The organism is Sorangium sp. So ce295, assembly GCF_051527405.1.
Taxonomy (GTDB): Bacteria; Myxococcota_A; Polyangia; order Polyangiales; family Polyangiaceae; genus Sorangium; species Sorangium cellulosum_B.
Genome location: NZ_CP150324.1, coordinates 11808051 through 12730796, shown reverse-complemented (window position 1 = coordinate 12730796; position 922746 = coordinate 11808051). Strand labels below are relative to the sequence as shown.

The following is a 922746-nucleotide window of genomic DNA, read 5'->3' as shown; positions in this document are numbered from 1 at the left end:
GATATACCGGTCGCCCAACCAAGGCGGCCGATGGCGACGAGCAGAACGCCTCACGTCCAGCCCTGGGCCGGTCGCGCGTCCACTGGCAGCCGCATCGTGAACGTCGTACCGCGACCGGGAGCGCTGTCCACATGGACGCTCCCGCCGTGCGCTTCGGCGCAGGCGCGTACCAGCATCAGACCGAGGCCCCATCCCTGTGCGCGGTGCTCGCCCGCGGCGCGCATGAACGGATCGAACAGCGTCTCTTGTGCTTCCGGCGGGATCGGCGCGCCCTCGTTGTGCACGCTCATCTCGACGCCGTCCCGCAGCTTCGTGATGGCGACGGCGATCGGCGCGTCCTTCGCGCCGTACTTGAGCGCGTTCGAGATCAGGTTCCAGAGCGCGCGTCGCAGCTCCGAGGCACCCCAGATCCCTCGGACGCCCGAGTCTGCATGCAGCACGATGCGGTCAGGGTGATCGGCCGCGATTTCGTCGACGAGCTCGCGGCCGAGCTCGCCCAGGTTGCACTCCTCGAGCGTGACCGAGAGGCGCCGGCCGGCGTGAATCCGATCGGCGTCGAGTAGATCGGTCACCATGTGGTCCGCCCGATCCAGGTTGCGGACGATGACCTCGACCCGCTTTGCGACGCTCGGCCCGCTCGCGTCCGGCTGCGCGGCCAGCAGCGTCGCGGCCATCCTCGCGGCCGACAGCGGACCACGGAGATCGTGCGCCAGGACCGAGACGAACTGGTTTCGTACCTCGCGCGCGACGCGCAGGGCACCGAGCTGTTCGAGCAGCTCCGTATAGAGTCTGGCGTTATCGAGGTGGAGCGCGAGCCGCTCGCCAACCGCCGCGATACGCCGCGTCTCACGAACGGTGAACGTCCGCTTTTCACGGAGGCCGATGTACAGGACACCCATGAGAGAACGCTGCGGCGGGAGACGGATGCCGAGCAGCGAGTGGATGCCGCTGTGCCGCAGTCTATCCGGCACGTCGAGCAACGTGGTCTCCACGTCGCGCATCGACATCGCATAGTCCTGCAAGGCGACGGCGCCTGCGAAGGACGAGGCGTCGACAATTCGCACGTACTCGACGAACGGCTCGTCGGCCACGCCCACCGAAGCGACCATCTCCAGCTTCCCGGTCCTGATGTCGTGCAACAGCAACGCAGCCGTATCGGCGTCCATCGACTCCATGACGACCTCGAGGACCTTCCTCAAACGCTTCGACGACAGGGGCGCCTCTCCGCCGAAAGGCTGCAAGAACGGGTCATGGAGCAGCCGCAGGTAGCGCTTCTCGGCTTGCTCGTCCTCCAGGAGGTGTTGCCGGAACGCTCGCGTCACGAACATGGAACGGGCGTGGATCTCGGCGAAGAGGCGATCGATCTCCTCCAGGCTCGGCGGCGCTTCGGCGGCTGCGACGGACCAGGTGCGCACGATCGCACGGCCGAGGATGGCGAACTCTTCCAGCGCCTCCTCGAGGCTGAAGCCGGCACGCAAGCGGGAGGACAGATGGCTCTCGATGAGCTCGTTTCGCTCGCGGTGCACTTCCTCCCCGTCCCACCCACGCGCGAGCGACCGCACGTACTTGGGCATCATGTCTGTCAGCTCCGGGCGCGCCAGCCCCCGCGCCACCGCTGCTTTGTTCGCTTCGTCAGCCCAGAATTCGATGATCTCTGATGCGCGCGCCGCGATGATCTGTTTGATCGTCCGCATCGACCCCCTCACATCCTTGTCGAGATGATCCTTAAGACGCGCGACGGGGCTCGTGCCAGTGCGCGTCACCGAGGCTCCGGATCACACCACCCGAGCGCTTGGACGCATTCCCGGATCTCCTGATCAGCGAAACCCGCACGCACTCGGGCTCGCGCCAGTGATCGCGGTCGTAGCCCTGCCCCGGTCACCGACGCGCCGACCTACCCTGCTCTCACCGCCTTGCCTCGCCGCCCGCGCCCGTGCAGGCTTCGCCCATGGGCCAGCCCGCCGGGAAGCAGCGCCGCGCCACGTACGCCGACCGGACGCGCCGGGGGAGGTCGCGAGGCTACGGCAGACATGCGCTCAGCAGCACGCTCGCGCCGCCGTCGCTGTTTGCTGCGGCGAGATCGGGCGCGCCGTCGCCGTTCAGATCCACCGCAGCGACGGCGCGAGGGTGCGTGTATGCGGCGTAGCTGACCGGAGCTCCGAGCGTGCCGTCGCCTCGGTTGGGCAGCACGCTCAGGCTGTTGATGAAAGAATTCGCGACGACGACGTCGATCGCGCCATCGCCGTCGATGTCCGCGGTCGTGATCGATTGAGGGGTCCGGCCCGCAGGGTAGCTCACCGCGGCATCCAACGTCCCATCGCCTCGGTTGAACAGCACGCTCACCTCGCTGTCGAACGCGTTCGTGACGACGACGTCGAGCCAGCCGTCTCCGTTCAGGTCTGCCGCCGCGACCGACGCGAGCCCGGAACCCGCAGGGTAGCTCACCGCCGCATCCAACGTCCCGTCACCTCGGTTGAGCAGCACGCTCACGTCGCCGCCTCGGTAGTTCGGGACCGCGAGATCGGGTTTGCCATCCCCGTTCAGGTCCGCCGCGACGAGCGAGAGGGGCACCGAGCCCACGGGATACGCCACAGACTCACGGAACGTGCCTGTCCCCTGGTTGAGCAGCACGCTCACGTTGTTGTCCTCGTTGTTGGCGACAGCGAGGTCGACGCTGCCATCGCCGTTCAGGTCCGCCGCCTCGACCGCGGTGGCATGCGCCCCCGTCCCGACGCTGACCGGCGAGCCGAAGGCGCCGCCGCCCTGATTGAGCAGCACGCTCACGCCGCGGCTGAAGAAGCCCGCGACGACCAGGTCGCTCCGACGGTCGCCGTTCACGTCCGCCGCCGCGATCGAGTCGCTGCCGCTCGAGCCCGTCGGGAAGAAGGCGGACACGAGGAAAGCGCCATCGCCCTGATTGAGCAGCACGCCCACCCGGTCACTGTTCGACACGGCGGCAATATCGGGCCTGCCGTCATCGTCCAGATCCGCCACCGCGATGTCCGTCGGTGAGTCCACCACGGAGTTGTTGAACGGCGCGGCGAACGTGCCCGTGCACGCGGGCGCGGCGCACACGCCCGCCGAGCAGAGCATCCCGGCGGGGCAGCGGTTCCCGCATCGCCCGCAGTTCGCGAAGTCCGTCATCGTGTCGGTGCACTCGTCCCCACACGAGGTCAATCCTGGTGCGCCGCAGCTCGGCGCCCCACCACCTGCCGTCTCTCCCGTCGTCGCACCGCCGCCTCCGCCGCCTCCGCCGCCGCCTCCGTCGCCGGTCGTGGCCGTCATCCCCCCGCCGCCGGCGGCGCCAGCTTCCACCGGAGGCGCGTCCCCCCCGCACGCTGCCAGCAGCAACCAACCGCCAGCCGCGCACAGCGCTGCGGCTGCCTGCCACACGGCACGGTGCCTCGTCCCGATCCGGGTCATGTCCATCGAGCTGATCTCCACGGGATACCTGGCGCCTTACGATCCAACGCTGCGTCGTCGCGCGGCATGATCTCCCCCTTGGGCTCAAGGAACTGTCCGGCTAAGGCAGGCAGGCGTTCATGAAGACGGTCACGTGGGCGGCCGGGTTCAAGACGGCGAGATCGCGCATGCCGTCGCCATCGAGATCGGCCGCCACCATCGACGTCGACGCGCGATTCATGCCGTAGTCCAGCGCGCGCGCGAAGGTGCCGTCCCCCTGGTTGACCAGCACGCTCACGATGGAGTTGCCACCGCCGTCGTATCCGACAGCGAGGTCGGGCCGGCCGTCGCCGTTCAGGTCCGCAGCCGTGATCACGAGCGGCGATGGGCCCGCCGGGTAATTGACCGGCGCTGCGAGGGCGCCGTTGCCTCGGTTGAGCAGCACGCTCACGTCGGAGGTCCCCCTGTTCGCCACGGCGAGGTCGGGCCGGCCGTCTCCGTTCAGGTCCGCGACGGCGATCGAGACGGGCACCGCGTCTGTCCCATAGTTGAGCGGGGCAGCGAACGTCCCGTCGCCATGGTTGACGAGGAGGCTCACGTCGTTGGCATCGCTGTTGGCGACCGCGAGATCGGTCCGGCCGTCGCCGTCGAGGTCCGCCGCGGCGATCGCAGCAGGGACGCCATGCACGGCGTAGCTCAGCGAGCCGGCGAAGGTGCCGTCGCCCTCGTTCAGCAGCACGCTCACAAGGTTGGTGTCCGAGCTGCCGACGGCGAGGTCGGGCGTGCCATCGCCGTCCAGGTCCGCCGCCACGATCGAGGCGGGAGGGCGATGCACTTCATGACTCCGGGGGCTGGCGAAGGTGCCGTCGCCCTCGCTCAGCAGCACGCTCACGGCCCTGGTCTCATAGTTCGCGACGGCGAGGTCGGGCATGCTGTCGCCGTTCAGATCCGCCGCGGCGACGGCCAGCGGGGTCCTCCCCGCGGGGTAGCTGTCCTGTACGGCGAAGGTGCCGTCTCCCTGGTTGACGAGCAGGCTGACAGCATCGCGGTCGACGCTCGCGACCGCGAGGTCCGGCCTGCCATCGCCGTTCAGATCCGCTGCGGCCATCGAGCGCGCATTCCAGCTGAGGTCCGAGCCGACGTCGTAGCCGGCAGCAGAGGCCACGGCGGGCCCAAAGGTGCCATCTCCCCGGTTGACCAGGACGCGCACCTCACCCGAGCCCTGGAGGGACGCGCCGTCGGTGGCGACGGCGAGGTCAGCCTTGCCGTCGCTGTTCAGGTCCGCCGCGGCGATCAAGTAGGGGTACGCGCCCACCCGGTAGTCGACCGCCGCGGCGAAGGTGCCGTCGCCACGATTCAACATCACCCGGACCTCGGCTTGGCTGGTCGCGACGAGGTCGAGCCTACCGTCTCCATTCAGGTCCGCCGCCGCCACGTACCTGGGGTCGAGGCCCGCGGCGTAGTCTGTCGACGCCGCGAAGGTGCCGTCTCCCTGGTTGAGCAGCACGACCACGCAGTCGGTGAGGTCGTCTGCGACCACGACGTCGAGCCGGTCGTCGCCGTTCAAGTCCTCCGTGACGATGGCGTGGAAGCCTCGATCCGCTTCGTAGCGGACCTGTGGACTGAACGTGCCATCGCCCTGATTGAGCAGCACGCTCACGCCGCGGCCGCTGACCGCGAGATCGGGCGACCCATCGCCGTTCACGTCCGCGGCCGAGATCTCGCCGGGGTACCCGTCCAGAAGATAGTCGACCGGTGCGGCGAAGGTGCCGTCGCCCCGGTTGAGCAGCACGTTCACCTCGTCGGTCAAGCGGCTCAGGACGGCGAGATCGGGACTGCCGTCGTGGTTCAGGTCCGCCGCCACCACCGAGCTGAGGCCGCTGCCCGCAGGGTAAGTGACCCGGGAAGCGAAGGTGCCGTCGCCGTGGTTCATGAGCACGCTCACCTCGTCGCTGCCATAATCCGTGATGGCGAGGTCGGCGCTGCCGTCGCCGTTCAGGTCCGCAGCAGCGATCGATGAGGCCATTTCGCCTGCGTCGTAGTCGACCTCCAGCGCGAAGGTGCCATCGCCGCGGCTGAGCAGCACGCTCACGGTGACGCCGGCAGCGACGGCGAGATCGGCCCTGCCGTCGCCGTTCAGATCCGCCGCGGTCATGGCCCGCCAGCCGAAGCGCAGCGGCGTCGTCAACCCCGGGAATCCAGGCTCGGAGCACGCAGGCGCGATGCACGCGCCCGCGACGCAGAGGATTTCCGCACCGCAGTCGCGCTCGCACCCGCCGCAGTTCGCAGGATCCACCGCGGTGTCGACGCACCCGCCGCCGCAGAGGGTGGTGTCGGGGGCGCAGTGGATCGTGCCTCCGCCGCCCCCCTCCCCCGCCGAGACTTCACCGCCCGTCGCCCCCGTGCCCCCGCCGCCCCCCTCCCCCGCCGAGACTTCACCGCCCGCCGCCCCCGTGCCCCCGCCGCCATCCCCGCTCGCGGCGGGGGGTAACTCCGCTCCACAACCTGCGATAACCGCGGCGCAGCAGGCCGCGGTAAGCCACCCAAGCGATGCCGTGCGCTTCAGCCGAAGCGGTATCGTGGTCTCAGCCATCTTGGCTTTCATCGAGCGCTCCATCAGCCCATCGAGAGTCGCGAGGAGTCATCGAGGATCGCACGGACCTCACTCGGACACAAATCGTGGCACCTCTCACGACGGGAGGGCAGCGGGCAGCCCTACACGTTCCGTGTGCCGTGCCACTTCTCGGACAAGAGCGGGCAAGCCGTCATCGATCCGCTTGGTACCGTCGACCGGGAGCGTCTCGCCCGTCGTCTTGGTCGCCACGCGCCGGCGCCCCTCACGCGCACCGTGGCCGTCCTTCAGGAAATGTTCTCTCCGTGAGCGGAGAGACACGCATCGTCGACCCCCCTGACGGTATCATCCACGCGGTAATTTCGACGAGCCCGGCACCGCGCACGCCCATGAGCACCCCCTCGACCCCTGCCTCCGACGAGGCCGTCCTCCGCGTCCGCAACCTCCACAAGTCCCACGCGCTCGGCGCGACGCCCATCGAGGTGCTCCGCGGCGTCGACCTCGACATCCACGCCGGCGAGATGTGCGCGATCATGGGCCCCTCCGGCGTCGGCAAGAGCACGCTGCTCTCGTGCGTCGCCGGCCTCGAGTCGCCCGATCGCGGCGAGATCCGCGTGCTCGGCGAGGACATGGCCGCCCTCGACGAGCACGGGCGGACGCTCCTGCGCCGCCGCCGCGTCGGCATCGTCTACCAGTTCTTCAACCTCGTCCCGACCCTCACCGGCTACGAGAACATCGTCCTCCCCTACCTCATCGACGGCGCCGCGCCCGACCACGACGCCGCGTCGCGCATGCTCGATCGCGTCGGCATGCGCGCCCGCGCCGAGCACCTGCCGTCGCAGATGTCCGGCGGCGAGATGCAGCTCATCTCCATCGCCCGCGCCCTCGTCCGCCGCCCCGCGCTCGTGCTCGCCGACGAGCCGACAGGCAACGTCAACGTCGCGACCGGCCGCCGCATCATGGCGCTGCTCGCCGACGCCCTCCGCGACGCCGGCAGCGCCATGCTCCTCGTCACGCACAACGCCGAGGACGCCGCCCGCGCCCACCGCGTCGTCTTCATGCGCGACGGCCTGCTCCTGCACGACGCCGCCCTCGCGGGCCCCGCCGTCACCTCGGCCGCCGTCCACGATCGGCTGAAAGAGCTCGGCATCTGAATGCTCCTCCTCCTCCGCGCCCTCCTCCAGCCGCTCGTCCGGATCCTCGCCCTGCGCAACCTGCGCGCCGACCGCTTCGGCGCCATGGCCGCCGTGCTCGGCGTCGCCCTCGGCACGGCCACCGTCAACGTCGTCCTCATCCTCGACGTCGGGACGCGCGCCGTCGAGGCGAGGAGCGCCGTCACCAACCCCGACCTCCCCGTCTTCACCGATCAGACAATCACCCTGCGCGGCCTCCGCCCCGACGGGCAGCCCATCGACGCGGAGGACGCCCAGGAGGAGACCCACGAGGACTACGAGATCATGCGGTCCGCGATCCGCCTCGGCTCGCTCTCCGCGTTCCTCGTCGGCGCCCTCATCGTCTTCTTCACCTTCAACGTCGCCGTCGAGCGCCGCCGCCGCGAGATCGCCCTGCTGCGCAGCGCCGGCGCGCTGCCGCCGCAGGTCGCGGCGGTCTTCGTCCTCGAGGCCCTGCTGCTCGGCGTCGGCGGCGCCGCGCTCGGCCTGCTCGGGTCGATCCCGCTCGCGTACCTCGCCGCGAAGGCGGGCATCACGACGACGGGCCGCGCGCGCATCCCGCTCAACGCCATCGTCCTGCCCTGGAGCGCGATGCTGCTCGTCTGCGGCACCGGCGCCCTGACCGCGCTGCTCGGCGTCCTGCGCCCGGTGCGCGACGCGCTCCGCCTCGACATCGCGCGCGCCCTGCGCCCGCGCTTCGTCGAGGGCGGGGCCGAGCAGCGGCGGCGCATGCGCGGCGTCACGCTGCTCGCGCTGCCGTTCATGGTGCTCGTCTACGGCCTGCTGCGCCCGTTCTTCCAGGAGTCCGTCCCGCTGTTCGCCTTCTTCGTGCTCGAGGCGGGCCTCGCGTGCGCGGCGTTCCTCGCCGCCATCGTCTTCGTCCCGGACCTCGTCGCCCGCCTCGGCGCGCTCGCCGTCCGCCTCGCGCCGCGCCGCTGGGCCGCCGAGCGGCTCCTCTTGCAGCGCCGGGTCGAGCACAGCGGCCACGAGCTCGCCTGGAGCGTCGGCGGCGTGATGATGGTGTTCGCCCTCCTGCTCGCGCTGCACATCGCCACGACGGCGCTCAAGCAGGAGGTCTCGGCCTGGGCCGGCCGCGCCCTCGCGCCCTACGCGTTCCTCTACCCCGACGAGCCGCTCGGCCACGCCGAGCGCCTGCTGCCGCGGTTGCCCGAGCGCCTCGTGGCGGCGCGGTTCTCGAGCCGCACCCCGTGGCCCAACGTCGCCTACGCCGTCCCCGCCGACGAGCTCCTCGCGCTCGCCGAGGCCACGGGCCGCGCCGAGCCGATCGCGCTCGCCCGCCGCTTCGGCCCGGGCAAGGCGCTCGTCTCCACGATGATGGCCCGCCGCTTCGGCGTCGGCCCCGGCGACCAACTCGAGGTGGGCGGCCGCGCCGGCACGCGCCGCCTCGAGGTCGTCGGCATCACCGACGAGCTCGGCTACGTCCACGCGGCCGGCGCGTACCGCAACCTGCGCACGTACGCGGTCATCGACGCGTCCGATTTCCCGGTCATCTCCCCGTACGCGACCGCGATCGGACACACGATCGCCCTCGCCGATCCCCAGACCGGCGCCGCGGCCGCGCGGGGCGGCTCGGCGACGCCGCCCTGGGCCGAGCTCCTCGCCGACGTGCCGCGCGCCCGCGACGTCCGGATGCAGACGGGGGTCGAGATCGAGGCCATCCGCCGGAAGGCGACGGGGCGCGACTTCGTGATCTTCGACATGATCCTCGGCTTCACGACCGTGCTCGCGGCGATCGGCGTGGCGAACCAGATGGTCCTGGCGCTGCACGCGCGGCGCCGGGAGCTCGCGCTGCACCGCGTGCTCGGCATGACGGCGGGGCAGGTCCGCCGGATGGTCCTGATGGAAGGCGCGCTGGTGGGCGCGCTGGGCGGGACGCTGGCCGTGCTGCTCGGGATCCCGCTGGGCTCCGCGGCGCTCGGCGCGCTGCGCACGGTGTCGACCTTCGAGGTCGAGTTCCATATCCCGCCGGAGTACGGCCTGTTCACGGCGCTCGGCGCGACCGCGGTGGCGCTCTTCGCGTCGCTCTATCCCGCGCGGAGCGCGGGGCGGAGCAACGCGGCGGAGTCGGTCCACTACGAGTGACCACGAGCAGGGACGCGCGCCCGTCCTTCACGAAACTCGCCCGGCCGTCGCGGGCTCTTCTCCCCCGATCGCCCTCGGCGGGACGCCGCGAAGCGCTCGGACACGGCGCTTGCGCAGAGGCGTTCAGCATGACAAGCAACGTGGCATATCGTGGGCGCGACCACATCCCCGCGGGCATGTGCGACGGCGCTTCCGGCGCGTTCACCGCAACAGGCAGATCGCTCTCGAAAATAACTGTCACGGACAGCCTCGCTAGCCGTTGACGGCGAGCCAGCGCGCTCAGCGTCCCTGGCGTTGACGCGCCTCCCCGCGCTCGCCGGGACGGGCGGGCGCGCCGCGCGGCGCGCCCGCTCATGAAATCGCTCAGGCCGGACACGGAGCGCGGGACGTCGGTGTGCTCGCGTCGCGGCGACCCCGGAGGGGTGACTCTCTCCCTGGCACAGCGGTGCTCCGCTCGACTTCTGCGTTCGCTCCTTGCCCCTGACCGCGACTAACAGCGACGGATCGACCCTCGTCCGAGAGGAGGTAGGTGTGTTATTGGCCCAGCGGTTTGTGCAGATCTGGTTCGGAGTCCTGCTCGCGATCGCCGCCGCTCCAGCCGGAGCGACGCTGCCCCCGGACAGCGCCGCCCGCTCCGAGGCGAGCTGGGGATATCACCCCCCTCCGGAGGAGCGCGCTGTGTCCTCCCAGGGTTTCTGCAGCCTCGATCTGCCCTACACCGAGCCGCCCTTCCTGGCAGACCAGACGAGCGGCATCGCCTGCCCCGGTTACGCCACCCAATCGCCGATCTGCACGGGGCCGTTCTGCCCAGCCAGCGGCGTTTGCCCGGGGACGAGGGCGCTGCACGAGGACCTGAATGCTTGCCAGGGGGCGGCCTGCTGCCTGCCAGGCTCCGTCGACCCGGACGGCGCGGTCAACGTCCTGCCCTACCTGGCGAGGCCGGCGGAATGGCCCTTCTCCGCCGAAGCATCCGTCGACCGCAGCACGAACGTCGACGACAGCCCGGGCATCGCGACGGCCATCGAGTGCGCGGCGTCGCTGAGCGCCAGCAGGCGCACCGTGGCTTTCCCTGCCGGGCGTTACGTGCTGCGCACCCCGCTGCGGCCTCACCATGACGCGCTCACCCTGGAGGGGCCGGAGCTGTCTCCCGAGGCCAGCCCGGGCGATCCCCGGACCGCGACCCTCGTGGCGATCCCCTGCAATCCGGAGCAGTACCCCGGGGCCATCCAGGTCACCCGGGTCGTCAAGCCGGACGGGACCGTCATCAGCGCGGTCCGGGGGCTCTGGATCCGCAATCTGCAGATCGTGGCCACGGAGGGGCCACGCAGGACGGCGAACAGCGGCATCCAGCTGAACACCTGCTCGGACTGCAAGGTGGAGAACGTCATCATGCGCTACTCGCCCCTCGTTCCCCAGCTACCTTCCTGCAAGCCGAGCAACCTGGAGGGCATCGGCTTCACCTGGGGCTCCGGGGGCGTCATCCGGAACGTGCTCGTGGATGGCTTCTCGAAGAGCGGCATCTACCTGTCCTCCGTCGCCGGGTACCACGACACGCCGCCCATCCTCGTGGAGAACTGCGAGATCAGGAACATCACCGGCCCGATCGGCGCCAGCGGGATCAAGATCATCACCGCCAACGTGACCGTGCGAAACTGCCATGTCCACCACAACATGATCCATCCCGGCGACGGCTCCACCACGGTCGCCGGCGGGCATGGCCTCTGGATCTCCACCCAGATCTCCCCTGGGCCCGGGATCCCGAGCCCGGCGCCGTACAACGTCGTGGTCAAGGACAGCTACTTTCATCACAACGGCGGCTCCGGCGTCGTGCTCGCGAGCCCCATCGAGGAAGAACGGCCGAAGGGGGTCCTGATCAAGAGGGTCAAGTTCGCTTACAACGGGGGCCATGGCGTCCACGTGCAGGCTGGCGCCGGCGTGGAGTTCTCGGACGTCTGGTCCTGGGGAAACGCGCTCTACGGCGTGCTCCTGAGCTCGCGGACGACGCTGCCCGCGACCTCGGTCCGGGTAGAGGATGTGACCCTGGAGAACCTGCTCGTCTTCGACAATGCCCTGCGCTTCGCGTCGGGCTCCTTTCCCGGCATCAGGATAGAGGCCAGCGACGTCACGATCCGCGGCGGCACGGTGGCTCGCTGCGAGCCCTGGCGCGGGGCGCAGTCGCGATCCATCCAGCAGCAATGCTGGCTGTCGGGGCCGGCCGGCGCGCAGGTGCTCTTTTCTCCGGAAGAGAACGTCATCTCGGACGTGAGCACCTACGGCACGAGCGCGCCGGAAGTGCTGGCGTGCCCTTATTGACGAGCGGCGGGGCCCGCGCTGCGCCGGCTCACTTCCCCCGCTTGCGGCGCCGGGGTGCCGGCCGGCGGCGCGTCGTCGCCTCGGCGGCGAACGGCCTGTCGCCGAGGCGCAGCGCGCTCCGCTGCTCCGGGTCGAGCCGCTTCACCGCCGCCCGGAAGTCCTCCCGGGCCAGCCGTAGCCGGTTCTGCCCCGTGTTCTCGTTGATCTGGAGCTCCCGGGCGATGTCCACCACCGGGATGTCCAGCATGTCGTGCATCACCAGCATCACCCGCCGCTGCGGGTCGAGGCTGGCGAGCAGCGCGTCGATCACCTCGGCCCGCTCCATCGCCTCCAGCCGCTGCTCCAGACGGGGCCGGCTGTCGGCGCCGGCGGAGATCGCGATGAGCCGCAGGCCGTCCGGGATCTCGCGGCGCCGATAGGCCCGGTCGCGGTAGTGGCTGACCTGCCGCCACGCGATCCCGTAGAGCCACCGGTAGAGCGAGTCCCACACCCGCCGCGGCTGCCCCTCCCCGATCCACGGGAGCACCTCGCTGAGCGGCACCGGCTCGTGGTCCTCGTCCTCGAAGTCGTCCTCGAAGAAGTCGTCCTCGTCGCGCCGCCCCTGCAACGCGCGCAGCAGGCGGCTCGCGTCGAAGGTCTCCAGATTGCGGTACGAGGCGAGGAGGACGTCGTGCAGCACGTCCTCGCGATCGTTCGCCCCCACGCCAAACCCCTGGAGCAGCCCGCGAAGGAAAGGAACGCCCACCTCGTGCACCACAGCGAAGCTGAGATGTTTGACGCGGAGGGCATCATCTGATCGTGATTCCACATATTATTTTTACGAACCCTCTTTCCGGGTCGTTTTGGAACCCTCCCCCGCGCGCAAAAACCGCGTTTTTTGAAGCGTTTTTTGATGAGCTCACCAGCGACTGACGCCGTGTGTAACGCCGCGGCTCGTCGTGGTGGTGCGTGGCGCGAGCCAGCCCTCATGTCGCGTCCGGAGATCCGATGCTCCGGTGACCAGAAGCCGTGACCTGCTGGCCGGGTATCGTGTAACGTTGGCGTTTCTCCCGGGAAAACGCGGGCTGCGCCCTCCCGCCGGCCCCCCGCGCGCCGGCCTCGGCCGCGGCCCCGCGGGGCTTGCCCGGCGCCGTCACGCGGTCACGCGGGCACCTCGCCCGCCGCCGGGGCCGCCCCCTTGCCGCCCGCTCTCCCGGCCCGTAGGGTGACGGCGCCGTGCCCCTCACCCAGCTCCGCCGAAGCGCCGGCGCCGCCCCCCGCGACCTGACCGCCTTCCTGCCGACGACCCGGGAGGAGATGCGCGCGCGGGGCTGGGACGCGCTCGACATCCTGCTCGTCAACGGCGACGCCTACGTCGACCACCCCGCGTTCGGCGCCGCGATCATCGGCCGCTTCCTCGAGGGGCGCGGCTTCCGGGTCGGCATCGTCTCCCAGCCCCGCTACCAGGACACGAGCGACCTCCTGCGGATGGGCGTACCCCGGCTCATGGTCGGGGTCACCGCCGGCAACCTCGACTCGATGCTGAACAAGCTCACCGCGCAGAAGAAGGTCCGCAGCGAGGACCAGTACTCGCCGGGCGGGCAGGTGGGCCTCCGCCCCAACCGGGCCTCGATCGTCTACGCGAACCTCTGCCGCCAGGCGTTCCCGGGCGTCCCCATCGTCCTCGGCGGCATCGAGGCGTCGCTCCGGCGCATCGCGCACTACGACTACTGGTCCGACCAGGTCCGCCGCTCGGTCCTGCTCGACGCCAAGGCCGACATGCTCATCTTCGGCATGGGCGAGAAGGCCGTCTGGGAGGTCGCCGATCGCCTCCGGCGCGGCGAGCCCGTCCGGTCGATCCGCGACGTCAGGGGCACCGCCGTCCCCCTGCGCAAGGGCGAGTGGGAGCACATCGAGGGCTCGCGCTACGTCGCCGACGGCAAGGCGGTGATCCTCCCGAGCTACGAGCAGGTGGCCGCGGACAAGGGCGCCTTCGCGGAGATGTCGCGCGCCTTCCAGTTCGAGACGAACCCCGGCAACGCCCGGCCGCTGCTCCAGGCGCACGGCGCCGAGGCGGTGTACTTCAACCCGCCCGCGTTCCCGCTGGAGACGGGCCAGATGGACGCGCTCTACGACCTGCCGTTCACCCGGGTGCCGCACTGGTCGTACGACGCGCCGATCCCCGCGTACGAGACGGTGAAGCACTCGGTCGTCACGATGCGCGGCTGCTTCGGCGGCTGCACGTTCTGCTCGATCACCGAGCACGAGGGCCGGGTCATCCAGTCGCGCTCGGCGGACAGCATCCTGCGCGAGGTGCGGGCGCTGCGGCGCATGGACGGCTTCCGCGGCGTGCTCAGCGACCTCGGCGGGCCGACCGCGAACATGTACCAGATGCGGTGCAAGGACGAGGCGATCGAGAACGCCTGCCGGCGGCTCTCGTGCGTCTTCCCGGAGGTCTGCGAGAACCTGAACACCGACCACGGCCCGCTGCTCAAGCTGATGAAGGCGGTGCGCGAGGAGCAGGGGATCAAGAAGGTCTTCATCGCCTCCGGCGTGCGCTACGACCTCGCGGAGCGGTCGCCCGAGTTCATCGAGGAGCTGGCCGCGCACCACACGGGGGGCCAGCTCTCGGTCGCCCCGGAGCACAACAAGAAGGACGTGCTCGACAAGATGAAGAAGCCGGGCATCGAGAGCTACGAGCGCTTCGCCGAGCAGTTCCGGTGCGCGAGCGAGGAGGCCGGCAAGAACCAGTTCCTCGTGCCCTACTTCATCTCGGGGCACCCCGGCTCGACGCTGCGGGACATGGTCGACCTCGCCATCTACCTGAAGAAGAGCGGGATGAGGCCGCGCCAGGTGCAGGATTTCATCCCGACGCCGATGTCGATGGCGGCCTGCATGTACCACACGGGGATCGACCCGCTCACGCGGGAGCCTGTGTACACGGCCAAGGACCTGCGCGAGAAGAAGCTCCAGAAGGCGCTGCTCCTCTACTGGGACCCGGCGCACCACGACGAGGCGCGGGAGGCCTTGATCAAGGCGGGCCGCGGGGATCTCATCGGCACGAAGCCGCACTGCCTCGTGCCGCCGGCGGCCGGCAAGGGGGCGCCGCCGCGCTACCTCGCCAAGGTCCGCGGGGAGCGCCGGGGGAAGCCAGCCGATGCGACACACCGCCGAAATCGATAGGGATCGGGCGTTCACCGCGAAGCTCGGCGATCGCGGCCTGTTCCCGCACCTCACGCCGCTCGTCTACGTGAACCACGCGGGGATCTCGCCGCCGTCGCGGCCGGTGCGCCTCGCGATGATGGCGCTGCTCGACGACTACGCCGCGCAGGGGGCGGCCGCGTTCCCGGCCTGGTACGCGCAGCGGCTCCGCCTGCGGGAGAAGCTCGGCCGGCTCATCGGCGCGGAAGCCGAGGACATCGCGCTGGTCCAGAGCACGACGCGCGGGCTCACGGACATCGCGCTGTGCCTCCCCTGGCGGCCGCGGGACCGGGTGATCCTCTTCGAGGGGGAGTTCCCGGCCAACGTGACCCCGTGGCAGCGCGCGGCCGCGATCTTCGACCTGGAGGTCGTCTTCCTGCCGCTCGGCGGCTTCGCGGACGGCAGCGGCTCGGGCCTCGCCCAGCTGGAGGACGAGCTCGAGCGCGGGGCGCGGCTCGTCGCGGTGAGCGCTGTGCAGTTCCAGACCGGGCTCAGGATGCCGCTCGCGGCGATCGGCGCGCTCTGCCGCGCGCACGGCGCCGAGCTCTGCGTGGACGCCGTGCAGGCGGTCGGCGCGACGCCGGTGGACGTCGAGGCGGCCGGGGTCGATTACCTCGCGTGCGGCGGCCACAAGTGGCTGATGGGGCTGGAGGGCACGGGCTTCCTCTACGTCCGCCGCGAGCGCCTGCCGTCGCTGCGGCCCGCGGTGGCGGGCTGGCTGAGCCACGAGGACGCCGTGAGCTTCCTGCTCCAGGGCCCGGGCAAGCTCCGGTACGACCGGCCGATCCGGCAGCGCGCCGACTTCGTCGAGGGCGGCAACCTCAACGCCGCGGGCTTCGCCGGCCTCGAGGCGGCGGTGGACCTCATCCTGCAGATCGGCGTCGAGCGCATCCACGAGCATGCGAACCGGTTCCTCGACCCGCTCGAGGAGGCGCTCCGGGAGCGCGGATGGGAGAGCCTGCGCCCGGGAGATCCGGCGCTGCGGGGTTGCTCGCTCGGGGTGAGGCCGCCGGGCGGCGCCCCGGTGGTCGAGCTGTACCGCGAGCTCACCCGCCTCGGGATCGCCTGCGCCATCCCGGACGGCGTGCTGCGCTTCTCGCCCCACTGGCCCAACGCGCTCGACGAGTGGGAGCAGGTGCTGCTGTCGGCAGACGAGGCGCTGAGTCGGGTCCGGAACGGGTGAGCGGCAGGTAGCGCACGCCGCGGCCCCGCGAGGCTACGCCATGCGCCGCCGGTAGGGCTCCGTGTTCAGGAGATCCACGGCCCACCTGCAGTGACCATCCTGCCGCAAGCCATCCGCGCCGGAGTACAGATCACACGACCTGAGCGCATAGGAATACATTCCCCGGGAAGAAGTCCCCGTGCACGACGGCCAGCGGGCCGTCGTACCTCTGCCCGAGGTAGAGCTCGCGGAGCCGGGCCTGCTTCGCGGCGAGGTCGACACGTCCGCCTCCAGCGACGCCCGCTGCCGCTCGATCTTGACCTCAGCGAGGCGGCAGACGAACTCGTACCATCCCTGAGCCCGCGCGCTGCTGGGCCAGCGCCCCACGGTGGGGCGGTGAGGAGAGCGCTTGAGTCCGATTCTTCAGAGCGTCCGGACGTCCAAGCCCCCGGACATAGATGTTGTACACTTTTGTGCTCGGGAATGCCTGCGATCGCAGGTCCGCTTGACTACAGACGTGGACAACATCCGTGTCCTGCGGCTTGGACGTCTATGACGTGGGGGCAGGCGGTCAGCCCATCACCACGGGGGCGGATAGATGTGAGTACGGTCGCAAGCCTCCAGGCAGTTGCTGTAGTTATCGTGACACCAGCTGATGCAATCCGCGCGGCCCGGCCCTGGATCCATATCTTCGCGGCAGCCGCGGTTGCATTCGTAGAGATGCCCACCGCAGGCGGAGAGGCAGCAGGTGTGGGAGCCCCCGCAGCCCGTCGAAGGCGGGGGGGACAGAGGCAGCGCGGCGACTTCGAGCTCCGACGCGTCCTGCCCCTCGAGGTCGGACGGGGCATCCTGCCCCTCGAGGTCGGACGGGGCGTCGGCCACACAGGCCGCGAGCGAGAAGGCGACGGCGCACGCGCCGAGCGCGGAGACGATGGGGCGAAGAATGGAATGATGCCGATGGCTCATGATATGGCCTCCTGGGAGATGACGATCATCCGGCGTGCGCCTGCGCTGTGACCTGCTTCGCGCCGGTCGCCGTCGCCTCAAGCAAGGCGCGCGCCGGCTGCCATGGCGTAGATTCGAAGCCCTTCGTGCGAGGACGACTGGTCGACGCGGCGCAGGTTGGGCTGTCACGACGCAAATTGCGCCGGTTCTGCGCAACGTCTACGAAGGCGCCCCGCGGCGCGACGTGCCCGACCGCGGGGCGCCGCGCGCCGTCACCATCGAATGCCGGTGCCGCACGCGGTGAGCGCGTTCACCGTCGTTCCAAGCGGCACGCTGTCGTTCGGCTGACGGAACGATGCCCCATCGATCAGGGTCGGCGGCCCTCGACGCGGATGTAATCATAATTACTGGCGATGATCCGAGCAGCGTGTCGTTGGCCTCCATCCCGTAGATCAGGTCCTGCCCGGCGGACCCGTCGAGATAATCGGCGAGGCCAGTACCGACGGGCGGGGTGCCACCTAAGGGATCCCCTTAGGGGCTCTACTGGTATGACTGCATTCCCACCCTGCGCGAGGACTGGCTTCGGCCCCTCATGATTGCCTTCGACCGCATCGCCCGGGGGCACGCCGTCTTCTCTCGGCTTGTCAGCCGAACGGGACCGAAGAGTCCACTTCCTTCAGGTCCGGCTCCACACCGCCCGGCGATCCGCTGGTTCAAGCGAAACTCTGACCCACTCCGGCGTATCAAGGGCGTGTCCGGAGTGGTCAACCGATCCTGCAGATCGGGGTCGGACGGATCCACGAGCACGCGAACCGCTTCCTCGACCCGCTCGAGGAGGCGCTCCAGGAGCGCGGCTGGGAGAGCCTCTGCTCTCCGGTACTGACGGGTTGTGGCGGCAGGGTGCCGCTTTCAGGTGCTGTGACCGAGCCAGCGATGGTGAGGGGGATCCTCGCGCGGCTTGGCCTCCCGCTGGAAGCTCCGGAATGCCGAGCGGGCAATCCTATGGAAGGGCTTGAAGCCAGCGCGCTGGCGGGCCGAGGATGTTCACGCTAGCCTGAAGCATGAACATGACGCGGCACAAGCACCTCAAGCTGGATCAGTCCAAGATTGATCGAGCCAAAAAGCTCCTCGGTGCGAAGACGGAGCAGGAGACGATCGAGCGGGCGCTCGATCTCGTCCTCGGCGAGGAGCCGATCCTGAAGGTCCACCGGCGCGTCAAGGCGGTCGGCGGCTTCGACGATACGCTTCGATGATCCTCCGGAAGGTCCTCCTCGATACGAACCTGTACATCGGCTGGCTGAACCGGGGGATCCACGAGGACCTGATGATAGGGCCGGGACTCGTCCGGTATCTCTCCGCCGTCGTGCAGATGGAGCTCCGCGCCGGCGCCACGACCCTCCCGGCGCGGCGGGCCGTCGATCATCTCTGCCGCGCGTACAGGGGCGTCGGGCGGATCGTCGCCCCGGACGCCGAGGTCTTCGACCATGCCGGACGAACGTTGCGGCGGCTCCGCGAGGCGGGGCGTGAGGTGCACCGAGCCTCGCTGGTCAATGACGTGTTGATCGCGCTCTCGGCACGTTCTCTCGGCGCCACCGTCCTGACAGCCGACGAGGACTACGATGCGATTCGAGCCGTCCTCGACTTCAAGCTGGAGCGGGTCGTAGCCTGAGCGCGCCTCGGCGGCGCTGCCCGCCGAGATCCTCACCCGCACCGTCCCGCTCGGGATGTCGTTATCCGTTCTGTCGACATGTCGCATTCCGTACTGCGGCTGTCTGACATCCACGCATCGCAGGACCCACCTTCACACCACATCCTATCGAGGCAGCGACCTCCCTCAACGCCATCGATGTTCGCCCTCCTTGACACGCGCGAAACCGAAGCGGACGATGAGAACGGCAAATAAGGACGGGACTGTCCTTCACGTGACCTAACCATCCGCGTGCGCTCGTGCGCTGGGGGGCTCCGCAAGGCGCTCGGCAGCAGCGAGCCGCTGTGGACCGCCTTCCAATCCAAGCTCGGGTCATTGGCTCCGGCGCCGCACACGTCGCCGGTCCGTCAGGGTTTACCACCGACAGGGAGAGCCACATGCCGCGTCATAGAACATCCATTCATGCACTCTGGTTTTGCATCACCGCCGTCACGTCGTGCAGCGCGGAGGTTGATCCAGCGAGCACGGACGGCGCCGAGGAAACTCGGCCTCACGGGCAGCAGGGGCCCGACGCCGCGTCCCTGGAGCGCCGCGCGGCGTTCATCGCGACAGTTCAGAGACAGGCGTCCTCTGCGTACAATGTAAGCCACAACACAGCGGGCGCGCGCGCCGGGGTGAGCGCTCTGAATCCGGCGCACGGCCTCGTCTCCGAGTTCACGTCGGCCGGCGTCGCCGTGACCCGCGAGGGCTCGGTGAGCGCGGGTCGAATCACGATGAAGCTCGCGCGTTATGGCTGCGAGGGGGCGCTCGTCCCCCTGGACGTCGCGGCCGAGCCGCGCGGATCAGACAACCGCGTCGAGCTCAGGCACCTAGCCCCGTCCGCGGGCCTGAGCGTCACGGAGTGGTACCTGAACGGCCCCCTCGGGCTGGAGCAGGGCTTCTCCCTGGATTCGCCGCCTCCATGCCGTCGCGACGGCGAAGGCAAGGTGGAGCTCGAGATCGCGCTCGGGGGGGATCTCTCGCCGGAGCTATCGGAGGACGGCCAGTCGGTGGCGCTCTTGGACGAGGCCGGCGCGGCCGTGCTGCGGTATGCCGATCTCGTCGTTCAGGACGCGCGCGGGAGCGTGCTTCCGGCGGAGATCAAGCTGAGCGACGCGAGCCTCTCGATCGTGGTGGACGACACCGGCGCGGCCTATCCGCTCGAGGTCGACCCGCTCATCGCCACCGAGCAACACGTGCTCTACGCCAGCAACGCTGCGAGCGACGACGCTTTCGGGTGGTCCGTGGCCATCTCGGGGAACACCGCGGTGGTCGGCAGCCTGGACGCCGAAGCAGCTTACGTGTTCGTGCGCAGCGGCGCGTCGTGGACCCAGGCGGCCGTGCTCGCGCCCAGCGATGGTCTGCCGGGCGATCGCTTCGGCGCGTCCGTCGCCATCGACGGGGATACGATCGTCGTCGGGACCTTCTCTTACCCGGCGAATCACGGCGCTGCGTACGTGTTCGCGCGCAGCGGCGACGTGTGGCACGAGCAGCAAAAGCTCGTCGCGCAGGACAACCCGCGCCGCGACAACTGGTTCGGATATGCCGTCGCCGTATCAGGCAGCACGATCATGGTCGGGGCGCCCTACGATAGCGGCCCGACGGTTGATGGCCCCGGCGCTGCATACATCTTCGCCCGGAGCGGGGCCGCGTGGGCGCAGCAGGCCAAGCTCGTACCCAGCACCGACACCTTCGACCAAGGCTCGACCGTCGCCCTGGACGGCGACACCGCGGCCATGGGGGGAGAATGCGATGACGGGGTTGACTTCAATTCGGGCTGGGATCGTCCGTGCCAGGTTCACGTATTTGCCCGTGCCGGCAACACCTGGTCCGAACAAGCCATTCTTTACCCGCCGATCGGAGCGACACCGCACTACAGGTTCGGCGCCTCGCTCTCGTTGAGCGCGGAGACGCTGGCGGTCGGCACCACCGTCTACGATGAGCGCGGCCCGGACAGGACGGCCGCCGTGGTCTTCGCGCGCAGCGAGGGCGCGTGGACCCAGCAGGCCATGCTCTACCGCAACGACGTCGACACGCCGGACTATGGCGGCTGGGGTCGCAGCGCCAGCGTCGCCGTGTCCGGGGACAGGTTGATCCTCGGCGGAAGCCACGACGGCGGGCTGGGGCCGAGGATCTTCGCCAGGACCGGCGGCGTATGGACGCCGCAGAGCAAGGTCGAGAGCTCCACGTGGAACACGTGGGATGTTCGTGTAGCGCTCTCGGGAGACACGCTGATCGCCGGTACATGGGCCGATGGCGTTCGCGGCGAGGGCGCAGGCGCCGCTCACGTCTTCCAGGTGAAAGAGGTTCTGCCGGCTCACCTCGTGGGAGCCCGCGCTTTCGTCGAGCGTGCCGCCGACAAGCCGTTCGTGCTCGACAGCGCCGACACCAACAGGTTCGGGACGCCGAGCAGCATCGATTGGGTGAGCTTCACCGGGACCACGCAGGGCGCAACGCTGTTCACCCTGTCCCTCTTGCATGAGGATCCCACGCTGACGACCTCGATCCTCCGCGGCTGGTGGGGCTCCACGAGCCCGACCTCCACGAGCCTGTACGGTCAGGTCGTGGCCGGGAACCACTTCAAGCGGATCTCGAAGATCGGCGACATTCTGCCTGGCGATCTGCTGGTCATCAACTACACGGACGGCGGCTCGGGACACACGGCGATCGTCGACGCGTCCCCGACCGCCATCGCGCCGGCCGAGCCCGTCGTCTCCGGCACGACCCAGTATTCGCTCCGGGTCATCGACTCGACGAGCACCGCCCACGGGTGCGCCACGGACCCGAGCACGGGCGACACGCGATGGGTGCCGGCCGATCCCACCAAGCCGTGCCGCGGCGGGAGCACGGACGGGGGGGCGGGCAGGGGCACCATGCGTATTTACGCCGTCTCCCAGGGCCGGGCGAACGCCGGGGACCTCACCGGGTACAGCTGGAGCCTCACCTCGGGCTCCGCGTACTTCCCGCAGACCGGCGCGCGGCCCCACGTGATCGGCCGCCTCGTCCGCTGACCTCGCTCACCGCCCCCGCTCGTAGTCGAGCGCGGCCTTCTCCACGACGTCCCAGTCCCGCGCGGCCCGCTCGGCCTCGGCCACGAGGTCCGCGGTGAACAGCGTGAGCCCCCAGATGCCGTTTTCGCGCCGCCGGAACGGGTACCGCGTGCCGCGCGCCGTCTCGACCGTGGCCCGCTCGCCCGTCACCTCCACCTTCCCGATGCCGGACAGGTCGCGCCGGAGGCGCGCGATGAAGCCCTGCTTCGTGGCCATGTCGACCCACACGTCCGCCCCGTCCTCGGCCATCGCGTGCGCGCGGTACTGCTCCAGCAGGCGCGCGCGCTCCGGCTCCGGGTAGCTCGCCTCGATCCGCTCGCTCGCCTTCCGCCGGTAGTCGCGGATGGTGTACGCCGCGTGCTGCGCCCGGTCCTCGAGGTACGAGAAGCACGCGCGCGGATCGCTGACGCCGATGCTGTACGCGATGCGGAGATAGGCGCCCTCGGGCGTCGTGTCCGGCGGGAACTGGTTGAGCTTGAGCCAGACGAGCACGAGGGCCAGCACGCCGACGGCGGCGGCGCCCCAGGCGATGGCACGGCGACGGGTCATGTCCGGCTCATCTCTCGCTCTCTCGAACCGCCCGGCACGCTAGTCGAGGTGCCCGCCGAACTGCAGATAGAGCGACGTCACCCGCCCCCGGTCGAACGCGGGCCCGAGCGGCCTGTCCAGCGCGAGGAGCAGGCCGGCCCGCATGAAGAAGGTCTTCTGGCTGTCGTACACGAAATACGGCAGCAGCGAGACCTGCCCCTGATCGTCGTAGACCGACGACGGCACCCACACCGTCTGGAGCGCCACGCCGCCGCCGAAGCCGGAGCGGCTCTGGAGCTCGGGCTCGACCTTCGCCTGGAACACCGCCTCGAGATCGTCGGAGTCGTCGATGAACCCGCGCCGGACGCCGTCCCCCACCGGGATGAAGAACGTGAGGTCGCCGCCCGCCCGGAGCACGAAGGACCTCCCGAAGCGGTACTCGATGCCGCCCAGGCCGCCCACCGGGAGCGCGTTCGCCGCCCAGAGGTGCAGATCGTAATAGGCCATCGCCGACGCGCTGAAGCCCCTGGCCACGTGCCAGTCGTAGCCGTCGACCGCGCCGAGCGGCAGCCCGGCACGGCCGCCCGCGTACCACGTGAGCTTGCGGGCAATGTCCGAGTAGTAGAGCGTGAACGTCGGGTTGCCGAGCGCGGCGCGCGACTGGCGGTCCAGATCCTCGAAGTCCCCCGGACCGTCGAACGAGAGCGCCAGCGGGAACTTCAGGTTGATGAACAGATCCGGCGACGGCTCGAACTGCACGAACGGGACGGCGGCGAGCGATGTGCCGTAATCACGGGCGCTCCACAGGTAGAGGTCCACGCCTGCGTCCGAGCGGTGCACCGGCGGATGCCAGGCGCGCGCCTCGGAAGGGGCGGCGAGGAGCGGAGCAGCGGCGGAGACCGCCAGGGCGAATGCTTGAAGCCATCGGGGCGTGCTCATCTCGAGAACTGCCCTACCGAGATCCGCGCCGCGCCGTCAACCGCGTCGAGCCCCCCTTCCTGAGAAGCCGGAGCGCCCCTACGATGCGCCCCATGTCCCGCACGAGACCAGAGGCCCCATTCCTCGACGCGCTCCGGCGTTCGATCCTCGTGTTCGACGGCGCGATGGGCTCGCTGCTCTACGAGCGCGGGGTGTTCGTCACCCAGAACTTCGAGCAGCTGAACGTCGCGCGCCCCGATCTCGTGAAGAAGATCCACGCCGAGTACGTCGCGGCGGGCGCGAACGTCATCGAGACGAACACCTTCGGCGCGAACAGGTTCCGGCTCGAGCGGTACGGGCTCGTCAACGAGGTCCGCAACTTCAACCTCGCGGGCGCGCGCCTCGCGCGCGAGATCGCGGGCGGCGACGCGTACGTCGCCGGCTCGATCGGCCCGACGGGGCTCGTGCCCGGCGTCGCCACGCGCGACGACCTCGCCGCCGCGTCCGCCACGTTCGCCGAGCAGGCCGGCGCGCTCGCCGAGGGCGGCGCCGACCTCCTGATCCTTGAAACATTTCGCCATCTCGACGAGATCAAGCTCGCCATCGACGCGGCGCGGGCGGCCGCGCCGGGGCTCCCGGTCCTCGCGTCGATGACGTTCGACACGAGCGGCGTCGCGGCGGACGGCAGCGAGCCGGAGCGCGTCGCGCGGACGCTGCGGGACTGGGGGGTCGAGCTCCTCGGCGTCAACTGCGGCGACGGCCCGCAGCTGTCGCTCGCCATGGCGGAGCGGATGGCGACCGCGGGGCTCCCGCTCTGCGTGCAGCCGAACGCCGGCCTGCCCCGCACGGTCGACGGCCGCCAGCTCTACATGGCCACGCCCGAGTACTTCGACGTCTTCGCCCGCCGCATGATCCAGGCCGGCGCGGCGATGATCGGCGGGTGCTGCGGGACCACGCCGGAGCACGTCCGGTGGATGGCCAAGTCGGCCCGCATGCTCCGGGGCGGCGCCGCGCCCGAGGCCGCCGCGCGCCCGCACATCACGATGGACGCGCCCACGGGGCTCGAGCCCACGCCGCTCGGCGAGCGGAGCCCCCTCGCGGCGAAGATCGCCGCCGGCAAGTTCGTGGTCTCCGTCGAGGTGAACCCGGCGCCAGGCCTGAACCCCGAGAGCGCGCTGAGCGCCGCGAAGATGCTCATCGACAGCGGCGTCGACGTCGTGAACGTCGCCGACGGCCCGCGCGCCACGGCGCGGATGACGAACCTCGCCTTCTGCTCGCTCCTGGTCCAGCGCTACGGCATCGAGCCGATCCTGCACGTCTGCGGCCGCGACCGGAACCTCATCGGCCAGATGGCGCACCTGCTCGGCGCCCACGCGATCGGCATCAAGAACCTCGTCATCATCACGGGCGATCCGCCGAAGATCGGCGACTACCCGGAGGCGACCGCCGTCTACGACCTCGACTCCATCGGGCTGCTCAACATGGCGAGCACGATGAACCGCGGCCTCGACCCGGCCGGCAAGCCGATCCCGGGCGGCAAGACGTCGTTCCTGCTCGCCACGGGGCTCGAGCCCGGCGCCCAGGACCTCGACAAGGAGATCGCGCGTCTGGAACGGAAGCGCGCGGCGGGCGCCGACATCATCATGACCCAGCCGATCTTCCACCAGGATCTGCTCGAGAAGGTGCTGCGGCGCATCGAGCACCTGGGCATGCCGGTGCTCGTCGGCGTGCTGCCGCTGGTCAGCCACAAGAACGCCGAGTTCCTCCACAACGAGGTGCCCGGCATGCAGATCCCGGAGGAGATCCGCGAGCGCATGCGCAAGGTCCCGGCCGGCCCCGAGGCGCGCAAGGAGGGGGTGAAGATCGCCCGCGAGATGCTCTTCTCGGTGCGCGACCGGGTGCAGGGGGCCTACCTGATGCCGCCCCTCGGCAAGTACGAGCTGGCGCTCGAGGTGCTCGACGGCCTCAAGACGGGCTGATCCGCCCGGCGGCCCGCCCCCGCGCACGAGTTCTTGCTTGCAGCGCCGGGCGCCGCGCGGGGAAACTTCGCGGAGATGTCCATCGAGTACCGGCTCCACTCGCGCTGCGCCTGCGGCTCCGTGCTGTCGTCGTCCGAGTTCGCCGCCGCGTCGCGGCCCTTCACGCTGGCCGGGACGAGGCGCGTCTACGAGCGCTCGCGCCCCTTCACGATCCGGCACATCGCCCTCGATCTCGCCCTCGACGTCGAGGCGCGCTCGATCCGCGGCACGGCGCGGCTCGACGCGGTCCGCGTCGACCCCGGCGCGCGCGAGATCGCGCTCGACGCCATCGGCTTCGACCTCGAGGCGGTCGAGATCAGCGCCGGGGCCGGGCGCGCCGCGAAGCCCAAGCGCGGCGCGGGCAAGGCGGCGAGCGGCGCGTTCCAGCCGGCCGAGCACACGTACGACGGCGAGACGCTCCGCGTCGCCGTGCCGCTCGACGAGGCCGAGGCGTCGATCCTGGTCCGGTACCGGGCGACGCCGCGGCGGGGGATCTACTTCCTCCAGCCGGACGAGCACGTCCCCGACCGCCCGCGCCAGGTCTGGACGCAGTGTCAGGACGAGGACGCGCGCCACATCTTCCCGTGCATCGACAAGCCCCATATCAAGCAGACGACCGAGCTCCGCGCGCAGGTGCCGCCGGGCTGGTACTGCCTGTCGAACGGCGAGCTCGAGGGCGACGCGAGATCGCAGAAGGAGGGCGTCTATCACTACCGGCTGGACGAGCCTCACCCGAGCTACCTGTTCACGCTCGTGGCGGGCGAGTTCGCCCGCATCGACGGCGCGGCGCTCGACGTCCCGCTCGCGTACTTCGTGCCGAAGGGGCGCGAGGAGGACGGCCGCCGCACGTTCGCGCGCACGCCGGACATGATCCGCCACTTCAGCGAGAAGCTCGGCGTCAAATATCCCTTCCGCCGCTACGCGCAGGTGGTGGTGAGCGACTTCATCTTCGGAGGGATGGAGAACACGACCGCCACCACGATGTACGAGCACATCCTGCTCGACGAGCGGGCGGCGCTCGACATCTCGTCGGACGATCTCATCGCCCACGAGCTCGCGCACCAGTGGTTCGGCGATCTGGTGACCTGCCGCGACTGGTCGCACGGCTGGCTCAACGAGGGATTCGCGACGTTCATGGAGCACGTCTATCGGGAGCACCACCTCGGCGCCGACGAGTACGATCACGGCCTGAAGGCCGATCTCGACTCGTACCTTGGCGAGGCGCGCGGGCGTTACCGGCGGCCCATCGTCTGTCAGGACTACGAAGCGCCGCTCGACATCTTCGATCGACACCTCTACGAGAAGGGCGGGCTCGTGCTCCACCTGCTCCGCCGGGAGCTCGGAGACGAGCTCTTCTGGCGCGGGGTGAGCACCTACCTGACGCGCCACGCGCGCGGGGTCGTGGAGACACGGGACCTCGCCCGCGCGCTCGAGGACGTGAGCGGCAAATCGCTGGAGCGCTTCTTCGAGCAGTGGGTCTTCCGCGCCGGGCACCCCGAGCTCGACGTGAAGATCGAGATCGAGGGCGACCAGTGCACCGTGACGGTGAAGCAGGCGCAGGCGGCCGGGCAGCCCAGCCGTGAGCACGCGCTCCAGCCGGACGCCTCGACGCCGCCCGTCTTCGCGTTCGACCTGGTGCTCGATTTCGGCTTCACGGAGGGCAAGGGCTCGATGACGCGGCGCGAGGTGCGGCGCGTGGATCAGGCGGCGCACACCTTCGTCATCCCGCTCCCGCGTCGGCCTCGCCTCGTGGTGGTGGATCCGGACCTCAGGATCCTGGGCGAGGTCCGGGTGGACGCGCCCGGCGATCTCCTGCGGGCGCAGCTCGCCCACGCGCCCACGGCGCGCGGCCGCATGCTCGCCGCGAAGCCGCTCTCTCGGCGCGACGACCCGCCGACGGCGCGGGCGCTCGGGCAGTCGCTCTCGGACGCGAGCGAGTTCTGGGGGGTGCGCGCCGCCGCCGCGGCCGCGCTCGGCGCGCTCCAGTCGAGCGCGGCGTTCGCGCTGCTCGAGGGCAGCGCGGGCGTGGAGCACCCGAAGGTGCGCCGGGCGGTCGCGAGCGCGCTCGGCAGCTTCCGCTCGGCCAAGGCGGCGGAGGTCCTCGGCAAGCTCGCCCTGCGCGACGCGAGCTACCTGGTGCAGGCCGAGGCGGCGCGCGCGCTCGGGGCCACGCGGCAGAGCTCGGGGTTCGAGACGCTGGTCGATCTGCTGGATCGCCCCTCGTGGGGCGAGGTCATCCGCTGCGGCGTGATCGACGGGCTGGCCAACCTGCGGGACGAGCGCGCCGTGCCGCACCTGACGGCCCGCACACGCTACGGCGTCCCTACGCGGGGGCGGCGGGCGGCGATCATGGCGCTACCGAAGCTCTCCAGCGATCGGCGGACGCGCGAGCTCCTCGAGGAGCTCCTCGATCAGCCGGATCCGTACCTCCGGGTCGACGTCGCGCGCGCGCTGGGCGATCTCGGCGACGGCCGGGCGCGGGGCGCGCTCCAGCGGCAGCTCGACCGCGATCTCGACGGGCGGGTGCGGCGTCGGATCCGCGAGGTCCTGCGCGATCTCGGCGGGGCGGGCAAGCGCGAGCTGGATCGGCTGCGGGACGAGCTCGAGGCGCTGCGGCGCGACAACGCGGAGATCAGGGCGCGGCTGGGCAAGCTCGAGGTGGCGAGCACAAAGGCCAAGAAGGCGGCCGACGCCAAGTGAGCGAGCCTCTTTGCCGCTCCGCCGCGGTCGGCTAGGCAGGATCCATGTCGGAAGCCACTCCCGTGAAGCTCGACCGGCGTGGCGCGGTCGCGGTGCTCACCATCGATCGGGCGGATCGCCGCAACGCGCTCTCCCGGGACGCGCTGCTCGCGTTCGGCCGCCTCGGGCGCGAGCTCGTGGACGACCCGGAGGTGCGCGCGATCGTGATCACGGGCGCCGGTGACAAGGCGTTCTGCGCCGGCGCCGACCTCAAGGAGCGGCAGGGCATGAGCCCCGACGACGTCCGTCGCCAGGTGGGCCTGTACCGGACCGACCTCGGGGTGCTCGCGCGGAGCCCGAAGCCGGTGATCGCGGCGATCAACGGCGTCGCGTTCGGCGGGGGGCTGGAGCTGGCGCTGATCTGCGATCTCCGGGTGGCGGCGCCGCACGCCGAGCTCGCGCTGCCGGAGACGTCGCTCGGCATCATCCCGGGCGCGGGCGGCACGCAGCGGCTGCCGCGGGTCGTCGGCGAGGCGCGGGCGAAGGAGATGATCCTGCTCGGCAGGAGGCTCACCGCGCCCGAGGCGCTCGCCTGGGGTCTCGTGAACCGGGTGTCGCCCGAGGGCACGCCGGTGGTCGACGACGCGATCGCGTGGATCGAGCCGATCGCGAGCGGCGCGCCCATCGCGCAGGCCGCGGCGCTCGGGGCGATCGACGACGGCTATGACGTGCCGCTCTCGCTCGGGCTCGAGATCGAGCGGGTCCACTACGACGAGACGCTGCGCAGCGAGGATCGGCTGGAGGCGCTGCGCGCGTTCGCCGAGAAGCGGAAGCCGGTCTACAAGGGGCGGTGAGGGCGGCGAGCGGCGGTGACGGCGGGCGCTCTGCTCGCGTTGGGAGCGGCCGCGCGGCGCGCGCTGGCCCGCTGGTGAAGCTCGTGCGACCGCCTTCGTGCTAGCCTTGTCCGCATGGATCCCAAGCCGACCGGCGCCGCGCTCCTGCTCGCCCCGGCCGCCCGGGGCGGCGCGGCGGTGAGGTTCCCGCCCGCGGAGCCTCAGCGGGCGCATTTCCCCGCCGTCGATGAGCACCTCGTGGCGCCCGAGGTGACGCGCGACGAGCTGATCCGTGGGCGCAAGGTCGTCGCGGCGCCGGCGCTGGAGCCGCACGCCGAGCAGCAGGTGCGGCTGGATTTCCTGATCGCGCCGCACCTTCGGCCCGGCTACATCGGCGCGGCCGATCTCATCACCCGCGTCGCCGAGGGCTCGGATTTCGCCACCGACCTCTCCATCCGCAGGGCGGGGACCGATCCGGCGACGGGGCGCCGGTATCTGGAGGAGCTCTCGTTCGAGATCGTCAACGAGCAGTCGATGCGAGACGCGCGCGAGAAGGCCGAGGATCTCGTCGCCCGGGGCGTGCGCCGCGTCTTCGCCATCTTCGTCAAGCGCGACGAGGTCGCCGAGTGGTCGGCGGCCGAGGAGCGGTTCGTGCCGCTCGCGCCTGACGCGACGATCGAGGATCTGTGCTTGGTCCGTCCGGTCCCCGTCCGCGCGTTGCTTGACGGCGCGGCGGCTGAGCGTGAGGTCGTCCGCGCGCTGGAGCGCAAGGGCAATTCCGAGATCGAGGCCATCAAGGCCCGCGAGCGAAAGGCAGCGCTCGATGAGGGGCGGCGCGCCGGGCTCGATGAGGGGCGGCGCGCCGGGCTTGACGAGGGGCGGCGCGCCGGGCTCGACGAGGGCCAGCGAGCCGTGCTGCTGCGCCAGCTCCGGGCGCGGTTCGGAGAGGTTCCCGAGGCGAGGCGGGAGCAGGTCTTTGCTGCGTCCGGGGAGCGGCTCGCGGAATGGGCCGAGCGGATCCTGACGGCCAGGACACTGGACGAGCTCTTCGAAGGCTGAAACGCCGCACATCGCGAGCGACTCAGCAGATGCATCGACATCTCCCTCGCTGAGAATGGCAATTGCAACATTGAATTCGCCTTGATGTTTGATGGCCGAAGCTCCTCGGAGAGCGCGCGGACGCCGCAAGCTCCCGAGAGCACGATTGGCTCACACGCAAAGCGCAACACCCGAAACCTGGCCTCAGCGCCGAGACCACTACAGCCCGTCGGTCGGCTGCCGCAGCACCTCGACCTTGCCCTCCAGCCGCTTCGACACCCATACCTTGTTGTTCCGGTCGACGATCACCGCCCCGCAGTCCTCGATCGACTCGACGAGCGCGAGCCCCTTCTCGGCGCCCAGGATGAACACCGCGTCATCGATGGCGTCCGCGGTCAGCGCGTCCTTTGCCCAGATGGTCACGCTCCGGCTCTCGGACGCAGGGAAGCCCGTCCGCGGATCGATGATGTGGTGATAGCGCCTGCCGTCCTTGATGAAGCTCCGCTCGTAGTCGCCCGCCGTGGAGAAGGCGTGGTCCTCCACCTCGATCATGGCGAAGTAGTCGTTCGCGTCCTTGCCGCGCGGGTCCCGCACCCCTGCCCTCCACGGCGACCCGTCCGGCTTCTTTCCGGCGATGTACAGGTCACCGCCGGCCTGCACGAAGAACGACGTCAGCCCCTCCCCGCGCAGCACCCGCGCCGCGGCGTCGACGGCGTAGCCCTTCGCGATCCCGCCGAGGCTCATCCGCATCCCGGGCTTCCCGAGCATCACCGTGCGCCGCGCGCGATCGATCTTGATCTGCCTGTGATCGATGAGCGCGCGCGCCCGCTCGACGTCTTCCTTGCGCGGCACGTTGTCGTCGATGTCCTCGTCGAACTTCCATAGCCCGTGCATCGCCTCGAAGGTGACGTCGAAGACCCCCTCGGAGCGCTCGCTGATCCAGAGGCTCTTCTCGATCACGGCGAGCGACTCCGGGCTCACCTCCACCGCGCCCTTCCCGGCCGCCGCGTTGACCCGCGACAGCTCGCTGTCCGGCCGCCAGGTCGTCATGAGCCCCTCGAGCCTGCGGATCTCGGCGATCGCCTTGTCCAGCCGGGCCCTGATCGCCGCCTCATCCATCGCCTCGCTCGTGTAGGCGGCGAGGAGCAGGCTCGTGCCCATCGCCCTCGCCTCGACCGCGACGCGGGCGGGCCCGGCCTGCGTCGGGGCGGCCTGGGCCGGCAGAGGCGCCGCGCTCGCGCTCGAGGCGGCCGGCCCGGCCTCCTGGCGCGCGCGTGGGCGCGCGTCGCAGGCAGCGAGCGCGAGCGCCGCCGCGAGGCAGGGGCAGAACCAGAAGAAGAGGAGCGGAGAACAGCGCGGTCCGTGCATTCGAGGGTCCTGGCTCCGTGAGAAGTCCCGAAAGCGTGGCGGCGCGGCGTGCGAAGGCGCGAGCGTGCGAGCGTCACCACCGGGCGGCGTCGGCGGAGCTCCTCCGCCAGCGCCACCATGGCCCGGGCGAGGCGCGCGGATCCAGAGTAGTATCGCTCGCCCCTATGAACCTCGACCCGAGCCGCATCCAGCGTGACATCGACGACCTCTCCCCGGACCTCCGCGAGATCGCCGCGCGCATCCACGCGAACCCCGAGCTCCGGTTCGAGGAGCACAGGGCCGCGGCCTGGCTCGCCGAGGCCGTCGAGAAGCGCGGCATCCAGGTCGAGCGGGGGCTCGCCGGCATGCCCACCTCGCTCCGCGCGCGCATCGGGCGAGGCGGGGGTCCCCACCTCGCCATCCTCGCCGAGTACGACGCGCTCCCGGAGATCGGCCACGCTTGCGGGCACAACCTGATCGCGGCGGGTGCGCTCGGCGCGTTCCTCGCGCTGGCGCGGCAGAAGGACGCCGTGGCCGGCACCATCGATCTGGTCGGGACGCCCGCCGAGGAGGGGGGAGGCGGCAAGATCAGGCTGCTCGAGGCGGGCGCCTTCGAGGGCGTCGACGCCGCGATGATGTTCCACCCGTTCGACCGCGACCTGCTCGCGCACGACACGCTGGCCAGCGCCTGGATCGAGCTCCAGTTCCGCGGCAAGCCGTCGCACGCCGCGCTCGCGCCGTGGGACGGCAATAGCGCGCTCACGGCCTGCCTCGACACCTTCCGGCTGATCGACGGCCAGCGCGTCCACTTCCGCGACGGCGTCCGGGTGCACGGGTTCATCAAGAACGGCGGTCAGGCGGTCAACATCATCCCGGAGCTCGCCGTCGCCGAGTTCTCGGTCCGCGCCCTCGACACCGAGGAGCTCGCCCGCGTGCGGGCGATCGTGGAGCGCTGCGCCCGCGGCGCGGCCATGGCGAGCGGGGCCGAGCTCACGCTCGTCGATCAGGGCGGCTACAAGAACATGGTCAACAACCGGAAGATGGCGCGCCGCTTTGGCGAGCACCTGCGCGCCCTCGGCCGCTCGCCGCTCGAGATGGACCCCGCCGTCGGCACCGGCTCGACCGACATGGGCGACGTGTCCCACGCGCTCCCCGCCATCCATCCGTGGATCGCGATCTGCGGCAAGGGAGAGACGACCTGCCACCAGCACGCGTTCGCCGCGCGCGCCGCGAGCCCCGCCGGCCAGGACTCGATGCTGATCGCCGCCAAGGCCATGGCGATGACGTGCGCCGATCTCCTGCTCGATCCCGAGCTGCGGCAGGGCGTGCGCGAGGAGTTCGCGCAGCGGAAGGCCGGGGCGAGCGCGCGCTAGTTCCCTCGGGGCTCCGCCCCGAACCCCGGCGCGTTCAGCCGTCGTCCTGAAGGGGGTTCCCGAGATCGTCCATCAGCCCGGTCCCCCCCTCGATCGGGATCGCCCGCGCGAGGGCGACCCGCTCCAGCATCACCGACAGCGCGATCCTGTCTCCGACGTCCGGCAGCCAGGTGCGGGACCCATCCCAGAGATCGAGCCGGATGTTGCTCGACGGCACGGTCCCGCTGACCGCGGCCGCGGCGCCGGCGCCCGCCTGCGCGGAGGGCACCGCCATCCGGTCGATCTGCGACCAGGCGAAGCGCCGCACGCGCGGCACGCCGAAGGTGAGCAGCTCGCGCAGCTCGATCCCTTCCGGGTGCACGACGACCCCCCGCATCTGCTCGCGCAGCACCATCGCCAACGCGCTCACGCACAGGACGATGGCGCACACGCTGGAGGAGACGAGCCGGTGGCGATCGCCCTCGACGACGTACTGGAAGATCCGGGAGCTCGAGGGAGCGTTCTGGCCGTAGAAGATCACCGCGGAGACGCCGAGGGCGAAGGTCAGGTAAAGCAGCGCCGGGAGGCGCTCCTTCAGCGGCGGCCCGAACGCGATGCGCTTCTCGGGCCTGTACGTCATGTCAAAGCCGGGAGGTCTGGAGGGACGCGCCATAGACTCGTAGTCTACACGGCGGGGGAGCCGACGCTTGGGTCCGCCCCCTCGACCGGGCCGCCTCGGGCCGGGCCGCGCCGCGCTCCCGGCGACCCACGTTCGGGCGATGGGCTGAAACCCATTGCCGGGCGATGGCTGAACGGACATGAAGGGGCGTCCCGACGGCGTCCCGTCGACCCCTCCTGGAGCCTCCCATGCACGATCGCTTCCTGCGCGCCTGCCGGCGAGAGCCGACCGATGTCACGCCCGTGTGGTTCATGCGCCAGGCCGGCCGGTACATGGCCGAGTACCGGGAGCTCAGGAAGAAGTACACGCTCCTCGAGATCTGCAAGACGCCCGAGCTCGCGCTCGAGGTGACGCTCCAGCCGCTGCGGCTCGGGATGGACGCGGCGATCCTCTTCGCGGACATCCTGCTGCCGCTCGAGCCGATGGGCGCCCCCTTCGAGTTCGCGAAGGGCGAGGGCCCGGTGATCCACGAGCCCGTGCGCGATCGGGCCGGCATCGAGCGGCTGCGGGTGTTCGAGCCCGAGGAGGGCCTCGGCTACGTGCTCGACGCCGTGCGCCTCATCCGCAAGGAGCTGGACGGCAAGACGCCGCTCATCGGCTTCGCCGGCGCGCCGTTCACCATGGCGAGCTACCTGGTCGAGGGGGGCAAGTCGAGCGACTACCGGCTCACGAAGCAGCTGATGTGGAGCGACCCCGAGGCGTGGTCGGCGCTGATGGGCAAGATCTCCGAGGTCGTCCGCCGCCTGCTGCGCGCCCAGGTCGCCGCGGGCGCCCAGGCGGTGCAGCTGTTCGACTCGTGGGTCGGCTCGCTCTCGATCGACGACTACCGCGAGCACGTGCAGCCGCACGTGCGGCACATCCTCCGCGACCTCGAGGCGACCGGGGTCCCGGTCATCCACTTCGGCACGAACACGGGGGCGCTCCTGGAGGCGCAGCGCGACGCCGGCGGCACGGTCATCGGCGTCGACTGGCGCACGCCGCTCGACAAGGCGTGGCAGCGCATCGGGTACGATCGTGCGGTGCAGGGCAACCTCGATCCGCTGCTGCTCTGCGCGCCGCGCGCCGTCGCCGAGCGCCGCGCGCGCGCGGTGCTCGCGGAGGCCGGCGGGCGCGCCGGGCACATCTTCAACCTCGGCCACGGCATCATCCCGGAGACGCCGGTCGATACGGTCAAGGCGGTCATCGATCTCGTCCACTCCATCCCGCGCGCGTCGCTCCAGGGCGAGCCGGATCGCTGACGCCGCGCATCGCGCCGCGGCGTCGGATCGTGCGGCGGGCGCCAGGCTGCGCCGGCGCATCGCGCCGCGTCGCTGACCAGGATCGTGCGGCGAGGAGCGAGGCCGCGCCGCCGCCTGGCCCTGATGAAGAAGCCGCATCGGCGCCTCACCGTCGAGATCTCAGACACCCTCCCGAGGTGATATGGTCCAGCCGCGAGCATGTGCGAGCTCCTCGGGATGGAGTGCAACGTCCCCACAGACATCGTCTTTTCGTTCAACGGCCTCCGGCACCGGGGCGGCCGCACCGGTCCCCACGCTGACGGTTGGGGCCTCGCGTTCTTCGAGGGGCGCGCCGCGCGCGTGTTCCTCGATCCGAGCCCCGCCGCGGAGAGCCCGCTGGCGCGATTCCTCAGCGAGACGCCCATCAAGACGCTGCTCGCGATCGGCCACATCCGGCGCCGTACCCGCGGCGACGTGCTTCTCGCCAACACGCACCCGTTCGTGCGCGAGCTCTGGGGACGCCACTGGGTCTTCGCGCACAACGGCACGCTCCCTCGCGTCCGGCGCCGCGCGCTGGGCCGCTTCAACCCCATCGGAACGACCGACAGCGAGCACGCCTTCTGTTACCTGCTGGAGGGCCTCCGCAGCTCGTTTCCCGGCTATCCGCGCCGGCCCAGCGAGCTCTGGGAGGCGGTCGCGGCGCTCGGCGGCGAGCTCGGCCAGGACGGCACGTTCAACTTCCTGCTCGGCGACGGGCGCCACCTCTTCGCCCGCTGCGCAACCCGGCTCTGTCACATCATCCGCAAGGCCCCCTTCGGCATCGCGACGCTCCTGGACGACGATGTCCGCGTCGACTTCTCGGCCGTCACGACCCCGAAGGATCGGATCGCGGTGGTCGCGACGAGCCCGCTCACCGCGAACGAGACCTGGACCACGGGACGACCGGGCGAGCTCTGGGTATTCGACGGCGGCGAGCTGCGCGCGACGCTGTCGTCGCTCGCCTGACCGACGCGCCACCGCGGGGTCCACCTCTCGCGCGCCGTCGTGCCGCGGCCTGGAGATGGGCACGGCAGCCTGAAAAGAAAAACGCCGCGACGGACCTGGGGGGGGGAAGGTCTCCGCCGCGACGCAGGTCTATCCTACGCACCCTGTGTGCCAAGTCAACTAACCGGCACGCTGGCGGCGCCGCTGCGCGGTCGCGGCGCACTCGGTTCCGCTCCGTTCCGCTCCGTTCCGTTCGGTTCGGCTCCGCGCCGCTTCACGCCGTTCTGCTCGGCTTCGCTCGGTTCCGCTCCGGTGCAGCTCCGTTCCGTGCCGCTTCGCTCCGTTCCGCTTCGTACGGTTCCGGTCCGCTGCGTTCCGCTTCGCTCAGTTCAGCGTTGTGATGCGCCCTGGTTTTGAGGCAGAACTCACAGAGCCTCGTCCCCGCAGAACGCGGACATGCCAGGCGAACAGACACATCGTGTTCCAGCAAACCATTCTCTCCCTTGCCGGCTCAATCGCTCGCCGGACGGGTGGCGGCGCGCTCGGGAAACGCATAGAGAGACCCGCGTCCTCGGCAGCTCGGGCTGCACAAGAGGAAAGAGATGGGGCGTCAACTGCGATAGCAGCGCACAGCGCCCCACAAGGCGCATCGGCGAGCACCGGCGGTGCGGCGCGGCGTGAGCGGCAGCAAACGGCGGCGAGGGGCGCGGACGGCGTGCGGGGAACAAGCCGAGAACGTGGAAGGGCGCAACGAGCGCGACGGAGCGCAGAGGGCGACGTAGGCCGTTGTCGGGTCGGGAAGGCGGAGGAAGCACTGAAGACGGCTCCGCCCGGATGGCCGTCTTGACGGGAGTCGGGGCATGTCAGTACGCTTTGACGTTGGGCGAGCTAGGGCATATCGAACCGTTGCATCGCGACCGAAGAGCCACGCCCGGGTAGGTTCCGTCTCGGGAAGAGCTCGAACGATGTCGAGGCTAGGTCGCACGACGGGTTGGGCTGAGCGCGCGTGAGTGACTTCGACGAAAAGACTCGTGTAACGCAGGTGGTCCAGCCCCCACCGGGCGGCGGCAGCAAGAACACGACCGACTGCCTGGTCGTGATCTACACGAAGGAGCCCACGCTGCTCGGCAAGCGGTTCGTGCTGGAGAACAACCCGACGCGGGTCGGTCGCGGCGCGGACAACCACATCGTGCTCGACGGCGACTCCGTGTCACGAAGGCACGCCCATTTCGAGCAGCGGCCGAGCGCCTGGATGGTCGTCGACGATGGGAGCACCAACGGGACGTACTGCAACGATGAGCAGATCTCCCGCGAGGTGGTGCTGAAGAACGGAGACCGGGTGAAGATCGGCCCCACGATCTTCAAGTTCCTCTCCGGCGCCGACGTGGAGGCGCAATACCACGAAGAGATCTACCGGATGACCATCATCGATGGTCTCACGCAGATCCACAACAAGCGCTACCTCTACGAGGCGCTCGAGCGCGAGATCATCCGCGGCCGCCGCCACGAGCGGGACCTCGCGATCCTCCTGTTCGACATCGACCACTTCAAGCGCATCAACGACGTCCACGGCCACCTGGCCGGCGACTTCGTGCTGAAGGAGGTCGCGCGCATCGTGCAGAGCCGCATTCGCCGCGACGAGGTCTTCGCGCGCTACGGCGGCGAGGAGTTCGCCATCATCCTGCCGGAGACGTCCATCGAGGGCGCGGCGGCCCTCGGCGAGACCCTGCGTCAAAAGGTCGCGGAGCACCTGTTCGTGTTCCAGGCCGACAGCATCCGCGTGACGATCAGCGTCGGCGTGGCGCTCCTCCAGGAGGGCGATCGCACCGCGAACGACCTCATCAAGCGCGCGGACGAGCGCCTCTACCACGCGAAGAACAGCGGGAGAAACCGGGTGTGCGCCTGAGCAGCCGCCCGCGGGCGCGCTAGGTTCCGGCGGAGGAAGGACGATGCCGAACAGCGATCTGCCGCTGCCGGCGGCGCCGGACGCGGGCAGCGGCGCGGAGCTGCCCGCGATCCTGTCGCCGCCGCCTGGTCCCCTGTCGCGGAGCGCCCTCGAGCGCCTCGAGCGCGTCGAGTGCCCGGCGTTCGGCCGGCGGCGCGAGGCGCGGGCGCAGAAGAGCGGCGCCGACATGCTGCCGATCGTGCTGTCGCACGGGCGCGGCGCGAACGTCTGCGACGTCGACGGGAACCGCTACGTCGACCTGTGCGCCGGCTTCGGCGCGCTGCTGCTCGGGCACGCGGCGGCGCCGGTGCGGCGCGCGGCGGAGGAGCAGCTGTCGCGGCTGACCCTCGCGCTCGGCGACGTGTACTCGGCCGACGTGAAGATCGCCCTGCTGGAGCGCCTCGCGGCGCTGCACCCCGGGCCCTCGCCCATGGCGCTGCTCGGCCAGAGCGGCAGCGACGCGATCACCGCGGCCATCAAGACGGCGGCGCTCTCGACGGGACGGCCGGGGCTCGTCGCGTTCGAGGGCGCGTACCACGGGCTCGGGTACGCGCCGCTCGCGGCGTGCGGTCTGCGCGAGAGCTACCGGTCGCCCTTCGCGGAGCAGCTCAACCGGCGCGTGACGTTCGCGCCCTACCCGCGCGACGAGGCGGGCGCCGCGCGCTCGGTCGACGCCGTCGAGCTCGCGCTGCGCGGGGGCGACGTCGGCGCGGTCCTCCTCGAGCCGATCCTCGGGCGGGGCGGCTGCGTCGTCCCGCCCGACGCGTTCCTCTACGCGGTCTGCGAAGCGGCGCACCGGCACGGGGCGCTCGTGATCGCGGACGAGATCTGGACCGGCCTCGGTCGTTCGGGGGCGATGACGCGCACAGGAGAGCTCGGGGCGCCGGTCGATATCCTCTGCTTCGGCAAGGGGCTCGGCGGCGGGCTCCCCATCTCCGCGTGCGTGGCGCCCGAGCCGATCATGCGGGCGTGGGCGCGCGAGGGCGAGGTGGTCCACACCTCGACGCACTCCGGATCGCCCCTCGCGTCGAGCGCCGCGCTCGCGACGCTCGACGCCCTCGACGAAGGCCGGCTGGCCGCGCGCTCGCGCGACGTGGGCGCTCGCTTCCAGGCGATGCTGCGAGAGGCGCTCCCGCGCAGGGCAGGCGTCGTCGACGTGCGGGGCGCGGGGCTCATGGTCGGCGTCGAGCTCGAGAGCGCCGAGCTGGGGCTCCGGGCCATGCGCGGGATGCTGGCCGAAGGGTACCTGGTCCTCACGGGCGGGGTGCGCGGCGAGACGCTGACGCTGACGCCGGCGCTCACCATCCCCGAGGCGCTGCTCTCGGCCGCGGCCGGCGCGCTCGCGCGCGTGCTGACGACCTAGCGCGCGAGCGGAGCAGGACGCGCGTGCTATCCCGGTGCCCGTGGGACCGATAGACCAGAGCGAGGCGCTGCACCGCCGCGCGCGGGCGTTCATCGAGACGTCGCTCGGCGTGGACGGGGCGGGCTCGACAGGGGCCGGCCGAGCGGCGGCCGCCGCTGCTCCGCAGGACCACGGCGAGCGCGGGGCGCTCCCGGAGACCTTCGATGCGCTCGCGATCGCCCTCGCCCGGCACCAGGCCGCGCATTGCGCGCCGGTCGCCCGCCTGTTCGAGGCGCGCGGCGCGGACGTCGCCGCGATGGATCACGCGGCGCAGATCCCCGCTGTGCCGTGCGACGTGTTCCGGTTCGCGCGCGTCGCGGCCCACCCGCCGGAGGCGGACGAGCGCGTCTTCCGCACGAGCGGAACCTCCCTCGGCGCGGCGTCCCGCGGCGAGCACCCGTTCCGCACGACCGCCACGTACGAGCTGGCCGCGCTCGCGTGGGGGGAGCGCCTGCTGTGGCCCGACGGCGCGCGGCTCCGGGCGATCGTCCTCGCGCCGCCGCTCCACGAGGCGCCGGACTCGTCGCTCGGCTTCATGATCGACCGCTTCGCCGCGCGCCTCTCGGGGCCGTCGAGCTGGCACGTTCGCGGCGGCGAGCTGGACGCCGCAGGGTTCGCCCGCGCGTGCGCCGAGGCGCGCGCCTCGGGAGCGCCGGCGCTCGTGCTCGGCACGTCGTTCGCTTTCGTGCATCTGATCGAGCACCTGGCCGAGGCGCGGCTGCCCGAGGGCGCAGCGCGGCTGCCCGAAGGGAGCCGGGTCATGCAGACCGGCGGCTACAAGGGCCGCTCGCGGGAGGTGCCCGCGGAGGAGCTGCGGGCGGCGATCGCGCGGGCGCTGGGCGTGCCCCTCTCGCACGTGGTGAGCGAGTACGGCATGACCGAGCTCTCCAGCCAGCTCTACGAGGGCACGCTCGCGGCGGCGCTCGCCGGCGCACCGGGCGCTGCGCCGGGGCTGTACCTCGCGCCTCCCTGGACGCGCGTCACCGCGGTGGACCCCGAGACGCTCGCGCCGCTCCCTGCGGGGGTGATCGGGCTCGCGCGGATCGTCGATCTCGCGAACGTCGACTCGGCGGTCGCCATCCAGACCGCCGACCGCGTGCGCGTCACCGCGGAGGGCGTCGAGCTCCTGGGCCGCGCGTCCGGGGCGCCGCCGCGCGGCTGCTCGATCGCGATGGACCAGATGCTCGGCGGCGGGGCGTGATGATGGACGACGGCGCGGCGCCGCGCCTCCGGGTCGAGCGCGCGGTCGCCGCGGCGGCGCGGATCGCGGACGCGCGCGATCCGCTGGGCGAGGAGGCGCGCCTGCGGTTGCCTTCCACGAGCGGCCTCTCGCCCGAGGGCGTGGAGCTCGCGCTCGGCCGCCACCTCGAGGTCGCGCCGAGCCACGGCGAGCTCGACGCGCTCGTGGCGGCCTCGGGGCGCGCGCGCCGCTGCCACGTGGTCCTGGCGGCCAACGTCTGCACGGCGCCGCTGCGGGCCATCGCCGTCGCGACGGCCACAGCGCCGGAGGTCTTCGTGCGCCCGTCCCGCCGCGATCCGGTGATCGCGGAGCTCCTCGTGCGCGCGCTGCAGGCCGACGAAGGCTTCCGCCGCGCCGGCGGGGCCATCGCGCTGGTCGCGGACGTCGCGCTCGGGGACGCCGGGGCGGCGGCCGGCGAGCGGGTTCCCGGGGATCTGCCGCACGCCGAGCTGCACGTCTACGGGTCGGACCAGACCGTGGCGACGCTGCGGGCCCAGGCCGGCCCGGGCGTGCTCGTGCGCGGGCACGGCGCCGGCCTGGGGCTCGCCGTCGTCGGCCTGGACGCGAACCTCGTCGAGGCGGCGCGGGACATCGCCGCGGACGTCGTGCCGTTCGATCAGCGCGGCTGCCTGTCGCCGCGCTTCGCGCTGGTGGAAGGCCCGGCCGAGCGCGCGGAGGCGCTCGCGCGCGCCCTGCACGAGGCGCTCGAGGAGGCGGGCGCGCGCGTCCCGCGCGGGCCGCTCGACGGCGCCGCCCGCGCGGAGGTGACCATGTACCGGGCCACGCTCGAGGCCGTGGGCTCGTTCTGGGAAGGTCGAGGACACGGGGTCGGTCTGGATCCGGCGCCGCGATCGCTGCTGCTGCCGCCGGCGGCGCGCGTCGTCCACGTGGCGGCGAGCAGCGCCGAGGCCGCTCCGGCGCTGCTCGCGCCGATCCGCGGCGCGATCACCGCGGTCGGCGCGGGCGGAGGCGGGATGCTCGCGCGCGCGGCGGCCGCGGCAGCCCCGCGCGCCCGGCTCTCCGCGCTCGGGCGGATGCAGCGCCCGCCCCTCGACGGCCCTGTCGATCTGCGGACGCCCTGACGTCCGGCGGCCCGCGCGGGCGGCTCGCGGCGAGCGCGCACGTCGCATGGCCGCGCCGTCCAGACCGCGACACGATCGGGGCGTGGTGGGAGCAAGGTGCGCTCGAGCGACGGTGTGTGATAGCGATCATGGCATGTCGTCGCGCACCGATCCGAAGGCGACCCGCCCGCCCACGGAGCTCGAAGCGATCGCGAGCCCGTCGGCGACGCCGTCCGGCGTGGAGGGCTCACGGGACAGCCTCGTGGACCGCCCGCTGGACGGGCTCCGCCCCGACGAGGAGGGCACGTCCGTCTCGAGCGACCCGGCCGGCAGCTCGGCCCGCGTCGCGGACGCCGACGACGAGGGCGCGCCGCCGTCGGTCGCCTCCGCGAGGATCCAGGTGCGCCGTGACGAGCGCCTGGATCTCGTGATCGAGTACCTGGCCTTCGTGGCGAAGCCGATGCCGCTGTCGCTCCTGCTCGACGAGGCGCCGCAGCGGATCGCCGCGATCCTCGGCGCCGACGTGGCCTCGCTGTACCTCCTCGAGGGCGACGGCGACGAGCTGGTGCTGCGCGGCAACGTCGGCTTCCCGCGCGAGGCGCGCGGAACGGTGCGGCTCTCGGTCGGGCAGGGCATCACGGGCATGGCGGTCGAGTGCCTGCGGCCGATCTCGGTCGTCCAGGCGACCGAGCACGAGCGCTATCGCGCGTTCCCTGAGCTCCGTGAAGAGCGCTTCCCGGTCTTCCTCGCGGCGCCGATCCTCGGCAGCGGCCGCCCGCTCGGCGCCCTGGTCGTGCAGCGGGCGGGCGATCGCGCCTTCACGGCGCGGGACGTCGAGCTCGTCATGGCGCTGACCGCGCCGATCGCGGCCGGCGCTCGCCACGCGCAGGTGCTCGACGAGCTGCGCGAGCGGCGGCGGCGCACGGGCGGCGGCACGCGCAAGGTCACGCTGCCGGGGTTGCCCGTCGTCGCCGGGCGCGCGCTCGGCGCCATCGCGGCGCTGCGGCGGCCGGCGACCTCATCGCTCGGCGCGCGGCAGGGCAGCGGCGATCCGAAGCTCCTGCGGCTCGCGTTCGACATCGCGGAGAAGGCGCTGCTCGACCTCAACGCGCGCGCGGCGAAGCGAGGGCTCGCGCAGGAGGCGGCGTTCCTCTCGACCTACCTCCTGATGATCGGCGACGGTCGCCTGCGCGCGCGCGCCTTCGAGCTCGCGGCCAGCGGGCGCAACGTCGCGCAGGCGCTCGGGACGGTCGCTCGCGAGGTGGCGCGGGCCGCCAACGGGATCGTCGGTGACCCGTTCTTGCAGGATCGCGCCCGTGACATCGAGGATCTCTGCGATGCGATCCTGATGCTGGCGACCCCGGATGCCCGGGCCGAGCTCCCGTCGAAGGCGGTCCTCGTGGGAGACCAGCTGACGGTCTTCGACCTCTTGATCTCCGCCCGGGCCCACCCGGTGGGCGTCGCGCTCAGCGACCGGTCCGGGCCGCGCTCGCTCGTGCTCCTCCAGCTGCTCGGCGTGCCGTCGATCGTGGATGTGGCGGGGGCGTTCCGCTGGGCGTCGCCAGGAGACGTAGCGCTCCTCGACGCGGACCACGGCTTCCTGGTGATCAACCCGTCCCGGGCCGAGGTCGCGACCGTTCGCGCGGCGCGACGCAGGGGACCGGCGTCGCCGGAACCCGACGAAGACGACGACGAAGAGGACGAGCCGGCGAGCTGAGCACCGGCCGGGGCCGGTGCTCGAGGCTCAGCTGCCGGACCGCGCGGCGGCGGCCGGCTCGGCCGGCGTCCCCTGGGCGCTCTGCAGCTCCTTCTTGGCGCGCCAGTTCGCCAGGCGCTTCGTATCGCGACGCTTCTTCTTGGCTCTCACTGCGGGCTTCTGCGGCATGGCCGGCGGTATAGTCGCTCGAGCCCCTCGAGGGAACCCCGTACTCACGCCGCCCCCTGTTCAGGCCACGGGGCGTTGACGCCCCACGGCGACCGCCCCATGACCGCTGCTCCGATGAACGTCCGTCTCGTACACGAGTTCCGCTTCGAGGCCGCCCACCGCCTTCCCAAGGTTCCGCAGGGGCACAAGTGCGCGCGCCTCCATGGTCACAGCTTCAAGGTCGAGGTCGCGATCCGCGGCCCGGTGAACGAGGAGACGGGGTGGTTCATCGATTACAGCCACCTCTACGAGGCCTGGGCTCCCCTCCACGACCTGCTCGATCACCACTACCTGAACGAGGTCCCCGGGCTGGAGAACCCGACGAGCGAGGTGCTCGCACGGTGGATCTGGACCCGCCTCGCGCCGTCGCTGCCGTCCTTGAACCGGGTCACCATCTTCGAGACCTGCGACGCCCGCTGCGAGTACGAGGGCGATTAGGTCGATGAAGACGCTCGTCTGCCGCTGCGAGGACGTCACGCTGCACGAGCTCGAGGCCGCGATGGATCGCGGCCACAAGGACATCGAGTCCGTCAAGCGCTACACGGGCTTCGGCACCGGCTGGTGCCAGGGCAAGTGGTGCCTCGCGCTCTGCGCGCGGCTCATCGAGGAGCGCGGGGGCGACGCCCGGAAGCCGATCACCCCTCGGCCGCCGTACCACCCGGTCTCGCTCGCGGCGCTCGCCGGGCTCGACGAGCTCGGCCTCCGCGGCGGCGGGCGCGGGCGCTAGCGCTGGCCGCGCTCCGCGCGACCAGCGCCCTGGCCCGATCGTCGACCGTGATCAGACGAGGGGGCGCCGAGCGCTCGCGCACCCGACGTTCACGGTCAGCTCGAAGACCCCTTCGGACCAGTACTTCGAGACCGCGTGGTGCAGGTACTTGAGCATCGAGTCGATGATCTGCGGCTCGACGTCGAGCATCGCCGTCGACTCGGGGATCACCATCAGCCTCGAGATGGGATCCTCGAGGAACTCACGCCCGCTCTCGAACGACACGGCGATGAGCTGGACGTCGACCTCGACCTCGTCGAGCCCCGCGCCCTCGATCTCCTCGGCGATGGTCTCGATCGTGGGGCGGCTGACGGCGGCGGCGTCCACCGCGGCGCCGAGCTCCGAGAGGTCTTGCTTGAGCGCGCACTCCCGCGCGATGTCCGCGATCTCCGGGAACGAACCGCGCAACGGCAGCGCGATGAGCGCCTGGCCGCCGGGGACCAGGACCCGGCGCAGCTCGGCGAGGAGCTGCGCCCGCTCGCTCGGACGGCAGACCGGGTGCAGCGTGAACGCGTGGGAGAAGCTCGCGTCCGGCAGCGGCGTCGGCAGGGCGTCGGCGAGCACGTAGCTCGCGTTCATCCCGGAGAACAGCGCGGCCTTGTCGCGCGCGAGCTCGAGCGCGGCGGCGGAGCCGTCGACGCCCACGAGGGTCGCGCCGGGCAGCTTGTCGGCCACGATCGCGTCGGGGAAGCCGCTCCTGCAGCCGAGGTGGACGATGCGCGCCGCCTCGGAGGGCAGCAGCATCTCCACCGCCAGCGAGGCGAAGAACGAGAGGTAGCGCGGGACGACCGCGTGCTCGAACAACACGGCGTCCGCCGCGCTCAGCGGCGGGCCGATCATCAGGCGACCCCGTCCTCCTCGTCGTCGTAGGGCGCGAGGAGGCTGAGCGCCTCTTCGGCGAGCTCGCCGATCGTGACCTCCGACGTCGCGTCGTCGCCGCCGTCGTCCGCGAGCTCGACGGTGCGCTTGTCGTCGAGCAGCGGCTGGATGAGCGGCGCATGCGCCGGATCACCGATCTCGACAAGCGTCTCGATCGCCGCCGCGACCGCGTCCGGATCCTTGTGGCTCAGGAACTGGCTGAGCAGCTTCGGCACGCCCGGCTCCGGCACCTCGGCGATGAGGTACGGCAGCTCCGGGAGCGCCGACGAGCCCACCGGCAGCCGCTTCAGCGCGCGCTCGATCGCCTGCGCGACCTCCTTGAACCGATCGTAGGCCAGCGTTTCGATCTCCTCGCCCGCGGCCTGCCGCGCCTCGGGGTGCTCCGACGCGAGCACATCGATGAGCGCGTCGAGCGCGCGCGGCCCCTCGTGCTCGCCGAGCAGCGACGCGATACGCACCAGCCGGAGCGCCGCCTCGTCCTCGTCGTTCTCGCGCGTCGCGGCCGCGATCGCGTCCGTGAGGACATCCAGCAGCCCATCGCCGGGCATGGCCGTCAGGTCATCGTGGAGCCGGCGAGCCGTGCGCTCCGCGTCGAACAGCTTGTTCAGGGTCGTCTCGATCGCTTGACGATTTTGCACGAAGAGGAGCTATCAACAGCGCGTCGCCTCCGCAAGCCGGCAGGCAACAAGGGCTTGTTCCTCGCGAATTCCCGTCCACGGCGGGCGCGGCCGCGCGTGCCCGGCGCCGCCCACGCCGGGGCCGCCGCGCGCAAGCCGGGCGGGACGAGCGCGCCGCCGCTGCATCGAGCTCGCCCGCCGCGCGCGATGCGGTAGACCGTTCGTGGCATGCGTGTGTCCGGCTCATTGCAAGCCCGCCCGGCGAGGGCGGCGGTCTCCCCTTCCCCGCTGGTGCGCGGCGCCGCGGCGTCGGCGCTGGTCCTCGCGCTGGGCGGCATCGACGATCCCGAGCCGCCCCCGCCCGCGGTCGTCCCTCCGGCGGCCGCGGCGCGCGGCGCCGCGGGCGCGGCGGCGCTCTGCGGCCCGCGCACCGTGCCGGAGGGCGCCGCCTGCGTCCCGCTGCCTGCTCCGGGCGCGCCGCTCCCCGAAGGCGGCGCTGCGGCGCTCTCTGATCCTGCCGGCGCGCGTCCCGCCGGAGCGGGCACGCGCAGCCAGGCCCAGGAGCACATCCCCCGCCGCCCGGAACGTCCGGCGAGCGCCGCCGCGTACACGTTCCCGCTCGGCGCGCCGGACGCGCCGCCGGGGTTCCTCCTTGTCGAGGACGCTCCAGCCGGGGCGGGCGCGCTGCCTGCAGCGGGCTCCGTCGCCGCGATCGGCGCGGCGCGGCCCGAGCCGCCGTCGTGGATCGGCGGGATCGACATCGCCGCGGCGCGCGGCGAGCGGGTGGCGGCGCTCAGGATCGAGGGCCAGGAGGGGAAGGCCGAGGTCGTCTTCGTCGGCGCGCTGTCCGGGATCACGGTGGCCACGGCGCACGACGTGCGCGAGGCGCGCGACGTGGATCGCGTGCGCAGGTACCTCCTGCTCCATGGCCACCTCGATCGCCCTGGCCCCGGCGTCGTGGCGGGCGCGCGCCTCGACGCGGGTGACGTGGTCGGGTACGCCGGCGAGACGGGCAGCCCGGGCCTCGTCCGGCTGCGCCTCGAGGCGCGGCAGATCCGCGAGGGCGCGCGCCTCCCCGAGCTCGATGCGAAGCGCATCACCGACGCCGCGGTGACGGTGCCTTGCGACCTCCGCAACGTCCTGCCGCTCCGTCAGGGAGCGAGCTTGTAACCGAAGCCGTAGACCGTGAGGATGTGCTCGGGCTTGTCGGGCGAGCGCTCGATCTTCTTGCGCAGCTTGACGATGAAGTTGTCGACCGTGCGGTTCGACGGCCCGGCCTCGATCCCCCAGATCTTCTGGAGGATCTCCTCGCGCGAGACCGGCTGGCCCACGCGCTCGTGCAGCAGGCGAAGGAGCTCGACCTCGTAGAACGACAGCTGATCCGAACGCGAGCCCCGCGAGACCGTGTGCGCGGTCATGTTGATCTGCACGTTGCCGATGGAGAACACCTCGACGGGCGCCTCGGCCGGCCGGGCGGCGCGGCGGAAGAGGGCGCGCAGGCGGGCGATGAGCTCGCCCACGCTGAACGGCTTGGTCACGTAGTCGTCGGCGCCCGCGTCGAGGCCGCGGATCTTGTCGATCTCCTGGCCGCGGGCCGTCAGCATGATGATCGGCACGAACGCGTCCCAGCGCCGCAGATCCTCGCAGACCTTGAAGCCGTTGGTGTCGGGGAGCATGAGGTCGAGCAGGATGGCGTCCGGCTTCTCCTGCCGCGCGAGCAGCACGCCGTCCTTCCCCTTCGAGGCCGACGCCACCGAGAAGCCCTCGAACTCGAGGGCGTCCGTCAGCCCCAGCACGATGTGGGGCTCGTCCTCGATGATGAGAATCTTCTTGCGTGCCACCACGACGGAGTCCGGTCTTAGCACAAAACCGGGCAGGTCCCCCCGAGCGCTCCGCCGGCCAGCTCGCTGGCGCGGCTCTGTGGCCCCAGAAGCGCCACAAAAGCGCCGCGGGGCGCGATCTCACGATCGCACCCCGCGCGCCGGGCTCAATCAGACGTCTGACAGACGCTGGCTGACGCCGTCTACTCGCCGGAGCAGGTGATGAACAGCGTGGCCCCTTGCTGGGCTTCGCCCTGACCCGTGAACCGGATCTTGCGCTGCTCGGTCGACGGGCAGTCGGCCACGATGGAAGTATCGCCGAGCCGGATCGACGGATCGACGTAGCACCACCCGTGCACCGGCTGGCCACCGGACTCAACGTTGTCGCCGACGTTGGTCCTGCACTCGTAGGCAGGCTCGCCCTCGTTCATGCCCTCGAGCTGCTGGATCTCGCACACGCAGTCCCAGCCGGAGGCCTTCGCGATGTCGAGGGAGAGCACCTCGTCCTTCGCGGGCTTATGCTTGCCCGTCACCTCGATGCGCCCCGGCATCCGCGGATCCGCGCAGTTGCACTGGCCCTGCGAGTTGCGCGCCTCGAGGATCAGGCAGGAGACCTGCTGCTTCGCGTCCGGCGTCAAGGTGCGCGGCAGGCACTGGCCGCCGAGCACCGTCTTCAGGCGGTCGATGATGGCGCCGATCGCCGGCCGGTAGCCGTAGTCGGCCGCGCCGGCGTTGTCGAGCTGGCGCGGGCACACCGAGCCGACGATGCCCTGGGGGCCGAGCTCCCGGATGAGCTGCAGCTCGCGGAGGCCCGGGTAGGCCTTCGCCTTGATCTGCGTCGTCGACCTGGGCTCCGGATCCTCCTGACTGTTCCCCGCGTCGGGCTCGCACAGCGGGTTGTCGGTCGGCTGCCCCCCCACCGCTCTGCAGTCGCAGCTCTGAGCCTGCCCGTCGCAAGTCTTCACCGCGTTCTCGGGGAGATCGAAGATGCAAGCGTACTGGAGGTCCCCCGTGCTCCCCTCCGGGATCGTGTACTCGCGGCCGTTGATGAGGTTCCAGCCCGCCTCCGTCGGCCCGACGATCCTGTCGTTGGTGATCGGGTTCATGCCCGAGCGAGGCTTCATCGACTCGACCATGAAGGGATCCTTCGGCGGCTGGTACGTCGCGGGATCGCCGAGGATGAGCTCCCAGGTGCTGGCGGCGCCGGCCACCGGAGCGCTGAGCTCGTCAGAGTTCTTGAACCCACCGACCGGCTCGCCGTCCTGGTTGAGGCCGTTCAGCAGGTCGGGCTGGCCTTGCGCGTTCTGACGCGCGATGTCCTGCCACGGCACGCCGACGATACCGGCGAAGAAGACGAGCCCGGGATCGCGGATGTTGGAGTCGAGGTCGTCCGGGTTCGGATCGCTGAAGATCGGGTTCGGGACCAGCTCGCCCCTGCGGTTCGGGATCTGCGCCTCGGTGAAGGCGCGCCGGTAGCGGTCGATCGGGTAGAGGAAGTCGAAGCCGAACCGGCGCTTCTGATCCCAGCAGCGCGAGTTGACCGGGTCCTCCTCCTTGGTCAGCCTGGCGGTGTTGCCGTCCGTGCCCTTGCACGTGTCGTCCTTGGGGCAGCCGTCCTGATTCTGGCTGCACGACCTGCAGCACTTGTTGCCCGGATCGGTGGCGCACTCGCTGCGCGGCCGCCACAGGCGGAAGCTTGGCGTGGTGTCTGCCACGAGGTAGTTCTTGCCCTCCTCGCGGATCGAGCAGTCGTTCTCGTCGGTGAGCATGATGATCGCGAGGAGCGAGCTCGGCCGCATGAAGTCGGCGCGCTGCTTCTTGACGACGGCATCCTCGCCGGTGACGACGACGTTCTGGTCCGCGTCAATGCCGATCGTCGCGTAGGGCTCCGGGTCGACGAGGAAGCGGTACACGCTCTCGAGCTGCGCCTCGAAGCCGCAGCCGGTCTGCCCCGTGCCTTCGACCATCGCGGTGAGCGCCCCGACCAGCGTCGTGTTGTTGAGGTCGGCGTTCGAATCATTCGGGCCGATGTCCGCCTCGCCGTCGTTCGGATCCGGCGTCTCCGGCTCACCGTCGAGCTTCTGATCCGGATCCCAGGCCAGGAAGCCCAGGTTGAGGTAGGTCGGGAGGTCGTTGACGTTGGAGTTCTCGTCGCTGCGCGCGAGGAGGTGCGCCATGTCCACGTTCGAGGCGCTCGTCGCCGCCTGGCAGGCGACCGACCCGTGGCCGCCGAGGCTCGAGCTGATGATGCCGATGTGGATGTCCTTGACCGGCTCGAACTCACGCTTGTAGTCCGGCGGACAGGGCGTGTTGGGCGAGTCGACCGTGGTCGTCATCACGCCGTCCCTGTGGATGCAGCGCGGGTTGACGAGACCCTGGACGAGGTCGGGGATCGCATCGGCGAGGACGTCCTGCTTGTCGGCCATCGAGCCCGAGTTGTCGATCGCCAGGAGGAGGTCGATCTTGTCGACCGAGCTCTGCGTCAGCCGCTCGACGATCGTCGACGTCGAGCGGGGCTTGTTCTCGGCGATGGGGCGGCTCAGACATCCGAAGGCGCTGCCTGTGCCCGCGATCAGCAGGCCCGCCATGGCGAACCTCACCGCGCCCCTCCACGGGCGCCTGCTCTCACGCTCTATCCGCGTCATATTCGACTTTCCTTTCGACCACCGATCCAGTTGCGCGGCGGTCAAGCCACCGAAAAGGCCCGCCGTCCACGGGCCCATGACCGACTTCCGCAGGCGATCCACGGCTCGACGGGAGCCCGATGCTAGGGACCCGACCGGAAGGCTGTCAATTCGACCCGGCCGGCCCCGGTCGACCCCGCGAAGGGGTGCCATAGCAAACGAGGTGCCGCCGCCGCACCCGTGCCCTCCATGCCCCGCGCGCCGCCGCGACGTCAACCTGATTGCGCGACAGCCAACGCAGTAGGCGACCTGCCCCTCAACCTGGGTCGACCTGGCTCCTCCGGCCTGGTCCTCAACCTGGGTCGGCCAGTAGCGGCCAACAGAGAAAGTTCACTTATCACTGTATTGCAAACCACCCCTTCACGGGCCGCGGGAGCCCAGCCTCCATCGCGCGCGACCGGCGGTCGTGGGAGGCCCAACCTCGGTCGGCCGCGGCGCCGCGGCCCAACCTCGGTCGACGCGGGGAGCAGGGTGGGTCGCGGGCCCGGCGCCGGTGGGGTTTGCCGCTTCCCAGCAGGGCCGAGTTGTGGTCAGTGCCCGGGCATGTTGCGCGTCGCCCTCGCCATGGTCCCGGAGGTACGGCAGCTGCTCACCGAGGATCCGGCGCAGCTCTCCGACCTGCTGGACGAGATCCACGACGAGGACCTCGCCGACCTCATCGGCCTGCTGGACGACGCCGAAGCGGCGAAGGTCCTGATGGCGCTCAGGGCCGAGGAGGCCGCGCCCATCTTCGAGCGCCTCGACGGCGAGACCCAGGAGGCGCTCGTCGAGCAGATGGGCATCGAGAGCATCGCGCCGATCGTCTCCGAGATGGCGGCCGACGACCGCACGGACCTCATCGAGGCCCTCCCGGACCAGGTCAGCGGCACGCTGCTCTCGACGCTGGAGAAGGTCGACCCCGAGGCGGCGGCCGAGGTCGAGGAGCTCGCCAAGTGGCCCGAGGACAGCGCCGGCGGCCTCATGACCACCGACTACGTGTCGGTGGGCATCCACCTCACGGTCGCCGACGTGATCGAGCGCATCCGCGCCGTCGGCGAGGACGCCGAGACCATCTACTACGTGTACATCGTCTCCGATCGCGGGCACCTCATCGGCGTCGTGTCGCTGCGCGATCTGCTGCTCGCCTCGCCGTCCGAGAAGCTCGCGGACGTGATGACCGAGAACGTCTTCGCCGTCAGCCCCGAGACCGACCAGGAAGAGGTCGCGCGGACCATGGCCAAGTACGATTTCAACGCGCTGCCGGTGCTCTCCGCGGACCGCAAGCTGCTCGGCGTCATCACCGTCGATGACGTGATGGACGTCCTCACGGAGGAGCAGTCCGAGGACATGCAGCGGCTCGGCGCGGTCGGCCCCATGGAGGACAGCTACTTCAAGACGAGCTTCTGGACGTTCATCCAGAAGCGAGCCCCGTGGCTCGCCGTGCTGTTCGTCGGCGAGTTCATGACCGGCGAGGTGCTCCGGCGCTTCGAGCACGAGCTCGAGGCCGTCGCGACGCTCGCCTACTACGTGCCCCTGCTCATCTCCACGGGCGGCAACTCCGGCTCGCAATCGTCGTCGCTCATCATCCGCGGCCTCGCCGTCGGCGATGTGCGCGTCGGCGACTGGGCGAGCGTCCTCGTCCGCGAGCTCGGGCAGGCGGTCGTGCTCGGCCTTATCCTCTCCGCCATCGGCATGCTCCGCGTCTGGCTCTGGGGCGACGGCACCGGCTTCGTCCTGACGATCGGCGCGACGCTGATGGCGATCGTCCTCATGGGCTGCACCGTCGGCGCCATGCTCCCCCTCCTGCTCCGGCGCATCGGCCTCGATCCGGCGACGAGCTCCACGCCGTTCATCGCGAGCCTCGTGGACGTCCTGGGGATCCTCCTCTACTTCACGATCGCCCGGCTCTTCCTGGCCGACCTCCTCGCGCAGGCCGGAGCGGGCGGGTGAGCGGAATCACGCGGCATTGCGCGGAACCTGGCGGAATTGGACGGAGATCGGGCGGAGATCGGACGGCGATTCGGACGGCGATTCGGACGGCGGTCGAGCGACGCCGCGCCGCCCGTGCCGAGGCCCACGCCGGTCCCCCCGCGCGGGCGCGCCGCGTGCTTTTCGGCGCGCCACGACCCTTGACGCGTCGGCCCCCATGGGGGAGTGAAGCAGGCGACGTTCGTTCAGCGCAGCGTGCGCTGAGCCCCTCCTAGGGAAGGAGTGACGATGGCCGAAGGCTTGAATCGCGTAATGCTGCTCGGCAACCTGGGCGCCGACCCAGAGCTCCGGTTCACCCAGGGGGGCCAGGCCGTCTTGAACCTGCGGCTCGCGACGACCGAGTCGTACCTGGACCGCGACAAGGTCCGGAAAGAACGGACGGACTGGCACAATGTCGTGATCTGGGGCAAGCGCGCCGAGGCCTTGGGCAAGATCCTCAGCAAGGGTTCCTCGATCTTCATCGAGGGCTCGCTCCGCACGTCGAGCTACGACGACCGGGATGGCAACAAGCGCTACAAGACCGAGGTGATCGCGAACAACGTCCTGCTGACGGGCGGGGGCCGCGGTCGCGGCGCTGCCGGCGATGATGCAGGCGCGTTCGGCGCGGATCCCGGCGGTGGCTACGGCGGCGGCGGCGGTGGCGGTGGCTACAGCGGCGGCGGCGGTGGTGGCGGTTACGGCGGCGGCGGTAGCGGCGGCGGCGGCGGTCGCCCGGCGGGTGGCGGCTACAACCGCGGCGGCGGCGGTCGCCCCGCGCCGGCTGCGCAGGATCCTGGTCCTCCGCCCGACGATTTCGGCGGCGGCGGTTACGGCGGCGGCGGCAACGACGACGACATCCCGTTCTGATCGCTCGCCCTGCCCGGTCGAGTCATCCGCCTGGCGGACACCTCTCTCTTCAACCTCTCGCATCCACGCGATAGGCCCTCTCCGAGGGCCGGGCAGCTCTCCACGAGCCCCTCTTCCCTGTCCTAGGGCCGCGGCCGCGGCCGCCGCGCCAGCAGGACGGTCACCCCCACCGCCGCGAGCACTCCGAGCGCCGCGGTGGTGGCGAGGGGCCGCTCCGCGGCGAGGAAGATCGTCCGCACGAGCAGCCCCGGCTCAGGCGGCGCCACGAACACGCCCTCGAACGCGGTCGCGCCGAGCAGCGCGCTGCACCGGGCGCCCGTCCCCAGCGCAGGCTCCAGGCAGGCCAGGCTGCAGAGCGCCGCGTCGTGCTCGCTCCCGGCGAAGCCGAGCACGTGCTGCCCGCGGATGACCACCGCGCGCGCGCCTGCCCTCCCGGCTCCCTCGAACGCCTGCTCGAACCGCTGCGACTGCGCGTGGATCGGCCCTGCTTCCCACCGCTCGATCGCCACCCCGAGGCCCCCCCGCACGAGCCCCGACGCCCGATCGAGCACGAGCTCCTCCAGGCCGGTCACCCATTGCCGCGACGGGGCCGTCACGCACACCGCGCGCAGCGAGAGCCCGTCCGCCTCGACGCCCCGCAGGAGCGTCACCTTCGCACCCGCGATCGCGGAGACGTCGATCGCGGGAAGCGCCTCCTCCGGCGTGTCGCTCGCCCCGTCCGGCAACGCAAGGCGCAACCCGAGGCCCGGCGCCACGCCGTGGAGCTCAGACGCGCTCGAGCTCATCCATCAGCGCGATCACCTCGGTCCGGATCTCGACGAGGGCCGTGCGCATCCGCTGCACCTCCTCGTGGCTCGCGCCCGTGTCCGGCGCCGGCGGCTCGATGCCGCCCTCGCGCAGCTTGCGCCGCGCGCCCGCGATCGTGAAGCGGTGCGAGTAGAGCAGCTCCTTGACCTTGAGGAGCGTCTCGACGTCGCGCCGGCTGTAGACCCGCTGCCCCTTCGCCGACTTCTGCGGGCGGACGGAGCGGAACTCGGTCTCCCAGTACCGGAGCACGTGCGGCTCGACCCCCACGATGCCGGCCACCTCGCCGATCCGGTAGTACAGCTTCGCCGGAAGCTGCGCGCGCACCGCCAAGCGGACTACTCCTCGGCCGCCGAGGCCGTCTCACGCGGGTTGAGGACCTGCTTCAAGATCTGGCTCGCCTTGAAGTTCAGGACCCGGCGCTCCGTGATCAGGATGGGGTCGCCGGTCTGGGGGTTGCGGCCCTGCCGCTGGCGCTTGTCGCGCAGCACGAAGTTGCCGAATCCAGAGATCTTGATCTTCTCCCCGCGACCCAGGGTTTCCTTCATGGTTTCGAACACGAGGTCCACCAGATCGGCAGATTCCTTCTTCGAGAACCCCCCAAGGCGGGAGTAGACCGCCTGAACGATTTCGGCTTTCGTCATGACACCCCCATCGCCCTTGCAGAAGGGGGGACGCGCCGCAACCCCTGAAGACCGTTCAGGAAGCCGCGTGCGGTCCCCCGACCGGCCTGGAGGGCAGAATGCCAGCGTGCGTCGGTAAGGTCTAGGGGGTTACGCAGGCTTCGCCCGACGTGCACCAGGCACGCTTCGTGGAGCCCCCCCGAGCAACGCATCGCTCGGAGCGAACCTGCGACCCCACGAGCAGCGCCCCACACCTCGCACCCTCGAGCCGGCGGCCAGGAATCCGACAGGCTCACCGGCGCGAGCACGGGCGCAGGATGGGCTCGGCGGCGACGATCCGCTCAGACGGCAAGATCGCCGAGGTGGCGTTCCTTCGTCGACTGCCGGGACCAGGCGCCGACGACGGCCGCCTCGCTCGGCCGCGCGTCGCTCCAGCCGACGACCGGCGCGCTCGAGGTCACATCGCGGCGGCGGACGATCTGCTCCTGGACGACCAGGAACGCCACGTAGAGGTAACCGACGGCGAAGAGCACCGCGAACGGCGTGGCGAAGTAGTGCCCCGTCTCCACGGACGCGACGACCGCGCCGCACGACAGCACCGCGAGCATCGCCTCGGTGATCGGCAGGTCCGTACGGACCTTGTACCGGCCCTTGTTGTCGCCCTGCTTCGGCGTCCGGACGAACTCGCCGGACATGCTGCGGAGCCCCTCGATCACGGCCTTCGACAGGTACGGCGCGAGCCCCGTCCCGAGCGCGATGAGCATCGGCAGGCGCCTGACAGCGCCCCAGCGCGAGCGGCCCTGCGCCGTCTCGGCCAGCATGTAGAACGCCGCGAGCGACCCGGTCGTCGCCGTGCAGAGCGGCAGATCGATCGCGATCATCGTCAGCGTGTCGGCCGCGGGGAACAGGACGAGCGCCGGCAGCAGGAGGACGCTCAGCAGCACGAGCAGCGGGTAGGCGAAGTGCGGCGTGAGGTGGAAGAACGCCTCGATCCGCTGCCCGAGCGAGAGCTTGGCGCTCAGCACGGTCGCCATCAGCTTGCGCGCCGTCTGCACCGTGCCCTTGGCCCAGCGGTACTGCTGCGCGCGCAGCGCCGAGATGTCCTCGGGGAGCTCCGCCGGCGAGACGACATCCTCGCGGTAGATGAAGCGATAGCCCGCGAGCTGCGCCCTGTACGACAGGTCGAGGTCCTCGGTCAGCGTGTCGTGCTGCCAGCCGCCCGCCTCGCGGATGGCGTCCTTGCGCCACATCCCCCCGGTGCCGGAGAAGTTGAACAGGAGGCCCGCGCCGAAGCGCGCGCGGTTCTCGACGAGGTGGTGGCCGTCGAGCATGAGCGCCTGCACCTGCGTGAGGATCGAGACGTCGCGGTTCAGGTGGCCCCACCGCGTCTGCACCATGCCGACCGTCGGGTCCTCGAAGTGGCCGACGATGGACCGCACGAAGTCCGGCTGCGGGATGAAGTCGGCGTCGAAGATCGCGACCAGCTCGCCCTTCGCGATCTTGAGCCCCGCGTCGAGCGCCCCCGCCTTGTAGCCGACGCGGTCCACCCGGTGCAGGTACACCGCGTCGAGGCCCTGCGCGCGCAGCCGCTCGACGTGCGCGCGGACGAGGCCCTGCGTCTCGTCCGTCGAGTCGTCGAGCACCTGGATCTCCAGCTTGTCGCGCGGGTAGTCCATCTTCGCGACGGCATCGAGCAGCCGCGCCGCGACCGTCGACTCGTTGAAGAGCGGGAGCTGGATCGTCACCGGCGGGAGGTCGCGATCGGTCAGGGCGGCGACCTCCTGCGCGCGGGTGATCTTCGCGCGGTTCATGCGACAGAGGACCACGAGGTGCAGCCGGTGCAGGCCGTAGCCGCTGAGGCCGAGCAGCACGCCGAAGTAGAGGACACAGAGCAGCAGGGAGAGCATCGCGAGCACCTACCGCCGGCGGGTTGCCGTGCAGCCGCGGGAACGGCGAGAGCGCCGTTCTCCACCCCTGCAAGGCGCCGGCAGACAACGAACGCGTACCATCCGCCGGATCCGAAGTTGTCAGGCACTTGTAATTCGTTGCAACTCTCTGTCGCGAGGTCCGCAAAGTTGACTTCGGCTCCAGTCGCCGCCGTCGGGAAATGACAATCACCGACAATCCCGCTTCGCCCGGACGCGCGGCGCTGCCCGCAGGTCCGCCGCACGAACGCACGTGCGCGAGCGGCGCGCCGACTCAGGGAGTCCCGGATACTGGAGCTCCAAGTAAGGTGTTTTTGGTAAACCTCCTCCGAAACCACGTTCAATGAGTAGGGCGCTCACCCGCTGGGCAGATTCACAGTACTGCGCGATTTCGGGGGCCGAGCGGAGGCCAGGGCCGCGCGCCGGGGGCCGGGCGCCGCGTGCCGCGTCGGCAGAGGCCCGGGGTCATCTGCGCCTGGCACCAGCGGGGGCTCGGGGCTATCGGTTCCCCGATGGATCGCGCGCTACTTAATGAACTGAAGGCTCGTCAGATCGCGTTCCTCGAGGCGCGGCTCGTCTCGGAGGCGGCTGCGCGCGACTTCCGGGAGCGGCTGCCTGCCGGCTTCGCGGCGCTGCTCGCGACGCCGCTCGGCGAGCTCGTCGACGCGGGGGCGATCGGGCGCGCGCTCGAGGCGCTGGCGGCCGAAGAGCCGCTCCGGCGGGCGGTCCGGCCCGCGGCCGCCGCGGCGCTCGCGGCGCTCGTCGAGGCGGCGCGCGCCGAGCGGCGGAGCGCGAAGGAGCTCCTGCCGGAGGGCGCCCGCGACAAGCTCGACCGCATCCTCGAGCAGCCGAAGATCGTGCCGGAGCGGCTCGTGCGCGAGGTGCTCGAGAGCGCGGCGCTCGACGCGGTGATGCGCGACGTCCTCTACGACACGCTGATGGAGTTCACCGAGAAGGTGAACCCGTTCTTCGCCGAGTGGGGCCTGCCCGCGCTCCTCAAGCGGGTCGCCCCCTTCGGCCTCGGCGGGGTCGGCAAGACGATGGGCGCGATGCGGGGCGAGTTCGAGCGGCGGCTCGAGCCCGAGATCCGCCGGTTCTTGCAGGGCTTCTCGCGCACGGCGATGCGCCAGGTGCACGACATCCTCGTCGCCAAGGGCGACACGCCCGAGTTCGTCGGCCTGCGCAAGCAGGTCGCCACGTGGGTGCTGGAGCAGGAGATCTGCGCGCTCGTCGGTCAGCTCGACGCGAAGAGCTCGGCGATCGCCGAGGAGCTCGGCGCCGACATCGCCGCGCAGCTGCTCCGGGACCGGCCCGTCCGGGCGCGGACCAGCGAGGCGATCGCGGCGTTCGTCGCGGCGCACGCGCGGGAGCCGCTCGGCGAGGCGCTGGGGCGGCTCGGGATCGCGCCCGAGCTCGACGTCGGCGCGCTCGCGGACGCGCTCTGGCCCGTCGTGAGGAGCATGTGCGCGACCGGACCGGTGCGCGCCTGGCTCGCGTCCGTGGTGGAGGAGTTCTTCGACGGGTTGCCGGACGGGCTCGAGCCGTCCGCCTGAGGCGAGCCGATGCGAGAGGCGCCTGCCCCGGGGGGGACCCGGCCCGCGGTGAGCGCGGGCCTGGTCCCACCTGGGGCAGGCCCGCGGCGAGCGCGGGCCTCGGCCGAGGCCGGCCGCGCTCAGCCCATGGCCGAGGCGTCGGCCACCGCAGACTCGATGTACGCGAGGCCGCGCGACGGGCACGCGGGCACCGTGGGCGCGAACGCCTCCATGTCCAGGATGAGCTCGGGGCCGACCGCGGGCGTGAGCACCACGACGGGCACGCGCGGCGACATGCGGCGGAGCTCCTCCATCTCGCTGTGGAGCTCCGCCTCCTCCCGGGGCACGAGCACCATCACATGAGGACGCCAGCGGGCAAGCACGTCACGCGCATGGCCGAGCCCGCAGCACGTCTCCACCGTGTAGTCCCGGGATGAGAGGAAGTGGACGAGCGGCTGGGAGTTGCTGGCGTCGTCGTCGATCACCAGGACGCGGGTCGTGCTCTCAATCTCCATGGGTATCCCCCGTCAGCAGCCGGCTCTGGCCGCCGCTGTGAAAACCAGGTCTTCATGGCCTGGCTCACAGTGACCATACTCCATATTCGGCAAAGAGCGATATCAATCGCACCTCAGCGCATCACGCGATGCGTTGATACGCGCTTGAAACACCAGCGCTCTCTGCCTGTTTCTTTTCTGATCCGCTGTGTTCCGCCGTGTTCCGCGAGGGCCCGTCTGCGACCCGCTCGGGGAATCGCGCAGCGCCGGCGCGCAGCGGCGCGGGAGCGGGATCAGCCGCCGAGGTAGGCCGCGCGGATCTCTTCGTTCGCCGCGAGGTCCTTCGACTCGCCGCTCATGGCGATCTGCCCAGTACGGAGCACGTAGGCGCGCGTCGAGTACTTGAGCGCCAGTCGGGTATTCTGCTCGACGAGGAGTACGGTTGTTCCCGACGCCGCGATCTTGGCGATCGACTCGAAGATGTCCGCGACGAGCCGCGGCGCGATGCCGAGCGAGGGCTCGTCGAGGAGCAGCATGGCGGGGCGCGCCATCATGGCGCGGCCGATCGCGAGCATCTGCTGCTCGCCGCCGGAGAGCGTGCCGCCGTGCTGGTGCATGCGCTCGCCCAGCCGGGGGAAGAGCTTCACCACGTCGTCGACGGTCTCCGCCATGGTGGGGCCGTGCTTGTGGCACCACGCGCCGAGCTCGAGGTTCTCGCGGACGCTGAGGTTCGAGAAGATCGCGCGCCCCTCCGGGACGAGCGAGATGCCGGCCGCGACGAGCTCCTCCGTCGAGACGGACGCGAGGTCCTTGCCGTCGTAGCGGATGCGGCCGGAGGCGATCGGGAGGAGGCGGACGATCGTCTTCAGCGTGGTCGTCTTGCCGGCGCCGTTCGCGCCGATCATCGCCACGATCTCGCCGCGCCGCACCTCGAGGCTGACGCCCTTGAGCGCCTTGATGCCGCCGTAGCTGACGGCGAGATCGTCGACGACGAGCAGGGGGTCGCCGGGGGCCACCGAGGGGGGCTGCCGCGTCGGATGCGATGTCTTCATGCGGGCTCCTCCGCCGCCGCGCCGGCCGCCTCGTCGTCGATCTCCTCGCCCAGGTACGCGGCGAGGACCTTCGGGTCCCTGCGCACGACCTCCGGGGTGCCGTGCGAGATGGTCTCGCCGTGATCGAGGACGTGGATCTCCTCGCACACCCCCATCACGACCTGCATGTTGTGCTCGACCAGCACGACCGTGATGTCGAAGGTGTCGCGCAGCCAGCGGATCTGCTGCTTGAGCCCCTCGGCCTCGCCGTAGTTCATGCCCGCCGCCGGCTCGTCGAGCAGGAGCAGCCTCGGCTTGAGCATCATCGCCCGGGCGATCTCGAGGCGGCGCTGGTTGCCGTACGAGAGCGACGTCGAGATCTCGTCGGCCATGTCCTCCAGCTTGAACACCGAGAGCAGCGAGAGGGCGCGCTCGGTCATCTCCTGCTCGTCCTTGTAGAAGAACGGCGAGCGCAAGAGGGCGGCGGCGAGCGTGGATCTCCGCAGGTTCTCGCAGGCGACGAGCACGTTCTCGAGCACCGTGAGCTGGCCGAAGAGGCGGATGTTCTGGAACGTGCGGGCGATGCCGAGGCGCGCGATCTGGCTCGGCCGGAGCGGCGCGAGGTCGGTCCCGCCGAAGCGGATCGCGCCCTCGTCGTGCTTGTAGACGCCGGTGATCAGGTTGAACACCGTCGTCTTGCCCGCGCCGTTCGGGCCGATGAGCCCGAAGATCGAGCGCTCGGGCACGGAGAAGGAGACGTCGCCGACCGCCCGCAGGCCGCCGAACCGCTTGGTCACGTGCTTCAGATCGAGGTTCACTCGAGGTCCCTCCCGGCCGCCTTGCCCTCGCGACCCACGGTGATGCCGGGCGGCGGCTCATCGGGCGGCGCGCCTGGGCCGGGCAGCGCGCCCTCGTGCCCGGCGCCCGCCTCCACGCCGGTCGTGGCGGGGACGGGCTCGGCCGGGCCCACCGGGAAGCGCCTCCTGCGCGACCAGCGCCGGCCGAAGAGCTCGCGCTCGCCGAACAGCCCCTCGGGGCGGAGGACCATCAGCCCGATGAGGATGGCCGCGTAGATCACCATCCTGAGGGCGTTCAGATCGAGCGCGGGGTAGGCCGCCTTCAGCGCGAGGACGCTGTCGAGGCCCTGCAGCTGCTCGATGAGCTTCACCGTGAAGGTCACGAACACGCCGCCGAGGATCGCCCCGGAGACGCTGCCCGAGCCGCCGAGGATCACCATCGTGATGGCGTCGAACGAGTAGTTGAACGTGAACTGGTCCGGCTGGACGGTGGGGTTGCCGTCGCGCATCGACGAGAGCAGGGCGCCGGCGATGCCGCCGCCGGCGGCGGAGATGACGAACGACGTGACCTTGTAGCGCGTCGGATCGACGCCCACCGCGGCGGAGGCGATCTCGTCCTCGCGGAGCGCGCGCAGCGCGCGGCCCCAGCCGGAGAACTTCAGCCGCCAGGCGAGGATCGTCGCGAGCACGACGGCGCCGAAGATCCAGAACGGGCCGGCGTACTGCGGCACGCCGGTGTCGTCGGGGCCGGCGTAGCCGATCGGGCCGCCGAGCGCCCCGAGGAGCTTGCCGATCGCCCCCTGGTCGGGGCCGCCGGTCGTCGCCGTCGCGATCGTCAGGCGGAAGATCTCGGCGAACCCGAGGGTCACGATGGCGAGGTAGTCGCCGCGCAGCCGGAGGCTCGGCAGGCCGACCACGAGGCCGAAGAGCGCCGCGACGAGCCCGGACGCGAGCAGCGCCGCGGGCATCACGACGAACGAGTTGCCGAAGAGCGGGTCGCCGCCGCCGAGGTGCTGGTGCAGGTTGCCGGCCACGACCGCCCCGGTGTACGCGCCGATCCCGACGAAGCCTGCGTGGCCGATCGAGAACTGGCCGGCCATGCCGTTGATGACGTTGAGCGAGAGCGCCGCGATGACGTTGACCATCGCGAACAGGGCGAGCTGACGCCAGGCAGCGTCCGGCAAGAGGGTCTCGAAGCCGAACTCGAGGGCGACGACGACGCCGAGGAGCAGGAGCGCAGTCAGGACGCGCTGCAACGGTCGAGGCATGGCCGGCCAGAGTTGGAATGGCCGCGCGGCACCGTCAAGCAGTAGCGTCAGTGGCGTTACTTGATGACCCGCAAATAGGGGGGCAGTTCCCGCTTCGGCTTGCCCGCCCCTTGGCGAGGCTTGGGCTCGGGCTCACCGGAGCCACCCGATTCGTCGTCTTCGCGCTCCTCGGTGGATCGCACCGGCGCGAGGGCCGGCGCCGGCACCGGCGCGAGCGCCCTCACGGGCGCGCCGGCGTCCCGCGCCGGGGCCTCGCCCGCGCCGAGGCGCTCGCCGGCCTCCACGGGCTCGAGCTGCGGGCGCGCCCTGTCGCGCGCCCGCGCCTCGTCCGCCGCCTCGTCGCTCCGCTCGTCGTCGCCGCTGGGGGGCGCGACGGCGGCGAGCCGGGGGCGCGGCCGCTTGGCGGGCTTCTGCGGCGGGGCGACGGCGGGGCGCTGCTGCTTCTGCGCGGCGAGATCGGCCGGGATGTCCTCGGGCCACACCATGCCGCGCTGGTCCTCGCTCACGAGCGCCCAGATCGCGTGCCAAGGCAAGCGGCACCAGAACGGCGCGCGGTTGAACGACAGGGTGCAGCTGATCCCGTCGTCGTCCACCTTGAGGTCGGGGATGGCGATCGCCATGTTCATGCCGACCTGGAGGATCAGCTGCGGCTGCCCCGTGAACCACTTGGGGACGGAGACACCGGGCCGGCGCGGATCGAGGTGGATGAACACGCTCGGCTCTCGCTCGAGGAGGGCCAGCGCGACGTCCTTTTTCGGCGGGAGCGGTCTCTGCACGTCGGACATCGTACTGCTCTGCCCAATACCCCGGACCGCGCGGCTCCGCCAGCGCTTCGGGGAGGCCACGCGCCGAGCAGCGTGCCGGGTGAGCAGGCCGCCGCACCCCAGCCACCAGGCGACTCCAGCAGATCTGTAGAAAGCGCGCTGTGACCGTGAGCGCGGCGCGCGGTGCGGCCGGCGCCGGCGCCGCTCGAGCCTCCCGGCGGCCGCGCGCCGCCGGGAGGCGCCGCCGGGGTCGGGCGCGACAGGCCCACGCGCCGCCGGGGGGCGTGGCCGGGGTCGGGCGCGACAGGCCCGCGCGCGACCCCGGCGACGCTCACGCTGCGCGCCCCCGGCCCAGCTGGACGGGGACCTCGGAGAGGGTGACCCGGTGCTTGCCGCCGCTCGTGAGGGGGATGTCGTCGACGATCTGGACGCAGACCTCCGCGCGCTCGCCCAGGTGCTGCCGGACGAGGCGCTCGATGAGCCGCGCGGTCTCGGGCTGGAAGCCCTTGCCCGGCACGAGCTTGACCGTGAGCGCGCGCCGCCGGTCCTGGTGGACCTGGTAGCGGGCGATCGTCGGCTGGTCCTTGATGAGGTGCGGGAAGAACTCCCCGGCGAGCAGCTCGCCATCGGGGCCGACGAGCAGGTCGAGGACGCGGCCCTCGACGGAGGCGAGCATCGGCAGCCCGCGGCCGCACGCGCACGGCGCGCCGGCGGCGATCGCGACGTCCTGGTTCTTGTAGCGGATGAGCGGCATCGAGCGGCAGACGAGGTCGGTCACGACGACCTCGCCGGGCTCGCCGGGGAGGGCGTGGCGCCCGTCGTGGAGCAGCTCGACGAACACGTTCTCCATGTTGATGTGCTTGCCGGCGTGCCGTCCGCACTCGGCGGCGATCAGCATGAGCTCCCGGCAGCCGTACCGATCGAACACCGGCGCGCCGAACGCGCGCTCGATGGCCTCGCGCTGGTGCGCGAACAGCCGCTCGGCGCTGGTGACGATGCCGCGCGGCGCGGGGAGCGCGCGGCCGTCCGAGAGCGCGTAGCGCGCCGCGTGGTACAGGGCGCTCGCGTACCCGACGATGAGCTGCGGCCGGTACCGCGCGATCTCGTCGAGCAACGCGGCGAGGCGCCGGTCGGACAGGTCGAAGGCGGAGATCATCTTCTTGCGGAGGATGGCCTCGTGAAGGGAGCGCTTGGCCTTCTTCGCGAGCGTCTCGCTGACCAGCACGGTGCTCCACAGGTGGAGCTCCCGGTCGCCGAGCCGGGCGCCCGCCCACCCGTCGGACCGCATGGCGGCCGCGATGCGGCGCTCGTAGGTGCGGTGATCGAAGCGGAACTGCACCGGCTCCCCCGTCGACCCGCCCGTGCCGCTCGCATAGAGCCGGCCGACGAAGCCCTCGGCGAGGAGGTCCTGCCCGTGGGCGCGGAGGTCGGCCCTCGTGAGGACGGGGAACCGCAGGAGGTCCTCCGGCGCCTTCACCGAGGCGGCGCGCACGCCGTGCTCGGCGAAGCGCGCCCGGTAGAACGGGACGTGCTGCTCGGCGAACTGGAGCGCGGCGAGCATCCGCCGGAAGCTGAGATCGCGAATCTCATTCTCCGATCGCCACTGGGAGCGCTCTATCCGCTCCAGGTCTTTCAGGGTCTCCCTGCCCATCAAACGGGTCTCGTAGAACGGGAACAGGATGTTTCGAAACAGCCCACCGTACATGGGCGAAGCGTTCTTTCGAATCATCGACCGTCAAGCGCGCGCGGGCGGCTCTCCCGCCAGATCCCTGTGTTCGTGGCGCGGAGTCCGACCGGAGCGGCGCGCGCGGGCAAACTCCTGAGGCATCCCCTTGGATTCGTCGGAGATTCACAGGGAGGCGAGGAGACGGGGAGGAGATCTTCAAATACGCCCTGTCTCCTCGCCTCCCTGTTCAAACTCTGTCCCAGCAGAGCTGGTGAGCGCTCGGCGCGATCGCTGCACGGACATACGCTGTCACGGCTGCACGCCGCGCCGGAGGGGGCCCGTCAGCCTGCGCTCGTGGCCGCGGACGAGCTCGACCCGAGGATCGCGACGGTGGCGCCGAGGAGGATGATCGCGGCGCCCGCGATCTCGAGCGCGGTCGGGGTGGCGTGGAGCCACAGGGCGCCGATGACGATCCCGCCGAGCGTCTCGCCGGGGGACACGAGCGCGACGATGGACGGGGACATGCTGCGCGCCGCGATCTGGACCGCGGTGTGGCCGACGACGGTGGGGACGAGCGCGAGCGCGACGATGGCGACGGCGGCGTGGGCCGGCGGCGGGGCGACGCCCTCGAGCGCGCCGGGCGCGAACGGGAGCGCCACGGCGAGGAAGACGGCGGCGCTGCCGTAGACGAGGGCGGCGTAGCTGCGCGCCGGCAGCGCGTCCCGGAGCCCGCGCGCGAAGGACACGTAGAGGCCGTAGAGGAGGGTGGCGCCGACGACCAGGAGGTCGCCCGAGAGCCGGTGATCGCCGGCGCCGGCCGAGCGCCCGACGACGAGCGCGCCGACGGTGGCGAGGAGCACCCCCGCCTGCTCGGAGCGCGTGGGGCGGACGCCGAAGAACGCCCACGCGCAGAGCACGACGGCGAGCGGCTCGAGCGAGACGAGCGAGAGCGCCGCGGCGAGGGACGTGCGGTCGAGCCCCCAGAGGAAGAGCGCGAAGTGGACGGCGAGCAGGAGGCCGGCGCAGAGGACGGCGGCGCCCTGGCGCGGCGAGAGGCGGGCAGCCGAGCGGGCGATCGCGCGCAGGTCGAGCAGGGAGAGCGCGAGCGCCGCGAGGGCGACCCGGCCAAAGGCGATGGCGAGCGGGTGGACCGGGCGCGCGTAGCGGGCGAGCGGGCCGCTCGCGGCGAACGCGAGGCTGGCCAGGACGACGAAGAGCGCGGCGCGGCGGGCGCGACGTGCCGAGGAGCGCGGCTCGTCCGTCATGCGAGGGTGCTAGTTCAGGAGACCGGGAAAGACAACCAGCGCGGCGCGCGCGGGGTCAGCGGGGCGGGGGCGGCGGGGGCGCGATGACGACGAGATTGAGCCCGCCTGGGTACTGGTAGCTCGTGTAGGCGCCGTAGCCGAGCACCTGGATGCCGACGGGCGCCGAGGCGGTCAGCACGTGCGCGCCGCCGTTGCCGGGGCCGAGCCGGACACGCGCGACACCGAAGCCGGAGCCGCTGCCGATCGGGGTCGGGGCGACGCCGACGGCGGCGGCGTCGAGCGTGATCGTGGCGTCGAGCGGCTGGATGATGTCGACGTAGCTCTCATCGTAGTCGCTCGGCGCGAGGAAGACGTACTTGGAGCGGTACTGCTCGACCGCGGTGGGGTGGCTCTGCGACGGATCGCCCTTCTGGCGAGGCTCGGTGTCCGCGTCGACGATCTCGGCGCCCAGCATGAACGTGCTGACCGCGAACTCGTGATCTCCCACGACCTCGAAATCCCGCCTCACCACGTCGAGGTCGACGACCTGGCCAGCGTCGATGGTGGTCGGCGCGCCGTCTGGCTTGCCGGACGGGTACGTCAGCGCCGTGCCATCGACGTTGCCGTAGAGGCGCACGATGTGGCCGATGACGCGGCCGCCCGGCGACGTCGGGACCGTCACGAAGTACCGCTTGCCCAGCGTCTCGGCGGGGAACACGGACTCTTCGATGTGGTCGCAGGCCTGGTGGCCGACCGGCGCCTGCACGCACGGGATGCCCGTCAGCACCTGGACAGGGCGGGTCGCGGTGACGAGGCTGCCGCTGAGGTCGCTCCTCGGGTGCCCGAGGACCTCGACGACATCCCCCTCGTCGAGCTGGACGGTGAAGCTGCCGCCGCCGCTCGTCCGGGGGATGCCGTCGCCCGCGACCACCGAGCCTCCCTGGGCGACGTTCACGGTGACGCTGGTGCCGTCCTGGATCGCGCTGATGACGATGTAGCCGCCGAAGTCCGCCTGCGCCCAGCCGCGCTGGCCCGTGACGCGGTAGTTGCCCGTCATCGCGGTGCTCGGCAGGAGCAGCGACGCGTCGTTGGTGAAGGAGAAGCAGCCGAAGGGCTCCCCGTCGTTGGCCGCGCACGCCTCGTTGCCAGGGCAGGACGACCAGTCCTTCCCGGACGGGCCGCCCTCTCCCTTGTACTCGAGCGCGTTGAATTGATAGACCGTGACCGGCCTTGTCGAGACGAGGTGGTAAGCGCCGCCGTCGACGCGGACGGAGCTCGTGATCGAGTCTCCTCCGGTGCAATGGGTGGCGTCGGGCCCCTTCAGCTCACGCACCCAGGGGAGGTAGATCTTGCTCAGGCTGTTGGGCTTGACCTCGGCGCGCGCCACCGGGGCGCCGGCGCGCGTCACCTCGACCTCGGCGATCTCGTCGCCGGCGTTCGCGACGACGACCGCGTAGTCGAAGATCGACCAGACGATGTTCGCGGTGACCGTGGGCCAGAAGTCACAGCCGATATAGGACTTGCTCGCGGCGGCCTCCGCGCACGTCTTCGGGTCACCGACCAGCTCGGGGCCGACGTCGCCGCCCCCGGTGCCGGCGCCGATGTCGTCGCCGAAACCGCCGGAGCTCATCGACCCGACGGCGTCACCGCCCGAGCCGCCGCCGCTGGAGGTGGTCCCAGGCCGAGGGTCGCCCGCCGACGAGCCGCTGGCGGAGCACGCCGCCGCGGAGGCGGCGCCCACCCAGAGTCCTACGCCGAGAAATAGAGCATGCTTCGAGATCTGCATGGGCCCTCCCGTCAACGGATCTCGAGCGCAGGGGCCTGTACGACAGCCCCGCTGGCGCGAGATATCATGGTGCTTTTTTGCTGAAGGTGCTGGTCGGGTGCTCGCGCACTCCTGGACACGTTGGTGTCCATCGATCCCGGCTACGCGCTTTTGCAGCGCGGTGCAAGCCGATCGAATACATACGTCATGGGCGACACCAATGAATATCGCGCTTCTCTGAAATGGATGGTCAGCGCGCGACGCAAATCACAAACGTGTCTGTCTCAGGCGCGTCGGGAGGAGCCGTCGCAGACGTTCTCTGCCCCACTCTGCCCCAGATGATCCATCCCCGCGCGGCCAGCGGCCGCACAGGAGAAGAGGGCATCGGCGTCAACCGAGCTCGTTCCGGTGCACCCAGCGCACGAGCTCGCCCCATCGGTCACCAACGTGAACGTTTACGTAGTCGTGGTCGTGAACGTGAACGTGAACGTGAACGTGAGCGTGGTCGTTCACGGCCTAACGTTGACGACCACGACCACGTAAACGTTCACGACCACGTTCGGATGTGGGCGAACGCGGCGCCAGGCTTGGTTAACGCCTAGGGGGGAGAAGGGGCTTAAGGAACTGCCCTGTGTACGACCCCTTCACCTTCGCGACGTGCTCCGGCGTCCCCTCGGCGATGACCCGTCCGCCGCCTGCGCCGCCCTCGGGCCCGAGATCGATCACCCAGTCCGCGCACTTGATGACATCGAGGCTGTGCTCGATCACCACCACCGTGTTCCCCGCGTCGACAAGCCGGTGGAGCACTCCGAGCAGCTTGCGGATGTCCTCGAAATGCAGGCCCGTCGTGGGCTCGTCGAGGACGTAGAGCGTTCTCCCCGTCTGGCTCTTTCCGAGCTCCCGGCTCAGCTTCACGCGCTGCGCCTCGCCGCCGCTCATCGTCGGCGCGCTCTGGCCGATCTTCATGTACCCGAGTCCGACCTCGACCAGCGTCTCGAGGACGCGGCGCAGCGCGACGTGGTGCTCGAAGAGACGCAGGCAATCCTCGATGCTGGTGTCGAGGATGTCCGCGATGCTCTTGCCCTTGAACCGCACCGCGAGCGTCTGCGCGCTGTACCGCTTGCCGGCGCACACCTCGCACGGGACATAGACGTCGGCGAGGAAGTGCATCTCCACCTTCACCATGCCGTCGCCGCTGCACGCCTCGCAGCGCCCGCCCTTCACGTTGAAGCTGAACCGCCCCGGGCCGTAGCCGCGCGCGCGCGACTCCGGCAGCTCGGCGAAGATCTCGCGGATCTGGTCGAACGCCTTCGTGTACGTCCCCGGGTTCGAGCGCGGCGTGCGGCCGATCGGCTTCTGGTCGATCGCGATGACCTTGTCGAGCGCCTCGAGCCCCTGGATCGCGCGGTGCGCGCCGACCGGCTCGGTGCTGCGGTGGAGCGCCCGGCCCAGCGCCGGCAAGAGGATGCCGTTCACCAGCGAGCTCTTGCCGGCGCCGCTCACCCCGGTCACCGCGAGCAGCACGCCGAGCGGGAAGCGGACGTCGATGCTCCTCAGGTTGTGCTCGGCCGCGCCCAGGATCTCCAGCCACCCGCGCGGCGCGCGCCGCGCCTCGGGCACCTCGATGCGCGCGCGCCCCGCCAGGTACGCGCCGGTCACGCTCTCGGGGTCACGCGCGATCTCCTCGGGCGTCCCCGCGGCCATCACCCGGCCGCCGAGGTGCCCGGCCCCGGGGCCGAAATCCACGACGTAGTCGGCGGCCCGGATCGTCTCCTCGTCGTGCTCCACCACGAGCACCGTGTTGCCCAGATCCCTGAGGCGCCGCAGCGTCTCGATGAGGCGCTGGTTGTCCCGCTGGTGCAGGCCGATGCTCGGCTCGTCAAGCACGTACATCACCCCGGAGAGCTCGCTGCCGAGCTGGCTCGCCAGCCGGATGCGCTGCGCCTCGCCGCCGCTCAGCGTCGGCCCCGACCGGTCGAGCGTCAGGTAGTCGAGCCCCACGTTCAGGAGAAAGCTGAGCCGGCTCGTGATCTCGCGCCGCACCCCCTCCGTGATCTTCTGCCGGTTGCCCGGCAGCTCGAGCCGGGCGAAATGCTCGTAGGCGTCCCTCACCGTCATCGCGGTGACGTCGGCGATCCCCTTGGCCGCGACGCGCACGGCGAGCGACTCGGGGCGCATCCGCCGGGAGCCGCAGGCGTCGCACGGACGCTCGCTCATGAACTTGCGGTAAGCGTCCCGCGCCGACTCGGACGACGACTGCTGGAACCGGCGCATCAGGCTGGGGATCACGCCCTCGAACTTCATGCCCCAGGTGCCGTGCGTCTCGGTCCCTTCCTTCCCCCACGTCACCGCGATGCGCTTGCCGGAGAGGCCATGGAGCACCATCTCCTGCTTCTTCGCCCCGAGCTTGCGCCAGGGCACGTCGAGGTCGACGGAGCACGCCTTGGCCACGGCGTCGATGATGCGGAACGTCCAGCCCTCCCCGCGCGCCATGGCCGACGCCCAGGGGGCGATGGCGCCCTCCCGGATCGACAGCGCAGGATCCGGGATCACGAGGGCCGGATCGATCTCGAGGCGGGTGCCGAGGCCGTTGCAGGCGCCGCACATGCCGAGCGGGCTGTTGAACGAGAAGCTCTGCGGCGAGAGCTCGGGGAAGCTCTGGCCGCAGCAGGAGCGCGCGGCGCTGAACAGCAGCGGGGCGTCGGGACGACGCCGCTTCCCGGACGCCCCCTCGTCGGCCTGGAGCTCGACCCGGAGCTCGCCTCGACCCTCCTGGAGCGCGAGCTCGACCCCCTCCGTGATGCGCTGGCGCTCGTCCGCCCGCACGACAAGCCGGTCCACCACGAGCGCGATGGTGTGCTTGAGCTTCTTGTCGAGCTTCGGCAGCTCGTCGAGCCGGTGCTGCGCCCCGTCGATCTCGACCCGCACGAAGCCGCGGCCCCGGAGCTCCTCGAACAGGTCCTTGAACTCCCCCTTCCGGTGCGTCACGAGCGGCGCGAACAGCACGAACCTCGTCCCCTCCGGCATCCCGAGCAGCTCGTCGACGATCTGCTCCGAGCTCTGCGCCTTCACCGGCTTGCTGCAGAGGTGGCAATGCTGCTCGCCGGCGCGCGCATAGAGCACGCGCAGGTAATCGTAGACCTCCGTGATCGTACCGACCGTGGAGCGCGGGTTGCTCGACGCGCTCTTCTGCTCGATGGCAATGGTCGGCGACAGGCCGCGCAGGTGCTCGACCTGCGGGCGCTCGAGCTGACCCAGGAACTGGCGCGCGTAAGAGCTCAGCGTCTCGACGTAACGCCGCTGCCCCTCCGCGTAGAGCGTGTCGAACGCCAGGCTCGACTTGCCCGAGCCGCTCACCCCCGTGAACACCACGAGCTTCCGCTTCGGCACCTCCAGCCGATCGATGCGGAGGTTGTGCTCCCGCGATCCGAGCACCTCGATGAAATCCGGCTCGCGCGCCGCGTCGAGGAGCTTGAGCGCCGGCCGGTGGTGCTCCGCAGGATCGAGCTCCGTCGCCGCCGGGCCGGCGCGCCGCGCGCCCGGTGAGCCGCCCTTCCCCGGCTTGCTCGGCGCCGCGCTCCGGGACGGGGATTCGATGGAGTGCGGGTGTGTGGATCCGTTCGTTCGCGCGCCCATTGGATTCGCCACCGCCATTAACACGGTGGCGCGCTCTCTGGCACCTCCCGGCGCGCGTTGTTCCGTGGAAAAACTGGCGGGCTGAGCGCAATGCTCTCGCCCTCACGCCGCAGGAGCGGCAGCGCGGGCGCGCGGATCAGCGCCTGGTCGGGCCGCCGGGCGAAGCGCGCCAGCGCACGACAACGCAGGTGACGTTATCGGGGCCACCGTTCTCGTTGGCACGCTTGACGAGCCGGGACGCGATCTCGGCCGGATCGGCCTGGGTCGCCAGGATACTTGCGATATCTTGCGCGGAGACCACGCCGGACAGGCCGTCTGAGCAGAGCAGGAGGACATCCCCTCCCTCGATGGCGTCGATCCGCGTCTCGACGTCGACCGCCTCGTCGGTGCCGAGGGCGCGGGTGATCACGTGCTGGAGCGGGAACGAGCTGGCCTGCTCGGGGAGGAGGTGGCCGAGCCGGATGCACTCGTTGACGAGCGAGTGATCGCGCGTGAGCTGCTCGAGGCGATGATCGCGGAGGCGGTATACGCGGCTATCGCCCACGTGCGCGACGGCGATGAAGCCGTCGCGCGCCAGCACGGCCGCGATCGTGGTGCCCATGCCGCGCTTCTCCCGGTCGCGGCGCGCGGCGGAGAAGATGCGGCCGTTCGCGAGCTGGATGCCCGCGACGAGCAGGGGGAGCCCCTGATCGACGTAGCGCGCCTCCGAGCCCCGCGTCGTGGGCGGCCCCACGCCGACGGCGACAGGCCAGGTGGAGTCCGGATCGTCGAAGAAATCACGCACCGTATCGATCGCCATGCGCGAGGCGACCTCCCCGGCGGCGCGCCCGCCCATGCCGTCGGCCAGGAGGAACAGCCCCCGGGGCTCGAGGATCGCGAAGCTGTCCTCGTTCGTGTCTCGGACCATGCCAGGATGGCTGATCCCGGCGGCTTCAAAAACGAGGTGACGCTGCACGGCGCTGCCCTCCAGCGTGCTCGCAGGCACGCTCTGCCGGACTGCCGGACGACGGGCGCGCGTCTTCCGTCATCGCGTCATCCACACCCTTCCGGCGCCTTCCTCGGACCGATCGCGCGACACGGGGTGCTTCGTCTGCTCATCTTGCCGCCCGCTCCGACTGCTCCCAGCGAGCCTACGCGCCAAGGATCGGTCGCGTCCACCAGATCAGGCCTCGGGGCGCGCCCGCCGACGGCCGTCCGCGCAGAGCTCGGCACGGTGCGCGATTGCGCCTCACGTTGCGCGCCCGTCGCCGTTCCGTTTCCAACGTCTCGATTTGCCGCGGCTTCGGGGCGGCCTCCCGTCGGGACAGCGAGCCGACCGGGCCGCCGGGCCGAGCGGGGGACGCCGGCGCGCGGCGGCCTCGTCACGGGACCGCGAACCGGTCGGCGCCGCCGCCGGAGCACGCGCTCAGCGCGAAGCCGAACCGCCCGTCGTCGGTGCCCTCCTGCATGATGCGCTCGAGGTTGCGGCACTCGTGGCGGAAGACGCCGCGGAGCGCGTAGCGATCCTTGCTGTTCACGACGACCACGACGCCCGTGAGCGTGACCTCGAGGCGGTAGGTGACGGGATCGCCTTCGATGGTGTACCGCGTGGTCGTGAACTCGGACGGGTCGTGGTTCCTGTACGCCTGCCAGATGCACTCGCGCGCCGCGCCGTTGTAGCCGTCGCCGCGCTTGACCACCTCGGTGCCGCACTGCTTGAGCGGCGGCGTGAGCGGCCCGCTCTGCACCTTGTCGGGCGAGGACGAGCAGGAGCTGGCGAGCAGGAAGAGCGCGAGGGAAGCGAGCGATCGGCCTGGCGAGCAAAGCATGGGGACTACTTACCTAACGCGATCCGCGAAAAAGGGATTCTTTTTTTCGGACGGACCGGGCCGGCCGTCGGCGAGGGGCGGCGTCGCTCGTGTTCCGAGGGGCGGCTTTTTTCCGCGCTGGCTTCTCGGGCTGCGGCTCGAGCGCGGCGGCCAGGGCGCCGAGGTCCTGGAGGCCGGCCACGAGCGCGCGCAGGTAGTGCTCCGAGAGCCGCTCGGCGGCGCAGAGCGCCCGGGAGGCCAGCACCTGGGCGTTGTAGGGGCCGGCGTCCTCCGGCACGTTGTCGGCCGCGCGCGCGACGGCGAGCGTGGCGCGCGCGCTCACCAGCGACTCGTGGAACAGCGCGGTGGACAGCGCGCTGCTGAGGGCCTGGGCCTGCCGCTTCACCCGGCGCTCGACGACGTCGCCGTCGCACGGGAGCTCGGCGAGATCGCGCGCGAGCGGCCCGGGGAGGCGCACGTCGCGCGCGGCCACCTCGCCGCGAAGGCGCGCGAGCGAGGGGACGGCGGTCGTCTTGCGCTCGGCGGCGAGCGCGCGCAGGCGGCGGCGCGCTGTCCTCACGACGGCGGGGAAATCGCCGAGCGCGAGCGCCGCGGCCAGGGCGCCGTCGTGAGGGAGGCCGGCGTCGGCGAGGGCGCGGAGGTGGGCCTCGGCGTCGGCGCGGGCGCGCTGGAAGGCGGCGTCGAGCGCCGCGAGCCGCGCGGAGGCGCGGGCGGCGAGGCGCGCGCGGGCGCCGCCGTCGAGGGCGCGAGCGCGCTCGAGGAGCGCCTCGACGAGGCGGTAGCCCGCGGGGTCGAAGCGGTGGGCGCCGGCCGCCCGCAGGGCGGCGAGGCGCGCGTCAGCCGGGGGCGACCCAGGTTGGGGGGACGGGGACGACCCAGGTTGGGGGGACGCGGCCAACCCGGGTTGGGAGGGCGCGGCCAACCCCGGTTGGGAAGGCATTGTCGGAGAAAAATCCGACGTGGATGTCATCAGGGCGCGCCTCGACGCGGGATCGGCGAGATCTCCACCCGGCGGTTCTTCGCCCGGTTCTCGCTCGTGTCGTTGGGCGCCACCGGGTGCCGCTCTCCGAAGCCCGCCGCGAACAGCGACGTGTCGGGGACCCCCGCCGCGGCGAGCGCCCGCGTCACCGTGAGCGCTCGCTGCGCCGAGAGCTCCCAGTTGTCGGCATAACCGCGGGACGAGCTCGTGAGCGGGCGGTCGTCCGTGAAACCGCTCACCATGATGAGCTCGTCATGATGCTCGAGGTACGCCTTGAGCGGGTCGGCCAGCGCGCGGAGCAGCCCGATGCCCGCAGGCTGAAGCTCGGCCGAGTTGAGCTCGAACAGGATGCTGCCGCGGATCCCGATGCGCCCCTCCGTCAGGGTGATCCTTCCCTCGGCCAGCGGCCCGGCCAGGGCGCGCTCGAGCGCCTCCAGACGCGCGCGCTCCGTCGCGCGGGTCGCGCGCTCGGCGGCGAGATCGCGGGCCAGATCGACCTGAAACGAGATCGCCCAGACGAAAAAGAGCACGAAGAGGCCGAAGAGACAGGCCATGAGGTCGCCGAAGACCGGCCAGACCGCCGCCTGCTCGGGGACATCGTCCTCGGCCGGCGTCAGGGACATCGCCTCGCTCTCGCGGCTGACGTCAGCAAACGCGGTGAGATCTCGCCACGATCCGCCGAGCGCACGGCCTCGAGGGGCGAGAGACCAGGGCTCGACACACGCGAGGCGCGGCGCATCAGCTCGTCTTGCTCCTCAGCGCCCGCAGCTCGGAGAAGAGCTCGCGCTGGAACTGCAGCGAGTGATCGAAGACCTCACGGGTCTGGTCGAGGTAAGCGCCGAGGAGGTCCGTCGCCTCGCCGTGCTCCCGGCGCTCGATCGCGTCCTCGATCGCCCCCAGGCTGTTCAGCCAGCGATCGCTCGCGTCGCGGTAACGGTCAACCGCAACGGTGAACATTTCCGCCACAGACGTCATCTCGGCGCCGCCGGCCCGCACGAGCTCCGAGGCCTCCCGCACCACCGCTGCGGTTGCCTCGAGGCTCTCGCCGAGGCCGCGGGCGTGGGCGCTGAGCCGCTCGGCGAGCCCGTCGGCTGCCTCCCGTCGCGCTCCGTCGAGCCGCTCCTCGAACGCCAGCAGCCGCGCCGCCTGCTCCGCCAGCTGCACCCGCGCCGCTTCGCCCAGCGCCGCAACGCGCGCCTCGGCGCGTGCCTCACGCTCCGCGCCGCTGCGCTCCGCCGCCTCCGCAAGCGCGGCCACGCGCTCCGCCTGCTCCCGCGCGCTCCCGGCCATCCCCGCCGTCGCCTCCGACAGCTTCTCCAGCAGCGCGTCCAGCCGCGCGTCCCGCGCTGCGTCCGCCTCCGCGCGCGCCGACAGCCGCTCCGACGCCTCCCCGATCAGCCGCGACGCCGCCTCCGGCGCCGCCTGCGCGGCTCGCGCCGCCTCCGACAGCGCGCCCGACAGCGCCTCGCCCAGCGCCGTCAGGTGCGCCGCTCGCTCCGCGTCCAGCTCCGCCTGCCGCTTCGCCGCTTCCGCAGCGCGCGCCGCGTGCGCTCGCTCCAGCCGCTCGATCGCCTCCCCCACCACCGACGACAGCCGCTCCGCCTGGCCCTCCAGCCTCGACGCCGACGCCGTCTCGAGCTCGCGCCGGCGCGCGGTAGCCTCCTGGTCGAGCCGAGCGAGCCGCTTCGCAGCGCCCTCTTCCATCCGCTCCAGCCGCGACGCCACGCCCCCTTCCAGCTGCTCCAGCCGCGACGCCACGCCCCCTTCCAGCTGCGCAAGGCTCTCGCCGAGGCCGCGGGCGTGGGCGCTGAGCCGCTCGGCGAGCCCGTCGGCCGCCTCCCGTCGCGCTCCGTCGAGCCGCTCCTCGAACGCCAGCAGCCGCGCCGCCTGCTCCGCCAGCTGCGCCCGCGCCGCCTCGCCCAGCGCCGCCATGCGCGCCTCCTCGCGCGCCTCGCGCTCCGCGCCGCTGCGCTCCGCCGCCTCCGCAAGCGCGGCCACGCGCTCTGCCTGCTCCCGCGCGCTCCCGGCCATCCCCGCCGTCGCCTCCGACAGCTTCTCCAGCAGCGCGTCCAGCCTCACGTCCCGCGCTGCGTCCGCCTCCGCACGCGCCGACAGCCGCTCCGACGCCTCCCCGATCAGCCGCGACGCCGCCTCCGGCGCCGCCTGCGCCGCTCGCGCCGCCTCCGACAGCGCGCCCGACAGCGCCTCGCCCAGCGCCGTCAGGTGCGCCGCACGCTCCGCGTCCAGCTCCGCCTGCCGCTCCGCCGCTTCCGCAGCGCGCGCCGCGTGCGCTCGCTCCAGCCGCTCGATCGCCTCCCCCACCACCGACGACAGCCGCTCCGCCTGGCCCTCCAGCCTCGACGCCGACGCCGTCTCGAGCTCGTGCCGGCGCGCGGTAGCCTCCTGGTCGAGCCGCTCGAGCCGCTTCGCAGCGCCCTCTTCCATCCGCTCGAGCCGCGACGCCACGCCCCCTTCCATCTGTGCAAGCCGCGACGCCACGCCCTCTTCCATCCGCTCCAGCCGCGACGCCACGCCCCCTTCCAGCTGCGCCAGGCTCTCGCCGAGGCCGCGGGCGTGGGCGCTGAGCCGCTCGGCGAGCCCGTCGGCCGCCTCCCGTCGCGCTCCGTCGAGCCGCTCCTCGAACGCCAGCAACCGCGCCGCCTGCTCCGCCAGCTGCGCCCGCGCCGCCTCGCCCAGCGCGGCCACGCGCGCCTCGGCGCGTGCCTCGCGCTCCGCGCCGCTGCGCTCCGCCGCCTCCGCCAGCGCGGCCACCCGCTCCGCCTGCTCCCGCGCGCTCCCGGCCATCCCCGCCGTCGCCTCCGACAGCTTCTCCAGCAGCGCGTCCAGCCTCACGTCCCGCGCTGCGTCCGCCTCCGCGCGCGCCAACAGCCGCTCCGACGCCTCCCCGATCAGCCGCGCCGCCGCCTCCGGCGCCGCCTGCGCCGCCCGCGCCGCCTCCGACAGCGCGCCCGACAGCGTCTCGCCCAGCGCCGTCAGGTGCGCCGCACGCTCCGCGTCCAGCTCCGCCTGCCGCTTCGCCGCTTCCGCAGCGCGCGCCGCGTGCGCTCGCTCCAGCCGCTCGATCGCCTCCCCCACCACCGACGACAGCCGCTCCGCCTGGCCCTCCAGCCTCGACGCCGACGCGACGTCCGCCTCGCGCCGCGCGCGCGCCTCCTCGTCGAGGCGCCGCTCGACCGCCTGCAGCGCGCCGCCCGCGACCGCGCCAGCGCGCTCCACCGCCTCCGCCAGGATCGGCCTGACCACGCTCGCCGCGACGTCGGCGGTCTGCCGGAGGCCCGCGGCGATGTCCCCGCGGACCTCGGCCGCGGCCGCGGCGAACGAGGCGGCGGCCTGGCGCGCGCCCTCCACCTGGACCGCGAGCAGCCGCTCCTCGAGGCGCTCGAGCCGGCCCGTGGCCTCGCGGAGCGACGCCGCCGCGGCGGGGAGCGCCTCGCCCTGCCGCGCGAGCGCCTCCAGCGCCGCGAGCTGCCGCCCCGCCACCGTGAGCGCCGCGAGCGGGCCCGACGCGTAGGCCTGGAGCGCCGCCGCGGTCCGCGCCTCGGCCCGGCGCAGGAGCACGCCGGCGAGCCCGAGCATCCCCGACGCCGCGACGCCCGCCGCCGACGTGCCGAACGCGCGCGAGAGGCCCTGCATGGGCGCGGCCAGGCTCTCCCGCAGCGCGTCGACGTCGGCGCTCAGCGTCAGCGCCTCGCGGGCCCCCCGCAGCGTCTCGAACAGGCCGAGGAACGTGCCGAGCAGCCCGATCATCACGAGCAGGCCGACGAGGTACGACGCGAACGTCGTGCTCGCCGGGGGCAGCGCCGCGCCCGCGATCCGCGCCTCGAGCATCGATCGGAGCGGGGCGCCGCTCTGCTCGATCGCCGCCCGCGTCGCCGGCCGCGGCAGCGCGCCGAGCTCGCGCTCGATCCGGGCGGCCCGCCCCGCGCGCACGAACAGCTCGAGCGTGCCGAGCGCGAGCCCCAGCGCGATGAGCTGCACGAGGCGGTACGCGAGCGGATCCGCCCCGCGGTAGACGAGCGCCGCCCGCCCCACCAGGGCGAGGCCGACCCCGCCGGTGAGGAGCACCAGGATCCGCGTCGTCCACTGCCGCGCCGTCGCGAGCCGCATCGTGAAGCCCCCCGCGAGCTACGCGGGCGCGCCCGCCGCCGCCGCCCCGTCCACCAGCGAGAGCAGCCGGCCCGCCTCGTGCGCGAGCACCGCCTGGACCACGAGCTCCATGCGCTGGAGCTCCCGCAGGAGCCACTGCTCCTGCCCGAACCAGCCCGCGACGTCCTCGAGCCCGGCCCCCTCCGGCAGCGCGCCCACGGCCGCGCGGAAGGCCCGCGCGAAGGCGCGCGAGAGCCCGGGGACGAGCTCGGCGAGCGCACGCTCGCGCCGCTTCTGGGTCGCGGCGGAGATCGCGGCGTCGAGCCGCTCGAGCCGCGCCGCCTCCGGGCCGAGCGCCCGCAGCGAAGGCGCGAGCTCCTCGCGCAGCGCGCGCGTATCGAGGCGGATGCGGCCGAGGAGGCGGCCCATGAGCTCTCCGAACGGCTCCCAGATCTGCCCCACCGCGGACGCGAGCGGGCGCCCCCCGCGGTCGCGGGCGGCGCGCGCAGGCAGCAGCCCGGTCTGCTCCAGGGTCGCGTGCACCGCCGCCGCGTCGGGGAGCCTGTTCCGCCGGTGGAACGGGGCGGCGAACACCTGGTCGAGCGCCTCCGCGAGCTCGCCGAGGCGATCGGCGGCGAGCGCCCGGACCTCGGCGCGGGCGCCCCCGGACGCCGGCGGCGGCGCGGCGTGGCGGTCGAGGAGCGAGAGCTCGCGCGCGAGCGAGACGCTCCCGTGCAGGTCCATGAGCCCGGCCAGGACCGCCGCAGGATCGGCGAGGTCCGCGAGCGGCGCGCGCGGGCCCTCCGCGAGCGCCGCGACGGCGGCCGCGAGGGGGCGCGAGATCAAAGGCCCGCGGCGGGGAGCCCCGGCTACGGGGTGAAGCGTTCGCACAGCGGCGCGTTGTTAGCCGTCGCGGCGCGGAGCCGCAAGCCTGTCCGTCGCCCCGCCCGCGGCGCGCGTCCCGCGCCTCACTGCTTGATGGACGGCGCCTGCGCGCTCGTGGCCCACAGCGCGAACGAGATCTGGTCGGCGCCCTTCGCGACCGCCGACTTGATGAGATCCGCGCCGCCGTGCCCGGCGTTCCGCTCGATGCGGAGCAGGACGGGACCGCCCGCGCTCGCGGACTGCAGCGCGGCGGCGAACTTGCGCGCGTGCATGGGGTCGACCCGATCGTCGCTGTCGGCCGAGAGCAGGAGGACCGGCGGATACCGCTTCCCCGACTGGACGCGGTGATAGGGGGAGTAGGCGTAGAGCGCCTTGAACTGCTCCGGATCGTCGGCGGAGCCATACTCGCTGATCCACGTCTTGCCGGAGCCGAACAGGTGGTATCGCACCATGTCGAGCAGGGGGACGCCGCAGAGGACGGCCCCGAACAGGTCGGGCCGCTGCGTGAGCGCGGCGCCGACGAGCAGGCCGCCGTTCGAGCCGCCCAGGATGGCGAGCCGCTCGGGCCGCGTGTACCCCTCGCCGACCAGGTGCTCCGCGGCGGCGATGAAGTCGTCGAAGACGTTCTGCTTCTTGAGCAGCATCCCGTCCCGGTGCCACGCCTCCCCGTACTCGCCGCCGCCGCGCAGGTTCGCCACCGCGTACACGCCGCCCCGCTCGAGCCAGGGGTACATCGAGGAGGTGAACGCGGGGGTCTGCGACATCTGGAACCCGCCGTAGCCGTAGAGCAGCGCGCGGGAGCTCCCGTCCTTCTTCATGTCCTTGCGGCGGACGATGAACATCGAGATCTTCGTGCCGTCCTTGGAGGGGAAGAAGGCCTGCTCGACGCTGAAGGGCGACGGATCGATGGGCACCTCGATGCGCGCGTAGAGCTCGGTCCGACCCGTCTTGATCGAGGTCGCGTGGATCTCGTGAGGCGAGGTGTAGGACTCGAACGAGAAATACGCCTCGTCCTCGTCGGGCAGCCCGGAAGGGCCGCCGACGGTGCCGATGCCCGGCAGCGGGACCTCGCGGACCAGCTTGCCGTCGAGCGCGCGCACCTCGACCCGGCTCGAAGCGTCCTTGAGATAGCTCAGCGCGAGGTGACCACCCACGATGGAGACGCTGTCCAGCGTGGCGTCCGGGCGCTCCGGGACGATCTCCTTCCATGCGGCGCGATCCGGCCTGTCCGGATCGACCTCGAAGACGCGGTAATGCGGCGCGCCCTCGTCGGTGTGGACGTAGAACCGGTCCTTGTAGACCTCGACGGTGTAGTGGGCGTCGCGCCCGACCGCGAGCGGCTTGTCCGCGGCGGGGCCGCCCGGCCTGCGGAGATCGCGAAAGTAGACGTCGGCCGAGGTCCACCCGTGAGAGACGGTGAGCACCAGGAAGCGGCCATCCTTGGAGAGGGACGCGTTAAGGAACGTCCTTGGATCGCCCGTCCTGCCGCGCACCACGCGATCCTGCTTCGGATCCTGGCCGAGCCGGTGGAAGCGCACCTCGGCGTAACCCGGCCGCTCGGCGACCGGGATGGACGGGTCCGTGGGGAGCCAGACGTAGTAGAAGCCGTCGCCGGAGGGCGTCCACGACGCAACCGCGTACTTGGCCCCTTCGATGACGTCCACCTCGGAGCGCTTGCCGGACGCGACATCCATCACATAGAGGGTCGCTTCATCCGAGTTGTTCTGCTGGATCTTGTAGGCGACGTTCTTGCCGTCCCACGACACCTCCCATCCGCCCAGCGAGACGCTGCCGTCCTCGGACCAGGTATTCGGGTCGAACAGCACGCGCTCCTCGCCGCTCTTTCCCTCCTTCCAGTAGACGACCGACTTCTCCTTCGTCGCGTGCCGCCGGCTCAGGAAGTACCGGCCCCGGCGGTGGCGCGGGGCGGAGACCGCATCGATGTAGAAGAGCTGCTTCAGCCTTGACGCGATCGCGTCCCGCTCGGGGAGCCGGGCGAGCTCGGCGCGCGTGAACGCGTCCTGAGCCTTCATCCACTCCTTCACCTCGGGCGCGCTGCCGTCCTCGAGCCAGCGGTACGGGTCGGTGATCTCGACCCCATGCACGGCGTTCGTCACCGGGGCGACGCGGGTGGGCGGGTACGCGGGGCGGCTCGGGTTTTCAGGGGCGGGCGCGGCGATGGCCGCGGTGGGGAGCAGAGAGGAGCTTGCGGTCATGGTCGGCCCCGATGGGTGTGCCTCGCCACCTCCGCAGGCGCCAGCGAGAAACGCCGAGAGGAGCAGGCAGGGAGAGTACTTCATGGTGCGACAAGCATACCGTGCCCCAGCCGACAGGGGCACGCGGGTTCGCGCGGCTCGCGCCGGGGCGCGAGCGCCGTGCGCGGCGGGTGCGAGGCGGGTCGCTGAGGAGGGCGGTGTTCCCGCGCCGGCCAGAGGGCGGGAGGTCACATGATGGGCTGGAATATCCGATAGATGCGCTTCGAGCGCGCTTCTCGTCGTGTCCCGGCCTGGTGTTCGTGGCGGGGCTGGAGGGCCGGCTGCGGCATGACATCTCTTGATTCCCGAGAAGGCGTTTGCTCCTCTTGGCTCCTCACCTCGGACGATGCCCCCGCGCGGTATAAAAGGCGCAGCACCGAGCCACAGCGCTGCTGCCTCGGGCGCCGGCCGGGCTCTCGAGATTCCTTCCGTCCGTGAGAGGCCCCTGCCGCGTCGCCCCGGCTACACCGCGGCGAGCCCGGTGGCGCCCTGGGGCAAGCGGCCTACCGGCGGGCCCAGCGAGGTCAGCGCGCCGCTCGGCTCGATCCGGTAGCCGTGCACGACGGCCGGGCCCGCGCCCGTGAAGGGCGGCACGCTGAACCCGTCAGGGCTCAGCACGTAGAGGAAGTCGCCGCCCATGCTCACGGCGCAATCGAGGGCCAGCCCGCTCGTGAACGCCGCCTGCTCCGTCGCGCTCAGCGGCCCCACCGGCGTCAGGCTGCCGCTCCGGTCGACGCGAAGCGCGGTGACAGAGCGCGAGCCCGCCGACGTGATGAACGCGAACGTCGAGGGGCCGGCGGTCGCGGTCGCCACCCAGCACGCCGCGGTCGTGAAGATGCGCTGCTCCGCGATGAGCCGCATTTCGCCGGTGGGAGCGACGCTGTAGCGCGAGACCGAGCTGTCGCCGGTCAGCGACAGGTTCGAGAGGATGACGTGGCCGCGCCGATCGAACGTGAAGCCGAACGGCGCCTGGCCGGCCTTCACCACGTCCTGCCGGCGGACCGGCCCGGGCATCCCGTGATCGTCGACGGTGACCGTCTCGAGGCTCCCCATCGGCTCGCCGTCCCCGCGGCTCGCGATCACCAGGACATCACCCGTCCGGTTGAACGCAATGGTGGCGACCCCGGAGCCGCTCAGCGAGCGCGAGGCGCCGGCGAGCATCGTCAGCTCACCCGTGTGGCCGACCCGGTATCCCTGGATGCTCTTGCTGTCCGCGTTCGCGACGTAGAGCACGCCCTCGTGAAGCGCGAGGGAGACCGGGCGCGCGCCGCTCGAGGAGACAAGGCCGACCCGCTGGAGCTCCCCGCCTCGGCGGACGACGAACGAGGAGATCGTGTCGCTCCCTGCGTTGACGGCAAAGAGCATGCGCCCGTCCCGGCTGAGGACCAGAGCGCTCTGGGACTCGAGGATCGGGAAGCCGAGCGGAGGGTTCGGGGCGTGGCCGTTCCCGCCCGTCGGGTAGGACGCGCCCGGGGAGAGCGTGCCGTCGCCCGCCCGATGGAACACCTGGATGGCATTCGGGGTCGCGTTGGTCATCACGTAGACGGCGCGTCGATCGTTGTTCGCAGCGTTGTTCATGACTCGATTCCTTGGGATGAGCGTTGATGGATGCGGTGGAATGGGCTCGTGAGCCTCAGAGGACGCCGATGCCGGCCGGGCTCCCGCCGGGGCCGAAGCGCTCCTCCGGCGCCCTGTCGCCGTCGACGGTCCTGGGGAGCCCGCCGTATTCGCCGATCTTGGTGAGCCTGCCGTCGCCCTCGATCCGCCAGGCGCCCACGCTCCCCGAGCCCGGCAGGACGTCATAGAGGAACCGGCCGTCGGGGCTGATGCCGAGATCGAGCGGCGTCGAGCCCTGCTGGCTCGCGCCGGGGGTGCCCGCGCGCTCGTCGGTGAGGCCGGCCTGCTCGTCGAGCACCGTCAGGCTGCCGTCGTCGCCGATACGGAAGCTCGAGATCGTGCCCGAGGTGTAGTTCGCGGTGAACGCGAACTCCCCGTTGTTCTCGAGCCAGCACGGATCGAGCTGGCTCACCTTCGCGGTCCGCGTGATCGGCGTGAGCGTCCCGTCCGCGTTGATCTGGAACGATCCGGCCGCGCCGGCGAGATCATCACCGCCAACGAACATGGCCGTGAGCAGGTGCCCGGCCGCGTCGAACGAGAACCCGAAGGGGCCGTCGTTGTCGAGGTCGGTCCGCGTGAACGTCTCCGCGAGCTGGCCGTCATCGAGCACGTCGAACACGAGCACCCGGCTCGGACCGGTCGGGGTCACGCCGTCGATCAGGCCCGCGGCGGGCCCGTCCTTGATCGTGACGACGAGCTGCCTCCCGTTCGGCGTGAAGGACGCCTGCGCCGGGTTGAACAGCGTGTCCGGCGGGCTGGCCTGGTTCGCGGAGAGCAGCCGGGTCGAGCCGGGGATCGGCGTGAGCTTCCCCTGGTCGCTCAGGCGGAAGCCGGTGACGCTCCCCTCGCCGGCGCCGTTCAGCGCATAGACGAGATCGCCGTGCTGGGTCACGCTGTTCGGAAAGCCCGGGCCGGCGCCGTCGCTCGTGGGCTGGACGTCGGTGACCTCGAGGGTGTCCTTTCCGACGCGGAGCACGGAGAGCGAGTCGCTGCCGGCGTTCGTGACGAGGAGGAATGCCCGGTCCTGGCTGAGCACCATCGAATGGGACGAGCCGAGGCCGTCGCCGGCGAAGCGCGCCGAGGGCCCGGACCCCTGGCCGCCGGTGTCGACGTGATCGGCGAGCTCGAGCGATCCATCGGCGAACCTGCGGTACACGGTGACCTGGTTGGCAGGTTCACCGGCGTCGTGCGTGTTGTTATGGTTCGTCCCCACGAACACGAATCCGACGGCGCTCTGGCCGTCCGCGGGATTCTCGGGTTCACCCCCGCAGGCGCTCAGACAGGCCGACGCGAGGGATACGAGCAACAGGGCGCCAATCGAGCTTCTCATAGCTGCCTCTCCATTCTCTGATGGTTTGCGCTGACCGCAGCGCGCCATGCGAGCATTGCGGCCGTCGTGCGGCGTCCACGGGCGAGCCCGTGTCCGGATACGGCTGCATGCTTCGGCGATCGGCGCGCCGCCCCGCTCGTGTCGAGCGGCGCCCAGTCCTACGGCGAAGGCGCCGAGCGGTTTCTGGGTGAGCTCGATCTTTCAGATCGAGGCGGCCACGGGGGCGGAACGTGGGAGCGGAAACGAAGGACGTCGCTGGAAGCGGCCGGACTACATGTCCTGGACGACCGCGGCCTTCTGCTGCAGGGCGCGGGCATCGCGCAGCGGCGAGTCGCCGAACATGCGCGAATACTCGCGGCTGAACTGCGAGGCGCTCGTGTAGCCGACCTGGAACGCCGAGACCTCGGCGCCCACGCCCTCTTCGACCATCAGGCGGCGCGCCTCCAGCAGGCGCAGGCGCTTCTGGTACTGGAGCGGGCTCATCGCGGTGGCCTCCTTGAACCGCTTGAAGAACGCCGCCCGGCTCATCCCTGCGGCGCGCGCGAGCGCGGCGATGTCGACGTCCTCGTCGAGCGACGCCTGCAAGTGATAGACCGCCTCGGCGATGCGGTGCGCCTGGCTGCCCGCGCGCACGATCTGGCGGATCGCCGGGCCGTCGGGGCCTTTCAGCAGGTGAAAGGTCAGCTCCTTCCTTACGAGCGGCGCGAGCACGGTCGCGTCTTCGGGCGTCTCGAGCAGCGCGCCCAGCCGGACCGCGGCGTCGAGCATGCGGTCGCTCGCCTTGCCGATGAAGATCGCGCGCCCCGGGTTCTCGAGGCCCTCCGGCCGCGCGCGGTCGAGGTGCGCCGCGACCTCGCGCAGCAGGGCCGCATCGAAGTCCATCTTCAGGCCGAGGAGCGGCTGCGCCGGCGACACGCCCACCACCCGGCTCGTCACCGGCAGGTCGATGGGGCTGACGATGTAGTGCGGCTCCCGCTCACGAAAGACCTGCCGCTCGAGCAGGATCTCCTTCGTGCCCTGGACGACGATACAGAACGACGCGCGCCAGTGCCGCTTTGCGCGTTGCTGAGAGCGCGAGACTTTGATGCAAGAAACTCCGGGCACCGGCGAGGCGTGCACGCCGTCGCTGGGGCACCAGCGCGCGATGAGGGTCTTCAGCTCGTCGCGCCCGAAGCTCACGTTGGCAGCCTAGCCGCGCGTAGACGATCGGGCAAGAACTGGAGACGGCCGTGTATTTCGCGTGCGCCGCGGCGGTGCCATGGTGGATCGCGAACCAAGGAGAGGTGTCCCATGCGTATCTTCCTCACGGGAGCCAGCGGCTTCATCGGATCTGCCATCGTCCCCGAGCTCGCGCGCGCCGGCCACCGCGTGCTCGGCCTCGCGCGCTCGGACGCGTCCGCCGAACGGCTCGCCGCCGCCGGCGTCGAGGTCCACCGCGGCTCGCTCACCGATCTCGATGGCTTGCGCCGCGGCGCCGCCGCCTGCGACGGGGTGATCCACTGCGCGTTCTCCCACGACGACTTCACCGACTACGCCGGCAACTGCGAGAAGGACCGCGGCGCGATCGAGGCGCTCGGCGGCGCGCTCGCCGGCTCCGGGCGCCCGCTCGTCATCGCCTCCGGCATCGCGCGCTTCGCGCCGGGGCGGGTCGCCACCGAGGACGAGGCGCCCGACGCGTCGGCCGGCGGCCTGCGGGCCGCCTCCGAGCAGCTCGCCCTCTCGTTCGCGAGCCGCGGCGTGCGCGCGTCCTCGCTGCGGCTGCCGCCGTCGGTCCACGACGATGGCGATCACGGGTTCGTCCCGATGCTGATCGAGATCGCGCGCAAGACCGGGCGCTCCGGGTACGTCGGTGGCGGCGAGAACCGGTGGCCCGCTGTGCATCGGCTCGACGCCGCGCGGCTGTTCGTCCTCGCGCTAGAGAAGGCGCCGGCCGGCGCGCGACTCCACGCGATCGGCGACGAGGGGATCCCGACCCGCGACATCGCCGGCGTGATCGGCCGCAAGCTCGGTTTGCCGGTCGAGTCGGTCCCCAAGGAGCACTTCGGCTGGCTCGGCGGGTTCTTCGCGCTCGACACCCCCGCGTCGAGCGCGCTCACCCAGGCGCGGTTCGGCTGGAAGCCCGAGAAGGCGGGGCTGCTCGCCGACCTCGAGCACGGCACCTACTTCGCACGCGCATTGGCCTGATGCGTCGTTACATGATCCTCCGCCGCCGACCTCAGCCGGATGGAACGCACGAGGTGACCTCGAACTCCCCGCACGCGGCGATGTCCGTGCTGCCAGAGCCGACCGAGAGATCCCACGAGAAGCCCGAAGGGCTGCCGACGAATGGCTCGACCGTGATCTTGCCCTCGACCTTGTCGATCCCGAACACCGCGCGCGCGGTGCCCTGAGGCGTCTCGACGCCGACGATGAAGGTGCCCGGCTGGCCGTCCCATCCCGTGATCCCCACGACGAGGACGTCCTGCGCGTCGGGTGTCGGCACGCAGACCGGGCCGGCGTCCGGCCAGATCTCGACGAAGAGCAGCAGCCCGCCCTCTTCGCAGCTCGTGTACGAGAAGGCCTGGCCGGGTGGAACCGTCCAGCTGGGCCCGGCGTCGCCGGGCCCAGCGCCCTGGGCAGCGCCCGCGCCACTCGAATTGCTGCCCGAGCCACCGCTGCCCCCGGAGCCATCGGAGCCCTCGGAGCTGCCATCCTCCGGAGCAATGGTCACGGATCCGCCGCACCCAGCGAGCGCGGCAACGAGCAGACAAGCGCAAAGACGCATCGTCACAGCGTACCGACCAGGACGCGCGATCACAAGCGCGCGACGCGGCTCCGCGGCCACGCCGAGGCGTTCCTTCGGGTCTGATGCCGCGCAACGCAGCCTCCTCGGTCGTCATCTCGAACAACGGGTGGGCCCTCCTCGGCTTGCTCCTGGCATTTCCATGGCGCGCTCCTCCGAACGGCGAAACCTCCTCATCTCGCGCGGCTGGGTCCAGGCGACGGCCCTCGTTTTCCTGTTCGGGTTCTTCGTGCTCGGCCTGCTCGCCTACCGCACCTACGCGGCACAGCCACCCATCCCCGCCCGGGTGGTCGACCCTGCGGGGCGCGTTCTGTTCACGGGCGACGACGTGCTCACGGGTCAGGAGCTGTTCCTGCGGAACGGGCTCATGGAATACGGATCCGTCTTCGGCCACGGCGCCTACCTCGGCCCGGATTTCACCGCCGATTACCTCCGCCGGGCCGCCTCCCACGCCGCCTCTCGCCACGGCGGCGTGGGCTCGGCGGAGGCGCTCGCGCGCACCGTCAGCGATTTTCGCCAAAACCGCTATGATCCCGCGACAGGGACGCTGGTCTTCACCGATGCCCAGGCAGAGGCCTTCGAGCTGCTGAAGGATCACTATCGGCGCTTCTTCGCCCAGCCGAGCGCCAAGCACGGCCTGCGCACCGGCCTCTTCTCGGACGCGCGCGAGCTCTCGCAGCTCACCTCGTTCTTCGCCTGGACGGCCTGGACCGCCGCGGCGGAGCGCCCCGGAGAGGCCTACTCGTACACAAACAACTGGCCTCCAGAGCCGCTCGTCCGGAACCAGCCCACGGGCGAGCTGGTGGTATGGAGCGTGCTCTCGCTCATCGCGCTCCTCGGCGGGACAGGCCTGCTCTTCGCGGCCTTCGGGCGATGGCGCTTCCTCGGCTGGCACGGGCGGGAAGGGCACCGGCTCAGCTTCCGCCAGCCGGGCGAGGTCGCCCTGACCCCGGCCCAGCGCGCGACGGCGTGGTTCTTCCTGGTCATGGCGTTGCTGTTCGCCCTCCAGTCCGTCCTCGGGGGCGCCACGCAGCATTATCGAGCCGAGCTGTCCAGCTTCTTCGGGTTCAACCTGGCCGGGGCCTTCCCCTTCAACCTGGTGCGCACGTGGCACCTGCAGCTCGCCATCTTCTGGGTCGCGGTCTCCTATCTCGGCGCGGGCATCTTCATCGCGCCCATGATCAGCGGGCGCGAGCCGAGAGGCCAGAGCTGGCTCGCCTATGGCCTGCTCGGGGCGCTCGTCATCGTCGTCGTGGGCAGCCTCCTCGGCGAGCTCCTCGCCATCCACGGCGCGTCGGACAGCATCTGGTTCGCGCTCCAGGGGTTCGAGTACCTCGATCTGGGCCGCTTCTGGCAGGTGCTCCTGACGCTCGGCCTGTTCGCCTGGGTGGCGCTGCTCTTCCGCGGGCTCCGGGGTCGGCTCGCCGTCGAGCACCGGGGCAACATGCCCTGGCTCTTCTTCTTCGCCGCGCTGGCCATCCCGGCCTTCTACGCCGTGGGCCTCCTCGCCCACCCGCGCGCGAACTTCACGAGCACCGACTTCTGGCGCTTCTGGGTGGTGCACCTCTGGGTGGAGGACTTCCTCGAGCTGTTCACCACGCTCATGGTGGCCTATCTCTTCGTCCTGCTCGGGGTGGTGGCCGAGGCGATCGCGCTGCGGCTCATCTACCTGGAGGTCATCCTCTATTCGGCGGGCGGGGTGATCGGCACCATGCACCACCTGTACTTCTCCGGCACGCCCGTGGAGCACATGGCGCTCGGCGCCTTCTTCTCGGCCGCGGAGGTGATCCCGTTGACCTTCCTCACGGTCGAGGCGTGGACCTTCCTCCGCCTGGGCATCGTGCAAGGAGGACAGTCGACGAAGCCCTTCCCGCATCGCTGGGCGATCATGTTCCTGGTGGCCGTGGGGTTCTGGAACTTCCTGGGGGCCGGGATCTTCGGGTTCCTGATCAACTTGCCGATCGTGTCCTATTACGAGATCGGCACCGCGCTGACCGCCAACCACGGGCACGCCTCGATGATGGGCGTCTATGGCATGCTGGCCGCCGGGCTCGCGCTCTTCGCGCTGCGCTACCTGACGCCCGCCGCGCTGTGGTCCGACAGGGCGGCCAAGATCAGCTTCTGGTCGCTGAACGTCGGGCTCGCGTGGATGGTCTTTGCCACGCTGTTCCCGCTCGGGCTCATGCAGCTCCACCACGCGGTGAGCTACGGGTATTTCGAGGCTCGAGAGCTCCAGTACCTGACGAACCCCACGAACCGCCTCATGGAGTGGATGCGCCTGCCGGGCGACGTGCTCTTCATCGTCGGCGGCACCCTGCCGCTCCTCCTCCTCGCCTACCGCGGCGTCCGCCATCGCGTTCCGCAGCTCGCGGGACCCGAAGCCCAGGACAACCTCTTCACCGAGATCGAGGCGCCCCCGGACAGCGCCGGGAGGGCAGCGCCCTCGGGCGCGGGGCAGGGCGAGCTCTCGTGAGCGTCGCGCCGGAGGCGCTGCTCGGCGCCGGATATGCGGTGCTGCTCCTGGGGATCGCCGCCGGGATCCGGGCGTGCGGAGGAGCCAGGGCCGAGCCCGAACCCGGGTGGCCACACGACGACGCGCGCCGCTTTCACCTCGGCCTCTCGCTCGTGGTCCTGCTCGTGGGCGATTGCATCGTGGGGGCGGTCGCGCTGCGGAACCACGGCCTCGCGGATCTCGGGATCCTCGGCCTCGCCGCGGCGCTCGTAACGACCGCGCTCGCCAGGGGCCTGGCCGCGTTCGCCCGAGGAGCCCGTCGCGCCTAGATCGGCTGTTCCAGGCGCGGTAGAGGAGGTTGTCCGAGGAGGGCCCTGCTTCATCGAGAGGAGGCCACACGATGACCGAGAGTCTGAAGAAGCCAGGGGCAGGCAACGGGCAGCCCGAGACGGACGAGGCCGAGCGCTTCCATTCGCTGCTCGTCCCCGTCGATCTGACGGCCATTTCGGACCGCGTCCTCGGCCGAGTTGCGCTTCTGCCTCTGGCCGATGGAGCTCGCGTCACGCTGCTTCACGTCGTTCCCGGCAACCTCCCCGCCAGGGCCCAGGACCGCGCCGAGCAGGATGCCAGGAAATCACTCGTGAACGAGGCGCGGCATCTCGCAAAGACCCTGCCCGAGGGCGTCGACGTCGAACCGGTGGTGAAGGTCGGCGGCGCGGCCGCGGAGATCGCAGGCTGCGCGACCTCGACGAGCGCCGAGCTCATCGTCATGGGTCGCGGCGGCAGCCGCGCGCTCCGGGACACCTTTCTCGGCTCGACCGCGGAGCGCGTCATCCGCCGCGGGCAGCTCCCGGTCCTGGCGGTCCGGCTGGCTCCTCGCGCGGCGTACAGCCGGCCCGCGGTCGCCCTCGATCTCGAGCAAGGATCCACGGAGGTGCTCGCGCTGATGCTCCGGCTGATTCCGACCCCGCGGCCGCGTGTCACGGTGATCCATGCGTTCGACACTCCCTATCGCGGAGCCGTCTATCGCAGCCTCTCGGAGGAGGACGCAGAGGCATGGAGCAGCGAGCTCGAGCGAGCAGCTACACAGCAGCTCGTGAAGCAGCTCGCTGCCTCGCTCGCGCAGGCGAAGGTGCGGCCAGCGGACGCGCCGCCCTGGAAGATGCATGTTCGATGCGGCTCCGCGCGGCGCGTGATCGAGAAGGCGGTCAAGAAGGCAGACAGCGACCTCCTGGTGCTCGGCACCCACGGCTACTCCGGGGTCGCTCACGCCTTCCTCGGGACGGTCGCTGGAGACGTGCTGCGTGAGGTCGCCAGCGACGTGCTGATCGTGCCGGCTCTGCCGCGCGCCGACTGACTCCCCGGCCCCGAACCCCCCCTCAGGGGTCGCGGTGTGGCGTGAGCGGAGGCGGGGTGTCGGCGGCTCCCGCGGCGCGGCGGCGGAACAGCGCCACACGCGCCAGGAGCACCGTGGTCACAGGGACCGTGATGGAGAGCATGATGACGATGAGCCACGGGTGCAGCACGGGCCGGGACTCGATCATCGAGGAGTAGAGGATGCCTGCCAGCGCCACGCACCAGCTGCCGAAGGTGTACGCCAGCGCAGGGGGATGCAGGCGCAGGAAGAAGTCCGGCAGGCGCAGGAACCCGAACGCGGAGATGACCACGAACAGGCCGCTCAGCACGAGCAACGCAGCGACCGCCGCCTCGACCCAGAGGGGGAGCTGGTTCATTCAATCACCTCCCCGCGCAGGATGAATTTCGTCATCGCGGATGAGCTCACGAAGCTGAAGAGCGCGATCAGCAACGCGACCTCGAAGTACGTGTCGCTCCGGTGACGGATACCAAGCACCAGCATGACCAGCATCGCGTGGAAGTAGAGCAGGTCGAGCGCGAACACGCGATCCTGCGCCCGCGGCCCCCGGATCAACCGGATGACCACCAGGACCGACGCGACGGCGTAGCAGCCGAGCGCGAAGGCGATCGCGCCAGACAGGAGTGCGCTCATTCGAAGATCTCCCTGAGAGGCTCCTCGTAGCGAGCCTTGAAGCGGGCGACGAAGGCGCCTTCATCACCGACATCCCACACGTGCAGCAAGAGCGCGCGGCGATCGAGCGCGAGCTCCGACCACACGGTGCCCGGAACCACGGTCGTCACCATGGATAACGCGGCCAGCCCGACGGGGTCACGCAGCTCGAGGGGCACGATCACGAACCTCGACCGCGGTCGCCGCCATTGCCATGTGACAACGCCCCAGGCGACCTCGAAATTCGAGAGCAGAACGTCGTAGCCGACCCTCAGGATGAAGCGCACGACGACCAGCGGTCGCCGCGCCCGGACATTCGTCAATCGCAGGGCCGAGGTAAGGAGCGGCACCGCCAGCGCGAGCCCCAGCCCCAGGACGATCTGGCCCGCGCTCGTGGACCGCGCGAGCGCCAGCCACAAAGCGAACAGAGCCGCGGACAGCAGCGGCGCGGGCACGATGTTCTTGAGGAAGGTCACGGCGCCCCCTCCGCTTCGATCACCGGACGCGTCGGTCCCGGACGAGGCCTCATCGACAGGACGGCCTCGATGTACGCCTTCGGCGCGTGCAGTCCCGCGGCTGTCGCGCGCGTGGTGCGCATGACCGGCTCAGCGTACAGCGTGAGCAAGATGCAGCAGAGGAGGAGGCCGAGGACGGAGGCGGCCTCGACGCCCTTCAAGCGGGGCGGGAGCCGTCCAGCCGTCGACCAGAAGTGTCGAATGCCCGCCCTCGCGAGGGAGATGGTGGCCGCGAGCCCCGAGAGGAGCAGCAGCCCAAAGAGGGTCCACGCGGCGGGCGAGACGGGGGCGCTGGCGCTCGCGTGGCCGTCCCCTCGGGGCGACAGGAGGGCTGTCAGCAACGAGGTCTTCGCGACGAAACCCGAGAGCGGCGGCAGCCCCGCGACGAGCAGCGCGCACACCATGAACGCCAGGCCGAGCAACGCGATGGACACCGGAAACGCCTGGCCGACGAGCGGCGCCTCCTCTTCATCGAGGTTGGTGTCCTCGCCCGGCTCCACGTCGAGGTCCGGCGCCCGCCGCTGTCCATCGGAGCCGACGCGCTCCACCAGCTCGACGAGGAGAAAGAGAGCGCTCACCGCCAGCGTGGCGCTCAGCATGTAGAACAGCGCCGCCGACGTCACCGCGGCGGTCCCCGTCCCGAGCGCCGCGAGGAGCGTCCCCGACGACACGATCACCGAGAAGCCCGCGATGCGCCCGAGGGACATGGACGCCATGAGGCCTATCGCGCCGAAGGCGATCGTCGCGAGCCCTGCGTAGAGCAGGGCTTTCCCCCCGAACTGCGCTGAAGCGCCCGCGGAGAAGAACAGCGTCCACGAGCGCACGAGCGCGTAGATGCCCACCTTGGTCATCAGCGCGAAGAGCGCCGCGACAGGCGCGCTCGTCGCCGTGTAGGCCGGCACCAGCCAGGCGTTGAGGGGCCATATCGCCGCCTTGATGAGGAACGCCACGGCGAGGACGGCCGCGCCTGCATGCAGGAGCCCGCGATCGCGCGCCGGGACGAGCGCGAGCTTCTCGGCGATGTCGGCCATGGAGAGCGTGCCCACGACGCCGTAGAGCACCGCGAGGCCGACGAGGAAGAGCGACGACGCGAGCAGGTTCACCGCGATGTAGTGGAGCCCCGAGCGCACGCGCGGCCACCCCGACCCATGAAGATGCAGGCCATACGACGCCGCGAGCATCACCTCGAAGAACACGAAGAGGTTGAAGAGGTCTCCCGTGAGGAAGGCGCCGTTGAGCCCCATCAATTGAACCTGGAAGAGCGCATGGAAGTACGCGCCCGCGCGACCCCACGCGGCCTCGGCGTACAGGGCGGCGCAGAGGCTCACCACACCGACCAGCACCAGCATGAGCGCCGAGAGCCGGTCCGCGACGAGCACGATCCCGAAAGGCGCCTCCCAGTTCGACATGAGATACACGAGAGCGGCGCCGGACGAACCGCCGGCGTCGGCGCCGCGCAGGATCTCCAGCGCCACGAGGAGGCCCGCCAGGGCCGCGCCGACGTTGACGATCGACTTGGCGCGCTTGCGCTTCTCACCGAGCAGAAGCAGCAGGGCCGCCGTCATCAGCGGCAGCACGACGGGCGCGACGATGAGGTGCGGGAAGCGCTCGGTCATGGCTCCTCCCTCGTTCCATCCACGTGGTCGGTCCCGCTGAGGCCGCGCGAGGCGAGGAGCACGACGAGGAAGAGCGCCGTGGTCGCGAAGCCGATCACGATGGCCGTGAGCACGAGGGACTGCGGCATCGGATCCGTGTAGTGCTGGAGATCGGCAGGCACTCCAGGTCGCACGATCGGCGGCTTGTCGATGAAGATGCTCCCCATGCTGAAGATGAAGAGGTTCACCGCGTACGACAGCAACGTGAGCCCCATGATCACCTGGAAGGTTCGCGGGCGCAGCACGAGCCACACCCCGGCTCCGCCGAGCACGCCGATGACGAGCGCGAGCAGGGCTTCCATCTAGCGCGCGCCCCTGCTCGTCGACGACGCTGGACCCTGCGTCGATCGCCGGTGCGCGCGCAGCGACTGGTGAGCGAGCGCCGTGAGGGTGAGGAGCGTCGCCCCCACGACGGCCGCGAACACGCCGAGGTCGAAGAAGGTGGCGCTCGGCAGGTGGACTTCGCCGACCAGCGGCAGCCTGACATGCGCCGTGTGCGTCGTGAGGAAGGGATAGCCGACGGCGAGCGCGCCGAGGCCCGTGGTCGCCCCGAGCAGCAGCCCAGCGGCGATCCAGCGCGCCGGACGGAGGCGCGCGCGCGCCTCCAGCCAGAGCGCCCCCGAGACCATGTACTGCATGAGCATGGCGATCGCGACGACGAGGCCGGCCACGAAGCCGCCGCCTGGCTCGTTGTGCCCACGAAGAAGGAAGTGCGCCGCGACGAGGAGGGAGACCGGCAGGAGCACGCGCGCGATGACCGCCGGCACCATCATGTATCCGCGCTCGGCGTCCTCGGCCGTGCGCGGCTTCATGAGGTCGGTGACGATATCGGCCGGCAAAGCTCTCTGTTGCTGGGGCTGCTCGATGCTCTCCGGCGGCGGTCGAAAGCGGCGCAGGAGGGCGTAGACCGTGAGCGCGACCGCGCCGAGGACCGTGATCTCGCCGAGCGTGTCGAAGGCACGAAAGTCGACGAGCATGACGTTGACGACGTTGGCGCCTCCTCCCTCCGGCAGCGCGCGGCTCAGGAAGAACGGTGAGATGCTGTGCGGCGCCGGCCGGGTCAGCATGGCATAGGAGAGCGCGGCGAGACCGCCGCCGGCGCCGATCGCGAGCAGCAGATCGCGCGCGCGCCGCACCCTGTCGCGGGCCGTGACAGGCCTCGAGATGCCTTCGATGCGCATCGGCAACCAGCGCAGCCCGAGCAGGAACAGGATGGTTGTGACGACCTCCACGACGACCTGCGTGAGGGCGAGGTCGGGCGCCGAGAACCACATGAACGTCAGGCAGGTGACGAGGCCTGCGCCGCCCATCAAGGTGATCGCGATCAGCCTGTGGAACTTCGCCATCACGGCGGCGCCGACCGCGCAGACCGCGCCGATGCCCCACAAGATCACGAACGCAGGCGACGCGGGGAGCCTGTCCCGTTCGCCCCACTCCAGCGGGACGCCCTGCGCCGCGAGGAGCGCGAGGAGGAGCGCGACCGCGATGATCGCGAACATCTGCGTCTGAAGTCGTCGAGTCCCGGCGAGCCGGAGCGCCCTCCGCGAGAGGCGCGTGAGCCCGAGCAGCGCGCCCTCGAACAGCCGCCTTCCGTTGAGCCGCTCGACGAAGGGCGTATCTTGCAGCCGCCCCTGCTCCTGATGCCTTCGCAGCCAGAGGTACCCGACGACGCCGCCCGAGATGGCGACGAGGCTCATGACGAAAGGCGGGTTGAAGCCGTGCCAGATGGCGAGGCTGTAGTCCGGGAGCGTCCCGCCGACCACGGGGCGGGCGGCCGCCGCGAGCGATGGCCCGATGGAGATCGCCGGCGCGACGCCGACGATGAGGCAGCTGAGCACAAGGAGCTCGATCGGTGTCCGCATCCACCGCGGGGCCTCCTCCGGCTGGCGAGGGAGATCGGTCGACGGCGGGCCGAAGAAGATGTCGTAGCCAAAGCGCAGCGAGTACACGACAGCGAAGATCGCCGCGAGCGTCGCCAGCACCGGGAGCCCCACTTCGACCGAGGGGTGCGCGGACAGGAACATCGTCTCGGCGAAGAACATCTCCTTCGACAGAAAGCCGTTGAGCAGCGGCACGCCGGCCATCGCGCCGCTCGCCACGAGCGCCAGCGTGCCGGTGCGGGGCATCGCACGAATCAGCCCATTCAAGCGACGGATGTCGCGCGTCCCGGTCTCGTGGTCGACGACGCCCGCGGCCATGAACAGCGAGGCCTTGAACGTCGCGTGGTTCATGATGTGGAACACGCCGGCGACGGCGGCGAGCGAGCTGTTGAGCCCGAAGAGGAGCGTGATGAGGCCGAGGTGGCTGACGGTCGAGTAGGCGAGCACGCGCTTCAGATCGTTCTGGAACATCGCGATGTACGCGCCGAGCAGGAGCGTCGTCATGCCCGCGCCGCTGACGATCCAGAACCACAGCTCGGTCCCCGAGAGCGCCGGCCAGAGCCGCGCGAGCAGGAACACGCCCGCCTTCACCATGGTCGCCGAGTGCAGGTAGGCGGACACCGGCGTCGGCGCGGCCATCGCCCGTGGCAGCCAGAAGTGAAACGGGAATTGAGCGCTCTTGGTGAGCGCACCAAGCAAGACGAGGACGAGCGCGACCGGGTAAAGCGGGTGTGCCCGCACGATGTCGCCCGAGGCGAGGGCCACATCGAGATCGTAACTGCCGACGATGTGGCCGAGGACGATCACGCCTCCGAGGAGCGCGAGCCCGCCCGCGCCGGTCACGGTGAGCGCCATGCGCGCGCCCCGCTGCGCGTCCACCCGGTGATGCCAGTAGCCGATGAGCAGGAACGAAACGAGGCTCGTGAGCTCCCAGAAGAGGACGAGCTGAACGAGGTTGCCCGAGACCACGACCCCCAGCATCGCGCCCATGAACGCGAGGAAGAGCGCGTACAGGCGCGCCACCGGATCCTCGGGGGACATGTAGTAGCGCGCGTACAGACAGACGAGTGCGCCGATGACGGTGATGAGCACGGCGAACATCCACGCGAACCCGTCGATCCGAAGGACCAGATCGAGACCGAGCGAAGGCACCCACGAGATCGTCTCGCGGATCACGCCCCCGTCACGAACCCGCGGGAAAAGGCTGATGACCCAGGCCGCCGCGCCGGCCGACACGAGCCCTGCGCAAGCCGCAAGCTCGGACCGTGCCCGCGTCGGCAGGAGCGCGGTGAGCACGCTCCCGAGAAATGGCAAGAGGAGCAGGGCGACCACGGGCATGGCGCGCGAGTGTACTTGCCGACCGCGCCGGCTACAGCCAAAAGGTGGGAGCGTCGCGGCGTTCGCGGCCTGCGCGGCGATGTCGGTCAGGTAGAGCTCGCCCTGGGCGACGTCGCTGCCCGCGCGTTCGCCGCGCTCGAAGGCAGAGGCCGCGAAGCTGCATGAGCGGCCCTGCGATTCCAGATCGACGTCCCCGCGCAGAGGAAGCCGATCAGGATGGGATAGACGGCGCAGCGCTCGACGAGGCCGATGAGGACGTTGGCCCCCGAGCTGGCGACCGCGAGGAAGGCCACCATCGAGGCGAGCCCGAACACGCCGAGGACGACCATGGCCCTCCCGGCCTTCGGAGTGACTCCGATCTTCTGGCGCTGGCGTCCAAGAAAGATCGCGAGCACGTTGCCTCCGACGATGGACGCGAAGGCGCCCAGGCCGTGATAGTCGACCGCGCCGTCGGGCGGCTCTCCGGAGCCGGGGTTGAGCGCCAGCAAGACGCCGCCAAGCGCCACGAGAGCTCCCAGGAGGAGCGCTGCCCAGCGGCGCCAGCCTCGCAGACCCTCGAGCGCGGCGACACCAAGGAAGAACATGATCCCGAAGAGGAAGAACCCGGTGTTCATGACCCACGCGAGCGGCGAGTTCATGAACTGGCCAAGAGCCTCGAGGGGGCCACGGACTCCCAGGTTGCTGATGTAGTGATGCGTGTAGCTGTAGGGAGGGTCCGTCCATGCCGCGGCGGCGATGAGCTCGGCGAGGAAGAATATCGCCGCCCCGGCGACGAGCGCCGCGCCGGCGGGGCGACGTTGCATCATCGGGTTCGCCTCGGGGTGAGCCGCCGGGCCTCTCTCGTGTCGCCTCATGTCGAACAGCCTGCACCGTCGCGTTCGAGACCACCAAGACATTGATCGCAACGGTTTCAGACCTGATAGATCTGAAACATGGAGCTGCGTCACCTGCGGTACTTCATCGCCGTCGCGGAAGCGGAGCACTTCGGGAGGGCGGCCGAGCAGCTTCACGTCTCGCAGTCGCCCTTGAGCCGGCAAATCGCTCAGCTCGAAGCGGAGATCGGCGTCGAACTCTTCGTGCCCTCGGGACGCGGGGTGAAGCTGTCCGCCGCCGGCCGGAGCTTCCTCGAAGGTGCGCGCGCGACCCTGGCTCGCGCCGCGCTCGCGGTCGAGGACGCCCGCGCGACGGCGCAAGGCCGTATCGGGACGGTCGTGGTCGGATTCGACGGCGCCCTGGCGGACACCCTCCTGCTGCCGCGGATCGTGCAGGCGTTCCGCGCGCGTCATCCGCGCGTCGAGGTGCGCCTTCGGCCGCTGCCGAGCGAGGAGCAGGTCGCCGCGCTGCGCGATGGCAAGATCTCGGTCGGGTACGGCTATCATTCACCGGAAGACGACCCGCTCTTCCGCTTCCGCGTGCTGTATCGCGAGCGCGTCGGCGTCGTGATGTCGAAGAGCCATCGCCTCGCTGCACGGCGCACGCTGAGGGTCGCGGACCTGAAGCAGGAGCGCTTCCTCTGGCCTCCACGCAAGGAGGGCCCGCGCCTCCAGGACGACATCATCGCCGCCTTCCGAGCGCACGGTCAACCGCTCGAGCTCGCCCACGAGGAGGCCAGCAGCGATGTGATCCTCATGCTCGTGGCGAGCGGCGAAGGTCTCAGCTTGTTTCCCGAGAGCGCCGCGGCGACGCTCCTTGCCGGGGTGGTGTTCAAGCGGGTTCGGGACCTCGACGTTGTCATCCTTGGCCGCTCGGTGTGGCGCGCGATGGACGACAAGGACCCGCTCGTGCGGTCGCTCCTCGAGATCACGAATTCGGTGCATGGATCCTGCGGATAGGGAGCCGTGAAACGTTCGCCCGGGTCAAGCTCCGCGGGGACGGCGCCTGGCGAGCCGTTTTCGGCCCAGGCTCGCGGCGATCACGGGAGCGGGCCGTAGGAGAGCAGGCCCACCTTCGGGGTCTTCATCGACAGCATCGTGATGAGCCCGAAGTTGGTGAGGAGGGCGTGCTTCTCCGAACCCAACGTCGCGAGCGCGACGCTCGCGGGCCCATCGAGCAAGCCGCCGCTGGCGAGCACGGCCGCTTTGCCGTCTGTCCCGACCCGGACGAGCGCGTTGCCCCCGTTGCCGGCGACAAGGATGCTCCCGTCGGCGTCCACGGTGATGCCGTCGGCGCCCTGGAGCGGCAGGCATGTCGCCGGATCCGAGGTGGAGAACTCGACCGCGACGTCCGGTGTCCCGTCGGCCTTGATCGGGATCTTGATGAGTGCCGCCTTGTCCGTATTGGCCACGTAGAAGGCGCTGCGCGAGAGCGCGAGGCCGTTGGCGCCAAACGGGATGCCGAGGACCGTCTTGCAGGGGTTCGTCGCAGCGATGTCCCCCTTGAGCAAAGGATCGGTGAGCCAGTTGGTCACCGTCTTGCCGTCGGGGCTTATCTTGAAGATCGCGCCCAGGGCCGAGTCCGTGACGAAGAGGTTGCCATCCTCGTCGAAGACGAGCCCATTGGGCAGGTTCATGGCCGCGTCGGTGGCGAAGGCCGTGGTCACCGGACCGCCCGCCGCCGGGATCTTGTAGATGCCGGGCGCGTACGACGCCGGGTCGAGCGACGCGGCGGCCACGTAGAGATCGCCGGCAGCAGACTGGGTGATGCCGGTGACGAAGCCCGTGTTCGCGGGCGGCGCCGGCACGGTGGCGAAGGCAGACACCTTGTTGTCAGCGAGCGAGACGGCGACGATCTCGCCGGTCAGGGCATAACCCATATACGCCGTCTTGCTGTCGGCGGTGACCCAGAGCCCCTCGGGGAGCTGAAACTTCGCTGCATCGAGCTCGGCGTGGACATTGAGCTCCGGCGTCGAGACGCTGTTGCCACCGTCGCCGCCGCCGCCGCTGCCGCTGCTCGTGGTGTTGTCTCCGCCGCACGCGACGAGAGATGCGCTGAGCCCCAGCGCCGTCAGGAGGATCGAGCGGGAGAGTGCCATGGTCGATTTCATGAGAGCTCCTTCGGTAAGATGCATTTAAAATCAGGGCGGCTGCCGCCCCTCGGTGAGGCGTGAAGGACCGTGAAAGGTCGTGCCCGCGCGAACGATCGAACGAGCGAACGAGCGAATGAGCGAATGAGCGAATGAGCGAATGAGCGTCCGCCCTCGCGCCGCGAGGTCTCGCCAGTGCCCGCGACAGGCGTCAGCGCAGCGCGGCGTTGCGCGGACGGCCTGAAGATGAAGCGGCTTTCGTCGTTGCGGTAGAGTCCTCCGCCGGTTAAACTGTTCTGCTCACAGGACAATGCTGACCACCTCCCTGGACGATCTCCTCTCGATGGCGATCTTCGCGCGCGTGGTGGAGCGCAAGTCCTTCACGGGCGCGGCGAGCGTGCTCGGGCTCTCGAAGTCGGTCGTCAGCGCGCGACTCGCGGCGCTCGAGGAGCGGCTCGGCGTACGGCTGCTCCACCGCTCGACGCGGCGCCTCGCGCTCACCGAGGAGGGCCTGCGGCTCTACGAGAGCTGCGAGCGTATCCTCACAGCCGCCGACGAGGCCGCGTCCGCGATGCATGGCGTGAGCCGGGTCCCCGAGGGGCTCTTGCGCGTGTCGGCGCCCATCTCGTTCGGCATACTGAAGATCGCTCCCTTGCTAGGCGACTTCGCGGCGCGCTTCCCGCAGGTCCGCCTCGAGCTCTCCCTCTCCGACAGCCTCGTGGATGTCGTCGGCGGGGGCTTCGACGTCGTGGTGCGTTTCGCGCGGCAGCTCGATGAGGCGCGTGTCGCGCGCAAGATCGGGTCTTACCGTCGTAGGGTCTATGCCTCGCCCGGCTACCTCGCGCGCCACGGCGCGCCGCAGGTGCCCGGCGATCTCGTCCGGCACAACTGCATCCGTCTCTCGGGGCAGTCGAGCGAGTGGGTCTTCGAGTCCGGCGCGGAGACGCTCGCCGTGCCGGTCAGGGGCAATCTGGTCGTGGACAATGTCGTCGTGCTCAGGCAAGCGCTCGTCGACGGGCTCGGCCTCGCAATGCTGCCGTACTTCGCCGTAGCAGCGGATCTGGCAGCCGGTCGGCTCGAGCCTGTGCTCTTGAGCCATGTCGGGCAAGAGATATCGATCTTCGTCGTCTTCCCTCACCACCTCCACCAGCCCGCCAAGGTCCGGGCGTTCGTGGAGCTCCTCGTCGAGCGCCTGGGGAACGAGGCAGGAGCAAGCGCCGCGCCGGGGAGAAGGAAATCCAGAGCAGCTCGGACATGACAAGCCCCGATTGCCCGATCTGCCCGTAAGCTGTGGAGTGACCGCGGCAACATGATCATCTGCTGAAGCGCGCCTGCCCGTTGCGGCGGCGACCTCAGGCGCGATCCACCAGGCCGAACGGAGAGCGCCCCGCTCCGGCGGCCAGCCGTCGCCACTGGTACGAGGCTTGCTTTCTTGCTTTGAAGATCAACATGAAAAAGCAGCAGAAGAATAAGGCGACACCTGCGACGAGCCAGCAGCAGCAGGCGGACCCGGCGGCGAAGAGAGAAACGAGGGAGTCCTCCCCGGAGGAAGAGCTCGCCGGAGGCGCTGCCAAGGGGGCGCTCGTCGGAGGCCTCCTCGGAGGCGCCGGCGGCGCGGCCGTGGGCGGCGCGGCCGGCCTGATCGGCGGCGTGCTGGGCGAGGACGAGAAATCCGGCTGGTGACCGGCATCAGCCGCCCGGGTCGGTCGCCTGCGGCGACGCGCCCGCCTTTTCGCCCCACCCCTTTTCGCCCCACCCCGGGCCGTCATCGATCGATGGAATGGCCGTCAATCGGAGATGGGGCACTGCTCGTAGCAGCGCCAGACCTCCGTGCTCCGGTCCGTGCCGCCGGCGAACGACGCCTTGATCTCGTCGCAGGGCGCGTCGAGCACGCACGACGCGCGACACGCCTCGTGGTCGGAGCAGCCGACGAGATCGTCCTCGAGCTCGAGGCCGTCGACCCCGCAGGCCTCGGCGTGCTCGACGGCATCCGCGCATGTCCCCGTCTTGCAGCCGGCCGCGAGGAGCGCGGTCGCAAGGAAAATTGACGCGATGAGATAAGTAGTGCGCATGGTCCAGCCCTGCAGCTCGCAACGTGTGGATGGAGGGGAGCCGGCCGGCCCATGCAGCGCGGCGCCCCGGAAGCGGCCCGCCGTTGTCGCCGGCCCCTTCACCCTGGGAAGAACGTGACGGAGCCAGTCTGGGCACGGGCCGATGTCGATTTTTGAGTTCGTGTCTTGCTGGAATCCGGCGGAGGTTGAACCGGGCGCCGCACGCCGGCTCAGTACGTCTCTGCGCACACGCCGTAGCCGCACGGATGGACCATGACGGCGCCGGCGACGGCGCTTCGCGAACCCGGGAAGGTCGCGAGCGCCGCCCCTGTCTCGATGTCATAGAGGACGCCGTCGTAGCGCGAGTAGAGCGCCGTCGCCGAGACCCGCTGGATCCCGTAGTTGTCGCGCACATCCCCGGAGTCGGTGCGGATAGGGATCCTCGGCAGCGGCGGCGCGTCGACCGGGTTGCCGAGCTCGTCGTAGATCGTGGAGGCCTGATACGTCCAGGGGCTGCTATGGAGGAGGCGGGTGTACGACTGGACGAGAACGCGGGTGTCGTCGATCCAGCCGATCGCGCAGCCGGGCACCACGTTGACGAGCGCGCCGTCCTCGTAGAGCTGCGTGAACCCGCAGCCTTCCGGGGGGGCGGAGTCCGTGACGACGAAGTGGTGGCCGTCGGGGGAGACGAGCGGCGCCGGCCGGTGCCCTGTGTCCTGGAAGAGCGGCGCGCCGCCCGCCCAGTCGCTCACGACGCGCTCCGTCCTGTACGAGTCGACGCGGTAGGTGCGGCCGACCGTGCTGCCGTCGAAGGACATCGAGAAGTCTTGAATCACCTCCTCGCGCGAGAGCGAGGCGAGCTGCGCGCCGTCCGGCAGCGAGAAGAGACGGAGTGATGTGTCGGTGACCATCGGATCGAGGGCGGCGCGCGCCGCGAGAAGGCCGCCGTCCGCCGAGAGCAGCACCTTGTTGCTGTGGAACGGAACCACCGCCGAGGGCCCGGCGTCGAGCGCCGCCGTATCATAGACGAGCGTCTTGCCCGAACCCGTCGCGAGGGCCGCGTGCCCCGAGGGAGCGCCTGCGACCGAGTGGAGCGCGCCGCAGCCGAGCAGCCCCGAGCCTTCCGGATCGGTGAGGGTGCCCTTGTACGAGATCGCGCCGTACACGTTCGAGACCGCCAGGCGCAGATCCTGGTCGATGTGGACGCGGGCGTTCGCGACCAGCGGCGGCACGTGTTCGCTCAGGGTCACCTCGGGGCCGTCGAGATCGATGATGTCGATCCTCGACGCTTGCTTGTGGAGCAGCGCGAGCGCGCGCTCGGTCGGCGCGAACGTGTAGCGATAGTCGGCTCGGTCAGGGTACTCGGCGACGGGGACGGCTCCGCCTCCGACGCGATAGACCATGAGCGGAGAGCCCGCTCTGTTGTCCGCGAGCATCCAGAAATAGTCACGCGTCCCCGCGAGTTGCGTGGTCGACGGCAGGTTGACGATGCCCTCCTGGGTCGCCGCCTTCGAGTACACGCGCACCGTCGTACCGACGGTGGTGAGAAACCGCTCGCCATCCTGGAACCAGGAGTGGAATGAGCCCGAGAGCTCGGGGGTGACCGTGGGAGGCGAGCCGTCAGCGGGGAGCACGGCGATGCTATTTTGCAGCGGAACAGAAGGCTCCGGTGCGATCCGGAGCGCGTCCGGCGCCGCGTGGACGTCGCCGTGGTGGTTCACCGCCGCGGACCAGCGCTCGACCCCCGCGGTGCTCCAGAGCGTGATCGTGCTGGTGGACTGGCGGCGCGTCCAGGCGTAGCTGCCGTCGCTCGCGAGCCCCGCCTGGTCGTACTCGGTGGTCACGGAGGCCAGGACGGATCCGTCGATGGCGCTGCGCAGCTCGAAGGCGTGCTCCGGGTCCGTCTGGATCAGCACGATGTTGCCACGGAGAACCACGCCGCCCGGCAGCTCGAACGGAGGGATCCCGAGGTTCGGGCTGCCGGGGTCGAAGCCGCCCGGCGCGTGTCCGTCGGCGATCGCAGCGCTGGAGTCGGTATCCCAGAGCATCCAGCGATCGTAGTCCCAGCTCAGCACGCGGCTTCCGGAGACGAAGAGCCGACTGAGGCCTTTCTGGTGACCGAGATCGAGAAAGGCCCCCGGAGGGCCGAACGAGGTGCCTGCAGTCCCGCACGGCCCGAGGGCGGCGCTGCCCCCTTCGCCGCCGCCCCCTTCGCCGCCGCCTCCTTCGCCCCCGGCGCCGCCGGTGCCCGACGTGGAGCTCTCACCGCCCGAGCCCCCGGCGCCACCCGAGCCCGACGTGGAGCTCTCACCGCCCGAGCCCCCGGCGCCGCCGGTGCCTGACGTGGAGATCTCGCCGCCCGAGCCCCCGGCGCCGCCGTGGCCTCCGGAGCCGGAGGTGGAATTCTCGCCGCCGGAGCCTCCGTCTCCTCCGCCTCCGCCCCCGGAGCCGCCCTCCGCGCCGGTCGTCGTTCCAGGACCAGCTCCGCCTCCGCCGAGGTTTCCGCCCCCTGCGTCGGAGCAGCCGAGGAGAGCGACGAACGACACCGCGACAATCTGGGTGGTCCTCGTGTGCATGGCGCCTTCGATGCCGCCGATCCCCTGGCCATTCATCGCCAAGCCAGCGCCAGGGGGCGTCGCAGGGCACGAGTCTGCACAGTCGAAGTTGTTGTGCGTCCCCTCCCCTTCTACCACCCGAGTGAGCGGGACAATGCGACCTTGAGCGTGTTCTAGATACGGTCGAGCGCTCTCATCGCGTCGTTGGACAGCTCGAGATCTGCCGCCGCGAGGTTCTCGCGCAGGTGCTCGACGCTCGACGTCCCGGGAATGAGAAGGATGTTCGGCGAGCGCCGCAGCAGCCACGCGAGCGCGACCTGCATCGGCGTCGCGCCGAGCTGGCGCGCGACGTCGGACAGCGTCGAGGACTGGAGCGGCGAGAAGCCGCCGAGCGGGAAGAACGGCACATACGCGATGCCTGCCGCGGCGAGGCTGTCGATCAGCGCGTCGTCCTGCCGGTGCGCGAGGTTGTACAGGTTCTGCACGCACACGATCTCGGTCATCGCGCGCCCCTCTTCCACCTGCTTCGCGGTCACATTGCTGAGGCCGATGTGGCGGACCTTGCCCTCCCGCTGCAGCTTCATGAGCGCGGAGAGCGGCGCCTCGATGGAGCCTTCCGCGGGCCCCTGCGCGTCGAACAGGACGCGCAGGTTCACCACGTCGAGCGCGTCGACGCCGAGGTTCCGGAGGTTGTCGTGGACCGCGCTCGTGATGTCCTCGGCGGCGAACGCCGGCTCCCAGGATCCCTGCGGGCCGCGTTTTGCGCCGACCTTCGTGGCGATCACGAGATCCCTCGGATACGGGTGCAGCGCCTCCCGGATGATCTGATTCGTGACGTGCGGCCCGTACACGTCGCTCGTGTCGATGTGATCGACGCCGCGCTTCACCGCCTCGCGCAGCACGGCGAGCGCGGCAGCGCGGTCTCTCGGCGGTCCGAACACGCCCGGCCCGGCGAGCTGCATGGCGCCGTATCCGAAGCGCTTCACCGTGCGACTGCCCATCTTGAACGTCCCGACCTTGGCTAGATTCGTCATGGCTGTCGACGGTAGGCCACGACGGGGTGTATGATAAGAGCCTCAAATCAGTACGGCCTGTACGGAAAGGCGAACAATGGCAGTGGATCTCGACGACGTCCGGGTCTTCGCCGCGGTGGCGCGCGCCGGCGGCTTCCGCGAGGCGAGCCGCACGAGCCGCACGAGCGCGTCGAGCGCGAGCGAGGCGGTGCGCCGGCTGGAGGGCGAGCTCGGCGTCCGGCTTCTTCATCGGACGACCCGCAGCGTCGCGCCGACCGAGGCCGGCGCGCGTCTCCTCGAGCGGCTCGGTCCTGCGCTCGCCGAGATCGCAGCGGCGCTCGACGTCGTGAAGAGCTCGCGCGACAAGCCAGCCGGCACGCTCCGGTTGAACGTCCCCGTCGTCGCCGCGCGGCTCGTGCTCCCACGGATCTTGCCGCCATTCCTCGCCGCGTATCCCGATATCCGCGTCGAGGTGACGGCGGACGACACGCTCGTCGACATCCTCGCCGCGGGCTGCGACGCGGGCATTCGTTACGAAGAGACGCTCGAGAAAGACATGATCGCGGTCCCGATCGGCCAGCGCGAGCAGCGCTTGGCGCTCGCGGCGTCGGGCGCCTACCTCGAGCGGCACGGGCGCCCGACCCACCCGCGCAAGCTCCTCGATCACGCATGTCTGCGCGGCCGCTTCCCGAGCGGCGCGCTGTGTCCGTGGGAGTTCGAGCGCGACGGCGAGGTCGTGAAGGTCGACCCGACCGGCCCGCTCGTCGGCAGCCTCGGGAATGCGACGGACCTCCTCGTGGACGCCGCGATCGCGGGCACCGGTCTCATCTACTGGTTCGAGGACTGGCTGCGCCCGCACATCGAGAGCGGCGCGTTGAAGCCGGTCCTGGAGCGCTGGTGGTCGCGTCTCTCAGGCCCCTTTCTTTATTATCCGAGCCGCCGCCACATGCCCGCGGCGCTTCGCGCGTTCGTGGACTTCCTCCGCGCGGACAGCAAATAGTCATGGTGGGAGCATGGGAGATCGATTCACCAGCTAGCGAGCGAGCGAGCGATGCGTCGCGGCGCTGCCTCGCGGCACCGCTCCCGACCCTCGCGGCCGAGCTCCACGTGCTCCGCGCGCCGCCGTCCGCCGCTCAGCGCGGCGTGCCGCTCGCCGCCGGTACCGCCGTCCGCTGCCCTGAGCCCGAGCGCGCGCCGCCCTTGATGCGCGCCTCGGTCACGACCTCGTCCCACTGCGCGTCGTACCCATCGAAGTGGACCCGGTAGGAGCCGGGGGCGACGACGCCGGTGATGCTCGCGGGCTTGTACGACCCCTTCCACTCGACCTCGATGCGGTCGCCGACCTTCCGCGCGCCGCCCTCGCCCGAGGCGCGCTGCTCCTCGTCGCGCAGGCGCCGGGCGCTCCCCTCGTGCAGGCATTGCTCGCGGTGGCAGGCGAGGCCTGACGCGCAGTCGTCGTCGGCGCGGCACGGAGACCCGAGCGGCGCCTTCTTTCCGCAGGCGGCGAGCGCCCCGGGCACGGCGGCCACGATCAACAGCGCTCTCAGGAAGGTAACGGCTCGAACGCGCACGACACGGCATCCCAGCAGAGCGGCCGCGGCCCGACAACAGGGATCACAGCGCCGGCGATCGGCGCCCCCGCCGCCCCCCGGCACGCCGCGCCCCCGCCCCTGCCACCCAGTCCGCCCTACCCGGGCCGCCCTCTGCTATGGTCGCCCCCGCTGTGCGTCTGCTCGCCGCCCTCGCGCCCGTGGCCCTGCTCGTCGCGGCGCCGCCGCTCCTGGGCTGCGGCGGCGGCCCCGCCAAGAACGCGGGCGTGTGCGCAGGCGCGGGCGTCTGCGGCGCCGGGTACTGCGTCGCCGGGCGCTGCCGGCCGGCGAGCGCCCTCCCCGCGCCCCTCGACGCGCGCCGCGTGCTGCTCCGGCCCGAGGACATGGCCGTCCTCGTCGAGGACGACGCCGCGGCAGCGCCAGGCGTCCCCGACGCCGTCGCGCTCGGGCGCGCCGGGGGCGGTGAGGTCGTCCTGCTGCTCCGGTTCTCGCCGACCTTCGGCGTCGGCGCCGACATCACGAGCGCCTTCGTCGTGCTGGAGCCGGCCCCGATGGCGCCTCCCGCCGAGCGCGCGCTCACGCTGGAGGTCGCGCGCATCCTCGAGCCGTGGCGCTCCGAGACGGCGACGTGGGGCCGGCAGCCGCGGCTGTCGATCCCGGAGGCCGCCGCCATCGCGCGGCCTCGACCAGCGACGCCGCTGCGGATCGACGTCACCTCGCTCGTGCGCGACTGGGCCAGGCGCCGCAAGGACGACCACGGCATCGCCATCCTCGCGCCGGGGAGCGACGCCGTCGGGGCCGCCTACTCGATGGGCATCTCCCAGGGCGTCGGCCCCCGCCTCGAGGTGTACGTACGGTGAGCAACGGCCAGGACGACGAGGACGACGACCTCGGCGCGCGGATGTCGCTCCCGCTTCCCCTGATCCGCCACGACCTCGGCGAGAGAAGGCCTGCCGCGCCCAGCGCGCCTTCCCTGCCCGGCGCCCCGGCCACGCCCGACGCCTCGACCGCGGGCGCTCTCCCCGCGCCCAGCGCCTCCGCCGTCCCCCACGGCGCCCTCGCGCGCGGCCTGCTCGACGACGACGAGCCCGCCGTCACGCAGCGCTCGACGGCGAGCGGCCGCCCCCTCCCGCTGCCCCGCACCGCGCCGCCCCTCTCGCCCGAGGAGGCCCCGCCGCCCACGCTGCTCCGGGTGAGCGACCTCCGCGTCTCGTTCGCCGCCGACGGCCGCGTCACGCGCGCCCTCGACCGCGTCTCGTTCACCGTGCCGCGCGGGCGCACGGTGGCGCTCGTCGGCGAGTCGGGCTGCGGCAAGACGGTGACCGCGCTGAGCATCTTGCGGCTCCTGCCCGCGCCCTACGCGTCCATCGACGGCGGCGCGATCGAGCTCGACGGCCAGGACCTCCTCGCGCTGAGCGAGCGCGAGATGCGCGCCGTGCGCGGCGGGAAGATCGGCATGATCTTCCAGGAGCCGATGACCTCGCTGAACCCCGTGTACACGGTCAGCGCCCAGATCGCCGAGGCCATCCGGCTGCACCGGCCCATGTCCCGCGGCGACGCCCGGCTCTACGCCGTGAACCTCCTGCGCAAGGTCGGCTTCCCCGAGCCCGAGGTCCGCGCGAACAGCTACCCGCACGAGCTGTCCGGCGGGATGCGCCAGCGCGTCATGATCGCCATGGCCCTCGCGCCGGAGCCCTCGCTGCTCATCGCCGACGAGCCCACCACCGCGCTCGACACGACGACGCAGGCGCAGATCCTCGACCTCCTCGAGCGGCTCAAGGCAGAGACGTCGATGAGCCTCCTGCTCATCGCGCACGACCTCGCCGTCGTCGGCGAGCTCGCGGACGAGATCGTCGTCCTCTACGCCGGCGTCGTCGTCGAGCAAGGGCCGGCGCGCGACGTGCTCGCGGCGCCCTCGCACCCGTACACGCGCGCGCTCCTCAGGAGCATCCCGGCGCGCGGGCTCCGCCCGCACCGCGTGCGCGGCGAGCGCTCGCTCCGCCTGCCGACCATCCCGGGCGCGCTGCCCGATCTGCGCGATCCGCCGCGCGGCTGCCGCTTCCAGGACCGCTGCGACGCCGTGTTCGACCGCTGCCGCGCCGAGGCGCCGGACCTGTACGCCGTCCCGCCCGGCGCGGGGCACCACGCGGCGCGCTGCTTCCTCCTCGCGGGCCCGGGGCGCGCGGGCAACGAGGGCGCCCCGTGACGCGCGACAGCGGATCCCCGCCGCCCACGCAGCGCGACGAGCCCGCCGCGCCGCACCTGCACGCTGCAGCCGCGGCGCACCCGGAGGGCGCGGAGAGCGCGCCGGGCGAGCGGCCGCTCGTCCAGGCGGAGGGGCTCTCGAAGTTCTACCCGGTGCAGCGCGGCGCCTTCGCGAAGCCGTCGTTCGTGCAGGCCGTCGTCGAGGCGACCTTCCGCGTTTACCGGGGCGAGACGCTCGGCCTTGTCGGCGAGTCGGGCTCCGGCAAGAGCACCCTCGGGCGCCTCGTGCTCCGGCTCATCGAGCCCACGGTCGGCCGGGTCCTCTTCGACGGCCACGACCTGAGCGCCCTGTCGAGCCGCGCGCTCCGGGCCATGCGCCAGCGGATGCAGATCGTCTTCCAGGACCCCTACGGCTCGCTCAACCCGCGCATGACGCTGCGCGAGATCGTCGGCGAGGGCATCGTCATCCACCACCTCGCGAGGAGCCGCGACGAGGAGACCGCGATGGTCGAGGGCGCGCTCCAGAAGGTCGGCCTGCGGCCGGACATGATGGAGCGCTTCCCCCACGAGCTCTCCGGCGGGCAGCGGCAGCGGGTCGCGATCGCCCGCGCCCTCGCCGTGCGCCCGGACTTCATCGTCTGCGACGAGCCCGTGAGCGCGCTCGACCTCTCGGTGCAGGCCCAGATCGTCAACCTGCTGGAGGAGCTCCAGGACGAGCTGTCGCTCGGCCTGCTGTTCATCTCGCACGACCTCCGGGTCGTCGAGCACGTGAGCCACCGCGTCGCGGTGATGTACCTCGGCCGCATCGTGGAGATCGGCCCCACGCAGGCCGTGGCCGGGCGGCGGCACCACCCGTACACGCGCGCGCTCTTCGAGGCGACGCCGTCGATCGAGCGGGGGAGCAAGGCGCGCCGCCTGCTGCCGGGCGCGCCCGGGAGCGCGATCAACCCGCCCGACGGCTGCGTGTTCCACCCTCGCTGCCGGAAGGCCGAAGAGGGCAAATGCGACGTCGAGATCCCGCCGCTCGAGGAGCTCGTCCCCGGCAGCGGCCACCGCGTGGCGTGCTGGTACCCCGAGATCGAGTGACGACGGCGCGCCGGCGCGTCGCGGGATGAGCCGGGCCGGCCGCTGGTTCGCGCGTTGAGATGTCGCTCGGATGCCCCGGAGAAGCTGGCTCGCCGGGAATGGCGCCCTGCGAGCGCAGCAGCTCACAGCCCACCACGGCCCAAACTGGCACAATCGAAGATCCGGGGTGCCGCGAACCAGGGGCGCTCCTGCGGGAAGCTGCGCTTGCCGCGCGAGGCATCCCTTTTGCTGCACGCCCCGTGCCGCCGCGCGCGAGGTTCGGTGGCGAAGCCACGAGGTGATGCGATGACGAGCGACGTGCTTCGCGTGCTGGCGGCAGCCCTGCTGTCCGGTGCGTGCCTGATGGGATGCAAGAACAGCGTGAATGACGGCGCTGGCGCCAGCGGCGGCAACGGCGGCAGCGGCGGCGACAACAGCGCCAGCAGCAGCAGCAGCGGCGGCAACGGCGGCAGCGGCGGCCACAACGGCGGCAGCGGCGGCGACAGCAGCGGCGGCGGGGGCATCGACGACAGCGGCGAGGATGGCAGCGGCGGCTGCGGCGAGGGGAGCGGCGGCGGCTGCGTCGATGTGTCGAACGCGCCGCCGTGCGAGGTGCGGGACGTCGAGGGCACGATCCCCGGGGTGAAGATAACGATCGAGTCGAGCCGCTGCACCTACCGCCGGGGAGAGCCGGCGGAGTTCGTTTACACGATCACGACCGACTCGAGCGTCCCTCCGATCGACGTCGCGGCCTCCACCGGCTGCGGGCGCTGCGTCGAACCGACGAGCGATCCGCTCTCGTTCGTCTCCTACAAGATCAGCGGCCTCACATGGAGCGCCGATCCGCAACCGCAGCTCTATTGCCTGTGCGACGTGGGCTGCTGCGCTCCCGACGAGGCGGTGACCGTGCAGGTCGACGCGACGACGGCGACCCAGACGATCCGCTGGTCCGGGCGGCAGTGGACCGGGCCGTCCGACACGAGCAACCCGGAGGGCGCCTTCTTCCAGGCGGGGACCTACGATGTCGAGGTGACGTTCGACGGCAAGGAGCAGGGCTCCGTGACGGCGAAGCTGCCGATCGACATCTACCCCTGAAGCACGGCTGAGGCGAAGCCGGCGGGCAGCGGCCCAGGCTGGCACAATCGACGGCCCGGGGTGGCGCGCGCCACGGCCTGTCCCTCCGGAGCCCGCGCGCGCCTCGCGGAGCATCTCCCTTGCTGCCGATCGCGCGCCGCCGCAGACAGGCGGCGTGGCGCGAAGGAGGGAGAGGTGAGGGAATGGCAAACGACATGCTTCGAGCTCTGGCGATAGCCTTGCTGTCCGCTGCGTGCGCGACGGGATGCGGCGGCGGCAAGGAAGGCGGCGGGAGCGGCGGTGACGGCGCGAGCAGCAGCAGCAGCGGCGGCGACCGAGGGCTGCCGCCGGGGGCCGAGCCGTGCGCGGTGCGCGACGTCCAGGGCACGATCCCGGGCGTGACGATATCGATCGAGTCGAGCCGCTGCGTTTACTGGAGGGGCGAGCCAGCGGAGTTCGTCTACACGGTCACGACCGACTCGAGCGTCCCTCCGATCGAGATCGCGGCCTCGGACGGGTGCGGGCACTGCGTCGTACCGAGCCCGGATCCGCGCTCGTTCGTCACGTACCAGATCACCGGGCTGTCGACGGCGGGGGATCCACAGCAGTATTGCCTCTGCGACACCGGGTGTTGCGCTCCCGACGCCGCGGCGACCGTGCAGGTCGACGCGACGGCGGCGACGCACACGATCTCCTGGTCGGGGCGGCAGTGGAGCGGGCCCTCGGACACGGACAACCCGGAAGACGAGTTCTTCGCGCCGGGGACCTACGATGTCGAGGTCACGTTCGACGGGCAGGAGCAGGGCTCCGTGACGGCGAAGCTGCCGATCGAGATCGTCCGCTGATCTCGCGCGCGCCGGCGATCCCGCGGGGGATCCCCGGCGCGCGAGGCGGCTTCCGCCGGGCCGCCCGGGCTTTCTGCTAAGGTCCGCGGGCATGCACGCCTGGCGCGGACACGCCTTTGGTCCCCCCGAGATCCTCGTGTGGGAAGAGGTCGACGACCCCCCGCTCGCCGAGGGGGAGGTCCGGATCGAGGTGGCCGCCGCCGCGATCAACTTCCCCGACGTGCTCTTCACGGCGGGCGCGCACCAGGTCAAGCCGACTCCGCCGTTCATCCCGGGCTTCGAGGTCGCCGGCCTCGTCGTCGAGAGCCGCGAGCCGTCGCTCCCGCCGGGCGCCCGCGTGGCCGCGACGCTCCCCGGCTCGGGGGGGTACGCGACGCGCGTGATCGCGGGGCCGCGCACCACCTATGCGCTCCCGGACGCGATGCCGTTCGAGGACGCCGCGGCGATGACGATCACCTACCAGACAGGCTATTTTGCGCTCCACCGGCGCGCCGGCGTCCAGCCGGGCGACACGGTCCTCGTGCACGCCGGCGCGGGCGGCGTCGGCAGCGCGGCGATCCAGCTCGCCAAGGCGGCCGGCGCGATCGTCATCGCGACCGCCGGCGGCGAGGAGAAGACGGCGGTCTGCCGCGCCCTCGGGGCGGACGTCGCCATCGACTATCGACGCGAGGACTTCGTCGCCATCGTGAAGGAGCGGACCTCGGGCCGGGGCGCCGATATCGTCTTCGACCCCGTCGGCGGCGACGTCTTCGATCTGTCGACCAAATGCGTCGCCTTCGAGGGACGCATCGTGGTGATCGGCTTCGCCTCCGGCCGCATCCCCGCGGCGCGCGCGAACCACCTGCTCGTGAAGAACTATTCGGTCCTCGGCCTCTACTGGGGCACCTACAGCCGCGCCCGGCCCGATCTCACGCGGAGGGCGCAAGACGAGCTCTACGCGCTCTACGGCCAGGGCGCGATCAAGCCGCTCGTCTCCGCCGCGCCGCCGATGGCGGAGGCGAAGGCGGCCATGACGGCGGTCGCGTCCCGCGCGACCACGGGCAAGGTGGTGCTCACGACCGCGCGAGGCGGCGGCGCGTGACGCGCTGATGCGCTGATCACGGAGACCCGGCCCGCCGCGCGGCGGGCTGGGTCTTCGGCCTATTTCACGAATGCCGCCGCCGCTGCGGAGAGCGAGGAGAGCGCAGCGGCGCGGAGGATGGATTCAGTTGCAGCCGCTCGCGGTGGACGCCTCCGGGAGCGCCGCAGGCGTGTCCTTGTTCTCCGTCGTCAGGCCGAAGCCGTACGGGAACAGCGCGCCGTCTTCTCCGCGGTTGACCCGCTGGCAATCGGTCGCAGGCCAGGAGAACGAGAGCTTGCCCTGGAACTGCTGCTTGCCGAACAGCACGTCGGCCACGCCGCCGCCCTCGGAGCCTGGGAGCCACGCGGCCACGAAGGCGTCCGAGCGGTTCAGCTCCTTGTTGACGTAGAGCGGACGGCCCGACAGGAAGACCGTCACGATCGGCAGATCCGGCTTGGCCGTGCGGATCGCCTGGAGGACCTGCAGATCCTCGGGGTGGAAGACCGCGTGCTCCAGCGTCTTCGCGTGCGGCGTGTCGTCCGTCGCGAGCTGGATATCCCCGTACATCTCGGCATAAGGCGTCTCGCCGATCACCACGATCGCCGCGTCGAAGCTCCCCGAGCTGGCGGCGGAGCCGTTGGCGCTCAGCGTCGCCTGGCCGCCGCCGGCCGACACGAGGTCCTGGATCCCCTTGAGGATCGACGTCGCGCCGGGGAAATCGGCGTTCGTCAGGTCGGTGCCCTGCCACGTCCGCGACCAGCCGCCGGACTGGTTCGAGATGCTGTCCGCGGACTTGCCCGCGACGAGCACCTTGGCCGAGGCGGCGAGGGGCAGGACGCCGCCGGCGTTCTTGAGGAGGACGAGCGACTTCCGGACCGCCTCGCGCGCGAGGGCCCGGTGCTCCGCTTGCCCGAGCACCGACTGATCTCCCGCGAACATCCGCTTCGACGGCGCCTGCTTGGTCTTCTTCGGGCCGAGGAGCCCCGCCCGCATCTTGACCCGCAAGATCCTCGTCACGGCGTCGTCGACCCGCGCCATCGAGATCTGGCCCCCCTTCACCTGGTTGAGGGTGTTCTCGTAGAACGCCTTCCAGTCGTCCGGGACCATGATCATGTCCACACCGGCGTTGATCGAGGCGGCGCACGAGGAGTTGGTGCAGCCCGACACCTGCCCGTGACCGTTCCAGTCGCCGATGACGAAGCCGTCGAAGTGGAGCTTGTCCTTCAGCACCCCGGTGAGCAGATCGCCCTTCCCGTGCATCTTGGTGCCGCGGATGCTGTTGTACGACGCCATGACGGTCTGCGCGCCCGCCGGGATGGCGGACAGGTAGCCCTGCGCGTGGATCTCGCACAGCTCGGTGTCGGAGGCGAGGTTGTTCCCCTGGTCATCGCCCTTGTCCGTGCCGCCGTCACCGATGAAGTGTTTGGCCGTCGCGATGACGCGCGTCGCGCCGAGGAGATCTGGGCTGTTCGCGGCGCCCTGGATGCCCTGCACGATCCGGCCCCCGTAGGCGTTCACGATCTCGGGATCTTCGGAGTAGCCTTCATACGTGCGGCCCCAGCGGTCGTCGCGCACGGTCGCGAGCGTGGGCGCGAAGGTCCAGTCGAGCCCGGTCGCGAGGACCTCCTTGGCCGTGGCGGCGCCGATGCGCTCGAGCAGCTCGGGGTCGTGGGCCGCGCCGAGGCCGATGTTGTGGGGGAAGAGCGTGGCGCCGCGGACATTGTTGTTCCCGTGCACCGCGTCGATGCCCCAGATGATCGGGATGGCCACGCGGCCACCGCTGGTGTCCACCGAGGCGTTGTAGAACTCGTCGGCGAGCTTCACCCAGTCCGCCGCCGTCGCGTTCTTGTTCTTCCCCGGCCAGGAGCCGCCGCCGTTCAGCACGGAGCCGATGTTGTACTGCTTCACCTCGGCCGGCGTGATCTTCTGGATCTCGGCCTGCACCATCTGGCCGACCTTCTCCTCCACCTTCATCCTGCCGAGCAGCTCGGTGATGGCCGCCTCGATCGCCGGATCCTGCGCGATCGCGCTCCGCACCTCGGGCCAGCCGTTGTCGCAGGGCAGGAGGCCGACGGCGTCCCCGGCGCCGCTGCCGCCGCCGCCGGTGCTGTCGCTGCCGCCGGTGCCGCTGCCTCCGGTCCCGGAGCCGCTGCCGGAGGAGCCAGCGCCGGCGCCGGAGCCGCTTCCGGAGCCGCTTCCGGAGCCAGCGCCGGCGCCGGAGCCGCTTCCGGAGCCGGCACCAGCGCCGGAGCTGGCCCCGGAGCCGGTCGCGTTGTCGGACGTGTCGTCACCGCAGGCGGCCGGCGCGAGAACGACAGCCGCCGCCATGATCCATGTTGCATACCGTGTGAGGCGCATGAGTGCTCCCCTCTCTTGTCGATGAGATGAAGGATGGGCTCTAAGGTGAACCGTGACAGTCGAGCAAAGCGTCGATCGGGACGTGTAAGAAATATAAGACAGAGAGGGAACGTTCTAATCCATGACTCCCCCCGCACGCAAGCCCCCCCTCACGCCGCGAACGAGGGTTCGATCGCGTGAGCGCGCGTTCGCGTGAGCGCGCGTTCGCGTGAGCGCGCGTTCGCGTGAGCGCGCGTTCGCGTGAGCGTCACCGCCGCGCCGTCGCCATGAGCCCGAGCCAGGCCTCCCCCGTGCCTCGTGGCGCGCCGGATGACACGGTGCGTCCTGGGACACCACCGGTTAACCATAGTCCGAGTCGGGCCGCAATATACAAACCCGATGGCGCGGCGCGATAATCCACCCGTGGCATAACGCAACAACCCGTGCGCGAGCGAGCACGCGACGGGCTCATCGATGGATGCGGGCTCACCGGGGTCGAGCACGTCATCTCCGATCCGAGGATCGAGAGGCCGCGCGAGGAAGACAAGGAGGAGCGCTGGCGTCCGCGCGATGACGAGAGACGCTCAGAGCAGTTGACATTACCTGCGTTCCGTCGGTGTCGAGGGGTTCGGCGCTCAAGGCTTCATCATGAAGCGGACGGTGAACAGCTATCATGAGCCGTGGCACCTCGGGGATACGAGGCCAACGCGGCACCACGCCGCGCGCGAGCGCCAGCGCGTCGAGGCCGCCCACGCGCGGTCGACCCCCCGCAATGCTGATTCCAGCCGGGCGCGGCCCGATCGGCGCGGTCAAACTGGGCCACCGGACAGAGCCATGGGCTCACGCAGCACGGGCCGACGGGCGAGCCGGAGCGTCTGCCGTCGCGATTCAGCGGAAGCATATTCCGTCAAGGGAACAATGATAGAATCGTGACTTCTGTGCGGCAGCATTTACCCGCGAGACTGCACGTGCCTATTCTCCGCGCATGGTCTCTATCTCGCGTACTTCCATTCGTCTCTTCATGACCACCGGTACGCTGCTCCTCGCGCTCGCCGCGTGCGGTGACGACGAGGTCGACTTCGGCGCAGGCGGCGCAGGCGGTGAGGCCGGCGGCGGCACCTCCACCAGCACCACCGCAGGAACTGGCGGCAGCACCACCAGCGGCACGGGCGGCGAGGGCGGCGCAGGCGGCGCTCCCGGCACGGGCGGCGAAGGCGGCGCAGGCGGCGCTCCCGGCACGGGCGGCGAAGGCGGCGCAGGCGGCGCTCCCGGTACGGGCGGCGAAGGCGGCGCCGGCGGCGCTCCCGGCACGGGCGGCGAAGGCGGCGCAGGTGGCACGGGCGGCGAGGGCGGCGCAGGCGGCGCTCCCGGCACGGGCGGCGAGGGCGGCGAGGGCGGCGCAGGCGGCGCTCCCGGCACGGGCGGCGAGGGCGGCGCAGGCGGCGCTCCCGGCACGGGCGGCGCAGGCGGCGAGGGCGGCGCAGGCGACGAGCCCGTACGGTGGGCCGACGTGGAGCCGATCCTGCTGGCAAAGTGCTCGCCCTGCCACACCCGCACGGATCCCGCGCCGGCCAGCGGCTTCGCCATCACCTACGAGTCCTCGCAGCTCGCCTCGAACTCGACCCAGTGCGCCGTGGACCCGGGTCAACCCGCGAGGACGCAGGGGGAGTGCGCCACCATCCGCATCCACGACCTCGACAACGCCACCCGCATGCCGCGCAACCGCGGATGCACCGGCGACCCGGCGCTCGACGTCGCGAATTCTGCCTGCCTGACGGCCGCACAGCAGCAGACGCTCGTCGACTGGATCGCGGACGGCCAGCTCGACTGATCCGAGGAGGCGCGGCCACCGCCGCGCCTCACGTCACCTCGGCTGCTCGAGGAGCGCTCCGTCCCGGTACGCCTCGATGAGCCGCTCCAGGATCTCGATCTCCCGCTCGAGCTCCTCCCCCTTCTCGGTGTCTCCCACCCGGCGCTCGGCCTCGTAGACCTCCACGTCGGAGATCACGGGGATGATGTCCTCCCCCGCCTCCACGGCCTGCTCGACCGACGTGAAATGGTGGTGCTGCGCGAGCCGCGCCCCGCTCGCCTCGAGCACGAGCGTGTACCCCTTGTCGCCGTACGCCTCCGAGAACGCCCCGTCGATCGTCACCGCGCGGCGCGACGCCTTGATCGGCGACTCCCCCCGCTCGACCCGGACCGGCACGTGCCCGTTCACGATGAGCCCGCGCTCCTCGTCCACACCGAACTCGCGGCACACCCGGCCGCAGAACGCGGCGTCGTGGATCAGGTGGAAATAAGGGTTCTTCGTCTCCCTGTGCGTCCTCTCGTCGGCGACGAAATACGACTCGAACGTCGTCATCCGGTCCTTGCCGAACATGGGCGAGAGCGGCCCGGTCCAGAGGTACCAGAGCATGTCGACGTCCTCCTGCGCGCCCGCCCGGAAGGCCCGGCGCACCGTTCGCTCCAGCGCGTCGAACAGCGCCCTGCCGCGGCGAACCTCGCCGTCCACCACGAAAGGAAGGAGCTCGCCCTCGCCGTCCACCGGGACACAGCCGTGGAAGATGAGCGCCCGGTCGCGCCTGAGCCACGTCGTCCCCTGCTGCACCATCCAGCGCATCTGGCGGGACAGCGCCGGGCTCCTCAGGAAAGACTCCTTCAGAAGGGCGACGCACGCCGCCTCGTCCGGCGTCAGCGCGTACGGATCGCCGGGGTCGAGCGTCGGGAAGCGCGCGTCGAGCAGCGGGAACACCTCGCCGTCGATCGCGACCGTGCCCGCGCGCGCGTCGATGCGATGGAGCAGGCAGCGGTGCTCGAGCGCGTACTCCGGGCGGCGCCGGCAGAGCTGCCCCTCCAGCTTGAACTGGAGGACGGCCGCGGCCTTCTGCATCCGCGCCATCAGCAGGGCGTCGCGCAGCCCCTCGCCCCGGACCGCGAAGCGCTCCGCCGGATCGTCGGCGTAGGCCGTGCGCGCGAGCCGATCGAGCGGCGCCACGGAGATGCCAAAGCCCTCTTCCAGCTGCGACAGGCGCCCGTACCGCAGCGAGAGCCGGACGACCGTGGCGATGAGCGCCTCCTGGCCGAGGCTCGCGCCCATCCAGCTCACGTCGTGGTTGCCCCACACGACCCGCACGCGCGGCTGGCGCGTCAGGTACTCGATCACCTTGTCGAGCCGGGGACCGCGATCGCCGAGATCGCCGGCGACCACGAGCTCGAAGACCGTCAGGTTCCGGATGGCGCGCGCCATGGCGCGCAAGATCTCGATCTCGCGGCCGTGCTGCACGAACGGATCGATGAGCGCGTCGAGGTAGCCGCCCTCGCCGAGGGTGGCGCGCGCCGAGACGAGCTCGCGGAGCAGGCCCCGCATGTCCTCCGGGAACGCCGCCTCCACCTGGCGGAGCGTGTAGCGCTGCGACAGCGCGCGGATGACCTCGACCTCGCGCGCGAGCGTCCAGATCAGGAAGGCCCACCGCGCCCCCTCGCTGCGGGACGCGACGCGGGCATACGTCTCGCGAGGGTAGTAGACGGCCGAGAGCAGCGCGCGCTCCTCGGCCGCCGTGAGCCGGTCGCCGAAGACCCGCTCGACGAGCGGCCGCAGGCTCCCCGAGGCGTTGTTGATGATGTGCTTCAGCTTCCTGTGCTCGCCGTGGACGTCGCTGACCACGTGCACCGTGCCCTTCGGGAGCGACAGGATCGCCCGCAGATGGCCGATCTCCGAGAGCGCGGCCTCGGTCGTCGGGTACCGGCCCGCGAGGGCCCGGAGGAGCGGCAACTCCCGCGTGTCAAGCATGGCGCCGCAGCATAGAGCAAGGCCGCGGGTCGACGCACGCGCGCGACGTGCCGGGCGCGCCGCGCCGAAGCGGCCGGACAGGCGCGCAAGGCGAGCGCATGTGCCTGGCTCTGCCGCGTTTCTCCTTGCGGCCGCGCGGCGTCCTACTAGCAAATGCCATGGGAGCCCATGCAATGTTGTGGCAGCGAGGCAGCATCTCCACGCCGAGCGGCCTCGACGTCGGCCCACATTCACCAGCGAACCCCCTTCACTACATGAGCAAGTCTGTCCTGATCATCGATGACGACGTGGATCTGGCGACGACCCTGGCCGAGACGCTGCGCGACCTCGGTTATGACGCGACGCCTTTCTTCAGCGGGCGAGAGGCGCTCGAGCGGCTCCTCGACGGCGAGCGGCCCGGCGTGATCCTGCTCGACCTGATGATGCCGAAGATGAACGGCTGGAAGGTGTGCGACGAGCTCTGCGCGGTCCCCGCGCTGGAGGAGATCCCCGTCGTCATCATGACCGCGGCGTCGAACATCAAGCAGCCGATGCCGGCGCACGCGCGCGAGGTGCTCAGCAAGCCGTTCGAGCTCGACGCCCTGCTCAGGACGATCGACGCCGCCTGAGCGGGCTACCGCTTCTTCTTCGCCTTCGGTGGCGCGCTCGGCTTGATATCGATGCTCGTGGCCCCCTGGCACGGCACCTGCGCTGTCACACCCGCGCTGAGCCACTCGGGGAACTTCGTCTTCCCGGCCCGGCCGACGCGCACGAAGAAGCGGCCGCAGCGCACGGCCAGCGCCTGGTTCACGTCCCCCGCGTACTTGCCGGTCATGTAGACGCCCCCCGGCTGCGGAAACCCCACCGTGAGCAGGCCCTGATCCTTGGGCAGCGACGCAGGATTGCTCCCCTGCCGCGCCTGGCTCGCGGCCTCCTTCGCCGCCGCGGCCTCCTTCGCCGCGGCCTCCTTCGCCGCCGCGGCCTCCTTCGCCGCGGCCTCCTTCGCCGCCGCGGCTTCCTTCGCCGCGGCCTCCTTCGCCGCCGCGGCTTCCTTCGCCGCGGCCTCCTTCGCCGCCGCGGCCTCCTTCGCCGCGGCCTCCTTCGCCGCCGCGGCCTCCTTCGCCGCGGCTTCCTTCGCCGCCGCGGCCTCCTTCGCTGAAAGCGTCTTCGCCGCCTGCGCCTTCCCGGCCGGAGCCTTCTTCACGGGGGGCGGCTCGCTCGCCGCGGACGCCGCCGCGGCGACGGGCTCGACGATCGCGGGCGCCATCTCCACCGCGACGGCCGGCTCGGGCCGATCCCGCCGCGCCACGTAGATCCAGAGCCCCGCCACCACCGTCGCCGTGATCGCCGACACCGCGATCGTCCCGACAGGCGACAGCGAACGCGGCGCTTGCCATGGCAGCCGCGGGCGCCGCGACGACGCGCCCGCCGGGGGCGACGACTCCCCCGGAGAGCCGCCGCGGCCCGCCGCGCTCGGCCTCGGGTACGGCACGCCCCCGGGCGGCGTCAGGCCCGATGAGCCGTCCACCGGCACCGTCACCCCGGGCGGCGTCAGGCCCGTTGCGCCCATCGGCACGGTCACGCCGGAGGGGGTCACCGGCGAGGCGGAAGGCGGCTTGGGCGGCGCACCCAGGAACGCGGGCGCGAGATCCGCCGGGAGGGCCGGCGGCGGACCGAAGCGGATCGCCTCCGGGATCACCGACGTGGTCGGCACGAAGCGGGGCGTCTCCGCGCCCGTGCCAGGCATCGTCGTGCCGTCCTCCTCGAATATCGGATCGACCTCGGTCAACGTCGGCGGCCCGCCCTCCGGCGGCCCCTCGTCGGCCGCCGCCGCGTCGCGCTCCGCCGCGCGCTTCGACGCCTCGAACAGGCGGCCGAACGTCTCGCGATCCGGCAGCGCGGGCCTTCGTCCCTCGACGCCCTTCGCGCCGTCGCCCCTCGCCTCGGACGCCGGCACCGGGATCGTGATCGGCTCGGGCGCGCCGATCGACGCCTTGTCGTCCTGCCGAGCCGACCCGATCAGCGCCTCGGACGCCCCCGCCGAGGGAGGCGCGGTCTTCGCCTGCGCGCCGGGGGTCCGCAGCCTCGCGGCGCCGCCGTCCCTGGCCGCCTGATCCCTGGCAAAGAGATCCTTCGCGAGCCGCTTCGCCGCGTCCGCCGCGGGCCTCGCGGTCTGACCTCCCTTGCCCTTGACCGGGATCGTCGGCCGCCGGTCCTCCTCGCGATCCGCGTCCTCGATCTCGATCGTCGCGTGCGCCGATTGCACGCGCGTCACGAGCTCGGCCTTCCCCTTCTCCGGGCGAGCGACCTTCGCGAGCGCCTGCTCGATCTCGTGGACGGTGATCTTCCGATCGTCCGGCGCCGGCGCGAGGGCCGTGTCGAGCAGCGCCACGATCGGGCGCGGGATCTCCGGCCGGATCGTGGCGATCGCCTGCGGTCGCGTGCCGTCCGCGGGCGGCCGCCGCCCCGTGAGCAACGACCAGAGCAGGAGCCCCACGCCATAGATATCGGCCTTCACCGTGACGCGCTCGGCGCGCGCCTGCTCGGGCGCCATGTACCCCGGCGCGCCCTTCACCACGCCCGCGATCGTGTCCGGCGTGCGCCCGAGGATCTTGCCGATGCCGAACCCCGTCAGGCGCACCTGCCCGTCCCACCCGATCACGATGTTCTCCGGGTGGAGGTTGCGATGGACGATCGGCGTGGGGCTGCCGTGCTCGTCGACGGACCCGTGCGCGTGCGCGAGCGCCCCGGCGATGCAGTGGACCAGGTAGTAGACCGCCGCGTCGGCGAGCTTCTGCTGCCGCGCCGCGAGGTGCTGGTGCAGCCGATTGAGGTTCACGCCCTCGACGTGCTCGAGCACGAGGACGAGCCGGCCGGCGTGCTCGAAGAAGTCGAACATCCGCACGATCGCCGGGTGGTTCATCGTCGCGCAGATCGACGCCTCGCGGGCGAGCTCGTCGGCGAAGCGCGGATCCCCCTCGGCGGTATTCGGGACGAGCTTCAGCACGCAGACGCGGCGAAACCCGAGCGGGCCATCCAGTCGCCCGAGATAGACGCTGGTAGGCCCAGAACCGGACAGGTGCCGGAGGATCTTGTAGGCCCCAATCGTCTCGGGAGCGGGCTCCGTCGGAAACATCCGGGGCCGATCATACCCAAGCGGGGCGAAGCCCCCAAGCCAACGACCAAGACCGATCACTTCGCGGCGCCGGGAGGCGTCCCCGGGCGCCTCGGTACGAGCCCATGCTCCACGCGCCCTGTACGGCGCGTCGCTCTCCCGTTCGCCAGAGAGCGGTACAGCTGATCAGCAGAAGCCCGAACAGCTGTGACGGATCACCGTGGAGAACCCTCCGGCCGCGCTCGCGCGGCCGCGCCTCTGGCCTTCGAGCGGCGCGGGGCCTGGGCTATAAGCCGCCGCGATGAAGCTCCGTGCCTGGCATCGATTGCTCGCCGTCGTCCTCCTCGCGGGCTGCGAGGCCGCCGTCCCGCCCCCTCCGCCCGCGCCGCCCCCGCCCCCGTCGCCGAACGCCGCCCCCGCCTCGGCGCCTGCGCCCGCGCCGGCCGCGCCGGCCACGCCGGCGTCGCGGTTCCCGGCCGGGTGGCCTTACCCCGAGGGCGCGCCGCCGGTGCGGGGCCCCTCGATGGTCACGAGCGACGCCGCCCTCGCCACGAAGGTGGGCGCGGAGGTCCTCGCCTCGGGCGGCAACGCCGTCGACGCGGCGGTCGCGACAGCGTTCGCGCTGGCCGTCGTGCACCCGACGGCCGGCAACCTCGGCGGCGGCGGGTTCATGGTCGCGCGCGTCGGCGACAAGGAGCACGCGCTCGACTTCCGCGAGACGGCGCCGGGCAAGGCGACCCACGACATGTACCGGGGCAAGGACGGCAAGGCCACGGAGAGCTCGCGGGTCGGCCACCTCGCGGTCGGCGTGCCCGGCAGCGTGGCGGGGCTCTGGGAAGCGTACGACAAGCTCGGCTCCAAGAAGAAGACCTGGGCCGAGCTCGTCGCGCCCGCGATCCGGCTCGCGAAGGAGGGCTTCTCGGTCGACGAGAACTTCGCGACGACGGTCAAGGCCGCGTCGGGCAAGCTCAAGCGCTTCCCGGCGTCGGTCGCGCTGTTCCTGCCGGGCGGCGCGCCCATCGAGATCGGCGCCACGTGGAAATCGCCCGAGCTCGCGGCGACGCTCGAGCGCATCGCGGAGAAGGGGCCCGCGGGCTTTTACGAGGGCAAGACCGCCGAGCTCTTCGTGGCCGAGATGCGGCGGGGCAAGGGCATCATCTCGGCCGCGGACCTCAAGGGCTACAAGGCGAAGTGGCGCGACCCCGTCGTCTTCGAGTACCGCGGGCGCCGCGTCGCATCGATGCCGCTCCCGTCGTCGGGCGGCCTCGCGCTCGCGATGATCGCGCACCAGCTGGAGGGGCTCGACGTCGCCAAGCTCGGCTGGCACTCGCCGTCGCACGTGCACGTGGTCGCCGAGGCGATGCGGCGGGTGTTCCTCGCGCGCAACGAGGTCCTCGGGGATCCCGATTTCGTGAAGAACCCGGTGGAGGAGCTGCTCTCGGTCGCGTGGGCCGAGCAGCAGCGCGCCACGATTGCGGCGGACCGCGCGACGCCCACGGACGAGCTCGCCCGGGGCGCGGCGGCCAAGGACTCGGGCGGGCGCGGCCCGCACACGACCCATTTCTCGGTGGTCGACGCGCAGGGCAACGCCGTCGCGCTGACCACGACGCTGAACGGCTGGTACGGCTCGGGGGTGACGGTGACCGGCGCCGGATTCGTGCTGAACAACGAGATGGATGACTTCGCCGCCGTGCCCGGCACCCCGAACCAGTTCGGTCTGGTGCAGGGGGAGGCCAACTCCATCGCGCCCGGCAAGCGCATGCTCTCGTCGATGTCGCCGACGATCGTGACGGGGAAGGACGGGCGCGTGGAGCTCGTGCTCGGCGCCGCGGGCGGCCCGACGATCCTCACTGCGGTGTTCCAGATCCTCTCGAACGTCGTCGACTTCGGCTTCGACGTGACCACGGGGGTCAACGCGCCGCGCTTCCACCACCAGGACTACCCCGACAAGCTGTTCGTCGAGCAGGGCGGCTTCCCCGACGAGCTGAGGAGCGCGCTCGGCGCAATGGGCCACACCCTCGACGACCGCGAGCACATCGCCGACGCGCCGTCGATCGGCCGCGAGGGCGCCGCGTTCGCCGGCGCGCGGGAGCCGCGGCGGCCCGGCTCTGAAGCGGCCGCCGGAAAGTAGCGCCGGAGGGGCGGCGCTCCCCACATCGGCTCACGCGACACCCGCCTATTTCAATGTCTCATCGATGAGGGAAGGCGTTGCGCGCCTCAGGCACTTCCCTAAGGAGATCCCTCTCCGTCTGGCGCACCTTGGCCGTTCCCGGCACGGGCGTGTGCCCCATGCATCGTGGCTCCTCCCCTCGTGAAGGCGTCATCGCGTGATGCACATCCGACGGCCCTCTGCGCCACGGAGCGCCGTGTGTCCGGGCGGCGAGGCGACGCTGTTGTCGCATTCGCTCCCGAGCGTCGGCCCGAGCGTCGGCCGAGTGTCCGATGAAGTCGCGCGTCGCTCGCCTGACGCGCGGCGTCTCGGCGGCGGAGCCCGCCGGGAGCGCTCGATCCGCGCGCGGCGCCGCGGCGGTTCGACCTTGACACAACCCGTCCGTTTCGATTGCGTAGGGCGATGCGCCCCGCCGAGCACGTTCGCTCCCTCGGCGGCTCGCGCGGTCGCCTGTCGCCGTCCTTGAGCTCAGCGCCCCGAGGAGCTGCCGTGAAGCGGGGGACTGCAGCTTGACACGGACCGAGATACCGACTGAACGCCGCGCTGGGTAAATAGCCCTGTCACTCCAGGGGGGGTCGCCGTCATGGTGGAGCTGTTGAATCACGAGTTGCTCGAGACGCTGCACGATGGTGCTCGCAGCAGCGTCTATCTCGGCCGGAAGAAGAGCACGGGCAAGATGTGCGTCATCAAGGTCGCGCGAAAGGGCGTCAATGGCACCCGCAACGTGGCGATCCTGAAGCGCCAGTACGAGATCACGAAGCACCTCGACCTCGATGGGGTCGTGCGGGTCCACGAGCTCGAGGTCCGGCTCGATTACGCCGCGCTCGTCATGGAGTACTTCGCCGGTCGCTCGCTGCGGGCGATCATCGACGGCAACGGGCAGGGCATCGGGCTCGCGCAGGCGGTGAGGATAGCGCTCCAGCTCGCGGACACGCTCGGGGCGATCCATGAGCGGAACATCGTCCACAAGGACATCAAGCCGAGCAACATCATCGTCGACAGCGACGTGCGCACGTCGAAGCTCACGGACTTCTCCATCGCCTCGCTCCTGCCTGGCGAGCGCGCGGCGGTGGTCGACCCCTGGTCGGTCGGCGAGGGCACGCTGCAGTACATCTCGCCCGAGCAGACGGGCCGGATGAACCGGTCGATCGACTTCCGCTCGGACTATTACTCCCTCGGGGTCACGCTCTACGAGCTCACGACGCGGCGCCTCCCGTTCGAGACGACGGATCCGCTGGAGCTCGTGCACCATCACATCGCGAAGACGCCTGTCGCGCCGCACCTGATCCGGCCGGCGATCCCGGAGGCGCTCTCCCGGGTCATCATGAAGCTGCTCTCGAAGACCGCGGAGGATCGGTATCAGAGCACCTTCGGCCTCAAGGCCGATCTGAAGGCCTGCCTCGACATGCTGGAGCACGGGACGCCGGCCGTCGACTTCGTACCGGGGAGGAAGGACAAGCCCACGCGGCTTCAGGTATCGCAGAAGCTGTACGGCCGGCAGGAGGAGGTCGGCGCGTTGATGGCGGCCTTCAAGGACATCAGCGGGTCTGGTCCGGAGGCGGCCGAGGGTGGCCGCTCGGAGCTCGTCCTCGTGGCCGGCTACTCCGGCGTGGGCAAGTCGGCGGTGGTCAACGAGATCCACAAGCCGATCGCGAAGGAGGCGGGCTACTTCGCCGCTGGCAAGTTCGACCAGTTCACGCGCAACGTTCCGTACGCGGCCGTGCTCGCGGCGCTGCGGGAGATCGTCCGGCAAATCCTCACGGAGAGCAGGAACGAGCTCGCCGACTGGAAGGCCAAGATCCTCGCGGCGGTGTCGCCGAACGGCCAGGTGATCGCCGAGGTGATCCCGGAGATCGAGCTCATCATCGGGAAGCAGGAACCTGTCCGCGCCCTAGGCCCCGTCGAAACACGCAATCGATTCAACCTGACGTTCCGGAACTTCATCGGCGCGATCGCGGTGAAGACCAGAGCGCTCGTTCTGTTCCTGGATGATCTACAGTGGGCCGACACAGGATCCCTCAATCTTCTCCGCGTGCTCGTGGAGGACCCCGACATCCATCACCTGCTGCTGATTGGCGCCTATCGCGACAACGAGCTCGATGATGCGCATCCGCTGACAATGATGCTGAGCGCGCTCGTCAGCACCAATAAGCGCACGCTTACGCTGAAGCCGCTAGCACCCGAGCACGTAAATCAGCTCGTATCTGACACACTGGGCTCATCCCACGACGAATGTCGCCCGCTCTCGGAGCTGATCTACAAGAAGACGCACGGCAATCCATTTTTCACAATACAGTACCTGACGAACCTCAACCGCGAAGGGCACCTGCGTTTCAGTTCGGATCAGGGCGCATGGCGATGGAATTCTTCTGAAATCAAGAAATTCGCGTCCGCAGAGAACGTGGTCGATTTCATGATACGTATGATAGGCGGGCTGGACGATGCCACACAGCGGGTCCTGCGGTATGCAGCATGCATAGGCAATCGATTCGACCTGAAGCTGCTCGCATTCATCGATGGCGCGGATCTGGGCGCCACCGAGGAGAACCTATGGGCAGCGCTGGAGGCGGGGCTCGTCATCCCAGTCGACGGCGCCTACAAGGTCGCGCGGTTCCTCGACGGCGAGCAGGAGACCTCGGCCACGTACAAATTCTCCCACGACCGTGTGCAGCAGGCGGCATACGGGATGCTTCCGGAGAGCGAACGCGAAATCATTCATCTGAAGCTCGGATGGCTGATGCTCCAGCAGACGCCGCCCGAGTCGCTCGAGGAACGCATCTACGAGATCGTCGCACACATCAACATGGCCGCGCCGCTCATCGTCGACACGGGGAAACGCTATGAAGCCGCATCGCTCAACCTGAGAGCTGGGCAGAAGGCGAGGCTGTCGACCGCGTACGGCCCCAGCGTGCAATGTCTCCGCGCCGCCGCCGCCTTTCTCCCAAAGGACTCCTGGGAGACGAACCATGAGCTGTCGCTCCGCGTTTACACAGACCTCGCCGAGCTCGAGTACCTGACCATCAACTTCGAGCGCGCGGAGGAATGCGCGGAGATCGTCGAAGCCCGCGCCAAGGACGTCTTCGAAAAAATCGGGATATACGAGACTCGCATCGAGTTCTACATCTCACAAAACCGCATGCACGACGCCATCGAGATGGGGATGAGCGTGCTCGCGATGCTCAATGTCCCGCTCTCTGCGGCACCGCCTGCGAACCTCGACCTGGCTCGGCTGGCCCAGCTCCCGCCGATCACGGACAGGCGGATGCATGCAGCGATAAAGATGCTCTCCTCCATATTTCCGGCCGTCTATCTCGCGAGCCCCCACCTGCTGCCGCCCGTCGCGTTCACGATGGTGGACATCTGCACGCAGTACGGAAACTCTCCTATCGCCGCATTCGCTTACGCCATTTACGGCATCATCCAGTGCGGCTTCATGGGGAACTTCGACGTGGGGCTCGAGCTTGGCCGCGCAGCGCTCGACCTCGTCCAGCGCTTCGGCGCGGTCGAGCTCGAGTGCAAGATTTACGCGTCCATGTATGTATTCATTCATCCCTGGAAGCGCCACTTGAAGGAGACGATCGATCCGCTGCTGCACGCTGTTCAGGTCGGCCTGGAGACAGGCGACATCGACTATGTTGGTTACAGCACGGCTCGCCATTCAACACACTCGCTATTTGCGGGGGTGGATCTGGCGACCACGGAGCTGCGGATGAAGCACTCCGTGGAGCTCTCGATCAAGCTCAACCAACAGTACTCTATATATTACAACAGAATCTGGAAGCAGCTAGTTCATGGGTTGCGAGAGGTATCAGCGGAGAAGTCGAGCCTCGTTGGGGAGAGCTTCGATGAGACGACGATGATCCCATACCTCGGGCAAGCCCGGACATCCATGTTCTCGCTGCATCTCGCGAAGGGCATGCTGCTGTACTACTTTGGCAATCCAAGGCATGCTTACGAGTCGCTCCGTGCCGGCGAGGAGTACCAAGACGCGGTCGCCGGCATCTACATCGTGGTCCAGCACAATTTCTATTACTCCCTCTCAATCCTCGCCGCCTTCGGGGGGCTCGCGGAGACGGAACGCGACGCAGCGCTCGCCAAGGTGGAGGCGAATCAACACAGACTCGAGGTGTGGGCGCGCTCTGCTCCCGAGAACAACCAGCACAAGCACGACCTGGTGAGCGCCGAGCAGGCGCGCGTGAAGCGGGCCACGATCGAGGCGATGGAGCTCTATGACCGCGCGATCCAGGGGGCTCGGAGCCATGGGTTCATCCACGAGGAGGCCCTCGCGTGCGAGCTCGCGTCGTCTTTTTACCGCGATATGGGTCGGAGAGAAATCTCCCATCACTACATGACGATGGCCTACCGAGGTTACTCGCTGTGGGGCGCCAAAGCGAAGTGCCAGAGCCTGGTTGCCGCGTTCCCTCAGCTCATGCTCGAGGAAACGCCCGAGCAATCGTCGTCGGTAGCGGGAACGACCACTCACGATGGGGCGGTCCTGGATCTCTTGAGCGTCATCAAGGCGTCGCAGGCCGTGGCGAGCGAGATCGTGCTCGAGAGACTGCTGGAAAACCTGATGAATATCGTGCTCGAGAACGTTGGCGCACAATCAGGCGTGCTCGCTCTAGCCCGCGGCGAGGAGCTGTTCGTGGAGGCCGAGGGGACTCTGGAGCCGAAGCAGGTTCACGTGCTGAAAGGTCTGTCGATTGCCTCCTGCAACAGAGTCCCGCTATCCGTAGTGAGCTATGTGCAGCGGACGCTACAGAGTGTTCTGTTGGACAACGCGGCCGCGGAACCCCGATTCTCCGGCGATCCATACATCCAGGCGAGGCAGACGAAATCGCTTATGTGCATGCCTATCATTCGGCAGGGTCGGCTCGTCGGCGTGCTCTACCTCGAGAACAATCTGTCGCTCGGACTCTTCACGAAAGATCGCTTCGAGCTCCTGAGCCTCCTGTCAGCTCAGGCGGCGATCTCGATCGAGAACGCGAAGCTGTACGATAGGCTGGAGCAAGCGGTCGCCGAACGCACCGAGGAGCTTCGCATCTCCAACGACCAGCTTCGTGAGGTGAACGACAGACTGCAGGTGGAGCTGGCGGAGCGCGAGCGCCTCCAGGAGGAGCGCGTTCAGATGCACGAAGAAATCATCCAGGCCCAGCGCGCCCGGCTGCATGAGCTGTCGACGCCGATGATTCCGATCACGGATGACATCATGGTGATGCCGATCATCGGCACCATCGATGACAAGCGAGCCGCGCAGATGCTCGAGACCGCGATGGAGGGCGTAGCGGCAAGCTCGGCGCGGGTCGTCATCGTCGACATCACAGGGGTCAGGACTATGGATACGAGCGTGGCGAGCAGGCTGATGAGCCTGGCCAGAGCCGTAGCGCTGCTCGGGAGCAAGGCGATCCTCACCGGGCTCCGGCCTGCGGTTGCGCAAAGTCTGGTCGCGCTCGGCGTGGAGCTCGGTACGATCGAGACGAGGTCGAACCTCAAGGCAGGCATCGCCTACGCGATGAGGCGAACCGCGATGACGAGGCACGCCTGAACGGCGTTGCCGTACGCCCGAGAGCTCAATGCGCTTCCGCGCTACGCGCGCTCGAACTGCACGTGTGAAGTTGACCAGGGGTGCGCTAGCGGAAAGTAGAGAGGGCGGGGCTCTGCCCCCCGGTGCGCCGGTCGCAGCCCCCTCGTCTTGCACCCGCGCACTAGTGCGACCAGCAGGCAGACCGCCTCGAAGAGCGCAAGCCCGTAGCCCAGGCAGAAATGCGAGCCACCGCCGAACGGCGAGAGCTCCAACGGCGTGGGGGCTTTGGCTCGACCCATCCAGCGCCCGAGATCGAAACGATCGGGATCGGAGAAGACGTTCGGATCACGCCCGAGGGCGGCCGGGCTGATCGCGAGCGGAGTACCGGCCTTGATGTGACGACCTGAGCTCACGACGTCGTTCACGGCTGTACGAAGTATGAACCACACCGGCGCATGCATCCGAAGCGTCTCACGGAATATGGCTTCAGCGACGGGAAAGCTGCGCAAATCCTTCGGCGACGCTGGCAGGGAACTGTCCGGCTGAGCTTCATACTCGTCCACGAGCGCGTCCCATAGCGCGGGTCGGCGCGCCAACAGGAAGAGCATCCACGCCAGGACCGAGGCGGACGTTTCATGCCCCGCCAGGAGCATGGCGCGCAGGTTGTCGACCAGCTCGTCGGTCGAGAGCGGTTCACCGCTTTCGTCGCGAGCGTTCACCAGCCCGCTCAGTACACCGCCCTCCGCGTGACCGTGGCGTGCCCGGGCGATGAGCCGCTCAAGCTCGGCGTCGAGCCACATCCGAGCTCGAGCCGAGCGATAGCGCGGCAGCCCCGGCAGATGGCCCGGCACGGGAAAGAGACCGAGCGCGAAGTCACGGTAAGCCACCTTCCAGTCTTGCAAGCGATCGACGGGCGCGCCAGAGATCCGGAGAATAATCTCAAGCGTCAGATCCTTCATTTGCGGCAGCACGTCGACAGATCCACGTGACAGCCACTTATCGATACGCGCCTCGATCAGCGACGCCAGCGGCACGGTGAGCTCGGAGATTGAGAGCCCGTGAAGTGACAAAGACGGGCTCAAGGCGGCACGCATGTGGCGGTGCGGCGCGCCATCGGTCGTGAGCAGAGACCGGCCCGCCATCTCGTCTAGATCGCTGTATGCGCCGTCATTGCTGACCGAGGGAGAGCGCAGGAGTTCGAGGCTCTCCAGCCCCATGCAAAAGAGCCGCTCGCGGCCGAAGCCGAGGTCAACCCAGAAGACCGGTCCGACCGTCGCCTGGCTGCGACGGAAGAGCCCTGTCGCATCCAGGTAGAGCAGCGGGAGGTGACCTAGAACGGGAACTCCGCCTGGAGCAACCGGATGATCCTCGCGTTGCGCGCAAGGGCGGCTGATCCGCCGCAAGGCCGCAGGCCACCGTGCACGCGAGGTATGGTCACCGGAGTGCTCCTGGCGCGTCGATGTGTGGTCACGGAGTGGAGGCGTTACAGGAATCGCGCTAGTTGGCTCGAACACGTTCGTATAATTCATGTTAATGCCTTTGCTGATTCGATGTGCCTGATGCGCTCATCGCCTTGGTGACACCCACGAATCCGGGTCGACTGGCGCCTCGGAGCTCGGCGTTGCATGTAGAGAGCGACCTCGAGAGCGTCCCGAGGCGTCCCTGTCCGATGGTCCCGCCGGCGCGCCGGCAGGACCGATCCCTGGCTACAACGCCATGACCTGTTCGACCTTGGGATCCCCGACGATGCGCAGGTCGAGGGTCCGTCCGTAGGTGTACCGCGCTGCAAGAAGTTGCCACTCCAGCAGCCCACGCATCACGATCTCGAGGTGGCGCAACCATGCGCGCACGGTGACGCCATCGGCGCCTGTCCACCCGAGCATTTTTTGCTTGATGGATATGTAACGTCGCACTTCGTCGTTGTGCATGAACACCGCGGTATGCAGCGCCTCCTCTTCGCTCATTCCGCTGTGGTGCATCAGCAGCGCCGGGACGTTCAGCGCGTACGGGCGCCCTCGCTCCTTGTGAAATGACAGGATATCGTTCGCCCACGATATGACGACGGCTGCGGCTTTGCGCAGCTCCCGCATCGCGGGGTGCGCCGCGATCGCGGCTGGCAGCTCATGGCCGGAGGCGACCTCGATCAGATCGAAGATCGGGTAAGAGCCAGATGAGTCGACTCGGAGCTCCACGTAGTCCCTCAATCTCGGATAGGTCCCGGCGGTGCGATGCTCGATCTCGGCGAGCACGCCGCCATAGAAGTAGGTACGCATCGACTCGCAGAACCGAGACCTCCAGGCCACGCTGCTGAGCGCGCGCAAGCGTACGGCTAGGTCCAGCGCGCCCTGGAGAAGCCTGTCCTGCGTGGGCTCTCTCGAAATGTCCGGCTCGGCCAGCGCGCTCAGGTACTCGTCGAAGAGCGCCGGAAGCACGGACGGCTTCGCAGTCGGGTGAACCAGCGACTCCATCGTATCATCCAGCAGCAGGTACCAGCTGATGAAATCGCTGATAAACTGCGCTACGTTTCCCGTCGCCGCCGGATACGCCAGCACCGTAGCGAGATCCGAGCGCATGCGCTTCAGGCTTCGGTGGGCCGGAGAGTCCGGCTGCACTACGCCGTGCTGGATTGCCCAGGCCGCCGTCCTATCGAGCAACGCATCATGCCCGTAGCGCAGCTGCACCCGCCAGCTCGTGGGATAGTACAGACCGATCCTGATATCACGAGGTTGCATACGACCCCTCGTGGTACACGCACGCTCCCAGGTCACCCTTGCCGATGAGCGTGTGGGGCCTCCCATCTACGCAGGATTCCTGATTCAGCAGGGCCTGGGGAGCGTCGATCGAGCTCGCGCTCCAGTCGGCAGCGCCTGGCCCGACGCACTCCCCGGTGTGGCAGCCGGGATGTCGTGGCAGTCTGATGGCCAGATTCATCACATCCGTCCGATATGGGGACATTTGTCCGTGTGCTCGTTCTCCCCCCTCTTAAGGCGCTGCGCTCGTCAGGCTGCGAGCACAACAGTTCACGACCGTCGAATTTTTCGTGAGTGAATCCCGCAATGCAGGGAGCCTCCCGAACAAATCGTGGGATACGTCACGGTCTCTTCGTCGCCTCTACGGGGCCATCGCAGATAGAATGACCATCAGGTCAATCAGTCCAGCGCACCTTACGTGAGGACGTAAACCAGTTCATCAAGGTGACGTGAATCACACATGACAACTGACACGTCGCGCCGTGCAGCCGTACCCGGTTACCGGCGGAAGACCGCTCGATTCCATTGCGGCGTCAGCAGCGAACGACAAATCGAACACGCAATCGGTCGCTCCAAAGGCATACCAACGCCGCGATCCGACGCATGGCATACGCCTAGCCGTTCGCTGCACGCGCGGTATCCCGTACCTCCATCACAGCGAGTGCGGAGGCTCGTCAGAGGACCTTCAACGTCCCCACCTTAGCGTTCCGCCCACATTATGCAAGACAATACGACACGGTGCGATTGCATGACGTGATGCCGGCGCGCTTCCATGACTTCACCGTGCATTCAATTACAGCTATGCGGAAGCACATAGGATCTCATTGCAATGATGTGTACCCGGGGACTCGACGCTGCGGCACGGCGAGCTTGAGGTCGCGCCGCGCAAGGCCATGAGTGCATCGCGCAGGGAGAGATCGTGGCCTCCGTAGACGCCATCCAGAATCCCTCTGCTCGCTCATGGCGTTGATCGTCGCCGGCTCGACGGAAAGGCGATAGTAGATCCGCGCGCAGCGATCCGTAAGACCCGAGTGCAACGCGGCCTCAATCGCAGGAGCGCCTGCTCGATCGACCGGACAGCGCGGCTGCCCCGCGGGTAGGGGGGAACCTGCAGATGCACCGTCATGCCGGGTGCAGGAAGACGTCGGCGAGCGGTTGCACCGGTCGATGAGCTCTTCACGCGGCCAGCGGGCGCACCGTCCGACTGCGCGAGATGCGCTTCAACCGCGCGACGTCAGCGGCGGTGCGTTGAACCACGTCAGTAGATCAATTGGGGTTTGAACCAGGAGAGTTGAGGCCGAACGACGCGAGCATTCGGGTTTTTCCTGATGCCGGGCTCTCCCTTCACCTGCGCGCTCATGCGCTCGGCGTCAAGGCGTCGATGAGCGCTCACTTGAGTGCCCGAGCGAAGCAAGCGAGCTATCGGCCCCTCTCCCTAGCCATACAGGTGGGTGTTTCACCGTTACGCGCGTCCAATGATGCGCCAACAATCCTCCATTTCGCGGGACGATATCATCGTCCACAACCGAATGCGCAATGATTTTTGTCATTCGCGAAGGCACGTCGCGACGCTCACGCGGCTGGAGGCGCCGGTCGACACCTGTCGACACCTGCCCCCCCGCAGGCTCGCCCCTCGCGACCTCAGACGCGACCAGCGAACGCCGCCAAGCGTTCGCCGTGAATTCATCCGATATGACTGTTGTCGTTTTGGTAGTACTGCAACAGCGTTCGGCCGCGAAGCGTCGCGATCGCCGCCGGAGCCCCACGCGCCATCCAACCGATTTCGTCCATCCTGTGCAGCAATGAAATTTGCGGCAGGTTCGGGTTTCATTCGTGAAGTCCGGCTGGTCGATCTCGCTGCGCGGCTCCGCGGAGGGAACGAGCCCCAGAAACGGACCGCAGCGGCAAAAAATGAAGCCGGACGCGAGCGTCGGGTCCACCAGGAGCGCCATCTCCCAGAAATGCTGAAGCAGCCGTAATCCATCGGCGGTGATATTTGCTTTGCAGCGAAGCAGGATTGCATGAGGCCACAGGACCTACATGCAAAATGGACGCCTGGCTCTATCGGAGCGCTTTCACGGCACCGCGATGTCGATCCCATACGGCGGGCATCGCGGGATCACGACCCTCGGCAATCGTCCCTTGCGGCAGTCGACCCAACCGGAGACAGCAGGACGAGGGTCCGATGCGCATGGCGCCGGATGGAATCAATCCTGCTGTAATGGCAGAGCCATCGTCCCGGCACGCATTCTTCCATCAAGGCCCTGGGGTGCTGATGTTGGCAGCCCTCTCCGGCGGAGAAGTCTTTTTCTGGGGGCCACCCCTCCCCCGCGACGTGCCGACCCCCGCCCCAATCCCTCGGGCACGGGCGTCGTGCTGGGGGCGGGGACCCCACGATGGCAAGAGGCCAGCGGCGCGGAGCGAGCGGCGCTCCGCCTCGGTGCGCTGACAGCCACCGCAGGTGAGGAATCGAACATCTCCGGAAGACGGACCGCCCGGCACCATGGGCCCACCGCTTGACGATGCGACCGATCGGTCATATGACTGACCGGTCGCATGCCGAAGAGCACGTTCTTTGGGTTGCCCGAGGAGCGGCGGGAGCGCCTCGTGCGCGAGGCGATCGCCGAGTTCGCGGATCGCCCGTACGCCGAGGCCTCGCTCTCGCAGATCGCGCGCCGCGCGCGCATCCCCAAGGGGAGCTTCTATCAGTACTTCGAGGACAAGCTCGATCTCTACCGGTGGCTCCTGACCGAGGAGGTGCCGCGGCAGAAGCGCGCGTTCCTCGGCGCCGCGTGCCTGGAGGGCGACTTCTGGGCCCGCCTGGAGGTCCACATCGAGCGCGGCATGGCGTTCCTCGTGGAGCACCCGCGCCTCGCCCGCCTGTCGGCCGCGGCCGCTGACCCGAGCGCCACGGTCGAGGTCCGCGGCCTCCACAAGGCCATCTGCGAGGCCGGCGCCGCGGAGCTCCGGGCCCTGCTCGCGGAGGGCATCGCGAGCGGCGCCGTCCGTTCCACCGACACGAGCCTCGAGGTGGCGACCCGGCTGGTCGCCGCCGTCATCGGCCCCGGGCTGACCGAGGCGGTGCTCCAGGAGCTCGGGGCCGAGCTCCACGACGTGCTGGCCTCCGACGCGCTGCGAAAGCAGCTCGGCCCGAAGCGCCGCCGCCGCCTCGCCCAGCAGGCGGTCCAGTTCATCCAGCGCGGCCTTGGCGCGAGCACTGCGTGATTCCACCAGGAAAGGGAGCTTCATGATCACCTACGACTTCGCCGGACGGGTCGCCCTCGTCACCGGGGGCACCTCGGGCATCGGCCTCGCGACCGCGCGCGCGTTCGCGCGAGGAGGGGCGCGCGTCGCCATCGCCGCGCGCGACGGCGACGCCGGACAGCGGGCCTGCGCCGCGCTCCAGCGAGAGGGCGCACCGGCGCTGTTCGTCCAGACCGACGTGCGGGACGACGCCTCGATGAGGCGCGCCGTGGAAGAGACGACGAGGCGCTTCGACCGGCTCGATTTCGCGGCGAACTGCGCGGGCGTCGGGGGCGACATGGCCCGCCTCGAGCACGCCGATCAGGCGGTGTGGGACGACGTCATGGCGACCAACGCCCGCGGGATCTGGCTGGCCATGCGGCACGAGATCCCGGCCATGCTGGCGTCGGGCGGGGGCGCCATCGTCAACATGAGCTCCATCTACGGCGTCGCCGGGAAGCCGGCGCACCACGCCTACGTCGCGTCCAAGCACGCGGTCCTCGGGATGACGCGCTCGGTGGCGCTCGAGGTGGCGCCGCTCGGGATCCGCGTGAACGCCCTCTGCGCCGGCGTCACCCGCACGCCCGCCATGCAACAGGCCGAGGCGTTCGCGCCCGAGCTGGTCCAGGCGCTGGTGGCGCAGCATCCGATGGCGCGGATGGCCACCGAGGACGAGATCGCCGGCGCCGCGCTGTGGCTGTGCTCCGAGGGCGCGGGCTACGTGACCGGCGGGGCGATCCCGGTCGACGGCGGCTTCCTGGCCGCGTGAGCGCGCCAAGCCGAGAGGCACGCTGGAAGCACGCTGGAAGAAGGAGAAGGCGAGCGGAAGGCGCGACCGCGACCGCGGAGCGGCGGTTGCGTGGGACTCGGCCGTCTGTTAGAGAACGCGGCTGACGCAAGAGGAGAGTGCTCCGGTGAAGATCAGCTCCTGAATCGGTCTCCGTCGCAGGTCGCGAGCGCGACAGGTGGCATCCCTGCTCCCTGGCCGCGCGACGCAGCCTGCCCGTCCCGTGACCGGGCCATGTGGCCCTCATGATTCAGGAGCTCCTATGTCGTTGTTGCGCGCGCAGCGCCTCTCCTTCTCTTATTCCGACGCGTCCACCATCCTCGCGGACGTCGATCTCTGCCTGACCCCGGGGTGGTACGGGATCGTCGGGCCGAACGGCGCCGGCAAGACGACGCTCCTCCGGCTCTTCACCGGCGAGCTCACGCCCGAGGCGGGGAGCTTGCGGCTCGATCCGCGGGGCGCGACCGTCGCTGTGTGCCCGCAGGCCGTGGAGCACGCCGACGCGGCCATCCACGCGCTGGCCGACGCCGAGGACGGCGCCGCGCGCAGGCTGCGCGGCGAGCTCTTGCTGGATCCTGCGGAGCTCGGGCGCTGGGCCACGCTGTCGCCCGGTGAGCGCAAGCGGTGGCAGATCGGCGCGGCGCTCGCCGCGGCGCCGGACCTGCTCCTGCTCGACGAGCCGACGAACCACATCGACGCGGACGCGCGGGCGCTGCTCGCCGGCGCGCTCGCGGGGTTCCAGGGGATCGGGGCGTGCGTCTCGCACGATCGCGAGCTCCTCGACGCGCTGACCACCGGCACGATCCGGGTCGAGCGGGCGGCGGCGAGGCTCTATCCCGGCGGGTACAGCGCGGCAAAAGCGCTCTGGGAGGCCGAGGCGCGCGGGCGTGAGGAGGCGCACCAGCGGCTGCGCGCCGAGGAGCGGCAGCTCCGGCGCCGCCTCGGCGACGAGCGGCGGGCGCAGGCCTCGGCCGACGCGGACCGGAGCACGAAGCGGCGGATGAAGGGCCCGCGCGACAGCGACGCCCGGGGCCTGCTCGCGGACTTCCGCGTGTCCTCGGCCGAAGCGCGGCTGTCGCGCAACGTCGGCGTGACCCGGCGCAAGCTCGAGAAGGTGTCGGCCGAGGCGGGAGAGCTCGAGCTCGAGAAGGCGGTGGGCCGCAGCGTGTTCGTCGATTACGAGCGATCGCCCGCGCCGTGGCTCTTCGTGCTCGACGCGCCCCGGATCCACGCCGGCGGCGAGAGCGAGGGGCGGATGCTGCTGCGGGACGTGCGGCTCTCGGTCGGCCGCGAGGACCGCATCCGGATCGCGGGCCCGAACGGCGCTGGCAAGACGACCCTGGTGAACGCGCTGCTCGCCGGCGCGCGCGTGCCGGCGGACAAGGTGCTTCATGTGCCGCAGGAGCTCGGCGAGGCAGAGCAGCAGGCCCTCCTCGCGAGGGCGCGGCGCCTCCCTCCGGAGGAGCGCGGGCGGGTGATGTCGCTGGTGGCCGCGCTCGGGGTGGAGCCTGGGCCGCTGCTCGGGTCGGCGCGGCCGTCGCCCGGCGAGGCGCGCAAGCTGATGATCGCGCTGGGCCTCGGGCAACACGCGTGGGCGCTCGTGCTGGACGAGCCGACCAACCACCTCGACCTGCCCTCGATCGAGCGGCTGGAGCGCGCCCTCGCCGACTACCCGGGCGCGCTGCTCCTCGTCACGCACGACAGGGCGTTCGGGCGGAGCTGCACGTCGATCCTCTGGACGGTGGCCGAGGGAGAGGTGCGGGTGTCGTCCGACGACGCCGGCGCGTGACCCGCGCCGGCGCCCTCGTGATCGTGCTTTCAGGGTTGCGTCGCGCTCAGTCGATGGCCGGCTTGCCGCCCATCTCCTTCAGCACGGCGTCCGCGCCCGACACCGCGTCCATCACCCACTCCATGTAGCGGTGATCGACGTGGATGGTCCGCGTGATCGACGGCATGAACAGCCAGTCGGACGCCATCGCCTCGTAGTTGCCGTCGAAGGCGAGGCCCACGAGCTCGCCGCGCGCGTTCAGCGTGGCAGAGCCGGAGTTGCCGTTCGTGATGTCGAGATCGCTCAGGAAGCAGACCGGCACCTCGCCGAGGTCCTTGTCCACGTACGGGCCGAACCGCTTCTCGCGCGCGGCCTCGAGCAGGGTCGACGGGGTGTTGAACGGCGCCTCGCCGGTGCTCTTCTTCACGACCTCGCTGAGGGTGGTGAACGGGCGAACCACCGCCTTGTCGGCCTCCGGGCGGTACCCCCGCACGGTGCCGTACGTGACGCGGAGCGTGCCGTTCGCGTCGGGCGCCAAGAGGCCGCCCCGGTGCGCGCGGAGCGCCTCGACGAAGCGCGGCTTCACGAGGGCCATCGCCCCGGCGTAGGCCTTGTCGCGCGCCTCGATGGCCTTGTCGACCGGCGCGAGCTCGAGCGCCAGGCGGATCATCGGATCCCGGCTCGCCTGGAGCTCCTCGAGCGTCGCCGTCTTGAGCAGCTGGATCCGGGTCGCCGCGTCCTCGAGCGCCGTCTTCTCGTAGAGCGCGTCGATCGCAGCGGCGATGCCCGCCTCCGTCTGTGCCTGCCCGCCCGCGAGGGCCTCGAGCAGCGCGGGCCTGTCCTTCGGGTCGAGCTGCAGCGCGCGCCGCGTGGCCAGCTTGAAGGTGCTCCGATCGATCGCGCGGTCGTACGACTTCTGCAGCGACGCCTGCGCCTGCTCGAGGCGCTCCCAGTTGCGCTGCTGGTACTCGGCCTCGCGCTCGGCGTCGGCCTTCGGCCGCTCCTCCGCCATGCGCACGAGGGTGACCGCGGCGTCGAGGAGCCTCGCCGACGAGACGATCTCCGACACGGCCGCGTCATGGTCGCGCGTCTCCCGCTGCCCGGCGTGCAGCGCGGCGATCTGCTCGATCGCGCCGCCGTAGGCCGCCTTGCGCTCGGGGTCGGCGTCGATCCAGGCCTTGAGGTCGCCCTCCTGCTTGGCCTTCTCCTTGGCCAGGCCGCCCTGGACCAGCCCGTCGAGCAGGCCGCGCGTCTTGAGCAGGTAGTTGGCGTAGCCCTGGATGGTCGGCTCCGCCTTGATCCGCAGGGCCGGGTCGTTCTTGCCGAGCTCCTCCAGGAGGGCGATCGACTCCTCGTAGAACGACACCCGCTTCGGGTACAGCCATGAGACAGCGGACTCGACCTCTGCCGCGGTCCGGAGCCGGTTCGTCGTGCCGGGGTAGCCGGCGACCATCACCAGATCGCCCTGGCGGAGCGGCGACGACGCGAGCTTCAGGTGGTGCGCCGGCCGGTAAGGCACGTTGTCCTCGGCGTGGGCGGCCGGCCGGTTGTCCTTGCCGACATAGGCCCTGAAGAAGGCGAAATCGCCGGTGTGGCGCGGCCAGCGCCAGTTGTCGATGTCCCCGCCGAAGTTGCCGATCGCCTCCTGCGGGACATAGACGATGCGAACGTCCTTGATCTCCAGCTGCTCGATCAACGAGACCTGGCCACCGCCGAAATACTCGGCGATGGAGCAGCGGATCTCGGGGCGCCCCTCCTCGCACGCGGTCACGAGCTGCTTCTTGCGCTTCTCGATCTCCTCGTAGCGCTCGAGATCGCCCTGGATCGCCTCGATGCCGCGCCGCACCTCGGCGGTGACGTCGCGGAACGCGCGGGTCACGAGCACGCGCGCGGTGGGGCCGGCCCATCGCTCCTCGGCGCGGGATTTCGCCAGGTAGCCGTTCGTCAGGAGGTCTTGCTCCGGGGTGGAGTTGTACTGGAGCGCCCTGGTCGAACAGTGATGGTTCGTGGCGATGAGCCCATCGGGCGAGACGAACGAGGCCGAGCAGCCGCCCAGGCTCACCACAGCGCCGAGCGGGGACGCCGTGGGATCGGCGAGCGACTCGGGATCGATCTCGAGCCCGAGCGCCTTGAGCTGGTCCTTGTGCTGCCGCATCTGCTCCGGCATCCACATCCCGCCGGGGTTCTCGAAGGGCGCCGCCTGACCGGGCTCGGAGCCCGGCGGCCTGGTATCGCCCGCTTGCGGCCGCTCCGAGCCGCAACCCGGCGCGAACGCGGAGACCGCGAACAACGCCAGGAGCGTATGACTACGTAGAGAGGAGTGAGACATGCGGTGTTGTTACCATCGTCGGTAGACAGTGCAACCACACGCCAACTTTCTAGTGATACGAGACACAGTAGAACGCGCCTCATGCGGGCCGGGGACGCGCGAAGGCGGCGCGCGAGGCGTTCCATGCGTGGTGATGGACACCTGAGCATCCCCCGAATTATTCGGAAAAATTCACAGGGAGGCGGGGAGACGGGGAGTGAAATCTCACGAATCTCCCCGTCTCCCCGTCTCCCTGTTCAATTCCCACGAAAGATGCCAACAACCGAGGGAGTTGTCAGGGACACCGGATCTCATCGATGTTCGTGGAGGCGAGCTTCGCCTGCTTCAGCGGGCTTGTCGGGCCTTCATTGTTCTCTGCGCCTGGCGGGCGGACTGGCATCCACGGCATTCCGGACAAGGCGCGCGCGGGGGGACGCCGCGCCAGGGCGGCGCGGGGGTCGGTCGAGCAGCGGGGGCGATGCGGCTCAGTCGACCTGGTGAGCCCGGAACGCGGTGACGGCCCCGTGGGTCTCCAGGCAGCGGTGGATCCAGGCGGCGTCGCGCGCGCGCACGGCGATGAGCCGGACGTTGCCGGAGCCGTCGAGCCCCTGGAGGCCCTGGAAGCCGACAAGCGCGGCCTCCTGGAGCGTCATCACCTGCGCGCCTGTCTCGCTCAGGACCTCGTCGCTGAGCAGGCCGGCGCCGTCGGATCCCTCGGCGAGGTGCACCTCGAACACGGTCATCATGAGGCCATGGTCGCCGGGCGGCGCCGCGCCGACAAGGTCGTCGTGCGAGGCAGGTCGCCCCTGCGCCCCTGCGCTCCTGGACACCGATTGCCGCCCGCCTCGCGCTCCGTCGCGCCCGGTCACGCCTTGCCGGCGGCCTCGCGCTTCGTCTCGAGCTCCTCCCAGCGGCTGACCAGGCGCGCCGCGTCCTGCTTGGCGCGCTCGAGCTCCGAGAGCAGCCCCGCCACGTCCGCGCCGCGGCTCGCGTAGAGCGTCGGGTCGGCGAGCTTGGCCTCGAGCTCGGCGACCTTCTGCTCGGCCGCGTCGATCCGCCCCACGATGCCGTCGAGCTCCGTCCGCTCCGCGAACGTGAGCTTCGGCGCGCCGCCTGCCTTCGCGGCGGCCCTCGCCGGCGCCGCCGGTCGGGCCTCCGCCGCCTGGGCCTTCGCGGCCCGCGCCTCGGCCTCCGTCTCGAGCGCGGCGTTCGCGCGCTGCTCGCGGTAGGCGTCGTAGTTGCCCGCGTAGCGCACGACCCGGCCGTCGCCCTCGAACGCGAGGATCGAGGTGGCCACACGGTTCAGGAACCAGCGGTCGTGGGTCACGACGAGCGCCGAGCCCTCGAGCTCGATGAGCATCTCCTCGAGCGCGGCGAGGGTCATCACGTCGAGATCGTTCGTGGGCTCGTCGAGGATGATCACGTTGACGCTCTGGGTCAGCATCTTCGCCAGGGCGACCCGCGCCCGCTCGCCGCCGGAGAGCGAGCCCACCGGCTGCCGCGCCTTGTTCGGATCGAACAGGAATCGCTCCAGGTAGCTGCGCACGTCCATGGACCGGCCGCCGACCTCGACGCGCGTGTGCGAGCCCGCGATGTTCTCGAAGATCGATTTGTCGAGGTCGAGCCCGCTCCTGTGCTGATCGAAGTAGGCGACGCTCGAGTTCTTTCCGAGCACGACCTCGCCTTCCATGCGGGGCCCCTCGGCGGCCGCGCCGTCGCCTTCGGCGCCGAGCTGGCCGAGGATCGCGCGGAGCATCGTCGTCTTGCCCGTGCCGTTGCGGCCGACGATGCCGACGCGCTCGCCCTTGGTCAGCGTGAAGTCGAGGCCGCGCACGAGCCATTTGCCGTCGAGCGAGAGGCCGAGCTTCTTCAGCTCGAGGATGGTCTTGCCGGTGCGCACCGACTCCACCGAGAGCTGCGCGGTCCGCTCCGCCTTGGGCGGCGGCGCGCTCTTGGTCGTCTCGGCGCGCTGGATGCGGGCCTTCTGCTTTCCGGTGCGCGCCTTCGGCTGCCGCCGGAGCCACTCGAGCTCGGTGCGCAGGAAGTTCTGCCGGTTCGACTCGGTCCGCGCCTCGAGCGCGAGGCGCTCGGACTTCTGCTCGAGGTACTCCTCGTAGCCGCCGTCGTAGCTGTAGACCTTGCCCTTGTCGATCTCGAGCGTGCGCTCCGCGACGCGGTCGAGCAGGTAGCGGTCGTGGGTGATGAGGAGGAGCGCGCCGGGGTGCTCCTCGACGAGGTAGCGCTCGAGCCACTCGACGGTCTCGACGTCGAGGTGGTTGCTGGGCTCGTCGAGCACGGCCAGGGCGGGCCGCGACACGAGGAGGCGGGCGAGCGCGACGCGCCTGCGGTCGCCGCCGCTGAGCACGCTCATGGGCGCGTCGGGCCGGGTGACGCCGACGTGGCCGATGATGGAGTCGACCTGATGCATCATGTCCCACCCGCCGAGCCGCTCGACGTCGGCCCCTGCCTCGGCCTGCGCGGCGAGGAGCGCCTCGGCGTCCCCCGAGCCGGCCGCGAGCGCCCGGCTCACCTCGTCGTGGCGGGCCTTGGCGGCGTGCCAGGCGGAGAGCCCGGCGAGCACGACGTCGCGCGCGGTGTCGGTCGGCTCGAAGACCGGATCCTGCGAGAGGACGCCGATCTCCGCGCCGCGGCGCCGCGCGATGGTGCCGCTGTCGGCTTGCTCGACCCCGGCGAGGATGCGGGCGAGCGTGCTCTTGCCGGAGCCGTTGACGCCGACGAGGCCCACGCGCTCGCCCGTGCGGATGTTGACCGAGACGCCGTCGAGGATGGTCTGCGGACCGAAGGATTTGTGGAGATCGTGAGCGGTGAGGACGGGCACAGGGCGCGGAGCTTAGCGCATGGCGCCGTGATCGGGGGGGCCGGCTCGGTCCTGTTCTCGATCGCCGGCCCCGGGAGGCATCCTCTCGGGGTTCTTGCGCCAGAACTCTCTCTGGCACCACGCCGGGAGGAGCTGCTCCACGATCACCCCTTCTGCGGAGAGCGCCTCTTCGTGCTCGTGCCAGTCGGTGTCGCACGCGTTCACGATGGTGCTTTGACCGCCTTCCGCCCGGTGCGCGAGGTGCGCCGCCACGAGCTTCTTGTCGGAGTTGTCGAAGCGAGCGAGCCGCTCGGGCACGACGGCATACTCACCGTCGTACTGCACGGAGACGAACGCCGCCGTCCGGAGCTTCTCCATCGCCACGACGATGCCGTAGTCCTGGGCCGTCAGCTTCTTCCTGTACTCGCGCAGGATGCCGCGGGCCCTGTCGATGATCAGGCGGCGCCCGTCATCGGCGCGAAAATCCTTGAGCCACGCGAAGACGATCTTCCGCTCGCTCGTCGGGACGTGGGTGTCCTTGAACGGCGAGGCAGGATCGGCGGCGCTCGCGACGATGAGCACGTTGGTGTCGACGACATGATCAGCCACGTTGCTCGTCCTTCTCCATGCGGTCGAGCATCCGCTCCATCTGCCGCTCGACCTCGCCCACCGTGTCCCCGAAGAACTTGTCGGGCCAGTTCGCGACCCGCCCGTACCCGTTCACCTCGAGCGGATCGAGCACCGAATCCCCTCCATTGCACCGGGCAAAGTACATGGCGCACTCGTCCGGCGTGATGCGCTCCTCGGCCATCAGCGTCTGGATCCGCCGGAAGAGGTGCTCCGAGTGCGTCTCCACGAGGAGCTGCACCCCGCGCTCTCGCACGGCCTCGACGAGCAGATCGCCGAGCGCCGATTGCGCCAGCGGGTGCAGGTGGAGCTCGGGCTCCGACATGATCACCGTCGAGCCCTCGGGCGCGAAGTACGCCGCGGTGACAACGGGCAGGACCTGGGAGACCCCGAAGCCGACGTCGAGCAGGTTCGTCCGGTGGCCCTGGAAGGTGATCATGACCTGGAAGAACGTCGTCGCCTGGCGCTCGATCTCCATCCTGTCCGCGACCCCGAGCCGCGCGAGCCCCGCGGAGACCTGCTCGACGAGGCGGCCCCGCTCGGACCCGTCGGCGTGGCGGCCGACGAGGCTCGCGATCAGCGCCGGGATCGCGTGCTCGCCGCTCGATCCGAGCTGTCCTATCGAGCGCCCCGTCCAGGCGTAGTGGCGCGTGGGCACGCTCCGGTGGGGCCCGATGTAGGCGAGCCGCTGGAGCTCCCGCGTCAGCGCGAGCGCGAGATCCTGCGCGTCCGCCCCCGCGGCGCCGAGGGCGGCGACCGCATCGGCCGAGAAGCCGACGGAGCGCTCGGGCTCGTAGGTCCGCCGAGCTCGCCGGTCATCGGGCAAAGGGCCGCCCGGCGCGGAGAGCGCGTAGGCGCCGTCTCGCTGGCGCGCGACGGCGTAGGCGCCCTCGGCGGTGGCGTACGAGAGCCGCTCCACGTAGGGACTCTCGTCCTCGGCGGCGCCGTACTCCACCTCGTAGTCCACGGAGCCGAGCGTGCGCGGCGCGGCCCCCTTCCCGACGCTCACGGGGCCGAACGTCAGGCGGAAGCCGAGCCCGGCGCGCACGTCGCCCCCGGAGACGACGTCGGAGAGCCTGCCGAGGTCCAGCATCTCACCGGGCTGCCCGCCCAGGTTGAGCGCCAGGAGCCGGTCGGGCGACTCGATGGTCTGTTTCAGGAGCAAGAGCGGCTGGAGCAGGCTCGTCTTGCCGGCCGAGTTGACGCCGAGCACCAGCGTGAGCGGCCTGAGGTCGAACGCATGTGCGCCACGCCAGGACTTGAAGTTCCGGAGTCCGAGCTTCGTGAACATCCTCTGTTTCCCTTTCCAAGGAGGGCTCGCGCCGCAACGGGGTTCGCTGTTCTGTCGCTCGAAGCGCCGGACGCGCGGCTCAGCGGTCCAGCGGATCAGCCCGGTAGCCCGGCTTCGGACCGGCCGACGCGGAGGGCGCCCGGCCCGCGTCGCCTTCGGCCGGGACGAACCGGACCCGACCGAACCGCCGCGCCCTGTGGAAGTTCCCCTCGCCCAGGATCGGCGACCACGCCGCCCCGCCGTTGTCCTGCATGGCATAGAAGTTCATCCGCCACGCGTCCCCCGGCGACGGCGGCGCCGCCTTCGCCTTCGCGAACGAGCTCCACGGGATCTTCGCCTCGACCACGTACCCCACGTCCTCGTCCGAGCCGTCGTCGAGCGTCCCTCTCAGCGCGACCGCGCTCGCGAGCCCCGCGCTCCACTCCTTCATGTCCCACCCGCCGAGCCGCTCGACGTCGGCCCCGGCCTCGGCCTGCTCGGCGAGCAGCGCCTCGGCGTCCCCCGAGCCGGCCGCGAGCGCCCGGCTCACCTCGTCGTGGCGGGCCTTGGCGGCGTGCCACGCGGAGAGCCCGGCGAGGATGCGGGCGAGCGTGCTCTTGCCGGAGCCGTTGACGCCGACGAGGCCCACGCGCTCGCCGGTGCGGGTGTTGACCGAGATGCCGTCGAGGATCGTCTGGGGACCGAAGGATTTGTGGAGATCGTGAGCGGTGAGGACGGGCACAGGGCGCGGAGCTTAGCGCAGCCAGGGGGGCATGGGCCGGCTTTGCTGAGCCCGTGACGGAGGGTTCCGGCCCCAGGGGCGTGGCGCCGCCCCGGCCCTGATGGGGAGGGTGGGTGTGCCGTGTTCTGCGACGAGAGGCGGAAAGGCGCTCAAGGCAAGCTCTTCTGTGCTGACCCGATGAATCGTCATTTTCGGGATCGCCCGGGCGCGAGACGAAGGGTTCTCCCCGGTGGCAGAGGGCGCCGACGCGACCCATCTTCACGATCCAAGCGACCAGGCTGGCGCGATCTGCCGCGCGGCGGAGGCGTGTTGAAGGCGCAGTGCTCGCCAGGAAGAAAGGAGGCACAGGATGCGAGATCGATTCGACAGGGACACAGGCTACGGACGAAATGAGCACGGTTGGGATCGGCGCTACGGAGACGACCGGGGCCATTTCACCGAGCGCGGCTATCCTCGCGACGAGCGCCGCAGCGCGGGCCCGATCGACGATCACGGGGCCACGCTGCGCGACGGCCGCGATTGGGGCCGCGAGCAGGCTCGCACGGTTGGGCCCACGACGCACCGCGGCCCCGTGGGTCGCGCTCTCGGCGACGGTCGCTTCGCCAACAGCGACAATCGTCCCGGTGACGAGGAGCGCGGCTGGCCCCACGACGACCGCGGCGGCGATTACGCCGGCGGCCCCGGTGACAGCCGCAGCTTCGGCGGCAATCCCCTTCCCGCCGTGGGCAGCGCGTACAACTTCAATCTCGGCGGCGCCTATTACCTCGGCATGACCCGCGTCGTGAACCCCGACTACGGTCCCGATGCGGCCTGGGGCGGCGGCGCGTACGGCGGCGAGCGCCCCGATCACGACGAATCCGGCCACTCGGCGCTGGAGAGCGTCGGCCACGCGCTCGGCGAGATCGGAGACCGCGTGCGCAGAGCGCTCGGCCGCGGACCGAAGGGCTACAAACGCTCCGACGCGCGCATCCACGAGGACATCTGCGAGGTGCTCTCGGAGCGCCACGACATCGACGTGAGCGACGTCACGGTCCAGGTGGAGAACAACGAGGTCATCCTCGAGGGCACGGTGCCCCAGCGCCACCACAAGCGCATCATCGAGCTCGTCGCCGAGGGTACGCGGGGCGTCGAGGACGTGCACAACAGGATCCGGGTCCAGCGAGCGATGGAGCCGACGACCCGCTCGAACGCCACGGCGGGCACGATGGGCGATGCCGCCCTGGCGGGCGCGCAGCAGGGGGCGTCACGCCCGACGGCGAGCCACTCGGCCCGGATCTGAACCAGCAGACCCGATATACACCATTGATGTAAATTTGTGATACAGGCGCTGACCTGGCCGCTCGGCGGCGGGCGTTGCCGGTGAAAACCGGCGCGGGCTACGAGGGCGCCGGGCCTGTGAGCGGAGGCGACATGCAAGCTGGATCAGAGCGCGTCCGGAGCGGCGGCTGCACCTGCGGTGCGGTGCGCTTTCACCTTCGTGGCGAGCCTCTCCGCGTGGGCATCTGCCACTGCACCTCGTGCAGGAAGGAGACGGGCAGCGTGTTCATGCCGTTCGCGGTGTGGCCGTGGGCGAGCTTCGAGTCCACGGGCGAGACGAGGTGCTGGGAGGGACGCAGCTTCTGCCCGACGTGCGGATCACGGCTGTTCTCGCCGCGGGAGGAGGAGGGGGAGGTCGAGATCAAGCTGGGATGTCTCGACGACGCTCCCACGGATCTCGCTCCGACCTACGAGCTCTGGATCAGGCGCCGCGAGGGCTGGCTGCCCGCCCTGGCGGACACCGAGCAGCACGTGGGGGATCGGCCATGAGCAGGCCTGCAGGCGCGCGAGCGTCGGGCGCTCAGCGGTCGGGCGGCTCCGCCCGGTAGCCCGGCTTCGAACCGTCCGACGCGGAGGGCGCCGCAGCGCCCGGCTTCGCCCTCGCCCCCGTCCGGCACCGCCGGCTCCGGGATGGTCGTGGTGCGGTTGCCCGAGTGGAACGCGGCCGCGTACCCGCGCGATCCGTCGGGCGTCACCGCGAGCGCGCGCGGCGTGTCGCCGAAGAGGGTGACGATGGTCAGCGGATCGCCGCCGAGCGACGCCCCCAGGTTCCTCGAATCGAAGACCCAGACGTCGGCCCGGCCGACCCCCGGCGTGGTGAGCTGCGGGTCGAAGGGCACGTTCTGACCGCGGTGCGCGGCAGTGCACGGCACGGCTCATGCCGGGAGCCGATGAAATCAACCAAGGCCATCCAGTGACCGTTGAACGGCGTGGGCCTCACCCAGCGACCGGGGATAAACGATGAGTGAGCGCGAACAATATTTCCTCGGCTACCGGCGCGCGGAGCAGGAGCGGTTACAGCAGCAGTCCGAGCAGCTGGCCCACGAGGCGGACTGGCTGCTCGATCAGATCGGGCTAGCCGCCGGTGCCCGCGTCCTCGAGCTCGGGTGCGGCCCCCGCGGCTGCCTGGACCTGCTCGCGGCGCGCGTCGGCCTCGCGGGGAGCGTCGTCGGCGTCGAACGAAGCGGCGAAGCGGTCACCCTCGCCCGGAAGTTCATCGCACAGCGCGGCCTTCGCAACGTCGAAGTCCTGGAGGGGGACGCCCGAGCCACATCCCTCCCGAAGGAGTCCTTCGATCTGGTCACCGCCCGTCTCTTGCTGGTCAATGTCCCTGACCCGGAGCAGATCGTCGCAGAAGCCGTGTCGCTGGCGCGCCCGGGGGGAGTCGTGGCGTTCCACGAGGTCGACTGGGCCGCGATGATCTGTGATCCACCCGAGCACGCATGGACCACGCTCATCGAGCTGTTCGTGCGCTACACGAAGCGCAACGGAATCGATCTCTTCATCGGGCGGAAGCTGCCGCGGTTGCTCCGCGATGCCGGCCTCGCGTCGGTGCGCATCCAGCCGATCGTCCACGTTCATCCGCCCGGCGACGCTCGTCGCCCCATCCTGCTCGAGTTCGCCGACAACCTGCGCGAACGCATCCTCTCCCAGCGCCTGATCGCGGAGCAGACCTTCAGCGATCTGAGGGAAGCGTTGATGCGTCACATCGAGAATCCAGAGACGCTCGTCGTGCACGGTCCGTTCTTTCAGGTATGGGGCCGCAAACCGCGGTAGCGACGCGCCTCCCTGCGAGCGATGGAGCGGACCGCGACGGTGCGACATGGGCACGTCAGTGAAACGAGCCCGATCACGGCCCCACGAAGCGAACCCGCCCGAACCGCCGCGCCCGGTGGAAGTTCCCCTCGCCAAGGATCGGCGACCACGCCGCCCCGCCGTTGTCCTGCATGGCGTAGAAGTTCATCCGCCACGCGTCCCCGGGCGACGGCGGCGCCGCCTTCGCCTTCGCGAACGAGCGCCACGGGATCTTCGCCTCGACAACGTACCCCACGTCCTCGTCCGACCCGTCGTCGAGCGTCCCTCTCAGCGCGACCGCGCTCGCGAGGCCCGCGCTCCACGCCTCATGGCCGAAAGGCCCGCTCGGGCCGCCCCTTGGAGCGTTGTAGTCGTCGAACTGCGAGTCGAAGACGAGGTTCTGCGGGTTGATCTGGATCTCGTAATAGTCCTTGTTGTCCCCGTCGCCGTCGGGGTCGATCATCACCTCGACGGTGTCCCGCTCCCAGAGGTGCGGATCGCGCGCGCCCTCGGGGAACCCGCCTGTGATCGTCGTGTCGCGGACGTCGAATCCGACGTAGAGAAACCCGTCGTCCCAGAGCAGCCGCGCCTCGCCCTGCGTCGGCAGCGACCGATCCTCGCGGCCCGTGCCCACGTTGACGAACGGGCCTGTCGCCGCCGCCGCCTGCCACGCCGGCTCGTCGAGGCGGCCGTCGATGGCGATCGCCGCCCCGGGCGCGAGCTTGCGCACCGAGAGCTCTTTCACGACGGCGGGCGGTCGTCTCTGGCTCTGTCCGGCCCCCGCGCCGCTGCTCGCCGGCGCGCGACCCGTCGCCCCGGGCGGCGCCGCCTCCTGCTCGCCCCCGCCGCCCCGGGAGCACGCGGCGGCGAAGGCCACGGCGACAAGCGCGAGCGCCCGCGCGCGGGCGTGCGCGCCGTGCGCGCTGTCAGTAAAGCGCCGCCGGCAGCAGGGCCCGCGCACGCGGCCGCCGCTACTTGCGCCCCTTCTTGCGGGCGTCGCGCTCGCGCTTGCGCTGCGCCTTCTTCGCGTTGCGCTCGGAGGCGCTGAGCGTCTTCATCTTCGTCATGTTCGGGCCCCCGGCGCCGGCGCCCGGGAAGCCGCCCATGCCCGGCATCCCCATCCCCGGGAAGCCCATGCCCGGGAAACCCATGCCCGGCATCCCCATCCCGGGCATGCCGCCGCCGGCCATCATCTGCTTCTGCATCTCCCGCATGTTCTTGGCCATGGCCATCTGCTTCATGCCGGGGATCTTGCCCATGAGGCCCATGTTCTGGCCGAGGCCGCTCATCATCTGGCGCATGAACAGGAACTTCTGGACGAGCTCGCTCACCGCCTCGGGCTTCGAGCCCGAGCCCTTCGCGATGCGCTCCACCCGCTTCGGCTCGCGGACCAGCGCGTACGGGTCGCTCTTCTCGAGGCGGGTCATCGACTGGATGATCGCCTCGATGCGGACGAGCTCCCGGTCGTCGAGGTTCACGTCCTGGGGCAGGCCGCCCGGGAACATGCCGCCGAGGGGCAGCTTGTCGACGAGATCCTTCAGCGATCCCATCTTCTGGATCATCCGCACCTGATCGAGGAAGTCCTCGAGCGTGAAGTCGCCCTGGAGCATCCGCGCGGCGTCCTTCTCGGCCTTCTTCTGGTCGACGACCTCCTCGAAGTCCTGCATGAGGCCGACGACGTCGCCCATGCCGAGGATGCGGCTCGCCATGCCGTCGGCGCGGAACGGCTCGAACTTGTCCGTCGTCTCGCCGAGGCCGGTGAAGAGGACGGGCGCGCCCGTCACCTCCTTGATGCTGAGCGCGGCGCCGCCGCGGGCGTCGCCGTCGAGCTTCGTCAGCACGACGCCGCCGATCGACAGCCGCTCGTTGAAGCCGCGCGCCGTCTTCACGGCGTCCTGGCCGATCATCGCGTCGACAACGAGGAAGATGTTCTCCGGCTTCGTCGCGTCCTTGATCTGCGCGAGCTCCTGCATGAGCGGCTCGTCGATCGCGAGGCGGCCGGCGGTGTCGTAGATGATGACGTCGCGGCCGAGCCGCTTCGCCTCGCCGCGGGCCGCGGCGCAGATGGCGACCGGCGACTCTCCCGGCACGTTGAACACGGGGATCTTGAGCGACTCGCCGAGGACCTTGAGCTGCTCGACGGCCGCGGGGCGCTGCATGTCGGCCGCGACGAGCAGCGGCTTCTTCCCCTGCTTCTCGAGGTAGCGCGAGAGCTTCGCGCAGCTCGTCGTCTTCCCGGAGCCCTGGAGGCCGACCATCATGATGCCCGTGGGCCCGCTGTCGGCCCAGGCGATCTCGTCGCCCTCGTGGGTCATCATCGCCTCGAGCTCGTCGTGGCAGATCTTGATGAAGTGGTCGCTCGCCGAGACCTGGTGGACCTCGCCGGCGTGCTTCACGCGCGTCTCCAGGGTGCGGCCGACCGCGGCCTCCTTGACCCGGGCAAGGAACGCCTTGACCACCCCGATCTCGACGTCGGCCTCGAGCAGGCTGAGCCTTACCTCGCGGAGCGCGACGTCGATGTTGCCCGCGGTGAGCTCCGTGAGCCCGGCGAGGCGGTTTCTGGCCTGACGAAAGCCCCGTGTCAGCGTGTCGAACATGGCAGGGCGGGTCTTAGCACAGGGGACCGCGAGCGCGGATCCCCTTGCCCTCTTCAACGCCGCGCGACGCGCTGCGCGGGCGCGGCCGGCGCCCCTCCCCGGGGCGCGCGGCGCGGGCGCCTCGGCCGGCGCGGACGCCGCCGGCGCGGGCGCGGGCGACGCGGGCCGTCACATCCCGCGCCGGCCCGAGCGGCGGAGGATCGCGAGCGCCTCGGCGCACCTCGGCATGACCTCGGCGCTCTCCTTGACCTTGGCGTCCGCCGCGACGAGATCCGCCAGCGCGCCGGGCCCTGCGGCCCCGTCGGGCGCCTCGAGCAGGGCGCGGACGCGCGCCTCGGCGGCCGTGGCGTCGAGCAGCAGGCGGTAGGCCCGCGCGCACGTGTCCTTGGCGCTCGCGGCGGGCGGCGTCGATGCGGGCTGGCGCTCGAGCTCCGCGAGCAGCGCCTCGCGCGCTTCGCGCGGCTCGCTCGGGGCGTCGCGGAGGACGTCGATCGCATGCAGGAGCGCATCCGCCTCCTGCTGCTCGGCCGATCGGCCGCACCCGGGCGCCAGCTGGACCATGGCGACGGCGGCGAGCGCCGCGGCGATCCGCTTCGCTGCGGCGATCCGCCGGTCGGCCGTCCCTGCTGCGCCCGCCGTCCCTGCTGCGCCCGCCGCCCCTGCTGCGCCCGCCGCCCCTGCGCTGCCCGTCGCGCCGAGCCTCGTCGTCACGCTGGGCGCCCTCAGTCGGCGGTCTTCGCGGGCGGGCCCATCTGGATGCGCTCGCCGAGGTAGGAGCCGATCAGCGTGAAGAGCACGCCGATGAGCGCCATGATCACGTACATGAACAGCGGCATCGTCCGGACGGTCTGGCTGTGCAGGAGGTAGAAGACGGTCGGGATCGCGACGAGGAACGACGCGACGACCGGCTCGAGGAACGTCTTTCCGGGCGAGATCATGCCGAGGAGGACGCCGCCGATGAACCAGACGGGGATGGCGACGATCATCCCGTTCGACCCCTCGAAGTCGAGCTGCTGCACGATCATGGGGAGGCCGCCGACGAGGGCCGCGGTGAGCACGCTCTGCAGGACGAGGGCGATCAGGCACCAGAGGATCGAGAAGCCCTCCTGCTGGTAGCGGCGGTTGCGGTCGAGCTCGGAGTCGCGGAAAGGCGCGAGCGAGCCCATCCTGGCGCCGCACGCGATGCAGCGCCCGCTCGCCGTCACGGAGGCGTTGTTCGCGCCGCACGACGGGCACAGGATGGAGCTGTCGTTCTTCGAGGGCATCGCGGCTAGGCTAGGCAAGGCGCCGCGCGCGGGCAAGCGCGTGACGCGGCCCCCCGGACCGCGGCCGGGCGAGCGCGCGGCGAGCTCAGGGGCGGCCCGTGAGGACGGTGGGCGGCTTGACGGTGCCTGCGGGGCCTCCATGCCGGCCCATGCGGGGTACCGCCCGCGCCGCCCCCCGGGGCGTGTTCTGGCGCCGGCCCGGCGATCGCGTCCCGCGGTTCCTGATGGGCGAACGCGCGGGCTAGACTCGGCGCCCCGCCGACGGACGCTCGCGCGGCGGGGATCCCGCCGGCTGCCGCGAGCCACGCAAGAGGCGCACGAATGGGCCTGGACGCGAACGTGATGTGCAGATGTTGGCTCGACGGGACGACGCGGACGCCGCCCCCGCACGCGGAGCACGTGGGGTTCGATGACGACGGGCGGCTTTGCCTGACGCTCCCGGAGGAGGAGCATCAGGACGCGCACGACGCGTTCTACGCATGGATGGAGGACTGCTGCCCGCACCAGGGTATGTGGCTCGCCTCCGAGTGGATCTCGAACTGGGCAGGTCTCAGGGCGTTCCAGGCGGCGCTCGGTCGGATCGGCTGGCAGCGCTTCCCGACGCTGCAGGCCGAGCTGCCGGCGGCGAACGGCGGCAGGATGCCGGCCGAAGCCAGCGCGCGCGCGCTGGGAGAGCTCGCGCGGTTCGCCGAGCTCGTCGCCTCCGTCCGCTCGGCCTTCCTTGTCGATTCCGGGACCGGTGATGAGCTCTATGACTTCATTCCGCAGTACGAAGGCATCTTCGTCTTGAGCGGCTCGGAGCAGATCAACCTCGGCTTCGACGCGAATGGCTTCTTCGTGCGGAGCCGCGGAGCGCCGCCCTGCGAGCTGTTCCGCGCCCTGCGCGTCGAGCAGATCCTGCTGGAGCCCGAGCGCACCGAGGCCCACGAGGGCGGCCGCGTGCTGCTCCGGGACCTCGACACGGGACGCGAGCTCGAGTCCATGGTCGCCGTTCCCGGCAGGTGCATTCCCTGGCCCGACGGTCGAATGCAGGACGACAGGGGGCGCGTCCGCTCCGCGTATCCGCGCTCCTTCCACGTGGCGCAGCGCGCGCTGCGCATCGCCGATTTCGAGCAGATCCTCGGCTCTCTGCGCCGGGTCTTCGAGGCCTCGGTGGCCACGGGCAACCCGGTGTGCTGGTCCTGAGCCCGCGCACGCGCGCCGGGAGCGTGTCGTTCGCCCGCGTCTCGCGCGCCGCGCCCAACGTCCTGCGCGCCCGGGTCCGCCGCGCCCGAGCCCGCTCCTCCCCTCGTCCGAGGACCGGCGAGACGGCGGTGCACCGCGGCCGGCGCTCCGGCTATATACTCGACGAAGCGTGCCCACCGACCCGACCTCGACCCTGGAATCCATGACGTCCGGCCCGCGCGGCCCGGGTGGCGATGGCCTCGACGTGGCGGGGCCCGATCCGGAGCTGCTCGCGCTGCCCTCGCCGCCGAAGCAGGAGCGCACGGTCACGGTGGCGCTGATGGCGGCGACCGCGATCGCCGCGCTGTGGATGGCCGTCGCGCTCCTCGGGGAGGCGCGTTACGCGCTGTCGGCGGGCCAGCCGGCGGACGTGGGAGAGCTCGCGTCGCTGCGGCCGCAGGCGGACCTCGCGAACCGTTACGTGCGGGCCGGAGGCCTGCTCGGGACGCGCGGCGCGATCCGGTACGGGCGCGCCGCCGAGGGCGACTCGTTCCGGCTGGCGCCGGTGGCGGGAAACCCGGCGCTGTGGGTGGAGATCCGGGTGCCGGAGGGGTTCGAGGGCCCGCGCTTCGTTCCGCCGAGCACGTTCGCGGGGCGGCTCGTGCCGTTCAAGAGCGCGGGCATCCGGCATGCGCGGCTGGCCGCCGAGGTGGAGGAGCAGGCGGGGATGGCCGTGACGGACGACGCCTGGCTGCTCATCGACGGCAGCTCGCCGCGCGCGTCGCGCTGGGCGGTCGCGCTCGTGGCGCTGTTCCTGGGCTTCGCGGGCTGGAACCTGTTCGGCATCGCGCGGGTGCTGCACCGCGTGCGGGACGCGAGGGACGCGCGCCGCGCTTCTTGACGCGCTCGCGGCAGGGGAGCAGGACGCTCCCTGCCCACCGATGCCCAAGGTCACCTTCGTCAACGAGCACAGGACGGTCGAGGCCGCGCCGGGTCGTCTCCTCAGCGACATCGCGGCCGAGCTCGGGATAGCGGTCTGCCGCGAGGCGTTCCGGGGCACCGGCATCGGCGACTACACGTGCTGGGTGAAGGGGGAGCCTGGCGCGACGTCGCCCCCGACGTTCCTGGAGAAGCTGCTCGGCGCGCGGGGCCAGCGGCGGATGGCGAACAGGACGCGCGTGCTCGGCGACGTGCAGGTGTGGACCCAGGCCGGCCCTGGCAACCGGCTGCGCGCGCCGCGGCCGATCGCGCCGCCGCCGAGCCCGGCGACGGATCCGGAGGCCCCGCGCAAGCCGATCGACGCGAGCGGAAGCGCGGCGTTCCCGTACGGCGATCCGCGCGCGGTCGGCCACGGCAAGCGAGAGCCGATCGCGGCGGGGGCGCTCGAGGCGAAGGCCGCGAAGGAGAAGAAGGCGAAGGCGGCCCCGGCGAAGGCGGCGGAGGGCGCGGCGCCGGAGGCGACGGCGAAGGCGGCGGAGGGCGCGACGACGGAGGCTACGGCGAAGGCGCCGGAGGGCGCGGCACCCAAGGCCGCAAAGGCGCCGAAGACTGCTGCAAAGGCGCCGGAGGCGAAAGCGCCGGAGACGAGTGCGACGGAGCAAGCGACAGAGGCCGCTGTCAAGGCGAAGGCGACGGACATCGCGGCGCCGGAGGCTGCTGCGAAGCCGGCGGAGAGCACGACACCCGACACTGCCACCGCACCAGGAATCACGGGATCCGGGGCCGCGGCGCAGGCGCCCGGACCTGCAACGGCAGCCAAGGAGACCGGCGGAGGTGCGTCGGAGTAGCGGTCGTCGCGCGCTCACGCCACGCCGACGCGAGCGAAGTCGAAGGCGTCGAGCGGCCTTCTTTTCGACGATCCCCGCGCAGGCTGACGGGGCTATACAGGGCTTGAGGGGGTATGTTCTTGAGAGCTGCTTTAAGCCTGTGCTCGTAGCTCCAAGGTGCGAAGGCCCTCGACCGTCCACCCGACAACTCATCCTGTTTCTTCCGCGCTGGCCGAATTTGCCCTAGCCTCCGAGGCTGGAGGCTGCCCGCGATGAAAGCACGCCGGCGCAGACGAGCATGACTGAGATATCGAGGAAGGCGATTGCGTCCTGGCAAGCGCATCTCCAACACGCGCAGCGCGACGGCGCATGGCTCCAGGCCATGACGGCTCTCGAGGAGCAGCGCAAAGAAGTCGTGCCGCAGATCCGGGAGCTGCTCGACGGCTTCCTCGCGGGCAGCACCGAGCTCGAGCGCTTCCGGTCGGAATTCGATCGGCGGAGCCGCACCGAATGGAGCACCTTCGGGCTCGGTGGGTTCGGCGGTGGCATGGTGCTGAACAAGCTGGTCAAACACGTGCCCGATCACGCCACACTTGCGGCGAAGCTCAAGGCCGCGCTCCGCGTCCCTGCCGACGAGAGTGCGGCCACGCGGCAGCTCCAGGAGTTCCTCGATTACCTCGCGGCGCTGGAGACCACCAATGTCACCACGGCGATCAAGGCCGATACGTCGCGGGTGCCCTTCTTCGTGCCCTTCTGGTGGCATGTCCAGGCCCCTCGGGAGTGGCCCATCTATTACAAGTCCGCGCGCTCCGCGTTCATGGCGGCGGGCCTCCTCGACGAGGAAGCGGGCATTGCAGACCAGTACACGCGTTTCCGTCGGGTTTTTCTGGAGCTCGCGAAGGCACTCGACATCGACGCCTGGCGCCTCGAGCAGCTCTGCAAGCGCGTCGGGGGCGGTGAGGGTGAGGGCGCCCATGAGGAGAGCGTGATCGCCGCGCCCGACACGACAGAAGGCGGCGCAGAGCGCCGCGTCTGGCTGCTGGCACCCGGAAAGGGCGCGCGCCTCTGGGAGGACTTCAAGAAGGAATCCATCGCAGCGATCGGTGTGGATTCTTTGGGGGACCTGAAACGGTACGCCGACGTCGACGCAATCCGGAGGAAGCTCGCCGAGGGTCGAAACGACGGCAGTATCCCGACGAACGACGCGCTGGCCTGCTACGAGTTCGCGCACAAGATGCAGATCGGTGACGCCGTCGTCGCGAAACGAGGCATCCATCACATCGTCGGCTACGGCATCATCAATTCGGACTATCGCTTCGAGCCCAAGCGCTCCGAGTACAAGCACGTCCGCACAGTGAAGTGGCTCAAGTCCGGCGACTGGCGTGTACGCGACAAACCGCTGGTAACGAAGATGCTGACCGACATCGGCAAATACCCGCAGCTCGTGGCGCAAATCGAGGACGCGCTAGGTGTCCGCGGCAGCAACGGACCCGAGCGTCCGGAGCCGACGAAATCGTACAGGCTCGACGAGGCATGCCGTGACCTCTTTCTCGGACGTATCCAGATCGAGCGGATGCTCGGGCTCCTGCAGAACAAGAAGAACCTCATCCTGCAAGGCCCCCCCGGGGTGGGGAAGACGTTTGTGGCGAAGCGGCTCGCGTACCTGCTCCTCGGCGAGAAGGCTCCCGAGCGTATCGACATGGTGCAGTTCCATCAATCGTACGCCTACGAGGACTTCGTCCGCGGCTACAGCCCGACCGAGGAAGGCTTCGTGCGGCGCGATGGCCCATTCCTCCGCATCTGCAACCGCGCTTTGCAGGATCTCGACAACTCCTACGTACTCATCATCGACGAAATCAACCGCGGCAACTTGAGCAAGATCCTGGGCGACCTGATGATGCTCATCGAGTCCGACAAACGTGACCAGGAGTGGGCGACGACGCTCTCGTACTCGACCGAGGACGAGGAGCCATTCTACGTCCCCCCGAACTTGCACATCATCGGCACCATGAACACAGCGGACCGCTCGCTCGCCCTGGTGGATTACGCCCTTCGGCGCCGCTTCGCGTTCGTCTCGGTCGCGCCGAGCTTCGAGGCCGAAGCGTTCGCCGCGGAGCTCTCGCGGATGCAGGTGCCAGAGACGCTCATCGGGCGGATCCGGGCGCGCATCAAGCTGCTCAACGAGATGATCCGGGGCGATCCGCAGCTCGGCCAAGGCTTCTGCATAGGCCACAGCTACTTCTGCCAGGTTCCGGCGGGGCGCGCCCCTGCCGTGGACTGGTATGGGCAGATCGTCGAAACTGAGATCCGGCCGCTGCTCGAAGAGTACTGGTTCGACGCGCCCGATCGCGCGGCAGACGCGCTCGCGCTCATGTACGACGATGAGCACTGACACCGTGGAGATTCCGATCCGGAACGTGTACACGCTGCTCGCCTACGCGTCCGGGTTCCTCGATCTCTCGGCCGTCTCCGAGGTCGGCGCGATCGAGGCGGACACGCCAGCAGATCTCCTCGCGCGGCTGCTCGCGGACGGGCTCAGCGCGCTGCTCCGGCGTGGGCCGTACCGCGCGTACCTCGAGCGCGCGGAGGATGTACGGCGGCCGCGTGGCGCCATCGACGTGACGCGCACGGTCAGCGGCGCGCTGCGGTCGCGAGGGCGCGTGGGCTGCCGCTTCGATGAGCTTTCGTACGACGTCATCGAGAACCGCGTCGTCAAGGCAGCAGCCCGTTTGCTCAGCACGTGCCGCAACATCAAGCGCGAGCTCGCCGTCGCGCTGCGCGCCGCGTGCTTCCGCATGGAGGACGTCGCGGATGTCGAGCTCCACGCGGAGTTGCTGCGGCGAGCCCGCGTCCCTCGCGGGCATCGCCTCTACGGGATGCTGCTCGACATATGTCAGCTCGTGCTGGCCAATTTTCTCCCGGACGAGCAAGGGGACGGAGCTCGACTCCGGGACTTCACCCGTGACGACGAGCAGATGGCGGACCTGTTCGAGGCGTTCGTACGCGGCTTCCTCCAGCACCATCTGGACGGGGCTCGCGTCACCCGCGAGTGCCCAAGCTGGGCCAGCGCTTCGGGAGAGCGCACGGCGCTCCAGCTCCTGCCGCGGATGATCACCGACGTGTCGGTCCGCTGGCCCGGGCAGTGCACCATCATCGAGACCAAGTTCGTGAGGCGGCCGTTCAGGGAGCTTGCAGACAGCGCGCGGCTCAAGCTGAGATCGGATCATCTGTACCAGCTCTTCGCCTACGTGAAGAACACCCGCGAGCGGGAGCCAGCGTCGATCAATGTAGACAGCGTCCTGCTGTACGCGAGCGTCGGACGCGGCCTATCGGAGACATTTTCGCTGGGCGACATCCGCATCTCCGTCCGGACGCTCGACCTGTCGGCGAGCTGGGCTGACATCCGTGCGGCCCTGCTCTCTTTGCCGTTACGACGCGTCGCGACGCGCATGGTGGCTGTATGAGAACTCGCTGTCCGCGTGCAGGGCGAGGCGCTTCGTCGAACCGGACGATGGCGTGCGGCTTCGCAGCACCATCGTGTGAATCACACATCGCGACATGCGGGCCGGTCGTGCCAAGACGATCACTCCTCGCAACCGCAGACACCTCCGTGATAGGAGCAGCAGCCACGATACGAGGAGCGGGCGCAGAGGCAGCTCGGCGAGAGCGTGCCGTCGCAGCACTGCACCCGGAGGCTCGCCTGTCGCCTCTCCTCGGCCGCCTCTTTCATCAGCCGCCGCCTCTCTTCCGCGGCCTCTTGGAGCTCCCGCCGCCGCCTCTCCTCCGCCTCCCGCCGCTGCCGGATCTCCTCCACACCCGCGTCGACATCCGGCCGCAATCGCGCGACCCGCGCGAGGAGCGCTGTACACGGTTCTGCCTGCTGCACGTCGGTGCCCCGGAACTCGTCCAGCGCGAGCTCCACGCGGCTCAACGCAGCTTGAGCATCCTCCCACCGTCGTAGCGTTGCCTTGGTGGAGGCGACCTGCAGATCCCGCGCGATCGCCGGGGCGACGTCCTTGAAGCGGGCAGCGGCTCTCAGCTCCCTCGCGCCCCGCTCCCGCTCCTCCTCGGCGCGCTGTTGCGCCTTTCGGGCGGCTTCCTCCTCGTCACGCCGCTGGATGGCCTCGCGCTCTCTCCCGTCGACCTCGGCCTCCGTGCGCGCAACATCCAGCAACGCCACCCCGACACAGGTGCTCCGCGCCTCGTGGAGATACGACCTGGCCCGGTCGAAGCCCGCCGCCTCGAGCGCCTCGTTCGCGCTGCGGCGCGCCTGCTCGCAGGCGGCAAGCGCCTCCCGACGGACGCGCTCGTCGGCGCTGCGCTTCGTGATGAAGCCCGCGAGGCCCACGCTCAGCAGGCCGGCCACCGCAGGGTAGACCACCCACGGCGCCCGGCGCGACGCCAGCGCAGCAGCCGCGAACGGCCGCGGTGCAGCCGCGGTCAAGGCACCGATCGCGACCGTCAGGCCAGCGATGATCCCTGTTCCGAGCACGACGAGCGCCACAGGCTCGGAGGTGGCGCCAATCGCGTAAAGCAACAGCAGCGTGTAGACCTGGGTCCCGGCCCACCCTAGGGCAACGCCGAGCCTGGCTCTCGCCTCACCCGTGTATCGCCCCTCCGCGCTGACGATCTCCCGAAGCACGAGCCGTCCGAGCATGATCGCAGGCACGCCAAGGAGGGGCCCAAGCACCATCGCCGCAACGCCTAGCTTGAAGAGCGTCTCGCTCGACGGATGAGGCCGCGGGAAGAGCCCTTTCAGGGTTGGCACCGGACCCGGGCGGGGCGGCGAGCTGGGCGAATTCCGATCGACCACCGTCACGTCTCCAGCGCAGCGAGCGCCTCCTCGATCCACCGAATCTGCTGCGCTTGCAGCTCGTCTGGGACCTCGTCGGAGCGGACGGCATCGAGCGCGGCGAGCAGATGGCGGCGCTTCGCGGCTGCCGTCTTGAGCCCATCCACCTTCTCCAGGACGGCGTCGACCTCGATCTGGGAAGCCTCCAGCAGGAGCTGTTCGCGCAGATCCTGAAGCGTGAGCCGTTCGAGGCCGAACCGCACGGCACTCCTGCGCCCCGCGGGCCCCTTCGCGGCCTCGAGCTTTGCGAGCGCCTCATCCAGTGTTTCCTTTTCCTGCGCCCGTAGCGCCCGCTGGCGGCGTTCCTCCTCCTCGGCAAGGATCGCCTCCCGGCGCGCCTGCTCTCTGGCACGGATCGCCTCCCTGCGCGCCGGTGCGTCCTCGTATTCGCCGAGCGCCTCGTACTCCTGGTCGGCCTGCATCGGCTTACAGGCGTCCTCCAGGGCGATCGCCAGCTTGTAGCCGACTGCACGCGCGGTCTCCTCATCCATGGGAAGCTTGAGCGCGTGGCGGAATCCCCCCGCCGCGAGGTCGTGCTGGCCCGCCGCGCCGAGCTTCTCCGCGTGGGCGATCGCGACCTTCAACGCTTCTCGCTGCTGCGCTTGTTCCTGACGCTTCCGCGCCTCCTCCTCACGGCGTCGCTCCTCCTCGACATGGCGTCGCTCCTCCTCGACATGGGCATGCAGCGCCGGAAGACGCTCGGCCACGTCCTCGAGGCCGCCCTGAGCGATCAACGCCTGGTACTCGGCGATGGCGGCAGAGCGATGCTCGTTGTCTTCCAGCAACCGCGCCAGCTTGTAACGCAGACTGCGCGACAGCTCGGGAGCACAGCCCGGCGCATCTGCAGCCTGCCTCAGCGCCATCGCTGCATGTTCGATCTCGCCCAGTGCGACCTGTGCGTCCGCCAGCGCCGAAGCGCCCAGCGGAAAGGCAGGATCCGACGCGGCGAGCTTGAAGTCGGCTACGGCCTGACGCGGGCGCCCGTCGAGCACATGAATCTGGGTTCGCGCGACCTCGATACTGCCAGCTCCCTCGCCCCCTGGGCGAAACGGCAACGGCGCAGGCAGCCCAGGAAAGGCCAGCTCCATGCCCGACGAAAGCCGGCCGATGCTCGGGACCCGCGCTGCGGCTCTTTCCAAGGCCGCGAGGGCGTCCTGGTAACGCGCGCGGCATGCGGCGTGGGCTGCGAGGAGCAGCCACGCGTCGGCATCGTCCCCTCCGCGGGCCTCCAGCTTGCTGAGCAGCTCGGTGCCCCTGGGATCCGATGCGTGGAGGGCGGCGATGGTATCGAGGAACAGCACCTCCAGGCGCTCGCGCCATATACGTCGAGCTATCCGGTAGATGGCGTAGGCAGCGCCCGCGACGCCGAGAAAGATCCAGACGGCCGGGATCGTCAGGACCATGACGAGCGCATACAGGAGCATCGCTATGACGCCGGTCAGCGCGATGAACACCAGGAGCACCACGAGAGGGTGTCTGCTCCGCGACGCGCCCTGCCCGGAGGGCGGGAGACGCTCGCGGTATACGACATAGCCTACGCCGACGAACCCGAGCGCGATCCACGGGTACGGCGTCGCGAGAACCGCGGCCAGGGCGGAAACGATCGCGAGCAGCGCGTAAAGCCCCAACCCGATCGCGAGCAAGATCGCTAGCGCAGTCGCACCGGCCGATCCACCACGCCGTCCGCGTGTCCGTGGAAGGCGGACGCGAGGGAAGGATCGAGGGCTACGGCGTCCCATTCGCCACGTTCATTCTCGACGGGGACGCCGCTGCTTGTCAATGTGCCCTTGCACGGCGGTGGGACAACCTCGCCCCTGGCCCCACGTTGGCGGTTGATGCTGGTTGTCGCGCGATACCCGCTCGGTCGAGGGCTGGCACGGTGGCGTGCAGGAGGGCGCGGCTCGGCTTCGTGATGACGTGCTATCAGACCAGGTGGTCCTCGCAGAGATCCCAGTTGCAACAGCCGACGTCACACCGCACTGCGACCAGCCGAAGCCTTGAAGTCCATGATCATTCACTGCGAATCATCTCGCAGTGTTCTCCATGTCGCTCTCTCACAATCGCCCGCTATGACCGTCTTTGATTTCTCTCTGCATGACGCCTGCCGAAACCCCTGGGCCGGAGCCATCTCCATCACCCCCGTTAGGCCCCTGCATGAGCGGCTCGTACAACGTACCCTCCGTCTCGAGCGCAGGCGGCGCAAAGATCTTACTCACGGCCTCCAGAGCGATATCCCCTCGAGCAACCCAGAAGACCGCCGCCGCCTGCCGCATCTCGTCCGCGACCTGCTCCGGGGTCTTGGGTGTACGGAACGCGTCCTCTTGGATTTCCAGGGTTAGCCGCATACAAACCTCCGCGACCTCAGGAAGCTAGCCCCTTCTTGCGGGCAAGCACACCGCCAACCCATTGCTTTGCGGCCAAACTGGTCGGGCATCCGCCAGCGCTTCCCCCTCTGCCCCTGCCCCTGCCGGGTCTCGGCAGCGCTTCCCCCCCACCCCTGCCGGGTCTTCGCAACGCTTCCCCCCACCCCTGCCGGGCGTCCGCAGCCCTTCCCCTCACCCCTGCCGGCAGGCGGCAGCGCCTCTCCACGCCCTTCCGTGCCGGCGAGCGCCGGAACGCGTGGGCGAGGGCCCGGGGCGATGGATCCATGCTCGTCCTCGCCGACCTGACGCTGACGCGGAGCAGAAGCCCGCCCATCACTGGCCGACGGAGCTGGCCAGCGCTCGGCGCTCTTCAGAGATCTCCGACGTCTCCCCAGCAGCGGCCGGACCGCCCGGTTGCACGCCATAGTGGATTTCACTATCCTGTCTCCGCGGGGAGCACCGATGAGAGGGACGGGAACGGCGAAGCGTGGCCGGGATAAGGAACGCGGTCCGGCGGGACGAGGCCTGGACGAGGACAGCGGACCCGTCAGCGTGGTGCTCCCGGCCGAGCTCCGGGAGCGGGTCCAGGCCGAGGCGAAGAAGCGCGGCCTCAAGCTCTCACCCGCGATCCGCGCGCTCCTCATCGAGCGCGTCCAGGAGATCGACGACGCGGAGCAGCTCAGCCGGGCCGAGGAGTGGCAGCGAGCCCAGGTCTGGGCGGTCTGGGAGCGGATGAAAGCTGGAGACCACGACGAGGCCGCGCGCCAGGAGATCGACTCCATCTTCGACGAGGCGCTCCGTGACGCCCCTCGTCGCCGCCCCCGCTAGGCCAGGGCGCCGCGTGGGCCGCCGCGTCCGCTTCCGCCGGGAGTTCGCCCGCGATCTCCGCGATCAGGTGCGCTGGCTCAATGAGGACCGCGGGATCGATCAGGTGAAGCGCCTGCGGACCGGACTCGACGAGGCCATCGAGCTCCTCGCCCGCTTCCCTGGGATCGGTCCCGCCGAGGCAAAGGACGACGAGGACCGCGCCGTCGTCCGCAGGATCCTCCTGCGCAAGCTCCCCTACGTCGTCTGGTATCTCGTGGACGCCTCCGACCCCGACGGTGACCTCTGGCTGCTGCGCCTCTTCCACGCGCGGCAGCAGCGGCCGCTGGCCGGGGCCGGCCTCCCCTCACGGAAGCCGCGGACGAGGTGAACGGGCAATGCGTCGCGTCGCTCCTCCCGGCGCGCGCCAGCCCCCGCAGCGCTCCCGCGCACAGCCCCCCTCGGCGCCCGGCGTGCTATGCACGCGCCGATGAGCGACGTGGTGGTGATCGGCGGCGGCGTGGCCGGGTGCGCCTCGGCGCTGGCCCTGGCGCGGCGCGGGCTGTCTGTCCGCGTCCTCGAGCGCAACCAGGGCGAGGGCGCTTCGTGGGCGGCGGCGGGGATCATCGGCCCCCAGCTCGAGGCTTCGGGCGACGGCCCCCTCGCGCGGCTCTGCCTCGCGAGCCGCGCCCTCTACGCGGAGCTCGCCGCGTCGCTCGTCGAGGCGACGGGGATCGACGTCGGGTACCGGCAGAGCGGCGCCCTGCGCGTGGCGTTCACCGCGGAAGGACGCGAGGAGATCGCGCGCGAGCTCGCGTGGCAGCGGGAAGCCGGCCTCGCCGTGGAGATCTGCGACGGCGACGGGGCCCGCGCGCGCGCGCCGGCGCTCTGCGACGAGGTCGCCGGCGGCGCGTGGCTCGCCGACGAGGCGCGCATCGATCCGCCGTCGCTCATGCGCGCGCTGCGCATCGCGGCGGAGCGCGCGGGCGTGCGGTTCAGCACCGGCGCGACCGTCCGGCGCATCGTGGTCGAGCGGGAGCACGCGCGCGGCGCGCAGCTCGAGGACGGCACGAAGGTCGAGGCCGGCTGGACGGTGCTCGCCGCCGGGAGCTGGTCGTCCCTGCTCGACGCGTCGGGCCTCGCCCCCTCGGCGGTGCGCCCGGTGCGCGGGCAGATCGTCGAGCTCACGCCGGCGTCGCCGGTGCTCTCGCAGGTGGTCTACGGGCCCGGGTGCTACCTGTCGCCGCGCGACGACGGGCGCGTGCTCGTCGGCGCGACCGTGGAGTTCGCCGGCTACGTCACCGCGGTGACGTCGCGCGCCGTGCGCGACCTCCTGACCGCGGCGCTCCGGCTCGCGCCCGCGCTCGGCGACGCGCCGATCGGCAGGACGTGGGCCGGCCTCCGGCCCCACCCGAAGGACGCGCTGCCGATCCTCGGCGAGGGGGAGATCGCGAATCTGCTCTTCGCGACAGGGCACTTCCGCAACGGCGTGCTGCTCGCCCCGGTGACGGCGAAGATCGTGGCGGCGCTGATCGCCGGAGAGGAGCCGCCGGTGGATCTATCGCCCTTCTCCGCCAGACGGCCCGGCATCACCGGCTGAGCGCGGCGGCGAGATGTGCGCACCGCGCGCGGCGAGCTGACGGTCGTCCGCTCGAGCATCGATGCGCGGAGACCCTCGCGATGGTTCGGCGCGGCAGCGCCCAAGCCCGCTGGACCCCCTGCCCGATGGGAACGACGCCAGCGTGAGGGTGGCAACCCGCTGAGCTCCCTCGCGAGGCAAACGCTCATCGGGGAGCCTCGATCGCCAGCCGTGAATTGACCACAGCCCATTCGGTCAGCAGACGAGACGCTGACAGACATCCTTTTTTCAGGACGGCGGCCAGACATGCATGGCAATGACCTGTCGACCAGGAGCAGGCTCCCCAGCACGAGCTTGACATCGCCGGCAAATACCGTATCTCATCTCCTTGAGAACTTCGATCTTACTTGGTGGCATCATCACGCACACTGCCTTGAGGTCGGTAAAATGATCCACCGAAAGGAGAATACCTTGAACTTACGCACTGCCGTCCCCACAATGTGTGTCGCCCTGACGGCTGTTCTCGCGGGCTGCGTCGTAGGCGCCGACACAGGCGCTGGCGAGGGCTCTGTGACAGGCAGCGATGAAGTCGGCGGACAGCAATCATCGTCGCTCTCTGCGCCGGGTTGCACGGTTCGCCTCACGCCGTCGAGCCTCGTCGCCAGCGTCGCGCAGGCCGAGAACCCGGCGGCGAACGTCGGCGATGGCAGCCTGGCCACCCGCTGGTCGGGCCGCGGCAAGGGCGCCTACGTGACGGCGGACCTGGGCGCGAAGCAGCGCATCTGCGGCATCTCTCTCGGCTGGTACAACGGCGGGGTCGACGGGCGCATCTACGACTACGCGCTCTCGACGTCCACGGACGGCCAAAATTTCTCTCCGCTCTTCGCGGGGAAGAGCCTGCCCAACACCTCGCTCCAGCCGGTCGAGCTCCAGGCCGTCGACGCGCGGTACGTCCGCCTCACGGTCAACGGGAACACCCTGAACGACTACGCCAGCGTGACGGAGCTCCAGATCTCCGCCAGCGCGGCCCCCCCCGACGCCTTCGTCCATCCGGGCATCCTGGTCAGCAAGGCACAGCTGGATTTCGTCAAGACGAAGATCGGCGGCGGTGCGCAGCCCTGGACCAAGGAGTACCAGCTCGCCAGGGGCTCGAGGCACGCGAAGCGGGACTACGTCGCCAGCCCGGTGCCCGTCGTCAAGTGCTCCACGCCCGGCTCGAAGCAGAAAGCCATCGAGTTGGGCTTCGAGCAAGCGGGGTGCAGCGAGATCGTCAACGACGCGAACGCCGCCTATACGCAGGCGCTGCTCTGGTACTACAGCGGCGACGCACAGTACGCCGAGAACGCGCGGCGCATCCTCGACGCCTGGGCGCGCACGATGACCGCCATCCTGTTCGATCAGCCCCGCTTCCCGGACAACAACGGTCAGGTCTACGCCAACGGCCACTTCGCCGCTGGCTGGGCAGGCACCAACTTCCTGCGGGCCGCGGAGATCTTGCGCTACACGTACGGCGGCTGGACGGCCGAAGACACGGCCCTGCAAGAGAACCACTTCAAGACCGTCTACTGGGACCTGGTGAAAGACGGCTGGACGGGCGGCGCGAACCGGACCTCCGTGATGAACGAGACGGCGCTCGGCATCGCGATCTTCACGAACGATCGCGAGAAGTACGAGTACGTCGTGAGCCAGGTGGAGCACTCCAGCAAGGCCATGATCTACATGCCGAGCGACGGCCGCCAGCCGCTCTATCCCATCTATCAGGGCCGGCCGCGCTACACCGACGACGCGAAGGGCGCTCTCGCGGGGATCTGGAGCAACCCGACGCGCACCATCGCCGGCCTGGAGCAGGAGACCTGCCGCGACCTCGGGCACATGCAGATGGGCGTGAGCTCGCTGGCGAACATGGCAGAGACCCTTCGCATTCAAGGCGATGCGCGCAGCGCCTACGGCGACGACCCGGTTCATGACGAGAACCGCCTGCGGGAGGCGCTCGAGCTGAACGCCGATTACGTGCTGCAATACCTCGACAACACGGGCAATCGGGTCGGCGTGAAGGTGACGCCCGCGGGCTGGATGCCGGCGCGAAACTGGCCGTGCAGCAGCTTCGCCGAGACCGCCGGCGGCGGCTCGGCGGTCATGGGCTGGGAGATCGGGTACAACGAGCTCCGCAACCGGCGCGGGATCAGCATGCCGAAGACAGAGGAGCTCATCACGCGCGTCAGGGCGATGAGCAGCGCTTCCACCCGGGTCGGCAACCACATCGGCTGGGAGACGCTGACGCACGCGGGCGCGCCCTAGCCGCGTGTGGCCCCGCTCGTCCTGAACACCGGCTCCCGCGCGCCGCGGGAGCCCCTCCCCTGCGTCGCCCGCCGGCGTTGATGCGTTCTGGACCACATCGCAGTCGAGATCCCGCGCGTCAGGAACTTTTCTCGGGGCTCGCCGTGTCCTGAAATGGTCCGGGGAACGAGGCAGCGTCGGCTCACCTCCTCCCGGCCCGGCCCATGCGCACGTTTCCCCACACCTCGTTCCTCGATCGGCTCCTCGCCGAGCTCCCGTGCCTCCTGCGCGCGGCGCGCCGCCTGACGCGCTCGGAGCAGGACGCCGAGGATCTGGCGCAGGCGACGATCGTGCGCGCGATCGAGCGGCACGCCGACCTGCGGGACGAGGATCGCATGCGCGCGTGGCTGCTCCGCATCGAGCGATCGGTGCTGCTCAACGCGACGCGCGGCGCGCGGCAGCGGCTCGAGGTGATCGAGGGCGGCCGGGGCGCCGAGTCGGTGCCGGAGCCGCAGGGCAATCTGGAGGCGGAGCTGCTCGAGCGCGGCTTCGCCGACGAGGTCGAGCGCGCGCTCGCGCGCTTGCCTCCGGAGTGGCGCGAGGCGCTGCTCCTGCGGGAGGTCGAGGAGCTCTCCTACGAGGAGATCGCCGATCTCCAGGCGTGCCCGGTGGGCACGGTGCGATCACGGCTCTCGAGGGCGCGGCTCGCGCTCGTCGAGGGCCTCTCCGAACGATGCGAGGAGACGTCATGGCAGGGTGCAACCGCGAGTGGTTCGAGAACATTTCGGCGTGGCACGACGGCGAGGTGACGCCCGAGGACGCGGCGCGGATCGAGGCGCACCTCGCCGGCTGCGCGCCCTGCCGGCGCGCCGCGGAGGTCCTCGGCGGCGTGCGGCGCGCGCTCGTCGCGAAGGCGGACGGCGAGGTCCCGGAGCGCCTGCGCGATCGGGCGGAGGCCGCGGCGCGGAACGCGCGCGCGCGGCGCCGCCGCCCCTGGGCGATCACGGCCGCCCTCGGCGCGGCCGCGGCGGCCGCCGCGCTGCTCGTCGGCAGCCCGGGCCGGGGCGTGAGCGCGGCGATGGCCGACGAGCTCGTGAGCCACCACGTGCGCGGCTTCGCGCGAGAGCGCCCGTGCGACCTCGAGTCCTCCGATCCGGACGCCGTCGCCGGGTGGCTCGAGAGGGAGCTCGGCTACGCGGTGACCGTCCCGGCGGTGTCCGGCGCCCGGCTGCTCGGGGCGCGCCTCTGCCAGATCGGCGGCACGCGCACGGCGGCGCTCATGTACGAGAGCGGGGACAAGCCGCTCACGGTGTTCGTGCCGCCGCCCGGGTCGGGCGCCGCGACGGCGGCGCGCGCGCTCGCGGGGCGCGGCGTGGGGTGCACCCGGGGGCCGCTCGGCAACGCGATCTGCGCGAGGAGCGTGGAGCAGCCGGTGCTCGCGGTGGCTGAAGTGGACACAGCGGCGCTCGCGCCGGCGCTCTTCGGGCGCTGATCCCGTCGATCGCGAGGACCCATGACGATCGGCTCATTGCTGGCGCTCTTCGGCGCGGGGCTCCTGACGTTCGCGTCGCCCTGCGTGCTCCCCATGCTCCCCGTCTACCTGTCGGCCCTCGGCGGCGCCGGGGCGCTCGGCGGTCCGGATCCGGCGGCGGCGAGGCGCGGCGTGCGCCTCGCCGGTGTCGGCTTCGCGATCGGCCTCGCGATCGTGCTCGTCGCGCTGGGCGCCGGCGCCTCGGCGATCGCCGCGGCCGTCGCGCCCCACCGGCGCGCGTTCACCGTCGCGTCCGGCGTGCTCCTGGCGCTCTTCGGCGCGAAGCTCCTGGGCGTGCTGCGCCTCCCGTGGCTCGAGCGCGAGGCGCGCCCGCTCCTCTCCCGCCTCCCGGGCGCGGGCGGCTTCTGGGGGGGCATGCTCTTCGGGATCGCCTTCGCGGCGGGGTGGACGCCGTGCGTCGGCCCGGTGCTCGGCGCCGCGTTGACCTACGCGGCCAGCGCGGGCGCGAGCCCGCTCACCGGCGCGATCCAGCTCGGCGCTTACGCCGCGGGCCTCGCCGCGCCGCTCGTCGCCGCGGCCTTCGTCGGGCCGGCGGCCGTCGCGCTCGCGCGCCGCCTGATGCCGGCCACGCCGGCCCTCCAGCGCCTGACGGGGGCGCTGCTCGTGGCCGCCGGGATCGCGGTCGCCGACGGCCGCCTGGACGCCCTCTCGCCGGCGCCCGCGGCGGCCGTCGATGCGGGCGCGGGCGCGCCCTGCGAGGTCGGCCCCGCCGGCGCGTGCGCGGCCCCGGAGGGCGCCGTGGCGCAGGGCGACGTCGCGCTGCCCGAGGGGATGCCTCGGCTGATCGAGTTCGAGAGCGCGCACTGCGCGGTGTGCGAGCGCATGGCGCCGCTCGTGAAGGAGCTCGAGGCGCGCTGCGCCAGGGAGGACGGCACCGTCCTGCGCATCCAGGTCGACGATCCGCGCGGGCGGGCCCTCGCCGCCCGCTACGGCGTGCGCTTCGTTCCGACGTTCCTCAGCGTCGACGCCGCCGGGCAGGAGGTGGAGCGCGCCGTCGGCGAGCTGCCTGCCCAGCGGCTCGCGAGCCTCATCGGCGACGTCCGCGGCGAGGCGTGCCCCCCTGCCTTGTGAGCCCCGACGGCGGGGCTCGCTGCCCCTTCATCCCGGAGACCACCCGAGCCTCGCGGAGCGCCGTCTACCAGCGCTCAGGCGGGAGACACCGTTCCACGACTGGCTACGTCGCCGCGAGCCGCGCGCGCACCTTGGCGAGGACCGCGACGTCGGCGGGCGGGAAGAGCTCGTCCCGGAGATCGGCCGCCTCGGCCCAGCGCACGTCGGCGACGTCGAGCGCGGCGGGCGCGGGCGAGCCCTCGGCGAGGGCGGCGGCGTAGAAGAGGAGGAGCACCGGCCTCTTCGGATAGCGGTGGTAGGTCACCTCGACGATGTCGCCGACCCGGGCCTCGACGCCGATCTCCTCGCGCAGCTCGCGGATCAGGGCGTCCCGCGGATCCTCGTCGGCCTCGACCTTGCCGCCGGGAAACTCCCACGCGCCCTCGAGGTGCGCGCCCGCCTTGCGCTGCGTGAGCAGGACGCGGCCGCGCTCGATGATGACGGCGGCGGCGACGAGGACCAGGGGCGGAGCGGGCTCGGGCGTGGCGGACATGGGCGCCTAGAATGTCGGTCGCGACGCGCAAGACAAGGGCGAACGGCGCGCTCGACGCCGCACATCCCTCCGGCGTCTTCATTGCCTTGCGCGGCTCGGATTTCTCACCCTCGGACGCGTGTGCCGGTGGCGGCGGGAGCGGGGGCGCGATCGGCGACAGCGGCAGGACCGGGAGCACCTCCGGCAGGCCGGCGCGGCCCGTCGCGTCCCTCGCTCACTCACGGCGTGTAGCTGGGCAGCTCGATCACGTAGGCGTCGACGGTATCCCCGTTGCCCCAGTCGCTCCCGAACACGGCGCGCGTGCCGCTGGGGCTGGGCACCGTGTGCGGCTCGGCCCAGTACGGCTCGGCGAGGTGGGTATTCTCCTTGCCCCAGCTCCGGTGGCGGCCAATCCGGCAGACCTTGCCCGTGCTCGTGTCGGCGATCAGGTTTTCCATGTCGAGCACCCCTCTGCCCGACGCATCGCCGATCGACGACACGAACACCCATCCCGGCTGCTTGTACGCCATCCCCGAGATGTGCCCTGTCGGGGGGTAGGGCCACCCCGTCTCCGGGCCGATGACCACCTTCGAGGTGCCTTCCGCGAGATCCCATGTGACGAGGAGCCCGATGTCGTCATTGCCGCCGGGACCGGGATCGTAGACAGCCCCGTTCCAGGTGTCGTGACCGTTCACCCTGCTCAGCGACGCGTGGCCGTACGGCTCCAGCAGGTCCAGCGTACGCACCACGTTCAGCTGCGGATCGGTCACGCCGCCGCTGTCGCTCAGGAACGCGAGCGTCCCGCTCGGCGCGACCTGGGCCGGGTTCTCGCCGAGCGCCTTCCTGGCGAGCACCGTATTCTGGCCTACGTCGTAGATGAACACCTGATCATCGCACGTGAGGCCGATGCGGTTCGAATCCCACGACATGAACAGCGGGTCGCTGCCCGCGCTCGCGCCGCCCGAGCAGAAGTCGAACGTCGTCACGACCTCCTTCGTCCCGGCGCCGACGTGGTAACGGATGAAGTCCTTGCCGTCGACGTAGAACAGGACGTCGGGATCGGAGGTGTGCCAGTAGACCTGCTCGATGTCCGCCGGCGAGATGTCGAGCGCCTCGATGAACTGGTACGTCTTGCCGTCGTAGAGCTGGTGCTCGCCGGCCGCGACCGAGAAGAGGAGGAGCCTCGACTCGTCCGCGTTCCACGCCGAGATGGTCGAGTACATCGGCTTGATGACCGGGTCGTTCCCGCCGCCCTGCGCGACCGCCGTGATCCGGCGGATCGAGGTGCCGAACTCGGCGTCGGTGACGGCCTCGCCGAGCGCCGGCCTGGCGAGCTCGGTCATCGGGCGCGCTTCCTTGTCCTGCACGAGGCCCGCGCAGAGATCGATCGGCTCGCCCGGGCCCGCGCCGCCTACGCCGCCTACGCCCGCCGCGCCGCCCGTCCCCGTCGCGCCGGCGGCGCCCGTCCCCGCAGCGCCACCGGATCCGGGCGTTCCTCCGGTCCCGCCGTCTCCGGCCGAGGAGCCGCCGTCGGAGCAGGCGGCGAGGAAGGAAGAGGAGACGAGGATGGTGGCAGCGACGCCGACTCTCATGGGGTTTCCTTGGCGCGAGCCACGACGCGTGGCCGCGGCAGCATACCCCGAAGCAAGGTCGGGCATACGCGACAGATTGCGGACCCGCCGGCTGTCCCACCGCATGGCAGCCCCGGTCACGATACAGCCCGATCGGGTGTGGTGCTGTTGAACTAGCGTGGTTCTCCATGAGGCGCCCCGCGGGCTGTGGAGTGAAGGCGATCCTTTCGAGGCATGGCGAGCTGTTCTTCCCCCGAATCGCCGGTTCGGTCGGCCGGAGCGCGAGCGCACGCGGCGGGCCGCCGGGAGGACGTCACGCCGCGCGGTTTCATGCTGCCGTGAATGTCCACCCGGCCACGGGCAACGGAAGGCAGCGGAGGAAACGAGGAGCATGCGATCGTGGAGAAGGGCGTGCGCGCGCAACTCGCAACGGCGCTGCGGGCTAGCTCGAACCACGGCCGGTTGGGTCCGCGTTGGACCACAGTGGAAGAGGACCCAGCCGGCCGCCCTCAGGACCCCCCAGCCGGCCCGCCCTTGCATGCTTCAGCGTCCACCACGACGGGGGCGGCAGCGTCGCCCCGGGCCAGCGCCTGACGGGCGGCGCGCAGCGCTCGACACACGCCGAACGCCGCCGCCTGGATCCCCCACCCCTTCACGCCTCAGTGCCGGAATCGTGCTGGGCCATCCCGCGGCGCGCCGCGGGCGTGGATCGAACTTGCTCACCCCGTGCGGGAATGGGATCCTCGACACCTGCTTATCGCCAGCCCCGCTGGGCTGAGCCCACATCGAAGAACCGTCGAGCCCACGGCGCGTTGTCAGCGTCAACGAGGATATCATGAACGGAATCGACACCTCGGCCACAGCGATTCGGAAACTCGAGCCGTCCTCCTCGCGACGTGGGGACACCCGGGCGGGAGGCGGCTGGCGCGGCCGGGCGGTGCTGCGCGCAGCCGTCGCCGGGACGGCCCTCCTCGCGATCGCCGCGCTCATCGCCGGATGTCCGTTGTGCAACGGCAATGACATGGGGTGCGGGGACAGCGTCCAGATCTCGGGGCCTATCGGTCTCGCCGCGAATACGCCGGCGCACATCGAGGTCCGGGTCTGCTGGAACGGGCGCTGCGGGGAAGCAACGCTCGGCTCGGATCCGGGTGATTTGCCGAGCTCGCCGGGCCCTGCCAACGGCGCGAACGCCGACGTCGACGGCGGGCGGTTCGGCTTCTCGCTCTTCGACGTCGACCCGACCAGCACGCAGTGGGAGCTCTCGATCGGTTTCTCGCCGGACGTGGACACGGAGCTCGAGGACGGAGACGTCTACTCGGTCAGCGTCATCGACGCCGACACGCAACGCGAGCTCGTGAGCTTCGAGCGCAGCATCTCCTACCTTGAACTCCAGCCCAACGGCGAGGGCCCCTTCTGCACGTCATGCAACGTTGCGGAGATCAAGCTCCCTCCGCCCGCTGCGCAGTGATCACGAGGTTGATTTCGTGAGCCGCTACTTCGCTCCGTCGAAAGGCGCCCCGGAAGATCCGGTGACCGGGGACGCTCACTTCATTCTCACCCCCTGCTGGGCCAAACGACTGCACAGGAGCGAGCGTCGCGCCTTTCAGGCATTGCAGCGAGGTGGAGAAATGACGTGCCGGCTGCTCGGCGATCGCGTCGAGATGGAGGGTGCCTGCGTCTTCTACATGGAAGGCGAGGGTGAATTCTGAAGCTCATGCGCTCGCATCGCTTGTTGCCGATCTGGTCACCCAAGAAGCCCATCCACGCGACGTCAAGAGGCTTACGGATGCCATACAACCTTCGCCGGAGGAACGAGCGGCAGGCCGGCCGGTCGCCGGCCCGACCCGAGGCGCTATGAGCTGGGAAGTCGATCATGTGTTCCTTGCGACGCCCGACGTGGGCATCGTCGAGCGGATGCTCGCCGAGTTCGGCCTGAGCTTCAGCCGTCACGCGGTGCATGAGGGTCAGGGGACCGCGAATGCGTGCGCGGCCTTCGAGAACGCGTTCTTCGAGATCCTCGGCGTCCACGATCTGGAGGAGCTGCAGGCCGAGATCGTTCGGCCGCTGGGGCTGCACGAACGCATTCATTGGGCCGAGACCGGCGCATGCCCGTTTGGCGTCTGTTTCAGGACCATCGATGCCGGAGGCGCCGGGGACTGGCCCTTCGAAACCTGGGACTACAAGCCGAGATACTTGCCGACGGGCACGGGCATGCCCATCGTGACGCCGCGAGGATCCCTGGCGGAGCCCATGGTGTTCGTGGCGCCCCAGACAATCAGGCGGACCACCGCGATCGAGTCGCGATCGCATCGTGACGCGCGCCGGACGCTGACGCGTGTACGTCTGCAACTGCCAGCGGAGAATCCGCCACTCTCGTCGGGCGTGCGCTGGTTCGTGGACCAGGGCATGCTCGCGATCGATCGTGGGGCGACCTACTCGCTTGAGCTGGAGTGGGATCACGGTCACGAAGGGCAATCGCACCAGTTCCCTGCGGGAGTGCCGCTCGTCGTGCGCTGGTAGAGCGCGACGGGCAAGATCGACGTCGACGTGGGCGAGGCCGTGGTCCGCGGCATCGCCGAGGGCTGCACGCAGGCCGGCTGCGCGCTGCTCGGCGGCGAGACGGCCGAGCTGCCGGGCATGATCCGGGCGCGAGGCCGTCGAACCGCTAGATATCACGAATCCAAGACATCGGAATCATTGAAATCGGACCACCATTGTCGGTTTGACGAGATCGTCCGGATGCCTTCGCGGCCGAGCGCCTGCGACAGCTGCGTCCGGCTCTCGCTCCAAGCGCTGATAGCCACTGACTCCAGCCGCATCACCTCTCGTGCATCCTTGATCAGCAGGAGTGCCCGCTCGCTGGTGTCGCATCGAACCACACAGAACGAGATTCCAAATGGAGCTATCAGCTCGCGGACCCAGAGGTCCTCCCCCTCATAGCTGGAGACGAGGCGGTCCGTGCACTCAGGGACAGGTCGGAGTCCGAGCCGCTCCGCGATGAGCCCCCGCCGTAGGTGCGAATCCAGCGGGAAAGCCAGCTCGACGCGGAGTCGCTCGGCCTCCGCTAGACCGTCCTCCACCGCGAGGATCTCGAGCCATGTCCGGAGCTCGCCCGCCACAAAGTCCATCTGCTCAGGCATACTTGCGTACACCCAAAGTCCGCCTTCGCCGGACCACAGGATGAGCTTCCAGTCGTGCCATGCTCCCACGGCAACGAGCTGCAAGTCCTTCCACGACCAGAGCGGCCAGTGGACAAGGCGAAGGCCGGTCGGAAACGACTCTGCTCCGCCTTCGAAATCGAGGAGCGACTGAGCTCGCTCTGGGAGCATCTCGCGCGGAAGCAGCCCCAGCCACAGTGCGCCGTCCGGCATCTCGTGCTCGCGGGGAATGACCACACAGCCTCCGCCCACGAGTCCGCGTATGGACTCGACCAGCGCCGACGGCGCAGGGACCGGCGGCGCAGCGACGCAGACGGCCCCTTGGTCCTGCAGGTAGCGATCGAGCCGAGGCGAGCCGAGTGCCGGCGCGCGGCAGCGGTGCTGAGTCGCTTCCTCGCGGACGATGTCGAGCCGTGCGACTGCTTGTTCCAGCACGAAATCGCCCTGAATCACGTGTTCATCAGTCACCCACACACGGCGCGAAGTGAAGGCGGACGCGTCCGTGTAGAGAGGAGCAGCCGTGGGCACCGATAGCTCTGGAAGCTCGCGCACAGCGACGCCAGCCCCCACGTCGAACACCGCCCGGGCACCTTCATGGGCGCAGAACCGAAGCACGTCCCCGAGCACTGCCAGCGTGCGCGTGAGGATGCGCGGCTGCGCGACGACGACATCGTCCGCTCGAAGGAGCGAACCACCTTCTCCAGGCGGTGAAAGCGAGAACTGCTCACTCAGTCGCGTCCAGAACGCCTGCGCGGCCCGACGACGGCGCACGACGAGCGAAGGCCAGAAAGCGTCAAAACAGTCCACGCACGCCATCAGCGCCACATAGTCGCGCCACAGGCCGACACCGAGGCCGCCAAAGGAGTCGAGGTAGAGCGCGCCCTTCCAACGATCCCACGCGAAGAGGCGGCGCTCACCGCGGCCCATCGAGGGCACCGTGCTGGGCGCGAGCGCGCGGGCAGCGGGGTAGCCGAACGCTGCCCCCCCGAGGAGCGGGAACCCACGGCGACCCGTCAGCTCGAGGAGCTCCTCGTCTTCCACGAGCGTCGGCGAATCGGTTCGAAGGCGGACGCCGTGCAAGACGGGAGCCTGGCCGATCTGCTCGCGCGTGGCGGGAGACCATCGTCGCGTCAAAGCTTCGTCCATCGATTCCCATCCCAGTTCCAGGCACCAGGATCCACGGCCTTGCCTTCTTTGTCCAGATACGGACCTTCCCTCGTCGATGATTGTGCCCTGTTCGCGTTAGGGATCCATGACGGGTCGTAGTCCGGCCCTGTCAAAGTATCCAGCTCCCATTGCTTCAAATAGTCGCTCAGCGCCTTGGGTTCGGAGCAAACATTCTGCGCTCCGCGGTTGCCACTGGGACGCGCACTTGTCAGTGCCAGCGCAGCCTCCACTGCGGGATGCAGGTCAGTGGAACCCGCCATGCCGGAATGCCCGTGCTTTGTCACATTGGATCGCTTCCCGTTCTTTTTTAGGTAAGCCCCGGTCACTTCCGTATGCATTTTCGCGAGGCCGTCATGATCCGAGAGCTCGAGAGGCCACCCGTCGACATACGCGTATACTCGAAGGCTCCCCTCCAGCCGGATGGGCTCCGGGCTCAGGTACTGCCCTGTCTCCGAGTCGTAGTACCGATACCGGTTGAAGTAGAGCCTCGTCTCCTCGTCGGCGTACTGCCCCGGAAACCGCACCGGCGTCAGCTCGGCCTGGTCGCCCTCGACCTTGCTCCGCTCCCATCGCCCCACCCGCTCGGCCCACTCCTCACTCGTCGCCATTGCTTCCTCCTTCGTCGCGGTGGGAGCAGCTAACCAGCGCTGCGCGGACGGTTACGATGTCCTCGGCCAGACGCTCACCTCAAACAAGCTCCACGTCAAAGCCAGCGTCTTTCAGCGCGTAGTAGGGTTGCACACCACCGGCAGAGCGAACGACGATTCGTACCCCCGGCGCGAGAACCTGCGCGCTTCGAACGATCTCTACCAGCTGGCCCGAAAGCCGTGTCGTCAGCGATGTCACCGTAGCAGTTGACGCTCCCGCTCGCAGCCTCTGAACGCGTCTCAGCCAAATATCGTCGCTCAGCCAGTGCTCGGACGCGCTATCAGATGCCTCATCAACTCGCTGCAAGCCCAGCTCGTCAGCGAGAGCCGCCGCCACATCGGCGGACAATTCGACCGGAGATCCGCTTGGCATGAGGCCGCTGGCCTGCCACTCGACCGCCCACTTCTCCAGACACTTTACCGCATCGTCCGAGACCAAGACCAAATCATCAATCTCGTGACGATAGAGGAAGATCTCCCCGGTGTCTCCAGCATATAAGTGCATCGAGCCGAGAAACTTACCCCCCAGCGTGAGACGGCGGCCGTGACAATAGACAACCGGCCAGCCGGCTGCCTCAAGAAAGCGCGAATCCTCTGCGTCATCGTCATCGAAACCGAGCCGTTCCTCCAGGACACGGTATACGCCCAGCCTGGTCTCGTTGCATGGTACACGTGCAGGGTCCACCTCATCGTAGGCAACCAAACCTCCGAGCAGTTCCTCGAACCGGAGCAATGGCGCCGCTGGGGGGATCCCATGTCGATCGAGCTCCGCCATCAACGATTTCGGGCCGCGCGTCGCATCTGGATCGCGGAAGAAGCTCTTTGCATCGAGCCATTGCAGGACCCGAGAAGACACGTGGCAACGCAGGTGGCTCGCAGCACGCTCATACCTCCGGACGATGAGCCGCTCATTCTCAAATGTCTTCTCCTCGAGAATACGTGGTCCCTTCGACCACACTTGGCGCGCTCGCGACTCTTCAGGCTCCACCATTAGCAGGCGGACGGGCTCGCCATCGAACCGGTACTGAAATCCCAACTCTGGCGCCAAGCTCGGTGCACTACCCTCCTCGAGGCAGATACGCTCCACCTGAGCGCCGACCAATTGAAGCGGCACCATTAATGCGTGACAAGCCTCCAGCGCGCGCTCCATTTGACTCAGATCGTCAACACGAATCCATGTCATTTCAAGCGACTCATCCGCGACAATCGCGTGCTCGCCGGCCCACACCGACGCCGCGTCGTCGATGGTTGAGACGGGAGGCAGCGACAACGCGTCAGCCACCGCCCTGCCGCAGCGCTGTGTCCTCACTTCAAGCCGCACTGGAAGCCACCGGGGATCCGAGAACAGCGCGAGTTGTGCCACCCAATCGGCCATGTTGGGATGCATCTCCAGCCCAGACTCGATCAGCACTCCCCCATCCGAGCGCAAGTACAAGGGTAAAGCACGTCTCCTCGACCAGGCTACGAGGAAAGCGCGCCCGCGCGATCCGCCGTCAGGCGTGTGCACGTCGATCCACAGCGGCGCGCCGCCCTCCCGTGCCGCGGCGAACGCGCCGAAGACATGATCGTCCAGCACCGGGAGCCCACGGCGGGAAGCTGCGTCGTACAGAGCCGACTCGAGCTCCGCATGGATAGGTGGGAAGTCCTCATGAAGTTGGACAAAACGATCCAGCTCGTGCCGCGCCCACGGCGTGGTCGCGATTCTGGAGCTCCGAAGGACGGCGAGCGTTCTATTAGAAAACAGCATCACCTATCGAGCTCGCTTCCATGCGCCGTTTTCATTTACCCACACACCCAGATCCGCCAATGCCGGCACAGGCTCGCCGTCCTTGCGAATGACTGGCGCCGCCTTTGTGTTGCTAGAGTCTGCGAAGAACGCTCCGCTTGGCTGCGTCCAATGTTCCTTTTTGCCGACGCCTTTCGAGCCCTCTTGCTCTCGATACCCAGGTTTGATCACGCCTGTCGGCAGACTTCTGTTGGCGAGCGCCCACAGGCGGGGAACTGTCTGGGAACAGTTAGGACAAGGTGCGCGATCCACCCCCTGCTTACTCGATGAGATCGCCCCATCGCCGCTCTTTTCCATGTCCTCCAGAGCACGACCCAAATGGGTTTGCCAGTCGGGGTCGCCGGGCTTGCAGGATTTGCCAGTCTTCTGCTCCCATGCATTCAAGTGGCCTGTGAGAGCCCACGGCTCCGAGCACGTCGAAGGGTCTTGGCCATCGGCCCTCGCCGCTGAGGGCGGCAACGCGGCTTGGACCGCGGGGTGCAGATCACCTCTGCTACGCGGTTGTCCGGACAAGTCGAAGCTGCCGCTCTTATTTTGAGCCGTCACCCCGCTCGCTCCCTTCGTCTTCGACCACATCTTTGCAAGCCCATCGGCATCGATGAGGTCGACCGGCGAGCCATCGCTATACGCATACGCATACAGGCTCCCCTCCAGCCGGATGGGCTCAGGGCTCAGGTACTGCCCCGTCTCCGGGTCATAGTACCGGTACCGGTTGTAGTAGAGCCCCGTCTCCTCATCCGCGTACTGCCCCGGAAACCGCACGGGCGTCAGCCCGGCCTGCTCCCCCTCGATCTTGCCAAACAGCGACGCTTCGATTTCGCCTACGAGCCGTCCGTCCCCGCCCACCAGCGCCGCCGGCATCCCGTTCGGCGCCTCGATGTAATACCGCACCTCGTCCTGATCGCCCCGGCGCACCCGGTCCGCGAGCGGCGTCACCCCCTCCGGAAGCACCGCGTACGCTCGCTCTTCCACCACCGGCTCCCCGCCCGCTTCCCCGAACAGCTCGCGGATCTCGTGCACCAGCGCATCCCCGCTCCAGGTGTATCGCGTCACGCTCTCCACCACCCGATCGCGCCCCCGCTCCACCCGCTTCTCCAGCCGCCGCGCGAACGGGTCGTAGGTAAAGCGCACCACCCGGCCGTCCGGCAACCGCACCGCCTGGAGCAGATCGTCGTCGGCCCACTCGAAGCGAGCGACCCGCCCGCCTGGCAGCCGCTTGCTCGTCATCCGCCCCCGCTCGTCGTATGCGAGCTCCGCGCCTCCCCGCCGCTTGAGCTGCCCGCCCGGCGCATACTGCCGCAGCGTCGCGCTCTCGTAGAGTTGCCCGCTCGGCCCGTGGCGATACCCCTCGATCAGCTCCCGCCGCGCCCCGTCCACCCGCGCCCGCCCCACCACCCGGCCCTGCGCGTCGCGCAGGTACTCGACATAGGCCGCGCCCGGCGCGCCGCTGCCCACCGCGCCGAGCAGCCCGGCCGCCGACCATCCATAGCTCTGCGCGAAGGTCACCGCGCGCGGCAGCGGCCCCACCCACGCCGGCTCGTCCGGCCGCACCGCGGGCGTCGCTTCGAGGCCCGTCACCTGCGCCCCCGACGGGAGCCCATCGGGCGTCCACCCCTCCGCGATGCGCCCTCCCGCGGGCAGCGCCCGATCGACAAGCTGACCCGCTGGATCATAGGTCAGCTGCACCTTCATCGCCTGCGCGCCGACGTCCCCGACAGCCACCGCCGCCGGCCGCCCCACCACGTCGCGCGCGATCTCCATCCGCCCGAACGGCCCGCTCGTGCGCACCGCCTTGCCCAGCGCGTCGTGCGCCGTCTCCACCACCGTCCGCCGCCCGGCCCGCGTCATCGTCTCCCGCACCGCCCTCCCGCGCGCGTCATGGGTGTACTCGCACATCACGTCGCCGCTCGTCACAACCTCGATCCGGCCGAGCACGTCATAACCGATGCTCTCCGTCCGCCCATCCGTGAACCTGCGCTCCACGAGCCGGCCGCACGGGTCATAGACGAAGTCGACCGTGCCGAGCCCATCCCGCATCTGCGTGATCCGTCCCATCACATCGTGCCGGTAATAAACCCGCCGCCCGTCGAACGTCCGCTCCTCGCCGATCCGCCCCTCGCCGCGCCGCACGTACCGGTGCTCCTCGCCGGAATCGTTGACGACGCGCACCAGGTCCTGCTCCCGATCGTAGAAGTACCTCACGGCGCTCCCGTCCGGCCTCACCACCTCGGTCACGACCCCGATCCCACCCCACCGCAGCGTCGTCACCCGCCCGTCCGCGTCGGCGATCTCTGACAAATTCCCGTCGACATCGTAAACATACCAGTCCGTCGCCCCGCTCGGCCTCCGCGCCCGGATGAGCTTTCCGCAGGAGTTATACCCATACGACGTCTCCAGTCCGCGCTCATCGACGAAGCTCGTCACCCGTCCCAGGAAATCATAACGAATCTTCCGCTTCGCCCCGTCCGGCTCGATCACCTCCACACGATTGCCGAGCGCGTCGTAAGCCATCCGCGTCACACCGCCGTTGGGCAGCGTCGCCTCGACGAGCAAGCCGCGCTCGTCGTAACGGAACCAGACCACCGGCCCGAGCTCGTCCTCGACGGCCACCACATCGCCTCGCGCGTTTCGCTCGTAGCGCGCGAACCCGCCCATGGCGTCGCGCACCTCCTCGATGAAGCCCCGCTCGTCGTATTCGTACACGGTCCTCGCGCCCGTCGGATCCGTCACGACGCACAGTCGGCCCAGGTCGTCTCGCTCGTAGCGCCACGTGTGTCCCAGCGCGTCCCGATACGCCAGCATGTTGCCCGCGGCATCGAACGTGTAGGCGTGCAGGCCGCCCTCCCACGCAACGCTGTTCACCTTGTCCAGGTGGTTGCCGTCAATCCGCCGTTTTGCGCGCGAGGTGATCACCTCGACGAAGTGGTCATAATCGTCGATCTTGACGTGACAGAAGCCCTTGGCCCTGGTCTCCCGATCGTCCAGCGTGCCCGGCACGTCGCCATCGAGGGCGTCGTTGCCCTCGCGACGACACCATGCCTCCACGCAGCGGCCGTTGTCGCCATAGCGGAACTCCGCCACCAGCCCTCCCGGCTCGCGGCGCCGGACCAAGCGGTGCTGTTCGTCGTACTCGTACCGCTCCTCGTTGCCCGCGGCGTCGCGCGCCGAGATCAGATCTCCTCGATCGTCATGACTGTAGGTGCGAAATGCGCGCCCCCCTCCGCCCGGCGATTCGTCGTTCACCTCGAACGCGGCGATCCTCCCGTCCGCTCGCCGACGCACCCGCACCATCCGCCCCACCGCATCGATCGCATGGGACAGGCGCCCTCGCTCGTACGAGAGCCGTATCTCGTTGTCGTACCGGTCCACGATGCGCGACAAGAGCCACCTGCTCTCCTGCCTCTCGCCGAACACGAGCAGCCCCCCCTCGGCCTCCAGCGTGTAGCCGCCCTCATGACGTCTCAGCACGCCGCACGGCATCGGCACGGGACGGCCCGGCTCGGGGATCTCCGCCTCGGTCGGCGCCGCGTGAGGCTCCAGGACACGCAGCGTCCGCCGCCGCTCCTCGATCGCCCACGCCAGCGAGTGGCTCCATCCGAATCCGAGCCCCAGATCCACGTCGGTCGTCTCCGACGAGTAGCTCCGCTCGATCCGGAGCGGCAGGATCATCCCGCCGAGCGCCAGATCCACGGCCTTCGCGGTGTAGACGCGCCCCGTCACCGGATCGACCGGGTCACCGGCCGACGTGCCGCCCCCGCGCCCGTGGGACGGATTCGGGCACCCGCCGCCGCTCCCCGGTCCGCAGGTGCCCGCGTTCTTGCCGCCGCCTCGCGACCCCTTGCCGCCGCTCTTGCCGCCCGCCCCCTGGTCGCCGCCGCGGCCCCGTCCTCCGCGGCCGCGGCCGCCGCCTCCGCCGCCCCCGCCACCCAGGATGAAGGTGCCGGGGTTCATGCCGGGAATCGCAGGGATGTTCGGGACCGGCGCCGTTCGTGCCATGGCGGCCATAGTCGATAGGCACACCCCGCGCGTCAAGCCAGGCAGCCTCTGTGCGGCGCAGATCTGGAACCGGCGATAACGGCGTCGAGGAAATGATCAGCGCCCGGTGTGCGGAACCGCGGCTCGGCGCGCCATCGAACCGAACCGTCACGAGATCGGGGGTGTTCCGGCTCGCTCGGCGGTTGCACCGAAGTCGCGGGCGCCGAGTGCGCGACCAGCACCCACCGCGGCGGGTTCGTCCCCACCCGTCTCCGGGTCCGCGTCCGCGATCGTGCGTCGCGAGCGCTGGTCTCGCCCGGTCGCCTCGTCCTGCTGGAGGATCGGCGCGCGCAGCGCGAGCAGAACCGCGGTTTTCTCTCGCGTGCGCTCGTGGTGCCTACCCAAGATGATGGCGACAGCCTCGAGCAGGAGCCCCCGACGCGCGCGACGCGCATCCCTGACCCTGCAGAAAGCGCGGTATCGTGGGTCCACGGGGCTGCAAACCTGGCAAGTCCCTAACGGCAGCCTCCACGCTACAGCCCGATGCAAGCCAGAGCCACCGGATGCATTCGCCGGAGGCTGCCTCGGCGCCAGGCTGAAGATCGACCTTACGGAATCCCCCGATCCATGTAGCATGGTTCACATGCGAGCAGATCAGCAGGCATGGCTGCGACAGACGGGCGGCGCACCAGACAGACCGACAATGGCGGTACGAGCGGGCCGTCCGCTGCAGCTAGAACTCGATCCGTTGGGCGGGAATCAGAAAACCGCCGACGAATCGCCGGTCTGACTCTGCAACGAAACAGACGCAAAGTGACGGGACAGTATGAGTTCTACGGCGAAGGGAGATAGATTCGAGGCTCAGGTCTTCACGGCCCTGAAGCGGATGATCTCGGACGGTCAGTTCTTCAGTTCCCCCGAGTGCTGCAAGCTATTCCACAGGAAGGGCTACTACTCCAAGGATCGTTGCACCGACATTGTCTTCGACATTTCCATCGAAATATTCATCCCCGGTCGCACAGCTTACTCACTTTTGGTTCTCATCGAATGCAAAGACTACGGTCTTCCCGTTCCCGTGAATGACGCAGAGGAATTCTTCGCCAAGATCGAACAGATATCGGGGGCCGGTGTCAAAGGGCTACTTGTCTCGACGAATGCCTTTGCCCAAGGAGCGTTCTCGTACTGCAAGTCGAAGGGGATCGGACTGCTCCGATACTAAGACAAGAGAACCCTCAAATGGGTCCTTGACAGATCGCCCTCTGCCGTCAGCTCCTCAACCCCCGATTGGGTCGATATCCACTCGGGGCTCCTGGAGGAAGCTCACCAGAGTCGCTATTTCGACTTTTATTGTTTCCTTGACGGGATTTATTCACATTCGCTGTACACCCTCCTTCGCTCTTTGACCCGTGGAGTCAGTCAAGACGAGTGCATCCTTGTGCCAGTCGAAGAGCTGGCGAGGCGTCAGCCGCCGTCTGTGGAGTTCCTTTCCGTCGAGCAAATTGAGCAATCGACTGCGGTCACCTTAGAAACCATCGCCTACCGTGGCGGGTCTGTGCCCCTTGAGGACATATGCAGGCGGGAATCAACAGAACGATGTCTTGACGTCAGGACTGGCGTCGTTCCAACCGCTCAGGAAGCCAAGGCGGGGGTCCTGGGCCGCATCGCGTTCACACCTCTTCAGATCAACATCTATCGTCATCCAGGCGACCACGTCGGAAGGCAGAGATTCACATTAGCGCATGAACTTGGGCACTACTTCTTGCGGCACGGGCGGTACATGGCGGGAGAATACTGCCAGGAGAATGACTTTGACCGCGGCGGGCCCTCGGAAGTCGGGATCGAGGACATAGCCCGGCTCGAATGGCAAGCAAACATTTTTGCCTCGTCCCTGCTTCTTCCGAGAAACAGCCTCGTCACCGATTTCTTCAATATCATCCGCAGGCATGACCGTGTAGACAAAGGACATGGCCCACTATTTGTTGACGAACAGACCTGCAACCAGCGCAATTTCTACGCCGTGACCGACGCCTTGATGCTCAGGTATGATGTATCCAGAAAAGTGATCGAAATACGCCTCAAGATGCTCGGCCTTCTCACCGACGCGAGACGACCTGCAAGAAGGATATTCGAGCGATGAGCGCTCTCGGCCCTGCATCGGACGCACATATCGCTTTTCCTATGGAGGATTCGACCCAACCAAGCGTCGAATCTGACGTTCAGTAGTGTACATCCCGAACGCGGTTCAGCGGCTGTCACACGCAACGCCACATACAGTGCGGTGCCAACGTCCGTTGCGTTGCTCATGAGGTTACGTCGCATCGTCTGGCACATGGCCGAGCAGCCTGCGCCCACAGTCGCACCCGTACAGCCTCACTGCAAGCCAACCACGAAGCTCCTGGTCGTCCGCCCCTGGATCGCGAGCACGGATGCCAGCAAGCGCCAACTCACGAACCGCCTGACTCAGGCGAATCGCCGCTTCAAGGCGCTTCTCCGGAGGCATGCGCCGGAGCAGTTCGTTGTAACGGGCGTCCGCTTTCGGCTTGGTGTCCACGGTCGACATGCGGGGCAAGCCTAGCGGAGACTGCAGCCGAGCATCCTCCGCGCGCGCTGCCCAGCCAGCCGGCCGTTCTGGCGGGGCTGCTCAGCAGAGACGAGCCGGGCGACCCCGAAAGCCGCCTCGAGAGCGAGCCCGCTTCCCTTTGCCGCCGAGGTGTGGGATGCGCCTGCCATGAGCGTCACGTACCGGGAAGCCGGGGTCGATATCGATGCAGGGGACGCGCTCGTCGAGCGCATCAAGCGGCTCGCGAAGCCGACGCGCATCCCCGAGGTGCTCGCCGACGTGGGCGGCTTCGCCGGGCTGTGCGCGCTGCCGGGCGGGCTGTCCGAGCCGGTGCTGGTCAGCGGCACGGACGGGGTCGGCACCAAGCTGAAGGTGGCGTTCGCGACGGGCGTCCACGACACGGTGGGCATCGATCTCGTCGCGATGTGCGTGAACGACGTGCTGACCGTCGGCGCGCGGCCCCTCTTCTTCCTCGACTACTTCGCGACGGGCAGGCTCGACGTCGACGTGGGCGAGGCCGTCGTCCGCGGCATCGCCGAGGGCTGCAAGCAGGCCGGCTGCGCGCTGATCGGCGGCGAGACGGCCGAGCTGCCGGGCATGTACGCGGACGGCGAGTACGACCTCGCCGGGTTCGCCGTGGGCGTCGTCGAGCGGTCGCGCATCCTCGACGGCAAGCGGATCGCGGCCGGCGATGCGGTCATCGGCGTGGCGTCGAGCGGGCTGCACTCGAACGGCTTCTCGCTCGCGCGGCGCGTGCTCGAGAAGGAGATGGGGCTCACGATGAGCGACCGCGTGGCCGACCTCGGCGGCACCGTGGGGGAGGCGCTGCTGACGCCGACCCGGATCTACGCCCGCGCGATCACGGCGCTCCTCGGGGCCTGCGGCGATGCGGTCCGGGGGCTGTCGCACATCACGGGCGGCGGCCTGCCGGGGAACCTGCCGCGCGTGCTGCCGGACGGGCTGGGCGCGCGGCTCGACCTCCGCTCCTACCAGCGGCCGGCGGTGTTCCAGGTGCTCCAGCGCGGCGGCCCCGTGGAGGAGGCCGAGATGCGGCGCACGTTCAACCTCGGCGTCGGGCTGATCGCGGTCGTGGAGAAGGGCGCCGCGGACCGGGCCATCGAGGCGTTCGCCAAGAGCGGCGAGCAGGCCTGGGTGCTCGGCGAGGTGGTGTCGGTCGGCGACGTGCCGTTCGAGGAGCGCGTGCTGTTCGGATGAGCGGGCCGGCGACGGCGAGGGCGATGCGCGGCGCGCGGGCCGGGATGCGCCGAGCGGCGGCGCGGGCCGCGCGGCGCGAGCTCAGCCGCCTTCGAGCCGCGATCGCAGGTTCTTGATCGCGTCGTCGATCGCCCGGCTCTTCTTGTAACAGGGCCTCACCGTGGTCTCGAGCACGACGAGGGTGCGCTCGTCGCCCTCGGAGACGGCGCGCTCGAGGAACGGGAGCTTCTCGCCGCACGTGGCGTCGCGCAGCTCGAAGGAGATCCGGACCGCGGGGGTCCCGCGGGCCGCGATCTCCGGATCGCGGAGCAGCTTCGCGGCCCGGGTGGCCGGCGTGGAGCGGCCGCGGGTCTCGACGATCTCGTAGAGCACGTCGATGCCCGCCGTCCCGAAGCGGCTCGAGAGCGCCGCGAAGACCTTGTCGGCGTGCTCCTCGCCCGTCTTCGCGATGGCGATGGCGACGTTGCGCGCCGCGATCGCGAGCGCGCGCTCGCGGAGCGCCGCCGGATCGCGCTCCGCGAGCTGCTGGATCGCGTCGGCGGCCTTCACCCACCGGCGCGCCCTGACAGCGTCGGTGAGCGCCTTCCGGGCCGCTTCATCGGGCGGGGGTTCGGCCGGCGCGTCGGACGCCGCCGGCGCAGGGGCCTCGGGCGCCGGCGCCGTGGGCGCGGGTGCCTCGGGGACGGCGGCGGAGTCGGCCGGGGCCGGCTCGCTCGTGGCGAGCGCGCTCGCGGGGGGCCTCGCGGAGCCGAGCTGGGGCTCCGGCTCGGGCGGGGCGCGCCCACCGCCGGCGAGCGCCGCGATCACCGCCGCCGCGAGGAGGCCGCCGCCCAGGTACGGGGCCAGCCGGCCCACGCGGCCGCCGAGGCCTTCGGGGCCCAGCCGCGACGCGCGAGCCTCCCGCGCTTCGCGCTTTCGCCTGGCCTTCTCCTCGCGCTCGCGCGCGGCGCGCTCTTCCTCCTCCGCGAGCTTCCGCTTGGCCTCTTCCTCGCGCTCGCGGGCGACGCGCTCTGCCTCGGCGGCCTCCAGCTCCCGCAGCAGCGTCGGGGCGAAGGCTGGCCGCGAGCCGCTCATCCGCTCGGACGTCGGCTCCGAGACGGGCGCCTCATCCTCTGCGGGCGGCTCGTCCGGCGGCGGGGACGCGGACGCCACGGGAGCCGGCTCGGTCTGCGGCGGCTGCGCCTTCACGGAGGGCGCGGGCGACGGCGATGACGCTGGCTCCGCGCCGGCCCCGGACGGCGGCTTCGACGACGGCGGCTTCGACGACGGCGGCTTGGCGACGGATGCCGGCTCCACAGCGGACGCGGACAGCGGCTCCGATGGGGCACTCTCCGCCGCAGACGAGGACGGCGGCTTCGATGGCGAGCTCTCCGCCGCAGACGAGGACGGCGGCTTCGACGACGCCGGCTTCGCGACGGACGCCGGCTCCGCAGCGGACGCGGGCGGCGCCTTCGATGACGCACGCTCCGCCGCGGGCGACGACGGCGGCTTCGATGGCGCCTGCTCCGCTTCAGGCGACGACGGCGACCTCGACGACGCCCTCTCCGCCGCAGGCGACGACGGCGGCTTCGACGACGCACGCTCCGCCGACGGCGGCTTCGATGGCGAACTCTCCGCCGCAGCCGACGACGGCGGCTTCGATGACGCACGCTCCGCCGCAGGAGACGACGGCGGCTTCGATGGCGAACTGTCTGTCGCAGCCGACGACGGCGGCTTCGATGGCGAACTGTCCGCCGCAGCCGACGACGGCGGCTTCGACGACGCACGCTCCGCTGACGGCGGCTTCGATGACGCACGCTCCGCCGCAGCCGACGACGGCGGCTTCGATGACGCACGCTCCGCTGACGGCGGCTTCGATGGCGAACTGTCCGCCGCAGCCGACGACGGCGGCTTCGATGGCGAACTCTCCGCCGCAGGCGACGACGGTGGCTTCGATGGCGCCTGCTCCGCTTCAGGCGACGATCGCTCCTCCACGCCCGACGGCGGCGGCTTCTTCGCCGAGGGCTCTACCGGACGACGCTCCGCCTGACCCGGCGACGACAAGAGATCATCCAGCGACAGCCGTAGGGAGCTGAGTCCCGTTGCCGCCGTCGCCACAGGCGCTTCGACGGACCGCGCGGCCTCCCCAGGCGATGGAGCCGTCGAGGCCGGCAGCGCCGGCTCCTCCGGTGTCACCGGCTCCTGCGACGGCGCCGCCGCATCGAGCAGCTGCCACGAGTCGCGCGGCGGCTGCGGGTCATCGGCCTCGGAAGAAGCGCCACCGCCGGCTGCTTCGCGAGCGAAAGCCGCCTGGGCGATGAGCGCCGCGCCGCCTACCGTCGTCGGGCGCGCGTCCTCCGGCACGCTCGAGTCGTCGGCCGCGGCGGCAGCGTCGGCCCTGGCGGCCTCCTGCGCGAAGGCGACCTGCGCCATGAACGCCGCGCCGCCTACCGTCGTCGGGCGCGAGTCGCGCGTCAGCTCGGCGACGAGGGTCGGCGTGTTGCGCACCGGCGTCGGCCGGGAGTGGCTGAGGGCGTCCTCGTCGTCTTCGTCGCCCTCCGCCGGCTCCACGGCGGCCGTCCCCGCCAGCTCCATGCTGTCCGCGCGGCCCTCCCCCGGCTCGCTCGACGCGCGCGCGCGCTCTGCCTCCGGCGCGCCCGCGCCGCTCCCGGCCGGCGCCAGCGCGTCCGCGACGTCCTCCAGCGAGACCAGACACGAATCGCCGAGGAGGATCGCCGACGAGCCGCCGGCGCTCGCGTCGCGCGCGCCCGACGGCGCGCTGGGCACGGGCGGCCGGTTGCTCGGCACGCGCGCCGCGTCCGCGATCGCGGGCACCGACGTCATCTCCGCCCTCGATGACATCTCCCCCCTCGACGCCATCTCCGCCCGCGGCTCGTGCACCGCGATCCCCGACGCGGCGCACGCGTCGTCGAGCGCCGCGATCAGCTCCTCCGCGGTGCCGAAGCGGGCGCGCGGATTCTTCTCGAGGAGGAGCCGCACGACCGCCTCGAGGGCAGGCGGGACCACGACGCCGGGCGAGTGCGCGGCGATCGCCGGCACGGGCGCGCTCCGCTGCTGGTTGAAGAGCTCGACCGGATCCTTGGCGAGGAACGGGTGCTTGCCGGCCAGCATCTCGTAGAGGATCAGGCCCAGGGCGTAGAGATCCGCGCGCTCGTCGACGAAGTCCATCCCGAGCGCCGACTCCGGGGCGAGGTAGGCGATGGTCCCGAAGATCACGCCGGCCGTTGTGAGCCGGACCGGGAGCGAGTCCGCCCCCGCCCGCGCGGACTCCGGCGACGCGACGGAGCGGCGCAGCTGATCGACGCTCACCTTCGCGAGGCCGAAATCGATGAGCTTCACGAGGTCGCCCTGCGGCTCGACGACCATCGCGTTGCGCGGCTTCACGTCGCGGTGGACGATGCCCATCGCGTGGGTCGCGTCGAGCGCGGCCGCGAGCTGCCTGGCGATCAGGGCGGCGCGCGCGGCGGGCACCGGCCCCCGCCGGATGATCTCGTGGAGCGTCGTGCCGCGCACGTACTCGAGGACCAGGAAGAACGAGCCGTCCTCCGCCTCGCCGAAATCGGTCGCGGTCGCGACGTTCCGGTGCTGGATGTGGGCGCCGGCGATGGCCTCGCGCTCGAAGCGCTGCACGAGCTCGGGGAGCCGCTCGGTGTCGGGGTGCAGGATCTTGATCGCGACGCGCTTGTGCATGTGCACGTGCTCGCCGCGGTAGACCGCGCCCATGCCGCCCATCGCGATGACCTCGTCGATGCGGTAGCGCTTCGAGATCACCCGCCCGAGGTAGGACCTCGCCCGGTGCTTCGCGGCCTCGTCGGCGGTAAGGGTCGGCTCAGGCGGGCGTTCCGACATCGTGGCGCCGCCACCCTACCCCGAGCGGCGCGGCATTGGTAGGTGGCCGGCCAGAGGGGCCCGGCCACGGCGAGGCGCGAGCGTGCGCAGCCGCAAATGACAGCGCGAGCGGCCCGGAGGTCGCTTCGCAGCCCTCGATGCGCCCCCCGGGGAGCCGGGCGGCCGCTTTCGCCCCGGATCTCTCCCGCGCCCGCCCCCGCCGTAGTATCTGCCCCCCATGCCCCCCCTCGATCTCGGCGTCCTCATCTCCGGCCGCGGCACGAACCTCCAGGCGATCCTCGACGCCATCGCCGCCGGCCGCCTCGACGCCCGCGTGCGGCTCGTCGTGTCCAACCGGCCCGACGTGGAGGGCCTCGCGCGCGCCGAGCGCGCCGGGGTCCCCACGCGCGTCCTCGCGCACCGGGATTTCGCCGATCGCGACAGCTTCGACACCGCCGCCGTCGCCGCCCTCCGCGAGGCGGGCGTGACCTGGGTCGTCCTCGCGGGCTTCATGCGCCTGCTCACGACGACCTTCCTCGACGCCTTCCCGCACCGGGTCGTGAACATCCACCCGTCGCTCCTGCCCTCCTTCCCCGGCGTCGACGCCCAGCAGCAGGCGCTCGATCACGGCGTGCGCGTCACCGGCTGCACCGTCCACCTCGTGGACGCCGGCACCGACACCGGGCCCATCCTCGCGCAGGCCGCCGTCCCCGTGCTCGACGGGGACGACCGCGACGCGCTCGCCGCGCGCATCCTCGTCCAGGAGCACGCCCTGCTCGTCGGCGCGCTCTCGTGGATCGCCGAGGGGCGCCTCCAGATCGCGCCGCCTGACGTGCCGGGCGGGCGCGCGCGCGCGACGCTCGCCGGCGTCGAGACCGCGCTCGGGCTCGCCCAGGGCGGCCCTGCGCGTGGAAACGTGGGGGAAGTCAGGGAAGTCGGAGGAGTCGGGGAAGGGGCGTGATCCACAAGCACTACGACGTCATCGTCCTCGGCCGGTCCATCGGCGCGCTCACGGCCGCGGCGCTCCTCGCGCGCCGCGACTTCACCGTGATGGTCGTCGGGCACGGCGAGCGCCCGCCCACCTACCGCCTCGACCAGCACGTCCTCCGCCGGCGCGCCTTCACGATGCTCGCCGAGCCCTCGCCCGCGTGGCGCCGCTTCCTCGTCGAGCTCGCCCAGTCGCAGACCTGGAAGCGCCGCATCGTCCCGGCCATGCCCATGCTGCAGGCCGTCGCGCCGCGCCGGCGCCTCGACGTGCCGCCCGACATGGTCCTCTTCGGCCGCGAGATCGACCGCGAGTTCCCCGAGCTCCGGCGGGTCGTCGACGAGCTCTACGCCGAGCTCGCCCACGTCAACGGCGCCGCCGACGACGCCTTCTCGCACGACGCCCTCTGGCCGCCGGGCACCTTCTGGGAGCGGCGCGAGACCGCGCGCTACGCCGGCATGCTCCCGTACGCGCGCGCCGAGCCCGACGCCGACCTGCTCGTCGAGTTCCCGCGCGGCCACCTGTTCCGCTCGATCGTCACGCAGTCCGTCCTCTTCGCCACGGACCTCTCGGCGCTCCCGCCCCCCTTCGCGGTCGCGCGCCTGCACGGGGCGTGGACGCGCGGGCTGATGATGCTCCCGCGCGGCGAGGAGGAGCTCGAGGAGTTCCTCGTGGAGCGCATCCTCGCCCACGGCGGCCGCTGCCTGCTCGACGAGCGCGCGGCGTCGGTCCACGTCCGCCGCGGCACCGCCGCGGGGGTCGTGCTCGACGGCGACGATCACCCGAACGGCAGCAGCTTCGTCATCACCGACATGGACGGCGAGACGCTCGCGAGCCTCTCGGGCGGCGAGGGCATCCACAAGCGCGCGCTGCGCGAGTGGCCGCGGATCACCTCGTCGATCGGCCGCTTCGTCGTGTCGCTCATCGTGCGCCGCGAGGGTTTGCCCGAGCCGCTCGGCCCCGAGGCGCTGCTGTTCCCCTTCCCGTCCGCGTCGGCTGGCCGCTCGCCCGCGCCGCCGCGCGTGTCGAGCGACGGCGCCTCCGGGGGCCGTCCGAGCTCGCCGCGGCAGACGCGGCCGACCGGACCTGGGCGCCCCGTGGTCCACCTCCAGCGCTGCGATCTGCCGGCTCCGTCGACCGACACGCTGCTCGTGGCGGAGATCCTGCTCCCCGACCGGGGCCCGCTGTCGCTGCTCGAGGCGCGCCAGGCGGTGCTCGACGCGCTCACGGCCGAGCTCCCCTTCCTCGAGCGCCACCTCGTGCTCGTCGACTCGGTGCACGACGGGCTGCCCGTGTGGCTCTACGACGGCCAGCGCCGCCGCCTCATCGAGCGCGCCGCGCTGAAGGGCGCGGCCCCGGGCGCCGAGCCGATGGTGCGGCAGCTCGAGGTCGACCCGCCCGGCTACCTCGGGCTCGCGGGCGAGCCGATCCGCGGGCCGATCGAGCGCACCCTGCTCGTCGGCCGGAGCGTGCTGCCCGGCCTCGGCCAGGAGGGCCAGCTGCTCGCCGCCTGGGGAGCCGCCCGGCTCGTGACCCGGACCGACCGGCGGAAGGAGCGGATGCGGCGGGACATGTGGAGCAAGGTGGAGATCGGCTAGCGCGGGGTGGCGGGCCTCGCAGGGCTGCCCGGCCCCCAGAGAGGGTGTTCTCGGCGCGGGGTGGGGCCCCGCCGAACTCGCCTGAAACACGAGCCACCCGGCGTTGCCGGATGGCTCGTGTTTCAGGCTCAAACATCGGCCCATCCCCCACCCCGCGCCGAGAACACCCTCTCTGGGGGCCTACCGTTTTCTGATCTCTCCACTGCGCAGAGGACGAACCGTGCGTCTTGCGAAGCGGGTGAGACGTGACGGCGAGACTCCGTGTCTCAGAGGGATCGGGGGAAGACCTGAAAGAAGCCGTCGCGCTCGACCACGGTGAGGGGCACGTCGAACAGGCGCGACAGGTTGTCGTCGGTCAGCACCGCGCGCTTCGGGCCATCGGCGAAGACGCGGCCATTCCGCAGCAGGACGACCCGCCCGATCTCCGGCGGGATCTCCTGCACATGGTGCGTCACCAGGATCAGCGTCTTGCCTCGCTGCGCAAGGCGCCTGAGCAGGTCGATGAGCTCGAACGCGGCCTTCAGATCGAGGCTCGTCGTCGGCTCGTCGAACACCAGCGCCTCCGGATCGTGCACAAGGGCGCGCCCGAGCAGGCAGCGCCGCTGCTCGCCGGCCGACATCTCCGCGATGGGCTTGTCGCCGAGGTGCGCGACGCCGAGATCGCGGAGCACCTCCTCGGCGCGCCGGCGCTGCGCGGCCGTCGCCGGCTCGTGCTCGTGCAGCCCGGCGCTCGCGAAGAAGCCGGAGAGCACCACCTCGGAGCCCCGCACACCCCGGGGATAGGCCATCTGCAGCTCGTACGACACGAGCCCAAGCCTGCGCCGCAGTGCGGACACCTCCCACCTTTCGCGACCGAGTATCCGCACATGCGAGCTCTCGCGGTGGACCGGATAGATTTCCCGTGAGAGCAGCCTCAGCAAGGTCGACTTCCCGGCGCCGTTGGGCCCGAGGATCGCGGTGTTCTCGCCCTGCTCGATGCGCAGCGACAGCCCCTCGAAGACGCGCGTGTCGCCGCGGAAGACCTCGGCGTCCTCGATCTCGATGAGCGCGGGCGCGCTCATCGCTCCACTCCACGGTCCTGGTTCATCGGGCGCAGACTACCCGCTTGCCAGCGTCCCGCACCGAGAAATCAGGGCGTTCGCGGTGGATCATCCGTGCCCCGGTTCGGTGATCCACTCCATCGGCCCACTCTCCATCTCTCGCGGACAGGCACCGTCGGAATGTGCCCGTGAACCGGCGTTCTCCTCTCTGGAGAGACGATGGCCCGGCCGTTGCAACGCTCTCCGAACCTTCCTTTCAACAAGCGCCCCGTGCCAAGCCGATGCTGGCACTCGGGAGTGGAAAAATCCGATGCGGCGCGGAGCCGCTCGGTCACTTGGAGATTGACAATGACGAAGATCAAGGGTTCGCTTTTCGGTGCTGGGGCAGCTCTGTGCCTGCTCGCCGCTGTCGGCGGGTGCATCGTTGTCGCGGACGATGGTTCCAGCGCCTCCGAAGAGGACGAGATTTTCGCCGATGAGGCAGCGGCGGCCGCGGCGGCATCGCAGATGCGCTTCGGCGTCGCTCCGCAGTGGAGCCAGAGCTGGTCGCCGCCCCAGTCCGGACCCGCCAACGTCGATGTTGTGGCCGTCGGGGACTGGTTGCAATCGGGCGGCTTCACCAGCACACATAAGAACAAGCTTACGCAGATCGTCAACGCGGGGAAGACCCCCTACTTCTTCGGCTACATCGCCACGGACATGACGAAGAAGGGGCTCGGGTCCGAGAACGACTGCGACGGCAACAGCGGCGCACCGCTGTGCCAGAGGGGCGCGGCGTACGTGCGCGCCAACATCGGCTCGATGGCGAGCGCCTACCAGAAGGCGGCGTCAGGGATCAACGGGGCACTCGGAGGGCGCGAGGCGCTGATCCACATCGAGCCGGACTGGTACCAGTTCTCGCAGACGGCGCAGCAGAACGCGCTCACGGAGACGGAGTCCGACAGCTTCATCAACCAGATCCTCGGCGCCATCAAGGCGGGCTGCCCCTCGTGCAAGGTGGTCATCGACTTCAGCCCGTGGTTCAGCCCGTCGGCCACCAAGTGGGCGTCGTCGGTCGGCGACTTCTACGACGGCTGGGATCGCAGCGTGGTCAAGTACGTCGGCCTCACGGGCAAGCAATTCCCGTTCACCACGGGCAAGATCGACAACTTCACCTACAAGGAGATCACCACCGCGCTCAGCCTGCCGCTCGTCATCGTGGACGCGTACACGTTCGGCGGCGGCCCGATCAACGTCGACTCCACCTGGCTCAACGAGAGCAACGTCGCCAAGGCCGTCGACATGGGCGTCGCGATCGTCATGCTCTCTCAGACGGGCGACGTCGCCGGCTATGACAGCTTCATCGCGCGGGTGAAGGGCAGCAGCAGCTCCAGCTCCAGCTCCAGCAGCTCCACCACCAGCAGCTCCAGCTCCAGCACCTCCGGCAGCGGTGGCGGCGGCGGCGGCACCACCACGTCCTCGTCGAGCAGCAGCAGCAGCAGCACCGGCGGCGGCAGCGGCGGGGGCAACCCCGGGACCGGCGTGCGCGTGGAGGGCGGCAACATCACCATCGGCATCACCCCCAACTCGACGTGGACGGGCGGCTACTGCAACAACGTCAAGCTGACCAAGAACGACAGCGGCGAGACCACATGGAAGCTCTACGTGCCCTCGAACGGCGCGACGCTCCGTGACTTCTGGAACACCAACGCCGTCAAGCAAGGCACCGACTTCGTGTTCACCGGCGTGAGCTGGAACGCCAAGATCAAGCCTGGAACGGCCGTCGAGTTCGGGTACTGCGCGAACGGCAACCGCTGAGCTCCAGTCGATTGGCGCCGCGCCAGCCGAGGAGGCGACACAGCCCCAGGCGGCGCGGCGCGCCGGCCCGCAGGATCGGCCGAACGACACGGGAAGCGCCCCTCTCGGGGCTCCCCGCGCGGGCGAGCGCGCCCGGTCGCGCTCGCCCGCGGGCCGCGCCCTCTGGTACCGTGGGCGCCCCGTGCCCTCCGCCCCGCAGCGCTCCCCCTTCGCCGGCAATGGCCCGGTCGACCCCCTCCACGCCGCCGCGCTCCCTCCTCGCCGGGCGCGCCCTCCGGTCCGGGGCGCCGCATGGCGCTGAGGCTCCGGGTCACCTGGCGCAATGCGGGCAGCCCGCTTCTGCCCGACGCGCTCGCCGACGTGCAGGCGACGGCCGACGACGCGCCGCTGCCGCTCGCCGGATCGAGCCCTGGGCGGCGCGAGTTCGTGATCCCCGCCGGGGCGTCGCGCGTCGCGCTCAGCGCACGCTTCTCGGCGGCGTTCGACGCCTTCGAGGACGTCCCCGCCCTGGAGGAAGAGGTCCTGTCGGTCGACCAGGCGTTCGACGTGGCGAGCGGCGGGACGGCGCTCAGCCCCGCCCCTGACCCGGAGCTCGGGCAGGCCCACCCGCTCGTCGACGTGCAATCGGCGCCCGGCCTCGCGCTCGCCCAGATCAGGACGGATTTCGTCGATATCACCCCGTTCTGGATGGCCTACGCCGGGTATGCGGACGAGTACCGGCGCGAGCACCGGCCCGGGACCGAGCTCGTGGCCCTCGGCGCCACCGCGGGGGATCCGAAGATCTGGTTCGCGAGCATCCCGGAGGCCTGCAAGGCGCCGCCGGACGACGGGATCTCGGCCCTCGTGTTCTACCGGCCGGAAGGGTACCCGTATACCCGGGTCGACCAGCGCCACGAGATGTTCGGGCTGAATCGATACCTGCTCGCGCCCGACCCGTCTCCCGGCGCGTCGTTCTGGGCGCGCGACGTGTTCGAGCGCGATCCGCGCGACCAGTCGCGCTGGGTCTATGTCCGCTGCGGCTTCGAGGAGGCGCTCGCCGCGAGCGGCAGGGCGGTGGTCATGCTGCACCCGTGGCCGAGCGGGGCGAGCTTCGGCGCCGCCACGACCGCGAGCCTGCCGGGCCTCGCCGAGGCGGCGCTCCGCTTCCTCTGCGGCGCGCGGAAGATCGGTACGGGGCAGGGCGGGCCGCGGCTCGGCAAGCTCGGGCTCGCGGGCTTCAGCGCCGGCGGACTGGCCCTGTGGCAGGCGCTCGCGGCCAACAAGGACCGCGTGAGCGAGGTGTTCGCGTTCGACGCCCGCGGCATCGCCAAGAATGAGGCCTTGCTCGTGCGCTGGCTCGGCGGCGACACCTCGCGCCGCCTGCGGATGACCGGCGGCCACCAGCTCGACGCGAACGCGGCGCTCCAGCAGAGGCTCCCCGGCCCCTCTAGGGAAGCGCGCCTGACCAGCCTGCCGCCCGACAGGAGCGGCTATCTCCCCGGGGCGAACCCGCGCTGGGATCACGTGTGCTCCTCGCTCGAGGCGAGCGAGAAGGATACCTATCTGAACGCCGGCTGGGTATGGCACCAGTTCGCGATGTTCGGGGGCTTCCCGGAGGCTGGAGAGCAAGCCGCCGTCACGTTCCTCCAGCGCTTTCTGGAGCAGTCGGAGCTCTGAGCCGCACCGAGGCCGAGATCCGGCCGGCCGACGACCGGGCATGTCAGATTCAAACGCCAGGGCGCCACAAGACGCCAAAAGACGCCAAAAAAGAGACGGGATTGTTCGTGACAAGATAGCCAGGGTCGTCGACATGGCGTTCCGAGAGCCACGCGTCCCCCTTTCTCTCATCTGTTGGCGTCTTTTGGCGTCCCTTGGCGTCTTTTGGCGTCCAACTCTCTCTCACCACGCGATGAGCCGCGCCAGCACCCGCATGTCCTCGTCGTCGCCCATCCTCGCGAGCGCGGCGCGCGCCCTCGCGAGCGCGGGCTCGACGTAGCGCAGGTACGTAGGATCCACGCCGATGCGGTCGAGAAAGACGAAGCGGCCGGCGTCCTTCAGCTTGCGCTGGACCGTGAGCACCTCGAACTCCCGGCCAAGCGCGTCGCGCGCCGGCCTGTCGAGCGAGGCGGCGGCGGCATAGTCGTCCAGCCGGGCCTCGACGAAGGAGCGATCCAGATCCTGTGCGCTGTCATTCAGGAGCGTCGCGAGATCGTAGGCGCGCGGGCCGAGGAGGGCGTCCTGGAAGTCGAGCCAGGCGATCTCGAGGCCCCCGCCCGCCGCGTCCACGACCATGAGGTTCTGGCTCTGGTAATCGCGGTGAACGAAGCCCCGCGGCCACGCGGCGATGCGCCGGGCGAGGCGCTCCGAGACGGCGTCGAGCTCGGCCCGCGCCGCGTCGCCCAGCCTGAGCCCGCGCGCGTCGAGCGCCCACGCGCGGAAATGGTCGAGCTCCCAGCGCAGGAGCGTCTCGTCGAGCGCGCACGAGTCGACGCTCGATCCGCTCGGGAGCGCCGCGAGCGCCCGCTGCGCCCGGGCGATATCGCGCGCGGCCAGCGCGTAGACCTCGGCGCGGCGGGCGGGCGCGCGCTCGACGAAGGCCGAGAGCGTCGCGTCCCCGAGATCCTCCAGGAGGAGCAGGCCGTGCTCGCAGTCCTCGGCGAGCAGCGCCGGCACCCGGACGCCGCGCTCCCGGAGGAGCGCGTGCACCTCGAGAAACGGCCACCGCGGGGGAGCGGCGCCGATCGCGACGCCGTCGGCCCCCGCGCTCGGCGCGAACATCGCGACCGCCGTCCCGGCCGGCGTCACGACGCGCAGATAGCGCCGGCACGACACGCCCCCGCGCAGCGGGACCATCGACGACGGGACATGGCCCGTGGCCCGCTGCACGAGCCGGAGCAGGGCGTCGGTGTCGAGCTCGCGCACACCCTTTCCTACGCCGGCGGAGCGAGCCAGATGCTCAGCAGGCGCCGGCGCAGCCGTCGGCGCTGTTGAACCAGAGACCGCCCGAGTCCTCGCACGCGCTGCGGTCGTACCTGCCGGAGCAGCAGCGCTCCTGGCTCTCGCACACCTTCGCGGCGCCCTCGCCGCTCCGGAAGCAGCACTTCCGGCTCTCGGGCGCCTCGGGCGCGGCAGGATCCTCGGGCGCGGCGGGCTCCCCGGGCGCGGTCGCCTTCTCGATGACCACCGGCACCGCGGGCGCGACGAGCGTCGCCACCGTGTCGCAGCCGAACGAGGCAATCATGACGAGGAGGGCGAGCGCCGATCCCAGCGCACGAGCGTTTCCAGCCGGCTTCATGATCGCCGTGGGTGGCATGGGGGCAGTGCGGCGGCAAGTTCGTGACGAGAGCCGTGCTATAACGCCGCGGAATGGCGAACGGTGCGGAGAAGGGCGCGGCGAAGGGCGCGATGACCCGTGGAACGAACGGCGCGACCGGGCCCGTGAGGGTCACGCCGCTGAACGGAGCCGCCGCCGCCGCCGTCGCGTGGCGCAGCCGGGGCGAGCTCCACATCACCGTGATCGTCAAGGCCACCTTCGCCTTCGCGGCGGACGCGGAGATGCCCAGGGTCGAGCCGCAGCAGGTCGTCCAGGGGGAGGTCCATCACGGCAACAACCCTGGGCGGAGCGTCCGGCTCACGAGCGATCTGGCGCCGCACCTGGAGCGCGCCGACGTGCTCTTTACCGGCCACGCCCACGCGCCGCCGCCCGGCGCGCCCGTGCACGCCTTGCCCGTGCGACTCGCGATCTCCGATGAGGACGGGCCCCTGCTCGACAAGGAGCTCCTGGTGAAGGACAGGGCCGGGTTCCAGCGGATGCCGCTCGTGTACGAGCGGGCGCTCCGCGGCGAGAACGACCAGGAGAACTTCCTCGGCGTGCAGGCGACGGGCGACGCGTCCGAGCCCGAGGCGAACATCGTCGATCCCCTCCAGCCGGCGCGCGCGGCCGGCTTCGGGCCCATCGCGCGCGCCTGGCCCGCGCGCAGGCGGCTGCTCGGGGCCACGCCCCGCAAGGCGCTCGACGCCGCCATCGCCGAGATCCCCGATCCCTTCGAGTGGGCCTATTACCAGGCGGCGCCGCCCGATCAGCGGACGCGTTACCTGCGCGGCGGCGAGTGGATCGAGCTCCACGGGCTCCACCCCACGCTGCCGCGGCTCCGGACGCGGCTGCCCGAGGCGCGCGGCCGAGCGCGCGTCCATGGCCTCTCCGCCTTCGGCGTGAGCGAGGGCCACCCGCTCGAGCTGAACGCAGACATTCTGCGCATCGACGGCGACGAGCAGCGCTGCACCCTCGTCTTCCGGGGCAGCCTGGTCGTCCCCGACGAGGCCGCGCTCGCGGCGGCCACCCTCGTGGCGGGGGTCGAGCTCCCCGGCGAGCCGCTCGAGTGGCCCGAGCCGCCGGCGGAGCAGGGCGCCGCGGCCCAGGATCCCGCGAAGGCAGCCGACGCGGCCGGCCGCGCGCGCGGCGTGGGAGGCGACGGCGACGGCGGCGACCCCCTGGGCGCGACCCAGGCCGCGCCGGCCGCCGGGGCGCGCACGGTGAGCCTCTCGGACGCTGGCGCGGTGGCCGCTGCCCTCGCCTCGGCGGCGGCGACGCCGTTCCGCCCCGGGTCGGCTCCCGGCGACATCGCCGGGCCGGCCGAGGGCGCGCACGGGCCGCGGGTCGACACGGGGACCCTCTCGATCTCCTCGGTGGAAGAAGGGCCGAAGGGGTCTCCCGCCGCGACGCTGGCGCTGCTGCCCGAGGAGGATGCCGGCGCGACGGACCAGCCCGCGCTCCCGTTCCAGCCGGCGCCCCCGGGCGGCGCGCTGCCTCCATCGATGATCAGCCGGGAGCCGGTCACGGCGGAGGAGCGCGCGGGCTCGGGCACGCTCGCGCTCGCGATGGAAGACGACTGGGAGCCGGTCGCCGGCGCGCCCGGCCCCTCCGGCGCCGGCGCGCTCGCGGCCCCCCCTGCGCTCGTGCCAGCCGCCGTGGAAGCGCCAGAAACGGCGGCAGCGCCGCTCCCGGCTCCTGAGCCGGCGGCGCCACCTCCGGAGCCGCTGCTGCCGGAGCCGCCTCCCCCGCCGAGGCCAACGCTGAGCGCCTCGCCTGCGCGCTCCCCCGAGGCGGACGAGCCGCCGCCGGCCCCGCCGCCCCGCAGGCCGCCGCCTCCACCGCCCGAGCGCCCCGCGCTGCCGACCCCTTCCCCCGCCTTGAGGAGGAGCCTTTACGAGCGCTTCGATCGCAAACGGTAGCTCGCCGAGCCCGCATCGACGAGCGTGAGGGGCGCCCGCGGGCGAGGCGCCCCTCAGCAGGAGCCCCTCCCCCACGTCACGAAGGATGGATCGACGATGACGACGCGCAGCCCCTCCGATTCAGATGCCCCTCAGCAGGAGACCCTCTCCCACGTCACGGACGATGATTCGACGAGGACCGCGAGCAGGCTCGCCGATTCAGACGCACCTCAGCAGGAGACCCTCTCCCACGTCACGAACGTTGAACCGACGGAGACGGTGAGCAGGCTCGCCGATTCTGGCGCCCCTCAGCAGGAGACCCTCTCCCACGTCACGAAACTTGAACCGACGAAGACGGTGAGTAGGCTCGCCGATTCTGGCGCCCCTCAGCAGGAGACCCTCTCCCACGTCACGAAACTTGAACCGACGAGGAGTGTGCGCAGGCTCGCCGATTCAGACGCACCTCAGCAGGAGACCCCCTCCCACGTCACGAATGATGAACTGACGAGGACCGCGAGCAGGCTCGCCGATTCAGACGCACCTCGGCAGGAGACCCCCTCCCACGTCACGAAACTTGAACCGACGAGGTCGGTGAGTAGGCTCGCCGATTCAGACGCACCTCGGCAGGAGACCCCCTCCCACGTCACGAAACTTGAACCGACGAGGTCGGTGAGTAGGCTCGCCGATTCAGACGCACCTCGGCAGGAGACCCCCTCCCACGTCACGAAACTTGAACCGACGAGGTCGGTGCGCAGGCTCGCCGATTCAGACGCCCCTCAGCAGGAGACCCCCTCCCCCGTCACGAACGATGGTTCGACGACGACGATGAGCAGGCTCGCCGTTTCAGGCGCCCCTCGGCAGGAGCCCCTCTCCCAGGTCACGAATGAGGGATCGACGAGGACGGTGAGCAGGCTCGCCGTTTCAAGCGCCCCTCGGCAGGAGACCCTCTCCCAGGTCACGAATGAGGGATCGACGGGGACGGCGAGCGGGCTCGCCGATTTGCTGAACATTCGACTCGAGCTCTCCGGCTTCTCATCCGACCTCCTCCAGGTGAGCAGACTCTCGGGGCGCGAAGCGATCTCCCAGCTCTTCACGTTCGACGTCGAGGTGGTCTGTCCGCGCGACGCCGAGGTCGACGGACAGGCCTTCACGGGCGAGAGCGTCGCGATCGTCTTCGAGCAGAACAGGGTCGAGGTGCGGCGCGTCCACGGGATGGTCGCGGAGGTCCACGACATGCTCGCGAACCTGCGCGACCACCGGGCGTACCGCCTGCACATCGTCCCGCGCGCCTACCGGCTGGCGCTGGTCGAGACCACGGAGATCTCGATGAACAAGGCGGTGCCGGACCTCATCAAGCAAAAGCTCGAGCTCGTGGGCCTGAGCGGGAGCGACGTGGTGCTCAGGCTGACGGGCACGTACGCGCCGCGGGAGTTCGTGGTGCAGTACCAGGAGACCGATCTCGCCTTCATCAGCCGCCTGGCCGAGCACGCCGGGATCAGCTTCTTCTTCGATCACCAGGACGGGCAGGACACGATGGTCTTCACCGACGGCGCCGGCTTCGAGCCCGCGGCCGGCGCCGAGTCCGTCCAATTCCGCGAGAACAGCGACACGCGCGACGTCTTCGAGCTCGAGGCGAGATCGCGGCTGGTGCCGAGCGTGTATGTCGCCCGCGACTACAACTACCGGCAACCGATGCTCGATCTGACGTCGGAGCACGTCCTCCCCACGGGGTACGCGGGGGGCGTGATCGAGTACGGCGGCCATTACAAGACGCCGGCGGAGGGGAAGGCGCTGGCGCAGGTCCGGGCCGAGGAGCGGCAGGCGACGCAGCTCGTGTACGCGGGCAGGAGCGCGGTGTGCGGGCTCGGCGCGGGCGCTCGATCGACGGTGGAAGGGCACCCGATTCTGGAGTCGCTCGATCTGCTCTTCGTCGAGGTGGAGCACCGCGCGACGCTGCTGACCGGCAGCGACGAGCCGCGGCGCTACGTGAACACCTTCCGCGCGATCCCGGGCAAGAACACGTACCGGCCGCCGCGCGTCACGAAGGCGCCCCGGATCAGCGGCGTCGTCACGGGGATCGTCGACGCCGGGCCGGGGGGCGGGGGCAACGACGCGCAGATCGACGATCAGGGCAGGTACATGGTCCGGTTCCTGTTCGATACGGGGGCGGCCGGCGGCGTGTCGTCCAGGCCGGTGCGCATGCTCCAGAACCACGCTGGAGCGAACTACGGCACGCATTTCCCGCTCAAGCCGGGGACCGAGGTGCTCATCGCCTTCGTGAACGGCGACCCGGATCGGCCGGTCATCGTGGGCGCCGCGCCCAACCCGCTGACGCCCTCTCCGGTCAACAGCGCGAACCGGTCGACTCACCGGATCAAGACGCAGGGAGGCATCGTCTTCGATCTCGTGGACGAGTGAGCCGCCTCGACGACGCCGCTCAGGGAGCTGGCTTCTTGCCGGGCGCGGGGCTCGCGGCGGAGGAGGCGCCCTGGGCGCCTGTCATGGCCCGGATGGCGTAGTTGAGGGCGGCGCGCAGGTTGCGCTGCGTGTTGAGCTGGGTGAGGTCGAGGCCGAGCGCGACCATGGTCTGGGCGACGGTCGGCTTGATGCCGGCGACGATGCCGTCCGCGCCGAGGAGGCGGATGGCGGTGATGAGCTGGATGAGGTGGCTGGCGACCCTGGTGTCGACGACCTCGACGCCGGTGAGGTCGAGGATGGCGAAGCGCGCCCGCTTCTCGACGATCTGCGCGAGCAGGCTGTCCATGACCTCGGCCGTGCGGACGCTGTCGACCGTGCCGACCATCGGGAGCGTGAGCACGCCGTCCCAGACCTCGATGATCGGCGTCGAGAGATCGCGGATCACCTTCTGCTGCGCCGCGATCTGGTCGATCTGGACGCGCAGCTCGTTCTCGACGATCCGGGAGTCCGACACGTCGAGCGAGACCCCGAGCACGCCGTCGATGGGGCCGCCGGGCTCGCTGGGGAGCGGGACGAGCCAGGTGTCCCAGTCGGCGCCGTGCGCCTCGCTGCGACCCCGGCGTATCTGGCCGTCGTACCATTTCCGCATCTCGGCGGCGGCCTCCGGGGTGGCCCCATAGAGGTCGTACACGCTGCGCCCGACGTGCTGCCCCCGTGTGAACCCGGCCTTCGCGACCGCCTTGCCATCGTGATAGAGGTAGATCCCGTCGCCGTCGAGCGCCCATATCGTCAAGGGATCGACGTGCTCGGCGAGGCCGTCGAGGATGCGCGCCTTGAGCCGGAGCGTGCTCAGCTCCTCCTCGGTCATCGGGGTCGCGGCGGCCAGCGGCGCGGCCGCGGGCGCGGGCGCGGGGCGGAGCGAGCCGAGGACGGCGCTCCGGTCGGACGATCGGCTGGCGCTGCACGACAGCGCCCGGTAGGCGCCGCCGCCGTCGCGCAGGCGCACGCTGAACGAGACGGGCTCGTCCCTCTGAAGGAGCGACGACCAGGCCGCCGAGAGCGCGGCGCGATCGTCCGGGTGCGCGAGATCCGCGAGGCGCGCGCCCCCCTCGACCCCGGGGCCCAGCGCCTCGCGCAGTCCGCCGCTCCCGTGGAGCAGCGCTCCGTCGGCCGAGGCGATGAAGAGCAGATCGGCAGAGCGGGCGAAGAGCTCGCCGAGCAACACGCTGGGGGCAGATTCCATCAGACTCACGACTCCTCAGAGAGCAGAGAAGGATAAGTGTAGCGTGAACAGAGCGGGCTGCGGAAGAGCTCCCTGGCGTCCGTCATGCGATCGAGCCGGGAGAAACGCGCCACGACGTGGGGGCGCTAGCGCTAGCGTGGCGAGCGCTGCGGGGCAAGACGGTGGACCGGCTCGCCGCTGAATGAGCTACGGCGAGGTGGGCGCCGGACGGCGGGGCGCCGCTTGCGTGGACCGGGGCGGGAGAGGTGGTGGGAGGTGCGGTGCAGGGGATTCTGGGAGCGCGTCACGACAGGTTCGTGACCACGAGGCCATGGACTGGGCCGGTCTGGACGAGCGACCGGCATGTCACCAGGACCCTCGGGTTGAGCCAGGCGAGCTCGCGCTTGATGGCTTCGCCGAGCGCTGAGGCGAGCGCAGGCTCGGGCGGGCGATCTTCCTCCAGCCAGAGCACGACGGGAACCTTCTTGGTACAGGCGAGGATCCGTCGCACGAAGCCACGTAGCTCACCGCGATCGAGCGGCAAGCGATCGCAGGCCCAAAGCATGCCTGCCATGGTATCCCGCACCTTGTACGCGACCTCTCGGGCGAGCTCTCCGCTCGAGAGCCGGACCTTGTTCTCAATCCGGTGACCGCGGAAGTCCTTGACCTCGATGAAGTAAGGCTCGTCGAGATACAGACCGAAGAAATCGACCGCCTTGGTCTCTTGGAACCTCTGCAGCCCACCGACATACGCGCCGTGGTCGTCCCATTTCAGGATCTTCCAGTCGCTGTCGAAGGCGAAACGGAGCTTGCCCTCGTCGTGCACGAAGCTCATGCCGCGGAGCCCTCCTCGGGCGCCTCGTCGAAGAGCTTGCGCTCGAAATCGTAGTGGCGCGAGAACTCATCGAGGATCGGGTTGGTCGGCAATTCGGCCAGCGTATCGCCGGCATCGACGAGCGTAGGGCCGTGCGCCTCCTGACGGTGGAACGCGAAGAACCGGATCGGCACGTCGGGATACTTCCTGTACTCGGAGAGGAGCGACAGCTTGTGGGAGAGGAGGTAATCGTGCGTCGTGACGAAGGTCTGCACGCCGCGCCTCCCCAGCTCCAGGAGGATGTCGACGACCAGCGAGACGAGCTGCGGGTTCAGGTTCGCCTCGGGTTCGTCCCAGAAGAGGATGCCGTTCGTCGTCAACGAGCCGTTCGAGACCATGTGGGCGAGGCAAGCGATCTTGCGGAGCCCTTCGGCGACGAGGTGCGCCTCCATGCTGCCGTCCTTGCGCAGGAGATAGAACCGCCCCCCCTGGAGGGAGACCTTGCCGCCGAGCGCCGTCTCGATCGGCTCGATCAGCACCCTCGCCTCCTCGGATCGGGGGCCGCGCAGCGCCGCCTGGCTGAGGGCGACGCAGGCGTCATAGTATGTCTCATCGAACGAGAGCTTGCGCTCCTGGTACGCGGGGATGAACCCCTCGAACATGGCGAGGACCTCCCGCGTCGGCAGGAAGATGGATGGCGCCTCGGTCTTCCAGGTCGCGGTCTTGACCTCGACCTGCTGTTTGCCCTTCGTGTTCAGCACGACCGCGACGTCGCCCGTCGCTCCTCGGATGGTGATGAACCCTTTGCCCTGCCCCTTGCGGCGGTGGACGAGCCTGCCCATGTACGCGTCGTCCGGCCGGAAGACGTTGGCCAGCTTCTCGTGCAGCCGCAGATCCAGGGGGATGACGGAGCCCTCCTGCTCCAGCGTCTTGAGCGGGGCGTAGAGCGCCTTCATGGTGTGGCTCTTCCCCGTCGCGTTGGTGCCGAGGAAGACGTTGATCCCCGGTGAGAAGGCGAGATCGACGTCCTCGAACGCGCTGAACTGCTTCATGTGCAGGTGCTGGACCTTCATGGCTCTCCGCGGCTCCTCGTTGACGGTGCAGGACGGCGACGGCGGCAGGGTAGCTCAGCGGTCGCGAGCGGTCACACAGAGGGGACGCCCCGGGACGGATCGGGCGGGGTCACGAAGGGAGGTCCTCACGGCGAGGTGCTCCCGGCCGACGCTCGCGCCCTCAGATCGGCCTCCACCGCCTCGAACTGCTCGAGGGCGGCCCGCAGGTCCTCCACGATCTCTCCGGCGATCACGTCCGGGGCCGGCAGGTTCTCGGAGGCCTCCAGGCTCTCGTCCTTCAGCCAGAAGACGTCGAGGCTGCACTTGTCCCGGGCGATGAGCTCCGCAACCTCGTAGGCTCGCCACTGCCCTGTCGGGTTCTTCTCCGAGCACGTCGCCCGCCGCTTGTGCAGCTCACCGGGCTTGTAGCAAGCGACGAAGTCGTCGAGATCGGCGCGCGCGAGCGGGTTGGTCTTGAGCGTGAAGTGCTGGTTCGTGCGGAGGTCGTAGACCCAGAGCTTCTTCGTCCACGGCTTCTCGCTGGCGGGCTTCTTGTCGAAGAAGAGCACGTTCGCCTTCACGCCCTGCGCATAGAAGATGCCCGTGGGGAGCCGGAGCAGCGTGTGGACGTCACAGTCGTGGAGCAGCTTGCGGCGGATCGTCTCCCCTGCCCCGCCCTCGAAGAGCACGTTGTCGGGCACGACGACGGCCGCGCGCCCATGGATCGCGAGGATGGTCTTCACGTGCTGGACGAAGTTGAGCTGCTTGTTGCTCGTCGTCGCCCAGAAGTCCTCGCGCATGACCGTGAGCGCCTCGCGGGCCTCGTCGCCCTCCTCCGTGAGGACCATCACGCTCGACTTCTTCCCGAACGGCGGGTTGGTCAGGACCATGGAGTAGCGGGAGCCCGGATCCGCGGCGAGGCTGTCCCGGGTCTCGATGGGCGGCTGCCCTTCGTCGGCGCTCGGCCCGATGCCGTGGAGGAGCAGGTTCATCGCGCAGAGCCTGGTCACGCCGGGGACGAGCTCGACGCCGCGGAGCGCGCCGACCTTCAGGCGCTTCTTCTGCTCGCGGGTCATGCTCGGGTGCGTCCGGACGATGTGGTCGTGCGCCGCGAGCAGGAAGCCGCCGGTGCCGCAGGCCGGGTCGCAGATCGTGTCGTCGGGCCCCGGGCGCATGACCTCGACGATGGCCTGGATCAGCGGGCGCGGCGTGAAGTACTGGCCCGCGCCGCCCTTCGTGTCCTGCGCGTTCTTCTCGAGCAGCCCCTCGTAGGCGTCGCCCTTCACGTCGGCGTCGAGCGTCGTCCACTGCTCGCGGTCGATGAGGTCCGCGACGAGGCGGCGCAGCTTCGCCGGGTCCTGGATCTTGTTCTGCGCCTTGCGGAAGATGACCCCGAGCATGCCCGGCTGCCGGCCGAGGTGGTCCAGCGTCTTGCGATACTGGACCTCGAGCGCGTCGCCGTCCTTGGCGAGCAGCGCGGGCCAGTCGTGACCGGCCGGGATGAACGGCTTGTGGTTCCACGGCGGCTGCGTGCGCTCGTGCGCCATCTTCAGGAACAGGAGGAACGTGAGCTGCTCGACGTAGTCGCCGTAGGAGAGGCCGTCGTCGCGCAGGACGTTGCAGTAGGACCAGAGCTTCTGGACGATCTGGGCGGAGGGGTTCGACACGTTCAGGGGCCTGTTTCTTTCACTCGAAGTAGACGCGCTGGATGAACTCGCCGTGAAGCGGGTCGAAGTCCTTGTCCGTCGTGATCAGGGTAGCGGACGCCGCCCGAGCACACGCGGTATCGAGCAGGACGATCCCGGTCATGAGAGCTCTTTGATTGCCTGGTCGAACTCCTCGTCCGTCTCGTCGCCCGGCCACCTCCCGAAGATTGCGCCGACACCGGTGGTGGCGGTCTGCGGCCGGTAGAGGGCTCTCGGATCGATGCGACGACCGAAGATGGGTTTGGGGATCCTCGACCAGAAGCCGGAGACGCCCTCTCCATCCTCGATCCTCTCGGCGTCGAGCCGAAGGATGCGCCCCGAGGGGCGGTACACCGCCCGGCCATGGACAAGGACCCTACGGTTCAGGAGCACCCCGGCCGCGTCGACGCTCCCCGCGGTGAGCACGCCCCGGATCTCCTCTCCGTCATCGAGCTTGATCGCGAAGGACTGGGTGCTCACCCGAACCATGTCGAGGAGTCCAGCGATGCGCACGGCCTGGGCCCTCGGCGTGGAGGCGCTGAGCTTTCTCGCGGTCTCGACGGTAGCCCGGTCGAGCACGGCTTCGCCCGGAACGCCCGTCCGGTGCTCCTCGACCCGAAGCGCGTCAAAGCCGGCGTCGAGCAGCCGACCGAAGTGAGCGAGGTGCTGGAGCAGGGGTCGATCGAAGCGTTCGCTGTCCGGGTTGCCATCGCCGACGTCCTGAAGGACCCCGGCGAGGACGTCGAACCCCGTCCATCCCGGGGGAGGCCGCGTCGGCCACAGCTCCGCCTGGAGGTAGAGCTCCGCGGCGGCCTCGCCCAGCTCCGGCGCCTCGAAGTGCAGGGTCGTGTCGGCGTTTCCCTCGACGTCGACGAGCCGGATATCGCAGGCGGCGTTGAACCAGGCCCGGGGCCGTCCGGCCGTGACGCTCCGCCCCTCGAAGGCCATCAGGACGGAGCGTCGCACCGCGGCGTCGACCTGCTTGAGGGCGACGCCCAGCGGAGCGGGGGGCACGCGACGGCCGAAGCCCTTCGGACTGGAGAGGCGGACGGCGTGGTGGACGATGGGCACGGCGGGCTCCTTCGGGGTCGTGGCTCGGCCGGAACCGGCTGCGAGAGGATAGCGCGAACTGGCGATGCCGTGCAGGGCGGGGCGTCAGGTGTCGGGCTCCTGAGTGAAGTACTCTGCCACCTTCTCGAGAAAGTTCGGCTGGAGGGACGACGCGAGCTGGAGCTTACGGATCCCCTCGACGGTTTCGCACAGTTTGTTGAACGGCAGGAAGCCACACACGTTGGGGAGCGCCTTCTCGCGCAGCGAGAACGTCGGGCGCTGAATCTCCTGCTCGACCTTGTCGCGGCGCTCCTCGGACGCGACAAGGTAGAGTTTGATGTCGAGGTTCGGCTGGAGGGCCAGGAGATCCGACATCCGGAGCAGGCCGGAGTAGATCGACGTGGTGCACTCGACCTCGAACGCTGCGACGATCGAGTTGCCTTTGAGCCAGAGCACGTCGATGAGCTCGATCGTCCGCGTCGTGGGCTCGTTGAACTGCGTGGGGAGCTTCTGGACCACGCGAGAAAGCTCGCCGAGCTTCTTGCCCTTCCATGTTCGGGAGCGATCGTTGCGCGCGACCCAGACGTCGAGACCCATCTCGGCGCCGAGCGTGAGGAGCGTCCACTGGATCTCCGTGTGCCGCGTGGTCGCCGCGGGCCCCTCGTCCTCCGTCGCGGCCTGCACCGGGGCCGGCGGCTCCTCGGGCTCCGGCACGGTGACGTGGGCCTCGATCTTGCGGCCGCCCTCGCCTTGCTCGACGTAATACCGAAGCTTCCGGGCAAGCTTCCAGGCCGGAACCGGGCGAAATACGGGCTTCTTCTGCGCGCCTTGGATCAGCTTCACGATGAGCGCGCCGTCCTCGTCGCGCTGGAAGCGGTTCGGCGACTTGCGCAGAAAGCCCTTGAACGTGCCCTTCAGCGAGGCGTCAGCATAGAAGTCCACGCGGCCCTCCAGATCGTCGAGCGGCACGCCGTGCTCCGGCTTGAGCAGGATCCGAGGCTGCACATCGAGCCGGAGGGGAAAGTCGTCGTCCTTCCAGATCTTCGCCGTCGTCTTGCTGGGTCCGATGACATCGAGCACCGCGACCCAGCGCGCGACTCCGGTGATGTAGCCGATGATCGTATCGCCGGCTTTGATCCTCTTGAATGCGGCCTCATTCTGCGCGCCGGCGCGAAAGCCCAGGACCTTGGCTTCGGCCTTCTGGAACTCTGCGTACGTGGTACCGTTGAAACTGCCCAGCCAGTACGTCAAGGCTCTACCTCCGTGTCCGGGGCACGCCGGCGTGTGGACTGACGCCGCGGCTTCTTGAGCTCGGTAGTATCGTGGGAGCTGCGGATGCGCTCGAGCAGCACACTCGCTGGCTCGTCGTTCGGGTCTTGCGGGACGAGCTTGCCTTCGAAAGCGCGCTTCAGGACGGATTGGCGAAGGCGCTGGGCGCGGGCGAGCTGGGCGCGAGTGGTTTGTTCGACCTCGTCAGCGATTGAAAGAAGGCGGTCGATTTCGGAAACGATGCGATTCTGCTCTACCAGCGGCGGAACTGGTATGGGCAGCGTGCGAAACAACGGCAATGTCATGCGAAGTCTCGTCGTGCCAAACGCGACACCGAACGCGACCCGCCGCGCCGTGTCAGAATTCAAATAATGCATCAAGAATCGGCGACGAACGACTCCTTCATCCACAGACATCTTGATGACGTCGGGCGTCACCATCGCAGGTCCAATCCCTTCCGGATAGATGGCGCACTCACCCGGTGGATCACCAAGCTTTGTCACAAGCAATTCACCCCCGAACACGGAGTAAGGACGGAACAGCTCTTCCCATCTCTCTCGATCCATGAAACCCGGCCTCTCAGTGAGGTAGCGTCCAGCCTTCACGTGCCGGAGGAAGATGATTGGGACGCCCACAGACCGAAAGTCGTGAGCTTTGAAGATCGTACCGAAAGGACCTGCGCAAATTGAGCCAGGTTCGGGCGATGCGAGCACATCTGGAGTACTAAGGCCCCATCCTTCTGGCAGCGGTGGCAGTTCACTCGCGCTCGGAACATGGGGTTCTTCCCGCTGCTTCGCGTGATCGTCGCGATCCATCCGCCGCTTAGATTCTGCCTTTACGATCTTGCCCGCCTCCCACCGCGCGCGACGCTCGCCAGTGATGCGCCGGAGCAGCACGTCGCCAGGCTCGTATTCGCGCCCCTCTTGTTGCCGCGAGAGTTGGGCCTCGGTGGGCACGAGCCGCCCCTCGCAGGCAGCCTTGAGAACGGCCGCGCGGTAGCGCTTCAGGTTTGCGAGTACGCGTTCAAGGGAGGCCACCCCGGCATCGATGTCCGAGAGGTACTGCTCGATCACAGCAACGATACGGCTTTGCTCGACAAGCGGCGCGACAAGAACCTCTATTTTAGAAAGGCGCTCAGAACCGAGGTGATGTATACCCACGCCCTTCGCATCATTCAAAAAGCGTCCCGACAGAGCGAAGTACAAAAGCTGGAAATAAAGGTACTTCGTAGTACCTTGAGGTGGCCGGACGCGAATTAGGGTATTCTGAAAACAGCACCCAGGAATCTCGTCTGCCCAGATCGCCGGTTTACCGACCTCCCCCGGGCTCCCGCTTGCTTCCGACATGAGAATATCGCCAGGCCGCAAGCGATAGACTTCTTGCTCCGCGGGCTTGAAGTCCATCTGTTTAACATCGGACAGATCTAGACCACTCCAAGTTACGTTCGCCGCGCGCAGGTACGGGATCATGTATGGCCCGTTCGCTTTGTCCGGAGAGCGCTGGCGTCCGAGCCGGATCTCGGCAGCGAGGCCGAGTGGAACGCTTACCCAACCAGGAGGCACATGACTCGATATCTCACTCACGCCGCCAGCACCTCGTTCAGCTCCGCCATCACCTTCTCCAGCTCCGCCCCGAACACCCTCGCCGCCTTCCCCACGCCGCCCATCCCGGCGAACGGCGCATACTCGAAATCGTCGACCGAGATTTCCAGGTTCGCCGCCATGTGATCCCGTATCGCCTCCAGCCACGCCCGCTGCTCCGCCGAGAACCTCCGCCCCTGGTTCGCCTGCTGCGTCATCCACCGCTCGAACCGCTCCTGCACCCGCTCGCGGAAGGGCACAAGCTCTTCCTCCTGGTGCAGCGCGAACCGCACGAGCGACACCACGTCCGTCAGCAATCTCCCCGCCCCCGCCCCGCGGACCTTGTCCCGCTCCAGCGTCTCGTACGCGCGCCACAGCACGTCCGGCGTCCACTGCCGCGGCGGCGCCTTGATGGCGTCGGCGAGCGCCTTCACGTCCTCCGGCTTCAGCCGCTGCCGGTGCGGGCGGCTATACAGGATCTGGAGCGCCGTGATCTGGTCCCGGTGCTTCTGGCAGAACGCCTCGAACGTGGTCGTCAGCGCCTTCGCTCGCTCCTTCGCCTCGTCCGAGAAGCCCGCCGCGGTCACCTCGTCCTTCGTGACCGCGTCGATCGTCTGCTCCAGGCTCTTCTTGACGTCGGTGAGCGCCTTGCGCAGCTCCGGGCTCGCGCGGAGCGGCTGCGCCGCGTCGCGCAGCATCTCCTTGCGCACCTTCTCCAGCACGCTCGCGGGCGGCGCCTCCCCCGCGGGCAGCCCCGCGACCACGCAAGCGCGCTCGGCCTGCGCGTCGGGGTCGAGCGCCTCGACGATCTTCGCGCTGATCTCCGCCAGCGTCCGACCCCCCGCGAGCTTCGCCAGCATGGCCCGCTCCTCCGCGCCGATCCGCCGGTCGAGGCGCGCCAGCCTCCCCGCGAGCGACGAGAGCACGTCGGCCTTCGTGCTCCCCTGCGCCACGGCCTCGAGCAGCTTCTCGAAGCCCACCGTGCGGTTCCTCTCGAGCGGGAGCGCGTCGATGAGATCCGTCTCGCAGACGCCGACGCAGTCGACAAGCACGAAGCGGTCCTTTGCGCGCGCGTCCGATGTGACCAGCTGGAGGTCGGTCGGGTTGATCACGCGCGCGCCGCGGCCCTTCATCTGCTCGAAGAAATTCCGGCTCTTCACCGCCCGCATGAACATCACGATCTCGAGCGGCTTCACGTCCGTACCCGTCGCGATCATGTCAACCGTGACGACGACGCGCGGGTCGTAGCTGTTGCGGAAGGAGGAGAGCAAGTGCTCCGCATTCAGCCCGTTCGACTTGTACGTGACGACCTCAGTCTCCTTGCCGTCAGGCCCCAGCTGCTTCTCGACGATGCGTGCGGTGCCCGTCTTGTAGGTGATCTTCTCGCAGAAGTCGTTCCCCTTGCCGAACTCCTCCCGGACGATCTGCACGATGTCGTCGGCGTGGCTGTCGTCCTTGGCGAAGATGAGCGTCTTCGGGACCTCTCGCCGGCCCGGGAAGATCTCGGTGAAGAGCCGATCGCGGAAGGTGCGGACCACCGTGCGGATCTGGTCGAGGGCGACCACCTGGCGGTCGAGCGCGGCGGCGTCGTACGTGAGATCGTCGTCGAGCAGCTCCCAGCGGACCCTGCGCGTCTCCCGGTCGCGCCGGCCGACGATCTCCTCCGGACCGGCCTCGACCGTGGCGCCCTTCTCCGTGATGCGCGTGCGGATCTTGTACACGTCGTAATCGACGTTCACCCCGTCGGCCACGGCCTGCTTATGGTCGTAATCCATGACCAGGTTCTGGCGGAAGAACGCGAACGTCTGCTTCGCAGGCGTCGCCGTGAGGCCGACGAGGAAGGCGTCGAAGTACTCGAGCACCTGCCGCCAGAGCGAGTAGATGCTGCGATGGCACTCGTCGACGAAGATCACGTCGAACGCCTCGATCGGCAGCGCCGGGTTGTAAGCGACCGGCACAGGCTCCCGGAGCATCTCGCTCAGGCTGGCCAGGCCGAGCTCCTCCGCTTCGGGCGGGAGATCCGCCTCGCCCTTCAGCATCGCGTACAGGCGCTGGATGGTGGTGATCACGACACGCGCGACCGGATCGAGCTTGTTCGAGGTGAGCCGCTGCACGTTGTACAGCTCCGTGAACTTCCGGCCGTCGTCCGGCGCCACGTACTGCTGAAACTCCTTGAGCGCCTGGCGACCAAGGTTGTCGCGGTCGACGAGGAAGAGCACCCGGCTCGCATCGCCGAACTTGATCAGCCGGTAAATCGACGTGATCGCCGCCACGGTCTTCCCCGCGCCGGTGGCCATCTGGATGAGCGCCCGCGGCCGGTTGTCGCGCAGGGACACCTCGAGGTTGCGCACCGCGCGCACCTGCGCGGCCCGCAGGCCCGCCTCGGGCACGTCCGGGAACGTGAGCAGCCGCGTGCGGAAGGACGCTGGACGCTGGCTGAGCGGATCGGGACGCCCCTCGACGCGGGGCAGGTAGACCGGCTCCGAGGTGATCCAGCGGCTCAGGGTCTCGGGCTTGTGGAAGTGGAACACGGAGCGGCTGCGCGGGTCGGGGTCGAGCCGGTTGGTGAAGGCCGTCTCGACGCCGGTGGACTGGTAAAGAAACGGCAGCGGCCGCACCGGCGCGGGCAGGAGGTCCGGGAGCCCGGCGGAGTACTTCTCGGTCTGCCCCTCCACACCGGTGAGCGTGGTGCCGACCTCCTTCGCCTCGATCACGCCGACCGCCTCCCCGCCGACGTAGAGCAGGTAGTCGGCGAAGCCGTGACCGCGCTTCAGCGGGAACTCCCGGACGGCGACGCCATGCGCCGCATCGAGGTTCATCACCTGCCTGTCCTGCACGGCCCAGCCGGCAGTCGTCAGCGCGTCGTCGATGTTCTTCCGGGCAGCATCTTCGGGACGAGTCATGGGCTGGATCAGCAAGCGTAACGAAAGCAGCAGGTTCGCGTCGATACCGAGGCGTGGTGGGGGCTATTCCACCCGGAAGCGCCGGGTAGGACAACGACGCCGGAGCTGGTGGGGAGCGGGCGAAGGAAGGTGAACCCAGCGCTGGTGCGCTCCCCAGATCGCGCTGCCACGGCCGGGAAACGCGATGATCCCGCGGCAAAGTGCGCTCTGAACCGTTCCCTTCGGACGTCGCCGCAGGCGCAGCCCTTCCGAAGCGATCGGCGGCTCCGGGGCCGCCGGAATTCGCCTTTCTGACGGCTCCCGCGTCGTCTCGCCCCGGGCTCGTCGCTTGTGGACCGGCTGCTGCGTCGAGCCCCACACGTCTCTGCTTCCCCTGCGCTTCGATGGACGGCCCTGGCATCACCACAGACGCCCGTCGGATGCACCGGAGAACACCTCCCCGGTCCGGCGACGGTCCGTGCGCTGACGACGGACGACATGGCGCACGAGGGCGTGCTCCTCGGCCGAGCAATGTCCCACCGCTTTCGTGAGGGCGCTTGCACCTGGAGAACGGGCGGGCGAGCGTGCCCGGGCGAGAAAAATCGCGGAGTGGAGGCAATGAGATGAGAACGGTGCGATTGGCGACGATCGTTGCGGCGGCTCTTGCCGCCCTGGTGCTTGGTGCGACCGTGCCCGGGTGCCTGTGGGATCGCGAGGACGAGCCCTTGAGCGGGAGGATCTGCGCGATACCGAATACCGGCGTCGTCGAGCACTGCGTTGACGCGAGCGAAGGCCCGGCCAGCGCGTGGAGCAAGGCCGAGGCGGACGGCGAGCTGCCGATATTCATGTGGGCGCGGTGGTCGGGTCGCGTGAGGCCCGAGGAGCTCATCGCGAACGAGGCGGAGCTCGGGGCCTGGTTTGACACCATCGATCGGGTCGTGTCCTATGTTCGCGACGAGAAGAAGCACGCCGAGTCGCTCCGGGCGACGCTCCACGGCGAGCTCCGCGGGCTGCTGTGGCTGATCAGGGATAGCCAGGAGGAGGCCCTCCAGGCAGAGCCGATCCGCGCAGCCGACGACTTCAAGGAGGCGATGACCGGCAAGGCGAGCGCCGAGCGGGAGCCGCTCGTGGCCGCGATCGCGGCGGACAAGCTGGCGATGGCCGCCGTGCAGGCGATCTTCGATCGCGCCAGGGACGAGGGCGCGCCGCTGCGATCCAGGTACGCGGGCGCGGCGGCGCGCTTCGCCGCCTACCGCGCGACCGAGGCGGCGGAGACGGCGGCGTACGCGGCGCTCTCGGCGCAGGCGTCGCAGGCGTCGCGATCGGCGATAGAAGGGCTCGACGGCGTGGAGCAGGCGGTGCTCGCGGCGGCGCGCGAGGCGAGCCGCGCGCCGAGCGAGCTCGCCGCGGAGGTGATGACGCTGTCGGCGGAGCTCCAGGCGTTCGCGGTCTCGTTCGACGAGGCGATCGCGCCGCATAAGGAAGTCCTTGCGACACACGGCGCGGTGGTGCCGGACATGACGTCGGGGGCGCTGCGCTCGCTGAATGCGATGCTCGGGTATGTGCAGCGGCGGGTCGCTCGGAGCGACGCGACGGCGACGGCGCTGCTCGGCGGCATCGCGCTGCGCCGGCAGGCGCTCGTCGCGCTGGAGGCAGACGAGGGAGCGCGCGAGGCGATCGCGCGGGCGCGGAGCCGCAAGGCGTCGGAGGTGTTCGGCGAGGGAGCGCGCGCGCGGGCGGCGGCGCTGTCGGCGGCGCCGCCGATGAGCGAGAAGCTCGGGCTGCCGCTCTTGGCCGAGCGGTGCGGGGAGCTCTTGGCGCTGGTGCAGATGCGGCCACTCTGCGAGGCGTCGCCGTCCTCGTGGCGAGAGGCCGGATGCGCGGCGCTCCGAGGGCGGTTCGACGCCGCGGAGGCCGAGCTCAGGACGGGCTTGCCGCAGAAGATCGCGGCGGGCCTCGCTGCGCTGCGGGAGAAGGGGATGGGCGCGGCGGAGCTCGACGCCGCGCAGGCGAGGCTCGACGCGGGCGACGTGAAGGGCGCCGCGATCGCGTATGACGCCGCCGTGCGCGGCGCGGAGGGGACATGAGAAGCTCGAAGGACGTTGGGCTACGCGGACGGAGCTCCGTGGTGGTCCAGAAGCTCGTCGCGCTTGTCACGGCGCTGGCGGTGCTGGCGCCGTCTTCGGTGTGGGCCGGCACGCCGTACACCATCCTCTGGAGCAGCCGCCAGGACGTCGACTCGTGCGCGAGCGGCGAGCTGGAGACCGAGGGCGACGCCATGTTCGAGGTGAACCAGACGCCCCTGCCCACCTACGGGATCCCGGGCGCGCTGCAGGTCGACGGCGACGGCTCGCTGAGCAACACGCTCGAGGCGGGGTTCGACTCGGTGCTGCTCCGCACGGGTACCAACGCGTTCTACTTCGGAGTCCACACCGCGAACGGCAGCGACTGGTGTACCCACGCGCACGACGTGGTGCACCTCGTCTCCGAGCCGCTCGGGCTCAACAAGCCGCTCTTCGACATCCGCCGCGATGGGACCGGCTTCGAGGGCAGCACCGTGGCCGACCTCGGCCTCGCGGAGATCAACCCGGCGCTCGCGCGCGACATCGCGGAGCTGGAGGTCGCGCTCGGCAAGCTGATGGAGGCAATCCTCCGGAACGCCGCCAAGATAGCGGACCTCCGGGCGCGGATGGATCTGCTGCGGCAGCTCGACACCGAGCTGCACGATCTGGTGAGCCGGCCGCTCGACGAGATCTCGCGGACCGACCTCGACGCGATCCTCGACCGCTACAAGGACGTGGTCGATGAGGAGACGCGGGCGGCCATGGAGCAGCTCGTCGGCGACCTGAAGAAGAGCGTCAGCGACCTGGAGGACGAGCTCGGGCGGCTGATGGACGAGTTCGGCGCGCAGGCCGACGAGGTGGCGGACCTCGCGACGCAGGACGCGCGCGCCGAGGGGTGGAACCCAGATGATCCGTGGGCGTATGCGCTCGGGGAGAGCGAGGTGCCGTGGGTCGAGGTGCCGGACATCGCCGAGGTAGAGGGAGCGTTCGAGGAGGGGAGAGACCCGTACGCGGCGTATGCGGACGGCGTGATCGCGGCCCTGGAGAAGGACGTGAGCGGCGACGTGGTGATCGCGCGGGCGGACTTCGTGGCGAACGTGCGGGCGTGGCGAGCCAACAGCGCGGCGCTGGAGATCGCGCTGCGCGACCGGATGGGCGTGTCGCTGGCGGAGACCAACGCGTTCCTGAAGGCGCAGAACCGGATCACCGGGTTCGTGCGGCAGTTCATGGATGCGTCGGACTGGTTCGAGGACTCGCCGGTGCCGGCGGACCTGCGGACCCAGGTGGACATGGTGCTCAAGCCGCGGTTCGACGCGCTCGCGGACCAGATGAAGGACAGCCTGAACCAGTGGACGGGGGACGGGCTCGACCTGGAGCAGACGCAGCTCTACCAGACGATCAGCGCGTTCGCGGGGGCGATGTCGACGGTCGGCGAGGGCTTCGAGGCGTACGCGGAGGTGATGCAGACGCTGGTGCACGCGACGACGCGCATCGGGGTCGGGTTCGTGCCGGTGGTGGGGCCGGCGCTCGATTTGTGCGAGGCGGTCACCGGGAAGGCGTGGTGCTTGCCGTCGGGGCAGGAGCTCAGCACCGAGGAGCGGATCTTCTCGGGGATGGGGTTCGGGCTCGGGGCGGTCGGGCCGGTGTGGCGCGCGGTCAGTCGCGCCGGCGGGCTGACGCCGGATGCGATTCGGGTTGCCGAGGAGATCGCGCAGATGGGCGAGGAACTCGCCACAGCGCTGCGCCTGCCACGGCGCACGTCGTACAAGACGCTGCGCGGGGCGGTCACGACCGGAGTGATGAATGACTTCGAGAAAAAGGCAGCGCTCTACCTGCTGAAGGGGGAAGGGCGGGCACTGATCGGGGTCGGCGACGATGGGGTGCGCACGGTCCTGGGGATCCTCAAGGATGCCCCGGGTGACTTGGCGAAGGCTCCCGACTTCGTCTCGGTGACCAAGGGCAACAGGCTGGCCGTGAGCGAGGCGAAGGGCATTGAATCGGATACCGGGAAAGTCGACGTGGGCAAGGCGATAAAACAGCTCACGAACGCAATGACGAAGCTGAAGAGTCTCAAGCTCGCAGGAGACGTCGACAGAGTGGAGATCATGATGCCGAGGGGTGCGCCGTTCAATAATCCCAACTTGGGCACCAAGGACGGCTACTTGTTCAACAAGGTCGAAGGCAAGACCGTCGAGATCGATGGCTTCCCGCTCCTCTTCATCAAGGTCATCCAGCTATGAACGAATCGGGCCCTGACTTTTACGCGTGGTGCGACGAAGCGGACAGGCTCGACGCTTTCGCGGAGGCCCTGTCCGCGCTGGTCTACCCGGGGGGAGTGTGCAGCCTCAGCCTCTCCACGCTTGGAACATCTGAACGCTTGTGGCGCGACGGGGTTCTCGTTGAGGAGGTCATCGAGATGACACGTGCAGCCTTCAAGTCGGGCTCACAGGTGGACGTGGATTTCGGCGCCCGGTGGCGGTGGTTGTCCAGGACGGGCTTGAACCTGGAGTGCTATGGGGAAGTACGGGCCCATTGGTATCCGTACAGCCCTTTGCGCGTAGGGACGGGCGAGCGGAAGGATGTGTTCCCCGACTGCCTCGAAGTCGCCGTCGGCCCGCGCTCGGTGGAGGTCGAGGCGGCGATCGCTTCCATGGAGCTCCAGCAGGAGATGAAGGAGATCTTGCTCGGCCTGTGCGCGCCGAGCGGGCACGCCCGCGTGACGACCGGCATGTGCACAGCGGCCTGGGCCCAACCTGCCCCGATCGAGGCGTGCGCGACCTACCATGCAGACGCCAGGGTCGCCCGCGATCTCGCCCTGTCGTGGGTGCACCTCCATGACGGCGACATCGTGGGGCGCGCCTCGGGCCTATCATTGGACGCGCTCGCTGCCCGCGTCGAGGCCGCTCCACGAGGGGCTTGTGTTGGCGTCGCCAGCGACGTCGAGCGCGTCGACCAACACCTTAGCCTGGACCGCGCCGCGTCCCGTTCGAGGGACGAACGGCCTACGCATGTCGGCGCTGTACGACGCGGTTCGCGCGCCCGCCTCCCAGACGACGCCACGCTCACACGGGAACAAGTTCTCGCGGCGCTCGCCACACCGCCGGCTACGCTTATCGAAGCGCTCGAAGCCTCCGCCGTACCAGACGACGGGTGGCGCGCTGTCGAGCCTCGCGTGCTCGAGCTCATCGATGCGGTGAAACAGGGCGCGCCCACTTCCGCAGTCAACGTGCGCACGGGCAGGCACGTCCGGTTCATCGAGCGCCATTCACCGTACCACGTGCAGGTCCTTCCGAACGGGGGCGTAATGCTGGCCATCCATCCCTACCGCACGCTCTGGCCGCTTTGGGCCGATGCCCTCCGCCTGCTCGATATCACGTCATGACGTGAAGGATCTATTCGCTCTGCGTCGCGGCCCACGATATTCCATCGAGGCTGCCGTCAACCATCAGAATCAGGACATATCGTTTATGAGCAATGACCATGGCGAAAGGATGGGCGAGCTCTCGCGTCTCGTTGGGCTGGTACTCGACGTCGCAAGGAGTGCTCTGGAGGGACAGGGAACATTTCTCCCCGGTTCGATCGCGGTCGACGCCGCCGGGAAGTATGCCATCGGTGTGGCGCCGCACGGCGGTGTTGACGGCTGGACGCTTCTCACGACCGCGTTCCGGCAGCGCGCGGCGGCCGAGGAGCTCCGGGCGGTCGCGCTCTATCGAGACGTACGGGTCCGTGAACGAGGTGCATCGGAGGACGTGGACGCCATCCATGCCGTCGTGGAGCTCGCCTCGGGCGAAGCGGTCCAGGTGTTCCAGATCTATCGCAAGAATGACGCGGGGGAGATCGTCTACGACAGACCGGAGATCGAGCAGGCACCCTCCGTCGTCTTCGGACGGCGCACCCCTCCCTGAGCGCGCGGAGCGCGCGATTTGGGAGGGGCGGACCGCGCGCAGGCGCGGAGCGCCGAGCACGGGCCGGGGGTGGGCATCCGCTCTCTCGGAGCTGTGCGCCGCCGTTGCAGAGCCGTCCTCATCGACGACCAACACCGAGGGGTGGAATCCGGACGATCCGTGGGCGTACGCGCTCGGCGAGAGCGAGGTGCCGTGGGTCGAGGTGCCGGACATCGCGGAGGTGGACGGGGCGTTCGAGGAGGGGAGAGACCCGTACGCGGCGTATGCGGACGGCGTGATCGCGGCGCTGGAGAAGGACGTGAGCGGGGGCGCGGTGGTCGCGCGGGCGGACTTCGTGGCGAACGTGAGGGCGTGGCGGGCGAACAGCGCGGCGCTGGAGATCGCGCTGCGCGACCGGATGGGCGTGTCGCTCGCGGAGACGAACGCGTTCCTGAAGGCGCAGAACCGGATCACCGGGGTCGTGCGGAAGTTCATGGATGCGTCGGACTGGTTCATCGAGACGCCGATCCCGCCGGACCTGCGGGCGCAGGTCGACACGGTGCTCAAGCCGCGGTTCGACGCGCTCGCGGACCAGATGAAGGATAGCCTGAACCAGTGGACGGGGGACGGGCTCGACCTGGAGCAGACGCAGCTCTACCAGACGATCAGCGCGTTCGCGGGGGCGGTGTCGACCGTCGCCGAGGGGTTCGGGGCGTACGCGGAGGTGATGCAGACGCTCGTCTACGCGACGACGCGCATCGGGGTCGGGTTCGTGCCCGTGGTCGGGCCGGCGCTCGACCTGTGCGAGGCGGTTACCGGGAAGGCGTGGTGCTTGCCGTCGGGGCAGGAGCTCAGCACCGAGGAGCGGATCTTCTCGGGGATGGGGTTCGGGCTCGGGGCGGTCGGGCCCATGTGGCGCGCGGTCAGTCGCGCTGGCGGGCTGACGCCGGATGCGATTCGGGTCGCCGAGGAGATCGCGCAGTTCGGCGAGGAGCTGGCCACTGCGCTGCGTGCACCGCGGCGCACCTGGTACAAGACGCTGCGCGGGGCAGTCACGAGCAAGCCGCTCGACGCGATGGAGAAGAAGGCGGCAAAGTTCATGCTGGACGACGGGCGGGCGCTGATTGGCGTCGGCGACGACGGAGTGCGCCGGGTGCTGGACATACCGAAGGAGTCCCCGCCAAATACGGCCTTGGGAAGGGCTCCCGACTTCCTCACCGTGACGAAGGGAAACAAGCTGGCCCTGACGGAGGTGAAGGATATTGAGCGTGCCACCGGGAAGGTCGACATCGACCACGCACTCACGCAGCTGGAGAACGCGATGAAGAAACTGAGCAAAGAAGGACTCGCCAGCGACGTCGAGCGGATCGAGTTCATCATCCCCAAGGGTGCGCCGCTCAAGAACGAGAATAAGATCGTCAAGGACGGCTATCTGGTCGACGCGCTCACGGGTAAGCGCATCAAGCTTGAAGGCTTTAGGAACCTGGTCATGGTCATCCAGTTATGAGTGTATCAGGTCCCTGGCTCTATGCATGGTGTGACGAGGCGGACAGGGTCGACGCGCTCGCTGCGGCTCTGTCTGCTCTCGTCATCCCGGGGGGAACGTGCGGCTTCCACATCGAGTCCATCGACCATCCCGATAGCACCTGGCGATGGCGCGATGCGGTCCCCCTCAGCGAGACGGTCGCGGCGGTGCGTGCAGGATTCACCGCAGGGACGCATGTCTTCGCATCCTTCGGCGTGAAGCTGAACTCCGGCAGCGCAATCGAACTCGCCATCGAATGCAATGGCGAAGCGTGGGAGCGCCGGTATCCCTCCGGTCCTCTATGCGCACGCCCCGGCGATCGCAGCGGTCTACTTCCCTGGAGCCTTGGCATCGCCCTCGGCGGCACGCGCTCTGTCGAGGTCGAGGCGGCGATCCTGGCGGTGCAGGTCCAGCAGGATCTCGAAGATCTCATGGTCCGCCTCTGCGCGCCGGATGCGCGTGCACGCGTGACGACCGGCGCCTGGACGGAGTTCGCGGCTTGGGGGCCGCCCACCAAGGCGTGCGCGACCTATCACACCAGCGCGGCGTTGGTTGCACACGATCTCGCCCTTACGTGGGTAAACCTGCGGGACGGTGACAAGGTCGCACATTCCGCGGGAATGCCAACGGACGTGTTGCACGCGCGCGTCGACGCCGCGCCGCGCGGAGCGCGTGTCGCTGTTGAGGACGGCGCTGAGCTTTCGCGCGAAGCGGTCCTCAAGGCGCTCACGGAGTCACCGGCTGCGCTGCTCGACGCACTCGAAGCGTCCGCGGTGGCAGATGAGGAATGGCGCACCGTCGAATCGGCCGCCCTCGAGACCATCGCAGCGACGAAGGAGGGCGCGCCGACGTGCGAGGTGGACGTGACGTCGCGCAAGCACGTCCAGTTCATCGAGCGCCACGCCCCCTACCACGTGCGTCGCCTCCCAAGTGGCGGCGTGGTGCTGGCGACGCACCCGTACCGCACGCTTTGGCCGCTCTGGGCCGACGCCCTCTTCTTGCTGGGCATCACGTCCTGACGCGAGTTGCCCGCCTGCTCTCCCTCTCAGGTCTCCACCTGGAGTTGCGGGACGGCGCACCCCTCCCTGAGCGCGCGGAGCGCGCGATTTGGGAGGGGCGGGCCGCGCGCAGGCGCGGAGCGCCGAGCACGGGCCGGGGGTGGGCATCCGCTCTCTCGGAGCCGTCCTCCACCGTTTCAGAATCCTCATCATCGACGACCAACACCGAGGGGTGGAACCCGGATGATCCGTGGGCGTATGCGCTCGGGGAGAGCGAGGTGCCGTGGGTCGAGGTGCCGGACATCGCCGAGGTGGACGGTGCGTTCGAGGAGGGGAGGAACCCGTACGCGGCGTATGCGGACGGCGTGATCGCGGCGCTGGAGAAGGACGTGAGCGGGGGCGCGGTGGTCGCGCGGGCGGACTTCGTGGCGAACGTGAGGGCGTGGCGGGCGAACAGCGCGGCGCTGGAGATCGCGCTGCGCGACCGGATGGGCGTGTCGCTCGCGGAGACGAACGCGTTCCTGAAGGCGCAGAACCGGATCACGGCGGTCGTGCGGCTGTACATGGATGCGTCGGACTGGTTCGTGGACACGCCGGTGCCGGCGGACCTGCGGGCACAGGTCGACACGGTGCTGAAGCCGCGGTTCGACGCGCTCGCGGACCAGATGAAGGATAGCCTGAACCAGTGGACGGGGGACGGGCTCGACCTAGAGCAGACGCAGCTCTACCAGACGATCAGCGCGTTCGCGGGGGCGATGTCGACAATCGCCGAGGGGTTCGGGGCGTACGCGGAGGTGATGCAGACGCTGGTGCACGCGACGACGCGCATCGGGGTCGGGTTCGTGCCGGTGGTCGGGCCGGCGCTCGACCTGTGCGAGGCGGTGACGGGCAAGGCGTGGTGCCTGCCGTCGGGGGAGGAGCTCAGCAACGAGGAGCGGATCTTCTCGGGGATGGGCTTCGGGTTCGGGGCGGTCGGGCCGATGTGGCGCGCGGTCAGTCGCGCCGGCGGGCTGACACCGGATGCGATTCGGGTTGCCGAGGAGATCGCGCAGCTTGGCGAGGAGCTCGCCACGGCCCTGCGCGCACCGCGGCGCACCTGGTACAAGACGCTGCGTGGGGCAGTCACGAGCAAGTCGCTCGACGCGATGGAGAAGAAGGCGGCCAAGTTCATGCCGGACGACGGGCGGGCGCTCGTCGGGGTGGGGGATGACGGCGTGCGCACAGTGCTGGATATCCCGAAGCAGTCACCCCCTCTCACCGACCTTGCCAAGGCTCCCGATTTCCTGTCGGTCACCAAGGGGAACGCGCTCGCTCTCTCCGAGGTGAAGTCGATTGAGGAGGGGAGCATCGACGTCGATAAGGCACTCAAGCAGTTGACGAACGCAATGGAGGCACTCAAGAAGAAGGGACTCGCCGGAGATGTTCAGAGGGTCGAGCTGATCATGCCCAAGGGCGCGCCGCTCAACAATGAGGATCTGAAGATAGTGGACGGCTACTTGGTCAGGGTGAGCACGGGCGAGCGCATCACTATCAAAGGGCTCAAGAATCTGGTGATGGTCATCCAGCTATGAGCGATTCAGGCCCTTGGTTCTATGCCTGGTGTGACGAGGCGGCCCGAGTTGAGGCGTTCGAGGCGGCCCTGGTCGCCCTCGTCCACCCACAGGGGCGCTGCGATGTCGACATTACCTCGCTCGACACTCCTGCCAGGATATGGCGTCGCTCGATCCTCATCGACGAGGTTGTCACAGTGACACGTGCCGCCTTTGCTGCGAATACGCACGTCTCCGTGGACTTCGGAGTGCAGCTGAGATCTGGGCGTTGGTCCTGCTTCGGCATCGAGTGCTTCGGCGAGGAGTACGAGCGCCGGTACCCATCCGGCCCGCTGCGCGGGTCGCCGTTCGACCGGAGGGATGTGCTCCCGTCGCGCATCGAGATCGCCTTGGGCGTGGGCCTGGGCGGCGTGGAGATCGAAGCGGCGATCGCGTCGATGCAAGTCCAGCAGGACATCGAGGATCTCCTGATCCGCCTCTGCGCGCCGGAGGTGCATGCGCGCGTGAAGACCGGCGCATGCGTGGGTGTCGGGGACTGGGGCGCCCCTGTCGAGACATGCGCGACCTACCACGCTGACGTCGCGTCGATCGCGCGCGACCTCGCCCTCTCATGGGTCCATCTGAACGAGGGTTACAAAACGCCAACTACGGCGGGCATGTCGCTCGACTCGCTGCGCGCGCGCATCGACGCTGCTCCGCGTGGAGCGCGTGTCGGTATCGCAGGCGACGTCGAGCTCGTGCGCCAGCACATGCGGATGGACTGGGCCGCAGCGGCATCGAGAGACATGCGGCCTACGCGCGCCGAGGCCGTTCGTCGCGGAGCGCGCGCCGCAACCGAGGGAGACGCCGAGCTCACGCGCGAAACCGTCATCAAGGCGCTTGATATACCTCCGAGCCTGCTCCTCGATGCGCTCGAAGCCTCTGCAGTGCCGGACGATGCATGGCGCTCGGTTGAATCGGCCGCGCTTGAGACCATCGCAGCCACGAAGGAGGGCGCGCCCACCTACGAGGCGGACGTCACCTCGCGCAAGCACGTCCAGTTCATCGAGCGCCACGCCCCCTACCACGTGCGGCGTCTGCCGAGCGGCGGTGTCATGCTGGCGACGCACCCCTACCGCACGCTCTGGCCGCTCTGGGCGGATGCTCTCTTCCTGCTCGACCTGATGTCCTGATGCCGGTCGTGCGACGTCGTCGCTTATCCGGACTCCGCACCCGGGCCGCAGGTACCAGACGGCGCCCCCTCCCTGAGCGCGCGGAGCGCGCGATTGGGGAGGGGCGGACCGCGCGCAGGCGCGGAGCGCCGAGCACGGGCCGGGGGTGGGCATCCGCTCTCTCTCGGCCGTCGGGCCTCTCACCGTGACATGCTCCAGGCGCTGAGCTCGTGCTATTCTTCGCGGCAAGAGACGCGCGGCGTGGTCTCGCGGTGCGGCGCGCGAAGAGCGGTGGTCGGAGCTCTGGAAGTCAGATAGGTGCTCTCGATGCGTCGGGATATGAATCAAGCGCGGAGTGAACGGGGACCCGATTTCTATGCGTGGTGCGACGAGGCGGACCGGTTCGACGCCTTCGCGGCGGCCCTCTCCGCGCTCGTCTACCCGGGGGGACTCTGCGATGTCAGCCTCTCCACGCCTGGATCCTCCGAACACCTGTGGCGCAGCAAGGTCTCCCTCGACGAGGTCATCGCGGTGACACGTCCCGCCTTCAAGGCACGCTCGGAAATAAGTGTGAATTTCGGCACGAAGTGGAGGTGGCTGGCCAGGTATGGCCTGAGCCTGGACTGCTATGGTGAAGAACACGAATGCCGGTGGGCCAGCGGCCCTCTGCGCATAGACACCTACGAGTGGAAGGGGCTCTACCCGTATTGCCTCGAGATCGCCATCGGCAACGATGCGCGCTCCGTGGAGGCCGAGGCGGCGATGATCTCGATGCAGTTCGAGCAGGACATGGAAGATATCCTGATCGGCCTGTGCGCGCCGGACGCGCGTCCCCGCGTGACGACCGGCTCGTGCGCGGCCGTCTCCAGCTGGCCCGCGCCCGTCGAGGCGTGTGCGACCTACCACGCCGATGCCGCGAGCATCGCGCGGGATCTCGCCCTGTCGTGGGTGCACATCCACGACGGCGACATCGTGAAGCGCGCCGCGGGCTTGTCCATGGACGCGCTGCATGCGCGCGTCGAGGCGGCTCCCAGAGGGGCGCGCGTCGGGGTCGCAAGCACCGTCGAGCGCGTCGACGAGCACGACGACCTCGACCGCGATGCGTCCCGATCGCGGGCCGAGCGGCCGACCCGCCCGGACGCCATTCGGCGCGTCCCACGCGCCCGCCTCGTAGGCGACGAGGATCTCACGCGCGAACAAGTGCTCGCGGCGCTCTCCATGCCGCCGGCCACGCTGGTCGGCGCGCTCGAAGCCTCGGCGGTGCCGGACGAAGCATGGCGCGCCGTCGAGCCTCGCGCGCGCGAGCTCGTCCAGGAGATCATCGAGGAGCCGAGAGAGGGCGAGACCTCCTACGAGGTGAAGGTCGCCACGGGGAGACACGTCCGGTTCATCGAGCGCCACTCGCCCTACTACGTCCGGCGCCTTCCGAACGGCGGCCTGCTGCTGGCCACCCACCCCTTCCGCACGCTCTGGCCGCTCTGGTCCGACGCCCTCTTCGTACTCGGCCTCATGTCCTGACGCAGAGTCTCCCCCACTCTCTCCACGTCAAGCTTTGCACCTGTCGCACCTGCGCCTGCGATATGGCCGGTCTCCGCTCGCACAGACTCCACCCCTCCAGCCCCGCAGGCACCCCTCCAACCGCGGCTCCCGCCGTGTGATAACCTCGCAGGACGCATGGCACCCTACCGCTCCTCTCGCGAGGACCGCGCTGCGCCCCCGCCGCCGCCCCCGGGCCCGGTCGCCGACATGGTGCAGCAGTTCGCCGACCCGTACGCCTTCCTGCGGGAGCTCGTGCAGAACGGCATGGACGCCGGCGCGCGGAAGATCGACGTGCGCGTCGAGACGCTGCCCGGCGCGTGCGCCACCTCGGTCACCGACGACGGGTGCGGCATGAGCCGCGAGGACATCGAGGGCCCGCTGCTCACCCTCTTCAACTCGTCGAAGGAAGGCGACGCGACGAAGATCGGGAAATACGGCGTCGGCTTCGTCTCCGTGTTCGCCCTCCAGCCAGAGCAGGTCGACGTCGAGACGTGGCGCGACGGACAGGCATGGCTCCTCCGGCTGCACAGCGACACGAGCTACGAGCTCGAGGACGCCGGACCGCGCCAGGGCAGCGGCACGCGCGTGACCCTGCTCCAGCGGCTCGACCGGGAGGCGTTCGTCGAGCACGCGCGCCGCGCGCACGCGGCGCTCCGCCGGTGGTGCCGCCACGCCGACCGCGAGATCACCCTCAGCATCGCAGACCACGAGGGGGGCTCCCGGACGGGCGCCGTGCGCATCGACGCCCCGCTCGCCATCGCAGCGCCCGTCTCCGTGACCGCCGTCGAGGAAGAGACCACCGTCGTTGTCGGCCCCTCCGCCGGCGCTCAGCACCTCGCGCAGCCCACGAGCGGGGACCCCGCCGTCGAGCACGGCCAGAGCTTCGCCGGCTTCTACAACCGCGGGCTCACCCTGTTCGAGACCGCGGACGAGCTCTTCAGCGGGCTCTCGGGCGTGCGGTTCAAGGTGATGAGCCCCCACCTCCAGCACACCCTGAGCCGCGACAACGTGCGCCGCGACGACGCCTTCTGGGAGGCGATCGCGCGCGTGCGGGAGCTCGTCAAAGGTCCGCTCCGGCGCGAGCTCGCCGCCCGCCTCCCGCAGGCCGCGGCCGCGGCAGCCGCCGGGGAGGCCGAGGGCGCCGCCGCCTACGCGGCGATGCTGGAGGCGGCGCTGTCGCCGCCGACCGCGCTCGATCCGGACGAGATCCCGTTCCCGCTCGCGAGCCCCGTCGCCGGCGACCGGAGCCGCGCGGGGCTCCGGGCGCTCGCACCGGGGCGGGAGCCGCTGCTCGTGGCCAGGCGATCCGACGCGCTGACCGCGGCCATGGCCCGCGGCGGGCTGCCCGTCGTGCTGTGCAACCACCCCGCGACCAGGACGCTGCTGAAGCGGTGCTTCCCGGCGGCGCGCGTCGAGAAGGCGCACGCCGCCTACCTGCTCGTGCGCGAGGAGCGCGAGGAGCCGAAACGCGCCCGCGCCGCCGACGCCGCGCTCCTCCAGGTGGTCGCCGACGCGCTGGCGCGCGCCCGGCACGGGGTCGCCCGGGTGAGCCTCTGCCAGGTCGAGGGCGCCCTCCACCAGCGCAGCGGGTTCCTGCTGCCCGGGAGCGGGGAGCGCGCCGGGCCCGAGCAGAGCTGCCACGCGGCGCGCGAGGTCGTGCGCCGCGCGGCGCGCTTCCCGCCAGGACACGCCCTCTACCTCAACATCGAGAGCGACACCGTGGCCCTCGCGCGCAGGCGCGCCGCCGTCGACGCGGTGACCGCCGGCAACCTGCTCGCCCGCGCGCTGCTCGTCGAGGCCAAGGGGCCGCTCGATCCCGAGGACAGCGACCGGCTCCTCGACCTCTCGGCGAGCCCGCCGCCGCGCGCGGGGGCGGCGCGCGGCGAGAGGGCGCCCGCAGGCGGCGCGCGCCCCGCGCCAAGGGGGTCGCAGCGGTGAGCCGGGTCGTCGCCCGCGGCGCGATCCGCGTCGATGCCCGCCGCGCCGTCCAGAAGCTCAGGGAGCACCTGCTCGTCGACCTGGACCTCTACCTGCTCGAGCTCGTCCGCGCCGCGGCGGCCGGGGGCGCGACGCAGATCGATCTCCGCTACGACGCCGACGACGTCGTCGTGACCTTCGACGGAGATCCGCCCGACGGGCCCGCCCTGGAGCGCCTCCTCGACCACGTGCTCAACGCCGCGCCCGACGCCGCGTCCCGGAGGCTCCGCCTGCTCGCGCTCGGCGTGAACGCGGCGCTCGGGCTGCGCCCGGCGCGCGTCGACCTGCTCACGACCGGGCCGTCCCGCAAGGCCAGCGGCGCGAGCTGCACGCGCGTGCGCTTCACGCCCGCCCTGATCGAGGCGCCCGCCGAGGCGCCCGCGCCGGCCGCCGGCCCCGCCTGCGACGAGGTCCCGAGGCCGCCCGGAATGCCCGCGGCCGGCCTGCGCATCGAGGTGCGGCGGAGGCTCGGCTGGTCGGTGCTCCGCCGGGCCATCACGGGCGATAGCCCGCCCGAGCTCGCACACCTCGCCGCGGCCACCGGCGATTTCCCGATCCCGATCGCGCTCGCCGGCGAGCCGCTGCGCCGCGCTCTGCCGAGCAGCGATCTCCAGGTGCTCGTGCGCGTGCCGTTCCACGTGCGCGGCGCGCGCCGCGCCGCGCTGGAGATCGTCGCGCCCCCCGAGCCCGCAGGAGGTCCGGCCAGCTCGTCGCCCCGCTCGCGCCCCGTCGCCGCGCCCCTCTCCGCTCCCCTGCCCTCGGACCTCCCCGCCGTCGACTACCTCGAGCACGGCGTGCGGCTCGTCCGCGAGCGCTGGAGCTTCGCCCCGCGGTTCCCCTCGGAGCCCTACCAGGGCGTCGAGCTCCCGGTCCGCGTCGTCGTCGACGCGGACGCGCTGCCCACCAACGCGTCGCGCTCGGCGGTGCGCGAGGACGCGCCCCTCCGCGCGCGGCTCCGCGAGGCGGCGGCCGGCGCGCTGCTCGACGCCATCCAGGCCCTCGCCGCGCTCGTCTGCGGCGAGGGTGCGGTCCCCGACGGCGCGCTCGTCGTCGACGAGGACCGCGGCCGGCTCGCGGACGCGCTCGCGGCCTTCGCCTGCGTCGCGACCGGGGCGATGCGGGCGGGCGCCGAGCTGCCCGCCGAGGCGCAGGCCGTGCGCGAGCTCCCGCTGCTCCGCGACGGGCGGGGGCGGCCGACGTCGCTCGCGGCGCTCGACGCGCACGATGCGCCGCGGCTCTTCCTCTTCCGCGGCGACGCGAGGCTCCCGAAGGAGCTCGCCCCCTGGGCCGGCGACGTGGTCTGGAGCCCGGGGGGCCTCGTCGAGCGCGCCCTCGCCGGGCTCCCGCTCGCCGACGCCGAGGCCATGATCGAACAAGTGAAGCTCGGCGCCGAGCGCCGCAGGGCGTTCCTCCTGCACGCGACCGGCGATCCCGTCGTGCCGCCCTCCCCGGAGCACGCGTTCCGCGACGCCTTCCAGGTGGACGAAGGGCCGCTCGCCGGGCTCCGCGGCGAGCTCGCGGTCTTCGCCGACGCCCGCGAGCCCCCGCGCGGCGCGGAGGTCCGGGTGTTCGTGGACGGGCGGCACCTCGAGACCGTGGAGCTCGATCCCGCCGCCGTCCCCTTGCCCGTCGAGATCGCGCTCGCGTGGAAGGGGAGCGTGCGGCCGCGGTTCGCGTACGACGGGGTCGAGCGCGACGCGCGCTTCTGGCGCGCCGTCCGCCACGCGCTCAAGCTCGCGATCGCCGCGGCCGACCGCGAGGCGAAGCGGCTCTTCGACCCGGGGGACGCTCGGCCAGGCGCAGGCTCGACGACGCCCGCGCCTGCGCCCGAGAGCGAGCTCGCGCGCGTGAGGCCCGCGCTGCGCGCCGCGATCGGCGCGGCGTTCTGCGCGCCGCAGCGCCTCGGCGCCGGGGACGGCGGCCCCCGGCGCGGAGGCGGCGCGGCGCCGCCCCCGGACGACGGCCTCGCCCTCGAGCGCTTCGAAGGCCTCCTGGACGCGCGGATCTGGCCCACGCTCACGGCGGGGTTGTTCGTGAGCGTGAACGGCCTCTCTGCGCTCTCCCGGACGACGCGCGGCCTCTGCACGGCGCCGCCCGAGGCGCGGGGGCGCGCGGCCGACCGGAGGATGGTGCTCGCCGTCTCGCAGCGCGAGCTCGACTGGCTCGCCGCCGCGCTGCCGGAGCGCGAGATCGTCCCCTACGGCCCGGGGCTCTTCACCGAGGACGAGCTCGCGGTGCGAGGGCCGGCGCGGCGGCGCGCGCTCGCGGCGTCCCTGGAGAGGCTCGGGGCGATCCCCGCCGGCGCGCCGGTCCTCGAGGTCAGCGGCCCCGGCTTCCTCGCGCTCGCCACGCCGAGCGACGCGATGGTGGAGGTGTGGCACCACGCGTCGCGGCCCCTCGCCACCCAGGAGGCCGCGCCGCTGTTCAGCCCCGCCGCCATCGCGATCGACGACGACGCGGCGGCGCCGAACAGCGCCTGGGACGGCGTCCTGTCGCCGCGCAACAACGCCGCCGTCCACGCGGTCGAGTGCGCGCTCCTCGAGGCGCTCGTGGCCGCGCTGGAGGGCGACGCCGCGGCGCGCGCGCGGCTCGGCCTGCGGGGCGATCCGCGGGGCAGGCCCGACGCCCGCGTGAGCGCCTACCTCCTCGACAGCCTGCAGGCGCTCCAGGCGCGCACGCGGGCGCTCGGAGGCGCGCCGCTCGAGGCGGCCCCGAGCGAGCTCGCCGCCCGCATCCGGCGCCTGCCGCTGCTCGGGATGCTCGACGCGCGCGGCCAGGAGGTCGCGTGCTCGCTCGAGACCCTCGACGCGACGCACCCGGCGCCCGCGCCGATCCCGGTGCTCGACGCGGCGCCCGGCTTCGAGACGCTCTCCTGGCACCCCCTCGTCGCCCGCAACCCGCGAGAGCGCGCGGCCCTGATGCGGTGGGCCGGCGGGCGCGCGCTCCTTGCGCAGAGCGGGGTGCCGGCGCGGCGGCAGCGCGCCGCCGCCGAGCAGGAGCGCCGCGCGTCCGCCAGCAAGGCGCAGCAGGAGCATGGCCCGCGCGGAGCCGCCGGCCCGCCGCGCGCGCCGCTCGCGCTGCCGGGCGCGCCCTCGCACCCGCTGCTGCGGGTGAGCGCCGCCGCGCTCGGCGTGCAGGGGCTCGAGGGCGAGATCGAGATCGTCGAGGGGCCGGTGTCGGACGCCCGCTTCGTCGGCCCCGACGGCGCGGAGCGGCGCGTGGAGGTGGAGCTGCCGATCCCGCTCCGCCTCCTCGTGCGCGCCGGCGCGGCGGAGCCGTCGAGGGACGCCTCGCGCGCGATCCTGACGCGCCTCGCGAAGGCCGCTGGCCGCCACCTGATCTCGCTGGCGCCGCGCTTCGACGAGCTGCCGCCGTTCGCGCGGGGCCACGCGCGCCGCGCCGTCCTGAAGACGCTCGCCCAGGGCAAGCGCGTCGTCGCGGACGCGGCGCGCGCGCCGCTCTTCCACGACATCGAGGGGAACCTCTTCTCGCTCGACGACCTCCGGCGCGACCCGCGCGCCGAGTGGCTGTGCACCTCGACGCCGCCGCCCTACCCGAAGCAGCGCTACGAGCGGCCGGTCCTCGCGCTGAGCAGGCCCGAGCGGCTGCAGCTCGCGACCGCCGTGATCGTCAAGGACATCACCGACGCGGTCGCGCGCGATCGCGCGGCCGAGGAGCGCCTCACGGCGCCGCCGCTCGCCGCCGTCGGCCTCGACGCGGCCGCGCGCGCGGCGTGCTTCGTGATCCTGCCCTTCGAGACGCCGGCCGGCGCGCAGGAGGGCGCGCGGGCCGCGCACGGCGAGATCGGCCTGCTCGCCCCGGAGCACGCCTGGGCGGCGGGCATCGCGGTGCACGTGGGGCGCCGCCCGCTCTGCGCGCTCGACGCCGGCGACGGGTGGCCCCTGTGCGCGGCCGTCAACGACGACGCGCTCGAGCCGAACCGCGCCTTCGACGGGCTCAAGGCCCGCGGGGACGCGTCGAGGCTCCGGCAGGCGGTGCGCGACGCCGCCGCGCGGTGGCTGCGCGCCCGGCTCGCGCCGCCCGGCGACGCGCTCGCGACGCGGTGGATCGACGTCGCCACCACCTGGCCCCTGCCGCTGTTCGTGACCGGCGCGCTGTGGCTGCCCGCGCGGTGGCCGCGCGCGCCCGAGGTGCTCGTCGCCGCGCCCTCGGCGGCGATCCTCCGCGACGACGGCGGCGACGACGACGGCTTTACCCCGCTCGCGCTGCGCTGCGGGGCGGGCGTGGGCCCCGGGACGACCGGCGTGGCCCCGCTCGCGCCGGTCGATGGGAGGCTCCTCGTGTGGCCGCCGCGCGAGGCGCGCTGGGACGCCATCGCGGAGGTCGCCATGGAGGCCGCGGCCTCCATGGCGGCCGAGCTCTCGGATCAGGCGGCCGCGGCGCCGTACCTGTGGAACTTGCACCTGCTCGGCCGCCTCTCCGGCGGCAAGCTCGCGGCACAGACCGCCTCCGGGGAGAGCGTCGGCCCGGCGGCGATCCGCGCCGAGCTCGCGGCGAGCGGCTGCCTGTGGATCACCGATCGCCGGGGGAGCGCGGACGGCGATTTCCCGGACGGCGAGCCGCCGTTCGTGCTGCTCGACGACGGCTCGCCGCTCGTCGAGGTGCTGCGCCACCGCGCCGCCCCCGGCGCGCTGCGCGAGCTCGGCGCCCTCGCGGCGACGCCCGCCCCGGCCGTGGCGATCGCGGAGGAGATCGGGCCTGCCTCCGGGACGGGCCTTCCCGCCGCGGGCGCCCGCGGCGCGGAGGCGCCCCTCGCGGAGGCGCCCGCGGCCACCGGCGGCGCGGAGGCGCCCCTCGCGAAGGCGCCGCCCGACTCGAGCGGCGCGGAGGCGCCCGCCGCGGAGGCGCCCGCGGCCACCGGCGGCGCGGAGGCGCCCGCCGCGGAGGCGCCGCCCGACTCGAGCGGCGCGCGGGCCTGGGCGATCGCGCTGTGGCGCAGCGTGCTCGGCCTGCTCGGCGGCGAGGCGGCGCCGGTGCCCGGCGCCACGCCCGAGGGGCAGGAGGCGGCCGCCGGGAGCCCGCTCGCGGCCGCGCTCCACGAGGCCATCGTCCGGATGAACCTCGAGGGGTCCCCGGTGCGCGCCGTCGTCGAGGGCCGCTCAGGGCGGCCGATCCGTTACGACGCGAGCCGGAGCCACATCGTCGTCAACACCGAGCACGAAGCGCTCGCGTGGCTGCGCGCGCGCGGGGCGCCCGACCCGGCGGCCGTCGCGCTGCTGGCGGCGGCCGCCGTCGGCGAGGTGAACCGGGCGCTGAGGTCGGTCACCGACGCGGAGGAGCGCCGGGCGCTCGATCATCTGCTGCGCTCCATCGGGTAGCGCGCGCGGGCGCCCGCTCCCGGCGTTGCCCGCGCGCCGCCGGGGCGCAAAGCTCTTCCCCGTGGACACCGTCTTCACCGTCGGCCACGGCACCCGCAGCCTGGAGGAGCTCGTCGAGCTGCTCGGCGAAGGGCCGGCCGACACGCTGGTCGACGTCCGGAGGTTCCCGGGATCGAGCCGCTCCCCTCACCTCGGCCGCGCCGCGCTCGCCGAGGCGCTGCCCCGGCTCGGGGTGACCTACGTCTTCCGCGGCGACGCCCTCGGCGGACGGCGGACCGGGCGGGCCGACTCGCCGCACGTCGCCTGGGAGAACGCGAGCTTCCGGGCCTACGCCGATCACATGGAGACCGCCGCGTTCCAGCGCGCGCTCTCCGAGCTCGAGGCGGAAGCGCGCGCTGGACGGCGAATGGCCCTCCTGTGCGCCGAGACGCTCTGGTGGCGGTGTCACCGCCGCCTCATCGCCGACGCCCTCGTCGCGCGCGGGCTCACGGTCGTCCACCTGCTCGGCCCCGGCGCGCAGGCCCAGCACGCGCTGAACCCCGCCGCCCGGCCCGACGGCGCCGGCCACCTGATCTACGACGTCGGCGCGCAGCGCGCGCTGCCGCTCGGCGACGCCGGCGCGGAGCCCGGGCCCGCGCGGCGCGAGCCTGTGCGCCCGCGCCGCGCGCGGTGATCCCGGCCGGCCTGGTGGCCGCGGGCCAGAAGCGCGTCGCATTCCTGCGGACGGCGATTGGCGCGGGAGCCCGCGATCGACCCAAGGTATCGCTGGCCGCTCACCGGCGCCGACCCGAGGGCCGTACGGTACGTCAAAAATCACAAAATCCGCGTAGCGGTCCAGTCGGGTATCACCTGAAAAATAGACCATCAGTCGTCGCACTGACGTCCTGATCCCGGCCCACCTGGAGCGCCATCCGCTCCCACGGGGGCTTTCCGCGGAGCGTGACATCGAGCGCGCCCCCGCCCGTCCGGTATGGCGGAGCCGAACCGATTCCGTTACCGTCCCGAGATCACATGAAGGCGCGCCCGATGTGGGCAGGGCCTCCTGGCTCGGGAGACAGTAATGAAAGTGCAACGCATTTCGGCGATCCTGCTCACCTCGGTCGCCTTCTCTGCAGGCTTCATCGGTTGCGGCGACGACGATTCGGACGAGGGCGCAGGCGGCGGCTCTTCCTCTTCGACCACGAGCTCGTCATCGGGAGTCGCAGCGACCACAGGCGCGGGCGGGAGCAGGGCCGAGTTCCTCGGCACCCGCTGCACGGCCGACGCCGACTGCGGGCCGGACGGCGTGTGCGCCCTGGAGTCGGACGGGGACGTCGGTCCTGCGGGCGGGTACTGCACGATGGAGTGCATCGACGACGGCGATTGTGAAGGCGAGGGCAGCGCCTGCCTCGGGGGCATGTGTTACCTGGGCTGCGTCTTCGGAGAGCCCGAGCTGGAGTTCATCAACGATGAACTCGACCCGTTCAAGTGCCACGGCCGCGAAGATCTGCGCTGTGAGGATGCGGAGGGCGTGACGGTCTGCATGCCGAACTGCGGCTCCGACTCCCAGTGCTCCGACTCCGGCCGCAGCTGCGATCCCAGGCAGAACGCGTGCGTCGACACGCCGCACGAGGGCCTGCCGATGGGGACCCCGTGCGACCGCGACGCGGAGGAGGACCCGTGCGCCGGGTGGTGCGCGGGCTTCCCCGGCGGCGTCACCGCGTGCACCGAGTTCTGCGGCTTCGGCGGCGATCCGTTCGAGTCCGACTGCGGCGGGTCCGAGAACGGTATCTGCCTCTACCAGTTCGACGAGGTCGTCGGCGCCGGCGACTTCGGCGCCTGCACCAAGGCGTGCACGGCGCACGACGATTGCCTGTTGCCGAACGCCCGCTGCCAAAATATCGGTTTCCCGGACAACGGCTTCTGCATCTTCACGAAGGTGCCGTGCAAGGACAACAGCGAGTGCAAGGCACCGGACGAGTGCGCCGAGACGCCTGATGGCTTCTTCTGCCTCGACCCGGCGTTCCCGCTGAGCAACGAGGGCACTGGCGGCGCGGGTGGCGCCGGCGGCGCGGGTGGTGCCGGCGGCGCGGGTGGCGCCGGCGGCGCGGGCGGCGCGGGCGGCGCCGGCGGCGCGGGCGGCAGCGACGGCACGGGCGGCACCGGCGGCGCGGCCAGCACCAGCAGCGCGGCCAGCACCAGCAGCGCGGCCAGCACCAGCGGCGCTGGCGGCGCGGGCGGCACCGGCGGCAGCGGCGGCGCGGGCGGCACCGGCGGCGCGGGCGGCAGCGGCGGCACCGGCGGCGCCTGATCGCTGCGTCTCAAGACAGGCACTCATCTCATCTCCTCTCCTCTCGACTCCAGGAGGTGAGATGAGCGCCTCGCGCTCAACTTCTATCGGCCCGCGGAGGACGCGCTCGCCCGCGGAGACAGGCCGCGGACGAGGGTCGCGAGCGTGCGCAGCACCGGGGTGTCGATCCCGGCCCGGCGCGCGCGCTCGACCACCGCGCCCTGGAGGATATCGACCTCCGTCGCGCGGCCGGCCCGCACGTCCTGCAGCATCGAGGGCTCGGTGAGCGGGAACTCGGAGCGCGTGAGGGCGAGCATCGCGTCCGCGGTCGCCTCGGAGATCTCCGCCCCTTCCGCCCGCGCGACCGCGATCACCTCGAGCATCGCCGACCGGGTGAGGTCCTCCATCCGCTCCGCGACCACGCCGGCGCGCTGGCCGGTCAGCGCGCAGATCGCATTGAAGGGGGCGTTCCAGACCATCTTCTCCCAGAGCATGGCGCGGTGGTCCGCCCCGCGGCGGACCGGGATGCCCGCGCGCTCGAGCAGCGCGGCGGTCGCCTCGACCCGCGCCTCCTGCCCGGGCCGGTAGGGCGCGAGCCCGGCGCGCGTCGGCGCGAGCGTCTCGATCTCACCAGGCCCGGCGACGCCCGAGGACATGTACGCGATCGCGGCGATCACGCGCTGCGCGCCGACGTCGCGCGCGACGACGTCCTCGGAGTCGAGCCCGTTCAGGAGGGGCGCGGCGAGGCCGTCCGGGGCGAGCAGCCCGGCGAGCTTCGCGCTCACCGCGGCGAGCGACGGCGATTTCACGGCGATGAGCGCGAGATCGAACGGCCCGCGCGCCCCGTCGAGCGGGGCGACACGGAGCGGGGGAGTGCGCAGCTCGCCGGACGGCGTGCGGACGATGAGCCCGCGGGACCGCATCACCTCGGCGTGCGCGCCGCGCGCGACGAAGGTGACGTCTTCCCCGGCGAGCGTGAGCCGCGCCCCGAAATAGCCGCCCACCGCGCCCGCGCCGACAACGAGGATCCGCATCGGCGGCGACCATAGCACGCTCGAGCCGGACCGCAGCGAACCGGCGAGTGGCGATCAGCGAGGATTGCGGATATGCCTACGCGCACATGCGTAGGCCGGAAGCCCCCGCCACGGCGCACGAGAGCGGCCTCAAGAGCGCAGGCGAGCCGAGCGTGACGATGGAAGCCGAGCAGCTCCAGCGCTTGCTGGACGCCCTGCCGGCGCTCATCTCGTATATCGACAGCGACGAGCGCTACGGCGTCGTCAACCGGGCCTACGAGCGCTGGTTCGGCGAAGACAGCGGCTCCATCGTCGGCCGGCAGGTGCGCGAGCTGATCGGCGACGCCGCCTACGCCGCCGTGAAGCCGCACATCACCGCGGTGCTCGCCGGACGGCCGCAAGACTTCGAGTCGCGGCTCACCTACCGGAAGGGCGGCCGGCGCCACGTGCGCATCCAGTACATCCCCCACCTCGGCGCGAGCGGCGACGTGCGCGGCTTCTTCGCGCTCGTCTCGGACGTCAGCGAGCAGAAGCGCGCCGAGGACGCGCGGCGCTTCCTGGCCGACGCATCGGCCGCGCTCGATCCGGCGCAGGGCCGCGACGCGGGCTTCCGGCGCGTCGCGGCCCTCGCCGTCACCTCGGTGGCCGATCTGTGCACCATCCACACGCTCGAACCGGACGGCTCCGTCCACGCGCGGGTCGTCGCGCACGCCGAGCCGGCCAAGGCGGAGCTCGCAGCACGACTGGCTCGGCTCGGCCGCCCCCTGCCGGAGCCCGGGACGCGGACGTCGCTGTTGCACGAGGTGCTCCACGGCGGCCACGGCCGGCTCCTCCCCGACCTCGCCGACCCCGCGCTGGCCGGCGCGGACCACCTCGCCGCCCTGCGCGAGCTCGGCTGCCGCTCCGCGGTGATCGTGCCCATCCGCGGCGACGGGTGCGTCCTCGCGGCGCTCACGCTCGCGTCCGCAGAGGTGGATCGCACCTGCGACGCCGCCGATCTCGCCTTCGCCGAGCAGCTCTCGCAGCGCATGGAGGTGGCCTTGCAGCGCGTGCGCCTCTACGACATGGCCCGCGACGCCGAGTCCGAGGCGCGGCGGCGCTTCCTGGCCGAGCAGGAGGCGCGCCGGGCCGCCGAGCGCGCGGCGCAGCGCATGGCCGGCCTCCAGCGGATCACCGCGGCGCTCGCCGACGCGCTCACCAGCGAGGCCGTGGCGCAGGTCGTCGTCGACATCGGCGTCGCCGCCGCGGGCGCGTACGCCGGGACCATCGTCGTGACGGCCGGCGACGGGCTCGAGTGCCTCAAGGAGGTCGGCTACGGGCGCGAGACCGTCGAGCGCTTCCGGCAGATGCCCCTCGACGCCGCCCTCCCGCTCACCGACGCGCTGCGGACCGGCGCGCCCGTCTGGCTGCGCTCGCGCGAGGAGTGCTCAGCCCGCTACCCGCGCATCGCGAGCGCCGTGCTGTCCGGCGCGACCGTGTCGCTCTGCTGTCTCCCGCTCGTGGTCCAGGAGCGGCCCATCGGCGTGCTCGGGCTGAGCTTCGCGGAGCCGCGCCCGTTCGACCAGGAAGAGCAGGAGTTCCTGGTCGCCGTTTCGCGCCAGTGCGCGCAGGCCATGGAGCGCGCCCGCCTGCACGAGGAGCGCGCCGCCCTCGTCGAGCGCGAGCGGCGCGCCGCCCTCGAGAACGCCCGGCTCTACCGAGAGGCCCACGAGGCGGACCGGCGCAAGGACGAGTTCATCGCGATGCTGTCGCACGAGCTCCGCAACCCGCTGGCGCCCATCACCACCGGCCTCGAGCTCTTGCAAATGAGCGCCCAGATGAGCGCCGGTGAGCGCGTGGATCGCGACGACGGGCAGATCCTGGCGACCCTCGAGCGGCAGGTGAAGACGATCGTCCGGCTCGTCGACGATCTCCTCGACGTCTCCAGGATCACGCGGGGCAAGATCGAGCTGAAGCGGGAGCGGCTCGACGTCGCCTCGGTCGTCGAGGCCGCCGTCGAGTCGGTCCGCCCGCTGCTCGTCCAGCGCGGGCACGATCTCGTCCTGTCGGTGGATCCGGGCGTCTTCGTGCACGGCGACCGCGTCCGGCTCGAGCAGGTCGTCGTGAACCTCCTCAACAATGCGATCAAGTACACGAACCCCGGCGGCCGCGTCTCGCTCGCCTGCGCCGCGATCGACGGCGACGCGCGGATCCGGGTGACCGACACCGGCGTCGGCATCTCCGCCGAGCTGCTCCCGCGCGTCTTCGAGCCGTTCATGCAGGCCCGGCGCACGCTGGACCGCTCCCAGGGCGGCCTCGGGATCGGGCTCACGCTGGTCAAGCGGCTCGCCGAGCTGCACGGCGGCCGCGTCGAGGCGCTGAGCGGGGGCCCCGGCGAGGGGACGGCCATCAGCGTCTGGCTCCCGCTCGCCGGCGCGCCGAGCGCGCCCGCCGAAGCCCCCGCTCCGAAAGCGCCCGGCGCCGCCCCTCCGCGCGCCCTCCACGTCCTCCTCGTCGACGACAACGTCGACGCCGCCGACGGCCTCCGGCGCGTCCTCCAGCTCCACGGCCACGCCGTCTCGATGGCCCACGACGGCCCGGCGGCGCTCGAGGCCGCGCGGGCGTCGAAGCCCGATCTCGTCCTGCTCGACATCGGCCTGCCCGGGATGGACGGCTACGAGGTCGTCCGGCGCCTGCGCGCCGAGCCCGAGCTCACGCGCTCCTACATCGCCGCCCTGTCCGGCTACGGGCAAGACCAGGACCGCCGCCGCTCGCGAGAAGCCGGCTTCGACGCGCACCTCACCAAGCCGGTCGCGACGGAGCAGCTCCTGTCCCTGCTCGCCGAAGCCGCCCCGCGCGGCTGATTGGCCCGCGCTCCATTTCAGAAGTGCAATGCAGCCGCGCCTCCCGCCAGGCGCGCGATACATCGCTGAAACAGGCTCTTCCAGTTCTGAACGCTGCGCCCATTTCCTTTCATCGACGCTGACGCGGGCTGACGCGCTCCGGGCCTTGTTGTGCCCGTCAAAAGCCGCGAAACATGCATGAAACAGAGGTGGCATGAGGTGGCAGAGGCCTTTGTGTAAGAGGCCCAGCGCGCCGTCGGGCCGACAATTTATTCCTGCGAAACAGTTGCGAAACAGAGCCCACAGTACACAGTTTTTGGTCCGGGACTGTGGCTGACGCCTGGTTCGGACGGCAGCGCGGCAGTGACGGTGAGAAGGACTCACCGGGTCCAAAGGTGGGTTTCATGAGCAAGAAGAAGGACCTCCTCGTCATCGGCAACGGCATGGTCGGGCACAAGTTCATCGAGAACATGGTTCTCGGTGGCTTCCTGCGCGAGTGGAACATCACGACCTTCTGCGAGGAGCCGCGGCTCGCCTACGACCGGGTGAACCTGTCCGCCTTCTTCAACGGCAAGTCGGCCGAGGATCTGTCGATGGTCAAGCCCGGCCTCTACGAGGAGGCGGGCATTCAGGTCCACCTCAACGACAAGGCCGTCTCGATCGATCGGCGGAAGAAGGCGGTGACGTCGGCGAAGGGGAAGACGGTCTATTACGACAAGCTCATCCTCGCCACGGGCTCGTATCCGTTCGTCCCGCCGATCAAGGGCAAAGACGCGAAGGGCTGCTTCGTCTACCGCACCATCGACGACCTCGAGGCCATGGACGCCTACGCCAAGGTCGCGAAGGTCGGCACGGTCATCGGCGGCGGCCTGCTCGGGCTGGAGGCGGCCAACGCGCTCAAGAACATGGGCCTCCAGGTCCACGTCGTGGAGTTCGCGCCGCGCCTGATGGCCCTCCAGGTCGACGACGCCGGCGGCGCGATCCTCCGGGCGAAGATCGAGTCGCTCGGCGTGAACGTGCACACGAGCAAGTCGACGACGGAGATCGTCGCGGAGCACGGCCGCGTGGCGAGGATGGTCTTCGCCGACCAGAGCGAGCTCTCGACCGACATGATCGTCTTCTCGGCCGGTATCCGCCCGCGGGACGAGCTCGCGAGGGCGTGTGATCTCGCGCTCGGGAACCGCGGCGGCGTCGCCATCAACGAGCGCTGTCAGACGTCGGATCCGGACATCTACGCCATCGGCGAGTGCGCCAGCTTTAGCAGCCAGCTCTACGGCCTGGTGGCGCCCGGCTACCACATGGCCAAGGTCGCGGTCGACGCCATCACCGGCGGGAAGGAGACCTTCAGCGGCTTCGACATGAGCACGAAGCTCAAGCTGATGGGCGTGGACGTCGCGAGCTTCGGCGACGCGTTCGCGACCCAGCCGGGCGCGCGCGTGCTCAGCTTCATGAACGCGACGTCGAACGTCTACAAGAAGCTCGTCGTCAGCGGGGACGGCAAGCTCCTCCTCGGCGGCATCCTGGTCGGCGACGCCGCGAACTACGGTCAGCTGCTCCAGCTCGTGCAGAACAAGATCGTCCTCCCGCCGCACCCGGAGGACCTCATCGTCACGGCGCGGGACGGCGCGAAGCCGGCGGGCCTCGGCGTCGACGCGCTGCCCGACACCGCCATGATCTGCTCGTGCCTGAACGTCACGAAGAAGGCCATCTGCTCGGCCATCTGCGACGACAAGCACGTCACGGTCGCCGGCATCAAGAGCCACACCAAGGCCGGCACGGGCTGCGGATCGTGCACCACGCTGATCTCCGACATCCTGAAGAAGGAGCTCAAGAAGGCCGGCGTCGCGGTCAACAACTACCTCTGCGAGCACTTCAACCACTCGCGTCAGGAGCTCTATCACCTCGTCCGGATCCACCAGATCAAGACGTTCGACGACCTGCTCGCCCGCCACGGCCAGGGCAAGGGCTGCGAGATCTGCAAGCCCGCGGTGGCGTCGATCCTCGCGTCGACGTGGAACGAGCACATCCTGAGCAAGAAGCACCTCCCGCTGCAGGACACGAACGATCGCTACCTGGCCAACGTCCAGCGGGACGGCACCTACTCGGTGGTCCCGCGCGTGGCGGGCGGCGAGATCACGCCGGATCAGCTCATCGCCCTCGGGGTGGTCGCGAAGAAGTACAACCTGTACTCGAAGATCACCGGCGGCCAGCGCGTGGACCTGTTCGGCGCGCGGCTGGAGCAGCTGCCCGACATCTGGCGCGAGCTCATCGCCGCCGGCTTCGAGTCGGGGCACGCGTACGGCAAGGCGCTGCGCACCGTGAAGTCGTGCGTCGGCAGCACCTGGTGCCGCTACGGCGTGCAGGACTCGGTGGGCTTCGCGGTCGCGGTCGAGAACCGCTACAAGGGGCTGCGCAGCCCCCACAAGCTGAAGTCCGCGGTGTCCGGCTGCGCGCGCGAGTGCGCCGAGGCGCAGGGCAAGGACTTCGGCATCATCGCGACGGAGAAGGGCTACAACCTCTACCTCTGCGGCAACGGCGGGATGAAGCCGCAGCACGCCCAGCTCTTCGCCTCGGATCTCGACGAGGCGACGCTCATCAAGTACCTCGACCGGTTCCTGATGTTCTACATCCGCACGGCGGACCGGCTCCAGCGCACGTCGGTGTGGTTCAACAACCTCGAGGGCGGCATGGATTACCTCCGCCAGGTCATCATCGAGGACTCGCTCGGCATCTGCGACGAGCTGGAGAAGGAGATGGCCCACCTCATCGCCACCTACGAGTGCGAGTGGAAGGCCGCGGTCAACGACCCCGAGAAGCTCAAGCAGTTCCGCCAGTTCGTGAACGTCGGCGAGCCCGACCGGAGCATCGTGTTCGTCAGCGAGCGCGCGCAGCACCGCCCCGCGGCGTGGCAGGAGAAGTCGAACGTCGTCGAGGAGATGATCTGACAGCAGGGCCGAGGGGCCTTGTCTGAGGGAAACCGTCATGAGCGAGCTGCACACTTCGAAGGCGCCTCGGAGCGAGACAACGGCCCAGGGTTGGGTCGACGTCTGCGGGGTAGAGGACATCATCCCGAACACGGGGGTCTGCGCGCTCGTCGGGAAGCGCCAGATCGCGGTGGTCCGGGTCGGCGAGGGCGAGGAGATCTACGCCATCAGCAACTTCGACCCGTTCAGCAAGGCGTTCGTCCTCTCCCGCGGCATCGTCGGGGACAAGGGGGGCGTCCCCAAGATCGCCTCTCCGATCTACAAGCAGAACTTCGATCTGCGGTCGGGTCAGTGCCTGGACGACCCGAACGTGCTCATCCCCGTGTATCCCACCCGCGTCCGGGGCGGGCGTGTCGAGATCCAGGCCGCGGCGGAGCCGCCCGCGGCGGCGAGCTGACGGGATGACCTGGCGAGCCAGCGCCAGGCGCCTCCTCGCGGCGGGCGCGCCGCCGTTCGCGGTGTCTCTCTTGGAGTTCTCGGGGCTGGGCTTCCGCGCCGGGTAGACAGGGAATTTCGATGAGCGTTGCTAAGGTCTCGGACACTCACTTTCGCTTACCCATCGTCAACTCGACGCCGAAGATCCACGACAACAACAAGGGCCTGCTGGACTCGCTCCTGGCCGACCAGCAGAAGCTCACGGCGGTCGAGAAGTTCTCCAAGATGCACGAGGAGCACGCGCTCCCGGCGCAGTCCAAGTACTACCGCGACCTGATCCCGCTCGAGAAGCCGAAGCCCGGGCAGCAGTACGGCTTCGAGGTCGACCTCGACGCGTGCACGGCCTGCAAGGCGTGCGTCACCGCCTGCCACAGCCTGAACGGCCTCGACGACAACGAGGTGTGGCGCTCCGTCGGGCTCCTCCACGGCGGCACGCCCCAGACGCCGGCGCAGCAGAGCGTGACGACGGCGTGCCACCACTGCCTGGACCCGGCGTGCATGACGGGGTGCCCGGTCAAGGCCTACGAGAAGGACCCGATCACCGGCATCGTCAAGCACCTCGATGACCAGTGCATCGGCTGCCAGTACTGCATTTTGATGTGTCCCTACGACGCTCCGAAGTTCAACCCGGAGCGGGGGATCGTGCGCAAGTGCGACATGTGCAGCGATCGGCTGGCCAACGACGAGGCCCCGGCGTGCGTGCAGTCGTGCCCGAACGGCGCCATCCGGATCACGATGGTCGACCAGCAGCAGGCCGTGCAAGAGAGCCAGACGAGCCTGTTCTTGCCGGGGGCGGCGGCGCCGGAGATCACGATCCCGACGACGACCTACAAGACGCAGAAGTCGCTGCCGCGCAACATGCTCCCCGCGGACTTCTACCAGGTGAGCCGGGAGCACTCGCACCCTCCGCTCGTCGCGATGCTCGTGCTGACGCAGCTCTCGGTGGGCGCGTTCTGCGTGAGCCTGGCCCTCAACGAGCTGCTCGGCGCGCAGGCGACGCGGGATTTCGGCGGCCACAGCGCCACGTTCGCGCTCGTCTTCGGGATCGCCGCGCTGAAGGCGAGCCTCTTTCACCTTGGCCGGCCGCAGTTCGCGTTCCGGGCCTTCCTGGGGCTCAAGACATCGTGGCTCAGCCGGGAGATCCTGGGGTTCTCGCTCTTCGCCGGGGCCGCGACGCTGTACGCGGCGTCGTTCTGGCTGCCTGCGCTCCCGTCGATCTCCGCGCTCCCTGTGCTCTCGGCGCTGCCCCCCATCGAGCACCTGCAGGCGCCGCTCTCGTATGCGGTCGCGCTGAGCGGGATCCTCGGGGTCTTCTGCTCGGTGATGGTGTACGCCGCGACGCAGCGGGAGCACTGGCGCGGGGCGCTGACGGGCTTCAAGTTCGCGACGACGGCGGCCATCCTCGGGAGCTCGACGGTCCTGATGATCGGGCTGCTCCTGAGCGCCGAGCACGCGGCGCTGCTCCTGACCCGGGGCTTCCGCGCGCTGAGCGCGTTCCTGTGCGTGGTGACGGCGCTCAAGCTGCTCGTGGAGCTCTCGATGTTCCGGCACCTCCGGAAGCGGAGCCACTCGACGCTCAAGCGGAGCGCGATCCTGATGACGGGGGAGCTGAAGGGCGCGACGGGCTGGCGCTTCGCCTGCGGGGCGCTCGGCGGCATCGTCCTGCCGGCGCTCAGCCTCTTCTCGGCGCCGAACAGCGGCGTGAGCTCTGAAGTTCTGATGGCGATGGCGGTCGTGGCGTTCCTGTTCTGCCTCGCGGGCGAGTTCCTCGAGCGGTATCTCTTCTTCGCAGCGGCGCCCGCCTCCAAGATGCCCGGAGGGCTCTCCTGATGACGACCACCGATCCAAAGAAGACGTCTCCGGCGCCCAAGCAGGCGGACAACCTCCTCTTGCAGCGCAACGGGCCGCTGACGCGCGAGCTGCTGCTCACGCCCGGCGAGTTCGGCCTCGGGAGGGTGCCTGCGCGGCTCAAGCCCGACCAGACGACGACGGTCGTGTGCGGGTTCTGCTCGACCGGGTGCGGGCTGAACGTGCACCTCAAGGACGGGGAGGCGATCAACCTCTCGCCCAACACGGACTATCCCGTGAACCTCGGGATGGCGTGCCCGAAGGGCTGGGAGGCGCTCACGCCGCTCCGCGCGACCGATCGCGCGACGACGCCGCTCCTCAGGAACGCGCGCGGGAAGCTGGAGCGCGTGGAGTGGGACGTCGCGCTCCGCACGTTCGTCGATCGGTTCAAGGCGATCCAGGAGGCGCACGGCAAGGAGTCGGTCGCCTTCATCAGCACCGGGCAGATCGTCACCGAGGAGATGGCCTTCCTCGGGGCGCTCGCGAAGTTCGGGATGGGCATGCTGCACGGGGACGGCAACACCCGGCAGTGCATGGCGACGTCGGTCGTCGCGTACAAGGAGGCGTTCGGGTTCGACGCGCCGCCCTACACGTACCGCGATTTCGAGGAGTCCGACGTCGTGGTGCTCGTCGGCTCGAACCTCTGCATCGCCCACCCGATCATGTGGGAGCGGCTCTGCAAGAACAAGAACCGCCCCGAGATCCTCGTCGTGGATCCGCGCAAGACCGAGACGGCGATGGCGGCGACGGCGCATTATGCGCTCAATCCGAAGTCGGATCTGACGCTGTTCTACGGAATCGCCCACATCCTCATCCAGCGCGGGTGGATCGACCCGGCGTACATCGAGGCGCACACCGTCGATTTCGAGGCGTTCAAGGCCCACGTCGAGGATTTCACGCCGTCGCGGGTCTCCGAGGCGACGGGGCTCAGCGAGGCGCAGCTCGCGTCGTTCGCGGAGAAGATCCACAACGGGAAGCGGGTGTCGTTCTGGTGGACCATGGGCGTCAACCAGAGCCACGAGGGCGTGCGGGTCGCGCAGTCGCTCATCAACCTGGCGCTGATGACGGGCAACATCGGCCGTCCCGGCACCGGGGCGAACTCCATCACGGGCCAGTGCAACGCGATGGGCTCGCGGATGTTCAGCAACACGACGGGCCTGTTCGCCGGCCACGATTTCACGAAGGAGGAGCACCGGAAGAAGATCGCCGGGATCCTCGGCATTCCGGAGGAGGTCATCCCGACCCGGAACAGCCTGGCCTACGACCAGATCATCGAAGGCATCTTGAAGGGGAAGATCAAGGGCCTCTGGATCATCGCGACGAACCCGGCCCACTCCTGGATCAACCAGGAGGATCTGCACGAGCTCCTCGGCCGCCTGGAGTTCCTCGTGGTGCAGGACATGTACACGACGACGGAGACGGCGGAGCGCGCCCACCTCGTCCTCCCGGCGGCCTCGTGGGCCGAGAAGGAGGGCACGTTCATCAACTCGGAGCGGCGCATCGGCCTCGTCAAGAAGGTCTCGCGGGCCCCGGGCCAGGCGCTGGCGGACTTTCACATCTTCCAGCTGGTCGCCCAGTACTGGGGCTGCGGCGAGCTGTTCAAGGAGTGGAAGAGCCCGGAGGCGGTCTTCCAGATCATGAAGCGGCTCTCGAAGGGGCAGCCGTGCGACATCACGGGCATCGAGGGTTACACGATGCTCGACGAGCGCGGCGGCATCCAGTGGCCCTACCCCGAGGGGGCAACCTTCGAGACGAACGAGCGGCGGCTGTTCGAGGACGGCCAGTACTACCGCCCGGATCAGAAGGCGAAGTTCGCCTTCCAGGCGCCCCGCCAGCTGCCGGAGCCGACCGACGAGCAGTATCCGTTCACGCTGCTCACGGGGCGAGGGAGCTCGAGCCAGTGGCACACGCAGACGCGGACCAAGAAGTCGGCGGTGCTGCAGCGGCTCTATCCGAAGGAGATCTACGTCGAGCTGAGCCCTGTCGACGCGAAGAAGATCGGTATCGAGATGAACGAGTGGGTGGTCATCGCCTCCCGCCGCGCGGAGATCAAGGCGCGGGCGTTCGTCACGAACTCGGTGAAGCCCGGGGAGATCTTCGTGCCGATGCACTACGAGATCACGAACAAGCTGACGTTCCCGGCCTTCGACCAGTACTCCCGGCAGCCGTCGTACAAGGCCTGCGCGGTGAAGGTGCGTCGGGAAGAGGATCGCGGGTAGTCCGCGCGGGCTCCGCGAGGGGCGCGTGGCGCGCGTGGAGGCGCGGTCAGCCATGCGCGCCCCGCCGCGGCAGGCGCGCGACGTCTTGCCATCGCAGCGGGCTGCGGGCCCTCGGCGCGGCCTGGCGCACGCCGCTCTCGGCCGGCGCCGGGGCGAGCAGGTGCCCGCTGCGCAGGTAATACGCCAGGAGCGTGTCCAGCAGCCGGGCGTTCATGGGGGGACACGCGATCGCCGTGCCGGCCAGCCCCTCGATCGTGTTCTGGCAGTCGAAGGCGGGCATCCGCGCGTACAGCTCCCAGCGGGTCAGGTCGCCGTGGACCTTCTCGGTCAGCATCGGCAGGAGGGGAAGGAACGGGCTGTCGACCGAGCGCCGTACCCGCTCCAGCAGCTGCTCGCACCATTGCGCGTACGGCAGCCGTGCCAGCGGATAGCCGCGGGAGACGAGCAGATCGAAGAAGCCGTTCAGATCGAGCCGCCGAGGCGGCGGGGGCACCAGGTGAAACGCCTTCCCCAGCGAGCCCGGTAGGCACGAGAGGTGCACGATCGCCCGGCTGGCGTAGTCGATCGTCACGAGCTCCTTGCTCTGCGCGGGCAGGTCGGGGGCGCAGCGCATCTCGACGCAGCCTTTGATCATCCTGCTCACGAAGTCGGTCACGTTGGCGGCGCCCGTCTGGCTGTGGCCCAGGATGGACCCGGGGCGGAAGACGGTGACGGGCACCCCGCGCGAGCGCGCGATCCACACGAGCTTCTCGGCGACCCACTTGCTCTGGGAATACCCCATGTCCGTGTGGAGGTGGTCCACCCAGCGATCGAGATCGTCGCTCTCCCGCACGGTCCGGGCGCCGGTGAAATAGCCGATCTGGCCGATGACCCCGATCGTCGAGACGTGATGCACGGGCTTCGTCCGGCCCAGGCAAGCGAGCCGCAGGACCTCCTGTGTCCCAAGCACGTTCGCCGCCTTGTGGGACGCGTACGGCTTGATGTAATTGACCTCGGCGCCAGCGTGGTAGATCGCGTCGACGCGCTGCGCGAGCGCCTCGAAGCAAGCCGGGGTGAGCCCGAGCAGCGGCTCCCTCAGGTCGCCCGGCACGGCGACGATCCTCGCGCTCGCCGCGGGATCCCAGAGCGAATAGGCCTCCAAGGTCCGCCGGAGCCTGGCCAGGCCTGCGGCGGCGTCGGGAGCGCGGACCAGGCAATGGATCGTGGCGCGCGTCTGCGTGAGGAGCTCGCGCACGAGAAAGGCGCCCAGGAACCCCGTGGCGCCGGTGAGGAAGACATGGCGAGGCGGAGCGCCCGTGTCGACGAACGAGCCGCAAGGGCGGATGTCGGGAGCGAGGGCGGCCTCCGCGCGGAGGTCGATCGCGCCCATCGACGCCACGGCGCCGCGCGCCTTCCAGCGCCGCGCCTCCTCGACGGCGCGGGCGAGCCCCGCCAGGGTGGGTGACTCGAACAGCCGGCGCGCGGGCACGTCGACGTGGAAGACCGTCCGCACCTGGAGGAGCACCTGCGCTGCCAGCAGGGAGTTTCCACCGAGCTCGAAGAAGTCATCGTCCACCTCCGGGCGGTCGGTATGGAGGACGGACGCCCAGATCTCGGCCACCCGGCGCTCGATCGGAGTGCGGGTGCTCTCCGGCGCTCCGGTGTGCAGCCGGCCGGCGTCGGGCGGCGGCAGCGCCCGGCGGTCGACCTTCCCTGTCGCGGTGAGCGGCAGCGAGGGCACCACGACGAACGCGGCCGGGATCATGTAGTCGGGCAGCTTCTCCTGCAGAGACCGGCGCAGGCTCCTCGACAGGTCGCGGGACGCGGGGCCGCTGCTCGCGGGACCGCTGCTGTCCACGCCGGCCTCCGCTCCCTGCCACCGATCCCCGCTTGCGGAGCGCGACGGAGGGCCGCTCAGGCCGAAGTCCGAGACGACGTACGCCACGAGGCGCATGTCGCCGGGCGCGTGCTCGTGGAGCACGACCACGGCCTCGCGCACGGAGGGGCACGCGCACAGCGCCGCCTCGATTTCCCCGAGTTCGACGCGGAAGCCACGGATCTTCACCTGGCAGTCGATCCGGCCCAGGAAGTCGAGCGACCCATCGGCCAGATAACGGACCTGATCGCCCGTCTTGTACAGGCGCTCTCCCGGCTCCTCGGGCAAGGGGTTCTGGACGAACGCCGCGGCGGTCAGATCGGGTCGGTTCAGGTAGCCTCGGGCCAGCCCGTCGCCGGCGACGTAGAGCTCGCCGGGCACGCCCACCGGCACCGGCTGGAGCCGGCGGTCCAGGACATAGGCGCGCGTGTTCGAGATAGGCCGTCCGATCGGCACGCGGGAGGCGCCCTCGGAGACCGCGCGCACGAGGTGAGCCGTGGAGAACGTCGTGTTCTCGGTCGGACCGTAGCCGTTCACGAGGTGCTTCGGGGCGCCTTTCAGGAGCACCTCCCTGGACAGCTTCGGATTGAGCACGTCGCCGCCGACGACGAGGTAGGAGAGCCCCTGAAACGCGTCCGGGCTCACTCGCGCGAGGTGGTGGAAGAGCGCCGTGGTCAGGAACAGGACGGAGATGCCTTCTCGCCGGAGGAGCGCGGGCATCGCTTCCGGCGACAGCAGCGTCTCGTGAGACACGATGACGAGGCAAGCGCCGTTGAGCAGCGCGCCCCAGATCTCGAACGTCGACGCGTCGAAGGAGAGGCTGGAGGCGTGTGCCACGCGATCCGACGGCCCGAACGCGACATACCCGGTGTCCCGTACGAGGCGGACGACCCCTCGGTGCGGGACGGCCACGCCCTTGGGCCTACCGGTCGAGCCCGAGGTGAACATCACGTAGGCGAGATCGGTCGCGGAAGCAGGGATGGCGGGGTTTCTGTCATCGCCGGGCGCGCCGTCGTCCTCGTCGAGGCACATGACGTCCCCGCGGAAGTCGAGCCGTGTCACCAGCGCTCGCTGCCCGACGACGAGGCCCACCGCTGCGTCCTCCAGCATGAAGCGCAGCCGCTCGTCTGGCGTGCTCGGATCGAGGGGCACGTAGGCGCCGCCGGCCTTGAGGACGCCGAGCAGGGCGACGAGCGCGCGCGACGACCGCTCGACGAGGACGGCCACGCGCAGGTCGGGGCCGGCGCCGCGCGTGGAGATCCGATGAGCGAGCCGGTTGGCGCGGCGGTTGAGCTCGCGGTAGGTGAGCGCCTTGTCGCCCTCGATGACGGCGATGGCGTCGGGCGTCCGCGCGACGTTCTCCTCGAAGAGCGCATGAACACACGCGTCGCGCGGATAGGCGGTCTGCGTCGCGTTCCAGACGACGGTCATCCGGCGCCGCTCCTCCGGCGTGAGCAGCGGAATCTCGGCGATCGGCCGCTCGGCGTCCTCCGCGACGCCCGCGAGCAGGAGGCCGAAATGGTCCAGCATCCGCTCGATCGTCCCGGGATCGAACACGTCGGTGCTGTACGTCATCGTCGCGACGAGCCCTCGCTCCAGCGCCGTGACGGACAGGGACAGATCGACCGGCGCGGCCGGGCGGGCGCACGAGCGCCGCGCCGCTGTCGCCGCCCTGATCGCGGCGCGGCGCAGGACCTCGGCGGGTCGCACGAGCTCGAACGTGGTCTGGAACGTCGGGTGATCGCTCGCGTCCTCCACCGCCCCGAGCCCCGCGAGCGGCTGGTCCAGAGGCACGTGGCTGCGGGCCTCGGCCGAGGCGATCTGCGCGGCGATCTGCGCGAGGAGGTCTCGAAAGCTGAGCTCCTCGTCGATGCGGGCGCCAAGGACGAGCGGATGGCGAAGCCCTGGCGCCGCGCGCCGGCCCCACCGACCGCCTCGGCGAGGCCAGGGTGTCCCGATCAGGATCTCGCTCTGAACGGTATGGCGGTAGAGCAGCGCCGCATAAGCGGAGAGCAGGGTGACGAAGAGCGTCGCGCCCGCGCCCCGTCGCACGCGGTCGAGCTCCAGGGCGAGCCGAGGCGGCAGCTCTCGCGACGCCGACGCGCGAGATGGCGAAGGCGCGGGCGGGCGTGGGCGATCGGTCGCGAGATCGAGCGCGGGGAGCTCGCGCGGGAGCTCCCCCTTTGCGTGGGACAGACGTGCCTGTGACGCGTGAGCGCGCATGATCGAACCCCCCCGTTGAACTGCAGAGGACGATGCGTGAGAGCTCAGACGGTCATCGAGCGTGCCTTGCGCTTCAGCGCGTAGGCAATACCACTTTGCAGGGTGCCGCAGGTGACGAGCCCTCTGAGCTCGGTGCCAAGATCGACGAGCGCCTGTGCGACGACGGGGCGGACGCCTGACAACACGACGTCGGCGCCGAGCAGCCTCGCCGCCTGCGCGACGCGGACCAGCGCGGCCGCCACCTCTCCGTCCACGGCCTTCACGCCGGTGATATCGAGTATCGCCACGGCGGCTTGCTTCTCGCCGAGGGCGTTCAGGAGCGTCTCCAGGATCTGCTGCGCGCGCTCCCGGTCGATCGTCCCGATGAGGGGCATCGCGATCACGCCGTCGGCGATCGGGATGAGCGGCGTGCCGAGCTCCCGGAGCGCCGCCTGCTGCGCCTGGATCACCCGCATCTGGGCGAGCGTCTCTTCCTCGTACCGGAGCTGCTCCGTGATGTCCCTGAAGAACGCCGCCATGCCCGTCGGCTCGCCCGCCGGGCCCATGACCACGAAGGCGCTGGTCTGCCCCATCCACTCGCTCCCGTCGGGGCGCCGGATCTTGAGGACGCCGCGCCACGCGCCGTCCTTCATCAGGATCGGCAAGACCTCGCTGGAGAGCCGGCGGAAGCTCTCGGGAGCATAGAAGTCGGTCAGCCCGCAGCCGACCGCGCCGTCGCCGAAGCCGCTCATCGCCTTGAAGGCGGTGTTGGCGTAGACGACCCGCCCGCTCATCGACGTCAATGTGATGCCATCTAGCGCATTGTCAATCAATGTCTTCGACACGCCGAGCTCTTCGGCCTGGCGGCGCTGCTCCACCTCCATGTCCCTTCGACCTGTGATGTCCTGGACTACACTCATGACCTGTCGCGGCTTGCCGGCACCATCCCGCGCGAGGACGATCTCGCGCCTGGTGACCCAGCACCACGACCCGTCGGCCTTGCGCAGCCGATACGCGAGCTCCTCCGAGTCGCTCGCCTGGCCTTCTCCGGCGTGATCGAGCTGCTCGCGAGCCCGGGTCTGGTCGTCGGGGTGCGCGAGCGTCACGAACGCATCGAGGCCCGCGAGGCCCGCTTCGTCCGCCGCATATCCGAGCTCGCCGGCCAGCGAGCGGTTCTCGTAGAGCTTGCGCTGCTCGACCGGATCGTGGACGCAGAGCAGGTACGGAATTGCCTGTAGCACGGCGTTCGTACGGCTGAGCTCGGCACGCAGGTCCCGCTCGATCTGCTCTAGCCTGGACACACGAGCGCGCAGGGCGGCAAGCTCGCCATGGTGCGGCTGGAGAACCGTCTCGTGAGGTTCCATCGATTTCCCCCGATACTGGCTGCTGGCAAAGGTCAGGCGGCGAGCGGCGGTGGTGGACAGCTCGCCTCCACCAGCGACGTTACACCTGATGAGACGCCTTAGACAGCATCAATCTCAGCAGGAAGAGCGTCACAGTGGGGACAGCAGGGCCCGCTGATCGGTATTGTCACAGCGAGGACGTTTGCTGCGGTCGTCACTCCATTGCTGGGTCCAGCGCTCGGTCCATTGCTTGGTTGCGCGCGTCTCCGACGGAGTGGGCGGGCGCGTGGCGCGGCTCGGTGTGCCGCATGCTCAGCGTCGCAATCGTACGCTCGTCGCATGTAGATGGTCAGAAGATTCCTGATTGCGGCGGGCACCCGTATGGCGATCTCGTTCCCTGTGCGTCATTCTGGGCACCACGTCACCGTCCCGCGACGTCCCCACGCTCCGCGGGGCGAGCTCGCGCCGGTTCGCAACGACGCCTCGCCGCGCTGCCGCGAGGCCAGGCTGGACGGCATTGGCGACGAGGCGTTCGCCCCGGCGATCGGCGGTGGGACGGAGCTCGGTGTCGGGCCGGCGAGCCGGCGCCTCAGGAGCGTTGCGCCTCTAATCGAGGAAGCCCATCGAGACGGCCGCGGAGCCGGGCCTTCCCGAGTTCGCGTTCAGATCGCCGGCACCTCCGCCGTCACCAGGGATGCCGAACTTGATCGGAGAGTCGGGTTCGACGTCAGGGCCCTGATCGACGGTATGTGCCACGGCGAGGGAGTGTCCTCCGTGGCCTCCACCCCCCCGACCGCCGTTACCGCCCTTCCCGCCGTCGCCGCCACGGCAGCCTGGCTGCGATCCAGCTCTGTTACTCCCGCCAGTGCCCCCGTACCCACCCACGCCGCCGTACTGGCCGTCCCCGCCTCGTCCACCGTTTCCACCACGACCCGTGATGATGCTGGTTTTACTTACGCGGACGCTGGCGTGGTAAGACAGAATCCCGATGCTGGATCCGCCTGGGCCGCCGCCCCTCCCAGGCTTGCCGCCGCAGCCGCCAGCACCGCCGGAGCCACCAGAAGCGCCGCCCTGTGCCGCTCCTGCGCCGCAGTACGCTGGGCCGCCACGCGAGCCGCCTCCACCGCCGCCCCCGTAACCGTGCTGCCCTGCCTGGCCATCTTCGCCTGCGCCACCTTCCAGCCCCGTGTCTGTGACCCGACCGGGCCCTGATGCGCCGTTCCCGTTCGCGCCGTCATCCCCCGCCAGCCCGCCCCTCCCCTCTGTGCAGGACAGGATGGCTTGCCCAGTTCCACCCAGACCGTGGCTCATCGGATTCGTGATTGGCAGAGGGGAGCCACTTTCCCCGTCGCCACCCTCATCGTTTGTGCCGATACCACCCATCCCCCCCGACGAGATGCCATCGTCACACGAGGTTGTGACTCGCGCCCCTCCCGCCACCGTATCGGCAGAACACGCCATCGCTCCCCGGTTCCCTGGTGCCCCCTCTTGTGCTGCATCGACGCCTCCATCCGCGCCAGGAGCTCCATCTGCACCGTCCCCGGCTACGACCTCGCTCAAGCGCAGCTGTACCGTCACTCCCGGCAGGGCGCGCATGGCGATGGAGGAGCCGCCCGGCACGGTGGCATCTTGTGCGATCATACGGATTCTCGTCAGCGTCGTGAGCACGTCGGCCTCGGGCGGGGGCTCCGCCGCCTGGTCCACGACGGTGAGCGGGATCAGGTTCGGACCTGGCGCGATCGTGGTGAGCTCGCCGAGTGGATGTATAGGCCAATGACTTGGCAGACCGCGGCAGTCGAGACCTCCCCACACGTCCATTCCTGCCGGCGCACGGACTTCGACAGAGAATGTGTCGGCGCATGCGTACACCCGCATGCCATGCTCCCGGGCAAGCTCGAACGCCCGCGCAAACGTTTTTACCGGCGAATTCGGCGTGCCAGGCCCAACATCATCGCCATTGTCTGCCACATACACGCCATCGCAGTCGACCGGACGATCGGCGTTGCCGGGATCCGCGTTGCAGGACTCCACCGGCGCGCATGTGAGGGTCTCCTCGCAACGTTCCCACACCCCCGATTCGCTACCGCATCCGAGCGCCGCGCTCCCGTTGAGCAAAGCGAATGCGAACAGCAAAGGCCGAGCACCCAGCGCGCGGAAGCCCGATTCCCATCTCGTCATCTGTTCCCACATGACGCCCCCTACTGCAGCTCGTGAGAGTCTGGGTCGTTCGGATCAATGGCCGCAAACGGCAGGAACTCGGCCGCCACGCCATCGTCGCCCTTGCTCTCGGTAACATTCGGATCGCCGCCGTCCCCTCCCTCCCCAGCAGTTCCAAGGAGAAACGTCGCCTGGACGTTCTCGCGCGTGACCTCCGTGGTCTCCAGGTACGCGATGGCTACCGAATGACCGCCGAGCCCGCCGCCTGCGCCACCGCCGGGCCCCCCGTTGCCGCCGTCACCTCCGCGGCATCCCGCGAGCGCCCCGGGCACGCCTCCGCCTCCCTCACCGCCCGGAGCTCCGCTTCCTCCTGGCAGTCCCGCCCCTCCCGCGCCACCCCGACCACCGCGGCCGGTCTGAAGGGTCGATCCGCGGATGGTGACCTTCGAACCTCTTGTGACGATGCCAGCGCTCACTCCTCCGGCGAAACCGCCTGTTCCCTGCGTGCCGCCACAACCGCCGGAACCACCCGAGCCGCCGAACGCCCCCCCGACCGGCCCGGCACCACAGGCGGTCGCGCCGCCGCGCGAACCGCCACCACCGCCGCCGCCCTGACCCGGGCGTCCGAGCGTCCCGTCCTGCCCCTTGCCCAGCGAGCGGACCCATCCGACAACGCCAGGAAGCCTTGCCCCCTGACCGTGCACACCCGCGGCACCGTCGAGGCCGCGCTGGCCGTCGGTGCACGCCATGCTTCCCTGCTGGCCGACACCCCCGGTGCCGGCGCCCGTCGGGTTCGGGTCGGGCAGCGGCTCCCCAAAACCTGCGTTGAAGCCCTCATCGGGCAGACCGGGGCCGCCTTGGCCGCTGACCGAGGTTTCGTCGTCACACTCCGTCGTGACCTCTCGGGTTGCAGCCACGTCATCGACCGTGCACGCGTCGGCTCCCGCGTGTCCAGGCCGCCCATCGGCCGCCGCTGCGTCCTCCGCCGGCGCTCCGGGCTCACCGTCGGCTGCGTCACCTGCGACGATGCGGCTGTCGATCACCTCGATCTCGCTGCCAGCGGTGAGATAGATCCCGATCGAGTTGCCGCCCGGCATCGCGCCCCGTCCTGTGACGACTTCGCTCGCCACGAGCTTGAGCTTGGCCTCATCGCGCACAGCGACGATTCCGATCGAGCACGCTTCTGTTCGGTCCATCTCGTTACCATCGGGCGCCACGATCCGCAGGTTCGAGAGCGTGACTTCCCGCCCTCCGAACGTCACGACTTCCCGCTCGGGCTGATTCGGGGCGATGACGGTCTTCGCATCGGCACCGAGGTGCTGCCAGCCGTTCCTGCAGTCGAACCCGCCCCAGATACTCGTGTCGTAGAACCAGAGACGTTCGTCGAAGGTCTCAGCGCAAGCGTAGACATGGTGGGGGTGACCGCCCTCCTCCACGAGCTCGAGGGCCTTGCGCAGTGTCTTCAGCGGCTTCGCGCGCGTTCCTGGATTCGCGTCGTCGCCGAGACTTGCGCTGACGAACAGGCCGCACCCATCTTGCGGAGGCTCCACCGTGGGGTCGTCGACGCAGATGGGATCCTCGTGACCGGAGGAACACCCGTACACGACAGAAGCGACTCCGAACCCGAGTGCGATAGGCACCAAGGTGGCCACAGCCACCCGGCGTCGACCTTTCGATGAGGTATCCATGCTCCGAAGCTCCATGTTCGTCACCACACACCCGCCATCATAACCCCCATGCGCTGCCCGCTCACCGTGGGCACAACACGCACCCCATCGCTGGACGGTGAGGTTCGGTCCACGAGCAGAGACACGAGCGTCAGCGCACCGATCGCGCCGCCCGAGGCCAGGGTCACCCATCCAGCTTTCGTCAGGAGATCGCGCTTCTCCTGCAGGTCGCGCAGCTCCGAGCACGCGCGCGGTGCACTGGGGCCGGCACATCGGCTCGCATCGTTGTCCGCGCCGCGCAGCGCGGTAGCTCGGTCGTGGAGCTCATCCTCGGTGTATGCACTCCAGATCAGCAATCCACCGCCGGCTGCCATGGTTGCCCCTGCCACGACCGCGCCAGCGATGCGCAGCTTCGACGCCGTGGAGGACGGCGCCACGGAAGACGACGCCTGCGCCCCTGGCGCCGAGCTCCTCCGCATCGAGGTTTCCGTCGCAGGAGCGCCCGGCACTGCGGCGCGCGGCACCTGCAGCGAGAGGGTCGTCGGCTTCCCGGCCTGCGCGTCGAACGACGCGAACGCCTCCTCATGGCCCGCCAACCTGGCCCGCACCATGTGCTGTCCGGGATCCAGGAACAGCCTGTAGGTCCGCGCTGGTGCGCTGATGGGCTTGCCGTCGATGAGCACCTCGGCATCGGGCGGGTCGACGGACAGGTAGAGGGTCGCGACGTGCGGCGCTGCCTTGCGCTGCCCGGCCTCGAACCGAACCTGTAGTTGAAGGGGGAGGATGTTGCGCTGATCCAGGCTCCAGGCCAGATGCTCCGCAGCCTCACGGTACTTGCGCAGCTCGAGCTCACACAGGCCAAGCTCTCCGGCGATCTCCACGCGCTCCTTCTCCGTCGCCGTGTTCGACGCCGGGTCTGTCGCATCGAGCGCCGCCTTGTAGGCCGCGTGTGCCTCGGTCCACCGACCTGCGTCACGGGCTCTCTGCGCACGGCGAACATGGTCCTTCACCGTCGAGCTGCCGCTTCGCTCCAGCGTCGAATAGATGTCCTCGGCGCTGGCGGGGCTCGTGTAGACACCAGCGGCGCCAAGCGTCAGGCAGAACAACAACGACGGCGCAACGTCACGCATGCGCGGAACGTACTTACGCCAGGCGCGCGGCGTCAACGGCGACAAATTCGCAGCGAATGAACGTTTTACCAGGCAAAGATCGGCCCGACGACGCAAGGGAGCTCGTCGACCCTCCGAGCAGTGGAGCCGCCCAGGTACGCATTCCACAAAGCGCACATTATCCGACCAAAGTTGAACGACCCTTCTCTTTCTTGAACCCTTCCGGCCAGCTCAGGGGTGCCACCAGCTGTGGGCAAGCCAGCACGAACTCCCCCCCACTTCGAGCGCTTCCGCCGCCTCGTCAGGCGGGTCGGTGTCCCCGCGCGACACGCCGAGGACCTCGCGCAGGAAGCGCTCCTACGGGACTGGGAGGCGAGAGGACGGCTCGAGACGGGCGTGGATTCAGCGCCGTACTCCGTCACCATCGCCCTGAACCTCGCCCGCAGTCACCTGCGGGACGCGAGCCGTCGGGGTGAGGTCCTGACCCCGTTCGACGAGCACGACGTCCGCGGGGACCAACCGAGCCCGGAAGCCTTGCTCCGGAGGCAGGAGCGGGAAGCCGTCATGCGCGACCTGATCGAGCAGGTCGACCCCAAGTACCGCGACCTGTTGGTCGAGCACGAGCTCGAGGAGAAGTCGCTCGCCGAGATCGCCGCCGAGCTGGGGCTCAAGCTGGACACCGTGAGGAGCCAGCACCGCAGGGCACGCGAGCAGCTGGACGAGGCGAAGCGGCGCTGGATGGCGCAGCAAGAATTCCGGGGCTGGGACAAGGTGCCCTGCGTCCCGGTGGCGTTCGGCCTGTTCCGTCGCTCGTGGTGGACGACCGCGCTGCACCTGCAGAAGGTCGGGGCGAAGGTCTTCGCGCAGGCGGCGCTCGTCGTGCTGACGGGCGCCGTCGTCGCGACAGCGCCACGCTCGTCAGGCTCGGCCAGTGCGACCCCGTGGTTACGGCCAGCAGCGGTCCACGCCGGTGCGGCCACGCCCCTGCAGCAGCACACTGCGCCGCCCCTCGACCAGCCAGACGCACGCCGTGCGGTCGCCACGGCCTCGCCCCCGGTGCAGGGCATCCCAGCACCCGGCGAGCATGCACCGGCCACGATGAACGCCAAGCCTGCTTCACCGGCCGCAACAACTGCGCGTTCTTCGCCGCCCGTCCGCGCCGTACGCACGGTCGCGAGCGAGCGCGAGAGGGACCTGATCCTCCAGGCGCGCAAGGCCATCGAAGTCTACAACGCCAGGGCTGACGTCGAGGCGCGACGCCTGCTCGACATGCACGCCATCGAGTTCCCTCGGGGTCAGCTGGCGCGGGAGCGCGAGGCGCTGCTGCTGCAACTTCGCTGAATCGGCGGCGGCCTTAGCGACAGATAGCCAGCGGCGGAGACGGCGGCGTTCTTGAGCGACGTCAGGCCGAGATCCGCCCTGCCTTGGGCCAGGAGAATGAGCACGTCCATGACACGCAAGGAAGCCGTGGCGGCGCATAGGCGCACGTCACGTCGAGTCGAGATGGGTGCGCCCCCGGCAGTGCACGTTCCCTTCGAGGCCATCCCGCTGAGGAGATCGCAGCAGAGCTTGGTGCCCATCCAGGCACGACGAACAGGCGGCTGCACCGCGGGCGAAAGCAGTTGCGGGAGCTCCTCCGCTGAACGAGGCGCGGACGTAGCTCGCCGTCGCCGCGCGCGTTCAAGCTGGTCGAGCAAGGCCTGCTCGCTGGATCGACACGCTGTTCTTCGGCGTTCGGCGCATCTTCGCCGCGGGGTCGAGCTGCCGGGGCGCCCCGCCCTGAACTTCGTCGGGGCCGTGTGCACCGACAACCCGGCCGAGAACCGGACCGATGTGTTCATCCCCGGGGCATGGCTGGTCAGCCCCATCGTGGCGACCATGTCCACGGCCCGGCCGGGCGAGCTCGTGCGACTGAACGCGCACGACCCGGTGACGATCCGGCTCCCGCCGGCCACGGGGAACGTCGGCGCCGAGATCCTCGTCAAGGAAGTCGCCGGGCAGGAGGAGGCGATCGAGGTCCTCGCGAGCACGGGCCAGCAGGTCGCGCGAGCCGGGTCTCCCTACGTCGCCTTCCGGCTGGTGAGCGACGGCGTGACGTGGATCGTGATCTGACGGGCGGGGAGCCCAGGGCCCAGGACGAGGAGGGGCCCGAGCCTGACGGGGACGAGGAGCAGCCAGCGGAGCCTCCCTCGGCGCCGCCGGGCGAGCCCTCGGTTCCCTCGCTGCCGGCAAGGCGACGCTGGCCGGAGCCACGGCCTGGGGATGTGGTCATCATCGGCCGGTGAGGCGCCGGCGAACCCCGGGGCCGCTCGCTGCGATGGGCGGCCATGATCATCGGGACGACCACGAGGGCATGACTGACCACACCTCGTGTCCCCCGTGTTCTGTCTGGAGGCCCTACGGGGCGAGGTACGGTACATGGACGGCGGCAGCTAAAAAACAGGAGGCCTACGATATGGACAGGTTTGCGCCCTACTGTTAGCTTGGCTAGGCACGCCACGCTGAGCGTCTCGTCCAGCTCAGCCCTTCACGAACCTGATCTAGGCGATGGAGCGAAGCAATGGCAGAGCCGGACAAATTGTTCGACTTCAAGACGCATGAAGAGGCTGCGGTCACTGCATACTTAAAACGACATGGGTTCTATACGGACCTTGCCTCCGTTGTGAAGCGCATCCTCGAAGAATCACTCAAACGCCGAAACATCAATGTCCACTCGGTCAATGCACGAGCAAAAGATCCATCGAGCTTCGGCAAAAAGGCATCGCAGCCCTCGGACGAAGACCCGACAAAACCCAAGTACACAAATCCTCTCGCCCAGATTACCGACTTGGCAGGAATTCGCATAATAACATATTTTCCGAGCACGCTGGCAGAAATCGACAACATGCTGCCTGAAGAGTTCAGCGTGATCGAACGAACAAACAAGGGCGCAAAGCTGATAGAAGAAGACCGGTTCGGGTATCAAAGCATTCACTATCTGGTCAAGATTACAACACACCGGACACGACTTCCAGAGTACGGACCTTTTGCGGACACAACAGCCGAGATCCAGGTACGCACGATTCTTCAGCATGCATGGGCAGAGATCGAACACGACATCCAGTACAAATCGACCTCTGTCATACCGACCGAAATTCGCCGTCGATTTATGTCGCTTGCGGGAATGCTCGAGATCGCCGATCGCGAGTTCCAGGCGATACAGGACGCCGACAGAAAACTTACCGATGAAGCCAGATCCCGTGTGGAGGAGGGGCAGCTAGACCAGGTGGAAGTAACGCCAGATTCAGTAAAGGCGTTTCTCGACAAAAGACTAGGGCGAGATGGTCGCATATCCGACTTCTCGTATATTTGGGTTGCGAAGCTCCTAAAGAAGCTCGGATTTAAGACCCTGGACCAGGTCGAAAGTTGTATCCATGGATACAGCGACGACCACTTAAGCAGGATAGCGGGTGGAGGACGCCATGGCCAAACGACCCGCTTCGAGTACATGCTACTCGCGGGCATGGGCGAAAATTATCTTCAGCGTCACTTATGGGCCAACGAGCCTTGGTTTCAAAGCAGAGAGCGCGATCGGCTTGAACGCATGAAAAATCAGGGGGTCGAGACGCGCGCCTACGACCCCATGCTGGAGACGTCCGGCGCCGAGAATGAACAAGGAGATATATCTCCGAAAAGCGATGCTGTGACGCAGGAGTAGGAGATCCAGCAATCCAGCTCGGCGAGGTCGGTGCTCGCGAGGACGGGCTCCCACGCCGCCGCGGGCCGGAGATCTCCGGTCCGCGCGCTTCGAGGAGGCCGGACGGCGCCGTGTGACCTGCGTGTGCCCCGATGTCATGGCACGGGGCTCCCTCTGAGAGGCCGAGGTGGGTGAGGAGCTCTCGATCGCCGCTGATGCCGGCGGCCTGGCGGCTCCAGCGGTCCAGCTCGGCGAGGTCCGTGCTCGTGAGGACGCGCTCCCGCGCTGCCGCGGGCCCGCGGAGATCCCCAACCCCAGGCAACGCGGGTACGCGTTCTGCGGACCCCATCCTGTCTTCGAGCCCCTGCGCCGCTTAGAAACCCGCGCCGGAGGTATCGATGGACGAGAGCACACGCACCTGGCGCGACCGCGTGGCGCGCTGGCATAAGAGCGGGCACTCAGCCCGCGTGTTTGCGGAGCAGGAGGGGGTCAACGCCGGCACGCTGTACTCGTGGAGCCGCCGACTGGGCATGAAGCGGAGCGAGCACCGGCAGCGCTCGGAAAAGGCGACGCTGCCCACGTTGCTCCCGGTGGTGGTCGCCCCGTCGGGCGCTACGGCATGCTCTCCGGGCGCGGCGCTGGAGATCGTCTTCCCAGACGGCGCCGTCGTGCGCGTCCCACCGACGTTCGACGAGGAGACATTGGCGCGCGTTGTTCGAGCGCTCGGGGGCGCGCGATGATCCCGGGCCGTGTCTCGATCTACGTTGCCACCGAGCCGCTCGACCTGCGCCGGTCGTTCGATGGCCTCGCTGCCGTCGTGCGGGAAGTGCTGCGGGAGGACCCGCTCTCCGGAGCGCTGTTTCTCTTTTTCAACCGAGCAGCCGACCGCTGCAAGGCCCTTTGGTGGGACCGCAGCGGGTACTGTCTGCTTTACAAAAGGCTAGAGCGCGGAGCATTTCGAGTACCGCGCGCGGTCACTCCGGGAGCCACAAGCGTCGTCATCGACGCGGCCGAGCTCGCGAAGATCCTCGAGGGCATCGCCCTTGCGCCGTCGAGGTTGCGGCGAGTGGTCCCGTTCGCCGAGACCGCATCGCCTCCGGCCCCCAGATCTCACCTGACAGCTTCGCACGCTCCCGGGTAGCCCTCACGGTTGCATTGCCTCGAGCGGCAGAAATTTTCCTCAACAAGCCCCCTTCAAAAAGCAGGAGTTCACGAGTACTTACGGCGCCGTGAGCAAGCCGGTCGAAGAGCAGATTCGCGAGCTCAAGGACAAGCTCGCGCGCGCTGCCCACGAGCGGGACGAGTACCGCAAGCTCTACGAGCTCGCCAGCATCGAGCTCGAGCGGCTTCGCCGCCACATCTTCGGCCAGAAGGCCGAGCACGTCGATCCGGCGCAGATGCAGCTCGCCTTCGACGCGATCGTGCAGATGCTCGCGGGCGCTGGCGCGCAAACGGATGCGGGCGCGACCAGCTCGCCGGACGGCCGTGATGGCGCAGCGCCGAACGGCTCCTCCGGAGGCGGGGACAAGGAGCGCCAGGCCCGCCCGCACGGACGGCAACGCCTGCCCGAGCATCTGCCTGTCGAGCGGATCGAGCTGTTGCCGCCGGAGGCGCAGGATGAGCGCGCGACCGCGCTTGTCCGCATCGGTGAGGAGGTATCCGAGACGCTGGAGTGGCGGCCCGCGAGCTTCGTGCGACTGCAGATCGTGAGGCCGAAGTTCGCGGTCAAAGGTGAGCCCGAGCAAGGCATCACGATCGCCGATGTCCCCGACAGCCCTGTCCCGCGCAGCCTCGCCGGTCCGGGGTTGCTCGCGCACGTGCTGGTGAGCAAGTACGCCGACCACTTGCCGCTTCACCGGCAGGAGAGGATGTTCGAGCGCTGGGGCCTTCACCTCTCGCGCTCGACGCTGTGCGGCTGGGTCGAATCGTGCGCCGGCAAGCTCGCGATCGTCGTCGAGGCGATGGCCAAGGACGCCCTGAACGCGCACTGCATCGCCATCGATGCCACCGGCGTGCTCGTGCAAGCAAAGGACAAGTGTCGGCGGGGCCACTTCTGGGTCCTGGTGGCGGACCGAGATCACGTCCTGTTTCGTTTCACGCCGCATCACAACCAGGATGGCCCGAAGGAGTTCCTTCGCGGCTACAAGGGCTATGTCCAGGCCGACGCCTCGAACGTCTACGAGCAGCTCTTCCGCACCGAGGGGGTGACCGAGGTCGGTTGCTGGGCCCATTGCCGGCGAAAGTTCTTCGAGGCGATGACCTCCGACCGGGACCGCGCGACGGTAGCCATCGGCTTCATTCGCAAGCTCTACGCGATCGACAAGGGGATCAAGGAGCTGGCTCCGAACCGTCGAACCGAGCAGCGCCGGATGGATGCCGAGCCCGTGCTCGTGGCCTTCCGCGCCTGGCTTGAGACAGAGGACCTGCTCGTCCTGCCGAGGAGCCCCATCGCCGGAGCCATCGGCTACGCGCTCAACCAATGGACCGCGCTCACTCGCTTCCTCGAGGATGGTCGGCTCCGCCTGGACAACAACCGGAGCGAACTCGAGCTCCGCCGTGAAGCCGTGGGCCGTAAGAACTGGCTCTTCGTGGGCAGCAAGGACGGCGCCGAGTGGAACGCCACCATCGTGTCGCTCATCGCCTCCTGCGCGCTGCACGGCATCGAGCCCTGGGCCTACTTGCGCGACGTGCTGATCCTGCTGCCCACCTGGCCTCCCGAGCGGGTCATCGAGCTCGCTCCCAAGTCCTGGAAGCAGACCCTCGAGAACGCCGACGCTCGGCAGCGGCTCGCGGCCAGTCCGTGGCCCCGGGCGCCGGACGCGACGCCCAGCTGATCGTTCCTCAGCGTCGCGGCCCGCCGGGCGCACCGGTCGCCGGCTTTGGCGCGCTGGTGCCGGCTCTTCGGCGCTTGCGCGGTCGACGCGTGGCTTCCGGCGCCTTGTCGACGATTCGGGCCCGGCAGAGGCATCGGCGGCACGCGGCTTCGCCGCCGCGCGCCTGCGGGCAACGTGCACGCGGGCGGTGACCTCGGCGTCGACCGCCGTTTCCTCCGCTCGCTGCTGGGCCCAGCCACCCTTCGCCGCAGACCGCTCTTCCTCTCGCATCGCGTCGCGAATCTACGGCGACGGCACGCACCACGCGAGGATGGGGTCTACAGGACGGATACCAACGCGGCGCAGGCCGGCCTCCCTGCCACAGGCTGGTCCTCAGAGCCGAGCGAGCCGTCCGTCTTCGAGCAGCACCCACGGGGCTGAAGCCGAGTACGCCTTGGTCCCAGCGATGGGTAGGCTTGGCGCATCCGTGAGTCGATTATTGGACCTCCTTAATCCGCGGCTCGATGGGCGGATCGAGCGTATCGCCATGGAGCTCGCGCAACAGGATCGCGGCGTGACGAGCTCCGCCCTCGATCGCATCCAGAGGATCCTCCCCGGGTACGTTGTAGCTGCGCCCGTCAACTTCCACAGGAATAACCCACGGCCACTTTTTGTCCGGTGTGTTTCGGGTCGGCTCGTGGATGCGAACCAGGATGTCACGCGACTCGCCGCCCTCTCCGGTCACCTTGAAAACTAGATCCATCATCACTTACACCTCTTGTCACAATCTTTGAGGCATCGCCCAAGTTCCTCGGTGCATTGGCTCCGACAGTTCCTGTCCCCTTTTGGGCAATTGTCCCAGCATCGTTCCCATATCTTGTCGCACTTTTCCTTGCATGCCTCTAGGCAGTCGGGAGTGCACCCTGCCATCGCCTCATAGGATCCGCTTCCGACCGGTGCGTTTTGCGGCCTTGCCGGCACATACCCGAAGGCCCCATCCCCTCCCGTCGGAGTGATGATGCTACCGCCGGCACCTTCATTTCCCTCCCCGCGGACCCAGCACTCTCCCACATCGTAATTGCACGCCGTGAGCCCAAAGAACAGAACAACAAATATCTTATTCATTTTGACCTTACCCTAAATCTCCAGACCGGTCCAGTGGTCACCATCACAACCAGACTTCCAGGAAGAACGCGACTACTGCCGCCCGCCCAGTCCACATGGACACTGGTGGAAACGCCCAAAGGCCCGGCGAGGTACCAGTCGGACTGGGCGCGGCCACCTGGAGCAACCCCCACCACGCGGTCACAGATCACGGCACCACACACCGGCATTGAGTAAATTGCAAGGGACGGCCCGAGGCTGACGGTCGTTGTCTTCGTGGCATACCCAAGAGTAACGGCCGTTCGGTCGTAGAGCCCGACACCAGCGCCCGGAACGATGCTGAGCATGTTGTGGGCTTCGAGCCTGAAGTCTCCCTCGTTGCGCCAGAGCCACCCGGCGAAGGGGCTCACGGCCAGCCTGGGCTCGATCCCGATCTGGATCCCGCCCACGCTGACGCCGCCGCTGAACTCGAATGCCTGTGCCGGCACCGGAACACTACTGGCGAGCACGCAGGCACAGCCGCACAGCACGAGCACGCGCGCTTTTGCCTTCAGCCCGTGCCCCATGCCCTCCCCCGATCCCGGATGCTTCTCCTAACGGAAGGCGGCGTCAACAGGTGATCTAGGCCACTTTACGTCCAAGCGGTCCTTGCACACGAGGGCCAGAGCGCGACCGGCAACGTGGATGGTCAAGGTGTGCGTCAGCGAGTTCGGCACCGTCCCGTTCACTACGTCCGAGGCGAATCGATCGACGGCTCTCCGTCCGGTTACTGGCGTCGGCTGGGCTTGTTTGCCGCCGTGTGACCTCCGTGTGCCCCGACTCCAGGGCACGGGGCTCCACGAGAGGGATTCCGGGTATACGAGAGGAATCGAGTACTCAAGGGTCTCTGACACCGCTCCGACGCGTCCGACTCGGCGTCTGCCGTGTCTCTCGCGCATGCTGTCCATCAGTTCATCTCCGGGTTCGATTCCCGGCGCCTCCACCACCAAGACACGGCAAGAGCTGTGTCTTTTTTACTTTTGTGACCTGCGTGTGACCTGATAAATTTTGGCGTCGCTCAAGAGCTCGACGAAAGAAACACCTGCTACCGCCTATCCGATGGGACCAGCATGCCAGGCGACTGTGGTGAGGCGATAGACTCGCGGTACTCGTTACCTCCAACTCCTCACCGCGCTTATCCCACGCGGCCGGCCGCAGCTCTCCCCTCGCCTCAAACCCCGCGCGGGAACTCGCCCTGCGGCGGGAAGCGCGGGTCCTCCGTCGGATCGGGCGACGGCGGCTCCGGCTGCTCCGGCCCCGGATCCCCCGGGTTCGGCGGCAGCGGGGCATCCTCGTCATCGCCGGGAATGTCCGTCTTCGCGAGCTCATCCTTGTCGTCGTTCATGACGGCCTTCCGCTGCAATTTTCAAACCGCATCGCACGCACGACCGCTCGGCTCGCCGCTTGACGCCCCCGCCCGGCCCCCCTGATCTGCAAGCGTGCTCTCGATCCGCCACGACCCCTTCCCGCTGGAGGCCGCCCGCGACCTGCTCGGCATCGTGCGCGCGCTCTACGCCGAGGCGCGCTCCCGCGGGGCGAGCGTGGCAGATCTCCACGCCATCGCCGCGGTCGGCGACGACCTCCGGCAAGCGATCGCCCTCGCCGAGGCCCATCCGCCCGGCACGCTCGGCTTCTCGTCGGCGTGGGCCCGCGCCGAGCGCGCGGCAGGCCGCGTCGGCGAGCTCGCGGACGCGGTCGCGCCCGCTGCGCCCATCGTCCGCGCCGCCCTGGCGCGCGTCGGCGGGGGCAGCGTCACCCCCGGCGGCTGAGCGCCCCCGCGATCGGATGGTCCGGCGCGACGGGCCAGGCGAGCGCGCGCGACGCGGCCGCGCAGTACGCGGCCAGGCGCTCGCGCGGCACCGGGGGGCGCGCGCCCAGGCGACCGAGGTTGTCGACGAGCAGCTCGAGGCAGGTGTTGCCCGTCCGCTCCCCGACGCCCAGCGCCGTGGCGTGGACCCGCTCGACGCCGCTCGCCACCGCCCAGAGCGCGGCCGCGAGGCCGAGCCCGCGATCGTTGTGGCCGTGCCAGTCGAGCTCGATCCCGGTCGCCCCCAGCGCGCCCAGCTCGCGCCGGGCGAACGCGACGAGCGCCTCGACCCCCGGCGGGGTGACGTGGCCGGTCGTGTCGCACAGGCAGAGGCGCGCCGCGCCGGCGTCGACGGCGGCGCGGAAGAGCGTGCGGAGCATGTCGGGCGGCGAGCGGGTCGCGTCCTCCGCGACGAGGCAGAAGGGCAGGCCAGCCGCCGCGGCCGCCCGTCCGGCCTCGTCGACGCTGCGGGCCAGGAAATCAGGCCCCCACCCCTCGACGAAGTGCCGGATCGGCGAGCTGCCGATGAACGCGTAGACCATGATCGGCGCCCCGGTGCGCTCGGCCACGCGGGCGACCTCCTCGACGTCTGCGGCGAGGGTGCGCGCGGCCGCGGTCAGGCCGAGCGGCAGGCGGGACGCGACGATCTCCCGGGCGAGCAGGCACGCGTCGTCGAACTGCCGCGGCCCGGTCGCCGGCATGCCGAGGTTCACGACGTCGACGCCGACGCTCGCCATCGCGTGGAGGAGCTCGATCTTGAGCGCGCGCGACGGGTTCACGGTCGAGACGCCCTGGATGCCGTCGCGCAGCGTCTCGTCGAGCACCTCGACGGGCCGGGCTCCCCGGTCGAAGGGCAGCCACGCCTCGCCCTCGGCGGGCGCGGCGCTCCACGCGTCGGCCACCAGGCCGCCAGGGGGCCGCTGCTGCCCGCCGGAGGGCGGCTGCCCGCCGGGGGGCGGCTGCTGCCCGCCTGAGAGCAACAGCAGCCCGCCGGAGGGCGGCTCCCCGCCGGCGGGTGGCTGCTGCCCGCCAGGGCGCGGCAGCCGCTCCCCCGGCGCAGGCTCGGCGCGGTTCCAGTCGAAGGGGGCCGCGGCGCCGGGATCCCGGCCGTCGGCGCTCATGCGCTGCATCTCATCTCGAAGGGGGCTCTCGGCGTGGCGCGGGCGCGGCGCACCGCGTCGATCCGCGCTGGATGGAGAGGTTACTTCATGTCGGCCGCCGGAGCAGGTCCCAGCAGCGCACGGCGAGCGCCACGCCCCGCGCCGCGAGCGCTTCGAGCCGGCGCCCGGCGCCCACGCCCGCAGGACCGGACCACCGCGCCCGCCCACGGGAGCGGCTTTCCGCGCGGAGAGCGGCAGCGTAAAAAGCTGACCAAGGAGCAACTTGCTGCTCCGGGACACCTGCCGCTCCGGGAGCTTCGATCATGCACAGGCTTCGCCTGCCGATGACCGCGCTGGGATTCCTCACAATCGCCACACTCGCGCTCTGCACCGGCTGCTCGCCCTCCGAGCGGAACTTCGCGTCGGCCGGAGGCGGTCAGGGCGGCGGTGCTGGCCACGGCAGCGCCGGCGGCGAGGGCGGGGCCAGCGGCCAGGGCAGCGGTGGCGGCCAGGGCGGCGCCGGCGGCCAGGGCGTCGCGTGCACCTCGCCGAAGGGCTGCCCCGCCGGGGAGAACGCGGAGCCGACATGCGATGACGGCGTCTGCGGCCTCGCGTGCGACGCGGGCTTCCTCGACTGCGACGCCGCGGCCCCGGGCTGCGAGGCGAGCGCGCGCGATCCCCAGCACTGCGGCGCCTGCGGCCGCCGCTGCGCGATGGAGTGCGTGGACGGGGCCGAGGGCGCCTTCTGCAACGACCCGGTCGAGATCTCGGCCGGGTTCGCCCACACCTGCGTGCTGCGCGGGGACGGCAGCGTCTGGTGCTGGGGGAGGAACACGTTCGGGGAGGCCGGAGCGCCGGTGGATGAGCCGACCTTGCCCTGGCCCACGCGGGTGTCGCTTCCCGGCAAGGCGATCCACGTGGCCGCGGGCGGCGGATTCTCGCGCACGGACAACATCACCCCGGGGCACTCCTGCGCGGTGATGGAGGACACGACGGTCGTCTGCTGGGGAAACGGCCGGCGCGGGCAGATCGGCAACGGCTCGTACCTCGATTCCGCCGGACCGACGCGGGTGGCCAGCCTCATCAACGTCGTGCAGATCTCGCTGGGCGCGGCGCACTCGTGCGCCGTGAAGACGGGCGATGAGCTGTACTGCTGGGGCTCCGACGAGGAAGGCCAGATCGGCAATGGCGCGGCGGAGCAGTCGGGCTATGCGACGCCGCTCCTCGTCCGGAGCGATATACGGCAGGTCGCGGCAGGCCAGGATCACACCTGCGCCATCAAGGCCTCCGACGGGGGCGTGCTCTGCTGGGGCAGGAACTTCGATGGACAGCTCGGCAACGGCGGACAGACGAGCTCGCCCTCGCCGGTGAACGTCCTCGCGCCGCTCGCGGCAGGCGTCGACGAGGTGGCCGCGGGCGACCGGCACACGTGCGCGCGCAAGGGCGCCGAGGTCTACTGTTTCGGCAACGACTACAACGGCGCGGTGGGCGCCAATCGCTCCGGGCCCGTGCCGGAGCCGACGCTCGTCGCCGTGCCGCGCGCGACGCGCATCGACGTGGGCCGCGAGCGGAGCGGCGCGGTGTCCGGCGACGCGCGGGCGCTCAAGATGTGGGGAGTCGCCTTCCTGGGCAACGGCGACGAGGGGCTGTCCACGCAGCCGGTCGACGTGCCCATCAACGGCGTGGCGCAGCTCGCCGGGGGCTACCAGCACACGTGCGCGCTGAAGACGACAGGCGAGATCCTCTGCTGGGGCGAGAACGCCGAGGGGCAGCTCGGCGTGGGCCAAGGGGTCGGCACCCAGCCTTCGCCGGTCGCCGTCAAGTTCGAGCCCTGAGCGGGAGCGGCGCTCGTGAAACGCGCCGTCGCGTCGCACACCCTCGTCGTGCTCGCGGCGATCATCGCAGCGAGTCAGCCGGGTTGTCATCGAGAGCGGAAGTCCCAGGAGGACGCGTCGCCGGGCGAAGTGAGCTCGTCGGCCACCACAGCGGGCGCGCCCGCGACGTCGGCCTCCCCCGCCGGAAGCGCCTCCGCTGGCAGGGCTGGCCCGGTCGATCCCGATCTCGATGCCGCACGCCCGGGCATCACCGGGTCGTCGAGCGCGGGAGCGCCGCCATCGTCGACCGCTGGGGCGGGGGCAGCGTCGCCGGCTCTCGGGGTGAACCCCACCCCGAGCGCGCCGGGTGACAAGCCGTTCGACCAGGATGCCTGGCTGGCCGCCCGCGGCGCCGTGTGGCGCCCCGATGCCTCGTGCTGGTCGACCCTCGACTCCACGATACCGCCTCAGCGCCTCAACATGTGCTCGTGCCACGAAGCGCTCAGCCTGCCCGAGGTCGAGTTGATGGAGTGCTCGCGCGGACGCGAGCAGGATTCCACGGCGGTGCCTTTCATGACGCACACGGTGCTCTACGCAGCGCGCGGCGGCGCGCTCCGGGCTGTGCTCGACGTGCCCACCAGCGTGACGCTCGACGACTGCGGGCCGAGGTCCCCGATCCCCTGCTCCGTCGCGCTCGACGTCCGCGTCGAGGGGGACGCGGTCCGATTCGAGGAGCCAGCCAACAGGACGACCTCCGCGTGCGACCACCCCTCGATCGCCGCGAACAAGCCCCTCCCGGGCGCCTCCGGCTGGAACAGCGCCTCCTGGCAGCGCGCGCGTGCCACCTACCAGCGTATCTGCGACACCCGCGGCCGGTACGTCTGGCAGCGCGGCGCGCTCCGCCGCGCGCCGTGATCGGCCACGGCAACCCCTTGCGCGGCAGCCTGACGGCGCTGGACCCGGGCGGTGGAAAATCAGGCAGCCTTGCCTCCACAGGGGGGCGTAGGAGCGCCGCAGAAGACAGGTCTGTATATCGCGCTACATAGGGTGCCTCCTCTCGCAGGCAATTCCGTGTGATGAACTACTGTCAAGTCGATTCCAGCAGGCAGCCCTGTATACTGCATTACTCTCGGATCGGTTCTCGCAGACAGATCTGCATGATGCCTTACATCCGAAGGCGCTCTCGCGGTCGGGCGCGACCAGCGCTGCATGATTTCTCATTTCCCGACGTGAGCAGACAGGCCCCAGGTCATGGCGGCCTGCGTCCCGGCGCCCTTGCGGAGTTCCTCTTGGGATGAAGAGCGCCGCTCCCAACCTCCCGTCGCCAGACAGCCGGGCGGGCGCATCGCGTCCTTGCTCCTCATCGCCCTACTTCCGTCTCAGGATTGATCACAAATGCATGCCGCCCCGCGCGTCGGGCATCGCACCCGACATGGACCTGGGTGACATGGGGCGCCGGCTCAAGGGCGAGGGATTGGTCGCCCAGCACCTGGCCCCGTCGAGATGTCTTCGCGCAGCGCTCCTGTCCGGCAGCGCCTGCGGCGCTCATCGATACGGTGAGTCGCCTGGGCTCCGCATGCCGCCAAGACGGAGCTTGTACTCGAGCGCGTCGATCTCGACCTCCAGCTCGAAGCGCGCGCGCTCGAGCGCGCGCCTGCGACGGGCGGCAGCGATGAAGGGGCCGACGAGCAGCAAAGCGAGCATCACGAGGCCGGCGTCCAGCAGCACGCTCGCCCAGCGGGTGAGGCGGTAGGGCGCAAGATCCTTGTCTTCACGATCGGTAATGTCGTTCCACGTGAGGCGGTCGATGTCGACAGCGCGGTTGTGACAGATCTCTGCCGAAACATCCGCCTCATACCAGCTGCCCGACTCGCGCCATGCGACGACTCGCCCCGGGCCGCGGCACCCACGGCACACGCTCGGACAGAAGACGTGCGCCGCCACGATCGAGCGGCCGATCGTGGTCTCCAGGCCGAAGGGCAACATACACCCACCGATCACCACGGCGACAAGGGCGAACTGGACGAGCATGCCGGAACTCGCGTACCACAGCCTGGGAACGGTGCTGAGGCTCGCGTCGCGCCTGCCGCGGAGGTACGCGAGCTGTGCTTCATCGGCGCGCCGCGCCGCGGCCTCCGCCGCATCGGCTTGGACGCGGAACGCCTCGCGCGCGGCTTCCTCCTCGCGCTGCTTCTCCGTCGCGAGGAGGGCGCGCGCCTTGTCCTCGATCATCTTCGCGAGGACGTCGGGCACGCCGTCGCCGTCGGCGTCGACCGGCGCACCGCAGGCGGCGCACTGCGTCTTGGAGAGGTCGAGGGCAGCTTGGCAGCGAAGGCATTTCATGTGCGGATGACGATACGGTGTTGGTGAGCATCTCGCTCGTTCGACGCCACCGCTCCGGGTTCGATGGCCCCCGGAGCGAGACGCTGTCCTGGTTCCCCGTCAACGTGACAGCGCTGGGATCACGTTAACGTGGAAGGCGTGGTGGGCCAACGTCCATGGATGCCGGGACTCGTCGCGCGGACGAGGGTGCCCCACGAGATCAGACTCGGGTTCCCCGTCCATCGGCGTCGGCTCCTCGCTCGGCCAGGGTACCACCACGCGACGGTGTCGTGCGGTGACATCCACGACCTTGCACGTCGGGCGCGCTTCTGTGTATGGTTCGCGGTCGCGACATCGTCCGCGCGCGGCCGCTGCGTTCAAGGGGGCCTCGGGTGGACCACAACCTGGTGGGGAGCTCATGAGCGTGGACGTTCTTGCCATGCACTGCGCAGCGCTGCCGGCCGCCCGTGCCGTCGGCTTCAAGGGCACCGAGGCGCTGTGCCGACCGTTCGAGTTCGACGTCCTGTTCACCGTGCCAGCGGGCACGGACGTCCGCGCCGCGATCAACGCTCCGGCGACGCTGACGCTCCAGCGCGGCGCCGACGCGCCGCCGATGTGCTGGCACGGCGTGTTCGTGCGCCTCCGGCTGCTGCGCGAGTCGGCCGACCGCGCGCTCTACCATGGGTCGCTCGTGCCCAGGCTCTGGCTCCAGCGCCACTCGGTGCGCAGCTTCGTCCATACGAAGAGCAAGATCGACGCCTTCCTGACGAAGACGCTCACGCACGGTGGCCTCACGACGAGCGACTTCCGGTTCAACGTCGACACGGACCGCTATCCGGAAGAGGAGTTCGTCTGTCAATACCGGGAGAGCCATCTCGACTTCACCCATCGATGGCTCGAGCGCGAGGGGCTCTACTACCACTTCGAGCACCCGGTCGACGACGGCGGCGCCGAGGTCATGGTCATCGTCGACAGCAAGGATCAGCACGAGCCGCTGAGCGGCAACGGCCGGGTTCGTTACCACCCGACCTCGAGCCACGACGTGTCGGCGGGCGAGTGCTTCCGGGAGGTGCACGTCGATCTCAGCGCGCTGCCGGCCGCGGTGCGGATCAACGATTACAACTACGCGAACCCGGCCGCCTCGGTGTCGGGAGAGCACGCCGTGTCGAAGAGCGGCCACGGTGAGGTGCGCGAGTACGGCTACCGCGTCTTCACGCAGGACGAGGCGACACGGCTGGCCCAGGTCAAGGCGGAGTCGATGGCATGCCGCGAGCTCACCTTGCATGCGACCGGCAACGCGACAGGGCTGCGGGCCGGCTACGTCTTCGAGCTGGAGGACGGGCCTTCGGACATGCCGACCCGCTACCTGGCCGTCGAGGTGCGGCACGCGGCCGCGATCACGGGCGGCTCGTTCGACATCACGCGCTTCACGGGGATGGCCGTGGACGAGACATACCGCGTCGAGGTGGTGGCGATCCCGGCCGACGTGCAGTTCAGGGCGGCCCAGGCGACGCCGTGGCCGCGGATCTTCGGCTTCGAGAACGGCGTCGTCGACGGGCCAAGTGACAGCCAGTATGCCCAGATCGACGACATGGGTCGTTACCTGCTCCGCCTCAAGTTCGACGCGAGCGACCTGCTCGACGGCGCCACGTCGACGTACCTGCGCATGATGCAGCCGCACGGCGGCACCGTCGAGGGCTGGCACTTCCCGCTGCGCAAGGGGACCGAGGTCATGGTGTCGTTCCAGGGCGGCGACCCGGACCGGCCGTTCATCGCCGGCGTGGTGCCGAACGCCCACCGGCCGAGCACGGTCACGAGCCGCAACCTGACCCAGAACGTGCTGCGCACGGGCGGCAGCAACCACATGGTCGTCGAGGACCTCGAGGGCAAGCAGCACATCGACCTGTTCACTCCCGTCGGCGCGACCAACGTCCACATGGGCGGCCCCACCCACCAGGCGTTCGTCGTGCCCCCGAAGACGCCGGACGCGAACCCCGACATGCAGCCCGTCGACTGCATGTTCTACGTTTCCACGGAGGGCAACGCCGGATTCAACGTGTGCGGCGAGTGGTGGCAGAACGTCGGCGGCAAGTACTACGTCGACGTCAGCGACGACGCGACCATCCACTACGTCGGCATCCACACGATCAACGTCGACGGCGACTCGAACGAGTTCTACAACAGCCACCAGAACATCAAGGTGCGCTCGGGCCGCACTGACAAGGTCGAGAGCGGCGGCATGACGCAGGACATCCACGGCGGGTTCACCCAGACCATCGAGGCCGGCGGCAAGCAGGATGTGCTGGGGAGCTGGTTGCAGAAGATCAGCGGCCAGAACCACGACGACTACGGATCGTGGAAGACCGACGTCAAGCAGGGGTGGACGGCAGACATCAAGGGGGCGTGGTCGCACACCGTGAAGGGCGACATCAGGATCGAGAGCAAGAGCGGGACCATCCACGTGGAGAGCCCGACGAAGATCACGATCAAAGCGCCGGTGGTAGAAATCAAGGCGGATGAGAAGGTCCACAAGAACACCTACCTGTTCCTGGAGACATTCATATCCAAGAACTCGGCCGGCGTTCAAAAGGCGGACTTCACCAAGATCAACATCGCCTACAATCGTCTAAAGATTGACATGAGCGATTACGCAGCGAGCCGCGGCATTCGAAAGGGAGAGAACTATGTTTTAGTCAACACAACATTCGCAGGAGTATTCGAGACCATGGGCACCAACACAAGAAAGGCAGCCACGGAGGCGTGGAACTCGGCAGTTCGAGTCATGAAGTCTGGACTCACGAAGATTTAGGACATAGCACAACATCATCTGTCACCTAACCTGACGCCGAGGCGGACCCCATCATGAAAACGTCCGGAACCTGTCCCAAGTGCTCCTGCACGACCCTCTGGTATGTGGAGCGCGTTGCAAACAACCAATGCAGCCCTCCCGGCGGGGATATATCGCCCGAGCTTCAACTCGCTGTCACAGGGAAATTTGGCCTCGAGGGCACGAGCGGCAAGCTCGAAGCCTACGCCTGCCAGCAGTGCGGCTACGTCGAGTTCTACCTGAAGGAGCGCCTCCCCGTCGACGGTAAGTACATCCGCGAGCTGCGGCGCCCTCAGGGCCCGCCCTACCGCAGCTGATCAATGCAGGCGCAGACGCGCTCGACAGGTCATCGTGGCTCTTACGCGTAAAAATCAGCAGTTCGAGTCATGAAGCCTCGGCTCGCTAAAATTTAGGATATAGCACACATTCATTAGCGGACCGTCATTGTACCGCAGGGAAGCACACGATGAAGAGCACCGGAACATGCCCCAAATGTCTCTGCACGGCCCTCTGGTACGTGGAGTACGTCGCGAACAACGATCCGAACCCCGGTACCCAGAATAAAGCAACCCAGTTTCAGCTCGCGGTCACCGGTAAGCTAGGCCTAGACGGCACCAGCGGAAAGCTCGAAGCGTACGCCTGCCAGCAGTGCGGCTACGTCGAGCTCTACCTGAAGGAGCGCCTCCCCGTCGACGGCAAGCACATCCGCGAGCTGCGGCGCCCTCAGGGCCCGCCCTACCGCGGTTGATCGATCCTGGCGCAGACGCGCTCGACAGACCATCGTCTCTCTCAGACCCACGCTCGACAAGAGGACCAGTGAAGATCGTCAAGCCCATGAAGGTCCCCATGCTCACCCGGGTGCTGGAGTTCCGGCGCCGGAGCTACTTCCACGTGACCGCCATGCTGGGCTTCCCGCTCGCGAGCCCTCGCGCGCTCGTCGACGAGCTGTCGTTCTGGCACACCGTCACCGGCACCCTCGGCGAGCAGGGGGCGATCGACGAAGGCTTCGCCAAGGCGCGCGGCGAGCTGCTCGTCGCGGGCAGCTTCCACGCCCCCGGCGGCGCGCCCGCCCGCGCCTCGTACGTGAGGGCCCGGATCGGAAGCGTCGACAAACGCCTCGCCGTGGTCGGCGACCGGACGTGGCGAGACGGCGTGCCGACCGAGCCCGCGCCGATGACCACCCAGCGCATCGACTGGGCGCACGCCTTCGGCGGGGCCGGCTACGACAGGAACCCTCACGGCAAGGGCCACAGGCCGCTCGATCTCGACGGTCGCTCCGTCCACCCGCTGCCCAACGTCGAGCTCTACGGCGCGATGATCCGCACGCCGTCGGAGCGGCCGGAGCCCGCCGGCTTTTTGCCGATGGATATCACGTTCGCACAGCGCAGGAGGCGCGCCGGCACGTACGACAAGCGCTGGCTCGACCAGCACTTCCCCGGCATACCCGCCGACGCGGATCCGACCTTCTTCAACGTGGCACCCGAGGACCAGTGGATCGACGGCCTCTTTCGAGGTGACGAAGAGATCCTCATCGAGAACATGCACCCGGAGAAGCCACGCATCGAGGGGAAGCTGCCCGACCTCGTGACGCGATCGTTCGTCACGCACCGCACCCCGGAGGGCGAGCGCTTCCTCGAGATCCCGATGCGGCCCGACACGGTATGGGTGTTCCCCACCGACGAGCTCGGCGTCGTCGTCTTCCACGGCGTGCTCGCGATCGCCGAGGACGACGCAGCCGACATCGTGCACCTGCTCTGCGCGTGCGAGGAGCCCGGCTCGCCGCGCCCGATCGAGCACTACCAGGCAGCGCTCGCGCGCCGCCTCGACAAGGACAAGGGCGCAGTCGCAGAGATCTCCGACGGCGACCTCATGCCGCCGCGCGTGTCGGGCGTCGCGCCGAACATCGACCTTGGCGACATGGGACGCTGGGTCAAGAGCGAGAACCTAGCCGCCCAGAACCTGCGCCGGGGCCAGGAGCGGAGCTTCGCCGAGGCGCGCGCCCGAGTCGAGGCCGAAGGGCTCGACCCGAAGGACCACGGCCTTGACGAGCTGCCCGCCCTGCCCGAGCCGCCGCCCGACGACCTCGATGCCCTCGCCGCCTATGTCGAGGCCGCGTCCCTGAGGACCGACGAGCTGATGGAGCAAGCCAGAGCTTCGGAGGCGCAGGCCCGCGACGAGGCGAGACGAGCCTGGGCCGAGATGGGCGAGGACTTCGATGCGGCCATGGAGAGAGCAGCCAAGGAGGGCGCAGGGCCGCCCAAGTTCTCGGCAAAGGCGCACATCGAAGCGCTGCGCTCGATGGCGCTGGAAGCGCGCGACGCGGGCGTCGTGCTGGACGACGTGGAGCAAATGCTCGCTGAACCGCGGTATCACGCCCAAGTCGAGGAGCAGGAGCGGGGCCTGTTCGAGATGTACAGGCGCATGGGGCACCTGCAGCCCACGGCCGCGGCGATGGATGCCGAGGCCTCGGGGCGCGCACGCGTCGTCGTCGAGCTCGCCCTGGAGGTCGGCGAGCCGCTGGCGAACCGCGATTTCACGGGTGCGAACCTCGCGGGGATGTCCCTGTCCGGCGTGGACCTCTCCGGCGCGTTCCTCGAGTCGGCCGATCTCTCCGGGTGCGACCTCTCCCGGGCCAATCTCGACGGCGCGGTGCTCGCCAGGGCGAACCTGGACGGCGCGAACCTCACCGAGGCGCTGCTCCGCGGCGCGAACCTGGGAGGAGCAACGCTGCGCCGCGCCTCGCTCGAGCGCGCCGACCTGAAGGAGGCGGTGCTGAGCCACGCCGATCTCGCGGAAGCGCGCTTCTCCGGCGCAGATCTCACGGGCGCCGACTGGATCGAAGCGAAGCCCGGAGGCGCGGACTTCACGGGCGCCACGCTCGGGCAGTGCACCCTGCTGAAGGCCGACCTGTCCGGCGCCCGCTTCACAGGCGCCGATCTCTCGGACGCGAACCTCGTGGAGTGCACGCTCGATGGCGCCGACTTCTCGAGCGCCACGCTCCGGAAGACGACCTTCATCGCCTGCCACGGAAAGCGTGTGTCGTTTCGATCAGCGTGTTTTCAGCAGGGCGTCGTCGTCCACGGTTCGTCCTTTCCCGAGGCCGACTTCAGCGACGCCGACATGGAGAGGGCCAACCTGCGCGGCACCGTCCTCGCAGGCGCACGGCTCGACCGGGCGAACCTGCGCGGCGCCGATCTCTCCGGGTGTGACGCCTCAGAGGCCAGCCTGGAGCGCGCCGTCCTCAAGGGCGGCCTGCTCATCCGCACCAACCTCGGAGATGCGTCGCTGCAGGGGGCCAATCTGATGGACGCGCTCGCCTCCAAGGCCCGGCTGACAGGGGCAGACTTCACCGGAGCCAACCTGTTCCGCGCCGATCTATCACGGGTCGCCGGCGACGAGCGGACCACGTTCGCCGAGGCCGAGGTCGGCCATGTGCGCTTCCTCCCGAGAGCGGACGCCCAGCGAGGTGGCTCATGAACCGCGATGAGCTCCTCGACAAGCTCCGGCACGGCGAGCCGATACGCCACGTCGACCTGTCGCGCCTCGCGCTCGACGGCGCCGACCTGTCGGGCGCGACCTTCGAAGAGGTGCGCTTCCCCACGGCGATGCGCGCCGCGCTCCTGAAGGAGTCGAGCTTCATCGCGTGCGATCTCACCCGGTGCGATCTGCGCGACGCGGACCTGCGCCACGCGAGCTTCTACCGATCGCGGCTGGAAGGGGCGCGCCTCGACGGCGGCAAGCACATCGCGGCTGCCTTCGTCGAGTGCGCCGCCGACGGCGCGTCGTTCGCGCTCGTCGAGGCGCCCATCGCGAGCTGGGTGAAGACCTCGCTCCGTGGGTCGTCGTTCGCGGGCTCGAACCTCGACCGAGCGAACCTCGTCGACATCGACGCAGACCGGGCGAGCTTCGCCGGGGCGAACCTCGAGAAGGCGACCCTCTACCGCGCCGATCTGCGCACGGCCGACCTCGCCGCCGCGAACCTCGCGCTGACGACGCTCGTCGAGGCCAAGCTCGGGCCGAAGGGCTTCGCCGATACAAGGCTGTTCCGCACGCAGTTCATGAAGAGCGATCTCGCCGGCGCGAGCTTCGCCGGAGCGGACTGCGCGCAGTGCAACTTCATGGGCGCCGACCTGCGCGAAGCCCGGCTGGAGGGCGCGAGGGGGCCTCAGTGCTTCTTCGGCGAGGCGAAGCTGCACGGGGCGCGCATCTCGAACGGCCAGTTCCCCCAGGCGGTGTTCGACAAGGCCGAGCTGCTGAAAGCGGACCTCTCCGGCGCGTTCCTCGAGGAAGCTTACTTTGGTCGCGCGCTTGCAGCCGGAGCGCGGTTCGTCGATGCCAGGCTCCGGGAGGCGGACTTCTCGCACGCCGACGTGTCGGCCGCCGATTTCTCTGGAGCCGGCCTGTATCGGACCCGGTTCCACCTCGCGAAGCGCGACGGCGCGGTGTTGCCGCGGCTCTCGGGGTGGCTTGGCGACGACGAGGAGCTGGCCAGGGTGGAACGATGGCAGCCGACGCACGGCGCGGCGCTCCCAGTGAAGACGTGAAGCAGGTTGCAATCGAGGCGAGGAGCAGGTCGTTCAGGAGACGTCCCGCAAGGGACAGCACAGACGACGTGGAGAAAGGGTTGATACCGTGACAGCCGTAAAGAAGCTTGCGAGGCCGGAGGCCTATCTCGAGACAGGGAGCGTTGAGCGGGTCGGCGCGACGCTCCTGGTGCGCCTCGCCTCGTCGAGCTGCGAGGCACGGCGCGCCAAGAGCTGCCTCGTCGCGCCCGAGGCCGGGGACAAGGTGCTCTGCGCCATCGAGCCGGAGGGGGTCTATGTGCTGGCCGTGCTCGACGGTCGCGACGGCGCGCCTACCAAGCTCGCGACCGACGGCGACCTGGAGGTACAGGCGCGGGGCGGGCGGATCGCGGTCTGCGCGTCGGAACGCGTCGACATCGTGGGCGCCCGGGAGGTGGCCGTGACGGGCGCCGAGGTGCACGTGCGCGCCAAGAAGGGAGCCATCGCGATCGATGAGCTCGGCTTCTTCGGCAGGCTCGTGCAGGCCGAGGTGACGAAGATCGCGCTCGTGGCGCAGGAGGCCGACACAATCCTCACCCGCTTGACCCAGCGCGCCAAGCGCGTGTTCCGCTTCGTGGAGGAGATCGATCAGACACGCGCCGGGACCGTCGATCTCCGCGCCGAGGACCTGATCGGCATTCGCGGAGAGAACGCGATCATCTCGGCCCGTGTCCTCGCCAAGGTCGATGGCGAGCAGATCCACCTCGGCTGACCGCTACGCGAAGAGAGGAGATCCCGATATGTTGGCAAAGACGAGCGCTGGCGGCATGTGCCTGGCGTTTCCCGACGTGTGCCTCACGCCGGCCCCGCCTGCGCCGGCTCCGGTCCCGGTGCCTTATCCGAACATCGCGATGGAGCCCACCGACGTGGGGTTCGTGCCGAACGTCCTCATGACGTGCACGCCGGCGCACAACCTGGCCACGATGCCCATGCTCACGAACGGTGATAACGCCGGCCTGGCGACCGGCGTCGCGTCTGGCACCGTGATGGGCCCTGCACGCACGGTGACCGGGGCGTTCACCGTGGTGGTCGGGGGGATGCCGCTCGCGCGGCTCACCAGCATGACGATCCAGAACAACACCAATGCGCCAGGCGCCAAGATCGTGCCCAGCGTCACCAACGTGCTCGTTCTGGCGCCCTGAGGGCGCTGGCCAAGGGAGGTGCCGGCGCGCCTCGAACCGTCACCCGGCCCGGCCCCGCCGCAGTCACCGGTACGGCGTGCCGGTCACCTCCCCATCGACGTAGCGAACCTTGGGCCGCCACGGATGTGACGCGAGCCGGGGGCTCACGAGCCTTCGGGATCTTCCGGGCTCGCCGGCGCCGTCTCGTCGATCTCCTTCATGATGGCGCCCGCGATCTTCGCCCGCCTCCGCGAGGCCCCATGCAGATTGGCACGCTCCAGGTTGGCGCCGCGGAGATCGGTCAGATCGAGCTTCGCGTGCGCCAGCACCGCGGCGACGAGGCGGGTCTTGCAGAACGAGGCCGCGCCGAGGTCGGCGCGGTCGAACCGCGCCGACATGAAATCGCCGCGATCGGCCTTCGCGTCACGCAGGTTGGCGCCGGCGAACGACGCGCCCACGAAGCGCGCGTCCTCCAGGTCGGCGCCTGTTAGGTTCGCCGCGGAGAGGATCGCGCCGTCGCCGCGGGCACGAGCGAGCCGCGCTCGCTCGAGGTTCGCCCCGCACAGCGAGGCGCCGTGAAGGTCCGCCTCCTCGAGCGAAGCCTCGACGAGCTCCGCGCGGTCGGCGCGCGCGTTCGTGAGATCGGCGCGCGACAGATCCGCGCCGCGGAGGTCGGCCTCGTCGAGCGTCGCCTCGACGAGGCTGGCCCCTGCGAGGCGGGCACCACGGAGCCTCGCGCCGCGGAGCGCGCACCGCGCGAGGGAGCGCCCGCTGAAGTCGAGCCCCGAAAGGTCACCGCCCGACAGGTCGTCTCCATCGAAATCGCCGCCTTCGGCGAGCCTCGCCTCGGCGCGCTTTCGCGCCTCCAGCCCGGCGAGCGGCTCGCTCGTCACAGGCGGCGATACGGCTGCCGGCGCCACGACCTCGGGCGGCCGACTCACCCTCTCCGGCAGCGCCACCTCGGCCAGCGCCGGCGGCGCCACCTCGAACGGCGGACTCACCTTCTCCGGCGGCGGCGCCGATTCCACGACACCGCTCTCAGGATCTCCCGAGTCGACCAGCGTGCGCCCGGCCCGCGAGCCCCCGGCGCCAGCGGGGCTGACGAGCCGAGGCCCGGGCACGGGGCTCCACGGCGCGCCCGGGATGGGGTCCTCCCCGCGCGACGCGCTCGTCCCCGGCGCTGCCAACGGGAACTGCGCCCGCTCCGCCCCGACCTCCGCGAGCCTGTCCTCGGGGATCGGCATCCTCTGGCCCAGCGGTCCCGTGATGCCTCCGCTCACGGCGACAGGAGCAGGAGCCTGCGGCGCGGCAGGTGAATCACGAAAGGGGAGCACCGGCATCTCCATCTTTTTCTTCGAGAGCGGGCCTGTCTCCACCATCCCGGCGGGCGCCGCTATCGGCCTGGGGAGCGAAACGGCCGGCGCCGAGCTCCGTTGTGTCGCCGCAGGGTCCCCGGGGAGCGGCGCGCCGTGCTCCGGCCACGGAATGGTCCCTTTGAGCGTCTCGACACCCGCGAACAGGCGGATGTCCTGGAGCGCCTCCTCGCTCTCCGTCGCGAAGCTGCCCCGCCACACGAGCGAGGCGATCTGGCGATCACCGTCGATGACGAGCGTGTCGGCCACCAGCGGGATCTCCTGCGATCCGCCCGCCAGCGCGGCGTCGATGCGGTAGCGGCGCACACGAGCGCGCGCCGAGGGGAGGCGCGTCGAGACGAAACGCCTCTCCGCGCTCAGGTTCTCCAGAAGGATCTGCTCATCGCCTTGCAGAAAGGGGATCTGCTGATCGAACGGCGCCGGGTTGAAGGCGCGAAAGTCGAAGTCCTCCGGAATGTGGAGCACCTCCGCGCGCCGCGCGGCGGCGGGGTCCGCGCCGGGCGAGCCGAGCTGCGCCGAACGCCGCGCGGCGGCTGGCTCGAAGCCGTTGAAGAGCCGCTCCCGCAACGCCCAGTGAGGCGCGATGGGTCCGAAGCACGCGGGCCGGTGGGGGCTCGCAGGATTGACCAGGTTCGGGCGCGCTCGCCTTGCGCCCATCGCTGGATCCAGCGCGTCGGCGCGCGCGCCCTCGCCGGCCTCGGAGACGCCGACCGGGTTCCACGGATGGCTGGGCCCGCCCGCCGCGCGCTCGTACACGAGCGGCATCCTCTGGAACGGCGTGGGCGCGATGCTGCCGGGCGTGGGGTCCCCGAAGACGTGGATCGTCTTGTCGAGCAGCGGCCCACCGCGGAAGAGCGCGAGCCTCGCCGAGAGGCCGATCACCGGCCCGGTGGCGTCCGACGCATGCGCGTGCCCGGTGAGCACGACGCCGGCGCCGGGCAGGTACGGCGCGGTGTCGCTCGCGGAGCGCAGGCTCCGCGAGGGGTCGTCGTCGTGAAAGCGGTCCTCGCGCTCGACGGGCTCGGGCGCCACGAGATCCGCGTCGCCGTCCGCGCCGAGGGCGAACGTCGCCTTCACGAGGATCGTGACGCGCAGCACGCCGCCGATGCGCCACAGGACCGCGCCGCACGACACGGGATTCAAGGCGACGATGTCCACCGGCCAGAGCGCGCGCACGCGCCGATCCTACCCGCTCGTGGTCCGGCGCGTGCAGGGAGACTGGGGGAACTTCGCGGCTGTGACGCGCGTGTCCATCGCCCCCAGCGGTCGCGCTGCCGCGCCGTCGCGCCACCTCGCCGCCTCGTCCGACCACGCGCGAGGGGGCTGGAGGCGCCGGCGGACATGGTCTATCGTCACGAGTCCGCCGATCGGACGCCGCGAGGCGCCGAGAGCCGCTCCAACGTCTCGATGGCCGCTGAAGGGGGTCTTGCCATGCGGATCGCGCTGATATCCGACATCCACGGCAATGAAGTGGCGCTCAGGGCCGTGCTGGCCAGCATCCGCGCGACGGGCGTCGATCAGGTGATCTGCCTCGGCGACGTCGCGACGCTGGGGCCGCGGCCCTCGGCCATCCTGGACATGCTGCAGGAGCTCGGGTGCCCGTGCATCCTCGGGAACCACGACGAGTTCATGCTGGATCCGGAGCTGATCCGCACCTACACCGAGGCCCCCATCGTCGTCGACGCGGTCGACTGGTGCCGTGATCGGCTGTCGAGAGACGAGCTCGCCTTCCTGCGCACGTTCCAGGCGCGCCTCGAGATCCCGCTCGACGCTCACTCGACGCTCCTCGTGTTCCACGGCTCGCCCCGGTCTCACATGGAAGATCTCCTCGCGAACACCCCGCCGGAGGAGCTCGATCGCCGCCTCGAGGGCCACGCTGCGACGGTGATGGCCGGGGGGCACACGCACCTCCAGATGCTCCGCCAGCACCGCGGCACGCTCCTCGTGAACCCGGGGAGCGTCGGGATGCCGTTCAAGGAGTACGCGAACGGCGGGCCACCGACGCTGCTGCACCACGCCGAGTTCGCGATCGTGGAGGCGCAGGGCGGCGCGGTCAACGTCAGCCTGCACAGGGTGCCGGTCGACAGGGACGCGATCCGCGCGGCCGTGGGGGCGTGCGACAACCCGATGCGCAGCGCGTTGCTGCAACAATATGCCTGAGCACGCGCGGCCCGGGGAGAGAGAGCGCCTCTGCGCTCCGAGGGGACGGCAGGCGCGTCGCCGGGCGCACGATACAGAGATGCTGCGGGTCTTCGAGGGAGGTTTTTCGTGAGCACGCGAGCGCGTATCTTCATCGGCTCGTCGGTGGAAGGGCTCCGCATCGCCGAGCACATCCAGCTCGGGCTGGACTATGACGCTGACTGCACGGTCTGGTCGCAGGGCGTGTTCGGCCTCTCCGGGGGCACGCTGGAGAGCCTATGTGCCGCCATCCGAGAGTTCGACTTCGCGGTGCTGGTCCTCACGCCCGACGATCTGGTGCAGAAGCGCAGCCAGGCGATGAACAGCCCGCGCGACAACGTGCTGTTCGAGCTCGGGCTGTTCATGGGCGCGCTGGGCCGGGAGCGCACCTTCATCGTGTACTGTCGGGACGAGCCGATAGGCCTCCCGAGCGACCTCGCCGGGGTCACCGCCGCGACGTTCGCGCGGCGCGCCGACGGAAACCTCCTGGCCGCTCTCGGCGCCGTGTGCACGCAGATCAGGAGCGCCGTCAGCCGGCAGCACGGGCGCGCCGCGGCGCAAGCGACGGCCCCCTCGGCGCTCGGGTCGGAGATCGCGGCGCTCAGGGTCGCGCTCGAGGCGCAGACCGAGAGCTTCCGGCAGGTGCTCGCGGCCGCCACGAAGACCGCGTCTGCGCCGGCGCCGGTCGACGCGAAGGGCGCTCCGGACGCCCTGGATCTGCGAACGCTGGAGGGTGTCTGGTACGATAAAGAGTCCAGGAGCATCTACTACACGAGATTTCACGAAGGCGAGCTCCGGGTCGTCTACTGCTATCAAGGCGATCTCAGCGGGCTCGCGGAGTATCACAACATCAAGCTGGTTGGAGATGTGATTCTCGGGCGGTTCCGCTGGCTGAATCGCCCACAGACGGCGGGGTATGTTTACCTAAAGATCGCTTCGAGAGACTGCCTCTCCGGCGGCTGGTGCCTTCAAGCCTACGCGCCGCCCGAAGGACTCGAGGCGCTCCCGCATCACCCCGAGTTTCTGGAGCGCATGACCTGGATCCGCCAGTCCCCCGCGCAAGCATTGCCGGAGTGGGCGGAGCGCTACTTCGATGCGTTCCGCAAGGGGTGAGCCGCCGGACCAGTCCGTCATGATCTCGAGCGGCGGCCGATCGAGGTGGAGACCGCTCTACTCGCGCGCCCGCGCAGGAGCAACCCGGCGGCCTCGAGCACCTGGCGGTGGGCAACGCGCCGGGTGAAGCATGAGCGCAACGCCCGGCGATATCCCGGTGGTCGTGCAGCCGCCGCCGGTGCGGACGGTCGGCGGGTTGCTCCAGCGCGCCCCGCGTGCGCGGCGCCCCGAAGGCAGCCAGGCGCGCCGCGCGCGGGGCCCTCGGATCGCGCGGCGTCGGCGAGGCCGAGGGGCCCGATCCGCGTGCGGCGAGGCGCGGCGATCTGGTAGCCTCGAGGGCGCGCGCCGGAGAGCGATGGAGCCCCGATGACGAAATACGAGCAGATCAAGCTGTCCTATGAGGCCTCCAAGGCGGCGATCGGCCAGGTCGCCGAGGAGCTCTTGCAGTGGATATACGAGCTCCGTGACCACATGGCCTGGCCGAGGGACAAGTGGGCGCTCAACCGGATCGCCGGAGACGCCCACGCCAACGGGCTCCTGCAGCGGTTTGTCGTCGAGAATCAGCCCGGCGTCGGCGAGGTCTTGAAGTGCCAGCTGTCCCTCACCGTCGAGGAAGAGCTGCCGTTCACCGTCGACTTCTTCGCGGTGGGCAGGACCGACAGGGGCCTCCTCGTCGTCCTCATCGGCGGAGAGCAGATCACCGTCAGCAAGGCCTCCCCCGAGGCCTTCTTCGAGAAGGCCGTGGAGCACATCCGACAGCAGGCGAGGCGCGTGGCGAAGACGCGCCGCGTAGGAGCCATCGCCGGCACCCCCCACCGCCCCGCCTAGGCGAAGCGCTCGCCTGGCTGCTCCGGCGCAGCGCTCGCCTGGCCTGGCGCTCGGCCGAGCGGCACCGTGCAACGCTCGGGAACGCGAAGACGGCGCGCCTGCGCTTCAGCAACGAAATCCGCCACACCAGAAACGAAAGCCTCACCCGTACAACGCCTACGTAAATTCACGGACCCTCGTCAGGAGATCCCTGGCCCAGCTCCTGCATAGCCCTGACCCCGGAGCGCCTGAGGGACGGTTTCCCCCCCCACACCGTCGGACGGGCGCTCTTTTTTCTTTTTGTCCGCGCCTCCGCCTCGGCACCCGCGCGGGTGCCGAGGCGAGTCACCGCGAGACGGCTCGCGTGAGGCCAGGGCTATCGCGCGCGGCGTGCGTCGCCGGAGAGGAGGCGCTTCGCCGCGCCAGCGATGGAGGCAGCGTCGAGCCCCGCGGCACGCAGGAGCTCGGCCGGGGTGCCCGAGCCGGGCATCTCCCTCACGGCGAGGTGGACGACGCGCGCGACGACGGGCTCTTCGCCGGCCAAGACCTCGAGCACGGCGTCGCCCAGGCCGCCCTCCGCCCAGTGATCCTCCACGACGACGACGTTTCCATCCGTGGCCTGCACGGCCGCCCGGATGCCGGCGGCGTCGATCGGCTTGATGCCATACGCGTCCAGGACTCGAGCGGAGAGCCCGCTCGCCTCGAGCTCTGCGTGGGCCTTCAACGCCTCGTGGACGGTGATGCCGGCGGCGATGATCGTCACGCGATCATGGGGTGTCTCGCGCAGCACCTTGCTCCCGCCGATGGGGAACGCTTCGGTCGCATCGTACAGGATGGGCGTCTTCTCGCGCGTCGTTCGGAGATAGACGATGCCCTTCTGGTCGGCCATGGCAGCCACCAGCCGAGCGGCCTGATTGGCGCAGCACGGATAGAGCACGGTGCTCCCGTGGATGGCGCGCATCATGGCCAGATCCTCGAGCCCCATCTGCGACGGGCCGTCCTCGCCGATGGATACGCCCGCGTGCGAGCCGCACACGCGGATATCGGCCCTCGACACCGCGGCCATCCGGAGGAAATCGTGGGCGCGCGTGAGGAAGGCCGCGAACGTCGACGCGAAGGGCGACCAGCGCCGGACGCTCAGCCCGACGGCGGCGGCCACCATCTGCTGTTCGCTGATGAACATCTCGAAATAGCGGTCTGGATGGGCCTTCGCGAACTCCTCGGCAAAGGTCGAGTTGTTGACCTCGGCGTCCACGGCGACGATCTCCGCGCGCGCAGCGCCGAGCGCCTTGAGCGCGTCGCCGTAGGCTTTCCGCGTCGCGACGGCCGTGGAGCGCTCGTAGATGGGGAGCTTCAGCGGCCCGGCGGTGGGCCGCGGAGCAGGCTCACCCGGCGCAGGCGCCTCTGGCGTGATGACGATATCGCGCATGCCCCCCAGCTCTTCGATCGCCTTCGCGCACTGCGCCTCGTCGAGCGCCTTTCCGTGCCAGCCGTCCTTGTCCTCGACGAGGGACACGCCCTTTCCCTTCACCGTGCGCGCGACGATCAGCGCGGGCGCGTCCGAGGCGCGGAGGGCTTCGGCGTAGGCGCCGGAGATGGCGGCTGGATCGTGGCCGTCGATCTCCAGGGCACGCCAGCCGAACGCGCGGGCGCGCGCCGCATAGGCCGCGGCGTCCCAGCCGAGGGGCGTCTGTCCGCGTTGCCCGAGGCGGTTCATGTCGAGGATGGCAATGAGGTTGCCGAGCTTCGTGTGGCGCGCGTGGTCGAACGCCTCCCAGATGGATCCCTCGGACATCTCGCTGTCGCCGAGCAACACCCAGACACGGTAGGGAGCCTTCTCGAGGTACTTGCCGGAGAGCGCGATCCCGACGCCCATGGGGAGCCCCTGACCCAGGGAGCCGGTCGCCACGTCGACCCAGGGGAGCGTCGGCACCGGGTGCCCTTGCAGCGGGCTCCCGAAGCGCCGGTACGACAGGAGCTCCGCGTCGGAGATGACGCCCGCCGCCTTGAGCATCGCGTAGAGCAGCGGGGAGGCGTGGCCCTTCGAGAAGATCACGTGATCGTTGTTCGGGTTCTCCGGATGGCTCAGGTCCCAGCGGAGGTGGTCGCGGAGGAGCACCGCCATGAGATCGGCCGCCGACAGGCTGGAGGTCGGGTGTCCGGAGCCGGCCATCGTCGAGCAGCGGACGCTATCGACGCGAAGCTGCTGGGCGAGCTCACGCTGACCGTGAGCCTGCTCGGCGCTGCCTCGGTGTTGCCCCTCGGTCCGGTCGCGCCCGCCGCGCGGTTCGTGCCCACGCGGAGGCACCCCGTGGGGCGCCTGGGTCGATCGCTCGCCGGACGGCGCGGGCGAGCGATCCTTCTCGGCCTTCGCGGCTTGCTCTCGATCATCCTGCGCAGGCAGTCCCCGGGGGCGGCTCGGCGCAACGTCTTTCAGGGGGCTGCGTACATGCTTTGGCCGTCTCTTCTCGGCCGGCTTGGGGGCTTCTTGCGCCATGGCTGCACCTGACGCCGACGTCTTGATGCAAGCAGGGCGCCACCGCGCACAACGCCTGTGTCTGGCCACGACGAGGACAGCCAAGCCTGCCTGCATGGCGCAATCATCGAGCGGCCTGAGGCGTGCGCCGGACCGCCGAGCTCACGCACGCGTGGATTGGCAACAACCGCTCAGTGACGCGTCCTGAGCAACTCGCGTTCGGTGGGCGCGCTTCGCGCGCCGGTCGCGCGGTCACCGCGGGAGATGCGAGCGCTCGGCGGCGCCGAACGCGGGTCGACCGGGCGCGGGGCCTGCGCGGCGAGGGGGCGCGGCGCGGCCGCAGGGACGGAGGCCTCCTCGGCCGCAGGGACGGAGGCCTCCTCGGCCGCGGGGACGGAGGCGTCGTCGGCCGCGGGGACGGCAGCCTCCACCGCTGCGGCGCCGCCCGCTCTCGCTGCTCGGCGTGGGCTCGCCTGGGCCGCGATGCGCGCCTGCGCGGCGCGGACCACGGACGCGGCGCGCGCATCGACGCTCGAGGCCCGCAGCGCGGCGGGGAGCTGGGCTTGCGCCCACAGCGCGCCGGTCGACAGCACGACGCCGAGCGCCACGACGAGGCCGGCCGCGAGGCCCAGCTTGCCCCGGCGCGCGGGCTCTGCCCGCTCGGCGCGCACCGGCGCCCCCGACAGGCCGACAGCGGCCTTGTAAGCGGCGATCATGGCCTCGATCGAGGGGAACCGCTCCGTCGGGTTCAGGGCGAACGCGCGCGCGAACCACGCCGAGAGCGCCGGTGGCGCGTCCGGGTACAGCGCCGGCCGCGGCGGTTGCGCGCTGGCCAGGATCGAGGCGAGCACGTCACTCATGGTGTGGCCCGGGAAGGGCAGCCGGCCCGTGAGCGCCTCGTAGGAGACGACCGCGAGCGCCCACATGTCCGAGTGCGGGTTGGTGTCCCCATCGCACGCGTGCTCCGGGCTCAGGTACGCCGGCGTGCCCAGCACCACGCCGCCGATGGTCCGGCGGGGGAAGTCGGCTGGCAGCTCCTTTCGGATCCACTTGGCGATGCCGAAATCCGCGACCTTGGCGCGCACCTCGCCGCTGCGCTCCTCCTCGAGCAGCACGTTCGTCGGCTTGATGTCGCGGTGCACGATGCCGAGGCCGTGCGCGACGGAGAGGGCCTCTCCGATCTGGCCGAGGAGCGGGGCGAGCTCCGCCGGGGACATCGGCCCCCGCTCCTGCATGAGCTGCCTCAGGGACCGACCTCGAACGTAATCCATGACGAGGTACGGGCCCGCGGCAGGGTCGTTGCCGACGTCGTGCACGGCGACGACGTGGTCCGTCTTCTGCGCCAGCTGCGCCGCGACCTGGGCCTCGAACCGGAAGCGCTCCAGCGCGGTGCCGGCCTGGCTCTCGCGCTGGACCGTGAGGAGCTTGAGCGCGACGTCGATCCGCAACGCCCTGTCGTGCGCGAGCCACACCTCGCCCATGGCGCCGCGTCCGACCAGCCGCGAGAGCTTGTACCGCCCGGCGACCAGCTGGTTGCGCCGCGGGTCCTGGGCTACGTCGCCCCGCCCGGCTGCAGAAGAAGCGGGAGCGGCGTCGCCGGAGCGGTCAGAGCGCGCCGCAATGGCACGCGCGCTGTCCGCCATCGGGACATTGGCGTCAGATCGTCCACCGGAAGCCGATGCTTGCCACACGAGCGGTACCCTCCGTGCCGTCGCCGTGCCCAGGCTCGTTGACGCGCTGATGCGACAACGCTCCTGGACGCCGAGACCGGGGCATGTCAGCCACGGTACCACCGGGCGGGGGAGGCAGGAATCAGGAACGACGGAAGCGCCTCGCTCAGGAGTCTCCGGATCCACCATGAGGTGCGCAAGGGTGGTGAATCAGCGCCGTGCGGCGCCATCGCCCCGGTCAGAACGTCATCGTGAGCGCGTTCGCCAAGCGGTTCGCCCGGCCGTGCGGGAAATCATGCGGCGGCGCCGGATGACGCGATGAAGGGCCGCCGCCCAGACGGCCACCCATGCCGCCGGAGCGCCCGTCGGAGCGGTTCGACCGGCCATTCCGCAGGTGCACCCGCCGCCTTCATCGCCTTCTCCACCTGCGCTGTTCGATGTGCTGGAGCCGCCGCTGGACGCGGAGGATCCCGTGCCGCTACCGGCGCCAGCGGCCACGCACCCAGCGATCCGCATAAGAGAGGATGAGCGCGAGAGCACCGAGGGCGCTCCGCCTCTGGGTCGAACACGCCGTTTGATAGATTGCGCCTCCACGATCCCGCTTCGGATTCCAGCGTGCATCCAGACCACCAAGGCGACTGCCGGCCTGTGAATGCGGATCGTCGATCGATTGAGCCACAGCTCGCTCCTGCGGACTCGACGCGACGCTCCAGCCCAACCGTAACGACGCCCACCAGGGCGAAGGGAGACGTCCATGCCGAAACGACCTGCACCGACGACGCCGAGCGCTAGCGCGGCCGAGCTGAAGCCGGCCAGCCGCGGAAAGAGAGCGCTAAAGCCCTTGACCCCGGGGCTGCATCATCGTCGGTGCTCTGGCCTTTACGGAGCGCCGCAAAACCAGCCTGGCGTGGCGGGGTCGTGGGACCTCTGGCAAACCCCGCCCCCGGAGCAATCCGCATTGCTCAAGCACGATCGGCAACGACCCTCTCGACAAACGTACGCGCCGCAGACGCGCAGCTTCGACGCCCGGATGGGATTGTCGGCTGGAAGCGAAGACTCATCACACTCCCAACCGTAGTGCCGCGGATCGAATTTCGCCGCGCACCGAGCCCGATCACAGAATCCCGACGCACAGTCGCCGTCGGTCGCGCAGCTCACCTCAGCCTCGGCGCCGTCCGCTTGACGCGCTTCGGCAAGCTGGACCGCCGGCCCATCCGCGTCTGCGCTCACGCGTGAGCACGCCAGTACCGCCAACAATGCCAGCAGCACCGCGGAGGACGCCAGCGCTGTCCTGTTAGTTACAGCCACTTCCATCTCCGCCCGGGCCTCCAAGACGGAAGAACGTGATGTTGCTGACGTCTAGCAGCATGTTGGAAAGGCTATAGCAGTCAGGATCGTACCCTGAAAAGGCCCCACCCGGAGCGTTGCCGCCGTTGAATGCGAAGGTATTGCTCGGAGTCGTTATGCCGATGCGCGGATTATAGATCCAGGCAGCCTGACCCGAGCTGTTGCCATGCTGACCACTGCCGACATCACCATTGGCCCAGGGGGTCGGCGGACTTCCGGTGTTGACGCCGGGATGCCAGTACTCGCCGTACCAGTCGGCACGGCACGCTCCGCTGGCGATCAGGTCGAAGGTGATGCGCTCACCGGCGGCGTCCGCGACCGAGTTCTGTGTCGGGTAGTAACCCATCCATTGGCCGCAAGCGTGGACCCACCAGCGGTTTTGAAACAACTGGATCTCGACGGGGCAGGAGTAGTGCGTTCCATTGACAACGCTCATCGTGCTCGAGGACATCACCGCGCCCGGGAAGATTGTCGCCGAAGGTTCGCGCTTGAAGCCCGCCTGGAGCTCGTCGTAGCCACCGATGCGAGCACCCTGCGCCCCACCGGCCGTGCGAAAGTAGAGAAATAGATGGATGAAAGAATTGCTATAGAGCGGGCTCTGCTCCATGAAGCCGACCTCAACCGCTTCCATGGTGGTCGACGGGCTCGCTCCTGAGCACAAGGAGGCGCCCTGCATCAGGCTCATCTCCGTGCTTCCGACGTTGGCATAGTCCCAGGTGCTCACGTCTGCAGCGTTGGACACGTGAGTGCGCAAGTCTTGCTTGTTCGCGTAGAGCTTCTTGTTTCCGTCGTAGCTCGGCAGCGGCGTCGCAATGTGGTTCTTGATATAGCTGTCCAAATTCTCTGCCGAATGGTTGCCCTCGACGTAGCCGTCGAACGTTGGCCGCGGCATGGGCACGGTCCCTTCGGGGGCCTGGATCCCAAGCTCCTCGTACTCGGTGCGCGCCCGACGAGCGTCGTGCATCGGTGCCGTCTCCTCGGCGCTCACTTTATCTTCGGCCCCTCGACGCCGATCCTGGCTCGGGGTCGGCGTCTGCTGAGGTTGCGGCGGTGGAATAACGTTAACCGCGTCCGGATAGAGACTCGCGTACTCGACGAACTCGATAATCTGGCCGCTGGGCATCTGAACGGTACCAACGATGTTCCATCCTCGGGCCCGCTGGGCGTTCCAGCCGTCCACCTCGGAGCGACGCATCGCTCGGAGATCCGACGTGACGCGCTGTACAGCGGTCTGCTCCGGTATGTCTGCCTCTGACTCCTGGCTCGGATCGGCTCCGAAACAAGCCTGCAGCAGGACGGCGCCTATCATAAGACCACTGGTCGCAATTCGGCTCATTCTCGCACTAGTTCCCCTCTCGCCATTACATCGCTCCTGTAGATCGATGCGTATTCGTCGCCCGAGTGAGCCAGGTCACTTCGGCGGACAGTATGCAATTGAGTTTCTCAGTCAAGCATCGACGCGAAGTTTTTGGATTTTATGTCGTTCCTTTGTATTTTTGGAGTCCTGGAGGCGCGCCCTGCGGCAGAAATCCCGAATGCCTGAGAAAATGTCGCCGCTGGCGGAACTGGTCTTGTGTGGCAGGAAAACCGGCTGCGCGGCCGCGCCTGACGCAGATGCGCGAAGAAAAAGAATGAGCGCTCGACCGTCTCAAGGAGTTGGACGAGGAGCGCCAGCCGCCGATTGACGACTTCGGGTCCTTCGAGCGCGAACTGCGCGGGAGGATGGCGGAGATCGAGCGCGACCTGCTCGCGGAGAAGCCCCAGTGATGCTGATCGACGGCGTACCCCACCCCTATACGTCAGAGACGATGTCGTCTCGAATCCTGGGGCGGAGGGCGGGGCACGGACGCGGCCGCGCGTCCTGGGGCGGTCACGGCGAGACGCAGGGCACGCTCGGCGCGGCGTCCGGCGAGAGGAGCGACGGCAGCCAGCGCCGCAGCACCAGGGGCACCATGGCGTCGTGGGGCATCGGCTCCGTCGGGACGAGCGGCTCGAGCTCGCGGAGGACGCCGGGCGCCGCAGGGTGCGCCTCGACGCCGCGCTGGAAGGCGCGGCGGAAGTCGGCGATGGGGCGCTTGGCCCAGGTCATCGTCTGCCACGACACGACGACGTGCGTTGTCGGGCGCGAGCGCGCGAGGGGGAGCGCGATGTCGACGTCCATGCACGTGTCGATCACGAGCGCGGCGTGCACGGGGGTGGACGCGCCGAGCGCGGCCGCGATGCCGCCCGCCTTGTTGCAGCCGCCGCCGGAGTGGCCCGCGACGACGACGCGCGCGCGGTCGAGGGTCGCGACGCCGCGCAGCCGCGCGGCCGTGGCGTCCAGGAACGCGTCCAGATCGAAGGCAGGCCAGCTCGTCCGCGCGACGGCGACCGCCGCCGGGAGCACGGCGCTCGGCGCGGCGACCAGCATCGGCGGGATCCGGCCCGCCTCCATGAGCTGCGCCGCGATCCGGCGCACGTCGCCCTCCTGGCCGCCCCTCATCCAGCGGTGCTCGATCCGCGCCTCGTTGGTGCCGTGCAGGAACACGAGGATCGGCAGCGGCCGCGCGGGATCGGCGGCCGCCAGGCGGTGCACGAAGGCGCGACCCCGCCAGCGCCGCTCCGGCGGCACCGGGGGCGCGGCCGCTCCGGCCTGCGCTGCGCCCTGCTCGGCGGCGCCGCTCGCCGGCGCAGACGGGTGCTCGTAGTCGTACGTTGCGCCGTCGAGCTGCCCGGGTGCCGCCGTCGACGCCGCCGGCGCTGCGGCCACCGGCGCTGGCTTCGGCTGCGCCCCCACGGCGCCCGGAGAGGACGCGGCCGCGAGCGCCGCCGCGAGCGCGAAGGCGCGCGTCGCGGGCGCTAGCCCACGCACAGCCGCCCGCGGAGCGCGCGCGCCCCCGCGGCGCCCGGCGGCCGTCACTGCGGCTCCTCTGCCGGCGCCGCGCGGCCAGCGCCTGGCGCCGGGGCGGGCGAGGCGCTCGCGTCCCGCGGGATCGTGCGCTTCCGCTCGAAGGCGCGGGTCGGGTCGACCACCTTGACGTCCCCGAGGCGGCTCAGCATCGGGCCGATCGCCTGGGCGTCGCCCACCACGACGATCGCGGCGTGCGCCGGTCGCACGTTGTCGTGCGCGACCTTGCCGGCGAAGGCCGGCGTGATCTCCCGGAGCTCCTTGCGGTAGCTCTCGTGGTGGTCGTCCGGCAGATCGAGCGCCTGCATGACGGCGAGCTCGTCCGCGAGCCCCGTGGCCGTCCCGAGGCCCAGGCCGAGGCCGGCCGTGAGCCGCCGCGCCGCGGCGTCGACCTCCTCCTGCGAGGGCGCCGCGGCCGCGAGCTGCTCCGCGTGCTCGAGCATCGCCTGCGCGGCGAGGCCCGTGCGCGCCGCGGGGACGCGGGCGTGGGCCAGGAGCGGGACGGGCCCGTGCGCGACGTCGAGCGGCGCCGCGGACACCTCGCGCGCCGGCCCGCGCGGCTCGAGCAGCTCCTGCGAGAGGCGCCCGGAGGGGCCGCCGAGGACCTCGCCCGCGAGAGCGAGCGCGGGCCACTCCGAGGCGCTGCGCTCGGGGCCGAGCACGCCGAGGAAGAGCTCGCTCTCCGCGCTCTTCGGGCGATCGACGATCGTGATCTTGAGCGACGCCGGAGGCACCGGATCGGTGAACGAGAGCGCCGGCGGCTCCGCGCCGCGGCGGTCGGTGAAGGCCTTCTCCACGGCCGCGCGCGCGGCCTCGGGCGTCGTGTCGCCCGCCACCACCACCACGGTGTTCTTCGGGACGTACCACGCCGCGTGGAACGCGCGGCAGTCGGCGGCGGTGATCCGCGGGAGCTCCGCCGCCGTCGCGCCGAACGAGCCGTAGGGGTGCAGCTCGGTCGGGAGCGCGTAGAGGTCGCGGAAGAGGACCATCAGCGCTCCCCAGCGGCCGTCCGAGCGCGCGCGCTCCCTCGCCGCCTCGGCGGCCTGGGCCTTCAGCTTGGCGAGCTCCGCAGCGTCGAGGCGCGGCCGCTGCACGACGTGCCCGAGCAGCAGGGCCGCCTCCGCGAGGCGATCGCTGGGTGTGCGCAGCCCGATCACGGTCGCGTCGAGGCCTGCGTCCACCCGCAGGGAGGCGCCGAGCGACTCGACGCGCGCGAGCAGCTCGCGGCCGGGGAGGCCGCCCGCGCCCCCGCGCAGGAGGAGCTCGCCCGTGAGCGCGGCGAGCCCCGTGCGCTCGCCGTCGGCCGCGGAGCCGCCGCGGATGACCACCCGGACCTCCACGAGCGGCAGCGCGCGGCTCACCGCCGTGGCGACGCGCAGGCCGCTCGGGAGCTCGGCCCAGGCGATCGCGGGCATGCGCGCGGGCTTCGCGGGGCCGGACGGCGGCGGCTGCTCCCCGCGAGCGACCTCGGCCGGCGGCGCCGCTGGCGCAGACGTCGCCGGGGCGGGCCTCGCCGGCGCGCCCGCCTGCGCGGGCGGCTGCGGCGCCCGCCCAGCAGCGCAGCCGCACGCCACGGCGGCCGCGAGCGCCGCGGTCCAGGAGAGCCAGGGGCGCGCTGTCCGTCGCCCGCGCAGGTCGCGTCGCTCGCTTCGCTCGTTCATCGCGTCACGCGTTCTCCGTCGCTCGCCTGTTCGCGTCACTTCTTCGTGGGCTTCGCCGGCTTCGTCGGCGCCGGATCCGGCGCGGGCCGGCTCGCCGCGCCGTGCGCCTTCGCCGGGCGCTCGCCCGGCGCGGCCTTGTCCGCGCCCTTGCCCGACGCGGCCTTGCCCGGCGCGGCCTTGTCCGCGCCCCTGCCCGACGCGGCCTTGTCCGCGCCCTTGCCCGACGCGGCCTTGCCCGACGCGCCCTTGCCCGTTCCCTTGCTCGGCGCGGCCTTGCCCGCGCCCTTGCCAGGCGCCGCCTTCTCTGCGCCCTTGCCCGGCGCCGCCACGTCAGCGTCCTGCGCCGGCGCCGCGGCGCGCGCCCCGCCTCCGGCCCGCAGCGCGCCGGCCGACGCGCGTAGCGGCGAGGCGGCTCCCGGCACCCCAGGGGGATAGGTCTCGACGATCGTCCGGCGCGTCGGGCCGAGGTGCTCGCGCGCGACGCGCTGCACGTCCTCCCGGGTCACCGCGAAGTAGCGCGCGAGCTCCCCGTTCAGGTGGGCGGCGTCCCCGAAGACGAGCTCGTGCTCGCCGAGCGCCCGCGCCCGCGCGCTCGCGTCCGCGAGGCCCGCCACGAACGCCGACTGGAGCAGCCGGCGCGCCCTCGTCAGCTCGGCCTGCGAGGGTCCCGCCGTCGCGAGCGCCCGGATCTCGCCCTCGATCAGCTTCTCGACGTCGCCGACCCGGGCGTCCTCGGCGAGCCGCACGTCGATGGAGAAGAGATCGGGCCCGCGGTGGCCGTCGATCGCGACCCGCACCGACCGCGCGACCGCCTTGTTCCCGACGAGGAGCGCCGGGAGCCGCGAGCTCTCGCCGCGCCCGAGCAGGGAGGCCGCGAGCGCGAGCGCGTGGTGATCCGGGTGCTCGGGCGGCGGCACGGCCCACCCGTAGAGGATCGACGGCGCGCGGGCGGCGCTGTCCCTCACGACGCCGGTGCGCTGGCTCGTCTGCTCGGGGAACGGCGCGTCCTTGAAGGGCGCGGCGGAGACGGCGGGGATGCCGTCGAAGTACTCGTGCACGAGCGCCATCGCCGCGCCCGCGTCGAAGCCGCCGGCGATCGCGAGCACCGCCCTGTTCGGGCCGTGGTGGGCCGCGTGGAAGTCGCGGACCCACGAGAGCTCGGCGCCCGCGAGATCGTCCGCCTCGCCGAGCGCCGGGTGCTCGTGGGGCCAGTACCCCTGGAAGACGAGCTCGCGGAGCCGGATCGCGCCCTGGCCGTGGGCGGCGCCGAGGACCGCGCCGCGGCGCTCGAGCGCGCCCCTGCGCTGCGCCTCGAAGCCCTCCGCGCTCGGCGCGGGCGCCCTCATGCGATCGGCCTCGAGCCACAGCGCCAGCGCGAGCTCGTTCGCGGGCAGCACCGCCGTGTACGCGGTGCGATCGACGTCCGCCTCGGCGTGGAGCTCGCCACCGCGCTCGGCGACGAGGCGCTGGGGCTCGCCCGCCGGCAGGCTGCGGCTGCTCCGGGCCATCGTGTCCATCACGAGGCGCGCCACGCCGCTCCTGCCGCTCGGCTCGTCGCGCGAGCCCGCGTCGTACGTCACGGCCACCGCGACCGTTGGCGAGCTCTCATCGGGGCTCAGCACCACGCGCAGCCCGTTCTTCAGCGTGACCCGCTCGACGGGCAACGCGAGATCGAGCGGCGCTTCCGCCGGACCCGCCGCGGCGCTCCTCGGCGCCCCCGCCGTGTGCGCCGCCTTCCGGATCGGCGCGCCCCCGCCGCGCGCCGCCTTGCCGGCGGGCGCGCCCGCCCCCTTGCCGGACGGCGCGCCCGCCGACTTGCCGGCCGCTACGCCCGCCGACTTGCCGGACGGAGGCGCTGCCGCGGCGAGGTGGGGCGCGCCTGCGCAGAGCAGGCCGAGCGCCGCGAGCGCGGCCGTGAGGGCGCGGCGGGGCAGGGTTCGGCTCACGGTCGTGGACACCGCAGGGCGATAGCACGTCGTCGTCCGGGCGCGCGCGTCGTCGAGGAGCGACGCGGCGCAGCGACCGCGCTTCACCCTGCCGGCCGACTCGCGTAGGCTCGCGCCCCGAGCTCACGACGTCACGGGCGCGCGCCGCGCGCCGCCCCACGCCCAGAGAGAACCGCCGATGCCCGACGTTGAAAATTTGATCAAAGCCGTGATCGGAACGCTCGTCTTCGTTGCCGTCGGGCTGATCGTCTTCCTGCTGGCGTTCATGCTGATCACGAAGCTCACCCCCTTCTCCATCCGCAAGGAGATCGAGGAGGACCAGAACACGGCGCTCGCGATCGTGATCGGCTCGGTGATCCTGGGCCTCGCCTGGATCATCTCCGCGGCCATCCACGGCTGACGCGCGGGTCTCGGCGTTGGCCTCGGCCGGGCCCGACCTCCTCGGCGCGCTGCCGGCCGGGCCCCGCGGCGCGGCCCGCGGCGGCTTCATGTGGAGCCGCGGCGTCGACCTCGCGGTGTTCGGCGGCTCCGCGGCGGTCGCCCTCGCCCTCGCCGCGCTCTCGGCGGGGGGCGCGCTCCCGGCCTGGGGCTTCCTGCTCTTCGTGGTCGGCGTCGACGTCGCGCACGTGCACACGACGCTCTTCCGCACGTACCTCGACCCGGAGGAGCTCCGCCGCCACCCCGCGCTCTACGCCGGCGTGCCGCTCGCCTGTTACGCCGCCGGCGTCGCGCTCCACCTCGCCTCCGAGCTCACCTTCTGGCGCGCGCTCGCTTACGTGGCCGTGATCCACTTCGTCCGCCAGCAGGTCGGGTGGGTCGCGATCTACCGCGCGCTCGCGGGCGAGCGCTCGCGCGTCGATCGCCTCCTCGACGACGCGCTCGTCTACGCGGCGACGGGGTGGCCGCTCCTTTACTGGCACGCACACGCTCACCAACCGCGCGCGTTCCAGTGGTTCGTGGACGGCGATTTCGTGAGCGCGCCGTGGCTCGCGGCCGCGGTGGGCCCGCTCGGCGCGGTGTACGCCGCGCTCGCCGCCGCGTACGTCGCCCGCGCGATCCAGCGGGCCTGCGTCGACCGCGCGCCGCTCAACCTCGGCAAGCACGTCGTCGTCGGGACGACCGCGGCGACGTGGTACGTCGGCATCGTCGCGACCGACAGCGACTTCCAGTTCACGGTCACCAACGTGATCGTCCACGGGGTCCCGTACATGGCGCTCGTCTTCGCGTACGCCCGGGAGCGGGCCCGCGAGGCGCCGCGCTCGCTGCTCGCGCGGGTCCTCGCCGCCGGGCTCCTCGCCTTCCTCGGCGTCGCGCTGGCGCTCGCGTTCGTCGAGGAGATGCTCTGGGACCGGCTGGTCTGGCACGACCGGCCGGAGCTCTTCGGCGGCGCGCGGACAGGGGACGAGCCGCTCCTCGGGCCGCGCGCGCGGGCGCTGCTCGTGCCGCTGCTCGCGCTGCCGCAGGCGACCCATTACCTGCTCGACGCCGTGGTCTGGCGCCGCCGCCACACCCGCCCTGCCCAGGCGCGCGCGCTCGGGTTCCGGCCCGGAACGCTGGAAAGCGAGGGGGGCGAAGGCGGCCCAGGCCGCGCGGACGGCGCGCACCGCGAGAGCGCGACGGCCGCCAAGACGCGGCCAGCGAGCGGAGAGGCTTGACCCACGGCGCAACTCCCGTAACCCTCGGCGCTTCGCATGGCTTCGCTCGCGGTGCCCGTGCTCCCGCCACGCCCCTCGCCCGCTGCTCGGCGCGGATCGGCGCCGCCCCCGCGTAGCCCGGAACCATGTCCGGAGAAGATCCGACGATGCTGAGGGCATGCAATGCGTGCGCGGTGTTCGCCTGCTATCGCTCCTGCATGCTTGCGCAGTCTCGAAGAGGTAACAGCGATGAGTGAACCCTTGCCAACCGACGGGCTCAACGGGCCGCGCGTGACGCCGATTCCCCCGAACCCGCGCGCCCCCGTCCTCCTGGTCGACGACGACGCCGAGCTCCGGGAGATGCTCCGCGAGATGCTCGAGTCGTCCGGCTACGACGTCTACTGCGCCAGCAACGGCAGGGAGGCGCTCGATCTCCTGCACCAGGCGGACCCGCCGCCCGGGCTCATCCTGCTCGATCTCATGATGCCGATCATGACCGGCGAGGAGATGCTCGCCGCGCTGAAGCAGGTGCATGCGCTCGCGGCGATCCCTGTGACCATCGTCTCCGGCCACGACGGCCCGCCCGAGGGCACGGCCTACCTGAAGAAGCCCGTCGACTTCAGCGCGCTGCTCGGCGTGGTCCAGAAGACCTGCGGCTAGCCCCTCCGGTCGAGCGCGGCCAGAACGTCGGCCAGAGCGTCGACCAGGGCGCCGACCTCGACCGCCGACGGCGACCGCGGGCTCATCGCCGCGAACGCGAGGAGCGCCACGACGGTCAGCAGGAGCGCGAGCGCGAACGCCGCGGCGAGGAACAGGATGCCGAGCGACGCGCGCTCGCTCCCGGCCTCGCCCGCGCCCTGGTCCGGGTCCTCGTCGCGCCGCTCCGGCTCATCCACGCTTCGCCCTCCGCTCGCCGGCTGTGCTTACCGCCTCGCGCCGGACGGCGCAACGGACGCAGCGAGGACCTCCGTGTCCGCCGCGCTCACCGCGCGCCGCGGCGTCCTCGGCGGACGCGCCCGTCCGGACATTGTCTGTCCGGAAGGGCCATCGCCGTCCGCCGCCAACGGCTGTAGGTTCGCCTCCTCGGAGGGCGTGAGAATGGCAGAAGGCCGCACCAGCGACGCTGCGGAGGAGAGCGGACAGGCGAGCTCCGATCGCCTGTGGATCCTTGTGAACACAAGTCTTCGTGAGTCTGCGCCAGATCGCGTGAGTGGCCGCCCTCCCCGGGAAACCATGGTGATACGTGACGGCGATACCCTCCTCGTCAGCGTCGATGTCGGCCGGGGCCGCGGCAAGGCGCTCACGGTGCCATTCAACATGGTAGAGCTCGGTCGCCTGGAGGCGACGCTGGTGGTGCGGCTCGCGGCCACCTCCGCCCCGTGCGCCGCCTGCATCGACGAGAGCCTCGCCAGGGCGGCTCAGGAGCCCGGGGGGCTCGACACGGAGCGCGTCCTCCGGGCGGTGCGCGCCGCGATCGCCGGCTGCGCGCAGCGCGCGCACGGCGAGGTCGCCCGCGGCGCGGCCGACGCCGGCGTGCCTCCGCCGGAGAGCTCGGGCCCGCGGCCGTGGGGCGCGCTCCGGCTGGCGCCGCTCAACGCGCCTCACGTGCCCGCGGGGGGCGCGCCGGGAAAGGAGAGCGAGCTCGAGCTCCTGCTGATCATCTGAGTCGGGACTTCGCTCTTCCCGGGAGGCGCGTTTGCCGGCGCTCGATCCGGCGTCGCGGCGCGCAGTTCCGGTTCAGCGCCCCGGCTCACCGAGCCTCCCGTACCGCCGCATCGCCTCGCGCAGCCGGTCGAGGGGGATGGCGTGGGCGACGTGGTCGTCCTGTCCGAAGGTCGTCGTCGCCATGGTCATCGCGTTGAGGATGGCCTCTTCCACCGCCTCTTCGGCGCCCTGGAACATCGGGTTCAGGCGCGCGTCGTCCACCTCGCGGAGACTCCGTGTCAGCCCGCCGGGCTCGACCGGCACCCGGTTGCCCGTCGCGAAGGCCAGGAACAGGTCGCCGCTCCCGTCGCGCGAGATCGTCCCTGTGCGCCCCACCGCAAGCGCGATGCGCCGCGCCACCCGCTCGAGCTGCCGCGCGGACAGGGGCGCGTCGGTCGCGACCACGGCGAGCAGCGAGCCTTCGCCGAGGAGCTCCAGCACGGGCAGGAGATCGCGGATCTCCAGCCCTACCGGCACCCCGTCGACCCGGAGCTCTCCGCGCGCCCCGAAGTTCGCCTGCACGATGGCGCCCACGGTGAACCCGCCCGCGGCCTCCGGCAGGACGCGCGACGCCGTCCCGATACCGCACTTGAATTCGTAGCAGATCATCCCCGTCCCGCCGCCGACCGCCCCTTCTTCGACAGGGCCCTCCGTCGCGCGCTCCGCTGCCTCGAGGACGTCCTCGGCCGACACGTGCAGCCCGCGCATGTCGTTGAGCGCGCTGTCGTCGCACTCTCCGACGACCGGTGTCACCGTGGGCTCGTCCACGCCGATGCCCGGATAGCGCCGGAGCATGTACTGGATTGCCCCGTCGAGGGCGCGCCCCACGGCGAGTGTGTTGGTGAAGACGATCGGCGTCTCCAGCACCCCGAACTCCCTCACATAATGGAGGCCGGTCATCTCCCCGTTCCCGTTCAGGACGAAGCTCGCGGCGGGGACCTTGTTGTGCCAGAAATCATCGGACGTCGGCAGGATGACGGTCACGCCTGTGCGCACCGGTCCTTTGCCCGGGTCGAGCCGGCCGGCGCCGCGGCGATGGGTCACGTGCCCGACCCGCACGCCGGGGACATCGGTGATCGCGTTCAGCCTCCCGGTGGGCATGCGGCCTATCACGATGCCGAGATCCCGCGCGCGCCGGCGCGCCTCGCCGGCGGGCGCCGGGGGCGGCGGACGAGCGCTCGGTGCGGGAGGGGCGGGTCGAGCCGCAGGGCCGGCGCAGGCGAGGAGCGAGGGCAGCAGGAGCGCCGCGGCGAGCGCAGCGCCAGCGGGGAGGCGGGGGCAACGCATCGGCCAAAGGATAGCTGACGGCGGTGTGCTCGAGCTCCGCTCAAGAAGCCTCAGAAGATTCCTTACGCGATCTGCCCCGTCTGAAGAGCGACGCAATCTCGACCCATCCTGCACGCATCGCAGGATGCCGCCTTCACGCAACAGCCAGCGTGCGGGAGGACCTGGCGGGGAATTGCCGCGCATCCCGCTCGCCGATGCGCTCCATCTCCCGGAGCCAGGCCGCTCGTTGCTCCGGGGTCCGCGTCTTCTGATCGAAGAAGGTGGTCTCGCGGACGGGCCCGAAGCCGACGAAGCGTAATGTCGCGTTGATGAACGAGGTGTGCACGGAGCGCCAGTGCCAGAATCGGTACCACCAGCCCGGGCTATCCATCGTGGTCACGACGCGCGCGCTGCGGCCGGCGAGCAGCCCCTCGGGCAGCGCGCTCCGCTTTCGATAGGCGAACGACCATCCTGGCAAGAAGGTGCGATCGATGAAGCCCTTGACCAGCGCGGGTGGCCCTGCCCACCAGGTGGGAAAGAACCAGGCCACGTGGCTCGCGCGCTCGATGGTGGCCTGCGCCTGGCGGAGATCGGGCTCGAGCTCCTGCTTACCGCTGAAGCCAGCGCGCAGGTGCGGATCGAAGGCGAGCGAGCGCAGGGCCAGGAGCTCGACGCGGGCTCCGCCTCTCTCGAGGCCGCTGGCGTAGGCCCGCGCGAGCGCGTCGCTCAGGCTGTCGGGGGCGGGGTGACCTTGGATGACGAGGTGCATGCGTCAACTCTTGGCCATGCAACAGCGTCTGGGTAGACGGTTCTGCGCAGGCGTGCCATGCGTGGATGCATGGCACGCCCTCCCGCGCCCCCGCCCGCAGGCAGGCCGCTCGCCGACCTGGATTGGGCCGATCTGCGCCTCTTCCTGGAGGTGGCGCGCGCCGGCAGCTTCTCGGCCGCCGGGCGCAAGCTCGGCATCGAGCAATCGACGGTGAGCCGGCGCATGGCGAGCTTCGAACGGACGCTCCGGGTGGCGGTCTTCGATCGGCTGCCGGGAGGCTCCATGCTCACCCCGCTCGGCGAGCAGCTCCGCCGCCACGTCGAGTCGATGGAGGCCGGCGCCGACCAGTTCGCGCGCGAGGCCAGCGGCCACGAGAGAGAGGCCGAGGGCCTGGTCCGACTGGCGCTCACGGAGTCGATCGCCGTACACGGCGTCATCCCGCGCGTGCTCCCGGCGCTCGCCGAGAGGCACCCGCGCGTCTCGCTCCACCTGCTGACCAGCTACGAGGTGGCCGATCTGGGCCACCGTGAGGCCGAGATCGCCGTGCGCTTCTTCCGGCCGAAGAGCGGTGATCTGGTGGCCGCGCGGATCGTCACCCTGCCCACGGTGCCTATCGCCCACCGCAGGCTCTCGAAGAAGGGCCGCGACGAGCTCGACTGGGTCGCCGTCGATCTGGGCGGCACCCCCACCGTCGAGGACGACTACCAGAAGCGGCATGTACGAAAGGCACCGAAGCTCATCGTGAGCAGCTACATCGCCCAGATCGAGGCCGTGCGCGCGGGGCTCGGCGCCGCGGTGTTGCCGTGCAGCGCGCTCGATCTGGACGACGACCTGGTGGAGCTCGATCTGGGCCTGCCCGCGGGCCCGGTGCTCGAGCTCTGGCTCGTGACGCCGCGCGGCCTGCGCCAGGTGCCGCGCATCGCCGCCGTGTGGGGCGCCCTCGAAGAGCATCTCCAGTTCCTGAGCTCGCCGCGACGCGCGCGGGCGCGCGGGCGCTCGGGGTGAGCCATCTCGTGGCTGGTGCGCGAGCCAGCTCCGGGCTCTGACAGGGCCTCTTGTGCCAGAACGGGCCAGCTCTTCCCCGGATGTCAGGGTTCCGGGGCGCCCCGCGCGCGGCGGCTCGGCCGCTCCGCGCGTTTCGTCTCGGAAACACACGGACCCGCGCTTGGAGCCGGCGCGGCACGGCCGATGCTGGACGGGGCGGCATGCAGCGAACCATCCGAACCTGCGCTCCGCTCTTCGTCCTGTCTCTGGCCGCGATCCTCGGTTGCGAGACGTCCACCGATCCCGACACGGACCCGAACCCCGACCTCGGGGGCGAGGAGTGCAGCGACGCTGACAAGCCCGTATGTGTGGTCGCCTCGGACAAGCAGCGCATCTCGAGCCCGGACGTCCCTCCGGAGGACAAGACCGCGCTCGTCTCGGGCAACTCCGCGTTTGCGCTCGACCTCTACCAAGAGCTCCGCCAGGAGCCCGGCAACGTCTTCTTCTCGCCCTACAGCATCTCGACGGCGCTCGCGATGACGTGGGCCGGCGCGAAGGGCGAGACCGAGACGGCCATGGCCGACACGCTGCGCTTCAACCTCGGACAGGACAAGCTCCACCCGGCGTTCAACTGGATCGACCTGGAGCTCGAGAGCCGCGGTCAGGGCGCCCAGGGCGCCGACGGAGAGGGCTTCCGCCTCAACGTCGTGAACGCGCTCTGGGGGCAGAACGGCTACTCGTTCGAGACGCCCTTCGTGGACACGCTCGGGCTGCACTACGGCGCTGGAATACACGTCGTGGACTTCTGGGGTCACCCGCAGGAATCGGTCGATCTCATCAACGGTTGGGTCAGCGACCAGACCGAGGGCAAGATCGAAAAGCTGGTTCCCGTCGAGGCGATCACCCCCGAGACAGTGCTGGTCCTCACGAACGCGATCTACTTCAACGCGGCGTGGCGCACCCCGTTCGAGCCCACCGCGACGGAAGACGGCGCGTTCGAGACGACCGAGGGGACCGAGGTGACGGTGCCCCTGATGCGCGGCAGCCTGGAGATGCCCTATGCCGAGGGCGACGGCTACCAGGCGGTCGCGATGCCCTACGACGGGGACGAGCTGTCGATGCTGATCATCCTGCCGGCGAAGGGCACGCTCGACGCGTTCGAGGCGTCGCTCGACGCGGCGAAGGTCGATGGCATCGCCGGCGCGATGAGCGAGCACCTGGTCGACACCACGATGCCCAGGTTCAAGTTCGACTACGACCTGAGCCTCAAGAAGACGCTGGAGGCGATGGGGATGGAGATCGCGTTCAAGCCCGGGGTCGCGGACTTCACCGGCATCAACTCCAGCGGACGGCCCTTCATCCAGGACGTCATCCACAAGGCGTTCGTCGGCGTGAACGAGGCCGGCACCGAGGCGGCGGCGGCGACCGCGGTCATCGTCGGCGACGAGTCGGCGCCCCAGCCGGCGTCGCTCGCGCTCGTGAACCCCTTCCTGTTCCTCATCCGCGACAACGCGACGGGCAGCATCCTGTTCGTCGGCCGCGTCGCCGACCCCAGCGCGAGCTGACTCAGGCCTCGCCGCGCCGAGCACAGCGCGCCGCAGCCGACGGCGCTCGCGCCTGTCGAGGGTCCGCCTTCACGCCAAACGCGGCGATGGTGAACACCGACATGATGGCGCCGAAGACATCGAGCCGCATGAAGACCGCGATCCCGACATGCAATCCGACCGTGGCCGCCACCCAGAGCCGCCGGGTCCGGCGTGGCCAGATGAAGAACGGGTACCCGATCTCCACGAGCAGCACGGTCCACCCCGCGGCCACGGCGATCCAGGCGTGGTGAGCGAGCCACGAGAAATCGAACCGCCGGTACTCGGGCAGCATGAGCGAGCGCCACATCGCGTCGCCGTCCCACCACGCCGCGCCCAATGCCTTCTCCACGCCGCTCGAGAGGTAGACGAGGCACAGGTGCAGCTGCACCACCCGCAGCGCGAGGCGCGCTGTCGCGCTCGGCTCGGGCGGCGCTCGCCCAAAGGCACGATCGAGCGACAGCGCGGCTCCAGAAGGCATGAAGATGAGGTAGAACAGGAAGATGTTCGCGAACTGATCCGCCCCGTAGTTCGTCCTCTCCGCGGTCATCATCAGCGTCAAATGCAGGAGCCAGGCGCACGCCGCGGAGAACCTCGTCCTCCAGCCGAGCAGGAGGCCAGCCAGCGACAGCACATAGAGGACACCCACGCCAGCGATCACGGCGCTCTCGCCGACCCCGAAGCGCGTGAATGCATTCACGAGGTGGCCGATCCGGGGGAAGCCGCTCGCGCCAGACCCGTCGAGGAGCTGTCCCTGGACGATGCCCGAGCGCCCGTACAGCTCGTCAGCGATGGGCGCGATCAGCGCCGCCTGCACCAGGAGCACCGACGCGAGCCCTATCCGGAGCGCCGCCAGGGGCCGCGCCGACGCGGGCGCGAACGCGAATCGCCGCACCGAGCCCCACAGGCGCGCGGCTGCCTCTCTGGCGTTGGGCAGGAGCAGGGTATAGATCGGCTGCCTCACGGCGTCGCCTCTCTGTTGATCTCGCCGGTGGCGAGCCGCGCCTTCAGGTTGAACTTGGCCTTGTATTCGACATTCCACCGCGGCTCCTTTCCCGCGCGGTACTCCGCCATCGAGGGCAGATCGTAAATCTCGAGTCGGACGACAACGCTGTCCGCCTCTGGGTGCTTGGCGAACACCTTCGCTGCCCACGACGCGACCAGGGAGCGCCTTACGGCCTGGTCCTGCTCATCCCAGAACATACCGACGATATTCTTGACGCGGAGGTCCGCTTCTCGGCTCACTCCCGTCTCCAGCGCCTCGGTCGTCAGCGTCCCCGCGCGATCCCTGACCTCGAAGGTGGCCCAGAGCAGGGGCCCGACGGTCGGAGCGAAGAAGGAATATGCGCTGGTGGCCCCGGAGAGCGCGCCATAATAGCCCACCGCACGCTCCACCCAGCCCTCGTACGGCAAGCGCACATGCAGCACACCCAGCACGAGCACCAGCCCGAGGTGGAGCACAGCGGCGGGAAGCACGAAGAGCACGCGCTTTTCTATGTTTCCTATCTCGTCCATGGAGCTCACCCCCATGGATCCGTAGTGCGCGCGGCGTGCCACCCGCTTTCGCCACCCACGTTTCCAATGCGTCGCCATCGAGCCGCAGCGCAGGCCGCGGTCGGACGGCGACGCTCGACGTGTGATGCCTCAGCGCAATCGCCCGTGATGGACGACTCCGCGCCCGGCAAAGCGGACGCGGTATTCCGTGATGATCGCGCCCAGCGCCGTGCCCGTCACGGTAAAGCCCACTCCTGTCCTAGCGCCAATAGGGCCGATAAGGCCGATAATAGCCAGCTGCCGGCCGGTAGTAGCCCGCCGCCGGCCGGTAGTAGCCCGCCGCCGGCCGGTAGTAGCCCGCCGCCGGCCGGTAGTAGCCCGCCGCCGGCCGATAGTAGCCGACAGCCGGCCGGAAGACGTGACGCTCGCTCTCGAGCGACGGTGGCGTTGATGTCTCCTCGACGAGGTTCAGGTTGTCGATCGGCACCGTGTTCGCCGCAGAAGCAAGCGCAGAGATCCCGCATACTCCTGCGGTGACCGCGATGAGGCCAAGAATCTTCACATGCTTCATTTGTCGGCTCCTTCCCTCTTCGGCTGCGCCCGCGGGCGCGTCGTTTCGTGACGTTGCGCCCACGGGCACGAGGGTGCGCCCCTGACGATGCAGGGGACGGGCCGGGTTCGACCGGCGCGGCAGGTGGCAGGCTGCTGATCACAGCGCACAGATCATCCCTAAAATGTGGGCTGACCAGGTGAAGGTGCGCAATGCGTGAGCAGCGCGCTGCGGCGCTGAAGCACCCGCGGCATGACAGCCATTCATGGCCGACAAGCACCTGCCCCAGCAGGGAGCATCCAGCACCTCGAGAGACCCTGTTCAGGAGCCTGCGGAGGTCCTGGCGAGACGCCGTGAATCTGGCGTTTGAACGGGCGCCGAGCCACCTCGCTCACCAGGGCAGCGGTCCCTCCTCGTTCGCGAAGCTGCCCGTCGGCCCGCTCGCGTCGAGCAGCGCCAGCCGCACCGGCTCGCGCGCCCCTTGCTCCACGCTGCGCGTCCCCCTGAAACCGTTCAGATCCGTCGCGGTGAACCCCGGGCACGCCGCGTTCACCTTGATCCGCGTCCCCTCCAGCTCGTTCGCGAACGCCACCGTGATCGCGTTCAGCGCGGTCTTCGACGGCACGTAGGCCGCGTTCGGTAGCCGATGCGGGTTCGACGGATCGCGCTGCTTCGCGAGCGACCCCACCTCGCTCGACACGTTGACGATCCGCCCCGCTGGCGCCTCGCGGAGCAGCCGCAGCATCGCCTGCGTCACCGCGATCACCCCGAACACGTTCGTCTCGAACACCACCCGCACCTCGGCGACGGGCGCCACGCTCGAACGACGTCGCCCGCGCCCGCGAGGTGGGCAAGGTGGTCGCCATTCCCCACCTCGAAGCCGGGGACGAACGTGCCGCCCCCTTCCACCGCCTCCACGACGCCATCTGCGCCGGAGCCGATCGCCTCTCCGTCGAGCTCGCCCTCGCCGAGGCCATCGCCACCTTCGGCCGGCTGAGCGGCGCCCGCTCCGATCACACACGCCCCGTCCGCCGCGCCGTGGAGTACCTCCGCGAGCGCCTGGCCGAGCCCATCACCCTCGACGACCTCGCCGCCCACGCCTCCCTCGACAAGTTCCACCTGTGCCGCGCCTTCCGAGCCCAGATCGGGATGCCTCCCCACATGTACCTCACCCACCTCCGCGTCCAGCGCGCCCAGCAGTTCCTCACCCAGGGCGTGAGGGCGTCCGAGCTCGCCCCGCGCGTCGGGTTCTATGATCAGAGCCAGCTCACGCGGCACTTCAGGAGGATCGTCGGGGTGACGCCGACGAGGTACGGGAACACGCGGGTGAGCGTCGCGGGGTAGGCGACGTGCTCGTAGGGGACGACGTCTTCGGTCATGAGGTGAAGGCGGCGCGGTGGTCGCCGGATCGTCTACGGAGGCGTGGGGTCAGGGCAGGGCGTGCCCGATGGTGGCACTCGGAGTTGCTAGAACAACGATCACGTTGAAACCCGGGGAATTTTCACAGGGAGGCGGGGAGGAGGGGAGGAAGAAAAGAAAATGAATTTCTCCCTCTTGCCGTCTCTTACTCCCCGCCTCCCCGCCTCCCTGTGAAATCCCTGCTTTTTTCGTGGTTTCAACCCGTTTGTCGCTCTAATGGGGCATGGCGACGCCAGCCGGCGACTCCTCTTCCTCGGGTGCGTCACCAGATTCGGCGCGACGAATCTCGTCCTCGAAGGCGAGCATCAGCAGAGGCCTCAGCCGCTCGAGGTCCTTCAGGCCGCTGACGTATACGCGGCTCTTCCCGACGTTTTCGCTCGGCACGTCGACCTCAAATCCGGGCGCGAGCAGCGTTGCTCTGTCGGCGGGGACTTTGGTAACCATGGACTTGCGCTTGCCGTCGAAGAACAGGCGAACGAACCACTTTTTCGTGTTCCCGATGTTGATGCCGAAATAGTTAACCGCGTCTCGGTAGTGAACCTGGGCCTTGCTGGCCGCTGGAGAGTCGGCACATATGCGACGAATGACCTCGTAGGCGTCCAACTCCTCTTGAGTCGTGACGACGCCTTTCCCCTGCTCCGGAGCTGAGTCTCTTGAAGGCGGCGCAGCCTGCGGGGGTGGCTGTGGTATGGGCGGGGGCGGGGGCGGCGCGGCCACTGCTACGTCCTGCGTCTCTTGCCTGATCGATCTGGTGGCCATGTCGAGCAGGGTTGTCTGGATAGCTTTGCGTACGATCGGTATGAATTTTTCGACGCGCTTCGCCGTGAGCTTGCCCGTCGTGATGTTCAACTCGCCGAGAATGAAGCGCGTGAACTCTTCTGTCGGGTTGCGGAGCACGTCGTTGATGTAGGCCGTCATTCGCCCGGTGAAGATAATGTCCTCCGCGCGCGTTCGCACGGTACCGGCATCGAAGTTGTCCTTGGAGAAGGCATCGAGCGTTTCGACGTCCCTCTCCGTGAATTCGAGCACATTGAACTCGAAGAACGGTCGCTCGCCCATGATGTTAGGTTCTTCAAGATCGGTGAAGAACATGTATCGAACACCATTCGTGACAACCGCCACCTTGACGGACGGAGTCGAGTTAAAGTACCGTGACAGCTGGCCGCTGTGCGTGTTCGGCTCCGCATCGGCTGGCTTGCACTCGATGAACATCACCGGCACGCCATTGATGTAGATCGCGTAGTCGACCTTCTCGAACTGACCGTTGCTCTTCTTCTTGGCGAAGTCGGCCACATACTCAGGACGAACCTCCGTCGGGTCGAACACGTCGTAGCCAAGTGCTCCAAGAAATGGCATCACGAGAGCGTTCTTGGTCGCCTCTTCGCCGATCGTGTTTGGGAGCCTTTTCCGAACTTGCTCCGCGAGACGCCGCATGTTGTCAATAAGCGCCATCGTTGCCTCCTGCTCCAGCCGAGCCGTACTTGGCTAGGAAGCCTGCAAGGCTACGCGCTCGACGAGATGCCAGTCAACGGGGCGGTCTCGGGACAACAGTCGCCGTCGTAGTAGTGAAAGGTATCACCTGGGTTCCGTTCTCCGCTTGCGCACGGACCGAACCAGCGGTTCCGCGCGGGCGTCCTCCCGCTCGACCTCGCCCTCACCGTATGGATGGGTTCGGCCGCGCGGAGTATGTAAGCTTGCACGCCGACATCGGGCGCTTCGGCGCGCGCACTGCGCGCGGTGACGCTGCGGCGCGACGGACGTCCACCAAACCATGCACCCGACGAGCGGCGGGCTACGCCGCCGCCGTCGGCCACCGTAGATGGGGCCCGCGATGACGACGGCTCCCAGCGCCTCGCACTCCGGAGCCATCGTGCTGCACTTCCCATCGTTGGGAGGGTCCTAGCACTACTGCGGGAAGTCGGACGGGGAAGCGAACCGCCATGACGCCAAGGGCGCCAGGAAACCCGGAAAATGGGAGGGAAAATGCCGGACCCGCACCTCCTCTCTCCCCTCGGCGACCTTGGCGACCCTGGCGGTTCTTCTGCCGATCCGGGGCGACTTCCCGCAGTAGTGCTAGCCCTGACGAAGGGCGGCGTTCCGAGCCTCCCTCCCCGGGGACTGCGTGGATGTGGACGGGCCGATCGCTGGGTCTCCAGGCGGGTGGTCACCCCCGGCTCACGACGGGCCTCCCTCCACGCCCTCGCGTCCAGCCCGCACGTATCGTGCCGTAGGCCTCACGCGCCTTCGGCGTCATCGCCGTCGAGCGCCGCTGGACCATCACCCCGGCCAGTTCCCGCGCGCGCCGCGTCTCCGGCCCGGTAGAGCTTCCGGTCGTCCTTCACCACGCCAGCGCGGGTGAGCGTCGCGGGGTAGGCGACGAGCTCGACGACGAAGCGCGGGGCGGCATCGCTTCAGACGTCGCCCTCGCCGCCTGGATGTAGCCCTTCGCCATCACGCTCTCGAGCCTCGTCATGCTCGCCTTGCCAGCGCACGCGAGGTCGAGCGAGCGGAAGAGCGTACCTGCCAGTGAATGTTCTGGGTCGTGCATGCACCCAAGCCGACCCATGTCGGTGAGGTCTGCGCGGCTCGGCCAGCGGTGACCTGTTCAACTTCCTGTGGAGCATGCACACCGGCGCTGACGGTCTGGCGACGACCGCGGTGAACTCCACCTGTCTTTGGACTCGAGGGAGGACTGGCGTGGAATCGCAGCACGACCGCGCTCCTTTCGCCCGCCGAGGCGGTTCGCAGGAAAGGACATGCGACTGTGCCGACATGGGCCATTGCTGCGGCGAGAATCGCGCGTTCACCGTGGCACATGATGCGCTCACATCACCGAAATCACGCGCAAGTCTCGCGAATGCGCCTGGCCCGCCGCTTGCTGATTACGCCAGCGCGCGACGAAATCGCTGTGCTTTGCACGCGCGCTGCGTCCTGCGCCTTGCTGTCTTCTAACGAGAGGTAACCATGTCCATCCCGTTCAGGGCCTGCGCCAGCTGGATCGTCCTCGCTGCGACCGCGGCATCGATAGGACTCGCCGGTTGCGAGCTTGGTGCTGGCACATCCAACCAGACCGGCTTCATCTCCGGCAATCCGACGGGTCCCCGCGCCGGCGATCCGGCGGGTGATGGCTCGGGCGACGCCAGCTCGGGCACGGGAGGAGGCGACGACCCGGAAGCGGCGCCGGTGCCGCCGCGCGGCGGAGCCATCGCGGAGCGCGCTCTCCGCGACGCCGACATCGTCCAGGAGAAGGACGGCAGGCTCTACGCGATGTCGGGGTACTCGGGGCTCAGCGTCATCGACGTCTCAGGCGACGGACTGCGCGTCCTCGGGACCCGCCGGATGTACGGCTCGCCCGTCGCGATGTACCTGCGCGACGGGGTCCTCTACGCCCTGTTCTCCGGGTGGCGACACGTCGTGCCCGACGCGCAGGGGGGCGCGTCCCACCGCGATTTCATGAGCCGCGTCGAGGTGCTGGATGTCTCCGATCCTGCGGAGATTCAGCCCATCGGCTCGTTCGATCTGCCGGGCAAGCTCACCGAGGCGCGCCTCGGCGACGACGTGCTCCACGCCGTGGCCTACGAGCCCGGCTCCTGCCTCGGGTGCGCCGCCGCGCCGAACATCACCGTCACCTCCCTCGCCGTCGGCGACCCGGCGGACATCGCGGTCATCGATCAGCGGAGGCTCGTCGAGAGCGCCCCTTCGGGCTACTGGGGATGGCCCAGCGTGAGCGTCAGCGAGGATCGCGTGGTTATCGCCAGCGCCACATGGAACGGCGGCGAGGAGGAAGGGCGCGCCACCATCCAGATCGTCGACATCTCCGACCCCAGCGGCGCCCTCGTCGAGGGCGCGCGCGTCGACGTGACCGGCGAGATCGCGAGCCCCTGGCAGGTGGATGAGCACGACGGCGTGCTCCGCTTCGTCAGCCTGCCCGGCCCCTGGCAGCCCGACGCGAGGCCTGGCATCCAGACCTTCTCCATCGTGTCCTCCCAGGAAATCGTGCCCCTCGGCGCGACCGAGCTCGACGTGCACCCGGCCACAGAGGTGCGCTCGGTCCGCTTCGACGGCAACCGCGCTTACGTGGTCTCGGAGCACGTGAGCCCCGTGCTCACCGTCGACCTGAGCGACCCGGCGAACCCCGCCCAGGTCGGCGGGATCGAGGAGCCCGGCTCGATCTTTCACGTCGAGCCGCGCGGAGATCGCCTGTTCGCCCTCGGGTTCGCCAACGACAGCGGCGAAGGATCTCTGGCCGTCTCGCTCTTCGACGTCTCCGATCTCGCGAACCCCACGATGCTGGAGCGCGTTGCCTTCGGCGGCAAATGGGCACGCGTCGCCGAGGAACACGACCTCATCCACGAGGCGTTCTCTCTCTTCGACGGCCTCGGCACCCTCGCCGTGCCCTACAGCGAACGGATTTTCGACAAGTCGTTTCCCGACTGCGATCCCGTCACGATCGGCGTCCAGCTCATCGATTTCACGCGCGACACCCTCTCGAAGCGCGGCTTCGTCGCCACGGGCGGACGGGCGCGGCGCGCCCTCGCCAGCGGGGAGCGGCTCCTCGCCGTCTCCGACCTGGGCGTCGAGGCCTTCGGCATCGACGATCGCGGCGCCCCGGCCAAGATCGCCGGTGTCGCGCTCGCGACGCTCGCCGACAGCGCGGTCGCTGTCGACGACATCGTGGTCCGCATCGGCGCAGACGCGAATACGGGGGGCGGCGCCTGGCTCGAGATCGCGTCGGCCACGAGCCCGGGCCTCGCCGAGCCGATCGCCAGGCTCGACGGCGCGGCGCTGTACACGGAGGCCCCCGCCTGCCGGCACTACCTCGGCAATGCCCGCCTCTTCGCGCACGGACAGCACGTCTACGTGCTCGCGCAGACATCGAACGCCGCGTTCACGCGCCTCGCGATCATCGATGTCGGGGACCCGGCCGCGCCGCGCGTGGTCGCCCAGCGCGATCTGCCCTTCCGCCCCGGCGCGCTGTACACGAATCCTTCCGGCGCTCTCGTGTCCGCGGGCGACTCCGTGGTTCAGGTCGGCAGCACCCTCGTGCTCCGTGGCGTCAGCGATGACGGCTACTACGCGTTCGAGGAGGACCGGCCCCCTCACGAGGCGTGGCTCGATCTGCTCGACCTCTCCGACCCGCTGAACCCGCGGCACAGCTCGGTGGCGCTCCCGGACGGCGCCGGCCACACGGGCCTTCAGCTCGACGGCACCACGGTGCTCGTCTCGCGCTGGACGCCGCTGCCCGACGATCCCTCCAGGGCGCGCTTCTATCTCGATCGCATCGACGTCGCAGACCCATCCTCGCCGGTGGTGCGGGCGCCGGTCAACGTGCCCGGCTCGCTGCTCGCGTTCGATGGCGCGTCGAGCAGGCTGCTCACGACGGATTACGAGACCGTCGAGACCCCGGTGGTGGGGAGGGAGGCGTGTGCTCACAGCTTCGCGTCGAACGCGGCGTTCACGCCGGCGGCCGCCGGCGATGACGCCGGTCCGGGCGTGTGCAGGGGCACGCGGAGGACGCTCAAGCTCCTCGATCTCGGCGACACGAGCGCACGACTCCTGGACGAGAGTCCTGTGGACGACACCATGACGGTCATGAAGGCGCTCGCCGGCGAGAACCGCGCCTTCCTGTCGGTGGAGGACGCCGCCCACGACGGGAGGTCCTCGATCCTCGTGGCCGGCGGGCTGCAGGAGGGCAGCCTGAACACCGCGACGCTGGAGAGCGCGGGCTTCGACCATAGCTATGGCCCGCTGCTCCTCGCGGACGGAGCGCGCCTCCTCGTCGTCGACAACTACTGGCCCATGCTCTCCGTCCTCGACGCGACCGACCTCACCGCGCTCTCGTTCGAGAAGAAGAGCGACCTCCCGGGGCATGTGGTCCACGCGACGCTCTCCGGCGACCGCGCGCTCTGCTCCTGGGGCTACGGCCTCGAGGCCGTGGACGTCGGCCCTTGATCCACGTCGCGCGTCGCACGGCCTAGCCGCGCGCGCGCCACACGAGGATCCGCGTCCTCCGACCAAGCCGCGTCGACCAGCGCTAATTTTCTTGAATGATCGTCCCAGTGGCATGTCTGGTAGCAAGCCGAAGTGCATCGCGAGGAGGGGAACGATCATGCGCAGAGAATTGGAGTGTTTCACGCCCATGAATGGACTTGCACAGATGCGAACGTTGGCGATGGGTTGCATCGCCGCGAGCGTCCTCGGCCTCGCCGCGTGCGGCGACGAGGGGCAAACGAGCAGCAACGCCGGAGGCGCCGGCGGGCAAGGCGGTGTCGGGGGCGCCGGCGGGCAAGGCGGTGTCGGAGGCGCGGGCGGGCAAGGCGGTGCCGGAGGCGCCGGCGGGCAAGGCGGTGCCGGAGGCGCGGGCGGAGGGGGATCGAGCGCGTGCGAGCCCGGCGTTTCGGGGACGGCCACGCCCGTGACGATCCGCTTCCGAAACACAGGGGCGACCGAGCTCCTGGTCGGCGACACCCAGTGCATCTCGACGTGGATCGTGACCTCGTCGAGCGGCGCCGAGGCCCCGAGGAACCTGGCGAGGCCGCTGTGCGACGACGGGAACCCGATCTGCCCCGCGGATTGCCTCGACGCTGGCTATAAGCCGCTCCCGCCTCGAGGCGAGCTGACGTTCACCTGGAACGGCGTCATCTTCGAGAGCGTCGACGCAATGGAGGCGGGGTGCCCCGCGGCTCAGGCGGGCGAGCTGTGCCCCGCGATGTGCGCGCGGCCCGTGGACGCCGCGCCGGGCAGCTACACGCTCAAGGCCTACGCGTACGACGGATCGACGCCGATTGAAGCGACGGTCACGTTCACGTACCCCGATATGGCCGAGGTCGAGGCGGTGTTCCCATAGATCGAACGGCTCGCCGGCGCTCGGCGCGGACCTCGGCGCGGCGCGCTCGCCCTCGTCCCCGCCTTTGCGCTCCTGGCTTGCGGCGCGCGCACCAGCCTGCTGGAGATCGAACCTCCGAGCGAGGGTGGCGCGTCGTCAGCGTCGTCCTCTGCCGCATGCCCCTCCCGCGCGGGGGCAGAGCTCTATCCTCGTACAAACCTGGGCTCGAACCCGAAGCCCCTCACGAGGACCCGATGAAGCGCTCCACCCTCCTCCTCTCCCTGCTCGCCGCGGCGAGCTTCGCCTCCGCGTGCGGCGGCGGCGACGACACCGGCACCGGCGGTGGCGGCAACGGCCACGGCGGCGGCGACGCCGGCAACGGCGCGCTCTTGTTCGGCCCCTACAAGGACACCGGCGTCCACATGAACTGGGACACCAGCGTGATCTCCACGAAGGTGTCGGGGACCCAGGCCGTGTTCGCCGACGACCTCAGCGCCGCGGGCGGCGACGTCGTCAGCCTGGCCTTCGCCACCGGCGAGTGCGGCAACGAGCGCTGGGGCGGCGTGCCCGGCGCGGCGATGGCCGCCGCCAACGTCCCGGTGCTCGAGGCCGCCGGCGTCGGCTACATCCTGTCGACAGGCGGCGCGGCGGGCTCGTTCACCTGCGGCTCCGACGCCGGCTTCGCGGCCTTCCTCGATCGCTGGGCCGGACCGCACCTCATCGGCGTCGACCTCGACATCGAGGCCGGCCAGTCGCCCCAGGTGATCGCGGCGCTGGTGCAGCGCCTCGAGACCGCGCACGCCGCGTACCCGAAGCTGCGCTTCAGCCTGACCCTGGCGACGCTCGCCAGCAACGAGGGCGCGTCGACGGCGCGCTCCCTCGGCAGCAACATCCGCTCGAGCCTCAATGTCCTCGGCGACACCGCCATGGCCGCGATCGCCGACGTCTTCGGCTTCGACGGCAGCGCGGCGACCTGGCCCAGCTACGTCACCGTCAACCTGATGACCATGAACTACGGCTCGCCCGGCCCCGGCGTGTGCGTCGTGTCCGGCGGCCAGTGCGATTTGGGCCAGTCGGCGATCCAGGCCGCGTACAACCTGCACGATCACTTCGGCGTGCCCTACGCCAACATCGAGCTCACCCCGATGATCGGCGGCAACGACGTCCAGGGCGAGCTCTACACGCTGACCGACGTCGACGAGACCGCCGCCTTCGCCAGGTCCCAGGGCCTCGCCGGCGTCCACTACTGGTCCTACGACCGCGACGTCGACTGCCCGATCGGCGCCGCCTCGCCGGTGTGCAACTCCCTCGGCAACGCCGGTACCCGCGGCTTCCTCGCCCGGTTCCTCGCCGCGGGGCTCTGACCACAGCGCGACCGCGCACGGCGGAGCGGCCGGCGTACGGGGTGAAGCGGCCCTGCGCCCCGGACGCCGCCTGGCCGGGGGCCAGAGCGCCCCCGCCGATCCCGAAAAATGGGTGATGGCGGCGGCGAGGTGCGGCCACACAGCCTCGACCATCACCTCGGAGGTACCGGATGCGATGTGGGACATGGCTGGCGCTCTTCGCTCTCCCCGCGCTCGCGGCGTGCGCGGCGGTTCCAGACGAGCCGCCCCGCGCGCTCTCGGTGGAGGAACCGCCCGTGGCCTCCGACGCCGGCGAGGCAGCCGCCTGCAGCACCCTCGCGGCCGCGGGGCCCTCGCTGAGCCTCGCGCAGCCGGGCACGGACCTGCTCGATCCTCAGTGGGTCCTCGGGGCCACGGACGCTCCGGTCTATCTCTACACCTCGGCGGCGACACCGACGGGCCGGGTCGTCCAGCGGGTCGCCCTGGATCCCTGGTCAGCGCAGCCGCCCGCCTTCAGCGAGCCGGCGCTGGCGCTGGACGCAAAACACCAGACCATCCCGGGCGATGCCTTCGCGGTGGCACGGCTCTATCCGCTCGACGACGATGACAACTTCGAGTCCGTGGTCATTTACCGAGAGCGCTATACGACCCCCTTCCCGGCTCCCCTGCCGCCAGGCGGCTTTTTCAGGACCGCGCGCGCCTGGAGCGAGGGCAGCGAGCCCTTCTCTTCATGGTCGCAGCACATCGGCACGTACTACGGCGAACGCATGGTGTCGTTTCGTTCCTCAGGGGTGGAACAGCTCGCGATCACCGAGGTCCAGGAGCCCGGCCCGCGATACTCGATGGTGGCCGGCACCGTGACGGAAGGGGTGGGCCACTCGATGTTCGGGCTGTACTTCGGGTGCGCAACAACGCCCGTCGCCGTTGATGCGGCACGGTGGACGCAAGTGGATGAAGAGGACACGGGATGGATGCTGCACTACTGGCTCATCGGCGCCGCGCTGGGCGCGCCCACCGAGTGGAGGCTCGGGTGGAATCCGTGCGACGTGAAGTACCCGGGCCCCGGACCGGCGACGACCATTTACCTGGGGCGGTACTCCGCAGACGGCATCAGCATCGGCCTCAACGGCGGCGCGATCGCCTCGAAGGAGGCGATCCACGAGGCCGCTCCGGTCGCGCGCCTCCGCATGGCCCCCCGCCTGGACGGCGCGTGGCTCGCCTGGACCCTCGCGCCGCTCGAGGACGCGCCGAGCGCGCTGCGCGTCGCGCGCATGACCCCTTCGGGGGAGGTCGCGCTGCCCCCCATCACCGTCCCCTCGTGCTCCACGCCCGTCACGGGATCGCTGGCCGCCGAGCAGGTGGACGGAGACCTGGTGGTCGCGGTCGTCGAGACGAACACGGGCGGCAAAGACCGGATCGTGCTCCGCCGCCTCGACGCGGCGGGCACGTTGACCTGGATGACCACCGTTTTTCCGGGAGGGAAGGTGGAAGGCAGCCTGTCGATCCTCGCGCAGCGCGGTCGCGGGCTCTTGATCGCGTGGGCGGAGCGGCCGTCGAGCTCGTCCGCCTCGCAGCTACGCGCGGTGCGCCTCGGTTGCGCCGAGGGGTTCGCCCCTGCCACGCCCGTCTGCGAGACCGAGGACGTGATCCCTCAGTGACGCGGCGCGCGGCCGTCGGCCTCCGAAACTTGGCCCGCCTTCGCCCGGCGTGCGAACCCCGAGCCCGGAGACCTCTGCAAGGATGACCAGCCCTCGCTCCCACGCCGAGCTCGTCACGCTGCGCAAGCTCGCGCAGGACCTCGCCGCCCAGCGCAAGGAGCGCCTGTCGAGCGTGCACCTCCTCGCGGCCATCGCCCTGAGCGGAGGCCCCGCCGCGGATCTGCTCCGCGATCGGCGGCTCGACGACGAGGCCCTGCTCAAGGCGACCCGCTCGGTCGACGACGAGGGCCCCGACCCGATCGGCCGGGCGATGGGGGGCGCGCGCGACGTCGCGAAGCGAGCGACCGCGAAGGAGCCCGCGGCGCTCCACCTGCTGCTCGCGCTCCTGTCCGACCGCAGCTCGGCCGCGCACCGCGCGCTCACCCAGTCGGGGGTCGACCTGGCGCGGCTGCGGACCGCGGCGCTCCAGATCGCGCTCGGCGTGGTGCAGGCGCGGCGGACGCCCGCGCGGCTGCTCCACGACGGCGGCGCGCCGGAGACGCCGCCCGCGCCGGCCGCGACGACCACGGCGCGCCGCGCCCGCGGCGAGGCCGCCGATCCGGCGCGCACGCCGCGCTCGCCGCGCACGTCCCAGGAGCTGCGGCCCACCAGGGGCGCAGGCGTCGCCGTCCCGGAGCCGCGGCCCGCCAAGGGCACCGGCGTCGCCGTCCCGGAGCTGCGGCCCGCCAGGGGCGCCGGCGCGCCGGAGTCACGGCCCGCCAAGGGCGCCGGCCCGGGCGTCACCGTGCCGCTGTTCCCGCCGACGCCGCTGTTCCCGCCGGGGCGCCCTCGCCCCGCCGCGGCCCCGGCCGACGCGCTGACCTCCGCCGAGTCGATCGCCGCCCTCACGCCCACCCCCTCTCCGGCGTCCTCGGCCTCCCCTGCCCCCGCTTCCGCCGCCTCCCCCGCCGCGCCCGCGCCGGGGCGGCCGTTCCCGCCGCTCGCGCCGCCGACCGCCACGAGCGCCGCCGCGAGCGCCGCCCTCGCGGCGCGCTTCACCCTCGACCGCGCGCGCTTCCCGGCCCTCGCCTCGCTCGGGCACAACCTCTCGCTCGCGGCGGTGCAGGGGGAGCTCGAGCCGATCGTCGGCCGCGAGCACGAGATCGAGCAGGCGCTCGACGTCCTGGCCAAGCGCCACGCGAACAACCCCTGCCTCCTCGGCCCGGCGGGCGTCGGCAAGACCTCGGTCGCGCGCGGCGTGGCGCACCGGCTCGCGTTCGACGAGCGGGAGCCGCGCGTCGTCGTCGAGCTCGTGCCCTCGGAGCTGCTCGCCGGCACCGGCGCGCGCGGCGCGCTGAGCGAGCGCCTGTCCGCGCTCCGGTCCGAGGTCCGCGAGGCGGGCGGGCGGGTCATCCTGTTCATCGACGGCCTGTCGGAGCTCTTCGGCAGCGGCGCGCTCGACGAGGCGATGGCCGAGATCAAGCTCGCGCTCGCCCGCGGCGAGCTCACGCTGATCGGCACCGCCACGCCCGAGGAGTACAGGAAGAGCATCGAGGTCGACCCGGCGCTCGCGCGGCGCTTCACGATCGTCGAGATCGACGAGCCCGAGGAGGACGAGGCGTTCCTGCTGCTCCAGAGCGTCGCGGTCGGGCTCGGCGCGCACCACGGGCTCGCGTTCACGGACGAGGCGCTGGCCTCGGCCGTCGCCTGGTCCGTGCGCTACCTGCCCGGGCGCGCGCTGCCCGACAAGGCGCTCTCGATCCTCGACCTCGCGGGGGCGCGCACGCGGCGGCGCGCGTCGTCGACGTCAGGCGCGTCACGCGCGCCGCGCGCGGCGCTCCGTGAACCTGCGCAGCCCGCGCGGCAGGTGGGCCCCGCCGAGGTCGCCGAGGTGGTCTCCGAGCTCGCCGACCTGCCGGTCGAGCGGCTGCTCGAGACCGATCGCGAGCGGATGCTCTCGCTGGAGACGCTGCTCGCCGAGAACGTCGTCGGCCACGGCGAGGCGCTTTCGCGCATCGCGCGGGTGCTCCGCCGGAACGCGGCCGGCCTGCGCGCGCGCCGCCCGATCGGGTCGTTCCTGCTGCTGGGGCCGACCGGCGTGGGCAAGACGGAGACGGCGAAGGCGATCGCCGAGGCGCTGTTCCACTCGCCCGACGCGATGACGCGGCTCGACTTCTCCGAGTACGCGGAGTCGCACGCCGTCGCGCGCCTCGTCGGCGCGCCGCCCGGCTACGTCGGCCACGAGGCCGGCGGCCAGCTCACCGAGGCGGTGCGGCGGAGGCCCTACCAGGTGGTGCTGCTCGACGAGATCGAGAAGGCGCACCGCGACGTGCTCGAGGCGTTCCTGCAGGTCTTCGACGAGGGCCGCCTGACCGACGGCCGAGGCCGGCGGGTGGACTTCACGAACACGGTCCTCGTGATGACCTCGAACCTCGGCGCGGCGGAGGCCGGCGCGCTCCGGTCCGAGCGCTCCGTGGGCTTCGCCCGCGCCTCCTCGGCCGTGTCACCCGAGCGCCTCGGGGAGACGATGCTCGCCGCGGCCCGCGCGGCGCTGCCGCCCGAGCTCTACAACCGCATCGACGAGGTCCTCTGCTTCGCGCCGCTCACGCGGGCGGACGTCGCCGAGATCACGCGGCGGCTGCTCGGCGGCCTGGAGCGCGAGCTCGAGGCGCGCGGCGTGGAGCTCGAGGTCGAGCCCGAGGCCATCGACGCGCTGCTCGACGCCGGGGGGTTCGACCCGGAGCTCGGCGCCCGGCCGATGAAGCGCACGATCGCGCGCCTCGTCGAGGCGCCGCTCGCGGAGCTCATCCTGCGCGGCCAGCTCGAGGAAGGGTCGGCGGCGCTCGTCGGCGTCGAGCAGGGCGAGGTCGTCGTGGACGCGATCGCGCGGGCCGGCGAGCGGCGCTACGCCGCGTGCTCCAGCTGAAGCCCGAGGGCCCTCGGATCGAAGTACGCCTTGAACCTCCTGATGGCGCCGGCCGGGTGCTCGATGACGCTCACGCCGTCGTACGAGAACTCCCCTCCATTGACTAGCTTTCCACGGCTCGTCCACTCGAGGATGGCGGCCTCGCCCGACTCGACGATGCACCGGAACTCCGACCGCACCTCGACGAAGGTCTGCCGGTAGCTGCGCCAGAAGTTGCGGGCGCCGTCGGGGCCGTGGAGCGGCCTCGAGATCGTCGAGTTGCTGAGCTCGGCGTCGGGCGCGAACAGCCGCGCCATGGGCTCGACGTCGCCGCTCTCCTCGATCCGACGCAGGGCTTCGATGAACTCGCTCGCCTTGGACATGGTGCCTCCTGCGGTGCTGGCGCGTGCAAGGGGCGGACCTCTCTCAGTGCGCGGCGGAGCGCTCGTGCCGCCGCGTGACGACCGCGATGGCGACGGCGAGCAGCGCGGCGAGCAGGAACCCCCCGCCGAACGCGAGGCCGATGATCCAGGGCTGCATCGCCCTCCCCAGGCCGTCCGCGAAGCCCGTGGCGGCGGCGCGGCTCGCGCGCTCGATCGCGGCGCTCGAGCAGCCCGGGTCGCCGGCGGGGCACCCGGCGAGCTGCTCCATGAGCTCTGCCGTCCCCTCGCGCGCCGCGGCCCTCGCCGCGGCGCCCGTGCCCTGCTCGACGAGCGTGACGAGCGCCCGGTCGTGCTGGAGGGCGCCCTCGACCACGGCGCTGCTGACCGCCTCGCTCGTCTGCGCGATGACCGGCTCCAGGCCCTCGGCCTGCCGCCCGATCTCCGCCGCGCCGGCCCGGACCGCGTCGTGGACGATGGCCCCCACGAGCGGCCTCTCGCGCGCGCCCTCGGCCGGCCTCTCGGCCGATCTTCCGGCGGACTCGGTCCGGTCCTGCGCGCTGCGATCGAGCGCCTCGAGCGTGCCGTGGGTCGCCTCCTTCGCCGCCTCGCGGACGCACCCCGGGGCGAGCGCGAGGGCGGCGATCAGCGCCGCCGCGGCCGATCGACCGGAGCGCGTCGGCCCGCCCGCGCGCGGCGCCGCCGGCGCCGCCGGTCCGGGAGAGAGCGAGCATTGCACAGCCGCGCCGGCCTTCATCAACCGTGCCCGCCGCGCGCCGTACGGAGCGCGCGCCGCCCCGGTCCCCGCTACGGCGGCCCCGCCTCGATCGCCCGCCGGTACCGCTCGCGCCTGTGCGGCTCGCGCAGGATCTCGTAGGCCTCGTCGAGCACCTCGATGACGAGCCGCACGTCGTCGAGCAGGTCCACGGTCGCGGCGGTGAGCAGGGTGGACGGCTCGAAGGCCTTCCTCAGCGCGAGGTACGCGCGGCGGATCTCGTAGTTCGTCGCGTCGCGCGGGATGCCGAGGATCGAGAAATAGTCCCCGTCCTCCACCAGCGCGAGCCGCGCCCGGACGCGCTGCCGGATCGCCTCCTCGTCGAGCGGATCCTCCACCGGCGGGGGCGGCGCCTCGGTGATCGACGGCGGGATGAGGACGTCGAGCACCTCCAGGCACACGAGCGCGTAGAGCACGCTCGCGTTCTCGGGCTCCGCCACGCTCACGAGCTCGCCGACGCTGCGCCCGCGCGCGGTGCGCACGAGCTCCTCCTCCTCGCGCCGCAGCGCGCACTCGCCGAGCAGGTTGCGCCGGACGCCGTCGTCGAGGCGCGCCCCCGGGCCGCCGAGGCGGCGCAGGGCGACCTCCGGGGCGATCACGCGGCGGATCGTCTCGACGAAGACCTCGGCGCCGGTGGCGCCGCCGAAGACGTTCGGCTCCGCCTTGAGGCGGCCCGGCGGCTCGGGCTCGAGGTCGCACGTGCCGGCCTCGACGAGCACGACGTGGCCGATGACCCACTCGGCGTGCGCGCGCAGCACCGGCCAGAGGTCGTCCTGGCCGAGGTGGCCGTGCGCGATGAGCGCCGCGCCGGCGTGCCGGCCCGAGGCGGGGAGCTTGCCCGCGAGCCGCGCCGCGACCTCGCGCTCGAGGTCGCCGCGCCCGACCAGGAAGGCGAGCAGCGTCTCCTCGGGGATGCTCGAGCCGGCGGTGACGAGATCGCCCTCGTGCAGGACGATGCGCCGCGCGCCCTCCTCGGTCGTGATCGCGAGGGCGCCGGAGGAGCGGCTGCCCACCGCGCGGGCCAGCGCGCGCGGCGCGTCGCCCGGGCCGAGCACCGTGGCCGAGGACGCCCCGCCGGAGCTCGGCGCCTCGTCGATCGGCTCAGGCGCCATGGCGCGGCCGAGCCCGGCCGCGGTGACCGTGGCGGGCGCGGGCGGCACCAGCGGCAGCGCGGGCGGCACCAGCGGCAGCGCAGGCGGCGCAGGCCCACGCAGGGACGCGCCGGAGATGGCCATGGACGGCGGAGCTGGCAGGTGCCCGCGGCCGAACGCGGCCGTGCTCGGCCCAGCAGACGGGCTCGGCGCCAGGAGGCCGCGCCCGAGCGAGCCGGCGCCCGCGCTCGCGGGGACGGGCCCGCCAGGAGGCGCCAGGGCGCGCCCCGCCGGGGCGGAGCGGGCCGGGGACGGCTCGGGCTCCGCCCTTCCGACCGGCGACAGCAGCGCGGTCTTCACCTCGACCGAGGGAGGCGACACGAACGCGACGCCCGGAGACGGCGGCGACGGAAAGCCAGGAGCGCGGGCGTCGCGGGCATCGCGCGACCGGGGCGGCGGCTCGGTGATGCGCTGGCGCAAGCTCGGCTCGATGCGGCCCGACGGAGCGCGCGCCCAGTCGACGTCCTCGCCGCCGCGCGAAGGGCCGGCGCGGTCCCACGCGGGCTCCTCTCGCGGCGCGGGCGATGGCGAGGGCGACCGATCCCACGCGGGCTCGGGGCGCGGCGGCGGCGACGCGAAGGCGTAGGGCCGGCCCGCGTCGCGCGGGGTCGGCGGCGCGGCGTCGCGGCCGCCGCTCCGGCGCGCGGGACCGCCGTGATCGCGCTCCTCCCTGCCGTACGGGTGCGCCTCCCTGTCGAGCGAGAGCGCCGCGAGCTCGGGGCCCGCGCGCTTCGTCGCGTGCGCCCCGTCGAACGCGGGCTCGGCGTCGCGGTCGTCCTCGTGCTCGTCGCCCGGCTCCGCGAGCTCGACGAGGGAGTCGCCGGGCCCCGTGTGCTCGGCGCGGGTGGCCGCCGGCTGCAGCGCGGGCGCGACGCCGTACGGGCCGTCGCTCGTCCTCGACTGCGAGGGCGATCCGGCGGGCGCCTGCGCGACGGCCGCGCTCGCGCCGGTCCGCGGCTCGTCGTCCTCCGGATCGAGGGGCTCGTCGAGGGCGGAGAGCAGCTCCGACGACAGCATCAGGTCGACCTCCTCCTCGGCCGCCGGGATGCTCGAGGGGTGCGCCTTCGCCGTGACCCGCTGCTCGGCGGCGACGAGGATCTCCTCGAGCTCCGGGCTGATCCGCGCCGGCAGGAGGCGCGGACCGACCTCGTCGCCGTCCTCCTCCGGGGGCGGCAGCACCGAGCCGACGTCGAGCGGATCGAGATCGCTCGAGAAGTCGGGGTTCGACGGGACGTCGTGGTCGAGCGGCCCCGGCAGGCCCGCCGCGAGGCGCGCCTCGACGGCGTGCTCCCCGCGGTACCGCCCGGGCTCGGCGACCGCGCTCACGTGCGCGGCGAGCTCGGCGGTGTCGACCGGGCGCTCGAACACCTGCCCGAACAGCTGGGGATCGAGCTCCGCCGAGCGGACCGGATCCCCCACGAGGAGCACGGACGCGGCGACGCCGCCCGGCCGCAGGTAGAGGCGCTCGAGCGCCTCGATCGCGCCGGGCTCGTCGATGTCGACGATCACGACGCGCGGCGCGTCGCTCGCGAGGCGCGCGTCGAGCTCGGCGATCGGCGCCGCGATCACCTCGAAGCCCCGGCCCCGCAGCGCCGCGCCGATCGCCTCCCCGTCCGCCGACGCGTCGGCCAGCAGGATGGCGCCTTCGCGCGGGCGCGCCTGCACTGCTTCGTAGTCGTCGCGGGGCTCGGACACGGCGGTCATCTTGTGGCGGCGGCCCGGCGGAGCAGCGCCCAGGGGCCCGCATCGACTGGACTCTCGACGGTCGTCGGCGGGCTGTCAAACGCGATCGCGGCTTGCTTGCGTTCCCGTTGCGTTCCCGCCGCGCAGCGCAGCTCCCTCCACGACCGCCCCGCCTGCGCGGCGAGGTCTCCACCGCTGCCGCGCTGGGAGCGCCCGGCCGACATCACCTCCGCGAGCGCGAGGCCGGCGCCGCCGCGTCGCCGCGCTCACGTACGGCGACGCGGCGGCGCCCCCCGCTGTGGGCGCCGCGTGGTAGACGTCGACGCATGGTGCTCGGCGCTTCCCACAACGAGATCGCCCTGACGGCCTTCCTGCTCCTCGTCGTGCTGCTCGCCGCGAAGATCGGCCGCATCGGCGAGGCCATCGGCGGGCTGTTCGAGCGGGAAGCGCCCGCGACGGACGGCGGCGCGCCCGCGGACGGCGCGGAACAGGCGGAGCAGGCGGAACAGCAGGCAGAACGCCAGGAAAGCTGAGCGCGCCCCCTCGCCGGCGGCCTCGCCCGCGCTTGCGTTCTGTTTTTTTAGAATTCATAGTTTTCGATGGTCGTGAACGAGCCGGCGCGGCTGCGGGCGCGGCGGCGCGAGGAGATCGCGGCGCGGATCCCGCGCGGGTACCGCCCGGCGCTCCACCTCGCGGCGCCCACGCTGCTCGGCGCGCTCGTGCTGGCGGCGGCGGTGCGCCTCCTCGACGCCGTCGATGCCGTCGAGCTCCTCGCGGTGCCGGCGACGCTGCTGCTCGGCTTCGCCTTCGAGTGGTGGGCGCACAGGTCGGTGCTGCACCGGCGGGCGCCGCTGCTCGGCGCGCTGTGCGAGCGGCACGAGCGCGAGCACCACCTCGCCTTCACCGCCGACGACATGGCGCTGCGGAGCGCGCGCGAGCTCTGGCTGGTGCTGACGCCGCCCGCCTCGGCGCTCCTGGTCCTCGCCTTGCTGCTGCCCCTCGCCGCGGCGGCGGGCGCCCTGCTCTCGCCGGACGCGGCGCTGCTCGGGCTCGCGACGGCGATGGTGTTCTTCGTCAGCTACGAGTGGCTGCACCTCGCGTATCACCTGCCGGCGGACAGCCCGGTGTACCGGATCCCGGGGCTCGCGCGGCTCCGCGAGCACCACCGCAGGCACCATGATCCCCGGCTCATGAAGCGCTGGAATTTCAACGTGACCGTGCCCGTGTTCGATCTCGTCCGCGGGACGCGCTGGTCGCCGCCGCCGCGCAAGGGCGCGTAGCCGCGGCGCGGGGGCGCGCAGCCGCCACGCACGGGCGCGCCCTGGCGCAGCGCCGTCCTCCGCCCCGCCGAGGCGCGGGCGCCGGGGCGTCCGCCGCGGCCGTGTGCTAACGGGTCGCGCGTGCAGCCGCGGACCAGAGACGGCCTCGTCCTCCTGCTCGTCGGGGTCCTGCTCGGCGGCGGCGTCGCCTGGCTCCTCGGCCGCGGGCGGGAGAGCCCCCCCGCCGCCGCGCCGCGCGCGCTCGACGCCGTACCCGCGGGCGCGATGCTCGTCGCGACGCTCGATCTCCCGGCGCTGCGCGCCTCTCCCGCGTTCGCCTCGTTCCTGCGCGAGGAGCGCGAGATCCCGGGGCTCGGCAAGGTGCGCGACGTGTGCGGCTTCGACCCGGTGGCCGCGTTGACCGAGGTCGCGATCGCCATCCCGGCGGCGGGCGAGGGCGGCGACTTCGGGCTGGTCGCGGCCGGCGCCGTGCAGGACGAGGCGCTGCTCGCGTGCGCCTCCAAGGTCATCGAGGCCCGCGGCGGGCGGCCGGTCGTCTCCGGGATCGGCAGCTTCCGCGCGGTGCGGGACTCGAGCGCCGAGGGCCACGGCGAGATCGCCGTGCGCCCCGGGGGGCCGATCCTGCTCGGCGGGGGCGCGTACCTGCGCGCCATGATCGACACCGCCGAAGGCCGCGCCGGGAACGTCGGCGCGAGCGCCGCGCACGACGACATCGCCCGCGCCGTGGGCGAGGGGGCGGCGCGCGTCACGGTGGTGCTCACGCCCGAGCAGCGCGCCGAGATCGGGCGCGAGCTCGCGCTGAGCGGCTCCGGCCGATCGCCCGCGGCGTCCCTGCTCTCCGGCGGCGCCAGCGTCGCGCTCGGCCCGGAGATCGCCGTCCACGCCGCCGTCCTCTGCGACGCGGAGGCCCCCTGCGCCGCGCTCGGCGCGGAGCTGCGCGCGGCGCGAGACACGCGCGCGGCGGACTTCGCGACGCGGCTCATCGGCTTCGGCGCCGTGCTCGAGCGCATCGCGATCGCGGCCGAGGGCAAGGCGCTCCACGCGCGCGTCAAGCTGTCGGCCGAGGAGGCCGGCGTCCTCGTCGATCGGCTCGCCTCGCTGCGCGGCCTCCGCCAGCCCGCGCTCCCGCCCAGGCGGCCGCCCGCCCAGGCAGACAGCGATGCGCCGCCGCACGCAGGTGCCAGCGCGCCGCCGGCGCGCGGAGACGCCGCCGCGCCGCCGCGCGGAGACGCCGCCCCGCCGCCGCGCGGAGACGCAGGCGTGCCGCCGCGCGGAGCCGCCGCCCCGCCGCCGACGGATGAGGTTGTCACCCCCCCGCAGCGAGCGAAGCCGGACGGCGGCGCGCCATGACGCGTGAACCCGCGCTGGGGAGCAGCGCGTGGACGCGCTGGGGAGAACCGACCGCCGCGTCGCGCTGCCGCGGCGCGGCTCCGTCGATTCCGTGGTCTGCCTGACGAGCGCGCCGCTCCATCGCCAAAAGCCGCGCGGCGCGCCCGATCGGGCCCCCACGGGCTGCCCCGAACTCCTGTAACCTGATCGGTGCCTTCCGACGGGATCGGCGCTCCGGTCTTTCCCGCCGCGCAGGAGGCGGGTGGGGCACATCGAATGCAGGTCGTCGGGATCTCCGCCTCCGTGGTCGTCGGGACCCTCCTTCTGGTCGCCCTCTGGGCGCTCCGCCGGCGGCTCCACGCGCGCGAGCTCGAGCTCGAGCGGAAGGCGGAGGAGCTCGCGGCCAGCCGCGCCTCTTCGCTGCGGCTCGGCGAGGAGCTCGCCGAGGCGCGGCGGGCCGAGGAGGAGGCGCGCAGGGCGAGGGACGAGGCCATGACCGCGAGCCGGTCGAAGAGCGCGTTCCTCGCCAACATGAGCCACGAGCTCAGGACCCCGCTCAACTCGATCCTCGGCTTCGCGCAGCTCGTGGAGCGCGACCCCTCGCTCGCCGACCGGCACCGCGAGAACCTCGCGGTCATCTGCAAGAGCGGCGAGCACCTGCTCGGCCTGGTCAACGACATCCTCGAGATGGCGAAGATCGAGGCCGGCCGCATGACGCTCGTCGACGCCGAGTTCGACCTCCACGACACGCTCTCGGGGCTCTCGGAGATGTTCGCTGTCGAGGCCCAGAAGCGGGGCCTCACGCTCACGGTCGAGCGGGAGCAGGACGTTCCGCGGCACGTCAGCGGCGATGAAGGGAAGCTGCGGCAGGTGCTGATCAACCTGCTCGGCAACGCGCTGAAGTTCACGCCGCGCGGGTCGGTCACGCTGCGCGCCTCGGCGCGGCGCGCGACAGGCGTGCGTGAGGGCGGCGCGCACGACGGCGCGGCGGCGGGGCGGGTGCGGGTGTCGTTCGAGGTGACGGACACCGGCCGGGGCATGGCCAAGGCGGAGCTCGCGCAGCTCTTCGAGGCGTTCGCGCAGACCGCGACCGGGCGCCAGTCGCGCGAGGGCACGGGCCTCGGCCTGCACATCAGCCGGCGCATCGTGCGGCTGATGGGGGGCGACATCCGGGTGGAGAGCCAGGTCGGCCGCGGGACGACGCTCCGCTTCGACGTGCGCCTGTCGCTGGCCGACGCGCCCGACGCGCGCGCCGGCGGCGCGACGCGCCATCCGGCGGCGCTCCGGGCCGTGGGGCTCTCGCCGGGCCAGCCGAGGTACCGCGTGCTCGTCGTCGACGACCGGTGGGACGTGCGCCACTGCCTGCTCAAGCTGCTCGACTCGGTGGGCGTCGAGGCGCGCAGCGCGACGAACGGGCTCGGCGCCGTGGCGCAGTGGGAGACGTGGGCGCCGCACCTCGTCCTGCTCGACCTCCGCATGCCGCTGCTCGACGGCTACGAGGCGGCGAGCCGCATCAAGGCGAGCGCGCGGGGGCACGAGACGGTCGTCGTGGCGATGACCGCGAGCGCGTTCGAGCAGAACCGGGCGCTCGCGGCGGAGGCGGGGTGCGACGACTTCGTGAGCAAGCCGTTCCGCGACGCGGACATCCTCGGCCTCCTGACCAAGCACCTCGGGGCCCGCTTCGAGTACGAGGAGCGCGCCGCCGAGCCCGGCGCTGCCCAGGGGGCGCCTGTCGTCGACCTCGCCCGGGCGGCGGCCGGGCTGCCCGCCGCGCTCCGCAAGGACCTCCGGCGGGCGGCGACGCGGCTCGACGCGAAGGCCGTCCAGGCGACGCTCGATCGGTTCCGGCCGGAGGACGCGGATCTCGCGGGGGCTGTGGCCGAGCTCGCGCGGGGGTATCGCTTCGACAGCATCTTGGCGCTATCGAGCGCCGACGAGGAGGAGCCGTCATGACGGACACCGACGCAAAGCCAGCCCCGCGCGGGGCGGCCCCGGGCGCGCGGCCGGAGCGCCCCAGGGAAGAGCCCCCGAGCATCCTGATCGTGGACGACATGCCGGCGAACCTGTCGCTCCTGACCTCGATGTTGACGGCGCAGGGCTACGAGGTGCGGGCGGCGATCAGCGGCGCCATGGCGCTGATGTCGGCGGCGGCGGCGCCTCCGGACCTCATCCTGCTCGACGTGAGCATGCCCCACATGGACGGCTACGAGGTGTGCCGCCGGCTCAAGGGGGATCCCGGGACGGCGGACATCCCCGTCATCTTCCTGAGCGCGATGACGGGCATCGGCGACAAGGTGATGGCGTTCGACGCGGGCGGCGTCGATTACGTCACGAAGCCGTTCGAGCTGCGCGAGGTGCTCGCCAGGGTGGGGACGCAGCTGCTCTTGCACCGGCAGCGCCGGGAGCTCGAGCGGCAGCGGAGGGAGCTCGAGGAGCGCTACGCGCAGGTGCGCCAGATGCAGGCGGCGCTGCGCGGTTACCTGTCCGACCGGGCGTGGGAGAGCATCGAGGAGAGCGTGTCGTCGAACCGGCCGAGCCCGCCGGCGCGCGAGGTGCTGACGGTGCTGGTCAGCGACATCGAGGAGTTCGTGCGGCTCTCGGAGAGCGAGGATCCCGGGCCGCTGATCGCGGATCTCAGCCTCTACATGGCCACGGTGGCGCAGATCGTCTACGACCACGCGGGCGAGGTCGACAAGTACGTTGGCGACGGCATGCTCGCGTTCTTCCGGGGCGCGAGTGACGCGCTCGCGGCGGCGCAGCGGATGCAGCAGAGCATCGCGGCCTTCAACGAACACCAGCGCTCCCAGGGCCGGCCCGCCTTCCCGACGCGGCTCGGGCTCTCGACAGGGCCCGTCCTTTTGGCGAGCATCGGGTCGAGCGGCAGGCGGGAGTTCACCATCATCGGCGATCGCGTGAACACAGCGTTTCGGATTCAGGCGCAGGCGAAGGCCGGCGGCCTGCTGATGGATGAGGCGACGTTCACCGCGGCCGGGAGCCCTGGAGAAGCGATGCCCGCGCTGGTGCGGATCCGGGGAAAGCAGGGAGAGGAGAGGCTCTATGCGATCTCGCCGGAGGCGATGCTCTCGGGCGCGGAGGGGAGCGGGGCGGACGGCGGTTGATCGCTCACGCTCGCTCCCGGCCCGATAGGCTGGCTGTTCAAGGCTGCTCCCTGGCATTTTCGTGTTGCCCCGCACCGCCGGGGCCATTCGAGTTCCAGCGCCTGGATCGTGCGATCTGCCGAAAACGTTCGTTCTTGAATCACGCGATGTCCTCGTGCAATAGTCGCCGCGGAGGATGGAAACGAACATGAATCTTCGAATTAGCGTTACTTTGCTTGGCCTGCTCGCGACCTTTGCGGCGGGCGCGGTTGCGTGCTCGGATGACGACGGTGGCACGACGTCGGCATCGTCCTCGACCAGCGGCTCGGGCGGCGGCGCCGCCAGCAGCGGCGCGACCGGCGGCGGCGGCGCCGGCGAGGGCGGCGGCGCCACCAGCAGCGGCGCGACCGGCGGCGGCGGCGCCGGCGAGGGCGGCGGGACGGGCGGCGGCCCGGCCTGTGAGGCGCTGCTCTGCGACGACTTCGAGTCGTACGAGGGCGAGGGCGCGAACGGCGAGAAGATGGGCGCGTGGACGGTCTACACGGCCATGGCGGGCTCCACCGTGTCGGTCGACACGACGAAGCATTACAGCGGCGCCAAGTCCATCAAGGTGACCACGCCCGCGAGCACCGGAGACAACAACTACAAGTCGGCCATGATCAAGTTCGCGGACACCGACGCCCTGCCCACCGACGCGAACGTCATCCATGGTCGCATGATGTTCTTCCTCGAGGCTGCGCCGACGGGGGATGTGCACTGGACGATCATCGACGGTTCAGGGACCATCCCTGGCAGCGATTTCGAGGGAATGCCCTACGCGGCACAGTATCGCTACGGCGGGCAGCACCCGGTCACGGCGGGCAGCCAGCTCATGGCGAACTACGATACGCCCGGGTACTGGAGCGACCCGAAGACCGGCCCGCAGACGGACTGCTGGCACCACGCGGAGGAGACGACGGTGGTCCCGACCGGCGCGTGGACCTGCGTCGAGTTCAGCTTCGACGGGCCGAAGAACGAGATGCGCTTCTGGCTCAATGGCGCGGAGCTGGCCGATCTCAAGGTGTCCGGGACGGGCCAGGGCTGCGCCAACAACGAGACGAACTACACGTGGAAGGCGCCGGCGTTCGACAGCATCGGCCTCGGCTGGGAGTCCTATCAGGCGGATTCCGCCCGCTCGATGTGGATCGATGACGTCGTGATCGGCACCGCGCCCATCGGCTGCCCGCCCGCGCAGTGAGCGCGCGCCGCTGAGCTCGGCGAGGCGCGGAGGCGGACTCCGCGCCTCGTTGATCTCTGTCCAGGGGTCGGGCGCTCGCTGCCCGCGGCGCCGGGGCCGGCGGGAGCCGGGTTGGCCGCGGCACCGTGGGCAGCGCGCGCCTCGAGCCGGCGCACCTGAAGAATGTCGGGTTCGCCGATTGATCGCTCGCCAGGACCGCTCTACGAGACGGCGGAGGTCCAACGCCTCACGAACCTGGAGGTCTCCGCTGTGATGAAACCGGCCTATCGTCTCTCGCTGCTTGCCTCGTTCGTCCTGGGCGCCACCGCTTGTGGCGGCGCGCCCGAGCCGGCCCCTGCGGTCCCCGACGTCCCCGCCCAGCCGCAGCCTGCGCCGGAGCCGCCCGCGGCCGCGCCGCCCGAGGCCAGCCCGCCGGCGGGCGCCGCGGCGCCGGAGGCCGCTGCGCCGCCGGCCGCGCCGCCTGCGCCGCCGGTGAGCGTCTCGGTGCCCATCGAGGCGCGGACCAAGTCGAAGCTCAAGGGCACCGCGACCTTCACCGAGGTCGAGGGCGGCGTGAAGGTCGCCGTCCAGGTCTCGGGCGCTCCCAAGGGCAAGATCGCCGTCCACGTGCACGAGACCGGCGATTGCAGCGCGCCGGACGCGAAGAGCGCGGGCGCGCACTACAACCCCGACAACCACCCGCACGGCCTCCCCGACGCCGCGGCCCGCCACCTCGGCGATCTCGGCAATATCGAGGTCAAGGCCGATGGGACCGGCACCCATGAGATCATCGCCACGGGCGCGAATCTCAAGCAGGGCGCTCCGAACACCTTCCTCGGCCGCGCCATCATCGTCCACGAGAAGGCGGATGACGGCGGCCAGCCCGCCGGCAACGCCGGTGGCCGCATCGGCTGCGGCGTCATCTCGCAGGGCAAGTGACGCGCGCGCGGCGCGGCCCGCCGCTCCGCGCTCACGACATGTCGACTCCACCTCACCGCCTGTCCCGAGAGGGCCTCTTTTCGAACGCCCGCAACGCCCGCAGCGCCCGCAGGGCGGGAGTCTCCCTCTCCGGTGTCACCGGGGCGGAGCGCTGACCGGAACGCCCTTCCCCCCCGGGGGCCCGGAAGCGCTGGAGCCCGGCGGCCGCTCCTCGGGCCGCGTTCCGCTGGCCAGCAGCGCGACGACGATCGCCGCCGCCACCGCCGCCAGGACGAAGCCCGCCCTGAAGGGCGAGCGCAGCCGCCGGAGCGTGTCCGCGAGCGTCGTCTCGTCGGCGTCCTCCTCGACGCGCGCCCTCTCCGGAGCTGGGCCGGCCGCGCCGAGCCCGACACGGCCGGCTTCCACCCGGGGCTGCGGCCGGTCCGAGCCGGCCGCAGCCTCGCTCCCCTCCGCAGGGCGGGCCTCCGCCCGGACACCCGCGTGGCCCGGGACCGCGACGGCCTCGCTCCGCTCCGCCGGATCCGCCTCCGCAGGGGCGCGCGGGCGGCCCGAGACCGTCGCCGCCTCGCTCCGCTCCGCAGGGCTGGCCTCCGCCCGGGCGCGGGGGCGCTCCGAGACCGTGACGGCCTCGCTCCGCTCCGCCGGATCCGCCTCCGCGGGGGCGCGCGGGCGGTCCGAGACCGTCGCCGCCTCGCTCCGCTCCACCAGGTCGGTCTCCGCCCGGACGCGCGAGCGGTCCGAGACCGTGATGGTCTCGCTCCGCTCCGCCGGATCCGCCTCCTCGGGAGAAGCGTGGAACACGGGAGGTGGCAGCTCCGGGCGAAGCTCGATCGCCATTCCGCCGGCGGATGGGGCGGAGCCCGTGGTGGTGGGGATCGAGCCGCGCTCCCCCGCGTCGACGCCGTCCACGCCGGGGCGCACCCCGGACAGCGAGTCGCGCACGCCCCCGCGCAGCATGCGCTGGATGCGGTCGACGAGCGGCTGCGCCGCGGGCGGCGCGAACGGGCGGAGCGCCAGCGTGAGCTCCGCCAGGTCGGGCCAGCGCTTGTCGCGATCCCGCTCGAGGCACCGCATGATGATCGGATCGATGTCCGGCGAGAGCCCGCGGACGACCTTCGACGGCAGCTGCGGCACGAACTTGCCCCCGAGCACGAGCGAGACTGTCTGGACGGAGCGCGCGTGCATGGGATACCGGCCGGTGAGCAGCACGTAGAGGAGCGACCCGACCGCCCAGATGTCCGCGCGCGCGTCGACGTCGCGCTGCCCGCGCATCTGCTCGGGGGGCATGTAGTGGGGCGTCCCCAGCATCTGGCCCGTGCTCGTCCGCATCTCGGCGACGCCGAGGAGCGCCGCCTGCGACACCTTGGAGACCCCGAAGTCGAGCACCTTGATGCACGGCGTCCCCTCGCGCGTATGCGTCAGGAAGAGGTTGGCCGGCTTCACGTCGCGGTGCACGAGCCCGAGCGCGTGCGCCTCCGCGAGCGCGTCGCACGCCTGGAGGACGTAGAGCGTCGCCTCCTCCACCGGCAGCGGGCCCCGCTGCTTGCGGATGACCCGGAGATCGCGGCCGTCGAGGAACTCCATCACCATGTACGGCAGCCCGCTCTCGAGCCGCCCGACGTCGTGCACCTTGACCGCGTGCTCGCTCCTGAGCCGCGACGCGATCCGCGCCTCCTGCAGGAAGCGCCCGCACATCTCCGGATCGGCCGCGGTGGCCGGCAGCAGCACCTTGATCGCCCGGAGCTCGTCGAGATCGACGTGGGTCGCGGCGACGACGGCGCCCATCGCGCCCTTGTCGAGCAGCCGGTCCACGCGGTACTTGCCGGCGATCAGGGTCCCGACCTCCAGCCCTTCGATCTCTTCCAGGCCGCGCATGTTCGAAACCTCCGACCGAGAGCGCCGCGCCGCGGCAGCCAGCATAGCGCAGCCGATCGCCGGCCGGACAGCCGATGCCGAGGAAGCGACGCGCATCTGACCCTCTGCGCCCTCTGCGCCCTCTGCGCCCTCGGCCGGCCGGCGCGACGTTCGCGCGCCGGCGCCGCGTGATGTCGCGGACGCCCTCACGCGCGCCGCGGCGCTCGCGGGGAGCGCGCCACGACGGCGCGGCCCGCCCTGGCTCAGCCTCCTTCCCGCGCCCCGCTCGGCCTCTTGATCGCGATCGTCCGCCGCGCGCCGCCCGCCTCGAGCGTGAGCTCGAGGGTGGCGCCCTCCTGGGCGCTCGGCAGCGCATGACGCATCGCTTCAAAGCTGACGAGCGGCCGGCCGTTGATCGCGACCACCGCGTCGCCGACGCGGACGCCCGCGGCCGCGGCGGGGCCGCGGTCTTCCACGGCGACCACGACGGCGTCTCCGCTCGTCTTCAGCGCGCCTTCGAGCAGCGGGAAGAGGGGGGCCACGGTCAGCCCGAGCGCGCTGACCGTCCTCCGGTAGCTCTGCACGGCGGCGTCGAAGCTCTCCTTGCGCATGCGGTAGCGCGCGACGGCCGCCACCGCGCCGTCGCGCTCCTGGAAGCGCGCGTCGACGCGCTCGGGCGTGGCGAACGCGCCGACCTGCTTCAGGTAGCGGCTCGCCTCGGCCTCCGCCATGCCGGCGCGGCGCGCGCCGCCGCCGTGCGCCTGGATGAAGCCGTACGCCTGCGACCCCGCGAGCGCCGGCACGACGTTGCTCGCGAGCCGGGAGATCGCGTCGGCGCGCGCGACCGCGAGCGCCGCCTCTCGGCTGGGGCCCGAGCCCTCGCCGACCACGAAGATCGCGTCGCCCTCGGCGGTGAACGGCCGGTCCATCCAGGGAGGGCTCTCCTCGGCCGGCGGCGCCGCCCGCCACCCCGAGCTCGGCGCGGGCGGCGGGTCCGCCCCGGCGGCGGTGCGCGGGCGTCCCCGGCTCTGGTAGGCGAAGGCCACGGCGAGGACGAGCAGCGCTCCCGCCGCGAACGCCGCGAGCACCCCGCGCGAGCTGGAGCCGCCGGCCGCCGAGACGGCCGTGGCCGGCGGAGACGCCCCCGCCGGCGCCGCTGCGCCCGCGGGCGCCGCTGCCCCTGCGCCCGCCCCCGCCAGCGCCGCTGCGCCTGCGGGCGCCGCCGCCAGCGCCGCTGCGCCTGCGGGCGCCGCTGCCCCTGCGCCCGCCCCCGCCGTCGTCACGTGCCCCCCCGCGGCAGAGCGCTTCGTCGCCGGCTCGGGCGCTCCGGCGAGCGTGGGCGCCGGCTCCGGCGCGGCGCCGAGGCGCTTCAGCGCCGGCCGGAGCCACGGGAACGCGAGCGGCGCGTTGCACCGCTTGCACGGCACGTACGGCTCCCGGTCCTCGCGGGCGGCGTGCGCGGCCTCCTTCACGTCGAGCAGCGTCTGCCGGGGCGCGTTGCACCGCTCGCAGGTGCCCTCGACGATCGCCGAGACCACCTCCGCTCGCAGCGGGGGGCTCTCGGCGGCGAGGTGCTCGAGCAGCACCACGGGACAGCCCTCGATCTGGATCGACGTCACCTCGCCGCCCAGCGCGCGGAGCGACAGCGCGAGCGCCCTCGCGCCCTCGGACGTCACCCCCGCCGCGCCCGCGAGATCGAGCACCAGCGCCCCCTCGATCCCGTCGAGCGCGCGCTTCCACCGGACGTGCGCGTCGAGCTTGCAGCGCACGCGGATGCGCGTCCCGCGCTCGTCGACCGTCTTCTCGATCGCCTCGTGGGTCCCCGCGTCGAGCCGCGCGAGCTCGTCGAGCGCGGCCCGCACGTCCTCCGGCAGATCGATCCCCGCGTGGATCGCCGCGAACGCGAAGTAGCTCTCGGCGTCGTCGTCGAACACCGCCGCCGCGCCGCAGCGCGGGCAGGGGCTCGCGGGCGGCTCGTGCGTCCTGACGAGGTGCGCGTCCCTGTCGCAGTCGAACAGCCGATCGAAGGCGGCGCCGCAGCGCTCGCACCGGTACGGGCCGTAGAACGACACGACGCGCCCGTCCCCGAAGAAGCGGCGGATCATGCTGATCTGGTTCACGATCGGCTCGGTGCAGCGGCCGATGTAGATCTCGGACGCGCTCCGCGACACCTCGGCCAGCATCGCCATCCACTCGCGCACGCCGAACGACGTGACCCGCTGCACCCCGCCCAGATCGAAGAGCACGCGGCCGGAGATGCCGCGCGCGACCGCGAGGCCCTGGAGCTCCTCGGTCATCCGCCCCGACAGCGAGACGATCAGCAGGCTGCCCAGCCTCCGCTTGGTCACCGTGAGGGCCCGCGGCCCGGGCCCGTGCGCCCCCTCCGCGCCTTCCACGCCGGGGCCGGCGTCCGCGAGCGACAGCGCGGGGAGCCTCCTGGAGCGCGGCGGCGTGTCCAGATCCCCCGCGGCGTCGGGCCGCGACGCCGCGAAGAGCGGCGCGGACAGCTTCGTGGCGACCGCGCCGGGGCGGCCGGTCTCGGCGGCCTGCGGCGCCGCGCCCACGGCGTCGAGCGCGCCCGCGAAGGAGTCCTCGTTCTGGTTCGCCTCCTGCTTCTGGACGATGTGCGATTCGAGGTCCGCCCCCGAGGCGAGCGAGCCCCGCCACACCTCCACGCGCTGGCCGAACAGCTCCGACATGAACGACGACAGGGCGAGCGCCGAGGTGGCGAGCCGCTCCTCCCGGGCGAACGCCTCGAGGTCGATCTGGAGATCCCTCGCTGTCGCGTACCGCTTCTCCCGATCCCGCTCCAGGCACTTGAGCAGGATGCGCTCCAGCCCCGGCGGGTAGTCGGCGCAGACCTCGCTCGGCGGCAGCACGGGGTCCTCCACGATCGCCCGCATCAGCTCGAACTCGGTGGCGCCGCGCCGGAACATCCGGCTCCCCGTCGACATCTCGTAGAGCAGCAGGCCGACCGAGTAGATGTCGCTCCGGCGATCGAGGTGCTCGCTCGTGCACTGCTCGGGCGACATGTACGGGACCTTGCCCTTGAGCGCGCCGTCGCGCGTCTCGTTGACGCGGTTCGCCGCCTTCGCGATCCCGAAGTCGAGGATCTTCACGGCCCCGTCGTAGGTGACGATCACGTTGTGCGGCGACACGTCGCGGTGGACGATGTCGAGCGGCTTGCCGTCGAAGCCGACCTTCTCGTGCGCGTAGTGGAGCCCGGCCGCGACGCCCGCCGCGATGGTGATCGCGTGCTCGATCGGCATCCGCCGGTTCGCCGACCGGAGCGCCTTCCGGACGGTCCTGAGATCCTCGCCGTGGAGGTACTCCATCGCGATGACCGGCACGCCGTCGACGTCCTCGATGTCGTACATCTGGACGAGGTTCGGGTGGTCGAGGGTGGCGGCGATGCGCGCCTCGTCGAGGAACATCCGCACGAACTCGGGGCTGTCGACGAGGTGCGGGAGGATGCGCTTGACCACGCAGATCTTCCTCACGCCCGAAATGCCCGCGACGGAGGCCACCCAGATCTCGGCCATGCCGCCCATGCCGATCTTCTTGATCAGGCTGTACCTGCCGAGCGTGGTGGGGTGGCGCGAGCCGACGCTCATGGGGCCGGCGGCGTGGCGCTCGGTCATTCGACCGCCTCCATCGCGCGGGCCGGCGGCGTCACTTCTCCAGGAGCGCGGCGGGCGGTCATGGTGCTCATCGAGGGCCTTCGGCCTGGGATTTCGCGAAGCTCACGCTGCGGCGCTCACCGCGCGACTCGATCTGGAGGGTCATCGTACCACCGGCCGGCGCGCGCGCCCACGCGTCTGCCGCGGCCTTCCCGAAGATCTCGACCGAATGGACGGGGCGATCGTTGACCGAGAGCACGACGTCCCCCGCGACGACCCCTGGATCCGCGCCGCGCCGCGGGCGCTCCGCCGCGACGACGACGAGCTCGCCGGAGGTGCGTACCCGCGCCTCGAGCTGCGGGAAGAAGCGCGCCACGGTGAGCCCCTGGAACGTGGCGGTCTGGCGGTAGAGCTCCGCGGCCGCGTCGAAGCTCTGCCGGGACAGCCTGTACCGCGCGAAGGCGAGCACGCCGTCGCCTTCCCGCCGCACGACGGCGTCCACGCGCTCGGGCGTCGCGAACGCGCCGGCCTGCGCGAGGAAGCGCCCGGCGATGCGCTCGACGACCTCCGCGCGCTGCGCCGCCCCGGCATCGGCCGGCGGCTGCGCGACGAGGAGCTCGGCCGCGGGAGAGCCCGCGAGCTCGGCGGCGAGGCCGGACGTGAGGCGCTCGATCGCGCCGTTGCGCGCCGCCGCGAGCGCGCCCGACTCGCTGGCCGCGGGGCCGCCGCGCCCGACGACGAGCACGCTCTCGCCCTCGATCACGAACGGCCGCTCCACCCACGCGGGCGGGAGGTCGTCCATGACCGACCAGCCCGCCGTACCGGGGCCGCTCGCGGGCGGCCCCGGCGCGCGCGCCTCGCCCGCGGGTGCTGCCGAGGCCGCAGGGGCCGAGGCCGCTGGCGCCGCCGAGGCCGCGGGCGCTGCCGAAGCAGCGGGCGCCGAGGCCGCTGGCGCCGCGGCGGGGCCGACGCCGCCGCGCCACACCGCGAAGCCGGCGGCCGCGAGCGCCACCCCGCCGAGCAGCGCGAGGAACGCCGCGTTGCCGCCCGCGCCGCGCTGCTGCGGCGCTGCGGCGCCCGCGCCGTGCTGCTGCGCCTCGGGCGCCGCGGCCGGCTGCTGCTGCGAGATCGCCGCAGGCAGGGCGGGCGGCGGCGGGACCGAGGGGACGCGCGCCGCGTGGGCGCCGAGGACGTAGAGCAGCGAGCGAGAGCCGTCGAAGGCGAGCGGCGTGTTGCAGCGCTTGCAGGTGACGCTCGGGTCCTGGCCGCCGCGGAGCAGGGGGGCGTGCCGATCGACCTCGACGAGCACCGCCCGGGTCGCGCTGCAGGACGCGCAGCGGCCCTCGATGACCGCGGACTCGATCCGCGCGAGCTCGGGCCACGAGGGGCCCGCCGTGCGCTCGGCGAGCAGCCGGGGACAGCCCTCGATGCGGATCGCCTCGACGGCGCCGTCGAGCTTTCGGAGCGCCGACTCGAAGCGCGCCGCGCCGTCGGCGGTGACGGAGGGGACGTTGCTCAGGTCGAAGACGACCTGGCCCTCGAGGCCGTCGATGATGCGGCTCCAGCGGATCGTCGCGGTCAGCTTGCTGCCCACCTTGAAGCGGGTGACGCGCCCCTCGACGGACTTCTCCACCACGTCGCCGACGGCGGGCTCGTCGGCCCGCTCGAGCTCGAGGAGGATCTCGCGCACCTCCTTCGGGATCGCGCCGACGCCGTGCTGGGCGACGAACCCGAAATACGTCTCCGCGTCGTCGTCGAAGGCGCCGGCGCCTTCGCAGCGGGGGCACACCGCGTCGGGCGGCTTGCCCTCGGCGAGCGAGGCCGCGTCGTGGGCGCAGTCGACGAGGCGCTCGAACTGGGCGCCGCACGACTCGCAGCAGTACGGGGCATAGAACGAGACGACCCGCCCGTTGCCGGCGAACCGCCGGATCATGCTGAGCTGGTTGATGACCGGCTCGGAGCAGCGCGCGAGGTAGAGGGCGCGGAGGCGCGGCTGGGCCGCGTGGATCATCTGGAGCCACTCGCGGACGCCGAACGACGTGATCCGCTCGACGCCGGCGAGGTCGAGCAGGACCTTGCCCTCGAGCTCCCGCGCGAGCGCCGCCCCCTTGAACGCCTCGGTCATGCGCCCGGCGAGCCGGACGACGAGCACGTCGCCGATCGTGCGCCGATCGAACGCGAGGCTGTCGAGGCGGCCGGCGGCGCCGGCGGGCGGCACGCTCCGCGTCGGCGCGGCGCGGTGCGCCCAGGCGGCGGGCGGCGGCCGGTCCACGGTGGTGGGGCTGTGCCCCGACGAGACCGGCCCCGAGGCGGGCTCGGCGCTGTGCGGGCGCGACGCCCTGCGGCCGTTCGGCGGCGGCACGCGGATGGTCGGCCGCGGCTCCTCGCCCTCCGGCCCCGGGGACAGCGGCGACGGCCCGGGCGTCGCGCCCGACGCCGACGCCGGCGCGTCGAAGGCGGTCTCGGACGTGAAGGTCGAGTCCGACGCGATCTCGAGCTCCTCGAACTCCGCCATCCCGCCGGCCGGCTGCGCGACGACGCGCGCCGCCACGGCCGGCGCCCGCTTCGCGGCGCGCGGCCTTCGCTCCCGCGGGCCTTCGCTCCTGGCGAGCGGCGTGGGCGCCTCGGAGAGGACGGTGAGGGTCATGGTCTGGTTGTGCAGGTCGCAGTGGCCGGTCGCGTACGGCGAGATCTCCCCGTACGAGTAGAACCCTGTCACCTGCGTGCCCTTCGGCAGCACGTCCGCCACCGCCTCGACCTCTTCCTCGGTCCGGTCGCCCAGCACGATCCGGCGCCCCACGCAGCTGATCGCGATCGCCAGCGCGCTGTCCCCGCCCGCCCTTCCCGCCTCGCTCGCCGCCCTCGCCGCCTGCTCCGCGCCCCCGATCAGCCGCTCGAAGTCCGCCTTCATCAGCTGCACCAGGTGCCCTCTCGGCACGTCCCCCGCGAACGTCAGCGACTGCGCGTCGTGGTCCACCGCCAGCACCGTCCGCACGAGCGCCTTCTCGTCCTGCGCCGTCGCGCGCAACGCCAGCGGGAACAGGAGCGCCGACGCCGGCAGCTCCGCCGCCTTGTCCCCGAGGTACTCCTTGTACAGCGAGAGCGCCGGGCGGCCGTCGACCTCGTAGAGCACGTTGCCCTCCGAGCGGGTCACCACGCGCTCCGGCCCGAACTTGTCCCAGCCCCCCTTCGACCCGTGCTGGATCACCACGTGGTCGCCGTACAGCCCCACGGCGGCCACGAGCCCGCTGCGCACCACGTCCCCCGCGCACACCCACGTCCGCTTGAACTGCGTCCCGTCCCCGGACAGGCCCCCGGTCACCACCACCGACTCCGGCAGCACCGCGTTCAGCCCGCGCACGAGCTGGCTGCCGTTCACCCCGAGCCCCTCCGACAGCACGAGCACCCCGCGCAGCCCCGGCCGCTCCAGCTTGCGCGCCAGCGCCTGCCCCGCGGCGAACGACGCGGACGCGCTCGCCACCTCCACCTGCGCCGTCGCCAGCGTCGTCCGCTCGAACCGCGCCACCGCCACCGTCAGCGTCCCGTCGCGCACCGACGTGCCCGCGATCTCCCCCGCGCTCGAGCACCCCACCACGTGCGACCGCGGGTACGCCCGCCGCAGCTCGCGGATCGCCCCGGGGTCGTCGAGCAGCTCCGGCGCCCCGAACGCCAGCACCAGCGTCCGCTCGCTGTCGAGCACCGGCAGCACCCGCACGGACCACTTCTTGGTGTCCCGATCGTAGTGGAAGGTCTCGAGGATCATGGAGCTCCGCGCTCTCAGGCTACAGCACGCGGGCGACGGCGGGCGCCGGGACGTGACGGGGCAGGCGCCATGATGCGGCGGTCGAGCTCGCTCGTACTCCCCTGGCCCTCTACAAAATCCTCACGACACGCGGGCCACGACGAGCGTCACGTCGTCGTCGAGGGCGCGCTCGCCGCGGAACCTCGACACCGCCTCGACGATCGCGTCCCTCGCCTCCTCGGGCGGGCTGGCGGCCACGCTCTGGAAGAGGGATCGCAGCCGCTTCTCGCTGAACTGCTCGCTCGACTCGTTCTCGCACTCGGTCACGCCGTCGGTGAACCAGAGGAGCGCGTCGCCGCCCTCCAGCGCGATGGTGCTCGACGTGTACTCGGCCGAGCTCGCCGCCCCGAGCGGCTCGCCCTGCGCGGCGAGCTGCCGGATCGCGTTGTTCCTGACCAGGTAGGGGAACGGGTGCCCGGCGTTTGCGAGGGTCATCGAGCCGGCGCCGGGGTCGAAGATGCACGCCGCGCACGTCATCAGGAACTTCTGCTGCCCCGCCTCGAAGATCGAGCAGTTCATGACCCGCAGCAGCTGCGCCGGGCTGATCGCCTCGCGCGCGAACGTGCGCACGACGTCGCAGGCGGCCTTCGCCGCCCCCGTGATGATGGCGGACGAGATGCCGTGCCCTGTCACGTCGCCGACGACGGTGAGCAGCCTGCCGTCCGGCAGATCGTGGAACGTCCACCAGTCGCCGCCGCACTCCGCCGCGGGCTGGAAGTGGCTGGCGAGCCGCAGGGAGGGCCGCTCGATGACGTTTTCGCTCGGGACGAGCATCTGCTGGACGGCGCGCGCGACCTCGAGCTGCTTCTTCAGCGACGCCTTCTCCGCCGTGTCGTGGAGCAGCTGCACCAGCCGGTCCCCGAGCGCGACCAGCTGCACGCGGACCTCGTTGATGGCCTCGTCCGAGCCGCTCGCGCCTGCGGCGTCCTGGGTCGCGCCGCCGGGCGCGGCCTGGGTCGCGCCGCCGGGCGCCGCGCCGCTCAGGGAGAAGAGCTCGCCGAGCTTCGACGCGAAGCGCCGCTTGGCCGTGGAGATCGTCGAGCCGACCTCGATCGGCCGCGACGGCTCGACCTGCGAGCTCGCGGCGTCGTGGAAGATGGTCAGCGCGTCCCCGATGGCCACGACGACGCTGCGCAGGCGGTCCCGCTCGGCCAGGAGCTGCCGGTGCAGCGCGCCCATCTCGTTCGTGGAGAGGTCGAGCGAGCGGGTGAGCAGGCTCCGATCGTCGGCGACGTGGCGGTAGTGCTCGCTGATGCGCGCGACCACCTTGTGCCAGGTCTCCTTGTCGGGCGGCGCGTCGAGGTCCTCGAGCCCGAGGCGCCTGAGCTGCCGCGCGAGGAGCGGATCGATCTCAGCCATGGCGCCCGCCTCGGCCGGCTCGCCGTCCTCTCGCGCCGCGCGCGGCGAGCGCGGGCGTCACCACCCGGTCCGCTCCAGCGTCTCGATCGCCGGCGTGGAGCGCTCGAAGAAGTGGAGGGACGCCGGGAGCGAGCGGAACTCGCGCGGGTTGACGTCGAGGTCCCAGAAGGAGGTGACCATGGTCGAGGCCATGGGCGAGACGTCGACGACCAGCACGGCGCCGGCCGCGTAGATCTTGAGCATGCCGAGCCCGGCGCCGCCGCCCGAGGTGTCGAGCACGGGGGCGCTCGTCGAGTCGGCGCCGCGGGCGCTCAGGCCGCGGGTGATGCCCTCGAAGACGTGGTGCCGCCGGAGGCCGCCGAACGGATCGTGGGCCTGGAGGGCGAGGTACGCGCCGTCGGTGCCGAGGCGCAGGGTGGGGATCTCGTTCTCCTCGAGCACGAGGTCGCGCCGCCTGTCGTGCGCGTAGCGGGGCCGGCCGCGGCGGTCGACGGGCGCGTCGTACATCGCGTTCATGAGCAGCTCGTGCGCGAGCGAGGCGATCCGCTCGGCGACCCGCGCGGGGGCGCCGGAGCGCTCGGCCCAGTGCGCGACCTCGGCGACGGTGCGGTCGCGGTCGTCGCTCGTGCGGGGGCGCCATTTCACGATGGTGGCGCCCCAGGAGAGCAGGTCGGAGAGCCGAGGCGGCAGGGCGAGCGGCTTGAGGATGCGGCGGACGGCGAGGGCGATCTCCCAGGGCCGCGGCATGGAGGCGAAGCTCGGCCAGCCGACGATGCTGGAGAGGCGGGGCTCCTTCAGGGCGGCGTGGAGGATCGCGTCGGTGCTGCCCGAGGTCCACACGAGCAGGTGCATGCTCGGGTATCGCTCGGCCACCCACTCGAGCGCGAGGTCGAGATCGGCGGCGTCGCAGCCGAGCAGGAGGGGTCGCTCGGACAGCCGGGCGCGCAGCTCGGCGGGATCGCTGGCGACGGGGACGTCCTGCAGGCCGGAGGCTGCGGACATCGCGCGGGCGATGCGCTGGCCGACGACGCGGTTCCGCTCGAGGACGGCGATCGTCGCTTTGGGAGGAGAAGCGCTCAAGGGCTCACCGCGGGTTATCCCCCTGGGCAGCCGCTGCCCGGGGGTGGACACGGCCCATTACATCACAGCGCGCGTCCGAGAGGTGCCGTGAAGACGCCGAGCCGCCGCGTGGGCGTGGAGGCGCGGGGCACGCTCGCCCCCGCCGGCGACCGCACACGCGGAGGCGGCGGCGCCGCCGAGCCCCGGAACGGGCCCTGGCCCTGTACGGCATCGACCCGTCAAGCCGCCGTGCCGGTCACCGGACGCACTGAGACCAGGCCGTCTTGTTGTTGACGGTGTGCTGCTCCCAGTCGAGCGTCGTTGGATTGTACTCGAGCCAGGCGCCATCGGTCCAGTTGTTCGACGTGAAGGGCCCGCCCAGCCCTGTCATCCCGCACGCCACCCCGCCCACCGAATTGCTCGCCAGAGGATCGATGCGATGGTTGTTGCCGGCGAGCCACTGCCATGCACCGTAGTTTTGCGGCACGTCGACGCAGATGGCCTTCACCGTGGCCGTCACCGGGGTATCCACGCCCGTGGTGCTGACGCCCTCGAGGAACCACTCGCCCGAGGCATCCTTGCGCACCCTCGCGTAGTCCGTGATCCAGTTGTTGAACCTGAACGCGCCGTTGCTGATCACCTGCGTGAGGAAGCACCGCCGTGACGACGTGCCGAATCCCATGCTCGTCGGCAGGCCCTCCCCCGGTCCCCAGGTCCAGGTGTATTGACCCGTCCTGTTCTCTGCCGTGTTGACGCACACGGCGTTGGCGCCCAGGTTCTGGCCGCTGGCGGCATCGACCTCGAGGATCCAGTCGCCGCCGGACCGCTGTACGCGCACCGCGGCCTGAGAGCTGGCCCCGAGCTTGCCCCAGACGCCTGCGAGGAAGCACGTCCGGTCGACGTCCGTCCCCAGGTTGAGGTCGCAGCTCCCGCCGCATCCCCAGCTGTGCCCCGACCAGCCGATCGCCGCCTGGGCCTCCCCGACGGGCTCGTCCAGGGTCCCGTCGCCCTCATCGCCCATCTCGCTCACGCAGCCCAGCGCCAGGGGAGCGACGATCAGCGCCAGCGCCGAGCCGAGATGAGCGCTCCAGGGCTTGTTCAGCAGCGGATTCGATCTCATGGGAGGAGCTCCTTGGCAGAGGGGAAGTGAATCGATTTCAAGTTCAGGACAACACTACGACCTCTATCTCTTCTGCCGGCGGTTTGTCAACACGGTTAACTTTGAGTCAGCGCCTCCTCACCGACATGAAGCATGAAGGAGGAGATCAGGAGTCGTTGGTTACGACGGAGCGCGCGACGACGGAGCGCGCGGCGACGGAGCGCGCGACGACGGAGCGCGCGGCGACGGAGCGCGCGCCGACGGAGCGCGCGCCGACTGCCAGATCTGCACATTGGCACCCACATGACGTGACCGGCAAAGCCTGCCGGGCTACGGGGCTGCGTGCTGTCACGGAGATGGATCGTCGCGGGCGTCCGCGGGGGATACCCCGCCGGCCGCGTCGACGGTGATCCCCTTCATGGGTGGCGGACTCACCACGCCCCGAGCGCCACAACGCCGATCTGCTGGGCCGTCGTCACCGGCAAGACATGGAGGGCGGCCGGCGCCGCCTTCGCTCGCGGGGACGAGGAGCCCGCGAAGAAGGACACAACGGTCGCGGCGCCAACGACAACCCCCGTCGCGACAAGCGCGGCCCCGAGGGCGCGGGACGTGTCGCGCTGGACGCGCAAGCGGTGGAGCTCGGGGCATGCGGAGGGCTGCGGCACCTGGCTGCACGCGTCCGAGGTCCATGCTGGATCGCGGTTGAGGCCGTCGCCGCGCTCATCGATGTCTCCATCGAGGACGTTCGCCCGGAGCATGAAGACAGTCCCCGAGGAGATGGCGGCGGTCGTGACGGCAAGCCCCGCGATCCGCAGTGTTCCCGGCCACGACGCCCAGGGCCCCGGCGGGGCCGCGGCCGGCGCGACCGGTCCGCGCTTCGCCGCGCTCGGCTCGGGGGCGGGCGGGGGCGGCGGGGCCACGCGCGAGAGCGTCAGCGTCGCGCCGACCGTCGCCCCGCCGGCGATCTCGACCCGATGAGAGAGCTCCTCGTATCCCGGCAGGCGGGCCCGGAGCGTGTGTTTCCCCGGATCGACGAACAGCTCGAGGACCGTGGCTCCCGTGCCGATCGGCTCGTCGTCCAGGAGGACCTCGGCGTCGGGCGGGGCGGCAGCCACGTAGATCCTTCCGACGTGCTCCAGCGCCTTGTTGAACCCGGTCGTGAACCGGCGGACGAGCGGCTCCTTCAGGGCGGCGCCGTGTTCGAGGCTCTCCCCCAGGTGCTCGGCGGCCTCCCGGTGCTTGCCCTGCTCCAGCTCGGAGAGCCCGAGATACCCGAGGACCTCGGCCAGCTGCACCTCGGTCATCCCGGCGGCGTCGGGCGCCGCCAGGGCGGCCTCGAAGCGCGCCTCGGCGTCCGCCCACCGCCGCCCGAAGAAGGCGATCCGCGCCTGCTGGCGCAGCGCCGCGGCCGCCGGCGGCGAGCCCCCGGGCGGCGGCGCCGCGCGCGAGGGCCCCGTGGCGCTGATCAACGCGCCGAGAAGGCAGCACCGCAACAGGACCGACCGCAAGCGCAAGCGCGTCATGGATAGCCAACCTTATCAACGGCATCGCCAGCCCGGCAACGGCACGCGCCGGGGCCGCGGCGCGCGTTGGCACGACGATTTTAACGTCGTCTCTGGAATGCAAGCGACCGAGGCCCCGGCGTGCCGTCGTCCCCTCGCACGCACGGCAAAGGCGCTCCGGACGAGCGGCCGCGCCTCGGAAGCCTGAGCGCCCGGCGGCGGGGGTCGGTTCTGCGGCGCTTCGTCGACAGGCTCGACGACAGACGCCGCGCGGTCTTCATCGAGCCTCGCTGTCCCAGGCCCAACGCCGGTCCAGCACAGTGAGGCAGAGGGGTAGATTCGACCCCTACTCGCCTTCTTCGATCAGCACCGAGCACGAGTCTATCGGTCTGGCGAGCCATCTCATCGCCAGTCCGATCGGCCGCATCCGTCAACGGTCACGAGAGCACTTCGATGGCCGTCGTCGCCCCAAGGACGTTATCGATCCAGCGGTCGAGGGTCGCCATGTCCGTGCATGCCTGGACGCGCGCTCTCTCGCTCTCGCTGAGCACGATCCCGGCCCGCGCGAGCAACCGAAGCAGGGTGTCCCTCTTGCCTTCGAGCCTCCCTTCGAGCTTGCCTCCACGCATGCCCTTGAGCTCGCCCTCACGGAGGCCCTCGAGTTTGCCGCGATCGATGAGCTTCTGCACGAACGGCGGCAACGTCGCCTCGCCTTCGATCTGCCGTTCCATGACCCCTCCAGGCGGTGGCCCATGCGCCAGCCCACCTCTCCGCGCTCGCCTCCCTGGGCCCCGCAGGCAATGGCTTGATTCCGCTCGTGTATCCGAGGGCCCTCACGTGCAGCCGGCCGGTGCCCTGACCGTCGGGAGCCCCCTCGGGTCACATGGCGTGACGACCTCAAGGCTCTCCCCGGAATTCATGAGTGGGACGACGCTGCTCGGCTCCTGCAAGCTCAACCGCATGAGCCTGGCGCGCCACGCAAATCCAGCATGATTGCAACCACTCGTGAGACCACTCCATGCCCTCTGTGACCCATGAAGCCCTGGTGGAGCTGTTCAAGAACCGGCCGACACTGGCCGCCGAGATGCTGCATGACGCGCTCGGCCATCCGGTCCCGACCTTCACGGAGGCGCGCGTCGAGTCCTCCGATTTCACCGAGATCGTGCCCTCCGATCGCCGGGCGGATGTCGTCGTCGTGCTGCTGGTCCGCGAGCAGCAGCAGCCCGCGATGGCCATCGTGGTCGAGGTCCAGCTCGGCGTTGACCCGGACAAGCCCTACGTCTGGCCCGTGTATGTCACCCAGACGCGCGCCCGGCACCGCTGCCCAACCGGGCTGCTGGTCGTGACGATCGACGCGGCGATGGCGCGCTGGAGCGCGCGGCCGATCGACACCGGCCACCCTGGCTGGACGCTGACGCCGCTGGTGCTCGGGCCCCAGGGCGTCCCGGTCGTCACCGACGCCGAGCAGGCAAAGGCGGCGCCCGAGGTCGCCGTGCTCTCGGCCATGGCGCACGGACAGAGCGAGGCGGCGGAGGCGATCGGCGAGGCTTTCTTCGCGGCGGCGGCCGGGCTCGATGAGGAGCGCCGGGCCGTCTACGGGGATCTGGTGCTATCCTCGCTGAACGCAGCGGCGAGGCGGAGGTTGGAGGCGATGATGAAGAGCGGTTACCAGTTTCAGAGCGAATTCGCGCGCAGCTACGTGGCGAAGGGCCGGCAGGAAGGGATCCTTGAAGCCAAGGCGCACGACGTGCTCGCCGTCCTCGAGGCCCGCGGGCTCGAGGTCCCCGTCGAGGTGAGGGCCCACGTCCTCGCGAGCACCGACCTCGACGAGCTGGACCGCTGGATCCGTCGTGCCGTGATCATCAGCGACGCCCGGGACCTCCTCGCCACGACCGGCTCCTGAGGGCGCCCGGCCTCCAGGAGCGGGCGAAGCTGAATCGGACGTCCAGCTGCGCAAACGCCGCAGCGGACGCCATCTCCGAAGCATCGGTGCGGTGTTGGCGACCATCGAGGGCTTGATTCCGATCGTGCGCCCGAGCGCCCTCGCGTTCAGCCCCGTGCCGTGACCGTCGGCGCACACGTGGGTCACACGGTGTGATGACCTCTCGGAGCTGCCCGGAATTCATGAGTGGGAGGGCGCTGCTCGGCCCCTGCGGGATGGACCGCATGAGCCTTGTGCGCCGCGCAAATCCAGCATGATTGCAGCCACTCGTGAGACCAACCAATGCCCTCAGTGACCCGTGAAGCTCTGGTGGAGCTGTTGACGAGCTCGATGAGGAGCGCCGGGCCGTCTACGGGGATCTGGTGCTATCCTCGCTGAACGCAGCGGCGAGGCGGAAGTTGGAGGCGATGATGAAGAGCGGTTACCAATTTCAGAGCGAGTTCGCGCGCAGCTACGTGGCAAAAGGCGTGGAGAAGGGCCGGGAGCAGGGGCGGCTGGAGGGGATCGTCGAAGCCAAGGCGCAGGCGGTGCTCGCCTTCCTCGAGGCCCGCGGGCTGGAGGTCCCCGCCGAGGTGCGAGAGCGTGTCCTCGCGAGCACCGACCTCGACGAGCTGGACCGCTGGATCCGTCGCGCCGCCGTGATCAGCGACGCCAAGGAGCTCCTCGCCACGACCGGCTCCTGAGAGCGCCCCAGGAGCGGACAAGCGTGCTGCTTCTGTCCTGGCAGGCGATGGCAGCCCGGCCGGACAACATCCTACTTCTCCGCCCTCGCCTCCTTCAGCGCCGGCGGCAGGGGCGGTAGCCACGGACGCGAGCGATACCCGGGCTTCCGGCACGACACGATCGGGATCGTGTCGCTTTTCAGAACGAAAACACACCGCTCTTGCCATGTCGTCCGAGTGAGGGCGCCGGAGTGCAGGCCGGAGCTGAATCGGAGGGCCAGCTACGCAAGAGCCGCACCGGACGCCATGTCCGAGGCATCGGTACGGCGTTGGCGACCGTCGAGGGCTTGATTCCGCTCGTGCGCCCGAGCGCCCTGCCCTCTCGTTCAGCCCCGTGCCCTGACCGTTGGGGGCGACGCCGGTCACATGGCGTAATGACCCCGAGGAGCTCTCCGGAATTCATGAGTGGGAGGGCGCTGCTCGGCCCCTGCGGGCTTCACCGCATGAGCCTGGCGCGCCGCCCCAATCCAGCATGATTGCAACCACTCATGAGAAGACCCGATGCCCTCAGTGACCCATGAAGCCCTGGTGGAGCTGTTCAAGAACCGGCCAACGCTCGCCGCCGAGATGCTGCACGACGCGCTCGGCCATCCGGTCCCGGCCTTCACGGAGGCGCGCGTCGAGTCCTCCGATTTCACCGAGATCGTGCCCTCCGACCGCCGCGCGGACGTCGTCGTCGTGCTGCTGGTCGGCGAGCAGCAGCGGCCCGCGATGGCCATCGTGGTCGAGGTCCAGCTCGGCGTGGACCCGGACAAGCCCTACGTCTGGCCCGTGTACGTCACCCAGACGCGCGCACGGCACCGCTGCCCGACCGGGCTGCTGGTCGTGACCATCGACGCGGCGATGGCGCGGTGGAGCGCGCGGCCAATCGACACGGGCCACCCTGGCTGGACGCTGACGCCGCTGGTGCTCGGGCCCCAGGGTGTCCCGGTCGTCACCGACGCCGAGCAGGCGAAGGCAGCGCCCGAGGTCGCCGTGCTCTCGGCCATGGCGCACGGACAGAGCGAGGCGGCGGAGGCGATCGGCGAGGCTTTCTTCGCGGCGGCGGCCGGGCTCGATGAGGAGCGCCGGGCCGTCTACGGGGATCTGGTGCTATCCTCGCTGAACGCAGCGGCGAGGCGGAAGTTGGAGGCGATGATGAAGAGCGGTTACGAATTTCAGAGCGAGTTCGCGCGCAGCTACGTGGCAAAGGGCGTGGAGAAGGGCCGGGAGCAGGGGCGGCTGGAGGGAATCCTCGAAGCCAAGGCGCGCGACGTGCTCGCCATCCTCGAGGCCCGCGGGCTCGAGGTCCCCGCCGAGGTGAGGGAACGCGTCCTGGCGAGCACCGACATCGACGAGCTGGATCGCTGGATCCGCCGCGCCGCCGTGATCAGCGACGCCAGGGAGCTCCTCGTCACGACCGGCTCCTGAACCAACGCCCCGGGCCCCAGGCGCAGCCGAGCGCGCTGCCCCTATCGCTGGGCGGCGATGCAGGGTGCCCCCTGCCCTCCCTCCCTACTTCTCCGCGCTCGCTTCCCTGAGCACCGGCGGCAACGCCATCAGCCCCGGGCGCGGCCGATACCGCGGCTTCCGGCACGTCACGACCGGGCTCGTCTCGCTTTTCAGAACGAAAACACACCGTTCTCGCCATGTCGTCCGAGTGAAGGCGCCGGGTGTCCAAGCCGGAGCTGAATCGGAGGGCCAGCTACGCAAGAGCCACACCGGACGCCATGTCCGAGGCATCGGTACGGCGTTGGCGACCATTGAGGGCTTGATTCCGCTCGTGCGCCCGAGCGCCCTCCCCTCTCGTTGAGCCCCGTGCCATGACCGTCGGCGCACACGCGGGTCACACGGCGTGATGACCTCACGGAGCTGCCCGGAATTCATGAATGGGAGGACGCCGCTCGGCTCCTGCAAGCCCAACCGCACGAGCCTGGCGCGCCGCCCAGATCCAGCATGATTGCAACCACTCGCGGCGCCCGAGGTGGCCGTACTCTCGGCCATGGCGCACGGACAGAGCGAGGCGGCCGAAGCCATCGGTGTGGCCTTTTTTTCGGGGGCGGCGGAGAGGCTCGATGAGGAGCACCGGGCCGTCTACGGGGATCTGGTGCTATCCTCGCTGAACGCAGCGGCGAGGCGGAAGTTGGAGGCGATGATGAAGAGCGGTTACCAGTTTCAGAGCGAATTCGCGCGCGGCTACGTAGCGAAAGGTCGGCAGGAGGGAAGCCTCGAAGCCAAGGCGCAGGCCGTGCTCGCCTTCCTCGATGCCCGCGGGCTGGAGGTCCCCGCCGAGGTGCGGGAACGCGTCCTCGCAAGCGCTGACCTCGACGAGCTGGACCGCTGGATCCGCCGTGCCGCGACCATCGGCGACGCCCGGGAGCTCCTCGCCACGACCGACTCCTGAGAGCGCCCCAGGAGCGGACAAGCGCGCTGCTTCTGTCCTGGCAGGGGATGGCAGGCCGGCCGGGACCATCCTACTTCTCCGCCCTCACCGCCTTCAGCGCCGGCGACAGTGGCGGTAGCTTTCCAGAACGAAAACACACCGCTCTCTCCATGTCATCCGAGTGAAGGCGCCGGGTGTCCAAGCCGGAGCTGAATCGGAGGGCCAGCTACGCAAGAGCCGCACCGGACGCCATGCCCGAGGCCTCGGTACGGCGTTGGCGACCGTCGAGGGCTTGATTCCGCTCGTGCGCCGAGCGCCATCCCCTCTCGTTCAGCCCCGTGCCATGACCGTTGGGGGCGACGCGGATCACATGGCGTGATGACCCCGAGGAGCTCTCCGGAATTCATGAGTGGGAGGGCGCTGCTCGGCCCCTGCGGGCTTCACCGCATGAGCCTGGCGCGCCGCCCCAATCCAGCATGATTGCAACCACTCATGAGAAGACCCGATGCCCTCAGTGACCCACGAAGCCCTGGTGGAGCTCTTCAAGAACCGGCCGACGCTCGCCGCCGAGATGCTGCACGACGCGCTCGGCCATCCGGTCCCGGCCTTCACGGAGGCGCGCGTCGAGTCCTCCGATTTCACCGAGATCGTGCCCTCCGACCGCCGCGCGGATGTTGTCGTCGTGCTGCTGGTCGGCGAGCAGCAGCGGCCCGCGATGGCCATCGTGGTCGAGGTCCAGCTCGGCGTGGACACGGACAAGCCCTACGTCTGGCCCGTGTACGTCACCCAGACGCGCGCACGGCACCGCTGCCCGACCGGGCTGCTGGTCGTGACCATCGACGCGGCGATGGCGCGGTGGAGCGCGCGGCCGATCGACACGGGCCACCCTGGCTGGACGCTGACGCCGCTGGTGCTCGGGCCCCAGCGCGTCCCGGTCGTCACCGACGCCGAGCAGGCGAAGGCGGCGCCCGAGGTCGCCGTGCTCTCGGCCATGGCGCACGGACAGAGCGAGGCGGCGGAGGCGATCGGCGAGGCGTTCTTCGCGGCGGCGCCTGGGCTCGATGAGGAGCGCCGGGCCGTCTACGGGGATCTGGTGCTATCCTCGCTGAACGCAGCGGCGAGGCGGAAGTTGGAGGCGATGATGAAGAGCGGTTACCAATTTCAGAGCGAGTTCGCGCGCAGCTACGTGGCGAAGGGGCGAGAAGAAGGGATGCGCGAGGGCACCCTGAAGACCAAGGCGCGCGACGTGCTCGCCTTCCTCGAGGCCCGGGGGCTCGAGGTCCCCGCCGAGGTGCGGGAACGCGTCCTCGCGAGCACCGACATCGACGAGCTGGACCGCTGGATCCGCCGCGCCGCCGTGATCAGCGACGCCCGGGAGCTCCTCGCCACGACCGGCTCCTGAACCAACGCCCCGGACCCCAGGAGCAGCCGAGCGCGCTGCTCCTGTCGCCAGACGGCGATGCAGGGGGTCCCCTGCACGCCACCCTATTTCTCCGCGCTCGCTTCCTTGAGCGGCGGCGGCAGCGCCGGCAGCCCCGGCCGCGGACGATACCCCGGCTTGCGATACGACAGGATCGGGATCGCCTCGTTCTTGTACGGCGCGCGCTCCCCCGGCTTCGGGCACTGATCTCGCACCCAGTACACGTCGTACGCCACGATCTCGTCCTCCGGCCGCCCGGTCCGCTCATGGTACCTGAGCAGGTAGTCCTGGAGGCCCGGCTTGCGAAATGCCTTGTTCCGATCGAGCCGGATCCGGTTGAAATAGTCCTGCTGGATCTGCCCGAGCCCCAGCCCCCGCGCGTCGGAGAGGTTCAGATCCGGCGGGAGCCCGGTGAACGGATCCACATGCCGGCCGTCGACCGTGATCGCGTCCACGCTGATCGACCCGTCCTCCGTGATCGGGTTCGGCGCGAACATCCCCCACCCCTGGAGGATGCGCGGATACACGATCGTCGCCTGCACGAACTTCGGCTGAGTGTGCTTGAGGAACGCCGGTACGCTCTTGTTCTCGTTGATGGCCTGGCTCACCGCGCAGAGCCCGAGGTACGCGATAAGCGCCTCCCGCGCGATCGTCTTTCCACGGGCGAAGCGCTCCGCGAGCGGCGACGGGCTCTCCGCCACGTACGCTGCCTTCCCGCGCGGCGCCCGATCCAGCCCGAAATACCGCGCGATCCCGTCGCGCCGCCTCGAGGCGACCCCGAGCAGCGCGCCCGGCGCGCCGAGGGCCAGCGCCCAGACGAACGGCCAGGCAAAGCGACCTCCGGGGAGCGCCTGCACGATCTCGCGCAGCGCCGCCGCACCGCGGAACACCCGCCCCTCCGCCGGGTCGCTCGCGTCGCGCACCTCGAAGAGCTCCGGCCGGGGCTCCCCTCCCCCGGCCGCCTCCGCGCCGCCCGCCGGGACAGCGCGCGCCTCCTCGAACCGGAGCAGCTCCAGCGCATCGAGCCGGACAAGGAACCGCATGAGCGCGAACGCGAGCGGTGAATCGCCGTCATAAACGACGACCCGGGGCTCCGCGCGGCGACGATACCAGCGCGCGAGCGCGTCCCAGTGCTGCGCCGTCGGCAGCAGGAACGACCAGGCGATCATGAACCACGAGAACGGGCCGAGGCGCATCATCACCCCGAACGTCCCGTGCAGGGCCCACATCCCCCCCATCGCGAGCGCCCGCGTGAAGCGGCGGCCATAGGGCGAGAGGATCCACGTGATGAGCAGCGCCTCGAGCACCAGCACGCCCCAGGTGAGCCCCTTCATCGCCCAGAAAGGGATGAGCTCCCGCGCGAGGACGGCGAGCCCGGTCACCATGCGATCGAGGTGCAAGACGTAATGCACCGTCTCGCCGCGACGCCAGATCTGGCCCGACTTGTTGACGACGTTGAAATAATAGATGGTCGCCAGGTTCAGGATCGCGAGGAGCACGATCCCCGAGACGTACGGCCGCTCGGCCCACTCGGGGCGCCTCCGATCCGCGAGATCGGCGGCCGTCCGCTCCCGCCGCTCGCGGTACGAGCGGATCAGCGCGTCGACGGAGAAGCGCCTGCCGGTCGGCATGAACATGGCCCAGCAGGTGATGATGTTCACGACGACATAGCCGCCGTTCTCGATCATGACGATCCGGTTGTCCCTGCTCACCACGAGCACGAACGCCAGGATCGAGAACAGCCGCGTGTTCCATCCGACGAAGAAGCAGAGGAAGCAGAAGAGCGAGAGCGCGAACGCGACGTGGACCTCTGCTGTCGACGAGAACGCGTGATACAGGCTGAAGTTGTATCCGCTGCTCGGATGGAAGAGGTGATAGTGGTTGGTGAGCACCCCGTCGTTGCTGTAGATCCAGCTCGCCTCGGCCCAGTGCCGCACGCAGTCGGCCGAGAGGAGGAAGCCGAGCACCAGCCTGAACAGGCCGAGCGTGCGGACGTCGATGGTGCAGTAACGCTCCTTGATCCAGCGCCCCACGCGCCGGAGGCGCCCCTCGGCCGGACGCTTTGGAGCCCGGCCCTCGGGCGCAGGCGGCGCGCCCTCACCGCTTCCGAGCGCCGCGTCGGGTTCCGCGGCGCTCGGGTCCTCGTCAGGCCGACCCATCCGAGCGCCTCAGTTCGGCTTGCCGTGGTGCCGGAGGACGCTCGGCGCGATGGGTAGGCTCCGCTCGCCCAGCTTTCCCGTGCCACCTCGCGAGTGCGAGAACAGCTTGTCCCGCTCGAAGCTGCTCGGCGCGGGCTCGCCCGGCGCGGGGATCGGCGCCGAGACCCAGTACGCATCGAAGCCCGACAGCGACGCCTCGCGCCCTTTGCCGGACGCCTGGGGCCCGCCCTTCGCGAGGTAGTCGCGGAAGGCGCGCTGGTAATCGGACCACTCCGGCCGCCGGATGCGATCGAGGTAATCGGACCAGAGCTGGCCGAGCCGCGCCCCGGAATGCCCCGCAGGCTGGAGCCGCGGCTCCTCCCCGGTCAGCGGATCGATCGGCTCCGACGCGCGGGTCTGGCCGTCGATCACCATCAGCGCGTTGGCCCGCGGCGGCTCGGGCGCCATCACGTTCCACCTCGCCAGCATGCGCGGCCACGACGCCACGCCCGCGAGCACCGCCCCCTGCGGGACGGCCGCCGCGCCGGGCAGCGGGTTCTCCTTCGCCGTCTGCGCCACCACCGCGGCGAGCACCACGAGCACCGCCGCCTCCCGCAGCGACCCCAGCGCGAGCCGCGCCGTCCGCACCGCCGGCGCAGGGACTTCCGGAGCGAGGCCCTCGTCGCCGCCGTCCGCTCCGCCCTCGTCGGGCAGCGGGACCCCGCACGCCTGCCGCCCGAGGAGCTCGCTGATGCGGTGCCTGCGGGCCGCGACAACGTCGTAGAGCGCGTTCAGGAGGTGCGAGGCGCCCGGCAGCTTGAGCGGCCAGGCGAGCCAGCCGAGCGGCAACGCGAGGAGCCCCTCGGTCACCGCGGCGCCCCGCGTGTACACGCGCCCCTTCCTGTCGATCGCGAGCGCCGTCCGCTCCACGAGCTCCGGCGTGACCTCCTTCGGCATCGGCACGCGCTCCTCGGCCCCCGTCTGGTTGCGGACGTAGAGCTCGTCGAGCGTCACATTGCCCTGGAACGTCAGGTGCTCACGCAGATCGAGCCGCTTGACCAGGCGCGCCAGGAGGAGGCAAACGCCGCAGTCGGCGTCGTACACGAGCGTGCGCGCGCGCCCCTCGCTCCAGGAGCGCTCGTACGCGTCCCAGAGCTCGCCGGGCAGCACGATCGGCGCCGCGGCGGCGAGCGCCCAGCCGAACAGCCCGAGATCGAAGAAGACCCCGAGGATCAGCCCGTGCAGGACCATCAGCGCGGCCGCGACCCCGCGCGTCCAGCGGAAGAGCGCCGGGACGAAGAGCAGCGCCGGGATCGCGAGCTGCATGGCCCACGTGCCGAACGTGAGCCCGCGCAGCGTGCCGAGCGGCAGGAGGTCGCGGAGCCAGATGCCCGCGTCGCTCGCCAGGCGCTCGGCGTGGAGCGCATAGTAGAACGCCGTCCCGTCGCGCCACGCATCGCCCCGCTGCTGGAGCGCCGTACAGAGATAGATGAGGGCGAGCTGCAGAAGCACGGCCAGCGCGGCGAGCGACGTCGGCGACCACCCGGGCAGGCGCTCGGCCGCGATCTCGGCCTCCGAGGCCCTCGACCTGTCGTTCAGCTCCGTGTCGCGCTTCTCGTCCCGCAGCGCGAGCGAGGCGCGGAGGCTGTCGAGCGAGAAGCGGCTCCCGCACGGCAGGAACGCCGTGAGCGCGAGGATCGCGATCGCCGCGTAGTTGCCGGCGTTCTCGAGCAGGACGTTCCTCGACGTCAGGCTCACCAGCACGAGCAGCGAGAGCACGTGGAAGACGCGCGTCCTGTGGCCGATGAGGAACAGGGCGTAGACGATGAGCGCCAGCGAGAAGGCGAAGTGGGCCTCTCCCTCCGTCGAGATGGCGTGGAACAGGCTGAAGACCTGCTGCTTGCCCCGGAGGTTGAAGAGGTGGTTGTGGTTCGGGAGGACGCCCTCGTTCGAGTAGAAGTCCCGCACCCATCGCCACCGACCGAAGAGGTCGGCGATAAGGACCAGCCCGAAGGTGATGCGAAACAACCCGAGCGAACGGGCATCAAGACGCAAGAAGTGATCGCGAAGTGATTTCACGGAGAATCCTCGACACGGAATCCGTAATCCGATGCGTGCTCGAGCTCAGGGACGCTCGGCTTACGCAAGAGCAGGGAGCGCACCGTCCAGAGATCGCCGAAGACGCGGTAGCGCAGCGCGGTCTGGTCGAGGTAATCGACGCCCGCGGAGCCGCCCGTGCCGGTGCGCCGGCCGATCACCCGCTCGACCATCCGCGCGTGGCGCTGCCGCCAGATGAGCATGGCCTGCTCCATCTCCAGGATGCGGTCGAGCACCTCGCGCGGCCACGCGAGCCGGGGCAGCTCGCGGTAGCTCTCGATGAAGACGATCGCCGCGCGGACCGCCCGGCGCTTCTCGCGCGTGGCCGCGTCGGCCGCCGGATCGTCCTCGGCGAGCAGGAACGCCTCGGCGGCCGCGCTCTCCGCCTCGTAGCGCGCGCGGAGCCGCTCGACGTCCGGCGGGGTGAGCGCCCTGTCGATCGCCATCTGGACGCGGCGCTCGTTCTCCTGGCGCATCGAGCGCGTGTAGCCGCGCAGGAAGCTCATGACGCCCTCCGGCTCGCTCGATCCGTCGATCGGCGTCCGCGAGAGCCACTCGTCCAGGAAGTGCTTGAGGCTCGGCCCGCTCGCGAGCCTCGCCTCCACGCGGCGCGTGGCCGCCGAGGGCGCGCCGTCCGCGGTCTTGAGCGCCTCCTTGTAGCTGCCCTCCCGGCCGAGCGGGATCCGGAGCGCGTCGTCGAGGCCCAGCAGGAGCTCGATCTCGCGCAGCTGCGCCGACTGGAAGCCGCTCGCGGGGATGAGGCGATCGCGAAAATCGAGGTAATCGCGGGTCGTGAGCGTCTCCATGACCCGGAAGTGCTCGATCGCCTGCTCGAAGATGGTGACGACCCGCCGGAACGAGCGCGCCGCGGAGGCGAGCTTCTGATCGGGCACCGGGTTCTGGCGGAAGAGCTCGCGCGCCGAGGTGAGCTCCCGGAGGATGAGCTTGAACCAGAGCTCGTAGATCTGGTGGACGACGATGAACAGGGCCTCGTCGTTGCCGACCTTGTGCTCGTCGTCGTCGAATCCACCCTGGAGGGCGAGCAGCTCCTCGACGTGGATGTAATCCCAGTAATTCATGTCCTTGGTGATTCGAGAGGCGCCGCCAGCGGCGTTCGTGCGGCGTGTTCGCAGCAAGCGGTGCGCCCGCGCCACGAGCGGCGCCGGGAGTCTACTTCCCGCCCCCCAGGAAACGGAAGGGCCTGGCACGGGTCGCACGGATTGCGCGTCTGCGCAAAAAGCAACGGGATGCGCCGCCGGGCGAGCGCGCGCGGCGTGGCGCGGCGCACGCGGGCGCCCTCCACCGCGGAGCGCGCGCGGCGCGCTCAGGGCGCGCTCGCGCCGCCGGGAGGCGGATCGGCCGGGGCGCGCCGCACACCGTCGGGGCCCATGTCGATGGGCGGCGCGTAGCTCTTGAGCTCGGCCCGCTCGTAGCTCGCCCCGCCCGCGGCCTCGATCACCACCACGCCGACGTCCGGGCAGAACGTCGACACGTAGCGCGCGGGCCTGTCGCCGAGGCGCTCCTCCACGGTCTGCACGCACCCCGTGAACCGCCCCGCGGGCACCTCGATCGCCACGTCGACCGCGGCGATCCGCGCGCGGCCGCCGTGCTCGCCGGTCCACGTGGTGCCGGGCGCGATCGGCTCCTTGAGCACGAAGACGCCCGTGTCGCCGCGGATGACACCCTCGCCGGTGAACTCGAAGCGCTTCACGCCCGAGGGGAACCGGAGCTCGCCGCGGCGCGCGTCCGCGCGGTGCACGCGCGCGACGAGGAGGCCCTGCTCGCCGCCCTCGCTCAGGGTCGCGTAGTGGTAGATGTGCCCGTCGACGAGCGGGAAGTAGCGCTCGGCCCGCGTGCCCGAGGCGGCGCCTTGCTCCCCGTCGGGCGCCGCGTCCCACACCGCGGGCCGACCCGGGCCGGGGGCGACCCCGCAGGCGATCAGCGCGAGCGCGAGCGCGGCGAGCCAGCGCGCGGGGGGGCGGCCTGAGGGACGTCCGGGCTCGGCGTTCACCGCGCTGCCTCCTAGGTCGTCACGGGCGTCACGGGGCCGCGTGGCCGTGGGACCAGTACCAGAGCGCGAGGAACGCGAGCAGCGCCATGGCCGCGACGAGCAGGACGACGGCGAGCGGGTCGGGGTCGATCCGGCGCAGCAGCGCCCGCGCCGCGCGGCGGAGCTCGTCGCGCTCGGCCTCCTTCGCGAGCCGCCCCGCCTCGGCGCGGACGAGCGCGTAGTCACCGCGCTCGAACGCCTGCTCGAGGCGCTCGATCTCGGGATCGCGAGGGCGCTCCGGCGCGGCGTCGCCGGGGGGCGGCGCCGCCTTCTCGTCGCGCCGCTTCCCGCGCTTCTTCGTCGGGCGCCGCGGCTCGGCGTCGGACTGCGCGTCCGGCGGCGAGCTCGCATCCGGCTCGGGCCGGGCGTCGGTGTCGGCCTGCTCCGTGTCCGTCACGTACAGCTCTCGGTGGTGATGTAGGCCATGGCCGAACCCGCGGCAGATCCCCGGGACGGCGCAGGCTACCTCAGGCCCGGCCGCGCGTGCCCGAAAAAGGCCCGAAAAGCCGCTGTCCGCCGGCGCTTGCCGCCGGCGGGCCGCCCGGGCGCCGGGCGGCCCGCCGGTGGCAAGCGCCGGGGCCCCGGTCTACTCGTACGGCAGCCGGTTCCGCTGCCGATCGACCTCGGCCGGATCCGGGCGATCTCGCCACGGGACCATCGCCTCGCCCTCGCCGCTCACCACGCAGCGGAGCGCCTCGCAGGCGGCCCGGTAGTACGCCTTGCGACCGCAGCCGACGGCCTTGAAATGACCGCCGAGCTGCTCCTCGATGCGGACGTCCTTGTCGGCGCAGTCGAGGTCGGAGGTGGCGCGCGCCCGGACCATCGGCATCGCGTTCGACGGCACGTTGGACACGCTGCACGCCAGCGAGAGCGCGCCGGCGAGGAGGACGGCGAGGGGGGCAAGGGCGGCGAGAGGGGACGGGCGCACGGCGGGAGCCTAGATCACAACCGGAGGTCGCGCCGACTCATCTCTGCGCCGGCGGCGGCCATCCTCGTCCAGGCCGGGGCGGTCTCCGTGCCGGCGGGACGCGTCGTCATCGCGGCCGAGCCCGTCACACTCCGCGGCCCTGGTCGAGCTGACACGTGCGTAAACTGCCGTTCGAGCAGGCAGCTACGCTCGCCGGCTCATGAGCAAGGTCACCGCGCTCGGGATGGACACGATCACCGAGAAGTCGGGGCATCAGATGACCGGCATGGCGGCGGGGCGCCTCGTCGGGTTCGAGGACGCGGAGGGCCGCTCGTTCTCGCTCCGGCGCCGCGACGGCGACGGGGCGATCACCGAGGTGCGTGATCCGGCCGGCGAGCGGTACGCGCTCGTCCCCGGGCCGCACGGCGAGGTGATCGAGCGGATCGATCCGCTCGGCGCGAGGACGTCGTACGCGTACGACGCGCGCGGTCAGGTCACCGCGATCACCGGTCCGGACGGCTCGGCGGAGCGCTTCGCCTACGACGCGCGCGGCAACCTGGCCGAGCGCACGTGGCCGAGCGGCGCGACCTTCCGTTACACACACGATCTGCTCGGGCAGCTCGTGCGCGTGGAGACGCCGCGCGGCGCGGTTTACGAGCTCGAGTACGACAGCCACGGCCTGCCGGTGCGGGTGAATGGGCCGGGGGGCGTCGTGGTCGAGCACGGGTACGACGACGCTGGCCGCCGCGTCGCCACGCGCCACCCGGGCGGCGGCGTCACGCGGCTCCGCTACGCCGGGGGGCTGCTCGTGGAGGAGATCAAGGCCGACGGCAGCCGCTTTCGTTATGGATACGACGCGCTCGCCCGGCTCGCGTGGATCGAGAACCCCGCCGGCGAGCGCCTCTCGATGGAGCGCGACGCCTGCGGCAACGTCGCCCGGAGCAAGACGTTCTCCGGCGTGCTCACGGAGTACGACCACGATGTGCGCGGCCGCGTCGTGCGCGCGGAGGTGCCCGGCGCCGTGGTCCGGCGCTTCGTGTACGACCGCACGGGCGCGCCGGTCCACCGGGAGGACGGCGACGTCGTCACGACGTTCGCCTACGACCCGCGGGGCCTGGTCCGCCGAGCCACGCGCGGGGCGACCGATGTGCTGCTGGAGCGCAACGCGCTCGGGCGTGTCGTGCGCGAGGAGCAGCGGCTCGGCGGGTTCCGCTTCGTGGTGGAGCGGGCGTTCAACGCCAAGGGCCACACGGTGGGCCGACGATACTCGACGGGCTGGGAGATCAAGCTCGATCGGGAGCATGGCAGCGGCGTCGCGTCGATGACGATCGAGTCGGCGGCGGGGGTCGAGCGCATCCGCATCGAGGAGGACGGCCTGGGCCGCGAGACGGCGCGCGTGCGCGAGGGCGGCTATGCGATCCGCACCTCGCGGGACGATAGCGGGCGGCCTGTGGTCATCACGGTCGAGGACGCCGCGGGCCGGCCGCTGCGCGAGCGTCGGTATGCCTGGAGCGCGGCCGGGCCGGTGACGGAGGTCGAGGACAGCGCACATGGCAGGCGCCGTTACGCGCTCGACGTGTACGGCCGCCCGCTGGCGGTCGCGGGGCTCGGGGTCGAGGAGCAGTTCATCTACGACGTGAACGGCACGCCGGTCACGGGGTCGGGCGTCGTCGTTGGGCCGGCGGGCCGCGTGCAGCGCACCGAGAGCGCGGCGTTCACGTGGGATGTGCTGGGCCGCCTGTCGGGGCGCGAAGACCGGCCAGCGCATCGTGCACTGGAGCGAGCTCGGACGAACGCCGAACGTGCTCGCGGGCGAGCCGAACGTCGATCTCTACGGGCATGGCAACCCGGGGCAGCTCGCCTATGCCTACGGTAACTCGTGGCAATACAACAACGAAGAGAAAGAGTGGCAGTGGGCGCCGAACTTCACTGGACACGGGTGGTCGGGTCGGGATCTCGGCCAGCTTATTCACAGCGCCGGGTTCAGGGGCAGCGAAATCAATATGACGGTGTGCCATGGTGGGACTGATCCTCCGGGGCGGCCGGGAGGATCGATCGCACAGCAGGTCGCGAACGCAACGGGTGCGACGACCATTGGCTGCGTTGGCGACAAGATGTATGATCATCCAACCTTGCCCGGTGTGACGATCGCGGGGAAGCTCGGCAGGATGACGCCCTTCGAGCCGTCATCGTAGCCTCATCGAACCGGCTGATTCGCTCAGGAGAGGCCCAATGCCCATCACGATGTGTGCCACCCTTGCCGAGCCCCACGCCCCCGGGACGGATCTCGTCTTCTGCGTCCCGCTCGCGCTCGCCTGGCGCAAGCTGCAGGATCGCTTCGGCCCGCTGCGCTTCGACCCGCAGACGCCTCTTGCCGACGCAATGAACCGTGTTCCTCTCGACGAGGTCGTCAACCCCGCGTGGTGCGTCACCGGGGCTGGCTTTGGCGCCGAGGGAGTCCTCGAGCAACTGCGCAGCGAGCTCCATGCCAAGTTCCCTGACGCCGATCGGCGCCTGCTGCCAAGCCGCGTGGCGCCTGACGAGCTGCTCGCTTACGGCTATCTCTCGCGCGACCTCCAGTTCCCGACGGTCTTCGCCATGCGGGATCGCTGGTTTTAGGGGCGGTATGTCCGCGCCTTCGGGATCGACGACGGACCACATCCCGACAACCCCGCCCGTCGCGCGCAGGTCATCGCACACGACTATGTGTCGTCGGACGAGTTCGTCATCGAGCTCTGCGCGGGCGAGACCGAGGATCGCATCGTCATCGCCCAGATCCCGCCCTGCAGTCGGCTCGGCGTCACGGTGGGGGCTGCGCTCGACCGGCTCGAGCGGCTGCGCCCTGAGGACCGCGCGCTCCAACCCGATGAAACGCTGTGGGTTCCACGGCTCGAGTTGGAGGTCTGCCGACGGTTCGACGAGCTCACCCATCGGCCGCTCTGCAATCGAGATCTTCAGGGCAGGAGCTTCGATGAAGTGCAGCAGCTGGTGAAGTTCAAGCTCGACGAGGCAGGCGCCAGCGTGACCGCGGAGGCGGTCATGCACGGGTATGGGGCGCCGGCGCGGAAGCGCTATTTCGTCGTCGCAGGACCTTTCCTGCTGATGCTGATCCGCCGCTCCGCGCCCATCCCGTACCTCGCGCTCTGGGTCGAGACCACGGCGTGGATGCAGGAGCAGCCGGCGCCCGCGCCCCCGGCATTCCCCCCGTTCGATCCGTCGTTATAGCCGGGGCCCCACCTGCGCTGATCGTGGCCCGCTCCCTCCGCCCCGTCGCGCACGCTCTGCACACGCGCCGCAGAGCTGCGGTCACCCGCACAGGAGACGGGTCCAGATCGGCGTTTTCGGCGCGGAAGCGCACTCCGGTGCGCTGAGCACCGAAAACGCCGAGATGGGCCCGTATCCGAAGCGGGTGACCGCAGCTCTCAGAACTGGAAGTAGACGAACGGCACCGCGGCCGCGCTCGCCGCCTCGTGGAGCCCGATCGCGACGAGGAACAGCAGCGCGCCCTGCACCGGCGCAGGCGCCGCGATGAAGGCGCCGCGGGCGCGCTCGTAGAGGCGCTCCGGCACGTAATGGGACAGGAGCGCGACCCCGAGGAGCGCGACAAGCACGGGCGGGAGGTTCGGGTGGAAGGTCGTCAGCGTGCCGATCTGCCGCAGGATGAGCACGGCCTGCGAGAACGTCGGCACGCGGAAGAAGATCCACGCGAAGCAGACGTAGTGGAACGTCAGCAGCACGCACAGCGCCCGGATGGGAAAGCGGACGAAAGGCGAGCCCGCGGCCTCGCCCCCGCGCTCGCCCTCGCCGACCGGTCGCCGGCGCTGGACCGCGCGCTGGAAGGCGCGCGTCACGGCGAGGCCGAGGCCGTGGAGGAAGCCCCAGAAGACGAAGTTCCACGACGCCCCGTGCCAGAGGCCGCCGAGCAGCATCGTGATCATCAGGTTGCGGTACGTCGCCAGCTCGGAGCCGCGGTTGCCGCCGAGCGGGATGTACAGGTAGTCGCGGAGCCAGGTGGAGAGCGAGATGTGCCAGCGGCGCCAGAAATCGGCGAGGTTGTGCGCCTTGTACGGCGCGTCGAAGTTCTTCGGGAACCGCACGCCGAGCAGGAGCGCCGAGCCGATCGCGATGTCGGTGTAGCCCGAGAAATCGCAGTAGATCTGCGCGGCGTAGCCGTAGACGCCCGCGAGGACCTCCAGGGCCGAGTAGTTCTCCGGGCGCTCGAACACGCGGTCGACGAGGTTGAGCGCGAGCTGGTCGGAGAGGACGACCTTCTTCACGAGGCCGATCGCGACGAGGAACAGGCCCTCCCCGCCCTCCTCGAGGGTGAGGCTCGGGGCGCGCTCGAACTGCGGGAGCAGGTCCCGCGGGCGGACGATCGGCCCGGCGACGAGGTGCGGGAAGAAGGCGACGAAGAGCAGGTAGCGGAGGTAGCTCTTGTGGGGCGGGAGCTCGCCCCGGTACACGTCGACGACGTAGCTCATCGACTCGAACGTGAAGAACGAGATGCCGACCGGCGGCAGGAGCACCCGGAACGCGTGGCCCACGCTCGCCGGCTCGCCCGTGAGCAGGGCGCGGAGGGCCGCGGCGTTCTCGATCGCGAAGTTCCAGTACTTGAAGAACCCCAGGAACCCGAGGTTCAGCGCCACGGTGGCGATGAGCATCGCGCGCCGCGCCCGGGGCCGCTCCTCGCGGGCGATCGCGCGGGCGAGCAGGAAGTCGACCGTGGACGAGGCGAAGATGAGCGGCAGGTAGCGCCAGTCCCAGGCCGCGTAGAACCCGTAGCTCACGAGCAGCAGGAACACGAGGCGCGGCCAGGCGCCCGCGTACCGCACGAGCGCCCACGATCCGACGAAGACGGCGGCGAAGAACTCGGCGTAACGGAGGGTATTGAAGAGCACGGCCGGTCGGAGCCCGGGTCAGGCTGCGGCGAGGGGCGCGGCGCGCGGCGGGGCCGAGCGCGTTGTCGAGGAGGAGCGGGCTACCCGGGCGGTGGGGGCCGTCTACCACAGGGAGCGCGGCGCGGTCGCTCTCCTGGCGCGGCCCGATGGCGCCGCGCGGTCGCGCTCACAACGCGGCGCCCTGCGGAACGGCGGCCGAACAGCGCGGAACCGCCAGGAACCCCGCGGAACAGCGCTGAACGGCGCGGAACCCCGCGGAACAGCGCCGAACAGCGCCGAACGGCGCCGGGAACGCGACCGCGCGGGGCCGCGTTTCAACGGCGCCATGGCGCCGCGCGATGTTGAACGGCGCCCCGCGTCGTGCCAAGGATGGATCTGATGCTGGGTCGCCTGATCCTCGGGGTTGTGAAGGGGCTCATCGTGGGGGGCCTGCTGGGCTTCGCGCTGGCAAAGCTCGGCTTCGCCGCGCCCATGGCGATCGTCGCCTACCTGGCCGCGGCGCTCGCCGGGGTCCTCGTGGGCCTGATCGCGGGCAAGCCCATCTGGGCGAAGGACGCGAAGATCGAGGCGGGGATGAAGGCCTTCGTCGGGGCGCTGCTCGGCGCTGGCCTGATGTACGCCGCGCGCAGGTGGCTCACGGTGCCGGTGCCGCTGCCGCTCGGCGAGCTCGGGGGCGCGAACCTGTCGCTCGGCGAGGCCGCGGGGGGCACCGGGACGTTCGGCGGCCTGGCGGTCACGTCGCTCGCCGCGATCGCCGCGCTGCTCGGCGGCTTCTACGAGGCCGACAACGACCCCTCCGACGAGGAAAAGCCGGGCGCGAAGCCGGCGGTGAAGGCGGCGGCCGGGGGCAACAACAAGCGCATCGCCGCCTCCGCCGCGGCGGACGAGCTCGACGACGACTTCGAGGTCGAGCCCGAGAAGAAGCGCGCGAAGAAGTAGCCGGTGCCGTTCGCGCGGGCCCTCCTCTACGCGGCGTCGCTCGGCGCGCTCGCGCTGGTCGCGCGCTCGCTGCTCGTCGCGCCGGTGCCCATGGCGGTCGCGGGCGCGGCCATCGCCGGCTACCTCGCGCTCGTCCTGTGCGGGGTCTTCTTCCTCGGGCTCGGGATGTTCGTCGACGTCGTGAAGCGCGGCCCGCCCGGCGCGCGGGGCGTGGCGCTGACGTTCGACGACGGGCCGAGCCCGGAGCACACACCGGCGGTCCTCGCGCTCCTCGACGAGGCGGGCGTGAAGGCGACGTTCTTCGTCATCGGCCGCAAGGCCGAGGCCCACCCGGAGCTCGTCCGCGAGATCGCGGCGCGGGGCCACGCCGTCGCCCTGCACAGCCACGCGCACGACCGGCTCTTCTCCCTGCGCTCGGCCCGCCGGGTCGAGCGCGACCTCCGGCAGAACCTCGACGTCATCGAGCGGATCACCGGCGCCCGCCCCACCCTCTTCAGGCCGCCGGTCGGCCACACGAGCCCGCGCATCGCCCGCGTGGTGGACGCGCTCGACCTCGACGTAATCGGCTGGTCGGCGCGGGGGTTCGACGGGCTCGCCGGGGCGGACCCCGGGCGGGTGGCGGCGCGGATCATCCCGGGGCTCCGCGACGGGGCGATCGTGCTGCTCCACGACGCGGCCGAGCGCGACGATCACGCGCCCGCGGGGCCCCTGGCGCTCCCGCGCATCCTGGCGGCGATGGAGAAGCGCAACCTGGTCGGGGTCCGCGTCGACGCGTGGCTCGACGACGGCGCGCGGGACGCCTAGACCATCTCCGTCGGGTGGCGCTACGCTCGGTCCGATGGCCGCGCCGGTGAGTCTGACGCTCTTTGCGCATATCGCCGGGAGACCGGAGGACGAGCTCGACCTCGCCGAGGCGGCGCTCCTCATCGACGACGCCGCGTACCCGGGCCTCGACATCCCGCACTACCTCGGCGTGCTCGACCGACTCGGCGGCGAGGCGCGGCGCGCGGTCGATCGCCCCCTGCGCGCCGCGGAGGCGACGCCGGGCAGCGGCCCCATCGAGCAGCTGCTCCGCTGGTTCTACGGCGACCTCGGGTTCCACGGCAACTCCGGGGACTACTACGACCCGAAGAACAGCTACCTGCACGAGGTCCTGGATCGCCGGACGGGCATCCCCATCACGCTGGCCGTCGTCCTCCTCGAGGTGTGCTGGCGCGCGGGCCTCGAGGCCCAGGGCGTCTCGTTCCCGGGCCATTTCCTGGTGAGGACGCCGGTCCGCGGCGGCGTGCTGCTCATCGACCCGTTCGAGGGCCGCCTGCTCGGCCGGGACGACCTGCGCGCGCTGCACACCCGCGCCACGGGCGCCACGCGCGATCCGGAGCCGCGGCTGCTGGTGCCCGCGCAGAAGCGGCAGATCCTGGTGCGCATGCTGAACAACCTGCGGTCGATCTACTCGAGCCGCTCGGACGCGTCGCGGCTGCGCAGCGTGCTCGAGCGGATGCAGGTGCTCGCGCCGACCGACGAGCTCCGGAAGGAGCTCGATCAGCTCGGCGGCGAGCGCCCCTGGCCGTCGTCGGGGCGGGGCGTGAACTGACGTGAACTGACGCAGGCCGACGCAGGCCGGCGTGAGCGAGCGTGGTCTCACGGCGGCTCGCTCGCCTCGCGCTACGCGGCCCCCGGCAGCAGCACCACGAACCGCGCCCCGCCGTCCGCGCCTCGCTCGACCCCGATCGTCCCGCCGGCCGCCTCCACGAGCCCCCGGCAGACAGCGAGCCCGAGCCCCGTCCCCTCGCCGACCTCCTTGGTCGTGATGAACGGCTCGAACAGCGTCTCGCGGACCGCCTCCGCGATCCCCGGCCCGTTGTCCTCGACCTCGATCCGCGCGCCCCCGCCCGCGCCCCGCGACGCGCGCACCGCCACGCGCCCCCCGACGCGCGGCACCGCGTCGGCCGCGTTCAGGAGCAGGTTCAGGAGCACCTGCACGAGCTGCCCGTGCGCGAGCGCCACGGCCGGCACGTCGGGCGCGACGTCCCGCTCGAGCTCGATCGCGCGGAACGCCTTCTGCGGCGTGACGAGCGAGACGACGTCGCCGATCGCCTCCGCGACCGACCCCGAGGGGAGGTGCCCTGCCTCTCCATCGCCGCCGGCCTCGGCCGCGCCCCGCGCCGCGGGCCGGGCGAAGTCGAGCAGATCGCGCAGGATCTTGTGGATCCGCTCCGTCTCCCGCTTCATCCGCTCGACGAAGTCGCGCTCCTCGGCCGGCGTGAGGCCCCCGGCGAGCAGCAGATCCTGCAGGCCGAGGATCGCCGCGAGCGGGTTGCCGATCTCGTGCGCGAGCCCCGCCGCCAGGCGCCCCACGGACGCGAGCCGCTCCGAGCGGACCAGCCGCTCCTGCGCGCTCTTCAGGTCCGCCGCGTAGCGCTCGATCTCGGCGATCTTCGCCCGCAGCGACTCCTCGTCGGCGCGGAGGCGGCCCGTCATGAGCGCGAGGCTCGCGCCGAGCTCCGCCAGCTCCCGCGCGCCGGCCCGCGGCACCTCCAGGTCGCGCGCCCCGCCGGCCACGCGGCGCGCCGCCTCCGACACCGCGTCGATCGGCCGCACCACGAGGTGGGTCATGGAGATGTACGCGAACACGAGCAGCGCCAGCGCCACGATGCCCGTGTAGAGCGCCACGATCCGCACGAGCGGCGCGGCGGCCACCGTCGACGGGTCGGTCGGCACCAGCACGGCCACGGAGCCCATCGACGTCGCGGGCGCCGGCTCCGCGCCGGACGCCGCCTCGCGCGCGGGCTCCGGGACGACCACCAGGAGCGCATCGCCGCGCGCCGTGCGCACCGTCTTCAGCACCTCCGTGCCGGCCTCCACCGAGGCCGGCAGCGCCGCCACGATCTCTGGCTCCCCGGCGCGGCCCGAGAGCGCCCCGGCCTCGTCGTAGACGCCGATCGCCGACGCCCCGTCCGGGCCGAGCTGCGCCTCGAGCAGGAGCGAGAGCTCCGGGGCGGAGCGGGTCGTCCGCGCCGCGGCCACGTGCCCGGCGATGGCGCGGCCGATCGCGCGGGCGCTCGACGCGCGCGCGCCGCTCATCGTGGCCCGCGTGAGGCTGGCCACGGCGAAGAAGAGCGGCAGGAACGCCAGGAGGAGCAGCGCGCCGAGCGCGAACAAGAGCTGAAGCCGGATCCCGAGCCGCACGGTGTGGTCTGCCCCCTGTCGTACCGTCCTCGCCCAGCTCGGCGCCCGCTCATCCGTGGCATCGCGCCGGGCTCGGAGGAACGACCTCTCTGATAGCGGCATGCGCGCCCATGGCAAAGCTCGCGAGGTTCGCGAGGTTCGGACCGACGGCTGGGCCTGGCGTCCGCCGCGCTGGCCTGGTACCCGCCACGCCGAGCTGGTGCCCACCGCCGGAACGAGACGTGAACGACGTGAACCAACGTGAACCACGCTGGCTGTTACAACGGCGAACCTCTATGCGCTTGATCGCTCGCCGAGAGTCGTGACATCATGGCTGGTTCAATGGGGATAGTCTTATGAGCTTGCTCGAATCCTCCTCCGACGTGATCGACCCACACCATGTTCCTTTCCTCGCCGGCTCCGCCGCCCGCGACGCGCGCCCGTCGACCGGCCGGCGCGACCGCTCGACCGAGCGCGCTGGGCTGGCTGCGGCGGGCGACGCCGATCACGACCTGCTCCGCCTCGAGATCGAGCTCCTCCGCCGCGGCGGTCGGGACGCCCTGGAGCTGCGCCGGGAGCTCGCGGCGTTCTTCTTCGTCGTCATCGCCCTCTTCGGCGTCGCGCAGCTCGTCCGGGATCTCATCCGCGCCGATCTGCCGCCGCTGCTCCAGATGGGCTATTCGTGGGGTTTCTTGCTGCTGCTCCTCGTGCCGATCGGGTGGTTCGTCCGGCGGCAGCCGCTGCCGCTCGCGCGGCTCGGCGTGACGCTCTCGGGCGCGCGGCATAGCCTCCGCGAGGCGCTCGTCATCGCCGCCATGGCCTTCGCGGCGTGCCTCGCGCTCCGCGCGGGGCCGGCCCTGCGCGGCGAGCCGTGGCTCGACTGGGGCTCGGTCGCGGGGTATTCGGGCCTCGAGTTCGCGATCTTCCTCGCGAGTTATGGGCCGCACTGCCTGCTCCAGGAGTTCATCGCGCGCGGCGTGATCCAGACCTCGCTCGAGCGGCTCCTGCCCGACGCCGGGCGCCTCGCGCCCATCGTCGTCACCTCGGTGCTCTTCGGCGTGTTCCACCTGTATGTCTCGCTGGCCTTCGCGGTCATCACCTTCGCCGCGAGCGTCCTCTTCGGCCTCTTCTACGCGCGCCACCGCACCCTCGTCGGCGTCACCGCCGTCCATCTCACGGTCGGCCTCGCCAGCGTCGCCGCCGGCCTCAACTGACCCTCTCCGCGACAGGCAAGCACGTGGGCAGGATCCCCCCAGGTGTACGTCCCCGGTAGAGCCATCGCGTTCACGATCGCTTGCCCGTGACACAGGGCCTCGACGTCACGGTGTCCCGAAAGGCCTTTTCTTCCGAGGGCGGCGACCAGCGGCCAGAAGCGATCTCACCGGACGTGGCGCGCGCCCGGCACCCAGGGGGGGTGCCCTGCTCGATGAGCAGAGAAGGCCTGTGACGCGCTCGATGCAAGAAGCGGGGAGTGGCCTGGTGAGGTACCATGTGGTGACCGCGCCGAGATCGGGCGCACAACATGGTCTCTATGGCCTTGCGCTTGCTCTCCGCCCGCGCACGTGCTCGGCGTGCTCAGGGTCGCGGACCGGATGGGATCTCCCGTGCCGGCGTCTGCGCCCGCGCCCGAGCCGCAAGCGAGGCGAGTGTGAGGAGGTCTGCGGCTACAGGGGCTGCGCTGTGCGCGATCGCTGCGGTTCACCCCATGCCGGCCTGCACGCCGGGCGTCGAGCCGGACCACGACCGCTGGTCCGCCGAGCCGGCGGCGTCGTCCCTGAGACGCGCGACGCAGCGGGCGAGCAGGGCTGGGTGGAAGGCCACTCGTATGAATGACTTCAATCGCGACGAGATGGTGGATGTGCTCTGGGAGCACCCCGAGAAGAGCCTGGCGGCGATCTGGCTGATGGAGGGGACCCAGCTGGTCGCGCCGGGGCCGGTCATCCCGGGGCCGATCGGCCAGGGCTGGGAGGCGGTCAATGCCGGTGACTTCAATTCCGACGGCATGGCGGATGTGCTCTGGCGCAGCGCGGAGCAGAACCTGGTGGCCATATGGCTGATGGAAGGGAGCCAGCTGCTCTCGCCGGGGCCGATCCTCCCGGGGCCGATCGGCCGGGGCTGGAAGGTCGTCGCGGTGGGCGATCTGAACCGCGACGGCATGGCGGATGTGCTCTGGAACGACAAAGAACAGAACGTGATGACGACATGGGCGATGGATGGGTCTCAGCTGCTCGCGCCGGGGCCGATCATCCCGGGGCCGCTCGGCCAGGGCTGGGTGGCGCGCGCCGCGAGGGACTTCAACCGCGACGGCATGGCAGACGTGCTCTGGGAGAACACGGAGCAGAGCCTGATAGCCGTCTGGCTGATGGACGGCGTTCAGCTGCTCGCGCCGGGGCCGGTCATCCCCGGGCTCGGCGGCGGCTTTCACGTCGTCACCGCGCGGGACTACAACGCCGACGGCATGGCGGATGTGCTCTGGAACGACAAGGAGCAGAACCTCATGGCCGTCTGGCTGATGGAGGGCAGCACCCTGGTGATCTCGGCAGGACCGGTGATCCCGGGGCCGCTCGGCCGCGGCTGGGAAGCATGCCCCGCCGCCGACAGCAATTTCGACGGCATGGCGGACGTGCTCTGGTACGCCACAGGAACGAACCAGGCGGCGGTCTGGTTGATGAACGGCACTCAGCTGCTCGCGCCGGGGTCGGTGTTTCTAGGGCCCGACGACGGCGGGTGACACGGCGCCGCCCCACGTCCGCGGATCCAGCGTAGCTGTCCAGGAGAGCGCGGGGCGCGCAGGAGATTCTTGTCGCCTCGCGTCAGCGCCGTGATTTGTCATTGACAGCCGCGAATCGCTTTGCTCTTCATTGTAATGCCGCCCTTCTGAACCGACCGGGACGTACATGACCGCCGCATGCTCCGCGACCGCCCTCTCGTACGAGCCCATCCGCGTTTCGGTCCAGCGTGGCGTTCGTCGGGACGGAGGCGGCCTTGGCGCGCGGGATTGAGCTGGATCGTTCGCGCTATCCGCTGGTCGTGATGCGGGCCGGCGAGCACTACACCCAGGACGACTGGGACGTGCTGATGAGGGGCATGATCCAGCTCATCGTGTCGGGGCCGTTCGGCCTGATCAACGACACGCGCGGCAGCAGCATGCCGAACGCCGTGCAGCGGCGAGCCGTCGCGCAGATGTACGCCGACTACGAGCGGCAGGCGCGCGCGCACCTGCTCGCGTCCGGCATCGTGGGCGAATCCAGCCTGGTGAACGGCATCCTGACCGCGCTCAACTGGCTGAAGCCGCCGCCGCATCCCGTCAGGGTCTTCTCGTCGATGACCGACGCGGAGCGCTGGGTGCTCCAGCATTTCAACGTCGAGCTCCGCCAGCAGGCCCTGGCGCCGAGCGTCGAGCACAGGGTCGGCTGACCGGCGCGCCGCGCCAGGAGATGACGACGGGGCGCGCCGGTGGAGGGTCGGCGAGCTCGAACGCTCAGCGTGAATGCTGGGCAACGACACATCGGGGCAGTTGGGAAGTCAGGGGAGGTGGTGAGATGCGCGGCGCGCGGGCGGGAGAGATGGCCGGGCAACGCCTGGCGCAGCGCGCCGCACCGAGGAAGCGGATGTGGTCAGCGAGGCGGCCCGACGTCGCTCATGTCCGGGGCGACCCCTCCCCGGTCGCCGGATCGACGCGCACGCCGATCACCTCGCCTGTGTACACGTCATCTCTGGACATCTTCCGTCCCTCCGTCCGCAGGCACCGCTCCTCCAGCTGCCAGCAGCAGTTGTCGTCGGCGAAGGCCTGGATGCCATACTCCCATCCACCGTCGCCGCAGGCTCGCCCCACGACGACCCCGCACGTGCCCCACAACCGCACCGGGACTGCGTCGCAGGTGAGAATGGATACAACCTCGTAAAAATCGAACTTCGGCTCCATACCTGTGCGTGATCTCCCCTCTCAAACACATCAACCCGCTGGCCGCGTGACCGTCAAACCCTTTTCCTTTATCTTCTTCAAATACGCAAAAGACCTCATCTCGGGACAACCGAGAACGGCCTCCTGGAAGACCGCGGGCGGACAGTAGTCGTGAGCATCAATGTAGTGCGCGATCAAGCTCGGAGCGACGTACACCACAGCCTCGTCACGCGCAGGAACAAACAGGTTATTCGCCCCGACAGAGATCTCCACATCTTCAAACCGAAGCTGGGCTGACGCTCCAGTGAAGCGGCAGTAGGGGCATGGCTGACGTCCCGCAAGAGCAACAGGCTGCCATGGATTGGAGAGGAGACGCATCAGCGCCCCAAAAAACTCCTTTGGCACAGGCCCTGTTGTGAACGAATTCCCTGACTCATGCCACCCGACCGCCCGCAGGACGTCTTGCCAGCGGCCAAAGTAGTTACATGGACTCAAATCTGGATAGTAAACCACAACCCCTCCACCTCTTGCGGCCCGGACTCGAGCAGCTCCCATTTGCCGTAAGCACGATAGACTCCATACGTAGCGCTCCAGATCGGCGACGTATAGCACGTGGTGCTGTCGCAGGCGCTCGCGAAGAGGAGCGCACCCAGGAGGACCACCCACACCATACGGGCGATGCCAACACGCGCGAAAGATCTCAGCGAGGGTCGCCCCGCAGTCTGTGGCTGTGGAGTGAAGACGGAACCATGAATTCGTGGACAAGTAGTTGATATAGCGTCGCTGTTCCCGGAGGTGGTGGATCGCATAAGCCGTTTACGGTCCGTGGAGTAGCTCCGTTGCGCCCGCAAGGGTCGTTCACGGTGCCCGCTGGCGATCGTCGAGCCGCGCACGTCGCGACAAGCATCGTTGCCCCGCCGCAGCGTATCCGAGCCAGGCCCCTCGACTCTCCTCCCTCCATGACTCCAGGTCACACCCCCTCCTCCACTCTCGCCCCTTTCCTTCCCACCGGCCAGCCTCCTCATCTCCGCCGGCAGAGAACTGGGCCCGGGGGATCGACCTCTGGTACCGGCATCCGAGCCGATGGCCAACCTCGTGCTCGCCGTGCTCACCGCCCGCCGTATCGCGCGCAACGCGGCGCCGCTCGCCTGCGCGCTGGCCCTCGGGGCGCTCGTGGTCCTCGACGCGGCCGCGCCGCTCCCGCCGCTCGCGGCCGCGACCGCGCTGATCGTGCTGCTCGTGGCGCTCGTCCAGCGGGCGCGGCGGCGCGCCGCCGCCATCGAGGCGAGCGCCCTGCTCGACCTCGAGGTCGGCGCCCTGCTCCTCGTCGCCACGTTCGCCGCCGTCCTCCGCCTCGACGGCTCGCTCGACGGCGACGCCCACGCCGCCCTCTACGTGGTCATCGCCCTCGTGAGCGCGTTCGCCCGCCCAGGGGCGTCGCTCCTCGTCGCGATCGCCGCCGCCGCCCTCGAGATCGCCGTCCGCTCGGCCGCGGCCCAGCGCGGCGCGCCGAGCCTCCTCGACGTCGCGCGCGCGGCCGCGCCGCACATCGGCTTCATGGCCGTCTTCTCGCTGCTGAACGCCACCATCCTCCGCGCAGAGCTCGGCCGCGTCAGGAAGGCCTCCCACACCCGCCTCCAGGCCGAGATCGAGCGGCTCCGCGACGACGCGCGCAGCTACCGCCTGCTCTCGGCCCCGGCCCAGGCGCGCGGCGCGGGCGCGGGCGCGGGTCAGAAAGGCGACGACGAGCGGCTCGCCCGCTCCGGCGTCGAGGAGATCCACCAGTCGGTGCTCTTCGCCCTGCGCCTGCTGCGCGAGTCGCTCGACCTCTACACCGCCGTGCTCCTCTGGCAGAACGACGCCGGCACCCACCTGCGCATCAGCGAGCTCGCGAGCGACGCCCCGAACCTCTCCGAGGGCCCGTTCCTCTCCGGCGACGGCGTCTTCGGCGCGGCGATCACGCAGCGCGCGCCGGTCGTCCTCGGGGGCCTCAAGCCCGGCTACAAGCTCCCCTACTACGTCGGCCCCTCCCCGGTGCGCGCCGTGTGCGCGCTGCCGGTGTTCGAGCACGGCCAGCTCCGCGGCGTGCTCGTCGTCGATCGCGTAGAGGACCGGCCGTTCTCGCCGCGCGAGCTCGAGCTCATCGACGAGGCGTGCCGCTACGCCGTGCGGGCCATCCAGAACGAGCGCGTCTTCGTCCAGCTAGAGCGCGCGAAGATCGAGCAGGGCAAGCTCTACCGCGCCGCCGAGGGGCTCGGCGCCGCCACGACCGAGCCCGGCGTCATCGAGGCCGGCGTCACGAGCGCCCGCGAGATCACGTCCGTCGATTTCGCGGCCGTCACGCTGTACGACGAGGCGCAGAAGGTCCACGAGATCCGCGCCGTCAGCGGCGACGGCGTCGCGGAGCTCACCGGGCAGCGCTTCCGCCACAACGCGGGGCTCGTCTCGATGGTGCTCCAGAACCGGCACCCGCTGCCGTACCGCGGCGAGTACGACGAGAAGCGCCAGGTCGTCTTCACCCGCCGCGTCACGCCGCCGTCGATGCCGTCGCTCATCGTGCTCCCGCTCGTCGTGCACGACCGGCCGCTCGGCACGCTGGTGCTCGGCTCGCGGCGGCGCGCGGCCTTCACCGACTCGGTGCGCAGCACGCTCGAGGTCCTCGCCAGCCACATGGCCGTGTCGCTCTCGAACGCGCGCATGGTGCGGCGCCTCGAGGAGCTCGCGACGATGGACGGGCTCACCGGGCTGCTCAACAAGCGCGCGATGCTCGAGGTGGCGGACCAGAAGATCACCGCGGCGCGGCGGTTCTCGCGGCGGCTCTCGGTGCTCGTCACGGACATCGACCACTTCAAGAAGGTGAACGACACGTACGGCCACGACGTGGGCGACGTGATCATCAAGGGGCTCGGCGAGGTCCTCCGGCGCGCGAAGCGGACGACCGACGCGGTCGCGCGCTTCGGCGGGGAGGAGTTCGTCGTGATCTGCGAGGAGACGGACGCGCGCGGCGCGATGCTGCTCGCGGAGCGCGTGCGCGAGGAGCTCGGCCGGACGACGTTCCACGCGGCCGGGAGCAACGGGCCTGTGCAGTGCCAGGTGACCTGCTCAATCGGGATCGCCACCTATCCCGAGGCGGGCAGCACGTGGGAAGAGCTCTTCAAGGCCGCGGACGAGTCGCTCTACGTGTCGAAGCGGTCGGGCCGGAACCGCTCCACGGCGTGGTCGCCGGCGGTGCGCTCGAACAGCGCGCATCCGCCCGCGGCGGAGGCGGCCGGCGCGGCGAAGCAGGCGGCGGAGGCGGCCGCCACGGCGAAGCAGGCGGCGGAGGCGGCCGCCACGGCGAGGCACGCGGCAGAGGCGGCCGCCGCGGCGAGGCACGCGGGGCCCGCGACGGCGCGGTCCCCGGCGACGGCCGCGGCGGCCAGGGCTGCGGCGGCGAGGCCCGCGGCAGGGGCGCCCCCGCCGCAGCGCAGGCCGGCCGTGACGGGCGGCGCAGGCGGCGCCACGGCGGCCCAGGGACAGGACGGCGCGCCCTCCGCCGGGAAGCGCGCCACGGCCGCCGCGCAGGCGCCGGGGAAGGCGCCCGGCGAGGCCGAGCCTCGGAGCAAGCCGAGGCGCCCGCCGGACGTCGATCCCACGAGCAAGCCGAAGACGGCCGCCTGAGGTCTGCGCGCCGCTTGCGGCCCAGGCGCGGCGGGAACATAAGCCTCCTCGGCGAAACCGGAGCCAAGGAGGCGCGATGAGCTCGGACCCCGATCGAGACGACCCCAGGGAGGATCTCAAGCAGGGGCTGAGCCTGCTCTGGCGCGCGGCGCGCAAGACGGCCGTGGACCTGCGCAAGGACCTCGACAGCACGAACGTCGGCAAGGCGATCGACGACGCCGGGCGCGAGCTCGTCCGGGCCGCGACGAACGTGGTCGGCCGGATCGGCGCCGAGCTGAGCAAGGGCCCGGCGCAGGCGCCCCCGCGGGACGAGCGCTCCGAGGGCCGAGGCGAGGCCGAGGGGCCCGAGACGCGGCCCGCCGGGCCCACGCCGGAAGACCCGGGGTTCCGCATCGCGGTCGACCCGGAGGACAAGGACACGAAGCCTCGCTAGCTGCGTCGGTCAGGAATCCCGCCAGAAACATCGGTCGATGACGAGCGATCGCCGAAAACGATAACAACCGATCGCGTCAACACGCCGACGCTCACTCCACGGCGATATCGACCGCCCCTGCTGCGGGGAACGAGAACGTCTGCTGCTTGATCGCATGATCGATCCCCACACACATGCCGTTGGTGCAATCCTGGTCACCCCAGAAAGTTACATGCGCGGTCAAGGTGCCAGCATCGAGCGCGACGAGCTTGTCGCAGGCTGGAGGGAATTCGCGGCTGTCTTGACACTCGGCGGGCAGATCATGGTGCTCGAGGACCCGGCCATCCCAGGTGAGCTCGACGCTCTCGTTCGGCCCGAGGGTTTTCAGCTCGCTCGAGAGGCAATCGAGCGGGCCCTGGTCGTCGTTGTCCATGTACCACCCGCAGGTGGGCCACCCGGTCAGGCCGGGCGATTGCGGCATCGCATCGCCCTCGCTGACCCTGAACGCCCTCGAACATTCGCCGTTGTCGTCGTAATGAATCGGCGTGGCGCGCTTGTTCGTGAGTTTGAAGACCACGTTCCCCGGCGACGCCTCGTCACGCAATGCGTCGCACTGGGATGAGGCCCCGCCATCGCCGCCTTGGCCCCCCTCCCCGCCGCTGCAGCCAAGAAGCGCAATTCCCAAGAAGCTGAGCCAAACAACAGGATGACTTTTCACGGGGACGTACATAAACATGTTTCGTGCCATGTGTCACAATGAGCATCTAAGTGGCTGATTTTGCAAGGGTTAGCCCCTGGCGGCGACAAACACCCGCGTGCCAACGTGGGCCAAAACCGGCCGCGCTGCCCCTCCTCAGACTTCTTGCTCGACGCGCGCACAGGTCTCGACGTACTCGTCGATGAGATCCAGCCGCTCCAGCTCGGTCGCGAGCTTGCCGCTGCCGAGGAGCACGCCGGCCGGCGGGCTGGCCGCGCGACCGGCTGGACGAGTTGCTGCCCGACGCCTGGGCGAGATCGTCGCGTGCGGCTCCGAGCGCCAGCAACGCCGACGTGACCTGAACAACGCGAGCTTCGGCCGGCGAACGCAGGCGGATGCCGCCTAGCTGGGCCTTCTTTCAGGACCGCCTGTGCCCGCGCCGAGTCGTGGGCCGACGCCGCCCCGCGCCCAGCATCGTCGACCCTGGCGAGAGCCGCAAGGGGCCGTGCCCATGGCGATGGCCGGGCGCTTACGAGGCGCCGACGTGCTGGTCGGCAGGAAGCTGGTATCGAGCAGTCCCTCAGCCGCCGCCGCACGGGCCATCCAGGACGGCGAGCCAGGCTCCGCCCTCGCAGACGAGGGCGACAGCTCTTCCGTGACTATCCTTGACACAGACGTCCTCGTCCGTGTCGGCGCAGGCACAGCCGACCGAGCCTGGCTCGTACGCCGTGTCGAGGTTCTGCGTGGGGCTGAAGCACACGGGAGGGACAGGCGCGCACGGGCCATCCTCGACGGCGTCCCAGCGCCCGTCGTTGCAGATGAGGGCGACCCCGCGCCCGGTGCTGTCATCGACGCACACGTCCTCGTCCGCGTCGGTGCAGGCGCAGCCGACCGAGCCTGGCTCGTACGCCGTGTCGAGGTTCTGCGTGGGGCTGAAGCACACGGGAGGGAGAGGCGCGCACGGGCCATCCTCGACGGCCTTCCAGCGCCCGGCGTCGCAGACGAGGGCGACGTCGCGCCCGGTGCTGTCTTCAACGCACACGTCCTGGTCCGTGTCGGCGCAGGCGCAGCCGACGGCGCCCGGCGTATACGCTTTATCGACGTTCTGGGTGGGGCTGAAGCACACGGGCGGGGGAGGCGCGCACGGGCCATCCACGACCGCCTTCCAGCGTCCGGCGTCGCAGACGAGGGCGACGCCGCGCCCGCTGCTGTCATCGACGCACACGTCCTCGTCGGCGTCGGTGCAGGCGCAGCCGACCGCGCCTGGCTCATACGCCGTGTCGAGGTTCTGCGTGGGGCTGACGCATTCGCCACCGTCCCCATCCACGGTACAGGAGAACATCTGCGCTGACAGGACCACACCGGCCAAGAGCCTTGCTGAGAGTTTCATAATTCACCTTCCTCTGCGCAACGGCATTGCAAGATGAGGGCCGCCGAAAAAAAGCCCGGGCACTCCAGCTCTTGCGTGTGGCATGGCTGTCACGCTCTGGCACAACTCGCTGAGTTCGTGCGGTGATCGCTGTCGGGTCTTCCGGCCGTGATCCGCGGGCCCACGGGGCGGACAGGAGGAGCCGAACGCGTGAGCCGCGGCGCTGCCCGGCCCACGCGTCTGCCGCGCTGGCGCTCGCATCGGCGGCCGCCCGAGGCCGGCGAGCCCGCGTCCCCGCCGGTCGTGCCGCCGTCGTTGCATGCAGAGAGCGTCAGGACCCCTGCCAGCGCCGCTCGCGCGGCGACGACCCCCAAACCCGTGCGTCGATGGACGCTGCTTTGAGCTGTTCGCATGTTGTCCTCGTTCGAATCCAGATGACCCGACGGGAGGATGGCCACGGCGTGCCGTGGGCCCATGTGTCCGTCCGGGCGTTGGTCTGGCCCGGGAGGCGCGTCGCGAGACGCTATGCGGCGTCACCGGGCGCCTTGCGGCGCACAACGGTGCTCTTCCAGTACGGCGGCCGCCGCGTCGGCGCTGGGAGAGCGAGCTGGGACGTCGGTCGGCTCGCCGAGCGCGGAGAGGAAGCGGGCGATGTCCTTGGCTCGGTCACCATGGCGACGAGCTTCATCCGCCCCTTGCAAGCTGGGCACTCGAGGACATCGATCGCAAATGTGCGGCGCAAGATCTCGGCGCGGTTTGTCGACCGCTCGATAGCCGCCACGCTTGCGTTTCGGAGCGGCGTCATCGTCCGCCTTCGTAGGCTCTTGTGGCTTCGCAGGGCGCGGTCCGATGCGCTTGCGCGCTCAGGACGCGATGGGCCGACCATCACGCCTGTGACCGAGGCCCGCTCACTGTCGCGATGGCCATCAGCCAGGCCGAGCGAGAGAGCATCAACCAGTTTGACTCTCAACAGTCAGTGAAGCCTAGCCAGATCGGCCCCGTCGCTCAGGGGACCTTCATCAGGGCGTTCTGCTCTGCTTGCACGCGGCCATCGGTGCAGAACTTGCAGTTGTCGCCGTAGAAGAAGTTTCTCTTCGCTGTGTCATCCATCAGATGAACGCGGAACCAGGCCGCGGCCGACGACAGGGACACGCCATTTGCGCCCTGATAGACCCAGCTACCGTGATCCGCGTTGAGCTCGTTGAGGAAAAACGCGGGCTGATCGGTGACCGTCTTGAAGACATCGTGGACCCCGCTGCATTTCACCGTGGAGTCCTTCCCCCCGCAGAAGAACAACATGGGGGTGTGCACTCCCTTGAGGGCGGTGGTGCCGCAAATCGTGCCGAGGGCCGAGAAACGGGGATCGGAGGCCGTCTTGCAAGTCGACATGCCCCCATAGGAATGGCCAAGCTGGCCGATCTTCGTGGTGTCGAGGGCGTGATAGTACGGGCTGCTCGCATCCTCGGCTTGTTCCAAGATCCAATCGAGGCCCGCGGTCGTGGGAAGAGGATCGCCTTCGGCGGTCGCGGTGCTGAGAGAAGCCACCACGACGAAACCGTGGGACGCGAGATGGTTGACGATCGGTCCGTATTGTCCGCACCACTGATTGCTGCCGGAGTTGACGACGCATTTCGGCGGCTTCTGCTCCGGATTGTCCCGGTAGCCATTGGCCCAGATCAGGATCGGATGGCAGTGGCCGCTGGTTGCGATATTGCTCGGGCGGTACACGTTGAAGCGCTGTTGCTCGTCCCCATAGATCGGATCGGGAACGACGCCGGCGAGGGGGCCGACGTTCTTGTCTGCGGTGACCGAGAAGGGGCCCGTCTTGGTAGGATCGGCCGTGGGGAACGGGTCGCCGACGCAGCCACTGACCGAGCCGCCGCTACCGGTCGTGCCGCCGCTTCCGGCATTTCCTTGGCCGCCGCTGCCCGTTTGCCCGCCCGAAGCCGCGCCACCCGTGGCCCCACTCGAGCCGCCCGACCCCGAGCCGCCAGCCCCACCACTGGATGCGCCGCCGCTGGATGCGCCGCCGCTTTCGGCCGTTCCCCCAGAGCCCGTCGCACCACCGGAGGCCGTGCCCCCGCCGCCCGTCCCACCGCTGTCCGTGCCACCCGCGCCCCCGCTCGCGGCAGCGTCCCCATTCGATCCGTTACCACACGCCGCGGTGGAAACGCACACGCCCAAAGCCAGTAGCCAACGCCTCATGGTGACTCTGTCCTCGCCCAGCCGCTCAGCGTCGTCAAGCGCTTTGGCGGATAGGACAAGCAAACGCGTTCCGCAAAGTCAAGATTCTCGGAGCCGTTCCTGGCTCGTGCAGTCCGACTGTACGAGTTTATCGACAGAACGGGCCTTATGCGATCAGACAGGCCTTCCACTCGTGAAACGCCTGCGATTACCGCGACGTCGCACCAAGCGGAAGGCATCCTACCGTATAGCTGTACACTACTGGCACCAAGCGGAAGGCATCCTACCGTATAGCTGTACACTACCGCACCGACGCCGGGGAAGTCGTCACTCTCGCGGCGGTCGCCCTGTCCGGTCACGGAGCGCACGCGCGACAGCGTGAGCACCTCGGGGGCCTGCGCGACCCACCGCCCCATGTCGTCGAACCGGAACGTTAACGCCCGCCGCCGTATGAGCGCCGCCAGGACGCCGGCGAGCAGCGTGAACATCTCGTCGGACGCATCGACCATCAGGCACACCGTGCGGCACGATGGTGGCCCAAACGGCTCTGCAAACATGCGGAATCGTTGGCCCGAAACGGACCATTTGGGCCACCACCCGCGCTGGGGCTGCTCGCTGCTGACGGGCGCATCGCTCTTCCAGATGGTGATGTAGTCGTTGACGGTGCTGCCGCTGAGCTTGTGGGCGTAGCCCCATCTCTGGATGTTCTCGACTGCCGACGAGAGCGATGTCTGGCGCACGCGGGGGCTCGCGCTGTAGCCGAAGCCCTCGAGGAAGGTCCGGCGCTTCATCTGTGTACGGCCGCGATCCGAGCGGGCGATGGACGTCGCGAGCTCCTCGCGAGCGCGTAGGTAAAAGAAGCCGGATCGCAGCGCGAAGCAGTGGTGCGCAGCAAACCGAAAGGGTGGGACCGCGGGCGTCGTGATGGCTCGGTCCTGGGTCGAAAGAGCGTGGTCCGGGCGGCGCCGAGCGCGCTACGGGGCGCATCGGCGTGCCGTGGGCCCACGTGTCCGTCCGGGCTTTGGTCTGGCCCGGGAGGCGCGTCGCGAGACGCTATGCGGCGTCCCCGGGCGCCTTGCGGCGCACAACGGTGCTCTTCCAGTACGGCGGCCGCCGCGTCGGCGCTGGGAGAGCGTGCTGGGACGTCGGTCGGTTCGCCGAGCGCGGAGAGGAAGCGGGCGATGTTCCTTGGCTCGGTCACCATGGCGACGAGCTTCATTTGCCCCTTGCAAGCTGGGCACTCGAGGACGTCGATCGCAAATGTGCGGCGCAGGAGCTCGGCGCGGTTTGTCGACCGCTCGATAGCCGCCACGCTTGCGTTCACACGAGCTCGGTGCCGTCTTCGTGATAAGCCCCGTCGAGGAAGACCCGTGCAGGCTCACCGAGGTGGAACCGCCGCTCGCCGCGCCGGAGGAAGCGTCCTGCTCGGGGTCGGCGCAGGCGGCGTCGAGCAGCGCAAAGGCGAGCAGCGCGCCCGCGATCGTCCAATGTTGCGACATGGCGTTCTTCCTTGCTGCCTTGGTGGCTGGAGGAGGATCGAGGATACCGAAAGCCTGGTCCGCCGAGAAGCGATGAATCGTGGTCTGCGTGTAGGTGTGGCGTGAGCGATGGCCGACAGAGGTCCTGATAGAAGCAGACTGCGGGACTATAAATTTGACGCCCCACTGCGCCGGGACCATGCTCCGGCGCTGGTATGAAGCATTGTAACCAATACGGTAGATGGCTGCTGGTCGCAGCCCTGACCATCCCTGTTCCCGCCTGCGGGGACGACTCCACGGATCCCCCGGCTGACGCGACAGGGTCGGGCGGCTCCGGCGCAGGCTCCACCACCGGCACCGCCGGCGGCGGCGGCGAGGGCGGCTCCGGCGCAGGCTCCACCACCGGCACCGCCGGCGGCGGCGGCGAGGGCGGCTCCGGCGCAGGCTCCACCACCGGCACCGCCGGCGGCGGCGGCGAGGGCGGCTCCGGCGCCGGCTCCACCACCGGCACCGCCGGCGGCGGCGGCGAGGGCGGCTCCGGCGCAGGCTCCACCACCGGCACCGCCGGCGGCGGCGGCGAGGGCGGCTCCGGCGCAGGCTCCACCACCGGCACCGCCGGCGGCGGCGGCGAGGGCGGCTCCGGCGCGGGCTCCACCACCGGCACCGGCGGTAGCGGCGGCGCGGGCGGCTCCGGCGCCGGCTCCACGGGCACCGCCGGCGGCGGCGGCGAAGGCGGCTCCGGCGCCGGCTCCACCACCGGCACCGCCGGTGGCGGCGGCGCGGGCGGCGAGAGCGCGTCGGTCGAATGGCCGACGGTGACGAGCGAGATCGCGCTCGACCCGGAGATCGAGGACGCCATCGCCGAGCTGCTCGCGCAGATGAGCGTGGCGCAGAAGGTCGGCCAGATGGTCCAGCCCGAGATCCTGGCGATCACGCCGGACCAGGTCCGGGAGTACCACATCGGCTCGGTGCTGAACGGCGGCGGCTCCTGGCCGGGCCGCTCCAAGCACGCGACCGTGGCCGACTGGGTCGACCTCGCGGACGCCTATTACGCGGCCTCCATCGACACGAGCGGCGCGCCCGGCGAGCACCTCGGCATCCCCGTCATCTGGGGCGTGGACGCGGTGCACGGCCACAACAACGTGATCGGCGCGACGCTGTTCCCGCAGAACATCGGGCTCGGCGCCATGAACGATCCCGATCTCATCGAGGAGATCGGCGCCATCACCGCCGCCGAGGTCGCCGTCACCGGGCTCGACTGGGCCTTCGCCCCCACGCTCGCCGTGGTGCGGGACGATCGGTGGGGCCGCTCCTACGAGGGCTACTCCGAGGATCCGGAGATCGTGAGGAGCTACGCGGGCCGGATGATCCGGGGCCTGCAGGGCCGGCCGGCGGACAGCGCGGACCTGTTCAACGGCGCGCACGTGGTCGCGACCGCCAAGCACTTCATGGGCGACGGCGGGACCGAGCAGGGCAAGGACCAGGGCAACACCGTCTGCTCCGAGGAGGCTCTGCGCGACATCCACGCCCAGGGCTACCTCTCCGCGCTCGCGGCGGGCGCGCAGACCGTGATGGCGTCGTTCAGCAGCTGGAACGGCGACAAGATGCACGGCAATCAGTACCTGCTCACCGACATCCTCAAGGGCCAGCTCGGCTTCACCGGCTTCGTCGTCGGCGACTGGAACGGGCACGGCCAGCTCCCGGGTTGTAACAACACGCGGTGCGCCGCGGCGATCAACGCCGGGGTGGACATGATCATGGTGCCCAACGACTGGATGGCGTTCATCGAGAACACCATCGCCCAGGCGGAGAGCGGCGAGATCCCGATGGCCCGCATCGACGACGCGGTGACCCGGATCCTGCGCGTGAAGATGCGGGCCGGCCTCCTCGGCCCCAGGGCGAGCAAGGGCGCCCCGTCGACCCGGTCGGTCGCCGGCGACGCCGCGCTCCTCGCCGCGCCGGAGCACCGGGCCGTGGCGCGCGAGGCCGTGCGCAAGTCGCTCGTCCTGCTCAAGAACAAGGGCGATGTCCTGCCGCTCAGCAAGTCGATGAACGTCCTCGTGGCCGGCAAGACCGCAAACAACATCCAGAACCAGTCCGGCGGCTGGACGCTGACCTGGCAGGGCACCGGCAACACCAACGCCGATTTCCCGAACGCGCAGTCCATCTACGCCGGCATCGAGGAGACGATCACGGCCGCCGGGCTGAGCGGCGCTGCGACCCTGAGCCCCGACGGCACCGCCGCGGCCGACACCTTCGACGCCGCGATCGTGGTCATCGGCGAGACGCCCTACGCCGAGGGCCAGGGCGATATAGGCAAGTTCGAGACGCTCGAGCACGCGAACCTCTACCCCGAGGACCTCGCCGTCATCGAGACCATCCGCGCCCAGGCGCCGAGTGTGCCCATCGTCACGGTGTTCGTGTCGGGCCGCCCGCTCCACACCAACAAGGAGCTCAACCGGTCAGACGCGTTCGTGGCGGCCTGGCTGCCGGGCAGCGAGGGCGGCGGCGTCGCCGACGTGCTCTTCGGCGATCACGAGTTCCAGGGCAAGCTGTCGTTCTCGTGGCCCTCGGCCGACTGCCAGACGTCCATCAACAGGGGAGACGGCGAGGAGCCGCTCTTCGCGTATGGCTATGGCCTCGTGACCACCGACGCCGACGCGCTCGGCGACGATCTGCCCGAGGTCTCCACGGGCCACGGCTGCGATGCCCCGGACCCGGGGGCGGCCGGCACCACGAGCGAGCCGCTCGAGATCTTCGTGGATGGCGAGGACAAGGGCGATTACGTGCTGCGCATCGGCGGCCCCTCGAACTGGGGCGGCATCGACGTGGGCATGGGGGCCACCCTGCCCGGCGGCGAGGTCAGCGTGAGCACGATCGACGGCGAGATCCAGGGCAGCGCCAAGCAGGTGACCTGGAGCGCGACGGGCCAGATCTACGCGCAGGTCTCGGCGGGCGCGCCCGGGGTCGATCTGTCGCCTTACTACAACTCGGAGACCTCGATCGTCTTCCGGGCGCGCGTCGATGCTCCGCCCGAGGGCCCGCTGGTCACGCTGTCAGCCCACTGCGTGTATCCCTGCCTCGGCGACATCAACATCGCCAATACGCTGACCTCCATCGCGGACGGGGAGTGGCACGAGGTCTCCGTCCCGCTGAAGTGCCTGACGGACAGAGGGCTCGACATCACCAACGTCAACACGCCCTTCCTCATCTACTCGGAGTCGCCGATGGACGTGGCGATCGAGGACGTCCGCTGGGAGCCCTTCACCGCCGGCCCCACCCCCACCTGCACGTTCTGAGCCTCTAGAGCGGCGGGCCCCCGCTTCGGATACGGGCCCACCTCGACGTTTTCGGTGCTCAGCTCCCTTTCGTGCGCTTCCGCGCCGAAAACACCGATCTGGGCCCGTCTCCTGTGCGGGTGACCGCCGCTCTGTTTCTCATGTACCGGACGCGGCTGAGCACCGCTCTAGGGTACGCAGTACTACTGCGACCCAAGGCGTGCGCGTCAAGCGTCGCTCGCTCGGCTCGGTTCTTGACGCATTCTTCACGCATGACCCCGCCGTAGGTCAGAGGGTTCTCCCGGAGACTCGCGCGCAGGTGGTCCAGGTGGAGACGCCGTGATCTCGGCATGGGCCAGCTTGCTCGCGTGGGCAAGAGATGCCATCCCTTCGCCCACTTGGCTCAGCACCCTCGGAGCCACCCAGGAGGATCCATGAGGACTGTTCACCGCGCTGCGCTGGCAGCCACGAAGAAGGGCAGGCATCGCGCTGGGTACCACGCGCTCCTCGGCGCCCTCGCGATGTCGCTCCTCGCCTGCGGGGGTGACGAAGGTGACGGGCAACCTCCGCCCGGCACCGAGCAACCGGCGAAGACTCCCCAGGAGGCTTGCGACGCGCTCTCCGGCGTCACCCTCGGCGACGCCACGCTCAGCAGCGCCACGCTGGTCGCGGCAGCCAACGGGGTCGGCGAGCACTGCAAGGTACCTGGCCTCATCGGCACGAGCCTCCGGTTCGAGGTGGAGTTGCCAACCGAATGGAACAAGAAGCTCCTCTATGTCGGCGGAGGCGGCTGGGACGGAGCCATCTCGCCCATCTTCTTTCGCCCGCCCCGGGACGCCTCGGGGGAGTACGTGATGGTGGCCTCCAACGGCGGGCACGACGATCCGACGGGCGGGGTGTTCCTCAATAACCCGGAGGTGCAGCAGGATTTCGGTTACCTGCAGATCCACAAGGTCCTCGGCGCCGTCCTCGCGACGGTACAGGAGCGCTATGGCGAGCAGCCCGCGCGAAAGTACTTCGAGGGCTGCTCGAACGGCGGGCGCGAGGCGCTGATCCAGGCGACCCGGTGGCCCGAGGATTTCGACGGCGTCGTGGCGCGGGCGCCTGCCCACAGCTTCACCGAGCTCACCCTGGCCTTCAACAACATCATGAAGGACCAGCTGGGCACGCCGGGGGGGCAAATCACCACGGCCAAGGCGGCCACGATGTCCAGCGCCGTGCTCGCGGAGTGCGACGCGCTCGACGGGGTCGACGACGGGGTGGTCAGTCACGTCGAGGCGTGCGCCTTCGATCCGGCGAGCTTGCTCTGCACGGCCGGCGATGCGGACACCTGCTTGACGCAGGGGCAGCTCGAGACCGCGCAGGCGATCTATGGAGAGTTCACGCTGCAGGACGGCACCTCGATCTATCCCGGCTGGGGCCCCGGCGGCGAGGACGAAGGCTTCCCGGCCTGGCTCATCGGCAACACGGCGGACTTCCCAGTGCCACTGCACATGTTCTTCGCCGAGTCGTTCATCCGGAACTGGATCATGAAGGACCCGGCCTACGACACGCTGCAGTTCGAGCCGGAAGCTCACCTCCCCGAGATCCAGGAGGCGGCCGAGGTCGTCGACGCGCCCTTCGACCTGACGGAGTTCTTCGCCCGCGAGGGGAAGGTCATCCTCGTGCACGGGACGTACGACTGGGCGATCAGCTACAAGGGGTCGATCGAGTACTGGAATGGCGTCGCCGACGCCGTGGGCGGCGAGGCCGCGCGGGACGAGAACATGGAGTTCTTCCTCCAGCCGGGCGTGCAGCACTGCTTCGGCGGCGTCGGCGCGGATACGGTCGATCTGCTGAGCGCCCTCGAGACCTGGGTCGAGGAAGGGAGGCCGCCGTCGACCCAGAACCTCGTCAGCTCGAAGGTCGACACGACGGGCGCGGTGCAATTCGAGCGGCCGCTCTGCAAATACCCGGAGTATCCGCGGTACAACGGCAGCGGCGACGCGAGCGACGCTGCGAGCTATACCTGCACGATGCCCTGAGAGCGCGGCTCCTGGGCGAGCATGGCCTCCGCGACGCCGTGCACGCAGCCAGGCACGCCCGCGTTGCGCTCGATGAAACCGAACCAGCCCCGGAGAGATCGGGCGCGCCCTGCGAGCCGGCGCGATTACCATGCGTGAGCCCGAGGTTCGCGGTACAATGCCGTTTGCTGCGTGGTTGGCGGCAGGGGAGCAGTCGCACGTAGACGCGCACCGACGGCGGCAGCGTCAGCACGACGTCTCCTCGGCGGCGAGCGCCAGCACGCGCTCGAGCGTGGCCGGGTCGAAGCCCGGCCGAACGCGGACCACCCGGCCTTTAGGCAGCGCGATCTCGATCGGCTCCGTCACGACCGGCGATGCGTCGGCCACCACGTGCACCGGCAGGAACCGCGGCGGCTCGGTCAACGACGACGGCGAGGGCTGCGAGGGCCCGTCAGCCCGCAGTTTCCAGCGCCACCAGTACAGCTGCTCCGGTTTGTACCCCTCGCGCCGCGCGAACTTCTCGGCGCTCAGCCCCCTCCGCTCCCATCGCTCCACCCGCTCGGCCCACTCCACCCTCGTCGCCATCGCTTCCTCCTTCGCGATGGGGACAGGTAACCGGCCCCGCTGGGGTGGTCACGATGGCGTTGGTCGGGCGGTTACGCTGAAGCGCCCTCGCGCGGTTCAGCACGGCCTTTGGCTCCGCGTGCTCCAGCGCGTCGTGCGGCTGCCGGAGGCGAAGGCGAGCCTCGGGCCGAAGTAGCGCGCCACGCGGGCGGCGTCGGTGAGGAGCGCGCCCCGGCGGGCGCGGGCGGCGTGGGTGCGGCGGCCGAGCTCGAAGGCGGCGGCGAGCCGGGTCGCGTCGAACAGGGCGATCTGGGTGCGCTCGGCGAGGGCCGCAGGCGAGAGGCGACCGAGCGAGGGGAGAGCGGCCGTGCCGAGGAGGCGCGGGCCGACGCCGGGCAGGCCGAGCACCATCTGGAGGAGGGCGGCCTCGGTCGCGGTCGGCAGCTCGGCCGCCGTCTCGGCGGGGGCGTCGACGGGGCGGGGCTCATCGGGCTCATCGGGGCCACCTCCGAGAGCGGGTGAGGGCGCGGGCGAAGAGGCGGCTTGCGAGGGATCTCGCGCAACTCGGGGCGGAGACGGTGGAAGGCGCGGAGGAGGCCGCGGGCGACGAGGCGGGCCTCGGGAGAGGGGGCGGCGAAGGCGGAGAGGCGGTCAGGGTCGACCGCGGGGAGCTCGTGGCGGCGGTGGGCCTTGTCGCGGTAGTGCGAGGCCTGCCGCGAGGCGATGCCGGCGAGCCAGCGGCGGAGGGCGTCGGCGGGAGGAAGAGCGGGGGAGGGGCGGAAGCGGCCGGCGCGCAGGCTGCGCCAGGCGCCGAGGAGGGTGTCCTGGGTGAGGTCGTCGAGATCGGCGGGGAGAACGCCGCGGGCGCGGAGGGTGCTGCGGATGAGCGGGCGCTGTTCGAGGAGCGCGGTGGGGTCGAGGTAGACGGCGGGGTGAGCGGGTTGGTGACGGAGGGGTTTGGGCGGGCCGGCTGCGAGCAGCGGGGCGGGTGCGGCGGCGGGAGGGCGGATCGATCTCTTGGCCCCCGTCGGGGCGTAGACGTACGGTTTCCATGTCGGACCTCGTTAGCGCGGGGTTCGGCCACGCCGCCCGGGGTGTTATCAGCACCCGCGGGCGGCACTTTTGTGGTCTCGCCACGTTATGAACTGACAGCCGGCAGGTCAAGGAAATCCGATCTGCTGGATCATTATTCTGAACCCGGCGCGGGGGTACGCGAAGGGCGTGCGAATGCTCACGCTTGATACCCTTCTGCTCTACATTGCGGCGAACCTGCGGCGTCTACGTCAGCAGCGCGGCATCACGCAGGAGCAGCTTGCGGAAGCGGCCGGGATCGAGCTGCGGACGATGCAGGCGATCGAGGTTGGGCGGCAGAGCATGAGCCTCGGCACGCTCGTCAGGCTCGCGAACGCGCTCGATGTGTCGCCCGGGGTTCTTCTTCGCAGCGCCGCGATGCCGGAGATCAAGCGCGGCCGGCCGCGCAAGCGTCCCGCCGGCACCTGACAGCCGAACCCCGGTGTCCGCACCTCGACAGCCCGCGGCCATCCGCGCGCGTCTCGACTTGGCTCACCGTCGGCGCGTGCTCTGCTGCGGCTCCGGACGCCGTCCCGCGTGGTGGAGAACTCGGCAAGCTGCGGCAACCTAAACAGCATCGCCGCTGATCGGCTGGGCCGTTGCAGGGGCACATCTTCGTTTCGGAGGGGCAGGGCATCGAGGGCCCGCTCGCGCCTTCGTCCGGTGTAGAGCTCGCACGGTCCTGCGCTGGTCTCCTTGACAAGGCGGGGCAGCCCTCGGATACGCTATCTTTTCACGATGCGTGGGGGCGGCACGAGGGGATGGGATCGGAGTTCAAGGCGCCCACGCGGAAGCGGCGGTCAGCGATCGAGAGGACGGATCACGCCGAGAGGGCCGCGGTCGACGATGTGGGTAAAGACCATCTTGGCCCGCACATCCTTGTGGCCAAGCAGTCGTTAACCAGACCGAGGGAGTCGCATGCCATGACACTCTACGATGATCACTACTGTCGTTGGTCGTACGAGCAGCTGCTTCTTCAGCAGCCGCAGATTCAGTTCGCCGGTCTCTGGCGGCAGGGATACCAGCACTACATTGTTTGCCCGACTCTAAGCACTGCGAAGGCTGCAGGAGGCGAGGATCTTCGCCTGTGGTTTGACAAGCAGTGCAGGGTGGTAACTGCACCGGTAAAGATTGTCGAACAGTGCCCGGCGGGCGCCGAGCGCGTGCCTGAACGGACCTGTGAGGAGCGGGCGCGGCTAGCTGGTGCACCCAGGACCCGCCGTGATGTCCTCGTAGACCTCGGGTTGGCCCTCCCACCTGATTTTCCTCCGTTCACCATCGACGATCCCGGGACTGACGTCGTCTTCGTCACAACCCGGAAACTCTCAGACACCGAAAAGAGTCAAGTCTCGTCCGCTTACGCGGAGATGGGCTACGGCGTCCAGATCCTTTTCGCAGTCGATCCTTCTCGAGACCCGCAGAACGAAACGTTTCGATTTGAGTTCGGGCAAGGCGACATCGATCTACTGCCAAGTCGACGCCTGCCGACGAAGTATTCCAGAGATCTTCGTTTCCTGATGGAGGACGACGAGGAGGCATGGGCTGCCAGTCGAGAGCGACTGTTCGCCTCGAGCGATTCGTGTGCCACCGAGCTTCTCCCCGTCGCCTGGCAACACTCCCGCGGCCTCTCCTGCCTGGTCGACGCGACCGTGTTCGCCCCCGACGACATTCGATCTCAACTCTGTCTTTATGACACGGTGCTTCTCGCGCTACCGCTCGAGAACTCATTCGAAGAGAATTGCGCTGCTCTAGGCGTATCCAGCGAAGAACTGTCAAGACTGGTCGAGCTGGGTCGGGTTCGGATCCTTCTCCCCCAGGCGATCGACCGCTACCCGCTCAACTGGCTCGCTGCCCTCGCGGAGCGCGCGCCCAAGAGCATTCTTCTTTCTCGACGATTGGCCGCTGCCACCGTCGCTGATGCGCGCAACCGCGTGCCGCTGCTCTACCCGCCCTTGAGCCCGGTCGAGCGCCACGCAATGCTTCACATGCTCACGGACCAAGCGTCAAACCTCGTCGGCCCTGCGCGTGCCGCTGATTTTGTTCAATTCGTATACGAGCTCGGCGCGACATGGGCGGGTGCTGAGTGGTCCGTGAGTAGCCGCGGCGCGATGGGGACATCACACTTGGGCATTGGGGCTATCAGTAGCGCGGTCTACCAGCAAGTGACGGGAAGAGACCTGCGGCTTGAACTCTGGTCCGCTGCTCAGAAGGTGGAATGGGCCGCTGCGCTCGGTGCCCACGTGTTCCCGTCCTCCGCTGGCGAGTACGACGAAAGCGCCGCTTGCGACTTGGTAGCGGGCATCTATGGCGGGGGCTTCGTCGGATCAACTCGATCCCGTTTCACACTTTCGGCCGTATCAGATCTACTCGCGCTCAGCAGTAAGGTAGATGTGGTAGATTTGGCGAAAGAGTTCTCCTCGGCAGACATCAAGCGCCTACGGGATCTTATCGACCGAATTTCGCGTGAGAATATCGATCCCGATTATTTAAAGGACGCGATCGGTAGGTTTAATGCCGAGGTTCGCCATTATGAGAAACGGCCTGATTTGCTCAAGAGTGTTAACGTCGTAGGACTCATGTCGGCAGGGCTTGCTGCCGCGGGAATCGTAGACCCGTCGATTGCCCATGTGGTGCCCCTGGCGGGGATTATGCTCGGCTTTGTGCTCAACCGGGTCATTGACGAGCTGCCTCGTCACTCAGCGCCGGGAGGCCGAGTGATCGACTTCTGCAACTCCTTGCTTACAGCCAGGGCCAACCCGGATGCAGTCCTTGTGGCCCGCGCGCGCAAGGATGTGGGTCGAATCAAGCGACCGTGAATCGCGCACGGACATCTCGGCCGCACATTAGTCGCCCGAGGCAATCAATCGCAGATGATCGGGCACCACGGTCTGCAACCTACATGCGAAAACGCGAAGATATGTCGCGCAGTACAGCTGATTGCTACGTTGGATTGACAGAGTCCGGGCACAGGAAGTAGTTCTCTTGATGAAGCCGCCCGAAAGATGATGAAATCGAATGCGCTGATGGCTGAATGCCAGATGCTCGAGGTGTGATTTATGGCTATCGATCAATCTACCGTGCAGGAACTCCTTGAGCGGATCCGCGATGCAACATACAAGGAATTTCCTCATGTTTGCGGCGATCTATACGAATACCTCGATACCAATGTGTCCGAGAATAGTGCATACCGCGCCTTCGAGGCCGATCGGAAAGCCAAGTGGTCCACCTGGGGTCCCACGAGGTTCCGAGCATGGGAGATGCCGAAATCCAAGGACGAACGCATCTCCCTTGCGTACGACATGTTCCGGAGCGTCGCGGAGCAGGGCGATCAAGGGGACGGCCTCCTCTACAGAATGTATGTTCAGAATTTTCCGGGGAATGTCGACAAGTTTCGTGAGGATTTCCTCAAGTACCTGGTAGATGCGTTGAATAGGATCGGTTCCGCCGAGCCTGCTACCACGAGAGCCGACGATGGGCGCAAAAAGGACCAAAAGTTTGGCATCCTCGACGCCCCCAACCTACTCGGCGCGGATCTGGCGTCTGCGTCGGGTCTCATGGGCCGAAGTTTGATATATTTTGATATTGACGGCTTCAAGGCAGTGAACTCAAAGTATACGGAAGTGATGGTTGACAGGGACTTGCTTCCTGCGCTTCAGCGGCTAGTAGTTGCCGCTGTCACAGGCATCGGATATGCGTATGCCGAGGGTGGCGATGAGATGGTAGTGCTTCTTCAGAACGCGAATCTAACGATGGGGGCCGCGTTCGCCGACGCACTTCGCCAGCTCATTTCAGATAAGCAATTTCTGGTGAACGAGGAACCAGTGACGCTCGCAGCATCGTTCGGGGTCGCGGCAGAGCCGTATGCGGAAAGTGCGGCATCGGGCGCACTCAAGGAAGCAGCGAACCGCGCTAAGAAATTCGCTAAGGAGAGCGGAAAGAACTGCGTCGCGATCTGGGTCGGTGATGCCGCGGAACTGTGGACAGACGAAATTGCCAAAAGGCGTCACCACTCTTCCGAATAGTAGAAGCCGTCCAACTTTGCGCTGCTGCCGACGGGCGGGGTGTAACCACGCCCGCAGCAGACCGCAGCGTTGCGCGAGCGCGGGCGAGCTCCAGCGCGTAGGTAAAAGAAGCCGGATCGCAGCGCGAAGCAGTGTAGCGCAGCAAACCGAAAGGGTGGGACCGCGAGCGTCGTGATGGCTCGGTCCTGGGCCGAAAGAGCGTGGTCCGGGCGGCGCCGAGCGCGCTACGGGGCGCATCGACGTGCCGTGGGCCCACGTGTCCGTCCGGGCTTTGGTCTGGCCCGGGAGGCGCGTCGCGAAGCGCGGCGGCGTCCCCGGGCGCCTTGCGGCGCAGAACGGTGCTCTTCCAGTACGGCGGCCGCCGCGTCGGCGCTGGGAGAGCGTGCTGGGACGTCGGTCGGTTCGCCGAGCGCGGAGAGGAAGCGGGCGATGTTCCTTGGCTCGGTCACCATGGCGACGAGCTTCATCCGCCCCTTGCAAGCTGGGCACTAGCTAGCGATTCTGACGACCTACAGTCGAAATGACGGGCCCGATCGATGCGGCTCCGGCCGGGGGCTGGGCCGCCTCCCCGAGATCATCGCGCGATGGCGCGACGCCCACCGGCCTCAGCGCTTCGGCGAGTGCCTGCCAGGGAAGCAGCGCGCAGCCATGCCGGCTGGGCCGCTCGCGCAGGGCCAGCAGCGGCTCGAGGGGCGCGAGCTCGGCAGGCAGGGCAGCGCCAGTGAGCGCCGCCTCGAATCGCGCTTGCCAACCCGCAATCTGCTGGTGATCCGCTCCGGGCACGAGCTCGGCCAAGAGGTGGGCCGAGGCCTCGGCTACGGCGCAGCCGCGGACGGTGCACCGCAGCTCGCCGATGCGATCGTCCTGCCCGAGGGTGAGCTCGGCCAGCAGCTCGTCGCCACACAGGGCATTGACCGCCCGCCCGCGCCGATCGGCGTGGGGCATCGGCCCGCGGTGGTCGGGGGCGCGAGCCAGCCAGAGCAAGGCCTCGCGGTAGAGGCTCCGGGGATGCTGGCTCACGCGAGCACCCGCGTGACGTGCCGCAGGCCCGCGAGCAGGGCCGTGACGTCGCCCTCGTCGTTGTACGGCCCCAGGCTTACCCGTACGGTCGATGGCGCTCCGAGGTGTCGCATGAGTGGCACGGCACAGTGATGGCCCGCGCGCACGGCCACACCCAGCTCGCCCAGTAGCCCCGCCACGTCGTGGGGGTGGTGGCTCGCAAATGTGAAGGACACGATCCCCGCGCGCGCCGCACCGGGCCCGGGCCCCAGCACCCGGATGCCCTCGAGCTCGCGCAAGCCGTCGAGCAGCGCGCGGACCAAGCTCTCCTCGGCCGCGGCGATCCGCGGTAGGCCAAGGGCTGCGAGGTACTCGGCAGCGGCGGCCATGCCGATGGCCCCGGCGATGTGCGGGGTTCCGGCCTCGAGGCCCCACGGCGGCTCGCGCCATCGCGACGGCCCGTCGCTCCCCAGGGCGGCGACCTCCCGGACCATCCCGCCGCCCACCCGCACCGGCTCGAGCTCGAGCAGCCGCTCGCGACGCGCCGCCAGCACGCCGATGCCCGTGGGCCCTAGCATCTTGTGGGCCGACAGCGCCATGAAGTCGCAGCCGATCGCCGCGAAGTCGACTGGCTCGTGCCCCACGGCCTGGGCCGCGTCGACGACCATGCACACGCCGTGCTCGCGGGCCAGCGCCGCGAGGGCCGGCAGCGGCATGCGAACGCCGAGCACGTTGGAGATGGCGGTCACGGCCAGCACCGTCGCCCCCGGGAGCTTGGCCGCGGCGTCATCGAGATCGAGCCGCCCCTCTTCGTCGATGTCGATCGTTTCGAGCCGGGCTCCGTGCTGGCGGGTGAGGCGCTGCCAGGGCAGTAGGTTGGCGTGGTGCTCGAGGACGGTCGTGAGGACCCTGCTCCCCGCGGTCACGCGTCGCCGCGCCCAGCCCTCGACCACCAGGTTGATCGCGTCGGTTGCGCCGGACGTGAACACCAGCTCGCTCGGATGGCGCAAGCCCAAGAAGCGCGCCACCTGTGCCCGCGCCGCCTCGTAGGCCGCCGTCGTGCGTTCGGCGAGCCCGTACACGCCGCGGCCTACGTTGGCGTGGCCGTTTCGGTAAAAGGCCGCGATGGCCTCGATCACCGCGAGCGGCGCCTGGGTGGTCGACGCGTTGTCGAGGTAGACGAAGCCCGGGGCCGCAAGCGCGGGGAAGTCGCTGCGCGCTGCCACGGCCGTGCTCATCGCTCGCCTACGCCCGCATCGAGGCAGGGGCCCCCGCGCCGGGCCGGGAGCTCCTCGAGCGCAGTCAGCGCGCGGCCGCTGCGGCCGTGCAGCAAGGCAAGGATCTCGACCACGATGCTCAACGCGATCTCGGCAGGCGTGCGCGCCCCGATGGCCAGCCCGGCCGGGGCTCGCAGCACGCCGGGCGTATCCGCGAGCGAACCCGGGAGCCGCTCGCGGATCAACCGCGACCGGCTGGCGCTGGCAACCAGACCTACGTAAGGCGCTCCGGCCCCGAGCGCCGCCGCGATGGCCCGCTCGTCCCCCTTGTGGTGCGAGGCCACCACCACGGCCGTGCTCGGGGACGCCGGCAGCCGTTGAAAGCCGGGATCCTCGCTCACCCAGCGGACCGTCGCGGGGTAGCCTGCGCGCTGATGGGGTGCGGGCGCGACGGCATGCAGGGTGATCGGCCATTCTAGCATCGCGGCGAGGTCAGCGAGCGCCTCGGCAATTCGGCTGTGTCCGACCACCACGAGCTCGGGGCTCGACCAGCCCGGGGAGGGACACGCGGCGGGCCCCGCTCCGGCCGCTCGCTCGAGGGCATCCACGTCGACCCCGCGCTCCTCGGCCAGGATCTCGGCGAGCACGCTCATGGCGATCTCGACGGGGCGGCGCCCTCCGAGATCAAGGCCCGCGGGAGCGCGGATGGCCGCGACGCGCTCCGGCGCGGCCACCTCGGCGAGCCGCGCGCGGGTCGCCGCCGCGCGGGTGCGATTGGCGACCAGGCCGAGGTAGCTCGCGTCGGCTCGCAGCCCGGCCGCGAGCGCCGCCTCGTCGCCACGATGGCGGGAGGCCACCACCATCCGCGCCCCTCGAGGGGGATCACAGACCTCGTAGGCGGCGTCACGCACGGACACCATCGGGTCCTGCCAGTCATCGACGAGCCCCGGCGCATGGGCCACGACCCGAAAGCCGAGCCGCGCGCCCAGCGTGACGACGGCCTTCGCGCTCGGCCCATCACCGGCAACGAACAGCGGTGGCCGCGGGCGCACCGGCTCGATGTAGATGTCCATCACGCCACCGCACGGCATGCCCAGGCCGAGCACCTCGTCGTCGAGATCGGCCACGACGAGCCGCGGTCGACCCTCGGCGATCGCCGCGACCGCCTGCTCGCCGGTGAAGCGCTCGACGCAGCCGCCCCCCACCCAGCCGTGGAGGTTATGGCCGTGCTCGTCGAAGATCGCCTTGGCCCCGGGCTTGCCTGACGCGGAGCCGCGCACGTTCACGACCGTCGCGACGGCGAAGCTGCGTTCGGATCCGAGCATCTCGAGGAGCGTGACGTAGAACCTGGGATCAGAGGGGGTCATCGTCGTGCTCCACGAGTGGATTGACCACGCGAACAGCGCGGCATGGAGGCAAGGGTCATCGTGGCGATGCTCGCGGCTCGAGGAGCGGGCCGCTACCGCGGCCCGCTCTGCTCAGAGGGTCAGATCCTCCTGGGTCACCAAGCACGCCTGCTGCACGCGCTGGACGGTGGCTGGCGCCTGGAGCTGGAACCACTCGTTATGCCCCCGATCCTGCCGCGCAGCCAGGATCGCGTGCTTGAGCGCGAAGAAGGCCGTGATCGCAAGCACCAGCGGGGGCTCGCCGACCTCCTTCGACGAGTAGAGGTCGTAGGGGCTCTCGGGGACTTCGGGCGCGGTGGAGCGCGGGAAGAGGTCGACGTTGAACTCGATGGGGATCGAGGTCGTCGCCGGCACCTTGTAGCGCCAGGTGTTGTCGGCGTTGAGCGCGCCTGCGTCGGGGCCGTCGGGCTGGAACAGCACATCCTCGCTCAGCACGTAGCCGAGCCCCTGCACGTAGGCGCCCTCCACCTGTCCAATGTCGATGGCCGGGTTGAGGCTATCGCCCATGTCGTAGAGCACGTCGGCGCGGAGCACCGTGGTCTCCCCGGTGAGCACGTCGATCTCCACCTCGGTGCAGGCGGCGCTGTAGGTGAACCCGGTGAAGTGATAAACGGCTTCGCTGCCTGCGTTCGGCTTGAAGATCAGACCGGTGTCGATCTCGGCCCCGCCCTTCTGCTTGAAGCGCGCCTGGGCCGAGAGGTTGAACTGGTCATTATGGGCTATGGCGACGACGCACTGCCAGATCGTCTTCTCGATCGTCTTGCCGTTCGTCGTGATTTGCACCACCTTGCGCCACCCATCTTGGTGGTTCCAGAAGTCGATGTGGTTCGTTTGGCACCACGCGAGGCCGTTCTCCTCGAGCTTCTTCATGCAGTACGCCTGGAGCCGGTCGCGCAGGTCGCGGCAGGCCTTCTTGGCGGCGGCCGCATTGAAGCCCGAGCCCGTCGAAGCCCCTGTGCCCACCGGGTTCGGCACCACCTGCGTGTCGGTGTCGCCGATTTCGATGAGCCCCATGGGAATGTTGAGCTCCTTGGCGACCACCTGGGCCACCTTCACCCGCAGCCCTTGGCCCATCTCCACCCCGCCCTGGCGCACGAGCACCGTGCCATCCTGGGCGTAGACCTCGACGAGCGCGCCCGCCTGCTCGAGCATCGGCGCGTTGTAGCCGCTCCCGTACTTCACGGGCATCATCGAGATGCCGCGCTTCTTCCAGCGGTTCTCGGCGTTGAACTTCTGCACGGCCGCGAGACGCTCGGCGAACTTCGAGTTCTGCTTGATGCGCTCCCACACGTGGCCCAGGTAGCAGTAATCGAGCACCTGCCCGACGGGGGTCATCCCTCCGAGCTGGTATAGGTTCTTCTCCCGCACGTCCTCCGGCAGCATCCCGATCGCGTGGGCGGCCTGCTCGATGGCGTCCTCTTGCACGAGCAGCGCCTGCACCGAGCCCATCGAGCGCATTGCGGTGTTGCTGGCCTTGTTCGTCTGGCAGACGTCCCCGCTGGTCTGGTAGTGGGGAATGTTATAGGCGCTGTCGGCCCGGAGCTGGAGACAATCCATCACGACGAACGAGCAATCGAGCGTGCTGCCGCCGTCGGTCCAGAAGTCCGTCTTCAGGCCCATCAGCCGGCCGCGCTGATCCGGGTCTCCCTCCCCGGTGGCGATCGCGACGGCGTATTCGCCCAGCAAGGGGTGCCGGTGGCCGATCATCGCGCTGTCATTCTCGCGGCGCATCGCCAGCTTCACGGGGCGTCGGTGCTTCCACGCCGCCACCGCCGTGATGCCGGCGACGTAGGGCGAGCGCGTCGTCTTGCCGCCGTAGCCACCGCCCACCCGCGCGATCTCGACTCCGACATGGTTCATGGCGAGCCCGAGCGCGCTGCGGACCCCGCTCTGCACCGAGTCGGGGCTCTGGGTGGACGAATGCACCACGATGCGGTTGCGCTCGCCGGGAATGGCCACGCACGCGTTCGTCTCCATGTAGAAATGGAGCTGCGCCCCGCTGCGCTCGCTGCCGTGGAACACCTTGCACTGGACGCCGTCGAGCACGGCGTCGTCGTGCACGACGCGGCTGCCGGAATCGTCGCCCGCGACCCAGTCGAGCTTGGTCCCGGGGCGCTGGATCTTCCAGACGTGCACGGGGTAGTGCTGGCTGTCCTGGTAGATCTTGCCCTGGCGCCGGGCCTCGTCGATGGTCAGCGTGGGCAGGACGGGCTTGCGGTCGTCGTCGACGACCGGCGCGTACCGGACCCAGCGGGTGGCGATCTCTTGCGCGATGTCGATGGCCTGCTCGGCGGTCTGCGCCAAAACCAGGCCGATGCATTGCCCGTACGAGGTCACAATGCCGTCGGCGAACAAGAGGTCGTTGCCGAAGCCCTGGGCGTTGGAGCCACCGGGGGGGATGTCGTCCTTGGTGACGTAATCCACGAAGCCCGGATAGCGGGTCGCCAGGTAGGCCGAAAGCTCGGCAGCGGTGGCGGTCACCAGCGAATCGCCGCTGGGGATCTGGTAGGAGATCTGGGCCAGCGCCTTCATGCTGGTCACCACCGCCGCCTCCAGGCCGCGGGCCGGCAGCGGGATGTCGTGCGTATAGCGCGCCTCGCCGGTGGCCTGCAGGAACGCGCCCAGCTTGATGTAGGGCTTGTTGACCGGGTACTCGTCCTTGTAGCGCTCGTACTTCTGCTTGCCCGTGCTCTCCGGCCTCTCCCTGCGCTTGCCCGCCGAGCGAACGTCCTTGGACACCTCGTGGTGGGCCACCTGCTCGGCCACGTAGACGAAGAACTGGTAGAAGTACCCCTCGGCGAGCGCCAGCTTGTACGCGTCGGTGAAGCCCTCGTCGGGCAGCGCCGCCATGCGGTCGTGGTGCAGGGTGAGCTGCTCCGAGACGTCTTGCCGCACGCAATCGATGGCCCCGGCCAAGGTCTCCGCATTCCACGGGCGGCCCTCCAGGAAGCCCTCGGCCCGCTTGGCGTGGAAAGCGAGCGGCCCGACCCCGCCAAACACGATCCGCGCGCCGGTGACGTTGCCCTGCTCGTCGAAGCCCGCGAGCATGCCTGCGTTGACGATCGAGTGCGCATTCTCGGGCCGCAGCGCCGTCTTGTAAGTCCGCACGAACACGCGCGGTGGTGTGGTGGGGATGCGGTAGCTCACGAGCACCCCCGTCGCGCGCAGCGCGGGCGAGCTCGCGTAGTGGTGGGCGAAGTCGAGGATGTCGTACTCGGTCGGGGCGCCCGCGCCCGTGCTGACCAGCACCTTGACGCCCAGGGAGCAGTAGGCCGTGAAGGCATCCGAGGGGAACGGCACGCCCTCGGTGACGTGCCGCGCCACCATCATGGTGTTCCCGCCCAGGCTGGCCGCATTGCGCACGATGCGGCCCGCGGTGCGCTGGACCATGGTATGCAGCGCCTCGTACCCCTCGCCCGCGGTGCCCGGCTCGACCTTTCCGCGTTGCGCGAGCAGAGCGTCGAGCATATCGAGCAAGTCGCTGTAGCAGACGGCCGACCCCACCACGATCTGCGCGGGCTCCACGTCCTTGCGCCGCAGCTCGGGCACGTGGGAGACGTCGACGAGGACGTGGGGATCCTCGGTGTACTTGTCGTAAACCCCGATCGAGGTGTTCCCCACCACCAGCTTGATGCTGCTCGGGTCGTAATGCTGCTGGATCTCGTGCACCTGGGCCAGGGTGACGGGGCGGTACCAGTCATAGACACCCTTGCGATAGTGGAGCGCGCGCGGGGGGGCCTCGAGCGAGCTGGGGAAGTCCGCGGGCACGGTATGGCAATGCGGCACCTCATCGGCGGGGTCGACGTCCGTGTGCAGGCAGCCCTGCTTGTCGGCGTCGCTCCAGTCGGAGGCAAAGTGCTTCATGCCGTAGAGGATCGGGCGGTAGCCGGTGCAGCGGCACAGGTTGCCGTCGAAGGCCTGCTCGACACGCAGCTTGGTCGGCCGCCCCTTGCCCAGGCTCGTCGCGGTCGCGAGCACGGAGTGCATGTTCATCACGAAGCCCGGCGTGCAGAAGCCGCATTGCGAGCCGTTTTCCTTGGCAATGCGGTACTGCACCGGGCTCAACGAGGTGGTCGTGGAGCCCGTGCCCTCGATCGTGGTCACCGCCTTGCCGTCGAGCGTGCAGATGGGGCGCATGCAAGCGTTGATCGAGCGGAACATCTTTTGCCCGGTCTGTGGGTCCAGCTCCGTGATCATCACCGTGCACGCGCCGCAGCCGCCCTGGCCGCACGCCTTCTTGGTCCCATGGAGGCCGACCTCGGGCGAGCGCAGCCAATCGACGAGCAGCGTGGTCGGGTCCACGTCCTTCAGCACCACCGGCTGGCCATTGAGGACGAATTGCAGGTCGGTGGCGAACCCTGCGTCGCTATCAGATCGCGATTGTGTCATGGTGGTCCTCGCGCTCAGCGCGCCGGTGGGCAGGTGGACTTGGGTACGACTTTCGGGTCGCTGTTCTTGAAGTAGGCGTACTGGGCGAAGGCCACCTGGAGCTGCAGCGAGGTGTCCAGCGGGATCGCTGCCGCGACATCGCCGCTGCTGCCAGGGAACGGGCTCGGATAGGCATAGTTAGCGAAATAACTCGCGTTCGTCGCGTTGTAGGTGTCGCATATCCCGTCGAATTTGAAGATCGGCGGTACGTTCTCGCCCGGCTTGATCTCCACCCCCGGCGCGGCCGCGTAGGCGCCCATGTGGCACGACGTGCAGCTCGAGTTGCTCTGGTCCACGTCGCCGGCGAGGCGCTTGAAGCAACCGTAGTGCTCGTGGATGTTGACGGGGGCCGCGACCGACTGGCTCAGCGGCTTGCTGTTGGCCAGGGGCACCGCGGGGAAGGTCTGGGGGTCGTTGCCCCACTGCACGCCGAGCGGCCGCATGCGATCCCAGATCGTGGCGCCGGGCAGGGTGCCGTCGTAGACGAGCGTGCTGTAGACCCAGCGCGTGGGCGAGCGCGTGTCGACGACCGCGAGGTCCATTTGCACGAGGTGGACCTCGCGCACCTCGCGCTCACACGTCGCGTAGGTGCGCGGCCCCGTCTGCTTGTGGCCGTTGGCTTGCCAGTTGGTGGAGCCCTTCATGTAGGGCACGTCCTTTTCGGTCGCCGTGGTATTGAGCAGCTTGACGACGACGGTGCCCTCCGGGAACGGCATGCCGCGAGCCAGGAGCCGCCCGTTCTCCTCGTAGGTGGCCGGCGCGCCGCTCTCGGGCCACTGCTGCCCGATCGACCACGCGCCGCAGGGATTGTAGTAGCCGATCGACCAGGTCTCGAAGAGCGGGTCGTCGCCGCCGCTCTTCCTGGCGCCCGGCAGGATGTGCTTGCCGCTGCCTCGCCCGATGAAGGCCGTTTCCGCGGTCGACAGCTCGTTGGTCAAGCCATGCACGAACTCGCGGCCCCGCTCGCCGTCGTAGGCCATCCAGGGGACGTTGAACCAGCGGGTTTGGCCGGACACCTGAATACGCCAGCCGGGGTCATCGGGGAGATTCGGCTCCTGGCCCTCTTTGACGTAATTGACGATGTCCTGCACGTAGCCCTGCCAATCCGCGTTCCACGTGGAGCTCTTGCCGCTGAAATCCACGTTGCGGCGCAGCCAGGGCGAGTCGCACGTGGGCTTTTCCTTCGGATAGTCGTGGCTCAGCTTGAACACGGGCCCCGACCAGCCCGCGGGGGGAGCCTTGACCGCGTCCCGGAAGGCGAGCGACCTTGCCGTGGCGAGCTCCTCGGGCTCGCCCTTTCCGTCGATGACTTTGGGGCCGGCTTGATTCCCATTCCCACAGGCGCCGAGGGATACCCCCGCCGCGATGGTGAGGAGCACGGACGCGAAAGCGTAATTTTTCATCGGAAGAGCTCCTCGGTGATCAGCGTCGCCTTTGCCAGCGGGCGGCGAAGTCGTCGAATCCGTTTTGATTACCCGGTCCGCGAGGGTACTCGGGCTTGGCGCTGAAGCCCTTGGCGATCCCGTCGAGCGCGAAGCTGAACCCGCCACCTTCCTTCTGGGCCTGGCCGTGGCAACCCATGCAGCCGCCCATGAGGTAGTTCGTGCCGTTGACGGAGAGGTTCGGCCCCACCTGAGGCGTGTCGCCGCCGTACGCATAGTCGGTGATGGTGCCGTCGGCCGGGTCATTCGAGCTGTTCGGATCCGGGTTGCCCGCGAAGCCGCCGGAGAAATGCTGCAAGACCTGGCTGGTCTCGAGGACCATGTTGGCCATGTAGTAGGTCGCGGGCTCGACACCACCGCCACCTGTGTACTCCGCCATGGCCTCCTTCGTGGCGGGGACATGCTGGACGTTCACGAGCTTGTAGTACCTGAGGACGCTCTTGGGGGAGCCATTCTGTTCGGCGTAGCTGTCCAAGGCTTGGTGCGCCGCGTCGTTCGCTCGGATGATGGTCTGGGGGATCGGGGACAGCCGCGCGCGGACGCACACCTTGGCCTGGGGGATGTTCTTATTTTTGGGGTTGTTCTCGTAGTAGAGGCTCGAGCCGGGCGTGCAGACGTCGGAGGCCGCCGTGATTTTCTGGCGCGACGCCTTGTTCCAGCCGGTGGCGGGAACGGAGGTGATCGCGGGGTAACGGGCAGGCTGGCCCTGGCTCGTGATGCGGCCGCTGTCGTCCTCGACCCGTTGCCCGTCCTGGGTGAGGATGTTGTCGGCGGCCTCGAAGGAGGCATAGATGAACTGCGGCGCCGAATTGGTCTTCTGGATGATGTGGAGCGCGACCAGCGTGTAATAGTTGACCGCGTAGCAGTAGTTCGACCCGTTCAGCTTGTACCGGCGCAAGGGCCTGACCAGGTGGGTCTGCTCGTCCCCCGGGACCGCGCGGCGCCAAGCCGACTTGGTGAGAATGGTATTGAGGGGGAGGCTGACCAGGTCCGTGCTCCCCGCCTCGGGGTCTTTCTTGTTGTCCTGCACGTACTGCTTGGTCTTCGTCTCGATATCACTTGGAATGCCCGTGAACCAGCCGGTTTGCTGCACGTACTTGACGTAAATGGGATTGGCCTTCACCATGAACACGATCTGGGACGCCGCGGGGTCGTTCGGGTCGACCTTCGCCGCCTCGACGACGCCCGCGAACATGGAGTTCTGCCCGATCTGGGTGGCCTCGTCCGCGTTGAGGAAGAGCGCGCCCTCGGTGTCCTTGAGGTTCTGGGGGTCCCCGCCGTCGCACAAGGGAATCGTGCCATCCCCCCCCACCTTCGTCGAATCGTAGATGTATTGCGGCTTATCGTCGTAGTTGTACGGCTTCACGCCGTCCTTGTTGCCCCCACCCGGGAAGACCTCGATTTTGTGGCGGTAGGTCATCCACGTGGGCGTGGTGCCATTCTTGTCGTTGATGGCGTCGAGCCGGGCATTGGCATCGAGCTGTCCGCGCGTACCTGACGTGAAGGTTTGCTTCACCGCGGGCCAGTTGAGCGAGATGAACTCCTGCCAGGCGAAGGTGGCAGCCTGGTTGAGGTCCGCGCCTGCAGCGACATCCGTGGGCGGCGCGCAGGCCGCGACGTTGATGTACGAGGGCTGGGTCTCGCAGGAGTCTTTCCTCTCCGGGCGCGGCGCCTGGACCGCCGCGGAGGTCGATGCCGCCGGGCGCTGCGTCTCGGCTCCTTTACACGACATCGCGAAGAACGCCCCCGCACCCACCAATACGTGTCCTGAAATATGCCAACCATGCATGAGTCTGTTTCGGTTCATTGTAATCTCGTCGTGCGCGTGTCGGATGATCCGCGTCTTGGTGAGCTCTTCGCAGGAGGCATGCCAAGCCCCTGCGCTAAACCGGCGGAGGCCTCGTGTAGCGCATCCCACGAAACCGAGCCCCATCTCGGTAGGGATGGTCGCGTCCCAGCGCCAATCGTGGTCCTGTTTACTGTATCACCGCTGTGCCAGAGGTGTATCATGTACAGTCGAGATCCGAGCCCCCCGCGGCGGGGGCCCGGCGATGCATCTGCGCGCTTCAGCCGCCCCAGAACACGAAGACAGAGACGGCGTAAGCGCTCGCGACTCCTGGCAGGACCCCGGCGTCTCCACCCCACTGGATGCCATTGGGGAGCCGGGGATTAGTATTATCGATAAAGCCACCGTATCCGTTCTTGCTGATTGTCCAGGCGAAAATGTAGGCGTTTTGCCCCAGAGCCTGGTCGAGCAGATTGATGATCCCGAAGTAGAACGCATTCGTGTCCGATGCCTCTGTCGCTGCTCGATACAAGATCCAGTAGAGATCATCTCCCGCAAACGCACCGGATCTCCCCGCTGCGACGACTTGCTCGAGCGTCCTGGTCTTGACCGCTTCCGTGATGGAGGCTTGGGCTTTCATCGGAGTATTCATGATGACTCTCCTTGCGACGCGCGTCGCGTTCTGTCGTCTAGCAAAGCAACAACGATGCCTGCCGCCCTTCTACGGTTCGGCGCGGCTTTTTCTGAGAAGACCCTTCCAAGCGGATTCAGCCGTCGGACGAGGGGAGCGGCGTGGTGCCGTAACGGTGCATCTCACCTCGGACACGGTGAACGACAGGCTCGGCCGGAGGGCGGGGTCCCTTTCGCCGGGAGCGCATCCGCCTCAGGAGATGGCTCTGGCGCCGTCGCGGGAGGCGCTTCGGCTGTATCGTCGCCGCGCAGGCGAGAAGGGCGCCTTCATCCGGGAGCGCTGCCCCACGCCACGAAGCAATAGACGCCGTAATTGCTCACGGACCCTGGCAGACTCCCGGTATCTCCCGACCAGGAGGCGCTGCTATCGAGCCTGGGGTTTCTCTTGTAGAGCACTCCGTTTTGCCCCCCCTGGCTGACGGCGAGGGTGAGAATGTAGGCGCCTGACCCCAGTTTCTGGTCGAGGAGACTCGTGACGTTGTTGTTGAACCCGTCCAAACTACTCGACTCTTGCGCGGCTCGATACAGCAAGTAGTAGAGATCGTCGTTCGAAAGCAAAACAGTTCCCGGGGTATTCTTGTCGGATCCCATGATGACGCTCCTTGCGACCTGTATCGCGTTCTGTGGTCCCACAGGAGCAACAGTCATGCCAGCATCCATGCCTACGGCTCGATGCGGCTTCGTGGAGGGTAGCTCAATCCTTCCGAGCGGATTCGGCCGCCTCGCCTGACGCCAGCTGCGGACGGGCGAGCAAGGTCGCGCCGACAGTAGCAGGCCGCATGGCTGAGGCTTCCGGGTTGGCAGGCGTCTCCGGGAGCCTGCGTCTTTGGGAGAGGCGGCGCTTCCTCAAGGGACGCAGCCTCTGAGCGGGTGCCGACGCTCGATCACGTAAAGGCGACGTTCGCGGCGTTCTACCCGAACTGCCGCGGCGTCTTCGGGCTCCACGACGAGGATCAGGGCCTCCTCGACGCCATCGCCGGCGTCACGTACGACGTCCTCGGCTGGTATGCCGACCCCACGCAGGACTGCATCGCGACGTTCCTCGGCAGCTACGCCACGCCGCCGGAGCAGGTCCTCGCCGATTTCGCGGAGCGCGTAGGTAAAAGAAGCCGGATCGCAGCGCGAGGCAGTGGTGCGCAGCAAGCCGAAAGGGTGGGACCGCGAGCGTCGTGATGGCTCGGTCCTGGGCCGAAAGAGCGTGGTCCGGGCGGCGCCGAGCGCGCTACGGGGCGCATCGACGTGCCGTGGGCCCATGTGTCCGTCCGGGCGTTGGTCTGGCCCGGGAGGCGCGTCGCGAGACGCTATGCGGCGTCACCGGGCGCCTTGCGGCGCAGAACGGTGCTCTTCCAGTACGGCGGCCGCCGCGTCGGCGCTGGGAGAGCGAGCTGGGACGTCGGTCGGCTCGCCGAGCGCGGAGAGGAAGCGGGCGATGTTCCTTGGCTCGGTCACCATGGCGACGAGCTTCATCCGCCCCTTGCAAGCTGGGCACTCGAGGACATCGATCGCAAATGTGCGGCGCAAGATCTCGGCGCGGTTTGTCGACCGCTCGATAGCCGCCACGCTTGCGTTTCGGAGCGGCGTCATCGTCCGCCTTCGTAGGCTCTTGTGGCTTCGCAGGGCGCGGTCCGATGCGCTTGCGCGCCAACGTGGGCGACTTGCCTAGGCGAGCACGCCAGCGTACTTGACGGTGTGAAAGCGCGGCGGCGGGACGCTGGCCGCGAGGCGGCACAGGAGCGAGACCGCGCCGCACGCGCCTCGGCGCGCGGCGCCACCGGCAGCCCGAGCAGCCGTCCGATCGCCTCGTGAACGACCCGGGCCGCCACGTCATCCCCGAGGGCGACGGCGCGGCATAGGGTGCTGGCGAGCGAGGCGACCACCGCAGCCCGACGCGACGGATCGCTCACGGCGAGCTCCCCAAGCCCGGGGCTTGGCCGCTGGGCCCGGGTTGGGTCCACGCCCTCCGAACGGGTGCGATCCGTCGTCACGCCCTCCGGAAATCCCCGGGGATGCGACGGATCGCGACGGTTCGTGCCCACGGAATCGTCCCGCCAGAAAAAACGGCCGATGACGAGCGGTCGCTGGAAACAGTAGCTATTCCCATAGCCTCCGCCTGTGTCGCCGCCGAGGGCGGCTCGGGTGTGGCCAACGCGTCGCCCTCCGTCGCCGCGTCGTCAAAGGGCGAAGTAGGCCTGATACGCGTCGGTCGCTTCGGAAACGACGGTGTGAACGCCTGGGCGATGTTGGGCATGGCCTGCGCGGTGGCCTGCGGCGTCATGACCTGGTTCGACAATCCCATGTTGTTCAGGGGCGGACCGCAGAAGTCGCACGGTGCCTTGTAGCTCCCCGAGGTCGGGCCGCCCTTTTCATGGGTACGACGGCGACGACCTCCTGTTGGATCCGGTTCAACATGGTCGCGTCGCCGGGGTTCGGCTGCTTCGCGAGCCAATTGCGATGATCGGTGAGCGCCGCCGGGGCCGAGAGCGGCCGCTCCGGGCGCTCAGGCCGCGAGGGCCGCGGGGTGGCGACGTCGCCAGAAGGCGAGGCGAACGCGCAGCACGGCCGCGAAGAGGCGCATGGACAGGCTGTCGGACGGGGGCAGGGGCCGCACCCGCGTGTTCTGAAACGCCGCCACCCGCCAGCGCCCGTCGTCGCCGTCGCCCCGCACCACCACCGTCATCTGCCGCGACCGCCGGCTTGCGGGCGCCGTCTTCTGCCAGGGCCACAGCAGCGCGCCGGTGCTGACGACCACGGCCGCGTTGGGACTGAGGAAGCGCACGCTCTCGATCTCGGAGACCAGGCGGGTGCCGGCGAGCACGCCGGCGAAGAGCTCCTCGTGCACCCGGCGGTTCGCCTCGCGGCCGCGCAGCCACGAGCCGTCGAACGTCACGTAGTCGGAGTCTGGCGTGTAAAACGCGTCGACGGCGCTCGCGCCCTCGCGCGCCCACGCCTCGCTCAGGGCCTTGAACATGCGCCGGATGGCCGCCTCGTCGGTCAAACGATCCATGGAAGCTCTCCTTGTTGGTAACTATGTTAGTAAGTAAGATAATAAGGCAGGCTTGTCAAGCCGGCGGCGGCTCGGGTAGAGTGCGGGCGGTCGAGGCGAGAGGCGATGGCCGCGAAACGGACAAGCGCGAAGGCGGTGAGCGAGCTGGTCGACACCCTGGGCGACCGGCTGGGCCGCGAGCTGAGCACGCAGTCGGTGCTCTTTCACCAGGCGATCGCCGAGCGGCTGGGGCTGAAGGGCACCGACCACAAGTACCTCGACGTCATCCAGCGCGCGGCGGAGGCGGGCCCGGTCACGCCGGGCGACCTGGTGCAGCTCACGGGGCTGACCTCGGGAGGGGTGACGGGGGTGCTCGACCGGCTCGAGGCGGCTGGGTTCGTGCGCCGCGTGAAGCACCCGAGCGACCGGCGGCAGCTGGTGATCGAGCCGGTGCCCGAGCGCTACGCCGAGCTCGGCGCGCTCTTCGCAGGGTTCCGCGAGCGCTGGACGGCGCTCTGCGCGCGCTACTCGCTCGCCGAGCTGCGGCTCATCTGCGACTTCTTCGAGCAGGCGATCGCGCTGATGGCCGAGGAGATCGCCCGGATGCAGCGCCCGGGCGGGCCCGAAGCTGCCCTGGCGAGCGCCGCGCCTGCCGTCGGTGCACCGACCGCCAAGGGCACCAGGGCGCGCCCGCGCCGCACCTCCTGAAGAGCGTCCCAAAGCGGAGCGCCCCTCCGCCGCCGCCCACGCTGCCGTGCAGGCACCGCGCGCAGCGCGGATCCAGGCCGCCGCAGGCGCCCGCGCAGCGGGGCGAAGCACCGGGAGGCGCGCGAGCACGGTGCCACGCTCGCCAGGCGACGGCGGAGCTTCTCCGACCTGTCCGGTTGCGCGGCCACGATCGGCAGGTGCGGGAACCAGCAGGGTCGACCTTGCGGACGCCACATTCCTATGATGCCTAGCCCCAACTTCACGTCGAGCACCGCGCAGCGCAGGCCGACATGGCCAGAATGATCGGGTCTCGCTGTCAGGCGCAAGAACCGCCACGGGTCGCGGTCGCTGCGAGGTACGTAGGTCGCGGCGCTCTCCTACTCGCTGCTCGAGGGTGCCAAACTCGTAGACCTCGATTCCGCCGCGTATCTCAAGCGCGCTGTCGAGGCGGCCTTCGCTGTCAAAGAGATCCGTTGCCGCACGAGTTCGCAGCAGCAAGCCGAGGACGGGGGCCGCGCGCTGACGCGGGACCGATGGGGCAAGGATGCCGCACCGGGGCCGCGCGTCCACGCCGCCGGCCGGTTCGGTCTCGGCGCCGCGCCCCCAACAACTGCGCGACGGCGGCGTCATGACGGGGCACGGCGGGGAGTTAGAGACCACCAAACGTTTGTCGCCCTTCGTCAGCCTGAGATAGTGCGGGCCGGATCCCGGGCCGAGCTCTTCGACGTCGAGCACGGCCGGATGTTCCGGATCTTCGAGCCGGCTGCTCCCGCTCGTCGAGCTCGACCTGTCGCGCTGACGCGCCGCCGCTCGCGCTGGCCGAGCCTCCACGATATCGGCCACGTGAATCGATCTCCGGATCCTGTGAGTCCTCGTACTGAATGTTCGGTCGGCCCGGGGCTTGGTCTCCGTGAACACGGAGAGCAGGCGTCGGAGACGCAGCGACCCAAGGGCTCAGCTCGTTCACTCGATCGGGCGCGAACAGCTGTCCTGTGCCACCTCGGCCGCGATCTCCGACAGTGCCGGCCAAGGCCAAGACAGTTCGGTTTCCGCGGATCTCCGCACCTGTCCTATCCGGGCGCCTCCTCAATGCGGCTTGCTACCGTCGGCGCGACCTATCTCTCCCCTCCGGTGCTGGCACCAGGCCGAGCATGATCAACATTCGCTGCTTCAGGTACGATCCCAGCATCAAATCGAGCCTGCAGTTCCTGCGACGGACCCCGTGGGCCCGGCCGCAGGTGGAGGCTCTCTACCTGCGGGACAAAGCCAAGCCCACCCCGTGACCGGCCCGCTCGATCGCACGCCGAGGACCGGGAGCCGGCGCGGGATCGATCTCGTGGGCGCGAGCTGCTTCATCACCGGCATCCAGCCCGCGGTCGCGCGGTTGCTCGCCGGCAGCGATCTCGGCCGGGTACGGCATTTCAACACGCTCGCCGACGGCCTCGCGCGCGCCCTGCGGGACCTCGGCGAGAGCGCCTGACGCCCCCACGGCGCAGCGCCCCGGCCCGGCGCCAGGCTCGGCTCCCTTCCGCTCCCGAGCGGCTTCGTGCCCCCGATCCGGCGAGCTTTGCCATGGCTGCCGAGGCCGCTTTTTGCCGAACCTGAGCAAGCGCACGCCGAGCCGCTCCTCCAGCCGCGCGAGGCGGCGGCTGATGGTGGCGCGAGGAACGCCGAGCTCGGCAGCGGCGCGGGACAGGGATCCGGCCTCCACGGTCTTCGAGAAGGCGAGGAGCTCGGAGGTCTCGAGGGGTTCGTCCATTTGGGCCCGAGCAGCACGCGCCTGGCCATCCGGGTCACTGAATACGAAGGCTCGCCTGACTCTCGAGCTCTCCGTTTGCCACCGTCACCTGGTAGTCGCCGGGCGGATACTCCTGGGTGATCAGGATCCTGCGGATGTTGCAGGCGTCGATGGGCGCGAGCTCGTCGATGCCGTTTCCGGTGATGCGCACGGTCGTCCAGCCTTCGACGAAGTTATCCCCGATGATGTAGAGGGGATACCAGACGAAGCTGTCGAACTGGTCCGACGCAAAGCGCCGGATGGTCGGCGGGAGGCCCGGATCGGGCGTGGGCTCCGGCTCGGCGCAGGGGCCCCACGGCGGACATTCGCCGAGGACCCGGTACGGATCGCGCCCGAGGATCTCCTGAACTCGCCATTCGGTCAGGAGCCGGTTGTACATGCTGCCATAGGGGTTCAGGTTGGGCGGCGGCGGCTCCAGGGGCACAGCGTCGAAGCACCCCTCCCCCAGGGCGTGGTCGCGGCACAACGCGACGTCGATGTCGTCGACGACGCTGAATTGAGAGAGCCACTCCGCGATCGGGAGGGGCCGCGACGGATCGATGGCGACATCCAGGATCATGAGCTGCCCACCGACCCGTACCACGGGCGCGACGTGGCCGGACCACGTCACGCTTCCGGACGGCTCATTGACTGTCTGGAAGACCAGCTGCTTGCGCGGCTTTGCCTTGACCCTGGCGAAGTAGGGCGTCGGATAGCCCCATTGCTGGAAGAAGTAGATCGCCGCCTCGGCCCGCTCCTCGCAGCCGTTGTCGGCCGCGAGCCAGGGGAGCCGCCGCAGAAACTCGGGTTGCTCCGGCATGGCGAGCAGCCGGCTGTCGCGGATCGCAGCGAACCCGGAGCTCAGCTGCTCCTCGGTCCACGTGGGAACGCAATCGGCTGCCAGGCTCCCGGGCGGGCCCTTGAGCTCATCGAACGATCGCGGACCGTCGGGCAGCTGGCAGGCCGCGCCCGCGCTGCCTCCGGGGGATCCTTCGTCACCCGGCGAGCCCGTGCCGGACGACGTGGAGTCGACGGCGTCCTCCAGCAGCGCTCCCGTGTCGGACCGCTCGATGTCAGGAGCCTGATCGGAATGGGCGCCCTCGTCGCCTCCACAGGCCGAGGCGGCCAGGGCCGCCGACGCGACACACAACACTCTTGCAAGAGAAAAATAGGACTGGCGCATGAATCTAATAATCTCCGCAGATGCTACGGTTCGCCCCCACAAAACCTTCCCGCCAGAAAACCGATCGATGTGGTGGGCGGCTAGGAGCGGTCGCCTCGCCGCGCGCGAGCTCGCCTCTCGCTGCGCGGCACGTCCGATGTTCGCGCGGTGAGGCGAGGGGGGAGCAGGACCTCTCGCGCGACCTTGGCGCCCGCCAGCATGTCAAGGAGCAGCCGCACCGCTTCGCGTCCTATCCCGCCGACGTCCTGATCGACGGTCGCGACGGGATAGCGCAGGAGATCGGCCATCAGGATGTCGTCGAATCCGACGACGTCGATCTCGTCGGGCACGGAGAGGCCGGCGGCGCGGATGGCCCGCAGGGTCCCCACAGTGCTCCAGAAATTTGCCGCGTAGACGGCCAGAGGTCCACGCAGCCGCTGGAGAAGCTCGACCATGCGCGTCTCGGCCGCTTCCGGGGTGGCCTCCTTCAACTCCTCGATGGCCGCCGCCTTGGCGCCGCTCCGCGTGAGCTCCGCCTGGAACCCGTCGAGACGATGTCGGTAGGTGGCGATGTCGAGCGGACCGCCGATGTAGACGAGCGACCGATCCTTGCGCCTGAGAAGGTGGCGGAGCGCCAGCACCGAGCCGGCGGCGTGATCGGTGCGCACGCACGCCACATCGAGGTCCGGGACCGCCCGGTCGATCTGCACGAAGGGAAGTCCCTGCTTCTGCGCCGCGATGAGATCGCCATCGCCTCCGGAAACCGGGGACACGATGAGCCCATCCACCCGCGACTCGTGCACGAGCTGCAACGCGCGACGCTGGCGCCCCGCGTTGCCGGCCAGGTGGCTCACCACGAGCGCGTAACCGTGGAGCTCGGCCTCGCGCTCGGCGCCGACGGCTATCCCGGCCCAGAACGGGTTCGCCAGGTCCTCGACGGCGAGCGAGATCGCGTACGATTTTTGCTCCCGGAACGCCTGGGCCATGGCGTTGGTCCGGTAACCCAGCTTCTGGGCCAGCGCCCAGACCCGCTCCACCGTGGCGGCGCTGATGCGAAACTTCGCATGCTTGCCCGTCAGGACGTGAGACACCGTGGTCTGGGACAGCCCCAGCTGTTCGGCGATGTCCTTCATGCGGACCGGACGCAGGCCGGGCACGTGCGGCGGGTCGGGGTCGGGGGGATCGTTCAAGCGCGCGCTCCGTTCAGCTAATTCGGATTAGCAGTTGACGGTAGCACGCACAGGCATAGTATTGAAGCGCAATACGCGGTCGGTGGCTGCGGTCCCTCGCGCACGAGGGGGCCATGGCAGCGATCTTCTACAGATCCGCCAGATGGCGCCGACGCGACGACGACCTTGACGTTCCGGCGGGCTGGAGCGGCAGGGCCCTGCTTGCTCAAGCCCGTCTGCTCCAGGAGAAGGCAATGGCACAGAGTGAACCGGTGATCTTGGGCTTCATGGGCAACCGCGGCTTCTTTCCGACGGCGTTCGCGGAGGAGGGAGCGAAAGCCACCCAGTCGGCCGTGGGCCATGTGCTCGGCCAGCGCGTGCGCTATGTCGATCTCGGCAACGTCGAGACCTACGCCGACGCGCGCGCGGCCGCGGGCGTCGCCCAGCAGTACCGGCGCTCTCCCGACGGCGGCGGGGCCATCGGCGTCATCTGCTCGATGTACAATTTCTCCGATGAGAACGGCATTCGAGACTTTCTGCGGCTGGCCGATCTCGATGTGCCGGTGCTGCTGCACACCGAGCCTGACGTGCGCGGCCTGGGACGCATGGGACAGAAGGGCCGGCGGGACGGGGCGTGCGGGCGCTTTTCGGCCGCCAACGCGCTCCGCCACATCGGCTACCCGTACACCCTCACGTCCAGGCATTGCGAAGCGGTGAGCTCGGCGGCCTTCGCGGACGATCTCCACGCCTTCTACGCGAGCTGCGTCCTGGCATCGAAGTTCCGTCGCCGGGGCCGCGGCGTGCGCCTCGGGCTGGTGGGCTCGGGGCCCGACGCGTTCCAGACGGTCACCAACGTTTCTACCGAGCTCCTGGGGCACATGGGCCTGAGCACGGTCGGTCTGGAGCTCATCGCGCTCGATCGACAGATGCGCAAGGTCTCGCCGCGCGAGCTATCCGCTCAGCTGGAAGCCGTCTCCGGCTACATGGCGGCGGGTGACGTTCCGCGCGCCTCGCTGGAGGCGATCGCCCGGATGGGCGTCGTCTTCGATCGCTTCGTGAAAGAGAATGACCTCGACGGCATCGCGGTGCGCTGCTGGACGGAGATGCAGAAGTACCAGATCGGCGGAGAGGTGGGCGTGATGCCCTGCACCTGCATGAGCATGCTCTCGGACAAGCTCATCCCCGCCGCGTGCGAGACCGACATCGCGGGCTGGATGGGGATGTACATGCTGCAGTGTGCTTCCGGGCTCGTTCCGCTGCTGGGCGACTGGAACAACATGTACGATGACGAGCGCGAGGAGGTGGATCTCTTCCACTGCGGCGTCTGGGCCAAGAGCGTGATGCGCCCCGGCGCCCGCATCACCCGCCAGGAGATCCTGGCCACCCAGGCCGACATCGGCGCGGAGAACACCTGGGGCGCGGTCGACGGCGAGCTCAAGGCGGGCACCTGCGCCTTTTTGAGACCTTGCACCAACGCGCGCGAAGGCAGCGTGTTCCTCTACGGCGGGGTGGGCCGGGTCAGCGAAGAAGGCATCGACACCTTCGGCACGCGCGGCCGCATCCAGATCCCGCGCATCCAGGAGCTCTTTCGCTATTTGACGCAGCCCGAGCGGGCGGTGGAGCACCACACCGCCCTCGTGGTCGGGACGCAGAAGAACATCGAGCTGACGATGAAGGCGATCCGAGACGCGGTGCCCTACATCAACGCCCAGGCAGGCCTCGGCCGCGGGGGACAAGCGCTGGTCGATTTCTACGAGCACAGCCAGGTGGGCGAGCTCCAGGCGCGCGCCTCGGGGTAGAAAAACAAACGCCGGGGGGGGGTGTCAGCAGAATTCAGATCCGCCAGGTGGAGCCGGGCCACGGCGCCGTTCTCCGCGCTGGGCTACAAGTTGTGCCGCTCAGCGCTTTCCCACGCCGGCCGACGCGGGCACGACCGTCTTGACGTCGTTCGTGTCGCTCGTCAGCGCAGAGGAGTACGAGTACGGGATGTCCGCCGTGCAACTGGCGGGATAGGCGCGCGACGTGCGGCTCACCTCGACGTTCGAGATGCGCTCCGCCTTCCCGGGTGAATCGGACGGCGTGTAGATCGAGTAGTGGAGGGCTTCGTAGTAGTTCCGCTCGACGCGCACGCAGGTATTGGCGCGGATCTCCGTCGCGTCCTTCGCGCCGACGATGTAATTGTTGAAGAAGTGCCCCACGGCGCCGCGGTACATCGGAACGCGGAGCAACACGTTCTTGTAGTGGTTGTGGTGCATCGTCACCTTGCGATCGTCGTGGAGATCGTCGTCCGCGGCGCCCACCAGGCCGCCCTTGTGATGATCGTGCAGGTACGTCCACGAGATGGTGATGAAGCCCGTCTGGCCCTTGATGTCGATCAGGCCATCGTACCTGTCCTTGTCGGTCTGAACGCTCGGGTCCTCGGAGTAGACCTCGCAGTGGTCGATCCAGATGTTCTTGCTGGTGCCCGAGATCGAGATGACGTCGCCCCCGTTCACGCTCGCGGGCGTGGTCGTCCCCACCAGGGTCGCGCGCAGGTTCTGCAGGATGACGTTGCTCTGGCTCGAGACGTCGATGCCCACGCCGTCGAGGAAGGCATCCTTGCCGATGCCGACGATCGACTTGTTCGACTTGACGCGGATCTGACCTCCGCCCGATCCGTTCGTGATGCGGCCTTGAACGAGGATGACGTAGGGTTGGCTGGCCTCGGCGTAGCTCTTCAGTGCGGCGTAGCTGTCGACCGTGACCGTCTCGCCGGCCTGGCCGCCGGTGGTACCGCCGTTCAGCGTGGCGAAGCCGATCGGCTCCCCCACGACACCGCCGGCGCTGCCCGGAGAGCCACCCGTACCCGAGCCGCCGGTCGCTCCGCCGCTGCCGGTGGCTCCGCCGCTGCCGGCAGCACCACCGGTCGCTTCGCCGCCGCCGCTCGACGTGCCACCCGTGGAGGGCCCGCCACCGCTCGGCGCTCCCCCGGTCGCTTCACCGCCGCTCCCGGCGCCTCCGGCAGCGGAGCCGCCCGTCGTGGCGCCCCCGGAGTTGCTCGCGCCGCCGGAGCTGGTCGTACCGCCAGCAGCCCACCCGCCGCCCGTCGCGGCGCTGCCGCCTGAACCCGCGTCGTGGCCGTTGTCGCCGCCCTCGCCGTCGGAGCAGGCGACCAGAATGCCCAGACCGAGGAAGATCGGGACGGTTCGAGGGATCCGAGGTGCGCGGTGAGCAGGGCGGGAAGGAAGCGTCATGGTGAACGTTCGGTTGCCCGAGCGACCGGAGACCCGTCATCTAAATTCATGCCCCTTCGGTGACGCCCGGGCGCGCTCGCTCCCGCCCAGTGCGCGGGAAATGCTCGAGGAGAAGCTGGTCCGCTGAGTCGCGGCGAGCTGCGGGAGCAGCCGGTCGCGATGAGCGGGGCTTCCCTCCGGACAGCACGCGCACACTTCGAGCATTCGCACGACAGCTGCCGCGTGCTCCGAGGGGACGGCCGACTCGTTGCAAGACGGCTTGACGTGGGCTCGAGCGCGGTCAGCCTACGCGATGCCGTTCCCGGGCAGCGTTCCGGCGGGCGGGAGCGCGATGAGGGGCTCGTCGTCGAGAAGGCGGAGGGGGTTCGGCAGGTAGGGATCGAGCTCGCCGAGCTCGAAGCGGCAGAGGCCGATCACGTGCCAGAAGGAACCTGCAATGTCCCCTCCGAACCTGTAGCGGCCGTCGGGGGTGAAGGCAGCCCAGCCCTCAGGGCAGGACAGGAGGACGGCGAGGCAGCAGCCGGAGGCCACGTGCCAGAGGCGGAGGGTGCCATCGGCGGAGGAAGAGGCGAGGAGTGTACCGTCAGGGCTGAAGACGACGCGCGTCACGAAGGCCTTGTGACCCATGAGAACGTGGAGAGCTCGACCGCTTCGGACTTCCCATAACATCACCGTGTTATCATCCGACCCCGAAGCCAGCGTCTGGCCATCGGGGCTGAACGCCACGCTAATCACGGCATCGCCACAGTCTGCGAAGCTCCGGAGAACGCGCCCGTTTTCGACCTCCCACAACCGCACGGTCTTGTCACATGACCCTGAGGCGAGCATCCGGCCGTCGGGGCTGAATGCCACAGCCGTCACTGCATTTTTATGGCCCTCGAAGATGTGGCATACTTGCTGGCTTTCCACGTCCCACAACCTCACCGTGTTATCACCCGACCCCGAAGCCAGCGTTCGGCCGTCGGGGCTGAACGCTATGCTCAACACGGGGTTGCCATGCCCCTTAAATACTCGGATGGCTAGCCGGCGTTCCACGTCCCACAACCTCACGGTCTTGTCACCTGACCCCGAAGCCAACGTTCGGCCGTCGGGGCTGAACGCCACGCTCGTCACCCAATTGCCATGTCCCTCCAAGGCGAAGAGCGATCCACCACTTTCGACCTCCCACAACCTCACCTTCTCGTCATCCGACCCCGAAGCCAGCATTCGACCATCTGGGCTGAACGCCACGCTCCTCACCCAATCTCGATGTCCCACGAACGTGCGGAGGGTTCGCCCGCTTTCGACCTCCCACAATCTCACCGTCGCCTCACCCGCCCCTGAGGCCAGCATTCGACCATCCGGGCTGAACGCCACGGTCCCTACCCAGTCGCGATGACCCACGAGCGTACGGCGAACTCGCCCGCGTTCAACATCCCACAACATCCCCGTCCTATCCTCCGAACCCGAGGCCAACGTGCGGCCGTCGGGGCTGAACGCAACACTCCTCACCCTGGCGCCATGCCCCTCCAAGATGCGGAGTTGTCGTCCGCTTTCGACGTCCCAGAGCCTCACCGTCGCGTCACCCAACCCCGAGGCGAGCACTCTGCCATCCGGACTAAACGCTATGCTCAGCACAAACATTCCATAGCGCTCAAAGACGTGGAGGGGTCGCGCGCTTTCGACGTCCCAGAGCCTCACTGTCGCATCACCGGCCCCCGAGGCCAGCATCCGACCATTGGCGCCGAACGCTACGCTCCTCACCGCTTCGCCGTGGCCCTTGAAGACGCGAAGGACTTGCCCGTTTTTGGCCTCCCACAATCTCACGGTCTTATCCCCCGACCCCGAGGCCAGCGTTCTGCCGTCAGGGCTGAATACTATGCTGTTTACCCGGTCGCGATGGCCCTCGAAGGTGCGGAGGATTCGCCCCTTATCGATCTCCCACAACCTTACGGTTTTATCATCCGAGCCCGAGGCCAGCGTTTGACCATCAGGACTGAACGCCACACTCATCACCGCGCTGCGATGGCCCTCGAGTCCGCGGAGGGACTGCCCGTCTTCGCTCCTCCACAACCTTACGGTTTTATCATCCGAGCCCGAGGCCAGCGTTCGACCATCAGGACTGAACGCTACGCTGTTTACTGCGCCAAGGTGTCGCCCAGACATCACCCGGATAGCTTGCCCCGACACCGCGTCCCAGAGCCCGACCGAGCCGTCTTCATGGCCAGTCGCGAGGAGATCTGCCATCGGATTCCAAGCAACCGTATTGCATGTTTTCGCCGGCATCCACATCAGCTCGATCCTGGAAGGCCGAGGTGATGCCGCCCCCTCCGCCGCAAGCGGCGCGACGGCCACCACCCCCCGGGCACCGACCAGCTTGGCGCCGCGTAGCATCGCGCCCGCGAGATCCGCGCCGGTTAAGTCCGCACCGACGAGGCGAGCGAACGATAGGTCCGCGCCACGAAGATCGGCGTCTATGAGCGAGGCGCCGCGCAGATCCGCCCGTCCGAGCCGCGCGGAGGCCAGCGTGGCGCCGGCGAGCCTGGCTTCGACCAACGTGGCGTTGGTGAGATTGGCTCTCGCGAGGTTGGCCCTTCGAAGATCGGTGCGGTTGAGGTTCTGCCCGCTCAGGTCCTGGCCTGCTAGGTACACGCCCTCTACCACCTCAATCTCGTCCTCCCCGACGACCGCCGCCTCCTCCTCGCCCCGCTCCAGCCAGCGCACGATCCGCAGCCCGTTGTCCTTCGCGTGGCCCTCGGCCGTCCCGTAAAGCGCCCACGCGGCCCACGCCGCCGCCTCGTCGCGCCCGGCGAGCGATACGAAGAAGTCCACCATCAGCTCGCTCATCTCGTCGGCCGCGAGCGCCGCGCTGTCCCCTGCCCACGTCACCTCCCGCGCCGCCGCCTCGGCCACGAGCCACTCGAGCACCGAGCGGTGAACGAATGAGAACGCCCCCTCCGCGTCCCGCACGAGCAGCGATCCCGAGCCGATCAGGAACTCGACCATCGCCCGCTCCAGCGGCGGCCCGTCCTTCGGCTGCACGCCCTTCACGAGGCTCTCCGGCAGCTCGGCGATTCCGACCGCACGCGCCCGCCGGTGCCACAGGAGCCGCGCGAGCTCGGTCATCGCCCCCCGGAGCGCCTCGCGCGAGATCCCACGCGGCGCCCCCGGCGGGTTTGCGCGCCGGTGCTCGTGGTCGAGCCACTGATCCACGAGCAGCTCGTACAGCTTGGCCGCGGTGATCTCCCCCGTCCCCTCCTTGGCCTCGAGGAGCTTCTTCTCCTCGATCTTCGCGATGAGCCCGAGCATGCGCGGGTTCTCGGAGAGCCCGAGCAGGTCCTTGACCTCGTGGAGCAGCCGGTAGCGCGCCTCGGCCTCCGCGGGCTCGGGGATCAGGTTGCTCAGAAACCGCCGGATCTGCGGCTCCCCGAACCCCTGCAGCTGCACGAGCCGGTAGCCCTGCACCTGCTCCGCCCGCCGGGCGAGCTCCTGCTTGATCTGCCGGTCATCGAGGAAGTGCTGCGTCCGGCTGGTCACCACCACCTTTGCGATCCCCTCGGCCGCCTGCACCACCGTCTCGAAGTGATCGAGCACCCGGTCGTATGTCAGCCGCAGGGCGAGCTCGTCGAAGCCGTCGAAGAGCAGCGCGATCCGCCCCTCGGCCAGCATGTAGCTGAAGGCGCGCGGGTCGATCGGCTCGTCCGCGAGCGCGAAGTGCTGCGCCACGAGCACGCTCAGCGAGCGCTGCTTCTCGAGCTGGCTCATCTCGATGAGCACCGGCACGAGCGGGTGCTTCTCTCTCGCCATCCGCCGCGCGAGCTCATGCAAGAGGAACGTCTTGCCCGCGCCGAAGTCGCCTAGCACAAGCACGAAGCGTCGGCGGGGCGCGTCGAGCAGCTCCCACAGCGACGCAAGCGCACTCTCTGTGGCGCTCTTCTCGCGGTCGCCGAGGCTCACCACCGCCGGCTGCTCCACGTAGAGCCACGGCGGGTAGATCGGGTCCGCTTCGAGCCGGTCCGTCTGTCGTTCGAGGTACCGGCCGAAATCGATGAGCCCCTGGTATTCGGAGAAGCTCTTCAGCACGACGCCGCGGCGCCACGCGCGCTGGACGAGCTCCGGCGGCGCCTGCGGGCCCGTGTGGATCAGCGTCGATCTGAGCAGCGGATCCTGCTCCCGGAACGGGCGCTCCACCTCGGTCACGTAGCGCGCGACCAGCTCGTCCGTGATCGACTGGTCGAGCGCGCCGATCACCCGCAGGTCGACGAGCGCTCCGTCCCGCGCCGCCACCTCGAGCACGCCCGCGAACGGCGGCGGCGTCCGGTGCCTCGTGACGGTCGCGCCGGGCGCGCGCAGCAGCGCCACGCGCTCGATCCGCTGGAGGAAGCCGTCGTGCCGCTCCTCGAACGCGCGCTCGCCGCGCTCACCGTCCCCCGAGGTGCAATCCACCTCTCCGTCCGGCGCGCTCCGCCCCGGCAGCTCGCGCTCCGGCCGCGGCGCCGGCTCGACGTGCTTCTGCAGGAACGCGAGCAGCACCGCCGCCGAGGCGCGACACGCGAACGCGCGGAAGCTGTCGTCCTTGGCGAGGTCGGCGTGATCGCTCACCGCCTTCACGAAGATCGATCGCTTCTGGCAGCGGCCCGCGAGGTCGCCGATCGCCGCGCCCTCCATCTCCAGGCCCAGCGTGCCCCGCACCATGCGCTGGAGGTCGCCCCAGACGCCCGGGTCCTGCACCACCGCCGTGAGCGTGGCGACGGCCCCGACATGCACGCTGAGCGGCGGATCGGCCGGCGGACCGTCCGGGTGGAGCAACCGCTCCTCCAGCGCCTTCTCCCGCCCTGCCTCGGTGAGGCGCAGCGCGCCGCCCTTCGTCGCGGCGAACCCGTCTTTCACGGCCTCCTTGAGCCGCGCCGTCCACCCCGGGCAGGCGCGCCTCCGGTCGGGGTGCGACACCGGCGGCGGCCCGCCCTCCGCCTCGTGCGCGCGGAGGGCGTCGAGGAGCCACCGCTGCTGGGCCTCCCGGGAGGGCGGGCGCTCGCGGGAGAGCGCCGCGAGGTCGAGCTCGCGCGCGAGGAAGGCGGCGTCCATCTTCCACGTGGCCGCGAGATCGAAGGTGCGCAGGTCGTGGAGGAGCTCCGCCTCCTTGCCCGGCGGCGCGACGCGTTTGCCCTCGTCGAAGCTGTAGAGCCGGTCGGCCACGATCACGTCGCCGAGCGCCACCTTGCGGGGGTCGCCCGCGCAGATGCCGCACATCGCGAGGCACGCAGGATCGAGCTCGGAGACGAGCTGCTGCCCCCGGATCGCCGCCGTGCGCTGGCCCGCCTCGCCGATCCACGCCGCGGCCACCGCGAGCGATCCGCCACGGGCGCTCGAAAAGGCGCGCCGGTAGTAGCGGAAGCCGCCGAGGTCCCGCAGCTCGCGCCACCCCGCAGCGCCGCCATCGCCCTGCGCGAGCACCCCCTCGAGCTCGTCCTGGAGCGCCACGACCACGAGCACGTCGATCGGCCCGACGTCGACCTCCGCGCCTGCGTCCGCGCCTCCCCGGCCCTCGTCCCGCGCCTCCGCCACGTCGTGCTGGGCATTCGCCACGCAAGGCATGGTGCAGCCAGAGCGAGAGGCACCGCAATAGACACGGCGCGCGGAGGAGATACAGCGCAGGAGCTCCCCGGCGCAAGCCCCGGCTCGGCTCGAAGCCGGAGCTCGTCGGGCTCGACGATATCGCGCGACCGCGACGATCTATCTACGCGTTACCACCCTCTGAGTCCGGAGCTCTTCGAAGCCTCGACTCCGTGAGCGCACCGATGTTTTCCGGGCTTGGCACCAAGGGGACCCATTGCTCATGGGAGAACATCACGATCTCGGCGACCCGCTTGGCGAGCAGGCGATCGCGGTCGGCCGCCCTTTCGAAGCCTGCGAATCCGAACGAATGCGCCGCCTGCAGATCCTCGATACGCCGCTGACACGTGCGGTACAGCGCCCAGAGCTGCTGAGGCTTTCTCAGCTGGAGCCATGTCGTCATCCCTGCTGCCAGCAGCGAGAGCAGCGACGGCGTCAGTTTGCTCAGCCAGAATCCCTCGCCGAGCATGACGAAGATCGGCGCCACCAACGTGCATGCAACAACGGCGGTGAAGCAGATCAACGCCTCGGCCTTGTTGTGATTCGCCTTTCTTTCGAAGTGTAGACGCCATTTCCCTGCATAGCGTACCGCGTCAATCTCGTCAGACATGGTGATTCGAATCTTTGCTGTCTAGTAGAGAGCGCTTCCAGCTCGCCGCCAAGTAGTGCACCCGAGGGGTGCGGTCGAGGCTACGTGCACCTCCGACGGTGGATCAAGTCGGCCCCCAGCATCGTCGACCGTGGCGAGAGCCGCAAGGGGTCGCGCCCGGGCGATGGCCGGGCGCTCACGGATGGCCGTCTCTTGCTGGACGGCCACGACATCCGTTGCGGGACGAGGTTAAAAGCTGGATCTTCACGGTCGTCGCCCGCACGTGTCCAGTGAAGCACTGTAAGGGGGCAGGAAGGTCGACCGTTCGCCCGGGATGCATACGAGCTTGGGTCGAGGAGTTGGTCGTCTCGTCATCGCGATCGCCGCGCTGCTGGCCGCGTGCGTGGCCGGCACGTGCCTGGCCGCGCCGCAGCCAGGCCCCTGATGGGAACAGGTAACCGGCGCCGCGCGGACGGTCACGACGCCCTTGGCTGGGCGGTTACATCCGGAGCGCTTCAGCACGCAATGACTGCGCGCGGGGGATTTCAGGGCGGTGCGGCGCGCGGCGACGGCCGGCACAACCTTCACTGCCTCGCGCCGGTCATCGCGGCGTCCACCGGCCTCGTGCCGGCCGCCGCGGCCTCCGCTGGCTTCGCGCCGATCGACGGGGCGGCGAGCCCGTCGGCCTGCACCATACACGCCTGGATCGGCCGGCCGAGCGACGCGCGCCCCGCCACGGCCCCGCGCTGCGCTTCGAGGAACGAGATCCCGCCGCGCGCGTCGCACAGCGCGAAGCCGCCCGCGTAGGCGGCGCCGCCGAGGAAGTCGGCCTCGCCGGCGTGCGCCCAGGCGAGCGCGCCGGAGCGCGCGTCGAGGCCGACCGCGGCCCGGTAGTACGTCGCCACGTAGCGCTCCGCCTCGATGCCCGGCGGGCCGGCCGGCCGGGGGCGGGCGTAGAGCCGCGCCCTGTCCTCGGCCGAGGCGACCGGCGCGAGCACCTCGGTCCCGGCGGTCATCCAGACCGGCGCCCCGGGCAGCTCGCGCGCCGGCAGCCGCGCGGTCGACGCGCGCCCGGCCGCGCCGAGCCCGATCGAGGCGTCGAACCGCGTCGCCGCCTCGCCGCCGAAGAAGACCGCCCCGCCGAGCAGGAAGGCGCGGCTCACCTCGGTGCGGAGCAGCGCCCGCGCCACCTCGCCGCCGGTCTGCAGGTCGAACACCGTGACGTAGCGCCCCTGCCAGGGCAGGAACGCGTAGCGCCCCACGACCGCGGGCACGCCGATGGCGGCGGAGTCCTCGATCTGGCGCAGCACGAACCCCTCGCGGCTCACCGCGAGCACGACGCTCGTGGTGCCGGTGGTCGACACGAGCGAGACCACGGTGGTCTCGCCGTCGTCGCCCGCGCCGCGGAGCCTGCCGCCGGCGCGCCGCGTCCAGAGCAGCTCCCCGGTGCGGGCGTCGAGGGCGAACAGCTCGCCCCGGCCGAGCCCGACGACGACGCTCCCCGCGACGGCCGGGCGCGCGTCGAGCGGGTGCGCGAAGGTCCACGCCGGGCCGCCGTCGAGCGGCACCCCGACGAGCTCGGACGCCCCCGCGCCGGCGACGACGCCGACCGCCACGTCGGCGCCGAGGGGGACGCGCCTGCCCGCGAACCGCTGCTGGAAGGCCGCGATGCCCGCGCCGCCGTCGTCCTTCCAGCGCGGGTCGAACGCCTCGCCCTGCGTCTGGCCGCCGCCGCAGGCCACGGACAGGGACGCGAGCGCAGCGCACACCGGGACGAGCAGCGCGCGGGCGCGGGCGGCGGCGCAGCGCGGGCGCGGGGCTCGCCCGCGGGCCGAGGCCGGAACAGCCCTGTTCGAATCGATGATCTCAGGCACCTGCGTCCACGTTCCGGCGACCCCCCGCATGCGATGTGTTCCTGCGCCGGTCGTAGCGTGGCTTCGGCTCACCGAGCAAGCGAGGCGGGCTTCTGCGAGCAGCGCCGGCAGCTCACGCCGAGAAGGCGCCGTCGATCGTCAGGCTCACGCCGTTGATGTAGGTCGACTCGGGCCGGGCCAGGTACGTCACGAACCGCGCGATCTCGTCGGGGTCGGCGATGCGCTTCTCGGGGCTCAGGTTGCGCACCCAGTCGACGTGCGGGCCGTCGGCCGGCATCATGTCGGTCGTCGTCGGGCCAGGCTGGACGTTGATGACCGAGATGCCGCGCGGGGCGAAATCCAGCGCCAGCCCGCGCACCAGACGGGCGACCGCGGCCTTCGTCATCCCGTACACGGCCGAGCCGGCGAGCATCGCGCGCTCGGCGATGTTGCTGCCGATGACGACGATCTTCCCGCCGCGCGAGAGGTGGTTCGCCGCGGCCTTGGCGGCGACGAACACGCCGCGCACGTTGACGGCGAGCATCCTGTCGAAGTCCTCGAGGCGGTATTCGTCCGCATTGCCGAAGATCAGGATGCCGGCGTTGTTCACGAGGACGTCGAGCCCGCCGAGCGCCCTCGCCCCCTCGGCGATCGCGCGCTCGAGCGCGCTCGCGTCGGCGCTGTCGGCCTGAAGGGCGATGGCGCGCCCGCCCTCGGATTCGACGGCCGCGACGAGCTCTCGCGCTCGGTCCGGCCGGCTCACGTAGGTGAAGGCGACCGCCGCGCCCTCCCGCGCGAGGCGCTTCACGATGGCCGCGCCGATGCCGCGCGATCCGCCGATGACGATCGCCTTCTTCCCTGCGAGCGGCTTGATGTCGTTGTTCATGTCGATCTCCTTTGCGTCGTTGGCTGCTGTGCTTCGGTTTACTTGAACGATCAGTCAAAAATAGCGCGCAGCAAGGGCGAGGCCCTGAGCGGCCGCCGCGCGATCAGCGCGGGCGCAGGCTCTGGACCGCGAAGGCCGCGACGTCGCGGAGGGCGTCTGTCGATGCGCCGGCCTTGGCCTGCACCTTCATCCCGCCGAGCGTTGTCGCGAGGAAGCGAGCGGCCGCGCGGCTGTCGACCGCGCAGCCGATGTCCCCCTTCGCCTTGCCGTCGTCGATGACGTCCTTGAGCACGGTCTCCAGCAGCGCGACGCTTGTCGCGGTGAGCGCGCGCACCTCGTCGTCCTCGCGGGCGAGCTCGCAGACGGCGTTCACGACCATGCAGCCGCGGGAGCGCGCCGCGCCGTGCTCCTCGGCGAGGTCGATGAGGACACGCTCGAGCGCCGCGAGCGCGGTCGGTCCGGCCCGGAGCGCCTTGACCACCGAGGCGATGCTGTCGGCGTTGTAGGCGCGGAGCGCCTCGAGGAACAGCCGCCGCTTGTCGCCGAACGTGTCGTAGAGGCTCTGTCGGCCGATCCCCATGGCACGCACGAGATCCTCGGTCGAGGTGCCGGCGAAGCCCTTCTCCCAGAAGACCGGGATGGCGCGCCGGAGCACCTCGTCACGATCGAACTCCTTGGGCCGGCCCACGGAGAGAGCATGACCGTTCTGGACTGACAGGTCCAGAAAAAAGAGCAGGGACCAGCCGAGGACGCCCCATGGGCGTCCAGCTGCGGATGGGGGCCGCCATAGAGCCCGCGTCCCTGGATGAAGCGCTGCGTCCCTGGGTGACGAGCACGCTGCCGCATGTGCCCCCTGCACGGAGGCGGAACAATCCCGTCCCTGGAGCGGCGCTCACCTGCGCGCGGTACGGGCTCAGCCGAGGAGCTCGGCCTGCGGCTAGGTGGTGCAGATCTGAAGCTTGAAAGGTCAGGCATGCTCGTTGCTCATGACGCCCGCACCCCCGCGACCCCCGCGAGAATCGGAGCGCGATGAGGGGCTATCCGGAAGCTCTGAGCTTTCGGCGGCGAGGAACGCGCGCTCGTCCAGGACCGGCAGCGTCAGGGCCGGGCGCGCGACCTCACACACGCTGGATAGTACAGAGGCCACCAGCAAAGAGAATGAATCATCGGTTTCTCCCAGCCTCAGGGCCATTGGTGGTGGGGTCATTTGAACATGAAGGCGGGAAGAAAATCATCAATGATCTTCCCGCCTTCCCGCCTTCATGTGACATCTCTCTGGGCAAATGCGCCCACCACCGGGCCATTCGAGTTCGCATCATTCACTGCGAGGTTCAAGCATGAAACGATTTCATTGTGAGACGCTCTCCGTGTGCATCCTGGCAGCGGGCGTCGCCGCTTGCAGCGGCTCGACCGGCGATCCGCTGCCGGTGGGCTCGACGAGAGGCTCCCAGCCCGACCAGGCTGCGCCGATCTCCTCCGGGGACGACGGCTCCGGAGCGGAGGGGGATGATCTCGCCCCCGCCGGGGAGCTGAACGACGATACCAGCGCGACCGAGGAGGAGCTGAGGCCCAAGGAGGACGACTCCCCCCTGTCCACCCTCCCGTTCGACTCCACGCGGAGAGATAGCCCGAAGGGCCTCCCGCTCCCCTTGCAAAACGTGACCTGCCCCAGCTTCGAGGGATTCACGTGGCATGACGAGACTCCCACGACCGGCGCCGACCTCGGGAACGCGGTCGCCGCGTCCTGCGACGCCGTCTACCAGGTCGGGTCCACCACCGGGGCCATCTCGGGCGAGGTGAACAGCGGCGCGAGTGACGCCTTCATCCGCAAGGTCGGGCAGGACGGGAACCTGGTGTGGGGCGCGCAGATCGGCACGTCGACGAACGACCAGGCGACGGGCGTCGCCGTCTCCTCGGCCCAGTGCCCCACGAGCGGCAACGAGTCGCTCTACGTGGTCGGCCACACGAGCGGCGCGATCGAAGCCGGCCAGCACGAGGGAGCTTCGGACGCCTTCCTCGTCAAGCTGAACGCAAACGGGACCGAGGCGTGGCGGCGCCAGTTCGGTACGGCTGTGGTGGATCAAGCGTGGTCCGTGGCCCACGCGCCTGACGGCAGCGTCTACGTGGTGGGCTCCACAGGCGGGAATCTCGCCGGGGTGAACCCGCCGCCGACGAGCGGCACGACGTCGCTGTTCGTGGCGAAGTATTCGGCGAGCGGCGATCCTGTCTGGACCAGGCAGCTCGGAGTGAACAACAAAACGACCATCGCGCGCGGCGTGTCCGTCGGAGCCGATGGGCAGGTCTACGTCGCCGGTTACACCAGCGGCGCGCTGGCAGGCCAACCGTACGCGGGCGGCAGCGCTGACGTCTTCGTCGCCCGCTACAGCGACAGCGGTGCTCTGGGCGGGGTGGCTCTCCTCGGCACGAACGTCCAGGACCAGGCGTTCAGCCTGACCACTGCGGTGGAGTCGGGTCAAACCGTCGTCTACGTCTCCGGCACGACGAACGGGAACTTCCCCCCTTATGCCTCTTCGACGGCGTATGACGCCTTCCTCGCCAAGCTGGACGCGAGCCTCACGACGCAATGGATCCGGCAGACAACGGCGAGCGAGAACGTCTCCGCTACGTCGGTGGCCGTCATCGGTGAATCTGTCGTGTTGACCGGCCAGACCTCCCGCGACATCGACTCCGACGCGTCCCTCGGGAGCGCGGACATGTACCTGCGCGAGTACAGCACGGCGGGGGCACACCTGCGCACCGACTACATCGGCACGAACGCGACGGAGGCGGGACAAGGCGTCGCCGTCGATCCGAGGGGCAACGTCTTCCTGACGGGCAGGACGGACGCGCCGTTCTGCGGTCATTCCTTCGGCGGCGGTGGCAGCGACGCCCTCCTCGTCAAGGTCATGAAGGGGTGCCACGTGGACACCGCTGATTCGTCCTGCAAGTCCGCCGTGTGCTCGGGAGACCCCCATTACGTCAGCTTCGATAATGTCGCCTTCGACTTCCAGGGGGAGGGCGACTTCGTGATGGCGACCAGCACGGCCACTCCCGATCTGGAGATCCAGATCCGGCAGTGCCCCGTGTCGCCGGGCGTCTCGACCGGCCGGGCCGTGGGCGCGCGCATCGCGGGTGATCTCGTGGAGTTCCACGCGAACGGCGCGCTCTACTTGAACGGGCAACCGGCGACGGTGCCGTCGAGCGGCGCGCTCGCGCTCGCCGGCGGCGGGAGCGTCTACCAGTCCGCGAGCGGCAGGACCGTGCTGGCCTGGCCGACGGGAGAGCGGCTGGCGGTGCGTCCGAGGAGCTATGTCCTCGGCTTGTACCTGGACATGCTCTTCCTCGTCCCGCCGGCCAGCGTGGGCAACATGGTCGGCCTCTTCGGGAACGCCGATAACGACCCGACCAACGAGTTCATGATGGCCCGGAACGGCAGCGTGCTGAGCAGCGCACTGACGTTCCACGAGATGTACCAGGACACGAACAGCTACGCAGACGTCTGGCGGGTGGGCGCCGCCCCGGGCGACGTCGCGCTCATCCAGCAGGGCACGCCGTGCGGCGGTACGGCCGGTCCCGGGCAGCCAGTGTGGCTCAACGACCTGACCCCCGCGCAGAGGGCCGCGGGCGAGCTGGCCTGCGCCGGCATCGCCGACGAGGTCATCAAGCAGACGTGCATCCTCGACGTGGGCCTCACCGGCGACTCGACCTTCGCGGACTCGGCCCAGGAGGCCGCCACGGATCTCGCGAACCACGGGCAGGGCGGGCCGGTCATCAACAGCCCCCGTAGCGTCTACTTCAATCAATTCACCGGATCCATCGGCCAGGAGTGGGCGTCCATCGTCACCAGCGTCACCCCGCTCGGAGACCGCACCTTCCTGGGGCAGTTCGGCAACGAGACGGCGCACCTGACGCTCGACGATCTCGCCCCCCACACCGAGCTGACCGTCAGCTTCGACCTCTACCTCGTCAACGCTTGGGATGGCGATGGCCCCTTTGGCCCCAGCGTCTGGGCCGCCTCCGCGGACGGCGTCGAGCTGCTCAGCGAGTCCTTCTCCAACACCATGAGCTCCCAGAGCTATCCGCTGGACGGGAGCCTGGCCGGGGCGGGAGCGCTCGAGGTGAACACCCTCGCCTATCCGTACGGCGATTCCGTGTACCGCATGAAGCTGGTCTTCCCGCACTCCGCGCCCGACCTCGCGCTCGACCTGTCCGCGACGGGGCTGACCGGCCTCTTCGATGAGGGCTGGGGCGTGACCAACTTCGAGGTCCAGGGGCGCTGACGTTCGCCGAAATAGCCGTGAAATAGTGAGGGGGGGTTGAGAGGAACGAGGATGCGACGCACCGCCTCTGGGTCCGTGATCGTGGAGAGCGCGCGCATCCTCCGTTCGCACCTCGGGCATCGCAAAGCGTTGAATCCGAGGGTGCGTTTCATGAGCACGGCCCCCGCACGCATCCTCTCCTCTCGGTCAGCCGCTGCTCTCCAGCCCCTCCCCCGCCGGGCCCGCGCCGCTCAGCCAGCCTCCGCCAGGAAGGCTGCGAGCTTCTCCGGGTTGCGGTGGGCATAGACCCCTCGAATCACGCCCTCGTCGACGCTCACGCTCACGGCGGCGATCAGCCGATCTCCGTCGTGGACCAGGAGCCCGGGGGAGCCGTTGAACCACCGCACCACGAAGCGGTAGCGGCCATCGGGGTGCGCGGCGGCGCTCCAGACGCGGGCGAAGAAGGTGCTCACCGCGTCCGCGCCGCGGAGCACATGGGTCACCGTCTCGGCCTTGCCGCCCCCGTCCGCGTGGAGCTCCACGCCCTCGGCGAGCAGGCCGCGGAGCTCGTCGACCTGGCCAGCGCGGGCGGCGTTCAGGAACGCGGTCAGGAGGCGCTGGTGCTCGGTGGACGACGCCGCGAACTTCGGCCGCGCGTCGCGGACCCGCGCGCGGGCGCGGGAGGCGAGCTTCCGGCACGCCGCGCTCTCCTTGCCGAGCAGGGTGGAGATCTCGTCGAAGCTGTAGCCGAACACGTCATGCAGCAGGAACGCGGCGCGCTCCTTCGGCGTCAGCCGCTCGAGGGCGTGCATCAACGCCACCGAGACGGTCTCGTCGATCTGCGGCTCCTCGTCGGGGCTCCGCGTCCCCTCCATCAACGGCTCCGGCAGCCATGTGCCCACGTACGTCTCTCTCCGGGAACGCGCCGATTGCAGCGTGTTCAGCGCGATTCGGCTGCACACCGTGACGAGCCACGCGCGCGGGTCGCGGATCGGGTCGATGTCTGTCTGGCTCCACTTCAAGAACGTCTCCTGCACGATGTCGAGGGCGTCGGCGCGCGTGCCGAGCATCCGGTAAGCGAGCCCCTCGAGGAGGGGGCGATGGCTCTCGAAAAGACGCGTTCGGTGATCCATGACGGTTACTCGATGGCGTTGGACATCAGCACGGCGAAGCGCCAGCCCTGCGCCGTCCGCCGGAAGACATGCGTGTACTTCTGCCGCGCGGCGAAGACGCCCGCGGCCCCGCCGCGCCGCATGGCCACCTCTTGCCGGCCCACCTCGACGGCCAGGTCGCCGCTCCGCTCGATCCGCTCCGGCGTCTTCCTGAACGACGCGAAGCTCGCGCTCCGGAAGAGCTCCGCCTCGCACGCGAGGAACCGCTCGCGGCCGGAGACGACCTCGTGCCCCGGGATCAGGAGCTGAATGTCGTCGGTGCAAAGCGCTGCGTAGGCCTCCGCGTCGCCCCGCTGGATGGCAGCGGCCTGCGCGGCCCGCAGCCCGCCGATCTGCCGGCGATCTTCCTCGGTGAACGGCCCGAGACACACCGGCTCTCCAGGAGAGGCGAAGAGACGGTCGATCTCGGCCCGCGCGCACGCGACGCGACGCGACCGAGTGGCCTCGTCTCCGCTCATCCCCTCCAGCGAGATCACGTCGACCTTCGTGACGCCGATGAAGGCCAGAATCGCCCGCAGCGTGCGGGTCTGAAGCTCGTCCTCGGCGGCGGGCGAGGCGACGCCGCCGCGCGCCGTCACGACGGACGCCGACTTGCTGGTGAGGAGGCCCACGTAGCGCCCTTCTACCTGTGCAAACGTACGGTCATTGCGGATGACGTGATCGAAGTAGGCCTTGAGGGTCGATGGCAGCGTGAGGTTGTACAGCGGGCTGCTGATCAGCAGGTGATCGGCCGAGCTCAGCTCATCGATCAAGGCGTCGGACAGCACGAGGCCCTCGGGCGGCGGCCCCCCGGAAGGCGGCGGGGTCGCGAGAAATGCAGCGATGGTCGCGGCGTCGAGGTGCGGCACCGGATACCGGGCGAGGTCGCGAACGATGACGCGGCCTCCCGGATTCGATTCTGTCCAGCGTACCTGGAAATAGTCCGCCACGCTCCGCGAGATCGACCCTTGCGTACGGGCGCTTGCATCGATTCTGAGCAGTCTCTTCATGTCCTCTCCGGGTGGGGTCCGCTCCCAGGACAAGGCAGCCCCCCGGAATGTGACCGCCGGCGCAGCACGGGCCTGAGTCTGGCGCGGCCAGGGAGCCGGGTGGATGCGCACTCCGGCCGTCCGATCGCGACGGCGAGGCCGCGCGCCGGCGGCGCGGATGGCTCGTCGGGGGGCGCTCGGGGCGTGGGTGAGGCGGGCGGCCGGCCGACAGCGCGCGGCGCGCAGGCGACGGCCGGAAGCGCCCGGGGGGATGAGAGCGAGCGACCAGGCGCCGTAGCGTTCAACAGGTGGAAACAGCCGCCCGTCTTCCTCGACGAGGAGTTCCGCCTTCCGGGCCATGCTGAGGATCTCTGTTTCAGCGATGGGGTTGTTCGTCTTGGCCGACACAACGTCGTGCCAGTTGATGGAACTGATGGTGTTAGCTACCGGCGCATGAATCTCCACATCACACTTCGACGGCGATTGTTGCCTCGACCTTCGATTTGATGGCCGCGTAGACGTCAGGGCCGAACACGGACACGACGAGTGAAAACTTGATGTCCTGCCACTTTAGCGCCTTGCGCTGGTCCCACCAGCCGAGCACCGGCACGATCGCGATCAGCTTGTCGCCAACCAGCGCCGACATCTTCCCACGCCACCGATCGCTCTGCACAGTTCCGCGGCTACGACGCTCGATGCCCACGTCCCAGTCGAACGACTTGGTCTTTTCGATCTTGAGTCGCTTGCCGTCTGCACCCGTCGGACGCTTCAGCGCGTTGATCCGCTGAATGAACGCGTCGGCGCTCTCTTGCGGGCCCTGCATGTCCCACTTCAGGTCGAGTCCGTTGTACGTGCGCCGTCCGAACTTGTTGGGCTCGGTGAAGTACGAGAGAGTGATGCGCAGCTCGACGTCGGGGTCTGCATCGCTGAGCAGGCTCTCGGGGAGCGGCAATCGGTACAGCTTCACCTTCCGGCGAACCCTCCGCTCCGTCGTCTTCGTCGTGGCCCGCTTCGGCGGCGTCTTCTTCGGCTCTTCCTCGATGACGGCATTCGGCATCGAGTCTTCGACCACGATCGTCGCCACGCCCTGGGCGCACTCCGAGGCAAGCCGCTCGCTCGGCACACCGTAGCCGCACGCTTGGAGCCGATCGTTCAGGCCGGGGAAGTCTCCGACCATCGCCTTCGTCCAGCTCGCGGAGTGAACGATGAGCCCACGCACGGTCTCGGGACGAAGCTTCGGCTCGAGCGACCAGATGTGCGCGGCGAGGTGCGCCGCACGCGCGCTCGCCTCGCTCGTCATCGACATCAACCCTATCGGCCTGCCATGCGTGTGCCGATGGCTGGTGGTGAGCGCCGAGAGCGTGGGCACGGTCGAGTCGGGGAGCGTCCCGGAGATCGCCAGGTTGCCGCCCTCGATCACGACGTCTGGTTTGATGGGCCACTCGTTGCCGACGAGCCCCGTGCTCGTGTACGGCGAGATGCCCCCCGGCTTCGTCGCAACGACGCGAGCCTCGGCGTAGTCCTTGTCGTTCGGCAGCTCGACACGCGCCGTGAACGCACCTACCGTCAGCGCGTTGGATGCCTGCGCGGGCTGGTGAATCTTCTCCGAGAGCTGGAGCTGCGGGTGCTGCTCGGCGAGCGCGAGCCACTGCGCGTCGCGCGCGTTGCCCGCCGACACGATCATCAATCGTCCGTACCCCCCGCGGAACGCGAGCTGGTCCACCGCCTGGCTCCACAGCGTTGGCGCGAGTCCGTCGAGCGGCGGATCCTGCATTGACCGCGTCACCGCGAGCACGAAAGCACGGTTACGAGGACGAGGGTCGGCGTTCTCCGCAGATCGCACCGCGCGCTCCGTCAGGACGGGCCACTTTTCATAGTTCTCGTCGGCGGCCGTACCGTATCCCGGCGCGATCAAGAGCCGGCTGCTCTGCAGCCAGTGCGTGGCGTCAGCGCTTCCGCGCTCGACGGCTGCGCCGACGTCTCGGTACAGCGCCAGCCCCGCCATCTTCGTGCCGTGCCCGTAGGTGTCCTCGGGCGACGGGATCTCGGGACCGGCCGTCGTCGCTGTCAGGATCGCCGACTTCAGGAGTGGGTGCCCCGTGGCGATGCCTGTGTCGAGGACGACGACGGACGGGGCGTTTTCATGAGGCTGCCGGAGCGCGAAGTCGGCGACGTCCTTGGTGGAGAGGTCGTCAAGCAGCTTCAGATCGCGGAGGGGCTGCGGGGCGAGCTCGACTTCGTAGATGCAGTCGGTCGCCTTGCGCAGCTCATCCAGCTGCGCGCGCGTCAGCCGAACGAAGAAGTAGAGCTGCTCGGGGCCGAGGAAGTCGTCGAGCTTCTGGGGCGCGCCAAGCCGATGGAGCTGCCGAGCGATCTGCGCGCGGCTGTTGTCGGTGTCCTCGGCGCGATTCCGGTACCCGCCACGACAGCCGATCTCAAACCAGCACGGGCGATCGGCGGGCGGCGCTTCAGCCCGGAGCTGCGCGCCGCTGATGTCCTCGAGTTCCGCGAGCCCGATGCTTCCCACGGGCGCGATCGCTCGCTCGTTGCTACGCTGGGTGGTGACCGTGCCGTCCTTCGCGGTCCTGGTCTTCACCTTTGCGTCGTCGGCGAACGCATCAAGCTTCTTCCGCAGGTGCTCAAGGTCCGCGTTGGCGACGTCGAGAAGGACGGTGCCTGAGTCCGGCATGACACCCACGAGCCGGGCGTCGGCGCGAGAGTCATCAAGCTGGTCTGGTGCGAGCTGCGCGTTGGGTGCTGGCCGCACGGCGACGATCTCGCGCTTCGCCAGCTCGTCTCGCGCTATCTCGGCGCGCGCCTTCACCTGCTGCGTGATGGCGTCGAGCTGCTGCAGCAGCGTCGTCCGGTGCGCCTTCGGGTCGAGCGACGGCATCGCGGGCGGCACGCCGCCGCCGCCCTGCGGCGCTTCGTAGGTGTCCACCGAGGTGATTCGCCCTCGGAGGAGAGGGAGCCGTGTGTCGGCCATTGGTTATCTCCTGACCGGTACGTCGCGTCTCTTCAGCTCCTCCAGCGCCAGGACAACATCACGCTCGGAGATCTCTCCGCGATCATCGAGGGCCATCGTGCGGACCGCATCATCACAGGCGCGTGCAACGTCCGCAAAGCTCCATCCCTCTGCGTTGGCCGCGAGGTGGTTGGCGGCTTCGTCGGAGAGGCCCACCGTCGAGAGCCGCAGCTTCATCAGCTCGGTGATCTGCTCGCGCGGCGGCTTGTCGAAGGGGACGATCACGTCGAAGCGCCGGAACACGGCACGGTCTAAGAGCTCGACGTGGTTCGTCGCGGCGACGAGGATGCTTCCGCTCATGTCGGCGTCAACGAGCTGCAGGAATGCGGTGACGACGCGGTTCATCTCGCCGACGTCCTGGGAGTCGCCACGCGCCTTCGCGACAGAGTCGAACTCGTCGAAGAGGTACACGCCCGGGCGGTGCGGCATTTCCGCGAAGATCGCGCGGAGCTGCACGGCCGTGGCCCCGAGGAAGCGCGAGAACAGCGCATCGAAGCGCACGGTCATCAGCGGCAGCCCCATCTCGCCAGCGAGCACGGCGGCGGCGAGGGTCTTTCCGCAGCCGGGCGCGCCGTGGAACAGCAGGCGGCGACGCGGCGAGACGCCGAACCGCTCGAGCCTCGCGCGTGACCGGTTCTCGGAGATGACCCGCTTGAGCGTCTCTTCGGCCTCTGGACGCAACACGATGTCACGGAGGCGCTCCTCACGGTGGCCGCCCTCGAGGATGTCCGCGAGATCGCCACGTGGTGCGGCGATGTCCACGACGCGCCCGTGCTTGCGGGTGCTTGTCGCGGGCATCTTGGCGATGATCGACCGGATCTCCTCCGCGACGCGCACGTGGCCCGCGGTGCTCTCGGCCGCAGCAAGCTGCAGCGCCGCCTTGCGGAACGACGACTCGTCGCCGTCCGCGTGGGACTGCAGCAGCAGCTTGAGGATGTCGGCCTTCACGACGCTTTCTCGGATCCCGAGTGGATCTGCCTCCGTAGCTCCAAAACCTGGCGGCGAAGGTACAGCCGGTAGCCGTTCATCGGGTGACGTTTCGCCCGCAGTTTCCCAGCTTTGTCCCAGCGCCGAAGGGTCTGCTCGCTCACGTCGAGCAGCTCGGCGGCGGCCTTGATCGTCAGCACCTCGTCCTCGTGGTGTTCGGGTCTCCCCATCGCGCTAAGCTTATACAACCTTGATCGTGGGGACAAGCACCAGGTTGCCTGTGTCGTTTGGTTCGTCACGGTCGATCTCGTGTCCCGTTTCGGCGGAGAACGCCGCATTTCCCCCGAAAGGACACCGTCACGCCCAAGCCCCGCAGCAAGAAACCCCCGAGCCAGCTCGACGCCGTTGGCCTCCCGCCACTTCCGCCCACGCTCGCAGAGGCGGAGCGCGCTTCATCGAGCCCGTGCTCGGTCGCCTCCTCGACGCGCCGAAGCCGTCCAGGACCGCCGGGAAGGAGGTGCGGATGGTGAAGCGAACGGAACTTGCTCGCTGGATGAGCTACCTCCGCGTGAGCGGATAGGAAGCCTCCGCCGCTCGCCCGGATCCGCCTTGCACCGCGCGTGCCCCTGCCGCACGAGCCGGTCGATCAGGCGCGTGCGGTCGTGCTCGGCCGGGCTCCGCCGGCATCTGACACACGAGGCTATGCGCGCTGTCCGGCGTAGTCCACACGAAGGGGGACCCCATGTCCGTGTGCATCACCGATGTCATCGCCCGCGACATCCGCTTTCCGACCTCGCGCTCTCTCGCCGGCTCGGACGCCATGAACCCGAGGCCGGACTACTCGGCGGCCTACGTCGTGCTCGAGACCGATGGCCCGGAGCGAACCGAGGGGCATGGCCTGACCTTCACGATCGGCCGTGGAAACGAGCTCTGCGTGGCGGCGATCGACGCGCTCCGCCCCCTGCTCGTGGGCAGGCGCGTCGACGCCATGACGGCCGACATGGGCGCTTTCTGGGACGAGATCACCGGCGACAGCCAGCTCCGCTGGGTCGGCCCGGAGAAGGGGATCATCCACCTGGCGACGGCCGCCGTCGTCAACGCCGCCTGGGATCTGTGGGCGAAGACCGCGGGCAAACCGCTCTGGAAGCTGCTCGTGGACATGACCCCGGAGGAGCTCGTCCGCTGCGTCAGCTTCCGCTACATCACGGATGTGCTGAGCCCCGAGGAGGCGCTCGAGATCCTCCGCCGGAACGCGCCTACCCGCGCGGCGCGGGAAGACGAGATGCGGCAGCACGGCTTTCCCGCCTACACGACGTCGGCAGGGTGGATCGGCTATTCCGACGACAAGCTGCGCCAGCTCTGCCGCGAGGCGCTCGCGCGCGGCTTCTCGCATTTCAAGATCAAGGTCGGCGCGAGCATCGATGACGACGTCCGCCGGGCGCAGATCATCCGGGAGGAGATCGGGGCGCAGCGCCGGCTCATGATGGATGCCAACCAGGTGTGGGACGTGGGCCAGGCCATCGCCAGCATGCGGCGCCTCGCCGCGTTCGATCCCTGGTGGATCGAGGAGCCCACGAGCCCCGACGACATCCTCGGCCACGCCGCGATCGCCAGGGCGATCGCGCCGATCGGCGTGGCGACGGGGGAGCACACCCACAATCGCGTCATGTTCAAGCAGATGTTCCAGGCGAACGCGATCCGGTTCTGCCAGGCGGACGGCGCCCGGCTGGGCGGCGTCAATGAGGTGCTCGCCGTGCTGCTCATGGCGGCCAAGTTCGGCGTCCCGGTCTGCCCTCACACCGGCGGGGTCGGCCTCTCTGAGATCATGCAGCACATCTCGCTCTTTGACTACATCTCCGTGAGCGCGTCGCTCGAGGATCGCATCCTGGAGCACGTGGATCACCTCCACGAGCACTTCGTCGATCCGGTCGTCGTCCAGGCTGGCCGGTACATGCCGCCCACCGCGCCGGGGTACAGCACCGCCATGCGGCCCGAGTCGCTCGATCAGTTCGAGTTTCCGACCGGCGCGGCGTGGGCGAGGTGAGCGTCCAGATCCCGGACAGCCTCTCGCTCAGGGCACCGTCGTGTTGAGCAGGAGCTGATTCGCCTGGCTGTAATTCCCCAGCATGAGATCCAGGTCCCCGTCGCCATCCATGTCGCCGACGTCCCCGTCGGCCGTCAAGAGGACGGTCTGGGTGAGCCAGGGGGCGTCGATCTGGTCGAAGTAGCCGCCAGCGTTCCTGTACAGCGAGTGCTTGCGCGATACCATCGAGGGGATGTTGCCCCGCAGCATGACGATGTCCACGTCGCCGTCCATGTCGAAGTCGCCGAGCTCGACCTCGCGAGCGTGGGCGTCGTAGGCGTGCGCGCTGATCCGGCTCGCCGTCACGTTGGCGAAGTACCCGGTCCCGTTGTTCGAGAGCAGGACAATTTGACTCCCGCCTGCGGGGGCGAACACCAGATCCAGGTCCCCATCGGTGTCGAGGTCCCCCGCCTCGACGTCGACCGACCCGAACGTCGTCAGCGGCAAACTGGCGCCCAGACGACCGCTGGCGTTGACGAACGGGCCTCCCTGGGTGTTGCGGAAGAACAGGGTCGAGGTGCCGGCCAGGATGAGCTCGGGGTAGATGGCGTGACGGATCGCGAGACAATCCGCCTGCTGGGCCGGCGTCACCGCGCCGCTCGCCACGAGCCCGGCGACCGATCGCTTGGGATCGGAGCAGATCCCACACAGGGCAGCAGGGCGGCCAGCGCACGCGGAAGCGTTGACGTCCGCGATCTCCACGCACAGCGCCTTCTCCACCGTGATGTCCTGCGTCGTGGTGCCGAGCCAGAAGCTGCTCTGGTCGGTGAACACGCCGTTGCCCCCGTTGATGAGCAGCGTCGAGTTGCCCGGCGCGATCTTCCCGAAGAACGCGTCGAGATCACCGTCGGCGTCCACGTCGCAGAGCTCGACCGCGCGATCCGACATCGTGGTCGATGGCAGGCGCCCGGACGTGGCCACCGTGAAGGTGCCGCCGGAGTTGAGGTACAGGGCGGCCCGCTTCATCGCTATCGTGCCCGTGGCGGAGTGAGCTGCCGCGATGATGTCCATGTCGCCGTCACCGTCCACATCGCCGGAGTCCACATCGGTGTGCTTGACCAGCAAGCTGGGAAATTGCAGCGCCGTGACGTCCACGAGGTGGCCGCCGTCGTTCCTGAGCAGGCGCGGCTGCATGAGAGCGGCCGCGTAGGGCGCGATGAACACGTCGAGATCGCCGTCGTTGTCCATGTCGATCAGGTCGATGTCGCTGGTCGCGGTCGTCGTGCCCAGCGGGACGCGCCCCACCGTGCCGTCGGTGAACCGCGGCTGCGGAGGCAGCGGCGCGGTGAGCGCGGCGTGCGCGTCGACGATGCCGCCGGTGCGGGTGAGGCCCGCGAACGCGGGCAACGGCGCGGCGGTCTGCTCGATCATCTTCACCACGCGCACGGGGTCGAAACGCAGCTCGCTGTGCTGGGACAGGAGCAGCCCGGCAACGCCGCTGACCATCGGGGCGGCGAGGGACGTGCCGTCGGCGCCGAGGAAGGTGTTCGTACCAGGCGCCGCGACCGAGACCGTCTTCGGGCCATAGTCGGACGATTGGCCGCCCGGCCAGACGGAGCGGTTGCCGGACTGGTCGCTCGCCGCGACCACGATCTTGTTGGGCAGCCCGAGATGAGCGGGGAAGTTGGCGAGGAGCGGATTCCCAAACGAATCGACCGAATCGAGGTTGGCCCCCCCGTTGCCCGCGCCGGTGACGAACAAGAGGTGGGAGACGCCGAGGTCCCAGACGGCCTCCGTCATCTCACGAAGGGCGTCCTCGGGAGTGTACGAGATGCCTGTCCAGCTGTTGAAGCTGCCGGCGAACGAGCTGTTGACGATGTGCGCGCCGTTGCGCGCGGCGTACTGGTACGCCTCGAGGATGGCGTCGTACGTCGGGGCGGCGACGGTCGTCGGTGTGCCGTTCACGATGCGCGTCGCCAGGCGCCCGCTGCCCAGGGGCATGATCTTGACCCGCTGCATCACGCCGGTGTAACCGGTGCAGTCGTCTCCGATCTCGCCGAGAGCCCCCGCCACGATGTCTCCGTGCGTGTTTCCGGTGTCCACGGGCGACGGGTCGTTCGGCCTGAGCGGGCTGCCGCCGAGGTCTTGTCCCGGGCGCGCGAACTGGAAGCCGCGGCAGTCGTCCGGATAGCCGTTCTCGTCATCGTCTCGCGCGGCCCCGTCGCAGTCCTGTCCTTCGGGCGCGCCCAGCAGCGCGCCCGGGGGCAGGGCGTTGCAGGCGACGCCGCCGGGGCCGATCTCGTCGGCGATCGAGCCGTCGCCGTCATCGTCCAGGTCGTTCGTGTAGATGCGCGCGACGTCGGGATCGAGCAGATCCGTCGCGCCGTCGCCGTCGTCGTCCACTCCGCAACCGCCGGGGCAGCCGTCGCCGTTCAGGTCCGACCGCGGGCAAGTCCCGCCCGTCGTGAGCGGCATGCAGTCGCTGCTGCACGGGGGCGCGGCGCAGCACTCGTCCGCGTTGAGGTAGATGTTGTCGACCAGCGGATGAGGGCCCGGGCCGCTGCAATTGTCCGCGCCGTAGTACGCCGCCTGATAGTAAATCACGCCGCTGTCGACCACCGCGACGACGACATCGTGGGATCCTCGCTGGATATCCCAGGCGGCGTCCACGTTCATCGCCTCGATGTACCAGTCCTGCGTAGAATAGTATGGATCGTTCGGCGCGTAGGTCGGCACGGCGATCAGGTTGGGCAGGGCGAGCCGCACCGGCTCGCCGCCCGCGAGGAGCGCCGAGAGCGCCTCCCTCTCCGTCCCCTTCGGCACGGTGACAACGCCCATGTCCGGCGTGATCTGCCGCGCCAGCGCGCCCTGTACACCGGAGAGGACCCTCCCGCGCTCCTCCGCCGACGCGCCGGAGCTGAACTTCACGATGAGCTCGCCCGGCACCATGGGCGCGAGGGACACGACCACGATGTCAGAAGCGCTCTCGTTGCCGTCGATGTCGGCCGCGACGATGTGGACCCGGTTGGGCGTCAGGAACTCACCCGGGTCGTTCCGGAGCGGCAGGTCGATGGAGAACTCTCCTGCCGGCGTGAGCGCCGACGCCCGCGCCGGCGCATCGCCGATGCTGACGCTGACCGATCGCGCCAGCGTGTTGTCCTCGACGCGGCCTCGCAGGGTGAATGTCCCCTGAGCCACGATGTCCCCCTTCACCGAGGACCTCGCGTAGTCGTCGGCGACGCGGAGCCTCGGGGCCTCGTCCGTCGCGCCGAGGCGGATGGCGTCGAGCCGGCAAGGGCCCGCGGCGCCCCGCGGGAGATCCAGCGCGATCTTGAGCCGCAGGTCGTCGTACTCTGCCTTGAGCGCCGCCACCACATCGGCAGGCAGCTCGAAATCGACGCGTGTGAACCGACCTGCCGCTCCCTGGGGGAGCGCGACCTCCTGGATGAACCGGCGCTCGATCCCCTGGGAGGGCAGCTCCACGAACAGGTGGACGTGCCCCAGCGGCTCCGCGCCGGGCGGCGCCTCCGGGAGCGACAGGCTGAGGGAGAGGGTGGAGTGGACCGCCGCGAGGGTGCTGAGCGGCGCGCTCACCAGCTCGTGGTACCCGCCGCCGGGCACCTCGAGGCTCTTCTCGCCGTGCGCGCGCTGGTCGCTCGCCTGCGCGGCGCCGCCATCGAGCGTCCACGCGCCCGCGTCCTCGAACCCGAGGATGCTCTCGTTCGACGGCCGCGCCGCGCCGGCGCTCGGGGCGCCGCCCGGAGCGACGCTCGTGCCATCGCAGCTGCATATCAATGCTGCGGCGGCGACCCATCGTCCACGTTTCATATCATTCTCTCGCTATGCCCGAAGATTGAACCAAGATGGAAGTCCGCAGGTCCATGATGGAGGGCATCAGGGGGCGTGCGGCGTGACGTGCCTGTCGCCGTCCTGTTTGACGCCGGCCCGCGTGTCGGGCGTGCACCGGGCGCCAGGCAGGCATGGCAACGCTCATGCCCGCCGGTTCTGCACGCGCGGCCATGTCTTTCGGCCGGCTTCTCTCGTGAGGGCGGGCGTGAGGTGGCGCGATGTCACGGTGCGACGGCCCGCTGTCACGGGACAGTGTCACGTGACAGTCACGGGACAGGAGCCGGCCCGCCGCTCCGGCCCCCGGCTGGCCTCGACGAACCGAGCGCTCCGGCGGTTAGAACCTGGCCTCTCGTCTCGGCGGGATCACGGCTCGTCGAGCCGCGAGCGGACGACCTCGCCGTCGAGCGTGCTGCCGTCGGCCTCGATATAGAGGTGATCGCCCACGATCGTGACCGCCCATTGGCGCCGCAGACCCGTGTTCTCCGCGAGCGCGGCGACGAGGCGGTGGTCGACGGTGGAGAGCGAGATCGCGCCGGTGACCTTGCTCGCGCGCGAGGCGGCCTCGCGCGCGCCGGACACGAGCTCGTCGCGACGGCGCGCGTCCGAGAAGAGCGCGTGGACGGCCACGCCCGGGTTGTGCTGCACGACTCTCTTGAGCTTCTCGAACGGCGCCGCGCCGCACTCGATCCAGGTGAGGATGCGGCCCGTGGGATCGCGCGTCCAGAGGTCTGCCCCCTCGGCGTCGCCGAGCCCTGGGCCGAAGGCGAGGCCCTCCTCGTGAAAGAGGCAATACGCGAGCACCCGCAGCATGACGTGCTCGGCGCTCTCCGACGGGTGGCGGGCGACGATCACCCGCTCGCTCGCCTCGCGGCCGCGATCGACGTGCGAGAGGTCGATGCGGAAGTCCATTCGCGTCGAGGGGAGTGCCATCGTTGCTCCCGCTAGCCTCGATGCGCCGCGCCGTCGTCGCCGAACGCGGCTTCGGGCAGCGCCGCTGCCTCTTCTTGTTGCTCTCGCCGCAGGCGGGCATCAGGCACGACAACCCCTGTGTTCAACATCGATGACCTCCGGAGCGCGCCGCTGTTCGCGTCGCGCAGGACCGTGCTCCAGGCCGGGTACCACGCGAGCGAAGGAGAGCCTATCTGGAACGTGCCTCACGGTCACGCGCTTCGCGCGGGCCGCCCTCGCAGGGCTTCGCGATCGTCGGCCGGCGATGGTATAGGGCCTTGTCCATGATCTCCCGCCGCGCCGTGATCGCCGCAGCCGGGCTGTTTTCCGCCGGCGCGCTCGCCCCGGGCCTGGCCCGCGCGGCGGGGCGCGTGCCCGCGCCGCTCCCGGCGTTTCCCCTCTCGATCGCGGTGACGGAGGAGGAGGCGGGGAAGCCGGTGCGCGACGACGCCTGGATCGACGCGCAGATCGCCGAGGCGGTCCGGCTGTTCGAGCCCGCCGGTGTGGCCCTGCGCAAGGTCGGCGCGCGCACGCTCGCCCCGCGGTTTTCGCGGATCGAGACGCGCGAGGACCGGGACGCGCTCGCCTCGGCGATCGAGGCGCGCCGGATCAACGTGATGGTGGTCGCGTCGCTGCGCGACGTCGACGATCCGCGGCGCTTCCGGATGGGCGTGCACTGGCGGCACCGGGCGACGCCGGAGCGGCGCTTCGTCATCCTCGCGGCGAACGCGCGGCCCACCGTGCTCGCGCACGAGCTCGGGCACTTCTTCGGCCTCGGGCACAGCGGCATCGACGACAACGTGATGAGCTACGCGCGCACCGGAGCGCCCGTCTCCTTCGACGCGGCGCAGATCGCGAAGATCCGATCCGCAGCGCGCGGGTACGCGTCGAGCAAGGCGTTCGAGCCCGCCTAGGGCACCGTTCAGCGTGGAAACCAGAGAAATGAGCAGAGGACGCCAAGAGACGCCAAGAGGCGCCAAGAAAACAATAAAAATTTGGCGTCTTTTGGCGCCTCTTGGCGTCTTCTGGCGTCTTCTGGCGTCTCAATTTCTCGCCGTTTCCGTGCGGCTTCAACGCGTTTGTCGCTTAGATGCCCCCACTCGTTGAAGCTGAACTCCAGCTCCATTTCTGGCCACACGGGCAGAGAATAGAACATCTGGGTGGTCCAGAACGCGGAGTCCTCCACCGGCGTCGGCTCGATGCGCCGGGGCGCCCCGAGGAATCGAGGAATCACGTCGACTTCGCGCAGGTGCCCGTCGTTCCCTTGGCGGAAGCTCAGGCCCACGTCCGCGACCATCGCGTTCGCCGCGTCGACCTCCGATGGATCGACGCCCAGCAGCTTCAGGCCCTTCGCCATGCCTGATTTGTTTCGCATCTGCGACATGAGATGAACCTGATACGCAACGACAGGCTTCATGATCACCACCCCCGGATCTCATCACGTCGGAATCCGTACGTCTCGACCACGGTGAACTCCTTGGTGATACAGGCCCTGGCCATCGACGATAGGGCGTAAAGCGCGCCCGTGACGCGCGGTCTCAGCGGGTCGCGTCCAGCGGTGGGGGCGACGAGGGCGCGCGCCTCGTCGAGCGCGTCGATCGCCGCGGCGGCGGCGTCGTCGAACGTTTCGTGTCGGACGCGGGACGCCGAGGCGTGGCGCGGGGTCGGGCGTCGGTTGGCGCCGATGTTGCAAACATGCCTACTCATCGCGAACCATCCGACACGCTCAGGAAAGCCTGGATTTCGGCTCGATTCGAAGAGGATGCGACATTCATCACGCGCTCGTTCGAATTCACGAGCGACCCGAGTAAGCTGTGCCGGAATGTTCTACGTATCGAAGCTCGCAGCGCTGCGGATCGCGGGGGTGTTCGTGCTGGCCTCGCTCGGGGGCTGCTCGAGCGAGGCAAGCAAGGCGGGCGAGGCGAGCGGGACGAGCGGGACGAGCGGGACGAGCGGTGAGGCGCAACCACCCGCCCCGAAGTCGCTGGCCGTCGTGTTCACGCCGAAGGGAGGCACCTTCCAGGCGTCCGAGCCCGTGGAGCTCACGGTCGAGGACGAGCGCGCCGCGGTGCACTTCACGACCGACGGCTCGCTCCCCACCGCGAGCTCGCCGGTCTACGTCGAGCCGCTCGTGCTCACCGCGTCCACGCGGGTGCGCGCCCTCGCCGTCGTCCCTCACGCCGCGCTTTCCGGGGCGGGGGGCAGCGGGGGGGCGGGGGGCAGCGGGGGGGCGGGGGGCAGCGGGGGGGCGGGCAGCGACGGGGCCGACCTCCTCGGGCCGATCGCGAGCGAGGCGTATTTCAAGGTCGCCGCCGATAGCGCGGAGTTCAGCTCGGAGCTGCCGATCGTCGTGATCCACACCTTCGAGTCGAGGCGGCTCGACCCGCTCGAGACCGAGTTCGTGCCGGCCACGTTCATGCTGCTCGAGCCCAGAGATGGGCAAACCAAGCTCCTGGGCCGCGCGAGCTTCGATGGCCGCATCGGCATCCACGTCCGCGGCGCGACGTCCCGCGATTTTCCGAAGAAGCAATACGCCGTCGAATTTCGTGACGACGCTCTGGACACGGATCTCGACCGGGAGTTCCTGGGGATGCCGGCGGACTCCGACTGGGTGCTCAGCGATCCGGTGAGCTTCGATCGCTCGCTCATCCGCAACGCGCTCGCCTTCGAGATGAGCAACCGCATCGGCCGGTACGCGCCGCGCACGCGCTTCGTCGAGGTGTTCCTCGTCGACTCGGGGGCCGACGTGGCGGAGAAGAGCTTCCTCGGGTTCTACACGGCGATCGAGAAGATCAAGCGCGGTCAGGATCGTGTCCCGGTGGCCAAGCTCTCGGCCGACGATCTCACGGAGCCGGACGTGACCGGCGGCTTCCTCTTGCGCATCGACAAGGGCGAAAATGACTTCAAGGCCGCCGGCGAGGAGCTCCAGTTCGTGTACCCCGATCCGGAGGACATGCTGAAGCCCGCGCGAGAGCCGCAGCTCGACTTCATTCGCGGTTACATCGACGACTTCGGTCAGGCCGTCGACGCGGAGGACTTCAAGCAGCCCGGCAGCGGCAAGCACTATTCGAGCTTCATCGATCAAGACGCCTTCATCGACCACAACATCATCAGCGCCCTGACGAAGAACGTCGATGCCCTGCGGATCAGCACGTACTTCTTCAAAGATCGACAGGGCCTCCTCTCGGCCGGTCCCGTGTGGGACTTCGACCGGAGCCTCGGAACACCCTACGATGAACGCGCGTTCGAGCCAGAGGAGTGGAAGCTCGAGGGCTCTGACGGGACCGACTACTTCACGGAGGGCTGGTGGGGGTCGCTGTTCCGCGATCCGGCGTTCAAGGCGCGCTACAAGGCACGTTTTCTGGCGCTGCTCCGGGGCGAGCTCGCGCCCGACGAGCTCGACGCCATGGTGGACGGCCTGGTGCGCAAGGCGGGAGCTCCGGCCGTGGAGAGGAACTTCGCGCGCTGGCCGGATTCCCCGCCTCTCAATGGGTCGCACGACGAAGAGATCAGCCTGCTCAAGGACTTTCTCCGCAGGCGGGCCAGCTGGATTCACGACGAGCTCATGACATGGTGAACGTGCGTCTCATGAGCGCGGCCCAGGCGACGTTGCGCGACGTGGCGAACAACGCCCTGTCGAGCAGCCGCCCCGAGTGCAACACCGAGATCAGGATGAGCAACGATTTTGAGAAATGGATGCGCCTGGCGATCGAGGAGGCCGAACGGGCGCGCGGAGGAACGGGCGACAACCCCTGGGTCGGCTGCGCGATCGTGAGCGCCTCCGGGGAGCTCCTGGGCAGCGGGCATACCCTGGGGCCGGGTGAAGATCACGCGGAGATCGCCGCGGCGCGCGCGGCGCACGCGCGCGGGCTCAGCGTTGTCGGAGCGACGCTCTATTCGACCCTCGAGCCCTGCTCGTTCCACGGCCGCACGCCGGCGTGCTCGCGATCGATCGTCGAGCGCGGCGTGGCCCGCGTCGTGATCGGGATGAACGACCCGAACCCGCGCGTCGACGGCGAAGGCGTTCGCATCCTGCGCGAAGGGGGCGTCGAGGTCGTGGAGGGCGTATGCGAAGCGGAGGTCCGCCGGCAGCTCGGGGGCTGGGTGCTCGATCACCATCCTCACGAGCCGCTGCGGCGCGCGCTGACCTTGCCGGCATCGGATCGCGTCCCGCGGCTCGCGGAGATCTACGGCGTCGATCCGTCCCGAATCGAGGCGCTGCTCGCGAAGCATTAGGGATCGCACAGAGATCGAGCAGAGCAGGGTCGTGACGCTCCGCGCTTCCTCGAAGGCGCTTCTGTCGATGGCGGGGCTCGCGCTCCTCGGCGCCGCTGCGCTCGCGTCGCGGCGCCCCGCGCCGAGCGCGCCCGGCGGCCGCGCCGCCCTGCGTATGCCGCTCGGGCCTACTTGCTCCGGTCCAGGTTCACGACGCGTGTGCCCGCGATGTGATCATGCACGCAGCGCCGATCCTTGCGAAAGATGAACAACACGTTGACGAGGCTGAGGACGGCGCCCACGTACGGGATCAGAGTCACTACCGACGTCGGCAGGAGCCGCCGCAAGACGATCGTGCCGAAGGCCGCGGGCTTGCCGTCGCTGGCGTTGACGATCTGTATGTTCAGCGCCTTCTTACCGATGGTCTGCGCGCTGCGGGCGAGGAACGTGCCGTGCAGCACCAGGGTGAGCACGAACCCCGCCAGCGCCCACAACAACGACTGCGGAAACGGCGGCTCGGAGACCTTCGGAAAGTCGCGATAGACACCGCCCAGATACTGCAGCGGGACGAAGATGATGAGGGCCAGAACCGCGTCGATCATCGCCGCCCAGAAGCGCGACATGCGCGACGCGCTGCCATCGTAGGCTCGCTCCGAGTCAGTCTTCGGCTCGAGCGCGGTCGGCGGTTGATACGGGTTGGGAGCGGATTGAGCCATGGCTCATGCAACGCCGACCGCAGCCGCGCGTCAATTGGCAACCGGGGTTGCGTCCGTCACTGGTAACGAAGCGCAACCCCCGTCCCGAGGAACACGCCGACGCCGGACGCGCGAATCGAAGCTAGATGTCCGCCAGCAGCAAGCGCTCGGCGGCGTCAGCGTGCATCGCGCGGATGGCGTCGAGCCGACCGCGCCATGCGGGGCTGTCGCGGAGTTGCTTCTCGACCTGCAGCGACAGCTCGGCGGCCGACAGCGCGGCCGCAAGTCCGCCATGCTGGATGAGCCAATCGATCAGGGAGGCGGCGAGCCCGGGGTCCTTCAGCTTGCCGGTGGAGGGGCTCCGGCGCGCGGGCTGTTCGTCTACCAGGGCCAGATACTCCGACCAGAGCTCCTTGTCGAACCTGACCTCGACGAGATCGACGTCGAGGATCTCCTTCAGCGAGGCGGCGGCGATGAGGCGCAGGCCTGCGGCCTTCTGAGCCAGGCCGAGCGCGATCCGGAACGCCCGTGGCCTGGGCGCGAGCCGCGCCAGCCGGGCCGCGGCCCAGGTCCGACCGCCGCTCGCCGCTGCGACGAGCCGGGCCAGCGCGGCCTGCCAGTGGGGTAATCCGGCGTCGTCGGGAAGGCGGCTCAAGGACTCGACAGCCTGGACCAGGACGCGGCCGGGGGTGCGCGCCTCGGCGAGGAGCCTGGTCGCCAGACCAAGCCCCTCCGAGCACAGGTCATGCTGGGCAATGCAGACGCCCGCTGCCGTGGAAGCGATGCGCTCGTCGCCGCATTCGACCAGCGCCTCGGCCAGGGCCACGAAGCCGCGAGCCACCGCGGGTCGCGCCTGCGACTCGTTCGGGAACAGGAGCCTCGACCCGGGGTTGAGCAGCGACCACGTATCCGGCACCGTCGTGATGCCGTCGATCAGCACCTGTCGGACGTCGGCCTGGTCGACGAAGCGCAGCAACCCCGCCAGGATGTCCGGCCGGATGCTGGGGTGCAGGTCCTCGGACCGCCACGCCTCCATCAGGAGGTCGCGAGCCTCCACGGTCGCAGCGGCCGAGGCCCTGCCGGCGGCGTTCTTGCGGTTCACGACCGCGCAGTCCTTCGACAGCAGCAGCTCACGGTACGGCGCCAGATCGAACGGGCCGGGCATGCGCTCGGACAGCACGTTGAGGGCGCTCATCGCCGCGCGACCCACCACGCCGGATCTTCGCGCGCGCTCCAGGAACAGCCGCCGGAGCTCGGCGGTCGGCGGAGCGATCCGGGCGCACCGCGCCAGGATCGCGGCGGCGACCGGCCCGGCCGCTCCCGGCAGCAGCTCGAGCAGCAGCGGCGCGTCCTCGACGCGGCCGATGGCCTTCACGCGCCTGGAGAGATCGAGGCTGGCGTCCCGCGCCACCCGCAGGAGATGCTGCGTGAAGCGCCTGCGCTGGGAGGGCGTCCACCGCCCGGGGGCCGATCGAGAGATCGCCGCCACCAGATCGGTCTTGTGGGGATCGGTGGTGTCGTCCCGATCGAGCAGCGCGTCGACCAGGGCAGTCTCCTTCAAGCTGATCTCCGGGACGTACCCCATCACCTCGTCCAGCGGCCCGTTGCATGTGACGGGCTTGCGCGGAGGCCGCGGCGTCTTCGGTGCTCTTCCGAGGAGCAGGTCCACGATGAGCCGCTCCGCCTCGGGCTCGTAGCGACCGACCGCCACCGGTCCCAGCATGGGTGTGGTGCCGTCGAGGCGCACGCCCTCGTAGGCCGCATGGAGCTGGGCGGCGAGACTCTCGGCGATACGCAGCGGACTGGGCAGATACTCCGTGGACGGCGGCTTGTAACCAGGCGCCGGCGCCTTGTCGGCGCGCCAGCGCACCCGGGGATCCAGGCGAATTTGAACCAGGAGCCCGAGCAGCTGCGCCGCGCGCGTGATGCTGTCCCGGAGGATCGCTTCGCCGATGGCCTTGTGCACGGCCCGCTCGGCCTGGGCCAACGTGGTTGCGTGCGAATCGCGCGACTGCACGGTGGTGAGCAGGGCGTCCCTGTAGGTCTGCACGGGGATCTCCGAGACCTGACGATCGGACAGCTGGGCCAGCTCGGCCATGACCAGATGGCGGCTGGAGCCGTGCCATGCCGGCTCCACCTCGGCGAGGACGGACGCGCAGGTCGCCGGGTCGGCGCCGCGGCGGAGCGAACGCACCAGGGCAACCATCCGCGCCGCGCGCTCGCTCCGGTCCTTGGCCACGCCCAGCGCCTCGTGCTCGGATCGCAGCTGGGCAAGGTCGAGGTGCTTCTCGAGGGCCTGGAGCCGCTTGCGCCGCGTGTCCGGATCGACGGGAGGGCTCAGGGCCGCCGCCATGAGCCGCGTGACGCTCGCCGGTGGCATCGTGGCCAGCCGCGCATCCATGCCACGACGGGGCGACCATGCCGCCGTCGCGGCCTGCTCCAGCTCGGCGCCAAGGAGACGTTCGCGCTCGGTCAGGGGCAGGAAGCGGAAGAGCGGATCGGCGGAGGCGTCGAGGGGCTTGCACCGGCTCCGGAGCTCCAGCACATCCTCGGCCGGCAGCGTCGAGATCGGCGGCGATCCGGAGGGAGGCGGACCGCTCGAGAGAGAGACGGTCCAGTCGTTCCGGCGCAGGACCTCGAGCAGCTCGGCCGGGCAAGCCATCACCAGGGCGTGGATCGCGCTCGCATGCAAGGCATCCCGCCGCACGAGCAGCGCCAGGGCCTCCCTGGGATATCGGGTGCAGAACAGCGTGCCCTCGTCCGCCATGATCTTGCGCCTCGTCGCCAGCGCCACCCGAAGGGCCCGCTCCGGCGCGCGCGCCAAGAGCTCGCGCCACGCGGCCTCGTGCTCGGCGGCGTGATGTTCCAGCGTGTCGAGATCGCATGTCGCGAAGAGGCGTGTCGCGAGCCCCACACCATGCCTGGCGATGACCAGAGGAATGACCGCCGTCGCCTGGGCGACGAGGCGGCGCCGCTGCATGATCATGACCACCCCGCGGGCCTCGCGGCGATTCCCCTCGCGCAGCACCTGGAGCAGCGCTTCGTCCGACACCGGCACCCGGCGCGCCGAGGAGAGCGCGGCTTGGCGCATCATGGGGTCGCGCAGCGCCTGCTCGATGCGCGCCACGTCCCGGCGATAGGTCGCCAGGTCCAGCGCCAGCCGCCGCTCGTCGCCGTCGCCCCCATCCAGCGCGGCCATGACCCGATCGGCCGTGGCCTGATCCCAGCCGCGGGCGAGCAGGGCAAGCGCCCGCCCCCGCTTCGCGAAGCTCAGGCTTCCGAGTCGACGGACCTCCGAGAGCGGTTCGAGCATCCTCCGAGTCTAGACGAACGCGACGCCGCCGACGACGACCACGTCGTGGGGCGTCGCGGCTCCCGTTCATGCCGGTAGGGGCGGGCGGTGTAGCCCAGGTAGTGTCACACCGCTGACCAGTCACTCCATCCTATAGCTCGAAGCTGCTCCGAAGCGGCTGAATTTCGAGCATGTCGATGGCTCATCAAAATCCTGTCGCCACGCTGTGACTCGTCGCCACCTTATCGACGACCGTCATGGTAAGACCGCTGTCCCTAGCCAACAGTTCTAACGCTTTGAGGAACTCAGCATCGGGCTGTAGCGAAAGCAAGCGTCGAAGCTCTTGGGCTGCGCGCGAGAGACGACACGCACCGACCCCACGAGAACCCGCGACGCGTCTCCGGAAGAGAATTTGCTTGTCACAGTACCCGACCGTCTCCTCATCCTCAAAGCACCAGGCAAGCCCCGACTGAAGAAGGCCACAGTCTACCAGCACCATTGTCTCTTCTACACTTAGCCCAGAAACCGATTCATCAGAAAGAATCACACCCTCATCAAAAGCTCGAGAACAGGCTTTTTCAAAGAGCCTTGCCTCCACCGGCGAGAGGTTACGGAGAACATCAAGCGTTCTTACAGAGTAGCACCCCGGCGCCGCAACCTCCCCAGCAAGCAGCTTTCCCCAGAGCTTCCGCATCTCCTCATTGGAGATATCTTTAGCCCCCTCAAAGAAACGCGCAACCCAGTCATCATCAACCGGCTGAGAAGACACTTCAGACGGAATCTCGTTGTAGGCAACAGCAACGATCCGCTCGACATTGAACTGCCGTTTTGCCTCTTGGTATCTAAACCTCGCCTCCGCTCTCGCGGTCAGCGGCGGCAAACTGGACACGTCGGACTCAATCAGCTCACCCTCATACACTGGAACTTCTTGAACGTTCGAATCTTCACCCAAAGACGGGAGCGACTTAGATACCATCGCAGCACGCAATTCTGCCAGCTGCCGCTCACCTTCGACCTCCATCACCTTCAACCGAATCTGACCGCTAGCTCTAATCGTTTGCGCCTCCACTTCGGCAGCAGCCATCTGCTTCAACCGCCACGGCGCCGTAATGGCTCCGATCCCAGAAGCTACGACGTCGATAAGCTTGTCCACTGCTTTCACTCCCACATAGACCCCCGCGGCCCCGAGTGCGAGCCCTTCGACTTCGACCATTGAAACTCACCTCCAGAGCAGAGTTAAGTAGTGGGAGCCGCGGCGAGGAACCAAACGCACCGCTGCGAACTTGTCGGCAAGAAGCGGAACTGCTCCGCACGCGATGAGGGCTGATAGGGGCGGCCTGAGGGGAGTTCACAGCCGGGAAGCAAATCCCTGAGTACGTATTTGAAGTCTTTGTCCGCCATGGCCACTCGATCCTAAACCGCCTGCTTCGTCGGGTCCAACATCCACGACAAACAATCGAAATTACCCATCATTTCGCAGACACGTCCATGGGTCCGAGCACGGTCTCGGCAGTGGATCGGTGCACTGGTTTCTGGGCTCAATGAGCTCGGCCTTGGGCGCTAAGCGCCGTGACGCCGGCCTCAGGCAACGGGCTTCACGAACTCGACCTGGGTCACCGCGGATGGGAAACCCTGGAACTTTCGCCCGTGTCAAGCCCCGCGGGGACGGTGCCTGGCGAGCTGTTTTGTCTTGGCCCGTCAGACACCCGCTTGCCCCGTCGCAGGGCCGGGGCGGCATGCTCCGGGCGCGGCCGTGCCTCGACGACGACGGCATGCGCTCCCCATGACGGGGGCGGGTCGTGTGCTCAGCAACGCGGCGTCGAACCCGAGCGCCATCGGTCCCCACGTTGGGTCGCACGAGCCTCTCGCGGCCCTGTTCGTCGTCCGCTGCGATGGGCTCTTCGTAATGCGATCGAACGGGGGTGGTCTTCCCCCGGGTTTGTCTGGCGGCGCCCTGGAGTCCCCTGGTAACGTGGCCGCAATTGCGGCGGCGTGACGTCAACAGCGCCGCAGATCATGAGGAGCGGCGATGGCGGCGCGGGCGCGACGTTGGCAGCGTGGGATGATGGCGGTTTGCTGCGCGAGCACGCTCGGGCTCGGGGTCGGGGTCACGTCCAGCGGATGCGGATGGTCGACCGCATACATATGCCCGTGGGATGAGGACCAAGGACCCAAGGGAACGCCTTGTGAGGTGCTCGAGCCCCCGGACGCCGGCGGAGCTGGCGGGTGCGGCGGCGGCGATGGCGGCGATGACTGCGCGGCCGAGGACGACACGGACGTCGCCATCGCGTCCGATTTCGGCGACCTGATCCCGTCGGCAGAGGTCTGCGCAGGGCAGTGCGTACCGAAGGAGCCGCTCGGGTGGTCCGAGCCGGCGCTGCTCTGGATCGGCTCCCCCGACCGCGTGCCGAGCTGCCCTGCGGCCGCGCCGATCGTCGGCTACGAGGGCTACGCGGATTTCGCGGCTCCAGCCCCGCTCCAGTGCCCCGCCTGCGCGTGCGACCCGCCGGAGGCGATGTGCGAGGTGCCGGTGGAATGGCGCGCCTACGCCAGCTTCCCGTGTGCCGGCCCCGAGGCTCCCTCGACCTCCTTCGCTGCCCCGGAGGGGTGGGACGGCACCTGCACCTCGGCGAATGCCGTCGAGGCCGGCCGGACCTGCAATGGCGCCCCGTGCGTCCAGTCGCTCGCGATCCAGGCGCCTCGCGTCATCTCCGCAGGTTGCGCACCGAGGGTCGCGGAGGCGCCGGGGAACCCCGACGTGCCCATGACGGCGGGGAGCTTCGCGATCGTCGCCCGGGCGTGTACCGGAAACGCGTCTCCCCCGTGCGCAGATCCGGGCATGACCTGCACGCCAGCACCGCCGATCGGCGACGCAGCACCGCCGGAGGGGTTTCTCACGTGCATCCACCACGAAGGAGAGCAGGACTGCCCCGCCACGTACCCGGACCGGCATGTCTTTTACGCCAGCGTGGAGGACACACGCGGCTGCGCGCCGTGCCGCTGCACCGAGCCCACCGGAGCGACGTGCAGCGTCCTGGCCTCCGCGTTCAGCGATGAAGGGTGCTCGCAGTTCGTAGCGGGCCAGGTGATCACCTCCGAGGCCTCTGGCTGCGGGACCGTCGCTTCCGGGACAGCGCTCGGAAGCAAATCGGTGAGCGTCGTCGCCCTCGATCCCGGACGATGCGAACCGTTCGGCGGCGAGCCGGTCGGCAGCATCGCGCCGACCGCGGCGGCAACGTTCTGCTGTCACCGCACCAGCGCCGTACCGGCCTGAGTCGGCGGCTCGTTCCGGGCGCAACAGCGGCCTCTCCAGGGGGCAGCAGGCCGTGAGGGGCGCGCCCGAAACCCCCGCGCACCTCACGCACTCGCGACCGCCTCGTGAGAATCGCTCCCGCGGGCGCGTCCGACGCTTCGCGAAACCGCACGGAGGTTCAGAAGAAAGCGACCAGGCGGAGCGCCAGCGCCTCCGAGACGGGCGCCGCTGACCACCCTTCGCCATGGAGCGGTCGAGTTCGCGTTCGACGTATGTTGATCGAGAGGTCGCCGCTGAGCTGCCCGGCGAGGCGGGCCGAAAGCGGCACCTCCAGCCCCGCACGAAGCCCGAGCGCTGCGTAGGGCAGCGCGTACTCCCTGCCGGTGCTGTCCCTGATGTTCCACAGCCCGCCTGCCGTGGCGAGGGCGCAGCCGAAGAACCAGTCCGCGTGACCGCAGGGAACGAGCGAGCCGCTCAGCCCCGACACGCCGATGGTCCAGTCGCGGTAGGGCTCGGCGTCGATCGGAAGATCCCCGCGGGCCTCCAGCGAGAGCGAGAACCTCTCCCAGCGGGCGCCGGCGAGCGCCGAGAACCCGACCGCCACCGACGGCGCCACGCCGGCGCCGAGCAGCACCCCGGCGCCCAGCTGGAGGCGCGGGTGATCCGGCGGCGGCCTCGGGCGCGGAACGGGTCGAGCTGGCGCCGCGACCGGGTCGAGCGGCGTCGAAGCCGGCGCCTTGGACGGCGCGCCCGGCGAGACGGGCGGAGCGGCGCCCCTCGGCACCGGCGGGGGCGGCGGCGACGCGGGACGGCTCTCCGGTGCAGGCCCTGGTGGCAGCAGCGGGCGCATGACGGCGCTGAGGGCAAGGCCGATGTCCTCCACGAGCACGCCGCAGATCGCGCTCGAGTGCTCCTGGCGGCCGAGATCCCGGCCATCGCGGTCACGGAGCGCGATCCTTCCCTGGAACGCCGTCCCCTTGCGCCGGATGACCACCTCGATGTGCCACGCGCCGTCGCTCACGAACGGGTCGACCCCGCCGAGCTGGCTCGCGACGATCTGCCGGAGGCTCGGCTCCTCGGGGCACCCCTCGGTGCCAGGCCCCCGCGTGTAGGCCAGGCGCGCGCCGCGCGGCGCGACCTGTGCGAGCGCCACGGGCGCCGCCAGGAAGAGCGATGCAGCGAGCGGCAGCGCGGCGCGGTTCATCCTCCGGATCCGGCTGCGGGCGAGGAGCGGGCCGGACATGAGCGGAGCGCCGTCATCTGTCAGCCGTCGTCATCCCTACTATTTCCGGGAAGGTCCCCCGGGTTGTTGCGAAATCGTGCGCCGGAGCCGAAAAAGGGTGCGCGAGGTGTACCGGCGACATCTCCCCCCAACCTGAGAGAGATGTCACCTGGGATCGGGACTGGAGCGACGTTGCGAGGTGACCGGCGAACGGCGTCGTCGCGCGATGGCTGGGATGGCCCGCCGCCTGCCGGCGGGCGTCCCCCCACGCCCCGCCGCACCCCGGCGGGCGTCCGGCCGGCGCACGGCGCAAGCGATGAGCGCTGCGCGACGGGCGAGACTCCGGCGGCGGCAGAGGGCGCCCACGACGTACACTCCAGCTCGTTGAGGCCCACGCGCCTCTGGATCCCAGGGTCAGAGCAGGTCAGTGCGCGTCGCCACAGAAGCAGGCATGCTTGGGAGTGACTGTTGCCGTTGAGCACCGCCAGTCGGAAGGTCCTGCGTGTGGAGTGGCTTGTAGGAGACATAATCAAGGGGAGTTCATGATGAAACCGATGATGACCCACGTCGCGCTCCACGTAGGCAACCTCGACGCGACGATCGCCTTTTATCGCGAGTTCTGCGGGCTCAAGGTGGTTCACGAGCGCAGCGAGGCCGGCACGCGGGTCGCCTGGCTCGCCGAGGACGGGAAGGAGCGGACGTTCGTCCTGGTGATGATCGAGGGCGGCCAGCGCGCGCCGCAGGCGCCGGAGGACATGAGCCATCTCGGGTTTGCGCTCGAGAGCCGCGCCGCCGTCGACGAGATCGCGCGCCGCGGCGGAGCGCACCTCGTCTGGCCGCCCAAGGATCTGCCCTATCCGGTGGCGTATTTCTGCGCGCTCAAGGACCCGGACGGCAACTACATCGAGTTCTCCTACGGCCAGCCGCTCGGGCCCGGCGCCGAGGCGCACGACGCGGCGTTGCTGGAGGCTTCGGACTGAACCAGCCAGGGTCGACCCCTCCGGGGCCCCTCGCGTGCTCCGGGCGCAGCCGTGCCTCGACGACTCTCAGTAGAGCGGGTGGAGCGGGATCAGCTCCGCGATCTCGTCGAGCTCCGGATCGCCGCCCGGGTTCGCCGCGATCACCTGCTCGCGCGCGGCGTGCAGCGCCTCGCTCGTGCCCTCCTTGAGCGCCTCGGCGTAGGCCACGATGGCCTTGCCCTTGACGAGCTGCTCTTTGCTCCCGGCGGCGAGCTCCGCGAGGGTCGCCTCGCGGCTCGCCTCTTTCGCCTCATGGGTGAGCGGCGTCTGCCAGCGCGCGCGCACGGTGAGCTTATCCTCGTCGTTGATCACGCCCGGATCGCACCCCCGCACGAGCTGGCTGAAGATCATCGCGTCGCCCGGCGCGAGGTGCTGCGGCTCGACCTCCTCGGGGTTCGTCGAGTACTCCTCGCCGTAGAACTTCTCCATCTTGAAGTACCACGGCATGGTGAGCTCCACCTGGACGCCGCGGGCGGCCACCTCCATCACCTCTGCGAAGCGATCCCGGAACATGTGGAACGCCTCGTCCTCGTCATCGAGATAGACATAGGCGCCGCGCCCCTTGTCGGTCACGACGTCCATGAGCACATCGTTGTAGCCGAACGCCGGGCCCGTCCCGACGCCAACAAGGTAGATCGCCTCCTGGTCGGCGTCCTCGGCGTGCAGCGCGATGAGCTCCTCGGAGGTGACTCCCACGTTGGCGCCGCCGTCGCTGACGAGGATCACCCGGTTGATCCGGCCTTCCTTGAAGTGCTCCTGGGCGAGCCGATACCCGACCCGTAGGCCGCTCTCGAGATCGGTGCCGCCGCTGGCGGAGAGATCGTCGGCCGCCGCGAGCAGCACCGGGTCGTCCGGACCGTCCACCACGTGGCCGCTCAAGATCACCGAATTCTGGGTGTTCCAGGTGACCATGTTCACGACGTCGCCCTCGGAGAGGCTCGCCGCGACGGCGCGCACCGTGGCCTTCTCGCGCGCCATCGGCTCACCGTCCATCGATCCGGAGGTGTCGAGGACGAACGTGACCGCGATGGGGCGGCGCGGGCTCGGCGGATCGTGGGAGCGAACGCCGATCTGAAGGGCGTAGCTCCCCGCCTCCTCACCGGGCTCGATCTGGGGCTCGACGCGGAGCTCGCCCTCGTCCGGCGGCGCGTAGTCGATGCGGTAGTAATTGAGGAACTCGTACGTGCGCACCTGCCTCGGCTCCGGCGCGATGCCCGAGCGGAGCAGCTCGCGCACGTGCACCGGCGAGCTCATCGAATTGGAGTCGTCGGCCGACAGGTACAGGACCACGGGCTGGCTCGAGTCGAGCCCCTCGCAGGTGAAGGCCGGGGCCGCGCCGGCGTCCTCGTCCGACGGCGCCGGGGGCGGCTCGGGCTGGGCGCCATCGGCGACACCCGCACCGCCGCCGGCGCCGCTGGAAGCGCCGGTGCTGCCGGCGCCGGTGCTGGCGCTGGCGCTGCCGGCGCCGATGCTGCCGGTACCCGTGCTGCCGGTGCCGTTGCCGGTGCCGGTGCTTCCGGTGCCGATGCCCTCGCCGTTGTCGAAGGGCGGCTCCGGGTAGGGACCGTAGCTGCAGGCGACGAGCCCGGCGCCGCCAAGGAGGACCGCCGATACAGCGTGAAGACAGAGAGATAGGGACGCGGAAACGGTTCGCACTGGCACCCTCCTCCGCGATGCGACCGCACCGCGCTCGGGACGGCCCGCCGAGCAACATGGGTGCCGTGCGCGCAATGCCATCCAGACGCCGCACCGCACCCGAGCGCCGCTGGTCCGATCGCGCCGGATCGCGCGGGCCACACAGCTCAAACCGCGGCCATCTGCGCTCCGGCGGCAAATACCATGACAGCGTTGTCAGGCTCTCGTCTCAGGTTGGCGCATGCTGGCATTGCTCGACCCACACGGACGCGACACATGCGCCGCCTGGAGGCCACACGGCCGCCCAAGCAGAAGAGATGACCTCGTGCAATCTGGACAGATGGGTCACTTCGTGCCGACTCTTGATTCGAAGCTGAACGCGCGCGCCACGAGCGCGCCCGAGCTTCGCGCATGACCCGGAACGCCTCGGCCCTCGTGGTATTCTCGAGCGCGTGGGGCAGACTACCCGCGTCGCGCCCGCTCTGATCCTGGTCGGGGTCTCCGCGTTTCTCATCCTCACCGCGCTCGCCGCGGCCGCGTATCCGGGCGGCACCTTCTGTGACGCGAGCGCGCCCGGCTACGATTTCTGGGGCAACTTCTTCTGCGACCTCACGCAGCCCGTGACCCAGCGCGGGGTGGACAACACGCGCGCGCGCTCGCTCGCGCAGGCCTCGTTCGTCTGCTTTTCCCTCGCGCTCGTCCCGTTCTGGTGGGTTCACGGCGCCCTGCTCGGCGGCCGGCTCGGCGGCACGGTTCGCGTGTTCGGACTGCTCTCCGCCGCCGGCACGAACCTGATCGCATGGCTGCCGTCCGTGGTCTCGCCGCTGCTCCACGCAGTGTCGGTCTTCGTCGCGACGATCCCCGGGCTGCTGGCGACGCTCCTGGGCGTGACCGGCGCGTTTGCACGGGGCAATGCGGGCGAGAGCCGCTCGTCACCGTTGCGCTTCTCGGCGTGGCTCGGTGCGCTTTCGCTCGCGCTCGGCAGCGCGGACGCCGCATATTACGCATATGCGATTGCGGTGCCGGGCTGCCACGTCCTTTTGCCAGCGCTTCAGAAGCTCGCGGCGCTTTCGGTGATCGGGTGGATGGGCACGATTGCGCGCGTGGGCGCCGCGCATGGGGCGCGCTAGCGCGTCGAATGGCGCCTGCGACCCATGCTCTCGAGCCTTCTGTCACCCCTGGGCGTGAACCCGACCCCGTTCCTGGGTCTGCCCAAAGCGCCCCTCGCACGCAAAGTTGGGCTATGCTCGTCGGGTGGCAAGAACGCACAAAAACGTGGGGCACGCACCGGAAGGTGAGTATGTCCAATTCATCGGCACCCATGCCGAGTACGACAGGATTGACGCGACGAGCGTATGAGGGCACCGCGATGATCGAGCCTGTTGTGGATAAGGAGAGTCACGGTCGGGCGCTTCGCAGAATCGAAGAGCTCTGGGACGCCGAGCCAGGCTCGCCCGAGGCACAAGAACTCGATGCGCTCGCGACGCTAGTCGACGCGTACGAGCGCAAGCAGTTTCCTATTGCGCCGCCAGACCCGATCGCAGCGATCGAGGCGCGCTGCGAGCAACTCGGGTGGACTCGTAAGGAGCTTGAGCCGCTGATCGGTTCCAGGGTACGCGTCTCGGAGGTCCTGGGCCGCAAACGGGCGCTCACGCTCCCGATGATCCGAAAGCTCCACGCATCGATGCAGATCCCGGCCGAAGTGCTGATCGCCCATCCGCCTCATTCGCGTGGGAAGCCGCCGCCGCGGCGAACATCGGGACGGAGCACTCATGGCAAAGGCGCGAAGCGCGCCGCGTGAACGGCGGCTTCCATCTGACTCGACTGCGCGTTGTAACGACAGCGACGCATGCGCGCTTGCAAGCTTCCCGACGAGGCGGGGATCCAGCGGCGTGCGCGCGTGCGCGCAGCCGTGGTAACCTCGACGCCGTGCCGCCCCCCTATCCAGAGCCGTTTGCAGCGCTGGCCAGCGCGGACGGCGTGGCGCTCGGCCCGACCGGCGTGGCGGCCTACCGCTCGCCCGCGTTCGAGGCGTACGAGGCGGCGGTTCCGATCGCGGCGCAACACGAGGCGCTCCTCCTGGACATGGTGCAACACGCGACCCCTGCGGGTCGCCTGTACGCGGCGCTGCTTCTTCAGCGCATGCAGTCGGTCCGCGCGCGCGAGACCTGGGAGCGCCTCGCGCGACAGGACGAACCCGTCTCCTATGCGCCTGGCGGCTGCTCCATCTTCGGGACCACCCTCGCCAGCTTCGCACGCGGCATCTTGCGCGATGGGACCCCGGGGCTGTTCCCGGCGACGCCGGCCGCGGGCGAGGAGCCCGCCGCGCGATCGACGGCGCCCTCGAGCTCGCGCGCAGCGGCGCTCCGAGCCTGGTTCGAGCAGCACGGCTGGAAGTGGATCGGTCTGTTCTGGGTGATCCTGGCGCTGGTGCTGTGGCTGGGGTCGTCGCGTTGAGGCGCGTCTCCACCCGGCCCACGCACGACGAGGTCAGCGCCGCAGGAGCGCTCACCATGGACGGTGGTCGAGGACGATGAGCGCGGGTGTTGCGCTGCTTCCCGTCGAACAGAGACGGGCGATCCGTGCCGAGACCCTCGCTTCGTTTCGGCGCTTTGCCGAGACGGTGCTCCGCTTGCGGCCGCGACTGCGCTCGATCGCTTTCCAGGTCAGGCGCGGTTACCGCGGGATCCAGCATGGGCTGCGCTATGCGTGTGACGCGACGCCTCCGGCCGAGCATCGCTGCGGCGACGTCTCGAGCTGGTGCAACTTCTGCGAGGTCTGGGATACCTATCTCCCGTGGACATCATGGCTCGATGGCTGGGATGAGCGGCCCGGCAACGCCGAAGCCTTTCTCGCCTACTGCAAAGACGACGTCACTTTCACGACATACGCCCTGGTCCGGCGTGCGCGCGGCAATTTCCTGTCGAGGTGCCTCAAGCTCACCGACCCGGTATCCGTCGAGATCGTCGCGCCGCTGCTTCAGCCGTGGTTCGAGCCCGACGGCGCGATCGACCAGATCGTGCAACCTTCCGCGGAGCTTCGTCCGTGGCTCGATGCCGTCTATGCCACCCCCGCCGAGCGAGCTCCCAAGCGTGCGCTGGCCGAAAGGCTGGTCGCCGCGGGCGATCCGCGCGGCGCGTACATCGTGGAACAGTTAGCTACCGATGGACTGGATCGGGGAAAAACGTCGGCGCTCGGTGCTCATTGGGCCGAGTGGCTCGGTTCGCTGCGGGTCGTGGTAGGTCCGTCCGGGATGGCTTTCAGCAAGGGCTTTCCAGAGGTCGTCTCGGCGTGTTTTGCGAGCGATGCCGCTGTGGCGGCGTGCGCGGAGGATCCGGCCTGGAGCACGGTGGAGCAGCTCGAGCTGCTCGACCCGCGAGATTTTCCGCTGCGGGAGGGGGTTTTCATCGACGACATCCAGCCGATCACGCGCGCGATGAGGTCGCTGCAGGTGCTGGACGGCGTGCGCTCTTCGGGATTGCGCAGCCTCGAGGCGCTCGGCACCGAGCTGCCGTTGTGGCGGCTCGGCGCCAAGCTCGCGTCGACGGATGATCTGGAGCGCTTGCTTCGAGTGCAGTGCCTTCCCGAGCTCACGTCCCTGGACCTCGAGATCGAGTTTTCGATGGTGCCCGAGAGCACGGTGTGGAAGCAGTTGTGGGACCTCGCTCCGTGGGGCCGAACGCTCACCGACTTGACGGTGCGGGTCGTGGCGCATCTCGAGCTGTGGAGCTCCGCGCCGGCTCGCCCGGGCGTGAGACTTATCCACAGCGACTCCGCTGGCTGGCTCGAGCTCGAGGCCAACGAGGGCGGGAAGTTCGCAAACGCACGCTTCCGGGCCAGAACGCGCGATCTCGACGGTCTGATCGAGCTCCTTTCGCGGCTGCCTTCACTCGAGCAGGTCGAGCTCGACCTCGGACAAAGAGCGCTCATGAGCGCGGACGAGCAAGCTGCTTTCGAGCATGCCCTCGCTCGGATTCATCCCGTGGCGCGGCTCGTGACGAAGGAGCAGCTGGCTTCTGAAAGAACGACGTTCTCCTGATCGCGGAGCAGCTGGCCACTCCAGAGCGACCTCGGCGGCGCTCATCGGGGTGTTCTGGTCGCTGGCGTTGCTCGCGCATGCTGCCGCCGCGATCGCGGCTTGGGAGCTGCTTCCCGGCGGTTTTCCCCTTCTTCACGCGCGTTTCTTCGCGAACCGCGCTCTGCCGGCGGTCGCGCTCGGGAGCGTGATCGCCGTCGGTGCCCTGGCCGCGCGACGGTCGACGGGCGCGCGTGGGTTGCTGTTGCTCTTTCCGGCGGCGTGGCTCGGGGTGGCTCTCGCTGCGGGGACCATGTTCCCGGAGAGCGGCAGGACGGTCGCGCTCGGCGCGGGTTGTCTGGCGGTTGTCTTGTCGCTGGGCCTCGCGACGGCGTGGTGGCGGTTCGGGGTCCCGCCGCGGCTGACCTGGCTCGCTGCGCTGCCCGGTGTCGTTTTCGGTGCGGGCTTCATCGCCGCGCAGCGAGCGCCGGCGCCCTCGACAGCTCCGTTGGCTGCGCCCGAAGTCGAGCTCGACGGCGATCGCTGGACGCGATCACTCGCTGCGCCCGCTTCGTTCGACGTGGCCCCGTGGCTTCGCCTGGTACCGGACTCGGGTGAGGTTTCGGTGCAGGCGGGTGCGGTGGGCATCGTCGTCGAGCCGCGGCTCGAGTTCATCTCGCGCTCGCCGGATCGTTTCTGGACGGTGTTCGCGCCCCTGCAATGGCGCGGCGACTCGCCCGTTCGTCGCTTCGAGCGCGCCGATCGCGAGCTCGCGGTGGACTACGCGGACGAGGGGAGCCTGCGCGTGAGGGCCGATTCGGATCAATCTGCCGCCATCGACGCGCGAACCGCGCTTCAGGCGCCCGTGTTCTCGCACCTGAACTCCTTCACGCGCGTCTCGATCACCGGCCATCGCCGGCTCGGCTTGCGGTTCTCGCCTTGCCCCGAGGTCGTTGTCGAGGTGATCCACTTCGACTATCCGTTCGGCGCGCCCGCGCGCTTCGCGTACCTCGACGCCGGCGGCACGTTTCGCGTCGTCCAGGCGAGCGATGCCGAGAAGGGGCCGTTCACGACGCTCGGCGAAGGCCGGCTCGCCCGCGGCGAACCCCTGAGCGTCGTGCTCGTCGAGAAGGGAGAATCGCCACCCCGCGAGCTCGCGACGATCGTCTTCGCCGACTGGTCACGGCAGCTCTCGACGGAGCTCTCGCCCACCGCCGGCTGGGGCCTGCCGCAGAATGCGTTCGAGTTCGGTCTCGCCTCGAACGACCCTTCGTCCGCGGCCTACCTCACGCTCACGTTGGCCGGGACGAGCGTGGGGCGCGGCTGGGACAGCGTGGGTCACGCCGCCGGCAGCTACACGAATCGGATCGAGATCCGGCGGCCGCCGTCCAGGTGAAAGAAGGGGGACGCTCGCTCGTCCCAGGGTTTGCGCCGCCGGCGCTTCGGATCGAACATGGCGACCATGAAGGTCATCGTTACCGGAACGACCGGCATGGTCGGCGAAGGCGTGATGCTCGCCTGTCTCGCGGATCCCACGGTCGAGCGGGTCCTGTCGGTGGCACGCCGGCCGTCGGGGCACGCGCATCCGAAGCTCGACGAGCGCTTGATCCCCGACTTTCGCGAGCTCGGCCCCTTCGAAGCGCGGCTCTCGGGCTACGACGCGTGCTTCTACTGCGCCGGCGTGAGCTCGGTTGGCATGAGCGAGGCGGAGTACACGGCGATCACGTACGACACGGTGCTCGCCTTCGCGACGACGCTCGCGCGCCTCAATCCCGGCATGGTGCTCACGCACGTCTCGGGTGCGCACACCGACTCGAGCGAGCAGGGCCGGGTGATGTGGGCGCGCGTGAAGGGCAAGGCCGAGAACGCGCTGATGCGCCTGCCCTTCCGCGGCGTTTACAACTTCCGGCCGGGCTTGATGACGCCGGTGCCGGGACAGAAGAACCTGAAGCGAGTCTACCGCTTCCTGCTTCCGCTCGTCCCGCTCATGAAGCTCGTGCTCCCGGCCCTGAAGCTCGAAGACGTGGAGCGCGCGATGGTGCGTTCCGTGACGAGCGGGGCGCCGAGGCAGGTGCTCGAGGTCGCCGACATCAAGGCGCTCGCATCGGCGTAGCGAGGCCGCTCACGCGGCGACGAGCATCCGTTCCCCGTCGCGCCGCGCCGCCGCCCACGTCTCGTCCCACGCGGCGTCAGCCTCGGCGCGCGGGAGCTGAGAGGGCGGCGACCCCGAGGGCGGCGAGCGCGGGCGGGAGCGGGCGGGAACGAGAGGACATGGAACCTCCGAAAGCCAGAAGGCAGGCAAAGGATCGAGCGAGCGGTCGAGCTGGCGCTTTGGGCCACGCGCTCCGGCGCCCGGTGATAGAACGACCGCCGTGAATCCGCACACGGACGCTGGCTCAGCGAGCAGCGACTACCTCGATCGCCTGATGCGTCGAGGGTCTTTCGAAGCCCTGTGGCCGCTCTTCGCCAAAGCCACGCGCCCCGCCAAGGAAATGACCGAGAGCTATTCGGCGCTCGAGCACCTGCGGCCCTTCATGTCCGGCGCGCCGTGCCGGGTCATCCACGTCGGCGACGGCGCCCACGCCCGCACCGGGGCGTTGTTCGCGCTGAAGACGGAGGCCGAGAACGTCAGCGTCGATCCGGTGCTCAACGAGCCGCTGGTCGAGGCCTGGCGCACCCGATTCGGCATCCGCCGCTTCGCCTGGCAACGCGCCGACGTCTTCGCAGCGGTCGAACGGCTCAACGCGTTGCCCGACATGCCCGTGCTCGTCACGTTCGTGCACGCCCACGTCCCCATCGACGATGTCCTCGCCCGGCTGCGCTGGAACGTCGCGTACACGCTCGCCTGTTGCCAGCCGGGTCATCAGCTGAGCCAGCAGCACGACGTGCTCGCAGCCGGCGAGGACCCGTACGTGTTATCCAGCGGACGGCGCTTTCAGGTGCTCGCCCCGCGCGCGTGAGCGCGGCCGTCACACGTCGCACGCGCCGTCTTGACGGACGAGCGCACCCGCGCATCCTGGCAGCCATGTCGCTACGCCGCGCGCCCGTCGCTCCGCTCGCCCTGCTCACCTCCCTCCTCCTCGCCGCCCCCGCCGCGGCGGCCGTCGTGCCGGTCGGCACCACCGACGAGCTCGTCGCCGCGATCGGCGCGGCCAAGGCCGGCGACGAGATCGTCCTCGCCTCGGGCACCTACGCCTTCGACGGCGTCTCCTGCGCGGCCGCAGGCACCGAGGCCTCGCCGATCGTCGTGCGCGCCGCCGAGCCGCTCGGCGCGATCGTCGAGCTGTCGGGCCTCGAAGGCTTCAAGGTCAGCGGCCCGAACTGGCACTTCGAAGACCTCGATATCCGCGGCGTCTGCGCCGACGACTCGGACTGCGAGCATGCGTTCCACGTGTTCGGCGCTGCCAGCCGCTTCGCCCTCCGCCGCTCGAGGGTGCGGGACTTCAACGCCCAGCTCAAGATCAACGCCGCGCAGGTGGACGGCGTCTGGACGGCCCCCGACGACGGGCTGATCGAGCTATCGGAGCTGTTCGACAGCCACCCGCGCAGGACCGGCAGGCCCGTCACGAAGATCAACATCGACGGCGGCAAGCGCTGGACCGTGCGCGACACCTACCTGCACGACTTCCAGAAAGACGGCGGCGACGGTGTCAGCTACGCCGCGTTCATGAAGAGCGGCGGCTCGGACGGGCTCTTCGAGCGCAACCTCGTCGTCTGCACCACCGCCGGCTCGCCGGACGGGGCGCGCATCGGGCTGTCGTTCGGCGGCGGCGGCACGGGGGCGGAGTACTGCGCCCCGGCCTACGACCCCGACGTGCCCTGCGAGGTCGAGCACACCGGCGGGACGATGCGGAACAACATCATCGCGAGCTGCTCGGACGTCGGGATCTACTTGAACCGCGCGACGGACACGCGGCTTCTTTTCAATACGCTGATCGCGACGAGCGGGATCGACTTCCGCTTCGCGACGACCAGCGGCGTCGCGCGCGGCAACGTGCTCACGGGCAAGATCCGCGACCGCGACGGGGCCACACACCAGGAGAGTGACAACCTGGCCGAGGTGGGACTCGCGACGTTCCAGACCTGGTACGAGAATCCGAGTCTCGGAGACCTGCACCTCAAGGGGGATGTGGCGTCGCTCGTCGGCGAAGCGCCCGCCGAGACCGCGGTGACCGACGACTACTGCGCGCGCGGGCGGCCGGGCAGCGGGAGCTTCACGCTCGGCGCGCTCGAGCATTCGCTCGGCGACTGCGCGACGGTGCCGCCGCCGGGGCCCTCCGGCGACGGGGGCGCGGGCGGCGGCGCCGCCGGCTCGGGCGGGATGGGCGGCGGCACCGGCGGCTCGGGCGGGGGTGAGGCGGGCGGCGCGGGCGGCACGGGCGGGGGCGCAGGCAGCGGCACCGGCGCGGCCGGCGGGGGCGGCGACGCCTCCAGTGACGGAGAGGGCTGCGGCTGCCGCGCCGCGGGCGTCGGCGGGAATCACACCCTTGGCCTCCTGACGGTGGTCGTCGCCGCGCTCGCCCTCCGGCGACGACAGGCCTCCTCACCGCGGAGCGACGCCAGGTAGGTGGAGAGGGGCGACTGCGATCCACCCGGGCTCGCGGTGGACCGCAGCCGCCCGCGCCCGGCGTGGGAATTCGCCTTGGGGCGCGGGTCGGCCATACTGCGCAGCATGACGAAGGGAAGCTGCCCATGAGGACGACGCGCTCCATCCGCGGCAGCGACCATGCGCTGGTGCAGCGGATCACGCGCGTCGCCTATGGCGACGACGCGGAGGACCAGTCCCTGCCCGACGGCTGCTGGGACCTCGTGTTCATGAAGCGCCGCGGCCGGCTGCAGGTGCTGCATACCGGTCTGATCACGCACCCGGTGATGCTGGGCTACGAGACCGGCGACGAGTACCTGAGCATCGCCTTCCGGCCAGGCGTGTTCATGCCGGGGGTGCCGGCGATGGGCATGCTGGACCAGGGCGTGCTGCGCCCGCTGGCGAATTCGCGCTCGTTCCTGCTGGGGCCGCAAGCGTTCGAGGTGCCCGACCTCGAGAACGCCGACGATCTGGTGGCACGCCTCATCAGGGCCGGCCTGCTGGTGGCGGACCCGGTGGTGTTCCGCGTGCTGCAAGGCGATGCCGCCGGCACCAGCCTGCGCTCGGTGCAGCGCCGGTTCCTGAGCGCCACCGGTCTCACGGCGAAGCAGCTGTCACAGATCCACCGCGCGCAGGCGGCGCTTGAGCAGCTGATGCATGGCAATGCGCCGGCCGACGTGGCTGCCGCCTGCGGCTACGCCGACCAGGCGCACCTGGGCAATTCGCTGAAGCGGATCATGGGCAGGACGCCCGGCGAAGTGGTGCGGGCTGCGGCCCGGCCCGGGCCCAAGCGCTGAGGGCCCAGGCGGTCCGGCGAGGCCTGAGCCTGTCGTTTTCTTCCAAGACCGGGCCCACCCCGGTGGATACGGTCCCGTCGCTGGCTCGCACCGGCAAACTCGACAAACCCGAGGGCCCCCATGCACTGCGACTCCGATATCCACCCCTTCCGCATCGACATTCCGCAAGCCGACATCGACGACCTGCGCGAACGCCTGGCGCGCACGCGCTGGCCGGCGCAGCTGCCGGGCGGCGACTGGGTGAGGGGCGTGCCGGTGGCCTACCTGCAGCGGCTGGCCGGGCACTGGCAGTGCCACTACGACTGGCGACGCTGCGAGGCCCACCTGAACAGCCGCCCGCAGTTCACCACCCGGATCGATGGGCAGACGATCCACTTCGTACACCTGCGCTCGCCCGAGCCGGGCGCGCAGCCCCTGCTCTTGCTGCATGGCTGGCCCGGCAGCTTTGCCGAGTTCGACCGCGTGGCGGACGCGCTGTCCGACCCGCGCCGCCACGGTTGCGACCCCTCGCAGGCGTTCCACCTGGTGATCCCGTCGATCCCGGGTCACGGGTTCTCGATGCCGCTGGCCGACGCCGGCTGGAACCACGGCCGCTGTGCCCGTGCGCTGGCGGCGCTGATGCAGCGCCTGGGCTACACACGCTACGGCGTGCAAGGCGGCGACGTGGGCGCGTTCATCGCGACGGAGCTGGGCCGCATCGACAGCGAGCATGTCAGAGGCGTGCACTGCAATGCGCTGGTGACGTTTCCCTCCGGCGACCCCGCCGAGCTGGAAGGCCTGACGGCCTCGGAGCAGCAGCGCCTGGAACGGCTGCAGAACTTCCGGGACCGGATGATGGGCTTCGCGCACATCCAGGGCACGCGGCCGCAGACGCTCAGCTACGGGCTGCATGATTCGCCGGTGGGCCAGCTGGCCTGGATCGTCGAGAAGTTCAAGGAATGGACCGATCCAGCGGCCGCGCTGCCGGAGGACGCGGTGGGCCTGGACGCGCTGCTGGACAACGTGAGCCTGTACTGGTTCACCGGCACCAGCGGCCCCTCGGCCAACCTGTACTATGAAGCCTTCAACGACCCGTCCGGCTGGGCGCCCAAGCCGCGCGGCACGGTGCCCACGGCCGTGGCCGTGTCGCTGACGCAGGACGTGGCGGTGCGCCGGCTGGCCGAACGCGACCACAACATCGTGCGCTGGACCGAGCTTTCGCGCGGCGGGCACTTCCTGGCGACGGAGACGCCCACGGCGCTGGCCGCCGATGTGCGGGAGTTCTTCGGTTCGCTGTACTAGTACTACAGCCGCACGCCGCGGAATCTACGCGGATTTCGATGAGCGGGCGGACGATCGCGACGCGTGGCTCGTCCGCACACTGGTGACGCCCAGCTCGTTCGGCGCTCATCGACGTGCGGCTGTCGTACTAACACGACTGCGGGAAGTCGGGCTGCGAAGCGAACCGCCATGACGCCAAAGGCGCCAAGAAACCAGGGAATTAGGAGGGGAGATGCCGGGACGCCCCTTCCCCTCTCCTCTTGGCGGCCTTGGCGCCTTGACGGTCTTTCTGCCGATCTGGAGCGACTTCCCGCAGCACGCTAAAGATCGATAACAGCGGAATCGAGCGGGACCTCGGACTCCGTTGTCCGTGCGGCGTAGGGGCGGTTACACGACGAACATCGGCGTCCTCATCGTCGCCGCCGGCGTCTCGACATGCGCCCCGCTCGAACTGCCTCGCTGAGCGCGGGTTGCGAGCAGAGCGCCCGCTCGGTCAATCGGCGGCGTAAACGGCGCCGCTTCCGTCCTGAAGAACCTTCACGATGAAGGCGTTCGCGACAGGGATCTTCATGTCGCTGCCGGCCCACGGCTGGTTCACAAGCGGGTCCAGCTGCGCTCGGAGCTTCTTTCTGATCTTTTTGGCGCGGACGGGCCCACTATCGACGTCGCTGCTCCACCGGCGGAGGATCCCATGCACGGCGCCTGACCAGACCTCGACGTCGATCCACAGATCGAGCCCGACCCTCGCGTCCCTGAAGGGAACTCGGGCCTTCATGTCATAGTGCACCTTGTAGGATCTACCCTCGACGATTCCGCTCACGGGATTGTATCTGTATCCCTCGATGGACACGGCGCCGTCCGTCACGTTGTACAGCTTTCTCTCCTGCGCCAACCTGGCCTTGACGGCGCCATCGATGGCCGAGACCACCAAGCTGGACGGGGCGGAGAACGCAGGCGAGAGCACCCGGGCGGCACCACCCGACGGCAGGTAGACGACGCCGTTCTCGAAATCGCAGTACTCGCCGGTCGATATCTGGGTCACGTCGGAGACCGGGTATCCGAGGCCAGACTCGTGCGCGCCGAGGCTGGCCCAGAGCTGATGGACAGGGCCGTGGATCTCGTGAGCGCCCTCCGTGGCGTGGCAATACACGGCGCCGCTCCGGTACACCTGGTATCTCGCCAGGCCGTCGGTCGTCGTGAGCTCGGCGGAGATCGGCGCTCCAAGCGGACCGCCAACCCCGCCGAGGTCGGCGTGCTTCTGCGCGATGCAGGCGGAGAGGCTCTGCTGCGCCTCGCCCACGTCCGCCGTGTCGACGGACGTCTCCAACGGTTCGGCAACGCAGCCGACAAGCCACAACATCATCACGCCAAATCCAGTGATCATTTTTTTCATAGTACTCTTACTTTCCAAGAAGAGGTGTTCGACCCCTTGTCATGCGACTGCACGCTGACGCGAGCCTCCTGAAGCGAGGAGAGCTCCGCCACGTCGTCCACGGCCCGGACCGAGCCATGACGGCACCAGGGCTCCGCCGCCTGTTTCGCCCTGCGCCTCGGGAAGCTAGCAACCAGGTGATCGGTGGCCGCTTACTTCCGCTTACTTCGGCTCACCGGGCGCTCTCCCCGAGCTCAGCATCGTCGCGGCCGCGGAGAGGCTCGCCGGCAGAGGAAGTGCTGTCCAGCTGGGTAACGCGCGCGAGGCACCACCGGCAGGCGAGGTGCTGGCTAGTCCAGCACGCGCACCGGTTCGTCCATGCCCAGGCGGTAGGAATCGGCGCCGGTGACGATGCGCGTCGGCCTAGCGGGCGTGTCCTCAATGAGCTGGCGCAGCTTGTTGACGGTCGTGAACAGGCGATTGTTGTGGTGAACGGGGTGATACGCGCGCTCGTCCCACACTTCCCTGACCAGCGTCTCCTTCGTGGCCTCACGGCGCACCACGAGGGTCTCGAGCATGCGCCAGAGCAGCGGCCTCGTGGTGAAGTAGATGACTCGGCCCTTCGGTAGCCAGGCGCGCCGGCGCGGGCGATCGATGCCCCAGCCAGCGCGCCACGCCCCTGCGACGGCATGGACGGTGCGGACCTGGCCCGTCGCGCGTGCCACAAGGGCCTGATGGACGCGGCGCTCGACCGCGTCGAGGCAGGTGGGCGCGCCGAGCAGGGCTTGCGCGCGCCGGGCGACGTCGGGCGCCACCTTGCCAAGCTCGGCGAAGCGCTCGAGCGCAACAGGATCGGGCGGCTCGTCGCGCGCCAGCGTCGCCGCGAGCTGCGCGCTCGCAGAGAGCCTCTCGGAGCCGAACGGCTCGATGAACGCGACCGCCGTCTGCGCGATTTCACGCGCCTCATCGAACCGGCTCGCCGACAGGAGGCAATCCGAGAGAAGGAGCAGGGAGTTTGCCTCGTGCAAAGGATGGCCTTGCCGCCGCGCCGCGGCGACAGCTCGTCGACTACGCGACACGGCCTCCTCGAGCTCGCCACGCACGAGGTGGCCGACGGAAAAGACCTGTTCCGCGATGAGCGCCCTCTCCGACTCCATGGGCGACTCGAGGGTGGGCATTGATGGCACCGAGCCGACGGCGGTAAGCCGCAGGTCGAGGCGCAGCTTCAGCAACGTGCAATTCAACCCCATCGGCGTCTCGACACCAACATACGCGCGTGCCAGGTCGTCATCCGGGGCAGGCTGGGCGAGCAGCGTGAACAGCGCGAGCTCGAGACATCGCGCGATGGCAACCACGACCGCGTCATCTCGGTCCCGCGCTCGCCCGGCCACGCCTCGCAGCAGATCAGCAACGCCATCGAGCTCACCGGTGGTGACGCGGCGCGAGCACTCGAGCACGTCGATGGCGGGCTGCAAGAGCGCCTCGCGATCGAGAAATGGCCCGAGCTTGGCGAGGATCTGCCGCGCTTCATGGAGCCGGCCGGCGTTGAGCGCCGCAGCGGCGCGTGCTGTCAGGAAGAGCTGCGAGTGGTGCGTCGAGAGGGTGCGATCCGCATCGCTGTATGGGACCAGATCAAAGATGCTGGTCGCAAGCCTGACGTTTCCTGACGCGATCGTCGGGATCGCCACCTGATGGCATATCTCGACGCGCGTCGAGATATCGAGGTCATTCAGGCGCGTGCGCAAATCGTTACACAGCGCCACCGATTCGTCACACCTGCCGAGGTCCGCCAGGCAGCGCACGCGCACGGCGTCGATGCGCGTTCGGTCTTGAGGCACGACCGGCGCGAGCGCCTCGAGGCACTCGAGGCCCTCGGCAGAACGCCCGCTCTGAACGAGCGCCGTGGCGACGACGAGCCCGGCCTCAAGCGCGGTGGCGTTGTCGCCTGCCGCGTCGGCGCTGTCATGGACGGCCTTGGCGACCGCGAGCGCGTCGGAGAGCTGGCCGAGCATGAGGTGCCTTTGCGCCCAGAGAAGCTGTTCTGCCGGTCCGGCGCGCTCCGGAACGCTCACGACGGCGAGCGCCTCGACATCACCGATGCCAACGGCGCAGCGCAGTCGAACCCCCGTGAAGGCGGCTTCGCTCCGCGCCGCGAGGACGCTCCAGAGCTCGCGACCGTACCCGGCCGCAAGCAAGCGGGCTTCGCTCCCCGCTCGCAGCAGCTCGGTGGCGCGGTGAATGTCGCCAGCAGCGCAGTAGTGGCGCAGCGCGGCGAGCTGCGCCCTGGGTTCGCTCCCGTTGGACAGCCCCTCGGCGATGCGCAGGTGCAACGTTCGTCCCACCGTCCTCGTCGCTTCGAGCCGCAAACGCGCGTCGTCGTGGAGTCGGTAGCCGTCGCCGCTGCGCTCGACGATGCCCAGGCGCTCGAGCTCGGCGAGCTCGTCGGGGGCCGGCACGCGCTCAAGACGCGCCATGAGCCTGAGCGGCAGCGGCTCGGATAGTGCCTGTAGCAGGGTCACGAAGGCATCGGTTTGCGGGGGAAGACCTGTCAGGGGATTACTTCGGAGAGCGCCGCCACCGAGGAGCTGCTTCATGCGCCAAGGTGAGCCGCCGGCGCCAGCGACGGCGCACCGCAGCACTTCCTCTGATCGGCCAGGCCAGAGGAGCCGTCCCAGCGCCAAGAGGTCGGCGTCGGGCATACCATCGAGCCGCAGGCACTGCAGCTCCAGCGCGTCGATGTTCGGGTCGACACGGCTGACGGCGATCCAGCGGCTCTTGCGCGCATAGGCCGCCATGGTGCCGAGGAGCCTCTGGCTCAGCTCGCTCGGAGCATGATGCAAGTTGTCGATGACCACCCACACGCAGCTCTGCTCTGCGAGGTCCAGGACCGTCTGGAGGGCAGTTTCGACGTTCCCGAGCAGCGACTTCAAATCGACGTGCTCGATACCGCCCAGCGTAGACAGAGCTCGCAGCAGCTCCACGAGCACCAGCTTACCGTCGTGGCCGGCCGTCAATGTCAGCATGACCACGCGCTCGCTGCGCTCGGGGAAGTCGGTATGTAACGTCCTGACGACGAGCGACGTCTTGCCCATGCCCCCAAGGCCGTAGACAAGCACGGTGGGAGCGCGGCCAATCGCTTCACGAAGCCAGGCCTGCTCACCGGTCCGGCCTGTGAAGCTGGGCGGCGGGTTCACGAGGCGATAGCGCATGGGCAAGACGGCCTTCGCGGCTCGCGGGCCTGTCGCGGACGGTCGCTGCTTGCGTACCCTCGTCGGGCGTCCCGGAGTGGCTGCCATGGCCATGCAGAAAGCACGCGCCGTACCTGCGGCGATCTCCCCGGCGTGGCTCAGCGTGTTGGCAAGCTCGGCAACAGCCCACGTTGGGTCGCGTGGCGCAGCTCCGCGGCTCACGCCCTGCCCGCTCGGCCGTGAATGGCGCGCTTCGCGCTCGGCTCACCCGGCCGCGACGCGCAGCACGTCGGACCGGAGGTGGAGAAACGACGCGTGCACATAGCGGATGAACGGCGCCTTCAGGCCGAAGAAGTCCGCCAGATCGATCTCGGCCACCGCGCGGAACATCCCTTGATCCAGCACGGGAGCCTCCGTGCGGAGCGCCCCGCTCGCGAGGCTCCGGCAGGCGGGGGACGCCGACGCGGGGTGGATGGCGACCACGAGCGTGGCGGCCCACGGAGCGGCGGCGAGCCGGTCGCCGATGGAGCTCGGATAGCGATAGCGGAGCGCGAGCACGCCGCCCCGCAGCGCGGCCTCGATGACGGGCGCCGCGCCCGCCACGGCCGGTGCCGGTGGCGCGGCCTTCCCCGCTGCAGGCGCGCCCTTCACCCCCGCGATCGCCCCCGCCGCCCCGGGCGCGCCGCCGCACCCGCCGAGCGCCACGAGGCCGGCACCCGCGGTGACCTGCGCGATGAACGCGCGCCGCCCCTCAGTCGCCATGCGACGGCCCCTGGAGCCTGCGCCTGCGCGCCTGCCCCACCAGCATCCGCGCCGGCGTGATGCGGCCCAGCACCGCGGCGCTCTCCTCCGCCGTCGGCCGCACGGGGTGCCCCGGCGGGAGCTCGGCGACCATGCTCTGCCACAGCGCGAGCGCCCGGTGCTGGTAGATCTGCGCCAGGCTCGATCGCGGCGAGAGGAAACGCTGGCCGAGCACCATGGCCCTCTCCAGGAACGCGATCGCCTCGTCGTCGCGGCCGTCGTTCAGGAGGTGGAGCCCCTCGTTGTACCAGGGCATCGGATCCGCCGGATCCTCCTCCCGCATGCGCTGGTTCGCCTCGAGGTAGCGCGACAGCTTCTCTTCCATGACGCCGTCGTCCTTCAGGAACCCGTAGTGCTGGATCTCCACGCCGGCCGCGCGGACGACGAGCTCCGGGTGCCGGTCGAGGCTCGGCTGCACCGTCTCGTGCACGGCGCGCCCGTACCGGATCCGCGCGTCGTTGCGGAACAGCCGCACGGCGAGCGTCATGACGGGCGGGCCGTCCTTCTGATGATTGGCGATCTCGAAGGAATAGGCGTGGACGTCGAGGTCGTCCATGAGCCGCACGACGCGCGGCAGATCCCAGTGAGCGAGCTCCTCGTCCGGGTCGAGGCTCAGGATCCACGGCCGCGTGGCCATCTCCAGGCCCACGTTGCGCACCTCGGCCAGGTCCAGCCGGTCCGTCCGGTGGACGCGCACGCGGTCGGTGAACCTCCTCGCGATCTCGACCGTCCCGTCGTCACTGCCATTGTCGACGATGCAGATCTCGTCGACGAACGGCTCCAGAAACGCGAGGAACCGCTCCAGCCGCTCCGCCTCGTTCCTCGCGATGATGCAGAGCGATACGCCGGACGCGGGCGCATACCTGCGCAGCGTCACCGTGTTGCTCGCGAGATCGGCCAGCTCCGGCGGCACACCCGCGCGCGGCGGCGTGTACGGGTCCGGCCGCCCGTGGAGCGCGAGCCGCGCCTGCCGCGACGCCTCGGTGTCGCAGCCGAGCCGCCGCACGCGGACGTCGGTGAAGCGCGCGCACCCGTCCGGCATCTCGGGGATGCCGCCGCCGGGCACGCCGCCCTCGGCTCCACCGGCGACGCGCAGGCCCGGCTCGTTCCGGTACATGCGGTACCCCGACATGGCCCCGAGCGCGCCGTCCGCCCGGAAGTACGTGCGCGTCGGCTCCCAGAACGTGTACCAGTGGAAGCCGAGCGCCTTGATGTGCGGATCGGCGAGCTGCATGAGGCGCTCGGCGCGCGCGCGGTCCATCTCGAACACCTCGTCTGCGTCGACCGCGAGGATCCAGTCCGGGGAGAGCTCCGCCGCCATCTGCAGGGCGCGGTCGCGATCGCGCCGTCCATCCACGCCCGGCGGCAGCTCCGTCCGCTCGTACCGGGCCACGGCGGGGTGCGACCGGGCGATCGCCCCCGTCCCGTCCGTCGATCCGTCGTCGAGCACGACGATCGCGTCGGCGAAGCGCGCCGTCGCGTCGAGGCTCTCGCGCAGCGTCGCCTCCGCGTCCCTGACGCGGTACGCGGCCACGAGCCGCGTCTTCCCGGCCCGGCGGGCGCGCCACTTCTCGAAGAAGAGGTCGGCGCCCCCGAGGCCGCCCTGCGCGCCGGGGAACGCCTTGCTCAGCGTGGCGCTCCCCTCGTGGTGCACGTACACGTCGCTCGCGATCATGCACTCGAAGCCGCGCTCCTGCGCCCGCAAGGCGAGGTCGGCGCCCTCGTGGCCCACCGGAAAGAAGCGCTCGTCGAGCCCGCCGATCTCGGCGTAGACCTCGCGGCGCATCATCAGGCAGAAGGTCGAGAGGGCGAACGACGGCGCCCACCGCCGGCGGAACGCCTCGCGGTGCTCGGCCGCGAGCTCGTTCAGCGCCTCCGGCTGGAACGGCGGCGGGTTCTGCACCTTCTGCGGGCCGCGCGCGCTGTTCGTCACGGGCCCGACGAGCCCGACGCGCCGCGCGCCGGGCACGGCCCGCGGCGCCTCCTCCATGCACTCCCGCAGCCCCTCCAGCCACCTCGGGGTCACCACGACATCGTTGTCGAGCAGCACCAGGTACTCCCCGGCCGCGACCTCGAGTCCCCGGTTCGCGCCGCCGGCCAGGCCGAGGTTCTCGTCGAGGAAGACCGTCTTGGCGGCGTCCCCGAGCCGGCGCGCGACGTCGGTGAGGTAAGCGGGGGTGCCGTCCTCCGAGCCGTTGTCGACGAAGACCACCTCCGCGTCCGAGGGGAGCGTGCGGAGGAGGGCGTCCACACATCGCGCCGTGTACTGGAGGTTGTTCCACGTGACGACGATAACGGAATAAACAGGCGTCATCGGGCACCGGGCGGGGCCATGAGGCGAACCACGTTGGAGACGTACTGGCGATACGCCGCGTGCAGATAGAACGCCCCGACCCGGGGTGCCAGGACGATCTCGCACCGGAAGCTGCCCACGAGGTCCGCGCCCACGTCGTCGATGTCGTCGGGGAAGACAAGCCTCGGCCCGAGCAGAGGCACCGTGACGCCGCCCTGCGCGGGGGCGTAGATCAGCGTGAGAAAGACGCCGCGGAGCACCTCGGCGCGCTCGACCTCGATATCGACGGCGGGCACACGCGAGCTGCCGTGGACGACGTGGACGAGGGCGCCGCCCTCGACGGTGGGCGGGCCCGGCTGGGCGAGGACGACGCCGGCGCCCGAGGTCGCGGGCGTCTCCGCGGTCAGGCCGAAAGAGACGGATCGGACGAGCATGGGTTCACCGCCGGTCAGAATTCGATGGCCTTCTTGTCGACGAGATCGATGCCTATCACGTTCGACACGTAGTTCTCGAGGACGAGGTACACATAGACGCTCGGCCGGTAACGGGGCACCGCCACGGCGCAGGGGAACGCGACGGTGACGTTGAGCCAGGCGCCCTGGTACCCCTCGGACGCCAGGCTGCCGCGGCCCGGCATCGGCAGCGCGGGCTCGGCGAGCTGGTTGGGGCCGTCGCGCTCGCCGGCCGGGAACTCGATGAACGTGTTGCGCGCGAGCAGGGCGCCGCCGTCCGCCTGCTCGATGTCGTGGACGACGAGGACCATCGACTCCTCGACGTCGCGGTAGCGGCTCGCGACGGCATCCGGGAACAGGAACGAGGCCGAGACGTCGAGCTCCACCGTGCCGGCCGCGAAGGACACCCGCGAGATCGCGAGTCGGATGGCCTCCTTGCCGGCCGCGATCTCGGGCGAGCCCCCGTGCGGGGCGAAGCCAAAGGGTGTCCGGGGTTCGATCTCCATGGGGTCCTCTCGACGTGGGCGCGGCGCGGGGTCGAGAGCAGCGCGCCCCCGCCCCGCCCGCGAGGTTCAGCCAAAGTGGTTCCAGCTGCGGGAGGTCTGCGCCGGCGTATCGAGGCGCACGCGGCGGATGCGCGGGGCGCACACGGGGCAGAAGACGCCGTCGTCGCGGTTGCCATGGCCGGCGTGGTAGATGGTGCAGAGCCGCCCGCCGAGCGCGGGCCACCAGTCGTACCGCTGGCCCGACGTGGTGGACGGGTCCGGCGTGAGGCCAGCGTTCGTGTTGCAGTGCGGGCCCTGCCCGCCGAACTGGTCGGTGTACCAGCGGGGGTTGGCGAGCTGCGTGGCGAGCGCCACGCCCGTCGCGCTGTACTGCCGCTCCTCCTTGACGGTCTGCCCGATGCCGTGCCCCATCTCGTGCACGAAGGTGCCGAGGACCGCCGTCTCGCTCCGGCCGGGGCCCGTGCACCCGACGACGCAGAAATTGCCCCAGCTGTAGCCGTTGATCGAGCTCTTCCAGATGAACGAGAACGTGAGGTTGTACGTGTTGCCCGGCGTGGCGAGGTGGGCCGTGAGGCCCGGCAGCGTGGTGAGGTTCCAGTTCACGCGGTTCGGCGACCCGGGCGTGAAGGTGAAGTACGCCCGCACGTCGGTGGCGCCGGCCGCCGGCCACGACGCCTGCGCCGTCCACATGAAGTTGTTGCCGTTCGTGGGGTCGCGCCACACGGTGCGGAACGTGGTGATGTTCCCGACCGCGTTGTTCGCCGTCGGGAACGCGCGCCGCTCCAGCTGCGTGTAATAGCAGTTCGGCACCAGCAGGAAGGCCATGTGAAGCGGCTTGTCGGTCAGCGTGCCTCCCCCGGGGGGCGCGCCGCCGACGCGCAGGTTGAGCAGCGCGTTCGGGCCGCCGTTCATGAACGGCCAGTCGAAGGTCGGCGAGCTGACCGCCTGCTGCGACAGGCTCTGGAAGTCGACGCGGGCCGAGTCCACGGTCGCGAGCGCCGGAAGGACCGCCCTGCGCTCCAGCTCGATGAAGTGCCGCGCGAACTCGCCCACGAACCGAGGATCGATGTTGTTGTACGTGGCGAGCGTCTGCGCGCCGGAATACCAGACCGTATAATAGAGCTTTCGCCACGTCTGGAACTCGTCGGTCGCGAGGAACTGCGCCCGCTGCCCGTCGCGCGACGCCTTGATCGTGTACTTGTCGCCGCCGATGTGCGTGAACGTCAGCGTGTTGTCGAAGTGGTGCCCAAGCCCGACCGTCACCCCGGGGGCCGCGCCGTGCGCGAGCCGCGTGCGCTCGGTCAGCGACTGGAAGGCGAGGCTCTCGTTGCCCGGGTCGGGCTCGATCCACCAGTCCACGCGATCGCCGGGCGCGACGTTGGGCACCTGGTTGGGCGTGACGCGCAGCTGCCGCACAGGGCCGTTCACGCCGGTCACGGCGGCAGGGAGGTTCACGTATTGCTTGATCGTCGGCATGCGAGAGCTCCAGGACGAATCAGCGGGGAGTCCGGTCCATCAGTCCATCAGCGCGGCGCGGGTCGAGGCTCGCTCCGCGGCCGTCCCCTCAGAACACCTCGATCTTGTCGACGCCCCAGTCCTTGGGGTTCTCGGGCGCGGGCGGGGGCTCCTCCATGACGATGACGATGAGCGGCGGCTGGACGAGCGGCGTGGGCGGGGTGTTCTTGCTGTTGTGGAGCATGAGATCGAGCGCGCGGGCGCAGCCCTTCCCCTCGACCTTGACGTCGAACGAGTAGCTGATGAACTCGGCCTTGTTCATGTTCACGCCGGAGACAACGCCCCCGTTCGTGCCCGCCTCGTCGCCGCTGCTGCGCGAGAAGTTGCTGTCCTGATGGCAGACGGGGTTGCCGTCGGCCTTGACGTTCTTCGCGGTGCTCGCGGCGTCGGACGACATGGCGATGTTGGGATAGGGGATGGGGACCGGCGGGGCGGGCGGCGCGGGGGTGAGGCACACGTCCGGAAAAGCGATGGTCATTCCATTGCTCGCGGCGTGGACGACCGTGCGTGAGTTGACTCCTACGGTGACAGGCATATCGCTCCTCCTTCACGCCCTCTTCGCTGCAGCCGAGACGAGGCACACGGCGGCGCGCGTCCCGTCGCCGGAGCCCGCGAAGAGCGCGGCGCGCGCCTCGGGGGACGCGCCGCGCTCGAACGATCGCACGCACGCGGCCGCGAGGCACCCGCCGGTCGCGGCGCCGACGTCGCCGTAGCCGTCGGCGGGGTGCCACAGCGCCCGGACGCCCCCGAGGAGCGCGGGCGCGCGGACGCGCGCGAGCCCCCACTCCTTGGCCCGGTAGCTCTCGCCGTTGAGATCGCAGAGGACCCACGCGGGCGGGCCGCCCGCGGCGCACGCGGCCGCGAGCGCCGCGGCGAGGGCCTCGCCCGAGGGGGGATCGCCGCTCTCGATGAGGCTCTGCTCCTCGCCGGCGCCCGAGCCCTCGATCTCGGCCAGGATGGTGGCGCCGCGCGCCTCGGCGCGGCGGCGGTGCTCGACGAGCAGCGCGGCCGCCGCCTCGCCCGGGATGAACCCGTCGAGGTTGCGTCGGCTCTTGAGGCGGCGCGCGCGGTCGAGCGCCTCGAGCAGCCCCACGTCGACCAGGGCGTCGGCGCCGGCCACGATCCAGGGCGTGCCGGGGTCGGCCTCGACGGCGCGCGCCGCGTGGGCCAGGCCGAGGAGCATCGCCGCGTGCCCGTCGGGGGCGAGGAGGCCGCGGGTCACGGCGTCGACCCCGGCGGCGTCGGCGACCCGCTCCCGGAAGGCGTCGCGCAGCTCGTGGTGGTGCGCGGCGGGGCCGGGCGAGGGGCGCGCGAGGAAGAACGAGGCGTCCTCCAGGTCGGCGCGCGCGAGGTCGCCGGAGGTGGCGAGGTCCTGGAGCGCCAGCGCGAGCAAGCGGACCGGGAGGTCGAGCGCGCGGGGGAGATCGGTGTACGCCGCGACAACGGAGAAGGGCTCCTCCGGGCGGGGCGGGTCGGCGGGCAGGCACGGGTAGCTCGGCCACTCGCGGAAGCGCGTGAGGCGGGCGCGGACCGCGGCGGTGGTGGACGCGGCGGTGTCGCCGAGGGCGGTGACCATGCCGGCGGCGGTGATGACGGCTCCGGTGCTCATGCGGGCGCGGGCTCCACCTCGATGCGGCGCACGCGGAAGAGATCGCGACCGACGGGCATGGCGCCCCGGTACACGAGCACGGCGCGGAGGTCGTCGGGCTCGAGGACCACGGTGTCGAGGACCAGCGGGAGCGGGCGGCGCTCGGAGTCGATCAGGACCACGGCGCGAGGCGCCGCGGGGGGCAGCGAGAAGCGCTGCGGGCCGAGGGGGCTCAGGTGCACGAGCTCGACCGGCTCGCCGCCGCGCAGGTGCGGCGTGGCCACGAGGCGCGGGTGCGCGCCCTGGTGGTAGCGAGGGTCGAAGGCGGCAGGCAGGAACGGCGACGGGGCGGGAGGCGGCGACCCGGCAGGAGGCGGCGACGCGGGGTCGGGCGCCGTGGCGGCGTAGCGCAGGCGCGGCTGCCAGCTGCGCCCGATGAAGCCGAGGCCGACGGGCTCGGGGCGATCGTCCGGCGAGCGGAGCGGCTTCCTGGGATCTTCGAGGTTCGGCATGGCGAGCTGCGCGAGGTCGACGAGCGAGCGGCGGGCCCGGAACCCGCGTCCCACGGGGTTGCGCGGCTCGACCTCGTGGTCGGCGGGGGACTCGGCGGACTCGTCGCGCCCGCCGAACGCGCGCTCGTACACGAGCGGCATCCGCTCGAAGGGCGCGGGGGACGCGGGGCGCGCCCAGGTGCGGTCGCCGAAGACGGCGAGGGTCGTGCGGATCGGGCCGACGCGCACGGCGACCTGGACCTCGGCGTCGCGGCGGCCGGGAGGGTACGCGTGGCCGAGGACCACGACGTCCGTGCCGACCTTGTGCGGCGCGAGGTCGCTCTCGTAGCGCACGCTCGAGAGGCCCGGCTCGCCGTGGAAGGCGTCGGCGTGCTGGAGCGGCACCTGCTCGGCCGCGGGCGCGAGGCGGCCGCCGGCGTGGATGGCGAGCGTCGCCTTGACGAGGACGACGAGCACCTCGGCGCCGGCGGCGTCGACGTGGACGATGCGCTCGGCGACGAAGGGGGTTCGGTTGCGGAGGTCCATGTTCAGGTGGGCGTGGGCGCGGCGTCGGGCACCGCGCGGAGGAACGAGGCGCCGAGGCCGTCGGCCGCGACCTTCGCCGGGCGGCGCTTGCGCGGCGGGATGAGCGGCTCCGACGAGGGGCGCGCGTCCGGGGTGAGGCGCTGCCGGCGCGGGCGCGCGGGGCGCCGCGCGGGGGCGGCTGCGGAGGCCGCCACGGCGGGCCAGGGTGGGGCGGCGGGCGGCGATCCCAGGGCGTACGACGGCGCGATGCGCGGCTGGGCGAGCGCGTACGACGGCGCGACGGGCGGCGGCGAGGCGACGTGCGCCGGGGCCGCGGCCGCGCCCGACACCCACGGCGAGCGCGGCTCGGAGGCGGCGTGGGGCGCCGCGCCCGACACCCACGGCGAGGAGCGCTCCGGCGCGGACGGCGCGGGAGGGGGCACGGACGGCGCCTGGGGAGCAGCGGGGACGGGCGCGGACGGCGCTGGCGCCGGCGCGAACGGCAGCGCGCCAGACGCTGCCGCCGGCGAGACGAACGGCAGCACCCCGGATGCCGCAGGCGCTCGGACCGGCGCCGCAGGCGACGCCGCGGCGGGGGCGGCGAACGGCAGCACGCCGGACGCCGCAGGCGCTCGGACCGGTGCCGCAGGCGACGCCGCGGCGGGGGCGGCGAACGGCAGCGCCCACGCCGCCGCGCCATCGCGGGCGCCCGGGGAAGACGGGGTGGCGGGCGCGAACGGCAGCACCCCGGAAGCTGCGCCCGCCGCCGCCGGCGCCATGAAGGGCAGGCCGCCGCGCCGCGGCTCCGCGGGCGGTGTCCCCGCCGCGGCGGGCATCTCCGCCGTGCCAGACCTCTCGAGGCGCGGTCCTCCCGCGGAGGCCGCGGGCGACCGGAACGGCAAGGCGGGGTTCGGCTGCCCTTCGTCCGGATCGATCGCCACGGTCCCGGCCAGCGGATTCTCCGCCGCCCCGCGCCCCGCCCGCTGCGGGCTCGCCGCCGCCGGCGCCTCCTCCGGATCGAGCGCCACCGTCCCCGCCAGCGGATGCTCCGCCGCGCGCCCCGCCCGCTGCGGGCTCACCGCAACCGGCGCCCGCTGCGGCGCCGCCAGCGCCCGCTCCGCGCGGACCGGCGGCGCCGCCGCGACGTCCCACGGCACCTCCTCGCCCGGGAGCGCGACCCTGGCCGTGACCCGGACGCTGGCGAGGGCCTCCTCGCCCGGCAAGAGCGCGCTGGCGCGCCACACGAGCGAGCAAAGCCAGCGATCGGCGTCGATCACGAGCATGTCGGCGACCAGCGGCAACGCCTGCGGCTGCGCCGCCCCCCCGAACGCGACCCGCGCCTCGGCGACGGGCCCCGGCAACCAGGCCTCGATGCGGTCGAGATCCGGGTGCATCCCCTCGATCAGGATCCACTCCTTCCCCCGGAGGTACGGCGTCTGCTGATCGGCCGGCGCCGCCTGGAAGTACGCCCAGTCGAAGCCATCCGGGATCACGGGCCACGGGGCCTGCACGCCGCGCGGATCGGCGTTGCCCAGCCGGCGCTGCCGCGCGGGCCAGTGCGCCGCGATCGGCCCGAGGCCGGCGGCGCGCGTCGGTTGCCGGGGATCGATGATGTTGGGCGCGCGGCCGGCGCGCGGATCGACGCCGGCCGGGTTGTCGGGGTCGGCCGCCCCGCCCAGGGCGCGCTCGTAGCCGAGCGGCATGGCGAGGAACGGCTGCGGGGCGCCGCGGCCGTTGCCGCCGCGGTCGCCGTAGACGTGCAGGGCCTTGTCGAGGAGGACGGCCGCTTCGAGGCCGACCCGCAGGCGGACGGGGACGAGCGGCGCCGGGCTCCGCCCGCGGGCCCAGGCGTGGCCGCCGAGGAGGATGTCCGCGCGCGGGAGGAACGGGGCCATCTCCGCGGCCGCCGAGATGGCGGCGCGCGGGTCGGCCGCGGCGCGCGCCGCGCGCACGTCCGCCGCGACGATCGGCGCGGGCGGGAGTGGCGACATGGCGCGCTTGTGCTCGAGCTGGAAGGTCGCCTTGACGACCACCGCGAGCATCACCCGCCCCCGGGAGCGGAAGGGGCGCACCGCGGCCGCGGCGTGCCCGAGGGCGCGCGGCGCGGGCGGCGCCCTCACGGCGAGGCCCCGAGCGCGGCCCTCTGCCGCTCGACCCGCGCGGCCACGTCGAACAGCGGGCGGCCGGGCGCGCGCGCCGCCCGCTCGAACGCAGCGCCCGCGCGGCGCCGCTGGCCGCCGAGCCGGAGCACGCGATCGAGCCCCCCCTCGTCCAGCGGGCGGCCGTCCACGTGGCGCACCCCCGGCGCGAAGCGCCCGCGATGCGCCGCCCAGAGCGCCCGCGCGTTCGCCCCGTGCGGCCACGGCAGCTGCGTGTCCGGATCCATCTTCACGCTCGTGTCGCGCGGATCGTCGGTCGGCCCCGCGTCGAAGCCGGGCGCCGGGGCCCCGCGCAGCGCCCCCTCGATCGGCGCGCCGGTGATGCGCGAGAGCGCCTCGCCGGCGAGCCGCGCGAGCGGCGCGACGTCCAGCCGGTCGAGCACCCACGGCAGCAGCGCCGGATCACCCAGCGCCCCCGCCGCGACGAGGCAGACCCGCCCGAGCCCGGGCGATCGCATCAGCGCCTCGATCCGGCGGCGGGCCTCGCCCGGCGGGCTCACGCGGGCGGCGCAGTCGGCCGCCTCCTCGGCGAACGCGCCGCTCCGCCCGGCGACGCTCCACAGCGCCTCGTCCGCGCCGCGCGCCCCGAGCAGCGCGCCGGCCCACGCCGACCAGAACCGCTCGGCCTCGTCGTCCGAGCCCCACGCCCCGCGGAGCTCGCCCGCCAGATCGGCGCGGCCCAGCGCGCCGGCCGCGCGGAAGGCCAGCGCGCGGACCGCCGCGTCGCCGTCGCAGAGCGCGTAGCCAAGGAATTGCCCGGGATCGCGGCGGTGCGCCACGCACGCGGCCAGCGCCAGGCGGCGCAGCGCCGGCGGCTGCGCCCCCGACAGCATCGGCGCCACGATCGCGAACGCGTCGGCCGGCGACGCCCACGCGAGCGCGCCCGCGACGCCGGCGGCGGGCTCGTCCGCCTCCTCCGTCGCGTCGAGCACGGCCGCGAAGCCGGGGTAGTCGCGCGCCTCGACCGCGGCGATGGCCGCCGCGAAGAACGCGCCTGGATCCTTCGTCGAGAGGGCGGCCAGCGTCAGCTCCCAGCCGGGCTCCCCCGCGATCCGGAGCCCATCGAGGTGGGCCTCGACGCGCTCCTCGAGCTCCGCGAGATCGGCCAGCGTGTAGTGGTGCGACCTCACGGCCATCTCGCGGAGCTCCCAGAGGAACGACGCCATCTCCGCGTGATCAGCCACCACCTCGTGAACCATCCGCCTCGGCTCCGATCCTGCGCGACGCCGCTCAGTTGATGTCGACCCCGCTCCCCGAGAGCTTGATGTTCGAGCCCGCCTTGACGCTCACGTCGCCGTCGCTCTTCACCTCGACCTTGGCGCCCTCGACCTTGACGGTGCCCGAGCCCTTCACGGTGATGTCCGACCCCTCGACCGTGATCTTGCCGGAGCTGTCGACGATGATCTTGCCGCTCCCGCACTCCAGCGTGAACTTCTCGCCGACCTTGACGGTCTTCTTCGCGCCGACGGACTCGGTCGCGTCCACGTCGATGTTCCGGGTCTCGGTGCCGCCGACCGACAGCGAGTCGTCGCTGCCCACGGTGGTGTTGCGCTTCGAGCCGATCTCCAGCGTCGCGCGATCACCCACCTTGACGGTCTCCTCGCCGCCCACCGAGAGCTCGCGCTTGCCGCCCACCGACTCGATGTCGTCCTTCCCGACATCGGTCTTCCGGCCCTGCCCGATCTTCAGGCTCGCGTCCTTGCCGATGTCCACGCTCTCGCTCTGGACGACGCCGAGCGTGCGGTTCGCGCCGATCTTCTCGTTGTGATCCTCGCCGACCTCGGTGGTCTTGAACGCGCCGATCGACTCCCACTGGCTGTTGTCGATGCGCTTCTTCCGGTCGTGGCCGACGGTCAGGCGCTCGTCGTGGCCGACGGACTGGGTCTTGTCGTTCTCGACCTCGATGTTCCAGTCCTTCTGCGCGTGCAGGTAGATCTCCTCCGCGCCTCTCCTGTCCTCGAACCTGAGCTCGTTCGAGCCGCCGCCGCCCGGCGAGGTGTCCGACTTGATGGTGCTCTTCGTCTTCTCGGCCGGCAGCGCGTAGGGCGGCACGTTCGCGCCGTGGTAGACGCGCCCGACGATCAGCGGGCGATCCGGGTCGCCCTCGAGGAAGTCGATGACGACCTCGTGGCCGATGCGCGGAATGTACATCGAGCCCCACGCGGCGCCCGCCCAGATCTGGCTCACCCGCATCCAGCACGAGCTGTGCTCGTTGCGGCGCCCCTGCCGGTCCCAGTGGAACTGCACCTTCACCCGGCCATAGATGTCCGTGTGGATCTCCTCGCCCGCCGGGCCCACGACGATCGCCGTCTGGATGCCGCGGGGCGTCGGCTTGGGCGTCTGCACGGGCGTGCGGTAGGGCACGTCGTCCGGGATGCACTGGAATCGATTGGAGTACCCGACGACGGTCTCCTGCGACTCCCCCCCGACGGCCCGCGAGCCGAAATGGTCGACGCGCGTGATCAGGTATCCGCGGTTGAAGCTCTCGCGGCCGTGGTCCTCGAGCGTGAAGGTGGCCCCGGGCATGAACCGGATCACGCTCCCCTGCCCCTCCGCGGTGCGGCGCACGAGCTGGAGCTGCTCGAGCCGGAGCTTCGCGAGCTGCGTGCCTTCCTCGGGCAGATCGTGCTCGGTGGCATACACGTACACCTCGAGATCGGTGTCGCGGTCGGCCTCCGCCTCCCCCTCGAGGCTCAGGCTGGGCTTCTGGAAGTTGTAGTCGCGGACGGTGACCTTGCCGGGCCGGACCTCCTCGGCCATCGAGAAGCGGGAGATGGCCTCGCGCGCGGCGAGCGCCCCGCCGACGGCCCGGTACGGCACGACGCTCGATCCGTCGATGGGCTCGTGGACGAACGGCGCGTCGCCGAAGACGAGCACGTGGTTGTCGGCCTTGTGCTCGAAGAAGCAGAACATGCCTGTCTCTTCCATCAGGCGGCTGATGAACGCCCAGTCGGTCTCGGCGTACTGCACGCTGTACTCCCGCCGATCGTGGGTCATCGCCGTCGAGACGCGGAAATCTTCCGAGGTCAGGCCCGCCGCGCGGAGCACCTTGTCGATGATCTCCGGCGCCGTCGCCTCCTGGAAGATGCGGTAGTCGTGCCGGTGCTGCAGGCGCCACGCCCGCGGGACGACCGTCGCCAGGTACGTGGTGACCGCGCGCCCCTCCTCGTGCTGCTCGAAGCGCGCGACGATGCCGTGGATGTACCGAGTCGACACGTCGGTCCGGATCGTGAGCAGGCACGTTTGCCCGACCAGCCCGTCGAACGCCAGCGCGGCGTCCGTCGACGCGAGGGTCACGCGGAAGTGGAACAGCCGCGATATGCCCTCATGGCCCTCGATCCGCGCGACGCGCCACGGATCGGTCGCGCCTTCCACAGCGAAATCAAACTCGATCGCACCGTCCGCCATCGGTCGCCTCGCCCTCGCACGTCCCGGAGCCCGAGCCGTCGAGCCTACCATCGCTCGCCGGCCGGGTGGGCACATTCACGCGCGCCGACGTCGTCGATATGCCGGCGCGCGGCTTGACGAACGGTTGACGCACGGCGAGGGCGGGCCTAGTCAGATCGGGCGCCGGGGGAACAGCGGACAGCGGATCGCGCGGATTCATGGGCAACGTCTGGCAGGTCGTCGATGCGTACGGAGACGTCGGCTTCGTCCGCGCAGCCGGCGCGGTCCTGCCCGAGGGCGCGGAGCCGATCGAGCCGCACCTGGCCGCCCTCGAGGTGCCCGCGTGGTTCCCTTCGGAGGAGCCGGACCGCGAGCGCGTCGATCTGCTGAGCGAGCTGTGCGCCGCGGGCGCCGGCATCGTGTCGCTCGACGCGGCGCGCGAGCTCGACCTGCTCCGCGAGCGCGTCGCCGAGCTGCTCCGGACGGGGTGCATCCTCGCCTTCCGCGGCCCGCCGCCGCGCGCCCCCGAGGCGCGCAGGCCGCTCGAGGTGCCGCCGCCGGTGCAGCCGTCGCCGAAGACGCCCGCCATCGTCCACGCGCTTGTCGGCGTGATCCAGGTCGATTTCACGGCGAACCACGCCGTGGAGCGGGACTCCCTCGGGAACTTCGCCTCCCCCGAGTGGCTGAGCACCCGGCAGGCGGCGGATCAATCGCCGGTCTGCTACGTCCGCGGCGCGCGTGTCCCGCTGGCCGTGGTGCTGCGCGTGCTCCGGCCGCCCAGCGGGACCGAGTCCGTGCAGCTGCGCGGCCGCGCCATGGCCGGCGGCGTGACGCTCGAATGGACGTGCACGGTCAGCGTGTCGCCCGGGTCGGTCGACGTCTCCACGCCCTCGATGACGAGCAGCGCGCCGCTGCCGAACGTCGTCGCCTGCTACGATCCGCTGACGATCGCGTGGGAGGCGAACGCCGCCGGCACCGGCTGGGTCGGCGCGGGCACGACGGCGCACCTCGTCTACGCGGTGCTCGGCGCGCCGGCCGGCACGGTCCACTGGACGCTCGTGGACATCTCGTGCCGCGCGGCCCAGGGCGAGACGACCGAGGGGCGCGTCGTGTCGCAGAGCTTCGCGCCCTTCGCGACGCGGGCGCTCACGCGCAAGCGCGACGGGGTGGGCCTCACGTACTGGAACCCGAACACGACCACCTGCACGAACACCCGCCTGCTCCTCGCGAGCGCCGACGGCAGCGGGCAGTGCGGCTCGTGGGCCGAGTTCTTCATCGACATGCTCAAGGTCCACGGCATCACCAGCGCCGACAAGGTGGTGGTCGTCGTCACGGTGCCGGCGTGGACCTCGGGATCACAAGGGTTCCTCGTGAAGAACTGGCAGTGGAACGCGGCCACGCAGCCCGCCCCGTGGACCCACCGCATGTGGACCGACGTCGTCAACCTGCCGGGGATCCCCGGCCAGCGGAACCCCGAGCCCCCGCCCGCGTTCTTCAACCATTTCATCGTCGTGCACGGCGGCCAGCTCTACGACCCCTCGTATGGCGGCGGGCCGTTCGCCGACGCGGCCACGTGGGAGACCGGCGCGATCGACGGGCTGTTCGCGGCCGCGCTCGCCGGCTATCCGAAATCGTCGAACCCGCAGGCCCTCGTGCAGCTGTGGAACATGCGCACGAACGCCCGCATCTAGCGCGGCGCGGAGGTCGACCGGCATGCCCTCGCCCCGCTCGACCGCCGCGCCCCGCTCGACCAGCGCCCCCAGGAGGCCGCGCCGCGGGCCTCCCGCGCCCGCGCTCCTCGTCTGTCTCGCCGCCGCCGCGTGTCGCCCCGCCCCCGGATCTGCGCCCATGAACGAAACGCCCCCTCCGTCTCTCGCGCTCTCTCCCGCCGCGCTGCCCGACGCCCCGCTCGCGGACGCCTTGCGCCTCGTCGCGCTCGACGGGGCGCCCGTGCTGCTCGCGTCGTCGACGCACAGCGCGGCCCCGCCGCACCGCACGGACATCTGGGCCTTGCCGCTCGCGGGCCGCGGTCCGTCGGGCGCCGTCGCCACGATCCCGCAGCTCTTGCCCGCGCTGCCCCGCTGGGACGCTGCGGCGGCGGACGGCGCGGCGGACGGCGGCGCGCTGTCGTTCGTGGTGGAGGTCGCGGGCGGCGCGGTGAACGCGCTGGTTCGGCTCGACGGCGCCTCCGGTGTCCGCACCTCGCTCACGGCGCACCGGCCGTTTGCGAGCTTCAGCGGGCCTCGGTTCGTGCGCGGCGCGGGCGCCGGCTCGCTCCCCGCGCCCTCCCCCGGCGCGCCGGGCGCCGTGTCCGCCGTTGTCGACAACGCGACGGCGGTCGTGCTGGAGGCCGCGGCGGCCGGCGGCGGCTCGGTGGACCACCCGATCGGCGAGTGCATCGATGTCGTGGTCCTCGCGGGGTCGCCGGGCCCCACCGCGGTGTGCAAGCGCGTCGCCCCCGGCGCCTCGCGCGGCGGCGCGCTGCCCGGCACCGTGCGCGTCTCGGCCCGCGATGCGGCGTACGGCGCTGCCGGCGCCGAGGATGCGCCGTTCGGCGACCGCCGCGTCTTCGAGATCGACGCCGACCGCGCGGGCGGCGGGCTCGTGATCGTCGCGACCTCCGCCGCCCATCTCCTCGTCGCGCACCGGCCGGCCCCGGGCGCCGCGTTCCGCGTGCTCCCCGTGGACGCGGGCGGCGCCGATCCAGCGACGTTCTCGGCGCCGTGCGTGCTGGTCACGGATCGCACCGTGACGCTCGCGGTGCTCTCGAAGGCGCGCACGCCCGACGCGCGCGCGCTCGTGGCCACGTGGCCGCTGCCCTGACGGGCGCCGCCGTCGTGACCGCCTCGCCCATGCGCCGTCGCATCCTGTACATCGGCAATTTCGGCCCGTCGTTCTCGACCGAGAACCACGTCGGCGAGAGCCTGCGAGCGCTCGGCGTCGAGGTCGTCCAGGCCCAGGAGAACGCGTTCACCCTGGGCGAGCTCGACGGCATGGCGCGCGACGTCGATCTGCTGCTCTACACCCGCACCTGGGGCCTGCGCGGCGACGCGCTGCGCTGGATCACCCAGCTGCCCATCCCGACGGCCTCGTACCACCTCGACCTGTACGCCGGCCTCTCGCGCGGCCGCGATCTCCGGCTCGACCCGTTCTGGCGCACGCAGCACGTGTTCACGCCCGACGGCGGGAGCGAGGCGTTCTTCCGGGCGCAGGGGATACGCCACCATTACCTCAAGCCCGGCGTGTACGGCGCCGAGTGTTATCTCGCGGAGGTCGACCCCGGCGTCGCGGCCGACGTCTGCTTCGTGGGCTCGTACGATTATCATCCCGAGTGGCCTTATCGGAGGCGTCTCGTCGATTTCCTGTCGGAGACGTACGGCCGCCGCTTCGTGAAGCACGGCTCACCGGAGAGCTGCGTGCGCGGCGACGCCCTCAACCGCCTGTACGCCTCCTCGAAGATCGTCGTGGGCGACAGCCTGTGTGTCGGCTTCGATCACCCGCATTACTGGTCCGATCGTATCTACGAGACGCTCGGCCGGGGAGGCTTCATGATCCACCCCTACATCTTCGGCCTGGAGGAGGAGTTCCGGGATCGCGAGCACGTGGTCTTCTATCCGTTCGGCGACTTCGCCGCCCTGCGGCGCCTCATCGATTATTATGTGAAGCACGACGACGAGCGCGAGGCGATCCGGCGGGCCGGGCACGCGCGCGTCAAGGCGAGCTTCACGTATGTGCACCGCGTGCGCCAGATGCTCGGCATCCTCGGCGAGCACCACGCGGGGCTGAGGGGCTGGGTGTGACCCTGGCTGGTGGAGGGCCCTCGCGGCGCCGGCCTGGCAGGGCGTATCGGGCTGAGATGCGGATCCTGACCGATCCCCTCACTTTGTTCGCATTATTAGCGAGAAATTAAACAGGGAGGCGGGGAGACGGGGAGATTTATGAATCATACTCCCCGCCTCCCCGCCTCCCTGTGAATTCTCCCGAGATTCGAGGGGATGCCCCAGATGCGGATCCACATCGTCACCAACATCGACAACGGCAAGGGGCTCGAGCGCGACTACCGTCTTCTCGGCAGCCTCCTGGAGAGCTGGGGTCACCGGGTCACCGGGGTTCATTTCCAGCGCTCCGAGGGAGTGGGGGGCGCCGATCTCGTCATCTTCCTCGAGGTCTACGAGCCGCGCCTCGCCGAGGGCGCGCCGCGCCGCTGGCTGATCCCGAACGCCGAGTGGTGGCGGCCCGAGGCCCGGTCCGCGCTCGACGATTTCGAGCTCGTCCTGTGCAAGACCCGGGACGCGCTGTCGCGCTTCGCCCCGCTCACGCCGCGGGCTCGCCACGTCGGCTTCTTCTCGGAGGACCGCTGGGACCCGGCCGTGCCTCGGGCGCGGCGCTTCCTGCACGTCCCCGGCGGCTCCGACGCGAAGGGCACGGACTCCGTGCTCCTGGCCTGGGAGCGCCACCGCATCCCGTATCCGCTGACGGTCGTGTCCTCGCTCGGCTGGCCGCTCAGGCCGCGGAACGTCGAGTTCGCGGGGCGCGTCGACGAGCGGCGGCTTCGCTTTTATCAGAACGCGTCTCGATTCCACCTCTGTCCGTCTCGGTACGAGGGCTGGGGCCACGCGCTCCATGAGGGCCTGTCGGTCGGCGCCGCCGTCCTCGTGCCCGACACCGAGGCGATGAGCGAGATCGACGGCTGTGCGCTGCGCATGCCGGCCGCGGCGCACGGCGCGCAGGGCCTCGTGCGCACCCACGCGGTGGCGCCGGAGGACGTGCGCGATGCGGTCGAGCGCTGCATGGCGTTCACGGAGGCGGATCTCCGACGCATCCAGGAAGCGGCGCGGGACGCGTACCTGAGCGAGCGCGAGCGGTGCCTCGCCGGCTTGTGGGAGGTGCTCGGCGAGCGGCCGGCGCTGAGGGGCGGCTCCGCGGCGGGTGCTGGCAGAAGCGGCGCGTCCGCGGGCGACGCGGCCGGCGGAGGCGGCGCCGCGGGCGATGCGGCCGGCGCGCCCGGCCCGGCTGCGGAGGCTCGCGCGACGAGCGCCGCTCCGCCGCGCATCGCCCTCGTGATCCCGTGCCAGGCGTCGACCGCGCCCCTCCTGCGGCGCGCCGTGCTCGCGCTGCGCGCGCAGACCGCCGCCCCGTCGTCCTTCGAGGTCGTGGTGGTGTGCGACGGCGGCGACCCGGGCGGCGCCATCCGCGCCGCGGCGGAGCCGGGCTCTCACCCCTTCCAGGTCGAGATCGTCGACACCCCGCGCCCGCGCGGGCAGTTCCCGCACTGCAGCCATGCCAGGAACGCGGGCTTCCGTGCCGCCCGGGCGCCGTTGATCTGGTTTCTGGACGCCGATGTCCTGCTCCCGCCCGAGGCGGTCGAGCACGCGCTCTCGGAGCACGACGCGGCGCTCGCGCGCGGCGTGCCGGCCGTGTTCACGCCGGCGCTGGCCCGCGTCGCATTGCCGCCGGCCGCGTGGATCGAGCGCTCGGCCGCCTGGGCGGCCTCGGGTGCGGTCGAGGGGCTCGCCTCGCTCCTCTCGGCCACGCCGCTCGACGGCGGCGTGCCCGGCGCCGACGGCGATCGGCCCCGCCCCGGCGCCCCGGGCTCCGAGCCGCTGTGCGATGTGCGCGACGGGCTGCCCATCGTCTGGCGAGGCCTCGTCGATGCGCTCGGCGGCTTCGACGAGTGGTTCATCGGCGGCGGCGCCGAGAAGGGAGCCTTCGTCGATCTGCTGGAGGGCGTGCGCCGCGCGGACCTCATCGAGATGCGCCTGCTCACGAGCGTTCGCGCCCTGCGCCAGCCGCAGAAGGCCGCCACGGAGGCGTTTCATGTCCACGTCCATCGAGGGCGGGAAGAGCGCGAGCGCCGCGCCCGGGAGATCGGGCATGGCGCTCGGTGGTGGCGGGCGCGGCTCGCCGCGATCCGGGCGGCGCTCTCGCCGGCCGTCATGGCGGCTGCCCCGGACGCGGCAGCGGCGGAGCGCCTGCCGGACTGCTCGCCCGACGCGATCGAGGCGCGCGCGCGGCTCGTGCGCGGCGTGAGGGCGGTCGCCGCCCCCGCCTTGCGCGGCCTGTACGGCGGCGTCGTCGTGGCCGGCGAGGCGGCCGAGCTGCTCGCGCGCGACGTGGCGCAGGTGTGCGGCCTGGCGGCCCGCGTTGCGACCGTCGCCGGGCTCGCCGCGCTGCCGGCGAACCGCGCCTGCGGTGTCATCCTCAGCGGTGTCCTCGCCGGCGCGACGGACGAAGAGAGGGCGCGCGTGCTGGACCAGGCCCGCCGCATCGTGAAGGCGACGGGGCCGCTGCTCATCGCGGAGATCGCGGGCGGCTCGGTGGAGCGCGGCGCAGGGACGGCGGGCGGCGACGCGGCGCTGGCGGCCGCCGAGGTGCAGGTGCGCGTCGAGCGCGTCGGCGTGTGAGCCTCCCCGCGCTGCCTTGGCACAATCCGCGCATCTTGCGTAGATTGTCCCATCCATGGACCCTCGCCTGCCCAGCGTCGCTCTCGACGAGATCGTCCTCTTCACGAGGGTAGTTCAGGGAGGCAGCTTCACGGCGGCGGCGACCGCCGTCGGGATGCCGAAGTCGACCGTGAGCCGGAAGATCTCCGATCTCGAGTCGCGCGTCGGCGCGCGGCTGCTCCAGCGGACCACGCGGACCTTGAGCCTCACGGACGTCGGTCGCGTCTACTACGAGCACTGCGTTCGCATCGTCGCCGCGCTCGAGGAGGCGGAGCTCGCGGTCTCGCAGCTCCAGTCGACGCCCCGGGGGCTCATGCGGGTGACGGCCCCGCTCGCGTTCTCCGTCCTCGGGCCGATCTTCGCCGAATACCTGCGTCTCTTCCCCGATGTCCAGGTCGACCTGGTTTGCACCGACCGCAAGGTCGACGTCGTCGAGGAGCGCTTCGACCTCGCGCTGCGGGCCGGCACCACGCCGGACACGAGCCTCGTCGCCCGGCGTCTCGGGGCCGTGCGGCGCCGTCTGGTCGCTGCGCCCGAGGTCAAAAAGGCGCTCGGCGAGCCGAACGACATTGCCGAGCTCGCGGACCACCCGTGCATCGTGTTCGCACCGGAGGGAAGCTCCTGGGAGCTCAGGTCGGGGCCCAAGATCGCCGAGATCACGGTTCACCCGCGGCTCGTCGTCAACGACTACGAGATGCTTCGCTCGGTCGCTCGCGCCGGTTTCGGCGTCGCCCTCTTGCCAGAGTACCTGTGCGCGGAAGACCTCGCCGCGGGGCGGCTCATGCCGGTGCTCCCGTCCTGGTCGGCGCCCGAGGTGCCCGTGTTCGCGCTCTATCCGAGCACACGGCACCTCTCGCCGAAGGTGGTAGCGTTCCTCGACCTGCTCCGCGAGCGCCTCGTGTTGTCCACCACGCCGAGCGTGGTCGCCCGCATGTGACAGAATTGTTCCATATTTCGGAACAGTTCTTCCAACTATTGCGCATTGTTCTACGGACTCGGCATGTCTATTCCTCCTGGTGTCAGGAGAACGCAGCCATGACGACCACGAATACGATGCAGACGCGGACGAACGCCACCCGAGCAGCGCGGTCCGAGCTCCGAACGATCGAGGGAATCTACCGGGCCCCTGGCCTGCACTGGGTGGGCGACGGCTTCCGGGTCGCGGGGTTCTTCTCGGCGATTCCGGAGGCCGCGCAAAAGCTGAACCCGTTTCTGCTGCTGGATTATCACCCGACGTACGAGTACGCGCCGACGGCGAGGCCGCGGGGCGTCGGCGTGCACCCCCACCGAGGCTTCGAGACGGTCACGCTCGCCTGGCAAGGCAGCGTCGCGCACCACGACAGCGCGGGCGGCGGCGGCGTGATCGGTCCGGGCGACGTGCAATGGATGACGGCGGCGTCCGGGGTCCTTCACAAGGAGTACCACGAAGAGAGCTACGCGCGCCGCGGCGGTCCGTTCCAGATGGCGCAGCTCTGGGTGAATCTGCCGAAGGCGCACAAGATGTCGCCGCCTCGGTATCAGAGCATCGCCAGCGATCGGATGGGCATCGTGACGCTCCCCGAGAACGCGGGCTCCGTGCGGGTCGTCGCAGGCGAATACCAGGGCGTGAAGGGCCCCGCGCAGACCTTCACGAAGATCGAACTCTTCGACGTCCGCTTGAACGCGCGAGGCAGGGTCGAGCTCGCCTTCCCGGCGCGCCATAACCTGGGCCTGCTCGTCATGAAAGGCGACATTGCGGTCAATGGAGCGCATGCCGCGGCGCACGACCTCGCGGTGTTCGAGAACGCCGGCGAGCGCTTGCTCATCGAGGCCGGATCGGAGGCCCACCTGCTCGTCCTGAGCGGCGAGCCCATCGACGAGCCCATCGTCCAGTACGGCCCGTTCGTCATGAACAGCGCGCAAGAGATCCAGCAGGCGTTCGCCGACTTCGCGAGCGGCAAGTTCGGCCACCTGGACGACTGAACGACGTCCCTGCTCGGGCGTCGAGCCACACAGACGCATCACCCACGACGAGAGAAAGAGAAGAGGAGACAGCCCATGACCAAGCCGTACGTTCGACTCGACAAGAACAACGCCGCCGTGTTGCTGGTCGATCATCAGGCGGGACTTTTGTCGCTCGTGCGCGACATCCAGCCGGACACGTTCAAGAACAATGTGCTCGCGCTCTCCGATCTCGCGAGGTACTTCAAGCTGCCGACGATCCTCACGACCAGCTTCGAGTCCGGCCCCAATGGCCCGCTCATGCCGGAGCTGAAGGAGCAGTTCCCGGACGCGCCGTACATCGCGCGCCCCGGCAACATCAACGCGTGGGACAACGAGGACTTCGTCAAAGCCGTCAAGGCCACAGGCAAGCAGCAGCTCATCATCGCGGGCGTCGTGACCGAGGTCTGCGTGGCCTTCCCCGCGCTGTCGGCGATCGAGGAGGGTTTTCAGGTCTTCGTCGTCACGGACGCGTCCGGGACCTTCAACGAGATCACCCGGCACTCCGCCTGGGATCGCATGTCGCAAGCCGGCGCGCAGCTCATGACGTGGTTCGGCGTCGCCTGCGAGCTGCACCGCGACTGGCGCAACGACGTCGAGGGACTGGCGACGCTGTTCTCGAACCACATCCCCGACTACCGCAACCTCATCACCAGCTACAACGCGCTGACGAAGAAGTGACGGCGGATCACAGGGCAGCCGCGCGTGTCTCCTCGACGTGACGCAGGCAAGCTTCCCGACCTGCGCGCGCCATGGCTTCGGGCATTCGAAGGAGCTCGGTCCTCGCCTCGATGGGCATGCAATAGGTGGTCGCCGTCCACAGCTTGGGATCATCGACGCCACGGAGCGGCTCGAGATCGGTCCACACGCGTACGGCCGCATCGTCGGACGCGCTGACGATGCGCTTGCCATCAGCGCTGAACGCCACGGAGTTGATCGCAGAATTGGCGCCGCGAAGGATGAGGGGCTCGCCTGCTCCGTCGGCGTTCCACACCCGAATGGTCTGGTCCTGCGCCCCGGTGACGATGCGCTTGCCATCGGGGCTGAACGCCGCCGCCATGATCCAGTGTTTGTGACCACGGAGGACCAAGGGCTCGCCTGTTCCGTCGGCGTTCCACACCCGCGCTGTCTTGTCCCATGAGCCGGTGACGATTCGCTTGCCATCGGAGCTGAACGCCACCGAGTACACCCGATCCTCGTGACCACGAAGGACCAAGGGCTCACCTGTTCCATCGGCGTTCCATACCCGCGCCGTCTTGTCCTGCGACCCGGTGACGACGCGCTTGCCATCGGGGCTGAACGCCACCGAGTAGATCCGATCCTCGTGACCACGAAGGACCAGGGGCTCGCCCGTTCCATCGGCGTTCCACACCCGCGCCGTCTTGTCCTGCGACCCGGTGACGACGCGCTCGCCATCGGGGCTGAACGCCGCAGAATAAACCCAACCCTCGTGACCGCGAAGAACCAGGGGCTCGCCCGTTCCATCGGCGTTCCACACCCGCGCGGTCGCGTCGTCCGACGCGGCGACAATGCGCGTGCCGTCAGGGCTGAACGCCGCAGAATAGACCCCACCTTGATGAGCACGAAGAACCAGGGGCTCGCCCGAGCCGTCGGCGTTCCACACGCGCATGGTCTTGTCCTCGGACGCGGAGACGATGCGCTTGCCGTCAGGGCTGAACGCCACCCCCCAGACCAGCGCCCTGTGGCCACGAAGGACCAGGGGATCGTCCGAGCCGTCGGTGTTCCACACCCGCGCCGTCTTGTCCTGCGACCCGGTGACAACGCGCTTGCCGTCACCATCGAACACCGCCGAAACGACGCAATCCTCGTGGCCGCCAAGGATGATCGGATCGCCGGAGCCGTCGGAGTTCCAGACCCGAGCGGTCTTGTCCCATGACCCGGTGACGATGCGCTTGCCGTCGGGGCTGAACGCCACCGACTGGACCCAATTCTCGTGACCGCGAAGGACCAGCGGCTCGCCAGAGCCGTCAGCGTTCCACACACGCGCCGTCTTGTCCCATGACCCGGTGACGACGCGCTCGCCATCGGGGCTGAACGCAGCCGAATAGACCCGATCCTCGTGACCGCGAAGGACCAGCGGCTCGCCAGAGCCGTCAGCGTTCCACACACGCACGGTCCTGTCCTGCGAGCCGGTGACGATGCGCTTGCCATCGGGGCTGAACGCGGCCGAATAGACCCAACCCTCGTGACCGCGAAGGACCAGCGGCTCGCCAGAGCCGTCAGCGTTCCACACACGCGCCGTCTTGTCCCATGACCCGGTGACGATGCGCTTGCCATCGGGGCTGAACGCGGCCGAATAGACCCGATCCTCGTGACCGCGAAGGACCAGCGGCTCGCCCGAGCCGTCGGCGTTCCACACACGGGCAGTCCTGTCCTGCGAGCCGGTGACGATACGCGTGCCATCAGGGCTGAACGCGGCCGACAGGACCGGATCTTCGTGACCGCGAAGGACCAGCGGCTCGCCCGAACCGTCGGCGTTCCACACACGCACGTTCCTGTCATAAGACCCCGTGACGATGCGCCGGCCGTCGGGGCTGAAGCCCGCGAACAGGACCGCATCTGCATGGATGAGCACCACGCGAGCGATCCGGCTGTGTAACGCCCAGTGTGCGAGCACGGCCCACTCTCGCGGCATGTCGGGCGGCTCGAGCTCGCGCACGATCGCGAGCACGCTCGTGGGATCGGCCTGCAGCTCACGTGCTGTGGCCATCCGGGTGGCGTTGCGCGCCTGGAGCGCCTCGGCCCGCGCACGCTCCGCTTCCTGATCGGCGCGCGTGGCCTGCCGCTCGGCGCGAACGGCCAGGTACGAGATCATGACCGCGATCGCGGCGAGCGCGGTGAGCGCGCCCGTCGCGAGCCGCCAGCGCAGGCGGCGCGCGCCCTCGCAGAGCGCCACGACGGCCAGGAGATATCGCTCTTCCCGCTTGCCGATCCCGATGCGCCAGTCGGCGCCCTGCGCAGCGCGGCGCCGCTCGTACCACGCTCGGGCGTCCTCCGCCGCACGACCACGCCAGAGAAGCCCCTCCGCTTGCCCGCTCGTCTCCCACTGATCGGCCGCGGCCCGCAACCGGGCCAGCATCCGTGCGTCTTGCTGGCTATCGGCGAGCCACTGCCCGAGCTTCCCCCATCGGTCGATCAAGGATTCGTGGACCAGCTCCACGGTCGTGCCCTCGCGCTCCCCGCCGGTCTCGATGAGCAGGAGCCGCGCGTCGGCCAGGTGCTGGACCACCGCCGCGATCGCCTTGGAGGCATTGCCTTCGCTGTCCTGCACGAGCTCGCAGAGCTCGTCGAGGCTCACCAGCGCGCGCGTGCGCTCGGGCGTGACCAGGCGCAAGAACACCGCCCGAGCCAGCCGCTGCTCGCGCACCGGCAGCGCCGAGAACACCGCATCCGCATGGGCGGACAGGGCACCAGGCACGCCACCGAGCTGATGGTAGCTCTCCTGCGTCAGAAGCCGGCGCCCGTGATCCCGCGCCTCCCACAGCTTCGTGGCTGCAAACTGCAAGAGCGGCAAGGGGCTCGGCGTGCTCTCCAGCGAGCGGAGCATGTCCTCGACCATCTCCACCTTCTCGAAGCGATACCCGGCGGCCTCGAGCGGCCGCGTCAAGGCGTCGCGCAGCCCCTCGCGCCCCATCGGTGGAAGGAACCAGAGCCCGCGGGTCAAGTCCTTGATGAACTGGCGGTCCTCGGCCATGCGATCGAGGAAGTCCGAGCGGATCGCGAGCAGGACGCGCACGGGCGACGAGGCATCGTCGGCGGCGCCTTCCAGACAGGCGACGAACGCGGCCCGGTCCTCGGGCGCGGCGCCGAGCGTGTAGAGCTCCTCGAACTGATCGACGAAGAGCAGGACGCGATGCTCCCGCCCCTCGCGGCGACAGCGCGCGCGCAGCGCCGCGCCCAGATAGCCTGGCTGGCTGCACATCGTGACGGAAAGCCGATCGTGATCGAGCTCGGGCTCGTCCGTAGCGCTCGCCGTGTCGGCGGCCTGTACGAGCACGTCGGTGAGCGCGGACAGCGGGCGGCGGCCTGGCCGCAAGATGAACGCTTCCCAGCTGTCCCCGGAGCGCTTCAAGGCAGGAATCACGCCCGCGCGCACGAATGACGATTTGCCAGCGCCGGAGGGCCCGGCGACAGCCAAGAGCTGCTGATGGCCCAGGCGCGCCATCATCGCCGTGATATCGCGATCGCGGCCGAAGAAGCGCGCGGCGTCCGCCTCCTGGAAGGCGAACAGGCCGGCGAACGGGCTCTCGTTCTCACCGAGCGCGAGCGCCCTTCGGCTCGGGAGGAGCGCCTCCAGCTCGGCGAGCAGCTCCTTTGCCGAGCCGATCCGCTCGCTCCTGCGCTTCTTCAAGCAATGGTCGATCAGCGCGCCCATCTCCGGGTGGCTCTCTCTCACGGTGGGCATGGGAACATCGAAGTCCACGATGCCCGCGAGCTGCGCGAGCGAAAATGGGTCCAGCGGGTGCTTTCCCGTGAGGAGCTCGTGCAGGATGATGCCCACGGCCCAGAGGTCGGTGCGATGATCGACGTCCTTACCCAGGAGCTGCTCGGGTGACATGTACTGAGGCGTACCGAGGATCGAGGTCTTCCGCGGCTGACGTACGCGTCGGGTCAGCGCCGCCTGCTCCTCTGTGATCATCGCCACGGCCCTGGGCTCGATCTGCTTGGCGATGCCGAAATCCAGCACCTTGATGCATCCGGTGTCGTCCAGGAGGATGTTCTCGGGCTTGAGATCGCGGTGCACGATCCCGAGCTCGTGCGCACAGACCAGCGCGCGAACAACAGGAATCGTGAGCTCGGCCACGCCAGCAGGCGGCATTGGAGCGAGAGACGTGTGGACGCCGGACAGATCGGGCGCGCCGGGGTGCCGGCGTTGCTTCATCCACTCGCGCAGGGTGGGTCCATTGACGTACTCCAGCACGAGGTAGGGATATCCCAGGATCTCATCCACCTCGTGGATGACCACGATGCCCTCGTGCCGGCAGCGCGCCGTGGCCCGCGCCTCGGCGAGAAATCGCTTGATCCCGCCCCCGCTGAGCTTGAGAAGTAGCTTGATCGCGACCAGGCGGCCAAGCCTGGTGTCGCGAGCGAGGAACACGACGCCCATGCCACCCTGCCCCAGCTTGCGGATGATTTCATAATGCTTGATCCTGCTGCCGACGGCCACGGGCGCCGCATCCACGATGGACTCCACCGTCGCCTCCGTGGCCTTCAGGGGACCGGTCGCGGCGCCAAGCGCTGGATCGTCGGGCATCGGGTCGACGAGCGCGGTGCGGGTAACCAGGAAGGTGTGCGCTGGATCTTCGATGGAAAATGCAGCCGAGATCGAGCGCCCCTCTTGCTGCGGCTCCGGAGGCCCGACGCCTGGATTGCCCTGCTGCTGGACCCCTCGGCCCTCCTCTCCCCTCGCCCCCGCGCCGCTCGGCGCGCCTGAGTCGATCAGGTCTTCCCTGCGCAGCCCGTCCACTTCGCAGGTGTCGAGCTCGCGCAAGAGCCCGTCGGCCGTGACCTCTCGCCTTGCCACGTCCTCGACCGTCGCGCGCCTCAGGATCCCGCCGAGCGGGTGGTCGAGCAATGCATCGGGAAACCGCGCCAGCTCGCGGCCGTCCCGCAGAACAATCCCTGTACCTGACGAGCCGCCGGGGGTGCTGCGCCGGCCGGTAAGACACTCGAGGAACACGATGCCCCAGGCGTACAGGTCCGAGCGCCCCGTCGGCGGGGAACCTCGGAGTTGCTCTGGAGCCGCGTAATCCTGCCAGCCCCGGAGCTCCTCGCTGCTCCGGGCGAGCCCGCTGTCATTGGCCGCGCGCGCGCTCGCTGCGACCGCCCCGAAGCCGAAGTCGAGCACGAGCGCGTCACCCGGCGCCCCCGCGGACACCATCATCACGTGGGGCGGCCGAAGATCCCCGTGAACGATGCCCTGCCTGTGCGCGCAGTCGAGCGCGCCGAGGACCCGGAGCATCAGCCGCCGCGCCTCCGGGGGATCGAGCGCGCCTCGCTCCGATAACAGCTCGGCCAGGCTCCGCCCGGGCACAAACTCGAAGACGGCGTACAGGTGCCCTTCGTCCGCCCGCCCGAAGTCGATGGGCCGAGCGATGCTGGGATGCTGGAGGCGCGCGCAGACGTGCATCTCCCGCAAGAAGCGCGTGCCGTAGCGACGCGCCATGTCGGCGGAGCCTCCGTACGGGACCAGGCGAACGAGCTTGAGGACGATCGGCCGCCCGCCGTCGATCTGCCGCCCTTTGTACGTCACGACGAGGCTGGTCTCCCGGAGCAAAGCAACGAGCTCGTAGCGGTCCTGCAACACGGTCCTAGGAGCGAGAAGTTCCCGGTTCATTCGAGCCTCTCCGGTCGCTGTCGTCGCGCGCCAGCGTCGGGCCGACGTCCGCATCACCCGAGCCACGCGGCGATCCGAACGGCCGAGCCCGCTGAATGAGCTCGATGAGGTGGCCGGCCCGATGCCCGGGCGCTGAGCTCTTCTTCCGCGCCGTCCATGGGGTAATCCCGGGCCACCGTCCAACGTCGAGGCGCCGCCCGTGAACCGGGCTGCCACGAGCGCCGCGCACGGACAGCGCGCGGCGTCCCGCCTCGGCCGACGAGCTTGGGCGCTGGCGAGCAGAGCGGGTGCATGTGCGGTGCGGGCTCAGGCTCTCGCCTTCACCTTCGTGAGACCGCTCGCATCCCGATTCCACGGAAGCTAGCGGGTGCCCGGCAGCCCAGCGTGACAGGCGGCGCGGCGCGCTCCGGCATCGAACGTCGCGGCGGACCGCTGGGCGAGGACAGTCGGCACGGACTTTGATCGGGTCCTCCACGCGGCCTGCCACGCCGCGAGCACACCTCCACGGCGTTCGCGCGATTCGCGTGAACGCGAAGTAAAGCCAATGACGAGAATCATGAAACACGACACGCACCGCTACCTTCCGCGCTTGACCGCGGCGTCAGTCGCCGTGTCGAGCGTCATGGCCGTGCCTCCGGCGAGCGTCAGCGCTGACGAACCCGTCCATGTCTCCTCCGCTGCAGCAGGCCGGATCGCAGACATGGCGGATGCGCCGACATCCGAGCTGCCCTCGTGGCTGACGCCTGGAGAGTGCGCATTCGGGGAATGCGCAAAGCCAGCGGGCAAGCTCACGAGCGATCGGCAGGAGAGCGCCTTCGACGGCTCCTTCGCCGCCCTGCTCGCACGACTGGAGAAGAGCTGAATCTGGAGCCCGCCGACACAAGGGAATTCGGTTTGTGCCGGGGCGTGAAGGCGGTTCACCTCGAGCCCTCGGAGCACGTCGCGCCATCATGGAACGCCCGCCCGATCGCTTCGTCCAGTTCGTCGTGAAGACCTCCAAGCTCTGCAACCTGCGGTGCAGGTACTGCTACGAGATGGAGGAGCTCGGGAACAAGGAGTCGATGCGCCTCGAGCAACTGCGACAGGTTTACCGCCACATCCGCGATTACTACACGACGATCGATGGGCGAGATGGGACACGCACGGACGTCCGGTTCATCTGGCATGGCGGAGAGCCGCTGCTGATCGATCCGGCCTTCTACTGGAGCACGCTCTCTGATCAGGAGGCCGTGCTCGGCGATGTGCTGGGCAGGACGAACATCGTCCAGACCAACCTCACGGTGCTCGACGACGCGCGGCTTCGCCTCCTGCGAGACGGCTTCGACAGCGTAGGCGTCTCCATCGACGTGTTCGGGGGGCTTCGCGTGAACATCGCTGGCCGCGATCAGCAGGACCGCGTCCTGGAGCACATGGACGTACTCCGCCGTGAGAGGATCGCGTTCAGCTGCATCACGGTGCTCTCGAGGCGCAACGTGAAGCATGTAGACAAGATCTGCCGCTTCTTCGAGCAATCCCGTATTCCCTTTCGGCTACTCCCGCTGTTCGACGGCGCCACTGCAGAGCAGAATGCCAGCTTCGACCTCGACGCCGGTGACATCCTGGCAGCCCTCTGCGCTGTCGCAGACCGCTGGCTGCAGAGCGACGGACACCTCCAGGTGGAGCCTGTGGACGAGGCCATCCGGGTGGTTGTCGACCACCTCGCTGGCGCACCGCCGAGGTACTTCGACAAGCGCGCCTGGACTCCCACGATCCTGGTGAATACGGATGGGGAGTGTTACAGCCTCGGCGACCCCTATGGGGATCCCGCCTTCAGCCTCGGCAACCTCTTCACGACCCCGCTCACGGCCATCATGGCCGGGGAGCGCATGGAGCGATCCTGCCGCGCCGCCGAGGAGCGGATGGATCTCAATTGCTCCCGGTGCAAGTACTTCGGAAGCTGCAGCGGGTATCCGATCGCCGAGGATCGCTCCAGCGGTCGCGAGATCCGTCAGGATGGCATCCAGGTCTGTGTCGTGGTGCGCGGGCTCCACGAGCACATCGAGCGGCGACTCCGGGAGGCCGCGATGGTCGGCGCGCACGGTCGGCTGCATCTCCCCGTTCAGACGGCGGCGACTGGTCTCGCCGCCGTCTGAACGGGGAGATGCAGCCGCTTTCGCGAAGGAGGAGCTCGCCCCACACCAGCCCCACCCGAGGTCCCCGTGACGGACGTCGTGATCGTCCGCGTCGCCTCGACGCGGAGCGCGTTCCTGCTCGACGCGGCCCGGACGGGCGTCTATCCCTACCGCCATGGAACGCTCGCCGCGCGTGCTCCGGTGTGGACTCGCCCTGATCAGCTCGCTCGCCCTCGCCTGTGTGTCGGGTTGTGGGAGGGATGCCGAGCGCACCTCGCCGGAGCACACGCCCGGCGCTGCTCAGGAAGGAAAGGCCATGTCGCTCTACGACTTCACCATGAAGACCATCGACGGACAGGACCGCTCCCTCGGTGACTACCGAGGCAAGGTGCTGCTCGTGGTGAACACCGCATCGGAGTGCGGCTATACGCCGCAGTACGCGGGGCTCGAGGAGCTCCATGACCGGCTCAAGGATCGCGGCTTCGCCGTCCTCGGCTTCCCGTCGAACGATTTCGGCGCGCAGGAGCCGGGGACCGACGCCGAGATCGCCGCCTTCTGCTCCACGAAGTTCGGCGTCAGCTTTCCGATGTTCTCGAAGATCCCGGTCAAGGGGGGCGGCAAGCACCCCCTCTATGCCTTCCTCACGCAAGCCGCGCCTGCCGGTGAGGTGAAGTGGAACTTCACCAAGTTCCTGATCGGCAAGGACGGGTCGGTGATCGCGCGGTTCGAGTCGTCCGTGGCGCCGGACGACCCGAAGCTCACGCAGGCGATCGACAAGGCGCTCGGCGGCTGAGCAAGGCGGCGCCCGAGCCACCGGTCAGGCGAGGCGGCCGTCAATTGCAGTCGAGGCACCTCCACTCGACCTGTCCAGACGCCGAGACCCCGAACCGCTGAGCGGTGTATTTCTCGATATCGATCAGGTACCCCGACGGCTGCGCGTTCCGCGTGCAGCACCCGCTGCAATCGGAGTCGGAGCACATGTCGTACACCTTGACGTCGATCTCCTTGCCATTCTTTCGAAGGCGCAGGGTCTTGAGCTTGTACCTCTCGAAATCCTTCGAGTGCACCGCGGCGATGTTGTTCTCTTTGACCCAGCTCTCCGGCTGCTTTCCGTCGAGCGCCGCGAACTGACCGGCCCACGTGCACCCGTTGTACTCGATGCACTCCTCGCTGCCGGGGTCGGGGTAAGACTCGAACTCCGTCAGGCTGGCCGTCTGCCACACAACGCCCGAGCCCCCGCTGCCGCCGCCACCCGTGGTGCCGCCGCCGCCCGTCGCGCTGCCGCCGCCCGTGCCCGTCGTGCTGCCGCCGCCCGTCGTGCTGCCGCCGCTGGAGCAGCTGGTGTCGCGGAGCTCGACTCGGGACGGGGTGAACGAGGACACCGAGTCGGTGGAAAAATTGAGCGTGAATGACCCGCCGCGGGCGATGGACACGTTCGATGTCCTCGAATAGGTGCATCGGGAGCCGGCTTGTGTGTGGGTCCAGCCCGGCTCGTGATGATCGCACGTGACACCGCCCGGCACGTCGAAGGCGACAGTCGGCCTCTTCAGCGCGCTCGCGCCCGTGTTCTTGATCTTGATCGTCCCCCAGTACTCCGGGGCTCCTTCGTACGCGTTCGTCGTGACCGCATACGAACAGGCTGCAAGATTCTGGTCCTGCTCGCCCATGTCTTCGGCCGTGGGGCCCGTGTCGGCCGAGCACGCTGCGAAGCAGAAGGCTGCTCCCGCAGACGCGGACGCGAACGCAAGCTGAGCTGCCCGCAGACCTCGGATTCGATTGATGCGCATACGGCGATCCTTTCCTGCGTGCATCGGCGACAGGCCATGATGTAATGACATGTCCTCCCCTTCAGCGCCGGACACGTGAGATGGGTAGCACTGCCGCGCTGGGCTGTCGAGACGAGGAGGCCGGGATTTGCAGCCAGGCGCCGCGTGAGCCTTGGATACCCCGCGGATGTGACATTCGCTCGTCATCCTCGTCGCGTCGTCACGTGAAGGGGATCAACCCACGTGCTCTGCCATGCAGCCTGCGACGGTTGCATCGGATCGCTCAACAGATCTGCCGGTGTTTATTTTATGTGGCCTCGCTGCACTCGCATCGTCCACCCATCGCCGGTTCGCCCCCACCTCCCGGGACACGCTGTGCATTCAGGGCTGAAGGCGCAGCCTTGCGGTGACGGGAAGTGATCCGACGGATAGAGGCCGTCGCACAGTCGCCACGGAGTTTTCCTGCTCTTGCCGCCGACATTCACCGTCAGTAACGTCTCGACTTCGCCAGCACACTCTCGCGCTCGGCCATGCCGAGCGACGAACGAAACCAGGGGGCCCGGCAATGATCGAATCACCACGCCTGCAGATGATCGATGGTCGCCACATTCCGCAGCTCGGGCTCGGGGTGTATCAATCGGCGCCCGGCGGAGAGACCGAGGGCGCCGTCCTCGAAGCGCTGCGCCTCGGCTATCGCCACGTCGACACCGCCCAGTACTATGGCAACGAGGCGGACGTCGGCAGCGCGTTGCGCAAGAGCGGCCTCGGGCGCGACGCGGCGTTCATCACGACGAAGATCGCGAATTTCAACCAGGGGCGTGACACGACGCTGCGCTCGCTCGAGCGGTCACTCGAGGAAGCCGCGCTCGACGCCTACGATCTCGTGTTGATTCACTTTCCCGTGACCGGCAAGCGCAGCGACACCTGGCGCGCGCTCGTCGACGCGCAGAAGCAAGGCCTCGCGAAATCGATCGGCGTCAGCAACTACACCGTGCGGCACCTCGAGGAGCTCCTCGGCGAGAGCGCGGTGGTGCCGGCGATCAACCAGGTCGAGCTCAGCCCGTTCCTCGGGCAGGCCGAGCTGCGCGCGTTCTGCGCGAAGCACCGGATCCTCGTGCAGGCGTACAGCCCGCTCACGCAGGGCGTGAAGCTCGGGCACAAAGACATCGTCTCCGCGGCGACAAAGGCCGGGCGCACACCAGCGCAAGTGATGCTGCGCTGGGCCGTGCAGCACGGCTTGATCGTTCTGCCGAAGTCGGTCACGCCAGCGCGTATCGCCGAGAACGGCGCGATCTTCGACTTCGCGCTCGACACCGACACGATGCGCACGCTCGACGGGCTCGATGTCGGCTTCCGCGTGAGCTGGGACCCGACGGACGTCCCCTGATCCACACCGTCAGCGCCTGCTCACGAGTACGCGAAGGTGTAGCCAGGCTTGGACCGATTGTGGCGGAGGATCAGGGCCTCCAGGCACTCGCCGTCTCCCGTGTTCGCATCCGGCGCATGAAGATCGCCTGGGAGTGAGTCGACGTGGTAGCATTGACGGCATGATGAGTGTGCGTCGGTGCTGGGTCGCGACTTTCGCATTCTTGTTGGGCTGCGCGGGAAAGGGCGCGACCAACGCCCAGCAGGCTCCGCCACCCTCACCCGTCGCGGCGGCATCGGCAACGTCAGCCGCGCCGCCCGGAGCGAGTACAACTTCAGGTCCCCACACCCCCGGACCCAAGCTGATTCCGATCCCCGGCGGGAGCCTCGAGATGGGTTCGAATGATCCGAAGAGCGACTCCAACCAGCGCCCGGCGCACCGCGTCGAGGTGAGCCCTTTCGAGATGGACGTGACCGAAGTCACGGTCGCTGACTTTCGCGCGTGCGCCGAGGCAGGCGCGTGCAAAGCCACCTCGACCATCGAAACGTTGGGAGGCCTCTCCGTCGATGCGCGCAGGGCATACGAGCCCTCGTGCAACGCTGGTCAGGCTGGGCGGGACATCCACCCGATGAACTGCGTCGACTGGACTCAAGCGAGCGCCTACTGCAGGTGGGCGGGCAAGCGTTTGCCCACGGAAGAGGAGTGGGAATTTGCCGCGCGTGGTACCGAGGGACGCCTGTATCCCTGGGGCGACGCCGCGCCGGACGAGGCGCTGGTCAATGCCTGCGACCCCTCGTGTGTGAACCTCATGGTGTCGCGCGGCCAGGCCTGGCGCAGCGAATTCACGAGGGACGATGGTTTCCCGGAAACTGCGCCCGTCGGCTCTTTCCCTGCCGGCCGGAGCCCCTTCGGCCTCTTTGACATGGCGGGCAACGTGAGCGAGTGGACTTCGAGCGAGTACTGCTCCTACATGGACGGAAGGTGCAGCGCTGAACGCAGGGCGATCCGCGGGCATAGCTGGTTGGACGACTACCCACGGTGGTTTAGCGGCACGGCTCGGACAGCGGCGGTGCCCTCGTTTCGTCACAGCAATCTGGGCTTCCGCTGCGCGCGTTGAACCAGCGAATCAAGCCGCCGAGGGCGCCTCGCCACCCTGCAGGCCGTGACGCTGGGTGGCCGCGCCGCATGGCGATGAACCTGATCGGTCCACCGGCCGTGGGGGTGGGGTATTCCCGGCCAGGAGTCCAGGCAGATTTGGAGGGAGCCGGCGGGCGGATCGTGGATGGCCTCGACCCCGTGGACCAATCCGGCGCGCTGCCGTGGGTCGAAGCCGATGATGACGTTCGCATTCTTCACGCGCGCCGCTCTATTTGTCGTCGCGTCCTCAATTCTGACAGCGTGCGCCGCCGCGTCGCCACCGGAGCCGGAGCCACCGGGCTATCCGTACTGCACGGCTCAGGAGCACGAGGCCGCCGTTTGTGACCAGCTTCGTCGCGCCGTCCTGATCGAACCGGACGGGACGCGCATCCCGCTCGACGTCCCGGAATGCTCCGGGGGAGAGCCGATCGTCCGCGTGATCTTGGAGCGGCGTGATACCGGCGCGTTTCTGTATCGTGGGGCGATGGCGTTTTCGCTCGCCGAGCCGCGCGCGCCGATGACCCCGCGGGGGATCGAGCCGGAGATCCGCGAGTGGCCCTGCGCGGACGATTCCTGTCGGAGCATGCGGGAGATCGCCCCGGGGACGCGCCTTGCAATGCCGATCATGCAGCAATGCCCCGACGCTCCCCGGACGGAGACCGCCGAGGTGGTGTTGCCCCTTCCGCCGGCGACGGCGGCGAGCTGCACCGATGGGCGATGGCCGCGGTGGTGTGTGGATCCGGGCGATGGCACGGATCGAACTTGGATCATCGAGTATGGGTGGAGGATGGGCATCCCCCGAGAGGCCGTCGTCGAGGTGCGCGAGGGAATCGTCTCAGTTCGGAGCATGGGCAAAGCGCGACGTGTTCTGCCGAAAGAAGAGGTCGACGAGCTGATGTCGAGCCTGGAGAAGCTCTGGCAAGGGTCCCTCGAGAGCCACCAGGGTTGTCGTGACGGGACCGTCACGCTCGTCCATGCGCGGAGGTCGGGGGCGTGGAAGAGCATCGTTCGCAGCGGTTGTAGCGGCGTTCCTGGGCTCGCGGGACCGTTGTGGCGCCGGCGAAGGCCCGAGCGTTGAGCCCAGGAGGAGGGGAGCAAGCCCCTGGTGGAGAGCTTCTATGCGGCGTCGCAAGGGGGCGGCGCTCGGCGGGCCCGCCTGCGGCGCGCGCCGAGGAGCAGCGCGAGCCCGGCGGCGGCAAGCTGCCAGTCGGAGCCCGAGCCCGCCGCGCTGCAGCCGCTGCTGGAAGGCGGGGTCGGGCCGGGACTCACGTCGCTCGCGCCGGCGCTCCCCGCGCTGGTGACAGCTCCGCCGTTGCCGGTTCCGGCGCCCGCCTCGCCAGCATCAGCGCCTCCTGCACCAGCGTTAGCGCCACCATTGCCAGCGGCAGCGCCTCCTGCGCCGGGGCCGCCATTGCCGGTGTCTCCAGCGCCAGCGCCTCCTGCTCCAGCACCAGCGCCGCCGTCGCCAGCGCCTCCCTCGCCAGCGCCGGCGCCGCCATTGCCAGCACCAGCGCCGCCGTCGCTAGCGCCTCCTGCTCCAGCGCCACCACCTCCTGCGCCGGAAACTCCTGCACCAGCGCCAGCGCCGCTGTTGCCGGCGCCAGCGCCTCCTCCAGCGACGGCGCTCCCCTCTCCGTCGCCAGCGCCTCCCGCGCCAGCACCGCCGTTGCCGGCGCCAGCGCCTCCTGTTCCGCCGCCGGCACCCCCCTCTCCAGCGCCACACTCCGCGCTGCTCGACGGAGATCCGGCGCACACCCCGGCGTCGCAGGAATCGTCCAGCGTGCACGCGTCGCCGTCGTCACACGGGACGCCGTGGGCAGGCGTGCACACCCCGTCCACCGTGCCGCCCGCCGCGATGGAGCAGGCGCTGCACTCACCATCGCTGCACGCCGACGCGCAGCACACGCCGTCCACGCAGATCCCGCTCGCGCATTGCGTGGCGGTCGAGCAGGGCACGCCGTTCATCAAGGGGTCACTGGCATACACGACGGCGCTGTCTGTGTTGAGGCCCTCGCGCGTCGACCAGAACCACGTGTACCCACCCGCAACGAGGACTCCGCCGTCATCGAGCGACGTGGCGGAGTGATAGCCTCGCGCAGCCGCGATGTTGCCGCCGGGCGACCACGCGTTGGTGACCGGGTCGTAGAGCTGGACTCGATCGTAGGTGTCGTGGGCGTGCTCCAGATAGATCGAACTGCATATGGTCCCTCCCCAGGGGTACGCATAGTAGATCGCCTCGATGCCTCCGCTGATCATGACCTGGCCGTCGGGGAGCCGCGCGGCCGCCTCGCCGAGCACGCCGAGCCCGGCCACGTAGGTCCAGTCATCCCACGAGCCCGTCGCGGGCGTGTCGCCCCACTTGCCCGGCGCCGCGGTCCACGCATCCGCAGCAGGATCGTAGACCTCGGCGGCGCCGGCGAGGCCCGTGACGAGCACGCGTCCGTCGAGGAGCAGCGTCGCCGTCAACCAGCGCATGGGGTCGAGCGGCGCCGCAGCCAACCAGGTCGCCGTCACCGGGTCGAAGATCTCGACGGCGCCCGCGGCCGGCCCGGACGTGCCGCCCGTGACGAGCACGCGTCCATCGAGCAGCCGGGTGGCCTGGTGACCGGCGCGGACACCCAGCATGGGGGGTCCTGAGGTCCACGTGTCGGTCGCCGGATCGTAGATCTCGGTGCTCTCCGTCGCCGTGGACCCGGCCCGTCCGCCGGCGAGGAGGACCCGCCCGTCGTCGAGCAGCGTGGCCGTGTGGCTCACCCTCGACATCGACGGCGGCGAGGCCGGAAGCCATGCATCGAGCGCGGGAGCGTAGATCTCGACGCCCGGGCCCCCCGCCTCTCCGCCGATGACAAGCACCCTCCCGTCCGCGAGGCGTGTCGCGGTGTGACCGCCGCGCACAGCAGCCATCGACGCGGCCGCCAGGAACGCGCCCGTCGCGGGATCGTAGATCTCCGCGCTGCCAAGCGGCATCGTCGAGTACTTCGGATCGCAAATGATCCCCTCGTCCAGGCCCAGGAACCCCCCCGCGATGAGGACCCTGCCGTCGTCCAGCAAGGTCGCGGTGTGCTCGGCGCGCGGCGTGGTCATCCTGCCGGTCGCCACCCACAGCGGGTCCACGAGCACGGCCTCGGCGGCGAGCACCGGCCCGGCCTGCTCCGGGAAGAGGGCGCGCAGCTCGACCTCGGCGGGGTCGAGCTCGTCCTGCATGTCGCTCGCGCAGCCGGCGGAAAACACGGCGGCGAACGCCATGAGGCAGAGCCGGAGCGCGGTCGAGAGCCCCGCGCCGCGGCGGCGAGCCGGCGTGACGCACGGCCGCCGCAGCGCGCGCGCCTCGGGCTCGCGGGAGCGGGGCGGGCGCGGCGCACCGCCAGGTGACGGGCCGCCAGTGGCAGATGCAGACGGTCGCACGGCGGGCGTGGCGTCATCGCAGCGATGCATACGGCGGCTTCGATGCGCCCGCTCGCCCGGCATTCACGCCGGACACGGGCTCGACGCCACGGCACGCTCCACGCGCGCGCCGGCCACGCGCTCGATCGTGGCGCGGCCCCACGCGCGCTCGGCCGCTACACGCCGTGCTTGAGGCCGGCCCGCAGGTCGGCGTTGGTCACGATGGCGCTGAGGTCGAGTCCTGGCGCCAAGCGGCGACTGAGCCGCCATCGCGCCGGGCGCCCCACACCCTTGTGCCCTCATCCGCCCGCTTCCGACCTGCCCGCGACCGGCCTCCGCCGCGTGATAGAAGGGCCGCGTGCACTTCACCATCTCGCACGAGCTCGACGCGCCGCTCGACGCCGTGGAGCTCGCCGTGCTCTCGCCGGACCTCGGGCCTCGGCTCGCCACGCGGGTCGCCTCCCTCGAGAGCGTCGTGACCGTCGAGCACGCGCTGCGCGACGGGGAGCTGCTCCGCGTCCTGCGCTTCCAGGCGAGCGCGCCGCTGCCGATCTTCCGGAGCTACCCCGTGGCGAAGGACGCCATGTCCTGGGAGGAGCGCTCGACGTACCGCCTCTCGGACCACGCCTCCACGTGGCAGGTCAGCCCGAAGGAGCAGTGGCGCAGCTACTTCCGCTCCGCGGGGACGTACCGGCTCGAGCGCCTGCCTCAGGGCCGCACCCGCCGCCGGGTCGATGGCGACATCCAGATCCGGCTGAACCTGCTCGGCCCGCTCGTCGAGCGCCTCGCCCTCGCCGAGGTCCAGCGGACGTACGACGCGGAAGCAGATACGCTCAGGGAGCTCATCCGCGCATGAACAACCTACCCCGCCCCCAACGCCCCGCCCGCTCCCCGCGCCCCGCCCGGCTGGGGCGGCTCGCCAGCATCACGCACCCCGCCAGCGCCGCTCGCCCGGCCAGCGCCGCTCGCCCCGCCAGCGTCGCCGCCGCGCTGCTCGGCCTGTGCGCGGGCCTCTGCGCGCTCGCCGGCGCGACCGCCGCGCACGCCGCGCCGGGCGACGGCCCCTCGCAGCCGCTCCCCGATCCCGGCAAGCCCGTCGCCAGCAGCGACGACACCTCGGCCATCGCGGTGAACCCCGCGAACCTCTCCTTCCTCCCGGGCACCGAGCTCCGGTGGACCTGGGTCCACACCGGCTCCGCCTCGCCGCTGCCCGCGCGTGGCCACTCGATCGCGCTCGGCGTGCCGCTCTGGTACGTGTCGACCGGCCTGCGGTTCGACTTCATCGACCCGCCCGACGCCGCGCCGGCGCCCTTCGACAGCCCGTCGCGCTGGGTCCGCTGGGGGCTCGCCCTCGACACAGGCCCCACCTTCGCCTTCGGCACAACGCTCGGCTGGGGCAGCTCCGACGCGCCGGCGCTCGACGGGTACTTCTCGCTCACGAGCGGCGTCACCCTCCGGCCCTCCACCTGGCTCTCGCTCTCGGCCGTCGCGCGCGACTGGAACCGCCCCGAGAACCGCCTCCGCGAGGCCATCGAGCGCAGCTACGACTTCGGCGTCGCCGTGCGGCCCGCGGGCGGCAGGCGCGCGCTCGAGATCGGGCTCGAGACCTCCTACGTCGAGAACAGCGACCCCGACGAGAGCGGCACCTGGACGCCCCGGGCGACCCTCGGCCTGCGCGTGCCCTACGTGGGCACGCTCCGGGGCGACGTGGCGCTGCGCGACCTCACGGCCGACGGCGGCCCGAAGATCGCCGCCATGGCGGGCCTCGACGTCAACGTCGACGAGCTGCAGGTCTCCGCCGGCGGCGTCTTCGGCAACGCCATCACGAAGAGCGGCTCCGGCTTCTACGCCGGCGTCGCGCTCCGCAGCTTCTCCGAGCCGGGCGTCCAGCTGCCGGCCCGCGTCGTCCGCGTGCGCCTCGACTCGACCCCGGGCGTGCGCAGGCACACGCGGCTCCTCCAGCAGCTCTGGCGCCTCGCCGAGGACCCGGAGGTCTCCGGCGTCGCGCTCGTGCTCCGCGCGGAGCCCGCCAGCTCGCTCGCCCACGCCGAGGAGGTCTCCGACGCGATCCGCAACCTGAGGAGCCACGGCAAGAAGGTCCTCTGCCACCTCGAGGACGCCGGCGGGCGCTCGCTCCACGTGTGCTCGAGCGCCGACGCCATCGCCATGAACCCCGCGGGCGGGCTGCGCTTCGCCGGCATGTCGTCGAGCTACTTCTACTTCGGCGGCCTCCTGAAGAAGCTCGGCGTGCAGGCCGACATCGTCCGCATCGGCGCGCACAAGCTCGCCGCCGAGCAGTTCGCGCGCGAGACCAGCACCCAGGTCGGCAAGGACGACCACCAGGCGCTGCTCGATCAGCTGAGCGGCGCCTTCCTCGCCGAGGTGAGCGCCGGGCGCCGCATCCCCGTCGAGGAGCTCAAGCGGCGGATCGCGCGCGGGCCGTTCCTCGCCCAGGAGGCGCGGCAGAGCGGCCTCGTCGACCAGCTCGCCTACGACGACGAGCTCGGCCGCGTCGTCGACGAGGTGATGGGGCGCGCCTCCCGCGTCGTCGACGACGACCCGGGCGACGAGGCGCCCGAGCGCTGGGGCCGCTCGCCCAAGGTCGCGCTCGTCTACCTCGACGGCGACATGATCGACGGCGAGAGCCGCTCGATCCCGTTCGTCGGCGTCAAGCTCGCCGGCTCGTACACCGTCGCGGGCGCGCTGCGGCGCGCGCGGGAAGACCGCAGCGTCCGCGCCGTCGTGCTCCGGGTCGAGACAGGCGGCGGCTCGACGCTCGCGGCGGACGTCATCCTGCGCGAGGCGATCCTCACCGCGCGCGTGAAGCCGCTCATCGTCTCGATGGGCTCGTCGGCCGCGAGCGGCGGCTATTATGCGTCCGTCGCCGGCGCCCCGATCTTCGCGAGCCGCTCCTCGATCACCGGATCCATCGGCGTCTTCTACGGGAAGGCCGACGTCACGGGGCTCCTGCAGAAGCTCGGCGTGAGCATCGAGACGTTCCGCTCGTCGCCCCGCGCCGACGCCGAGTCGCTCTACAGGCCGTACACCGACGACGAGCGCGAGCAGCTCGGCGTCAAGGTGAAGCAGTTCTACGATCGGTTCGTCGCCCGCATCGTCGAGAACCGCCACATGAAGGCCGAGGAGGTCGACGCGCTCGGGCGCGGGCAGGTGTGGACCGGCGCCCAGGCCCTCGACCGCCGGCTCATCGATCGCCTCGGCGGGCTCCGGCAGGCGATCGATGAGGCGCGCCGGCTGGGCCAGCTGCCCGACGACGCGCCCATCCAGTCGCTCCCCGAGGAGGACACGTCGCTCCTCGGCTACGCCCTCAGCCTGGTCGGCTTCTCGGCGCAGGCCCAGGGCGAGCTGGCGAGGGCGACCATCCCGCCCGTGATGCTCGACGCCGCGCGCGCCCTCTCGCCGTTCCTCGTGTTCGGCGCGGACAGGCCGCTCGCGCGCAGCGAGTTCGCCGGCGAGATCTCGTTCGGCGTCCCGACGACGGCCCGCGAGCACGAGCCCGGAGGATCCGCGCCGCCCGCGTCGCCTGCGTCGAAGGAGCGCTGAGCCCATGGAGCAGCTCGAGCCCGCGTCGCCCACGACCGCCGAGCCCGCGGAGCAGGCCGAGCCCGCCGCGCCGCCGCTGCTCCACGCCCGCGCGGCGCGCATCGCCGTGGACGACGTCGTCGCCATCGACGCGCTCACCGCGGCGACGCGCGGCGAGCGCGTGCTCTGCGCCGGCGACGCGGGCGCGCTCTTCGCGGCGCTCACGGGCGTCCCGTTCTCGTCCCTCCGGAGGCCGGCGCAGGCCGGCGCGGCGGACGACGCGCGCGGCGGGGCGCCCGGGGAGGCGCGCGTCGTCGCCGGGCGCCTCGAGGTCGCCGGCCGCGACGTGGCGCGCTCCGCGCACCGCGCGGCGAGCGGGGCGGCGCCGCTCGATCCGCCGCTGCCGCTCGCGTGGACCGCGGACGCCTACGTCGGCTGGGGCGCGCGCCTCGCGGGGGCCTCGCCGCGCGCGGCGGCCGAGATGGTGGCCCCCGCCCTGGCCCGGGTCGGCCTCGCGGCCTCGCGGAAGCGCGCGCTGAGCGTGCTCGCGCTGCCCGAGCGCCGCGCGCTCGTCCTCGCCCAGGCCATCGTGACCGCGCCCGACGTGCTGATCGCCGAGGATCCGCTCGTCGGCCTCGACGGCGCCGGGGCCGCCTTCGTCCTGGCCGCGCTCGCGGGCGCCACCGAGGGCCGCGGCGCGCTGCTCACGGCCGCGCGGCTCGACGTCGAGGGCCCGCGGGGCGCCCTGGTCCGCGGCGCCACCGACGTCCTCGTGCTCGCGGGCGGCGAGCTCGCCTTCTCGGGCACGTTCGCGGAGATCTCCGCCGGGAGCCGCCTCTACGCCCTCACCGTCCGCACCAACGCGGAGCTCCTCCGCGAGGAGCTCGCCGCCCGGGGGATCGCGCTGCGGGGCGGGCCGGTGCGCTTCGCCGCCGCGCTGCCCGAGGGCGCGACCACCCGCGACGTCGTCCTCGCCGCGACGCGCTGCCGCGCCGCGATCGTCGAGCTCACCCCCCTCTTCTGACCTGCCGCCCGCCGTAGTACCGTGGGCGCGATGTCATCCGAACCCGCCGCGAACAAGCCGACCGCCGCTCAGGTCACCCCGGGCGGCCCGCCTCCCGGAGGTCGACTCGCCGTGCTCACCGCCTTCGCGGTGGGCGCCTCGTGGATCCCGGTCCCGGTGCTCCCCGCGCGGATGCTGCTGCGCATCCGCGGGGCCATCGTGCAGGACACGGTCGCCCGCCACGGCCTCAGCCTCACCACCGACGCGCGCGCGCTCCTCGTCGAGCCCGGCTCGGAGCAGACCACGCTCCGCAAGGCCGCGCAGCTCGTCACGAAGGAGGTCCTCCGGCGGCTCAACCCGGCCCTGGCCCTCGCGGCGGCCGCGCGCGGCCTGGAGGTCTACGCCCTCGGCCACCTCCTCGACCGCTACATCACGCGCTTCCGCCGGAGCACCGCCGTGCGCGTCCACGCCGAGGAGGCGCGCTGGGTCCGCGACGCCGTCGATCGCGCCGTGCGCCGCGCGCTGTCCCCCTCCCTCCAGGCGAGCTTCACCGTCCTGCCGAGCGGCACCGAGGACCTGCGCGACGAGTTCACGCGCTGGATCGACGCCTTCCTGCTCGCGGGCGCCTCCGTCCCGGAGTACATCGAGCGCCGCCTCGACGCGGCGTTCGACGAGATCGCCGCCGCCGGCATCCCCCATGACTGACACCGAGGACCGCACCGCCACGAAGGGCGGCGCCGCGGGCCGCGCCGCGGCCGACGCCGCGCCGGAGCTCGATCCGCAGGCCGCGCGCGCCGCGCTCCGGCGCTGCCGCCGCATCATCGTCAAGATCGGCTCGAAGAGCCTCTCCGGCGACGCCTGGGACCGGCTCGCCGCCGAGGTGGCCGCGCTCCGCGGCCGCTCCGGCCGGAGCCTCGTCATCGTGTCGAGCGGCGCCATCGCGCTCGGCGTGGCGAAGCTCGGGCTGAAGTCGCGCCCGAAGGACATGGCCTGGCTCCAGGCCGCCGCCGCCGCCGGCCAGAGCGTGCTGATGCAGCGCTACGAGGAGGCCTTCGGCAAGGTCGGCCTGCTCGTCGCGCAGGTGCTCCTCACGCACGCCGACCTCGCGGACCGCACCCGCACCAACAACGCAAGGAACGCGCTGGCCGCGCTGCTCGAGGCGGGCGCCATCCCGATCATCAACGAGAACGACGCCGTCGCGGTCGAGGAGATCAAGTTCGGCGACAACGACCAGCTCGCGGCGATGGTGACCCCGCTCTGCGAGGCCGATCTCCTCATCCTGCTCTCGGACGTCGAGGGCCTGCTCGACGCCGACGGGCGCCGGGTGCCGTTCGTGCGCAGCGTCGCCCGCGAGGCGCGGCACCTCGCGGGCGCGTCGACCTCCGGCGTCGGCACCGGCGGCATGGCCAGCAAGGTGGAGGCCGCGCGGCGCGCGACGCTCGCGGGCTCGCACGTGGTCATCGGCGCCGCCCGCGAGGCGGGCATCATCACGCGCATCGTCTCGGGCGAGGACGTCGGCACCCTCTTCGCGGCCGTCCCGCAGCGGCTCAGCGCGCGCAAGCACTGGATCGCGTACACGCTGCGCCCGCGCGGCGCCATCCTCGTCGACCGGGGCGCCGCCGAGGCGATCGGCTCGAAGAACCGGAGCATCCTCGCCGTCGGCGTCCTCGGCGTACGCGGCACCTTCCTCCCCGGCGACGCCGTGGCCGTCGTCGACCCGGACGGCGCCGAGATCGCGCGCGGACTCGCGCGGATGTCCGCGAGCGACGCCGCGCGCACCGCGCGGAAGAAGCGCGAGGAGGCCGGCGATGACGACGTCGTCGTCCACCGCGACGACCTGGTGGTGCTCCCGAGCGAGTAGCCCGCGGCCCCGGCCGCCTTGTAGGTGCGCCAGCCACCCGGCCAACCCCTGATTGCGCGCCGCTCGCGCTTCGCGGGAACCTTCGCGCCGCCCCGCTGTCGCTTGGGTTTACCGCATGTTGACCGCACGCGACTGTCCGTCACCGCCGGCCGCCGCCGACGGCCGGGGGTCCCTGCCGGTTCCTGGAGGTCGGGTGATGCGCTTCGGGTTGTTCGTCGCGAACGGCTTGGTTCTCGCGGGGGTCGTCTGGACGATCGGGCTCGGGCCGAGCGTGCGGGCGTCGCAGCTGCTGCCGCCGCGCGCCGCGGCGGGGGCCGACGAGCTCGCGGCGCTCGAGGCCCGCTACGCCGAGGGCAGGACGCCGGCCAGCGTCACCGCGCTCGCCGCGGCCTACCTGGAGCGCGATCAGCCCGGGCTCGCCTCCTCGGCCCTCGACGCGGCGCCCGGCGAGGTGCGCGCGCTCCCGGAGGCGGCGCTCCTCTCGGCGCGGGCGCTTCTCCGCCGAGGCCGCGTCCAGGACGCCCTCGCCGCGTCCGAGCAGGCGTCGGCGGCCTGCGCGGCCGGCGCCTGCCCCGCGTGGCTCGCGGCGAAGTCCGAGCACCAGCGCGCCTTCCTCGAGCAGCTCGTCGCCGCGGGCGTCGAGGATCCGCAGGTCGACGCGGCCGCCGCCCGCGCCGCGCTCGACGCCTACTCGCGCAACGCGAGCCAGGTGCGCCTCGTCGCGCTGCGCTAGCGCAGCGCGGGGAACATCGACGCACGCGCGAGCGTAAGCGCAGGCGTAAATGTACAGAGCAGCTACAAATGCGACGGCTAAACGGCTAGACGCGCAACGTGCTCTGCGATCGTCGAGGCCGTATCCAAGCTTGGAAACCCTGTCGTTGTCGAATGACGGTCACCGCCTTATGCCGTAGTCTTTGGCTTTGCTCGGCGCGTTCGTACCGGGGGCGCTGTCCGAGAGAACAACCGGTTGCGCTTGGGAGGGTCTCCCTCAGGTGGAACAGCCGCAAGCTCGCACGCTGGGCGCCCTGGCGACCGCATGGACAGGGTTGTACCGACGCGGCGCCGCCGTTGCGGCCGCGCTCGCCCTCACCGTCGCCGCGGGCTGTGCGCGGCCGATCACCAACGCGGGGCTGCCGATCCCCGCGGCGAAGCCGGGCATGGAGCAGCGCCCGTTCGAGCTGCGGCCGCCGTTCGAGCTGGCGACGAACGAGGACGCGATCGTCCGGATCGTCACCGACGTGACGTGCACGGGGACGCTCATCACCGAGGACCTGGTGCTCACCGCGCACCACTGCGTCGCGGCGCGGGACGACAACGGCAGGACGCTGCGCCGCGATCAGGATCCCGAGGCGATCTCGATCGAGCTCGGGGGCGACCACCTGCCGTGGGGCGACGTGAAGGTCCGCGCGGTGGTGTCGCCGGACTGCGGGTACACGTCGGGCGAGGGCGACATCGCCATCCTCGTGCTGTCGCGGCGCCTCATCGGGATCCCGACCCTCCCGCCGCGGATCGAGGCCGAGCCGGCCTCGAAGGAGCAGGTGACGCCCTACGGCTTCGGCCGCTGCGCGCTCTCGCGCGATCCGATCCACCTCGCGCCGCGGCTGGGCGGCACGATCGACGCCGTGAGCCCGGGGCACTTCGTCGCGACCGCCTCGATCTGCCCCGGCGACTCGGGGGGGCCGGCGCGCAGCGATCGGGGGGGCGACGTCGTCGGCGTGATCTCGTCGAGCGTGATGGACGGCGACGAGCGCACGACCGGGACCTCGTATTTCAGCCGCCTCGACGTGTGGCCCGAGCTCTTCTCCGCCGCCCGCGAGATCGCGGCGGGCGCGAGCCCGAGCGAGCTGCCGCCGTACCGGGGGTGCCTGCGTTGACGGCGCGGCGGCGCCTTCGAGCTTCGCTTGCCCGCCGCCTGCGACCGGAGCTGCGCTAGGCTGCGCTGCGGCATGCGGAAGCTGTTCAACGGGCTGCTCTGGATCGTGGGGACCCTGCTGTTGCTCGGCGTCGTGCTCCGCGCGCTCGTCCTCGACGTCTGGGTGGTGCCGAACGACCCGATGCTCGGCGCCGCGCTCGCGCCGAGCCTCGCCCCGGGCGACGCGGTCGTCGTGCTGACGCGGGGCACGCCCGGCTTCGGCGAGCTGGTGCGGTGTCCGGATCCCGAGGCCCCCGGCAGCCACATCGTCGGCCGGATCGCGGGCTTGCCGGGCGACAAGGTCGACGTCGACCACGCCGTCCTCCTCGTGAACGGGCAGAGCTACGACGCCGAGACGGCGTGCGCCGAGCCGAAGGTGAGCATCACCGACCCGGCCACGGGCAACCCGGTGCAGCTCTCGTGCGACATGGTGATGATGGGCCCCGGCCTCCACCCCCGGGCGACGGGGCGCAGGCCCCCGCTCGAGCGCCGCCGCCACGTCGAGGTGCGGCCCGACACGGTCTTCCTGCTGAGCGACAACCGGAGCTACCACGACGACTCGCGCGACTTCGGGCTGCAGCCGCGCGCCGCGTGCAACCAGCGGATCGTCTTCCGGCTCTGGGGCGGCGCCGGCTGGAGCGACGACCGGCGCCGCTTCACCTTCGTGCGCTGAGCAGGGCCGGCCGTCGCCCCGCCAGCGTCACCTCGAGCTTGACCCCTCCGCTCATCGACGTCTAGAACCGTGTTTCTCTCCACCCGGGTCAGGGACCCCGCGCGAGCAGCGGCCCGGGTTCCCCGTCCTGGCTCGCTTCATCGGTCGGAGGTCCGCCACGGCGGCCTTCCACTGGCGCGGGTCGGAGAACCGCGATCCGCGGTCCTCCAATGCACCGAGGAGACGTTTGCACACCGAGCAGAACGAGATTGGCATCGTCTGTGGCCAGTGCGACCTGTGGAGCCCGATGGGCACCGCGCGTTGCCCTGAGTGCGCGAACGACTTGGCCCTGTTCACGACGCGCCGGGCGAGCTCGACGAGCACGCCGGCCCGGCGCTCCCCGACGCCCGCGGCCGGCAGCGCGAGCGCCCGGCTCGACCCGACGAGCGCGCGCGGTCAGGGCCGGGGCCCCAAGACCACCTCGTCCAAGAGCGATTTCGCCGAACTCTCCCAGGAGGAGCTGATGGAGCAAGCCCGTAACTACGTCTGCCGTTCCTGCTCGAGCGGTGTCCCCTCGGGCCACAAGTTCTGTGGGAGGTGCGGAACGGCGGTCCCGCCCGAGATCCTCAACGCGCAGACGCTGTTCTTCGGGGACATGCAGAACCCGGCGAAGGCGAAGCTGATCCTCATCCGCGGCGAGGGCATGGACGGCCTCTCGTTCCACCTCAAGGCGGAGCAGCACATCGTCGGCCGCAACGGGCAGCTCGTCTTCCCGGACGACCCGTTCGTCTCGCCGAAGCACGCGAACTTCTTCTACCGCGACGGCAAGCTGGTGGTGCGCGACGAGGGCTCGCTGAACGGCGTGTACATCCGCGTGCGCGGCACGATCGACATCACGCCGGGCGACACGTTCCTCGCGGGCGAGCAGCTCTTCCGGCTCGATCCGACGCCGCGCGCCTCCGACGGCCAGGATACGGACGGGACCTTCTTCTACTCCTCGCCGAAGCACCCGAGCCCGTTCCGCCTGACGCAGGTGCTCCAGGGCGGCGCGGTCGGCATGACCGTCTGCGCGCGCGGCACCTCGCTGCAGATCGGGCGCGAGGGCGGCGACCTGAACTTCCCCGTCGACCTGTACATGTCGGGCTCGCACTGCCGCCTCGAGGAGCACAACGGCAAGTTCACGCTGACCGATCTCAACAGCCGCAACGGCACGTACGTGCGCATCAAGAGCGAGCGCGAGCTCGCCCACGGCGACTACCTCTTCATCGGCCGCAAGCTCCTGCGCGTCGAGCTCAACACGAACTAGCCCCCGGCCGCACGGGCGCAAAGGGCCCTCGCCCATGACCACCGCTCGCTGGCCCCTCGACGTCCTCCGCGCCGGACCGGTCGCCGCGGGCGCGACGCTGTGGCGCAGCCGCGGCCAGCTCCACGTGACCCTCATCGCCAAGGCGACCTTCGCGATGGTGCCCGGCGGCGAGGCGCGGCGGAGCGAGCCGCTGGAGATCGTCCGGAGCGAGGTCTACGCCCGGGGGAACCCGATGAAGCCGCTGCTCGCGGCGAGCGATCTCGCGCCCTGGCTGGCGCGCGCCGAGGTGGTGCTCACCGGGCACGCGTGGGCGCCGGGCGGCGCGCCGGTCCAGCGGGCGGCGGTGCGGCTCGCCATCCTGCGCGAGGACGCGGCGCTGGTGGACAAGCGCATCGAGGTCGTGGGCGATAGGGCGGGCGGCGCGGCGGCGGGCGCGCAGCCCGAGCCGTTCGTGAAGATGCCGATCGAGTACCAGCGCGCGTATGGCGGCCCCGGGGAGCCGGAGAACCCGCTCGGCGTCGGCGCCGGTGCCGACGAGCGCGGCGGCGCGCTGCCCAACCTGCTGCCGCCGGGCGGGGGGCGAGCGCCGGTCGGCCTCGGGCCGATCCCGCCGATCGTGCCGAGCCGAGCGCGGCTGCTGCGCGGGCTCGCGCGCGCAGAGCTGGAGGGGATCGCGTCGATCCCGGACGATTTCGACTGGTTGTACTTCCAGTCCGCGCCGGCGGATCAGCGGTTCGATCGGGTGCTCGGCGGCGAGCAGATCGTGCTGGAGGGCCTGAGCCAGCACCACGCGGCGCTGGCGACGCGCCTGCCGGCGCTGCGGGCGCTCGCGACGATCCTCCTGCCGAACGGCGCGGCGCGGTGGCTGCCGCTCGTGGGCGACACGCTGATCGTGCAGCCCGACGCCGAGCGCTGCGCGGTGGTCTTCCGCGGGAGCTTCCAGGTGGCCTCGGAGGAGGTGCTCCCGGCGCTGCGCGCCGCGGTGGGCGTGGAGGTCGGGGACGAGCCGGTGCCGTGGCCGGACCTCAGCGAGGCGCCCGCGGGCGCGTCGAGCGCGGCGGGCGCGGCGGCGGGGGAGAGCGCGAAGCGGACGGACTGGAGCTCCACGGTGCGGCTCGGGGAGGGCGACGTGGTGGACGCGCCGGTGAGCGTCGCGGGCGTCGCGGCGGGGCGAGAGCCGGCGCGCGAGGGGGCGCACCCGCTCGAGGGGACGTTCCCGCTCGATGACACGCTGCCGCCGGCGGGGAGCGAGCGGAGGCCGCGCGAGGCGCGCACCGTGCCCCTGCCGCCCGTGCTGCCGCCGGCGGGGAGCGAGCGGAGGCCGCGCGAGGCGCGCACCGTGCCCCTGCCGCCCGTCAGGGTCCGAGGCCCGGGCCAGGACGACGCGATGAGCGCGCCGTTTCCGATCGCGCCTGCCGGGACGCGCGGCGAGCGGGAGGGCGGCGAGCGCCCGAGCGCGCCGTGGGCGGCGGGCGGCACGGCAGCGGTCCCGGCGATCGCGTCACCGCTGGAGGGCACGGTCGATCTCAGCGAGCCGGAGGCGGCGCCTGCGCCGCCTGCACCTGCGCCCGCGCAAGACAACGCGCCTGCGCCTATGCCCGTAGAGATCGCCGCGCATGCACCTGCGCCAGCGCAGGCCGCCGCGCATGCACCTGCGCCAGCGCAGGTCGCCGCGCCAGCGCAGGCCGCCGCGCCAGCGCAGGCCGCCGCACCAGCGCCCGCGCGCGCCTCAGAGCCGCTGCACGCGCCGGTGCGCGATCCCGAGGTCGAGCGTTCGCCCGAGCCGCGCGCGCCGCCCCCGGCGCCGTCCGCGCCGAAGCGAGAGCGGCCCACTCTCCTTGGCAGCCTGTACAAGCGCTTCCGCAAGGACTGAGCCGGAGCGAGGATGGAGGGACCAACCATGTCGGAGGGAGCCGTGGTTCGGGAGCGCGCCACGTCCGCGCGCGCCGAGGAGTACCTGGGGCCGGCGCACGTGCTGGAAGCCCGCGGCCAGGCGGTTGTGGTCGAGCTGCCGGACGGGGAGAGCGCGGAGGCGACGATGGCGCTGGCGCTCCCCTATGCGCCGGCGGTGGGCGACGTGCTCCTGGTGATCGGCCGGGGCGCGCGCCTCTATGTCATCGGCGTCCTGCACGGGACCGGCAAGGTGACGCTGGAGCTCCAGGGTGACGTCGACGTCCGGGCCGCGGGCGGGGCGCTCAGGCTGTCCGGGGACCGGGGCGTGGAGCTCCGGGGGCCGGAGGTGGATCTGCACGGCGACAAGGTCCGGGTGTTCGCGGGAACGCTCGTGCAGAAGGCGGCGTCGCTCGTCCAGCGCGTGACCGGCCTGTTCAGCCTGCACGCGCGCGAGAGCCACACGGTGGTGGACGGCTCGGCGACGACGAAGGCGAAGAGCGCGACGGTGCTGACCGAGGAGACGATGACGATCAACGGGAAGGAGATCCACCTCGGGTAGCAGGGAGGCCGCGCATGAAAAAGGTCAGGCGCCTGAGCCAGGACGGGAACAAGCTGGGGACGGGCGCCGCGATCCAGAAGGAGGGCGGCGCCGCGACCCTCCGCAACTCGCCATCGACCCCGACGAAGGCCGAGGTCCGGACCGACGCCCTCGCTGCGAAGGCGGCCGGCGAGACGAAGGACGAAGACAGCGAGCCCGAGCCGCCGGACCGCGACGAGCCGAGCTCCGTGCTGGATCTGGCGAGGAACAAGACGGTCGAGGCGTACCATGCCTCGTCGAACAGCAGCCAAGCCGGGCGCGGGATCGAGATGCTCGACGTCGGCCGCAGGCAGCGCGACGCGCTGCTCGATCTGGCGGAGCGCATCGCCGAAGAGGCGCGCGAGACGATCGCCGAGCTGACCGCTCCGCCCCGCCAGGGGCTGGCGTGGTGGCCGTACAAGTCCATCAACAAGCGAAACGACACGAGGGACGAGGCACGTCAGAAAGAGCTCTCTTATGCGGCCTGGGTCGGCGCACGGCAGATGGCGTACACGACTGCCAACAAGGGCACGTCGCTGCACATGAGCATGGACCAGGTGCTCGCCTTTGGAGCTCGGGTCGCGCAGGCGAAGGTCGGCAATTGCCTGGAGCTCTCCGCGCTGGCGGTATGGCTCCTCTCCCGCCCGAAGGAAGCCCACGGCGCAAAGGTGGACATGGTGCGCCTCGGCAAGCGGCTGCCCACCGCGGACAGCGGCGACTTCGCGAGCGGAGATCACGTCTTCGTCGTCCTGAACCCGCCGGAGGCCGACGAGAACGGCGGATATCCGGGCGACTTCGACGACTGGGGCGAGGCGATCATCATCGACCCCTGGGCGAACATCGCCTGCAAGGCGCGTGACTTCCCGGCGCGATGGCAAGAGAAGATGAGGAAATGGGCGCGCAAGGGGAAGGAGATCGACACCGTGACGAAGGGCCGCGCGGGCACGAGGCCGCCCGACCAAGAACCCTGGATCGACGGCATCGTCGTGTTCGAGAAGATCTCGGTCACGAAGTCGCCGCCGCCCGCCCCGGCCCCCGGCGGCGGGGCGAAGGACGAGCACGACGCGGAGGCAGACGACCATCACGGCCGGAAGTGCGCCATTTGCAGCGTGATGTGAGAGCGCGGCGAAGGTGAGCGAGGAGGCGATGGCGCTCGACAGGGAGGAGATCCGCCCAGGATAGAAGGCGTGGCGCCCAGATCACCAGGGGCTCGGCTCCCCGGCCTGATTGAAGTACGTCGTGACGCCCTCCTCCACGAACCAGCGCGTGATCTTCGCGTTGGGGAAGAGCTTCTGGAGCGCGGCGACGTCCGCCTCGGCTTCCTCGAGGTCGGCGTGAGCGGGGTGTTTGGCGCCGCGCTGGGTCGGCCGCGTGACGCGGATCTCCGTCACCTGATCGAAGCTTGCGCAGGCCCGCTTGCGAACAACCTCCTGGAGCGCCGTCCACTCACCCCCGCCGTCCGAGCAGTGAGCGTAGACCGGCCTCCCGTTGACGAGGGCCCAGGCGGAGGCGCAGCCCACGATGTTGATCGGCCCGCGGCGCTCGTTCTCGCCGATGAGCTCGTAGCCATTGTCGCCGTGCCAGTGCTGCTTCGTCTGCGTCAGCTTCAGTGCCTTGGACCGCGCCCTCAGCGTCTTTGTACTCAACATCTCGCGGTCCCCGGGCAGCGGCGGCACCGGCTCGTCCAGGTGGTCGGAATCGGTGAGGTCGGACTTGGTGCTGGCCGGGACCTTCCCGCCGCGCGCCGTCATCTTGTTGCGGGGATTGAAGCAACCGAAGATCGTCCTCCACCTGGGCATTTCCTCATCCCTCCATCGCAAGGAGGCACGAGCCCGGCCCGGGCGCGACACCGATCCCCTGCACCTCCGCCCCGCCGGGCAGCGTCACCCGCACCGCCGCCGCCATCCGCCCGCCCTCGTGGCCCGCGCACAGGGCGAGACCGACCGCCTTGCCGTACGTCCTCTCCCCCGCGATCCGCGCCCGCCCGTGCGCCTTCAGGCACCCCGCGAACAGCTCCGCGGCTGACGCCGTCCCGCGGTTCACCAGGATCGTCACGGGCGCCGTATACGGCTCCTCCTGCCGCGAGCGATAGACCACCTCATCCCCGTCACCGTCGGTCGCCGTCGCCACGACGCTCCCCGCCGGCAGGAAATCCCCCGCGAGCTCCACGAACGCCCGCAGCTCTCCCCCGGGGTTGTCCCGTAAATCGATGACCAGCTCGCGCATCCCCTCCGCCTCGAGCGCCCGAATCGCCCGGTACACAAGCGCCGGCACGTCCAGCGAGAACACCCGGATCCGGATCACCCCGACACCATCGCCCAGCAGCGCGTGCGCCACGTTCCCCGCGCCGGGGAGCACCTCCTCCGGCGCCGCCGCGCACGTGTAGAACACGTTCACCGCGCTCGGGACCAGCACCGCGCCCACCGCGTTGTTCCCGGCGTTTCCGGTCGTCGGACAGGTGAGGTTGATCGCCGGCAGCCCCTCGATGATCACCTTGGGATTGCCCGCCACGTAAGCGCCGAAGTCCATGTAGAGCGGGTGCGCCACCCCGGGCTCCATCCCGAAGGTCATCGGGATGGTCGTGCCGAGGTTCAGCGCGTTCATCATCGATACCTTCACCTTCACCGAGAAGTTCACCGCCATCGCGTTGAGCGCGAAGTTCGGATACGGGATCGGCACCACCACCGGCCCCACCGGCGTCAGGCACACGTCCGGAAACCCGATGCTCATCCCGGCGCCGTTGTTGCTCGCAGGCAGCATTCCGTTCGCTCCTTCCGCCGTTATCGCGGCGGCCGCGGGGGCGTGTACGCCTCCGCTTCCAGCCGATCGACGTCCGTCCGGCGCGCGCCGATCAGCCTCGCGCCGGAGAAGCGCGCGCCCTTGTCGTGGAGGGCGTGCAGGTTGGCGCCGCCGAGATCGGCCTCGCTGAAGTCGGCCTCCTCGACCCGCGCGTGCGACAGGTCGGCGCGCTCGAGGCGCGCCGAGAGGAAGAGCGCGCCGCGGGCCTCGGCATGATCGAGCATGGCGTCCCGAAGATCCGCGGCGGCGAGGTTCGCGCCGTCGAGGTCCGCCCGGGTGAAGGTGGCGTACCGGAGCATCGCCCGCGAGAGCTTCGCCCCGCGCAGCGAGGCGCCGCCGAAATAGGCGGCCTTCGCAGCGACGTTCGGCAGGCTCGCGCCGTCCAGCGCGGCCTCGCGGAGCCTGGCCTGCGTCAGGATGGATCCCTCGAGATCGGCGCCGCGCAGGTTCGCCTTCGAGAAATCGCTGCCCATGAAATCGCAGTCGCGGAGGCTCATCCGCTCGAGGTTCGCCTCCATGAAGGCGCAGCGGTGCACCGTGAGGCCGGCGAAGGAGACGGCGCGCAGATCCACGCCGGTGAAATCGACGCGATCGAAGATCGTCTTGCCGAGCACGGCGCCCTCCAGCACGGCCCCGCGGAGGAGCGCCTGCTGGAGCACCGCGCGCGTCAGGTTCGCGCGGGAGAGCCTCGCCCTGTCGAGGATGCAGCGGACGAGGCGCGCCGCCGTGAGATCGGCGCCCTCGAGATCGGCCTCGATGAGGATCACCGACTCCAGATCGCGGCCCGAGAGATCCACGCCGCGGAGGATCGAGCGCGAGAGGTCGCAGCCGAGGAGGCTCGCGCCCCGGAGGTCCGCGCCGGTGAGATCGCAGTCCGAGAGGATCGAGCGCTCGAGGCGGGCGCCGCGGAGGCTCGCGCCGCGCAGGTCGGCGCCGCGCAGCGAGCAGAGGGAGAGATCCGCGCCCGCGAGGTCGAGGCCGGAGAGATCCGCGCCCGTGAGGTCGGCCCCGGCGAGGTCCTTGCCCGCGAGCTCGGGCCGGCCGAGCTTTGCCTCGTCGAGGACCACGCCGTGCATGCGCTTCGGGAAGCGGGCGCCGCGAAGGTCCGCCTTGACGAAGACCGCGCGGTCGAGCTCCGCGCCGTCGAGGTCCGCGCCGCCGAGATCGGCCCCCACGAAGGCGCCGGCCTCGACGCGGGCGCGGGCGAGGCGCGCGCGGCGGAGGTTCGCGCGGGTGAACGAGGCGCGCGCGACGCGGGCCTCCGTGAGATCCGCGCCCTCGAGGTTCGCGAGGTCGAGGCGCGAGCCCTCGATCGTCGCGCCCGCGAGCCGGGCGCCGGACCAGTCCGAGCCCACCGCCTCGACCTCGACGATCGTCGCGCCGGAGAGATCGGCGCGGGCGAGGCGCTGGTACGACAGCTTCGCGCGGGTGAGCGTCGCGCCGGCGAGGCGCGCGCCCTCGAGGTTCGAGCCGAGCACGAGCGCGCCGTCCAGCGCGCAGCCCGCGAGGTCCGCGTCGCGCAGGTCGCACTCGACGAAGTGCGCGCCCGAGAGCGCGCTGCCCGCGAGCCGCGCGCCGCGCAGGCTGGTGCGGAGGAACTTGACGCGGGCGAGATCGAGGTTCGTGAGATCCCGGCCCGAGAGGTCGAGGCCGTCGAGGCGGGCGCCGTGGAGCGGCGCGCCGGCGCGGATGCGGTCGAGCAGCTCCTCGACGCTCTTCACGCGCCCTCCAGGCTGGAGCGCCGCAGGTTCGCCCCCTTGAAATCGCAGCCGGCGGCGCTCGCGCCCTCGAGGCGGGCGCCGTACAGGCTCGCCCCGGCGAAGGAGGCGCCGTCGAGGCGCGCCTTGCAGAGGTCGGCGCCGAAGAGGTCGGCCTGCGCGAGGTCGGCGCGCTCGAGCGAGGCGCGGTAGAAGCGGCTCCCGCGCAGGACCGCGCACGCGAAGCGCGCGCCCCGGGCCGAGGCCCAGGAGAGGTGCGCCCGCGGCAGGGACGCATACCGGAGATCGGCGCCGTCGAGCTTCGCCCGGAGCAGCGCCGCGCCCTCGCCGCGCGCTTCCACGAGCGTCGCGCGCTCGAGATCGGCGTCGGTGAAGCTCGTGCGCGACAGGGACGCGCCCGTGAGATCCGCGTCCGTCGCGGAGGATCCGGCGCACATGCACCCGACGAGCGCCGCGCCCCGCAAGCAGGCGCGATCGAGCTTCGCCCCCTGGAGGACGGCGCCGTCGAGGTGGAGCTCCTCCCCGTCGATCTCTCGGAGGTCGGCCTCGTCGAGCAGCGCGCCGCGCCCCCGCGCCCTCGCCAGGCGGGCGCGGGTGAGCTCGGCGCGGGTGAAGATGGCCTGGTCGAGCGTCGCGCCGCGCAGATCGGCGCCCGCGGCGCGCGCGCCCGTGAGGTTCGCCTGGGAGAGGTCGGCGCCCGGGAGCGCGGCGCCCTCGAGGTTCGCCTCGAACAGCACGGCCCGCGAGAGATCCGCGTTCGCGAGGTTCGCCCCCGAGAGGTTCGCGCCCGAGAGGAGCGCGCCGGAGAGCTTCGCCCCGGAGAGGTCCCGGCCCGAGAGGTCCTGCCCGGAGAGATCACGCCCGGAGAGGTCGACGCCGGGGCCGGGCTCGGGCGGCGGCGCCGCGGCCTCGCCGGGGAGCCGGTAGCCGGGGACGATCTCGCGGAGGCGGGCATCGCGGAGCAGCGCGTCGAGGCGCTCGACGCCCTCGAGCGCCGTCCCGCGCGCGGCCGCGTCCCGCCGGAGCTCCTCGACGCGCGCGACGAGCGCGTCGAGCGCGCCGCCCATGGGGACGCGCGGCGTGCCCGAGGGCGCGGCCGGGAGGTACGCGGCCTGCCGCTGCGCCGGGAGCCGCGCGAGCGCCTGCGCGACGGTGCGCTCGAGGTCGACGCCCTCGGGGGTGCGCAGGGCCCGGAGCTTCGCGACGAGCTGCCGCACGCGGTCCTGCTCCGGCGCGTGCAGGCCGCCGAGCCGCTCGGCGAGGAGCTTCGACACCGGATCCGCCTCGTCCGCGACGGCGCGCGGCGGCCGCGGCGCGCCGTCGCGGACGAGGTCGTAGGCGTCGCGCACCTCCGGCGGGAGGTCCTCAAGGCCGCGCGGATCGCGGGCGAGCTGGGCGAGCTGCTCCCGGTAATGGTCGAGCGGCAGCGGCGCATCCGAGAGCGGCTCGGCGGCGATGACGACGGCGCGCACGTCGGCGAGATCGTCCTCGGCCACCTCGGCGTGGCCGCGCCAGGTCAGCGTCACGAGGCCCGCGTCCGGCTCGACGAAGAGGGTGTCGAGGCTCATGCGGGCGTCCTGCACGCGGCCCTGGGCGTCCTCGACGACCGCGCGGATCCGGAGGCCCGGCAGGCGGAACGAGGCGGTCTGCGCGGCGAGGTGGAGGTTCAGGAGCGTGACCTCCTCGTCGCCGCGCAGGTGGCCGGCGAGGCGCTGATCCGGCGGGGCGGCCTGGAAATAGGCCCAGTCGAAGTCCTCGGCGTACCAGGGGGCGCGGGCCTTCCGGTACGTGGGGCCATATTCCTTGCCGAGCATCCGGCGGTGCTCGGGCGAGTCCGGGTGGATCGGCCCGAAGGGCGCGGGCACCTGGCGGCCCTCGCGCGGCGCCGGAACGAGCAGCGATTTCGACCAGCTCCCGACCGCGAACCCCACGGCGTGCTCGCGCGGCGGCTCGCCGGGAGGCGGGTGGCAGGCGCCGCGGAGCAGGAGATCCGCGGCCGGCTTCCAGTCGGCGAAATCGCCGGGGTACGTGCATTCGCCGTCGCGCTCGCCGTCGCCCCCCTCGAAGGTCTCGGCGGTCAGCGCCCCCTGCGCGAGCTGCCCTTCCAGCGGCGCGAGCGGCTCGCCCAGGCGGAGCGAGAACCGGCCGCGGACGACGAGGACGACCTCGGGCTGCGGCGGCCTGCGCGAGCAGACCTTGGCGCCGAAGGGGAAGGGCGTGAGGTTCCGGGTCTGCATCAGAACAGGTTGATGACGCCGGACATCACGTTGTACGCCCCGGTGCTCACCGACTCGGCCGACGAGACGCTCGCGCAGATGTTCTTCACGTTGGTGCGGAACTGGGAGAGCTCCTGCCGGTTGGTCAGGTTGAGCTCGGCCTTGGGGCCCATGTTGATCGAGACCCCCGCCGTGAGCGAGACCTCGAGCATGGCCGCGATCGTCAGCTCGACGAGGCCGCCGATCGTGACCTCCTCGGTGGCGCCGACGGTGATCGACGCCGCATTGCCGATGGTGACGTCGCTCGTGTTGCCGATGGTCACCGACTGGACCTCGCCGATGGTGGTATCCGACACGAGCGAGGCGGTCGTCGTGCTGGACACGGTGCTCGCTGTGGTCTCGTCGCTGATCGACGTGGCGCTCGTGGTGCTGGAGATGGTCTGCGCGGTGGTCTCGTCGCTGATCGCGGTCGCCGTCGTCTTGCTGGCGATCTGGTCGGCCCAGGTCTCGTCGGAGATCAGCGGCACAGGGCAGGCCGCCGAGCCGGTGTACGACTCGATCCGCTGCGCCCAGGTGGAGCTCAGGCAGGTGGGGTTCGGTCGCTCGGCCGTGGGGGCCTCGGAGCCGGTGATGCTGGTTTGCTTGTTGCCGTAAAAGCGATCGAACGTGTCGCCGTGATAGGTTGTGTCGACGTCGCCCTTCTCGGTCTTCTCGGTGACCTTCCAGGTGCCGTTGTAGTTCTGGACCCATTCGATGGTGGTGGCGGCGGTCCAGAGATCGGTGGCGTCCTGGATATGGCCGCCGGAGACGTCCCAGCCGGCGGTGTCCTCCTGCCGGCCGAGGACGAGCATGCGGTAATTGCCCTTGATGACCTCGACCTTGTCGCCGCGCGTGGTGGTGATGCGGTTGCCGTCGGAGTGGTCGCGCCAGCCGCCCTTGGTATGGAGCTTTGCGGTCTCGGCCTGCCGCTCGGCCTCGGGGAGGAAATCGGGGCAGCCGTCGCGCTTGCGGGTGTCGTCGATGAACGAGGTGACCCGGGCGGCGAGGTCCTCGCCGGTCGCCCTCGGCGCGCCCGGGCTTCCGGCGAGGCTCGGGTCCTTGACCGCGCCGAGGCGCAGATACGAGCCCATCGCCTCGGCGTCGGACGCCGCGTCGTTGAAATTCGGGACCTCGATGAGGAGGTATTTCCCGTTGATACCCTCACCCTCGCGCGTACCCATGCGTGCCTCCGCGTCGGGTACAGTACCAGGCGAGCCGCGGAGGAGGCGCGACGATGAACCGAGAGCCGACGGAACCCCTCAGGTGCAGCGAGCCGTCCCCACCTGCCGCCCCGCCGTGCGGTGAGCCCACGGCCGCGACGGCGCACCGCGCGCCCAGCGCCGTGACGATCGCCACGGCGCCCGCCGCCGCGCGCATCCGCGAGGCCCCCGGCGCAGAGCCCCCGTGCAGCGAGCCGATCGCGCGCGCGCCGTGCGCCGAGAGCCCGGAGGAGGCGGCCGGGCCGGTGGAGGATGCCCCGCCAGCGCCGTCTCCGGACGACCGAGAGCTCCTCGAGGCGCCGGCGAGAGCGAGCGCCGGAGGGCCTCGCGAGGTGCCGCCATCCCCACCGCGAGCGATCCTCGGGGGACCGCGGGAAGCGCCGCCATCGCCGCTGCGGGCGAGCGCCGGAGGGCCGCGGGAGCTCCCACCGTTGCGCCCGGGAGCGAGCGCCGGAGGGCCGCGGGAGCTCCCGCCGTCCCAGGGCGGCCCAGGGGCGCCCGATCACCTGCCGTTCCGCGCGCCGGGCGCGGCGGAATCGGCGCCGCGCCCTACGCGCGCGGCGCCGATGGAAGCGCTTCAAGAGGCGAAGGCCGCGCTCCGGGACCGGGCACGGCGGGCGCCGATCCTGCGGCTCGACTCCAGCGATTTCTCCTGCGACCTCCTCCGGGTGCGCGGGGTGCACGGCAAAGAGGCCATCGGCCAGCTCTTCTCGTACGACATCGACGTCGTGTGCAGCGACGGCGCCGAGCTCTCGATCGAACAGGTGCTGGGGGCGGCGGCGTCGCTCGTGTTCGAGGTCCAGGGCGCGGACGAGCGGACCCTTCACGGCATGATCGCCGAGGTGGAGGACCGGCACGAGACGGAGACCGCCTTCCGCTCCTACCGGCTCCGGCTCGCGCCGCGGGCGTTCCGCGCGACGCTTGTGGAGCTCCAGCAGGTCTTCCTCGACATCAGCGTGCCAGAGCTCATCCAGCACAAGCTCGCGATGGTGGGGCTCGGGCCCGAGGACGTGGTGATGCGCCTCTACCGCGATCACCCCCAGCGGGAGATGATCGTCCAGTACAAGGAGACGGATCTGGCCTTCATCTCGCGGCTCGCCGAGCACCTCGGGATCTCGTTCTTCTTCGAGCACGAGTCGGGCCGCGACGTGATGGTGTTCACCGACGAGCCGACGGGCTTCCAGCCGCTGCCGGGGGGCGACGCGGTGGTGTTCCGGCCGCGGGGCGAGCGGCGCGACATGTTCGAGCTCAGGGAGCAGGCCAGGGCCTTCCCCGCGACGTACGTCATGCAGGAGTACAATTACCGGACGCCAAGGCTCGACATGACGGCGGCGCACGAGTCGCCGGCGGGCCTCGGGGGCGGCGTCGTCGAGTACGGCGCCCACCACAAGACGCCGGAGGAGGGCCAGCGGCTGGCCCAGATCCGCGCGGAGGAGCGGGCCTCGTCGAGCCGCTACTTCGAGTGCCAGAGCGACGAGCTCCGGCTGATCCCGGGGGCCGTCTTCGCGCTCGAGGGCCACCCGCGGCTCGACGGCGAGCGGTTCCTGGCCGTCGAGGTCGAGCACCGCGCGGTGCAGCCGGTGGCCATCGAGGGCGGCGCCGGCGGCGAGCAGGAGTACGTCAACCGCGCGCGCCTGGTGCGCGCCGCGCAGGCCTACCGCCCGCCGCGGACGGCGCCGCGGCCGAAGATCCACGGGGTGGTGACGGCGCTTTTGGAGCCGCTCCCGGACGGCGAGATCGGGGAGGTCTCGCCGATCGACGAGCAGGGGCGCTACCGGGTGCGCTTCCACTTCGACGCGGGGGATCCCGCGTCGCGCGCGTTCCCCTCGCGGCTCGTGCGGATGATCCAGCCGCACGCCGGGCCGAACTACGGGATCCACTTCCCGCTCAAGCCCGGCATCGAGGTGCTGATGGTCTTCGTCGACGGCGACCCCGACCGGCCGATGATCGTGGGCGCCGCGCCCAACCCGATCACGCCGTCCCCGGTGGCGCGGGAGGTGAACCTGATGCACCGGATCGAGACGTCGACCGGCATCCTCATCGAGATGCGGGACTGCCCGCCGCGCGGGTGACGCGGGCCGCCGCTACTTCTTGCGCCCCGCTCGGCCGCTCAGGCGGCTGATCGCGTCGCCCGCCGCCCAGGCGACGCGGGCCGCCGCGTTCAGCGAGCGGACCATCGCCTCGGGCACCTGCGCGATCAGCCGCTCCAGATCGACCGGGCCGTCGATCGACGGCAGGAGCTGCTCCATCAGGTCGGCGAACAGGTCGTACTTGCGCGACAGGTCGTCGAGCCGCGAGCGCATCGCGTCGGCCTCCGCGCCCTGCGCGTCGCCGAGCAGCGAGAGCGCGCGCCGCGCGAGGGCGCGCTTGTCCTGCACCACGCGGCGCAGGCGGCCGAGGTACGCGCCGACGATCACGTCGGGGTACTTGCCGCGCAGCGCGAACGAGTCGTGCCGCGCGCCCGACTCCCGCCGGCGCTCGATGATCCCGGCCGCCTCGAGGCCGCGCAGGTTGGCGAAGATGTTGCTCTTCGAGCGACCGAGCTCCTGGCTGAGCTCGTCCATCGAGCGCGGCTCGTCCGCCAGGTAGAGCGCCGCCACGACCTGCCCACCCAGCCGGGTGATGCCGGGGAACGACGCGGCGATCTCGGCGCCGACCCCCTCGAGCAGCGCCTGCCGCGCCGCCGCGACCCGCTCGTCCGAGGCGCTCCCGTCGCCCCCCTCGCCGGTTGCGGGCGGCTGCGGCGGGTGCGCTGTCGGCGACGTCGGCCTCCGGGCGGTCATGATGGGTGACTCACATAACGATCTTTCGCGGGTGCGCCAAGCGGCCAGCGCGCCCCACTCCCCGTATGCCTGGCCTGATCGCCCCGGCGCGGAAAGTCCGCTCAGGAATCGTCGGTGCAGACGTCGACGGACCCCGCGCGCGGCTTGCTCTTGTAGATATCGGCCGGGCAGCTGCCCCAGCGCGAGACCATCTCGCCCACCTCGATGGCCAGGCTGCTCGACCAGTCCCGCGCGCCGTCGAAGCGGGCCCGGATGATCCCGTTCGGGTCGATGATCCACGTCTCCGGGTAGAGCTGCGTGCCGTACTGGTCCATCACGACCTTGGACTCCGGGTCGAAGAGGACCGGGAACGGCGGGTCTCCGTTCAGGGCCACCTTGAGCGCGTCGCGCACGTCGTCCGGCCCCTCGTCGGTCGAGACCGTGAGGACGACGATGTCCTTGCGCGACTGGGCGATCCGGCCGAGCTCCGCGAGCGCCGGCATCTCCTGCAGGCACGGGGCGCAGGTCTTGGTCCAGAAGTTCAGGAAGACCGTCTTGCCCCGGAAGGACGACAGCCGGACGGGCTTGCCGTTCATGTCCGGCAGCTCGAAGTCCGGCGCGAGCCGGTTCCGGCCGGCGTACGCGGGGCGCAGGGCGCAGATGGCCTCGCAGCCGGTGGTGCGCTGGTCATTCTGCGCGGCGTGCACGAAGCCGTAGACGGCGACGGCAGCGACGAGGATGAAGGCGAGCTGCGCGATGGTCGTCCACTTCACGGGGGTTCGCATAGCGTAGCGCGGCGCAGGGCGAAAGCGGGCCGAAACGCCCCGCCCCCGCTCGTCGACGCGGCGCTTCACTCCGGGCCGGAGAGCAGCCGCTCGAGCCGCCGCTCGTCGACGCGGTACTTCATGATCTTCCGCCCATCGAGCTCGACAACGGGGACCTCCCAGTCGTACAGCGCTCGCTTCTCCGGGCCGGCCTCCCGGTCGAGGTCGACGACGGCGAGCTCGAACGGCAGCCGGACGCGCACGCGCTCGAGCGCGGCGTGGGCCTCCTCGCAGAGGTGGCAGCGCTCGCGCGTGAAGAGGGTCAGCGTCTTCATCGTCACGTGGCATCCTCCGGGCCTGGCAGCCGCCCCGCTCACCCCGCCGCGAGCAGCGGCAGGCTTTGCCGGCGCGGCGGCTCCGGCCGCTTGATCTTGTCGAACGCGCGCTCGTAGTCCCGGAACGAGCCGCCCGCGTGCACGGCCTGCAGCACGGCGTGCCCCTCGGCCTCGCCGCCGGCGGCGAGCACCGCCTCGACCCACGCCCAGCGCGCGCTCGTCGCCCGCACGTCCGCGCGGCCCCGCAGCCCGCGCCGGAGCCGGTCGAGCCGCTTGTTCACGACGTCGATCCCGGCGAAGCGCGCGCCGTGGAGCGGCGTGTTGCGCTTCGGGCAGAACGGCGCGATCCCGAGCGCGACCGGCACGATCCGGGACAGCTCCGTGACGAAGGAGACGCACTCGTCGACGTCGGCGTCGGTCTCGCCGGGGACGCCCACCATCAGGTACAGCTTGAGCCGATTCATCCCGTGCTGCCGCGCGAGCTCCGCGGCCCGCTGGAGGTGCCTGGGCCGGGCGCGCCGCTCGAGCGTCTCGCGGACCCGCTCGCTCGTGCCGTCCATCGCCGTCGTGAGCGTCTTGTAGCCCGCGAGCCGCAGCGCGCCGACGAACTCGTCGGTCAGCCGGTCCGGCCGGAGGCTGCTCAGCCCGACCTCGCAGCCCCGCTCGGCGAGCGTCCGGACCACCTCGACGATCTTCGGGTGATCGCTGACCGCGGCGCCGACGAGGCCGACGCGCCTCGCGTCCTCGGGGATGAGCTCGAGGAGGCGCTCCTTCGGGACGATGCGCATGCCGCCGTTGGTCGAGCGGCGCATCACGCAGTAGGTGCACCCGCGCGAGCAGCCCCGCTCCGCCTCGATGAGGAACATGTTCGAGAGCTCGGTCTCCTCGGCGCGGATCGGCGACCAGGCGGGAAGGAGCGCGTTGTCGCACTGCGCGACCGGGGGCATCTCCGCGCCGTGGCGCGCGGGGACGAAGACGTGGGGGAGGGCCGCCAGCGCGTCGAGCGCCGCCTCCCGCGACGAGGCGTCCCGCAGCACGCGGAGCACCTCCACGGCCAGGGTGTCGGCCTCGCCCATGATGATCGCGTCGGCGAACACCGCGAGCGGCAGCGGGTTCGAGAACGTGAGCGGACCGCCCGCGAGGACGAACGGATCGCGAAAGGAGCGCTCCTCCCGGAGCGCCGGTATCCCTGCCAGCTCGAGCAGGCGGACGACCCCGGCGAGCTCGAGCTCGTAGGCCACCGAGAGCGCGATGACGGGGAAATCGGAGATGGGGCGGAGCCCCTCGTACGTGATCGGGGGGCCGTCCGTGCCCTGGCCCTCGTCGTCCGGCAGGAAGGCCCGCTCGCACGCCATCCCGGGCTCGGCCTGGATGGTCTTGTAGATCTGGAGGAAGCCAAGCGAGCTCATTCCAGCCCGGTACGGCGAGGGGTAAGACAGCGCGACGCGGAAGGGCGCCTGCTTGTCGATACGACCGATCTCGCCCGCCAGGCGGCGGCGGATCGTGGTCGTCATCGCGCTTCGAGACATCGACCCAGCGTCGCTCAGGGGACGTCCAGGCGCAAGGATGGGAGGCCAGCTGACAGCCGTCCGGAGCGGGGATTTTTTCTAGCTCACGGCGCACCGTTCTCCGGGACGTGTCCGGCGGCGGTCCTCCCGTCGCGGGGAGCGGGGGCCGGGCGCGGCGGCTCGCCCGGGCGGGACCAGAGGACACGCTCGCCGTCGGTCTCCCAGATCAGGGCGCCGCCGCGGTCCGTGCGCGCGATCGCGACGCCGCCGGCCGAGAGGCGGGAGAGCACCTCCGGGCTCGGGTGCCCGAAGCGGTTGCGGACACCGCAGGACACGGCGGCGATCGAGGGGTCGACGGCCGCGAGGAGCGCCGCGCCGGTCGACGTCCGGCTGCCGTGGTGCCCCACCTTGAGCAGATCGGCGTGGAGCGCGGCGCCGTAGCGCGCCACGAGCGCGTCCTCGGCCTCGTGCTCCGCATCACCCACGAGCAGCGCGGATCGCGCCCCGTAGCGGATGCGCAGGACGAAGGAGTTGTCGTTGGCGCCCCGGTCGGGGTGGAGCTCCGGGCACGGCGCGAGCACCTCGATCGTCGCCCCCGAGAGGACCCGCGGCCTGCCGCAGAGCGCGTCGGGCCGCACGATGGGCACGCCGCGCCGGCGCAGGTCGGCCAGGAGCTTCCGGTAGACCGGGCCCGCGCCCTCGGCCTCGCCCTGGCCGGTGTCCCAGAGCTCGCCGACCTCGACGCCCTCCACGGTGGCCGGCAGGCCGCCGAAGTGATCGGGGTGCGGGTGCGAGAGGATGACCGCGTCGAGGCGCGCGCGGCGGCGCGACCGCAGGAGCGGCCGGAGCACGCGCGCGCCCGTGTCGACGGGGCTGCCAACGAAGCCGCCCGCGTCGACGAGCATCGCGCCGCCCTCGGGGAGGTCGATCAGGATGGCGTCGCCCTGCCCCACGTCGAGGACGTTGACGCGCAGCACGCCGCGCGGCGCGCCCGCGCGCGTGGCGACGCCCTCGAGCAGCAGCCACGCGGCGGCGCCGGCCGCGAGCGCGGCGAGCCGCCGGCTGCAGCGCTCCGCGGCCCACGCGAGCGCGATCGCGGCGGCCAGCGCGGCCAGCTGGGCGGGCGACGGCTCGGGCAGGCGCAGCACCACGCCGGTGTCCGCCGAGGCGCGGGCCACGGCGCGGACCGCGAGCAGCGCGCCGGACCCGACGAGCGCGCACCCGCGCTCGACCGGCGGCGCCCACGAGAGCACGGCGTGCGCGAGGCAGAACGGGAGCGCCGCCAGCTCGCCGATCGGCGCGGCGACCACGTTCGCCGCCACGCCGAGCAGCGGGAACGTCTCCCCGTTCATGAGCAGCAGCGGCGCGCAGCCGAACATGGCGGCGAGCGTCGTCGCCAGCGGCGCGAGGACCTTGCGCGCGAGCTCCCGTAGCGGCGACGCGCCCGGCCCGCCCTCGGCGCCGCCGTCGCCGCGCGCCCCCTCGCCGGGCACGATCAGCGCGGCGAGCGGCCGCTGCAGCCAGAGCAGCCCGGCGGTGGCGGCCGCGGACAGGCCGAACGAGAGATCCCACGCGACGAGCGGATCCACGGCGGCGGCGCCCGCGAGCGACAGGGCGAAGCAGCGGACGCCCACCGGACGGAGGCCGAAGAGGCGGGCGCCCATCGCGCAGCTGAGCATCGCCGCGGCGCGCATCGCCGAGCCGCCGCCGCCGGCGAAGTCGGCGTACAGCCACGCGGCCGGCACGCACAGCGCCGCGGTGATCCGGCCCGCGTCCCACCGGGCGGCGATCGGCCCGACGCGGACGAGGATCGCGCGGAGCGCCGCGGCGAAGCCCGCCACCGCGAGGACGAGGTGCGTCCCCGAGACCGCGAGCAGGTGCGCGAGGCCGCTCTCGCGGAACGCCTCCTGGTCCTCGGGCGCGAGGTCGGTCTCGCCGAGCACGAGCGCGCGCCCGAGCGCCACCGCGTCGGGGTGGAACGTCGCCTCGATGCGCCCGCGCACGAAGGCCCGCGCGCGGTCGACGGCCGCGCGCACGTCGATCGCGCGCCCCTCCGACGTCCGCCGCGCCTCGACGATCGTCCCGCTCGCGACGATCCCGCTCCGCGCGATCGCGGCGGTCGCGTTCCGGAGCCCCTCGTTCCGGAACAGGTGGATCGGCGCGAGGTCCACGGTGACCTCGAGCCGGTCGCCCCGGGCGAGGTCCACCGGCGCGCCGTAGAGGCGCGCCCGGAGCGGCCCCGGCAGCGCTCGCCCGCCGCACGTCCCGCCGGAGAGCTCCACGTCGATGCGCGAGGCCGGCGGCTCGTCGTCCTCGCCGCGCGCCCCGGCGGAGCGCCGCTGCGCCGCCCCGACCACGACCGGCGAGCCGGCGACGACGCACGTCACCTCGCAGCGCGCCGGCGGCTGCAGCAGCGCGAGGGCGCCGTCGTAGGCGGCGCCCGCGCCGTCGAGCAGCGCGCGGGCGCGGAGGCCGCTCACGACGAGCGCCACCCCGGCGGCGGCGAGCGCGGCGGGGCCGGCCCGGCGGCGGAGCGCCGCCGCGGCGAGCGCGGCGCCGAGCGCCGTGGCCAGCGGAGAGAGGGCGAGCGGCGCGCCCGCGGCGAGCGCGAGGCCGAAGAGCAGGACGGGATCGATCACGGCCCCGCCGCCCCGCAACACCTGGGCCGCGCGCGTTCCCGCGGAATTTCAGGGGGGAACGGTCGCCGCGCCCCTGGCGCCGCCATGGCGGCGCCGGGCGCGGCGGCGCACCGGACGATCCTGCAAGAGCTCTCCCCTGTGTGGGGGGAGCAACGCGCCGAGTCGGTCATCGCGCGGTCATCGCACATGCCGCGCGTGCACGACCGCGGCTTCGCCTCTAGAATCTTTTGCTCCTTGCGGCACCCCGCGGCGCGCGCAGACATTGCAGTATCTGGAGGCTTTCGATGCCGTTTTGCTTGCCCAGAGTCACCTGGATTCTCCCCCTGGGACTCGCTGCGACAGCGTGCAGCTCGGCCCTGGAGGCGCCTCCTGACGAGATCGGTGAGGCGCGGGATGCCATTCAGGACGGATATCTCGACGACGGCGACAGGGCTGTCGTGGGCATCTACAACGACGAGATCGGCGCGATCTGCACCGGCAGCCTGATCGCCCCGAACGTGGTGCTCACGGCCCGTCATTGCGTGTCGGACATGGCCAATGAGCGCGACGGCCAGATCACCTGTCGATCCACGAAGTTCACGGACACGCACCTCGCGGGCCGGATCTTCGTGACGACCGACGCGGAGATCGGCAGGTACGCGCGTTTTTACGCCGGCAGCGAGGTCGTGCTGCTCCCCGGCGAGGGGACGGACGCGTTCTGCGGCAACGATCAGGCGATCCTGATCCTGGACGAGCCGATCCCGGAGAGCGAGGCGGTGCCGCTCGTGCCGCGCGTCGACGTGCCGCTCGTGGAGGGCGAGGAGTACTACGCGGTCGGCTTCGGGGCGACGAACGACGCGAGCACGGGCGCGGGCCTGCGGCGGCGCCGCGACAGGCTGTTCATCGACTGCGTGGCTGACGGCTGCCCGTCCTCCCTGGTGAAGACGACGGAGTGGGTCGGGGACACCGGCATCTGCGAGGGAGACTCGGGCGGACCCAGCCTCGATCTGATGCACCGCGTGATCGGCGTGACCTCGCGCGGGGCCGAGGGCTGCGAGTATCCGATCTACGGCTACGTGTACCGCTGGGCGGAATGGATTAAAGAGACGACCGTGCGCGCCGCCCGTGCCGGAGGATACAAGGAGCCCCCCTGGGCGACCGGCTACCCCACCGATCCTGCGTACTCGGCGGAGGTCGGCGCGACGTGCGAACAGCCGGAGCAGTGCCCTGCGAACGCGTGCCTCGACGGCACCTGCACGCGGCCCTGCAACGCGGCCGCGGCGTGCCCTGACGGCTACAGCTGCAACGGCGAGCCCGGCTTCTGCGCGGAGGTCCCCGAGCCGCCCGCGGACGACGCGTCGAGCGGGTCCTGCAGCGCGAGCCCGCGGCCCGATCCGACGCAGCCGGTCCCCTGGGTGCTCGGGGCGGCGAGCCTGGGCGCCCTCGCGAGCCTGCGGCGGCGGCGCAGCCGGGAGCGGCTTGGCTGACGAGCGGCGCTCCTCCACGCGGAGCGCCGCCGGCGCTGCGCTCCAGCCGGGCGCCGCGGGGCCTGCGCTCCAGCCGGGCGCCGCGCGGGCCTCGTTCCTGGCGGGCGCGCCGGGCCGCGCGCTCTCGCGGCGGGCCGCGCTCGCCGGGCTCGCGGCGCTCGGGCTCGCGGCGTGCGGGCGCACCGCCCCGGCGCGCGCGGCGGGAGCGCGCGTCGTCTCCCTGTCGCCAAGCACCACCGAGGCGGTCTGCGCGATCGGCGCCGGCGCAACGCTCGTCGGCCGGTCCCGCTACTGCGACCACCCGCCCGAGGTGCTCGGCCTGCCGAGCGTCGGCGGCTACGCCGACCCGAGCATCGAGGCGATCATCGCGCTCTCGCCGACCCTCGTGGTCGGCGCCCGCGGCCCCGCGGGGCCCGCGCTCGACGAGTCGCTGCGCGCGCACGGGATCGCGACGTGTTTCCCCGACACCGAGTCGCTCGCGCAGATAGAGGACATGCTCACGGAGCTCGGGCGGCGGCTCGACGCGGCGCCCGGCGCGGAGCAGGCGATCGGCCGGATCCGCGCCCGGCGCCGCGCGGTCGAGCAGGCCGTCGCCGCGAAAGGCGCCCCGCGCGTCCGGGCCGCCCTGCTGTTCGACACCTCGCCCCTCTTCGTCGCGGGCCCCGGCAGCTTCCCCGATGAGCTCATCCGGCTGGCCGGCGGCGAGAACGTGATCACCCGCGGCGGCGCCTACCCGTCGATCAGCGTCGAGCAGCTGCTCGCGCTGGATCCCGATGTCCTGCTCGACGGCACGTCCAGCGACGCCGATGCGCAGGGCGCCTCGAGGCTGGCGGCGCTCAGGGACGCGCCCGGCTGGAGATCCCTGCGCGCCGTGCGCGAGGGGCGCCTGCGCCCGCTGAACACCGATGTCGCGCTTCGCCCGGGCCCGCGCATCGGCGACGGCCTCGCTTCCGTCGCGCGGGCGCTCCACGGCGAGGCGCTGGCGCTCTCCGGCGACGCGGCCGTCCCTCCCTCCCCCGGCGGCGCAGGCCTCGCGGCGCCCCTGCCGAAAACGGAGGCGCCATGACCCGCGTGCGCGCCGACGCCCTGCTCGTCGCCCGGAAGCTCGCCGGCTCGCGGACCGAGGCGCAGGCGCTGATCATGGCCGGCAAGGTCACCTCGGGGCCGCGCCGCATCGACAAGCCGGGCACGCTGCTCCCGGAGGACGCCGAGGTCCACGTCGCCTCCGGCCCCCGGTTCGTCTCGCGCGGCGGCGAGAAGCTCGAGCACGCGCTCGAGGCCTTCGCCGCGCACGGCCTCGACGTCGCCGGGAAGACGTGCGTCGACGTGGGCGCCTCGACCGGCGGCTTCACCGACTGCCTGCTCCAGCGCGGCGCGGCACGGGTCTTCGCCGTCGACGTCGGCTACGGCCAGCTCGCCGCCAAGCTCCGCGCCGATGCGCGCGTCGAGGTGCGCGATCGGGTCAACGCCCGCGAGCTCCAGCGAGAGGACTTCGACGTCCCCATCGATCTCGTCGTCGTCGACGCGTCGTTCATCAGCATCTCCCGCCTCATCGACGCGATCGCCCGCCTGCTCCGCCCCTCGGGGGATCTCGTGGCGCTGATCAAGCCGCAGTTCGAGGCGGGCCGCGAGGCCGCCGCCCGCGGCCGCGGCGTCATCCGCGACGAGGCGACCCGCCTCGCGGCGATCGCCGACGGGCGCCAGGCCATCGAGGCCGCAGGCTTCTCGGTCGTCGGCCAGGTCGACAGCGCGGTGCGCGGGCCGAAGGGGAACGTCGAGCACTTCGTCCACGCGCGCCGCACCGGCTAGCCGCCGCGTTGCGCGCGACGCCGCGCGCAACGACGCCGGGCTCGGTCGCCGGAATCCGTGGAAAGTCGAACACTTAAGATGCTCCACGCCGACCGCGCAGCGGCCCGACGGTGCTGACGTGCCGCGTAGACAATGGTAGACGCGATGAGTACACGCGCTCTGAGCCGCTCCGTGGGCGGCCATGGCCACCGCGGGCGACCCCACGCGAGGCAGCCCGGCGACAGGGAGGACGACGACATGCTCGGACGACGGGGTTTGGTGAAGATGATCGCCGGGGCGCTCGCGCTCAGCGCGATGACGCTCGGTTGCGACAAGAAGAGCGAGACGCCGGCCGGCAACGCGGCTGAGCACGCCAAGGACGACGCCGAGTGGAAGGTCGGCGCTTACTTCAGCCTCTCGGGCGAGGAGACGGCGTTCGGCGTCGACTCGAAGGAGGGTATCGATCTCGCGATCGACGAGATCAACAAGGCCGGTGGGGTCAAGGGCAAGCCGATCCACGTCCTCTACGAGGACAACAAGTCGAAGCCCGAGGAGGCGACCAACAAGGTCCTGCAGCTCATCGATCGGGATCACGTGCTGGCCCTCCTCGGCGAGGTCGCCTCGTCGCGGTCGCGCGCCGGCGGCATCGTCGCCAACAAGAAGAAGGTGCCGATGATCTCGCCGTCCTCCACGAACCCGGACGTGACGAAGGTCGGCCCGTTCGTGTTCCGCGCCTGCTTCACCGACGACGTGCAGGGCCAGATGGGCGCGCAGTTCATCGTGAACACGCTCGGCAAGAAGAAGGTGGGGCTCTTCTTCGCCTCCGACGACCTCTACTCGTCGGGCCTCGCCAAGGAGTTCCGCGACGAGGTGAAGCGCCTGGGCGGCGAGATCGTCATGGAGAAGAGCTTCCTCAAGAAGGAGACCAACTTCACGACGTACATCAACGAGCTCAAGTCGGCGAACCCCGAGATGATCTACGCGCCGATCTATTACACGAGCATGGCCCCGGTCGCGCGGCAGGCCAAGGCCGCTGGCGTACCAGGGAGCATGTTCGTCGGCAGCGACGGGTGGGACGCGAACGAGCTCCTGCGCGACGCCGCCGAGGAGCTCGACGGCGCGTACTTCACGAACCACTACGCGCCGGACGTCCCGTGGCCCAACTCCCAGGCCTTCGTGCAGAAGTACAAGGACCGGTACAAGCGCACGCCGTCGAGCATCGCGGCGCAGGGCTATGACGCGGCCAGGCTGCTGGCCGACGCGATGGGACGCGCCAAGGCGATGACGCCGGACGACATCCGGGCGGCCATCCAGGACACCAAGGGGTTCCAGGGCGCGACGGGCGTCATCACCATCGATGCCGAGCGCAACGCGGACAAGCCGGTCGTGATCGTCCGGATCAAGGACAAGCAGTTTACCTACTACGCGACGGTCAACGAGAAGGCTGCGAAGTAATAGCCGTCGTTCGCGCGCGCTGGCTCGGACGTGAGCAGCGCGCGGGACGTGCGGAACGTGCGGAACGTGCGGAACGTGCGTTGAAGAGGTCTCCATGGAGAAGATCGTGAATGCCCTGATCACAGGGCTCGCCCAGGGGTCGATGATCGCGCTGGTCGCCCTCGGCTACACGATGGTTTACGGCATCCTCAAGCTCATCAACTTCGCTCATAGCGAGATCTTCATGATGGGCGCCTTCGCCGGGCTCTTCGGGATCGCGGCGTTCGGTGGCAGCAGCGCGCCGCTGTTCGCGGGCGTGGCCGGCACCCTCTGCGCGATGGCCTTCGCGGGCGTCCTCGGGGTCGTCGTCGAGAAGGTGGCTTACGCGCCGCTCCGCTCACGGGGGCGGGGCCTCGCGAACACCCGGATCACGCCGCTGGTCACGGCGCTCGGGATGAGCGTGCTCCTCCAGAACCTGGCGCAGCTCCTCTTCACCGCACGCTACCGCGGCTATCCGCAGCTCCTGCCGATCGAGCACACGCGGCAGGTGATCTTCGTCACCTCGATCCTCGTGATGATCGGCCTGGAGCTGCTCGTGCGGCGCACCTGGACGGGCAAAGCGATGCGCGCGCTCAGCGTGAACGTCGAGGCCGCCCGGCTGATGGGCGTCCGCACGAGCCGCATCATCGCGCTCACCTTCCTCACGGGCTCGATGCTCGCGGCGGTGGGCGCGGTGCTGTACTGCCTCGATCAGTCGCAGGTGTACCCCACAATGGGCGTCGTGATCGGCAACCGCGCGTTCGTGGCGGCGGTCATCGGCGGCATCGGCAACATCACGGGCGCCATGCTCGGGGGCATGTTGATCGGGATCATCGGAGAGATGACGAAGCTCACGCCCTACTCCGGCTTGCAGGACGTCCTTGTGTTCGCGGTGCTGATCGGGGTGCTCCTTGTGAAGCCGACGGGGCTGCTCGGCACGACCGGGACCGAGAAGGTGTAAGGCCGCCCTGGCCCGCCGGCCCACGCGCCGCGCTTCCATCCATCCTCCACGGCAAGCAGGGCTGCCGGCCCGCCGGCCCACGCGCCGCGCGTCCTTGCGGTATGCTCGGCGCATGCGACGCCTCGCTCTCGTCGTACCGCTCTCGCTGCTCGCGGCGTGCGCCGCGACGCCCCCCGCCAACTGGGTGCGCGGCGGCGCGCTGCTCGACATCCCCCGCGCGCGCTGGGCGCTCGCCGACCTCACGATCGACGTCATGCCGGACGGCAAGATCCTCGTGAACGGCGAGCACCAGCTCAGCGTCGATCGCGGCGGGCGCGTGTTCGGCCTGGAGGCCGAGCCGGTGGCGCTGCTCGAGCCGGACGGCCGGGTCATGGGCCCGAACGACGATCCGCTGGGCCAGGTCGGCGTGCTGCACGCCTCGCTGCCGCGCCAGGCGAACGCCTGGATCACGGTCGCCGAGGGCGGCGCCGTGATCCGCTACGCCGAGGACGGCGAGCGGGAGTCGCTCGGCGCCTGGATGGGGTGCGAGGCGACGGCGCGGGCGCACCAGGCTTGCACGCTGATCACGCACCTGCTCGGGATGCGCCTGGACAAGCTGGCGCGGCCGCGCGCGCCGGACGCGCTGCAGATGGGGCTCGGGAACGGGCTCGGGCTCGGGACGGGGTCGCTGTTTCCGTAGGTCGGCGCGCCTACTTCAGCAGCCAGCCGAACAGCATGCGCTTCGTCGTGTCGCGGGAGACGGCCGCGAGCGAGTCGACGAGCGGGATCTCCTTCGGGCACACCTCGACGCAGTTCTGCGACTTGCCGCAATCGGTGATCCCACCCTCGCTCATCACCGACTCGAGGCGCTCGCCCTCGTGCATCGCCCCCGAAGGGTGCATGTTGTAGAGCCGCACAAGGTTGATGGCGAAGGCGCCGACGAACTTCGTGCCGTCGCTGTACTGCGGGCACGCCTCGACGCAGCAGCCGCACGTCATGCAGCGGGAGAGCGGATATCGCTCCTGCTGCCGCTCCGGCGACTCGCGCGGACCCGGGCCGAGCTCGTGCGTGCCGTCGATGTCAATCCACGCCCGCACGCGCTTCATGTCCTCGAACATCCGGCTCCGGTCGACGAGCAGGTCGCGCACGAGCGGGAACTTGGACATCGGCTCCAGCGTGATCACCTCGCCCTTCGGCGCGATCTGGTCGATGAGCGCCGAGCAGGCCTGTCGGACTCGACCGTTGATCACCATCGTGCACGAGCCGCACACCTCCTCCAGACACACCGCCTCCCAGACGACAGGAGCCACCTCCTTGCCGTCCACGGTCCGCGGATCCTTCTGGATCTGCTGCAGCGCGCTGATCACGTTCATCTGCGGCAGGTAGGGGACCTTGAACTCCTCCCAGCGCCGCGACTCCGTCCGATCCGCGGTGTCCTGCCGCCGCACGCGCAGGTGCACAAGCCGGCCCTCGCCCTTCGGCTGCGCCGGCGCCGCCGCCCCGTTCGCCTCGTCTCCGCTCGCCTTGGCCATCCTACACGCTCTTCTGCGACAGCTTCCCTGTCGCCTGTGCGCTCGCCGCGCTCGCCGCGCCCGCCTGCTCGTACTTGCGCTCCCGCGGCGTCACGAGCGACGTGTCCACCGCGTCCGTCACGTGGATCGACTGGCCGGCGCACGCGTAGTCGAACTCGCGGACGAACTTCACCGCGCCCTTCTCCTCGTGGCGCGCCAGCGTCGTGCGCATCCACGCGGCGTCGTTCCGCGCCGGGAACTCCGGCTTGTAGTGCGCCCCGCGCGACTCGTCGCGGTTCCTCGCGCCCTGCGCGATGACCCGCGCGAGCACCAGCATGTTCTCCAGGTGGCGCACGAACTGCGCCCCCTGGTTCACCCGCGGGGCCGTGTCCGTGCACTTGATCCGCTCCGCCCGCTCCTCGAGCTCGCCGAGCTTCTCGAGCACGCGGTCGAGCGTGGCGTTGTCGCGCTCGATCGTGCAGTCGCGCAGCATCGTCTCGCCGAGCTCCTGGTGCAGCCGATACGCGTTCTCCGGCTGCTTCGCGTCCTGGTTCTGCGTCAGGATGCGCTGGTAGCTCGACTCCGCGCGCTTCTCGGCCTTGTCGAAGATCGAGCGCGGCAGATCGAGCGCGCTCCGCCTGATGCTCCGCTGATAGGTCGCCACCGCCGGCCCGCACACCATGCCGCCGTAGATGCACGAGAGCAGCGAGTTGGCGCCGAGCCGGTTGGCCCCGTGGTACTGGTAGTCCACCTCGCCCACCGCGTAGAGGCCCGGGATGCTCGTCGCGTGGTTGCGCGGCGACCCGGCCTTGAGCGAGCCCCGCGCGTCCGCCTCGTAGTCGACCCACAGGCCGCCCATCGAATAATGGACCGCCGGGAAGACCTTCATCGGGTTCTTGTACGGGTCGGTGCCCGCGAACTTCTCGTAGATCTCGAGGATGCCCGCGAGCTTCGACCGGAGGAACTTCTCGTCCTTGTGGGTCAGGTCGAGGTAGACCTCGTTCTCGTTGCGGCCCGTCGCGGGGCTCCAGATGCCGCGCCCCTCGTGGAAGCACGTCTTGAAGATCGCGCGCGCGGCGATGTCGCGGGGGACGAGGTTGCCGTAGCCGGGGTACATCCGCTCGAGCAGGTAGTCGCGCTCCTTCTCGGGGATGTCCCGCGGGCTCCGCGCGTCGGTCTTGTCCTTCGGCACCCAGACGCGGCCGCCCTCGCCGCGCGCGCTCTCCGAGATGAGCCGCAGCTTGTCGGCGCCCGGGATCGCCGTCGGGTGCACCTGGATGAACTCGCCGTTCGCGTACACCGCGCCCTGCTGGTAGACCGCCGACGCCGCCGTCCCCGTGCAGATGACGCTCAGCGTGGAGCGGCCGAAGACGATGCCGCAGCCGCCCGTCGCGAGCACGACCGCGTCGCCCGTGAAGGCGCGGATCTGCATCGATTTCAGGTCCTGCGCGACGCAGCCCACGCACGTGCCGGAGTCGTCGAGGATCGCCTCGAGGAAGTCCCAGAACTCGAACTTCCGGACCATCTTCTCGCCCGGGATCGCCACGCCGTGCTCGTCGGTCACGTCGGCGAGCTCGTACCGCCGCACCTGCTCGTCGAGCGCGTAGAGCAGCTGCTGCCCCGTCGTCGCGCCGGCGAACGCCGTGCGGTGGTAGAGCGTGCCGCCGAAGCGGCGGAAGTCGAGCAGGCCCTCGGGCGTCCGGTTGAACGGCACGCCCATGCGATCGAGCATGTTCACGATGCCCGGCGCGGCCTCGGCCATCCCCTTGACGGGCGGCTGGTTCGCGAGGAAATCGCCGCCGTACGCCGTCTCCTCGAGGTGCACCTGGGGGCTGTCGCCCTCGCCCTTCGTGTTCACCGAGGCGTTGATGCCGCCCTGCGCGCACACCGAGTGCGAGCGCTTCACCGGCACGAGGGAGATCAGGTCGACAGGGACCTTCGCCTCGCACAGCTTGATCACCGTCATCAGGCCGGCGAGCCCGCCCCCGACGACGATCACGCGCCGAACCTTCCCCCCCTCGCTCCTCGTCGTGCTCTTCGCGGCCATGTTCGATCCCGATGCTCCCGCGCCGCTCCCCGGAAGGGCGCGGCCGATACGATGGTCAGTGCGAGGCCGGCGCGCCCACGTCGACACCGGCGCCGGCGCCGACAGCCGCGCGCGGGGGGGCGCCGGTGGAACCGGTCGAAGCCGACGCGATGTCCGCGCAGCTGCGGCCGCCCTCCGCGGACGGGCCCGGCGTCCCGGGGAACGGCGCGCCGGTGGCGAAATAGATCACCGTGTTGGCGCCGAACAGGAAGACCACGAGGCCCACCGCGCCGAAGACCACCGCGGCCATCCGCTGCGCCCGGCGCGAGACGGTGATCCCCCACGAGAAGCAGAAGCCCCAGAGGCCGTTGGCGAAGTGGAACACGCTCGCCGCGATGCCGAAGAGGTAGACGAGCGCGATCACCGGGACGCCGCCGACGGTCGACGCCATGTCGGCGCACAGCCGCGGGTAGAACTCCTCGGGCGCCATCCGGCCCAGCCACTTCTGCGCCCAGTACGACCAGAGGTGGAAGCCGATGAACGCGAAGGCGAGCACCCCCGTGACCCGCTGCAGCGTGTACATCCAGTTGCGCGAGAACGTGTAGCTGCCGACGTTCGGCTTGCCCTCGAGCACCAGCTTGACCCCGTAGAGGGCGTGGAACGCGAGCGGCAGCACGACGAGCCCGATCTCGAGCACGGGCAGGTACGGCATGTGCGAGATCTCGCCGACGGCCGCGTCGAACCGCTCCTGCCCCTGGAGCGCCTTCGCGTTCGTCCAGAAGTGGAAGAGCAGGAAACCGCCCACGGGGAGGGCGCCGGTGAGAGAATGCAGCTTGCGCAGGAGAAAGGACCGGCGGCTCTCGTGAAAGAGCGATCTCGCGGGGGTTGCCTCGGACACGCTGACCTCGATGGAAGGCGGGCGCGGCGGGTGTATGGGATGCCCCGGGTGACGTCAAGGTGAACGCAGTCAACAGTTCCGGCCGGTTTTCCGCTGCCTTTGGCGCGTCGAGCGGCGGCGGGGCGGCTCGCCCGCGCAGATGCGCCGCCCGGCGACGTCGGCCACGTCACGCCCGCGTGGCCGCGATCGCGGCCGCGGCCCTGCTCGCGCTCGCCGCCGCGACCGCCGGCGCCGGCTGCGGCGCGCAGGACGGCGGAGCGCCGGTGAGCCCGGCGCTGGCCGGGTCGCCCGCGGCCCAGGCAGAGCTGCGCCCCCTCCTCTCGCGCTTCGCGAACGGCGCGCACGCCGAGCGCATCGCGCTCGAGCCGGAGCTCCTCGCCTTCCGGGGGCGCCACGCCTCCGACGACCTCGCGCGCGTCGCGACCGTCCACCTCGCGTGGATCGCCCTGGAGCGCGGGGACCTGCCCCGCGCCGAGGCGCTCGCGGGCGAGGTCGAGGCGGCGGGGCGGAGCGCGGTCGGCGATCTCGCGCGCGTGATCCGCGGCGCGGCGCTCCGGCGAGCCGGCAAGCCGAGGCCCGCCTTCGGGGTGCTGCGCCCGCTGGTGAGCAAGATGATCGACCCGTACGTGCGCGCGCTCCTCAACGAGGAGGTCACCGCCGCCGCGATGGAGGCGGGCGCGTGGACGCAGGCGATCGAGCTGATGAGCGTCTGGCTGCGCGAGGCCGACGACGACCGGCGCGCCGCCGTCCGGGCGCAGATCGGGGCGCAGCTGCGCGAGGTGCCGATCGATCACCTGGTCCGGGCGCTGCGCGCCGGGCGGGCGACCGGCGAGGTCGTGAGCCCGGAGGTCGACCTGCGCTCGCTTGTCGCCGAGCGCCTCGCGATCGTCGCCCGCGAGCGCCGCGACGTGGCGCTCGCGAAGGAGCTGCTCGATCGGGCCGACGCGGCGCTCGGCACCCAGCGCGACGCGATCTTCGAGCTCGCGGCCGGCGCGGGGGCCGCGCGCGTCGAGCCGCCCACGGTCGGCCTGCTGCTGTCGACGCGCACGGCCGCGTCGCGCCGCCGGGGCGTCGAGATCGCCGCCGGCGTGGCGCACGGGCTCGGGCTGCTCCGGCCGGGCTCGGACGCGCGGCTCGTGAGCCGCGACGACGGCGGCGAGGGCAGCGTGGACGAGGCGTTGAACAGCCTCACCGCCGAGGGCGCCGCGGTGCTCATCGCCGGCTCCGATCGGGAGCAGGCGACCGAGGCGGCGAAGTTCGCGCGGACGCACGCGATCCCGGTGCTGCTCGTCCATCCGCCGGAGCCGGCGGCGCTGGACGGCGCGTTCGTCTTCGTCGTGGGCGAGGAGCCCGCGAGGAGCATCGAGGTGCTCGCCGCCGCGCTCGCGGAGCGGGGCGCGAAGCCGGTGGCGCTCGTGGGCGGCGACGCCGATGTCCGGAAGGACGCGGCCCCCACGCCGGCGGGCGCCGCCGGGGCCGCTGCGGGGGCCGCGCCGCCGGGCGCTACCGGGGCCACGCCGCTGGCCGAGCGCGGCATCGCGCTGGCGCTCCCCTGCGACGGGACCTTCGACGCGCGCGCTCTCCGGCCGCCGGCCATCCGCGGGATGGTCCTCGCCGGCGACGCACGCTGCGCGGACCAGGCGCTCCGCGCGGCTCCCCGCTCGGTGACGATCGCGCTCGCCTTCGAGACGGCCATCGCGCCGCCGCCGGGATCGCTCGTCGCGACGGCAGGGCTCTTCCCGCTCCTCGCGGCGCCCTCCGGCGCGCAGCCTCCGCCGGGCGCGGGCGATCCCAGGGCGGCGCCTGCCTCGGGCGCGGCGGCCGCGCTCGCGGCGTGGCTCGCCACCCATCCGTCGCCGCCGAGCTTCTGGGCGGCGCTCGGGCGCGACGCCGGCGTGCTCGCCTGGGCCGGCGTGCAGCGGCTGCCGAAGACGGGCACCGAGGACCCGGCGGAGGTGAAGGCGCGGCGCCTCGCCGCGGCGAGCGCCATGAGCACCGCGTCGGCAGAGCTCTGGACGACGGCGGCGAGCGGCTTCGGCGGGCGGCGCGTGCTGCCGCGGGTGATCGGCTACCGCGAGAGCGGGAAGGCGCGATGAGCGGGGCGAGAGCGCGGTGAATGACGCTGCTCACCTGGCCGGCGCCCCGTCAGCGCAGGGCACGACGCGCGAGGCGGCGCGTGGAGACCGTGCCGGCGCGTCGCCCCGGGGCTGCTCCGGCCTGCCGGCGGGCGTACCATGGCGCCGCATGATCCGCCGAGCCCTCTCCTGTGCCGCCGCCGCCGCGCTCCTGGCGATCGCCCCTGCCGCGCTCGCCGATCGGGTGGCGCTCCTGCCGGCGCGAGGGGGCACCGATGAGGCCGCCCGGAGCGCCGCCCAGGCCGAGGTCGCGCGCGGGCTCGCCGCCCTCGGCCACACCGCGGCGCCGGACGGCGCGGTCGCGGCCGCGCTCAAGGACGTCGCCGACGGCGTCGCCGACAGCGCGGACGAGTACCGCGCGGTGAGCGCGCGGACGGGCGTGGACTGGGTCCTGACCGGCACCGTCGATCCTGCGGTCACGACCACCCGGATCGAGCTCACCGCGTACCTCGCCTCGACGGGCCGGGTCGAGTCGGTCGCCAGGGAGGTCGACCGGGGTAAAGAGGCCCGGCAGACGCAGGAGATGCTGGCCGTCTTGCTCCGCCCGGAGGGCATCGGCGCCGGCGAGCTCCCCTGGGAGCGCGCCGCGCGCTCCGCTCCGGCGAGCGCGCCCCCGCCTCCATCCGCGGGAGGGGCGATCGTGCTGCCCCCGGTGCCCGCGCCGCCGCCCGCGCCGCCCGCGAAAGAGGTGCTGATGGCGTATCCCCTCGGGCCGGAGCGCGTATGGCCGGCGTACTCGGGCGGGCGCCGGGTCGCCCTGTCCGCGTCGCTCGGGCTGGCCGTCGCGGCGGCGCGCCTGCCGGGCGCGAGCGGCAGCGCGGCCTCGCTGGTCGGGGAGGCGCGCGTGGCCTATGCGCCCGGCGACCGCGGGCTCGAGCTGTTCGCCGGCGGCGGCGGCAACCTGGCCGGCCCCTTCGCCGGCTGGATCGAGGGCGGCGCGCGCCTGATGCTGACGCCCAGCCTGACGCCGCACGACGGGGCGTGGCGCGCGTTCCCGCTTCACCTCGGCCCGTCGCTCCGCGCGGGCGCGTTCTTCAGGTCCGCCCCCGGCGCCGTGGGCCCAGATCTCACGACGTACCACGGCGATCTCGAGGTCCACCCGGTGCTCGGGGCGTCGCTCGACGTCGCGCTCGCGCTGAGCCGCGCGGTGCAGCTCGAGGCCCAGCTCGGCAACCTCCGGTGGGTTCCCACGGGGGACGGCTCCCTGTTGCTGGTCGGCGCGACGCTCGGCGCCGGGGCCCGGTTCTGACGCATGCGCATCGAGCTGCCGAGCCGCCGCAGCACCATCCGCCTGGCACGGGCGCTCGCCGCGCGCCTCGCGGGCGGCGATCTGGTCGTCCTCGCCGGCGATCTCGGCGCCGGGAAGACGTTCTTCGCCCGCGCCCTCTGCCGGGCGCTCGGCGTCCCGCCGGCGCTCCCGATCACCAGCCCGACGTTCACGCTGGTCCACGAGCACGAGGGCCGGGTCCCCATCGCACACGCCGACGCGTACCGCCTCGGGGGCGCGTCCTCCGCCGAGGGCGCGCGCGACGGCGCGGCCGCGGAGCTCGCCCAGCTCGGGCTGCGCGAGCGCCGCGCGGAGGGCGCGCTCGTCGTCGTGGAGTGGGGCGAGCCGTTCGTGGAGGCGCTCGGGGGCGACGCGCTCCTGATCCACCTCGCCGCCCCCGACGATCCGTCCGCGCCCGGCCGCGCCGCCGAGATCAGGGCGACCGGCGCGCGGAGCGGCGAGGTGCTCGCCGCGCTGGAGGACGAGCTGCGGCGCGGCTCCGCCGGATCGCGCGGAGCCAGGCCGGGCGCTGCGTGAAGCGCGTCGAGCGGCCGGAGCCTGGCGAGGGCGAGCGGGATCTCGCTGCGCCCTCGGGCGGGCTCGACCGGCGGCGCGATCCACGCGCCGGCGCGAAGCGCACGTCGCAGCGCGGGCGAGCGGGCGCGCGGGGTCGTCGCGAGCCCGGCCCCGTGCGCGGCGGCGTTGCGTGGTACAAGAGCGCACCGTGAAGGAAGGCGCCGAGACCAGCCGCGGCGAGCTGCTCAACAGGGCGCTGGAGCCGGTCCTCGCGTTCCTCGACAACATCGGCAACATCGTCACGCTCACCTTCCAGACGATCGTCTGGCTCGTGCGCCCGCCGTTCCGCCCTGCCCAGTTCCTCGCGGCGATGGACTTCATGGGCGCGCAGTCGGTCTTCATCGTCGGCCTGACCGGCGTCTTCAGCGGCATGGTCGTCACCCTGCAGACGTCCTACGCGCTGCGCGCGTTCAGCGCCGAGGGCCGCGTCGGCGGCCTCGTCGCGGTCTCGCTGGCCCGCGAGCTCGCGCCGGTCTTCTCCGCGATCATGGTCACCGCCCGCGCCGGCAGCGCGATGGCCGCGGAGCTCGGCAACATGCGCGTCACCGAGCAGATCGACGCGATCGCGACGATGGGCGTGAGCCCCGTGCAGTACCTGCTCTCGCCCCGGCTCTTCGCCGCGACGGTGATGCTGCCGCTGCTCTGCATCCTGTACACGAGCGTCGGCATGTGCGGCTCGTACCTCGTCGCCGTGCTCTGGCTCGGCGGCGACGAGGGCGCGTTCTTCCAGAGCATCCGCGACTTCGCCCTCCCCAAGGACATCTCCATGGGGCTCATCAAGGCGTGCGTCTTCGGCTTCATCGTCTCGTCGGTCTCGTGCCGCCACGGCTTCTACGCCTCGGGCGGCGCGCGCGGCGTCGGCGTCGCGACCACGCGCGCGGTCGTCGAGAGCTGCGTCACCGTGCTCGTCACGAACTACATCCTGACGCAGCTCCTGCTCGACATGTGAGCCGCAGCGGCGTTCTCCCGGCTCTACCTGGGCCGCGAGCGCTTGCCGCGATGCTGCGGGGCGGCGGCCCGGATGTTACGGTAGCCGGCGTGTCGCTCGATCGCGCCTCCGAAGTCGAAAAGTTCGATCACTACGCCCCCACCTACCGCGAGGCGCACCAGCGGAGCGTGCGCCTGAGCGGGGAAGGGCCCGAGTACTTCGCCGAGCACAAGCTCGGGTGCCTGGCGCGGGCCGGCGTGTCCAGCGCGCACAGCGTGCTCGACTACGGCTGCGGCACCGGCAGCCTCACGCGCTTGCTCTGCGGTCGCTTCGCCTTCGTCGGCGCCTTCGACCCGTCGGCGGAGAGCGCCAAGCTTGCGCGCGAGCACGCTCCGAGCGCGACCGTGTACGGCGAGGAGGCCGCCATCCCGAGCGAGCGGTTCGACGCGGCCGTGCTGTCGGGCGTGCTGCACCACGTCCCGCCGCCCGAGCGCTCCAGGCTGGTGCAGGCGGTGGCGACCAAGCTCAAGCCGGGTGGGCGCCTGTTCGTCTTCGAGCACAACCCGTACAACCCGCTCACGCGGCGGGCGGTGCGCCTGTGTCCGTTCGACGACGACGCCATCCTGCTTCCGCCACGCGAGGTGCGCGCGCTGCTCGCTGGCGCGCTTGCCTCGGTGCGGCAGGACTACGTGCTGTTCTTCCCGCGGCCGCTCGCGCCCTTGCGTCCGCTCGAGCCCTGGCTCGCGTGGTTCCCGCTCGGCGCGCAGACCATGACGGTCGGCGTGCGTGCCGGCGCTTGAGGCGCGGCTTGCACCTTCCGGTGCGGCCCCCGGGCGTCTAGCTTCGCTTCATGAGCACCTCGTCCCTCTCCAACCGCCACTACGTCCTCAAGGCGCGCCCCGAGGGCCCGCCGGGCCGCAGCCATTTCGAGCTCCGCGAGGCGCCGGTCCGGGAGCCTGGCGACGGCGAAGTCCTCGTCCGCACGCGCTACCTGTCCGTCGATCCGACGAACCGGATCTGGATGAGCGACACGAAGCAGTACATGCCGCCCGTGAACCAGGGCGAGGTGATGCGCGCGCTCGGCGTCGGCGTCGTCGAGCGCTCCCGCCACCCCGACTTTGGCGCAGGAGACCTCGTCTCCGGCCTCCTCGGCTGGCAGGACTACAACGTCGCGGCGCCCGGCGACCTCGCCCTCACGCGCTTGCCCGCGCTGGACCTCCCGCTCGGCGCCTTCCTCTGCCCACTTCACGTGACCGGCGGCTTCACCGCCTACGTCGGCCTCTTCGATATCGCGCAGCCGAGGCCCGGCGAGACCATCGTCGTGTCCGGCGCCGCCGGCTCCGTGGGCTCCCTGGTCGGCCAGATGGGCAAGATCGCGGGCTGTCGCGTGGTGGGCATCGCCGGCAGCGACGCCGGGTGCCGCTATGTGACCGAAGAGCTCGGCTTCGACGCCTGCATCAATTACCGCACCGAGGATGTCGCGGCGGCGCTCGACCGCGCCTGTCCGAAGGGCGTCGACATCGATTTCGAGAACGTGGGCGGCGACATCCTCGACACCGTGCTCGACAAGATGAACCTCTTTGGCAGGGTCACGATCTGCGGCCTCATCGCGACGTACAACGACAAACAGCCCCGCCCGGGCCCTGTGCGCTTCCCGCTCATCCTGATGCAGCGTCTCCGGGTGCAGGGCTTCGTCGTCAGCGATCATCAAGCGCGCTTCCCCGAGGCCTTCGAGAAGATCCACGGCTGGATCAAGGAGGGCAGGATCACCTGGCGCGAGCGCGTGGTGGAAGGGCTCGAGAACACCCCGGATGCGCTCGCGATGCTCTTCCAGCCGAACAAGATCGGAAAGCTGCTGATCAAGGTCTCCGACTAGTCAGCCAGGCCGGCGACGCCCCTGTCGACGAGGCGGGGCAGTACCTCATCCCTGAAGCACGGGAGCTCGGCGGCGTGGTCGGCTCCGGAAGCTACCGCAGCGCGCCCGGCGGCTCCGGCTCCCGCAGCGCGATCAGCGCCGGCGAGAACTGCACCGGGTACCTCGCCGGCGCGCGCAGGAGCGCCACCGCGTCCGGCAGCAGCTGGCGCGCCGCCAGGGAGCGCTCGCGCCCGGCGCTCGCCGGCTCGGGCGACTCGAGCGCGCGCCCGCCGCGCATCGCCGCGCGCGCGAGCGGGGCGAGCCTCGCGACCCCGAGCGCGCGCGGGGCCAGCATCCGCTCGTGCGCGAGGTGGATCACGTCGAGGGCCGCGCGCCCCGCCTCGTCGTAGTAGCGCGCCACCATCTTCCGCCCCGCGATCACGTCCCCGCGATCGCTCGTGCCCTGCCGGAGCGCCCACGCGCCCGCCTCCTCCAGCGCCACGAGCTCGCAGCGCGCCGCCGGCAGCCCCTCGACGGCCTCCCCGAGCCCCGACGCGACCCAGCCGCCCGCGCTCCCGCCCACGCGCCTCGCCTCGAGGAGCAGCGCCTCCTCGTCGTCGCCCCCGAGGTCGACCATCCGATCGGCGTACCAGGGCCAGCTGCCCTCGAGCGGGGACGGCGGCGGCGCGAGCTCGCCGAGGTCGATCCCCGCCTCACCGCGGAACGGGATGCCGAGCGCCGTGGCCGCGAGCGCGCTCGTCGTCGCCACGGCGCCGCCCACGTGCGCCGCGCGGGCGAGCGCGAGCGCCTCGTCGGCGAACGGCACGCTCGCCGACGACCCGTCGACGATGTCGCCGCCGCCGGCCGCGATGTGGAGCCGCGCGGCCCTCGTCGCCGCGGCCGTGCCGCGGCGGAGCGCCGGCGCGAGCAGCGCGCCCACGAGCAGCGCCTCGATGAACGGCCCCTCCACCGAGGCGACGGGCGTCCCCGGGAAGGCGATCGTCCCGTCCGGCATCGCGTCGATGTCGACCGACAGCGGCGCGCCGGCGAGCCGCTCCTCGAGCGCGTCGCTCAGGCCGCACGCCGCGCGCGCCGCGGAGACCGCCGCCGCGTCGAAGCGCGCGCCGTCCGCCGCGAGCGCCTCGAGCGCCGCCTCGACCCCGGCGACCACGAGAAAACCCGTGTGCGGCGGCATCGCGGCGAAGGCGAGCTCGAAGCTCGCGCGCCGGTCGGCCACCCCCGCGTGGACGAGGCGATCGGCGTCGAGCAGCGCCCGTCCGTCGCGGAGCAGCGGGCTCGCTCGCAGCAGGGCCGCCGGCATCCGCCCCCGCTCAGAGCCGCTCGGCCAGCATCCGCGTGCCGGCGACCGTCGAGGCCTCGTCGAAGAGGAACGGCAGCATCACGGTGGGCAGGTCGAGATCGCGCCGCAGGCGGGCCAGGCTCTCGCGCTGCACCGACTCGCGCATCGCCCGCCGCGCGCCGGCCACGAAGGCGCTCTCGACGGTGTCCGCGGCGCGCGCCGGCGCCTGGATGTCGAGGCGCGCCGGGTCGACGAGGAGCGCCCGCTGCTCCTCGGGCGAGAACAGCGCCGGCAGCACGCCGTTGATGATCACCCGGTGGACGGGCAGGCCAAGGTCGCCCCGGACCTCCGCCACGAGCTCGACGGTCTCGGTCGCCGGCATCTCCTCCGGGAGCGTCACGACGACGACCCCGCTCCGCGCGGGATCCCTGAACATCGCCCACGCCGCCTCGGCGTCCCGGCGAAGGATGCCCGGCGGCGCCACGTCGAGGATCACCTTCGGCACCCGCAGCATGTCCACCCCGTGCCCCGTCGCGGGCGCGTCGAGCAGGACCACGTCGAAGCGGTTCGAGCCGTCGGGGAGCAGCTCCGTCGTGTGGAACCACGCCTTGCCGAGCATCGCCCACTCGAACAGCCCGGGCACCGCGCGGAAGAAGGTGCGCGTGTACTTGTTGTCGAAGACGAGATCGGCCGCGGCCCGCATCTTCAGGACCATCTCGCCGTACTCCCGGAGGGCCCTGTCCGGCGCGATGTTCACCGCCGACACGCGCTCGGCGACCTGGATGACCTCCGGGCCGATCGGCTTCGAGCCGAGGATGGCGGAGAGCCGCTCCTTCGTGTGGCACATCGCGACGAGGACGCGCTTGCCGCGGGCGGCGAAGGCGAGGGCGAGGGCGCCGGAGATCGTCGTCTTCCCGACCCCTCCCTTGCCCGTCACGAACAGGAAGCGACGGCGCTCGAGCTCCGGCAGGTCGTGGCCGAGCCCGCCCGCTTTTGAGGCTTGATAGGCGCTGGTCATTCCGCGATAGCGGAGTTAGGCGCAAGCTCAGGCGAAGGCAACCCGGATCAAGGAAACGGGCTCTGCTATGCATCGCTCATGCGCATCACCGAGCGACACCTCGAACCGCTGAACCGACGCTTCCAGGGCGCGTCCCCCGTCGAGCTCCTCCGCTTCGTCCGCGAGTCCTTCGGCCCGCGCGCGGCCATCATGAGCAGCATGCAGCGCGCCGGGACCGCGCTCTGCCACATGGCCGACCGCGCCGGGCTCTCCTTCGACGTGGTCTTCGTCGACACCGGCGTGCTCCACGCCGAGACGCTCGCCACGCGCGACGAGCTCGCGCGGACCCACCCGAACCTGCGCGTCGTCACGCTGTCGCCCGAGCGCAGCTTCGCGCAGCAGACGCGCGAGGAAGGGCTGCTCTACCTCTCGAAGGAGGGCCAGGAGCGCTGCTGCGACCTCCGCAAATCGGCCCCGCTGGGCGCCATCCGGGGCCGCTACGACGCGCTCGTCGCGGCGCTGCGGCGGGGCGAGGGCGGCGCCCGCGCCAAGGTCGCGCCGTTCGGCCTCGACCCCGCGAACAACACGCTCCGCGTCCACCCCTTCGCGTCGCTGACCGGCGAGGAGCTCGACGCGTACTTCGCCGCGCACGAGGACGCGCTCGAGAACCCGCTGCACGGGATGGGCTTCCGCACCATCGGCTGCTTCCCCTGCACGACGCCGGTGCTGCCCGACGAGCCCGAGCGCGCCGGGCGCTGGCGCCACCTGGCGAGCGTCGAGTACTGCGGCATCAACCCCGTGGACCGGGGAGACACCGACGGCGGCGTCGACCTCGACGACCGGTACGAGCGCCTGTTCGCCGCGTGACGGCGCGACGACCTGCACGAGCCCATCGACGCGGCGTGGCACCTCGACGCGGCGTGACGATCGCCTGCGAACACCGGTTCGCGGCAGCTCGATCTTGACTCAAACGGCATGCAGGGAGATTTGCCTCGCATGCCGGCGAGCTACTTCGACGTAGACGGCACCCTGGTCACGACGAACCTCGTGCACCCGACGGTGTTCTACATGCTGAACCAGCCAACGCCGATGCACAGCCTCGCGAAGCTCGGCCGCGCCATCGTCAAGGCGCCGTGGATGGCGATGGCGGAGCTCCAGGATCGCCGCCTCTTCAACGAGCTGCTCTTCAGCTCGTTCGAGGGCGTCTCCGAGGATCGCCTCGTGGCGCTCGCGGAGGAGGCGTTCGCGAAGGTGCTCAAGCCGGCGATCTACGCCAAGGCGCGGGACCTCGTGAAGTGCAGCCTCGACAAGGGGCACGACGTCATCCTCATCTCCGGCGCGCTCGATTTCCTGATGCAGCTGCTCGCCGAGCACCTCGGCGCGACGGGCATCATCGCGAACCGCCTCGAGGTGAAGGATCGGTTCGCGACGGGCAAGCTCCTGCGCCCGGTGGTGGCCGGGCCCGAGAAGGCGCGGCTCATCCGCGAGCACGCCCACGCGAACGGGCACGACCTCGACGAGTGCTTCGCCTACTCGGACAGCTACTCGGACGTCCCGATGCTCTCGGTCGTCGGCTACCCGGCGGCGGTGAACCCGGACCGCAAGCTCAAGATGCTGGCGCAGGCGTACCACTGGCCGATCCTCCACCTCGCCGCATGACCCCTGCCTCCCCGCCGGCGGCGGGAGGCCACCACCCAGCCCAACACGTCGCACCCCCTGCTCTGAAGGTCCCATGAGCCATCCTTGCGTCGTCACGCTAGACAGCCGCAGCGCCCCCCGGGTGCTCTTCTCAGGCGACCAGCTGGTCGAGGTCGACCTGCCCACCGGCACCCGGGTGCTCTACGCGAAGCCGCCCATCGAGCCGCTGAAGGACGTCGACGCCGCGATCCGCTACGCGATCAACCACCCGCACAACTCGGAGCCGCTCTACGCGAAGCTCCGCCCGGGGATGAAGGTCACGATCGCGGTGGACGACATCTCGCTGCCGCTGCCGCAGATGAAGCGCCCCGACATCCGCGAGCGGGTGCTCACGATCGTGCTCGACCTGCTCGCCGACTACGGCGTCGACGACGTGGAGATCATCATCGCCACGAGCGTCCACCGGCGGATGAAGGACTGGGAGGTCCGCCACATCGTCGGCGACCGGATCTTCAACGCCTACTGGCCGAAGCGGCTCTACAACCACGACGCCGAGAACGCCGCCAACATGAAGTACGTCGGCACGACCGACGTCGGCGAGGAGGTCGAGCTCAACAAGCGCGCGGTCGACAGCGACCTCGTGATCTACGTGAACCTCAACCTCGTGCCGATGGACGGCGGGCACAAGTCGGTCGCCGTCGGCCTGTGCGGGTACCGGAGCCTGCGCGCGCACCACAACCCGCGGGTGATGCGCGACTGCTACTCGTACATGGATCCGAAGAGCTCCGCGCTGCACACGAGCGTCGAGCGCATGGGCCGGCTGGCCAACAAGAAGCTCAACGTCTTCACGATCGAGACGACGATCAACAACCGCATGTTCGATCGCCCGCTCGAGTTCCTCGCGAAGAACGAGGACGACCTGAGCGCGGGCGAGAAGAGCGCGCTGCGCGCCCTCCGCTTCACGCTGTCCAAGGTGCCGCAGCCCGCGCGCCAGGCGATCTTCCAGCGCGTCCCCTCGCCGTTCGGGGTGACCGGGGTGTTCGCCGGCGAGACCGAGGCCGTCCACGAGCACACGCTGAAGCGCAGCTTCGACCAGTACCTCGTCCCGGTCTCGGGCCAGGCCGACATCCTGATCACGGGCATCCCGTACATCAGCCCGTACAACGTGAACTCGTTCCTGAACCCGCTGCTCGTGCAGGTGATGGCGAACGGCTACCTGTTCAACCTCTACCGCGGCGCGCCGATGCTCAAGAAGGGGGGGACGATGATCATCCTCCACCCCTGCACCGACCTGTTCGACAACGAGCACCACGCCCCGTACATCGAGTTCGTGCACCGGCTCCTGCCGGAGACGCGGGACGCGATGGAGCTGCACAAGCGGTACGAGAAGAAGTTCTCCGAGAACCCCGCGTACATCGAGATGTACCGCTTCGGGCACGCGTACCACCCGACCCACCCGTTCTTCATGTGGTACTGGGGCGAGGCGGGGCGGCAGCACATCGGCCGGATGATCGTCGTCGGCGCCGACAACGAGTACATCCCGCAGCTGCTCGGGTGGGAGACGGCGCGCACGATGGACGAGGCGCTCCGGATGGCGAAGCAGTCGGCCCCGCCCGCGCCGGAGATCCTGGCCCTGCACACCCCGCCGATCTTCATGGCCGACGTGACGGCCTAGCGCGCCCGCGGGGCGTGCCGCGCGACCGCTTCGAGGCGTGGTGCGACGCGATGGACGTGCGCACGCTGAAGGCGCGGCCGACGCGCTGGGCCCCCTGGAGCAAGGCCTTTATAAGGGCTGCTTCCTCATCGGCGCCTTGAGCTCGGCGAGCACGCGCTCGCGGACGAGCGGCAGCGGCGGCGAGCCGTGCGAGAGGAGCGCGTCGTGGAAGCGGCGCAGCGAGAACGCCGGGCCCAGGGCCGCCTTCGCCTCCTCGCGGAGCTTCAGGATCTGGAGCTTGCCGAGCGTGTAGGCGAAGTAGCCGGGGTCGAACGTCGCGCGCACCGCCTGCTCCCGCGCCGTCGCGCGGTCCTGGAAGCAGTCGTCGACGAAGCGGCGCTCGGCCTCGTCGAGGCTCATGCCCTCGGCGTGCACCCCGAGCGACACGACCACCCGGCAGTTGCGCAGCAGCGCGTCCGCGAGCTGGCCGAGGCGACTCTGCGGGTCCTCCTTGCCGAACCCCTGCTCGATCATCATCTGCTCGACGTAGTGGGCCCAGCCCTCCACGAACGAGTAGCTCCCGAACATCTTCTGCGTCTCCGTCGGCGCCCGGTTCCCCCACAGGCCCTGGACGAAGTGCCCCGGGTAGACCTCGTGCACGGTCGTCGAGAGCAGCGTGCCCCGCAGCATCACGTACTCCTCCTGCTCCTTCCGGGGCCACGAGGGGTCCGGCTTCGTGATGTAGTAGAACGCCTCGAGCCCCTTCCGCTCGAACGGCCCGGGCGCGTCGAGGAAGGCGGCGTTCCAGCGCATGTAGGGCGGCGTCTCCTTCACGATCGCCCGCTCGTCGGACGGGAGGCTCACGATCTCCTTGTCGACGAGGAACTTGCGCGCCGACTCCATCATCCGCGTCGCCTCGGCGAGGAGCTGCTCCGCCTTCGGCCGGGAGGTCCTCACCTTCCTGGCGAGCTCCTGGTACGCCGCCTTGTTCGCCGCGAGGTCGTCCTCGCCCATCTTCTTGAACTCGGCGAGCGGCATCGAGAGCCCCTCCTGCGCGAGGAGGAGCTTCCGGTACCGCGCCTCCCCGAGCACGTGGCTCGCGTCGCCCTTCGGCAGCTCGACCTTCGCGAGGTGCTCGGCGAGCTTCTCCGCCGCGTCGGCGAGCGCGGCGTTCGTCTTCTCGAAATCGGCCTGGAACGCGGGGTCGCCCACGCCCTTGAGCAGCTTGACGACATCGCCGCGCAGGTACTCGGCGTAGCCGCGGAAGATCTTCACGGCCACCTCGATCACCGGCTTCGGCATCGGGCTCACGAGGTTCTCGAGGACGCGCGGCGCCTGGGCCAGCGCCGCCTTCTCGTGCTCGAGGAGGCGCCGCGCGCGCTCGGGCAGCGGCGCGTACGCGCGATCGAGGTAGTGGTTCACGCCGAACAGATCGCCGTAGAACTGCGGCCGCCGGCGCCACTCCTCGACGTCCCTCCCGGTGAAGATCTTGAGGTCGATCTGCTGGAGGAGCAGCGCGCGGTCGAGCGCCTCGTCCGGGGAGAGCGCCGCGGCGTCGACGGCGGCGAGCGCCGCGCGGTCGCGCTCGAGGCGCGCGAGCCGCCGCTCTATCGCGGCAGCGCCGTAGTCGGAGACCTTGCCGTCCTGCTCGTGCAGCCCGCGCGAGCGCGCGAAGGCCGGCTCGTCCGCGACCCACTCGCGCAGGATCCGATCGCGCAGCGCGGTGAACGGCTCGCGCGGCGCCTCCGCCGGCCGCGCGGGCTCGGCGCTCGCCACGGCCTGAGGGGGCGCCGCGGCCTGAGGGGGCGCCGCGCCGAGAGGCGGAGGCGGCGCCGAGGCGCTCCCGCTGCAGGCGGCGAGCGCCGCGAGCGGCGCGAGCATCGCGAGCCGGCGCCAGCGCGAGCGGACAGGTGTGGGTGCGGCCATGAGGGGCCGAGCCTGTCAAACCGGCCCGCGCAGGTCAACGCCGCAGGTCAGTCGCGGAGCGCGCGATCGATGATCGTGTCCACGTGCGAGAGCGCGTGGTCGAGGTCGAAGCAGCGCGCGATTTCGTCCGGGGCGAGCAGCGCCGCGACGTCGGCGTCGGCGGCGAGGTTGTCGCGGAAGCGCCCCTCGCCCGCGATCGCGCGCATCGCGCAGCGCTGCACCAGCTCGTAGGCCGCCTGCCGCGGCCTGCCCTTCTGGACGAGCGCCAGGAGCACCGCCTCGCTGAAGAAGAGCTCGCCCGTGCTGTCGAGGTTCTGGCGCAGCTTCTCGGGGTAGACGACCAGCCCCTCCACGAGCCCGGCGGCGCGGTCGAGCATGAACCCGAGCGTCGAGGTCGCGTCGGGCGCGATCATCCGCTCGACCGACGAGTGCGAGATGTCGCGCTCGTGCCACAGCGGCACGTTCTCGAGCGCCGGGATCACGGCCGCGCGCACGATGCGCGCGAGGCCGCACAGGTTCTCGCTGAGGATGGGGTTGCGCTTGTGGGGCATCGCGCTCGAGCCCTTCTGGCCCACGGTGAAGCGCTCCTCCGCCTCGCGGACCTCGGTGCGCTGCCAGTGCCGCACGTTGGTCGCGAGCCGCTCGATGCCCGCCGCGATGAGCGAGAGCGCGGTGAAGAGCTCGGCGTGGCGATCGCGCGCGACGACCTGCGTCGAGACCGTCTCCGGGCGCAGGCCCAGGGCCGCGAGCGCGCGCTCCTCGATGCGCGGCGACAGGTGCGCGTACGTCCCGACCGCGCCCGCAATCTTCCCGACCGCGATCGCCTGGCGCGCCGCGAGCAGGCGCGCCCTGCCGCGCTTCATCTCCGCGAGGTGGCCGGCGATCGCCAGGCCGAACGTGATCGGCTCGGCGGCGATGCCGTGGCTCCTGCCGATCATCGGGGTGCGCCGGTGCTCGTCCGCGCGCCGCGCGAGCGCGCTGCAGAGCTTGTCGAGCCGCGCCGAGAGCAGGTCCGTCGCGCGGACGAGCAGCACCGCGAGGCTCGTGTCGAGCACGTCGCTCGAGGTCATCCCCCGGTGCAGCCACCGCGCGCCCTCGCCCGCGAGCTCCTCGACGTGCGTCAGGAAGGCGATGACGTCGTGCTTGACGGTGCGCTCGATCGACTCGATCCGCTCGGGATCGAGCGTCAGCTGCTTCGCGCGGATCCCCTTCGCGATGCCGGCGGGCACGAGCCCTTCGGCCTCCATCGCCTCGCAGGCGGCGAGCTCCACCTCGAGCCAGGTCGAGAATCGGGTGGCGGGCGACCAGAGCGCTTCGAATTCAGCGGGAGTGTAGCGGGGGATCATGGGCGGGACGCTGCGAAGGTCTGGAGGGTGCGTCAAGGATGGAGTGGCCCCGGGAGGTCCGGCCGCGCGAGGGCCGGCTCGCGCTGCTCGCCCGCGCGGGGGGCCAGGCCGCGCACGGCCCGCGCCGTCGGGCGGGGCGCTTGCGGACGCGCGGCGCGCGGCAAACGTTGGCGCGATGCCAACCGAAGCACCGGCGCCTGCGCGCGCCGATCAGGGCAGGTCGTTCGCCCGCACGCCCCACGCGGCGGGCGACGCGCCGCCAGAGACGCTGCCCGCAGGGGCGAGCGAGCCGGACGCTGTCAGCCAGGCGCCGCTCCCCCCGCGGGCCGAGCCTGGGCGCCGCGAGCCGGCGGGGCGCGCTGGCGGCGCGGCCGCCGCCGCGAGCGCGCCGGCTGTCGTGAACGAGCCGGCGCCCGCGAGCGAGACCCGCGCGAGCGTGCGCGGGGGTCGCCGGGTGAAGTCGTACATCGTGGTGGTCGCGATGGACCTGTCCGAGCCGGGCGGGCGGGCGTGGCGCTTCGCCTTCGATCTGGCGGCGCTCCGCGGCGAGACGGAGATCCACGCCGTGGTCATCGGCCCGCGGCAGGTCGCCCCTGCAGTGCGCGACGTGACGACGCCGGGCGCGTCGTCGCCGCCGTCGCTCCGCGTGCTCCAGCACCGGTTCGCAGACGGCCAGGCCCGGCTGATGGCGATGCACTTCCGCACGGGCCGGCCGGACCGGGCCATCGTCTCGCTCGCCCGGGAGCTCAGCGCCGATCTCATCGTCGTGGCCACGCACCCGCAGTCGCCCCTGCAGCGGCTCTTCGGCGGCTCGACGGCCGACCGGATCGCGCGGAACGCGCCGTGCCCGGTCGTCGTCGTGCGCCCCAAGGAGGACGACGACGCCGACGCGGCCAACTACGACCCCAGGCTGCGCTGACGCGGCGGCGCGCGGCGGACCACCGAGCGCGCGATCTGCGCGCTCGGATCGCTCGCGCGTGGGCTACCGCGCGCTCGATGCCCGCGCGGCGGACTACCGCGCGCTCGACGACTGAGCGTCGGCCTGCGCCGCCGGGTCGAGCTTGTCCGGCGCGCTGACGCCCTCGGCCTTGCCCCCTTCCCGCGTGTCCGCGTAGCCCCACGCGACGCCGGCCGCGTCGACGAGGAGGTTGTTCGCGTCGCCGATCGGCATCGGGTCCATCACGAGGGCGTGCCCTCGCCGCGCGAGGTCGTCGAGGGCGGCCTGCGGCGGAGGCGTCAGCCGCTCGACGCGCACGCGATCCGGCATCCACTGGTGGTGGATGCGCGCGTGGCGGACCGCCTCGTCGATGGTCATCCCGTGATCGACCAGGTTGCGGAGGACCTGCGCGACGGTGTTCGGGATCGTGTCGCCGCCGGGAGATCCGAGGACGAGCGCGACCTTGCCGTCGCGGCTCACGAGGGTGGGCGTCATCGAGCTCGCCATGCGTTTGCCCGGCGCCACCGCGTTGATCCCCGTCTCGGAGAACGCGCCCATCGCGTTGGCGAGCAGGATGCCCGTGCCCGGGATCACGATCCTCGCGCCGAAGCTCGCCGACAGGGTGGTCGTGCACGAGACCGCGTTGCCCTGCGCGTCGATCACCGAGAAGTGCGTCGTCTGCGGGGACTCCTGGGCGACGGCGCCCAGAGGCGCCGCGATGGCGCCCGCCGGCGTGGCCCGCTCCGGGTCGACGGGCGGCCTGCGGCGCATCAGGTAGGCCCCGTCGAGGAGCTGCGCGAGCAGCTGCGCCGTCTCGGGCGCGACGAAATCGGGGTCGGCGCTCACCTTGCGCCGATCGGCGTACGCCCGCTTCGCCGCCTCGACGAACAGGTGCAGCGACAGCCCCGAGTCGGCGGGCGCCTCGTGCGCCTTGAGCCGCTCGAGCGTGAGCATCATCTCCGCGAGCGCGACGCCGCCCATCGAGGGGGGCGGCATCGTGTCGACGGTGAAGCCGCGGTACGAGAACCGGAGGGGCGCGCGCCACTTCGCCTGGTAGGCGCGCAGGTCGCTCTCGCTGATGTGGCCGCCGCGCTCGCGCATCGCGCCGGCGATCTGCCGGGCGATGGCGCCCTCGTAGAAAGCGCGCGGCCCCTCCGCGGCGAGCGTCTCGAGGGTGCGGGCGAGATCGAGCTGCCGCACCAGCTCGCCCTGGGCGACCGGCGCCTTGCCCCGCCCCCAGATGGCGCTCGCGGCCCGATCGGCCTTCAGCCGCGGCCACGCCCAGCGCAGGGTCAGCGCCTGCCGCGCGCCGAGGCGGTGCCCCTTGCGCGCGAGGGAGATCGCCGGGGCCAGGAGCTCGGCGAACGGGCGGGTGCCGAACCGCTCGTGGGCCAGGGCGAGGCCGGCGACCGAGCCCGGGACGCCGGCGGACGCATAGCCGTGTCCGCCGGCGCGCAGCATCGCCATGTTCGACTCGGTGGTCACCGACGCGGGCGCGGCCTCGCGGAAGTCGATCGCCTGCGTCTCGCCGTTCGCGAGGCGGACCAGCATGAAGCCGCCGCCGCCGATGTTGCCCGCGCTCGGGTGGGTCACCGCCAGCGCGAACGCCACGGCGACCGCGGCGTCGACCGCGTTGCCGCCGCGCCGCAGCACGTCCGCGCCCGCGCGCGTCGCGTGCTCCTCGACCGAGGTCACGAGCCCGGCGTCGCCGCGCACCGCCCGCGGGCCGCCCGAGGCGAGCGCGATCGGCGGCACCGGCGGCATCGGCTCCGGCGCCGCGACGTCGGCCGTGGGCGCCGCGGCCGCGCTCGCGGCCGACGCCCCGGCGCTCGCGCTGGCGACGGCCGGCGCGGCGGCGGCCGCGAGCGTCGCGGGCGCCGCCGGGTGCGGCGCGGGCGGCGTGCGGGCCTCGCAGCCTGCGAGCAGCGCCAGGGCGAGCGCCCAGCGCGGCTTCGAACGACGGAGCAGGGTCATCAGGGTGCGCGCGAATCTACACCGGTGCCGGAGAGAGCCGGGCCGGGCCGCGCGGGGCGACCCGGCCTGGGAGGTGTGGGTGAGGGCGCGCCGGCGCGCTTCGGTTCAGGGCGCGCCGGCGCGCTTCGGTTCAGGGCGCGCCGGCGCGCCCCAGGGCGGCGCCCGCGCAGTCAGGGGCGCCGAGCCCCGCTCAGGACCGCTTGCGGCGACGCGCCGCAGCCACGCCCACGCCGGCGACGAGCGCCGCGAGCCCGGTGCCCGCGAACGGCGCCGAGGACGACCCCGGCGCGGCGGCGCAGGAGACGCTGGCCTCGGCCTCCGCCTCGGCGTGGAACTCCACATCGACGCCCTGCGAGAGCAGCCAGTTCTTGCACTCCTCCATGCTGCCGGCGATATCGACGTACTGCCCGTTGCAGAACAGCGCGCCATCCGGCGTGGTGCACTGCACCTCGCACCCGCCCCGGAGCTCGGACGTGCAGTTGAAGTTGCAGTCGAAGTTCGCGTCGACCTTGCACTCCCCCTCGCAGCTCGCCTCGCACTTCGCCTCGCACGAGGCGCTCGGCGGCGTCGCCTCGCAGCTCACGCTGCACTCGCCCTCGCAGCTCGACGAGCACGACGCCTCGCAGTCCGCCCGCGCGCCGGCATCGCTACCCGCTTTCGCCTCGCACCTCGCCTCGCACTTCCCCGTGCAGCTCGCCTTGCAGCTCCCCTCGCAGCTCAGGCTCCCCGGGTCGGCGGTGCACTCGCCTTCGCAGTCCGCCTGGCACTGGCCCGTGCACGACGCCTGCACGCCGCCAGTGCACCGCCCGGAGCACTCCGCCTCGAAACGGACCGGCTCGCAGTAGCCTTCACAGCCGCCCTCGGTGCGAATCTCACACTGACCGGCCGCCGCGAGCTGGAGGTTTCCACATGGATTGGGCTGGGCTGATGCAGTGGAGGCAACCAGCGCAGGAACTGCAAAAGTAAACGCACTCACAAAAAGCTGAGCAATGGTCCGTCGCATGCCAATTCTCCTGGGTTCAGAGCGCGGGATCCGCGTGTGGTCTCCGCAGGTGTTGCAATCGGACGACCAGCGCCACCCTTTGAAGCATTTCCCAAGAAAAAAGTCTCGCTGCTCGTGCCCGCTCGGCCACAGCGTATCTACGAGTTCACGGTCCCATGATGCGCCATGCCACACCAAGGGCATGTCCGAGCAGGTGAGGATACCTGCGACGTGGTGATCAGCGGCTCACAGTGTCGGCGATTTGCCCTGTTCCGTAGCGCGCCACCACGCCCTTGCGGGCTCTGCCGGGAGTCGGCTGGCTAAGGAAGTCCCCGCCCACGGCCCAGAAGGCCCCTTCCCCGTCGGCCCAGACGGCGTGGAGATCGGCGTAGGGCTCCTCGGTGAACTCATCGATCCAGGCCCCGTCGACGAGGCGCTGCTTGAGCCCTCCATACCCGACGATCGCGACCTCCCCCGGCCGGCCGCAGGCGACGCCGTTCACGTCGTTGGTGAGCTCTATCTCGAGCCTGCGCCACGACGCGCCGTCCGAGCGGAGCACGTCTCTCCCGCCGACCGCGTATACCTCTTCACGGCTGCAGCCGGCGGCCGTGAACAGGGTGCCCTGCGCGATCGGCGGATCGGATTGCACTTCCCAGGTCGAGCCCGAGCGGTGCCAGATCACGCCGAACTCGCCCACGGCGTAGAGATCCTCGGACGATTCGCCCCACACCTTGTAGAGCGCCCGGCCAGTCGCCGCCGGCAGCGGCTCTCGCGACCATGCGCTGCCGTCCCAGCGGAGGACGATGTCCTTCTCCGCGTCCGCGCCGCTGCCGGGCATGCCGCCGACCGCCCAGGCATCGTCGGGTGAAAACGCGATCACGCCCCACAGCGTGGCCTCCGTCCCCGTCTCGTGCTCGGTGAACGTCGCGCCGTCCCACCGCGCTGCGCGGCCGCGCTCGCCGACCATCCAGACGTCCTGCGGACCGGAGCCGGCCACCCACCAGAAGGTCGTCTCCCCGCCCGCCGGGAGCTCGCGCCACCTCGCCCCGTCGTAGTGCAGCGCGAGCGCCTGGAGGCCCGTGTTGCCGAGCGGCCCCCCGACGGCGAACACGTCGTCGGGCGCCGTCCCCCAGATCGAGAGGACCGCGCGGTCGAGATCGCCCTCGTCGAGCAGCACGCGCCACGCCGGCGGCTCCTGCTCGGGCGGCCTCGCAGGATCGCCGGGGCAGCCGGTGAGGGCGACCGCGCCGAGCGCCGCCACAGCCATGGAGTGAAAGCAGGTGCGCATGGGAGTGAAGACCCGCCTGGAGAGGTCCTGCCGGCGCGCCGCCATGGAGGGCTCAGTTGCAGAACACGTCGTCCTGCTTCGGATAGTAATAGACGAAGATGTTGCAGTGCTCGTTCTTCTCGACGATCGGCCCGAACGTGTAGCAGCAATCGAGCGACTCGTCGGCGGTCCCGTTCTTGGACACGTCGTACTCGTCGAGGCCCTTGCACCCCACGGACGGGTCCGGCTGCTGCCACTCGTAGGTGCATCCGTACCAGACGCCGCCGTTCGTCGGGAGCTCCCTGTCGAGCTCCGGCGAGATGAGCATCGGCGGGTCGTCCCACGCGTTCGATGTGTAGAAGCGCTCCGAGGCCGGAGGCGTGCCGATGGTCTTGCCGTCCCATGCATACATATCGAACCGCGTGCCTCGGCTGTGGAAATGGCCGTTGGCGCCGATGATCCTCACGGGAGAGGGGCTGTTGATCTGGCACGAGCCCTCGAACGTGGGCGTCGGGTTCGACTGACAGACACGGATCGACTGCTTGGTCGCGAAGACGGTGCCCATCTCGGCCTTGACCTCGGCGGCCGGAAGCGCCCAGAAGTTCACCCGGACGCGGCCGACCGCCTCGGGGGTCTTCTGCGACGTCGCATTCACGTAATGCGTCTGCAGCATCAGCCACTCGTCCGGCGCGAGGACGTTCGCGACGCCCTCGGGAAACTCCCAGTCGACCTGGCCGTTCTGCTGCGAGTTCGCGATGAGCGGCCAGTCCGCCCAGTTGGGGCTCTTGAAGCACTCCCCGACCCCGTTCTGGTTCTTCTGGATGAGCCCGCCCTCCGGCCCCAGCCCCTTCACGGTCTTCACGCGGAAGATGTTCATGTGGTGCGAGCCGTCGCGCTGCGCGATCTGCACGCGGTGGAGGTTCACCGGCGCGGCCGGGTCCAGCCCGTTCGACGCGGCGAGCTCGCTGACCTTGAAGAAGTAGCAGTCCTGCTGCTCGACCCCCGCCGGCACCTCGGTCTCCTCAGTCTGCATCTGGAAGCCCTGGCCGACCGGCGGCACATCGAGCAGCGACTCGTCGACCGGCGCGGGCGTCTCGCCCCCACCCCCGCCCCCGTCAACGCAGGCCACGATCCCCAGCACGACAGGAAGCAAACCAAGCGTCAGGCATCGACCGGCCATGAGTCCCTCCAGGCAATCGCGCAGCGATGAAGAGAGATATACACGGCTGCACAATTTCAGGGCGTTCGTGTCACGGGGCGGGCATGGTTCCGTCGCGCGCCGGGGCGTCGTGGTCGAGCGCTGGCCGGTGCTGCTAGGATGTGGGAGAGGTTCAACCATGGCGGCGCCCAAGAAATGCGGTCCACACACCGAGCTCGCCTCGAACGAGGCGACACGCATCACCCGGTGCGGGTGTGGCACCGTGCACGTGACACTCATCGGCCCTGGCGTGACGTTTCGCATGCCAGCGGACGCGTTCCGGGGCGTCGCCTCCGGGCTCAAGGCAGCGGCCGAGCGGCTTGACGACGACCCCCGTTTCGGCACGACCTCCATCAATTAGCTTGCGCGCCCGCAGCGGAGCGGCCTACCAGTGGCTTCGCCGCTGAGATCTCTCTCCTCGGATGGCCGCTGGTCGAAAGAGGGCGCCTCTCGTGTACGACGACGACGCGGAGCACTGGGTCGGCAAGACGTTCGCCGGGACGTGGTGGATCGAGCGCGTGCTCGGCACCGGCGGCATGGGGAGCGTGCTGCTCGGGCGCGCGGCGGACGGCTCTCAGGTCGCGCTCAAGGTGCTGCACCCGGAGCTCAACGCGATCACGGAGGTGCGGAAGCGCTTCCTCCGCGAGGGCTTCATCGGCAACACGCTCGGCGGGGCGGACGCGGTGCCCGGCGTGGTGCGCGTGCTCGCCTCCGGCGAGACGCAGGAGGGCCTCGCCTACCTGACGATGGAGGCGCTCCAGGGCGAGACGCTCTTCGATCGGATGGCGCGCACCGGGACGATGCCGGCCGGCGAGGTGCTCGCGCTCGCGGACCAGGTGCTCGAGACGCTGGCGATCGCGCACGCGCGCGGCGTCGTGCACCGCGATCTCAAGCCCGAGAACATCCACCTCGGCAACGACGGGCGCGTGCGCATGCTCGACTTCGGCATCGCGCGCGTCGTCGACGGGCTCACCGGCCTGCCCGAGAAGACCGCGACCAAGACGGGCATGATCATGGGCACGGCGACGTACATGGCGCCGGAGCAAGCGACGGGGCTCATCCACGACATCGACGGGCGCACCGATCTCTTCGGGCTCGGAGCGACGATGTTCCGGCTGCTCGCGGGCCGACAGGTGCACGGCGAGGTGACGGAGGCCATGGAGGTCATCGCCGCAGCGACCGAGGCCGCGCCGCCGCTCGCGTCGGTCGCGCCCGGGATCTCGCCCTCCGTCGCGGCCGTGGTCGATCGCTCGCTGGCGTTCATCAAGTTCCATCGCTACCCGAACGCCGAGACCATGCGCGCGGACGTCCGCGCTGTACGCGCAGGCGCGCTGCCTCCCTACGCGCAGGCCGTCATCGAGGGGCGGATCCGCGCCGGCCAGCCGATATCGCAGCCGGCGCCTCCGCTGCATGCCGGCGGGTCGCCGAGCGCGCGCCCGCAGCCGACCGTGCTGGAGCCGGCCGCGGCCCCTCGCCATTCGCACTCGATGAGCCGACCGGAGCGAACGCTCGACGACAACCCGTCAGCGCCCTCCCGCGCTGGCGCGTCGCTCTCGCAGCTCTCGACGGGCAAGCTGCTGCTGCTCGTCGGCGGCGCCTCGCTCATCACGGGCGTCATCGTGGCGATGATCGTCGTCCTGCTGGTGTTCAGCCGCTGAGGGGCCGCGAGCGCGCCGCCAAGGGCGCGCTCGTCAGGTGGAAGGGATCGTCGGTGGAAGGTGCCGGCGGGGCCGCTGGGCCCCGCCGCGGTCACGCGCGCTCGTCGAGCGGCGTGTAGTCGACGGCGTTCTCGCCGGTGTAGATCTGCCGCGGACGGCCGATCTTGCCGGTCGGGTCGTCGTTCATCTCCTTCCAGTGGGCGATCCAGCCGGGGAGGCGTCCGAGCGCGAACATGACGGTGAACATGTTCGTGGGGAAGCCGAGCGCGCGGTAGATGATGCCGCTGTAGAAGTCGACGTTCGGGTAGAGCTTCCGCTCGACGAAGTACGGATCCTTCAGCGCGGTCTCCTCGAGGCGCTGCGCGATGTCGAGCAGCGGATCCTTGATGCCGAGCTTCGCCAGGATCTTGTCGGCCGCCGCCTTGATGAGGACGGCGCGCGGATCGTAGTTCTTGTACACGCGATGGCCGAAGCCCATCAGGCGGAAGTTCGAGGTCTTGTCCTTCGCGAGCTTGACGAACTTCGAGACGTCGCCGCCGTCCGCGCGGATCGCCTCGAGCATCGTCACGACCTCCTGGTTCGCGCCGCCGTGGAGCGGGCCCCAGAGCGCGCAGATGCCGGCGGCGACCGAGGCGAAGAGGTTCGCCTTCGAGCTCCCGACGAGGCGCACCGTCGACGTGGAGCAGTTCTGCTCGTGATCGGCGTGCAGGATCAGGAGCAGGTTCAGCACCTTCACGATGTCCTCGTCGATCTCGTACGGCTCCGCCGGGACCGAGAACATCATGTTCAGGAAGTTCGCACAGTACGAGAGCGAGTTGTGCGGGTAGACGAACGGCTGGCCGATCGACTTCTTGTACGAGAACGCCGCGATCGTGCGCACCTTGGAGAGCAGCCTCGCGATGGTGATGTCGAGGTGCTCGGTGTTCTTCACGTCGATCGCTTCCGGGTAGTAGCTCGACAGGGAGAGCACCATCGCGGACAGGATCGCCATCGGATGCGCCGTCGACGGGTAGCCGTCGAAGAAGCGCTTCATGTCCTCGTGGATCAGCGAGTGCCGGGTGAGCAGCGTGGAGAACCGGGACAGCTCGCTCTTGCTCGGCAGCTTGCCGTAGATCAGGAGGTACGAGGTCTCCACGAAGGTCGACTTCTCGCCGAGCTGCTCGATCGGGATGCCGCGGTAGCGGAGGATGCCCTTCTCCCCATCGAGGAACGTGATGGAGCTCGTGGTCGAGGCCGTATTGACGAAGGCCGGGTCGATGCAAACGTACCCGGTCTTCGAACGAAGGGACGCGACGTCGATCGCCTTCTCCCCCTCGGTGCCCGTGATGACAGGCAACTCGATCGTCTGCTCCCCACCGTTCTTCTTCAGCGTTAACTTCGCGGTCTCCTGCACGCCTCCTCCTTCCGCCGCAGCGCGGCGTAAGCTATCACGGGCCGAGGGAAGAATGCTTCCCCGAGAAAATGAGGTGATGCATTTGAGCGAGCCGGTCGTGCGGGGGGAGCTGGCCCACCACCCGGAGGCGCCTCGGTTTGCGGCCGAGGTGCGGCGAGTCCACGGGCGTTACGCCGACGAGGTTGTCGCTCGCTACCGGCTCTGCCCGTTCATGCGCGACGCCGCAACCGGATTCGGACGCTTTTACGTCCTGCTCGATCGTGAGCCCGTCCTGGAGACGGCGCTGGCGGTCATGGAGGAGGCCGACTCCGCGGTGGTGCACCTGGTTTTCCCGTGCATCCATGCTCCGTCGCCCCAGTTCGAGCGCTTCGCGTCGCGCCTGGGTGAACAGCTGCGGCGGCGCCTTAGCCCCGCGCCGGTGCTGGCCGCGTTCCACCCCGAGATGGCGGGGGACGAGACGAACTCGCACCGGCTCGTCGGTCTCCTCCGACACGCGCCAGATCCGTTTGTACAAACGATTCCAGAGGGGCTGAACCATACTGGGACCGTCCTCGCGGGGGCAGGCGTCGAGCCTGCGGTCGACCCCGCCGAGGACAATTACCGACGCCTTGAAGGGGCAGGGATCGCCGCAGTCAAGATGAGGCTCGCGGAGATCATGGCAGATCGCGACTCGAGTTATGCGCCCTTCCTCGCGCAGCTCGGGCTCACCCGCCCCGGCCCGCGCTTCAGCCCGCTCCCAACACGGTAACGCACGGGCGAAGAGCGCAAACGAAACATCTACGAAACGCGCGCGAAACGCATGTTGCGCGTGTTGCGCGTGGTGATGGCCCTCGGCTCACTCCGCAGGCGAGCTGCGCGGCGCCGGGTCCGACCCGCCGGAGCCGGAGCCGGCCTTGGCCTCGCGCTGCGCCATCAACGGCATCAGGTACGGGAAGCCGGCCGCCATCGTATCGAGGTGGGGATCGATCTGGGCGGCCAGCCAGAAGAGGAGCACGCAAGCACGCTCGACATAGAACCAGTCCTCCGGGTACTCGAACGACCGCATCAGCTCCTGGAGCTCACCGCGCTCCAGCTCGGGGTCCGCGAGCCGCTCCAGCTGCTCGGGGCGGGCGCGCATGAGCGCCGCCGGCGTGCGATCCCGGATCTTGAGCAGCTTCGCGAAGTAGGTCTTCACGGTCCTCTCGAGGAGCGCGTCGTTGCCCCCGGGCGCGACGAAGCCCATCCTCCGGAAGCCGCGCACGACCGCCGCGTCGTCCTGCGCGAAGATGCCCTTCAGGATGTCGAGCAGCCCGTCGATGAGCTCGTCCCGGGCCTCGCAGCTCGCGCCGAAGTCGAGGACGACGAGGCGAAAGCCGCCGCCCTCCTCCGCGGGCCGCGCGGCGACAAGGAAGTTCCCCGGGTGCGGATCGGCGTGGAAGAAGCGATCCGCGAAGAGCATCTTGTAGAAGGCCTGCACGAGCCGGAGCGCCACGTCCGAGGGCTCGACGCCCGCGCTCCGGAGCGCGTCGAGGCGGGTGATCTTGATTCCTTCCATGAAGGTCATCGTGAGCACGTCGCGCGTCGTGAGCTCGTGGATGACCTCCGGGAACGCGATGCTCGCGTCCCCCTCGAAGTTCTGCGCCATCCGCTCCATGCACGCGGCCTCGTGCAGGTAGTCGGTCTCCCGGCGGAGCAGATCGACCAGCGACTCGTGCACCCGCTCGATGTGCCCCACCGGGACGAACCGCTTGTAGACGAGGATCGCGAGGCGCAGGACGCGCAGGTCGACGGCGATGATCCCGCGGATGCCGGGGTAGAGGAACTTGACCGCGACCTTGCGGCCGTCGCGGAGGCGCGCGACGTGGACCTGCCCCAGCGACGCGGCCGCGAGCGGCGCGCGCTCGATTGACGCGAACAGCTCGCCCGCGGAGCGGCCGAAGCTCGCGCGCAGCGCGGCCTCGAGATCGCTGAACGGGTGCGGCGGCACCTGGTCCTGGAGCTGCTCGAGCTCCTTGCCGTAAGCACGAGGCAAGAAGCCGCCCATGATGGACAGCACCTGGCCGAGCTTGATGAAGACGCCCCGCAGCTGGAGCATGGCGCGCAGCAGGCGCCGGGCGTTGTTCTGATCGACGCGGTCGCGGCGCGCGACGAGCCAGCGAGGCGGCTCACCCGCGGGCGAGCCGCGCCCGAGGCGCCTCGCGAACACCCGCACGAGCCCCAGCTGAATGAGGTAGCTCGTCAGGATGACCGAGAACGCGAGCAGCGCGCGGAAGAGTCGGACGGCGAGCGTCATGTGCGGCAAAGCAGCCGCACCATGCTACCGCAGGGGCCGCGCGGGGCCAGCGGTGCTCGCCCTCGCCCTCGCCATCCGACGATCGGTGAATCCCGGCGAGGGGGCCGCCGCGGACCTCCGCCGCGCAGCGGAGCCCTCCGGCGAGCCGAGCAGGCTCAGGAGAGCGAGTCCTTGATCGCCTTGATGGGGCGGGCGCGGACCGACTTGCTGGCCGGCTTGGCCGCGAACGTCATCGGCTGCTTCGTGAAGGGGTTGATCCCCTCGCGCGCCTTGGTCGCGGGCTTCTTGACGACGCGGAACTTCGCGAAGCCGGGCATCGTGAAGATGCCGTTCTTCTTGAGCTCCTTGTACGCGATGTCGGTCAGCGACTCGAGGATCGCCTTGACCTGCTTGCGCGAGATCTCGTTCTCGTTGGCCTCGACCACCGCGTTGATCAGCGCGCTCTTGCTGAGCGACGTGCTCTTCTTCCCATCCGCCTTCTTGGCCGCCATGTTCATTCCTCCTGAGGTTTGTGCCCTCTTGCGGGCCAAAGGAACCACAACGGCCGCCGCAGATCCAGTGTCGAATCGTCGATCGGAGCTACAAAAGAAGGGGTTTCATGCCCCGGGGGGCGCGCCGCTCCGCCGGGAGGGCGGCCGGGGGGCCCTGGCGCGGGCCGTCAAAACCGCGGGAAAGCAGCCCAAATCGGCCCTTCTTCAGGCCTCACGCGCCCGCCGCGAGGGAGGCCGCATGCCGGGCGCTCGACGTAGGAGATCACCCGAACCCCTTCCGTTGAAGGCGATCCCGGTCGCCCGGGCGGCCTAGCGGCGGCTCACCGCCGAGCCCGCGCCCCACTTCCTCTTGGCGGAGAGGCCGAGGATCGTCAGCGACTGGGGCGCCTGCGTGAACTCGATGACGTCGCCGAAGCCGACGCTGACCGAGTGGATCGGCCCGTCGAAGAAGAGCTTCGCGTCGTGCGTCTTGCTGCGAACGACGAGCGAGGCGCCCGGCTGGATCAGGGCGTGACGGAGGCGGTACTCCTCGCCGTGGGGGGTGTAGGGCTCGCGGACGACGAGCTGGAGCCGCTTCGACGTGAGCGGCAGGACGCGCCCGCCCGCGGAGCGCTGCGCGGCCGTGGACCCGGCCGCAGGACCGATCCAGAAGCCGCTCGACTTCTGCTCCTCCTCGGCCCGGCCGAGCCGGAGCACGTAACGCGACGTGGCCGCGGGGGAGACGTGGCAGAAGAGCGCGTCGTTCAGGACGCGCCCCGTGGCGAGCTTGTCGTTCACCGTGACCTGCATGCGGGTGAGCACGGTGCTGCGGAGCGAGCCGCTCAGCGCCCCCGCGATCGCGTCGGCCGCGTCGCGGCTCGTCGCGCCGCAGAAGAAGCCGACGGAGTGGCCCGGCGCGCTGTTGATGCCGAGGATCGGCACGTCGCCGACGTTGTGGGACGCGCTGAGGAGCGTCCCGTCGCCGCCGACCGTGATCACGAGGTCGAGCTCGCCCGCGTCGAAGGACTGCGCCGCGCTGGCGACGACATCGATCTGGACCCCGAGGTCGTCGAGCGCCGCCTTGACCTCGCGCACGGTCTGCTCGTGCGCGTCGTGCGACGCCTTGAGGCGCGCGACCGCGGAGTCGCCGGCCTCGATGAGCCGCGTGATGCGCGGGTCCTTCCGCTCCTCGCGGTAGATCTTCCAGGCGGAGCGCTTCACGACGAGCGCGACGCGGGGCGGACGCCGCGGCGCGGGCGCGGGGGATCGTTCCGCCATCAGAGCTCCGCGAGGCGCCGGAGCGCCACCTCGGTCTTCGCGTCCTCGATCACGCCGCGCCGGGTGAGCTCGATCGCCTCGTCGAGCGGGACCGCCGCGATGGCCGCGAACCGCTCGAGCGGGGAGCCGTCCTCGAGCGGCGTCCCCTGGCGAGCCGGGTCGACCTCGACATGAAAGAAGAAGTGCCGCTCGCCCACCATGCCCGGCGCCGGGAACGTCGACGGGCCGAGCGGGTGGAGGTCCGACGGAGGCACGTCGAAGCCGACCTCCTCGAGCAGCTCGCGCGCGGCGGAGCGCTTCAGGCCCTCCGGGCTCCGCTCGTCGAGCTCGACGAGCCCGGCGGGAAGCTCCCAGATCGCGCCGAGCGTCGGCGCCTCCGGGATGGGCCACGCCTCGGGCGGGCGGGTCGCGGCCGGAGGCCGGAACGCGGAGCGGAGGAAGACGCGACGGCGCCCGTCCGCGCCGCGGTAGTGCGGGGCGATCACCACCGCGTCGAGGCGCCCGCGATCGACGCTGTCGTAGGTGAACGGGTCGCTCAGCGAGCCGTCCGGGAACTCGACGCGGAACACCTGGCGTCGCACGTTGAGGAAACCAGGGCCGTCGAGCGAGGGGATCGTCCGGACCAGCTTGAGCGCGAGCTTCGGGAAGGGAGGTAGCCGCATGCGTCGAGGCGCGAAGCATAGCGCCAAACGGCAGCGGATCGCGATGTGCCTCGTTCCCGCGCCCGGCGCGCGCCTCGCTCCCGCGCTCGGGGCGGCCTCGGGCTCAGCGGAGCACGAGGACCCAGACGTCGTAGAGCGCGTGGGTCCAGACGGCCGGCGCGAAGCCGCGGAAGACGTAGATCGCCGTCAGAACGAGCCCGCACACCATGCGGAACACGAAGGAGGGGAGGTTCCAGGGATCGCCCAGCGACCCGACATAGTGCCAGCCGGAGAAGACGGCGGCGGCCACGACCGCCCAGCCGACCATCAGCACCACCCCCTGGACCCCCTTGCCGAAGAAGAACTTGATCCCGAGCGCGCCCAGCCCGTAGAGGCCGGCGCGGAAGGCGATCTCCTCGTAGAAGCCCGCGCCGAGGGACATCACGACCCCGGTGAAGATGTCGTTCGACGCGGCGGGCGGGCCGAGCCGGAGGGAGCCGACCACATAGGCGCCGGCGAAGCGCATCAGGATGGCGTAGAGCGCGCCCTCGACGGCGAGCAGCGCGAAGCGCCTCGTCTGGAGGGCGTGGCCTCGGCCGAGGATGGAAAGGACGAGGACGAACGCGGCGCCGACGGCGACGGTGAGGCCCGCGTAGAGCGGGAGGCTGTGCTTGGCCAGCGCGCGGAGCTCGGCGGTGACCGGATCCGCCGCGTTGCGGATGGGGAGGAAGGCGACGCCGAGGTGATAGAGGACGAAGATCGGCATCGTCAGCGCGAGATCGGTCAGCGCATCGCTCTTCGCGGTGGGCTTGTCGCCGGCAGGGGCCGCCCCCGGCCGGGCGAGCTCCGGTCCGGCGCCGAGCATCAGGACGGCCTCAGGCGGTACACGATCACCAGCACCTCGGCCGACCACATGACGACGTTCAGCACGAAGGGCGTGTCCCGGAGGATCTCCTGGGTGGGGCTCTCCGACCTCGCGCTGCCGGCCACGAGCTGGAGAAACCGGATCCCGCCGAAGAGCGGGTGGATCGCCGTGAGCCAGAGGTACGGGTTCTGGAAGAACCGCTGCGTGTCGTGGTCGAGCGTGTACGCCAGGTAGGTGGCGAAGGTGGCGAGGCCCGTCACGGCGAGCGCCGCCGTCAGGGCGCCAGGCGAGTAGCCGTCGAGCGCCGCGCGCTGCTTCGAGGCGTTGACCGAGGCGAGCTCGTGCCGGCGCTTGCCGAAGCCGAGGAAGAGCGCGAGCAGCGCGGTGCAGGCGATCATGAAGCCGGAGAGCGGCGTCCTCGTCGCGAAGCCGCCGGCGAGCACGCGCAGCACGAAGAAGATCGCGATGCAGCCGACGTCGAGGTAGGCGATCTTCTTGAGCCGGAACGAGTAGGCGACGTTGAGGACGTAGTAGCTGGCGGCGACGACCGCGAAGAGCGGCGGGCCGAGCAGGCTCGCGCCGAGCGCGATGACCGCGAGGCCGACCGCCATCGCCTTGGCGACAGGGATGGGCACGCGGCCCGAGGCGATCGGCCGGAAGCGCTTGACCGGGTGGACCCGATCGGCCTCGACGTCGACGATGTCGTTCAGGATGTAGACGGCGCCGGCGAGCAGGCAGAAGATCGCGAAGGCCCCGATCGCGCTCATGATGATCGAGGGGTGGGTCAGGTGCTTCGCGAACACCACGGGGGCGAGGACGAAGAGGTTCTTCACCCACTGGTGGGGCCGCATCGCGCGGATCATCCCGCGCACACGCCAGAGCAGCGTCCCCCTCGGCGAGTCGGGCAACAGGGGCGGCTGCGCTATCAAGCCGCCCGAGGGGGGCCCGCTCTCCGGCGGACCGGAGCTCGGCGCGCCGGCGCTCCGCGGAGGCGACGACGGAGGCTTGCCGGCGGGGACGGAGCTCACCGGAGCGGGCGAGCCGCCCTGCTCGGCAGGCGCCGGCGCGTCCGGCGCGCCCGCATCCGGGCGAGCCTCGGCGCCGGGCGCCTCCTGATCAGGGAAGCCTGCGGCACTGTTGCGAAAAAGGGGCCCCGAGGCGGTCACGGCGCGCGGAGCATACTCGGGCGCCCTGGCCCCGGCCATTCCGCGGCAAGTTAAAAGCACAGGGGGCGCCGGCGCCCGGGACCGACGAAACCGACGAAACCGACGACACCGAGCGCCAGCGGCAGCGCCGATGTCCCTCCAGGCCACGAACCGGGAAGAACGTGGCGCAGCGCACCCGGGGCGGCGGCCGCGCCGCGAGGTCGCGAATCCGGGTTCGCACCCGCCAGCCCGGCTCGTGGAACGCAAAATGCGCATCCCCGCAGGCGCGCCGTGACCTCGTGCTACCATCGCCCCCGATGACATCAGCGCTCTCGGTCGCGCGTGAAGCTTCGCCTCTTCTCCTGAAGCTTCGCTCTGCCGTGGAGCAGGCCCTCGAAGGGAAGCCAGAGGCGGTCGAGCTGGCGCTCATCGCGCTGCTCGCCCGGGGCCATGTCCTCATCGAGGACGTCCCCGGCGTCGGCAAGACGACGCTGGCCCGAGCGCTGGCCAAGGCCGTGGGGGGCGAGCTCCGTCGCGTTCAGTTCACCAGCGATCTCCTGCCGAGCGACGTGCTCGGGGTCAGCGTCTTCGACCAGCGGCTCGGGCAGTTCGTCTTCCGGCAGGGGCCGATCTTCGCGAACGTGCTGCTCGCCGACGAGATCAACCGGGCGAGCCCCCGGACCCAGTCGGCGCTGCTCGAGGCGATGAACGAGGGGCAGGTGTCCATCGAGGGGACGGCGACGCCGCTGCCGTACCCCTTCTTCGTGCTCGCGACCCAGAACCCGCAGGATTTCGCGGGCACGTTCCCGCTGCCGGAGTCGCAGCTCGACCGGTTCATGGTGCGGATCCGGATCGGGTACCCGCCGCCGCAGGTCGAGATGCGGCTGCTCCTCCAGGGCGGCGAGCCCGACCGGGCGCGGAACGTGCCGCAGATCATCGATCCGGCCCAGCTCGTCGCCCTGCAGCGCGAGGTCGATCGCGTCGAGCTCGACTCGTCGCTCGCGACCTACCTGCAGGCGGTGCTCACGGCCACGCGGTCGAGCCCGACCCTCTCGCTGGGCGCATCGCCGCGCGCCGGCATGAACCTGGCGCGCGCGGCCCGGGGGCGCGCGGTCCTCTACGGACGCTCGTACTGTATCGCGGACGACATCCACAACCTTGCGGTGGCCGTGCTGGCGCACCGGGTCCGGCTCTCGGCCCACGCGGAGGGCTACATGCCGACCCGCGACGAGTGCGAGGCGGCGGTGCGCGACCTCGTGGCGCGGGTGCCGGTCCCCCTCTGAGGGGTGGGCGATGGGCGCAGAGGACAGGGAGCGGGGATCTCTCAGCGGCAGCTCCCGCGGCGCCGAGCGCGCCGGCGCAGCGACGCGGAGCGCCGTCCGGCCGAGCAAGCCGAGGCGCGACAGGCCGCTCGTCGAGCAGCGCCCGCTGCTGCCCCCGCGCGGGGACAAGGCGTCGTTCTGGACGAGGGTCCTGCTCTTCCTGAGGCCACCCCGGAAGCTCAAGTTCACCCGGGAAGGAAAGTACTACCTCGGGATCACGCTGGGCGTCGGCTTCGCGGCGATCAACACGGGCAACAACCTCCTCTACCTGCTGCTCGGGATGCTGCTGTCGCTGATCGTCGTCTCCGGCGTGATGAGCGACCTGTCGCTGCAGCACCTCACGGTGACCCGGCGGCTCCCGGCCCGCGCCCAGGTGGGCCGGGCTCACCTCGTCGAGATCGAGGTCTACAACCACAAGAAGCGCGTTCCGTCGTACGCGATCGAGGTCGAGGATCTGCGCGCCGGCCAGCCGGCCGACAAGCGCTGCTTCTTCCTGAAGATCAGCCCCTCCAGCGCGCAGGTGGCCGCCTACCGGCGGACGCCGGCGAGGCGCGGCCGCGACAGGCACACAGGGTTCCGCATCGCGACCCGCTTTCCCTTCGGGCTGTTCGAGAAATCGAGGGAGGTCGAGGCCGAGGGCGACCTCATCATCTACCCCGCGGTCGATCCGGTCCGGCTCCCCGTCGAGGACGCGGGCCGGCGCGAGGGCGGCGCGAGCCTCAGCGGGCGCGGGGGCGGCGACGAGACGTTCGGCCTCCGGCCGATGCGCGAGGGGGACGATCCGCGCGACATCTACTGGAAGAAGAGCACGATGCGCGATCAGCTGGTGCTGCGCGAGCGCACCCGCGAGACGCGGCCGGACGTGCAGATCGTCGTCGACACGGTGCGCCCCGCCGGGGAGGGCGACGCGTTCGCGCCGACCTTCGAGCGCAGGATCCGCGAGGCGGCGTCGCGCGCCGTCGCCCACATCAAGCGCGGCGACGCCGTGGTCGTCGCGACGACGCTGGGCGAGCGGGTGCGCGGCGATCGCAACATCGGCTCCGACGCGATCCTCCGCTTCCTGGCGCTGCTCGACGCGGTCGACGACGGCCGGGCACCCGAGCGCGGCGCCCACGCGCCGCTGCGCCAGGGATCGAGCCCGAGCCCGAGCAGCGGTGAGCGCCGCGCCGGCGCGCCGAGGGGCGCGTCATGAGGTTCGGGATGGTGCACCGGGTGATGACCGACGCGCTCGCGGCGCTCGGCGTCATCGCCCTCGTCGCGAGCGGGCAGTTCAACCGCTACGTGAGCTGGGCGATCCTCATCTGCCTCGGGCTCGCGCTCGTCGTGCGCGAGTCGTGGCAGCGGCACCCGGCGCTCCGCCACCTCGACACGGGCATCCTGCTGGCCGTCATCGCCGTCCAGGTGGTCCGCATCGTCGCCACCGACGCGAGCGTGCTCGACGTGCTCGTGGAGTTCGCCGCCGCGCTGCAGATCATCCGGCTCGCGACGCGCAAAGGGGCGGCGCACGACCAGCAGGTCATCGTGCTCGCGCTGCTGCACCTCATCGCCGGGACCGTCCTCGGCGGCGGCATCGGCTACGGGCTGTGCTTCCTGGGGGTGCTCGTCGTCGCGCCAGGCGCGCTCGTGCTCAGCCACCTGCGGCGCGAGGTCGAGGGCAACTACCGGCAAGGGGCGCGCGACCGGACGGGGCTGCCCGTGGACGTGCCGCGCATCCTGCGCTCGAGGCGGGTCGTCGGGCGCTCGTTCCTGGCCGTCACCTGCCTGCTCTCGGTCCCGATCTTCGCCTTCACCGCGCTGCTGTTCGTGATCTTCCCGCGCGTCGGCCTCTCGCTGCTCCTGCTCAACCGCGGCCACACCGGGCGGATGATCGGCTTCTCGGGCAAGGTCGACCTCGGCGCGGTCGGCGTGCTGCGCAGCGACCCCAAGCTGGCGATGCGGGTCGAGATCCCCGAGCTCCCGGAGCCGCCGCCGCCGCGCCTGACCATGCACCTGCGCGGCACCGCGCTCGACGCGTACGACGGCCGCACCTGGACGCAGAGCGAGACGTTCAAGCGCCCCACGGAGAGCGACGGGGGGCTCGTGCCGATCGAGCGGTACCCGGACCCGGCGCTCGACCCGGTGATGCGCATCGATCTCGAGCCCATCGATCCGCCCGTGATCTTCCTCCCGCCGAACGCGACGGGGCTCCGGCTCAAGCACCGCGGGCAGCTCGGGATCGACGCGAGCACGATGGCCTACCGCGGGCCGGAGGGGGAGCTCAGGTACCAGCCCACGGACGATCGCGGGCTGGTCTACGACATCTTCCTGTCGCGGAAGCGGGCGCCGACCTTCCAGCGCCTCCCGGGCGCCGAGCGGAGGCGCTACCTGGAGCTCCCGAGGGATCTGCCGTCGCGCGTCGTCGATCTCGCGGAGCAGTGGACGCAAGGCGTGGATCGTCCGGCCGATCGGGCGCGGGCGATCCAGGAGCACCTGCGCACGGAGTACCGGTACGACCTTGCGTCGCCGTCGGGCGCGGACCCGCAGCCGCTCGATCATTTCCTGTTCGAGTCGAAGCGCGGGCACTGCGAGTTCTACTCGACCGCGATGGCCATCCTGCTGCGCGCGGTGGACGTCCCGACCCGCAACGTGACCGGCTTCGTCGGCGGCACCTACAACCGCTTCGGCCGGTTCTATGCGGTGCGCCAGGGCGACGCCCACTCGTGGGTCGAGGTGTACCTCGACGGCGAGGGGTGGATGACGTTCGACCCGACGCCGCCGGCCGACGCGGCGCCGAAGAGCGAGCTGGTCGGGGCCTGGGCGTACCTCCGCGATTTCATCGAGGCGACGAGCCAGCGCTGGGACAGGCACGTCGTCGGCTACGACCTGAACCAGCAGGTGGGCCTGCTCCAGACGCTGACGTCGCGCTACCGGAGGTCCGGATCGAGCAGCGATCTCTCGCTGTCGCGCCCGCGGATCCTCGCCGTCGCCGCCGTCGCGCTCGCGCTGGGCGGCGGCGTGCTCTACTGGCGCCTCCGCCGCACGCGCCGCGGGCGCGAGGAGCGCCGCGCGGACGCCGGGCGCACCCCGAGCGCGATCCTGGCGACGGCGCTCTACGAGAGCCTGGAGGCCGCCATGGTCGTCCAGGGCGTGCCGCGCCCGCCCAGCCTGCCGCCGCTGCGCCACGCCGAGGCGCTGGAGCTCGCGGAGCACCCGCTGGCGCGCGAGATCCTGACGCTCACGCAGGTCTACCTGCGCGCCCGCTTCGGCGGGGCGACGCTCTCGGAGGACGACAGCCGCGACTTCGAGCGGCGGGTCAAGGCGCTGCGCGGGGCGGAGCGGCGGGCGCGCGCCGCGGGCGAGAGCGCGCTGGCCGCGTCGTCCTGATCGCGGCCGGGAACCGGGAAGACGCGCGGAAGACGCGCGGACCGCATCAACGGCGGCGCAAAGGTCGCTTCGCGATGAACGCCTGCCGGATGCCGGCGACGGCGCGGCGGCTCGGGCCGCCGGAGATGAACGGATCCTGGGGCGCGAGCTCGCCCAGCCGGTCGACGAACGACTGCGCCACGACGCGCTCGCCGAGCAGGCTCACGACGTCCGACTGGCTTCGCATCGTGGACGCGAGGACGGCCGCGGTCGACGTGTCCGGCACCGCGGCGATCGAGAGCGACTCCAGCACGCGCCGGAGCGGCACGATCGACTGCGCCGTCGCCAGCTTGCGATCCGAGGCGCCGAGCGGCTGCGGGGCGTACTCGAGCCAGATGCCGGCGACGTTCAGGTGGCCGAGCAGCTTCTTCGACCAGCGCGGATCGAGCTCCACGTGGAGCGGCCGGACGTCGGCCAGCGTGGAGAGGGCGAACTCGCCGGGCTCGCCCGCGAGCGCGAAGTCGCGCAGGAGCGGCGCGAGCTTGCGCTCGTCGGCGAGCAGGCTCCCGGCGACGTGGCCGCGATCGAGCAGCGGGATGGGGACCACGAGGACATCCGGCCGCTCGCCGCGCGTGATCCGCGCCGCCCACACCCGCCACGTGATCGCCGGGGATCGCACGAGGATCGCGGACCCGGGATCGAGGCTGCCGTACGCCTCGTCCGTCCAGACCTCGGCGGCCGTCTGCTCGCTCCGATCGGCGGCGAAGCCTGCCTCCTCGCTCGTCAGCGCGACGAGCGTCAGCTGGAAGACGACGAGCAGCGCCGCGCCGCTCCGCGAGAACGGCACGCGCGTGTGGAGCAGCGCCCGCACCGCGGCGTGCGCCCCGAGCGCCGAGCCGACGGCGATCGCCGCGACCGCGAGCGAGCGCAGGGGGGTGAGCGGATCCGCGGAGAGCACGCCGGCGGCCCGCGCGGGCAGGAGGGTGTCGAGCGCGAGCAGGACGAGGAAGGGCGCGACGAGCCACCGCGCGCGCGGGCGCAGGAGCGAGAGCGAGAGGCCGGCCGCGGCGACGAGCAGGGAGACGACGCCGATCTCGCGGCTCCACGCGGCGAGCGCCGTGGTGCGGGCGCTCGCGACGTCGAGGGCGGCGAGGCTGCCGGCCGTGAGCGCGCGGCCGATGTCGGCCCAGGCGCGCGGCGCGAGCGGCCTGAGCACGAGCGGCGCGAGCAGCAGCGCGGCCGTGAGCGCCCCCGCGCCGGCGGCGGCGCCCAGCATGCGCCGGGGCGGGCCGCCGGCCGAGGCCTCGTCGGGGCGCCCGCCCGCGCGCTGGGCGCCGCCGCGCGCGAGGAACATCGCGTACGACGCCGCGAAAGCGGCGAGGCCGGCGGGGGGGCTCTCGGCGAACGTGGCCCCGAGGAGCGCGCCGAGCGCGATCCACGCGCGCCCGGCGTGCCGCGCCTGCTCGGCGCACGTCGACGCGAGCGCGAGCGTCACGAGCGCGCAGCAGGTGGCGATCATGGCGCCGCCGCCGACCGTCGCCTCGCGCTGCCAGGTCGGCGACAGGGCCGCCGTGAGGACGGCGATCGCGGAGAGCACCGAGGCGAGCCGCGGGCTCACAGCGCCGCCGGGCGCGTCCGGCGCGTCCGGCGCGGGGGGCGCGGCGGGCGTGGATCGCGCGCCGGCGGGGGTCGGCTCGGCCGCGCCGCCGCGGAGCTTGCGCCAGAGCGAGAGCCCCGGGAGGGGCGCCGGCCGCGCGGACTCCAGGAGGAGGCGGCGGACCATCCCGTAGAGCAGGCGGGACGCGAGCGCGAGCGCGAGCGCCGATCCGAGGGCGGTGCGGAAGGTCCGGGAGCCCAGCGGGATCAGGCTCAGCGCCTGCGAGAGCGCCGTCGACAGGCCGCCGCCAACGCCGACCGCGACGAGGCCGAGATCCCGGACGGCCGTGAGATCTTCCCGCCATTGCCCGGAAGAGGCGGCGCGGGCCAGCGACAGCCCGAAGGGCAGCGCGGCCGACAGCAAGGCGAGCGACCGATCGAGCCAGCAGCGTTTCTCTCCGGAGCCCACCGAGCGGCCATGCCAGATCGGCCGCGGCCGGGCCAAGTTCCGGCGCACCCCGGCGCCGCGCGCGGTTCGGCGGCGGCGGCGCGGCGCGCGCGGCGCCGATGCGCCGCCGAACCGCGCGCGGGGCGCGGAGGATACGGAGAGGCGGTGAGCGGCGACCTGGGCTAGAGTCGCCCCTCCCACGGAAAATCGGAGGTCGGCTCGTGTCCCGTTTCATCGATGAGCTCAAGAGGACGCACCGCTGCGGCGATCTGCGCCAGGCAGACATTGGCAAGGAGGTCGTGCTGTTCGGCTGGATCGCGCGGCGCCGCGATCACGGCGGCTGCATCTTCATCGACCTCCGCGACCGCACCGGCGTGACGCAGATCGTCTTCGATCGCAGCTACCTCGCGGCGATCAGGAAGCACGGCCTGAAGGCGGAGGAGAAGGACCTCGTCGACGCGCACGCCGCCGCCGAGAAGGCCCGGTCCGAGTGGGTCATCGGCGTCCGGGGCGTCGTGGTCAGCCGCGAAGGCAACGTGAACGACAAGATCGACACGGGGGCCATCGAGGTCTGGGTCGCCGAGGCGACGATCTTCAACAGGGCGGAGACGCCGCCGTTCGAGATCGCGGACGAGATCGAGACGCGCGAGGAGATCCGCCTGCAGCACCGGTACCTCGACCTGCGCCGCGCCCCGCTCCAGCGGGCGCTGCGGATGCGCCACGAGATCAACCGGGCGACGCGCAATTACCTGTCGGACAAGGGCTGCCTCGAGCTCGAGACGCCCTTCCTCGTGAAGTACACGCCGGGCGGGGCGCGCAACTTCCTCGTCCCGTCGAGGATCTCGGCCGGCAAGTTCTACGCGCTCGCCGAGAGCCCGCAGCTCTACAAGCAGCTCTTCATGGTCGCGGGCTTCGACCGCTACTTCCAGATCGTGAAGTGCTTCCGGGACGAGGACCTGCGCATCGACCGGCAGCCGGAGTTCACCCAGATCGACGTCGAGCTGTCGTTCGTGAACCAGGACGACGTCTTCGGGCTGATGGAGGGGCTCGTCTTCGCGGTGTTCAAGGCCGCCCTCGGCAAGGACCTCACCGAGCTCTACCCGACCGGCCGCTTCCCGCGCATGCCGTACGCCGAGTCGATGCGCCGCTTCGGCAACGACAAGCCCGACCTCCGCTTCGGGATCGAGCACACCGACCTCACGGACCTCATCATCGAGCACAACGGCGGCGGGGTGCCGTTCTGGGTCGAGCTCGCCGAGAAGTTCAAGTCGGGCAAGCTGCGGCGCGACCTGCCCGCCGAGATCGTGAAGGGGCTCGTGATCCCGGCGAGCGCCAACCTGTCCCGCCAGCAGACCGAGGACCTCGAGCGCGGGCTCCGCGACGTGAAGGGCTTCCGCGGCCTCGCGCGCGCCAAGCTCGCCGAGGACGGCTCGTGGACGCAGTCGCCGCTCACGAAGTCGATCACGCCGGAGCTCCGGCAGAAGCTGAACGAGGCGCTCGGCGCCAAGCCCGGCGACGTCCTCTGCTTCCAGTTCGGCAAGGAAGCCGTCGTGCACACCGTGATGGCGAAGCTCCGCATCGACGTCGCCAAGAAGATGGGGCTCATCCCGGAGTACGGGCATGGGGACCAGTGGAGGTTCCTCTGGGTGACGAACCCACCTCTGTTCGAGTTCGACGAGGACACGGGGCGCTGGGCCGCCGCGCACCACGCGTTCACGCGGCCGATCGACGAGCACGTCCCGCTCCTCGAGAGCGATCCGGCGCGCGTCGAGTGTTACCGTTACGATCTCGTGCTGAACGGGTTCGAGATCGGCGGCGGCTCGATCCGGCTGCACGATCCCGAGGTGCAGGCGCGCGTCTTCAAGACGCTGGGCATCGACGAGAACGACGCGCGCGACAAGTTCGGGTTCCTCCTGGACGCGCTCCGCAGCGGGGCGCCCCCGCACGGCGGCATCGCGCTCGGCATGGACCGGCTCGCGATGCTGCTCAGCGGCGCGCCGACGCTCAGGGACGTCATCCCGTTCCCGAAGACCAACCAGGGCACGGATCAGATGACGGGCGCGCCCGTGATCGTCGACGCCGCGCAGCTCGCCGAGCTTCACGTGAAGACGGCGGTCGCGGCCGGGGACCCCCGGGCGGACACCCGGCAAGGCGCGACGGGCACCGGCAGCGCCGGCGCCTGATGCCAGTCGGGGGGCGCGCGCGGGATGGCATGATGCACCTCCGGCGGCGGCGGCGCGGCGGGCCTCTCGCCGCGCGCGCGGCGGAGACCCGCGACCGCGCTCGTTGTGCTCTGCCTCGCCGCGCGCGGCCGTCCGCGTTGGCCTTTATGTTTGCAGGCCGCGCACTTCTGGTAGGGTAGGGCCTGTATCCTTCGCCATGGCCTCCCCGGCGCGAGTCCTCGTTGTCGATGACAGCCCGACCATCCTGAAGGTCGTCAGCGCCATCCTCGCTCGCAATGGGTTCGACCCGACCGTGGCGCGCGACGGGCTCGCGGGGATCGAGCTGGTCAAGAAGGGGCCGAAGTACGATCTCGTCCTCCTCGATTTCGTGATGCCGAGGATGAACGGCTACGCCTTCTGCCGGGAGCTCCGCTCGAACCCGTCGCACCGCAACGTGCCCGTGGTCCTGATGAGCGCCAAGGGCGACAAGCTCAGGGGGCAGTTCGTCCAGCAGACCGGCGCCGTCGACGCGATCACCAAGCCGTTCGACGCGCGCGCGCTCGTCGCGGTGATCGAGGGCGCGCTCTCGAAGGCGGCGGAGGGGCGCGCGCGGCCCGTGCCCGAGGGCGCGAAGATGCCCGACGAGGACACGATCGCCGAGAGCGTGCGGCCGAGCCTCCTCGCCAGGAACATGCGCCAGCGCGCCGGCGCGGAGTTCGCGCAGCAGCTGTCGACGGTGATGACGCCGGCGATCATGGGCCTCTCGCCCGAGGCGCGGACCAACGAGGCCGCGGTGATGCAGGCGGTCGCCCGCGTGATGACGAGCGAGGTCGTCTCCAAGCTGACCCTGACGCTCCGCGACCTCGACGATACGCCCGCGGACGCGAAGGAGGTGATGAGCGGCGACGTCTCCGCGATCCCGCTCGCCGAGATCCTCCAGCTGCTCCAGATGCAGCGGCAGACGGGCGTGATGCGGGTGACCACGAACCGCGCGTCGGTCACGATCTCGCTCCGCCAGGGGCTCATCGATCTGGTGCAGGCGCGCAACTCGTCGGACGAGTTCAAGCTGGGGCGCTACTTCATCGAGCGCGGGCTCCTGACGCGGGAGCGGCTCGAGGCGCTGCTCCGCGCGAAGCGGCCGCACGCCCTGCTCGGCCAGGTGCTCGTGGAGGCCGGCGTCGCGACGAACGACGATCTCATCGCCGTGCTGGAGCGGCAGTCGAGCGAGCTCATCTACGAGGTGCTGCGCTGGCCCTACGGGCGCTTCTCGTTCACACGCGAGCCGTTCCGCCCCGAGGTCGAGCAGGCGCACCTCGGCCTCCCGGTGTCCGCGCTGGTCCTCGAGGGGTTCCGGCGCGTCGACGAGTGGCGGCTCATGGAGGGGACGATCAACTTCGACCAGGTGGTGGTCGTCGACCAGGTCGCGCTCGACAGCGTGGGCTCCGGCAAGCTGACGCGCATGGAGCAGCTCGTGCTCGGCGCGGTCAACGGCTCGCGCACGGTGAACGAGGTGATCAAGGAGAGCGCGGTCGGCTCGTTCGACGCGATCAAGACGATCTACCAGTTCCTCCAGTCGCGCGTGCTGAGGACCAGGGCGGCCTGAGCGCCGCGGCCGCGAGGGCCACGCGGTCCCGCATGAGGCCGCGACGGCGCGATGACCACCCACACGTTGCTCGCGCGCAGCGGCGCGCTCGAGCGCGGCCCGTATCGCACGGGGCTCGTCTGTTTGTGTTCGCGTGTTCGCGTGTTCGCGTGTTCGCGTGTTCGCGGTGCTCAGGCCGCCGCACGATGGGCGTAGCGCTGAGCGTTCTCGCGGCGGAGAGGGCGGGATTCGAACCCGCGGATCAGTTTCCCGATCGCACGCTTAGCAAGCGTGTGCCTTCAGCCACTCGGCCACCTCTCCTGGTACCCAGGATGGTCCACCCGCCCCGTGCTCAGCGCAGGAGCAGCGCGGACCTCGATGCATGACGATAGAAAGAACGCTGGCTCGTCCGACGCTCATCGCGGCGGCGAGGGAGCGGCAACATACCAAAGAGGTTGTCGCCGTGCACAAAAGATCGTGCAGGGGGATGCCGGCGGCGACGGATTCCGAGGGGGCGGGACGGACGGCGCGGAAAGCGGGCCGCCAGGCTCGACCCTGGGCGCTCGGATCGGCCGATCACCGTCGAACGGACGAGGAGCGCTGGAGGCGCCGGGCCAGCTCCGGTCGCCAGGGGCGCGCGCCCGTCATCACGGCACCACGTAGGCGAGGGCGAGCAACACGGCGCCGAGCGCCGCGCAGACCCCCCACGCGCGGGCCGCGCTGCGGGCCAGGAAGGTGAAGCACATCGCCGCGAGCCAGAGCGGAACCACGAGCGAAAAGCCGAGCGCGGACCGCGTGCCCTCCGCGAGCGGCGCGAATCGCGCCAGACACACGCTCGCCAGGACGGCGAGCGGCAGGGTGCCGACGAGCGCCGCGAGCACGCGCAGCGCGGCGTCGAGCCGGGCGAGACGTTGGCTAGCCATGGCGCGCTCCGAGGAGGAAGAGCGCGGCGATGGCCGGCGGACACAGGAGGGCGAGGCCCCAGACGGCGCGCGGCCAGACCGGCGCGAGCAGGACGAACGCGCTCGCGGCGCAGAGGAGCGCCGCGAAGGGGACGAGGAGCGCCGCTGCGCCGGCCTCGGCTCGGCTCCACATCCACACCGACAGCGAGAAGATGACGATGGAGAGGGCCCGGGCCGAGGCGCGCCACGCGCGCATCGCGCGCAGCCGCGCCGCGAGGCCGAACGGCAGGCGCTCCGGCCGCGCCCCGTGGAGCAGCGCGAAGGCGAGATACGCCGAGAGGACCGACGCGGTCTCAACCATGGGACGCCGTCTGCCGCCTGGCCACGAGCCCTGCCCCGCCGTGGGCCAACGAAGGCTGCGGCGCGCGGCGCGTCGCCAGGAGCCGCGCCTCGGGTCGCGAGGTCGCCCGGCGAAGCACCCAGGCCGACGCGCAGAGCGCCGCGGCCGCCAGCAGGAGCGCGACGTCGACGGCGACGACCGCTCCGAGCTTCGGCCCCGCGCCGAAGAGCCCCGCCCCCGACCAGCGCGCCGCGAGCGCGGGGACCGGCAGCAGCAGGAGCCCCGCGAGCCCGAGCTGCCGCGACCAGAGGCGCCCGCCGTCACGCGCGGCGAGGGCCCAGGCGATGCAGAGCACGAGCACCCCCAGGAACGTCAGCTCCTCGGCCGTCGCGCGCGCGCCCCAGTCGAGCGGGAACGCCCGGCTCACCAGGAAGAGCGCCGCGATCGCGACGACGGTCCCGGCGCCGAAGCCCACGGTGAGCCGCGCGAGGAGGCGGTTGCCGAGGCCCTCTTGCCGCGCCTCCCGTCGAGCGAGCCAGATCCAGTTGCCGGTGAGGATCGTCGCGCACGTCGCCAGGGCGAGCGCGAAGAACAGGATGCGAAGCGTGATACCGCCGAAATTGGCGAAATGGAGGCCGTAGATCCAGCGAAATGCGTCGCTGCGCGCGCCCTCGGCGCCCGGCGCGTCGAGCGAGAGGACCGCGCCGTCGGTCGCCCGCAGGCGCAGGGTGCCGCGCGCGAACGGGACGCCTTCGATCGTACCGCGGATATCGATGGTCCCGCTGTCGAGGCCGAGGTGCCGGATACGCAACCTCTCGGGCACGAGCCGGGGCTCCGCGGCGCGCGCGCGGGCCATGAGCTCGTCGAGCGTCAGGCCGCGAGCGGGCGCTCCCTTCTCCGGCTCGTCGGCGAACGACGCTCCCCACGCCAGGAGGTCCGCCCGCGCGGCGTTTCCTCCGAGCACGGGCCCCGTGAACACCGGCACGAGCACCCCCAGGAAGACGAAGAACGCGCCCGTGTAAGCGTACAGGAGCTGGAATGGCAAGCCGATCACGCCAAGCACCTTGTGCATGTCCGACCACAGGACACGGCGCGTCTTGTCCGGCCGGAACTGATGAAACTGCCGGACGATGTCCTTCAGGTGGATGAGCACGCCGGTCGCCAGCGCGAGCAGGAGCGCGACGCACAGGAGACCGGCGAGATAGAACAGCCACTCGCCCGTCGCCCGGTGCCAGAGGTAGTGCAGGTCGTAGAGGAAGTCGGACAGCCGCTCTCGCTCGGGCACGAGCCCCTCGTCGATCCACGACGAGACCGCCTCGCCCTGCGCGTAGTAGAGGAGCCGCGCGGCGCCCAGCCCGCCTTGCGGCAGGTCGACCCAGAGCTCCCCCGGCGTCGTCCCGGCGGCGGCGAGCCCCTGATCGAGCGTGGCCTGGAGCCCTGCCTGCTCGACGGAGGAGCGCTGCTGGGTCAGGGGCTCCTCCCACACCGCGAGCTGCCTGCGGAAGAGCGTGATCCCCCCCGACAGGAACATCACGTAGAGCAAGAGTCCACCGATCACGCCGGTCCAGGCATGCACGTCCCAGAAGGTCGTGAAGGCATGGCGGGAGAGCTTCTTGGCCATCGCGAGTCACCCTGTCCCGTCGCGCGGAGCCCCGCGCGAGCTCATCTCACCTTCGCCAACCCGTGCAGGTACCCCGGCGTCTTCAGGCCGAGCTTCGGGCCGCCCTCGGCCGTGAGCTCGATCAGCGTGCTGTCCATGGAGTCGCTCCCCTCATCGATCGTGAAGACCCGGCCGTCGACCTCGAAGAAGGAGACGTTCGCGGGCGAGGGGGCCAGCTCCCCGATCGGCGCCGCCTCGTTCGCCGCGGTGTCCCACCGCCACCAGTGCCACGCCGGCTGGCCCGTGACCTCGAACGTCTTGGTCTCCGCTTCGATCGTGGCGAGGCTCGCTTCGAACACCCGGAGGAAGAGGCTGTCCCCGCCCGCAGGGATGGGATCGCCCACGAGCGCGCCGTCCGCCAGCTCGCTCAGGAGCAGGTGGAATTCGGGGTCGAAGGCGTCCGCGTCTTTCAGGACGCGCAGCGCGCAGGGCGCGGTCTCCAGCCGATCGAGCCGATAGGCCGCTGCCCCGAGCGCCGAGCTCACGAAGTAGGCGTCCCCGGAGGCCGTCTCGACGGACTGCGAGATCCCGCCGCACCGATCGTCGACGTCGAACCGCGCGACGGTGTCCGTCTCGGTGTCGATCGCGACGAGCCCGGTCTCCGGGAGGATGGTGTCGGTCGTGTTCCAGTCGAACCACCCCACCGAGAAGAGGAGCGTCTTGCCGCGCAGGACAGACCCGTATCCGTACAGCGCCAGGTAGCCCTCGCGGTGCGTGTCCGGCAGCGGGATCGTCCCTTCCACCTCCATCGTCGCGGGGTTCCACACGACGATCTGCTCGCCCGCGCGATCCGGATGGTAGACCTTCGTCGGAGAGATGACGTAATTCGTGGGCCAGAGGCTCTCCACGCCGAACGGCTGGAGGCTGATCGCGTCTCCCTTGACGAGCTTGTTGGAATCATCGAGCGTGTAACGCGAGATCGTCGGCGACTCGGCGCCACCGACGCCGAACCAGCCCGTTCCCTCGAACGCGAACAGCCTCGCCGCCCCGGTGATCTCGAGCGCCTGGGTCGGGTCGACCGCCGTGGCGGCGTCGAGCGACGACACCACGTGATAGTAAGAGTTGGTGGCGGTGTCGTCCCAGATGCGCGTGGCGACGATGAACGCGTCGCCGCCGTCATCGCCGCCCTGGCCGCCGCCGCCCTGGCCGCCGCTGCTGCTCTGATCGACGGGGTTCGACGTCTCGTCGTCGCCGCAGCCGCTACCGGACACGCCGGTCAAGAGCACGAGCGCGAAGGCCGTGGCGCTCGCGCGATTCGATGGCCGCCGCTTTCGCTGAATCACTCTCATCCACTCTTTCTCCTGTCATGCGAGCGCGACGGTTCGCCTCGACATCGTCGTCACATCTCCAGCGTCGCCTTGGAGGAGAGCGTCCGCCCGGGCCGCTGGACACCGTAAAAATCGGAGGCCCACGCGTCGGTCAGGTTGTGAGCCTCGATGGTGAAGCTCACCACGCGCGGCGCGTCGCGCACGACGTAGGTCAGCGCGAGCGAGTGCAGGAGCTGCGAAGGCACCTTGGCCTTGGACTCGAGCAGCCCGACGTTCGGCCAGCCGACGTAGAACTCGTGCACATAGCGCGTGTCCCAGGTGAGCGAGATCGTGTCGCGCGGCGCGAAGAGCCGCTGGAGCTGCACGCGCGCCGAGCCGTTGGCGACGAGCCACGGCCGGTTCGGCATCCGCTCGCCCTCGGAGCCGACGAAGTTCCCCTCGTCGGACGTCTTGCGAAAATCTTCATAGGTGATGTTGCCGTCGAGGGCGATGTGCTCTCCCGGCGACGTCCAGCCGGCGACGGCCTCGAACCCCAGCGACCGGGCCCCCATGACCTGCACGTAGGAGGCCGGCTGAGTGTGGTTGTCCAGCGTGATGAGCCGGTCGATCGCGCGGAGAAAGCCGTTCGCGTCGAGGCGCCACGCGCCCGAAGGCGTGTCGCGCGCGTCGATCGTGAAGCCGAGGTTTCCATTGTGGCTCGTCTCGGGCGAGAGACCGAGCTTGGCGACGATCATCGCCCCGTCGCCGAACACCTCGTCGGGCCGCGGGAGCCGCGTCGCCCACTCGTAGGACGCCTTGGCATAGAGCCGCTCGGAGAAGCGATAGCGGAGGCCGTCGCCGACGCCGACGCGGTGGGTGTCGCGATCCCGCCCGCCGAAGCGCTCGTCGAGCCCCGGGAGGCGCTCCTTCGCGCGGAGCAGCTGCACGTAGTCCTTCACGAAGAGGCTGTTCTCCAGGCGATCGTCGAGCAGGTTGAGCTGGTGCTCGACGCCGAACACGCAGGTGAACAGGCTGCGCTCCCCGCTGAGCCGAGCGCGCTCCTGGGGGTTGTCCGGCCTGCGCTCTTCTGCCGTGCGCGAGACGTACGTCGGGGACAAGGAGAGCTGCAATGCGTGCTCCGGGTGCGGCCGGTAGCGGAGGTTCAGGCGGCCGAGACCGCTGTGCTCCCAGAAGACCTGATCCCGGGGGGGCGACTGCTCCTCACCTGGCCTGGTGCGCTTGCGGACGCAGCGTCCGAACCAGTCGTAGATGCAGTCGCTGACGTCGAGGAAGGTGCCGCGCCCGAGCGTGTACCCGACGAGCGCGTCGAGGGCGACGCCGCGGCCGAGCCCTTGCTCGTACTGGAGCGTCGCGCCCGACAAGAGCTCGCCGCGCGTGACCTCGCCATAGGGGACGTCCATATGGCCGGGCTTGTGCTGCCGGTCCTTGTCACCGTCGGTGACGAAGGCGCGCAGGAGCAGCCGCCGCGCCCAGGGCCGGTTCACGAAGCCGAGCTCGGCGCTCCCGCCCGCGGCTCGGTAGGCGTCGTGGAAGCGATAGACGCGGGTGGGCTGCAGGCGCCCGGTGCTCGCGTCCGGCACCAGGACGTCCACCGGGTAGTCGTTCTTCGCATGGTCGAAGAAGCCGCTCACGCGGGTGAAGAAGCCGCTCGGCTCGTGCAGGTGCCGCCCCGAGAGCGTGAGCCGGTGGGTGTCGTAAGAGCCGATCTCGTAGGACGCCGCGCCATGGGTGCCGCGGACGTCGCGATCCGTGACCAGGTTGACGGCCCCGCCCAGCGCGTCGGCGCCGAAGCGCACAGGGACCACGCCGCGGTAGATCTCGACGCGCTCGACCAGGTTCACGGGCACGTTCGTGACGCCGAACGGGTACCCCGCGAGATCGAGCGGCACGCCGTCGAGGAAGAAGCGGATCTGATCCTCCGTGAGGCCGTTCAGCGAGAACCGCGCCCACGACCCGAGCCCCGCGCTCCGCCGCACGCTGATGCCCGCGGTGCGGGCGAGCACCTCGCCCATGTCGGCCGTCCTGCGCTGCGCCTCCTCGGTCTCGATGACCGTGACCGCCTGCGCGGATTGCCGGAGGCGCTCGGCCATCGCGGCGCCGCGCACGGTCACCTCGGCGGGCGCCGCGCCGGCCGCCTGGAGGGGCCCCTGGGCCGGCGGGGGCGCGGCCGAGACCGGGGGCGCCGCAGGGACCGGAGGCGCCGCAGGGACCGGCCGCGCCTCGGGGACCCCGGCTCCGCCCGCCGCGACGGGCGGCGGCGCGGCCGGGGGCTCCTCCGCGAACCGGAACTCGTAGCCGTAGAGGATCCGTGAGGCGACCGCGGTGGCGCCACGGCGCGCCGGCGCGAAGCGGAACTGGAGCGCCGCCGCCCGGGCCGCCTCGTCGAGGCCGTGACCCAGCGAGGCCGTGACCTCGGCCTCGGTCACGCGACCTTCCGCGTCGATGAGGAGCCTCAGCACGACCGTGCCCTCCCGTCGTGCCGCCCGCGCCTCCGCCGGAACCTCGGCTTCGACGCGCTCGAGGAGCCGCGGCGGCTCGACGGCAGGGACCCCGGCGGCCGGGGGACGCTCGCTGTCCGTCGGGCCGGCAGCAGGCGCGGGCGCGCCGCCCGCGTCACGACCATCCCCCGCGCGCCCCGCCGGCGGGGCGCCGTCCTGCGCGCGCGCCGGCGCCTGCACGCCGAAGAGCAGGAAGGCCAGCACGCCTGCAGTCGGGCCCCGAAGAGCGACAGCCCTTCGCGCCCCAGCACGCACGTTCGACCAGGCGCCCAGCGCGGAACCTGGGCGGCGGGGCACGTGGCTGGCGATCATGTCAGAAAACTCCAGTACCCGAAATGAAAGCAGAAATCAATTTCAGTTCCACCTGCGGGAGGGCCGCGATCCCCGTCCGGCCACGCGGCGCCGTGAGATCGACTCACCGGCCCCACCCTCGTCTCCGCTACCTCGGCCTGAGGCGCAGCGTGCCGAGGGCGTCGCGCTCCACCGCGTCCCGGCGCGTCACCATCGGCACGTGCTCGCCGGCCGCCCACGGCTCGCCGAAGTCCCGGTAGCGCGGCGACAGCGGGTGGCCCGACTGGCCGGTCGAGAGCATGAAGACCGAGCGCTCCGGGTCCCCGAGATCGTAGATCGCCCGGAAACCCGGCCCCGAGCGGCTGACGAACGGTCCATCCTCGTCTCCTATCGAGTAGCCGCCGAGGTTGATCGTGTGGTTGTCGCCCGCGCTCGCCACCTCCACGTCGAACCAGCGCGACAGCACCGGCACGCCGCCCAGCACGGCGTGCTGCGAGCGCGCGGGGTGCGCCGCGCCCCAGGACCACCTTGCCGGGTCGCCGCCATATCGCTCCTCGAGGTAGGCAATGGCCCGCTGGAACGCGCGGCCCGCCGCCTCGTCGCACGACTCGCGCGGCTCGGTCCGGACGTCGTCGCACCAGCGCGCCTGGCCGTCCACGTCCGACAGGACATTGCGCAGGAACGCGAGGCGCTCGCCAAAGGCCGGGCCGAACAGGTCGCCGAGCTCGTCCTCGTAGATCTGCCGGGAGAGCTCGCGCAGCCAGGCCGCGAAGATCAACGGCTCGGCCGCGCCCGCGCGCATCTGCAGATCCCACGCGCGCAGGCGATCGAGGAGCGCGCGTTGCGCCTCGCCGGTCGGGCTGGCGGCGCGGAGCAGCGCGGGGAGCAGCAGCTCGGCCGTGCCGCTCCGAACATCCATCTGGATCGCGGCGAAGCTCTGCACCGAGTGCCGCGCGGTCGCGTCGAGCAGCGCGGTGATCCGCTCCGCGCGGTACGGGTGATCCCACTCGGAGGTGATCCAGTGCGGATAGCCGGGCGGCGTCACCTTGTGGTTGGCGGTCACGATGCGTCCGGACGCGGGGCTCCGCGACCGCGGCAGCTCCTCCCACGGGACGAAGCCGGCCCAGTCGTACTGCTCCAGCCACCCTGGCGACGGGACGAGGCCCTTCAGGTCGTTGTCGGCGCGGCGCATCGGGACGCGGCCAGCGGCGATGAAGCCGATCTCTCCGTCGACGTCGGCGAAGGTGATGTTCTGCTGAGGAGAGTGGAAGTCGCGCGTCGCCTCGAGGACCTCGGCGGCGCTCCGGGCCAGCGCGGCCTTCACCGGGAACGAGAACGTGGCGTCGTCGGCTCGCAGCGAGGCCCAGCTCAGCGAGAGCACGTGGCCCTCGGGCACGAGCCGCTTCACCGCCTCGCTCACATCCGAGACGACGGGTCCGTGCCGGCTGACGCGGATCTCGAGCACCTCGTCGGGCTTGCCCTTCACCTTGATCGGCTCCCGGACGGTCGTGAACGGACGCGGCCCGTCCGGCGTGAGGTAATGCGTCGGATCCGAAGGGACGAGCTTCTCGATGAAGAGATCCTGCGTGTCGGACTCGGTGTTGGTGAACGCCCACGCGACCCGGTCGTTGCGCCCGAGCAGCACCGCCGGCAGGCCGGGCAACGTCGCGCCGATGACGTTCAGCGACGGCGCGCTGAGGTGCGCGAAGTACCAGAGCGACGGCGCGGTCAGATCGAGGTGAGGGTCGTTGGCGAGCAGCGGCTTCCCGCTCTCGGTCCGCGCGCCGTCGACCGCCCAGTTGTTCGAGCCGGCGGCGCGATCTCCCCGGAGCGGCACCGCGGCAAGGAGCGCCCCGACGGCCGGCCCGAGCGCGCCGTGGAGCGCCGGCAGCGCCGGCACGAGGACAGGCGCGTCGCCGGGGTACGGCGCGAGCAGCTCCGCGACCTGCCGCGGCGTGAGCGCGCCGCCGAGGCGCACCCGGAGCAGCTCTCGCTCCCAGTTCGCCGACAGCCCCCACGCCATGACCTTGAGCCACACGAGGGAGTCCGCCGGCGTCCAGCGCGCCGGCTCCACGCCGAAGAGGACGAACTCCGGCGGAAGCGGCCGCCCCTCCTCCAGAAAGGCGTTGACCCCGCGCGCGTAGGCGTCGAGGGCGGCGCGCGCCTCGCGGCCCAGGTGAGCGAGGTTCTCCTCGGCGACGCGGCGGAGACCCAGCGCCCTGAACCATCGATCTTGCCCGAGCGCCTCCGGGCCGAACACCTCGGACAGCGTGCCCGAGCCGACCCGGCGATTGACCTCCATCTGCCACGACCGATCCTGCGCGTGGACGTAGCCGAGGCCGAAATACGCGTCGTCCACGCTCTGCGCATAGATGTGCGGAATCCCATGGCGGTCGCGGACGAGTTCGAGAGGACCCGACACCCCGGAGACGGTGACGTCTCCCGAGACCTCCGGGAGCGACCTGCGAAAGAAGACGAGCCCCGCGACGGCGAGCGCGCCGAGCGCCGCGAGGAGCAACAGCACGATCTTCATGGCGCGCCTCGAGCGACGGGCCGGCGGGCGTGGTGTGACGGCGCACGATGGCGCGGCCGCGGGGACGTCGCCCGGAATGGTCTCAATAGCTCGTAATTGCTCGGAATTTTCCACTTCCAGGGCTCCAGGCAGATCCTCGTTCGCCAGTTGACAAGGGCGCATGACCGGGATAACTGCGCAATCTAATTGAAAGTGGTTCTCACTTTCAACCCGTCCAGGGTGCGATAATGTGCGCCGAGCGCAAGGAGCAGGATCGATGTCGACGACGTGCGTGAAGATGCGGTGGGCCGCGCGGCTTGCGGGCTGGAGTGCAGCGCTCGTGGCGGCGGTGGCCACCGCAGGGTGCGGAGGCGACGACGGTGATAGCCCGAGCGCGACCGGCGGGAGCGTCGGGGAGGACGGCCCGGCCTACGCCATCTCGGCGAAGATCAGGACGCCGGAGTCATCGCTCTCGTACCTGAGCGTCGCGCCGGGCCTCGACGCAGAGACGCAGGTCGAGACGCGCAAGGGCATCGAGGTGCAGACCTCCTTTCCGCACGTGCACGGCGGCGCGCTCTACGTGCCCGGAGGCAACGGCTCACCCACCATCACGCGCTACACGCTCGACGGCGGGAAGCTCGCGCGCGGGGAGACGCTCAGCTTCGCGGCGCTGGGGCTCCGCGGTGTGGATGGTTACAACATCACGATCGTGAGCGACACGAAGGCGTATGTCTTCGACGCGCCGGGCCTCCGCGCCATCGCGTGGGATCCGTCGGCGATGACCCTGCCCGGCGTCGAGATCGATCTCTCGGGCCTCGAGCGCGAGGGGTACTCGGCAGAGGTCATCGGCGCGCCGTTCGCGGCGCGCCGGCGGGGCGATCGCCTCCTGCTGCCGGTGGGCTGGTGGGACCAGGACTATGCGCCGCTGGAGGCCGCCGGACTCCTGGTCGTCGATACGGCCAGCGACGAGGTGGTCACGATCGATGAGGACGACCGCTGCGCAGGCGCCTTCACGAGCGTGGAGCTCGCCTCGGGGGACATCTACTTCTTCCAGAGCTGGCTCGCGACGATGAAGCTGCACACGGCGTCGACGCCGAAGCCCTCGTGCGCGCTGCGCATCCGCGCTGGAGCTGACGAGATCGACGCCGACGGGTACCTCGACCTGTCGGCGCTCGCGGGCGGCCGCGCGGCGAACGGCGGTATCCCGGACGGCGGCGAGGGCTTCTATTTCATGGCGTTCCACGAGGAGCGGGTGATGAGCACGGACCCGAAGGAGCTCCAGAACGCGTCGCTCGAGAGCAACTGGCATTACTGGCACTTCGACCCGGAGGCCGGGGAGGCGCGCGAGGTGACCACGCTGCCGTGGATAGTGGCGGGAGAGTGGTATTTCCAGCTCGAGGACGGGCGCGTGTTCCACCCGGCCAACGTGCAGGACAAGGCGACGGGCGCCTCCACGACGACGCTCATGGAGATGACGGGCGGGAGCGATCCGGTCCCGACGATCAGCGTCGAGGGCATGGTGGAGTTGATGGCGCGCATGCGCTAAGAGGGCCGAGCAGAACCGGACCTGGCCGGGCGGCCAGGAGCGGATGCAGCGCCAGGCGTGACGAGGCGCCCTGCTGACGTGGGGCGACGCAGAGCAACGACGCGATGCGCCTCCTCTCGGCCGCCTGGCGACGGGAGGTTTTGAGCGGCGCTCTTCGCTGGCGGCGGAGGGCAGCGCGCCGCGCCAGGGCCCGGAAGCGCGGGCCGAGGGCGCGGACAGGCACCGCCCGGACGAGCATGGACATGAAGAGAGCACGCAAGGACTGGAGTACGCTCGGAGGGGCGCTGCTGTTCGCCGTCACCCCCGCTGCCTTCGCGCAGGAGGCCCCCGCGCCGACGGCTGAGGGGCAGGCCGAGGCGCCCGTGGCCGAGGCGCAAGCCGCGCCCGTGGCCGACGCGCAAGCCGCGCCCGCGATCGAGGTCATGGTCAAGGGCGACTCCGAGGCGGATCGCCTGCGCCAGTCGGCGGAGCCCGTCGAGGCGTTCGGCACCGATCGCGCGCAGCGCGAGAGCGCGGATCTCGGCGAGGTGCTCGGCCGGAAGGCCGGCGTGAGCGCGCGGCGATCCGGTGGGCTCGGCTCGCAGACGCGCTTTTCGTTGAACGGGCTCGTCGACGATCAGATCCGGTTCTTCGTCGATGGAGTCCCGCTCGAGTTCTCCGGGTTCGGCCAGGGGATCGCGAACATCCCCGTGAACCTGGTCGAGCGCGTCGAGATCTACCGTGGCGTGGTCCCGACCCGCTTCGGCGCGGACGCGCTCGGTGGGGTGGTCAACCTGGCGACGGATCAGTCCTACCGCGGCACGCGCGCCGCCGCGTCGTACGAGGTCGGCTCGTTCGATACGTACCGGCTCACCGCGATGGGCAGGCGGCGGATCGAGCCGAGCGGCTTCTTCGTCGGTGCGAGCGGCTTCCTCGACGCGGCGAAGAACGATTACGCGATGGACGCCCCCGTGGCAGACCGGCAGAGCGGCAGGCCCCGGACCGCCCGCGTCCACCGCTTCAACGACGCCTACCGCGCGATCGGCGGGAACCTCGAGCTCGGCTTCGTGGACCAGCCGTGGGCGAAGCGGCTCCTCCTGCGGCTCTTCGCCACGGACTACGCCAAGGAGCTCCAGCACACGCTCGGCAAGGTGGACGCCGATGGGGTGTATCCCTATGGCGAGGTCGAGTACGGCGAGACCGTGGCCGGCGGGACGCTGCGCTACCAGCGGCCCCACTGGCTGATACGAAGGCTGTCGCTCGCGGCGCTCGGGGGATACAGCTTCCGGACCCTGAGGTTCACGGACACCTCACCGTACACGTACGACTGGTTCGGCCGCCGCGTTGCGGAGAGGAAGGACGGCGGCGGAGAGATCGGGGCGTGGAAGAGCGACACGCGGAGCTGGGAGCACCAGATCATCGGTCGGGTGAACGCGAGCTACACGCCGTCGCTCCAGCACACGCTGCGCCTCTCGATGTCGCCGACGTTCGTGGCGCGGACAGGCGAGGAGAGGCGGCGGGTCAACCCGGACTCGATCGATCCGCTGTCGGCCCGGCGCGCGCTGTTCACGCTGGTGAGCGGCCTCGAGCACCAGCTCGACGTGATGGACCGGCGCCTCGAGAACATCGTGTTCGTCAAGGACTACCTCTATCACGCGGCGTCCGAGCTCGCGGGCGACGAGGAGCTCGACCGGACGACGCACGGGGTGGGCTTCGGGGACGCGCTGCGCTTCCGCTTCACGGACTGGCTCTGGGCCAAGGCGTCGTACGAGTACGCGTCGCGGCTCCCGCGGCCCGACGAGATCTTCGGCAACGGGGTGCTCATCCGCCCGAACCTGGAGCTCCGGCCGGACAGGAGCCACAACCTGAACCTGAGCGCGACGGTGGACGCGCGAGACACGCGCGCCGGGGCCTTCCGCGGAGACGTGAGCGGGTTCTTGCGGGACACGGAGCACATGAGCGCGCTGCTCGTGAGCCAGCGGGTCTATACGAGGTACCAGAACATCTCGGCGGTGCGGTCGCTCGGGGTCGAGGCGGCCGCGGGCTGGACGGCGCCGGGGGAGTACATCGCGATCGACGGGAACGTCACCTGGATGGACCTCCGGAACACGTCGGAGCAGGGGGACTTCGCGCTGTTCAAGGGGAGCCGGATGCCGAACCGCCCCTGGCTGTTCGGCAATGCGTCGGTGCGGCTGGAGCTGCCGGACGTGAGCACGGTGAACGACCGGATCGCGCTGACCTGGACGGCTCGTTATGCGCACGAGTTCTACGTCGCATGGGAGGACGCGGGCGACCCGGCGTCGAAGGACAAGGTCGACTCGCAGGTTGTGCACTCGCTCGCGCTGGAATACATGCTTCGCGCGGCTCCCAGCGTGAGCGCGACGCTGGAGGTGCAGAACCTGACGGACGCGCCGGCGTTCGATTTTTTCGGGGTGCCTCGGCCGGGGCGGGCGTTTTACTTCAAGGCGACGGCGGAGCTCTAGGCTCCACCTGGTCGCAGCGACCGCTGCGAGACGATGTCGCCGACCGCGACGAGGATCTGACGATCGCCCTCGAAGGGGCTGCGGGCGTGGGCCGTCGCGAGGTTGTCGAGCAGCGCGATGTCGCCCAGACGCCAGGTGAAACGGACGGCGGTTTGCACCGTCACCTTCAGCACCTCCATGATGGTCTCGTCGGGGATCGGGCTGCCGTCTCCGAAGCAGACGTTGCGCGGCAGATCCTGGGGCGCGAGCACGGCCCTGAGCGCCGCGGCCGTCTTCGCGTCGAGGCAGGAGACGTGGTGCAGCAACACCTGGTTGAAGAAGCTCGGCTCACCCGTGCCCGGATGGCGGATCACCGCCGGGGCGCGCGTCGCGATGCGAAGAGAGCCGTCCTTCTTCCACGTCCACTCGACGCCCTGCGCGCGGCACCGCTGCTCCACCACGGAACGATCGTCGGTGCGGAAGAAATCCTGCCAGCGTACGTCGACGCCCCGGATGAAGTTGCGCACGTAAAGAAGCCCCTTCGACTCGAAGGGCCGCACGAACGCCGGGCCGAGAGCGCGGTACAGGCGACGGCAGTCGACGATGGGCGTCTCACCTCCGGTGAAATCCGCGCGCCCGCAGAAGAAGAGCTGGCGCGTGGGGAGCTCCGGGGTGTGCGCTCCCTCGTTGTGAAACAGGATGGCTCGGTCCTTCGGGTACCAGGTCGCGTCGTAGATGAACTCGGCGCTCTCGCGCTTGACCAGATCGCCATAACGGGGCTCCAGAGCGCTGCAGAGCGCCCGCGCGGCGCGCTCGAACGCCGCCTCGTCAGGGACGCGGAACCCCCTCAGCAGGACGGCGCCGTGCGTCGAGAGCGCGCGGTCCACCTCGGGACGGTGCACCTCCAGCCAGGCGATCAGATCCGTGCCCTCGCGCTCGGGACGCACGAGGAGCGGGAAAGAGAGATCGTCGCCGGGCTGCACGTGCTTGACCGGGCTCAGGGTCCACTCGGGGAGAGATGAGATATCCATAGCGGCGTCGCCCTTTGTCACCGTTCAGGCCACCCGATCCAACGACTCGACGGCGGCGCGGATCGCCGCCGCCATGATCTCCGCGACGCGATCGACCTCCGCCTCCGTGATGATGAGCGGCGGCAGGAGGCGGACGGTGCTGCCGTGACGACCGCCGATCTCGAGGATCAAGCCGCGCTTCAGGCACGCGTGCTGGATGGCCGACGCGAGCTTCGGGTGCGCCGGGCGAGCGCCCCGCTCGTCGGGCCGGCCGGCGCTGTCCACGATCTCCACGCCGAGCATCAGCCCTCGACCGCGGACGTCGCCGATGCAGGGGTGCTGCTTCTGGAGCTTCACCAGGTGGCCCTTCAGCCGGGAGCCCATCGCCTCCGCGTGCAGATCGAGGCGCTCCGAGCGGATGAAGCGCATCGCGGCCGAGCCCGCCGCCATCGCGAGCTGATTGCCCCGGAACGTGCCGGCGTGCGCGCCGGGCTGCCAGCGATCGAGCGACTCGTGATACACCACCACGGAGAGCGGCAGGCTGCCGCCGACCGCCTTGGAGAGCACCAGCACGTCAGGGAGGATGTCCGCGTGCTGGAAAGCAAAGAACTTCCCGGTCCGGCCAAAGCCGGTCTGGACCTCATCGAGGATCAGCGGCACCCCGGCGTCCCGCGTGATCGTCCGGATCTCCCGCAGCCACGACTCCGAGGCAGGGATCACCCCTCCTTCCCCCTGCACCGGCTCCAGGATCAGCCCCGCGGGCGGCAGCACGCCGCTCTCGGGATCCTGGAGCATGTTGCGGATGTAATGAAGGCCGGCCGCCGCGCCCTGCTCGCCGCCGATGCCGAACGGGCACCGGTAGTCGTAGGGATAGGGCAGGAACTGCACCCCCGTCTGCGCGCCGCCGAGCGCCCGCTTCGGGCCGAGGTTCCCCATGAGGCTCAGCGACCCGAGCGACATCCCGTGGTACGCGCCGTGGAACGCGAGCATCGTGCTGCGGCCCGTCGCCGTCCTCACCAGCTTCAGCGCCGCCTCGACAGCGTCCGTGCCCGTGGGGCCGCAGAACTGGATCCTCGCGTGGCGCGCAAACTCCTCGGGGAGCATCGAGAACAGGTCGTCGATGAACTGATCTTTCACCGGCGTCGTGAGATCCAGCGTCTGCATCGGCAGCTCGTCGCGCAGCGCGCGCTGGATCGCCTCGACGATCACCGGGTGGTTGTGGCCGAGCGCCAGCGTGCCGGCGCAGGCCAGGCAGTCGAGGAACACCCGCCCTTCGACGTCCTCGACGTAGATGCCACGGGCGCGCCTCAGCGCGAGCGGGATCCGCCTTGGGTAGCTCCGCGCGTTCGACTCCCGCGCGCTCTGCCTCGCCAGAAGGTCGTTGTCGCCGAACGAGTAGGTCGACGTGAACGTGAGCGGTGTCGCCACGGAGGCAGCACCCTGAGTGGAGCTCGTTTCAATACCGGGACGCATAGAACACCTCGCCAAGCGAAAACTTGACCCCCGCCGAAAACACCTTGTTCAACACGACTGATCGTCAATCGCCCATCGCCGCGAAGACGGACTCTCGCAGGCGCTCGTCGAGAAGAATGCTGTCGTGATCGCCCTCGACGACGACCGAGGACGCGACCGTGAGATTGGAGAGCGCCCCGCCGCGGGCGAGGCGCCGGCCGTCCGCGCCGACCGACGCGCTCGCCCACCACAGGTGAACCGGGAAGACGACCGGGCGCAGCGCGTAGCCCTGCATCAACCTGTGCGTGTTGACGACGTTGAAGAGCTCGCTCTCCTCTGCCCAGTCGAGCCGCTTGCCAGACAGGCCCTGCGCCACGAACCGGCGCGCCATCCACGCGCGCGCGCCCTCGTCCGCGGCGTCGAGCAGCCGGCGCCACTTCCGCCGCAGCGCGGAGGCCTCGATCCATCGGGACATGTCATCGAGCGCCCCCGCGCCGGGCGGCGCCGCGGAAGGCCCGTCCGGCTGCGCTTCCGGCGGCAGGAGGGCCGTCGCGTCGATGAGCCCGAGGAAGCCTATCTCGAGGCCGCGCTCCGCGCACGCGCGCGCGACCTCGATCGCCACCACGCCGCCGAACGAGTGGCCAAGGAGGTTCACGACGCCGCCGCGCAGCGACCGCGTGATCTCGTCGGCGTAATGCTCCGCCATCGACGCGACGGATTCATCGACCCAGTCCTCCATGGTGAAAGCTCTCGCCTGGATCCCGTACACGGGGCGTACCCCGGTGAAGCGCTCGACGAGCGGGCGGTAGCGGATCACGTGGCCTCCCGCGGGATGCACGCAATAGAGGGGGCTCTTCGCGCCGCCGGTGCGCATCGGGACCAGCGTCTCCAGCGGGTCGCGCCTCCCCCGGCGGCCGATCGCCTCCGCGAGCTCGGCGATCGTCTGGTGCTGGAACACGAGCGCGAGCGGCTGCGGCTCGCCCAGGGCGCGGCCGAGCGCCTGCATCATCCGCACCGCGAGCAGCGAGTGGCCGCCCAGCTCGAAGAAGTTGTCGTGGGCGCCCACGCGCTCGACGCGGAGCACCTCGGACCAGATCTGCGCGAGCGTCCGCTCGAGCTCGCTCCGGGGCGCGACGTAGCTCGCGCGCGGCTGGCTCCCGTCGGGCTCGGGCAGCGCCTTGCGATCGACCTTGCCGTTTGGCGTGAGCGGCAGCGCGTCGAGGAACACGTAGAGCGACGGCACCATGTACTCCGGCAGCGCCGCCTTCAGCGCCGCGCGGAGCGGCTCGCTCCCCGAGCGCGCGAGCTCCGGCTGCGCCGGCACCACGTACGCGACGAGGCGCTTTTCCCCGGACGCGTCCTCCCGCGCCATGACGACAGCGTCCTTCACGCCCGGGTGGTCCAGCAGCCGCGCCTCGATCTCCCCGAGCTCGATGCGATACCCGCGGACCTTCACCTGGTGATCGCGCCGGCCGACGACCTCGATCACGCCGTCGGGGCGATACCGCGCCAGGTCGCCCGTGCGATAGAGCCTGTCGCCCGGCTCGGCGCTGAACGGGTTCGGGAGGTACACCTCCGCTGTCTTCGCGGGATCCGCGAGGTAGCCGCGGCCGACGCCGACGCCGGCGACGCAGAGCTCGCCGGTCGCCCCCACCGGCACGAGCGCGAGGCGCGCGTCCACGATGTAGAGCTGCGCGCCGTCGACCGGCAGGCCGACAGGGACATGGGTGTCCCGCGCGCCGGGCGGTTCTCGCAGCGTGTGGAGCGAGACGTCGTCCGAGCACTCCGCAGGGCCATAGGCGTTGACGAGCGGGACTCCTGGATAACGAGCCAGCCATCGCTGCGCGACGTCCGGCGGCAGCGCCTCGCCCGTCGACAGCAGCCAGCGCAGGCGGAGCCGCTCCGACGGCGGAAAACCGCCGCCCGCGAGCGCGCTCCCGAGCAGGCTCGGGACGACCTCGAGCACCGTGATCCCGCGCGCCGCGACGTGCTCGAACAGGGCGGCGGGGTCGTGCGCGATCGCGTCCGGCACGATGTCCACCACCGCGCCGCAGAGCGGGGCGGTCAGGAGCTGCCATACGGAGATGTCGAAGCACTGGGATGCGGTCTGGGCGATGACGTCGCTGTCGGTGAGACCGAGATAGGGAATCTTGCTACGCTGGTTGTTGAGCATCCCGCGCTGCTCGACCATCGCGCCCTTGGGCGCCCCCGTCGACCCCGAGGTGGTGATGACGTACGCGAGGTTGCGCGGCCCGCTGTGGATCCCGAGATCCTGCTCGGAGAACGGGCCACGCGAGATCGCGTCGAGCCCGAGCATCCTCGGGCGATCCGCGCCGGGGAGGAGGGCGAGCGCCTGCTCCAGCGCCGGCCGTAACGCCTCGGCGACGAGGACGGCGCGCGGCCGGGCGAGCCACACGATGTCCGCGAGCCGCTGCGCCGGATGGCGCGGATCGAGCGGGATGTACGCGGCGCCGGCCTTGAAGACGCCGAGCACCATGCCCAGGAGATCGAGCCCGCGCTCGTCGAGCACCGCGACCACGTCGTCCAGCCCCACGCCCGCCTCGACCAGCGCGCGGCCGATGCGGTTGGCGCGCGCGTTCAGCTCGGCGTAGCTCCACGCCGCGTCGCCGCACCGCGCCGCCACCCGCCCGGGAGAGGCCTTCACCATTCGCTCGAAGAGCGCCGCGTAGCTCGAAGGAGGCGGGATATTCGCCTCTGTCCGCTGGATGCCGAGGAGCATGCGTCGCTCGGACTCGCACAGCATCGCGATGTCCCCCACCCGCTTGTCGGCGCCATCGATGAGCCCCTCCAGCGCCACCCGGAGGTGCCGCAGGAGCACCTCCATCTCCTCCTTCCGAAAGATCTCGCTGTTGTAGGAGAAGTGCAGGCCGAAGCGCTGGTAGGGATAGAGGGTCACCGTGATGGGGTAGTTGGTATGGGTGCGGTTCTCGATGCCCTCTGCGCCCAGATCCGCCGCTTGCGTGACCACGTCCGCGTCGACCGGCGCGTTCTCGAACACGAAGAGGCTGTGGAAGAGCGAGGCCCCGCGCACCTCGCTGCAAAGGCGGATGTCCGTGAGCGGCAGGTGCTCGTGCTGCCGGATCTGCGCATTCTTGTCGAACACCACACGGAGCCAGTCCGATACCCGCTCCTCCGCGTTCACGCGGACCCGGAGCGGGATGCTCTGGATGAAGAGGCCCACGATCGACTCGGCGCCCTGGATCTCCACCGGGCGCCCCGCCACGGTCACGCCGAACACGGCTTCGTCGAGGCCCGCGTGGCGGGAGAGCACGAGCGCCCACGCCGCCTGGACGACGGTGTTCGGTGTGACGCCGACGTGCTTCGCGATCGCATGGAGTCGCGCCGTGGTGTCCTCGTCGAGGGAGTCGTAGCACTCCGCGACCCGGTCGTTTGCGACGCCGTCCTTGTCCGACAGGGCGACGAACCCGAGCGGCGTCGGGTGCTCGAACCCCTTGAGCTCCTGCCTCCAGAACGCCCGCGCCGCGTCCGCGTCCTGCCGGAGCAGCCACTCGACATAGGCCTTGTACGGCGGCAGGCGCGGCAGGTCGGGCTCCCGCCCGTCCACCAGCGCGCGATAATACGCGAGGAAATCCCGCATCACGAGCGAGCTGCACCAGGCGTCCATCAGGATGTGATGGTAGCTGCTCACGAACCAGCTCTCGTCGTCGCGGAGCCGGATGAGCCGGGTCTTGAACGACCTCGGCTTCGACAGGTCGAACCCGGCCCGGAGCTCTTCCTGAAGGAGCCTGTCGAGCGCCGCCCTCTGCGCCTCCTCGTCGAGCCCTCGAAAGTCCAGGTGCTCGCACACCGGGCCCTCGTCCCGATAGACGACCTGGATCGCCCCGGCCTCCTCGGTGAGGAAGAACGCCGTCCGGAGGACCGGGTGCCGCGCGGCGATGCGATTCCACGCCTCGCTGAACGCACGCAGATGAACCGGCTTGCTCACGCGGTAGAGGTGCTGCAGATGATAGATGCCCGTGCCGGCCCCGAGCATCGAGTGGAGCATCAGCCCCTGCTGCATCGGGGTCATGGGATAGATGTCCTCGACGCTCCCATAGTCGAGGCCGAGCGCGTCGAGCGCGGCCTGCGACGCGCGCACGAGCGGGAAGTCGGAGGGCGTCGCCCCGCCGGCGCCGGGCGAGCAGCAGTGTTCGATGAGGGCGCGGAGGCGCGTGACGTAGAGCTCCGAGAGCCGCGCCATCTCGGCGGCCCCGTGGATCTCGGCGCTGTAGACCAGCTCGACCCTGAGCCGGCCGCCGTGGATCAGGGCGTTCACGTCGAGCCACGCGCGGCGCGCGCTGTCCGGCGCGCGCGACGCGCCGGCCGACTCGCGCGCCACCGCGAACAGGCCGTCTCCCTCGAAGACCTGATCGAACTGGCCCAGGTAATTGAAGGTCACGAGCGGCCGCGCGCCTCGGGCGAGCGCCTCCCCGGCGGGATGGAGATACCGGAGCACGCCGTAGCTGAGTCCCTTGCCCGGCACCTGCCGGAGCTGCTCCTTGATCGCCTTGATCGATCGCCCCATGTCGCGCGGGTCCGGGGCCAGCCGCACCGGGTACAGCGTCGTGAACCACCCCACCGTGCGCGTGACGTCGAGGCTGTCGAAGAGGTCCTCTCGCCCGTGCCCCTCCAGCTCGACGAGCACGCTGTCGCGCTCGGACCACGCGCAGAGCGCCTGGGCGAGCGCGGTCAGCAGCAGATCGCCGATCTGGGTGCGGTACGCCCGCGAGGCGTCGGCCAGGAGCCGCGCCGTCTCCGCCTCGTCGAGCTCGACGTGGACGGTCCGCGCCGTGGCGACCGTGTTTCGCCCGCGCGGGTTCGCCGCCGGGAGCTCCGGCTCCGGCGCCTCGACGGCGCTCCGCCAGCGGGCGAGGTCCTGCTGGATCCCATCGCTGCCCGCGTGATCGCGGAGCGCCCGCGACCACTGCTGGAACGAGCTGCTCCTGGCCGGCAACGCCACCTGCGCGCCCGCCTCGAGCTGGCGATACGCGGTCCGCAGGTCCTCCAGCAGGATGCGCCAGGAGACCCCGTCCACGACGAGGTGGTGGACGGCGAGCAGCAAGCGCCCGTTCTGCCCGCTCCCCAGATCCATGGCCACCGCGCGGAGGAGCGGCCCCTCGGCGAGATCCAGGCTGCGCTGCGCCTCGCCGGCCACACGCTCGATCGCCGCCGCGACGTCCACCTCCGCGCTCAGGTCGACGTGCCGGACGAGGCCCGACGGCGCCCCCTCACCGTACCGCTGCCTCCAGCGGCCGCCCTCTTTTCGGAAACGCATCCTCAGCGCGTCGTGGTGCTGGACGATCGCCTGGAGCGCCCTGTCCAGCAGCGCGACGTCCAGCCGCGCGGTCACCTCGAGGAGGACGGACTGATTCCAGTGATGCGCCGCCGGGAACTCCTGCTCGAAGAACCACCGCTGGATGGGTGTGAGCTCCACGTCGCCCGCCGCGGCCTCGTCCTTCGGCTCCCGCGCGAGGGCGAGCGGCTGAGCGGCGCTCGCCGCCTCCGCGAGCGTCTGGTTCGCGAACATCTGCTTGGGGGTGAGCTTGATGCCCGCCCTCCTCGCCCGCGCGACCACCTGGAGCGTCAGGATCGAGTCCCCTCCCAGCTTGAAGAAGTTGTCGTGGACGCCGATGCGCTCGCGCTTGAGCACCTCGCACCAGATCGCGGCGAGCTTCTTCTCCGTCTCCGTGCGCGGCGCCACGTCCTGCGCGGGTTCTGCCTTTGCCGGCGCCGGCAGCGCCTTGCGGTCGAGCTTGCCGTTCGGCGTCAGCGGGAAGGCGTCCAGAAAGACGTAGTCGCCAGGGACCATGTAATCCGGCAGTCGCTCGCGGAGCCGCGGCTCCAGCGCCGCGCCGTCCCGAGCTCCGTCCTTCCCGATCACGTACGCGACAAGCCGCGCGTTCCCCGCCTGCCCCTCCTGCACAAGCACCTGCGCGTCCGACACCTCGGCCAGCGACAGCAGCGCCGCACGCACCTCGCCCAGCTCGATGCGGTAGCCGCGCACCTTGACCTGCTCGTCCACCCGGCCCAGGAACTCGATGCTCCCGTCCTCAAGGTACTTCGCTCGGTCCCCCGTGCGATACAGCCGCTCCCCCGCCTCGCCGAACGGGTCCGGGATGAACCGGTCCGCGGTCAGATCCGCGCGGCCGAGGTAGCCGCGCGCCACGCCCTGCCCGCCGATATAGACCTCTCCGGGCACGCCGCTCGGCATTGGCTGCAGATCGCTGCCGAGCACGTAGACTCGGCTGTTCGACAGCGGCTTGCCCAGCGGCAGCGTCGCGCTCGCCAAAGGCTGCTCCGGCCGGTGCTCGTGCGTCAACACACCCACCGTCGTCTCGGTCGGGCCATAATGGTTCACAACACGGCAGCTCCCGTGACGCCGGATCTGCTCCAATAGCTCCCACGACGTCGCCTCTCCCCCCAGGATCAGCGTGTGCCGCGGAAGCACCCGCTCCGGATGCGACGACTGAAGCAGCCCCTTCAGGTGGCTCGGCACGATCTTCAGCACGTCCACCCCCTCCGCGTGCATCAGCTCCGCCATCGCGTCCGGATCGAACACCCGCTCGTCCGACAGCAGGTGCAGCGTCCGACCCGAGCACAGCGCTCCAAACAGCACCGTGTTGCCGAGGTCCGCCGCGATCGTCGACACCATCGCAAGGCTCGCCTCCTCGGGCAGCGACAGCCGCGACAGCAGCGCCTCCACGTAGCTCACAACGCCTCGGTGCGTCACCACAACGCCCTTCGGCCGGCCCGTCGAGCCCGACGTGTAGATCACATACGCCGCCTGCTCCGCCCTCACCGGCGCGCTCTTCTCCCCCTCGGCCGGCGCCATCCTCTCCGCCTCGGCCGGCGTGATCACCTCCACGTCCAGCCCGGAGAGCGCCCGTCTCGCGCTCTCCTCGCCCAGCACCACCCGCGCCCCGCTGTCCTGCACCATCTCCCGCAGCCGCGCCTCCGGCTGCTTCGGATCCAGCGGCACGTACGCCGCGCCGCTCTTCAGCACGCCCACGAGCCCCACCAGGAGCCCCGTGCTCCGCGGCAGCCACAGCCCCACCCGCGACTCCGCGCCGACCCCACGGCTCCTCAGGTAGCTCGACAGCCGGTTCGCCCGCCGCTCCAGCTCTCCGTAGCTCAGCGCATCGCGCTCCACCTTCACCGCCACCGCGCTCGGCCTCTGCGCCGCGGCACGCGCGAACAGCTCGTGCACGCCGCCTTGCACGCGGGGAGCCGCCTCGGCGGCGCCGCCTGCGGGGGTGTCCGCCGCGCCCGCGTGAGGCGCCCGCCCGAGCGACGAGAGCGGCGCCTCGGCGTCGCGCAGCAGCTCGGCGGAGAGATCCCGGAAGCGCCGCAGCATCGTCCGGGCGGCCTCGTGGCTCACCCGGTCGCAGTGATAGGAGAGGGCTACCTCGATGCGATCGCCCGGGGCGACCACCAGCGTCAGAGGATAGCTGTTCCGGCCTCGATTGAAGATCACGTCGCCCGAGGCCGACTCCTCCGGCTTGAGGACGGACACCCGCAGCCCGAGATCCGAGAGCCCGTCGAGCACCGTGGCGACCGGGTAGTTCTCGAACACCACGATGGACTCGAAGAGCGGGCTCTCCCGGCCCCGGTCGGCGCCGATCCTCGCCAGGCTCGAGTGCTCGAACTGCCGCAGCTCGCCGCTGTAGGCCTGGATCCGGCGCAGCCATCCGAGCGCCCGCTCCGCGGGGTTGATCTTCACCCGGACCGGGAGGGTGTTGATGAACATCCCCGCCATCCGATCGACACCCCCGATCTCCGGCGGCCGGCCGGAGACCGTCGCGCCGAACACGATATCATCGCTCCCGGTACACGCCTTGACGAGGAGCGCCCACACCCCCTGGAAGTACGTGTTGAGCGTCACCTTCCAGTCGCGGGTCGCCGCGCGCAGCCGCTCGGACTCCTCGCGCTCGAGGACCACGCGTTGCTCGGCGAACCGGGCCGAGCTCTCCTGCCGCGGCCCCGGGCGGCCGGGGAACTCGATCGGCCGATCGTACCCGGCGAGCGCGCTGCGAAAGAACCGCTCGGCGGCGCCGTGATCTCGCTCCTTCAGCCATTTCACGTAGCTGGCGTACGGAGGCGCGATCGAGAGCGGCGAGCGCTCGCCCCTCGAGTCCGCCCGATAGTGCGCGAGCACCTCGCCGAGGACGTTGGCGACGCTCCAGCCGTCCAGGAGGATGTGGTGGAGCTCCCACACGAAGGCGTGCTCCTCCGGGCCGAGCTCGATGAGCGTCAGGCGTAGATCCGCCGACCGGGCGAGGTCGAACCCGCGCGCGCGCTCCTCGCGCAGGAAGGAGGCGAGCCGCGCCGGCGCGTCGTCGGCCGGGGCCGCGCTCCACGCCACCGCGCGGACCACGGGCTGCGTCTCGCGGTAGACGATCTGGACAGGCTCTCTCGTCTTCTGCCACTCCACGTCGCTCCGCAGGGCGTCGTGGCGCGCCGCCACCTGGCCCCACGCGCGCGCGAAGGCCTCCCGGTCGAGGCGCCCTCGCAGGTGAAAGCAGAGCTGGAGGAGGTACGGGTCGCCCCCGGGCGGCGCCTCCAGCGCGTGGAGCAGCATGCCCTGCTGCAAGGGAGTCAGCGGATAGATGGCTTGAACGTTCTTCTTGTTACGCATGGCACGACCTATCAACGAGTCCTCTGGGTACGCCGCGCTCAGGCGTCGAACATCGAATCCAGCTCATCCTGGGCGAGCTCGACGAACGGGAAATCCGAGGGCGTGACCCCCCCGCTGTCGTCTCGGAGGCAGTGCCGCGTCAGCTCCTCCAGCCATTGCACGTGACGCCGTGCCCGCAGCTCGATCTGCGCCTCGTCGTGGACCGACGCGCTGAAGGTCCACCCGAACGTCAGGCGCCCGCCCACCACCATGCCGCTGATCTCGATCCACCGATCGCGGCGGTTCTGCCTGGCCACCGGCAGCCCCGCGGCCTCGTCGGCCGGCCTGAACGGCCCGTCCGCCTCGAACGCCTGATCGAACTGTCCCAGGTAGTTGAAGCGGATCTGCGGCTCGGGCGCGCCGGCCAGGCCGCCGCCGCTCCGGCTCAGGGCGCGCAGGGCGCCGTAGCCGACCCCCTTGTTCGGAACCTGCCGGAGCTGCTCCTTGATCCCCTGGATCGAGCGGCCCAGATCCGCCCGATCCGGGGCGAGCCGCACCGGGTAGATCGCGGTGAACCACCCCACCGTCCGTGTCACGTCCACGTCCTCGAAGAGGTCCTCCCTGCCGTGCCCTTCGAGCTCGACGAGCGCGCTGTCCTCCCCGGACCACTCGCACAGCGTGTGCGCCAGCGCCGTCAGCAGGAGATCGTTCACCTGCGTCCGGTACGCCTGCGGCGCCTGGGTCAAGAGCTGTGTCGTCGCCTCCTCGCTCAGGGTGACGGTGACGGTGCGCGCCGACGCGACCGTGTTGTCGCCGTCCTGGCTCATCACCGGGATCCTGGGGGCCGCAGGCCCGATCACCCGGCGCCAGTGCTCGATCTCGCCGTCGAAGCCGCCGCGCTCCGCGCGCTCGCGGAGCGCGCGCGACCAGCGCTGGAACGAGCTCGTCTTCTCGGGCAGCCGCACGGGCGCCCCGCCGCGGAGCTGGTGATAGGCCGCCTGCAGGTCCTCGAGCAGCACTCTCCACGAGACGCCATCCACGATCAGGTGGTGAATCACCACGAGGACGCGCCCGGGGCGCGACGCCCCGAGGTCGATGTACACGGCCCGCAGCAGCGGTCCCCGCGCGAGGTCGAGGCTCCGCTGCGCCTCGTCCCCCACCCGCTCGATCGCCGCGGCGAGATCCGCCTCGCCGCTCAGATCGACGCGCGAGCAGAGCTCGGGCTGCTCCTCCTCGCTGTACCACTGCGTCCAGGCGCCGTCCTCGCGCCGGAAGCGCAGCCTCAGCGCGTCGTGATGCGCGATGACGTGCCCGAGCGAGCGCCTCAGCAGGTCGAGATCGAACCCGGCGGCGACCTCGACGAGGACGTATTGATTGAAGTGGTGCGGGGCCTCCAGGCGCTGCTCGAAGAACCACGACTGGATCGGGGTGAGGGGCACCTCGCCCGACGCGCGCTCCTGCTCGGCGCTGCGCGGCGCGACCTCGCGCGCCGCCGCGGCCAGCGACCCCAGCGTCTGGTGGTGGAACAGGTCCTTCGGGGTGACGTGGATCCCCGCGCTCCTGGCCTTCGCCACGACCTGGAGCGCCACGATCGAGTCGCCGCCGAGCTGGAAGAAGTTGTCGTGGAGGCCCACGCGCTCCTGGCCCAGCACCTCGCGCCAGATCGCCGCGAGCCGCTCTTCCAGCGGGCTCCTGGGCGCCACGTGCTCGTCCTGGGCGGCGCCCGCGTCCGGCGCCGGCAGCGCCTTGCGATCGAGCTTGCCGCTCGACGTCAGCGGCAGCGCCTCCAGGACGACGATCGCGCTCGGGATCATGTACTCCGGCAGCTCGGCCTGGAGCCTCTGTCGCAGCCGCTCCTGGAGCGCGCGAAGCTCGTCTCCGCCGGCGAGCGCCGCGCCGGCCCGGCGGGGGACGACGTACGCGACGAGCCGCCTCGGCTGCGCCGCGTCCTCCCGCACCACCACCGCGGCCTCCTCGACCTCGTCGTGCGCCGCGAGCCGCGCCTCGATCTCGCCGAGCTCGATCCGGAACCCTCGGAGCTTCACCTGGTGATCGATCCGGCCGATGTACTCGACGGCGCCGTCCGCGCGATACCGGGCCAGATCTCCGGTCCGGTACAGCCGCTCTCCGGCCGCCTCGGAGAGCGGGTTCGGCACGAAGCGCTCCGCCGTCAGCTCGGGGCGGCTCACGTAGCCTCGCGCGAGGCCGACGCCGCCGATGTACAGCTCCCCCACGACCCCGACCGGAACCGGGTTCATCGCGGCGTCGAGCAGGTGAATCTGCGTGTTGGCGATCGGGCGGCCGATCGGGATCGCGCGCAGGTCGGCCTCGCGCTCGCATTCCCACGACGTCACGTCGATCGACGCCTCCGTCGGACCGTAGAGGTTGTGGAGCCGCGCGCCGTGCTGGCGCGTGAACTGCCGCGCGAGCTCCGCCGGGAGCGCCTCGCCGCTGCACATCACCTGGCGGACCGACGCGCACTTCGGGAGCTCCCCCGAGCTCACGAACGCTTGCAGCATCGACGGCACGAAGTGCAGCGTGGTGACCCGCTCCCGATCGATGATCTCGCGGAGCTCGGCCGGATCCTTGTGCGCCCCGGGGCGGGCGACGACCAGCGTCGCGCCCGCCATCAGCGGCCAGAAGAACTCCCAGACGGAGACGTCGAAGCTGAACGGCGTCTTCTGCAGGACGCGATCGGCCTCGGTGAGGCGATACGCCTCCTGCATCCAGAGCAGCCGGTTCAAGAGCCCCGCGTGCGGCACGCCGACGCCCTTCGGCCTGCCCGTGGAGCCCGACGTGAAGATGCAATAAGCGAGGTCCTGGGCCTGCGCGCCGCCCGGCAGGTCCTCGGTGCGTGGACCCGTGACCGGGCCGGCGCCGCGGTCGAGGTACACGATCGGCACGCCGGCGCTCGCCACGCGGTCCCCGAGGTGCGCCTGCGCGAGGAGCACCCGCGGACGGGCGTCGGACAGCATCGCGGCGAGCCGCTCGGCCGGGTACTCCGGATCGAGCGGGAGATACGCCCCGCCCGCCTTGAGGATGGCGAGCAAGGCGATCACCAGCTCCAGCGAGCGCTCCATGCAGACGCCCACCAGCACGTCCGGCCCCACCCCGAGGTCCCGGAGGTCCCGCGCCAGGCCGTTCGCGCGGGCGTTCAGCCCGGCATAACTCAGGCGCTCGCCCTCGAACACGACCGCTTCGGCGTCGGGCGTGCGCGCCGCCTGCCGCTCGATCAGCGCATGGACGCCCCGCTCTCGCGGCATCTCGACGCGCGTGTCGTTCCACGCGACAACGATGCGGCGGCGCTCCTCGGCGTCGAGGAGCGGCAGCAGGAGCACCCGCTGCTCGGGGTCCGCCGTGACGGCGCGGAGCAGCGTCCTCCAGCGCTCGGCCATCCCCGCGATGGTGCCGTGATCGAAGAGATCCGTGCTGTACGTCAGCGACGCGCGCAGCCGCTCCCCCTCCTCGACCGTGTTCAGCAGGAGATCCACCTGCGTCACGCTCTCCCCGCGCTCGAACTCGCGGATCGAGAGGCCCTCGAGGCGGCGCAGCGCGCTCGTCTCACGCCGCTCGTGGTTGCACATCACCTGGAAGAGCGGGTTATGGCTGAGGCTCCTCTCCGGGTTGAGCGCCTCCACGAGCTGCTCGAACGGCAGGTCCTGGTGCGCCTGCGCCCCGAGCATCGCCTCCTTCGCCTGGCGCAGCACGTCGGCGAAGCGCATCTGCCCGTCGATCCGGGCGCGCAGCACGTGGGTGTTGACGAAGAAGCCGACGAGCCCCTGCAGATCCGCGTGATTGCGGTTCGCGTTCGGCACCCCGACCCGGATCTCCTCCTGCCGCGCGTACCGGTGCATGAGGACCTGGAACGCCGCGAGCAGCACCATGAACAACGTCGCGTTCGTGTCCTGCGCGAGCGCCTTCAGGCGGTCGACGAGCGCCGCGTCGAGCTCGATGTCGATGACCGCGCCGCGGTAGCTCTGCTCCAGCGGCCGCGGGCGATCCGCCGGGAGATCCAGCACCGGGTGCTCCGTTCCGAGCTGCTCTTTCCAGTAGGCGAGCTGGCGCGCGAGCTCCCCCGATCGAAGCCGCTCCCGCTGCCATGCGGCGTAGTCCGCGTAGTGCACGGGCAAAGGCGGCAGCTCCGGCTTCCTCCCCTCGCTGAGCGCGCCGTAGATCTGCGCGAACTCGTCCATCACGAGGTTCATCGACCAGCCGTCCGACACGATGTGGTGCATCGTCACGAGCAGGACGTGCTCCTCGGCCGACAGCCGGAGCAGCGTCACGCGGAGGAGCGGGCCACGCTCGAGATCGAACGGCCTTTGCGCCTCTGCCTCCGAGAGAGCGCGCGCCTCCTGCTCGGGCTCCGCGCGCCCGCTCAGATCCACGACCGGAATCTCCAGCGGAGCAGGCTCGCCGATCACCTGGGCGCCGAGCCCGTCTCCCGGCTCGAACCGCGTCCGCAGCGTCTCGTGGCGCTCCACGAGCGCCGCGAACGTGCGCTCCAGCACGCGCGTGTCCAGCCCTCCCACGAGCCGGACGGCGATCGGGATGTTGTACGCCGCGCTCTCCCGGTCGAGCTGCCACAGGAACCACAGCCGCTGCTGCCCGTGCGACATCGGCAAGCGGCCCTCGCGCGCGATCGGCCGGAGCTCGACGCCCTCCGCGGCGGGTTCGCCGATCACGCCGCTCTCGAGCGCTCCGGCGAGCTCGGCGAGGGTCTGATGCTCGAACAGATCGTGAGGCGCGAGCGGGATATCCACCTTCCTGGCCAGCGCGATGACCTGGAAGCTGAGCAGGGAGTCGCCGCCGATCTTGAAGAAGTTGTCGTGGACGCCGATGCGCTCGCGCTTGAGCACCTCGCGCCAGACCGCGGCGAGCTTCTCCTCCATCTCCGTGCGCGGCGGCACGTCCTGCGCCGGCTCCTTGCCCGGCGCCGGCAGCGCCTTGCGGTCGAGCTTGCCGTTCGGCGTCAGCGGGAAGGCGTCCAGGAAGACGTAGTCGCCAGGGACCATGTAATCCGGCAGCCGCTCGCGGAGCCGCGCTTCCAGCGCCGCGCCGTCCCGGACTCCCTCCTTCCCGATCACGTACGCGACAAGCCGCGCATTGCCCGCCTGCCCCTCCTGCACAAGCACCTGGGCGTCCGACACCTCGGCCAGCGACAGCAGCGCCGCCCGCACCTCGCCCAGCTCGATGCGGTAGCCGCGCACCTTGACCTGCTCATCCACCCGGCCCAGGAACTCGATGCTCCCGTCCTCAAGGTACTTCGCTCGGTCCCCCGTGCGATACAGCCGCTCCCCCGCCTCGCCGAACGGGTCCGGAACGAACCGGTCCGCGGTCAGATCCGCGCGGCCGAGGTACCCGCGCGCCACGCCCTGCCCGCCGATATAGACCTCTCCGGGCACGCCGCTCGGCATCGGCTGCAGGTCGCTGCCGAGCACATAAACACGGCTGTTCGACAGCGGCTTGCCCAGCGGCAGCGTCGCGCTCGCCAAAGGCTGCTCCGGCCGGTGCTCGTGCGTCAACACACCCACCGTCGTCTCGGTCGGGCCATAATGGTTCACAACACGGCAGCTCCCGTGACGCCGGATCTGCTCCAATAGCTCCCACGACGTCGCCTCTCCCCCCAGGATCAGCGTGTGCCGCGGAAGCACCCGCTCCGGATGCGACGACTGAAGCAGCCCCTTCAGGTGGCTCGGCACGATCTTCAGCACGTCCACCCCCTCCGCGTGCATCAGCTCCGCCATCGCGTCCGGATCGAACACCCGCTCGTCCGACAGCAGGTGCAGCGTCCGACCCGAGCACAGCGCTCCAAACAGCACCGTGTTGCCGAGGTCCGCCGCGATCGTCGATACCATTGCCAGGCTCGCCTCCTCGGGCAGCGACAGCCGCGACAGCAGCGCCTCCACGTAGCTCACAACGCCTCGGTGCGTCACCACAACGCCCTTCGGCCGGCCCGTCGAGCCCGACGTGTAGATCACATACGCCGCCTGCTCCGCCCTCACCGGCGCGCTCTTCTCCCCCTCGGCCGGCGCCATCCTCTCCGCCTCGGCCGGCGTGATCACCTCCACGTCCAGCCCGGAGAGCGCCCGTCTCGCGCTCTCCTCGCCCAGCACCACCCGCGCCCCGCTGTCCTGCACCATCTCCCGCAGCCGCGCCTCCGGCTGCTTCGGATCCAGCGGCACGTACGCCGCGCCGCTCTTCAGCACGCCCACGAGCCCCACCAGGAGCCCCGTGCTCCGCGGCAGCCACAGCCCCACCCGCGACTCCGCGCCGACCCCTCGGCTCCTCAGGTAGCTCGACAGCCGGTTCGCCCGCCGCTCCAGCTCTCCATAGCTCAGCGCATCGCGCTCCACCTTCACCGCCACCGCGTTCGGCCTCTGCACCGCGGCACGCGCGAACAGCTCGTGCACCGGGAGCGGCTCGCGCCGGACCGGCGGCGCGTTCCAGGCCGCGATCGTTCGATCGCGCTCCTCCTGCCGTATCCAGCGCAGCTTCGCGATGGACCGATCCGGGCCCTCGACGATCTCCGACAGCAGCACCCGGAGGTGCTCGGTCATCCGGGAGATCGTCTGTGGCTTGAACAGGTCGGTTCGATAGATGAACTGCCCCGTGAGCCCGTCCGGCGTCTCGGTCATGTGCAGCGTCAGGCTGAACTTCGCGACGTTCTCCTCGGGCCGCTCCGAGCTCACCTCCAGCCCGCCGAGGACCTGGTCGCGGCTCTCCACGTCGCGGTGCCACGACAGCATGACGTCGAACAGGGGAGCGTGGTTGATCCGCCGCTCCGGCTGGAGCGCCTCGACGAGCCGCTCGAACGGCAAGTCCTGGTTCGACTGCGCGTCCGCGACCGTCTGGCGCACCTGGTCCAGGAGGTCGGAGAAGCGTGTCCGCCCCGGCACGATGCTGCGGAGCACCTGCGCGTTGGCGAAGAACCCGACCACGCCCTCGATCTCGGCGCGATGGCGGTTCGCGATCGGGACGCCGACGCGGATGTCCTCCTGCCCGCTGTACCGGGAGAGGAGCACCTGGAACGCGGCCAGCACCGTCATGAACAAGGTCGCCTGGTGCCGCTTCCCGAGCGCGCCGAGCCGCTCGGTCAGCGCGCGATCGATCTCGAACCAGTGATCCGCCCCTCGGTAGCTGGGCGCCGCCGGCCGCTCCGCGTCAGTGGGCAGGGCGAGCGCGTAATCGTCCGTGCCCAGCTTCGACGTCCAGTAGGCGAGCTGCCTGTCCAGCGTGGGGCCGGCGAGCCACCGCCGCTGCCACACGGCATAATCGGCGTACTGGATCGGCAGCTCGGGCAGGGAGGGCGCGCGCCCGCCCCGCAGCGCGTCGTAGATCTCCACGAACTCCGCCACGAGGAGGTTGTTGGACCACTCGTCGCAGATGATGTGATGCATCGTGAAGAGCAGCCAGTGCTCGCGCTCCGACAGCCGCAGGAGCTTCGCCCGGAGGAGCGGCCCGCGCTGCAGCGCGAACGGGATCTGGGCCTCCTCGTTCGCGAGCTCGCGCGCCTTCGGCGAGCGCTCCGCCTCGGGGAGCCCGGACAGGTCCACCTGGACGAGATCGATGGAGGCCGCCCCGGCGATCACCTGATACGGCTCGCCCTCGTCCTCCGCGAAGGAGGTGCGCAGCGCCTCGTGCCGCTCGATCAGCTTGCCGAGCGCGCGCTCGAGCGCGGCGACGTCGAGGTCCCCGCGCAGCCGGAGCGCGTTCGGCACGTTGTACATCGCGGTGCCGGGGTTCAGCTTGTCGATGATCCAGAGGCGCCGCTGGGCGAACGAGAGCGGCGGTCGCTCCGGCCTCGGCATCGCCACGATCGGCAGCCGCGTCGGCTCGATGCCCTGGCCGGCCAGCCACTCGACGAACACGCGCTGCTTGCTCTCCGGGAGAGAGAACAGGCGCTCTGCCACTGCCTTCAACGGGTTCGACTCGGTATTCACGGTGCGGTTCATTCTGCAGCTCCCAGCTCATCGAGCTTGTCGAGCATCAACGCGAGATCCAGCTTCGGCACCGGCGCGGTCGCGCCGCGCGAGAGGACCTCCGCGAGCTGCTCGACGGAGGACGCCTCGAACAGCGCGCGGAGCGGGACGTCGATGGCGAGCTCGCTCCGGATGCGCGAGGCCACCCGGGTCAACATCAGAGAATGGCCTCCCAGCTCGAAGAAGCTGTCGTGGACGCCGACGCGCTCGACCCCGAGCACATCGGCGCAGATCGCCGCGAGGCTCCGCTCGAGATCGTTCCTCGGCGCCACATACCCCCTCCGGACCTGGTCCCCGTCGGGCGCGGGCAGCGCCTTGCGATCGACCTTGCCGTTCGCCGACAGCGGCAGCTTGTCCAGCGTCACGAACGCCGGCGGGACCATGTAGGCCGGCAGCGCCGCTCTCAGCCAGGCGCGGAGCTCCTCGCGCAGCGCCTCCTCTCTCGCCCTCGCGGCCTCGCCACCTGCCGGCGCCGAGACCACGTAGGCCACGAGCCGCCGATCGCCGGGTGAGTCCTCGCGCGCGACCACCGCCGCCTCCCGCACCGCCTCGTGCTCCACGAGCCGCGCCTCGATCTCGCCCAGCTCGATCCGGTGCCCGCGGATCTTCACCTGCTGGTCCGCCCGGCCGACGTATTCCAGCGCTCCGTCGGCCCGGTACCTCCCAAGATCCCCTGTACGGTACAGCCGCTCTCCAGATGCCTTCGCGAACGGGTTCGGCACGAACGCCTCGGCCGTCCTCGCCGGGTCGCCCAGGTAGCCCAGCCCCACCCCCACCCCCGCCACGCACACTTCTCCGATCACCCCGACCGCCACCTGCCGCAGCGCCGCATCCAGCACGTACAGCCGGTTGTTGTCCGTCGGCCGCCCGATCGGCACCACCACCGTCTCCGCCCCCGGCGGCTCCCGCAGCGTGCACAGCGCCACGTCGTCCGCGCACTCCGCAGGTCCGTACGCGTTCACAAGCGGGATCCCCGGATACCGCTCCAGCCACCTCCGCCACAGCTCCGGCGACAGCGCCTCTCCCGTCGGCAGCATCCACCTCAGCCGCGGGAGCTCCACCCGCTCTTCCAGCAGCATCCCCCCGATCAGCGACGGCACGCTCTCCAGCACCGTCACCCCCGCTGCCCTCACGTGCCTCAGCAGCGCCCCTGGATCATGCGCTGTCTCGTCAGGCACGATCTCCACACGCGCTCCGCACAACAGGCCGGCGAGCAGCTGCCACACCGAGATGTCGAAGCTCTGCGACGCCGTCTGCGCGATGACGTCCGCTTCTGTCAGGCCGAGGTACGGGACCTTGCTCAGCTGGTTGTTGAGCATCCCCTGGCTCGTCACCATCGCCCCCTTCGGCACGCCCGTGGACCCGGAGGTGAAGATCACGTACGCGAGCTGCTCCGGACGCGCGATGTTCCCCAGCGGATGCTCGGGACCCTCTCCGGAAAGCACGCTCTCCAGCACCACCACCGCCGGCCGCTCCGCGCCCGACAGCCGCGCCATCGCCGCGTCGAGCTGCGCTTGCCGCCCCTCCTCCACAAGCACCACGCGCGCGCCCGACAGCCGCAGCAGCTGCGCTGTCCGCTCCGAGGGGTGCTTGTCGTCCAGCGGCAGGTACGCCCCGCCCGCCTTGAACACCCCCACCACCATCGACAAGAGGCCCAGCCCGCGCTCCGCGAGCACCGCCACCACCTCTCCCGCCTGCACCCCCGCCCGCCGCAGCGCGTGCCCGAGCCGGTTCGCGCGCCTGTCCAGCTCTCTGTACCGCAGCGCCTGCCCGCGGCACGACGCCGCCACCTGCTCCGGACGCCGCGCCGCCTGCTCCTCGAACAGGCCCACATACCCCCGCTCGAACGGGTACTCCCGCGCCGTCTCGTTCCACCCCGCGAAGCGCCGCTCCTCCTCCTCGCCGATCATCGGCAGCTTGCGGAGCTCGGCGCCCGGTTCGCGCGCCATGGCGAGCAAGAGCCGCCGGAAGTGCGCGAGCATGCGGGCGACGTCGCCGTCGTCGACCCGCCGCTGGTCATAGGAGATCTGGAGCTCCAGCCTGTTGCCCGGCAGCAGGACGACCGTGATCGGATAGTTCGTGTGCGTGCGGTTGTCGCTGAGCTCCGCCTGGAGCTCGGACTGCCGCTGCATGACGGACTGGTCGATCGGCGCGTTCTCGAAGACGAACAGGCTGTGAAACAGCGGCTGGCCGTACGGCACGGCGCTGCACGCCTGGATGTCGACGAGCGGCAGGTGCTCGTGCTTCCGCATGGCCAGGTTCTGCTCCTGCAGCCTGTGCACCCATTGCGCGACGCTGATCCTGCTGTCGTGTCCCGGCACGGCCACCCGCAGCGGGATGCTGTTGATGAACAGCCCGACCGTGTCCTGGATGCCCACGATCTCGGTCGGGCGCCCCGCGACCGTCACGCCGAACAGCACGTCGCGCATCCCGCTGTACTGGGACACGAGGACCGCCCACGCGCCCTGAGCGAACGAGTTCACGGTGAGCTTGTGCGTCCGCGTCAAGCCCCGGAGCAGCGAGGTCTCCTCCTCGCTGAGGTGCACCGATCGATCGATCATGACAGAGGTCGTCGGCTCTCCCGCGATCTGCCGCTCGGGGACGATGGGGGTCGCCGCCTCGAACCCTGAGAGCGTCTCCCGCCAGTACCGGCGCGCCCCGTCGACGTCCTGCCGCAGCAGCCAGGCGATGAACTCCCGGTAGTGCGGCGGGCTCGGCAGGTTCACCTCGCGGCCCTCGGACATCGCCCGGTACACGGCGAAGAAATCCGTCAGCAGGAGCGAACGGCACCAGTCGTCGATCAGGATGTGGTGATAGCTGTGCACGAACAGGAAGCTCGTGTCGGTCAGGCGGAACAACCGGAGCCGCAGGAGGGGCGATTGGCCCATGTCGAACCCGTCCTGGCGCTCCTGCCGCAAGAGCTCGAACAGGCGCCGCTTCTGCTCCTCTGCGCCCATCTCCCGCCAGTCGAGGAGCTCGACCGGAGAGGGGACGCCGCGGCGGATGATCTGGAGCATCTTGCCCTCGCGCTGCCAGACGAAGGCGGCGCGCAGCGCCGGGTGCCGCTCGATCACGCGCTCCCAGGCGGCCTTGAACAGCTGAGGATCGATGGCGCTGTCGAGGCTGTAATGGTCCTGCATCAGGTAGATGCCAGTCCCGGGCTCCAGCAGCGTGTGCAGCAGCATGCCCTGCTGCATGGGGCTCAGCGGGAACACATCCTCGATGTCGCCGGCCGGCACCGGCAGGGCGTCGATCTCTGCCTGCGTCAGGCTCGCGAGCGGGAAGTCCGATGGCGTGATGCGGTCCGACGCGTCCCTGCGCGGGCTCGTCGCGGCCGCCGCGTCAGGCGGCGTGGGCGGCCCATCGCCGTCGCGCGCCGCCGCGGCAAGCGACTCCAGCGTCTGGTGCTGGAACACGTCCTTCGGCGAGAGGTGGATCCCGGCGCTCCTCGCCTTGCCCACCACCTGGAGCGCCACGATCGAGTCGCCCCCGAGCTCGAAGAAGTTGTCGTGGATGCCGGGGCGTTCGACCCGCAGCACCTCGCGCCAGATCTCGGCGAGCTTCTCCTCGACCGCGCTCCGGGGCGCCGCGTACTCCCGCTGCGTCTGGCTCGCGTCCGGCGCCGGCAGGGCCCTCCTGTCCACCTTGCCGTTCGCGGTCAGCGGCAGCCTCTCCAGCACCACGTAGACCGAGGGCACCATGTACTCCGGGAGCGCCTTACGGAGCCCCGCGCGGAGCTCCTCCCGGTACCGGGCGAGCTCCTCGCCGTCCGCCGCCGCGAGGCCCTCGCGTGAGGGGACCACGTAGGCCAGGAGGCGCTTCTGCCCCGGCGCGTCCTCGCGCGCGACGACCACCGCCTCGCGCACGCCCTCCTGCTCCAGAAGCCGAGCCTCGATCTCCCCGAGCTCGATCCGGTATCCGCGGATCTTGACCTGGTGATCGCCCCTGCCGACGTACTCGATCACGCCGCCCGCCCGGTAACGCGCCAGATCTCCGGTCCGGTACAATCGCCCTCCGGCCGCGACGCCGAACGGATCCGGCACGAAGCGCTCGGCCGAGAGATCGGGGCGGTTCAGGTAGCCGCGCGCGAGCCCGGCGCCGCCGATATAGAGCTCTCCCACCACGCCGGGCGGCACGGGGCCGAGCGCCTCATCGAGCACGTAAAGCGCGGTGTTTCCGATCGGGCGGCCCAGCAGCGGCTCCGCCTGCTCCGCGTCGAGCGCGTGGCGCGACGACCAGATCGTCGTCTCCGTGGGGCCGTACAGGTTCCAGATCCGCCCCGCCTTCTGCACGAGCCGACTGGCCAGGTCCGCCGGCAGCGCCTCGCCGCCGCAGAGCACCTTGCACGCGCGCATCGCGGCGAACCCGGGCGACTGGCTCAGCATCCGCCACGTCGCCGGCGTCGCCTGCACGACCGTGATCGCCTCCCTCTCCACACGCTCGATCAGCGCCTCCGCGTCGGCCGCCACCGCGCGCCCGACAAGCACCACCCGCGCTCCGACGAGCAGCGGCAGGTACAGCTCGAGCCCGGCGATATCGAACGACAGCGACGTCAGGCCGAGCACCCGGTCCTCCGGCGCGATACCGGGGCTCTCCTTCATGGTGCTCAGGAAGTTGACGACGCCCCGGTGGCGCACGACGACGCCCTTCGGCTTGCCGGTGGAGCCGGACGTGTAGATGCAATAGGCCAGGTTCTCCGGGTGCGTGACGCGCGCGAGGTCGTCCGCGCGATACCCCTCCACCTCGCGCCAGTCGCGGTCGAGACACCACACCTCTGCTCCCGCGGCAGGCACCTTCCCGAGGAGCCGCTCCTGCGTCAGGATCACCCGGGGCCGCGCGTCCTCGACCATGTACGCGAGCCGCTCGGCCGGATACTCGGGGTCGAGCGGCACGTAGCCGCCGCCCGCCTTCATCACCGCGAGCACCCCGACCACCATCTCGAGCGAGCGCTCCACGTGGAGGCCCACCAGCACGTCCGGGCCGACGCCGAGCTCGCGGAGCCGCCTCGCCAGCCGGTTCGCCCGCGCGTTCAGCGCGGCGTAGCTCAAGGATTCTCCCTCGTACGACGCCGCGATCGCGTCCGGCGTGCGCCGCGCCTGCTCCTCGATCAGCTCGTGAACGCAGCGCTCCGCCGGAGTGCGCATCTCCGTCGCGTTCCACGCCACGAGCACCTCCGAGCGCTCCGCGGCGCCGAGCAGCGGGAGCTGCCCGACGCGCGCGCCCGGATCGGCCGCGATCGCGACCAGCAGGTTCCCCCAGTGCCGCGCCATCCGCGCGACGGTCTCCGGGTCGAACAGATCGGTGCTGTAGGTCAGCGCCGCCTTGAGCACGCCGTCCTCTTCCGAGGTGTCGAGCGCGAGATCGAACTGCGTCGATGCGCCGGGGCGCTCCATCATCTCGAGCCGCAGCCCGGCGAGCTCCCGCGGCGCGCCCTCCTGCGGCTTCAGGTGGCCGTACATCACCTGGAACAGCGGGTTATGGCTCAGGCTGCGCTCGGGGTTCAGCTCCTCCACGAGCTTCTCGAACGGCACATCCGGGTTCCCCTGCGCGAAGAGCGCGCTCTCCTTGACCTGCTGGAGCAGGCGCTCGAAGCTCGCGCCCGGATCGAGCTCGGTCCTCAGCACGTGGGTGTTGACGAAGAGGCCGATGATCCGCTCGATCTCCACCCGGCCCCGGTTCGCGCTCGGGACGCCGACGCGGATCTCGGCCTGCCCGGAGTACCGCGCCAGCAGCACCTTGAAGGCCGCGAGCAGCACCATGAACAGCGTCGCTCCCCGCCCCCGCGCGAGCTCGTTCAGGCGGCCGAGCAGCGCGCCGTCGAGCTCGAAGCGGTACGTCGCCCCCCTGTAGCTCTGCACCGGCGGCCGCGGGCGATCCGACGGCAGCTCCAGCACCGGATGCGCCGCGCCGAGCCGCGCTTTCCAGGCGGCGAGCTGGCGCTCGAGCTCCTCCGACTCGAGCCACCTCCGCTGCCACACCGCGTAGTCCGCGTACTGGAGGGGCAGCTCGGGCAGATCGGGCGCCGTGCCCTCGCGGTGGGCGCTGTACAGGCTCGCGAACTCGCCGACGAGCACGCCCATCGACCAGCCGTCGGAAACGATGTGATGCATCGTCACGACGAGCACGTGCTCGCGCGCCGCGAGCCGGAGGAGCTTCGCCCGGAGGAGCGGCCCGCGCTCCAGATCGAACGGCCGCTCGCCCTCCTCGATCGCCAGCGCGCGCGCGCGCTCCTCCAGCTCGGCCTCCGGCAGGTCGCTCAGGTCGACCACGGGGATCTCGACCTCGAGGGCGTCGTCGATCACCTGGTAGCCCTGGCCGTCCTGCTCGGCGAACCTCGTGCGCAGCGACTCGTGACGCGCCGTGATCGCGCTGAACGTCCTCTTCAGCGCGTCGAGATCCAGGTCTCCGACGAGCAGCACGGCCGAGGGGATGTTGTACGCCCCGCTCCCGGGCCAGAGCCGCCAGAGGAACCACATCCGCTGCTGCGCGGGCGAGAGGGGCAGTCGCTCGCTGCGGTCCACGCGCGCGAGCGGCGCCTCGGCGCGCCTCGCGTTCCGGGCCGAAGCCTGCTCGATCCGGGCGGCGAGCTCGATCAGCGTCCTCGCCTCGAAGAACACCGGCAGCGGCAGCTCCACCTCAAGGCGCTTCCTCACGCGCGAGGCCACCTGCGTGGCGAGCAGCGAGTGGCCGCCGAGCTCGAAGAAGCTGTCGTGAAGACCGATCTGCGCGATCCCGAGCACCTCGGACCAGATCTCGGCGAGCCGCTGCTCGAGCTCGCTCCTCGGCGCGACGTAGGACCGCCGCGCCTGCTCCGCGTCGGGAGCCGGAAGCGCCTTGCGGTCGACCTTGCCGTTCGCCGAGAGCGGCAGCTTGTCCAGCGTCACATAGATGGATGGCGCCATGTACTCCGGGAGCGCGGCCTTCACCCAGGCGCGGAGCGCTTCCCGGAACACCTGCTCTTCCGGGCTGTTCCCCTCGAGCCCGAGGCGCGGAACCACGTACGCCACGAGCCGCCGATCGCCGGGTGAGTCCTCGCGCGCGACCACCGCCGCCTCCCGGACCGCCTCGTGCTCCACAAGCCGCGCCTCGATCTCGCCAAGCTCGATCCGGTGCCCCCGGATCTTCACCTGCTGGTCCACCCGGCCGACGTAGTCCAGCGCTCCGTCGGCCCGGTACCTCCCCAGATCCCCTGTACGGTACAGCCGCTCTCCAGATGCCTTCGCGAACGGGTTCGGCACGAACGCCTCGGCCGTCCTCGCCGGGTCGCCCAGGTACCCGAGCCCCACCCCCACCCCCGCAACGCACACCTCTCCGATCACCCCGATCGCCACCTGCCGCAGCGCCCCGTCGAGCACGTACAGCCGGTTGTTGTCCGTCGGCCGCCCGATCGGCACCACCACCGTCTCCGCCCCCGGCGGCTCCCGCAGCGTGCACAGCGCCACGTCGTCCGCGCACTCCGCAGGTCCGTACGCGTTCACAAGCGGGATCCCCGGATAACGCTCCAGCCACCTACGCCACAGCTCCGGCGACAGCGCCTCTCCCGTCGGCAGCATCCACCGAAGCCGCGGGAGCTCCACCCGCTCTTCCAGCAGCATCCCCCCGATCAGCGACGGCACGCTCTCCAGCACCGTCACCCCCGCTGCCTCCACGTGCCTCAGCAGCGCCCCGGGGTCATGCGCTGTCTCGTCAGGCACGATCTCCACGCGCGCTCCGCACAACAGGCCCGCGAGCAGCTGCCACACCGAGATGTCGAAGCTCTGCGACGCCGTCTGCGCGATGACGTCCTCTTCCGTCAGGCCGAGATATGGGACCTTGCTCAGCTGGTTGTTGAGCATCCCCTGGCTCGTCACCATCGCCCCCTTCGGCACACCCGTGGACCCGGAGGTGAAGATCACGTACGCGAGCTGCTCCGGACGCGCGATGTTCCCCAGCGGATGCTCGGGGCCCTCTCCCGAAAGCACGCTCTCCAGGACCACCACCGCCGGCCGCTCCGCGCCCGACAGCCGCGCCATCGCCGCGTCGAGCTGCGCTTGCCGCCCGTCCTCCACCAGCACCACGCGCGCGCCCGACAGCCGCAGCAGCTGCGCTGTCCGCTCCGAGGGGTGCTTGTCGTCCAGCGGCAGGTACGCCCCGCCCGCCTTGAACACCCCCACCACCATCGACAAGAGGCCCAGCCCGCGCTCCGCGAGCACCGCCACCACCTCTCCGGCCTGCACCCCCGCCCGCCGCAGCGCGTGCCCGAGCCGGTTCGCCCGCCTGTCCAGCTCGCCGTACCGCAGCGCCTGCCCACGGCACGACGCCGCCACCTGCTCCGGCCGCCGCGCCGCCTGCTCCTCGAACAGGCCCACATACCCCCGCTCGAACGGGTACTCCCGCGCCGTCTCGTTCCACGCCGCGAAGCGCCTCTCCTCCTCCTCGCCGATCATCGGCAGCGCGGACAGCACGGCATCGGGCCGCTCGGCCATCGCGAGCAAGAGCCGCCGGAAGTGCGCGAGCATGCGGGCGACGTCGCCGCCGTCGAACCGGCGCTCATCGTAGCTGATCTGGAGCCGCAGCCGCTGGCCGGGGACCACGACGACGGTGAGCGGGTAGTTCGTGTGCGTGCGGTTCCCGCTGAAGTCGGACCGCCGCTCGAGCAGCGTGTGATCGATCGGCGCGTTCTCGAACACGAACAGGCTGTGAAACAGCGGCTGTCCATGAGGGACGCCGCTGCACGCCTGGATGTCGACGAGCGGCATGTGCTCGTGCTGCCGCATCGCGACGTTCTGCTCCTGGAGGCGGCGCAGCCAGCCTGCCACCGTGGTCCTCGCCGAAGGGCCGGGCACCTCGGTCCGCAGCGGGATGGTGTTGATGAAGAGGCCGACCGTCGTCTGGATGTCGGCGATCTCCGCGGGGCGACCCGCGACGGTGACGCCGAACAGCACCTCCGGTGACCCGCTGTACTGCGACAGCAGCACCGCCCACGCGCCCTGCGCGAACGAGTTCACCGTGAGCTGGTTCTTCCGCGCGAGCGTCTGGAGCAGCGATGTCTCCTGCTCGGTGAGCACCGCGGACCGGTCGCCGATCCGCGAGAGCCCGGCCTCCTTCGAGATCGGCCGCTCCGTCGCGATCGGCGTGGCCGCCTCGAACCCGGCGAGCGTCTCCCGCCAGTACCGGCGCGCCCCCTCGACGTCCTGCCGCAGCAGCCAGGCGATGAACTCCCGGTAGAGCGGCGGGGTGGGCAGGTTCGCCTCGCGGCCCTCCGTGAGCGCCTGGTAGAGCGCGAAGAAATCGACGAACAGGAGCGAACGGCACCAGTCGTCGATCAGGATGTGGTGATAGCTGTGCACGAAGCAGAAGTCCTCGTCCGCCAGGCGGACGAGCCGTATCCGCACGAGCGGCGCCTTGCCGAGGTCGTGCCCGTGCTCGCGCTCCTCGCGCAGGAGCTCCTGCACACGCCGCTCCTGCTCCTCGGGGCCGAAGGCGCTCCAGTCCAGGTACTGGACAGGCGCGGGGACGGCGCGGTGGATGACCTGGAGCATCTTCCCCTCGAGCTGCCAGACGAAGGAGGCGCGCAGCGCCGGGTGCCGCTCGATCACACGCTCCCACGCGGCGACGAACGCCTCGGGATCGATCGGCTCCGTGAGCTGATAGCGATCCTGCATCAGGTAGATGCCTGAGCCGCGCTCGAGCAGCGTGTGGAGCAACATGCCCTGTTGCATGGGGCTCAGCGGGAACACGTCCTCGATCTCTCCGGCGGGCACCGGCAGGGCGTCGAGCTCCTCCTGCGTCAGGCCAGCGAGCGGGAAGTCCGACGGGGCGAGCCGCCCCGAGCCGTCACGGGCGCGGCGCGCGCCGCCGGCCCGCGCCGCCTCCTCGGCCGCCAGCACGGGCTCCGGGATCTCGCCCGCGGCCGCCGCCAGCGACTCCAGCGTCTGATGCTGGAACACGTCCTTCGGCGTGATGTGGATGCCAGCGCGCCTCGCCTTGCCCACCACCTGGAGCGCGACGATCGAGTCGCCCCCGAGCTCGAAGAAGTTGTCGTGCACGCCGGCGCGCTCGATCCGCAGCACCTCGCGCCAGATCTCGGCGAGCCTCTCCTCGACGGCGCTCCGGGGCGCCACGTACTCCCGCTGCGCCTGGCTCGCGTCCGGCGCGGGCAGCGCCTTGCGATCGATCTTGCCGCTCGACGTCAGCGGCATCCTGTCGAGAAAGACGATCTGATTCGGCACCATGTACTCGGGCAGCTCGGAGAGCAGCCCGGCGCGCAGCGCGTCCCGCAGCGGACGCAGCGCCTCGGCGTCCCCTTCCCCGGCGCCGCCGCGCAGGACCACGTACGCGCAGAGCCGCTTCTGCCCCGGCGAGTCCTCCCGCGCCAGCACGGCCGCCTCGGCCACGCCCTCCTGCGCGAGCAGCCGCGCCTCGATCTCTCCGAGCTCGATCCGGAAGCCGCGGATCTTCACCTGATGATCGCTCCGGCCGACGTACTCGATGACGCCGTCCGCGCGGTACCTCGCGAGATCCCCTGTCCGGTAGAGCCGCTCGCCCCCGGCGCCGCCGACGGGATCGGGCACGAACCGCTCCGCCGTCAGATCCGGGCGGCCCACGTACCCTCGCGCCAGCCCCACACCGCCGATGTACAGCTCGCCCGCGACCCCCACGGGGACCGGGCTCAGCGCCGCGTCCAGCACATGGATCCTCGTGTTCGCGATGGGCCGGCCGATCGGGATCGCGCGCGCCTCGCCCTCGTCCACGCACTCCCACGAGGTCACGTCGATGGACGCCTCCGTCGGGCCGTACAGGTTGTGGATCCTCGCCCCGTGACGCGCCGCGAGCTGCTTCACGAGCTCCTTCGGGAGCGCCTCGCCGCTGCACATCACCTGCCGGACCGAGCCGCAGCGCGCGAGCTCCCCCGAGCTCACGAACGCCTGCAGCATCGAGGGCACGAAGTGAAGCGTGGTGACCCGCTCCCGCTCGATGACGTCGCCGAGCTCGCGAGGGTCCTTGTGCGCGCCGGGGCGCGCGACGACGAGCGCCGCGCCGGTCATGAGCGGCCAGAAGAACTCCCACACCGAGACGTCGAAGCTGAACGGCGTCTTCTGCAGGACGCGATCTCCCTGCGTGAGCCCGTAGGCCTCCTGCATCCAGAGCAGCCGGTTCAGGAGGCCCGCGCGAGAGCTCACGACGCCCTTCGGCCTGCCCGTGGAGCCCGAGGTGAAGATGCAATACGCGAGGTTCTCCGGGCGCGCGCGGCTCGGCAGATCCTCCGCGCCGTGGAGGCCATCGTCGCCCCACGCGCGGTCGAGGCCCACCACGCGGGCCTCGCTGGCCGGCAGCCGCCCTGCGAGGTGCGCCTGCGCGAGGATCACCCTCGGTCGCGCGTCGCTCACCATGCTCGCGAGCCGATCGGCCGGGTACTCCGGATCGAGCGGCACGTAGGCGCCGCCGGCCTTCAGCACGGCGAGCAGCGCGATCACCAGCTCGATCGAGCGCTCCGCGCAGACGCCGACGAGCACGTCGGGGCCCACGCCGAGCGCGCAGAGCTCCCTGGCCAGCCGGTTCGCGCGCGCGTTGACCTCCCGGTAGCTCAGCCGCTCTCCCTCGAACACAACGGCTTCCGCGTCCGGCCTGCGCGCCGCCTCGCGCTCGAACCGCTCGTGCACGCAGAGGTCGCCCTCGTACGCCACGCGTGTGTCGTTCCATTCGCTCACGACGCGGCGGCGCTCCTCCTCACCGAGGAGCGGCAGTCGGCCGACCCGCTCCTCGGCGCGGCTCGCGGCGGCCCGGAGCAGCGTCCTGAAGTGCTCCGCCATCCGCTCGATCGTCGCGTGATCGAACAGATCCGTGCTGTACGTGAGCGTCGCCTTCAGGCGCTCTCCGACCTCGGACGTATCGAGCGACAGATCGAACTGCGTCGCCGCGCCCGGGCGATCCATCTCCTCCAGCCGGAGCCCGGCCACGTCCCCGCGCCCCCCCGTGTCGCTCTTCAGGTGGTTGAACATCACCTGGAACAGCGGGTTATGGCTCAGGCTGCGGCCCGGGTTCAGCTCGTCCACGAGCCTCTCGAACGGGACCTCCTGGTGCGCCTGGGCGCCCAGCGCCCCGTCCCTCACCTTCTCCAGGAGCTGCGCGAAGCTCTCCCTGGGATCCACGTCGGTCCGCAGCACGAGGGTGTTCACGAAGAAGCCGATGAGCGGCTCGATCTCCACGCGGCTCCTGCCGGCGCTCGGGACGCCGACGCGGATCTCGGCCTGCCCCGAATGCCGCGCGAGCAGCGCCTTGAACGCCGCGAGCAGCACCATGAACAGCGTCGCGCCCCGCTCGCGCGCGAGGTCCTTGAGCCGCGCGGTGAGCGCCTCGTCGATCTCGAATCGACACGTCGCTCCGCGGTGGCTCTGCACCGGCGGGCGCGGCCGGTCCGACGGCAGCTCCAGCACGGGGTGCTCGGTCCCGAGCTGCGCCCTGAAGTACTCGAGGTTTCCCTCCACCTCTCCCGACTCGGCCCGCGCGCGCTGCCAGAGCGCGACGTCCGCGGCCTGGACGGCGAGCTCGGGCAAGTCCGGCGAGCGGCCCTCGCGGTACGCCGCGTACAGGCGCGCGAGCTCCTGCACGAGCACGTTCATGGACAGCGCGTCCGACACGATGTGATGCATCGCCACGGAGAGCACGTGTTCCCGCGCCGAGAGCCGGAAGAGCTTCACCCGCGCGAGCGGCCCGCGCTCGAGATCGAACCCCTGCGCCGCCTCCTGCCCCAGGAGCGCCCGAGCGCGCGACTCCCGCTCTCCTGCCGGCTCGGGCTCGAGGTCGACGACGGCGACATCCATCTCCCCGGCCTCGGCGATGACCCGGTACGGCTGCCCCTCCTCCTGCCCGAAGGTCGTCCGCAAGGACTCGTGTCGCGCCACGATCGCGCCGAGCGCCCGCCGCAGCACGCCGGCGTCGAGCTCCCCGGCGAGCGTCACCGCGCCCGCGACGGTGTACGCCGCGCTCTCCCGGTCGAGCTGCCAGAGGAACCAGAGCCGCTGCTCGCCGAACGAGAGCGGCAGTCGGCCTGTGCGCTGAACGCGCGGGATCGGCGCGCGCTCCACGATCTGTCCGTCGGCCTTGAGCCGCTCGATCACCCCGGAGAGCGCCCGGACCGACGGCGCCTCGAACAGGGTCTTCAGCGGCACCTCGACGCCGAACGCATCCCGGACGCGCGCGAGCATCTGCGTCGCCGACAGCGAGCTGCCCCCGAGCGCGAAGAACCCGCTGTCGCGCCGGACGGCCGGCGCATTCAGCACCTCGCTCCAGATCGAGAGGAGTCGCCGCTCGATCTCCGAGGGCTCCGAGGGCTCCGAGGGCGAATCCCCCGCCTCCGGCGCGCGCTCCTCCGCGCTGCGGAGGGCCCCGCGCTCGTACACGCCGAAGAGGTCGAGCGACCCCTCCTGCCACTTCTTGCGGCACGCGGATCGCCGCAGCTTGCCGCTCGACGTGACGGGCAACGTGCCTGGCTGGAGCAGCAGCACGAGGCTGGCGGCCTCGAGGTGCTCCTGGGCCACCGCCTCGCTGATGGCGCGGCAGACCGCCTCGGGCTGGATCAGCTTCTGGAGCCGCCGGCTCACCTCGGCCGCGATGCCGATCCCCTCCTGTCCGTCGATCTCGACCGAGAAGGCGGCGACTCGCCCCTTCCGCACCACCTCGACCTGATCTTCGACGGTCTTCTCGATGTCCTGCGGGTAGAGGTTGTGCCCCCGCACGATGATCAGATCCTTCAGCCGCCCGGTGATGAACAGGCTGCCTTCGTGCTCGAAGCCGAGGTCTCCGGTGCGCAGGTGGACGCGCCCCTCCCGCCGGACGAAGGTCTGCTCGGTGGCGCCCTGGTTCCGCCAGTAGCCGTGCGCCACGCTCGGCCCGTTCACCAGGATCTCGCCGACGCGCCCCGGCTCCACGGCGCGCCCCGTCTCGGGGTCGACGATCGCGATCGCGTGCTCCGGCTGCGCCTTGCCGCAGCTGACGAGCGGATGCCCCGACGCGCTCGGGACCGCCGCGTTGTTCCCGAGCTCCGCCGCGTCGAACGACGTGGTGGTCACGCCGCCGCCGCGCCGGCCGCCGGTGACGAGCAGCGTCGCCTCGGCCAGCCCGTAACACGGATAGAGCGCCCCCGCGTCGAAGCCCACCTCGGCGAACCGCTCGCCGAACGCCCGCAGCGTCCCGGCGCGCACCGGCTCGGCGCCGGAGAACGCGAGGCGCCACGACCGGAGATCGAGGCCCTCGAGCATCTCGGGCTTCACGCGCTCGACGCACAGGCGGTAGGCGAAGTCCGGTCCCCCGCTCACCGTCCCTCGATACCGCGAGATCGCCTTCAGCCACCGGATCGGCCGCTCGATGAAGTGCTGCGGCGCCATCAGGACGACGGACACGCCGCTGAAGATCGGCTGGAGGAGCGTGCCGATGAGCCCCATGTCGTGGAACAGGGGCAGCCAGCTCACGATCACGTCGTCCTCGTCGATCGAGAACGCCGCGCGGATCGCGCGTTCGTTGGCGATCAGGTTGTCGTGCCCGACCATCACGCCCTTGGGCGCCGACGTGGATCCGGACGTGTACTGAAGGAAAGCGACGCTGTCCTCGCGCAGATCCGGCATGCTCCACGCGCCCGCCGACGAGCGGTCGATGGCGTCGGTCGCGATCACCTCCGGGGCGACCGGGCCGGGCAGGTGCTGCCGCAGCATGGCGAGCGGCTCCAGCAGGCCGCTCTCGGTCAGGACGAAGCGCGGCTCCGCGTCACGGAGGATCGCGAACAGCCGACTCAGGTGCTGCCGTTGCATCGACTCCGGCGGATAGGCCGGCACCGCGATCATCCCTGCGTAGAGGCAGCCGAAGAACGCGGTGACGTACGAGACGCTGCTGGGATAGAGGAGCAGCGCGCGCTCCCCGGGCGGCGCCATCGATCGCAGGTGCGCCGCGATGGCGCACGCCCGCTCGTGGAGATCCCGGTAGGAGAGCACCTCGCCCTCGGCGTCTCCGCCGGCGAGGAACCGGAGGGCGACCCGGTCGGGGTGGGCGCTCGCCCGTTCCGCGAGCAGCTCGACGAAGTTCTTCCCCATATGCGCACAAGCGTCCATCTGCATTCCTCTCACGCACTCTTCCGATTTCGCGCCCGGGGCGCGCCCAGGCCTCGCTCGCTCCGGCGATGCCCCGGGCCCCGCATCGACGCGCCCGCGTTGCCGCGCTCAGCCCTCGCGCTCCGAGTACCCCTCTGCCATCGCGGCGACGATCTTGCGCGGCCCCTTGAACGGGTTGCGCGCGTGCGCCGTGAGCATGTTGTCGAGCATCAGGACATCGCCCGTCTCCCACGGGAAGCTGACCTTCAGCTCGTCGAGCACACCGCGGATCTCGTCGAGCACGGAATCCTCGATCGGCTCTCCGTTGCCGTAGTACACGTTGCGCGGGAGCTCGTCCTCGCTCACCACGTCGAGCAGCGCCTCACGCACCTCCGCCTCGAGGCCGGAGATGTGAAACAGGTGTGCCTGGTTGAACCACACCATGTCTCCCGTCTTCGGGTGGCGCGCGACGGCCTGGCAGGTCTGCCGCGTCCGCAGCTCGCCGTCGTCCTTCCACTCGCAGACGATGCCGTGGCGCTCGCAGTACGCGGAGACCGCGGCCCGGTCGTCGGTCTCGAAGACCTTCGGCCACGGCACGTCGAGGCCGTTGCCGAAGTTCCGCACGTACATGAGCCCGTGGCGCACGAAGCGCTCGCGGATCCGCGCATCGACGCGCCGGTACACCTCGCGGCTGTCGGCGATGGGCGTCTCTCCCCCCTCCTCGGCGGCGATGGCGCAGTAAAACCAGATCTTCATCGGCCACTCGCGGCTGTACGCCTGCTCGTTGTGGAGCGGGATGTGCTGGTGCGCCGGGTACTCGGTGGACGAATACACCCCGTCGACAAGCTTCGTGCGCGGCGTCGACCCGAACTCGTAACCGAGGAGCGGGTGCCCGAAGGCGGCCGCGAGCTCGCGGAAGCCCGCGACGCCATCGACGTGGAAGCCGCGAAACAGGACGCCGCCGTGATCGAGCAGGTGCTCGTCGACGTGCCGCGCGAGCTCCGCGAACACGCTCATGATCCTCTCGCCCCGCCGCGCCGGCGACAGCACGAGCGGCAGCCGGCCGAGCAACATCGACGTCTTCACCGCGGTCCGATCGTCCGGACGGACCTCCGTTTGCACCGAGCTCATCAAGCGCTCCTCGCGCCAACGCGCGCGCAAGACACAACACCCCCGCCGCTCCACGAGCAGCAGCGCTCCGCTCGTCACGAGCGGGCCCTGCGCCGCGGCGGAGTCACCACGCAGCCAGCACGCCGCCCCGCGGCGAGCCCGCGCTCAGGCCGTCACCGCCTCTTCACGAGGCGCGGCCCGCGGCGCGCGCTCGCCGTCCTCCGGAGGCGGCGCTCACCCGAGAGACGAGCCGGCTGCACCGCGCTGCGACGGGGCGGCGGCTCGTGTCACGTCAAGACGGCTCAGCTCGACGCCCGCTCCATGTGCTGTCGCAGGCTGAGCGGTCGCATGTCCGTCCAGCGCTCCTTGATGAACTCGAGGCACTCCTGCTTCTTGCCGGTCTTGCCCGCCTCGCGCCAGCCCTTCGGCAGGTCGAGGTAGTCGGGCCAGATCGAGTACTGCTCCTCGTGATTCACGACCACCTTGAACACTGTATCTTCACTATCCCAGCTCATCGTGACATCTCACCTTGTGGGTTGTTCAGGCGCCCATCAGGGCGGGCGCCGGTCCGTCGTCGCGCAGGGCGTCTCCGTCGCTCCGGGCGACGAGCCTGCCAAACTCGAGCTTGATGCAGCGATCGGCCAGGTGGAAGTAGCGATCATCGTGCGTGATCGCGAGCACGGTCTTCCCTCTGGCCTTGAGATCGGGGAGGAGGCGCTTGTAGAACACCTCTTTGAAGGAGGGGTCCTGGTCGGCCGCCCACTCGTCGAACACGTAGATCGGCCGATCTTCCAGGTAGGAGACGAGCAGCGCGAGGCGCTTTCGCTGCCCCTGGGAGAGCGCCGTGGTGGAGAGCACCCCGTCGACCACCTTGACCTTGTGATCGAGCTCCAGCTCGACGAGCAACCTGCGCGCGCGCTCGTCGAGGCGGGCGTGCTCGAAGCCGACAAGGCTGTCGAACAGGAAGAAGTCGGAGAACACCGCGGCGAAATGCTGGCGGTAGGCGTCGCGCGTGGCGTCGGTGACCGGCTCGCCGTTCAGGGAGATCTCCCCGCCTTCGGGCGCGTACAGCCCGACGAGCAGCTTCGCGAGCGTGGTCTTGCCGCTCCCGTTGCCGCCGACGAGGAACACGACCTCTCCGGCGCGGAGCTCGATGTCGATGGGGCCGAGCAGGAAGGCGCTGTCCTCGAGCTCGCGGTAGTACGAGTGGGTGACGCGCCGCAGCCGGAGCCGCTCGAACGGGGGCGGCGCGGTCGCGGCGGCGGGCGGCTCTGCGCCTTCGAGGCTGCCGGCGACCTGGTGGATGCGCTCCAGCGCGATGCGGGCGCGGCTGACGCTCGGGATCGCCATGAGCACGGCGTCCATCGGGAGCATCATGTACAGGAACACAAGGGCGTACCCGGACATGACGTGGGCCTCGACATCGAAGATGCGGCCGAAGATGAACAGGACCGCTCCGATGAAGACGAAGAACAGGAAGCTGCCCCAGCTCTCCGCGACGACGTAGATCGTCATGCCCTTCACGCGCTCTGCGCGCACGGTCTCGATGCTGCGCGCGAGCAGGTGGGACAGGAAGGCCTGCTTGCGCGGCCTGTGGAGCTTGAGCTCCTTCGCCCCGTCGAACAGGGCGCGGAAGTGGTGAAACAGCCCGTCCTCGTGCTTGCGTGAGGTGCGCAGGAAGTCGAGGGCCCTCGTGTGGGCGCGGAGGTACGCCGACGAGCCCAGCAAGACCATGAGGGCGGCGAAGAGGAACACCTTCCACGAGAGGACGCACAGGTAGACGAGGCACCCCAGGACGACGGCGCCGTTCATGATGAGGTTGGGGAGGGTCACGAAGAACTGGGAGACCGTCCCGATGTCCTCCGTGAGCACGGCGAGGATACGCGCCGATCCCTGGACCTCGAGGTGGCGATAGGGCGCGTCGGCGACCTTGCCGCTCACGAACGCGCGCATCGAGGCGAGCGTGCCCTGGCTGAGGTGCACGAACAGCGATTGCGAGATCCAGCGGGCCGCGAGCACGACGAGGCTGAGCCCGGCGAACTTCCACCCGAGCGCGGGCATCGCGCCGGATTCTGCGGTGAGCGCCTGGTTGATGACGGCGACGAGCGCCGCTCCGCAGAGGCCGCTGACCAGGCTCGTGACGAGCGCCGCGGGCAGCAGCCAGCGCGACGACTGGATCAGGAACGCTATCAGCGCCGCGCCCCGCCATCTCTCCTTTCGCTGCGACGCTCCTCCGCCGAGCGTCTCCGCTGCTTCGTTCATCCCTGTCTCCGCGCTGCCTCGCAGCCGCCGGTCGCCGTGTCGCTCGCTCCCCGCGCCACGATCCCCGTCGCGGGGGCACGCCCTCGCTCAGCAGAGGAGACGCCCGCCCGTGGCGGCCGAGGTGCAAGCCTCCCCCATGTACAGTGCGCCCGGTCACACGTCAATGGAAATTGAATGTCATTTTCATTCTCAAGATGGACATGGGGACCGCTGTCAGTAGAAATTTGTACAAATTTCGTGCGTCGCACGTGGCGCTGGCTCCAGGGCCGAAGGACCGCTCCCGGAGCGCTCACGGGCTCAAGCAGGACCTCTTCGCGTGCCTGGCGGCGTGGAGTCCGCTGGACGCGCCGCGCGGCTCGCGCTCGGCCAGCGGGGCTTTCACTGTGAAAATCCAGGCTGGATCTTGACGCGCTCTCCTGAAAATGAAAACAATAATCATTCTCAATCTTCGAGCGCCGAACACTTGCGTCAGGATCTGCCCAATGAGGAACCCTATTTCTTTCCGAACTGCCGCTCTTCTCGCCTTCTCAGGCTTCGCCGCGCTATCGAGTGCCTGCTCCTCGGACAACTCGTCGGGCTCGAACGGCGGAGGTGAGCCCGACTCGGCGACCAACCCCGCGGTCCTCGTCGCGGGCCAGGCCTATAACCCCGGTGAAGAGTACCTGACCTACGTCGGCATCTTCCCGGAGGTGCCGCAAGGCGACGTGGGTTTCGGCGACTTCCGTGAGTTCGGCAATGCCAACGTCACCGTGCACGACGGCCGCGTCTTCGTCGAGCAGGACGGCGTGATGCAACGCTTCTCCGTGAACGAAGAGCTCGAGCTCGTGGACGGGCCGCGCTTCACCTGGGCGGACCTCGGAATCGCCGGCGCCAACGCCACCTCCACGGTGTTCATCTCCGCCACGAGGGCGTACACGTTTGCACCGCAGCTGGGGGTGATCGTCGTGTGGGATCCGGAGGCGATGCAGAGGACCGCCATCATCAAGCTCGATTTCCCGGCGCGACCCGAGGGCATGGAGACCTGGGCGTCCGATGGGCACGTCGTCGGTGACAAGGTCATCTGGAACGTGTTCTCCGGGGATTTCGAGACGTCCGTGCCTCATCCTGCGGTGACGCTCGCCATTGCGCCGGCGCACAGCGAAGCGCCGCCGACGTTCGTCGAGGATTCGCGCTGCTTGCCTGGGGGGCCGTCTTTCCTCCACGAGAACGGCGACTACTACGTCCACGGCGGGGGCTTTTTCGGCTACTTCTACGCCTTCGGCGGCATCCAGGACAGCCGCACTTGCGCCTTGCGGGTGAAGGCCGGTACGACCGAGTTCGACCCCGACTACCTGCTCGACTACGAGGCGGTGACTGGCAGTTACGTCAACACGCCCTGGATCGGCGTGACCGGGGGCCAGTACGTGACGCGCGCCTGGGATCCGAGCGTGCCCCTCCCCGAGGTCGCCGACGATTTCTGGGGGGCAAAGACGAATCGCGCGATGCTCGTCGATCAAGGCGCCGGCACGGCTGTGCCCTATCCTACCATGGATGAACTCTTCGATATCGACGGCCAGACCCGTATTGTCGACGGGGTGAGCTACTTCCAGCTCAGCGAGACGGGCTACGCCGAAGGTGGCAACGCCGACGTCGTCGAGCTCCATCCCGACGGCGTCCGTCCGAAGTTCCACCTGACCGGCGGCTTCTTGCTCACGCTGGCGCGCGTGCGCTGAAGGCCCGACGGGTCCCGCGGGGCGCCGTCGCTCGGGCACCAGCAACGCGCCGCAGAGCGGCGGTCTCCTGTGCGGGAGACCGCCGCTCTAAGGGGGTAGAGTTTGTGACAGTACGCGCTGGACGTTCCGACCCATGATGGCCCGGATCTGATCCTCGGAGAAGCCGGCGCCGAGCAGCGCCTCGGTGATCGACGCCATCTGCGAGGCGTCGATGGGGGTCTCGACGAAGCCGTCAAAGTCGGAGCCCAGCGCGACGTGGTCGACGCCGATGCGATCGACGGTGTAGCGGATGGCCCGCACGATGGAGGCGAGATCGGCGCCGCACGTCGCGTTCTCGAAGAAGCCGATCCCGACGACGCCGCCGGCGGCCGCGGTGCGGTCGAGCGCCGCATCGCTGATGTTGCGCGGGTTGTCGCACGTGCCGAGCACTCCGGTGTGGGAAAAGACGACCGGCTTCGTGGCCACCGCGAGCACGTCGTCGATGGTCTGCGCTGAGGCGTGCGCCAGATCGACCAGCATGCCGAGGCGCTCCATCTCGGCGATGACCCGTCGCCCAAACGGCAGGAGGCCATGTTTTTGCTCGCCGTGCGCCGAGCCTCCGACCTCCGTGTCGAAGAAATGCGATGGCGCCATCATGCGAAAGCCGGCGTCGAACAGGCGCTGGACGTTCTCCAGCTTGCCTTCGAGCACCTGCGCGCCCTCGATGCCGAGGAAGCCTGCCGTTTGCCTGGGATCGCTGGCGCGAGCATCGATGTAGTGAGCCAGCTCCCCGCGGGTGCGGATGACCCGCAGCTTGCCCCCCGAGTCGAGCGCCGCTTCGTGCAGGCGCTCGGCCTGGTACAGCGCGCGCTCCAGCAGCGACGTCCAGGTGCGGGGGGGCCAGCGCTCGGCCACGAACAAGAGCGCCGTCAGGTCGCTCGTGCCCGAGTTGCTCTCGAGGTTCATGTCCCAGGGCACCTGGCTGACGATCGTGAACCCCTGCAGCGCCACGCCGCCTTCGATGAGCCGCGGCACGTCCACGTGCCCGCGCTCGTTGCGCTCGTTGAGGGAGCGATTCCACATCAGCGAGTCGGCGTGTAGATCCGCGACCCACAGGCCCTGGTGCAGCGCCAGAGCGCGCTGGTTCGGGGCCGAGGGAGGCGGCGCGTTCGTCGTGTTCGCGTGGTCGTCGACCACTGGCGGCAGGACGAAGTGGAAGAACCCGAGCGCCGCGAGCAGCGCGCCGAGCACGTACGGCCACGCCTTCTTCATGGGGCGGTGAGCCGCGCCGGCAGCTCGTACGTTGCGATGGCCTCGATCTGCTTGTTCTCCCACGCCTTGCGGCAGGCCGAGCGCATCACCTTGCCGCTGGAGGTGAGCGGCACGGTCCCGGGCGCGAGCAACAGGACGAGCCGCGCGGGCTCGCCGTGGAGCATCGCCACGGTCTCGCTGATGCGCTGGCACAGCGCGTTCAAGTCGACGAGCTTCTGCGCGCGCGGGCTCACCTCGGCCGCGACGGCGATCTGCTCTTCTCCGTCCAGCTCCAGGCCGAACGCCACGGTGCGGCCGCGGCGCAACACCTCGGCGCGCTCCTCGACGCTGCGCTCGATGTCCTGCGGATACAGGTTGTACCCGCGGACGATGATCAGATCCTTCAGGCGTCCGGTGACGACCAGCTCGCCCTGCTGAAGAAAGCCCAGGTCCCCGGTGCGCAGCCAGGTGCGCGAGCCCTTGGTAACGAAGCTCTCGTTCGTCGCTTCCGGGTTGTTCCAGTAGCCACGCGCCACGCTCGGCCCCGCCACGCAGATCTCACCGACCGCGCCCTCCGGGAGCGGCGCGTCGGTCTCCGGGTGCGCGACGATCACGTCATGCTCGGGTTGCGGGCCGCCACAACACACCAGCGGGCGGCCGGCGTCAGACGGCTCCACGCGGTCCTCCGACAGCGCCGCGGCGTCCACCCGCACGCTGTGCGCGCCGCTCCCACGCCGCCCGCCGGTCACGAGCAGCGTCGACTCTGCCAGCCCGTAGCACGGGTACAGAGCCTTCGCGTCGAAGCCGACTTCCGAGAACTTCTGCGCGAAGGCGCTGAGGGTCTGCTCGTGGATGGGCTCGGCACCGCAAAACGCGAGGCGCCAGCTCGACAGGTCGAGCGAGAGCGCCGCCGGGTCGCTCACGCGCTGCGCGCACAGGCGGTAGGCGAAATCAGGACCGCCGCTGACCGTGCCGCCGTGCTTCGACACGGCGGCGAGCCAGCGCTCCGGGCGCTCCATGAAATGCTGCGGCCCGAGCAGCACGCCCGGAATGCCGTAGTAGAGCGGCTGAAGCAGCGTGCCTATCAGCCCCATGTCGTGAAACAGCGGCAGCCAGCTCACGACCACGTCGTCGGCGCTCATCGAGAACGCAGCGCTGATGGCGCGCTCGCCCGCCATCAAGTTGGAATGGCTCAGCATCACGCCCTTGGGCGCCGTCGTCGAGCCCGAGGTGTACTGCAGCATGGCCAGCGCGTCGGGGCTCGGACGCGCCCAGCGCCACGCCTCGCCGTCGGTCAGGTTGGCGGAGTCCGTGGCGACGAGCTGTGCGGCGCTGAGCTCCGGCACCACCGCGCTCGCGGCGCCCAGCGGGCCAGCGAGAACGCTGTTCGTGAGCACCAGGCGCGGCGTCGCGTCCTTCAGGATGGAGATCAGGCGCCCGGCGTGCCGCGGATCGGGTGACGCGGGAGGATAGGCTGGCACGGCGATCAAGCCGGCATACAAGCAGCCCAGGAACGCGACCACGTAGTCGGGGCCCGTCGGGTAGATCAACAGCGCGCGATCTCCGGGCGCCGCGCGCTCCGAGAGCAGCGCGGCGCACGCGCGCGCGCGTGTGTGAAGCTCGCCGTAGCTATAGACGTGTGTAGGCGTGTCGCCGTCCGTCAGAAACGTGAGTGCCGGCCGCTCCGGATGGAGCGCCGCGCGCTCGAAAAGCAGCTCCACGATGGTGGGGGATAACGCAGGATCAAGCGTCACGGCGCTCCTCGCTGTGGGGGCCTGGGTGTCGACCGCAGGGCCTACTATTAGATTTGATTATCATTTGCAACAAAAATCGTGCTCGGCGCCCGATCGTCCTTTCGGAGGAAATTTTCATTTTCATCAAATTTTTGTGGGTTGAGCCGACGGATATTAGTGATGTAAATCACTAACATCGGCTTCGACGCCTGCGGCAACGTATCATGAAAATCATTATCATTTAGTCCTTGTGAACGCACCCCGGGCGTAGTACAGATTTTACGCATGGTCAGGGAAGTCCACTGCCACTCGGAAGCCCCCCACGCCCAAGAGTCCTTGGCCCAACGTCACGCCGCGTTGGCAGCCCAGTATTCGTTCTCCGAGAGCGCCATCCTGTCGCGGCAGGCGCGGCGAGAGTCGAATGCGCGCACCTATCCCCGCCGCATCCCGCTGGCCTTGAAGCGCGCCAAAGGCATCTACGTCGAGGACGTGGAGGGCCGGGTGTTCATCGATTGCCTGGCAGCGGCGGGCACGCTGGCGCTCGGCCACAATCACCCTGTGGTCGTGGAGGCGCTGGAGCAGGCGCTGCGCTCCGAGCTTCCGATGCAGACGCTCGATCTGATGACGCCGGCGAAGGACGCCTTCGTCGAGGAGCTGTTCTCGCTCTTGCCGAGCGGCCTGTCGGCGCGCGCGCGCGTCCAGTTCTGCGGCCCTGCGGGCACCGACGCGATCGAGGCGGCGGTGAAGCTGGTGAAGAGCGCGACGCGGCGGCCCACGATGTTCGCGTTCCAGGGCGGCTACCACGGCATGTCGCAGGGTGCGCTCAGCATGATGGGGAACCTGGGCCCGAAGCGCGCGCTCGCGGGCAGCCTCGGTGGCGTGCAGTTCTTGCCGTACCCGTATGACTATCGCTGCCCCTTCGGTCTTGGCGGGGAGGCGGGCGAGGCGGCGGGGATCGCGTACATCCAGAACCTGCTCGGCGACCCCGAGAGCGGCGTGCTCACGCCCGCCGGTATGCTGATCGAGGCGGTGCAGGGGGAAGGCGGGGTGATCCCCTGCTCGCCGCGCTGGATGTCTCGCTTGCGGGAGCTGTGCACGCAATACGACGTGCCGCTGATCCTGGACGAGGTGCAGACGGGCTTCGGGCGCACGGGCAAGATGTTTGCGTTCGAGCACGCCGGCATCACGCCGGACGTTGTGGTGCTGTCCAAGGCCATCGGCGGCGGCATGCCGCTGTCGGTCGTCGTGTACGATGAGTCGCTCGACACCTGGAAGCCTGGCTCACACGCTGGCACGTTCCGGGGCAATCAGCTGGGTATGGTGGCCGGGCTGGCGACGCTGCGCTTCATCCGGCGCGAGCGCCTCGACGAGCACGCCGCTGCCATGGGGAAGCGGCTGGCGGCGCACCTCAGCGCGCTCGCGAAGCAGCATGCCTGCATCGGTGATGTGCGCGGGCGCGGCTTGATGCTCGGCATCGAGATCGTGAAGCCCGGCGAGCACGACGAATTCGGGCGGCCGCTCGCCGGCGGCGAGCTCGCCTCGGCGCTGCAGCGGGCGTGCCTGCGGCGCGGCCTGATCCTCGAGCTCGGCGGGCGAAACAGCAGCACGGTGCGCCTGCTGCCGCCGTTGATCATCACCGAAACGGAGGTCGATCGGGTCGCGGAGATCCTCGCGCGAGCGCTCACCGACATCGAGCGTTCGGCGCGAGGCGTCGTCCAGGCCTGATTCGAGCGCTCGCGCTGCCTCCGCCGGCGTCCGCCGCGGCGAGCCGGTACATCCCGGCAGCGTCGCGCGCAGGCGCCCCACGAGCGAGCACGCGCGGGATGCGCGGGAGAACCGAGTTGGATCAGAAGCCGAAACCCAACACCTACGACGCCATCGTCGTCGGCACCGGCATCAGCGGCGGCTGGGCCGCCAAGGAGCTGTGCGAGCGGGGCCTCGAGACGCTGGTGCTCGAGCGAGGGCGCAACGTGGCGCACCCGACGGACTACGTGACGGCAATGAAGGCGCCGTGGGAGCTGCCGCACGGCGATCGCCTGACCGCGGCGGAGCGCCGCCGCATGCCGGTCCAGAACCGGAGCGGCCTCCTGCGGCAATCGAACAAGCACTGGTTCGTGGAAGACGAGCGGCACCCGTACGTCGAAGAGAAGCCGTTCGACTGGATCCGCGGCCACCACGTCGGGGGCCGTTCGCTGACCTGGGGACGCCAGAGCTACCGCTGGAGCGATCTCGACTTCGAAGCCAACGCCGCCGACGGCGTCGGCGTGGATTGGCCGATCCGGTATCGCGATCTGGCGCCGTGGTACGACCATGTCGAACGCTTCATCGGGGTCAGCGGCGCACAGGATGGTCTGCCGCAGTTACCCGACGGCAGCTTCTTGCCGCCCATGGAGATGAACTGCCTCGAGGGCCACATGGCGAGCGCGATCGGCGCGCGCTTCCCCGAGCGGCGGGTGATCATCGGGCGCACTGCCAACTTGACGCGCGCCACGAATGGCCGTGGCCAGTGCATGTACCGCGACCTGTGCGAGCGCGGCTGCCCGTTTGGGGCCTATTTCAGCAGCCTGTCCTCCACGCTGCCTGCCGCCGCGGCGACCGGGTGCATGACGCTTCGCCCGAACGCGATCGTCAGCGAGGTGATCTACGACGACGCCCGGAGCAGAGCCGTCGGCGTGCGGGTCATCGACGCGCTCAGCCTGCGGGTGGAGGAGCTCTTCGCGCGCGTGATCTTCCTGACCGCGTCGACGCTCGGCACAACGTCCATCCTGCTCAACTCGACGTCGCGCCGCTTCCCGAACGGCCTCGGCAACGACAGCGGGGAGCTCGGCTGCAACCTGATGGATCACCACTTCATGGCCGGCGCCTGGGGTGAACATGGCGGCTTCACCGACCGCTACTACACGGGCCGGCGCCCGAACGGGATTTACATCCCGCGCTTTCGCAACCTCGACAAGCGCGGGAAGCGCGCATACCTGCGCGGCTTCGGGTATCAAGGCGGCGCCACGCGCAGCGACTGGCGGCGGACGGTCGCCGAGATGAGCTTCGGGCCGGCGCTCAAGCACGCCCTCGCGGAGCCAGGCAAGTGGAATATCGGTATCACCGGCTTCGGCGAGTGTCTGCCGAACCATCAGAACCGGGTGAGGCTCGATCGGCAGCGGCTCGATCCCTTCGGGCTGCCGCAGCTGTCGGTCCGCTGCGAATTCGGCTCGAACGAGCAGGAGATGCGCAAGGACATGCAGACGGCGGCGGCCGAGATGCTCGAGGCTGCGGGCCTCGAGCGGGTCACGCCGTTCGATGACGGCAGCACACCGGGCCGCGCCATCCACGAGATGGGCACCGCTCGCATGGGACGGGATCCGAAGACCTCGGTGCTCAACGCGCACAACCAGGTGCACGGCGCCAAGAACGTCTTCGTGACCGACGGCGCGTGCATGACCTCGTCGGCGTGCCAGAACCCGTCGCTCACGTACATGGCGTTGACGGCGCGCGCGGCCGCGTTCGCGTTCTCCGAGCTCGACAAGGGGCACCTGTGACGCGCCTCGAGGACGACAGCGCGGCGGGCAGCGCCGCGGATACAGCGCTCGATGCGGCGGCGGCGAAGCGGGACGGCGAGCGCCTGGTGGTCAGCCGCCGCCGCTGGATCCTGGCGGCGTCCGCCGTGCTCGGCGGCTCCGTCGCTGCCGCGCTCGCTGGGCGCGCGATGCTGTCCCAGCCGTCGCCAGCGGCGTCCGCGCCGTCGCCGGCCCCGGCGCGCGTCCCGCGCTTCCAGGCGAAGCTCTTCAGCCTGGAGCAGGCGTTGCTGGTCGAGGATCTGGCCGAACATATCCTCCCCGAGACCGACAGCCCTGGCGCCCTGAGCGCCGGCGTGCCCGCCTACATCGAGGACATCGTCCTCGAGGTGTTTGACGAGCCCGAGCGGCGGGCGTTTTTGCAGGCCCTCGACGCGACCGGCGCCGAGGCGCGGGCCGCCTACGGGCGCGCGTTCGACGAGTGTCGCGCCGACGAGCGCGAGGCGCTCGTCGCGCGCGGGCTCGAGCGCTGCGCGCCGTCGTTCGATACGGGCGAGCCGTGGTGCTTCTTTCAAGCCTTCCGCGCGCTGTGCATCGAGGGCTTTTGCCAATCACACCTCGGCGCGACGCGCGCGCTGCAGTACGAGAGCGTCCCCGGCGAATACCATGGCTGTGTTCCGCTCGCCGAGGTCGGGCGCGCGTGGGCCACATGACGTCGTCAGGTCGAGAGAAGACTCGAGCAGCAAGAGGAGAAACAGCATGAGCTTTGATGATGATGCCACTGTCTTCAACGTCGTTGTGAACCACGAGGAGCAGTACTCGATCTGGCCCGACTACAAGGAAATTCCGAACGGGTGGAGGGCGGTCGGCAAGAGCGGCAGCAAGAAAGAATGCCTCGCCTACATCGATGAGGTGTGGACAGACATGCGTCCGCTCAGCTTGCGCAGGCACATGGAATCGATCGAGCGCGAGGCGTCCCGCTCGACGCGCTGACTCTCCCGTCTCGGAGAAGCGCCCGCACCTTCCATGGGCCCGTCCGGTCGCGACGCCTGGTTGGGCCCATTCTTTCTTCGGCGCTGAAGACCGCCAAGAGGACGACGATGAGCAATCTGGACGATCTTGTGGGCCTGGAGCCGGAGCTTCGGGCGCTCGAAGCACACATTGAAAGCGACATCGGCGTGCTCGGGGAAGGCAACGTCGCGGCGTTCTGCCTCGCTCCTGGACAGGTGGTCGTCGCCGTCGAGGTCGGTGACGCGCTCCGCGCCGTGCTGCAGCCGGACGCGCTCGCAGAATCCGTGATCGAGAGCGCGGCGCAGCTTGGAGAGAGCGCGCGGTGGGTGGTGTTGCTCGCGGCTGGGGGCCTCCCGCGCGCTTCCGCGGGTGCGCCCGATCGTGGCGCCGTCCGCGCGCTCTGGCACGCGGAACGGCTGCAGGGCTACGCCACATACGATGCCAGCGGGCGTCAGGTGGCCGCCGCTGGGCCAGACGTCGGCGCCGAGCTCGACACGCTCGAGCGGGAGCTCGCCCAGATCTGGTGCGAGGTGCTGGGCACCCCGTCGATCGACGCATCGGCTAGCTTCTTCGCGCTCGGCGGAAGCTCCGTCGACGTGGCTCGAGTCGCGGCGCGCGTGCACGAACGGTTCGGGTGCGCGCTGGATCTGAATGCGTTCTTCGCGTCGCCGACCCTCGCCGGCGTCGCGCGCGCGCTGGCCCGCTCCACGGCGTCTCCGGGCGCGAGGCTCGCCCCGATCGCGGCCGTGTCGCGCGCCGAACGCTTGCCGCTCTCGGCCGCGCAGCGGCGCATGCGCTTCGCGTGGCAGCTCGACCCCCAGGGCGCAGCGTACAACATCTGCGGAGCGCTGGAGCTGCGCGGGGCGCTGGATCTCGGGGCGCTCCGGCGCGCGTTCGAGGCGCTCGAGGCGCGGCACGAGAGCTTGCGCACGCGCTTCCCGGAGGACGCGGCGGGGGCCTGGCAGCAGATCGATCCCGCGCGCGGCGTAGTAGAAGAGCTCCTGGTCGATGATCTCGAGGGGCTGCCCGACGAGCAGCGCGCCCAGGGCGCGCGTGCCAGGCTCGAGGCCGAGGCGCGCGCGCCGTTCGATCTGGAGCGCGGCCCGCTGTGGCGGGTGCGCGTGGTGCGGCTCGAGCCGGAGCAGCACGTCTTGTGCCTGTGCCTGCACCACGCCATCGCGGACGGCGCCTCGATGGACGTGCTCGTCGCGGAGCTGTGCGCGCTGTACGCCGCCGAGCGCGCGGCGCGCGCGCCCGAGCTGGCGGCGCTGCCCGTCCAGTACGCGGACTACGCGCACTGGCAAGCCGAGCGCCTCGCGGCCGGCGAGGAGGCACGACAGCTCGACTACTGGACGCGCGAGCTCGCGGACGACCCCGGGCCGCTCGCGCTGCCGAGTGATCGACCGCGGTCGCTCCGACCCAGCCAGCGCGGGGGGCGCGTGGAGCTCGAGCTCGGAGCGGCGCTTTGCGAGCGGGTGCGGGCCGCGGCGCGCGAGCGCGACGCCACCGTCTTCATGGTGCTGCTCGCGGCGTTCCAGGTGCTGCTGAGCCGCTACGCGCGGCGGACGGACGTGCGCGTCGGCGCGCCGGCGGCGAACCGGGTGTGCCGGGAGGCCGAGGCCGTGATCGGCCTTTGCGTGAACACGCTGGTCCTGCGCGGGCAGGTCCGGGACGCTGATTGCTTCGCGGGGCTGCTCGCCCAGTGCCGGCGTACGGTGCTGGCCGCGCAGGCGCACCAGGAGCTGCCGTTCGACAGGCTTGTCGAGGTCCTGGAGCTTGCGCGGAACGCCGGCCAGACGCCGCTGTTCGACGTGATGTTCAATCATCAGCGCCGGCAGCTCGGCGCGCTCTCGATCCTGCCAGGGCTCTCGGCCCGTGTCGTCCAGGTCGACTCGCCCGCGACCCGCTTCGAGCTGTCGCTGAACACCGAGGAGGACGAGCAGGGGCGCATCTCCGCGGCGCTGATTTACGCGGCGGATCTGTTCGAGCGCGAGCGCATGGAGCGCTTCGGTCGCCATTTCGTCCAGCTGCTCGAAGCGCTGCTCGACGCCCCGACGGCGCCGCTCGGGCGGCTCGAGTGGCTGTCGGCCGAGGAGCGCCGCGAGCTCGACGGCCTCGGGGCCGCCGCGCGTTTCACGCCGCCGCCCGGCTGTGTGGAGGACTGGATACGGCGCCAGGCCAAGGCCCGGCCGGACGCCGAGGCCGTGGTGTTCGGCGAGCAGCGCCTCGCCTACGGCGAGCTCGAGCGCCGCGCGGACGCGCTCGCCCGGCGCCTCGCGTCGGTCGGCGCGGGGCCCGAGAGCATCGTCGGCGTACTCCTCGAGCGCTGCCTGGAGCTGCCGGTGGCGCTGCTCGCGATCCTGAAGACGGGCGCGGCGTACTTGCCGCTCGATCCCGAGCACCCCGAGCCGCGGCTCGCGTTCCATCTGGAGGACGCAGCCGTGCGCCTGGTCGTGACGGACGGCGCGCTCGCCGCGCGCTTGCCTGCGCGTGACGGCCTCGTTGTCGTGCGGCTCGACGAGGAGGAGGCGGCGCCCGGGCGCGGCTCGCTGGAGAGCGCGGACGCTGCGACTCCCCTTCTGCCGCCGAGCCACCCCGACAACCTCGCGTACGTGCTCTACACCTCCGGCAGCACCGGGCAGCCCAAGGCCGTGGCGAACACGCGGGGCGCGCTGGCCGAGCGCCTCGCCTGGATGCAGCACGAGTACGGAGTGTCGGCGGGCGAGACCCTGCTCCACAAGACGCCCCTCACGTTCGACGTGTCGGTCTGGGAAGTGTTCTTGCCGCTGCTCGCGGGGGCGCGCGTGGTCATCGCCGCGCCGGGCGATCACAAAGATCCGCGCGCGCTCTCGCGCCTGGTGCAGCGCCATCAGGTCAGCACGATTCATTTCGTGCCATCGCTGCTGCGCGAGTTTCTCGCCGAGGAATCGGCGGCCGGCTGCGTCAGCCTGAAGCGGGTCTTCTCGGGCGGCGAGGCGCTGGGGCCCGAGCTGTCGCGCGCGCTGCTCGAGCGGCTGCCAGCGGTCCGCCTCGACAATCGCTACGGTCCGACCGAGGCGCTGATAAACGCCAGTTACTGGACGTGCCGGCCTGAGGACGAGGGCCTCGTTCCGATCGGAACGGCCATTCCGAACAGCGCGCTTCGCATCCTGGATCCGAGCCTGAGCCCGTTGCCCCGAGGCCTGCCCGGTGAGCTCTGCATCGCCGGCGGCGGCCTGGCCCGCGGCTACCTCGGCCGTGCCGCGCTGACGGCGGAGCGCTTCGTGCCGGATCCCTTCGGACCGCCGGGATCGCGCCTGTATCGCACGGGTGATCAGGCTCGCTTCCGTCCCGACGGCGCGATCGAGTTTCTCGGGCGTCAGGACGAGCAGGTGAAGATTCGCGGCGTTCGCATCGAGCTCGGCGAGCTCGAAGGGGCGCTCACCGCGATCCCGGGCGTCGTCGCGGCGGCCGCGCGCACGTGGCCGGGGCCATCGGGCGGCGCGCTGCTCGTGGCGTATGTCGCCGCGGCGCCGTCGCTGGAGACGTCCAGCGTGCAGGCCATGCTCGAGGCGCGCCTGCCACAGCACTTGATCCCTTCGCAGATCGTGCGGCTCGAGGCCTTGCCCCGGCTGACGAGCGGCAAGCTGGACCGCAAGGCATTGCCCGAGCCGGTCTGGGGCGCCAGCGCTTACGTGGCGCCAGAGGGGGAGGTCGCGCTGCGCGTGGCGGAGATCTGGCAGCAGGTGTTGAACGCACCTCGCGTCGGCCTGCGCGATGATTTCTTCGCGCTCGGCGGACACTCGCTCCTGGCGACGCGCGTCGTCTCGCGCGTGCGGCGCGAGCTGGATGTCGAGCTTCCGCTGCGCGATCTGTTCGAGGCGCGTGATCTCGGCGCATTCGTGGCCAGGGTCGAGGCGGCGATCGCGGCCGGGCGGCGCGCGCGCCAGCCCGCGCCCGAGCCTGTCGACCGCACGCGGCCGCTGCCGCTGTCGCACGCGCAAGAGCGCATGTGGTTTCTCTGGAGCCTCGAGCCGGAGAGCGCCGCATACAACGTCGGCGGCGCGGTGCGCTTGCGCGGACCGCTGAACGTGGGCGCCCTCGTCGCGGGCCTCGCGGCCCTCGAAGCACGCCACGAGGCGCTTCGCACCACGTTTCCGCGCCGCGACGGCGCGCCGGTGCAGCGCATCGCCGAGCAGGGGACAGTGTTCATCGCGCACGAGGATCTGAGCGCGCTGCCGGCGTCCGAGCGTGAGGCCGAGCTCCGGCGGAGGGCGCAGCTCGACGCGGCGCGCCCCTTCGATCTGGAGCAGGGGCCTCTGTTCCGCGTCACGCTGTTCCGGCTCTCGGAGAGCGAGCATGCGCTGGTGGTGACGTTGCACCACATCATCGCCGAGGGCTGGGCCATGGACGTCTTCGCGCGCGAGTACGTCGCGCTTTATGAGGCGTTCTGCGCGGGGCAACCCGACCCGCTGCCGCCGCTGCCGCTGCAATACGCCGAATACGCCGTGTGGCAGCGTCGCTGGCTCGCCTCCGGCGAGGCGGAGCGGCAAATCGACCACTGGCGCCGCACGCTGGGCGACGAGCATCCGGTGCTGGAGCTGCCGGCGGATCGACCGCGTCCCGCGAGCCCGAGCTACCGCGGGGACTATCACCGCATCCGGCTGGGGCGGGCGCTCGGCGAGGCGGTCGAACGCTTCGCGGTCCAGCGCGGCGTCACGGTGCCGATGCTGCTCAACGCCGCGATGCTCGCGCTCTTGCACCGCACTACAGGCGAGCGCCGGCTGCGTGTCGGATACCCGGTAGCCAACCGCGCGCGGCCGGAGTTCGAAGGCCTGATCGGCGCGTTCCTGAACACGCAGGTGCTGGCCTGCGAGGTCGACTCGCGGTTATCGCTCTCCGGGCTTGTCGAGCGCGTCAAGCTCGCGTCCATCGACGCTCAGTCACATCAGGACGTGCCGTTTCATCAGATCGTCGACGCGCTGGCTCCCGAGCGCAGCGCTTCGCACACGCCGCTGTTCCAGGTGATGTGCAACGTGCAGAGCTGGGAATTTCAGCGCCGGCGCAGCGCGGCCGGGCTCTCGATCGAGTTCGTCGAGAACGACGCGCGCGCCGCCCAGTTCGACCTGGCGCTCGACGCCTCCCAGGTCGATGGCGACATCCACTGCGCGTTCAGCTACAGCTCGGATCGCTTCGAGCCGGAGACGGTCGCGCGCCTCGCGCGGCACTGGACGCGGATGCTCGAGGCGATCGTCTCCGGCGTGGACGCGAGCATCGGCGCGGTGCCGTTGCTGAGCCCTGACGAGCTCGGACAGAGCTTCCGTTGGGCGCGCGGCGCAGAGACGCGCCCCGACGTCGCTGGCGCGCACGAGCTGTTCGAGGTCCAGGCCTCGCGCACCCCCGACGCGATCGCCGTGATCTCGGAGCGCGGCACCTGGACGTACACAGAGCTCGAGGCGCGCGCGAACCAGCTCGCCCACGTCTTGCGAGCGCGCGGCATCGGCCCCGGCGCCATCGTCGGCGTCTCGGGCGAGCGCGCGCTCGAGTCGCTCGTGGGGCTGCTCGGCGTACTGAAGGCCGGCGCAGCGTACCTGCCGCTCGATCCAGGCTACCCCGCGGAGCGACTGCGGCACATGATCGCGGACAGCGGCGCGCGGCTGATCCTCGCGCACGGCGCGAGCTGCAGTCCGGCGCTGGACCCGGCCGGCGTCGTGACGTGGTCGTTCGACGCCGAAGCCGACGAGCTGCGCTCTGCGCCCAGCTCGCGCGTGACCGTCGCCGCACATCCCGAGCAGCTTGCCTATTGCATCTACACGTCGGGTTCGACGGGCGTGCCCAAAGGGGTCGGGTGCACCCATCGGGGGCTCGTCAACCGCACGCGCTGGCTGCAAGCGGAGCTCGCGCTCGACGCGACCGACCGGGTGCTGGCGAGGACGTCGCTCAGCTTTGACGTGTCCGTGGGGGAGCTGCTGCTGCCGCTGGCCGCCGGGGCAGCGCTGGTCCTCGCGGCGCCGGCGGCCGAGCGCGATCCCGCCGCGCTGGGGCAGCTGATCCGCCGCCACACCGTCACGGCCGTCGATTTCGTACCGGCTTTGCTGGCGGCCTTCGTGCAGGCCGGCGAGCTCGCCGCCTGTCCTTCCTTGCGGGCGTTGACCGTGGGGGGTGAGGTCTTGCCGCGCGAGCTCGCACGCGCTTGCGCCGCCGCCCACCCGGCGCGGCTGTACAACATGTACGGCCCGACCGAGGCGGCCATCGACGTAGCGTACTGGCGTTGCCTGCCGGAGGCCGAAGGCAGCGGCGTGCCGCTCGGCGGCCCCATGGCGAACGTGGAGCTGTTCGTGCTGGACCCGCAGCTCTGCCCCGTGCCGCCGCTCGTCACGGGTGAGCTCTTCATCGGCGGCGCCGCTCTGGCGCGCGGTTACCTGGGACGACCCGCGGAGACCGCGCAGCGGTTCGTGCCGCACCCCTGGGCGGCGGGCGAGCGATTGTATCGAACGGGCGATCTCGCGCGGCGAAGCGCGGGCGGCGTGCTGGAGTTCGTGGGCCGCAGCGACGCGCAGGTCAAGGTGCGCGGCCACCGTATCGAGCTCGGCGAGATCGAGGCGCGGCTGCTCGATCTGCCCGCGGTGCGCGAGGCCGTGGTGTCGCTCGTGCCTGGCCCGAGCGGCGCGCGTCTCGTGGCCCACGTGGGCGTCGGCTGCGATGGTGCCCCGACGTGCAGCGACGTTGGCCGCGCGCTTCGGTCCCAGCTCGGCGAGCGGCTGCCGGACTACATGGTCCCCGCCATCGTCGTGCTGGAACGGCTGCCGCGCCTGCCGAACGGAAAGCTCGATCGCAAGCGCCTGCCAGCGCCCGACGCGCCCGACGCCGGTCGCTACGTCGCGCCGGAGACGGAGCTCGAGCAGCGGCTGGTGGCCATCTGGCGCGATGTGCTCGGCGTCGAGCGCGTGGGGGTCGAGGACAACTTCTTCGAGCTCGGCGGCGACTCGATCCTCTCGCTGTCGGTGGTGCATCGCGCTCGCGAGCACGGTTTGCCGCTCTCACCCAAGCACCTGTTTCAGTATCAGACGGTGCGCGCCCTGGCCGCGGCGCTGCCGCCGGCCGAGGCGGCGCGCGAGCCCGAGCCGCCCGTCACGGGCTCCGCGCCGCTGACGCCGGTGCAGCGCCGCTTCTTCAGCGAGCCGATGCCGGAGCGCCGTCACTACAATCAGGCCCTGCTGCTGCGTCCGAAGGGGCCGCTCGACGCCGGCCTGCTGCGGCGTGCCCTGGCAGAGATCGTCCGGCACCACGACGCGCTCCGCCTGCGTTACTTCGACGATGCGACCGGCTGGCGCCAGGTCCACGCCGAGCCGACCGAGATACGCGGCGAGGACCTTGTCTGGGAGCTCACGGCGCGGGACGCGGAGGAGCTCGAGCGCGTGTGCACCCACGTCCAGCAGCGCTTCGAGCTCGACCGTGGGCCGCTGCTGCGCGCGGCGCTGATCGACTTTGCCGGCGAGGCGCGGCTGCTCCTGGCGGCCCACCACCTCGTCGTCGACGGCGTCTCCTGGCGTGTGTTGCTCGAGGACCTGGGGGTCGCGCTCGCGAGGCTCGCGTCCGGCGAAGCGCCGTCTCTGGGCGTCAAGACCAGCAGCTTCAAGCGCTGGGGCGAGGCGCTCGAGGCGCTCGCGCGAGAGCCGGAGCCGGCCGAGCTCGAGTACTGGCTCGCGCTCGCGGAGCAGCCCGCGCCGCCTGAGCTGCCGCGCGATCGCGCGTCCGGCGAGGCGCTCGTGCGACACCGCCGGACCGCGAGCTTTCGCCTCGACGCGGCGCGCACAGGGCAGCTGCTGCGCGCCGTGCCCGAAGCCTACCGGACGCAGGTCAATGACCTCTTGCTCGCGGCCCTCGGGCGCGCGTTATGCCGCTTCACCGGCGGGCGCTCGGCGTGGATCGAGCTCGAGAGCCACGGCCGACAGGACTGCTTCGACGGTGTCGACGCGAGCCGGACCGTCGGCTGGTTCACGAGCATGTTCCCGGTGCGCCTGGCGCCCGCGCTGGGTGACGACGACGCGAGCCTGAAGGAAGCGATCCTGTCGACCAAGCACACGCTGCGCGGCGTGCCGCGCGGTGGATTGGGGTTCGGCGTGTACGCGGAGCTCGGCGCGGACGAGCTCCGCGAGCGGCTCGCGTGCATGCCTCGCGCGCGCGTCACCTTCAACTACCTCGGCCAGCTCGACCAGAGCTTCGGACGTGGCGCCGCCTTCGATCTCGCGCCCGAGAGCCCCGGCCCCATCCAGAGCGACTCGGCGCCGCTCGGCAACTGGTTGAACGTGCACGGCCAGGTATCGGGCGACGAGCTCGAGATCGGCGTGAGCTACAGCAGCGAGTGGTATGACGCGGAGACGGTCGCGCGCCTGGCCGCGTCCTACCAGCGCGAGCTCGAGCTGTTGATCGGACACGCGCTGAGCCCCGACGCGGGCTGCCTGACCCCGTCCGATTTCCCGCTCGCCGCGCTCGGCGCCGCGGAGCTCGAGGCGCTGCCGCGGAGGCCCCGGGACGTCGCTGACATCTACCCGCTCACACCGATGCAGCAGGGGCTCTTGTTCCACGCGGCCTACAGCCCCGGAGAGGACCTGTACGTGTGCCAGCTCGCGGCTCACGTACACGGTATCGAGCCCGAGCGCTTCGCGCAGGCCTGGCAGCAGGTGATCGCGCGTCACGAGATCCTGCGCACCAGCTTCCACTCGCGCCGCGACGGCGGCTTTTTTCAGGTGGTCTCGCGGAGCGTGCGTGTCGAGCTGCGTGAGCTCGATCTGCGCGACGGCGACGCGAGCGACGAGGCGCTCGAGCGGCTCGCGCGTGAGGAACGTGCCGCTGGCTTCGAGCTCGAACGACCGCCTTTGATGCGCCTGCTGCTCGCTCGTCTCGGCGAGCAGAGCTTTCGCTTCATCTGGACCCATCACCACGTGCTGATGGACGGCTGGAGCAGCGCCCGCGTGCTGGAGGAGGTGGTCCGGATCTACACCGGCGAGGCGCTCGCCGCGAAGCCCGGGAGCTACCGCGAGTATGTCGAGTGGCTGGCGCGGCGCGATCTCGGGGCGGACGAGCGTTTCTGGAGGGGTCGGCTCGCGGCGTTCACCGAGCCCACGTCGCTCGCTGGCAGCTTGCCGCGCCGGGGCGAGGCGCGCGGGCGCGGCGAGCACGTGGTGCAGGTATCGGCAGAGGACACTGCCATGCTCGTGCGGTTCACGCGACGCGAGCGCATCACGCTGAACACGCTGGTGCAGGGCGCCTGGCTCTTGCTGCTGCAGCGAACCACCGGGCAAGACAGGCCGGTGTTCGGGGCGACGGTCGCCGGGCGCCCGGCGGGTTTGCGGGGAGCCGAGTCCCGCGTCGGCCTGTTCATCAACACCGTCCCGGTGATCGGCCGGCTCGATCCGGCGGAGCGCGTGGCCGACTTCCTGCGCGCGCTCGCCGCCGACGGAGTCGAGACGCGCGAGCACGAGCACACGCCGCTGCACGAGATCCAGCGCTGGGCGGGCCAGGGTGGCCAGGCGCTGTTCGATACGATCGTGGTGTTCGAAAATTACCCGCTCGACGAGGCGCTCGGCGCCGGCAGGAAGGGCGATGTCGTCTTCGACCGCATCGCGTCCGTCGATCTGACCAGCTACGCGCTCAGCGTGATGGTCAACGCGGGGAGCACGCTCCGCTTCAAGCTCGACTACGCGCGCGCGCTGTTCGACGCACAGCAAGCGTCGGAGCTCGGCGCCGCGCTCGAGCGCATCGTGCTCGAGCTGGCGCGCGCGCCGGAGCAGCGGATCGGCGCGCTGCCGTGGGGCACGGCCGAAGGGCGCTCGCGGCTGGCACGCTGGAACGCGACGGCGCGCGAGCACGCCGTGCCCAGCACCGTTCACGCCTGGTTCGAGCAGCAGCGCCAGCGCACGCCGGACGCCGTGGCCGTCGTGTGCGGCGACGAGACGCTCTCGTACTCGGCGCTCGACGAGCGCGCCAATCGCTTGGCCCACCACCTGCGCGAGCTCGGGGTGGGCCCCGACGTGCTGGTCGGGCTGTGCCTTGATCGCTCGCTCGATCTGCCAGTGGCCCTGCTCGGTATCTTGAAGGCGGGCGGCGCCTACGTGCCGCTCGATCCCGAGTACCCGCTCGAGCGGCTGGCGTTCATGATGCAGGACAGCGGGCTCGCGCTCCTGGTGAGCGAGCGCCGCCTGCTCGAGGGGCGGCCGCCGACGCCGCTGCCCGTGTTCTGCATGGACGAGCGCTCTGCGCGCGTGGAGCAGCAGCCGGCGACGGCGCCCCGCGTGGCCTTGCGGCCCGAGCACCTGGCGTACTGCATCTACACGTCTGGCTCGACGGGTCAGCCCAAGGGCGTCGAGGTCTCTCATGGCAGCCTGGTCAACTTCCTGGCCAGCATGCGCGAGCAGCCCGGGGTGACGGCCGCGGACCGCGTGCTCGGCCTCACCTCGCTCTCATTCGATATCTCGGCGCTCGAGATCTACCTGCCGTGGTGCGCCGGCGGCGCCGTCGTGCTCGCCCCGCGGGCGACGGCGCGCGACCCGATGGCGCTGGTGAGCGCCATCGATCGACACGGCGTCACGATGATCCAGGCAACGCCGTCCACCTGGCGCATGCTCGACGAGAGCGGCGCGCTCGATCGGATCAGCGGCCGGCGCGCGTTGTCCGGCGGTGAGGCGTTGCCGGGCGACCTGGCGCGACGCCTGAGCGCCTGGAGCCCGGAGCTGTGGAACGTCTACGGCCCGACGGAGACCACGGTCTGGTCGAGCTTGCAGCGCATCGATCCTGCGTCGCCCGAGCCGCTCATCGGCCGGCCGCTCGCGAACACCTCTCTCTACGTGCTCGGGGCGACGCTCGATACCGTGCCATGCGAGGCTGCCGGCGAGCTCTATATCGGTGGTCAGGGCCTGGCCCGCGGCTACCACGGCCGCCCGTCGCTCACGGCCGAGCGCTTCGTGCCCGACCCGCTGTCGTCCGAGCCCGGCGCGCGCATGTACCGGACAGGCGATCTGGTGCGGCGCCACGCCGACGGCGCGCTCGAGCACCTGGGCCGCCTCGACCATCAGGTGAAGATCCGTGGTCATCGCATCGAGCTCGGGGAGATCGAGGCGCGCTTGCTCGAGGAGGAAGCGGTGCGCCAGGCCGTCGTTGTGGCGCAGCCCGGCGCGAGCGGACCCGAGCTCGTGGGCTACGTGGTGGCGAGTGATGCAGGCGGCACACCTCACGAGCCGGAGGCGCTCGCCGAGCGCTTGAGCCGGGCGCTGCGCGCCAGCCTGCCAGCGCACATGGTGCCGACAGAGCTGATGGTGCTCGACGCGCTGCCGCTGACTCAGAACGGCAAGATCGACAGGCGCGCGTTGCCCCGCCCCGGGCGCACCCGCGGCGCCGAGTACGTCGCGCCGCGGACCGAGCTCGGCTCGAAGCTGGCCGAGATCTGGCGCGAGGTGCTGGACGTCGAGCGTGTCGGATTGAGCGACAACTTCTTCGCGCTCGGCGGCCACTCCCTGCTCGCGACACGCGTGATCTCTCGCATCCGCGCGGAGCTCTCGACGGACGTGCCGCTGCGCCATCTCTTCGAGACCCAATCGCTCGAGCAATTCGAGCGTGCCGTGCAAGGAAGCTCGCGAGCGCTCGCCGACGACGACATGCTCTTCGTCGCAGAGCTGCTCGCGCAGGAGGAAATGCAGTGACCACCCAAGCAGAGTTGATGTTGGCCCTGTCGCGGCGCCTCTCGCGCGCGAGCGTGGAGGAGCGCCAGCGCCTCCTCGGACAGCTCCGGGCCCGCGGCATCGCCTTCGAGCTGCTGCCCATCCCCGCGCGCGCGGAGGAGACTCAGCGCCTGCCTGCTTCCTACGCCCAGAGCCGACTCTGGTTCATGTGGCGGCTCGAGCCGCTCAGCCACGCCTACAACATGTCGAGCGCGCTCCTGCTCGAGGGCCCGCTCGACGAGCGCGCGCTCACGCGCACGTTCGACGCCCTGATCCAGCGCCACGAGGCGTTACGCACGCTGTTCGTGCCCACCGACGACGGGCAACCGATGCAGTCCATCCATGCCCATCAGCCGCTCTCGCTGTCGGTCGAGGAGCTCTCGCACCTGCGCGGCCGCGAGCGGCAGGAGCGCGCCGCCGATCTGGTGCGAAAGACCGTCGAGCAACCGTTCGATCTGGTGCGCGGCCCGCTGTTTCGCGTGCGGCTGATCCGGCTGGAGGCCGAGCGGCACGTGCTCGCCGTGGCGATGCACCACGTCATCTCCGACGGCTGGTCGATGAACGTCATCATCGAGGACTTCGCCCGTCTTTACGCGCAGATCAGCGGCGGCGCGACGCCGGACCTGCCCGCGCTGCCGGTGCAGTACGCGGACTACGCCCTCTGGCAGCGGAGCTTTCTGGAGGCGGGCGAGGGCGAGCGCCAGCTCGCGTACTGGAAGCGCACGCTCGGCGAGGCGCAGCCGTTGCTCGAGCTGCCGAGCGATCGCGCGCGTCCGCTCGCGTCCAGCTACCGAGGCGGAGAGCACGTGGTGGCGCTGGACCCGGACCTGGTGCGCCAGCTGCAAGCGCTGGCGCGGCGCTGCCAGGCGACGCTGGCGAGCGTGCTGCTGGCGAGCTACCAGGTGCTCCTGCATCGCCTCAGCGGGGCGACCGACGTGCGGGTCGGCACCACGGTCGCGAACAGAAACCGCGCCGAGATCGAGGGCCTGGTCGGCTTCTTCGTCAACGCGCTGGTCATCCGGGGCGATCTGAGCGGGAATCCCTCGTTCGAGGGCTTCGTCGAGCAGGTGCGGCGCGCCACGGTGGAGGCGCAAGAGCACCAGGATCTTCCGTTCGAGCGCGTGGTCGAGGCGCTGGCGCCGCAGCGCAGCCTGAACCACCACCCGCTGTTCCAGGTCTCGTTCGACTACCAGTGGAGCCGGCGCGACGAGCTCGGCGAGGTCGGAGGCTTGCGCGTGCGTCCGTTCGAGCGCGAGCTGTCGAACATCCAGTTCGACCTCACGTTGAACACCACCGAGAGCGCGCGCGGCCTGCGCGCGAGCTTCACGTACGCAAGAGACCTGTTCGAGCCGGAGACCGTCGCGCGCTTTGCGAGGCACTGGGTCTGCCTGCTCTCGGCGATCGTGGCGGACCCGAGCCAGCGCGTCGATCGGCTGGCGATGAACGCGCCGGACGAGCCAGCGCGCTGGCACGCCGCGCTGAACCAGGGCTTCGCGCCGCACGCGGCCGGCGGCACGGTGCAGCAGCGCGTCGCCGAGCGCGCGCTGGAGCGACCCGACGCCGTGGCCGTGCGCTCTGGCAACGAGACCCTGAGCTACGCGGAGCTCGTCGGCGCGGCGCGGCGCCTGGCGCGCGAGCTCCGCGCAGCCGGCGTCGGCCCCGACGTGGTGGTCGGTCTGTGCGCCGAGCGCTCGCTCGAGATGGTCGTGGGTTTGCTCGGCATCCTCGAGGCAGGCGGGGCGTACTTGCCGCTCGACCCGAGCTACCCGGACGATCGCTTGCGCCACATGATCGAGGACGGCGCGGTCGGCCTTGTGTTGACCCAGAGCGCGCTCGGATCGCGGCTGGCCGGGTTCGGCGTCGCGTGCCGGGAGCTCCCGAGCCCGGTCGAAGCGTCGTGCGCGTCCGCCATGGCGGGCTTCGAGGCCGCCCCCCTGCACCCGCAGAACCTGGCGTACTGCATTTACACGTCGGGCTCCACGGGCAAGCCGAAGGGCGCGTTGCTCTCTCACGCTGCGCTGCTCGCGCATATGGACTGGATGGTCGAGGCGTTCGGATTCGACGCCAGCACGCGCGTGCTGCAGAAGACGCCGATAAGCTTCGACGCCTCGGTGTGGGAGTTCTGGCTGCCGCTCATGACCGGCGGCGAGCTGGTGCTCGGGGACCCGGGCGTGCTGTACGACCCCGCCGCGCTGCTCGCGCAGATCGAGCGCGACGGCGTGACGGTGCTGCAGGTGGTGCCCCAGCTGCTCCAGCTCTTGCTGGCCGAGCCGAGCGCGCCGGACAGCCTGGGGCGGCTCGAGCACCTGTTCTGCGGCGGCGAAGCCGTGCCGCTCGATCTGCTGCGTCAGCTCACGCGCGTGCGCCCGGCGGGTCTGTGCAATCTGTACGGTCCGACGGAGACGGCCATCGACGCCGTGTTCTGGCGAAGTCACGGCGAGCTGCCGGCGCGCGCCGTGCCGATCGGAGCGCCGATCCGTCACGCCCGCGTCTCGTTGCTGGATGGCGCGCTCGGCTGGGTGCCGCCCGGCGTCGCCGGCGAGCTCTACATCGGCGGCGCGACGCTGGCGCGCGGCTACGCCGGGAAGCCGGGCCTGACCGCCGAGCGCTTCGTGCCCGACCCGCTGTCGGCGGAGCCCGGCGCGCGCATGTACCGCACAGGCGATCTGGTGCGGCACCGGGCCGACGGCGACCTGGAGTTCGTCGGGCGCAGGGACCATCAGGTCAAGGTGCGCGGCCACCGCATCGAGCTCGGCGAGATCGAGGCGCGTCTGCTCGAGCACGAGGCCGTGGACAGCGCGATCGTGCTCGCTCAGCGCGGCAGCGAGTCGGACACGCGCCTCCTGGCGTACGTCGTCTCGAACGACGCGGCGCTGCGGGCGCTCGGGGCCGCCGAGGATAGCCGCCTGACGAGCGAGGCCACCGAAGAGTGGCAGGCCGTCTTCGACGGCGCCTACGCCGTCGACGCCACCACCACGGGCCCCACCTTCACGGGCTGGAATAGCAGCTACACAGGCGCCCCGATCGCGCAGGGCGAGATGCAACACTGGCTCGAGCACACCCTCCTGCGCCTGCGTGCGCTCGGCGCCGAGCGCGTGCTGGAGATCGGCTGCGGCATCGGGCTCTTGCTCGAGCATCTGGCGCCCGAGAGCCGAGAGTACGTCGGCAGCGATTTCTCCGCCAAGGCGCTCCGCGACCTGCGCGGCTGGCTCGGCACGCGCCCGGGCTTCGATCACGTGGAGCTGCTCCAGCGCGAGGCGCTCGATTTCGATGGCCTCGGCGCCCGTCGTTTCGACGCGGTCGTGCTCAACTCCGTCGTCCAGTACTTCGTGGGCGTCGACTACTTGATCGGCGTGCTCGACGGCGCGCGCGCCGTGCTCGCTCCGGGAGGGGCGCTGTTCGTCGGTGACGTGCGCTCGAAGCCGCTGCTCGGGTTCTTTCACGCCAGCGTCGAGCTGGCCAAGGCGGCCGACGGCTGCAGCCTCGGCGAGCTCAGGCGGCGCGTCGAGCGAGCCATGGCGCACGACAAGGAGCTCGTGCTCGATCCAGGCCTGTTCGATGCCTGGGCGCGCGCGAACGGCGGGCGCGCCGAGGTGCTGCTCAAGCGCGGCCATGCCGACAACGAGCTCTGCCGCTATCGCTACGACGTGGCGCTGCGCTTCGGGTCCCCGAGCGCGGGCTGGGGCGGCGAGCCGGCGTCGGGCGTGAACACCATCGCCGAGCTCGAGGCCCGGCTCGCGAGCCGCCCCGAGCGCGTGCTGCTGCGAGGGCTCCCGAACCGCCGGCTATCGCTCGATCGCGCCTTGTGGCGCGCGCTCGAGAGCGGCGATCCGCGCTCGAGCGTGACCGAGCTGCGCGCGATGCTGGCCGCCACGGCGCGCGACGGCGAGGAGCCGGAGGACTACTGGGCGCTCGGCGAGGCGCGCGGCTATCGCGTCCAGGTGCGCTGGTCGCCGGACGGCGCGGAGGGCGCGTTCGACGTGCTGTTCGAGGACCCGCGCGCGGTAGCTCCGGCAGCGCGTGGCGATGCGGAGCGCGCCGACGCGCCCGTTCGGCCCTGGGCGAGCTACGCCAACGATCCGCTGCTGGCGAAGTTGAAGCATGGTCTGGGCCCTCGGCTCCGGCAGCACCTCGAGCAGCGCGTGCCCGACTACATGCTGCCCGCTCAGTTCGCCGTGCTCGATCAGCTCCCGCTGACGCCGAACGGCAAGGTCGACCGCGAGGCGCTCGCGGCCATGGACGCGCCCGAGTCGAGCGCGCCTTACGCCGCGCCGCGCACGCGTCGCGAGGCCGAGCTGGCCGAGATCTGGCGTGACCTGCTCGGGGTGACGCGCGTGGGCGTGCGCGACAACTTCTTCGAGATCGGCGGCGACTCCATCATCGCAATCCAGGTGGTCAGCCGCGCCCGGCGGGCCGGCATCACGCTGCGCCCGAGCGACATCTTCCAGCACCAGACGCTGGAGGCGCTGGCGCTGCAGGCGGAGGCGGCCCAGGGCCAGGCCGCTCCGGGGGCCGCCGAGGCAGCGGCGCCGGCGCTGCCGCCGGTCACGCTGAGCGACGCGGAGCTCGAGAGCCTCGGCGCGCGTCGCGAGCAGATCGCCGACGCCTACCCGCTGTCGCCCGTGCAGCAGGGCATGCTGTTCCACTCCCTCTACAGCCCCGATTCCGGCGTGTACGTGAACCAGGTTCGGGTGACGATCGAAGGGCTCGACGTCGCTCGCTTCCGCGCCGCCTGGCAAGGGGTCTACGATCGCCACGACATCCTGCGCACGGGCTTCTTGCCCGAACGCGCCCTGCAGGTGGTGTTCGCCAAGGTCGAGATCGCGTGCCGCGAGATCGACGTGCGCGGGCGCGAGCTCGGCCCGGACGCGCTCCGCGCGTTCGCCCGTGAGGAGCTCGCGGTGCCGCTCGATCTGCGCCGCCCGCCGCTGCAGAAGGTGCTCTTGCTCCGGCTGGACGAGCACCGCCACCATCTGATCTGGACGCACCATCACGTGCTGATCGACGGCTGGAGCTCGTCGCGGCAGATCGACGAGGTGCTGCGGCTCTACACCGGCCAGGCGCTGCCCCCGGTGCAGGCGCGCTACAAGGACTACATCGCCTGGCTCGCTCGCAAAGACTGGCGCGCCAGCGAGGCGTTCTGGAAGAAGCAGCTCGAGGGGCTGGGACAGCCGACGCTGCTCTGCCCCGATGGGCTCGACGAGCCGCAACGCGAGAACGGCCATGGCGTGCTCGGCGGCGGGCTCGATCGCGAGCAGACGGCGCGGCTGGTGAAGTTCGCCAAGGAGCAGCGCGTGACCCTGAACACCGTCGTCCAGGCGGCGTGGATCCTGCTGCTCCAGCGCACTACCCGCCAGCGCACGGTCGCCTTCGGCGCGGCTGTCTCGGGTCGCCCGGCGGCGCTGCCCGGGGTGGAGGCGTTGCTCGGTCCGTTCATCCACACCCTGCCCGTGATCGCGGGGCCCGCGCCGAGCCAGACGCTGGGCGCGTTCTTGCGCCAGCTCCAGGAGAACAACTCCGAGTCGCGCGAGCACGAGCACACACCGCTGCATGAGATCCAGCGCTGGGGCGCAGGCAACGGCCAGGCCTTCTTCGATACGCTGCTGGCGTTCCAGAACTACCCGGTCGACCGCGCGCTGCGCGAGGCAGCTCAGGGCGAGGTGACGATGTCGGGCGTCGAGGGCGTAGGCCCGACGAACTACGCGCTGACGCTCCAGGTCACGATGGAAGACCGCCTCGAGTACGCGCTCGGCTACTGGCGTCCCCATTTCGACCTGGCTCGCGTGGAGGCGCTCCGCCGGCACTTCGATCACCTGCTGTTATCGCTGCCGGCGGCCGGAGAACGCCCGACAGGCAATCTGACGATCGCGTCCCCCGCCGAGCTCGGCGAACAGGCTCTCTGGAACCAGACGCAGAGCGCGTTCCCGGAAGAGCTTTGCATCCATGAGCTCGTCGAGGCCACGAGCGCCCGGGCCCCGGACGCGAGCGCGGTGCTCTTCGGAGACGAACGGCTCAGCTACGGCGAGCTCCAGGCGCGCGCCAACGCGCTCGCCCGCCGCCTGCGGCGGGCTGGTGTCGGCCCCGATCGTCTGGTCGGCGTGTGCATGGAGCGCTCCATCGAGCTCGTCGTCGCGTTGCTCGCGGTGCTCAAGGCGGGCGGCGCGTACTTACCCCTCGATCCGGACTACCCGAACGAGCGCCTCCATTTCATGGTGACCGACGGCGGGGTCGAGCTGTTGCTCACCCAGGGCCACCTCGAGCAGCGGCTCGCGGGGCTCCCGGCAGAGCGCTGGTGCCTCGACGCGCCGGATGCATCCGGGGTTTCGCCCGAGGACGCGCGCGACCTGCCCAACCTCACGCATCCCGATCACCTCGCCTACTGCATCTACACCTCGGGCTCCACAGGGCAGCCCAAGGGCTGCGGCAACACGCACCGCGGGCTCCACAACCGCCTGCGCTGGATGCAGGACGCCTACCGCCTGACGCCTGTCGATCGCGTGCTGCAGAAGACGCCGTTCAGCTTCGACGTCTCCGTCTGGGAGTTCTTCTGGCCGCTGATCACCGGCGCCGCGATCGTGATGGCGCCGCCCGGCGCGCAGCGCGACCCGGCGGAGCTCGCGCGCGTGATCGACGCCGCCCAGGTGACGACGCTGCACTTCGTGCCCTCCATGCTCCAGGCCTTCGTGGCCGCTGGCAGGCTCGAGGGGCGCGCATCCATCCGCCGCATCCTGTGCAGCGGCGAGGCGTTGCCGCTCCCGCTCGCGCGGCAGGTGCTCGAGCAGCACCCGGCGGAGCTCTTCAACCTCTACGGCCCGACGGAGGCGGCGATCGACGTCAGCCACTGGACGTGCCGCGGCGGCATCGACGACGGCGTGCCGATCGGGCGCCCCATCGCCAACATCACATTGCACGTGCTCGACGCCGCGCTCCAGCCGTTGCCGGCGGGCGTCACCGGTGAGCTCTACATCGGCGGGGTGGGGCTCGCCCGCGGTTACCACCGCCGTCCGAGCTTGACCGCCCAGCGCTTCGTGCCGAACCCGCTCTCGAGCGAGCCCGGCGCGCGGCTCTATCGCACCGGCGACCTCTGCCGCTTCCGCGCGGACGGCGCCATCGAGTACCAGGGCCGCGTCGATCATCAGGTCAAGGTCCGCGGCCACCGCATCGAGCTCGGCGAGATCGAGCAGCGGCTCGGTGAGCTCGAGCTCGTGCGCCAGGCGGTGGCGCTTGTGCGCGACGACCCGTCCGGCCAGCGCGAGCTCGTCGCCTTCGTGGTGCCGGAGCTCGGGCGGATCGAGCCGTCTCGAGGGAGCGACGGCGACCGCGCCCGCGCCGCCGAGTGGGGCTCCGTCTTCGACAGCGCCTACGCGGAGGCCCCCGAGAGCCGCGCGCCGAGCTTCGTCAGCTGGAACGACAGCTACACCGGCGCGCCGATCCCCGAGGCCCACATGCAGCGCTGGCTCATGGCGGCCGTCGCGCGCATGCTCGATCCGGCGCCGCGACGCGTGCTCGAGATCGGCTGCGGGGTGGGCCTCGTCGCGCAGCACGTGGCGCCGCGCGCCGACGTGTACGTCGGCACGGACGTCTCGAGGCGGGCGATCGAGGACCTCCGTGCCTGGGCCTCCGGGCAGGAGGGCCTCGCGCATATCGAGCTCTTGCACCGAGATGCGAGCGATTGGTCCGGCCTCGATGCCCGCCTCTTCGATCTCGTGGTGCTCAACTCCGTCGTGCAGTACTTCCCGAACGCCGAGTACCTGGCGCGGGCCCTCGAGGGCGCGCTCTCCGTTGTGCAGCCCGGCGGTCGCGTGTTCGTCGGCGACGTGCGCTCGCTCGACCTGGCGCGGGCGTTCCACGCCACCGTGCAGCTCGCGCGCGCGCCCGCCGAGCTGACGCTCGGCGAGCTCGGGCGCCGCATCGAGCGCGCGCTCGCCCAGGAGACGGAGCTCCTGGTCGCCCCCGACCTGTTCCGCGCGCTGGGCCGCTCGGCCGGGGTGCACGTCAGCCTCGAGCTGCAACGCACCCCGCACGACAACGAGCTCAGCCGCTACCGCTACGACGCGATCGTGACGCGCGCCAGCCGAGCGGCGCCGGAGATCCCGCCGCGCGAGTGGCGCGCCGAGCGCCCGCTCGCCGAGCTCGACGGCTTGCTGCGGAGCGAACGCCCGCGATCGCTCTCGGTGGCGCGCGTGGAGAACCGCCGCCTGTCCCGCGATCGGGCGCTGTTGCGCTGGCTCACCGAGCTCGGCGACGGCGCGACGGTGGCCGAGCTGCGCGAGCGGTTCGAGGCGATCGAACCGCGCGGCCTCGACCCCGAGAGCTTCTGGGCGCTGGGCGACGCGCACGGCTACGACGTGCGCGTCTGCTGGACCCCGGGAGACGCGGACGGGCGCTTCGATGTCGAGTTCCAGGAGCGCGAGCACCCCGCCCGCTTCGAGCCGAGCGCGGCCCCGATCGAGCTCTCAGCGCCCGACGGCGGCTGGCGCGGGCTCACCAACGATCCGGAGCTGGCGCGCACGCGGCAGCGCTTGACGACCTCGCTGCGCGAGCAGCTCGAGCAGCGGTTGCCGAGCTACATGGTCCCGTCGCGCCTCGTGCTCGTCGACGCCATGCCGATCACCGCGAACGGCAAGCTCGACCGCAAGGCATTGCTCGCGGCGAGCGAGCGCGAGTCGACCCAGGCCTACGTGCGCCCCCGCAACGAGACCGAACAGAAGCTCGCCGAGATCTGGCAAGAGGTGCTCGGCGTCGACCAGCTCGGCGCGCGCGACGACTTCTTCGAGCTCGGTGGCCACTCGCTCCTGGCGACGCGCGTCGCGAGCCGCGTCGCGCACGAGTTCGGGGTCGACCTGCCGCTGCGCGTGCTGTTCGAGCGTCGCCAGCTCGGCGCTCTCGCCGCGGCGATCGAGCACGCCGCACAGCAGGTCCGGGAGCACGGCGCCGTCCGGCGCCCGCCGCTCGTGCCGCAGCCTCGCAGCGGCCCCCTGCCCCTCTCGGCGGCGCAGCGCCGCCTGTGGTTCCTGTGGCAGCTCGAGCCGAACGGCTCCGCGTACAACATGCCCTGCGCCGTGCGCCTGAGAGGCCCGCTCGACGCCGCCGCGCTCTCCGGGGCGCTCGACGCCCTCGTGCTCCGCCACGAGTCGCTGCGCACCCGCTTCGTGCTCACCGCCGGCGGCGAGCCGCGGCAGGTGATCGACCCGCCGCGCTCCCTCCCGCTCGCGCACGCGCGCCTGGAGGGGTCTGCCGAGGAGCGCGAGGCGGCGCTGCGACGCGACCTCGACGCCGCGAGCCGCCGCCCCTTCGACCTGGAGAGAGGCCCGCTCGTGCGCGCCCACCTGTGGCGGCTCGACGCCGAAGAGCACGTGTTGCTCGTGACCATGCATCACGTCATCAGCGACGGCTGGTCCCTCGACGTGGTGATGAACGAGTTCACGCACCTCTACGCGAGCCTCGCGCGCGGCGCGCAGCCCTCGCTCGCGGCCCTGCCGATCCAGTACGCCGACTACGCCGTGTGGCAGAAGGCCTGGCTCGACGGCGGCGAAGAGGCGCGCCAGGTCGAGTACTGGAGGCAAAAGCTGCGCGGGGAGTGCCCGATCCTCGAGCTGCCGACCGATCGCGCGCGGCCCGCCCAGCCCAGCTTCCGGGGCCACAACCACCGCTTCGACCTGAGCCCCGGGCTCGTGACCCGCCTGCGCGCCCTCGGCGCACAGAGCCAGGTCACCCTGTTCCCTCTGCTGCTCGGCGCTTTCGCCGTCGTCGCCAGCCAGCGCTCGGGCCGTGAACGCTTCCGCATCGGCACCGACTCCGCCGGCCGCAACCAGCTCGAGATCGAAGGTGTCGTCGGCTTCTTCGTCAACCAGCTCGTCCTCGAGCTCAGGGTCGACAGAGACGCCGCCGCGCAACAGTGGCTGGCGAACCTCCACGCCGGCGTGCTCGAGGCCCTCGAGCACCAGGACGTCCCCTTCGACGAGGTCGTCAAGGTCCTCGCCCCCACGCGCCGCCTTGGCCAATCGCCGTTCTTCGGCATCAAGGTCATCTACCAGGAGCGCGCGCAAAGCCTAGGCAGCCTCAGCGACCTCCGCGTCGAGCCCGTCGAGCTCAGCGCCCAAGGCGCCGAGCTCGACCTCGTCCTCGGCTTCATCGTCGACGGCAACGACGTCCACGTCGACATGAACTACGCGACGGACCTCTTCGATCTCGAGACGCTCCAAGGCCTCGAACGCTCCCTGCGCGCGGTGCTCGAGAGCCTCGCGGAAGAGCCCACGGCTCCTGTCGCCCGCTTGCTCGACCTGTCCCGCCAGAGCGAGCAGCACGCTCGGGCGGAGCGCGCTCTCCAGAGCAAGAACGCCGCCAGAGAGGCCGCTGAAAAGATGCACGCCGCGCTTCCTATCCGCCGCCGCAACCGGTGAGGCGGAGGGCTGAACGGCCGTGACGAGGCCGAGCTCGCGCGCTTGCGCCTCTACCTGCAGCAGCGCGCGAGATGTTCGACCCCGGGCCTGCCCCTCCGAGGCATCGAGTTCCCGGGGTCGACCTCGCGTCCCTGGCACGATGCCGCGAATGGCGCCCAGCGCGTAACTGAGAGAAGTCCCGTGGCGCCCTGAGGTCTGGGCTCACTCATCTTCCAGGTCGATCCGCCCGAAGCGCGGGTTGACAACCGTGTTGTGCGCGCTGCCAAACGTGTACGTGAAGGAGAGGCTCGCGGTGCTGGTGAAGTTCGTGGGTTGCTGCGCAGTCTCGAGCAGCAGCTCCTCGTCGGTGATCGTCCGCCCCCGCAGGTTGATCAGGTCGCGCACCCACGCGAACTGGCCCTCGATCGAGGCGGTCAGGCCTTCGAACAAGCGCACGCTCAGCGTGAGCCCCGTGCTCATCCGGTACAGCTCGGGGTCGTCGAGGAACTCGTTGACCTGGCCTATCCACTCCACGCTGCCCCAGGTGTTGTTCATGTCGATGATCATCGACAGGGCGTGGTAGGGCCGCTGCTCGTGGCGCAGCCCGGCCGTGTTGTCCTCGATGTAGCCGTTCGCCCAGGCCCCGACCTGGTAGATGAAGCGCAGCTGCCGCGTCGCGCTCTGGTGATACGGGAAGAGATTGACCTCGAAGACCGGTCCTCCATGCATGTGCCAGCGGTAGTTCTCGAACTCGTTGCCCACCGCCGTGTAGATGGCCCCCAGCGCGAAGTGCCTCCCGATGGAGTGGGCGTACAGCGCGCGGCCGTCCCATTCGTACACGTCGCCGAAGATGCGGTCGCCGTCCTCGAGGCGGTAGCTGCTGAGGCTGCGCGTGTAGCCTCCCATCAGGCGCACTTTCGAGTGCTCCGTGATGCGTCGCGCGGCGGCGCCGCCGCCGGCCTGGACTCGGTAGTAGCCGCTGCCCGCCTCGGCGGATCCCCACGCAGCAGGCGCGAATACCCAGTAGTTCCACGGATCGTAGAGCGAGCTCAGCGCGAGGTTCTCGCGCTGCGGCAAGCCAATCTTGAACGCCTCGCCGTGCGGCGTGCTCGCCAGCTCGGTGAAGAGCAGGCGGAGGATGAGCTGTAACAAGCGATCGCGCGCGTCGTGGGCCGGGGCGCCCGGGGACGAGAGCACGGAGGCGGGCGGACGGGACTCGAACGCTCGCCCCGGAGCGCGCCGCGCGAGCGTCGCGGTCCAGTGCTCACCGCCGTTGCCAGCCGGTTGCCTCACGATCACGAGCGCGATGTCGGCGAGGTAGACGTCGCGCACGAAGTCGAAGTAGCTCAGCTGCTGGCGCAGGTAGGGATCGAAGCAATCCTCGCTGCAGCTCAGGAACAGGCGCGGGGGGGTTCCGGCGAAGGCACGGCGCGGGGCGCACAGCCACGTCGCGACCACCGCCAGCGCGAGCAGGAGAGCCCTGGAGAGCCGGATTGGACGCGACATGCGGCTGGGGAGTATCACGCCGGAAAATCCTCGCCTACCTCCTCATATCGCGGCGGCAGCGGGCCTTGCGCAGCGCTCCTCGATGCGGCCGTAGTCGAGCTTCAGCTGGCGGTCTGCCAGGTGGAAGTAGTGATCATCGTGGGTGATGACGAGGACGGCTTTGCCGCGCGCTTTGAGGTCGGGCAAGAGCTCGGTGTAAAAGACGTCCTTGAAGATGGGGTCCTGGTCGGCCGCCCACTCGTCGAAGACGTAGACGGGGCGGTCTTCGAGGTAGGCGACGAGCAACGCCAGGCGCTTCTGCTGGCCGCGCGAGAGCTCCGTGGTGGAGAAGACGCCGCGCTCGACGCGGACTTTGTGGGCGAGCTCGAGGCGAGCGAGCAGGGTGCGGGCGCGCTCGTCGAGGTTCTCTGAAGAGATGCCGAGCAGGTTCTCGAAGAGGTGGAACTCGGAGAAGACGGCGGCGAAGCGCTGGCGGTGGCGCTCGCGCCGCTCGCCGGAGACGAGCTCGCCGTTGACGAGGATATGGCCATCTTCCGGCTCGTACAGCCCCACCAGCAGCTTGGCGAGGGTCGTCTTGCCTCCGCCGTTGCCGCCGACCAGGAACACGACCTCGCCGCGCTTGAGCTCGAGATCGATGGGGCCGAGCAGGAAGGGATCTTCCTCGCCGTCGCGGCGGTAGCGATGGCTGACCTGGCGCAGCGTGAGCCGCTCGAACGCGCGCTCCTGAGCGAGCTCGCCAGCCTGCCCGCGCCCCTCACGCCCCGCGTCCTCCGCGTCGGCTCGCGGCGCGGGCGGGAGCTCTTCGAGGCGCTCGAGGGCGATGCGGGCCTGCGAGAGCTCGGGCACCGCCTCCACGAGCACTTCCATGGGGTGCATCATGTACAGGAACATCAGCGCGTAGGCCGAGCGCACCGGGCCGTCGACGTTCATCAGCGGCGAGATGACGAACAGCACGACGCCGATCACCACGAAGAACAGGAAGCTGCCGATGCTGCCCGCGCCGACGAAGACCAGAAAGCCGCGCGTGCGCTGCTTTCGAACGGAGTTCACGGAGCGCTCCAGCACGTCGCGGAGGAACGCCTCGCGCCGCGCGCGGCTCAAGTTGAGCTCCTTGGCGCCGTCGATCAGCGCCCGGAAGTGCTCATACAGCTCGTCCTCTTCGTCGCGGGCGCGCGACAGGTGCCGGTGCCCGCGCCCCACGAGCGCCAGGTGGAGGCAGGCGCCGGCGAGCACCATGCCGATCGCGAACAGGAACAGTTGCCAGGAGAGGATCGCGAGATATCCCAGGCAGCCGAGGACGATGGCGCCGTGCACCAGGAGCTTCGGCACCGTGACGAAGAAATGCGCCACGCGCTGCACGTCCTCCACCAGCACCGCCAGCCAGCGCGCGCCGCCGTGGGCCTCGATCTCGCGAAAAGGAGCCGTGGCCATGCGCCGGCAGACCTGCTGGCGAAGCCGCGCGAGCGTGCTCTGGCTCAGCTCCGCGAACCTCGCTTCGGACCAGATGCGAAAGACCAGCATGCCGACGCAGGCGGCCGCGAACATGAGCCCTAGCGACAGCAGCTCGCCAGGGCTCGCCTCGAGCGCGCGGTTGATCAGCGCGGTCAGGGCCGCGCCGAGCAGCCCGCTCAAGACGCTGGCGGCCAGCGCAGCGACGAGCGTGGCGCGGGAGGCGTGAGCGAGAGAGAGCAGTATCCTCATGGCGTTCGGAGCTCGGGCTGCCCATTGCGCCGCGGCGGATCGAGGGCGAACACGCCTTCGCGCGCGGCCTCCAGCGCGCCCTGGGGGGGAGGCGGTACGGGGATCTCTTCGAGCCTTCCGGCCGAGAGCTTCAGGCAGCGATCGGCCAGGTGGAAGAAGCGGTCATCGTGGCTGATCACCAGCACGGCTTTGCCGCGGGCCCGCAGGGCGGGCAGGACCTCGGCGTAGAAGACGCGCTTGTACACGGGATCCTGATCGGCGGCCCACTCGTCGAACACGAGCACCGGCCGGTCCTCGAGGTAGGCGATCAGCAGCGCCAGACGCCGGCGTTGCCCGCTCGACAGGCGCGTGGTGGAGAGCGCACCGTCGCGCACCGTCACCTTGTGCGCGAGCCCCAGCGCGCCGAGGAGCGCGTTCGCGCGGTCGTCGACGTCGACCGCGTCGATGCCGAGCAGGGCCTCGAACAGGTGAAAGTCAGAGAATACGGCCGAGAAGCTCTCGCGGTAGGCGCTCCGGGTGCTCGCGTCGATCGGCCTCCCGTTGTGCACGATCGCGCCTGCCTCGGGCTCGTACAAGCCGACGACGAGCTTGGCGAGGGTGGTCTTCCCGCTGCCGTTGGCGCCGACCAGGAACACCAGCTCTCCGGGCCGCAGCTCCAGATCGACGGGCCCCAGGACGAAGACGCCGTCCTCACCCTCCCGGCGGTAGCTGTGTTGCACGCCGGCGAGGCGCAGGCCGCGGAACGGCTCGGGCGCCGGCGGCGCCGCGCTCGGCGCGAGCGCGGCGGTGTCCACCCCGAACGAACGCAGCCGGTCGAGCGCGACGCGTGTGCGCTCGAAGGCAGGGCTCGCCTGCGCCAGCGCGAGCAGGGGCACCAGCATGTAGAGCACCATCAGGGCGTAGCCGGAGCGCGCAGGTTCGGGCAGCGGGGCCACGCTGCCGAGCCCGAAGAGCACGCTGCCGATCACGGCGAAGAACAACGAGATCTGCCAGGTGACGGCCGTCGTGTGCAGCGACAGCCCCCGCGTCCAGAGCTGCCGCGCCGCGTCCGTGCTGCGGCCCACCACGTCCACCAGGAACGCCTCACGCCGGCGGGCGTTCAGGGTGAGCTCCTTGGCGCCGCTGAACAGCGCCCGAAACGCCAGGAAGACCCGATCCTCCGCGGCGCGCGCCTCACCGAGCAGCGTGTTGGCTCGGCGCTTGATGCGGCGAACGAACAGCGCTCCTCCCAGCATCACGAAGGCGCCGAGCACGAACGCCTGCGGGGACAGGACGAGCAGATAGCCGAGACACCCGAGCAAGACGGCCCCGTGGACAACGAGCGCGGGCAGGGTCACGAAGAAATCGGCGACCGTGCCGACGTCCTCGGTCAACAGCGCGAGCAGCCGCGCCGATCCCCGCTCTTCGAGCTCGCGATAGCGCGTCTCGGCCAGCTGACGGCTGGCGAGCACGCGGAGGCGCGCCAGGGTCCTCTCGCTCAGCTTGACCAGCTCGCCGTGCGCCCACCAGCGGCAAGCCAGCATCGCGAGGCTGATCCCCGCGAAGAGCAGGCCGTGCGTGAGGGGGGGGCGCTCGCTCTCCAGCGCCCGGTTGATCAGCGCGATCACCACGCTCACGCCCAGGCCGCTCAGCACGCTGCCCACCAGCGCGCTCGCCATCAGCGCTCGGGAGGATTTGACCAGTTGCAGCAAGAACCGTAGCAAGAGCCCGCCTCAGGTGATGAGTCCGCGCGGCAGCGGCGCTTCGGCCCAGAAACGCGGCGGCGGAAGGAAGCCCACCTCGATCGCGTGCGCGACGAAGCGCCCGAGCCACTCCCCCGACGACGCATAGTCGAACCCGCAGCGCGCCAGCGCCGCCAGGCTGGCCCTCCCGTCGATCGGCGCCTGATGCGTCTCGGGGTCTGCCGCTTGAGGCAGCACCAGCCCGAGAGACTCCTTGTCGCTGGAGAGCCGCTGGGCGCATCCTTTCAGGTCCTCGACCTCCATCAGCCGGAGCGGATACCCCGCGGCCTGCAGCACACGCATGACGTCGTAGTGCCTGACGGGGTTGGGCGTCTCGACGTAGTACGTCTGCCCGGCGCTCTCGCTGCTCGATCCGCGCGCGAGGCCGAGCGCGAGGATGGCGCGCGCGACGGCGTCGACGGGCGTGATCGGGATGTGGACCTCCGGCAAGTAGGGAGCGAAGCCGAGGCGCACACAGGCGCGGACGTAGCGGCTCGTGTAGTTCTGATCCGCGTTTTGCTGGAATGTCCCCGTCTGGCTGTGGGGGCCGATGAAGCCCACGCGATAGGCCGTGGCCGGGATGCCTTCCGCCATTGCCTGGCGCAAGATCACCTCCGCTCGGTACTTCGACTCGCTGTAGGCGTCGAGGAACACCTGCCCTTCCTGGAGGTGCTGTTCGGCGAACGCTTCGACGCGGGGTCGCCCCCTGAAGTAACCGACGACGCCGACGGTCGAGACGTGATGCAGGTGCTTGGGGCAGCCGTATCGGCTGAGCTCTATCAGCGACTCGACGAGGCCGACGTTGATCGGCAGCAGCTCGCGGAGCTCGCCGCCGTTCACGTTCCCCGCCACGTTGAACATCGCGCCATGTGTCTCGGCGAGCGCGTCGTAAGCACGTCCGCTCAGGCCGAGGTGTCGAGCCGTGACATCGGCGAGGAGGACGCGGAGCCGCTCGCGGTGGGGCGCGAGCTCGACTTCGGGGAAGAACCAGCTCCATTTGTCCTCGAGCGATCGCCGCGCCCGCTGCTCGCTCTCCCCTCGCAGCAGGCAGCTGACGGTCGCGCCGCTGACCAGCAGGTCATGCAGCAAGTGAATGCCGAGGAAGCCGCTGGCGCCGGTGAGCAGCACGTTGCCCGGAGGGCCGGCGAAGCCCGCGGCATGCCTCGTTTCGCGCGTCGTGTTCGTCATGGATCACTGTGCCTTTCGCGATTCGCCGACCTGCGGCCCGGCGAGCGACCCTTCTTGCGCGCGCTCCGCGAACCGGGCGAGCTCGCTGGCCTCGAACAGCGCCCGCAGGGGCACGTCGCGCCCGGTGCGACGCCGCAGCCGCGCGACCACTTGCACGCCGAGCAGCGAGTGGCCGCCGAGCTCGAAGAAGTCATCGTGCCGCCCGACGCGCTCCAGCGTGAGCACCTCGCCCCAGATCTCCGCGATCGTCTGCTCGAGCGACGTGAGCGGCGCCACGTAGTCTTGCCGCGCACCCTCCGCGTCCAGCTCGGGGTCCGGCAGCGCCTTGCGGTCGAGCTTGCCGTTCGCGTTCAACGGCAGCTGCCCCAGCACCACGATGTGCGACGGCACCATGTAGCGCGGCAGCAGGCGCGCCAGGTGCTCCTTGATCTCGGCGGCGCGCGCCTCGCGCTCGGCGGCGGCCACCACGTACGCGACGAGCAGCTTGCCCTGCGCGCCGTGCTTGGCGACGACCACCCCCTCCTTGACCGCCGGATGCTCGCGCAGCCGCGCCTCGATCTCACCGAGCTCAACGCGGTAGCCGCGGATCTTGACCTGGTGGTCGGCGCGGCCGACGAACGCGAGGCCTCCGTCCGGCTCGAATCGCACCAGATCCCCGGTGCGATACAGCCGCTCGCCGGGCGCTTCGGCGTAAGGATTCGGCACGAACGCGCGCGCCGTGTGCCCGGGAGCATCCATGTAGCCGCGCCCCGGGCCGATCCCGGCGATGCACAGCTCACCCGTCGCGCCGAAGGGCACGAGATCCAGGTTGGCGTCGAGGACGTAGAGCCGGTTGTTGTCCGTCGCGCGCCCGATCGACAGGTGCAGGCGCTCCTCGATGGGCGCCTCGATCCGGCACAGCGCCACGTCGTCGGCGCACTCTGCCGGACCGTAGGCGTTCAAGAGCCTGATCTCCGGATACCGCTCCCGCCAGCGGCGCGCGAGCTGCGGCGACATCGCCTCCCCGGTCGTGATCATCCAGCGCAAGCTCGGCAGCGGCTGCGGCGGCTCCGACAGCATCGCCTCGATCAGGCTCGGCACGCTCTCCAGCACCGTGATCCCGGTCGCCTGCACGTGCCGCAAGAGCGCCGCCGGATCGTGCGCGATCGCGTCGGGCACGATCTCCAGCCGCGCGCCGCACGCCGGCCCCGTCAAGAGCTGCCACACCGAGATGTCGAACGCCGCCGACGCGGTCTGCGCGATCACGTCCTCGTCCGTCAGCCCGAGGTCCGTGACCTTGCCCAGCACGTTGTTCAACATCCCCGCGTATTCGACCATCGCGCCCTTCGGCTCGCCCGTCGAACCCGACGTGTGGATCACGTACGCCACGCTCCTCGGCCCGGCGTACGGGGCGTCGGAGAGCGCCGCCCACTCGCCCTCGACCGTCGCAGAGGGCACCCACGGCTCCACCTCGGCAGCGACGCCGGCGTCATCGAGCGCCGCTCGCAAGAGCCGCTCGGTCGCGGGCGAGCAGAGCACGACCCGGGTCTTCGCGCGCACCAGCGTGCGCGCCAGACGCTCCGGCGGGTGCGACGGATCGAGCGGGACGTACACCGCGCCCGCGCGCAGCGCGCCGATCGCGAACGCGAGCAGCTCCAGCCCGCGCTCGACGAGCACGCCGACCCGCCCCTCGAGCGGCACACCCCGCGCGCGCAAGCCAGCCGCGACTCGCGCCGAGCGCGCCTCGAGATCGGCGTACGTCATGCTCTGCCCCACGCAACGAGCCACGACGCGGTCGGGCGTGTGGCGGGCGCGGTCGACGACGAGCGCGGAGTACCCGCGCTCGTCGCGCACGCGACGCGCGGGCCCCCGCCCGTGCTCGAGCAGGGCGCGACGCTCGGCCTCGGACGCGCGCGCGAGCTCCGACAGCGGCCGATCGAAGCCCGCGATCAGCGCGCGCAGCCAGCGCTCGAGCTCCGCGAGCAGGCGCGCCACCGTCGCGCGCTCGAAGAAGCGCTCGTCGAACGACAGATCGAGGGCCAGCTCGCGCCCGGGCAGGATCATCACCGTCAGGGGGTAGTTCGTGTGCACGCGCGACGTACCGGCGCGCACCCGCAGGTTCTGGGCGTGCGGCAGCACGGAGCTGTCGAGCGGCACGTTCTCGTACACGAGCAGGCTATGAAAGAGCGGATCGCTCTTCGGGACCGCGCTCAGCGCCTGCACACGCACGAGCGGCAGGTGCTCGTGCTGGCGCATCTCGACGTTCTGCTCGAGCAGCGCCTGCAGGAACGCCGAGACGCGCACGCGCTCGTCGGGCAAGCTCAGGCGCAGAGGGATGGTGTTGATGAACAGCCCGACGGCGCGCTGCAGCTCCGGCAGCTCCGGCGGGCGGCCCGCGACGGTGACGCCGAACAGCACGTCGCGACGGCCGCTGTAACGGCTCAGCGTCATGGCCCACGCCGCTTGCAAGAAGGTGTTGGTCGTGAGGCCGTGACGTGTCGCCAGCTCGGTGAGCGCGCGCGTCTCCGCCTCGGACCACGTCGAGCGCACCGCGTCGATGCGCGAGACGCCCGCCTCCGGCCCCGGCGCGCGGTCGAAGGGCAGCGGCGTCGCTTCCTCGAAGCCCGCGAGCACGGCGCGCCAGTAGCGGGCCGCGGCTTCCGGGTCCTTCTCCTCGAGCCAGGCGATGAACTCACGGTAGGACGGCGCCGCGGGCCCCCGCGGCGATTTGCCGTCGAGCAGGTCCTGGTAGATGGCGCACACGTCGAGCCAGACGAGGCTCCAGCTCCAGCCATCCATGATGATGTGATGGTGGCTGATCACGAGCTCGTAGCGCGCCTCGCCGAGCTGCACCAAGCGCAGCGCCCAGAGCGGCGCGCGGCCCATGTCGAAGCCGCGCTCACGCTCGAGGCGAAGGAGCGCCGAGAGCCGCCGGCGCTGCTCCGCCTCGTCCAGCCCGCGGTAGTCGAGCTGCTCGAGAGGCACCGGCAGGTCGCGCCGGATCACCTGCAGCATCCTGCGTTCCTGCCGCCACACGAACTGCGCGCGCAGCGAGGAGTGACGGCGCGCCACCTCGGCCCAGGCGTCGGCCAGCTTGGTCGCGTCCACCACGCTGTCGAAGTGGTAGTGGTCCTGCATCAGGTAGATGCCGGACCCGGGCTCGAGCAGGGTGTGCAGCAGCATGCCCTGCTGCATCGGGCTCAAGGGCAAGACGTCGTCGACCTCTCTCCAGTCGAGGGCGAGCTCGTCCAGCGCGGCACGGTCGAGGCGAGCGAGCGGGAAATCACTGGGCTCGACCGCCCGGAGCGGCTCGACGTCGGCCTGGGCCGCGAGCTCTTCGAGCTCGGCGCACAGGTCCCGCCCGAGCGCAGCGACGGTCTCCTCGCGGTACAGCGCGCGCTGGTAGACCCACGACAAGCTCAGACGGCCGTCGACCAGCGCGGCCTCGAGGCTCAGCCACGCGCCCGGGGCGCCGGCGCTCACCGGCCCTGCCGCGAGAGCGCTCGGCCGGAGCAGCCCTTCCGGAGGGGTCTCGTGCTGGAGGAAAGAGAAGGCCGCGCGCGGCCATGCAGCGTCCGCGATCGCGTCCGCCACGTCGCGCGCGGCCAGGTACTTCGCGACGCCGTAGCCGAGCCCGCCGCCCGGCACGCTGGCGAGCTGCTGCTTGACCCTCACGACGCTGGATACACCGGAGGCGACGCCGCGCATCTCGGGCCGCAGGCGCACCGGGAAATGGCTCGACAGCCAGCCCACGCTGCGGCCGAGCTCGACGCCCTCGAAGGGGCGCGACGCGCGTTGACGCTCGAGCGCGACGACGATCGAGCTCTTGCGCCCGTGGCGGCAGAGCACGCGCGCAAAGGCAGCGAGCAACACGTGCTCCAGGCTGACCCGGCGCGACTGGCAGACACGATCGAGCAAGGTCGCGAGCAGCGCGGCGTCGAGCTCCACGCTCAGGCCCGCGAGCTCCGCCGAGCGCTCGGCGCCGTCGTGATCGCGGGGGAAGGTCTCCGAGCGCGCGTCGAAGAGCTCCGCCCGCCAGTGGTCGAGCTCCGCCGCGAGCTCCGGGCCGGCGGCCTTTTGCATCAGCGCCTCGGCCCAGCTCGCGAGCGGGCTCGAGCGGCCGATCAAGCTGGTCCGGTCGCCCTCCCCGTCTCGAAGCAGCGCCCCGAGGTCGTCGGCGAGCACCTGCCAGGACATGGGATCGACGACCAGGCGATGCACGACGAGCACCAGGCGCTGGGCGCCGCCGAGCTCGACCAGCAGCGCGCCGAGCAGGCGCCCCTCCTCGAGGCGCAGCCGACCGCGGGCGGCGTCGATGCGGGCCGGCAACGCGCCTGGGCCGGCGAGCGCGCAGCGCTCGAGCAGCGGGGCCTGGGCCCAGCGCTCATGCAACACATCGACCGGCACGTACACCTGGCGCACGCTGCCATCCGCGCTCCTGGCGAAGGACAGACGCAGGGCGTCGTGCTGCTCGACGAGCTGGCGCAGGCAGCGCTCGAGCCGCTCGGGGTCGAGCCGCTCGCTCGGCTCGAAGATGCGCCACTGGCTCTGGGCGTCCGGCGCCGCGCCGTGCTCCGCGAAGAACCAGCGCTGCGCGGGCGAGAGCGGCAGCTCCGCGTCGAGCGACCTGCCGGCAGGGCCCACGAGGCGCTCCGCGGCGACGAACGCGGCGAGCGTCGCGACGGTGGGGTGCCCGAAGACGTCGCGCGCGGTGAGCTGGAAACCTTGCTGGCGCGCGAGCGCCACGACCTGCAACAGGACGATCGAGTCGCCGCCGAGCTTGAAGAAGTTGTCGTGCACGCCGACACGCTCGACCTTGAGGATCTGCCGCCAGACGTCGGCCAGCCGCGCCTCGAGGTCATCGCGAGGCGCCACGTGCTCGCTCGTCGCCTCGCGCGCGGGCTCTGGCAGCGCGGCGCGGTCGATCTTGCCGTTCGGGGTCTGCGGAAAGACCGGGAGCGCCACCCAGTGCGCCGGCTGCATGAACTCCGGCAAGCGGCTCGACAGGTGCTCGCGCAGCCGCTCCTCGAGGCCGCGAAAGGCGTCCGCGTCGCTCGCCACGGGGCGAGCCGCGGGCACCACGTACGCCACGAGCCTCCCCTGCCCCGGCAAGAGCTCACGCACGGCCACCGCCGCCTCCGCGACCTCGACGTGCTCCAGGATGCGGGCCTCGATCTCGCCGAGCTCGATGCGGTAGCCGCGCAGCTTGACCTGCTGGTCGACGCGCCCGAAGAACTCGAGGGCGCCGTCGGGCCGGAAGCGCGCGCTGTCGCCGGTGCGGTACATGCGCTCGCCCGGCTGGCCGTGCGGGTCGGGCAGAAAGCGCTCCGCCGTTAGCGACGGGCGCCCGAAGTAGCCGCGCGTGATGCCCTGGCCGGCGATGAAGAGCTCTCCCGTCGCGCCGATCGGCGCGAGCTCCAGCGCTGGATCCACCACGTAGGCGCGCATCGTCTCGATCGGCCCCCCGATCGGCACCGGGCCGGCGTCGCCGGCGCGCAGCCGCCACGCCGTGCTCCACACGGTGCCCTCGGTCGGGCCGTACTCGTTGACGAGGCGCACCTCCGGCAACGCGTCGAAATGACGCCGCGCGAGCGCGGCCGGGCACGCCTCGCCCGCGACGATCACGCCGCGCACGCGGGTCGAGCCGAGCTCGCCGAGCAGCTGCTCGTAGAACGACGGCAGCGTGAGCAGGTGCGTCACGCCGCGCCGCCGGATGAGCTCGACGATCGAGCTCGCGTCCTTGTGCTCGCCGTCCTCGGGCAGGCACAGACGCCCCCCGGAAGCGAGGGTCCAGAAGATGCCGGCGACGGAGCTGTCGAACGACACCGACGAGAGCAGAAGGAAGCACTCGAGGTCCCAGTCGTAGAACCCGAAGCGAGCGCGGGTCGACGCCACGGCGTTCTCGTGGCTGACCATCACGCCCTTGGGTTTGCCCGTCGACCCCGAGGTGTAGATCATGTACGCCAGCCGGCTCGGCGAGCCCTCCGCGCGCAGCGCGCCGCCCGGCGCCCGCCACACCGGCGAGCCCTCCGCGAGGGAGATCGGCTCGGCGTCGCCGAGCTCCGGCGCTTCGCCCTCGGGAGCGAACACGAGCACGCGCCGCACGCGCGCGTCCTCGACCATCATGCGCAAGCGCTCGGCGGGATAGCTCGGATCGAGCGGCAAATAGGCCGCGCCGGCCTGCAGGATACCGATCAGCGCCACGATCAACTCGCATGAACGCCCGGCGTACACGGCGACGACCTCTTCCGGGCCGACCCCCTTCGCGAGCAGATAACGCGCCACCTGCTGCGCGCGCCGCTCGAGCTCGGCGTAGCTGAGCTCGACGTCGCGGTGGACGATCGCCGGTCGCTCGGGGTACCGGCGCGCCGCCGCCTCGAACAGCTGGTGCAGGAGACGTGGCTCGCTCGTCGGGCGCGTGGGCCGTCCGACGAGCTGCTCGAGGAGCCGGCGCCGCTCGGCCTCGCCCAGCAAGGACACGCGGTGCAAGGGCCGATCGAGATCCGCCCCGATCCCGCCCGCGAAGGTCGCGAGCTGCTCGGCCCAGACCTCCACCGTGGCGCGCTCGAGGACGCCCTCTCGGTACAGCAGGCGCACGACGGTCCCCTCCGCGTCTGCCACGAGCTCGAGCCGCAGCCGCTCCAGCTCGGCCGGGTCGAGCTCCACGCGCGTGCGGTGCCGATCACCCGCCGAGCCCGCGAGCTCGCGGTAGCTGAAGCCGAGCGCGTAAGACGGCAGCCCCGCGGCGTGCGCCCAGTACGAGGACTCGACGAACGCCTCGCGCCAGGCCAGGCACTCCGCGAAGGACACGTGCGCCGTCGTGAAGCTCTGACGCAGGCTCGCCGCCGGGTCGAGCGCGCAGGACACGGGGATGCGGCGCGCGAAGCGCCCGAGCGCGCCTTCCAGCTCCGCCTCCTGCTTGTCGGCCACGACAGCGATCGTCACGTCGTTTCGGCCGAACGCGCGCGCGGCGAACGCGGCCCAGATGCAGAACAACGCGTCCCGCGCCGTCACGTCCAGAGCGCGGCCGACCTGCGAGAGCGCCGGACGCAGGCGCTCGAAATCGAGCTCGACCACGCCGACCGAAGGCTCTGCCGCCGCGCTCCTCTCGAACGGCAGCGTGGCGGCGAGCGCGTCGGCCCGCTGCCGGCTCGCCCAGAAGCTCTGCGCCTGGCGGCCCCAGTCGCTCTGCAAGAGCTCGTGTTGCCACTCGGAGTAATCGACGTACTGGAACGGATCGCCGTCCGTCTCCTGACCCTTCAAGGCGGCCTCGAGCTCCGCCAGCAGCGCCTCCATCGAGCTCTCGTCCAGGCGCGAGCTCGGCGCGAGCACGCACACGTCGCTCCCCCGCTCGGAGTGGCGCACCGAGACCGACAGCGTGGCGCCTGCGCCTGGATCGGACGGCGCGAGCGCCGGTGCGCTCTCGGAGTCCTCGTCGAGGGCAGCCTCGGTGAGCCGGTACGTCGGGACCGCGTCGATGACTTGCAGCGGATGCCCGAGCCCAGCGACGTCGCGGAAGACCGTGCGCAAGATCTCGTGCCGAGCGCACACGCGCTCCAGCGCGGCGGCGAGCCGTGGCAGCTCGACCCCGCCATCGACGCGGCGCGTGCCGCGCAACGTGAGCGGGCGGCCTAGCCGCCGCTCGGCGTCCACGGCGTCGGCCTGCTGGCGCGAGAGACGAAAACCCTCCGACTGCTGCTCTAGCTCGTTCATGACATTGTCCTGAAGAAAGTGACGAATGAAAGGTCCGCGCCTCAGCTGGCAGGGCGCTCCAGCTCAGCGCTCTTCTGCGGTCGCGCCATCGCCGTGAGCACACGGCGCGGGCCCGTGAAGGAGTTGCGCGCGTGCAACGTCAGCATGTTGTCGAGCAGCACCACGTCCCCGGTCTGCCAGGGGAACTCCGTCATCACGTCGCGGTAGATGTCCTGCAGATAGCGAATGACGTCCGGCTCGATCGGGCTGCCGTCACCGTAAAACGTGTTCTGCGGCAGGTCCTGCTCGGAGAACTCTGCGAGCAGCCGGTCGCGCGCGCTCTCGGGCAGCGTCAGCGCGTGAAAGAACGTCCCATGATTGAACCAGACGTCCTCTCGGGTCTGCGGGTGCTTGACGACGGCGGGCCCCACCACGCGCGTGCGCAGCCGATCGCCGGGCTTCCACTCCGGGGTGATGCCCACCTCGCGGCAGTAACGCTCCACCTCGGCCCGATCGTCCGTCTGAAACACCGTCTGCCAGGGCAAGCCCATGCCGTCGCCGTAGTTGCGGACATACATGATGCCGCGCGAAACGAAGCGCTCGCGGACGTCGGGGCGGATACGGCGCAGCAGGGCGCGCGTGTCCCCCAGCGGCGTCTCGCCGCCGGTCGCCGACGGCACCTCGCAGTAGAAGTACAGCTGCAGCGGGAACACCGGCGAATACGAGTGCTCGTTGTGCGGGAAGATGCGCTCGTTCGCTGGATAGTCTGTCGACGTGTAGACGTGGAAGCGGTCGTCCACCTGCGTGCGCGGCGACGCGCGGAAATTGTAGCGCACGGCGCCCCCCGACATGGCCTGCACGCACGCGTCGAAATCGGAGACCGCCTTGACATCGAAACCGCGAAACAGGATGGCGCCGTGCCGCAGCAACGTCGCCTCGATCTCCTCGCGGCGCGCCGCGCCCCAGCTGGCAAGGTTGACGCCCGGCAAGCGCGGCTCGCACAAGGCCGGCAGCTGCGCGGCGCCGTTCGTCCCCACGAACCCGGCCAGCGCCGCCAGATCGCCCGAGAAGCCGCGCCGCTGCTGGCGCTCGATCTTCGGCCTGTTGTTCACTGGCTCCGCCATCGATGACCCTTTCAGCTCGCCGCCCCGATCGCCGGGAGCGAGAGGAGATCCTTGCGCCACACTTTGTCCGTCATCACCGTCAGCACCTGGCGCGCGCCGCGAAACGGCGACCGCGCGTGCGAGCACAGCATGTTGTCGATCATCAGCATGTCGCCCGCTTGCCAGGGAAACAGCAGCGCCTCGGCCGCGTACGCTCGCCGCAGCTCTTCCATGACGTGGTCCTCGATGGGCGCGCCGTCTCCGTAGAACGTATTGGTGAGGAGCTTGTCCTCGGATTCGAGCAGCAACGCCTCGCGCAGCTCGATCGGCTCGAGCGATCGCACATTGAAGATGAAGGCGTGATTGAACCAGGTCGGCTCGCGGGTCTGCGGATGCCGCACCACGGCCTCGCCGCTCTGTCGGGTGCGCAGCTCGCCGCCCTCCCAGATCGCCTGAATGCCGAGGGCTTCGCACTTGGCCGAGACCTGGCCCGGGTCCTCCGTATGAAACGCATGGCGCCAGTCGACGCCCAGGTTGGACGAAAAGCGCCGCTGGTACAGCACGCCGCTCCGCTCGAAGCGCGCCCGCGTCGCGTCCGAGATGCGATCCAGCACGCGACGGCTGTCCGCGAGCGGCGTCTCACCGCCGCGCTCCGCCGGCCGCGTGCAAAAGAAGAAGAGCCGCAGCGGCCATGCCGCGCTGTAGGAATACTCGTTGTGAAACTGGATCGGGTACGCCGCCGGGTACTCGGTGGAGGTCCACACGGCCCCCGACACCGGTCGCCGCGGTGACGACTCCTCGTCGAACTGAGCGATGTTCGGCGACAGCGTCTCCGCCGCGCGCGAGAAGTCCGCGGCGTCCTTCCATCCGAAGCCGCGCAGCAGCACCGCGCCGCTCGCGCAGAGCTCGACGAGCAGCTCCGGCGCGGCGTCCCTCAGCCACGCAAAGCCCTGCTCTCTGCTGCCGCCCTTGAGGCTGATGACCGGCATCTTCCAGCGGCCTTTGCTCGCCACGTGGCTCACGCTGACTTGACCGCCCAACCGTTGTTCTCCTGACATGCTCGTCGCTCCCGGGTCCCTCGAGTCCGCGCTCAGCCCGTCGGCGCCAGGCTCGTCACGCCGAAGTGCTCGGCGAGCGCTTGCTTCTCGATTTCCGTGCCGTGTGTGAAAATGTCCTGGCATCGCCAGAGCCGCCAGATGCGGCGCCACTGCGCGTCGAGCTGGGAAGGCGCTGCCTCTTTCACTCGACGCATGAACGCCTGCACGGCTGCCAGCGACCATTTCGTGTGACCATCGGCATAATTGTCGATGCTGTTGTGGAGCCGCGCCGCGAGCGCCTTGTAGTGCGAGCCGGGGCCCTCGGCCCGGGCCACCTTCCAGCTGTCCAGGTACTCGCCGCCGACGCCGGTGGCCTCGATCCCGAGGTTCAGCCCCAGGATCTCCGGCAGGAAGCGCTGGGTGTTCAACGACACCGCGAGCGTCGCCACCGAGCCCACGCCGATCGCGAACAGCTCATAGAGCTGGCGATCCGTCTTCGGCAACATCACGTCGGGCCCGAGCTCGGTGAGCGCCCGGCGGAAGATCAGGTCGTGATTCCATTCGAGCTCTCCGTCCCCATGCTCGGAGGCATAGATGCGAAACAGCCAGCCGTACTCCTCGTTCCCCGAGCGCCTCACGTCCGCGAAGCCCTGTAGCCAGCAACCATCGAAGATGGCGGCGATGGGGTTCGTCGGGCCGCCGCCGCCCGGCCGCCCCTCGGCCTCGGGCTCGATCTTGTTGCGTGAGCGCGCGTTCTTCTCGTGCTGCTCGGCCACCATCTCGGCCGCGGCGCGCTCCGAGTACCGGGGCGGGTTCATCGAACCGAGCCGCGGGTCGTTGTCGAGCGCGTGACACAGGCGCTCCAGCGCTCCGGCGACGAAGACTCGGCCAAACACGATGATCGCGGGGTGGAGGTCGGCGTTGGCGAAGCAGTAGTAGAGGTCGTTGTTGGAGAGCTCACCGTAACGCTCGAGGGCGAAGCGCTCGAGGTCGTCGGGGCTCTGCGGCGGGGTATAACGCCCGGCGAGAGGGACTGGCTCGGGTCGGGGAGCGAGGGTCGGTTCACCGAGGCGCTCGATCCACTCGCGCAGGTCGACCTTCTCGGCGGGGGTGAACGCGTCGAACATCGGGCCATCGATGGTGATCGAGTGGCTGATGAAGCGGCTGTTGTCCGGGTCGCCGGGCTTGACGAGCTTGGAGGCGGCGATCTTGTCGAGCAACAGCTCGTGCGCGTCGCCCCCCTGGGCGAACAGCTCGGCGACGCTGCACCTGGCGAGTCGGATGTCGCGGTGGTGCTCGGTCGCGAAGCGCGCCTTGCGCCGGATGCCCTCGAGGACGAAGTCTCGAGGTGAGAAGGGGACGTTGCGGCCGAGCATCGCGTCCTGCCAGCGGAGGTAGGAGGCGCGAGCGGCGGCGAGGCCGCGGGCGATGCGGCGGCGGCGCAGCGGCGTGTCGGACTCGGCGAGCGCGTGCAAGATGGCCTGGCGCGCGAGGTCGGCGAGCGTGGAGCGCTCCTTTTGCTCGAGGTAGCGCAGGTTGGCTCCGCGCTGGCGCAGACTCGGGGCGAGGGCGTCGAGCAGAGGGCAAGGGCCGACGGCGGCCATCCAGAGATTGAAGCCGAGCGTCTCGAGCGAGAAAGACGAGGGGAAGAAGCCGAGGCAGAGCCCGAGCAGCGCGTGCTCGTAGGAAATGTCCGCGCAGGGGGCGGACTCGTCCCACTCCCAGCGCGTGACGCTCTCGGGGGGAATGCCGAGGCTCTTGAGCAAGGCGGCGAAGCGCGCCGCGTGGCTCTCGCTCGAGCCAGGGTCGCCCAGGCGCAGCATCAGCTGCCGCAGCATGCGCATCCCCACCTCGCTCTCGACCATGTTCACCTGCACCCAGCCGCGCAGCCAGGCGCCGTCCGACAACCCAAGGGGCCCGAGCTCGCGCACCACCCGCGCCGCCCAGCTACTCCCGGGGCGGCCGCGGCCATCGAGCGGCGCGGCCGGAACATGGCCCGAGCGCTCCAGCAGCTCGGTGAACGCGCTCGCCGATAAGGCATCGAGAGCAGACGTCGCCCGGTCCAGCTCGGCGTCGAGCGGCGCGCGCTCCGGTGAGAGCAGGGATCGCGCGAGCTCGAACGCCGGCTCCAGGAAATGCACGGAGCGCTCGAGATCGACGAACAGCGCGCAGAAGAGCTCGCGCGGCGTGCACGCAGCGCCGCGCCGAGCGACGCCTTCCCCGAAGTCCGGTGCCGGTGCGTCGCTCTCGCTCATCCGTTCCTCGCTTCGTTCAGGGTTGGGGTCGTGGCCGACGCCCACGCCGCAGCGAGCTTTCCGCGCAGGAAGCCGGGCGCCCAGCGCGCCGCTTGCCGCCACGTGAGCCACCACAGGTTGAGCCCGATGGAAAACTCGAGCGTCCTCACGTGGTGCACCCATCCGACAGGCAGGAACAGCGTCTCTCCGGGCCCGATCTCGAACTCGATCGGGGTTGCGTCGCGATAGCGCGGAAAGCGCTCGTGGTCGGGCCGCTCGAAATCGATCGGGCTGAAATGGCTCTTCTGTAGCGTGGACGGCACGTAGAGGAGCGGCTGTTGCTCGCGCGGGAAGATGACCCACCTCTTCCTGCCGTACAGCTGAATGTTGAAGTTGTGGGCCTTGTCGAAATGCAGACCGGAGGCGCAGCCGCGCGAGCCGATCCAGAGCAGCTCGGACGTGCCGGCGGCACGGCACAGCACGCGGGACAGGTACGGTATCGGACGGATGTCGCGCGCGGCGTCCGGCAGCAGCGTACGGAGCGGCTGCTGTGCGGCATAGATGCTGCCATCGTCCCGGCCGCCAGCCAGATCGATGTACTCGGCGATCGTCATCGACTGGGTGACCATCGACTCGAGATAGCTCGAGTTCTCACCGGGCCGGCCCTTCTGCAGGAGCTCCACGTCGAGCTTCACGTCGCCGAAGCGCTGCTGAAAGTAGGCCGGCGTCCAGCGCCGCGCCGCGGGCCAGTCGTCGATCATCCGGGTCAGGATCACCGGAGTTTCGGGCGTGACGAAGCGCGCGTGGAACTCGCGCACGCCGATGATGCCGACTCGCTCGATTTCGGTCATGACGAGGACCTACGGCGTGTGGGCCTCTCGGATGCCGCACGTTGGATGCGCTGGAGACGGTTCATGAGGCTCATTCTCAGGTAGCTCACGCCTTCAGGTGGGCGCCAGGCTGGTCACGTCGAGCAGCTCTGCGAGCGCAGCGCGCTCCGCCTCGCTGCCGTGCATGAGGATGTCCTGGCAACGCCAGGGCCTCCAGACGCGGCGCCACTGCCGCTCGACGTCCAGGGGGGCGACCTCCTGGACGCGGCGCATGTACGCTTGCACAGCGGCCAGCGACCACTTGGTGTGGCCGTCGGCGTGGTTGTCGATGCTGTTGTGCAGCCGATGCGCGAGGGCCTTCCAGTGCTCGCCGTTCTTCCTCGCGTTCTTCCACTGGTCGAGGTACATGCCGCCGACGCCGGTGGCCTCGACCGCCAGATTCAGGCCCAGAATCTCGGGCAGGAAGCGCTGGGTGTTCATCGAGGTGGCGAGCGTCGCCAGCGAGGCGTGGCCGATCTCGAACAGATCGTAGAAGCGGCGGTCCGTCTTCGGCAGCATCACATCCGGCCCCGCTTCGGAGAACGCGCGCCGGAAAATCTGGCAATGGTTCCAGGCCAGGTCGCCGTCCCCATGTTCGGAGGCATAGATGCGGAACAGCCAGCCGTACTCCTCGAGCTCCGAACGCCGCACGTCCGCGAAGCCCTGCAGCCAGGAGCCGTCGAACACCTGCGTGATGCGCGGTTGCTCGGGCTCGCCCGTGGGGTTCGGTTCGGGGGCGTCTTCGCGCGAGCGCACGTTCTTCTGGTACTGCTCGGCCACCATCTCCGCTGCGGCGCGCTCCGAATACGGAGGATTGGTCATGGAACCGAGGCGCGGGTCGCTGTCGAGCGCCTCGCTCAAGCGCTGGAATATCCCCGCGACATAGGCCTTTCCGAAGAGGATGATCGCGGGGTGGAGGTCGGCGTTGGCGAAGCAGTAGTAGAGATCGTTGTTGGAGAGCTCACCGTAACGCTCGAAGGCGAAGCGCTCGAGTTCGTCGGGGTCCTGCGGCGGGGTATAACGCCCGGCGAGAGGGACTGGCTCGGGTCGGGGAGCGAGGGTCGGTTCACCGAGGCGCTCGATCCACTCGCGCAGGTCGACCTTCTCGGCGGGGGTGAACGCGTCGAACATCGGGCCATCGATGGTGATCGAGTGGCTGATGAAGCGGCTGTTGTCGGGGTCGCCGGGCTTGACGAGCTTGGAGGCGGCGAGCTTGTCGAGCAACAGCTCGTGCGCGTCGCCCCCCTGGGCGAGCAGCTCGGCGACGCTGCACCTGGCGAGTCGGATGTCGCGGTGGTGCTCGACCGCGAAGCGCGCCTTGCGCCGGATGCCATCGAGGACGAAGTCTCGAGGGGAGAAGGGGACGTTGCGGCCGAGCATCGCGTCTTGCCAGCGGAGATAGGAGGCGCGAGCGGCGGCGAGGCCGCGGGCGATGCGGCGGCGGCGCAGCGGCGTGTCGGACTCGGCGAGCGCGTGCAAGATGGCCTGGCGCGCGAGGTCGGCGAGCGTGGAGCGCTCCTTTTGCTCGAGGTAGCGCAGGTCGGCTCCGCGCTGGCGCAGGCTGGGGGCGAGGGCGTCGAGCAGAGGGCAAGGGCCGACGGCGGCCATCCAGAGATTGAAGCCGAGCGTCTCGAGCGAGAAAGAGGTGGGGAAGAAGCCGAGGCAGAGCCCGAGCAGCGCGTGCTCGTAGGAAATGTCGGCGCAGGGGGCGGACTCGTCCCACTCCCAGCGCGTGATGCTCTCGGGGGGAATGCCGAGGCTCTTGAGCAAGGCGGCGAAGCGCGCCGCGTGGCTCTCGCTCGAGCCAGGGTCGCCCAGGCGCAGCATCAGCTGCCGCAGCATGCGCATGCCCACCTCGTTCTCGATCGCGTTCGCTTGTACGAAGCCGCGCAGCCACGCGCCGTCCGACAACCCAAGGGGCCCGAGCTCGCGCACCACGCGCGCCGCCCAGCTCGTCGCCGGGCGCGGCGCGTCGTGCGCGAGCTCGGGCAGCTCCACCGCGCCGATCGCCGTCAGCGCGTCCACGAGCTCGCTCGGGCCCGCGGCGTCCGGCACCGCCACGTCCAGCGCCAGCGCCGCCGTCGCAAGCTCGAACGCCGGCTTCAGGTAATGAACGTGCTCCTCCGGGTCCACGAACAGCGCCCGAAACAGCTCGGACGCCGAACAGGGTTCGGCGCGCAAAGCGACGTGCTCACCAAAGTCTGGCAGCGGAGTCGTGTCGGGCATCTGGCTCGCGGCGCTCACGACGAGGACCCTGGAAGGCAGCAGAGCGTCGCGCACCCCTTCGGTGCCCCCAGGCTCAAGACGAGTACTGTGTGCATTTTCCGGATCACCTGGGCTGCTGGGAGACGCTCGACTCGGTCTCGAGCTCACGGACTTTGGAGGCCTCCGGCGCGCGGGAAGACCGCTTCCCCGGCTCCGCGAATGTCCAGAACCTGTTCAACACGTAGCCCACGATGAGCACCACCGAGGTGCAGGCGATCTGTGCCAGGACGTAATGGACGCCGCGCTGTGACACCAGGTAGCTCATGCCGAACCCGCTCAACGCCGTCGTGAGGCAAGCCACCAGGAGGAAGGCTCGCAGCGTGGAGCGATGGGGCGCGACGCTCACGAAGGTCAAATGATAGTTCAACTGGTAGTTGACGAACGCACCGACGAGCGCGCCAAGGACGGTCCCGAGCGTCGGGCTCGCGCCGAAGAGCTCGACGCTGAGCATGAGCACGCCGTAGTGGCAGAGCGTTCCGACTCCGCCCGCGCCGACGTAACGTAAGAACGGGGCGCTCAGCAGCTGGAGGACGCCGCTCCCTCCGCGAGGAAGGCGGTATTCTTGCGCGATCATCGCCATCTCACCGATCGCGCGGACGAAGTCGGTGAGCTTGACGCGTGACTCACCGACGTCGGTCCAGCGCCGCAGGGGGAGCTCGTAAATGCCGTCCTTCCGTCGCGACGCGGCGAGGTGTCGAGCGAGGATCTCGACGTCGAAGATCCAGCGAGACCTGAACGGCCGTCTGAAGAGCTCGTTCGTCATCGCGTTGGCGCGAAACAGCTTTGCGCCGCACTGCGTGTCATAGACGGGCACCCCGAGCACGAGGCTCGCGGCCGTGGCAAACAGGCGCCCTGCGTAGTGACGCGTCGCTCGTCGGGTGATCTCGCGTCCCAGGAGCGCGACACGTGCCCCGATCGCGATGTCGATCTTCGGAGCTGTGTCGAGCACCTCCACGAGCTCCTGGATGGCGTCGAGCGGCGTCGCTAGGTCGGCGTCGAAGTAGCCGACATAGAGGGCTTCCCGGGACAGCGCGCGCTGCATTCCCGCGCGCACGGCGTGCGCCTTGCCCTGGTTCGGACTCAGGTCGATGACCTCGACCTGAGAGGGGTGCGCGCTCTCGATGGAAGCGAGCACGCCGAGCGTACCGTCGGTGCTGCCGTCGTTGACGAAGAGGAACGATACGCCTGGATGCTCGCGGAGGTGCGCCTCGAAGGCCGCCACGTCCAGCCGATGGGCTTCGTTGAAGCACGGCACGACGATCGAAACGTCGGAGAGGCAGTCGAGGGCGTGGTCCGGCACGACGGTCCGCACATGATAATGATAACCGTAATCGATTTCAACTGGCCGGACACATTTCCCTGGAAAGCCGCTGAAAAGCCGAGCGCTGCTCGACGACGGTCCTTCGCAGCCACGAATGTCCACACGTTTTCCACAGGACAGGCCTCAGCGTCCCGGGACCGACGTGATCAAATGTGTGCTGACCTCAGAGCTGCTGGCGGAGAGTGGTCAAATGTGTGCGTTCGGCCGACCGCTGTCGTACTGAAAATAACAATCATTTCCAACTAGCTGGACAGCTTTCCTGGAAACGAGGTAGAAGCTCCGCTCGACGCTGCCCGGCGAGGAGAACCCCGGGTGCGTAACGAGCGAAGATTCAAATGGTTTTCAGAGCCATGACCTCAGCGCCCGCTCTCGGTGGCGGCTGGAAGGGCGCCCTGGGTCGACCGCTGCCGTATGGGTTCTTGCTGGCGTTGCTGCTCGTGGCGGGGCTGGCTCGATCCTGGATCAGCACCTCGCGCGACAGCTTTCAGATCGACGAGGCGTGGCACGCGGCTGCAGGAGCTTCCTACGCGCGCACGGGGGATTTTCGCCTCAACCCGGAGCATCCACCGCTGGTCAAGCTCTGGGTCGGCATGGCGCTGCCCGAAGCGCGCTTTCCCATGCCCGCGTTTCGCCCCATGCAGGACAAGGAGGCGGAGCGCGCGTTCATCAACGAGGCGGTCTACCGGCTCAACGATCCCGACGTCGTCCAGCGACGCGTACGGATCGCCATGCTGGCGCTGAGCGCGCTCTTGCTGCTCGGAATGGCGCTCTCGGTGCGGCGCGTGTTCGGCGCGGCCGTGAGCCTGGTGGCGCTGGCGTTCCTGGTGCTCGACCCGAGCATCGTCGCCCATATGCCCGTCGTGCTCACGGACCTGCCGCTCGCGCTCCTGTCCAGCATCGTGTTCTTGCAAGCATCGGTGGCGCTCCGTACGTTCCGCGCCGGCGATCTCGCGCTCTTGTCGCTGTCTCTCGGGCTCACCCTGGCCAGCAAGCACTCGGGCATCGTGCCAGCGCTCGGGCTCGCGCTGCTGGCCGTGCCGTCCATCTGGCTCGCGGAGCCGCGCGGCGACCGGGCCTGGCTCCGCCGCGCGGGGCGCGTCGCGGCCGTATTCGCCGGCGCATACGTGATCCTGTGGGCCTTTTACGGCTTTCGCTTCCTCGAGTCGCCGGGCGTCGATCCCTCGGTCGTCACCTTCAACCGCCCGCTGGCGAGCAAGATCGCCGACCTCTCGTCGGCGACCCACCGAGCCCTGCTCGGGCTCGCCGCGGATGGGCACCTCTTGCCGCGCGCCTATATCTGGGGATTGGCGGACATCCTGCGGGCCGGCATCGACGGTCGGCATGACTCGCTGTTCGTGCTTGGCACGCTGTTTCAGGGCACCACGCCCTGGTACACGTTTCCCGCCGTCCTGCTGGTGAAGATCCCGCTCGGCGTGATCGCGCTCGCGATCGCGGGTGTCGTGCTCCTCGCGCGCCGCGACGGAGTCCCGTCGTGGCGCAGCGCGGGCCTCGCGTGGCTCGGCTGGGGCGTCTTCTACCTGTGCTTCTTGATGCGCGGCAACTCAGGGTACGCCGGCGTCCGCCACGCCCTGCCGGTCGTCATCGTGGCGACCGTGCTGGCGGCGCTCGCGGTGACCCACGCGGCGAGCCGCGGCCCGACGTGGTGGCGGGCGGGGGCCGCGCTCGCGTCGCTCGCGGCGCTCGTCTCGGCGTGGCCGCGCCTGCGCCCCTGGGAGTACTACAACGAGCTCGTCGGCGGCAGCGGAGGCGCCTGGCGCTATTTCGCGGATGACGGGCTCGACAACAGCCAGCGCGCGCGGGAGCTCGCTGCCTTCTACGACGAGCACGTCCGCGGGACGGGGCAGCGCGCGTACGACTACTACGGAGTCGCCGCGGAAGAGGCCGAGGCGCGCGGCCTGGTCTTCGACCCGCTGGACGATCCGAGCGACTCGGATCGCTTGACCGGAACGGTGTTCATGGTCACGCGCGAGATGTCGCCACGGCCCAGCTACGACAAGGCGGTGTTTCGCGAGCGAGAGCCCGTCGCGCGCTTCGGCAACCTGATGGTCTTCCAGGGCGAGTTTCAGATCCCGTGGCTGAGGGCCGAGCGCCGCTGGGTGCGTATCGCAGAGGCGCAGGCCGCGGACCCGCCGGATCTCGAGAGGGTGGTCGCGTTGCTGGAGCAGATCGTGGCCATCTATCCGCAGGACACCCGCGCCAATTTCGAGCTCGGCAACCTGCTGCTCGAGCGTGGCGCGCCGGAGCGAGCGAGAGCCGCCTACCAGCGCGCGCTCGACCACACCCCCGCTGGCGACGGCATCGTCGAGGTGCTGAAGCGGCAGATCCTGGAGCTGTCGCGCGGCGAGACCGCGAGCGTCCGCCCGCTCCGCAACCCGTGGCTGGAGTAAGACATGGCTGCTCTCGAACCATCCCCCCACGCCGACGTCGAGCCCTCCACGTCGAGCGCGGTGCCGACCCGGCTGCTGCTCGGCCTCTCGTTCCTGGGCGGCCTGCAGATCATGGCGCTCGAGATCTGCGGGCTGCGGATGCTCACGACGTACCTGGGATCGTCGGTGTTCATCACAGGCACCCTGCTCACCCTGTACATGGTGCTGCTCTCGGCCGGCTATTACCTGGGCGGTAGGCTCAGCGCGCGCTGGGGACAGGAGCCGCGCGGCCTGTTCGGGCTCTTGCTCGCCGCGGCGTTGTACGCCGGGGTCGGCCACGGCCCATGGCTCGATTCGCTGGGGAACCTGGGGCTCAAGCTGCGCGAAGCGCTGGAGGCCCAGCCGTTCTTGCAGCCCATCGTGCCGGCCGCCCTGCTCACCTTGGTGCTGTACGGCCCTCCCGTGCTCGTCACCAGCATGATCTCGCCGTTCTTGATCCGGCTCCGCGCGGCGCGCGCGCCCGGCGCTGCCTCGCGCGACGAGGGCTCCCGCGACGCCGGCGTCGAGGCGGGCTTCTTCATGTCGCTCTCCACCATCGGCAGCATCGCCGGCACCATGCTCAGCTCGTACGTGGCGGTGCCGCTGGTGGGGGTGCGCTGGACGGCCCTGGTGACGAGCGTCGTGTCGTTCGGGCTCGCCTCCGCCGCCTGGATCCACAGCGATACGCGCTCGTCCGGGGCACGCCGGTGGCGCGCCGCCGGGGTGCTCGGCACCCTCCTGGTGGCCATGTTCGTCTCCGGCTTCCGCTCGCCGCCGGCCGATCCGAACCTCGTGTACCGCGCCGAGTCGCACTACGGTGAGCTCGAGGTGTACCAGGCCGAGGACGCCTTGGGCCGCCGGATGCTCACGTACCATCCATCGCGGGTGTACATGCACTCGATGCTGTTCCCGGAGCAGCCGCTCTGGGATCTCGAGGGTGACATGTACTTCATCTCCGGGCTCTTGAAGCCCCCGAAGAAGGTCCTCGTGCTGGGCTCCGCCGCTGGCGGCGCGCTGCGCGGCCTCGAGCTCGCGTTCCCTGGGGCAGAGCTGACGGGCGTCGACCTCGATCCGAAAGTGCACGAGGTCGCCACGCAGGTGTTCGGTGTCAACCCGAGCGTGGCGCGGCTCGTGACGGCGGACGCGCGCGTCTTTCTCATGGAATCGGTCGAGAGCTTCGACCTGATCATCGTCGACCTGTTCGCCGGCGAGTTCATCCCGAGCCACTGCGTGACCCAGCAGTTCTTCGAGCTCGTCCGCCGCCGGCTCAGCCCGCGCGGCAGCGTGTTCATCAACACGAACATGAACGACGTCCCGTTCGAGACCGGCAGCGCCCGTGAGCCGTTTCGCGGGATCCGCCACCTGCAGGCCACCTTGCGCGCCGCCGGGTTCGAGCACCTGTTCGAGAATGCGTTCTTCAACTCCATCTACGCGTTCGCCGAGGACATGTCGATCGAACGGTTCAGGGCCGAGCTCGAGCGAGAATGGCGTCACGGCGGCAAGCCAGCGCCGCTCAAGGCGGCGGCCGGACTGGCGCTGTACAGCACCTTCGCCGTCGACCCCGGGAGCGGGCGGTATCGGCCGTTCACGGACGCCTGGACCCCGGACTTCCTGATCCAGCTCAAAAGCAATGAGCGCGCCATTTACTCCGCCGTCGAGGAGGGCGGCGCGGAGGCCGCGCTCTCGCCGTCGGCTCGGTCGCGCGCGCCGCGCCCCGTGATCGAGCGCCTGCTGGCGCGGCACCTCGCCGAGTGGCGGCAGACGGGCGACAAAGGCTTCGTGCACATCGGCCCGCTGGCTGCGCTGCTCAGCGAGGTGTCGGACCCGCTCGGACCCGGCACGCTGGAGACGGCCGCGCGCTATTTTCAGTTCACGTACGAGCCTGACCTCGCCGCTGTGGAGCCACGCTCGCCGTGGGCGGAGCTCGCCGCGCTCTATGCGCGCATGCACGCGCTCGGCCACGCCAATCAGTACGAGCCGCTGCTGGAGGTGCTGGAGACCGTCCACAAGCGTGTGCCGGCGCCGTGAAATGTCCGGCGCGGCTGAGCCAGCGCTCCATCACCACCGACGCATCGATGGTCAAGATGGCTGGCGAAGACCTTAGCACCTCGGGAGAGCTTGGAGCATGAACGTGGGAGAACGGCGGCTCAGCGGAGACCCAGCTAGCACGAGCAGCCATCGCAAGGGCCGATCGATTCTTTGGCTTGTCGCGCGTGTCGCGCGTGTCGCGCGTGTCGCGCGCGTCGCCTACGTCGCGTGTTTCTGGCTCGGGTGCTCGAGCGGCGTGCCGACCGCGGCGCCGCCGGCGCCCGACGCGCGGACGAGCGTCGCGCTGCCGCCCGAGCGCCCGGCGCAGGCGTTCGCCGCCGGCATGCACGGCGCCGTGAGCAGCGCCGAAGCCCGCGCGAGCGCCGTCGGCGAGGCGGTGCTCAAGCGCGGCGGCAACGCCGTGGACGCGGCCATCGCCGTCGCGTTCGCGCTCGGGGTGACGTACCCGTCGGCGGCCAACGTCGGTGGCGGGGGCTTCATGCTGGTGCGCTCGCCGGACGGACGCACGAGCGCCATTGACTACCGCGAGGTCGCGCCGACCGCGTCGCGTCGCGACATGTTCCTCGACGCGAAGGGCGAGGTCACCGAGGCGGGGCAGGTGGGACCGCTTTCGGCGGGCATTCCGGGCGTCGTGGCGGGCCTCGCGCTGGCGCATGAGCGCTGGGGATCGCTGCCGTGGTCGGAGCTCTTGGCGCCCGCGATCGCATTGGCGCGCCACGGTGTCCGGCTCGACGGGTTTCAGGTCCGCGACCTCGGGAACGGCGCCGGCTTGATGCACGAATATGCGAACAACCTGAGGGAGCTCCAGCGCGACGGCGACGAGGCGCGCGCCCTCCGCGCAGCGCTGACGTCGACCCTCGCCACGTTCGAGCGAGCGCCGGGGACGGGCTACGCCCTCGGGGACGTGTGGCGGCAGCCGGAGCTCGCCGACACGCTCGCCGCGATCGCCGCGGGCGGTCCTCGGGCGTTCTACACGGGCCCGCTCGCCCAGCGCATGGCCGAGGGGGTGCGGGCGATGGGCGGTATCTGGACGGCGAAGGATCTGGCGGACTACCGCGCCGTCGAGCGCGAGCCTGTGCGGTTTGCGTACCACGGGCACGAGATCATCAGCATGCCGCCGCCGTCGAGCGGGGGCATCGTGCTCGCGCAGATCTTGACGGCCGCCGATCGGCTGAACATGAGGCAGCTCGACTACGACTCCCCGCAGCGCATCCACCTGTACATCGAGGTGCTGCGGCGCACCTTCGCCGAGCGCAATCGTTGGGTCGGCGATCCCGATTTCGTCAGCATCCCGCGGGCGGAGCTGCTCGATCCGGAGCGCGCGGCCCGCCGCGTCGCCGACATCGATCCCGAGCGCGCGACGCCCTCGCTCGAGATCCGAGGCGGCGGGGCCGTCGCCGAGCCGCGGCACACCACGCATTTTTCGATCGTCGATGCCACGGGCATGGCCGTGGCCAACACGTTCACGCTCAACGGCGATTTCGGGGCGCTCGTGCAGATCCCTGGCACGGGGGTGACGCTGAACAACGAGATGGATGATTTCGCGGCCAAGCCCGGCGCGGCCAACATGGCGGGCCTGGTGCAGGGAACGCCGAACGCCATCGAGCCCAGGAAGCGCATGGCGAGCAGCATGTCGCCCACCATCGTCACGCGTGACGGGCAGCTGCGCGCTGTGCTCGGATCACCCGGTGGCCCCACCATCACGACCACCGTCGCGCAGCTCTTGATGCAGATCATCGATCACGGCAAGAGCTTGAATGACGCCGTGGCCGCGCCGCGCATCCACAACCAATGGCTCCCGGACGAGAGCTTCTACGAAGCGGGTGTGCCCGAGAGCACGCTCGCGGCGCTTCGAAGCAAGGGGCACCGCATGACGGCGGAGCCGAGCATCGGTCACGCGAATTGCATCGAGCGCGACCCCGCGAGCGGCGAGCTCCGAGCCGTGGCCGACGTCCGGCGCGGCGGCGGCGGCGCCGTGGCCTATTGACCAGCGGGAAATAATGAACAGGGAGGCGGAGACAGGGAGTATCTTGAAGATTTTCCTCCCCGTCTCCCCGCCTCCCTGTGAATTTTCCGAAGAATTTGAGGGGATGTCTCAGCTCAAAGCGAGCAGCTTGTCAGCCCATCGCTCCTCAATCATTGCTCTTGTCTCTAGGTTCGAACAGCCGCCAGCTGCTTGGAGGCGGGGGCGTACGAGAGGCGCCATCCGGCCAGCACGAGCAGCAGGAGTACCGCGTTGGTCGAGCTGGCCGCCGTGACGACGCCGAAGAACGGGATCAGGAGGTAGGAGCTCACCATCGTGCCGGCGATGCTGCCGACCGTCGAGAGCGCCATGAAGAAGCCCGACTCCTGGCCGGCGTCGGCCCCGTCCTGGCCGCTGGCGACCGTCTGCAGGCGGGTCCAGTACGGCGAGATCATGCACGTCAAGAACACAGGTGGTCCATACAGCAGCACCGAGAGCACGGCCGCGGGCACGCCGCCCTGCAGGAACGGGTGCGCCCCGAACCACGCGCGCAGCGCGAGCCCGAGCGAGGTGATCGGCTCGAGCAGCAGGGAGGTGACGATCGCTGTGTACAGCGCGCCGAACACCAGGACCCGGAACAAACCGCGGGCGGTGCCGAGCTTGCGGCTGAGCAAGCCACCCGCGTAGTAGCCGGCGGAGAGCACGATCATGAACACGGTCAGCAGGGTGCCCGTGACGATCACGGATGAGCCGAGATGGGTCTGCAGCACGCGAAAGCCGCACATCTCCAGCACCATGATCTGAAAGCCGCCCCAGAAGGATACGGCGTAGAGAAGCCAGCGGGGCACCGCGTCTGACGCCCGCAAGCGCGCCGCTCCGTTCTCGTTCTCGTCCTCGCTCATTCGTCCCTCACTTCACCCTCAGGGTAGCCGTGGCCGCGTCCAGCGCCGCCGGCGAGCATGATTGTTGAAGGGGCTCCCAGAGACACGAGAGATCGTCGCGCCGGCCCTCGCAGATGGAGTTTCAGACATCCTTTGGCTTGCCGGCTCCATCAGGCGACAAGCTCAACCAGATGAAGCACTTCGGCCAGTACGCGAGCGTCATGGCGACGATGACCGCAGACACGCTCAACATCATCACCCAGACGAGCGCAGCCATCGACGGATGATCAGCGCCGAGGCTGGCCGCGAGCGACAGCAGCAGAGCGACGGCGCCGGCGACCCGCAGCCGACGCGCGACCGTGGCGGTGTGCGGCCTTTCGCTCTGCACCTGCGCCCAGTGCGGCTTCATGGCGAGCGCGAGCCACGCCATACCGCACACGGCGCACACGAAAGCAGCCGTCAGGAGCGCGAGATCAGCCATGCGCCACCTCCACCGCTCGCGCATCGGGCACGGAGGGCTCGTCCTCGATCGCGCTGGCCGCCTCGACGCGCCGCAGCCGGCGCGCCGCGAGCAGGGCCACGGCCACGGCGCCGAGCAGCGCCAGATCGAGCCCTGCGACCGGCCAGTACCCTCGCGCGACGGTGCGTCCGAGGTGGTCGCCGGTCGTGATCCAGTTGAGCGCCACGGCCGCCGGCGCGAGACCGGCGATGGCGTAGCATTGTTCCCGCCAGGCAGGAGCGAGCCGCGCGCGCTGGACGGGCGCAGAGCGCAGCGCGGCGTGAACGAACGTGAAGAGCCACGTCAGCCAGAAGACGCGCTCCTCCCAGGCGCCACGCTGCTCGAGCTCGAGCGGCAAGACGCGGTTCGCGACCAGGATCGCGAGCGTGGCGACCACCATCCCGGTCGTCGACGTGACGGCGAGCGCGTCCACGACGCGCGCGCCGTGGGCCCCGTGAGCGGCGTGCTTGTGCTTGCGCTTGCCGACGAAGAACAAGAGGCCGGTCGCGATGCAGGCGCAGCCGGAGAGCCCGCCGAACACGTAGAGCCAGCGCAGCAGCCAGTGCTTGAAGTGCTGCAGGTGGATCCCCGTCAGGAACTCGGCGACGCCGGACACCGCGCTCGGCGGCGGCTCCTCCCGGATCACCCGGCCCGTCGCCGCCTCGAAATGCACGCCTTGCCCCACGAGCGCGACACGGTCGCTGCCGGCTCGATAGACGCTGACGTAGCCATGTCGATCACCGACATGGTTCACCATCAGGAGGCCGACCTCGCCGGGCATGTCGCGCGCAGCCCAGCGCCGCTTGGCCTCCGCGACCATCGCGTCCACCGACGCCAGCGGCGCCTTGACGCCCGCGGGGTCGTGATGAAGCCCGTCGGCGCGCGCCTTGATCTCTTCATGCTTCTCGGCGAGCGGCTTCAGCGTCGTCTCCGAGACCGGAAAGTAGATGCCAGCGAAGATGATGAGCCCGGTGAGCGGGAACATGAAGTGGAACGGCAACGCCACCACGCCCGTCAGGTTGTGCAGATCGAGCGTGCTCCGCTGCCTGTTCTTCGCGGGCCGGAAGGTGAAGAACTCCCGGAAGAATTTCCTGTGCATCACGACGCCGCTGACGAGCGCCGCCAGCATGATCAAGGCAGCGAGCCCGACGATCCAATACCCGATATTCAGCCAATGAAGGTGAAGGCTGATGTGCATGGGGTAGAAGAAGTCGCTCCCGATCTTCAGCCGGTCGTCGGAGAGGTGCTTGCCGCTGCGCGGGTCGATCGTCACGTGGCCGTGGACGTGATCGTCCGGGTCCTTCGGGTTGTTCTTGACGGCGAACTCGGCGTACATCGAGAGCACCGGGTCGCGGTGCGTCGTGTAAGCGCTCCAGTTCATGAGCGGCAGCTCGGGCTCGAGCGGACCGCCGACCCGGGCACGGGCCTCCTCGAGCTCGTGTTCCTCTGGCTGGATCTGCTCGAAGATGGGGAGCAGCACCCGGTCGAACGACGGCATCACCTGCGGCTCGAAGCGCGTCTCCGGGATCGCCCAGCGGTCGATCTCGCGGTCGAACACCGACAGCGAGCCGAAGAAGAACACGACCATGAGCACGAACCCGAGCACGAGCCCGAACCACGTGTGGACCCAGGTCATCGCATGTCGGAACGAGCTGAACATCAGGAGCACCTCGTCTAGATCATCGCGCGTGATGTGAGCCAGCCGAACACAGACATCGCGGCCGCGCCGGCCGCGAAGACGAGCCAAACGAGCAGTACGCTTCGAGCGGTGAACGCCCAGCAGAAGCAGGCCAGGAAAACCAGAAACGCTACGAGGAACGTGAGGGTCTGCGCCTCTCCGAAGGGCATCCCTGCCGCCACGCCCAGCGCCGTCCCGAGGGTGACGAACCCCCAGACGAAGCCGTAGCTCCCGAGCAGGCTGGCGCCGATTCGGGAGACGATCTGAAGCGTGGTCGGGGTGCGAGCCCACTCTCTCATCAGCGTATCTCTCCCGTCACTTTCATATAGAAGGCCCGCCCGGGCCGCTGCACTCCGAAATTGTCGAACACCTTGGCGTCGGCGATGTTGTCGACCTCGAAGGTCGAGGTCACGCGCGCGAAGTCGCGGCTCGCGATCCACGAGACGCCGGCGCTCTGCGTGACCTGGGCGGGCACCTCTTTTTTGTACTGCGGATCACCGTGACACTCCCAACCACGGAAGAACTCGTGCACGTAGCGGCCATCGTAGAAGGGCTCGATGGTGTCCCGTGAGCTCGGCACGCCCGCGAAGCGAAGCCGCGCGCCCCAGCTGCCGAACAAGTAGGGACGGTTCGGGAGGCGGTCGCCTTTGCAGATGCCGAAGGGGCCTTCGTCCGAGGTGTTGCGCACGTCTTGCCAGGTGAGCATGCCGTCGAGCCTCACGTAGCGCCCGGGCGAGACCCAGCTGCTCGCGCTCTCGAGACCCATGCCGCGGGCCGAGCCGATATTGTAGTATTTGAAGAAATTTTGATTGCCGAGCAGATAGATCAGGCGATCGCTGTCGCGCAAGAACGCGTTGATATCGAGCGTGACGTCGCCGAACCTGGTGCGCCGTAGCTCGACGCGGGGGCCGAGGTTCGCGTTGTGGCTGACCTCGGGGTCGAGCTCGAGGTTCTCGTAGATGAGCAAGCCGTTGCCGAACACCTCGTCAGGGCGCGGCAGGCGCGTCGCGTACTCGTAGGAGGCCTTGGCGTAGAGCCAGGGCGTGAAGCGAAAGCGCAGCGCGCCGCCGGCGCCCTGAGCGTGGCGCACGGTGTCGCGCCTGCGAAAGAGGGTGCTGCCTTGCGGCTGCTCTTCGCTCTCCGCGTTGTAATAGTAATCCTTGACGAAGAGGATGTTCGAGAGGCGCTCTCCAAGCAGGTTGAGCTCATATTCGAGGCCGCTCACGAGCGTGAAGAGGTCACGCTGGGCTGTGAGCGCGTCGCGCGCGCTGGGATCCGCCTGGATGCGCTCGTCGCCCGTCCGCGTCGCGAACGACGGCGCGAACGACGCGCGCAGGGTGTGCTCGGGTGCGATCGCCCACTTCACCAGGGCGCGACCGAACACGCTGTCTTTCCATACCGTCTGATCGTGCGGGTCGCCCGCCTTGATCTCGCCCCGCGTGGGTCGTTCGAAGGTGCGCCGGCCGTACCAGTCGTAGACCCACTTGCTCCGGTCGACGTAGTCGACGATGCGGTGCGCGTAGCTGCCGACCAGCTCGAGATCGATCGTGGGGTGCAGATCGACCTCGTAGCGAGCCGTCGCGCCGTGAACGGTCTCGCCGTACGTGACCTCGCCGTAGGGGGGCGGCGTCATCAGCCCGTTGTGCTGCAGCTCCTTGTCGTACGTGGAGGAGAAGCCGCTGAGCAGCAGGCGACGGGCCCACGGGCGGCCCACGACGCCGGCCTCGAGGGTGCCACCGTAGGCACGGTAGCCGTCGTGAAAGCGCGGGAGCGTCGCGGGACGGAGGAGCCCACGGTCGTCGTTCACCTCGACGTCGACCTCGTAGTTGTTCTCGGTGATGTCGAAGAAGCTCGCAGCGCCGAGGACGAGGCCCGTCGGCTCGTGGTGAACTCGGCCATCGGCGGTCACCCGGTACGTGCCGAAGGAGCCGGCCTGATAGCTCGCGCCCGCGCGCGTCTCGTAGCGCTGGTCGCTGACCAGGTTCACCGCGCCTCCGAGCGCATCGGCGCCCAGCCGGATCGGGACGACGCCGCGATACACCTCGACCTGGTCGACCAGGCTGACCGGCACGTTCTCGATGCCGAAGGGATAACCCGCGACGTCGAGCGGAACGCCGTCCAGAAGAAAGCGGATCTGGTCGTCGTAGAGACCGTTCAGCGAGAAGCGCGTGCTCGATCCGAGGCCGCCGTTGCGTCGCACCGCGACGCCCTGCGTGCGCGCGAGCACCTCGCCGAGGTCGGCGCTCTGCGCTTTCACCTTCCGCGTGTCGATGACGTTCACGGCCTCTGCAGATTGCTGGAGCCGCTCGGCTTCCGTGCGCCCGCCGGTGACGAGCACCTCGATCGCCTCAGGCGGGGCGACTCGCCCCTCGGGACCGGTGAGCGTGACCGCCGCCGCGCCGACCGCCGCGCCGCCGGTCGTGACCGTACCGCGGACCGCACCGGGCGCAGGTGGCGGCGGCTCCTCGGGCGGCGGCTGGAAGTCGAATCGAAACAGGATGCGGGCAGCGGTGGGCCGACCCTGGCGTTCGGCAGGCCGGAAGCGGAAACGAAGGGCGGCTTCGCGTGCCGCTTCATCGAAGCCGTGCCCAGCCGCCTGGGTCACCTCCGCCTCCGTCACGTTGCCTGCTGCGTCGACGAGGAGCCGCAGCACGACGGAGGCCTGGATTCGTGCGGCCTTGGCCTGCTCGGGGTACGTCGCCTCGGCCCGCTCCAGCAGCTCGGGCGGTCGCGCTTCGCCGGGGGATGGCGGAGCCTCTGGACCAGGCTGAGGAGGTGCGCCCGGCTCCGCCTGGCCCATCGCCTCACCCGGCACGAGCAGCACGAGCAGCACAGCGATGAACCTCTTGCCGCCCCGCTGCCATCCCGCTGAATCCACTGACTTCTCGTAGATGGAGCCGCTTGCGGCCTCGGTGTGGGTCGCCTGGCACCGACGAAGGCTCGACCGCTGCGCTTGGCAGGGAGAACCGGGTGCCATAAGTTGCGAATGATTCTCGCTTTCATCTCACGATCGCGCTGCAAAGTCAATGGCCGTGCAGACCTTTTCGCCCACTCAGCCGCCGTTTTGCGGCAACGGCCCGAACTTACTGGTCGCATGAACAGGATCACCCCGTTGTGCGCCGAGGTCGTCGTACTCCCTGACGACCCGCTCTCCCGCGTGGTGACCTGCCGTCTACTGATGAGAGCGCTCGACGCCGACGCCTTCCGCCAGGCCAGGGAAGCCGTGGTGCGCCAGAGCGTCCTGCGCACGACCTTTGTGTGGGAGGGCGCCGACGAGCCAATCCATATCGCGTGGCGCGCGGGAGCGACGACGGCGGTGGAGATCGAGGACTGGCTCGGCGCAGGCGCCGGGGAGCAACAGACGTCTTCCCGGTTCAGCCGCATTGATCATTCTTCCGTGAAAGCGGGCGCTGGGTCGCAGCGGGTCAACCAGCATTTGCCGCGTCGGCGACATTTATGCGAATGATTCGCGATTTCACTTTCCTGGGTCCGGCGGCGCTGCTATTACGCCATCTCAGCTAGAGCGGGGCGCATCTTCGTGCGCCATGGGCTCATCTGCGTCGTTCGGCTCGCTGCGGCGTAGTTGCGTACGCCTCACTCACTGCCTGGCGGCTGAACCCCCAGCGCACGAAGAAGGTGCGCTCCGCTCTCGAGGGCATCGCGATCATCCCGAGCCATCGCGCGTTGGGTCATCGCGGCACGAGGGCTGGGTTATCGCGATGGATAACAGAGCGTGGAGGGCTCGATGATGGCGAAGCGTGCGCAGATTTTATGGGGTGCTGCCGTGATCTCGGCCGGGTCCGTCCTGGGCTGCGCCCTGGACAGTGACGTCGAGGACGAGAGCGTCGGGACGGACGCGCAGGAGGTCTATTACGGATACGTGTTGACGGTGGGCGAAGAGGCTGATCACGGTCTTTTGTCCCTGCCCAACACGACTTGCAGCGCGGTCGCGCTCACCAGTCGCTGGGGCCTGGCGGCGGCGAGCTGCGGAGACCTCACCGGACAGACGGTTCGGTTTCAGCTCAGAAACTACACGATAACGGGGAGCTACAGTCATCCGCACTACTCCCATCGGCCCCCCCAGTACCCGCCTACCCTGTACCTGGGCTACAACTTGCAAGTCATCCGGTTGAACAGCGACCTGCTGGACTACGGCGGAGGCCTGTGGTCTCCCGACTTTCTGACGACGACGCAAGTGACCGCCTCGTCCCTGGTCGGAGACACGCTACGCTGCGTCGGCAAGTCCCCCATCGCCACGTACGGGACGTTCACCGGTGGGTCCGCCGCGAGTGGCCGCTTGAGCCTCGTCAGCTCGAGTGAGTATCTCCAGACCATGGACCGAGGCGGACCTTGCTTCACGAACCCGGACTCGTTCTTCCCGATCATGGTAGCCATCAATGTGTCCGGCTATTCGTCGCAACCCGCGCAGGGCAGCACCACCCATGGCGGGTACGTCCTGCCCATCACCTCGGGCCACTGGAGCTGGATCAACGACACGATCGCCCAGAATCCGCCCTGAATGGGGCTTTTCATCGCCCGGCGCGGGGCTCACGTCGCGTCCGCGCTCGCTCAGGGTAGCCCTCCTCGCGATGGCAATCGTCGCGAGCGTGGAGGTCTATGCGGCCGCCACCTTTCCTCTGGTGGACGTGGTCGACTTCGTATTCGAATTACTGGCCCTTCCCGGTACTCGTCGGGCGGAGGGACCCCGAGGCGCCGGGCCGGGTGCCTCAGCGCTGCGCGCGGCCGAGGACGAACCGGCTGCTCGCTGGCTCCGCGTACGTCGTCCACACGAGCGCGGCGCCCTCGTCCGCCGGCGCGGCCGCGAGCCAGGACAGCCCCGCCGGCTCCCTCGCGAACGCATACCGAGGGACGGCGAGCGAGCCATCGGCGTCCACGTGGAAGAGGCTGACCTGCGTCGCCTCCTCCTCGACGAGCGCCACGATGGCGCGGCCGTTCGATACGGTGATCGCGTGCTCCTGCGTGTCCTTCACGGGGTCGCGCGTCGCGATCGCCACGGGGTCGCTGGCGAGGGCCGCCTGTCCGTCGAGCCAGCCGACCTCGAAGCGCTCGCCATGGAGCCACACGCCGCCGACCCGGCCTGCTCCGGCGGGCGCGAGCGCCACGTCACGGATGCCGGCGAGCTCGCGCGCCAGGCCGACCTCCCCTGACGCGTCGATCGGCACGAGCACGGTCGCCCCCGCGTCCTCGCCGTCGTCGGTGATCGCCCCTGTCGACACGACGAACCCCGGATCCGCGAAGGCCGCCGCGGCCGTCTCGCCATGAGCCGTGTCGGCGACCGTCGCTTGCCATGTGGCCTCTCCGTCCTCGTCGAGCAGCTCGGCGACGATCTTCGCCGGCGCCCACGCGACGTCGGTGCTCGCATAAACGAGCAGCGGCGGTGCGCCGGGCCTCGCCGCGAGCACAGGATAGGCGGCGTTCTTGATCAGACGCACCGCGATCTCCTCTCCGTCGGGATCGAGGTGGCGGAGCCACAGCTCAGGGCTGTCGCCCCCGCCGCCGACCGCCATGATGAAGCCCCCGGGGCTGGGCGCGAGCGCCACCCGCAGCGGCGAGCGCGCCGCCCAGGGCGCGTCCAAGCAGTCCCAATGGCGCTCCAGCTCGAGGCTCGTCGAGAAGCGGGCGAAGCGGACTTTGTCGTCGAAGTTCAGCCATGCCGCGACGAGCCCCTGTTCGTCGCTCGCCATCGCGATGTCGCTGACGTTGTATCCATCGACGCGCGGGCGCGCGCACGCGAGCTGGTTCGGGGCCCCGAGGCACGAGTCGCAGTCACGGACGTCGATCGAGCAGGTATCGCTGCATGCGGTGCGGCCTCCCACGTATCCGAGGGAGCTGCACGTCTCGCTGACGGCGCCGTCGCACCCCTCCGTCGCCTCGACGCACTGGGCGGGGTTGCCGTCGACGCTCCAGCAGACCTCGCACGTATCCAGCACACCATTGCCGCAGAACTTCACGTCGGTGTCGCATACCGGGTAGATGTCGGGCGGGTCGCATGTCTCGGGGAACGGCTCGGTATCGCCCGTGCCGCCGGGAGCGCCCGTGCCACCTGGGCCTGTGTCGATCTCGACCGTGCCACAAGCGCCGAGCGCGCCTGCGACCAAAGATGCCATTGCGCACAGATAGGTTCCGGATCGCATGATGGTGTCCACAGCAACGACCAAGCCAACGAAGAGAGCAGCGGAGCGCACGAGCCCGGGCCGAGCGCGAGGCCCGCTTCATGGCCCACGATGGCCCACGATGACCCATCACGAGCCGATTCGCGGCGCATCTTGTGCCTTGTTTCAGGAGCTCGCCGAAATCGAACTCCTCGTGGATCGATTCGACGGACGTCCTTCACAACCGAGCGAGCCATCCCTCTTCGAGCGACGGCCAGGGGGCTGGAGCCGAGTACGCCTCGGTCGGCGCTAATCTCCGCTCCTGCGCAGGATCGCGCCGCGCACCGCCCTCAGCCCCTCGGACAAGCTCGCATAGCGCGGGATCGCGTACCGCTCGCACACGACATCCACGTTGCCCTTGCGCCAGAACCCCTCTGGACAGACGACATGCATCTTCCCGGAGCGCCCGAACAGGCCGAGCTCCAGCAAGCTGATCGGCGCCTTCGAGCCCGGCGCGAAGTACATCAAGATGACGTCCGCCTCCTCGAGCCCGCGGAGCTCCCATAACACCTGCTCCACGAAGCTCGGGTTCTCGAGGCTCTGCGCCCAGCCCGGCTCCCACCGCTCCCGCCTCGGGTTGAGGATCACCACCTCGAGATCCGCGAGCTCCTCCGCGACGCGCGCCTGCCACAGCTCGGCCTGGCCATTGTCGATGGATCCGGCGAGGAACAGCTTCGGGCCCGCCAATCCGTCGAACGGCCGCGGCGCCAGCACCTCGATCATGGGGAACACCTCGCGGAGGAGAACACGTGGACGACGATCGCCATGGGGCCGCTCCCCTCCCACGCCCCGTAACCCGTAACCGCTCAGCCCGCTCCGCCGTGCCCGTGCCCGCAGCCTCGCTTCAGCTCGGGCTCGCCCTTCGACGGCGGCGGGGGCACCGGGGCGCAGGTGCAGTCGAGGCACCCGTGCTCCGCGCAGCTCCCGCACATCGCTGTCACCTGCTTGCGGAGGGCCTCGCGGGCGCGGAAGAGGCGCACCGCCGCGTTGTTCGCGGTGATCGACGCCTCCTCGGCGAAGGCCTGCACCGAGAGGCCGTCGACCTCCACACGCTGGATCGCGGCGGCATACTCGGGCTTCAGCGTGCCGGCCAGCGCCCGGACGCACTGGCAGACCGCGCGGTGCTCCACCTCGGGCTGGACCGCCTCGTCGAGCTCGGCGGCCAGCGCGGCCATCGCCCGCTCCGACGCGCCCTTTCGCCGGAAATGGTCGACCACGGCGTTCCGGAGGGTTCGATAGAACCACGCCGTGGCCGACTCCTCGTCGCGCAAGCTGTCGATGCGCCCTATGCCCCGCACGAAGGCGTCCTGCAGGATGTCCTCGGCGATCGCGCGATTGCCCACCTTCCGTTCCAGGAAGCGCAGGAACTCCCGGTGGCTCTCGACGAGGGTGGCCACCGCCGAAGGCCGCGCGTCCTCGGCGCCTTCGCTCGGCGGCTCGGCGCCCTCCGGGCTTCGCCCTGGCTCGCTCTCGCTCATGACGCACCAGGCTATCCACGAGGGCCGCCCTGCGCCACCGCGCCACGGCACAAAGCGATGGCCGGCGTGACCGGTCGGGTCAGAATGTCCTCCTCTTCACCGTATTCACCGGGAGGCTTGAATGACGCTTCAGAGGGTGCTCGTCCTGGCCAGCGTGGGGCTCCTGCCGGCCTGCTCAGGGGCAGACGCCGATGCCCCGCTGTCGTCCACGCCGCGCTGCAGTGCGTCGCCGGAGTGCGCCGCCACGCCCGACACGCCGCTGTGCGACCAGGCGCTCGGCGCGTGCGTCGAGCTGCCGCCGGGATCTGCGATCGGCGTGAAGGATGGCAGTCCGTCCTCGGTCGCGCTCGTGTCCGTCTTCGAGCCGAACCGGCAGCGCGAGCCGACCGACCTCGCCTTCAACCCGGAGCGGCCCGAGGACCTCTGGGTCGTCAACCGCAAGGACGACAGCGTGATCATCATCACGAAGCCCGGCGCGCCGGACGGCTCGTGGGTCCGCCTCCGCGACCCCGCCGCGGCGCACTTCATGGACCAGCCGCCCGCGATCGCCTTCGGCCACCCGGGCACGTTCGGGGTCTGCGGCGACAACGACAACGGCGGCAACTACTTCATGGGCCCGTCGCTCTTCTCCTCGGATCTCTCGATCTTCGCCACGGAGACGCCCGACGGCCTCGGGTCGCACCTCGACATGCTCCACTCGAGCTCCTTCTGCAAGGGCATCGCGCACGAGCAGGCCAACGTCTACTGGGTCTTCAACGGCAACGACAAGGCGCTCGACCGGTACGACTTCGCCCACGATCACGGCCCCGGCCACGACGACCACTCCGACGGCGAGATCTACCGCTATGCCGCCGGCGAGGTGCTCGGGGTCGAGGCCATGTCGAGCCATATCTTCTACAGCGCCAAGGAAGAGCGCCTCTACGTCGCCGACACAGGCCACAAGCGGCTGCTCAAGCTGGATCCCACGAGCGGCGTGCCCGGCGCGAGCTTCGACGGGCAAGAGCCGGTCAAGGTGCGCAGGCACATGGACGGCGCCACCCTCATCGAGTTCGTCCCCCCGGGGACGCTCGAGGCCCCGAGCGGCCTCGAGGTCCACGAGGACCTCGTCTACGTCACGGATCACGCGACCAGCAGGATCTACGCCTTCGACACGGCAGGGCAGGTGGTCCGCACCCTGGACACGGGCCTGCCCGCGGGCTCGCTCGCGGGGATCACCTTCGGGCCGGACGGCAAGCTCTACCTCGTCGACATGCTGACGAGCCGGGTCTACCGCATCGATCCGATCCTCTGAGGCGGCCAGTCGCGCGCCGCGCGCCGGCCGTGAGGGCATCGGCCGCGCAGCGCCCCTGCCCCCCTACGCCCCTGCTCAATCACTCTCCCCCCGCCGGCGCGCTCGCTTCCTGCCCGCCGAGCAGCGCGTCCAGCTCGGCCTCGCCCTTGTCCTCCGCCGCCCTGCGCCGGCGGCGGCGGATCCACTCGGCCGCGTCGTCGAAGAGCGAGTAGGCCACCGGCACCGCGAGCAGCGTGAGGACGAGGGAGAGCGACTGGCCGCCGAGCACGATGGCCCCCGTCGTCCGGTTCTGGCCCGAGCCAACGCCGTGCGAGAGCACGAGCGGGATCATGCCGGCCACGAAGGCGATCGTCGTCATGAGGATCGGGCGGAGCCGGTCCTTGTTCGCCTGCAGGATCGCCTGGAGCCGCGGCATCCCCTCCGCGCGCAGGTGGTTCGTGTGATCGATCTGGAGGATCGCGTTCTTCTTCACCACGCCGAAGAGGACGAGCAGCCCGAGCCCCGAGAAGAGGTTCAGCGACTGGCCGAAGAGCTTGAGCGAGACCAGCGCGAACGGCACCGTGAGCGGCAGCGAGAGCAGGATCGTGATCGGGTGGAGCCACGACTCGAACTGCGCCGCGAGGATGAGGTACATGAACACGAACGCGAGCCCGATGACGACGACGAAGCTCGCCGCCGTGCTCGCCGTGTTCTTCGAGCTGCCCACCGGCTGCGCGGAGTAGCCCGCCGGCATCCGCTGCTCGGCGACGATCCTGTCGAGCGCCGCCTGCACCGCCGAGTCGCCGACGCCGGGAGCGGCGTTCGCGCTGATCGTGATCTGCCGGCGCCGGCCGAGGCGGCCGATCGACGAGGGGCCGCTGTCGGGCTCCATCGTGACCACGCTGTGGAGCGGGACGGCGCCGTGCTTGGACGAGGGCACCGTGAGGAACGCGAGGCTCTCGGCGTCGGCGCGGTGCTTCGCGTCCGCGCGCACGCGGACGTCGTACTGCTCGCCCGCCTCCGAGTACGTCGACACCTTGAGCCCGCCGACGAAGAGCTGGAGCGCGCCGGCCACGTCGGCCACCTGGACGCCGAGATCCGCGGCGCGATCGCGATCGATGACCGCGCGCAGCTCGGGCTTGCCCACGACGAGGCTGTTGTCGACGTCCACCGCGCCGGGGACCTTCCGAAGCTCCTCGGTGATGCGCGCCGCGTACTCGCCCAGCCGGTCGAGATCCGGCCCCTGGAGCGCCACCTGGATCCTCGCCGACGACTGGCCGCCGGACGAGACCGCCTGCACCTCGCCGGCCGTGACGCGCAGCTCGTTCGGCAGCTTCGCGAGGATCTCCTCGCGCACCCGCTGCATGATCGCGAGCTGCCCGAGCGCGCGCTGCTCCGGGTCGACGAGCATCACGTAGACCTTGGCGATGTTCGCGGCCTGCTGCTCGCCCTCCCCCACGGTCAGGAGCGTCCGGGTGACGCCCGGGAGCCGGCGCACGTCGCCGGCGATCCGCTCCGCGATGAGGCGGGTCGAGGTGAGGCTCGTCCCCTCGGGCGCGCGCATGTTGATCTCGAACTGCGCCTGGTCGTCCTCCGGGAGGAAGCCGGCGGGCAGCGTCTTCGCGATGGGCGCGCACGAGCCGAGCGCGACCGCCGAGGCGACGACGATCACCCAGCGGCGCTTCATCACCCACGAGAGCGCGGTCATGTAGGCGCGCTCGATCGGCCGGTAGAAGACGTCGACGGCGCGCTCGAGGACCGAGGGCTTCGCGGGCGCGCCGTGCCGCGCGTGCCCCGAGAGCCACCGCGCGGCGAGCGAGGGCGTGAGGGAGAAGCTGACGATCAGCGAGACCCCGATCGCGAACGCCATCGTGAGGCCGAAGCTCTTGAGGAAGCGCCCCACGATCCCGGGCATGAACGCTACCGGGATGAAGACCGCCATGAGCGACAGCGTGGTCGCGAGCACCGCGAGGCCGATCTCCTTCGTCGCGAGGACGGCGGCCGGGAACGGCTTCATGCCCTTCTCGTCGATGTAGCGGACGATGTTCTCGAGCACGACGATGGCGTCGTCGATGACGATGCCCACGGCGAGCGCGAGCGCGAGCAGCGTGAGGAAATTCAGCGTGAACCCGGCGATCCACATCACCGCGAACGTGCCGACGACCGAGATCGGGATCGCGAGCGCCGCGATGAGCGTGCTGCGGGCGTTGCCGAGGAAGAGGAGCACCACCGCCGCGGCGAGGAGGGCGCCGAGCACGAGGTGCTCCTTCACGGCGGCGATGCCCGTGCGGATCACGCGCGAGCCGTCGCGCACGACCTCGATCTTCGTCCCCTCGGGCAGCGAGCGCTGCACCTCGTCGAGGCGCGCCTTCACGGCGTCGACGACGGCGACGGTGTTCTGGCCCGACTGCTTGACCACCGACAGGAGGACGGTGCGCCGCTCGTCGAGCTGGGCCCAGGTCTTCTCCTCGGCGCGGCCGTCCTCGACGCGGGCGACGTCCGAGAGGCGCACGGCGTGGCCGTCCTGCTCCCGGAGGACGATGCGGCCGAGGGCCTCGGGCGACTCGACGCGCCCCATCACGCGGAGCGTGAGGTCCTCGGGGCCGGTCTCGACGCTGCCGCCCGGCGTCATCAGGTTCTGCGCCGCGATCGCCCGCTGCACCTCGGCCGCGGTGATCCCCTGCGCCCGCAGGGCGATCGGGTCGAGCCAGACGTTGATCTGCCGGCTCTGCGCGCCGATCAGGCTGACCTGGCCGACGCCGGAGATGCTCTCGATCTGCCGGCGCACCCGCTTGTCGACGATCTCGCTGAGCTCGCGGATCGGCTGATCCGACGCCACGGAGACGAGCAGCACCGGGGCCGCGCCAAGGTCGATCCTGCTCACGATCGGCGGGTCGATGCCCTTGGGCAGGCTGGGCAGGACGACGCTGATCTTGTCGCGCACCTCCTGGGCCGCGACGTCGGCGTCCTTCTCCAGCACGAAGCCGACCACGACCTGGCTCACGCCCTGGGTCGACGTCGAGCGCAGCTCCTCGATGCCGCTGATGGTGTTCACCGCGCCCTCGATCCGGTCGGAGATCTCGGCCTCGACCTCCTCGGGCGCGGCGCCGTCGAGGCGCGTCGTGACGACGACGTACGGGACGTCGATGTCGGGGAACTGGTCGAGGCCGAGCCGGGTGTAGCCGGCGACGCCGAGGACCACGATGACGAGCATGAGGACCGACGCGAAGACGGGCCTCTTGACGCAGACGCGAGCGAGCCACTGCATGACGACCTCACTCCACGGCTTGGCCGTTCTGGAGCGCCTCGGACGGGTTGATGACGATCGCTTCCCCTGCGCGGACGCCGCGGAGGACGGCCACGGCGTCGCCCTTCTCCACGCCGGTCTGCACGACGCGCTCTTCCAGCCGGTGGTCGACGACGGCGAACAGGTGCGCGCGCCCGTCCCGCGGGACGAGGGCGGATCTCGGCACCACCGGGCTCGGCACCTCGGCCGTGGCGAGCGCGACGGACGCGAACATGCCCGGCCGCAGCGCGCCGTCGGGGTCCTGCACCTCGGCCTCGGCGACGAGATCGCGCGTTGTCTCGCGGACCGCGGCGCCTACCCAGCGCACCGTGCCCGCGAACGACCGCCCCGGGTACGCCGGCACGGTGAACGTCAGCGCGCCGCCAGCCTTGACGGCCGCGAGGCTCGCCTCGGGCACGGTGAACCGGAGGCGCGGCGCGCCCTTCGAGACGAGCGCGACGACCCGGGAGTCCTGGCGGACGTACTCGCCGACGTCGACGAAGCGCTCGGCGACCACCCCGTCGAACGGCGCGCGGATCTGGCCGTCGCCGACGCCCTGCGCGGCGGCGCGGGCGCGGGCGGAGGCGGCCGCGACCGAGAGCGGGGCGCTCCGGCACTGGTCGGCGATCCGGTCGTGCTCGACCCGGGAGATCGCGCCGCTCTCGAGCAGCGCCCCGTAGCGCTCGCACTCGCGCTTCGCCGTCTCTTCCTGGGCGCGCGTCAGCGCGGCGTTCGCCTGCGCCTCCGCGGCGGAGAGCGCGGCGGCGCGGACGTCGAGGCGCGCGAGCAGGTCGCCCTTCTTCACCTCGGCGCCGCGCTCGACGAACGTCTCCACCACGCGGCCGGCCGCGTTGGCGGCGAGATCGGTCTCCCGATCCCCGCGCAGCGTGCCGGTGAGCGCGATGCTGCGCGGCATGGGCTGCTCGCGCACCTCCGCGGTCTCGACGCGGGCCCTGGGCCCGTTCGTCTCGGCGGCGGTGGAGGCGCTGGCCCTGGTCCCGCAGCCCGCCGCTGCGGCGGCGAGCGCGAGGAGCAGGAGGAGGCTTCGGGCGCGGCCTTTCGTCGTTGTGTGGCTCAAGGGTCCCTCGGGGCAGCGTCGGTCGCGGAGCGGCCTGATGCGAGCGGAGCACGGCCCTCGGCGGAGCACGGCGCAGCGCGGGCCGGCGCACGCGCCGGTGCGCTGCGCCGTCCGCTCGTTCCGCGTCGCCCAGCCTCCGGCCCCACCGCCCGGGCGCGCTGGCGCCCAGGCGACCGCAACCGACAGTTGCGATGGGTATAACACGGCCGGAGCCGACCGCAACCGCTGGTTGCGATGATCGCAACGAAAGGGTGCGATAGCCGGCCGCGCCGTGAAATTGGGCTGGCGTGTGCCGCGCGGCGGAACTTCAATGACGGTTGATGCAGGCGACGACGGCGAAGCGCACGGCGAAGCGAGGCTCCGCGAAGACGCGCGCGCTCGTGCGCGGCGAGCCTGTCGTGCGGGGCATCCTCGCCGCCACGCTGGAGGAGCTCGCCAGCGCGGGGTACCGCGCGCTCCGGATCGAGGACGTGGCCACGCGCGCGGGGGTCAACAAGACCACGGTCTACCGGCGCTGGCCGACGAAGGAGGATCTGGTGCGGGCCGCGCTCCTGTCGGTCACGGACGAGAAGATCATCCCGCCGAACACGGGCTCGCTGCGCGGGGACCTTGTCGCGCTCGGGCGCGCGATCATCGAGATCCAGACGTCGCCGGTGGGGCAGAGCCTCTTTCACGTGTGCCTGTCCGAGGGGCTCGACTCGGAGCTCATGACCATCGCCCGCTCCCTGCGCGCGGTCCAGGAGGCAGGGCTGCTGGCCATCATCGAGGCCGCGGTCGCGCGCGGCGAGGTCGCGCCGAGCGCGGATCCGCTGCTGCCGTGCGAGCTGCTCGCGGCCTATCTCCGGCACAAGATGCTCGCGGATCGCACGGTCGTGGACGAGGCCCAGCTCTCCCACGTCATCGACGTGATCCTCCAGGGCGTGCTGCGCCCCGACAGCCGGAAGCGGGCCTGAGCCGCGGGGGGCGGCGGGGACGGCGCGGCGCCCGGGCGCGGGTCAGACGGCGAGGGACTTCCAGCGGCCGCGCGCGAAGGCGACGGCGAGGAGCGCGCTGCGGCAGATCCAGTCGGCGGTGCTCCCCATCCAGACGCCGACGAGCCCGTGGCCGAGGGGCACCGCGAACAGCCACGTCCCGCCGAGCCGGACGAGCAGCGAGCAGACCAGCGTGACGGCGAGCACGGTCCGGGTGTCGCCGGCGCCGCGGAGCCCCATCCCCATGACCGTGGCGAACGCCATGAACGGCTGCGCCACGGCGGCCACGGGGAGCGCGCGCTCTCCGAGCGCGAGGAGCGCGGGGTCGCTGGAGAACGCGAGCAGGAGCGGGCGCGGAACGAGCGCGAACAGGACGCCGAACGCGGAGAGGGCGACGATGGCCATGAGGGCCGCGACGAGCCCCACGCGCGCCGCGTCGCGGGGGCTGCGCGCGCCGAGGCGCTGCGCCATGAGCGCCCCGGCGGCGATGCCGAACCCTTCGGCGGACAGGAAGCAGACCGACTCGACGGCGATGAGCGCCTGGTTCGCGGCCATCGCGGCGGCGCCGAGCAGCCCGATGATCGCGACGAACCCCATGTAGCCGGCGTGGTAGGCGGAGCGCTCGGCGAACGCCGGCAGCGCGACCCGGAGGACCCGCGCGAGCGCCGCGGCGCTCGCCTGCGGGGCGGCGCCCGGCGCTGGCCGGAGGGGCAGCGGGCTCGATCGCGACAGGAGCGCCGCGGTGAGCAGCAGCGCCTCGGTCGCCATGGTGCACGCGACGCCGACGGCCGCGCCGCGCACGCCGAGCGCGGGCAGTCCGAGGTGGCCGAAGATGAGGACGGCGCTGACCGCCACGTTGACGAGGTTGCCGAGGGTGGCCACGGCGAGCGGCGTCCTCGTGTCGCCGACGCCCTGCAGCGCCGCCGCGGCGGTGGCCTCGACGAACGCGAGCGGGAGCGCCGGAAGCACGATCCCGAGGTACGCGGCCGCCTGCTCGATGACCGCCCCGCCGGCGTGCGGGAAGAGCGCGCGGAGCAGCGGGCCGCAGGCGAGGAGCAGCGGCAGCGCGATCGCCGCCCCGAGGGCGAGCGCGAAGAGAAGCGAGGCGCGCGCCGCCGCGGCGGCCGCGTCGCGATCGCCGCCGCCCACGCTGCGCGCGACGACGGCGAGCGTGCCGGCGGACGTGGCGCTGAAGACGGAGACGATGGTCCACGTGAGCGTCCCGCAGATCTGCATCGAGGCGAGCGCGGTCGTGGAGTAGCGACCGACCATGCCGCGCCCGACGAGGAAGACCAGCGTCAGGAGCAGCATGTGCGTGATCGCGGGCCAGGCGAGCCGCCAGACCTGCCCCGCCAGCGCCGCCCATTCCCGCGCCGCGGGGGCGGCGCGCTGGGCCGTCGGGGAGCCTGTCGCGCCCACGCGGCTACCGTAGCGCCGAGCCGGCGCCCGTCGAGGCGAGCGAGCAGGCGGCAAGGCGGCCCGCGCTGGGCGCGGCGATCGGGTCGGTCTCGGCGCGTGGGGCCGCGGCGCGCCGGCCCGCGCGCGAGGTGTGCGGCGTACCTCTCGGCGACAGAGGATATTTTATTGCAAATGTTGCAAATGACATTTTGTTGCATTAACTCGAGCCCACGCCAGACCTGGGCCCGGCCGATCGCGCCGCGGCCGCGGATGCACCTCGTTCACCCCGCGCCGCGCGCGCGGCAGGCGCACCCGCCCGCGCTGGAGCGCGCAGGCGCTGGCGAGAGAGGACCTCGACGTGACGCAAAAGCTTCCTGTGACCGTGCTGTCCGGCTTCCTGGGCGCCGGCAAGACCACGCTGCTCAACCATGTCCTCGCGAACCGCGATTCGATGCGCGTCGCGGTGATCGTCAACGACATGAGCGAGGTCAACGTCGACGCCGCGCTCGTCCGGGGCGGGGGCGCTGCGCTGCGCCGCGTGGAGGAGCGGCTCGTCGAGATGTCGAACGGCTGCATCTGCTGCACGCTCCGGGAGGATCTCCTTGTCGAGGTGGCCCGCCTGGCGGCCGAGGGGCGCTTCGACTACCTGCTGATCGAGTCGACGGGCATCTCGGAGCCGCTCCCGGTCGCCGAGACGTTCACCTTCGACGACCCGGCGACGGGCAAGAGCCTCTCGGAGGTCGCCCGGCTCGACACGCTGGTCACCGTCGTCGACGCGCAGCGGTTCCTCGCCGACTGGACGAGCGCCGACGACCTGCGCGCGCGCGAGGCCGCGCTGGACGGCGACGATGAGCGCACGGTCGCGGATCTGCTCGTCGAGCAGATCGAGTTCGCGAACGTGCTCGTGCTCAACAAGACGGATCTCGTGAGCGATGACGAGGTGGAGCGGCTCACGGCGATGCTGCTGCACCTGAACCCCGGCGCCCGGATCGTCAGGGCCTGCCGCGGCCGGGTCGATCCTCGCGAGATCCTCGGCACCGGGCGCTTCGATTTCGAGGAGGCGGCGCGCTCGCCCGGCTGGATGCGGGAGCTGCGCGGGGAGCACGTCCCCGAGACCGAGGAGTACGGGATCGAGAGCTTCGTCTACTCCGCGGAGCGCCCGATGCACCCGGAGCGGCTCTGGGCCTTCCTCCACGGGGCGGCCGCCTGGGATGGAGTGCTCCGCTCCAAGGGGTTCTTCTGGCTGGCGACGCGCATGGACATCACAGGCGCCTGGTCGCAGGCGGGCGGCGCCGCCTCGTTCGAGGCGGCGGGGCTCTGGTACGCCGCCTTGCCGGAGGAGGAGCGGCCGGAGGACGACCGGCCGTGCGCCGCGTGGCACCCGGTCTGGGGGGACCGGCGGCAGGAGATCGTGTTCATCGGCGTCGACATGGTCCGAGAGGAGCTCACGCGCGGGCTCGACGCCTGCTTGCTCACGCCGGACGAGATGGCCGTGGGGCCTGCCGCCTGGAGCCGGTTCGAGGATCCCTTCCCGGCGTGGGAGGACGCGAGTGAGCCGAGTGATCAGGAGAGCGAGGCCGGGCTGGCGCAGCTGCGGGCCTAAGGCGCTCCCTGCAGGATGGCTGACGCGGCCTCGGCGGCGCGGTCATGCAGCGCAGCGCATCCACGCTGGCTGCACGACCGCGAGCGCTGGAGTCGCGATTACTTGCCTCCTCCCTTCGAGATCTTCCCTTCCGTGAAGATCACATGTTTGCGGGCGATCGGATCGTACTTCTTCATCTGCATCTTCTCCGTCATCGTCCGTTTGTTCTTCGTCGTGTAGTAGCAGTGACCCGTCCCTGCAGAGGAGACGAGCTTGATGACATCGCGCATGAGGTGCCCTCCTTGTCGCCGTTCGGCGTCAGGCCGCGCTCCGCGGCAGCGGCGGATCGCCTGACCTGCTGGATGCGACACCATTACTTCAGCCTCGCCTCTGATGCAAATAGATTGCATCAACGGCGAAGACTCATGGCTTCTCGTCTCATGAGTCTTCGTCGCGGCGGCGCTTCGCGTGCACCGGGCTCCCCCGGAGCGAGGCGACCCTGCGAACAGGGTCACCCACCCTCACGTCGAGTCAGCATTCCCTCAAGAGATCGCCGCTGCGCGGCGTTCAGCCGGATCCCCGGTCGCCGGAGCCGGAGCTGGCCCTCCGCCTCGCTCACGTTCGCCGCGAGCCCCCGATTCAACAGCAAGGCTGCCGCGATCGTCGCCGAGCGACCATGGCCGGACGCGCAATGCAGGTAGATCGCCGCCTTGCCGTGCAGTCGATGGATGAGCTCACGCAGCGCGTCCGCTTCGGGAGCTGTGCCGTCGAGCACCGGCACACACAGGTAACCTGGATGGCGGCGCATCGCGGCGGCGGCGGGAAACTCCGCCGTCAGGTCCACGATCACCCGCACGCCTTCCGGTAGCTCCTGCCCGCAGGGGCGCCGACCGACCCAGAGCCCCGGCACCACCTCGTTCGCGCAGTCCTCACGCCCGAGCAGGCGCTCGCCGTGCCATATCGACCACGTGAGCAAGAAGTACGGCGCGAACAGCAGGCAGGCCCACCACGCCAGCGTGCCGTCGACCCGCTTTCCTAGCAGGGCGGGCTGGCGCGCCAGGTAGGCAGCGCCGACGAGGGCGAAGCTCAGCGCCGGCCAGAGCAGGGCGAGCCCGGTGCCGCCGGCGACGACGGCGAGCCACAGGAGCGACGCGCTCAGCGCGATGAACAAGGAGCCGTAGCGCATCGAGCGGCCCGATCGTACGGCCCGGGCTCAGCCGGCGCGAGCCTGCCGCATCACCGTCGCCAGGACGCGCTGCGCCACGCATCATGGAGCGAATACAGGCTTTACAGAGCGCGCAAATGGTGGATCATGCGGTCGACGCTGCGCGAGCGCGTGATGGCCTTCAACACGGCACCCACGGTGCCCCGGGGCGTTCCCGCGGAGGCAGCGTGAGAGACGTGTTGAAGCGATTCCAGGATTGCATCGAGAGTGCGTGGGGGGACGCGCAAGGCCGCGCGGCCCTGGCATCGCGATCGACGGGACGACCCTGTAGGAAGGTGCGGACATGAAGCTGTTTCGGTTTGCGAGCGGTGGCGGTCCTCGGCTCGGGCTCGAGGACGAGCGGGGAGCGCGCCACGACCTCACGGCGGCGTCCCCGGAGGCGTTCGCGTCCGTCGCCTCGTGGCTCACCTTGCCGGATCCCCTCGGCGCGGTGCGCGACGCGCACGCGCGCGCGCGTGTCGAAGCCCACCCTCTCCCGCCCGACGTCCCGCTGCTCGCCCCGATCGACGGGCAGGAAGTCTGGGCGGCAGGCGTCACGTACGAGCGCTCGCGCGCCGCGCGCAAAGAGGAGAGCGCCGGCGGCGGCGACTTCTACGACCTCGTGTACGAGGCCGAGCGCCCCGAGCTGTTCTTCAAGGCGACGCCCCGCCTGGTCGTCGGCCCGGGCGCGCCGGTGCGCATCCGCCGCGACTCGAGCTGGAACGTGCCCGAGCCGGAGCTCTCGCTCGTCGTCTCCGCGGCGGGCCGAATCGTCGGCTACACGGCCGGCAACGACGTCTCGTCGCGCTCCATCGAGGGCGACAATCCCCTCTACCTGCCGCAGGCGAAGGTCTACGACGGCTGCTGCGCGCTCGGCCCCGCCATCGTGCTCGCGGACGAGCCCGGGCTGAACCTGCGCGCGCTCTCCATCGAGCTCGCGATCCGGCGCAGGGGCGAGGCGGTGTTCGCGGGGAAGACCTCGACCGCGAGCATGCGGCGCTCGCCCGAGGAGCTCGTCGCCTACCTCACGCGCGAGCTGAGCTTCCCCGCGGGCGTCATCCTCATGACCGGGACCGGCATCGTCCCGCCGGACTCGTTCACCCTGGAGCCTGACGACCTCGTGGAGATCACGATCCACGGCGTCGGCACGCTGGCAAACCCCGTATCTCGAGGTTGACGAGGCGCCCCATGGAATTTCTCGCCCACAACGCCGCCACTGGCGAAAAACTCGGCGCCTACCGTGACGCCACCGCCGCCGAGATCGACGCCGCCGCCCGCGCCGCCGTCGCTGCGGCGCCGGCCTTCGCCGGCCTCGCGCCGGAGATGCGCGCCCGGCTCCTGGAGACCGCCGCCGACGAGATCATGGCGCTCGGCGACCCTCTGATCCAGACCGCGCACCGGGAAACCGGGCTGCCCGTCGCCCGCCTCGAAGGCGAACGCGCACGCACCACCGGCCAGCTGCGCCTCTTCGCCGCCGTCGCGCGCGAGGGCTCCTGGGTCGATGCCCGGATCGATCCCGCGCTGCCGGACCGCAAGCCGCTCCCGCGCCCCGACGTGCGCCGCATGCTGCGGCCGCTCGGCCCGGTCGCCGTCTTCGGCGCGAGCAATTTCCCCCTCGCGTTCTCTGTCGCCGGCGGCGACACCGCCTCCGCCCTCGCCGCAGGCAACCCGGTCGTGGTCAAGGCCCACCCGGCGCACCCGGGTACCTCCGAGCTCGCGGCCTCGGCCCTGCGCTCCGCCGTTCAGAAGGCGGGCCTGCCCGCGGGCGTGTTCGGCATGGTGCACGGCGCCTCGCCCGAGGTCTCGCTCGCGCTGGTACGCCACGAGGCCATCCAGGCGGTGGGCTTCACCGGGTCCACCCGCGCGGGGCGCGCCCTCTGTGACGCCGCCGCGGCCCGCCCGCGGCCCATCCCCGTCTTCGCCGAGATGAGCAGCATCAACCCGTTTGTCGTGCTGCCCGGCGCGCTGCGCGAGCGCCGCGACGCGATCGCCGAGGGGCTCATCACCTCGTGCACGCTCGGCGTCGGCCAGTTCTGCACCAAGCCCGGCCTTGTCCTGGGGCTGGCCTCCCCCGAGTGGGATGCGTTCGCGCGGTCGGTCGCCGACCGGGCCCGCGCCATCACGCCCGGCGTGATGCTGCACGCCGGTATCCAGGCGTCGTTCGACCGCTCCGTGCGGGAGCTGAGAGGCGTGGAGTGGCTGACCGACGCCGGCGCCCGCGTCGCTCGCGTCTCCGCCGCCGACTTCGCGCGGGAGCCGCACCTCGCGCACGAGATCTTCGGGCCGTACACGCTGCTCGTCACCGCTTCGAGCCGGGGCGAGCTGCTCCAGCTCCTCGGCGCGCTCGACGGCCAGCTCACCGCCACGCTTCACGGGACCGCCGACGACCTCGCCGCCGCCCAGGACCTCGTCGATGTCCTCGGCCGGGTCGCGGGCCGCCTCGTCTTCGGCGGCTACCCGACCGGCGTGGAGGTGTCGCCCGCCATGCACCACGGCGGGCCGTATCCAGCGAGCAGCGACGTGCGCTTCACGTCGGTTGGCACCGCGGCCATCCTCCGCTTCGCGCGCCCCGTTTGCTACCAGTCGTGTCCACCCGCGCTGCTCCCGCCGGAGCTCCGCGACGAGAATCCGCTCGGAATATCGCGCCTCGTCGACGGCCGGGCCACCCGCGACGCCATCGCACCTGGCGCCCCCCGCGCATGAGCCACGACCCGGTATTCGAGTCGGGCAGCGAGGCGATCTACACCCTGCGCACGACCGCGCCCGGACCGTCGGGGCGCCTCCCGCTCGGGGCCGAGCAGCTGCGCGCCATGTCGAGCGGCGAGCTGTTCGGCTGGACCCAGAACGCCGGGATGGGGTGGAATCCCGCGCGCCTGAACGGGAAGCAGTTCCTCGTGCTCAGCACGCAGGGCGGGATCCGCGCGCCCGACGGCACACCGATCGCGCTCGGGTACCACACGGGGCACTGGGAGGTGGGGCTGCTCATGGAGGAGGCAGCCCGCACCTTCACGGCCGGCGGGGCCATCCCGTTCGCCGGCTATGTCAGCGATCCGTGCGACGGGCGGACCAATGGCACCGTCGGCATGCTCGACAGCCTCGCTTACCGCAACGACGCCGCCATCGTCTTTCGACGGCTGATACGCTCGCTGCCCACCCGCCGGGGCGTGCTCGGCGTCGCCACCTGCGACAAGGGCCTGCCGGCCATGTTGATGGCGCTCGCCGGCACCCCCGACCTCCCCACGGTGATCGTGCCGGGAGGCGTCACGCTCCTCGCGGAGGAGGCCGAGGACACCGCCAAGGTCCAGACGCTCGCGGCGCGTTATGCGCGCGGGGAGGTGAGCCTCGAGCACGCCGCCGAGATGGGCTGCCGCGCCTGCGGTTCCCCCGGCGGCGGCTGCCAGTTCATGGGCACGGCCGCGACGAGCCAGGTGGTGGCGGAGGCGCTCGGCCTCGCCCTCCCGCACGGCGCGCTCAGCCCGTCGGGCGCCGAGATCTGGCGCGACCTCGCCCGCCGCTCCGCGCACGCGCTCATGGCCCTCGAGCGACGCGGCGTGACCACGCGGGACATCGTCACCGACGACTCGGTCCACAACGCCATGGTGCTGCATGCCGCCGTCGGCGGGTCGACCAACCTGGTGCTCCATGTGCCGGCGATCGCCCACGCGGCCGGGCTCCGGCGCCCCACGGTGGACGACTGGGCGCGCGTCAACGCCCTCGTTCCGCGGCTCGTGGACGTGCTGCCCAACGGGCCGAAGCACTACGCCACGGTGCAGGTCTTCCTCGCAGGAGGCGTCCCGGAGGTCATGCTCCACCTGCGCGAGCTCGGCCTGCTGCGGCTCGGCGCGCGCACCGTCAGCGGCCTGACCCTGGGCGAGAACCTCGAGTGGTGGGAGCGCAGCGAGCGGCGCCGGCGCCTGCGCGACAAGCTGCGGCAGCTGGACGGCATCGACCCGGACGACGTGATCATGTCCGCCGGGAAGGCACGCGAGCGCGGCCTCACCAGCACGGTGACCTTCCTGCGCGGCAACCTCACGCCCGAGGGAGCGCTCGTGAAGAGCACCGCGATCGCTCCCCAGGTGATCGGACCGGACGGCGTTTATCTGCACGAAGGGCCCGCGCGCGTGTTCGGCAGCGAGGACGCGGCGATCGAGGCGATCAAGACGGGCGCCGTGCAACCGGGCGACGTGATGGTGCTGATCGGCATCGGCCCCGGTATCGGGATGCCGGAGACGTACCAGATCACCTCTGCCCTCAAGCACGTGAAGGACGGGCACCGTATCGCCCTGGTCACGGACGGTCGTTTCTCCGGCGTCTCCACCGGGGCGTGCATCGGCCACGTCAGCCCGGAGGCGTGGGCGGGTGGACCGATCGGCCGCGTGCGCGACGGCGACCGCATCCGGCTGCGCATCGACACGCGCAGGCTGGAGGGGACGGTGGACGTCGTGGGCGTGGACGCAGGCGGTCTCGCCGCCCGTTCGCCCAATCCAGCCCTTCAACCGGACGGCCGGGTCAACCCGGATACGCGGTTGTGGGCTGCGCTTCAGGATGCCAGCGGCGGCAGCTGGGGTGGCTGCGTCTATGATGCGGAGCGCATCATCGGGCTCCTCGGTCGCGCCATCGCCGCGGAGCGGGGCTCCTCTGGCACATGAGCTTTTGATGGTGCGTTATTTTTCCAGAAGAAAGGCGGATCACGTGAGGTTCCATCATTCAGCCATCGCGTGCAGCGTGGCTGTACGATGTGAACGATCACAACGAGAAGCTTGACTTCCGGATCGCGTTTGGATTTCCTAAGCGCCGAAACCAGAAGATCTGTCGTGGTAGGCCCCACGAGCGTCGACGATCACGTCATTGAATTGTGAGGGCGCCCGCGAAACCCGCGTGGTGTCCCGGGGATGACGCGCGACACCGTCGCTCGCCAGATACGAATCGTTGTACCCCAGTGTTTTTGCCGTGAGCGATACGGCGGCACGCAGACATTGCCCTCGTCTTTCGTGAGGGCGAGAACGTGACGACGTGGGATGGGCCGCAGAGGTCTCCATCCGACCACGTCTCTTTGCTCGAAAGGTAGCGGCACGATGTCGATTGGCCAGTTGAAGTCACGTGGATCGGCGCGGCGCGCAGCGGCGGTGTTGAGCTGTGCGCTCGGGCTCTGGGGTCTCGCTGGTCTGTCTGCTTGCAAAGACAAGCCCGACAGCGCTCCGGCCGCAGGGGGCTCCGCCAGCGCCGCGGCCGCGCAGGCGCCGAGCGTCGCGGCCGCGCAGGCGCCGAGCGGGCAAGGGCCCAAGGTCGTGCCGGGGCCCGGCTTCAACCCGGAGTGCTTCGCGCCGTGGAAGCAGGACACCAAGTATCTGCAGTGGACGGCGCGAAAGCCGCCGTTCCGCCTCGCGCTCGTCAACGGCTACGTCGGGAACGCCTGGCGCATCCAGATGGTCAAGACGGCCAAGGCCTTCGCCAAGGATCCGGCCATCGCGCCGCTGATCAAGGAGTTCAAGGTGGTGTCGACAGGCACCGACGTCGCGGCCCAGCTCGGCGCGATCGAGGACTTCATCAACCAGGGCTTCGACGGCATCGTCACGCTGGCCGTCAGCCCCGACGGCTTCGATCGCGTGATCCGGCTCGCTGACAAGAAGGACGTCATCCTGGTTCCGTTCGACAACGTGCTCGACACGGACAAGGTGATGCAGGTCAACGAGGACCAGCTGGCGATGGGGCGCCAGTGGGGCGAGTTCCTCGACAAGCAGCTCGGCGGGAAGGGCAAGGTGCTCGAGGTCCGCGGCCTGCAGGGCAACTCCGTCGATCGCGACCGCCACCTCGGCTTCCGCGAGGTCATGGAAGCGCCGGGGAAGAGCTACACCATCGTCGAGGTGGTGGGCAGCTGGGACGACGGCAAGGCGCAGAAGGCGGTGGCCGACGCGCTGGCCGTGCACCGTCAGTTCGACGCGCTCTTCGCGCAGGGCGGCTCGACGGGCGCCGTCCGCGCGCTGCTCGACGCCGGACATAAGCCGATCCCGGTCGCCACGGAGGCCGAGAACGGCGTGCGCAAGCTGATCGCGAAGCACCACGAAAAGGGCATGAAGGGCCTGTCGCTCGGCCAGTCGCCGGGGCTCGCGGCCATCGCGATGAAGGCGGCGCTCGAGGGCCTGCAAGGCAAGGTGATGCCGCAGATGATCTCCGTGCCGATCCCCGCCGCCGATCACACGACGCTGAAGGACGGCGAGAGCTTCTTCTCCCAGCTCTCCGACAACTTCTTCACGCCCAACGAGTTCCCGCCCTGCGGGGTCAACATCTCGGGCGTGAAGATCATGAACGAGTCGGAATCCGACGTGAAGTAGACGTCCAGTAAACGTCGAGCCAACGTCGAGTCAGCGTCAAGCAGACGTGAAGTAGCGCCCCAGCATCATGATCGAACCGGTGAGCCCTCCGCTTCTCGAGCTCCGGGCCGTCTCCAAGCACTATGGCGGCGTCACCGCCCTGAGCGGCGTCGACTTCGCCTGTGAGCCGGGGAAGGTGCACGCCATCCTCGGCGAGAACGGCGCGGGCAAGAGCACCCTCATCAAGATCATCGGCGGCGTGGTCAAGCCGAGCGCCGGGGAGCTCTTGCTCCAGGGCAAGCCGGTCCGGTTCGACCACCCGATCGAGGCGAACGCCGCCGGCATCGTCTGCGTCTTTCAGGAGCTGTCCCTGATGCCGACGCTGACCGTGGCCGAGAACATCGGCATCACCATGCCGACGAACCGCCTGGGGCTCTTCGATCGGAAGGCGCAGGTCCGCAGGGCCGAGGAGCTCCTGGCGCGCGTCGGCTGCGAGGGCGTGAACCCGAACGCCTGGGTGAGCGACCTGCCGCTCTCGCGCCGCCAGATGGTCGAGATCGCGAAGGCGCTCGGCAAGGACCCGCGGCTCTTGATCCTGGACGAGGCCACCTCCGCGCTGACCAACACCGACGTCAAGAAGGTCTACGAGCTCCTGGCCGAGCTCAAGGCTCAAGGCGTCGGCATGCTCTACATCTCGCACCGCATGCACGAGATCAAGGAGCTCGCGGATGTGATGTCGGTCTTCCGCAACGGTCGGCACATCGAGACCTTCGCGAAGGGCCAGCGCAGCGACGACCAGATCGTGGAGCTCATGATCGGCCGTGACATGGGCCACGTCTTCCCGCCGAAGCCGGCGGCCCGCAGCTTCCCGGCGACGCTGCTCGAGGTGAGCGGCCTGAGCTGGGAGCGGCAGCTCGAGGACGTGTCGTTCAAGCTCGGCAAGGGCGAGATCCTCGGCATCGGCGGGCTCGACGGCCAGGGCCAGCGCGAGCTGCTCCTCGGCTTGTTCGGCGTGCTCAGGGATGTGCGCGGCGAGATCAAGATCGACGGCAAGCCGGTCAAGCTGGCGAGCCCGCGCCAGGCCAAGGACCGCGCGCACGGCATCGCCCTCGTGCCCGAGGACAGGAAGACCGAAGGCCTGATGTTGCCGATGTCCATCGCCACGAACCTGTCGCTGGCGTCGCTCGACAGGTTCACGAGCGGCGTGGTGCTCGACCGCCGGCGCGAGGCCGCGCGCGTCGACGAGATGGTGCGCCGCATCCAGATCAAGATCGGCTCGCCCGACCACCCGGTGTCGTCGCTGTCCGGGGGCAACCAGCAGAAGGTCGTGCTGGCCAAGTGGCTCATGACGGAGCCGCGGCTGCTGATGCTCAACGATCCCACCCGCGGCATCGACGTCGGCACGAAGCAGGAGATCTACCAGCTGCTCCGCGAGCTGGCGGACGCCGGCACGTCCATCCTCTTCTACAGCACGGACTACGACGAGCTGATCGGCTGCTGTGATCGCGTGCTCATCCTTTACCGGAACCGCGTGCAGGGCGAGCTCGTGGGGCCCGACATCACCGAAAAGAACATCCTGGACCTGGCCCTCGGTCTGCGCGGCGGGCCTGAGCCCGCGAAGCGCGGAGACGAACGCGCGCCATCGGAGGCACGATGAAGGACTGGAAGCTCCGCCTGCGCCAGAACCAGGGCCTGCTCGTGGCCGTCGGTCTGTGCATCTTGTTCTACGGGCTCTACTCGCTGTCGCATCCCAAGGGCTTCAGCGCGCCGCTGATCGGGCAGAACGCCAACGAGTCGTTCGTGCTGGTGGCGGCGGCCATGGCCCAGACGATCCCCGTGCTGACCGGCGGCCTGGATCTGTCGGTGGGCGCGGTGATCACGCTCGTCAACTGCGTGGCCTCGCACGTCCTTGCCGGCAGCGCGCTCACGATGTTCCTCGGCATCCTGCTGTGCCTGGCTGTGGGCATGGCGGCGGGCCTGCTCAACGGCTGCCTCGTGGTCTATGGCCGCCTGCAACCGATCATCGCCACGCTGGCCTCGGGCACGATCTTCCTCGGCGTCGCGCTGTTCCTGAGACCGACGCCCGGCGGCCAGGTCGACGGCGATCTGGCGTTCGCGGCCACCTTCGATCTCAACGAGCTGCTGCAGGTCGCGGGCGCCGCCCCCCTCGACGGCGCGCTCGGCTTCGTCGGCCAGATCCCGTCGCCCGCGATCTGGATGGCGCTGCTCGCGCTGCTCTGGGCCTACTACCGCCGCACCCGCTACGGCCTCGGCGCTTATGCCGTCGGCGCGTCGCAGGAGGCGGCGTACATGTCGGGCGTCCGCATCAAGCGCGTCAAGCTGGCCGCGTACACGCTGTCGGGGTTCTTCGCCAGCGTCGGCGGCCTCTACCTCGCGCTGCAAACGACGTCGGGCAACGCCGACATCCCGCAAGCCGGCTCCTACACGCTGAACTCCATCGCCAGCGTCGTGATCGGGGGCACCTCGCTGTACGGGGGGATCGGCGGCGCCATCGGATCGCTCTTCGGCGCGCTGGTGCTCCGCTCCGTCGCCTTCAACTTCCGCGTCTTCGACGAGGGCTCGGCGCTGGGCCTCCTCGCCAACCCGCTCTACCAGCCGCTGTTCGAGGGCCTCATCCTGCTCGCGGCCGTCTGCCTCGGCGCGCTCTGGGTCATCCGCGTCAAGAACCGGCTGCACGTCTTCAGGTGAGCTCGATGCAACAGCCCCTCTCCCTCAAGAGCCGACTCGGCGAGATCGACAAGCCGACCTGGTACGCGCTGCTGTCGATCGGCGTCGTCCTCGTGTGCGGCTCGATCGGCACGCTGGTCACCCAGGGCACGCTGAGCTTCCTGAGCCCGTATTACATCCTGCAACAGCTGCAGATCGCGGCCTTCCTGGGCGTGGCCGCCACGGGCATGATGATCGTGATCCTGCTCGGTCACATCGATCTCTCGCTGCCGTGGGTGCTCACCTCGAGCGCCATGCTGGCCGCGGGGATGGGCGGCTGGGCCGCGTTGCCCTGCGGCCTGGCCGTCGGCGCCGCCGCGGGTCTCTTGAACGGGCTCGGCGTGGCCTACCTGCGCGTGCCCTCGATGATCTTCACGCTGGGCACGAACACCGTGCTTCAGGGGCTGATGGTGCTCTACACGGGCGGCTTCGCTCCGCGCAGCGAGGCGCCGGCGTGGATGGAGGTCCTGGCCGTGGGCAGGACGCTCTCCATCCCGAACTCGCTGTTCGTCTGGATCCTGGTCGGCGGCGTCGCCACCTTCGTGCTGAAGAGGACCGCGCTCGGCCGCTACATCTATGCCGTGGGCAACCAGGAGCAGGCCGTTTACCTATCGGGCGTCAGAACGCACCTGGTGCTGATCGGCGCGTTCGTGATGTGCGGCGTGTGCTCCGCCATGACCGGTATGCTGCTGGCCGGTTTCTCGCACAAGGCCTACCAGGCCATGGGCAACGATTACCTCATGCCGGCCATCGCCGCGGTGGTGATCGGCGGGACCAACATCATGGGCGGGCGCGGGACGTACCTCGGCACCGTCCTCGGCACCATCCTCATCGTGCTGCTCCAGAGCATGCTCAGCGTGCTGCAGATGCCCGAGGCCGGCCGCCAGATCATCTACGGCGCCGTGATCATCGCCATGCTGCTGGTCTACGGCCGACAGCATCAGGAGGGACGCTGACTAGCGTCCGGCGCCGCGGGTGTTCAGATAGACCGCGTACAGCGAGGTGGTGCCGCAGATGAAGAGGCGGTTGCGCTTGGCGCCGCCGAAGCAGACGTTGGACACCGTCTCGGGGATCAGCACCTTTCCGAGGAGCGCGCCGTCGCTCGCGTGGCAGTGCACGCCGTCGCCGGCCGACAGCCACAGGTTGCCGTGCACGTCGACGCGGAAGCCGTCGTATAAGCCGACGGGGCAGGTCGCGAACACCTCGCCGCCGGTCAGCGTGCCCTTCGCGTCGACGCGGAACTTGCGCACGTGGTGCGGGCCGTCCTTCACGTGCGTCGCGCCGGTGTCGGCGATGTACAGCAGCGACTCGTCCGGCGAGAAGGCGAGGCCGTTGGGCTGCACGAAGTCGTCCGCGGCGACCGTCAGCGCACCCGAGGCCGGGTCGAGGCGGTAGACGCGCTGCGCGCCCTGCTCGCTCGGCGACGCGTCGCCTTCGTAGTCGCTGTCGATGCCGTAGCTCGGGTCGCTGAACCAGACGCTGCCGTCGGACTTCACGATCACGTCGTTCGGCGAGTTCAGCCGCTTTCCCTCGAAGTGCGACGCGAGCACCGTGCGCGAGCCGTCGTGCTCGGTGCGCGAGATGCAGCGGCCGCGGTGCTCGCAGGACACGAGGCGGCCCTGCAGGTCGACCGCGTGGCCGTTGGAGTTCATCGCGGGCTGGCGGAACACCGAGACCGAGCCGTCGGTCTCGTCCCAGCGCATCATGCGGTCGTTCGGGATGTCCGACCAGACGAGGTAGCGCCCCGCCGGGAACCACGCCGGCCCCTCCGCCCAGCGGCAGCCCGTGTACAGCTTCTCGACGTGCACGTGCGGGAACGCGAGCTTGCGGAAGCGCGCGTCGATTACCTGGAAGCTCGGGGTCAGCTCGATGACCATCGGGTTCTCCTTCTAGCCGGTCCGGACCTGCCGCGTCACCGTCGCGAGGACGAGCTGCGTCACGCGGCGCATGAAGCCATAGTCGAGCGTCTCGGGGGTGTCCGTCGGGCGGTGGTAGTTCGGGTTGCGGAACTCCGCCGTGTCGGTCCACAGCATGGCGGGGATCTTCGCCTTCCAGAACGGCGAGTGATCGCTCCGGTGGAGCACGGGGAGCCACTCTTCGAGGCCGAGGTAGACCTTGAGGCCCACGACCGGCAGCTCGGGGACCAGCGCCTCTGCCTGCTTCGCGGCGAGCTCCACGAGGTGGTTCGACCGGTGGTTCGTGAGCAGCCCGATGAAGTCGCCGACGTCCGGCGCCCCGGCGACCGGGACCGGCATCCGCTGGGATCCCGGCTCGTGGCTCGCGTAGCCGACCATCTCCAGCACGTGCACGGCGGCGATCGGCGCCCCGCCCTGCGTTCGATGGCGCGCCACGAACTCGACGCTGCCGAGCAGCCCGTCCTCCTCGCCGTTCCAGGCCACGAAGCCCACCGGCGGGGCCGGCTCGAAGCGCGAGAGCGCCCTCGCGCAGGCGAGCATCGCGGCGATCCCGCTCGCGTTGTCGTCGGCGCCGGGCGTGTCGGGCACGCTGTCGTAGTGCGCCCCGACGAGGATCATCGGGCGGTCGACCGGGGCTCGGGGCATCGCGACCACGTTCCCGAGCTCGCCCTCGGTCTCGACGGCGTAGCCCCGCTCCTCCAGCGCGGCGGCGACGTACTGCGCCGCGCGGCGGTTCTCCGCGCGCTGGCGGAACATGTGCCGCGGCCTCGCGAGCGCGACGATCGCGTCGAGCAGCTCCGCCTCGCTGATCGACGCGAGCGCGTCGATCAGGCTGCCGTGATCGCCCATGGCCTTCGTGCGTCTCAGCTCCATCGCGGGGCTCCTCCTGCTACCGGCGGAGTGTAGCCGAGCCCTACCCCTCCCCTCACCCTTCCCCGCTGTTCGGCCGCGGCAAAACGACCGCAACGGTCACCCGAGCGGGTGCACTTCGTACCTCGGAACGCTGATGATCCCCTCGTCGCTCACGAGGCCGCACAGCGCCGGGTCGAGCAGGACGTCGGCCACGCAGCGCTGATCCGACCCGAGGGCCATCAGGCCGCCGATCAGCCGCACCCCGTGGCTGTAGTCGGCGTAGGTGTCCTCGTGCGGCAGCCGCCGCCGGAGCGACGTGTCCAGCGGCTGCCACGGCTTGCCGTCCGCCTTGTAGAAGCCGAAGATCGCCAGCCGGCGCGCGTGGTGGTGCAGCCGGTTGGTCACCACGACGTCCTTCTTGTGTCCGGCGAGCAGCTCGCCGAGCTCGCCGACCCGGTGCTGCTCGATGGCCAGGTGGTGGTCACGAAAGCGCTCCACCTTGGTGCCGTCCTCGGGATCGAACGGGATGGCCGTCTGCTTCCGCGAGGCGGCATAAATGTCCTTCACGAGCTTCTTCGTCGGCAGCACGCAGCCGCACGCATCCGCGACGCGCTGGGCGGTGACGCCGGTGAGCGGCATGCGCAGGAAATCGGTGTCCGGGCCGATCGCCAGGTAGTCGGCGCACACGTACGCGACGCCCCGCTTTCCGTCGGGCGCCTCGACCGTGACGCGATGGAAGCGGCGCAGGAAGCTGGGCACGTTCCCCCGCAGCACCTCCTGGAGGAAGAGCTCTTCCCGCGCCGCGAGCGACAGGCCCCGGACCTGCTCGTAGAACCTCGTGCCGGTGAGCGCGCCCGGATCGCGCGGCGGCAGCCAGTCGAGGCCCGTCCCGTCGAACATGGGCGCCAGACGCGCGGACCCGGGCTGCGCCTGGCTCGACGCGAAGAACGCCACGGCGCCCCCGGCGTCGTTCGCCCGAGCCGCCGCGACCGGCTCGGGGGTGGCGGTCACCGTGAACCGGAAGCCGCTCTGCGCGAACGTGTAGCTGCGAACGCCGGCCGCGTCGTGGCCCGGGGTCGCCATCGCCGTCGACCCGCTCGCCGCTCCCTGGAGCGCTGCCTGCGGCCCCGCCGCGCGCGCCGCGCCTCCCGCGGCCGCCCCCTGGCCGACGATGCCCAGCAGCGCGCGGCCCAGCGCGCGCGGCAGCTCGAGCGCGCAGGGCGGGCGCGGCAGCGCGCGCTGCATGGCGTCGCGCGTCTCGGGCCCGACCGCGCCGGTCACGGGCAACCCCATCTCCTGCTGGAAGATCCGCGTGGCCGCCTCGGTCTCCTCGCCGAAGTCGCCGTCCGCGCCGGACTGCGGCAGGAGCCCGGCACGCCACATCAACAGGTGCTGTTGCCAGGCCTTCACCTCGGGCCCCTTGGCGCCGCGCGCGAGCCCGCCGCCGGGCGGCGCGGCGCCGTAGTCGAGGCCCGGGATCCGGCCCGCGTGCGTCCAGCCGCGGTCCAGCGCCGGGAACACGCCGACGCCATGCGCGGTGTCGCGCGCCTCGATGGTGCGGCCGTCGCCCAGGCTCATGGCCACGTGGGCGTGCTCGGGGCGCCCGCCCGTGAACGGGTCTGTCGAGAAGCGGAACAGGAGGGCGCCGCGGGTCGCGATCGCCGTGTCCACCGGCATGAGCAGCCGCGCCGCCTTCACGTGGCGCGCCTGCATCCAGGAGCCGTCAGGCATCGCAGGCTCGACGGCGAGCTGGGCGCAGCCCCACTCGATGAGCTCGGAGCAATCGAACGCGGAGGGGTTGGGATCGGTCAGGCGCACCTCGTGCCCGAAGATGTATCTGTCATCCGCTTGCGAGAGCAGCTTCTGGCAGAGCGCGTCGGCCGTAGGCAGCGGCTCAGACGTCTCAGACGTCACGGACCCGGCCTCGAGCCGGGCGAGGCGCCGCAGATCGCTCACCGTTCCATTGAACAGGTTGGCGTCCACGGTGTTGGTCCGGACGCCCGGCATCACGGCCTTGGCGGTGATCTGCCAGAACGACCACGCAGACCAGGGGTCCCAGGCCCTGAGCGGCTTCCTGTGCGCCCAGTCCGCCCATTCCTTCGGGTTGGCCGGGGGCCTCGCCCGCACCGAGTCGAGGCCATAGGTATAGTTCGCGATCCAGAGCGGGCAGTCGACGAACTCGGAGCTGCCGCCGAGGTGATCGCGCCAGAAGTCATGACGGGTATAGAGGATGACCGAGCGGCCCGGGTAGCGCGACTTCACCTCCTGGACGAAGCGGCGGGTCCACACCTGAAGAGCCAGGGTGTCCTGCGACGTCCAGACATGGCCGCTGTTGCCCGCGTGCTGCGTCTCCTCGAGATCGAGCACGATGTCGAGCTCCCCGGGCTCGAGGTCGCCGACCGCGCTGCAGAGCTTCTGCGCCTGCTCGGCCGCGTCGAGGCGCGGCAACGCATAGTGATAGTACCCTCGGAGGAGCCCGCAGCGCGCGGCCTCGGCCCGGTTGGTCGCGAACTTCCTGTCGACCCCCTCCGTCCCGAACGTCGCCCGGATGAAGACGAAATCGAGCCGTGAGGCGAACGCGTCCCACTGGATACTTCCCTGGTGGACCGAAACATCAGCTCCGCTCAACATAGGCTTTCACCTCCCCCGCACGCGCGGAGCGCGGCCTCGTGCCCGAGAGCCGTGCCCTGCGTGCGCGCCCTCACGCTCATGTCGCGCCGCCCGGGCGACGTGATCCCCCGGGGTAACTCAATTGCTATCGCAGGGCGGGGTGTCCGTCGAGCAAGGTCGACGCCGCGGAGCATCCGTCCGTGCGGTCATCATGGCTGTGGCGACGACAGGGAGGCGGCGTTCAGCGCGGAGGCTTCCGCCGTTCTTCTTCTGGCCTCTATCACTCATCGGAGAGGTCCACTGTCGTCTCATCGCAGCACCTCTTGAGTTCACGATAAGGCGCAAGCCGAAACCCACCGATGACGTCACACCGGGACTGTTGGAGTCGAGACACAGAACAAATCTCTCGTAATGAGAACTTGTTTCATCCCTCACCTTCGCCGATGCGGTCTGCCGCTGGAGGCAGGCGCGTGAGAAAGATGCTGAGCGCCGGGAGAACGACTCTCGGTCGTGATATAGGGATCGCTCCATGTCGAACGGGGCGCCTCATCCATCCACCTTCGAGCTTCGCGCTGGCTCTCTCGCAGCCCGAGACCTCACAGTGCTCGCGTTTCGCGGTCGCGAGTCCATCTCGCGCGGCTACCGGGTCGACATCGACGTTGCCGTGTCGTTCGCCGATCCGGCAGCCTTCGAGCCGCAGATCCTCGAGCAGCCGATGCATCTCGCGCTGCAGGGCGAGGGCGCTCCGCTCCGCGTCTTTCATGGCGTCTGCACCCACGTGGCGTGGAGCGCCGCGCTCGACGACGGCCGGAGCGCGTACCGGCTCCGTCTCGCCTCGCGCCTGTCGCTGCTCGGCAGGCGCCGCGCGAGCCGCATCTTCCAGGACAGGACCGTCGACGAGATCGTCGACCTCGTCCTGGAGGAATGGCGCATCCCCCGCCGCTTCGCGCGGGTCCGCGCAGCTCCGAAGCGCGCCTATTGCGTGCAGTACCGCGAGACCGACCGCGACTTCGTGACGCGCCTCCTCGCGGAGGAAGGCCTCTTCTACTATTTCGAGCACGACCCCGGCGAAGGCGCCGAGCGGATGGTGATCGGCGACGACGCGAGCATCTATCCGCCGATCCCCGGCGCCCCGCGGCTCCTTCACAGGAGCGCGCCGGCAGGGACCGGCGCCCTCACGCCCGGCGAGGACCACGTCCAGCGGTTCGTCGCGGAGCGCTCCGTCCGGCCGACGTCAGCCGTCGTCCGCGACTACGACTTCCAACGTCCGCTGTTTCACCCCTCCTCGTCGGCGAGGACGGCACAGCTCGACGGCGGCGGCGGTGCGGACGACGGCCGGTACGAGCACTACGAGCACCATGGCGACTACGAGAAGGTGGAGGTCGCTCGCGAGGACGCCGCGATCCGGCTGGAACAGCTGCGCCGGAAGGCCGTTGTCGCCCGCGGGGAGACCGCGTGCCGGCGGCTCGTGCCCGGCCACCGCTTCTTCCTGGAAGAGCACGACGTGGCGGCGTACGACCGGGGCTGGGTCGTGACGCGCGTCGACCACGAGGGTGAGGCGCCGCAGGTCTCGGGCGCTTCGCCCACCTACCGCGCACGCTTCGCCTGCGCGCCGGACACGGTTTGCGTAAGGCCGCGCCCTGCGCCGCGGCGCATCCAGCAGGTCGTCGAGACCGCGACCGTCGTGGGCCCGCCGGGCGAGGAGGTGCATACCGACGCCTTCGGGCGCATCAAGGTCCAGTTTCACTGGGACCGCGAGGGCCAGGGGGACGACCGGAGCTCGTGCTGGATCCGCCACGCCGAGCTCTGGGCGGGGCGCGGCTTCGGCACCCAGTTCGTCCCGCGCGTCGGCATGGAGGTGGTCGTCTCGTTCCTCGGCGGCGACGTCGATCGCCCGATCGTGACCGGCTGTGTCGCCAACGCGGTGAACCGCGCGCCGTTCCAGCTCCCGGAGGCCAGGACCCGGAGCGGCGTGAAGACGCGGAGCAGCCCCACCGGCGGCGGCCACAACGAGCTCAGCTTCGAGGACCGGAAGGGCGGCGAGCTCGTCCACCTGCGCGCCGAGCGCGAGCTCGACGTCCGCGTCGGGACCGATCAGCGGGTCGGTGTCGGCGGCGACCGCTCTGTCATGGTGGCCAGCCGCGACGCGCTCGACACCGGCGATCGGCTCACGAAGGTTCGTCGCGACGACGACCTCGAGGTCGAGGGCCGGAGGAGTGTCCGCGTCTTCGGCGAGAGCGAGGAGCACGTGCTCGGGAGCCGCGCGCTGCGTGTCGAGGGGATCGACAAGACGAGCCTCCTCGGCGGCTCGGAGCTCACCGTCGAGGGTCCGTCCATCCTCCGCGTCACGGGCGAGTACAGCATCGATGTCGGCACGGGCGACGACGCGGGCGCGGCGCAGATCAACGTCTCGGGCTCGCTGGTGCTCGGCGGCTCGAAGTCGCTGCGCCTCATGACGCAGGGGAGCCTCACCCTCTCCGCGGGCGAGAGCTCCCTCGAGATCAGCCCGGAGGGGATCCGGATCATGGCCGGCCGGGTGGAGATCGCCGGCACACAGGCGCTTTCGCTGGCGGGCAAGGGACCGACCCTGTCGCTCGGGGAAGAGGCGGAGCTCGCCGCCAAGAAGATCCGCATGTTCTCCACCGACGCGGCCCTGGAGCTCGACGAGGACGCCGCGCTGTGGGGCAAGCTGGTGAAGCTGAACTGCTCGCGCGACGAACCGCCGCCCGGCGGCGACGAGGACGAGGCGAGGACGAAGCCGTTCAAGGTGCAGCTCACGGACGAGGAGCTCGAGCCGTACGCGGGCAAGCGCTACCAGCTCGTCGCCGAGGGCCGGCTGTTCGAGGGCGAGACGGACGTGGACGGGGCGATCGCGGTGGAGATCCCGGAGACGGCGCAGCTCGTCGAGATCACGATGTGGCCAGGGAAGTACCCGACGGGCCCAAGGAAGAAGTGGACCGTGCGCGTCGCCGCGCTGCCCGAGGCGACGACGGTGGAAGGGGCGCTGCGACGGCTGAAGAACCTCGGTTACTATGAGGGGGCGATCAAGGAGGACCCTCCGGCGGACAAGGGGTTCCGGGCGGCGCTCGCGTGGTTCCAGAAGGATCACGAGCTCGGAGAAACAGGGGAGCTCGACGCGCAGACGGCGAGCGAGCTCGCGCGTGTACACGGCAGCTGAGGAGATCGAGATGGCGGACGGGAACCAGGGCGGTGGTGGGCCGGCGCAGGCGCCGGCTGGGGATTTCCTGACGAAGCTCTCCGAGGCGTACCCCTACGGGGACGAGCCGCCGCGGCTGACGGTCGCGATCAACGACATGGCCGCGGGGGCGCCGGACGGCACCGTGTTCGGCGACGACGGGGTACGCCCGGTGAGCCACGAGGTGCCGGAGGGCGCGCTCTCCCGGCCGGAGACCATCGGCGATGTGCTCGCGTGGATCGACCAGCGGATCCGAGTTTTTCCCATGGATCAGGTGTGGCTCACGCAGGCCGGGCCGCTGATGAACTGGTGCGCCGACCCCAAGGAGGAGCAATGGGCCCAGGCGGTCACGGAGATCCTCTTCGGCGCCACGTATGGCAACCTCGGAGGCTCCTACGACATGGGGACGAGGAAGGGCGTGGCGGGGTTCCCCGTTTCGGAGAACTGGGAGACGTACATCTTCAGCCGGATCCAGCGGCGGTACCGGAGCACGCTCACGCGGGAGTCGAAGAGGTACAAGGTCACGTATGGGCATTACAACATCGAGTCCTGGCTGACACCAGAACCGATTCGCGACGACCTGGAGACCGCTCAGCCGCAGGGAGAAGCATCGAGCCCCCCCGACGGCTCAGGGCCCCCCGACGACTCGCTGCGGGTCAAAGACGAGGAGGCGCCGGTCGTGGGCCCGATGAAGGACGGCAGGCTGCTCGAGGACCCCATGGCGCCTCGTTGGAAAGAGCAGAAGAACGATGATCCGGCCGTGCCGATCGTCGTCGCCTGCCAGCACCTTGCGACCTACGGAGCGCTGACGCGTGGCTTTCGCATCGAGCACCTGGACAGCATCGGCTACGCAGCCCAGTTCGCGACTGGAAGCTTCGCCATCTTCTCAGGAAAGCCTGCGGCCCCCGCCGATGAGCCGCCCCCGCAGGGCGGGCGCTGGTACACCCTCCATTCCGCTGCTACGGACAAGGCGAGCGCGGGGCCGGATGCAGGAGCATCGTCTCCGCCCGTCGCGTACGAGGACCTGCTCACGGTCGAGCGCGCCAGGCAGCTCTCGCCGCCGCTCGCGCCAGGGACCATATTCGTGTTCGATCCTGACGCCGGAGCCCAGAAGGTCACGCTCTATCTGAGCAGGTACGAGGACGAATGCATTCCTGAAAAGGTCCTCCTGAAGCACTTCGCGGCGCGCAAGACGCCCGGAGCGCAGCAGGTCGAGAGCGCCTATTCGCAGAAAGACAGGGTGGCCCCCGACTACCAGCAAGAGCTGGATCTCGCCAGGCCGAAGGAAGATCCCGGGCTTCTCAGGGATATCCGGATCCTCGAGAAAGCTGGACAGATGGTGCTTGCGGAGCAAAAGCGCGCTCAGATGCAAGAGAAGCTGAACAAAGGCCTCGCCGAATGGGAGCGTCAGAAGGCGCTGGCGCTCGACACCAGAACGAAGGCCATCGTCATCGATCTCAAGAAGCAGCTCGACGGTTCGCATATCCACTACGTGCTCCGGGTGCACAAGGACAAGCCGCTCGTGCAGCTCATGGACACCGGCAACGGCTCCAATTTCTGGGCGAAGATCAAGGGGGAGAGCCGGGAGAGCCCGGGGCGGGGAGCGCTCGTCGAGTTCATGCAGGTCGGCATCGTCGACGGAGGCGCACAGAACAAGGTCGGCCCAGGGCAGATGCTCGGCTTCTGCGGCATGGGCGTCACGCCGCCTCCTCCCGAAGATCTCGGCGAGATGGCCGCCTTCATCAAGAAGGCGCGTCCGATCGGCCTGTTCCGCCTTGTCCTGACGCTGCGGCCCAGCAAGGCGGTGATGATACCGGACGACGTGCTCTACGTGAGCCGGCTCGCACGCATGTACGGCGGCTCCCTGGAGCAGAACTACACCATCGCGCAGATGCTCTGGGGGATCAGGAACACCCCCGGCTTCACGAACTTGCAGCCGTGGGTCATCTTCTTCATGCCGCGCGGGGTCCTCGCCCGGTCGATGTGGGCACACGGCGGGCGCGAGATGACGCTGAGCATGTTCATGTCTGAAGTCGCACCCAAGTACAAGAATCAGCTCGGCGATCCTGCAAACCTGATATTGTACAAGCACTACTTCCCCGCCGTGGTGATCACGAACAGCGGGCGGCAGCAAGCGGACTACGCGGGCAAGGCGCACTTCCAATGCCGATGGAAGTACATGTCAGGTAGCTCAGGCGGGCCAGAACAGAGCGCCGCCTGGCCCAAGGCGATCGAGAACAAGCTCAAGGAGACCGCCTGGAATGGCATCTATTGGCATCCAAGGTTCGGCACCGGGGCAGCGGCCAGGGAGCGAATCGACGCGCTCACGCCCTCGATGTTCCTGGACGGGGCGCCCTCGCTCACAGGAGACGGCGATGCTCAAGCGTCTGCCTGACGGCTCGGCCTTCGTCGCGGCGGCTCTCTCGGTGCTGCTGACCGGATGCGGTGGATCGAGCGTGCCGTCGAGGGACTCCGATGCGCGGCAGGTCGTCGCGCTACCGCCGCCGGCCCCGAGCGCTGCGCCGCTCGATCCGGCGAAGGCTCCGGACATCGTGCTCTTCTCCTTGCCGCCGGCGGAGGATCCCTCGGCGGACCTTCTGCGCTGCGAGCGGGGGGACATGGAGGGGTGCCGCGCTGCGGGCTGGCTATTCCTCCACGGCTTCGGCGTGGCGGAGGATGCGTCACGCGCGGATGATCTCTATACGAAAGCATGCAAAGGCAAGAACACCAAGGCGTGCATGCAGTTCGCCGCGGAGTACTACCATGTTCACGACTGGCCAATCAAAGCGACGGCAGAGCTGGTGGAGGCTGTTCACCACAAGATGGCCTGTGATCACGGCGAACAGCAGGGCTGTCTGGCCCTCGCCCTGGATGTGCTCCGGCATCCGGAGGAGCTGAGCATCTTTCGGGACACCGTGGGCAAGGCCGCACAGAAGACCGCGGAGGACGCCTGCGCGGCGTCCCACATCGCCGCGTGCTCCACGCTGATGGAAGCGGCCCAGCGGAGCGGAGACAAAGTTCGCGCGGAGACCTTGGCGATGACGCTCCGCACGATGTGCGGCGCGGGCGAGATGGGCGCGTGCTGGCCCGTGCTCCGCTACCCCTGGTCGGACAGGACGCCGGCCGAGCGGAAGAGCTACACGAAGGAGCTCGGCCACAAACTCTGCAGGTTCTCCCAGGCCGAGTGCCGCGCGGGCCGGGGAGCCTGCTCGCTCGCGATGGGCTGTGTCGATGAGGACGGCTTTGATCCGCAAGGACCGGAAGCCGTGGCGGAGTTTACCTACCGTGCGTGCGCCGTCAGCCGCGACTTCAAGCGGTGCGAGGAGCTCGCGGGGTTGTTCGAGCGCGGCAAGGGCGTGCCCAAGGACCCGGAGAAGGCGAGCTTCTTCGACATGGCCGCCTGCCAGCACGGCCGCGACCTGGCGTGCGATCGCATGGCGGGGCGTATCCGGAAGCAGGGGAGCGGACCCGAGGTCGACGAGAAGATCTTCGAGATCACGAAGCTGGGCTGCCGCATCGACAAGCGCGACGTCGGTTGGCTGATGAGCTGCGAGCGGCTCGCGGAGATGTACGAGACCGGCCGCGGGACGCAGAAGGACGTCGAGAAGGCGGTGGAGCTCTTCACGGCGGTATGCCCCTACCGAGAGGAGTCGTGCGACAACCTGCGCCGCATGAAGAGGCCCGTCCCGCCCGACGCGGACGCGCCGTGACGAGGGAGAGCCAACGTGAGCGGAAAGGACGGAAGCGTCATGCGGCTTGAGCGGTATGCCGAGGTCCTGGCCCATGTGGTCTATTTCCGCGGCGCGGATCTCTACGAGGTGCTCGCGCGCCTCGGCGTCGCGCCGGCGGACTGGGAGCGGGCCGACGCCGAACACACGGCGGAGCTCGCGCTCTCGGCGAAGCGCAACCAGGGGATCCAGGCGCTCCGCTTCAGCTCGGCCTTCGCGCGGACCCGGCGCAGCCTCGAGGCGAAGCGGCCGTCGCTCGCGTCGCTCGGGCCGTCGCAGCGCCCGGCGGCGGCGGACACCGCGCCGGCGCACGCCCCGCCGCCTCCAGCTCCAGCGCCGCCGGCGCTCGCGCCCCCTCAGGGGCCGGCGTTCGTCTCGCCGCGCTCGCCGACCGAACGCGACGAGGTCTCGCCCTGGGCCGCCAGCGCGCACGCCCGGCCCGCCAGCGACGGCAGCCGGCCCCCGGCGCCACCCCGCTCCGAGGGGGTCGCAACGCCGCCAGGTCCACCAGCGCCCCTCCGGCGCGGCGGCCCGCCGAGCCCACTGGAAGGGGCGGCCATCCCCCAGGGCACGGCCGATATCAAGGAGTTCGTTCCTCGACGCGACATGCCGTTCCAGCCCGGCCAGGCGCGGGCCGCCGGGCAGAGCGCACCGGAGGGAAAGCGGCTCCAGCGGTTCGACCCGCAGACGGGCAGGCCCCTCGATCCACCCCTCGAGGTTGACGCACCGAAGCCGGGTGACGAGGGGAGCGGCTGACGCCGATCGACGCCCGCGCGCGCGACAGGAGCAACATCGCCCGATGGCCCGAGAAGAACAACGACCCCCTGCGCCTTCACCTGTGCTGAAGGACGCAGACAGCTGCCGGAGTGCCGTCGGTCCGATCGAGTCCACTCGAGCAGGAGACACGCGCGGCACATCGCCCCGGTAACCAGCACAGGAGAGCACGGAGGAGCATGCGATCGCGATCCCCCAGGCCAGGAAAGCCAGCGGCGAAGCAAGGCGACAGGATCGTCGGCATCGACACGCATGTGCTGATGGTCCCGTCGCCGGGAGGGCCTGTGCCCACGCCGACGCCGATGCCGTTCAGCGGAAACCTGTCCGGCGATCTGAGCGCGGACGTTCTCGTCGAGGGCAAGCCAGCCGCGATCGAGGGCAGCACCGCGGCGAACACGCCCGCGCATGTGCCCGCGGGGGGCACCTTCCAGCGTCCTCCGTCAAACCAGGCCAGGGTGCATACGGGCAGCAAGACGGTGCTCATCAACAACAAGCCCGCCGCGCACCTCGGAGATCCGGCGCTGACCTGCAACGACCCGGCCGATGCCCCGAATGGGAGCGTGATCGCGGCCGGGACGGTGCTGGTCGGCGACTAGGGACCAAGAGGATGGCGGCATCCACGAAGCCCGCAGCGATGGCGCAGGAAGCGAGCGAAGGGATCTCGCTGGCGCAGTACGCGGCCGTCAGGGCGGCGGTGGCGGAGGGGTTCCCTCTCGCGGACGTGCTCACGGTCGAGGGGCTGAAGCCGCGTACGTTTGCGCGGGCCGATCTTGCCTGGAAGCAGCGGCTGGCCGCGGAGCTGGAGCTGCTCGCGGCGTACGAGCAGGAGCTGGCGCAGGCGGAGGACTGGCTGGATCGGCAGGTCCAGCCGCTCACGGAGGACGCGGCCGCCTGGGTGAGCTTTCTTGCGGCCTTCGGAGCGCACCCGGCTCCGTTCGATCTGCTGCAGGAGAACGACCTGGGCATGAACGACGTTGCGCGGCTCCGCCGCCGATGGGCGCGGCGCGCGGCAGAGAACGCGAAGGTCGGCGAGCTCCTCGAGGAGCTGCACGCGAAGCCCGGGAAGCTGGGGCCGCTCCGGATCGCCCCTCGGGTGCTGCGACCGTCGAGGGTAGCCGAGGCGCGGGGATCGGCGAAGGGGCCTGCCGACGAACGCTCTGCTGCGGTACCGCTCGGCGAGCCCGGGCTGGGCCTCGCCGAGTACGCTGCGCTCTGCGCGGAGCTCGATGCGCTGCCGGAGCAACGCGAACGGGTGCTGCGGCGTCACGGCCTGGCCGATGAGGAGCAGCGCGCCGGTCTGGATCGGCGGTGGCAGGCAGCGCTCCAGCGTGACGCGGCGCTGGCGAAGGACTTCGAGCGGCTCCAGGCGCATCACGCGCGTCGGCTGGAGATGCTCCTCGCCCGAGCGCGGGAGGCTGGCCATGTCGAGCGCTCGCCAGCATCTACCGCCGCCTCATTTGCGCCTGCCGCGCCGTCCTACGAGGCGATCGTCGGTCCTGCGGCGTCGGCCATGACCCCAGCGGCGCTCCAGGGCACGGGGCCCCTGCTGGATGTCCCCCGAGACACGGTGCTCCCCTTCGTGCCCGTGCAAGGCGAGCTCGCGACCGCGACGGCCGAGCCGAAGCCTCCTCGCGCTCCGGAGTCGCCCACCGGCACCGCCGCCGTGCCCGACATTCCGCGAGTGGCGGAGCTGCGGTTCCCTCAATCCGGTGAGGCGATGGCGGTGAAGCGCCCGCTTCCTGGGATCACGGAAACCGCACCGCTCTCGGACATTCCCCGCGGCCCCGCGCTCCCGTTCACGACCGGAGCATCCACGAGGCGTACAGGCGCTCTCGGGGCATCGAGGCCCGCTCCTCACGCGGCAGCAGACCTCCGGGAGACGTCGCTGCACGTCGCGATCCCCCGTGAGCTGCTGGCGCAAACCGCGTCCTCGCCGGCCCCTGTGACCGGAGCGGCCGCCCAGACCTCCAAGGCATCGCCGCCTTCCACGCCGTCGAGCACGGCCGGGGAGGGCGGTATGGCGCCCCTCCCAGGGTCGCTGGAGACAATCCTGCCGCTCGCGCAGTATGCCGCGCTCTGCGCGGAGCTGGCCCTGTCCCCCGCCATGGCCGAGTCGATCTTCCAGCGCTACGGCCTGGGTTCCGGCGAGGTCCGGTCCGTGGTCGATGCGGCCTGGAAAGAGCGGCTTCGCGTGTCCCCGGCGGAGTACGCGAGGTGGCAGGACATGGTCCAGCGTTGTTACGCGCACTTCGCCAGGCGAGGTGCGCCCGCGCGGTGAACCGTCTCGATCTCGAGGAACGCTCGTGCGATCGGTTCTTGGCAAGGCACAGGGACGCGCGCCCCATGCACTCACTGCTACGGCCGGCGCGCAAGCCACGGGCGGACCGCGAGAACCGCCTCACGCGGCGGATCCACGGGAGCGCGTCGAGAAGGGTCATCTTCCCGGCGCCGCCCTCCAGACCGTCACCCCTCGCCCGCCGTGTCAACCGCTGCCGCAAGCACGAGCGCCCATCCCGTGTCGATCCACCGCGTCGCCGCCCTCGGCGTCCCCTCGAGATAGCGCAGCCGGTTGACCCGCTGCTCGTCCAGCAGGCCGCCATTCTTCCTGACGTCGTCGCTCGCGACGAACACCCACGCGAGATCGGTCAGCGACACCGTTCGCTCTGCAAAGCCGTCCGGGCCACCGTCGATGCGCAGCCCGCCGCCGTCGGCCCGGCCGACGATCCTACACCGCCTGCCGTCCCGCTCCACGAAGGCGCCCGCGCCGGGCCGCCGGAGTAGCTCCTCCACGAGCCCCCGCGCACGCTCGCGGCTCCCCACCGGCAGCGATCGGGACACCCCACGGCCTGATCCCAGGGCGCGGTACGCGGCATGGTCGATCTCCGGACAGGCCCAGAGCCCCTCCTCATCGAGGTAACGGGCCACGCCGAGGTATCGCCAGCCGGGCTCGCCGGGCGACCGCGCGATCACGAAGGCCGTCTCCCCAGGGCGGCGGTCCGGGGCTGGCACCGGCGATCGAACGCGGTCGGGCGCGACCAGCGCTCCAGGCGCCTCCAGACAGAAGAAGAGGTGACCGCCAACACGGCCAGTCCGCGGCGGCTCCTCCAGCCCGAACGCGCGGGCTGCGGCGTCATCGTCCTCGAAGCGCTCGCCGGCGCTCGGGCCGATGTCCTCGGGGCGGACCACCTCGACCAGGAGCGCGACAGGCACTGTCTCGGCCGTGGCCTCGTAGGACGGCCCGTCCGGATTGTCCGAACGGAGCCACCATCGCGACTGAGCGCGCGCGATTCGCTTGATCTGGTAGGCAAACCCCAGACCGCGATCGGGAACCTGAAGCAGCGCCACCTTGCCGTCCAGCGCATCGTACGAGGCGCCGCGCGCGAACCTCATGATCAGCCAATCCCCGTCGCGGATCGGACGCTTCCCGCCATCCATCGAGTCGCCCGCAGCGCGCACCGCAAAGAGCCCATCCCCGCGCGCGGCCACGATCGGGAGCCGCACCGTCTCGGCCTCGCGAGAGAGCTCCGTCGGTACGCCGGCGGCGCCCGCCGCCGCGCGCAGATCGGGGAAAGCGACCAGCGCGCCGCGCGGCGCCGTGGAGACGCCTTCCGGGCTCTCCGGCTCCGCCCATAGCCCATCGGGCGAGCGGACGAAGCGGACGTGGAACGCCGTTCCAGGGCGGCCAGCGGCGAGGCCAAACCAGCGGCGCAACAGATCCGGGAGCTCGTTGCGCTGCGAGCCCACGCGGTGCGCAACGTTGCAGAACTCCTTCATGAAGCGGAAGCGCCACACCTCACCGTCCCGAAGGCGGACGTCGACGTCCCCTGAAGGGCGGTCAGGGCGGGCTGCCCGCGAGGGCAGCTTGAGGATGGGGTCGCGCTTGTTCCACAGCACCTTGGCCGAGAACGACGCGCCGGAGCCGTCCTCGCGGCGGCGCGCGCGGTACATGGCGAGCCGGTAGTCGACGAGCTCCCGCGTCATCGCGGCAAAGGCCTCCTCGTCGCCTGGAGGACTGGAGAGCTTCGAGACGAAGCGGTCCCCGTCGAGCCCGAACCAGCGGCGGCCTCGCGCGCCCGTCCACGCGGCGATGGGGTTCTCCTTCCAGTAGCTGACGAAGCGCGGCTCGTCGAACCTCCGGCTGCCGCCCAGCTCGGCCACGCCGTCGAGATCTCGCGAGAGCTCCGGAGAGCGAGCCAGAATGGATTGGCTCCTGCGCGCGAGCTCGACGATCGAGATCCCGTTGAAGAGCGCACCCGTCTCGAGCAGCGCTTCGAGCGTGACCATCTTGGTACACTTGCTCATCGCGGTGATCTCGAGCTCTCGGAGCCACGCGCCGGCGGCGCGAAGGACCCTGAGCTCCTGCGGGCTCAGATCGCCTTCGGAAGCGACGAAATCGAACCAGCCCTGGTGAGCCGGCCGCAGCGTGGCTGGCCGGTAGCCCATCCGAAACAGCTCGCCGGCCGTCGGGCGCTCGCCGCGCGCGTCGCGGAGATCCCGGTACGCGCGCTCCACCTCGCTCTTCCCGCGCGCAGGAAGCAGGCGGAGCAAGAGATCTTTGGCCTCGAGATCCAGGTCCACCGTGCAGCCCGGGGGCAGCCGCGCGGCGCGAATGCCGCCGAGGAAGTCGCGCAGATCGGACGGCTCGGAGCCGAGCGAGACCAGCGTCCGCACGCGGTCGAGGAACACGCGGTGATTGCCCACGAAGTCGAGCACGGTGAGGCGCGCCTTCCCGTCCGCGACGCGCAGGCCGCGGCCCAGCTGCTGCAAGAAGACGACAGGCGACTCCGTGGGACGGAGCATCACCACGCGATCGACGTTCGGAAGATCGATGCCCTCGTTGAAGAGATCGACAGCGCACAGCGCGTCGAGCCTGCCATCAACGAGGTCCGCCAGCGCCTCCTCGCGCGGCGCCGACTCCGGACCAGAGTGGACCGCGGTGATGCGAACACCTCGTGTGGCGAGGAAGTCGCATGCATGGTGCGCGTGCGGATCGAGCAGCAGAACACCAGCGTGCGCTCCCCCGGGTGCTCCTGCCACGCGCGCCACATCTGCTCGAGGCGCCGATCCGTGTCGATGGCCTTCTCCAGCTCTCCTGGATCGAACCTCCGGTTCTGGAAGGTGACAGCGCGGTAATCGGTGTCGTCCCTGAGGCCCAAATACGCAAATGGGACGAGCAGCTTCCGCTCGATGCCGGCGCCGATGTCCGCCCGGTAGGCGACGTGATCGTCGAAGAGCCCGACGACATCCGCGCCGTCGGCGCGCTCGGGCGTGGCGGTCAGGCCGAGCAAGAAGCCCGGATCGAGCCGGTCCAGGATGGCGCGGTAGCTCGGTGCGGTGCCGTGATGGACCTCGTCGACGATGGCGTAGTCGAAGCTCCCCGGGGCGAGGCGCGCGAGGTGCTCGGGACGGGACAGCTTCTGGACCGAGGCGAAGACCACATCGCCGACCAGTTCACCGGCGCTCCCGGCGCACCAGCCGAAGCGCGCGGTGTGGTCCCGCAGGAGGCGGCGGAAGGTCCGCGCGGCCTGGACCAGGAGCTCCTCGCGGTGGGCGAGCACGAGGACGCGCGGACGGCGGCCGTGGTGCTCGGCCCAGGCCTCGACGTCGAGCGCGGCGAGGTACGTCTTGCCGAGACCGGTGGCGAGCACCACGAGCGCGCGGCGGCGCCCCTCCTCCGCGCGGCTCCGCTGCAGCGCGGCGAGCGCCTCGCGCTGGATGGGGTGCGGTGGAGGCGGGGGATCGATGGGCGCGGCGTCCTCCTCACCCGGCGGCAGGCCCACCGCGGCCTGACGTGCGCGACGAGCGTAGCTCTCGACCCAGTCGGCCGTGAGCGGCCGGGCGCGGGACCACCAGCGCTCGAAGGCGTCGGCGGCGGCCCTGTAGGCGTCCGCATCGCGGTGGCGGTCGACGCGGAGGTTCCACTCGATGCCGGGGCCGAGCGCGGCGCGGGAGATGTTGCTCGATCCGACGAACGCGGCGCCGAAGCCCGGGCCCTCGAAGCGCCACGACTTGGGGTGGAACGAGCGGATCTTGCCGGGGAGCGCGTCGACCTCGACCACGCGCGCCTCGAAGCTGCCCCGAATGCCTTCAGCGCCCGCCAGCGCGGCATTGCCGCCGGCCCAGTCGAGCAGCTCGGTGAGCGCCGTGGCCTGGGTGATGTGGAGGTAATCGCCGGTGACGAGCCGGACGCGGGCGCCGCGCGCGAGGGCTGCGAACACATGGCTCTCCAGGACGTCGAGGCCGCTCTCCTGGACGAAGGCCGAGAGGATGGCCACGTCGGTCGCGCGCGCGAAGACCGGCGCGAGGTGGCGCAAGAAGGGGTCCTCGGCGCCGCCGGTCGCGAGCGGCGGGGCTCGCCCGGCGAGGTAGTTCCCCCGGCCCGGGATGACGTGGCGCACGCCGCCGCGCGGGTCGTCCACGTCGCCGCGGAAGCGCGGGATCACGTGGACGTGCAGGTGCATCACGGTCTGCCCTGCGGCCTCGCCGGCGTTGATCCCGACGTTGTAGCCGTCCGGATGGAGCTCGGCGTCGAGGTCCCGCTTGACCGTGTCGACCAGCTCGAAGATCGCGGCGCGCTCCTCGGCGGTGGCGTCGAACCAGGTCGAGACGAGCCGGCGCGGGACGACGAGCGTGTGGCCGGGGCTGACCGGGAAGCGGTCGCGCAGCGCGAACGCGAGCGCGTTGCTCGCCACCCAGGCGGACTCGGGGGCCTCGAGGAACGGGGAAGTCACCGGTGGGCCGATGGTACTTCGGGTTGGCTCATCACGGAGCAAGGTCGTGAACCTGTGCCTCATCGCATCCGACGGCACAGGAACCGTCACGGTAACGTTCGAGCGCGGTCAGGTTCGTGAGGCACCTGGGGACGCGCGATGGCCGGCGAACAACGCGGCAGGCTTCTTGGATCTCGCTCGCAACACCTGGCCCACCCAAGCGGCAGTGTTCCCGCCTGGCTGTGCGCACGCTCGAGCTTCAGATCTGTGGCAGGAAGAGAGAACGGGAGCTCGGGCACTTCGATAACTCAAGGCCCGTCCGACCATCGCCAGTATGCTCGGTCGCCTGCCACCTTCGGTGAATCAGCAAGCCCGGACGCTTCGCCTCCCCTGCGGGTCATGCAACTCCAAGCAAGCTCAACAGAGTACCTTCAGCAAGAGTGCCGGAGAGCCAACGTTACTGTCGCTTGATGCCTGCTAGAGGTAAGAAGACCTCGCACATGTCCGTCCGCACATGTACTGACTGGTCGCATCCCGCCTCATTGGACTGGCTGGATTTCTCCTTTTTGAACTGTAAGAAGTCTGATATGCGTCTCGATGCCCCATCGCCTCCTAGGCCACGAACGCCATCACTGGGCGGCCAACCTGGAGGCACCGAACTCAAGTTAGAGGTTACGCACGAGCGGGGCGATAGCTGGGCAGGGGGGAATGGGCGTCTTTCGACGGGTACTGCGGATGGAACCCATCCGCGCCAACGTGTCCTATCCCGGGGTTGTCCTCTCTGCGGGTGTGCGAGGCGCGCGTGTCGCGTTCGGACCGCGCGGCACCTACGTAACGCTGTCGCCAGGCGGCTTTCAATATCGGCAGAAAGCCAGCGATAGTTCGAGCGCGCCGGCACAACTATCCCCCCAGACTCCGATGCCGAGTGGCCACTCGCCGTCCGGGTTTATCGCGACAGCCTCCGTAGCCTCGCTCCAGCAGCTATCTCCGGACGAGGTAGCTCGTGAGATTGAAGCCCGGCCGACTGCCTTCGACTGGTTCAAGGCGTACTGGGTCAGCGGCCTCGTCGTCGTCCTCCTCGTGATCACCTCCGCAGGCGTCGGTGGAGCCTTCGCGATCGCGCTCGTCCTCGTCGTCGCCGGCTTCCCCGTGCGTAGGTGGAGCGAGGAGCAGCGGATTGCGCGACTGATCTACGACGTCGACGACCCTGCCGCGATGGAGCGCTTTGCTCTCGCTTCGACGGCGGGCGAGGCGCTCGCCCACAGCGCGGGAGTGTGGCACGTATACCACGCCGCACCGACCGGCGATGCGCGTCGGAACGCCGGTGCGACGACGCTGCTCCGCCGGACACCAACGAGCTGCGTGCGCGGGACCCACGCCGGGGTGGAGACGAACCTCGATTCTTGGACCATTCCGGCGGGCCCACAACAACTCCTCTTCCTTCCAGACCGATTGCTTCTCTGGGAGAACGGGCGGGTAGCAGCGTTGCCGTATGAGCAACTCACGGCGATGGCAGCAGAGACCCGATTCATCGAGGATGGACCTACGCCGCGCGATGGCGACGTCGTCGCGATGACGTGGCGCTTCGTCTGCAAGGACGGATCACCGGATCTCCGCTTCAAGGACAACTATCAGCTCCCCGTCCTGCGTTACGGCGAGCTGACGATCTCGTCGCCGACTGGGCTCCGTCTTGTCTTCCAGCTCAGCCGGCCGGAGTCGGCATTCCGCGCCGCGCAGGCGCTGAACGCGCTGTCCGGCACGGCGCGACGCTCGTTGAGCGTCGGAAGACCCGCACCTCAACCCGCGCCGGGCGACCTACCCGCTCCTCGGGTGAGCACCCCCCCGACATACTCGCCTTCCCCGTTCTCCTCACCGTCGCCGAGGCAACCCTGGCCAGGGCCCGTCGCTCCTCCGCCGTCGGCTCCGTTTGCACCATCGGCGCCGCCGGTACCACCAGCTCCGTTTGCACCATCGGCGCCGCCGGTACCACCAGCTCCGTTTGCACCATCGGCGCCGCCGGTACCGCCGGCTCCGCTTGCACCATCGGCGCCGCCGGTACCGCCGGCTCCGCTTGCACCACCCGCTCCATCAGTTCCGAAGGGCGGAACGGTGATGATGAGCGCCATCCCAGAGCCATCCCAGCGAGCGCCATGGTCGCGTCCTGCCGTAAGCTCGGTGGCGCCGGTCGCTCTGGTCCCGGCACCGGCGCAGCCACCGGAACGCCCCGCTCCAGTCGAGCCGCCACGGTCCGTAGCGATCGAGCGACCGCCCGTCGGCCGAGGTCCATGGATTGCTTCGGGAGCGTCAACCGTGGTTGCGGGCTACGAGCTCAACGGTGGAATGATCTATGTAGGTGAGAGCCTACCCCCGGTCGGTGCGCTGCTGAACGTCGAGCCGGCGTTGATCAACCCGCGCCTGCTGGTCGACCGTGCGAACGCGAACCGATCTGGTGCCGGCATGCAGTACTGGCCCTCGTACAGCAATATTGGGCCGGCGGAGCGGGCGGCTTACCTCGAGTGGCTGGCTGGCGGCAGGCGCGATCCCGACGCCTACATCGGGTACGTATTCCTGTTCTTTTATGGCCTGGAGCGCCGCGCTCTCGCGGACGCACAGCGCGGCGGTCTCGCCGACGGCGAGCGAGAAGCGATCTACGCCGAGGTCGAGCGACTCCTTGCCATCTACTCGCGAAGCAACTCCTTCCGAGGCTATGCGACCGAGTTCCTCGCGGCGATGTGGGTGGGCGCCAGAGCCCGCGTCTATGAATGCTGCGCTCCGCCGACCGCATCCGCAGGTGGAGACTTTCCGCTGCTCCTCAAGCTAGGGCTCGGACAGCTGGCTCATGACGGACGCCCGATTCCGGCGGACTGGGCTCTGGCATGGGTGTTCTGTGACCCGGAGGCACGCCTCACCACACCCGTTCGGCGTTGCCCAGAAGAGCTCCGGGAGCTCTTCCGAATCCGCTATCACCAAGCGTTCGGGGAGGGCATGACCCAGAAGCCCGGAAACAAGGACCTCGTCGTCCACTACAGGCCTGCAAGCGCCTCCTTTGGTGGAGCGCTCCGTCTCACGGCGCCGGGCGTGTCCGATGTGACGGGTCGCAGGAAGGCCGCCGAGAAGCTACGACAGGTCGTTGATCAGTGCGCGAGCGATCTCGACCCCTTCAGCCGCTGGATCGGGCGCAACCCTGACCAGCGGGGGAGCGTCACGGCTGCAGGGCTACTGCCCCCGGAGCTGCTCGCGACGCACCAAGGAAAAGAGGTCATCGCGCTGGTCGGGATGATCGAGGGCCACCTCGAGGGAAAGCAAACAGCGCTCGTGCCGGCGGCCGAGCTACTGCGTGCGCGGCGCGTTAAGGCGGAGATCGTGGCGCTACTGCAGCTACTGCAGAAGAAAGGGTATGGCGTCGAGCCGGACGTGCGCTTTGGCGGTGAGATCCCGAGCGCGGAGGGGAGGATCGTGGTGTTCCGAATCGGTGATGGCGCGCCGACCGCCGCATCCACGCACTACCGAGCGGTCACGCTGCTCATGCACCTGGCGGTGGCGCTGGCGGCGGCCGATGGGGAGATCAGCGAGGCCGAAGAGAAGCAGCTCGAGGCGCGGCTCGACGCCATGGCAGAGCTCTCGCCTCCGGAGCGCTTGCGCCTGTCGGCCCACGTGCGCTGGCTTGTGCACGAGCGGCCCGGCGTCGCCGGCGTGAAGAAGCGCGTCGCCGCGCTCAGCGCCGAGCAGCGAGGCGCCGTCGCCGACTTCCTGGTGGCCATGGCCGGCGCCGACGGGCGCATCGATCCAGGTGAGGTCAAACTGCTGACCAAGCTCTTCCCCACCCTCGGCCTCGAGGCATCCGAGGTGTATCGCCGTATCCATGTCCTGGCCGGCGCCAAGGCTTCCCCGGCGATGGACGCAGTGACCGTGCAGGCCGGGGAAACCTCGAAGGGCTACCCTGTTCCGCCGCCCCCCAGGTCGTCCGGCGGTAGCATCGCGCTCGACATGGCAAGCGTCCAGGCCAAGCTCGCGGAGACGTCGGCGGTCGCCGCGCTGCTCGGTTCGATCTTCGTTGAAGAAGAGCAGGCCCAGCCGAGCACAACCGTGAGCACGAACGGCGATCATGCCGCCGGTGATGCGCAGGCGAAGACCTCGGCGCCTCCTGTGCGCAACCTGAACGCGGCGCACTCGGCCTTCGTTCGCAAGCTCGCGGAGCGCGCCGAGTGGACGCGTGCCGAGGTCGAGGCGCTCGCGGCAGGCTTCGGGTTGCTCACGGACGGCGCGCTCGAGGTAGTGAACGACGCGGCCTTCGAGGTCTGCGGCGACGCGGTGTGGTCCGGAGACGATCTCATTGAAGTGGATGCCGACGTGATGAAGGAGCTCTGCGCATGAACAACTTGGTCCGGATCCGATCCAAGGAGCGCGATGCCATCCTCCAGTCGCTGCGCGCCGGTGTCGTGCCCCGCAGCGGCCAGCAGCACATCCAGGTGGGACGCGCCGCCGAGGTCAAAGCGCTCGTCTCCGACATCGAGCGCATCGGCGACAACGGCTCGTCGGTCCGATTCGTCATCGGCGAGTACGGCTCCGGAAAGACATTCTTCCTGCACCTGGTCCGATCCATCGCGCTGGAGAAGCGCCTCGTGACGATCCACGCGGACCTCGGTCCGGACCGGAGACTCCAGGGCACGGGGGGCCAGGCGCGCTCGCTCTATACGGAGCTGATGCGGAACGCGGCGACGCGTTCCAAGCCGGACGGAGGTGCGCTCGCCAGTGTCGTGGAACGCTTCATCACCTCGGCGCTGGAAAAGGCACGAGAGCGTGGAGTCAGCCCGGAGCTGGTCATCCGTGAGCGGCTCCAGACCCTATCAGAGCTCGTGGGAGGCTACGATTTCGCCGAGGTGATATCGGCCTACTGGCGCGGCCATGACACGGGCAACGAGACGCTCAAGTCCGACGCCGTGCGATGGCTCCGAGGAGAGTTCTCCACGAAGACCGACGCCAAGGCGGCGCTCGGCGTCCGCACCATCGTGGACGACGCCAACTGGTACGACATGCTGAAGCTCCTCGCCCGCTTCATACGCCAGGCGGGGTACGCGGGCCTGTTCGTGTGCCTGGACGAGCTCGTGAACCTCTACAAGCTCGCCAACACGAAGTCGCGCAGCGCCAACTACGAGCAGATACTCCGCCTCCTGAACGACTGCCTGCAGGGGACGGCCGAGGGCCTCGGCTTCGTGCTGGGCGGGACTCCGGAGTTCCTGCTCGACACGCGACGGGGTCTGTACAGCTATCAGGCGCTCCAGTCGCGGCTGGCCGAGAACATGTTCACGAAGAGCGGACTGGTCGACTTCACCGGCCCCGTCCTGCGCCTCGCGAACCTCACGCCCGAAGACCTCTACATCCTGCTCGGCAAGCTGCGCCTCGTCTATGCGTCGGGGGATCCCGCCCAGTATGTGCTGCCGGACGATGGTCTCGCGGCCTTCATGAACCACTGCTCCAAACGGATCGGAGACGCGTACTTCCGCACGCCTCGAAACACGATCACCGCCTTCGTGAATTTACTCGCGGTCCTCGATCAAAATCGCGGGGCGTCCTGGACCGAGCTCGTGGGTGCGGTGGACATCACGCCGGACTCAAACCCCGATCTGGCGCCTCTACCCGGCGAAGAACGCACGAGCTCAACCAATGAGCTGACGGGGCCGAGGAGCGAGGAGGATGACGATCTTGCCACCTTCAAGCTCTGAGCATGAGCCAGGCGCGCCCGTCCCGGCGTTTGGTCGATTGCACGAGAAGATCCAGCGCTGGATCTGGGATGAGCAGTGGAAGGAGCTCCGGGACCTCCAGGAGCTCGCGGTCGAGCCCATCCTTTCCGGCGAGCGCGACGTGATCCTCTCGGCGGCGACGGCAAGCGGCAAGACGGAAGCGGCGTTCTTTCCGATTTGCACCCGGATCCTCGAGCGGGAAGGCACGGGGGTGCGGGCGCTTTACGTGAGCCCGCTCAAAGCCCTCATCAATGATCAATTCCGGCGCCTCGAGCGGCTCTGCGAGCGCCTCGACATCCCGGTACATCGCTGGCATGGCGACGTCTCCTCGGAGCGGAAGAGGCGATTTCTCCAGCATCCGGGCGGGATCCTCCTCATCACGCCCGAGTCGTTGGAAGCGCTCTTCGTCGTCCACGGGTCGCAGATCGCACGCCTGTTCCAGCCGATCTCGTACGCGGTGATTGACGAGCTGCACTCCTTCATAGGGTCGGAGCGGGGCCGACAGCTTCAATCCCTGCTCCACCGGATGGAGGTCGCCGTGAAGCGCCGCATTCCTCGCGTGGCCCTCAGCGCTACCCTGGGAGATATGAAGATCGCCGCGGAGTTCCTCCGTCCATGGCATGCAGACGAGGTGCAGGTGATCACCTCCGCCGCGGGCGGCGGCGAGTTGCGGCTGATCGTGCGCGGCTTTCTCACGCGGCGCCCGGAGGACACGCCGGAGGACGAGGTGACGGAGGATGTCCACGCGATCGCTGACCAGCTCTTCCGGACGCTGCGCGGTTCGGACAATCTAATCTTCGCGAACCGGCGCGGAGAGGTCGAGCTGTATGCCGATTTGCTCGCCCGCAAGTCCGAGCGTGAGCGCGTGCCGAACGAATTCTTCGCACATCACGGCAGTCTGGCGAAGGAGCTGCGCGAGGACGTCGAGGCCCGCCTCAAGAAGGAGATCCCGGGGCCGGTCAACGTGGTCTGTACCAGCACGCTGGAGATGGGCATCGACATCGGCAGCGTGAGGAGCGTGGCACAGCTCGGCGCGCCGTTCTCGGTGGCCAGCCTGCGGCAGCGGCTGGGTCGATCGGGGAGGAGGGAAGGCGAGCCGGCCATCCTGCGAGCCTACGTACGGGAGGAAGAGGTCACGGACACGACGGCGCCACCCCAGCAGATCCGGGCGCAGCTGGTCCAGACGATCGCGATCGTCTCCCTGCTCCTCGAGAAGTGGTGCGAGCCCCCCGTTCGGGGGAAGCTGCACCTGTCGACGCTGGTCCAACAGCTTCTCTCCACAATCGCCCAGCACGGCGGCGTCAAGCCGCTGGATGCGTACCGGGTGCTCTGCGAGACCGGACCGTTCGCCGACATTTCTAGGGCGATGTTTGCGAGCCTCCTGCGGTGCCTAGGATATGCCGAGGTGGTCACCCAGAGCAGCGACGGGACGCTGCTGCTCGACCGCACAGGTGAGCGGGTGGTGAACCACTACTCCTTCTTCACCGCGTTCCAGACGCCGGAAGAGTTCCGGCTGGTGAACGAAGGGCGCACGCTCGGCACCTTGCCGGTCAAGAACCCGCTCGTCGAGGGTGCGTACCTGATCTTCGGCGGGCGTCGCTGGCGTATCCTCAGCGTCGACCTCGAGCACAAGGTAGCGGACCTGGCGGCCGCGGCGGGCGGTCGTGTCCCGAGCTTCGGTGACGGGGCCGGGTTCGTCCACGATCGGGTGCGAGAACGCATGCGGGAACTGTACGAGTCCTTCGAGATGCCAAGCTTCGTGGACCCGAGGGCGAGTGAACTACTCGTGGAGGGACGGACCAACTTCGACCGGCTCGGCCTGCGCGAACGGCGAGTGATCGCCTGGGGTCGTGACGCCGTGCTGTTTCCGTGGGCGGGAGACCGCGTCATGAACACTACGGCCGTCATGATGGCGAAGCGTGGATTCGAGGTGGCCGGGCTCGGCGTAGCGCTGCTCATCTCCCGGGCGACGCCCGAGCGCATCTTGGCGACGCTGAGCGATATTGTTGATGAAGGACCGGGCGACTCAGTTGCGCTGGCAAGAACGGTGAGGAATAAAGCTGTAGAGAAGTACGACGAGTACCTTTCGGAAGAGCTCCTGAGCGCTACGTACGCGAGCGGCATGCTCGACGTCCAGGGGATGCATCGCTGCCTTGAGGCAAGCCGTCGAAGCATGATCTGAGCGACTCGAACATATGGTCATTGAAGGGCGCGCGGTTTCAAATTCGGGGGCGTGGGGCAACGCGATCGCTGCGGAGTGGATCGGGCTGCGTCATGGCGCCGTGACGTTCACCGCCGCCTTCGCCACGAGATCATCGAGGTCGTGCCGGCAGAGCGTGCTCGCCGGCAACGTCGCCTCGGCCAGCTCGACGAGCCGCGCGTGATGGGTAAAGAAGAGGATCTGCGTCCGCTGCGACAGCTCCCCGAGGACCTCGAGCGCAGCGCGTGCGCGCGCGTCGTCGAAATGGATGAGCACATCGTCGAGCACCAGCGGCAATGGCTCGCTCTTCGTGAAGTACTGCTCCAGGCTCGCCACCCGGAGCGCCAGGAAAAGCTGATCGCGCGTCCCATCGGACAGCGCCCTCACCTCCACCGGATCCCCGGCCCTCGGCACGCAGCGGAGCATGGGCCGATCGTGATCGTCGCGATCCCCCCGCAGCCCCGAGAAGGTACCCAGCGATAGCCTCGCAAACAGCTCGCTCGCCCGCCGTACCAGCGGGCCCTGGTTCTTCTCGCGGTATTGCTCCATCGCTCGCCGTAGGAGATCCGCCGCGAGCTTCGCCCGCGCATAGTCGTCGACCAGCGCGCTGATCGACGCCAGGTGCTGCTCCGCCCGCATCAACTCCTCCGCCGCCAGGTCGCTCCCATCCATCGAGAGCAGCCGCTGCCGGAGCTGCCCCACCTCCTCGTTCACCCGCGTCCGCTCCCGATCCACGTCCGCGATCTGCCGCTCCACCTCCGCCAGACGCTGCGCAAGCGTATCCGCGTTCGTCCCGCAGCACTCCTCCAGGAGCGCCTCCACGCTGAGCCCCCCGCCGATCGTCGAGAGCCGCATCTCGACGATCTCCCGATCCTGCCGGAGCTTCCGCGCTACGGCCGATCGATCCTCAGCGGCCACGAGCTCGGACACATCCTGGGCCCGGGCTTCCTCCATGAGCTGTTTGAGCGCACGCTCCGCCCCTCGCCGTTTCTCCCGCGTGGCGAGCAGGTCCTGCTGCTTCTCCTTGAGGTCCTTCTCGAGCGCCTGCTTGAGCTGCCGGTTCGTCTCGCCATCCTTGGACCGCTCCAGCAGCGCCGCCGCCGCCTGCTCCAGCGGAATGCCCGCAAGATCCGGCGCCGTGAGCCGCGCCAGCCCCTCGACCTGCACCTTGAAATCGGCCGCATCGCGCTCGATCCCCGCGATGCGCCGCCGCAGCTCCCGGGCTCCCTTCCCTTGTTGGGCGAGATCCGCGCGCAACGTCAGCACCTCCTCGGCTTCCTCGATCCCGGTCGCCGCCGACCCCCCGAGCGCCAGCATCACCGCCGACCACTGCTCGGCCCACGCCATTTGCTCCCGCTGCCGCCCCGCGAGTGCGCCGGAGAGCCCCTCGACTTCGATCTCCCCCCGGCGCACCTCTTTCGCGACCGCTTCCCGCTCCCGCTGCGCTTTCCCCTCCCGCTCCGCCACCTCACGCGCATGCGCAACCAGCGCGAGCAACCCGTGCCGCGGCCCAGCTGCTATGCCGAGCGCCTCTAGCGCCGCAGCGAGTGCCTCCCGATGCCCCTCGATGCGCTCCCTCTGGGCCTGCTCCCGCCGCCGCACCTCCTCGAGCCTCGCCTTCTCCTCCACGAGCTTCTGGTAGCGCCCCAGGAAGGCCAGCATCTCGCCCGGCGAGCGCGGCGCGATCCCCGCCGCTGTCCAGGCGGCTTGCCACCGCCCCTGCTCTGCTTCCTCCGCCATCCGCGCCTGCTCCGCCGCGGTCACGGACTCCTCAATGCCACGCGCCGCCTGATCGCGATCGGCTGAGAGCGTCGCGAACTTCGCCACCCGATCTGCCTCTCTCCTGAGCCGGTCCGACAGCTCATCCGCCCGCCGCCCGCTCGTCTCATGATGATCCGCGATCTCGCGCGCTGAGAGCCCCGCCCCTGCCGCCCCCTCCTCCGCCGGCTCCCCGAGCCACGCCTGCCGCACCCGCTTCCAGTGCCCGTCGCGCTCGCGCCGCGCCGTCGCAAGGTCCCCCTCCGTGGGCACCTCCTCGCCGCGCCGCAACGCCTCGATCTCCCGCTCCAGTTCCCCGAAACGCTTCTTGCGCTCCGCCAGCGAGTTAGCGAGCGACTTCCGCTCGGTATCCCGAGCGGCGAAGTCGCGAGCAAACATCTCCACCGTCTCTGGCAGCGGCACCGGCAGCGCGCCCACCTTCTCGAGCGAGAGGTGCGTCACGCCGAGCGCCGAGAGCCCGGCCTCAAGCCGCGCCGCCATCGTCTTCGCCTCGCCGCGCAGCTCACCGAGGACCTTCTCCAGATCCCCGTCCCGCTGCACGATCTCGTGCGTGCGCACGAGCGCCGTCACATCCACCGGAGCGGGCTGGGCCGCGAGCTTGATTCGCTCGCCCCCGAGCTTGTTCTCAGCCTCGGTGAGCGCCTTCGTCGCCCCGGCGAGGTCGCGCTCGAGCCCGATGCGCTGCTTGAGCAGCGCCCGGACACGCGCCTCCACCCCCGGCGCGACGGCGAGGCTTCCCACCTCCTCCATGGGCACGCGCCGCCCGAGCCGCCCCAGAAGCGACTCGATCGTGTCTTCGATCTGGCGCAGCTCGCCGCGGAGCCGCGGCAGATCCACCCCCGCCGCCTTCTTGTGGTTGCCGAGCCCGTCCTGGATCGCCGTGATCGAGGCCCCCTGCGCGAGCAGCGCCTCCGGCACCGGCAGCCGCTCCATCTGCGCGGTCAGATCCGCGATCTCGCGGCCCAGCCGCTCCTCGCGCGGCTCCGTCTCCGCGAGTGTGCTCTCGGCCTTCCGCCGCGCCTCGGGCGCCGTCTCGGGCAAGAACACCGCGCCCTCATGCTCCTTCAGCATCCCGAGGATCCTGTCCCGTTCGGCGATAGGCACCAGCGCCTGCTCCATGCGTGACAGACGCCGTTGCTTCGCCTGGAGATCGGAGAGCTCCCTGGCCAGGGTCGCGGCGTGCGCCTGCCCACCAGCGAGATCCTTCTGGAGCTGCTCCCACTCCTTCGCCGGCTGAGATCGATCCGCGGCTCCCTTCTTCGCGCTCTTGTAGCTCTCGAGCGCGGCGTTGAGCTTCTTCTTGTGCTTCCCGAGGGGCGTGAAGATCTCCTCCGCCTGCGCGTCGAGCTTCTCCAGCACCGCATGCACACGCGTGCCCCCGAGCCCGGCCGCGAACAAGCTCTCTCCGAGATCGCCGCCTCCCTTGAGCAGCGCCTCGCCGCCGTCCACGAGCCCCTCGTGGGAGAGGCCGAACATCACCTTGTACTGCTCCTCCGTCACCCCGCCGAGCAATGCCTGCAGCTGCCCCTCGTCCACCGGCTGCTCGGCGGGATCCAGCAACGTCTGCTTGAGCTTCTTGCGTCGGACGAGCTGCAAGGTCCGCCCGTCCTCGGCCGCGAGGAGCGCGCCCACCCGGAGCTTCTTGTAGTCTCGATCGTGCGCGTCCTGGGTGTCCTTGGGCATTTCGAAGAGAAACCCCAGCACCGCCCGCAGCGTCGTGCTCTTGCCGACCGCGTTCGACCCGAAGATCACGTGCAACGCGCGCGGCTTCGCCGAGAAATCCAGCGACAGCCCGGTGAAAGGCCCGTACCTCAGGAGATCGAGCGAAAGGATCTTCACGACGCGTCCTCGCCTGCAAAGAGCAGAGGCAGCAGGGTATCGGGCAGTTCCCGGACGAGCTGCCGGAGCGCCGTCCGAGCAAGCTTCCCTCCGCCTTCGAGATGATCGAGCTCCGCCGGCAGCTTCTTGCGCAAGGGTTCGAGCCCGCTCAGCAGCCTGTCGATCTCGGCGTCGTCCTCGCAGATGGTGCGGAGCTGCCGGTAAAGCCCGCCTACCGCCTCGTCCCCGAGGCTCGCTTCCGCATCGACCGGGTTCCGGGTGCGAAAGCTGATCTTCTCGACCCAGATCTCGCCCGCATCGCTCGCCGCGCTACGCACCTCGCTCCGGTACTTCTCGGGCTCGCGCGAGAGCGCCCCGTGCGCCCGCGTCGCCCCCGTCACCTCGATCCGCGCGGCCACGATCCTCGCCTCCGCTGCGTCCGCCTCGCGCGCCAGGGCTTCGCGGCACAGCTCGATCACATCATCGACCGACGACGCCATGCGCGCATCCACCTCGCACCGCGCCCAGCGCAGCGCGTCCAGGGTCCTGGGCTCGACCCCCACGATCCGCCCCTCGTCCACGGTCACCAGCGTCGCCCCCTTCTTCCCCGTCTCGCGCGCATGCCTGCCCTGAAGATTTCCCGGGAATACAATCCACGGCGACTCGTGGAGCACCTCGCGCGCGTGCACATGCCCGAGGGCCCAGTAATCGTATCTCCTCGCCACGAGGTCACTCACCGAGCACGGGGCATACGATTGATGCCCTTCGCGACCGCTCGCGCACGTATGCAGCAAGCCCACATTGAAATACCCCTCCCGCGGCGCGGGATAGGTGACGGAGAGGTCTTCCGTGGTATCGGCTTTCTCGTAGCTCCGGCCGTGCACGGCCACGCCGAGGTCATCCAGCATGATCGTCTCCGGCTGCTTCGCCGACAGCTCGCGCACGCCCTCCGGCAATCGCAGGATCTTGCTCCGCGCATCGTGATTGCCACGCACGATGAACACTCGGATGCCCGCCTCGCGCAGGCGTGACATCTGCTTCGCGAAGAAAAGCCCCGTGTTGTAATCCGTCCAGTCGCCGTCGTAGAGATCGCCGGCGATGAGCAGGAACGCCACCTTTTCCTCGATGCACTGCGCCACCAGGTTCTCGAGTGCGCGCCGTGTCGCCCCGCGAAGTTTGTCCACCGGCGCCCCGTCGTACCGATCGAGGCCCCGCAGAGGGCTATCGAGGTGGATGTCCGCTGCGTGAAAGAACTTCATGCGGCCCCCGGTCCGCGCTGCTCGTTGCCGCGCGATGGTGCGACGGTAGCAGTCTTCCCTATGAACGAGAAGCCCCGTCGTGGCGCCTAACGCTGCCATCGTCTGCACGGGCTAGCGCTGGCGCTGCATGTGCCGCCATGAGGGGAGCCAGGACTTCGTCAGCATGTCGAGGCTCCGTGCTCAGTTCCGCTTCGGAGCGTTCGAACGCGATCGGCTCGGTGCGCATCAGCTTCTCGTCGATCTCGACCATCGCGGCCTGGAGGTCGGCGACATCGATGAGGCATGCAAGGATCTCCTCCCGACCGCGGGCACGAAACGCCTCGAGGCGGTGGAGACCGGAGATGAGCTCCATCGTATCGTGGCGCGCCGGACAATGCGGTGCCGAGGATGCCGACCTTCAGGGCGAATGCCGAGGTCAAATCGAGGGGCGTCGAGGCTTGCCGCGACCGCCGCGAGGTCACTCTCGCGCTGGGCTGCATCAGGCGGCGAGGCACCCGTGCTCGGGTCCATGGTGGAGAGAGATCTCGCGACGGGCGCTTGCGCACCCAGCTCCGTGTGTGTATCTCGAAGGCGATGGTTCACCAGAATGGCCCACGGTGACCAGGTGTGTAGCCAAGGTAGGTGCGCGCGGGCCGCAGCGGACAGGAGGAGACGGAAATGCTCCCTGACGAGGTTCTTCCAGCCGCGCCGCTTCGCATTCGCGTTAACGACGAGCTGACGCTCGATGCTGGCCTGGTTGGTCCGGATAGGATCATCCGGTCACCGACGCAACCCATGTTCCGGCAGGTGCTCGACTACCTCATGACCAAGCCGGATCCGATCAAGCTACCGTCCGGCACCGGGATAGGCAGGGAAGGCGTCGCGGCAGCGGCGGTCTGTGTTCGGTGGGGCTCGTACTTCTCCGTACTCGCTGACCGCAACAAGCCATTATGGAGCGAAGTCACTTCTCCTAAGATGAGCCGAATCTCGGATGACGAGATGGCTCGGATTAATATCGAGTCCTCCGCCGCTCTCGCTCATTGGGTGGATCTATTCAATGCCGATCGAGCGCTCTATGGTCAGCTTGTCAATCGCGCGGCCTGCTACCTGCCCATGCCGACGAAGACGTCCAAACCGGAGCGGAAACTGGCCTTCCGGCCGCTTGCACTGCCGGAGATCGCGAATCGACTTGTCGAGGTTACGGACGCCGAGCGTCTCGCCCTGGCTCGCGCGGTCGTAAGCGAGCACCCGAGTCGCGTGTTCGCGAACGCTCTCGTGAACGTAGCCTGGCGCAACGGCCCAATCGAGGACATCCATGCGGGGCATCTAGCCGCATGCCCAATCGACCGCTGCCGGGTGACAGTCGCCGAAGAGCGCGAGCTGATGAAGTTTACGGCCAATCGGATGGCCGTCGGCATGGATGTGTGTTTTTTGCTGCGCAATGAACGCGAACGCCACGAGCGCTCCTGGCCGGAGCAGGTGCTTCCTTATCAACTCGCCAGCTTTCTGCTCGTTACGCCAGCGGAGTGGACGCTCACCCAGACTTCGCGCGACGTTCGCCTGACGCGCTGAGGACCTGCTCGGTTCCGCGATGCGCCCACCCGAGCGTATCGCCTTCCAGCTCCCAAGCTCGAAGGAGATCTGCTTCGCCTTGGCCCCGTTCAAGTGGAGGCCAGCCCGCGCCCGCAGCAGTTCTCGAGCAGGCTGCCGCACCTCCGAATGCCCTCCAGCCCGCCGTGGCTCCACTCGCTCAGCTTCCACCGACGTGCCGGCCGCCTCGGCGACTGCTCCCATAAGCGCAGGGTCGAACCTTGGCCTGGGTGCGTTCCTCGCTGGAGTTGTGACGGTCGGGCTTTTCTGCGTTGCTCACCAAGTGGGCGTCAAACGACGCGAGCGGAAGGAGAGCCTTCGCTAGCACCAAGGCTCGGATGGCCGGTTCGAGCAAGGGGAAAAACGTCCTCGGCGAGAACGTCCACGCCACCTGATTTCCCGGTGTAGAACGCGGCCGAACATGGTGGGAAGCTGAGCGCCGATCTCATCCCAAGAACGCTCGGGCGCGGGTTGCCGGAGCGTGATGCGAGGGAACCGACAGGCAGGAGCAGCGCCTACGTTCCGCCGTCGAGCTCGCGGAGGTCCGGTAGGAGCACCTCCGGCACCGGTACCGTCCTTGAACCGGTGCGGGACACGAGCCGCCGCGCTTAAAGTTTGCCAAATCTCGGGGTCCCTCGTGTCCTCGGCTGTCCGCTCTCGACCTCGCGAAGACCTCGCCAAGTATCGATAAACCTTCAAGAATTCAGCGGAGGAGAAGGGATTCGAACCCCTGGTTGAGTTGCCCCAACGGCGGTTTTCAAAACCGCTGCCTTCGACCGCTCGGCCACTCCTCCAAACATCCAGAACGACTCGTTTTTTCTGCCTCTTCTACCGCCCCCTGTCAACGTCGCCCTGAGAACCCGCCCCCTACCCTGCTCCGGGCCGCCCCTGAGCTCTCCAGCCCCGGCCCCGGCGCTTCCGCCCCCACCGGCATCGCCCACCGCCCTTCGCCCCCTGCCCCTTACTTCCCCCTCCCCGCCGCTGCCGCCGTCCCGGCGGCCTGCGCCCCCGCTCCCGCGCCCTGCCCCCCCGCCCCGCCCTTCATCACCTCCGCCAGCCACTTCCCCGCCCCCGCGCACGTCCCCGCCGCGCTGACCTCCCCTCCCCCGCCTCCCCCGCGCCTCGCGTACGGCCCCGCGACGATCGCCACGTCGCTCCCTCGCGCCGTCCACGCGATCGGCCCGAGCGCCGCCCGCCGCCGGCACGCCTTCCCGAAGCGCCGCTCGATCAGCTTCCCCGCCTCTGCCGCGTCGCCCGCGCTGTCGAACCGCAGCCGCCACGCGAGCGCGAACTCTTTCCGCGACGGGTCCTCCGGGTCGTCCCGCCGCACCACCGCGAACCGATCCCCGCCCCACCCCGCCGCCGCGCCGATCGCCGCATCGCGGTGGGCATACGCCGCGAACGCGATGCGCAGCGCCTGCTCGCCCATCACGTCATCGAAGACCACACGAAACCCCGGGCCGAGCGCCGCGGCCGTTGGCACCGCCACCGCGACGGCGGGCTCCCGCGCGGCGAGCTTCTCCGGATGGAGCAGCTGCTCGGTCGTCTCCGGCAGCGCGCGCCAGACCGCATCCACCGAAGCCCACCCGCCGTCCCGGCGCAGCGCCTGCACGAACGCGAAGCCGTCGGTGTACGGGGCGCCCAGCGACTCCTGCAGCACGAGCGGCGTGTCGCCCACGGACGACAGCGCCGTCGACATCGCCACGAGCCTGCGGAGCATCGACTCGTCGACCTGGAACGCCGAGCCGACAAGCACATCGAACATCGCGCTCATCGCCTCGCCCTCGACGAGCGCGTGCGTGGCCGCCAGGCGATCGCTGTCGCCGAGCTTGAAGTCGAGCAGCCTCCCCAGCGAGAAGCTCTGGTCCTGGAGCGCGTGGACGAGCTCGTGCGCCAGCGTCTCCTCGGCCTCGGCCTCGCTGAGATCATCGACGAGGTACATCGTCGCGTCCTCCGGCTCGTAGAAGCCTGCGATGCGGCCCTCGAGCAGGCGGTACATCCCGGCGGTGAAGTCGTAGTCGGCCGGGATGAGCTCGAGCGCCGCGAGCACCTCGCGCTGGTGATCGAGCACGCCCTCGGGGATCTCTCGCTCCACGTGCGCGCGGACCCGCTCCAGGATCTGCCCGCGGGCGAGCACGCGGCTCCGCACCTCGCGGTGGACCGGCAGGCCCCGCGCCTTCGCCACGCGTGCGAGCACGCGCGCGATCTCGCCGTCGGTCAGGCGAGCCGCGTCCTCGTCGAGCTCGCCCGCATCCACCGGGCTTGCGCCCCCAGCCGGCCGAGGCGCAACCGACGCCGCAGGGAGCGCCGCAGCCGAGGCCTGCGCTCGCGGCGGCGCCGCAGGCGCGGCCGTCGGCGCGCACCCGGCGAGCACAACCGCCCCGACCAACCCGATCGCGCAGCACGCCCGACCCACCGCAGCAGCGTCCTCGACGCGCCGGGTCACGCCTGCTCCCCGCCGGGCGCGCGGAGCGCGCGGATCGCCTCGGCATACCGTGCGACGCGCGCATCGAACGGCACATCCTCGCCCCGCGCCACCGCGCCGAACACCGCCGAGCCCGCGACGAGCGCCCGCGCCCCGGCGGCGATGACCTTCCCGGCGGTCGACGGGGCGACGCCGCCGTCGACCTCGAGCGCGATGTCCATGCCTGCCTGGTCGATCGTCTGCCGCAGGCTCTGCAGCTTGGTGAGCGCCCCTGGGATGAACTGCTGGCCGCCGAACCCGGGGTTGACGCTCATCACAAGCACCAGATCGATGTCTGCCATCACGTGCCGGATCGACTCCTCCGGCGTGTGGGGGTTCAGCACGACGCCAGGGCTCGCGCCTGCGTCCCTGATCTGCTGGAGCGTCCGGTGCAGGTGAGGCGACGCCTCGACGTGGACCGAGATGCGATCGGCGCCGGCGGCCGCGAACTCCGCGACGTAGCGCTCCGGCTCGACGATCATCAAGTGGACATCGAGGGGAAGACGCGTCGCGGCGCGGACCGCGCGAACGACGAGCGGCCCGATCGTGATGTTTGGCACAAACCGGCCATCCATCACGTCGACGTGGATCCAGTCGGCGCCAGCGGCCTCAGCGGCCCGCACTTCCTCCGCGAGACGACCGAAGTCAGCCGACAGGATCGACGGAGCGACGATGATTTTCTCGTGACGCACAGGGTAGCGCTAGCAGGCGTGACGCGCGGCGGCTAGCCGAGCATCCACGAGCGCGCTTACGGGGAGGCCGGCGCGGCTGCTAGGCTGCGCAGGTCTTCGCAAAGCGTTCGTGTCGTGCGCGCGGACGCTGCAGATCGAAGGCTGGGGATCCGAACCGTTCGAGTGAGGTGATGCATGGAGACACGGCCGCTGACGAAGCCCGACTACGACCGGATCGTGGGCGAGATCGATCGGTGGTGGGCGGGCCCAACCAGCGCGCTCGCGCACCCGATCTTCTTCTACGAGCTCGGCAGGCTCGCGCGCGTCGTCGAGGATCGCGGGCTGCTCGTCGGCTTCCTGCTCGGGTTCAGGTGCCCGGACGCGGCGATCGGGTACGTGCACCTCGTCGGCATTCACCCGGACTATCGCCGCCGCGGCGTCGGCAGAATGCTCTATGCCGCGTTCGAGGAGGACTGCCGCCGCGAGGGCTGCCGGCAGCTCAAGGCGATCACGACGCTGGGCAACGAGGGCTCGGTGCGCTTCCACGCCGCGGTCGGCTGGTCGGCGGCCGAGGTCGAGGACTACGCCGGGCCTGGGCGTCCGCGGATCGTGTTCACCAAGGACCTCTAGGTGCGGCCTCTGGTGCAGATCGCGCGGAGCACGCGCGTGTTGCGGCGTACGCTCTCGACGGGGTACATCTGCTCGGGACCGCGAGGTGAAGCGATGCGAGAAGGCGGGCATGTTCGCGACGTGGTGGTAGGCGTTGTCGGGTCAGCCGGCAGGACGGTCGCCGCGGGCGCCCTCGGTGCATCCAGGTGAGCCGTAACCCTTCGCCGATCACGCAGCTGCGCGAGATCGGGCTGTTCGGAGGCCTGGGCGATCACGTCCTCCAGGGCCTCGCCGACAGCCTGGAGCTGCTCGATCTGGAGCCGGGCGCCGTCGCCTTTCGCGAGGGCGACAACGGCCGCGAGATGTTCGTGCTGCTCTCGGGGGAGATGGAAGTGCTCAAGCGGTCGAAGCGCGACGTCGAGGCGCGCGTCGCGGTCCTCGGGCCGAACGACTGGTTCGGCGAGATGTCGATCCTCGACGTGATGCCTCGCTCGGCGACCGTCCGGGCGATCGCCCCGTCGCGCTTGCTGCGCGTCACCGCGCACGATCTCGACGCCCTCTACCGGCGCGATCTCAAGTCGTACACGCTGCTGGTGCTGAACATCGCGCGCGAGATGTCGCGCCGCCTTCGCGTGGCGGACAGCCTGCTCGCCGAGCTGGTGGCGAACATGCTCGACGAGTACGCGCGGCCGCGGCGACCCGCGATCTGAGCCGGCGCCGCCGCGTCAGTCGACGCCGGGCGCTCTGCCCGAGGGCGCCGGGCCCAGCGGTCGCCTCATCCGCCGTCTGGGCCGATCGCTCCACCTGCGCCGGCTTCGCCGCCAGCGCCGCCACCTGCACCACCTGCACCACCGCTTCCGGCTTCGCCACCGGCGCCGGCTTCGCCACCCGCGCCGCCTGCGCCACCGCCGTCGGCTTTGCCACCCGCGCCGCCCGCACCACCGCCGCCGGCAGGGTTGGCCGGTTCGCCACCCGTGCTGGTTGAACCGGTGCTGCTAGCGGACCCAGTCGAACCCGCGCCGTTAGCGGCCGCGTCTGGCGGCAGGAGGCCACCGCCGCCCGCGCCGTCGTCCTCGCTGGGATCGCCGGCCGCGATGCCCCCTCCTGCGCCGGTCGCGCCGAGGTCGTCGCAATCACCGCACCCGATGCCCCCCTCGGCGGGAGGCTCCGGTTGTGGATTGAACACACAGCCCGCAAGGACGACCCCGAACACAAGGACGACAAGCTGGCGCATAAGCTCCCTCCTCATAGCACCCTGCGCATCTCCCTGCCCGCTTGTGCGGCGCCCTCGTCCGCGGGAATGCTGCGTCGAGCGCGCTCCGTCGGCTGCTTCTCGCTCGCTCTTACCGCCGGGTCGACATCGCCGTCAGACCCGGCCCGCGTGCTCCTTCAGCCGCACTCGACCGCTCCAGCGCCTCCAGCGCCTCCAGCGCCCCCCACACCGCAGGGCTCGCCGCCCGCGCCGCCCGCGCCGCCCTGACCGCCCGCGCCGCCCTGGCCGCCAGCGCCGCCCTGACCGCCCGCGCCGCCTTGACCACCCTCGCCCCCTCCAGCACCGCCCTGAGCGCCCATGCCGCCGTGGCCGCCCGCCGCGCCCCCATCGCCGCTGCCGCCCGCGCCCGTGGTCTCGCCGCTGCCAGTGCTGGCCCCTACCGCTGTGTTGCCGGCGCCGGTGCCACCCGAACCTGAGGTGGCGACCGCCCCACCGGTCGACGACGACGAGGGATAGGGATCCCTGTCATCGAACGGCGGTTCAGGCTGCGGGTTGAACGAGCATCCAACCGCGAGGAGCAGGGTGAGGAACAGCAGGCTTCGCATGGCGGGTACGCCGAGTATGGCAATCAACATGCCACATGAAAATAGCCGGAAAGTACCTCGATCGGTCCACTATTGACGCGGTGCTCAGGCACACTCTGGCACGCCGCTCGGGCGGTTGGATCCGGCACTTCCCTCCGCGCCGCGACCTGCGCGGACCGTCCGCTGCGGGTGTCCGCCTGGTGTCCACGGCGGCAGCTCGCGGTATCGTGCGGCGTGATGTCGGAAGACCTGGGGAACGTCGCATCGCGGCTCGACGAGGTGCGGCGCCGGATAACGAGCGCCGCCGCGCGGGCAGGGCGCGGGCCAGAGGAGGTCCGGCTCATCGCCGTGTCCAAGGGGAAGCCCGCGGAGGCCATCCGCGCCGCCTACGCCGCCGGGCAGCGCGATTTCGGCGAGAACTACGCGCAGGAGCTCGTCGAAAAGGCCGAGGCGCTCGCCGATCTCGACGGGCTCGTGTGGCACGCCATCGGCCAGCTCCAGAGGAACAAGGCGAAGCTCGTTGCGCGCGTCGCGCACGTCGTGCAGTCGGTCGACCGGGAGGAGCTCGCCGTGGAGCTCGATCGTCGCGCGGCCGCGCTCAACCGCACCCTCGACGTCCTGATCGAGGTGAACGTCGGCGGCGAAGCCTCGAAGGGCGGGTGCGCCCCCGGCGATTTCGCGCCGCTCCTCGGCGCGATCGCCCGGTGCGCGCACCTCCGGCCGATCGGCCTCATGACCATCGCGCCGTTCCTCGAGGACCCGAACGACGTCGCGCCGTTCTTCGCGCAGCTGCGCGCCCTGCGCGACGCGCACGGCGGCCCGGCCGTGCTGCCCGAGCTCTCGATGGGCATGTCGCACGATTTCGAGGCAGCCATCGCGGAAGGCGCGACGTGGGTCCGCGTCGGCACCGCGATCTTCGGAGCCCGCGGATGACGGCGACGTCCGCCGCGTCGCGCCTCGGCGCGGCCCTCCCTGGCGGTGGCGTCGCGCGCGCCGCGCGCGCCGTCACGTTGGCTGCGTGCGCGCTGCTCGCGCTCGGGTGCGGGCCGGGCGCGATGCCCGCGTCGGTGCGCCACCCGCTCGTCGGCAGCGCCGCGCCGGAGTTCCACGCAGAGTCCACGGCGGCGGTCACCGTCGGCGTGCCCGGCACGCGCAGGACGCGGGTCACCGTGATCGACTTCTGGGCGTCCTGGTGCGCGTCGTGCAGCCGGACCATGCCGGCGCTCGACCGGCTCTGGCGCGACCGCAAGGCGGACGGGGTGGCCGTGATCGGCGTGAACATCGACGACTCGGAGGCCGCCGCGGCGGCCGCCGCCTACGAGCTCGGCGCGACGTTCCCCATCGTCGCGGATCTCGATCAGCGGCTCTCCGGGACCTACGGCGTCGCGCAGGTCCCCCTCACGTTCGTGGTCGACGGCGCGGGCACCGTGCGCTGGGTCGGTCACGATCCGGCGAGCGCGCGCCGCGCCGTCGATGTCCTCCTCTCGGAGCGCCCCGCGGGCGCGCGGTCGGTCTTCGAATGAGCGCGTCCCGGGGCGGCGGCGGCGCGCGACGGCGGCCCGCGGGCGACGACCCGACGCTCTTCGACGCCGCCCGGCAACGGGAGCCGGAGCTCAAGGCCACGGTCCCCCTCGCCGAGCGCATGCGCCCGCGCTCGCTCGAGGACATGATCGGCCAGGGCCACCTCCTCGGCGAGGGCAAGCTGCTCGCGCGCGCGATCGCGGCCGACCGGATCCCCTCGATGATCCTGTGGGGCCCGCCGGGCGCCGGAAAGACCACGCTCGCGCGCGTCGTCGCGCACACGACGAACGCCCGCTTCGTCCCCTTCAACGCCGTGCTGGGCGGCGTGCCGGAGCTCCGCGAGATCCTCGCCCAGGCGCGCACCGCGCGCTCCTACGAGGGCAAGCGGACGATCCTGTTCGTCGACGAGATCCACCGCTTCAACAAGGCCCAGCAGGACGCCTTCCTCCCGCACGTCGAGGACGGGACGATCACGCTCATCGGGGCGACCACCGAGAACCCCTCGTTCGCGGTCAACGCGCCGCTGCTCTCCCGGTGCAAGGTCTTCCGGCTCCAGGGCCTCGGCGCCTCGGAGCTCGTCGAGCTCCTGCGCCGCGCCCTCGAGTCGCCCGCCGGGCTCGCCGGCGCGATCGGCGCCGACGACGACGCGCTCTCGGCGATCGCGGCGCTCGCGCAGGGCGACGCGCGCAGGGCGCTCACCACGCTGGAGATCGCCGCGGACGAGGCGGGGCGCGCGGGCGCCCCCACGATCACGCGCGAGCTCATCGCCGGCGCGAGCGAGCACAAGACGCTGCTCTACGACAAGGCCGGCGAGGAGCACTACAACGTCATCAGCGCCTTCATCAAGTCGATGCGCGGCTCCGATCCCGACGCCGCCATCTACTGGCTGATGCGCATGATCGAGTCCGGCGACGACCCGCTCTTCCTGCTGCGCCGGATGATGATCTTCGCCTCCGAGGACATCGGCAACGCCGACCCGCGCGCGCTGGAGATCGCCGTCGCCGCGGACGCCGCGTTCCGGCGCATGGGGATGCCGGAGGGGCTCTACCCGATCACGCAGGCGGCGCTCTACCTGGCCACGGCCCCGAAATCGAACGCCTGCAAGACCGCCTGGCACGCGGCGCAGGCCGCCGTGCGCGAGCACGGCGCGCTCCCGGTCCCGCTCACGCTGCGCAACGCGGTCACGCGGCTGATGCGCGACGAGGGCTACGGCGAGGGCTACCGCTACGCGCACGACGAGCCGGGCGGCGTCGCGCTGGGCGAGGCCTACCTGCCCGAGCCGCTCGCGGGCAGCCGGTTCTACGAGCCGACCGATCGCGGCTACGAGCGGACCATCGGCGAGCGCCTCCGCCGGATCCGCGGCGAGGGGGAGGGCGAGGGCGGCTGAGGCGCGGCGCCCGCCGGCCCATCCGTCACGGCGTCACGCGTCGTCGTCGTCGTCGCCGCCCGCGCCGGCGAGGGCCTGCTGGAGCTCGCTCAGCGCGTGCTGATCTCCCTTGCTGCGCGCGACCACGATGCCGTCGACGAGCCAGGCGCGCCCCTCGTCGAGGCGGCCCGCCTTCACCAGCGTCGTCCCGCACATGAGGTACATCGGCACGTACGCCGGATCCATCGCCCGGAGCGCGACGAACGTGGCGAGCGCGTCGTCGTGACGGCCCTGGCCCGCGTACTCCAGCGCGAGCGCGTACCAGTGAAACGGATCCTTCGACCCATCCCGGGTCATCTTCTCGAGCATCAGCAGCCGCTTGCTCACGTCGCCTCCACAACCCCGATGAACGGCAGGTTCCGATAGCGCTCGGCCCAGTCGAGCCCGTAGCCGACCACGAATTTGTCCTCGATCGTGAAGCCCAGGTAGTCGATGGGCACCTCGACCTTCGCGCGCGCCGGCTTGTGCAGGAGCGCGCAGACCTTCACGCTGTTCGGCATCCTCGTGCGGAAGAGCTGGAGCAGGTGCGAGATCGTGAGGCCCGTATCCACGATGTCCTCGATGAGGAGGATGTCCTCGCCCTCGATCGGGCGGGTGAGGTCCTGCGTGATCTGGACGACGCCGGTCGAGGCCGTGCCCTCGCCGTAGCTGCGCACGCCGAGGAACTCGATGCGCACCGGCAGGTCGATGTGGCGCGCGATGTCGGCGGTGAACACGAAGCTCCCCTTGAGCACGGAGACGAGCACGAGCCGGCGCTCCGCGTAGTCCCGGGTGATCTGCGCGCCGAGGTCGCGCACGCGAGCGCCGATCTGTTCGGCGGACAGGAGCGTCCGGACATTCGCCATGGTGCCCGCTAACATCGCGGCGCCCGCGCCACCAGCGCCCAGGCGGACTCTCTGTCGCCGCGCGCTCGCCGCGCGCCGCGATCCCATGTCATGCCGCTGATGTCGCGCGGTCGCTCTGCTGCTGCCCGGGTCGAAACTGGGTTAGTCTCTGCGCCTCCCGCGATGCCGCTCCCTTCTCCGCCCGACGCGCCCCCGCACCTCACCTCGCGCACGCCCCTGGCCGTCCGCTTCTGCGAGACGGATCTCATGGGCATCGTCCACCACGCGAACTACGTCATCTACCTGGAGGCTGGCCGCATCGACTGGCTGAAGCGCCGCGGCCTCTCCTACGAGGAGATGGTGCGGCGCGACCTTCACCTCGCCGTCGCGGAGCTGCGGATCAAGTACCGCCAGGCCGCGCGGTTCGGCGACGACCTCGTGGTCGAGACGACCTGCCGCGAGGTCCAGCGCGTCACCGCGCGCTTCAGCTACCGGATCCTCCGGGGCGAGGACGTGATCTGCGACGGCGACATCCTCCTCGCGTGCCTGGGATCGAACCTGACGCTGACGCGGATCCCGGACGACATCGTCCAGCTCCTGGCGAGCCCCGAGACGACGGCCGATCGCTAGGGCAGGGGACGCCGCCCTCGCTTCCGCCGCCGTCCGCCGCCCCGCTTCAGCCGCCGTCCGCCGCCCCGGCCTCGGCCCCGCTGTGCACGATGCGCGCCGGCATCTCGACCGTCTGCGGCGGCTCGATGCGCTCGCCGAGGAACGTGCGCCACTGGACGACGTAGCGCCCGCGCAGGGGCCCGATCACGTAGCGCTCGCTCGCCGGAGGCACGGCGACCGCCGGGATCCCGTCGACGAGCAGGTAGAGCAGCGCGTCGGTCTGGTTGACAGCGACGAACCCCTCGCCGGGCGCGCCCGGGTCGACGCTCGCGGGCAGCTGGAGCGGCTCTTCTCGGATGGCCGCGAGCTCGTCGCGCGTCAGGAAGACGCCGCCCTGCGCCGACGGGAGCCCGGCGGCGGCGTACGCGGCGCTCGGGGGCGGCATGAGCATGTCGGTCGAGATCAGGTCCGTTCGCCGGGCGATCGACGTGACCTCGAACGCGACGCCGCCGCCGCCTTGCCAGGCATAACTCGCGTAGAGCGGCACCTCGCCGGCCACGCACTCGGGCGACTTCGGATCCACGCCGACGATCTCCAGCAGCGCCCGGCAGAGCAGCGGCCCCCCGTCGCCTGCCTCGGGGACCCTGCCGAGCTCGACGTACAGCGCGCCGAGGCTCCCGTGCACCTCGACCTTGCGGACGTCGATCTCGAGCCGCTTGCCGTCGCCGACAGGGCGCGCCGAGCCCGTCGACAGCGGCGTCACGTCGACGCGCCGCTCGCCGAGGAGCGTGCGGAGCGCCCCCGGCGGCACGACCCGGTACTGGGTCAGGGACGGCCAGAGCAGCACCTCGCCGTACACGTCGTGGCGCGCGCGGAGCTCGGAGCCCGCGGGCAGCGGGAGCGCGCGCGACGTGAACTGGACCCGCATCCGGCCCGTCTCCGCGAGCTCGACCTTCCACGTCAACTCGGTGAGCTTCTGCGCCGCGTGGATCCCGGAGGCCGCCACCTCGGACGCCTTGGGGGGCTGCGGCACGTCACGGAAGCGGAACGCCGCCTCGAGCATCACGCCGGGGAGCTCGCGGGGCGAGAGCGCGTCGTCCGGCAGGGGGGTTGCGGGCGAGAGCGGCAGCGGCGACTGCGGGCTCGCCTCGGACATGATCAGCCGGCCGTAGTCGTCGGCGATGATCTTCGCTGTCGCCTCGGCGGCGGACGCGTCGAGCAGGTCCGGCGTCTCGTTCGCGAGCGGCGCGGGGAGGATTTTCGCGTTCGGGCTCGCGCCGGCGTCCAGCGGATCGACGGGCGCGTGGCGCGACGGCTCGCACCCGGCGGCGGCGAGCAGCAGGAAGGCCGCGGCGACGCGCGCGGCGATCACGGCTCCAGCTCGAACGTGTGGATGACGCGCACGCGCGCGTCGAGCGGCGGCGGGTCGGGCGCGCACTGCGTGTCCAGGAAGACCGCGGTGCAGCGGGGATGGCAGCCCAGGAGCAGGTTGCAGTTGGCCGCCTCGTTGTCGAACACCGCGATGACCCGCCCGAGCCGCGAGAGCTGCGGCGCGACGCTCCGCTTGAACTCGGTGTCGGGCATCTCGAACCTCGGCTTCACGACGAGCTCCGTGCCGATGACCCCGATGGGGAAGCCGAGGTCGCGCAGGCTCGCGAACGAGCCGAGCGCCATCTTCGGCAGGTCGCGGCCGGTGAGGTACACGAGGGTCGCCCCCGCCGCGTGGCAGTCGCGCGCGTACTGGCTCGCGCCCGGCACCTCGACGTCGTGCCGGATGTGCGGATCGTTGAAGAAGCGGGCCCTCCAGAAATCGAACGCGTGCAGGTGGAGCGCCTCGTCGTCGATGCCGAGCCGCCGCAGGTTGTCCTGGAACCCGTACACGATGCCGTCGGGCGTCGCGCGCTCGAGGAGGGCGGCGGCGTGCGGGTGCTTGCGGCGCCACTCCTCCGCCAGCTCATGGAGGATCGCGGCCACCCGCGGCCGGTTGTCCATGAGGGTGCCGTCCAGATCGAAGACGATCACGGGAGGCCCCTCCGACCGATCGGCCGCGCGCTCGACGATGGATCTCAGGAGCCGCGTCCGCTCGACAGGGACGAGGCGCTTCTCGTGAAACAGCGTGCTCAAGGTCGTCGCGCCGCGGAAACGCGCACCGTCCGCGCGGCTCCTCGGGCCGGAACCCTAGCGCGAACTCGCCCTCCCCAGAAGCGGCGGCGCCCCACCCCTTCGCCAGGCCCTGCGGGTCTGCGTAAGTGTGCAGAAATATCCTACATTGTTGGCCTATTCATTCCGCTCTTCGTAGGATTTTCCAAATCGGGGCCCTCGAGGTTCCGAAGGAAGGCCCATGCAGAACCGCATCAAGACCGCTCTGGCCCTGGCGATGGCGCTGACCGCCGTGGTGGGCTGCTCGAAGACCCCTCGCGATCGTCTGCAGGGGCGCTGGTATGGCGATGCCATCGAGAACGCCCCTGTGGAACAGCTCACCAAGGCGACCGGGTGGGTGAAGGGAACGGCGCTCGAGTTCAACGGCAGCAAGGTAACGGTGACCGTGCCCGCGGAGACGCCGCGCAGCGGCACCTTCAAGGTGACGAAGGCGGACGGCGATCAGGTGACCGTCGCCTTCCTCCGCCCCGAGGGAGGGCTCGATGAAGCGGCGTTCCGCTTCACCACGGATCAGACGCTGCGCTGGGAGATCGGCGACGGCCGCGCCATCGTGCTGACGAAGGCGAAGAACTGAGCTTCGCGGCTATCGCCGCACCCGCTCCCTCCGCACCCGCGTGAGCCACCGCGCCTCGCCGCGATCGCCGTCCCGCGCCAGCAGCACCACGACATCCTCCGAGAGCGGCCCGGTGAGGCGCCGCCGCGCTTCCTCGATGGAGCGCACCTCGACGCCGTTCACGGACAGGAGCCGATCGCCGGGCTCGATGCCGGCCTCCTCGGCCTCGCTCGCCGGGGGCACCGACACAACGGTCACGGTCTTTCGCTCCTCGCCGAGCGTCACCGCCAGGCTCCCTGCGCCCTTCGGGTCTTGCCGCGCGCCGTCTCCTGGCAGCGCGATCCTCACGCGCTCGGTCGTCCTGCCGGCCCGGACCTGCACCGGCTGCGACTCGGCGCGCCCGAGATCCGCGCTGTACGCCTCGAGGATCGCCGTGCCCTCGGGCAGCCCGCCGAGCTGGAACCGCCCGTCGCGGTCGGTGGTCACCACGCCCGGCGGCAGCGGGCCGAGCGGCAGGTACGTCGGCACGCGGTCGCGCGCGACGCGGGCCCCCGCCACCGCGTCCCCGCGCTGATCGACGACCTGGCCGGCGACCTCTCCCGCCTCGGACAGGTCGATGCGCCCGAGGTCCGTCGGGCGATCGGGATCGCCGGCGATCGTCACCCGCAGCGTCGCCGGCGCGTACCCGTCGCGGCTCACCGTCACGCGGAACTGGCCCTGCGCGAGGTCGGCGAGCGTGAAGGCCCCCTCCGCGTCGCTCGTCGCGCGGCGCGGCCCGGTCGTCGAGAACAGCGTGATCCGCGCGCCCTCGAGCCGCTCCCGCCCGCCGCGCCCGGTCACGGTGCCGGTCGCCTTGAGGGCGGCGCCCATCTCGAGCCGCAGCTCCTTCGGCGCGGCGTCGACCTGCTCGACGCGCGGGGACTTGCCGGAGCGCACGAGGCTTACCCGGAGCGGCAGGCCGGCGGCGTCGGGCAGCAGCGCGTCGCCGTCGTCGTCCGTGAACAGCGTCTTGCGGAGCGGGACGGCCACGTCGAGCGAGAGCACGCGCACCTCCACGCGATCGAGCGGGTAGCCGCGATCGTCGGCGACGTGGATGGCCACCGCCTCGCGCACCTTCGGGAGGACGACCTCGATCTCCTTGCGATCGCGCTCCGGCACCTCGACGACGAGCCGCGCCACGACGTCGCCTGGCGACTCGGCCCGGGAGACCGAGACGAGCACCTCGTCGGGGACCGCGGCGAAGGCGAACGTGCCGTCGTCCGCGGAGTACGTCACCCGCTCGAGCGAGCCGGCGGTCGCGGCCAGCTCCACGCGCGCGCCGGCGACCGGCTTGCGGTCCTCCTCGAGGACGCGTCCCTCGAGCAGGCCGCCCTGGCGCATCACCACGCGCACGTGGGCCTCGCCGCCCGGCTGCAGGGTCACGATCTCGCTGGGCGTCTCGACGTACTCCGGGTGCCGGACGATGGCGTGGACGCGCCCGGGGGTGACGGGCTCGGCCCGGAACGTGCCGTCGGCGCGCGTGACCCACGGCTCGCCCGAGCGCACCGAGGCGGCCGGCAGGACGGCGTCGCCGCGCGGCAGGTCCGGGATGGGGCCCGGCATCACCCCGAGCTCGCCCGCGGGGATCAGCGGCGCCGGGCCGGGCAGGGCGCGCTCGAAGTGCTCGTCCCTGAACTCGGACATCGCGGTGGTCTCGTCGATGGGCATCCCCTCGGCGTCGGCGCCCACGACCTCGATCGTCGCACCCGGGACCGGGTAGCCGCGGTCGTCGACGACCTCACCCACGAGCGCGCCGCCGCGGAGCAGGGGGATGCGCACCTCGGTGGCGCCCGCGTCGACCTGCACGGCGTTCCTCGGCACGAAGCCGGCCGCCAGGGCCGAGGCGCTCGCGTATCCCGGCGCGATGGGCCCGAGCGTCACGGACCCGTCGTCGCCCGTGCGGCCGTGCAGCGGGAACGCCGACAGCCCCTGCTCGACGAGCACGACGTTCGCGCCCTTCACGGCCGGCGCGTCCTCGCCGTCGCCGTCGGTCACGAGGAGCCGCACGTGGCGGCCGGGCCCGAGGACGAGCTTCACCTCCTTGCCCTCGCCGCGCCTCACGGCCACGGCCAGCGCGGTCGCGCTCACGGCGGCGCCGCGCCGGGCCTTGAGGTCGTACACCCCGTCGCGGAGCCCGGCGATCCTCGCGACGCCCGTCGCGTCGGCGGTCGTGCTGCGCGCTGGCCACAGCCCGGTGCCGGCGGCGAGCACGGTCGCGCCGCCGGCCGGCTGCCCCTCCGCGTCCACCACGCGGACCGTGAGGGCGCCGAGCCGATCCATCCGGAGCCTGAGCGGCGCCGGCCCGGGCACGATGCCTGTCCGCACGGTGTCCTCGAAGCCGAGCGCCGACGCGCGGACGACGTAGGGCGCCGCCCCGAGCCGATCGAACCGCGCGCGGCCGCCTTCGGCGGTGGTCGCCACGAAGGGGAGGGGATCGGCGGTCGCGACCGTCACCTCGGCGCCGTCGATCGGGCGCTCGGCCTCGTCGACGACCAGCACGTCCAGCACCTTCGCGGGCCGCAGCACGAGGTCGACGGCGCGGGGGCCTGGCTCGAGCGCGACGCGGGTCGAGGCGCGGGCCCGCTCCGCGCCGTACGCCATGATCCAGGCCTCCCCGGACGGCAGCCCGGTGAAGCGAGCCTCGCCCGAGGGATCGGTCTTCAGCTCGCCCGCGAAGTAGGCGCGGTCCTCGCGCAGGGCGAAGACGCGCACGGTGGCGTCCTTCAGCGGGCGCCCCTGCTCGTCGCGCACGGTGGCGGTGAGCTCTGCCGCGCGCCCTTCCACCCACGCGGGCACCGGCGGCGCCGGGATCGGCGCCCGCGGCAGGTACCGCGGCCCCAGATCGCGCAGCGTGGTCGCGGCGAAGAAGCAGACCAGCGCGGCGATCGCGGCCAGGACGGTATCGAGCCGCGACCGGCGATCGGCCCGGTCGGCTTCCGCTGCGGGTTGCTTGTCCTGTTCCGCTGCGGGTTGCTTGTCCTGCTCGGCCACGGCCTGGATTTCTACTCCGGATCCGCGAAAACGCCGAACGTCCCGCCGCCGTTCCCGGATCCCGCGGCGCCGCGCCGGCGTCCCGAGATCAGGCCTGGCGGCCGCGGTGCAGCTCGATCACGGCCTGGATCTCCCCCTCGGACAGGATGTGATCCGTCGCCTTGGCCTTCGCCAGGATGGCGTCGACGAGCTCCTTCGAGGGCTCGATCTTCCGCTGCCGGAGCCAGTAGTTCACGTTGGAGGCCCCGGACATGTAGCCCACGCAGATCTCCTGCTTTCGCCCGAACATGCCGGCGGGCACGCCGGAGTAGATCCGGTCGGCCATCCAGGAGTCGCCCTTCGACTCGGCCTTGATGATGGCCGCCGCGTGCACGCCGGTCGCCGTGCGGAAGGCGTCCCGTCCGACCAGGGGATAATTGATGGGCACCTCCCAGCCGACCGCCTGCGCGGCCGTCGTGCAGTACTCGAGGAGGTGGGTGAGGTCCTGGTGCTCGAGGAGGCCGAGGAGCTTCATGTTGAGCAGGATGAGCTCCATCGCGGCGTTGCCGACCCGCTCGCCGATCCCGAGGGCGGTGCCGTGCACCCGGTCCGCGCCGAACTGGAGCGCCCAGATCGCGTTCTCGAGCGCGAGGCCGCGATCGTTGTGGCCGTGCCAGTCGATGCCCACCGACGCCCCGGCCCCCGCGACGATGGCCCGCGTGAAGTTGATGAGGTTGCGAACCCCGTCCGGCGTCGCGTGCCCGACGGTATCGCACAGGCACAGCCGGGACGCGCCGTGATCGATGGCGACCTTGAAGAGCGTCGCCAGCACCTCGGGGCGCGAGCGCGTCGTGTCCTCCGTGACGTAGGCGACCGGGAGCCCGGCCTTCACGCCCGCGTCGATCGCCGCGGCGCTGCGCTGCGCGATGAGGTCGACGTCCCACGCCTCCGCGAGCTGGCGGATCGGGCTCGATCCGATGAAGGCGTAGATCTCCACAGGGATCCCTGCGCGCTGGGAGATCTCGATCATCGGCGTGATGTCCGAGACGACCGTGCGGCCTGCGCAGGCGATGCGGAGCGGCAGGTTGTTGTCGGCCACCTCCCTGCACATGCGGAGCACGTCCTCGAACGCCCGCTGCGAGCTGCCGGGCAGGCCGACGTCGGCGATCTGGATACCGATCCTGGCCATCAGGTGGAGCAGCTTGAGCTTGCTCTCGATGTTCGGATCGGCGACCGAGGGGTTCTGCAGGCCGTCGCGCAGGGTCTCGTCGAAGAAGCCGATGTTCTCCGGGATGACCCGCCCGACGCGCCCGACCTCGTTCCAGTCGTAGATCAGCTCGGTCGGGCGGTTACCGGAGGCAGCGATCGCCATGCACTATTATAGTGCGCCTCGCTCGACGCCGGGCCTGAAGCGAAGCTTTTGCGGGGCGCTCGACATGACGCACGGCGCAGGTGAAGACGGGCGATCGATCGCACGCTGCGGTGCGCTGGCCCTGCGCGCTCGGCAAGCCTAAGCTTGCGCCCACGACGATGTGGCAATCCCTACCTGAGTTCGGGACCGGCGTCCTTTACGCCATTCTGGTCACCGCGGCGTATACCTTCGCCGTCGGTCTCGCGTCGGCGCGCGGGCGGCCGCGGCTGCTCCAGGCCGCGCGGCTCGGCGCGTACGGCACGATCGCGCTGGTCGGCCTCGCGGTGCTCGTGCTGGCGTACGCCTTCGTCAGCCACGATTTCCGGATCGCCTACGTCGCGCAGTACAGCGATCGGTCCATGAGCACGCCGTACCTCATCGCCGCGCTCTGGGGCGGGCAGGACGGCTCGCTGCTCTGGTGGATGTTCCTGACCGCGCTCTTCTCGGGGACGTGCGTCGTCTGGCTGCAGCGCCGGTATCTGGAGCTCCAGCCCTACGTCATCGCGACGCTGATGAGCGTCCTGATCTTCTTCGCGGCGCTGATGATCTTCGCGGTGAACCCGTTCCGGACGAGCGTGGCGGGCGCCCCGCTCGACGGCAACGGGCTGAACTACCAGCTGCGCAACTTCTACATGATCATCCACCCGCCGAGCCTCTACATCGGCTTCACGAGCGCGGCGGTCCCGTTCGCGTTCGCGATCGCCGCGCTCGCCACGGGCCGGCTCGACAGCGAGTGGATCGTGGCGACGCGCAAGTGGATGCTCTTCTCCTGGCTGTTCCTCTCCATCGGCAACGTGCTCGGTATGCTGTGGGCTTACGAGGAGCTCGGCTGGGGCGGCCCGTGGGCCTGGGATCCGGTCGAGAACGCCGCGTTCCTCCCGTGGCTCACCGCGAGCGCCTACGTCCACTCGACGATGATCCAGGAGCGCCGCGGCATGCTGAAGGTGTGGAACATCTCGCTCATCTGCGGGACGTTCTTCCTCACCATCTTCGGCACCTGGCTCACGCGGTCCGGCCTCATCGCGAGCGTCCACTCGTTCGCCCAGTCCGGCATCGGCATTTGGTTCGTCGGCTTCATGGCCGTGATCCTGGCCACGTGCACCGCCCTGATCGTCTACCGCCTGCCGCGGCTGCGCAGCGACGGGCAGTTCGAGTCGATGCTGTCGCGCGAGGCCGCGTTCCTCTTCAACAACTGGGGCTTCTTCAGCATCATGATCTTCATCGCGGTCGCGACGGTGTGGCCGCGCATCAGCGAGTGGCTGCTCGACCAGAAGTCGACCCTCGGGCCGACGTTCTACAACATGTGGCTGCCCCCGATCGCGCTCGTGGTCTTCCTGCTCATGGGCGTCGCGCCGCTGCTCGGGTGGCGGAAGACGTCGCCGGAGCTCTTCCGGAAGAGCTTCCGCTGGCCGGTACTTGCCACGGTCGTCACGGTGGCGCTCCACCTGACGCTCGGGAAGAGGGTGGGCTTCGCCCCGTTCGTCGCCGTGGACCCGATCTACCCCGGCCAGTTCGGCGACGCGCTCGCGAAGCTCGCGTCGACCTACCCGTTCTTCACGGTGGCCATCGCCGCGTTCAACATCGCCGTGGTCGCGCAGGAGTTCGCCCGCGGCATCGCGGCGCGGCAGAAGCGCGGGAAAGAGCCGCTCTTCACCTCCTTCTACAACCTCGTCGCCAGGTCGCGGCGCCGCTACGGCGGCTACATCGTGCACGTCGGCATCGCGGTGATGTTCATCGGGTTCGCCGGCCGCGCGTGGGGCGTCGACAAGGAGATCAGCCTCCACCCGGGCGAGTCCGTGCAGATCGAGGAGTACCGCCTCACCTACGCCGGCCCGCGCATGGAGGTCGACAGCGAGAAGCGGATGGTCTTCGCCGACCTCGACGTCGAGCGCCACGGCGCGCCGATCGGCCGGATCAGCCCCGCGAAGTTCATCTACAAGGCGTCCCCGGAGGCGCCTTCGACCGAGGTCGCGCGGCACATCACCGTCAAGAACGACCTCTACGTGATCATCGGGATGGCGAACCCCCAGACGAAGGTCGCTTCGTTCCAGATCCACGTGAACAACCTGATCTCGTTCATGTGGTTCGGCGCGGGCATCCTCATCCTGGGGGCCCTCGTCGCGATGTGGCCTGACATCGCGCTCGAGGAGGCCGGCGCGTTCGGTTATGTGCGGGCGGCGGGGTCCGTCACCGCGTCGGTCGTGTTCGCCTTCCTGCTCGCCGGCGGCCCGTCGCAGGCCTACGGGCGCCCCGTCCAGGAGGGGCTCGGGCGACCTGTCTTGGTCGCGCCCGGCGCGGCGGACGGCGACGTCCGCGCCCCGGGCTCCGGCGCGTCGCTTGATCCCGGGCGGTCGCCCGCGAAAGGTGCCATCCTCCCGACCGCTGCCGAACCGAGGCAGCCGGCGTTCGAATGAGCCGCACACGAAGACTCATCCAAGGCATCACCCTCCTCGTCGCGGGCGCCCTCGCCCTCGTCGTCCTGCTGCGCTCGCCGGAGTTCGCCCACAGCCAGCAGCTCGGCGAGGGGATGCAGCGCTCGGGTGTCGTCGGCATCGCGAACGACATCGAGCGCAAGCTCTTCTGGAGCCTGATCTGCACGTGCGGCTGCCCGCGCGAGACCCTCGGGACGTGCACGTGCGGCACCGCGCACGAGCGCCGCGACCAGCTCCGCGCGGCGCTGGCGTCGGGGCTGTCGATCGAGGCCATCCAGGCCGCCTACGCCGAGCGCTACGGGGCGGAGGCGCTGGCCGTGCCGCCCAACAAGGGGAGCCAGCGGCTGCTCTACCTCCTCCCGCTCGGCGCCATCGTGGTCGGCGCGGGCATCGTCGTCGCGACGCTCCGCCGATGGAAGCGGCGCAGCGACGAGGCGGGCGCCGCCGGCCAGCAGCGATCCGCGAAGGGCGTTGTCCCCGGCGCCCGTGACGATTACGACGACAAGCTCGACGAGGAGCTCAAGAGCCTGGACCGCGAAGACCGCGAATGAGCGCCGAACAGCCCGCCAAAAGCGCCACCTCGGCCACGGCCGACGAGACCGTGACCCGGGGTACTGACTCGCCGCTGGAGCGGCAGATCGTGCACTACGCCCGCTTCGGGGCGCCGCTCGCGGCGCTCGTCGGCGCCGGCGTCGCGGGGCTCGTCGCCGGGCCGCCCGCGGCGATCCTCGTGCTCGCGGGCGGCGCGCTCGTCGCCGTCATCGCCATCTTCTGGGCGAGCCTCCGCGTGCTGATCGGGGAGACGCCGCTGAGCGGCGCCGACGCGTACGCGATCGGCGCGCCGCGCGCCGAAGAGGAGCAGAAGCAGGCCGTCCTGCGCGCGCTCAAGGACCTCGAGTTCGAGCGGAGCGTCGGGAAGATCAGCGATGAGGACTACGCCGAGCTCGTCGCGAAGTACCGCGCCGAGGCGAAGCGGCTCCTCCGCCTGCTGGACGCCGACGCGCAGCCGCGGCGCGAGCAGGTCGCGGCGCTCGTGGAGAGGCACCTCCGGCGCGCCGGGCTCCAGGACGACGGCGCGCCCAAGGAGCCGGACGAGGCCGCGGCGACGGCGGAGCCCGCGGCGACGCAGGGCGTGGCGTGCGGGGAGTGCGGCACGCTGAACGATGAAGACGCGGTGTTTTGCAAGAAGTGCGGGACGAAGCGCGCGCTCGGCGCGCCTCAGGACGACCCGGCTGCGACGGACGACGCCGCGGCCACCGTCGATGAGGATGAGAACGATCGCAGGAGGGCCTCGTGATGCGCTGGACCGGGTGTACCGCGCTCGCCGCGATCGCCTCGCTGAGCATCACCGCCGCGCAGGCGGTGCAGGCGCAGCCGGCGGCGTCGGCGCAGCCCACGGCGGACAAGGCCGCGCCGGCGCAGTCCGCAGCGGCGAAGCCGGGTGAGAAGCCGGCGGCGGCGCCGGGCGGCGCCGCGCCTGCCGGCGCCGGCGGTCCTGCTGCGACCTCGACGGCCGTAGCGGCGGACGCGGGCGCGCCCGACGCTGCGGGCGAGCTCCCGCCGGGGCATCCCGAGGTGGGGCAGGCGCTGCCTTCGGGCCATCCGCCGGTGGGGAAGCCTCCCGCGGCAAATGCGGCCTCCCGGCGCGCCTCGGAGCAGCTGACGGGCATGTTCGAGGCGCCCGATGACACCGTCCAGGAAGACACAGGGCTCCCGCCCGGCGTCCTCGTGCTCACCGTGCAGGACGCGGATGGGAACCCCGTCCCTCGCATCTCCGTCGACGTCGACATCTTGCAGAGCTCGGTGACGAAGGGCGACTCGCGCGAGCGCATCAGCCGAGAGACGGACGACGCGGGCACCGTCCGGCTCGAGAACCTCGCGATCGCCGGCGGCACGAGCTACGGCATCTCGGTCACGCGCGAGGGCGGAACGTTCTCGATCCCGCATTTCGGGCTCAGCGCCGAGGCCGGAAAGCGGGCCGTGCTCCACATCTACGACGCCACGCCGAACGTGAGCGGCCTGATGGTCGGGACGCAGGGCATCGTCTACCTCCAGCTCCGGCAAGACTCGATCTCGGTGGAGCAGCTGTTCCAGGTCTTCAACCTCGGCCGCGTCGCCTGGCTGCCGAACGAGACGTTCGCGCTCCCGCGCGACTACAAGGCCTTCAACAAGACCGAAGGCATGGGCGAGGAGATGCGCTTCGACGAGGTCAAGGGCACCGGCGTGGCGCTGCGCGGCACCGTGAGCCCCGGCCGGCACGAAGGGCAGTTCCGCTGGCAGGTCCCGCTCCATAACGAAGAGCGCCAGACGATCCGCATCGAGCTGCCGCCGCGCATCGCCCAGATGCGGGTGATGGCCGAGGCGTCGAAGTCGATGACGCTGAACGTCGCCGGCTTCCCCGCGGCCCAGCGCACCCAGAACCGGGACGGGAAGAAGATCCTGATCACCGAGATGCAGGGCACCCGCATGGAGGGCGGGATGAAGGTCATCGAGATCACGCTCGGCGGGCTGCCGACGCCGGGCGTGGGCCGGTGGATCGCGCTGGTGCTGGCCGGCGCGACCGTGATCGGCGGGGCCGCGCTGAACCTGGTCCGGCGGCGCGACCAGGACCGCGGGCCCGACGACGAGGAGCGGCGGGAGCTGATCGAGGCGCGGAACGCGCTCCTCGACGAGTTCGTCGAGCTCGAGCGCGCGCGGAAGCGGGGCGACGTCGGCCCGAAGACGTACGATCGCGTCCGTGCGGCGCTCCTCGACGCGCTCGCGCGCATCGTGGCCATGATCGAGGCCAGGCCGGCGCGCGGGAAGACCGCTGACGCGCGCGGGAAGGCCGCCGGCGCGCTCAAGGCCGACGCCGCCGGATCGCCGCGCTCCTGAGGGGTGGGGGCAGCGCCGGACGTCGGGCGGATGCCGGGGTGGAAGGCCGGCCTCGCCGCGGGCGCGGCCCTCCTGATCGGCGCCATCGTCGCGCTCGCGCTCCATCGCGCGGAGCCGCCGGCGCGCTGCGCGCCGGGGATGGTCGCGCTCGGCCCGCGGTGTTGCGGCGAAGGCCAGCGCCTCGATGACGCCGGCCGCTGCGCAGGCGCGCCGGGGCGATGCGGCGCCGGCCTCACGGTGACCGCCGCTGGCTGCGTCGCGCCGGGCGCGGCCGTCCGCATCGCCTCCGGGACGCTGCGCCTCGGGCCGAGCGACTGGGAGGCGCAGGGCATCGTCGAGCCGCGCGCGGTGTTCGTCCCGGCGTTCTCGCTCGACGCGTTCGAGATCACCGAGCAGCGCTACGCCGCTTGCGTCGACGCCGGCGCGTGTGCCCCGCTCCCGCTGCGCGGCGAGCCCGGGGTCCCCGTCACGGGCGTCACCCTGGCCGAGTCGGCTCGTTATTGCGCCTTCGCGGGTGGAGCGCTCCCTTCGCGGGATCAGCTCGCCTTTGCCGCGGCGGGCGACTCGGGCCGGCGGTACCCGTGGGGCGACACCGGCGCGGTCTGCCGGCGCGCCGCCTTTGGCCTGCGAGCGGGCCCGTGCGGCTGGGGCGCGACGGGCCCCGAGCTCGCCGGCTCGCGCCCCGACGGCGCCGCCGTGCACGCGGGCGGGCGGGTGTTCGATCTGGCCGGCAATGTTGCCGAGTGGGCGGCCCCTGATCCGCTCGAGGGCGAGTTCTCGGGAACTCACGGCGGATCATGGACGGATGGGGCCGCGGCGGCGCTCCGCACCTGGAATCGTCGCCTTGTCCCGGTATCCATCCGAGCGCCGGATCTCGGCTTCCGGTGTGTCTATCCACCGTAGCGCTCGCAGGCGCGCCCCGCTCGGCGGCGGGCGGGTGGGGGAGGGGACGGGGTGGGGGGACAAACGGGGTGGGGGGACAAACGGGGTGGGGGGACAAACGGGGTGGGGGGACAAACGGGGTGGGGGGACAAACGGGGTAGGGGGACAAATGGGGTGGGGGGACAAACGGGGTAGGGGGACAAATGGCGTAGGACGACAAAACCACCTCGTTTTCCGACCGCAAAACAATCCGGAAACGCGCTCCGTCGGCGCCGGATGGAGTTAGAGTCCCAAGTCCCAATGACTGTCGCGCTTCTCTCGATCGGGACCGAGCTCACCCGGGGCGAGATCATCAACACCAACGAGGCCTGGCTCGCTGCCGAGCTCACCGCAGCGGGCTTCACGGTCAGCGAATCCAGCACCGTCGACGATGACATCGATCGCATCGTCGCCGCGGTCCGCCAGCTCGCGAGCGCGCACCGGCTGGTGATCGCCACCGGCGGCCTCGGCCCCACGACCGACGACCTCACCGCGAAGGCCGCGGCCCGTGCGATGGGCACCGACCTCGTGCGTGACGAGAGCACGCTGCTCGCCATTCGCCGGCGCGTCGAGAGCCGGGGCAAGACGATGAACGCGGGCCACGAGAAGCAGGCCGAGGTCCCCGCCGGGTCGGAGATCCTCCCGAACTCCTCCGGCAGCGCGCCCGGCTTCGGCATCCACCTGGGCGAGTCCACCGTGTTCTTCCTCCCGGGTGTGCCGCGGGAGATGAAGAGCATGTTCGCCGAGCAGGTGCTGCCGCGCGTGCGGCCGGCCGCGCCGAACAATACCTTTCAGGTCCGCCTCCGCACCTACGGCCTTCCCGAGTCCACGCTGGGCGAGCTCCTGAAGGGCGTGGAGGAGGCCCACCCCGGCATCACGCTCGGCTACCGCGTGCACTACCCGGAGGTCGACGTGAAGGTCCACGCCCGCGCCGCCACGCAGTCGATGGCGCACGAGCTGGCCTTGAAGGCGACGGCCGATGTCCGTGAGCGGCTCGGCACCGCCGTGTACGGGGAGGGGGGCGACGCCTTCCCGGAGATGGTCGGGCGTTCGGTGCGCGCCCGTGGCTGGAGGCTCGCCGTGTCGGAGTCGTGCACCGGCGGCCTGATCTCTCACCTGCTCACCAGTTATCCGGCGAGCGACTACCTGGTTGGCGCCGCGGTCACCTACGCGAACAGCGCCAAGACGCGGCTGCTCGGCGTCGCGGAGGACACCCTGCGCGGCCACGGCGCGGTGTCGGCCGAGGTCGCCGCCGAGATGGCCCAGGGCGTCCGCCGCCTCTGCGAGGTCGACGTCGCCATCTCCGTGACGGGCATCGCCGGCCCGACGGGCGGCACGGCGACCAAGCCGGTGGGCCTCTGCTACTGGGCTGTGTCGCACCCCGGCGGCCTCGTCGTGCGCGACCGGGTGTTCTCGGGGGATCGCGAGGAGGTCCAGCTTGGCGCCGCCTACGCCGTCCTGGACCTCCTCCGCCGCATCGCTGGCAATCTTCCCGAGCGCTGACGCAGGCCGAGCGCTGACGCGGGCGCGGGCTGGCGAGCGTCAGTTCGGCGCTGCGCGCGTGAAGGTGAGCCCTCCGGCCCCGCGGTCGATCCGCACCGTGTCTCCCTGCTTGAACTCGCCGCCGAGGATCCGCTTCGCGAGCTCGTCCTCGATGCTCCGCTGGATGGCGCGCTTCAGCGGCCTCGCGCCGTACTGCGGATCCCACCCCTGCTCGATGAGGTAGCCCTTCGCCTCGGACGAGATGGTGAAGAGCAGCCCGCGTCGATCCAGGCGCTTTCGCAGCAGATCGAGCTGGATATCGACGATCTGCTCCATCTGCTCGCGCGCCAGCCGCCGGAACACGATGAGATCGTCGAGGCGATTCAAGAACTCCGGGCGGAAGTGCTTCCGCACCTCCTCGATGACGGCCCTCCTCACGAGCTCGGCCTTCTCGTCCGCCGGCAGGTTCGCTCGCTCCTCGATCGCCGCGGCCGCCGGCGTCCCGAGGTTCGATGTCAGGATGATGATCGTGTTCTTGAAATCGACCGTGTGCCCCTGGCCGTCCGTCAGGCGGCCGTCGTCCAGCACCTGGAGGAGCGTGTTCCAGATGTCCGGGTGGGCCTTCTCGATCTCGTCGAACAGCACCACGCTGTAGGGCCGCCGGCGCACCGGCTCCGTGAGCTGGCCTCCCTCCTCGTAGCCGACGTACCCGGGCGGCGCGCCGATCAGGCGGGCCACCGCGTGGCGCTCCCCGTACTCGCTCATATCGAGCCGCACCATGGCCCGCTCGTCGTCGAAGAGGATCTCGGCGAGCGCGCGCGCGAGCTCGGTCTTGCCGACGCCGGTCGGCCCGAGGAACAGGAACGATCCGATCGGCCGGCGCTCGTCGCCGAGCCCGGCCCTCGAGCGCCGGATGGCGTTCGACACCGCGCGGAGCGCGTCCTCCTGCCCGACGACGCGCCGGCGCAGCTCTTCCTCGAGGCGCAGCAGCTTCTGCATCTCGCTCTCGAGCATCTTGGAGACGGGGATCCCGGTCCATTTCGAGACGACCGCGGCGATGTCCTCGTCGGTGACCTCCTCCTTCAGGTAGCTCTGCTTCGACTGCACCTGGGAGAGGGTGGCGCGGATCGACTCGAGCTTCTTCTCGATCTCCGGGATCTTGCCGTAATGGATCTCCGCGGCGCGCCCGAGGTCTCCGGCGCGCTTCAGCCGCTCCTCCTCGAGCCGGAGCTCCTCGATCTGCGGCTTGAGCCGGCGCAGCTCGGAGATGAGCTCCTTCTCGCGCATCCACTGCGCCCGCATCGCGTCGCGCTGCCCCTGGAGGTCGGCGATCTCGCGCCGCACCTCGTCGAGGCGGACCTTGCTCGCCTTGTCGCTCTCGCGCTTGAGCGCCTGTTCTTCCATCTGCAGCTTGAGCAGATCGCGCTCGACCTGATCGATCGGCGTGGGCAGGCTGTCGATCTCCATACGGATCTTCGACGCCGCCTCGTCGACCAGATCGATCGCCTTGTCGGGCAAGAAGCGCTCGGTGATGTACCGGTTCGACAGGACGGCGGCCCCGACGAGCGCCGCGTCCTGGATGCGGATCCCGTGGTGGACCTCGTACTTCTCCTTGAGGCCTCGCAGGATGGCAATCGTGTCCTCGACGCTGGGCTGCGTGACGAGCACCTGCTGGAACCGCCGCTCCAGCGCCGCGTCCTTCTCGATCCGCTTGCGGTACTCGTCGAGGGTGGTCGCGCCGATGCACCGGAGCTCGCCGCGCGCGAGCGCCGGCTTCAGCATGTTGGCCGCGTCCATGGCGCCCTCGGCCGCGCCGGCGCCCACCAGCGTGTGGAGCTCGTCGATGAACAGGATGATGCGACCGTTCGAGCCCTCGATCTCCTTGAGCACGGCCTTCAGCCGGTCCTCGAACTCCCCTCGGAACTTCGAGCCTGCGACCATGGCCGCGAGATCGAGCGCCGCGATGGTCTTGTCCTTGAGCGACTCCGGCACGTCGCCCGCGACGATGCGCTGCGCGATGCCCTCGACGATCGCCGTCTTGCCGACGCCGGGCTCGCCGATGAGCACCGGATTGTTCTTGGTGCGCCGCGAGAGCACCTGGATGACGCGCCGGATCTCCTCGTCTCGGCCGATCACCGGATCGATCTTGCCCTGTCGAGCGAGCTTCGTGAGATCCCGTGTGTACTTCTCGAGCGCCTGGAACTTCCCCTCGGGGTCCCGGTCCGTCACGCGCTGATTGCCGCGCACGGCCGCGAGCGACGAGAGGAGCTTGTCGTACGAGAGCCCCGCTCGTTCGAAGATCGATTGGATCTCCTTGTCGGCCTTGATGCCGGCGAGCAGGACGTGCTCTGTCGAGATGTACTCGTCCTTGAGCGCCTTCGCCTCGTCTTCGGCCTTCTGCAGGACCGTGAGCGCGCGCCTCGACAGGTTCGGCTCGGCGCCGCCGCTGACGCGAGGGTAGGTGTCGATCTTCGCGTCGAGGAGGCGCAGCACGCCTGCCGGATCGGCGCCTGCCTTCTGCACCAGGGGCGCGCCGACGCCGCCGTCCTGGCTGACGATCGCCCGCACAAGGTGCTCGGGATAGAGCTCGGGGTTTCCCCGACGGCTGCCGAAATCGACAGCGTCTCGTATGGCCTCTTGGGCCTTCGTCGTCATTCGCTCGATTTTCATGGCCCCTCGAAGCTAAGGCGGGTGCCCCGCCTAGCAAGGGGACATCCAAGCAAGCGGCTTGCCAAAAATGCGGAAGGGCGCTGAAGCGCGCTGAAGGGCGTTTGAAGGGACGCCGAAGAGGCGCTGAAGGGATACCGAGCGAACAGGGCAGGTGAGCGATGCAGCGGCAGCGCCCTGTCAACCCCCGACCGTGCGCAACGAGCGGGGGGCTCGACGCACCGCACGCCCGGGCGCGGAGCCGGGGCGCCGCGCCCCCGGGCGCAGGAGCCGCGCCGGGCGCGCAGGAGCCGCGCCCCGGCGACGCAGGCTCAGATATCGAGGTTCTTCACGTTGAGCGCGTTCTGCTCGATGAAGTTGCGCCGCGGCTCGACCTGATCCCCCATCAGGATCGTGAAGAGCTCGTCCGTCTTCACCGCATCGTCGATGCGGACCTGGAGGAGAGTCCGAGCGTCCGGGTTCATCGTCGTCTCCCAGAGCTCGTCGGCGTTCATCTCGCCGAGGCCCTTGTAACGGCTGATCGCGATGCCCTTCTTGCCGCGCTCCTCGATGTACTCGACGAGCGACTCTCCGTTCTCGATGGTCTCCTCGCCGCTCGACGTGCGCGCCCGGTACGGGGGCGCGCCGATGGACCGGAGGTCCTGCTCGATCGACCACGCTTCCTGGTACTCCGGCGAGTTCACCAGATCCCAGTCGATGACGCTCTTTCGCGCGCTCGCGCCCGGGCGCGGCACGACCTCGATCCGGCTCGTCCCGTGCTCCGTGTCCCGGGGCGTCGACAGCGTGAGCGGGAACAGGTCCGGATAGCGCTGCTTCAGGTAGGCGCGGAGCTCGTCGGCGGCCGCGGCGACCTTCTTGGTCTCGCGCAGGTCGTCGCGCCCGAGCCCGCTGGACCGCAGCAGCGCCGCCACGATCCGCGCGTCACAGCGCTTGTCGATGTTGGAGAGCACGGCGCGGAACCGCTTCAGGCGCTGCGCCAGCCGGTAGAGCGGCTGGCCCGCGATGCCCGTCTGGGCGCCGCTGGCGACGATCTCGAGCCCGTCCACGGCGTTGCCCACGAGGAACTCGTCGAGGGCGCCCTGGTCCTTCAGGTACAGGTCCCGCTTGCCCTTGCGCACGCGGTAGAGCGGGGGCTGCGCGATGAACAGGTACCCCTTCTCCATGATCTCCGGCATCTGCCGGAAGAAGAAGGTCAGCAGCAGCGTGCGGATGTGGGAGCCGTCGACGTCGGCGTCCGTCATCAGGATGATCTTCTGGTAGCGGAGCTTGTCGATCTCGAAGCCGCCGGCGTCGTTGATCCCGCAGCCGAGGGCGGTGATCAGCGTGCCGACCTCGGCGGAGCTCAGCATGCGGTCGAGCCGCGCGCGCTCGACGTTCAGGATCTTCCCCTTCAGCGGGAGGATCGCCTGGAAGTGCCGGTCGCGCCCCATCTTGGCGCTGCCGCCGGCGCTCTCGCCCTCGACGATGTAGATCTCGCTCTTCTCCGGGTCCTTGGACTGGCAATCGGCGAGCTTGCCCGAGAGCGAGGTCACGTCGAGCGAGCCCTTGCGGATCACCTCGCGCGCCTTGCGGGCCGCCTCGCGCGCCTTCGCCGCGACGACCGCCTTCTCGATGATCTTCTTCGCGCTCTGGGGGTTTTCTTCGAAGTACTGCCCGAGCTTGTCGCTGACGGCGGCCTCGACGATGCCCTTCACCTCGCTCGACACGAGCTTGGATTTCGTCTGCGAGTCGAACGACGGGTCCGGGTGCTTGATGCTGAGCACGCACGTCAGGCCCTCGCGCGCGTCCTCGCCCTGCAGGCCCTGCTTCAGCTCCTTGAAGAGGTTGTGCGCGCTCCCGTAGTTGTTGATCGTCTTCGTGAGCGCGGCGCGGAGCCCGGTGAGGTGGGTGCCGCCATCCTTGTTGTGGACGTTGTTCGTGTAACAGAAGATGGCTTCCGTGTAGGAGCCATTCCACTGCAGCGCGACCTCCACGCCGACCGGCGGAGTCGCGGAGCTGCCGCGGCCGTTCGCGCCGTCGCCCGTGGCGCCGGCCTCGTGCTGCGACACGAAGCTGATCACGTCGTCGTGAATCGGCTCCTTGGTCTTGTTGAGCAGCGACACGAACTCGGAGATGCCCCCCTTGTACTCGTAGATCTCCGCTCTCCCGTCGGGGCGCTGGTCGTGGAGGTGGATGATGAGCCCGGCGTTCAGGAACGCGAGCTCGCGCAGGCGGCTCGCGAGGATGTCGAAGCTGAACTCGACCGTGCTGAAGACGAGCGGATCGGGCTTGAAGGTGAGCTTCGTCCCCGTCTTGTCCGTCACGCCGATCCCCTTGAGCGGCGCCTTCGGCACGCCCCGGGCGTACTCCTGAAACCAGAGCTTTCCTTCGCGCTTGATCTCGAGCTTCAGCCACTCGGAGACGGCGTTCACGGCGCTCACGCCGACGCCGTGCAAGCCCGCAGAGACCTTGTAGCTGGAGTTGTCGAACTTGCCGCCGGCGTGGAGGACGGTCATGACGACCTCTGCCGCGCTCACGCCCTTGGCGTGCATCCCGACCGGGATCCCGCGGCCGTTGTCCTCGATCGACACCGAGCCGTCGAAGTGGACGGTGACCCTGATCTCGGTGCAGGCGCCGGCGAGGTGCTCGTCGACCGCGTTGTCGATGGCCTCCCAGACCAGGTGGTGGAGCCCCGATCCGTCGTGCACATCGCCGATGTACATGCCGGGTCGCTTTCGCACCGCTTCAAGGCCTTCGAGCGCCGTGATGCTGTGGGCGTCATACGACGCCTTGGTGAGGTCGGTCGGCTGGCTCAGGGTGGGTTCCGTCATCTCGGTCCTGGTGGCGCGCCCGCCGCCTCTCACCGGGGGCGCAGAGCGGCGGAGACCGCTCGGATTGCCGGAGTTCTTGCAGTGGAGGGGCCGGCTCGATGGCAGCTCGTCTGGTGACGACCCGGGCGCCGCGGCAGCGGCGCCGGATCGATTCCGGGGCCACGAGCGTTCATGTGCGGACCGCCCGTCGATGCCCCGTAAAGACTGCGGAAATGTAGCCGAAATCAGGGGCTCGGGCAAGCGTTTCGCCGGGTCCGGAAGGCTCGTAACACCGTATTTTCGGTGCCCGTCGGGGGCGCGTCTGGAGCATCCCAACTCGCGCGCTCCGGGGCCGGGATCAACGCGTTTGACGGCGGTCGCGGCGCGGTCGGCGGACGTTCGTCCATCGCGCGGCGCGCGCCGCGCGCGTCCGGCGCCCCCGCGACGAGCGTCAGCCGACCGCGCCGCCTTCGACGTGGAAATCGCGCCGCTCCGAGGAAGGTACGCCCGGCGTGACGATGAGATCGCGCCGCGTGGTCGTCAGGAATACCTGTCCGCGCGCCATTCCGAGGAACATGAACAGCGCAGCCGTCCGGTCGGGATCGAGCTCGCTCGACACGTCGTCGAGCAGGAGGATCGGTTCTACGCCCCGGACGGAAGCAATGGCAGCGGTCTCTGCTGCTTTGAGCGCGAGCGTGAGGGCCCTGTGCTGGCCCTGGGAGGCGACAACGCGGGCGGGGTGGCCGTCGAGCTCGAGCAGCAGGTCGTCTCGGTGGGGGCCGTAGCCCGCGCTCGGCCGGTGCGCGTCGCGGCGGCGCTGCTCGCGCAGCGCCTCGCGCGCGTGCTCGGCGTCGCCGCTGCCGCCCGGCGCGTACCGCGCGGCCAGCGTCAGGTCGGGCGCGGCGATGCGGGCGAAGGCGTGCGTGAGCTCCGGCGCCAGCGCCTGGACGGCGGCCTCGCGGGCGCGGGTCAGCGCGGAGCCATGGAGGGCGCAGAGCGCCTCGAAGGCGTCGAGCTCGGCGCTCGCCTGGGCCTGCGCGCCCCCGCCCCGGTGGAGCAGCTCGTGGCGCGCGCGGAGCGCCTGCGCGTAGCGGGCGCGGTGGTCGGCGCTCTGCGGGTCCATGAAGAGCGCCAGGCGATCGAGCAACGTGCGCCGCGCGCTCGCGGGCCCGGTGGACAGCGCGAGCTCCTCCGCGTGGAAGGCGACGACCGGCGATCGCGTCGCGAAGCTCGCCAGGCTCGGGGGCCGGTTGCCGTCGATGCGCACGACGCACCGCTTGTGCTCCACGGCGGCCGTCTGCTCGCGCGCGAGCGGCTGCAGCGCGTCCCGGCGCTCCACGAAGCGCGCCCGCGCGCTCGCGATGGGGGCGCCGTGTCGGACCAGCTCGGCCAGCCGGTGGGTGCGGAAGCTCCTCGAGGTCGCGGCGAAGTAGATCGCCTCGAGCAGGCTCGTCTTGCCCTGCCCGTTGTTGCCGGCGATCACGTTGATGCGCGGCGCGGGCTCGACATCGACGCGGCCGAGGTTCCGGAACTCGCGGATGTGGAGCCGCTCGAGCAGGAGGCTCGGGGAGCGCCCCTCGGGCTCGTCGGAGGGCGCGCTCAAATCCGCATCGGCATGATGACGGCGACGTAGCTCTGCTGGTTCGACTCGCTGCCGGGCCGGATCACGGCGGGGTCGAGCTCGCCGGAGATGCCGAGGATGACCTCCTCGTCGTCGATCGAGGCGAGCACGTCGAGGAAGTACTTCGCGTTGAAGCCGATGGTGACCTCGGGTCCGCTGTAGTCGACGGCCACCTCGTCGAAGCCGGCGCCGGTGTCGGGGCTCTCGCTGGTGATCCGGAGCGTCCCCGGCGCGATCGACAGCTTGACGCCGCCGGTGCGGTCGTTGGCGGCGAGCGCGATGGCGCGGAGGGCCTCGGCGAACGCGACGCGGGGGGCGCGGACCGAGCGCTCGGTGACCGACGGGATGACCTGCTGGTAGGGCGGGAACTGCGCGTCGACGAGCTTCACCGAGAACTGCATCCCGGCGATGTTGAAGAAGGCGTTCGGCCCGCTCTGGGTGATGGCGACCATCGGGGTCTCCTTCTCGGCGCGCGCCTCCTCGGCGAGGCGGCGGAGCTCCGTGATCGCCTTGAGCGGGATGAGCATGGTGGCCGTCGCGGAGCTGCCCGACACGGTCGCCTCCATCTTGGAGAGGCGATGGCCGTCGGTGGTCACCATCCTGACGCGATCGCCGGCCCACTCGAACAGGGCGCTGTTCACGTGGGCGCGGGTCTCGTCGGTGGAGATCGAGAAGTGGGTCCGGGTGATCAGGAGCGCGAGCTGCTCGACGGGGAGCTCCAGCGAGGGCGCGTCCACCGCCGGAGCGGGCAGCTGCGGGAACTCCGAGCCGGGGAGCCCGGGGAGCGTGTAGCGCCGGGGCGATCCCACGGCCTTGAGCGACGTGTGGGCGCCCTCGGTGGTGGTGATCTGGATCGGGCCATCGGGCATGGCCTTCACGCGCTCCAGCAGGTCCCTGGCCGGCACGGCGACGGTGCCGCCGGTCTTGATGTCCGCGTGGGTCTGGCCGGTGACGCCGAGGTACAGGTCGGTCGCGGCGACGCGGACCGCGTTGCCCTCGGCGGCGAGCAGGACGTTGGCGAGCGCGGGCATCGCGCTCTTTTTGTCCGCCACGCCTTGGCAGCGCGCGACGAGGCGAAGCAGATCTTTCTTGGGGATCACAAGGTCCATAGCCGACTCCGGAGCCGCTCCCTTTAGCAGGGTTATCGCCCGGGGGTGCGCTGGAAATGAGCGCTCGCGTGACCTTGCGCAACGCCTCTTCTTTCCATGAAATAGATAGATAAAGACATCGTCTTCGTCGTAGGCGCTGTGGAGGGCGGGGATAACTCAGAATGCGCAACGAATCCAACGAGTTAGAAGCGAACGCCCTGGGGTAAATGGACCGTCCTCAGGGGTAGGTGGACAGGGGAGAGCTGGCGGATGGCCGATCTCCCCCGTTTTGCCCCCAGGGTTGCCGGCGGGGTTATCCCCAAGGATCCCCCAGGGGGCGTGCGGGGTGATGTGGAACCGAGCGTTGCTGCATGCTCTACCCCGATGCGCTGTGCAGTTTCGAGCAGCACCTGGATGGAGTATTTCAAATTGTACGGACTTGAGTTCGGTGCGGTGCATCCACTGCGGTAGCCACCACGATCTCGCGGTGGTCGTGTGTCCGGCGACCGGGCTGGTCGTCGCTCCGGCCGATCCGCCGCCCTCCCGCGCGGGCGCTCGCGCTGGCGTGGCTCCGTCGCAGCCGATCCACCGGCCATCGGCGAATCCTTCGTCGAGGGTGGCGCCGCCGTTGCTGAGGTGGCCGGCGGGCGTGACGCCGAGCTCATCGGTGCGCGGCGCGCTGGCGCCAGGTGCGGAGCAGCGCGCTTTCGCGTCACGCGCTCCGTCGTCTGCCATGGCGGGCTCGCGGACGCCGGCATGGCCCGGGGGCCGCGGCGTGGGCCCGACCTCTTCCGGGCGTTCGCTGCTCGGCCACGTGATAGGCGACAAGTACGCGGTCACCGCCATCATCGGGGAGGGTGGCATGGGCGCGGTGTACGAGGCGGAGCACCTCCAGATCGGGCGGCTGGTCGCTGTCAAGGTGATGCATCCGCGGGAGACCCAGAAGCGCGAGGCCATCTCGAGGCTGGAGCACGAGGCGCGGGTCGCCGGGCGGATCGGTCATCCCAACATCTGTGAAGTGTACGATATGGGGTGGCTCCCTGACGGCAGTCCCTACCTCGTGATGGAACGTCTCCACGGGGAGACGCTGGCGCAGCGGATCGAGCGCTGTGGTGTCGTTCCGCCGAACGAGCTCGTCGACATCATGCTCCAGGTGCTCTCGGCGCTGGTGACGGCACATGATCGCGGGATCGTCCACCGGGATCTGAAGCCGGAGAACATCTTCCTCTCGGAGCGCGCCGGCATGTTGCCGGTGGCCAAGCTGCTCGATTTCGGCATCTCCCAGGCCTCAGGCATGGCTGGGGTGATGACGGATCTGACCCGCACCGGCATGGTGATGGGCACGCCGTATTACATGGCGCCCGAGCAGGCACGGGGGGACGTGGAGCTTGACCGCCGGCTCGATCTGTGGGCTGCGGGCGTCATCCTGTACGAGGCGCTGACGGGCCAGCGCCCGTTCGTGGCCCGCAACTACAATGCGTTGCTCGTCCAGATCCTCACGCTGTGGCACCGGCCGGTGACTGAGCTCGATCCGACGATTCCGCCCGGTCTCTCGCGCCTCGTGGATCGCGCTCTGGCGAAGGCGCGGGATGAACGATTCCAGAGCGCGCGGGAGTTCCTGGAAGGGCTGCGGCGGTTCAAGAACCAGGTGCCGGTGTCACAGAAGCGCCGGCTGGAGCGCGTCGCCGTTCAGAAGGTCGTCGACGACCACTCCTGCGGCGGCGCTGTGCACAGACCGAGCGAGCCGGTCGCGGAGACGAATGACGGGCAGTCTCGAGACGATGAGTCGGAAGACCGACCGACGATTCCGTCGTTGAGCCCGCTCGAAGCGGAAGCGGAGCTCTCCGACGATTCCGAGGCGACCGTCGTTGATCCGCCAGCGTTCCCGGAGGACATCACCACCGTCGTTCAGGGCGAAGGTCGCGCTCGAGGCGGCGACAAGAGCTGACGGGAACGCGAGCGCAGGAGCGAGGTGAGCGCGGTGAGGACGATCGAGCGCGTGGTGGCCCGTGGCGTCGTGAAGACCTACGGAGCGACGGCGGCGTTGCGTGGGGTGAACGCGACGATCGAGGCAGCGCGATTGACGCTCATCGAGGGGGCGAACGGGTCGGGCAAGTCGACGCTGCTCGGGATCCTCGGGACCGTGATCCGTCCCACGTCGGGCGCGGTGGACTACGAGCCGCTCGGCGACGACGTCGGGACGGCGCGCGGGACCATCGGCTGGCTGTCCCACGAGTCGCTGGCGTACCCGGACCTCTCCGGTCGGCAGAACGTCGAGCTGGCGGCCGGCTTCCACGGGCTGGACGCGCACGAGGCGTGGCGTCATGCGGAGGAGCGCTTCGAGCTCGGGAGCTTTGCGCTAAGGCCGCTCCGCACGTGTTCGCGCGGCCAGCGACAACGAATCGCGCTCGCGAGAGCCCTGGTGCACCAGCCTTCGCTGGTGCTGCTGGATGAGCCGACCACGGGCCTCGACCGCGCAGGGGTGGCGCGGCTGCTCGCCGTCGTGGATGCGGAGGTGGCGCGGGGCGCCGCGGTGGTCGTGGTGTCCCACGAGCCGGAGGTCTTCCGGGAGCGGGCGGCCGCCCGTCTCGTGCTGGAGCGGGGTCGCGTCGTCACCGGCGCGTCCTGACGAGGCGGACCGGTCCTTCGGAAGTCCCGCGAACCCGCCGAGTGGGGCCTCGAACCGGAGCTCAGAACCGGGTACTCGGGTCCGGTAGCTCGGCTTGATTTCTCACGACCTCGGGGCTGCTCACCCCCTTGCACGTGACGATGTCTCGCTACGACAGCGCGAGACGCGCCAGGGCGACCTGCGCCGCGGCGAGCGATGCCGGCGCTGTTGGAGCGGCGCGTGGCATCACGACGGCGCCGGACGCAATGCCGAGCGCGGCGAGCTCCTCCGCGTTCGTGCCGGTGGATGCATCGGGCACTGTCGGCGGGTTCAGCACGATCACGGCTGGCGGAAGACCAGGGGCGAGCGCACGGAGGGCGAGCATGCAGCAAGCGACCTCGTGAAGGATGCCCAGCCGATCGAGGCCGACCAAGACGACGGCATCGGGCGAGAGTGCGCGCACGAGGTCTGCGTTCGTCAGTTCCGGTCCGAGCGGTGAGAGGAGCGCGCCGGCGCTCTCCACGATCGCGAGGGGAGCGGAGTGCCTGTCGACCCACGTGGTGGCGACGTCCAGCGAGATGGTGCGTCCGCAACGGCGCGCTGCCAGATGAGGGGAGATCGGTTCAGCGAAGCGGTAGGGTGCTGGCTCGGGCTGGACCGAGCTGACGAGCGCCAGCTGTTCAGCGTCGGTCGTCGAGGTGCCGTCGATGCCCGATTCGATGGGCTTCAATCCGCAGACCTTGTCGCCGCGCGCCGCCAGCGCTGCGACCAGCGCGACCGACACGTGCGTCTTGCCCACCCCGGTCCCGGTTCCGACCACGGCGACCCGGATCCGTCCTGTTTCACGTGAAACAGGATGTCCCCTCATCGCATCGCCTCCCGGAACCCTGCGAGCGCACGCTCCACGTCCAACTCGGAGAGCGACGCGTTCGCGACGATGCGGAGCCGCGACGTGCCCGCCGGCACCGTCGGCGGCCGGATCGCCTGGACAAGGACGCCCTCGCTCGCCAGGCGCCGAGACATCTCCACCGCGGCCCCCGGCGACTTCAGAAGCCAGGGGAGGATCGGCCCCGAGGAATCAGCAAGCAGCTCGGCTCCCAGCGCCAGCAGACCGGAGCGAAGCCGGCGGGTGATCATCGCCAGGCGCGCCCGAGCCGGGTCGTCCGCGGCGGCGCGGTGGACCCGCTCCACCGCAGCGAGCGCCACCACGGGACTGATGCCGGTCGAATAAACGAAGCTCCTGGCGCGGTTCCACAGGTAGGTTCGCAACGTCGAGGAGCCCGCGACGAAGGCGCCGTGGAGCCCGAGCGACTTGCCGAGCGTGCCGATGAGCACGTCGGGGCGCACCCCGGCCTCGGCGCAGAGGCCAGCTCCGCGCGGTCCGAAGACACCGAGGGCGTGCGCCTCGTCCACGATCAACGCGGCGTCGTGACGATCGCAGAGCTCACGGAGGCGGCGGAGGTCGGGGGTGTCGCCATCCATGCTGAAGAGCGATTCGGTCACCACCCACCGGCGGCGCGCGCCCCTGGCCCGCTCGAGGGCGCTCTCCACCGCGTCCAGGTCGACATGGCCCACCACCTCGACCGTCGCCCCCGAGAGACGACATCCGTCGATGAGCGACGCGTGGTTCAGCGCGTCCGACACGACGACATCCCCCGGCCTGGCCAGCGCAGCGACGGTGCCGACGTTCGCCGCATACCCCGAGGAGAACAGCAGCGTCGCTTCCACGCTCAGCCATGCGGCGATCTCCCTCTCAGCCAACAGGTGGGCCTCGTGGGTCCCGCTCACCAGCCGGGACGCCCCCGCACCGCTCGCGGTCCCGACCTCGGAAGGCAAGGCGAGCCCGGCGTAGCCGAGGTAGTCGTTGGAGCACAGGACCAGCAGCCGGTCGGAAGCCGGGGCAGCAGGGGGTGTGCGCAGCAAGCCGGCGCGCTCCATCTCGGAGAGCTCGTCCTGAAGATGGCGAAGGGCGTTCACGCCTCCAGGCGTGGGGTCGAGGGCCTGGAAAGCTTCATCCATGGGTGCAGGCATGCCATCTCCAGTCAGCGGCAGGGCCGCTCAGCGGGACCCCGCCAGGTACGGGCACTCCAGCTCAGCGCGTGCTGTCGTTCGCTCCGCTGGACGAGGGCGACTCGGGACCGGCGCCGAGGACCGCGTCGACCCGCTGCAGAATACGGCCAAATGCGTCCCGCGCGCGCCCCGCGATGACCGACGCCCGGGTCCGCTCCTGCTCGAGATCGTGCGCGAGCGCGATGGCGGCGAGCAACATGGCCTGGGGGGTCACGGCGCGGCCGGCGGGCACAACGGTAGCGAGCTTTTGATCGACGACCGCGGCGAGCCGCTGGAGCTCTTCGTCGCTCGCGGACGTCACCACGCGGTAGGTCTGACCTCCTACCCGTAGCTGCACTGTGCGTCGCGCCATTGCCCCCGGACGCTACCATGAACGCTAGCAGGCGCGCAGGGCGGGCTGCGCGGTGCGAACGGAGGGACTCACCGGCGACGGACGCGACGCACCGAAGACGAACTCCGGAGAGCCTCACGCAGGGCGGGGCTCCGTGCAGCAGAATTCAGGCGCGCTCCCCGCCAGCGCCCTGTAGCATCGCTCCATCATGGCCACCGCGGGCCGCCCAGCTGCCTTGGTTGCCACGCTCCTCGGAGTCGTTCTCCTCCACGGCGCAGCCCGTGCCGAGCCCCAGGCGAGCGCCGGCGTCACCGTTGGCCTTGCCGGCGTCGGCCTCGACCGGCAGCTGTGGGACTCCACGGTCTTCCACCTCGGGCTGCGCGGGGACGTCCTGTTCGGCCGCGCTGCCAACGACGACTTCGGCGTCGGTCCCTACGCCGAGGTGCTCACCCACGCGTTCGACGAAATCCAGACCGGCGCGGGCGTCTCCGTGCTCGCGCCCATCCACGACTCGTTCCCCCTGGTCCTCTCCACCGGCGCCTACGGCCGGTGGAGCGATGACGCTCGCAGCGTGAAGCCAGGGATCGCCGCCGCCATCTTCTGGGGCGGACGCAGCTACAACTTCCACTCGCGCTACGGGATGAGCACCGGGCTGCTCGCCCAGGGGCGGTTCGGGCTCGGCGGCTCGAAGGAGACCGCGGTCGTCCTCGCGGCGCAGCTCGATCTCGCGCTGCTCGCCCTTCCGTTCGTCTACCTCTTCGAGGCTGCGAAAGGGCCGTCGCCCGAAGCAGCCCCGGTGCCCCGCGCCGGACCGGCGCGGTGACAGGGGCTCGGGCCGGGGCCTGCGGGGAGCGCTCTACAGGCCGAAGCTTGCGATGTGATCGGCGCAGGGCTGACCGAGGTCACGACAGTCCTGAGGGCCCCGGGCGCCAGGGCAGGCGCCCTCGAGCTCCTTGGCGTCCTCGCACTCCTCGTTCGCGGAGCTGTAGCAGCAGTCCGGCGGAGACGTGTCGACGCACCGGCTGCAGGCGAAGCAGACCCTGATGGGGTAGGTCCACTCCGTTGTCTCGACCTCCTGGCCGCCCAGCGTCCTGCCGCGCAGCACCACCGTCGCCCACACCTGGATATCGAGCCGTTGCTGCGCGGCCTGCCTGCGCAAGGTTTCCATCGTGGCGCCGTCGAGCAGGAGGACCTCGGTGCAGTTGTAGCCGGGGTCGCCGGACGAGCCCGGGTCGACCGTGCCGGTGATCGGAACGACGTAGCCCGGCGTCACGTCATTGCCCTCGATGTCAGCGACACGGACCTCGGCCTCGTAGAGCTGGACGCGGGACGTCTCCGTCCGGAGGACGTCGGGGTCGCCGCGCTCCACGATCTGGTTGCCCACCAGGAGCATCGCGCTGTGGCTGCCCACATAGGCCGAGTCCACCGCGTCCTCGGTCCAGAACGGTTCACTGGGACCGCAGCTCACGGTGCAGTCCCCCGTCTCTGCCATCCGCATGCGGATGAACAGGCTGCTCTCGTTGTCGGCGCATGCAGACCCGAGCAGGCCACCCGACGTCGCGAGCAGCGCGAGCGCGCACAACCTCCTCGCGAGGCTGGGCGTTGCGTTCACGGACCCTTCTCCTTCATCAGTCATGTCCAACGCCTCCACCGCGGAAATGAACATCAGCAGCGAACAACGAGCGCCGCTGATGCAAGTCGACCTGCCGGATCGTACTGCGCGAGCCGACCCACGGCCGGGGCGAAAAGAGTAGCGGGTCAGGCCGCCGACCGGCAAATTCGCGATGGCCGTCGCCGTCCGAAGAGCGACATCACCGCGCCTCGCGGGAACCACGCGTGAGCTCCAGATACGCTACGATGCCGCCGGCCAGATGAGCAAACCCGAGGAGAGCGGCGCCGTCGGCGAGTGGAGTCGCCTCGCGATCACCGAGCGCGCCGAAGGCGTCCGCATCTCGGTCCAGGTGCGCCCGAAGTCGTCGCGCTCGGCCATCGTCGGGGTGCGCGAGGGCGCGCTCGACGTGTCGTTGACCGCGCCGCCCGTGGAGGGCGCCGCCAACGCGGAGCTCGTCAAGCTGCTCTCGCGCGCGCTCGACGTGCGCCAGAGCGATGTCCAGATCGCCCTCGGCGCGAGCGGCAGGAGCAAGGTCGTCGCCGTCCGCGGGCTCAAGGAAGCCGAGGCGCGAAAGCGGCTCGCCGGGGCGAAGCGATGAAGGAAAACGTCGTCCGGTTCGAGAAGTGGGAAGGTCTTGGCAACGACTTCATCCTGGTCGAGGCGGTCCCGATGACCGCCGAGGCGGCGCGGCGCCTCTGCGACAGGCGGTTCGGCATCGGCGCCGACGGCGTGCTCGTGATCGAGCGCGAGCAGCCGCGCATGCAGGTCTGGAACGCCGACGGGAGCCGCCCCGAGATGTGCGGCAACGGGATCCGCTGCGTCGCGGCCTACCTCGTCTCCCGCGGGACCCCCCAGAAGGCGCTCACCATCGCGACCGACGCCGGCGACAAGCGGTGCGAGGTCACACGGGCGGGCGATCGCTTCGACGTGCTCGTCGGCATGGGCCGGGCCCGCATGGGCGAGACGCTCGTCGTCACAGCGCTCGGCGCGGAGCACCGGTTCGCCTGCGTGGACGTCGGCAACCCGCACGCGGTGACGTTCGATCCCTACACGGAGGACGCGATCGATGAGCTCGGGCCGATCGTCGCGACAACGCCGGTCGAGGGCATCAACGTCGAGTTCTGCCGCGTTCGACCGGCCGACCACGGCGAGGCCGCGCGCATCGACGTGACCGTCTGGGAGCGCGGGGTAGGCCGCACGCTGGCGTGCGGCACGGGCGCCTGCGCCGTGGCGGCCGCGGCGTGCGCGCAGGGCCGCGCGCCGTACGGGGCGCCTCTCCGCGTGGCGCTGCCGGGCGGCTCGCTGCGCATCACCGTCGCCCCCGGATCCCTGGAGCTGCTCATGCAAGGCCCGGCGCGCCGGGCGTTCTCGGGCGAGGTGGTGATCGCGTGACCGCCTCACTCGAGGGGGTCTGGGGTCCTGGCCGGGCGCCGGCCCACGAGTTCTCGCTCAAGGTGCTCGCCGTCATCGCCGACGAGGCGACCCGCACGCTGTTCTCGCGGGTCATCACGTCCGATGAGCTGATGCTCGCCGGCGATCTCGCCGAGGGGATCGTCCTCGCCGAGACCGCCGCGCCCGACGTCGCCTTCATCGATGTCGGGCTCGGGGAGGGGGCCGGCCTCGCCATGGTCCACCACCTGAAGGCCCTCGCGTCCGAGGCCACCGTCTTCGCGCTGGCGACGAGGGCGGAGCTCGAGGCGGGCGCCCATGCGGTCGCGCTCGGCGGCGCCGGGCTCTTCCTGCTGCCGCTCGGCGGGGACGAGGTGCTGAACGCCGTCGGCTCGGTGCGCCTGCGCTTCGCCGAGCGGGCTCTCCGGATGCAGCTCGAGCAGGAAGCCGCGCGCAGCGCGCGCGCTGCCGGGTGGATCGCCCGCGTGGCCGAGCTCGCCGATGCGCGCGACCGCAACGCGGCGGCTCAGCAGCTCGCCGAGGTGTTCGTCGAGGCGACGGGCGCGGCGGCAGCCGCCGTCTACCTGGCCGCCGGAGAGCGCTCCAGCGAGCTGGTCCGCTCCGCGACGATGGGGCCGCTCGACCGGGCGCCCGCCTACGGGACCGAGACCGACATCCTCGATTTCGCCCGGCGCGAGCAGCTCATCGTCGTCCCGCTGGCGCTCCGCAAGCTCGCCGCGGGGCATCTCCTTCTTCAGAAGGAGCCCGGCCGCAGCTCCGCGTTCCCGTCGGTGAGGCGCCCGGACAGCGCGGCCTCGACCCCGCGGCGCGCCCCGCTCCTCGACGGCCTCGTCAAGCTGCTCGCCACGCAGGCGACGACGGCGCTGGCCCTCCTCGGCGAACGCGAACGCTCGGCGGGTGGCGCCGCGATGAAGGATCCGGCGTCGAGCGCCTACTCGTTCGCCTACTACGTCGACGTCGCCGGCCGGGAGATCGACAAGGCCAGGCGGTACGGCCGCCGGTTCACGATCGCGACCATCGTGATCGAGCCGGATGCAGCGGCCGCACCGGAGCGCCCAGGCGACCTCGCTTTCTGGAGGACCACGCCGGCGCCCCCTGCGAACACGCACAACCCGGGTCAGGTCGTCGAGCACCTGCTCCGCGCCGTGCGCGACACCGACATCCTGGCCCGCGTCGACGAGAACGAGTTCCACCTGCTCATGCCCGAGACGGCCGCGCTCGAGGCCCACGCCTGCCATCGACGGATGCTCTCCCACGTCGCCGAGAGCGAGAAGCGGGCCGGGTACCTGCCGAAGGGGCTTCTCGTCGGGGTCGCCACCTTCCCCCATGACGGCCAGAGCCTCGCTCAGCTGCTCCGCATCGCCCGGCGGCGCGCCGACGCCACCAAGTCCTCGATCGTCCACCGCGTCCCTCAGGACCGGCGGAGCATCGGCGAGATCGTCAGCCTCCTCGTCCGGGAGCCCCCCGCGCCCGGCGGAGCTTCCGCGATCTCGGCGCCCCGCGCGCTCGATCTGTCGGTGTCCGATACGATCCTGCTCGCGACGTCGGTCGTCAGGAACGCGCTCCGCGGAGGCGCCGTGTTCCTGCTGGTCGCTCACCACGACGGGCTGAGCCTGGGAGCGCAGGTCAAGGCGCAGCTGGCCTCGCCGCGCGACGACGTGGTGGTGCACACCGTCGACCTCCGCTCCTCGCCAGGGTGCGACGACATCGAGGCGCTCTGTGTCCTCGCGGAGCACGGCGCCTATGCCCTGGTAGGGCGCAATCAGGGGGGGTTCGTGAAGGGTATCCACGCCGCCGATCCGCTGCTCGCGGACTTCCTCGCCGAGCGGCTCGGCCGCGCGGCCGGGCTGCGGGTCTTCGGCTGACTCGGAGGGCGCCGATCCAGTGTCTCGCAGGGTGCTGTTGGTTGATTCGGACGTGGACGCGCTCGGCGCGCTCGCGTCGGCGCTCAGGGCGCGTGGTCTCACCGTGACCAACGCGAACGGCGCGTTCGAAGCCGTGGAGCAGGCGTTCAAGCGCCGGCCCGACGTCGTGCTCGCCGCCAGGGCGCTCGACGAGGACAACGCGCTCGCGGACGCGTTCGCCGCCGTCCCCGACCTCGCCGATACGCCGATCCTCTTCCTCGTCGACGGCGCCGAGGGCGATCCGGGCTTCGACGAGGTCCTGCGGGGCGACGTCGATCACATCGTCTCGCGGATCACCGAGGCGTCGCCGCGCGGCTCCAAGCCGACGGTGCCGCAGGAGATCCGCGGAGACCTCCAGCAGGTCCCGCTCGTCGACCTGCTCCAGCTGCTCGCGATGAACCGCCGGAGCGGCACCCTCGGCATCACGACGCCGACCGGGGCAGGGGAGCTGCGGCTCCTGGCAGGGGAGGTGATCGATGCCGTCTACCGCCGCCTCGAAGGGGAGAAGGCGCTTTACCGGCTGCTCGGCGAGCGGGACGGACACTTCGCGTTCTCACCCGGCGAACCGGCGAGCGTGCGCCGCATCATGGCGCCGACCTCGCGTCTCCTGATGGAAGCGCTCCGCCAGGTCGACGAGGTCCAGCGCCGGCGCTCCGAGCTGGCGCCGGCCGGTGAGGCCTTCCTGGTGACCGAGCCCGCCAGCGACGATCTCGACCTGTCCCCGCTCCCGGACCACGAGACGTTCAGCGTCGACGCGACCTTCGGCGACAGCGCCGCATCGGACCGAGCGAGCGCCGCGCCCCTGGCGAGCGCCATGGCCTCGCTGCCCGACTTCACCGCCTCGTCGACGCCGGCCAGCGACGTGAAGGGCAACCGCGGCGGGTCGATGCCGCCGCCGCCCACGCTCCGCGCCGCGGAGCCGGCCGCGTTCAGGCTCGAGGCGCTGCGCACCCCGACGACGTCACCGCCGGCGCCCCTCGGAGAGCCGGCGGAGCGCGCGGCCGTGGCCGAGAAGCTCGCGGCGCTGCTCCAGATGCCGCACAACCTCGACGAGCTGCTCGACGAGATCAGCGGGCCCGATCTCCTGATCCTCGAGGTCCTGATGGAGCTCACGGCCTCCGGGAAGATCCGCCGCATCTCGCTCGCCGATCTCACGACGCCGTTCGCGCCGTCGGAGCACCTGCCGGTCCTCCGGTCCCTGGTGACCCGGCTGGCCCGGCCCGGCTTCGCCCCGCCGCCCCACCTCGTCATCGCCGCGAGCACGCGCCGCATGGCGACGCTCTCTCATGCGGTGCGCCGCATCGGAGACGCCGTCGTCCCCGCCGAGCCTCCGCCGCAGGCGGCGATCCCGAGGCCGCTCGGCGTGATCCGGCTCGGCGACGGCGTCGAGCTCGCGCTGGTCGGTCTCCCCATCGAGGAGAGCTTCGCGCCAGCCTGGCCGCTCGCCCTGCACGGCGCGGCCGCGGTCGTCCGGCTCGGTGACGGCGGTGAGGACGCGCTGGCGGCGCACTGCGAGGCCCTGGAGCTCCTGCTGCTCGACGCAGAGGCCATGATGGGGCCGCTCGATCTCGCCTCGCCAGGACAGATCACACTGCTCGTCCGCGCCGCGCTCGAGGCCGCCGCGGGCGTGTGACCGGCCGACGAAAACGTAGCTTCAGAACGGATCTTCCGGGTTTCTCGCCTCGGAAACCGGCGTTTGACTCGGTGGCTCGCGGCGTTGCGAGGGCAGGTTTCTGCTATCGTCGCACACGCCTCGCTTCAGCAGTTCGGCGAGGAGAGGAGCGCGATCGTGCTTATCGGAGTCCCCAAGGAGATCAAGACACGTGAGTACCGCGTCGGCATGACGCCCGCGGGAGTCCGGGCCCTGGTCGGGCACGGGCACAAGGTCCTCGTGGAGTCCGGCGCCGGCGAAGGCAGCGGGATCTCCGACGAAGCCTACGGACGCGCGGGCGCCCTCATCGCGAGATCGGCAGCGGAAGCGTGGAGCGCCGACATGGTCGTGAAGGTGAAGGAGCCGCTCCCCGCCGAGTACGGCCACTTTCGCCAGGGTCTCGTCCTCTATACCTACCTGCACCTGGCCGCCGAGCCGGATCTCACCCGGGAGCTCGCCAGGCGAGGCGTGACCGGCGTCGCGTACGAGACCATCCAGCACGAGGACGGCTCGCTGCCGCTGCTGCGGCCCATGAGCGAGGTGGCCGGCAGGATGGCCGTTCAGGTCGGCGCCTCGTGCCTGGAGAAAGAGCGGGGCGGCAAGGGCGTGCTCCTCGGCGGCGTGCCGGGGACGCGGCGCGGCCGCGTGGCGATCCTCGGCGGCGGCGTGGTCGGCCGGAACGCTGCGACCATCGCGGTCGGGATGGGGGCGCAGGTCACCGTGCTCGACGTCCGCGCCGAGACGATGAGCTACCTCGAAGACGTGTTCGGGGGCGCGATCGAGACGCTCTACTCCAACGCGGAGAACATCGAGATGATGTGCGAGCGCGCCGATCTCGTGGTCGGCGCGGTGCTCGTGCCCGGCGCCAAAGCGCCCCAGCTCGTGACCGAGGAGCACATCCGCCGCATGGAGAGAGGGACGGTCGTCGTCGACGTCGCCGTGGATCAGGGCGGGTGCATCGCGACGTGCCGCCCGACGACCCACGACAACCCGACCTACGAGGTGCACGGGGTCGTCCACTACTGCGTCACCAACATGCCGGGCGCGGTCTCGCACACGAGCACCTGGGCGCTCACGAACACGACGATCGGCTACGCGGTGGCGATCGCCAACCAGGGCATCGTCGCCGCGGCCAAGGCCGACAGGTCCGTCGCCCTCGGCATCAATACCCACGGCGGCCACGTGACGTACGGCCCCGTCGCGGCGGCCCACCGGCTGGAGTACGTGCCGGTCGAACGCGCGCTCGGCTGACCGGGAGCGCGACCTCGTGGCAGCCAAAAAGAAGAAGAAAATCGCGATCATCGGCGGTGACGGCATCGGCCCGTCCGTCATCGCTGAGGCGAAGCTCCTGCTCGAGCTCTATCAGGAGCGAGCAGGGCTGCCGATCGACCTCTGGGAGCTCGATCTCGGCGCCGACCGGTACCTGCGCGACGGGACGACCTTCCCGAACCAGATCCAGATCGCCATCCAGCGCGAGTGCTCGGCGGTGCTGCTCGGCGCCCTGGGTGATCCCCGCGTACCCAACCTGGAGCACGCGCGCGACATCCTCTTCGGCATGCGCTTCGGCTACGACCTCTACGCCAATGTGAGGCCCGTCCGCGCGCTGTCGGACCGGCTGGTGCCGCTCAAAGGCCGCACGGCGAAGGACATCGACTTCGTGGTGTTCCGCGAGAACACCGAGGGGATCTACGTCGGGATGGGCGGGCAGTTCAAACGCGGCACCCCCGACGAGGTCGCGATCAATGAGGACGTAAATACGAGGAAGGGCGTCGAGCGGATCATCCGCGCGGCGTTCGACTACGCGCGCGTGAACGGTCGGACGCGGGTCACGATGGCGGACAAGTCGAACGCGATGCGGCACGCGCACGAGCTCTGGCTGCGCGTCTTCCACGAGGTGCGCGCCCAGTATCCGGAGATCCAGTCGAACCACGTCTACGTGGACGCCCTCTGCCTGTACGTCATCCAGGATCCCGCGCAATTCCAGGTGATCGTGACGAACAACCTGTTCGGCGACATCGTGACCGATCTCGGCGCGGCGCTGCAGGGGGGGCTCGGCATGGCGGCGAGCGCGAACGTGCACGCGTCCGATCCGGCGCGGGTCGCGCTGTTCGAGCCGGTGCACGGGTCGGCGCCGCCGCTCGCCGGCAAGGACATCGCGAACCCGTTCGCGGCGATGCTCACCGCGGGGCTGCTGCTCGCTCACCTCGGGTGGCCCGAGGAAGAGCGCCGCATCGAGCGCTGGGTCTCCCAGGCGCTCGACGAGGGGAGGTGCACGGTCGATGTGGGCGGCACGCTCGGCACGCGCGCCGCCGGCGCATGGGTCCGGGAGCAGATCGCCGCCGAGCTGGGGCCGCCGTGAGGTGACCCGGGGGCGCCGGCGCGCGGCCGGGGGCCACGGGCGCGGGGGCGCGATCGCCGAGAAGTTCGGGTGTCCGATCCTCCTGTGATACGGGACCGCCAATGGGCGTAGGATCGACGGCAGTGGAGCACGCGGGGCCGCGCAGCAATCCAGCGAGCGAGGCTCGGCAAGAGCGGCTGGGCGGAGCGCGCGCCGAGTTCGTGGCGAACCTGGGTCGCCGCGTGGCGGAGCTCCGCGAGATGGTCCGGCGGATCGAGGCAGAGGGCGATGCGCCGCGGCTCGTCGAGGAGCTGAAGCGGCGCCTGCACTCGCTCGGCGCGGGGGCGCGCCTCCTGCGCTTCGTGCGCGTCGCCGAGCGGCTCGCCGAAGGGGAGTCGCAGGTCGCCGCCGCGAACGGCGCGCGGCTCGGCGGCGAGGCCGCGGCGGCCCTGCGGAAGCTGCTCGAGGAGCTGCCCGCCCTGGCCTGGGGGCAGTCGGCCATGGGCGAGCAGGCGGCGCCCGCGCGCGCCGCCGCGCCGCTCGAGCAGGCGCCGGCGCCGCCCCGCGCGCGCGCCGCCGCGGAGCAGCCGAACGCGCGCAGCGCCAGCGCGCGGCCGGAAGGCGCGGTTGCGGCCAAGGGCCAGGCCACGACGTGGATCGCGGGCGTGAGCAACGGCCGCGCGCTCGCCGCCGAGCCGCTCTCGCTCGAGGATGAAGAGGAAGCGCGCGCGTCCTCGACGCGCGGCGCGGAGCAGGCGCCCCCCGCCGAGGCGCCCGAGGCCGCGCCGGCCGCGTCGATCGACGCGCCGATCACGGTCCTCGTCGTGGGCGCCGCGCCGCTCGCCGAGGCGCTCGACTCGGCCATCGCCGACGCCGGGCCGTCGTTCGAGGTCGAGCGGACCGACGACGTGGAGACGGCGATCGATCTCGCGCGGGCCTTCGCGCCGGATCTGGTCCTGCTCGACGCGGACATGCCGGGCGCGCGCGGGCTGGCGGAGGCGCTGGCCGCCGATCCGCTGACCGACCTCGTCCCCGTCGTCGCCGTCGGCCGCTTCACGCGGCCCGAGGACGCGGCCCCCTACGTGGCGCTCGGCGCCGCGCGCGCGCTGCCGAAGCCCGTTTCGCCGGACGCGCTCCGGCGCGCCGCCGCGGAGGCAGCGGTGGCCTGCGTGCGCGCTGAGACCGCGCGCGCCGCGCGCGGGCCGCTCGGGGCCGTCAACCTCGACGAGCTCGGGGCGCGCCTCGCCGAGGAGCTCCGCCGCGGCCTCTGCGACGCCGCCGAGCCGAGGAGCCGCGGGGAGCACGTGGATCTCGGCGACGGCGCCGAGGTCCTCGCGGCGCTCTGGGGCGCGGTGGCGCGCATCCGCGATCTCGTGACGATCCGCTCGCAGGGCGGCGTGCGGTTCTCGCCGAACGGGCCGGAGGGCGCGCTGCCGCTCGCCCCGTGGATGATCGCGCCGAGCGCGCCCGAGGGCGAGCGCTCGCGGCTGCACAGCGAGATCCGCGCGAAGTCGCCGGCGCGCACGATCAGCGCGTCGAGCGCGGCGCCGGGCGACGCGGCGCTCGACGCGATCGACATCGTGGTGGCGGACGACGATCCGGCGGTGACGTGGTTCCTCGCCGGCGTGCTCCGGGCCGCGGGCGCGAATGTGCACGAGGCGCACGACGGCGCGCGGGCGCTCGACCTCGCGTACCAGACGACGCCGGACCTGGTCGTGAGCGACGTGCTGATGCCGCGGCTCGACGGCTTCGCCCTCTGCCGCGCGCTCAAGCGCGACGTCGCGCTGCGCGACGTGCCGGTCATCCTGCTCTCCTGGAAGGAGGACCTGCTCCAGCGGCTCCGCGAGCTCGGCGCCCAGGCCGACGGCTACCTCCGCAAGGAGGAGAGCGCCGCGGCCTTCGTGCAGCGGGTGCACGAGGTCCTGCGGGGCAGGCGGCGCGTCGCGGAGCGCATCGCGACGGGCGGCGAGGTCCGCGGGCGGCTCGACGGCATGACGGCGCGGACGCTGCTGTCGCTCTCGTGCTCGCGCCGGCCCGACGCGCTCGTGTCGGTCCGGGACGCCGCGTTCCTGTACGAGGTGCTGCTCAAGGACGGCCGCCCCGCCGGCGCGACCCGGACGGCGCAGGACGGGACGTTCCACCGCGGCCCCTCCGTGCTCGCGGCGCTCCTCGGCGTCGGCTCCGGCCGCTTCGTGGTGGCGCCTCTGCCGGAGAGCGAGCTCGCGGCGCCGCCGCGCCCCGGGTTCGAGGGGACGCTCGCGGAGCAGCTCCTGCCCGCGATCGCGGCGGCCCGGGCCGCCCAGCGGCTGTTCCACGGGCCGCCGTTGATGCAGGTCGAGCGCGTCGTCCTCGACCTGGAAGGGATGGGCGCGACCGCCGACGCGACGCCCGAGCCGGCGCGCTCGCTCCTGAGAGCGCTCGCCCGGGGGACGTCGCCGCGATCGGTCATCACCTCGGGGGAGTTCGCCGCGGGCCTCGTCGAGGACGTGCTCAACGACGTCGCGGCCCGCGGCGGCGTGCGCCGGGTGATCAGCCGCGAGGGAGAGGACCTGCTCGCCCCCGCCGTGGCCTACGAGGAGGAGACGCTCCGCGGCGTGCGGCGCCTCCCGGAGCGGGCCGCCCCGGTCGCGGCGCTGCCACCCGAGCTCGCCGGCGACGCCGCCGCCGCGTCGTCGCGCGCCTCGGTCGAGCTCACCGACGATCAGCTCACGGTGGTGCCCGGCTCGGTGGCGCCGCGATCGGCCATGCCGGCGCGCGGCTCGGCGGCGCCGAGCTCGGCGGTGTCAGGGCCGGGCTCGGCCATGTCTATCCCCGTGCTGTCCGTGGACGGTGAGGACGAGGACACGGCGTTCGCGAGCGCGGACGAGGAGGCGACGGCGCTGTCCGGCGCGCTGGTCAACGCACGGGTTCCGAGCGATCTCGCCGAGCTTCAAGGTGATGTGGTCAGCGTGCGCGCGGCGCGTAGCCCCCAGGTGGACGCCGCTCTGCTGGCGGGCGTGACGCCGGCCGTTCCCGGCGTGGCGCCCGCGCCCCGCAGGCCGGAGGCCACCCTGCCCGCGCTGGAGTACCCGAAGCCCGAGCGGCTGATGACGCTGGGCTCGCTCCCGCCGCCGCCCGTCGTCGAGGCGCCGGCGCCCGCGGCGCTCAAGGTCCCCTCGGCGCCGCCCGTCGCGCGGCTCGCGGCCCCCGCCCCGGCGCCCGCCGTCGACGAGTCGCCCACGCCGCGCCGCGTGCGCCGTCCGTCGGCCTACGTGCCGACGCCGCAGCCGCCCGCCCGCGACAACCGCATGACGATGTGGGTCCTCTTCGCGGTGGCGGCGTTCGTCTTCGCGGTCGCCGCGCGGTTGTCGCGCGATCACGAGCTGCAGGGCGCCTCGCTGACCTCCGACCAGCCGAGCCCGCCAGCCGCGGAGCCCGCGACCGCTGCCCCGCCCGGCGCTGTGCCAGCCGCCGCCGGCTCGTCGAGCGTGGTCGCGGCGGCGGTCGCCGCCACGCCGGCCCCGGCTGCCGCCGGGCCGATCGGCGAGACGACGTCGAACCCCGTGCTCCCCGAGGATCTGCCGCTGGCCGCCGAGCACAAAGTGCCCGAGGGGCAGGGCATGCTGGAGGTGATCGCCGGCGCGGGCGACACGCTCTTCGTGGACGGGCGGAAGGTCGGCACCGGCAGCGTCAAGCTGCCGCTCGCGCCCAAGGACGGCGCCTACGAGATCCGGGCGAAGCTCCGGGACGAGGAGCGCGTGCGTTTCGCGGTCGTCAAGGCCGGCCGCCTCACCCGGCTCCGCGTCGCGCCGCCGTGGCGCCGCTGAGCGCGCCACGAGCGCTCCCCCAGGCAATCGAGAAGCCCGCGCTCGCCCCGGGGTGCCCAGCCGCAGGCAGGGTGCCCCGCTCGTGGTAGAGGACGCCCCGTGCGCGCCCGCGTGATCCGAACCCGCCGTCCCTCTTTCGCGCTCACGCTCGCCTCCGCCGCGGCCGCGCTCCTCTCCGGTTGCACCGGGTGCGAGAACTCGACCCGTGATCTGCCTTCCGGCGCCCCGGCCGCAGCGTCCGCGAGCCCGCGGGCGACGCCTCAGCCGCCGGCGCGCGACGTCGTGCACCTCATCGACGAGCTGCCGAGCTGCGATCTCGAGCACCGAGGGCTCCTGTTCGATACCGGTGCGGGCTCGCTCCTCGGCCGTTTTGCGTGGCAAGGGACCGTGCCCACCGGCATCCAGGCGGTCGAGCACGATGGATCCACCTGGGCGCGGATCTCGGAGCGGCAGATCAAGCTCACGTTCGTCCTGCCGTCCGCGAGCCCCATCTTCGTGTCCGCCCGGGCCGTCGGGCTCACCTCCAAGTACGCCACCGTCTCCCTGGACGACCAGCTGCTCGGAACGCTCCGCCTCCAGCGCGACCAGATCCGCATTGCCTCGACCCCGACCACCACGCTCCCCGCCGACCCCGGCCTTCACACCCTCACGCTCCAGTTCTCCGGCCGGCTCCGCGAGGGGGAGTCGTTCGCCGACGTCGACTGGGTGCGCGTGGGCATCCCGGACGAGGACCCGGCCACGTACGGCCCCCCGACCCTGCGCGACGTCGTCGCGCCCGCCGCCGCGCTGTCGGGCGTCCCCCACCGGTCCATCGCGCTGCGCGCGCCGGGCGCGGTCCGCTGCGCCTTTCGCCCCTCCAGGGTGACCCGCCTCCACACCTCCATCGGCGCGCTGGGCTCGGGAGACGGCGACGCCGAGATCCGCGTCCTCCGCGACGGCCAGGAGCCCCTCGTGATCCATCGCGTCCACGTCGAGGGCGGCGACAAGGCGACCTGGACCGACGTCGAGCTGCCGCTCGCGCCCTTCGCCGGGTCCCTCATCTCCCTCGAGCTCCGCGCCGCCGCCGCGGCCCGCGGAGGACGCATCCTCTTCGGCGACCCCGTCCTCGCCGGATCGCCGGAGCCGCCGCCGTCCGTGCCCGCAGCGCGCGCCGTCGTGATCGTCGCCCTGAACGGGGTCGAGCGGCCCGATCTGCCCCCCTGGAGCGGTCGTCCGGAGCCGCACCTCGCCACGCTCTCGGAGCTCGCGACGTCAGCGACGACGTTCGATCACCACCGCGGGCCGAGCACGGTCGTGTCCGCCGTGGCGGCGTCGCTGCTCACCGGTCTTCCGCCGCCGGCCCACACCGTCGCAGACACCGGGGCCCGCCTCCCCGCCCGCGTCACCACCATCGGCGCCATCGCGAGCGACAGCAGCATCCGCACCGGGTTCTTCACCGGGGTCCCCACCACGTTCCGGGCGTTCGGCTTCGGACCCGGCTGGTCCCGGGTCCTCGAGCACCCCCCGACGAGCGGCGAGCCGGCCACCACCCCGATCGACGCCGCCGCCACCTGGATCAGCGAGACCGTCCGCCAGGACGCGTCCAACCGTCTCCTCGCGTTCGTCCACGCGCGCGGCGGCCATCCGCCCTGGGAGGTCAGCCCGAAGGAGCTGAACGCCCTCAAGCCCGTCGAGTACGCCGGCCCCGTCGAGCCGCGCCGCGCCGCCCAGGTGCTGGCCAGGCTGAGGGGCCGGCGCCGCGATGTGCTCAGCCCCGAGGATCGCGACCGGATCCGCGACCTCTTCTCCATCGCCCTCGCCGGCCAGGACCGCGCCCTCGGCAACCTCATCGGGACCCTCAAGGCCGCCGGCCTGTGGGACGAGACCCTCTTCATCGTGACCGGCGATCTGGCCAGCGGGCGCTCCGACGCCGTGCTCTACGGCGAGGGCATGGACCTCCAGGAGCCCGTCCTGACGCTCCCGCTTTATGTCCACTTTCCCGGTGATCTGTACGCCGGCCAGCGCGTCGCTGCCCCGACCGAGATCATCGACGTCGCGCGCACGGCGATCGCCGCCCTCGGCCTCTCGTTCGCCCGCAAACCGCTCGGGAAGGATCTGGCGGCGGTCGCCTCCGGCCTCGAGGGCGTCGAGCGCGGCCCCCAGATCGCCGCCCTCGGCGATCGTTACTCCACCCGCTGGGGCAACCTCGTGCTTTCGGGTCGACTCGGCGTTCCCCCCTACCTCTGCGACCTCGACGTGGACCCGACCTGCGCCTTCAACCGTCGCGAGGTGATGCCCCTCGCCACCGTGTCGCTCTTCCGGCGCACCGTGACGTTCGACCTGTCCGTGCGCGCGCCCGCGGCGCAACGGGAGCCGGCCACGATCGACGCGGAAACGGCGGCCGTGCTCAACGTATGGGGCGCGAACTGAGGCCCGCGCGATCGACCTGCGCCCGCGCCTGCGAGCCGAGCAAAGCCCGCTGACGGCGCCCGGCGGCGCGCCGGCGCCCTGCGCGGGCGAAGGCGTCCGCGACATCGCGCAGGCCGCGCGCGATCACGCTCCAGCGGTGCCATGACGCCTCGCTGCGGGGCAGCACGCCCCGCGTCGCGCGCGCCGCGACGCCCCCGCGCGGGTTGGCCGAACGACGTACGCCCGCGCCCGCGCGTGCGCGTCGTGCGCTCGCTTCACGCGCCCATTTCGCCTGGCATGCTTCGCGCAAACCCGCAGACCGCACAGGCCAAGCGCCTCGACGGCGCTTCATCTTTCCGTGAGAGGAGTCCCCGCATGAAGGCGACCGACCTATTGAAGGAGCATCACCAGGAAGTCGAAGAGCTCTTCGAGCGCATGTCGCAGGCCGACAGCGACGAGATCGGCGCGCTCCGCGACGAGCTCGTGGCGACCCTCGTGAGCCACTCGGCCATCGAGGAGGAGCTCTTCTACCCCGAGAGCCGGGAGGCGCTCGGCGCCTCCCCCCTGATCCCGACCTCGTACGAGGAGCACGCGCTCGTCGACGTCATGTTGCAGAAATTGCTCAGCACCGAGCCGGGTGACGAAACCTTTCACGCCAGGCTCGGCGTGCTGAAGGAGCTCGTGCAGCACCACGTCGAGGAGGAGGAGAAGGAGCTCTTCCCCCAGGTCGAGAGCGCCATGGGCGCCGCGCGCCTCGAGGAGCTCGGCAGCCGCCTGGAGGCGCGCTTCGGCCAGGTGCGCGAGAGCGACGTGGAGGCGCTCCTCGCTCGGAACGTCGCGAAGAGCATGCCCGCCGCCACCGCCGGCCGCCGCGCGCGCACGGCGAAGCCGTCGGCGCGCAAGGCGGCGGCCAAGCGTCCACCCGCGAAGCGCGCGTCGAAGCGCGCGTCGACGCAGCGCGCCGAACCGGCGCGGGGCGCGCAGAAGGGGCGCAGCACCGCCGCGACCGGACGGAAGAAGACAGCGGCCACGGCGCCAGCGAAGACCGGGCGAGCCGCGCCCGCGCGCAAGGCGAGCCGACCGGCGAAGACCAGCCGCACAGGCCGCAAGGGCGGCCGCGCGAGCAGCGCCTCCGCGCGCTGAGCGTCGCAGGGCAGCCCGCGCACATCAACGTACGTTGCCGCAGATCAGCGGCGCGAGGTCCGGCCGGAGGGGACGGCGGGCCTCGCGCCGCCATCGAGATCGAACAGCGGAAGCGTGCCGCCGGCCTTCGAGGCAGCGGCCTTCGGAGCAGCGGCCTCCGCCGCGAGCTCCTGCAGCAGGGCGGGGTCGTCGTGGGCGACCGAGTTGACCCGCGGCGAGACGGCGCGCGCCGCGAGGGCGGCGCGAGGCGCCGGCCGGAGCAGCGCCTCGGCCCGATCCGCGTCCGCGCCGTCGCCGAGGCCGAGCCAGAGGTCCACGTCCCCGGGGTCTAGCAGGACCGGCATGCGGTCGTGGATCGGCGCGACGTCGGCGTTCGCGTCGGTGGTCAGGATCGTGAAGCGGACGTCGGGCTCCCCCGTTTCGGGGTCCTTCGCCGGCTGGTACAGCCCGGCCAGTCGGAGCAGCCCGCCCTCCGCGGGGTGGAACCAGGTGGGCCGCCGCGCGCCCTTGGGCCCGGTCCACTCGTAGAAGCCGTCCGCCGGCACCACACAGCGGCGCGCCGCGAACGCCTCGCGGAACGTCGGCTTCGCCCGCGCGCTCTCGGCGCGCGCGTTGGCCAGGAGCGAAGGGCCGGCGCCGCCCCTGGCGAAACGCCCCACGAAGCCCCAGGTCGCAGCCACCAGCGCGCGCCGGCCGTCCCGCGCGCGCAGCACCGGGTGGACGGTCGCAGGTGCGATGTTGAAACGAGGCCGAAACCTTGCCGCTATCTCCGGATCAGCGGCAATCGACCGAGCCCGGCCGCTACCTGCCCGGCCCGCGCCAGAGGAGGACTCGAGCAGCGCGATGAGGGTCGCAAAGTCCGGAACGGCGAGGGTGAAGCGCGCGCACATAACACTAGATTAGCGGCTTCGGGGCGCCTACAAGGGCGCTCCGGACGTTGGAGGAGGCCGCATGGTCGACAGCTTTGGCACCAAGAGCACGCTGACGGTTCAAGCCGAAACATACACCTATTACAAGCTCACCTCGCTGGCGCGAGGCGGCGCGTCGATCGACAAGCTCCCCTTCTCGCTGCGCATCCTCCTGGAGAACCTCCTCCGCCACGAGGACGGGCGCGTCGTGCGCAAGGACCACGTGGAGGCCGTCCTCAACTGGGACCCGAAGGCCCGCCCCTCGCAGGAGATCGCCTTCCACCCGGCGCGCGTGCTGCTCCAGGACTTCACCGGCGTGCCCGCCGTGGTCGATCTCGCCGCCATGCGCGAGGCGCTCGCGAAGCTCGGCGGCGACTCGCTCAAGATCAACCCGCTCCAGCCCGTCGACCTCGTGATCGACCACTCGGTCCAGGTCGACAAGTTTGCGTCCTCGACGGCCGTGAAGGTGAACGCGGCGCTCGAGTTCGAGCGCAACGAGGAGCGCTATGCGTTCCTCCGCTGGGGAGCGCAGGCGTTCACGAACTTCCGCGTGGTGCCGCCCGACCAGGGCATCTGCCACCAGATCAACCTGGAGTACCTCGCGGGCGCCGTCATGCGGCAGGGCACGCTGGTCTACCCGGATACGCTCGTCGGCACCGACTCGCACACCACGATGATCAACGGGCTCGGGGTCGTCGGCTGGGGCGTCGGCGGCATCGAGGCCGAGGCGGCGATGCTCGGCCAGCCGCTCTCGATGCTCATCCCCGAGGTCGTGGGCTTCAAGCTCCACGGCAGCCTGCCCGAGGGCGCGACCGCGACCGATCTCGTCCTCACGGTGACGCAGCTGCTGCGGCAGAAGAAGGTGGTCGGGAAATTCGTGGAGTTCTACGGCCCCGGCCTGAGCGCGCTCTCGCTCCCGGACCGCGCCACGATCGCCAACATGGCGCCCGAGTACGGCGCCACGATCGGCTTCTTCCCCGTCGACGACGAGACGATCGCCTACCTGCGCTTCACCGGCCGGCCCGCGCAGCTCGTCGCGCTCGTCGAGGCCTACTACAAGGAGCAGGGGCTGTTCCGCACGGACAGCACCCCGGACCCGGTCTTCAGCGACACCCTCTCGCTCGACCTCGGCGACGTGGTGCCGTCGATCGCCGGCCCGAAGCGGCCGCAGGACCGCGTCCCGCTGCGCGACGCGAAGCGCGCCTTCCGCGCCTCGCTCCAGGGCATGCTCGAGAAGGAGTTCGCCGCGGCCGACGCGCCCGCGGTCAAGGCGTTCCTCGAGGAGGGGGCCGGCAACGCCGCCGCGCGCGCGCCCGCGCTCGAGAAGGTCATGCGCCCGGCGGAGATCACCGAGGGCGACACGCGCTACACGCTGCGCCACGGCTCGGTCGTGATCGCCGCGATCACGTCCTGCACCAACACGTCGAACCCGGCGGTCATGCTCGGCGCGGGCCTGCTCGCCAAGAAGGCCGTCGAGCGCGGGCTCACGGTGAAGCCGTGGGTGAAGACGTCGCTCGCCCCCGGGTCGAAGGTCGTCACCGACTACCTGCGCCAGGCGGGGCTCCTGCCGTACCTCGAGGCGCTCGGCTTCCACATGGTCGGCTACGGTTGCACGACCTGCATCGGCAACTCCGGGCCGCTGCCGGACGTGATCGGCGACACGATCCGCAACAACGATCTCGTCGTGGCGAGCGTCCTCTCGGGCAACCGCAACTTCGAGGGCCGCATCAACCAGCACGTGCGGATGAACTTCCTCGCCTCTCCGCCGCTCGTCGTCGCGTACGCGCTGCGCGGCGACGTCGACGCCGACCTCTTCAAGGAGCCGGTCGGCACGGATCGCAACGGCGAGCCGGTGTACCTCAAGGACATCTGGCCGAGCTCGGCCGAGGTCAACGAGGCCATCCGGATGGCCGTGCGGCCCGAGCAGTTCCAGGTGCAGTACGAGAACGTCTTCGCCGGCGACGAGGAGTGGCAGAAGCTCGCGGTCCCGGGCGGCCAGACGTTCGTGTGGGACGAGGGCTCGACCTACGTGCGCAGGCCGCCGTTCTTCGAGGGGCTGTCGAAGGAGCCGGCGCCGCTCACCGACATCCGGGCCGCGCGCGTGCTCGCGCTGCTCGGCGACTCGGTGACGACCGACCACATCTCCCCGGCCGGCAACATCGCCAAGAACAGCCCCGCCGCGAAGTACCTGGTCGAGCACGGCGTCGCGCCCGCGGACTTCAACTCGTACGGCGCCCGCCGCGGCAACCACGAGGTGATGATGCGCGGCACGTTCGCGAACATCCGCCTCAAGAACGCCCTTCGCCCCGGCGAGGAAGGCGGGATCACGGTGCACCTGCCCGACGGCGAGAAGACCACGATCTACGACGCGGCCATGCAGTACAAGGCCGAGGGCGTGCCGCTGCTCGTGATCGCCGGCGCCGAGTACGGCACCGGGTCGTCGCGCGACTGGGCGGCCAAGGGGACCAAGCTGCTCGGCGTGCGCGCGGTCATCGCGAAGAGCTTCGAGCGCATCCACCGGTCGAACCTGGTCGGCATGGGCGTGCTCCCGCTCGAGTTCGCGCCGGGCGAGGACGCGTCCACCCTCGGCCTCACCGGCCGCGAGGTGTTCGAGATCGATGGCATCTCGGACAACCTCACGCCGGGCAAGAAGCTCAACGTCGTCGCGACCGGGGAAGGCGGGGCGAAGAAGACCTTCACCGTCACCGCGCGCATCGATACGCCGAACGAGGTCGACTACTACCAGCACGGCGGCATCCTCCAGTTCGTGCTGCGCAGCCTCGGCGCCAGCGCCTAGCGCCTCCCTGCGCGCCGCTCCCCGCCGGGCCTCTGGCGGGGAGCGCGGGGAGCGGGCCCATCCTCGGAGCGGAGCGGCGCGTCGCGGCTGCTGACGCGCGTGCGGGCTTCGGCTAAACCCTGGGGTATGCTCGATCCTCGCTACGTCGCGGAGCACCTCGATGAGGTGCGCGCGGCGCTCGCCCTTCGCTCGCCCGCCGCCGCCGCCAGCCTCGGAGGCGACTTCGCCTCCACGGTCAGCGCGAGGCGGTCCAACATCCAGGAGCTCGAGCGGTGGCAGGCGGAGCGCAACGCGGCGAACGACGCGATGGCGCGCCTCGACAAGAAATCGCCCGAGTTCGCGCAGAAGCGCGACGAGCTGAAGGCCCTGTCGATGCGGATCAAGGAGGCCGAGCAGGTCGTCTCCGAGCTCGAGAAGCGGATGACCGAGCTGCTCTCCGTCGTGCCCAACCTGCCGGACCCGTCGGTGCCCGTGGGCGCGGGGGAGGAGGGCAACGTGGTCGTCCGGGCGTGGGGCGAGAAGCCGAGCTTCTCGTTCGCGCCGAAGTCGCACTGGGACATCGGCACGGCCCTCGGCCTCCTCGACTTCGAGCGCGCGGCGAAGCTCTCGGGGGCGCGCTTCACCGTGCTGATGGGCGCGGCCGCCCGCCTCGAGCGGGCGCTCATCTCGTTCATGCTCGACCTGCACACGCGCGAGCAGGGCTACCTCGAGGTGCTGCCGCCCTTCCTCGTCAAGGACACGGCGCTGTTCGGCACGGGCAACCTGCCCAAGTTCGCCGAGGACCTGTTCAAGACGCAGAAGAGCGACCCGGAGAGGGCCTACGACCTGTACCTCATCCCGACGGCCGAGGTCCCGGTCACGAACCTCCACGCCGACGAGATCCTGGACGGCGCGTCGCTCCCGATCGCCTACGCGGCCTACACGCCGTGCTTCCGCAGCGAGGCGGGCAGCCACGGGCGCGACGTCCGCGGGCTCATCCGGCAGCACCAGTTCGACAAGGTCGAGCTCGTGCGGTTCTCGGCGCCGGAGGACTCCGCTCGCCAGCACGAGCTGCTCACCTCGCACGCGGAGGAGGTCCTGAAGCGGCTCGGCCTGCACTACCGGGTGTCGGCGCTCTGCACCGGCGATCTCGGCTTCGGCTCGCAGAAGACGTACGATCTCGAGGTGTGGCTGCCTGGCCAGGGGCTGTACCGCGAGATCTCGAGCTGCTCGAACTTCGGCGACTTCCAGGCGCGCCGCGCCCAGATCCGCTACCGGCCGGAGCCGAAGGCGAAGCCGCGGCTGGTCCACACGATGAACGGGTCGGCGCTCGCGGTGGGGCGGACGGTCATCGCGATCCTCGAGCAGTACCAGCAGGCGGACGGCACGGTGGTCGTGCCGGAGCCGCTCCGGGCGTTCATGGGCTGCGAGGTCCTCCGCGGCAGGTAACAGCGATGGCAGCGGACGAGGAAGCCAAGCGTGAGCTTCCGGAAGCGAAGAGCGCGCACAACGGGGGGGACGGCGAGCGGCGCTCGCAGGTCCCGGAGTCGCGGGGCGCGCGCGGCGGGGGGGACGGCGAGCGGCGCTCGCAGGTCCCGGAGTCGCGGGGCGCGCGCGGCGGGGGAGACGGCGAGCGGCGCTCGCAGGTCCACGGGCCGCCGACCAACGCGGAGACGTCGATGGCGCTCGCGCGCCGGCGGCTCCTCGACCTCTGCAAGCGGCACAAGGACGAGCTCATCGACGACTGGATCGAGAACGTGCTGGCGCTGCCGCCGGAGCGGGGCCGGTACACCGATCGGCCCGTGGGCGAGGTCACGGAGAACGTGCGCTCCTGGCTCGCCGCGTTCACCAGGATCCTCGAGGACGGCAGCGAGACGCTGCTCGACGAGTTCATCACGCACCTGGTCGAGCAGCGCTACGCGACCGGGTACTCCATCAGCGCTCCGCTGATCGCCGCGTCCGAGTTCCGCACCGCGGTCGCGGGCGTCCTCGACACGACGCACGACGACGCCGAGGCGGACGGCTCGTCCTCGATCGACGTGCTCCGCGCCGTCGACGCGCTGCTGCTCCAGTTCGAGCACCGCTTCGCCGAGGCGTACGCCCAGCGCTCGCTGTTCGCCTCCGAGGAGCGCTACCGAGAGATCGTCGAGCTCTCGTCCGACGTGCTCGCGACGATCGACCAGGAGGGCATGCTGACGCGGCTGAACGTGCGGTTCGAGGCGCTCTTCGGGCACTCGCGGCAGGCGTGGATCGGCCGGCCGATCACCGCGCTCGCGGTCGCGGCGGACGTGCCGGCCCTGCGCACGCTCGTGCTGTCGGCCTCGCGGGCCGAGGCGCCGCGGGAGGCCACCATCCGCTGCGGGACGCGCGCCGGCCTGACCAAGGTGATGACGGTCCGGATCACGCGGCTCTACGGCGAGGACGCCTCGCTCGCGCTCATGCGCGACGTCACCGAGGAGGTCGCGCGCCGCGCGCAGATCCTCCACAGCGAGAAGCTCTCCTCGATCGGCCAGGTCGCTGCGAGCGTCGCGCACGAGCTCAACAACCCCATGGCGTGGGTGATGGCGAACCTGGAGCAGATCCGGAGCGGGGCGCACAAGCTCGTCTCGGCGGCGCGCCCGGTCGCCTCGGGCTCGTACGAGGACCTGCTGCGCGCCATCGACCTCATCGATCGCTCGTGCCACGAGGCGCTCGCCGGCGTCGAGCGGATGCGGGACATCGTGACGGACCTCAACCTCTTCTCGAGCAGCAGCGAGCGCAAGCCCGAGCGGGTCGATCTCGTCGACGTGATCGAGCTCGCGCTGCGCATGACGGGCCCCCAGCTCAGCCAGCTCTGCCGCATCGAGCGCAGCTACGGCGAGATGCCGCCGTTCGTCGGCTATCCGGGCAAGCTCTCGCAGGTGTTCGTGAACCTGTTCATCAACGCGGCGCAGGCGATGCCGAACCGCCCTCGCGACGAGAACATGGTGCGCGTGACGACGCGCTTCGACGCCGGCGTCCACCACGTCGAGGTGGAGGACAACGCGCGCGGGATGACCCCGGAGGTCGTCGAGCGGATCTTCGACCCGTTCTTCACGACGAAGGAAGAGAGCGCGCGCCCGGGCATCGGGCTCTGGGTGTCGCGCAACATCGTCGAGGAGCAGCACGGCACGATGACGGTGTCGAGCACGCCCGGCGTCGGGACCGTCTTCACGATCCGCCTGACCGGCCTCAACCCCACGGATCTGCCCGCGCCGCGGCCGCCGCCGGAGCCGCCGCGCGCGTCGTCGCGCGGGACGATCCTGTTCGTCGACGACGAGCCGATGCTGCTCAACGCCTTCGCGCGGGCGTTCGAGGAGCGGCACGAGGTGCTCGTGGCGAAGAGCGGCCACGAGGCGCTCGACCTCCTGCGGGACCGCGGCGGCCGGATCGACGCGATCGTCTGCGATCTGCTGATGCCGCAGATGAGCGGGATGGCCCTGTACGACGAGATCGGCGAGCGGTTCCCGCAGCTCTTGCCGAAGATGGCCTTCATGTCGGGCGGCGCGTTCACGCCGAGCGCGCGGGAGTTCGTGGAGCGGGTGGACAACCCGAAGATCGCGAAGCCGATCTCGCTCGACGATCTGGAGCGGGTGATCGGCGATCTTCTCAGCGGCGGGTCGAAGCGGGGGCACTAGGCTGGAGGAGCGGGGGCTCGATGGTGGTCGCGAAGGTGATGACGATCCGGGACCGGGCGAACCACGCGCGTTACCGGCCGGGGCAGCGGGGCGGCTTCTACGAGAGCTTCTTCCAGCGCGCGAACCACCCGACGCGGCCGCTGGCCTTCTGGATCCGGTACACGCTGTTCAGCCCGGCCGGTCGGCCCGAGGCCGCGGAGGGTGAGCTCTGGGCGGTCTACTTCGACGGCGAGTCGGGGCGCCACGCGGTCGCCAAGCGCGAGGTCCCGTTCGCCGGGCGCTGCTCGTTCGCCCGCGACAGCCTGGCGGTCGCCATCGACGGCGCCCGGCTGAGCCTCGGCAGGCTCACCGGCGCGGCGGGCGAGGGGGAGGACGCCATCACCTGGGACCTCGCCTACGAGGGCGGTGGAGAGCCCCTTCTGCTGCTCCCGGCGGCCCTCTACGGCGCCCCGCTGCCGAAGGCGAAGGCGCTGGTCGGCGCGCCGATGGCCGTCTACAGCGGCCTCCTCCGCGTCGCTGGGCGCGAAGTGGACGTCTCGGGCTGGGTGGGCAGCCAGAACCACAACTGGGGGACGAAGCACACGGACCTGTACGCCTGGGGGCAGGTCGCCGGGTTCGACAGCCACCCGGACAGCTTCCTCGAGGTCGCCACGGCCCGACTGAAGGTCGGACCGTTCTGGACGCCGAACATGACGCCGCTGGTCCTCCGGCACCGCGGCGAGGAGATCGCGCTCAGCTCGCTCGTCCAGTCGGTCCGCGCCGATGCCTCGTTCGACTACTTCACCTGGCGCTTCCGGACGGAGACCGATCGGCTGAGCGTCGAGGGGGAGATCTCCGCGTCCGCCGGCGATTTCGTGGGCCTGGCCTACAGGAACCCTCCTGGCGGCGTGAAGCATTGTCTGAACACCAAGATCGGGGCTTGCACCGTCACGCTGCGGCGGAAGAGCCTGGGCCGCGAGGTCGGGATCGAGACCCTGACCACGGCGCGGCGCGCGGCGTTCGAGATCCTCACGGACGACCGAGGCCATGGCGTGATGATCCGCGCCTGATCCACGCTGGACGCACGGTCCGCGGTGCTCGGCGCGGACGGCCTGGCCGGCGCGAAGGAGCGGGGCGCCGCCGCCGAGAGATGCGCTGCGCGTCCGGCGCCAGGTCGGCTAAAGAAGGTGCGGTACGTCACCGCACGAAAGGCGGACGCCATGAGTCTCAAGCACCCCCGGACCATCCTCGTTGCACTGGACAGCTCCCCCAAGGCGTCGCTCGTCCTCGCGGAGGGCGTCGATCTCGCGCAGAAGCTCGGCGGCAAGCTCGTGCTCGTGCGCGGGATCGGGCTGCACCACAGCCTGCCCGCGGAAGCGTTGAACGAGTCGCCCACCCGGGTCCCCGAGATCCTGGAGCGGAGCGACCGCGAGGAGCTCTCGCAGCTCGCGCGCGACGTGCCGCCCGAGCTCCTCGCGAAGGTCGTGATCCACGTCGGCGTCGCCTGGGAGGTCATCTGCCGGACGGCCGACGAGGAGAACGCGGATCTCATCGTCATCGGGTCGCACGGCTACTCGGGCATCGACAAGGTGCTCGGCACGACGGCGGCGAAGGTCGTCAACCACACGAACCGGTCGGTGCTCGTGGTGCGCGACAAGCCGTCGGACTGACAGCGGCTCGCCTGCCTCAGCGGAGCCTGGCGATGAGCTCTTCGCTCAACGTGGGCTGATCGATCTTGCCCAGCCAGATCCGCCAGGTGGCCTTCATGAAATCGACGCCTGCCACGGTCGCCGTCCCGCCGCCGGCGACCGTGACGGTGGTCGCCTTCGCGCCCGGGTCGTACGCGATGGTGACCTCCGCTCCCGACTTGAGGTCTCCCTCGAACGCCGCCACGAACCTCTCGATCTTCGGCGTGTCCGTGTATCGGTTCAACGCATACGCCTCCCGCAGCGCCTTGACGATGCTCGCGCGGTCGACGTCGCGGAGCATCGTCCAGACGAACTTCTTCGCCGTGTCCATGTCGATGACGGCGTCCTTGGACCTCGTGGCAGGGAGCTGCTCCATGTAATGGCTGATCCGATAGACATCGATGTTGAGCACGCCGATGGTCCTGACGCGGACGCCCGTGCCGGTGAGCGTGTAGCCAGGCAAAGCAAGGAGGCTCCCGACAGCGAGGAAGACCGCCGCGAACGCGGCGAGGAGAGCTGGAGATTTGCTTCGCGCGAGTTGCATCGGATCGACCTCCTCCGGCATCGCCGCTCCGTGCGGCGCATCGTGTCCGGGCGCCGCGCTCCGGCGATCGCCCGTCGACGGTCGTGAATGAGCAAGACCTGAACCACCGACAGAGGGACGTCGGGAGTCGCAGATCTCGTGAGATCTCGAGGTGCGCCCTGGAGTCAGGCAGGGACGACCCATGGCTGTGTGCTCGGAGGGGGCTCCGGGCGCGGGCGCGGAGCGGCGGCCTTTCGCCGGTGCGAGGGCCGGCGGCGGTGATGCCGACGCCGGCTCTCCCGGAGATCTTTTTTCGGCCCGGTCCGTAGAAGCCGCGCGCTGCGGGGACCGGGAGATCGCGGCGGAGGGACGCGGGTCCCTCCCTGGGCCGCGCCATGGCTTGCGGCGGAAGGAGCTTCTCGATGCGGACGATGCTCGCTGGATTGCTGATGGGATGGGCGGCTCTGGGCTGCACGGCCAGCGCGACGGCGCCTCCGGGCACGAGCGCCGCGGCGGTGGCGGCCGCGCCGGGCGCGGCGGCGCGGGAGGAGGCGGCGAAGCCGGTCGCCGTGGCCGCCGCCCCGACAGAGCCGGCCGAGCCCTCTGCGGCGGCGGCCGACGTGCCGTCGTCCCGGCCGGAGCCGGCGTCCGCGGGGAACCAGGGCGTCTGGATCGGCGCCGCGGGCGCGAGCGCCTTCGCGCTGCCGGGGACGCGCGAGACGCAGCTCGGCGTGTGGATCGATGTCCCGGCGGCGCGCGCGGCCCGCGGACAGCCGCGGGCGCCGGCGGCGGTCGTGCTGCTCGTGGACGCCTCCGGCTCGATGCAAGGCCCCAAGATGGAGAACGCGCGCGCGGCGGCGCAGGCGTTCGTCGACAGGCTCCCCGACGGCGATCTCGTCTCGGTCGCGTCGTTCGCCGACACCGCGCAGGCGCGCGTCTCGCCGACGGTGCTCGGCCGGTCGACGCGCCCCGCGGTGGCGCGCGCCATCGCCGCGCTCGGCCCCGACGGCAGCACCAACCTCTTCGCTGGCCTCCAGCTCGCGGAGCAGCACGCGCTCGCGGCGCCGTCGACGCACGCCGTCCGGCGCGTGGTGCTCATCTCGGACGGCCAGGCGAACATCGGGCCTTCCTCTCCCGACATCCTCGGGGCGCTCGCCCAGCGCGGCGCCGCGCACGGGGTGCAGATCACGTCGATCGGGGTGGGGGCCGACTACGACGAGCGCACGCTCAACGCGCTCGCCATCGGTTCCAGCGGCCGGCTGTACCACCTCACCGAGGCGCGGGAGATGTCCTCCGTCCTCGAGCGCGAGCTCGCCCTGCTCCAGACGACGGCGGCGACGGGCGCGTTCGTCGAGATCGTCCCGGCGCCCGGCGTGGAGCTGCTCGACGTCCCCAACGAGCGCACCGAGCGCTCCGGGGACGCGCTCCGGGTGCTGCTCGGCACGATGTTCGGCGGGCAGCACCGCGAGATGCTCGTGCGGGCGCGGGTCACCGCGCCGGCGGCCGGCTCCCACCCGCTGGCGAGCGTGCGGCTCCACTTCCGCGACGCCGAGAGCGGCAATCTCCCGCGCGTGCAGGAGGTGGTCGCCCGCTACGATGTGACGAGCGATCCGGCCCTCGTCGCCGCGCACCAGAACGAGAAGACCCAGACGATCGCCGCGGTGATGGAGGCGGGCATGATGCAGCTCGACGCGGCCCAGGAGGTGAGCGCGGGCAACTTCGGCGCGGCCGAGGCGAAGCTCGCCGCGGCGGAGGACCGGCTCCGGCAGCAGGCGGCGCGCGCCCGGTCGGACAAGGAGAAGGAGCGCGCCGTCCAGGCGGCCTCGGCGGTGGCGAGCGCGCGGAAGACCGCGCGCGCGGCCGCAGCGGCTCCGCCCTCACCCGCGGCGCGGCGCATGGAGGCGCTCGAGATGAACAGCGCCTCCCCGGTCTGGTCGGGCCGCTGATCCAGCGCCGCCGCCGAGGCGCGCCGCTGGCACCTGCCCGTTCTGGCGCCTGCCCGTTCTGGCACCTGCCCGTTCTGGCGCCTGCCCGTTCTGGCGCCTGCCCGTTCTGGCGCCTGCCCGTTCTGGCGCCTGCCCGTTCTGGCGCCTGCCCGTGCTGGCGCCTACCCGTTGCCGATGCCTGCCTGTTGCCGCTGACGCCTGCCCGTTGCTGATGCCTGCTCGTCGCCGCTGACGCCTGCCCGTCGATGACGGGCCGTCATGGTGGGCGGGCGCGGCGTCCATCATGAGAGGGCAGGTGCGGTGTCCATCATGGGACCGAAGATGGGATGTCCATCGTGGGATGGCAGGTGCGGTGTCCGTCATGAGAGGGCAGATGCGATGTCCGTCATGGGACGACCGGACGCGATGTCCATCATGGACGGGTTGACCGGCTCTGCATGACCGGGGGAATCCGGTCATGGTTGATCCATGATTCAACATTGACGATACAATCCATCATGGACTGGCAGCCGCTCCTCGCGTGGCCCTCGACAGGGGTCGGGGCCCGCGCGACATTGTTCCGGGCCCTCCGGCACGTCGCCTCCTCGGGGCCCGCTCCTCGCCATGAACCCGAACGCCTTCCCGGAGTCGCGCGCCGCCGCCGTGCGCGAGCTCTGGTCGCTCGACCCGGCCGTCACCTTCCTGAACCACGGCTCGTACGGCGCCTGCCCGCGCGCGGTGCTCGAGGCGCAGCAGCGCTACCGCGAGCAGCTCGAGCGCGAGCCGGTCCGGTTCTTCCTTCGCGAGCTGGAGCCGCTGCTCGACGCGGCCCAAGGCGCGCTCGCCTCCTTCGTCGGCGCTGACGTCGACGACCTCGTGTTCGTCCCCAACGCGACCGTCGGGGTCAACACGGTGCTGCGGTCGCTCTCGCTGCGACCCGACGACGAGCTCTGCATCACGGATCACGGGTACAACGCCTGCAACAACGCGGCCGAGGCGGTCGCGGCCCGCGCCGGTGCGCGCGTCGTGGTCGCGCAGGTGCCGTTCCCCATCGAGGCGCCCGAGCAGGTGGTCGAGGCGGTGCTCGCGCGCGTGGGGCCGCGGACGCGCCTCGTCCTCGTCGACCACGTGACGAGCCCGACGGGGCTCGTGTTCCCGGTCGCCACGCTGATCGCCGCGCTCGCGGAGCGCGGCGTCGACGTGCTGGTCGACGGCGCGCACGCGCCCGGCATGGTGCCGCTCGATCTCCGCGCCCTCGGGGCGGCCTATTACACCGGCAACTGCCACAAGTGGCTCTGTTCGCCGAAGGGCGCGGCGTTCCTCCACGTGCGGCGGGACAAGCAGGGCGCGGTCCGCCCTCTCTCCATCAGCCACGGCGCCAACTCGCCGCGCACCGACAGGTCGCGCTTCCTGCTCGAGTTCGACTGGACCGGCACGGCCGACCCCAGCGCGGCGCTCTGCGTCGCCGACGCGCTCCGCGCCATGGCCGCGCTCGTGCCCGGCGGCTGGCCCGCGCTCCAGGCGCACAACCGGGCGACGGCGCTCGCCGCGCGCGACCTCCTGTGCGAGGCGCTCGGCTGCATGCCGCCGAGCCCCGACGCGATGATCGGCGCGCTCGCGACGGTGCCGCTCCCCGACGCGCCGTCGCCCCGGCTGCGCCTCGATCCGCTCCAGGACGCCCTGCTCGAGCGGTGGGGGATCGAGGTGCCGGTGTTCGCCTGGCCCGCGTCGCCCCGGCGGCACCTCCGGATCTCGGCCCAGATCTACAACGACAGGCCGCACTACGAGCGGCTCGCGGCCGCCCTCGGCGCGCTGCTGTAGCGGCGCGCGGGAGGGCCCGGCCCCGCGCCGCTGCTCCGCGGCGGGGCGCCGCGCCGCGGTCGCCTCTGCCTCCGGGCCGCCCCGCGCCCGTTTCGCCGCGGGTCGGCGCTCGCGCCGGCCGAGGCGCGTCCAGCGCTCGCCGGAGCAGACCGCGCGCGCCCGCCGAGACGATAGGATGCGCGCTCCAAGGAGACACGATGCCACGTCGAATCCTGGTCTTGTCCTCGCTTTCCTGGCTGGCGGCGACCCTCGCGGCCGCGCCCTCCGCTGCGCAGCCCGCGACGCCTCGCCCGACAGCTAGCCCTGCGCCCTCCGCGGCGGCGGGAACGCCTCCGGCACCGGGCGCACGGCAACCGCCAGCGACGCCGGCGCCGGGCACACCGCAGCCGCCGGCTTCAGGCACACCGCAGCCGCCCGCGACGCCGGCGCCGGGCACACCGCAGTCGCCCGCGACATCGGCACCAGGCACGCCGCAGCCGCCGGCTTCAGGCACACCGCAGTCGCCCGCGACGCCGTTGCCCGGCGGGCCGCCGCAGCCCCCGGCGGTCGGCGCGCCCGAAGCGGGCGCACCTGAGCCGGACGCCTCGCCGCTCGCGCCGGAAGAGGCGCACACCGCGCCGGGAGCCGCCGGGCCGCCCTCGGACCCGGCGCCGCCCGACCGGAAGCCGGGCGGGGCGGAGGCGGGCCGCAAGGGCAGCACGCCGGCGCCCTGGGTGCTGTCCCTCTCGGATACCGAGCTGGGGCCGCCGCCCGCGCGCGGGTCGGGCGGCAGAACCATCGACGAGGGGGTTGTCCCGCTGAGCCAGCGTGGCGCCATCGGCCTGGAGACCTCCTCGTTCACCGGCGGCGACGGCGAGGTCTCCGGGCTCGCGGTCGCGCTCTTCGCCCGCATGCCGTTCGCCCAGCACACGTTCCTCGATGTCCGACTCCCGTTCGGGCTCGCGATGGCCGAGCGCACCGACGCCGTGCTCGGCAACGTGACGCTCGGCGCCCATCACGTCGCCCGCGTCGGCCGGACGTTCTGGCTCACGGTGGGCGGCGACGTCGGGCTGGCGACGCTCTCGGGCAAGACCCACCACCACACCAGCTACGAGCCCGTCAGCGCCAGCCGGGCGTACTGGGATCTCCACGAGTACTTCCCGAGCATCCTCCCCATCCACGCGCGCCTCGGCGCCGAGGCCCACGTCGGCTCACTGCTCATCGGGCGCTTCCAGATCGAGCCGGTGCTCTACATCCCGCTCGCCCGCAACAAGGAGTACGAGGTCGCGATCCAGCACGCCGCCGAGCTCCAGATCGGCCACGGGATCGGCGGCGGCGTGCGCGTGCAAGGGATGGCGCTGCCCACGTTCGACAACGTGAGCATCCGGCACGCCGTCGCCCGCAATCTCTACGTCCTGGCCGTCGAGCCTTTCCTCGCGATCGAGCGCAACCTCGCGTTCCTCCGAACGGGCCTGCTGCTGCCCTTCGACGAGGAGCTCGGCCCGCCGCTCGACCACACGTGGGGCTTCCACTTCACCGCGGGCGTCCGCGCCGACTGAGGCCCGCGGCCGGGGCGCCCGGCGGCGGGCCGCCTGCCCGGCGGCCGAGCCCGCAGCGCACGAACCTGCACCCCCGCTCCAGCCTAGGCGCCGCGCGCGCGGCTTGCTTCGCCGATCGCGTAGGTGATGTGCCCCTCCAGCTCGCCCGCGGGCAGCTGCTCGGACTCCACGACGACGAGGCGTGCTCCCGCGTCCTCCGCGAGCAGCTCGAAGGTCTTCGGCGCACGATCGTGCAAGTGGCTCGGCAAGACGATGGCCAGCGGGCGGAGGCGGACGGCCACCCCCCACGCCGAGCCCGCATCGCAGGAGCGGACGAGGAAACGAGCCCGCGCTGCAACCCTCCGGCAACGAGCCAGAAAATGGGGGCTGCAGTCGAGCGCCAGCACCATGGGTATCCGGATCAACTGACTGCTACTAGGGGGCTCCGACATAGGAAGATGCTACTCCAGCGAAGCGCGATTGCGCGTCCTCTTATCCCGCATAACCGATACAGAGCCTTCCCGAAATAGAAAACAACAAGCTCGCCAGCTCATGTAAGCAGTCACGCGTGATTTTGGTGTATTGGGTAACGTTCTGTGAGCGCAGGATATTTGAAATGAACGCTGCGAGAGGGGGAGGCGCCAGCGCACGAGAGTCCCCGCGGGACCCCGCGCAAAATCGCCGAGAATTCGGCCCTCCTTGCGCTTCAACAGGAGCGCGTGATGCCCTGAGCGATCGCGCGTTGATGAAATGATGCGCCATGGACGGAGAAGGTCTCGGCGCATACCAGTGAATGCAACATGGCGATCCGGTGTCGGGAACGCCCGGACGGGTGAAGTCGGCGCACACGTGGTAGACGCCGCTCGGGACGTAGGTTGTGAAGGCAGCGTCCACGAGAGCGTCGCACAAGATGGCTCGTGTTCACCCCTGACGCTGCCCAGATCGCCGCAGCGGCTCCACGCCTCCTGCCTGTCGAGGTCGGCAGGCGGCAAAGGAGTTGGCGAGCACACGTCATGGAGATCGTGTGTCATCGCCACGCGGCAGGCGAGCCGCGCCAGCGCCGCCATCGGCCGGACCCGCTGCCCGGTCGCCGCGGCGCTCCCTCGCCGCGCGCCATGCATCGCGGCAGGCCGCGCCGCGCGCGCCCCGCGAGGGCTCGGTGAGCTCGACACGCCCTGTGTTGCCAACCACCCAGCGCCCGCCGATCGCCGCGACGGCCCTGAACCGGTTACGCTCCTCACAGAAGCTCGGGGGCGCCACCCACCCAGCCCCCTCCGAATTGTTTCCGCCAGGTTGCGGGGAGCGCCGACGCCGGAGGCGACCGCCGGCGGCGCGATGGCCCCGCCGGCAGAGAACCGGACCCTCTCCGAGGCCGGCGGCTGCAGGGGAGGAGCACCGGGGAGAGGTCGAGAGAGGTGGCGGTGTCGAGCTGGCACCTGCAATAAGGTTCCAACTATATCATCTCGTGGCCCGGATAGAAGAGAACAGCGTCGGGTTGTGATCGCAAAGGCGTCGGCCGTCGCGGTGGGGCGACGACCTCGCATCCAAGGTCGGAGTCGGCGCTGTGGCAGGGCTGTATTTTTACAGCAACGCCCTGCGAAGGGGGGTTATCCTTACTCGGCGGTCGGATAGCCGACCTGATCGGGCGATAGCGTGGATCACCCGTCAGGGAAGCGGCGCGCGCGCCAGCAAGCGGGTGGTGCTCTGATCCCGAGAGAGCTCAGACGAGGTCGGTAGGTTAGGAAGAACACTTGCCTACCACCCGGACAATGGGGGTTTCAGGCGGACACGACCCCCCAGCTCCGGTGATGTTTTGACGAGTGGATACCTCGACGCGGCGCCGCAGCGCGACGGTCATGCGGCCGTCGACGCGTGGCCCGGGGGCTCGTCCCCGGAGCGCCGGCCCGGGGCGCCGAGCGGCCCGGGCGGGCGACGTGGCCGGGGCGGCGCGCTCGCGCACGGGCGGCGGCGCGCACCGACCGCTCGCCGGCAGGACGCTGGGTCGCACATGGTATATGCCGGCCTCATGGCGCAGGTGCACGGCGGCAGGCTGGTCTCGAAGGCCCTCGCGAGACACGGGGTGACGCACCTCTTCACCCTGTGCGGCGGGCACATCCAGGCGATCTACGACGGGTGCCTGGATGACGGCATCCGGGTGGTCGACGTGCGACACGAGCAGACCGCCGGACACGCCGCCGACGGGTACGCGCGGGTGACCGGGAGGCCGGGGGTGTGCGCCGTCACCGCGGGGCCCGGCGTGACGGACGTGGTGACGGCCGTCGCCAACGCCCAGCGCGCGGGCGTCCCGATGGTCGTCCTCGGGGGCGCCGGCCCGCGCGCCCTCGCCGACATGGGCTCGCTGCAGGACATGAACCACGTCGAGCTGATGCGCCCCATCTCGAAGTGGAGCGTCTCCGTCCCCTCGACCGATCGCATCCAGGAGTACGTGGACTCGGCCTTCCGCATCGCCCAGGCGAACGTGCCAGGCCCGGTCTTCCTCGAGATGCCGCTCGACCTGCTGATGAACTACGCCGGCGACGAGGCGCCCGCGACCGCGCCCGCGGCCCCGCCTCGCCCTGGGGGCGACCCGGCCGCCGTCGCGCGGGCCGCGGCCCTGCTGAGGGACGCCGAGCGGCCCATGTTCATCGTCGGGAGCCAGCTCCGGTGGTCGCCGCGGCGCGACGCGCTGCGCCGCTTCGCCGACGCGGTGAAGGCGCCCTTCTACCTGAACGGCATGGCCCGCGGCGCCCTGCCTCACGCCCACCCGGGGCTCATGAGCCGCTCGCGCCGCTTCGCGCTCTCGCAGACCGACCTCTGCGTGGTGCTCGGGACCCCCTTCGACTTCCGCCTCGAGTACGGCCGCGCCATCAGCCCGGCGGCCAAGGTCGTCCAGATCGATCTCGACGGGAGCGAGCTCGGCAGGAACCGCCGCGTCGACGTCGGGATCGACGGGGACAGCGGCGTCGTCCTGGATCAGCTGCTCGCGGAGGTGCCCGACAAGACGGCCGCGGCGTGGCTCTCGGCCGTGCGCGAGGCGGAGGAGCGATCGCGCGCGAAGATGCTGGCGGAGATCGCGAGCGACGGCGACCCGCCGAACCCGCTGCGCGTCTGCGCGGAGATCGGCAAGCGCCTCGGCAAGGACGACATCGTCATCGGCGACGGAGGGGACTTCGTGGCCACGGCCGCGAACGTGCTGAAGCTCGAGTGGCCGCAGCTCTGGATGGACCCCGGTCCGCTCGGGACCCTCGGGGTCGGCCCCGGCTACGCGATGGCGGCCAAGCTGGCGCGGCCAGAGGCCAACGTGGTCCTCGTGTACGGCGACGGATCGTTCGGCTTCCATGCGCTCGAGTTCGAGGCGATGGTGCGCCAGGGCATCCCCGTCGTGAGCGTGATCGGGAACGACGCGGCCTGGACGCAGATCCGCCGGGGGCAGGTGGAGCTCTACGGCGAGGGCCGCGCGCCGGCGACGTCGCTCGACTTCACCCGGTACGACCGCGTGGTCGAGGCGCTCGGCGGCTTCGGGGCCTGCGTGGAGCGCGTCGAGGAGCTCGGGCCCGCGCTGGACGAGGCGTTCCGGTGCGGCAGGCCCGCTTGCGTCAACGTGAAGATCGCGAAGAGCGACTTCCGCAAGGGCGCCATCAGCGTCTGATCCACGTGGAATTACGGTTCATCTCCCCCGACCTGCAGAGCCTCGACGAGCTCGACTCGGAGGTGCTCGCGTGCGCCCCGTTCAGCGACGCGCGGCCAGCCCACGGCGTGGCCGGCCTCTGCGACTGGCGGCTCGGCGGCCGGATCTCCGAGCTGCGGCGGCAGGGCCTGATCACCGGCGAGCTCGGCGAGGTCGTCATGATCCCGTGCAAGCCGCGCATGGCGTTCGACAAGCTCGTCCTGTTCGGCGCCGGCGAGCGCGACGCGTTCGACGAGGCGATCTTCCGCGAGATCGTGCGCCGGATGCTGGCCACGATGGGCGGGCTCTGCACGCGCGCGGCCGTGGTGGAGCTCCCGGGGCGGCACGACGGGCTCATCCCCGCCGAGCAGGCGGCCGACGCGCTCCTCGACTGCGCGGGCAGGGAGCGCGGCGACAACGTGTGGACGCTGGTGGAGCGCGCCGAGGGCAGGCAGCAGATCACCCAGCACATGATCGAGCAGCGACGCCGGGTGCGGCGGGCGCTCTAGTCACGCGGCGCGCGGCGTGGAGGGCGTCAGGCAGGCTCCTTCGGCAGGTCGACGGTGAAGGTCGCCCCCTCGCCCGGCCGGCTGTCGACCTGGATCGTCGCCCCGAGCGCGTCGGCGATCTGCCGCACGATCCACAGCCCCATGCCGAAGCCGCTGTAGTTCTCGCTGGAGACGGCGCGCTCGAAGCGCTCGAAGATGCGGGCCTGCTGCTCCGGGGCGATGCCGATGCCGCGATCCCTCACCGTCAGGCGGGCGCGGTCCGCGAGGTCCTCCAGCGTGACGTCGATGGGCTTGCCGGCGCCGTATTTGACGGCGTTCGAGAGGAGGTTCGTGACGATCTGATCGAGCCGGAGGCGATCCCACCGGCCGACGATCGAGGCGGGGGCCGACAGGTTGACGGGGCAGCCGGCAGAGCAGAGCTCCTCGCGGAACCGCTCCAGCGCCTCGTTCACCGTGGCCGCGAGATCGACGTCCTCGAGCTCGATCTGCAGGCGGCCCGCGGAGATGCGCGAGATGTCGAGCAGGTTCGTGATGAGCCGGGCGAGCCGCTCGACCTGCCGCTTGATCATCTCGAGCCGCGGCGTGGCGCGCTCGGCGGTGAGGCCGCCGCGCTTGCCGGCGCGCAGGAGGCCGTCGACCTGCAGCTGCATGGGCGTGAGCGGCGTGCGGAGCTCGTGCGAGGCGATCGTGAGGAAATCGTCGCGCGCGCGCACCGCGAGCTGCGCCTCCCGGTAGAGCCGGGCGTTGTCGACGGCCAGCGCCGCGCGCCGCGCGAGATCCTGCGCGAGGTCGAGATCGACGGCGTCGTAGCGCCGGTGCGTCGAGGCGAACGAGAGCGTGCCCAGCGTGCGGCCGCGCGCCGTCAGCGGGACCGTGAGGTGCGAGGCGAGCGAGAGCGAGCGCAGCGCCTCGTAGTGCGCCTGATCGAACGAGATCGCGCGGACGAAGGAGTCGGTCACCTTGGGGATGAGCTCCGGCTGCGCCGTGCGCAGGACCCTGCCGATCCCTCGCCCGGCAGAGTCGGCCGTGATCCTGCCGAGCAGCTCGGTCGCCATCGCCATCGACGGATCCGCGTGGGCGGTCACCTGCCGATCGATCGCGCCGGACTCGTCCTGCAGCAGGAGCACGCAGATCGACGCGAAGTCGGGGAGCGCGACGCGGACCACGCGCCGCAGCGTCTCCTCGAAATCGAGCGACTCGCCGAGGATCTGCCCGGCGGAGACGAGGATGCGCTGCGCCTCGTGGACGCGGCGGCGCTCCGTGACGTCGCGCGTGACCTTCGCGAAGCCGCGCAGCTGCCCGGCCTCGTCGAAGAGCACGCTGATCACCTCGTTCGCCCAGTAGCGGGTGCCGTCCTTGCGGACGCGGTAGCCCTCCTGGATCGAGCGGCCGGTCTCCACGGTGGACTCGAGCTCCGCGACGGGCCTGCCGAGCTCGACGTCCTCCGGCGGGAAGAGGACCGAGCAGTGGCAGCCGATGATCTCGTCGGCGCGGTAGCCGTTGATGCGCTCGGCGCCCGGGTTCCAGCTGGCGATGCGGCCGGCGGGGTCGAGCATGAAGATGGCGTAGTCCTGGACGCCCTCCACGATGAGGCGGAACCGCTCCTCGCTCTGCTTGAGGCGCCGGTCGGCGCGCGCCTCCGCCGCCTCCATCTCCCGGCGCAGGAGGAGCTCGCGCATCCTGCGGTTCTCGTCCTCGTAATGCTTCCTGCGCAGCTGGGCGCGCAGGCGCGCCTTCAGGACCGTGAGCTCGCCCGTCTTCGTCACGAAATCGTCGGCGCCGGCCGAGAGGGCGTCGAGGATCGCCTTGTGGTCGTCGCGGCCGGTGAGCATCAGCAGCGGGATCGGGCGCCACGAGGCGTTCGCCTTGATGCGGAGGCACGTGGCCGGGCCCGACAGACCCGGCATCACCATGTCGAGAAGAATGCCGTCGACGCGCGCCACCGTGAGCCGCGCGAGCGCCTCCTCCCCCGAGTGGGCGAGCACCGGCAAGTAGCCTTCGTCGCGCATCGCCGCCGCGACCTGGTTCAGGTACGTGGGGCTGTCGTCCACGATGAGGATGCGATGGGACGGCGTATCCGCTGGGCGGTTCACGGGAGCCTCCGGGGCGGGCTCCTGTGAGCGAGGGGAGTCGCCAGGACGGGGCGCGTGGGGCTGGTTGAACCGGTGCAACACCCGCCGATCACCCCCCGTGGCGCCTCCACCCTCATTGGCCACCCATACAGGTTGGCATGCGTTCTCCCCCGGTCGACGCGAAAAGGCTACCTGGCCCGATGCACTTTGCGTACAGCATCCTTTTTCTACCAGCCGCCAGGCGCTCGCAACGTGGCTTCCCCCACCGCGAACCGGAATCCCCGGGGAAGCGCACACGATGCGCGCTGTGGGCTTCGAGCGCCCGGCGCCGGCAGACAGGGGCTTCCCGCGCGACAAACCAGGGAAATGACGCTTGACAAGCGGCGTGACGATCCGAGTTGCGCCCGACTCGAGCGACTCGAGATCCGCGCCTGGCGAGTCGCGGCCTCGCGGCGGCGCGGAAGATCGGAGACGCGCGGGTCCGTCAGCCCTCGTCGATGAGCTCGATCATCGTGGCCCGGGCGGGCCCGCCCGCGGGGATCCAGCGGCAGAGCTCGTCGACGCCGACGTCATCGACCACCCGGCGGAGCTCCGCGCGCGCCGCGGCGGGCTCGCCGAGCGCGGTGAGCGCGTGCGCGCGGGTGATGCGGTAGCGCTGGCGCACCTCGGTCGGCTCTTCCCGCTCGCCATCGCGGAGGCCGATCAGGGAGAGCGCGGCCTCGACGTCGCCCGTGCGCACGAGCACCGCGGCGCGCGCTCCCCGCACGAGCGGCCGCACGGACGCCGGCGCGCGCTCCTCGTCCAGGTCCGGGAGGAGCCGCCGGGCGGACTCGATGTCGCCGGCGCAGAGCTGCCATTGGGCGAGGTTGCTCATGACGAGCACCCGAACCTGCGGAGGTATCCAGTCGCTGGGCACGTCGCGCAGCGAGGCGGCCGCCGCCTTGTAGCTCCCCTCCCAGGCGAGCGACTGACCGACGGCCTGGGCTGCAAAGGCGTAGATGATCCGCGGATCGTCGAGCTCGGTCGGCGGCGTCAAGGCGCGCTCCGCCGGGCGCGCGGCCGGCCGCCCCGTCCGCGGGAGCCGAGGCGTCCCGGGCGCCTGGCGCAAGGAAACACCGGGCCTCGCGGCGAAGCGCCGCCGGACGACGCCGCCGAGGAGGACCAGCAGCGCGATCGCCGCGGCGGCCGCGCAGGCGGCGCCGAGCGAGAGCGACCCATCACGCCACCGCGCGAGCGCGCCCCACGCGAGCAGCGGCGCCGCGGCGCCGGCCGCCGCGAGCAGGACGAGCCGCCGCGTCATCGGCGGGCTCCGGCGTGGATCGGCGCGGGTTCGGCCGTGCGCTTCGCTGCCATCGGTCCTCTTCAGCGCTCCCTGAGCATTCTTCGAGGATCCGCGCTCGTCCCGCCCTTCTGCGTGTCGGCGATCGCCTGGTGGAACCGCTCGAGCCGCTGGTCCGCCGCGTGGAACACCGTCCCCTCCGGGTACCTTCCGTCCGCGTCGGCGACGCCCGCGGGGACGCCGGTGATGATCTCGATGCCCTCCTCGACGGAGCTCACCTCGAACACGTGGAAGCGGCCGGCCTCGATCGACGTCACGACGTCGCCCCGCAGCATGAGCGCGTCACGGTTCGCGCTCGGGATCAGCACGCCCTGCTCGCCCGTCAGGCCCTTGGCGGCGCACAGATCGAAGAAGGCCTCGATCTTCTCGTTGATGCCGCCCACGGGCTGGATGCTCCCCTGCTGATCGATGCTGCCCGTCACGGCGAGCTCCTGCCGGATCGGGATGCCGGAGAGCGCGGACAGGAGCGCGTACAGCTCGCTCGATGAGGCGCTGTCGCCCTCGATGGGCTCGTAGGTCTGCTCGAAGACGAGCGAGGCGCCGAACGAGAGCGGGCGGTGCTGGGCGAACCGGGCCGCGAGGAAGCCCGTGAGGACCAGCACGCCCTTGCTGTGGAGCGGGCCGGACATCTCGACCTCGCGCGCGATGTTCACCGGGCCCTCGCGGCCCGGGTAGACGACCGCCGTCACCCGGCAGGGGCGGCCGAACGTCTGCGGGCCGTCGGACAGGACCGAGATGGCGTTGACCTGCCCGACGCGCCGGCCGGTCACGTCGATGCGGATCGTCCCGTCCGAGAGCAGCTCGTGCACGTGGTCGCGGAAATGGCTCCCGCGGCGCCGCGCCGCCTCGAGCGCCTCGTTGACCTCGGGGCCGTCGACCACCTTGCGGCCGCGGCGCTGGGCCCGGTAGCCGGCCTCGGTCGCGACCTCGGCGATGAGCCCGACCTGGGCGCTCACCTTGGTCTGGCTCTCCGCGAGGCGGCCGCCGTGGAAGAGGAGCGCGGTCACGCCGTCGGCCGTGATCGGCGGGAGGCCGCGATCGTGCGCGAAGCCGGCGAGGAACGCGGGGTACGTGAGGAGCGCCTGATCGAGCGAGATCGTCGTCTCGAAGCGCGCCTGCACCTTGAAGAGCTGCGAGAACTCCGGATCGGCGTCGTGCAGATCCTGGTAGAGCTGCGGGTTCGTGACGAGGACGACCTTCACGTCGATGGGGATCGGCGGGAAGAGCAGCTCCTCCGCGGTGCCGCGGAAGTACGACGGGTTGTGCTCGGGCACGATGAACTTGCCCGCGAGGAGGCAGGCCTTGAGCTGCTCGTAGAGCGCCTCGTTCTTGAGGAGCGCGCCCGCGGGCAGGATGAGGAAGCCGCCGGCCGCCTCGTGGAGGGCGCCCGCGACGGCGAAGCCGGGCTCCGGCGGGAAGCCGGAGTCGGGCGGCGCGTGGGTGCGGCCGAACAGGGCGGTCAGCGTGGGGTAGGGGACATCGACGACCGGGGCGCCGGAGTCGGGCGTGTGCTCCGTGAGGAGCGTCGGGACGACCACGCCGCGCGGGAGGGTGGCGCCGCCCTCCTCGCCGCGCGCCTCGTCGACGAGCAGGCGGAACTCCTTCGACACGACCGTCTCGACGTCCGCGAGGAAGGCGCTGATGTCGTTGCGCCCCTCGAAGCGCGCGCGCACGGGCTGGAAGCAGGCCTTCACCCCGTCGCTGAGCAGCTGCTTCACGACGCCGCGCAGCTCGACGTCGGCCTCGTCCTGCACGGTGGCGAGCCGCATCTCGAACTCCTCGATGGAGCCGGCGATGGCGAGCAGGGCCTCGCCGTCCGGCGCGTTGGCGGCGTCCTCGATCGAGGTGATCTGCACCTCGTCCTCGCCGCGCACGAGGTCGAGGCCGAGCTCGCGCGCCGCGGACTTGAGCTGCTCCTCGAGCCGCCGCTCCTCCGCGTTCACCCGGCGCTGGATCTTGCCGCGCGCCTGCTTGAAGCGCTCGCCCTCGGTCGCGCCGCGCAGGGCGTCGACCAGCTTCTCGTGGAGCTCCTCCATCGCCTCGACGAAGGGGCGCCCCTCGCCCGGCGGCAGCGACAGGACCGTCGGCTCGCTCGGGCGGTGCGGGTTCGGCAGGAGGAGGATGTCGTCGGGCGTGGGGCGGCTCGCCGCGATCCGCTTCGCGACGGCGCGCGCGCAGAACGTGCGGCCCGTGCCGGGCGCGCCGACGACGACGACGTGGAAGCGGGGCTGGCGGATGTCGAGGCCGAAGGCGAGCGCGGCGAGGGCGCGCTCCTGCGAGCCGATGCCCGCCGACAGCGGCGCGACCTCCTCCGTCGTGGAGAAGCGGAAGCTCTGCGGCTCTACGATCTTGCGACACTCGCTGGGGGGCAGCTTCCGGGAGACCATGGCGGCGCACCATAGCGCCTTTCGCCGGTCGTTGGCGTGGAGCCCGCCCGGCGAGGCGCCCGCGCGCCGATCGAGGGCCGCGGGAGCGCCTGGCCGCCGGGGCGCGCCACGCGTCACGTGGGGCCGCGCTAGCGCCGCAGGACCAGCACGGGGCACGGCGCCCGAGCGAGCACGTCGCGGATGACGCCGCCATGGTGATCGGCGAGCTGCCCGTGCCAGACCAGCACTACGAGGTCGCTGGCCAGCTGCCAGGCGAGGCGCGCGATCTCCGCCGCCGGCTCGCCCTTGCCGAGGAAGAACCGCGTGGAGACGCCGTGGGGGCAGTGCCCGATCGCGCTCAGGAACCGGGCCAGGAACTCCTCGGTGAACGCCGGCCACTCGTGCTGGGGCTGGTCGACGTAGAGGGGCGCCACCATCGCGCCCGGCTCGAATGGCACAGGCGTCGAGACGGGCGGCCCCTCGTCCGCGGCCTCCCGCGGCGAGGCGCAGCCGACCAGCACGATGTCGAGCTCGGCACCGAGCTTGCGGGCGACCTCCCCGACGGGCCTGATCGCGCTGGCCGTGCTGGGGGTCCCGTCGAGCGGCAGCAGGATGCGCTGTAGCCGCGGCGGGGAGGGCTCCTCACGGATGACGAGGACGCCGAGCGCGGCGGACTCCAGCGCGCGCGCCGCGAGCTGGCCGACGCCGAAGCGCGGGTCCATGGGCTCGTCCGCGTGCGAGGCCACGATCACGAGCGCGGTCCCGCAGCTCGCCACGGCTGAAGCGAGCGCGCCGGCCGGATCGTCGCTCGCCTCGACGTCCAGCACCATGCCCTGCAGCGCCTCCGGGGCGATCCCGAAGTGGGCTGGCACCTCGCTCGCGTCGATCGGCTCCGTGGAGAGGCACAGCCCGCGCAGCGGGGCCTCGAGCCCGTGGGCGATGAGCCGCCCGAGCGCGACGGCGCCGAGGTGGGCGCGGCGGCCGTGGAGCGCGACGACCACGCTCCTGCGCTGCAAGCCGCTCTGCGGCGGGCGCTCGTCGGCCTCGTCGAACGCGTCAGGGGGCGGCTCGACCGCGGGCGCCGGCCCGGGCGGCGCCCCGAGCCCGACCGGGGATCCGTTGCGTACGGCGCTCAGCATGGCGTGACCTCCTCCCATGGCGTGACGCGGCCGCCCAGCCGCCGCGTCGCATAGCGGCGGCCCGGCTCCGCCAGCACGGCGCAGGCGGGCCCGCCCGCGTCGAGCAGGCAGATCGGCAGCGGCGCGCTCCCCTCCAGCGCGACCTCGACCGCGCCGTCCTCCACGTGGATCTCGAGGGCGCGGCCTCGCCAGGCGAGCGGGATCTTGACGTGCCGCCAGCCCGGCAGGAGGTGCGGCTCGATCCCGATCGCCTCGTCCTCGTCGGGGCACGGCGGCGCGTGGGGGAGCGCCTCCGAGAGCGCGCTCCGCGGCACGCGCGTGACGCCGGCCACGCCGAACGCGACGGCTTGCCAGAGGCCGCCCATGGCGGCGATGTGCACGCCCCCCGCGGAGTTGCCCATCGTGTTGCCGAGGTCGATGTCGGCGGTCTGCTCGAAGTAGCGCTCGGCGTGGGCGTGGAGATCGAGCCGGGCGGCGACGAGCGCGTGGGCGCTGGGGCTCAGCGAGCTGCCGTGGGCGGTGCGCGGCTCGTAGTAGAGGAAGTTGTCGCGCCGGGCGCTCGCGGGCACCGCGCTCCAGAGCAGCGCGATGAGCTGCACGACGTCCGCTTGCTTCACCACCTGGCACGCCTGCGTCCGCTCGCGCCCGAGCAGGACGTCGACCGGCGCGCTGCGCACGGCGTAGTCGGCGATGGAGAACGGCGCGAGGCCGAAGTAGCCCGCGAACTGCTCGATCAGGCCGGTCTGCGGGTCGATCCCGAGGAGCAGGCGGTCGGCGACGTCGCACCAGTGGTCGGGCTCGTCGGGCCGGAGGTCGAGCCGCGCGAGCACGTCCGCGCGCACGGCGTTGCGCCGGACGAGCGCGGCGGCGACGCGGAGGTTGTGCCGCGCCATCCAGTTCGTGAACGCGTTGTCGTCCACGGTCTCGTGGTACTCGTCCGGCCCGATCACCCGCCGGACGTGGGCGTGGCCATCCGGCCCGAGCTCGGCGCGGCTCGCCCAGAAGCGCGCCGTCTCGATCAGGATCTCGGCCCCCTCGCCGCGCTGGAAGTCGAGATCGCCGGTCGCGCGGACGTACGCGTGCACCGCGTACGCGATGTCGGCGCTGATGTGGTGCTCCTGCTCGCCGGAGAGCACCCGGACCACCTCGCCGAACGGCGTGACGACGAGCGCCGGCGTCGTCTCGTCGCCCGTGTCCGCCGACTCCCACGCGTAGAGCGCGCCCTCGTAGCCGAGCGCCTTCGCCTTGCGGCGCGCGCCGGCGAGGGTGCGGTGCCTGTAGAGGAGCAGCGCGCGGGCGGCCTCGGGGTAGCAGTGCGTGTAGAACGGGACGAGGAAGGTCTCCGTATCCCAGAAGACGTGGCCGCGGTACGCCTCCCCGCTGAGCCCGCGCGCGCCGATCGAGCAGCGCGGGTCGTCCGGGTTCGCGGCGCCGATGAGGTGGTACAGGGCGAACCGGAGCGCCCGCTCGATCCTGGGGGCGCCGTCGATCTCGACGTCGGCGCGGCGCCATCGCTCCGCCCACGCCCGCGTGTGCTCGCCGAGCACGTCGGCCATGACGCGGCTCGACAGCTCGTCCTGGAGCGCCTGGCCCGCCTCGCGCGGCGTGGGCGTGTCGCGCGACGTGTGCAGCGTCGTCGTCCGGAAGAGGCGGCGCTGCTGGGCGACGCGGACGCCGACGTCGCAGCGCTCGGCGACGGATCGCGCGCCGGTGGTGCGCTCGCAGCGCGCGCCCTCGAGGGCCTCGAGCGGGGGCGAGCTCTCCGCGGCCTGCTCCGGGAGCTCCCGCAGGTGCGAGGTCATCGCGGTCACGAGCCCGCCGTGCGTGTGCCCGACGAGCAGCAGGCTCTTCGCGCCCGCGTCCGCCGCGAAGCCGGCCCAGTGCGCCGCGCCGCTCGCGCTCTTCACGTCGCCGCTCAGGATCGCGTCGACGCGGATCGTCCCGGTGAAGTTGAGGGGGGCGACGCTGAGCGCTTCCATGAGGACGTGGCGGTTCGCGAGCGACGCCGCGTGGAGCGTGTGCAGGTGCGTGAGGTGGCCTCCCTCGCCGCGCCGCAGGACCTCGCGCAGCAGCACGCCCCGCCGCATGTCGAGGGCGCGGCGGTGGTGCAGCACGCCGCTCGTCTCCGCGGAGAACGACTCGCCCTCGATGGCGACGCTCAGCCGGCCCCAGTCGGGGGCGATGACGAGCTCCGGCACGCGGCTCACGTCGGCCGAGGGCTCGAAGGCGCCGGCGATGAACGTCGCCGGCCGCGACACGCTCGACCCCTCCGGCAGCGACGCGCGCGAGCCGAGGTAGCCGTTGGCGATCGCGAGCAGCGACTCGATCTCGTGCTCGCGCGCGACGTCGAACCCTGGCTCCTCGATGAGCCACGCGGCGTCTCGGGGGGCCGCGAGCGAGCCGAGCTCGCCCTCGAGATCCCGCTGGAGCGCGAGGATCTCGTGGAGCCGCTGCGCGCCGGCCGTCGCGTGGACGGCGCCCGCGAGCTCCGGCGCGCCGCGGAGGCCGCGCGCCGCGGAGGCCGCCGCGCCGTCGTGTGATTCGCGTGATTCGCGTGGTTCCGGCGAGATCGCGAGCCGATCGTGCGGCTCGATGCGGAGCGGCGCGATCACCTGAGCGAGCAGCGCGGCGACGGCGGAGCGCCCGTCCGGCTCCGCGCGGGCGGCGAGCGCGACCGCGGCGCCGCGGCGATCGAAGCCGTGGAGCTCCGCGCCCTCGAGCGCGCCGAGGAACAGCCGCCTGCGGTTCTCGGCGCGCACGCCGCGAGCGAGCCGCCGCGCGAGGTGGGGCATGGGCTCGTCGGTGAAGAGCGCCACGCGCACCCCCATCGCGAGCAGCGCGTCGAGCAGCGCCGCGGCGCCGTCGGCCGCCTCCCCGAGGAGGCCCGCGTCGATCGCGATGAAGCGGAAGCGGTGGTGCAGCTCGCCCGGCAGTTTGACCGCGGCTGCCGGCGCGTTCGCGATGCTGGGGCTGCCCGATCCGCCTCGCGCGAGGACGGTCGACCCGGTGGCGCTGTCTTCGAGCAGCGACGACATCCTCGGCTCCTCCTGGGGGTCAGGGGACGCGAGGAGCGTGCCGCCGCGCCTGTGCGAGCCAGGATCGGGGGGCCGCGGTGCCGGTGCGCTAGCGTTGCACGGCGCCGGTCAGGCGCTCGAGCACGACGAGGAGCCGGTCGACGTCGAAGGGCTTCGCCAGCACGCCGGCCACGGCGCCGCGGATGTTGGGCTCGTTCACGCCGGAGAGCAGGAGGACGGGCACCTCGACGCCCGCGGCGGCGAGCGCGGCGAGGAACTCCTCGCCGGTCATCTCGGGCATCACATAGTCGAGCAGGACCGCCCGCGGCCGCGCGCCGCGGGCGAGGCGATCGAGCGCTTCCAGCGGCCGCGTGAAGCCCTGAACGCGGTAGCCCTCGTCGGAGAGCAGGTCGAGCAGCGACTCGACGAGCGCGGGGTCGTCATCGACGACGAAGATCTCCGCGGCCGCGCGCGGCGAGGGCGAGGTGGCGGCCGGGCCGGGAGCGGGGACCGGCGAGCTCATCGTATTTCCCTGGATCGCTGGCCATTCCGGCGCATGAGGCGCGCGAAGGATACCAGACGGTTGCCGCGACCGCATGCGCAGGCCGCTCTGGGCGCATCGTTGCACCGTCCATCACGTCCTCCGTTGCGCATTCCGCGTCGCGCGGATCTCCGTCGAGCTCCGAAACTCGCTCAGGACGGAGTTTTCCTCACCAATTGGGCTTGCCGCCGCGCCGCTGCTTGCAGATCGTTGAGCACCTGATACCCCTGTAAGGTTCCTCCCAGGACGACCCGAGCAGCTTGACTTGAACTGCTCACGGGTATCGAATTGTGGTCTGAAGGACACTCCAATCCCCCTGTGGTCATCATGGCGGAAACCCCTGCTAGCAAGCTGCACATCTATCTGATCGACGATCACCCCGTCGTTCGCGAAGGCTTCGCTCGAGCGCTCTCGGACGAGCCCGACATGGTCGTCGTGGGCCAGGCCGGGACGGCGGCCGACGCCCTGCGCGAGACGGCGAGCTGCAAGCCGGACGTCGTGCTCGTCGATCTCAACATCCCCGACCGGGACGGCATCGAGCTCCTCGGGGCGCTGAGAGCGCAGCTGCCGCAGGCGAAGCTCCTCGTCCTGAGCGGCTATGACGACGAGTTCCGCGTCGCCGAGGCGCTCCGCGCGGGCGCGCAGGGGTATCTCGTGAAGACCTCGAAGCTCGAGGAGGTCATCGAGGGCATCCGCCGGATCGCGACCGGGGGAGCGCCGCTCTCCTCGAGCATCGCGGGGGCCGTGGTGCGCGCGATGCGCAAGCCGGCGAGCGAGGGCTCCGGTGGTCTCGACGCGCTGACGCCGCGCGAGCGCCAGGTCCTGCGGCTGCTCGCGGCCGGCGTGTCGACGCGCGAGACGGCCGCGCGGCTGACGATCAGCCCGAAGACGGTGGAGACCCACCGCGTGCGCATCTACGCGAAGCTCGGGTGCAAGAGCGCGGTCGAGCTGACCCGCATCGCGGTCCGCACCGGGCTCATCGAGGCATAACCGCCCGCGGTCGCGCGGGGCGCTGCCCGCTCGCTGCGCGGGTGGGGCGGGCGCTACGGTTTCCGCTTCTTTCTCGGCTTCTTCGGCGGCGCTTCCTTCTCGGTGGCCTTCGGGGCCTGGCTCGCGCGTGATCGATCCTTCGCCTCCTCGAGCAGGCGATCGATCCGCACGCCGTCGATGGTGAGCCCGTCGATGGCGCAGCCGACGATCTCGACCTCGCGGAGGTCCGACCCCTCGAAGCGAGCGCGGCGCAGGCTCGCGTCGGACCAGCGGGTCGTGGCGGCGTCGGCGTCGTTGAAGCGCGCGCCGGCGAGCGAGATGTCGTCGAGCTCGGCTTCCGCGAGCGAGACGTTGTGCAGGCGTGCGTCGCGAAGGTCGACGTCGTCGAGCTCGGCCCCCGCGAGCGAGACGTTGTGCAGGCGTGCGTCGCGAAGGTCGACGTCGTCGAGCTCGGCCTCCGCGAGCGAGGCGTTGTGCAGGCGCGCGCCGCGAAGGTCGACGTCGTCGAAGCTGGCCCCTGCGAGCGCCGCGCCGTGAAACCGCGCGGGCTTCGCCGGCTGGATGCCCTCGTGTTCCGTGGCGTCCGCGCTCGGGGGCGCGATGGGGGGCTTCTTGGCCATGGGTCCATGCTAGCGCTAGGCGCAGGCCGCGCGCTCGCGCGGTCCGGAGAGCCATGAACGCACACGACGGCTTCGTGCCCCACCACGCCCTCGTCTCCGCCCCCTCCGCGGCGCCCGCCCGCTGGATGCTCGTGCTGCACGGCATCTTCGGCTCGGGCGCCAACTGGCGCACCTTCATCCGACGCCTCGCTGAGGCGCAATCCGCCGAGGGCGCGCCAGGCGCGGCCGCCCGGCCGTGGGGCTTCATCCTTGTCGACCTGCGGGCCCACGGCATGTCGCAGAGCCCGCCTGCGCCCCACACGATCGCGGCGGCCGCGGACGATCTGCTCCGGCTGGGCGACCGCCTCGGCCTCGATATCCGCGGCGTGATGGGCCATTCGTTCGGCGGCAAGGTGGCGCTCGCCTACCTCGGGCGCCGGCCGACGGGGATCGAGCGCGGCTTCATCCTCGACGCCGATCCGAGCGCGAGGCCCGCCGGCGAGAGCGGATCGGAGAGCCCCGGCGTGCTCGAGATGCTCCGCGCGATCCCGCAGCCGATGCCGTCGCGCGAGGCGTTCCTCGAGGCGGTGCACGCCGCCGGGTTCAGCCGCGGCATCGCGGACTGGTTGGCGATGAACGTCCGCCGCGAGGGCGACGGCTTTCGCATCCGGCTCGACCTCGACATCCTGGACGCGCTGCTCACCGACTATTTCGCCCGCGATCTGTGGCACGTCCTGGAGGACCCGCCGGCGCCGGCCGGCCCGGGCGTGCCGGGCGTGGAGCAGCGGCGCATCCATGTCGTGCTCGGCGGCCGGTCCGCGTCGATCTCGCCGGCCTCGCGCGACCGCTTCGAGGCGCTCGCGGCGCGCGCGCCCTGGCTCTCGGTCCATGTCCTGCCGCGCGCCGGCCACTGGCTCCATGTGGACGATCCGGAGGGCCTCTTCGACGTGATCCGGGCGGCATTGTGATCGGGCGCCGTGGACCCCGCGCGCGCCCCGAACCCAGGCTTCCCGCCCGGCGCTTCATCCGCTATCGCCCGGAGGACCTATGCGCATCGCGTCCTGGAACGTGAACTCCATCCGCACGCGGCTCGAGCAGCTCACGAGCTGGCTGGTCCGCGCCGCGCCCGACGTCGTTTGCATGCAGGAGACGAAGGTCGAGGACGGCAGCTTCCCCGAGGCCGCGCTCTCCGAGGTGGGCTATCGCTCGGTCATCTTCGGCCAGAAGTCCTACAACGGGGTCGCGATCGCCACGCGCTTCGGCCTCTCGGTCGACGACGTGAAGAAGGGCCTCGACGGCGACGAGCAGGACGTCGCCCGGCGGATGCTGGCGGCGACGATCGAGGGGATCCGGGTCATCAACGTCTACGTGCCCAACGGCCAGGCGGTGGGCACGCCGGCCTTCGCCTACAAGCTCGCGTGGCTTGCGCGGCTGCGGAGCGAGCTCGAGGCCCGCTACCGCCCGGATCAGCCGATCGTGATCTGCGGCGATTTCAACGTCGCGCCCGAGGCGATCGACGTCGCCGAGCCGAAGAAGTGGGAGGGGCAGGTGCTCTGCCATCCGGACGAGCGGGCCGCGCTGGGTCGCCTGATGGAGTGGGGGCTCGTGGACGCGTTCCGCGCCTGCCACCCCGCCAAGGAGGCGTACAGCTGGTGGGATTACCGGATGGGCGCGTTTAGGCGCAACAAGGGCCTCCGCATCGATCTCGCGCTGGTGACGCGCCCGCTCGCCGCGCGGTGCACCGATGTGTCGATCGACACGCGCCCGCGCGAGCTCCAGCGCCCGTCGGATCACGCGCCGGTCGTGGTGGAGATCGCGGACGGCGAGGCGCCGGCCGGGGCCGTGCCATTGGCCTGAGCGCGGGAGGGCGTCAGCGGGAAGGCACGCCGTAGATGTCCGGTTCCGTCGCCGCGGGCGCCGCGGAGTCGAGGGCCTTCTTCGGTTCGTCGACGGCGCACGCGGGCCGGGCCAGCGACTCCTCGATGCAGGCGCCGCGCATCGACGGGGGGCACATCACGCGGATGTGGAAGTGGTCGTTGTGCAGGTCGGCGTCCCTCGGGCTCATCATCGCGGCCGCGGCCCGGGCCCGGAGGTCTGCCGGGACGCGCTTCTTCGCGGCGTGGGCGAGCAGCCGCGCCCGCAGCGCGTCGGTCACGAAGAGGTATTTGACGCCCGCCTGCCGATCCTCGAGCAGCGCCTGGACGAGCGCCCAGTTGCGCGCGTCGTCGAACCGCGCGCCGGGGAGGCCGATGGCGTTACCCTCATCGTCGAACGCCACGAACCGGTCCGTGCGGAGGTTCTTGCCCTTCGAGTTGACGACGTAGAAACCGACGTCCGCGTCGCGCCCCGTCTGGTGGGAGTTGTGCCCGTCGAGCGCGCCGCCCGTCCTGGCCGAGAGGTCGCCGACGAGCAGCGCGGAGTCGCCGTGCTTCTTGGCCACCTGGAAGGCGGCGCGCCGCAGGGTCTTCACGAGCACGGGCAGCCCCCATGTCCTGGCGCCCTCGCGCGTCTTGAGGTGCCTCGACGATCGGAGCCGCACCGCGCCGGTCAGCCGCCCGCGGTTGGGAGCGCCCTTCGACAGCGGCTTCCGCTCGTCGGCGTCTGCGGTGCCGCCGCGCTCCGCGCGGGAGGCGTCGTCGCGTTTCGCCGCGCGCTTCTTGCCGGCGCGCTCCTGGGCCTTCTCCTTGGATCGGGCGCTGCGCGCCGCGCGTGACTCGCCTTCGCCGCCGGTAGAGCTCCGCCGCGCGGCGAGGCGCTTGTTCTGCGGGCTCTTGCCCGGCTGCTGCTCGGCCGCGGCCGGCTGCGCGCTCGCGGCGGGAGCGCCCTGGGCCGGCGCGGCGAGCGAGAGGGCGAGCAGGAGCGCGGCGATGGGGCCTCGCGACGCGAGGCAGCGCCGAGAGAGCGGGCGGAGCAGCGGCATGGCGGAGCGGACCCTACCTTGCGGCGCCGCGGACAGAGAACTTCTTTCGCAGCCGGCCGGGGCAAGGCGCAGCCGCGGCGGGAGCAGGAGAGCAGGAGGCAGCCGCCCCGGGCCCGGCGCCGCCGCGTCGGCCCAGGCGCGCCCGGGGAGGGCGTGCCGCTGGCCGTGGCCGCGCGGCAGGTGCCGGTGGACGACGCTGCGCCTCACGGGGGAGGAGCCTGGATGCACCCAACGCGCACGTCCGTCCGGGCTCCGCGGAGTGGGGCGGCCTAAAAATTGCGCATCATGTTGCTACAACGCCTTGACATATCGCCGCCGGTGCGGTTAGAAGCGTTCCGCGAGCCCCGCCGAGGGGCGCGCAGGAGCGCCCGTAGCTCAGCTGGATAGAGCGTCGGACTTCGAATCCGAAAGTCGCCTGTTCGAATCAGGCCGGGCGTGCCGGGCTCAACGGGCGACCCAAGCGTTCCGGCGAGATCCCGGGAGCCCTCTCAGGTTCAGTCGGTTTGACAATTCACTCGGGCCATTAGCTCAATTGGTAGAGCAGTGGACTCTTAATCCATTGGCTGAAGGTTCAAGTCCTTCATGGCCCACCCGAGATGATTGAGGAAGCCAGCCCGAGGGGCTGGCAAGGACAGCCGGGACGACGGCTGGCACAGGTAGTTGAGAGCCCGGGACCCGTGGGTCGCCGGGCTTTCGGCGTTCTGGGTTGCCCCATCGGCCTGCCCGCGCGCTTCGCATACGAGCGGCGCAGCGGCAGGGGCGCTGCTCACCGAGCTGCGGAGGCAGCTCACGGCGAAGCCGCCGACGATCACAAGAGCGTGGTGGAGGGCTCGATCGCGGCGAGAGAGAGGTCGGCCGTGATGGGCATCGGCTGAACCTCCCACGCGGAAGCGGGATCCCTCCGGGGTTCGTAGCCCGAGCGCAGCCCGCCGTCGCTCGCTCCGCTGAGCCGTGCCCAAACCTCTTCGCGTTCGGACCGACGCCGATCGAGCGACCCGGCGGGTCCGCCGTCGCGGCTCGTCCGAGGCGAGACACCCGGTCTCCACCATCGGGGTAGAAAGACTACCCGATGCCCCTCCCCGCCGACTTCGAGAGGGTTCGACCTCCCGGAACGTGAGCGACGCTCCGGTAGCATTCCTGTTGTGTCGTCCTCTGGCATCACAGGTACCCACGACGCCGCAAAGATCGACGCCCCGGGGATCGTGACAGGGCGATACGGTACGCTAGGTGAGGTTTACCTCATTCGCGAGCCATTCTGGCCACTGAATACCACGTTGTTTGTGAAGGACTGCCAGTTCGCAGGCTCATGGGGCCACCTGACGGCGTTTTTCGCAGGGTCATGGGGCCACCCCAATCGCAGGAGGATGGGGCCACCCGCGCGGGGGCGTGACCCAGTTTTTCGCAGGGTCATGGGGCCAGCTTCCGAGGTTTTTCGCAGGGTCATGGGGCCAGCTCGGGACGCCGCGGTCGGGATCTGAGACGGGCTCCTTCCGACGACGGCGCGGGTCGCCGTCGGAAGGAGCCCGATGCCCTACCGAGAGCTGATCATGGTTGACATCAAGGAAATGCTCCGCCGTCGTGCGGCGGGGCAAAGCGCGCGTCAGGTGGCGCGCGAGACGGGGTTCGATCGCAAGACGGTCGGCAGGTACTTCGAGGCCGCAGCGACGCTGCCACTGCCGCGCGACCGCGAGCCGACGGACGAGGAGATTCACGCGATCGCCCAGCGCGTGCAGGCGCGCCCGGTGCCCGACGCGAGCGACGAGAGGAAGCAGGTCGACGCGCATCGCATGCGTATCGAGGCCTGGCTCGCCCAATCTCGCCCGCTGAAGCTGCGGAAAATCCACACGCTGCTTCAGCGCGACCACGGCGTCACCGCGAGCTACGACACCCTCTGGCGCTTCGCCAAGGAGGAGCTCGCGTGGCGCAAGAAGACGCCGACGGTTCGTGTCGCTGATACCGAGCCCGGGGAGGTCGCGCAGGTCGACTTCGGCCTCATGGGCAAGCTGTTCGATCCGGCGACGCAGCGAGCTCGCAACCTGTGGGTGCTCGTGGTGACGCTCGTGTACAGCCGCTACCAGTTCGTGTGGCCGTCGTTCGAGCAGACCACCGAGGCGGTGTGCGCGGGCCTGGATGCGGCGTGGCGGTTCTTCGACGCGATGGCGCGCGTGATCATCCCGGACAACATGAAGGCCATCGTGCTGCGCGCTGACGAGCTCGCCCCCGTGCTCGTGCCGGCCTTCCTCGACTACGCTCAGACGCGCGGGCTGTTCGTGGATGCCGCGCGTGTCAGGTCGCCGAGAGACAAGGCACGTGTCGAGAATCAGGTCGCCTACGTGCGGGAGAGCTGGTTCGACGGCGAGTCGTTCACGAGCCTCGACGACGCGCGCGTGTCGGCTGAGCGGTGGTGCCGCGACGTCGCCGGCGCGCGCGTCCACGGCACGACGCGCGAGGTGCCGCGTGAGGTGTTCGAGGCGCGCGAGAGGAGCGCCATGAAGCCGGCGCCGGCAGCACCGTTCGACGTGCCGTACTGGACCGACGCGAAGGTGCACCCCGATCATCACGTGCAGGTGCTCCGGTCGCTCTACAGCGTGCCCACCCGCTACGTCGGCAGCACGGTGCGCGTCCGCGCCGACCGCGCCTCGGTGAGGCTCTACGCCGGTACGGAGCTCGTGAAGGTGCACGCGCGCGTCGCGCCGGGGAAGCGCTCCACCGATCCGAGCGACTACCCCATGGGCAAGGACGTCGCGGCGGTGCGCGACGTCGCCTCCCTCATCGCGAGTGCGAAGACGTGCGGAGTGCATGTCGGGGTCTACGCCGAGCGGCTGCTCGCGGTGCCCTTGCCCTGGACGCGCATGCGGCTGGTCTATGCGCTGCTGCGTCTGTGCAAGAAGTTCGGTAACGGGCGCGTCGAGGCGATCTGCCAGAGCGCGCTCGCGTTTGATGTCGTCGACGTGCAGCGCGTGGCCCGCATGCTCGAGACGGCGAAGACGCCGGCGTCACCGTCCACGGGCCAGCGCACCGTCGTTGCGCTGCCCGCGCCGCGGTTCGCGCGTAGCACGGAGCACTTCGCGACGCGCACGCCGGCGGCTGCCGCGACCAAGGAGGACTCGTGATGAGCGCGAGCGAAGTCGACCCTGCGCTCATCACGGCGCTCAAGCGCCTTCGCCTCGGCCGCATCGCGGCGACGCTGCGCGAGCGTCTCCTGGTCGCCGAAAAGCAGTCGATGGGACACGAGGAGCTGTTGCTCATGCTGCTCACCGACGAGATCGCGCGTCGCGAGGCCAGCGCGACGGAGAGCCGCGTACGCGACGCCGGGCTCGATCCGGCCATGCGCCTGGAGCTCTGGGACAAGACGGCGAAGGTCAGCTTCGACAAGCGTCTGCTCGGCGGGTTCACGAGCCTACGCTTCCTCGAAGAGCACAAGCACATCGTCATCCTCGGCTCTGTCGGCGTGGGCAAGACCTACCTCGCGAACGCGCTCGGACACCTCGCGTGCCAGCACGGCTACAGCGTGCGCTTCTTGCGCGCGGACGCGATGCTGCGCAGGCTGCGCCAGAGCAGACTCGACAACTCACGCGACGCCGAGATGGTCGCGCTCACGACCGTCGACCTGCTCATCCTCGACGACTTCGCGCTCGAGGCGATGAACAAAGAAGAGAGCCGCGACGTGTACCAGCTCTTTCTCGAACGCACAGGCAACGCTTCGATGATCGTCACGAGCAATCGCGACACGGCCGAGTGGCTCGCGATGTTCGACGACGTGCTGCTCGCGCAGAGCGCCGTCGATCGGTTCAAGAACGCGGCGTTCGACTTCATCATCGACGGGGAGTCGTACAGACCGCGGCTCAAGCCGAAGCTCGACGAGAGCACCACGGCCGCGCCGGTGCCCGCGCGCAGCAAGCCGCCCACCCACCCACGCAGCAGGCGGCGATGACCGCTGCGGCCCCGGCGAGGACGTCGAGCCCGGGGCCGCGCCTCTGACCCCTCGCTCCGATCGGTGTGCCTCGCCCACCCTCGTCGATAGGACCGCTGGTGCTGCCGGGGGCGGGGTGAACCTGCCTGGTCCTGAGCGTCGCGGACCCTGCCGGGTTCTACACGGGGGCCTGGGTGGCCCCATGACCCTGCGAAAAGAGAGACGTCGCCGGTCGCTGCGCGCCCGGCTCCGGGGACCTCGACACGCTTCGCGGTCTCGGGCATGGTCGAGACCGATCACGGCGTCTCCCCCTGGCCCCATGACCCTGCGACGGGGTGGCCCCATGACCCTGCGACGTGGCAAAGGACTTCAAGGGGAGCAACCCCTATTGGTTACTCTATCTGCTGCGCTCGATGGATTTCTCTCGGCAGAATGCCGCTGGTCTGGCATCAATCGGAACGCCTTACACCTGCTCGACGTCCATATCTCATCGCGAGAGCTACAAGCGCGCTTTGGCTCGCTTGTTGACCCGTTGCTGCAGCAGGTTGAAGTGATGCAGCGACGGAACAAGGTGCTCGCCGGACAGCGCGACCTGCTTCTCTCTCTCCTCATCTCCGGCGAGATCGACGTTAGCGGACTGGAAACACCCTGCGCGTGATGGCTGGCACCAGGCCGCGCAGCGCTCGAGCCGCGCGCTCGCCGCAGCCGCGTGGTAGAATAACCCCATGGCGCCGAAGGCAGACATCTACGACAGCAGGGCCCCGGAGGAGCTTCCGGCGTATCCGGTCCCGCTTGCCGCGCGGATCGTCCGCCTGTCGCCGTCCACCCTGCGCCTCTGGGCCTCGGGCGACGGTCCGCGCAAGGCGCTCTTCAAGCCGGCCGAGCGCTCGCCCCCTCGCCCTCTCGTTCTCGAACCTTATCGAGGCCTTCGTGCTCGCTCGGCCGAGGGCTCGTCGTCGAAGCGCTGCGAGCGGCGAAGCTCGACGTCCACGCCCACGACGATCACTTCGCGCAGAACACGCCCGATGCCGAGTGGCTCGTCGAGGTCGGCCGCCGTGGCTGGGTCGTCCTGACCAAGGACAAGAACATCCGTGTGAACGCGCTCGAACGCCTCGCGTTGGTCCGCGCGAACGTCGCGTGCATCATGCTCGGCCGCGGCGACCTGACGGCGCCGGCGATGGCGCAGGTCTAGGCGCACCCCCCGAGGCGAACGAGGTTGAGACGTTCAAGAAGAAGGGCCTCGACATCGCGCCGCACCGCCAGCGGATGCTCAAGGAGGACCTCGATACCAGGTTCATCGTGAAGAGGCTCGCGCGCGAGCTCCCGAAGAACGTCGCGCCGAAGCATGTTGAAGAGGGCGTGAGCCGAGCAGCTGGCTAGCCAGGCGCGTGCGTGGATCGAGCCGGCGTGAGGCTATGCGCCGCGCGCCTCAGCTCCTCTTGACGGCGAAGCCGGCGAACGCCTGCATCACGGGCATCAGCTCCAGCCGGTTCACGTTGACGTGCTCGGGGAGCATCGCGCACCACACGACGGACTCGGCGATGTCCTCGGCCGAGAGCGGCTTCACACCGCGGTACACGGCGGCGGCCTTCTCCTGATCTCCCTTGAAGCGCACCACCGAGAACTCCGTCTCCGCCATGCCGGGCTCGATGTCCGTGACGCGCACCCGACTGCCGAGGATGTCGGAGCGCAGGTTCAGCGAGAACTGCGCGACGAACGCCTTGCACGCGCCGTAGACGTTGCTCCCGGGGTACGGCGTCTCCGCGGCGACCGAGCCGATGTTGATGATGTGCCCGCGGTCGCGCGCCACCATGCCGGGCAGCAGCGCCCGGGTGCAGTAAAGCAAGCCTTTGACGTTGGTGTCGATCATCTCCTCCCAGTCGTCCAGATTCGCCTGGTGCGCCGGCGACAGCCCGAGCGCGCCGCCCGCGTTGTTGACCAGCACGGTCACCTCGGAGAACTCGGGCGGGAGCTCGGCGATGGCCCTGTCGACCGCGCCGCGGTCGCGGACGTCCAGCCGGATCAGGTGGATCGCCGGCGCGCGCGCGCCAGCCGGGCCGGCGATGCGGCTGTCCGAGAGCTCCGCCGCGAGCGCCTCCAGGCGCTCGTAGCGGCGGGCGGCGAGGACGAGGCGCGCGCCCAGGCCGGCGAAGCGCCGGGCGATGGCGGCGCCGAAGCCGGAGGAGGCACCGGTGATGAAGACGATGGGAGGCTGAGCCGTCGTGGTGGCACTCATTGCGATGTCCTGGGCGGAGCTATATCAGCTGTTCAGGCGCCGAGCGACCTCCAGCGCCCTCGGGACGCGCGTCCGGGCCGCCGGACATCCTCCTGGAACAGCGCGGTGGCGCGGTCGTGGATGTGCTCGCCTCTCCGCCATCCGCCGATGCACATCCCACCTCGGCACGACGCTTGCTCAAATTGCCACGATGCGGCCGAGGGGCTGTGGCACTGGCCAGCCCGGACGCGACGCCCGACGGGGACAGCGGGTCCGCCGTGAAGCAGAGAGGCGATCGAGGTGGCGATATGAAGCACGTTGACATGGGACGACGGATCGGCGGCCGGCTAGGGCTCACGCTCGGTCTCCTCGCGAGCATGGCGCTCGCGGGCTGCGGCGGTCCGAGCGAGCAAACCATTCAGGGCACGCGGCTCGCGCCCGGCGCCGATGCGCACATCACCGCCGACATCGACTCTGACGCCGCGACCACACGGCTGCTGGTGAACGTCGTTCACCTCTCGCCGCCCGAGCGGATCGAGGCCGGCAGCACGCATTTCGTCGTCTGGCAGCGGCCGAGCTCCGAGTCCCCGTGGCGACGGGTCGGAGTGCTCGACTACAATGCTGGAAGCCGGAGAGGCAAGCTGGCCGGGATGACCGTGCCGCACGCCGAGTTCGAGCTGCTCATCACCGTCGAGAAGCAGAGCAGCCCTCGATCCCCATCGTCTGCCGCCGTCATCGGGCCGACATCGGTCGGGTAGCCAGCAGCCCCGAGCCCCCCAGCCTCGACAGCCTTCTACATCAAGCCTGCGCGCGCCTCCAGCGACAGCCAGCGACCCGATGTGAAGCACATCGATGTCGAGGCCAGGTCGAGCCAGAAGCGCGCGGGGTCATGACACGCGCGTGGAGAGGGAGAGGCCGCTCGCGGCCTCCTCTGCGAGGGCCGGGCTCAGCGCCGAAGCGCCGCCGCCGCGCGCCCCGAGACGGCCGAGCCGCTCGTGACGATCGCCGACCCCAGCGCGAGCAGGGAGACGAGCGTGAGCACCAGGGGATGGATGCCGACCAGCGCGAGGATGCCGAGCACGACCGCTCCGGCGCCGACGAGCGACTGCAAGCCGGCGGCGGCCATCGCCGCCTGACGAGCGACGTGGGCGAGGTGCTGGTGCGCGCCGCGCACGTCGAGCGCGCCGAGGTCCGCGGTCGTACCGCCGCTGAGCAGCAGCGCGCCGCCAAAGACGATCACCGCGACCGACGTCAGCGCCCCGGGGGCGAGCCCGAGGAGCGCGAGGATGCCGAGCACGATGCCCGCCGCGCCGCCGACGAGCTCCGCGCCCATGCCGCCGCCGAGCTCGGCGCGCGTGTCCCACTCGACGGGCGCCGTGGTGCGCGCCAGGGCGCCGAAGCGCGAGGCGATCGCGCCCCCGTGCGCGATCAGCCCGGCGCCGAAGACGATCGTGGCGATCGAGGTGAGCTCTCCCGGCATGAACCCCGTCAGCCCGAGGATGGCGAGGACGATCGTCCCCGCGCCGCACACCACCTCGGCGAGCGAGCCGCCGAGCACGATCCGCGGCGCCTCCCTCTCCTCCTCCAGCCTGCGCCGCGCGCCCGATATCGGCGCGATCGGGCTCTCCTGCTGTGTAAACCGTTCACGTTCCTCGGGTCCTGGCGTCTGCATGATTCCCCCGTCCTGAGGCGTGGCCTCGCCGCGGCTACGCGCCTCTGGCTTGCATGTTCTGCGCCCCGCCGGAGGTCGTCGAGGCGATCCAGGTCCACGGGCTCATCGGTCTCTCGCCGCGTGTCGAACGGGCCGGAGCGCTGCCCGATCGCCGCGGCCGATGACAGCGAGGCGCCGCGTCACCATGTTCTCTCGCGGCTTTCGGGCAGCGCAGACCTCATGCACTGTCGAAAGGAGCAGCGGCGAACGCCAGGCGAGCGAGCAGACGAGAGGCGCCGACCGGCGGCGCGAACAGCCGCGCGGGAGCGCCCGTGAACGAACGCTCGTCCGAGGTACATGCCCCGCGTCAGGAGGAGATATGAACATGCTGCATCTCGAGCTCAGCGAGCGCGAAGCGGATGACACAAGGACAGCCCTCTCGACCCGGCTCGTGGGGATGCGAGACGAGCTGGTTCACACCGACGATCGAGCGTACCGGGCGGACCTGAAAGCGATGATCGAGCGGCTCGAGGTGGTGCTCGGCCGCCTCGAAGCGATCGTGGCGGCGCCGACGGCGGCGCCGTAGCGATCATGCCCGTGCGTCGTCGACGACGCGCACGCGCCGGGGCGGCCGGCGGCACGGTTCGTGGTTCACCGGGGGCATGGCAGAGCCCGCGGCGCAGCAGGGGGATGAACGCGGCGGGGAGCCCCTCTCGACGGTACGGATCGCCCTGATCGCGTCCGTCGCCGCGCTGGGCGGCTTCCTGTTCGGGTTCGACACCGCCGTGATCAACGGCGCCGTCGGCGCGCTGGAGAGGGTATTCACAGCGCACCCGGGGACCGTGGGCCTGTCCGTGTCCTCGGCGCTGCTCGGCGCGGCTGCCGGCGCGATGCTCGCGGGCAGGCTGGCCGACCGTTACGGCCGGACGCGGACGATGATCGCGACCTCCCTGCTGTTCGTCGTCAGCGCGGCGGGCTCGGGGGCGGCGATCTCGCCCTGGGACTTCAGCGCGTGGAGGGTGCTCGGCGGCATGGCCATCGGCGCGGCCAGCGTCGTCGCTCCCGCCTACATCGCGGAGATCGCGCCGGCCCACCTGCGCGGCCGCCTCGGATCGCTCCAGCAGCTCGCGATCGTGCTCGGCATCTTCGTCGCCCTGCTCGGCGATTACGCCATCGCGACGTCCGCGGGCTCGGCGACGGGCCCGTTCTGGCTCGGGGCACAGGCCTGGCGATGGATGTTCTGGAGCGCCGTCCCACCGGCGCTCCTCTACGGGCTCGGCGCGCTGCTGATCCCCGAGTCCCCGCGCCACCTCGTGGCGAGGGGGCGTGTGGACGAGGCGCTCGCCGTGCTCCGTGGCCTCCTCGGCGCGTCCGCAAAGGCGAAGCTCGTCGAGATCCAGAGGACGCTCTCGTCCGAGCGCCGGCCCAGGCTCGCGGATCTGCGCGGGCGCGCCGGGCTGCTCCGCATCGTCTGGATCGGCATCGGCCTCTCGGCGTTCCAGCAGCTCGTGGGCATCAACGTCATCTTCTATTACTCGAGCGTCCTCTGGCAGGCGGTCGGGTTCTCCGAGCGAAGCTCGCTCGCCATCACGGTCATCACCGGCGTCACGAACATCGTGACCACCCTCGTCGCCATCGCGACAGTCGACCGCGTCGGGCGCAGGCCGCTGCTCATCGCGGGATCCATCGGCATGACGCTGACGCTCGGCGCCATGGCGGCCGTGTTCGGCGCCGCGGGCGAGGACGCCGCGGGCAACCCCGTCCTGACGGGCGCCGCCGGCCCCGCCGCGCTGCTCGCCGCCAACCTGTATGTCTTCTGCTTCGGGGCGTCCTGGGGCCCGGTGACCTGGGTCCTGCTCGGCGAGATGTTCGAGAACCGCATCCGCGCCCTCGCCCTCTCGATCGCGGCCGCCGCGCAATGGGTGGCGAACTTCCTCGTGAGCGCGACCTTCCCGGCGCTCAAGGCGGCCGGCCTGGGCATCGCCTACGGGCTCTACACCGCCGCCGCGGCGGCCTCGCTGGTGTTCGTCGTCGCCTTCATCCCCGAGACGAAGGGCAAGGAGCTCGAGGAGATGTGATGTGCGCCCGCCTGGCGAGAGGAGATGTGAGTCAGCGAGGCGCGGCTGTCTCGAGGACCTCAGGGGGCGGCGAACTCCCGCTCGTGGATGGATCGCACCTTCTCCAGCACCCTCGGGCCATGCTCCCGGAACGGGAGATCCCTCGCGCGGTCCTTCTTCAAATAGACGCCTGAGAGGTCCCGGCTCGCGCCGAACGCCGCCTCGTAGAGCCGCGAAGCCCCCTGGCTCGGGGGCGGGAACAGGAACCTCATCAGCGGCTCCACGTAGAACGGCAGCCCCGACCGCTTTCCCTTCCTCAGCGTGTTGTTGGGCCCAGGATCCACGCTCCGGATCTTGATCCCGTCCCCCGCGAGCAGCGGCGCCACCTCACGCGTCCAGAGGGAGAGCGCGAGCTTGGAGGTCGCGTAAGGGCCGAAGAGCTGCTTGAACGACGCCGGGCGCTCCAGGGCGTCCGGATCGAAGCGCCTCGTCATCTCGAACGCATTGGAGGACGTGTTCACGACCGTCTTCAAGTCCCCCTTCCGCAGCAGCCCTCTGAGCTCCATCGCGATGACGTACGGCACCACCGTCTGGAGCTCGAAGTGCAGCTCGCGGCCTTGCCTGGAGAAGGTCAGCTCCGGGGCGCTGCCGCCAGCGTTGTTGAACAGCACGTCGATCTTCTCTTCGCTCCCCTTGATCGCGTCGAGCACCCGCCTGAGGCCCTCGAAATCGGACAGATCCGCCTTGTGGACACGGAGCCTCCGGCGCTCGATGCCCTCCCGGATCAGCGCATCGTCCTCGGGGAACCCCGAGCGGTTCAGCGCGATGACCTGAAAGCCCTCCGACAGCAGACGACGCGTGAGCTCGAGCCCGATACCGTGGTTTGCGCCCGTGATGAGCGCGACCTTGTCGTGTTCCATGATCTGAATATGCTACTCGGTGGCATTTGTCAAGGAGGGGCACCAGGCCGTCGCGATCCCTCCTGACGGCTGCCTCGAGCGGCACGGCGGAGCGTCAGGTCCGCGCCTCGTCGCTACGGCAGCGGCAGCGTGAACTGGAAGGTCGTCTTCCCGGGCGCGCTCTCCGCCCAGATCCGCCCCCCGTGGGCCTCGACGATCCCCCGCACGATGTAGAGCCCGAGGCCCAGCCCGGCTGCGCCTCCTGCCTTCGCCTCGCGCGTCCGGTAATAGCGGGTGAAGAGCCTCGGCACCTCGTCCGGCGCGATGCCCTTCCCCTCGTTCTCGACCGCCACGGACACCTCGCCGCTCCGCCGTTTTACCGCGATCCTGATCGGCGTCTCGGGCGCGCCGTACTTGGCCGCGTTGGACAGCAGGTTGGTGAGCACCTGCTCCAGGCGCCCGGGATCGGCCAGGAGCGGCGGGAGCCCGTCCTGCACCTCGACGTCGACCCGATGTCCCCTCGTCGCGTCGGCCGTCCGCTCCACCGTCGCGCGGATGAGCGCTGGCAGATCCACCTCGACATGCCTGAGATCCAGCCGGTGCGACTCGAGGCGGGAGACGTCGAGCAGATCGTCGATCATCCGGTTGAGCTGCATCGCGCTGGCCCGGATGTGCTGCGCCCTGTCGCTCCACTGCGGCTCCGTCGCGAGCCGAGAGGCCTTGAGGAGGATCGTGGTGATCGGCTGACGCAGATCATGAGCGATGATGCTCGTCCACTCCTCGCGCATGCGCGCGAGCTCCTTCAACGCGCTGATGTCCTCGCCGGCGACGATGGCGCCCGTGATCTCCCCCGCGCTGTCGCGGAGCGGCGCGGCGGCGATAAGGAAGGTTCCGGACGAGCCATCCGCCTTGGAGACGAGGAGCTCTTCGCCGAGGATCGTCTCGCCGCGCATCGCCCGGCTCGACGGCAGCTCGTCCAGCAGGAGGGCGGTGCCGTCCGGGCGCCGCACGCGACCGACGCACTGCTCCCGCTCCTCCGCGCCCCCGGTGAGATCTCGCCCGTGCGGGTTGGCGATCAGGCGCTCTGCGCCGCTCCGATCGACGAGCAGGAGCGGGACGGGCGCGCTGTCGAAGACGGTTCGCAGCGTCCTCCGCTCGGCGTCCAGCTGCGCGAGCAGGCGCTCCCGCTCCTCCTCGGCCTGCTTGCGCGCCGTCACGTCCTCCACCTGGGCGATGTAGTGGATGGGCTCGCCGTTCTCGTCGCGCACCAAGGACGTATGGAGGACGACGTGGATGGTCGTGCCGTTCTTGTGGATGTATCGCTTGGCGAGCTGATAGCGCGGGATCTCACCGCGGCGCAGCCGTTCGACCAGGCCCACGTCGGTGTCCACGTCGTCCGGGTGGGTGATGTCCTGGAAGCGGAGCTGCGAGAGCTCGTCGGCCGTGTAGCCCACGATCTCGCAGTAGACGTGGTTGACGCGGATGAACCCCCCGCCGAGCCCGACGATGGCCATGCCGATGGGCGCGTTCTCGAAGGTGAGCCTGAAGTCCTCCTCGCTCTCGCGGAGCGACTGCTCCATCTGCCTGCGCTCGGTGATGTCGCGCCCCTCGGGGATGAGCATCACGACCCTGCCACGGTCGTCGGTGATGGGCTTGATGGAGAAATCGATGAAGCGCCGCCCGGTCGCTCCGTTCACGTAGATCTCGTCTCGCACGAGCCGGCCCGCCGCGGCCTCGGCGACGGCGGCGCGGACGTGCTCTCTGTGCTCGGGGCTCCACCCCGACAGCTCCCAGAACGGACGGCCGATCGTCTCTGCCTCCGTGGCCCTGCAGAACTCGAGGGCGGTGCGGTTGTTCTCCAGGACGATGCCCTCCGGCGAGAGCAGGCCGATGAACTGGAGGGCCCCGTCGAAGATCGCCCGAAAGCGCTCCTCTCTCTCCCGGAGCGCCCTCTCCAGGTGACTCGTGCGTCGGAGCTCCTGGGCCATGCGATCCGAGGTCCGTGCGCTCCCCCGGCGCGCGAGGGCGCTGTCCAGGCCGATCGCGAAGAGCGCGGCGAGCGCGCCGAGATCGACGTCGGCGCAAGGATAAGGGCGGGACAGGCAAAACGAGAGGACGCCAAGGCAGCGATCGCGGACGCAGAGGGGCATCGAGACCGCGCTCTGTGCGTCGGCCCGCGCGCAGAGCTCTCGCGTCACGGACGGACCCGGATCGAGCGAGCGCGCATCGCTCATCACCTGAACCCGACCCGAGCTCGCCGCCCATTCATCGAGCAGCGGCGCGCCTCGCGCGACCCGCGCGAGGCAGAGGCAGATGTCGGCGGGCACGTGGCGGTGGGAATGGAGCCCGAGCTCGCCGGTGTCCTCGGAGGTCAGGAGCAGGTAGGCAGCGCGAGCGCCGAGCTCCATCGCCTGGTCGAGCAGGAGCGCAGCGAGCTCGTCGAGATCGGCCACACGCGCGATGCGGGGCGCCGCGCGCGCCATGAGCTCGCCCGGCGCCAGGTAGTGCTCGCGGCGAGCGCATGGGCTGAGAGAGGCCGTGCAGGCGACCTCCTCGTCGCGGCCGATCGACGCCTCGATCTCTTCTGCCGATGACGTGGCCCCCACCGGAATTGACCGATTGTTGCACGGGAGCCGCGCCGCCTGAAGGGCCGACGCGATCAGGTCCCTCGGCATGACTTCCTCGGATGCCGATCTGTTCCTGCTCGCCAGGGCCAGGATCGCCGGCGCGCGCCGCTCCCTGCGCGGCGCCGCCTCACGGCATCCCGAGCAGCCCGCTCCCCTGGTAGACGACGAGCGCCGCGACGTACGCCGCCGCGTAGGTGTAGGCGAGGACGAACGCCGGCCAGCGCCACGACTTCGTCTCGCGCCGGATCGCCGCCACGGTGCTCATGCACTGGCAGGCCAGGACGAAGAACGCGAGCAGCGCGAGCCCGGTGCGCGACGAGTACGCGATCGACCCGTCCGGCCGCCTCGCCTCGCGGATCTGCTCGGCGAGCGGCGCGGGCTCGTCGTCGGCGTCCTCGACGCCGAAGATGACCCCCATCGTCCCGACCATGACCTCGCGCGCGCCGAACGAGCCGATGAGGCCGACGTTGATGCGCCAGTCGAACCCGAGCGGCGCGGTCACCGGCTCGAGCGCGCGCCCCACGCTGCCGGCGATGCTCGCCTCGAGCGACGTCGCCTCGAGCGATGTCGCCGCGCTCTCGGCCGCGGCGGCCGGCGGCGCCGCGGGCGCGGCGCCCGGCATGGGGACCTTCAAGAGCACCCACAGCACGGCCGAGACGGCCAGGATCACGGTCCCGACGTCGCGCGTGAACCGCCACGCCGCCTGGCCCGCCTTGCGGACCACGAGCCGCGGCTCGGGGCTGCGGTACGCCGGCATCTCGAGCACCATCGGGAGCGAGCGCCCGCGGGTCGCCGTGCGCCGCAGCACGAGCGAGGCGACGAGCCCGGAGAAGATGCCGGAGACGTAGAGCGCGACGAAGAGCAGCGCCTGCACCCAGGCGCCGTGGGCCGCGAAGAAGGTCGTCAGGAGGAGCGCGTAGGTCGGGATCCGCGCCGAGCAGGCCATGAGCGGCAGGACGAGGATCGCCGTGAGCCGCTCGCGCGGGTCGCGCAGGATGCGCGTGGCGTGCACGGCGGGCACCGCGCACGCGTGCCCCATCAGCAGCGGGAGGAACGCCCGGCCGCTGAGCCCCATCAGCTGGAGCAGGCGGTCGACGAGGAAGGCGCCGCGCGCGAGGTACCCGCTCGCCTCGAGCAGCTCCATGGCGATCGTGAGGATCACGATCTGCGGCATGAAGGCGAGCACCGTCCCCGCCCCGCCGAGCAAGCCGTCGACGACGAACGAGGCGGCGAGCCCCCCGCCGAGGGCGCGGGACACGAGGCTGCCGAGCTCGCCGATCGCCGCGTCGAGCACCTCGGTGACCGGGGTGGCCACGAGGAACACGGCGGCGAACAGCAGCGCCATGAGCCCGAGGAACAGCACCGGGCCGGCCGCCGGGTGGAGCAGCACGGCGTCGGCGCGCGCGGTGAACGTCCTCCGTCGCTCCGCGGCGGCGTCGCGGCGCGGCGGCTCGACGTACACGGCGCGCGCCACCTCATCCGGATCCCACGCCGCGGCGCCGGGGGGCTCCACGGCGCCCGACGCGATCGCGCCGAGCCGCGCGGCCGCCGCGTCGAGCACCACGCCCCGGGCGGCCGGGTCCCTCGCGCTCACGAGCAGCACGGGCAGGCCGATGGCGCGCTCGAGGGCGCCGACGTCGAGCCCGCGCCCCTCGCCCTCGAGCACGTCGCGCTGCGTGGCGACGACGAGCGGGGCGAGCCCGCGCCGCACGAGCTCACGCGTGAGCCGCAGGCCGAGCCCGAGCTGCGTGGCGTCCACCACCTGGACGACGAGGCGCGGCCGCTCGCCCTCGCCGGTGCGGTCGAGGAAGCGGCGCGCGACGCCCTCGTCCGTCGCCGGATCGACGACGGCCTCGATCGAGTAAAGCCCGGGGAGATCCGCGATCGTCGCGACGGCCCCGCCCGCGATGCGGACGTCGGCCGTGAGGATGTCGACGGTGATCCCTGGGAAGTTGCCGACGTGCGCGCTGCCGCCTGTCAGCCGGTTGAACAGCGACGATTTGCCGGAGTTCGGTCGCCCGAGCAGCGCGATGAGCGGCCGCTCTGTCGACGTCGGGAGGCGCTCCGTGCCCGCATGGCAGGCGGTCATCCGACCCGCCTCTGCGAGGGCAGGGGCGCCACCAGGATCGAGCGCGCGAGCGTCGCGTTGATCGCGAGCTCCCCGCCCGACCCGGTGCGCACGTGGAGCGGCCCGCCGAACGCCGCGCGCCGGATCGACGTGAGCGTCTGGCCGGGGCCGATCCCCATCGCACCGAGCCACCCGGCGAGCTCGGCGTCGAGGCCGACCTCGACCACGATCACGCGCTCACCGGCGCGCACCTCCGAGAGCGGACCCGCAGGAGCTGCGGCGCCGGCGTGCGCCGGGGCATCCGCGCCGGCCACGCTGCTGGTCGAGTCCACGTCGGGGAAGGTCACGTCAAGTTGGGGAGGAACGCTGGAAACCATGGGTCCTGCCAGATTTTGAAAATCAATTTCAAATCTGAACCCATTGTGAACGGGTTCGGCCGGGATGTCGAGCGTCTCTCGACCCGCTGCCGTGGCGGCTGGCCGCTCTGGCGTGGCGGGGACGCCTGTTCTCCTTCTCCTGTTCCTGCCCAGGTGGCCAACCCTTGCCGGTCCTGGAGATAACCGCGCTGTTCCTCGCTTCGGGGCCCGGCGCACCCTCGATCCGCTCTCGTGGGTGCGCGATGCGAGCGCCTCACGGCCCTCCATAGCAGACCCGCCGCTGCTCGGGTGTAATGAACCCCGATGGCTGCGTCTCCGAAGGGGAGCGGCCCGTGGGTCGCCGAAAGGAAGACGCCATGAAAGAGACCATGCTCCAGGTGGACGGGATGAGCTGCCCGTCCTGCGTCCGCCACATCGACAGCGCGCTCCGCGAGCTCGGCGGCGTGGCCAAGGTCGACGTGCGCCTGCGCGAGGGCACCGTCGTGGTGCAGCACGATCCGGCGAGCGCGCCCGTTACCGCCCTCGTCGAGGCCGTGCGCGGGGCCGGTTACGGCGTGCGCCCGCGCGCCGCCTGAACGCACGCAGCGCCCGCGGCGCGTGATCTCATGACCGCGCATCGCGCCATGAGATCTCCCGCGCCGCGCTCGACGATGCGGTGAAAACTTTACCGATTGATTCAAGCGGGGGCCGGCTCACACATGTGGCCGTCTCCGCGAGCTCCGAAGCGCGCTCGTCCCCTCGGACATCCCGGCCCCGCGGCGCCCATCGAGGCGCTGGACAATGAACCGATTAAGTGGTTTGCTGTCCGCGCTTCCCGCGGGCCTCGGGCCATGTCGCAGGCGTCGTTTGTGAGCCCCGGTCCGCGGTTTCTTGGTTTCTTCATTCTCGTGGGCCCGCGGACGGAATAGGTCCTCTCCTCGCCGTGGGTTCCTCCCAGGCCTGTCCATGCAGGGCGTCACTGGCGCGCTGCCCGCGCCGCTGCGCGGCGTGCAGGACCTGTTCGACCTGGAGAACGAGAAGGGTTCACCGTGCGGTCACGCAGGGTCGAAGCCGGACGTCGCCAGGTGCAATCGGGGGAGAGGCAGAAGGAGATCACGATGCGCGTTCTTCACGGGTCGGTGGCTGGTTGGACCGGAGCAGCCCTCATGGCGCTGGGCCTCTCCGCGGGATGCGGAGACGACTCGGACGACCCGCAGGGCTCGGGGCAGGAGACGACCGGAGCGGGCGGCGGCGCATCGGGCGCGGGCGGGGGGGCCACCGGAGCCACGTCCGGCGCCGATGGCGCCACGTCGAGCAGCGGCGCCACGTCGGGCGCCGGCGGCGCCACGTCGAGCAGCGGCGCCACGTCCGGCGGCGGCGCCGCCTCGAGCAGCGGCGCCACGTCCGGCGCTGGCGGCGCCACCTCGGGCGCGGGCGCCGGCGGGGGTGACCAGGAGTCGACGGGGTTCTCGGTGCGCGGCCGCTTTCTCTACGACCGCTGCGGAGAGAAGGTGCTGCTCCGGGGCATCAACGAGATGGTCGTGTGGCTGTCGTCGGGGCCCGACGGCCTGCCGGAGTTCGCGGAGATCGCGAAGACCGGCGCCAACGCGGTGCGGATCGTCTGGCTCGCCACGGAGTCCTCGGCGGGCCTCGATCAGGCCATCACGAACGCGCTCGCGCAGAAGCTCATTCCGATCGTCGAGCTCCACGACGCGACGGGGAAATGGGATCTCCTGCCGAGCCTCGTCGACTACTGGACGAGAGCGGATGTCGTCGCCGTGATCAAGAAGCACGAGCAGAGCTTGCTCGTCAACATCGGCAACGAGGTCGGTGACCAGGTGGACAACGCGGCGTGGGAGGCGGGCTACAAGCAGGCCATCACCCGGATGCGCGGCGCCGGCATCACGGTCCCGCTCGTGATCGACGCCTCCAAGTGGGGGCAGAACATCGACCAGCTCCAGGCCGTCGGCCCCGCGCTCGTCAAGCACGACCCGAACATCCTGCTCAGCGTCCACATGTGGTGGACGGACGGCAGCGGGGCCACGATCACGAAAGAGCTGCAGGAGTCCGTGGCGTTGAACCTGCCTTTGATGGTCGGCGAGTTCGCGCAGCACGCCGTGTACGAGTGCGGCAAGCACCCGTTCGATTACAAGACGCTCCTGGCCAGGAGCGTCGAGCTCGAGGTGGGGTGGCTCGCCTGGTCGTGGGGCGCCGTCAAGAACAGCGACTGTCAGAGCGACGGGCCGTTCGACATGACGACCGACGGGACCTTCGCGGGGCTCACCGGCTGGGGTCGCGAGGTCGCGGTGACCGACCCGAACAGCATCCAGAACACCTCGGTGCGCCCTCGCTCGATCGAGACCGGATCGTGCAGGTGATGGCGTGACGACGTCCCCTGACCCGGGCGCCCGTGTTCGGCGCGGCTTCGTCAGCTGGCGGGGTGCAGGAACGACCGCACCACCTCGCGCGCTTCGCGGATGGCGTCGGTGCGCGAGAAGGTGACCCACGGCGCCGTCGCCACGTACTTCTTCCACTTGTGACGGCTGCTGCGGCCGGACCCCCAATCCTCGGCCGTGAAGAAGGCGTCGAGCGCGCTGAGGCTCATTTCGCGGCTGGCGAAGGCGCTCTCGACGCAACGCTTGGTGGCCACGGGATCGAGCATGCAGTGCCGGGCCAGGAGCACCAGATCGATGAGCGTCTTCGGGTGCCAGCGACCACGCGGCCCGAGCTCCACCAGCGAGTGAACCTTCCAGGCGAACATCACCTCGGGCGCGACGGCCGGCAGCGTGAAACCTTCCAGCTTGAAGGGGCGCGGAGCGACGCCGAGCACCTCGCCCCAACCGAAGTCGACCTGTAGCTTCCGTTCGCCGCGTGAAAGCTCGAGCCGCAGGCCAGGCCAGGGCGTTTCGAGCCAGATGCCCCACGCTTTGACGCAGAGGTCAGCGACGACGCCTTCAGCCGGCAGCTCGCTCGAACCCAGGAGCTGATTCACGACGCGCGTGGCGCGATCGAGGCTCCAGTCCCCCATGAGGACGAAGTCGAGATCCGCCGCGACGCGCCCGGGGACCCAGCTCGCCGTGAGCTGGCTGCCTCGCAGCACGGCGTCGGCGCCGAGCTCGGTGCGCGGCATGAGCTCGAGCCACGAGCGGATCAGGCTCAAGCCATCCACCCCGTGTCCACATCGAGGGCCGAATCATAGACGGTGTACTCACGCGTACGGTTGCGCAGCGGCAGACCGAGCCGCGCCGCGAGCGCCAGCACCTGATCGAAGCGCGCGTCGGCCGAAGCCTGCCCCAGGCCCCACGAGCGCAGCGTGACGAAGCGGAGCTCGACGCCGTCCGCGCGCGGCGCGCCGCGCGACAGGTAGGCCCCCAGCTCGGCGAACGCGCGCGACACCTCGGCCTCGCTATCGGGCGAAGGCAGCACGACCTTGTCGCAGGCGGCGACGGTCACGTGAGACTCGAACACGCCTTCGAAGCCCGTGCCACGCAGCTCGGCGGCGAGCTCGAGGAAAGGCAAGAGTCGCATATTGACGACGTATTTCGAGCTCCGGAGCTCGGCCAACGTGCGCTCGAAGCCGTCCGGGATCCACACAGGGTCCCAGCCGTAGCCCTGCTCGCCGCGCGGTCCCTTCGCGACGCTCCCGGAGTTTTCACCTGCCGAGCATGGCCGAGATGCCGAGCGCGCCACCTCGATGCAGGAGCGCCGGACGAGGAAATGCGCCTTGCAACCGAGCGTCGAGCTCGTCGAACGTCCATTGTCGGCCCTCATGAAAGGCGTCGAAGACCACGAATGGCTCGTGGCGGAGCTCGTAACGGGTCGAATGCGCGAGCGCGAGCCATTCGCCGACGAGCCACCCGCCGGGGTGGAGCAGTTCGCGAAACGAGGCCGCGCGCTGCTCGACCCAGGCCGCGAACATCTGGCGCCCGGGGTTCTCGGAGCGCGCGGCGAGCGTGCCTTCACGGCCCAGCGCCAGCACGGCGTCGCCGAGGCGCGCGACCGCGACGCAGGAGCCGTCGAGCTTCTCTTGCACGAGCACCTCTTCTCCGGGGCGCGGCGCGACCAGGCAGCGCTCGGCAAGCTCGCGCGGAGCGGTGCGGTCGGACGAGCCAGTGCGAGAGCCGGGCAGGTGCGGAATCTTGAAGTAAGCCTTCCGACCGAGTGGGCGTTCAAGCTCGACCACGGCTCGGCTGCGCATGACTCGGCGTCGAAGCGCTTACTTTAACCAAATGGCGTCACGGTCGACAGCCTGCGAAGGATAGCCCGCTCAAGGCCGTTTCGGCATGGTAGTAATTTTCCTCCAGCGCGCTTCAGCGATCGGCGAGCGGCAAGGTAAACGAGAAGGTGCTCCCGTCGCCGACCCGGCTCTCCACCCAGATTCGCCCACCGTGCGCCTGGACGATCCCTCGCGCGATCGCCAGACCGAGGCCCGTGCCGCGCTGCCTGTTGTTCGGGCGCGTCCAGTACGGGTCGAAGATGCGTGGGAGGTGTTCGGCCGCGATCCCGACACCGGAATCCCGGACGTGGATCCCGACCTCGCCGTCGAGCGCCTCGGCACGCACGCCGATCGCCCCGCCGTCGGGCGTGAACTTGTGGGCATTCCCGAGCAGGTTGGAGAGGACCTGGACGACCCGGTCGCGATCGGCGAGCACCCGCGGCAGATCCGCCGGAACCTCCACGTGCACCGACAACGAGCGGCTGGTCGCGCCGAGGCGCACCGCTTCCGTCGCATCCGCCACGAGGTCGGAGACCTCGTGAGGGGCGGGCAGGAGCGACAATCGGCGAGCGTCGATGCTCGCCACGTCGAGCAGGTCGGCGATGAGGCGGTTGCTGTGGAGCGCTGCGCGCTCGATCGTCCGTACGCCGTCCCGCCACTTCTCCTCGTCGACGCGGGACCCGAGCTCCCGCTTCAGCAGGGCCGCCCGGAGCATGATCGTGCTGAGGGGGTTGCGGAGATCGTGGGCCACGATGCCGAGCATCTGCTCGCGCTGCCGGACCGCATCCTGTGCCTCGGCGCGGGCGCGCATCTCCGACTCGAAGAGGCAATTGCGCTCGACCGCCTGAGCGCACTGATCCGCCATCGTGGCGACCAGCTGGCGCATCGCCGGATCGAGGCGGCACGGCCCCTCGATGACGAATACCAGGCCGCCGAGATCCCGACCGTGGATCCGGAGCGGCAGCGCCACGAGGCGTGGCGAGGCCATCGCGGCCAGGGTGGGGCTCGGGGCGAAGCGCGTGGCGGCCCCCTCGGCCTCGTCGGGGTCCGGCAGGATGACCAGCTCGCCGCGGCACAGGGCCAGGACGATCGGCTGCTCGGGATCGGACGGGATCGCCGAAAAGGGCGACGTCCCGTCGTCGCCGGTCGAGGCCACGAGGCGCAGCCCTCGTGGGTCGTCCGTTCGCAGGTAGGCCCGCGCGCCCTGGGCCCGCAGGATCGCGCCGATCGCGTGGATCGCGACGCAGGCGGACTCTCCGGCGGTGCTCGTGCGGGCGAGCGCGGCCGTGACGGCCTGCAGGTGAGCGAGCTGCTCGCGCGCCTCCTCTGCCTGGATCCGGCCTGCCTCCTCGGCCTCGCGGCGGCGACTTTCCCATGCCGCCTGCAGCTCGCGCTCGATGGTGTAGGCGATGTGCGCCACCAGCGCGAGCCGCTCGGGGCTGCCGGTCGCGACGGACGTGCTGACGTCGATCGCGCCGATGATCGTACCGTCGGGCGCGTGGATCGGCGCGCCGGTGCACGTGCAGTCGTCGAATGCGCTCGCGAAGTGCTCCGGCCCGACGATCGCGACCGGGCGATTGGCGGCAATGGCGGTGCCGGCGCCGTTGGTCCCCATCGCCCGCTCCGACCAGTCGAATCCGGGCAGGAGGCCGAATGTCTGCATCATCGAAGGAGACGTGCCGACCGAGTAAAGGACGATGCCGTCCCCATCGACGACGTAGACGGCCGGCTCCGACGCCCGCAGGAGCGCGGCGGCCCAGTGCAGGTGAGGGATGGCGGCCCGGACCAGGTCGGCGCTCCGTTCCAGCCTCCTCGCGAGCTCCTCGTCGTTGATCCGCCGGAAGGGCGGACGAACGGGGTCGACCGCCGCCGCCCGGCTGCGCTCCCAGGAGTCGAGTACGAGACGGCGCAGCGGGTCGGTGAGATCCAGCTCACGGACGAAGTCGTTCCACGTGCGGAACCGTTCTTTCGCGACCGTGGCGCCCGGCGTTCCAGCATCCCCCACCATGGACACCAACCTCGTAACACGAGAGCTGCGCCAAGGCACGAGCCTGCTGACGTGGCGACTCGCCGTTCACGTCACCATGCTGCGGAGCGTGCTCGGCGTCGTGCGGCTGCTTGGCCGCATGGCTGCGTTCTCTCGCATGGCTACCGGGGCGCGGGCCCTCCACGTCAGTGAAGGTGTTCAGCCCGGCAGTCCGGCCTGTGGAGTTCAGGAAATCGCGACCAGGGCGAGGTCGGAGAATTCGCCTGAGACCGGCGTATTCGAAGCTTTTGGGGAGACTCAGCCGCCGCAGGCGAGGGGGATCGTCAATCTCCACATGTCGTTGAGCAGCACTGGCGCGAACTCCGCGGTCGCTCCCCCGAAGATGTAGAGCTCGTAGGCCGTGGCGGTCCTCCGAGTGAAGTAGAACTGGCCGAACCTCGGCGCCGGCGCGGGGCCCGTCATCGCGGTGTCCACGCGGGTCCAGGTCCCGGTGTGGAGATCGAAGTACCAGACATCGGACAGGGTGGTACCGTCGAACTGGCTGCCCCCGACCAGCCAGATGCGGTCGTTGTGCTCATCGGCGATCAGCTTCGCGTTGTCGCGGTGGCCCGGTCCGGCGGCCTCGTCGAAGACGAGCTGATCCCAGGTCTCCGTGTCGACGTCGAACCGCCAGAGGTCGCCGAGGTAGTTCTCCGGCGTGAACAGGCCGGTCCCGTTCACGGCGTCGTTCGTGTATCCCCCATAGACGAGCAGGGCGTTCCAGCCCTGGGAGTAGACGAGCGGATGGTGGGCTCGAGCGCGCGGGGCGGGTGAGCCGGTCGCGACCTGCTTCCAGCCGTTCTTGTAGCGGACCAGGTTGTGCTGGAGGCCGTCAGGGCGGTTGATGAAGGCTGGCAGCGTCGACGACGAGCCCGAGAAGGCGTACGCGACGGTCTTGTGTTTCCCCTTCTTTCGCACGGCGACCGCCTCCGTGGAGCGGTTGGCGCGCCCGATCTCGGCCGCGCTCTGCGCGATCTGCGTCCACCCGTGCACCGGATCGAACCGGAACGTGTCCTGGTGCGTGAGGTCGAGCCCGCGCCGGAAAGGACCTCTCCCGCCGGAGACGATCAGCGCGTCCTCCTCGGCGACGCACCACATCATCGACTCGGCCCTGGCGGACGGCCCGCCTGGGTACTGGCCGAGGTCGTACCAGGTCAGCGTGTCGACGTCGAAGGCGCTGAAATCGGCCACGGGCTCGTCATCCGGGTAGGTCCCGTTCAACCCACCGAAGATGTAGAACATGCCCTGGTGATAGGCGCTCGCGCCGTCCCAGATGGCGTCGGGGATGGCGCCGCCCTGCGGAATCTCGGTCCAGTAGGGCAAATTCGACTGAGCGGCGCTCGGGCGGATACCGGCGAGCAAGAGCACGAGTGAGAAAGAAGCGATGAGCACGATCCGAAGCAGAACCCTGCATCTCATCCGAGCGACCTCCTTGATCCAGGAAACGGCGGGCGCGCGCCCGGCGCATCGCGAGCGTACAGGAGAAGTATTTCGTCGATGCATGGATAAGTCGCTGATACGGAGGTAGGCGGATCGCGCAAGGTTCTCCATGTTCACCAGCGCGTGCAGCGTTGCTGTACGGTGGGACGGTGATGGCGCGACTCCCTTGGCCGCGCGCGATGCGGCGGCGCAGGGCGCCCCGTGGGGCCGCACCGGGACCGCCCTCGGCGGCGAAACAGGCGAAAGCTATGAAATGGCTACTGTTTCCGGCGGCCGCTCGCCATCGACCGGTTTCTCTGGTGGGACTTCTGACACGCGGAGCTATTCCTCCGGCGCCGGCGGGAAGTAGACCTGCTTGGGACCGATGGCGTGCCCGGCGGGGATGGGGGTGCCGAGCTCCTCGAGGCGGAAGACCTCCGGCGGGAGCCGGAGCGACTCCCGCAGCCGATCCATCGTGGTCGGGACGAACGGGTAGAGCATGATCATCAGGTTCTTGAGCACGTAGAACGAGGAGAAGAGGGCGTCGCGGCGGCGCTCCTCCGGGTGCCGATCGTCGTGCGGCTTGAACTGCGCGAAGAGGCTGTTGATGACGCGCGCGTAGTTCTCGATCTCGAAGAGCAGCGTCGGGTAGTCGGCGCGATCCATCGCGCGCACATACCGCTGGACGATGCGCAGGGTGTCCGAGGCGACCTTGTCGAGCAGCGCGCCGTGGGGCACGCGCCCGTCGAACTTCGAGTGCGCCGCCGAGATGGGCCGCTCGAACGCAGCGTTGAGCGGCCCGGCGAGGAACCGGTTGCGCTCGTCGAGCTTGGCGAAATCGAAGTTCGACGGCTTCTCCGCGAGGCCGAGCAGCGCCAGGTAATAACGGATCTGGTCCGCTGAATACCCCTTCTCGTCGAGGAGCTGATCGGCGGTGAAGAAGTTTCCGCGCGACTTGCTCATCTTGTCGCCCCCGACGAGCAGGTGGAAGCACCCGAGGACGTCGGTGAGCTGCAGCTCGCCGGGCGCCGGCAGCCGGCGCGGATCGGGCTGCGTACCGAGCCACATCGCGCCCTGCATGAGCACGTAGAAGAAGACGTTGTCCTGGCCGAGGAACTGGTAGATCCTGGCCTCCGGATCGCACCAGAAGTCCACGTACCGCGCCGGATCGACGCCCCTCCGGGCGAGCGCGACCTGCGAGAAGGCGATGGGCGCTATCAGCGAGTCGGGCCAGACATAGAGCGTCTTGCCGCAGAGCTCCGGATCGAGATCCACCGGCAAGGAGAGCCCCCAGGCGACGTCGCGGGTGATGGCGCGGTGAGCCCAGTCCTCGACGGGCTCGCTGGGGACGCCATGGCGCGCCAGGGCGGCGCGCGCCTCCTCCATCTCCGGCTTGCTGCCGAGCTGCAGCAGGACCTTGCGATCCTGCGTGAACTTCGCCTTGTGCTTCGGCAGCGACGCCTTGATCTCCTTGTACGTCGGGGCGAGCTCGGCCTCGAAGCGGAGCGAAGGCATCACGGTGTTCAGCACGTCCGCGAGCACCGCCGGGCGCCACGCGCCCTGCTTGCCCTGGATCCAGCCCCGGAGCGTCTCGGACACGGCCCACATGTCGAGCCACCAGTGCGCGGTGTCGCGCATCACCGGCGTGGCGTTGCTGAGCGCGCTGCGCGGGCTGCCGAGCTCCGAGGGCGAGTGCTGGTGACCGCAGCGATCGCACTCGTCGCTGTACGCGTCTCCGTTGTCGCACTTCGGGTTGGGGCAGCGCCCGCGCACGAAGCGGTCGGGGAGGAAGCACTGGAGCTCCGGATCGAACCACTGGCTGCTCGTGCGCTTCTCCAGCAGGCCGCTCTCGTGCAGGCGCCGGAGGAAGCGGTGCGCGAGCTCCTGCTGAATCGGGAAGCACTCCGGCCGCGAGGTCCCCGAGTAGACATCGAGATCGATGTCATACCGCCGGAGGCTCGCGCGCTGCTTCTCGTGGATGCCGTCGATGAACTCGCGTATCGGCACCCCGGCCTGGCGCGCCGCGATCTGGCTGGCGGAGCCGTGATCATCGGTGCCGCAGACGAAGAGGACGTTCTCGCGGCCGATGACGAGGCCCAGCCAACGCGCGTGGATGTCCGCAGGGACGTGCGCCCCCGCGAGGTGCCCAAGGTGCAACATCCCGTTGGCGTAGGGCATGCCTGCGGTGACGACCGCCCGCCTGGGCCTGCGAACCTGGCGAAGGACCGAGGCGACGTCGGTCGGGGCGCCGTGATAAGATGCCATCGAAGCTCGCTATACCCCAGCGGGCCCATCAGCACAACGCTCGCGCCTCAAGCTTCCTTCGTCGCATCATGAGCCGTGAAGCCGCGCCCGCAGCGGGCTCGGGCCCTGCCTGAGCGCCGAGGTGGCCTGCTCCTGAAGCATCCCCTCGAATAGTCCGGGAAAATTCACAGGGAGTCGGGGAGAAGAAGAAGTTAATCCCATCAATCTCCCCGTCTCCCCGCCTCCCTGTTCAATATTTCTCCAAGAATGCCGAATTGAAGACTTCCACCTTCACGGCGAACAGGCCCGCTCGGATCACGCGCAGATCGCGGCGCGTGTCGTGTGGGCACGGAGCTCCGCTGTCGCTCGCTGGTCCGGGACCACCCGCCCATCGGCGCAGCCAGCGAAAGCGACAGCTCCCCACGGGTGGGCATCGACGTGATGAGGCCCGGCCAGGTGGGCCTCCAGCCCATGCCCGCGTGACACAGGGACGCGCCGCGGACGCCGCCAGGCCGCCGCGCGGCAGCCGGCGGAGCTCTCCGGCGTCGCCCTGCGCCAGCCCCGGGGCCGATCCGTCGCGCCCGGAACCCGCTTCTCGATTAGACTCGCCGTCGATGGCCGACCTAGCCAGGCAAGCCGCCCCGGACCAGGCACGGCAACAGGTACCCCCGGAGAGGCCCACCCGACGCTGTCCCGTGTGCGGCGTCCGGTACCCGCTCGACTTCCTCGTCTGCCCCATCGACGCGACGGCCCTGGAGCTCCAGGGCGTGACCGCGACCGATCCGATGGTCGGCGAGCTGCTCGCGGGGAGCTTCTGCATCACCGGCGTGATCGGCGCGGGCGGCATGGGCCGCGTCTACGTCGCCGAGCACATCCGCCTGCCGAAGCGCTTCGCCGTCAAGGTGCCGCACGAGCACTTCGCCAGCCACCGGGAGGCGATGGCGCGCTTCGAGCGCGAGGCGCAGACGATCGCGCGCGTGGGCAACGAGCACGTGATCGACGTCGTCGACATCGTCCGCCTCAAGGACGGGCGCCCGTGCATGGTGACCGAGCTGCTCAAGGGCGAGGACCTCGGCGCCTTCCTCGACCAGGTCGGCAAGCTGCCGCTCCCCACCGCCATCACGATCTCGCGCCAGGTCTGCCGCGGCCTGGCCGCGGCCCACGCGACCGGCGTCGTCCACCGCGACCTCAAGCCGTCGAACCTGTTCCTCGTCCGGCGCGAAGGGGGCAGCGTCCACGTGAAGATCCTCGATTTCGGGGTCGCCAAGGTGCTCGACGGCGCCGACCTCACGCGCACCGGCTCGGTGGTCGGCACGCCCCAGTACATGGCGCCGGAGCAGGCGCGCGGCTCGGCCGACGTCGACTCGCGCGCGGACATCTACGCGGTCGGCGCCGTGCTGTACCGCATGCTGACCGGCGAGCGGCCCTTCCCCGAGGAGGAGCCGACGCGGACCATGCTCCGCCTGCTCACCGAGGATCCCCGGCGCCCGCGCGACATCGACAAGACCATCCCCGAGGGGCTCGAGGCGCTGATCCAGCGCGCCATGGCCCGGGCGCGCGAGGACCGGCCGCCGTCCGCCCAGGAGCTCGATCGCCTGCTCGCGGACTTCGATCTGCAGGATCCGCTCGCGCCTTCCCGCGCGCTCGGCGTGGGCGTCGCCGTGACCGAAGGCGCCCCGAACGACGAGCGGGCCACGGTCGTCATCCCGAACGCCCAGGGCCAGAGCGCGGACGACGTGACGCGCAAGGCGCGGCGCGCTCGCCCCGTCGCGTCGCTGCTGTCCATCGCCGTGAGCCTCGCCGCGGGCGCGGCCGTCTTCACCAGCACCGCGATGGTCCTCCGCAGGGTCTACGGCATCACCGAGCGGCGGGCGCTCAGCCAGAGCGAGGTCCTCCTCGCCGCGGGCGCCGCGGGCGCGCTCGCCTTCATCGCCTTCGTCGCCACCCTCCGGGTCCTCGTCGGCCGCTGGCGGAGCGCGCCGGCCATGGAGCGCCTCGGCCACGGCCTGCTCGGCGCGCTCGTGTGGCTGTTCGTCTCGTGCGGCGTCCTCGCGCTCAGCGCCGCCGCCTACAACGCGTTCGCGCTGCCGATCCCCGCCCTGGGCCTCGACCCGGCCGAGTGGCTCGGCTGGGTGGACGTCGGCGTGATCGCCGTGCCGACCCTGATCGCGCTCGTCACGCTCACCGTGGCGCTCCGGCGCGTGACCCGCGTGTCGTAGAGCGGCGGTCACCCGCTTCGGATACGGGCCCATCTCGTCGTTTTCGGTGCTCAGCGCACCGGAGTGCGCTTCCGCGCCGAAAACGCCGATCTGGGCCCGTCTCCTGTGCGGGTGACCGCCGCTCTGCGTCGCGTGTGTCAGAGCGGGCGGGGCGGCAACTTTTGCTCATCCCGCGAGCCAGCCGATATTTTCTCATGCATTCGGTAGCTTGTAAATAGGTGGCCGGATCGGCGAGATCCGCGTGCTCGCGAAGCAGCCCACGAGGAGGCGAGATCATGTCCGCACGATTCAGGCCCGAGGTGTATGCCGTCGATTTCGGTACCTCCAACTCGCTGCTCTCGGCGGCCAGCGCGGAGGCGACCTGCCCGCCCATCCCGCTCGACGCCGCGGCGGCCGATCCGACCGTCCTCCGGAGCCTCCTGTTCTTCGGGCAGGAGCGGTTCTCCTGCGGCGCGGCGGCGATCAGCGACTTCGTCGCGAACGGCATGCAGGGCCGCTTCATCCGCTCGATCAAGAAATACCTCCCCGATCGCAGCTTCTCCGGCACGCAGATCGGTCACCGGGTCGTGACCATCGAGGACCTGATCGGCCGCTTCCTCCGGGAGATGCGCGAGCAGGCGAACCGTCACTTCGACGCCGACGTCGCGCGCGTCGTGCTGGGCAGGCCGGCGAAGTTCTCGGCCGAACCGGCCGACGATCGGCTCGCCGAGGAGCGCCTCGAGCGGGCGGCGCGCATCGCGGGCTTCCGCGAGGTCTCGTTCTGCCCCGAGCCGGTCGCCGCCGCGCACGACTTCCACCTGGAGCTCGATCGCGGGGCCGTCGTCCTCGTCGCCGACTTCGGCGGCGGGACGTCCGATTACACGATCGTCCGGATGCGGCCGGAGGGGTTCTCGCCGTCCGACGTGCTGTCGCTCGGCGGCGTCTCGGTGGCGGGGGACGCGCTCGACGGCAGCCTCATGCGCCACAAGATCGCCCGCCACTTCGGCGCGGAGGTCACCTACCGCGTCCCGCTCGGCTCGAACCAGCTGACCATGCCGCGATCCATCGCCGAGAAGCTCTGCTCACCGGCCGACATGACGGTGCTCCAGCACCGCGACGTCCTCACCTTCCTCCGCGACGTGAAGGCGTGGTCGCTCGGGCCCGAGGATCGGCAGCGCATGGACAACCTGCTCTGCCTCGTGGAGGACTCGCTGGCCTTCCGGCTCTTCGAGGAGATCGAGCGCAGCAAGTGCGCGCTGTCCGGCGAGGCGGCCGCGGAGTTCCGCTTCGATTACCCGTCGATGCACATCCGCGAGCGCATCGCCCGGGAGGAGTTCGAGGCCGGGAGCGAGCGGCAGATCGACGCCATCCTCGGCGCGCTCGACCGGACGGTGGCGGACGCGGGCCTGTCGTTCGACGGCATCGACGTCGTGTGCTGCACGGGCGGGACCGCCAGGGTGCCGGCGCTCCGGCGCGGCATCGAGCGGCGCTTCGGCGAGGGCAAGGTGAGGCAGCTGCGGAGCTTCCACTCGGTCGTCCAGGGGCTGGCCGAGCGCGCGCGCAGCATCGCCGCCGCGTCCTGATGAGCGGGCGCCGGCCGTGCCGGTCGGCGCGGCAGCGTCCGCGGGCGGCGCGGCCTCGCCGGTCGGCGAGGCCTCGCCGTCGAGCCAGCGGGGATCGCCCTCGACGACCCACGGGTACGCCTCGTGGAGCGCGCGTTCCATCAGGCCGCCGTAGCTGTGGCCGGCGCCCACGGCGTGGACGACGCGCGCCATGACGCCGCCGCGCTCGAGCACCTCCCGCGTCTTGCGGGCCTGCGCCGCGCAGTCGGCCCGCCCGCACGCGAGCAGCACCCGCGCCCCGCCGCCGCCGCGAAAGCGCCGGGCGGCGCCGGGCGTCCACTCGTCGAAGCTGCCGTATCCACCCTCGATCAGCGCCGCCCGCGCGAAGCGGGCGGGATGCCCGGGCAGGAGCAGCGCGCCCATGATCGCCCCCTGCGAGTACCCCGCATAGATCGGGTCGCGGAGATCCACCCGATCGCCGAAGCGCGCCGACAGCGCCGAGACCGCCGCGGCGACCTCGCGGCTCAGCGCGTGATGGTCCGGGTAGTAGAAGATCTGCCCGGCGTCCGGCGTCCGGACGTCGATCGGCTTTCCGCGCGGGCAGAGCACGAAGCCGGCCCCTTTCACGATCCCGCGCCAGATGTCGCAGTGCCATTCGGGCCGATCGCCCGCGCCGTGCGCGACCACGAGCAGGGGCCGCGGCCCCTTGCCTCGCGGCGTCACGACCACCGCGGGGCCGAAGTCCGGGACCTCGAGCGCGATGAGCTCGGGCTCGTCCGCGGTCGGCGGAGGCTCCGGCGCAGGCTGGGGCGCGCTCTCCAACCCGCGCCCGTGCTCCTGCCGGGCGGCGGGCGGATCGCTGCGGCCGACACGGCCGAGAGGCGCGGCGAGCGGCGCTCGCGCGCACCCCTCGGCGCCGATCGCGAGCGCGATCCCGAGGAGGAGCGCCCGCCGGGGGCCCGGGGCGCTCAGCGCGTGTCGACGTTCCGCACGTGCCGCGCGCATCGCGCGAGGCGCGCGCGTCTCACGGTTCGCGCGTGTCGTACGGGCCGCACGTGATGCACTCATCGCGCATCGGAGGGTGAACACCCTCAGCACGGGAATCAAGAACCGGAGAACATGCCACTCCCGGAGACCCTCGAGCGCCCGGGAGATCGCGGCGGCTCTCCGCAGATCGATGCCGGGCTCGACCGTCCGCTCGCCAGCGCCATGCGAGCTCGACGGGGACGGCGTCGGGCGTGACGTCAGGCGGCGACGAGGACGATACGGCTCACCTCGGGCGGCGCGCCGACGCGGGCGGGCGGCCCGGCGGTGCCGAAGCCGCGGTTGATGTAGAGATGCGAACCGCCACGCTGGTAGAGCCCGGCGACGTAGCCGTGGGGGAGCACCAGATCGGCGGGCCGCACGAGGAGGTTGATCTGGCCTCCGTGGGTGTGGCCGCTGAGCTGCAGCGCCACCTCTCCGGCCGCGTCCGGGAAGAACACGGGGTTGTGGCAGAGCAGCACGCGCGGCAGATCGCGGGGCACGTCCGCGATCGCCCGGCCGAGGTCCGGACCGCCGCCGGGGACCCGCCCTCGCGCCCACACATCGTCGACGCCGAGCAGCGCGAAGGCGCCGCCGGGCCCGCCCACGACGCAACCGCGGTTGCTCAGCACCCGGGCGCCGCCGCGCTCCAGCGCGCCCAGCGCCGCGTCGATGCCGGCGAAGTGGTCGTGGTTGCCCGGGATCGCCGCGACGCCATGCCGGGCGAGCGGGCCGAGCCTCCGCGTGAGGCGCCCGAGGTGCTCGGCGTACCTCGGATCGAAATCCACGAGATCACCCGTCATCACGACGAGATCGCCGCGGGCCTCGCGCACGAGATCCTCGGCGGCGCGCATCTCCGGCTCGCCGACGAACAGCCCGAGGTGGATGTCGGACAGCTGCACGATGGTGAACCCGTCCAGGCTCCGCGGCAGGCCCGGTATCGGGATGGCGACCTCTTCGATTGTGTAGTCGTGTCGCCCGATCAGCGCGCCATACACAGCGCTTCCGCCGCCGATGAGGAAGGCGGAGCCAGCGGCCCCGGTCGCGAGGAAGTCGCGGCGGGCGAGCGTCGGCAGCTCGACCGGCGGCGGGAGCGGCAGGGCCGCGGGGCCGCCGTCCTCCTGCGCCCCTCGCTCCGCGGGGTGGGACGCCGTGTCGGCAGGGCGGGCGGTCCCGCCGTCCGCGAGGGCGGCCGCCGTCGCGCGCCCGAGCGCGGCGCGCCCGAGCCGCGCGATCAGCCGGCCGAGGTCCACGACGGCGAGCAGGACCGCGGAGATCAAGACGCCCAGCGAGAGCGTGCTTCCGCCGAGCCCCATGCCGCGGAGCACGCCGTCCGGCAGCGCGCCGCGCCCGAACCGCGCGGAGATCATGGCGATGATGCCGGCGGCCAACAGGCACGCCAGCGCGCGCCGGGCGCGCACACCCAGGCCGAGCAGCCTGGAGGCGCGCCGGTGCACGTACAGGCCCAGGACGCCGAGGACGAGGGCGAGGATCAGCGAGAAGACCGCGAAGCGCATGGGCAGCTCTGCACGAAGGGGGACGGAAGCCTAACCGATCGCCGGCGGTCGGCCAGAAAGCCCTCCGTGACGGCCCGATGACGGCAACGCGCCGCGACGGACGCCGCGACACGCGGATGTCGAGCGCGATCTAACGCGCTGTCACGTCATGAGCGTCCGGCTGGGAAGGCTGGGAAGAAGGCTCACTCGCACGCGCGGGCGAGCGGCGCACTTCGCCCCTCGACATCGGATGCTCCATGGCGCCCTGCGTCGCCTGCTCGCATGACGCCAGGCGCAGCGCTCCGAGCAGCCCTGGTGTGTGTCATCAGCGCGGAGGAGCGGAGTCTGTCGCCGCTGACAACCTTGGAAATAGAACTGAAACCCTTCTATCCGTCTGCCGTGTCACATCCGGACCCAGCCGCGCTCGCAACTGCGGAGTCGTGGTGGTTGCGCGTTGCGTTGAGCGGATCGCGCTCGCCCCCCGCCGGTGCGTTCTCCCCTTGCAGAACCGCTGCAGTTTCATCGCGGCCGCGCGCGGGTCGGGCAAGACGCACGCATGCGTGACGCGCGTCGAGAGGTGTCGATCGTTCTAGCGTCCATGGAAAAATACCTACATAGCGTACTACGACGCAGCCGCGTTGGCGTGGGATAGCCGTCGTTTGTCCTTGCCCGAGAGAGGCCATTGGTCTAAATTCGGCCCGCTATTTGACGCGTTGAATTGGCCTGGTTTCTTCATTGAAGTGATGAGAGGCTTAATATGCTGAGAAGGAAGACGCATCAGCTGGGGTTGGCAACGTCGGTTGCGGTCATCCTCGCGCTCACGGCGTGCGGGGACGGCGGGGGCGGTGACAACAGCGGGACGGGCGGGGGCAGCAGCGGCGCGGGCACCCCGACGGGCAGCGGCGTGGGCGCGGGCACCCCGACGAGCACCGGCAACGTCGACCCGACGACGACGAGCACCGGCAACGTCGACCCGACGACGACGAGCACCGGCAACGTCGACCCGACGACGACGAGCACCAGCACCGGCACCATCGATCCGACGACCAGCGCGGCTTCGGGCGGCGGCAACTGCACCACCCCGGTCGACATCGCGGCTCCGAACGGCAACCCCTTCGCGGGCGCGGAGCTGTTCGTGGACCCCGGTTACGTCAAGAAGGTCGACTCGTCGATCGCGATGGTCACGGATACGGCCCTGAAGGCGAAGATGGAGAAGGTCAAGCAGATCCAGACCGCGTTCTGGCTCGACCGGATCGAGGCGATCAAGGAGCTCCCGGCCTACCTCGACGCGGCGCTCAAGCGCCAGAACGAGACCTGTGAGCCGGTCACGGCGCTCATCGTCATCTACGACCTTCCGAACCGCGATTGCTTCGCCGAGGCGTCGAACGGCGAGCTCCAGCTCGCTCAGAACGGCACCCAGCGGTACAAAGAAGAGTACATCGCCCCGATCAAGCAGATCCTCGCCGCTCACTCGGGTCAGCGCATCGCCGCGGTCATCGAGCCCGACTCGCTCCCCAACATCGCGACGAACCTGGGCGGGAAGCGATGCGACGAGACGACGGCGCAGTCCTACCGTGACAACGTCGCGCACACGCTCAAGGAGCTCAACATGCCGCACGTGTACCAGTACATCGATGCGGCGCACTCGGGCTGGCTCGGCTGGCCTGACAACCAGAAGGCGGGCGCCAAGATCTTCGCCGAGGTCATCAAGGCCGCCGGCAGCCCGGCCAGCGTCCGCGGCTTCGCGACCAACGTCGCGAACTACACGCAGCTCAGCTACACTTCGGAGAGCTACGAACAGCAGAGCAATCCCTGCTTCGGCGAGTTCGACTACGTCGATGCCATGGCCTCGGCGCTCGCGGCCGAGGGCCTCGGCGACAAGCACTTCATCATCGATACGAGCCGCAACGGCGTCGGCAACATCCGGGCGGACTGGGGCTACTGGTGCAACAACAAGGGCGCGGGCATGGGCGAGCGGCCGAAGGCCAGCCCGGGCGGCGCGACGAACCTCGACGCCTTCGTGTGGGTCAAGCCGCCGGGTGACTCCGACGGCGTCGGCCAGGAGGGCCAGCCGCGCTACGACCTGTTCTGCGGCAAGGAGAACGCGGACACGCGCGCGCCGCAGGCGGGGCAGTGGTTCCACGACTACTTCGTGGAGTGCGTGAAGAACGCCAATCCGCCGCTCTGATCGGCGGGTCGGCCTGCTCCAGGCTGTGACGAGCGCGCTCGGCTGAGCGCGCGGCCGGCGGCCGGGGCAGGCGAGGAGCGTGAGAAAAAGGGGTCTACCTTCCCGCGGACGACGCGGCCCGCTGGAGGGTAGACCCCTTGGGAAAACGCTCCTCGCCTGTCCTGGCCGCCGCGCCGCTTTCAGGGACATCACCAGCGCAGAGGCCCGCGACCTCGGGCGTGCACGCACGCGCACGCACCCTGCGACCGAACCGCGCCGTGCCGAACCGCGCCGTGGCATGGTGAAGCGCGGTGCACGACTCCATCACGCTCGAACAGCTGCGCACGTTCATCGCGGTCGCCGACGAGGGCAGCTTCTCGGCCGCGGCCAGGAAGCTCCGGCGCGTCCAGTCGGCCGTGAGCCACGCGATGGCCAACCTGGAGAGCCAGCTCGGGATCGCCCTCTGGGACCGGTCGACGAGGATCCCGGCGCTCACGGAGCACGGCCGCGTCCTGCTCGGCGCCGCGCGGCGGGTGTGCGCCGACGCGGACGCGCTCAGCAGCGCGGCGCAGCGGCTCGCCGGCGGCCTCGACCCGCTCGTGTCGCTGTGCGTCGACGCGATCTTTCCGCTGTCCGCGCTCGTCGATCTCTGCGTCGAGTTCGCGCGCGTCTACCCCACCGTGGAGCTCGTCGTCCACACCGAGACCATGGGCGCCGTCGCCGATCGCGTCCTCGACGGGACATGCCAGCTCGGGGTCGTGGGGCCGGCGGCGACGGCCCAGGGGCTCGAGCGCCAGCACCTCACCTCGGTGCGCATGGTGCCTGTCGTCGGCAAGACACACCCGCTCGCCGCCGCAGATCCGCGCGGCGCGCGCGTCGCGATCGAGCAGCTGCGCGAGCACGTGCAGATCGTGCTGAGCGAGCGCGGCGGAGGGCGCTCGCCGGAGCAGGCCGTCCTGTCCCCCCGCACCTGGCGCGTCGTGGATCTGCAGACCAAGCGAGAGCTCCTGTGCGCGGGGCTCGGCTGGGGGAACCTGCCAGAGCACATGATCCGCGACGACCTCAACGCCGGGCGCCTGGTCCGGATCTGGCCGGCGGCGTGGGGGGACGACGAGCACGTCCTGCCGCTCGCCGTGGTCCACAGGCCGGGCCTCGTGCAGGGGCCCGCGGGGCAGTGGGTGCTGAAGCGCCTCGTCGATCTCTGCCGCCAGCACGTGGGGGGCCCGCAAGGTGGGGGCCCGGACGCGCCGCGGTGACCTGACGTCGGCGCGGGTGTCAGAGCGAGAGACGCGACAGCAGATCGTTCACGCGGAGGGCGGCCGCGACGCTCCCGGCGTCGTGCGCGAAGTCCATGGCCGCGAACAGGTGGGTCTGCTCGAGGTCGAGCCGCTCCGGAGAGCGCTCGAGGAGCGCCATGTAATGCTCGAAGAAGCGGCGCTGATCCATCTGCGTGCGCTTCAGCACGGCGTGGCGCACCGTCGCGTGCAGCGCGAAGCGGCCCGCGAACGGCTCCTGCACCAGCCGGAAGCGGCGCAGCGAGGCCAGCGCGTCGCCGGCGCGCCGCCCGGCCCGCGCGAGCTCGGCGAGGGAGCCCTCGTCGATGTGGTCGCCGTTGGAGTGCGCCAGCACCGCGAGCATCCGCCGCGCCGGCGGCGAGAGCCCGCGGAACGCCCACGCGACGAGCAGGCCGACCTCGGGGAGGTCGTCCTCGTGATCGATGACCCGCACGCGATCGACGCCGCCCGCCACGAGCCACCGGTGGAGCTCGGCGACGTCGGCCGCGCCGCTGCCGACGATCGCGTCGGCGAGCTCCAGGGAGACCGGGTTCCAGCGGAGCAGGCGGGTCAGCGAGGCGACCGCGGGGAAGGGGCTCCGCCCCGAGGTCACGAGCGGCGCGATGACCGGAAAGATGGAGACGCCGGCGACGAGGCAGCGCCGCGCCGTGATGACCCAGGTCACCGCCTCGTCGCGGAGGTCGTCGAGCAGCTCGGCGACGGCGCGGTCGTGCTCGTGGTTGTCGAGCACGATCAGCATCTCCCCGAGCGCCCGCAGGCGGCTCCGCAGCGCAGGCAGCGACGGCGACGGCCCTGCCCCGAAGCGGAGCGACAGCATGCCGCGCAGCGTGCGCGCGTCCCATGCGCCGACCCGGAACCAGTGGATCCCGCCGGGGAGCTCGCGCGCGAGCTTGTGCCCGAGCGCGCACGCGAGCGTCGACTTGCCGCTGCCGCCGGTGCCGACGAGCGCGACGCGGGTCGGGCGCGACGCGCGGACCGTCGCCAGGAGCGTCGCGAGCTCGCGGCGACGGCCGCGCAGCGAGGGGGGGCGGGGAGGGAACACGAGCGGCGATGCGGTCATCCCCGCGCGAGCGTACCAAAAAGCGCGCGAGGCGCCGGCGCCCGTCGCGGCGGTCGCGGCGGTTCACCCGGGCGGTCGCGGCGGCTCACCCCGGCGGTCGCGCATCGATCATGATCTGCTCTATCGCGCGGGAGATCGGCTCCGGCGACATCGAGGTGAGGCGGAGCCGAAGGGGCTCCTGCCCCTCCCGGATCAGGAACAGCGCCGGCACGCCCCGGACCTGGAGAGCCGCCGCCTCGGTCCGCGCGGCCTCGAGCTGCTGCAGGACCTCCGGGCTGTCGCGCTGCGCCATCGCCTGCTCTGCGTCCACGCCCGGCACCTCGGAGGCGACGCGCAACAGGAGCTCGTCCGTGATCACCGGGCGCTCGCGCGCCTGGAGCCGGAAGAAGCGGTCGACGAAATCAAAGAGCCGACCCTGCATCCCGACCGCGGCAGCCATGCGCGCGGCCTGCACGGAGCTCGGACCGAGGAACGCGAGATTCCGGAATACGAGCTTCACCTGCTTCGTCCTCACATGGCGTTCGAGGATCACGGGCAAGATCTCGAGCCCGTAATCGCGGCAATGCGAGCAACGCAGATCGGAGAACTCGACAAGCGTGATCGGCGCGCTCGGATCCCCGAGGACGATGCCGTCCTGGGGAATGCCGGAATAGAGGTCAATCCCGCCGGTGACCGCGCCGGTGGGCTCCTGCACCGGCGTCTCGCCGGCGTCGTGGCACGCCGAGATCCCGAGCAGGAGCGCGGCGAGCAGGGCGCCGCGCCGCGCCACGGAGCCAGAGCGCGAATTGCGTGAATGAGCGAGTGCGTATCGTTCGAACAGCTCAGGATTCATTCTTGAGCATGCGGCACGAACCGTACCTCGATGTGGTCGCGTGTGAGAGATGCTTTCACGAGGATCTCGGTAAACCGTGCTGGGTGAGGACCTCCAGGCGAGGAAGGACTCCTCTCCAGGGCGCCGCGCGGCGCGAGGAGCGACACCGGCAAGCGCCGAGATCGCCGCAAGGGGGCAGGACATGGAGGTCTTCTCTCGGCGTTCCTCCCGGCGCGGCGTTCGCGCGGCGGCGGCGCCCGGCCGCGGGCCGGCGCGGGCCGGCGCGGGCCGGCGCGGGCCGGCGCGGGCCGGCGCGGGCCGGCGCGACGCCGCGCCGGGGCGCTTGCCTGCACCCGGTCCCATCCGCAATGCTGTTGCGGAACCTGCGTGTCCTCGGAATGCCCTCAGCTCAGCGCCGCCCTCCTGGGCCGCGACCGTGAACGAGGCGGCGCCTTCGCCCAGCGCGGCGCCGCGAAGCGAACGGGCGCGTCTTTCGATGGATCCGCGCCGTCCGCCGACGGCGTGGCGCGGCAGCTCCGCGATCAGGCGCAGGGCGCGCTCGGCGAGGTCCTCCGCGGCCTTCAGGCGGCGGATCCGCAGGGCAGCGACGTCGCGTGCGCCGGCTCCGCCGAAGGGCGGCGGCGCCTCCGCGCCGGCCTCGTGTCCGCGTTGATGCGGCTCATCTTCCTCCTCTACGCCGAGGCGCGCGGCCTGCTCGCCGGCGTGGAAGGCGGCGGCGCGCCGCTCGCCCGGCTCTTCGAGGATCTCCAGGAAGAACGGCGACGGCAGGGAGACGACCTCGAGCGCCGCCACGGCGCGTGGGCGAGGATCGCGGCGCTCTTCTGCGCGCTCCGCGATCGCGGCCCCGGGGGCGCGCGCGGCGGCCTCTGCGATCCGGACGCCCACCCCTTCCTGGAGGGGAGACCGTGGCTCAGCGACGGCGCGCTCCACCGGGTGCTCTCGGCGCTCCTCGTGCACGACGGCGTGCCGTTGCGCTACGGCGAGCTCGAGGTCGAGCACCTCGGCACGCTTTACGAGGGCCTCCTGGCTTTTGACCTCGAGATCGCCGAGGGCGAGTCGATGGCGCTCCTGCCGTCGCACGTCGTCGTGGATCTGGAGGCGCTCCTCGCCCTCCCCGGCCGTGACCGGCTCGCGCGGCTCGAGGAGGTGGCGGACCTGAAGCTCGGCGCGCGGCCGGCAGCGCGCGTCGCTGCGGCCGGCAGCGTGGCCGAGCTGTCGCAGGCGCTCGCGCGCCGCGCGTCCCCGCGACAGCCGGACCGGATCGCGCGGGGCGCGCTCTACCTCCAGCCGGGGCAGCTCCGGCGGCGCGCGGGCTCGTACTACACGCCGCGGGAGATCACGTCGCATGTCGTCGAGCGCACGCTGTCGCCGCTGCTCGGCAGGGACGGCCGGCCGGCGGCGCCCGCGGATGTCCTCGCGCTCGCCGTGTGTGATCCCGCGATGGGATCCGGCGCGTTCCTGGTGGAGGCGTGCCGCCAGCTCGCCGCGCGCCTCGTCGAGGCATGGCAGAGCGCCGGTGCGGCGCCGCCCCTCGCCCCCGGCGAGCCGCTGCTCCCTCGCGCCATGGCGCTCGTGGCGGAGCGCTGTCTGCACGGCGTCGATCTCGACCCGCTCGCGGTCGACCTCGCCAGGCTATCGCTGTGGCTCGTCGTGCAGGACGCGCGCCTCCCGCTGAGCTTCCTCGACGGCAAGCTTCGCTGCGGCGATAGCCTCATCGGCGCCGAGCGCGCGGAGGTCGGCGGCTTCCCGTCCGCCGCGAGGCTGCCCCGCGGCCCCGGGGAGCGGCAAACGCGGCGGGCCCTGCTGCGGCAGGCTCCTGCGCCCCCGCGGCCCGAGGGCGCGCCGCCGGAGGGCGCGCCGCCGGAGGGCGCGCCGCCGGAGGGCGCGCCGCCGGAGGGCGCGCCGCAGGAGGGCGCGCCGCAGGAGGCCGCCGAAAGCGCGCCCCGCGACGGGCCCGGGGGCGCCGAGGGAGCGGATCAGGCGGCGCTCGACGCCTGGATGGCCCTGTGGTTCTGGCCGCCGGCGGGCGAGCTCGCGGCCCTGGCGCCGGCGCCGGCCACGTTCGCGCGCTACATGGCCGCCGCGCGCGAGCCGGCCGATCCGCGGGCGGCGCTGTCGCGGCGCATCGCCGAGGAGCGCCGGTTCCTGCACTGGGAGCTCGCGTTCCCCGGCGTCTTCGATCGCTCCGAGCCGGGCTTCGACGCCGTGATCGGCAATCCGCCCTGGGTCGCGTACGTCGGCCGCGCGGCGCAGCCGATCGCCCCCGAGGTCTTCCACCTCCACCTCCGGAGGAACCCGGCGTTCCACGGCTACCGCTCGCTGCACGGCCTGTTCGTGCACCGGGCCGCGTCGCTGCTGCGGCCGGGCGGGCGGCTCGGCCTCGTCATCCCGACGTCGGTGTCGGATCTCGATGGATACGGCCCGACGCGGCGCGCGCACGACGCGCTCTGCGCCGTGGACTCCGATCTTCCGAGCTTCGGCAGCGACGCCTTCGACGGCGTGTTCCAGCCGTGCATGGGCCTCCTCTCGACCCGCCTCGCCCCCGCCGCCCCGCGGACGGTGGCCGCCCCGTGGCCGCTCGCGCGTTCGGATCTCGACGTCGTGTCCCGCCGGCTCCTCGAGCGGCTCGGCGCGCTGCCCCCGCTGCCGGCGGCCCTGTTCGGCGAGCGCGGGTTTCAGACGACGGCCGAGGACGCCGAGCGCATCCGGCGCGCGGACGCCCCGGAGCCGCCGTACACCTGCCCCATCCGGGAAGGCACCGACGTCGGCGAGCTGATCGCGCGCGCGCCGCGCCACCATGTCGATCGCGCCGGCGTGAAGGGCCGCTTCCGGAAGGACGAGGACTGGAAGGCGGTGCGGCTGCTCATCCGCCAGACCGCCCGCTATCCGATCGCCGCGCTGAGCGACGGCCTCCCGTTCCGCAACTCGATCCTGGCCGGCTTCTCCGACGCCACCTGGAGCGAATTCGCGCTGCTCTGTTACCTCAACTCCTCTCCCGTCCGCTGGTGGCATTACACGCGTCACCGGGACGCGCGCGAGGGCATGCCGCAGGTGAAGATTGCGCACCTGCGTGCGATCCCTGCGCCCCCGCCGGCGGGAGCCGCCCTGATCGCGGCGCTCGACGCGCTCGGACGGGAGCTCGGCCCGGCGAACGCGGGCCTGCCGGCCGACGCCCGGCGCCACCTGGACGGGATGGTGGCGGACATGCTGGAGATGACCGAGGAGGAGCGGGGCTGTGTCGCGCGCTGGGCGGCTGCGACCCCCCTCCCGCGGCCGGACGGCTGAGCGGCGGCCGAGGAGCGCGGAGGAGCGCTCCCTCGTCAGTCTTTGTTGGTCCTCGTCGGTCGTCGTCAGTACCCGCCGTCGAAGCCGGGCGCGTCCTTCAGGTTGAACAGCACGCTGCGGAGATCGTCCAGATCGAACGGCTTCTCGAAGACGGCCGAGGCGCCCAGGCTGCGCGCGGTCGCGTGGAGGTGCGGGTGGCCGAACGCCGTGATCAGGATGACCGGCGGCCGCCGCCTCACCTCGGCGAGGCCCTCCAGGATCTCCATCCCCGAGAAGCAGGGCATCTGGATATCGCTGACGATCGCGTCGATCGGCTTCGGGGGCTCGTTCCCACCGAGGCAGGGCGCCACCTTGTCGAGCAGCTCGAGGCCGTTTCGCGCCTCGGACACCTCGAACCCGTCGCTGCGGAGCGCCATGGCGATCGTGGACCGGAAATCCTCGTCGTCTTCAGCCAGGACGATATGCTGACCTTTGCCGAACAAGCCGCAAGGCGGGACCAAGGGCTTATCGCCAATCCAGCTTTCCGTCAGGTTCATGGCAACTTCTCCTTCTTCTGGCCCGCCAACGCTGCGTCGTTGGACCGTCTACCGCGGTCCTCGGAGCTCAGCCCCGCAGGATTTGCAGCGCCCGTGCCATGCTGTCCTGTCTTGCGGTGGAGCGGTCTCGACGGGCTCGACCCCGCTCCTTGGCGGGGCGCTGTTCGAGGCGTAGGCGGCGCTGCAGGGGCCCCCCTCCGGGGCGGCAGGGGCAATTTGTCGCGCGAGGGGCAGAACACGCCCATGCGGGGGTGTAGGGGGTGTCCGCGGGCGTCGAGGGATGTTCCGTCCTGAGTACGAGGTGGCCCCCCTGCTAGGGGTGAGGAGGGCGACGGGGGAGGCGGGGAGGGGAGGGGGGAGGCGAGGAGGGGCTGCGCCAGCTACCGCGGCTCTCCAGGCTGGTCGCCTGGAGCGGGCGCTGGCCCGGGGGCGCTCGCGTCTACGTCTCAGCGGCCGCAGCCGCGGTGATGGTCGCGATCGTTGCGGTTGTCCTCGCAGTCAAGGTCGTCGCGGTGGGGGGCGCAGAGATAGCCGTTGTTGTACTTGTCGAGCATCTCGGACAGCGGCTTGCCGGTCACCCACGGCGCGTTCCTGCCGCAGTTGTCCTTCACGTTGCTGCCGAGCGGGTACTTCTTGAGCCAGGCGTCGGCCTTGGCGATGGTGTCCTCGATGCAGCTCGACCGGTTGCCGATACCGACGTTGAGCTTGGCGACGATGAGGTGCTTCGCGATGATGTACGTGACGTCGCCCCGCGTCGGACGGCTGATGATGTCGAGGAGCTGGGACTTCGTATAGGTCTTGCCGCCGATGGTCAGCTTCGTGATCTTCCAGGCGCTCGGGTGGTTCTTCCAGTAGCCGGGGGAGCCGGTGCCGGGGGAGGAGCACTTGCAGACGCCGCAGTCGGCCGCGCAGCTCGAGCAGTTCTCGACGCCCGCCTTGCAGACCCCGTCGCCGCAGACCGGCGGGCAGGCGCCGCAGTCGGCCGCGCAGCTCGAGCAGGTCTCACCGGCCTCGCAGACGCCGCTGCCGCAGACCGGCGGGCAGACGCCGACGTCGCTCGGGCACTCGAGGCAGTTCTCGCCGGCCTCGATGACGCCGTTGCCGCAGACCGCGGGGCAAGCGCCGCAGTCGCCGGTGCAGTTCGAGCAGTCCTCGCCGTTCTCGCAGACGTTGTTGCCGCAGACCGCGGGGCAGGCGCCGCAGTCGTCCGAGCAGGTGCCGCAGTCCTCGCCGGCCTCGCAGGTGCCGTTGCCGCAGACGGGCGGGCAGGCGCCGCAGTCGTCCGCGCAGGTGCTGCAGCTCTCGCTGGCGTCGCAGGTGCCGTCGCCGCAGACGGGCGGGCAGACGTCGCAGTCGGCGCTGCAGCTCCCGCAGTCCTCGCCGGCCTCGCAGGTGCCGTTGCCGCAGACCGGCGGGCAGGTGCCGCAGTCGACGGCGCAGCTGGAACAGCTCTCGTCACCGCCGCAGACGCCGTTGCCGCAGGAGAGCTGGTAACCGAAGTCCGCGTCGAGCAGGTCCTGTGCCCAGCCGAGCGAGACCACGCCCACGTTGTCGAGCCCGCCGTCGGGGTCGGCCGTCGGCTCCTGTCCGGCGAGCGGACCGCTCGCCATGAAGTTGTCGGGCGTGACGACCACCGAGTAGGTGCCCGCCGGGAGCGTGTCGAAGAGGTAGAAGCCGGGCTGGCCGGTGTAGGGGCTCGTGCCGGTGATCGTGAAGTCGACGAGCTGGGCCCCCTGGAACAGCTCGACACGGACGCCGTTGACGCCGAGCTCGCCGGTCTCCGGCTCGTAGAGCCCGTCGGCGTCGCTGTCGAGCCACACCGTGTCGCCGATCGACGAGTACGTCACGTAGCCGAAGTCGGCGTTGGCCACGTTCTCACCCGCGTCGAGGGACACGCCGAGCGGCTCGTCGTCGCTGGTCAGGATGTGGCCGAGCGGGAGCGTCGCGTCGTCGACGTCGACGACGTAACAGCCCGCCTCGAGCTCGGTGAAGCGGTAGACGCCGTTCGCGCCGGTCACGGTACTCTGGAGCGCGGCGCCGTCGGCGACACCGTCGCAGTTCGCGTCGCCGAAGAGGTCGACGACGACGTCAGAGATGCCGAGCTCGGAGGCGTCCTCGAGGCCGTCCGCGTTGGCGTCGAACCACACCTTGTCGCCGATCGAGCCCTTCGGCGCCGTGTAACAGACCTCGAGGAGAGGCCGGTAAGATACATCGGTGTGGGCGCTGCCCTTGTACGACGTCTTCCCGCTGGCGCCCTCCTCGAGGAGGATCCCGTGGCTCGGCGCCGTCCCGTCCACCCAGTCCTGGACGATCCCGGTGAGATCGACCGAGCTCCACCCGGTGACGTTGGGCACGAACGAGGTGAACGCGGCGGGGTCCATGCCGCCGAAGTTGTTCCACGTGACGAGCTCCTCGCTCCAGGGGGCGAGCACCTGGTGGACGTACACGGTCTGCGCGGTGCTCGTGTACGTCTGGGCGTAGAACGTGGCCGACGTGACGAGAGAGCCGGCGGGGATGGGGCTCAGATCGAAGCGGAACAGGGCGCGCTTCTCTCCGACCGAGCTGGAGTACCCGGTGTTGACCTCGAACGGGGTCGGGACGTGGTAGCTCGGGGCGAGGCTCCAGATCTCGGCGTTGTAGACATCCCCCAGGACACCCCGCTTGATCACGGTGCACGTGGGGGACGGAGCGGTCGTGTTGGCGAGGCTGGTGGCGGTGATGAACAGCGTGGCGAGCGCGACAGAAGATGCGATTGCAAACTGCTTCATTGGTAGCTCCTCGAGGTCCTCACGGGTGAACCATTGCTGGAGCGTCATCCGGAGTGCAGGCACCATGACTCACGGGTCAGGCGAGGTCGGTTTCGCGGGCTCCGGTCGGAATGAGCCCCCACGGGCTGATCAGGATCGGATCAAGTACGCGGGTGCTTGTGCTTCGATCGGAGAGCGGATGCGCAAGGTAACAGTGTGTAAGTTAGCAACTCAGGGATGGAGATGTCCAGATCTTTTTGGCGGCAGGCGCGAGAAAAGCATTGAGTTGCACGGTGACAATTTTGGGTCGTGCGGTGACGCTTTTGGGCTGCTCGCGTCGGCTTGCGTCGGCTTGCGTCGGCTTGCGTCGGCTTGCGTCGGCTTACGGTTCGCGGAGACGAGCGCAGTCTGGCGCATCGAGTTCGATGGCCAGATCACTCGCCAGCTCGACGGTCGGTGCGCGTGCGCAGCTCGCGGTCCGCTGAGGGCGCGCTGGGCGCTCGGCGGCGTGCGGCGACGCTCAGCAGCCCTCTCCGACCCTTCGCCGGGGTCGAGGGACGAGCAGGATCGGATCAGGTACGCGGGAGTGCCTGACGAGATTTGATGCAGAATGCGCACGGGACCATTTTTCAATGGAACGAACATTTACTTTGCCTGTCTAGATCCTTTTTCGCGGCGTGAGCATTTTGTACGGCTCTTGCTCTCGGGCGCTGGTGAGGGCGGGCCCGGGCGGTTGCGTGTCACGCGTTCACGCGTTGCTCGCCTGCTCGTCGCTCACGGCTCACGCCCGCCGGGGACCTGCGCCTCGGGCCCGCGGGGGCCCCGCCGCCCTGGACGCGGTGGTTGGTCAGTCGTGAGGCGCGTGAGGCGCGTGAGGCGCGTGAGGCGCGTGAGGCGCGTGAGGCGCGTGAGGCGCGTGAGGCGCGTGAGGCGCATGAGGCGCGCGACGCGGTGGCGGAACGAGCGGGCCGCGTCGCCGCTCGCTGCGGTCTGGCACCTCGCGCACCTCGCGCCGCACGGCACCGCGCGGGCGGCGCTCCGAGCCTGCCGGCTGCCGCCCGCGCGCGGGCGCTGCTACGGTTCGCCTGTGCGACGCCAGCTGCTCGCCTCGTCGGCCCCGCTCCACGCGCTTCGCCTTGCGCCGCTCGCGTCGCTCGCGTCCATTGCCCTCGCCGTCGCCATCCCCCGCGCGGGCGCCGCGCAGGACCCGCCGACGCTGAGCGGGTCCTGGACCGCGAGCGCCCTCACGGAACAGTGGTCGGTCTCCGCCTGGGGGCAGGCGTGCGGGCCCAGGCCTCGCCCGCAGGGCGCCCCGGGCGGCGCCGTGCAGATCCAGCAGCACGGCTCGGAGCTCTCGATCTCGGGCGCCGGACGGTCGTGGAGCACCGCCGAATGCTGGGAGCAGATGCCCGGGCTCGCGCGGAGCAAGCACTCGGCGTCTGGCAACGCGCGCTCCTGGCAGACCCGCTGCACGACGCCGGCCAGCGATCCCCGCCGCGCCGTGGTCACCACCACGACCCAGGCGACCGACGCCAGCATCAACATGGTGGAGACGGGGCAGTACCAGTTCATCATCCAGGACACGACCTGCAGCGCGTCCGTCACGAGGACGCGGTCCTACACGCTCGTCCGGCGCGAGGGCGAAGCGCCCCCCGCGGCGAGCGCCCCGCCGCCGGTGGCGAGCGCTCCGCCGCCGGTCGTGAGCGCTCCGTCCGCGGCGCCCGCCGCAGCCGAGAAGAAGCCCGCGGCCTCGCGCTCCTGCGACGCCCCCGGCGAGCCGGCGCGCCTCGAGGTCACGCCGTCGCGCAAGCTCATGCGGCCGGGCGAACGCTTTCAGTTCCGCGCGCTGGTCATGGATGCGGAGGGGTGCGCGCTCCCGACGAGGCCCACGTGGTCGATCGCGCCCGGGCCGCTCGCGTCCGCCGCGACGGTCGACGCGACAGGCGCCCTCTCGCTCGGCGCCGGGGCGGGCGAGGGGGCGCTCGGCCTCGTCGCGTCCGTCGCCGGCAAGGGGGTGACCGTCGCGATCGAGGTGACGAGCCCCGATCGTTACGACGCGCTCCTCGCGGCGAGCGGGCTCAACGAGGCCGGCGAGAGCGAGCAGGCGGCCGTCGTGGTGATCGCGGCCGGCACCATCGGCGGGCGCACGACCTCGGGCGAGGACCTGGGACGCCAGCGCAAGAACCTGTTCGTGGCCATCGTGGGCGGGGTCGCGGCCTGCCTCGGATTTGCAGGGTTGATCCTGCTCCGCCGAGGCCGCCGGCGGACAGGAGACGAAGTGGAAGGCCCGGCCTCCACGGCCGGCGCCGCTGGCGAGCGCGACAGCGCCGGCGCCGAGGGCGCGCCGGCGCCCTCGGAGGCCTCGCTCGCGGGCGCCGCAGGGTCAGCCGCGGCGCCGGTCCGGCCGACGCTGCGGGCTCGTGGAAAGATCTGCCCAACCTGCGGCGACCGCTATCCGAGCGAGGCGATGTTCTGCGGGAAGGACGGCACCCAGCTGCTGCTGCTCAATTGATCGCGCCACACTGCGCGCGCTGCGCGAGGACGTGGACGCGCGCTGCGTCATCACGCGGCGCTGCGCCGGCGGCGATCATAAAAGAAGTCGCCGCCTTGATCGGCCTCGCGCCGTCCCGCTATTCTGCGTCGACCGACCGGGCCGCGTGATCGTGCGCGTGTGTGGTCGTTGAACCCATGCCCGCATGCCGGAACGGGAAGGGCGCCAGTCGCATGAAGATTACGTGTGAGTCGTGCCAGGCCAAGTACACGATTGCCGACGAGAAAGTCGCCGGCAAGACGGTCAAGATCAAATGCAAGAAGTGCAACCACTCGATGGTGGTCCACGGCGCGAATGAGGCTGCCCCGGCCGCACCGCAGGACGCGACCGTGGACCAGCAGGGCGACCTGTCGGATGACGCCGAGGCGAAGCTCGACGTGGGCGGCGCGCCCGCGGCGGCGGCGCCCGACACGTGGACCGTCAACGTCGCCGAGGGCGACGAGCGGACCATGACGACCGCCGAGCTCGTGGCCGAGTACGCGCGCGGAGGCCTGAGCAACGACACGTACGTGTGGAAGGACGGGATGGGCGACTGGCTGCCGATCGCCAGCGTCCCGGAGCTCAAGGAGCGATTCTCCTCGCAGGAAGACGCGGCGCCCGCGCCTGCGGCAGCCGTCGCCGCGGCGGCGCCCGCTGCCGCGGCGCCCGCGATCGCGACGCCCATGCCCGCTGCTGCTGCGCCCGCTGCCGCGGCCGTCCCTGCTGCAGCTGCACCGGCGGCCGCGGCGGCGCCTCCGCCGGCCGCCGCTCCGGCGCCTGCGGCTGCAGCTGCGCCCGTCCCCACGGCTCCGGCGCCTGCTGGGCTCAGGTTCGGGCCCGAGGGGACCGTTGTCATGAAGGACTCGCGGCGCGCCCTGAACCAAGCGGGGGCCGCGACCCCGGCGCCCGCAGCCGTCGCATCGGCGAAGGCCCCGGAAGCCGCGGCGCCGGCGGCGAGTCCAGCGGCTGCGGCGCCGGCGAGTCCAGCGGCCGCGGCGCCGGCCCCAGGCGGCGCACCGGCGCCAGCGGCCGCGCGTCGCGCGGCCCGGGGGGCCGCGGTCGACGTCTTCAGCGCCGCGGAGCGCGCCGAGGACCCCGCGGCGTCCGCCCCGTCCGCCCCGCCGCCAGGCCTCGATCGCCAGGTGGGCGAGCGCAACGAGAACTCGGTCCTCTTCTCGCTCTCGGCGCTCACCGCGACCGAGAACGCGGCGGCGGCCAAGCAGAAGGAAGAAGACGAGCTCCCGTCGGGCCGGCGTCCCTCGAACCGCCCCTCGAAGAACAACGGTCGAGCCGGCTATGACGACCTGCTGAACCTCGGCGGCGGCCCCATCGCCTCCGCGCCGATGCTCGCGCCGCCGCCGTTGCTGGCGCCGGTGACGGACTCGCGGCCGCCTCCCTCGATGTCGCTTCCGTCCAAGGCGTCGGTGCCGCCCGCGTCGCTCTCGTCGCTCTCTCCGCTCACGGCGCCGGAGGCCTCGACCAAGAAGGGCCGCACCGGTCTGATCGCGGCCGCGATCGCCGCGGTCGTGCTGATTGGCGGCGTCGCCTTCTTCTTCATGCAGTCGCCGACGCCGGAGGCGTCGACGGCCACGCCGGAGCAGGCGAACACCGCCCCCGCCGAGGTGCCGAGCCCTGCGCAGACGGCGGCGCCGGCGCCGACGCCTGCCGAGACCGCTGCGGCCGAAACGCCGTCTACGGCGGAGACGGCGGCGCCGTCCGCGGAGCCCACCGCCAGCGCCGAGGCCCCGAGCGCCGCGACGCCTGCCGCGGCGACGCCCGCCGCGGCGACGCCCGCCGCGGCGGAGAAGCCGGCGTCCGCGCCCGCTGCCGCGGCGGAGAAGCCGGCGGCATCGAAGCCGGAGCCGGCGGCGTCCGGAGGCGCCGAGTTCAACCGTGGCGCCGCGAGCTCGGCGCTCGGCGCGGCCGCTGGTTCCGCCAAGAGCTGCAAGAAGGCCGGCGGACCGACCGGGACCGGCAGGGTCAAGGTCACCTTCGCGCCGAGCGGCAGCGTCACGTCGGCCGAAGTCCAGGGGGCGCCCTTCGCCGGGACCAGCGTCGGCGGCTGCGTCGCCAGGCTGTTCCGCAGCGCGCGGGTGCCTGCCTTCGGCGGGGGCTCGGTCACCGTCAGCAAGTCCTTCACCATCAACTGATCGCGGCACGGGCGCGGGCGCGCCCGTGAGAGGCCCTCGCGGGCCGCAGGGCCTCCTTCGGGCGCGGGCGGAGCTCCCGTTGCGCGCGCGAGGGTCCCTGTCGGCGGCGGGAAGGCTCCGTCCCGCGCCCGGAGCTCTCGCCGTGGAGCTGGCGCGAATTTCGCCGTGGAGCTCGCCCTCCTCAGCGGGCCAGCCCGCGACGAGCTTCTTCGTGGCGGGTGGCTACCGAGGCAAGCGCGGCCGGGCGATGTGGCTTGGCGTTGACGGCAAAGCGCGGGTGTTCGCGGCGGGCCTGACCGACGCGCCACCGCTCGAGATGACCGTTGCGGGCGCCGACGGCGCGGCGTGGGCCGCGGGCGCCGGTGCGGTGATGCGCTTCGATCGGAGCGGCGCCGCGATCGAGGCGTCGGAGGGCAGCAACCGCCCGATGGCGATAGGGCTCGACGAGGCCGGCGCCTTCCGGAAGGCGCCGGCCGAGCCTCGCTGGAAAGGGGTAGTCGCGCGCCGCCAGGCGAAAGCGGCGCGCGATGTCGCGCTCGCGCGGATCGAGCCGCTCGCCGTCTGAGGCGAACCGGTCCGAGGCGGCCAGTACCAGGCTGGGTCCGCAGCGTTCGCGCGTGCGAAAGACGATTGTGAGACGAGATGGCTTGTATTGTCGTAATTGGGCGACACCGCTCGATGTCATCTCATGAATCGTATCCAGAAATAGATTTCTTTTTCATGGCCAATCTGTCTGCGACTTGCTAGCGAATCGGCCTCGGAGACGGCGCGCCGCCGAGCCCGTGTCCGGCGCTGCCGGACCGACGTTTGTTCCTACGCGCCGCGGAGGCGCTCTCCCCATTACGACGGCCGGCTGCACACGCCGGTTAGGAGGATCGACCCATGGGCGTGCATGTGATTCTCGACATCGATCCGCGAGGCATCGACGAGGCCGATTGGGCGGCCACGTACGACGCGACGCTCGCGCTCCTGGAGGCGTGGCAGCCGCGCCTCCTGGGTTGGGGCTGGCGCTCGATCGAGGGGGCGCCCGTGCCGATGTACATGCGCTCGCTCCGTCGTGACGTCGATGACCCCAGGCGGGTATGCTGGTCCGTGGTCGGCGACCGCGACACCCTGCACGAGCGGGAGATGCGTGAGCTCGGCGAGCTCGCGGCCAAGGTGCGCGCCGAAGGGGGCGCCTGACGGAGGGGCTGCGCTCGTGCGCGTGTGGCGGTAGTTCTTGAGCATCGCCGACCCGCGCGAGCCCGACAAGCTGCTGCCGAGGCTGCTCGTGGCGGCGGGACCGGATGCCGAGGAGGAAATCGTGACCATCGCAGATTATCTTCGCGAGGAGGGGCGCCGGGAGGGCCGGCTGGCGGGCGAGCGAGAGGGCCGGCTCGAGGGGCAGCGGAGCACGTTGCTGAAGCAGCTCCGTCTGCGCTTCGGCGAGCTGCCGCAGCCGATCGAGGCGCGCATCCGCGCCGCCGACGCCGCGCAGATCGAAGGCTGGACCGAGCGTGTGCTCACCGCGCCCACGCTCGACGACGCGCTGACCGAGCGCTGACGCGGCGGTGATCGTCTACCCCCTGCGCCGCCGGCAGAGCAGACCGGCCAGCGCGAGCCCCGCGAGCCAGCCGGCGCTCCCATCCCGGCCTCGCGGGCTGGCCGCGCACGGGCCGAGCATGCCGCTGCCGGCCGCGTAGAACGACTCCGGCACCACGGCGACCTCGGTCGGCGGCGCGCCCGGGGCGTCGCCGTTGCCGTCCGTCGGATCGTCGCTGACCGGCGCGCCGAACGCGCCCGCCGCGGCGATCTTCGCCTGGTTCTTGATGAGGTCCGGCGCGTCCGCGTCGACCGTCACCTCGAAGCGCACGGTGACGCTGCCGTCGACAGGGATGCTCCCGCCCTTCGCGCCGTCCGCCCCATCCCCGAGCCAGAACTTGATGGTCCGCGTCGCGGGATCGTACTCCCCGAGGTCGTCGCCGGGCGCGTCCGTCTGGGGACCGGCGTTCGGCCCATCGACGATCGACAGCGAGCCAGGGACGAACGTCACCCCGGCAGGCAGCGCGTCCGTCAGCACCGCGCCCACGGCCTCGTCATTGCCCGTGTTCGTCGCCGTGATGCGGTATTCGACGGCGTCCCCGCGGTAGGTCGGCAGCCCGCCGAGATCCGTGGCCACCTTGCTCGATTTGCTGAAATCAGGGCCATAGTTGGAGATCGACGTCACCCACCCCGCGAGGAAATAGAGCTCGTCCCTGCTCGTGGCGACGAGCGTGGCCCGATCGTCCCCCGGCTTGAGCTTCGCGCTGACATCCACGATGTCGATGTCGACCCCCGACATGCTCTGAGGCGTGCCCGGGATCCTCGGGAGATCACCCTCCACCGACACCGGCTTTCCGAGCGCCGAACGGGTGCTGTTGAAGAAGTTGTCGGCCGGGTTCAGCTCGTCGCTCAGCGCCTCCGCCAGATCGGGCTTCCCCGGGTTCTTGGGGTTGAAGAACACGCTGTCCCCGGTGTTCGAGTTGTCGCCCTCGAACGCGACGATGCCCAGCTTCGCCACGAAGCCGGCGTCGGGCACCTTGAAGCCCGAGAGCTCGACCTGCTGCCATCCCACGTCGGAGACCCGGTCGAGCCCGTCGAACAGCGCGAGGTTGCGCATCGGCGATCTCGGCGCCTCGTAGAACACCACCATCCACCACGCCACGAAGACCACGTCGTCGTCGCTGTCCCTCACGTCGACGACGTCCACGCCGCCCACCCGGTAGGCCCCGGCGCCGCTCTCCTTCACGATCGAGGTGATGTCGGCGACGGACTGGTAGTTGTGCGACTCGTTGGGTTTCCCCTGGTTGATCACCGTCTCGACCGAGTCGATGGCGGTCACCGTCCCGTCGTAGCCGCCCGCGTGGTGGAGCTCCACCTCCGGATCGGCGCCGGCGGTGTTGCGCGCGGCCCAGTACAGGAACGCGTGGGTCACCGTCGCCCCCTCGGGCAGCGTCAGCACCGCGGTCGTGCGCGCCATCTCCGGGGTGATATCGAGGCTCGCCTCCGCTCTGCCGTCAGCTGGCGAGTCGGACCTCCAGAAGAGATCGGGCCCCGACTCGACGGTCGACTGGCCGCATGCGCCCATCGTGCCCTCCGTGGGCCTCGGCGTCGCGGAGCGGCACTCCTGCCCGATCGAGCTCCCGATGAGGGCGAAGTCGCCCTGCTGATCGACCTGTATACGCAGCTTGGGCTCGGCCGTCGCGCTGGCGGTCGTGAGCCCGATCAGCGTGAGGGACGCGAGCCCCGTGATGCTCAACTGCTTTCTCATCGATCCTCTCCGGTCTCATCAGCCTGCGGCTTGTACGCGGCCTTCTTGATGATGTTGAACTGGACGCGTCGGTTCCGCTGCCTCCCGGCCTCCGTCGCGTTGTCGTCGATGGGCTGCTCCCGGCCGTAGCCCTGGGCCGTCAGCCGCGTCGAGTCGATGCCGCGCCGGACCAGCGCCGCCATGACGGAGTTGGCGCGGTTCTGCGACAGGATCCTGTTGTGCTCCACCGTGCCCCGGTCGTCGGTGTGACCCTGGATCTCGATGAGCTCGATCTCCGGGTGCTCCTTCAGCACCTCGGCGACCTCGTCGAGCAGCGGATCGCTCACCGGCTTGATGGTGGCCTTGTTCGTGTCGAACTGCACCTGCTGGAGGATCACCACGTGCTTCTCGGTCACGCGCACCGCCTTCGGGCAGCCGTGCTTCTCCGGGTCCGGATCCGCGAAGCCCTTCTCCCTCGGGCAGGCGTCCGTGTCGTCGCGGAACGTGTCGCCGTCGGTGTCGCGCGGGCAGCCGTTCTTCGCCGGGTCCTTCGAGCGGAGCCCCTTGACGTCGGGGCACGCGTCCTCGGCGTCGGCCACGCCGTCGTCGTCCCGGTCCGGCGGGCAGCCGTTCTTCTTCGGGTCGTCGCTGCGCACGCCGGCGACGACGGGGCAGGCGTCCTCGGCGTCGACGATGCCGTCGGCGTCGCGGTCCGGCGGCGGCGGGCAGCCGTTCTTCTTCGGGTCGTCGCTGCGCACGCCGGCGACGACGGGGCAGGCGTCCTCGGCGTCGACGATGCCGTCGGCGTCGCGGTCCGGCGGCGGCGGGCAGCCGTTCTTCTTCGGATCGCCGCTGCGCACGCCCGGCACGCTCGGGCACGCGTCCTCGGGGTCGCCGATGCCGTCCCTGTCCAGGTCGGTCGGCTGCTCCGGCGTGAAGGCGGCCATCGCGACGGCGCGCACGTCCGGCGTCCCGATGCCCGAGGTGATCCCCGGCCCGACGCCGATGCCCGCCTCCATGAAGGGCAGGAATCGATACCTCGCGTCGAGGAGGAGCTCCGCGTTGGTCGAGCGACTGCTGATGTCCTCGAGCACCATCGCGGCGCTGAGCTCCGGCCCGACCTGGAGCCGGCCGTCCAGCGCGAGGAGCCCGACGCCGCCGCCCAGCGTGAGCATCGTCCCCTGCGCCACGCCGCCGAACGACTGGGAGCGCCGGACCTCGGTGCCCAGCGCGGTCGACCAGACGAGCCGATCCATGCGGCCGCCGGCCGCGACGTACGGCATCGCCCGGACGCTCCCGTCGCTCACGAACGAGTCGTCCGCGCCGGTCGGCAACCAGAGGTAGGCGCCGACGGCGAGCTGGAACGGGTCATGGTACGCGCCATGGATCTGAAAGCGCGCGCCGAGCCGCACGTCGCCGAGCGCCGCGCCGCTCGGCGACGGGAACTGCTGGCCGCCGCCGCTCGGGCTGTCCCCGGACTGCAGCGCGGTGAGCGGCGCATCGAGGTCGACGCTCAGCTTGTTCCAGAGCGGGAGCGACGCGCCCAGGTGGAACGTGAGCTGATCGCTGACGACCGCGCCGATCTCGGCGCCGTCGCGCTCGCGCCGCAGGACCAGCGGGTTGCTCGCGTAATCGGCGAGCAGCATCACATGCGGTGTGAGGTGCCCTGCCACGAACGGCGACGGCACGCTGAACATGCGGTCCCCGGCCGGCGCCGGCACGAAGCGGCTCAGGGCCATGCCCCCGGGGTTGACCGGCGCGTCCTGCCCGTGCGCAGGCGCGGGAAGGAGAGAGGCAACGACGAGGGCGGCCAGCGCGGCGGCAAGCGAACGGAGAGGCCAAAGTCTCATGAGGTGGCACCCTGCATCGGCGGGTTTCGCATGACGATATAAGACGCTGTCGCGGACGAGTATACAGGTCGGCAAGTGCGGAGTCTTGAGCAACGAGCGACGTCGTCCGCATGTTCGTAGGACTTGCGCGCACCTCCCCGGACCATTCCCCGGCCATTCCCCGGCCATTCCCCGACCATTCCGCGCCACCCCCAGCGCATTCCCCGATCCGCTGAACGAACGAGAGGCGATCGCGCGCAGGCGGCGCGCGCTTCATCGCAGCGACGCCGCCGCGAGCGGGCCGTGCCGCGCCGGCGAAGTCGACCTCGTCGAAGAGCGGATATCCCGCGCTGCCCGCCGGACGACTGAAAGAGAAGGACCGTCGAGCCGCAGAGAGGGCCGGGAGAGCCCCTGTCGCCGCGGCGGCGCGCCGCACACCTCGCCCGGCGCGCCCCTCGTGGCGCCTGCCCGCCGCGCAGCGAGCGCGCTCGGCGCACGCCGCTCACCGAGCTCGTGGCACGCCGGGCGCTCGAACCGGCGCGGCCTTCGAGGGCGCGCCTCGAACGGCGCGGGGTCCGATCCGGACGGAGGACCTGCTGGACGGCACCGGGGGCGCTCGGGCGCCTGCGCTCTGGACGCCGAGCGGCTATGGTGGCGGGACATCGCGATGGGCACCCTCCTCAAGCGCGCGCTCGACCAGGCGGCGGTCTGGCATCGAGCCCAGAAGCGCAAGTATCCGAACGCCGACGTCCCCTACATCAGCCACCTCGCCGGCGTGGCGGTCCTGCTCGCGCGCCACGGCTTCGACGACGAGGTCGTCGCGGCCGGCGCGCTGCACGACGCCATGGAGGACCAGGGCGTCACGTTCGACGAGCTGAGCCAGCGCTTCGGCGATCGCGTCGCCACGCTCGTCCGCCACGTGACCGAGCAGGACAGGGCGCTGCCCTGGGAAGACCGCAAGCGGCTCTATCTCGAGGCGTTCCCGAAGAAGCCCTGGGAAGCGCAGGCGATCACGCTGGCTGACAAGATAGACAACTTCCAGTCGATCATCGTCTGCGCGCGAGAGCACGGCGATCCGTGGTCGATGTTCAAGCGCGGCAGGGATATGCAGATCGCGAGGTTCGAAGAGCTGCGCGCGATGTGCCGCGGCCTGCCGCCGCACCCGCTGCTCGACGAGTACGGGGCCGTGCTCGACGAGCTCCTGTCGACGGGCTGAGCGCCGGATCCGCGGGGGGGCTCGGCGACGCGCTCCGGGGCCTCGGGCTCGGCGGCGAGCGGAGCTCCGCCCGCGGCCAGGAGATCCTGGAGACCGAGGCCCCGGAGACACGGTGTGTCTCGAACGTGCACGAGGTGACGGCGACGCGCGCCGGACTCCGGAGAGGCCCTCTCGGGGCTGCGCGCTCGGCGAGAGCAAGCGTGAAGGGCCCAGCGCTCCCGTGAGCCACCCTGCCCCGCTCCGTGCCGGATCGGGTTCACTCGCGCCCTCCGCTCCCTTCCTGTGAGCACGACGAGCACCCCTCCTGCCCGTCCCGGGCGAGCGACAACCACGCTGATCCTGGCCGGCGCTGCGTTCCGGAGCGGCCGGGGCGCGCGCGCCGACAGCCGCTCACCGGCACATGCGATGCACCGGCTGAGGGGAGCTCCTCCAAGGAGGCACCGATGAAGCTTCTATCTCCCCGCCACCATGGATACGTCGATTACGCGGTCGTCGTCCTGCTCGCGCTCGCGCCGCTCGCGCTCCGCCTCGATCCGGTGCCCACGGCGGTCTGCTACGTCGCCGCCGTGGCGCACCTCGTCGTGACGCTGCTGTCCGATCAGCCGCTCGGCGCGGCCAGGATGATCCCGTTTTCGGTGCACGGCGCGCTGGAGACCTCCCTCGCCGCCGCGCTCCTCGCGTCGCCCTGGCTGTTCGGGTTCTCCGCCGATCTCCCGGCCCGGACCTTCTTCGTGGTCACCGGGCTCGCGCTCGTGCTCGTCGCCCTCACCACGAGGTACTCGACCGGCGCCGCCTCCCGGCAGGAGCCGTACGACCGCTACGATCGCTGAGCCGCGCGGGCGGCGCTCAGCAGGCGGAGACGGCCGCCTGCGCCTCCCGCATCACCTCGGGCCAGGCCGGATCCGCGCGCGACACCTCCATGGCGATCGCCAGCGGATCCTCGCCGGCCTCGATGGCGAGGCGCGCGGCAGCGGAGCCGGTGAGCAGATCGAAGGCCGGGATCGTGTCGACGTACTCGTACCGCTCGGTGCGGAAGCGGAACTGCTCCGGCTGCTGCCTGCAGGCGAACGCGATGAGCGCGACGTACGTCGCGACCGGGAGGAAGGCGCGCGGATCGGTGACGTGGATCTGGACGCCGCCGCAGATCTTGCCCGCGTGCTTCTGGAAGGTGGGCCGGAAGGTGAGCGGCCGCGCGACGAAGCCCGGCAGCGCCGTGGACGCGAGGCGCGCGGCGAGATCGCGGCCGTCGAGCCAGGGGGCGCCCACGATCTCGAACGGGCGCGTCGTGCCGCGGCCCTCCGACAGGTTCGTCCCCTCCAGCAGGCAGCCGCCCGGGTAGACGAGCGCGGTGTCCGCCGTCGGCATGTTGGGCGACGGCAAGACGAACGGGCGATCCCACCCCGACGCGAGCGCCTCCCGGCGATGCCCCTCGACCGCCACGACCTGCAGCCCGCAGGCGACGTCGCCGAGCGGGATGCCCTCGCGCCGCGCGAAGAGCGCGACCAGCTCGCCCACCGTGAGCGAGTGGCGGATGGGCACCGGCTCCAGGCCCACGAACGACAGGAACCCCGGCGCCTGCGTCGCGCCCTCGACGCTCTCCGCCGCGCCCCCGAGGGGGTTCGGCCTGTCGAGCAGCACGACGTGCACGCCCGCCGCGTGCGCCGCCCGCAGCGCGAGGAGCGCCGTCCAGACGAACGTGTAGTACCGCGCGCCGACGTCGGCGAGATCGATGAGGAGCACGTCGATCTGCGCGAGATCCGCGGCGGAAGGCGAGAGATCCTCGAAGCTCTCGCCGTACAGGCTGACGATGCCCGCGCCGGAGCGCGCGTCGACGCTGCTCATCACCGTCGCCATGTCCTGCGCCTCGCCGCCATAGCCGTGCTCCGGGCCGAAGAAGAGGCGCGGGCGCAGGCGGAGGCGCTCGAGGACGAAGGCGATGTGGGTCAGCTCGCGATCGACGCTCGCCGGGTGCGCAAGCACCCCCAGGCGAGTCGAACGGAGGCGCTGGAGCTGCGGAAGATCCGGGAGGCGGTCCAGTCCGACGTGCACGTCGCTGTGCTACCAAGGCGAGCGCGGGCCGTCCATGCGTCCGCGGTGGATTCTGTGTGACGCGCGGCGACGGGCGGCGTCACTCCTCGGGGGCGCGCTCCGCCGGCGCGTCGAGGTCCGTCGGTTCGGCGTCGTCCCCGTCCCCCGAGCTTCCGTCGGAAGGTCCCGCCGGCCAGGCCTCCTGCCCGTCGTCGCGCAGGTGGATGCGCTCTAGGTAGAGCCCGTCCGGCGGCGCCGTGATCCCCGCGTCGCGCCGGTCCAGCGACGAGAGCGCGCGCGCGATCGCGCCGGGCGCGAGGTGGCCGCGCGCCACGTCCATCAAGGTGCCGACCAGGATGCGCACCATGTTGTGCAGGAACGCGTTCCCCTCGACGTCGATCCGCACGACGCGCGGGTCCGCGGGATCGAGCGACAGCTCGACGCCGTACAGCGTCCGCACCGTGGTCGTCCGCTCGTCCGCGCTCGTCCGGAACGCGGCGAAGTCGTGGGTGCCCTTCGCGGCGAGCGCCTCGGCGCGCGCCCGCTCGATCGCCTCGTCCGTGATGCCCTCGACCCGCCAGGCGCGACGGCTGAGGAAAGGGTCTCGGACCAGATCCCGGAGGACCAGGTAGCGGTAGCGCTTGCGGAGGCTCTCGAAGCGCGGCGAGAACCCGAGGCGCACCACGGCCGCGCGCCGGATCACGATCTCGTCCGGGAGGTGGCGCGCGGTCGCGAGGACCCAGCCGCGCGTCGGCAGCGGCGCCGTCGTGTCGAAGGCGACCCGCTGGTCGCGCGCGTGGACGCCCGCGTCGGTGCGGCTCGCGCCGCGGATCTCGCGGATGCCGGGGTCGATGACCCGCAGCGCGCCGAGCAGCTCTCCCGAGACCGTACGCTGGTCGCGCTGGCGAGCGAAGCCCGCGAACGGGCGCCCGTCGTAGGCGACCGAGAGCAGGATCCCCCGGCTCGAAGCGGCGCTCCTCGCCACGGCGCGATCGACGCGCGCGGCCTAGCCGCCGCTCCCCCCGGCGCCGCCCGCGCCACCCGCACCACCCGCGCCGCCCGAGCCGCCGGCACCACCCGCGCCGCCGCTTCCCCCGTCGCCGTCCGAGCCGCCGTCGCCGTCCGAGCCGCCGTCGCCGTCCGAGCCGCCGTCGCCGCCCGTGCTGGCCGAGGAGGTCCGCGACGCATACCCCTTGACGCACTCCAGGTTGACGAGGCCCTCCGCGTTCTTGCAGCACTCCTCAGGGGCCGCCAGCTGGCCGTTCACCACGCAGGACGGGAGCTGATAACAACCGGCCGGATCGTTCTCGATTCCCTGGTCGGCGTCGAGGTTGTTGTCGCAGAGCGCCGTGGTCCCTTCATCGACGTGGCACGCGGCGCTCTGCAGGACGAGCGGCGCGAGCGCGAGCGCGAGGAGGAGCAAGCTGGCCATCCGGGGGGGGAGCGTTCGCATCGGCTGCTTCCTATTGCTTGATGGTGAAGTTGATCGGAACGTTCACCACGACGCATCCGCTCTGCGGCGGAGGCAGTGATTTGCCGCGGAAACGTCCCAGGACGCAAGACGCAATCTCGCCCGAGCCCACCGTGTCGTTGAGGATCGAGGCGCTGCACACCGCGCCGGTGGAGGCCACCTGCACGCTCACCGTCAGCTTGCCGGAGACCTCCGAGGTGCGCAGCGCGCGGTTATAACAACCCTGCGCCGAGCGAGCGAGCCCCAGGACGGCGGAGTCGAGCGCGGGCGAGGTCGCGCCGTCGCCGCACTTGCCGGAGCAAGGCGACTTGCCGGTGGTGGCCGGGCCCTGCCCCGACGCGACCTTGCCGGCGTCCACGCCGGCGTCCTCGACCTCCTCGACGGGCGGCGGCGGCGGGGGCGCGAACAGCGGCGGAGGCTCCGCGGGCTTCGTCTCGGCGGGGACAGCGGCGGTCGGCGCGGCAGGCGGCGCGGCCGGCTCCGGGCGAAGCTTCCAGTAGAGCAGGCCCGCCATGAGCGCAGCAAGGACGACCATTCCTGCGATGTAAGGCCCAGGGCCGCCGGATTTTCCCGGGATCTGCTGGGACGACGGAGGCATCGATGCGGACACGTTGAGAAGTCCTCCCGGAGAGACGCGCGAGGTCCGGCCGCTTCGGCGGGACCGTCGTGCGCCGGAGCCGAGACGCGGGCGCGTCCGGCGGGGGCGAGTCTACAAGGGCGGGCAGGGAAGCGCGCCAGGAAACTGGATGCGCCCCGGATGAACGCGACAGCGCCGCGCGCAGGCGGCTTCAGCGCGTGTAGAACGACACCGCGGTGTCACCGTAGGCGCGGCTCGCGGCGCAGGTGAGCCCGGCGATCTCCGGGGAGGGATCGCGGCGCGCGTGCTCGAGGACGAGGCGCCCTTCCGGGGCGAGCAAGCCGAGCGGGCCGGCGAGGCGCGCGGCCGCGGCGGCGGCCTTGGCCAGGACGGCGTAGGGTGGATCGAGCAGGGCGAGGTCGAAGGGGCCCTCGTCGCGGAGCAGATCGAGCGCGCGCTCGACGGGGAGCGGGACGACCCGCGCCGCCTCGTCGAGGCCGAGCGCGGCGAGGTTCTCGCGGAGCACGGCGAGCGCGGGGCGGCCGCTCTCGACGAAGACCGCGCGCCGCGCGCCGCGCGAGAGCGCCTCGATGCCGAGCGCGCCGGTGCCGGCGTACAGGTCGCAGACGAGCGCGCCGGTGACGTCGCCGAGCGAGGAGAAGAGCGCCTCGCGCACGCGGTCCGCCGTCGGCCGCGTGCCCTCGCCGCGCGGCGCGGCGAGCCTTCGCCCGCCGAGCCGGCCGGCGATCACCCGCACGGTCGTCCCCCCGTCACCGCGGGCAGCGAGGCAGAGCTCACCAGCGGTACGTCACGTCGACGCCGCCGCCGCCGAGGCCGACGCTGGGCTGCACGCTCCAGCCGGCGCGCTCCGCGCGCTGGCCGTCGCTCGTCACGAGCAGGTACGCGCCGACGCCCGCGGACGCCACCGCCAGCGGGTAGAAGACGTACTGGAGCGCCATGAACGTGTCGGCTTTCTCGCAGAGCTCGATGCCCTTGCGGGCGGTCTTCGCGTCGGCGGTGAAGTCGTCTTGGATGGCCCTGCGGTTCTCGAGCGCGCAGACGTCCTCGACGTTCTCCGTGAACAGCCCTCGGTAGGCCACGTACCGCGCGTCGCTCTGGATGCTCGCGACCTGGACGGAGCTGATGACGGCGACGGAGCCGAACACCGCGCCCGCGCCGAGGCCGATGAACCCGCCCATGCGCTTCCAGTTGGTCTGCGTCGATTCGGCTGGCATCTGGCTGAGCGCGACGTCCGTCGTGGCGACAGGCAGGACCACGACCGACGCCTGGGAGTCGAGGAAGCCGGCCGACTTCACGCGCACGTCGTGCGGCCCGGCCGTGACCGTGAAGGTCGCCTCGCCGTTGTGCACGTTGCCGGCGGGCTTTCCGTCGATGAAGACGCTCGCCTGCGCGGCGCCCGTCCTCACGCGGAGAGCCCCGCTCGGCGGCCCGCCGGTCAGCTTCGCGATCGCCTCCGCGGCGATCTTGCGGAGCGGCTCGTCGTTGGCCTCGGTGAGGTTCGCGCTGTACTTCACCGGCACGCTCGATTCGGGCTTGCCGCGGGTCCAGAGGTGCAGCTCGCCCTCGACCTCGGTGTCGCTGCTCTTGCGGAGCATGCCCCAGATGTAGCGGTCGCTCTTGATCTGGTCGGCGATGCGGGCCTGGCAGCCCGCGTCGGGCCGATCGTCGCACTGGAGGGAGAGCGTCAGGACCTCGAGCGAGAAATCCTCCTCGCGGACCGACCACCCCGGGGCGTCCTTGATGGCCGAGCGGAGCGCCTGGGTCAGCGCGCCGGCCTGGTCGTAGGCGTCGTCTGTCCGGAGGACGACGACGGTGATCGGCAGGGCGGTGGGCGACGGCTCCGCCGCACGGGCGGCGTTGCTGCAGGCGAGGAGGGCCACCACGGCAGCGAGACCGGTCCTCTGTGCGCGCGTCATCATGTGGTCCTGGGCTCCACGCGCCCAAGTTACCCGCCCGGCGGCCAGGAACGCAATCCGTGAGCCAGCGAGGCGGCGCGGCGGCGCGATCGCGATGTCGGCGAGGCGAGGCGGCGCGATCGCGATGACGGCGCGGCGAGGCGGCGGCGAGCGCGACGACGAGCCGGCGAGCCCACGCTGCGCGGGCGGCGTTTTTCGTTTCGCCCACGATTGCGCCGTGTCAGAGCGTCCTGGGCGCCGGCCCGCCGTGCAGCGCGGGCGCCGCGCGCTCCTCTGCCTGGTCCATGAAGGTCCCCCGACACATCTTCCGCGAGTACGACATCCGCGGCGCCGCCGAGCGCGACCTCACGAGCGAGCTCGCGCGCGAGCTCGGCGCCGCGTTCGCCAGGCTCCTCGGCCGCGAGCTCGCCGCGGGGGCGCCTCCTCGCCGGGCGCGGCCGGAGGTGGCGGTCTGCCGGGACGGCCGCCTCTCGAGCGACCGGCTGTTCTCCGCCCTCACGGACGGCCTGCTCGCGGGCGGCGCCGACGTGATCTCGGCGGGGGTGGGGCCGACGCCGCTGCTCTACTTCGCGGCGCACCACCTCCACGCCGACGGCGCGATCATGATCACGGCGAGCCACAACCCGGCGCCGGACAACGGGTTCAAGCTCATGCGCGGCAAGGCCTCGTTCTTCGGCGGGGACATCCAGGCGCTCGCCGACCTCATCGAGCAGGGCGGCGCCGATGGCCGCGGCGGCGCGGCGGCGCGGGGCGCGCTCACCGAGGTCGATCTCGCGGAGGACTACATCGCGGCGGTGCGCGCCGCGGCCCGCCTGCCCGGCACCGACGTCCGCTTCGTGATCGACGCCGGCAACGGCGCGGCCGGCCCGCTCGGCGTCCGGACGCTCGAGGCGCTCGGCTTCGCGCCGGACGCGCTCTTCTGCGACATCGACGGCCTCTTCCCGAACCACCACCCGGACCCGACCGTGCCCGAGAACCTCGAGGCGCTCCGCGCCCGCGTGCTCGCGACCGGCGCCGCGCTCGGCGTCGCGTGGGACGGCGACGGCGATCGGATCGGCGTCGTCGACGAGCGCGGCGAGGTGCTCTGGGGGGACAAGCTGCTGCTCCTGTTCGCGCGCTCGCTCCTCGCGGAGCGCCCCGGCTCGGCCGTGCTCGGGGAGGTGAAGTGCTCCGAGACGCTGTACGCCGACATCGCCGCGCGCGGCGGGCGCCCCATCCTCTGGAAGACGGGCCACTCGCTCATCAAGACCAAGATGAAAGAGGAGGGCGCCCTGCTCGCCGGCGAGATGAGCGGGCACATGTTCTTCGCCGATCGGTGGTTCGGGTTCGACGACGCGATCTACGCGACGGTCCGCCTGCTCGAGATCGTCGCCCGGGCGCGGCGGTCCCTCGGCGAGCTGCTCGCCGACGTGCCGGAGACGTTCGCCACCCCCGAGATCCGCGTCGACTGCCCCGACGCGGTGAAGTTCGAGGTCGTCCGCCGCGTGACCGAGCACTTCCGCCGCGCCCGTCCGGTCGTGGACATCGACGGCGCGCGCATCGACTTCGGCGGCGGGGCCTGGGGCCTCTGCCGCGCCTCCAACACCGGCCCGATCCTGGTGCTGCGGTTCGAGGGGCGGTCCGTCGCGGACCGCGACGCGGCCCGCGCCGAGGTCGAGGCCGTCGTCACCGCCGCCGTCCGCGACGCCGTCGCCGCCGCCCCGCTCCCGTGACCATGTCCGAAGGCGAGCAGCAGAGCGAGGCCTGGACGATCCGGCGGGTGATCACCTGGGCCACGGGCGACCTGAAGAAGCGCGGCGCGTCCTCGGCGCGCCTCGACGCCGAGCTCCTGCTCGGCAAGGTGCTGGGCATCGATCGCGTCGGGCTGCTCATCGACGCCGAGCGGCCGCTCGACCGGGCCGAGCTCGCCGCCTACCGCGAGCTGCACCAGCGCCGCCGCGCCGGCGAGCCGGTCGCCTATCTCCTCGGTGTGCGGGAGTTCTACGGCCGCCCGTTCCGCGTCGATCCGCGCGTGCTCATCCCCCGCCCCGACACCGAGATCCTCGTCGAGGTCGGCCTCGCCCGGACGAGGCACCTCGCCCTCTCCGCGCGCGTGCTCGACCTGTGCACCGGGTCGGGCTGCGTCGCCATCAGCCTCGCGTGCGAGCGGCCGACCAGCCGCGTCCTCGGCG

General features: G+C 70.8%; 636 protein-coding genes, 4 tRNA genes and 13 pseudogenes (1 of these 653 cut by a window edge). 325 read left to right on the top strand and 328 right to left on the bottom strand.

All coding sequences use genetic code 11. The features are described 5' to 3' along the window. Window positions 1-50 precede the first annotated feature (50 nt). The 3 genes from WMF11_RS48130 to WMF11_RS48120 form a co-directional block, all read right to left on the bottom strand. Window positions 51-1694: an ATP-binding protein gene (locus WMF11_RS48130; RefSeq protein ID WP_437975555.1), complete on the bottom strand. Its 1644-nt coding sequence runs from the start codon at window positions 1692-1694 to the stop codon at window positions 51-53. A 325-nt stretch (window positions 1695-2019) separates the two neighbouring features. Then, on the bottom strand, window positions 2020-3315 hold the full coding sequence (locus WMF11_RS48125; RefSeq protein WP_437975554.1) for an FG-GAP-like repeat-containing protein: 1296 nt from the start codon (window positions 3313-3315) through the stop codon (window positions 2020-2022). A gap of 208 nt (window positions 3316-3523) precedes the next feature. Further along, window positions 3524-6007 (bottom strand): FG-GAP-like repeat-containing protein, encoded by a 2484-nt coding sequence (locus tag WMF11_RS48120; protein WP_437975553.1) that lies wholly within the window; start codon window positions 6005-6007, stop codon window positions 3524-3526. A 356-nt stretch (window positions 6008-6363) separates the two neighbouring features. Here WMF11_RS48120 and WMF11_RS48115 point away from each other — a divergent pair, with 356 nt between their 5' ends. The 3 genes from WMF11_RS48115 (at window position 6364) to WMF11_RS48105 (ending at window position 11562) form a co-directional block, all read left to right on the top strand. Next, window positions 6364-7128 (top strand): ABC transporter ATP-binding protein, encoded by a 765-nt coding sequence (locus WMF11_RS48115; RefSeq protein WP_012241252.1) that lies wholly within the window; start codon window positions 6364-6366, stop codon window positions 7126-7128. Beyond that, on the top strand, window positions 7129-9249 hold the full coding sequence (locus WMF11_RS48110; RefSeq protein WP_437975552.1) for an FtsX-like permease family protein: 2121 nt from the start codon (window positions 7129-7131) through the stop codon (window positions 9247-9249). Between the two features lie 531 nt (window positions 9250-9780). Beyond that, window positions 9781-11562 carry a right-handed parallel beta-helix repeat-containing protein gene (locus tag WMF11_RS48105; RefSeq protein WP_437975551.1) on the top strand — a complete coding sequence of 594 codons (1782 nt, stop codon included), beginning with the start codon at window positions 9781-9783 and terminating at the stop codon, window positions 11560-11562. Window positions 11563-11590: 28 nt separating this feature from the next. Here WMF11_RS48105 and WMF11_RS48100 read toward each other — a convergent pair whose 3' ends face one another. Beyond that, window positions 11591-12307, bottom strand: coding sequence for an RNA polymerase sigma factor (locus WMF11_RS48100; RefSeq protein ID WP_437547511.1), 717 nt, complete (start codon window positions 12305-12307; stop codon window positions 11591-11593). Between the two features lie 470 nt (window positions 12308-12777). On the opposite strand from WMF11_RS48100, the gene WMF11_RS48095 reads away from it, so the two are divergent. Then, the gene (locus tag WMF11_RS48095) at window positions 12778-14724 is read left to right on the top strand and encodes a YgiQ family radical SAM protein (protein ID WP_437975550.1); all 1947 of its coding nucleotides are present in this window, start codon (window positions 12778-12780) and stop codon (window positions 14722-14724) included. Further along, window positions 14699-15925 (top strand): aminotransferase class V-fold PLP-dependent enzyme, encoded by a 1227-nt coding sequence (locus WMF11_RS48090; RefSeq protein WP_437975549.1) that lies wholly within the window; start codon window positions 14699-14701, stop codon window positions 15923-15925. Before WMF11_RS48095 ends, WMF11_RS48090 begins: the two co-directional genes overlap by 26 nt. 558 nt (window positions 15926-16483) lie before the next feature. Here WMF11_RS48090 and WMF11_RS48085 read toward each other — a convergent pair. Together WMF11_RS48085 and WMF11_RS48080 are read right to left on the bottom strand one after the other, a co-directional pair. Beyond that, window positions 16484-16870 carry a hypothetical protein gene (locus tag WMF11_RS48085; RefSeq protein ID WP_437905732.1) on the bottom strand — a complete coding sequence of 129 codons (387 nt, stop codon included), beginning with the start codon at window positions 16868-16870 and terminating at the stop codon, window positions 16484-16486. Between the two features lie 198 nt (window positions 16871-17068). Further along, window positions 17069-17338: pseudogene (locus WMF11_RS48080) on the bottom strand (hypothetical protein); the annotation flags it as partial. A 578-nt stretch (window positions 17339-17916) separates the two neighbouring features. Here WMF11_RS48080 and WMF11_RS48075 point away from each other — a divergent pair. From WMF11_RS48075 to WMF11_RS48065, 3 genes are all read left to right on the top strand, one after another. After that, window positions 17917-18102 (top strand): hypothetical protein, encoded by a 186-nt coding sequence (locus WMF11_RS48075; RefSeq protein ID WP_437975548.1) that lies wholly within the window; start codon window positions 17917-17919, stop codon window positions 18100-18102. Continuing rightward, on the top strand, window positions 18099-18518 hold the full coding sequence (locus WMF11_RS48070; RefSeq protein WP_437905730.1) for a type II toxin-antitoxin system VapC family toxin: 420 nt from the start codon (window positions 18099-18101) through the stop codon (window positions 18516-18518). Before WMF11_RS48075 ends, WMF11_RS48070 begins: the two co-directional genes overlap by 4 nt. Window positions 18519-19171: 653 nt before the next feature. After that, window positions 19172-21547 carry a hypothetical protein gene (locus WMF11_RS48065; protein WP_437975547.1) on the top strand — a complete coding sequence of 792 codons (2376 nt, stop codon included), beginning with the start codon at window positions 19172-19174 and terminating at the stop codon, window positions 21545-21547. 6 nt (window positions 21548-21553) lie between these two features. Here the strand turns inward: WMF11_RS48065 and WMF11_RS48060 are convergent, their stop codons facing one another. After that, window positions 21554-22135 carry a hypothetical protein gene (locus WMF11_RS48060; protein ID WP_437975546.1) on the bottom strand — a complete coding sequence of 194 codons (582 nt, stop codon included), beginning with the start codon at window positions 22133-22135 and terminating at the stop codon, window positions 21554-21556. Window positions 22136-22174: 39 nt separating this feature from the next. Next, window positions 22175-23053 carry a hypothetical protein gene (locus WMF11_RS48055; protein WP_437975545.1) on the bottom strand — a complete coding sequence of 293 codons (879 nt, stop codon included), beginning with the start codon at window positions 23051-23053 and terminating at the stop codon, window positions 22175-22177. 92 nt (window positions 23054-23145) lie between these two features. Between WMF11_RS48055 and WMF11_RS48050 the strand changes: the two genes are divergently transcribed. The 4 genes from WMF11_RS48050 to WMF11_RS48035 all read left to right on the top strand — a co-directional run bounded on the left by WMF11_RS48050 (window position 23146) and on the right by WMF11_RS48035 (window position 29621). Then, window positions 23146-25011, top strand: coding sequence for a bifunctional homocysteine S-methyltransferase/methylenetetrahydrofolate reductase (locus tag WMF11_RS48050; protein ID WP_437905727.1), 1866 nt, complete (start codon window positions 23146-23148; stop codon window positions 25009-25011). 75 nt (window positions 25012-25086) lie between these two features. Beyond that, window positions 25087-27750, top strand: a complete 2664-nt coding sequence (locus WMF11_RS48045; protein ID WP_437975544.1) for a M1 family aminopeptidase — start codon at window positions 25087-25089, stop codon at window positions 27748-27750. A 44-nt stretch (window positions 27751-27794) separates the two neighbouring features. Next, window positions 27795-28583 (top strand): enoyl-CoA hydratase-related protein, encoded by a 789-nt coding sequence (locus WMF11_RS48040; protein WP_012241241.1) that lies wholly within the window; start codon window positions 27795-27797, stop codon window positions 28581-28583. Window positions 28584-28697: 114 nt separating this feature from the next. Next, window positions 28698-29621, top strand: coding sequence for a DUF4351 domain-containing protein (locus WMF11_RS48035; protein ID WP_437975543.1), 924 nt, complete (start codon window positions 28698-28700; stop codon window positions 29619-29621). A gap of 198 nt (window positions 29622-29819) precedes the next feature. Here the strand turns inward: WMF11_RS48035 and WMF11_RS48030 are convergent, their stop codons facing one another. Further along, window positions 29820-30968, bottom strand: coding sequence for an FAD:protein FMN transferase (locus tag WMF11_RS48030; RefSeq protein ID WP_437905724.1), 1149 nt, complete (start codon window positions 30966-30968; stop codon window positions 29820-29822). 164 nt (window positions 30969-31132) lie between these two features. Here WMF11_RS48030 and WMF11_RS48025 point away from each other — a divergent pair, with 164 nt between their 5' ends. Continuing rightward, entirely contained in the window at window positions 31133-32320 is a 1188-nt protein-coding gene (locus WMF11_RS48025; protein ID WP_437547500.1) for an amidohydrolase, read from the top strand. 34 nt (window positions 32321-32354) lie between these two features. Here the strand turns inward: WMF11_RS48025 and WMF11_RS48020 are convergent, their stop codons facing one another. Continuing rightward, on the bottom strand, window positions 32355-32939 hold the full coding sequence (locus WMF11_RS48020; RefSeq protein WP_437905723.1) for a hypothetical protein: 585 nt from the start codon (window positions 32937-32939) through the stop codon (window positions 32355-32357). A 227-nt stretch (window positions 32940-33166) separates the two neighbouring features. Here WMF11_RS48020 and hemE point away from each other — a divergent pair, with 227 nt between their 5' ends. The 7 genes from hemE to WMF11_RS47985 all read left to right on the top strand — a co-directional run bounded on the left by hemE (window position 33167) and on the right by WMF11_RS47985 (window position 42544). Further along, entirely contained in the window at window positions 33167-34216 is a 1050-nt protein-coding gene (hemE, locus tag WMF11_RS48015) for a uroporphyrinogen decarboxylase (RefSeq protein WP_437547498.1), read from the top strand. A 198-nt stretch (window positions 34217-34414) separates the two neighbouring features. Further along, the gene (locus tag WMF11_RS48010; RefSeq protein ID WP_437905722.1) at window positions 34415-35200 is read left to right on the top strand and encodes a class II glutamine amidotransferase; all 786 of its coding nucleotides are present in this window, start codon (window positions 34415-34417) and stop codon (window positions 35198-35200) included. Window positions 35201-36185: 985 nt separating this feature from the next. Next, the gene (locus WMF11_RS48005) at window positions 36186-37085 is read left to right on the top strand and encodes a GGDEF domain-containing protein (RefSeq protein WP_012241235.1); all 900 of its coding nucleotides are present in this window, start codon (window positions 36186-36188) and stop codon (window positions 37083-37085) included. A 43-nt stretch (window positions 37086-37128) separates the two neighbouring features. Continuing rightward, window positions 37129-38487, top strand: a complete 1359-nt coding sequence (locus WMF11_RS48000) for an aspartate aminotransferase family protein (protein WP_437547496.1) — start codon at window positions 37129-37131, stop codon at window positions 38485-38487. A gap of 40 nt (window positions 38488-38527) precedes the next feature. Further along, window positions 38528-39727 carry an acyl-protein synthetase gene (locus WMF11_RS47995; RefSeq protein ID WP_437905721.1) on the top strand — a complete coding sequence of 400 codons (1200 nt, stop codon included), beginning with the start codon at window positions 38528-38530 and terminating at the stop codon, window positions 39725-39727. Continuing rightward, complete coding sequence (locus WMF11_RS47990; protein ID WP_437979402.1) at window positions 39727-40848, top strand: acyl-CoA reductase; 1122 nt, start codon at window positions 39727-39729, stop codon at window positions 40846-40848. Before WMF11_RS47995 ends, WMF11_RS47990 begins: the two co-directional genes overlap by 1 nt. A 133-nt stretch (window positions 40849-40981) precedes the next feature. Next, the gene (locus WMF11_RS47985; protein WP_437975542.1) at window positions 40982-42544 is read left to right on the top strand and encodes a GAF domain-containing protein; all 1563 of its coding nucleotides are present in this window, start codon (window positions 40982-40984) and stop codon (window positions 42542-42544) included. Between the two features lie 27 nt (window positions 42545-42571). Here WMF11_RS47985 and WMF11_RS47980 read toward each other — a convergent pair whose 3' ends face one another. Continuing rightward, window positions 42572-42712 carry a hypothetical protein gene (locus WMF11_RS47980; RefSeq protein ID WP_012241230.1) on the bottom strand — a complete coding sequence of 47 codons (141 nt, stop codon included), beginning with the start codon at window positions 42710-42712 and terminating at the stop codon, window positions 42572-42574. 114 nt (window positions 42713-42826) lie between these two features. Here WMF11_RS47980 and queD point away from each other — a divergent pair, with 114 nt between their 5' ends. Both queD and WMF11_RS47970 read left to right on the top strand, forming a co-directional pair. Beyond that, the gene (gene queD, locus WMF11_RS47975) at window positions 42827-43189 is read left to right on the top strand and encodes a 6-carboxytetrahydropterin synthase QueD (RefSeq protein ID WP_012241229.1); all 363 of its coding nucleotides are present in this window, start codon (window positions 42827-42829) and stop codon (window positions 43187-43189) included. 4 nt (window positions 43190-43193) lie between these two features. Beyond that, a complete protein-coding gene (locus tag WMF11_RS47970) occupies window positions 43194-43478 on the top strand; it encodes a (2Fe-2S)-binding protein (protein WP_437975541.1) in 285 nt (94 codons plus the stop codon). Window positions 43479-43529: 51 nt separating this feature from the next. On the opposite strand, the gene WMF11_RS47965 is transcribed toward WMF11_RS47970, so the two are convergent. Together WMF11_RS47965 and WMF11_RS47960 are read right to left on the bottom strand one after the other, a co-directional pair. Next, complete coding sequence (locus tag WMF11_RS47965) at window positions 43530-44357, bottom strand: class I SAM-dependent methyltransferase (RefSeq protein ID WP_012241227.1); 828 nt, start codon at window positions 44355-44357, stop codon at window positions 43530-43532. Further along, window positions 44357-45034, bottom strand: a complete 678-nt coding sequence (locus tag WMF11_RS47960; RefSeq protein ID WP_437296418.1) for a HEAT repeat domain-containing protein — start codon at window positions 45032-45034, stop codon at window positions 44357-44359. The genes WMF11_RS47965 and WMF11_RS47960 overlap by 1 nt, the downstream gene beginning before the upstream one ends. A 207-nt stretch (window positions 45035-45241) precedes the next feature. On the opposite strand from WMF11_RS47960, the gene WMF11_RS47955 reads away from it, so the two are divergent. Continuing rightward, complete coding sequence (locus tag WMF11_RS47955) at window positions 45242-46183, top strand: M23 family metallopeptidase (RefSeq protein ID WP_437975540.1); 942 nt, start codon at window positions 45242-45244, stop codon at window positions 46181-46183. Here WMF11_RS47955 and WMF11_RS47950 read toward each other — a convergent pair. After that, window positions 46165-46857 (bottom strand): response regulator transcription factor, encoded by a 693-nt coding sequence (locus tag WMF11_RS47950; RefSeq protein ID WP_437547491.1) that lies wholly within the window; start codon window positions 46855-46857, stop codon window positions 46165-46167. The genes WMF11_RS47955 and WMF11_RS47950 overlap by 19 nt on opposite strands. 179 nt (window positions 46858-47036) lie before the next feature. After that, a complete protein-coding gene (locus WMF11_RS47945) occupies window positions 47037-49433 on the bottom strand; it encodes a hypothetical protein (protein ID WP_437975539.1) in 2397 nt (798 codons plus the stop codon). 627 nt (window positions 49434-50060) lie between these two features. Between WMF11_RS47945 and mgtE the strand changes: the two genes are divergently transcribed. Both mgtE and WMF11_RS47935 read left to right on the top strand, forming a co-directional pair. After that, window positions 50061-51446 (top strand): magnesium transporter, encoded by a 1386-nt coding sequence (gene mgtE, locus WMF11_RS47940; RefSeq protein ID WP_437547489.1) that lies wholly within the window; start codon window positions 50061-50063, stop codon window positions 51444-51446. Window positions 51447-51713: 267 nt separating this feature from the next. Next, window positions 51714-52331, top strand: coding sequence for a single-stranded DNA-binding protein (locus WMF11_RS47935; RefSeq protein WP_437975538.1), 618 nt, complete (start codon window positions 51714-51716; stop codon window positions 52329-52331). A gap of 122 nt (window positions 52332-52453) precedes the next feature. On the opposite strand, the gene WMF11_RS47930 is transcribed toward WMF11_RS47935, so the two are convergent. The 4 genes from WMF11_RS47930 to WMF11_RS47915 all read right to left on the bottom strand — a co-directional run bounded on the left by WMF11_RS47930 (window position 52454) and on the right by WMF11_RS47915 (window position 55665). Further along, a complete protein-coding gene (locus WMF11_RS47930) occupies window positions 52454-53116 on the bottom strand; it encodes a hypothetical protein (RefSeq protein ID WP_437975537.1) in 663 nt (220 codons plus the stop codon). Further along, complete coding sequence (locus tag WMF11_RS47925; protein ID WP_437905714.1) at window positions 53097-53462, bottom strand: MerR family transcriptional regulator; 366 nt, start codon at window positions 53460-53462, stop codon at window positions 53097-53099. The genes WMF11_RS47930 and WMF11_RS47925 overlap by 20 nt, the downstream gene beginning before the upstream one ends. A gap of 11 nt (window positions 53463-53473) precedes the next feature. Then, window positions 53474-53779, bottom strand: coding sequence for an integration host factor subunit alpha (locus tag WMF11_RS47920; protein ID WP_272096313.1), 306 nt, complete (start codon window positions 53777-53779; stop codon window positions 53474-53476). A gap of 320 nt (window positions 53780-54099) precedes the next feature. After that, on the bottom strand, window positions 54100-55665 hold the full coding sequence (locus WMF11_RS47915; protein WP_437975536.1) for a glycosyltransferase family 2 protein: 1566 nt from the start codon (window positions 55663-55665) through the stop codon (window positions 54100-54102). A gap of 530 nt (window positions 55666-56195) precedes the next feature. On the opposite strand from WMF11_RS47915, the gene WMF11_RS47910 reads away from it, so the two are divergent. Next, window positions 56196-57236, top strand: coding sequence for a hypothetical protein (locus WMF11_RS47910; protein ID WP_437905712.1), 1041 nt, complete (start codon window positions 56196-56198; stop codon window positions 57234-57236). A gap of 119 nt (window positions 57237-57355) precedes the next feature. Here the strand turns inward: WMF11_RS47910 and WMF11_RS47905 are convergent, their stop codons facing one another. The 8 genes from WMF11_RS47905 to WMF11_RS47870 form a co-directional block, all read right to left on the bottom strand. After that, entirely contained in the window at window positions 57356-57730 is a 375-nt protein-coding gene (locus WMF11_RS47905) for a response regulator (protein ID WP_012241215.1), read from the bottom strand. A gap of 272 nt (window positions 57731-58002) precedes the next feature. Next, a complete protein-coding gene (locus WMF11_RS47900; protein WP_437547483.1) occupies window positions 58003-58761 on the bottom strand; it encodes an ABC transporter ATP-binding protein in 759 nt (252 codons plus the stop codon). Then, entirely contained in the window at window positions 58758-59558 is an 801-nt protein-coding gene (locus WMF11_RS47895; RefSeq protein ID WP_437547482.1) for an ABC transporter ATP-binding protein, read from the bottom strand. The genes WMF11_RS47900 and WMF11_RS47895 overlap by 4 nt, the downstream gene beginning before the upstream one ends. After that, the gene (locus WMF11_RS47890; RefSeq protein ID WP_437975535.1) at window positions 59555-60805 is read right to left on the bottom strand and encodes a branched-chain amino acid ABC transporter permease; all 1251 of its coding nucleotides are present in this window, start codon (window positions 60803-60805) and stop codon (window positions 59555-59557) included. Before WMF11_RS47890 ends, WMF11_RS47895 begins: the two co-directional genes overlap by 4 nt. A gap of 56 nt (window positions 60806-60861) precedes the next feature. Further along, window positions 60862-61590, bottom strand: a complete 729-nt coding sequence (locus tag WMF11_RS47885; protein WP_437975534.1) for a ClpXP protease specificity-enhancing factor SspB — start codon at window positions 61588-61590, stop codon at window positions 60862-60864. 310 nt (window positions 61591-61900) lie between these two features. Beyond that, complete coding sequence (locus WMF11_RS47880; protein ID WP_437905708.1) at window positions 61901-63274, bottom strand: phenylacetate--CoA ligase family protein; 1374 nt, start codon at window positions 63272-63274, stop codon at window positions 61901-61903. Between the two features lie 302 nt (window positions 63275-63576). Further along, a complete protein-coding gene (locus WMF11_RS47875) occupies window positions 63577-64500 on the bottom strand; it encodes a DMT family transporter (RefSeq protein ID WP_437975533.1) in 924 nt (307 codons plus the stop codon). 55 nt (window positions 64501-64555) lie between these two features. After that, window positions 64556-66265, bottom strand: a complete 1710-nt coding sequence (locus tag WMF11_RS47870; protein ID WP_437975532.1) for an IgGFc-binding protein — start codon at window positions 66263-66265, stop codon at window positions 64556-64558. A gap of 387 nt (window positions 66266-66652) precedes the next feature. Between WMF11_RS47870 and WMF11_RS47865 the strand changes: the two genes are divergently transcribed. Continuing rightward, window positions 66653-66787 (top strand): hypothetical protein, encoded by a 135-nt coding sequence (locus WMF11_RS47865; protein ID WP_437975531.1) that lies wholly within the window; start codon window positions 66653-66655, stop codon window positions 66785-66787. Window positions 66788-66835: 48 nt separating this feature from the next. On the opposite strand, the gene uvrA is transcribed toward WMF11_RS47865, so the two are convergent. The 11 genes from uvrA to WMF11_RS47810 form a co-directional block, all read right to left on the bottom strand. Continuing rightward, window positions 66836-69880 (bottom strand): excinuclease ABC subunit UvrA, encoded by a 3045-nt coding sequence (gene uvrA, locus WMF11_RS47860; protein WP_437975530.1) that lies wholly within the window; start codon window positions 69878-69880, stop codon window positions 66836-66838. 136 nt (window positions 69881-70016) lie between these two features. Continuing rightward, entirely contained in the window at window positions 70017-70787 is a 771-nt protein-coding gene (locus WMF11_RS47855) for a PP2C family protein-serine/threonine phosphatase (protein ID WP_437975529.1), read from the bottom strand. Between the two features lie 454 nt (window positions 70788-71241). Further along, on the bottom strand, window positions 71242-71688 hold the full coding sequence (locus WMF11_RS47850) for a hypothetical protein (RefSeq protein WP_437547474.1): 447 nt from the start codon (window positions 71686-71688) through the stop codon (window positions 71242-71244). Window positions 71689-71701: 13 nt separating this feature from the next. Further along, window positions 71702-72586: a DUF2894 domain-containing protein gene (locus WMF11_RS47845; RefSeq protein ID WP_437905703.1), complete on the bottom strand. Its 885-nt coding sequence runs from the start codon at window positions 72584-72586 to the stop codon at window positions 71702-71704. Between the two features lie 71 nt (window positions 72587-72657). Continuing rightward, on the bottom strand, window positions 72658-73290 hold the full coding sequence (locus WMF11_RS47840; RefSeq protein WP_437975528.1) for an OmpA family protein: 633 nt from the start codon (window positions 73288-73290) through the stop codon (window positions 72658-72660). A gap of 115 nt (window positions 73291-73405) precedes the next feature. Beyond that, a complete protein-coding gene (locus tag WMF11_RS47835; protein WP_437975527.1) occupies window positions 73406-76795 on the bottom strand; it encodes a hypothetical protein in 3390 nt (1129 codons plus the stop codon). Window positions 76796-76813: 18 nt separating this feature from the next. Beyond that, window positions 76814-77620, bottom strand: a complete 807-nt coding sequence (locus WMF11_RS47830) for a hypothetical protein (protein ID WP_437905700.1) — start codon at window positions 77618-77620, stop codon at window positions 76814-76816. A gap of 122 nt (window positions 77621-77742) precedes the next feature. Then, window positions 77743-79875, bottom strand: coding sequence for a prolyl oligopeptidase family serine peptidase (locus tag WMF11_RS47825; protein WP_437905699.1), 2133 nt, complete (start codon window positions 79873-79875; stop codon window positions 77743-77745). Between the two features lie 501 nt (window positions 79876-80376). Then, the gene (locus WMF11_RS47820; protein ID WP_437975526.1) at window positions 80377-81492 is read right to left on the bottom strand and encodes a lactonase family protein; all 1116 of its coding nucleotides are present in this window, start codon (window positions 81490-81492) and stop codon (window positions 80377-80379) included. 55 nt (window positions 81493-81547) lie between these two features. Further along, window positions 81548-82861, bottom strand: a complete 1314-nt coding sequence (locus WMF11_RS47815) for a lactonase family protein (protein ID WP_437975525.1) — start codon at window positions 82859-82861, stop codon at window positions 81548-81550. 270 nt (window positions 82862-83131) lie between these two features. Then, a complete protein-coding gene (locus WMF11_RS47810) occupies window positions 83132-84040 on the bottom strand; it encodes an AraC family transcriptional regulator N-terminal domain-containing protein (RefSeq protein ID WP_437975524.1) in 909 nt (302 codons plus the stop codon). A 111-nt stretch (window positions 84041-84151) separates the two neighbouring features. On the opposite strand from WMF11_RS47810, the gene WMF11_RS47805 reads away from it, so the two are divergent. Continuing rightward, window positions 84152-85045, top strand: a complete 894-nt coding sequence (locus WMF11_RS47805) for an SDR family oxidoreductase (protein ID WP_437905695.1) — start codon at window positions 84152-84154, stop codon at window positions 85043-85045. A 31-nt stretch (window positions 85046-85076) separates the two neighbouring features. On the opposite strand, the gene WMF11_RS47800 is transcribed toward WMF11_RS47805, so the two are convergent. Beyond that, window positions 85077-85571 carry a hypothetical protein gene (locus tag WMF11_RS47800; protein WP_437905694.1) on the bottom strand — a complete coding sequence of 165 codons (495 nt, stop codon included), beginning with the start codon at window positions 85569-85571 and terminating at the stop codon, window positions 85077-85079. A gap of 214 nt (window positions 85572-85785) precedes the next feature. On the opposite strand from WMF11_RS47800, the gene WMF11_RS47795 reads away from it, so the two are divergent. The 3 genes from WMF11_RS47795 to WMF11_RS47785 all read left to right on the top strand — a co-directional run bounded on the left by WMF11_RS47795 (window position 85786) and on the right by WMF11_RS47785 (window position 89452). Next, window positions 85786-88116 (top strand): nitric-oxide reductase large subunit, encoded by a 2331-nt coding sequence (locus WMF11_RS47795; protein ID WP_437975523.1) that lies wholly within the window; start codon window positions 85786-85788, stop codon window positions 88114-88116. Next, complete coding sequence (locus WMF11_RS47790) at window positions 88113-88424, top strand: hypothetical protein (RefSeq protein WP_437905692.1); 312 nt, start codon at window positions 88113-88115, stop codon at window positions 88422-88424. The genes WMF11_RS47795 and WMF11_RS47790 overlap by 4 nt, the downstream gene beginning before the upstream one ends. A gap of 71 nt (window positions 88425-88495) precedes the next feature. Next, a complete protein-coding gene (locus tag WMF11_RS47785; RefSeq protein WP_437975522.1) occupies window positions 88496-89452 on the top strand; it encodes a universal stress protein in 957 nt (318 codons plus the stop codon). Between the two features lie 22 nt (window positions 89453-89474). On the opposite strand, the gene WMF11_RS47780 is transcribed toward WMF11_RS47785, so the two are convergent. The 7 genes from WMF11_RS47780 to WMF11_RS47750 form a co-directional block, all read right to left on the bottom strand. Further along, window positions 89475-89828: a Na+/H+ antiporter subunit G gene (locus tag WMF11_RS47780; protein WP_437975521.1), complete on the bottom strand. Its 354-nt coding sequence runs from the start codon at window positions 89826-89828 to the stop codon at window positions 89475-89477. Continuing rightward, on the bottom strand, window positions 89825-90103 hold the full coding sequence (locus WMF11_RS47775) for a K+/H+ antiporter subunit F (protein WP_437547458.1): 279 nt from the start codon (window positions 90101-90103) through the stop codon (window positions 89825-89827). The genes WMF11_RS47780 and WMF11_RS47775 overlap by 4 nt, the downstream gene beginning before the upstream one ends. After that, window positions 90100-90597 (bottom strand): Na+/H+ antiporter subunit E, encoded by a 498-nt coding sequence (locus WMF11_RS47770; RefSeq protein WP_437975520.1) that lies wholly within the window; start codon window positions 90595-90597, stop codon window positions 90100-90102. Before WMF11_RS47770 ends, WMF11_RS47775 begins: the two co-directional genes overlap by 4 nt. After that, the gene (locus WMF11_RS47765; protein ID WP_437975519.1) at window positions 90594-92252 is read right to left on the bottom strand and encodes a monovalent cation/H+ antiporter subunit D; all 1659 of its coding nucleotides are present in this window, start codon (window positions 92250-92252) and stop codon (window positions 90594-90596) included. The genes WMF11_RS47770 and WMF11_RS47765 overlap by 4 nt, the downstream gene beginning before the upstream one ends. Continuing rightward, entirely contained in the window at window positions 92249-92593 is a 345-nt protein-coding gene (locus WMF11_RS47760; protein WP_437547455.1) for a Na+/H+ antiporter subunit C, read from the bottom strand. The genes WMF11_RS47765 and WMF11_RS47760 overlap by 4 nt, the downstream gene beginning before the upstream one ends. Then, a complete protein-coding gene (locus WMF11_RS47755) occupies window positions 92594-95509 on the bottom strand; it encodes a monovalent cation/H+ antiporter subunit A (RefSeq protein ID WP_437975518.1) in 2916 nt (971 codons plus the stop codon). Window positions 95510-95595: 86 nt separating this feature from the next. Then, complete coding sequence (locus tag WMF11_RS47750) at window positions 95596-96315, bottom strand: DUF998 domain-containing protein (RefSeq protein WP_437975517.1); 720 nt, start codon at window positions 96313-96315, stop codon at window positions 95596-95598. Window positions 96316-96441: 126 nt separating this feature from the next. On the opposite strand from WMF11_RS47750, the gene WMF11_RS47745 reads away from it, so the two are divergent. Beyond that, on the top strand, window positions 96442-97341 hold the full coding sequence (locus WMF11_RS47745; RefSeq protein ID WP_437975516.1) for a LysR family transcriptional regulator: 900 nt from the start codon (window positions 96442-96444) through the stop codon (window positions 97339-97341). A gap of 80 nt (window positions 97342-97421) precedes the next feature. On the opposite strand, the gene WMF11_RS47740 is transcribed toward WMF11_RS47745, so the two are convergent. Continuing rightward, window positions 97422-98492, bottom strand: coding sequence for an SMP-30/gluconolactonase/LRE family protein (locus tag WMF11_RS47740; protein ID WP_437975515.1), 1071 nt, complete (start codon window positions 98490-98492; stop codon window positions 97422-97424). A 289-nt stretch (window positions 98493-98781) separates the two neighbouring features. Here WMF11_RS47740 and WMF11_RS47735 point away from each other — a divergent pair, with 289 nt between their 5' ends. Next, window positions 98782-99729 carry a LysR family transcriptional regulator gene (locus tag WMF11_RS47735; protein WP_437975514.1) on the top strand — a complete coding sequence of 316 codons (948 nt, stop codon included), beginning with the start codon at window positions 98782-98784 and terminating at the stop codon, window positions 99727-99729. Window positions 99730-99920: 191 nt separating this feature from the next. Further along, window positions 99921-100154, top strand: coding sequence for a hypothetical protein (locus WMF11_RS47730; RefSeq protein ID WP_437905683.1), 234 nt, complete (start codon window positions 99921-99923; stop codon window positions 100152-100154). A 104-nt stretch (window positions 100155-100258) separates the two neighbouring features. Here WMF11_RS47730 and WMF11_RS47725 read toward each other — a convergent pair whose 3' ends face one another. The 3 genes from WMF11_RS47725 to WMF11_RS47715 all read right to left on the bottom strand — a co-directional run bounded on the left by WMF11_RS47725 (window position 100259) and on the right by WMF11_RS47715 (window position 104111). Beyond that, complete coding sequence (locus WMF11_RS47725) at window positions 100259-100543, bottom strand: hypothetical protein (protein WP_437547448.1); 285 nt, start codon at window positions 100541-100543, stop codon at window positions 100259-100261. A gap of 209 nt (window positions 100544-100752) precedes the next feature. Continuing rightward, window positions 100753-103098 (bottom strand): hypothetical protein, encoded by a 2346-nt coding sequence (locus WMF11_RS47720; RefSeq protein WP_437975513.1) that lies wholly within the window; start codon window positions 103096-103098, stop codon window positions 100753-100755. A gap of 152 nt (window positions 103099-103250) precedes the next feature. Further along, entirely contained in the window at window positions 103251-104111 is an 861-nt protein-coding gene (locus WMF11_RS47715) for an aldo/keto reductase family oxidoreductase (RefSeq protein ID WP_437905681.1), read from the bottom strand. 76 nt (window positions 104112-104187) lie between these two features. Here WMF11_RS47715 and WMF11_RS47710 point away from each other — a divergent pair, with 76 nt between their 5' ends. Further along, window positions 104188-105090: a LysR substrate-binding domain-containing protein gene (locus WMF11_RS47710; RefSeq protein WP_437975512.1), complete on the top strand. Its 903-nt coding sequence runs from the start codon at window positions 104188-104190 to the stop codon at window positions 105088-105090. A 133-nt stretch (window positions 105091-105223) separates the two neighbouring features. Here WMF11_RS47710 and WMF11_RS47705 read toward each other — a convergent pair whose 3' ends face one another. Then, complete coding sequence (locus WMF11_RS47705) at window positions 105224-105661, bottom strand: hypothetical protein (protein WP_437975511.1); 438 nt, start codon at window positions 105659-105661, stop codon at window positions 105224-105226. 137 nt (window positions 105662-105798) lie between these two features. Here WMF11_RS47705 and WMF11_RS47700 point away from each other — a divergent pair, with 137 nt between their 5' ends. The 6 genes from WMF11_RS47700 (at window position 105799) to WMF11_RS47675 (ending at window position 111910) form a co-directional block, all read left to right on the top strand. Then, a complete protein-coding gene (locus tag WMF11_RS47700; protein ID WP_437975510.1) occupies window positions 105799-106500 on the top strand; it encodes a DNRLRE domain-containing protein in 702 nt (233 codons plus the stop codon). Beyond that, on the top strand, window positions 106497-107846 hold the full coding sequence (locus tag WMF11_RS47695) for an oligopeptide/dipeptide ABC transporter ATP-binding protein (protein ID WP_437905677.1): 1350 nt from the start codon (window positions 106497-106499) through the stop codon (window positions 107844-107846). The genes WMF11_RS47700 and WMF11_RS47695 overlap by 4 nt, the downstream gene beginning before the upstream one ends. Then, window positions 107843-108931 carry an ABC transporter ATP-binding protein gene (locus tag WMF11_RS47690; RefSeq protein WP_437547438.1) on the top strand — a complete coding sequence of 363 codons (1089 nt, stop codon included), beginning with the start codon at window positions 107843-107845 and terminating at the stop codon, window positions 108929-108931. Before WMF11_RS47695 ends, WMF11_RS47690 begins: the two co-directional genes overlap by 4 nt. Window positions 108932-109216: 285 nt before the next feature. Then, window positions 109217-110005, top strand: coding sequence for a hypothetical protein (locus WMF11_RS47685; RefSeq protein ID WP_437975509.1), 789 nt, complete (start codon window positions 109217-109219; stop codon window positions 110003-110005). A gap of 182 nt (window positions 110006-110187) precedes the next feature. After that, the gene (locus tag WMF11_RS47680; protein WP_437975508.1) at window positions 110188-110829 is read left to right on the top strand and encodes a hypothetical protein; all 642 of its coding nucleotides are present in this window, start codon (window positions 110188-110190) and stop codon (window positions 110827-110829) included. 91 nt (window positions 110830-110920) lie between these two features. Next, on the top strand, window positions 110921-111910 hold the full coding sequence (locus WMF11_RS47675; protein ID WP_437975507.1) for an NADPH:quinone oxidoreductase family protein: 990 nt from the start codon (window positions 110921-110923) through the stop codon (window positions 111908-111910). A 123-nt stretch (window positions 111911-112033) separates the two neighbouring features. Here the strand turns inward: WMF11_RS47675 and WMF11_RS47670 are convergent, their stop codons facing one another. Then, entirely contained in the window at window positions 112034-114247 is a 2214-nt protein-coding gene (locus WMF11_RS47670; protein ID WP_437975506.1) for a glycoside hydrolase family 3 protein, read from the bottom strand. Window positions 114248-115247: 1000 nt separating this feature from the next. Here WMF11_RS47670 and WMF11_RS47665 point away from each other — a divergent pair. Further along, window positions 115248-116057, top strand: a complete 810-nt coding sequence (locus WMF11_RS47665) for a hypothetical protein (RefSeq protein ID WP_437975505.1) — start codon at window positions 115248-115250, stop codon at window positions 116055-116057. 33 nt (window positions 116058-116090) lie between these two features. On the opposite strand, the gene WMF11_RS47660 is transcribed toward WMF11_RS47665, so the two are convergent. Then, window positions 116091-118016, bottom strand: a complete 1926-nt coding sequence (locus WMF11_RS47660; RefSeq protein WP_437905671.1) for a fructose-bisphosphatase class III — start codon at window positions 118014-118016, stop codon at window positions 116091-116093. A 254-nt stretch (window positions 118017-118270) separates the two neighbouring features. Here WMF11_RS47660 and WMF11_RS47655 point away from each other — a divergent pair, with 254 nt between their 5' ends. Next, the gene (locus WMF11_RS47655; RefSeq protein ID WP_437547431.1) at window positions 118271-118624 is read left to right on the top strand and encodes a response regulator; all 354 of its coding nucleotides are present in this window, start codon (window positions 118271-118273) and stop codon (window positions 118622-118624) included. A gap of 5 nt (window positions 118625-118629) precedes the next feature. Here the strand turns inward: WMF11_RS47655 and WMF11_RS47650 are convergent, their stop codons facing one another. After that, a complete protein-coding gene (locus WMF11_RS47650) occupies window positions 118630-121131 on the bottom strand; it encodes a serine/threonine-protein kinase (RefSeq protein ID WP_437975504.1) in 2502 nt (833 codons plus the stop codon). Between the two features lie 280 nt (window positions 121132-121411). Here WMF11_RS47650 and ggt (WMF11_RS47645) point away from each other — a divergent pair, with 280 nt between their 5' ends. Together ggt (WMF11_RS47645) and WMF11_RS47640 are read left to right on the top strand one after the other, a co-directional pair. Further along, a complete protein-coding gene (gene ggt, locus WMF11_RS47645; RefSeq protein ID WP_437975503.1) occupies window positions 121412-123241 on the top strand; it encodes a gamma-glutamyltransferase in 1830 nt (609 codons plus the stop codon). Between the two features lie 622 nt (window positions 123242-123863). Next, window positions 123864-128825, top strand: coding sequence for an AAA family ATPase (locus tag WMF11_RS47640; RefSeq protein WP_437975502.1), 4962 nt, complete (start codon window positions 123864-123866; stop codon window positions 128823-128825). A gap of 41 nt (window positions 128826-128866) precedes the next feature. Here the strand turns inward: WMF11_RS47640 and WMF11_RS47635 are convergent, their stop codons facing one another. Both WMF11_RS47635 and WMF11_RS47630 read right to left on the bottom strand, forming a co-directional pair. Beyond that, window positions 128867-130333, bottom strand: a complete 1467-nt coding sequence (locus tag WMF11_RS47635) for a cytochrome P450 (protein ID WP_437975501.1) — start codon at window positions 130331-130333, stop codon at window positions 128867-128869. Between the two features lie 177 nt (window positions 130334-130510). Continuing rightward, window positions 130511-131536 (bottom strand): terpene synthase family protein, encoded by a 1026-nt coding sequence (locus WMF11_RS47630; protein WP_437975500.1) that lies wholly within the window; start codon window positions 131534-131536, stop codon window positions 130511-130513. Between the two features lie 2574 nt (window positions 131537-134110). Here WMF11_RS47630 and WMF11_RS47625 point away from each other — a divergent pair. From WMF11_RS47625 to WMF11_RS47615, 3 genes are all read left to right on the top strand, one after another. Then, window positions 134111-134779 carry a TetR/AcrR family transcriptional regulator gene (locus tag WMF11_RS47625; protein ID WP_437975499.1) on the top strand — a complete coding sequence of 223 codons (669 nt, stop codon included), beginning with the start codon at window positions 134111-134113 and terminating at the stop codon, window positions 134777-134779. Window positions 134780-134801: 22 nt separating this feature from the next. After that, window positions 134802-135566: an SDR family NAD(P)-dependent oxidoreductase gene (locus WMF11_RS47620; protein WP_437975498.1), complete on the top strand. Its 765-nt coding sequence runs from the start codon at window positions 134802-134804 to the stop codon at window positions 135564-135566. A 280-nt stretch (window positions 135567-135846) separates the two neighbouring features. Continuing rightward, window positions 135847-137373 carry an ATP-binding cassette domain-containing protein gene (locus tag WMF11_RS47615; protein ID WP_437905663.1) on the top strand — a complete coding sequence of 509 codons (1527 nt, stop codon included), beginning with the start codon at window positions 135847-135849 and terminating at the stop codon, window positions 137371-137373. A 46-nt stretch (window positions 137374-137419) separates the two neighbouring features. Here the strand turns inward: WMF11_RS47615 and WMF11_RS47610 are convergent, their stop codons facing one another. The 6 genes from WMF11_RS47610 to WMF11_RS47585 form a co-directional block, all read right to left on the bottom strand. Then, window positions 137420-139681: a S46 family peptidase gene (locus tag WMF11_RS47610; RefSeq protein WP_437975497.1), complete on the bottom strand. Its 2262-nt coding sequence runs from the start codon at window positions 139679-139681 to the stop codon at window positions 137420-137422. A gap of 464 nt (window positions 139682-140145) precedes the next feature. Further along, window positions 140146-140490: a hypothetical protein gene (locus WMF11_RS47605; RefSeq protein ID WP_437975496.1), complete on the bottom strand. Its 345-nt coding sequence runs from the start codon at window positions 140488-140490 to the stop codon at window positions 140146-140148. A 35-nt stretch (window positions 140491-140525) separates the two neighbouring features. Beyond that, window positions 140526-142499, bottom strand: a complete 1974-nt coding sequence (locus tag WMF11_RS47600) for an ABC-F family ATP-binding cassette domain-containing protein (protein ID WP_437975495.1) — start codon at window positions 142497-142499, stop codon at window positions 140526-140528. A gap of 12 nt (window positions 142500-142511) precedes the next feature. Next, window positions 142512-143087 (bottom strand): hypothetical protein, encoded by a 576-nt coding sequence (locus WMF11_RS47595; RefSeq protein WP_437905660.1) that lies wholly within the window; start codon window positions 143085-143087, stop codon window positions 142512-142514. Next, complete coding sequence (locus WMF11_RS47590; RefSeq protein ID WP_437975494.1) at window positions 143080-144396, bottom strand: DUF3696 domain-containing protein; 1317 nt, start codon at window positions 144394-144396, stop codon at window positions 143080-143082. The genes WMF11_RS47595 and WMF11_RS47590 overlap by 8 nt, the downstream gene beginning before the upstream one ends. A 79-nt stretch (window positions 144397-144475) precedes the next feature. After that, window positions 144476-145117, bottom strand: a complete 642-nt coding sequence (locus tag WMF11_RS47585; RefSeq protein ID WP_437975493.1) for an ATP-binding cassette domain-containing protein — start codon at window positions 145115-145117, stop codon at window positions 144476-144478. A gap of 349 nt (window positions 145118-145466) precedes the next feature. On the opposite strand from WMF11_RS47585, the gene WMF11_RS47580 reads away from it, so the two are divergent. After that, complete coding sequence (locus WMF11_RS47580; protein ID WP_437975492.1) at window positions 145467-146396, top strand: BON domain-containing protein; 930 nt, start codon at window positions 145467-145469, stop codon at window positions 146394-146396. Window positions 146397-146527: 131 nt separating this feature from the next. Then, window positions 146528-146923: a GFA family protein gene (locus WMF11_RS47575; protein ID WP_437905656.1), complete on the top strand. Its 396-nt coding sequence runs from the start codon at window positions 146528-146530 to the stop codon at window positions 146921-146923. Between the two features lie 98 nt (window positions 146924-147021). On the opposite strand, the pseudogene WMF11_RS47570 reads toward WMF11_RS47575, so the two are convergent. Then, a pseudogene (locus WMF11_RS47570) lies at window positions 147022-147297 on the bottom strand (hypothetical protein); the annotation flags it as partial. A 97-nt stretch (window positions 147298-147394) separates the two neighbouring features. Here WMF11_RS47570 and WMF11_RS47565 point away from each other — a divergent pair. Beyond that, window positions 147395-148210 (top strand): methyltransferase domain-containing protein, encoded by an 816-nt coding sequence (locus WMF11_RS47565; protein ID WP_437905655.1) that lies wholly within the window; start codon window positions 147395-147397, stop codon window positions 148208-148210. Between the two features lie 73 nt (window positions 148211-148283). Here WMF11_RS47565 and WMF11_RS47560 read toward each other — a convergent pair whose 3' ends face one another. From WMF11_RS47560 to WMF11_RS47545, 4 genes are all read right to left on the bottom strand, one after another. After that, window positions 148284-149189, bottom strand: coding sequence for a carbohydrate-binding family 9-like protein (locus WMF11_RS47560; RefSeq protein WP_437975491.1), 906 nt, complete (start codon window positions 149187-149189; stop codon window positions 148284-148286). A gap of 10 nt (window positions 149190-149199) precedes the next feature. Next, the gene (gene ffh, locus WMF11_RS47555; RefSeq protein ID WP_437975490.1) at window positions 149200-150825 is read right to left on the bottom strand and encodes a signal recognition particle protein; all 1626 of its coding nucleotides are present in this window, start codon (window positions 150823-150825) and stop codon (window positions 149200-149202) included. 168 nt (window positions 150826-150993) lie between these two features. Further along, the gene (locus tag WMF11_RS47550) at window positions 150994-151536 is read right to left on the bottom strand and encodes a hypothetical protein (protein ID WP_437975489.1); all 543 of its coding nucleotides are present in this window, start codon (window positions 151534-151536) and stop codon (window positions 150994-150996) included. Window positions 151537-151547: 11 nt separating this feature from the next. Continuing rightward, on the bottom strand, window positions 151548-152090 hold the full coding sequence (locus tag WMF11_RS47545) for a hypothetical protein (RefSeq protein WP_437547410.1): 543 nt from the start codon (window positions 152088-152090) through the stop codon (window positions 151548-151550). A gap of 339 nt (window positions 152091-152429) precedes the next feature. Here WMF11_RS47545 and WMF11_RS47540 point away from each other — a divergent pair, with 339 nt between their 5' ends. From WMF11_RS47540 to WMF11_RS47520, 5 genes are all read left to right on the top strand, one after another. Beyond that, window positions 152430-153275, top strand: coding sequence for a hypothetical protein (locus WMF11_RS47540; RefSeq protein ID WP_437975488.1), 846 nt, complete (start codon window positions 152430-152432; stop codon window positions 153273-153275). Window positions 153276-153444: 169 nt separating this feature from the next. Beyond that, window positions 153445-154155 (top strand): hypothetical protein, encoded by a 711-nt coding sequence (locus tag WMF11_RS47535; RefSeq protein ID WP_437975487.1) that lies wholly within the window; start codon window positions 153445-153447, stop codon window positions 154153-154155. Between the two features lie 40 nt (window positions 154156-154195). Continuing rightward, window positions 154196-155041: a hypothetical protein gene (locus tag WMF11_RS47530; RefSeq protein WP_437975486.1), complete on the top strand. Its 846-nt coding sequence runs from the start codon at window positions 154196-154198 to the stop codon at window positions 155039-155041. 526 nt (window positions 155042-155567) lie between these two features. Further along, window positions 155568-157412, top strand: a complete 1845-nt coding sequence (locus WMF11_RS47525) for an AAA family ATPase (protein ID WP_437975485.1) — start codon at window positions 155568-155570, stop codon at window positions 157410-157412. A 4-nt stretch (window positions 157413-157416) separates the two neighbouring features. Further along, window positions 157417-158484: a 5-methylcytosine restriction system specificity protein McrC gene (locus WMF11_RS47520; protein WP_437975484.1), complete on the top strand. Its 1068-nt coding sequence runs from the start codon at window positions 157417-157419 to the stop codon at window positions 158482-158484. 119 nt (window positions 158485-158603) lie between these two features. Here the strand turns inward: WMF11_RS47520 and WMF11_RS47515 are convergent, their stop codons facing one another. After that, window positions 158604-159713 (bottom strand): hypothetical protein, encoded by a 1110-nt coding sequence (locus WMF11_RS47515; protein WP_437975483.1) that lies wholly within the window; start codon window positions 159711-159713, stop codon window positions 158604-158606. Window positions 159714-159835: 122 nt separating this feature from the next. Continuing rightward, entirely contained in the window at window positions 159836-161515 is a 1680-nt protein-coding gene (locus tag WMF11_RS47510; RefSeq protein WP_437975482.1) for a hypothetical protein, read from the bottom strand. Window positions 161516-162787: 1272 nt separating this feature from the next. Between WMF11_RS47510 and WMF11_RS47505 the strand changes: the two genes are divergently transcribed. From WMF11_RS47505 to WMF11_RS47475, 7 genes are all read left to right on the top strand, one after another. Beyond that, on the top strand, window positions 162788-163063 hold the full coding sequence (locus WMF11_RS47505) for a hypothetical protein (RefSeq protein WP_437975481.1): 276 nt from the start codon (window positions 162788-162790) through the stop codon (window positions 163061-163063). Window positions 163064-163076: 13 nt separating this feature from the next. Beyond that, entirely contained in the window at window positions 163077-163430 is a 354-nt protein-coding gene (locus WMF11_RS47500; RefSeq protein ID WP_437975480.1) for a type II toxin-antitoxin system RelE/ParE family toxin, read from the top strand. Window positions 163431-163529: 99 nt separating this feature from the next. After that, entirely contained in the window at window positions 163530-164639 is a 1110-nt protein-coding gene (thiO, locus tag WMF11_RS47495; protein WP_437905647.1) for a glycine oxidase ThiO, read from the top strand. A 549-nt stretch (window positions 164640-165188) separates the two neighbouring features. Next, the gene (locus WMF11_RS47490; RefSeq protein ID WP_437975479.1) at window positions 165189-166916 is read left to right on the top strand and encodes a discoidin domain-containing protein; all 1728 of its coding nucleotides are present in this window, start codon (window positions 165189-165191) and stop codon (window positions 166914-166916) included. Window positions 166917-167119: 203 nt separating this feature from the next. Beyond that, window positions 167120-167704, top strand: a complete 585-nt coding sequence (locus WMF11_RS47485; protein ID WP_437975478.1) for an RNA polymerase sigma factor — start codon at window positions 167120-167122, stop codon at window positions 167702-167704. Beyond that, window positions 167644-168387: a zf-HC2 domain-containing protein gene (locus WMF11_RS47480; RefSeq protein ID WP_437975477.1), complete on the top strand. Its 744-nt coding sequence runs from the start codon at window positions 167644-167646 to the stop codon at window positions 168385-168387. Before WMF11_RS47485 ends, WMF11_RS47480 begins: the two co-directional genes overlap by 61 nt. Before the next feature lie 21 nt (window positions 168388-168408). Next, on the top strand, window positions 168409-169518 hold the full coding sequence (locus WMF11_RS47475) for a cytochrome c biogenesis protein/redoxin (protein ID WP_437975476.1): 1110 nt from the start codon (window positions 168409-168411) through the stop codon (window positions 169516-169518). A gap of 103 nt (window positions 169519-169621) precedes the next feature. Here the strand turns inward: WMF11_RS47475 and WMF11_RS47470 are convergent, their stop codons facing one another. Both WMF11_RS47470 and WMF11_RS47465 read right to left on the bottom strand, forming a co-directional pair. Further along, entirely contained in the window at window positions 169622-170050 is a 429-nt protein-coding gene (locus WMF11_RS47470) for a (deoxy)nucleoside triphosphate pyrophosphohydrolase (protein ID WP_437547399.1), read from the bottom strand. 218 nt (window positions 170051-170268) lie between these two features. After that, window positions 170269-171621, bottom strand: a complete 1353-nt coding sequence (locus WMF11_RS47465; protein WP_437975475.1) for a hypothetical protein — start codon at window positions 171619-171621, stop codon at window positions 170269-170271. Between the two features lie 916 nt (window positions 171622-172537). Here WMF11_RS47465 and WMF11_RS47460 point away from each other — a divergent pair. From WMF11_RS47460 to WMF11_RS47445, 4 genes and pseudogenes are all read left to right on the top strand, one after another. Then, complete coding sequence (locus WMF11_RS47460) at window positions 172538-173068, top strand: hypothetical protein (protein WP_437975474.1); 531 nt, start codon at window positions 172538-172540, stop codon at window positions 173066-173068. A 16-nt stretch (window positions 173069-173084) separates the two neighbouring features. After that, on the top strand, window positions 173085-173309 hold the full coding sequence (locus WMF11_RS47455) for a PhzF family phenazine biosynthesis protein (protein ID WP_437905639.1): 225 nt from the start codon (window positions 173085-173087) through the stop codon (window positions 173307-173309). A 145-nt stretch (window positions 173310-173454) separates the two neighbouring features. Continuing rightward, entirely contained in the window at window positions 173455-174120 is a 666-nt protein-coding gene (locus WMF11_RS47450; RefSeq protein WP_437975473.1) for a VOC family protein, read from the top strand. A 3-nt stretch (window positions 174121-174123) separates the two neighbouring features. Next, a pseudogene (locus tag WMF11_RS47445) lies at window positions 174124-174240 on the top strand (AIR synthase related protein); the annotation flags it as partial. Between the two features lie 32 nt (window positions 174241-174272). On the opposite strand, the gene WMF11_RS47440 reads toward WMF11_RS47445, so the two are convergent. From WMF11_RS47440 to WMF11_RS47425, 4 genes are all read right to left on the bottom strand, one after another. Continuing rightward, complete coding sequence (locus tag WMF11_RS47440; protein ID WP_437905637.1) at window positions 174273-175904, bottom strand: hypothetical protein; 1632 nt, start codon at window positions 175902-175904, stop codon at window positions 174273-174275. Next, the gene (locus WMF11_RS47435) at window positions 175889-176533 is read right to left on the bottom strand and encodes an RHS repeat-associated core domain-containing protein (protein ID WP_437975472.1); all 645 of its coding nucleotides are present in this window, start codon (window positions 176531-176533) and stop codon (window positions 175889-175891) included. The genes WMF11_RS47440 and WMF11_RS47435 overlap by 16 nt, the downstream gene beginning before the upstream one ends. A 79-nt stretch (window positions 176534-176612) precedes the next feature. Next, a complete protein-coding gene (locus tag WMF11_RS47430; protein WP_437975471.1) occupies window positions 176613-178322 on the bottom strand; it encodes a hypothetical protein in 1710 nt (569 codons plus the stop codon). After that, a complete protein-coding gene (locus WMF11_RS47425; RefSeq protein WP_437975470.1) occupies window positions 178323-182354 on the bottom strand; it encodes an RHS repeat-associated core domain-containing protein in 4032 nt (1343 codons plus the stop codon). Window positions 182355-183159: 805 nt separating this feature from the next. Between WMF11_RS47425 and WMF11_RS47420 the strand changes: the two genes are divergently transcribed. Further along, entirely contained in the window at window positions 183160-183552 is a 393-nt protein-coding gene (locus WMF11_RS47420; RefSeq protein ID WP_437975469.1) for a restriction endonuclease, read from the top strand. Window positions 183553-183768: 216 nt separating this feature from the next. Next, window positions 183769-184470 (top strand): ImmA/IrrE family metallo-endopeptidase, encoded by a 702-nt coding sequence (locus WMF11_RS47415; RefSeq protein ID WP_437975468.1) that lies wholly within the window; start codon window positions 183769-183771, stop codon window positions 184468-184470. A 171-nt stretch (window positions 184471-184641) separates the two neighbouring features. On the opposite strand, the gene WMF11_RS47410 is transcribed toward WMF11_RS47415, so the two are convergent. Then, window positions 184642-184893 carry a hypothetical protein gene (locus WMF11_RS47410; protein WP_437905632.1) on the bottom strand — a complete coding sequence of 84 codons (252 nt, stop codon included), beginning with the start codon at window positions 184891-184893 and terminating at the stop codon, window positions 184642-184644. 168 nt (window positions 184894-185061) lie between these two features. Between WMF11_RS47410 and purM the strand changes: the two genes are divergently transcribed. After that, a complete protein-coding gene (gene purM / locus WMF11_RS47405) occupies window positions 185062-186108 on the top strand; it encodes a phosphoribosylformylglycinamidine cyclo-ligase (protein WP_437975467.1) in 1047 nt (348 codons plus the stop codon). Between the two features lie 81 nt (window positions 186109-186189). Here the strand turns inward: purM and WMF11_RS47400 are convergent, their stop codons facing one another. Further along, entirely contained in the window at window positions 186190-189957 is a 3768-nt protein-coding gene (locus tag WMF11_RS47400; protein WP_437975466.1) for a protein kinase domain-containing protein, read from the bottom strand. A gap of 217 nt (window positions 189958-190174) precedes the next feature. Between WMF11_RS47400 and purN the strand changes: the two genes are divergently transcribed. Together purN and WMF11_RS47390 are read left to right on the top strand one after the other, a co-directional pair. Further along, on the top strand, window positions 190175-190897 hold the full coding sequence (gene purN / locus WMF11_RS47395) for a phosphoribosylglycinamide formyltransferase (RefSeq protein ID WP_437975465.1): 723 nt from the start codon (window positions 190175-190177) through the stop codon (window positions 190895-190897). Next, a complete protein-coding gene (locus tag WMF11_RS47390; RefSeq protein ID WP_437975464.1) occupies window positions 190894-192519 on the top strand; it encodes an NAD(P)-binding protein in 1626 nt (541 codons plus the stop codon). Before purN ends, WMF11_RS47390 begins: the two co-directional genes overlap by 4 nt. Before the next feature lie 266 nt (window positions 192520-192785). On the opposite strand, the gene WMF11_RS47385 is transcribed toward WMF11_RS47390, so the two are convergent. Next, window positions 192786-193580, bottom strand: a complete 795-nt coding sequence (locus WMF11_RS47385; RefSeq protein ID WP_437975463.1) for an ABC transporter ATP-binding protein — start codon at window positions 193578-193580, stop codon at window positions 192786-192788. A 327-nt stretch (window positions 193581-193907) separates the two neighbouring features. Between WMF11_RS47385 and WMF11_RS47380 the strand changes: the two genes are divergently transcribed. Both WMF11_RS47380 and WMF11_RS47375 read left to right on the top strand, forming a co-directional pair. Then, complete coding sequence (locus WMF11_RS47380) at window positions 193908-195356, top strand: cellulose binding domain-containing protein (protein ID WP_437975462.1); 1449 nt, start codon at window positions 193908-193910, stop codon at window positions 195354-195356. A 291-nt stretch (window positions 195357-195647) separates the two neighbouring features. Continuing rightward, entirely contained in the window at window positions 195648-197012 is a 1365-nt protein-coding gene (locus WMF11_RS47375) for a hypothetical protein (RefSeq protein WP_437975461.1), read from the top strand. A gap of 222 nt (window positions 197013-197234) precedes the next feature. Here the strand turns inward: WMF11_RS47375 and WMF11_RS47370 are convergent, their stop codons facing one another. Both WMF11_RS47370 and WMF11_RS47365 read right to left on the bottom strand, forming a co-directional pair. Continuing rightward, window positions 197235-198257: an aminoglycoside phosphotransferase family protein gene (locus WMF11_RS47370; protein ID WP_437975460.1), complete on the bottom strand. Its 1023-nt coding sequence runs from the start codon at window positions 198255-198257 to the stop codon at window positions 197235-197237. Window positions 198258-198291: 34 nt separating this feature from the next. Beyond that, window positions 198292-198630 (bottom strand): hypothetical protein, encoded by a 339-nt coding sequence (locus WMF11_RS47365; RefSeq protein WP_437547384.1) that lies wholly within the window; start codon window positions 198628-198630, stop codon window positions 198292-198294. 71 nt (window positions 198631-198701) lie between these two features. Here WMF11_RS47365 and WMF11_RS47360 point away from each other — a divergent pair, with 71 nt between their 5' ends. Next, a complete protein-coding gene (locus WMF11_RS47360) occupies window positions 198702-200567 on the top strand; it encodes a DUF2169 family type VI secretion system accessory protein (protein WP_437975459.1) in 1866 nt (621 codons plus the stop codon). Window positions 200568-201322: 755 nt separating this feature from the next. On the opposite strand, the gene WMF11_RS47355 is transcribed toward WMF11_RS47360, so the two are convergent. After that, window positions 201323-201556, bottom strand: a complete 234-nt coding sequence (locus tag WMF11_RS47355; RefSeq protein WP_437975458.1) for a hypothetical protein — start codon at window positions 201554-201556, stop codon at window positions 201323-201325. Between WMF11_RS47355 and WMF11_RS47350 the strand changes: the two genes are divergently transcribed. Continuing rightward, window positions 201546-202964 (top strand): type VI secretion system Vgr family protein, encoded by a 1419-nt coding sequence (locus tag WMF11_RS47350; protein WP_437975457.1) that lies wholly within the window; start codon window positions 201546-201548, stop codon window positions 202962-202964. The two genes, WMF11_RS47355 and WMF11_RS47350, sit on opposite strands and share 11 nt — an antisense overlap. 19 nt (window positions 202965-202983) lie before the next feature. On the opposite strand, the gene WMF11_RS47345 is transcribed toward WMF11_RS47350, so the two are convergent. The 9 genes from WMF11_RS47345 to WMF11_RS47305 all read right to left on the bottom strand — a co-directional run bounded on the left by WMF11_RS47345 (window position 202984) and on the right by WMF11_RS47305 (window position 214539). Continuing rightward, window positions 202984-204207 (bottom strand): STAS domain-containing protein, encoded by a 1224-nt coding sequence (locus WMF11_RS47345; RefSeq protein ID WP_437975456.1) that lies wholly within the window; start codon window positions 204205-204207, stop codon window positions 202984-202986. Window positions 204208-204490: 283 nt separating this feature from the next. After that, window positions 204491-205021, bottom strand: coding sequence for a hypothetical protein (locus WMF11_RS47340; protein WP_437975455.1), 531 nt, complete (start codon window positions 205019-205021; stop codon window positions 204491-204493). After that, window positions 205018-206073, bottom strand: coding sequence for an AAA family ATPase (locus tag WMF11_RS47335; protein ID WP_437975454.1), 1056 nt, complete (start codon window positions 206071-206073; stop codon window positions 205018-205020). Before WMF11_RS47335 ends, WMF11_RS47340 begins: the two co-directional genes overlap by 4 nt. A gap of 125 nt (window positions 206074-206198) precedes the next feature. Next, window positions 206199-207719 (bottom strand): N-6 DNA methylase, encoded by a 1521-nt coding sequence (locus WMF11_RS47330; protein ID WP_437975453.1) that lies wholly within the window; start codon window positions 207717-207719, stop codon window positions 206199-206201. Between the two features lie 19 nt (window positions 207720-207738). Continuing rightward, window positions 207739-207861 carry a hypothetical protein gene (locus tag WMF11_RS47325; RefSeq protein WP_437975452.1) on the bottom strand — a complete coding sequence of 41 codons (123 nt, stop codon included), beginning with the start codon at window positions 207859-207861 and terminating at the stop codon, window positions 207739-207741. Continuing rightward, on the bottom strand, window positions 207858-208808 hold the full coding sequence (locus WMF11_RS47320) for a hypothetical protein (RefSeq protein WP_437975451.1): 951 nt from the start codon (window positions 208806-208808) through the stop codon (window positions 207858-207860). Before WMF11_RS47320 ends, WMF11_RS47325 begins: the two co-directional genes overlap by 4 nt. Window positions 208809-208892: 84 nt before the next feature. After that, window positions 208893-210038 carry a hypothetical protein gene (locus WMF11_RS47315; protein WP_437975450.1) on the bottom strand — a complete coding sequence of 382 codons (1146 nt, stop codon included), beginning with the start codon at window positions 210036-210038 and terminating at the stop codon, window positions 208893-208895. Then, window positions 210035-211618 carry a restriction endonuclease subunit S gene (locus WMF11_RS47310; protein WP_437979401.1) on the bottom strand — a complete coding sequence of 528 codons (1584 nt, stop codon included), beginning with the start codon at window positions 211616-211618 and terminating at the stop codon, window positions 210035-210037. Before WMF11_RS47310 ends, WMF11_RS47315 begins: the two co-directional genes overlap by 4 nt. A 17-nt stretch (window positions 211619-211635) precedes the next feature. Further along, a complete protein-coding gene (locus WMF11_RS47305) occupies window positions 211636-214539 on the bottom strand; it encodes a type I restriction endonuclease subunit R (RefSeq protein WP_437975449.1) in 2904 nt (967 codons plus the stop codon). Window positions 214540-215243: 704 nt separating this feature from the next. Between WMF11_RS47305 and WMF11_RS47300 the strand changes: the two genes are divergently transcribed. The 13 genes from WMF11_RS47300 (at window position 215244) to WMF11_RS47240 (ending at window position 236834) form a co-directional block, all read left to right on the top strand. Continuing rightward, complete coding sequence (locus WMF11_RS47300; protein WP_437975448.1) at window positions 215244-216605, top strand: hypothetical protein; 1362 nt, start codon at window positions 215244-215246, stop codon at window positions 216603-216605. Next, window positions 216602-218821: a hypothetical protein gene (locus tag WMF11_RS47295; protein WP_437975447.1), complete on the top strand. Its 2220-nt coding sequence runs from the start codon at window positions 216602-216604 to the stop codon at window positions 218819-218821. Before WMF11_RS47300 ends, WMF11_RS47295 begins: the two co-directional genes overlap by 4 nt. Continuing rightward, window positions 218818-219963 carry a hypothetical protein gene (locus tag WMF11_RS47290; RefSeq protein ID WP_437975446.1) on the top strand — a complete coding sequence of 382 codons (1146 nt, stop codon included), beginning with the start codon at window positions 218818-218820 and terminating at the stop codon, window positions 219961-219963. The genes WMF11_RS47295 and WMF11_RS47290 overlap by 4 nt, the downstream gene beginning before the upstream one ends. A 1-nt stretch (window position 219964) precedes the next feature. Beyond that, window positions 219965-220486: a hypothetical protein gene (locus WMF11_RS47285; protein ID WP_437975445.1), complete on the top strand. Its 522-nt coding sequence runs from the start codon at window positions 219965-219967 to the stop codon at window positions 220484-220486. A gap of 274 nt (window positions 220487-220760) precedes the next feature. Continuing rightward, window positions 220761-221972 (top strand): hypothetical protein, encoded by a 1212-nt coding sequence (locus tag WMF11_RS47280; RefSeq protein ID WP_437975444.1) that lies wholly within the window; start codon window positions 220761-220763, stop codon window positions 221970-221972. Continuing rightward, on the top strand, window positions 221969-223009 hold the full coding sequence (locus WMF11_RS47275) for a hypothetical protein (RefSeq protein ID WP_437975443.1): 1041 nt from the start codon (window positions 221969-221971) through the stop codon (window positions 223007-223009). The genes WMF11_RS47280 and WMF11_RS47275 overlap by 4 nt, the downstream gene beginning before the upstream one ends. A 257-nt stretch (window positions 223010-223266) precedes the next feature. Then, window positions 223267-224559 carry a hypothetical protein gene (locus WMF11_RS47270; RefSeq protein ID WP_437975442.1) on the top strand — a complete coding sequence of 431 codons (1293 nt, stop codon included), beginning with the start codon at window positions 223267-223269 and terminating at the stop codon, window positions 224557-224559. Further along, a complete protein-coding gene (locus tag WMF11_RS47265) occupies window positions 224556-225710 on the top strand; it encodes a hypothetical protein (protein ID WP_437975441.1) in 1155 nt (384 codons plus the stop codon). The genes WMF11_RS47270 and WMF11_RS47265 overlap by 4 nt, the downstream gene beginning before the upstream one ends. Before the next feature lie 318 nt (window positions 225711-226028). Beyond that, window positions 226029-227207 (top strand): hypothetical protein, encoded by a 1179-nt coding sequence (locus WMF11_RS47260; RefSeq protein ID WP_437975440.1) that lies wholly within the window; start codon window positions 226029-226031, stop codon window positions 227205-227207. A 156-nt stretch (window positions 227208-227363) separates the two neighbouring features. Next, entirely contained in the window at window positions 227364-229166 is a 1803-nt protein-coding gene (locus WMF11_RS47255) for an ATP-binding protein (protein WP_437975439.1), read from the top strand. After that, window positions 229163-234544 (top strand): hypothetical protein, encoded by a 5382-nt coding sequence (locus WMF11_RS47250; protein ID WP_437975438.1) that lies wholly within the window; start codon window positions 229163-229165, stop codon window positions 234542-234544. The genes WMF11_RS47255 and WMF11_RS47250 overlap by 4 nt, the downstream gene beginning before the upstream one ends. A 61-nt stretch (window positions 234545-234605) precedes the next feature. After that, window positions 234606-235217: a DUF488 domain-containing protein gene (locus WMF11_RS47245; protein ID WP_437905614.1), complete on the top strand. Its 612-nt coding sequence runs from the start codon at window positions 234606-234608 to the stop codon at window positions 235215-235217. A 387-nt stretch (window positions 235218-235604) separates the two neighbouring features. After that, window positions 235605-236834 (top strand): hypothetical protein, encoded by a 1230-nt coding sequence (locus WMF11_RS47240; RefSeq protein WP_437975437.1) that lies wholly within the window; start codon window positions 235605-235607, stop codon window positions 236832-236834. A gap of 83 nt (window positions 236835-236917) precedes the next feature. On the opposite strand, the gene WMF11_RS47235 is transcribed toward WMF11_RS47240, so the two are convergent. After that, the gene (locus tag WMF11_RS47235; protein ID WP_437975436.1) at window positions 236918-237847 is read right to left on the bottom strand and encodes a ketopantoate reductase family protein; all 930 of its coding nucleotides are present in this window, start codon (window positions 237845-237847) and stop codon (window positions 236918-236920) included. An 86-nt stretch (window positions 237848-237933) separates the two neighbouring features. On the opposite strand from WMF11_RS47235, the gene WMF11_RS47230 reads away from it, so the two are divergent. From WMF11_RS47230 to WMF11_RS47210, 5 genes are all read left to right on the top strand, one after another. Further along, a complete protein-coding gene (locus WMF11_RS47230) occupies window positions 237934-240669 on the top strand; it encodes an ATP-binding protein (RefSeq protein ID WP_437975435.1) in 2736 nt (911 codons plus the stop codon). Window positions 240670-241052: 383 nt separating this feature from the next. Beyond that, window positions 241053-243593, top strand: a complete 2541-nt coding sequence (gene nirB, locus WMF11_RS47225) for a nitrite reductase large subunit NirB (protein WP_437975434.1) — start codon at window positions 241053-241055, stop codon at window positions 243591-243593. A gap of 37 nt (window positions 243594-243630) precedes the next feature. Beyond that, complete coding sequence (nirD, locus tag WMF11_RS47220) at window positions 243631-244029, top strand: nitrite reductase small subunit NirD (RefSeq protein WP_437975433.1); 399 nt, start codon at window positions 243631-243633, stop codon at window positions 244027-244029. A gap of 119 nt (window positions 244030-244148) precedes the next feature. Further along, window positions 244149-245897, top strand: a complete 1749-nt coding sequence (locus WMF11_RS47215) for a DmsC/YnfH family molybdoenzyme membrane anchor subunit (protein ID WP_437975432.1) — start codon at window positions 244149-244151, stop codon at window positions 245895-245897. After that, on the top strand, window positions 245897-248134 hold the full coding sequence (locus tag WMF11_RS47210; RefSeq protein WP_437975431.1) for a molybdopterin oxidoreductase family protein: 2238 nt from the start codon (window positions 245897-245899) through the stop codon (window positions 248132-248134). Before WMF11_RS47215 ends, WMF11_RS47210 begins: the two co-directional genes overlap by 1 nt. Before the next feature lie 46 nt (window positions 248135-248180). Here WMF11_RS47210 and WMF11_RS47205 read toward each other — a convergent pair whose 3' ends face one another. The 5 genes from WMF11_RS47205 to WMF11_RS47185 form a co-directional block, all read right to left on the bottom strand. Further along, window positions 248181-252212, bottom strand: coding sequence for a non-ribosomal peptide synthetase (locus WMF11_RS47205; RefSeq protein ID WP_437975430.1), 4032 nt, complete (start codon window positions 252210-252212; stop codon window positions 248181-248183). 44 nt (window positions 252213-252256) lie between these two features. Then, window positions 252257-253432, bottom strand: coding sequence for a PAS domain S-box protein (locus tag WMF11_RS47200; protein WP_437975429.1), 1176 nt, complete (start codon window positions 253430-253432; stop codon window positions 252257-252259). Between the two features lie 708 nt (window positions 253433-254140). Next, the gene (locus WMF11_RS47195; RefSeq protein ID WP_437975428.1) at window positions 254141-254290 is read right to left on the bottom strand and encodes a hypothetical protein; all 150 of its coding nucleotides are present in this window, start codon (window positions 254288-254290) and stop codon (window positions 254141-254143) included. A gap of 1442 nt (window positions 254291-255732) precedes the next feature. After that, window positions 255733-257379, bottom strand: a complete 1647-nt coding sequence (locus WMF11_RS47190; RefSeq protein ID WP_437975427.1) for a hypothetical protein — start codon at window positions 257377-257379, stop codon at window positions 255733-255735. Window positions 257380-257399: 20 nt separating this feature from the next. After that, on the bottom strand, window positions 257400-258524 hold the full coding sequence (locus WMF11_RS47185) for a hypothetical protein (RefSeq protein WP_437975426.1): 1125 nt from the start codon (window positions 258522-258524) through the stop codon (window positions 257400-257402). Between the two features lie 180 nt (window positions 258525-258704). Here WMF11_RS47185 and WMF11_RS47180 point away from each other — a divergent pair, with 180 nt between their 5' ends. The 7 genes from WMF11_RS47180 to tnpC all read left to right on the top strand — a co-directional run bounded on the left by WMF11_RS47180 (window position 258705) and on the right by tnpC (window position 264977). Beyond that, window positions 258705-259808, top strand: a complete 1104-nt coding sequence (locus WMF11_RS47180; protein ID WP_437975425.1) for a sigma-70 family RNA polymerase sigma factor — start codon at window positions 258705-258707, stop codon at window positions 259806-259808. 215 nt (window positions 259809-260023) lie between these two features. Beyond that, window positions 260024-260110, top strand: a complete 87-nt coding sequence (locus WMF11_RS47175) for a hypothetical protein (protein ID WP_437979400.1) — start codon at window positions 260024-260026, stop codon at window positions 260108-260110. Between the two features lie 154 nt (window positions 260111-260264). Then, a complete protein-coding gene (locus WMF11_RS47170; protein WP_437975424.1) occupies window positions 260265-260579 on the top strand; it encodes a hypothetical protein in 315 nt (104 codons plus the stop codon). A gap of 448 nt (window positions 260580-261027) precedes the next feature. Next, window positions 261028-262164 carry a GTP pyrophosphokinase gene (locus tag WMF11_RS47165; protein WP_437975423.1) on the top strand — a complete coding sequence of 379 codons (1137 nt, stop codon included), beginning with the start codon at window positions 261028-261030 and terminating at the stop codon, window positions 262162-262164. A gap of 377 nt (window positions 262165-262541) precedes the next feature. Next, the gene (gene tnpA, locus WMF11_RS47160; protein ID WP_437975422.1) at window positions 262542-262883 is read left to right on the top strand and encodes an IS66 family insertion sequence element accessory protein TnpA; all 342 of its coding nucleotides are present in this window, start codon (window positions 262542-262544) and stop codon (window positions 262881-262883) included. Next, the gene (gene tnpB, locus WMF11_RS47155) at window positions 262880-263284 is read left to right on the top strand and encodes an IS66 family insertion sequence element accessory protein TnpB (protein WP_437975421.1); all 405 of its coding nucleotides are present in this window, start codon (window positions 262880-262882) and stop codon (window positions 263282-263284) included. The genes tnpA (WMF11_RS47160) and tnpB overlap by 4 nt, the downstream gene beginning before the upstream one ends. An 88-nt stretch (window positions 263285-263372) precedes the next feature. After that, window positions 263373-264977, top strand: coding sequence for an IS66 family transposase (gene tnpC, locus WMF11_RS47150; protein WP_437975420.1), 1605 nt, complete (start codon window positions 263373-263375; stop codon window positions 264975-264977). Between the two features lie 475 nt (window positions 264978-265452). On the opposite strand, the gene WMF11_RS47145 is transcribed toward tnpC, so the two are convergent. The 3 genes from WMF11_RS47145 to WMF11_RS47135 all read right to left on the bottom strand — a co-directional run bounded on the left by WMF11_RS47145 (window position 265453) and on the right by WMF11_RS47135 (window position 267444). Next, window positions 265453-265722, bottom strand: a complete 270-nt coding sequence (locus WMF11_RS47145) for a hypothetical protein (RefSeq protein ID WP_437975419.1) — start codon at window positions 265720-265722, stop codon at window positions 265453-265455. 355 nt (window positions 265723-266077) lie between these two features. Continuing rightward, on the bottom strand, window positions 266078-266626 hold the full coding sequence (locus WMF11_RS47140) for a hypothetical protein (RefSeq protein WP_437975418.1): 549 nt from the start codon (window positions 266624-266626) through the stop codon (window positions 266078-266080). 644 nt (window positions 266627-267270) lie between these two features. After that, window positions 267271-267444 (bottom strand): hypothetical protein, encoded by a 174-nt coding sequence (locus WMF11_RS47135; RefSeq protein WP_437975417.1) that lies wholly within the window; start codon window positions 267442-267444, stop codon window positions 267271-267273. A gap of 94 nt (window positions 267445-267538) precedes the next feature. On the opposite strand from WMF11_RS47135, the gene WMF11_RS47130 reads away from it, so the two are divergent. Continuing rightward, window positions 267539-267868, top strand: coding sequence for a hypothetical protein (locus WMF11_RS47130; RefSeq protein ID WP_437975416.1), 330 nt, complete (start codon window positions 267539-267541; stop codon window positions 267866-267868). Here WMF11_RS47130 and WMF11_RS47125 read toward each other — a convergent pair. Further along, window positions 267852-269027, bottom strand: coding sequence for a 2-isopropylmalate synthase (locus tag WMF11_RS47125; RefSeq protein WP_437975415.1), 1176 nt, complete (start codon window positions 269025-269027; stop codon window positions 267852-267854). The two genes, WMF11_RS47130 and WMF11_RS47125, sit on opposite strands and share 17 nt — an antisense overlap. 302 nt (window positions 269028-269329) lie before the next feature. Between WMF11_RS47125 and WMF11_RS47120 the strand changes: the two genes are divergently transcribed. Continuing rightward, complete coding sequence (locus WMF11_RS47120; protein WP_437975414.1) at window positions 269330-270841, top strand: hypothetical protein; 1512 nt, start codon at window positions 269330-269332, stop codon at window positions 270839-270841. 15 nt (window positions 270842-270856) lie between these two features. Continuing rightward, window positions 270857-271735, top strand: coding sequence for a hypothetical protein (locus WMF11_RS47115; RefSeq protein ID WP_437975413.1), 879 nt, complete (start codon window positions 270857-270859; stop codon window positions 271733-271735). A gap of 630 nt (window positions 271736-272365) precedes the next feature. Here WMF11_RS47115 and WMF11_RS47110 read toward each other — a convergent pair. After that, window positions 272366-273163 (bottom strand): hypothetical protein, encoded by a 798-nt coding sequence (locus WMF11_RS47110; RefSeq protein ID WP_437975412.1) that lies wholly within the window; start codon window positions 273161-273163, stop codon window positions 272366-272368. A gap of 397 nt (window positions 273164-273560) precedes the next feature. Between WMF11_RS47110 and WMF11_RS47105 the strand changes: the two genes are divergently transcribed. The 7 genes from WMF11_RS47105 to WMF11_RS47075 all read left to right on the top strand — a co-directional run bounded on the left by WMF11_RS47105 (window position 273561) and on the right by WMF11_RS47075 (window position 281673). Then, complete coding sequence (locus WMF11_RS47105; RefSeq protein ID WP_437975411.1) at window positions 273561-275951, top strand: type VI secretion system Vgr family protein; 2391 nt, start codon at window positions 273561-273563, stop codon at window positions 275949-275951. Window positions 275952-276004: 53 nt separating this feature from the next. Further along, entirely contained in the window at window positions 276005-276286 is a 282-nt protein-coding gene (locus WMF11_RS47100; RefSeq protein WP_437975410.1) for a hypothetical protein, read from the top strand. A 149-nt stretch (window positions 276287-276435) separates the two neighbouring features. After that, on the top strand, window positions 276436-276717 hold the full coding sequence (locus WMF11_RS47095) for a hypothetical protein (RefSeq protein ID WP_437975409.1): 282 nt from the start codon (window positions 276436-276438) through the stop codon (window positions 276715-276717). A 68-nt stretch (window positions 276718-276785) separates the two neighbouring features. Next, complete coding sequence (locus WMF11_RS47090) at window positions 276786-279446, top strand: DUF2169 domain-containing protein (protein WP_437975408.1); 2661 nt, start codon at window positions 276786-276788, stop codon at window positions 279444-279446. Then, window positions 279443-280513 (top strand): pentapeptide repeat-containing protein, encoded by a 1071-nt coding sequence (locus WMF11_RS47085; protein WP_437975407.1) that lies wholly within the window; start codon window positions 279443-279445, stop codon window positions 280511-280513. Before WMF11_RS47090 ends, WMF11_RS47085 begins: the two co-directional genes overlap by 4 nt. An 88-nt stretch (window positions 280514-280601) precedes the next feature. Then, window positions 280602-281243: a DUF3540 domain-containing protein gene (locus tag WMF11_RS47080; protein ID WP_437975406.1), complete on the top strand. Its 642-nt coding sequence runs from the start codon at window positions 280602-280604 to the stop codon at window positions 281241-281243. 28 nt (window positions 281244-281271) lie between these two features. Then, a complete protein-coding gene (locus WMF11_RS47075; RefSeq protein ID WP_437975405.1) occupies window positions 281272-281673 on the top strand; it encodes a DUF4150 domain-containing protein in 402 nt (133 codons plus the stop codon). A gap of 143 nt (window positions 281674-281816) precedes the next feature. Here WMF11_RS47075 and WMF11_RS47070 read toward each other — a convergent pair whose 3' ends face one another. Continuing rightward, window positions 281817-284201, bottom strand: a complete 2385-nt coding sequence (locus tag WMF11_RS47070) for a DUF2169 domain-containing protein (RefSeq protein ID WP_437975404.1) — start codon at window positions 284199-284201, stop codon at window positions 281817-281819. A gap of 165 nt (window positions 284202-284366) precedes the next feature. Between WMF11_RS47070 and WMF11_RS47065 the strand changes: the two genes are divergently transcribed. The 3 genes from WMF11_RS47065 to WMF11_RS47055 all read left to right on the top strand — a co-directional run bounded on the left by WMF11_RS47065 (window position 284367) and on the right by WMF11_RS47055 (window position 287144). Beyond that, window positions 284367-285185, top strand: coding sequence for a metallophosphoesterase family protein (locus WMF11_RS47065; RefSeq protein WP_437975403.1), 819 nt, complete (start codon window positions 284367-284369; stop codon window positions 285183-285185). A gap of 108 nt (window positions 285186-285293) precedes the next feature. Next, window positions 285294-286316, top strand: a complete 1023-nt coding sequence (locus WMF11_RS47060; RefSeq protein ID WP_437975402.1) for a TIR domain-containing protein — start codon at window positions 285294-285296, stop codon at window positions 286314-286316. 366 nt (window positions 286317-286682) lie between these two features. Further along, complete coding sequence (locus tag WMF11_RS47055; protein ID WP_437905591.1) at window positions 286683-287144, top strand: hypothetical protein; 462 nt, start codon at window positions 286683-286685, stop codon at window positions 287142-287144. A 355-nt stretch (window positions 287145-287499) separates the two neighbouring features. On the opposite strand, the gene WMF11_RS47050 is transcribed toward WMF11_RS47055, so the two are convergent. The 6 genes from WMF11_RS47050 to WMF11_RS47025 all read right to left on the bottom strand — a co-directional run bounded on the left by WMF11_RS47050 (window position 287500) and on the right by WMF11_RS47025 (window position 299110). Then, complete coding sequence (locus WMF11_RS47050) at window positions 287500-289431, bottom strand: transketolase (RefSeq protein WP_437975401.1); 1932 nt, start codon at window positions 289429-289431, stop codon at window positions 287500-287502. Between the two features lie 359 nt (window positions 289432-289790). Continuing rightward, window positions 289791-291080 (bottom strand): serine/threonine-protein kinase, encoded by a 1290-nt coding sequence (locus WMF11_RS47045; protein WP_437975400.1) that lies wholly within the window; start codon window positions 291078-291080, stop codon window positions 289791-289793. Window positions 291081-292563: 1483 nt separating this feature from the next. After that, the gene (locus WMF11_RS47040) at window positions 292564-293952 is read right to left on the bottom strand and encodes a neprosin family prolyl endopeptidase (protein WP_437975399.1); all 1389 of its coding nucleotides are present in this window, start codon (window positions 293950-293952) and stop codon (window positions 292564-292566) included. A gap of 534 nt (window positions 293953-294486) precedes the next feature. Continuing rightward, window positions 294487-295515 (bottom strand): hypothetical protein, encoded by a 1029-nt coding sequence (locus WMF11_RS47035; protein ID WP_437975398.1) that lies wholly within the window; start codon window positions 295513-295515, stop codon window positions 294487-294489. Continuing rightward, window positions 295512-297164, bottom strand: coding sequence for a M16 family metallopeptidase (locus WMF11_RS47030; RefSeq protein ID WP_437975397.1), 1653 nt, complete (start codon window positions 297162-297164; stop codon window positions 295512-295514). Before WMF11_RS47030 ends, WMF11_RS47035 begins: the two co-directional genes overlap by 4 nt. 35 nt (window positions 297165-297199) lie before the next feature. Continuing rightward, window positions 297200-299110: an insulinase family protein gene (locus tag WMF11_RS47025; protein ID WP_437975396.1), complete on the bottom strand. Its 1911-nt coding sequence runs from the start codon at window positions 299108-299110 to the stop codon at window positions 297200-297202. A 208-nt stretch (window positions 299111-299318) separates the two neighbouring features. Here WMF11_RS47025 and WMF11_RS47020 point away from each other — a divergent pair, with 208 nt between their 5' ends. The 3 genes from WMF11_RS47020 to WMF11_RS47010 all read left to right on the top strand — a co-directional run bounded on the left by WMF11_RS47020 (window position 299319) and on the right by WMF11_RS47010 (window position 301404). Continuing rightward, complete coding sequence (locus WMF11_RS47020) at window positions 299319-299510, top strand: DUF350 domain-containing protein (protein ID WP_437547324.1); 192 nt, start codon at window positions 299319-299321, stop codon at window positions 299508-299510. Window positions 299511-299526: 16 nt separating this feature from the next. After that, the gene (locus WMF11_RS47015) at window positions 299527-300765 is read left to right on the top strand and encodes a hypothetical protein (RefSeq protein WP_437975395.1); all 1239 of its coding nucleotides are present in this window, start codon (window positions 299527-299529) and stop codon (window positions 300763-300765) included. A 228-nt stretch (window positions 300766-300993) separates the two neighbouring features. Continuing rightward, window positions 300994-301404: a response regulator gene (locus tag WMF11_RS47010; protein ID WP_272096158.1), complete on the top strand. Its 411-nt coding sequence runs from the start codon at window positions 300994-300996 to the stop codon at window positions 301402-301404. On the opposite strand, the gene WMF11_RS47005 is transcribed toward WMF11_RS47010, so the two are convergent. Beyond that, on the bottom strand, window positions 301401-301640 hold the full coding sequence (locus WMF11_RS47005; protein ID WP_437975394.1) for a hypothetical protein: 240 nt from the start codon (window positions 301638-301640) through the stop codon (window positions 301401-301403). The two genes, WMF11_RS47010 and WMF11_RS47005, sit on opposite strands and share 4 nt — an antisense overlap. Before the next feature lie 337 nt (window positions 301641-301977). Between WMF11_RS47005 and WMF11_RS47000 the strand changes: the two genes are divergently transcribed. Continuing rightward, the gene (locus WMF11_RS47000) at window positions 301978-302409 is read left to right on the top strand and encodes a hypothetical protein (protein ID WP_437975393.1); all 432 of its coding nucleotides are present in this window, start codon (window positions 301978-301980) and stop codon (window positions 302407-302409) included. Between the two features lie 72 nt (window positions 302410-302481). Here the strand turns inward: WMF11_RS47000 and WMF11_RS46995 are convergent, their stop codons facing one another. Together WMF11_RS46995 and WMF11_RS46990 are read right to left on the bottom strand one after the other, a co-directional pair. Next, on the bottom strand, window positions 302482-303735 hold the full coding sequence (locus tag WMF11_RS46995; RefSeq protein WP_437975392.1) for a P1 family peptidase: 1254 nt from the start codon (window positions 303733-303735) through the stop codon (window positions 302482-302484). Between the two features lie 133 nt (window positions 303736-303868). Beyond that, window positions 303869-304483, bottom strand: coding sequence for an NAD(P)H-dependent oxidoreductase (locus tag WMF11_RS46990; RefSeq protein WP_437975391.1), 615 nt, complete (start codon window positions 304481-304483; stop codon window positions 303869-303871). A gap of 69 nt (window positions 304484-304552) precedes the next feature. On the opposite strand from WMF11_RS46990, the gene WMF11_RS46985 reads away from it, so the two are divergent. Then, window positions 304553-305488 (top strand): LysR family transcriptional regulator, encoded by a 936-nt coding sequence (locus WMF11_RS46985; RefSeq protein WP_437975390.1) that lies wholly within the window; start codon window positions 304553-304555, stop codon window positions 305486-305488. A 200-nt stretch (window positions 305489-305688) separates the two neighbouring features. After that, window positions 305689-307032: a serpin family protein gene (locus WMF11_RS46980; protein WP_437975389.1), complete on the top strand. Its 1344-nt coding sequence runs from the start codon at window positions 305689-305691 to the stop codon at window positions 307030-307032. Between the two features lies 1 nt (window position 307033). Here WMF11_RS46980 and WMF11_RS46975 read toward each other — a convergent pair whose 3' ends face one another. From WMF11_RS46975 to WMF11_RS46960, 4 genes and pseudogenes are all read right to left on the bottom strand, one after another. Further along, window positions 307034-308014, bottom strand: a complete 981-nt coding sequence (locus WMF11_RS46975; protein ID WP_437975388.1) for an HTTM domain-containing protein — start codon at window positions 308012-308014, stop codon at window positions 307034-307036. Further along, a complete protein-coding gene (locus WMF11_RS46970; protein ID WP_437975387.1) occupies window positions 308011-308565 on the bottom strand; it encodes a hypothetical protein in 555 nt (184 codons plus the stop codon). The genes WMF11_RS46975 and WMF11_RS46970 overlap by 4 nt, the downstream gene beginning before the upstream one ends. Window positions 308566-308803: 238 nt before the next feature. Beyond that, complete coding sequence (locus WMF11_RS46965) at window positions 308804-309115, bottom strand: hypothetical protein (RefSeq protein WP_437975386.1); 312 nt, start codon at window positions 309113-309115, stop codon at window positions 308804-308806. Between the two features lie 370 nt (window positions 309116-309485). After that, window positions 309486-309914 (bottom strand): annotated as a pseudogene (locus WMF11_RS46960) (SDR family NAD(P)-dependent oxidoreductase); the annotation flags it as partial. Window positions 309915-309949: 35 nt separating this feature from the next. On the opposite strand from WMF11_RS46960, the gene WMF11_RS46955 reads away from it, so the two are divergent. Continuing rightward, window positions 309950-310438, top strand: coding sequence for a helix-turn-helix domain-containing protein (locus WMF11_RS46955; protein ID WP_437975385.1), 489 nt, complete (start codon window positions 309950-309952; stop codon window positions 310436-310438). A gap of 288 nt (window positions 310439-310726) precedes the next feature. Here the strand turns inward: WMF11_RS46955 and WMF11_RS46950 are convergent, their stop codons facing one another. After that, window positions 310727-311965: a type I restriction endonuclease gene (locus tag WMF11_RS46950; protein WP_437975384.1), complete on the bottom strand. Its 1239-nt coding sequence runs from the start codon at window positions 311963-311965 to the stop codon at window positions 310727-310729. Between the two features lie 1512 nt (window positions 311966-313477). Here WMF11_RS46950 and WMF11_RS46945 point away from each other — a divergent pair. From WMF11_RS46945 to WMF11_RS46925, 5 genes are all read left to right on the top strand, one after another. Then, a complete protein-coding gene (locus WMF11_RS46945; RefSeq protein WP_437975383.1) occupies window positions 313478-316465 on the top strand; it encodes a beta-propeller domain-containing protein in 2988 nt (995 codons plus the stop codon). A gap of 205 nt (window positions 316466-316670) precedes the next feature. Then, a complete protein-coding gene (locus WMF11_RS46940) occupies window positions 316671-317360 on the top strand; it encodes a hypothetical protein (RefSeq protein WP_437975382.1) in 690 nt (229 codons plus the stop codon). Window positions 317361-317593: 233 nt separating this feature from the next. Next, window positions 317594-318703: a glycosyl hydrolase gene (locus tag WMF11_RS46935; RefSeq protein ID WP_437975381.1), complete on the top strand. Its 1110-nt coding sequence runs from the start codon at window positions 317594-317596 to the stop codon at window positions 318701-318703. Window positions 318704-318873: 170 nt separating this feature from the next. After that, complete coding sequence (locus tag WMF11_RS46930) at window positions 318874-320340, top strand: hypothetical protein (RefSeq protein WP_437975380.1); 1467 nt, start codon at window positions 318874-318876, stop codon at window positions 320338-320340. Between the two features lie 82 nt (window positions 320341-320422). Beyond that, a complete protein-coding gene (locus tag WMF11_RS46925) occupies window positions 320423-323245 on the top strand; it encodes an AAA family ATPase (protein ID WP_437975379.1) in 2823 nt (940 codons plus the stop codon). On the opposite strand, the gene WMF11_RS46920 is transcribed toward WMF11_RS46925, so the two are convergent. Genes WMF11_RS46920 through WMF11_RS46910 form a run of 3 tightly spaced genes read right to left on the bottom strand, consistent with a single transcriptional unit; the run spans window position 323224 to window position 327225 of the window. After that, a complete protein-coding gene (locus WMF11_RS46920; protein ID WP_437905565.1) occupies window positions 323224-323607 on the bottom strand; it encodes a nuclear transport factor 2 family protein in 384 nt (127 codons plus the stop codon). The genes WMF11_RS46925 and WMF11_RS46920 overlap by 22 nt on opposite strands. 43 nt (window positions 323608-323650) lie before the next feature. Continuing rightward, the gene (locus WMF11_RS46915; RefSeq protein ID WP_437975378.1) at window positions 323651-324361 is read right to left on the bottom strand and encodes a hypothetical protein; all 711 of its coding nucleotides are present in this window, start codon (window positions 324359-324361) and stop codon (window positions 323651-323653) included. A gap of 50 nt (window positions 324362-324411) precedes the next feature. After that, window positions 324412-327225 carry a DUF4388 domain-containing protein gene (locus WMF11_RS46910; protein ID WP_437975377.1) on the bottom strand — a complete coding sequence of 938 codons (2814 nt, stop codon included), beginning with the start codon at window positions 327223-327225 and terminating at the stop codon, window positions 324412-324414. A gap of 314 nt (window positions 327226-327539) precedes the next feature. Between WMF11_RS46910 and WMF11_RS46905 the strand changes: the two genes are divergently transcribed. The 7 genes from WMF11_RS46905 (at window position 327540) to WMF11_RS46875 (ending at window position 335075) form a co-directional block, all read left to right on the top strand. Then, window positions 327540-327746, top strand: a complete 207-nt coding sequence (locus WMF11_RS46905; protein WP_437905562.1) for a hypothetical protein — start codon at window positions 327540-327542, stop codon at window positions 327744-327746. Window positions 327747-327812: 66 nt separating this feature from the next. Then, window positions 327813-328493, top strand: coding sequence for a sterol desaturase family protein (locus WMF11_RS46900; protein WP_437975376.1), 681 nt, complete (start codon window positions 327813-327815; stop codon window positions 328491-328493). A 120-nt stretch (window positions 328494-328613) separates the two neighbouring features. Further along, on the top strand, window positions 328614-329843 hold the full coding sequence (locus tag WMF11_RS46895) for a hypothetical protein (protein WP_437975375.1): 1230 nt from the start codon (window positions 328614-328616) through the stop codon (window positions 329841-329843). Window positions 329844-330098: 255 nt separating this feature from the next. After that, window positions 330099-331775, top strand: coding sequence for an ATP-binding protein (locus tag WMF11_RS46890; protein ID WP_437975374.1), 1677 nt, complete (start codon window positions 330099-330101; stop codon window positions 331773-331775). Beyond that, window positions 331772-332941, top strand: coding sequence for a response regulator (locus tag WMF11_RS46885; protein ID WP_437905558.1), 1170 nt, complete (start codon window positions 331772-331774; stop codon window positions 332939-332941). The genes WMF11_RS46890 and WMF11_RS46885 overlap by 4 nt, the downstream gene beginning before the upstream one ends. 187 nt (window positions 332942-333128) lie before the next feature. Beyond that, window positions 333129-334157: a hypothetical protein gene (locus tag WMF11_RS46880; RefSeq protein ID WP_437975373.1), complete on the top strand. Its 1029-nt coding sequence runs from the start codon at window positions 333129-333131 to the stop codon at window positions 334155-334157. Between the two features lie 252 nt (window positions 334158-334409). Beyond that, window positions 334410-335075 (top strand): superoxide dismutase family protein, encoded by a 666-nt coding sequence (locus tag WMF11_RS46875; RefSeq protein WP_437905556.1) that lies wholly within the window; start codon window positions 334410-334412, stop codon window positions 335073-335075. A 135-nt stretch (window positions 335076-335210) separates the two neighbouring features. On the opposite strand, the gene WMF11_RS46870 is transcribed toward WMF11_RS46875, so the two are convergent. The 8 genes from WMF11_RS46870 to WMF11_RS46835 form a co-directional block, all read right to left on the bottom strand. Then, entirely contained in the window at window positions 335211-336950 is a 1740-nt protein-coding gene (locus WMF11_RS46870) for a protein kinase domain-containing protein (protein ID WP_437975372.1), read from the bottom strand. Between the two features lie 242 nt (window positions 336951-337192). Continuing rightward, complete coding sequence (locus tag WMF11_RS46865; protein ID WP_437975371.1) at window positions 337193-340570, bottom strand: protein kinase domain-containing protein; 3378 nt, start codon at window positions 340568-340570, stop codon at window positions 337193-337195. A gap of 67 nt (window positions 340571-340637) precedes the next feature. Further along, window positions 340638-344312, bottom strand: coding sequence for an FIST N-terminal domain-containing protein (locus tag WMF11_RS46860; RefSeq protein ID WP_437905553.1), 3675 nt, complete (start codon window positions 344310-344312; stop codon window positions 340638-340640). 120 nt (window positions 344313-344432) lie between these two features. Continuing rightward, window positions 344433-345710, bottom strand: coding sequence for a PP2C family protein-serine/threonine phosphatase (locus WMF11_RS46855; protein ID WP_437975370.1), 1278 nt, complete (start codon window positions 345708-345710; stop codon window positions 344433-344435). A gap of 57 nt (window positions 345711-345767) precedes the next feature. Continuing rightward, window positions 345768-346790, bottom strand: coding sequence for a hypothetical protein (locus WMF11_RS46850; protein ID WP_437975369.1), 1023 nt, complete (start codon window positions 346788-346790; stop codon window positions 345768-345770). 235 nt (window positions 346791-347025) lie between these two features. After that, the gene (locus WMF11_RS46845) at window positions 347026-347889 is read right to left on the bottom strand and encodes a hypothetical protein (RefSeq protein WP_437905550.1); all 864 of its coding nucleotides are present in this window, start codon (window positions 347887-347889) and stop codon (window positions 347026-347028) included. A 410-nt stretch (window positions 347890-348299) separates the two neighbouring features. After that, a complete protein-coding gene (locus WMF11_RS46840) occupies window positions 348300-349391 on the bottom strand; it encodes a PEGA domain-containing protein (RefSeq protein WP_437975368.1) in 1092 nt (363 codons plus the stop codon). Between the two features lie 416 nt (window positions 349392-349807). Further along, a complete protein-coding gene (locus tag WMF11_RS46835) occupies window positions 349808-350101 on the bottom strand; it encodes a hypothetical protein (protein WP_437905548.1) in 294 nt (97 codons plus the stop codon). Between the two features lie 287 nt (window positions 350102-350388). Here WMF11_RS46835 and WMF11_RS46830 point away from each other — a divergent pair, with 287 nt between their 5' ends. From WMF11_RS46830 to WMF11_RS46810, 5 genes and pseudogenes are all read left to right on the top strand, one after another. After that, window positions 350389-351273, top strand: a complete 885-nt coding sequence (locus WMF11_RS46830; RefSeq protein WP_437975367.1) for a hypothetical protein — start codon at window positions 350389-350391, stop codon at window positions 351271-351273. A gap of 365 nt (window positions 351274-351638) precedes the next feature. After that, window positions 351639-351995 (top strand): annotated as a pseudogene (locus WMF11_RS46825) (hypothetical protein); the annotation flags it as partial. 540 nt (window positions 351996-352535) lie between these two features. Further along, window positions 352536-353444 carry a hypothetical protein gene (locus WMF11_RS46820; RefSeq protein ID WP_437975366.1) on the top strand — a complete coding sequence of 303 codons (909 nt, stop codon included), beginning with the start codon at window positions 352536-352538 and terminating at the stop codon, window positions 353442-353444. 571 nt (window positions 353445-354015) lie between these two features. After that, the gene (locus WMF11_RS46815) at window positions 354016-354417 is read left to right on the top strand and encodes a hypothetical protein (protein WP_437975365.1); all 402 of its coding nucleotides are present in this window, start codon (window positions 354016-354018) and stop codon (window positions 354415-354417) included. Window positions 354418-354901: 484 nt separating this feature from the next. Further along, the gene (locus WMF11_RS46810; RefSeq protein WP_437975364.1) at window positions 354902-355798 is read left to right on the top strand and encodes a hypothetical protein; all 897 of its coding nucleotides are present in this window, start codon (window positions 354902-354904) and stop codon (window positions 355796-355798) included. An 83-nt stretch (window positions 355799-355881) separates the two neighbouring features. Here WMF11_RS46810 and WMF11_RS46805 read toward each other — a convergent pair whose 3' ends face one another. The 6 genes from WMF11_RS46805 to WMF11_RS46780 all read right to left on the bottom strand — a co-directional run bounded on the left by WMF11_RS46805 (window position 355882) and on the right by WMF11_RS46780 (window position 363029). Continuing rightward, window positions 355882-357975: a hypothetical protein gene (locus tag WMF11_RS46805; protein ID WP_437975363.1), complete on the bottom strand. Its 2094-nt coding sequence runs from the start codon at window positions 357973-357975 to the stop codon at window positions 355882-355884. A 9-nt stretch (window positions 357976-357984) separates the two neighbouring features. Then, window positions 357985-360033, bottom strand: coding sequence for a DCC1-like thiol-disulfide oxidoreductase family protein (locus tag WMF11_RS46800; protein ID WP_437975362.1), 2049 nt, complete (start codon window positions 360031-360033; stop codon window positions 357985-357987). Further along, window positions 360030-361142, bottom strand: coding sequence for a tryptophan 2,3-dioxygenase family protein (locus WMF11_RS46795; RefSeq protein ID WP_437979399.1), 1113 nt, complete (start codon window positions 361140-361142; stop codon window positions 360030-360032). Before WMF11_RS46795 ends, WMF11_RS46800 begins: the two co-directional genes overlap by 4 nt. A 233-nt stretch (window positions 361143-361375) precedes the next feature. Then, a complete protein-coding gene (locus WMF11_RS46790) occupies window positions 361376-362062 on the bottom strand; it encodes a hypothetical protein (RefSeq protein WP_437975361.1) in 687 nt (228 codons plus the stop codon). 28 nt (window positions 362063-362090) lie between these two features. Next, window positions 362091-362498, bottom strand: a complete 408-nt coding sequence (locus WMF11_RS46785) for a hypothetical protein (RefSeq protein WP_437975360.1) — start codon at window positions 362496-362498, stop codon at window positions 362091-362093. 189 nt (window positions 362499-362687) lie between these two features. Further along, the gene (locus WMF11_RS46780) at window positions 362688-363029 is read right to left on the bottom strand and encodes a hypothetical protein (RefSeq protein WP_437975359.1); all 342 of its coding nucleotides are present in this window, start codon (window positions 363027-363029) and stop codon (window positions 362688-362690) included. 199 nt (window positions 363030-363228) lie between these two features. On the opposite strand from WMF11_RS46780, the gene WMF11_RS46775 reads away from it, so the two are divergent. The 4 genes from WMF11_RS46775 (at window position 363229) to WMF11_RS46760 (ending at window position 366233) form a co-directional block, all read left to right on the top strand. Beyond that, window positions 363229-364884 carry a hypothetical protein gene (locus WMF11_RS46775; protein WP_437975358.1) on the top strand — a complete coding sequence of 552 codons (1656 nt, stop codon included), beginning with the start codon at window positions 363229-363231 and terminating at the stop codon, window positions 364882-364884. Beyond that, window positions 364811-365203 carry a hypothetical protein gene (locus WMF11_RS46770; protein ID WP_437975357.1) on the top strand — a complete coding sequence of 131 codons (393 nt, stop codon included), beginning with the start codon at window positions 364811-364813 and terminating at the stop codon, window positions 365201-365203. Before WMF11_RS46775 ends, WMF11_RS46770 begins: the two co-directional genes overlap by 74 nt. A 37-nt stretch (window positions 365204-365240) precedes the next feature. Then, entirely contained in the window at window positions 365241-365627 is a 387-nt protein-coding gene (locus WMF11_RS46765) for a hypothetical protein (RefSeq protein WP_437975356.1), read from the top strand. 87 nt (window positions 365628-365714) lie between these two features. Continuing rightward, on the top strand, window positions 365715-366233 hold the full coding sequence (locus tag WMF11_RS46760) for a hypothetical protein (RefSeq protein ID WP_437975355.1): 519 nt from the start codon (window positions 365715-365717) through the stop codon (window positions 366231-366233). Window positions 366234-366430: 197 nt separating this feature from the next. Here the strand turns inward: WMF11_RS46760 and WMF11_RS46755 are convergent, their stop codons facing one another. Further along, entirely contained in the window at window positions 366431-367906 is a 1476-nt protein-coding gene (locus WMF11_RS46755) for an MBOAT family O-acyltransferase (protein WP_437975354.1), read from the bottom strand. Window positions 367907-368284: 378 nt separating this feature from the next. Here WMF11_RS46755 and WMF11_RS46750 point away from each other — a divergent pair, with 378 nt between their 5' ends. From WMF11_RS46750 to WMF11_RS46740, 3 genes are read left to right on the top strand one after another with little or no spacing between them, the layout of a single operon-like run. Further along, window positions 368285-368845, top strand: a complete 561-nt coding sequence (locus WMF11_RS46750; protein ID WP_437905536.1) for a hypothetical protein — start codon at window positions 368285-368287, stop codon at window positions 368843-368845. Between the two features lie 3 nt (window positions 368846-368848). Continuing rightward, window positions 368849-369649: a polysaccharide deacetylase family protein gene (locus WMF11_RS46745; protein ID WP_437713298.1), complete on the top strand. Its 801-nt coding sequence runs from the start codon at window positions 368849-368851 to the stop codon at window positions 369647-369649. Window positions 369650-369683: 34 nt separating this feature from the next. Then, on the top strand, window positions 369684-370439 hold the full coding sequence (locus WMF11_RS46740) for a SirB1 family protein (RefSeq protein WP_437713296.1): 756 nt from the start codon (window positions 369684-369686) through the stop codon (window positions 370437-370439). A 71-nt stretch (window positions 370440-370510) separates the two neighbouring features. On the opposite strand, the gene WMF11_RS46735 is transcribed toward WMF11_RS46740, so the two are convergent. Beyond that, complete coding sequence (locus tag WMF11_RS46735) at window positions 370511-372034, bottom strand: ATP-binding protein (protein WP_437975353.1); 1524 nt, start codon at window positions 372032-372034, stop codon at window positions 370511-370513. A gap of 335 nt (window positions 372035-372369) precedes the next feature. On the opposite strand from WMF11_RS46735, the gene WMF11_RS46730 reads away from it, so the two are divergent. The 3 genes from WMF11_RS46730 (at window position 372370) to WMF11_RS46720 (ending at window position 375430) form a co-directional block, all read left to right on the top strand. Then, window positions 372370-373227 carry a CPBP family intramembrane glutamic endopeptidase gene (locus tag WMF11_RS46730; RefSeq protein WP_437905534.1) on the top strand — a complete coding sequence of 286 codons (858 nt, stop codon included), beginning with the start codon at window positions 372370-372372 and terminating at the stop codon, window positions 373225-373227. A gap of 611 nt (window positions 373228-373838) precedes the next feature. Further along, window positions 373839-374744, top strand: coding sequence for an FG-GAP repeat domain-containing protein (locus WMF11_RS46725; RefSeq protein ID WP_437975352.1), 906 nt, complete (start codon window positions 373839-373841; stop codon window positions 374742-374744). Between the two features lie 254 nt (window positions 374745-374998). After that, window positions 374999-375430, top strand: a complete 432-nt coding sequence (locus WMF11_RS46720; protein ID WP_437975351.1) for a hypothetical protein — start codon at window positions 374999-375001, stop codon at window positions 375428-375430. A gap of 223 nt (window positions 375431-375653) precedes the next feature. Here the strand turns inward: WMF11_RS46720 and imm31 are convergent, their stop codons facing one another. Continuing rightward, window positions 375654-375938 (bottom strand): Imm31 family immunity protein, encoded by a 285-nt coding sequence (imm31, locus tag WMF11_RS46715; RefSeq protein ID WP_437975350.1) that lies wholly within the window; start codon window positions 375936-375938, stop codon window positions 375654-375656. A gap of 1062 nt (window positions 375939-377000) precedes the next feature. Between imm31 and WMF11_RS46710 the strand changes: the two genes are divergently transcribed. Next, window positions 377001-379577 (top strand): diguanylate cyclase, encoded by a 2577-nt coding sequence (locus WMF11_RS46710; RefSeq protein ID WP_437975349.1) that lies wholly within the window; start codon window positions 377001-377003, stop codon window positions 379575-379577. 76 nt (window positions 379578-379653) lie between these two features. After that, window positions 379654-380010: a hypothetical protein gene (locus WMF11_RS46705; protein WP_437975348.1), complete on the top strand. Its 357-nt coding sequence runs from the start codon at window positions 379654-379656 to the stop codon at window positions 380008-380010. A 91-nt stretch (window positions 380011-380101) separates the two neighbouring features. On the opposite strand, the gene WMF11_RS46700 is transcribed toward WMF11_RS46705, so the two are convergent. From WMF11_RS46700 to WMF11_RS46680, 5 genes and pseudogenes are all read right to left on the bottom strand, one after another. After that, the gene (locus WMF11_RS46700; protein ID WP_437975347.1) at window positions 380102-380566 is read right to left on the bottom strand and encodes a hypothetical protein; all 465 of its coding nucleotides are present in this window, start codon (window positions 380564-380566) and stop codon (window positions 380102-380104) included. Window positions 380567-380878: 312 nt separating this feature from the next. Beyond that, window positions 380879-380950, bottom strand: a pseudogene (locus tag WMF11_RS46695) (dihydrofolate reductase family protein); the annotation flags it as partial. Window positions 380951-381266: 316 nt separating this feature from the next. Further along, window positions 381267-382076, bottom strand: a complete 810-nt coding sequence (locus WMF11_RS46690) for a hypothetical protein (protein ID WP_437975346.1) — start codon at window positions 382074-382076, stop codon at window positions 381267-381269. A 984-nt stretch (window positions 382077-383060) separates the two neighbouring features. Further along, entirely contained in the window at window positions 383061-384260 is a 1200-nt protein-coding gene (locus WMF11_RS46685; RefSeq protein ID WP_437905523.1) for a poly(ethylene terephthalate) hydrolase family protein, read from the bottom strand. Further along, the gene (locus tag WMF11_RS46680; protein WP_437905522.1) at window positions 384257-385030 is read right to left on the bottom strand and encodes a hypothetical protein; all 774 of its coding nucleotides are present in this window, start codon (window positions 385028-385030) and stop codon (window positions 384257-384259) included. Before WMF11_RS46680 ends, WMF11_RS46685 begins: the two co-directional genes overlap by 4 nt. 902 nt (window positions 385031-385932) lie before the next feature. Here WMF11_RS46680 and WMF11_RS46675 point away from each other — a divergent pair. After that, window positions 385933-389016, top strand: a complete 3084-nt coding sequence (locus WMF11_RS46675) for a glycoside hydrolase family 3 protein (RefSeq protein WP_437975345.1) — start codon at window positions 385933-385935, stop codon at window positions 389014-389016. A gap of 413 nt (window positions 389017-389429) precedes the next feature. Further along, window positions 389430-391019 carry a tannase/feruloyl esterase family alpha/beta hydrolase gene (locus tag WMF11_RS46670; RefSeq protein ID WP_437975344.1) on the top strand — a complete coding sequence of 530 codons (1590 nt, stop codon included), beginning with the start codon at window positions 389430-389432 and terminating at the stop codon, window positions 391017-391019. Between the two features lie 225 nt (window positions 391020-391244). Here the strand turns inward: WMF11_RS46670 and tnpA (WMF11_RS46665) are convergent, their stop codons facing one another. From tnpA (WMF11_RS46665) to WMF11_RS46655, 3 genes and pseudogenes are all read right to left on the bottom strand, one after another. Then, the gene (gene tnpA / locus WMF11_RS46665; RefSeq protein WP_437975343.1) at window positions 391245-391583 is read right to left on the bottom strand and encodes an IS66 family insertion sequence element accessory protein TnpA; all 339 of its coding nucleotides are present in this window, start codon (window positions 391581-391583) and stop codon (window positions 391245-391247) included. A gap of 153 nt (window positions 391584-391736) precedes the next feature. Beyond that, window positions 391737-392006, bottom strand: a pseudogene (locus tag WMF11_RS46660) (JAB domain-containing protein); the annotation flags it as partial. A gap of 296 nt (window positions 392007-392302) precedes the next feature. Then, a pseudogene (locus tag WMF11_RS46655) lies at window positions 392303-392446 on the bottom strand (sigma-70 family RNA polymerase sigma factor); the annotation flags it as partial. A 343-nt stretch (window positions 392447-392789) separates the two neighbouring features. Here WMF11_RS46655 and WMF11_RS46650 point away from each other — a divergent pair. The 3 genes from WMF11_RS46650 (at window position 392790) to WMF11_RS46640 (ending at window position 396655) form a co-directional block, all read left to right on the top strand. Further along, window positions 392790-393062: a helix-turn-helix domain-containing protein gene (locus WMF11_RS46650; protein WP_437975342.1), complete on the top strand. Its 273-nt coding sequence runs from the start codon at window positions 392790-392792 to the stop codon at window positions 393060-393062. 494 nt (window positions 393063-393556) lie between these two features. Next, complete coding sequence (locus tag WMF11_RS46645) at window positions 393557-395449, top strand: hypothetical protein (protein ID WP_437975341.1); 1893 nt, start codon at window positions 393557-393559, stop codon at window positions 395447-395449. A 240-nt stretch (window positions 395450-395689) separates the two neighbouring features. Beyond that, the gene (locus tag WMF11_RS46640; protein ID WP_437975340.1) at window positions 395690-396655 is read left to right on the top strand and encodes a diguanylate cyclase; all 966 of its coding nucleotides are present in this window, start codon (window positions 395690-395692) and stop codon (window positions 396653-396655) included. 492 nt (window positions 396656-397147) lie between these two features. Here the strand turns inward: WMF11_RS46640 and WMF11_RS46635 are convergent, their stop codons facing one another. From WMF11_RS46635 to WMF11_RS46600, 8 genes are all read right to left on the bottom strand, one after another. Continuing rightward, complete coding sequence (locus WMF11_RS46635) at window positions 397148-397675, bottom strand: iron-sulfur cluster assembly scaffold protein (protein WP_437975339.1); 528 nt, start codon at window positions 397673-397675, stop codon at window positions 397148-397150. After that, on the bottom strand, window positions 397672-398892 hold the full coding sequence (locus WMF11_RS46630) for an aminotransferase class V-fold PLP-dependent enzyme (RefSeq protein ID WP_272103042.1): 1221 nt from the start codon (window positions 398890-398892) through the stop codon (window positions 397672-397674). The genes WMF11_RS46635 and WMF11_RS46630 overlap by 4 nt, the downstream gene beginning before the upstream one ends. Beyond that, window positions 398889-400238 carry an XdhC/CoxI family protein gene (locus WMF11_RS46625; RefSeq protein ID WP_272103041.1) on the bottom strand — a complete coding sequence of 450 codons (1350 nt, stop codon included), beginning with the start codon at window positions 400236-400238 and terminating at the stop codon, window positions 398889-398891. The genes WMF11_RS46630 and WMF11_RS46625 overlap by 4 nt, the downstream gene beginning before the upstream one ends. A 111-nt stretch (window positions 400239-400349) precedes the next feature. Beyond that, window positions 400350-404666, bottom strand: a complete 4317-nt coding sequence (locus WMF11_RS46620; RefSeq protein WP_437975338.1) for a molybdopterin cofactor-binding domain-containing protein — start codon at window positions 404664-404666, stop codon at window positions 400350-400352. 14 nt (window positions 404667-404680) lie between these two features. Further along, the gene (locus WMF11_RS46615) at window positions 404681-406108 is read right to left on the bottom strand and encodes a hypothetical protein (protein WP_437975337.1); all 1428 of its coding nucleotides are present in this window, start codon (window positions 406106-406108) and stop codon (window positions 404681-404683) included. Between the two features lie 19 nt (window positions 406109-406127). Next, a complete protein-coding gene (locus WMF11_RS46610) occupies window positions 406128-407954 on the bottom strand; it encodes a hypothetical protein (RefSeq protein WP_437975336.1) in 1827 nt (608 codons plus the stop codon). Between the two features lie 259 nt (window positions 407955-408213). After that, window positions 408214-408585 carry a hypothetical protein gene (locus WMF11_RS46605; RefSeq protein ID WP_437975335.1) on the bottom strand — a complete coding sequence of 124 codons (372 nt, stop codon included), beginning with the start codon at window positions 408583-408585 and terminating at the stop codon, window positions 408214-408216. Between the two features lie 305 nt (window positions 408586-408890). Continuing rightward, window positions 408891-409214: a hypothetical protein gene (locus WMF11_RS46600; RefSeq protein WP_437975334.1), complete on the bottom strand. Its 324-nt coding sequence runs from the start codon at window positions 409212-409214 to the stop codon at window positions 408891-408893. Between the two features lie 279 nt (window positions 409215-409493). Between WMF11_RS46600 and WMF11_RS46595 the strand changes: the two genes are divergently transcribed. Then, window positions 409494-409796 carry a hypothetical protein gene (locus tag WMF11_RS46595; protein WP_437975333.1) on the top strand — a complete coding sequence of 101 codons (303 nt, stop codon included), beginning with the start codon at window positions 409494-409496 and terminating at the stop codon, window positions 409794-409796. 138 nt (window positions 409797-409934) lie between these two features. On the opposite strand, the gene WMF11_RS46590 is transcribed toward WMF11_RS46595, so the two are convergent. Further along, a complete protein-coding gene (locus WMF11_RS46590; RefSeq protein WP_437975332.1) occupies window positions 409935-410207 on the bottom strand; it encodes a hypothetical protein in 273 nt (90 codons plus the stop codon). A 422-nt stretch (window positions 410208-410629) separates the two neighbouring features. On the opposite strand from WMF11_RS46590, the gene WMF11_RS46585 reads away from it, so the two are divergent. Then, window positions 410630-410962, top strand: a complete 333-nt coding sequence (locus WMF11_RS46585; protein ID WP_437905511.1) for a hypothetical protein — start codon at window positions 410630-410632, stop codon at window positions 410960-410962. 158 nt (window positions 410963-411120) lie between these two features. Here the strand turns inward: WMF11_RS46585 and WMF11_RS46580 are convergent, their stop codons facing one another. Beyond that, window positions 411121-411627, bottom strand: coding sequence for an SgcJ/EcaC family oxidoreductase (locus WMF11_RS46580; protein ID WP_437905510.1), 507 nt, complete (start codon window positions 411625-411627; stop codon window positions 411121-411123). Between the two features lie 105 nt (window positions 411628-411732). Between WMF11_RS46580 and WMF11_RS46575 the strand changes: the two genes are divergently transcribed. The 3 genes and pseudogenes from WMF11_RS46575 (at window position 411733) to WMF11_RS46565 (ending at window position 413794) form a co-directional block, all read left to right on the top strand. Further along, on the top strand, window positions 411733-412314 hold the full coding sequence (locus WMF11_RS46575) for a MarR family winged helix-turn-helix transcriptional regulator (RefSeq protein ID WP_437975331.1): 582 nt from the start codon (window positions 411733-411735) through the stop codon (window positions 412312-412314). A 1154-nt stretch (window positions 412315-413468) separates the two neighbouring features. Further along, a pseudogene (locus WMF11_RS46570) lies at window positions 413469-413597 on the top strand (VF530 family DNA-binding protein); the annotation flags it as partial. Continuing rightward, the gene (locus WMF11_RS46565; RefSeq protein ID WP_437979430.1) at window positions 413594-413794 is read left to right on the top strand and encodes a hypothetical protein; all 201 of its coding nucleotides are present in this window, start codon (window positions 413594-413596) and stop codon (window positions 413792-413794) included. The pseudogene WMF11_RS46570 and the gene WMF11_RS46565, both read left to right, overlap by 4 nt. Before the next feature lie 123 nt (window positions 413795-413917). On the opposite strand, the pseudogene WMF11_RS46560 reads toward WMF11_RS46565, so the two are convergent. The 3 genes and pseudogenes from WMF11_RS46560 to WMF11_RS46550 form a co-directional block, all read right to left on the bottom strand. Continuing rightward, a pseudogene (locus WMF11_RS46560) lies at window positions 413918-414073 on the bottom strand (helix-turn-helix domain-containing protein); the annotation flags it as partial. 34 nt (window positions 414074-414107) lie between these two features. Further along, window positions 414108-415244, bottom strand: a complete 1137-nt coding sequence (locus tag WMF11_RS46555; RefSeq protein WP_437975330.1) for a protein-glutamine glutaminase family protein — start codon at window positions 415242-415244, stop codon at window positions 414108-414110. 110 nt (window positions 415245-415354) lie between these two features. After that, entirely contained in the window at window positions 415355-416443 is a 1089-nt protein-coding gene (locus tag WMF11_RS46550) for a LacI family DNA-binding transcriptional regulator (protein ID WP_437975329.1), read from the bottom strand. A 233-nt stretch (window positions 416444-416676) separates the two neighbouring features. Between WMF11_RS46550 and WMF11_RS46545 the strand changes: the two genes are divergently transcribed. After that, window positions 416677-418221, top strand: a complete 1545-nt coding sequence (locus WMF11_RS46545) for an L-fucose/L-arabinose isomerase family protein (RefSeq protein ID WP_437975328.1) — start codon at window positions 416677-416679, stop codon at window positions 418219-418221. A 99-nt stretch (window positions 418222-418320) separates the two neighbouring features. Here WMF11_RS46545 and WMF11_RS46540 read toward each other — a convergent pair whose 3' ends face one another. From WMF11_RS46540 to WMF11_RS46515, 6 genes are all read right to left on the bottom strand, one after another. After that, window positions 418321-419655, bottom strand: coding sequence for a pectate lyase family protein (locus tag WMF11_RS46540; RefSeq protein ID WP_437975327.1), 1335 nt, complete (start codon window positions 419653-419655; stop codon window positions 418321-418323). Between the two features lie 285 nt (window positions 419656-419940). Next, a complete protein-coding gene (locus WMF11_RS46535; RefSeq protein WP_437975326.1) occupies window positions 419941-425220 on the bottom strand; it encodes a pentapeptide repeat-containing protein in 5280 nt (1759 codons plus the stop codon). Between the two features lie 151 nt (window positions 425221-425371). Beyond that, a complete protein-coding gene (locus WMF11_RS46530) occupies window positions 425372-425857 on the bottom strand; it encodes an SLATT domain-containing protein (RefSeq protein ID WP_437905501.1) in 486 nt (161 codons plus the stop codon). Between the two features lie 563 nt (window positions 425858-426420). Next, window positions 426421-427710 (bottom strand): outer membrane protein assembly factor BamB family protein, encoded by a 1290-nt coding sequence (locus WMF11_RS46525; RefSeq protein WP_437975325.1) that lies wholly within the window; start codon window positions 427708-427710, stop codon window positions 426421-426423. 112 nt (window positions 427711-427822) lie between these two features. After that, window positions 427823-428575 carry an SDR family oxidoreductase gene (locus WMF11_RS46520; protein ID WP_437975324.1) on the bottom strand — a complete coding sequence of 251 codons (753 nt, stop codon included), beginning with the start codon at window positions 428573-428575 and terminating at the stop codon, window positions 427823-427825. Between the two features lie 103 nt (window positions 428576-428678). Next, the gene (locus WMF11_RS46515; RefSeq protein WP_437975323.1) at window positions 428679-429263 is read right to left on the bottom strand and encodes a TetR/AcrR family transcriptional regulator; all 585 of its coding nucleotides are present in this window, start codon (window positions 429261-429263) and stop codon (window positions 428679-428681) included. Window positions 429264-429912: 649 nt separating this feature from the next. Here WMF11_RS46515 and WMF11_RS46510 point away from each other — a divergent pair. Continuing rightward, window positions 429913-432855 (top strand): SBBP repeat-containing protein, encoded by a 2943-nt coding sequence (locus WMF11_RS46510; RefSeq protein WP_437975322.1) that lies wholly within the window; start codon window positions 429913-429915, stop codon window positions 432853-432855. 230 nt (window positions 432856-433085) lie between these two features. Here WMF11_RS46510 and sigJ read toward each other — a convergent pair whose 3' ends face one another. The 5 genes from sigJ to WMF11_RS46485 all read right to left on the bottom strand — a co-directional run bounded on the left by sigJ (window position 433086) and on the right by WMF11_RS46485 (window position 439156). Beyond that, window positions 433086-433967 carry an RNA polymerase sigma factor SigJ gene (gene sigJ, locus WMF11_RS46505; protein ID WP_437975321.1) on the bottom strand — a complete coding sequence of 294 codons (882 nt, stop codon included), beginning with the start codon at window positions 433965-433967 and terminating at the stop codon, window positions 433086-433088. A gap of 5 nt (window positions 433968-433972) precedes the next feature. Then, complete coding sequence (locus WMF11_RS46500; protein WP_437975320.1) at window positions 433973-434995, bottom strand: NAD(P)H-dependent oxidoreductase; 1023 nt, start codon at window positions 434993-434995, stop codon at window positions 433973-433975. Window positions 434996-435440: 445 nt separating this feature from the next. After that, on the bottom strand, window positions 435441-437960 hold the full coding sequence (locus tag WMF11_RS46495; RefSeq protein ID WP_437975319.1) for a S8 family peptidase: 2520 nt from the start codon (window positions 437958-437960) through the stop codon (window positions 435441-435443). A gap of 3 nt (window positions 437961-437963) precedes the next feature. Then, on the bottom strand, window positions 437964-438947 hold the full coding sequence (locus WMF11_RS46490) for an AAA family ATPase (RefSeq protein WP_437975318.1): 984 nt from the start codon (window positions 438945-438947) through the stop codon (window positions 437964-437966). Beyond that, window positions 438944-439156, bottom strand: a complete 213-nt coding sequence (locus tag WMF11_RS46485) for a MerR family DNA-binding transcriptional regulator (protein WP_437975317.1) — start codon at window positions 439154-439156, stop codon at window positions 438944-438946. The genes WMF11_RS46490 and WMF11_RS46485 overlap by 4 nt, the downstream gene beginning before the upstream one ends. A gap of 512 nt (window positions 439157-439668) precedes the next feature. Between WMF11_RS46485 and WMF11_RS46480 the strand changes: the two genes are divergently transcribed. Next, window positions 439669-440970, top strand: a complete 1302-nt coding sequence (locus WMF11_RS46480) for an L-fuconate dehydratase (protein WP_437975316.1) — start codon at window positions 439669-439671, stop codon at window positions 440968-440970. 27 nt (window positions 440971-440997) lie between these two features. Here the strand turns inward: WMF11_RS46480 and WMF11_RS46475 are convergent, their stop codons facing one another. Both WMF11_RS46475 and WMF11_RS46470 read right to left on the bottom strand, forming a co-directional pair. Next, on the bottom strand, window positions 440998-444777 hold the full coding sequence (locus WMF11_RS46475; protein ID WP_437975315.1) for an FG-GAP-like repeat-containing protein: 3780 nt from the start codon (window positions 444775-444777) through the stop codon (window positions 440998-441000). Window positions 444778-445161: 384 nt separating this feature from the next. Beyond that, window positions 445162-445728: a YaeQ family protein gene (locus tag WMF11_RS46470; RefSeq protein WP_437975314.1), complete on the bottom strand. Its 567-nt coding sequence runs from the start codon at window positions 445726-445728 to the stop codon at window positions 445162-445164. Between the two features lie 302 nt (window positions 445729-446030). Here WMF11_RS46470 and WMF11_RS46465 point away from each other — a divergent pair, with 302 nt between their 5' ends. After that, a complete protein-coding gene (locus WMF11_RS46465; protein WP_437975313.1) occupies window positions 446031-446660 on the top strand; it encodes a hypothetical protein in 630 nt (209 codons plus the stop codon). 8 nt (window positions 446661-446668) lie between these two features. Here WMF11_RS46465 and WMF11_RS46460 read toward each other — a convergent pair whose 3' ends face one another. After that, entirely contained in the window at window positions 446669-447163 is a 495-nt protein-coding gene (locus WMF11_RS46460; protein WP_437975312.1) for a hypothetical protein, read from the bottom strand. 2 nt (window positions 447164-447165) lie between these two features. Beyond that, window positions 447166-447453, bottom strand: coding sequence for a hypothetical protein (locus WMF11_RS46455; protein ID WP_437975311.1), 288 nt, complete (start codon window positions 447451-447453; stop codon window positions 447166-447168). A 115-nt stretch (window positions 447454-447568) separates the two neighbouring features. On the opposite strand from WMF11_RS46455, the gene WMF11_RS46450 reads away from it, so the two are divergent. Both WMF11_RS46450 and WMF11_RS46445 read left to right on the top strand, forming a co-directional pair. Next, a complete protein-coding gene (locus tag WMF11_RS46450; RefSeq protein ID WP_437975310.1) occupies window positions 447569-449323 on the top strand; it encodes a CotH kinase family protein in 1755 nt (584 codons plus the stop codon). Then, window positions 449317-449982, top strand: a complete 666-nt coding sequence (locus tag WMF11_RS46445) for a deaminase (protein ID WP_437975309.1) — start codon at window positions 449317-449319, stop codon at window positions 449980-449982. Before WMF11_RS46450 ends, WMF11_RS46445 begins: the two co-directional genes overlap by 7 nt. 167 nt (window positions 449983-450149) lie before the next feature. On the opposite strand, the gene WMF11_RS46440 is transcribed toward WMF11_RS46445, so the two are convergent. From WMF11_RS46440 to WMF11_RS46430, 3 genes are all read right to left on the bottom strand, one after another. Continuing rightward, a complete protein-coding gene (locus WMF11_RS46440; RefSeq protein ID WP_437905483.1) occupies window positions 450150-450677 on the bottom strand; it encodes an RDD family protein in 528 nt (175 codons plus the stop codon). Between the two features lie 121 nt (window positions 450678-450798). After that, window positions 450799-453969, bottom strand: coding sequence for a hypothetical protein (locus tag WMF11_RS46435; RefSeq protein WP_437975308.1), 3171 nt, complete (start codon window positions 453967-453969; stop codon window positions 450799-450801). A gap of 184 nt (window positions 453970-454153) precedes the next feature. Then, entirely contained in the window at window positions 454154-455161 is a 1008-nt protein-coding gene (locus tag WMF11_RS46430) for a DUF2806 domain-containing protein (RefSeq protein WP_437975307.1), read from the bottom strand. Between the two features lie 978 nt (window positions 455162-456139). On the opposite strand from WMF11_RS46430, the gene WMF11_RS46425 reads away from it, so the two are divergent. Next, complete coding sequence (locus WMF11_RS46425) at window positions 456140-457222, top strand: hypothetical protein (RefSeq protein ID WP_437975306.1); 1083 nt, start codon at window positions 456140-456142, stop codon at window positions 457220-457222. A gap of 157 nt (window positions 457223-457379) precedes the next feature. Here WMF11_RS46425 and WMF11_RS46420 read toward each other — a convergent pair whose 3' ends face one another. Then, window positions 457380-458444 (bottom strand): hypothetical protein, encoded by a 1065-nt coding sequence (locus WMF11_RS46420; RefSeq protein WP_437975305.1) that lies wholly within the window; start codon window positions 458442-458444, stop codon window positions 457380-457382. Window positions 458445-458968: 524 nt separating this feature from the next. Between WMF11_RS46420 and WMF11_RS46415 the strand changes: the two genes are divergently transcribed. Continuing rightward, complete coding sequence (locus WMF11_RS46415) at window positions 458969-459403, top strand: VOC family protein (protein ID WP_437979398.1); 435 nt, start codon at window positions 458969-458971, stop codon at window positions 459401-459403. A gap of 66 nt (window positions 459404-459469) precedes the next feature. Here WMF11_RS46415 and WMF11_RS46410 read toward each other — a convergent pair whose 3' ends face one another. Beyond that, window positions 459470-461098 (bottom strand): vWA domain-containing protein, encoded by a 1629-nt coding sequence (locus WMF11_RS46410; RefSeq protein ID WP_437975304.1) that lies wholly within the window; start codon window positions 461096-461098, stop codon window positions 459470-459472. Between the two features lie 431 nt (window positions 461099-461529). Here WMF11_RS46410 and WMF11_RS46405 point away from each other — a divergent pair, with 431 nt between their 5' ends. From WMF11_RS46405 to WMF11_RS46360, 10 genes are all read left to right on the top strand, one after another. Then, a complete protein-coding gene (locus WMF11_RS46405; RefSeq protein ID WP_437975303.1) occupies window positions 461530-462207 on the top strand; it encodes a hypothetical protein in 678 nt (225 codons plus the stop codon). Window positions 462208-462446: 239 nt separating this feature from the next. Next, a complete protein-coding gene (locus WMF11_RS46400; protein ID WP_437975302.1) occupies window positions 462447-462878 on the top strand; it encodes a helix-turn-helix domain-containing protein in 432 nt (143 codons plus the stop codon). 128 nt (window positions 462879-463006) lie between these two features. Continuing rightward, complete coding sequence (locus WMF11_RS46395; protein ID WP_437975301.1) at window positions 463007-463534, top strand: hypothetical protein; 528 nt, start codon at window positions 463007-463009, stop codon at window positions 463532-463534. Between the two features lie 76 nt (window positions 463535-463610). Then, window positions 463611-465116: a hypothetical protein gene (locus tag WMF11_RS46390; protein ID WP_437975300.1), complete on the top strand. Its 1506-nt coding sequence runs from the start codon at window positions 463611-463613 to the stop codon at window positions 465114-465116. Window positions 465117-465405: 289 nt separating this feature from the next. Continuing rightward, entirely contained in the window at window positions 465406-466488 is a 1083-nt protein-coding gene (locus WMF11_RS46385) for a hypothetical protein (protein ID WP_437975299.1), read from the top strand. Between the two features lie 66 nt (window positions 466489-466554). Continuing rightward, the gene (locus WMF11_RS46380; protein ID WP_437975298.1) at window positions 466555-467205 is read left to right on the top strand and encodes an NAD-dependent epimerase/dehydratase family protein; all 651 of its coding nucleotides are present in this window, start codon (window positions 466555-466557) and stop codon (window positions 467203-467205) included. Window positions 467206-467626: 421 nt separating this feature from the next. Then, window positions 467627-468052, top strand: coding sequence for a hypothetical protein (locus WMF11_RS46375; RefSeq protein ID WP_437975297.1), 426 nt, complete (start codon window positions 467627-467629; stop codon window positions 468050-468052). 65 nt (window positions 468053-468117) lie between these two features. Beyond that, window positions 468118-469659 (top strand): MYXO-CTERM sorting domain-containing protein, encoded by a 1542-nt coding sequence (locus WMF11_RS46370; protein WP_437975296.1) that lies wholly within the window; start codon window positions 468118-468120, stop codon window positions 469657-469659. Window positions 469660-469784: 125 nt separating this feature from the next. Next, a complete protein-coding gene (locus WMF11_RS46365; RefSeq protein ID WP_437975295.1) occupies window positions 469785-470474 on the top strand; it encodes a helix-turn-helix transcriptional regulator in 690 nt (229 codons plus the stop codon). 120 nt (window positions 470475-470594) lie between these two features. Then, complete coding sequence (locus WMF11_RS46360; protein WP_437975294.1) at window positions 470595-471755, top strand: epoxide hydrolase family protein; 1161 nt, start codon at window positions 470595-470597, stop codon at window positions 471753-471755. 472 nt (window positions 471756-472227) lie between these two features. On the opposite strand, the gene WMF11_RS46355 is transcribed toward WMF11_RS46360, so the two are convergent. From WMF11_RS46355 to WMF11_RS46295, 13 genes are all read right to left on the bottom strand, one after another. Continuing rightward, window positions 472228-473061 carry an LGFP repeat-containing protein gene (locus tag WMF11_RS46355; protein ID WP_437975293.1) on the bottom strand — a complete coding sequence of 278 codons (834 nt, stop codon included), beginning with the start codon at window positions 473059-473061 and terminating at the stop codon, window positions 472228-472230. A gap of 395 nt (window positions 473062-473456) precedes the next feature. Next, on the bottom strand, window positions 473457-476315 hold the full coding sequence (locus tag WMF11_RS46350) for a hypothetical protein (protein WP_437975292.1): 2859 nt from the start codon (window positions 476313-476315) through the stop codon (window positions 473457-473459). 243 nt (window positions 476316-476558) lie between these two features. Then, entirely contained in the window at window positions 476559-477056 is a 498-nt protein-coding gene (locus WMF11_RS46345; RefSeq protein WP_437975291.1) for a hypothetical protein, read from the bottom strand. Next, complete coding sequence (locus WMF11_RS46340) at window positions 477046-479409, bottom strand: glycosyltransferase (protein ID WP_437975290.1); 2364 nt, start codon at window positions 479407-479409, stop codon at window positions 477046-477048. Before WMF11_RS46340 ends, WMF11_RS46345 begins: the two co-directional genes overlap by 11 nt. Then, window positions 479406-479822 (bottom strand): hypothetical protein, encoded by a 417-nt coding sequence (locus WMF11_RS46335; RefSeq protein ID WP_012240971.1) that lies wholly within the window; start codon window positions 479820-479822, stop codon window positions 479406-479408. Before WMF11_RS46335 ends, WMF11_RS46340 begins: the two co-directional genes overlap by 4 nt. Window positions 479823-479836: 14 nt before the next feature. Beyond that, on the bottom strand, window positions 479837-480346 hold the full coding sequence (locus WMF11_RS46330) for a hypothetical protein (RefSeq protein WP_012240970.1): 510 nt from the start codon (window positions 480344-480346) through the stop codon (window positions 479837-479839). Between the two features lie 66 nt (window positions 480347-480412). Beyond that, a complete protein-coding gene (locus WMF11_RS46325) occupies window positions 480413-481822 on the bottom strand; it encodes a hypothetical protein (protein ID WP_437905461.1) in 1410 nt (469 codons plus the stop codon). An 88-nt stretch (window positions 481823-481910) separates the two neighbouring features. Then, window positions 481911-482396, bottom strand: coding sequence for a DUF4150 domain-containing protein (locus WMF11_RS46320; RefSeq protein WP_437547197.1), 486 nt, complete (start codon window positions 482394-482396; stop codon window positions 481911-481913). Window positions 482397-482408: 12 nt separating this feature from the next. After that, window positions 482409-483470 carry a hypothetical protein gene (locus WMF11_RS46315; protein WP_437905460.1) on the bottom strand — a complete coding sequence of 354 codons (1062 nt, stop codon included), beginning with the start codon at window positions 483468-483470 and terminating at the stop codon, window positions 482409-482411. Continuing rightward, the gene (locus tag WMF11_RS46310) at window positions 483467-484486 is read right to left on the bottom strand and encodes a DUF2169 family type VI secretion system accessory protein (protein WP_437975289.1); all 1020 of its coding nucleotides are present in this window, start codon (window positions 484484-484486) and stop codon (window positions 483467-483469) included. Before WMF11_RS46310 ends, WMF11_RS46315 begins: the two co-directional genes overlap by 4 nt. A 2-nt stretch (window positions 484487-484488) precedes the next feature. After that, a complete protein-coding gene (locus tag WMF11_RS46305; protein WP_437975288.1) occupies window positions 484489-486585 on the bottom strand; it encodes a DUF2169 domain-containing protein in 2097 nt (698 codons plus the stop codon). Continuing rightward, the gene (locus WMF11_RS46300) at window positions 486582-487811 is read right to left on the bottom strand and encodes a TIGR02270 family protein (RefSeq protein ID WP_437975287.1); all 1230 of its coding nucleotides are present in this window, start codon (window positions 487809-487811) and stop codon (window positions 486582-486584) included. The genes WMF11_RS46305 and WMF11_RS46300 overlap by 4 nt, the downstream gene beginning before the upstream one ends. Window positions 487812-487854: 43 nt before the next feature. Next, complete coding sequence (locus WMF11_RS46295; protein WP_437975286.1) at window positions 487855-490032, bottom strand: type VI secretion system Vgr family protein; 2178 nt, start codon at window positions 490030-490032, stop codon at window positions 487855-487857. Between the two features lie 197 nt (window positions 490033-490229). On the opposite strand from WMF11_RS46295, the gene WMF11_RS46290 reads away from it, so the two are divergent. From WMF11_RS46290 to ycaC, 7 genes are all read left to right on the top strand, one after another. Continuing rightward, window positions 490230-491702, top strand: a complete 1473-nt coding sequence (locus WMF11_RS46290; protein ID WP_437975285.1) for a hypothetical protein — start codon at window positions 490230-490232, stop codon at window positions 491700-491702. Window positions 491703-491859: 157 nt separating this feature from the next. Continuing rightward, on the top strand, window positions 491860-492834 hold the full coding sequence (locus tag WMF11_RS46285; RefSeq protein WP_437975284.1) for a hypothetical protein: 975 nt from the start codon (window positions 491860-491862) through the stop codon (window positions 492832-492834). A gap of 29 nt (window positions 492835-492863) precedes the next feature. Beyond that, the gene (locus tag WMF11_RS46280) at window positions 492864-493811 is read left to right on the top strand and encodes a glycosyltransferase family protein (RefSeq protein WP_437975283.1); all 948 of its coding nucleotides are present in this window, start codon (window positions 492864-492866) and stop codon (window positions 493809-493811) included. A 204-nt stretch (window positions 493812-494015) separates the two neighbouring features. Then, window positions 494016-496415 carry a glycosyltransferase gene (locus tag WMF11_RS46275; protein WP_437975282.1) on the top strand — a complete coding sequence of 800 codons (2400 nt, stop codon included), beginning with the start codon at window positions 494016-494018 and terminating at the stop codon, window positions 496413-496415. A gap of 55 nt (window positions 496416-496470) precedes the next feature. After that, on the top strand, window positions 496471-497391 hold the full coding sequence (locus WMF11_RS46270; RefSeq protein ID WP_437975281.1) for a LysR family transcriptional regulator: 921 nt from the start codon (window positions 496471-496473) through the stop codon (window positions 497389-497391). Window positions 497392-497489: 98 nt separating this feature from the next. Next, a complete protein-coding gene (locus WMF11_RS46265) occupies window positions 497490-498416 on the top strand; it encodes a pirin family protein (protein ID WP_437905451.1) in 927 nt (308 codons plus the stop codon). Between the two features lie 75 nt (window positions 498417-498491). After that, window positions 498492-499115 carry an isochorismate family cysteine hydrolase YcaC gene (gene ycaC, locus WMF11_RS46260; protein WP_437905450.1) on the top strand — a complete coding sequence of 208 codons (624 nt, stop codon included), beginning with the start codon at window positions 498492-498494 and terminating at the stop codon, window positions 499113-499115. A gap of 7 nt (window positions 499116-499122) precedes the next feature. Here the strand turns inward: ycaC and WMF11_RS46255 are convergent, their stop codons facing one another. After that, window positions 499123-504792, bottom strand: a complete 5670-nt coding sequence (locus tag WMF11_RS46255) for an nSTAND1 domain-containing NTPase (protein ID WP_437975280.1) — start codon at window positions 504790-504792, stop codon at window positions 499123-499125. A gap of 556 nt (window positions 504793-505348) precedes the next feature. On the opposite strand from WMF11_RS46255, the gene WMF11_RS46250 reads away from it, so the two are divergent. From WMF11_RS46250 to WMF11_RS46240, 3 genes are all read left to right on the top strand, one after another. After that, complete coding sequence (locus tag WMF11_RS46250) at window positions 505349-505654, top strand: hypothetical protein (protein ID WP_437547171.1); 306 nt, start codon at window positions 505349-505351, stop codon at window positions 505652-505654. A gap of 88 nt (window positions 505655-505742) precedes the next feature. Then, window positions 505743-506924 carry a radical SAM protein gene (locus WMF11_RS46245; RefSeq protein WP_437975279.1) on the top strand — a complete coding sequence of 394 codons (1182 nt, stop codon included), beginning with the start codon at window positions 505743-505745 and terminating at the stop codon, window positions 506922-506924. A 295-nt stretch (window positions 506925-507219) separates the two neighbouring features. Continuing rightward, window positions 507220-507696: a glutathione peroxidase gene (locus WMF11_RS46240; protein WP_437905447.1), complete on the top strand. Its 477-nt coding sequence runs from the start codon at window positions 507220-507222 to the stop codon at window positions 507694-507696. Window positions 507697-507736: 40 nt separating this feature from the next. Here WMF11_RS46240 and WMF11_RS46235 read toward each other — a convergent pair whose 3' ends face one another. Then, entirely contained in the window at window positions 507737-508690 is a 954-nt protein-coding gene (locus WMF11_RS46235) for a hypothetical protein (RefSeq protein ID WP_437975278.1), read from the bottom strand. A 544-nt stretch (window positions 508691-509234) separates the two neighbouring features. Here WMF11_RS46235 and WMF11_RS46230 point away from each other — a divergent pair. Both WMF11_RS46230 and WMF11_RS46225 read left to right on the top strand, forming a co-directional pair. After that, the gene (locus WMF11_RS46230; RefSeq protein ID WP_437975277.1) at window positions 509235-510056 is read left to right on the top strand and encodes an aldo/keto reductase; all 822 of its coding nucleotides are present in this window, start codon (window positions 509235-509237) and stop codon (window positions 510054-510056) included. A 160-nt stretch (window positions 510057-510216) separates the two neighbouring features. Further along, complete coding sequence (locus WMF11_RS46225; protein WP_437905445.1) at window positions 510217-511152, top strand: formylglycine-generating enzyme family protein; 936 nt, start codon at window positions 510217-510219, stop codon at window positions 511150-511152. 1136 nt (window positions 511153-512288) lie between these two features. Here the strand turns inward: WMF11_RS46225 and WMF11_RS46220 are convergent. Then, on the bottom strand, window positions 512289-514418 hold the full coding sequence (locus tag WMF11_RS46220) for a kelch repeat-containing protein (RefSeq protein WP_437975276.1): 2130 nt from the start codon (window positions 514416-514418) through the stop codon (window positions 512289-512291). Window positions 514419-514914: 496 nt separating this feature from the next. On the opposite strand from WMF11_RS46220, the gene WMF11_RS46215 reads away from it, so the two are divergent. The 12 genes from WMF11_RS46215 to WMF11_RS46160 all read left to right on the top strand — a co-directional run bounded on the left by WMF11_RS46215 (window position 514915) and on the right by WMF11_RS46160 (window position 528418). Then, window positions 514915-515412, top strand: coding sequence for a DUF2505 domain-containing protein (locus WMF11_RS46215; RefSeq protein ID WP_272095963.1), 498 nt, complete (start codon window positions 514915-514917; stop codon window positions 515410-515412). After that, a complete protein-coding gene (sppA, locus tag WMF11_RS46210) occupies window positions 515409-518117 on the top strand; it encodes a signal peptide peptidase SppA (RefSeq protein WP_437975275.1) in 2709 nt (902 codons plus the stop codon). The genes WMF11_RS46215 and sppA overlap by 4 nt, the downstream gene beginning before the upstream one ends. 4 nt (window positions 518118-518121) lie before the next feature. Further along, window positions 518122-519120: an ABC transporter ATP-binding protein gene (locus tag WMF11_RS46205; RefSeq protein ID WP_437975274.1), complete on the top strand. Its 999-nt coding sequence runs from the start codon at window positions 518122-518124 to the stop codon at window positions 519118-519120. 30 nt (window positions 519121-519150) lie between these two features. Then, window positions 519151-519804 carry a hypothetical protein gene (locus WMF11_RS46200; protein WP_437296130.1) on the top strand — a complete coding sequence of 218 codons (654 nt, stop codon included), beginning with the start codon at window positions 519151-519153 and terminating at the stop codon, window positions 519802-519804. Beyond that, the gene (proB, locus tag WMF11_RS46195; protein ID WP_437547147.1) at window positions 519797-520960 is read left to right on the top strand and encodes a glutamate 5-kinase; all 1164 of its coding nucleotides are present in this window, start codon (window positions 519797-519799) and stop codon (window positions 520958-520960) included. Before WMF11_RS46200 ends, proB begins: the two co-directional genes overlap by 8 nt. A 196-nt stretch (window positions 520961-521156) precedes the next feature. Next, window positions 521157-521693, top strand: a complete 537-nt coding sequence (locus WMF11_RS46190; RefSeq protein ID WP_437547145.1) for a hypothetical protein — start codon at window positions 521157-521159, stop codon at window positions 521691-521693. A gap of 259 nt (window positions 521694-521952) precedes the next feature. Next, window positions 521953-522834 carry a trypsin-like serine peptidase gene (locus WMF11_RS46185; protein ID WP_437905437.1) on the top strand — a complete coding sequence of 294 codons (882 nt, stop codon included), beginning with the start codon at window positions 521953-521955 and terminating at the stop codon, window positions 522832-522834. A gap of 72 nt (window positions 522835-522906) precedes the next feature. Continuing rightward, window positions 522907-523545: a signal peptidase I gene (gene lepB / locus WMF11_RS46180; RefSeq protein WP_437905436.1), complete on the top strand. Its 639-nt coding sequence runs from the start codon at window positions 522907-522909 to the stop codon at window positions 523543-523545. A 226-nt stretch (window positions 523546-523771) separates the two neighbouring features. Next, window positions 523772-524830: an FHA domain-containing protein gene (locus WMF11_RS46175; RefSeq protein ID WP_437975273.1), complete on the top strand. Its 1059-nt coding sequence runs from the start codon at window positions 523772-523774 to the stop codon at window positions 524828-524830. A gap of 34 nt (window positions 524831-524864) precedes the next feature. Further along, window positions 524865-526703, top strand: a complete 1839-nt coding sequence (locus tag WMF11_RS46170) for a DUF2169 family type VI secretion system accessory protein (RefSeq protein ID WP_437975272.1) — start codon at window positions 524865-524867, stop codon at window positions 526701-526703. 27 nt (window positions 526704-526730) lie between these two features. Then, window positions 526731-527282, top strand: coding sequence for a DUF3540 domain-containing protein (locus WMF11_RS46165; protein ID WP_437905433.1), 552 nt, complete (start codon window positions 526731-526733; stop codon window positions 527280-527282). A gap of 14 nt (window positions 527283-527296) precedes the next feature. Further along, window positions 527297-528418, top strand: coding sequence for a hypothetical protein (locus WMF11_RS46160; RefSeq protein ID WP_437975271.1), 1122 nt, complete (start codon window positions 527297-527299; stop codon window positions 528416-528418). A gap of 81 nt (window positions 528419-528499) precedes the next feature. On the opposite strand, the gene WMF11_RS46155 is transcribed toward WMF11_RS46160, so the two are convergent. Genes WMF11_RS46155 through WMF11_RS46135 form a run of 5 tightly spaced genes read right to left on the bottom strand, consistent with a single transcriptional unit; the run spans window position 528500 to window position 535253 of the window. Further along, window positions 528500-529099, bottom strand: a complete 600-nt coding sequence (locus tag WMF11_RS46155) for a hypothetical protein (RefSeq protein ID WP_437975270.1) — start codon at window positions 529097-529099, stop codon at window positions 528500-528502. Between the two features lie 4 nt (window positions 529100-529103). Next, window positions 529104-530060 carry a S41 family peptidase gene (locus WMF11_RS46150; protein WP_437975269.1) on the bottom strand — a complete coding sequence of 319 codons (957 nt, stop codon included), beginning with the start codon at window positions 530058-530060 and terminating at the stop codon, window positions 529104-529106. Window positions 530061-530080: 20 nt separating this feature from the next. Continuing rightward, on the bottom strand, window positions 530081-531820 hold the full coding sequence (locus tag WMF11_RS46145) for a pentapeptide repeat-containing protein (RefSeq protein WP_437975268.1): 1740 nt from the start codon (window positions 531818-531820) through the stop codon (window positions 530081-530083). After that, on the bottom strand, window positions 531817-534054 hold the full coding sequence (locus WMF11_RS46140) for a DUF2169 family type VI secretion system accessory protein (RefSeq protein WP_437975267.1): 2238 nt from the start codon (window positions 534052-534054) through the stop codon (window positions 531817-531819). Before WMF11_RS46140 ends, WMF11_RS46145 begins: the two co-directional genes overlap by 4 nt. Next, window positions 534054-535253, bottom strand: a complete 1200-nt coding sequence (locus WMF11_RS46135) for a hypothetical protein (protein WP_437905427.1) — start codon at window positions 535251-535253, stop codon at window positions 534054-534056. The genes WMF11_RS46140 and WMF11_RS46135 overlap by 1 nt, the downstream gene beginning before the upstream one ends. A gap of 605 nt (window positions 535254-535858) precedes the next feature. Between WMF11_RS46135 and WMF11_RS46130 the strand changes: the two genes are divergently transcribed. Then, window positions 535859-537364 (top strand): type VI secretion system Vgr family protein, encoded by a 1506-nt coding sequence (locus WMF11_RS46130; RefSeq protein WP_437975266.1) that lies wholly within the window; start codon window positions 535859-535861, stop codon window positions 537362-537364. Window positions 537365-537376: 12 nt separating this feature from the next. On the opposite strand, the gene WMF11_RS46125 is transcribed toward WMF11_RS46130, so the two are convergent. From WMF11_RS46125 to WMF11_RS46105, 5 genes are all read right to left on the bottom strand, one after another. Then, window positions 537377-538075, bottom strand: a complete 699-nt coding sequence (locus tag WMF11_RS46125; RefSeq protein ID WP_012240929.1) for a GbsR/MarR family transcriptional regulator — start codon at window positions 538073-538075, stop codon at window positions 537377-537379. Window positions 538076-538176: 101 nt separating this feature from the next. Further along, window positions 538177-538827, bottom strand: coding sequence for a TlpA family protein disulfide reductase (locus WMF11_RS46120; RefSeq protein WP_437713126.1), 651 nt, complete (start codon window positions 538825-538827; stop codon window positions 538177-538179). Window positions 538828-538904: 77 nt separating this feature from the next. Beyond that, window positions 538905-539153 carry a glutaredoxin family protein gene (locus WMF11_RS46115; RefSeq protein ID WP_437911094.1) on the bottom strand — a complete coding sequence of 83 codons (249 nt, stop codon included), beginning with the start codon at window positions 539151-539153 and terminating at the stop codon, window positions 538905-538907. 38 nt (window positions 539154-539191) lie between these two features. Beyond that, complete coding sequence (locus WMF11_RS46110; RefSeq protein WP_437975265.1) at window positions 539192-540667, bottom strand: B12-binding domain-containing radical SAM protein; 1476 nt, start codon at window positions 540665-540667, stop codon at window positions 539192-539194. A 98-nt stretch (window positions 540668-540765) separates the two neighbouring features. Next, window positions 540766-543300, bottom strand: coding sequence for a DNA internalization-related competence protein ComEC/Rec2 (locus WMF11_RS46105; RefSeq protein ID WP_437975264.1), 2535 nt, complete (start codon window positions 543298-543300; stop codon window positions 540766-540768). A gap of 437 nt (window positions 543301-543737) precedes the next feature. Here WMF11_RS46105 and WMF11_RS46100 point away from each other — a divergent pair, with 437 nt between their 5' ends. From WMF11_RS46100 to WMF11_RS46075, 6 genes are all read left to right on the top strand, one after another. Next, on the top strand, window positions 543738-544766 hold the full coding sequence (locus tag WMF11_RS46100) for a trypsin-like serine peptidase (RefSeq protein WP_437975263.1): 1029 nt from the start codon (window positions 543738-543740) through the stop codon (window positions 544764-544766). Next, window positions 544759-545832 (top strand): ABC transporter substrate-binding protein, encoded by a 1074-nt coding sequence (locus WMF11_RS46095; RefSeq protein WP_437975262.1) that lies wholly within the window; start codon window positions 544759-544761, stop codon window positions 545830-545832. Before WMF11_RS46100 ends, WMF11_RS46095 begins: the two co-directional genes overlap by 8 nt. Continuing rightward, window positions 545829-546575 (top strand): TlyA family RNA methyltransferase, encoded by a 747-nt coding sequence (locus WMF11_RS46090; RefSeq protein ID WP_437547097.1) that lies wholly within the window; start codon window positions 545829-545831, stop codon window positions 546573-546575. Before WMF11_RS46095 ends, WMF11_RS46090 begins: the two co-directional genes overlap by 4 nt. Before the next feature lie 237 nt (window positions 546576-546812). Next, entirely contained in the window at window positions 546813-548009 is a 1197-nt protein-coding gene (locus WMF11_RS46085; protein WP_437547095.1) for an ABC transporter substrate-binding protein, read from the top strand. A gap of 94 nt (window positions 548010-548103) precedes the next feature. Next, window positions 548104-548988, top strand: coding sequence for a branched-chain amino acid ABC transporter permease (locus tag WMF11_RS46080; protein WP_437547093.1), 885 nt, complete (start codon window positions 548104-548106; stop codon window positions 548986-548988). 112 nt (window positions 548989-549100) lie between these two features. Then, the gene (locus WMF11_RS46075; RefSeq protein ID WP_437905421.1) at window positions 549101-549667 is read left to right on the top strand and encodes a hypothetical protein; all 567 of its coding nucleotides are present in this window, start codon (window positions 549101-549103) and stop codon (window positions 549665-549667) included. Between the two features lie 10 nt (window positions 549668-549677). Here WMF11_RS46075 and sdhB read toward each other — a convergent pair whose 3' ends face one another. From sdhB to WMF11_RS46060, 3 genes are read right to left on the bottom strand one after another with little or no spacing between them, the layout of a single operon-like run. Continuing rightward, window positions 549678-550499 (bottom strand): succinate dehydrogenase iron-sulfur subunit, encoded by an 822-nt coding sequence (gene sdhB, locus WMF11_RS46070; protein WP_437325993.1) that lies wholly within the window; start codon window positions 550497-550499, stop codon window positions 549678-549680. A gap of 1 nt (window position 550500) precedes the next feature. Continuing rightward, entirely contained in the window at window positions 550501-552525 is a 2025-nt protein-coding gene (sdhA, locus tag WMF11_RS46065) for a succinate dehydrogenase flavoprotein subunit (protein WP_437975261.1), read from the bottom strand. Between the two features lie 55 nt (window positions 552526-552580). Then, the gene (locus tag WMF11_RS46060; protein WP_437975260.1) at window positions 552581-553402 is read right to left on the bottom strand and encodes a succinate dehydrogenase; all 822 of its coding nucleotides are present in this window, start codon (window positions 553400-553402) and stop codon (window positions 552581-552583) included. A 176-nt stretch (window positions 553403-553578) separates the two neighbouring features. On the opposite strand from WMF11_RS46060, the gene WMF11_RS46055 reads away from it, so the two are divergent. From WMF11_RS46055 to WMF11_RS46030, 6 genes are all read left to right on the top strand, one after another. Continuing rightward, on the top strand, window positions 553579-555498 hold the full coding sequence (locus WMF11_RS46055) for a hypothetical protein (protein WP_437975259.1): 1920 nt from the start codon (window positions 553579-553581) through the stop codon (window positions 555496-555498). Between the two features lie 148 nt (window positions 555499-555646). Beyond that, window positions 555647-556786, top strand: a complete 1140-nt coding sequence (locus WMF11_RS46050) for a hypothetical protein (RefSeq protein ID WP_437975258.1) — start codon at window positions 555647-555649, stop codon at window positions 556784-556786. Between the two features lie 3 nt (window positions 556787-556789). Beyond that, complete coding sequence (gene tsaE, locus WMF11_RS46045; protein WP_437975257.1) at window positions 556790-557341, top strand: tRNA (adenosine(37)-N6)-threonylcarbamoyltransferase complex ATPase subunit type 1 TsaE; 552 nt, start codon at window positions 556790-556792, stop codon at window positions 557339-557341. 187 nt (window positions 557342-557528) lie between these two features. Then, window positions 557529-558329 (top strand): MlaE family ABC transporter permease, encoded by an 801-nt coding sequence (locus tag WMF11_RS46040; protein ID WP_437713107.1) that lies wholly within the window; start codon window positions 557529-557531, stop codon window positions 558327-558329. 89 nt (window positions 558330-558418) lie between these two features. Further along, window positions 558419-559108, top strand: coding sequence for a class I SAM-dependent DNA methyltransferase (locus WMF11_RS46035; protein ID WP_437547075.1), 690 nt, complete (start codon window positions 558419-558421; stop codon window positions 559106-559108). A gap of 50 nt (window positions 559109-559158) precedes the next feature. Next, the gene (locus WMF11_RS46030; RefSeq protein WP_437975256.1) at window positions 559159-560184 is read left to right on the top strand and encodes an NADP-dependent oxidoreductase; all 1026 of its coding nucleotides are present in this window, start codon (window positions 559159-559161) and stop codon (window positions 560182-560184) included. Between the two features lie 91 nt (window positions 560185-560275). Here the strand turns inward: WMF11_RS46030 and WMF11_RS46025 are convergent, their stop codons facing one another. Further along, window positions 560276-561484, bottom strand: a complete 1209-nt coding sequence (locus WMF11_RS46025; RefSeq protein ID WP_437975255.1) for a hypothetical protein — start codon at window positions 561482-561484, stop codon at window positions 560276-560278. Window positions 561485-561494: 10 nt separating this feature from the next. Beyond that, window positions 561495-562481, bottom strand: a complete 987-nt coding sequence (locus tag WMF11_RS46020) for an ArsA family ATPase (protein WP_437547069.1) — start codon at window positions 562479-562481, stop codon at window positions 561495-561497. Window positions 562482-562559: 78 nt separating this feature from the next. Between WMF11_RS46020 and WMF11_RS46015 the strand changes: the two genes are divergently transcribed. The 3 genes from WMF11_RS46015 (at window position 562560) to WMF11_RS46005 (ending at window position 565773) form a co-directional block, all read left to right on the top strand. Then, window positions 562560-563327, top strand: coding sequence for a phosphoadenylyl-sulfate reductase (locus tag WMF11_RS46015; RefSeq protein ID WP_437547067.1), 768 nt, complete (start codon window positions 562560-562562; stop codon window positions 563325-563327). 129 nt (window positions 563328-563456) lie between these two features. Further along, window positions 563457-564119 carry an HAD family hydrolase gene (locus WMF11_RS46010; RefSeq protein ID WP_437905411.1) on the top strand — a complete coding sequence of 221 codons (663 nt, stop codon included), beginning with the start codon at window positions 563457-563459 and terminating at the stop codon, window positions 564117-564119. 73 nt (window positions 564120-564192) lie between these two features. Beyond that, window positions 564193-565773 carry a lactate racemase domain-containing protein gene (locus WMF11_RS46005; protein WP_437547063.1) on the top strand — a complete coding sequence of 527 codons (1581 nt, stop codon included), beginning with the start codon at window positions 564193-564195 and terminating at the stop codon, window positions 565771-565773. Window positions 565774-565881: 108 nt separating this feature from the next. Here the strand turns inward: WMF11_RS46005 and WMF11_RS46000 are convergent, their stop codons facing one another. Together WMF11_RS46000 and purB are read right to left on the bottom strand one after the other, a co-directional pair. Further along, window positions 565882-567678: a DUF885 domain-containing protein gene (locus tag WMF11_RS46000; RefSeq protein ID WP_437975254.1), complete on the bottom strand. Its 1797-nt coding sequence runs from the start codon at window positions 567676-567678 to the stop codon at window positions 565882-565884. A 47-nt stretch (window positions 567679-567725) separates the two neighbouring features. Next, the gene (gene purB / locus WMF11_RS45995) at window positions 567726-569024 is read right to left on the bottom strand and encodes an adenylosuccinate lyase (protein WP_437975253.1); all 1299 of its coding nucleotides are present in this window, start codon (window positions 569022-569024) and stop codon (window positions 567726-567728) included. A gap of 175 nt (window positions 569025-569199) precedes the next feature. Here purB and WMF11_RS45990 point away from each other — a divergent pair, with 175 nt between their 5' ends. Further along, window positions 569200-569943: a universal stress protein gene (locus WMF11_RS45990; protein ID WP_437547057.1), complete on the top strand. Its 744-nt coding sequence runs from the start codon at window positions 569200-569202 to the stop codon at window positions 569941-569943. Between the two features lie 93 nt (window positions 569944-570036). Here the strand turns inward: WMF11_RS45990 and ggt (WMF11_RS45985) are convergent, their stop codons facing one another. From ggt (WMF11_RS45985) to WMF11_RS45970, 4 genes are all read right to left on the bottom strand, one after another. Beyond that, window positions 570037-571935 (bottom strand): gamma-glutamyltransferase, encoded by a 1899-nt coding sequence (gene ggt, locus WMF11_RS45985; protein ID WP_437975252.1) that lies wholly within the window; start codon window positions 571933-571935, stop codon window positions 570037-570039. A gap of 190 nt (window positions 571936-572125) precedes the next feature. Then, entirely contained in the window at window positions 572126-572725 is a 600-nt protein-coding gene (locus WMF11_RS45980; RefSeq protein ID WP_437905407.1) for a hypothetical protein, read from the bottom strand. A gap of 430 nt (window positions 572726-573155) precedes the next feature. Beyond that, window positions 573156-574250 (bottom strand): WD40/YVTN/BNR-like repeat-containing protein, encoded by a 1095-nt coding sequence (locus WMF11_RS45975; protein WP_437905406.1) that lies wholly within the window; start codon window positions 574248-574250, stop codon window positions 573156-573158. A gap of 7 nt (window positions 574251-574257) precedes the next feature. Beyond that, entirely contained in the window at window positions 574258-575364 is a 1107-nt protein-coding gene (locus WMF11_RS45970; protein WP_437905405.1) for a hypothetical protein, read from the bottom strand. A 157-nt stretch (window positions 575365-575521) separates the two neighbouring features. Between WMF11_RS45970 and WMF11_RS45965 the strand changes: the two genes are divergently transcribed. Together WMF11_RS45965 and WMF11_RS45960 are read left to right on the top strand one after the other, a co-directional pair. Then, window positions 575522-575743 carry a hypothetical protein gene (locus tag WMF11_RS45965; RefSeq protein WP_437296083.1) on the top strand — a complete coding sequence of 74 codons (222 nt, stop codon included), beginning with the start codon at window positions 575522-575524 and terminating at the stop codon, window positions 575741-575743. Window positions 575744-575834: 91 nt separating this feature from the next. Further along, entirely contained in the window at window positions 575835-577040 is a 1206-nt protein-coding gene (locus WMF11_RS45960) for a serine/threonine-protein kinase (protein ID WP_437975251.1), read from the top strand. A gap of 91 nt (window positions 577041-577131) precedes the next feature. On the opposite strand, the gene WMF11_RS45955 is transcribed toward WMF11_RS45960, so the two are convergent. Continuing rightward, window positions 577132-578433, bottom strand: coding sequence for a citrate synthase (locus WMF11_RS45955; protein WP_437547045.1), 1302 nt, complete (start codon window positions 578431-578433; stop codon window positions 577132-577134). Window positions 578434-578509: 76 nt separating this feature from the next. Here WMF11_RS45955 and WMF11_RS45950 point away from each other — a divergent pair, with 76 nt between their 5' ends. Continuing rightward, window positions 578510-579181 carry a hypothetical protein gene (locus WMF11_RS45950; RefSeq protein ID WP_437713092.1) on the top strand — a complete coding sequence of 224 codons (672 nt, stop codon included), beginning with the start codon at window positions 578510-578512 and terminating at the stop codon, window positions 579179-579181. 87 nt (window positions 579182-579268) lie between these two features. On the opposite strand, the gene WMF11_RS45945 is transcribed toward WMF11_RS45950, so the two are convergent. The 6 genes from WMF11_RS45945 to WMF11_RS45920 all read right to left on the bottom strand — a co-directional run bounded on the left by WMF11_RS45945 (window position 579269) and on the right by WMF11_RS45920 (window position 585125). Further along, the gene (locus tag WMF11_RS45945) at window positions 579269-580705 is read right to left on the bottom strand and encodes an ABC1 kinase family protein (RefSeq protein WP_437975250.1); all 1437 of its coding nucleotides are present in this window, start codon (window positions 580703-580705) and stop codon (window positions 579269-579271) included. A 155-nt stretch (window positions 580706-580860) separates the two neighbouring features. Continuing rightward, entirely contained in the window at window positions 580861-581196 is a 336-nt protein-coding gene (locus tag WMF11_RS45940; RefSeq protein WP_012240887.1) for an HU family DNA-binding protein, read from the bottom strand. Between the two features lie 309 nt (window positions 581197-581505). Then, window positions 581506-582453 (bottom strand): NAD(+)/NADH kinase, encoded by a 948-nt coding sequence (locus tag WMF11_RS45935; RefSeq protein ID WP_437975249.1) that lies wholly within the window; start codon window positions 582451-582453, stop codon window positions 581506-581508. Beyond that, window positions 582453-583115, bottom strand: coding sequence for an NUDIX hydrolase (locus WMF11_RS45930; RefSeq protein WP_437547037.1), 663 nt, complete (start codon window positions 583113-583115; stop codon window positions 582453-582455). Before WMF11_RS45930 ends, WMF11_RS45935 begins: the two co-directional genes overlap by 1 nt. Before the next feature lie 103 nt (window positions 583116-583218). Continuing rightward, on the bottom strand, window positions 583219-583959 hold the full coding sequence (locus WMF11_RS45925) for a CPBP family glutamic-type intramembrane protease (protein ID WP_437547035.1): 741 nt from the start codon (window positions 583957-583959) through the stop codon (window positions 583219-583221). Next, window positions 583959-585125 carry a decaprenyl-phosphate phosphoribosyltransferase gene (locus WMF11_RS45920; protein WP_437975248.1) on the bottom strand — a complete coding sequence of 389 codons (1167 nt, stop codon included), beginning with the start codon at window positions 585123-585125 and terminating at the stop codon, window positions 583959-583961. The genes WMF11_RS45925 and WMF11_RS45920 overlap by 1 nt, the downstream gene beginning before the upstream one ends. A gap of 296 nt (window positions 585126-585421) precedes the next feature. Between WMF11_RS45920 and WMF11_RS45915 the strand changes: the two genes are divergently transcribed. Genes WMF11_RS45915 through WMF11_RS45905 form a run of 3 tightly spaced genes read left to right on the top strand, consistent with a single transcriptional unit; the run spans window position 585422 to window position 589789 of the window. Then, window positions 585422-586387, top strand: coding sequence for an AAA family ATPase (locus WMF11_RS45915; RefSeq protein WP_044967114.1), 966 nt, complete (start codon window positions 585422-585424; stop codon window positions 586385-586387). A 10-nt stretch (window positions 586388-586397) separates the two neighbouring features. Then, window positions 586398-587618 carry a DUF58 domain-containing protein gene (locus WMF11_RS45910; RefSeq protein WP_437547031.1) on the top strand — a complete coding sequence of 407 codons (1221 nt, stop codon included), beginning with the start codon at window positions 586398-586400 and terminating at the stop codon, window positions 587616-587618. Further along, the gene (locus WMF11_RS45905; protein ID WP_437975247.1) at window positions 587615-589789 is read left to right on the top strand and encodes a transglutaminaseTgpA domain-containing protein; all 2175 of its coding nucleotides are present in this window, start codon (window positions 587615-587617) and stop codon (window positions 589787-589789) included. The genes WMF11_RS45910 and WMF11_RS45905 overlap by 4 nt, the downstream gene beginning before the upstream one ends. Before the next feature lie 46 nt (window positions 589790-589835). Here WMF11_RS45905 and WMF11_RS45900 read toward each other — a convergent pair whose 3' ends face one another. Next, window positions 589836-591833 (bottom strand): hypothetical protein, encoded by a 1998-nt coding sequence (locus WMF11_RS45900; protein WP_437905400.1) that lies wholly within the window; start codon window positions 591831-591833, stop codon window positions 589836-589838. 200 nt (window positions 591834-592033) lie between these two features. Between WMF11_RS45900 and aspS the strand changes: the two genes are divergently transcribed. Together aspS and WMF11_RS45890 are read left to right on the top strand one after the other, a co-directional pair. Next, window positions 592034-593995 (top strand): aspartate--tRNA ligase, encoded by a 1962-nt coding sequence (gene aspS, locus WMF11_RS45895; RefSeq protein ID WP_437905398.1) that lies wholly within the window; start codon window positions 592034-592036, stop codon window positions 593993-593995. A gap of 196 nt (window positions 593996-594191) precedes the next feature. Then, window positions 594192-595577, top strand: a complete 1386-nt coding sequence (locus tag WMF11_RS45890; RefSeq protein WP_437905396.1) for a DUF4388 domain-containing protein — start codon at window positions 594192-594194, stop codon at window positions 595575-595577. A gap of 213 nt (window positions 595578-595790) precedes the next feature. On the opposite strand, the gene WMF11_RS45885 is transcribed toward WMF11_RS45890, so the two are convergent. From WMF11_RS45885 to WMF11_RS45855, 7 genes are all read right to left on the bottom strand, one after another. Further along, window positions 595791-595877, bottom strand: a tRNA-Ser gene (locus WMF11_RS45885). A 326-nt stretch (window positions 595878-596203) separates the two neighbouring features. Further along, window positions 596204-596479 carry a hypothetical protein gene (locus WMF11_RS45880; RefSeq protein ID WP_437905394.1) on the bottom strand — a complete coding sequence of 92 codons (276 nt, stop codon included), beginning with the start codon at window positions 596477-596479 and terminating at the stop codon, window positions 596204-596206. Continuing rightward, window positions 596472-596819: a hypothetical protein gene (locus WMF11_RS45875; RefSeq protein ID WP_437975246.1), complete on the bottom strand. Its 348-nt coding sequence runs from the start codon at window positions 596817-596819 to the stop codon at window positions 596472-596474. The genes WMF11_RS45880 and WMF11_RS45875 overlap by 8 nt, the downstream gene beginning before the upstream one ends. Then, window positions 596812-598419: a PepSY-associated TM helix domain-containing protein gene (locus tag WMF11_RS45870; RefSeq protein ID WP_437975245.1), complete on the bottom strand. Its 1608-nt coding sequence runs from the start codon at window positions 598417-598419 to the stop codon at window positions 596812-596814. Before WMF11_RS45870 ends, WMF11_RS45875 begins: the two co-directional genes overlap by 8 nt. 41 nt (window positions 598420-598460) lie before the next feature. Beyond that, window positions 598461-599747 (bottom strand): hypothetical protein, encoded by a 1287-nt coding sequence (locus WMF11_RS45865; protein ID WP_437975244.1) that lies wholly within the window; start codon window positions 599745-599747, stop codon window positions 598461-598463. Between the two features lie 50 nt (window positions 599748-599797). Beyond that, window positions 599798-602428: a TonB-dependent siderophore myxochelin receptor MxcH gene (gene mxcH / locus WMF11_RS45860; protein WP_437975243.1), complete on the bottom strand. Its 2631-nt coding sequence runs from the start codon at window positions 602426-602428 to the stop codon at window positions 599798-599800. Between the two features lie 235 nt (window positions 602429-602663). Then, window positions 602664-605048 carry a penicillin acylase family protein gene (locus WMF11_RS45855; RefSeq protein WP_437975242.1) on the bottom strand — a complete coding sequence of 795 codons (2385 nt, stop codon included), beginning with the start codon at window positions 605046-605048 and terminating at the stop codon, window positions 602664-602666. Between the two features lie 256 nt (window positions 605049-605304). On the opposite strand from WMF11_RS45855, the gene WMF11_RS45850 reads away from it, so the two are divergent. Further along, window positions 605305-606573: a hypothetical protein gene (locus WMF11_RS45850; RefSeq protein ID WP_437975241.1), complete on the top strand. Its 1269-nt coding sequence runs from the start codon at window positions 605305-605307 to the stop codon at window positions 606571-606573. 242 nt (window positions 606574-606815) lie between these two features. Further along, window positions 606816-609035, top strand: a complete 2220-nt coding sequence (gene mxcH, locus WMF11_RS45845; RefSeq protein WP_437975240.1) for a TonB-dependent siderophore myxochelin receptor MxcH — start codon at window positions 606816-606818, stop codon at window positions 609033-609035. On the opposite strand, the gene WMF11_RS45840 is transcribed toward mxcH (WMF11_RS45845), so the two are convergent. The 8 genes from WMF11_RS45840 to WMF11_RS45805 all read right to left on the bottom strand — a co-directional run bounded on the left by WMF11_RS45840 (window position 609032) and on the right by WMF11_RS45805 (window position 646524). Next, complete coding sequence (locus WMF11_RS45840) at window positions 609032-610045, bottom strand: TauD/TfdA family dioxygenase (RefSeq protein WP_437975239.1); 1014 nt, start codon at window positions 610043-610045, stop codon at window positions 609032-609034. The genes mxcH (WMF11_RS45845) and WMF11_RS45840 overlap by 4 nt on opposite strands. Before the next feature lie 24 nt (window positions 610046-610069). After that, the gene (locus WMF11_RS45835; protein ID WP_437905375.1) at window positions 610070-611497 is read right to left on the bottom strand and encodes an aspartate aminotransferase family protein; all 1428 of its coding nucleotides are present in this window, start codon (window positions 611495-611497) and stop codon (window positions 610070-610072) included. 64 nt (window positions 611498-611561) lie between these two features. Then, the gene (locus tag WMF11_RS45830) at window positions 611562-620132 is read right to left on the bottom strand and encodes an amino acid adenylation domain-containing protein (protein WP_437975238.1); all 8571 of its coding nucleotides are present in this window, start codon (window positions 620130-620132) and stop codon (window positions 611562-611564) included. Between the two features lie 38 nt (window positions 620133-620170). Further along, complete coding sequence (locus WMF11_RS45825; RefSeq protein ID WP_437975237.1) at window positions 620171-628063, bottom strand: amino acid adenylation domain-containing protein; 7893 nt, start codon at window positions 628061-628063, stop codon at window positions 620171-620173. Continuing rightward, entirely contained in the window at window positions 628060-643155 is a 15096-nt protein-coding gene (locus WMF11_RS45820) for a non-ribosomal peptide synthase/polyketide synthase (protein ID WP_437975236.1), read from the bottom strand. The genes WMF11_RS45825 and WMF11_RS45820 overlap by 4 nt, the downstream gene beginning before the upstream one ends. Window positions 643156-643281: 126 nt before the next feature. Then, on the bottom strand, window positions 643282-644226 hold the full coding sequence (locus tag WMF11_RS45815; protein WP_437979397.1) for a TauD/TfdA family dioxygenase: 945 nt from the start codon (window positions 644224-644226) through the stop codon (window positions 643282-643284). A 338-nt stretch (window positions 644227-644564) separates the two neighbouring features. Beyond that, entirely contained in the window at window positions 644565-644777 is a 213-nt protein-coding gene (locus tag WMF11_RS45810; RefSeq protein ID WP_437905371.1) for an MbtH family protein, read from the bottom strand. A gap of 25 nt (window positions 644778-644802) precedes the next feature. After that, window positions 644803-646524 carry a cyclic peptide export ABC transporter gene (locus WMF11_RS45805; protein WP_437975235.1) on the bottom strand — a complete coding sequence of 574 codons (1722 nt, stop codon included), beginning with the start codon at window positions 646522-646524 and terminating at the stop codon, window positions 644803-644805. Between the two features lie 482 nt (window positions 646525-647006). Between WMF11_RS45805 and WMF11_RS45800 the strand changes: the two genes are divergently transcribed. After that, complete coding sequence (locus tag WMF11_RS45800; protein WP_437975234.1) at window positions 647007-648236, top strand: hypothetical protein; 1230 nt, start codon at window positions 647007-647009, stop codon at window positions 648234-648236. An 87-nt stretch (window positions 648237-648323) separates the two neighbouring features. On the opposite strand, the gene WMF11_RS45795 is transcribed toward WMF11_RS45800, so the two are convergent. Then, a complete protein-coding gene (locus tag WMF11_RS45795) occupies window positions 648324-649487 on the bottom strand; it encodes a dipeptidase (protein WP_437975233.1) in 1164 nt (387 codons plus the stop codon). After that, on the bottom strand, window positions 649484-651187 hold the full coding sequence (locus tag WMF11_RS45790; RefSeq protein WP_437975232.1) for a fatty acyl-AMP ligase: 1704 nt from the start codon (window positions 651185-651187) through the stop codon (window positions 649484-649486). The genes WMF11_RS45795 and WMF11_RS45790 overlap by 4 nt, the downstream gene beginning before the upstream one ends. A 297-nt stretch (window positions 651188-651484) precedes the next feature. Here WMF11_RS45790 and WMF11_RS45785 point away from each other — a divergent pair, with 297 nt between their 5' ends. The 6 genes from WMF11_RS45785 (at window position 651485) to WMF11_RS45760 (ending at window position 677818) form a co-directional block, all read left to right on the top strand. Next, window positions 651485-652924, top strand: coding sequence for a diaminobutyrate--2-oxoglutarate transaminase (locus WMF11_RS45785; RefSeq protein ID WP_437975231.1), 1440 nt, complete (start codon window positions 651485-651487; stop codon window positions 652922-652924). 116 nt (window positions 652925-653040) lie between these two features. Beyond that, window positions 653041-654732, top strand: a complete 1692-nt coding sequence (locus tag WMF11_RS45780; RefSeq protein WP_437975230.1) for a GMC oxidoreductase — start codon at window positions 653041-653043, stop codon at window positions 654730-654732. Next, window positions 654729-655421, top strand: a complete 693-nt coding sequence (locus WMF11_RS45775; protein ID WP_437975229.1) for a gluconate 2-dehydrogenase subunit 3 family protein — start codon at window positions 654729-654731, stop codon at window positions 655419-655421. The genes WMF11_RS45780 and WMF11_RS45775 overlap by 4 nt, the downstream gene beginning before the upstream one ends. A gap of 46 nt (window positions 655422-655467) precedes the next feature. Further along, on the top strand, window positions 655468-655701 hold the full coding sequence (locus WMF11_RS45770) for an MbtH family protein (RefSeq protein ID WP_437975228.1): 234 nt from the start codon (window positions 655468-655470) through the stop codon (window positions 655699-655701). A 107-nt stretch (window positions 655702-655808) separates the two neighbouring features. Next, entirely contained in the window at window positions 655809-667397 is an 11589-nt protein-coding gene (locus WMF11_RS45765; protein ID WP_437975227.1) for an amino acid adenylation domain-containing protein, read from the top strand. Beyond that, entirely contained in the window at window positions 667394-677818 is a 10425-nt protein-coding gene (locus tag WMF11_RS45760; RefSeq protein WP_437975226.1) for an amino acid adenylation domain-containing protein, read from the top strand. Before WMF11_RS45765 ends, WMF11_RS45760 begins: the two co-directional genes overlap by 4 nt. Window positions 677819-678019: 201 nt before the next feature. On the opposite strand, the gene WMF11_RS45755 is transcribed toward WMF11_RS45760, so the two are convergent. The 11 genes from WMF11_RS45755 to WMF11_RS45705 form a co-directional block, all read right to left on the bottom strand. Next, entirely contained in the window at window positions 678020-679303 is a 1284-nt protein-coding gene (locus tag WMF11_RS45755) for a hypothetical protein (protein ID WP_437975225.1), read from the bottom strand. Between the two features lie 42 nt (window positions 679304-679345). After that, window positions 679346-681004, bottom strand: coding sequence for a cyclic peptide export ABC transporter (locus tag WMF11_RS45750; RefSeq protein WP_437975224.1), 1659 nt, complete (start codon window positions 681002-681004; stop codon window positions 679346-679348). Continuing rightward, complete coding sequence (locus WMF11_RS45745; protein WP_437975223.1) at window positions 681001-682695, bottom strand: cyclic peptide export ABC transporter; 1695 nt, start codon at window positions 682693-682695, stop codon at window positions 681001-681003. Before WMF11_RS45745 ends, WMF11_RS45750 begins: the two co-directional genes overlap by 4 nt. A 21-nt stretch (window positions 682696-682716) precedes the next feature. Then, window positions 682717-683913, bottom strand: a complete 1197-nt coding sequence (locus WMF11_RS45740) for an SDR family oxidoreductase (protein ID WP_437975222.1) — start codon at window positions 683911-683913, stop codon at window positions 682717-682719. Between the two features lie 3 nt (window positions 683914-683916). Beyond that, window positions 683917-691605 (bottom strand): amino acid adenylation domain-containing protein, encoded by a 7689-nt coding sequence (locus WMF11_RS45735; protein ID WP_437975221.1) that lies wholly within the window; start codon window positions 691603-691605, stop codon window positions 683917-683919. Window positions 691606-691646: 41 nt separating this feature from the next. Next, complete coding sequence (locus WMF11_RS45730) at window positions 691647-692708, bottom strand: TauD/TfdA family dioxygenase (RefSeq protein ID WP_437975220.1); 1062 nt, start codon at window positions 692706-692708, stop codon at window positions 691647-691649. Between the two features lie 11 nt (window positions 692709-692719). Beyond that, window positions 692720-693700, bottom strand: coding sequence for a TauD/TfdA family dioxygenase (locus tag WMF11_RS45725; protein WP_437975219.1), 981 nt, complete (start codon window positions 693698-693700; stop codon window positions 692720-692722). 77 nt (window positions 693701-693777) lie between these two features. Continuing rightward, complete coding sequence (locus tag WMF11_RS45720) at window positions 693778-695979, bottom strand: iron-containing redox enzyme family protein (protein ID WP_437975218.1); 2202 nt, start codon at window positions 695977-695979, stop codon at window positions 693778-693780. Next, window positions 695976-696809 carry a cupin-like domain-containing protein gene (locus tag WMF11_RS45715; protein ID WP_437975217.1) on the bottom strand — a complete coding sequence of 278 codons (834 nt, stop codon included), beginning with the start codon at window positions 696807-696809 and terminating at the stop codon, window positions 695976-695978. Before WMF11_RS45715 ends, WMF11_RS45720 begins: the two co-directional genes overlap by 4 nt. Before the next feature lie 93 nt (window positions 696810-696902). Continuing rightward, window positions 696903-699071, bottom strand: a complete 2169-nt coding sequence (locus WMF11_RS45710; protein ID WP_437975216.1) for an iron-containing redox enzyme family protein — start codon at window positions 699069-699071, stop codon at window positions 696903-696905. Between the two features lie 85 nt (window positions 699072-699156). Further along, window positions 699157-700392 (bottom strand): glycosyltransferase, encoded by a 1236-nt coding sequence (locus WMF11_RS45705; RefSeq protein WP_437975215.1) that lies wholly within the window; start codon window positions 700390-700392, stop codon window positions 699157-699159. 371 nt (window positions 700393-700763) lie between these two features. Between WMF11_RS45705 and WMF11_RS45700 the strand changes: the two genes are divergently transcribed. From WMF11_RS45700 to ggt (WMF11_RS45690), 3 genes are all read left to right on the top strand, one after another. Further along, a complete protein-coding gene (locus WMF11_RS45700) occupies window positions 700764-702821 on the top strand; it encodes a tetratricopeptide repeat protein (protein WP_437975214.1) in 2058 nt (685 codons plus the stop codon). 3 nt (window positions 702822-702824) lie between these two features. Continuing rightward, a complete protein-coding gene (locus WMF11_RS45695) occupies window positions 702825-704867 on the top strand; it encodes a fused MFS/spermidine synthase (protein ID WP_437975213.1) in 2043 nt (680 codons plus the stop codon). Between the two features lie 256 nt (window positions 704868-705123). After that, complete coding sequence (gene ggt, locus WMF11_RS45690) at window positions 705124-706875, top strand: gamma-glutamyltransferase (protein ID WP_437975212.1); 1752 nt, start codon at window positions 705124-705126, stop codon at window positions 706873-706875. 164 nt (window positions 706876-707039) lie between these two features. Here ggt (WMF11_RS45690) and WMF11_RS45685 read toward each other — a convergent pair whose 3' ends face one another. The 5 genes from WMF11_RS45685 to mxcH (WMF11_RS45665) form a co-directional block, all read right to left on the bottom strand. Next, complete coding sequence (locus tag WMF11_RS45685; RefSeq protein WP_437975211.1) at window positions 707040-707753, bottom strand: fused MFS/spermidine synthase; 714 nt, start codon at window positions 707751-707753, stop codon at window positions 707040-707042. Between the two features lie 121 nt (window positions 707754-707874). After that, window positions 707875-708213, bottom strand: a complete 339-nt coding sequence (locus WMF11_RS45680; RefSeq protein ID WP_437975210.1) for a DUF3325 domain-containing protein — start codon at window positions 708211-708213, stop codon at window positions 707875-707877. Further along, window positions 708206-709891 (bottom strand): PepSY domain-containing protein, encoded by a 1686-nt coding sequence (locus WMF11_RS45675; RefSeq protein ID WP_437975209.1) that lies wholly within the window; start codon window positions 709889-709891, stop codon window positions 708206-708208. The genes WMF11_RS45680 and WMF11_RS45675 overlap by 8 nt, the downstream gene beginning before the upstream one ends. Before the next feature lie 14 nt (window positions 709892-709905). After that, entirely contained in the window at window positions 709906-710208 is a 303-nt protein-coding gene (locus WMF11_RS45670) for an iron uptake protein (protein ID WP_437975208.1), read from the bottom strand. Beyond that, window positions 710208-712787, bottom strand: coding sequence for a TonB-dependent siderophore myxochelin receptor MxcH (gene mxcH / locus WMF11_RS45665; protein WP_437975207.1), 2580 nt, complete (start codon window positions 712785-712787; stop codon window positions 710208-710210). The genes WMF11_RS45670 and mxcH (WMF11_RS45665) overlap by 1 nt, the downstream gene beginning before the upstream one ends. Before the next feature lie 216 nt (window positions 712788-713003). Between mxcH (WMF11_RS45665) and WMF11_RS45660 the strand changes: the two genes are divergently transcribed. After that, window positions 713004-713375, top strand: coding sequence for a hypothetical protein (locus WMF11_RS45660; RefSeq protein ID WP_437975206.1), 372 nt, complete (start codon window positions 713004-713006; stop codon window positions 713373-713375). Between the two features lie 279 nt (window positions 713376-713654). Then, a complete protein-coding gene (locus WMF11_RS45655; protein WP_437975205.1) occupies window positions 713655-714428 on the top strand; it encodes a hypothetical protein in 774 nt (257 codons plus the stop codon). Window positions 714429-714636: 208 nt separating this feature from the next. Here WMF11_RS45655 and WMF11_RS45650 read toward each other — a convergent pair whose 3' ends face one another. From WMF11_RS45650 to WMF11_RS45640, 3 genes are all read right to left on the bottom strand, one after another. After that, window positions 714637-716037 carry a hypothetical protein gene (locus WMF11_RS45650; RefSeq protein ID WP_437975204.1) on the bottom strand — a complete coding sequence of 467 codons (1401 nt, stop codon included), beginning with the start codon at window positions 716035-716037 and terminating at the stop codon, window positions 714637-714639. Between the two features lie 294 nt (window positions 716038-716331). Next, window positions 716332-716805 (bottom strand): nucleoside 2-deoxyribosyltransferase domain-containing protein, encoded by a 474-nt coding sequence (locus WMF11_RS45645; RefSeq protein WP_437975203.1) that lies wholly within the window; start codon window positions 716803-716805, stop codon window positions 716332-716334. An 83-nt stretch (window positions 716806-716888) separates the two neighbouring features. Then, the gene (locus tag WMF11_RS45640) at window positions 716889-717560 is read right to left on the bottom strand and encodes an RNA polymerase sigma factor (protein WP_437975202.1); all 672 of its coding nucleotides are present in this window, start codon (window positions 717558-717560) and stop codon (window positions 716889-716891) included. A gap of 121 nt (window positions 717561-717681) precedes the next feature. On the opposite strand from WMF11_RS45640, the gene WMF11_RS45635 reads away from it, so the two are divergent. Beyond that, complete coding sequence (locus WMF11_RS45635; protein WP_437975201.1) at window positions 717682-718851, top strand: hypothetical protein; 1170 nt, start codon at window positions 717682-717684, stop codon at window positions 718849-718851. 79 nt (window positions 718852-718930) lie between these two features. Here WMF11_RS45635 and WMF11_RS45630 read toward each other — a convergent pair whose 3' ends face one another. Beyond that, window positions 718931-722098 (bottom strand): efflux RND transporter permease subunit, encoded by a 3168-nt coding sequence (locus WMF11_RS45630; protein WP_437975200.1) that lies wholly within the window; start codon window positions 722096-722098, stop codon window positions 718931-718933. A gap of 7 nt (window positions 722099-722105) precedes the next feature. Then, entirely contained in the window at window positions 722106-723194 is a 1089-nt protein-coding gene (locus WMF11_RS45625; protein WP_437975199.1) for an efflux RND transporter periplasmic adaptor subunit, read from the bottom strand. 320 nt (window positions 723195-723514) lie between these two features. Between WMF11_RS45625 and WMF11_RS45620 the strand changes: the two genes are divergently transcribed. Further along, window positions 723515-724147, top strand: coding sequence for a TetR/AcrR family transcriptional regulator (locus WMF11_RS45620; protein WP_437975198.1), 633 nt, complete (start codon window positions 723515-723517; stop codon window positions 724145-724147). A 42-nt stretch (window positions 724148-724189) separates the two neighbouring features. Here the strand turns inward: WMF11_RS45620 and WMF11_RS45615 are convergent, their stop codons facing one another. Beyond that, a complete protein-coding gene (locus WMF11_RS45615; protein WP_437975197.1) occupies window positions 724190-725584 on the bottom strand; it encodes an MATE family efflux transporter in 1395 nt (464 codons plus the stop codon). Window positions 725585-725921: 337 nt separating this feature from the next. On the opposite strand from WMF11_RS45615, the gene zigA reads away from it, so the two are divergent. Continuing rightward, a complete protein-coding gene (gene zigA, locus WMF11_RS45610) occupies window positions 725922-727166 on the top strand; it encodes a zinc metallochaperone GTPase ZigA (RefSeq protein ID WP_437975196.1) in 1245 nt (414 codons plus the stop codon). Between the two features lie 98 nt (window positions 727167-727264). Here the strand turns inward: zigA and rpmG are convergent, their stop codons facing one another. Both rpmG and WMF11_RS45600 read right to left on the bottom strand, forming a co-directional pair. Then, a complete protein-coding gene (gene rpmG / locus WMF11_RS45605; protein WP_012240854.1) occupies window positions 727265-727435 on the bottom strand; it encodes a 50S ribosomal protein L33 in 171 nt (56 codons plus the stop codon). 221 nt (window positions 727436-727656) lie between these two features. Continuing rightward, window positions 727657-728331, bottom strand: a complete 675-nt coding sequence (locus WMF11_RS45600) for a dual specificity protein phosphatase family protein (RefSeq protein ID WP_437975195.1) — start codon at window positions 728329-728331, stop codon at window positions 727657-727659. A 322-nt stretch (window positions 728332-728653) separates the two neighbouring features. On the opposite strand from WMF11_RS45600, the gene WMF11_RS45595 reads away from it, so the two are divergent. The 7 genes from WMF11_RS45595 (at window position 728654) to WMF11_RS45565 (ending at window position 738343) form a co-directional block, all read left to right on the top strand. Continuing rightward, window positions 728654-729526 (top strand): fumarylacetoacetate hydrolase family protein, encoded by an 873-nt coding sequence (locus WMF11_RS45595; RefSeq protein WP_437975194.1) that lies wholly within the window; start codon window positions 728654-728656, stop codon window positions 729524-729526. A gap of 11 nt (window positions 729527-729537) precedes the next feature. Next, window positions 729538-731052: an aldehyde dehydrogenase (NADP(+)) gene (locus WMF11_RS45590; protein ID WP_437975193.1), complete on the top strand. Its 1515-nt coding sequence runs from the start codon at window positions 729538-729540 to the stop codon at window positions 731050-731052. Beyond that, a complete protein-coding gene (locus WMF11_RS45585) occupies window positions 731049-732998 on the top strand; it encodes a YjhG/YagF family D-xylonate dehydratase (RefSeq protein ID WP_437975192.1) in 1950 nt (649 codons plus the stop codon). Before WMF11_RS45590 ends, WMF11_RS45585 begins: the two co-directional genes overlap by 4 nt. A 441-nt stretch (window positions 732999-733439) precedes the next feature. Next, the gene (locus tag WMF11_RS45580) at window positions 733440-734681 is read left to right on the top strand and encodes a sugar ABC transporter substrate-binding protein (protein ID WP_437905350.1); all 1242 of its coding nucleotides are present in this window, start codon (window positions 733440-733442) and stop codon (window positions 734679-734681) included. A gap of 67 nt (window positions 734682-734748) precedes the next feature. Next, window positions 734749-736317: a sugar ABC transporter ATP-binding protein gene (locus WMF11_RS45575; RefSeq protein WP_437905349.1), complete on the top strand. Its 1569-nt coding sequence runs from the start codon at window positions 734749-734751 to the stop codon at window positions 736315-736317. Beyond that, the gene (locus tag WMF11_RS45570; protein WP_437546954.1) at window positions 736314-737369 is read left to right on the top strand and encodes an ABC transporter permease; all 1056 of its coding nucleotides are present in this window, start codon (window positions 736314-736316) and stop codon (window positions 737367-737369) included. Before WMF11_RS45575 ends, WMF11_RS45570 begins: the two co-directional genes overlap by 4 nt. A gap of 5 nt (window positions 737370-737374) precedes the next feature. Next, a complete protein-coding gene (locus tag WMF11_RS45565) occupies window positions 737375-738343 on the top strand; it encodes an ABC transporter permease (protein WP_437975191.1) in 969 nt (322 codons plus the stop codon). Here the strand turns inward: WMF11_RS45565 and WMF11_RS45560 are convergent, their stop codons facing one another. From WMF11_RS45560 to WMF11_RS45550, 3 genes are all read right to left on the bottom strand, one after another. After that, a complete protein-coding gene (locus tag WMF11_RS45560; protein WP_437975190.1) occupies window positions 738344-739264 on the bottom strand; it encodes an SMP-30/gluconolactonase/LRE family protein in 921 nt (306 codons plus the stop codon). Window positions 739265-739276: 12 nt separating this feature from the next. Continuing rightward, on the bottom strand, window positions 739277-740176 hold the full coding sequence (locus WMF11_RS45555; RefSeq protein WP_437975189.1) for a M20/M25/M40 family metallo-hydrolase: 900 nt from the start codon (window positions 740174-740176) through the stop codon (window positions 739277-739279). Window positions 740177-740272: 96 nt separating this feature from the next. Then, the gene (locus WMF11_RS45550; protein ID WP_437975188.1) at window positions 740273-742786 is read right to left on the bottom strand and encodes a GH25 family lysozyme; all 2514 of its coding nucleotides are present in this window, start codon (window positions 742784-742786) and stop codon (window positions 740273-740275) included. A 508-nt stretch (window positions 742787-743294) separates the two neighbouring features. Here WMF11_RS45550 and tssI point away from each other — a divergent pair. From tssI to WMF11_RS45520, 6 genes are all read left to right on the top strand, one after another. After that, window positions 743295-745943 (top strand): type VI secretion system tip protein TssI/VgrG, encoded by a 2649-nt coding sequence (gene tssI / locus WMF11_RS45545; RefSeq protein WP_437975187.1) that lies wholly within the window; start codon window positions 743295-743297, stop codon window positions 745941-745943. Next, window positions 745927-748356, top strand: coding sequence for a hypothetical protein (locus tag WMF11_RS45540; RefSeq protein ID WP_437975186.1), 2430 nt, complete (start codon window positions 745927-745929; stop codon window positions 748354-748356). The genes tssI and WMF11_RS45540 overlap by 17 nt, the downstream gene beginning before the upstream one ends. After that, complete coding sequence (locus tag WMF11_RS45535) at window positions 748337-749671, top strand: hypothetical protein (protein ID WP_437975185.1); 1335 nt, start codon at window positions 748337-748339, stop codon at window positions 749669-749671. The genes WMF11_RS45540 and WMF11_RS45535 overlap by 20 nt, the downstream gene beginning before the upstream one ends. 39 nt (window positions 749672-749710) lie before the next feature. Further along, window positions 749711-750445, top strand: a complete 735-nt coding sequence (locus WMF11_RS45530) for a hypothetical protein (protein WP_437975184.1) — start codon at window positions 749711-749713, stop codon at window positions 750443-750445. Window positions 750446-750642: 197 nt separating this feature from the next. Continuing rightward, window positions 750643-751059, top strand: coding sequence for a PAAR domain-containing protein (locus WMF11_RS45525; protein ID WP_437975183.1), 417 nt, complete (start codon window positions 750643-750645; stop codon window positions 751057-751059). Between the two features lie 11 nt (window positions 751060-751070). Further along, window positions 751071-752741 (top strand): hypothetical protein, encoded by a 1671-nt coding sequence (locus tag WMF11_RS45520; protein ID WP_437975182.1) that lies wholly within the window; start codon window positions 751071-751073, stop codon window positions 752739-752741. 185 nt (window positions 752742-752926) lie between these two features. On the opposite strand, the gene WMF11_RS45515 is transcribed toward WMF11_RS45520, so the two are convergent. Both WMF11_RS45515 and WMF11_RS45510 read right to left on the bottom strand, forming a co-directional pair. Further along, window positions 752927-755500, bottom strand: a complete 2574-nt coding sequence (locus tag WMF11_RS45515) for a helicase-related protein (RefSeq protein WP_437975181.1) — start codon at window positions 755498-755500, stop codon at window positions 752927-752929. A 170-nt stretch (window positions 755501-755670) separates the two neighbouring features. Beyond that, window positions 755671-757257, bottom strand: a pseudogene (locus tag WMF11_RS45510) (DEAD/DEAH box helicase family protein); the annotation flags it as partial. Between the two features lie 624 nt (window positions 757258-757881). Between WMF11_RS45510 and WMF11_RS45505 the strand changes: the two are divergent. The 4 genes and pseudogenes from WMF11_RS45505 to WMF11_RS45490 all read left to right on the top strand — a co-directional run. Beyond that, window positions 757882-758025, top strand: a pseudogene (locus tag WMF11_RS45505) (DUF4236 domain-containing protein); the annotation flags it as partial. Between the two features lie 1458 nt (window positions 758026-759483). Then, complete coding sequence (locus tag WMF11_RS45500; protein WP_437979396.1) at window positions 759484-761547, top strand: TerB N-terminal domain-containing protein; 2064 nt, start codon at window positions 759484-759486, stop codon at window positions 761545-761547. Further along, on the top strand, window positions 761544-762896 hold the full coding sequence (locus WMF11_RS45495) for an ATP-binding protein (protein WP_437975180.1): 1353 nt from the start codon (window positions 761544-761546) through the stop codon (window positions 762894-762896). The genes WMF11_RS45500 and WMF11_RS45495 overlap by 4 nt, the downstream gene beginning before the upstream one ends. Continuing rightward, window positions 762868-765096 carry a DEAD/DEAH box helicase gene (locus WMF11_RS45490; RefSeq protein ID WP_437975179.1) on the top strand — a complete coding sequence of 743 codons (2229 nt, stop codon included), beginning with the start codon at window positions 762868-762870 and terminating at the stop codon, window positions 765094-765096. The genes WMF11_RS45495 and WMF11_RS45490 overlap by 29 nt, the downstream gene beginning before the upstream one ends. Window positions 765097-765186: 90 nt before the next feature. On the opposite strand, the gene WMF11_RS45485 is transcribed toward WMF11_RS45490, so the two are convergent. From WMF11_RS45485 to WMF11_RS45475, 3 genes are read right to left on the bottom strand one after another with little or no spacing between them, the layout of a single operon-like run. Next, a complete protein-coding gene (locus WMF11_RS45485; RefSeq protein ID WP_437975178.1) occupies window positions 765187-768732 on the bottom strand; it encodes an AAA family ATPase in 3546 nt (1181 codons plus the stop codon). After that, window positions 768729-769970 (bottom strand): metallophosphoesterase family protein, encoded by a 1242-nt coding sequence (locus tag WMF11_RS45480; protein ID WP_437975177.1) that lies wholly within the window; start codon window positions 769968-769970, stop codon window positions 768729-768731. Before WMF11_RS45480 ends, WMF11_RS45485 begins: the two co-directional genes overlap by 4 nt. A gap of 58 nt (window positions 769971-770028) precedes the next feature. Beyond that, entirely contained in the window at window positions 770029-770322 is a 294-nt protein-coding gene (locus tag WMF11_RS45475; RefSeq protein WP_437975176.1) for a hypothetical protein, read from the bottom strand. 305 nt (window positions 770323-770627) lie between these two features. Here WMF11_RS45475 and WMF11_RS45470 point away from each other — a divergent pair, with 305 nt between their 5' ends. Beyond that, window positions 770628-771521, top strand: a complete 894-nt coding sequence (locus WMF11_RS45470; protein WP_437975175.1) for a hypothetical protein — start codon at window positions 770628-770630, stop codon at window positions 771519-771521. Between the two features lie 725 nt (window positions 771522-772246). On the opposite strand, the gene WMF11_RS45465 is transcribed toward WMF11_RS45470, so the two are convergent. The 3 genes from WMF11_RS45465 to rpe form a co-directional block, all read right to left on the bottom strand. Then, a tRNA-Ser gene (locus WMF11_RS45465) sits at window positions 772247-772333 on the bottom strand. Between the two features lie 167 nt (window positions 772334-772500). Then, window positions 772501-773796: a hypothetical protein gene (locus WMF11_RS45460; protein ID WP_437975174.1), complete on the bottom strand. Its 1296-nt coding sequence runs from the start codon at window positions 773794-773796 to the stop codon at window positions 772501-772503. Window positions 773797-773981: 185 nt separating this feature from the next. Beyond that, window positions 773982-774695, bottom strand: a complete 714-nt coding sequence (gene rpe, locus WMF11_RS45455) for a ribulose-phosphate 3-epimerase (protein ID WP_437975173.1) — start codon at window positions 774693-774695, stop codon at window positions 773982-773984. Window positions 774696-774869: 174 nt separating this feature from the next. Here rpe and WMF11_RS45450 point away from each other — a divergent pair, with 174 nt between their 5' ends. Beyond that, window positions 774870-775304 carry a GNAT family N-acetyltransferase gene (locus WMF11_RS45450; protein WP_020741352.1) on the top strand — a complete coding sequence of 145 codons (435 nt, stop codon included), beginning with the start codon at window positions 774870-774872 and terminating at the stop codon, window positions 775302-775304. Window positions 775305-775489: 185 nt separating this feature from the next. Then, complete coding sequence (locus WMF11_RS45445) at window positions 775490-775993, top strand: cyclic nucleotide-binding domain-containing protein (RefSeq protein ID WP_437975172.1); 504 nt, start codon at window positions 775490-775492, stop codon at window positions 775991-775993. 65 nt (window positions 775994-776058) lie between these two features. Here WMF11_RS45445 and WMF11_RS45440 read toward each other — a convergent pair whose 3' ends face one another. After that, window positions 776059-776517 carry a hypothetical protein gene (locus WMF11_RS45440; RefSeq protein WP_437975171.1) on the bottom strand — a complete coding sequence of 153 codons (459 nt, stop codon included), beginning with the start codon at window positions 776515-776517 and terminating at the stop codon, window positions 776059-776061. A gap of 155 nt (window positions 776518-776672) precedes the next feature. Then, a complete protein-coding gene (locus WMF11_RS45435; RefSeq protein WP_437975170.1) occupies window positions 776673-777101 on the bottom strand; it encodes a hypothetical protein in 429 nt (142 codons plus the stop codon). Between the two features lie 216 nt (window positions 777102-777317). Here WMF11_RS45435 and WMF11_RS45430 point away from each other — a divergent pair, with 216 nt between their 5' ends. The 3 genes from WMF11_RS45430 to WMF11_RS45420 are packed head-to-tail and all read left to right on the top strand — an operon-like array spanning window position 777318 to window position 779988. Further along, window positions 777318-778013: a YggS family pyridoxal phosphate-dependent enzyme gene (locus WMF11_RS45430; RefSeq protein ID WP_437975169.1), complete on the top strand. Its 696-nt coding sequence runs from the start codon at window positions 777318-777320 to the stop codon at window positions 778011-778013. Continuing rightward, window positions 778010-778603: a TlpA family protein disulfide reductase gene (locus WMF11_RS45425; protein WP_437975168.1), complete on the top strand. Its 594-nt coding sequence runs from the start codon at window positions 778010-778012 to the stop codon at window positions 778601-778603. The genes WMF11_RS45430 and WMF11_RS45425 overlap by 4 nt, the downstream gene beginning before the upstream one ends. Further along, on the top strand, window positions 778600-779988 hold the full coding sequence (locus WMF11_RS45420; protein ID WP_437975167.1) for a replication-associated recombination protein A: 1389 nt from the start codon (window positions 778600-778602) through the stop codon (window positions 779986-779988). Before WMF11_RS45425 ends, WMF11_RS45420 begins: the two co-directional genes overlap by 4 nt. 33 nt (window positions 779989-780021) lie before the next feature. On the opposite strand, the gene WMF11_RS45415 is transcribed toward WMF11_RS45420, so the two are convergent. Together WMF11_RS45415 and hpt are read right to left on the bottom strand one after the other, a co-directional pair. After that, window positions 780022-780354 (bottom strand): tetratricopeptide repeat protein, encoded by a 333-nt coding sequence (locus WMF11_RS45415; RefSeq protein ID WP_437975166.1) that lies wholly within the window; start codon window positions 780352-780354, stop codon window positions 780022-780024. Beyond that, window positions 780351-780872 (bottom strand): hypoxanthine phosphoribosyltransferase, encoded by a 522-nt coding sequence (hpt, locus tag WMF11_RS45410; protein ID WP_437975165.1) that lies wholly within the window; start codon window positions 780870-780872, stop codon window positions 780351-780353. Before hpt ends, WMF11_RS45415 begins: the two co-directional genes overlap by 4 nt. A gap of 162 nt (window positions 780873-781034) precedes the next feature. Between hpt and WMF11_RS45405 the strand changes: the two genes are divergently transcribed. Continuing rightward, on the top strand, window positions 781035-781481 hold the full coding sequence (locus WMF11_RS45405; protein ID WP_437546901.1) for an acyl-CoA thioesterase: 447 nt from the start codon (window positions 781035-781037) through the stop codon (window positions 781479-781481). Between the two features lie 46 nt (window positions 781482-781527). Here WMF11_RS45405 and WMF11_RS45400 read toward each other — a convergent pair whose 3' ends face one another. Then, window positions 781528-782832, bottom strand: a complete 1305-nt coding sequence (locus tag WMF11_RS45400) for a hypothetical protein (RefSeq protein ID WP_437975164.1) — start codon at window positions 782830-782832, stop codon at window positions 781528-781530. Continuing rightward, complete coding sequence (locus WMF11_RS45395) at window positions 782829-783584, bottom strand: HAD family hydrolase (RefSeq protein WP_437975163.1); 756 nt, start codon at window positions 783582-783584, stop codon at window positions 782829-782831. The genes WMF11_RS45400 and WMF11_RS45395 overlap by 4 nt, the downstream gene beginning before the upstream one ends. Before the next feature lie 217 nt (window positions 783585-783801). Between WMF11_RS45395 and WMF11_RS45390 the strand changes: the two genes are divergently transcribed. Then, the gene (locus WMF11_RS45390; RefSeq protein WP_437546895.1) at window positions 783802-784194 is read left to right on the top strand and encodes a hypothetical protein; all 393 of its coding nucleotides are present in this window, start codon (window positions 783802-783804) and stop codon (window positions 784192-784194) included. A 9-nt stretch (window positions 784195-784203) separates the two neighbouring features. On the opposite strand, the gene WMF11_RS45385 is transcribed toward WMF11_RS45390, so the two are convergent. Together WMF11_RS45385 and WMF11_RS45380 are read right to left on the bottom strand one after the other, a co-directional pair. Next, a complete protein-coding gene (locus tag WMF11_RS45385) occupies window positions 784204-787203 on the bottom strand; it encodes a carboxypeptidase regulatory-like domain-containing protein (RefSeq protein WP_437975162.1) in 3000 nt (999 codons plus the stop codon). 88 nt (window positions 787204-787291) lie between these two features. Further along, entirely contained in the window at window positions 787292-788554 is a 1263-nt protein-coding gene (locus tag WMF11_RS45380) for a LeuA family protein (RefSeq protein WP_437546891.1), read from the bottom strand. Between the two features lie 158 nt (window positions 788555-788712). Between WMF11_RS45380 and WMF11_RS45375 the strand changes: the two genes are divergently transcribed. The 6 genes from WMF11_RS45375 (at window position 788713) to WMF11_RS45350 (ending at window position 796323) form a co-directional block, all read left to right on the top strand. Further along, window positions 788713-791007, top strand: coding sequence for a heme lyase CcmF/NrfE family subunit (locus WMF11_RS45375; RefSeq protein ID WP_437975161.1), 2295 nt, complete (start codon window positions 788713-788715; stop codon window positions 791005-791007). Next, window positions 791004-791576 carry a cytochrome c-type biogenesis protein gene (locus WMF11_RS45370; protein ID WP_437742437.1) on the top strand — a complete coding sequence of 191 codons (573 nt, stop codon included), beginning with the start codon at window positions 791004-791006 and terminating at the stop codon, window positions 791574-791576. The genes WMF11_RS45375 and WMF11_RS45370 overlap by 4 nt, the downstream gene beginning before the upstream one ends. Beyond that, on the top strand, window positions 791573-792322 hold the full coding sequence (locus tag WMF11_RS45365) for a hypothetical protein (RefSeq protein ID WP_437975160.1): 750 nt from the start codon (window positions 791573-791575) through the stop codon (window positions 792320-792322). Before WMF11_RS45370 ends, WMF11_RS45365 begins: the two co-directional genes overlap by 4 nt. Next, window positions 792319-793899 (top strand): carboxypeptidase-like regulatory domain-containing protein, encoded by a 1581-nt coding sequence (locus WMF11_RS45360; RefSeq protein WP_437975159.1) that lies wholly within the window; start codon window positions 792319-792321, stop codon window positions 793897-793899. The genes WMF11_RS45365 and WMF11_RS45360 overlap by 4 nt, the downstream gene beginning before the upstream one ends. Window positions 793900-793929: 30 nt before the next feature. Then, a complete protein-coding gene (locus WMF11_RS45355) occupies window positions 793930-794802 on the top strand; it encodes a formylglycine-generating enzyme family protein (protein WP_437905255.1) in 873 nt (290 codons plus the stop codon). Between the two features lie 279 nt (window positions 794803-795081). Beyond that, window positions 795082-796323, top strand: a complete 1242-nt coding sequence (locus tag WMF11_RS45350) for a CinA family nicotinamide mononucleotide deamidase-related protein (RefSeq protein WP_437905254.1) — start codon at window positions 795082-795084, stop codon at window positions 796321-796323. Between the two features lie 39 nt (window positions 796324-796362). Here the strand turns inward: WMF11_RS45350 and clpB are convergent, their stop codons facing one another. The 4 genes from clpB to dnaN form a co-directional block, all read right to left on the bottom strand. Beyond that, window positions 796363-798972: an ATP-dependent chaperone ClpB gene (gene clpB, locus WMF11_RS45345; RefSeq protein WP_437905253.1), complete on the bottom strand. Its 2610-nt coding sequence runs from the start codon at window positions 798970-798972 to the stop codon at window positions 796363-796365. Between the two features lie 308 nt (window positions 798973-799280). Next, on the bottom strand, window positions 799281-801779 hold the full coding sequence (gene gyrB / locus WMF11_RS45340) for a DNA topoisomerase (ATP-hydrolyzing) subunit B (protein ID WP_437905252.1): 2499 nt from the start codon (window positions 801777-801779) through the stop codon (window positions 799281-799283). Between the two features lie 430 nt (window positions 801780-802209). Then, window positions 802210-803361 (bottom strand): DNA replication/repair protein RecF, encoded by a 1152-nt coding sequence (recF, locus tag WMF11_RS45335; RefSeq protein WP_437975158.1) that lies wholly within the window; start codon window positions 803359-803361, stop codon window positions 802210-802212. Beyond that, a complete protein-coding gene (gene dnaN / locus WMF11_RS45330; RefSeq protein ID WP_012240773.1) occupies window positions 803358-804488 on the bottom strand; it encodes a DNA polymerase III subunit beta in 1131 nt (376 codons plus the stop codon). Before dnaN ends, recF begins: the two co-directional genes overlap by 4 nt. A gap of 370 nt (window positions 804489-804858) precedes the next feature. Here dnaN and WMF11_RS45325 point away from each other — a divergent pair, with 370 nt between their 5' ends. Then, entirely contained in the window at window positions 804859-806415 is a 1557-nt protein-coding gene (locus tag WMF11_RS45325) for a protein kinase domain-containing protein (protein WP_437975157.1), read from the top strand. A 33-nt stretch (window positions 806416-806448) separates the two neighbouring features. Then, complete coding sequence (locus tag WMF11_RS45320; protein ID WP_437905250.1) at window positions 806449-807096, top strand: ATP-binding cassette domain-containing protein; 648 nt, start codon at window positions 806449-806451, stop codon at window positions 807094-807096. Between the two features lie 148 nt (window positions 807097-807244). Here WMF11_RS45320 and bioD read toward each other — a convergent pair whose 3' ends face one another. From bioD to zapA, 3 genes are all read right to left on the bottom strand, one after another. Next, complete coding sequence (bioD, locus tag WMF11_RS45315; protein ID WP_437905249.1) at window positions 807245-807943, bottom strand: dethiobiotin synthase; 699 nt, start codon at window positions 807941-807943, stop codon at window positions 807245-807247. Next, window positions 807940-809094 (bottom strand): aminotransferase class I/II-fold pyridoxal phosphate-dependent enzyme, encoded by a 1155-nt coding sequence (locus WMF11_RS45310; protein WP_437975156.1) that lies wholly within the window; start codon window positions 809092-809094, stop codon window positions 807940-807942. The genes bioD and WMF11_RS45310 overlap by 4 nt, the downstream gene beginning before the upstream one ends. Window positions 809095-809167: 73 nt before the next feature. Further along, window positions 809168-809497 carry a cell division protein ZapA gene (zapA, locus tag WMF11_RS45305; protein ID WP_012240768.1) on the bottom strand — a complete coding sequence of 110 codons (330 nt, stop codon included), beginning with the start codon at window positions 809495-809497 and terminating at the stop codon, window positions 809168-809170. Between the two features lie 187 nt (window positions 809498-809684). Here zapA and WMF11_RS45300 point away from each other — a divergent pair, with 187 nt between their 5' ends. Continuing rightward, window positions 809685-810299 carry a hypothetical protein gene (locus WMF11_RS45300; protein ID WP_437975155.1) on the top strand — a complete coding sequence of 205 codons (615 nt, stop codon included), beginning with the start codon at window positions 809685-809687 and terminating at the stop codon, window positions 810297-810299. A gap of 33 nt (window positions 810300-810332) precedes the next feature. Here the strand turns inward: WMF11_RS45300 and WMF11_RS45295 are convergent, their stop codons facing one another. Continuing rightward, entirely contained in the window at window positions 810333-811088 is a 756-nt protein-coding gene (locus WMF11_RS45295) for a hypothetical protein (protein WP_437905246.1), read from the bottom strand. Window positions 811089-811347: 259 nt separating this feature from the next. Between WMF11_RS45295 and WMF11_RS45290 the strand changes: the two genes are divergently transcribed. The 9 genes from WMF11_RS45290 (at window position 811348) to WMF11_RS45250 (ending at window position 825728) form a co-directional block, all read left to right on the top strand. Then, the gene (locus tag WMF11_RS45290) at window positions 811348-811686 is read left to right on the top strand and encodes a DUF167 domain-containing protein (RefSeq protein WP_437546856.1); all 339 of its coding nucleotides are present in this window, start codon (window positions 811348-811350) and stop codon (window positions 811684-811686) included. Further along, the gene (dapF, locus tag WMF11_RS45285) at window positions 811683-812480 is read left to right on the top strand and encodes a diaminopimelate epimerase (protein ID WP_437905245.1); all 798 of its coding nucleotides are present in this window, start codon (window positions 811683-811685) and stop codon (window positions 812478-812480) included. The genes WMF11_RS45290 and dapF overlap by 4 nt, the downstream gene beginning before the upstream one ends. Beyond that, window positions 812477-814363 carry a diguanylate cyclase domain-containing protein gene (locus tag WMF11_RS45280; protein ID WP_437975154.1) on the top strand — a complete coding sequence of 629 codons (1887 nt, stop codon included), beginning with the start codon at window positions 812477-812479 and terminating at the stop codon, window positions 814361-814363. The genes dapF and WMF11_RS45280 overlap by 4 nt, the downstream gene beginning before the upstream one ends. A 31-nt stretch (window positions 814364-814394) precedes the next feature. Beyond that, complete coding sequence (locus WMF11_RS45275; protein WP_437975153.1) at window positions 814395-816035, top strand: DUF4388 domain-containing protein; 1641 nt, start codon at window positions 814395-814397, stop codon at window positions 816033-816035. A gap of 156 nt (window positions 816036-816191) precedes the next feature. Next, a complete protein-coding gene (gene ald, locus WMF11_RS45270; RefSeq protein WP_437905242.1) occupies window positions 816192-817304 on the top strand; it encodes an alanine dehydrogenase in 1113 nt (370 codons plus the stop codon). Between the two features lie 16 nt (window positions 817305-817320). Then, complete coding sequence (locus WMF11_RS45265; RefSeq protein WP_437975152.1) at window positions 817321-818412, top strand: isocitrate/isopropylmalate dehydrogenase family protein; 1092 nt, start codon at window positions 817321-817323, stop codon at window positions 818410-818412. Window positions 818413-818513: 101 nt separating this feature from the next. After that, window positions 818514-822197: a response regulator gene (locus WMF11_RS45260; protein WP_437975151.1), complete on the top strand. Its 3684-nt coding sequence runs from the start codon at window positions 818514-818516 to the stop codon at window positions 822195-822197. A gap of 99 nt (window positions 822198-822296) precedes the next feature. Next, a complete protein-coding gene (locus WMF11_RS45255; RefSeq protein WP_437975150.1) occupies window positions 822297-824606 on the top strand; it encodes a sulfatase-like hydrolase/transferase in 2310 nt (769 codons plus the stop codon). Between the two features lie 354 nt (window positions 824607-824960). Further along, window positions 824961-825728 carry a hemerythrin domain-containing protein gene (locus tag WMF11_RS45250; protein ID WP_437975149.1) on the top strand — a complete coding sequence of 256 codons (768 nt, stop codon included), beginning with the start codon at window positions 824961-824963 and terminating at the stop codon, window positions 825726-825728. Between the two features lie 44 nt (window positions 825729-825772). On the opposite strand, the gene WMF11_RS45245 is transcribed toward WMF11_RS45250, so the two are convergent. Continuing rightward, a complete protein-coding gene (locus tag WMF11_RS45245; protein ID WP_437975148.1) occupies window positions 825773-826618 on the bottom strand; it encodes an SOS response-associated peptidase in 846 nt (281 codons plus the stop codon). A 61-nt stretch (window positions 826619-826679) separates the two neighbouring features. Here WMF11_RS45245 and acnA point away from each other — a divergent pair, with 61 nt between their 5' ends. The 5 genes from acnA (at window position 826680) to WMF11_RS45220 (ending at window position 834717) form a co-directional block, all read left to right on the top strand. Continuing rightward, entirely contained in the window at window positions 826680-829433 is a 2754-nt protein-coding gene (gene acnA / locus WMF11_RS45240; protein ID WP_437975147.1) for an aconitate hydratase AcnA, read from the top strand. A gap of 126 nt (window positions 829434-829559) precedes the next feature. Beyond that, window positions 829560-830861, top strand: coding sequence for a serine--tRNA ligase (serS, locus tag WMF11_RS45235; protein WP_437975146.1), 1302 nt, complete (start codon window positions 829560-829562; stop codon window positions 830859-830861). Between the two features lie 5 nt (window positions 830862-830866). Beyond that, window positions 830867-833068: an ATP-binding protein gene (locus WMF11_RS45230; RefSeq protein WP_437905234.1), complete on the top strand. Its 2202-nt coding sequence runs from the start codon at window positions 830867-830869 to the stop codon at window positions 833066-833068. A 20-nt stretch (window positions 833069-833088) separates the two neighbouring features. After that, a complete protein-coding gene (locus WMF11_RS45225) occupies window positions 833089-834117 on the top strand; it encodes a hypothetical protein (protein ID WP_437975145.1) in 1029 nt (342 codons plus the stop codon). A 150-nt stretch (window positions 834118-834267) separates the two neighbouring features. After that, window positions 834268-834717, top strand: a complete 450-nt coding sequence (locus tag WMF11_RS45220; protein WP_437796370.1) for a universal stress protein — start codon at window positions 834268-834270, stop codon at window positions 834715-834717. A gap of 16 nt (window positions 834718-834733) precedes the next feature. On the opposite strand, the gene WMF11_RS45215 is transcribed toward WMF11_RS45220, so the two are convergent. Further along, window positions 834734-835279, bottom strand: a complete 546-nt coding sequence (locus WMF11_RS45215) for a chalcone isomerase family protein (RefSeq protein ID WP_437905232.1) — start codon at window positions 835277-835279, stop codon at window positions 834734-834736. A 401-nt stretch (window positions 835280-835680) separates the two neighbouring features. Here WMF11_RS45215 and WMF11_RS45210 point away from each other — a divergent pair, with 401 nt between their 5' ends. The 3 genes from WMF11_RS45210 to WMF11_RS45200 all read left to right on the top strand — a co-directional run bounded on the left by WMF11_RS45210 (window position 835681) and on the right by WMF11_RS45200 (window position 840542). Continuing rightward, the gene (locus tag WMF11_RS45210) at window positions 835681-837204 is read left to right on the top strand and encodes a vWA domain-containing protein (RefSeq protein ID WP_437975144.1); all 1524 of its coding nucleotides are present in this window, start codon (window positions 835681-835683) and stop codon (window positions 837202-837204) included. A gap of 603 nt (window positions 837205-837807) precedes the next feature. Then, window positions 837808-839004, top strand: coding sequence for an aminotransferase class V-fold PLP-dependent enzyme (locus tag WMF11_RS45205; RefSeq protein WP_437975143.1), 1197 nt, complete (start codon window positions 837808-837810; stop codon window positions 839002-839004). A 515-nt stretch (window positions 839005-839519) separates the two neighbouring features. After that, window positions 839520-840542: a hypothetical protein gene (locus tag WMF11_RS45200; protein WP_437975142.1), complete on the top strand. Its 1023-nt coding sequence runs from the start codon at window positions 839520-839522 to the stop codon at window positions 840540-840542. 83 nt (window positions 840543-840625) lie between these two features. Here WMF11_RS45200 and WMF11_RS45195 read toward each other — a convergent pair whose 3' ends face one another. After that, on the bottom strand, window positions 840626-840946 hold the full coding sequence (locus tag WMF11_RS45195; protein WP_437975141.1) for a hypothetical protein: 321 nt from the start codon (window positions 840944-840946) through the stop codon (window positions 840626-840628). 1601 nt (window positions 840947-842547) lie between these two features. Between WMF11_RS45195 and WMF11_RS45190 the strand changes: the two genes are divergently transcribed. Both WMF11_RS45190 and WMF11_RS45185 read left to right on the top strand, forming a co-directional pair. Further along, window positions 842548-844170 (top strand): thiamine pyrophosphate-binding protein, encoded by a 1623-nt coding sequence (locus WMF11_RS45190; RefSeq protein ID WP_437975140.1) that lies wholly within the window; start codon window positions 842548-842550, stop codon window positions 844168-844170. Between the two features lie 5 nt (window positions 844171-844175). Further along, the gene (locus tag WMF11_RS45185) at window positions 844176-844697 is read left to right on the top strand and encodes a M17 family peptidase N-terminal domain-containing protein (RefSeq protein WP_437905227.1); all 522 of its coding nucleotides are present in this window, start codon (window positions 844176-844178) and stop codon (window positions 844695-844697) included. A 26-nt stretch (window positions 844698-844723) separates the two neighbouring features. On the opposite strand, the gene WMF11_RS45180 is transcribed toward WMF11_RS45185, so the two are convergent. The 6 genes from WMF11_RS45180 to WMF11_RS45155 all read right to left on the bottom strand — a co-directional run bounded on the left by WMF11_RS45180 (window position 844724) and on the right by WMF11_RS45155 (window position 855150). Next, complete coding sequence (locus WMF11_RS45180; protein WP_437905226.1) at window positions 844724-846790, bottom strand: ATP-binding protein; 2067 nt, start codon at window positions 846788-846790, stop codon at window positions 844724-844726. 463 nt (window positions 846791-847253) lie between these two features. Further along, window positions 847254-848069, bottom strand: coding sequence for a hypothetical protein (locus tag WMF11_RS45175; RefSeq protein WP_437975139.1), 816 nt, complete (start codon window positions 848067-848069; stop codon window positions 847254-847256). 62 nt (window positions 848070-848131) lie between these two features. Continuing rightward, a complete protein-coding gene (locus tag WMF11_RS45170; RefSeq protein ID WP_437975138.1) occupies window positions 848132-850495 on the bottom strand; it encodes an AAA family ATPase in 2364 nt (787 codons plus the stop codon). A 128-nt stretch (window positions 850496-850623) separates the two neighbouring features. Next, a complete protein-coding gene (locus tag WMF11_RS45165) occupies window positions 850624-851613 on the bottom strand; it encodes a universal stress protein (RefSeq protein ID WP_437975137.1) in 990 nt (329 codons plus the stop codon). Then, window positions 851607-854648 carry a glycoside hydrolase family 65 protein gene (locus WMF11_RS45160; protein ID WP_437975136.1) on the bottom strand — a complete coding sequence of 1014 codons (3042 nt, stop codon included), beginning with the start codon at window positions 854646-854648 and terminating at the stop codon, window positions 851607-851609. Before WMF11_RS45160 ends, WMF11_RS45165 begins: the two co-directional genes overlap by 7 nt. Window positions 854649-854736: 88 nt before the next feature. Further along, complete coding sequence (locus WMF11_RS45155) at window positions 854737-855150, bottom strand: response regulator (RefSeq protein ID WP_012240729.1); 414 nt, start codon at window positions 855148-855150, stop codon at window positions 854737-854739. A 345-nt stretch (window positions 855151-855495) separates the two neighbouring features. Here WMF11_RS45155 and WMF11_RS45150 point away from each other — a divergent pair, with 345 nt between their 5' ends. Next, the gene (locus WMF11_RS45150; protein WP_044970202.1) at window positions 855496-856158 is read left to right on the top strand and encodes a response regulator; all 663 of its coding nucleotides are present in this window, start codon (window positions 855496-855498) and stop codon (window positions 856156-856158) included. Between the two features lie 53 nt (window positions 856159-856211). Here WMF11_RS45150 and WMF11_RS45145 read toward each other — a convergent pair whose 3' ends face one another. Then, entirely contained in the window at window positions 856212-856778 is a 567-nt protein-coding gene (locus tag WMF11_RS45145) for a pentapeptide repeat-containing protein (protein ID WP_437975135.1), read from the bottom strand. A gap of 53 nt (window positions 856779-856831) precedes the next feature. Between WMF11_RS45145 and WMF11_RS45140 the strand changes: the two genes are divergently transcribed. Next, window positions 856832-857725, top strand: a complete 894-nt coding sequence (locus WMF11_RS45140; protein WP_437975134.1) for an alpha/beta fold hydrolase — start codon at window positions 856832-856834, stop codon at window positions 857723-857725. 79 nt (window positions 857726-857804) lie between these two features. Beyond that, window positions 857805-858614, top strand: a complete 810-nt coding sequence (gene xth, locus WMF11_RS45135) for an exodeoxyribonuclease III (protein WP_437975133.1) — start codon at window positions 857805-857807, stop codon at window positions 858612-858614. Between the two features lie 13 nt (window positions 858615-858627). Here xth and WMF11_RS45130 read toward each other — a convergent pair whose 3' ends face one another. Beyond that, the gene (locus tag WMF11_RS45130; RefSeq protein WP_437905218.1) at window positions 858628-859677 is read right to left on the bottom strand and encodes a penicillin-insensitive murein endopeptidase; all 1050 of its coding nucleotides are present in this window, start codon (window positions 859675-859677) and stop codon (window positions 858628-858630) included. 364 nt (window positions 859678-860041) lie between these two features. On the opposite strand from WMF11_RS45130, the gene WMF11_RS45125 reads away from it, so the two are divergent. The 6 genes from WMF11_RS45125 (at window position 860042) to WMF11_RS45100 (ending at window position 864782) form a co-directional block, all read left to right on the top strand. Beyond that, a tRNA-Arg gene (locus WMF11_RS45125) sits at window positions 860042-860115 on the top strand. Window positions 860116-860194: 79 nt separating this feature from the next. Continuing rightward, window positions 860195-860267: transfer RNA gene (locus WMF11_RS45120), tRNA-Lys, on the top strand. A gap of 936 nt (window positions 860268-861203) precedes the next feature. Continuing rightward, window positions 861204-862790 carry an IS21 family transposase gene (gene istA / locus WMF11_RS45115; protein WP_437975132.1) on the top strand — a complete coding sequence of 529 codons (1587 nt, stop codon included), beginning with the start codon at window positions 861204-861206 and terminating at the stop codon, window positions 862788-862790. After that, a complete protein-coding gene (locus WMF11_RS45110) occupies window positions 862790-863611 on the top strand; it encodes an ATP-binding protein (RefSeq protein ID WP_437975131.1) in 822 nt (273 codons plus the stop codon). The genes istA and WMF11_RS45110 overlap by 1 nt, the downstream gene beginning before the upstream one ends. A 322-nt stretch (window positions 863612-863933) precedes the next feature. After that, window positions 863934-864248 (top strand): hypothetical protein, encoded by a 315-nt coding sequence (locus tag WMF11_RS45105; protein WP_437975130.1) that lies wholly within the window; start codon window positions 863934-863936, stop codon window positions 864246-864248. Between the two features lie 177 nt (window positions 864249-864425). Then, window positions 864426-864782: a hypothetical protein gene (locus WMF11_RS45100; protein ID WP_437979395.1), complete on the top strand. Its 357-nt coding sequence runs from the start codon at window positions 864426-864428 to the stop codon at window positions 864780-864782. Between the two features lie 237 nt (window positions 864783-865019). On the opposite strand, the gene WMF11_RS45095 is transcribed toward WMF11_RS45100, so the two are convergent. Beyond that, window positions 865020-865826 carry an SDR family oxidoreductase gene (locus tag WMF11_RS45095; protein WP_437295922.1) on the bottom strand — a complete coding sequence of 269 codons (807 nt, stop codon included), beginning with the start codon at window positions 865824-865826 and terminating at the stop codon, window positions 865020-865022. A 287-nt stretch (window positions 865827-866113) separates the two neighbouring features. Between WMF11_RS45095 and WMF11_RS45090 the strand changes: the two genes are divergently transcribed. Then, a complete protein-coding gene (locus tag WMF11_RS45090) occupies window positions 866114-866563 on the top strand; it encodes a hypothetical protein (protein ID WP_437975129.1) in 450 nt (149 codons plus the stop codon). Window positions 866564-866751: 188 nt separating this feature from the next. Here the strand turns inward: WMF11_RS45090 and WMF11_RS45085 are convergent, their stop codons facing one another. Next, complete coding sequence (locus WMF11_RS45085) at window positions 866752-867477, bottom strand: hypothetical protein (protein WP_437546784.1); 726 nt, start codon at window positions 867475-867477, stop codon at window positions 866752-866754. 358 nt (window positions 867478-867835) lie between these two features. Between WMF11_RS45085 and WMF11_RS45080 the strand changes: the two genes are divergently transcribed. Together WMF11_RS45080 and WMF11_RS45075 are read left to right on the top strand one after the other, a co-directional pair. After that, complete coding sequence (locus WMF11_RS45080; RefSeq protein ID WP_437905213.1) at window positions 867836-868042, top strand: hypothetical protein; 207 nt, start codon at window positions 867836-867838, stop codon at window positions 868040-868042. A 76-nt stretch (window positions 868043-868118) separates the two neighbouring features. Next, on the top strand, window positions 868119-869534 hold the full coding sequence (locus WMF11_RS45075) for a sugar porter family MFS transporter (RefSeq protein ID WP_437905212.1): 1416 nt from the start codon (window positions 868119-868121) through the stop codon (window positions 869532-869534). Window positions 869535-869593: 59 nt separating this feature from the next. Here the strand turns inward: WMF11_RS45075 and WMF11_RS45070 are convergent, their stop codons facing one another. The 4 genes from WMF11_RS45070 to WMF11_RS45055 all read right to left on the bottom strand — a co-directional run bounded on the left by WMF11_RS45070 (window position 869594) and on the right by WMF11_RS45055 (window position 875454). After that, window positions 869594-870433, bottom strand: a complete 840-nt coding sequence (locus WMF11_RS45070) for an SDR family NAD(P)-dependent oxidoreductase (protein ID WP_437975128.1) — start codon at window positions 870431-870433, stop codon at window positions 869594-869596. Between the two features lie 113 nt (window positions 870434-870546). Continuing rightward, a complete protein-coding gene (locus WMF11_RS45065) occupies window positions 870547-873087 on the bottom strand; it encodes a PAS domain S-box protein (protein WP_437975127.1) in 2541 nt (846 codons plus the stop codon). A gap of 79 nt (window positions 873088-873166) precedes the next feature. Next, window positions 873167-875128: a ferrous iron transporter B gene (gene feoB, locus WMF11_RS45060; RefSeq protein WP_437975126.1), complete on the bottom strand. Its 1962-nt coding sequence runs from the start codon at window positions 875126-875128 to the stop codon at window positions 873167-873169. Continuing rightward, entirely contained in the window at window positions 875125-875454 is a 330-nt protein-coding gene (locus WMF11_RS45055; protein WP_437975125.1) for a FeoA family protein, read from the bottom strand. Before WMF11_RS45055 ends, feoB begins: the two co-directional genes overlap by 4 nt. Before the next feature lie 386 nt (window positions 875455-875840). Here WMF11_RS45055 and WMF11_RS45050 point away from each other — a divergent pair, with 386 nt between their 5' ends. Both WMF11_RS45050 and WMF11_RS45045 read left to right on the top strand, forming a co-directional pair. Continuing rightward, window positions 875841-876059, top strand: a complete 219-nt coding sequence (locus tag WMF11_RS45050) for a heavy-metal-associated domain-containing protein (RefSeq protein WP_437905207.1) — start codon at window positions 875841-875843, stop codon at window positions 876057-876059. A 522-nt stretch (window positions 876060-876581) separates the two neighbouring features. Then, a complete protein-coding gene (locus WMF11_RS45045; protein WP_437905206.1) occupies window positions 876582-877841 on the top strand; it encodes a cellulase family glycosylhydrolase in 1260 nt (419 codons plus the stop codon). Between the two features lie 50 nt (window positions 877842-877891). Here the strand turns inward: WMF11_RS45045 and WMF11_RS45040 are convergent, their stop codons facing one another. The 7 genes and pseudogenes from WMF11_RS45040 to WMF11_RS45010 form a co-directional block, all read right to left on the bottom strand. Beyond that, the gene (locus tag WMF11_RS45040; protein ID WP_437975124.1) at window positions 877892-878623 is read right to left on the bottom strand and encodes a nucleotidyl transferase AbiEii/AbiGii toxin family protein; all 732 of its coding nucleotides are present in this window, start codon (window positions 878621-878623) and stop codon (window positions 877892-877894) included. Next, window positions 878620-878991, bottom strand: a complete 372-nt coding sequence (locus WMF11_RS45035) for a hypothetical protein (protein ID WP_437911133.1) — start codon at window positions 878989-878991, stop codon at window positions 878620-878622. Before WMF11_RS45035 ends, WMF11_RS45040 begins: the two co-directional genes overlap by 4 nt. Window positions 878992-879066: 75 nt before the next feature. Next, window positions 879067-879153 (bottom strand): annotated as a pseudogene (locus tag WMF11_RS45030) (hypothetical protein); the annotation flags it as partial. Then, the gene (locus tag WMF11_RS45025) at window positions 879116-879496 is read right to left on the bottom strand and encodes an RNA ligase family protein (RefSeq protein WP_437905204.1); all 381 of its coding nucleotides are present in this window, start codon (window positions 879494-879496) and stop codon (window positions 879116-879118) included. The pseudogene WMF11_RS45030 and the gene WMF11_RS45025, both read right to left, overlap by 38 nt. Before the next feature lie 277 nt (window positions 879497-879773). Then, entirely contained in the window at window positions 879774-881687 is a 1914-nt protein-coding gene (locus WMF11_RS45020; RefSeq protein WP_437975123.1) for an ATP-binding protein, read from the bottom strand. A 276-nt stretch (window positions 881688-881963) separates the two neighbouring features. Continuing rightward, complete coding sequence (locus tag WMF11_RS45015; protein WP_437905202.1) at window positions 881964-883124, bottom strand: Kelch repeat-containing protein; 1161 nt, start codon at window positions 883122-883124, stop codon at window positions 881964-881966. 342 nt (window positions 883125-883466) lie between these two features. Further along, window positions 883467-885389: a methionine--tRNA ligase gene (locus WMF11_RS45010; RefSeq protein WP_437975122.1), complete on the bottom strand. Its 1923-nt coding sequence runs from the start codon at window positions 885387-885389 to the stop codon at window positions 883467-883469. Window positions 885390-886063: 674 nt separating this feature from the next. Here WMF11_RS45010 and WMF11_RS45005 point away from each other — a divergent pair. The 3 genes from WMF11_RS45005 to WMF11_RS44995 all read left to right on the top strand — a co-directional run bounded on the left by WMF11_RS45005 (window position 886064) and on the right by WMF11_RS44995 (window position 890187). Continuing rightward, window positions 886064-887587 (top strand): serine/threonine-protein kinase, encoded by a 1524-nt coding sequence (locus WMF11_RS45005; protein ID WP_437975121.1) that lies wholly within the window; start codon window positions 886064-886066, stop codon window positions 887585-887587. A 275-nt stretch (window positions 887588-887862) separates the two neighbouring features. Further along, the gene (locus WMF11_RS45000) at window positions 887863-889149 is read left to right on the top strand and encodes an Hsp70 family protein (protein ID WP_437975120.1); all 1287 of its coding nucleotides are present in this window, start codon (window positions 887863-887865) and stop codon (window positions 889147-889149) included. 123 nt (window positions 889150-889272) lie between these two features. Beyond that, entirely contained in the window at window positions 889273-890187 is a 915-nt protein-coding gene (locus tag WMF11_RS44995; protein ID WP_437975119.1) for a hypothetical protein, read from the top strand. 185 nt (window positions 890188-890372) lie between these two features. Here the strand turns inward: WMF11_RS44995 and WMF11_RS44990 are convergent, their stop codons facing one another. Then, a complete protein-coding gene (locus tag WMF11_RS44990) occupies window positions 890373-891668 on the bottom strand; it encodes a metallophosphoesterase (RefSeq protein ID WP_437975118.1) in 1296 nt (431 codons plus the stop codon). A 766-nt stretch (window positions 891669-892434) separates the two neighbouring features. Here WMF11_RS44990 and WMF11_RS44985 point away from each other — a divergent pair. Together WMF11_RS44985 and WMF11_RS44980 are read left to right on the top strand one after the other, a co-directional pair. Continuing rightward, window positions 892435-893835 carry a glycoside hydrolase family 6 protein gene (locus tag WMF11_RS44985; RefSeq protein WP_437975117.1) on the top strand — a complete coding sequence of 467 codons (1401 nt, stop codon included), beginning with the start codon at window positions 892435-892437 and terminating at the stop codon, window positions 893833-893835. A 290-nt stretch (window positions 893836-894125) separates the two neighbouring features. Further along, window positions 894126-895070, top strand: a complete 945-nt coding sequence (locus WMF11_RS44980; protein ID WP_437975116.1) for a LysR family transcriptional regulator — start codon at window positions 894126-894128, stop codon at window positions 895068-895070. A gap of 19 nt (window positions 895071-895089) precedes the next feature. On the opposite strand, the gene WMF11_RS44975 is transcribed toward WMF11_RS44980, so the two are convergent. Together WMF11_RS44975 and WMF11_RS44970 are read right to left on the bottom strand one after the other, a co-directional pair. After that, the gene (locus WMF11_RS44975; RefSeq protein ID WP_437295898.1) at window positions 895090-896169 is read right to left on the bottom strand and encodes a hypothetical protein; all 1080 of its coding nucleotides are present in this window, start codon (window positions 896167-896169) and stop codon (window positions 895090-895092) included. An 85-nt stretch (window positions 896170-896254) separates the two neighbouring features. After that, window positions 896255-896938, bottom strand: a complete 684-nt coding sequence (locus WMF11_RS44970) for a thioredoxin domain-containing protein (RefSeq protein ID WP_437975115.1) — start codon at window positions 896936-896938, stop codon at window positions 896255-896257. A 429-nt stretch (window positions 896939-897367) separates the two neighbouring features. Between WMF11_RS44970 and WMF11_RS44965 the strand changes: the two genes are divergently transcribed. Continuing rightward, on the top strand, window positions 897368-900286 hold the full coding sequence (locus WMF11_RS44965; protein ID WP_437975114.1) for an Eco57I restriction-modification methylase domain-containing protein: 2919 nt from the start codon (window positions 897368-897370) through the stop codon (window positions 900284-900286). Window positions 900287-900351: 65 nt separating this feature from the next. On the opposite strand, the gene WMF11_RS44960 is transcribed toward WMF11_RS44965, so the two are convergent. Continuing rightward, entirely contained in the window at window positions 900352-900822 is a 471-nt protein-coding gene (locus WMF11_RS44960) for a response regulator (RefSeq protein ID WP_437295895.1), read from the bottom strand. A 446-nt stretch (window positions 900823-901268) separates the two neighbouring features. Next, window positions 901269-903590, bottom strand: a complete 2322-nt coding sequence (locus WMF11_RS44955; protein ID WP_437975113.1) for an SdrD B-like domain-containing protein — start codon at window positions 903588-903590, stop codon at window positions 901269-901271. A gap of 913 nt (window positions 903591-904503) precedes the next feature. Here WMF11_RS44955 and WMF11_RS44950 point away from each other — a divergent pair. Beyond that, window positions 904504-906081 (top strand): hypothetical protein, encoded by a 1578-nt coding sequence (locus WMF11_RS44950; RefSeq protein WP_437975112.1) that lies wholly within the window; start codon window positions 904504-904506, stop codon window positions 906079-906081. Between the two features lie 212 nt (window positions 906082-906293). Continuing rightward, on the top strand, window positions 906294-908249 hold the full coding sequence (locus WMF11_RS44945; RefSeq protein WP_437975111.1) for a zinc-ribbon domain-containing protein: 1956 nt from the start codon (window positions 906294-906296) through the stop codon (window positions 908247-908249). A gap of 181 nt (window positions 908250-908430) precedes the next feature. Here WMF11_RS44945 and WMF11_RS44940 read toward each other — a convergent pair whose 3' ends face one another. After that, window positions 908431-908934 carry a hypothetical protein gene (locus tag WMF11_RS44940; protein ID WP_437975110.1) on the bottom strand — a complete coding sequence of 168 codons (504 nt, stop codon included), beginning with the start codon at window positions 908932-908934 and terminating at the stop codon, window positions 908431-908433. A 197-nt stretch (window positions 908935-909131) separates the two neighbouring features. On the opposite strand from WMF11_RS44940, the gene WMF11_RS44935 reads away from it, so the two are divergent. Then, a complete protein-coding gene (locus WMF11_RS44935; RefSeq protein ID WP_437975109.1) occupies window positions 909132-909431 on the top strand; it encodes a hypothetical protein in 300 nt (99 codons plus the stop codon). 37 nt (window positions 909432-909468) lie between these two features. Beyond that, a complete protein-coding gene (locus tag WMF11_RS44930) occupies window positions 909469-909792 on the top strand; it encodes a DUF4351 domain-containing protein (protein WP_437975108.1) in 324 nt (107 codons plus the stop codon). Between the two features lie 15 nt (window positions 909793-909807). Here the strand turns inward: WMF11_RS44930 and WMF11_RS44925 are convergent, their stop codons facing one another. After that, a complete protein-coding gene (locus tag WMF11_RS44925) occupies window positions 909808-911538 on the bottom strand; it encodes a DUF3344 domain-containing protein (RefSeq protein ID WP_437975107.1) in 1731 nt (576 codons plus the stop codon). Continuing rightward, window positions 911535-913367, bottom strand: a complete 1833-nt coding sequence (locus WMF11_RS44920; RefSeq protein ID WP_437975106.1) for an OmpA family protein — start codon at window positions 913365-913367, stop codon at window positions 911535-911537. The genes WMF11_RS44925 and WMF11_RS44920 overlap by 4 nt, the downstream gene beginning before the upstream one ends. 646 nt (window positions 913368-914013) lie before the next feature. Here WMF11_RS44920 and WMF11_RS44915 point away from each other — a divergent pair. Continuing rightward, the gene (locus WMF11_RS44915) at window positions 914014-914562 is read left to right on the top strand and encodes an HD domain-containing protein (RefSeq protein ID WP_272102011.1); all 549 of its coding nucleotides are present in this window, start codon (window positions 914014-914016) and stop codon (window positions 914560-914562) included. 443 nt (window positions 914563-915005) lie between these two features. After that, the gene (locus WMF11_RS44910; protein WP_437546723.1) at window positions 915006-915392 is read left to right on the top strand and encodes an SPW repeat domain-containing protein; all 387 of its coding nucleotides are present in this window, start codon (window positions 915006-915008) and stop codon (window positions 915390-915392) included. A gap of 16 nt (window positions 915393-915408) precedes the next feature. On the opposite strand, the gene WMF11_RS44905 is transcribed toward WMF11_RS44910, so the two are convergent. The 6 genes from WMF11_RS44905 to WMF11_RS44880 form a co-directional block, all read right to left on the bottom strand. Next, on the bottom strand, window positions 915409-916611 hold the full coding sequence (locus WMF11_RS44905) for an exo-beta-N-acetylmuramidase NamZ family protein (protein ID WP_437546721.1): 1203 nt from the start codon (window positions 916609-916611) through the stop codon (window positions 915409-915411). Window positions 916612-916690: 79 nt separating this feature from the next. Further along, a complete protein-coding gene (gene truA / locus WMF11_RS44900) occupies window positions 916691-917575 on the bottom strand; it encodes a tRNA pseudouridine(38-40) synthase TruA (RefSeq protein WP_437975105.1) in 885 nt (294 codons plus the stop codon). Between the two features lie 21 nt (window positions 917576-917596). Continuing rightward, window positions 917597-918043 carry a hypothetical protein gene (locus tag WMF11_RS44895; RefSeq protein ID WP_437975104.1) on the bottom strand — a complete coding sequence of 149 codons (447 nt, stop codon included), beginning with the start codon at window positions 918041-918043 and terminating at the stop codon, window positions 917597-917599. A gap of 10 nt (window positions 918044-918053) precedes the next feature. Then, a complete protein-coding gene (locus tag WMF11_RS44890) occupies window positions 918054-918671 on the bottom strand; it encodes an AgmX/PglI C-terminal domain-containing protein (RefSeq protein WP_437975103.1) in 618 nt (205 codons plus the stop codon). A gap of 178 nt (window positions 918672-918849) precedes the next feature. Beyond that, the gene (gene rsmD, locus WMF11_RS44885) at window positions 918850-919395 is read right to left on the bottom strand and encodes a 16S rRNA (guanine(966)-N(2))-methyltransferase RsmD (protein ID WP_437546715.1); all 546 of its coding nucleotides are present in this window, start codon (window positions 919393-919395) and stop codon (window positions 918850-918852) included. 37 nt (window positions 919396-919432) lie between these two features. Next, window positions 919433-920578: a hypothetical protein gene (locus WMF11_RS44880; protein ID WP_437975102.1), complete on the bottom strand. Its 1146-nt coding sequence runs from the start codon at window positions 920576-920578 to the stop codon at window positions 919433-919435. A 281-nt stretch (window positions 920579-920859) separates the two neighbouring features. Between WMF11_RS44880 and WMF11_RS44875 the strand changes: the two genes are divergently transcribed. Both WMF11_RS44875 and prmC read left to right on the top strand, forming a co-directional pair. Next, window positions 920860-922287 (top strand): phosphomannomutase/phosphoglucomutase, encoded by a 1428-nt coding sequence (locus tag WMF11_RS44875; RefSeq protein ID WP_437975101.1) that lies wholly within the window; start codon window positions 920860-920862, stop codon window positions 922285-922287. Between the two features lie 2 nt (window positions 922288-922289). Next, window positions 922290-922746: the 5' portion of a peptide chain release factor N(5)-glutamine methyltransferase gene (prmC, locus tag WMF11_RS44870; protein ID WP_437975100.1), read on the top strand. It continues 422 nt past the right edge of the window; the window shows 457 of its 879 coding nt (coding positions 1-457); its start codon is at window positions 922290-922292; its stop codon lies off the right edge, out of view.

Coding starts and splice junctions, on each gene's coding strand:
- WMF11_RS48130 (WP_437975555.1), bottom strand. CDS start 1,694: ATGCGGACGATCAAACAGATCATCGCGGCGCGCGCATCAGAGATCATC.
- WMF11_RS48120 (WP_437975553.1), bottom strand. CDS start 6,007: ATGAAAGCCAAGATGGCTGAGACCACGATACCGCTTCGGCTGAAGCGC.
- WMF11_RS48115 (WP_012241252.1), top strand. CDS start 6,364: ATGAGCACCCCCTCGACCCCTGCCTCCGACGAGGCCGTCCTCCGCGTC.
- WMF11_RS48110 (WP_437975552.1), top strand. CDS start 7,129: ATGCTCCTCCTCCTCCGCGCCCTCCTCCAGCCGCTCGTCCGGATCCTC.
- WMF11_RS48090 (WP_437975549.1), top strand. CDS start 14,699: ATGCGACACACCGCCGAAATCGATAGGGATCGGGCGTTCACCGCGAAG.
- WMF11_RS48085 (WP_437905732.1), bottom strand. CDS start 16,870: ATGAGCCATCGGCATCATTCCATTCTTCGCCCCATCGTCTCCGCGCTC.
- WMF11_RS48075 (WP_437975548.1), top strand. CDS start 17,917: ATGACGCGGCACAAGCACCTCAAGCTGGATCAGTCCAAGATTGATCGA.
- WMF11_RS48070 (WP_437905730.1), top strand. CDS start 18,099: ATGATCCTCCGGAAGGTCCTCCTCGATACGAACCTGTACATCGGCTGG.
- WMF11_RS48060 (WP_437975546.1), bottom strand. CDS start 22,135: ATGACCCGTCGCCGTGCCATCGCCTGGGGCGCCGCCGCCGTCGGCGTG.
- WMF11_RS48055 (WP_437975545.1), bottom strand. CDS start 23,053: ATGAGCACGCCCCGATGGCTTCAAGCATTCGCCCTGGCGGTCTCCGCC.
- WMF11_RS48050 (WP_437905727.1), top strand. CDS start 23,146: ATGTCCCGCACGAGACCAGAGGCCCCATTCCTCGACGCGCTCCGGCGT.
- WMF11_RS48045 (WP_437975544.1), top strand. CDS start 25,087: ATGTCCATCGAGTACCGGCTCCACTCGCGCTGCGCCTGCGGCTCCGTG.
- WMF11_RS48040 (WP_012241241.1), top strand. CDS start 27,795: ATGTCGGAAGCCACTCCCGTGAAGCTCGACCGGCGTGGCGCGGTCGCG.
- WMF11_RS48035 (WP_437975543.1), top strand. CDS start 28,698: ATGGATCCCAAGCCGACCGGCGCCGCGCTCCTGCTCGCCCCGGCCGCC.
- WMF11_RS48030 (WP_437905724.1), bottom strand. CDS start 30,968: ATGCACGGACCGCGCTGTTCTCCGCTCCTCTTCTTCTGGTTCTGCCCC.
- WMF11_RS48025 (WP_437547500.1), top strand. CDS start 31,133: ATGAACCTCGACCCGAGCCGCATCCAGCGTGACATCGACGACCTCTCC.
- WMF11_RS48020 (WP_437905723.1), bottom strand. CDS start 32,939: ATGACGTACAGGCCCGAGAAGCGCATCGCGTTCGGGCCGCCGCTGAAG.
- hemE (WP_437547498.1), top strand. CDS start 33,167: ATGCACGATCGCTTCCTGCGCGCCTGCCGGCGAGAGCCGACCGATGTC.
- WMF11_RS48010 (WP_437905722.1), top strand. CDS start 34,415: ATGTGCGAGCTCCTCGGGATGGAGTGCAACGTCCCCACAGACATCGTC.
- WMF11_RS48000 (WP_437547496.1), top strand. CDS start 37,129: ATGCCGAACAGCGATCTGCCGCTGCCGGCGGCGCCGGACGCGGGCAGC.
- WMF11_RS47990 (WP_437979402.1), top strand. CDS start 39,727: ATGATGGACGACGGCGCGGCGCCGCGCCTCCGGGTCGAGCGCGCGGTC.
- WMF11_RS47985 (WP_437975542.1), top strand. CDS start 40,982: ATGTCGTCGCGCACCGATCCGAAGGCGACCCGCCCGCCCACGGAGCTC.
- WMF11_RS47980 (WP_012241230.1), bottom strand. CDS start 42,712: ATGCCGCAGAAGCCCGCAGTGAGAGCCAAGAAGAAGCGTCGCGATACG.
- queD (WP_012241229.1), top strand. CDS start 42,827: ATGAACGTCCGTCTCGTACACGAGTTCCGCTTCGAGGCCGCCCACCGC.
- WMF11_RS47970 (WP_437975541.1), top strand. CDS start 43,194: ATGAAGACGCTCGTCTGCCGCTGCGAGGACGTCACGCTGCACGAGCTC.
- WMF11_RS47965 (WP_012241227.1), bottom strand. CDS start 44,357: ATGATCGGCCCGCCGCTGAGCGCGGCGGACGCCGTGTTGTTCGAGCAC.
- WMF11_RS47955 (WP_437975540.1), top strand. CDS start 45,242: ATGCGTGTGTCCGGCTCATTGCAAGCCCGCCCGGCGAGGGCGGCGGTC.
- mgtE (WP_437547489.1), top strand. CDS start 50,061: ATGTTGCGCGTCGCCCTCGCCATGGTCCCGGAGGTACGGCAGCTGCTC.
- WMF11_RS47935 (WP_437975538.1), top strand. CDS start 51,714: ATGGCCGAAGGCTTGAATCGCGTAATGCTGCTCGGCAACCTGGGCGCC.
- WMF11_RS47930 (WP_437975537.1), bottom strand. CDS start 53,116: ATGAGCTCGAGCGCGTCTGAGCTCCACGGCGTGGCGCCGGGCCTCGGG.
- WMF11_RS47920 (WP_272096313.1), bottom strand. CDS start 53,779: ATGACGAAAGCCGAAATCGTTCAGGCGGTCTACTCCCGCCTTGGGGGG.
- WMF11_RS47915 (WP_437975536.1), bottom strand. CDS start 55,665: ATGCTCTCCCTGCTGCTCTGTGTCCTCTACTTCGGCGTGCTGCTCGGC.
- WMF11_RS47910 (WP_437905712.1), top strand. CDS start 56,196: ATGGATCGCGCGCTACTTAATGAACTGAAGGCTCGTCAGATCGCGTTC.
- WMF11_RS47905 (WP_012241215.1), bottom strand. CDS start 57,730: ATGGAGATTGAGAGCACGACCCGCGTCCTGGTGATCGACGACGACGCC.
- WMF11_RS47900 (WP_437547483.1), bottom strand. CDS start 58,761: ATGAAGACATCGCATCCGACGCGGCAGCCCCCCTCGGTGGCCCCCGGC.
- WMF11_RS47890 (WP_437975535.1), bottom strand. CDS start 60,805: ATGCCTCGACCGTTGCAGCGCGTCCTGACTGCGCTCCTGCTCCTCGGC.
- WMF11_RS47885 (WP_437975534.1), bottom strand. CDS start 61,590: ATGTCCGACGTGCAGAGACCGCTCCCGCCGAAAAAGGACGTCGCGCTG.
- WMF11_RS47880 (WP_437905708.1), bottom strand. CDS start 63,274: ATGTACGGTGGGCTGTTTCGAAACATCCTGTTCCCGTTCTACGAGACC.
- WMF11_RS47875 (WP_437975533.1), bottom strand. CDS start 64,500: ATGACGGACGAGCCGCGCTCCTCGGCACGTCGCGCCCGCCGCGCCGCG.
- WMF11_RS47870 (WP_437975532.1), bottom strand. CDS start 66,265: ATGCAGATCTCGAAGCATGCTCTATTTCTCGGCGTAGGACTCTGGGTG.
- uvrA (WP_437975530.1), bottom strand. CDS start 69,880: ATGGGCGCGCGAACGAACGGATCCACACACCCGCACTCCATCGAATCC.
- WMF11_RS47855 (WP_437975529.1), bottom strand. CDS start 70,787: ATGGTCCGAGACACGAACGAGGACAGCTTCGCGATCCTCGAGCCCCGG.
- WMF11_RS47850 (WP_437547474.1), bottom strand. CDS start 71,688: ATGCTTTGCTCGCCAGGCCGATCGCTCGCTTCCCTCGCGCTCTTCCTG.
- WMF11_RS47840 (WP_437975528.1), bottom strand. CDS start 73,290: ATGTCCCTGACGCCGGCCGAGGACGATGTCCCCGAGCAGGCGGCGGTC.
- WMF11_RS47835 (WP_437975527.1), bottom strand. CDS start 76,795: ATGCGGCTCGCGACGGCGCGGCAGTGGACGACGCGGATCCTGGTGCTC.
- WMF11_RS47825 (WP_437905699.1), bottom strand. CDS start 79,875: ATGACCGCAAGCTCCTCTCTGCTCCCCACCGCGGCCATCGCCGCGCCC.
- WMF11_RS47820 (WP_437975526.1), bottom strand. CDS start 81,492: ATGAACAACGCTGCGAACAACGATCGACGCGCCGTCTACGTGATGACC.
- WMF11_RS47815 (WP_437975525.1), bottom strand. CDS start 82,861: ATGAGAAGCTCGATTGGCGCCCTGTTGCTCGTATCCCTCGCGTCGGCC.
- WMF11_RS47805 (WP_437905695.1), top strand. CDS start 84,152: ATGCGTATCTTCCTCACGGGAGCCAGCGGCTTCATCGGATCTGCCATC.
- WMF11_RS47795 (WP_437975523.1), top strand. CDS start 85,786: ATGGCGCGCTCCTCCGAACGGCGAAACCTCCTCATCTCGCGCGGCTGG.
- WMF11_RS47785 (WP_437975522.1), top strand. CDS start 88,496: ATGACCGAGAGTCTGAAGAAGCCAGGGGCAGGCAACGGGCAGCCCGAG.
- WMF11_RS47780 (WP_437975521.1), bottom strand. CDS start 89,828: ATGAACCAGCTCCCCCTCTGGGTCGAGGCGGCGGTCGCTGCGTTGCTC.
- WMF11_RS47775 (WP_437547458.1), bottom strand. CDS start 90,103: ATGAGCGCACTCCTGTCTGGCGCGATCGCCTTCGCGCTCGGCTGCTAC.
- WMF11_RS47765 (WP_437975519.1), bottom strand. CDS start 92,252: ATGACCGAGCGCTTCCCGCACCTCATCGTCGCGCCCGTCGTGCTGCCG.
- WMF11_RS47760 (WP_437547455.1), bottom strand. CDS start 92,593: ATGGAAGCCCTGCTCGCGCTCGTCATCGGCGTGCTCGGCGGAGCCGGG.
- WMF11_RS47755 (WP_437975518.1), bottom strand. CDS start 95,509: ATGCCCGTGGTCGCCCTGCTCCTCTTGCCATTTCTCGGGAGCGTGCTC.
- WMF11_RS47750 (WP_437975517.1), bottom strand. CDS start 96,315: ATGATGCAACGTCGCCCCGCCGGCGCGGCGCTCGTCGCCGGGGCGGCG.
- WMF11_RS47745 (WP_437975516.1), top strand. CDS start 96,442: ATGGAGCTGCGTCACCTGCGGTACTTCATCGCCGTCGCGGAAGCGGAG.
- WMF11_RS47740 (WP_437975515.1), bottom strand. CDS start 98,492: ATGAAATCGACCATGGCACTCTCCCGCTCGATCCTCCTGACGGCGCTG.
- WMF11_RS47735 (WP_437975514.1), top strand. CDS start 98,782: ATGCTGACCACCTCCCTGGACGATCTCCTCTCGATGGCGATCTTCGCG.
- WMF11_RS47730 (WP_437905683.1), top strand. CDS start 99,921: ATGAAAAAGCAGCAGAAGAATAAGGCGACACCTGCGACGAGCCAGCAG.
- WMF11_RS47725 (WP_437547448.1), bottom strand. CDS start 100,543: ATGCGCACTACTTATCTCATCGCGTCAATTTTCCTTGCGACCGCGCTC.
- WMF11_RS47720 (WP_437975513.1), bottom strand. CDS start 103,098: ATGCACACGAGGACCACCCAGATTGTCGCGGTGTCGTTCGTCGCTCTC.
- WMF11_RS47715 (WP_437905681.1), bottom strand. CDS start 104,111: ATGACGAATCTAGCCAAGGTCGGGACGTTCAAGATGGGCAGTCGCACG.
- WMF11_RS47710 (WP_437975512.1), top strand. CDS start 104,188: ATGGCAGTGGATCTCGACGACGTCCGGGTCTTCGCCGCGGTGGCGCGC.
- WMF11_RS47700 (WP_437975510.1), top strand. CDS start 105,799: ATGGTCGCCCCCGCTGTGCGTCTGCTCGCCGCCCTCGCGCCCGTGGCC.
- WMF11_RS47685 (WP_437975509.1), top strand. CDS start 109,217: ATGACGAGCGACGTGCTTCGCGTGCTGGCGGCAGCCCTGCTGTCCGGT.
- WMF11_RS47680 (WP_437975508.1), top strand. CDS start 110,188: ATGGCAAACGACATGCTTCGAGCTCTGGCGATAGCCTTGCTGTCCGCT.
- WMF11_RS47675 (WP_437975507.1), top strand. CDS start 110,921: ATGCACGCCTGGCGCGGACACGCCTTTGGTCCCCCCGAGATCCTCGTG.
- WMF11_RS47670 (WP_437975506.1), bottom strand. CDS start 114,247: ATGCGCCTCACACGGTATGCAACATGGATCATGGCGGCGGCTGTCGTT.
- WMF11_RS47665 (WP_437975505.1), top strand. CDS start 115,248: ATGACCACCGGTACGCTGCTCCTCGCGCTCGCCGCGTGCGGTGACGAC.
- WMF11_RS47660 (WP_437905671.1), bottom strand. CDS start 118,016: ATGCTTGACACGCGGGAGTTGCCGCTCCTCCGGGCCCTCGCGGGCCGG.
- WMF11_RS47655 (WP_437547431.1), top strand. CDS start 118,271: ATGAGCAAGTCTGTCCTGATCATCGATGACGACGTGGATCTGGCGACG.
- WMF11_RS47650 (WP_437975504.1), bottom strand. CDS start 121,131: ATGTTTCCGACGGAGCCCGCTCCCGAGACGATTGGGGCCTACAAGATC.
- ggt (WP_437975503.1), top strand. CDS start 121,412: ATGAAGCTCCGTGCCTGGCATCGATTGCTCGCCGTCGTCCTCCTCGCG.
- WMF11_RS47640 (WP_437975502.1), top strand. CDS start 123,864: ATGGTGGAGCTGTTGAATCACGAGTTGCTCGAGACGCTGCACGATGGT.
- WMF11_RS47635 (WP_437975501.1), bottom strand. CDS start 130,333: ATGAATTATACGAACGTGTTCGAGCCAACTAGCGCGATTCCTGTAACG.
- WMF11_RS47630 (WP_437975500.1), bottom strand. CDS start 131,536: ATGCAACCTCGTGATATCAGGATCGGTCTGTACTATCCCACGAGCTGG.
- WMF11_RS47625 (WP_437975499.1), top strand. CDS start 134,111: ATGCCGAAGAGCACGTTCTTTGGGTTGCCCGAGGAGCGGCGGGAGCGC.
- WMF11_RS47620 (WP_437975498.1), top strand. CDS start 134,802: ATGATCACCTACGACTTCGCCGGACGGGTCGCCCTCGTCACCGGGGGC.
- WMF11_RS47615 (WP_437905663.1), top strand. CDS start 135,847: ATGTCGTTGTTGCGCGCGCAGCGCCTCTCCTTCTCTTATTCCGACGCG.
- WMF11_RS47610 (WP_437975497.1), bottom strand. CDS start 139,681: ATGTCTCACTCCTCTCTACGTAGTCATACGCTCCTGGCGTTGTTCGCG.
- WMF11_RS47590 (WP_437975494.1), bottom strand. CDS start 144,396: ATGTTCACGAAGCTCGGACTCCGGAACTTCAAGTCCTGGCGTGGCGCA.
- WMF11_RS47580 (WP_437975492.1), top strand. CDS start 145,467: ATGCGAGATCGATTCGACAGGGACACAGGCTACGGACGAAATGAGCAC.
- WMF11_RS47575 (WP_437905656.1), top strand. CDS start 146,528: ATGCAAGCTGGATCAGAGCGCGTCCGGAGCGGCGGCTGCACCTGCGGT.
- WMF11_RS47565 (WP_437905655.1), top strand. CDS start 147,395: ATGAGTGAGCGCGAACAATATTTCCTCGGCTACCGGCGCGCGGAGCAG.
- ffh (WP_437975490.1), bottom strand. CDS start 150,825: ATGTTCGACACGCTGACACGGGGCTTTCGTCAGGCCAGAAACCGCCTC.
- WMF11_RS47545 (WP_437547410.1), bottom strand. CDS start 152,090: ATGCCCTCGAAGAACGACAGCTCCATCCTGTGCCCGTCGTGCGGCGCG.
- WMF11_RS47530 (WP_437975486.1), top strand. CDS start 154,196: ATGCCCAAGGTCACCTTCGTCAACGAGCACAGGACGGTCGAGGCCGCG.
- WMF11_RS47525 (WP_437975485.1), top strand. CDS start 155,568: ATGGTGCTGAACAAGCTGGTCAAACACGTGCCCGATCACGCCACACTT.
- WMF11_RS47515 (WP_437975483.1), bottom strand. CDS start 159,713: ATGGTGCTTGGGCCCCTCCTTGGCGTGCCTGCGATCATGCTCGGACGG.
- thiO (WP_437905647.1), top strand. CDS start 163,530: ATGAGCGACGTGGTGGTGATCGGCGGCGGCGTGGCCGGGTGCGCCTCG.
- WMF11_RS47485 (WP_437975478.1), top strand. CDS start 167,120: ATGCGCACGTTTCCCCACACCTCGTTCCTCGATCGGCTCCTCGCCGAG.
- WMF11_RS47480 (WP_437975477.1), top strand. CDS start 167,644: ATGGCAGGGTGCAACCGCGAGTGGTTCGAGAACATTTCGGCGTGGCAC.
- WMF11_RS47475 (WP_437975476.1), top strand. CDS start 168,409: ATGACGATCGGCTCATTGCTGGCGCTCTTCGGCGCGGGGCTCCTGACG.
- WMF11_RS47470 (WP_437547399.1), bottom strand. CDS start 170,050: ATGTCCGCCACGCCCGAGCCCGCTCCGCCCCTGGTCCTCGTCGCCGCC.
- WMF11_RS47465 (WP_437975475.1), bottom strand. CDS start 171,621: ATGAGAGTCGGCGTCGCTGCCACCATCCTCGTCTCCTCTTCCTTCCTC.
- WMF11_RS47450 (WP_437975473.1), top strand. CDS start 173,455: ATGAGCTGGGAAGTCGATCATGTGTTCCTTGCGACGCCCGACGTGGGC.
- WMF11_RS47440 (WP_437905637.1), bottom strand. CDS start 175,904: ATGGACGAAGCTTTGACGCGACGATGGTCTCCCGCCACGCGCGAGCAG.
- WMF11_RS47435 (WP_437975472.1), bottom strand. CDS start 176,533: ATGGCGACGAGTGAGGAGTGGGCCGAGCGGGTGGGGCGATGGGAGCGG.
- WMF11_RS47425 (WP_437975470.1), bottom strand. CDS start 182,354: ATGGCACGAACGGCGCCGGTCCCGAACATCCCTGCGATTCCCGGCATG.
- WMF11_RS47420 (WP_437975469.1), top strand. CDS start 183,160: ATGAGTTCTACGGCGAAGGGAGATAGATTCGAGGCTCAGGTCTTCACG.
- WMF11_RS47410 (WP_437905632.1), bottom strand. CDS start 184,893: ATGTCGACCGTGGACACCAAGCCGAAAGCGGACGCCCGTTACAACGAA.
- purM (WP_437975467.1), top strand. CDS start 185,062: ATGAGCGTCACGTACCGGGAAGCCGGGGTCGATATCGATGCAGGGGAC.
- WMF11_RS47400 (WP_437975466.1), bottom strand. CDS start 189,957: ATGTCGGAACGCCCGCCTGAGCCGACCCTTACCGCCGACGAGGCCGCG.
- purN (WP_437975465.1), top strand. CDS start 190,175: ATGCCCCCCCTCGATCTCGGCGTCCTCATCTCCGGCCGCGGCACGAAC.
- WMF11_RS47385 (WP_437975463.1), bottom strand. CDS start 193,580: ATGAGCGCGCCCGCGCTCATCGAGATCGAGGACGCCGAGGTCTTCCGC.
- WMF11_RS47380 (WP_437975462.1), top strand. CDS start 193,908: ATGACGAAGATCAAGGGTTCGCTTTTCGGTGCTGGGGCAGCTCTGTGC.
- WMF11_RS47375 (WP_437975461.1), top strand. CDS start 195,648: ATGGCGCTGAGGCTCCGGGTCACCTGGCGCAATGCGGGCAGCCCGCTT.
- WMF11_RS47365 (WP_437547384.1), bottom strand. CDS start 198,630: ATGAAGCCGGCTGGAAACGCTCGTGCGCTGGGATCGGCGCTCGCCCTC.
- WMF11_RS47360 (WP_437975459.1), top strand. CDS start 198,702: ATGGCGAACGGTGCGGAGAAGGGCGCGGCGAAGGGCGCGATGACCCGT.
- WMF11_RS47355 (WP_437975458.1), bottom strand. CDS start 201,556: ATGTTCAGCAAATCGGCGAGCCCGCTCGCCGTCCCCGTCGATCCCTCA.
- WMF11_RS47345 (WP_437975456.1), bottom strand. CDS start 204,207: ATGGAATCTGCCCCCAGCGTGTTGCTCGGCGAGCTCTTCGCCCGCTCT.
- WMF11_RS47340 (WP_437975455.1), bottom strand. CDS start 205,021: ATGAGCTTCGTGCACGACGAGGGCAAGCTCCGTTTCGCCTTCGACAGC.
- WMF11_RS47335 (WP_437975454.1), bottom strand. CDS start 206,073: ATGAAGGTCCAGCACCTGCACATGAAGCAGTTCAGCGCGTTCGAGGAC.
- WMF11_RS47325 (WP_437975452.1), bottom strand. CDS start 207,861: ATGACCGGGATCGTCCTGCTCGATACCGCGTGTGCTCGGGCGGCGTCC.
- WMF11_RS47305 (WP_437975449.1), bottom strand. CDS start 214,539: ATGACTCGTCCCGAAGATGCTGCCCGGAAGAACATCGACGACGCGCTG.
- WMF11_RS47295 (WP_437975447.1), top strand. CDS start 216,602: ATGAGAAGCTCGAAGGACGTTGGGCTACGCGGACGGAGCTCCGTGGTG.
- WMF11_RS47290 (WP_437975446.1), top strand. CDS start 218,818: ATGAACGAATCGGGCCCTGACTTTTACGCGTGGTGCGACGAAGCGGAC.
- WMF11_RS47275 (WP_437975443.1), top strand. CDS start 221,969: ATGAGTGTATCAGGTCCCTGGCTCTATGCATGGTGTGACGAGGCGGAC.
- WMF11_RS47265 (WP_437975441.1), top strand. CDS start 224,556: ATGAGCGATTCAGGCCCTTGGTTCTATGCCTGGTGTGACGAGGCGGCC.
- WMF11_RS47260 (WP_437975440.1), top strand. CDS start 226,029: ATGAATCAAGCGCGGAGTGAACGGGGACCCGATTTCTATGCGTGGTGC.
- WMF11_RS47255 (WP_437975439.1), top strand. CDS start 227,364: ATGGCACCCTACCGCTCCTCTCGCGAGGACCGCGCTGCGCCCCCGCCG.
- WMF11_RS47240 (WP_437975437.1), top strand. CDS start 235,605: ATGAAAGTGCAACGCATTTCGGCGATCCTGCTCACCTCGGTCGCCTTC.
- WMF11_RS47235 (WP_437975436.1), bottom strand. CDS start 237,847: ATGCGGATCCTCGTTGTCGGCGCGGGCGCGGTGGGCGGCTATTTCGGG.
- WMF11_RS47230 (WP_437975435.1), top strand. CDS start 237,934: ATGCGTAGGCCGGAAGCCCCCGCCACGGCGCACGAGAGCGGCCTCAAG.
- nirB (WP_437975434.1), top strand. CDS start 241,053: ATGAGCAAGAAGAAGGACCTCCTCGTCATCGGCAACGGCATGGTCGGG.
- nirD (WP_437975433.1), top strand. CDS start 243,631: ATGAGCGAGCTGCACACTTCGAAGGCGCCTCGGAGCGAGACAACGGCC.
- WMF11_RS47215 (WP_437975432.1), top strand. CDS start 244,149: ATGAGCGTTGCTAAGGTCTCGGACACTCACTTTCGCTTACCCATCGTC.
- WMF11_RS47210 (WP_437975431.1), top strand. CDS start 245,897: ATGACGACCACCGATCCAAAGAAGACGTCTCCGGCGCCCAAGCAGGCG.
- WMF11_RS47205 (WP_437975430.1), bottom strand. CDS start 252,212: ATGCGCGCTCACGCGTCACAGGCACGTCTGTCCCACGCAAAGGGGGAG.
- WMF11_RS47190 (WP_437975427.1), bottom strand. CDS start 257,379: ATGGATACCTCATCGAAAGGTCGACGCCGGGTGGCTGTGGCCACCTTG.
- WMF11_RS47165 (WP_437975423.1), top strand. CDS start 261,028: ATGGCAGAGCCGGACAAATTGTTCGACTTCAAGACGCATGAAGAGGCT.
- tnpA (WP_437975422.1), top strand. CDS start 262,542: ATGGACGAGAGCACACGCACCTGGCGCGACCGCGTGGCGCGCTGGCAT.
- tnpB (WP_437975421.1), top strand. CDS start 262,880: ATGATCCCGGGCCGTGTCTCGATCTACGTTGCCACCGAGCCGCTCGAC.
- WMF11_RS47145 (WP_437975419.1), bottom strand. CDS start 265,722: ATGATGGATCTAGTTTTCAAGGTGACCGGAGAGGGCGGCGAGTCGCGT.
- WMF11_RS47140 (WP_437975418.1), bottom strand. CDS start 266,626: ATGGGGCACGGGCTGAAGGCAAAAGCGCGCGTGCTCGTGCTGTGCGGC.
- WMF11_RS47135 (WP_437975417.1), bottom strand. CDS start 267,444: ATGAACGACGACAAGGATGAGCTCGCGAAGACGGACATTCCCGGCGAT.
- WMF11_RS47125 (WP_437975415.1), bottom strand. CDS start 269,027: ATGAGCGCCGACGGCCGGGATCCCGGCGCCGCGGCCCCCTTCGACTGG.
- WMF11_RS47120 (WP_437975414.1), top strand. CDS start 269,330: ATGCACAGGCTTCGCCTGCCGATGACCGCGCTGGGATTCCTCACAATC.
- WMF11_RS47110 (WP_437975412.1), bottom strand. CDS start 273,163: ATGAAATGCCTTCGCTGCCAAGCTGCCCTCGACCTCTCCAAGACGCAG.
- WMF11_RS47105 (WP_437975411.1), top strand. CDS start 273,561: ATGAGCGTGGACGTTCTTGCCATGCACTGCGCAGCGCTGCCGGCCGCC.
- WMF11_RS47100 (WP_437975410.1), top strand. CDS start 276,005: ATGAAAACGTCCGGAACCTGTCCCAAGTGCTCCTGCACGACCCTCTGG.
- WMF11_RS47095 (WP_437975409.1), top strand. CDS start 276,436: ATGAAGAGCACCGGAACATGCCCCAAATGTCTCTGCACGGCCCTCTGG.
- WMF11_RS47085 (WP_437975407.1), top strand. CDS start 279,443: ATGAACCGCGATGAGCTCCTCGACAAGCTCCGGCACGGCGAGCCGATA.
- WMF11_RS47075 (WP_437975405.1), top strand. CDS start 281,272: ATGTTGGCAAAGACGAGCGCTGGCGGCATGTGCCTGGCGTTTCCCGAC.
- WMF11_RS47065 (WP_437975403.1), top strand. CDS start 284,367: ATGGTCTATCGTCACGAGTCCGCCGATCGGACGCCGCGAGGCGCCGAG.
- WMF11_RS47055 (WP_437905591.1), top strand. CDS start 286,683: ATGACGAAATACGAGCAGATCAAGCTGTCCTATGAGGCCTCCAAGGCG.
- WMF11_RS47045 (WP_437975400.1), bottom strand. CDS start 291,080: ATGGGCGAGGTGTGGCTCGCGCACGACAGGGCGTTGCGGATCGACGTC.
- WMF11_RS47040 (WP_437975399.1), bottom strand. CDS start 293,952: ATGAGCCGAATTGCGACCAGTGGTCTTATGATAGGCGCCGTCCTGCTG.
- WMF11_RS47030 (WP_437975397.1), bottom strand. CDS start 297,164: ATGAACGAGCGAAGCGAGCGACGCGACCTGCGCGGGCGACGGACAGCG.
- WMF11_RS47010 (WP_272096158.1), top strand. CDS start 300,994: ATGAGTGAACCCTTGCCAACCGACGGGCTCAACGGGCCGCGCGTGACG.
- WMF11_RS47000 (WP_437975393.1), top strand. CDS start 301,978: ATGGTGATACGTGACGGCGATACCCTCCTCGTCAGCGTCGATGTCGGC.
- WMF11_RS46995 (WP_437975392.1), bottom strand. CDS start 303,735: ATGCGTTGCCCCCGCCTCCCCGCTGGCGCTGCGCTCGCCGCGGCGCTC.
- WMF11_RS46990 (WP_437975391.1), bottom strand. CDS start 304,483: ATGCACCTCGTCATCCAAGGTCACCCCGCCCCCGACAGCCTGAGCGAC.
- WMF11_RS46985 (WP_437975390.1), top strand. CDS start 304,553: ATGGCACGCCCTCCCGCGCCCCCGCCCGCAGGCAGGCCGCTCGCCGAC.
- WMF11_RS46980 (WP_437975389.1), top strand. CDS start 305,689: ATGCAGCGAACCATCCGAACCTGCGCTCCGCTCTTCGTCCTGTCTCTG.
- WMF11_RS46970 (WP_437975387.1), bottom strand. CDS start 308,565: ATGGACGAGATAGGAAACATAGAAAAGCGCGTGCTCTTCGTGCTTCCC.
- WMF11_RS46965 (WP_437975386.1), bottom strand. CDS start 309,115: ATGAAGCATGTGAAGATTCTTGGCCTCATCGCGGTCACCGCAGGAGTA.
- WMF11_RS46950 (WP_437975384.1), bottom strand. CDS start 311,965: ATGGCGCTTATTGACAACATGCGGCGTCTCGCGGAGCAAGTTCGGAAA.
- WMF11_RS46945 (WP_437975383.1), top strand. CDS start 313,478: ATGTCCATCCCGTTCAGGGCCTGCGCCAGCTGGATCGTCCTCGCTGCG.
- WMF11_RS46940 (WP_437975382.1), top strand. CDS start 316,671: ATGCGAACGTTGGCGATGGGTTGCATCGCCGCGAGCGTCCTCGGCCTC.
- WMF11_RS46935 (WP_437975381.1), top strand. CDS start 317,594: ATGAAGCGCTCCACCCTCCTCCTCTCCCTGCTCGCCGCGGCGAGCTTC.
- WMF11_RS46930 (WP_437975380.1), top strand. CDS start 318,874: ATGCGATGTGGGACATGGCTGGCGCTCTTCGCTCTCCCCGCGCTCGCG.
- WMF11_RS46925 (WP_437975379.1), top strand. CDS start 320,423: ATGACCAGCCCTCGCTCCCACGCCGAGCTCGTCACGCTGCGCAAGCTC.
- WMF11_RS46920 (WP_437905565.1), bottom strand. CDS start 323,607: ATGTCCAAGGCGAGCGAGTTCATCGAAGCCCTGCGTCGGATCGAGGAG.
- WMF11_RS46915 (WP_437975378.1), bottom strand. CDS start 324,361: ATGAAGGCCGGCGCGGCTGTGCAATGCTCGCTCTCTCCCGGACCGGCG.
- WMF11_RS46905 (WP_437905562.1), top strand. CDS start 327,540: ATGGTGCTCGGCGCTTCCCACAACGAGATCGCCCTGACGGCCTTCCTG.
- WMF11_RS46900 (WP_437975376.1), top strand. CDS start 327,813: ATGGTCGTGAACGAGCCGGCGCGGCTGCGGGCGCGGCGGCGCGAGGAG.
- WMF11_RS46890 (WP_437975374.1), top strand. CDS start 330,099: ATGCAGGTCGTCGGGATCTCCGCCTCCGTGGTCGTCGGGACCCTCCTT.
- WMF11_RS46885 (WP_437905558.1), top strand. CDS start 331,772: ATGACGGACACCGACGCAAAGCCAGCCCCGCGCGGGGCGGCCCCGGGC.
- WMF11_RS46880 (WP_437975373.1), top strand. CDS start 333,129: ATGAATCTTCGAATTAGCGTTACTTTGCTTGGCCTGCTCGCGACCTTT.
- WMF11_RS46875 (WP_437905556.1), top strand. CDS start 334,410: ATGAAACCGGCCTATCGTCTCTCGCTGCTTGCCTCGTTCGTCCTGGGC.
- WMF11_RS46870 (WP_437975372.1), bottom strand. CDS start 336,950: ATGCGCGGCCTGGAAGAGATCGAAGGGCTGGAGGTCGGGACCCTGATC.
- WMF11_RS46865 (WP_437975371.1), bottom strand. CDS start 340,570: ATGACCGAGCGCCACGCCGCCGGCCCCATGAGCGTCGGCTCGCGCCAC.
- WMF11_RS46860 (WP_437905553.1), bottom strand. CDS start 344,312: ATGATCCTCGAGACCTTCCACTACGATCGGGACACCAAGAAGTGGTCC.
- WMF11_RS46855 (WP_437975370.1), bottom strand. CDS start 345,710: ATGGCTGAGATCGATCCGCTCCTCGCGCGGCAGCTCAGGCGCCTCGGG.
- WMF11_RS46845 (WP_437905550.1), bottom strand. CDS start 347,889: ATGAGATCGAATCCGCTGCTGAACAAGCCCTGGAGCGCTCATCTCGGC.
- WMF11_RS46840 (WP_437975368.1), bottom strand. CDS start 349,391: ATGACGCGCTTGCGCTTGCGGTCGGTCCTGTTGCGGTGCTGCCTTCTC.
- WMF11_RS46835 (WP_437905548.1), bottom strand. CDS start 350,101: ATGGAACGGCAGATCGAAGGCGAGGCGACGTTGCCGCCGTTCGTGCAG.
- WMF11_RS46830 (WP_437975367.1), top strand. CDS start 350,389: ATGCCCTCTGTGACCCATGAAGCCCTGGTGGAGCTGTTCAAGAACCGG.
- WMF11_RS46820 (WP_437975366.1), top strand. CDS start 352,536: ATGCCCTCAGTGACCCATGAAGCCCTGGTGGAGCTGTTCAAGAACCGG.
- WMF11_RS46815 (WP_437975365.1), top strand. CDS start 354,016: ATGGCGCACGGACAGAGCGAGGCGGCCGAAGCCATCGGTGTGGCCTTT.
- WMF11_RS46810 (WP_437975364.1), top strand. CDS start 354,902: ATGCCCTCAGTGACCCACGAAGCCCTGGTGGAGCTCTTCAAGAACCGG.
- WMF11_RS46805 (WP_437975363.1), bottom strand. CDS start 357,975: ATGGGTCGGCCTGACGAGGACCCGAGCGCCGCGGAACCCGACGCGGCG.
- WMF11_RS46775 (WP_437975358.1), top strand. CDS start 363,229: ATGAGCAAGGTCACCGCGCTCGGGATGGACACGATCACCGAGAAGTCG.
- WMF11_RS46765 (WP_437975356.1), top strand. CDS start 365,241: ATGCCCATCACGATGTGTGCCACCCTTGCCGAGCCCCACGCCCCCGGG.
- WMF11_RS46750 (WP_437905536.1), top strand. CDS start 368,285: ATGCTGGGTCGCCTGATCCTCGGGGTTGTGAAGGGGCTCATCGTGGGG.
- WMF11_RS46740 (WP_437713296.1), top strand. CDS start 369,684: ATGGCCGCGCCGGTGAGTCTGACGCTCTTTGCGCATATCGCCGGGAGA.
- WMF11_RS46730 (WP_437905534.1), top strand. CDS start 372,370: ATGAGCTTGCTCGAATCCTCCTCCGACGTGATCGACCCACACCATGTT.
- WMF11_RS46725 (WP_437975352.1), top strand. CDS start 373,839: ATGAATGACTTCAATCGCGACGAGATGGTGGATGTGCTCTGGGAGCAC.
- imm31 (WP_437975350.1), bottom strand. CDS start 375,938: ATGGAGCCGAAGTTCGATTTTTACGAGGTTGTATCCATTCTCACCTGC.
- WMF11_RS46710 (WP_437975349.1), top strand. CDS start 377,001: ATGGCCAACCTCGTGCTCGCCGTGCTCACCGCCCGCCGTATCGCGCGC.
- WMF11_RS46705 (WP_437975348.1), top strand. CDS start 379,654: ATGAGCTCGGACCCCGATCGAGACGACCCCAGGGAGGATCTCAAGCAG.
- WMF11_RS46690 (WP_437975346.1), bottom strand. CDS start 382,076: ATGAAACTCTCAGCAAGGCTCTTGGCCGGTGTGGTCCTGTCAGCGCAG.
- WMF11_RS46685 (WP_437905523.1), bottom strand. CDS start 384,260: ATGAGGCGTTGGCTACTGGCTTTGGGCGTGTGCGTTTCCACCGCGGCG.
- WMF11_RS46680 (WP_437905522.1), bottom strand. CDS start 385,030: ATGAAGCGCCGGACCTTCCTCGAGGGCTTCGGCTACAGCGCGAGCCCC.
- WMF11_RS46675 (WP_437975345.1), top strand. CDS start 385,933: ATGAAGCATTGTAACCAATACGGTAGATGGCTGCTGGTCGCAGCCCTG.
- WMF11_RS46670 (WP_437975344.1), top strand. CDS start 389,430: ATGAGGACTGTTCACCGCGCTGCGCTGGCAGCCACGAAGAAGGGCAGG.
- tnpA (WP_437975343.1), bottom strand. CDS start 391,583: ATGGCGACGAGGGTGGAGTGGGCCGAGCGGGTGGAGCGATGGGAGCGG.
- WMF11_RS46650 (WP_437975342.1), top strand. CDS start 392,790: ATGCTCACGCTTGATACCCTTCTGCTCTACATTGCGGCGAACCTGCGG.
- WMF11_RS46645 (WP_437975341.1), top strand. CDS start 393,557: ATGACACTCTACGATGATCACTACTGTCGTTGGTCGTACGAGCAGCTG.
- WMF11_RS46640 (WP_437975340.1), top strand. CDS start 395,690: ATGGCTATCGATCAATCTACCGTGCAGGAACTCCTTGAGCGGATCCGC.
- WMF11_RS46630 (WP_272103042.1), bottom strand. CDS start 398,892: ATGAGCACGGCCGTGGCAGCGCGCAGCGACTTCCCCGCGCTTGCGGCC.
- WMF11_RS46625 (WP_272103041.1), bottom strand. CDS start 400,238: ATGACCCCCTCTGATCCCAGGTTCTACGTCACGCTCCTCGAGATGCTC.
- WMF11_RS46620 (WP_437975338.1), bottom strand. CDS start 404,666: ATGACACAATCGCGATCTGATAGCGACGCAGGGTTCGCCACCGACCTG.
- WMF11_RS46615 (WP_437975337.1), bottom strand. CDS start 406,108: ATGAAAAATTACGCTTTCGCGTCCGTGCTCCTCACCATCGCGGCGGGG.
- WMF11_RS46610 (WP_437975336.1), bottom strand. CDS start 407,954: ATGAACCGAAACAGACTCATGCATGGTTGGCATATTTCAGGACACGTA.
- WMF11_RS46605 (WP_437975335.1), bottom strand. CDS start 408,585: ATGAATACTCCGATGAAAGCCCAAGCCTCCATCACGGAAGCGGTCAAG.
- WMF11_RS46600 (WP_437975334.1), bottom strand. CDS start 409,214: ATGGGATCCGACAAGAATACCCCGGGAACTGTTTTGCTTTCGAACGAC.
- WMF11_RS46590 (WP_437975332.1), bottom strand. CDS start 410,207: ATGACGCCGCTCCGAAACGCAAGCGTGGCGGCTATCGAGCGGTCGACA.
- WMF11_RS46585 (WP_437905511.1), top strand. CDS start 410,630: ATGCGACGGATCGCGACGGTTCGTGCCCACGGAATCGTCCCGCCAGAA.
- WMF11_RS46580 (WP_437905510.1), bottom strand. CDS start 411,627: ATGGATCGTTTGACCGACGAGGCGGCCATCCGGCGCATGTTCAAGGCC.
- WMF11_RS46575 (WP_437975331.1), top strand. CDS start 411,733: ATGGCCGCGAAACGGACAAGCGCGAAGGCGGTGAGCGAGCTGGTCGAC.
- WMF11_RS46545 (WP_437975328.1), top strand. CDS start 416,677: ATGGCACAGAGTGAACCGGTGATCTTGGGCTTCATGGGCAACCGCGGC.
- WMF11_RS46540 (WP_437975327.1), bottom strand. CDS start 419,655: ATGACGCTTCCTTCCCGCCCTGCTCACCGCGCACCTCGGATCCCTCGA.
- WMF11_RS46530 (WP_437905501.1), bottom strand. CDS start 425,857: ATGTCTGACGAGATTGACGCGGTACGCTATGCAGGGAAATGGCGTCTA.
- WMF11_RS46520 (WP_437975324.1), bottom strand. CDS start 428,575: ATGAACAACGACATCAAGCCGCTCGCAGGGAAGAAGGCGATCGTCATC.
- WMF11_RS46510 (WP_437975322.1), top strand. CDS start 429,913: ATGAAACGATTTCATTGTGAGACGCTCTCCGTGTGCATCCTGGCAGCG.
- sigJ (WP_437975321.1), bottom strand. CDS start 433,967: ATGGATCACCGAACGCGTCTTTTCGAGAGCCATCGCCCCCTCCTCGAG.
- WMF11_RS46500 (WP_437975320.1), bottom strand. CDS start 434,995: ATGAAGAGACTGCTCAGAATCGATGCAAGCGCCCGTACGCAAGGGTCG.
- WMF11_RS46495 (WP_437975319.1), bottom strand. CDS start 437,960: ATGGCCGACACACGGCTCCCTCTCCTCCGAGGGCGAATCACCTCGGTG.
- WMF11_RS46485 (WP_437975317.1), bottom strand. CDS start 439,156: ATGGGGAGACCCGAACACCACGAGGACGAGGTGCTGACGATCAAGGCC.
- WMF11_RS46480 (WP_437975316.1), top strand. CDS start 439,669: ATGTCCGTGTGCATCACCGATGTCATCGCCCGCGACATCCGCTTTCCG.
- WMF11_RS46475 (WP_437975315.1), bottom strand. CDS start 444,777: ATGAAACGTGGACGATGGGTCGCCGCCGCAGCATTGATATGCAGCTGC.
- WMF11_RS46470 (WP_437975314.1), bottom strand. CDS start 445,728: ATGGCACTCCCCTCGACGCGAATGGACTTCCGCATCGACCTCTCGCAC.
- WMF11_RS46465 (WP_437975313.1), top strand. CDS start 446,031: ATGATCTCCCGCCGCGCCGTGATCGCCGCAGCCGGGCTGTTTTCCGCC.
- WMF11_RS46460 (WP_437975312.1), bottom strand. CDS start 447,163: ATGAAGCCTGTCGTTGCGTATCAGGTTCATCTCATGTCGCAGATGCGA.
- WMF11_RS46455 (WP_437975311.1), bottom strand. CDS start 447,453: ATGAGTAGGCATGTTTGCAACATCGGCGCCAACCGACGCCCGACCCCG.
- WMF11_RS46450 (WP_437975310.1), top strand. CDS start 447,569: ATGTTCTACGTATCGAAGCTCGCAGCGCTGCGGATCGCGGGGGTGTTC.
- WMF11_RS46445 (WP_437975309.1), top strand. CDS start 449,317: ATGGTGAACGTGCGTCTCATGAGCGCGGCCCAGGCGACGTTGCGCGAC.
- WMF11_RS46440 (WP_437905483.1), bottom strand. CDS start 450,677: ATGGCTCAATCCGCTCCCAACCCGTATCAACCGCCGACCGCGCTCGAG.
- WMF11_RS46435 (WP_437975308.1), bottom strand. CDS start 453,969: ATGCTCGAACCGCTCTCGGAGGTCCGTCGACTCGGAAGCCTGAGCTTC.
- WMF11_RS46430 (WP_437975307.1), bottom strand. CDS start 455,161: ATGGTCGAAGTCGAAGGGCTCGCACTCGGGGCCGCGGGGGTCTATGTG.
- WMF11_RS46420 (WP_437975305.1), bottom strand. CDS start 458,444: ATGTCCGGCCCGCTCCTCGCCCGCAGCCGGATCCGGAGGATGAACCGC.
- WMF11_RS46415 (WP_437979398.1), top strand. CDS start 458,969: ATGAAACCGATGATGACCCACGTCGCGCTCCACGTAGGCAACCTCGAC.
- WMF11_RS46400 (WP_437975302.1), top strand. CDS start 462,447: ATGATCGAGCCTGTTGTGGATAAGGAGAGTCACGGTCGGGCGCTTCGC.
- WMF11_RS46390 (WP_437975300.1), top strand. CDS start 463,611: ATGAGCGCGGGTGTTGCGCTGCTTCCCGTCGAACAGAGACGGGCGATC.
- WMF11_RS46385 (WP_437975299.1), top strand. CDS start 465,406: ATGTTCCCGGAGAGCGGCAGGACGGTCGCGCTCGGCGCGGGTTGTCTG.
- WMF11_RS46380 (WP_437975298.1), top strand. CDS start 466,555: ATGAAGGTCATCGTTACCGGAACGACCGGCATGGTCGGCGAAGGCGTG.
- WMF11_RS46375 (WP_437975297.1), top strand. CDS start 467,627: ATGTCCGGCGCGCCGTGCCGGGTCATCCACGTCGGCGACGGCGCCCAC.
- WMF11_RS46370 (WP_437975296.1), top strand. CDS start 468,118: ATGTCGCTACGCCGCGCGCCCGTCGCTCCGCTCGCCCTGCTCACCTCC.
- WMF11_RS46365 (WP_437975295.1), top strand. CDS start 469,785: ATGAGGACGACGCGCTCCATCCGCGGCAGCGACCATGCGCTGGTGCAG.
- WMF11_RS46360 (WP_437975294.1), top strand. CDS start 470,595: ATGCACTGCGACTCCGATATCCACCCCTTCCGCATCGACATTCCGCAA.
- WMF11_RS46350 (WP_437975292.1), bottom strand. CDS start 476,315: ATGCGCTATCGCCTCGTGAACCCGCCGCCCAGCTTCACAGGCCGGACC.
- WMF11_RS46345 (WP_437975291.1), bottom strand. CDS start 477,056: ATGGCGACTGAGGGGCGGCGCGCGTTCATCGCGCAGGTCACCGCGGGT.
- WMF11_RS46340 (WP_437975290.1), bottom strand. CDS start 479,409: ATGACGCCTGTTTATTCCGTTATCGTCGTCACGTGGAACAACCTCCAG.
- WMF11_RS46335 (WP_012240971.1), bottom strand. CDS start 479,822: ATGCTCGTCCGATCCGTCTCTTTCGGCCTGACCGCGGAGACGCCCGCG.
- WMF11_RS46330 (WP_012240970.1), bottom strand. CDS start 480,346: ATGGAGATCGAACCCCGGACACCCTTTGGCTTCGCCCCGCACGGGGGC.
- WMF11_RS46325 (WP_437905461.1), bottom strand. CDS start 481,822: ATGCCGACGATCAAGCAATACGTGAACCTCCCTGCCGCCGTGACCGGC.
- WMF11_RS46320 (WP_437547197.1), bottom strand. CDS start 482,396: ATGCCTGTCACCGTAGGAGTCAACTCACGCACGGTCGTCCACGCCGCG.
- WMF11_RS46315 (WP_437905460.1), bottom strand. CDS start 483,470: ATGAGCACCGGAGCCGTCATCACCGCCGCCGGCATGGTCACCGCCCTC.
- WMF11_RS46310 (WP_437975289.1), bottom strand. CDS start 484,486: ATGGACCTCCGCAACCGAACCCCCTTCGTCGCCGAGCGCATCGTCCAC.
- WMF11_RS46295 (WP_437975286.1), bottom strand. CDS start 490,032: ATGGCGGACGGTGCGATCGAGTTTGATTTCGCTGTGGAAGGCGCGACC.
- WMF11_RS46290 (WP_437975285.1), top strand. CDS start 490,230: ATGGGCAACGTCTGGCAGGTCGTCGATGCGTACGGAGACGTCGGCTTC.
- WMF11_RS46285 (WP_437975284.1), top strand. CDS start 491,860: ATGAACGAAACGCCCCCTCCGTCTCTCGCGCTCTCTCCCGCCGCGCTG.
- WMF11_RS46280 (WP_437975283.1), top strand. CDS start 492,864: ATGCGCCGTCGCATCCTGTACATCGGCAATTTCGGCCCGTCGTTCTCG.
- WMF11_RS46275 (WP_437975282.1), top strand. CDS start 494,016: ATGCGGATCCACATCGTCACCAACATCGACAACGGCAAGGGGCTCGAG.
- WMF11_RS46270 (WP_437975281.1), top strand. CDS start 496,471: ATGGACCCTCGCCTGCCCAGCGTCGCTCTCGACGAGATCGTCCTCTTC.
- WMF11_RS46265 (WP_437905451.1), top strand. CDS start 497,490: ATGACGACCACGAATACGATGCAGACGCGGACGAACGCCACCCGAGCA.
- ycaC (WP_437905450.1), top strand. CDS start 498,492: ATGACCAAGCCGTACGTTCGACTCGACAAGAACAACGCCGCCGTGTTG.
- WMF11_RS46255 (WP_437975280.1), bottom strand. CDS start 504,792: ATGAACCGGGAACTTCTCGCTCCTAGGACCGTGTTGCAGGACCGCTAC.
- WMF11_RS46250 (WP_437547171.1), top strand. CDS start 505,349: ATGAAACACGACACGCACCGCTACCTTCCGCGCTTGACCGCGGCGTCA.
- WMF11_RS46245 (WP_437975279.1), top strand. CDS start 505,743: ATGGAACGCCCGCCCGATCGCTTCGTCCAGTTCGTCGTGAAGACCTCC.
- WMF11_RS46240 (WP_437905447.1), top strand. CDS start 507,220: ATGTCGCTCTACGACTTCACCATGAAGACCATCGACGGACAGGACCGC.
- WMF11_RS46235 (WP_437975278.1), bottom strand. CDS start 508,690: ATGCGCATCAATCGAATCCGAGGTCTGCGGGCAGCTCAGCTTGCGTTC.
- WMF11_RS46230 (WP_437975277.1), top strand. CDS start 509,235: ATGATCGAATCACCACGCCTGCAGATGATCGATGGTCGCCACATTCCG.
- WMF11_RS46225 (WP_437905445.1), top strand. CDS start 510,217: ATGATGAGTGTGCGTCGGTGCTGGGTCGCGACTTTCGCATTCTTGTTG.
- WMF11_RS46220 (WP_437975276.1), bottom strand. CDS start 514,418: ATGGCGTTCGCCGCCGTGTTTTCCGCCGGCTGCGCGAGCGACATGCAG.
- sppA (WP_437975275.1), top strand. CDS start 515,409: ATGAACAACCTACCCCGCCCCCAACGCCCCGCCCGCTCCCCGCGCCCC.
- WMF11_RS46205 (WP_437975274.1), top strand. CDS start 518,122: ATGGAGCAGCTCGAGCCCGCGTCGCCCACGACCGCCGAGCCCGCGGAG.
- WMF11_RS46200 (WP_437296130.1), top strand. CDS start 519,151: ATGTCATCCGAACCCGCCGCGAACAAGCCGACCGCCGCTCAGGTCACC.
- proB (WP_437547147.1), top strand. CDS start 519,797: ATGACTGACACCGAGGACCGCACCGCCACGAAGGGCGGCGCCGCGGGC.
- WMF11_RS46190 (WP_437547145.1), top strand. CDS start 521,157: ATGCGCTTCGGGTTGTTCGTCGCGAACGGCTTGGTTCTCGCGGGGGTC.
- lepB (WP_437905436.1), top strand. CDS start 522,907: ATGCGGAAGCTGTTCAACGGGCTGCTCTGGATCGTGGGGACCCTGCTG.
- WMF11_RS46170 (WP_437975272.1), top strand. CDS start 524,865: ATGACCACCGCTCGCTGGCCCCTCGACGTCCTCCGCGCCGGACCGGTC.
- WMF11_RS46165 (WP_437905433.1), top strand. CDS start 526,731: ATGTCGGAGGGAGCCGTGGTTCGGGAGCGCGCCACGTCCGCGCGCGCC.
- WMF11_RS46160 (WP_437975271.1), top strand. CDS start 527,297: ATGAAAAAGGTCAGGCGCCTGAGCCAGGACGGGAACAAGCTGGGGACG.
- WMF11_RS46155 (WP_437975270.1), bottom strand. CDS start 529,099: ATGCCCAGGTGGAGGACGATCTTCGGTTGCTTCAATCCCCGCAACAAG.
- WMF11_RS46150 (WP_437975269.1), bottom strand. CDS start 530,060: ATGCTGCCTGCGAGCAACAACGGCGCCGGGATGAGCATCGGGTTTCCG.
- WMF11_RS46140 (WP_437975267.1), bottom strand. CDS start 534,054: ATGCAGACCCGGAACCTCACGCCCTTCCCCTTCGGCGCCAAGGTCTGC.
- WMF11_RS46135 (WP_437905427.1), bottom strand. CDS start 535,253: ATGGGTACGCGCGAGGGTGAGGGTATCAACGGGAAATACCTCCTCATC.
- WMF11_RS46130 (WP_437975266.1), top strand. CDS start 535,859: ATGGAAGCGCTTCAAGAGGCGAAGGCCGCGCTCCGGGACCGGGCACGG.
- WMF11_RS46125 (WP_012240929.1), bottom strand. CDS start 538,075: ATGACCGCCCGGAGGCCGACGTCGCCGACAGCGCACCCGCCGCAGCCG.
- WMF11_RS46115 (WP_437911094.1), bottom strand. CDS start 539,153: ATGAAGACGCTGACCCTCTTCACGCGCGAGCGCTGCCACCTCTGCGAG.
- WMF11_RS46110 (WP_437975265.1), bottom strand. CDS start 540,667: ATGACGACCACGATCCGCCGCCGCCTGGCGGGCGAGATCGGTCGTATC.
- WMF11_RS46090 (WP_437547097.1), top strand. CDS start 545,829: ATGACCCGCGTGCGCGCCGACGCCCTGCTCGTCGCCCGGAAGCTCGCC.
- WMF11_RS46085 (WP_437547095.1), top strand. CDS start 546,813: ATGCTCGGACGACGGGGTTTGGTGAAGATGATCGCCGGGGCGCTCGCG.
- WMF11_RS46080 (WP_437547093.1), top strand. CDS start 548,104: ATGGAGAAGATCGTGAATGCCCTGATCACAGGGCTCGCCCAGGGGTCG.
- WMF11_RS46075 (WP_437905421.1), top strand. CDS start 549,101: ATGCGACGCCTCGCTCTCGTCGTACCGCTCTCGCTGCTCGCGGCGTGC.
- sdhB (WP_437325993.1), bottom strand. CDS start 550,499: ATGGCCAAGGCGAGCGGAGACGAGGCGAACGGGGCGGCGGCGCCGGCG.
- sdhA (WP_437975261.1), bottom strand. CDS start 552,525: ATGGCCGCGAAGAGCACGACGAGGAGCGAGGGGGGGAAGGTTCGGCGC.
- WMF11_RS46050 (WP_437975258.1), top strand. CDS start 555,647: ATGATCCGCCGAGCCCTCTCCTGTGCCGCCGCCGCCGCGCTCCTGGCG.
- tsaE (WP_437975257.1), top strand. CDS start 556,790: ATGCGCATCGAGCTGCCGAGCCGCCGCAGCACCATCCGCCTGGCACGG.
- WMF11_RS46030 (WP_437975256.1), top strand. CDS start 559,159: ATGAGCACCTCGTCCCTCTCCAACCGCCACTACGTCCTCAAGGCGCGC.
- WMF11_RS46025 (WP_437975255.1), bottom strand. CDS start 561,484: ATGCCGGCGGCCCTGCTGCGAGCGAGCCCGCTGCTCCGCGACGGACGG.
- WMF11_RS46020 (WP_437547069.1), bottom strand. CDS start 562,481: ATGACCAGCGCCTATCAAGCCTCAAAAGCGGGCGGGCTCGGCCACGAC.
- WMF11_RS46015 (WP_437547067.1), top strand. CDS start 562,560: ATGCGCATCACCGAGCGACACCTCGAACCGCTGAACCGACGCTTCCAG.
- WMF11_RS46010 (WP_437905411.1), top strand. CDS start 563,457: ATGCCGGCGAGCTACTTCGACGTAGACGGCACCCTGGTCACGACGAAC.
- WMF11_RS46005 (WP_437547063.1), top strand. CDS start 564,193: ATGAGCCATCCTTGCGTCGTCACGCTAGACAGCCGCAGCGCCCCCCGG.
- WMF11_RS46000 (WP_437975254.1), bottom strand. CDS start 567,678: ATGGCCGCACCCACACCTGTCCGCTCGCGCTGGCGCCGGCTCGCGATG.
- purB (WP_437975253.1), bottom strand. CDS start 569,024: ATGATCCCCCGCTACACTCCCGCTGAATTCGAAGCGCTCTGGTCGCCC.
- WMF11_RS45990 (WP_437547057.1), top strand. CDS start 569,200: ATGCCAACCGAAGCACCGGCGCCTGCGCGCGCCGATCAGGGCAGGTCG.
- ggt (WP_437975252.1), bottom strand. CDS start 571,935: ATGACCCTGCTCCGTCGTTCGAAGCCGCGCTGGGCGCTCGCCCTGGCG.
- WMF11_RS45975 (WP_437905406.1), bottom strand. CDS start 574,250: ATGGCGGCGCGCCGGCAGGACCTCTCCAGGCGGGTCTTCACTCCCATG.
- WMF11_RS45970 (WP_437905405.1), bottom strand. CDS start 575,364: ATGGCCGGTCGATGCCTGACGCTTGGTTTGCTTCCTGTCGTGCTGGGG.
- WMF11_RS45965 (WP_437296083.1), top strand. CDS start 575,522: ATGGCGGCGCCCAAGAAATGCGGTCCACACACCGAGCTCGCCTCGAAC.
- WMF11_RS45950 (WP_437713092.1), top strand. CDS start 578,510: ATGCATTTGAGCGAGCCGGTCGTGCGGGGGGAGCTGGCCCACCACCCG.
- WMF11_RS45945 (WP_437975250.1), bottom strand. CDS start 580,705: ATGACGCTCGCCGTCCGACTCTTCCGCGCGCTGCTCGCGTTCTCGGTC.
- WMF11_RS45940 (WP_012240887.1), bottom strand. CDS start 581,196: ATGGCGGCCAAGAAGGCGGATGGGAAGAAGAGCACGTCGCTCAGCAAG.
- WMF11_RS45935 (WP_437975249.1), bottom strand. CDS start 582,453: ATGGCGGAACGATCCCCCGCGCCCGCGCCGCGGCGTCCGCCCCGCGTC.
- WMF11_RS45930 (WP_437547037.1), bottom strand. CDS start 583,115: ATGCGGCTACCTCCCTTCCCGAAGCTCGCGCTCAAGCTGGTCCGGACG.
- WMF11_RS45925 (WP_437547035.1), bottom strand. CDS start 583,959: ATGCTCGGCGCCGGACCGGAGCTCGCCCGGCCGGGGGCGGCCCCTGCC.
- WMF11_RS45915 (WP_044967114.1), top strand. CDS start 585,422: ATGACATCAGCGCTCTCGGTCGCGCGTGAAGCTTCGCCTCTTCTCCTG.
- WMF11_RS45910 (WP_437547031.1), top strand. CDS start 586,398: ATGGGCGCAGAGGACAGGGAGCGGGGATCTCTCAGCGGCAGCTCCCGC.
- WMF11_RS45905 (WP_437975247.1), top strand. CDS start 587,615: ATGAGGTTCGGGATGGTGCACCGGGTGATGACCGACGCGCTCGCGGCG.
- WMF11_RS45890 (WP_437905396.1), top strand. CDS start 594,192: ATGGCCTCCCCGGCGCGAGTCCTCGTTGTCGATGACAGCCCGACCATC.
- WMF11_RS45880 (WP_437905394.1), bottom strand. CDS start 596,479: ATGGCTAGCCAACGTCTCGCCCGGCTCGACGCCGCGCTGCGCGTGCTC.
- WMF11_RS45875 (WP_437975246.1), bottom strand. CDS start 596,819: ATGGTTGAGACCGCGTCGGTCCTCTCGGCGTATCTCGCCTTCGCGCTG.
- WMF11_RS45870 (WP_437975245.1), bottom strand. CDS start 598,419: ATGGCCAAGAAGCTCTCCCGCCATGCCTTCACGACCTTCTGGGACGTG.
- WMF11_RS45865 (WP_437975244.1), bottom strand. CDS start 599,747: ATGAGAGTGATTCAGCGAAAGCGGCGGCCATCGAATCGCGCGAGCGCC.
- WMF11_RS45855 (WP_437975242.1), bottom strand. CDS start 605,048: ATGAAGATCGTGCTGTTGCTCCTCGCGGCGCTCGGCGCGCTCGCCGTC.
- WMF11_RS45850 (WP_437975241.1), top strand. CDS start 605,305: ATGTCGACGACGTGCGTGAAGATGCGGTGGGCCGCGCGGCTTGCGGGC.
- mxcH (WP_437975240.1), top strand. CDS start 606,816: ATGAAGAGAGCACGCAAGGACTGGAGTACGCTCGGAGGGGCGCTGCTG.
- WMF11_RS45840 (WP_437975239.1), bottom strand. CDS start 610,045: ATGGATATCTCATCTCTCCCCGAGTGGACCCTGAGCCCGGTCAAGCAC.
- WMF11_RS45835 (WP_437905375.1), bottom strand. CDS start 611,497: ATGCGTCCCGGTATTGAAACGAGCTCCACTCAGGGTGCTGCCTCCGTG.
- WMF11_RS45830 (WP_437975238.1), bottom strand. CDS start 620,132: ATGCGTAACAAGAAGAACGTTCAAGCCATCTATCCGCTGACTCCCTTG.
- WMF11_RS45825 (WP_437975237.1), bottom strand. CDS start 628,063: ATGAACCGCACCGTGAATACCGAGTCGAACCCGTTGAAGGCAGTGGCA.
- WMF11_RS45820 (WP_437975236.1), bottom strand. CDS start 643,155: ATGGGGAAGAACTTCGTCGAGCTGCTCGCGGAACGGGCGAGCGCCCAC.
- WMF11_RS45815 (WP_437979397.1), bottom strand. CDS start 644,226: ATGTTGCTCGGCCGGCTGCCGCTCGTGCTGTCGCCGGCGCGGCGGGGC.
- WMF11_RS45810 (WP_437905371.1), bottom strand. CDS start 644,777: ATGAGCTGGGATAGTGAAGATACAGTGTTCAAGGTGGTCGTGAATCAC.
- WMF11_RS45805 (WP_437975235.1), bottom strand. CDS start 646,524: ATGAACGAAGCAGCGGAGACGCTCGGCGGAGGAGCGTCGCAGCGAAAG.
- WMF11_RS45800 (WP_437975234.1), top strand. CDS start 647,007: ATGAGGAACCCTATTTCTTTCCGAACTGCCGCTCTTCTCGCCTTCTCA.
- WMF11_RS45795 (WP_437975233.1), bottom strand. CDS start 649,487: ATGAAGAAGGCGTGGCCGTACGTGCTCGGCGCGCTGCTCGCGGCGCTC.
- WMF11_RS45785 (WP_437975231.1), top strand. CDS start 651,485: ATGGTCAGGGAAGTCCACTGCCACTCGGAAGCCCCCCACGCCCAAGAG.
- WMF11_RS45770 (WP_437975228.1), top strand. CDS start 655,468: ATGAGCTTTGATGATGATGCCACTGTCTTCAACGTCGTTGTGAACCAC.
- WMF11_RS45765 (WP_437975227.1), top strand. CDS start 655,809: ATGAGCAATCTGGACGATCTTGTGGGCCTGGAGCCGGAGCTTCGGGCG.
- WMF11_RS45755 (WP_437975225.1), bottom strand. CDS start 679,303: ATGTCGCGTCCAATCCGGCTCTCCAGGGCTCTCCTGCTCGCGCTGGCG.
- WMF11_RS45750 (WP_437975224.1), bottom strand. CDS start 681,004: ATGAGGATACTGCTCTCTCTCGCTCACGCCTCCCGCGCCACGCTCGTC.
- WMF11_RS45740 (WP_437975222.1), bottom strand. CDS start 683,913: ATGACGAACACGACGCGCGAAACGAGGCATGCCGCGGGCTTCGCCGGC.
- WMF11_RS45735 (WP_437975221.1), bottom strand. CDS start 691,605: ATGAACGAGCTAGAGCAGCAGTCGGAGGGTTTTCGTCTCTCGCGCCAG.
- WMF11_RS45730 (WP_437975220.1), bottom strand. CDS start 692,708: ATGGCGGAGCCAGTGAACAACAGGCCGAAGATCGAGCGCCAGCAGCGG.
- WMF11_RS45720 (WP_437975218.1), bottom strand. CDS start 695,979: ATGAGCGAGAGCGACGCACCGGCACCGGACTTCGGGGAAGGCGTCGCT.
- WMF11_RS45715 (WP_437975217.1), bottom strand. CDS start 696,809: ATGACCGAAATCGAGCGAGTCGGCATCATCGGCGTGCGCGAGTTCCAC.
- WMF11_RS45700 (WP_437975214.1), top strand. CDS start 700,764: ATGACCTCAGCGCCCGCTCTCGGTGGCGGCTGGAAGGGCGCCCTGGGT.
- WMF11_RS45695 (WP_437975213.1), top strand. CDS start 702,825: ATGGCTGCTCTCGAACCATCCCCCCACGCCGACGTCGAGCCCTCCACG.
- WMF11_RS45685 (WP_437975211.1), bottom strand. CDS start 707,753: ATGAGCGAGGACGAGAACGAGAACGGAGCGGCGCGCTTGCGGGCGTCA.
- WMF11_RS45680 (WP_437975210.1), bottom strand. CDS start 708,213: ATGGCTGATCTCGCGCTCCTGACGGCTGCTTTCGTGTGCGCCGTGTGC.
- WMF11_RS45675 (WP_437975209.1), bottom strand. CDS start 709,891: ATGTTCAGCTCGTTCCGACATGCGATGACCTGGGTCCACACGTGGTTC.
- WMF11_RS45670 (WP_437975208.1), bottom strand. CDS start 710,208: ATGAGAGAGTGGGCTCGCACCCCGACCACGCTTCAGATCGTCTCCCGA.
- WMF11_RS45660 (WP_437975206.1), top strand. CDS start 713,004: ATGAACAGGATCACCCCGTTGTGCGCCGAGGTCGTCGTACTCCCTGAC.
- WMF11_RS45655 (WP_437975205.1), top strand. CDS start 713,655: ATGATGGCGAAGCGTGCGCAGATTTTATGGGGTGCTGCCGTGATCTCG.
- WMF11_RS45650 (WP_437975204.1), bottom strand. CDS start 716,037: ATGGCATCTTTGGTCGCAGGCGCGCTCGGCGCTTGTGGCACGGTCGAG.
- WMF11_RS45645 (WP_437975203.1), bottom strand. CDS start 716,805: ATGATCGAGGTGCTGGCGCCGCGGCCGTTCGACGGATTGGCGGGCCCG.
- WMF11_RS45640 (WP_437975202.1), bottom strand. CDS start 717,560: ATGAGCGAGAGCGAGCCAGGGCGAAGCCCGGAGGGCGCCGAGCCGCCG.
- WMF11_RS45635 (WP_437975201.1), top strand. CDS start 717,682: ATGACGCTTCAGAGGGTGCTCGTCCTGGCCAGCGTGGGGCTCCTGCCG.
- WMF11_RS45630 (WP_437975200.1), bottom strand. CDS start 722,098: ATGCAGTGGCTCGCTCGCGTCTGCGTCAAGAGGCCCGTCTTCGCGTCG.
- WMF11_RS45620 (WP_437975198.1), top strand. CDS start 723,515: ATGCAGGCGACGACGGCGAAGCGCACGGCGAAGCGAGGCTCCGCGAAG.
- rpmG (WP_012240854.1), bottom strand. CDS start 727,435: ATGCGCGATGTCATCAAGCTCGTCTCCTCTGCAGGGACGGGTCACTGC.
- WMF11_RS45600 (WP_437975195.1), bottom strand. CDS start 728,331: ATGCGCTACGGCTCCTTGTTCATCGCGCTGAGCGCGTCGCTCCTGTGG.
- WMF11_RS45595 (WP_437975194.1), top strand. CDS start 728,654: ATGAAGCTGTTTCGGTTTGCGAGCGGTGGCGGTCCTCGGCTCGGGCTC.
- WMF11_RS45590 (WP_437975193.1), top strand. CDS start 729,538: ATGGAATTTCTCGCCCACAACGCCGCCACTGGCGAAAAACTCGGCGCC.
- WMF11_RS45585 (WP_437975192.1), top strand. CDS start 731,049: ATGAGCCACGACCCGGTATTCGAGTCGGGCAGCGAGGCGATCTACACC.
- WMF11_RS45575 (WP_437905349.1), top strand. CDS start 734,749: ATGATCGAACCGGTGAGCCCTCCGCTTCTCGAGCTCCGGGCCGTCTCC.
- WMF11_RS45570 (WP_437546954.1), top strand. CDS start 736,314: ATGAAGGACTGGAAGCTCCGCCTGCGCCAGAACCAGGGCCTGCTCGTG.
- WMF11_RS45565 (WP_437975191.1), top strand. CDS start 737,375: ATGCAACAGCCCCTCTCCCTCAAGAGCCGACTCGGCGAGATCGACAAG.
- WMF11_RS45560 (WP_437975190.1), bottom strand. CDS start 739,264: ATGGTCATCGAGCTGACCCCGAGCTTCCAGGTAATCGACGCGCGCTTC.
- WMF11_RS45555 (WP_437975189.1), bottom strand. CDS start 740,176: ATGGAGCTGAGACGCACGAAGGCCATGGGCGATCACGGCAGCCTGATC.
- WMF11_RS45550 (WP_437975188.1), bottom strand. CDS start 742,786: ATGTTGAGCGGAGCTGATGTTTCGGTCCACCAGGGAAGTATCCAGTGG.
- tssI (WP_437975187.1), top strand. CDS start 743,295: ATGTCGAACGGGGCGCCTCATCCATCCACCTTCGAGCTTCGCGCTGGC.
- WMF11_RS45535 (WP_437975185.1), top strand. CDS start 748,337: ATGCTCAAGCGTCTGCCTGACGGCTCGGCCTTCGTCGCGGCGGCTCTC.
- WMF11_RS45530 (WP_437975184.1), top strand. CDS start 749,711: ATGCGGCTTGAGCGGTATGCCGAGGTCCTGGCCCATGTGGTCTATTTC.
- WMF11_RS45525 (WP_437975183.1), top strand. CDS start 750,643: ATGCGATCGCGATCCCCCAGGCCAGGAAAGCCAGCGGCGAAGCAAGGC.
- WMF11_RS45520 (WP_437975182.1), top strand. CDS start 751,071: ATGGCGGCATCCACGAAGCCCGCAGCGATGGCGCAGGAAGCGAGCGAA.
- WMF11_RS45495 (WP_437975180.1), top strand. CDS start 761,544: ATGAACAACTTGGTCCGGATCCGATCCAAGGAGCGCGATGCCATCCTC.
- WMF11_RS45490 (WP_437975179.1), top strand. CDS start 762,868: ATGACGATCTTGCCACCTTCAAGCTCTGAGCATGAGCCAGGCGCGCCC.
- WMF11_RS45480 (WP_437975177.1), bottom strand. CDS start 769,970: ATGAAGTTCTTTCACGCAGCGGACATCCACCTCGATAGCCCTCTGCGG.
- WMF11_RS45475 (WP_437975176.1), bottom strand. CDS start 770,322: ATGGAGCTCATCTCCGGTCTCCACCGCCTCGAGGCGTTTCGTGCCCGC.
- WMF11_RS45470 (WP_437975175.1), top strand. CDS start 770,628: ATGCTCCCTGACGAGGTTCTTCCAGCCGCGCCGCTTCGCATTCGCGTT.
- WMF11_RS45450 (WP_020741352.1), top strand. CDS start 774,870: ATGGAGACACGGCCGCTGACGAAGCCCGACTACGACCGGATCGTGGGC.
- WMF11_RS45440 (WP_437975171.1), bottom strand. CDS start 776,517: ATGCGCCAGCTTGTCGTCCTTGTGTTCGGGGTCGTCCTTGCGGGCTGT.
- WMF11_RS45435 (WP_437975170.1), bottom strand. CDS start 777,101: ATGCGAAGCCTGCTGTTCCTCACCCTGCTCCTCGCGGTTGGATGCTCG.
- WMF11_RS45430 (WP_437975169.1), top strand. CDS start 777,318: ATGTCGGAAGACCTGGGGAACGTCGCATCGCGGCTCGACGAGGTGCGG.
- WMF11_RS45425 (WP_437975168.1), top strand. CDS start 778,010: ATGACGGCGACGTCCGCCGCGTCGCGCCTCGGCGCGGCCCTCCCTGGC.
- WMF11_RS45420 (WP_437975167.1), top strand. CDS start 778,600: ATGAGCGCGTCCCGGGGCGGCGGCGGCGCGCGACGGCGGCCCGCGGGC.
- hpt (WP_437975165.1), bottom strand. CDS start 780,872: ATGGCGAATGTCCGGACGCTCCTGTCCGCCGAACAGATCGGCGCTCGC.
- WMF11_RS45405 (WP_437546901.1), top strand. CDS start 781,035: ATGCCGCTCCCTTCTCCGCCCGACGCGCCCCCGCACCTCACCTCGCGC.
- WMF11_RS45390 (WP_437546895.1), top strand. CDS start 783,802: ATGCAGAACCGCATCAAGACCGCTCTGGCCCTGGCGATGGCGCTGACC.
- WMF11_RS45380 (WP_437546891.1), bottom strand. CDS start 788,554: ATGGCGATCGCTGCCTCCGGTAACCGCCCGACCGAGCTGATCTACGAC.
- WMF11_RS45375 (WP_437975161.1), top strand. CDS start 788,713: ATGTGGCAATCCCTACCTGAGTTCGGGACCGGCGTCCTTTACGCCATT.
- WMF11_RS45370 (WP_437742437.1), top strand. CDS start 791,004: ATGAGCCGCACACGAAGACTCATCCAAGGCATCACCCTCCTCGTCGCG.
- WMF11_RS45365 (WP_437975160.1), top strand. CDS start 791,573: ATGAGCGCCGAACAGCCCGCCAAAAGCGCCACCTCGGCCACGGCCGAC.
- WMF11_RS45355 (WP_437905255.1), top strand. CDS start 793,930: ATGCCGGGGTGGAAGGCCGGCCTCGCCGCGGGCGCGGCCCTCCTGATC.
- WMF11_RS45350 (WP_437905254.1), top strand. CDS start 795,082: ATGACTGTCGCGCTTCTCTCGATCGGGACCGAGCTCACCCGGGGCGAG.
- clpB (WP_437905253.1), bottom strand. CDS start 798,972: ATGAAAATCGAGCGAATGACGACGAAGGCCCAAGAGGCCATACGAGAC.
- gyrB (WP_437905252.1), bottom strand. CDS start 801,779: ATGACGGAACCCACCCTGAGCCAGCCGACCGACCTCACCAAGGCGTCG.
- dnaN (WP_012240773.1), bottom strand. CDS start 804,488: ATGGACCTTGTGATCCCCAAGAAAGATCTGCTTCGCCTCGTCGCGCGC.
- bioD (WP_437905249.1), bottom strand. CDS start 807,943: ATGAGGGGACATCCTGTTTCACGTGAAACAGGACGGATCCGGGTCGCC.
- WMF11_RS45310 (WP_437975156.1), bottom strand. CDS start 809,094: ATGGATGAAGCTTTCCAGGCCCTCGACCCCACGCCTGGAGGCGTGAAC.
- zapA (WP_012240768.1), bottom strand. CDS start 809,497: ATGGCGCGACGCACAGTGCAGCTACGGGTAGGAGGTCAGACCTACCGC.
- WMF11_RS45300 (WP_437975155.1), top strand. CDS start 809,685: ATGGCCACCGCGGGCCGCCCAGCTGCCTTGGTTGCCACGCTCCTCGGA.
- WMF11_RS45290 (WP_437546856.1), top strand. CDS start 811,348: ATGAGCAAACCCGAGGAGAGCGGCGCCGTCGGCGAGTGGAGTCGCCTC.
- dapF (WP_437905245.1), top strand. CDS start 811,683: ATGAAGGAAAACGTCGTCCGGTTCGAGAAGTGGGAAGGTCTTGGCAAC.
- WMF11_RS45260 (WP_437975151.1), top strand. CDS start 818,514: ATGGGCGTAGGATCGACGGCAGTGGAGCACGCGGGGCCGCGCAGCAAT.
- WMF11_RS45250 (WP_437975149.1), top strand. CDS start 824,961: ATGAAGGCGACCGACCTATTGAAGGAGCATCACCAGGAAGTCGAAGAG.
- WMF11_RS45245 (WP_437975148.1), bottom strand. CDS start 826,618: ATGTGCGCGCGCTTCACCCTCGCCGTTCCGGACTTTGCGACCCTCATC.
- acnA (WP_437975147.1), top strand. CDS start 826,680: ATGGTCGACAGCTTTGGCACCAAGAGCACGCTGACGGTTCAAGCCGAA.
- serS (WP_437975146.1), top strand. CDS start 829,560: ATGCTCGATCCTCGCTACGTCGCGGAGCACCTCGATGAGGTGCGCGCG.
- WMF11_RS45230 (WP_437905234.1), top strand. CDS start 830,867: ATGGCAGCGGACGAGGAAGCCAAGCGTGAGCTTCCGGAAGCGAAGAGC.
- WMF11_RS45225 (WP_437975145.1), top strand. CDS start 833,089: ATGGTGGTCGCGAAGGTGATGACGATCCGGGACCGGGCGAACCACGCG.
- WMF11_RS45220 (WP_437796370.1), top strand. CDS start 834,268: ATGAGTCTCAAGCACCCCCGGACCATCCTCGTTGCACTGGACAGCTCC.
- WMF11_RS45215 (WP_437905232.1), bottom strand. CDS start 835,279: ATGCAACTCGCGCGAAGCAAATCTCCAGCTCTCCTCGCCGCGTTCGCG.
- WMF11_RS45210 (WP_437975144.1), top strand. CDS start 835,681: ATGCGGACGATGCTCGCTGGATTGCTGATGGGATGGGCGGCTCTGGGC.
- WMF11_RS45205 (WP_437975143.1), top strand. CDS start 837,808: ATGAACCCGAACGCCTTCCCGGAGTCGCGCGCCGCCGCCGTGCGCGAG.
- WMF11_RS45190 (WP_437975140.1), top strand. CDS start 842,548: ATGGCGCAGGTGCACGGCGGCAGGCTGGTCTCGAAGGCCCTCGCGAGA.
- WMF11_RS45175 (WP_437975139.1), bottom strand. CDS start 848,069: ATGACGCGGCGGCTCGTCCTGCTCGCGGCGGCCGGCGCCGCGGCGCCG.
- WMF11_RS45170 (WP_437975138.1), bottom strand. CDS start 850,495: ATGGTCTCCCGGAAGCTGCCCCCCAGCGAGTGTCGCAAGATCGTAGAG.
- WMF11_RS45165 (WP_437975137.1), bottom strand. CDS start 851,613: ATGCTGAGCGCCGTACGCAACGGATCCCCGGTCGGGCTCGGGGCGCCG.
- WMF11_RS45160 (WP_437975136.1), bottom strand. CDS start 854,648: ATGTCGTCGCTGCTCGAAGACAGCGCCACCGGGTCGACCGTCCTCGCG.
- WMF11_RS45155 (WP_012240729.1), bottom strand. CDS start 855,150: ATGAGCTCGCCGGTCCCCGCTCCCGGCCCGGCCGCCACCTCGCCCTCG.
- WMF11_RS45150 (WP_044970202.1), top strand. CDS start 855,496: ATGGCGGAAACCCCTGCTAGCAAGCTGCACATCTATCTGATCGACGAT.
- WMF11_RS45145 (WP_437975135.1), bottom strand. CDS start 856,778: ATGGCCAAGAAGCCCCCCATCGCGCCCCCGAGCGCGGACGCCACGGAA.
- WMF11_RS45140 (WP_437975134.1), top strand. CDS start 856,832: ATGAACGCACACGACGGCTTCGTGCCCCACCACGCCCTCGTCTCCGCC.
- xth (WP_437975133.1), top strand. CDS start 857,805: ATGCGCATCGCGTCCTGGAACGTGAACTCCATCCGCACGCGGCTCGAG.
- WMF11_RS45130 (WP_437905218.1), bottom strand. CDS start 859,677: ATGCCGCTGCTCCGCCCGCTCTCTCGGCGCTGCCTCGCGTCGCGAGGC.
- istA (WP_437975132.1), top strand. CDS start 861,204: ATGCCCTACCGAGAGCTGATCATGGTTGACATCAAGGAAATGCTCCGC.
- WMF11_RS45110 (WP_437975131.1), top strand. CDS start 862,790: ATGAGCGCGAGCGAAGTCGACCCTGCGCTCATCACGGCGCTCAAGCGC.
- WMF11_RS45105 (WP_437975130.1), top strand. CDS start 863,934: ATGACCCTGCGACGTGGCAAAGGACTTCAAGGGGAGCAACCCCTATTG.
- WMF11_RS45095 (WP_437295922.1), bottom strand. CDS start 865,826: ATGAGTGCCACCACGACGGCTCAGCCTCCCATCGTCTTCATCACCGGT.
- WMF11_RS45090 (WP_437975129.1), top strand. CDS start 866,114: ATGAAGCACGTTGACATGGGACGACGGATCGGCGGCCGGCTAGGGCTC.
- WMF11_RS45085 (WP_437546784.1), bottom strand. CDS start 867,477: ATGCAGACGCCAGGACCCGAGGAACGTGAACGGTTTACACAGCAGGAG.
- WMF11_RS45080 (WP_437905213.1), top strand. CDS start 867,836: ATGAACATGCTGCATCTCGAGCTCAGCGAGCGCGAAGCGGATGACACA.
- WMF11_RS45075 (WP_437905212.1), top strand. CDS start 868,119: ATGGCAGAGCCCGCGGCGCAGCAGGGGGATGAACGCGGCGGGGAGCCC.
- WMF11_RS45070 (WP_437975128.1), bottom strand. CDS start 870,433: ATGGAACACGACAAGGTCGCGCTCATCACGGGCGCAAACCACGGTATC.
- WMF11_RS45065 (WP_437975127.1), bottom strand. CDS start 873,087: ATGCCGAGGGACCTGATCGCGTCGGCCCTTCAGGCGGCGCGGCTCCCG.
- feoB (WP_437975126.1), bottom strand. CDS start 875,128: ATGACCGCCTGCCATGCGGGCACGGAGCGCCTCCCGACGTCGACAGAG.
- WMF11_RS45050 (WP_437905207.1), top strand. CDS start 875,841: ATGAAAGAGACCATGCTCCAGGTGGACGGGATGAGCTGCCCGTCCTGC.
- WMF11_RS45045 (WP_437905206.1), top strand. CDS start 876,582: ATGCGCGTTCTTCACGGGTCGGTGGCTGGTTGGACCGGAGCAGCCCTC.
- WMF11_RS45035 (WP_437911133.1), bottom strand. CDS start 878,991: ATGCGACTCTTGCCTTTCCTCGAGCTCGCCGCCGAGCTGCGTGGCACG.
- WMF11_RS45020 (WP_437975123.1), bottom strand. CDS start 881,687: ATGGTGGGGGATGCTGGAACGCCGGGCGCCACGGTCGCGAAAGAACGG.
- WMF11_RS45015 (WP_437905202.1), bottom strand. CDS start 883,124: ATGAGATGCAGGGTTCTGCTTCGGATCGTGCTCATCGCTTCTTTCTCA.
- WMF11_RS45010 (WP_437975122.1), bottom strand. CDS start 885,389: ATGGCATCTTATCACGGCGCCCCGACCGACGTCGCCTCGGTCCTTCGC.
- WMF11_RS45000 (WP_437975120.1), top strand. CDS start 887,863: ATGTCCGCACGATTCAGGCCCGAGGTGTATGCCGTCGATTTCGGTACC.
- WMF11_RS44990 (WP_437975118.1), bottom strand. CDS start 891,668: ATGCGCTTCGCGGTCTTCTCGCTGATCCTCGCCCTCGTCCTCGGCGTC.
- WMF11_RS44975 (WP_437295898.1), bottom strand. CDS start 896,169: ATGACCGCATCGCCGCTCGTGTTCCCTCCCCGCCCCCCCTCGCTGCGC.
- WMF11_RS44960 (WP_437295895.1), bottom strand. CDS start 900,822: ATGAACCTGACGGAAAGCTGGATTGGCGATAAGCCCTTGGTCCCGCCT.
- WMF11_RS44955 (WP_437975113.1), bottom strand. CDS start 903,590: ATGAAGCAGTTTGCAATCGCATCTTCTGTCGCGCTCGCCACGCTGTTC.
- WMF11_RS44950 (WP_437975112.1), top strand. CDS start 904,504: ATGAGGCGCGCGACGCGGTGGCGGAACGAGCGGGCCGCGTCGCCGCTC.
- WMF11_RS44945 (WP_437975111.1), top strand. CDS start 906,294: ATGAAGATTACGTGTGAGTCGTGCCAGGCCAAGTACACGATTGCCGAC.
- WMF11_RS44940 (WP_437975110.1), bottom strand. CDS start 908,934: ATGACATCGAGCGGTGTCGCCCAATTACGACAATACAAGCCATCTCGT.
- WMF11_RS44935 (WP_437975109.1), top strand. CDS start 909,132: ATGGGCGTGCATGTGATTCTCGACATCGATCCGCGAGGCATCGACGAG.
- WMF11_RS44925 (WP_437975107.1), bottom strand. CDS start 911,538: ATGAGAAAGCAGTTGAGCATCACGGGGCTCGCGTCCCTCACGCTGATC.
- WMF11_RS44920 (WP_437975106.1), bottom strand. CDS start 913,367: ATGAGACTTTGGCCTCTCCGTTCGCTTGCCGCCGCGCTGGCCGCCCTC.
- WMF11_RS44915 (WP_272102011.1), top strand. CDS start 914,014: ATGGGCACCCTCCTCAAGCGCGCGCTCGACCAGGCGGCGGTCTGGCAT.
- WMF11_RS44910 (WP_437546723.1), top strand. CDS start 915,006: ATGAAGCTTCTATCTCCCCGCCACCATGGATACGTCGATTACGCGGTC.
- WMF11_RS44895 (WP_437975104.1), bottom strand. CDS start 918,043: ATGCGAACGCTCCCCCCCCGGATGGCCAGCTTGCTCCTCCTCGCGCTC.
- WMF11_RS44880 (WP_437975102.1), bottom strand. CDS start 920,578: ATGATGACGCGCGCACAGAGGACCGGTCTCGCTGCCGTGGTGGCCCTC.
- WMF11_RS44875 (WP_437975101.1), top strand. CDS start 920,860: ATGAAGGTCCCCCGACACATCTTCCGCGAGTACGACATCCGCGGCGCC.